The 759,378-nt window shown below is 72.1% G+C and carries 679 protein-coding genes, 10 tRNA genes, 1 other RNA gene and 11 pseudogenes; 389 read left to right on the forward strand and 312 right to left on the reverse strand.

All coding sequences use genetic code 11. The annotated features are described in order from the left end of the window. Positions 1-53: 53 nt before the first annotated feature. Both nucS and NH2_RS15635 read left to right on the forward strand, forming a co-directional pair. Complete coding sequence (gene nucS / locus NH2_RS15630) at positions 54-746, forward strand: endonuclease NucS (RefSeq protein WP_067654203.1); 693 nt, start codon at positions 54-56, stop codon at positions 744-746. A gap of 23 nt (positions 747-769) precedes the next feature. Next, complete coding sequence (locus NH2_RS15635; protein WP_067654205.1) at positions 770-1,066, forward strand: Rv1322 family protein; 297 nt, start codon at positions 770-772, stop codon at positions 1,064-1,066. Positions 1,067-1,156: 90 nt separating this feature from the next. On the opposite strand, the gene NH2_RS15640 is transcribed toward NH2_RS15635, so the two are convergent. Together NH2_RS15640 and mce are read right to left on the reverse strand one after the other, a co-directional pair. Next, entirely contained in the window at positions 1,157-2,161 is a 1,005-nt protein-coding gene (locus NH2_RS15640; RefSeq protein ID WP_067654206.1) for a hypothetical protein, read from the reverse strand. Between the two features lie 86 nt (positions 2,162-2,247). Continuing rightward, complete coding sequence (gene mce / locus NH2_RS15645) at positions 2,248-2,733, reverse strand: methylmalonyl-CoA epimerase (protein WP_067654209.1); 486 nt, start codon at positions 2,731-2,733, stop codon at positions 2,248-2,250. Positions 2,734-2,826: 93 nt separating this feature from the next. Here mce and NH2_RS15650 point away from each other — a divergent pair, with 93 nt between their 5' ends. The 3 genes from NH2_RS15650 (at position 2,827) to NH2_RS15660 (ending at position 5,411) form a co-directional block, all read left to right on the forward strand. Then, positions 2,827-4,014: an acetyl-CoA C-acetyltransferase gene (locus NH2_RS15650; RefSeq protein ID WP_067654211.1), complete on the forward strand. Its 1,188-nt coding sequence runs from the start codon at positions 2,827-2,829 to the stop codon at positions 4,012-4,014. Positions 4,015-4,073: 59 nt separating this feature from the next. After that, complete coding sequence (locus NH2_RS15655) at positions 4,074-4,463, forward strand: DUF3817 domain-containing protein (RefSeq protein ID WP_067655639.1); 390 nt, start codon at positions 4,074-4,076, stop codon at positions 4,461-4,463. Positions 4,464-4,553: 90 nt separating this feature from the next. Next, positions 4,554-5,411, forward strand: coding sequence for a tetratricopeptide repeat protein (locus NH2_RS15660; protein WP_067654213.1), 858 nt, complete (start codon positions 4,554-4,556; stop codon positions 5,409-5,411). Between the two features lie 327 nt (positions 5,412-5,738). On the opposite strand, the gene glgB is transcribed toward NH2_RS15660, so the two are convergent. After that, the gene (glgB, locus tag NH2_RS15665) at positions 5,739-7,895 is read right to left on the reverse strand and encodes a 1,4-alpha-glucan branching protein GlgB (RefSeq protein ID WP_067654215.1); all 2,157 of its coding nucleotides are present in this window, start codon (positions 7,893-7,895) and stop codon (positions 5,739-5,741) included. Further along, positions 7,892-9,895, reverse strand: a complete 2,004-nt coding sequence (locus tag NH2_RS15670) for an alpha-1,4-glucan--maltose-1-phosphate maltosyltransferase (protein WP_067654217.1) — start codon at positions 9,893-9,895, stop codon at positions 7,892-7,894. The genes glgB and NH2_RS15670 overlap by 4 nt, the downstream gene beginning before the upstream one ends. A 145-nt stretch (positions 9,896-10,040) precedes the next feature. Here NH2_RS15670 and glgP point away from each other — a divergent pair, with 145 nt between their 5' ends. The 3 genes from glgP (at position 10,041) to NH2_RS15685 (ending at position 14,954) form a co-directional block, all read left to right on the forward strand. Further along, complete coding sequence (glgP, locus tag NH2_RS15675; protein WP_067654219.1) at positions 10,041-12,614, forward strand: alpha-glucan family phosphorylase; 2,574 nt, start codon at positions 10,041-10,043, stop codon at positions 12,612-12,614. 50 nt (positions 12,615-12,664) lie between these two features. After that, complete coding sequence (locus NH2_RS15680; RefSeq protein WP_281202038.1) at positions 12,665-14,269, forward strand: NCS2 family permease; 1,605 nt, start codon at positions 12,665-12,667, stop codon at positions 14,267-14,269. Between the two features lie 142 nt (positions 14,270-14,411). After that, positions 14,412-14,954, forward strand: coding sequence for a DoxX family protein (locus NH2_RS15685; RefSeq protein ID WP_067654221.1), 543 nt, complete (start codon positions 14,412-14,414; stop codon positions 14,952-14,954). A gap of 18 nt (positions 14,955-14,972) precedes the next feature. Here the strand turns inward: NH2_RS15685 and NH2_RS15690 are convergent, their stop codons facing one another. The 3 genes from NH2_RS15690 to NH2_RS15700 are packed head-to-tail and all read right to left on the reverse strand — an operon-like array spanning position 14,973 to position 18,967. Next, entirely contained in the window at positions 14,973-17,021 is a 2,049-nt protein-coding gene (locus NH2_RS15690) for an ATP-dependent DNA helicase (RefSeq protein ID WP_067655644.1), read from the reverse strand. A 46-nt stretch (positions 17,022-17,067) separates the two neighbouring features. Further along, complete coding sequence (locus NH2_RS15695; protein WP_067654223.1) at positions 17,068-17,649, reverse strand: isochorismatase family protein; 582 nt, start codon at positions 17,647-17,649, stop codon at positions 17,068-17,070. Between the two features lie 4 nt (positions 17,650-17,653). Continuing rightward, complete coding sequence (locus tag NH2_RS15700; protein ID WP_067654225.1) at positions 17,654-18,967, reverse strand: nicotinate phosphoribosyltransferase; 1,314 nt, start codon at positions 18,965-18,967, stop codon at positions 17,654-17,656. A gap of 156 nt (positions 18,968-19,123) precedes the next feature. Between NH2_RS15700 and clpS the strand changes: the two genes are divergently transcribed. From clpS to rdgB, 10 genes are all read left to right on the forward strand, one after another. Then, entirely contained in the window at positions 19,124-19,477 is a 354-nt protein-coding gene (gene clpS / locus NH2_RS15705; protein WP_084505582.1) for an ATP-dependent Clp protease adapter ClpS, read from the forward strand. A 20-nt stretch (positions 19,478-19,497) separates the two neighbouring features. Continuing rightward, entirely contained in the window at positions 19,498-20,067 is a 570-nt protein-coding gene (gene aosR / locus NH2_RS15710) for an oxidative stress transcriptional regulator AosR (protein ID WP_067654227.1), read from the forward strand. Continuing rightward, complete coding sequence (locus NH2_RS15715) at positions 20,064-21,092, forward strand: P1 family peptidase (protein ID WP_067654229.1); 1,029 nt, start codon at positions 20,064-20,066, stop codon at positions 21,090-21,092. The genes aosR and NH2_RS15715 overlap by 4 nt, the downstream gene beginning before the upstream one ends. 80 nt (positions 21,093-21,172) lie before the next feature. After that, positions 21,173-21,586, forward strand: coding sequence for a M67 family metallopeptidase (locus NH2_RS15720; protein ID WP_067654231.1), 414 nt, complete (start codon positions 21,173-21,175; stop codon positions 21,584-21,586). Between the two features lie 25 nt (positions 21,587-21,611). Continuing rightward, a complete protein-coding gene (locus tag NH2_RS15725; RefSeq protein WP_067654233.1) occupies positions 21,612-21,890 on the forward strand; it encodes a MoaD/ThiS family protein in 279 nt (92 codons plus the stop codon). Positions 21,891-21,894: 4 nt separating this feature from the next. Beyond that, positions 21,895-22,857 (forward strand): PLP-dependent cysteine synthase family protein, encoded by a 963-nt coding sequence (locus NH2_RS15730; protein WP_067654235.1) that lies wholly within the window; start codon positions 21,895-21,897, stop codon positions 22,855-22,857. 41 nt (positions 22,858-22,898) lie between these two features. After that, positions 22,899-23,567, forward strand: a complete 669-nt coding sequence (locus NH2_RS15735; RefSeq protein ID WP_067654237.1) for a rhomboid family intramembrane serine protease — start codon at positions 22,899-22,901, stop codon at positions 23,565-23,567. A gap of 71 nt (positions 23,568-23,638) precedes the next feature. Then, positions 23,639-24,403 (forward strand): cyclic nucleotide-degrading phosphodiesterase, encoded by a 765-nt coding sequence (locus NH2_RS15740; protein ID WP_067654239.1) that lies wholly within the window; start codon positions 23,639-23,641, stop codon positions 24,401-24,403. A 44-nt stretch (positions 24,404-24,447) separates the two neighbouring features. Continuing rightward, complete coding sequence (gene rph / locus NH2_RS15745; RefSeq protein WP_067654241.1) at positions 24,448-25,221, forward strand: ribonuclease PH; 774 nt, start codon at positions 24,448-24,450, stop codon at positions 25,219-25,221. Positions 25,222-25,223: 2 nt separating this feature from the next. Further along, a complete protein-coding gene (rdgB, locus tag NH2_RS15750; RefSeq protein WP_067654243.1) occupies positions 25,224-25,832 on the forward strand; it encodes an RdgB/HAM1 family non-canonical purine NTP pyrophosphatase in 609 nt (202 codons plus the stop codon). A gap of 138 nt (positions 25,833-25,970) precedes the next feature. Here rdgB and NH2_RS15755 read toward each other — a convergent pair whose 3' ends face one another. Genes NH2_RS15755 through NH2_RS15765 form a run of 3 tightly spaced genes read right to left on the reverse strand, consistent with a single transcriptional unit; the run spans position 25,971 to position 27,656 of the window. Next, complete coding sequence (locus NH2_RS15755; protein ID WP_439951760.1) at positions 25,971-26,270, reverse strand: DUF3817 domain-containing protein; 300 nt, start codon at positions 26,268-26,270, stop codon at positions 25,971-25,973. A 59-nt stretch (positions 26,271-26,329) separates the two neighbouring features. Then, positions 26,330-26,731 (reverse strand): transcriptional regulator, encoded by a 402-nt coding sequence (locus tag NH2_RS15760; RefSeq protein ID WP_067654247.1) that lies wholly within the window; start codon positions 26,729-26,731, stop codon positions 26,330-26,332. A gap of 49 nt (positions 26,732-26,780) precedes the next feature. After that, entirely contained in the window at positions 26,781-27,656 is an 876-nt protein-coding gene (locus NH2_RS15765) for an oxidoreductase (RefSeq protein ID WP_067654249.1), read from the reverse strand. A gap of 121 nt (positions 27,657-27,777) precedes the next feature. On the opposite strand from NH2_RS15765, the gene NH2_RS15770 reads away from it, so the two are divergent. Then, entirely contained in the window at positions 27,778-29,808 is a 2,031-nt protein-coding gene (locus tag NH2_RS15770; protein WP_067654251.1) for an MDR family MFS transporter, read from the forward strand. Here the strand turns inward: NH2_RS15770 and NH2_RS29415 are convergent. From NH2_RS29415 to NH2_RS15795, 5 genes are all read right to left on the reverse strand, one after another. Further along, complete coding sequence (locus tag NH2_RS29415) at positions 29,805-30,428, reverse strand: hypothetical protein (protein WP_174552838.1); 624 nt, start codon at positions 30,426-30,428, stop codon at positions 29,805-29,807. The two genes, NH2_RS15770 and NH2_RS29415, sit on opposite strands and share 4 nt — an antisense overlap. Next, positions 30,401-31,192 carry an HNH endonuclease family protein gene (locus tag NH2_RS15780; RefSeq protein WP_245650597.1) on the reverse strand — a complete coding sequence of 264 codons (792 nt, stop codon included), beginning with the start codon at positions 31,190-31,192 and terminating at the stop codon, positions 30,401-30,403. Before NH2_RS15780 ends, NH2_RS29415 begins: the two co-directional genes overlap by 28 nt. A 140-nt stretch (positions 31,193-31,332) precedes the next feature. Beyond that, positions 31,333-32,001, reverse strand: a complete 669-nt coding sequence (locus NH2_RS15785; RefSeq protein WP_067655653.1) for a phosphate signaling complex PhoU family protein — start codon at positions 31,999-32,001, stop codon at positions 31,333-31,335. Between the two features lie 69 nt (positions 32,002-32,070). Next, on the reverse strand, positions 32,071-32,451 hold the full coding sequence (locus NH2_RS15790; RefSeq protein ID WP_067654253.1) for a DUF5313 family protein: 381 nt from the start codon (positions 32,449-32,451) through the stop codon (positions 32,071-32,073). Continuing rightward, a complete protein-coding gene (locus NH2_RS15795) occupies positions 32,448-32,912 on the reverse strand; it encodes a MarR family winged helix-turn-helix transcriptional regulator (protein WP_067654255.1) in 465 nt (154 codons plus the stop codon). Before NH2_RS15795 ends, NH2_RS15790 begins: the two co-directional genes overlap by 4 nt. A 139-nt stretch (positions 32,913-33,051) precedes the next feature. On the opposite strand from NH2_RS15795, the gene NH2_RS15800 reads away from it, so the two are divergent. From NH2_RS15800 to NH2_RS28230, 3 genes are all read left to right on the forward strand, one after another. Beyond that, positions 33,052-33,492 carry a hypothetical protein gene (locus tag NH2_RS15800; protein WP_067654257.1) on the forward strand — a complete coding sequence of 147 codons (441 nt, stop codon included), beginning with the start codon at positions 33,052-33,054 and terminating at the stop codon, positions 33,490-33,492. A 67-nt stretch (positions 33,493-33,559) separates the two neighbouring features. Further along, positions 33,560-33,715 carry a DUF6131 family protein gene (locus NH2_RS29245; protein ID WP_169811498.1) on the forward strand — a complete coding sequence of 52 codons (156 nt, stop codon included), beginning with the start codon at positions 33,560-33,562 and terminating at the stop codon, positions 33,713-33,715. Between the two features lie 9 nt (positions 33,716-33,724). Further along, on the forward strand, positions 33,725-33,898 hold the full coding sequence (locus NH2_RS28230; RefSeq protein WP_084505584.1) for a CsbD family protein: 174 nt from the start codon (positions 33,725-33,727) through the stop codon (positions 33,896-33,898). A 54-nt stretch (positions 33,899-33,952) separates the two neighbouring features. Here NH2_RS28230 and NH2_RS15805 read toward each other — a convergent pair whose 3' ends face one another. Continuing rightward, complete coding sequence (locus NH2_RS15805; RefSeq protein ID WP_067655656.1) at positions 33,953-34,960, reverse strand: AraC family transcriptional regulator; 1,008 nt, start codon at positions 34,958-34,960, stop codon at positions 33,953-33,955. A gap of 69 nt (positions 34,961-35,029) precedes the next feature. Here NH2_RS15805 and NH2_RS15810 point away from each other — a divergent pair, with 69 nt between their 5' ends. Beyond that, entirely contained in the window at positions 35,030-36,505 is a 1,476-nt protein-coding gene (locus NH2_RS15810) for a flavin-containing monooxygenase (protein ID WP_067654259.1), read from the forward strand. A 3-nt stretch (positions 36,506-36,508) separates the two neighbouring features. Here the strand turns inward: NH2_RS15810 and NH2_RS15815 are convergent, their stop codons facing one another. Then, entirely contained in the window at positions 36,509-36,724 is a 216-nt protein-coding gene (locus tag NH2_RS15815; protein WP_067654261.1) for a DUF8691 family protein, read from the reverse strand. Between the two features lie 137 nt (positions 36,725-36,861). Between NH2_RS15815 and NH2_RS15820 the strand changes: the two genes are divergently transcribed. Further along, positions 36,862-37,272 carry a nitroreductase family deazaflavin-dependent oxidoreductase gene (locus NH2_RS15820; protein WP_067654263.1) on the forward strand — a complete coding sequence of 137 codons (411 nt, stop codon included), beginning with the start codon at positions 36,862-36,864 and terminating at the stop codon, positions 37,270-37,272. Positions 37,273-37,324: 52 nt separating this feature from the next. On the opposite strand, the gene NH2_RS15825 is transcribed toward NH2_RS15820, so the two are convergent. Then, positions 37,325-37,579, reverse strand: a complete 255-nt coding sequence (locus NH2_RS15825; RefSeq protein WP_067654265.1) for a hypothetical protein — start codon at positions 37,577-37,579, stop codon at positions 37,325-37,327. Between the two features lie 328 nt (positions 37,580-37,907). On the opposite strand from NH2_RS15825, the gene NH2_RS15830 reads away from it, so the two are divergent. Then, on the forward strand, positions 37,908-38,228 hold the full coding sequence (locus NH2_RS15830; protein ID WP_067654267.1) for a hypothetical protein: 321 nt from the start codon (positions 37,908-37,910) through the stop codon (positions 38,226-38,228). Here NH2_RS15830 and NH2_RS28235 read toward each other — a convergent pair whose 3' ends face one another. Beyond that, positions 38,229-39,782 (reverse strand): ImmA/IrrE family metallo-endopeptidase, encoded by a 1,554-nt coding sequence (locus NH2_RS28235; protein WP_084505586.1) that lies wholly within the window; start codon positions 39,780-39,782, stop codon positions 38,229-38,231. A gap of 566 nt (positions 39,783-40,348) precedes the next feature. On the opposite strand from NH2_RS28235, the gene NH2_RS15840 reads away from it, so the two are divergent. Then, positions 40,349-41,257 carry a bile acid:sodium symporter family protein gene (locus tag NH2_RS15840; RefSeq protein WP_067654271.1) on the forward strand — a complete coding sequence of 303 codons (909 nt, stop codon included), beginning with the start codon at positions 40,349-40,351 and terminating at the stop codon, positions 41,255-41,257. Between the two features lie 24 nt (positions 41,258-41,281). Then, entirely contained in the window at positions 41,282-41,731 is a 450-nt protein-coding gene (locus NH2_RS15845; RefSeq protein WP_067654273.1) for a MarR family winged helix-turn-helix transcriptional regulator, read from the forward strand. Positions 41,732-41,813: 82 nt separating this feature from the next. On the opposite strand, the gene NH2_RS15850 is transcribed toward NH2_RS15845, so the two are convergent. Next, on the reverse strand, positions 41,814-42,485 hold the full coding sequence (locus NH2_RS15850; protein WP_067654276.1) for a TetR/AcrR family transcriptional regulator: 672 nt from the start codon (positions 42,483-42,485) through the stop codon (positions 41,814-41,816). A 104-nt stretch (positions 42,486-42,589) separates the two neighbouring features. On the opposite strand from NH2_RS15850, the gene NH2_RS15855 reads away from it, so the two are divergent. The 3 genes from NH2_RS15855 to NH2_RS15865 all read left to right on the forward strand — a co-directional run bounded on the left by NH2_RS15855 (position 42,590) and on the right by NH2_RS15865 (position 45,264). Continuing rightward, positions 42,590-44,059 (forward strand): cytochrome P450, encoded by a 1,470-nt coding sequence (locus NH2_RS15855; RefSeq protein ID WP_084505587.1) that lies wholly within the window; start codon positions 42,590-42,592, stop codon positions 44,057-44,059. Then, positions 44,056-44,247, forward strand: coding sequence for a ferredoxin (locus NH2_RS15860; RefSeq protein ID WP_067654278.1), 192 nt, complete (start codon positions 44,056-44,058; stop codon positions 44,245-44,247). Before NH2_RS15855 ends, NH2_RS15860 begins: the two co-directional genes overlap by 4 nt. A gap of 213 nt (positions 44,248-44,460) precedes the next feature. Next, positions 44,461-45,264, forward strand: coding sequence for an SDR family oxidoreductase (locus NH2_RS15865; RefSeq protein ID WP_067654280.1), 804 nt, complete (start codon positions 44,461-44,463; stop codon positions 45,262-45,264). 3 nt (positions 45,265-45,267) lie between these two features. Here the strand turns inward: NH2_RS15865 and NH2_RS15870 are convergent, their stop codons facing one another. Both NH2_RS15870 and NH2_RS15875 read right to left on the reverse strand, forming a co-directional pair. Beyond that, the gene (locus NH2_RS15870) at positions 45,268-46,086 is read right to left on the reverse strand and encodes an SAM-dependent methyltransferase (RefSeq protein ID WP_067654282.1); all 819 of its coding nucleotides are present in this window, start codon (positions 46,084-46,086) and stop codon (positions 45,268-45,270) included. 110 nt (positions 46,087-46,196) lie between these two features. Next, on the reverse strand, positions 46,197-47,618 hold the full coding sequence (locus tag NH2_RS15875) for a WGR domain-containing protein (protein ID WP_067654284.1): 1,422 nt from the start codon (positions 47,616-47,618) through the stop codon (positions 46,197-46,199). A 207-nt stretch (positions 47,619-47,825) separates the two neighbouring features. Between NH2_RS15875 and NH2_RS15880 the strand changes: the two genes are divergently transcribed. After that, positions 47,826-48,107: a hypothetical protein gene (locus NH2_RS15880; protein WP_067654285.1), complete on the forward strand. Its 282-nt coding sequence runs from the start codon at positions 47,826-47,828 to the stop codon at positions 48,105-48,107. A 30-nt stretch (positions 48,108-48,137) separates the two neighbouring features. Continuing rightward, positions 48,138-48,977, forward strand: a complete 840-nt coding sequence (locus tag NH2_RS15885; protein ID WP_067654287.1) for a DUF72 domain-containing protein — start codon at positions 48,138-48,140, stop codon at positions 48,975-48,977. A 7-nt stretch (positions 48,978-48,984) separates the two neighbouring features. Here the strand turns inward: NH2_RS15885 and NH2_RS28815 are convergent, their stop codons facing one another. The 3 genes from NH2_RS28815 to NH2_RS15895 all read right to left on the reverse strand — a co-directional run bounded on the left by NH2_RS28815 (position 48,985) and on the right by NH2_RS15895 (position 50,764). After that, on the reverse strand, positions 48,985-49,149 hold the full coding sequence (locus NH2_RS28815) for a hypothetical protein (RefSeq protein ID WP_157103805.1): 165 nt from the start codon (positions 49,147-49,149) through the stop codon (positions 48,985-48,987). 130 nt (positions 49,150-49,279) lie between these two features. Then, entirely contained in the window at positions 49,280-50,116 is an 837-nt protein-coding gene (locus tag NH2_RS15890; protein WP_245650598.1) for an NAD-dependent protein deacetylase, read from the reverse strand. 141 nt (positions 50,117-50,257) lie between these two features. Then, positions 50,258-50,764 (reverse strand): MarR family winged helix-turn-helix transcriptional regulator, encoded by a 507-nt coding sequence (locus NH2_RS15895; RefSeq protein WP_067655665.1) that lies wholly within the window; start codon positions 50,762-50,764, stop codon positions 50,258-50,260. Positions 50,765-50,885: 121 nt separating this feature from the next. On the opposite strand from NH2_RS15895, the gene NH2_RS15900 reads away from it, so the two are divergent. The 5 genes from NH2_RS15900 to NH2_RS15920 all read left to right on the forward strand — a co-directional run bounded on the left by NH2_RS15900 (position 50,886) and on the right by NH2_RS15920 (position 54,307). Further along, positions 50,886-51,176: a hypothetical protein gene (locus NH2_RS15900; RefSeq protein WP_157103806.1), complete on the forward strand. Its 291-nt coding sequence runs from the start codon at positions 50,886-50,888 to the stop codon at positions 51,174-51,176. Positions 51,177-51,320: 144 nt separating this feature from the next. Next, positions 51,321-51,983 carry an MspA family porin gene (locus NH2_RS15905; RefSeq protein WP_067654291.1) on the forward strand — a complete coding sequence of 221 codons (663 nt, stop codon included), beginning with the start codon at positions 51,321-51,323 and terminating at the stop codon, positions 51,981-51,983. 51 nt (positions 51,984-52,034) lie between these two features. Further along, positions 52,035-52,703 (forward strand): MspA family porin, encoded by a 669-nt coding sequence (locus NH2_RS15910; RefSeq protein WP_067654293.1) that lies wholly within the window; start codon positions 52,035-52,037, stop codon positions 52,701-52,703. A gap of 227 nt (positions 52,704-52,930) precedes the next feature. Continuing rightward, a complete protein-coding gene (locus tag NH2_RS15915; protein WP_245650599.1) occupies positions 52,931-53,593 on the forward strand; it encodes an MspA family porin in 663 nt (220 codons plus the stop codon). A gap of 45 nt (positions 53,594-53,638) precedes the next feature. After that, positions 53,639-54,307 (forward strand): MspA family porin, encoded by a 669-nt coding sequence (locus tag NH2_RS15920; RefSeq protein WP_067654298.1) that lies wholly within the window; start codon positions 53,639-53,641, stop codon positions 54,305-54,307. Positions 54,308-54,350: 43 nt separating this feature from the next. On the opposite strand, the gene NH2_RS15925 is transcribed toward NH2_RS15920, so the two are convergent. The 3 genes from NH2_RS15925 to NH2_RS15935 all read right to left on the reverse strand — a co-directional run bounded on the left by NH2_RS15925 (position 54,351) and on the right by NH2_RS15935 (position 56,861). After that, entirely contained in the window at positions 54,351-55,058 is a 708-nt protein-coding gene (locus NH2_RS15925; protein ID WP_067654300.1) for a response regulator transcription factor, read from the reverse strand. 88 nt (positions 55,059-55,146) lie between these two features. Then, entirely contained in the window at positions 55,147-55,779 is a 633-nt protein-coding gene (locus tag NH2_RS15930; protein WP_067654302.1) for an MBL fold metallo-hydrolase, read from the reverse strand. Then, the gene (locus NH2_RS15935) at positions 55,776-56,861 is read right to left on the reverse strand and encodes an S-(hydroxymethyl)mycothiol dehydrogenase (protein WP_067654304.1); all 1,086 of its coding nucleotides are present in this window, start codon (positions 56,859-56,861) and stop codon (positions 55,776-55,778) included. Before NH2_RS15935 ends, NH2_RS15930 begins: the two co-directional genes overlap by 4 nt. 147 nt (positions 56,862-57,008) lie before the next feature. Here NH2_RS15935 and NH2_RS15940 point away from each other — a divergent pair, with 147 nt between their 5' ends. Together NH2_RS15940 and NH2_RS29845 are read left to right on the forward strand one after the other, a co-directional pair. Further along, complete coding sequence (locus NH2_RS15940; protein WP_067654306.1) at positions 57,009-58,274, forward strand: LuxR C-terminal-related transcriptional regulator; 1,266 nt, start codon at positions 57,009-57,011, stop codon at positions 58,272-58,274. Positions 58,275-58,590: 316 nt separating this feature from the next. Beyond that, the gene (locus NH2_RS29845) at positions 58,591-60,783 is read left to right on the forward strand and encodes a hypothetical protein (protein ID WP_245650600.1); all 2,193 of its coding nucleotides are present in this window, start codon (positions 58,591-58,593) and stop codon (positions 60,781-60,783) included. Between the two features lie 116 nt (positions 60,784-60,899). Here NH2_RS29845 and NH2_RS15950 read toward each other — a convergent pair whose 3' ends face one another. Both NH2_RS15950 and NH2_RS15955 read right to left on the reverse strand, forming a co-directional pair. After that, positions 60,900-61,382 carry a hypothetical protein gene (locus NH2_RS15950; RefSeq protein WP_067654308.1) on the reverse strand — a complete coding sequence of 161 codons (483 nt, stop codon included), beginning with the start codon at positions 61,380-61,382 and terminating at the stop codon, positions 60,900-60,902. Positions 61,383-61,513: 131 nt separating this feature from the next. Further along, on the reverse strand, positions 61,514-62,320 hold the full coding sequence (locus NH2_RS15955) for an SDR family NAD(P)-dependent oxidoreductase (protein WP_067654310.1): 807 nt from the start codon (positions 62,318-62,320) through the stop codon (positions 61,514-61,516). Positions 62,321-62,467: 147 nt separating this feature from the next. Here NH2_RS15955 and NH2_RS15960 point away from each other — a divergent pair, with 147 nt between their 5' ends. Further along, a complete protein-coding gene (locus NH2_RS15960; protein ID WP_067654312.1) occupies positions 62,468-63,562 on the forward strand; it encodes a mechanosensitive ion channel family protein in 1,095 nt (364 codons plus the stop codon). Positions 63,563-63,685: 123 nt separating this feature from the next. Here the strand turns inward: NH2_RS15960 and NH2_RS15965 are convergent, their stop codons facing one another. The 7 genes from NH2_RS15965 to NH2_RS15995 form a co-directional block, all read right to left on the reverse strand. After that, a complete protein-coding gene (locus NH2_RS15965) occupies positions 63,686-64,555 on the reverse strand; it encodes an LLM class F420-dependent oxidoreductase (RefSeq protein WP_067654314.1) in 870 nt (289 codons plus the stop codon). Between the two features lie 47 nt (positions 64,556-64,602). Then, a complete protein-coding gene (locus NH2_RS15970) occupies positions 64,603-65,763 on the reverse strand; it encodes a serpin family protein (protein ID WP_067654316.1) in 1,161 nt (386 codons plus the stop codon). Between the two features lie 68 nt (positions 65,764-65,831). Continuing rightward, positions 65,832-68,954: an ATP-binding protein gene (locus NH2_RS15975; protein ID WP_067654318.1), complete on the reverse strand. Its 3,123-nt coding sequence runs from the start codon at positions 68,952-68,954 to the stop codon at positions 65,832-65,834. Beyond that, complete coding sequence (locus NH2_RS15980; RefSeq protein ID WP_067654320.1) at positions 68,951-69,556, reverse strand: hypothetical protein; 606 nt, start codon at positions 69,554-69,556, stop codon at positions 68,951-68,953. Before NH2_RS15980 ends, NH2_RS15975 begins: the two co-directional genes overlap by 4 nt. Before the next feature lie 22 nt (positions 69,557-69,578). Next, complete coding sequence (locus NH2_RS15985) at positions 69,579-70,550, reverse strand: hypothetical protein (RefSeq protein ID WP_067654322.1); 972 nt, start codon at positions 70,548-70,550, stop codon at positions 69,579-69,581. A gap of 3 nt (positions 70,551-70,553) precedes the next feature. Then, on the reverse strand, positions 70,554-71,090 hold the full coding sequence (locus NH2_RS15990; RefSeq protein ID WP_245650601.1) for a DUF4365 domain-containing protein: 537 nt from the start codon (positions 71,088-71,090) through the stop codon (positions 70,554-70,556). Positions 71,091-71,168: 78 nt separating this feature from the next. Continuing rightward, positions 71,169-71,474, reverse strand: a complete 306-nt coding sequence (locus NH2_RS15995; RefSeq protein ID WP_067654326.1) for a Rossmann-fold NAD(P)-binding domain-containing protein — start codon at positions 71,472-71,474, stop codon at positions 71,169-71,171. A 33-nt stretch (positions 71,475-71,507) separates the two neighbouring features. Between NH2_RS15995 and NH2_RS16000 the strand changes: the two genes are divergently transcribed. Beyond that, complete coding sequence (locus NH2_RS16000) at positions 71,508-72,971, forward strand: MFS transporter (RefSeq protein ID WP_067654328.1); 1,464 nt, start codon at positions 71,508-71,510, stop codon at positions 72,969-72,971. A gap of 50 nt (positions 72,972-73,021) precedes the next feature. Here NH2_RS16000 and NH2_RS16005 read toward each other — a convergent pair whose 3' ends face one another. Next, positions 73,022-74,296: a cytochrome P450 gene (locus tag NH2_RS16005; RefSeq protein WP_245650602.1), complete on the reverse strand. Its 1,275-nt coding sequence runs from the start codon at positions 74,294-74,296 to the stop codon at positions 73,022-73,024. Between the two features lie 261 nt (positions 74,297-74,557). Next, a complete protein-coding gene (locus NH2_RS16010; RefSeq protein WP_067654330.1) occupies positions 74,558-75,616 on the reverse strand; it encodes a threonine aldolase family protein in 1,059 nt (352 codons plus the stop codon). 236 nt (positions 75,617-75,852) lie between these two features. On the opposite strand from NH2_RS16010, the gene NH2_RS16015 reads away from it, so the two are divergent. Continuing rightward, positions 75,853-76,251: a DUF3052 family protein gene (locus tag NH2_RS16015; protein WP_067654332.1), complete on the forward strand. Its 399-nt coding sequence runs from the start codon at positions 75,853-75,855 to the stop codon at positions 76,249-76,251. A gap of 318 nt (positions 76,252-76,569) precedes the next feature. On the opposite strand, the gene NH2_RS16020 is transcribed toward NH2_RS16015, so the two are convergent. Both NH2_RS16020 and NH2_RS16025 read right to left on the reverse strand, forming a co-directional pair. Further along, entirely contained in the window at positions 76,570-77,718 is a 1,149-nt protein-coding gene (locus tag NH2_RS16020) for an alkane 1-monooxygenase (RefSeq protein WP_067654334.1), read from the reverse strand. Positions 77,719-77,863: 145 nt separating this feature from the next. Continuing rightward, a complete protein-coding gene (locus tag NH2_RS16025; RefSeq protein WP_067654336.1) occupies positions 77,864-79,078 on the reverse strand; it encodes a PucR family transcriptional regulator in 1,215 nt (404 codons plus the stop codon). 406 nt (positions 79,079-79,484) lie between these two features. Here NH2_RS16025 and NH2_RS16030 point away from each other — a divergent pair, with 406 nt between their 5' ends. Then, positions 79,485-80,660, forward strand: a complete 1,176-nt coding sequence (locus NH2_RS16030) for an esterase/lipase family protein (RefSeq protein WP_245650603.1) — start codon at positions 79,485-79,487, stop codon at positions 80,658-80,660. Between the two features lie 51 nt (positions 80,661-80,711). Here NH2_RS16030 and NH2_RS16035 read toward each other — a convergent pair whose 3' ends face one another. Further along, positions 80,712-81,539, reverse strand: coding sequence for a SigB/SigF/SigG family RNA polymerase sigma factor (locus tag NH2_RS16035; protein ID WP_084505589.1), 828 nt, complete (start codon positions 81,537-81,539; stop codon positions 80,712-80,714). 203 nt (positions 81,540-81,742) lie between these two features. Between NH2_RS16035 and NH2_RS16040 the strand changes: the two genes are divergently transcribed. Beyond that, positions 81,743-83,260: a DHA2 family efflux MFS transporter permease subunit gene (locus tag NH2_RS16040; protein WP_067654340.1), complete on the forward strand. Its 1,518-nt coding sequence runs from the start codon at positions 81,743-81,745 to the stop codon at positions 83,258-83,260. Between the two features lie 109 nt (positions 83,261-83,369). Further along, a complete protein-coding gene (locus NH2_RS16045) occupies positions 83,370-83,900 on the forward strand; it encodes a DUF5134 domain-containing protein (RefSeq protein ID WP_067654342.1) in 531 nt (176 codons plus the stop codon). 1 nt (position 83,901) lies between these two features. On the opposite strand, the gene NH2_RS16050 is transcribed toward NH2_RS16045, so the two are convergent. The 3 genes from NH2_RS16050 to NH2_RS16060 all read right to left on the reverse strand — a co-directional run bounded on the left by NH2_RS16050 (position 83,902) and on the right by NH2_RS16060 (position 86,471). Then, a complete protein-coding gene (locus tag NH2_RS16050; RefSeq protein ID WP_067654344.1) occupies positions 83,902-84,228 on the reverse strand; it encodes a DUF732 domain-containing protein in 327 nt (108 codons plus the stop codon). A gap of 128 nt (positions 84,229-84,356) precedes the next feature. Then, entirely contained in the window at positions 84,357-84,668 is a 312-nt protein-coding gene (locus tag NH2_RS16055) for a DUF222 domain-containing protein (protein ID WP_067654346.1), read from the reverse strand. 45 nt (positions 84,669-84,713) lie between these two features. Beyond that, a complete protein-coding gene (locus NH2_RS16060; RefSeq protein WP_067654348.1) occupies positions 84,714-86,471 on the reverse strand; it encodes a GNAT family N-acetyltransferase in 1,758 nt (585 codons plus the stop codon). A 57-nt stretch (positions 86,472-86,528) separates the two neighbouring features. On the opposite strand from NH2_RS16060, the gene NH2_RS16065 reads away from it, so the two are divergent. The 4 genes from NH2_RS16065 to NH2_RS16080 all read left to right on the forward strand — a co-directional run bounded on the left by NH2_RS16065 (position 86,529) and on the right by NH2_RS16080 (position 89,972). After that, positions 86,529-87,308: an alpha/beta fold hydrolase gene (locus NH2_RS16065; protein ID WP_067654350.1), complete on the forward strand. Its 780-nt coding sequence runs from the start codon at positions 86,529-86,531 to the stop codon at positions 87,306-87,308. A 118-nt stretch (positions 87,309-87,426) separates the two neighbouring features. After that, a complete protein-coding gene (locus NH2_RS29525) occupies positions 87,427-88,650 on the forward strand; it encodes a sensor histidine kinase (protein ID WP_067654352.1) in 1,224 nt (407 codons plus the stop codon). After that, on the forward strand, positions 88,647-89,270 hold the full coding sequence (locus NH2_RS16075; protein WP_067654354.1) for a response regulator: 624 nt from the start codon (positions 88,647-88,649) through the stop codon (positions 89,268-89,270). Before NH2_RS29525 ends, NH2_RS16075 begins: the two co-directional genes overlap by 4 nt. Positions 89,271-89,351: 81 nt before the next feature. Next, positions 89,352-89,972, forward strand: coding sequence for a universal stress protein (locus NH2_RS16080; RefSeq protein WP_067654356.1), 621 nt, complete (start codon positions 89,352-89,354; stop codon positions 89,970-89,972). 13 nt (positions 89,973-89,985) lie between these two features. On the opposite strand, the gene NH2_RS16085 is transcribed toward NH2_RS16080, so the two are convergent. From NH2_RS16085 to NH2_RS28825, 16 genes are all read right to left on the reverse strand, one after another. Next, on the reverse strand, positions 89,986-90,936 hold the full coding sequence (locus NH2_RS16085; protein WP_067654358.1) for a hypothetical protein: 951 nt from the start codon (positions 90,934-90,936) through the stop codon (positions 89,986-89,988). Next, positions 90,933-91,376: an SRPBCC family protein gene (locus NH2_RS16090; RefSeq protein WP_157103807.1), complete on the reverse strand. Its 444-nt coding sequence runs from the start codon at positions 91,374-91,376 to the stop codon at positions 90,933-90,935. Before NH2_RS16090 ends, NH2_RS16085 begins: the two co-directional genes overlap by 4 nt. A gap of 24 nt (positions 91,377-91,400) precedes the next feature. Beyond that, complete coding sequence (locus tag NH2_RS16095; protein ID WP_157103808.1) at positions 91,401-93,653, reverse strand: MMPL family transporter; 2,253 nt, start codon at positions 93,651-93,653, stop codon at positions 91,401-91,403. Further along, positions 93,650-94,999 carry a hypothetical protein gene (locus NH2_RS16100; protein ID WP_067654362.1) on the reverse strand — a complete coding sequence of 450 codons (1,350 nt, stop codon included), beginning with the start codon at positions 94,997-94,999 and terminating at the stop codon, positions 93,650-93,652. Before NH2_RS16100 ends, NH2_RS16095 begins: the two co-directional genes overlap by 4 nt. Before the next feature lies 1 nt (position 95,000). Next, positions 95,001-95,513, reverse strand: a complete 513-nt coding sequence (locus tag NH2_RS16105) for an SRPBCC family protein (protein ID WP_067654364.1) — start codon at positions 95,511-95,513, stop codon at positions 95,001-95,003. Beyond that, entirely contained in the window at positions 95,510-96,895 is a 1,386-nt protein-coding gene (locus tag NH2_RS16110) for a flavin monoamine oxidase family protein (protein WP_067654366.1), read from the reverse strand. The genes NH2_RS16105 and NH2_RS16110 overlap by 4 nt, the downstream gene beginning before the upstream one ends. A gap of 8 nt (positions 96,896-96,903) precedes the next feature. Further along, positions 96,904-97,725, reverse strand: coding sequence for an SDR family NAD(P)-dependent oxidoreductase (locus NH2_RS16115; protein ID WP_067654368.1), 822 nt, complete (start codon positions 97,723-97,725; stop codon positions 96,904-96,906). Further along, positions 97,722-99,044 carry a protoporphyrinogen/coproporphyrinogen oxidase gene (locus NH2_RS16120; protein WP_067654370.1) on the reverse strand — a complete coding sequence of 441 codons (1,323 nt, stop codon included), beginning with the start codon at positions 99,042-99,044 and terminating at the stop codon, positions 97,722-97,724. The genes NH2_RS16115 and NH2_RS16120 overlap by 4 nt, the downstream gene beginning before the upstream one ends. Positions 99,045-99,071: 27 nt before the next feature. After that, entirely contained in the window at positions 99,072-100,034 is a 963-nt protein-coding gene (locus NH2_RS16125; RefSeq protein ID WP_067654372.1) for an AfsA-related hotdog domain-containing protein, read from the reverse strand. Beyond that, a complete protein-coding gene (locus NH2_RS16130) occupies positions 100,031-101,398 on the reverse strand; it encodes an NAD(P)/FAD-dependent oxidoreductase (protein WP_084505592.1) in 1,368 nt (455 codons plus the stop codon). The genes NH2_RS16125 and NH2_RS16130 overlap by 4 nt, the downstream gene beginning before the upstream one ends. Further along, a complete protein-coding gene (locus NH2_RS16135) occupies positions 101,382-102,170 on the reverse strand; it encodes a thioesterase II family protein (protein ID WP_067654376.1) in 789 nt (262 codons plus the stop codon). Before NH2_RS16135 ends, NH2_RS16130 begins: the two co-directional genes overlap by 17 nt. Continuing rightward, positions 102,167-105,229, reverse strand: a complete 3,063-nt coding sequence (locus NH2_RS16140) for a type I polyketide synthase (RefSeq protein ID WP_067654378.1) — start codon at positions 105,227-105,229, stop codon at positions 102,167-102,169. The genes NH2_RS16135 and NH2_RS16140 overlap by 4 nt, the downstream gene beginning before the upstream one ends. Next, positions 105,226-110,589 (reverse strand): type I polyketide synthase, encoded by a 5,364-nt coding sequence (locus NH2_RS16145; RefSeq protein WP_067654380.1) that lies wholly within the window; start codon positions 110,587-110,589, stop codon positions 105,226-105,228. Before NH2_RS16145 ends, NH2_RS16140 begins: the two co-directional genes overlap by 4 nt. Next, the gene (locus tag NH2_RS16150; protein WP_067654382.1) at positions 110,586-110,900 is read right to left on the reverse strand and encodes an acyl carrier protein; all 315 of its coding nucleotides are present in this window, start codon (positions 110,898-110,900) and stop codon (positions 110,586-110,588) included. The genes NH2_RS16145 and NH2_RS16150 overlap by 4 nt, the downstream gene beginning before the upstream one ends. A gap of 14 nt (positions 110,901-110,914) precedes the next feature. Continuing rightward, entirely contained in the window at positions 110,915-112,651 is a 1,737-nt protein-coding gene (locus NH2_RS16155) for a fatty acyl-AMP ligase (RefSeq protein ID WP_084505593.1), read from the reverse strand. 88 nt (positions 112,652-112,739) lie between these two features. Next, positions 112,740-113,030 carry a hypothetical protein gene (locus tag NH2_RS28825; protein WP_157103810.1) on the reverse strand — a complete coding sequence of 97 codons (291 nt, stop codon included), beginning with the start codon at positions 113,028-113,030 and terminating at the stop codon, positions 112,740-112,742. Between the two features lie 840 nt (positions 113,031-113,870). On the opposite strand from NH2_RS28825, the gene NH2_RS16160 reads away from it, so the two are divergent. Both NH2_RS16160 and NH2_RS16165 read left to right on the forward strand, forming a co-directional pair. Next, positions 113,871-115,970, forward strand: coding sequence for an ATP-binding protein (locus NH2_RS16160; protein ID WP_067654384.1), 2,100 nt, complete (start codon positions 113,871-113,873; stop codon positions 115,968-115,970). 66 nt (positions 115,971-116,036) lie between these two features. Then, complete coding sequence (locus NH2_RS16165) at positions 116,037-116,480, forward strand: hypothetical protein (protein ID WP_067654386.1); 444 nt, start codon at positions 116,037-116,039, stop codon at positions 116,478-116,480. Positions 116,481-116,572: 92 nt separating this feature from the next. On the opposite strand, the gene NH2_RS16170 is transcribed toward NH2_RS16165, so the two are convergent. Beyond that, positions 116,573-118,861, reverse strand: coding sequence for a molybdopterin-containing oxidoreductase family protein (locus tag NH2_RS16170; RefSeq protein ID WP_084505594.1), 2,289 nt, complete (start codon positions 118,859-118,861; stop codon positions 116,573-116,575). Positions 118,862-119,620: 759 nt separating this feature from the next. Between NH2_RS16170 and NH2_RS28830 the strand changes: the two genes are divergently transcribed. Next, positions 119,621-120,034, forward strand: coding sequence for a hypothetical protein (locus NH2_RS28830; RefSeq protein WP_157103811.1), 414 nt, complete (start codon positions 119,621-119,623; stop codon positions 120,032-120,034). 49 nt (positions 120,035-120,083) lie between these two features. Here the strand turns inward: NH2_RS28830 and NH2_RS16180 are convergent, their stop codons facing one another. Beyond that, positions 120,084-120,551 carry a VOC family protein gene (locus NH2_RS16180; RefSeq protein WP_067654390.1) on the reverse strand — a complete coding sequence of 156 codons (468 nt, stop codon included), beginning with the start codon at positions 120,549-120,551 and terminating at the stop codon, positions 120,084-120,086. Between the two features lie 108 nt (positions 120,552-120,659). Between NH2_RS16180 and NH2_RS16185 the strand changes: the two genes are divergently transcribed. Beyond that, positions 120,660-121,634: a helix-turn-helix transcriptional regulator gene (locus NH2_RS16185; RefSeq protein WP_067654392.1), complete on the forward strand. Its 975-nt coding sequence runs from the start codon at positions 120,660-120,662 to the stop codon at positions 121,632-121,634. 75 nt (positions 121,635-121,709) lie between these two features. On the opposite strand, the gene NH2_RS16190 is transcribed toward NH2_RS16185, so the two are convergent. Both NH2_RS16190 and NH2_RS29850 read right to left on the reverse strand, forming a co-directional pair. Beyond that, positions 121,710-121,967, reverse strand: a complete 258-nt coding sequence (locus NH2_RS16190; RefSeq protein WP_067654394.1) for a type 2 periplasmic-binding domain-containing protein — start codon at positions 121,965-121,967, stop codon at positions 121,710-121,712. After that, positions 121,964-122,688: pseudogene (locus NH2_RS29850) on the reverse strand (IS5 family transposase). The gene NH2_RS16190 and the pseudogene NH2_RS29850 overlap by 4 nt, the downstream one beginning before the upstream one ends. 287 nt (positions 122,689-122,975) lie before the next feature. Here NH2_RS29850 and NH2_RS28835 point away from each other — a divergent pair. Together NH2_RS28835 and NH2_RS16200 are read left to right on the forward strand one after the other, a co-directional pair. Beyond that, positions 122,976-123,437 carry a hypothetical protein gene (locus tag NH2_RS28835; RefSeq protein ID WP_157103812.1) on the forward strand — a complete coding sequence of 154 codons (462 nt, stop codon included), beginning with the start codon at positions 122,976-122,978 and terminating at the stop codon, positions 123,435-123,437. Positions 123,438-123,514: 77 nt separating this feature from the next. Continuing rightward, positions 123,515-123,919 carry a hypothetical protein gene (locus NH2_RS16200; RefSeq protein WP_157103813.1) on the forward strand — a complete coding sequence of 135 codons (405 nt, stop codon included), beginning with the start codon at positions 123,515-123,517 and terminating at the stop codon, positions 123,917-123,919. Positions 123,920-123,956: 37 nt separating this feature from the next. Here the strand turns inward: NH2_RS16200 and NH2_RS30395 are convergent. Then, positions 123,957-124,187, reverse strand: a pseudogene (locus NH2_RS30395) (hypothetical protein); the annotation flags it as partial. A 743-nt stretch (positions 124,188-124,930) separates the two neighbouring features. Here NH2_RS30395 and NH2_RS16205 point away from each other — a divergent pair. Both NH2_RS16205 and NH2_RS16210 read left to right on the forward strand, forming a co-directional pair. Next, the gene (locus NH2_RS16205; RefSeq protein WP_157103815.1) at positions 124,931-126,241 is read left to right on the forward strand and encodes a hypothetical protein; all 1,311 of its coding nucleotides are present in this window, start codon (positions 124,931-124,933) and stop codon (positions 126,239-126,241) included. Then, entirely contained in the window at positions 126,238-127,254 is a 1,017-nt protein-coding gene (locus NH2_RS16210) for a DUF3558 domain-containing protein (RefSeq protein WP_067654402.1), read from the forward strand. The genes NH2_RS16205 and NH2_RS16210 overlap by 4 nt, the downstream gene beginning before the upstream one ends. A 77-nt stretch (positions 127,255-127,331) precedes the next feature. Here the strand turns inward: NH2_RS16210 and NH2_RS16215 are convergent, their stop codons facing one another. After that, the gene (locus NH2_RS16215) at positions 127,332-127,796 is read right to left on the reverse strand and encodes an SGNH/GDSL hydrolase family protein (RefSeq protein WP_067654404.1); all 465 of its coding nucleotides are present in this window, start codon (positions 127,794-127,796) and stop codon (positions 127,332-127,334) included. A gap of 441 nt (positions 127,797-128,237) precedes the next feature. Beyond that, positions 128,238-128,319 (reverse strand) — tRNA-Leu (locus tag NH2_RS16220). Between the two features lie 381 nt (positions 128,320-128,700). Here NH2_RS16220 and NH2_RS16225 point away from each other — a divergent pair. Together NH2_RS16225 and acpS are read left to right on the forward strand one after the other, a co-directional pair. Beyond that, the gene (locus NH2_RS16225) at positions 128,701-138,054 is read left to right on the forward strand and encodes a type I polyketide synthase (RefSeq protein ID WP_067654406.1); all 9,354 of its coding nucleotides are present in this window, start codon (positions 128,701-128,703) and stop codon (positions 138,052-138,054) included. 11 nt (positions 138,055-138,065) lie between these two features. Further along, the gene (gene acpS, locus NH2_RS16230; RefSeq protein ID WP_067654408.1) at positions 138,066-138,503 is read left to right on the forward strand and encodes a holo-ACP synthase AcpS; all 438 of its coding nucleotides are present in this window, start codon (positions 138,066-138,068) and stop codon (positions 138,501-138,503) included. A gap of 50 nt (positions 138,504-138,553) precedes the next feature. Here acpS and NH2_RS16235 read toward each other — a convergent pair whose 3' ends face one another. Beyond that, complete coding sequence (locus tag NH2_RS16235) at positions 138,554-139,186, reverse strand: TetR/AcrR family transcriptional regulator (RefSeq protein WP_067654410.1); 633 nt, start codon at positions 139,184-139,186, stop codon at positions 138,554-138,556. A gap of 278 nt (positions 139,187-139,464) precedes the next feature. Here NH2_RS16235 and NH2_RS16240 point away from each other — a divergent pair, with 278 nt between their 5' ends. After that, on the forward strand, positions 139,465-140,748 hold the full coding sequence (locus tag NH2_RS16240; RefSeq protein ID WP_157103816.1) for a DUF7159 family protein: 1,284 nt from the start codon (positions 139,465-139,467) through the stop codon (positions 140,746-140,748). Positions 140,749-140,751: 3 nt separating this feature from the next. On the opposite strand, the gene NH2_RS16245 is transcribed toward NH2_RS16240, so the two are convergent. Beyond that, positions 140,752-141,510 carry an ABC transporter permease gene (locus NH2_RS16245; RefSeq protein ID WP_067655676.1) on the reverse strand — a complete coding sequence of 253 codons (759 nt, stop codon included), beginning with the start codon at positions 141,508-141,510 and terminating at the stop codon, positions 140,752-140,754. 23 nt (positions 141,511-141,533) lie between these two features. After that, positions 141,534-142,481 (reverse strand): ATP-binding cassette domain-containing protein, encoded by a 948-nt coding sequence (locus NH2_RS16250; RefSeq protein WP_067654414.1) that lies wholly within the window; start codon positions 142,479-142,481, stop codon positions 141,534-141,536. A gap of 93 nt (positions 142,482-142,574) precedes the next feature. Here NH2_RS16250 and NH2_RS16255 point away from each other — a divergent pair, with 93 nt between their 5' ends. Beyond that, positions 142,575-143,294 carry a TetR/AcrR family transcriptional regulator gene (locus tag NH2_RS16255; protein WP_067654416.1) on the forward strand — a complete coding sequence of 240 codons (720 nt, stop codon included), beginning with the start codon at positions 142,575-142,577 and terminating at the stop codon, positions 143,292-143,294. Positions 143,295-143,301: 7 nt separating this feature from the next. Here the strand turns inward: NH2_RS16255 and bcp are convergent, their stop codons facing one another. Further along, the gene (bcp, locus tag NH2_RS16260) at positions 143,302-143,772 is read right to left on the reverse strand and encodes a thioredoxin-dependent thiol peroxidase (RefSeq protein WP_067655679.1); all 471 of its coding nucleotides are present in this window, start codon (positions 143,770-143,772) and stop codon (positions 143,302-143,304) included. Positions 143,773-143,881: 109 nt separating this feature from the next. Here bcp and NH2_RS16265 point away from each other — a divergent pair, with 109 nt between their 5' ends. Then, positions 143,882-144,103, forward strand: coding sequence for a DUF3618 domain-containing protein (locus tag NH2_RS16265; protein ID WP_067654418.1), 222 nt, complete (start codon positions 143,882-143,884; stop codon positions 144,101-144,103). A 61-nt stretch (positions 144,104-144,164) separates the two neighbouring features. Here the strand turns inward: NH2_RS16265 and NH2_RS16270 are convergent, their stop codons facing one another. Further along, positions 144,165-144,458, reverse strand: a complete 294-nt coding sequence (locus NH2_RS16270; protein WP_067654420.1) for an excalibur calcium-binding domain-containing protein — start codon at positions 144,456-144,458, stop codon at positions 144,165-144,167. A gap of 163 nt (positions 144,459-144,621) precedes the next feature. Between NH2_RS16270 and NH2_RS16275 the strand changes: the two genes are divergently transcribed. Both NH2_RS16275 and NH2_RS16280 read left to right on the forward strand, forming a co-directional pair. After that, positions 144,622-146,682 carry an acyltransferase family protein gene (locus NH2_RS16275; protein ID WP_067654422.1) on the forward strand — a complete coding sequence of 687 codons (2,061 nt, stop codon included), beginning with the start codon at positions 144,622-144,624 and terminating at the stop codon, positions 146,680-146,682. Between the two features lie 18 nt (positions 146,683-146,700). Further along, the gene (locus NH2_RS16280) at positions 146,701-147,156 is read left to right on the forward strand and encodes a MarR family winged helix-turn-helix transcriptional regulator (RefSeq protein ID WP_067654425.1); all 456 of its coding nucleotides are present in this window, start codon (positions 146,701-146,703) and stop codon (positions 147,154-147,156) included. 3 nt (positions 147,157-147,159) lie between these two features. Here the strand turns inward: NH2_RS16280 and NH2_RS16285 are convergent, their stop codons facing one another. From NH2_RS16285 to NH2_RS16300, 4 genes are all read right to left on the reverse strand, one after another. Beyond that, positions 147,160-147,474: a hypothetical protein gene (locus tag NH2_RS16285; protein ID WP_067654427.1), complete on the reverse strand. Its 315-nt coding sequence runs from the start codon at positions 147,472-147,474 to the stop codon at positions 147,160-147,162. A gap of 28 nt (positions 147,475-147,502) precedes the next feature. Continuing rightward, positions 147,503-148,126 carry a transglycosylase SLT domain-containing protein gene (locus NH2_RS16290; RefSeq protein ID WP_067654429.1) on the reverse strand — a complete coding sequence of 208 codons (624 nt, stop codon included), beginning with the start codon at positions 148,124-148,126 and terminating at the stop codon, positions 147,503-147,505. Between the two features lie 397 nt (positions 148,127-148,523). After that, positions 148,524-148,754 (reverse strand): metallophosphoesterase family protein, encoded by a 231-nt coding sequence (locus NH2_RS16295; RefSeq protein WP_084505596.1) that lies wholly within the window; start codon positions 148,752-148,754, stop codon positions 148,524-148,526. Further along, positions 148,744-148,819: transfer RNA gene (locus NH2_RS16300), tRNA-Lys, on the reverse strand. The genes NH2_RS16295 and NH2_RS16300 overlap by 11 nt, the downstream gene beginning before the upstream one ends. A gap of 228 nt (positions 148,820-149,047) precedes the next feature. On the opposite strand from NH2_RS16300, the gene NH2_RS16305 reads away from it, so the two are divergent. Beyond that, positions 149,048-150,262, forward strand: a complete 1,215-nt coding sequence (locus NH2_RS16305) for a L,D-transpeptidase (RefSeq protein ID WP_067654434.1) — start codon at positions 149,048-149,050, stop codon at positions 150,260-150,262. A 62-nt stretch (positions 150,263-150,324) separates the two neighbouring features. Here NH2_RS16305 and NH2_RS16310 read toward each other — a convergent pair whose 3' ends face one another. From NH2_RS16310 to orn, 3 genes are all read right to left on the reverse strand, one after another. Further along, a complete protein-coding gene (locus NH2_RS16310; protein ID WP_067654436.1) occupies positions 150,325-150,645 on the reverse strand; it encodes a hypothetical protein in 321 nt (106 codons plus the stop codon). Between the two features lie 155 nt (positions 150,646-150,800). Then, positions 150,801-150,873: transfer RNA gene (locus NH2_RS16315), tRNA-His, on the reverse strand. 53 nt (positions 150,874-150,926) lie between these two features. Continuing rightward, a complete protein-coding gene (gene orn / locus NH2_RS16320; protein WP_067654438.1) occupies positions 150,927-151,553 on the reverse strand; it encodes an oligoribonuclease in 627 nt (208 codons plus the stop codon). Positions 151,554-151,672: 119 nt separating this feature from the next. On the opposite strand from orn, the gene NH2_RS16325 reads away from it, so the two are divergent. Continuing rightward, positions 151,673-153,385, forward strand: coding sequence for a helicase HerA-like domain-containing protein (locus tag NH2_RS16325; RefSeq protein ID WP_067654440.1), 1,713 nt, complete (start codon positions 151,673-151,675; stop codon positions 153,383-153,385). 17 nt (positions 153,386-153,402) lie between these two features. Here the strand turns inward: NH2_RS16325 and cmrA are convergent, their stop codons facing one another. The 3 genes from cmrA to NH2_RS16340 form a co-directional block, all read right to left on the reverse strand. Beyond that, positions 153,403-154,206, reverse strand: a complete 804-nt coding sequence (gene cmrA, locus NH2_RS16330; protein ID WP_067654442.1) for a mycolate reductase — start codon at positions 154,204-154,206, stop codon at positions 153,403-153,405. Between the two features lie 214 nt (positions 154,207-154,420). Continuing rightward, positions 154,421-156,448 carry an NADPH-dependent 2,4-dienoyl-CoA reductase gene (locus tag NH2_RS16335; protein WP_067654444.1) on the reverse strand — a complete coding sequence of 676 codons (2,028 nt, stop codon included), beginning with the start codon at positions 156,446-156,448 and terminating at the stop codon, positions 154,421-154,423. Further along, positions 156,445-156,996: a PadR family transcriptional regulator gene (locus tag NH2_RS16340; protein WP_067654446.1), complete on the reverse strand. Its 552-nt coding sequence runs from the start codon at positions 156,994-156,996 to the stop codon at positions 156,445-156,447. Before NH2_RS16340 ends, NH2_RS16335 begins: the two co-directional genes overlap by 4 nt. Positions 156,997-157,091: 95 nt before the next feature. Between NH2_RS16340 and NH2_RS16345 the strand changes: the two genes are divergently transcribed. Continuing rightward, entirely contained in the window at positions 157,092-158,465 is a 1,374-nt protein-coding gene (locus NH2_RS16345) for an MFS transporter (RefSeq protein ID WP_067654448.1), read from the forward strand. Positions 158,466-158,469: 4 nt separating this feature from the next. On the opposite strand, the gene NH2_RS16350 is transcribed toward NH2_RS16345, so the two are convergent. Then, positions 158,470-159,087 carry a TetR family transcriptional regulator gene (locus NH2_RS16350; RefSeq protein ID WP_245650605.1) on the reverse strand — a complete coding sequence of 206 codons (618 nt, stop codon included), beginning with the start codon at positions 159,085-159,087 and terminating at the stop codon, positions 158,470-158,472. A 179-nt stretch (positions 159,088-159,266) separates the two neighbouring features. Between NH2_RS16350 and NH2_RS16355 the strand changes: the two genes are divergently transcribed. The 5 genes from NH2_RS16355 to ectB all read left to right on the forward strand — a co-directional run bounded on the left by NH2_RS16355 (position 159,267) and on the right by ectB (position 163,572). Continuing rightward, entirely contained in the window at positions 159,267-160,331 is a 1,065-nt protein-coding gene (locus NH2_RS16355) for a ferredoxin reductase (protein WP_067654452.1), read from the forward strand. A gap of 10 nt (positions 160,332-160,341) precedes the next feature. Beyond that, positions 160,342-161,490, forward strand: a complete 1,149-nt coding sequence (locus NH2_RS16360; RefSeq protein ID WP_067654454.1) for a fatty acid desaturase family protein — start codon at positions 160,342-160,344, stop codon at positions 161,488-161,490. Further along, positions 161,491-161,802: a hypothetical protein gene (locus tag NH2_RS16365; RefSeq protein WP_067654456.1), complete on the forward strand. Its 312-nt coding sequence runs from the start codon at positions 161,491-161,493 to the stop codon at positions 161,800-161,802. Between the two features lie 109 nt (positions 161,803-161,911). After that, positions 161,912-162,217: a hypothetical protein gene (locus NH2_RS16370; RefSeq protein ID WP_067654458.1), complete on the forward strand. Its 306-nt coding sequence runs from the start codon at positions 161,912-161,914 to the stop codon at positions 162,215-162,217. A 107-nt stretch (positions 162,218-162,324) separates the two neighbouring features. Next, positions 162,325-163,572, forward strand: coding sequence for a diaminobutyrate--2-oxoglutarate transaminase (gene ectB / locus NH2_RS16375; RefSeq protein WP_067654459.1), 1,248 nt, complete (start codon positions 162,325-162,327; stop codon positions 163,570-163,572). Between the two features lie 80 nt (positions 163,573-163,652). Here ectB and NH2_RS16380 read toward each other — a convergent pair. Then, positions 163,653-163,726, reverse strand: a tRNA-Arg gene (locus tag NH2_RS16380). Between the two features lie 125 nt (positions 163,727-163,851). Here NH2_RS16380 and NH2_RS16385 point away from each other — a divergent pair. The 7 genes from NH2_RS16385 (at position 163,852) to NH2_RS16415 (ending at position 175,629) form a co-directional block, all read left to right on the forward strand. Next, a complete protein-coding gene (locus NH2_RS16385) occupies positions 163,852-165,885 on the forward strand; it encodes a bifunctional copper resistance protein CopD/cytochrome c oxidase assembly protein (RefSeq protein ID WP_067654461.1) in 2,034 nt (677 codons plus the stop codon). After that, the gene (locus tag NH2_RS16390; protein ID WP_067654462.1) at positions 165,878-166,810 is read left to right on the forward strand and encodes a pyridoxal-phosphate dependent enzyme; all 933 of its coding nucleotides are present in this window, start codon (positions 165,878-165,880) and stop codon (positions 166,808-166,810) included. Before NH2_RS16385 ends, NH2_RS16390 begins: the two co-directional genes overlap by 8 nt. A 122-nt stretch (positions 166,811-166,932) precedes the next feature. Beyond that, entirely contained in the window at positions 166,933-167,481 is a 549-nt protein-coding gene (locus tag NH2_RS16395) for a single-stranded DNA-binding protein (RefSeq protein WP_084505597.1), read from the forward strand. A 76-nt stretch (positions 167,482-167,557) separates the two neighbouring features. Then, positions 167,558-169,234 (forward strand): energy-dependent translational throttle protein EttA, encoded by a 1,677-nt coding sequence (gene ettA, locus NH2_RS16400; RefSeq protein ID WP_067654464.1) that lies wholly within the window; start codon positions 167,558-167,560, stop codon positions 169,232-169,234. Positions 169,235-169,592: 358 nt separating this feature from the next. Further along, positions 169,593-174,479: an NAD-glutamate dehydrogenase gene (locus NH2_RS16405; RefSeq protein ID WP_067654466.1), complete on the forward strand. Its 4,887-nt coding sequence runs from the start codon at positions 169,593-169,595 to the stop codon at positions 174,477-174,479. A gap of 15 nt (positions 174,480-174,494) precedes the next feature. Further along, positions 174,495-174,956, forward strand: a complete 462-nt coding sequence (locus NH2_RS16410) for an acyl-CoA thioesterase (protein WP_067654468.1) — start codon at positions 174,495-174,497, stop codon at positions 174,954-174,956. A 4-nt stretch (positions 174,957-174,960) separates the two neighbouring features. Next, positions 174,961-175,629, forward strand: coding sequence for a DUF8185 domain-containing protein (locus NH2_RS16415; protein WP_067654470.1), 669 nt, complete (start codon positions 174,961-174,963; stop codon positions 175,627-175,629). 213 nt (positions 175,630-175,842) lie between these two features. Here NH2_RS16415 and NH2_RS16420 read toward each other — a convergent pair whose 3' ends face one another. Together NH2_RS16420 and NH2_RS16425 are read right to left on the reverse strand one after the other, a co-directional pair. Then, positions 175,843-176,133, reverse strand: a complete 291-nt coding sequence (locus NH2_RS16420; RefSeq protein WP_067654472.1) for an AzlD domain-containing protein — start codon at positions 176,131-176,133, stop codon at positions 175,843-175,845. A 103-nt stretch (positions 176,134-176,236) separates the two neighbouring features. After that, the gene (locus tag NH2_RS16425) at positions 176,237-176,941 is read right to left on the reverse strand and encodes an AzlC family ABC transporter permease (protein ID WP_067654474.1); all 705 of its coding nucleotides are present in this window, start codon (positions 176,939-176,941) and stop codon (positions 176,237-176,239) included. Positions 176,942-177,007: 66 nt separating this feature from the next. Between NH2_RS16425 and NH2_RS16430 the strand changes: the two genes are divergently transcribed. After that, the gene (locus tag NH2_RS16430; RefSeq protein WP_245650606.1) at positions 177,008-177,571 is read left to right on the forward strand and encodes a helix-turn-helix domain-containing protein; all 564 of its coding nucleotides are present in this window, start codon (positions 177,008-177,010) and stop codon (positions 177,569-177,571) included. 27 nt (positions 177,572-177,598) lie between these two features. Here the strand turns inward: NH2_RS16430 and NH2_RS16435 are convergent, their stop codons facing one another. Beyond that, on the reverse strand, positions 177,599-178,303 hold the full coding sequence (locus tag NH2_RS16435; RefSeq protein ID WP_245650607.1) for an HNH endonuclease: 705 nt from the start codon (positions 178,301-178,303) through the stop codon (positions 177,599-177,601). 242 nt (positions 178,304-178,545) lie between these two features. Between NH2_RS16435 and NH2_RS16440 the strand changes: the two genes are divergently transcribed. From NH2_RS16440 to NH2_RS16455, 4 genes are read left to right on the forward strand one after another with little or no spacing between them, the layout of a single operon-like run. After that, on the forward strand, positions 178,546-178,950 hold the full coding sequence (locus tag NH2_RS16440; protein ID WP_067654480.1) for a globin: 405 nt from the start codon (positions 178,546-178,548) through the stop codon (positions 178,948-178,950). 39 nt (positions 178,951-178,989) lie between these two features. Beyond that, positions 178,990-180,582: a glycoside hydrolase family 13 protein gene (locus tag NH2_RS16445; protein ID WP_067654482.1), complete on the forward strand. Its 1,593-nt coding sequence runs from the start codon at positions 178,990-178,992 to the stop codon at positions 180,580-180,582. A gap of 49 nt (positions 180,583-180,631) precedes the next feature. After that, the gene (gene ctaJ / locus NH2_RS16450) at positions 180,632-180,880 is read left to right on the forward strand and encodes an aa3-type cytochrome oxidase subunit CtaJ (RefSeq protein ID WP_067654484.1); all 249 of its coding nucleotides are present in this window, start codon (positions 180,632-180,634) and stop codon (positions 180,878-180,880) included. Continuing rightward, entirely contained in the window at positions 180,867-181,331 is a 465-nt protein-coding gene (locus tag NH2_RS16455) for a DUF5130 family protein (protein ID WP_067654486.1), read from the forward strand. The genes ctaJ and NH2_RS16455 overlap by 14 nt, the downstream gene beginning before the upstream one ends. An 82-nt stretch (positions 181,332-181,413) precedes the next feature. Here the strand turns inward: NH2_RS16455 and pepN are convergent, their stop codons facing one another. After that, entirely contained in the window at positions 181,414-183,996 is a 2,583-nt protein-coding gene (gene pepN, locus NH2_RS16460; protein WP_067654488.1) for an aminopeptidase N, read from the reverse strand. A gap of 99 nt (positions 183,997-184,095) precedes the next feature. Between pepN and NH2_RS16465 the strand changes: the two genes are divergently transcribed. Further along, positions 184,096-184,935: a phosphoribosylaminoimidazolesuccinocarboxamide synthase gene (locus NH2_RS16465; RefSeq protein WP_067654490.1), complete on the forward strand. Its 840-nt coding sequence runs from the start codon at positions 184,096-184,098 to the stop codon at positions 184,933-184,935. 37 nt (positions 184,936-184,972) lie between these two features. Here NH2_RS16465 and NH2_RS16470 read toward each other — a convergent pair whose 3' ends face one another. From NH2_RS16470 to NH2_RS16485, 4 genes are all read right to left on the reverse strand, one after another. Beyond that, the gene (locus NH2_RS16470) at positions 184,973-185,455 is read right to left on the reverse strand and encodes an NUDIX hydrolase (protein ID WP_067654492.1); all 483 of its coding nucleotides are present in this window, start codon (positions 185,453-185,455) and stop codon (positions 184,973-184,975) included. Next, positions 185,452-186,675 (reverse strand): RNA polymerase sigma factor, encoded by a 1,224-nt coding sequence (locus NH2_RS16475; protein ID WP_245650609.1) that lies wholly within the window; start codon positions 186,673-186,675, stop codon positions 185,452-185,454. Before NH2_RS16475 ends, NH2_RS16470 begins: the two co-directional genes overlap by 4 nt. 16 nt (positions 186,676-186,691) lie before the next feature. Beyond that, the gene (locus NH2_RS16480; RefSeq protein ID WP_218021713.1) at positions 186,692-187,087 is read right to left on the reverse strand and encodes a YciI family protein; all 396 of its coding nucleotides are present in this window, start codon (positions 187,085-187,087) and stop codon (positions 186,692-186,694) included. Between the two features lie 83 nt (positions 187,088-187,170). After that, entirely contained in the window at positions 187,171-188,406 is a 1,236-nt protein-coding gene (locus NH2_RS16485; protein ID WP_067655688.1) for an NAD(P)/FAD-dependent oxidoreductase, read from the reverse strand. Positions 188,407-188,582: 176 nt separating this feature from the next. Between NH2_RS16485 and NH2_RS16490 the strand changes: the two genes are divergently transcribed. Next, the gene (locus NH2_RS16490) at positions 188,583-189,212 is read left to right on the forward strand and encodes a DsbA family protein (RefSeq protein WP_067654495.1); all 630 of its coding nucleotides are present in this window, start codon (positions 188,583-188,585) and stop codon (positions 189,210-189,212) included. 387 nt (positions 189,213-189,599) lie between these two features. On the opposite strand, the pseudogene NH2_RS28845 reads toward NH2_RS16490, so the two are convergent. Continuing rightward, positions 189,600-190,559: pseudogene (locus NH2_RS28845) on the reverse strand (M48 family metallopeptidase); the annotation flags it as partial. Positions 190,560-190,634: 75 nt separating this feature from the next. Between NH2_RS28845 and NH2_RS16500 the strand changes: the two are divergent. Both NH2_RS16500 and NH2_RS16505 read left to right on the forward strand, forming a co-directional pair. Then, positions 190,635-191,108, forward strand: a complete 474-nt coding sequence (locus NH2_RS16500) for a ribose-5-phosphate isomerase (protein ID WP_067654497.1) — start codon at positions 190,635-190,637, stop codon at positions 191,106-191,108. Positions 191,109-191,112: 4 nt separating this feature from the next. Next, entirely contained in the window at positions 191,113-191,913 is an 801-nt protein-coding gene (locus NH2_RS16505; RefSeq protein WP_067654499.1) for an Fpg/Nei family DNA glycosylase, read from the forward strand. Here the strand turns inward: NH2_RS16505 and NH2_RS16510 are convergent. Then, on the reverse strand, positions 191,910-192,863 hold the full coding sequence (locus tag NH2_RS16510; RefSeq protein WP_067654501.1) for a GGDEF domain-containing protein: 954 nt from the start codon (positions 192,861-192,863) through the stop codon (positions 191,910-191,912). The two genes, NH2_RS16505 and NH2_RS16510, sit on opposite strands and share 4 nt — an antisense overlap. A 706-nt stretch (positions 192,864-193,569) precedes the next feature. Here NH2_RS16510 and NH2_RS16515 point away from each other — a divergent pair. Together NH2_RS16515 and NH2_RS16520 are read left to right on the forward strand one after the other, a co-directional pair. Further along, positions 193,570-193,643: transfer RNA gene (locus NH2_RS16515), tRNA-Gly, on the forward strand. Between the two features lie 32 nt (positions 193,644-193,675). Next, positions 193,676-193,752 (forward strand) — tRNA-Pro (locus NH2_RS16520). Between the two features lie 113 nt (positions 193,753-193,865). Here the strand turns inward: NH2_RS16520 and NH2_RS16525 are convergent. Together NH2_RS16525 and NH2_RS29855 are read right to left on the reverse strand one after the other, a co-directional pair. Continuing rightward, the gene (locus NH2_RS16525) at positions 193,866-194,621 is read right to left on the reverse strand and encodes a hypothetical protein (RefSeq protein WP_067654502.1); all 756 of its coding nucleotides are present in this window, start codon (positions 194,619-194,621) and stop codon (positions 193,866-193,868) included. 235 nt (positions 194,622-194,856) lie between these two features. Continuing rightward, entirely contained in the window at positions 194,857-195,045 is a 189-nt protein-coding gene (locus tag NH2_RS29855) for a hypothetical protein (protein WP_245650654.1), read from the reverse strand. Between NH2_RS29855 and NH2_RS16530 the strand changes: the two genes are divergently transcribed. The 3 genes from NH2_RS16530 to NH2_RS16540 all read left to right on the forward strand — a co-directional run bounded on the left by NH2_RS16530 (position 194,972) and on the right by NH2_RS16540 (position 198,302). After that, complete coding sequence (locus tag NH2_RS16530) at positions 194,972-195,568, forward strand: fasciclin domain-containing protein (RefSeq protein WP_245650642.1); 597 nt, start codon at positions 194,972-194,974, stop codon at positions 195,566-195,568. The two genes, NH2_RS29855 and NH2_RS16530, sit on opposite strands and share 74 nt — an antisense overlap. A 79-nt stretch (positions 195,569-195,647) precedes the next feature. Beyond that, positions 195,648-196,655 carry an anti-sigma factor gene (locus tag NH2_RS16535; protein ID WP_067654505.1) on the forward strand — a complete coding sequence of 336 codons (1,008 nt, stop codon included), beginning with the start codon at positions 195,648-195,650 and terminating at the stop codon, positions 196,653-196,655. A 93-nt stretch (positions 196,656-196,748) separates the two neighbouring features. Beyond that, the gene (locus NH2_RS16540) at positions 196,749-198,302 is read left to right on the forward strand and encodes an FAD-binding oxidoreductase (protein ID WP_067654507.1); all 1,554 of its coding nucleotides are present in this window, start codon (positions 196,749-196,751) and stop codon (positions 198,300-198,302) included. Positions 198,303-198,397: 95 nt separating this feature from the next. On the opposite strand, the gene NH2_RS16545 is transcribed toward NH2_RS16540, so the two are convergent. Further along, positions 198,398-199,246: a cyclase family protein gene (locus NH2_RS16545; RefSeq protein WP_245650610.1), complete on the reverse strand. Its 849-nt coding sequence runs from the start codon at positions 199,244-199,246 to the stop codon at positions 198,398-198,400. A gap of 138 nt (positions 199,247-199,384) precedes the next feature. Then, positions 199,385-201,853, reverse strand: coding sequence for a phosphoketolase family protein (locus NH2_RS16550; protein WP_084505601.1), 2,469 nt, complete (start codon positions 201,851-201,853; stop codon positions 199,385-199,387). A 191-nt stretch (positions 201,854-202,044) separates the two neighbouring features. Between NH2_RS16550 and NH2_RS16555 the strand changes: the two genes are divergently transcribed. The 6 genes from NH2_RS16555 to NH2_RS16580 all read left to right on the forward strand — a co-directional run bounded on the left by NH2_RS16555 (position 202,045) and on the right by NH2_RS16580 (position 208,054). Then, positions 202,045-202,611 carry an FKBP-type peptidyl-prolyl cis-trans isomerase gene (locus tag NH2_RS16555; protein ID WP_067654510.1) on the forward strand — a complete coding sequence of 189 codons (567 nt, stop codon included), beginning with the start codon at positions 202,045-202,047 and terminating at the stop codon, positions 202,609-202,611. 222 nt (positions 202,612-202,833) lie between these two features. After that, positions 202,834-204,261 carry a trigger factor gene (tig, locus tag NH2_RS16560; RefSeq protein WP_067655697.1) on the forward strand — a complete coding sequence of 476 codons (1,428 nt, stop codon included), beginning with the start codon at positions 202,834-202,836 and terminating at the stop codon, positions 204,259-204,261. A gap of 196 nt (positions 204,262-204,457) precedes the next feature. Continuing rightward, positions 204,458-205,045 carry an ATP-dependent Clp protease proteolytic subunit gene (locus NH2_RS16565; RefSeq protein WP_067654513.1) on the forward strand — a complete coding sequence of 196 codons (588 nt, stop codon included), beginning with the start codon at positions 204,458-204,460 and terminating at the stop codon, positions 205,043-205,045. Positions 205,046-205,113: 68 nt separating this feature from the next. Then, on the forward strand, positions 205,114-205,782 hold the full coding sequence (locus NH2_RS16570) for an ATP-dependent Clp protease proteolytic subunit (protein ID WP_067654515.1): 669 nt from the start codon (positions 205,114-205,116) through the stop codon (positions 205,780-205,782). A gap of 376 nt (positions 205,783-206,158) precedes the next feature. Next, positions 206,159-207,439: an ATP-dependent Clp protease ATP-binding subunit ClpX gene (clpX, locus tag NH2_RS16575; RefSeq protein WP_067654517.1), complete on the forward strand. Its 1,281-nt coding sequence runs from the start codon at positions 206,159-206,161 to the stop codon at positions 207,437-207,439. 189 nt (positions 207,440-207,628) lie between these two features. After that, complete coding sequence (locus NH2_RS16580; protein WP_084505602.1) at positions 207,629-208,054, forward strand: STAS domain-containing protein; 426 nt, start codon at positions 207,629-207,631, stop codon at positions 208,052-208,054. Positions 208,055-208,181: 127 nt separating this feature from the next. Here NH2_RS16580 and NH2_RS16585 read toward each other — a convergent pair whose 3' ends face one another. Continuing rightward, positions 208,182-208,556 (reverse strand): nuclear transport factor 2 family protein, encoded by a 375-nt coding sequence (locus NH2_RS16585; RefSeq protein WP_067654519.1) that lies wholly within the window; start codon positions 208,554-208,556, stop codon positions 208,182-208,184. A 328-nt stretch (positions 208,557-208,884) separates the two neighbouring features. Between NH2_RS16585 and mihF the strand changes: the two genes are divergently transcribed. Together mihF and NH2_RS16595 are read left to right on the forward strand one after the other, a co-directional pair. Then, positions 208,885-209,199, forward strand: coding sequence for an integration host factor, actinobacterial type (gene mihF, locus NH2_RS16590; protein WP_067654521.1), 315 nt, complete (start codon positions 208,885-208,887; stop codon positions 209,197-209,199). 19 nt (positions 209,200-209,218) lie between these two features. Continuing rightward, positions 209,219-209,629, forward strand: a complete 411-nt coding sequence (locus NH2_RS16595) for an NUDIX hydrolase (RefSeq protein WP_067654523.1) — start codon at positions 209,219-209,221, stop codon at positions 209,627-209,629. A gap of 48 nt (positions 209,630-209,677) precedes the next feature. Here NH2_RS16595 and fdhD read toward each other — a convergent pair whose 3' ends face one another. The 3 genes from fdhD to NH2_RS30195 are packed head-to-tail and all read right to left on the reverse strand — an operon-like array spanning position 209,678 to position 214,370. Further along, on the reverse strand, positions 209,678-210,529 hold the full coding sequence (fdhD, locus tag NH2_RS16600) for a formate dehydrogenase accessory sulfurtransferase FdhD (RefSeq protein ID WP_067654525.1): 852 nt from the start codon (positions 210,527-210,529) through the stop codon (positions 209,678-209,680). Next, the gene (locus NH2_RS16605) at positions 210,526-212,835 is read right to left on the reverse strand and encodes an FdhF/YdeP family oxidoreductase (RefSeq protein ID WP_067654527.1); all 2,310 of its coding nucleotides are present in this window, start codon (positions 212,833-212,835) and stop codon (positions 210,526-210,528) included. Before NH2_RS16605 ends, fdhD begins: the two co-directional genes overlap by 4 nt. A 32-nt stretch (positions 212,836-212,867) precedes the next feature. Then, positions 212,868-214,370, reverse strand: a complete 1,503-nt coding sequence (locus tag NH2_RS30195) for an FHA domain-containing protein (protein ID WP_067654528.1) — start codon at positions 214,368-214,370, stop codon at positions 212,868-212,870. A 164-nt stretch (positions 214,371-214,534) separates the two neighbouring features. On the opposite strand from NH2_RS30195, the gene NH2_RS16615 reads away from it, so the two are divergent. Continuing rightward, positions 214,535-215,059, forward strand: coding sequence for a GNAT family N-acetyltransferase (locus NH2_RS16615; RefSeq protein WP_245650611.1), 525 nt, complete (start codon positions 214,535-214,537; stop codon positions 215,057-215,059). Between the two features lie 232 nt (positions 215,060-215,291). Here NH2_RS16615 and NH2_RS16620 read toward each other — a convergent pair whose 3' ends face one another. Both NH2_RS16620 and NH2_RS16625 read right to left on the reverse strand, forming a co-directional pair. Then, on the reverse strand, positions 215,292-216,791 hold the full coding sequence (locus NH2_RS16620; protein ID WP_067654529.1) for a glycerol-3-phosphate dehydrogenase/oxidase: 1,500 nt from the start codon (positions 216,789-216,791) through the stop codon (positions 215,292-215,294). Continuing rightward, entirely contained in the window at positions 216,788-217,375 is a 588-nt protein-coding gene (locus NH2_RS16625) for a TetR/AcrR family transcriptional regulator (RefSeq protein ID WP_157103818.1), read from the reverse strand. The genes NH2_RS16620 and NH2_RS16625 overlap by 4 nt, the downstream gene beginning before the upstream one ends. A gap of 47 nt (positions 217,376-217,422) precedes the next feature. Here NH2_RS16625 and NH2_RS16630 point away from each other — a divergent pair, with 47 nt between their 5' ends. Then, positions 217,423-219,057, forward strand: a complete 1,635-nt coding sequence (locus NH2_RS16630; RefSeq protein ID WP_245650612.1) for an FAD-binding oxidoreductase — start codon at positions 217,423-217,425, stop codon at positions 219,055-219,057. Beyond that, positions 219,054-220,004 (forward strand): YegS/Rv2252/BmrU family lipid kinase, encoded by a 951-nt coding sequence (locus tag NH2_RS16635; protein ID WP_067654533.1) that lies wholly within the window; start codon positions 219,054-219,056, stop codon positions 220,002-220,004. The genes NH2_RS16630 and NH2_RS16635 overlap by 4 nt, the downstream gene beginning before the upstream one ends. Positions 220,005-220,081: 77 nt before the next feature. Here NH2_RS16635 and NH2_RS16640 read toward each other — a convergent pair whose 3' ends face one another. Further along, positions 220,082-220,729: an AAA family ATPase gene (locus NH2_RS16640; RefSeq protein WP_245650613.1), complete on the reverse strand. Its 648-nt coding sequence runs from the start codon at positions 220,727-220,729 to the stop codon at positions 220,082-220,084. A gap of 388 nt (positions 220,730-221,117) precedes the next feature. On the opposite strand from NH2_RS16640, the gene NH2_RS16645 reads away from it, so the two are divergent. The 3 genes from NH2_RS16645 to NH2_RS16655 all read left to right on the forward strand — a co-directional run bounded on the left by NH2_RS16645 (position 221,118) and on the right by NH2_RS16655 (position 225,699). Further along, positions 221,118-223,811, forward strand: coding sequence for a valine--tRNA ligase (locus tag NH2_RS16645; RefSeq protein ID WP_067654535.1), 2,694 nt, complete (start codon positions 221,118-221,120; stop codon positions 223,809-223,811). Next, positions 223,808-225,271 carry a bifunctional tetrahydrofolate synthase/dihydrofolate synthase gene (gene folC / locus NH2_RS16650; protein WP_084505603.1) on the forward strand — a complete coding sequence of 488 codons (1,464 nt, stop codon included), beginning with the start codon at positions 223,808-223,810 and terminating at the stop codon, positions 225,269-225,271. The genes NH2_RS16645 and folC overlap by 4 nt, the downstream gene beginning before the upstream one ends. A gap of 62 nt (positions 225,272-225,333) precedes the next feature. Next, positions 225,334-225,699 carry a DUF4233 domain-containing protein gene (locus tag NH2_RS16655; protein ID WP_067655714.1) on the forward strand — a complete coding sequence of 122 codons (366 nt, stop codon included), beginning with the start codon at positions 225,334-225,336 and terminating at the stop codon, positions 225,697-225,699. On the opposite strand, the gene NH2_RS16660 is transcribed toward NH2_RS16655, so the two are convergent. Then, on the reverse strand, positions 225,688-226,152 hold the full coding sequence (locus NH2_RS16660) for a hypothetical protein (protein WP_157103819.1): 465 nt from the start codon (positions 226,150-226,152) through the stop codon (positions 225,688-225,690). The two genes, NH2_RS16655 and NH2_RS16660, sit on opposite strands and share 12 nt — an antisense overlap. Positions 226,153-226,257: 105 nt before the next feature. On the opposite strand from NH2_RS16660, the gene ndk reads away from it, so the two are divergent. The 6 genes from ndk (at position 226,258) to proB (ending at position 234,539) form a co-directional block, all read left to right on the forward strand. Next, the gene (gene ndk, locus NH2_RS16665) at positions 226,258-226,674 is read left to right on the forward strand and encodes a nucleoside-diphosphate kinase (RefSeq protein WP_067654539.1); all 417 of its coding nucleotides are present in this window, start codon (positions 226,258-226,260) and stop codon (positions 226,672-226,674) included. Positions 226,675-227,196: 522 nt separating this feature from the next. After that, positions 227,197-230,961 (forward strand): translation initiation factor IF-2 N-terminal domain-containing protein, encoded by a 3,765-nt coding sequence (locus NH2_RS16670; RefSeq protein ID WP_084505604.1) that lies wholly within the window; start codon positions 227,197-227,199, stop codon positions 230,959-230,961. 275 nt (positions 230,962-231,236) lie between these two features. Further along, positions 231,237-231,548 carry a 50S ribosomal protein L21 gene (gene rplU / locus NH2_RS16675; protein WP_067654543.1) on the forward strand — a complete coding sequence of 104 codons (312 nt, stop codon included), beginning with the start codon at positions 231,237-231,239 and terminating at the stop codon, positions 231,546-231,548. Positions 231,549-231,567: 19 nt separating this feature from the next. Beyond that, positions 231,568-231,834, forward strand: a complete 267-nt coding sequence (gene rpmA / locus NH2_RS16680; protein ID WP_067654545.1) for a 50S ribosomal protein L27 — start codon at positions 231,568-231,570, stop codon at positions 231,832-231,834. A gap of 117 nt (positions 231,835-231,951) precedes the next feature. Further along, positions 231,952-233,406: a GTPase ObgE gene (gene obgE / locus NH2_RS16685; RefSeq protein WP_067654546.1), complete on the forward strand. Its 1,455-nt coding sequence runs from the start codon at positions 231,952-231,954 to the stop codon at positions 233,404-233,406. Then, positions 233,406-234,539 (forward strand): glutamate 5-kinase, encoded by a 1,134-nt coding sequence (gene proB / locus NH2_RS16690; RefSeq protein WP_084505605.1) that lies wholly within the window; start codon positions 233,406-233,408, stop codon positions 234,537-234,539. The genes obgE and proB overlap by 1 nt, the downstream gene beginning before the upstream one ends. A 1-nt stretch (position 234,540) precedes the next feature. On the opposite strand, the gene NH2_RS16695 is transcribed toward proB, so the two are convergent. The 8 genes and pseudogenes from NH2_RS16695 to NH2_RS16735 form a co-directional block, all read right to left on the reverse strand. Continuing rightward, the gene (locus NH2_RS16695; protein WP_067654547.1) at positions 234,541-235,977 is read right to left on the reverse strand and encodes a hypothetical protein; all 1,437 of its coding nucleotides are present in this window, start codon (positions 235,975-235,977) and stop codon (positions 234,541-234,543) included. Further along, positions 235,974-236,348, reverse strand: a complete 375-nt coding sequence (locus NH2_RS16700; protein ID WP_067654548.1) for a hypothetical protein — start codon at positions 236,346-236,348, stop codon at positions 235,974-235,976. Before NH2_RS16700 ends, NH2_RS16695 begins: the two co-directional genes overlap by 4 nt. A 67-nt stretch (positions 236,349-236,415) precedes the next feature. Beyond that, positions 236,416-237,117: an ESX secretion-associated protein EspG gene (locus NH2_RS16705; RefSeq protein WP_067654549.1), complete on the reverse strand. Its 702-nt coding sequence runs from the start codon at positions 237,115-237,117 to the stop codon at positions 236,416-236,418. Between the two features lie 102 nt (positions 237,118-237,219). Next, a complete protein-coding gene (locus tag NH2_RS16710) occupies positions 237,220-238,155 on the reverse strand; it encodes a D-isomer specific 2-hydroxyacid dehydrogenase family protein (protein ID WP_067654550.1) in 936 nt (311 codons plus the stop codon). A 3-nt stretch (positions 238,156-238,158) separates the two neighbouring features. After that, a complete protein-coding gene (ligD, locus tag NH2_RS16715) occupies positions 238,159-239,124 on the reverse strand; it encodes a non-homologous end-joining DNA ligase (RefSeq protein WP_067655719.1) in 966 nt (321 codons plus the stop codon). A gap of 63 nt (positions 239,125-239,187) precedes the next feature. Then, positions 239,188-241,317, reverse strand: coding sequence for a RecQ family ATP-dependent DNA helicase (locus NH2_RS16720; protein WP_067654551.1), 2,130 nt, complete (start codon positions 241,315-241,317; stop codon positions 239,188-239,190). A 196-nt stretch (positions 241,318-241,513) separates the two neighbouring features. Further along, positions 241,514-242,043, reverse strand: a pseudogene (locus tag NH2_RS28255) (RtcB family protein). Positions 242,044-242,210: 167 nt separating this feature from the next. Further along, complete coding sequence (locus tag NH2_RS16735; RefSeq protein WP_067654555.1) at positions 242,211-243,101, reverse strand: ribokinase; 891 nt, start codon at positions 243,099-243,101, stop codon at positions 242,211-242,213. Between the two features lie 64 nt (positions 243,102-243,165). Here NH2_RS16735 and NH2_RS16740 point away from each other — a divergent pair, with 64 nt between their 5' ends. The 8 genes from NH2_RS16740 to NH2_RS16775 are packed head-to-tail and all read left to right on the forward strand — an operon-like array spanning position 243,166 to position 250,084. Continuing rightward, on the forward strand, positions 243,166-244,434 hold the full coding sequence (locus NH2_RS16740; protein ID WP_067654557.1) for a glutamate-5-semialdehyde dehydrogenase: 1,269 nt from the start codon (positions 243,166-243,168) through the stop codon (positions 244,432-244,434). A gap of 23 nt (positions 244,435-244,457) precedes the next feature. After that, positions 244,458-245,354 (forward strand): AAA family ATPase, encoded by an 897-nt coding sequence (locus NH2_RS16745; protein ID WP_067654559.1) that lies wholly within the window; start codon positions 244,458-244,460, stop codon positions 245,352-245,354. Positions 245,355-245,356: 2 nt separating this feature from the next. Beyond that, a complete protein-coding gene (locus NH2_RS16750) occupies positions 245,357-246,766 on the forward strand; it encodes a vWA domain-containing protein (protein ID WP_245650614.1) in 1,410 nt (469 codons plus the stop codon). A 19-nt stretch (positions 246,767-246,785) separates the two neighbouring features. Beyond that, positions 246,786-247,430, forward strand: coding sequence for a nicotinate-nucleotide adenylyltransferase (nadD, locus tag NH2_RS16755; protein ID WP_084505607.1), 645 nt, complete (start codon positions 246,786-246,788; stop codon positions 247,428-247,430). Further along, the gene (gene rsfS / locus NH2_RS16760; RefSeq protein WP_067654565.1) at positions 247,427-247,843 is read left to right on the forward strand and encodes a ribosome silencing factor; all 417 of its coding nucleotides are present in this window, start codon (positions 247,427-247,429) and stop codon (positions 247,841-247,843) included. The genes nadD and rsfS overlap by 4 nt, the downstream gene beginning before the upstream one ends. Then, the gene (locus tag NH2_RS16765; RefSeq protein ID WP_067654567.1) at positions 247,840-248,499 is read left to right on the forward strand and encodes a histidine phosphatase family protein; all 660 of its coding nucleotides are present in this window, start codon (positions 247,840-247,842) and stop codon (positions 248,497-248,499) included. The genes rsfS and NH2_RS16765 overlap by 4 nt, the downstream gene beginning before the upstream one ends. After that, positions 248,489-249,238, forward strand: coding sequence for a diglucosylglycerate octanoyltransferase (gene octT / locus NH2_RS16770; protein WP_067654570.1), 750 nt, complete (start codon positions 248,489-248,491; stop codon positions 249,236-249,238). Before NH2_RS16765 ends, octT begins: the two co-directional genes overlap by 11 nt. Before the next feature lie 3 nt (positions 249,239-249,241). Then, on the forward strand, positions 249,242-250,084 hold the full coding sequence (locus NH2_RS16775) for a DegV family protein (protein ID WP_067654572.1): 843 nt from the start codon (positions 249,242-249,244) through the stop codon (positions 250,082-250,084). Positions 250,085-250,130: 46 nt separating this feature from the next. Here the strand turns inward: NH2_RS16775 and NH2_RS16780 are convergent, their stop codons facing one another. Beyond that, the gene (locus tag NH2_RS16780) at positions 250,131-250,688 is read right to left on the reverse strand and encodes a TetR/AcrR family transcriptional regulator (RefSeq protein ID WP_067654574.1); all 558 of its coding nucleotides are present in this window, start codon (positions 250,686-250,688) and stop codon (positions 250,131-250,133) included. A 107-nt stretch (positions 250,689-250,795) separates the two neighbouring features. On the opposite strand from NH2_RS16780, the gene NH2_RS16785 reads away from it, so the two are divergent. Continuing rightward, positions 250,796-251,284 (forward strand): zinc ribbon domain-containing protein, encoded by a 489-nt coding sequence (locus NH2_RS16785; RefSeq protein WP_067654576.1) that lies wholly within the window; start codon positions 250,796-250,798, stop codon positions 251,282-251,284. Between the two features lie 9 nt (positions 251,285-251,293). On the opposite strand, the gene NH2_RS16790 is transcribed toward NH2_RS16785, so the two are convergent. Both NH2_RS16790 and ligD (NH2_RS16795) read right to left on the reverse strand, forming a co-directional pair. Then, on the reverse strand, positions 251,294-251,788 hold the full coding sequence (locus tag NH2_RS16790) for a GNAT family N-acetyltransferase (RefSeq protein ID WP_067655722.1): 495 nt from the start codon (positions 251,786-251,788) through the stop codon (positions 251,294-251,296). Between the two features lie 29 nt (positions 251,789-251,817). Beyond that, positions 251,818-252,780, reverse strand: a complete 963-nt coding sequence (gene ligD / locus NH2_RS16795; RefSeq protein WP_067654578.1) for a non-homologous end-joining DNA ligase — start codon at positions 252,778-252,780, stop codon at positions 251,818-251,820. A 130-nt stretch (positions 252,781-252,910) separates the two neighbouring features. Here ligD (NH2_RS16795) and NH2_RS16800 point away from each other — a divergent pair, with 130 nt between their 5' ends. The 3 genes from NH2_RS16800 to holA are packed head-to-tail and all read left to right on the forward strand — an operon-like array spanning position 252,911 to position 256,588. Beyond that, entirely contained in the window at positions 252,911-253,909 is a 999-nt protein-coding gene (locus NH2_RS16800; RefSeq protein ID WP_067654580.1) for a ComEA family DNA-binding protein, read from the forward strand. A gap of 23 nt (positions 253,910-253,932) precedes the next feature. After that, a complete protein-coding gene (locus tag NH2_RS16805) occupies positions 253,933-255,606 on the forward strand; it encodes a ComEC/Rec2 family competence protein (RefSeq protein ID WP_169811500.1) in 1,674 nt (557 codons plus the stop codon). A gap of 10 nt (positions 255,607-255,616) precedes the next feature. Next, the gene (holA, locus tag NH2_RS16810; RefSeq protein ID WP_067654582.1) at positions 255,617-256,588 is read left to right on the forward strand and encodes a DNA polymerase III subunit delta; all 972 of its coding nucleotides are present in this window, start codon (positions 255,617-255,619) and stop codon (positions 256,586-256,588) included. A gap of 170 nt (positions 256,589-256,758) precedes the next feature. On the opposite strand, the gene NH2_RS16815 is transcribed toward holA, so the two are convergent. Then, the gene (locus NH2_RS16815) at positions 256,759-257,838 is read right to left on the reverse strand and encodes an aldo/keto reductase (RefSeq protein ID WP_067654584.1); all 1,080 of its coding nucleotides are present in this window, start codon (positions 257,836-257,838) and stop codon (positions 256,759-256,761) included. Positions 257,839-257,956: 118 nt separating this feature from the next. On the opposite strand from NH2_RS16815, the gene NH2_RS16820 reads away from it, so the two are divergent. Beyond that, positions 257,957-258,796, forward strand: coding sequence for a helix-turn-helix domain-containing protein (locus NH2_RS16820; protein ID WP_369690050.1), 840 nt, complete (start codon positions 257,957-257,959; stop codon positions 258,794-258,796). A 213-nt stretch (positions 258,797-259,009) separates the two neighbouring features. Here the strand turns inward: NH2_RS16820 and NH2_RS16825 are convergent, their stop codons facing one another. Next, positions 259,010-259,261 (reverse strand): hypothetical protein, encoded by a 252-nt coding sequence (locus tag NH2_RS16825; RefSeq protein WP_067654588.1) that lies wholly within the window; start codon positions 259,259-259,261, stop codon positions 259,010-259,012. A 158-nt stretch (positions 259,262-259,419) separates the two neighbouring features. Next, a complete protein-coding gene (gene rpsT / locus NH2_RS16830; RefSeq protein ID WP_067654590.1) occupies positions 259,420-259,680 on the reverse strand; it encodes a 30S ribosomal protein S20 in 261 nt (86 codons plus the stop codon). A gap of 215 nt (positions 259,681-259,895) precedes the next feature. On the opposite strand from rpsT, the gene NH2_RS16835 reads away from it, so the two are divergent. The 4 genes from NH2_RS16835 to NH2_RS16850 all read left to right on the forward strand — a co-directional run bounded on the left by NH2_RS16835 (position 259,896) and on the right by NH2_RS16850 (position 264,196). Next, positions 259,896-261,530: a circularly permuted type 2 ATP-grasp protein gene (locus NH2_RS16835; protein ID WP_067654592.1), complete on the forward strand. Its 1,635-nt coding sequence runs from the start codon at positions 259,896-259,898 to the stop codon at positions 261,528-261,530. Then, entirely contained in the window at positions 261,530-262,504 is a 975-nt protein-coding gene (locus tag NH2_RS16840; protein WP_067654594.1) for an alpha-E domain-containing protein, read from the forward strand. The genes NH2_RS16835 and NH2_RS16840 overlap by 1 nt, the downstream gene beginning before the upstream one ends. Beyond that, positions 262,501-263,343: a transglutaminase family protein gene (locus tag NH2_RS16845; protein ID WP_067654596.1), complete on the forward strand. Its 843-nt coding sequence runs from the start codon at positions 262,501-262,503 to the stop codon at positions 263,341-263,343. Before NH2_RS16840 ends, NH2_RS16845 begins: the two co-directional genes overlap by 4 nt. A 64-nt stretch (positions 263,344-263,407) precedes the next feature. Continuing rightward, positions 263,408-264,196, forward strand: a complete 789-nt coding sequence (locus NH2_RS16850) for an aquaporin (RefSeq protein WP_067654598.1) — start codon at positions 263,408-263,410, stop codon at positions 264,194-264,196. Positions 264,197-264,205: 9 nt separating this feature from the next. Here the strand turns inward: NH2_RS16850 and NH2_RS16855 are convergent, their stop codons facing one another. After that, complete coding sequence (locus NH2_RS16855; RefSeq protein ID WP_067654600.1) at positions 264,206-264,757, reverse strand: type II toxin-antitoxin system PemK/MazF family toxin; 552 nt, start codon at positions 264,755-264,757, stop codon at positions 264,206-264,208. 51 nt (positions 264,758-264,808) lie between these two features. Here NH2_RS16855 and lepA point away from each other — a divergent pair, with 51 nt between their 5' ends. Both lepA and NH2_RS16865 read left to right on the forward strand, forming a co-directional pair. Next, the gene (lepA, locus tag NH2_RS16860) at positions 264,809-266,698 is read left to right on the forward strand and encodes a translation elongation factor 4 (RefSeq protein WP_067654602.1); all 1,890 of its coding nucleotides are present in this window, start codon (positions 264,809-264,811) and stop codon (positions 266,696-266,698) included. Positions 266,699-266,891: 193 nt separating this feature from the next. Continuing rightward, entirely contained in the window at positions 266,892-269,075 is a 2,184-nt protein-coding gene (locus NH2_RS16865; protein ID WP_067654604.1) for a hypothetical protein, read from the forward strand. Positions 269,076-269,084: 9 nt separating this feature from the next. Here the strand turns inward: NH2_RS16865 and NH2_RS29250 are convergent, their stop codons facing one another. Further along, the gene (locus NH2_RS29250) at positions 269,085-269,246 is read right to left on the reverse strand and encodes a hypothetical protein (RefSeq protein WP_169811497.1); all 162 of its coding nucleotides are present in this window, start codon (positions 269,244-269,246) and stop codon (positions 269,085-269,087) included. On the opposite strand from NH2_RS29250, the gene NH2_RS16870 reads away from it, so the two are divergent. Then, a complete protein-coding gene (locus NH2_RS16870; protein WP_245650615.1) occupies positions 269,245-270,999 on the forward strand; it encodes a dynamin family protein in 1,755 nt (584 codons plus the stop codon). The genes NH2_RS29250 and NH2_RS16870 overlap by 2 nt on opposite strands. Before the next feature lie 4 nt (positions 271,000-271,003). Here the strand turns inward: NH2_RS16870 and NH2_RS16875 are convergent, their stop codons facing one another. Further along, positions 271,004-273,058: a glycoside hydrolase family 15 protein gene (locus NH2_RS16875; protein ID WP_084505608.1), complete on the reverse strand. Its 2,055-nt coding sequence runs from the start codon at positions 273,056-273,058 to the stop codon at positions 271,004-271,006. Positions 273,059-273,113: 55 nt separating this feature from the next. Between NH2_RS16875 and NH2_RS30200 the strand changes: the two genes are divergently transcribed. From NH2_RS30200 to NH2_RS16920, 10 genes are all read left to right on the forward strand, one after another. Beyond that, positions 273,114-273,476: a hypothetical protein gene (locus NH2_RS30200; protein WP_067654606.1), complete on the forward strand. Its 363-nt coding sequence runs from the start codon at positions 273,114-273,116 to the stop codon at positions 273,474-273,476. 95 nt (positions 273,477-273,571) lie between these two features. Continuing rightward, positions 273,572-273,682, forward strand: a complete 111-nt coding sequence (locus NH2_RS30315; protein ID WP_439951753.1) for an Ms4533A family Cys-rich leader peptide — start codon at positions 273,572-273,574, stop codon at positions 273,680-273,682. 156 nt (positions 273,683-273,838) lie between these two features. Continuing rightward, positions 273,839-274,897 (forward strand): sulfate ABC transporter substrate-binding protein, encoded by a 1,059-nt coding sequence (locus tag NH2_RS16885; RefSeq protein WP_067654608.1) that lies wholly within the window; start codon positions 273,839-273,841, stop codon positions 274,895-274,897. 189 nt (positions 274,898-275,086) lie between these two features. Beyond that, on the forward strand, positions 275,087-275,935 hold the full coding sequence (cysT, locus tag NH2_RS16890; protein WP_067655731.1) for a sulfate ABC transporter permease subunit CysT: 849 nt from the start codon (positions 275,087-275,089) through the stop codon (positions 275,933-275,935). After that, positions 275,932-276,738, forward strand: a complete 807-nt coding sequence (gene cysW / locus NH2_RS16895; protein WP_067654610.1) for a sulfate ABC transporter permease subunit CysW — start codon at positions 275,932-275,934, stop codon at positions 276,736-276,738. The genes cysT and cysW overlap by 4 nt, the downstream gene beginning before the upstream one ends. Further along, positions 276,735-277,724, forward strand: a complete 990-nt coding sequence (locus NH2_RS16900) for a sulfate/molybdate ABC transporter ATP-binding protein (protein WP_067654612.1) — start codon at positions 276,735-276,737, stop codon at positions 277,722-277,724. The genes cysW and NH2_RS16900 overlap by 4 nt, the downstream gene beginning before the upstream one ends. 237 nt (positions 277,725-277,961) lie before the next feature. Then, entirely contained in the window at positions 277,962-278,966 is a 1,005-nt protein-coding gene (locus NH2_RS16905; protein ID WP_067654614.1) for an AurF N-oxygenase family protein, read from the forward strand. 1 nt (position 278,967) lies between these two features. Continuing rightward, complete coding sequence (locus NH2_RS16910) at positions 278,968-280,560, forward strand: FAD-dependent oxidoreductase (RefSeq protein ID WP_067654616.1); 1,593 nt, start codon at positions 278,968-278,970, stop codon at positions 280,558-280,560. Positions 280,561-281,164: 604 nt separating this feature from the next. Beyond that, the gene (locus NH2_RS29530; protein ID WP_157103821.1) at positions 281,165-283,243 is read left to right on the forward strand and encodes an Hsp70 family protein; all 2,079 of its coding nucleotides are present in this window, start codon (positions 281,165-281,167) and stop codon (positions 283,241-283,243) included. A 139-nt stretch (positions 283,244-283,382) separates the two neighbouring features. Further along, on the forward strand, positions 283,383-284,180 hold the full coding sequence (locus NH2_RS16920) for an HAD family hydrolase (RefSeq protein WP_067654620.1): 798 nt from the start codon (positions 283,383-283,385) through the stop codon (positions 284,178-284,180). A gap of 3 nt (positions 284,181-284,183) precedes the next feature. On the opposite strand, the gene NH2_RS16925 is transcribed toward NH2_RS16920, so the two are convergent. Further along, on the reverse strand, positions 284,184-284,588 hold the full coding sequence (locus NH2_RS16925) for a VOC family protein (protein ID WP_067655734.1): 405 nt from the start codon (positions 284,586-284,588) through the stop codon (positions 284,184-284,186). A gap of 93 nt (positions 284,589-284,681) precedes the next feature. Here NH2_RS16925 and NH2_RS16930 point away from each other — a divergent pair, with 93 nt between their 5' ends. Beyond that, positions 284,682-285,638 (forward strand): helix-turn-helix transcriptional regulator, encoded by a 957-nt coding sequence (locus tag NH2_RS16930; protein ID WP_067654622.1) that lies wholly within the window; start codon positions 284,682-284,684, stop codon positions 285,636-285,638. Here NH2_RS16930 and NH2_RS16935 read toward each other — a convergent pair. Further along, positions 285,611-286,288, reverse strand: coding sequence for an SGNH/GDSL hydrolase family protein (locus NH2_RS16935; RefSeq protein ID WP_067654624.1), 678 nt, complete (start codon positions 286,286-286,288; stop codon positions 285,611-285,613). The genes NH2_RS16930 and NH2_RS16935 overlap by 28 nt on opposite strands. A gap of 102 nt (positions 286,289-286,390) precedes the next feature. Here NH2_RS16935 and NH2_RS16940 point away from each other — a divergent pair, with 102 nt between their 5' ends. Further along, positions 286,391-286,999: a TetR/AcrR family transcriptional regulator gene (locus tag NH2_RS16940; RefSeq protein ID WP_067655737.1), complete on the forward strand. Its 609-nt coding sequence runs from the start codon at positions 286,391-286,393 to the stop codon at positions 286,997-286,999. A gap of 133 nt (positions 287,000-287,132) precedes the next feature. Here NH2_RS16940 and NH2_RS16945 read toward each other — a convergent pair whose 3' ends face one another. The 6 genes from NH2_RS16945 to NH2_RS30320 form a co-directional block, all read right to left on the reverse strand. Continuing rightward, the gene (locus NH2_RS16945) at positions 287,133-288,017 is read right to left on the reverse strand and encodes a sirohydrochlorin chelatase (protein WP_067654626.1); all 885 of its coding nucleotides are present in this window, start codon (positions 288,015-288,017) and stop codon (positions 287,133-287,135) included. Position 288,018: 1 nt separating this feature from the next. Further along, entirely contained in the window at positions 288,019-289,341 is a 1,323-nt protein-coding gene (locus NH2_RS16950) for a sulfate adenylyltransferase subunit 1 (RefSeq protein ID WP_067654628.1), read from the reverse strand. Further along, positions 289,341-290,291: a sulfate adenylyltransferase subunit CysD gene (gene cysD / locus NH2_RS16955; RefSeq protein ID WP_067654630.1), complete on the reverse strand. Its 951-nt coding sequence runs from the start codon at positions 290,289-290,291 to the stop codon at positions 289,341-289,343. Before cysD ends, NH2_RS16950 begins: the two co-directional genes overlap by 1 nt. After that, positions 290,270-290,986 carry a phosphoadenylyl-sulfate reductase gene (locus NH2_RS16960; RefSeq protein WP_067654632.1) on the reverse strand — a complete coding sequence of 239 codons (717 nt, stop codon included), beginning with the start codon at positions 290,984-290,986 and terminating at the stop codon, positions 290,270-290,272. Before NH2_RS16960 ends, cysD begins: the two co-directional genes overlap by 22 nt. Before the next feature lie 34 nt (positions 290,987-291,020). Next, positions 291,021-292,844 carry a nitrite/sulfite reductase gene (locus NH2_RS16965; protein ID WP_067654634.1) on the reverse strand — a complete coding sequence of 608 codons (1,824 nt, stop codon included), beginning with the start codon at positions 292,842-292,844 and terminating at the stop codon, positions 291,021-291,023. 152 nt (positions 292,845-292,996) lie between these two features. Beyond that, positions 292,997-293,089, reverse strand: coding sequence for an Ms4527A family Cys-rich leader peptide (locus NH2_RS30320; protein ID WP_357021309.1), 93 nt, complete (start codon positions 293,087-293,089; stop codon positions 292,997-292,999). 160 nt (positions 293,090-293,249) lie between these two features. On the opposite strand from NH2_RS30320, the gene hemW reads away from it, so the two are divergent. After that, entirely contained in the window at positions 293,250-294,446 is a 1,197-nt protein-coding gene (gene hemW / locus NH2_RS16970) for a radical SAM family heme chaperone HemW (protein ID WP_067654636.1), read from the forward strand. A gap of 178 nt (positions 294,447-294,624) precedes the next feature. Here hemW and NH2_RS16975 read toward each other — a convergent pair whose 3' ends face one another. From NH2_RS16975 to NH2_RS16990, 4 genes are read right to left on the reverse strand one after another with little or no spacing between them, the layout of a single operon-like run. Next, positions 294,625-295,389 carry an ESX secretion-associated protein EspG gene (locus NH2_RS16975; protein WP_067654638.1) on the reverse strand — a complete coding sequence of 255 codons (765 nt, stop codon included), beginning with the start codon at positions 295,387-295,389 and terminating at the stop codon, positions 294,625-294,627. Between the two features lie 13 nt (positions 295,390-295,402). Next, positions 295,403-296,620 carry a hypothetical protein gene (locus NH2_RS16980; RefSeq protein ID WP_067654640.1) on the reverse strand — a complete coding sequence of 406 codons (1,218 nt, stop codon included), beginning with the start codon at positions 296,618-296,620 and terminating at the stop codon, positions 295,403-295,405. Next, positions 296,617-297,090 (reverse strand): hypothetical protein, encoded by a 474-nt coding sequence (locus tag NH2_RS16985; protein ID WP_067654643.1) that lies wholly within the window; start codon positions 297,088-297,090, stop codon positions 296,617-296,619. The genes NH2_RS16980 and NH2_RS16985 overlap by 4 nt, the downstream gene beginning before the upstream one ends. A gap of 24 nt (positions 297,091-297,114) precedes the next feature. Further along, positions 297,115-297,651, reverse strand: coding sequence for a DUF3558 domain-containing protein (locus NH2_RS16990; protein WP_084505610.1), 537 nt, complete (start codon positions 297,649-297,651; stop codon positions 297,115-297,117). A gap of 184 nt (positions 297,652-297,835) precedes the next feature. Here NH2_RS16990 and hrcA point away from each other — a divergent pair, with 184 nt between their 5' ends. From hrcA to NH2_RS17005, 3 genes are all read left to right on the forward strand, one after another. After that, complete coding sequence (gene hrcA / locus NH2_RS16995) at positions 297,836-298,867, forward strand: heat-inducible transcriptional repressor HrcA (RefSeq protein WP_067654649.1); 1,032 nt, start codon at positions 297,836-297,838, stop codon at positions 298,865-298,867. 161 nt (positions 298,868-299,028) lie between these two features. Then, entirely contained in the window at positions 299,029-300,180 is a 1,152-nt protein-coding gene (gene dnaJ, locus NH2_RS17000) for a molecular chaperone DnaJ (protein ID WP_067654652.1), read from the forward strand. Beyond that, positions 300,181-300,921 carry a 16S rRNA (uracil(1498)-N(3))-methyltransferase gene (locus NH2_RS17005; protein ID WP_067654655.1) on the forward strand — a complete coding sequence of 247 codons (741 nt, stop codon included), beginning with the start codon at positions 300,181-300,183 and terminating at the stop codon, positions 300,919-300,921. It begins immediately after the preceding gene. 108 nt (positions 300,922-301,029) lie between these two features. On the opposite strand, the gene NH2_RS17010 is transcribed toward NH2_RS17005, so the two are convergent. Beyond that, positions 301,030-302,238 (reverse strand): MFS transporter, encoded by a 1,209-nt coding sequence (locus NH2_RS17010; protein WP_245650616.1) that lies wholly within the window; start codon positions 302,236-302,238, stop codon positions 301,030-301,032. Positions 302,239-302,327: 89 nt separating this feature from the next. Between NH2_RS17010 and NH2_RS17015 the strand changes: the two genes are divergently transcribed. From NH2_RS17015 to NH2_RS17060, 10 genes are all read left to right on the forward strand, one after another. Continuing rightward, positions 302,328-303,272 (forward strand): LysR family transcriptional regulator, encoded by a 945-nt coding sequence (locus NH2_RS17015; RefSeq protein ID WP_067654661.1) that lies wholly within the window; start codon positions 302,328-302,330, stop codon positions 303,270-303,272. Between the two features lie 176 nt (positions 303,273-303,448). Further along, complete coding sequence (locus NH2_RS17020) at positions 303,449-304,477, forward strand: PhoH family protein (protein ID WP_067654663.1); 1,029 nt, start codon at positions 303,449-303,451, stop codon at positions 304,475-304,477. Between the two features lie 22 nt (positions 304,478-304,499). Next, a complete protein-coding gene (gene ybeY / locus NH2_RS17025) occupies positions 304,500-305,054 on the forward strand; it encodes an rRNA maturation RNase YbeY (protein ID WP_067654667.1) in 555 nt (184 codons plus the stop codon). Beyond that, positions 305,051-306,481, forward strand: a complete 1,431-nt coding sequence (locus NH2_RS17030) for a hemolysin family protein (protein ID WP_084505611.1) — start codon at positions 305,051-305,053, stop codon at positions 306,479-306,481. Before ybeY ends, NH2_RS17030 begins: the two co-directional genes overlap by 4 nt. Further along, positions 306,478-306,834 (forward strand): cytidine deaminase-like protein, encoded by a 357-nt coding sequence (locus NH2_RS17035; protein WP_067654670.1) that lies wholly within the window; start codon positions 306,478-306,480, stop codon positions 306,832-306,834. The genes NH2_RS17030 and NH2_RS17035 overlap by 4 nt, the downstream gene beginning before the upstream one ends. After that, positions 306,827-307,726, forward strand: a complete 900-nt coding sequence (gene era, locus NH2_RS17040; protein WP_067654673.1) for a GTPase Era — start codon at positions 306,827-306,829, stop codon at positions 307,724-307,726. Before NH2_RS17035 ends, era begins: the two co-directional genes overlap by 8 nt. 144 nt (positions 307,727-307,870) lie before the next feature. Then, positions 307,871-308,326, forward strand: coding sequence for a hypothetical protein (locus tag NH2_RS17045; RefSeq protein ID WP_067654676.1), 456 nt, complete (start codon positions 307,871-307,873; stop codon positions 308,324-308,326). A gap of 31 nt (positions 308,327-308,357) precedes the next feature. Further along, a complete protein-coding gene (gene recO / locus NH2_RS17050; RefSeq protein ID WP_067654679.1) occupies positions 308,358-309,101 on the forward strand; it encodes a DNA repair protein RecO in 744 nt (247 codons plus the stop codon). Positions 309,102-309,239: 138 nt separating this feature from the next. Continuing rightward, on the forward strand, positions 309,240-310,061 hold the full coding sequence (locus tag NH2_RS17055) for an isoprenyl transferase (RefSeq protein WP_439951754.1): 822 nt from the start codon (positions 309,240-309,242) through the stop codon (positions 310,059-310,061). A gap of 17 nt (positions 310,062-310,078) precedes the next feature. Continuing rightward, positions 310,079-310,471 (forward strand): hypothetical protein, encoded by a 393-nt coding sequence (locus NH2_RS17060; RefSeq protein WP_157103848.1) that lies wholly within the window; start codon positions 310,079-310,081, stop codon positions 310,469-310,471. A gap of 1 nt (position 310,472) precedes the next feature. Here the strand turns inward: NH2_RS17060 and NH2_RS17065 are convergent, their stop codons facing one another. Next, entirely contained in the window at positions 310,473-311,072 is a 600-nt protein-coding gene (locus tag NH2_RS17065) for a TetR/AcrR family transcriptional regulator (RefSeq protein WP_067654685.1), read from the reverse strand. Positions 311,073-311,174: 102 nt separating this feature from the next. On the opposite strand from NH2_RS17065, the gene NH2_RS17070 reads away from it, so the two are divergent. Beyond that, on the forward strand, positions 311,175-312,146 hold the full coding sequence (locus NH2_RS17070) for a hypothetical protein (RefSeq protein ID WP_067655744.1): 972 nt from the start codon (positions 311,175-311,177) through the stop codon (positions 312,144-312,146). 144 nt (positions 312,147-312,290) lie between these two features. On the opposite strand, the gene NH2_RS17075 is transcribed toward NH2_RS17070, so the two are convergent. Beyond that, positions 312,291-312,716: a Fur family transcriptional regulator gene (locus NH2_RS17075; protein ID WP_067654688.1), complete on the reverse strand. Its 426-nt coding sequence runs from the start codon at positions 312,714-312,716 to the stop codon at positions 312,291-312,293. After that, positions 312,713-313,051 (reverse strand): ArsR/SmtB family transcription factor, encoded by a 339-nt coding sequence (locus NH2_RS17080; protein ID WP_067654691.1) that lies wholly within the window; start codon positions 313,049-313,051, stop codon positions 312,713-312,715. Before NH2_RS17080 ends, NH2_RS17075 begins: the two co-directional genes overlap by 4 nt. 194 nt (positions 313,052-313,245) lie before the next feature. On the opposite strand from NH2_RS17080, the gene NH2_RS17085 reads away from it, so the two are divergent. Further along, positions 313,246-314,631: a glycine--tRNA ligase gene (locus tag NH2_RS17085; RefSeq protein ID WP_067654695.1), complete on the forward strand. Its 1,386-nt coding sequence runs from the start codon at positions 313,246-313,248 to the stop codon at positions 314,629-314,631. Here the strand turns inward: NH2_RS17085 and NH2_RS17090 are convergent, their stop codons facing one another. Further along, positions 314,632-315,285, reverse strand: a complete 654-nt coding sequence (locus NH2_RS17090; protein ID WP_067654698.1) for a DUF899 family protein — start codon at positions 315,283-315,285, stop codon at positions 314,632-314,634. Positions 315,286-315,566: 281 nt separating this feature from the next. Here NH2_RS17090 and NH2_RS17095 point away from each other — a divergent pair, with 281 nt between their 5' ends. Further along, positions 315,567-316,718, forward strand: coding sequence for a phthiocerol/phthiodiolone dimycocerosyl transferase family protein (locus NH2_RS17095; protein WP_245650617.1), 1,152 nt, complete (start codon positions 315,567-315,569; stop codon positions 316,716-316,718). Positions 316,719-316,802: 84 nt separating this feature from the next. Here NH2_RS17095 and NH2_RS17100 read toward each other — a convergent pair whose 3' ends face one another. Next, complete coding sequence (locus NH2_RS17100) at positions 316,803-318,746, reverse strand: TPM domain-containing protein (RefSeq protein WP_067654703.1); 1,944 nt, start codon at positions 318,744-318,746, stop codon at positions 316,803-316,805. A 49-nt stretch (positions 318,747-318,795) separates the two neighbouring features. On the opposite strand from NH2_RS17100, the gene NH2_RS17105 reads away from it, so the two are divergent. From NH2_RS17105 to NH2_RS17130, 6 genes are all read left to right on the forward strand, one after another. Next, the gene (locus NH2_RS17105) at positions 318,796-319,470 is read left to right on the forward strand and encodes an MBL fold metallo-hydrolase (RefSeq protein ID WP_067654707.1); all 675 of its coding nucleotides are present in this window, start codon (positions 318,796-318,798) and stop codon (positions 319,468-319,470) included. Between the two features lie 117 nt (positions 319,471-319,587). Further along, the gene (locus NH2_RS17110; protein ID WP_157103824.1) at positions 319,588-320,334 is read left to right on the forward strand and encodes a hypothetical protein; all 747 of its coding nucleotides are present in this window, start codon (positions 319,588-319,590) and stop codon (positions 320,332-320,334) included. 1 nt (position 320,335) lies between these two features. Beyond that, positions 320,336-320,641, forward strand: a complete 306-nt coding sequence (locus tag NH2_RS17115; RefSeq protein ID WP_067654713.1) for a hypothetical protein — start codon at positions 320,336-320,338, stop codon at positions 320,639-320,641. Continuing rightward, the gene (locus tag NH2_RS17120; protein WP_067654716.1) at positions 320,638-321,522 is read left to right on the forward strand and encodes a hypothetical protein; all 885 of its coding nucleotides are present in this window, start codon (positions 320,638-320,640) and stop codon (positions 321,520-321,522) included. Before NH2_RS17115 ends, NH2_RS17120 begins: the two co-directional genes overlap by 4 nt. 98 nt (positions 321,523-321,620) lie before the next feature. Further along, on the forward strand, positions 321,621-322,052 hold the full coding sequence (locus NH2_RS17125) for a hypothetical protein (protein ID WP_067654719.1): 432 nt from the start codon (positions 321,621-321,623) through the stop codon (positions 322,050-322,052). Positions 322,053-322,084: 32 nt separating this feature from the next. Beyond that, positions 322,085-322,411 (forward strand): hypothetical protein, encoded by a 327-nt coding sequence (locus NH2_RS17130; RefSeq protein ID WP_067654722.1) that lies wholly within the window; start codon positions 322,085-322,087, stop codon positions 322,409-322,411. On the opposite strand, the gene NH2_RS17135 is transcribed toward NH2_RS17130, so the two are convergent. Beyond that, positions 322,412-323,257 (reverse strand): NAD(P)-dependent oxidoreductase, encoded by an 846-nt coding sequence (locus tag NH2_RS17135; RefSeq protein WP_067654725.1) that lies wholly within the window; start codon positions 323,255-323,257, stop codon positions 322,412-322,414. It abuts the gene before it with no gap. Between the two features lie 257 nt (positions 323,258-323,514). On the opposite strand from NH2_RS17135, the gene NH2_RS17140 reads away from it, so the two are divergent. From NH2_RS17140 to dnaG, 3 genes are read left to right on the forward strand one after another with little or no spacing between them, the layout of a single operon-like run. Beyond that, the gene (locus NH2_RS17140; protein WP_157103849.1) at positions 323,515-324,093 is read left to right on the forward strand and encodes a YdcF family protein; all 579 of its coding nucleotides are present in this window, start codon (positions 323,515-323,517) and stop codon (positions 324,091-324,093) included. Then, on the forward strand, positions 324,090-325,334 hold the full coding sequence (locus tag NH2_RS17145) for a deoxyguanosinetriphosphate triphosphohydrolase (protein WP_067654728.1): 1,245 nt from the start codon (positions 324,090-324,092) through the stop codon (positions 325,332-325,334). The genes NH2_RS17140 and NH2_RS17145 overlap by 4 nt, the downstream gene beginning before the upstream one ends. Before the next feature lie 14 nt (positions 325,335-325,348). Further along, the gene (gene dnaG / locus NH2_RS17150; protein ID WP_067654731.1) at positions 325,349-327,253 is read left to right on the forward strand and encodes a DNA primase; all 1,905 of its coding nucleotides are present in this window, start codon (positions 325,349-325,351) and stop codon (positions 327,251-327,253) included. On the opposite strand, the gene NH2_RS17155 is transcribed toward dnaG, so the two are convergent. Continuing rightward, positions 327,250-327,504, reverse strand: a complete 255-nt coding sequence (locus NH2_RS17155) for a hypothetical protein (protein ID WP_067654740.1) — start codon at positions 327,502-327,504, stop codon at positions 327,250-327,252. The two genes, dnaG and NH2_RS17155, sit on opposite strands and share 4 nt — an antisense overlap. A 166-nt stretch (positions 327,505-327,670) precedes the next feature. Here NH2_RS17155 and NH2_RS17160 point away from each other — a divergent pair. Beyond that, a tRNA-Asn gene (locus NH2_RS17160) sits at positions 327,671-327,743 on the forward strand. Between the two features lie 103 nt (positions 327,744-327,846). On the opposite strand, the gene NH2_RS17165 is transcribed toward NH2_RS17160, so the two are convergent. From NH2_RS17165 to NH2_RS17230, 14 genes are all read right to left on the reverse strand, one after another. Next, the gene (locus tag NH2_RS17165) at positions 327,847-328,146 is read right to left on the reverse strand and encodes a DUF1540 domain-containing protein (RefSeq protein WP_067654743.1); all 300 of its coding nucleotides are present in this window, start codon (positions 328,144-328,146) and stop codon (positions 327,847-327,849) included. A gap of 236 nt (positions 328,147-328,382) precedes the next feature. Next, entirely contained in the window at positions 328,383-328,997 is a 615-nt protein-coding gene (locus NH2_RS17170; protein WP_084505614.1) for a vWA domain-containing protein, read from the reverse strand. A 25-nt stretch (positions 328,998-329,022) separates the two neighbouring features. Then, positions 329,023-330,573, reverse strand: coding sequence for an Hsp70 family protein (locus NH2_RS17175; RefSeq protein ID WP_067654749.1), 1,551 nt, complete (start codon positions 330,571-330,573; stop codon positions 329,023-329,025). 46 nt (positions 330,574-330,619) lie between these two features. Further along, positions 330,620-330,823: a hypothetical protein gene (locus NH2_RS17180; protein ID WP_067654752.1), complete on the reverse strand. Its 204-nt coding sequence runs from the start codon at positions 330,821-330,823 to the stop codon at positions 330,620-330,622. A gap of 42 nt (positions 330,824-330,865) precedes the next feature. Then, positions 330,866-332,509: a TRAFAC clade GTPase domain-containing protein gene (locus NH2_RS17185; RefSeq protein ID WP_067654755.1), complete on the reverse strand. Its 1,644-nt coding sequence runs from the start codon at positions 332,507-332,509 to the stop codon at positions 330,866-330,868. Then, positions 332,509-334,938, reverse strand: a complete 2,430-nt coding sequence (locus NH2_RS17190) for a GAP1-N2 domain-containing protein (protein WP_067654758.1) — start codon at positions 334,936-334,938, stop codon at positions 332,509-332,511. Before NH2_RS17190 ends, NH2_RS17185 begins: the two co-directional genes overlap by 1 nt. A 3-nt stretch (positions 334,939-334,941) precedes the next feature. Then, positions 334,942-336,081: a TRAFAC clade GTPase domain-containing protein gene (locus NH2_RS17195; protein ID WP_067654760.1), complete on the reverse strand. Its 1,140-nt coding sequence runs from the start codon at positions 336,079-336,081 to the stop codon at positions 334,942-334,944. A gap of 59 nt (positions 336,082-336,140) precedes the next feature. Then, a complete protein-coding gene (locus tag NH2_RS17200) occupies positions 336,141-338,870 on the reverse strand; it encodes a hypothetical protein (protein WP_067654763.1) in 2,730 nt (909 codons plus the stop codon). 4 nt (positions 338,871-338,874) lie between these two features. Continuing rightward, positions 338,875-340,467 carry an Hsp70 family protein gene (locus NH2_RS17205; RefSeq protein ID WP_067654766.1) on the reverse strand — a complete coding sequence of 531 codons (1,593 nt, stop codon included), beginning with the start codon at positions 340,465-340,467 and terminating at the stop codon, positions 338,875-338,877. Positions 340,468-340,503: 36 nt separating this feature from the next. Next, positions 340,504-341,073, reverse strand: a complete 570-nt coding sequence (gene grpE / locus NH2_RS17210; RefSeq protein ID WP_067654768.1) for a nucleotide exchange factor GrpE — start codon at positions 341,071-341,073, stop codon at positions 340,504-340,506. A gap of 130 nt (positions 341,074-341,203) precedes the next feature. Further along, a complete protein-coding gene (locus NH2_RS17215) occupies positions 341,204-341,488 on the reverse strand; it encodes a response regulator transcription factor (RefSeq protein ID WP_067654771.1) in 285 nt (94 codons plus the stop codon). Positions 341,489-341,590: 102 nt separating this feature from the next. Beyond that, complete coding sequence (locus NH2_RS17220; protein ID WP_067654774.1) at positions 341,591-341,929, reverse strand: hypothetical protein; 339 nt, start codon at positions 341,927-341,929, stop codon at positions 341,591-341,593. Next, the gene (locus tag NH2_RS17225; RefSeq protein WP_067654777.1) at positions 341,929-342,516 is read right to left on the reverse strand and encodes a toll/interleukin-1 receptor domain-containing protein; all 588 of its coding nucleotides are present in this window, start codon (positions 342,514-342,516) and stop codon (positions 341,929-341,931) included. The genes NH2_RS17220 and NH2_RS17225 overlap by 1 nt, the downstream gene beginning before the upstream one ends. A 209-nt stretch (positions 342,517-342,725) precedes the next feature. Then, positions 342,726-343,958, reverse strand: coding sequence for a helix-turn-helix domain-containing protein (locus NH2_RS17230; protein WP_169811501.1), 1,233 nt, complete (start codon positions 343,956-343,958; stop codon positions 342,726-342,728). A 209-nt stretch (positions 343,959-344,167) separates the two neighbouring features. Between NH2_RS17230 and NH2_RS17235 the strand changes: the two genes are divergently transcribed. The 3 genes from NH2_RS17235 (at position 344,168) to NH2_RS17245 (ending at position 347,302) form a co-directional block, all read left to right on the forward strand. Then, on the forward strand, positions 344,168-344,602 hold the full coding sequence (locus NH2_RS17235; RefSeq protein ID WP_157103825.1) for a hypothetical protein: 435 nt from the start codon (positions 344,168-344,170) through the stop codon (positions 344,600-344,602). Positions 344,603-344,624: 22 nt separating this feature from the next. Then, on the forward strand, positions 344,625-345,596 hold the full coding sequence (locus tag NH2_RS17240) for a hypothetical protein (protein WP_067654785.1): 972 nt from the start codon (positions 344,625-344,627) through the stop codon (positions 345,594-345,596). 113 nt (positions 345,597-345,709) lie between these two features. Next, positions 345,710-347,302 (forward strand): AMP-binding protein, encoded by a 1,593-nt coding sequence (locus tag NH2_RS17245; protein ID WP_067654789.1) that lies wholly within the window; start codon positions 345,710-345,712, stop codon positions 347,300-347,302. An 88-nt stretch (positions 347,303-347,390) separates the two neighbouring features. Here NH2_RS17245 and NH2_RS17250 read toward each other — a convergent pair whose 3' ends face one another. Both NH2_RS17250 and NH2_RS17255 read right to left on the reverse strand, forming a co-directional pair. After that, positions 347,391-348,038, reverse strand: coding sequence for a TetR/AcrR family transcriptional regulator (locus NH2_RS17250; protein ID WP_067654792.1), 648 nt, complete (start codon positions 348,036-348,038; stop codon positions 347,391-347,393). Between the two features lie 69 nt (positions 348,039-348,107). Then, the gene (locus tag NH2_RS17255) at positions 348,108-348,848 is read right to left on the reverse strand and encodes a glucose 1-dehydrogenase (RefSeq protein WP_067654795.1); all 741 of its coding nucleotides are present in this window, start codon (positions 348,846-348,848) and stop codon (positions 348,108-348,110) included. Positions 348,849-348,934: 86 nt separating this feature from the next. Here NH2_RS17255 and NH2_RS17260 point away from each other — a divergent pair, with 86 nt between their 5' ends. Beyond that, the gene (locus NH2_RS17260; protein WP_067654798.1) at positions 348,935-350,017 is read left to right on the forward strand and encodes an NAD(P)H-dependent amine dehydrogenase family protein; all 1,083 of its coding nucleotides are present in this window, start codon (positions 348,935-348,937) and stop codon (positions 350,015-350,017) included. 119 nt (positions 350,018-350,136) lie between these two features. On the opposite strand, the gene NH2_RS17265 is transcribed toward NH2_RS17260, so the two are convergent. From NH2_RS17265 to NH2_RS17285, 5 genes are all read right to left on the reverse strand, one after another. Further along, positions 350,137-351,333 carry a thiolase C-terminal domain-containing protein gene (locus NH2_RS17265; RefSeq protein ID WP_067654801.1) on the reverse strand — a complete coding sequence of 399 codons (1,197 nt, stop codon included), beginning with the start codon at positions 351,331-351,333 and terminating at the stop codon, positions 350,137-350,139. Between the two features lie 15 nt (positions 351,334-351,348). Next, positions 351,349-352,497, reverse strand: coding sequence for a thiolase family protein (locus tag NH2_RS17270; RefSeq protein ID WP_067654804.1), 1,149 nt, complete (start codon positions 352,495-352,497; stop codon positions 351,349-351,351). Between the two features lie 73 nt (positions 352,498-352,570). After that, positions 352,571-353,638: a thiolase family protein gene (locus NH2_RS17275; protein ID WP_067654807.1), complete on the reverse strand. Its 1,068-nt coding sequence runs from the start codon at positions 353,636-353,638 to the stop codon at positions 352,571-352,573. Next, positions 353,631-354,053, reverse strand: coding sequence for a Zn-ribbon domain-containing OB-fold protein (locus NH2_RS17280; RefSeq protein ID WP_067655753.1), 423 nt, complete (start codon positions 354,051-354,053; stop codon positions 353,631-353,633). Before NH2_RS17280 ends, NH2_RS17275 begins: the two co-directional genes overlap by 8 nt. 23 nt (positions 354,054-354,076) lie before the next feature. Beyond that, a complete protein-coding gene (locus tag NH2_RS17285) occupies positions 354,077-354,556 on the reverse strand; it encodes a Zn-ribbon domain-containing OB-fold protein (RefSeq protein WP_067654810.1) in 480 nt (159 codons plus the stop codon). A gap of 178 nt (positions 354,557-354,734) precedes the next feature. On the opposite strand from NH2_RS17285, the gene NH2_RS17290 reads away from it, so the two are divergent. Further along, positions 354,735-356,267 (forward strand): aldehyde dehydrogenase family protein, encoded by a 1,533-nt coding sequence (locus NH2_RS17290; RefSeq protein WP_067654813.1) that lies wholly within the window; start codon positions 354,735-354,737, stop codon positions 356,265-356,267. Between the two features lie 24 nt (positions 356,268-356,291). On the opposite strand, the gene NH2_RS17295 is transcribed toward NH2_RS17290, so the two are convergent. After that, entirely contained in the window at positions 356,292-357,176 is an 885-nt protein-coding gene (locus tag NH2_RS17295) for a LysR family transcriptional regulator ArgP (protein ID WP_067654816.1), read from the reverse strand. 69 nt (positions 357,177-357,245) lie between these two features. Between NH2_RS17295 and NH2_RS17300 the strand changes: the two genes are divergently transcribed. Beyond that, the gene (locus NH2_RS17300) at positions 357,246-357,986 is read left to right on the forward strand and encodes a LysE/ArgO family amino acid transporter (protein WP_067654819.1); all 741 of its coding nucleotides are present in this window, start codon (positions 357,246-357,248) and stop codon (positions 357,984-357,986) included. Between the two features lies 1 nt (position 357,987). Here the strand turns inward: NH2_RS17300 and NH2_RS17305 are convergent, their stop codons facing one another. Both NH2_RS17305 and NH2_RS17310 read right to left on the reverse strand, forming a co-directional pair. Then, entirely contained in the window at positions 357,988-358,725 is a 738-nt protein-coding gene (locus tag NH2_RS17305; RefSeq protein ID WP_067654822.1) for a glucose 1-dehydrogenase, read from the reverse strand. A 219-nt stretch (positions 358,726-358,944) separates the two neighbouring features. Then, entirely contained in the window at positions 358,945-359,454 is a 510-nt protein-coding gene (locus tag NH2_RS17310) for a glycine-rich domain-containing protein (RefSeq protein WP_067654825.1), read from the reverse strand. A 68-nt stretch (positions 359,455-359,522) separates the two neighbouring features. Here NH2_RS17310 and NH2_RS29450 point away from each other — a divergent pair, with 68 nt between their 5' ends. Next, complete coding sequence (locus NH2_RS29450; protein ID WP_067654828.1) at positions 359,523-359,894, forward strand: hypothetical protein; 372 nt, start codon at positions 359,523-359,525, stop codon at positions 359,892-359,894. Positions 359,895-360,191: 297 nt separating this feature from the next. Next, complete coding sequence (locus tag NH2_RS28855; RefSeq protein WP_157103826.1) at positions 360,192-360,341, forward strand: hypothetical protein; 150 nt, start codon at positions 360,192-360,194, stop codon at positions 360,339-360,341. Between the two features lie 44 nt (positions 360,342-360,385). Here the strand turns inward: NH2_RS28855 and NH2_RS17320 are convergent, their stop codons facing one another. Beyond that, entirely contained in the window at positions 360,386-360,829 is a 444-nt protein-coding gene (locus NH2_RS17320) for a nitroreductase family deazaflavin-dependent oxidoreductase (protein ID WP_067654831.1), read from the reverse strand. 113 nt (positions 360,830-360,942) lie between these two features. Here NH2_RS17320 and NH2_RS17325 point away from each other — a divergent pair. Further along, positions 360,943-361,019: transfer RNA gene (locus tag NH2_RS17325), tRNA-Ile, on the forward strand. Positions 361,020-361,281: 262 nt separating this feature from the next. Further along, a complete protein-coding gene (locus NH2_RS17330; RefSeq protein ID WP_067654834.1) occupies positions 361,282-362,130 on the forward strand; it encodes a pentapeptide repeat-containing protein in 849 nt (282 codons plus the stop codon). Here the strand turns inward: NH2_RS17330 and NH2_RS17335 are convergent. Further along, positions 362,127-362,888: a class I SAM-dependent methyltransferase gene (locus NH2_RS17335; RefSeq protein WP_169811502.1), complete on the reverse strand. Its 762-nt coding sequence runs from the start codon at positions 362,886-362,888 to the stop codon at positions 362,127-362,129. The two genes, NH2_RS17330 and NH2_RS17335, sit on opposite strands and share 4 nt — an antisense overlap. 415 nt (positions 362,889-363,303) lie before the next feature. On the opposite strand from NH2_RS17335, the gene NH2_RS17340 reads away from it, so the two are divergent. The 10 genes from NH2_RS17340 (at position 363,304) to NH2_RS17385 (ending at position 389,496) form a co-directional block, all read left to right on the forward strand. Beyond that, positions 363,304-376,146, forward strand: coding sequence for a toxin glutamine deamidase domain-containing protein (locus NH2_RS17340; RefSeq protein WP_067654840.1), 12,843 nt, complete (start codon positions 363,304-363,306; stop codon positions 376,144-376,146). A 157-nt stretch (positions 376,147-376,303) separates the two neighbouring features. Next, on the forward strand, positions 376,304-379,528 hold the full coding sequence (locus NH2_RS17345; protein WP_067654843.1) for a WXG100-like domain-containing protein: 3,225 nt from the start codon (positions 376,304-376,306) through the stop codon (positions 379,526-379,528). Positions 379,529-379,687: 159 nt separating this feature from the next. Beyond that, entirely contained in the window at positions 379,688-380,011 is a 324-nt protein-coding gene (locus NH2_RS17350; RefSeq protein WP_067654846.1) for a hypothetical protein, read from the forward strand. Positions 380,012-380,040: 29 nt separating this feature from the next. Beyond that, positions 380,041-380,520, forward strand: coding sequence for a YbaB/EbfC family nucleoid-associated protein (locus tag NH2_RS17355; protein WP_084505618.1), 480 nt, complete (start codon positions 380,041-380,043; stop codon positions 380,518-380,520). Between the two features lie 39 nt (positions 380,521-380,559). Beyond that, the gene (locus NH2_RS29255) at positions 380,560-383,199 is read left to right on the forward strand and encodes a WXG100 family type VII secretion target (protein ID WP_067654852.1); all 2,640 of its coding nucleotides are present in this window, start codon (positions 380,560-380,562) and stop codon (positions 383,197-383,199) included. Next, positions 383,196-383,993: an ESX secretion-associated protein EspG gene (locus tag NH2_RS17365; RefSeq protein WP_067654855.1), complete on the forward strand. Its 798-nt coding sequence runs from the start codon at positions 383,196-383,198 to the stop codon at positions 383,991-383,993. Before NH2_RS29255 ends, NH2_RS17365 begins: the two co-directional genes overlap by 4 nt. A 44-nt stretch (positions 383,994-384,037) precedes the next feature. Further along, positions 384,038-386,689: a WXG100 family type VII secretion target gene (locus NH2_RS17370; RefSeq protein ID WP_067654858.1), complete on the forward strand. Its 2,652-nt coding sequence runs from the start codon at positions 384,038-384,040 to the stop codon at positions 386,687-386,689. Further along, positions 386,686-387,486 (forward strand): ESX secretion-associated protein EspG, encoded by an 801-nt coding sequence (locus NH2_RS17375; protein WP_067654861.1) that lies wholly within the window; start codon positions 386,686-386,688, stop codon positions 387,484-387,486. The genes NH2_RS17370 and NH2_RS17375 overlap by 4 nt, the downstream gene beginning before the upstream one ends. Then, complete coding sequence (locus tag NH2_RS17380; RefSeq protein ID WP_067654864.1) at positions 387,483-388,181, forward strand: ESX secretion-associated protein EspG; 699 nt, start codon at positions 387,483-387,485, stop codon at positions 388,179-388,181. Before NH2_RS17375 ends, NH2_RS17380 begins: the two co-directional genes overlap by 4 nt. A 37-nt stretch (positions 388,182-388,218) precedes the next feature. Further along, positions 388,219-389,496, forward strand: coding sequence for a vWA domain-containing protein (locus NH2_RS17385; protein WP_067654867.1), 1,278 nt, complete (start codon positions 388,219-388,221; stop codon positions 389,494-389,496). A 9-nt stretch (positions 389,497-389,505) separates the two neighbouring features. Here the strand turns inward: NH2_RS17385 and NH2_RS17390 are convergent, their stop codons facing one another. Continuing rightward, entirely contained in the window at positions 389,506-389,799 is a 294-nt protein-coding gene (locus NH2_RS17390; protein WP_174552840.1) for a hypothetical protein, read from the reverse strand. Between the two features lie 283 nt (positions 389,800-390,082). Between NH2_RS17390 and NH2_RS17395 the strand changes: the two genes are divergently transcribed. Further along, entirely contained in the window at positions 390,083-390,376 is a 294-nt protein-coding gene (locus tag NH2_RS17395; RefSeq protein WP_067654870.1) for a hypothetical protein, read from the forward strand. 5 nt (positions 390,377-390,381) lie between these two features. On the opposite strand, the gene NH2_RS17400 is transcribed toward NH2_RS17395, so the two are convergent. Then, entirely contained in the window at positions 390,382-392,022 is a 1,641-nt protein-coding gene (locus tag NH2_RS17400) for a TerD family protein (RefSeq protein WP_084505621.1), read from the reverse strand. Positions 392,023-392,173: 151 nt separating this feature from the next. Here NH2_RS17400 and NH2_RS29870 point away from each other — a divergent pair, with 151 nt between their 5' ends. Further along, positions 392,174-392,410 carry a cold-shock protein gene (locus NH2_RS29870; protein WP_067655762.1) on the forward strand — a complete coding sequence of 79 codons (237 nt, stop codon included), beginning with the start codon at positions 392,174-392,176 and terminating at the stop codon, positions 392,408-392,410. On the opposite strand, the gene pabB is transcribed toward NH2_RS29870, so the two are convergent. Beyond that, a complete protein-coding gene (gene pabB, locus NH2_RS17410; protein ID WP_067654873.1) occupies positions 392,407-394,581 on the reverse strand; it encodes an aminodeoxychorismate synthase component I in 2,175 nt (724 codons plus the stop codon). The genes NH2_RS29870 and pabB overlap by 4 nt on opposite strands. A gap of 88 nt (positions 394,582-394,669) precedes the next feature. On the opposite strand from pabB, the gene NH2_RS17415 reads away from it, so the two are divergent. The 9 genes from NH2_RS17415 (at position 394,670) to NH2_RS17455 (ending at position 405,633) form a co-directional block, all read left to right on the forward strand. Next, positions 394,670-395,722, forward strand: a complete 1,053-nt coding sequence (locus NH2_RS17415) for a phosphotransferase family protein (protein WP_067654876.1) — start codon at positions 394,670-394,672, stop codon at positions 395,720-395,722. 132 nt (positions 395,723-395,854) lie between these two features. Beyond that, the gene (locus NH2_RS17420; RefSeq protein ID WP_067654879.1) at positions 395,855-396,985 is read left to right on the forward strand and encodes an NDMA-dependent alcohol dehydrogenase; all 1,131 of its coding nucleotides are present in this window, start codon (positions 395,855-395,857) and stop codon (positions 396,983-396,985) included. A 43-nt stretch (positions 396,986-397,028) separates the two neighbouring features. After that, a complete protein-coding gene (locus NH2_RS17425; protein WP_067654882.1) occupies positions 397,029-397,862 on the forward strand; it encodes a serine hydrolase domain-containing protein in 834 nt (277 codons plus the stop codon). 96 nt (positions 397,863-397,958) lie between these two features. Then, positions 397,959-398,489 (forward strand): DUF3145 domain-containing protein, encoded by a 531-nt coding sequence (locus NH2_RS17430; RefSeq protein ID WP_067655765.1) that lies wholly within the window; start codon positions 397,959-397,961, stop codon positions 398,487-398,489. A gap of 111 nt (positions 398,490-398,600) precedes the next feature. Continuing rightward, positions 398,601-399,935 carry an ATP-binding protein gene (locus tag NH2_RS17435; RefSeq protein WP_067654885.1) on the forward strand — a complete coding sequence of 445 codons (1,335 nt, stop codon included), beginning with the start codon at positions 398,601-398,603 and terminating at the stop codon, positions 399,933-399,935. Continuing rightward, complete coding sequence (locus NH2_RS17440) at positions 399,932-402,853, forward strand: ATP-binding protein (protein ID WP_067654888.1); 2,922 nt, start codon at positions 399,932-399,934, stop codon at positions 402,851-402,853. The genes NH2_RS17435 and NH2_RS17440 overlap by 4 nt, the downstream gene beginning before the upstream one ends. Before the next feature lie 5 nt (positions 402,854-402,858). Then, on the forward strand, positions 402,859-404,376 hold the full coding sequence (locus NH2_RS17445) for a pentapeptide repeat-containing protein (protein ID WP_245650648.1): 1,518 nt from the start codon (positions 402,859-402,861) through the stop codon (positions 404,374-404,376). Positions 404,377-404,711: 335 nt separating this feature from the next. Further along, the gene (locus tag NH2_RS17450; protein WP_067654894.1) at positions 404,712-405,302 is read left to right on the forward strand and encodes an amidase family protein; all 591 of its coding nucleotides are present in this window, start codon (positions 404,712-404,714) and stop codon (positions 405,300-405,302) included. Beyond that, a complete protein-coding gene (locus NH2_RS17455; protein WP_067654897.1) occupies positions 405,262-405,633 on the forward strand; it encodes a hypothetical protein in 372 nt (123 codons plus the stop codon). Before NH2_RS17450 ends, NH2_RS17455 begins: the two co-directional genes overlap by 41 nt. 120 nt (positions 405,634-405,753) lie before the next feature. On the opposite strand, the pseudogene NH2_RS17460 reads toward NH2_RS17455, so the two are convergent. From NH2_RS17460 to NH2_RS17480, 5 genes and pseudogenes are all read right to left on the reverse strand, one after another. Further along, positions 405,754-406,152: pseudogene (locus tag NH2_RS17460) on the reverse strand (type II toxin-antitoxin system RelE family toxin); the annotation flags it as partial. A 32-nt stretch (positions 406,153-406,184) separates the two neighbouring features. Then, positions 406,185-406,493: a prevent-host-death family protein gene (locus tag NH2_RS17465; protein ID WP_067654900.1), complete on the reverse strand. Its 309-nt coding sequence runs from the start codon at positions 406,491-406,493 to the stop codon at positions 406,185-406,187. Positions 406,494-406,595: 102 nt separating this feature from the next. Beyond that, entirely contained in the window at positions 406,596-407,435 is an 840-nt protein-coding gene (locus tag NH2_RS17470) for a helix-turn-helix domain-containing protein (protein WP_067654902.1), read from the reverse strand. Then, positions 407,432-407,947 (reverse strand): DUF6879 family protein, encoded by a 516-nt coding sequence (locus NH2_RS17475; RefSeq protein WP_067654905.1) that lies wholly within the window; start codon positions 407,945-407,947, stop codon positions 407,432-407,434. Before NH2_RS17475 ends, NH2_RS17470 begins: the two co-directional genes overlap by 4 nt. Then, complete coding sequence (locus NH2_RS17480) at positions 407,925-408,254, reverse strand: hypothetical protein (protein ID WP_067654908.1); 330 nt, start codon at positions 408,252-408,254, stop codon at positions 407,925-407,927. Before NH2_RS17480 ends, NH2_RS17475 begins: the two co-directional genes overlap by 23 nt. Before the next feature lie 260 nt (positions 408,255-408,514). Between NH2_RS17480 and NH2_RS29875 the strand changes: the two genes are divergently transcribed. Beyond that, the gene (locus tag NH2_RS29875; protein WP_245650619.1) at positions 408,515-408,859 is read left to right on the forward strand and encodes a hypothetical protein; all 345 of its coding nucleotides are present in this window, start codon (positions 408,515-408,517) and stop codon (positions 408,857-408,859) included. A 40-nt stretch (positions 408,860-408,899) separates the two neighbouring features. Here the strand turns inward: NH2_RS29875 and NH2_RS17490 are convergent. From NH2_RS17490 to NH2_RS17505, 4 genes are all read right to left on the reverse strand, one after another. Further along, positions 408,900-408,971: transfer RNA gene (locus NH2_RS17490), tRNA-Val, on the reverse strand. Between the two features lie 35 nt (positions 408,972-409,006). Beyond that, positions 409,007-409,471 (reverse strand): peroxiredoxin, encoded by a 465-nt coding sequence (locus NH2_RS17495; protein WP_067654914.1) that lies wholly within the window; start codon positions 409,469-409,471, stop codon positions 409,007-409,009. Positions 409,472-409,542: 71 nt separating this feature from the next. After that, positions 409,543-409,965: a DUF3052 domain-containing protein gene (locus NH2_RS17500; RefSeq protein WP_067654917.1), complete on the reverse strand. Its 423-nt coding sequence runs from the start codon at positions 409,963-409,965 to the stop codon at positions 409,543-409,545. A gap of 118 nt (positions 409,966-410,083) precedes the next feature. Beyond that, entirely contained in the window at positions 410,084-410,596 is a 513-nt protein-coding gene (locus tag NH2_RS17505) for an Rv2240c family protein (protein WP_245650620.1), read from the reverse strand. Between the two features lie 252 nt (positions 410,597-410,848). On the opposite strand from NH2_RS17505, the gene aceE reads away from it, so the two are divergent. From aceE to NH2_RS17540, 7 genes are all read left to right on the forward strand, one after another. After that, the gene (aceE, locus tag NH2_RS17510; RefSeq protein WP_067654922.1) at positions 410,849-413,707 is read left to right on the forward strand and encodes a pyruvate dehydrogenase (acetyl-transferring), homodimeric type; all 2,859 of its coding nucleotides are present in this window, start codon (positions 410,849-410,851) and stop codon (positions 413,705-413,707) included. 60 nt (positions 413,708-413,767) lie between these two features. Beyond that, complete coding sequence (locus tag NH2_RS17515; protein ID WP_174552847.1) at positions 413,768-415,069, forward strand: PucR family transcriptional regulator; 1,302 nt, start codon at positions 413,768-413,770, stop codon at positions 415,067-415,069. A 128-nt stretch (positions 415,070-415,197) separates the two neighbouring features. Next, entirely contained in the window at positions 415,198-416,112 is a 915-nt protein-coding gene (locus NH2_RS17520) for an ACP S-malonyltransferase (RefSeq protein WP_067654928.1), read from the forward strand. A gap of 125 nt (positions 416,113-416,237) precedes the next feature. Continuing rightward, on the forward strand, positions 416,238-416,540 hold the full coding sequence (acpM, locus tag NH2_RS17525; RefSeq protein WP_067654938.1) for a meromycolate extension acyl carrier protein AcpM: 303 nt from the start codon (positions 416,238-416,240) through the stop codon (positions 416,538-416,540). Between the two features lie 10 nt (positions 416,541-416,550). Then, positions 416,551-417,801, forward strand: a complete 1,251-nt coding sequence (locus tag NH2_RS17530) for a KasA/KasB family beta-ketoacyl-ACP synthase (RefSeq protein WP_067654940.1) — start codon at positions 416,551-416,553, stop codon at positions 417,799-417,801. Between the two features lie 135 nt (positions 417,802-417,936). Next, positions 417,937-419,370, forward strand: coding sequence for an acyl-CoA carboxylase subunit beta (locus NH2_RS17535; RefSeq protein WP_067654942.1), 1,434 nt, complete (start codon positions 417,937-417,939; stop codon positions 419,368-419,370). Between the two features lie 28 nt (positions 419,371-419,398). After that, positions 419,399-419,833, forward strand: a complete 435-nt coding sequence (locus tag NH2_RS17540) for a winged helix-turn-helix transcriptional regulator (RefSeq protein ID WP_067654944.1) — start codon at positions 419,399-419,401, stop codon at positions 419,831-419,833. 74 nt (positions 419,834-419,907) lie between these two features. Here the strand turns inward: NH2_RS17540 and NH2_RS17545 are convergent, their stop codons facing one another. Next, complete coding sequence (locus NH2_RS17545) at positions 419,908-420,597, reverse strand: nitroreductase (protein WP_067654946.1); 690 nt, start codon at positions 420,595-420,597, stop codon at positions 419,908-419,910. 132 nt (positions 420,598-420,729) lie between these two features. Here NH2_RS17545 and NH2_RS30325 point away from each other — a divergent pair. Then, positions 420,730-421,335, forward strand: a pseudogene (locus NH2_RS30325) (Eco57I restriction-modification methylase domain-containing protein); the annotation flags it as partial. Between the two features lie 1,149 nt (positions 421,336-422,484). On the opposite strand, the gene NH2_RS28270 reads toward NH2_RS30325, so the two are convergent. The 5 genes from NH2_RS28270 to NH2_RS28865 form a co-directional block, all read right to left on the reverse strand. After that, positions 422,485-423,108: a TetR/AcrR family transcriptional regulator gene (locus NH2_RS28270; protein ID WP_084505624.1), complete on the reverse strand. Its 624-nt coding sequence runs from the start codon at positions 423,106-423,108 to the stop codon at positions 422,485-422,487. A gap of 60 nt (positions 423,109-423,168) precedes the next feature. After that, on the reverse strand, positions 423,169-423,306 hold the full coding sequence (locus NH2_RS17565; protein WP_233016653.1) for a hypothetical protein: 138 nt from the start codon (positions 423,304-423,306) through the stop codon (positions 423,169-423,171). Between the two features lie 166 nt (positions 423,307-423,472). Then, positions 423,473-423,988: a gamma carbonic anhydrase family protein gene (locus NH2_RS17570; protein ID WP_067654955.1), complete on the reverse strand. Its 516-nt coding sequence runs from the start codon at positions 423,986-423,988 to the stop codon at positions 423,473-423,475. Positions 423,989-424,053: 65 nt separating this feature from the next. Further along, positions 424,054-424,575 (reverse strand): hypothetical protein, encoded by a 522-nt coding sequence (locus tag NH2_RS17575; RefSeq protein WP_067654958.1) that lies wholly within the window; start codon positions 424,573-424,575, stop codon positions 424,054-424,056. 3 nt (positions 424,576-424,578) lie between these two features. Further along, complete coding sequence (locus tag NH2_RS28865; protein WP_067654961.1) at positions 424,579-425,238, reverse strand: hypothetical protein; 660 nt, start codon at positions 425,236-425,238, stop codon at positions 424,579-424,581. Positions 425,239-425,373: 135 nt separating this feature from the next. On the opposite strand from NH2_RS28865, the gene NH2_RS17585 reads away from it, so the two are divergent. Then, positions 425,374-426,186 carry a type IV toxin-antitoxin system AbiEi family antitoxin domain-containing protein gene (locus NH2_RS17585; RefSeq protein WP_067654964.1) on the forward strand — a complete coding sequence of 271 codons (813 nt, stop codon included), beginning with the start codon at positions 425,374-425,376 and terminating at the stop codon, positions 426,184-426,186. Here the strand turns inward: NH2_RS17585 and NH2_RS17590 are convergent. The 3 genes from NH2_RS17590 to NH2_RS17600 are packed head-to-tail and all read right to left on the reverse strand — an operon-like array spanning position 426,180 to position 435,330. Beyond that, on the reverse strand, positions 426,180-434,486 hold the full coding sequence (locus tag NH2_RS17590) for a nucleotidyl transferase AbiEii/AbiGii toxin family protein (protein WP_067654967.1): 8,307 nt from the start codon (positions 434,484-434,486) through the stop codon (positions 426,180-426,182). The two genes, NH2_RS17585 and NH2_RS17590, sit on opposite strands and share 7 nt — an antisense overlap. A gap of 18 nt (positions 434,487-434,504) precedes the next feature. Continuing rightward, entirely contained in the window at positions 434,505-435,008 is a 504-nt protein-coding gene (locus NH2_RS17595; RefSeq protein WP_067654969.1) for a YbaB/EbfC family nucleoid-associated protein, read from the reverse strand. Between the two features lie 10 nt (positions 435,009-435,018). Then, a complete protein-coding gene (locus tag NH2_RS17600; RefSeq protein ID WP_067654971.1) occupies positions 435,019-435,330 on the reverse strand; it encodes a hypothetical protein in 312 nt (103 codons plus the stop codon). 313 nt (positions 435,331-435,643) lie between these two features. Here NH2_RS17600 and ald point away from each other — a divergent pair, with 313 nt between their 5' ends. Next, positions 435,644-436,753 (forward strand): alanine dehydrogenase, encoded by a 1,110-nt coding sequence (gene ald, locus NH2_RS17605; RefSeq protein ID WP_067654973.1) that lies wholly within the window; start codon positions 435,644-435,646, stop codon positions 436,751-436,753. Here ald and sigJ read toward each other — a convergent pair whose 3' ends face one another. Then, positions 436,754-437,677 (reverse strand): RNA polymerase sigma factor SigJ, encoded by a 924-nt coding sequence (gene sigJ / locus NH2_RS17610; RefSeq protein WP_218021717.1) that lies wholly within the window; start codon positions 437,675-437,677, stop codon positions 436,754-436,756. Between the two features lie 78 nt (positions 437,678-437,755). On the opposite strand from sigJ, the gene NH2_RS17615 reads away from it, so the two are divergent. After that, the gene (locus NH2_RS17615; RefSeq protein ID WP_067654976.1) at positions 437,756-438,670 is read left to right on the forward strand and encodes a cobalamin biosynthesis protein; all 915 of its coding nucleotides are present in this window, start codon (positions 437,756-437,758) and stop codon (positions 438,668-438,670) included. 118 nt (positions 438,671-438,788) lie between these two features. Here the strand turns inward: NH2_RS17615 and NH2_RS17620 are convergent, their stop codons facing one another. Further along, positions 438,789-439,643: an SURF1 family cytochrome oxidase biogenesis protein gene (locus NH2_RS17620; RefSeq protein ID WP_067654979.1), complete on the reverse strand. Its 855-nt coding sequence runs from the start codon at positions 439,641-439,643 to the stop codon at positions 438,789-438,791. 111 nt (positions 439,644-439,754) lie between these two features. Between NH2_RS17620 and cobC the strand changes: the two are divergent. The 9 genes and pseudogenes from cobC to NH2_RS17665 all read left to right on the forward strand — a co-directional run. After that, a pseudogene (cobC, locus tag NH2_RS17625) lies at positions 439,755-440,777 on the forward strand (Rv2231c family histidinol phosphate aminotransferase CobC); the annotation flags it as partial. Positions 440,778-441,016: 239 nt separating this feature from the next. Further along, positions 441,017-442,138: a Nif3-like dinuclear metal center hexameric protein gene (locus NH2_RS17630; RefSeq protein WP_067654983.1), complete on the forward strand. Its 1,122-nt coding sequence runs from the start codon at positions 441,017-441,019 to the stop codon at positions 442,136-442,138. Between the two features lie 90 nt (positions 442,139-442,228). Beyond that, the gene (locus NH2_RS17635; protein ID WP_067654986.1) at positions 442,229-442,870 is read left to right on the forward strand and encodes a hypothetical protein; all 642 of its coding nucleotides are present in this window, start codon (positions 442,229-442,231) and stop codon (positions 442,868-442,870) included. 71 nt (positions 442,871-442,941) lie between these two features. Then, positions 442,942-443,679, forward strand: a complete 738-nt coding sequence (locus tag NH2_RS17640) for a zinc ribbon domain-containing protein (protein ID WP_067654990.1) — start codon at positions 442,942-442,944, stop codon at positions 443,677-443,679. Further along, a complete protein-coding gene (locus NH2_RS17645) occupies positions 443,676-444,851 on the forward strand; it encodes a bifunctional RNase H/acid phosphatase (RefSeq protein ID WP_067654992.1) in 1,176 nt (391 codons plus the stop codon). Before NH2_RS17640 ends, NH2_RS17645 begins: the two co-directional genes overlap by 4 nt. A 285-nt stretch (positions 444,852-445,136) precedes the next feature. Further along, complete coding sequence (locus NH2_RS29260; protein WP_169811503.1) at positions 445,137-447,596, forward strand: FAD-dependent monooxygenase; 2,460 nt, start codon at positions 445,137-445,139, stop codon at positions 447,594-447,596. Positions 447,597-447,759: 163 nt separating this feature from the next. Next, positions 447,760-455,064: a non-ribosomal peptide synthetase gene (locus NH2_RS17655; RefSeq protein ID WP_067654996.1), complete on the forward strand. Its 7,305-nt coding sequence runs from the start codon at positions 447,760-447,762 to the stop codon at positions 455,062-455,064. Between the two features lie 170 nt (positions 455,065-455,234). Beyond that, the gene (locus NH2_RS17660; protein WP_245650649.1) at positions 455,235-456,197 is read left to right on the forward strand and encodes a YihY/virulence factor BrkB family protein; all 963 of its coding nucleotides are present in this window, start codon (positions 455,235-455,237) and stop codon (positions 456,195-456,197) included. Next, positions 456,194-456,463 (forward strand): hypothetical protein, encoded by a 270-nt coding sequence (locus NH2_RS17665; RefSeq protein WP_067655002.1) that lies wholly within the window; start codon positions 456,194-456,196, stop codon positions 456,461-456,463. Before NH2_RS17660 ends, NH2_RS17665 begins: the two co-directional genes overlap by 4 nt. A gap of 1 nt (position 456,464) precedes the next feature. Here the strand turns inward: NH2_RS17665 and NH2_RS17670 are convergent, their stop codons facing one another. Further along, positions 456,465-457,352 (reverse strand): alpha/beta hydrolase, encoded by an 888-nt coding sequence (locus NH2_RS17670; RefSeq protein ID WP_067655005.1) that lies wholly within the window; start codon positions 457,350-457,352, stop codon positions 456,465-456,467. A 36-nt stretch (positions 457,353-457,388) separates the two neighbouring features. On the opposite strand from NH2_RS17670, the gene rnpB reads away from it, so the two are divergent. Next, an RNA gene (gene rnpB, locus NH2_RS17675) (RNase P RNA component class A) lies at positions 457,389-457,804 on the forward strand. Positions 457,805-457,845: 41 nt separating this feature from the next. Here the strand turns inward: rnpB and NH2_RS17680 are convergent. Further along, positions 457,846-458,220 carry a hypothetical protein gene (locus tag NH2_RS17680; protein WP_067655008.1) on the reverse strand — a complete coding sequence of 125 codons (375 nt, stop codon included), beginning with the start codon at positions 458,218-458,220 and terminating at the stop codon, positions 457,846-457,848. A 267-nt stretch (positions 458,221-458,487) separates the two neighbouring features. On the opposite strand from NH2_RS17680, the gene NH2_RS17685 reads away from it, so the two are divergent. Continuing rightward, entirely contained in the window at positions 458,488-458,820 is a 333-nt protein-coding gene (locus NH2_RS17685; RefSeq protein ID WP_067655010.1) for a hypothetical protein, read from the forward strand. Positions 458,821-458,833: 13 nt separating this feature from the next. Continuing rightward, positions 458,834-460,273, forward strand: a complete 1,440-nt coding sequence (locus tag NH2_RS17690; protein ID WP_067655012.1) for an RNB domain-containing ribonuclease — start codon at positions 458,834-458,836, stop codon at positions 460,271-460,273. A 195-nt stretch (positions 460,274-460,468) separates the two neighbouring features. On the opposite strand, the gene NH2_RS17695 is transcribed toward NH2_RS17690, so the two are convergent. Genes NH2_RS17695 through panB form a run of 4 tightly spaced genes read right to left on the reverse strand, consistent with a single transcriptional unit; the run spans position 460,469 to position 463,754 of the window. After that, positions 460,469-461,428: a CHAD domain-containing protein gene (locus NH2_RS17695; protein WP_084505626.1), complete on the reverse strand. Its 960-nt coding sequence runs from the start codon at positions 461,426-461,428 to the stop codon at positions 460,469-460,471. Then, entirely contained in the window at positions 461,425-462,390 is a 966-nt protein-coding gene (gene pip, locus NH2_RS17700; RefSeq protein WP_067655015.1) for a prolyl aminopeptidase, read from the reverse strand. Before pip ends, NH2_RS17695 begins: the two co-directional genes overlap by 4 nt. After that, a complete protein-coding gene (locus NH2_RS17705; RefSeq protein WP_067655017.1) occupies positions 462,390-462,842 on the reverse strand; it encodes a hypothetical protein in 453 nt (150 codons plus the stop codon). Before NH2_RS17705 ends, pip begins: the two co-directional genes overlap by 1 nt. Before the next feature lie 57 nt (positions 462,843-462,899). Further along, positions 462,900-463,754: a 3-methyl-2-oxobutanoate hydroxymethyltransferase gene (gene panB / locus NH2_RS17710; RefSeq protein ID WP_067655020.1), complete on the reverse strand. Its 855-nt coding sequence runs from the start codon at positions 463,752-463,754 to the stop codon at positions 462,900-462,902. Positions 463,755-463,985: 231 nt separating this feature from the next. Between panB and NH2_RS17715 the strand changes: the two genes are divergently transcribed. The 5 genes from NH2_RS17715 (at position 463,986) to NH2_RS17735 (ending at position 472,896) form a co-directional block, all read left to right on the forward strand. Beyond that, a complete protein-coding gene (locus NH2_RS17715) occupies positions 463,986-465,596 on the forward strand; it encodes an alpha/beta hydrolase (RefSeq protein ID WP_084505627.1) in 1,611 nt (536 codons plus the stop codon). A 111-nt stretch (positions 465,597-465,707) separates the two neighbouring features. After that, the gene (gene glnA, locus NH2_RS17720) at positions 465,708-467,048 is read left to right on the forward strand and encodes a type I glutamate--ammonia ligase (RefSeq protein ID WP_067655775.1); all 1,341 of its coding nucleotides are present in this window, start codon (positions 465,708-465,710) and stop codon (positions 467,046-467,048) included. Positions 467,049-467,123: 75 nt separating this feature from the next. Further along, on the forward strand, positions 467,124-470,135 hold the full coding sequence (locus NH2_RS17725; RefSeq protein WP_067655022.1) for a bifunctional [glutamine synthetase] adenylyltransferase/[glutamine synthetase]-adenylyl-L-tyrosine phosphorylase: 3,012 nt from the start codon (positions 467,124-467,126) through the stop codon (positions 470,133-470,135). Between the two features lie 324 nt (positions 470,136-470,459). Continuing rightward, on the forward strand, positions 470,460-471,383 hold the full coding sequence (locus NH2_RS17730) for an endonuclease/exonuclease/phosphatase family protein (protein WP_245650621.1): 924 nt from the start codon (positions 470,460-470,462) through the stop codon (positions 471,381-471,383). Positions 471,384-471,456: 73 nt separating this feature from the next. Beyond that, positions 471,457-472,896, forward strand: coding sequence for a neutral zinc metallopeptidase (locus tag NH2_RS17735; protein ID WP_067655024.1), 1,440 nt, complete (start codon positions 471,457-471,459; stop codon positions 472,894-472,896). A gap of 3 nt (positions 472,897-472,899) precedes the next feature. Here NH2_RS17735 and NH2_RS17740 read toward each other — a convergent pair whose 3' ends face one another. From NH2_RS17740 to NH2_RS17750, 3 genes are read right to left on the reverse strand one after another with little or no spacing between them, the layout of a single operon-like run. After that, positions 472,900-473,775 (reverse strand): alpha/beta hydrolase, encoded by an 876-nt coding sequence (locus NH2_RS17740; RefSeq protein WP_067655027.1) that lies wholly within the window; start codon positions 473,773-473,775, stop codon positions 472,900-472,902. A gap of 28 nt (positions 473,776-473,803) precedes the next feature. Continuing rightward, on the reverse strand, positions 473,804-475,150 hold the full coding sequence (locus NH2_RS17745) for a M20/M25/M40 family metallo-hydrolase (RefSeq protein ID WP_245650622.1): 1,347 nt from the start codon (positions 475,148-475,150) through the stop codon (positions 473,804-473,806). Next, positions 475,147-476,802: a CocE/NonD family hydrolase gene (locus NH2_RS17750; RefSeq protein ID WP_245650623.1), complete on the reverse strand. Its 1,656-nt coding sequence runs from the start codon at positions 476,800-476,802 to the stop codon at positions 475,147-475,149. Before NH2_RS17750 ends, NH2_RS17745 begins: the two co-directional genes overlap by 4 nt. Positions 476,803-476,965: 163 nt before the next feature. Here NH2_RS17750 and NH2_RS17755 point away from each other — a divergent pair, with 163 nt between their 5' ends. Then, positions 476,966-477,436 carry a TY-Chap domain-containing protein gene (locus tag NH2_RS17755; RefSeq protein ID WP_067655030.1) on the forward strand — a complete coding sequence of 157 codons (471 nt, stop codon included), beginning with the start codon at positions 476,966-476,968 and terminating at the stop codon, positions 477,434-477,436. Positions 477,437-477,686: 250 nt separating this feature from the next. After that, on the forward strand, positions 477,687-478,424 hold the full coding sequence (locus tag NH2_RS17760; protein ID WP_067655033.1) for a DUF4191 domain-containing protein: 738 nt from the start codon (positions 477,687-477,689) through the stop codon (positions 478,422-478,424). On the opposite strand, the gene NH2_RS17765 is transcribed toward NH2_RS17760, so the two are convergent. Continuing rightward, complete coding sequence (locus tag NH2_RS17765; RefSeq protein ID WP_067655035.1) at positions 478,425-478,877, reverse strand: RDD family protein; 453 nt, start codon at positions 478,875-478,877, stop codon at positions 478,425-478,427. Between the two features lie 457 nt (positions 478,878-479,334). Here NH2_RS17765 and glnA (NH2_RS17770) point away from each other — a divergent pair, with 457 nt between their 5' ends. Next, positions 479,335-480,771 carry a type I glutamate--ammonia ligase gene (gene glnA / locus NH2_RS17770; protein ID WP_067655038.1) on the forward strand — a complete coding sequence of 479 codons (1,437 nt, stop codon included), beginning with the start codon at positions 479,335-479,337 and terminating at the stop codon, positions 480,769-480,771. A gap of 76 nt (positions 480,772-480,847) precedes the next feature. On the opposite strand, the gene NH2_RS17775 is transcribed toward glnA (NH2_RS17770), so the two are convergent. After that, on the reverse strand, positions 480,848-481,294 hold the full coding sequence (locus tag NH2_RS17775; RefSeq protein ID WP_245650624.1) for a hypothetical protein: 447 nt from the start codon (positions 481,292-481,294) through the stop codon (positions 480,848-480,850). 12 nt (positions 481,295-481,306) lie between these two features. Here NH2_RS17775 and NH2_RS17780 point away from each other — a divergent pair, with 12 nt between their 5' ends. The 7 genes from NH2_RS17780 (at position 481,307) to NH2_RS28280 (ending at position 485,639) form a co-directional block, all read left to right on the forward strand. Then, positions 481,307-481,789: a type IV toxin-antitoxin system AbiEi family antitoxin gene (locus NH2_RS17780; RefSeq protein ID WP_439951755.1), complete on the forward strand. Its 483-nt coding sequence runs from the start codon at positions 481,307-481,309 to the stop codon at positions 481,787-481,789. Continuing rightward, positions 481,786-482,052 (forward strand): hypothetical protein, encoded by a 267-nt coding sequence (locus NH2_RS29885; RefSeq protein ID WP_245650625.1) that lies wholly within the window; start codon positions 481,786-481,788, stop codon positions 482,050-482,052. The genes NH2_RS17780 and NH2_RS29885 overlap by 4 nt, the downstream gene beginning before the upstream one ends. A gap of 60 nt (positions 482,053-482,112) precedes the next feature. Beyond that, a complete protein-coding gene (locus tag NH2_RS29890; protein ID WP_245650626.1) occupies positions 482,113-482,565 on the forward strand; it encodes a nucleotidyl transferase AbiEii/AbiGii toxin family protein in 453 nt (150 codons plus the stop codon). A 620-nt stretch (positions 482,566-483,185) separates the two neighbouring features. After that, a complete protein-coding gene (locus NH2_RS17790; protein ID WP_067655040.1) occupies positions 483,186-483,503 on the forward strand; it encodes a WXG100 family type VII secretion target in 318 nt (105 codons plus the stop codon). A gap of 9 nt (positions 483,504-483,512) precedes the next feature. Beyond that, complete coding sequence (locus NH2_RS17795; protein WP_157103829.1) at positions 483,513-483,812, forward strand: WXG100 family type VII secretion target; 300 nt, start codon at positions 483,513-483,515, stop codon at positions 483,810-483,812. Between the two features lie 134 nt (positions 483,813-483,946). Further along, complete coding sequence (locus NH2_RS17800; protein ID WP_157103830.1) at positions 483,947-485,410, forward strand: ADP-ribosyltransferase; 1,464 nt, start codon at positions 483,947-483,949, stop codon at positions 485,408-485,410. A gap of 16 nt (positions 485,411-485,426) precedes the next feature. Beyond that, complete coding sequence (locus NH2_RS28280; protein ID WP_084505629.1) at positions 485,427-485,639, forward strand: hypothetical protein; 213 nt, start codon at positions 485,427-485,429, stop codon at positions 485,637-485,639. Positions 485,640-485,860: 221 nt separating this feature from the next. Here NH2_RS28280 and lipA read toward each other — a convergent pair whose 3' ends face one another. From lipA to sucB, 5 genes are all read right to left on the reverse strand, one after another. Then, positions 485,861-486,919: a lipoyl synthase gene (gene lipA / locus NH2_RS17805; RefSeq protein WP_067655051.1), complete on the reverse strand. Its 1,059-nt coding sequence runs from the start codon at positions 486,917-486,919 to the stop codon at positions 485,861-485,863. Positions 486,920-486,929: 10 nt separating this feature from the next. Beyond that, positions 486,930-487,646, reverse strand: coding sequence for a lipoyl(octanoyl) transferase LipB (gene lipB / locus NH2_RS17810; protein ID WP_067655054.1), 717 nt, complete (start codon positions 487,644-487,646; stop codon positions 486,930-486,932). A gap of 10 nt (positions 487,647-487,656) precedes the next feature. Then, positions 487,657-488,181 carry a GNAT family N-acetyltransferase gene (locus NH2_RS17815; protein ID WP_067655057.1) on the reverse strand — a complete coding sequence of 175 codons (525 nt, stop codon included), beginning with the start codon at positions 488,179-488,181 and terminating at the stop codon, positions 487,657-487,659. A gap of 65 nt (positions 488,182-488,246) precedes the next feature. Further along, positions 488,247-489,155 (reverse strand): TIGR01777 family oxidoreductase, encoded by a 909-nt coding sequence (locus NH2_RS17820; RefSeq protein WP_174552841.1) that lies wholly within the window; start codon positions 489,153-489,155, stop codon positions 488,247-488,249. A 16-nt stretch (positions 489,156-489,171) separates the two neighbouring features. Beyond that, positions 489,172-490,890 carry a 2-oxoglutarate dehydrogenase, E2 component, dihydrolipoamide succinyltransferase gene (sucB, locus tag NH2_RS17825; RefSeq protein ID WP_067655063.1) on the reverse strand — a complete coding sequence of 573 codons (1,719 nt, stop codon included), beginning with the start codon at positions 490,888-490,890 and terminating at the stop codon, positions 489,172-489,174. A 256-nt stretch (positions 490,891-491,146) separates the two neighbouring features. Here sucB and NH2_RS17830 point away from each other — a divergent pair, with 256 nt between their 5' ends. Further along, positions 491,147-491,509: an oxidoreductase gene (locus NH2_RS17830; protein WP_067655066.1), complete on the forward strand. Its 363-nt coding sequence runs from the start codon at positions 491,147-491,149 to the stop codon at positions 491,507-491,509. A 35-nt stretch (positions 491,510-491,544) separates the two neighbouring features. Here the strand turns inward: NH2_RS17830 and NH2_RS17835 are convergent, their stop codons facing one another. Then, positions 491,545-493,068 (reverse strand): leucyl aminopeptidase, encoded by a 1,524-nt coding sequence (locus NH2_RS17835; RefSeq protein WP_067655069.1) that lies wholly within the window; start codon positions 493,066-493,068, stop codon positions 491,545-491,547. 144 nt (positions 493,069-493,212) lie between these two features. Between NH2_RS17835 and gcvT the strand changes: the two genes are divergently transcribed. Both gcvT and NH2_RS17845 read left to right on the forward strand, forming a co-directional pair. Then, positions 493,213-494,313 (forward strand): glycine cleavage system aminomethyltransferase GcvT, encoded by a 1,101-nt coding sequence (gene gcvT, locus NH2_RS17840; protein WP_067655072.1) that lies wholly within the window; start codon positions 493,213-493,215, stop codon positions 494,311-494,313. Positions 494,314-494,340: 27 nt separating this feature from the next. Next, complete coding sequence (locus tag NH2_RS17845) at positions 494,341-495,438, forward strand: branched-chain amino acid aminotransferase (protein WP_067655075.1); 1,098 nt, start codon at positions 494,341-494,343, stop codon at positions 495,436-495,438. Between the two features lie 58 nt (positions 495,439-495,496). Here the strand turns inward: NH2_RS17845 and NH2_RS17850 are convergent, their stop codons facing one another. The 5 genes from NH2_RS17850 to NH2_RS17870 form a co-directional block, all read right to left on the reverse strand. Then, entirely contained in the window at positions 495,497-496,210 is a 714-nt protein-coding gene (locus NH2_RS17850; protein WP_067655792.1) for an MBL fold metallo-hydrolase, read from the reverse strand. Between the two features lie 243 nt (positions 496,211-496,453). Further along, positions 496,454-497,197: an adenosylcobinamide-GDP ribazoletransferase gene (locus tag NH2_RS17855; protein ID WP_067655795.1), complete on the reverse strand. Its 744-nt coding sequence runs from the start codon at positions 497,195-497,197 to the stop codon at positions 496,454-496,456. Between the two features lie 145 nt (positions 497,198-497,342). Continuing rightward, on the reverse strand, positions 497,343-498,422 hold the full coding sequence (cobT, locus tag NH2_RS29895; RefSeq protein WP_067655798.1) for a nicotinate-nucleotide--dimethylbenzimidazole phosphoribosyltransferase: 1,080 nt from the start codon (positions 498,420-498,422) through the stop codon (positions 497,343-497,345). A gap of 75 nt (positions 498,423-498,497) precedes the next feature. After that, positions 498,498-499,079 carry a bifunctional adenosylcobinamide kinase/adenosylcobinamide-phosphate guanylyltransferase gene (locus NH2_RS29900; RefSeq protein ID WP_067655079.1) on the reverse strand — a complete coding sequence of 194 codons (582 nt, stop codon included), beginning with the start codon at positions 499,077-499,079 and terminating at the stop codon, positions 498,498-498,500. Positions 499,080-499,089: 10 nt separating this feature from the next. Further along, positions 499,090-500,058 carry a helix-turn-helix domain-containing protein gene (locus tag NH2_RS17870; protein ID WP_067655082.1) on the reverse strand — a complete coding sequence of 323 codons (969 nt, stop codon included), beginning with the start codon at positions 500,056-500,058 and terminating at the stop codon, positions 499,090-499,092. 86 nt (positions 500,059-500,144) lie between these two features. On the opposite strand from NH2_RS17870, the gene NH2_RS28870 reads away from it, so the two are divergent. Further along, complete coding sequence (locus NH2_RS28870) at positions 500,145-500,306, forward strand: hypothetical protein (protein WP_157103831.1); 162 nt, start codon at positions 500,145-500,147, stop codon at positions 500,304-500,306. Between the two features lie 65 nt (positions 500,307-500,371). Here the strand turns inward: NH2_RS28870 and NH2_RS17875 are convergent, their stop codons facing one another. Further along, positions 500,372-501,037 (reverse strand): DUF3043 domain-containing protein, encoded by a 666-nt coding sequence (locus tag NH2_RS17875; RefSeq protein ID WP_067655092.1) that lies wholly within the window; start codon positions 501,035-501,037, stop codon positions 500,372-500,374. A gap of 175 nt (positions 501,038-501,212) precedes the next feature. Between NH2_RS17875 and NH2_RS17880 the strand changes: the two genes are divergently transcribed. From NH2_RS17880 to NH2_RS28875, 3 genes are all read left to right on the forward strand, one after another. Further along, positions 501,213-501,569, forward strand: a complete 357-nt coding sequence (locus NH2_RS17880; protein ID WP_067655095.1) for a HesB/IscA family protein — start codon at positions 501,213-501,215, stop codon at positions 501,567-501,569. A gap of 99 nt (positions 501,570-501,668) precedes the next feature. Next, entirely contained in the window at positions 501,669-502,640 is a 972-nt protein-coding gene (locus NH2_RS17885; protein ID WP_067655098.1) for a carbohydrate kinase family protein, read from the forward strand. An 83-nt stretch (positions 502,641-502,723) separates the two neighbouring features. Then, the gene (locus NH2_RS28875) at positions 502,724-502,894 is read left to right on the forward strand and encodes a hypothetical protein (RefSeq protein ID WP_218021724.1); all 171 of its coding nucleotides are present in this window, start codon (positions 502,724-502,726) and stop codon (positions 502,892-502,894) included. Positions 502,895-502,898: 4 nt separating this feature from the next. Here the strand turns inward: NH2_RS28875 and asnB are convergent, their stop codons facing one another. Beyond that, positions 502,899-504,839 (reverse strand): asparagine synthase (glutamine-hydrolyzing), encoded by a 1,941-nt coding sequence (gene asnB / locus NH2_RS17890; RefSeq protein WP_067655101.1) that lies wholly within the window; start codon positions 504,837-504,839, stop codon positions 502,899-502,901. A gap of 345 nt (positions 504,840-505,184) precedes the next feature. Here asnB and ctaC point away from each other — a divergent pair, with 345 nt between their 5' ends. Together ctaC and NH2_RS17900 are read left to right on the forward strand one after the other, a co-directional pair. After that, the gene (ctaC, locus tag NH2_RS17895) at positions 505,185-506,186 is read left to right on the forward strand and encodes an aa3-type cytochrome oxidase subunit II (RefSeq protein ID WP_067655801.1); all 1,002 of its coding nucleotides are present in this window, start codon (positions 505,185-505,187) and stop codon (positions 506,184-506,186) included. Between the two features lie 14 nt (positions 506,187-506,200). Next, positions 506,201-506,617: a cytochrome c oxidase subunit 4 gene (locus tag NH2_RS17900; protein ID WP_067655104.1), complete on the forward strand. Its 417-nt coding sequence runs from the start codon at positions 506,201-506,203 to the stop codon at positions 506,615-506,617. Between the two features lie 60 nt (positions 506,618-506,677). Here the strand turns inward: NH2_RS17900 and NH2_RS17905 are convergent, their stop codons facing one another. From NH2_RS17905 to NH2_RS17965, 13 genes are all read right to left on the reverse strand, one after another. Next, on the reverse strand, positions 506,678-507,958 hold the full coding sequence (locus NH2_RS17905; protein ID WP_067655106.1) for an FAD-binding oxidoreductase: 1,281 nt from the start codon (positions 507,956-507,958) through the stop codon (positions 506,678-506,680). 102 nt (positions 507,959-508,060) lie between these two features. Next, positions 508,061-508,456 carry a hypothetical protein gene (locus NH2_RS17910; protein WP_067655108.1) on the reverse strand — a complete coding sequence of 132 codons (396 nt, stop codon included), beginning with the start codon at positions 508,454-508,456 and terminating at the stop codon, positions 508,061-508,063. 137 nt (positions 508,457-508,593) lie between these two features. After that, positions 508,594-509,361: a sporulation protein gene (locus NH2_RS17915; protein ID WP_067655111.1), complete on the reverse strand. Its 768-nt coding sequence runs from the start codon at positions 509,359-509,361 to the stop codon at positions 508,594-508,596. A 67-nt stretch (positions 509,362-509,428) separates the two neighbouring features. Beyond that, a complete protein-coding gene (locus NH2_RS17920; protein WP_067655114.1) occupies positions 509,429-510,163 on the reverse strand; it encodes a lysophospholipid acyltransferase family protein in 735 nt (244 codons plus the stop codon). Between the two features lie 127 nt (positions 510,164-510,290). Then, a complete protein-coding gene (locus NH2_RS17925) occupies positions 510,291-511,274 on the reverse strand; it encodes an ROK family glucokinase (protein ID WP_067655117.1) in 984 nt (327 codons plus the stop codon). Further along, on the reverse strand, positions 511,271-511,888 hold the full coding sequence (locus tag NH2_RS29905; protein ID WP_245650627.1) for a hypothetical protein: 618 nt from the start codon (positions 511,886-511,888) through the stop codon (positions 511,271-511,273). Before NH2_RS29905 ends, NH2_RS17925 begins: the two co-directional genes overlap by 4 nt. Next, on the reverse strand, positions 511,885-513,135 hold the full coding sequence (locus NH2_RS17935) for an ArsA family ATPase (protein ID WP_245650650.1): 1,251 nt from the start codon (positions 513,133-513,135) through the stop codon (positions 511,885-511,887). The genes NH2_RS29905 and NH2_RS17935 overlap by 4 nt, the downstream gene beginning before the upstream one ends. Then, positions 513,132-513,569, reverse strand: a complete 438-nt coding sequence (locus NH2_RS17940) for an SRPBCC family protein (RefSeq protein ID WP_067655120.1) — start codon at positions 513,567-513,569, stop codon at positions 513,132-513,134. Before NH2_RS17940 ends, NH2_RS17935 begins: the two co-directional genes overlap by 4 nt. A gap of 47 nt (positions 513,570-513,616) precedes the next feature. Further along, a complete protein-coding gene (locus NH2_RS17945; RefSeq protein ID WP_067655124.1) occupies positions 513,617-514,012 on the reverse strand; it encodes an SRPBCC family protein in 396 nt (131 codons plus the stop codon). 52 nt (positions 514,013-514,064) lie between these two features. Continuing rightward, positions 514,065-515,192, reverse strand: coding sequence for a glycosyltransferase family 4 protein (locus tag NH2_RS17950; RefSeq protein WP_067655127.1), 1,128 nt, complete (start codon positions 515,190-515,192; stop codon positions 514,065-514,067). 10 nt (positions 515,193-515,202) lie between these two features. Further along, positions 515,203-516,150 (reverse strand): hypothetical protein, encoded by a 948-nt coding sequence (locus NH2_RS17955; RefSeq protein WP_084505631.1) that lies wholly within the window; start codon positions 516,148-516,150, stop codon positions 515,203-515,205. Between the two features lie 5 nt (positions 516,151-516,155). After that, a complete protein-coding gene (locus NH2_RS17960) occupies positions 516,156-517,211 on the reverse strand; it encodes an NlpC/P60 family protein (protein WP_067655130.1) in 1,056 nt (351 codons plus the stop codon). A gap of 156 nt (positions 517,212-517,367) precedes the next feature. After that, positions 517,368-517,928, reverse strand: a complete 561-nt coding sequence (locus tag NH2_RS17965) for a C40 family peptidase (protein ID WP_067655132.1) — start codon at positions 517,926-517,928, stop codon at positions 517,368-517,370. 527 nt (positions 517,929-518,455) lie between these two features. Here NH2_RS17965 and NH2_RS17970 point away from each other — a divergent pair. Next, positions 518,456-520,228 carry a DEDD exonuclease domain-containing protein gene (locus tag NH2_RS17970; RefSeq protein WP_067655134.1) on the forward strand — a complete coding sequence of 591 codons (1,773 nt, stop codon included), beginning with the start codon at positions 518,456-518,458 and terminating at the stop codon, positions 520,226-520,228. Between the two features lie 18 nt (positions 520,229-520,246). Further along, a complete protein-coding gene (locus tag NH2_RS17975) occupies positions 520,247-520,522 on the forward strand; it encodes an Lrp/AsnC family transcriptional regulator (RefSeq protein ID WP_067655137.1) in 276 nt (91 codons plus the stop codon). Between the two features lie 59 nt (positions 520,523-520,581). On the opposite strand, the gene trpD is transcribed toward NH2_RS17975, so the two are convergent. Together trpD and NH2_RS17985 are read right to left on the reverse strand one after the other, a co-directional pair. After that, the gene (gene trpD / locus NH2_RS17980; protein WP_067655810.1) at positions 520,582-521,730 is read right to left on the reverse strand and encodes an anthranilate phosphoribosyltransferase; all 1,149 of its coding nucleotides are present in this window, start codon (positions 521,728-521,730) and stop codon (positions 520,582-520,584) included. Positions 521,731-521,898: 168 nt separating this feature from the next. After that, entirely contained in the window at positions 521,899-522,294 is a 396-nt protein-coding gene (locus NH2_RS17985) for a hypothetical protein (protein WP_067655139.1), read from the reverse strand. 96 nt (positions 522,295-522,390) lie between these two features. Here NH2_RS17985 and ctaE point away from each other — a divergent pair, with 96 nt between their 5' ends. Genes ctaE through qcrB form a run of 4 tightly spaced genes read left to right on the forward strand, consistent with a single transcriptional unit; the run spans position 522,391 to position 526,788 of the window. Then, a complete protein-coding gene (gene ctaE, locus NH2_RS17990; protein WP_067655141.1) occupies positions 522,391-523,002 on the forward strand; it encodes an aa3-type cytochrome oxidase subunit III in 612 nt (203 codons plus the stop codon). Positions 523,003-523,055: 53 nt separating this feature from the next. Beyond that, positions 523,056-523,919: a cytochrome bc1 complex diheme cytochrome c subunit gene (gene qcrC, locus NH2_RS17995; RefSeq protein ID WP_084505632.1), complete on the forward strand. Its 864-nt coding sequence runs from the start codon at positions 523,056-523,058 to the stop codon at positions 523,917-523,919. 20 nt (positions 523,920-523,939) lie between these two features. Continuing rightward, entirely contained in the window at positions 523,940-525,139 is a 1,200-nt protein-coding gene (gene qcrA, locus NH2_RS18000; RefSeq protein WP_084505670.1) for a cytochrome bc1 complex Rieske iron-sulfur subunit, read from the forward strand. After that, positions 525,136-526,788 carry a cytochrome bc1 complex cytochrome b subunit gene (qcrB, locus tag NH2_RS18005; RefSeq protein WP_067655145.1) on the forward strand — a complete coding sequence of 551 codons (1,653 nt, stop codon included), beginning with the start codon at positions 525,136-525,138 and terminating at the stop codon, positions 526,786-526,788. Before qcrA ends, qcrB begins: the two co-directional genes overlap by 4 nt. A 96-nt stretch (positions 526,789-526,884) precedes the next feature. On the opposite strand, the gene NH2_RS18010 is transcribed toward qcrB, so the two are convergent. Next, positions 526,885-527,379: a polyadenylate-specific 3'-exoribonuclease AS gene (locus NH2_RS18010; protein WP_067655148.1), complete on the reverse strand. Its 495-nt coding sequence runs from the start codon at positions 527,377-527,379 to the stop codon at positions 526,885-526,887. Between the two features lie 82 nt (positions 527,380-527,461). On the opposite strand from NH2_RS18010, the gene NH2_RS18015 reads away from it, so the two are divergent. Beyond that, positions 527,462-528,847: a class II 3-deoxy-7-phosphoheptulonate synthase gene (locus NH2_RS18015; RefSeq protein ID WP_067655151.1), complete on the forward strand. Its 1,386-nt coding sequence runs from the start codon at positions 527,462-527,464 to the stop codon at positions 528,845-528,847. Here the strand turns inward: NH2_RS18015 and pknB are convergent, their stop codons facing one another. Then, positions 528,848-530,782, reverse strand: a complete 1,935-nt coding sequence (pknB, locus tag NH2_RS18020; RefSeq protein ID WP_439951756.1) for a Stk1 family PASTA domain-containing Ser/Thr kinase — start codon at positions 530,780-530,782, stop codon at positions 528,848-528,850. Positions 530,783-530,930: 148 nt separating this feature from the next. Between pknB and NH2_RS18025 the strand changes: the two genes are divergently transcribed. Both NH2_RS18025 and NH2_RS18030 read left to right on the forward strand, forming a co-directional pair. Continuing rightward, entirely contained in the window at positions 530,931-531,299 is a 369-nt protein-coding gene (locus NH2_RS18025; protein WP_067655154.1) for an Rv2175c family DNA-binding protein, read from the forward strand. 80 nt (positions 531,300-531,379) lie between these two features. Then, positions 531,380-531,631, forward strand: coding sequence for a hypothetical protein (locus NH2_RS18030; RefSeq protein WP_157103832.1), 252 nt, complete (start codon positions 531,380-531,382; stop codon positions 531,629-531,631). 137 nt (positions 531,632-531,768) lie between these two features. On the opposite strand, the gene NH2_RS28880 is transcribed toward NH2_RS18030, so the two are convergent. Together NH2_RS28880 and NH2_RS28885 are read right to left on the reverse strand one after the other, a co-directional pair. Beyond that, positions 531,769-534,177, reverse strand: a complete 2,409-nt coding sequence (locus tag NH2_RS28880; protein WP_157103833.1) for a hypothetical protein — start codon at positions 534,175-534,177, stop codon at positions 531,769-531,771. 474 nt (positions 534,178-534,651) lie between these two features. Then, a complete protein-coding gene (locus NH2_RS28885; RefSeq protein WP_501193509.1) occupies positions 534,652-535,986 on the reverse strand; it encodes an NsdA family TPR-like regulatory protein in 1,335 nt (444 codons plus the stop codon). 482 nt (positions 535,987-536,468) lie between these two features. Here NH2_RS28885 and NH2_RS18045 point away from each other — a divergent pair, with 482 nt between their 5' ends. Further along, entirely contained in the window at positions 536,469-536,690 is a 222-nt protein-coding gene (locus NH2_RS18045; protein ID WP_067655166.1) for a hypothetical protein, read from the forward strand. 92 nt (positions 536,691-536,782) lie between these two features. On the opposite strand, the gene NH2_RS18050 is transcribed toward NH2_RS18045, so the two are convergent. From NH2_RS18050 to NH2_RS18070, 5 genes are all read right to left on the reverse strand, one after another. Beyond that, entirely contained in the window at positions 536,783-537,112 is a 330-nt protein-coding gene (locus NH2_RS18050; RefSeq protein WP_067655169.1) for a hypothetical protein, read from the reverse strand. Positions 537,113-537,245: 133 nt separating this feature from the next. Further along, entirely contained in the window at positions 537,246-538,853 is a 1,608-nt protein-coding gene (locus tag NH2_RS18055) for an alpha-(1->6)-mannopyranosyltransferase A (RefSeq protein WP_067655172.1), read from the reverse strand. Between the two features lie 141 nt (positions 538,854-538,994). Further along, on the reverse strand, positions 538,995-540,575 hold the full coding sequence (crtI, locus tag NH2_RS18060) for a phytoene desaturase family protein (protein WP_067655175.1): 1,581 nt from the start codon (positions 540,573-540,575) through the stop codon (positions 538,995-538,997). Further along, on the reverse strand, positions 540,572-541,222 hold the full coding sequence (locus NH2_RS18065; RefSeq protein ID WP_157103835.1) for a hypothetical protein: 651 nt from the start codon (positions 541,220-541,222) through the stop codon (positions 540,572-540,574). The genes crtI and NH2_RS18065 overlap by 4 nt, the downstream gene beginning before the upstream one ends. Continuing rightward, on the reverse strand, positions 541,219-542,454 hold the full coding sequence (locus NH2_RS18070) for a polyprenyl synthetase family protein (protein ID WP_084505633.1): 1,236 nt from the start codon (positions 542,452-542,454) through the stop codon (positions 541,219-541,221). Before NH2_RS18070 ends, NH2_RS18065 begins: the two co-directional genes overlap by 4 nt. Before the next feature lie 271 nt (positions 542,455-542,725). Between NH2_RS18070 and NH2_RS18075 the strand changes: the two genes are divergently transcribed. Beyond that, complete coding sequence (locus tag NH2_RS18075; protein WP_084505634.1) at positions 542,726-543,646, forward strand: methylenetetrahydrofolate reductase; 921 nt, start codon at positions 542,726-542,728, stop codon at positions 543,644-543,646. Between the two features lie 3 nt (positions 543,647-543,649). Here the strand turns inward: NH2_RS18075 and NH2_RS18080 are convergent, their stop codons facing one another. From NH2_RS18080 to NH2_RS18115, 8 genes are all read right to left on the reverse strand, one after another. Continuing rightward, entirely contained in the window at positions 543,650-544,843 is a 1,194-nt protein-coding gene (locus NH2_RS18080) for an LLM class flavin-dependent oxidoreductase (RefSeq protein WP_067655182.1), read from the reverse strand. Next, the gene (locus NH2_RS18085; RefSeq protein ID WP_067655185.1) at positions 544,840-545,655 is read right to left on the reverse strand and encodes a DUF1684 domain-containing protein; all 816 of its coding nucleotides are present in this window, start codon (positions 545,653-545,655) and stop codon (positions 544,840-544,842) included. Before NH2_RS18085 ends, NH2_RS18080 begins: the two co-directional genes overlap by 4 nt. Continuing rightward, positions 545,652-547,043 carry an NtaA/DmoA family FMN-dependent monooxygenase gene (locus NH2_RS18090; protein WP_067655188.1) on the reverse strand — a complete coding sequence of 464 codons (1,392 nt, stop codon included), beginning with the start codon at positions 547,041-547,043 and terminating at the stop codon, positions 545,652-545,654. The genes NH2_RS18085 and NH2_RS18090 overlap by 4 nt, the downstream gene beginning before the upstream one ends. Next, on the reverse strand, positions 547,040-548,149 hold the full coding sequence (locus tag NH2_RS18095; protein WP_067655191.1) for an LLM class flavin-dependent oxidoreductase: 1,110 nt from the start codon (positions 548,147-548,149) through the stop codon (positions 547,040-547,042). The genes NH2_RS18090 and NH2_RS18095 overlap by 4 nt, the downstream gene beginning before the upstream one ends. After that, positions 548,146-549,831, reverse strand: coding sequence for a dipeptide ABC transporter ATP-binding protein (locus NH2_RS18100; protein WP_084505671.1), 1,686 nt, complete (start codon positions 549,829-549,831; stop codon positions 548,146-548,148). Before NH2_RS18100 ends, NH2_RS18095 begins: the two co-directional genes overlap by 4 nt. Positions 549,832-549,949: 118 nt before the next feature. Continuing rightward, positions 549,950-550,756, reverse strand: coding sequence for an ABC transporter permease (locus tag NH2_RS18105; RefSeq protein ID WP_439951757.1), 807 nt, complete (start codon positions 550,754-550,756; stop codon positions 549,950-549,952). Continuing rightward, positions 550,749-551,732 (reverse strand): ABC transporter permease, encoded by a 984-nt coding sequence (locus NH2_RS18110; protein WP_067655195.1) that lies wholly within the window; start codon positions 551,730-551,732, stop codon positions 550,749-550,751. Before NH2_RS18110 ends, NH2_RS18105 begins: the two co-directional genes overlap by 8 nt. Positions 551,733-551,734: 2 nt before the next feature. Continuing rightward, on the reverse strand, positions 551,735-553,345 hold the full coding sequence (locus NH2_RS18115) for an ABC transporter substrate-binding protein (RefSeq protein WP_067655198.1): 1,611 nt from the start codon (positions 553,343-553,345) through the stop codon (positions 551,735-551,737). A 366-nt stretch (positions 553,346-553,711) separates the two neighbouring features. On the opposite strand from NH2_RS18115, the gene NH2_RS18120 reads away from it, so the two are divergent. Further along, a complete protein-coding gene (locus tag NH2_RS18120; RefSeq protein WP_067655200.1) occupies positions 553,712-554,359 on the forward strand; it encodes a hypothetical protein in 648 nt (215 codons plus the stop codon). A gap of 3 nt (positions 554,360-554,362) precedes the next feature. Here NH2_RS18120 and NH2_RS18125 read toward each other — a convergent pair whose 3' ends face one another. The 6 genes from NH2_RS18125 to NH2_RS18150 form a co-directional block, all read right to left on the reverse strand. Continuing rightward, entirely contained in the window at positions 554,363-554,737 is a 375-nt protein-coding gene (locus NH2_RS18125; protein ID WP_067655203.1) for a DUF6188 family protein, read from the reverse strand. Next, positions 554,734-555,876, reverse strand: a complete 1,143-nt coding sequence (locus NH2_RS18130) for a glycosyltransferase family 2 protein (RefSeq protein WP_067655830.1) — start codon at positions 555,874-555,876, stop codon at positions 554,734-554,736. Before NH2_RS18130 ends, NH2_RS18125 begins: the two co-directional genes overlap by 4 nt. A 5-nt stretch (positions 555,877-555,881) precedes the next feature. Beyond that, positions 555,882-556,574, reverse strand: coding sequence for an LppM family (lipo)protein (locus NH2_RS18135; protein ID WP_067655827.1), 693 nt, complete (start codon positions 556,572-556,574; stop codon positions 555,882-555,884). A 128-nt stretch (positions 556,575-556,702) separates the two neighbouring features. Then, on the reverse strand, positions 556,703-557,506 hold the full coding sequence (locus tag NH2_RS18140; protein ID WP_067655833.1) for a carotenoid biosynthesis protein: 804 nt from the start codon (positions 557,504-557,506) through the stop codon (positions 556,703-556,705). A 113-nt stretch (positions 557,507-557,619) separates the two neighbouring features. Further along, positions 557,620-559,182 carry a phytoene desaturase family protein gene (locus tag NH2_RS18145; protein ID WP_067655206.1) on the reverse strand — a complete coding sequence of 521 codons (1,563 nt, stop codon included), beginning with the start codon at positions 559,180-559,182 and terminating at the stop codon, positions 557,620-557,622. Then, positions 559,179-559,790, reverse strand: coding sequence for a GNAT family N-acetyltransferase (locus NH2_RS18150; protein ID WP_067655209.1), 612 nt, complete (start codon positions 559,788-559,790; stop codon positions 559,179-559,181). Before NH2_RS18150 ends, NH2_RS18145 begins: the two co-directional genes overlap by 4 nt. A gap of 184 nt (positions 559,791-559,974) precedes the next feature. Here NH2_RS18150 and NH2_RS18155 point away from each other — a divergent pair, with 184 nt between their 5' ends. From NH2_RS18155 to ileS, 22 genes are all read left to right on the forward strand, one after another. Continuing rightward, positions 559,975-560,490 carry an SAV_6107 family HEPN domain-containing protein gene (locus NH2_RS18155; protein WP_245650629.1) on the forward strand — a complete coding sequence of 172 codons (516 nt, stop codon included), beginning with the start codon at positions 559,975-559,977 and terminating at the stop codon, positions 560,488-560,490. 173 nt (positions 560,491-560,663) lie between these two features. Then, positions 560,664-561,089, forward strand: coding sequence for an SCO2097 family morphological protein (locus NH2_RS18160; protein WP_067655212.1), 426 nt, complete (start codon positions 560,664-560,666; stop codon positions 561,087-561,089). A 418-nt stretch (positions 561,090-561,507) separates the two neighbouring features. After that, on the forward strand, positions 561,508-561,939 hold the full coding sequence (mraZ, locus tag NH2_RS18165) for a division/cell wall cluster transcriptional repressor MraZ (RefSeq protein WP_067655215.1): 432 nt from the start codon (positions 561,508-561,510) through the stop codon (positions 561,937-561,939). Between the two features lie 130 nt (positions 561,940-562,069). Further along, positions 562,070-563,062: a 16S rRNA (cytosine(1402)-N(4))-methyltransferase RsmH gene (gene rsmH, locus NH2_RS18170; protein ID WP_439951761.1), complete on the forward strand. Its 993-nt coding sequence runs from the start codon at positions 562,070-562,072 to the stop codon at positions 563,060-563,062. A 73-nt stretch (positions 563,063-563,135) separates the two neighbouring features. Then, a complete protein-coding gene (gene ftsL / locus NH2_RS29425; protein ID WP_067655222.1) occupies positions 563,136-564,131 on the forward strand; it encodes a cell division protein FtsL in 996 nt (331 codons plus the stop codon). A 197-nt stretch (positions 564,132-564,328) separates the two neighbouring features. Next, positions 564,329-566,089, forward strand: a complete 1,761-nt coding sequence (locus NH2_RS18180; protein ID WP_067655839.1) for a peptidoglycan D,D-transpeptidase FtsI family protein — start codon at positions 564,329-564,331, stop codon at positions 566,087-566,089. 210 nt (positions 566,090-566,299) lie between these two features. Then, the gene (locus tag NH2_RS18185) at positions 566,300-567,961 is read left to right on the forward strand and encodes a UDP-N-acetylmuramoyl-L-alanyl-D-glutamate--2,6-diaminopimelate ligase (protein WP_067655225.1); all 1,662 of its coding nucleotides are present in this window, start codon (positions 566,300-566,302) and stop codon (positions 567,959-567,961) included. Next, on the forward strand, positions 567,958-569,478 hold the full coding sequence (locus NH2_RS18190) for a UDP-N-acetylmuramoyl-tripeptide--D-alanyl-D-alanine ligase (protein ID WP_067655228.1): 1,521 nt from the start codon (positions 567,958-567,960) through the stop codon (positions 569,476-569,478). Before NH2_RS18185 ends, NH2_RS18190 begins: the two co-directional genes overlap by 4 nt. Further along, on the forward strand, positions 569,475-570,551 hold the full coding sequence (mraY, locus tag NH2_RS18195) for a phospho-N-acetylmuramoyl-pentapeptide-transferase (protein WP_067655231.1): 1,077 nt from the start codon (positions 569,475-569,477) through the stop codon (positions 570,549-570,551). Before NH2_RS18190 ends, mraY begins: the two co-directional genes overlap by 4 nt. A gap of 47 nt (positions 570,552-570,598) precedes the next feature. After that, entirely contained in the window at positions 570,599-572,089 is a 1,491-nt protein-coding gene (gene murD, locus NH2_RS18200; RefSeq protein ID WP_067655234.1) for a UDP-N-acetylmuramoyl-L-alanine--D-glutamate ligase, read from the forward strand. After that, entirely contained in the window at positions 572,086-573,636 is a 1,551-nt protein-coding gene (gene ftsW, locus NH2_RS18205) for a putative lipid II flippase FtsW (protein WP_067655237.1), read from the forward strand. The genes murD and ftsW overlap by 4 nt, the downstream gene beginning before the upstream one ends. Positions 573,637-573,641: 5 nt before the next feature. Further along, positions 573,642-574,748 (forward strand): undecaprenyldiphospho-muramoylpentapeptide beta-N-acetylglucosaminyltransferase, encoded by a 1,107-nt coding sequence (murG, locus tag NH2_RS18210; protein WP_157103855.1) that lies wholly within the window; start codon positions 573,642-573,644, stop codon positions 574,746-574,748. Positions 574,749-574,945: 197 nt separating this feature from the next. Continuing rightward, positions 574,946-576,385 (forward strand): UDP-N-acetylmuramate--L-alanine ligase, encoded by a 1,440-nt coding sequence (gene murC, locus NH2_RS18215; RefSeq protein ID WP_067655842.1) that lies wholly within the window; start codon positions 574,946-574,948, stop codon positions 576,383-576,385. Between the two features lie 5 nt (positions 576,386-576,390). Then, positions 576,391-577,095: a cell division protein FtsQ/DivIB gene (locus tag NH2_RS18220; protein ID WP_245650630.1), complete on the forward strand. Its 705-nt coding sequence runs from the start codon at positions 576,391-576,393 to the stop codon at positions 577,093-577,095. A 352-nt stretch (positions 577,096-577,447) separates the two neighbouring features. After that, positions 577,448-578,656 carry a cell division protein FtsZ gene (gene ftsZ, locus NH2_RS18225; RefSeq protein WP_067655244.1) on the forward strand — a complete coding sequence of 403 codons (1,209 nt, stop codon included), beginning with the start codon at positions 577,448-577,450 and terminating at the stop codon, positions 578,654-578,656. A gap of 160 nt (positions 578,657-578,816) precedes the next feature. Next, entirely contained in the window at positions 578,817-579,545 is a 729-nt protein-coding gene (gene pgeF, locus NH2_RS18230) for a peptidoglycan editing factor PgeF (protein WP_067655247.1), read from the forward strand. Between the two features lie 67 nt (positions 579,546-579,612). Beyond that, positions 579,613-580,404 carry a YggS family pyridoxal phosphate-dependent enzyme gene (locus tag NH2_RS18235; RefSeq protein WP_084505636.1) on the forward strand — a complete coding sequence of 264 codons (792 nt, stop codon included), beginning with the start codon at positions 579,613-579,615 and terminating at the stop codon, positions 580,402-580,404. Between the two features lie 109 nt (positions 580,405-580,513). Next, positions 580,514-581,311, forward strand: a complete 798-nt coding sequence (locus NH2_RS18240; protein ID WP_067655250.1) for a cell division protein SepF — start codon at positions 580,514-580,516, stop codon at positions 581,309-581,311. Positions 581,312-581,401: 90 nt separating this feature from the next. Further along, a complete protein-coding gene (locus NH2_RS18245; RefSeq protein ID WP_067655253.1) occupies positions 581,402-581,704 on the forward strand; it encodes a YggT family protein in 303 nt (100 codons plus the stop codon). Positions 581,705-581,771: 67 nt separating this feature from the next. Further along, positions 581,772-582,608, forward strand: a complete 837-nt coding sequence (wag31, locus tag NH2_RS18250) for a DivIVA-like cell division protein Wag31 (protein ID WP_067655256.1) — start codon at positions 581,772-581,774, stop codon at positions 582,606-582,608. A gap of 69 nt (positions 582,609-582,677) precedes the next feature. Next, on the forward strand, positions 582,678-582,884 hold the full coding sequence (locus NH2_RS18255) for a hypothetical protein (RefSeq protein WP_067655259.1): 207 nt from the start codon (positions 582,678-582,680) through the stop codon (positions 582,882-582,884). A gap of 239 nt (positions 582,885-583,123) precedes the next feature. Beyond that, on the forward strand, positions 583,124-586,255 hold the full coding sequence (gene ileS, locus NH2_RS18260; protein ID WP_067655262.1) for an isoleucine--tRNA ligase: 3,132 nt from the start codon (positions 583,124-583,126) through the stop codon (positions 586,253-586,255). A gap of 63 nt (positions 586,256-586,318) precedes the next feature. Here the strand turns inward: ileS and NH2_RS18265 are convergent, their stop codons facing one another. After that, positions 586,319-587,203, reverse strand: a complete 885-nt coding sequence (locus tag NH2_RS18265) for a UTP--glucose-1-phosphate uridylyltransferase (protein WP_067655265.1) — start codon at positions 587,201-587,203, stop codon at positions 586,319-586,321. Between the two features lie 236 nt (positions 587,204-587,439). Between NH2_RS18265 and NH2_RS18270 the strand changes: the two genes are divergently transcribed. After that, positions 587,440-588,777, forward strand: coding sequence for a DNA polymerase IV (locus tag NH2_RS18270; RefSeq protein ID WP_439951762.1), 1,338 nt, complete (start codon positions 587,440-587,442; stop codon positions 588,775-588,777). A gap of 57 nt (positions 588,778-588,834) precedes the next feature. After that, a complete protein-coding gene (locus NH2_RS18275; protein ID WP_067655268.1) occupies positions 588,835-589,341 on the forward strand; it encodes a WKL family lipoprotein in 507 nt (168 codons plus the stop codon). Between the two features lie 282 nt (positions 589,342-589,623). Here NH2_RS18275 and NH2_RS18280 read toward each other — a convergent pair whose 3' ends face one another. Together NH2_RS18280 and rarD are read right to left on the reverse strand one after the other, a co-directional pair. Then, on the reverse strand, positions 589,624-590,535 hold the full coding sequence (locus tag NH2_RS18280) for an ADP-ribosylglycohydrolase family protein (protein ID WP_067655271.1): 912 nt from the start codon (positions 590,533-590,535) through the stop codon (positions 589,624-589,626). A 4-nt stretch (positions 590,536-590,539) separates the two neighbouring features. Beyond that, on the reverse strand, positions 590,540-591,439 hold the full coding sequence (rarD, locus tag NH2_RS18285) for an EamA family transporter RarD (protein WP_439951758.1): 900 nt from the start codon (positions 591,437-591,439) through the stop codon (positions 590,540-590,542). 86 nt (positions 591,440-591,525) lie between these two features. On the opposite strand from rarD, the gene NH2_RS18290 reads away from it, so the two are divergent. Together NH2_RS18290 and NH2_RS18295 are read left to right on the forward strand one after the other, a co-directional pair. After that, on the forward strand, positions 591,526-593,904 hold the full coding sequence (locus tag NH2_RS18290) for an HAD-IC family P-type ATPase (RefSeq protein WP_067655274.1): 2,379 nt from the start codon (positions 591,526-591,528) through the stop codon (positions 593,902-593,904). Positions 593,905-593,969: 65 nt separating this feature from the next. Beyond that, on the forward strand, positions 593,970-594,824 hold the full coding sequence (locus NH2_RS18295; RefSeq protein WP_067655277.1) for a PhzF family phenazine biosynthesis protein: 855 nt from the start codon (positions 593,970-593,972) through the stop codon (positions 594,822-594,824). A gap of 3 nt (positions 594,825-594,827) precedes the next feature. Here NH2_RS18295 and NH2_RS18300 read toward each other — a convergent pair whose 3' ends face one another. Genes NH2_RS18300 through lspA form a run of 3 tightly spaced genes read right to left on the reverse strand, consistent with a single transcriptional unit; the run spans position 594,828 to position 597,224 of the window. After that, complete coding sequence (locus NH2_RS18300; RefSeq protein WP_245650631.1) at positions 594,828-595,592, reverse strand: hypothetical protein; 765 nt, start codon at positions 595,590-595,592, stop codon at positions 594,828-594,830. After that, entirely contained in the window at positions 595,585-596,511 is a 927-nt protein-coding gene (locus NH2_RS18305; protein WP_067655280.1) for an RluA family pseudouridine synthase, read from the reverse strand. Before NH2_RS18305 ends, NH2_RS18300 begins: the two co-directional genes overlap by 8 nt. Further along, positions 596,508-597,224: a signal peptidase II gene (gene lspA, locus NH2_RS18310; RefSeq protein WP_084505675.1), complete on the reverse strand. Its 717-nt coding sequence runs from the start codon at positions 597,222-597,224 to the stop codon at positions 596,508-596,510. Before lspA ends, NH2_RS18305 begins: the two co-directional genes overlap by 4 nt. Positions 597,225-597,330: 106 nt before the next feature. Between lspA and NH2_RS18315 the strand changes: the two genes are divergently transcribed. Beyond that, positions 597,331-598,260, forward strand: a complete 930-nt coding sequence (locus NH2_RS18315) for a hypothetical protein (RefSeq protein ID WP_084505637.1) — start codon at positions 597,331-597,333, stop codon at positions 598,258-598,260. 52 nt (positions 598,261-598,312) lie between these two features. Then, positions 598,313-599,143, forward strand: a complete 831-nt coding sequence (locus NH2_RS18320; protein WP_067655286.1) for a hypothetical protein — start codon at positions 598,313-598,315, stop codon at positions 599,141-599,143. On the opposite strand, the gene NH2_RS18325 is transcribed toward NH2_RS18320, so the two are convergent. The 10 genes from NH2_RS18325 to NH2_RS18370 all read right to left on the reverse strand — a co-directional run bounded on the left by NH2_RS18325 (position 599,140) and on the right by NH2_RS18370 (position 609,407). Then, positions 599,140-599,574, reverse strand: a complete 435-nt coding sequence (locus NH2_RS18325; protein ID WP_067655289.1) for a QcrA and Rieske domain-containing protein — start codon at positions 599,572-599,574, stop codon at positions 599,140-599,142. The two genes, NH2_RS18320 and NH2_RS18325, sit on opposite strands and share 4 nt — an antisense overlap. A 26-nt stretch (positions 599,575-599,600) precedes the next feature. After that, positions 599,601-600,155 carry a DUF6529 family protein gene (locus NH2_RS18330; protein ID WP_439951759.1) on the reverse strand — a complete coding sequence of 185 codons (555 nt, stop codon included), beginning with the start codon at positions 600,153-600,155 and terminating at the stop codon, positions 599,601-599,603. After that, positions 600,145-600,792: a hypothetical protein gene (locus tag NH2_RS18335; RefSeq protein WP_067655295.1), complete on the reverse strand. Its 648-nt coding sequence runs from the start codon at positions 600,790-600,792 to the stop codon at positions 600,145-600,147. Before NH2_RS18335 ends, NH2_RS18330 begins: the two co-directional genes overlap by 11 nt. Positions 600,793-601,005: 213 nt before the next feature. Next, a complete protein-coding gene (gene acs, locus NH2_RS18340) occupies positions 601,006-602,952 on the reverse strand; it encodes an acetate--CoA ligase (RefSeq protein WP_067655298.1) in 1,947 nt (648 codons plus the stop codon). A gap of 226 nt (positions 602,953-603,178) precedes the next feature. Then, positions 603,179-604,816 (reverse strand): monocarboxylic acid transporter, encoded by a 1,638-nt coding sequence (locus tag NH2_RS18345; protein WP_174552842.1) that lies wholly within the window; start codon positions 604,814-604,816, stop codon positions 603,179-603,181. Then, positions 604,813-605,160 carry a DUF485 domain-containing protein gene (locus NH2_RS18350; protein WP_067655301.1) on the reverse strand — a complete coding sequence of 116 codons (348 nt, stop codon included), beginning with the start codon at positions 605,158-605,160 and terminating at the stop codon, positions 604,813-604,815. The genes NH2_RS18345 and NH2_RS18350 overlap by 4 nt, the downstream gene beginning before the upstream one ends. A gap of 139 nt (positions 605,161-605,299) precedes the next feature. Continuing rightward, positions 605,300-607,057, reverse strand: coding sequence for a sodium/solute symporter (locus tag NH2_RS18355; protein WP_067655303.1), 1,758 nt, complete (start codon positions 607,055-607,057; stop codon positions 605,300-605,302). A 1-nt stretch (position 607,058) separates the two neighbouring features. Beyond that, entirely contained in the window at positions 607,059-607,430 is a 372-nt protein-coding gene (locus tag NH2_RS18360) for a hypothetical protein (protein WP_067655306.1), read from the reverse strand. Further along, positions 607,427-608,221 (reverse strand): LytR/AlgR family response regulator transcription factor, encoded by a 795-nt coding sequence (locus NH2_RS18365; protein WP_067655309.1) that lies wholly within the window; start codon positions 608,219-608,221, stop codon positions 607,427-607,429. The genes NH2_RS18360 and NH2_RS18365 overlap by 4 nt, the downstream gene beginning before the upstream one ends. A 22-nt stretch (positions 608,222-608,243) precedes the next feature. Continuing rightward, on the reverse strand, positions 608,244-609,407 hold the full coding sequence (locus tag NH2_RS18370) for a sensor histidine kinase (RefSeq protein WP_067655312.1): 1,164 nt from the start codon (positions 609,405-609,407) through the stop codon (positions 608,244-608,246). Positions 609,408-609,518: 111 nt separating this feature from the next. On the opposite strand from NH2_RS18370, the gene NH2_RS18375 reads away from it, so the two are divergent. The 3 genes from NH2_RS18375 (at position 609,519) to NH2_RS18385 (ending at position 611,804) form a co-directional block, all read left to right on the forward strand. Continuing rightward, entirely contained in the window at positions 609,519-610,541 is a 1,023-nt protein-coding gene (locus NH2_RS18375; RefSeq protein WP_157103836.1) for a transcriptional regulator, read from the forward strand. A 264-nt stretch (positions 610,542-610,805) separates the two neighbouring features. Further along, positions 610,806-611,276: a hypothetical protein gene (locus NH2_RS18380; protein ID WP_067655318.1), complete on the forward strand. Its 471-nt coding sequence runs from the start codon at positions 610,806-610,808 to the stop codon at positions 611,274-611,276. Between the two features lie 69 nt (positions 611,277-611,345). Next, positions 611,346-611,804, forward strand: coding sequence for a hypothetical protein (locus NH2_RS18385; RefSeq protein WP_067655321.1), 459 nt, complete (start codon positions 611,346-611,348; stop codon positions 611,802-611,804). 139 nt (positions 611,805-611,943) lie between these two features. Here the strand turns inward: NH2_RS18385 and NH2_RS18390 are convergent, their stop codons facing one another. After that, the gene (locus NH2_RS18390) at positions 611,944-612,579 is read right to left on the reverse strand and encodes a winged helix-turn-helix transcriptional regulator (protein WP_067655865.1); all 636 of its coding nucleotides are present in this window, start codon (positions 612,577-612,579) and stop codon (positions 611,944-611,946) included. Between NH2_RS18390 and NH2_RS18395 the strand changes: the two genes are divergently transcribed. Then, on the forward strand, positions 612,479-613,303 hold the full coding sequence (locus tag NH2_RS18395) for an alpha/beta fold hydrolase (protein ID WP_084505638.1): 825 nt from the start codon (positions 612,479-612,481) through the stop codon (positions 613,301-613,303). The genes NH2_RS18390 and NH2_RS18395 overlap by 101 nt on opposite strands. Here the strand turns inward: NH2_RS18395 and NH2_RS18400 are convergent. Both NH2_RS18400 and NH2_RS18405 read right to left on the reverse strand, forming a co-directional pair. After that, positions 613,294-613,968, reverse strand: coding sequence for a hypothetical protein (locus tag NH2_RS18400; RefSeq protein ID WP_067655324.1), 675 nt, complete (start codon positions 613,966-613,968; stop codon positions 613,294-613,296). The genes NH2_RS18395 and NH2_RS18400 overlap by 10 nt on opposite strands. A gap of 93 nt (positions 613,969-614,061) precedes the next feature. Continuing rightward, positions 614,062-614,550 carry a nitroreductase/quinone reductase family protein gene (locus NH2_RS18405; RefSeq protein WP_067655327.1) on the reverse strand — a complete coding sequence of 163 codons (489 nt, stop codon included), beginning with the start codon at positions 614,548-614,550 and terminating at the stop codon, positions 614,062-614,064. A 130-nt stretch (positions 614,551-614,680) separates the two neighbouring features. On the opposite strand from NH2_RS18405, the gene imuA' reads away from it, so the two are divergent. The 6 genes from imuA' (at position 614,681) to NH2_RS18435 (ending at position 626,227) form a co-directional block, all read left to right on the forward strand. Then, positions 614,681-615,409, forward strand: coding sequence for a DnaE2-dependent mutagenesis accessory factor ImuA' (imuA', locus tag NH2_RS18410; RefSeq protein WP_157103837.1), 729 nt, complete (start codon positions 614,681-614,683; stop codon positions 615,407-615,409). A gap of 315 nt (positions 615,410-615,724) precedes the next feature. Beyond that, positions 615,725-619,267, forward strand: a complete 3,543-nt coding sequence (gene dnaE / locus NH2_RS18415; protein WP_067655332.1) for a DNA polymerase III subunit alpha — start codon at positions 615,725-615,727, stop codon at positions 619,265-619,267. A 232-nt stretch (positions 619,268-619,499) separates the two neighbouring features. Next, positions 619,500-621,437 (forward strand): cellulose biosynthesis cyclic di-GMP-binding regulatory protein BcsB, encoded by a 1,938-nt coding sequence (locus NH2_RS18420; protein WP_067655334.1) that lies wholly within the window; start codon positions 619,500-619,502, stop codon positions 621,435-621,437. Positions 621,438-621,666: 229 nt separating this feature from the next. After that, complete coding sequence (locus tag NH2_RS18425) at positions 621,667-623,148, forward strand: hypothetical protein (RefSeq protein WP_157103838.1); 1,482 nt, start codon at positions 621,667-621,669, stop codon at positions 623,146-623,148. Continuing rightward, the gene (locus tag NH2_RS18430; RefSeq protein ID WP_245650632.1) at positions 623,145-624,587 is read left to right on the forward strand and encodes a glycosyltransferase; all 1,443 of its coding nucleotides are present in this window, start codon (positions 623,145-623,147) and stop codon (positions 624,585-624,587) included. The genes NH2_RS18425 and NH2_RS18430 overlap by 4 nt, the downstream gene beginning before the upstream one ends. After that, complete coding sequence (locus NH2_RS18435) at positions 624,584-626,227, forward strand: glycosyltransferase family 39 protein (RefSeq protein WP_067655343.1); 1,644 nt, start codon at positions 624,584-624,586, stop codon at positions 626,225-626,227. Before NH2_RS18430 ends, NH2_RS18435 begins: the two co-directional genes overlap by 4 nt. On the opposite strand, the gene NH2_RS18440 is transcribed toward NH2_RS18435, so the two are convergent. From NH2_RS18440 to NH2_RS18455, 4 genes are read right to left on the reverse strand one after another with little or no spacing between them, the layout of a single operon-like run. After that, positions 626,228-627,160 (reverse strand): hypothetical protein, encoded by a 933-nt coding sequence (locus NH2_RS18440; RefSeq protein WP_067655346.1) that lies wholly within the window; start codon positions 627,158-627,160, stop codon positions 626,228-626,230. 7 nt (positions 627,161-627,167) lie between these two features. Further along, positions 627,168-628,256, reverse strand: a complete 1,089-nt coding sequence (locus tag NH2_RS18445) for an AAA family ATPase (RefSeq protein ID WP_067655349.1) — start codon at positions 628,254-628,256, stop codon at positions 627,168-627,170. Then, a complete protein-coding gene (locus NH2_RS18450) occupies positions 628,253-629,434 on the reverse strand; it encodes a DUF262 domain-containing protein (RefSeq protein ID WP_067655352.1) in 1,182 nt (393 codons plus the stop codon). The genes NH2_RS18445 and NH2_RS18450 overlap by 4 nt, the downstream gene beginning before the upstream one ends. A gap of 28 nt (positions 629,435-629,462) precedes the next feature. Continuing rightward, complete coding sequence (locus tag NH2_RS18455) at positions 629,463-630,443, reverse strand: beta-mannosidase (protein ID WP_245650633.1); 981 nt, start codon at positions 630,441-630,443, stop codon at positions 629,463-629,465. Positions 630,444-630,539: 96 nt separating this feature from the next. On the opposite strand from NH2_RS18455, the gene NH2_RS18460 reads away from it, so the two are divergent. The 3 genes from NH2_RS18460 (at position 630,540) to NH2_RS18470 (ending at position 634,121) form a co-directional block, all read left to right on the forward strand. Then, complete coding sequence (locus NH2_RS18460; protein WP_067655358.1) at positions 630,540-630,944, forward strand: hypothetical protein; 405 nt, start codon at positions 630,540-630,542, stop codon at positions 630,942-630,944. 133 nt (positions 630,945-631,077) lie between these two features. Then, positions 631,078-632,814, forward strand: coding sequence for a malto-oligosyltrehalose trehalohydrolase (gene treZ / locus NH2_RS18465; protein ID WP_067655361.1), 1,737 nt, complete (start codon positions 631,078-631,080; stop codon positions 632,812-632,814). Positions 632,815-632,870: 56 nt separating this feature from the next. Next, on the forward strand, positions 632,871-634,121 hold the full coding sequence (locus tag NH2_RS18470; protein WP_067655365.1) for a serine hydrolase domain-containing protein: 1,251 nt from the start codon (positions 632,871-632,873) through the stop codon (positions 634,119-634,121). 21 nt (positions 634,122-634,142) lie between these two features. Here the strand turns inward: NH2_RS18470 and ilvA are convergent, their stop codons facing one another. Next, positions 634,143-635,507: a threonine ammonia-lyase IlvA gene (gene ilvA, locus NH2_RS18475; RefSeq protein WP_084505641.1), complete on the reverse strand. Its 1,365-nt coding sequence runs from the start codon at positions 635,505-635,507 to the stop codon at positions 634,143-634,145. Between the two features lie 53 nt (positions 635,508-635,560). Further along, complete coding sequence (locus NH2_RS18480) at positions 635,561-635,995, reverse strand: nitroreductase family deazaflavin-dependent oxidoreductase (RefSeq protein WP_067655368.1); 435 nt, start codon at positions 635,993-635,995, stop codon at positions 635,561-635,563. 98 nt (positions 635,996-636,093) lie between these two features. Here NH2_RS18480 and NH2_RS18485 point away from each other — a divergent pair, with 98 nt between their 5' ends. Beyond that, positions 636,094-636,318, forward strand: coding sequence for a hypothetical protein (locus NH2_RS18485; protein WP_067655371.1), 225 nt, complete (start codon positions 636,094-636,096; stop codon positions 636,316-636,318). Here NH2_RS18485 and NH2_RS18490 read toward each other — a convergent pair. Beyond that, on the reverse strand, positions 636,298-638,955 hold the full coding sequence (locus NH2_RS18490; protein ID WP_067655375.1) for an AAA family ATPase: 2,658 nt from the start codon (positions 638,953-638,955) through the stop codon (positions 636,298-636,300). The two genes, NH2_RS18485 and NH2_RS18490, sit on opposite strands and share 21 nt — an antisense overlap. A gap of 94 nt (positions 638,956-639,049) precedes the next feature. Here NH2_RS18490 and NH2_RS18495 point away from each other — a divergent pair, with 94 nt between their 5' ends. Together NH2_RS18495 and NH2_RS18500 are read left to right on the forward strand one after the other, a co-directional pair. Next, positions 639,050-639,400, forward strand: coding sequence for a nuclear transport factor 2 family protein (locus tag NH2_RS18495; RefSeq protein WP_067655378.1), 351 nt, complete (start codon positions 639,050-639,052; stop codon positions 639,398-639,400). A 29-nt stretch (positions 639,401-639,429) separates the two neighbouring features. After that, complete coding sequence (locus tag NH2_RS18500; RefSeq protein WP_067655381.1) at positions 639,430-639,840, forward strand: hypothetical protein; 411 nt, start codon at positions 639,430-639,432, stop codon at positions 639,838-639,840. Here the strand turns inward: NH2_RS18500 and treY are convergent. Continuing rightward, positions 639,826-642,246: a malto-oligosyltrehalose synthase gene (treY, locus tag NH2_RS18505; RefSeq protein WP_067655384.1), complete on the reverse strand. Its 2,421-nt coding sequence runs from the start codon at positions 642,244-642,246 to the stop codon at positions 639,826-639,828. The two genes, NH2_RS18500 and treY, sit on opposite strands and share 15 nt — an antisense overlap. 13 nt (positions 642,247-642,259) lie before the next feature. After that, positions 642,260-644,422, reverse strand: a complete 2,163-nt coding sequence (gene glgX, locus NH2_RS18510) for a glycogen debranching protein GlgX (protein ID WP_084505642.1) — start codon at positions 644,420-644,422, stop codon at positions 642,260-642,262. 91 nt (positions 644,423-644,513) lie between these two features. On the opposite strand from glgX, the gene NH2_RS18515 reads away from it, so the two are divergent. Further along, entirely contained in the window at positions 644,514-645,785 is a 1,272-nt protein-coding gene (locus tag NH2_RS18515; RefSeq protein ID WP_067655387.1) for an adenosylmethionine--8-amino-7-oxononanoate transaminase, read from the forward strand. 12 nt (positions 645,786-645,797) lie between these two features. On the opposite strand, the gene NH2_RS18520 is transcribed toward NH2_RS18515, so the two are convergent. Then, complete coding sequence (locus tag NH2_RS18520; RefSeq protein ID WP_067655390.1) at positions 645,798-646,172, reverse strand: cupin domain-containing protein; 375 nt, start codon at positions 646,170-646,172, stop codon at positions 645,798-645,800. Between the two features lie 72 nt (positions 646,173-646,244). Between NH2_RS18520 and NH2_RS18525 the strand changes: the two genes are divergently transcribed. From NH2_RS18525 to bioD, 3 genes are all read left to right on the forward strand, one after another. Further along, positions 646,245-646,703, forward strand: a complete 459-nt coding sequence (locus tag NH2_RS18525; protein WP_067655394.1) for a MarR family winged helix-turn-helix transcriptional regulator — start codon at positions 646,245-646,247, stop codon at positions 646,701-646,703. 66 nt (positions 646,704-646,769) lie between these two features. Continuing rightward, positions 646,770-647,915, forward strand: coding sequence for an 8-amino-7-oxononanoate synthase (locus NH2_RS18530; protein ID WP_067655397.1), 1,146 nt, complete (start codon positions 646,770-646,772; stop codon positions 647,913-647,915). A 62-nt stretch (positions 647,916-647,977) separates the two neighbouring features. After that, positions 647,978-648,652 (forward strand): dethiobiotin synthase, encoded by a 675-nt coding sequence (gene bioD / locus NH2_RS18535; RefSeq protein WP_369690053.1) that lies wholly within the window; start codon positions 647,978-647,980, stop codon positions 648,650-648,652. A gap of 102 nt (positions 648,653-648,754) precedes the next feature. Here the strand turns inward: bioD and NH2_RS18540 are convergent, their stop codons facing one another. Continuing rightward, complete coding sequence (locus NH2_RS18540) at positions 648,755-649,909, reverse strand: acyl-CoA dehydrogenase family protein (RefSeq protein ID WP_067655400.1); 1,155 nt, start codon at positions 649,907-649,909, stop codon at positions 648,755-648,757. A gap of 54 nt (positions 649,910-649,963) precedes the next feature. Between NH2_RS18540 and NH2_RS18545 the strand changes: the two genes are divergently transcribed. Together NH2_RS18545 and NH2_RS18550 are read left to right on the forward strand one after the other, a co-directional pair. Beyond that, the gene (locus NH2_RS18545) at positions 649,964-650,443 is read left to right on the forward strand and encodes an SRPBCC family protein (protein ID WP_067655403.1); all 480 of its coding nucleotides are present in this window, start codon (positions 649,964-649,966) and stop codon (positions 650,441-650,443) included. A 190-nt stretch (positions 650,444-650,633) separates the two neighbouring features. Continuing rightward, positions 650,634-651,794 carry an alpha/beta fold hydrolase gene (locus NH2_RS18550; RefSeq protein ID WP_067655406.1) on the forward strand — a complete coding sequence of 387 codons (1,161 nt, stop codon included), beginning with the start codon at positions 650,634-650,636 and terminating at the stop codon, positions 651,792-651,794. Here NH2_RS18550 and NH2_RS18555 read toward each other — a convergent pair. After that, positions 651,782-652,246: a YfbM family protein gene (locus NH2_RS18555; RefSeq protein ID WP_067655409.1), complete on the reverse strand. Its 465-nt coding sequence runs from the start codon at positions 652,244-652,246 to the stop codon at positions 651,782-651,784. The two genes, NH2_RS18550 and NH2_RS18555, sit on opposite strands and share 13 nt — an antisense overlap. 97 nt (positions 652,247-652,343) lie before the next feature. On the opposite strand from NH2_RS18555, the gene NH2_RS18560 reads away from it, so the two are divergent. The 7 genes from NH2_RS18560 to NH2_RS18590 all read left to right on the forward strand — a co-directional run bounded on the left by NH2_RS18560 (position 652,344) and on the right by NH2_RS18590 (position 658,240). Then, the gene (locus tag NH2_RS18560; RefSeq protein WP_084505643.1) at positions 652,344-653,432 is read left to right on the forward strand and encodes an ABC transporter substrate-binding protein; all 1,089 of its coding nucleotides are present in this window, start codon (positions 652,344-652,346) and stop codon (positions 653,430-653,432) included. Then, positions 653,432-654,298 carry an ABC transporter permease gene (locus NH2_RS18565; protein WP_084505644.1) on the forward strand — a complete coding sequence of 289 codons (867 nt, stop codon included), beginning with the start codon at positions 653,432-653,434 and terminating at the stop codon, positions 654,296-654,298. The genes NH2_RS18560 and NH2_RS18565 overlap by 1 nt, the downstream gene beginning before the upstream one ends. Further along, positions 654,274-655,020 carry an ABC transporter ATP-binding protein gene (locus NH2_RS18570; RefSeq protein WP_084505645.1) on the forward strand — a complete coding sequence of 249 codons (747 nt, stop codon included), beginning with the start codon at positions 654,274-654,276 and terminating at the stop codon, positions 655,018-655,020. Before NH2_RS18565 ends, NH2_RS18570 begins: the two co-directional genes overlap by 25 nt. Further along, complete coding sequence (locus NH2_RS18575) at positions 655,017-656,369, forward strand: LLM class flavin-dependent oxidoreductase (RefSeq protein WP_067655418.1); 1,353 nt, start codon at positions 655,017-655,019, stop codon at positions 656,367-656,369. The genes NH2_RS18570 and NH2_RS18575 overlap by 4 nt, the downstream gene beginning before the upstream one ends. After that, positions 656,366-657,586 carry an MFS transporter gene (locus tag NH2_RS18580; protein WP_067655421.1) on the forward strand — a complete coding sequence of 407 codons (1,221 nt, stop codon included), beginning with the start codon at positions 656,366-656,368 and terminating at the stop codon, positions 657,584-657,586. The genes NH2_RS18575 and NH2_RS18580 overlap by 4 nt, the downstream gene beginning before the upstream one ends. Positions 657,587-657,677: 91 nt before the next feature. After that, positions 657,678-657,962: a type II toxin-antitoxin system Phd/YefM family antitoxin gene (locus tag NH2_RS18585; protein WP_067655880.1), complete on the forward strand. Its 285-nt coding sequence runs from the start codon at positions 657,678-657,680 to the stop codon at positions 657,960-657,962. Further along, positions 657,959-658,240: a type II toxin-antitoxin system RelE family toxin gene (locus NH2_RS18590; protein WP_067655423.1), complete on the forward strand. Its 282-nt coding sequence runs from the start codon at positions 657,959-657,961 to the stop codon at positions 658,238-658,240. Before NH2_RS18585 ends, NH2_RS18590 begins: the two co-directional genes overlap by 4 nt. A gap of 54 nt (positions 658,241-658,294) precedes the next feature. Here NH2_RS18590 and NH2_RS18595 read toward each other — a convergent pair whose 3' ends face one another. After that, a complete protein-coding gene (locus tag NH2_RS18595; RefSeq protein WP_067655426.1) occupies positions 658,295-658,882 on the reverse strand; it encodes a TetR family transcriptional regulator in 588 nt (195 codons plus the stop codon). Between the two features lie 113 nt (positions 658,883-658,995). Here NH2_RS18595 and bioB point away from each other — a divergent pair, with 113 nt between their 5' ends. The 4 genes from bioB (at position 658,996) to NH2_RS18615 (ending at position 661,799) form a co-directional block, all read left to right on the forward strand. After that, the gene (bioB, locus tag NH2_RS18600) at positions 658,996-660,009 is read left to right on the forward strand and encodes a biotin synthase BioB (RefSeq protein ID WP_067655429.1); all 1,014 of its coding nucleotides are present in this window, start codon (positions 658,996-658,998) and stop codon (positions 660,007-660,009) included. 41 nt (positions 660,010-660,050) lie between these two features. After that, complete coding sequence (bsaP, locus tag NH2_RS18605; protein ID WP_067655883.1) at positions 660,051-660,254, forward strand: biotin synthase auxiliary protein BsaP; 204 nt, start codon at positions 660,051-660,053, stop codon at positions 660,252-660,254. A gap of 11 nt (positions 660,255-660,265) precedes the next feature. Further along, positions 660,266-660,910 (forward strand): DUF2567 domain-containing protein, encoded by a 645-nt coding sequence (locus tag NH2_RS18610; RefSeq protein WP_067655886.1) that lies wholly within the window; start codon positions 660,266-660,268, stop codon positions 660,908-660,910. Between the two features lie 142 nt (positions 660,911-661,052). Then, a complete protein-coding gene (locus NH2_RS18615) occupies positions 661,053-661,799 on the forward strand; it encodes an 8-oxoguanine DNA glycosylase OGG fold protein (RefSeq protein ID WP_157103839.1) in 747 nt (248 codons plus the stop codon). Here NH2_RS18615 and NH2_RS18620 read toward each other — a convergent pair. Next, entirely contained in the window at positions 661,755-662,450 is a 696-nt protein-coding gene (locus tag NH2_RS18620) for an NUDIX hydrolase (protein ID WP_067655435.1), read from the reverse strand. The genes NH2_RS18615 and NH2_RS18620 overlap by 45 nt on opposite strands. 76 nt (positions 662,451-662,526) lie before the next feature. Between NH2_RS18620 and nadA the strand changes: the two genes are divergently transcribed. The 3 genes from nadA to nadC all read left to right on the forward strand — a co-directional run bounded on the left by nadA (position 662,527) and on the right by nadC (position 666,337). Beyond that, entirely contained in the window at positions 662,527-663,552 is a 1,026-nt protein-coding gene (gene nadA, locus NH2_RS18625) for a quinolinate synthase NadA (protein WP_067655438.1), read from the forward strand. Beyond that, complete coding sequence (locus tag NH2_RS18630; RefSeq protein ID WP_245650634.1) at positions 663,549-665,300, forward strand: L-aspartate oxidase; 1,752 nt, start codon at positions 663,549-663,551, stop codon at positions 665,298-665,300. Before nadA ends, NH2_RS18630 begins: the two co-directional genes overlap by 4 nt. A gap of 176 nt (positions 665,301-665,476) precedes the next feature. After that, positions 665,477-666,337 carry a carboxylating nicotinate-nucleotide diphosphorylase gene (gene nadC, locus NH2_RS18635; protein ID WP_067655441.1) on the forward strand — a complete coding sequence of 287 codons (861 nt, stop codon included), beginning with the start codon at positions 665,477-665,479 and terminating at the stop codon, positions 666,335-666,337. On the opposite strand, the gene NH2_RS18640 is transcribed toward nadC, so the two are convergent. Then, the gene (locus NH2_RS18640) at positions 666,334-667,512 is read right to left on the reverse strand and encodes a winged helix DNA-binding domain-containing protein (protein ID WP_157103840.1); all 1,179 of its coding nucleotides are present in this window, start codon (positions 667,510-667,512) and stop codon (positions 666,334-666,336) included. The two genes, nadC and NH2_RS18640, sit on opposite strands and share 4 nt — an antisense overlap. 205 nt (positions 667,513-667,717) lie before the next feature. Here NH2_RS18640 and NH2_RS18645 point away from each other — a divergent pair, with 205 nt between their 5' ends. From NH2_RS18645 to hisI, 12 genes are all read left to right on the forward strand, one after another. Beyond that, positions 667,718-668,560, forward strand: coding sequence for an arylamine N-acetyltransferase family protein (locus NH2_RS18645; RefSeq protein ID WP_067655444.1), 843 nt, complete (start codon positions 667,718-667,720; stop codon positions 668,558-668,560). A gap of 47 nt (positions 668,561-668,607) precedes the next feature. Beyond that, positions 668,608-670,359: a penicillin-binding transpeptidase domain-containing protein gene (locus NH2_RS18650; RefSeq protein ID WP_067655447.1), complete on the forward strand. Its 1,752-nt coding sequence runs from the start codon at positions 668,608-668,610 to the stop codon at positions 670,357-670,359. A gap of 167 nt (positions 670,360-670,526) precedes the next feature. Continuing rightward, entirely contained in the window at positions 670,527-672,101 is a 1,575-nt protein-coding gene (locus NH2_RS18655; protein WP_067655450.1) for a serine/threonine-protein kinase, read from the forward strand. 146 nt (positions 672,102-672,247) lie between these two features. After that, the gene (hisD, locus tag NH2_RS18660; protein ID WP_067655453.1) at positions 672,248-673,585 is read left to right on the forward strand and encodes a histidinol dehydrogenase; all 1,338 of its coding nucleotides are present in this window, start codon (positions 672,248-672,250) and stop codon (positions 673,583-673,585) included. Continuing rightward, a complete protein-coding gene (locus NH2_RS18665) occupies positions 673,582-674,700 on the forward strand; it encodes a histidinol-phosphate transaminase (RefSeq protein ID WP_067655456.1) in 1,119 nt (372 codons plus the stop codon). Before hisD ends, NH2_RS18665 begins: the two co-directional genes overlap by 4 nt. A gap of 16 nt (positions 674,701-674,716) precedes the next feature. Then, positions 674,717-675,331, forward strand: coding sequence for an imidazoleglycerol-phosphate dehydratase HisB (gene hisB / locus NH2_RS18670; RefSeq protein WP_067655459.1), 615 nt, complete (start codon positions 674,717-674,719; stop codon positions 675,329-675,331). Continuing rightward, entirely contained in the window at positions 675,328-675,957 is a 630-nt protein-coding gene (hisH, locus tag NH2_RS18675; RefSeq protein ID WP_067655462.1) for an imidazole glycerol phosphate synthase subunit HisH, read from the forward strand. The genes hisB and hisH overlap by 4 nt, the downstream gene beginning before the upstream one ends. A 66-nt stretch (positions 675,958-676,023) precedes the next feature. Continuing rightward, positions 676,024-676,554 carry a hypothetical protein gene (locus NH2_RS18680; protein ID WP_067655465.1) on the forward strand — a complete coding sequence of 177 codons (531 nt, stop codon included), beginning with the start codon at positions 676,024-676,026 and terminating at the stop codon, positions 676,552-676,554. A gap of 71 nt (positions 676,555-676,625) precedes the next feature. After that, on the forward strand, positions 676,626-677,357 hold the full coding sequence (gene priA, locus NH2_RS18685) for a bifunctional 1-(5-phosphoribosyl)-5-((5-phosphoribosylamino)methylideneamino)imidazole-4-carboxamide isomerase/phosphoribosylanthranilate isomerase PriA (protein ID WP_067655467.1): 732 nt from the start codon (positions 676,626-676,628) through the stop codon (positions 677,355-677,357). A gap of 3 nt (positions 677,358-677,360) precedes the next feature. After that, entirely contained in the window at positions 677,361-678,170 is an 810-nt protein-coding gene (locus NH2_RS18690) for an inositol monophosphatase family protein (RefSeq protein ID WP_067655470.1), read from the forward strand. Positions 678,171-678,183: 13 nt separating this feature from the next. Further along, the gene (gene hisF, locus NH2_RS18695) at positions 678,184-678,957 is read left to right on the forward strand and encodes an imidazole glycerol phosphate synthase subunit HisF (protein WP_067655473.1); all 774 of its coding nucleotides are present in this window, start codon (positions 678,184-678,186) and stop codon (positions 678,955-678,957) included. A gap of 34 nt (positions 678,958-678,991) precedes the next feature. Then, the gene (gene hisI, locus NH2_RS18700) at positions 678,992-679,336 is read left to right on the forward strand and encodes a phosphoribosyl-AMP cyclohydrolase (protein WP_067655476.1); all 345 of its coding nucleotides are present in this window, start codon (positions 678,992-678,994) and stop codon (positions 679,334-679,336) included. Here hisI and NH2_RS18705 read toward each other — a convergent pair. The 3 genes from NH2_RS18705 to NH2_RS18715 form a co-directional block, all read right to left on the reverse strand. Then, positions 679,333-679,764 (reverse strand): MarR family winged helix-turn-helix transcriptional regulator, encoded by a 432-nt coding sequence (locus NH2_RS18705; RefSeq protein ID WP_084505682.1) that lies wholly within the window; start codon positions 679,762-679,764, stop codon positions 679,333-679,335. The two genes, hisI and NH2_RS18705, sit on opposite strands and share 4 nt — an antisense overlap. Before the next feature lie 204 nt (positions 679,765-679,968). Then, on the reverse strand, positions 679,969-680,541 hold the full coding sequence (locus NH2_RS18710; RefSeq protein ID WP_067655483.1) for a permease: 573 nt from the start codon (positions 680,539-680,541) through the stop codon (positions 679,969-679,971). A gap of 79 nt (positions 680,542-680,620) precedes the next feature. Then, a complete protein-coding gene (locus tag NH2_RS18715; protein ID WP_067655895.1) occupies positions 680,621-681,082 on the reverse strand; it encodes a peroxiredoxin in 462 nt (153 codons plus the stop codon). A gap of 79 nt (positions 681,083-681,161) precedes the next feature. On the opposite strand from NH2_RS18715, the gene NH2_RS18720 reads away from it, so the two are divergent. From NH2_RS18720 to NH2_RS18760, 9 genes and pseudogenes are all read left to right on the forward strand, one after another. Continuing rightward, complete coding sequence (locus tag NH2_RS18720; RefSeq protein WP_067655487.1) at positions 681,162-682,718, forward strand: anthranilate synthase component I; 1,557 nt, start codon at positions 681,162-681,164, stop codon at positions 682,716-682,718. 47 nt (positions 682,719-682,765) lie between these two features. Beyond that, positions 682,766-683,491, forward strand: a complete 726-nt coding sequence (locus NH2_RS18725) for a TIGR02234 family membrane protein (protein WP_245650653.1) — start codon at positions 682,766-682,768, stop codon at positions 683,489-683,491. A gap of 205 nt (positions 683,492-683,696) precedes the next feature. Next, entirely contained in the window at positions 683,697-684,515 is an 819-nt protein-coding gene (trpC, locus tag NH2_RS18730) for an indole-3-glycerol phosphate synthase TrpC (protein ID WP_067655490.1), read from the forward strand. After that, a complete protein-coding gene (trpB, locus tag NH2_RS18735; protein WP_067655493.1) occupies positions 684,515-685,765 on the forward strand; it encodes a tryptophan synthase subunit beta in 1,251 nt (416 codons plus the stop codon). Before trpC ends, trpB begins: the two co-directional genes overlap by 1 nt. After that, on the forward strand, positions 685,729-686,556 hold the full coding sequence (trpA, locus tag NH2_RS18740; RefSeq protein ID WP_439951763.1) for a tryptophan synthase subunit alpha: 828 nt from the start codon (positions 685,729-685,731) through the stop codon (positions 686,554-686,556). Before trpB ends, trpA begins: the two co-directional genes overlap by 37 nt. An 83-nt stretch (positions 686,557-686,639) precedes the next feature. Continuing rightward, positions 686,640-687,755, forward strand: a pseudogene (lgt, locus tag NH2_RS30330) (prolipoprotein diacylglyceryl transferase); the annotation flags it as partial. 331 nt (positions 687,756-688,086) lie between these two features. Further along, positions 688,087-688,605, forward strand: coding sequence for a TM2 domain-containing protein (locus NH2_RS18750; RefSeq protein ID WP_067655499.1), 519 nt, complete (start codon positions 688,087-688,089; stop codon positions 688,603-688,605). Between the two features lie 163 nt (positions 688,606-688,768). Beyond that, a complete protein-coding gene (gene pyk, locus NH2_RS18755) occupies positions 688,769-690,187 on the forward strand; it encodes a pyruvate kinase (RefSeq protein ID WP_174552845.1) in 1,419 nt (472 codons plus the stop codon). Positions 690,188-690,263: 76 nt separating this feature from the next. Beyond that, on the forward strand, positions 690,264-691,139 hold the full coding sequence (locus NH2_RS18760) for an acyl-CoA thioesterase (protein WP_067655901.1): 876 nt from the start codon (positions 690,264-690,266) through the stop codon (positions 691,137-691,139). A 63-nt stretch (positions 691,140-691,202) separates the two neighbouring features. Here NH2_RS18760 and NH2_RS18765 read toward each other — a convergent pair whose 3' ends face one another. From NH2_RS18765 to NH2_RS18775, 3 genes are all read right to left on the reverse strand, one after another. Continuing rightward, entirely contained in the window at positions 691,203-691,616 is a 414-nt protein-coding gene (locus tag NH2_RS18765; protein ID WP_067655904.1) for a hypothetical protein, read from the reverse strand. Between the two features lie 244 nt (positions 691,617-691,860). Then, positions 691,861-692,478: an arsenate reductase/protein-tyrosine-phosphatase family protein gene (locus tag NH2_RS18770; protein ID WP_067655505.1), complete on the reverse strand. Its 618-nt coding sequence runs from the start codon at positions 692,476-692,478 to the stop codon at positions 691,861-691,863. Between the two features lie 618 nt (positions 692,479-693,096). After that, positions 693,097-693,180: transfer RNA gene (locus NH2_RS18775), tRNA-Leu, on the reverse strand. 144 nt (positions 693,181-693,324) lie between these two features. Between NH2_RS18775 and NH2_RS18780 the strand changes: the two genes are divergently transcribed. From NH2_RS18780 to polA, 8 genes are all read left to right on the forward strand, one after another. Then, a complete protein-coding gene (locus NH2_RS18780) occupies positions 693,325-693,942 on the forward strand; it encodes an ANTAR domain-containing response regulator (RefSeq protein ID WP_067655508.1) in 618 nt (205 codons plus the stop codon). A 308-nt stretch (positions 693,943-694,250) separates the two neighbouring features. After that, positions 694,251-695,453: a branched-chain amino acid ABC transporter substrate-binding protein gene (locus tag NH2_RS18785; RefSeq protein WP_067655511.1), complete on the forward strand. Its 1,203-nt coding sequence runs from the start codon at positions 694,251-694,253 to the stop codon at positions 695,451-695,453. A 104-nt stretch (positions 695,454-695,557) separates the two neighbouring features. Further along, the gene (locus tag NH2_RS18790; protein ID WP_067655514.1) at positions 695,558-696,595 is read left to right on the forward strand and encodes a branched-chain amino acid ABC transporter permease; all 1,038 of its coding nucleotides are present in this window, start codon (positions 695,558-695,560) and stop codon (positions 696,593-696,595) included. Between the two features lie 74 nt (positions 696,596-696,669). Beyond that, positions 696,670-698,046, forward strand: coding sequence for a branched-chain amino acid ABC transporter permease (locus NH2_RS18795; RefSeq protein WP_067655907.1), 1,377 nt, complete (start codon positions 696,670-696,672; stop codon positions 698,044-698,046). Further along, a complete protein-coding gene (locus NH2_RS18800) occupies positions 698,043-699,011 on the forward strand; it encodes an ABC transporter ATP-binding protein (protein WP_067655517.1) in 969 nt (322 codons plus the stop codon). The genes NH2_RS18795 and NH2_RS18800 overlap by 4 nt, the downstream gene beginning before the upstream one ends. Next, complete coding sequence (locus NH2_RS18805; protein ID WP_067655520.1) at positions 699,011-699,742, forward strand: ABC transporter ATP-binding protein; 732 nt, start codon at positions 699,011-699,013, stop codon at positions 699,740-699,742. Before NH2_RS18800 ends, NH2_RS18805 begins: the two co-directional genes overlap by 1 nt. 182 nt (positions 699,743-699,924) lie before the next feature. Beyond that, complete coding sequence (locus tag NH2_RS18810; protein WP_084505649.1) at positions 699,925-700,920, forward strand: neutral zinc metallopeptidase; 996 nt, start codon at positions 699,925-699,927, stop codon at positions 700,918-700,920. Positions 700,921-700,941: 21 nt separating this feature from the next. After that, a complete protein-coding gene (gene polA / locus NH2_RS18815) occupies positions 700,942-703,707 on the forward strand; it encodes a DNA polymerase I (protein ID WP_084505650.1) in 2,766 nt (921 codons plus the stop codon). A 94-nt stretch (positions 703,708-703,801) separates the two neighbouring features. Here polA and NH2_RS18820 read toward each other — a convergent pair whose 3' ends face one another. Next, positions 703,802-704,308, reverse strand: a complete 507-nt coding sequence (locus tag NH2_RS18820) for a hypothetical protein (RefSeq protein ID WP_067655527.1) — start codon at positions 704,306-704,308, stop codon at positions 703,802-703,804. Between the two features lie 576 nt (positions 704,309-704,884). Between NH2_RS18820 and NH2_RS18825 the strand changes: the two genes are divergently transcribed. After that, positions 704,885-705,319 (forward strand): alpha-isopropylmalate synthase regulatory domain-containing protein, encoded by a 435-nt coding sequence (locus NH2_RS18825; protein ID WP_067655530.1) that lies wholly within the window; start codon positions 704,885-704,887, stop codon positions 705,317-705,319. 87 nt (positions 705,320-705,406) lie between these two features. Here the strand turns inward: NH2_RS18825 and trxA are convergent, their stop codons facing one another. Both trxA and NH2_RS18835 read right to left on the reverse strand, forming a co-directional pair. After that, entirely contained in the window at positions 705,407-705,775 is a 369-nt protein-coding gene (gene trxA / locus NH2_RS18830; RefSeq protein WP_067655533.1) for a thioredoxin, read from the reverse strand. Positions 705,776-705,821: 46 nt separating this feature from the next. Further along, positions 705,822-706,340, reverse strand: coding sequence for a 2'-5' RNA ligase family protein (locus NH2_RS18835; RefSeq protein ID WP_067655536.1), 519 nt, complete (start codon positions 706,338-706,340; stop codon positions 705,822-705,824). Between the two features lie 63 nt (positions 706,341-706,403). Here NH2_RS18835 and NH2_RS18840 point away from each other — a divergent pair, with 63 nt between their 5' ends. The 4 genes from NH2_RS18840 (at position 706,404) to NH2_RS18855 (ending at position 710,216) form a co-directional block, all read left to right on the forward strand. Further along, positions 706,404-707,486, forward strand: a complete 1,083-nt coding sequence (locus NH2_RS18840) for an isocitrate/isopropylmalate family dehydrogenase (protein ID WP_067655539.1) — start codon at positions 706,404-706,406, stop codon at positions 707,484-707,486. Between the two features lie 171 nt (positions 707,487-707,657). After that, on the forward strand, positions 707,658-708,527 hold the full coding sequence (locus tag NH2_RS18845) for an ABC transporter substrate-binding protein (protein WP_067655913.1): 870 nt from the start codon (positions 707,658-707,660) through the stop codon (positions 708,525-708,527). A gap of 1 nt (position 708,528) precedes the next feature. Next, the gene (locus NH2_RS18850; RefSeq protein WP_067655542.1) at positions 708,529-709,455 is read left to right on the forward strand and encodes an amino acid ABC transporter permease; all 927 of its coding nucleotides are present in this window, start codon (positions 708,529-708,531) and stop codon (positions 709,453-709,455) included. Positions 709,456-709,463: 8 nt separating this feature from the next. Further along, complete coding sequence (locus NH2_RS18855; protein WP_067655916.1) at positions 709,464-710,216, forward strand: amino acid ABC transporter ATP-binding protein; 753 nt, start codon at positions 709,464-709,466, stop codon at positions 710,214-710,216. Between the two features lie 264 nt (positions 710,217-710,480). On the opposite strand, the pseudogene NH2_RS28295 reads toward NH2_RS18855, so the two are convergent. Beyond that, a pseudogene (locus tag NH2_RS28295) lies at positions 710,481-711,335 on the reverse strand (LysR family transcriptional regulator); the annotation flags it as partial. Between NH2_RS28295 and NH2_RS18865 the strand changes: the two are divergent. From NH2_RS18865 to NH2_RS18880, 4 genes are all read left to right on the forward strand, one after another. Next, positions 711,225-712,511 (forward strand): FAD-binding oxidoreductase, encoded by a 1,287-nt coding sequence (locus NH2_RS18865; RefSeq protein WP_067655547.1) that lies wholly within the window; start codon positions 711,225-711,227, stop codon positions 712,509-712,511. The pseudogene NH2_RS28295 and the gene NH2_RS18865 overlap by 111 nt on opposite strands. A gap of 68 nt (positions 712,512-712,579) precedes the next feature. Beyond that, a complete protein-coding gene (locus tag NH2_RS18870; RefSeq protein WP_067655549.1) occupies positions 712,580-713,461 on the forward strand; it encodes an SPFH domain-containing protein in 882 nt (293 codons plus the stop codon). 12 nt (positions 713,462-713,473) lie between these two features. Continuing rightward, positions 713,474-713,674 carry a type II toxin-antitoxin system antitoxin gene (locus NH2_RS18875; RefSeq protein ID WP_067655552.1) on the forward strand — a complete coding sequence of 67 codons (201 nt, stop codon included), beginning with the start codon at positions 713,474-713,476 and terminating at the stop codon, positions 713,672-713,674. 54 nt (positions 713,675-713,728) lie between these two features. Then, a complete protein-coding gene (locus tag NH2_RS18880) occupies positions 713,729-714,316 on the forward strand; it encodes a hypothetical protein (protein WP_245650635.1) in 588 nt (195 codons plus the stop codon). 4 nt (positions 714,317-714,320) lie between these two features. Here NH2_RS18880 and NH2_RS18885 read toward each other — a convergent pair whose 3' ends face one another. Next, entirely contained in the window at positions 714,321-715,166 is an 846-nt protein-coding gene (locus NH2_RS18885) for a class I SAM-dependent methyltransferase (RefSeq protein ID WP_067655555.1), read from the reverse strand. Between the two features lie 359 nt (positions 715,167-715,525). On the opposite strand from NH2_RS18885, the gene rpsA reads away from it, so the two are divergent. Further along, positions 715,526-716,992: a 30S ribosomal protein S1 gene (gene rpsA, locus NH2_RS18890; protein WP_067655558.1), complete on the forward strand. Its 1,467-nt coding sequence runs from the start codon at positions 715,526-715,528 to the stop codon at positions 716,990-716,992. 160 nt (positions 716,993-717,152) lie between these two features. On the opposite strand, the gene NH2_RS18895 is transcribed toward rpsA, so the two are convergent. Beyond that, complete coding sequence (locus tag NH2_RS18895) at positions 717,153-717,323, reverse strand: hypothetical protein (RefSeq protein WP_245650636.1); 171 nt, start codon at positions 717,321-717,323, stop codon at positions 717,153-717,155. Positions 717,324-717,625: 302 nt separating this feature from the next. Between NH2_RS18895 and coaE the strand changes: the two genes are divergently transcribed. Continuing rightward, positions 717,626-718,780, forward strand: a complete 1,155-nt coding sequence (gene coaE, locus NH2_RS18900) for a dephospho-CoA kinase (protein WP_067655564.1) — start codon at positions 717,626-717,628, stop codon at positions 718,778-718,780. A 60-nt stretch (positions 718,781-718,840) separates the two neighbouring features. Here coaE and NH2_RS18905 read toward each other — a convergent pair whose 3' ends face one another. After that, positions 718,841-719,365, reverse strand: coding sequence for a ribonuclease FAU-1 family protein (locus NH2_RS18905; RefSeq protein WP_067655567.1), 525 nt, complete (start codon positions 719,363-719,365; stop codon positions 718,841-718,843). A 69-nt stretch (positions 719,366-719,434) separates the two neighbouring features. On the opposite strand from NH2_RS18905, the gene uvrB reads away from it, so the two are divergent. Continuing rightward, positions 719,435-721,597 carry an excinuclease ABC subunit UvrB gene (uvrB, locus tag NH2_RS18910; RefSeq protein WP_067655570.1) on the forward strand — a complete coding sequence of 721 codons (2,163 nt, stop codon included), beginning with the start codon at positions 719,435-719,437 and terminating at the stop codon, positions 721,595-721,597. A 23-nt stretch (positions 721,598-721,620) separates the two neighbouring features. On the opposite strand, the gene NH2_RS18915 is transcribed toward uvrB, so the two are convergent. Next, positions 721,621-722,091: a VOC family protein gene (locus tag NH2_RS18915; RefSeq protein WP_067655573.1), complete on the reverse strand. Its 471-nt coding sequence runs from the start codon at positions 722,089-722,091 to the stop codon at positions 721,621-721,623. Here NH2_RS18915 and NH2_RS18920 point away from each other — a divergent pair. From NH2_RS18920 to NH2_RS18930, 3 genes are all read left to right on the forward strand, one after another. Beyond that, a complete protein-coding gene (locus NH2_RS18920) occupies positions 722,069-723,025 on the forward strand; it encodes an AraC family transcriptional regulator (protein ID WP_245650637.1) in 957 nt (318 codons plus the stop codon). The two genes, NH2_RS18915 and NH2_RS18920, sit on opposite strands and share 23 nt — an antisense overlap. Positions 723,026-723,089: 64 nt before the next feature. Continuing rightward, positions 723,090-723,506 (forward strand): DoxX family protein, encoded by a 417-nt coding sequence (locus tag NH2_RS18925; RefSeq protein ID WP_067655924.1) that lies wholly within the window; start codon positions 723,090-723,092, stop codon positions 723,504-723,506. Between the two features lie 324 nt (positions 723,507-723,830). Continuing rightward, positions 723,831-724,283: a universal stress protein gene (locus NH2_RS18930; protein WP_067655576.1), complete on the forward strand. Its 453-nt coding sequence runs from the start codon at positions 723,831-723,833 to the stop codon at positions 724,281-724,283. A gap of 196 nt (positions 724,284-724,479) precedes the next feature. Here NH2_RS18930 and NH2_RS18935 read toward each other — a convergent pair whose 3' ends face one another. The 3 genes from NH2_RS18935 to NH2_RS18945 form a co-directional block, all read right to left on the reverse strand. Next, positions 724,480-726,750, reverse strand: a complete 2,271-nt coding sequence (locus tag NH2_RS18935; protein WP_067655579.1) for a HelD family protein — start codon at positions 726,748-726,750, stop codon at positions 724,480-724,482. 93 nt (positions 726,751-726,843) lie between these two features. Continuing rightward, on the reverse strand, positions 726,844-728,283 hold the full coding sequence (locus NH2_RS18940) for a diguanylate cyclase domain-containing protein (RefSeq protein ID WP_369690054.1): 1,440 nt from the start codon (positions 728,281-728,283) through the stop codon (positions 726,844-726,846). Positions 728,284-728,490: 207 nt separating this feature from the next. Beyond that, positions 728,491-730,212, reverse strand: coding sequence for a sensor histidine kinase (locus NH2_RS18945; RefSeq protein WP_067655582.1), 1,722 nt, complete (start codon positions 730,210-730,212; stop codon positions 728,491-728,493). A gap of 225 nt (positions 730,213-730,437) precedes the next feature. Here NH2_RS18945 and NH2_RS18950 point away from each other — a divergent pair, with 225 nt between their 5' ends. Then, positions 730,438-731,319, forward strand: a complete 882-nt coding sequence (locus NH2_RS18950; RefSeq protein WP_245650638.1) for a sigma 54 modulation/S30EA ribosomal C-terminal domain-containing protein — start codon at positions 730,438-730,440, stop codon at positions 731,317-731,319. A 58-nt stretch (positions 731,320-731,377) separates the two neighbouring features. On the opposite strand, the gene NH2_RS18955 is transcribed toward NH2_RS18950, so the two are convergent. Further along, entirely contained in the window at positions 731,378-732,010 is a 633-nt protein-coding gene (locus NH2_RS18955; protein ID WP_067655585.1) for a response regulator, read from the reverse strand. 220 nt (positions 732,011-732,230) lie between these two features. Here NH2_RS18955 and uvrA point away from each other — a divergent pair. Continuing rightward, a pseudogene (gene uvrA, locus NH2_RS18960) lies at positions 732,231-735,137 on the forward strand (excinuclease ABC subunit UvrA); the annotation flags it as partial. 926 nt (positions 735,138-736,063) lie between these two features. Here uvrA and NH2_RS18965 read toward each other — a convergent pair. Next, complete coding sequence (locus NH2_RS18965; RefSeq protein ID WP_067655588.1) at positions 736,064-736,441, reverse strand: DUF1844 domain-containing protein; 378 nt, start codon at positions 736,439-736,441, stop codon at positions 736,064-736,066. 471 nt (positions 736,442-736,912) lie between these two features. Between NH2_RS18965 and infC the strand changes: the two genes are divergently transcribed. The 11 genes from infC to ppc all read left to right on the forward strand — a co-directional run bounded on the left by infC (position 736,913) and on the right by ppc (position 749,645). Then, positions 736,913-737,581 carry a translation initiation factor IF-3 gene (gene infC / locus NH2_RS18970; protein ID WP_084505685.1) on the forward strand — a complete coding sequence of 223 codons (669 nt, stop codon included), beginning with the start codon at positions 736,913-736,915 and terminating at the stop codon, positions 737,579-737,581. A gap of 55 nt (positions 737,582-737,636) precedes the next feature. Continuing rightward, positions 737,637-737,831, forward strand: a complete 195-nt coding sequence (gene rpmI, locus NH2_RS18975; protein WP_067655594.1) for a 50S ribosomal protein L35 — start codon at positions 737,637-737,639, stop codon at positions 737,829-737,831. A 119-nt stretch (positions 737,832-737,950) separates the two neighbouring features. After that, complete coding sequence (gene rplT / locus NH2_RS18980; protein ID WP_067655596.1) at positions 737,951-738,331, forward strand: 50S ribosomal protein L20; 381 nt, start codon at positions 737,951-737,953, stop codon at positions 738,329-738,331. An 80-nt stretch (positions 738,332-738,411) separates the two neighbouring features. Next, complete coding sequence (locus NH2_RS18985; protein WP_245650639.1) at positions 738,412-739,392, forward strand: TrmH family RNA methyltransferase; 981 nt, start codon at positions 738,412-738,414, stop codon at positions 739,390-739,392. An 82-nt stretch (positions 739,393-739,474) separates the two neighbouring features. Further along, the gene (gene pheS, locus NH2_RS18990; RefSeq protein WP_067655603.1) at positions 739,475-740,533 is read left to right on the forward strand and encodes a phenylalanine--tRNA ligase subunit alpha; all 1,059 of its coding nucleotides are present in this window, start codon (positions 739,475-739,477) and stop codon (positions 740,531-740,533) included. A 30-nt stretch (positions 740,534-740,563) separates the two neighbouring features. After that, positions 740,564-743,065: a phenylalanine--tRNA ligase subunit beta gene (gene pheT, locus NH2_RS18995; protein WP_067655606.1), complete on the forward strand. Its 2,502-nt coding sequence runs from the start codon at positions 740,564-740,566 to the stop codon at positions 743,063-743,065. Between the two features lie 3 nt (positions 743,066-743,068). Beyond that, positions 743,069-743,863, forward strand: a complete 795-nt coding sequence (locus tag NH2_RS19000; protein ID WP_245650640.1) for an alpha/beta hydrolase — start codon at positions 743,069-743,071, stop codon at positions 743,861-743,863. Positions 743,864-743,937: 74 nt separating this feature from the next. After that, complete coding sequence (locus NH2_RS29430) at positions 743,938-744,444, forward strand: hypothetical protein (protein ID WP_084505654.1); 507 nt, start codon at positions 743,938-743,940, stop codon at positions 744,442-744,444. 34 nt (positions 744,445-744,478) lie between these two features. Then, on the forward strand, positions 744,479-745,516 hold the full coding sequence (locus tag NH2_RS19010; protein WP_067655609.1) for a hypothetical protein: 1,038 nt from the start codon (positions 744,479-744,481) through the stop codon (positions 745,514-745,516). Between the two features lie 162 nt (positions 745,517-745,678). Further along, positions 745,679-746,797 (forward strand): AAA family ATPase, encoded by a 1,119-nt coding sequence (locus tag NH2_RS19015; RefSeq protein WP_067655939.1) that lies wholly within the window; start codon positions 745,679-745,681, stop codon positions 746,795-746,797. Positions 746,798-746,879: 82 nt separating this feature from the next. Continuing rightward, positions 746,880-749,645, forward strand: coding sequence for a phosphoenolpyruvate carboxylase (ppc, locus tag NH2_RS19020; RefSeq protein WP_067655612.1), 2,766 nt, complete (start codon positions 746,880-746,882; stop codon positions 749,643-749,645). Between the two features lie 590 nt (positions 749,646-750,235). On the opposite strand, the pseudogene NH2_RS19025 reads toward ppc, so the two are convergent. The 3 genes and pseudogenes from NH2_RS19025 to NH2_RS19035 all read right to left on the reverse strand — a co-directional run bounded on the left by NH2_RS19025 (position 750,236) and on the right by NH2_RS19035 (position 753,436). Next, positions 750,236-751,614, reverse strand: a pseudogene (locus NH2_RS19025) (IS1380 family transposase). Between the two features lie 330 nt (positions 751,615-751,944). After that, entirely contained in the window at positions 751,945-752,571 is a 627-nt protein-coding gene (locus NH2_RS19030) for a Fic family protein (RefSeq protein WP_067655615.1), read from the reverse strand. Between the two features lie 277 nt (positions 752,572-752,848). Then, positions 752,849-753,436: a TetR/AcrR family transcriptional regulator gene (locus tag NH2_RS19035; protein ID WP_067655618.1), complete on the reverse strand. Its 588-nt coding sequence runs from the start codon at positions 753,434-753,436 to the stop codon at positions 752,849-752,851. Positions 753,437-753,520: 84 nt separating this feature from the next. On the opposite strand from NH2_RS19035, the gene NH2_RS19040 reads away from it, so the two are divergent. Next, positions 753,521-754,633 (forward strand): FAD-dependent monooxygenase, encoded by a 1,113-nt coding sequence (locus tag NH2_RS19040; protein WP_067655621.1) that lies wholly within the window; start codon positions 753,521-753,523, stop codon positions 754,631-754,633. A 68-nt stretch (positions 754,634-754,701) separates the two neighbouring features. Here the strand turns inward: NH2_RS19040 and NH2_RS19045 are convergent, their stop codons facing one another. Then, the gene (locus NH2_RS19045; RefSeq protein ID WP_067655624.1) at positions 754,702-755,670 is read right to left on the reverse strand and encodes a helix-turn-helix transcriptional regulator; all 969 of its coding nucleotides are present in this window, start codon (positions 755,668-755,670) and stop codon (positions 754,702-754,704) included. 62 nt (positions 755,671-755,732) lie between these two features. Between NH2_RS19045 and NH2_RS19050 the strand changes: the two genes are divergently transcribed. From NH2_RS19050 to argB, 4 genes are all read left to right on the forward strand, one after another. Then, positions 755,733-756,227 (forward strand): pyridoxamine 5'-phosphate oxidase family protein, encoded by a 495-nt coding sequence (locus NH2_RS19050; RefSeq protein ID WP_067655627.1) that lies wholly within the window; start codon positions 755,733-755,735, stop codon positions 756,225-756,227. A gap of 76 nt (positions 756,228-756,303) precedes the next feature. Further along, positions 756,304-757,359, forward strand: a complete 1,056-nt coding sequence (gene argC / locus NH2_RS19055; RefSeq protein WP_067655630.1) for an N-acetyl-gamma-glutamyl-phosphate reductase — start codon at positions 756,304-756,306, stop codon at positions 757,357-757,359. Next, entirely contained in the window at positions 757,356-758,567 is a 1,212-nt protein-coding gene (gene argJ, locus NH2_RS19060; protein WP_067655633.1) for a bifunctional glutamate N-acetyltransferase/amino-acid acetyltransferase ArgJ, read from the forward strand. The genes argC and argJ overlap by 4 nt, the downstream gene beginning before the upstream one ends. Further along, a partial coding sequence (gene argB / locus NH2_RS19065; RefSeq protein WP_067655636.1) for an acetylglutamate kinase occupies positions 758,564-759,378 on the forward strand: 815 nt, incomplete at its 3' end. The genes argJ and argB, both read left to right, overlap by 4 nt.

Here is a 759,378-nt window from a genome sequence, read left to right on the forward strand (position 1 = left end):
GGAATGGTCGGGGCCTTCGGCCGTTTCCGGGGCGATAATCTACACTCGTCCCGGTGCGCCTTGTGATTGCCCGTTGCCAGGTCGACTACGTGGGGCGGCTGACCGCCCACCTCCCGATGGCCCGCCGGCTCCTCATGATGAAAGCCGACGGCTCGGTGCTGGTCCACTCCGACGGTGGCTCGTACAAGCCGCTGAATTGGATGAGCCCGCCCTGCTGGGTGGAGGAGCGGGGGACGGACACCCCGGAGTTCCCGGAGGGCGCACAGGCGCTCTGGGTGGTCACCAACAAGGCCGGGGAGCAGCTCCGGATCACCATCGAGGCGATCGAGCACGACTCCTCCTATGACCTCGGCATCGACCCGGGGCTGGTGAAGGATGGCGTGGAGGCGCACCTGCAGGAGCTGCTCGCCGAGCACGTGCAGACCCTCGGCACCGGCTACACACTGGTGCGGCGCGAGTACATGACCGCCATCGGGCCGGTGGACCTGCTCTGCCGGGACGCCGCGGGGTCGACCGTGGCGGTGGAGATCAAGCGCCGCGGTGAAATCGACGGGGTCGAGCAACTCACCCGCTACCTCGAATTGCTGAACCGCGACCCGCTGCTCGCCCCGGTCGCTGGGGTGTTCGCGGCGCAGCAGATCAAGCCGCAGGCGCGGACGCTCGCGGAGGACCGCGGGATCCGCTGCCTCACCCTCGATTACAACGCCCTGCGCGGCACGGAGAGCAACGAGTTCCGGCTCTTCTGAGTTCGGCCGCTACCCTGGGCGGCATGTCCCGCAGGAAAGCTCGTGCAGGCCGTCCGACGGATTCGCCGCGGCCGCTCGGCGACGTGTTCGGGCGCAGCGAGCCGGGGCCGGACGGGGACGAGGTCTACACCGTGCGGACCATTCCGGGCAGCCGCGCGCTCAAGCCGTACCGCTGCCCGGGGTGTGACCACGAAATAGCCCCGGGCGTGGCGCACGTGGTCGCCTGGAACGCCTACGGCGGGGAGGACGACCGGCGGCACTGGCACCGGGGCTGCTGGGAGGGGCGGGGGACGCGGCGCATCACCCGCCGGTGGTCGTGAAGCTCGTGCCGGCGATACCAGCGCGAAGGCCGCCCCTGCTGGGACGGCCTTCGCGGGTATTACATCGTCGCCGTCACGTCGGACCCGACGTCAGTTGCTGACGTTGGCGTTCTCCCGCTCCTCGACGACATCGTCGTCCTCGTCGGCGGCTTCCTGGATGGCCTTGGGGCGGGTGCCCGCGACCGGCTTGGCGCCATTGCCGATGGACTTGCGGGGCTGCTGCTCCGGGGCGCCGTCGAGCAGCTCGCTCTCCCGGTTGACCGCGGCGAGCATCGCGGGCACCGAGTCGAGCTGACCGCGGATGCCGAGCAGCTGGGCGAGCACCCGCCCGCGCAGCACGCGCATCTCCTCGGCCAGTTCCTTGGCGTGCGCGATCTTGCGATCGGAGGTCTGGGTGGCCGACGAGATGAGGCGGTTGGCCTCGTCCGTGGCGTCCTTGATCCGCTGCGCGGCCTCGGCGCGGGAGGTGGCCTCCAGCTCCTCCATGGCGCGGGTCAGCTTGGTGCGCCGCTCCGCCATGGTGACCTCGAAGTCCTGCTGCGCGGCCTTGCGCTTGGCCTCCGCCTCCTTGGCGATGCGATCGGACTCGGCCTGCGCGGCCTCGATGATCTTGCCGGACTCGGAGCGCGCGTTGGCGAGCGTCTGCTCGTACTCGATCTCCAGCGCCTCGCGCTTCTCCTTGGTCTCGGAGAGCAGCGACTCGTACTTGCCCCGCATCTCGGTGGCCTGCTGCTCGGCGATGGAGACCATCTCGGCCGCCTCGGCCTGCGCCAGGGCGCGGACCTCGGAGGCCTCGTCGGAGGCGAGCCGCAGCATCCGGGAGATCCGGTCGGACATGCCCTCGGCGGTGGTGGGCGGCACCGAGAGACGGTCGACCTCCTTGCGGAGCTCGTCGATCTCGTCCCTGGCATCCTCGAGCTGGGCTGCGAGGTTGCGGGCCTGAGCGGCGGCCGCGTCGCGGTCGGTGGCGGTGACGCGCAGCTCGGCATCGAAACGGTCGAAGTAGTTACGCACCTCGTCTTGCGCATAACCCTTGCGCACAACGGTGAAGGGGAGCGCAACGAAGCGATTGCGATCGGACTCGGGTGACGACATGGCACACAAACTACAGCGTGTTGGGGATTGATGGTGACTCGACCGGGAAGGAGATTTCGCCGATTTTCCCGGTCAGCCCTTCGATACTAATTCGTGACATTTGCGTTCGGCTGCACCAACTCGATCAGCACACCCCCGGCATCCTTCGGGTGGACGAAGTTGATGCGGGAACCCGCCGTCCCGCCGCGCGGCTCGGTGTACAGCAAACGCACGCCGCGATCGCGAAGATGTGTTGACACGGCCTCGATGTCGGTGACGCGATAGGCCAGCTGTTGCAAGCCGGGACCGTTGCGATCGATGAACTTCGCGATGGTCGAATTCTCGTTCAGCGGAGCCAGCAGCTGGATGGCGGTGGCGCCCGCGGGGGCGTTCGGCAGCGAGAGCATCGCCTCGTGCACGCCCTGCGCCTCGTTCACCTCCCGGTGCGTCTCGATCATGCCGAGGTGCTCGGCGTACCAGGCGACGGCGGTGTCCAGATCGGGGACGGCGATGCCGGTGTGGTCCACCGCGACGACGTAGTCGCCGGGGACGAACACGGGGGAGGTGGTGGCGGGTTCGGTTACGTTGCTCACGTACTCGACGGTAGCGCGGCACCGTCCGGCAGGTGGTGCGGCCGTACCGGTTACCGTGGAGTACGAAACTCGACAACGAATGTGAGGCTCGTCGTGACCACTTCCGTGATCGTCTCCGGTGCGCGCACCCCGGTCGGGCGGCTGCTCGGCGGCCTCAAGGATTTCAGCGGCTCGGAGCTCGGCGGTTTCGCCATCGAGGCGGCGCTGGAGCGCGGCGGGGTGGCGCCGGAGCTGGTCGAGTACGTGATCATGGGCCAGGTGCTCACCGCGGGGGCGGGACAGATCCCGGCCAGGCAGGCCGCGGTGGCGGGCGGCATCCCGATGAGCGTGCCCGCGCTCACCCTGAACAAGGTCTGTCTCTCCGGCATCAATGCCATCGCGCAGGCCGACCAGCTGATCCGGGCCGGGGAGTTCGAAGTCGTGGTCGCGGGCGGGCAGGAGTCCATGAGCCGGGCGCCGCACATGCTGGAGAAGAGCCGCGAGGGGTTCAAGTACGGCGACGTCACGCTGCGTGACCACATGGCCTACGACGGCCTCTACGACATCTTCACCGACCAGGCGATGGGCGCGCTCACCGAGCAGCGCAACGCCGGTGACCAGGCCGGCTTCGTGAGCCGCGAGGAGCAGGACGCCTTCGCGGCCGCCTCGCACCAGCGCGCCGCCGCGGCCTGGAAGAACGGGCTCTTCGACGACGAGGTGGTGCCGGTGGCGGTGCCGCAGCGCAAGGGCGACCCGATTCTGATCGGTCAGGACGAGGGCATTCGCGCCGACACCACGGCGGAATCGCTGGCCAAGCTGCGGCCCGCGTTCAGTAAGACCGGCACCATCACCGCGGGCAGCGCCTCGCAGATCTCCGACGGCGCGGCCGCGGTGGTCGTGATGAGCAAGGCCAAGGCGGAGGCGCTCGGGCTTTCCTGGCTGGCCGAGATCGGGGCATCCGGCGTGGTCGCCGGGCCGGACTCGACGCTGCAGGACCAGCCGGCCGATGCCATCGTCAAGGCGTGTGCGCGGGAGGGGATCGCCCCCGCGGAGCTGGATCTGATCGAGATCAACGAGGCGTTCGCGGCAGTCGGGATCGCCTCCACCCGGAAGCTGGGGATCGATCCGGCGAAGGTGAATGTCAACGGTGGCGCGATCGCGATCGGGCATCCGCTCGGGATGTCGGGGGCACGGATCCTGCTGCACCTCGTGCTGGAGCTGAAGCGGCGGGGTGGCGGCGTCGGCGCCGCCGCGCTGTGCGGTGGCGGTGGCCAGGGTGATGCGCTCATCGTCCGGGTCTGATTGTCCGTTGTGACCGGATCGACTACGACTTGCTGTAGTTGATCCGGCACAATGTCGGCATGAACTTCTTCGACCTGCGCAGCGTTGCCGGTAGGTTCCGCTTCTTCGCCGTGCTGGAGGCGCTGTCCTGGCTGGGCTTGCTCATCGGCATGGGCTTCAAGTGGATTCCGTGGCTACTGTCGGGCACGGGGACGTACGGCAGCGAGATCGGGGTGAAGATCTTCGGCCCGATCCACGGCGCGATCTTCGTGCTGTTCGTGCTCTCCGCGCTGCTGGCCGCGCGCGAGCTGCGCTGGAGCCGGAAAACGACGGCGCTGGCGCTGATCTCCAGCATCCCGCCGTTCTGCACCGTGCTGTTCGAGGTCTGGGCAGTGCGTACCGGGCAGCTCGGCGAGCTGAGCGCGCCCGGCACCCGCGAGGACGAGCAGCTCGCCGGGGCCACCTCGTAGATCGGATGGTGACGACCCGCGGGGTCGTGACAAACTGAATCCGTGACCAGACCAGCCAGTCGTCGTCCCTCGCCCGCCGTTGCCGCTGCCATGTCAGGGGCGGTTGATCTGTCCAGCCTCAAGCAGCCTCCGGCCGGTGCGTCGGGCGGCGGCGGTGCGGGCGACTACGCCGTCGGGGAAGCGGATTTCGAGACGAAGGTGCTGCGCCGCTCCACGCAGGTGCCGGTGGTGGTGGTGCTGTACTCGCAGCGCAGCCCGGGCAGCGTGGAGCTGGTGCGGCTCTTCGAGCAACTCGTCGCCGAGAGCGGGGGCAGCTGGGATCTCGCGGCCGTCGAGGCCGAGGCCAATATGCGGATAGCGCAGGCGCTGCGGGTGCAGGGGATCCCCACCGTGGTCGCGATCGCGGCCGGGCAGCCGCTCGCCGATTTCGAGGGGGTGCAGCCGGAGCCGCAGGTGCGGCAGTGGTTGACCGCGGTCGTCGATGCCGTCGCGGGGAAGCTCGAGGGGAACGGGGAGCCGGGGGAGGCGGAGCCGGTCGAGGATCCGCGGTTCGTCGCGGCGGAGGAGGCGCTGGAGCGGGGGGATCTCGCCGGGGCCGAGGCGGTGTACGAGGGGATCATCGCGGCCGAGCCGGAGAACGATGAAGCCAAGGGGGCGCTGCGGCAGTTGCGGTTCCTCGGGCGGGCGCAGGGGCTCTCGCCGGATGTCGTCGCTGTTGCCGACGCCGATCCGTCGAATGTGGAGGCGGCTGTGCAGGCGGCGGATTTCGAGCTGTTCAATCAGCAGCCGGAGGCGGCTTTCGCGCGGTTGATCAACACGGTCAAGGTGACGGCGGGTGATGATCGCACTGCCGCGCGGACTCGGCTGCTCGAGCTGTTCGAGTTGTTCGATCAGGCGGAGCCGTTCGTCGTCGCTGCGCGGCGGAAGCTCGCTGCCGCGCTGTACTGACGGTCCCGTCACGGTGACGGGGGGATCCCGGGCCCTGCGGGCCCGGACCCGCCCCCGCTCCGCGGGGTAGGTGGCCCGCTCGGCGCACGCGAATGGCCCGCCCGCCCGCTGCGGGGCAGGTGGCCCGGTCGCCCGCTGCGGGGCAGGTGGCCCGGTCGGCGCGTTGCGGGGCAGGGGCCGGTCGGCGCGCTCGCTCGTCGGGCCGCGGGTGCCGGCCGCGCGGCGATAGCGGCCACCGGGCCTTCTGCCGGCCGGAGCCGGGGCCGAGGAGCGGGTGGCGCTCGCCCCTCGGAGCGGGGTTCGGGGCCGCCAGGCCCCGAGAAATAATTACTTTTCCGGAGCGAGCCAGATGGCGGTGTTGGGGGCGAGGGCAACCGTGGCACTGGCGGGACGCCCGTGCCAGGGGTGCGGCTCGGCGGTCACCCCGCCGAGATTGCCGACACCCGACCCTCCGTAGTCGGCGGCATCGGTATTGAGGATCTCGGCCCAGCGGCCGGTGTGCGGGAGACCGACGCGGTACGAGCCGTGCGTGGAGCCGGAGAAGTTGAAGACGCAGGCCACGACGGAGCCGTCGGATCCGTAGCGAAGGAATGCCAGGACGTTCGAGGCACTGTCGTCCGCCTCGATCCAGGAGTACCCGCCGGGCGCGGTGTCCTGACTCCAGAGCGCGGGGCGCGAACGGTAGGTGGCGTTGAGGTCGCGGAGCACGCCGAGGATCCCGGCGTGCAGCGGGTTCGCCAGCTCACCCCAGTCCAGCCCGCGCTCGTGCGACCACTCCCGGAACTGCCCGAAGTCCTGGCCCATGAAGAGCAGCTGCTTGCCCGGGTGCGCCCACATGTAGGCGAGCAGGGCGCGCACCCCCGCCGCCTTGGCGAAATCGTCGCCGGGCATGCGGGTCCAGAGCGTGCCCTTGCCGTGCACCACCTCGTCGTGGCTGATCGGCAGCACGTAGTTCTCGCTCCACGCGTACACCAGCGAGAAGGTGACCTCGTTGTGGTGCCAGGAGCGGTGGATCGGGTCGCGCCCCAGGTAGCCGAGGGTGTCGTGCATCCACCCCATGTTCCACTTCATCGTGAAGCCGAGCCCGCCGACCTCGGTGCCGCGGGTGACCCCCGGCCACGCCGTCGACTCCTCCGCGATCGTGACCACCCCCGGGTGCGCGCGGTGCAGCGTGGCATTGAGCTCCTGCAGGAAGTCGACGGCCTCCAGGTTCTCCCGGCCGCCGTGGATATTCGGCTCCCACTGCCCGGCGCCGCGCGAGTAGTCCAGGTAGAGCATGGAGGCGACGGCGTCCACCCGCAGGCCGTCGATGTGGAACTCCTCGACCCAGTACAGCGCATTGGCGACCAGGAAGTTGCGCACCTCGTTGCGGCCGTAGTCGAAGACGTAGGTGCCCCAGTCGAGCTGCTCGCCGCGGCGCGGGTCGGGGTGCTCGTAGAGCGGGGCGCCGTCGAAGCGGGCCAGCGCCCACTCGTCGCGCGGGAAGTGCGCGGGCACCCAGTCCAGCAGGACGCCGATGCCTGCCGCGTGCAGCCGGTCGACGAAGGCGCGGAAATCGTCGGGGCTGCCGAAGCGCGCCGTCGGCGCGTAGTAGGAGGTGACCTGGTAGCCCCAGGAACCGCCGAACGGATGCTCCGCCACCGGCAGCAGCTCCACGTGCGTGAACCCGGCGTCCGCGACGTACTCGGCGAGCTGGTCGGCGAGCTCGCGGTAGCCGAGCCCCGGCCGCCAGGAGCCGAGGTGCACCTCGTAGACGCTCATCGGCGCGGCGGTCGGCTCCGCGGTGGCGCGGGCCGCGATCCAGGCCGCGTCCTGCCAGGTGTAGCTGCTCGTCGCGACCACGGAGGCGGTGGCGGGCGGCGGCTCGGTGGCGAAGGCGAGCGGGTCGGCGTGGTCGACGGTGCGGCCGTCGGCGCCGTGCACCCGGTACTTGTACCTGGTCCCCGGCCCGACGCCGGGGACGAAGAGTTCCCAGACCCCGGACGCGCCGAGCGCGCGCATGGGCGCGCTGTTCCCGCTCCAGCTGTCGAAGTCGCCGATCACGGTGACGCCGCGCGCGTTCGGCGCCCACACCGCGAACGAGGTGCCGGTGACCTCGCCGTCCAGCGTGGTGTAGCGGCGCGGGTGCGCGCCGAGCACGTCCCAGAGCCGCTCGTGCCTGCCCTCGTTGATCAGGTGCAGGTCGAGGTCGCCGAGGGTGGGCAGGAAGTGGTAGCCGTCGGCGCTCAGCACGGTCTGGCCACCCTGGTAGGTGGCGAGCACGCGGTAGTCGTCGAGCCGCGGGTAGGGGAGCACCGCGGCGAAGACGCCGTGACCGAGCGATTCCAGCGGATGGTCGGTGCCGCCGACCCGGATGGCGACGCGCTCGGCGTGCGGGCGCAGCACCCGGACCACGGTGCCGTCGGCATGGGCGTGCGCGCCGAGGACGGTGTGCGGGTCGTGGTGCGTGCCCGCGGCCAGCAGCATCAGATCGCGGCGCTTCATCGCAGCGTCCGGCGCTGGGCGAGCTGCGGGCGCAGCCGCTGCGGCACCGAGGGCAGCGCGAGGATGTGCGCGACCGCCTGCGGCGGGTCCAGCCGCACGTAGTTGGTCTGGCCCCAGTGGTACTCCGCGCCGGTGACCTCGTCGACCACCACCGGGCGATCGTGCCACTCCCGGCCGATGGCGGGCAGGTCCAGCGAGACCAGCCCCTGCTCGGCGCCGAACGGGTTCAGGTTCACCACCACGAGCACCGCGTCGCCGGTGGCCGGGTCGAACTTGGAGTAGGCGATGAGCGCGTCGTTGTCCACGTGGTGGAAGTGCACGGAGCGCAGCTGTTGAAACGCGGGGTGCCCGCGGCGGATCTCGTTCAGCCTGGTCAGCCAGGGTTGCAGGGATTCGCCGCGGGCCAGTGCGCCGGCGAAGTCGCGGGGGCGCAGCTGGTACTTCTCCGAGTCCAGGTACTCCTCGCTGCCGTGGCGCACCGCCTCGTGCTCGAAGAGCTCGAAGCCGGAGTAGACGCCCCAGCTGGGGGCCAGCGTGGCGGCGAGCACCGCGCGGATGGCGAACATCCCCGGCCCGCCGTGCTGGAGCGATTCGTGCAGGATGTCGGGGGTGTTGACGAAGAGGTTGGGCCTGGCCTCGTCGGCCTTGGCGGCCAGCTCCTCGCCGAACTGGGTGAGCTCCCACTTGGCGACCCGCCAGGTGAAGTAGGTGTAGGACTGGCTGAAGCCGCGCCGGGCCAGGCCGTAGAGCCGGGCCGGGCGGGTGAAGGCCTCGGAGAGGAAGATCACGTCCGGGTCGTCGGCGCGGACCGTGGCGATCAGCCACTCCCAGAAGTCGGCGGGCTTGGTGTGCGGGTTGTCGACCCGGAAGATCCGGACGCCGAGCGCGATCCAGTGCCGGACCACGCGCAGGATCTCGGCGTAGAGGCCGTCCGGGTCGTTGTCGAAGTCGATCGGGTAGATGTCCTGGTACTTCTTCGGCGGGTTCTCGGCGAAGGCGATGGTGCCGTCCGGGAGCGTGGTGAACCACTCCGGGTGCGCGGCGACCCACGGGTGGTCGGGGGCGCACTGCAGCGCGAGGTCGAGCGCGACCTCGAGGCCGAGCTTGGTGGCCGCGGCGACGAACGCCTTGAAATCGCGGACGGTGCCGAGTTCGGGGTGCAGCGCGTCGTGGCCGCCCGCCGCCGAGCCGATGGCCCACGGCGAGCCGACGTCGCCGGGCTCGGCGATCAGCGAGTTGTTCGGGCCCTTGCGGTTGACCTCGCCGATCGGGTGCACCGGCGGCAGGTAGACCACGTCGAAGCCCATGGCGGCGATCCGCTGCAGTTCCTTGGCCGCGGTCTTGAAGGTGCCGTGCACCGGGTTGCCGTCGGCGTCCCGGCCGCCGGTGGAGCGGGGGAAGAACTCGTACCAGGAGCCGTAGAGCGCGCGCCTGCGCTCCACGTGCACGGTGTGCTGCGGGCCGCGGGTGACGAGTTCGCGCAGCGGGGTGGCGCGCAGGATCTCGCCGATATCGGTGGCGAAGGCGGGGGCGACCCTGGCGGGTAGCTGGGCGTCCGAGCGCAGGGCGGTGGCCACCGCGCGCAGCTTCTCGAACTGCTTCTTCGGAACGGCTTGCGCGGCGCGGTCGAAGAGGCGGGCGCCGATCTCCAGGTCGTTGGCGAGGTCGGCGGCGGTCTGGCCGACGGCGAGTTTCTTCTCGACCGCCGAGCGCCAGGTGGCGACGGGGTCGCTCCAGCCCTCGATCCGGAAGGTCCAGATGCCGGGGGTATTCGGGATGAAGGCGCCGTTGAAGACGTCCGGCTCCAGGTCGGGGGTCATCCGGCTGCGCACCGCGCGGGACGAACCCGGCGCGCGCACCGTGAGCGTGGCGGCGACAGCGTCGTGCCCCTCGCGCCAGACGACCGCGCGGACCGGGAAGACCTCGCCGACGGCGGCTTTCGCGGGGCGGTTGCCGGGGATTGATGGGGCGGTGTCGTCGATGGCGATGCGGCCGGTCACGCGGACCAACCTACCGGGTGGGTGGCGTGGTCACCGGGTACGCGCGCAGCGCTCGGGTCGATTCCGGAAATCGCCATGTCAGCAGTGCCCTGAGCGCTTCGCGCACGTCCTGTCGATTCCCCTTGATCCGTGTAGGGTTCCGCGGGTGAAGGCATTGCGTCGATTCACCGTCCGTGCCCATCTGCCCGAGCGCCTGGCGGCGCTGGGGGAGCTCTCCACCAACCTGCGGTGGTCCTGGCACTGGCCAACGCAGGATCTCTTCGCCGAGCTGGATCGGGAGCGCTGGGCTGAGCTCGGGCACGATCCGGTGCGCATGCTCGGCGAGGTCTCGCCGGCGCGGCTGGACGAGCTGGCGGCCGACGCGGAGTACGTCCGCCGGGTCGACGCGGCCGCGGGCGATCTGCGTGCGTATCTCGAGCGGCCCGCCTGGTTCCAGCGCAATACCGAGGGCGACGGGGTGCGCGGGATCGCGTACTTCTCGATGGAGTTCGGCATCACCGAGGTGCTGCCGAACTACTCCGGTGGGCTCGGGATCCTGGCGGGTGACCACCTCAAGGCCGCCTCCGACCTGGGCTTGCCGCTGATCGGGGTGGGGCTGCTGTACCGCAGCGGGTACTTCAGGCAATCGCTCTCGGCGGACGGCTGGCAGCTGGAGCACTATCCGGCGCTTGACCCGCAGGGGTTGCCGCTGCGCTTGCTGACCAGCGACGGGTCGCCGGTGCTGATCCATGTCGCGGTGCCGGACCAGCGGGTGCTGCGGGCGCGGGTCTGGGTGGCGCAGGTCGGCCGGGTGCCGCTGCTGCTGCTCGACTCCGATATCGCGGAGAACGACCCGGAGCTGCGCGCGGTCACCGACCGGCTGTACGGCGGCGACCAGGACCACCGGATCAAGCAGGAGATCCTGGCCGGGATCGGCGGGGTGCGCGCGGTGCGCGCCTACACCCGGGCCACGGGGCTGCCCGACCCGGACGTCTTCCACATGAACGAGGGGCACGCGGGGTTCCTCGGGGTCGAACGGATTCGCGAATACGTCGCCGGCGGAATGGATTTCGACAGCGCGCTGACAGCGGTGCGGGCGGGGACGGTGTTCACCACGCACACCCCGGTGCCCGCGGGCATCGACCGCTTCCCGGCCGAGCTGGTGCGGCGCTACTTCGGCGGCGCGCACGGCGAGGCGGAGTCGGCGCTGCTGCCTGGGCTGGCGGTGGATCGGATTCTGGCGCTCGGCCGGGAGAACGACCCGGCGGTGTTCAATATGGCGCACATGGGGTTGCGGCTGGCGCAGCGCGCGAACGGCGTCTCGAAGCTGCACGGCGAGGTGAGCCGGGAGATGTTCGCGGGGCTCTGGCCCGGCTTCGACCCGGCCGAGGTGCCGATCGGCTCGATCACCAATGGCGTGCACGCGCCCACCTGGGCCGCGCGCGAGTGGCTGGAGAAGGCGCGCGAGCTGATCGGCGCGGAGTTCGTGCAGGAGTCGCGGGGCTGGGAGCGGCTGCGCGATGTCGACCCGGGTGAGCTCTGGGCGACCAGGAACACGCTGCGCGCGGGGCTGGTCGCCGAGGTGCGGCGCCGGGTGCGCGCCTCCTGGCTGGAGCGCGGCGCCGCCCCGGCCGAGCTGGGCTGGGTGGACGAGGTCTTCGATCCGGGGGTGCTGACCGTCGGGTTCGCCCGCCGGGTCCCGACCTACAAGCGGCTCACCCTCATGCTGCGCGATCCGGAGCGGCTGCGTGCGCTGCTGCTGGACCCGGAGCGGCCGGTGCAGCTGGTGGTCGCGGGCAAGAGCCACCCGGCCGACGACGGCGGGAAGGCGCTGATCCAGCAGGTGGTGCGGTTCGCCGACGAGGCGGAGGTGCGGCACCGGATCGTCTTCCTGCCGGACTACGACATGTCCATGGCGCGGCACCTGTACTGGGGCTGCGACGTCTGGCTGAACAATCCGCTGCGGCCGCTGGAGGCGTGCGGGACGTCGGGGATGAAATCCGCGCTGAACGGCGGGCTCAACCTCTCCATCCGGGACGGGTGGTGGGACGAGATGTACGACGGCGAGAACGGCTGGGCCATTCCGAGCGCGGACGGGGTCGCCGACGAGCACCGGCGCGACGACCTGGAGGCAGCGGCGCTCTACGACCTCTTCGAGCGGACGGTCGCGCCGCGCTTCTACGACCGGGATGCCGCCGGACTGCCCGCGCGCTGGGTCGAGATGGTGCGGCACACGCTGCAGACGCTGGGGCCGAAGGTGCTGGCCTCGCGCATGGTGCGGGATTACGCGGTGACCTACTACGGTCCGGCGGCGGACTCCTTCGGGCGGGTCGCGGCGGACGGGTTCGCCGGGGCGCGGGCGCTGGCCGAGTACCGGCGGCGGGTCGAGCAGGCGTGGCCCGGGGTGAAGGTGGTGCAGGTGGACAGCGCGGGGCTGCCGGATACGCCGGTGATCGGGGCGCCGCTCTCGCTCACGGCGCGGGTCGACCTGGCCGGGCTCGGGGTGGGGGACGTCGCGGTGCAGGCGGTGTTCGGGCGGGTCTCGGCCGCCGACGAGCTCTCCGACGTCACCGCGGTGCCGATGGCGCACGCCGGCTCCGACAACGGGCTCGAGCTGTTCACGGTGGAGACGCCGGTGCCGCTCTCGGGTGCGGTCGGGTACACGGTGCGGGTGCTGCCGCACCACGAGCTGCTCGCCTCGGACGGCGAACTCGGATTGGTCACCGCGCCCAACGCGTGATCTCGGGGTACAAACCCTGGAGCGGATGGTTCACGAGGACGGAGAGTCCCATGGGTAGCGATTCCGAGAATCGGCACGATCCAGAGCCGGAGGTTCCGGGTTCCACCGGCCCGGATACCCCCGCAGAGGGTGGGCGGGGGGCGGTTCGCGACCCGGACGGCGCGCGGTCGGCGGATGCCGGCGCTCCCGGCGCCGCAGCCGGGACCAGCGGCCGGACGATCACGGACAAGGCCGGTCCCGACGCGGGCGAGCAGGGGCTGGGCTGGACCGGTGACGAACCGGCGCCGTCCCCCGCCGCCCCCGCCGCCCCCGCCGCCCCGCGCGGCAAACTGGACGCGTACTTCCAGGTGACGGCGCTCGGCTCCACCTACCGCCGCGAGATCATGGCGGGCACCGTCACCTTCCTCGCCATGTCCTACATCCTCGCGGTGAATCCGTCGATCCTGGGCGACGAGGGCCCGCTCGGCGCGCTCGGCATCCCGACCCAGGCGGTCTTCACCGCGACCGCGGTCGCCGCCGTCTTCGGCACCCTGGTCATGGGGGTGTGGGCGCGCTACCCGATCGCGCTCGCCCCCGGCATGGGGTTGAACGCGTTCTTCGCGTTCACGGTGGTGCAGAGCATGGGCATCCCGTGGCAGACCGCGCTCTCCGGCACGCTGCTCTCCGGCGTCATCTTCTTCGTGCTCGCGGTGACCAAGGTCCGCGAGCGCATCCTGGACTCCATTCCCATGCAGCTGAAACTCGCGGTCGGCGCGGGAATCGGGCTCTTCATCGCCTTCATCGGGCTGAAGAACGCGGGCTTCGTGATCGCCAGCGAGGCCACCTTCGTCAAGCTCGGCGACCTGACCGACGGCCGCACCCTGCTCGCCTTCTTCGGGCTGGTCGTGACCGTGATCTTCCTGGTGCTCGGCAAGCACGGCGCGGTGCTCATCGGCATCGTCTCGACCACGGTGCTCGGCATGCTCACCGGCCTGGTGGAGCTGCCGGACGGCGTCGCGGCGCTGCCCCGCGGCCTGGACCAGACCTTCGGCCAGGCCATCGTGCACCTGCCCGACGCCTTCACCGGGCAGATGATCGTCGTGGTGCTGACCATGCTCTTCGTCGACTTCTTCGACGCCTCCGGCACCCTCATCGGCGTCGCCAAGCAGGCCGGGCTGCTGGACGAGCAGGGCAAGCTGCCGCGCGCCGCCAGTGCGCTGGCCGCCGACTCGGTCGGCACCACCGCGGGTGCCGTCATCGGCACCTCGACCACCACCGCGTACGTGGAATCGACCGCGGGCGTCTCGGCGGGCGGCCGGACCGGGCTCACCGCGGTGACCACGGCGGGCTGGTTCCTGCTCGCCATGTTCTGCTACCCGATCTTCGCGGTGGTGGCCTCGGCCGGGGAGGTCACGGCGCCGGCGCTCATCGTGGTCGGGGTGCTCATGGCGCGCTCGCTCGGCGAGATCGAGTGGGGGAACCTCGAGTACGCCATCCCCGCCTTCCTGACGATCGTGCTCATGCCGCTGAGCTACTCGATCGCCAACGGGCTCGCCATGGGCATGCTCTTCTACCCGATCGTCATGGTGGCGCGAGGCCGGATCCGGGATGTGCACCCGGTCATGTGGGTGCTCATGGTGGTCTTCCTCGGCTACTTCTTCTTCCTGGCCGAATAGGCCGAATCGGACAGCCGGGATCGAATTCGGCATATCGGGGAAGTTCAACGGACCGTAGTCCGGTTATCCCCGAGGTGCCCGTGCGGTCGGTGTTGCCCGGCGGGTGGCTCGATCACGTCCGACTCCCCGGAACGAGGAACCCATGACCACCACGACCTCTCGCGCCCGTACCGCTCCCACAGCTGCTTCCTCGACCGACCGCGGCGCCGATATCGGCCTGCTGGTCCTGCGTGTCGTCGCGGGCGCGCTCATCGCGGGCCACGGCGCGCAGAAACTCTTCGGCTGGTTCGGCGGCAGCGGCCTGAGTGCCACCGCCGACGGCTTCGACCGCATGGGGTACAACCCCGGCGTCTTCTTCGGCACACTCGCCGGGCTCAGCGAGTTCGGCGGCGGCCTGCTGCTGATCCTCGGCCTGCTGACGCCGCTCGGCGCCGCCGCGGTGCTCGGCACCATGATCAATGTCATCGCGGTGCACTGGGACGGGGGTGTCTTCGGGAACGGCGGGTACGAGCTGCCGCTGCTCTACGCGGCGGTCGCCGCCGGGCTGGCGTTCACCGGCCCCGGCCGGTTCGCGCTCGACCACGGGCGGCCGTGGAACCGCACGGGCATCGCGGTCGGCGCGGCCGCGGTCGGGATCGCGGTGCTGGCGGCGGTGCTGACCCTGCTGGTCAAGGCCGCTTTCTGAGGCCGACCCGCGCTGCGGCTAGGACGCCGCGGCGGTGAGCCGCTGCAGCGCCTCGGCTACCACCTGCGGGTCCGCGGTCTCCCAGTAGGGCGGGAGCGAGGCGCGCAGGTACCCGCCGTAGCGGGCGGTGGCGATCCGGGAGTCCAGGATCGCGATGACGCCGCGGTCGTCCACGCTGCGCAGCAGCCTGCCCGTGCCCTGGGCGAGCAGCAGCGCCGCGTGGTTGGCGGCGACCGTCATGAAGCCGTTGCCGCCGCGCGACTCCACCGCCCGCTGCCGCGCGGTGAGCAGCGGATCGTCGGGGCGCGGGAAGGGAATCCGGTCCAGCAGGACCAGGCTCAGCGACGGGCCGGGCACGTCGACGCCCTGCCAGAGCGAGAGCGTGCCGAAGAGCGAGGTCGCCGCGTCCTCGGCAAACGCCTTGACCAGCGCGCCGGTGGCGTCGTCGCCCTGGCAGAGCACGGGGGTGTCGAGCCGCTCGCGCATGGCCTCGGTGGCGGCGCGGGCCGCGCGCATGGAGGAGAAGAGGCCGAGGGTGCGGCCACCCGCGGCGCGGACGAGCCGCTCGATCTCGTCGAGCACCGCGGGGGACATGCCGTCCCGGCCGGGCGGAGGCAGGTGCTTGGCGACGTAGAGGATGCCGGAGCGGGCGTGGTCGAACGGCGAGCCGACATCCAGCGACGACCAGCGCACGGTCTCGGCGTCGGACGGGGCCTGCGCGCCGTTGGCGGTGCCGGTGTCGGGCCGGTTGGCGGACTGGGCGGGCAGCCCCCAGGTGATGGCGAGGCCGTCGAAGGAGCCGCCGATCTGCAGCGTCGCCGAAGTGAGCACCACGGTGGCGGCGCCGAAGAGCCTGCTGCGCAGCAGCCCGCCCACCGAGAGCGGCGCCATTCGCAGCGTGCGCCGCGCGGTGCCGCGGATCTCGTCGGCGGCGAGCCAGATGACGTCGCGGCGGGCGGCCGGATCGGGCTCGTCGAAGGCGGAGAGCGCGCGCACCGCGCTGTCGTGCACCTCCTCCACCGCGACCAGCGCCTGGTTGCGCGCGGCGGCCGCCTCCGGGTCGCTGCCCTGCGCGGTGCTGCCGCCGGGCGGGGAGAGCGCGGTGCGCACGTTCCAGGCGGCGTCGCGGATCAGCGCGAGGACGGGGGCGGCGCTGTCGGGCAGCCGCTCCCAGCGGGCGGCGGGCAGCTCGTCGAGTACTTCGTGCCAGGCCTCGCCCGCCTCCTCGAGGTGATCGAGCTCCCGCTCGTCGACCAGCTTGACGCAGCGCTTGGCGGCGGCGGTGACGGTGGCGGGGGCCAGTTCGGCGGTGGCGACGCCGGTGACCCGGTCGACCAGCTCGTGCGCCTCGTCGATGATCACCACATCGTGCTCGGGCAGGATCTGGATGCCGCTGATGGCGTCGATGGCGAGCAGCGCGTGGTTGGTGACGACGACGTCGGACTGCGCGGAGTCGGTGCGCGCCTTCTCGGCGAAGCAGTCCTGGCCGAACGGGCAGCGCGACTTGCCGAGGCACTCCCTGGAGGAGACGCTGACCTGCCGCCAGGCGCGGTCGCTCACGCCGGGGGTGAGTTCGTCGCGGTCGCCGGTCTCGGTATCCGATGCCCAGGTGGTGAGGCGCTGCACCTCGCGGCCGAGCCGGGAGACGGCGAAGGCGTCGAAGAGCTCGGCCTCGCCCGGGTCCTCCGGGACGGCGCTGTTCATCTTGTTCAGGCACAGGTAGTTGTTGCGGCCCTTGAGGATCGCGAAGCGCGCGGTGCGGCCGAGCGGCTTCGCCAGCGCCTCGGCCAAGCGCGGCAGGTCACGGTCGACCAGCTGGCGCTGCAGTGCGATGGTCGCGGTAGAGACCACGACGGTGCGGCCGGTGCGGACCGCGTGCCGCAGGCCGGGGACCAGGTAGGCCAGCGATTTTCCGGTGCCGGTGCCCGCCTGCACGGCCAGGTGCTCGCCGGTGTCGATGGCGTGCGCGACCGCCGAGGCCATGGTGACCTGCCCGGTCCGCTCGGTGCCGCCGAGCGCGCGGACGGCGGTGGAGAGCAGTTCCGGGACCGGCGGCAGTTCGGGCACGCGCAGCAGCCTACTGCGCTGCGCCGACACGCTCGGGCAAGCGGGGTCAGTGCCCCAGTTCGCCGTCGAATTCCACGCCGGCGGCGCGCATGCGCTCCATGGCGACGGTGGTGCTCTCCGGTGCGACCCCGGCGGTGAGCGCGAGCAGCACCCTGGTCGAGAACCCTGCCGCGCGCGCGTCCAGCGCCGTCGCCCGGACGCAGTGGTCGGTGGCGATGCCGACCACGTCGACCGCGTCGATGTCGCGCGCCCGCAACCACTCCGAGAGCGAGGAGCCGTCCTCGGCCGCCCCCTCGAACCCGGAGTAGGCCGCGGCGTACTCGCCCTTGCTGAACACCTCGTCGACATCGGCGGTGAAGTTCGGGTGGAAATCGGCGCCCGGCGTGCCGACCCGGCAGTGCGGGGGCCAGCTGTTCACGTAATCGGGGTTGTCGGAGAAGTGGTCACCCGGATCGATGTGGTGATCGCGGGTGGCGACCACCGCCGCGTAGCCGGTGTCCTGCCCGGAACCGGCGGTCAGCAGATAGTCGCTGATCCGGCTCGCCACCGCGGCCCCGCCGGTGACCGCGAGCGACCCGCCCTCGCAGAAGTCGTTCTGCACATCTACCACGATCAACGCACGCGCCATGGTTCTATTCTGCCGCGAAGGTGGTCGGTACCGCCGGTTCGCCCGCGGAGAGCTTGAGCCCCTCCCACGGCAGGCTCACCAGCCCGCGCGCCACCAGGTCGCGGCTCTCCGCCAGGCTGGGCTGCTCCGGGGTCACCTCGCCGCCCCGCACCAGCGGCACGTGCAGCTCGCGCGCGGTGAACTCGCCGGTCGCGGGCGTGGAGCCGGCCGGGAAGACGACCTCCTCCACGATGGTGCCGCTGGCCCTGGCCAGCCGGATCGCGCTCTTGGTCCCGCCCCGCGACTCCTTGTGGCTGCTCCGCTTGGCCACCGGCACCCCCTCCACCTCGACCAGTTTGTAGACCATGCCCGCGGTGGGCGCGCCGGAGCCGACCACCAGCGAGGTGCCGACGCCGTAGACGTCGACCGGCTCGGCGCGCAGCGCGGCGATGGCGTACTCGTCCAGGTCGCCGGAGACCACGATCCGGGTGCGGGTGGCGCCGAGCCCGTCCAGCTGGTCGCGGACCTGCCTGGCCAGCACCCCGAGATCGCCGGAGTCGATCCGGACGCCGCCGAGCTCGACCCCGGCCACCTCGACGGCGGTGGCGACGCCCTGCGTGATGTCGAAGGTGTCGACCAGCAGCGTGGTGCCGACGCCGAGCGCCCGCACCTGGCTGCGGAACGCCTCCGCCTCGTGCGCGCCGTCGCTGCCGCTGTGCAGCAGGGTGAAGGCGTGCGCGCTGGTGCCTGCGCCGGGGACGCCGTAGCGCCGCACCGCCTCCAGGTTCGAGGTGGCGTCGAAGCCGGCCAGGTAGGCGGCGCGCGAGCTGGCCGGGGCGGCGAGCTCGTGGGTGCGGCGCGAGCCCATCTCGATCATCCGGCGTCCGGCCGCCGCGCTCACCATGCGGGCGGCGGCGGAGGCGATGGCGCAGTCGTGGTTGTAGACGGAGAGGATGAGCGTCTCCAGGATCACGCACTCGGCGAAGCTGCCGCGCACCGAGAGCACCGGGGAGTTCGGGAAGTACAGGTCGCCCTCGGCGTAGCCGTCGATGTCGCCGCCGAAGCGGTACTCGCGCAACCACTCCAGCGTCCGGTCGTCCAGGAAGCGCGCCGCGACCTCGAGTTCGGCCGGGCCGAAGCGGAATCGGGTGAGCGCCTCCAGCATCCGGCCGGTGCCGGCGACCACGCCGTACCGCCTGCCATTCGGCAATCTCCTGGCGAACACCTCGAAGGTGCAGCGGCGGTGCGCCGAGCCGTCGGCGAGCGCGGCGGCCAGCATGGTCAGCTCGTACTGGTCGGTCAGCAGCGCGGTGCCGGCCCGCCCGTCGATGGTCTCCACGTGGCCACTCTAGACAGCGCGCGGCGGGGAATCGGGGAGCATGATAGGCCCGCGGGCGCCGGATCGGGCCGGAACGGCGGGCGCGGAGCCGGAAAAGCCGTGATTCTCCGCCCCTCGGATGGTTGTGTTCTCGTCCTGCCGTCGTACCCTGGACGCATGGCCCAGTTCGACCGAGTCGATGCCGGCGATCTCGCGGCGGCCGTTGCCGTCGTCGCGCACGCGACACCGTCGGCGACACCCGAAGCCATCGAGCACAGCGAGATCCTGGAGGCCGTCGACCGGCCCTGGGTCACCGTGGTCTGGGACGATCCGGTCAACCTCATGCACTACGTCACCTATATTTTCCAGAAGCTCTTCGGCTACAGCAAAGCCAAGGCGACCGAGCTCATGCTGCAGGTGCACAACGAGGGCAGGGCCGTGGTCACCTCCGGCCCGCGGGACAAGATGGAGCACGACGTCCAGCGGCTGCACGCCGCCGGGCTGTGGGCGACCATGCAGCGCGACGAGTGAGTGCGGCTACCGTAGGCATCGTGCGTAAGTGGAGCCGGAAGAATTCGCTGGGCGGCCTGAAACTGCGTTCCGAGATGGACGGCAGGGAGGCCGCGGTACTGCGATCGCTGGTCGGGGCGGTGTGCGGGCTGCTCACCGAGCGCGCGAACTCCGGCCCCGACGACGAGCTGGCCGCGCTCACCGGGATGCGGACCGGTAACTCGACCCCGCCCACCGACCCGCAGCTGCTCCGGCTGCTCCCCGATTTCCACCGCGCCGAGCCCGGCTCGCCGGACGCCGACCGGGCCGGGCTGAACGACGCGCTGCGCAGCCTGCACGAGCCCGACATCATCGAGACCAAGGTGGCGGCCGGCGCGGTGGTGCTGCGCACGGTGCCCGCCGACGGCGGCAAGGTGACGCTCTCGCCGGAGCAGGCCGATGCCTGGCTCACGGCGCTCAACGACGTGCGGCTCGCGCTCGGCACGGTGCTGGAGATCGACGCCGAGACCCCCGAGGAGCTGGAGCCGGGCGACCCGCGCGCGCCGCACCTCGACGTCTACCACTGGCTCACCTGGATGCAGGACTCGCTGCTCTCGGCGCTCGCCCCGTGACCGGGCTGACCGACGTGCCCGGTGTGCTCGTCGGGCACCACCACGAACTCGACCAGGACGCCACGCTCGGCTCCGGCGCCGCCACCGGCTGCACGGTGGTCCGGGTGCCCGGCGGCGCGGTGGCCGCGGTCGACGTCCGCGGCGGCGGCCCCGGCACCAGGGAGACCGACCTGCTCGACCCGGCCAACTCGGTGCGCAGGGCCAACGCCGTGCTGCTCACCGGCGGCAGCGCCTACGGGCTCGCCGCCGCCGACGGGGTGATGCGGTTCTGCGAGGAGGCGGGCGAGGGCATCCCGCTCGACCCGCTCGACCCGGCCCGGGTGGTGCCGATCGTGCCCGGCGCCGTCATCTTCGACCTGCCGGTGGGCGACTGGGCCGTCCGTCCCACCGCCGAGTTCGGCTATCGCGCGGCCGCGGCCGCGGGCCGGGAGTTCGAGCGCGGCTCCGTCGGCGCCGGGGCCGGGGCGCGCGCGGGCGCGCTCAAGGGCGGGATCGGCACCGCGTCGATCCTGCTCGATATCGGGATCACGGTCGCCGCGCTGGTGGTGGCGAACCCGGTGGGGTCGGTCTTCGACCCGCGCACCGGGCTGCCGTGGGGCGCGGGCACCGACGGCGCCGCCGCGCTCGGGCTGCGCATACCGACCCCCGAGCAGCTCGCCGCGGCCAATGCGCTCCCGGTCAAGGGCACGGTGCTCAACACCACCATCGGCGTGGTCGCCACCGACGCCCCGCTCGACCCCGCCGGCTGCCGCCGGATGGCGACCACCGCGCACGACGGCCTGGCCCGCGCGGTGCGCCCGGCACACTCGCCGCTGGACGGCGACACCTTCTTCGCACTCGCCACCGGCACCGCCGCGCCGCCGCCCGGCCCGCTGCCGCCGCCCTATTTCCCCGCGAACCTCGGGCTGCTCGACGCGGTCTGCACCGCGGCCGCGGTCTGCGTGGAGCGGGCCATCGTGGACGCGGTGGTCTCCGCCCGTCCGATCACCGGAATCCCCTCGTACAGCGAGCTGTTCGGCGGCTGATCGGGGCGGAGCGGCCAGGGCGGGAATAGCCGAATAAGCTGGCTGGTTGTCGAGTGCGTTGTCGCGGGAAGGGTGTTGTCGTGCTGGTGATCAGGGCCGACCTCGTCGAGGCGATGGTGGCGCACGCCCGTGCCGACCACCCGGACGAGGCGTGCGGGGTGCTTCCCGGCCCCGAGGGGTCGGATCGCCCGGAGCGCTTCGTCGCCATGGTCAATGCCGAGCGCTCGCCCACCTTCTACCGCTTCGACTCCGGCGAGCAGCTGAAGGTCTGGCGGGCCATGGACGACGCCGACGAGGAGCCGGTGGTGATCTACCACTCGCACACCGCGACCGAGGCGTACCCGAGCCGCACCGACATCTCCTACGCCTCCGAGCCGAACGCGCACTACGTGCTGATCTCCACCCGCGATCCGGAGCAGCACGAGCTGCGCAGCTACCGCATCCTCTCCGGCGAGGTCACCGAGGAGCCGGTGCGGGTCGTCGACGCCTACTGAACCCGTTCAACCCCGAGGAGAAGCCATGCCGGTAACCGTGTCCATCCCGACCATCCTGCGCAACCTCACCGGCGGCGAGAAGCGCGTGCAGGCCGAGGGCGCCACCCTCGCCGCGCTCATCGCCGATCTGGAGGCGAACCACCCCGGGCTGTCCGAGCGGCTGCTCACCGACGGCAAGCTGAACCGCTACGTCAATATCTACGTCGACGACGAGGACGTGCGCTTCGCGGGCGGGCTGGCGGCCGAGGTGCCCGCGGGCGGCAGCGTCACCATTCTCCCGGCCGTGGCCGGCGGCGCGCGCTGATCCGGTGGCACGGTACGAATCGCTCATCGCGACGCTCGGCGACACCCCGCTGGTCGGGCTGCGGACCCTCTCGCCGCAGTGGGAGGGCGAGCAGCCGGTGCGGCTCTGGGCCAAGCTGGAGGACCGCAACCCCACCGGCTCGATCAAGGACCGCCCCGCCCTGCGCATGATCGAGCAGGCGGAGGCGGACGGCAGGCTCACCCCCGGCTGCACCATTCTGGAGCCGACCAGCGGCAATACCGGGATCTCGCTGGCCATGGCGGCCAAGCTCAAGGGGTACCGGCTGGTCTGCGTCATGCCGGAGAACACCTCGGTGGAGCGCAGGCAGCTGCTCACCATGTTCGGCGCCGAGATCATCGGCTCGCCCGCGGCCGGCGGCTCGAACCAGGCGGTGGCCAAGGCGAAGGAGATCGCCGCGGCCAACCCGGACTGGGTCATGCTCTACCAGTACGGCAACCCGGCCAACGCGCTCGCGCACTACGAGACCACCGGTCCGGAGATCCTGGCCGACCTGCCCGAGATCACGCACTTCGTGGCCGGGCTCGGCACCACCGGCACGCTCATGGGCACCGGGCGCTACCTGCGCGAGCACGTGCCAGGCATCGAGATCGTCGCGGCCGAGCCGCGCTACGGCGAGCTGGTCTACGGACTGCGCAACATCGACGAGGGCTTCATCCCCGAGCTGTACGACGAAACCGTGCTCACCAGCCGCTTCTCCGTCGGCCCGCTGGACGCGGTGCGCCGCACCAGGGAGCTGGTGCTGGAGGAGGGCATCTTCGCGGGCATCTCCACCGGCGCCATCCTGCACGCGGCGCTCGGCGTCGCGCGGAAGGCGGTGCGGGCGGGCACGCGCGCGGACATCGCCTTCGTGGTCTGCGACGGCGGCTGGAAGTACCTCTCCACCGGCGCCTACGACGGCACGCTCGAGGAGGCGGAAGAACGGCTGGAGGGGCAGCTCTGGGCCTGAACCCCGGTACCCTCGATACCAGGGCTAGCGCAGGAGGTGCCATGGTCGTCGGTCCTGGTTCGGGGTATCCGCCGAACAGCACACCGGTCGGTTCCCGCGCGGTCGCGATGATCGGCAAACTCTGGGCCCAGGCGGCCGCGCTCATGCTCGGCTTCGTCGCGCTGCTCTACGGCATCGAGGGCGTGGACAGCCTGCAGGGCGTCGACCTGGACAGCGAGGGCATCCGGCCGCGCGACCCGGACGGGCTCTGGGGCGTGCTCTGGGCGCCGGTGCTGCACGGCAACTGGGATCACCTGATGGGCAATACGCTGCCGGTGCTGATCCTCGGCTTTCTGACGCTGCTCTCCGGGATCGGCCGCGGATTGGCCGCTACCGCCCTCATCTGGCTGATCGCCGGCGCCGGAACCTGGCTCATCGGCGGCGCGGGCACGGTGCACATCGGCGCCTCCTCGCTGGTCTTCGGCTGGCTCACCTTCCTCATCTCGCGCGGCTGGTTCGCCCGCAACCTCACCCAGATCGTGGTGGGGCTGGTGGTCTTCGCGATCTACGGTTCGCTGCTCTGGGGCGTGCTGCCGGGGCAGCCGATGATCTCCTGGCAGGGCCATCTGTTCGGGGCCGTGGGTGGTGTGGTCGCCGGCTGGGTACTCTCCGGTGACGAACGTCGTCGCCGACGCGCAGCGGATCCGCGCCCGCTCGCAGGCCCCCGGTGACCACGTCGCACACCCGCGAGAGTTTGGGGGATCCCGTCGTGACCGGTGAAACGTCGTGGCAGCATGGGGGCATGCGCCTTACCGTCCTCGGGTGCTCGGGCAGTGTGTCCGGCCCGGACTCCCCAGCGTCGGGGTATCTGCTGACCGGCCCGGACATGACGCCGACGGTCATCGATTTCGGTCCAGGCGTGCTCGGCGCGCTGCAGAAGTACGCCGATCCCGGTGCGGTCGACATCTTCCTGACGCACCTGCACGCGGACCACTGCCTCGACCTGCCCGGACTGCTGGTCTGGCGCCGCTACCACCCGACGCCGCCGGTCGGCCGCGCCATCGTGCGCGGGCCGTCGGATTCGGCGCTGCGGATCGGCAATGCCTCGGCCGAGGTCGGCGGTGAGACCGACGACTGGTCCGATGTCATCGACCACCGCGCCTGGCAGGAGGGCGAGGTCGTCGAGTTCGGCTCCGGCCATACGATTTCGGCGCGCCGGATGTACCACCCGCCGGAGTCCTACGGGCTGCGCATCACCACCGCCGAGGGCAAGGTCTTCGTCTACACCGGCGACACCGCGGTCTGCGACGCGGTCTTCGAGTTGGCCGAAGGCGCCGACGTGCTGATGTCCGAGGCGTCCTGGACGCACGACCCCGCGAATCGGCCGCCCGGCATCCACCTTTCGGGGCACGAGGCCGGGCTGATCGCGGCCCGCGCCGGGGTGAAGGAGCTGCTGCTCACCCACATCCCGCCGTGGACATCGCGGGAGGACGTCATCGCGGAGGCGAAAGCGCAGTTCAGCGGGGCGGTGCACGCGGTGGCGCCGGGGGAGACCTTCGATCTGTAGCACCGCCGGAGGGCGGTACGCCGGGTGCGGTTAGGCTGACCCCCGTGTCGAGACGAGTGGACGGCAGGGCGGACGACGAGCTCCGCGAGGTCAGGATCACCCGCGGATTCACCACGCATCCAGCGGGATCGGTGCTGGTCGAGTTCGGCCAGACCCGGGTGCTGTGCACCGCGAGCGTCACCGAGGGAGTCCCCGGCTGGCGCCGGGACAGCGGCCTCGGCTGGCTCACCGCGGAGTACGCCATGCTGCCCGCGGCCACGCACACCCGCAGCGGCCGGGAGTCGGTGAAGGGCCGCGTCGGCGGCCGCACCCAGGAGATCAGCAGGCTGGTCGGGCGCTCGCTGCGCGCCTGCATCGACCTCGCCGCCATCGGGGAGAACACCATCGCCGTCGACTGCGACGTGCTGCAGGCCGACGGCGGCACCCGCACTGCCGCGATCACCGGCGCCTACGTCGCGCTGGCCGACGCGGTGACCTACCTCGGCGCGGCGGGTGCGCTCGCCGATCCGCAGCCCATCTCCTGCGGCATCGCCGCGGTGAGCGTCGGCGTCGTCGACGGCCGGGTCCGGCTGGACCTGCCGTACGAGGAGGATTCGCGCGCCGAGGTGGATATGAACGTGGTCGCCACCGACACCGGCACCCTGGTCGAGATCCAGGGCACCGGCGAGGGCGCCACCTTCCCGCGCTCCACCCTGGACAAGCTGCTGGACTCCGCGCTGGCCGGGTGCGAGCAGCTCTTCGCCGTGCAGAAGGCGGCGCTCGCCGAGCCCTACCCCGGCACCCTGCCCGCCCGCGCCGAGACCGGAAAGCGGAGGTAGCCGTGGCCCGCAGGGTGCTGCTCGCCAGCCGCAATGCCAAGAAGCTGATCGAGCTGCGGCGCATCCTGGACGAGGCCGGGGTGGCCGGGGTCGAGATCGTCGGGCTGGCCGACGTGCCGGAGTACCCGGAGGCGCCGGAGACCGGCGCGACCTTCGAGGAGAACGCGCTGGCCAAGGCGCGCGACGGCGCCGCGGCGACCGGGTTGCCGTGCGTCGCGGACGATTCCGGTATCGAGGTGGACGCGCTGAACGGCATGCCCGGGGTGCTCTCCGCGCGCTGGTCCGGCGGGCACGGGGCCGACGCGGCCAACAACGCGCTGCTGCTCGCGCAGCTCGGGGATGTGCCGGACGAGCGGCGGGGCGGGCGCTTCGTCTCCACCTGCGCGCTGGTGACGCCGGACGGCGCCGAGACGGTGGTGCGCGGCGAGTGGCCGGGGCGGATCGCCAGGGAACCGCTCGGGGAACACGGGTTCGGCTACGACCCGCTCTTCGTGCCCGAGGGCGACGGGCGGTCGGCCGCCCAGCTCACCCCCGCCGAGAAGGACGCCGTCTCACACCGCGGGCGTGCCCTGCGGCAGTTGCTTCCGGCCTTGGCCGCGCTGGCCGAGTAGCGCGGGGTACACCGCGCCCGCTGACGCGTCGTCTCGATCCGGCCGGGTAGCGACCGAATGCCGCGCCCGCCGAGGCGTCCCGCACCGGCCGGACGGCGCGGCACCGGCAAGCGCTGCGCGCGGCCGCCGGGGCCGGGGTCAGACCCCGAAGTCCCGCTTCACCTGGACGGCGTTGCGGTGCTCGACGAAGAACGAGAGCAGCGGGACGGTGCCCGCGAGCAGCGTGCCGACGGTGCGGCCGAGCGGCCACCGCACCTTGACCGCCAGGTCGGCGGTGCAGAGCAGGTAGACGAAGTACACCCACCCGTGCACCATGGCGATCCAGCTGGGGGTGTCGGCGCCGAACCCGTACTTGGCGATCATCTCCACGGTGAGCAGCAGCAGCCAGAGGCCGGTGGCCCAGGCCAGCACGCGGTAGCGGAGCAGCGCGCCCGCGATCGTGCGAGCGTCGGCCGGGCGCTTCGCCGGACGGGTCTCGGCGGGGTTCTCACTGGTGGTCAACCGGCGCTCCTGTCGGGGGTGGCCGGGCGATTCAGCTCGGCGAGGTAGCTGTTGTAGGCGGCGAGCTCGGGATCGTCGTCCCTGGCGGCGACGGGCCGCTCCGGCAGGATGCCCGCCGGGATCTCGCGGGCCACGCTCGGCCCCGCGGGCGCGGTGTCGGCGTCCTCCCCGGCACCGCGCTCCAGCCGCACGAACCGGAAGTAGGCGAACACCGCGAACCCGGCGAAGAGCGGCCACTGCAGCGCGTAGCCGAGGTTCTGCCCGGTGCCGCTCGCCGACTCGAACCGCTCCCACTGCCACCAGCCGAGCGCGAGGCAGGCCAGCGCGGCCACGACCACGAGGGCGATCAGCGCCGGGCGGTTGTGGGCCGGGCGGTCCGGCGGGGGCGAAGCGGGCACGCTCCCACGGTACCCGCTTCTACTACAGCCGACGTAGGGCAGTTCCCGGTCAGAGCACGGCGCTGATCCCGGTCAGCCGCTCCGACTCCTCCCACAGCTTGCGCTGCAGCTCGGCATTGCGGGAGAGCTTGGTCGACGGGCACGGGCCGACCGGGCCGCGGGACTGGAAGAGCCAGGTCGGGCCCCAGTAGGTGTTCGGATCGGCATCCGGCTCGGTGGCGGCGAAGAGCGTGGACTCCGCCGCATGCCGCGGCGAGTGCCCGACCAGCCGGATGAAGGGCTTGCTCACCAGGTCCAGCGGGGTCTCGGTGCGGGTGAAGAGTTCGGTGGCCGAGACCCCGGGGTGCACGCCGTACGAGCGCACCCCCGAGCCGTTGCTCGCCAGCCTGCGCTGCAGCTCCCTGGCGAACATCAGGTTCGAGAGCTTGGCCTGGGAGTAGGCGGCGCCGCGCCGGTAGCGGCGGTGCTCGTAGTTGAGGTCGTCGACCCGGAGCCTGCTCGCCTGCTTGTGCGCGACGCTGGAGACGGTGACCACCCGGTCCCTGATCTTCGGCAGCAGCAGCGCGGTGAGCGCGAAGTGGCCGAGGTGGTTCACGCCGAACTGGGTCTCGAAGCCGTCCGCGGTGCGGGAGAACGGGATGTTCATCAGCCCGGCATTGTTGATCAGCACGTCGAAGTCGCCGGTGGATTCGGCGAAGCCGCGGATCGAGGCGAGGTCGGCCAGGTCCAGCTGCGCCACCCGGACGTCGCCGCCGATCTTCCCGGCGATCGCCTTCGCCTTCTCCGCGCTGCGACAGGCCATGATCACCGTCGCGCCCTTCGCGGCGAGCGCCTTGGTGGCCTCGGTGCCGATGCCGCCGTTGGCTCCGGTGATCACGACGGTGCGCCCGGTCTGATCCGGGATCTGTGAGGGTTTCCACGCCATGGGGCCACCTTGGCACACTTGCTCAGACGGGGTGCCCGGACCCCGCGCGCGCCGCCCGCCGCTGTGTTCGCTGCCGTGTCGCTGCGGGCCCCGGCGCGCAGGGAAGTCCCATACTGACCCGATGAACGGTGCCATTGCCGCCGCCGATTCGGCGGAGCCGCTGAGCCGGGCGCGCACCAGGGTTGTCTTCGGCACCGTAGTGCTCGGCATGCTCATGGCCGCGCTGGACCAGACCATCGTCTCGACCGCGCTGCCCACCATCGTGGCCGATCTCGGCGGGGCCGGGCACATGGCCTGGGTGGTCACCGCGTACCTGCTGGCCGAGGCGGTCGCCACGGTGCTGGCGGGCAAGCTCGGCGATCTCTTCGGCCGCAAGCTGGTCTTCCAGCTGAGCGCGCTGATCTTCATCGCGGGGTCCATGGTGGCCGGGCTGGCCAATGGGATGGCGCTGCTGGTGGGGGCGCGGGCGGTGCAGGGGATCGGCGCGGGCGGGCTCATGGTCACCTCCATGGCGCTGATCGCGGACACCATTCCACTGCGCGAGCGCGGCAAGTACCAGGGCGCGCTCGGCGCGGTCTTCGGCGTCACCACGGTGGTCGGGCCGACGCTCGGCGGGCTCTTCACCGACCACGCGAGCTGGCGCTGGTGCTTCTACGTCAATGTGCCGCTGGCGATCCTGATGATCGCGGTGGCGGCGCGCAGCATTCCGCGGGTGCGCGCGATGGCGAAGCCGATCATCGACTACGCCGGGATCGCGCTGGTCGCGGTGGGGGTCTCGGCGCTCATCCTCGGGCTGGAGTGGGGCGGGCAGGAGTATCCGTGGGGGTCGTGGCAGATCATCGGGCTCTTCGTGCTCGCGGTGCTGCTGCTGGCCGGGTTCGTGGCGGTGGAGCTGCGGGCGGCTGAGCCCGTGCTGCCGATGGCGCTCTTCCGCAGCCGGGTCTTCACCGTGTGCTCGCTGCTCAGCTTCATCGTCGGCTTCGCCATGCTCGGCGCCATGACCTACCTGCCCGCGTACCTGCAGTACGTGGACGGGGTGAGCGCGACCGCCTCCGGGGTGCGCACGCTGCCGCTGGTGGCCGGGCTCTTCCTCACCTCGATCATCTCCGGGCAGGTGGTGGGGCGCACCGGGCGGTACCGGTTCTTCCCGATCGCCGGTACCGCGCTGATGGCGGTGGGGTTGCTGCTCATGTCGACCATGGGGCGCGGGACCAGCACGCTGCGGGAGTCTCTCTCCATGCTGGTGCTCGGGCTCGGGATCGGGCTGGCCATGCAGGTGCTCACCATCGTGGTGCAGAACACCGTGCCCTACGCGCAGCTCGGGACCGCGACCTCGGGGGTCACCTTCTTCCGGACCCTGGGCAGCGCCTTCGGCACCGCCGTCTTCGGCACGCTCTACAGCAACGAGCTGAGCGCGCGGCTGGCGGACGCGCTCGCCGCGAGCCCGGGGGTGCCCGCCGAGGCGGCGGAGAACCCGGAGCTGCTGCGGCGGTTGCCCGCCGAGCAGGCGGCGCCGATCATCGACGCCTACGCCGGCGCCCTCGACCACGTCTTCCGCTGGGTGGTGCCGGTGGCGCTGGCCGGGTTCGTGATCGCCTGGTTCCTGAAGGAGGTGCCGCTGCGGGACAGCGCCAAGGCGGCGGCGGGCGATGTGGGGGACGGGTTCTCGATGCCGGGGCCGGACGATCGGGTGGCGCTGCTGGAGCGCGAGGTCGGGACGGCGCTGCGCCGGGCGCGCGCCGCCGGGCCGGTCGCTCCCGAGCTGCTCGCCGCCGCCGGGAGCGGGCTCGGGCATGGGCAGGCGTGGGCGCTCGGGCAGGTGTACGTGCTGCGGCGGTACCGCGGGGAGGCGACCTTGGGCGCGATCGCGGTCGCGCACCGCGTGCCGGAGGAGGTGCTGGAGCCGGTCTTCACCGAGCTGATCGACTCGGGGTACCTGGCGCTGGGCGATACCCGGCTGCTGCTGACCGCGCGCGGGCAGGGGGAGGTGGATCGGATTCGGGAGGCGTGGCGGCGGTGGCTGGACGCGCGGCTCGACGACTGGTCGGCCGATGATCCCGCGGATCGGGCGCTGCTGGCACAGGCCATGGACAGTATCGCCACGAAGCTGCTGGACGAGGGGATGCGCGAGCGGGAAGCGGTCGGGGTCTAGTTCTGCTCGCCCGCGTGGGGTTTCCCGGGCTCGTCGGCGGTCACCGAGCCCTGACCTGAGGCTCCGGCGAACGGTGAGCTGCCCTGGCCCGTCGCCGGAGCCGCGTCGGCTCCGCCGTCTGGACTCGCCGTCGGCGCGGCCGCAGCCTCGGTTCCGCCGTCGGCGGGAGCCGCCGGGGTTCCCGCATCGGCGGGAGCCGGGTTCGCCTCCGGCGCGGCCGCCGCGTCGGCTCCGCCCTCGGCGGGGGCGGCCGCGCTCGCATCCGCCGCCGCGCCATCCGAACCCCCGTCGGGGGCCGACGACCCGCCGACCGGATCGTCCGGACCGGCGGCAGGCGCTTCGAAGGGGATCACGTTCCCGGCGAAATCACGTTCGCCGAGCGCGGCGTTGACGGCGCTGACCAGCGCGGCGAGATCGACCCAGGTGCAGGGCGGCTCGGCATCGAGGTTCCCGATCCGGTACCACTTCTCGGTCCCGCGGTAGCGGACCAACCCGTGCCCGCTCTCGTCGAGCGAGAGATCGAGTTCGCCCGAGACCGTTCCCTCCTCCTCCGTGAGGATGGCGGCCCTGCTCTCCAGTGCGACGATGTCGGTTATGCGAACCCTCCTCGGCTGACGCAATCGTCGATCGCGGTACGCAGCGCGGCCTGCTCCTCGCCGTCGACGGTGAGGCCGTACTTTACCTTGATCTGCAGGTAGTGAACCACGTAGGTGCAGCGGAACTCGCCGGGCGGCAGGTAACTGGAGACGTCCTGGTCACCCTTGGAGCGGTTCGCGGTGGGGTCGGAGGCGACGAGATTCGTTGCGTCGTTGGCGATTGCGCGCCTGGTGTCCAGGTCCTTGGCGCCCGCCCCCGAACGCCACGCCTCGGCCAGCGGCACGATGTGCTCGGCATCCACCTTGGCGGGATCGGTGATGAAGGCGTACGGCTTCAGCTTCCCGGTCTTGCGGTCGACCACGCCGTAGTGGTCGCGCCAGCCGCCGTCCTTGCCGATGCTGAGCTTGCACGACTTGGGGTCCAGGCTGACCGGGCCGCTGGCGTCGCGCAGCATCATGACGTCGCGGGTGGTGCACTTGGCGTACTGCGAGAACTGCGGCCCGAAGCCGTGGTCGAGCGGGGCGGTGTCCCAGTGCGGGAACTTGTCCCGGTCGTACCCGGCCATCGCGGCCTCCGGCGCGACCTGCAACTGCCCGAGCAGCGCATTGGCGTCGGCGGCGGGGATTCCGGCCGAGGAGACCGGGCCGCTGCCCTGCGTGCCGGGCACGCCGGGTTGCTCGGTGGCGGTGCAGCCGCTCAGCACCCCCGCCACCAGGAGCGGGACGACAACGGCAAACGCCCGGCGCGCACCGCGCCGAACAGGAGACAAATTCACCACGATACCCACCGAACCGGAGTCGAACCACGAACCGCGCCACCGTACTCGGCGACGCGGTGGACGAATGCGATTGTCGCATATGAGGTACCGCACACCGGGGGTTACGGTGTGGAATCGGGTGGCGCCGGGGTGAATTCGGGGCAACCGCCCTATTCGCCCGGCGTGTCGCCCGGCTCCCCCTGGGCGGTGGGCGGCACCCCGGTCTCCAGGAAGCGGATGAGCCGGTCGATCCGGCCGGTGTGGTCGACGCACCGTTCCAGGTTGTGGCCGAGGAGCGCGAGATCGATGGCGGCGCCGACGGGCCGGTCGGCGGCGCCGGCCAGCTCGGTGCGCAGCTGCCCGTGCAGGGCGCGCATCGCGGTGACGGCGGCGGCGTGGTCGGTGGCGGGGCGGCCGTTGGCGACGCCCTCCACCGCGATGGCGGTGCGTTCGGTGGCGAGCCTGCCCATGGCGCCGATGGTCGCGGCCACCGGGCCTGCCGCGACGTGCTCCGGGTGCGCCCTGTACACCTGGTCGGCGACCCCGCTGGTGAGCCTGCCGATCCGGGAGAGTTCACCGGCGATCTGGATCGCGGTCACCACGTGCCTGAGGTCGCGGGCGACCGGCGCCTGCAGCGCGAGCAGCACGACGGTGCGGGCCTCGCAGGCGGCGTACATCTTCTGGAGTTGTTCGTCCAGCGCGAAGACCTCGTAGGTGGCGGTGAGGTCGGCGTCGGCGAGCGCGTGGGTCACGCGCTCGGCGGCGTCGTGGGCGAGCCGGCACATCTGCGTCAGATCCTGGGTCAACGCGACGAGCTCGCGGGTGAACTGGGTTCGCACGGGCTGCATTCTCGCGCACTCGGGGCGGTGCGGTCGATCGTCGCTGGCGCGCCGCTCCCGCTCCGCGCGTCAGCGGCCGTAGCGCGCGGCGTACCTGGCGCGGTCGGCATCCTCGCGGCGAGCCCGCGCCGGATTCCGCAGATCCGGCGGGAAGCCGTGCTTCGCCAGCCGGTGTGCCCGGTTCATGGGCATGAAGGCGACCGTATAGAAGAGGGCGAGCAGCAGCGCGAGCAACACCATGGCGCCGCGCAGCCAGAGTTCACCGGGGAAAAGCAGGAAGGCCGCGTATAGCGGGGTGAACGGGACAAGCCCGCGCAGTACGTGCCTGGCGGCGGCGTGCCTGCCGGTGAGGTCGCGGCGGACCCACTCGCGCATGGAGTCGGGCAGGCGGCGGCCGAAGGCGTAGCCGATCCAGCGGATCGGGCCGGGGCGGCGGGGTTCGCGGGTCACGGGTGCTCCGCACTGGAAGCCGCGGCGCCGAGCGCGGCGGCGTTGACCCGGGTCAGGGCGGCGTGCAGTTCCTCGAGGTCGCGCAGGCTCACGCCGAGCCCGCGCACCACCGCGGGCGGGATCTCCTCGGCGCGGGCCCGCAGCGCGCGGCCCTGCGCGGTCAGGTCGACCAGCAGCGTGCGCTCGTCCCTCGGATCCCGGTCCCTGCTGATCAGCCCGGCGGCCGCCAGCCGCTTGAGCAGCGGCGAGAGCGTGGCGGAATCCAATTGCAGCGCTTCGGCGATGGTCTTCACCGACATCGGCGCCTCGCCCCACAGCGCCAGCATCACCAGGTACTGCGGATGGGTGAGCCCCAGCGGCTCCAGCAGTGGCCGGTACACGGCAAGTACCGAGCGATTGGCCACGGCGAGCGCGAAACATACCTGCCGATCCAGGCGGAGCGGGTCCTCGACTGCGTTCATGCTGCGATTTTAGTACACGAATGCTTCGTGCACTAACTATTTGTGCGCGAAGTCGCAGATTTGAAATTGGTGCAGTTTGGTCCGGCAAAAGCCGGGAATAGCTGGGCTGTAGGAAAACTCGACACCAGCAGGAAGTGTCATGATCATTCTCATCGGGCTGCTCGTCCTGGTCGCCGCCGTGATCGTCGGCGTCGCCGGAACCGTGGCCAATACGGGCGAGAACCACTACCTCGCCAGCGATTTCACGGTCTTCGACTACCACTTCTCCGGGTCGAGCGGGCTGCTGTTCTTCGACGGCATCGTGCTCGGCGCCCTGGGGATGTTCGGCTTCGTGCTGGTGGTCGGCGGCTCCTGGTTCGCCAGCAGGCGCGCGATGCTGGCTCGCCGTGAGCTACGGCAGTCCCGCAAGGAGGTGGCCGCGGCCCGCAAGGATCTCGCCGCCACCCAGCCTTCGGTCCCGGTGACGGCCACCCCGGCCGCCACCACCGCTCCGGTGCAGACCTCCGCGCCGAGCCAGAAACCCTCGTGGAGCTGGAACCGCTTCCTCAACCGATCCGGCGCGGCCACCGCGAGCAAGTAACGGCCGCGAGCGCTGCGACTCGCGTCCATCCAACCCCTCATCCGCAGAACGAAGTAAGGACAGGAAAATGATTGTTCTCGGCCTGATTCTCCTCCTCGTCGGCTGGCTGCTCGGCATCCCGCTGCTCACCACCGCGGGCATCGTGGTGCTGCTCGTCGGCGCCGTGCTGCTCATCGCCGGTTCGGTGGGCCGCCCGGTCGGCGGCCGGAAGCACTACTTCTAACCCGGCGCCATGGCCTTCGAGGATCGAGTGGCCCACCGGGTGGAAGCCGCCCGGGGGAACGCGAAGAAGGTGCTCGGACGCGCGGTCGGCAATCGCCGGCTGGAGGCGTCGGGGCGCAGGGAACAGGCGACCGGCAACCTGAAGCGCGCGGCCTCGGCCGTGCGGGACGCCTTCCGGCGCTGATCCACCCCGGAGCGGGGCGGGTGCGGATTCCGCACCCGCCCCGCTTTCGTGTGGTCAGGCCCGCGCCCGCCGGATCGCCGTCGGGGTGCTGCCCCACCAGCGGCGGCAGCAGCGGGTGAGGGTGGCCTGCTCGGCGAGCCCCAGCAGCGAGGCGATCTGGCTCATCGGCATGGCGGTGCCGGTCAGGTAGCGGTGTGCCTGCTCGCGCCGCACCTCGTCCAGGATCGCCGCGAAGCTCGTCCCCTCCGCGGCCAGCCTGCGCTGCAGGGTGCGCGGGTGCACGGTGAGCAGCTCGGCGACCACGCCGATCTCCGGCGGGGCGGTGCCGAGCAGCTGTCTGACCGTGGTGCGCACCCGGGGTGCGGCGGCGGCGCCGTCGCCCGCGGTCTGCGCGGCCAGGAAGGCCATGGCCAGCCGGTGCAGCGTCTCGTCGCCGCCTGCCAGCGAGCGCGACTCCAGCCCGCGCGGCACCCGGAGCAGCGCGGCGGGCCGCCCCGGCTGGACGGGGGCGCCGAAGAACCGCTCGTAGGCGGCGAGCGGCGCGGGCGGGCGGTACGGCAGCTCCACCGAACGCAGCCCGTAGCGCGGGGCGACCAGCCGCTGCAGCGCCCGGTGCACGAAGCCGAGGCCGAGATCGGTGCCCTGCACCGGGGTGGGCAGGTCGTCGGTGCGCACCTGGTAGCGCAGCGCGACCACGTGCTCGTCGCCGTACGGGTCCGGCTCCAGGCCGAGGCTGAGCGCGGGGGCGTGCACGAAGAGGTAGCGCGTGGTGCACTCCATGACCCCGGCCAGCGTCGGGGAGTTGCGGATGGCGAGCGCCAGCGGGCCGAGCATGTCCAGGTCCTGCCGGTAGGAGATGCGCAGCCCGAGGTCGGGGCAGCCGAGCCGGTGCGCGGCCAGCTCCAGCACGGCGGCGACCGCGGTGTCCGGCACCAGCATGTCGTCGGTGTCGAGCGCGGCGGTGGGCAGCCCGGCCGCGGCGGCCAGCGCCTCCGCATCGCCGCCCAGCTCGGCCACGGTGGCCCGGAAACCGCGCAGGCCGGCGGAGCGAATGACGGACATGTCGTCCAGGATCAAATATTTGTCGCGTAAAAGCAAGAACGCCCGGGCGATCCCGGGCAGACTGGGACCATGACCGAACACCTCGACGTCGTGATCGTCGGCGCCGGACTCTCCGGAATCGGCGCCGCGTACCGGTTGCAGACCGAGTGCCCCGGCAAGAGCTACGCCGTGCTGGAGGCCCGCGGGGCGCTCGGCGGCACCTGGGACCTCTTCCGCTACCCGGGGATCCGCTCGGATTCGGACATGTTCACCCTCGGCTACCCTTTCAAGCCGTGGCGCGACGCCAAGTCCATCGCGGACGGGCCCGCCATCCTGCGCTACATCACCGAGACCGCGCACGAGTACGGCATCGACCGGCACATCCGCTTCGGCACCAAGGTCATCGGCGCGGACTGGTCATCGGCGGAGCTGCGCTGGACGCTCACGCTGGAGCGCGCCGACGCCGACGGCCACGTCACGCAGGCGACGGTGACCTGCGGCTTCCTCTACAGCTGCGCGGGCTACTACAACTACGACCGCGGCCACGCGCCGGAATTCGCCGGGCGCGAAGACTTCACCGGGCAGGTGGTGCACCCGCAGTTCTGGCCCGAGCGGCTCGACTACACCGGCAAGCGGGTGGTGGTGATCGGCAGCGGCGCCACCGCGGTGACGCTGGTGCCCGCCATGGCCGCGGACGCCGAGTCGGTCACCATGCTGCAGCGCACCCCCACTTGGATCAGCGCGGTGCCCGGCCGGGACAAGATCGCCGACAAGCTGCGCGCGACGCTCCCCGCCGATCTCGCGCACCGGCTCATCCGCACCAAGAACATCCTCTTCAGCATGGGCTTCTACCAGTACTGCCGGCGCCGCCCCGAGGCCGCGCGCACGCTGCTCACCGGGCTCACCACCCGTATCCTCGGCGACGAGAAGCTGGTGGCCGAGCACTTCACCCCGGAGTACGACCCCTGGGACCAGCGGCTCTGCGCGGCGCCGAACGCCGACTTCTTCAAGGCCATGAAGAAGGGCAGGGCGGAGGTCGTCACCGACCGCATCGAGCGCTTCGTGCCGGAGGGCATCCGGCTGGCCTCCGGCCGGGTGCTGCCCGCCGACATCGTGATCACCGCGACCGGGCTGGAGCTGCTCGCCTTCGGCGGCATCGCGCCCGCGGTGGACGGGGTCGAGGTGGCCCTGCCCGAGCAGTACGTGTGGCAGGGCACCATGCTCACCGGGGTGCCGAACTTCGCCGTCTGCATCGGCTACACCAATGCCTCCTGGACGCTGCGCGCCGACCTGACCTCCCGGCTCATCTGCAAGGTGCTGAACTTCATGGACCGCAGGGGGTACGCGGCGGTGGTGCCGGAGCCCGCGGGCGAGCTCGGCGAGCAGCCGCTGCTGGATCTGGCCTCCGGCTACATCCAGCGCTCGATCGGCGACTTCCCGCGGCAGGGCGACCGGCACCCGTGGAAGGTGCGGCAGAACTACCTGCTCGACTCGGCCACCACGCTGCGCACCGATCTGAGCAAGACGCTGCGCCCGGTGCGGCCGCAGGTGCCTGCGCGGGTCTGAGCGTCAGTCCGGCATCTGCCGCAGCTCGAGCAGGGTGAGGCCGAGCGCGTCGATCCTGGCGAGCAGGCCGCGCAGCGCGGCGGCGTCGGTGACCGGGCCGTAGAGCGCGGTCACCGCGCCCGGCGCCCGGTTGGAGGCGGTGAGCTCGGGAAAGGCGGCGAGTGCGCGCTCGGAGAGTTCGCCGTCGATGATGAACTGGTAGCGCAGCGCGGTCACCATCCCTCCTTCCGCCGGGTCCCGTGCGCCGAAGCCTGCCGCGCCCGGCGCGCCGCCGCGTCACCCGGAGCGGGTGAGATCGTGGGCCGGTAGCCTCGGGTTCGCGCGGACCCGCGCACCTGCGATCGGAGGGAGCGGCTGTGGCCGAGGATTTCAACACGAAGATCATCGCCGAGTTCCGGGCCAACCAGGGCAGGGTCGGCGGGCCCTTCGAGGGGGCCGAGCTGCTGCTGCTCACCACGACCGGGGCGAAGAGCGGCGCGCAGCGGGTGAGCCCGCTCGCGCTGGCCAGGGACGGGGAGCGGCTGGTGATCGCCGCCTCGAAGGCGGGCGCCGACACCAACCCGGACTGGTACCACAACGTCAGGGCGAACCCCGAGGTCACGGTGGAGCTCGGGACCGAGACCTTCCGTGCCGTCGCCACCCCGATCGAGAGCGGCCCGGAGCGCGACCGGCTCTACGGCAAGCTGGTCGAACTCATGCCCGGCTTCGCCGAGTACGAGACCAAGACCGACCGGGTGATCCCGGTGGTCGTGCTCGAGCGCGCCTGACCCGAGCGCGACGAAGGCCCGCCCGGCCGGGCGGGCCTTCGCCGTCTTCGGATCAGCTGTTCTCGCAGCCGATTCCATTGCCGTCGCGGTCCAGGTCGTACTCGTCGGGGCCGATGACCTCGACCCGGCCGGTGTAGGCGGGGCCGTTGCCGCTGCCACCGGCGCAGTCCACGTCCGAGGTGATCGGCACGCAGGGGCGGTAGGAGGCGTGGCAGCCGGACTGCGGCGCGGCCGAGACCGGGGCCGCGGCGGCGAGGAGGGCGGAGGCGGCGGCGCCGGCGACGCCGAGGAGGAGTGCGTTTCGCATTGTGTCCCTTCGTGATTCGAGCCAGCGAAATCTAGCAGCACACCTCGGGCGAACGGAACGTTTCGGGGCCGATTAGGGGCAGGAACGGACCGGGTCGCCGCGGCCGGGCCGGCCGAGCTTCGCTGCGCGGCGCCGGGCTCTGCGCCCGGCGAACCAGAGGGCCGGAACGGCGTCCCCGGCAATCTCACCGCACACCCGGCCGCGATCCCGGTTGGAATCCGACGGCACTGGGTAACTCTGGTCGAGGTTGCCAGGCCCGCCGGGTCCATGACCCCGGGCAGCCGCTCGGCGACCATCCGGGAAACGCCGAGGGAAGGAACCGACACCGATGACCGACAGCGACCGGGCCGCACCCGCGGAGCCGCGCCACGACGTGCTCGTGACCGGAAACCTGCTGGTGGCCGGGGAACCGGTGGCGGTGACGGTGGGCAGACCGGCGCCGATCCCGCCGGTGCGCGGCTCCGGGTACTGGTGCCGGCTCGCGGTCGACCGGGCCACGGCGGCGCCTGCCCAGTCCATCGTGGTCGGGCGGGATTCGGCGGGCGCGCTGGCCTCGGCGCTCACCCTGATCGAGTCCCGGTTCGGGGTGAGCCCGGCGGACTTCCTCGCCGACGCCACCATCGGCACCGCGCGAATGCCCAAGAACTGATCAGCCCAGCGTCTCGACCAGTCTCTCGGTATCTTCCAGAGTAATTCTTCCGAGGTTCTGCAGGCGCCTCGCCAGGGCGGTGAAGCTCACGCCGAGGATGCGTGCCACTTCCCGGAGTTCACGAGATTCGAGCTGGTCTGCCGGTGCGGGAAGTACTGCGTCGAGTATCTCGACGGGCATGAGGAAGGAGGCTGCGAACGCATTGGCGCGCTGTTCGATGTCCTGAGGCGCCCACGGTCCGCTGGCAACCGCGAACTGGGCGGCACGCTCTTGGTCCAGCAACAGATGTGCCAGTTCGTGTGCCAGGGTGAATCGCTCGATCGCGACTGTTCTGCCGGGGCGATAGGCGCCGTTCAACATTATTTGTGCCGATTTATCGGAGCAAACGATACTCACCGCGCGAATATTGTGATCACTGAGATCGAGCCTCCCCAGAGAAATTCCTGCCTGTGTGACTATATCTTCGATTGGAACAGGGTGAGAGCTCGCGCCGCGGCTGGACAGAATTCGCCAGGCCTGCTCACCGAGAATGCTCCCGGCTTCGCCCGGAGTAAGACCGATGATCGGCTCCTCGGTTAGAGTTCTACCGAGTTCCGCGAGTTTATCCGCAACCGGTTTCCTGACGTGTGTCTCGATGGCCGACCTGTAGAGGCCGACAACATCCTCCGCCGTGATCTCGGGTGACAGCGATCCGAAGAGCAGCGCCGCTAGCGGCGCAGTCGCAACCAGGCTTTCATCGCTTATCGGGTGGTCGAGAGTCGTTCCGAAGAACGCCTCGCTGCCTTCGTGTTGCAAAGCATCGTGAACTTCTTGCCACAGCTCGCTGAACTGTTCAATTCTCTCGCCTGCGCCGGAGAGCCATGCGACACGGTGTGGCTTCCGTGCAGCCGATCGAACGGAATGCAGACTTGCGAGAAGTTCTCGATAGGTATCCGACTGCGCCGCGTCGGTGGTCAGAAGTTTGCGGAGCAACGAGTCGATTCCATCGAATAGGATTTCTGCGATATTTGCGGCCGATATCCGGGAAGAAATACTGCCGCATGAGAACTTGACTCCAGAGGAATCACCTGCGGGTGGCTCCAATCCAGTCGAGAACTCTATCGAATCGCCGTACCGTCGAATGAAGAGGTCGGGGAGTATGGCTCCGGGGGCTGCGAAACGCAAGCTGTGGCGTTCTTCCCATTGGTAGGCTTTCTCGGCGGATTCGAGCCATCGTTCATCGGGTTCCGAATAAGACGCGATGTTCGAACGTCTCGCCGACGATGCCGCGTCGATGGAGGAACTGGGCATCCGCTCTTCGTGAAGAATTGGATCCCAATTGGCGATAAACCACTCGGCTATCGGCAGCAGATACCAGTGTGTCGCACGGATATTTTCGCCCTGAGACACGTGATCGCAGACGTTTACTCCGTCCACCCACATAGCGAATGACCCCCAGGAATTCCTGGTTTCCGGATCGACCATCCAGTCGTCGATGTCGTCTTCGATCAGGGAGAATTCTACAGCGAATTCTGCGGTGTTCCCCGCCAGGTAGCGCCAGTACAGCGATGACATGCTAGCCCCCTCGCATCTTCATCGATTTAATTCGACCTTCCTCGTACCACTTCTTGATTATTTTCGGAGGTACAGCGCGCCATTCGACTGGGAATCCGTGCCAGTTGACAGCTGTGACCGTCTCCGCGTCGTAATTCTTTATATCGGGATGCGCGCAGTATGCTCGTGTTCCATCGGTGTTGTATCTCTTACCGGGATTTCGCGGATCGACAGTTGCGGACTCGAACAATGCGGTGCCATCGACTTCGCGGGGGCATAGTGTGCCCCTGGCGCCCGGCTGCCACGGGTGTTTGTGGCGCGGATTCGAGACATATTTGTCGACCAACAAATACTCCCCTCACTCGAAAATCGCTATTGCGATGGCTTGGTGCTATTGCGATTGAATTTCGAAACATGTTAACACGCTGTGGTTTCATCGAGTTGTTCTTCATTCCAAGGCCGCTGCGAATCCAGTTCTCGACCGCCCCAGGATTGGTGGCACGCCGGCCGCCTACAGGCGGATCTAGAGTGACCGCCGTCGGCGCAAACCGCCGGTAGGGCGGGAGGTCGGCACGGGGTCGTGGCCGGTGACCGCGCTGCTCTCGATCGTGCTCACACTGATCACGTTCGGGCTCGGGCTGTCGCTGACCGTCGCCGACTTCACCCGGGTGGTGCGGTACCCGCGCGCTGTGCTGGTCGCGCTCGGCTGCCAGCTGGTGGTGCTGCCCGCCATCGCCTTCGGGCTGGTGGTGGCGACCGGCCTGGCTCCCGCCTCCGCGGTCGGGGTCGTCCTGCTGATGGCGGCGCCGGGCGGCGCGACGGCCAACCTGCTCAGCCACCTCTTCCGCGCCGACGTCGCGCTGAACGTGACGCTCACGGCGATCAACTCGCTGCCGGCCATGGTGACCCTGCCGGTGGTCGCCAACCTCGCGCTGGCGTACTTCGCGCCCGCGGGGCAAGAGCGGCTCGGGCTGCAATCCGGCAAGCTGCTCCAGGTCTTCGCGATGGTGCTGCTCCCGGTGCTGGCCGGGATGCTCACCAGGGCGGTCCGGCCGGGGTGGGGCGCTCGGCTGGACCGGCCGGTGCGGGTGCTCGCGCTCGGCTTCCTCGCCGTGGCCACGGTGGCGGCGCTGATCGTCGAGCGCCGTGAGATCGGCGGGTACCTGGCCGAGGTCGGGGCTCTGATCCTGGCGCTCTGCGCCATTGCCCTCGGCCTCGGCTTATTGGTGCCCGCGCTGGCCGGGGTGCCGCGGCCGCAGGCGCTGGCCTGCGCCACGGAGGTCGGGATCCACCACAGCGCGCTGGCCATGACGATTGCCGTGAGTGTGCTCGGCGACCTCCGAACGGCAGTGCCCGCGGGGGTCTACAGCGTCGTCTCGGTGCCGCTCGCGCTGCTCGCGGGGTGGCTGATCTCGGTGCGGAGCGCGCGGTCGGAGCGGAATCCGGCACCGCGATCCCGCGCACAATTGATTGCCCGCAATCGACCGGCTCGCTAACTTCGTAGCAGGAGGTGGTGCGGGATGTCGCGGACGGATGCGCTGGCACTGGATCAGCAGTTGTGCTTCGCGCTGTACTCGGCGTCCCGCGCGGTCACCCGGCTGTACCGGCCGCTGCTGGAGCCACTGGGGCTCACCTACCCGCAGTACCTGGTGATGCTGGTGCTCTGGGAGCGCGGCACGGTCACCGTCAAGGAGCTCGGAAAAGCGCTGGACCTGGACTCCGGCACGCTCTCGCCGCTGCTCAAGCGGCTGGAGGCGGGCGGAATGGTGGCGCGGGTGCGCTCCGCCGCCGACGAGCGCTCGGTGCTGGTCGCGCCGACCGAGGCGGGCGCCGCGCTGCGCGAGCGCGCGGCCGCGGTGCCGGAGCGGATCGCCTGTGCGAGCGGCATGCAGCAGGGGGATCTCATCGGCTTCCGTGACCAGCTGAAGGAGCTGACCCGGATCGTCAACCGGACCGAACTGGATCTCTGAGCGGTCGCGCACCGGGACCTGGCCGCCGGGTCCCGTTCCGTAGTCCCATCCAGCGCCGCCGTGCGTCCGGCCGGACCGGAGCCTAGGAGGCGGCGAATTTCTTCGTCGTCCGCAACCGCTCGGCCAAAGCGGGGATGCGCGCGAGCATGTCGACGGCGAAGTCGGCGAGCAGGTCGATGAGCCCGTCCCGGTCCACCTCGAGCTGCCCGTCCAGCCAGATCAGCACCAGCTCGGCGGCGCCGCCGGTGATCAGCTGCGAGGTGACGGCGACCGCGGCGTCCTGGCCCTCCGGTAGGTCGAGCACCACTCTGGTCTGCTCGATGATCACCTCGGCCACCCGGCGCATGCCGTCGAAGCGGCTGCGCATGAGCGCCTCGCTGCCGTACGCCTGCGCGAAGACGATCTTGGCCCGGCGCGGGTCGTCGGTGAGCTCGGTGATCAGCGCGGCGACCCCGGCCCTGATCCTGGCCTCCGGGTCGGCGGAGGTCTCGGCGATGGCCTGACGGGCCCGGTCCAGCCCGGCCTGCTGGATGCCGAGCAGCAGCTCGGCGGCGAGCGCGTCCAGGTCGGGGAAGGCCTCGTAGAAGAAGCGCGGGCCGACCTTGGCCCGCTCGCAGACCCCGCGCACGGTGAGCGCGGCGAGCCCCCTGGTCCCGATAATGGCGAGCGCGGCGTCCAGCAGCCGATTGCGCCGATCCTCGCGGCGCTCCTCCGAGGAGGCGCCGCGGTAGGTGCCGGTCGATGCGCGGGTCATCACGCCAGCTTGGCATAGCACCAATTGGGAAACAATCGTTTACGGAAACGGGTGTTTCCGATATCGTCTGACCTGTTCGCAACGACGCGAAGGGATGACCGGCCATGAGTCTTCTGCTCGCCCCGCCGACCGTCGACGGTCTTGCCGAGAAGTACCGCCACGCGCGCGCCAGGGCCGCCTTCCGGTTCCAGCGGGCCGCGGTGCGGCTGGCCGACCGGCTGCCGAGCCGGGTGCGTCCGCTCGCCGAGCCGCCGCCGGGCAGCGGGCTGAAACCGGTGCTCGGGGATTTCGGCCCGCCGGTGATCGGCTACACCTTCCACTCCATCGTCGACCCGCTCGGCTTCGGCAGGCAGCGGTACGACCGCTTCGGCGACGTGCAGTGGGTCGGGGTGCTCGGCCGCAAGGTGGTCTTCGTCGGCAGCCCGGCCGCCTTCGAGGCGGTGCTGCTCGACCGGAACAAGGTGATGTCGGCCGAGCGCGGCTGGGAGTACCTGATCGGCCCGTTCTTCCGCGGCGGGCTCATGCTGCGCGACTTCGAGGACCACCTGCACCACCGCCGGATCATGCAGCAGGCCTTCACCCGGCCCCGGCTGGAGGGGTACCTGGCGCTCACCACGCCGCTGCTGGAGCGCGGGGTGGGCGAGTGGGAGCCCGGCTCGCGGTTCCACGTCTACCCGGCGATCAAGAAGATGCTGCTGCAGCAGGCCACCGCGGTCTTCGCCGGCGCCGAGCTCGGCCCGATCGCGAACCGGCTGGAGCACGCCTTCGAGGACGCGGTGCACGGCGGCATGGCGATCGTCAGGGCGAATGTGCCCGGCGGGGTCTGGGCGCGCGGGCTGCGCGGCAGGCGCACGCTCGCCGAGTACTTCCGCAGCGAGCTGCCTGCCAAGCGCGCGGGCGATGGCGCCGACCTGTTCAGCGTGCTCACCAGGGCGCGCAGCACCGACGGCCACGCCTTCACCGACGAGGAGGTGGTGGAGCACATGATCTTCGTGATGATGGCGGCGCACGACACCAGCACCATCGCCTCGGCCATGCTCATCTACGAACTGGGCAGGCACCCGGAGTGGCAGGAGCGGGTGCGCGCGGAATCGCTCGCGCTGGGCAAGGATTCGCTGGACTACGCCGACCTGGAGAAGCTGCCCTCGCTCGATCTGGCTTTCCGCGAGGCGCTGCGCATGTGGGCGCCGGTCGGCCAGCAGGCCCGCGAGACCACCTCCGACACCGAGCTCTGCGGCCATTTCGTGCCGAAGGGGACGCTGGTGATGACCGGGCCGTTCGGGCTCATGCGCAATGCCGAGTTCTGGCACGACCCGGATACCTTCGACCCGGAGCGCTTCGTCGACGGCCGGCGCGAGGACAAGTCGCACCGCTTCGCCTGGCCGCCCTTCGGGGGCGGCGCGCACAAGTGCATCGGGCTCTATTTCGGCGGGATGACGGTCAAGGCGGTGCTGCACCGCATGCTGCTGAGCTACCGCTGGTCGGTGCCTGCCGGGTATGTGCCGCCCATGGTGCCGACCACCGGCCCCACCCCGGCGGACGGGCTCCCCATCCGGCTGGAGCGGCTGCCGTGACCAGGGTGATCGCCGATACCGAGCGCTGCGAGGGGCACGGCATGTGCGAGGCGGTGGCGCCGGAGCTCTTCCGGGTCGGCGACGACGACGCGGTGATCGTGACGCCCGGTGAGCTGGCCGCCGCCGATCTGGAGAATGCCAGGCTGGCGGTGGACAGCTGTCCGATGGCGGCGCTGCGACTGGAGTGATCCGCACTGCGGGGAACGCCGCCCGCCGTGCCGGGCGGGGCGCGCTGTGGCTGCGCCACGGCCGGCCGAAGCGCAGGCGGAGGGCCGGGATTCGGCGTCGCGCGCGGCCGCTGCTCCCCGCGCCGCGCGGCGCTCGGCGCGGGGATTCGGCTCGGCTAGGGTCGGGGTGTCCCGCGCCCGACTGTGCGGGCGTTCGCGGAACGAGGAGTTCGGATGTCCCAGATCGCCGTCATCACCGGAGCGTCGTCGGGGATCGGCCGCGCCACCGCGGCCCTGTTCCTCGCGCACGGCTACACGGTGATCGGCACCAGCCGCGATCCCGAGCGGATCTCGGCGGCGAACCGGATCGACGGGGTGGAGTACCGCGCGCTCGACCTGGCCGACCGGGAGTCGGTCGAGGCATTCGGCGCCGGCCTCGGCACGGTGGACGTGCTGGTCAACAATGCGGGCGAGAGCCAGTCCGGGCCGCTGGAGGAGTTGCCCGCCGACGCACTCGACCGGCTCTTCGCGATCAATGTGCTCGGCCCGGTGCGGCTCACCCAGCTGGTGCTGCCCGGCATGCGCGAGCGCGGCTCCGGCCGGGTGCTCATGGTCGGCTCGATGCTGGCGAGCTTCCCGCTGGCCTACCGCTCCTCGTACGTGGCGACCAAGGCCGCGCTCAAGGGCTTCGCGCACGCGGCGCGGCTGGAGGTCTCGCCGTTCGGGGTGGCGATCAGCACGGTGGAGCCGGGCTCGATCGCCACCGGGATCGGCGAGCGCCGCACCGCCTACATCGCCGCCGACTCGGCGCACCTGGCCGACTACCGGACCATGATCACCAAGCTGGACCACAACGAGCAGAACGGCATCCCGGCCGAGCAGGTGGCCGCGCTCATCCTGAAGGCGGCGCGGGCCAGGCGGCCGAAGCCGCTGTACGCCACCGGAAGCCGGGCCCCGCTGGTCTTCGCGCTGCGCAGGCTGCTGCCCGCGGCGGCGATCCACCGGATCACCGCGCGGGCGCACGGCCTGAAGCGCTGAGCGTCAGCGCTTGTAGCCGAGCCCGGCCACGATCAGCTGCTCCCAGACGGTGAGCTCGCGCTCGGCGGCGCCGATGTCGGTGCCGGTGCTGTCCGGGCGCCACTGCACGGCGGGGACGATGCCGGGCTCGGCGATCTCGAGCCCCTCGAAGAAGGCCGCGATCTCCTCGTCGCTGCGCCAGCGGCCGCGGCCGAAGGTCTCCTGGAGCTTGCCCTCGGCCTCCCTGGTCTCCTCGTTGTCGCCGGAGCGGAAGTGCGAGATGAACAGGGCGCTGCCCGGGGCCACCTGGTCGCGCCAGTAGCGCACGATGCCGAGCGGATTCTCCCGGTCCTCCAGGTGGTGCAGGATGGCGCTGAAGATCACCGCGACCGGCTGGTCGAAATCGATGAGCCGCTGCAGCTCCGGGTGGTTGCGGATGCCGTCCGGGTCGACCGCGTCGGCCTGGATCACCACGGTGTTGTCGTCGGTGGCGAGGATGGCCCTGCCGTGCGCGAGCACGATCGGGTCGTTGTCCACGTACACCACCTTGGCGCCGTCGGCGTGCCTTGCCGCGACCTGGTGCACATTGTCCGAGGTGGGGAGGCCGCTGCCGAGGTCGACGAACTGCCGGATGCCGCCGACGGCGAGCTCGCGGACGGCGCGGACCAGCACGTCCCGGTTGGTCTTGGCGATGGCGGCCGAGCCGGGCAGGTTGTTGATGAAGTGATCGCCGATCGCCTGATCGACCGGGTAGTTGTCCTTCCCGCCGAGCACGTAGTCGTAGACGCGGGCGATGCTTGGCTTGCTCTGGTCGATCTCGACCGAGGGGGAATTGTCGGACACAGGCGGGGACCTCACGTTCGATGGACCGTATTCGCACCTATCCTAGGGCGGAGCGGGGCGCGGTGTCCGCGTGGTAGCTCGAAAGATACCGCGCGGTACCGTCATTGGGCTCAGCGCAGCCGTCGGATGTCCCCGCGCACCCGGTAGAAGCCGCCCCGGCCGGACTCGGCGATGGAGTCGACCACGTAGCGCGCCCCCGCCTCCCGGATGTCACGGGGGAACTGCACATTCCAGCCGTCCCGGTACCCCGGCGAGACCACCCGCACCCGCAGCCCGCCGCCCTGCTCCACGCACTCCACCACGATGCCGTCGCCCGCCTCCGCGGTCACCTCAACGGTGGAGCTCGGCGCCACCGCGGAGATCTCCGGCGCCTTGATCGAGACGGTGCGCGGCAGCACCCCCTCCTCGGCGCCGCGGATCGCGCTCTCGGTGACGTCCAGGCAGGCCAGCGCGCCGCTGGTGGTGACCAGGTAGAGCCGGTCCGCGTGGTACTGCATGGAGTACGCCGAGCCGCAGCCGGTGCCGAGCTTCCAGAGCCGCCGGCCGCTCGCGTCGAAGCAGTACACCGAGGAGTGGTTGTCGCCGGCGAAGACGTAGCGGCCATCCGGCGCGGTGGCGCAGGAGAAGACCGCGGCGTCGCAGCGATAGGTGATCGCGTCGGTGCCATCCTTGCCGATCATCCGCACTTCGTTGGTGCTGGTCCCGGCGTAGACCGCGCCGGACTCCTGCCAGCCGAAGAGCACCGGGCCGGTCGGCACCTGCCAGAGCTGCTGCCCGCGCTCCAGCCCGTACTTGGTGACCCCGCGCGAATGTCCGTGGTAGACCCCGGTGTCGTCGATCCGCACCATCCAGGCGGAGTCGCCGCGGCTGCGGTGCGACCAGAGCGATTCCTCCTCGTGGTCGATCACGGTGACCCCGCCTTCCCGGTCGGAGACGCCGAGGATGCCGTCGTGGATGTCGAGCCAGTAGATGTCGACATCGGCGGCGATATCGTAGGCGGCCCGCGGCACCTTGCCCGAGAGGTCGTAGACGCGGCCGTCGTCGCACCCGGCGTAGATCCAGAAATCGTCCGCGACAATGCATTTGACGGCGTCCGGGAGGCGGAATCGGCCGGTGACCGTGCCGTCCCGGGTGAGCGTGAAGACGTCGCCGTGCTCGTTGCCGACCCAGCAGCGCTCGTCGTCGACGAAGATGCCGAAGGCGGAGGCGCCGGAGTCGAAGCTCCACAGCACCGGGGCCGCCTTGGCGGTGGAGCGGGTGCTGGTGATGGTGCGCCGGGTGGTCTGCCTGCGGGCGCGCTGCCCCTGGATCGCGGGCGCGTACCCCTTGCGCACCTTCTCGCCGACCTTCTTGGCCGCCGCGGCGCGCGCCTTGTCCTCGGTCGGGAAGCTGCTGACCTTGACCTGGCCCTGGTCGCCGATCCGGCCGTACCGGATGGTGACCTGGGTGCCGACCACGCCGACCTCGTAGAACTTGTGCGCCGAACCGTCGTCCTCGGACAGTTCCAGGTAGGTGCTGGCCCCGGTCGTCATCGTCTTGCCCCGCTTCGTCGTTCGGTCGATCTCGAGCGAGAAGGTAGCAACGGGAACCGACATGCGCGGTTCGGCTCGCGGCGTGCTGAGCGGACCGTACGGTTTGCCAGAGGTGTGCCGGTCGTTGACTCGATGCCGTGATACCGCGCATAATCCGAGGAGATCACTGTTTGCGCAACGGTTGCGGAATCCTCAGGGGAGCCCCACATGGTCTTCAGCACGGCGCACGACATGTTCCTGCTCGCTCAGGTGGGCAACCCGACCCCGGAGGCGCCGCCGCTCTCCGGCGAGATCCTGCAGATGGTCAGGTACGTCACCTGGTTCTCCATCCTCTCCGGGGTCGCCGGGATCACGGTGGCGGGCGGCAAGTTCGCCTGGGAGAAGTGGAACGGCACCAGCTTCACCTCGCCGAAGATGATCGCGGGCGGCATGATCGGCGGGGTGGTGGCCACCAGCGCGGGCACCATCATGAACACGCTCATCTCCTGAGCGCGCATCCCGCTGCGCTAGCGTGGCGGGATGCGACTCCACGTGGGGTGTGCGATGTGGTCGCACGGGTCCTGGTTCGAGCCTCAGCCGCCCGCCGCGCAGCGGCTGCGCCGCTATGCCGAGCACTGCACCGCCGTCGAGGGCAACACCACCTTCTACGCCACCCCCTCCCGGCGCACGGCGGAATCCTGGGCCGCCCAGCTCACTCCCGACTTCCGCTTCTACGCCAAGCTGCCGCGCCCGGTCACCCACGACCACCGGCTCGGCGGCGGCGAAGCCGAGCTCGCCGCCTTCCTCGACGCCATGGAGCCGCTCAGCCCGAGCCTGCACGCGCTCTGGGTGCAGCTACCGCCCACCTTCGGCCCCGGCGACCTCGGCGCGCTCGCCGCCTTCCTGCCCGCGCTGCCCGCCGGGCCGGGGATCGCGGTGGAGGTGCGGCACCCGGCCTTCTTCGAGGAGGTCGAGCAGGCCAAGCGGCTGGTGCGGGTGCTCAACGCGGCGGGCGCCGAGTGGGTCACCTTCGACACCACCACGCTCTACGCCGCGCCGCCGCGCACGCCCGCCGAGCACGAGGCGTGGGGGAAGAAGCCGCGGCTGCCGCGGCGCACGCCCGCGCTCGGGCCGCACCCGGTGGTGCGGTATCACGGGCGTGACGACGCCGAGGCGACCATCGCGGGCTGGGCGCCCTGGCTGGATACGGTGGCCGGCTGGCTGGGTGAGGGACGCTCGCCGACGGTGTTCGTGCACACGCCGGACAATGGTGACGCGCTCGGGCTGGCTCGGCGGTTCCACGCCGAGGTGCGGGCGCTCGTGCCCGAGCTGGAGCCGTTGCCGGAGCCGGAACCGGCGCAGACCATGACGCTGTTCTGAGCGGCCGTCATCGGCGCGGCACCGGGCGTCGGCCGTCGATCACCTCGGCGACCAGGTCTGCCCAGTGGTTGGCCAGGTAGCCGACGGCGGACCAGGCGGCGTGCAGTTGCTCGGCGCCGGGTGGTGGGTTGGCCTGTAGCAGTCGCTCGGCGGTGACGTTCGCGGCGGCCATGTCGTCGATGACCGTTGGCCGAGGCCGCGGAGGGGGCTGGCGAAATCCCCGCACTCGCGGACGCCGCGATGTCGATGCACCGCCACCTCGATCTGTCCTGAGGGGATCGCGGCCGGATTCGGAGCAGCGCTCAGCCCAGCCGCTCGGCGAGCGCGTCGAGCACGGGGGAGCAGCCCGCGTCGACGGTGCGGGTGGCGCACTCGTCACCCCTGGTGGCGCCCCGGTTCACGATCACCACCGGCTTGCCGGACCTGGCCGCGTGCCGGACGAAGCGCAGCCCGGACATGACGGTCAGCGACGACCCCGCGACCAGTACCGCCTCCGCGGCGTCGACCAACGCGAAGGCCGCGGCGACCCGGGGCTTGGGGACGTTCTCGCCGAAGTAGACGATGTCCGGCTTGAGCATGCCGCCGCAGTGCGCGCAGTCCACCATGCGGAAGGTGGCGGTGCGCGCGACCACGGCGTCGGCGTCCGGCGCGACCTCGAGGCCGTCGGCCGCGGCGGCTGCCGCGAAGCCGGGGTTGGCGGCCTCCAGCCGGTCGGCGAGCGTCATCCGGGAGATCAGCCGCTCGCAGCCGAGGCAGCGCACCCGGGCGTAGGTGCCGTGCAGGTCGATGACGCCGCGGTGCCCGGCCTTGGTGTGCAGTAGGTCGACGTTCTGCGTGATCAGCCCGGTGACGACGCCCGCCCGCTCCAGCCGGGCCAGTGCGCGGTGGCCGGGGTTCGGGCGGGAGCCGTCCATGGTGCGCCAGCCGATGTGGTTGCGCGCCCAGTACCGCTGCCGGAACACCGGGTCGCCGACGAACTGCTGGTAGGTCATGGGGTTGCGGGGCGGGGAGCCGGGGCCGCGGTAGTCCGGGATGCCGCTGTCGGTGGAGATGCCCGCGCCGGTGAGCACCGCCACCCGGCGTCCGGCGAGCAGCGCGGCGACCGCGTCGACGGCGGTCAGCTCCAGGAGATCGGCCACGAAGTCCAGCGTACGACCTGTTCCGGAGTGCTCAGGGCGGCTCCACCGGCTCCGGCTCGCGGAGCGCGATCTCATCCATGGTGGCGGCGCGGGCGCGGGCCGCCGAGCCGAGCCGGGCGGGCGCCGGGCTGACGGTGCCGGTCACCCGCGCTGCGCCGGGCCGGGCTCGGCATCCCTCGGGTCCGCCTCGATTCCATCGTTCAGCCGGTCCAGCAGCACGGTCAGCTGCCCGACCTCGGCGGCCGACCACCCCGTCACCAGCCCGGCCAGCCACTCGCTGCGCCGCTGCCTGGCCTGCTCGAAGACCCGCACCCCATCCGCGGTGGCGGCGAGCACGCTGGCCCGCCCGTCGTCCGGGTCGGCCCGCCGCTCGATCAGCCCGAGCTGTACGAGCGCCCTGGTCTGCCTGCTCACCAGCGAGATCTCCGCGTACAGCAGCTCGGCCAGCCGTCCGGTGCGCTGCGGGCCGTGCTCCACCAGCCGGAAGAGCATGGCATAGGCGAGCTTGTCCAGGTGCCTGGCATCGTCGGCGGCGGAGCGGTGCCGCACCCGGTTCAGCGCCCGGGCGAACCGCACGAGCTGCACCCCGAGCCGGTCGGCCGCCGCGAGTTCGGCGTCGCTCGGCGCGCCGGAGTCGGCAGGAGACATGTACTTGACCACCTCAACTAGTTGCTTCTGCCAACTATAGGGGCGGAATCGGGCATGCCGGTTCGGGAGTCTTGTCCGTTAGGTCCGTTTGTCGCCGTCGCGGAGTGTTCACGTTGACGCAGTGGTGGACGTGACCAACTATGGGGTATGGCCGTTTTCGCTTCCCGTCGCCGCTGAGCGGCCGCCGATGCCCGACGAATCCGATCGCGAGCAAGCGCGGTTGCTGTATGCCCTGCTCCGGCACGAAGCCGACGAGCTCACCCGGGTGCTCGACGCCGATCTCACCCGCCGCGGCACGCCCCGCTCCACCACCGAGTCGCGGCGGCTGGCGCGCGACCTCGATGAAATCCGCCGCTGCATGGCCAAACTCGCGGCCCGCTTCCCCGAGGCCACTGTCACGGACGCGCACTAGAGCGCAAATTTTCCGCACATTGGTTACAGCGCCGTATCCCAGCGTTCACTTGTCAGGCGCATGAGGATTCACCTGTCGGCAAACCGGACAAAACAAACTTTGCTGGCCCGAACTGTGCGCAAAAACTGTTTGATGAGGGGAAGTATGACCAACTATCGCACCGCAGGTGTGCGCGTCGCCGGCGTCGGCGCTGCGGCCGCTGTGGCCATGGGGCTGTTCTCGACCGGCGCCGCCAATGCCGATACCTTCGTGCCGCTGCCGGACGGCCAGAAGCTCGGCCCCGGCGTCACCGTCACCCGCACCGGCGAGCACGCCATCGTCTCGCCCTCGCTCGCCGCCAATGGCGCGGGCCGGGTCGTGTGGGTCTCCGGCAATGCCGTCGCCGAGGTGATCGCCACCCCCGAGGGCGAGGTCGGCCCGTTCAACGGCCCGACCGGTGACCCGGGCAGCAACAACTCGTCCACGCACGGCGCCTCGCAGCTGAACACCGGCTACATCGTCGGCTGCCAGGTCTCCATCGCCGACGACGCCATCGGGCTCGGCCTCTCCGGCAGCGTCGATCTGTCGGAGGGCGGGCTCGGCGGCTCCTTCGGCCTCGACCTCGGCCCCGGCGAGGTGAAATTCGTCGACATCGAGATCAAGGACATCACCAAGCCCGGTACCTACTCGGTGGAGTACCAGGACGTGGAGATCCAGATCCAGGGTTGCGCCGGATTCGCGCAGGCCCGCGCCTACACCGTCGTCGAGATCATCGGCGACAACTACTCGAAGACCACCCTCTACGGCCAGCCGTTCAGCATCGGCTGATCCGGCCGGTCGGTCGAATCACTCATTCAACCCAGAGGGGTAGCGAAACACATGACCATCCGTAAGAACCTCGCGCGGGTCGCCGGTGCGGGAGCCGCCGCGACCATGGCGATCGGCCTCTTCTCGGCCGGCGCCGCCAATGCCGACACCTTCGTCGCGCTGCCCGGCGGCAGCATCACCAAGACGCTCTCCGACGGCACCGTGGTGACGGTGAACCTGGTCGGCGAGTCCGCCACCATCAGCCCGTCGCTCGGCTCGACCCCGACGCACCGCAATGCGTGGGTCTCCGGTTCGGCGCAGGTCCAGATCAACAGCGGCGACAAGGTCGGCGGCAAGATCTACCCGGGCTACGTCGTCGGCTGCCAGGTCAATATCGCGGGCGGCGGTGTCGAGGGCGGCGTCTCCGGCGGCGTGGAGTGGGAGAGCGGCGAAGGCACCGTCGGCGCCGAGTCCGGCGGCGAGCTCTCGCTCGGCCCCGGCCAGGCGACGTCGTTCTACATCCTCGATATCGAGAAGCCGGACGACTACGGCAACGAGGATCACTCGACCAACAACTCGTTCAAGGGCAACACCGGCTCGGTGACCTGGGCCGACTCCACCATCGGGCTGAGCGGCTGCGGCGGCTACGCCCAGGCGCGCGCCTTCGTGCGGGTCAAGGTGGAGACCGACAACGTGCACTCGGTGGTCACCCTGTGGGGCCAGCCGTTCAGCATCGGCTGATCCACCGGTCGACTGCGAGGGGCCCGGCGCGCAGGCGCCGGGCCCCTCGTCGTTCCGACGGGCAGATAGTCATGGAATCGTCACAATAATTCGTAATTCAGTAAATCTCCGTTCACCTCTTAGTACCTGATCGTTCATATTCGAGGGGGTAACGATTCATCTTGCTGGCACTGTGAGCTACCACACTTTGCGGGCCTGATCAGTGCGAAGAATCGATGAGGGGAAATATGACCAACTACCGCACCGCAGGTGTGCGCGTCGCCGGTGCCGGCGCCGTGGCCGCTGTGGCCATGGGGCTGCTCTCGACCGGCGCCGCGAACGCCGATACCTTCGTGCCGTTGCCGGACGGCCAGAAGCTCGGTCCCGGCGTCACCGTCTCCCGCGTCGGGGAGCACGCCATCGTCTCGCCGTCGCTGGCGGCCAATGGCTCGGGCCGGGTCGTGTGGGTCTCCGGCAATGCCGTCGCCGACGTCACCGCCACCCCCGAGGGGGAGATCGGCCCGTTCAACGGCCCCGCGAACGAGCCGGGGAGCAACAACTCGTCCACGCACGGCGCCTCGCAGCTGAACACCGGCTACATCGTCGGCTGCCAGGTCTCGATCAGCGACGAGGCCGTCTCGCTCGGGCTCGCCGGTGTCATCGACCTGACGGAAGGCACGATCGGCGGCTCGATCGGGCTCGACCTCGGCCCGGGCGAGGTGAAGTTCGTGCAGATCGAGATCAAGGACATCACCGAGCCGGGTGTCTACGCGGTGGAGTACCAGGACGTGGAGATCGACATCCAGGGCTGCGCCGGGTACGCCCAGGCCAGGGCCTACACCGTGGTCGAGATCATCGGCGACAACTACTCCAAGACCTCCCTCTACGGCATGCCGTTCAGCATCGGCTGATCCGGTCCGGTCGGTCGAATCCACTACTCGCAGAGGGGCTAACACATGACGAACAGCAAGAAGCTGGCGCGCGTGGCCGGCGTCGGTGCCGCCGCCACGGTCGCCTTCGGCCTGTTCTCCACCGGCGCCGCCAACGCCGATACCTTCGTCGCCCTGCCGGGTGGCAGCATCACCAAGACGCTCTCCGACGGCACCGTGGTGACGGTGAACCTGGTGGGGGAGTCGGCCAATATCAATCCCTCGCTCGGCTCTACCCCGGCACACCGCAATGCGTGGGTCTCGGGGTCGGCGCAGGTCGAGGTCTCCGGCGGCGAGGATATCGGCGGCAAGATCTACCCGGGCTACGTCGTCGGCTGCCAGGTGAACATCTCGGGTGGCGGTGTCGAGGGCGCTGCTTTCGGCGGTTACAACTGGGACGACGACGTGCCGCTGCTCGGCGGCGAGACCGGTGGCAACCTGTCGCTCGGCCCCGGCCAGGCCACCTCCTTCTACATCCTCGATATCGAGAAGCCGGACGACTACGGCAGCGAGGATCACTCCACCAACAACACCTTCGAGGGCAACACCGGCTCGGTGACCTGGGCCGATTCCACCATCGGGCTCACCGGCTGCGGCGGCTACGCCCAGGCCCGGGCCTTCGTGCGGGTCAAGGTGGAGACCGACAACGTGCAGTCCGTGGTCACCCTGTGGGGCCAGCCCTTCAGCATCGGCTGATCCCGGCGGACGGGGCCCGGCGCGCCCGGCCCCGTCCGCCCGCTCAGCGCTGCGGATCCAGGCGGTAGCCGAGCCCGCGCACCGTCACCACGATGCGCGGGTCCGAGGGATCGCGCTCGATCTTGGTGCGCAGCCGGCGCAGGTGCACGTCCACGATCCGCTCGTCGCCGAAGAAGCCGCGGTCCCACACCCGCTCCAGCAGCGCGGCCCGGCTCAGCACCTGCCCCGCGGTGGCCAGCTCGCGGAGCAGCCGGAACTCGGTGAGGGTGAGGTGCAGCTCGGCGCCGCCGCAGCGCACCGTGCCGCGATCCGGCGAGAGCACGAGGCGATGGCGGGGATCGGCGTCGAGCAGAATGTCCTGCGGGGTGTCGCGCTCGGCGGTGAGCCCGGCCCTGCGGCGCAGTGCGCGCATGCGCGCGGTGATCACCTTGACCTCGAAGGGCTTCGCCACGAAGTCGTCGGCGCCCGCCTCCAGCGCGGCCACCACGTCGTGCGAATCGTCCCGCGCGCTGACGACGATGATCGGGACATCGTGGTTGCGGCGGATTTCCCGGATACAGGTGAAGCCGTCCATGCCGCCTGCCGTGAGATCGATGATCATCACGTCCGGCGCACCCTGCTCGCGGAGCTGCCGCAGCGCCGACTCGGCGGCCTCCGCCTCGGCCACCTCGTACCCTTCGCCCTCCATGGCGAGCCGCAGCGCGGCGCGCACCCGATTGTCGTTCTCCACGATCATCAGCTGCGTGCCCATCGCCTCTTCCTCGTGATGCAGTTCACCCGGTACCCGCGTGGCTATAAGTTAGCCGGTGCCCCGCGGGTACCGTGCGCTGCCGGGCCGATCAGTGGCCGCGGGCGATCCACTCCTCGAGGTGCGGCGCCTCGGTGCCGACGGTGGTGCCGTCGCCGTGGCCGGTGTGCACCGCGGTCTCCGGCGGGAGCGTGAGGACGCGCTCCCGGATCGACTCGATGATGGTCGGGAAATCGGAGAAGGAGCGGCCGGTGGCGCCGGGGCCGCCTGCGAAGAGGGTGTCGCCGGAGAAGAGCACCCCGGCCTCCGGCAGGTACAGCACCACCGAGCCGGGGGAGTGGCCGGGGGTGCTGATCACCCGCAGGTCGGTACCCGCCACCGGGAGCCGCTGGTCGTCGGCGAGCGGCCGGTAGGCCGCGTCCGGGTGGGTCATCCGCCAGAGCGGCTCGTCGCCGGGGTGCAGCAGGATCGGGGCGTCCAGCCGCTCGGCGAGTTCGGGCGCGGCGGTGACGTGGTCGTTGTGGCCGTGCGTGCAGACCACGCCGAGTACCCGGCGGTCACCGACCGCGTCGGCGATCCGGCCCGCGTCGTGCGCGGCGTCGACGATCAGCACCTCGTCGTCGTCGCCGACCAGCCAGACATTGTTGTCCACGTCCCAGCTGCCGCCGTCCAGGGTGAAGACGCCGGAGGTCACCACCCGGTCGACCCGGAGCGCGCCGCTCACAGCACCACCACCGAGCGCAGCACCTTGCCGCCGTGCATGGTGTGGAAGGCCTGCTCCACCTGGTCGAGCCCGATCCGCTCGGTGACGAACTTCTCCAGCGGCAGCCTGCCCTGCCGGTACAGCTCCACCAGCATCGGGAAGTCGCGCTCCGGCAGGCAGTCGCCGTACCAGGACGACTTGAGCGCGCCGCCGCGGGAGAAGAAGTCGATGAGCGGCATCTCCAGCCGCATGTCCGGCGTCGGCACGCCGACCAGCACCACGGTGCCCGCCAGGTCGCGGGCGTAGAAGGCCTGTTCGTAGGTTTCCGGGCGGCCGACGGCCTCGATCACCACGTCGGCGCCGAAGCCGCCGGTGAGCTCCTGGATGGCCTCGACCACGTCGGTCTCGCGCGCGTTGACGGTGTGCGTCGCGCCGAGTTCCCGCGCCCACTCCAGCTTGGTGTCGTCCATGTCGACGGCGATGATCGGCGTCGCGCCGACCAGCTTCGCGCCCGCGATGGCCGCGTCGCCGACGCCGCCGCAGCCGATCACCGCGACCGAATCGCCCCGGCTCACGCCGCCGGTGTTCACCGCCGCGCCGATCCCGGCCATCACGCCGCAGCCGAGCAGCCCGACCACCGCCGGGTCGGCCTCCGGGTCCACCTTGGTGCACTGGCCCGCGTGCACCAGCGTCTTCTCCACGAAGGCGCCGATGCCGAGCGCGGGGGTGAGCTCGGTGCCGTCGGTCAGTGTCATCTTCTGCGTGGCGTTGAAGGTGTCGAAACAGTACTGCGGGCGGCCGCGCTTGCAGGCCCGGCAGCGGCCGCAGACCGCGCGCCAGTTCAGGATGACGAAATCGCCGACCTCGACGGTGTCGACGCCCGCCCCGACGCTCTCCACCGTGCCCGCGGCCTCGTGGCCGAGCAGGAACGGGAACTCGTCGTTGATCCCGCCCTCGCGATAGTGCAGGTCGGTGTGGCAGACGCCGCAGGCGGCGATCTGCACCACCACCTCGCCCGGCCCCGGGTCGGGAATCACGATGTCGGTGAGCTCCACCGGAGCCCCCTTACTCCGCGCGACCACCCCGCGAACCTGCTGTGGCATGGCTGTTCATCCCTTCCGACGACGGTATGGACGCATGCGCGTACCCGCATGGCTACCTCGACCGTATCGGGGCGCGGGCCGGGGGTGTCCTGGCCGGACGGACAGGAAAACCTCGCCTTTCGGCCAGGTCGCCTAGACTCGCCCCCGATGGCCGAGCTCGCCGTATCCCCCGCTGACCTGCGCGCCCTGCGCACCGTGATCGACGGCCCGCTGGCCGAGATCGCCCGCCGCTTCTCCCGCCACCTGGCCGAGTGGTGGCCGCACGACGCGCTGGTGATCTTCACCAGGGAGTGCACCGGGCGGCCGCGCAAGGTGGCGGGCGCCGCCGAGGTGGTGGATCGGGTCGGGATCGGCGAGCTGGAGGCGGTGCGCTCGGCGCTCGCGCCCGGCGCGCACGCCGAGCTCACCGCGCGGCTCGGGGAACGGCCGCGCCGCCTGTGGGCGGTGCTCGACCACTCCGGGATGCTGCTGGTCCTGGTGCCGAGGGAACCGGCGCGGCCCGTTCGCGCCGAGGTCGCCGCCGAACTCGCCGCGCGGTTCGGCATCGTCGCCACCTCGATCCGGCAGCAGGTGGCGCAGGCCAGCCCGGAGTACCTGACCGAGGCGCGGGCGGCGTCGGCGGAGCGCGCCAGGGCCGTCGCCGAGCTCACCGCGGCGCACGAGGCGACGCTGACCGCGGTCCTCGCCACCCTGCGCGCCACCGGCCTCGACGACCGGCAGGCCAGGCTGGCCGCCACCGAAACCGCCTCCGCCGCACTGCTCGCCGCCCGCGCGGGCCGCGCCACCGAGCGCGCGCTGGCCGAGGAGCCGCCTGCCGCCGCCTTCGACCGGCTGCGCGCCGAGCTCGCCCCGGTGCTCCGCGATACCGAGGTGCTCTTCGCCGCCCCCGGTGCGGGCGCCCCGCTGCCCGGCGAGATCGCGGTCGGCGCACGTGCCATGACCACCGCCGTCGTGCTCGCCTTCGCCGCCCAGCCGGGGCTGCGGCGGCTGCGGGTCGGCTGGGAGCACGCCGACGCCGCACTGCTCATCGACGTGCGCGACCAGGAATCGGGTGCGCTCGACGCCGATGCCCTGCGCCGCGCCCTGGAGGGCCGGGTCCGCGCGCTGCGCGCCACGCTCGAGATCGAGGCGCTACCCGGCTGGGGCAGCCGGGTGGCGCTGCGACTGCCGCTCGCCGCGCCCGCGGCGCGCCGGGAGCGCGGCGCGCTGGACCGGCTGAACCGGCGCGAGCGCGAGGTGCTCGGGCTGCTCGCCGCGGGCAGGCGCAACCGCGCCATCGCCGCCGAACTCGGAGTCGCGGAGAGCACCGTCAAGTTCCATGTCACCGGGGTGCTGAAGAAGCTGGCGGTCACCACCCGCGGCGAGGCCGCCGCGCTCGGCGTCCGCGCCGGGCTGCTTCCCGGCGAGCCCTGAGCACCGGTTTTCCACTGTCCGAGGCGGTTTCGGCGCGTGCGGGAGCAGACCCGCTGCCGCGCAATGCCAGTCGGCATTGATATATCTCGCCACCGTGTCCGGCGCGGCGGCGGGGTGGCGATACGCTCGGCGCCGAAGTCGATCGCGCCCGCGCTCCGGGCGGGACCGTACGGCCCCCGCGGAGTCCGCGGAATGAGCGATAGCGAAAGGGCATGAAAGCAATTCGGCCACCACGGTGCGATGAGCGGCGAAGCCGGGTACCGTACCCTCGCGTGATCACTTGTCTGCCATCGTATCTTCCCGGCAGGGAGTCGCAGTGACCATCGAACAGAACAACGAAGACGATGTCACCGCGCTGGCGAGACGGGTCGAGCGGGCGAGAGGCCGTCTCGCGTATCAGTTCGATCCGGCGCTGACCCAGGCGCTCTCGGAAGACGAGCTGCGCTCCGAGCGCGAGCTCGCCGAGCGCATCCGCACCGAGGAGCGCGGGCAACGGTGGAAAGAGGTGCAGGCCGCCGCCTCGGCCTCGGACCGCGCACGGCAGACCACCGAAGCCATCGAGAAGGCCGACATGCGAGATCTCCTGCTCGCTCGTAAAGCGATCGCCGCGCAGCGGCGCGAATCGAGCCCGCACGCCAAACTCGCCTCGCTCTACCGGCATCGCTCCTGGTCGCTGCGGGCCCTCGCGGGCGTCGTCACGGCCGGCATGCTGTGGTCGGCGGTCAACGTCCAGCAGAACATCGCGCCCGGCGGCCCCACCGACCCGCTCTTCTGGTTCAGCTACCTGCTCGAGGCCATGATCAGCGCGTGTCTGATCATCATCATGATCGGCACCAACAAGGTCGCCGAGTGGGGCGTCATCGACAACCGGCGCCAGGTGCTCGCCGCCGAGGCGGCGCTGCTGCTGCTCACCGTCTCGCTGAACACCTATCCCTATGTCCGGCTGGGCGACTGGTACGACGCCGCGGTGCACGCGGTGGCGCCGGTGATGATCGGCGTCGCGCTGCTCATCCACGACGCGGTGAGTGCCCGCTACGGCCTCGCCATCGCCAGGGCGACGGCTCAGGTGCGCGACCTCCCGGACGCCACCGACCAGATTCGGCTGCGGATGCCCGGCGCCTACCGCGGCAGCGCCATCACCGAGCTGGGCAGGCCGCCCATCGACGAGCCCGCCGCGCTGCCCCCCATGGCCGAGGGCGAGTACGAGATCGTCGAGGAGGACGAGCTGCCGCCGGAGGACCCGGACACCGATCCGGATGCCGCGGAGCAGCCCGACGAGGACGAGCACGCCGAGCTCACCGGCGGCGCCGAGGAGGCGAGCGCCTTCCGCTCGCCGAATCAGCCCGCGCGGCAGCCGGTGACGGCCGAGGCGAAGGCCGAGGAGGCCGCGGCGGAGGCGGTCGCGGACGAGGTCGCCGAGGAGCCGAAGCGGGTGCCTGCCAAGCGCACCCGCCCCGCGGCCAAGACCGCCAAGCCCGCGGCGGCCAAGCCGCAGCGCGCGCCTGCCCCGGCCGAGATGCCCGCGGACGACACCCCGACCGGCGTGATCCCGGTCGTCGTCGCCGAGGCCGACGCCGAGCCCGCCGAGCGGAAGACCGCGGCCAAGGTGGCCCGGCCCGCCGCGAAGACGGCGGCCAAGCCCGCCGCCAAGTCCGTTGCCGCGAAGGCGACTCCGGTCGAGGAGCCCGCCGAGGAGCAGCCCGCGCCGAAGCCCGCCGCGGTACAGCCCGCGACCCGGACCGCCGCTGTGCGGACGAAGCCGGTCGCCGTGCCGGAGCCGGCTCCGGCCGCCGAGCCCGCGGAGCCCGCTGTCCGTCCCGCCGCCGCCCGGGTGGAGCCGGTCGCCGAGCCCGCGGCCGCACCGGCCGCGCAGCCGGCAGCGGCACGGAGCGCTCAGCCCGCGGCAGCGGCACGGACCGCGCAGCCGGCGGCGGCCAGGTCGGCCCAGTCCGCGGCAGCGGCTCGGACCGCCCAGTCCGCGGCAGCGGCACGGACCGCCCAGCCCGCTGCGGCGGCCAGGTCGGCCCAGCCCGCCGCGGCGGCGCGCACCGCGCAGCCCGCCCGCGTCGCCCAGCCCGCCGCTCGCGCCGCGGGCCAGGGCAGGTCGGCCGCCGCCGCGCAGCCGGTGTCCCGCCAGGCCACCGCCCGCGCGACCGCGCCGGTCGAGGTGCCGGAGCCGGATCGCCCGGCCGCGCCGGTGATCAGCTTCGCCAGCAAGGCCGCCGCCAGGCCCGCCGCGGATCGCGACCCGATCATGATGCCGATCGAGCCGACCCCGTCCCGGCCGCGCACCTCCGGCCCGCGCACCGGCCCGCTGGCCGCGGTGGGCAGGAAGAAGAAGGCCCCCGAACCCGAGCCCGCGCCGATCCCGGCGACCTCGGACGTCTACGACACCGGCGCGCTCCGGGTCGCCGACATGCTGGAGCAGGAGCTCGCCGAGCTCCGCGAGAAGCGGCGCCAGGCGCGCGCCGCAGGCCGCAGCAGCCGCTCCTCGAGCCGGGACTACTGACCGGCAGCTCTCCGGAAGCCGACAGGGCCCGGACCCCGTGCGGGGTCCGGGCCCTGTTGCCGTCTCCGGGTGGCCGCGCCCCGGCGCGACGCGTCCGGCACGGTGCCGGACGGAATTCACGGCACGGGATAGGCCAGGGCGAGGAAGGCGTGGACGGTGCTGAGGAGTTCGCGGCCGAGGGCGCGGTCGTCGGCGTGGGCGGCGGGGGCTTCGAGGGACCAGCGGGTGAGGGTCTGCTCGGCCTCGGTGGCGAGGTGCAGGAGGGGGAGGCGGGTGGCGGCGAGGCCGGGGAGGGCGAGGACGACGAGGCGAGCGCAGCGGTCGATGATGTCGCGGAGGGCGAGCAGCTCGGCGGGGACGGCGGGGCCGAGGTGCGTCCCGGCGAGCGCGGCGGCGCCGTGGCAGCGCTGCGCCACCTCGCCGAGCGCCGCGGCGAGCGGGGCGGAGTCCGGGGCGTCGAGATTGGCGCGAACCGTCGATACCGCCGCCTCGACACCGCGCAGCCGGAGCCGGATCAGCCGCGGATCGCGATCCGCCTCGAACTCGGCGCCGTCCGAGGTCGCGGCCGCTCGGACAGGGATGCCGGTCGCTGCGCCCATCCGTCCCGCCTTCCGATTCACCCGTCCTTCCTGAACAGCCGCCCAGGAAGGAATCGGACGTAACATACTCCCGGTCCAGCTGAGCCGCCACCTGGGATTACCTGGAACGGATGGTCACTTGGTCCGGCGGCTCAGACCGCCTTGCGCAACCCGGCGTCGACCAGCACGTCGGCGCCGGTGGTGCTGGCCGAGCGCGGCGAGCAGAGCAGCACGACGGCGTCCGCGATCTCCTGCGGATCGATCAGCCGTCCGGTGGTGAGCGCCATCATGGCCGCGGCCCCGCCGCCGAGCACGGCGTCCCGATCCGATCCGGTCGCGGCGGCGATCACCTCGGCGGCCCCGCCCGGCTCGGTCCACCACGGCGTCAGCACCGGCCCCGGCGAGACCGTGTTCACCCGAATACCCTGCGGCCCGTACTCCTCGGAGAGCGCCTTGGTGAGGTTGCCGATCCCGGCCTTGGCCACCCCGTAGTCGACATTGATCGCGCTCGGCACGTGCGCGTGCGTCGAGGAGACATTGACGATCGCCCCGCCGCCGCGGGCCAGCATGAGCGGCACCGCCGCGCGTACCGCCCGCACCGTCGCCATCACATTGAAGTCGAACATGGCGAGCCAGTCGGCGTCGTCGAGCGCGGTGAAGGAGAAGCGCGGGAGCACCGCGCCCGGCGGCGGCCCACCGGCATTGTTGACCAGCACGTCGACCCCGCCGAAGAGTTCGGCCGCGCGCTCGACGGCGCGGCCGGGGCCCTCCGGGGTGGCCAGGTCGGCGGCGACGTGCACCAGGCGGTCACCGGCGAGTTCGGTCAGCTCGGGGGTCGGGCGCCGGGAGACCGCGACCACCAGCGCGCCCTCGGCGCGCAGCGTGCGGGCGGTGGCGAGCCCGATTCCCTTGGACGCCCCGGTGACGACGGCGACCCTGTCCTGCAGCAGAAGATCCATGCGGCAAGCCTCGCCCGCGCGCGAGCGCGGCGCTGGCGGCTTCCGGCCGTCGCGGTGGCAAGGATCGCACCCCGAGTGAGCCGCGAACGCATGGGTAGCCTGTCGTGAGGACGAACCGACCGACCACACGACAAGGAGTTCTACGCCTTGGAGGACGTCATCCGGCCGCTCATCGTCTTCGGCGTCACCGTCGCGATCACCGTGCTCGCGGGGCTGGTCATGGACCGCCTGCTGCGGTACAGCGCGCAGAAACGCCCGGACACCCGATTGCCGCTCCTGCTGCGGCGCCTGCAGTTACCGGTGCAGGTGCTGCTCGGAACGGTGGCCCTGCACTTCACCTACCCGCTCGCGGAGCTGCACCTGCGGCAGGACGCGATGATCCGCAATATCCTCGCCACCATGGCCGTCATGGCCCTGGCCTGGACCGTCATCCGGTTCGCCGACGCGGTGGCGGAGAACACGCTCTCGGCCTACTCGCACCGCACCCAGGACATCGCCCGGGTGCGGCAGCTGCGCACCCAGCTCGGGCTGGTGCGCCGGATCATCACCTCGATCCTGGTGGTCACCACCGCCGCGGTGGCGATCCTGCTGCTCTTCCCGACCATGCGCACGCTCGGCACCTCGCTGCTCGCCTCGGCGGGCGTGATCGGCATCATCGCCGGTGTCGCGGCCCAGTCCACGCTGAGCAATCTGGTGGCCGGGCTGCAGATCGCCTTCGGCGACTCGGTGAAGATCGGCGACACCGTGGTGGTGGAGGGGGAGTGGGGCACCGTCGAGGAGATCACCCTCGCCTTCCTGACCGTCCGGATCTGGGACGACCGCAGGCTGACCATGCCGGTCTCGTACTTCAACAGCATGCCGTACGAGAACTGGTCGCGCGGTGGCTCGCAGCTCACCGGGACGGTGTTCCTGCACCTCGATCACTGCACGCCGATCGATGCGCTCCGCGACCACCTCCGCGATTTCCTGAAGCAGCGGGAGGATTGGGACGGGCGCAACTGGAATCTGCTGGTCACCGACAGCACGCCGACCAATATCGTGGTGCGCGCCTCGATGTCGGCGGCCGATGCCGACGACGTGTGGACGCTGCGCTGCGCCGTGCGCGAGGAACTCATCGGGTGGCTCGGGGAGCATCACCCGAAGGCGCTGCCCAAGGTCGCCACCGCGCTGATCGGGGCGGGTGAGCCGGAGGCGCCGTCCGGGGTGCAGCGGGTGCTCGACGGGGTCGGGGCCGGGCGGTAGAACGGCGCGGGCCGGGTCGGCGGAGCTCTCCGGGGACCCGGCCGCGCGGGCGGTCCGGCTCACGAGCCGGGCCGGTGCCCGGCCCGGCTCCGGGGGAGTCTCGCCCGGCGAGCCGCGGTCCGCTCAGCCCAGCTCGGCGAGCTGGGGAACGACCGGCGCCAGGCTGTCGATCCACGCCGCGGGCTTGCCCGCGGGCGGCATGACGATGGCCTGGTGCACGCCGATCTTCGCGTAGTCCGCGAGCCGGCGGGCGAAGCCGTCGTGATTGTCCGGGTTCGGCGATCCGGCCATCACCGTCACCCGGATCTCGGCGAAATCCCGCCCGACGGTGTCGCAGTGCCCGCGGAGCACGTCGAGCTTGTGCTCCACATCGGCCGGCGAGGTGCCGAACAGGTTGCAGCGATCCGCGTACTGCGCCACCAGCCGCAGCGTCTTCTTCTCCCCGCCGCCGCCGATCAGCACCGGCGGCGTGCGCAGCGGCTGCGGCGCGCACAGCGTCTCCGCGAGCTGGTAGTGCTTGCCCTCGAACGGGCCGTTGTCGGCCGGGTCCCACATCTGCTTGGCGATCCGCAGCGCCTCCTCCAGCCGCTCGAAGCGCTCCGCGATCGGCGGGTACGGCACGCCGAGGCCGAGATGCTCGCGCTCGAACCAGGCCGCGCCGATGCCGAGCACGGCCCGCCCGCCGGAGAGCACGTCCAGCGTGCTGACGATCTTGGCGAGCAGCCCCGGGTGCCGGTAGGTGACCCCGGTGACCAGCAGCCCGAGATCGATCGAGGTGGTGTGCGCGGCCAGGTAGCCGAGTGTGGTGTAGCCCTCCAGCATGTTCGCCTCGGCGGGCAGCCCGGTCGGCTCGATCTGGAAGAAGTGGTCCATGACGGAGAGCCAGGTCGCGCCGGACTCCTCCGCGGCGCGGCCGACCGCGGCCAGTTCACCGGCGATGGCCGCGGGCCCGCCGTCGATGTCGAAGATGGGAACGTGGATGCCGAGCTGCATGACGAGAACCCTCCTGGGTGTCGGTGACGAACTCGGTACCGACGCTATTACCTGGAGTGCACTCCAGGGCAAGTTCCGATCCACCCCGCCACCACCGCGAGCCCGCTGGTTCGGTGCACCAGGAGGAAGCCGAACGGCCGGTCGAACCGCACCCGCAGCGCGGTCGTCGTCCGCTTGGGCGGCAGCGCGGGCCGCGCCGACCCGGCCCGCAGGCCGAAGGCGCTCACCGCCGCCGCCGTGAAACCCCGCGCGCCGAACTCGGCGAGCACGTTCTGCGCCCCCTGCTGCACCGCGAGCGGCTGCGGGGAAAGACCGGGGAAGTGGCCGCGGGTGGGATCCAGCGCCGCGCGCAGCCCGAACAGCTCCGGCCGGTCGAGCAGATCGTGCTGCGAGCGGACCAGGAAGTGCGGCAGCTCGACCCGCAGCGAATCCTCCTGCCGGTGGCCGTACACCTCCTCCCTGGTGAGCCCGGGGCCGTCGGCCGCCAGCCCGGTGCGCACCGAAACCGTGCCCGCCAGCGCGGCGATGCCCGCGTCGAGCACCGCGCCCGGCTGCTCCGGGCCGAGCAGCAGGTGCACGTCGGCGTCGCCTGCCCCCTCGACCACCAGCCGCGTCACCGGCGCCGGGGTGTCGAGCGCGGCGATATCAGCGACCCATGGCACCGTGCGGGTGAGCCCGGCCGTCCGCTGCCCGCGCCACGGGCCGTCCTCCGGGGCGAGCGTGGTCTTCTGGAAATTGGTGCGCCACTTGGTGTCCGCCGCCAGCGCGGTGGCCAGCACCAGCAGCGTGCCCCGGTCGACGGTGAGCGGGAAGCGGTCGATGAGGCCCTTCGTGTAGCGGCGGGCCCAGTCGTCCAGCGCCTGCTGCCCGGTGAGCGGCGCGACCGTCCCCGCGGGGACCGACCCCCGCCACTCCGGGCGCAGCGGCAGCCCGTCGCGCACCCAGAAGCCGAGTGCGGCGGAGAGATCGGCCGAGCTGCCGAGCACCTCGAGCAACCGCAGCCCGCCCTCGTGCGCCGCCGCCGCCGGAATGCCGAGCGCGGCCTCCAGCTCGGCGCGCGCCGGCCCCTCGGCGGCGCCGGTGAGCAGCGCGAGCAGCGGCCACACCCCCGCGCCGGAGAGCACGAAATCGCCGGACCCGGCGGTGGCGGCCCAGCGCGCGGTCAGCGCGTTGGCGGCGGTGACGGACTCCGGTGAAATGGTGCGCACGGCACCAGGGTACGAAACCGCCGCTGTCCTCCCCGCAAGCCCGACCCCGCCGCACCCGTTCCGAGGGGTCAGGGGCGGGTGGCACGGGCGCGGGTCAGGACCTCGTCCTCGGTGAGGGCGCTGGGCGGGTGGTGGCTCAGGCACATGGGCACCGCGAGTTTGGCGAAGCCCGCGCCCTCGGTGGTGCCGTAGAAGCTGCCCGCGGCGAGCCGGGCGATATCGTCGACCTGGCCGCCCTTGGCCCTGGCCAGCTCGGTCGCGGCCTGGATCTGGACCGGGGCGTTGAGCCTGCCGAAGAACTGCGTGGCGGCATTGCCGGTGACCCGGTTGTCCAGCGCCTTCGGCGCCTGCGTCGCGTACACCATGCCGAGGCCGTACTTGCGCGCCTGGGCCGCCAGCTGCAGCGTGCTCTGGCTGGAGACCACGGCCCTGCCCTGTGGCACGAAGGTCTGCGCCTCGTCCAGCACCAGCAGCCCGCCGAGCGGGCGGTCGCCCGCCGGATTGCGCTTGATCCAGGCGAAGAGCGCGAGCTGGAGCTGGTTGACGAAGGTCTGCCGCTGCGCGTCCACCGGCAGCCCGATGCAGCTGATCACCGAGACCCTGGCCCGCATGCCCGGACGCGGGGTGAGCAGCATGCCCGGGTCGAGCCTGGTGCCCGCGCCGCCGAAGACCGGGTCGTTGATGGTCGCGGCGGCGAGCTCCTCCGCGATGCCGGCCGCCAGCTTGGCCGAGTCGCGCAGGGTGCTGACGCCGTCGGGGAGGTCGCCGAGGAAGTCGACGAAGTCGGCCAGGTCGCTGCCGCCGTCCCTGGCGAACCTGGTCAGCGCCTGGATCAGCACGGCGTTGCCGGTCGCGGTGCGGCGGCCGGTGAGCCCGGTGCGGGGCAGGAGACCGGCCACCGAGGCGTCGATGGCGATGCGGAACTCGTCCGGGTCGTCGAGGACGCCGGAGAAATCGGGGAGCGGGTCGAGCGCGATCGGGTTGCCGGTCTCGCGGCGCGGGGTCCAGATGACGACGTCGGTGCCGTCCAGGTAGCGCTCGGCGCGCTCGGCGTCGCCGTCGAGCCAGCTCGGTGGCGGGGTCGGCCAGCCGTCGCCGAGGCGAGCGAGGTCGTTGTTGGTGTCGATGAGGATCGACGAGACGCCGTGCAGCGCGGCCTCTTCCACCAGGCGGCGGAGCAGGACGGTCTTGCCGGAGCCGCTGCCCGCGAAGACCGTGGTGTGTTTGCGGAGTTGCAGGAGCGGGGTGCGGAGGTCTTTGCCCGTCGTGGTCTTGCGGCCGAGGAGCACGGTGGGCTCGTTCGGGTCTCGCGGGGGAGCGACCGGGGCGGCGGTCACCGACGAGCCGGATGAGCCGGTGACCGCGGACCGATCGTCCGGCTGCACGATCACCGGCCGGTTGTCCGGCACCCGGTGTCCGTTGGCCGGCTCGCCGAAGATCCGGGCGAACAGCTCGGACCGGCTCGCCGGCCGCCGCGCCGCCAACCACCCCGCCAACCCGGGCGCCCGCTCGGCGAGCAGCGTCTCCAGCGCGGTGAAGGTCTTGAGGTCCGCTGCCGAGATCGGCACCGCCACCCCCCGCGCCGCCTCGAACTCGGCGAGCGTCGTCGTGGTCACCGGCCCGGTCGAGAAGGTCGAGTTCCGCAGCACCACCAGGTGCCGCTTGGCCGCGTTCGGCTGAATCCCCGCCTCCAGCGAGGCCGAACGCAGCCGGGCCAGCACCGCCCGGTGGTGGCTGTGCGCGATGGCGCGGAAACTCCAGTGCTCCTCGTCCTCGCTGGCCTCGTCCAGGGTGCGGCGCAGGCGGGCGTGCAGGGCCGGGGAGACGGTGCGGTCCGGGTCGATGGTGAGTTCCTGGCTGCCCCGGTTCTGCTCCAGCACGTACGCCTGCAGGGCGGCGTTGAGCAGGGCGACCATGCGCTCGTCCTCGTAGCGGGGGTCGAGGGGGCGGATCACGTCGGCGGCGTCGTGCAGTGCCGCGAAGCGCGCGTCGATGGCGCCGAGGTCGGCCAGGTCCGGCAGCGGCGCCGCCGCCGGTTCGTCGACCGCGCCGAAGTCGGTCAGTTCGAGGACGGTGTTCCGCGCCAGGCAGTGCGCGACGTGCTTCTCGAGTTGCTGGAGTAACCGGCGCGGGGTGTATTCCACGATGTCTGGATGCTCGAAGGCCGCGGGGAGTACCGGCCAGGTGGGGTGTGGTGGCTCGAAACCGATCTCGCCGTACAGTCCGCCGAGGTGTCGCTCGACTATCGCTCTGGCTACGTCGCCGCCGGGCATGGCGGTGGAGAGTTCGAGAACGGTGAACCGGTCGGCGGCGGAGTTGGCCGCGCGCTTGGCGATGAGCTCCCAGGATTTGGGGATGCAGGCGGCGATTATCACGGTGCGGGTGGTCTCCTCCCGCATCCGCATCAGCCCGTCCGCGAGCCGATTGGCCAGCCCGTCCTCCTCGTTCCGGTCGGACTGCGCGATGACGGTGTCGACCTGATCGATGGCGAGCACCACCGGCCCGGCCAGCGCGAATATCCGGCACAGGTCGTGGAAGAGCAGCTGCGACGGCTTGCCGCGCTGCCGGAACCCCCACTGCCGCCGCGCCGATTCCTCGATGCCGTCGTCCAGGGTGAGGTAGCTCAGCCCGATCTCGCGCAGCGAGCCGCGCGCCCGGTAGAGCACCAGGGCGCGCACCGTGTCGGAGCACTCCGTGGCCACCCGGATGTCGAGATCCTCGATCCGCCCGACGAAGTCGTCCAGGTGCGCGGGCTGCACCTCCAGGTTCCCGCGCAGCCGCATGGTGAGTTCGGCATCGCAGCCGGTGCGCTCGGCCAGCTCGCCGAGCAGCCAGCCGAGCCTGCCCCCCTCGGCGAGCAGCCGCGCGACGATGCCGTGCACCGCACCTGCCCAGAACGACGCGCCGTCGATCAGCTTGGGCATGAAGAAGGCGCCGCCCGTCCGCTCCACCAGCTCGCGCAGCCAGCCGAGCATGTGCGTTTTGCCGACGCCGCGATCGCCTTGCAGCACCAGCCCGGTCGGCGACCGCCGCGGCTGTGTCAGCGCCCGCCGGACGGCCCGCTCGATCTCTGCGGCCGCCTTCGGATGCAGGCCGTCGACATGGTGGCTGAGCGGACTCCAGATCTCGTCGGGAGTGAGTGCGCTGCTGAACTGGATCGAGGCGAGGGCGTGGTACTGCTCCTCGTTCACCGGGCGGCCTCGATGGTGAGGAGGTGCCGGGTGATGCCGCCGAGCACCACCGCGGCGTCGTGGTCGTGCTCTGTCAGCGTCTTCTGATCGGCCTCGGAGCGCACGTGTACCCCGTCGCGGCGGGCCAACTGCTTGATGGCCACGTCGAAGTCGTCCCGCGAGACATCGGTCAGCCGCGCACGCAGCACGGCGAGCCGGATCGGCTGCGCGCCGCCCTTGGCCACCGCGGCATACGCCGCAACCACCCGGCTCGGCACATCCGGCCGGAAGATCTCGGCCACCACCTGCCCGCTCCCGTCCAGGTACCGCCGCAACCCCGCGAGCACCGCGTACAGCGCCCCACCCGCGGGCCCGGACCGCGCGGGCCGAGGCCCGGCCAACTCCTCGGCGCACCACACCGCACCGCGATCGGTCAGCTCGTGCGCGTAGGTCCGCCCTACCTTGGTGCTGGCGATCAACCCCCGCTCGTTCAACTGCTCCCGCTGCGGCTTCTCCAGCCGCAACCCGGCCAGCCCGTACAGCTCGGCGTTGGAGAGCTCCCTCGCCTCGGCCAGCAGGACGAGCAGGACGCAGCGCTGGGTGAGGGTCAACCGGTCGGACATACGGGGTTCCGTTCTGTGGGAGTCAGGGTGCGGGGTGGTCGAGCACGGTGAAGCCGCCGGGGGCGGCGGCGATGCCGCGGGTGCGGCCGTCGGTGACGGCGCCCTCGGCGCGCACGGACCGGCCGTCCCGGTGTGCGGCGAGCGCGCGTTCGTAGTCGGCGTCGGCGGGGAGCCGGACCGGGACGGTGCGGCGGCGTCCGACGGGGGTGCCGTCCAGCTCGAGCACGCCGCGCACCCGGATGAGCCTGCGCTCGCCCTCCTCGTCGTCGACGAGGCCGGTGACCGGGCCCGCGACGACGGCGGTCGCGGATTCGGCGAGGGTAGCGGCGGCGTGGATGCGGGCCCCCGCGCCGGCCGGGAAGGTGAGCGCCTCGTGCGGCCGCGGGTTCAGCGGCGACCAGCGGAAGGTCAGCTCGAAGGCGCCCGCGCGGCCGGCTCCGGCGAGGTCGGCGACGGCGAGGCAGATCGGCTCCGGCACGCCGTCCGGCGCACTGCCGGAGTCGGCAGCCTTCCGCACCGCGGCGCAGGTGCGCAGCAGCCGGAGGACGGTGCGGCGGCCGCCGTCGTCGGCGGGGAGTGCCAGGTCGACGCCGAACACCTCGTCGCCGGGCGCGATCCGGGCCCGGTCGAGCAGCTCGGCGCCGTCGGCGCCGAGCGTCTCCTGCGCCGCGTGCGCGAGCAGGTCGTGCACCGCCTGGACCGCGCGCAGCCCGGCAGGCACCGATTCGGTGCTCGCCGCGCCGCGGTAGCCGATCACGTCGAAGCGGACCCGGCCGAGGTCGCGCCAGACAGCGGCGGGCGTCCGGCGCTCGGCGTCGGCGACACAGCGGGTGAGTTCCCTGAGCCGGGCGGCGGTGTCGGGCAGCTCGGCGGGCGGGACGAGGACATCGAATTCGTCCCGGCTCCAGACCTCGGCCCCGCGCCAGTTCCCGGTGCAGGTCCAGCCGGTGGCGCGCAGGTAGCCGGTGATATCGCCGATCGGCGGGGGCCGCACCGGCTACTCCGCCGGGGCGACGGGGCCGCCGGTGACCAGGCCGCGGAGGCTCTCCGCGGTCAGCACATTGCTCAGCGGGATCCGGACCCGGACGTTCCCCCTCGTGTCGGTGGCGGCGCGCGGAGGCTCGTCACCCAGCGGCAGGTAGTAGCCGATATTCCGGAGCAGCAGCCCGGCGCTGAGCACGGCGGCGTACTCGCCCGCCCGCTTCGGCACGTGCACGACGAACAGGTACCGGGGCACGATCGACCCGGCCCCGGCCAGCCGGTCGTACTGCGCCGCGCTCAGCCCGTCGAAGGCGAGCACCCCGTTCCGGATCAGCGGCTTTCGCACCGTCTTGACCTGCACATCGATCCGTGGCGAGAACCCGAGCGGACTACGCCCCGGCAGCTTCAGACACAGATCGACCCCGTCCAGATCCACATCGTCCTGCGCCCACAGCAACCCCGCCGCGGAGGCGAGCACGCGCACGTAGTCCGCGCCGAACTTGCCCTGCTGATTGTTCCGGTCGATCCCCCGTGCGCGGCTGGTGGCGAGCACCGGCATCCCCTCCCGACGTTCCGTCGAAAGACGGTAGCGATGCCCGGCCCGCCGCGGTGTCGGTCGAAAAGGGGACAGCTAGGCGACGAAACCCTCCAGCGCGGCGAACAGCTCCTGCTCGCGCTGCCCGTCGTAGGAGTCGGGGGACGACCGGGTCTCCCGATCTCGATCGATGTATCCGCCGGTCACAGCGGTGACCCGGCCGAGCAGCACCGCCGCGAGCCGGGCTCCCGCGGTGGTCGGGTCGGTGGCGAGCGGGGTGCGGGCGAGCGCGGGGAGCACCCGGCGGGCAACGAGGCGTTCGATGGCCCCGGCATTGCGGGCCAGCCCGGTGCCGGGGACGAAACCGGGGTGGTAGGAGACGATGTCGGCGCCGGCGGGCATACGGCGGCGCCGCGCCGGGGTTAGGTTGGGCGGGTGGCAACCCAGGAGCTTCCCCGGCTGGCCTCGGCCCCCGGCCGGTGGATCCTGCTCGCGACCGTGCTCGGCTCGTCGGTGGCCTCGCTGGACGCGACGGTCGTCAATATCGCGCTGCCGCGGATCGGCGAATCGCTGCACACCGACGTCGCCGGGCTGCAGTGGACGCTGAACGGCTACACGCTGACGCTGGCCTCGTTCATCCTGCTCGGCGGCTCGCTCGGGGACCGGCTCGGGCGCCGCAGGGTATTCCTCTGGGGCGCGGTGGGGTTCGGTGTCACCTCGGTGCTCTGCGGCGCCGCCACCAGTATCGAGATGCTGGTGGCGGCGCGGATCCTGCAGGGTGTGGCCGGCGCCATGCTGACGCCGGGCAGCCTGGCGATCATCGCGGCCTCGCTGGACCGGCGCGATCAGGGCGCGGCGATCGGGCTGTGGTCGGGGTTCGGCGGGGTGGCGGGGGCGCTCGGGCCGTTCCTCGGCGGCTGGCTCATCGACCTGGCGGGGTGGCGCTCGCTCTTCTTCCTGAACGTGCCGCTCACCCTGATCGTGGTGCTGGTGGCGAGCAGGCACGTGCCGGAGAGCCGCGACCCGGACGCCCCGGCCCGGCTGGACCTACCCGGCGCCTTCGTGATCGCGCTCGCGCTCGGCGCGCTGACCTTCGGGCTCATCGACACCGCGCCGCTGCTGCTGGTCGCGGGGGTGGCGCTGCTGGCGGCGTTCGTGGTGCTCGAGCTGCGCAGCGACCACCCGCTGGTGCCGCCGCGGCTCTTCGCCTCCCGGGTGTTCACCGCGGCCAACCTGGTGACGCTCGCGGTCTACGCCGCGCTCGGCGGCGTCTTCTTCCTGCTGGTGCTGCAGCTGCAGCTGGTGGCCGGGTACTCGCCGCTCTTCGCCGGCGCGGCCACGGTGCCGATCACGCTGATCATGCTGGTGCTCTCGGCGCCCGCCGGGCGCTGGGCGCAGCGCAACGGGGCGCGGCTGCCCATGACGGCGGGGCCGCTGCTCGCGGCGGCCGGGCTGCTGCTGCTCACGCGGATCGGGCCGGAGAGCCCATACCTGCGCGATGTGCTGCCCGGCGTGCTGATCTTCGGGCTCGGGCTGGCCGCGCTGGTCGCGCCGCTCACCGGGGCGGTGCTCGGTGCGGTGCCCGCGGGTGAGGCCGGCATCGCCTCCGGGGTGAACAACGCGGTGGCCCGCACCGCGCAGCTGCTCGCGGTGGCGGCGCTGCCCGGGCTGGCCGGGCTCTCCCACGCGCTGGACGATCCGGCCGCCTTCGACCGGGGTTTCGCCCGGGCCATGCTGATCTGCGCCGGGCTGCTGGTCACCGGCTCGGTGCTGGCCGCCGTCCTGCTCCGCCCCCGGCGCACCGCGAACCTCGACGGCGTCGACTGCATGCCGCAGTGCGCGGCCGCCACCGGCCCTGCGTTGGCGCCGGCCCGGAGCGGCGAGGATCGGCCCGGGTAGGCCGGACGCCGCCGGAGCCCGTCGGAGCCGACGTCCGCGTTCCCGGTCGGTTATCGGGAGCGCATGTGCGGGGACGGCGGGAAGGTGACCGGGAGCGCCGCCAGCGCCCGGTGGAAGGGCCCGGGGCGGCGCTGCAGCTCCGCCTCGGGCACCGCGAGCTCGAGATCCGGCAGTGCGTCGAGCAGCTGGTCGATGGCCTCCTGCACGACCAGGTAGGCGACCGACTTGGCCGGGCAGGCGTGCGGGCCGCCGCCCCAGGCCAGGTGCGAGCGGTTGCCGGTGTGGTCGGCGGCGCGGATCCGCGGGTCGTTGTTGGCGCCGGAGAGGCTGATCAGCACCGGCTGGTGCGCGGGCAGCCAGGTGTTGTCGATCAGGATCGGCTGGCGCGGGTACGAGGTGCAGAAGTTCGCCATCGGCGGGTCGTCGAAGAGCACCTCGTCCAGCGCGTCCCTGGTGGAGAGCGCGCCACCGAGCATGTTCCCGCCGAAACGGTCGTCGGTCACCATGAGCAGCAGGGTGTTCGCGATCAGGTTCTGCTGCGGCTCGATGCCCGCGCCGTAGAAGCTGATCAGGTTGCTCAGCATCTCGGTGTCGTCCAGCCCGGCCGGGTGGTGCGCGAGCCGGGAGGTGACGTCGTCGCCCGGCTCCCGGCGGCGCAGCGCGATCAGCTCCAGCAGCGCGGTGCTCAGCATCTCCAGGCCGCGCGCCGCCTCGACGGTGTCGAAGAGCATGGCCATGCCCCGCGCGACCCGCGCGCCGAGCTCGGCCGAGCAGCCGACCATCCGGTTCAGCACCTCGAAAACCAGCGGAAAGGCGTACTGCGCGATGAGATCCGCGGAACCGGCGGTGCAGAACTGATTGATCAGCGGGACCGCGATCTGCTCCACGGTGGCGTGCAGCGCGTGCAGGTCGATGCCGTCGATGGCGGCGGTGTAGGCCTGCCGGTAGCGCAGGTGCGCCTGGCCGCTGTTGCGCAGCGCGTTCGGGCGCCACTCCAGCATCGGCTTGACCGGGGAGTCCGGCGGAATGCTTTCCTGCCAGGCGCGCGGGTCGGCCGGGAAGTGCTCCGGGTCGTTCAGGATCCGCACCGCGGTCTGGTAGCCGAGCACCAGCGTCGCGGGCACGCCGGGCGCCAGCTCGATCGGCGCCATCGATCCGTACTTGTCGCGCATGGCGCGGTAGGCGCCGTGCGGGTCGGCCGCGAATTCCGCGGTGTGCAGCGGGATGCGGGGGCCGTCGGTCTCGACGGGCGAACCGTGCGCAACCGGGCAGCCACCGGTCGGCGCGGCGGACAGCGTGGACGGGGCGGATCGGGGGGTATTCACAGACGCGGCTCCAAGCAGGGGTACAGGACGACGCCAGGGGTGGCCGGTGCGGAGTCCGGCCGCGCCCGCGGAGCCGTCGGCGCGCGCACACGACCGACCGACCCCACGCTTCCCCCAGCCTTTTCGCACCACTCACCCGGGAGACCCGGGCGTGAATCCGGTGACGTGGCCGCGAAAGCGGGCTTCGTCACGATGGACCCGCTTACGGTAACAGCGGGCGGATTCGAGCGCACTGGTCGGTATTCCCCGGCTCACCATGCGCTACCTGTGCTGCGTCAGCTCGCCGACCGCGCCGAGGAAGTCGTCGATATCGGCCTCCCGGTGCGCGAACGAGGTGACCAGCCGGACGACGCCCGGCTCCCAGCGGTCGGCGTAGAAGGCATAGCCGCGCTCGCGCAGCCCGGCGGTGAGCTCGGCGGGGAAGTGGCAGAAGAGGATATTGGCGCCGAGCTCGCCCGCGACCCGCACGCCGGGCGCCCCCGCCAGCCCGGCGCGCAGCCGCTCGGCCATGGCATTGGCGTGCGCGGCGCTGCGCAGCCAGAGATCGTCGGCGAGGTAGGCGCCGAGCTGCGCGGTCTGGAATCGCATCTTGGCGGTGAGCTGGCCGCCGCGCTTGTGCCGGAAGGCCAGCTCGGTGGCGAGCGCGGGGTCGAAGCAGACGATGGCGTCGGCGGTCATGGTGCCGTTCTTGGTGGCGCCGAAGGAGAGCACGTCGACGCCGCTGCGCCAGGTCAGCTCGGCGGGGGTGGCGCCGAGCGCGGCGAGCGCGTTGGCGAAGCGGGCGCCGTCCAGGTGCACACGCAGCCCGGCGTCGCGCGCGATGCCTGCCAGCTCTCGCACTTCGGCGACGGTGTAGACGCTGCCGGTCTCGGTGGCCTGCGTGAGGCTGAGCACCGAGGGCTGCACGCTGTGCACGTCGCCGCGCTTGCGCCCGGCCGCGGCCCGCAGCGCCGCCGGGTCGATCTTCGAGTGCGCCCCGCCGACCGGAACGATCTTCGCGCCACCGGTGAAGAACTCCGGCGCGCCCGCCTCGTCGTTGTCGATGTGCGCGTCCGGGTGCGCCAGGATGCTGCCCCACGGCGGGGTGAGCGCTGCCAGCGCGATACCGTTCGCGGCCGAGCCGGAGCTGACCGGGAACACCGCCACCTCCCGCTCGAACAGCTCGCCGAAGCGCCGGTACACCGCCTGCGAGAGCGGGTCGTTGCCGTACGGGACGGCGGGCCCGGCCGCGGCGGCGGCCACCGCGGCGAGCACCTCCGGCGCCGCACCGGCGGCATTGTCGCTGAGGTAGCCACGCAGGAGCTGCTCGGAGCCGGTCATCGGAGCCTTTCGCCGACGCTGTGCGGTTGCCGCTTCGATCCTCGTGCATCCGGACGGCGGACGCTCATCCGAGGGAGGTGGTCGGGACGCACCGGCTGAGCGGCCACGCACGCGCGGCCTGCCGTGCGTGGCACGCCGAGGACACGCCCGGCGACCGGCGGCTGCGGGCCGAGGCCGCGCCGCCCTGGTTGGGTTGGCAGCCGACACGCAGCAGGGGATCGCGAAGGGGGTAGAACATGCACGCCGCCGGAGAACGGGCGCATCGGCTGGAGCTGCGCGTGGATACGCCGGTCCGCGAGTACGGCGCCGCCGGGGGCGTCGACGAGCAGCTCAGGGCGGAGCTCGCCGCGCACCTCGGCGCGGAGCTCGCCGCCCCGGCGCCCGAGGCCGCGCTGGTCTGGCTGCGCGCCGAGGACGCGCCGCCGATCGACCTGCGTGAGGTAGCCGCGGCATTGCCGCCGTACGCGCCGATCTGGGCGCTCACCCCGAAACCCGGCTACCGGGGCCATGTTCCGGCGGGCGCGCTCGTCGAGACCGCCGACCGGTACGAACTGGTGATCACCGACCACACGGGGATCAGCGAGGGCTGGACCGCCACCTGCATGCGGCGCCCGCGTGCAGCCGCGGGATCGTGACGGGCCCGGGTGCTCCTGGCGGGTAATCGGGGCGCAGCTGTCGTCGGCGCGAGCATCGCGCCGGGCAACTCGCTCGCCCCGAACTCCGACCGCTACTGGATGACGGCGCAGCCCTCGCCCGCGGAGATGCTGCAGGCGAGCTGCGAGAGCAGCCGCAGCAGGGCGTCGATGGGGTTGGTCGGGACGGCGATGAGAGCGAGCACGGCGATTCCTTACGAACGATGGACGACTGTCACCCTGTGCACCGGTGCGCGACGGGCCCGCGTTACTCGCCGCGCTGCCCCGAAAAGCGTGGTCGGCAGGTGACACCGGCCGTCGTCAGTGTCCGGACGGGAGCGCGGCCAGGTAGTGCTCCCGCTTGCCCGGCTGGATGTTCGCGCGCCCGGCGTCGCCGCCGTAGTGCGCGAGCACCCGGTGGTCCATGACCCGGCGCCAGAGCGGGGGCAGCGCGGCGAGCACGATCATGCCCGCGTACCCCGCCGGGAGCTGCGGGGCGATCTCGGTGCTGCGCAGCGTCTGGTAGCGGCGGCCGGGATTGGCGTGGTGGTCGCTGTGCCGCTGCAGGTGGAACAGGAAGATATTGGTGACCAGGTGGTCGCTGTTCCAGCTGTCGCGGGGCGAGCATCGGGCCCAGCGGCCGTCCGGGCGGCGCTCCCGCAGCAGGCCGTAGTGCTCGACGTAGTTCACCGTCTCCAGCAGCCCGGCGCCGATCGCCGCCTGGAGCAGCAGCCATGGCGTGATCTCCCAGCCGAAGAGCGCGATCAGCGCACCGAAGAGCGCCAGCGTCATGGCCCATGCCTGCAGGATGTGGTTGCGCGGGCTCCACCACCCCGACCCGGTGCGCGCCAGCCGCTCCCGCTCCAGCCGCAGCGCCGAGCGGAACCCGCCCGCCACCGAGCGCGGCAGGAAGGCGTAGAGCGACTCCCCGAGCCGGGCGCTCGCCGGATCGTCGGGCGTGGCGACCCGCACGTGGTGCCCGCGGTTGTGCTCGACGAAGAAGTGGCCGTACCCGGATTGCGCGAGCGCGATCTTGGCCAGCCACCGCTCCAGGTGCTCGACGCGGTGCCCGAGCTCGTGCGCCGCATTGATGCCGATGCCGGAGACCAGCCCGAGCGTGGTCGCCAGTCCGACCTTGTCCCAGGTGCCCAGCTCGGAGCCGCCCCACATGGCGCAGGCGAGCAGCAGCCCGGTCAGCTGGACCGGCAGGAACAGGTAGGTGCACCAGCGGTAGTAGCGGTCGGCGGAGAGCAGCTCGTAGTCCTCGTCGCGCGGGTTCGAGCCGTCCGCGCCGATCAGCAGGTCGAGCAGCGGGATGGCGGCCAGCACGATCACCGGGCCGATCCACCAGAACACCGGCATCCCGGTGCGGTACACCAGCTGCGAGGGCAGCAGCGCGGAGGCGGGGGCGATCAGTCCGAGCAGCCACAGGTGCCGTTTCGGGTCGTAGCCCCGCTCGCTCGCCCACATCGTTCCGGTACCTCGCACTCGACCGCGGCTGCCGAGTCCGACCTCCTCGCAACCGTCGTGCCAGGTACATCGCGCGCGTCCGCAGCAATGTTTCGGCAACGACACGCCGACGATCGGGTCGCAGCGGGGTATCGGTGCCCGAACCTCAGGGATCGGCGCGCGCGGTCGCGACGACGGCGGCGTGCAGGTACCACCAGTCCCGCGGCTCGGTGGGGTTCAGCCCGGTGAGCTCACCGACCCGGCGCAGCCGGTAGTCGAGGGTGTTGGGGTGCACGTACAGCCGCTGCGCCGCGAGCTGCCGGTGCCGGTCCGCCGCGATGTAGACGCGCAGAGTGTGCAGCAGCTCGGGGTGCTCGGTCAGCGGGGCGAGCTGGGTGCGCAGCAGGTCGCGGCCGATGCCGGGGCGGGTGAGCTGGTACTCCAGCGCGAGTTCGTCGAAGCGGTGCACGCCCGGCTGCAGCCCGAGCTGCTCGACGGTGTCCAGGAGTTCGTGCGCCTGCCTGGCGGCGGTGGCGACGCTCTCCGGCGGCGCGCTGAAGACGGTGGCGGTCAGCGGGACCAGGGCCGCCGCTGCCAGTTCCCGCACCAGGTCGTCGATCTCGGCCTCGGTGCAGCGGTCCTCGGGCACGAGCACGGTCCCGCCGTCCACCGAGAGCAGCGAGAGCGCGTGCTCGCCGAACCGCCCGGCCAGCGCGGACTGCAGCCTGCGCAGTTTGCGCCGCGCCACCACCGCCCGGTCCAGGTCGGGCCGGTGCTCGTCCGAGTGCGCGGGGACGGCGAGCGCGAGCACGAAGTACCCGGGCGCAGGCGCGATCCCGGATTCCCGCGCCATGGCCGAGCCGCCGTGCCCGCCGAGCAGCGCCGAGGTCAGGGTGTGCACGGAGGTCTGGTGCCCGTCGGCGGCGCCGCGCAGCTCCCGGATGTAGGCCTTGCTGACGGTGCAGCTGATCAGGTCGAGCAGCTCCACCACCGCCGTGGTGCCGGTGGTGATGTCGAACCCCGACGCCGGGTCGGGGAAGAGCGCGTCCAGCCCCGCGCGGACACCGTGGTGCACGCCGCGCAGCACGGTGTCGATGGGGACGCCGTCGCGCGCCCACTCGGCCGCGGCCGGCTCCAGCCGCTCGATCCGGCCGTCGGGGGCACGGCCCAGCTCGAGCCGCTGCACGAGCCAGCCGAGGCAGCCGCGTACCACCGCGGTGAGGTCGGCGCCCGCGGGCGCGTTCGGCGCGCCCGCGCAGGCGATGCCGGAGCGCGCCAGCCGCGCGGTCAGGTCGCGCGACAGCCGGTGCATCTCCGGCCGGGCGGGCGATATCGGGGAATTGCCTGGTCCGGAGCCGGGCCGGACGCTGCTCTCGGCCATCACGGGTGACCTCCTCGTGTGGAAACCGCCGCGTCGCCGCGTGTCCTCGACGAATACGGCGTTATCGAACGGTAATAGCCGCCCTCGCTCGCTTACCACTCCGTTTTTCCCGGGCGCGGCCGACGGGGCGTGACCTGAGGAAACGAGGTGAAAAGGGGGAAGGGTGCGAGGAAGGAACCCGTTCCGGCACCCCGGTGCTCACTTTTCCGCGGCCGAGAACAGCGCTCTCCGCGCGTATTCGAGCTTCCTGTGGCTGGCCACCGCATTTTCCGGGCGAACTTCGTGAGCATTCCAGTTCCGGCGCCGACCGGGGCTTTCGGGCCCGGGTCCCGCCGTAGCGTCAGCTCGCAGTCGCGGTCGGCGACGTTATCGAGAGAACGATGTGGTTCTCGCAGAAAGGCTCGGTATGAAACGACGGGTGATCGGCTCGGCCGTCATGATGATGGCCGCGATCGTGGCGGTGGGGTTCACCGGGATAGCGCAGGCGGAGCCGGTTTCGGCGGATGAGCAGGCGCTGGCCGATTACATCGCGGCGGGTCGCACGGTGGCGGATTCGGGGAGTTCGTCGGGCTCGGCGTGCGATTCCGGCAGCGGCGCCGGGTCGGGGAACGGCTCGGGTGACTGCTACGGCGGGTCCGGGTCCAGCTCCGGTTTGTCCGGCGGGTATGCCAGTGACACGGTGGGTTTCGGCCCGGAGCAGTCGTCGTGGGTGGCGGCGTTCGGGTACGGGCTCGGCAACCCCGACGTCGCCCCGCCGGGAACCAACGACTGGAACTGCAAGCCGACCGCGGAGCACCCCAAGCCGGTGGTGCTGGTGCACGGGACGTGGATGAACGCCTACAACGGCTTCGCCTACATGTCCAAGCCGATCACCGACGCCGGGTTCTGCACGTTCACCTTCAACTACGGCCGGTCCAACCTGCTCCAGGGCGGCGGCCTCGGCACGGTGCTGCCCGGGACGATGGGGACCGGCTACATTCAGGATTCGGCCAAGCAGCTGGCGACCTTCGTGGATCGGGTACTGGCCGCGACCGGGTCGGACGAGGTCGATCTGGTGGCCCATTCCCAGGGCGGGCCGATGGCGAGCTGGTACACCAAGTTCGAGGGCGGCGCGGCCAAGGTCGACAAGCTGGTCACCTTCGGCGCGACCCACCACGGAACGAGCTTGCTCGGGATCGGCGCGCTGGGCCGGGCGATCAACAACCTCGGGATCGACATCCTCGGGTTCATCGAGATCTTCGTCGGCCACGCCGGCATCCAGCAGACCGTCGGCTCGGACTTCGTGAACCGGCTCAATGCCGGCGGTGACACCGTGGCCGGGGTGGACTACACCGTGGTCGGCACCCGCTACGACGAGATCACCAACCCCTACGACCTGACCTTCCTGCAGGCAGGGCCGGACGCGACGGTCCGCAACATCACCCTGCAGGACGGCTGCGAGGAGGACGTTTCCGACCACCTGACGATCATGTACTCCCCACGGGCCCTGTCGATCACGCTGAACGCGCTGGATCCGCAGGCGCACCCGAACCTGGTGTGCACCTTCAACCCGTGGCTGATCGGCGGTGGCGGCAAGCTCTGACCCGCCGGAGACGACGAAGGAGCCCGTGGCCACGGGCTCCTTCGTCGGGCGTCAGGCCACGGCGGGCTCGGACAATGCCTGCTCGCGCAGCTTCGCCAGCACCCGGGTGAGGATCCGCGACACCTGCATCTGCGAGATGCCGAGCCGCTTGGCGATCTCCGACTGGGTGAGGTTGTCGCCGAAGCGCCACATCAGCACCTGGCGGTCGCGCTCGGGCAGCGCGGCAAGCAGCGGGCCGACGGTGATGGCGTCCTCCAGCAGGTTGTAGCCGGGGTCGGGGGCGGCGAAGGCGTCCAGCGCCGAGGAGGTGCCGGAGTCCTCGTCGCCGCCGCGCGGCTGCTCGATGGGCTCGGCGGCGTAGCCGTTGCGGGCGATCAGCGCCTGGGTGACCTCGACCAGATCGACGTCGAGGTGCGCGGCGATCTCGCGCGCGGTCGGCATCCGGTGCAGCCGGTGCGAGAGCACCTCGATGGCCGGGGCCAGCCGCTGCTGCAGCTCCTTGGTGGCGCGCGGAACCCGGACCGCCCAGGTGCGGTCGCGGAAGTGCCTGCGCACCTCGCCCATGATGGTCGGCACCGCGAACCCGACGAACGAGGCGCCCACCGTGACGTCGAAGCGGTCCACGGCCTGTACCAGCCCGACCATCGCGACCTGCACCAGGTCGTCCGCGTTCTCGCCGCGGCCCGCGAACTTCATCGCGATGTGCTCGGCCAGCGGCAGCGCCGCGGTGATGATGTCCTCGCGCAGCCGTGCCCTGGCCGGATCGGCCTGGTCCAGCGCCGCTAGTTCGGTGAAGCGGGGCTCGAGGTTCTCGTAGCCGCCGCCTTTGCCGGCACGGCGGGCGACATCGCGGTAGGCGGTCATCGTCGTCGAGTTCATCGGGTACCTCTTCCGGCCTGACAGGGCGAACGCACGTCCTAGCTGGTACCCGGACCCTTTGCGCGCAAACCGCTTCGGGGCCGAAATTTCGGCCACCCCCGCTACGCAGGCACGCGGCAAATCGGACACCGGCCGGGGTCCGCGCCGCGCTCGACCGGGCCCCCGGCATACTCCGGGGAAAATCCGGCCCGATTGGAGCAGGCATGAGCACCTCCGCCGCCGCACCCACCGAGAAGCTCGACCGCGGTGTGATCGTCACCGGGCTGGTGATCGTCTCCGGGATGATCATGGTGGTGCTCGACACCACGATCGTGAACGTGGCACTCGACTCGCTGAGCACCGAGCTCGGCGCCCCGCTCTCCACCACCCAGTGGGTGGTCACCGGCTACCTGCTCGCGGTCGCGCTGGTCATCCCGCTGGCCGGCTGGGCCATGGACCGCTTCGGCCCCAAGCCGACCTGGCTCACCGCGGTCTCGCTCTTCGTGCTCGGCTCCGCGCTCTGCGCCACCGCCTGGTCGGTCGAGAGCCTGGTCGTCTTTCGGGTGCTGCAGGGGCTCGGCGGCGGCATGCTGCTCCCCGCCGGGCAGGCCATCATCGCCAGGGCGGCCGGGCCGAACCGGCTCGGCCGGGCCATGAGCATCATCGGCGTCCCCATGCTGCTCGGCCCGGTCCTCGGCCCCGTGCTCGGCGGGCTGCTCGTGGAGTACACCGGCTGGCACTGGATCTTCCTGGTGAACGTGCCGGTCGGCGCGCTCGCCATCGCGCTCGCGGTGTGGAAGCTACCCGCCGAAGACCCGCTGGCCGACCCGGGCAAGCTCGACCTGCGCGGGCTGGTGCTGCTCTCCGGCAGCCTGGTCTGCCTGCTCTACGGCCTCTCCGAGGCGGCGTCGCAGGGCGGGTTCGGCGAGTGGGGCGTGCTCGGCTGGCTGCTCGCGGGCGCGATCGGCCTCGCGCTCTACACCTGGCACAGCCTGAACCGCGGCTCCGCCTCCATCGTCGACGTCCGGCTGCTCGGCAACCGGCTCTTCGCGGGCGCGACCATCGCGGTGTTCCTGGTGGCGATCGGGCTCTTCGGCGGCATGCTGCTGCTGCCGCTCTACTACCAGACCGTGCGCGGCGAGGGCGCGCTCGGCGCCGGGCTGCTGCTCGCTCCGCAAGGGCTGGGCGCCATCGTGGCCATGGTGGTCGGCGGCAGGCTGGTGGACCGGATCGGCGCGGGCTACGTGGTGCCGGTCGGCGTGCTGCTCGCGCTCATCGGCACCTTCCCGTTCACCCAGGTCGGCACCGGCACCTCCTACCTCTGGCTGAGCCTGGCGCTGTTCGTGCGCGGCATGGGGCTCGGCTCGGTCATGATGCCGACCATGGCCGCCGCCTACTCCGGCCTGGACCGCGACATGGTCTCCAGGGCCGCGCCGACGCTCTCCGCCATCCAGCAGGTCGGCGCCTCGCTCGGCAGCGCCCTGCTGGTGACCGCGCTGACCCAGCACCTCACCGACCAGCTGAACTCGAAGGGGCTCAGCGCGGCAGGCGGCGGCGCCGACCAGATCAGCACGCTGCCGCCGGAGGCGCTGCCCATCGTCGGCCCGCTGCTGGCGAATGCCTTCGGCTTCGCCTTCTGGGTCGCCTTCGGGCTGACCGCGGTGATCATCCTGCCCGCGCTCTTCCTGCCAAGGCACCGCACCAAGGCGCCGGACGAGTCCGCGGTGGCCGCGGGCATCTAGGCGCGCGCTCGGTTGATCGGAACCGGTGCGTAGCCTCCGCGTGCCCGGCTACCGTTGTCGGCGGCGAAATCGCCGCGGCCGCGGCGGTACCGGGACGTGCGGGGGGTCGATGGGGGAGCCGCAGCAGTGGATCGTGCCGGTGACGGCGGCTCTGGTCGCGGTCTCGGCGTCGGCGCTGGCCTGTCGGCACCCGTGTGCGGGGCGCGGGCGGATCGCGCACGGGGTGCTGTGCCTGGCCATGCTGGCCATGCTGCTCCCCGCCTACGACCCGCTGGGGCCGCTGCCATGGGCGCTCGCGCTCGGCGGGGTAGGGCTGTGGCTGGCCGACACCCCTGTTCCGCTCGCGCTCCGGCTCCCGGTGATCGCGGATGTGCTGGTCATGGCGGTGCTGCTGCTGGCAATGCCCGGCGTCGACGGCGCGGTGGCGACGCCGGGCGCGGCGCACCGGCACGGTGGCGGCGCGGGGCCGGGCTGGCTCTCGCTGCCCCTGCTGGCGCTGGGGGTGTGGGGCTGGGTGCGGGTGCGGGTGTGGTGGGCAGGGCGCGGCGTGCGCGAGCCCGCCCGGTCCGTCACCGGCACCGTCGCCCATCTCTCGATGACCGCCGCCATGCCGCTCATGGGGCTGGGCCACCTGCTGTGAATCAGCCGGCGAAGTCCGGGCACAGATTGGTCGTCGCGGCGCTGACGAAGAGCGTGCCCTGATCGAAGTGGTAGGTCTGCTCGACCGAGGAGATCTCGTCCAGCACCGAGGTGCCACCGCGCAGATGGCCGCAGGTGATGTATCCCGCCTCGACCATCTCGGGCGCGGTCCGGCCCGGCAGGGTGGCATTGGTCAGCCCGATCTGCTCGAGGAACGAGGCCTCGGCGCCGGGGTCGGCCAGCGCGGTGGCGCCTGCGCCGGCGAGCGCGGTGAAGGCGAGTGCGGTGGCGATGGCGAAGGTGCGGAGGTGGTTGCGGGCGGTTCCCATGGTGGCTTTCCTCGATCCGGGCGGTGTGGTCGCTGTGTGATAACCATGATTCCGCCGCCGGGACCTCCGCAGAACCCACCCCAGGGATGGAACCGCGCACCCCGCGGGTGCGGAGGTGAACTCCGCGCTCAACTCGCGGCCGCCAGCACCTTCCACACCTTCCTCGACCGCGTCCGCCCCTGCGGGACAGCGCAACCGAGCCGCCGCCGCGCCTCGTGGACACTGATCCGCAGCAGATCGGTCAGCAGCTCGGCGGTGTCCCGGTAGCCGGTGTCCGCGGCGAGCCCGCGCCGCTCGGCTTCGGCGACGGCCGCGCGCATGGCGGCATCGAGCTGCCGCCTGCGGCGCTCGGTCTCGACGAGGGTGCGCAGCAGGTCGGCATCGGCGAGTTCCGGCCAGCCGCGCACCGGGGGGCGGGGTGCGGTCGCTCGTGTGGTCACCCGAGCAGGCTACCGCACCATAGAACATATGTTCGAGTGATCCCGTCAGAGTGTTCGCTTCAGGCCCACGTGGTTGTTGTCGTACCCGAGCCGCGAGTAGAAGGTGTGCGCCCGCTCGCGCACCCGGTCGGTGGTGATCTGGGCCAGCGTGGCGCCGCGATGCCTGCCGTGGTCGTGCGCCCACTCCAGCATGGCGGTGCCGATGCCGCGGGAGCGCTCCGCCGGTGCCACCCGCACGCCCTCGATCTGCAACCGCGCGGTGCCGCCGCGGGAGAGCCCGGCGATGATGGTGAGCTGCATGGTGCCGACGATGCGGTCGCGCTCGTCCCGCACCACGGCCAGGTAGTGCGCGGGGTCGCCGGTGATGGCGTCGAACGCCTCCTCGTACCTGGCGATCTCGGCACTCTCCCGGTCGCGGGCGATCTCGTCGGAGAGCAGCGCGACCAGCACGGGCACATCTCCGCGGGTGGCCCGCAGCACTCGGTAGCTCCGGTCACCGACGCGCAGCAGGCTGCCGACCGCCGCGAGCGCGCGCAGCCGGGCGATCAGCGTGTCCAGCCAGCCGCCGACGTGCCGCCTGGCCTCCGGGGTGTCCGGGTACCGGCAGCGCAGGTGCAGCCCGGTTTCGTCGAGGACGAACCAGAGCATCACGCCGTCGGTGCGGATCGTCGCGCCGACGTACTGCGCCTCCAGCCCGGTCGCGTCCACCCGCACCGGCAATCGGCGCAGGTCGAGCCAGGAGATCGCGAACATGCCCGGCGCCTCCGGCATCCCGCCCCACGGCCGCAGGATGTCCGCGAGCGGCCAGGAGCCCATCCGGACGGCCTCCTGCACCGCCGCCGCGGCGGCGCCGGGATCCGGGTCGGCCGACTCCAGCAGGGAGTTGGTGATGAACCAGCCGACCGAGTCGTGCCAGGTGGCCTCGTACCGGCTGTGCACCGGGAACACCGCGCGCAGCGGGGCGCCCGCCAGCTCGCGCGTCACCTCGGTCATGGCCGCCACCACCAGCGCCAGGGTCGAGACCGCCGCGTCCCTGGCGCGGGCGGCGAGGGCGGCGCTGTCGTCGACGTCCAGGACATCGCGCACCTCGACGCGCTCCTCCCGCGGCGCCGCCGCGCCGAGCGGCAGCGGGAACCGCGGCATCACATCGCCGCTGCCCGCCAGCACCTCGGCCCAGCGGCGGTGCACCTCGGCGGGGGCAGGCGGGCGGGCGCGCAGCGCGCGGGTGTGCTCGGCGAAGGCGGGCGCGGGCGGCAGCGCGGGCGGGTCGCCGCGGCGCACCGCGGCCAGCGCGGTGAGCAGGTCGCGCGCGATCACCAGCATCGACCACATGTCGACGTGCGCGTGGTCGGCGGCGACCACCACCGTCGGCCCCGCCGCGGTTTCCAGCACGCACAGCCGGTGCGACGGCCTGCTGTACGGCGAGCAGGCCCGGTCGAGCACGGCGCGCAGCGCGTCGTTCACCGCCTCCCCCGGCGCGATCGCGTGCTCGACCCAGCCGCCGGGGCCGATCTCGACCTCGTGCAGCCCCGGCTCTCCGTCCGCGCCCGGCACGAAGACCGAGCGCAGCGTGCCGTGCCGCGCGATCACCGCCAGCCACGCCGTGGCGAGCCGGTCGAGCGGCACCGGTGCGGAGAGCCTGCAGGACAGCGCCATCCACGAGCCGGCGCGGTCGCCCGCGCCGACATGCCGCCGCTGGTCGAAGGAGATGGGGAGCGAGGCGCCCGGCGGGCCCGCGATAACGTCGAAGCCGAGCAGGCGGCCGAACGGCAGGCGCAGGTGCGCGACGTTGGTCAGCCGCATGACGGTATCCTAGGCTCCTTCCGAGCGACCACGTCTCCCCAGCATCCTGGAGCCACCGTGCCGACCTTCCGCGTCCCCGGCGCCGACCTCGACGTGGAGCTGAGCGACGAGGGCGGCCACCCCGTGGTCCAGCTGCACGGCCTCACCTCCAGCAGGCACCGCGACCGCCTCATGGACCTCGACCTCGGCCGCGGCCTCAGCGGCACCCGGCTGCTCCGCTACGACGCCCGCGGCCACGGCCGCTCCACCGGCCGCCCCGTCCCCGAGGACTACCGCTGGCCCGCCCTCGCCGACGACCTGCTGCGCCTGCTCGACCACTGGTTCCCCGGCGAGCGGGTACACGGCGTCGGTCCCTCCATGGGCACCGGCACCCTGCTGCACGCCGCCGTCCGCGACCCCGCCCGCTTCGCCGGTCTCACCCTGCTCGTCCCCGCGACCGCCTGGCAGACCCGCGCCGCCAAGGCCGAGATCTACCGCAAGAACGCGCGCCTCATCGAGGAGCAGGGGCTCGCCGCCTTCCTCGCCGCCGATCTCGCCGCGCCCCGCCCGCCCGCCACCGCCGGGACGCCGGAGACCGTGCCGGATGTCACCGAGCAGCTGCTGCCCTCCCTCTTCCGGGGCGCGGCGCTGAGTGATCTGCCCGAGCCGGAGGCGATTTCGGGTATCGAGGTGCCGGTCACAGTGCTGGCCTGGATCGATGATCCCGGGCATCCGGTATCGACCGCCGAAGCGTTGGTCGAGTTGCTGCCGGATGCGACGTTGGAGGTCGCGGAGAGCCCCGCGGATCTCGCCCGGTGGCCCGGGATTCTCTGCGCGGACGTCGCGCGGCACGGGTAGGGAGGTATCGCCCGCAGCCGGGGGCGTGCCTCCGGCGCCCGAAGTAGGGTGCCCCCGGGGGCCGTTGTTCCACTGAACGATGGACGTCGAAACCGGTCTCTCCGGATAAAGTCGAGGTATGAACGGCGCCTCGGCGAGCGGAATCGACGCTGTCCCGGCCTCCTCGTCGAGCAACTGGTATCGGCTCTGGACCGGGTTCGTCGTCGTCGGCTGTGTCGCGGCCTGCGTCGTGGTCGTGCTGCTGCACCGCCAGACCCCCGCCGAGCGGCTCGGCTCGTGCGCCGCGCTGACCGGCATCGTGGCCTGGACCCTGGCGCTCGGCTGCGAGCATGTCTCCGGGCCCGGCGTTCCCTTTTCCTCGCGCACGATGAACAGCCGGACGGCCGGGTTCACGCTCGGCCTGCTGATCCTGTTCGCCACCGCCGTCTACCTGTCCTGCCCCGCGGTTACCGTGTTGCCGGTCGTCTACGCGCTGATCTACTTGACGCTGCCGCTGCGCGCCGCGGTGCCGACCGGCTCGGCGGCCAGCGTGCTCGTCGCGGTCGCCGCCATCGCGAGCCAGGGGCCGGACGGCCCGGAAGTACCGCTCGCGCTGGCGATCTCGCTCGTCGGGTTCCTGGTCAGCCCGATGATCGGCGCGGCGGTCACGGTGGCGGTCGAACGGGGCGAACAGCAGGCCGTGCTGCTCGACCAGCTGGCGCAGAGCCGGGCCGAGACCGCTCGGCTCTCCCGCGTCGCCGGCCGTTCGGACGAGCGCGCCCGGTTGGCCAGGGAGATCCACGACACGCTGGCACAGGGATTTACCAGCATCGTGACGCTCGCGCAGGCGGTGGAGTCGGAGATCGACCAGAATCCGGCGGCGGCGCACCGGCACATCGGGCTCATCACCGAGACCGCGCGGGAGAACCTCGCCGAGGCGCGGTCGATGGTGGCCGAGCTGACGCCGTCCACGCTGCGCGCGGGTTCGCTGGTCGACTCCGTCCGGCGCCAGGCCGACCGGCTGGCCGACGGCACCGACATCGCGGTGACGGTCACCGCGTGCGATCCGTTCCCCGCCCTGACCACGGCGGGTGAGGTGGTGCTGCTGCGGGTGGCCCAGGAGGCCTTCGCCAATGTCCGCAAGCACGCGGGCGCCTCGACGGTGACGGTGCGTATGCTGCGCACCGGAACGGGGGTCCGGCTGTCGGTGACCGACGACGGGGCCGGCTTCGCTCCCGATCGCCGATCGACGGGGTTCGGGCTGCGCGGCATGCGGGAGCGCGCCGAGCAGGCGGGCGGCACCGTGTCGGTGTCGAGCTGGCCGGGGCGCGGAACGACAGTCGAGGTCGAGATCCCGGCATGATCACGGTGCTCCTGGTCGACGACCACCCCATGGTCCGCGAGGGGCTGCGCGGCATGCTCGAGGCCGAGCCCGACCTGACCGTCGTCGGCGAGGCGGGGTCCGGGGTCGAGGCCGTCGTCGTCGCCCCCACGGTGCGCCCGGATGTGGTGCTGATGGATCTGCGGATGCCGGGCGGCGATGGGGTCGCCGCGATCGAACAGCTCCGCGCCCTGCTCCCCGGCACCAAAATCGTCGTGGTCACCACCTACGACACCGAGGGCGACATCCTGCGCGCCGTCGAAGCCGGTGCGGTGGGATACCTGCTGAAGGACGCCTCCCGCGGCGAACTCGCGAACGCGATTCGCGGCGCGGCCCGGGGTGAGACAGTGCTCGCGCCCGCGGTCGCGGACCGCCTGGTGCACCGGCTGCGCCGCCCGGCCCAGCCCGCGCTCTCCGCCCGCGAGGTGCAGGTGCTCGCCCGGGTCGCGCGCGGCGAGACCAATGCCGATATCGGGCGGGAGCTGCATATCAGCGAGGCGACGGTGAAGACCCACCTGCTGCGCGTCTTCACCAAGCTCGACGTGTCCGACCGCACGGCGGCGGTGCTGACCGCCATGGAGCGCGGGCTGCTCGACCGCTGAGCGATGTCCACCGATGGGTGGACGCCGGATTCCACCTGCCGGCCGTCGCGGTGGCGGCCCGGCCGGGCGAAGAATCGCTGTATGACGCGAACCAGCGCAGTCGAGAAGCAACTCGGCCGGCGAGCGCACGCCGGATCCCCGCACGGTCCGATCGTCGTCGGCGGGGTGGACGGCTCATCCGGCCTCTCCGGTGCCGCCGTCGACGAGGCCGCTGTGCTCGCCGCGGCCACGGGCGCGCTGCTCGTGCTCGTCGGCGCCTACGAGCTTCCCTGCCGCGACGACAACGGCCGGGTGGCGGACATCCTGAAGGGCGACGCCTACCTCATCGAGGGCAGCACGCCCACCGAGGAGATCCTGCGGACCGCCGAGGAGCGGGCACGGGCGCTCGGCGCCCGCCGGGTGGTCCGGCACGTCACCTCCGGCTCGATCGTCGACGCACTGCTGGCTGCCGTCACCGAGACCGGCGCCGCCGTGCTCGTGCTGGCGGATCCCGACGCGGGAACCAGGAGGGGGCGCTGGCTCGGCACCATCTCCTCCGAGCTCGGCCGCCGGACCTCGATCGACCTGGTTGTCGTCGCACCGGAGGCCGAAGCGCCGGAGCACCGCCCGGCCGCGGCGGTCTCCGAGCGGCTGCGCGCCCTCCGCCGCGACTACGCCGATCGGATCCGCTCCGGTTCGTACTGCGCCCTGCCCCGGGCGTGATCCGCGCCCGCCGTCAGGCGTTACGCAGCTTCGGCACCATCCCGGCCCGGCGCCCGCGCAGGTACGCGCGCCAGGCGCCGGCTCCGGTCACCAGGTAGAACAGCGTCGTCGACGCGGGGATACGGAATCCGGCGCGGGTGTGCGGCGCGTACCGATTCTTGCCGCAGGCGGCGTCGAACCACCCGGTGTAGCGCCGCAGGTTCTGGCCGTGCGTGTACCGGGCGAACGAGTGCGCCAGCAGCCCGGCCCGGCGTCCGCCCGGGGGGACCAGCGCCGCGGGGATCTCCAGCTCGAGGCCGTCCGCGTCCGCCGCGGCCACCTCGACCGGGACGACGACCGGGTAGCCGTCGGCGCCGACCCAGCCGAGCAGCCGGTCGGGCCGCTTGGCCGCATGCGCCGCCGCGCGCCGCGCGCTCACCCTCGGGGCGACGCCCTTGGCCGGTGGCCGCTGGGCGGCAGGCGCAGCGGGCAGCGGCGTGCCGTAGACCACGGGCTCACCCGCGCACCGCAGATCCGGCCAGACCACGAGCCGTTCGACCTCGATGCTCAGCCCGACCCGCCAGTAGAACACGGCGAGCCACCGGTCCCAGAAGAAGCCGGACCGCAGCTTGCCGCCGGAGCGCTCGAACAGCTCCCGGTTCCGCGCCAGCCAGTCCCGCTCCTCGACCGGGGTGTGCGTGACCCGCCCCTGCACCAGCACGTACGCCTGGCTCTCGCTGCGCGCGTGCGCGCGGGTGTGGAAGGCGATCGCGACCTTCGGATTCGCCTGGAACCGCTGCAACCGCGGCCACATCGCGGCGGTGCTGTTGAATCCGCCGAGCCGGCCCGGCCCGGCGTCGTGCCCGCCGAAATTGGTCAGCGGCGTCAGCACGACGCCGCTGGCCGGGGTGGTGTGCGCGAAGGCTACCGCCTGATCACCGTCGAGCACCTCGGCCACCTCGGCGGGCCACCGCGTCTCGATCACCGCGCCACCTCACCGGTGAACGACTCCACGTAGCCGACGAACTTCTTGCGGAACGAGTCCGCGGCGATCGTGCGGCCCGCGCGCAATAGCAGCCCCGGCACCGGCAGCGCGGGCACCAGCTCGTACCGGATGGTCACCGTCGACCCCGTTCCGCTGGCAGTGACCCGGTAGTTCCCGCGGTGGACCCGCAGATGGTCGGTGACCTCGGTGTTCCAGTCGAGCTCGGTATCGGTCCACACGTACCGGTACCGCTGCCGGTCGGTGAAGCCGAGCACCGCCGCCTCCGCGTACACCACCTCGGGGCGCCCCTGCGCGTCGACCGACTCCACCCGCACCGAACGGTGCACCCCGGACCACTCCGGCATCCGCTCCACCGCCGCCAGCGCGGCGAACACGGTGGCGGGCGCCGCCCCGACCTCGCAGGTCGTCTCGAAATTCATTCCGGCCATGGTAGACTCGGCTCCTCACCCCTGTGCGGGCACCGCGGGCGCCCGCACCTCGTCGTCGGACTCGTGGATCATCCGCCGCTCCAGCCACCCGGCGATCGGAGCGGGCGCCCACCAGTTGGCATTGCCCATCAGCTTCATGAACGCGGGCACCAGCAGCATCCGCACCAGGAAGGCGTCGATCAGCACCGACAGCGCCATGCAGGCGCCGAGCAACCGCAGCATCGAGATCTGCGACGCGCAGAGCGCGGCGAAGACGATGGCCATCAGCACGGCGGCGGCGGTGACGATGCGGCCGGTCTTGGCCAGCCCCAGCGCCACCGCGCGTTCGTTGTCCTCGGCGGTCCGCCCCGATTTCAGCCACTCCTCGCGAATGCGCGAGATCACGAAGATCTCGTAGTCCATGGAGAGGCCGTAGGCGAGGCAGAAGATGAGCGGCAGGAACGCCGCGTTCAGGTATCCGGTGGTGGTGACGCCGAGGCCGCCCAGGTGCCCGTCCTGGAATACCCAGACCACCGCGCCGAAGGCCGCGGTCAGCGAGAGCACGTTCATCAGCAGTGCCTTCACCGGCAGGATCACGCTGCCGGTGAGCAGGAACATCAGCACGAAGGTGGCGAGCGCGATGAGCGCGAGCACCAGGGGAAGGGTGTCGACGACCCCGGCCGCGAAGTCGATACTGCGCTGGGCCAATCCGTCGAAGAGCGCCGTGGCCGGCGCGGGCACCGCGCGCAGCGCGGCCACCAGCTCCTCGCCTGCGGGCGAGTACGGGTCGATCGTCGAACCGACGGTCAGGAAAGCGGTCTCGCCCTGCCGCTCCGCCCCGCCGACCGGGGTGCCGAGCGCGGTCAGACCACCGACGTAGGTCCCGGACGGCCCCGAGACACTGGTCACGCCCGGTACCTTGGACAGGGCGAGCGCGTACTCGTCGAGCTGCCTGTCCGGCGCGGACAGCTCCGTGAGCACGATCCGCACGGAGCCGGTGAAGTTCTGCCGGTAGTCTTCGCGCAGCGAATCGCCGACCTGCCGCGACTCGATGGACCGCGGCAGCACCCGGTCGTCGGGGTAGGCGAGCTGCACCCCGAGGAAAGGAAGCAGCAGCACCCCGCAGAACACCGTGACCGCCAGCGCGACCGGAACGGCCCGCCGCATGGCGAACACGGCCACCTTGTAGAAGATCGAATCCTCCGGCGCCGTCGAGGGCTCGGCGGGCAGCCCGAGCCTGCGACGCACCGGCTTGCGGATGTCGCCGCGATCGATGTTCGGCCCGGCCAGCACCAGCAGCGCGGGCGCGAGCACCAGGGTGCCGAGCAGCGAGACCGCCGCGCCCGCCATGCCCGCGTAAGCCAGCGATTGCAGCAGGTACATGGGGAACACCGCCATCACGGCGGCGACGACCACCACGGTCAGCGCCGAATAGGTGACGGCGCGGCCGGTGGTGGTCATCGTCCGCACGATGGCGGTGCGGGTATCCGCGCCCGCCGCCAGGTGCTCGCGATAGCGATTGACGATCAGCAGGGTGTAGTCGATGGCCAGCGCCAGGCAGAGCGCCGTCGCGAGGTTGAGCGCGAATGCCGACACATCGGTGCCGAGCGAGAGCAGCCGCAGCACCGCGGTGGTCCCCGCGATGGCGACGACGGCGACCACCAGCGGCAGCAGTGCCGCCACCACGCTGCCGAAGATCCACATCAGCGCGACGAAGGTGATCGGGATGGCGATCGCCTCCACCTTGACCAGATCCAGCCGCGACTGCTCCGCCGTGTCGTCGAGCACGATCGCGGGCCCACCGGCCCGGACGGTGACTCCGTCGTTCTCGCCGACGACCCGGTCGGCGATGTCGCGCGCCCGCTTCGGCGCCTCGCTGTCGCTGCCCGCGATCTCGGCGGCCACCAGGCCCGTGCTGCGATCCGCGGTCACCAGCCCGGTGGCGATCACCGGCGGCACCGACCAGGACGAGAGCACCTCGCCCGCGTACTCCGACGCGGCGACGGTCGCCGAGACCGCCTCGGCCCGCCTCTTGACCGCCGGGTCGTCGACCCCGGCCGGGCCGGAGATCTCCAGCACCAACAGCAGCCCGCTGCGGCCGAACTGCTCGGCCAGGATCTGCTGCGCCCTGGTCGATTCCGCGCTCGGATCCTCGTATCCGCCCGCGGGCAGGTTCAGCGCCGCGGGCGCGCCGACCACCCCGGCGATCACCAGGAACAGCAACGCCGTGATCGCGACCACTCTCGGTGCGCGCAGGGCTACCTCGGCGAGTCGCTGGTAGATGTTCACGCTCTCCTCATTTCACGCGGCGCCGGGATCCGGGCGCTTCCTCGGCTGTCCGGCCCGCCGCACTCCCGCAGCGTGCGCTGGAACAGTTCGCTGAACTCGGCGGCGCCTGCCGCGTCGAACCGGGCGCGCTGATAGCACAGGCACGCGAACATCTCCGCCCCGAGCGTCACCACGCCGAGGGAGATTCCGGTCGGCAGCCGCAGCGGCGAGGAGAACCACAGCCCGGCCACCGTTCCCGCGGCTCCGCCGGGAGCGGGCAGCGCGGGCAGCACGCCCAGATTGGTGAGAATCGCGGTGTCGAGCACCCGCGCGGCGGCCAGCGGCGCGGTGCGGAACAGCCGCCGCTTGAGCCCGATCGGCAGCAGGCTCAGCCCGGCGAGCAGGGTCACCATCAGGCCGTTGGTGCGATGCCGCTTGATCTGCCCGGTGCGCGCGGCGGCGACGGCGATCGCGCGGGCCGGCTCCACGGTGTCGGCCGCCGGGATCGACACCGAGGTGCCGATGGAAAAGTTGCCGACCACGTCGTAGCGCCGCCCCTCGGGCCTGCCGTTCACCGGCATGGTCAACGAGACCCGGCCCGGCGCCGCACCGCGCCCGTCGTTCCACCGGCGCACGGTGACGGCCAGCGCGCCGAGCAGGATGTCGTTGACGGTGACGCCGGCCGCCCTACCGAACCGGAGATCGTCCGCCAGCCGGAAGAGCCGGAATCCGTAGCCGGAGCCGCCCGCAGGCGCCGCGGGGGCGATCGGCACCGGGGCGGTCAGCCCGGCCCGCCCGATCCTGGCCAGTTCGCCCGCCCTGCGCAGCGATTCGGTGAGCGATCGGGCGGCGAGCAGGGCGCGCACGTCCCGGCTCTCCGGCGAATCGGCCGACGCCGCCCCCGCCGTTCCGGCGTACGCCTCCAGCACCGAGCGGAGCAACCGCACCCCGGACGCCGCGTCCCCCGCGGCGTGATGGAGGTTGAGGAGCAGCCGGTCGCCGCCGGGCACGTGGGCGAGCACCAGCTCGAACGGGCCGAAGGAGCCGAGGTCGGGGGAGCGCCGGAACAGCTCCGCCCGAACCCGGTCCAAGTCGGCGGATTCCCTGCAGGTCACCGCAATCAGCGGCGGCTCGGGCAGCTCCGCCGCGATCTGCCAGCGGTACCGCACGGCCCAGTCGCGCCGCGGCGCGAGCCTGACCCTCGCCATGGGGTGGCGGCGCAGCGCCGCCCGCAGCGCCGCGGCGAGGCGCTCGCCGTCGAGGCTGCCGGTGACCGCGAGCTCGAGCTGGATGCCCCATGGCTCGGCGGGGGTGTCCATGTGCAGGAAGAACTCGTCGAGGGGATTGGCCACTGCGGTGGCGCTCACGTCAATCACCTCGATTCCCTTCGGACACAACCACATCGGATTTCTCGCCGAGAACGAGGGCGATGGGTCGTTCCAGCTCGCGCGCGAGACCGCGCAGTGTTTCCCGCATCCCCTTCAGCAGCCGTTCGTCGAAGGCGGGCTGTCCGCCGAAGACGTGCGTACCGAGCATTGCGGATAGCCACGACTGCCCCTCGCCTGTGTCGCGTCGCAGAGTGATCCGAGTCCCCGATCCGGTCGGAGCGAGCGTATACGACCAACGCATTCTGTTCTCGTTGACGCGCCATGCGATTCGCCTGCCCGGCACGAACTCCACGATCCGCGATGTGGTCGGCCACCAGCGCGCCCCGTCGCGGTTCAGGTGGATCGCGTGCGCGCCGGGCCGTGCGCCGCCGAGCACGAGGACGAACCGGCAGCTCGGGCTCCACCGCGGCGTGCGACCGAGCCGGGAGACGGTGCGCCACACGGTCGACAGCGGTGCGGCCACTTCGGTGGCGGCCTCCAGGTCGGTGATCACGCGGTGCAGGCGGCGGTGGCCGCACCGAGCACTTCGCGCGCCGCCCGCTCGCCGGAGCGCAGCGCGCCCTCCATCCCGCCGTAGTTCTCGAAGCAGGTCTCCGAGCCCGCCCAGTGGATATTGCCGTGCGGTACCGCCAGCGTGCGCAGCGGGCCGGTGAGCGCTCCGGGGGTGGCAAGGCCGAAGTAGCAGCCGCGGGTCCACGGGTCGTCGTTCCAGTCGTGCTCGTGGTAGGCGACCGGCTCCCCGGCCTCGGCCCCGAACAGCCGGATGAGGGCGTCCAGCACCGACTTCCGGCGGGCCTCCGGGTCCAGCGCGGACATCTCGCGGCCGCGCGCGCCGGGAACGAAGGCGATGAGCACGCCGGGCGAGCCCTCCGGCGGCGAGTTGTCGAAGGTGGCGGTCACCGGCCCGTCCAGGGTCATGGTGCGCCCGGAGAGGCCGCGCTCGCGCCAGAACGGGCGATCGTAGACGGCCGCGGTCTTGATGACCGATGCCATAGGCAGGCTGCGCAGGGCCAGGGTGCGCTCCGGGGGCAGCGCCGGCTCGAAGGCGAGGTCGCCCGCGAGTGCGGGCGGTACCGCGACGATCGCTCGCGGTGCGGTGAAAACGGTGTCGCCGGAGGTGATCTCCACCCGCTCACCGGTATCCCGCAGCGCGCTGACCGGCGTGCTGAGCCGGACCAGGTCGCCCAGTTCGGCGGCCATGCCATCGGCGATCCTGGCCGAGCCGCCGACCACCCGGTCGGCCAGGATACCGCCGTCGATCTCGCCGACCGCGGCGAAGCTGCCCGCGATCCGGATGTAGGCCAGCGCCTGCAGGACCGTCACCCCGGCCGGTGGCGCGCCGAACATGGTGGACACCGCCGCGTCGAGCATGGCGCGGGCCTCCGCCGAGTGCGCGAGGCGATCGATCACCCGGTCCATGGTCTCGGCGTCCCAGCGCTTCGCCAGCGGCGCCCGCCACGGCCGCGCGGCGGAGACGGTGCGGGACAGCGCGGTCAGCACCCCGGCGACCAGGCCGAGTTCGAGCAGCGCGTGCGGGCGCAGCGGCGGGATCGAACCGCGCTGCCTGCGCAGCGCGGTGCCGACCGCGAGCAGGTGGGTGCCGGTGTCGTAGCTGCGGAACAGGTCGGCCCCGTACTCCGCGACCAGCCGGATGGCCAGGCTGTCGCCCGCCGCCAGCCACTGGCCGCCCATCTCCACGATCCGGCCGTCGCCGATATCGGCGTTGACCACGCGGCCACCGACCCGGTCGCGCGCCTCCAGCACCAGCGGGGTCAGCCCCGCCCTGCGCAGCGCGCGGCCGGCGTAGAGGCCGGCCAGGCCGGCTCCGACGATCAGGACATCGGCGTCGGTGCGCCGGGTTGTCTCGCGAACCATTCCATTCCCTACTTCGCTGTCGATGTGACCAGTGCCGCGCGCAGCCGCGGCAGGATGAAGGCGCGCAGCACTGGGAACAGCACCGCGCGCGGGGCGTAGCGCCCGCCGTAGGCCTGCGCCTTCGACACCAGGCCGGGAATCACCATCCGCCGATCGCGGTCCAGCGCGCGCAGCGCCGCTGCCGCCACCCGGTCCGGCGGCAGCCAGGAGAGCCGCCAGGCGCCCTCGATGGCCTCGACCCCGCCGACCCGGCTGAACTCGGTACGCACCGGCCCGGGCGCGAGCAGCGTGCACCGCACCCCGGTGCCGCGCAGCTCCTCGTGCAGCGCCTGGGTGAAGCTGTTGACGAACGCCTTGCTCGCGGCGTAGACCGCCGCCGTCGGCACCGGCTGCTCACCGGCGTTGGACCCGGTGATCAGCAGCGCGCCGCGCCCGCGGGCGAGCATGCCGGGTAGCACCGCCTGGGTCAGCTCGTGCACGGCGACCACGTCGACCTCGACCTGTGCGATCTGCTCGGCCGTGCCCGCCGCGGCGACCGGGCCGCACACCGGGAATCCGGCGTTGTTGCACAGCACCTCGACCTCGCGGGCGGCCAGCTCCGCGCACAGCCCGGCCCGCTGCTGGCGATCGGCCAGGTCGCAGGGGGCTATCTCGACCGCGACGCCGTGTCGCTCGCGCAGCTCCGCCGCCAGCTTCTCCAGCCGCTGCACCCGCCGGGCGACGAGCACGATCGAGTGCCCGCGCGCGGCGAGCTGCCTGGCCAGCTCGGCCCCGATCCCGGACGAGGCGCCGGTCACGACGGCGACGCCGGGGTCGCGGCGGGCGCTCATGCCGGGATGGCGGCGAGCTCGGCCGCGATCGCCGCGCCCGCGGCGACGCCGGAGCGGGCGCACGCCTCCAGGTTCACGCCGAGCAGGTAGTCGCCGCAGAGCCCGAGGCCGGGCAGCGCGGTCCGGTGCCGGTGCAGGTCGGTGAGCAGTTCGGCGTACTGCGGCCCGTAGGCGCAGTACGCGGCGGGCCAGTGGTGCGTGATCGCGGTGACCCGGGTGCCGGGGACGATGTCCAGGTAGCCTGCGACCTCCCGCTCGGCCGCGTCGATCCAGCCGGTCAGCGTGTCCTGGTCGGGCGCGCGGCGGGCCTGCCTGCCGCTGAAGGTGTACCGCACGATGTGCCGATCGTCGGCGCCGTAGGCGCCGACGTTGGTGCACGGGCCGCCGTCGAGCACGAGGGCCCGCACCTCGGCCGGGAAGAACGGCCGGTCGTACTCGACCAGGGCGACGGTGGACGGGAAGTAGCGCACCCGCCGGAGCAGCTCGGCCAGCCCCGGATCGGCCGAGGCGACGATATCGGCCGCGGCGTAGGCCGGGGTGGCGAGCACGACGCCGTCGTAGGGCTCCTCCCGCAGCGCGCCGCCGCGCTCCACCCTGAGCCCGGTTACCCGCCCGCCGGTGACGATCAGCGCGCGCACGGTGGCTTCGGTGCCGACCGGGAACCGGCGGGCGAACTCGTCGAGCACCGGCTGCACGCCGTCGGTGAGCTGCTCGTAGGTGTCGAGCATCAGCGACAGGTTGGTGCCGAAGGTGCCGACGTACACCTCGTCGGGCTCGGCCCCGTTCATCCTGATGGTCATCGGGCGCAACAGGTTCCGGGTCAGCTTGGGCCCGAAGTGGCCACTCAGCGGCTTGCCGTCGCCGTCGCGGCCCTTCCTGCCGAAGAACGGCGAGTCGAGGAAGGCATTGGCTCGGTCGGCCTGGATGCGCACCGCGTACGCGGCCAGCTTCGCCAGGTCCGCGGGTGCGCCGATCTCGAAGGTGTGCCGCAGGCTGGCGAGCAGCTTGTTGCTGTCGAGCACCCGCACTTTGCCGTCGACGACGCGCGAGGTGTTGATGCCGAACGGTTCCCAGGCGTACTGGCCCAGTGCGCCGATGACACCGCGGAACGCGCTGTACTTGGTGCCGATGTTCTTGCCGCCGGTCATCACCGGGCGGTCACCGAGCCGATCGATGCCGAAGCGGCCGCCGAGCCGGTCGGCGCGCTCGATGATCTCGACCGAGCAGCCGCGCCGCTCGAGCTCGAGTGCAGCCGACATACCGGAAATGCCGCTGCCGACCACCGCGATGCGCGGGGCGTGGCTGCCTGTGCTTGCCATGTTCGGGTCCTCCGTAAGCGGTGACGGTCAGTGCAGGGTGCGCAGCAGCAGGGTGCCGTCGGCGATGGTCACGCCGAACTGGCACAGCCGCACGGCGGCGTCGATCTCGCCGGTCGCGCTCGCCGGGCCGAGCTCGACGACGCACTCGACGGCGGCGTCGATCTCGGCGAAATCGGTGAAGGTGGCCGCGACGGCGACCACCGCGGTCCGATCGGGCTCGGTGATCAGCCCGGCGCGCTGTGCCGCGTCGAGCGCGGCCTGCCGGAACGCCTCGACGCAGAGCGGCCCCGGTGCGTGGTCGTAGTCGTGGTCGAAGAACGCCGGGTGGTCGCGGTCCATCCGGATCGGGTAGGTGTCGCCGTCCGGTTCTCCCACGACGACGTTGCGGGGGTCGCGCCTGCCGACCCGCTCCGGTGGCAGCGGTGGCACCGGAGCGGCGGGAGCGCTCGCGGCCGGCCTGCGCTTGCGCTGGAAGGCGCGCAGCGCCAGGTAGTCGTCACCGGGCAGGAAGACGACGTCGCCGGTGAAGGTCAGCGCGGTCTCGTCGCCGATCTGCGCGGTGCCCTCGAACGAGAGGTTGCCCTGCTGGTCGCCGCGCCTGTCCCGGTTCGAGGTCCGGTAGTGGAAGGTGCCCTGCAGCGCGGACCGCCGGTCATCGGCGAAGCTGGCGTGGTCGATGACCTCGAAGTCGAAGCGGTGCATGGTGAACGGCAGCCCCACCGGAACGCCGAGATGCCGGTGGATCACCACGAACGCGGCCTGCCGTGCCGCCTCGGCGGCGGCGAAGGTGTCGTGGAAGGCCGGGTGCCGGTCGAACCACAGCAGGTGCGCGCGGGGCACGTGGAAGGCGACGGCGTAGCTGTCGTCACCGGTCTCGGCGGAGTCGGCGATCATCACCTCGGCCAGGTTGTGCCGATGCGCGAGCGCGCGCGGCACGGTCTGTTCGAAGCTCAGCTCCGCGGCGGTGCGGCGGGTCAGGTGCGTTGTCATCGGGCAGCGGCTCCGATCTGCGGGACGGGTTCGGCGGCGTCGGCCGCGGTGGCGAAGACGGGGCGGATCGACCGGTAGCGGCGGCGGATCTCGCGGCCGACCGCCGCCATCAGCTCGGCGCCGACGACCGCGCGGGGCCCCGGCGCGCGCAGCAGCGCGATGACCGCGGCGCCGAGGTAGCGCGGGTGCATCAGCTGGGTCGGGCTCCGACGGTGGCTGTAGAGCCGCAGGTAGTCGTCGGACCGGCGGCGCCGCTCCAGCTGCCGCAGCATCGCCGGGTACACCGCGGGCACCGGGCCCGCGCAGCCGATGTCGGTGGCCATCCAGTAGTAGTCGGCGTAGCGGCGGTCGCGGGCCCGCCCCCAGGCGGCCAGCGCCCGGTCCAGCCGGTCGGTGCCGTTGCCCAGGTGCGCGCCGATGACCTCGGCGACGTGCTGCGCCTGGGCGAACGCGTCGGCGATGCCGCGGCCGACGGCGGGGTCCTTGAAGTGGCCCGCATCGCCGATCAGGATCCAGCCGGGGCCGGCCGGCTCACGGAAATAGCCTTCGAAACCGGTGATGCCGTAGATCTTGTCGACCTGCCTGGCGTCGGTCAGCGCCCGCGCGACCGGCGCGCAGCTGACGGCGTGCGCCAGCACCGAGGCGTGCAGGTCGGCGCGGAACTGTTCGCGCTCGTGGTGTTCGGGGGAGACCCCGACGATGTAGCGGCCGTTGTCGGTGGGGCCGGCGAACACGTGCCGATCGCCCCAGCGGTGGAAGACGAACGTCGGCTCGTCCCACCGCGTGTTCTCGAAATAGGTGAAGTAGTACCAGCGCTCGTTCTCGGTGACGTTGTAGCGGCGCGCGCCGCACAGCTCGGCGATCGTCGAGCGGCGTCCGTCCGCGCCGACCACCAGGCTCGCGAGCACCGTCTGCTCGGCGCCGCCGTGCAGCACCCGCACGCCCGCAACCCGGCCGTCGGCGTCGTGCACCAGACCGGTGACCTTCGCGCCGGACCTGACCTCCGCCCCCGCGGCGATCGAGGCATCCGCCAGTAGCGGGTCGAGCACGTCGCGGCGGACGGCGAGCGCGCCGCCGACATCGCCCGGTTCCAGGGGGTAGTCGATGATCGCGTGGAAGTCGTCCATCCGGCTGTCCACTCTGGTCATAAGGGGTGCGCCGGTGGCCATGATCCGCTCGGTTAGCCCGATCCGGTCGAGGAAGGTGACGGCGTCGGTCTGCAAGATGTGCGAGGAAAGGGTGTTGCGCAGCACCTTGGCCTGCTCCAGCACGAGCACCCGCAGTCCGCGCCCCGCCAGCAGGGTCGCCAGGGCCGAACCGGCGCAGCGGCCGCCGACGATCACCACGTCATACCGTTCCGTCACGCGACCCCTCCTGTCCGGGAACGAGGGCGCGGAGCAGCGGCATCAGCGCTCCCTCGGATTCGGTGAGATAGAAGTGGCCACCGTCGAAGACCCGGGTGGTGACCGGTCCGGTGGTCTCCGCGGCCCAGCCGCGCAGCTGTGCCGGGCTCGCCTCCCGATCGTCGACGCCGGTGCACGCCGTGATCGGGCAGTGCAGCCGCCCCGGCCGGTAGCGGTAGCCCGCGAGCAGCTCCAGGTCGGCCCGGATCGACGGCAGGAACCAGGCGAGCAGCTCCGGGTTGTCCCTGACAGCGGCCGGCACGCCGCCGTAGCGCCGGTCGAGCTCGTCCAGCAGCGCCATGTCGTCGGCGGGCAGCGCGATCCAGGGGAGCGCGGCGAGCTGCGCGGGCGCGGCCCGGCCGGAGACGAACAGGTGCAGTGGCGGGTGCCCGGCCGCGGTCAGCGCGCGCGCCACCTCGAAGGCGACCAGCGCGCCGAGGCTGTGCCCGAACAGGACGACCGGGCCGCCCAGCCGGCGGGCGATCGACTCCGCGACCCCGGTCACCAGCTGCGGCCAGCGGACCTCGAGGTCGGCGTCGGAATGTCCGGCGCGGCCGGGCAGCGAGAGCGTCCACACCTCGAGCGCGGGGGCGAGCGCGGCGGGCCAGCGCCGGTAGGTATGCGGGCCACCGCCCGCGTACGGCAGGCACACCAGCCGCAGCGCCGGGTCCGGTTGCGGGCGCGTACAGGTCAGGCCGCCCGGCAGCGTGCGCACCGCGGCCCCGGCGCTCACGCGCCACCCGCCGCGGCCGTCCCCGGCCCCGCGAGCGCGGCGACGATCGCCTCGGCGAGCCGGGCGGGCGAGCCGCCCTCCAGCAGCGCCGCCAGCGGAACCCGCACCCCGAGGTCGCGTTCGGCCTGGTTCTTGAGCTCGACGACGACCAGCGAGTCGAGCCCTAGATCCTGCACCGCGACGTCGGGCGGCAATTGCTCGGCGCCGTCCAGATCGAGGGCGTCGGCGAGCCGGTCGCGCAGGTACCCCTCGATGAAAGCGGCCCGCTCGGAAAGTGATTCGGGCAGTACCCGGCCGCTCTCGGCGCACGCGGAGGAAACGGTTTCTGGCACTCCGTCGCCTCCGGTGGCGGCGGGGGTCGCGGCCGGTTCGCTGATGTGGGACAGCCAGTGCCTGCGGTGCTGCCACGGATAGCCGGGCAGTGCGGTGTACGCGCCCGGCTCGCCGGTAATGCGAGCCCAGTCCAGCTCGAGGCCGAAATCCCAGAGCCGTGCCAGCGCCTCGTAGCGGGTCGCCGGACGCTCGCGATGCAGGCTGCCGACCGCGCAATGCCTGCCTGCCACGGGCTCGGCCAGTTCACCGATGTGCCTGATCAGTACCGGATGCGGCCCCAGCTCGACGAAGACCGTGATGCCGTCGGCCGCCATCGCTTCGACGGTCGGCGCGAAAAGCACGGTGCCGGCGAGGTTCCGGTGCCAGTGCCCGGCGGCGAGCGTCTCCGGTTCGACCTCGGTGCCGGTCACCGTCGAGTACACGGCTACGCCGTCCGCGGGCGCCACTGGGCGGGGCAGCTCGCCCAGCTCCGCCCCCGCGCCCTCCAGCAGCGGGCTGTGGAAGCCGTAGCCGCCGTGGAGCTCCTTGCCGCGAACGCCGTCGGCCGTCGCCGCGGCCAGGATGGCGGCGACCGCCTCGGCGGCGCCGCTGATCACGGTCGAGACCGGGCCGTTCACGGCCGCGACGCCCGCCTTGCCCGCCCACGGCTCGGTGTACCGCGCCGCCGCCGCGGCCGCGAGCTCCATGGTCGCCATCGCCCCGCCCGCGGCGATCTCGCAGACCGCGCCGCGGCGCAGCAGCAGCGCGAAGGTCTGCTCCCGATCGAGCGCACCGGCGGCGCAGAGCGCGACGATCTCGCCCATGCTGTGCCCGGCCACCGCGTGCGGGCGGACGCCCCACGAACGCCAGAGCGCGTCCAGGGCGAGCTGCACCGCGGCGACGGCCGGCTGGGCGACGGCGGTCTCGGCCAGCCGCGATCCGGCGCTGGCCCGCAGCTGCTCGAGGATCGACCAGCCCGCCAGCCGGCCGACGATCGCATCGCACTCGGTCAGCACGGCGCGGGCGACCGGTTCGCGGTCGAACAGCTCGACCCCCATCCCGGCCCACTGGCTGCCCTGGCCGCTGAACACGAACCCGACCCGCGGTGCGGTGGCTACCGCGGGCTCGGCGGTGAGTACCGGCCTGCGCAGTGCCCGCAGCAGGCCGCGCGGCGAATCGGCGGTGACCGTCCTGCGGTAGCGGTGGTGCTCGCGGCGCAGCGCGGCCATGGCGCACACCGCGGCCGCCGCCTCCGGTTCCGCGGTGAGCAGCTCGGCGTAGCGGGCGACCAGCTCGCGCAGCGCGGCCGGGTTGCGCGCCGACATCGGCAGCACCAACGCCGCGGGCGCCGCCTGCTCCCGCGCGTCGACCGGTGGCGCGGCCTGCAGCACGATGTGGGCGTTCGCGCCGCCGAACCCGAAGGAGCTCACCGCGGCACAGTGCGGGTTGTCCGAATCCGGCAGCGGCTGCACCGAGGTCGGGATCCGCAGCCGGGTGCCGTCCAGCGAGATCTCCGGGTTCAGCTCCCGCAGGTGCAGATGCGGCGGGACCTCCCGGTGCTCCAGGATCAGCATCGACTTGATCAGGCCGGTGATGCCCGCCGCTGCCTCCTGGTGCCCGAAGTTCGTCTTGACCGAACCGATGGCGCAGGTGCCAGGCCCGCTGCCGTACACATCGCGGAGCGCGTCCACCTCGATCGGATCGCCGAGCGCGGTGCCGGTACCGTGCGCCTCGAGGTAGCTCACCTGCCCGGCGTCGATCCCGCCGTCGGCGAGCGCGGCCCGCAGCAGCGTGGCCTGGGCGCGCGGGTTGGGTGCGGTGAGGCCGTTGGTGCGGCCGTTGTGGCTGATCGCGGTGCCCCGGATCAGCGCCCTGGCCCGGCGCCCAGGCGCCGCCGCCTCGGCCGGGCGGCCGAGCACGACGACGCCGCAGCCCTCGGCGCGGACGATGCCGTCGGCGCCCGCGTCGAAGGTGCGGCACCGGCCGCTCGGCGCCAGCGGCAGCACCTTCCCGGTGACCAGCGTCGACATCGGCGAGAGGATCACGTTCACCCCGGCGGCAACGGCCAGGTCGCAGTCGCCCGCGCGCAGCGCTCTCGTCGCCAGGTGCACGGCCACCAGCGACGACGAGCACGCGGTGTCGACGGCCACGCTGGGACCGGTGAGGTTCAGCAGGTAGGACAGCCGATTGGCCGCCATGCTGTGCGCGCCGCCCGGTGCGGTGTACGCGGTGAGCCGGTCCGGCGCGCCGAACTGCAGGCCGAGGTAGTCGGTGCCGTAGAGGCCGATGAACACGCCGACCCGCAGATCCCGCAGCTCGGCCACGGTGTAGCCGGCGTCCTCGATTGCCTCCCAGGCGACCTCGAGTACCAGCCGCTGCTGCGGGTCCATGTGGTCGGCCTCGTCGGCGCCGATGCCGAAGAACTCGGCGTCGAAGGCGTCGATCCGGTCCAGCAGCCCGGCCCAGCGGCCCGGCTCCTCGGCCGCGGTCGCCTGCGCGCCGCGGCGGCCGTCGACGGTGTGGACCAGCGGCGAGACCGCATCGACGCCGTCGCGCAGCAGCTGCCAGAACGCCGCCGTCGTGTGCGCGCCGCCCGGCAGCCGCGCCGCGGCGCCGAGGATCGCGACCGGCTCCGGCGTCCGGTTCGTCGCCTGTTCGAGCTTCTTCCTGGTGCTGCGCAGCTCTCGCAGCGCCTGCTGGAGCAGTACCCGTTCGCGGGAGACCGGCTCCGGTGCAACGGCAGTCATGCGCTCTCGCTTCCGCGGATCAGGCCGAGTTCGCGCTCGACCAGATCCGTCAGTTCGTCGTCGGACAGTGCCGACAGGTCGTCGTCGTCCGGTTCGCCGCCGTCCGGTTCGCCGTCGGCCACGTCGGGTGCGGCAGCGGACGCGGGCGCCACTGTCCCGAGCCGAGCCGCGAGTTCGTCCGCGAAGCTCTCCACCGTGGGGTGGGCGAAGAAGAGCGCGGCGGAGAGCCGGGTGTCGAAGGCGGTCTCCAGCTGGTCCCGCAGCTCGATGGCGGTCAGCGAGTCCATGCCGACCTCCTGGAACGGCACGCGCGGATCGACGTCCGCGGGGGTCGTCCCCAGCACCGCGGCGACCCGCTCGGTGAGGTAGCGAGCGACGACATCGCGGCGGGCGTCGTCGGTCTGCGCCGCGCGCACCGCCGCCAGCGCGGCGCCGCGCACAGCCCGCGGCTGATCGAGGCTGCCGACGATCGGCTCGAGCAGGGTCCTGGTGGCGGGCGGGGCCGAGGCCAGGCTCCTGCCGAGGCCCTCCGGCCGGAATGCGGCGGCGACCACGACGGGCAACTCGCTCGCCAGCGCCGCGGTCAGCAGTTCCAACCCGATCTCCGGCCGCAGCGGCGGGAGCCCGCGCGCGGCGAGCCGATCCACCCCGGCCGAGGCCAGGCTCGCACCCGCCCAGGTACCCCACGCGATGCTCACCGCGGGCAGCCCGGCCGCCGCGCGCTGCACGGCGATGGTGTCCAGCACGGTGTTCGCGGCGGCGTAGGCCGCCTGCCCCGGGGAGCCGAGAATGCCCGCGAGCGAGGAGAACAGCACGAAGTCGTCGAGCGGCAGCCCCACGGTCGCCTCGTGCAGATGCTGGGCGCCGAGCGCCTTTCCGGTGATGGCGCGGGTCAGGTGGGTGTCGTCGAGATCGGTGACGAGCGCGTCCGCGAGCACACCGGCCGCGTGGTAGACGGCGGACAGCGGGTGCCCGCTCGCCTGGATCTCCGCCACCAGCGCCGCGATCGCGGCGCCGTCGGCGACATCGAGCCGCGCGGCGCGGATGTCGAGATCCGGTGTGGCCGCGCGCCAGCGCGTCAGCAGCGCCCGCGCCGCGGGGTCGTCGTCGCCCCGCCTGCTCGCCAGCACCACGTGCCTGGCCCCCCGGCCGAGCAGATGCTCGACCAGCGCCTGCCCCAGCGCGCCGAAACCACCGGTGATCAGGTGGGTGCGGTCGGTGCGCACCGGCTTCGGCTCCGCGCCTGCCCGCGGGGGCGCGGGCACCAGCCGCGGTACCAGCACGGCCCCGGCGCGCACGATCGCCTGACCCGGCTGTTCCCGGCTCCGCAGCGTCGCGGCCAACCCCGCGACGTCGTCGGCCGTGGCCTCCGGCGAGCTCAGGTCGACCAGGCCGCAGCGCAATCCGGGCAGCTCGGTGGCGATGGCCCGGCCCAGCCCCCACACGGCGGCGTAGCCCGCGCCAGGGGAGGCGACCGTCGCGGCGAGCTCCTGGGTGCCCGCCGTGACCAGCCACAGCGCGGGGCGGTCGGATCGCCCGGCCAGTTCCCGGGCGAGCCGCAGCGCGGCACCTGCCGTCGCCGCCGCCGTCGCGGTGTGCGCCGCCGCGACGGCGCGCAGGTCGACAACGGCATGGATCGGGCCGAGCTCCGCGGTCTCCGGCTGGAGCTGATCGGCGGCGGTGAGCAGGTGGGCCCGGTCACCGGCCGCGGTCAGCGAGGCGGTCAGCGCCGCGGCGAGCTCGCCGCCGCCGAGCAGCGCCCAGGTGCGGCCGTCGCCCGCGGTCGCCGCGCCGAGCGCCTGCCGGTCCCACCGCAGCCGGTAGAGCCTGCCCTCGTCGACGGCGCGCCGCGGTGCGGTCGTGCGGACGGCGAATCCGATCGCCTGCCAGACGATCTCGCCGGAGTCGTCCCACACGCTGACATCGGCAAGCACCTCGTGGCCCCGCACCAGGCGGATCCGGGCGTGCGCCCATCCGGTGGCCGGTGCCGCGGCCGCGGTCGCGGCCCACACCCGCTCTACCCCGACCGGGAGCGGCAGTGCTCCCGCGGCCGCGGTCTCCCCGCCGACAGCCGCCGCGACGGTGTGCAGGCAGGCATCGAGCAGCGCGGGATGCAGCATGCCGCCGGTGGCGGCCGTCCCGTCCCGGCGGCGGATCCGGCCCAGTGCCTCCCCGTCGCCGCAGGCGAGCTCGCTCAGCCCACGGAAGGCGGGGCCGTAGTGCAGGCCGAGTTCCTCGAGGCGGGCATAGAGCTCGGGCAGGCTCGCCGCCGTGCCGCAGCGCGCCCGCGCCCCGTCCGGATCGACCGCGACGGGGTCGTCGCCCGCAGGCAGCACCCGGCCGCGCGCATGCTCGACCGGGGTGGGTTCGACGGCCGAGACGATCCGGAATTCGCGCCCCGAATCCAGCAGCGCCAGCTGCAGCAGCCCGGCGCCGCGCTCGGTGACCGGGTGTGGCGCCAGGAACTCGACATCGCCGAGTACGACCGGGCCTGCGCCACCGAGCGCCTCGGTGACCGCGCCGAGCCAGTACGCACCGGGAACGACGGCAAGGTCGTCCACGGTGTGGTCGGCGAGTTCGGGGAAATTGGTGCTGTCGAAGGGCAGTGCCCACAGCCGCATCGACGGATCGACCCCGACCGGGATGCGCCTGCCGAGCAGGCCGGCGCCGCTGCGCGCGGCCGGTGCGGCGTCGGCGCGATCGGGGGCCGCGAGGCGGATCGGCGGGAAGGGCTGGTGGTCCCAGCCGGGCTCGGGCAGGTCGGTGTGCGGGACGGCGTCGGGATACAGCGCGGACCAGTCGACGGCGACGCCGTGGGTGTAGGCCTCTCCGAGGCCGGTCAGCAGGCTCACCTGCTCGTCGGCGTCGCGGTCGAGCGAGGTCAGCACGGTGGCCTCGGTCCCGGCGGTGCGGATCAGCTCGTTCAGCGCGTGGCCGAGCACGGGATGCGGGGCGATCTCGACGAGCACGGTGTTGCCGTCCGCGAGCACCTGCTCGACGGTGGGGCCGAAGAGCACCGGTTCGCGGAAGTTGCGCAGCCAGTAGTCGACGCCGAGGTCGGCGCCGGGCAGCAGCCCGCCGTGCACGGTCGAGTAGATCGGCACGGCGCCGGCGGCGGGCGTCAGCCCGGTCAGCGCGGCGCGCAGCCGGGGCAGCAGCGGCTCCACCTGCGGGCTGTGCGCGGCGAACTCGACGGCGATGCGGCGGGCGAAGATCCCGCGCTCCGACATCTCGGCGACCAGCTCGTCGACGGCGGCGGCAGCACCGGACACCACCGTCGTGCGCGGGCCGTTCACGGCCGCCACCGACAGCAGCGCGGCCCGCGGGGCCAGCAGCTCGGCGGTCTCGGCGGCGTCCAGCTCCAGCACGGCGAGCGCCCCGCGCCCGGAGATCTCGGTCGCGAGCGTGCTGCGGGCGCAGACGATGCGCGCGGCGTCGGCCAGGGATATCGAGCCGGAGACACACGCCGCCGCGACCTCGCCCATGCTGTGGCCGATCACCGCCGACGGCTGCACGCCGCACGCCGTCCAGGTGCGCGCGAGCGCCACCTGGATCGCGAACAGCGCGGGCTGGACCTGCGCCGTTCCGACGGCCGTCAGCCCGGACCCGTCGTCCCAGAGCGCGGTGCCGAGCAGCGGCGCGAGCGCGGCGTCGCACTCGCGGATGGCATCGCGGAAGACCGGCACGGTGGCCGCGAGCCTGCGTCCCATCCCGATCCACTGCGGCCCCTGCCCCGGGAAGACGAACGCGACGCGCGGGGTCCGGACGGCTCTGGCGCGCGGCCCGGCCACGCCGGGCGCCGCGGTGTCCGGCCCGGCCCGCAGGCCGGCGGCGAGTTCGCCGGCGGTCCTGACCACCGCGGCCATCCGGTGGCGCTGGTGCCCGGTGCGCAGCGCCGCGGCACCGGCGGCGGCCGCGAGCCAGCAGGCATCGCCCGCGTGCTCGTCCGCCAATGCCGCCCAGCTCGCTGCCCGGCTCGCCAGCTGCTCCTCGGACTGCGCCGAGATCGGCAGCAGCACAGCGCGATCGGCGCCGGCCGGCTCGGAGGCCGCATCGCGAGCGCTGGCGATGGGGGCACCGGAGAGCACCAGGTGCGCGTTGGTGCCGCCGAATCCGAACGAGCTCACCCCGGCCAGCGGCGCCCGGTCGGTGGTGGCGGGCCACGGCTCCCGCCGCTGCTGCACGACCACCGGGACGCGGTCGAGACCGAGCAGCGGATTGGGCCGCTCGAAGTGCACGGTCGGCGTCAGCGTCCGGTGGTGCAGCGTGAGCGCCAGCTTGATCACGCCCGCGATGCCCGCGGCGGCCTCCAGGTGGCCGACATTGGTCTTGGCGGAGCCGACTCGCAGGGCGGTCTCCCGACCCGCGCCGAGCACCTGCGCCAGCGCGGAGACCTCGATCGGATCACCGACGGCGGTGCCGGTGCCGTGCGCCTCGACGTAGTCGACCGCCGCCGGATCCACCTGTGCCGCCCGGTACGCCGCGCGCAGCAGCTCGACCTGGGCGATGCGGCTCGGCGCGGTCAGGCCGTTGGTCTTGCCGTCGTGGTTGGTGGCCCCGCCGAGCACCACCGCGTAGATCCGGTCGCCGTCGGCCTCGGCCTCGGACAGCGGCTTGAGCACGACCGCGCCCGCGCCCTCGCTCCGCACATAGCCGTCGGCGCGATGGTCGAAGGTCTTGCAGCGGCCGTCCGGCGCCATCAGCCCGCCCTGGCTGAAGATGATCGCTACCCCTGGGCTGGTGATCACGTTGACCCCGCCCGCGATCGCGACGTCGACCTCGCCCGCGCGCAGCGCCTGGCAGGCCAGGTGCATCGCGACCAGCGACGACGAGCACGCGGTATCGATGACCAGGCTCGGCCCGCGCAGGTTAAGGCTGTAGGAGACCCGGTTGGCGATGATGCTCAGCGCCGCACCGGTGCCGTCGTAGATCCCGGGCGACGTGCCCGCGGCCTGCATCGCGGCGCCGTGGTCATAGGTCGACGCGCCGAAGTACACACCGGTGGTCGCGGCGGCGCGATGCGCGATCGGGATCCCCGCGTCGGCCAGCGCCTCGTACGCGACCTCGAGCGCGATCCGCTGCTGCGGGTCCATGCGCTCGGCCTCGCGCCTGGAGATCCCGAAGAAATCAGCGTCGAAACCATCGATATCGTCGAGGAATCCGCCCCAGCGGGTATTCATCTTTCCCGGCGTTCCCGGCGTTCCCGGCTGCTCGGCGAAGAATTCGTCGAGGCTCCACCGGTCGGCGGGCACCTCGCCGATCGTGTCGCGCCCGGTGCTCAGGACGTCCCAGAATTCGGAGGTGCCGCGGGATCCGGGAAATCGGCATCCGATACCGACCAGGGCGATGGGTTCGCTCATCCGGCTGCCGTCCCGGAGAGTTCCTCCACCAGATAGGCGGCGACGGCATTGATCGTCGGGTAGTCGTAGGCGAGCGTCGGCGGCAGGTCGCGGCCGAGCCACCGCTGCAGCGAGTCGGAGATCTCGACGGCCTGCACCGACGAGAGCCCCACTTCGAGGAACAGGCCGTCCGGATCGATCTCGGAGACCGGCAGTTCCAGCATCTCGGCGATCTCGGCGGATATCCAGTCGGCGATGATGTCCGCGGTCCGCTGCGCACCGAGGACGCGGGGGTCGGGAACTCGAACCGTTTCGATCGAATTGTCAGTCATTCGCAGCACCCTTTTCAGACCGAGGTAGCGGGATCCAGTACACCGAGACGCTTCAATTCCCCCCGCTGGAAAGCCGTCCGGCAGGCCCGCCTGCGTGGTTTGCCACTGGAGGTGCGCGGCACCGAGTTCGGCTTCACCAGCACTATCTCGTGGACGCGGAGACCGTGGCCCGCGCTGACTCGCCCGCGGATCGCCCGCTCGATGCGGAGCAGCTCCCCGGGATCGCGCGTGGTGACCTCGGCGACGACGGCGACCCGCTCGTCCCCGACGACCTCGAAGTTGAAGGCGATGCTGCCGCCGGGGCGGATGCGCTCGTGCGCGCCGTCGACGGTCTCCTCGAGATCGGCCGGGTAGTGGTTGCGCCCGTCCACGATGATGAGGTCCTTCATCCGCCCGGTGACGAACAGCTCACCGTCCAGCACGGCGCCGAGGTCGCCGGTGCGCAGGAACGGGCCCTCGCCGGTGTCGGCAATGCGCGCGTGGAAGGTGTGCGCGGTCTCTTCGGGGTTATCCCAGTACCCGGCCCCGACGTCGGGGCCGGCGGACCAGATCTCCCCGATCGTTCCGTCCGGGCAGCGGCGCAGCGTGGCCGGGTCGACGATGGCGAGTTCCCGGTGCAGGCGGGCGGTGCCGCACCCGACGATCTCGACGGCGTCCGGCTCGGCATCCGGGGCGGTCAGCGTGCCCTCCCGCAGCTGAGCCGCGGAGACGCGGCGGCGCACGGGGCCGCGGCCGGGCAGGTCGGCGCCGGAGACCATCACGGTGTTCTCGGCCAGTCCGTAGCAGGCGTACCAGGCGGCGGCGTCGAAGCCGTGCGGGCGATAGGCCGCGGTGAACGCGTCCAGGGTGCTCGCGCGCACCGGTTCGGCGCCGCTGAACGCCAGCTTCCAGCTCGACAGCTCCAGCCCCTCGCGGTCCTCCGGGCGGATCCGGCGCAGGCAGAGCTCGTAGGCGAAGTTCGGGGCGCCGGAGATCGTCGCGCCGTACCGTGTGATCGCCTGTAGCCACCGGATCGGGCGGTGCAGGAAGGTCATCGGCGACATGAAGACCCCGGGGGTGCCGGAGGCGATCACGCCGAGCAGGTTCCCGATCAACCCCATGTCGTGATAGAGCGGGAGCCAGGAGACGCCGATGTCGTCCGGGCCGAGCGCGGCGCCGGAGGTGATCAGCCGCTCGTTGTGCAGCAACGCATCGTGCGTGATGATCACGCCCTTGGGATCACCGGTGGAGCCCGAGGTGTACTGCAGGAACGAGACGTCCGCGGGCCGCACCGGCACCGGGCGGAAGGCATCGGCCGCGTCGAGGCCCGCCTCCTCGATCCGAACCCAGTGCAGCGCACGCAGTTCCGGTACGACGGCTTCGATCTCGGCGCGCTCGGCCGGGGCGCCGGCGATGAGCACGACCGTCGGCGTGCAATTGTTCACGATGGAACGCAGGGTTTGCACGCGCTGCGCCGACCGCGCCGGGTAGGGCGGATACGCGGGAACGGCGATCATGTTCGCGTATTGGCAGGCGACGAAGGCGCGCACGAAATCGAAGCCGTCGGTGGCCAGAATGATCACGCGATCGCCGGGATCGGCCACCTGCTGCAATGCCGCGCCGAGTGCCCGGCCGTATCCGTCGAGTTGGCCGAACGTCACGACTTCGGTTTCCTCGAGATCATCCGCGATGAATCTGTAGGCGATTTTCCCCGGATCTTCCTCGCACCTCGAACGAAGAACCGCAGACAGCGTTGCAGGACTTTCCGTCATTATTCCACCGATTTCTGAAACAAGACCGTATGCGAGCAGAGCGGGGCCCGATTCCCATACAATGAATGCGACCGTCAGCGCTGACGTATCACGCTTTCACTTGGCGACGCTTCTTCTTCCGGACAATTCCGTCGATGGCGCACGAGAAAACGCCGTCCTGATGATCGTCGGGAACCGAAACGAGATACTTCCGCAAATCGATGCCCAGATCCTCCATGAGAAAGAGCATCAGATGCGGCGATGGAGTGCCGGTGAAGGAGCGGCGGATGGTGGATGCATCCAGCTTGGATCGGTTCGCCAGTTCTTGGAGCGAACGGATCCCATGGCTTCGGCGCAGCTTTTCCAAAAGCAGATCGCGGGACAAGTAGATATGGGCCAACCGAACTTACCCCCTTCACCCGAACCCCGAACGCAATCAATAGTGCAATACCCGCTCTCAGCTGTCAATTCGAGCCGGATATACCGACGATTGTGCTCGCATTCCCGCTGATAGAACACTGTGCAGTAATGCAAATCTGCACGGGGACGCGGTCATCGCTCGGAGCGTGGTTTGCGGGGCTTTGTCGGACCTAGAATGCGATTCTAGGTCCGATGGCTGAAACTGTCGCTTCGGGTGCGCCTGCGGTAACAGAAGTGGTGTCCGGTTCGGCCCATTCGGGACGAACGCGCCTCCTGTCAGGGCTTCTGCATGCGGCGAAATCATACGCAGCAACTCGGATGCGTGACCGAAGTTACAGGAAATCCTCCGCAGTATTACTTCTCTCGAGTAACCGCGCTGCGGTTCTCGCTAATGCGCCGACCGGAGAACTCGGGTCTTGACAGCGGGCCGATAGCGAATTACGAAGTAATTCGCCCCGCGCGTTCAACCTTCTGCACACTACGGTGTGGAGCCCGCGCGCACGTCCGCAGCCGGTGCTCGGTCCAGGCGACGGCCGGGCGGACCGCCCGGCTCGCTGACGCGCCATGTCCAGGGCGTTGACGACCAGGGCGGCGGCGTCCTGGCGGGACTCGATCGACCAGCCCGCGATCGAGTAGTCGAACACTCGTGTGGACCCGCAACTGCTTCGCGGAGACTTGTCGGTGCGCCGAGAGCTCACACCCTTGAAAACCGACCTGTCGTTTCGGCTCTATCAAACGAAAGTATCTGAACTACAGGGCATTCGGCCGATCTCAGCCTGTACTCGAGATTAGGATTGGTGCCGCTGAAGGGGGACTCATTATGACCAGCGAGCGCGAACAGGGCGCCGGAGTTCACGTCGGCGGCGACGTAGCGAGCAGCCAGGTGGTGGTGGGGCACCACAACTTCGTGATCAATGTCGAGGGCTCCTACATCGCCGGAGACAACTCCGCCCCGCCACCGGTCAAGAAGCGCACAGCACCGGTGCCTCGCCCGCTTCCCAAACTCCGCGGTGAACTCGTGGGGCGGGACACCGAGTTGGCGCTGCTGACCCAGTGGGTCGAACAGGGCAGGCCCGTCGAGGTCCACGGCGCGACGGGAATCGGGAAGTCGGCGTTGCTGGCCCGCTTCGCTGCCGAACGGGTCGAAGACGGCCACGACGTGGTGTACCTGCACGCCGCCGGAGTCGACCCGGCTGATGTCATCCAGCAGGTGTTCCAGTCGTGCTACGACGCGCCAGGCTACATCCCCGACCATCAGCACCTGCGCCGGCTCATGGGATCCATCCACGCCGTGATCATGGTCGACGACTTCGAAGGTACCGCCGAGCAACTGACCGAACTCATCGACGCTCTGCCCTCCAGCGACATACTCGTCTCGACCACTCAGCGCGTCGCCTGGAGCCAGGCGCACTCCCTGGAGCTCCGCGGACTCGGCGAGGAATCGGCGCTCGCGCTGCTGGCCGTCGAACTCGGCGGCGGGCTCGGCGACTTCGCCGAAGTCGCGCAGCGTGTGTGTAGGGTCGCGAACGGGCATCCTCGCGCGCTGATGCAGGCCGCCGCCTGGATCCGCGACGGTGGCGACACCGCCATTGCCGCCGATCCGCAGACGCTGCAACGCACCCTGCTCACCGGGCTTTCCGAGCAATCCCGCCGCAGTGTGAGCGCGCTGTATGCCGCAGGCGGAGCGTTGCTCACTCCGGCTCTGTGTCGGGCCCTGACCGGCGATGCCGACGCCGAGACCACACTCGAGGAATTGGTCCGCGTGGCTGTCGCCGAGAAAAGAGGGACGCGGTTTCGGCTCGCAGTCGATCCGCAAGCAGTAGCACGGGCATGGGCACCGGCAGCGCCGGCCGTGGCCGGATTCATCACCCCGCTGCTCGGTTGGGTGAGCGCCGATGCGACACCGAGACTGATCGCCGACCAGGCTCCGGTCCTGATCAAGGTCCTCGACGCCGCCATCGCCGATGGTCGCGCCGAGCCCTCCTGTGCTCTGGCTCGCACGCTCGCCCCGGTCCTCGCCGCAACGCTGCAGTGGGGTGCCTGGGGCACCGTGCTGCGGCTCGGTGAAACCGCCGCGGCATCCTGCGGCTCGGAAATCGACCGCGCCTACTTCCAGAACGAAGACCGCCTCCGCCGCAAAGCCAGCGGGCTCGCTACCGCAACCACCATCGCAGGCGCCGCCGGGGGTGGCGTCCTGCTCGGCCACGCCGCCACCAAGTGGACCGTCGGAAGGGCTGTGAAGACCGCGATCACCGCACATCCCGCAGCCTCGACCGGCATTGCCGCGATCGTGGTGGCAGGAGGCATCGCCGGAGCGACGGTCGTGATGGATCAGCCGCCACCGGTGGCCAATTCGCAATCCGCTCTGGTCACCGAACTCCCGCCGGCCCCCGCTCTTTCGCTGACCACCATCCTGTCTGCCCCGACCACGGTCCGCCCGGAACCGCCGACGAAAACCACGACACCTGCGGGACCAACGGCGAGTACGCCATCACGGTCCTACCACGGCCGCGACATCGATTCCGCCACAACGTTGCCGAGTCCCACTTCGACTTCGATACCGGCATCGACAACGCAGCCGACGCCGTCCGCCGAAGATCTGTGCTCGTCCAGCCCACACGCCGAGGGAGACGGTCCCGACCTCACCGCTGATGCCGGAAAGCCCGTCACCGGAACCGCGACACTCGTCCAGTGGGCCGACTGCCTGAATCCCGCTACCGCCGAGCTCGACGACCCATCGGTCTTCACCATGACGCCCTTCACATGCGACCAGGGCAGCTGCACCAGCGTCATCACCTTCCGAGCCGACACACCCGGAAAGTACACAGCCCGCATCGTCGTCAAAGCATCACGAGGCGACAACGAGATCTCGATCCAGGTGAACGGGACTGCACTCGACACAAAGCCACCGCTCAGATGAACACAACAGGCCACCGCCGATCGGCCACCGCCGATCGGTAAACCTCGTCGAAGTAGGGAACAGCACATGGCCGAAAACACAGTCGATCAAACCGGGTCGGAACGCTACGCGATCAACGTCGGCGGCAACGCGTCCGGCCAGTTCACGGTGGGCCACCACAACACTGTCAGCCGAACCGACACGAGCAACAGCGCAGAAGACACTCCCACCGCGGACCTCGCGGCACTTCGCGAAGAATTCGCCCGCCTCCGCGAACAATTGCCCACAGAGGGACCCCTTGCCGACCAGGCAAGAGAGAATCTCGACGATCTCGAGAACGCGATCACCGCACCACTGCCGAATGTCTCCGCCATGCACTCGGTACGTGACTGGTTCACCCGCAAACTTCCCTACCTCGCGGCGGCCGTAACCGGCCTGATCGCCCACCCCGTCGCCGAGCAGTTGATCGCCGCCGGTGGCGCGGCAGTAGTCGCCGAATTTCAGCGCTTCTTCGGCTCCGACCTGGCATAGATACCCCGGCAGAAGGAGCAGATCCAGAGAACGGCATCGACCCCGGGGCGGTTCACTGACCGGCACATACCGCGACTGCGCCTACCTCACAGCTATGTCGTCGCCGGTCGACGACGGGATCGTTGCTGGGATTCGACCGGGTCGTCGACCGTGGCGGCCGCGGGAGCGACACGCTGGACGGCCACATACGAGGAGCTCAGTGCTGGTGTCTGCGACAGCGGGTCGACCTGCGAGCCGTCGACCACGAGGTTGCGGTTGACCCCGAAGTATTGGGGTTCCGAGCCGCCTCGTGGGTCGAAGACCCCCGAGCCCCAGCCGTGGTCGACTATCACCACTCCCCGCCGAGGCCGGTCGGAGATCGTCGCGGGCAACTCGATCTCGCCGACCGGCGAGTAGACCCGGACCAGGTCACCCTCGTCGATGCCGAGCGCCGCGGCGTCCTGCGGGTGGAGAAGCGCCGTATTCCGCTTCCCGGACGGGTGCAGGCCCTCGAGGTCGTTGAGCATCGAGTTCATCGAGTGCCGGTGGCGCTGATTGCCGAGCTGGAACGGATAGCCGGCGGGCGCCTGCGGATGTGGCTCCGCGAGGAGTTCTCGGGCGCGGTCGACGAACTCCGGTGGCGCGGCGTGGACCTTCTTGTCCTCGGTCTTGAGAGCATCCTTGAAGTGGCCGAATTCGCGCTCTCCGAAGACCAGCCCGTGCGGGTGGGCGAGGATGTCCCGCCATTTCACCTTTCGGCCCGTCGCCACCAGCAGGCGGTTGATCCACTGTGGATGAAACGCGAGTTCGCGTCGACGCGTCACCCTGGCAAGCGCCCGGGTGGCACGAATGAAGCCGTTCACGCCCTTCACCCCGAACAGCGGTTTCCGCATGGCGATCGAGAGGTCGGCGAAGATCTCCCATTCCTCCCGCACCCCCGGCGGCGGGTCGACCGCGCGATGGCCGTACTGGACGAACGGCTGGTCCTGCAGGCCACTGGAGACGGCGTGCAGGTCGTTGCGCTCCAGCCAGTGAGCGGCAGGCAGCAGCCAGTGGGCGTGGCGGTGGCTCTCGCGCTGCACCAGGTCGATGACGACCAGCAGGTCGAGGGTCTGCAGAGCGGCGTCGAGCCTCGTGCCGTCGGCTCCCGAGACCACCGGATTGCCGCCGTTGATCACCATGGCGCGGATTTTTCCCGGACCAGGTGTGGTGATCTCGTCCGGCAATTCGTCGAGCCCGTGGTGGCCGGCCGTCATCTCCCGGCCCTGCAGGCGACTCCGGTGCGTCATGGGCTTGGCCATGGTGTCCCAGAGCTTCAGCGCGTCGACGTACCCCGGCTCGAACCGCCTGCCACCCGGACGGTCCATCCGGCCCGTGATCACGTTGAGCACATGCCCGAGCCACTCGGCGACGGTTCCCGCGAGATGCAGGGAGACCCCTGTCCGCGTGATGACCATCGCGCCCCGTGCCAGGGCGAACTCCCGGGCGATCTGCTCGATGCGCTCGCGCGGAACATCACAACGCGCCGCAAGATCATCGAGGTCGGCGTCCCCGACGAGGGCGCGCAGCGCGGGCACTCCGGTGGCGAGGTCGCGGCAGTCCTGCTCGTGTTCGAGGCCCTCGTCGAAGACGACTTTGACCATCGCCAGCAGCAGTGCCCAATCCTGACCCGGGCGGACAGCGATGTGCACGTCGGCCTTGTCGGCACTCTCCGTGCGCACCGGATCGACGACGACGATCTTGGCGCCGAGTCGCTGGCGCGCCAGCGCGCGCTTCCAGCCGCCCGGCACGTTCTCGACCCAGTTCCAGGCGCTGACCGCGGGATTGGCGCCGACCAGTATGAAGTAGTCGGAGTTGTCGACATCGGAGATGGGCGTCATGAGCATCGAGCCGTACATGGCCGTCGCGACCACGTGCATGGCGTTCTGGTCCACCGAACCGACGTAGTAGCGGTTGTGGGTGCCGATGCTGTCGAGGAAGCCGTTCATGAACATCACGTTCGATGAGGAGTTGCCTGCCGGGTTGCCCCAGTAGCTGGCCAGCGCGTCCGGCCCGTCGGCGTCGATGATCGCGGTCAATCGCGTGGCGATGTCGCTGATGGCCTCCTCCCAGGTGGCCTCCTGGTATCCCCCGGCCACCCGCTTCATCGGGTTCAGGATGCGGCGGGGGTGCTCGACGAGCCGTCCCGCGGTTCGTCCCTTGGCACAGAAGTCCGACCAGGAGTGCGGGTTCTGCTTGTCCGCGGAGATCTTCAGCACCCGGTTCTCGGCGACCGTGACGTTGAGACCGCAACCTGCGAGGCAGATGCGGCAGACGGTGTGCACGGTCCTGGCGTCGCTCGGTGTGACGTTGTCGGGCCGGGGTTGTGCAGGGGCGATCCCGTTGGTGTCAGACGGCGACATCTCTATCTTCTCCTGGTAACTGTGCCCGTAGGCGGGCGGTGGTGTGCCCGGTGGTCGTTCGCGGCGCCGCGGTAAACCCTGGGCTTCCGCGTGGAGTGACGCCTCAAAGCTCGGGACACCCGGATCGCCGAATTTGTTGATCGTGGTGTGACAGTCACGAGAGAAGCCCCTGGGGCCGCGCCCGGGCTCGTGCAGACCGCTGCAGGAGTCGTCATTTATCTAGAGTATCTAGATTCATTGATCCAGACATCGAAAATCTCGGCGGCATTGTGATCAGTTCGCCCTCCGGTTCCGGGCGGTTCCAGCCGTCATCGGCATGGCACCAGCAACGTGAGGGTTAGCCGGACGGGCCTGGCCGGGCTTTCGTTTGCCCAGGCAACCGTTCGGGTACCAGGGACTGCAGTGACTGATGTGCCCAGTGGGGCAGAGGTGATCCGGTTTCTCGGCCCCGACCGGCTGCCGGGCAACCTCAACGATGCCGGGTGGAAGTGGTGACCATGCAGCCGGACGATCACGTCCCCACCGTCCCAACCGTCACCAGCCTGCTCCTCGAGCTCTCCGGAGTCCTGGTCCAATGGCGCGCCGACGGCAAGATGCTCGTCGCTCCCCAGGACGAGGTACCCGCGTTGCTGCACCGGCCACCGGAACTCTCGCCCTGGCACGACCCCGTACATCTACCACGCCGGCCACGACCTGTGGATTCCCTTCGACGGTGCCCAGCGGTTGTACGCGGCACAGTGCGCCCGCGGTGTCCCGGCCGTGTTCCGCAGCGAGCCGGGCGAGCACATCAGCGGCCTCGGCATCGGCTTCGATGCGCCGGCGAAGTGTCCGGTCCCGCAGCTCGGGTGGGGTGTAGGCGACGTCGACCGGACCGAGGTCGGTGCCCGGCGGCACGATTTCGTCGATGCGGTCCAAGAGGTCGTCACCGAGGCGGGTCTCGCTGCCCGCGAGGAGATCATCGAGCTGGTCGAGGGTGCCTGGGCCGACGATCGCCTATCGGCGTCGAGCGCTCGGTGGATGATCCGGGTGCACTCGTCGTGGTCCGGGTTGCCGAGGCGGCCGAGCTTCACGGTGCCGAGGGTGTACGGGCTGACCCGGATGCCGGTGCGACCGAGCGGGCGTGTGTGCACGGAGTGCTCCTGCTGTGCCGGCCTCGATGGCCGGATTCGCTGATGGCACAGCGCATCCGGGAGTGCGGCCGCACTCCCGGATGCGCTCCGGGTCAGGCCGGGGCGTGCGCGGCGGCGACGTCGAGAATCCAGGTGACGCCGAAGCGGTCGCGCAGCATGCCGAACCCGGGCGCCCACGGCGCCGGGCCGAACTTCTCGATGACGTCGGCCTCGACCGCGAGGCGTTCCCAGAGCGCGGCGACCTCCTCGACGGTGTCGCCGCGCGCGGAGAGGAAGAACGGCTCCGCGGTGTGGGTGGCGCCGTTCTCCCGGCTGGTGGTCGGCGCGCCCTCGGCGACCGGGGCATCGGCGCCGGGCACGTCGTAGGCCATGACGCGGAAGCCGTTGTCGGAGACGATCTGGCCGAACACCACCTTGGTGGCGTCGGGCAGGTCGGCGGGCATGCCGAAGTCGCCGTAGGTGGCGATGGTGGGCTGTCCGCCGAAGACCGACGCGTAGAACTCGAGGGCGGCGCGGGCCTGGCCGTGGAAGTTCAGGTGGGCGACTGCGTGTACCGACATGGTTCGTGTCCCTTCGGAGGTGAGGTCGCCGGCTGTCGCGGCGACGAGGTCCACTGTGACAGGGGTACCGGACAGGGATCGTCCGCTTTTTGTGGCAGTCTGTGCCCTATGCCCACCGCGTCTTCGACGGTGACCTCGCGTCGCCTGCTCTCCCTGCTGTCCCTGCTGCAGGCTCGCCGGGACTGGCCGGGCACGCTGCTGGCCCAGCGGCTGGCGGTCAGCGAGCGAACGGTGCGCCGCGATGTCGATCGGCTGCGCGAACTCGGCTACCCCGTCCGCGCGGTCAAGGGCCCCGATGGCGGGTATCGGCTGGAGGCGGGCAGCGCACTGCCCCCGCTGCTGTTCGACGACGAGCAGGCGGTGGCACTGGCGGTGGCGCTGCGGCTGGCGGTCGGCACCGGGGCCGGGATCGAAGAGGCCGCCGTCCGCGCGCTGGCCACGCTGCGCCAGCTGTTGCCGTCCCGGCTGCGGCAGCGCGTCGACGCGCTCGAGGTGACCGCGGTCGGGCCGGCGGTCTCACCACAGGCCGACACCGCTGTCCTGCTCGCGCTGAGCGCAGCTGTCCGGAACGCCGAGGAGGTGCGGTTCGACTACGGCGACGGGGAACCGGGCCAGGGGCGACGGGTGCGGCCACACCACCTGGTGGCCAGGGGCGGACGCTGGTATCTGATCGGCTGGGATCCCGAGCGGCAGGACTGGCGGGTCCATCGCGCGGACCGGATGGCGCTGCGGGTGCCGAATGGGCCGCGCTTCACCCCGCGGGAGGTGCCCGGCGGAGATGTCGGAGAGTTCCTGGCCGCCCGGTTCAAAGGCTCCGACGGCGTGAACGCCTGGCCGTGCCAGGGCGAGGTGGTCCTGGCGCTGCCCATCGGGCGGGTGGCCCCGTTCGCCGGTGACGGGATCGTCGAGGAGCTCGACCGGGGTCGCACCCGACTGCGGATCGGCGCATGGTCCTGGGCCGCGCTCGCCGCGTCCCTCGCCCGGTTCGACACCGAGATCGAGGTGATCGGCCCGCAGCCCCTGCGCGACGCCTTCGCCGCGCTGTCCCGGCGGGCGGCCCGCGCCGCGGGCCCGGGCGCGTAGGCGACGATCACACGATTCGATGTCGCCGTGGAGGTACGCCGACCAGATCGGCTGCCTCCCTCCCTCGAGCCGGAATCACGACCGCGGCCGGATCGGCGGCATCGTCGCCGCGAGCTCCGACAGCTGCCGCCGGAGCCAGCGATGGCCGGGATCGCGGTCGGTCCGGGTGGTCCACACCATCGTCTCGGTGAGGAAGTTCCACTCGTCGATCGGCAGTTCCAGAAGTTTGATGTTCACCACCTCGGCCAGCGCCATGGCCAGCCGCTCCTGCGGCACGAGAATCAGCCTGGTCCCCTTCAGCAGGAATGCGGCTATTCCGGCGTCGGTCGTCACCTCGACGTTTCGTGGTACTCCGAGAAATCGAGGCGATCTTCGATGAAGGAGCGACTGCGCCCGGCCCACGTTGCGCACCGATGGCGTCCCAAGCGCTCACGCGACTCCACACCCCTGCGCGCGATACGCACCACGATCCCGCGCCGCCGCACCCTCCGACGCAGCTCGGGCTGGTCGTAGGCCTTGTCCGCATACAACCTCCCCGGCCGACGCCGACGCGGACCCCGCCGCGACCGCAACGCCGGGATCGCCATCACCAACGGCTTCAACGCCTGCGAATCGTGCACGTTCGCACCCGTCACGGCCACCGCCAACACGATCCCGCCGCCATCGGTCAACACGTGCATCTTCGACCCCGGCGTGCCCCGATCCGTCGGGTTCGGACCGGTCAGATCGCCCCCTTCTCGCCCGCGCGGTCGCTCCGTCGGCCACCGCTCGCGACCAGTCGATCAACCCCTGCGCGCCCAACTCGTCCAGCACCGCCCGATGCAAATCGCCACCATACCCCCGCCCGCGTCCACGCCATGAAACGACGATGCGCGGTCGGGACCGTCACCCCGGACGACGGCGGCAGCATCCGCCACGCACACCCACTGGTCAGCACGAACACCACCGCCGTGAACACCGCCCGCTGATCCACCGGCGACACCCCACCGCCCTGCGGGCGAGCCGCGAACTCCGGCAACCCCGCCTCGACCAACCCCCACAACTCGTCCGGCACCAACCGCAACTACAACGCATCCACAACCAGAAATCATGCAACACAACCGAACCCGCCGCGCAACGGGCCAGCTCACACGCATGTGAGACGCCGTCTTATGAGCGCATGCGCGCGCCGAGCAGTCGCGCGCACCAGCGCGCCCGGCGCCAGCAGCGAGATTCGGCCCCTGCAGCGCACTGGGCGAGCTGACGCGGATGGAAGAATCCGCTGAACTATGGAACCGATCGGAGTGCTTCGACGTCCAATCAGATGAAGAAACGAAGATTTCATCAACTGGGGGTAGGCGAATGACGAAGTACGCGGGGAACATCGGAGTGGTCGCGGCTGGCGTGCTGGCGGTCTTGATGAGCACGTGTGTGGCACTGCCCGCCGCTTACGCGGCGCCCGGGCCTGGCAACGCGGCCTGCCAAGTGGAAGCCGCGAAGGCCATGAATCCGCACAATTCCAAGGGCACGCCGACCGACATCGTCGGAAAGGGCAGTATCAAATGCACGGCGGCCATCGACTCGCTGTACATCGATGTCGAACTCCAGCGTAAGGAGGGTGGGAGCTGGAAGCGGGTCGCGGGCGGCCACAACGAGGTCACCAATCCCGCCGCGGGGGCCAAAGTCGTTGCCCAAGGCGCCACCACCTGCGCGGACGGAGAGTACCGAACGGCTGCTCGTGGGGGCGGCGTGTACGGGGGAGTACCCTCGCAATCCTCGGCGTGGCGGTACTCGGACACGGTGGTGAATCCGTGCAATAAATAGTGCCGAGGCGGGCAGAATTGCGAGTGGGCTGGGAGGCCGGGGTGAGTGGGACGGAATGGGAGCTATTCTGCTCGGAGGTGTTCGCTATCGCCGAGCGTTACGCCATCCAGACGTTTTCAAATACCGGCACCCTGGTGCTCTCCAGCGGATCTGCGTCCACGGAAGCCGAAGTGCGCGGAGTCAATCCGCATATCACACTGGTGGATATGGGCGACGCTGCGGTGCGCATCGAAACGGGCTGGTGTATCCGAGCCATTGCCGACTACGAAATCCAATTCGAGGACGAGTTGTCCCAGGCGGCCTCGGCGGTCGAGGCGATCATTCTCGGGGGCGCCGAAGAGTACGTGATCACCGATGATGACGACCGGTGGGTAGCGTTCGGGTGGAGTCTTCGGGGCGAGGATTCCCTGATGTCGCAACCCCCACATATCACCTCAGGACGAAAGGCGGTTCGTCGACTCCTGCCGTGGCGGTCGACGTGACCATTGATCGATTCAGACTGAGTTGGCGTTAGGTGGATCATCGAGCAGGTCCGGCTGAGCAGGGTGGATGGACATCGGCTCGGTGTTCGGCACGAACACGCAGTCGGTGGTAGTTCGTGAGCCAGGCGAAGGTGCGTTCGACCGGCCTGCGGTGGACGCCGAGACCGGATCCGTGGCCGGTGCCGCGGCGGGCAATGGGCGAGATTATGCTGCGGGCGCGGACGGGGCGCGGGTACTCGTCGTGGCTGTAGCCGTGCGGTCGGCGTCGTGAGCAGGGCCACGGCGCTGTAGGGCCGGTCGCCGGGGTTGCGGGGAGGGGGTTGTGGGCCGGAGGCTGCGGCGCGCGTCTGTGGTGTGAGCCGTCGAGCCGGTCGCCCGCGGTGCGCTCCGGGTGTCGGAATTCACCGAAGCATCAAGCGCACCACTGCCACCGCCGGTATCCACGCGGTGTTCTGGAGAAGCCCCGTCCCGGAAGCCAGATCCCGGGTCTCCCAGTTCATCTGCGGCGACAGGCGACGGGTCGAGCACCCGCGCACCGCGGGTGCGTGTGCGGGACGGGACCGGGCGCATCGATCTGTGATAGCGGCGGGCTCGGCTCGGGCTTGCCGATCTCTGCAGCACCTGCTCACCTACCTCACCGCCCGCGCGAGGTGGCTGGCCGGGAGCGCCGACCTCGTCGTGGAAACCACCGACCTGGCACCCCCGCGCTGGCGCACGCCGCATCGCCGAGGCGGTCCGGAACTCGACAACCCGCGACCCCCGAGACCTCGATGATCGACGCTGACCAGCCCTGCCCCGGCAACCCCCACCCCTCCGAATCGCGAAGTCCAACTTCGACGCACTGCTCGGGCAGCGCCTGCCCACAGCGTGTTCGCTGGACAAGTTCGCGATGTTCACCGCCCGATGCCAACGCTTCGACCGAAAGCTGATCGAATGATCATCTGGAATCGACCGGGCCGTGACAGGCCCGGAGCGCCACCACGTCGCACGAGGGAAAAAGCAACGGCGGCCTTGGGGCGCAAGAAGGGGGAGAAAACCATGGGGCACACACGAATCCTGCGACAAGACCGGGGAGGCGATGCCCGCACAGGCACGCCGAGGGACCACAAACCGGAGCAGCACATTCTGCGCCGCGGGCCCAGTGCGTCCCGTCTCGTTCGTTTGGCGGCGATCAGCATCCTCGCCGTCACGATGGCCGGATGCGAGCAGACGATCCCGGGGACGCCGACCGCGTTCGGCGGGGCGGCGGTGACGACGACGGCACCGGTGCCGGGCGGGGTCGGGAAGAGCACCGAGATCGTGGCCCGACCGGAGCAGGCGGCGTTGATGGAGCGGCTGCGCCGGGTCGATCCGTGCTCGATCCTGGACGCCGATATCGCGGTCGAGATGGGGCTCGGGCCGCGGACCGCGCTGAACGAGGCGGGAATCCAGGAGTGCAAGCTGGTCTCCGGTACCGGTGAGCAGGGCGAGCAGGCGTATCTGTTCAACCTCACCCTGGCCCATGTCTATGACGACGCCGAGCGCGGCAGGAACTACGCCGAGCAGGTCGCCGGTCGGCAGGTGTATCGGGCGGCGATGTCGGGGCTGCCCGGGACACCGGCCACCCCGACCGCGCCGTCGCCAGCGGGTTCCTCGCCGACCGGGGACCGGGGCGACACCTGCTACTACGAGATCCCGATCGCCCGGTCCGGCTACACCAGCCAGCTGCGATTGCGCCGCATCACCCCGAAGGGCTCCACCGCGGCCGAGGAATGGCCGCAGCGCTGTGATGTCCTGCGCGACTACCTGTCCCGCATCATCGACAGGCTCGAGCGTCTCGATCCCGGCCCGGCGCCGGTGCCCGAGCCGCGGTTGTACGGCAAGGACCCATGCGCGGCCAGCGACGCGGTGCTCGCACGGTACCCGGGCTTCGCGCTGACCCGCACCGACCGCTACACCCCGTACGCGTGCGTGCTGACCTTGCACCACCCCTCGCCCGATGTCCCCTACGACATGCGGGTGGACATCAACTTCAGCCGCAACATCGACCAGCAGCTCGGCCAGCGCCGTCAGCCGATCCGGATCGGCGGGCTGACCGGGCAGATCGAGGAGACCAGCAGCTCGGTCATGCCCAAGGATTACGTTCCCGGTGAGAGCTGCCATGTCGTTCTGGCCCTCCGTCCCAGCAGCCCGGGCGAAGAAGACGGGCACCAGATCAGCTACTCGACCATGTGGCTCCCGAAGCCGAACGTGGGCATGTACGGCTACCCGCCGGTGCCCGCCCACGCCTGCGACGCCCTGCCCGACCTCGGTGAAGCCATCGTCGGAGCAGCACGCCGATGAATTACCCGACCCCGACCCGCCGCTGGGCCGCAGCCCGGCTGGTTTTGGCCACGGTCGCGCTCGCGCTGCTCACCGGCTGCGCCGCGGTGCCGGGCACCGCGCTACCCGAGCCACCCGGTGACGGCACGATGAACTACCGCCGCGACCTCGCCCCGGCCCAGCAGGCCCAGATGGCCACCGCCGACCGGATCCGCACCCTGGACCCGTGCGGGTTCATCAACGACGCCGCGCTCGCCACCTTCGGCAAGCTGGAATCCATCGGGCAGGGCCAGTCTTTCGAGACCTGCGAGCTGCGCTACGTGCGGGGCTCGGCGCCAGCGGGGATCACCTCGGTGGAGGTCGAGCTCGGGCTGCACGACATCGAGACCCCGCCACGGATGGTGGGAGGGCTGCCGGTGCGGTTCCGGCAGGCCGACGGATGCATGGTGACCGTGCCCTATACTCCCGAAGCCTTCGTGTACTGGTTCCACGGCACCGCCGGAATCGACGCCTGCCCGGCGGCGGAGGTGTTCGTGCGGGCCGCCCTGCCGACGCTGCAGACCGTGCCGTTGCGCTCGGTCTCGCCCCGGGTGCGCAACACGCGCCTGGCCGAGCTCGACCCGTGCGCCGCGCTGTCGATCCTGGCCCCGCAGGCACCGAAACTGCGCATCGACAGCGAGAAGCTGCGGCCGTTCCGGTGCCGGTTCCTGCTCGATGCCGACAACGACAAGACCGCCTTCAACATGACCTCGACCCAGAAGCCGCTCGAGCTCATCGACGGCGCCCGCCGATTCGAACCGCAGTCGGTACTCGAGGTCGAGGGCACACCATGGATTCTCGATATGAACGTCCCCCCGGCCAGCCGCACCTACTGCAAGGCCGACCTCTACCTCGACACCGCCCAGCCTGAGCTGCGCCAGGTCGGCTGGTCCCGAACCGAGCACTGGACCGACACCGTCGAGATGTCGACCCTCTCGGGCTGCGAATCGCTACGTCGCGCGGCCACAGCCCTCGCGCAGATGTATCGCCGGTAGATCCGCCGACGGTGGGCTTGCTGAAGGGCACGGTGGTCACCGACACCGGCACCAGCGCGGCACTGCCATGGGATGGTTCATCGACGCGGCAGCACGTCGGCGTAGGCGGCGGGGGCGAGGGTTCGTTCGAGGGGCGCGAGGGTGAGTAGCTGTTGGATGGTGCGCTGGCTGGTGAGGTGGTCATCGACGGCCGTGCGGGGGGCGCCGAGTTCGGCGAGGTGTACGCCGTCGCTCCAGAGGCTGCTCGTGTCGTCGGCGGGCGGGGTGGGGTTGGTGATGGACCAGCCGAGCGCGGCGGCGGCGTAGTGGAAGGGCTCCCACAGGTCGATGTAGCCGGCCCCGCAGGCGGCGGCGGTGGTGCGGGCGCGGTCGTTGTAGCGGGCGAGCTCGACGTTGGCGGCGGCGGCGGCGATGCCGGGTTTCCAGCCGAAGGGCGGCTCGCCGATGACGATGACGGTCCGCGGCCATGGTGAGCAGTTCCAGGGCGGTGCGCAGGTTGTCGGTGTAGGTGTCGATGTCGACGGCTTCGGCGGTGCGGCCATGGTGGCCGCGCCAGACGTCGTTGATGCCGCAGCCGAGAAAAGCCAGGTCCCAGCCCTGCTCGGTGGCGGCGCGGATGTTGGCGAGCACGTCGCGGGAGGTGGCGCCGCCTTCCCGGTGGTTGTCGGACTTGTCCACCACGCGCCCGGCCACGTCGAGCGTGCACAGGCCGTAGACGGTGTCGGGATCGGCCGTTCTCACCTGCGGTGCCGAGGCGGGTCCGTGCAGCAACTCCTGCAACGGTGACGTCGGCGGGACGATCGGCGTGATCATCAGCCCTCACCCCCGTGGGCGGGGGTGCCGAGGGCGCGCGGGGCGGGCCGGATTTAGCAGATCCGACAGGAATCGATGCAGTTCAGGGTGGGAACCACCGGTCAGGCTCCGTGTGTTCAAGAGCGCTCGAGCACACGGCCCCGCTGGGTAGCAGGATTGCCATCAATCGGTGCGCGAGAGGGGACTTGAACCCCTACGTCCGAAGACACCAGAACCTAAATCTGGCGCGTCTGCCAATTCCGCCACTCGCGCGTGCTGGTACGGCCGTCCAAACTCTACCGGCCGGAGGTCGCTCTGCGAAGCACCGCGCGGAGTGTCTCTACTCACGGGTAACCCGACCTGGGATTATAACGATGCGGTAACGGTCAATGTGAGGGGCACTCATGTTTCCGGTGGGTGTCCATGCACCTCACCAGCGGGATCGAACGTGAGGGAGGTTCATGTTCCGAGGCATTCTGGTACGACAGTACGAGAAAACTCGGGAGTAGGCGCCGCGCCGGGAGAGGAACGTGAGGTTTTCCTCATGATTCTCTGGCATCCTCGCCATTACCAGGCCCTGGACAGGGGAGACCCCTGCGCACCGGAGCGGAGCGTCCCCCCGGGCTACGTCGCGAGAGTAGGAAGTCGAGCGTCTTGACGATCAACGAGAACACTGAGACCGGGACCGGATCGCGCCGCACGGCGGGACGGTCCCCCGAGGTGGAGGCGTCCCGGTCGCCCTTGCTGGATCGTCTGCTGAACGGCACCGCTTATGCGCTGGCGTTCGGCGGGCAGGGCGCCAAATGGCTTGGCGAGCTGGAGGAGATCGGACGGGACAGCGCGCTGGAGCCGGAGCTCACCGCCCTGGTGAACGAGGCCGCCGCGCTGCTGGAGCCGGTCGCGAGCCAGCTGCTCGTGGTGCGGCCGGTCGGCTTCGACCCGATCGGCTGGATCCTGGAGAACGAACTCGCCGATGCCGAGGACGCCGAGAGCTCGGCCGCGCCGTCGGAGCGCGTGCTGCGCTCCGCCGCGGTCTCGATGCCCGGCGTGCTGCTCACCCAGCTGGCCGCGCTGCGCGCGCTCAAGCTGCAGGGGCTCGATGTCGCCGCGCACCCGCCGGTCCGGATGATCGGGCACTCGCAGGGTGTGCTCGCGGCCGCGGCGCTGCGCGACGGCGGCCGCCGGGATGCCGAGCTGCTCGCGTTCGGGCAGATGATCGGCGCCGCGGCGAGCCTGGTCGGGCGGCGGCGCGGGCTGATGCCGGTCGGCGAGCAGTCGCCGATGGTGGCGGTCTCCAATGTCGATCCTGAGCAGCTGCGTGCGGTCGTCGCCGAGGTCTCCGCGGGTGTTGCTCCCGAGGTCGCTGCGGTGGTCTCGATCCGCAACGGGCGGCGGCGCGCGGTGCTCTCCGGCACGCCGGCGCAGATCGCGCGGGTTCGCCAGCGCTGCACCGAGATCCACGACGAGCAGAGCGCCGAGCGGGATGCCAAGGCGCGCGGCGGCTCGGTCTTCGCGCCGGTCTTCGAGGACCTCGCGGTCGACGTCGCCTTCCACCACCCGGCGCTGGGCGACACGGTCGACCTGGTCGCGGGCTGGGCGCGGCAGTGCGGGCTCGACGCCGAGCTGGCCGGGGAGCTGGCCAAGGAGATCCTGGTCGACCCGATCGACTGGGTCGGCTCGGTGGACGAGGTGGTCGCGGCGGGCGCCGAGTGGATCCTCGACCTCGGCCCCGGCGATCTGCTCACCCGGCTCACCGCGGGCTCGCTCAAGGGCACCGGTGTCGGCGTGGTCGCCGCCGCCACCCGCGAGGGGCAGCGCAGCCTGCTGACCCCGGGCGCGGCGCCCGAGGTGTCCGCGCCGTGGTCGGCGTTCGCGCCGAAGCCGGTGCGGCTGCCGAACGGCCGGATCGTGGTCGAGACCGCCTTCACCCGGCTCACCGGGCGCTCCCCGATCCTGCTGGCGGGCATGACGCCGACCACGGTGGACGCCAAGATCGTCGCCGCGGCGGCCAATGCCGGCCACTGGGCCGAGCTGGCGGGCGGCGGCCAGGTGACCGAGCAGATCTTCGCCGACCGCGTCGCGGAGCTGCAGACGCTGCTGCAGCCGGGCCGCGCGGTGCAGTTCAACTCGCTCTTCCTCGACCCCTACCTGTGGAAGCTGCAGCTGGGCGGGAAGCGGCTGGTGCAGAAGGCCCGCGCGGCGGGCGCGCCGATCGACGGCGTCATCGTCACCGCCGGCATCCCCGAGCTGGAGGAAGCCGTCGCGCTGATCGAGGAGCTCACCGAGGCCGGGATCCACCACGTCGCCTTCAAGCCGGGCACCGTGGCGCAGATCCGCGCGGTGCTGCGGATCGCCGACCAGGTCCCCGGCTACCCGGTGATCGTGCACATCGAGGGCGGCCGGGCCGGCGGGCACCACTCCTGGGAAGACCTGGACGACCTGCTGCTCACCACCTACTCCGAGCTGCGTACCAGGGACAATGTCGTGGTCTGCGTGGGTGGCGGCATCGGCACGCCGGAGCGCGCCACCGAGTACCTCACCGGCCGCTGGTCCGAGGGGTACGGCTACCCGGCCATGCCGCTGGACGGCGTGCTGGTCGGCACCGCCGCCATGGCCACGCTGGAGGCGACCACCGCCCCCGAGGTCAAGCAGCTGCTGGTCGACACCCCCGGCACCCCCGACTGGGTGGGCGCGGGCACCGCGATCAATGGAATGGCCTCCGGCCGTTCGCAGCTCGGCGCCGACATCCACGAGATCGACAACGCCGCCTCGCGCACCGGCCGCCTGCTGGACGAGGTCGCCGGTGACGCCGACGCCGTGGCCGCGCGCCGGGACGAGATCATCGCCGCGCTGAACGCCACCGCCAAGCCGTACTTCGGCGATGTCGCCACCATGACCTACCTGGACTGGCTGGAGCGCTACGTCGAGCTGGCGGTCGGGCTGGACCGGCGCCGCGACTTCGACTGCGGCTCCGACCTGGGCGACGCCATCCGCGAGGCCACCCGCTCGCGGTGGCTCGACATCACCTGGCGGGATCGCTTCGCCGAGATGATCCGGCGCGCCGAGGCGCGGCTGCACCCGGCCGACCGCGGCGAGATCCCCACGCTCTTCGGCTCGGACCAGGACTTCGAGGACCCGGTCGGCGCCATCTGCACGCTGAGGGAGCGCTACCCGGCCGCCGCGGAGACGCTGCTGCACCCGGCCGACGTGCCGTTCTTCGTCTCGCTCTGCAAGATCCCCGGCAAGCCGGTGAACTTCGTGCCCGTCGTCGACGGCGACGTGCGTCGCTGGTGGCGCTCGGACTCGCTGTGGCAGGCGCACGACCCGCGCTACTCGGCCGACCAGGTCTGCATCATCCCCGGCACCGTCGCGGTCGCCGGGATCACCCGGGTCGACGAGCCGGTCGGCGAGCTGCTCGACCGCTTCGAGCAGGACACCGCGTACTCGCTGGTCCGCGCGGGCGTGGTGCCTGCCGCGGTGGACGCGCGCCGGGTCGCCGGGGTCACCGCGGGCCCGATCGACGCGGTGCTGGCCGCACCGGACGTGCGCTGGTCCGGCCGCACCACCGTGAACCCGGTGCACCGCCTCGGCGACCTGGATTCCTGGGTGGTCGACGGCAAGGGCGCCGTGCACCCGCCCACCGGGGCCACCCTGGCCGAGACCACCGGCCCGGACACCGAGCACAGCTACGTCGAGCTGACCGTGCCGCTGCTCGGCCGGGACGCCGTGACCATCCGGATCACGGTTCCGGTCACCGTCTACAACGGCGGCGCCCCCGTCATCACCGAGGCCGATGCCGAGACCGCCATGAGCGCGCTGCTCGCGGTGGCCGCCGGGCAGTCGCTGCCCGAGGTCAGGGGCTCGGTCGCGCACGTCAACGTGGCCTGGACGCCGGATCTCGGCGCCGACCACGCCGGGGTCACCGGCGGCGGGCTGCCGGAGTCGCTGAGCACGCTCGGCCGGGTCGTGCCGGACGTGCTGGTCGGCGCCTGCTGGCCCGCGGTCTTCGCGGTGCTCGGCGCGGCCCGCACCGCCGATGGCGGCAGCGTCATCGAGGGCATGCTCGACCTGGTGCACCTCGACCACCAGGTGCACCTGGTCTCCGACCTGCCGGACGCCACCAGCGTGCTCACCGTGCGCGCCGAGGCGGGCGAGACCGTCGACACCGACCTGGGCCGCGTGGTCGAGGTGAAGGTGCGGATCACCGGCATGCTGGACAAGCCGGAGACCGGGCTCTCCATGCCCACCCTGGCCACCCTCACCGAGCGCTTCGCCATCCGCGGCCGCACCGGCGCGGGCGAACTCACCGATCCGCCGCGGGCAGGCGGCTCGGTCTCCGAGGACGCGCGCGAGACCGCGCGGCGCAGGCGCCGGGACGTCACCGTGCGCGCGCCGCGGGCCATGCACGCCTTCGCCGCCGTCTCCGGCGACCACAACCCCATCCACACGAGCTCCTCGGCCGCCAAACTGGCCGGGCTCGGCAGCCCGATCGTGCACGGCATGTGGCTCTCCGCCGCGGCCCAGCACGTGGTGGCCGCGCTCGACCCGGCGAGCGGGCTCCCCGCGCGCAGACTGACCGCCTGGACCACCCGGTTCCTCGGCATGGTCCGCCCCGGCGCGGAGATCGACGTCCGGGTGGAGCGGGTCGCGATCGACGCGGGCGACGAGATCGTGGAGGTCTCCTGCCGCGCCGACGGCGACCTGGTGATGGCCGCGACCGGCCGCACCGCCGCGCCGAAGACCGTCTACGCCCTGCCGGGCCAGGGCATCCAGCGCAAGGGCATGGGCCTGGAGGCGCGCACCCGCTCCAAGGCCGCCAAGGAGATCTGGGAGCGCGCCGACAAGCACACCCGCAAGGCGCTCGGCTTCTCCATCCTCGCGGTGGTGCGGGACAACCCGACCTACCTCAAGGCCCGCGGCGTCGAGCACCGGCACCCGGACGGCGTGCTGCACCTGACCCAGTTCACCCAGGTCGCCATGGCCGTGGTCGGCGTGGTGCAGGTGGCCGAGCTGCGCGAGGCGGGCGCCTTCGTGGAGGGCGCCGTGCTGGCCGGGCACTCGGTCGGCGAGTACAACGCGCTCTGCGCGGTCGCCGGGGTGCTGCCGCTGGAGGCCACGCTCGAGGTGGTGTTCCAGCGCGGTTCCGCCATGCACCAGCTGGTTCCCCGCGATGCGCAGGGCCGCAGCGACTACCGGATGGCCGCCATCCGCCCCTCGCAGATCGACCTGCCGGACGAGGAGGTCATCGGCTTCGTCGCCGGGATCGCCGAGCGGACCGGCGAATTCCTCGAGGTGGTCAATCTCAACCTGCGCGGCTCGCAGTACGCCATCGCGGGCACGCTGGCCGGGCTGGAGGCGCTGGAGGCCGAGATCGACCGGCGCCGCGAGCTGACCGGCGGCAAGCGGGCGTTCATCCTGGTGCCCGGCATCGACGTGCCGTTCCACTCGACGGTGCTGCGCAAGGGCGTGCCGGAGTTCCGGCAGAAGCTGGAGCAGCTGCTCCCGGCCGACCTGCACCCGGAGATCCTGGTCGGGCGGTACATCCCGAACCTGGTGCCGCGGCCGTTCTCGCTGGAGCGCTCGTTCGTCCAGGAGATCGCCGACCTGGTGCCCTCCGAGCCGCTGGCCGAGGTGCTCAGCGATTTCGACGGCTGGGCCGCGCGCCCGGTCGAGCTGTGCCGCGTGGTGCTGGTGGAGCTGCTGGCCTGGCAGTTCGCCAGCCCGGTGCGCTGGATCGAGACCCAGGACGTGCTCTTCACCGACGCCGCGCACGGCGGGCTCGGGGTCGAGCGGTTCGTGGAGATCGGGCTGGCCGCCACCCCGACGGTGGCGAACCTGGCGAGCCAGACGCTCAAGCTCCCGGCCTTCACCGACACCGCGGTCGAGGTGCTGAACATCGAGCGCGAGGCCGGCGTGGTCTTCGGCACCGACACCGATCCGGCCCCGGCCGACGAGCCGGTGGAGGAGACCACCGCCGCCGCCGAGACGCCCGCCGCCGCGGCCGCTCCGGCTCCGGCCGCCGCCCCGGCGGCAGCCACCGGCGGCCCCCGCCCGGACGACATCGCCTTCACCGCCGCCGACGCCACCAAGGTGCTCATCGCGCTCTGGACCAAGCTGCGGCTGGACCAGATCGGCCCGGTGGACACCATCGAGGGGCTCTGCGACGGCGTCTCCTCGCGCCGCAACCAGCTCCTGGTCGACCTCGGCTCCGAGCTCTCGCTCGGCGCCATCGACGGTGCCGCCGACGCCGACATGGGCGCGCTCTCGGCCACGGTCGAGCGGCTGGCGCGCACCTACAAGCCGTTCGGCACGGTGCTCTCCGACGCCATCAACGACCACCTGCGCAAGGTCTTCGGCCCGTCCGGCAAGCGCCCGGCCGCGGTCGCCGACCGGGTGGCCAAGGTCTGGGAGCTGGGCGACGGCTGGGCCAGCCACGTCACCGCCGAGCTCTCGCTCGGCACCCGCGAGGGCGTCAGCGTGCGCGGCGGCGACCTGGGCGGGCTGGTCGCAGGCGCGCTCGGCGACGGCTCCTCGGTGGATGCCGCGATCGACGCCGCCGTGCAGGCGGTCGCCGCCAGGCGCGGCATCGCGGTCTCGCTGCCAAGCGCGGGCGGCGGGGGCGGCGCGACCGTCGACGCTGCCGCGCTCGGCGAGTTCACCGAGCAGATCACCGGCCGGGACGGCGTGCTCGCCAGCGCCGCCCGGGTGGTGCTGGAGCAGCTCGGCCTGGCCGAGCAGGTGAGCGCGGCCGTCGCCACCCCGGACACCCTGGTCGACCTGGTCGCTGCCGAGCTCGGCTCGGACTGGCCGCGGCTGGTGGCCCCGGCCTTCGACAGCCGCAAGGCGGTGCTGCTCGACGATCGCTGGGCCAGCGCCCGCGAGGATCTGGCCCGGCTCTGGCTCGGCGCCGACGCCGATGCCGCCGAGCTGCCGGTGAACGGCTACCTCGGGGCGGGCGAAGCGGTTGCCGCCCAGGCGAACTGGTGGCGGGAGAAGGCCAGGCACGAGGCCCGCTCGGTGCTCGCGGGCGCCTACGAGCGGATCGCCGCCGCGGCGCTGACCGCCGAGGAGCCGGGCGAGTGGTCGTCCGACGTCGCGGTGATCACCGGGGCCAGCAAGGGCTCGATCGCGGCCGCCGTCACCGGCAGGCTGCTCGCCGGCGGCGCGACCGTGGTGGTCACCACCTCGCGGCTGGACGACACCAGGCTCGGCTTCTACAAGCAGCTCTACCGGGAGCACGCGCGCAGCGGCGCCGCGCTCTGGGTGGTGCCCGCGAATATGGCCTCCTACACCGATATCGACGCGGTGATCGACTGGGTCGGCAGCGAGCAGGTCGACTCGGCCGGCGGCGCCAAGGTGAAGATCAAGGACGCCATGACCCCGACCCTGCTGCTTCCCTTCGCGGCGCCGCGGGTGGCAGGCGACCTCGCCGACGCGGGCTCCCGCGCGGAGATGGAGATGCGGGTGCTGCTCTGGTCGGTGGAGCGGCTGATCGGCGGCCTCTCCGCGCTCAACGCCGACCACGACGTGGACGCCAAGCTGCACGTGGTGCTGCCGGGCTCGCCGAACCGCGGCCTCTTCGGCGGCGACGGCGCGTACGGCGAGTCCAAGGCCGCGCTGGACGCGGTCGTGGGCCGCTGGCGGGCGGAGAAGTCCTGGTCGCAGCGGGTCACCCTGGTGCACGCGCTGATCGGCTGGGTGCGCGGCACCGGGCTCATGGGGCAGAACGACCCCATGGTCTCGGCGGTCGAGCAGGCCGGGGTGCAGACCTGGTCCACCACCGAGATGGCCGACGAGCTGCTGAAGTGGTGCACCTCGCAGGCGCGGGCGATCACCGTCACCGCGCCGCAGCAGATCGACCTCACCGGCGGCCTGGCCGGCGCCGAGCTCGACCTGCCCGCGCTGGCCAAGCAGGCGGCCGAGGAGGCCGCGGCGGCCGAGGAGCCGCTCGACACCGCCCCGACCGTCGCCGCGCTGCCCGCCCCGCCCACCCGCAGCTCCGCGCTGCCGGTGCCGGAGTGGAGCGCGGTCAGCACCGACCTCGCCGACATGGTGGTCATCGTCGGCGCCGGTGAGCTCGGCCCGTACGGCTCGGCGCGCACCCGCTTCGAGATGGAGGTCTCCGACGAGCTCTCCGCCGCGGGCGTGCTGGAGCTGGCCTGGACCACCGGGCTGGTCGCCTGGGAGAACGACCCCAAGCCGGGCTGGTACGACGTGGCCTCCGGCGACTTCGTCCCGGAGCACGAGGTGGCCGAGCGCTACCACGATGCCGTGGTCGAGCGCTGCGGCGTCCGCCGCTACGCCGACGACGCGGCCATGGTCGACAACAGCGCGCCGCTGATGACCTCGGTCTTCCTGGACAAGGATCTGACCTTCACGGTCGGCTCCGAGGTCGAGGCCCGCGCCTTCGAGGCCGCGGCGCCGGAGCACACCGTTGTGGTCCCGACGGGCGACGGCGGCGACTGGCAGGTGACCCGCAAGGCGGGCACCGAGATCCGGGTGCCGCGCAAGGCGCGGCTCTCCCGCACCGTCGGCGGGCAGATCCCCACCGGCTGGGATCCGACCGTCTGGGGCATCTCGGCGGACATGGCGTCCTCGATCGACCGGGTCGCGCTGTGGAACATCGCCTGCACCGTCGACGCCTTCGTCAGCTCCGGGTTCGACCCGGCCGAGCTGATGAGCTGGGTGCACCCGAGCCTGGTGGCGAACACGCAGGGCACCGGCATGGGCGGCATGTCCTCCATGCGCTCGCTCTACGTCGACAACCTGCTCGGCGAGCCGCGGCCGAACGACATCCTGCAGGAGGCGCTGCCGAACGTCGCGCTGGCGCACGTGGTGCAGTCGTACGTGGGCAGTTACGGCGCCATGGTGCACCCGGTGGCGGCCTGCGCCACCGCGGCGGTCTCGGTCGAGGAGGGCGTCGACAAGATCAAGCTCGGCAAGGCCGAGGTGGTCGTGGCAGGCGGCTTCGACGATCTGGGCATCGAGGGCATCGTCGGCTTCGGCGACATGTCCGCGACCGCCGACTCCGCGGTGATGGCGGGCAAGGGCATCGCCGACCGGTACTTCTCCCGGGCCAACGACCGCCGCCGCGGCGGGTTCGTGGAGTCGCAGGGCGGCGGCACCGTGCTGCTGGCCCGCGGCGACGTCGCGCTGGAGATGGGGCTGCCGATCCTCGGCGTCGTCGCCTACGCGCAGTCCTTCGCGGACGGCGTGCACACCTCGATCCCGGCGCCCGGGCTCGGCGCGCTCGGCGCGGGCCGGGGCGGGCGCGAGTCCAAGCTCGCCGCCGAGCTGCGCGGGCTCGGCGTCACCCCGGACGAGGTCGCGGTGGTCTCCAAGCACGACACCTCGACCGCGGCCAACGACCCGAACGAGTCCGAGCTGCACGAGCGGCTCGCCGCGGCGATCGGCCGCTCCGCGGGCGCCCCGCTCTTCGTGGTCTCGCAGAAGTCGCTGACCGGGCATGCCAAGGGCGGCGCCGCCGCCTTCCAGCTGATCGGGCTCTGCCAGGTGCTCGAGCAGGGCGTCGTGCCGCCGAACCGCAGCCTGGACTGCGTCGACGACAAGATGCGCGAGTACCCGCACCTGGTGTGGGTGCGCGAGGCGCTGCGGTTCGGCGAGCGGTTCCCGCTCAAGGCCGGGCTGGTCACCTCGCTCGGCTTCGGGCACGTCTCCGGGCTGCTCGCGGTGGTGCACCCGCAGGCGTTCGTGGCGGCGCTCCCGGCCGAGCGCAGGGACGACTACCTGCACCGGGCCGAGCAGCGCAGGCTGAACGGCAGGCAGCGCTTCGCCGAGGCGATGTGCGGCGGCTCCGACCTCTACGAGCGGCCCGCCGACCGGCGGCTCGGCGCGGACGGCACCCCGGCATCGCGAATCCGTCAGCTCGAGGCCGACATGCTGCTCTCCGGGGCCGCCCGTCTCGGTGCCGACGGTACCTACCGTGCCGACGGCAGGGGTTGCGAGACAGGCCGGTTCGCCCCGGCCTCCGAGACCGAGGGGTCATAGGCTCCGGTTCCATGACCATCATCGGTATCGGGCTGGACCTGGTGACCATCTCGGAGTTCGGCGAGCAGCTGGAGCGGGCGGGAACCACCATGCTCAGGGAGAGCTTCACCGCCGCCGAGCGGCGCTACTGCCAGAGCAAGGCGACGGATCCCACGCGCAGCTACGCGGCGCGGTGGGCGGCCAAGGAGGCCGTGCTCAAGGCATGGGCCTCCTCCCGGTTCGCCCGCCGCCCGCAGATCGGGGACAACCCGTATCCCCTGATCGAAGTGGTCAACGACGCGTGGGGCAGGCCGAGCATCCGGCTGCACGGCCTGGCCGCGGAGTTCCTGCCGCGGGTGCGGGTGCACCTCTCGCTCACCCACGACGGTGACACCGCGGCGGCCATGGTCGTCCTGGAGGACCCGGGCGAACTCGCCGACCTCATCGCGGGCAGGGAATCCTCGAGCTGAACGAAACGAAGCCCGAGCCGGAAACGGCTCGGGCTTCGTCGCTTTCGCGGCTAGGAGCGCGATTCCTTCTCGGCGACAAGCAGATACGCCACCATGAGCCGCTTCAGCTCGGCGACCGCCTCCTCGTGGCTCTGCTGATCCTGCACCGAGAAATTGAGCATCGAATACACCACGTGCACCAGCACCTCGGCCATGGTGGTGCGGCGCTCGCGCGGGGTGCGCGGGGTGAGCGGGCGCAGCATCTGCGAGACGACCTCGGCGAACTCCTTCTCGTGCTTGGCGCCGGTGGCCCTGGTCGAGGGGGTGGACTGCATGGCCAGCCAGACCTCGCGGCGGGAGGGGTCGGTCATCCACAGGTTCGCCAGGTGGTCGACGAACTGGTTCATGTGCCGCAGCCAGTCCAGCGAGGGGACGCCGCCGTGGAAATCGGCCAGCTCCCGGGAGACGGCGACCAGATCCTGCCGGTTCAGCTCGCAGACGATCACGTACTTGTTCGCGAAGAACTGGTAGAGCGTGCCGATCGGCACCTCGGCGCGGGCCGCGACCTCTTCACAGGTGAACGATTCGAAACCCACCTCGACCAGCAGTTCCCGCGAGGACTGCAGCAGCGCGTCGAACTTCCGCTTGCTGCGCTCCTGGGTGGGGCGGCGCCGCGGCAGGAGCTCCTGCGGGTCGTCCTGCATCTCCAGCGCAGGGTCGGGTCTGCGTCTCGACCTGGCCTCCGCGCGTAGTTCCACCCGTCCAGGCTAACGTGACCACACCACTGCCCGGAACGCGCATTTCCCCTCGTCTGTGACAGTTCACCCCCATCCGTCGCACATCCCGTGCCGAACCACCGGTTATATCCGCGTGTCGGACAGCCACCTGGGCCGGAAACGGCGTTCCGCGCGCGATGATCGTTATCCACCAAGGGGCGGGGCGGTCCGTGAGTCCGGTGCCCCCGCGGGCAGGAGGCGTGGCTGTGGCGGCACGAGCGAGCGGCGCGAGCGCGGCGCCGGTGGTGTTCGGGGTGAGCACCGAGCGCGGCGCGGTGCGCGGGGTGGCGCTCGGCGGTCCGGGGGAGCGGCTGGCGGATCGGGTGCTCGCGCAGTGCACCGTCACCGTTGCCGACGACCGGCGCGCCGCACCGGCCGCCGTGCTCGCCGCGCTCGACCGGCTCGCCGCCGAGCTGGGGCGGGAACCGGCCGGGGTCGCGGTCGCCTACCACGACCCCGCCGAGCGCCGAGCGCTCGTCAGCGGGCTGGCCGCGGGCCGCTGGCACGCCGCCTCGCTGGTCTCCACCAGGGCCGCGCACCTGAATGTCGCGGGCGCCATGACCTGGCTGGCCGAGTTCGACGACCTGCTGCTCTGCGACGTGGTGCCCGGCCACCTCACGCTGACCCTGGTCGACCGGGACCGCGGCCGGGTACTGGCCGGGGTCACCCGGACCGGCGGGGTGACCAGCGACGCGCTCTGCGCCGCCGTCACCGCCGCCCGCGACCAGCTGGACGCCGCCGAGACCAGGCCGGACGCCGTCGTGCTGATCGGCTCCGCCGCCGCGGCGCCTGCCGTGGCGGACGCGGTGCGGGCGCTCGGCGCCCCGGTGCTGCCCTGCACCGTGGCGACGCTGGCGCCCGCGCTCGGCGCCGCGCTCGCCATCGCGGCCGAACCCGGCGGGGTGGCCGAGGCCCCGGCGCCGCCCGCGCGCTCGGTGCGCACCGCCGCTCTGCTCGGCGCCGCCGCGCTGGCCGCGGGCTTCACCGTGGCGGGCGGGGCGTACCTGATGAGCGATCCGCGGCAGGCGCCCGCTCCGCTGACGGCGGCGGCAGCCGCGCCCGTCGCCCCGGCGCCACCGGCTCGTGGTCCGGCCCCGCTGCAGCACATCGCGGCGTCCGGGGCGGTGGAGCAGGCGGACCCGGTGTCCCAGCGGCAGCCGGTCTGGATTCCGGTAGCGGTGCAGAGCCGGGTGAGCGGGCCGCTCCCGCTGGCTCCCGCCGCGAACGCCGCGGAGCCGGTGCGGGCGCCGGCCGATGGCGCGGCCTGCCCGTCCCCGCTCGCGGGCACCGCCACGTGCGTTCCCGAGCCCGCCGTGCCCGGCACCGGCGTGCCGGCCAGGGACGCCGAGGTCGGCGCCCCGGACGCCGCGCTGCTCTTCCCCGGCGAACCCCCCGCCCCCGCCCCGTTCACCGTGGAGTCGGCCACCTGGTGGGCAAACCACGTCCGGCTCGCCGTCGCGTGGGCCACCCAGCTGGTGCTGCCGGGCTGAGCGTCACTCCCTGGTGCGGGCGCGGAACGCGGCCAGCGCGCCCACGTACCCCAGCACGATGAAGAGCGCGCACCACCCCACCGCCAGCACCGCGCTCGACCCGATCGGGGTGCCGATGAGCAGCCCGCGCACCGTCTCGATCACCGGCGTCACCGGCTGGTGCTCGGCCACCGGCCGCAGCCACCCCGGCATCGACTGCACCGGGACGAAGGCGCTGCTCACGTAGGGCAGGAAGAGGAAGGCGAAGGTGGAGCCGTTCGCCGCCTCCACGCTGCGGGTGAGCAACCCCAGCGCGGCCGAGATCCAGGAGAGCGCGAGCACGAAGAGCGCGACCAGCCCGAGCGCGGCCAGCCAGCGCAGCGGGTCGGTGGTGGGCCGGAACCCGATCAGCACCGCCAGCGCGGTGACCAGGGCGGTGGTCACCAGGTTGCGCAGCAGGCTCTCGGTGACGTGCGCGTTCAGGAAGGCCGAGCGCGCAACCGCCATGGTGCGGAAGCGGTCGACGATGCCCTCGGTGACGTCGGTGCAGACCGCCACCGCGGTGGTGGCCGAGCCGAACCCGGCGCAGAGCAGCAGGATGCCGGGCACCACGTAGTCGACGTAGGTGCCGCCGCCCACCTCGATGGCGCCGCCGAGCACGTAGACGAACATGAGCAGGATCATCACCGGCACCGCGATCGTCATGATCAGGGCGTCCGGGCTGCGCAGCGAGTGCCGCAGGTTGCGGTCGAGCATGGTGCGGGTGTCGAGCAGGACGGTCATGGTGGCTCCTGTGGTCACGGCGGTCACGCGGCCTCGGCCGGGGCGGGGTGCCCGGTGAGCGCGAAGAAGACATCGTCGAGGTCGGGGGTGTGCACGGTGAGCCGCGCCACCTCGATGCCGAGTTCGGCGCAGCGGTTCAGCACGCCGCGCACCTCGTCGGCGCTGCCGTCCGACGGCAGTTGCAGCACCAGCTGCTCGAGGTCGGCCCGCCAGCCCTCCGGCAGCGGGAGGGCCAGGCGGGCGTTCTCCAGTTCGTCGGCGGTGGCGAAGCGCAGCCGCAGGTGCCCGCCGGGGGCGCGCTGCTTGAGCTCGTCCGGGGTGCCGTCGGCGACAACGGCGCCGTTGTCCAGCACCGCGATCCGGTCGGCGAGCTGATCCGCCTCCTCCAGGTACTGGGTGGTCAGGAAGACCGTGGCGCCGTCGGCGGCCAGCCCCTGGATCACCGCCCAGAGCTCGCGCCTGCTGCGCGGGTCCAGCCCGGTGGTCGGCTCGTCCAGGAAGACCATGCGCGGCCTGCCCATCAGGCTCATGGCCAGGTCGAGGCGGCGCCGCATGCCGCCGGAGAAGCCTGCGGTGCGCCGGTCCGCGGCCTCGGTCAGGTCGAAGCGGTCGAGCAGTTCGGCCGAACGGCGGGCCAGCTCGGCGCTCGGCAGGTGCAGTAGCCTGCCGGTGAGGCGCAGGTTCTCGCGCGCGGTGAGCACGCCGTCGACCGCGGAGTACTGCCCGGTGACGCCGATCAGCGCGCGCACCGCGTCGGCCTCGGCCACCACGTCGTGGCCGAAGACGCTGGCGCTGCCGCGGTCCGGCGCGGCCAGCGTCGCGAGGATCCGGACCAGCGTGGTCTTGCCCGCGCCGTTCGGCCCGAGCAGGGAGAAGACGGTGCCCGCGGCGACCTCGAGGTCGAGGCCGCGCAGCACCGGGTGATCGCCGAAACCCTTGTGCAGGGCGGAGATCGAGAGCGCGGAGGTCATGGTGGCTCCAGACTTGGGAAACTGTGTATCGAATAAACTCAGTTTATAGAGTAAACAGTTCTCTGGCGCAAGGGCGGCGATCGAGGAGGTGCGGTGGAGAAGCGGGATCCGGGCAGCGCCCTGCGGCTGCTGTGGGGCATGGAGGCGGCGGGTACGCGGGGGCCCAAGCGCGGGCTCTCGCTCGCCGGCATCGTGGACGGGGCCATCGCGGTGGCCGACGCGGAGGGCTACGCGGCGCTCTCCATGAAGCGGGTGGCGGAGGAGCTCGGCTACACCGCCATGTCGCTCTACCGGTACGTGGACAGCAAGACCACGCTCATCGAACTCATGTCGGACCGGGTGCTCGGGCTACCGCCCGCCTTCGACCCCGAGCTGAGCTGGCGGGACGGGCTGCGGAGGTGGGCGCTGCGCGAGTACGAGCTCATCGTCCGGCACCCGTGGTGGCTGGAGATCCCCATGACGACCCCGCCGCTCGGGCCCAACAACATGGCCTGGCTGGACTCCGGGCTGACCATCCTGGAGCGCACCGGGCTGCCCCCGGCGGTCCGGCTTCGGCTGGTGATGAACCTGACGCTCTTCGTGATCGGCCGCATGCGGCTCGGTCTGGAGCTGGGCCAGGCCGACGCCGACGGCGACCTCTTCGAGAGCGTCTTCGCCGCCCTCGACCCGCAGCGCTTTCCCGCGGTACTCGCCGCGGCCGCCGCGGGCGCCTTCGACGACGACGAGATCGACTGGGCGCGCGCCGATTTCGAGTTCGGGCTGGACCGTACGCTGGACGGCTACGAGCAGTTCGTCCGCGGGCTGCGGCCCTGACCCCGGCTCAGACCGAGAGGTCGCGCCGCAGCTTGGCCACGTGCCCGGTGGCGCGCACGTTGTACTGCGCGACCTCGATCTTGCCCGCCTCGTCCACCAGGAAGGTGGAGCGGATGACGCCGGTGACGGTCTTGCCGTACATGGTCTTCTCGCCGAAGGCGCCGTACGCCTGCAGCACCGAGCGGTCCGGGTCGGAGAGCAGCGGGAAGGTGAGCTGCTCGGCGTCGCGGAACTTGGCCAGCTTGGCTGGCTTGTCCGGGGAGATGCCGATGACCGCGATCCCGGCGCCGTCCAGTTCGGCCAGGTTGTCGCGGAAGTCGCAGGCCTGCTTGGTGCAGCCGGGGGTGCTCGCGGCGGGGTAGAAGTACACGATCACCTTGCGGCCGCGGTAGTCCTGCAGGGAAACCGTTGCGCCGTCGGCGTCGGGCAGGCTGAAATCGGGGGCCGGGTCGCCGGGGGCGAGTCGCGTGTCGGTCATGCCGAGCACGGTAACCGAACCGCCCGACACCAGGGCTATGGCTACACTCGGGCGAGTTCCGCGGCTGCGGGGATTCCGCGGGCACATCGACCGACAGGAGGCGTGGAACGTGGCAAGGGACACCGAGCGGATCGAGCGTGACATCGAGGCCGCGCGCACGCGGCTGGCCGGCACGCTGGACGAGCTCGCGGTGCGGGCCGATCCGCAGCGGATCGCGGGCGACACCAAGAACCTGGTGCTGGCCAAGCTGAACGAGCCCAAGGTCAAGTACAGCCTGATCGGCGCGGGCGCCGTCGTGGTCGGCCTGGTCCTGGTCAAGCTCTTCCGCTGACCCACTGGAGACGACGACCCCCGGTGCGCATCGCACCGGGGGTCGTCGGGTTCCGGGTCGCTCAGACCGTCGGGCAGGCGAAGCCGTCGCCGTCCGGGTCCAGGTGCGGGCCGTAGCCCGGTTCCCCGCGGAACAGCGGCGCGCGCCCGGCGGCCTTGGCATCCTCGCAGTTGGCGAAGGCGCCGCCCGCGGAGCCGGTCTGGGTCAGACCGGCCGAGCCGGTGAGCCCGACCCCGGCGTCGATGGCGGAGGACCCGGTTCCGGCGGAACCGGTGGGCACGGCATGGGCGGCCGGAGCCGCGAGGAGCGTAAGCCCCGCGGCGGCAGCGCTGACGGTGAGCCGGCGAACGTTCATGTATTCCTCTGTGGTGTGCTGCGGTGGAGCGGCGTCCGAATGAGACGCCGCCCCCACTGTCGTGAGCCCTCGCCGCGTTGTCAACCGAGCCGCCGGTCGGCCGCGGCGTCGAGGCGCCGCCGATGAATTCCGCCGGAACAATCCGGTGTGATACTCCTTCGACATGCACGACGATCGACCACCGGCGCAGCGCTATCGGCACGACCTGGACGGGCTGCGCGGGGTGGCGATCGCCTTGGTGGTGGTCTTCCACGTGTGGTTCGGCCGGGTCTCCGGTGGTGTCGACGTGTTTCTGGTGCTCTCCGGCTTCTTCTTCACCGCCATGCTGCTGCGCCGCGGCGCGGGCGGCGGGGTCTCGGTGCCCGCGGTCGTCGTGCGCACCCTGCGCCGGTTGCTGCCCGCGCTGCTGGTGGTGCTGACCTCGGTGGCGGCCTGGGCGGTGGCGACGCTGCCCTACACCCAGTGGACCGAGCTCTCCCGCCAGGTGCTCGCCTCGGCGCTCTACTACCAGAACTGGCAACTGGCCAGCGCCGCCGCCGATTACCTCGCCGCCGACCCGTCGGTGAGCCCGCTGCAGCACCTCTGGTCGATGGCCGTGCAGGGCCAGTTCTACCTGGCGGTGCTGCTGCTGATCGCGTTCGTCGCGCTGGTCTGCCGCCGGGTGCTGCGCCGCCCGCGGCTGCTCCGGCCCGCGGTCGGGGTGCTGGTGGCGGCCGGGGCGGCGGCGTCGTTCTGGTACGCGGCCACCCGGCCCGCCGTCGAGCAGGACTGGACCTATTACGACAGCGCCGCCAGGGCGTGGGAGCTGCTGGCGGGCGCGCTGCTCGCGGTGCTGCTGGCCTCGGTCTCGCTGCCCGCGGGCCGGGTGGCCCGGTTCGTGCGCGGAGCGCTCGCGCTCGGCGGGCTGGCGGCGGTGCTCGCCTGCGGCGTGCTCTTCGACGGGGCGCAGCGGTTCCCCGGCCCCGCGGCGCTCTTCCCGGTGCTCGCCACCGTGGCGCTGATCGTGGCCGGGGCGGGGGAGCGGCCGCCCGCGGTCTCCCGGCTGCTGGCGAGCTGGCCCTTCGTCGAGCTCGGCGCCATCGCCTACGCGCTCTACCTGTGGCACTGGCCGCTGCTCATCGGCGCGCTCATCTACACCCGCTCGGGCGGCGCCGGGCTCGGCAGCGGGCTGGTGGTGGTCGGGCTGGCGCTGCTGCTCGCGGTGCTCACCAGGCACGGCATCGAGGAGCCGCTGCGGCAGCGCTCCGGGCGGCAGGCGGGCCGGGCTCCGGTGCTGGTGCGGCGCGGCATCGGCGCTGCGGTGGCGCTGGCCGGGATCACCGCGCTCGGCGCCGCCTGGTTCTGGCAGGCCGTGCTCTTCGACAACGAAAGGCCGCTCAGCGCACTGGATCCCGTGGTCTACCCGGGTGCGGACGCGCTCGTCGCCGGAGTCTCGGCGCCGCCGGCCGCGGTCCGGCCGTCGATGCTGGAGGCCCCGCGCGACGTGCCCGCGTCGACCACCGACGGCTGCATCTCGGACTGGCACACCACCGCCGTCGTCACCTGCGACTACGGCGACCCGGACGGCGAGCGCGCCATCGCCGTCGTCGGCAATTCGCACGCCGAGCACTGGCTCACCGCGCTGGACGCCATCGGCCGCGCGCACGGCGTCCGGATCGCGGTCTACCTCAAGATGGGCTGCTCGCTGAACCTGCGCGAGGACTCGCTCTACCGCGGCGAGCCGATCTCGGACTGTCGCGACTGGTCCCGCGCGGTGCTCGACCAGCTCGCCGTCGACCGCCCGGACTGGGTCTTCACCACCGCCACCGCCCCCGTCTGGCCGGTCGGCGGCGACGAGGTGCCGCAGGGCTTCGTCGAGGTGTGGGGCGCGCTGGCCGAGCGCGACCTGCGCGTGCTCGCGGTGCGCGACACCCCCTGGCTGCGCACCGCCTACGGCCGCTACCGCGCCGTCGACTGCCTGGCCGCCGGCGGCACCGCGGAGAGCTGCGGCATGCTGCGCGCCGATGCCCTCGCCCCGGTCAATCCGGCGCTCGAACCCGCCGCGGCCTTCCCGAACGTGCACCTGCTCGACCTGAGCGACGCGGTCTGCGGGCCGCGGGTGTGCCGGGTGGTCGAGGGCAATGTGCTCGTGTACCACGACGAGCACCACCTGACCGCCAGCTACGTCCGCACCCTCACCCCGGAGCTGGAGCGGCAGATCGGCGCCGGCACCGGGTGGTGGTGAGCGCTCTAGGATGCGGGGATGGTCCGATGGCTCTCCGATGACGAACAGATCACCTGGCAGGCCTTCATCCGGCTGAATCAGCGGCTGGACGCGGCCATCGCGCAGGGGCTGGCGAGGCACGGATTGTCCACGCCGGATTACGAACTCATGGTCGCGCTCTCCGCCGCGCCCGAGGGCGCGCTGCGCGCCAAGGACCTGGCGGCCGAGGTGTGCTGGGAGAAGAGCAGGCTCTCCAAGCACCTGGCCCGGATGGCCGGGCGCGGGCTGGTGGAGCGCAAGCCGGTGGCCGACGACGCTCGCGGCGTGCTGGTGGTCCTCACCGAGCAGGGCCGGAGCACGCTGGAGCGGGCCGCCCCGAGCCACGTCGAGCTGGTGCGCAGGCTCTTCGTGGACGCGCTCAGCGCCGACGAGGCGCGCTCGCTGCGCTCGCTGGCCGCCAAGGTGGTGGCCCGCTCGGAGGCCGAGGTGCTGTGATCCTCAGTTCCACGGCGTCACCGGTGGTTTGACCCACATCAGCTTCTCGTCGGCATGCGGTCGTCGGGCCGCCAGGTGGCCGGGGTTGCGGGCCGCCCAGGCGGCCTTCTCGGCCAGCAGCTCGGCGACTACGTCCCAGGTCTCGTCGGTGCTCGGCGGGTTGGTGCCCGCCGCCCGGGCCAGCTTGCGGCGCGCGGCCGGGGTGAAGGCTCGGAGCTCGGCCGCGTCGATATCGCGGTCCCACAGGTAGGTGGCGAGCGCGCGGGCCTTCTCCGCCCGGCTGCGGGCGGCGTGGTCGTTGTGCGTGTAGTCGGGCATCGCGGACAGTATGGCGAGCCCCGCCGACTCAGTACGCGCCGTGCACGTTGTCCATCGAGCCGTAGGTGTGCGCCGCGTAGTTGCAGGCGGCGACGATATTGGCGACCGGATCCCAGACATCGAACGGTGTACCCGCGACATGGAACTTGGCGAAGGTGGGGTCGATCACCTGGAGCAGCCCCTTCGACGGGATGCCGGCCGCGGCGTTCGAGTCGTAGAGGTTGATCGCCCGCGGGTTGCCGGTCGACTCGCGCATGATGTTGCGGTGGATCGACTCGTAGCTGCCCGGGATGCCGTTGGCGTGCATGATGTCGAGCGCCTGGCTGATCCAGCCGTGCAGGTTGTCCGGGTAGAAGGCGGTCGCCGCCCGCATCTCGGCCTGCTCCACCAGGGGAGCGGCAGCCGGTAGCGCGGCGACCGCGTCCACGGCCGCGGGCTCGGCGGCGGGCTGGTCGGCCGGCTGGGCAGCCCGCGCCTGCTCAGCGGTGGGCTGCTGGTCGGCGATCAGGGCGATGCGCGACGGCACGCTGTTGTCGGCCACCGAGACGGCGGACGATGCGCAGACGGCGACCACGCCGGCGGCCGCGACCGCGCCGGTGATGCTCTCGCGCAGGGTGGGGCGCCGGAGGGTGGACAAACGTGAGTCGGGCATGCGAATTCGATTCCTTGCTTCGGTCGGTGACGTTCCCCCAACCCGATTCCGGGCAGCACCGATCGACCGGCCGCTCGGCCGGCTGTGCGATCGTGGTGCGGGGGTTTCCGGTGTCTCCGGACGATGTGCTCTTGTCGGGTTCTGTTGTGGGGGACCTACGTCCCACTCCTTCTCGAACGGGAGCGCGGCCGCTCGGGCCAGATTGCAGAATGGTCACGGAAGGTTAACGGAAGGTGAACGGAATCCGTCTCGGGGGTGCTGCGGCACGGTCTAATCCAGCACCCCGTGCCGGAAATCGTGCCGTGACCGGGGTGGATGGAAGTAAACTCCTTGTGCGTAGCGTCACAGAATTACAACGGTGACGCTTCGCGTTCAGCTCGTTCGAGCCAGCCGATCGCTACCCCGCGTCCTTGTCTGCTCGGCAACCCGGGCGCACCTGCCGCTTTCCGCTGACGGAGATATCGCCGAGCACCCAGACCCGATCGCCGGGCCCGGCGAGTGCGTCCCGGTGGCGCGCGAGTTCCTCGTCGTGTGCTTGAATGTCGAGGAATCCCCCGCAGACCGGAGAGAAGACGATGGCCGATATGTAGATCACATCGGCCTGGAGAGTTGAAATGTGGTGCGCCATCAGGGACTCGAACCCCGAACCCGCTGATTAAGAGTCAGCTGCTCTGCCAATTGAGCTAATGGCGCGTGCTCCGCTGTGTTCCGGTGCGAGAGAGACCTTAACAGGCCGGGGGCGGGAAAGTGAAATCGGTATCCGGCGTCCCCGCACGCCCACCGTGACCTGCTGTTAACGCTTTCGCGGCCGCCCGCGATCCGCAGGGAGGTGCCGGACGAGAACGGGGCCGGGTCCAGCACGGGCCGGCCCCGTTTTGCTGGCAGAATGACAGAAGAGGTCATCGGGAACGGGGTTTGACAATGAGAGTTGATCGAGGGCGGCGGCGGCCGGGGTGGAAGAGCGCGTCCGTGCCCCTGGTGGTGCTGTCGGTACTGGCGCTGGCGCTGTCGGCGTGCTCGACCTCGTCGGGCGTCGAGGCGGACAGCGTTGCCATCGACCGCAACCCCATCACCGAGCTGATCAAACCCAAGCTGGTGTCCCCGGTGAAGGACGGTGACAAGGGCGTCTCGCCGGCCATGCCGATGACCTTCCAGGTCAACGACGGCAAGTTCACCGAGGTGACCCTGCTGAACAACCAGGGCAAGCCGGTGAACGGCACGCTCTCCCCGGACGGCCGCACCTGGCAGACCGCCGAGGTGCTCGGCTACGGCCGCACCTACACCATGCAGGCCAAGGCGATCGGGCTCGGCGGGGCGCAGAGCGCTGCTGTGAGCTTCACCACCAGCTCGCCGGACAGCCAGACCAAGCCGTACCTGAATGTCGCCGAGGACGCGGTGGTCGGCATCGGGCAGCCGGTGGCGATCCAGTTCGACGAGAACATCCCGGACCGCAGGGCCGCGCAGGACGCCATCACCGTCACCACCACCCCGCCGGTGGAGGGCGCCTTCTACTGGGTGAACAACCGCGAGGTGCGCTGGCGGCCGGAGCACTTCTGGGCGCCGGGCACCAAGGTGGAGGTCAAGGTTAATGTGTACGGCCGCGATCTCGGCGACGGGCTCTTCGGCCAGGAGGACGCGACCACGCACTTCACCATCGGCGACGCCGTGATCTTCACCGCCGACGACAACACCAAGCAGGTGGTGGTGGAGCGCAACGGCGAGGTGATCCGCACCATGCCGACCTCGATGGGCAAGAGCAGCACCCCGACCGACAACGGGGTCTACATCCTGGCCGACCGGCACGAGCACATCATCATGGACTCCTCCACCTACGGCGTGGCGGTGAACTCGTCGGATGGCTACCGCACCCCGGTGGACTGGGCCACCCGGATGTCCTACAGCGGCATCTTCTTCCACTCGGCGCCGTGGTCGGTGGGGCAGCAGGGCTACTCGAACACCAGCCACGGCTGCCTGAACCTGAGCCCGGAGAACGCCCGCTGGGTGTACGAGAACGCCAAGCTCGGCGATATCGCCATCGTCAAGAACACCGTGGGCGGCACGCTCTCGCCGGTGGACGGCCTCGGCGACTGGAACATGCCGTGGGAGCAGTGGAAGGCGGGGAACGCCGACGTCTGACCCGCACCCCCCGACGCGAAAGGCCCCCGGAATTCCGGGGGCCTTTCGCGTGGCCGGGTGGCTCAGGGGATGACCGGTCCCGCGGTGCCGGGGCAGGTGAGGTTGCGGTTCATCGCGCTGCCGATGGCGGCGCAGAGCAGCGGCCCGCCGAAGAGCAGGCGCTCCAGCGCGGTCGCCGAGCCGGTGCCGGACGAGCCGGTGGTGGTGGCGCCCGCCGACGAGCCGGTGTCGAAGGCGGCGGCGGAGCCGGTGCCCGCGTTCAGCTGCACGGGCTGCACGGCATCGGCGGCGACCGCTTTCGGGGCGGGCGCGGCGGCCGCGGTGGCCGGGACCCCGGCGAGCAGCGTGGCACCCGCGACGGCGGCGAATACTGCGGAACGCATCACAGGCGGATCGTCTTTCTGTCGAACGGAGCGACGCTCCGACGACGCGCTCCGATCGGGGAGTCTACGGAGTGAAAAGCGTTTCTGTCACATAGTTGCCGCGCATGGCGGAAAGGGAGAGGGCCCGGGAGCTTGCAGCTCCCGGGCCCTCGAAGGGTGAGTGACGGGACTCGAACCCGCGACATCCAGGATCACAACCTGGTGCTCTACCAACTGAACTACACTCACCATCACCGGTACGACCGGCGCGCTCGATAGTAGCGTGCCCGGCGCCGGAACCACTAATCGCCCTGGCCGCCGCGGGTTCGCGCGCCGTTCAGCTCGGCGGTCACGGCGGCGATCTCGGCGCTCGACGGCCCGGGTGGGGCCACGAAGGCGGTGCGCCGGTAGTAGTCCAGCTCCCGGATGGATTCGGTGATGTCGGCGAGTGCGCGGTGCGCGAGCCCCTTCTCCGGCTGGCCGAAGTAGATGCGCGGGTACCAGCGGCGGCACAGCTCCTTGATCGAGCTGACGTCGATCATCCGGTAGTGCAGGTGCGCGTCGAGTTCGGGCATGTCCCTGGCCAGGAAGCCGCGGTCGGTGGCGATCGAGTTGCCCGCCAGCGGCACGGTGCGCGGTGCGGGCGCGAACTGCCTGATGTAGGCGAGCACCTGCTCCTCGGCCTCGGCCACGGTGACGGCCGAGCGGCGCACCTCCTCGGTGAGCCCGGAGCGGGCGTGCATCTCGGTGACCACCGGCGGCATGGCGGCGAGCGCGGCGTCGTCGGCGTGGATCACGATGTCCACCCCGTCACCGAGGATGTTGAGATCGCTGTCGGTGACGAGCGCGGCCACCTCGATCAGCTTGTCGCTGTCGAGCCGCAGCCCGGTCATCTCGCAATCCATCCACACCACAAGTTTGTCCGACATCCGAGCACCATAACGCGGGCGCGGCGGGCACCGGCGCCGCCACGGACGCCGATCGGCGCGGATACAGTGGTTGCCGGTTCGCCCCGGAGTTGCCACGGCTACGCACAGGAGGAAACGCGATGACGACCCCGCAGGAGAGGGCCGCGGCGGCGAGGCGGGCCGCCGACGAGGCGGCGCGGGTCGCGGCCGAGGCGGTCGCGGCAGCGGAGGCGGCGGAGCTCGAGGTGGCGCTCGGCCAGCCCGCGGTGACCAGCGCCTCGGCGGTGGCGGGCGAGGTGGCCGCGGTGGAGGCGGCGAGCGGGGGGTACGCCGTCGCGGGCGAGCCGGGCGCGGCGCGCGAGATCGCGGCGGGGTACGGGGCCGAGGGCCAGGCGATCACGCTCGGCACGGTGCTCGTGGACGGCGTCGTCGACCCGGAGGCGGTGGTCCGGCTGCCGCTGCGCACCGTGAACCGGCACGGGCTGGTGGCGGGTGCGACCGGAACGGGCAAGACCAAGACGCTGCAGGGGCTGGCCGAGCAGCTCTCGCGCGCGGGCGTCCCGGTGGTCATGGCCGATGTGAAGGGCGATCTCTCCGGGCTCGCGGCCAGGGGCGAGCGCACCGACAAGCTCACCGCACGTGCGGCCGAGACCGGCGCGCGGGACTGGGCGCCGGAGGAGTTCCCGGTCGAGTTCGTCTCGCTCGGCACCGCCGGGATCGGGGTGCCGATCCGGGCCACCATCACCTCGTTCGGCCCGGTGCTGCTGAGCAAGGTGCTCGGGCTCAACCCGACCCAGGAGTCCACGCTCGGGCTGATCTTCCACTGGGCCGACAGCAATGGCCTCGCGCTGCTGGATCTCAAGGACCTGCGCGCCGTTATCACTCATCTGACCAGCCCGGACGGCAAGGCCGAGCTGGCGGGCATCGGCGGCGTCTCGGCGGCGACCGCGGGGGTGATCCTGCGCGCCCTGGTGAACCTGGAGGCGGAGGGTGGCGACACCTTCTTCGGCGAGCCGGAGCTGGATCCGGCCGACCTGGTGCGCCGGGTGGACGGCCGCGGCGTGATCACGCTCGTCGAGCTGGGCGAGCAGGCGGCGCGGCCGGTGCTCTTCTCCACCTTCCTCATGTGGGTGCTGGCCGAGCTCTTCCAGACGCTGCCCGAGGTCGGCGACGTGGAGCGGCCGGAGCTGGTCTTCATCTTCGACGAGGCGCACCTGCTCTTCGCCGACGCCTCCAAGGCGTTCCTGGAGCAGGTGGAGCAGACGGTGAAGCTCATCCGCTCCAAGGGCGTCGGCGTCTTCTTCTGCACCCAGCTGCCCGCCGACATCCCGAACGCGGTGCTCTCCCAGCTCGGCGCCAGGGTGCAGCACGCGCTGCGCGCCTTCACCCCGGACGATCAGAAGGCGCTGGCCAGGACCGTCCGCACCTACCCGAGGACCGAGGTCTACGACCTGGAGTCGGCGCTGACCTCGCTCGGCACCGGCGAGGCGATCGTCACCGTGCTCTCCGAGCGCGGCGCGCCCACCCCGGTGGCCTGGACCAGGATCGTGCCGCCGCGCTCGCTCATGGACACCATCGGCGCCGAGGCGATCCGCTCCCGCGCGCTCTCCTCCGGGCTGCACGGGAAGTACGGGCAGACGGTCGACCGGGGGTCGGCGTACGAGATCATGGCGGCGAAACTGGATGCCGCGCAGCCGGAGCCGGTGCCCGGCCGCGCCGAGCCGCGGGCGGAGGAGTCGGCGGCCGAGCGCATCCTGCAGAATCCGGCGGTGAAGAGCTTCCTGCGCTCGGCGGCGAGTGCGGCCGGGCGGGAGATCAGCCGATCCATTTTCGGGACCCGCAAGCGGCGCTGACCTTCCCGGGCGGCGGGTCAGCCCCCGAGCTTGCGGTAGAAGGCGCCCGCCACCGGCGCGGTGACGGCGCGCGGGCCGTACTGCCCGGCGACGCTCATGCCCTTGCTGATCAGCCCCGGCACCACGCGCATCTTGTTCTTGGCCAGTGCGTCCAGCGAGACCTTCGCCGTGTACTCCGAGGAGACCCACATGAAGTCCGGGACCAGCCGGTCCACGATCGAGGCGTCGGCCGGGTCCGGGATCTCGGTGCGCACGGGTCCGGGGGCGAGCAGCGTGACGTGCACGCCGGTGCCCTTGAGCTCGCCGCGCAGCGACTCGGAGAAGGTGTTGGCGAAGGCCTTGCTCGCGGCGTAGGTGGTGTTGTTCGGAATCGGCATATTGCCAGCCGCCGAACCGCTGATCAGGATGCCGCCCGCGCCGGCGGCGAGCATGCCCGGCAGCACCGCGAGGCTCAGGTCGTGCACCGCGACGGCGTTCAGCTCCAGCTGGTCCCGCTCGTAGGCCGGGTCCAGCTCGGCGACCGCGCCGAAGGTGGCGATGCCCGCGTTGTTGCAGAGCACCGCGATGTCCCGCCCGGCGAGCTCTTCGGCGAGCGGCGCCCGCGCGGCGCGGTCGGCGAGGTCGACCGCGCGCACCTCGGCGGTGATGCCGTGTTTGGCGGTGAGCTCGTCGGCGAGCGCGGTGAGCAGCTCCTCGCGCCGGGCGACGAGGATCAGCGAGTAGCCGCGCGCGGCGAGCTCGGCGGCGAGCGCCGTGCCGATGCCGGAGGAGGCGCCGGTGACGACGGCGCGGTTGTCGGTGGTGGGGGAGGGCAGGCTCACCCGGGTGAGCCTAGGGGATGGGCGCCGGTGCCCCCGGGCCCGCGGCCGATTAGGCCGGTACGGGGCCGCGCTGCCTGGCCGCCGGTGCTCGGGTGGCATCGATGACCGCCCGGTTCGCGACCCGCGACTGTCACCCGGCGCACGCGCCTTTTGACTGGTCTGCGCCGCGGTGAGCGTGCCGAGGCGGCTGGTTCGCGCTGGCTGCGGCCGGGCGTCAGAGGCGCGCGGCCAAGCGAGTGCCTTGATCGATGGCGCGTTTGGCGTCCAGCTCCGCCGCGACGTCGGCGCCGCCGATGACGTGCAGGGTGACCCCGGCCGCGCGCAGCGGCTCGGCGAGCTCGCGCACCGGCTCCTGACCCGCGCAGATCACCACGGTATCCACCGGGATCAACCGGGGCCGCTCCCGCTTCGGCCCGAAGCTGATGTGCAGCCCGGCGTCATCGATGCGCTCATAGTTCACCCCGCCGATCCGCTCGACCCCCTTGGCCTTGATCGCCGCCCGGTGCACCCACCCGCTGGTCTTGCCGAGCGTGGCGCCGAAGGCGCCGGACTTGCGCTGCAGCAGCACCACGTCGCGGGCGGCGGGCGCCGGGCGCGGCGTGGTGAGCTGGCCGGGCAGCTCCTCGTCGAGGCTCACCCCCCACTCTTCCTTCCACTCATCGAGCTTGAGTGTGGGATGCCCCTCCACGGTGAGGAACTCGCTGATGTCGTAGCCGATCCCGCCCGCGCCGATCACCGCGACCCGCGCGCCGGGCTGCTTCTCCGCGCGCACCAGCTCGGCGTAGGAGATCACCATGGGATGGTCGATCCCGGGGATCTCCGGGATCCGTGGCCGCACCCCGGTGGCCAGCACCACCTCGTCGTACCCGCCGTCGATCAACTCGGCGGCGGTGACCCGGCGGCCCAGGTGCACCGTGACCCCGGTGACCTCGAGCATGCGGGTGAAGTACCGGATGGACTCGTCGAATTCCTCCTTGCCCGGAATCCGCCTGGCCAGGTCGAACTGCCCGCCGATCCGCTCTTCGGCCTCGAAGAGCTCGACGGTGTGCCCGCGCTGCGCCAGCGCAACCGCCGCCGAGAGCCCGGCGGGCCCGGCGCCGGCCACCGCGACCCGCTTGCCGCGCCGGGTGGGCAGCAGCGTCAGCTCGGTCTCGTGGCAGGCGCGCGGATTGACCAGGCAGGAGACCGTCTTGTGCCGGAAGGCGTGGTCCAGGCAGGCCTGGTTGCAGGCGATGCAGGTATTGATCTCGTCCACCCGGTCGGCGGCGGCCTTGCGCACCCAGTCCGGGTCGGCCAGCAGCGGCCGGGCCATGGAGACCAGCGCGGCATCGCCGCGGGTCAGGATCTCCTCGGCCACCTCGGGCATATTGATCCGGTTGGAGGCGCAGACCGGGATCGAGACGGCCCGGGTGATCCGCGCGGTGAACTCGGTGAAGGCCGCGCGGGGCACCGAGGTGACGATGGTCGGCACCCTGGCCTCGTGCCAGCCGATATCGGTGTTCAGGATGTCCACCCCGACGGCCTCGAGTTCCCGTGCCAGCGCGGTGATCTCGGTGAGCGTCTGCCCCTGCTCCACGAACTCCGCCATGGAGAGCCGGAAGAGCAGCAGGAAGTCGGTGCCGAGCTCGGCGCGGATCCGGCGCACGACCTCCACCGCGATGCGCTGCCGGTTCGTCGCCGAGCCACCCCAGCGGTCCTTGCGCCGGTTGGTGCGCGGTGCGAGGAACTGATTGAGGAAATACCCCTCGCCGCCCATGATCTCGACCCCGTCGTACCCGGCCAGCCGGGCCAGCCGGGCACAGCGCACGTAGTCGTCGATGGTGCGCTCGATGCCGCGGGCGGAGAGCGCTCGCGGCCGGAACGGATTGATCGGGGCCTTGATCGCGGAGGCCGAGACGCTGCCCGGCCAGTACGAGTAGCGCCCGGCGTGCAGGATCTGCAGCGCGATCAGTCCGCCCGCCTCGTGCACCGCCGCGGTGACCTGCCGGTGCCGTAGCGCCTCGGCGGTACTCGTGAGTTTGGCGCCGAGCGGGAGCAGCCAGCCGGTGCGGTTCGGCGCGTAGCCGCCGGTGACGATGAGCCCGACCCCGCCGCGCGCGCGTTCGGCGAAGAACGCGGCGAGCCGGGGGATATCGCGGGTCCGGTCCTCCAGCCCGGTGTGCATCGATCCCATGACCACCCGGTTCGGCAGCGTGACGTGGCCGAGGTCGAGCGGGGCGAACAGGTGCGGGAAGCGAGTCATGCGGGCCCGGCCTTTCCCGGGCGCAGTGCCCGGAGTACTTCGTCGCACCAGTCGACGAACCCGGCCTCGACGCGGATGCCGCCGCGCAGGACCAGGTACTGGTGCAGTGCGGTGCCGGAGAGCTGCTCCGGCGCGGGGAAATCGCGCTTCTCCAGCATGCGGAAGACCTCGAGCCGGGCGGCGTGCTGCACGCGGTGCCGCTCGACCTCGGTGCAGAGCGCCGCCACGTCGCCGTGCGCGGCGCCGCGGATCTTCACGCCGAGCTCGTTGCGCGGCATGCCGGTGTCGGTGGGCTCGGCGATCCAGCGGGCCAGCTCGGCCCGGCCCGCCGCGGAGACGGCGTAGACCTTCTTGTCCGGCCTGCCCTCCTGCGGCACGGATTCGCCGGTCACCCAGCCGGATTCGGCCATACGCTTGAGCACCCGGTAGATCTGCTGGTGGGTCGCGCGCCAGAAGTACCCGATGGACTTGTCGAAGCGCCGCGCCAGTTCGTACCCGGAACCGGCCCGCTCGGTGAGCGAGACCAGCAGGGCGTGCTCGAGGGCCATGCCGGAAGAGTAGTCGTAACGCCGGGTACTATGCAATTGGGTGCATAGGGCGTTTCGCCGCGAGTACCGGGCCGGGGCCGGTTAGGCTGCCCGGTATGGCGGAGGTGAACGCCCGGGCCACCGTCGGTGGCGCGGCCACGCGCGGACAGGTGGTGGCCTGGGGGCTGTGGGACTGGGGGTCGTCGGCGTTCAACGCCGTCATCCTCACCTTCGTCTTCTCGGTCTACCTCACCGACACGGTCGGCGACGACCTGCCCGGCGGCACCTCGGCCAGCGCCTGGCTGGCCTGGGCGCTCGCCGCGGGCGGGCTGGTGGTGGCGCTGACCGCCCCGGTCAGCGGGCAGTACTTCGACGCCGCGGCCGGGCGCAAGCGCGCGCTCGGGGTGCTCACCGGGCTCACCGTCGCCTGCATGACCGGCATGTTCTTCGTGCACGACGATTACCGCGATCTCTGGCTCGGGCTGGTGCTGCTCGCCTTCGGGTCGGCCTTCTTCGAGCTGGCGAACGTGCCGTACAACGCCATGCTGCGCCAGGTCTCCACCCCGCGGACCATCGGCCGGATCTCCGGCTTCGGCTGGGCCATGGGGTACTTCGGCGGCATCTTCCTGCTGCTCATCTGCTACTTCGGCTTCATCTCGGGGGACGGCGACAGCCGCGGGCTGCTCGGCGTCCCCACCGACGACGGGCTGAATATCCGGCTGGTGGCGATGCTGGCCGCGGTCTGGTTCGCGGCCTTCGCGCTGCCGGTGCTCTTCGCCGTCCCCGAGCTGCCGCGCACCGACGCCGATCCCGGCGCCGCCGAGGCCGGATTACGAGGCTCGTACCGGGTGCTCTGGCGCGATCTGCGCGAGCTCTGGCGGGTGGATCGCCGAACGGTGCAGTTCCTGCTGGCCAGCGCGGTCTTCCGGGACGGGCTGGCGGGGGTGTTCACCTTCGGCGCGGTGCTCGCGGTGCAGGTCTACGGCATCGCCGACGCCGACGTGCTGCTCTTCGGCGTCGCCGCGAACGTGATCGCCGCGCTCGGCGCCGTGGCCGCCGGCCGCTTCGACGACACCCTCGGGCCCAAGCCGGTGATCGTGGTCTCGCTGGCGGGCATGATCGTCTGCGGCATCGCGCTGCTGCTGGTGTCGGGGCCGGTGCTGTTCTGGGTGTTCGGGCTCATGCTCACCGCGTTCGTCGGGCCCGCGCAGGCGGCGGCGCGCTCGTTCCTGGCCCGGCTCGCGCCGCCCGGCCGGGAGGGGCAGCTGTTCGGGCTCTACACCACCACCGGGCGCGCGGTGTCATTCCTGGCGCCGGGGCTCTTCGGGCTCTTCGTCTGGCTCTTCGACGCCGATCGGGCGGGGATCGTCGGGCTGGTGCTCGTCCTCGGGGCCGGGCTGCTGGTGCTGCTCCCGGTGCGCAGCCCGGACCGGGTGGAGGCGCCCCGGCCGGGGGGCGCCGAGCGGCCGCCGGGCGACCAGGAGTTCTGAGCGCTCAGTCCCGCGGCGGTTTCCACGCGCCCATCCCGACGCCGATCAGCGTGACCTTGCGCACAGTCAGCTCCACGATGGCCGCCTCCTCGCGCTCCGGCACCGAGACGAAGGTGGCGATCCCGTCCGAGACCGTGGCCACCAGCAGCTCCGCCGCGATCTCCAGGTCGTCCGAGCTCCAGGTGTCCAGCGTCGGTACCCGGGACAGGTCGGTGACCAGCTCGCGCACGATCAGCTGGATCTCCAACGCGATGGCGCCGCGGATCGCCGCGGACCCGCCGTGCCGCTCGCGCGCGAAGAAGCCGAACAGCTCCCGCTTCGCGCGCACCTGATCGAAGACGAAGCGCACGATCTCCGAGAGCTGCGTGCCGGAATTCCGCCTGACCTCGCGCAACGCCAGCCGCAGCGCCTTCACCCCGTCGTCCACCAGGGTGCGGCCCAGGTCGTCAAGGGAGGGGAAGTGGCGGTAGAAGGCGGTCGGTACGATTCCCGCCGACCGGGCGATCTCGCGCAGGCTGAGCGCGGCGAAGCCCCGCTCGGCGGCGAGCGAGAGCGTGCCGTCGAGCAGCGCCTGCCGCGTGCGCTCCTTGCGTTCGCCCCTGGTCACCGCCTGCTCAGTCATCTCGCTGAGCATACATGCGTTCACCATGGCTTCCTCGCGTCATTGTTGTCGCCGTCACACGTCTGGCCGGTTGACACGTACCTGTACCCGTTTGTCACACTGTATGAGTGTACAGGCGTGCACTGAAATTGAGTGGGTATGCCTGTCGGCGACAGTCCTCGACGGTATGGAGCAGCGACATGGTGGATCTCGTGAACCTGGTGCAGACCCTCACTACCCCGCACCCAGTGGACCGCTACCTGGAGCTGGTGCGCCCGACGCTCACCGTGGGGCGCATGCGTGCCGAGGTGATCCGGGTGAACCGCTCGGCCCCCGGCTCGGTGACCCTCACCCTGCGGCCCACCCGGCACTGGCGCGGCCACGCCGCCGGGCAGTACGTCACGCTCGGTGTCGTCGTGGACGGAGTCCGGCACACTCGCTGCTACTCGCCGGTGAACGGTGAGCTCGGCCGGGAGCGCAGGCTGGAGATCACCGTCAAGGCGCACTCCGGCGGCATCGTGTCGCAGTACCTGTACCAGCACGCCGCGCCGGGCCTCGTGGTCGACCTGGAGCAGGCCGCGGGCACCTTCGCGCTGCCCGAGCCGCGCCCGGAGCGGGTGCTGCTGGTCAGCGGCGGCAGCGGGATCACCCCGGTGCTCTCCATGCTGCGGACCCTCGCGGACGAGGACTTCCGCGGTGACGTGCTCTTCCTGCACTTCGCCAAGGCCGAGGTGTTCGTGCCGCACCGGGACGAGCTGGCCCGCATCGCCGCCGAGCACCCGAACGTCCGGGTAGAGTTCCGCTACCCGGACCGCCGAGCCGGCACCGGCTACTTCGACCGGGCCGAACTGGAGCAGCTCGCGCCCTGGTACCGCAGTGCGGAGACCTTCGTCTGCGGCCCGGCTCGGCTGATGGACGGGGTGCGCGAGGTGTTCGCGGCCGACGGCCTGGAGAACCGGGTGCACAGCGAGGAGTTCACCGTCGCGCTCGCCCCGGTCTCCGCCGCGGACGTGCACGGCACCACCACCTTCTCCGCCAGCGACATCCGCTCCGACAACACCGGCGAGAGCCTGCTGGAGCAGGCCGAAGCCGCCGGGCTCACCCCCGAGTTCGGCTGCCGCATGGGGATCTGCTTCTCCTGCACGGCGGTCAAGCGCACCGGCTGCACCCGCAACCTGCGCACCGGGGAGACCGACAGCGACCCCGACCAGCCCATCCAGCTGTGCATCAGCGCCGCCGTCGGCGACGTCGACATCGAGATCTGAAGGAGTCACCATGACCATCCTGACCGAGACCAAAGACGGCCCGCTCGTTCTCAGCCCCGAGGACATCGAGGAGATCGGCCGCGCCCTCGACGAACTGCGTGACCGCGTCGCCGCCGACCTGGGCGAGCGCGACCGCGAGTACCTCTACCGGATCATCAAGGCCCAGCGCGGCTTCGAGGTGGCCGGCCGCGGGCTGATGTACCTCGGCTTCCTGCCCCCGGTCTGGCTGGCCGCGGTGGCCTCGCTCGCCGTGTCGAAGATCCTCGACAACATGGAGATCGGCCACAACGTCATGCACGGCCAGTACGACTGGATGCGCGAGCCCGACATCAACTCCCGCGAGTTCGAGTGGGACAACGTCTGCCCCGCCGACCAGTGGCGGCACTCGCACAACTACATGCACCACACCTTCACCAATATCCACGGCATGGACCGGGACATCGGCTACGGCGTCCTGCGGATGGACGAGGGCCAGAAGTGGAACCCGTACTACCTGGGCAACCCGATCTACGCCTTCCTGCTCATGGTCCTGTTCGAGTGGGGCGTCATGCTGCACGACGCCGAGGCGGAGAACATCGTGCAGGGCAAGCGGAAGTGGGCCGACCTCAAGCCGCTGATCAAGGGGTGGTGGAAGAAGGCGGGGCGGCAGACGCTCAAGGACTACGTGGCCTTCCCGGCGCTCACCGGCCCGCTGTTCCTCAGCACGCTGGCCGGCAACGCCACCGCGAACCTGATCAGGAACGTGTGGGCCTACTCGATCATCTTCTGCGGCCACTTCCCCTCCGGCGTACAGACGTTCACACAGGACGAGACGATGGAGGAGACCCGCGGCGAGTGGTACATCCGGCAGATGCTCGGCTCCGCCAACATCGAGGGCAACAAGCTCTTCCACATCATGTCCGGCAACCTCTCGCACCAGATCGAGCACCACCTCTTCCCGGACCTGCCCGCCGGCCGGTACCCGGAGATGGCGCCCGAGGTGCGGGCGCTCTGCGAGAAGTTCGGGCTGCCCTACAACACCGGGCCGTTCGCCAAGCAGATCGGCTCGGTCTGGGTCAAGATCTTCAAGCTCGCGCTGCCCGACAGTTTCACCAAGGGCGATCCCACCCCCGGTGTTATCGTCATGCGTAAGCGAGAGGCGACCGAAGCGGGCGTGTAGATGATCGGGAAATTCGAGAGCAACAAGGATCTCATCCAGGAGTTGACCGTGTCCGGCGCGAAGCGGGTCGGCACGATCGCCTCCATCATCACCGACACGGTCGGCGCGGTCACCCGCGAGATCGGCGAGTGGATGACCGACGCCATCGAGATGCGTGAGGCGGCCGCGGCGGCCAAGCGCGACGCCGCGGCCCAGCGCGCGGAGGACGAGGATCTCGCCGAGGATCCGCGGCCCTCGCCCCCCGCGGTGAAGCCCGAGGGCGTGATCCTGGATGCCGAAGTGGTCGACCACCCCGGCGACGGGGCGCGCTGACCCGAGTTCGACCCGCAGTGCCCCGGCTGTCCCGCAGCCGGGGCACCGCGCTGTCCGGGGCCGATCGCGCCCCCGCCGCTCCGGCGAGCGATCAGCTAACCTTCGGAACGTGGCCGCCTACGTCTCCTCCCCGGAACTCACCTTCGGGTTCCTGTTCGCGCTCGAGGATCCGGAGCGGATCGCCGACGTGGTGCGCGACCTGGTGGTGGGCAAGACGGTCTCGGTGTTCCGGCTGGCCCGGCTCTCCGACGACGACGCGCTGCCCGAGCGGTTCGTGGTGAACTGGGCCGCCATCCCGCAGATCAATGTCACCACCACCGCGCCGGAGCCGGATCAGCTCCGGGCCGGCGGCATCCTGCTGGTGAACGCCTTCCTCGGGGAGAACGGCGAGGTCAGCCTCTACTCGGCGCACTGACCACCGGTTTTGCGCAAAAACCCCGCAGAACCGGTGTGCGCAGTGTTAGAAACGCATGCGCTTCAGAATGCGCGACAGCGCCGTCGCTCACCGATCGGGGACCGCCCATGACCGCCTCAGTATTCGAGACCGTCGAATCGAACGTCCGCGGCTACTGCCGGGCCTGGCCGACGGTCTTCGCCACCGCGAGCGGCAGCTGGCTGCGCGACGAGGCGGGCAGGGACTACCTGGACTTCTTCGCCGGAGCGGGCGCGCTCAACTACGGCCACAGCAACCCCGTCTTCAAACGGGCGCTGGTCGACTACATCCTGAACGACGGCGTCATCCACAGCCTGGACATGGCGACCATCGCCAAGCGCGGCCTGCTGGAGGCGCTGCGCGACCTGGTCTTCGTGCCGCGCGGGCTGGACTACAAGGTGCAATTTCCCGGCCCGACCGGGGCCAATGCGGTGGAGGCCGCGCTCAAGCTGGCACGCAAGATCACCGGCAGGCAGACCGTGCTGAACTTCACCAATGCCTTCCACGGCATGTCGCTCGGCGCGCTCTCGGTCACCGGCAATGCCGCCAAGCGCGCGGCTGCCGGCGTCCCGCTGCCGTACACCAACCCCATGCCCTACGACGGCTTCCTCGGTGGCGAGGACGAGCTGCGCTGGATGCGGCGCGCGCTGGACGACACCTCCTCCGGGCTGGACGAGCCCGCCGCGGTGATCGTGGAGACGGTGCAGGGCGAGGGCGGCATCAATGTCGCCAGGGTGCAGTGGCTGCGCGAGCTGGCCGAGCTCTGCGCCGCCCGCGGCATCCTGCTCATCGTGGACGACGTGCAGATGGGCTGCGGCCGCACCGGCCCGTTCTTCTCCTTCGAGCGCGCCGGCATCACCCCCGACATCGTCGCCATGTCCAAGTCCATCGGCGGCTACGGCCTGCCGATGGCGCTGGTGTTCTTCAAGGCCGAGCACGACCAGTGGACGCCGGGCGAGCACAACGGCACCTTCCGCGGCAACAACCCGGCCTTCGTCACGGCCAGGGTGGCCCTGGAGCAGTACTGGTCCGACGACGTGCTGGAGCGCTCGGTGCTGGCCAAGGGGGAGCGGCTGGCCGCCGGGCTGGCCGAGATCGCCGCAGGCTGCCCCGGCACCACCACCCGCGGCCGCGGCCTCATCCACGGCCTGGTCTTCACCGACCCGTCGCACGCGGGCAAGGTCTCGCAGGCCGCCTTCGAGCTGGGGTTGCTGGTGGAGACCTCCGGTTCGACCAACCAGGTCGTCAAGCTCATGCCGCCGCTCACCCTGAGCACGGACGAGCTGGACCACGGGCTGGGATTGATCGGCGCCGCGGTGGCCACGGTCTGCGGCTGAGATTGTGCTGGTTTGCCCGCCGGAACGAACGGGTAATCGCCTGGTGACATGCGTGCGCAGCGCCGGTGGAGAGTGGTGTGCGCCCCCGGCAGGAATCGAACCTGCGACCTAGGGATTAGAAGGCCCTTGCTCTATCCAACTGAGCTACGGAGGCAGTCGCATCCACGGTGGCCGGCCGCAACCCCGCGCGAACCGGCACGGCGAGTATAGCGACCCGGTACGACCTCGACCCGGCAGCCGTCCGTCACGGAGTTTCGCGCTCGCACTACGCTGGGTCGTATGTCCGCCCCGCACGAATCTGCTCCGGTGAGCGATGTTCCGGTGGCGGGGCCCGTCACCGTTCCCGTGCTGCTCGGCGTCGCCGGTGCCGTCGGCGCGGTGGTCGCCGCGCTCGTCGTCGGGCTCTCGGCGGCCGAGGCGCTGACCCTGCTCGGCATCCCCGATCCGGGGCCGCTCACCACCTACGGCCTGCCCGCGGTGCGGGCGCTGGCCGATCTGGCGGCGGCGCTCACCGTCGGGTCGCTGCTCTTCGCGGCCTTTCTGGTGCCGCCGCAGCGGGACGGCCTGCTCGACGTGGCCGGGTACCGCGCGGTGCGCCGCGCCTCCGACGCGGCGCTGGGGTGGGCCTGCTGTGCCGCGCTGCTGGTGCCGCTCACCGCATCGGACACCACCGGGCGGCCGGTGCGCGACGTCTGGCAGCCCGCCGAGCTGTGGCGCGCGGTCGGGCAGATCGAGCTGGCCGGGGCCTGGCGCAGCACGGTGCTCTGCGCGTTGATCGTCGCGGTCGGCGCCCGGCTGGCGCTGCGCTGGGGCTGGACCCCGCTGCTGCTGCTCGGCGCGGTGATCGCCATGATGCCGCTGGCGCTGACCGGGCACTCCTCCTCCGGCGGGTCGCACGACGTCGCGACCAACTCGCTCATCCTGCACCTCGTCTCCGCCGCGGTCTGGGCGGGCGGGCTGGCCGCGGTGCTGGCGCACGCGCTGCGCGACGGCACGCACACCGCGCTCGCCGCGCGCCGGTTCTCCGCGGTCGCGGCGGTTGCCTTCGTGGTGATCGCGGCGAGCGGGGTGGTCAATGCCTGGGTCCGGGTGCCGCCCGGCGACCTGTTGGACACCACCTACGGCCGGCTGGTGCTGGCCAAGGCGGCCGCGCTGATCGTGCTCGGGGTCGTCGGGTACCTGCAGCGGCGGGCCGCGCTGCCCGCGCTCGACGCCGATCCGGGGGATCGCCGGGCGCTGGTGCGGTTCGCGGGGGTCGAGGTGCTGCTGCTCGCCGCCACCTTCGGGCTGGCCGCCGGGCTCGGCCGGACCCCGCCGCCCGCCCTCGACACCGTGCCGTCGGCGACCGAGGTCGAGCTCGGGTACGACCTGGCCGGGCCGCCGACCTTCGCCCGGCTCGCCCTCGACTGGCGCTTCGACCTGCTCTTCGGCACCGCCGCGATCGTGCTCGCGGTGCTCTACCTGCTCGGCGTGCGCCGGCTGCGGAAGCGCGGCGACCGCTGGCCGGTGGGGCGCACCATCGCCTGGCTCTCCGGCTGCGCGGTGCTGCTCGTCGCGACCTCGTCCGGGGTCGGGCGGTACTCCCCGGCGGTGTTCAGCGTGCACATGGGGGCGCACATGGCGCTCTCCATGCTGACGCCGATCCTGCTCGCGCTCGGCGGCGCGGTGACGCTGGCGCTGCGCGCGCTGCCACCGGCGGGCCGGGAGAACCCGCCGGGGCCGCGGGAGTGGCTGCTGGCCGCAGTGCACAGCCCGGTGTCGAAGTTCCTGACCCACCCGATCGTCGCCTCGGTGATCTTCGTCGGCGGCTTCTACGCGCTCTACCTGGGCGGCATCTTCGACGCCTACGCCGACTCGCACGCCGCGCACGTCCTGATGAACCTGCATTTCCTGCTCAGCGGCTACCTCTTCTACTGGGTGGTGATCGGGATCGACCCCAAGCCGCGCCGGGTCGAGCCGCTGACCCGGCTCGGCATGGTCTTCGGCTCGCTGCCGTTCCACGCCTTCTTCGGCATCGCGCTGATGAGCATGACCACGGTCATGGGCGCCTGGTTCTACCGCAGCCTCGGCATGGAGTGGAACGGCGACCTGCTCGGCGACCAGCGCACCGGCGGCAGCCTGGCCTGGGCCAGCGGCGAGGTGCCGCTGGTCGTCGTGATGCTCGCGCTGCTCATCCAGTGGTCGCGCAGCGACGAGCGGCTGGCCCAGCGCACCGACCGCGCCGCGGACCGCGACCACGACGCCGAGCTGGCCGCGCACAACGCCATGTACGCCGAGCTCGCGCGGCGCGACCGTGGGCCGCGCGGTGACTGACTCCGCGACCACCGTCGCGCCGCCGCTGGTGCTCCGCTCCGACGTGCGCGCGGCCCGCAGGCGGCTGGCCGGGCAGCTCCGCAAGACCCCGGTCTTCCACACCACCGTCGCCGGCTTCCCGGTCTCGCTCAAGCTGGAGTACCTGCAGCACGGCGGCACCTTTCAGTTCCGCGGCGCGCTCAACGCCCTGCTCACGGTGGCCGAGCGGCCCGAGCGCGTGGTGCTCGCCGCCGGCGGCAATGCCGGGATCGCGGTCGCGCTCGCCGCCGCCCGGCTCGGCCTCGCCTGCACCGTCGTCGTGCCGGAGACGGCGCCGCACAGCAAGGTCGCCGCCATGTGGTCGCACGGCGCCGAGGTGCGCTGGCAGGGCACCACGCACGACGCGGCCTGCGCGCACGCCGTCGAACTCGCGGCGGAGCAGGGCGCGCTGTACCTGCCCGCGCACGACACCCCCGCGGTCATCGCCGGGGCCGGAGTGCTCGGGCTGGAGCTGGAGGTGCAGGTGCGCGGCAGGCCGCCGGTGCTGGCCGCGGTCGGCGGCGGCGCGCTGATCGGCGGGCTGGCCGCCGCGCTCGGCAGGCGGCAGCCGGTGCTCGGGGTGGAGCCGGAGCGCAGGGCGCTGCTGCGCGCCGCGCTGCGGGCGGAGCGCCCGGTCGCGGTGCCCGCCGCCGGCTCCGCGGGGCCGGACCGGATCGGGGCGATCGCGCTCGAGCTCGCCCGCCGTGCCGCCGTACCCGTGCTCACCGTGCCCGACGACGCCGTCGACGCGGCCCGCGACCAGCTCTGGCGCGAGTTCCGGATCGTGGTCGAGCCCGCGGGCGCGGCGGCGCTCGCGGCCCTGCTCAGCGGGGCCTTCGTCCCCGACCCGGGGCGCCGGACCGTCGTGGTGCTGTGCGGCGCGAACGGCGACCCGGCCGGGCGCTGAGCCCGGAATTCCACAGGGCCGAAGTTATCCACAGCCCCCCTTCGGCGGGTGCCTTCGCCGGTCCCGCTGCGGCACGCTGGGAGCCGGACACGAAACAGCGTGCAGGCGAAGGGGGCGCAAGGATGTACGAGGCGATGGCGACGGTGGCGGGCACGGTGGTCACCCACCCGGCGAAGCGGGAGCTGGCGAACGGGGAGCCGGTGATCACCTTCCGGGTGGCGAGCACGTCCCGGCGGTTCGATCAGGGGTCGGGGGAATGGGTGGACAACGGGACGTTGTTCCTCACGGTGAGCTGCTGGCGGCGGCTGGTGCCGGGGGTGCACGCCTCGCTCCGCCGCGGCGACCCGGTGCTGGTGCACGGCCAGCTGCGCACGCACGAGTACCGGGCCAAGGACGGCGTCGAGCGGCGTGACCTGGAGATGCGGGCCGTCGCCATCGGCCCCGACCTGGCCAGGTGCACCGTGGCGATCAGCAGGCGGGCCGAGCGGCCGCGGCCGCAGGGCGCGGAGCCGGACGCGGTCACCGAGCCCATGCCGGAGGCGGGGGTGGCGCCGCGGGAGCTGCCGGTGGCGGCGGCCGCTGCCACCAGCCCGTTCCCGGATCGCGCGGCCGGATCGGGTACGGTTGGCCGCCCGGGTCCCACCCCCATCGCCGAGCCGGTCGACGCCTGAGCGCGCGGTCGGCGGGGTGCCGACCGGGCCAGCTCCCGCACGTTATCCGTTTCCTTCCACCGATAGGCTTTGCTCCATGGCTGAGTTCATCTACCAAATGAAGAAGGTTCGCAAGGCGCACGGCGACAAGGTCGTGCTAGACGACGTCACGTTGAACTTCCTTCCCGGCGCCAAGATCGGTGTCGTCGGTCCGAACGGCGCCGGTAAGTCGAGCGTGCTGAAGATCATGGCCGGACTGGACCAGCCGAACAACGGCGAAGCGTTCCTCGCGCCCGGCGCCACCGTCGGCATCCTGCAGCAGGAGCCGCCGCTGAACGAGGAGAAGACCGTCCGCGGCAATGTCGAGGAGGGGCTCGGCGAGATCAAGGTCAAGCTCGACCGCTTCAACGAGATCGCCGAGCTCATGGCCACCGACTACTCCGACGAGCTCATGGACGAGATGGGCAAGCTGCAGGAGGATCTGGACCACGCCGACGCGTGGGACGTCGACTCCCAGCTGGAGCAGGCCATGGACGCGCTGCGCTGCCCGCCGCCGGACGAGCCGGTCACCAATCTCTCCGGTGGCGAGCGCCGCCGGGTCGCGCTCTGCAAGCTGCTGCTGAGCAAGCCCGACCTGCTGCTGCTGGACGAGCCGACCAACCACCTGGACGCCGAGTCGGTGCTCTGGCTGGAGCAGCACCTGGCGCAGTACGCGGGCGCCGTGCTCGCCGTCACCCACGACCGGTACTTCCTGGACAATGTGGCCGGCTGGATCCTGGAGCTGGACCGCGGCCGGGCCTACCCGTACGAGGGCAACTACTCCACCTACCTGGAGAAGAAGGCCGAGCGGCTGGAGGTCCAGGGCAAGAAGGACCAGAAGCTGCAGAAGCGGCTCAAGGAGGAGCTGGCCTGGGTGCGCTCCGGGGCCAAGGCGCGGCAGGCCAAGAACAAGGCCCGCCTCGGCCGCTACGAGGAGATGGCCGCCGAGGCCGAGAAGATGCGGAAGCTGGACTTCGAGGAGATCCAGATTCCGGCCGGGCCCCGGCTCGGCAATGTGGTGGTCGAGGTGGAGCACCTGGACAAGGGCTTCGGCGACCGCCAGCTGATCAAGGATCTGTCGTTCACCCTGCCGCGCAACGGCATCGTCGGCGTCATCGGCCCGAACGGTGTCGGCAAGACCACGCTGTTCAAGACCATCGTCGGGCTGGAGCAGCCGGACAGCGGCACGGTCCGGGTCGGCGACACGGTCAAGCTGAGCTACGTCGATCAGAGCCGCGGCGGCATCGACCCGGCCAAGACGGTGTGGCAGGTGGTCTCCGAGGGGCTCGACTTCATCCAGGTCGGGCAGCAGGAGATGCCGTCCCGCGCCTACGTCTCGGCCTTCGGCTTCAAGGGCCCGGATCAGCAGAAGCCGGCCGGGGTGCTCTCCGGCGGTGAGCGCAACCGGCTGAACCTGGCGCTCACCCTCAAGGAGGGCGGCAACCTGATCCTGCTCGACGAGCCGACCAACGACCTCGACGTGGAAACCCTGAGTTCGCTGGAGAACGCGCTCGAGCAGTTCCCCGGCTGCGCCGTGGTGATCTCGCACGACCGCTGGTTCCTGGATCGCACCTGCACGCACATCCTGGCGTGGGAGGGCGACTCGTCGAACGAGGCGAAGTGGTTCTGGTTCGAGGGCAACTTCGAGGCGTACGAGGCGAACAAGATCGAGCGCCTCGGCCCGGAAGCGGCGCGCCCGCACCGGCTCACGCACCGCAAGCTGACCCGCGACTAGTTTTTCCAGCCGGAATTTCCGGGTGGACCCGATCGTGACCGGTCGGGACCACCCGGCCGGTCCGGTCTCCGTCTCGCCACGGCTCCGCAACTTATTGCCCCACCAGTAGCTTCCGGACTGTCGCGCCGTATTCGCGCGGAGTCGATAGTGTGGGTTACGTGCAATTCCAGGTTCGGTCTGAACCTCCCTCGCTCCGCCGTGCACTCGCCCTCCGCCGCCGAGTGGTGAAATCCGCCGTCGCAGTGCACGTTCCCGGACCCGCTGGAATGTCCGGCGCGCCCCGCCGAGGTGGTTCTCCCCGCATCAGGGCCGATGCACGGTTGATCACCGAATCCGTACCGAGGGAGATGTCAGGAGCATGACGGTGTCGTCCGAAGTGTCCACAGAGCAGTGGTCCGAGAGTTTGCCGGAGCAGGTGCGCGGGTCGCTGGCCGACCTCGAGGAGGCGTACTTCCGGCATGTCGACGCCGGCGACATCGACTACGCCATCAGCGGCGGCACCGACATCTTCCGCCTGCACATCGATCTCGCCCGCGTGCGGCGGCGCGGCGAGGCCGTGGTGCGGGTCTTCCACCCCGACGCCTCCGACTTCGGCCCCGCGGTGCAGATCGTCACCGACGACACGCCGCTGCTGGTCGAGTCGGTCACCGCGACGCTCGGCAAGCTCGGCGTCCGGATGGTCGAGCTGGTGCACCCCATCTTCGAGGTGCGCCGCGAGAACGGTGTCCTCGCCGCCGTCACCCCGCACGAGGCCGGGGGCAGGAGCGAGGCCGGGGTTCCGGAGTCCTGGATGTTCATCCAGCTGCCGCCGACGGTCAGTTCCGCGCTGCTGGAGAAGGTGCGCGGCTCGATCACCGACGTCATCGACGACGTGCGGCAGGTGGTCGCCGACACCGACGAGATCGTCCGGCAGCAGCAGGCCGTCGCCGCCGCGCTGCGCGCCGCCGCGGAGCGCGGTGCCGGGCCGTTCCCGGCCGAGGATCTCGGCGACACCGCCAAGCTGCTGGACTGGCTGGCCGAGGGCAATTTCACCGTGCTCGGCTACGGCCGCTACCGCTACCACGACGGCGACGAGGTGCCGGAGCCGGTGCAGGAGAGCTGCCTCGGTGTGCTCGCCCCCGACGTCGGCACCGACTTCGCGGTCCCCTTCGCCGGCGCCGACCGGCCGCTGCTGGTGCTGACCCAGGGGCTGGTGCGGGCCACCGTGCACCGGGCGGCCTACCCGTACTTCGTCGGCGTCGCCGACTTCGACGAGTCCGGCGCGGTGATCGGCGAGCACGTCTTCCTCGGCGTCTTCACGGTCACGGCGGTGCACGAGAACGTGCTCGACATCCCGGTCATCGCGCGCCGGGTGCAGCGGGCCATCGAGCGCAGCGGGCACGAGCTGTCCTCGTACTCCGGCCAGGCCATGCTGGAGACCATCCAGTCGCTGCCGCGCACCGAGCTCTTCTCCGCCGACGCGGACAGCCTCGGCCACACCGCCTCCGCGGTGCTCACCGTGCGCCAGCGCAGGCAGGTGCGGCTCTTCCTGCGCGCCGACCGGCAGGGTCGCTTCGTGGCCTGCCTGGTGTACCTGCCGCGGGATCGCTACACCACCGAGGTGCGGCTGCGCATGCAGGGCATCCTGGGGCAGGAGTTCGGCAGCGACGACATCGAGTACTCGGTCCGGGTCAGCGAAAATGAAATCGCCAGCGTGTATTTCACGATCCGGATGCCGCGGGGGACCGACCTGCCCGACACCGGCGACGAGAACCGCAGGCGGATCCAGCGGCAGCTGGTGGAGACCAGCAAGTCCTGGCAGGACCGGCTGGAGGAGGAGCTGGCCGGTACCGCCGTCGTCACCTCCGAGGTGCTCGACCGGTACACGGAGGCCTTCCCGGCGAGCTACAAGCAGGATTTCGACGCGGCCCGCGCGCTGGCCGACATCGTGCGGCTGGAGCGGCTCGGCGCCGACACCATCGATCAGTTCCTCTACCGCACCCCCGATTCCGCGCCGGGGTCGTGGCGCTTCAGCCTCTACATCGGCGGCTCCGGGGTCTCGCTCAGCCAGGTGATGCCGGTGCTGCAGAGCCTCGGCGTGGAGGTGGTGGACGAGCGGCCGTACCGGATCGCTCCGCGCGCGGGCGCGGGCACCGCGGAGCGCGCCGAGTGGTGGATCTACGACTTCGGCGTGCAGGCCCGCCCCGAGCTGCTGCGCGACGCGCTGGACAAGGACCTGGACGCCGAGCTGCTGCGCTCGCCGAACGGCGCCACCGCGGTGCACGCCCCGCTGGAGGGGCTGCGCGACCGGTTCGTGCAGGCCTTCGAGGCGGCCTGGTTCGGCGACGCCGAGGCCGACGGGCTCAACGAGCTGGTGCTGCGCGCCCGGCTGGCCTGGCGCGACGTCTCGGTGCTGCGCGGCTACGCGAAGTACCTGCAGCAGGCCGGGTTCCCCTACAGCCAGGCCAATATCGCCAGGGTGCTGCTGGTGTACCCGGAGGCGGCCCGGCTGCTGGTCGACCTCTTCGCGGCCAGGTTCGACCCGGACGCCAACTCCGCGGAGCGCGCCGCCGAGCTGGAGGGGCGGCTGCGCACCCGGATCGACGAGGTGGTCAGCCTGGACGCCGACCGCATCCTGCGGGCCATGCTGGGGCTGGTGCGCGCCACCCTGCGCACCAACTACTACGTCACCGGCGCCGAGGGCGAGCCGCGCGATTTCCTCTCGATCAAGGTGGAGCCCGCCGAGATCGCCGAGCTGCCCAAGCCGCGGCCGAAGTACGAGATCTTCGTCTACTCGCCCCGGGTCGAGGGCGTGCACCTGCGCTTCGGCTCGGTGGCGCGCGGCGGGCTGCGCTGGTCCGACCGGCTGGAGGATTTCCGCACCGAGATCCTGGGCTTGGTCAAGGCGCAGGCGGTGAAGAACGCGGTGATCGTTCCGGTCGGCGCCAAGGGCGGGTTCGTGGTGAAGCGGCCGCCCGCGCCCACCGGTGACGCGGCCGCCGACCGCCAGGCGCTCGCCACCGAGGGCGTCATCTGCTACCGCACCTTCATCGCGGGGCTGCTCGACCTCACCGACAATGTCGACCTCTCCACCGGCGCGGTGCGGCCGCCCGCGCGGGTGGTGCGGCGCGACGGCGACGACGCGTACCTGGTGGTCGCGGCGGACAAGGGCACCGCGCGCTTCTCCGACGAGGCCAACGACGTGGCCAAGCAGTACGGGTTCTGGCTCGGCGACGCCTTCGCCTCCGGCGGCTCGGCCGGGTACGACCACAAGGCCATGGGGATCACCGCCCGCGGCGCCTGGGAGAGCGTCAAGCGGCACTTCAGCGAGCTCGGGATCGACACCCAGACGCAGGATTTCACCGTCGTCGGCATCGGCGATATGAGCGGCGACGTCTTCGGCAACGGCATGCTGCTCTCCGAGCACATCCGGTTGGTGGCCGCCTTCGATCACCGGCACATCTTCCTCGACCCGGACCCGGTCGCGGCCACCTCGTACGCCGAGCGGCGGCGGATGTTCGAGCTGCCCCGCTCCTCCTGGGCCGACTACGACACCTCGCTGATCAGCGCAGGCGGCGGGGTCTGGGAGCGCACCGTGAAGTCGGTGCCGATCAGCGCCCAGGCCAGGCAGGCGCTCGGGCTGGCGGACGGCGTCACCGCGCTCTCCCCGCCGGAGCTGGTGCGGGCCATCCTCAAGGCACCGGTGCAGCTGCTCTGGAACGGCGGCATCGGCACCTACATCAAGGCGAGCAGCGAAACGAACGCCGACGTCGGGGACAAGTCCAACGACCCGGTCCGGGTGAACGGCAACGAGCTGCGGGTGGATGTCGTCGGCGAGGGCGGCAACCTCGGCGTCACCGCGCTCGGCCGCATCGAGTTCTGCCTGGACGGCGGCAAGATGAACACCGATGCGCTGGACAACTCGGCCGGTGTCGACTGCTCCGACCACGAGGTCAATATCAAGGTGCTGCTCGACGGCGTCGTCAGCAGCGGTGAGCTGGCCGCGGCCGACCGCAATCCGCTGCTCGCCTCCATGACCGACGAGGTCGCGGAGATGGTGCTGCGCGACAATGTCACGCAGAACATGCTGATGGGCGTCTCGCGCACCGAGTCGGCGCACATGGTGAGCGTGCACCGCCGGCTCATCGACGACCTGGAGCAGCGGCGCGGGCTCGACCGCGAGCTGGAGGCACTCCCCGCCGACACCGAGCTGGAGCACCGCTACGAGCACCACAGCGGCCTCACCTCACCCGAGCTCTCCAACCTCATGGCGCACGTCAAGCTGGCGCTCAAGGCCGACCTGCTCGACTCCGACCTGCCGGACATCCAGCACTTCGCAAACCGGCTGCCGCAGTACTTCCCGACGCCGCTGCGCGCGCGCTTCGCCCCGGCCATCAAGCGGCACCGGCTGCGCCGCGAGATCATCACCACGATGGTGGTGAACGAGGTGGTCGACTACGGCGGCATCACCTACGCCTACCGGCTGCGCGAGGAGATCGGCGCGGGCGCCACCGACGCGGTGCGCGCCTTCGCCGCGGCGGCGCAGATCTTCGACCTGCCCGCGCTCTGGCAGCGGATCCGGGACTGCGATGCCCCCGCCGTGGTCCGCGACCAGCTGGAACTCGAGACGAAGCGCACACTCGACCGGGCCTCGCGCTGGTTGCTGATCAATCGCCCGCAGCCCATCGCGGTCGGCGCCGAGATCAACAGGTACGCCGCCGGGGTGGCGGAACTGCGCGAGGCGGCGCCGAACTGGCTGCGCGGCCCGCACGTCGCCAGCCTGACCGACCAGGCCTCCGACCTGATCGCCCGCGGCGCGCCGACCGACCTCGCCACCGAGGTGTTCGGCCTGCTCAACCTGTATCCGCTGCTCGACATCCTGGACGTCGCCGACATCGTGAACCGGGACGGCGACGAGGTCGGGGCGCTGTACTACGCGCTGAACGAGCACCTCAAGATCGACTGGCTGCTCGCCGCGGTGAGCGGGCTCGAGCGCGGCGATCGCTGGCACGCGCTGGCCCGGCTCGCGCTGCGCGACGATATGTACGGTTCGCTCCGTTCGCTGACGATGGACGTGCTCAGCGACTCGGAGCCGGACGAGGAGCCGGGCGACAAGATTGCATACTGGGAGTCGAGGAATCAGTCCCGCCTCGGGCGCGCCCGGGCGGCACTGGCCGAACTGTTCGAGTCCGGCACCCACGACCTCGCCACCCTCTCGGTTGCGGCGCGGCAGGTCCGAAGCATGGTGAGCGGCGTGGGTGCGTAACCGGAGGTATCAGAAGTGACCAGCGTCGACGTACGTGACCGTGTCCGGGGAGCGGGTGCGCTCCAGCTCCGCTTCCACGCCAAGGTGGATATTCGCTGGTCCGATATGGACGTCTTCCAGCACGTGAACCACGCCAGGATGGTCACGCTGCTGGAGGAGGCGCGGATCCCGTGGCTCTTCGAGGACGGCAGGCCGACCGCGGCCATGCGGGAGGGCTGCGTCCTGGCCGACCTGCACGTTCGCTACCGCGGGCAGCTGCGGCACGAGGACACTCCGCTCGATATCGCCATGCACATCACTCAGCTGCGGGCGGTCGACTTCACCATCGGCTACGAGGTCAGGGCGGCGGGCGCAGCGCCGGACTCCGCCCCGGCGGTGACGGCGACGACGCAGATCGCCGCCTTCGATATCCGGACCCAGCGGCTGCGCCGGCTGACCGACGCCGAGCGCGGCTACCTCGCGGAGTGGATGGAGTGAGCCGCTGACCGGGGATCAGCGGGTTCTGCACGTCGCGGATCCGGCGGAGCGGGAGAATCTGGCGACCTTCGCGAACCGGGCGGCCCGGCTGGACCCGGCGGCGGTGATCCGGCTGCGCAGGCGCGGGCCGGAGCTGGTCTCGGCCTGGGCCGCGACCGGCTTCGAGACGCTCGCGGTACGGACCGTTTCGGCCGATCTCGCGCTGGACGACGTGACCGTCTCCGCCGACCTGCTGCTGAGCGGGCTCGGCACCGGGCAGCCGATCGACCTCGGCTACTCGCTCGACTCCGCCTGGCGCGGCGCGCTTCCGCCCGGCGACGGGTGGGCGCACGTGGACGACGTGCCCGCGCGCACCCTGGTCGAGCTGGCCGAGCGCGGGGTCGAGCTGGCCAGGGAGCACGGGAGCGGGCACGGGCCGCCCGCCTCGCTGCTCGACCAGCCGGTGCTCACCGTCACCGGTGCGGATGCCGAGGTCGCGGTGCCCATGCGCGTGGTCTTCGCGCTCACGGCCATGGACTTCATTCCGCACTCCGGGGACAAGGCGGATGCCCGGCGAATTCCGGCCGAGGAGATCGTGCGGGTCCGCAGTACCCGTACCTGGTTCCGCATCGACGCCCGCTACGGATCGGTCGCCCGCAGGCACGGTGGCGGTATTCCGCTGCTGCCGAACTGAGCCGGGGCCGGTCGCGCCCGGAGCGCCGAGGGCGGCGGCGATCGGCAGTGACGCTGTTCCGGGCGGGGTGGCGGCGAGCGGGTGCGCTTGCCGCCCTGGGCCCGGTCCCGCGCCGGACGACGGTGCGCGGTGTGCCGAAGTCCGACCGGCTCTGGGGCAGAGCCCGGCAATCGCGCATCGCTCGCGGGCGGTGCGGTCAACAGAGTGCCAGCGTCAGGCGACGCCGAGCAGCCGCAGCCCGGCGGTCACTCCCGCTGCGGCCGGCACTACCACGAGCAGGGGTGCTCTGCGCCAGGCCAGCACCCCCGCGACCGCGACCCCGCAGGGCAGGGCGAGCCCGATCCGCTCGCCGAGCGGGAAGGTCTGGGTCGCCATCATCGCGGCGAGCAGCACCACCGCCGCGATCTCCAGCAGTTCGGTGGCCCGTGCCGGAAAGCGGACCCGCTCGCGCAGCACCGGCCCCGCCGCCCGCAGCGCGTAGGTGCCCGCGGCGAGGGCCAGCATTCCCCCGATCAACACGGCGCCTGCTCGCGCGCATCGAGGCCGGGGAGCCCTGTGGCCGGCATGGTCGTTGGCGTGCGCGGGGCGCGGGCGGACCGCTCGGCGGTCAGCATGACGCCGGTTCCCGCGCATCGCGAGCCGGCCACGCCACCAATAACCCGGCGAGGGCGACGAGCACCGGCAGCCCGGCGGGCAGGAACGGGGTGCTCACGACCGCGAGAACCGCGCCGGTGAGCGCCGCCCGCCGCGTCCGCCGCCGCGCGAGCGCGGGCAGGATGAGCGCGAGCAGTACGGCGGGGAACACCGCATCCAACCCGAACGCCGCGGTGTCCGGCACCAGACTGCCGACGATCGCGCCGAGCGCGGCCCCGGCGGGCCAGGCCAGCAGCACCCCGACCCCGCCGAGCCAGTAGGCCGCCCGCCGCCGCTCCGGCTCGGATTCCGCCACCGCGAGCGCGACCGCCTCGTCGTTCATGACGTGCACGCCGAGCAGCCGCCGCGCCCCGCGCCCGACCACATCCGGCACCGCCAGCCCGTACGGCAGGTGCCTGGTGTTCACCAGCAGCCCGGCCAGCACCGCGGCGATCACGCTGCCGCCCGCGCCGACGATCCCCACGAACAGGAACTCCGACCCACCGGCCAGCACGAGCACCGAGAGCAGCATCGGCACCCAGGCGGGCAGCCCGGCCGCCACCGCGGTGGCGCCGTAGGAGACGCCGATGACACCGACCGCGAGACACACCGCGGCGATGCCGCGCAGCGTCCCCCGATCCAGCACATCGGGGACGAGTGTTCGCCATATCGAACGCATGACTCTTATACTGAACGCCCGGCGGTCTGTTCGTCAATGGGGCCCGGTCCGTGGTTTCCTGGGCGCGTGACAAGGCCCGACCCCGCCCCGCCGCAGGCGGCGATCGCCGCCGCCCTGCGCCGCGAGCGCACCAGGGCCGGGCTCTCGCTGAGCGAGGTCGCGAACCGCGCCGGCATCGCGAAGTCCACCCTCTCGCAGCTGGAATCCGGCGCGGGGAACCCGAGCCTGGAGACCCTGTGGGCGCTCTGCGTCGCCCTGGACATGCCGTTCCCGCGGCTGCTCGACCCACCGCACCCGGCGGTCCAGGTGATCCGCGCGGGGGAGGGCCCGGTCGTCGCCTCGGCCGAGGCCGACTACCGGGCGATGCTGCTGGCCGCGGGGCCGGCGAATTCGCGCCGCGACCTCTTCCGGATCACCAGCGAGCCGGGCCACGCCCGCGACTCCGATCCGCACATCCCCGGCGTGGTCGAGCACATCCTGCTCGCCGCGGGCCGTGCGATCGCGGGCCCCACCGAGGAGCCGGTGGAGCTGGCCCCCGGCGACTACATCTCCTACCCGGGCGACCGCCCGCACGTCTTCGAGGCGCTCGAACAAGGCACCTGGGCGCTGCTCGTGGTCGAGTACACCTGACTCGGGCGGTGTTGCTTCGAGCCCGGGTCAGGCGGCGCCCTCGCCGAGATACTGCAGCCACTGCGGGTCCAGCTCGGCGGTGGTGGAGAGCAGCCGCCAGTGCGGCCCCTTCGGCGAGACCAGCTGGGCGCGCAGCACCCAGCCCAGCTCGCTGAGCATCTTGTCGGCCTTGCGGTGGTTGCACGGCGCGCAGCTGGCCACGCAGTTCTCCCAGGAGTGCTCGCCGCCGCGGCTGCGCGGGATCACGTGGTCGATGGTCTCGGCCTTGCCGCCGCAGTAGCCGCAGCGGTAGCGGTCGCGGTGCATGAGCGCGGCCCTGGTCATCGGGACCCGGGCGCGGTAGGGGACGCGTACGTAGGTGCGCAGCCGGATCACCGAAGGCACGGCGACCGCGGACTCGGCGGAGTGCACCACCGGGTTCTCCGGGGCCTGGTGCACCGGGTCGGCCTTCTCGCAGATGAGCAGGACGACGGCGCGCCGGGCGGAGAGCGCGGTGAGCGGTTCGTAGGTGGCGTTCAGCAGCAACACCCGGCGCTTCAACCAACTGGGAGCCTCGGGCGGCGGGGCCGATCGCAGGACCGGCAGGTGGCCGGTGGGGTGATGGGAACCCGGATATCGTTCGGACAGGATGTGCAGCGGAGTGGCCCCCGACCCACGGCTGTGGACGTCGGCGGGCTGGAGTTGTCGGTGCCCACGCGCCTCGGGGGACCGGGCGCCGTGCCGCTGCTTCATCGGGGGGACCTCGATTTCATGATTGGCAGGATCATGTGTTATCTCAGCTGAGATTGTCCCCCAGTTGACCACGGTTTCTCCTGGATTGCACGGTGATTTCGCGCAATCTCCGGTTAACGGCGGCTGAATCACCCGGGGCCGGGTACCCGCTTCCGGTGCGCCCGGCCCGTGGCGGCGCGGTCGCCGGGGAGGCGGCAGAATGGAGCCGCGGCACCGCATCCGAACCAGCCCCGAGAGGACCCATGACTTCCGGCGAGCAACCGACGACGTCGTTCTACTCCGAGATCGGCGGCGCCGAGACGTTCCGGCGGATCCTGGCGACCTTCTATCGCGAGGTGGCCGCCGACCCGGTGCTCCGGCCCATGTACCCGGAGGAGGATCTGGGGCCCGCCGAGCGCAGGCTGCTGATGTTCCTGGAGCAGTACTGGGGCGGCCCGCGCACCTACTCCGACGAGCGCGGCCACCCCCGGCTGCGGATGCGGCACATGCCGTTCAGCATCGGCCCGATCGAGCGGGACGCCTGGTTGCGCTGCATGCGCACCGCGGTCGCGGAGATCGAGCCGGAGGTGCTGGACGACCAGCACCGCAAGCAGCTCCTCGACTACCTGGAGATGGCCGCGAATTCGCTGATGAACGCGGCCTGGTGAGCACCGCCCGACGGGCGTGATGTCCGATTGTTCGGCACTATGGCGGGTGTGACTGTTCCCCCCGCAGAGTCCACGCCCTGGTGGAAGTCGGCCGTCTTCTACCAGGTGTACCCGCGCTCGTTCGCCGACTCCGACGGTGACGGGGTCGGTGATCTCGGCGGCATCCGGGAGCGCCTCGGCTACCTGGCGGAGCTCGGGGTCGACGCGCTCTGGATCTGCCCGGTCATGCGCTCGCCCATGGCCGACGGCGGCTACGACGTGGCCGACCCGCGCGATATCGACCCGCTCTTCGGCGGGCTGCCCGCGATGGACGAGCTGATCGCGGCGGCGCACGAGCGTGGCATCCGGGTGACCATGGACCTGGTGCCGAACCACACCAGCAGCCGGCACGCCTGGTTCGAGGCGGCGCTGGCCGCCGGGCCGGGCAGCCCCGAGCGGGCCCGCTACATCTTCCGGGACGGCCGCGGCGCGGACGGCTCCGAGCCGCCGAACAACTGGCCGAGCATCTTCCGCGGCCCGGCCTGGACCCGGATCGTGGAGCCGGACGGCACCCCGGGGCAGTGGTACCTGCACATCTTCGCCGCCGAGCAGCCCGACCTGAACTGGGAGAACGCCGACGTCGTCGCCGACTTCGAGCAGACCCTGCGGTTCTGGCTGGACCGCGGCGTCGACGGCTTCCGGATCGACGTCGCGCACGGCATGGCGAAGCCGCCCGGGCTGCCGGACATGGCCAGGGTGGAGACCAAGATGCTCATCCACGACGACAACGATCCGCGCTTCAACAACCCGGGCGTGCACGACATCCACCGCCGCATCCGCAAGGTGATCGACGAGTACCCCGGCGTGGTGAGCATCGGCGAGGTCTGGGTGGACGACAATGTCCGCTTCGGCGAGTACGTGCGCCCGGACGAGCTGCACCTGGCCTTCAACTTCCGGCTCGCCGAGACCTCCTTCGAGGCCGCCGACATCCGGGACGCGGTGGAGAACTCGCTGGCCGCGGTGGGCCCGGTCGGGGCAACCCCCACCTGGACGCTCTCCAACCACGACATCGAGCGCGAGGTCACCAGGTACGGCGGCGGGGCGGCCGGGCTCGCGCGGGCCCGGGCGATGGCGCTGCTCGAGCTCGCGCTGCCTGGCGTGGTCTTCGTCTACAACGGCGCCGAGCTCGGGCTGCCGAACGTCGACGACCTGCCGGACGAGGTGTTGCAGGACCCGGTCTGGGAGCGCTCCGGGCACACCGAGCGCGGCCGCGACGGGTGCCGGGTGCCGCTGCCCTGGTCCGGCGCGGCGCCGCCGTTCGGCTTCACCGGCGGCGCGGCGAGCTGGTTGCCGATCCCCGCGGCGTGGGCCGATCGCACCGTCGAGGCGCAGCTGGCGCAGCCCGATTCCACCCTCGCTTGCTATCGGGCCGCGCTCGCGCTGCGCCGCACCAGGCCGGAGTTCGCGGCCGACGGGCTGGAGTGGCTGGACTCCCCGCCGGACACCGTCGCGGTGCGCAGGCCGGGCGGGCTGACCTGCGTGCTGAACGCCTCACCCGTGCCGATCGCGCTGCCGCCGGGCGAGCTGCTGCTGGCCAGCGGTCCGCTCGCGGGCGGTGAGCTGCCGCCGGATACCGCCGCCTGGCTGGTCTGACGGTGGGTCGGAGGAAGAACTACTACACAGGATCGGATATCTTTGTTCGGTGAGCATTCTCGAGACTGTGCTGATTTTCGGCGGCGTTCCGCTGGTGATCTACGGTGCGATCGCCGGCCTGTCGTACCTCGGCAAGCCGCTGCCCGGCGAGAAGCCGGCGCACTACGAACTCGGTCAGCCGTGGACGCATGATCCGGTGCTGTGGAGTGCCACCGACGAGGTGATCGGGCACGGGCACCACGGTGGGCACGGTGCCGCCGCGGAACTGATCGGAGGCCGGGCAAGTGGCAAGTTCTAAGTGGCCCGCGGTGGTCGAGACCGACCTGCCGCACGGGTACGCGCTGACCAGCAGTGGCCGGGTCTCCGGGGTGCACGATCCGGCGACCGAGTTCCGGAAGCCGCCGTTCACCGACCACGAGCGGGTGGCGCTGGACAACGCGCTCACCGAGGCGACCAGGGCCACCGGCGTCCGGTTCACCGTCTACATCGGTGGTCTCGGCGCTGATCCGGCGGCGGGCGCGGACGCGCTCCTCCCCACCGTCCCCGACGCCGAGCGCGCGGTGCTCATCGCCGTCGCGCCCGGCGACCGCGCCATCGAGGTGCGCTCCGGGCACGAGATCGAGGATCGGGCCAACGACCGGGTCTGCCAGCTCGGCGTCACCGCCGCCTCCAGCTCGTTCCGCCAGGGGCAGCTGATCGACGGGCTCGTCTCCGCCGTGCGGGTGATGGCCGCGGCCATCGGCCGCTGACGCTGCCGGAGGTTTCGGCGCTGCCGCGCCCGCGCTTTCCGCGTTCGGCGCGGTCCGGCAGGACCGCGCCGAACACGTTTCCCTACGCCCCCTGGTCGAAGGCCCGGGCGCGCAGGGCCCGCTCGACACCGGCTTTCCCCTCGCTGACCAGCCGCCGCAGCGCCGGCGGGTGCTCACCCGCAAGGAACTCGTCCGCCTTGGCGACCGCCTCCTCGCTGATCACCCAGGACGGGTAGAGCCCCACCACCACGGTCTGCGCGACCTCACTCGAGCGCCGCTCCCACACCCCGGCGATATCGCTGAAGTACCGATCGAGGTACGGCCCCACCAGCTCACCCTGCCCGGTCGGGGCGAACCCGCCGACAATGGCCCGCGCGGTGATGTTCGGCACCGTGTCGTCCTCCATGACCGTCGCCCACGCCTGCGCCTTCACCTCGGCGATCGGCCGCGCCGCCGCCGCGGCCGCCGCCTGCCGCTTGCCCGCCGCGGTCGGGTCGTTCGCCAGCTCCTTGTCGATGGCGGGCGACTCGGTGCCGTCGGCGTCGAGTTCACCCGCCGCCGCCAGCGCGGCCACGATGCGCCAGCGCAGGTCGGTGTCGACGAGCAGGCCGGGCAGCCCGACCCCGGCCGGGTCGCCGTCGAGCAGCTCGCGCAGCACCTCGGTGTGCCCGGGCGAGAGCCGCGCCGCGGCCAGCGCGTTCACGAAGGCGAGCTGGTGATCCGAGCCCGGCTCGGCCGCGCGCGCCAGCTCGAGCAGCCGGTTGGCGAAGTCCGGCCAGCCGGTGTCGCTCGCCCACTCCGGCTCGGTGTAGGAGGCCAGCGCCGCGTGCGCCTGCATGAGCAGCCGCTGCACCACCCCGATCTCGGACTCCGCGCCGACTCCGCGCTGCACCAGCGCCACGAAGTCGCGCGCCTTGAACTCGGCCTGCCTGGTCATCTCCCAGGCCGCCGACCAGGCCAGCGTGCGCGGCAGCGGCTCGGCGATATCGGCGATCCGATTGACCAGCACGTCCAGCGAATCCGGGTCGAGCCGGACCGAGCAGTAGGTCAGGTCGTCATCGTTGACCAGCACGAACTTCCCGCGCGGCACCCCGACGAGCTGCGGCACCTCGGTGCGCTCCGCCGCCTCCAGGTCCAGCTCGATCCGGGTGCTCCGGACCAGCTTGCCGTCCTGCTCGTCGTAGACGCCGATGGCGAGCCGGTGCACCCGCTGCTCGCCCGCGCCCGGCGCGGCGCCCTCCTGCACCACCGCGAACGAGGTGAAGGCGCCGTCGTCGCCCACCTCGAACTCCGGGCGCAGGATATTCAGCCCGGTGGTCTTGAGCCACTGCGCGCCCCAGTCGGAGAGATCGCGTCCCGAGGACTTCTCCAGCGCGGCGAGCAGGTCGTCGAAGGTGGCATTGCCGTAGGCATGGTCGGCGAAGTAGGCGCGCAGCCCGGCCAGGAACGGCTCCAGCCCCACGTAGGCGACGAGCTGCTTGAGCACGCTGGCGCCCTTGGCGTAGGTGATGCCGTCGAAGTTCACCTCCACCGCGGCCAGGTCCGGGATGTCGGCGGCGATCGGGTGCGTCGAGGGCAGCTGGTCCTGCCGGTAGGCCCAGGACTTCTCGACATTGGCGAAGGTGGTCCAGGCACTGGTGTACTCGGTCGCCTCGGCCTGGCAGAGCACCGAGGCGAAGGTGGCGAACGACTCGTTCAGCCACAGGTCGTCCCACCACTTCATGGTGACCAGGTCGCCGAACCACATGTGCGCCATCTCGTGCAGCACGGTCTCGGCGCGGCGCTCGTAGGAGGCCCGGGTCACCTTGGAGCGGAAGACGTAGTCCTCCAGGAAGGTGACGGCGCCGGCGTTCTCCATGGCGCCCGCGTTGAACTCCGGCACGAAGAGCTGGTCGTACTTGCCGAAGGCGTACGGCACGCCGAAGTTCTTGTGGTAGAAAGCGAAACCCTGCTTGGTCTCGGTGAAGAGCCGCTCGGCGTCCATGAAGTCCGACAGCGAGGCGCGGCAGTAGATGCCGAGCGGGATGGTGCCGTGCTCGTCGGTGTAGGCATCGGTCCACTGCGCGTACGGCCCGGCGATCAGCGCCACCAGGTAGGTGCTCATGCGCGGGGTGGTGGCGAAGACGTGGGTGCCCGGCGCGGCGCTCTCCCTGGCGGCGGCCGCGCCGTTGGAGATGACCTGCCAGTCGGTGGGGGCGGTGACGGTGACGTCGAAGGTGGCCTTGAGGTCGGGCTGGTCGAAGCAGGCGAACATGCGCTTGGCGTCGGCCGTCTCGAACTGCGAGTACAGGTAGACGCCGCCGTCGGCGGGGTCGACGAAGCGGTGCAGCCCCTCGCCGGTGTGCGAGTACTCGCAGTCGGCCTCGACCACCAGCTCGTTGCGCTCGGCCAGGTCGGTGAGCGCGATGCCGGTGGCCTCGTCGTAGCCGCTCACGTCGAGCTGGGCGCCGTTCAGCACCGCGGAGCCGACGCCGCGGGCCACGATGTCGACGAAGGTGCTCGCACCCGGGGTAGCGGTGAAGGTGATCGCGGTGCGGGAGCGGAAGGTTCCCTCACCCGGTTTGCCCGCGCCGTCGGTCAGATCGAGGTCGATGCGGTAGTTCTCGACCTGCACCACCGCGGCGCGCTCGATCGCCTGGTCGCGGGTCAGGTTGGGTGCGGACACAGTGCTCCTTCGGGGTTCGGATGACGGCAACGATGCCACGGTCTGTAGCTTTCACCCTACGAAATATGGTGGGGTCATCAACCTGCGACGGAGGTCCGAGTGAAGCACGTGCACGCAGGCAAGGTCCGCGACCTGTACTCCGACGGCGACACCCTGGTGCTCGTCGCCTCCGACCGGGTCTCGGTCTACGACGTGTCCCTGCCCACCCCGATCCCGGAGAAGGGCGCACTGCTCACGCAGCTCTCGAACTGGTGGTTCGAGTTCTTCGGCGACATTCCGAACCACGTGCTCTCCACCACCGACGTGCCCGCCGAGTTCGCCGGGCGCGCCATCCGGGTCAAGCCGCTGCGCATGGTGCAGGTCGAGTGCATCGCCCGCGGCTACCTGGTCGGCATGGGGCTGCGCGAGTACCAGCGCGACGGCGCGGTGTCCGGGGTGAAGCTGCCCCCCGGGCTGCGCGAGGGCGACAAGCTGCCGGAGCCGATCTTCACCCCGACCACCAAGATCTCCGACACCGGGCACGACGAGTTCCTGACCTTCGCCGAGGTGGTGGACCAGGAGGGCCGCGAGGTGGCCGAGCTGCTGCGCGACCGCACCCTCGACATCTACGCCCGCGGCGCCGCGCACGCCGCCGAGCGCGGGGTGATCGTGGCCGACACCAAGGTCGAGTTCGGCTGGGACGGTGCCGTGCTCACCCTCGGCGACGAGGTGCTGACCTCGGACTCCTCCCGCTTCTGGCCCGCCGACGAGTGGGAGCCGGGGCGCCCGCAGCGCTCCTTCGACAAGCAGTTCGTGCGGGACTGGGCCACCTCGACCGGCTGGGACAAAGAGCCGCCGGGGCCGCAGATTCCGGCCGACATCGTCGAGGCGACGCGGGCCAGGTACGTGCAGGCATACGAGCTGGTGACCGGCCGCACCTGGGCGGGCGTCCCGGTCTGAGCGGGCCGTAGCCGGGCGAATCCCGGGTCTCGCGGGCTCAGCCGTCGCCGAGGTGCTGCGCGAGCCGGTCGAGGAAGGGCCGCGGCCCGGACCCGAGTTTCTCCCGCGCGGCCGCCAGGTCGAACCACTCGACCCGGTCCAGCTCGGGGAACGCGGTGATCGTCCCGGAGCGCGGCGGCCACTCCAGGTCGAAGGTGCCGGGCACGATCGCCGCCGGGTCCAGCTCGCCGCGCACCGCCCAAGCCGCGAGGTTCTTGTAGGTGCGCCCGCTGCGGTACCGCACCGCGCCGAGCGGCACCCATTCCCCCGCCGGCACCGGAAGCCCCAGCTCCTCGGTGAACTCCCGCGCGGCGGCGACCTCCGCGTCCTCCGCCTCCGGGTCGTACTCACCCTTGGGCAGGGTCCAGGCGCTCGCGTCCTTCTTCGCCCAGAAGGGCCCGCCCATGTGCCCGAGCAGCACCTCGGCGACCGGCCCCGACTCCCGGTACAGCAGCACGCCCGCGCTGAAGGTTTCGCTCACGGTCCAGCAGTATGCCGCAGCCGGGCGGCGCGCAAGGTGAGGTAGTCGCGCTCCGGTGTGCTGGTGCTGGCCGCCGCTGCCGCGTCGTAGTGCGCGACGGCACGCGCGGTGTCGCCCGCGAGTTCGCGCAGGTGCCCGCGCACGGCATCCAGCCGGTGGCTGGTGGCGAAGGCCGGTTCGAGCCCCTCGGTCGCCGCCAGCCCGGCGGCCGGGCCGTGCACCATGGCCACCGCCACCGCCCGGTTCAACGTGACCACCGGGCTCGGCGCCACCCGGTCCAGTGCGGTGTAGAGCGCGAGAATCCCCGCCCAATCGGTCTCCGCGACCCGCAGCGCCTGCGCGTGCAGCGCCGCCACCGCCGCCTGGATCCGGTACGGCCCGTCCAGCCCCGCCCGGATCGCCGCGGTCGCCAGCCGGACGCCCTCGCCGATCATGGCGCGATCCCAGCGCGCGCGGTCCTGCTCGGCCAGCGGGATCAGCTCGCCGTGCGGCCCGGTGCGCGCACCCCGCCTGGCATCGGTGAGCAGCAGCAGGGCCAGCAACCCGGTGACCTCGGGGTCGTCCGGCAGCAGCCGGTGCAGTGCGCGGGTCAGCCGGATCGACTCGGCGGCCAGATCCGCGCGGTGCAGCTCGGCGCCCGCGCTGGCGGTGTGACCCTCGGTGAAGATCACGTACAGCACCCGCAGCACCGGCTCCAGCCGCTGCCGCCAGGCCGCAGGGTCCGGGCGGACGAAGGACAGCCCGGCGAGCTTCTTCTTGGCGCGCGCGATGCGCTGCGCCATGGTCGCCTCCGGTACCAGGAACGCGGCGGCGATCGCCCTGGTCTCCAGCCCGCCGACGGCGCGGAGCGTGAGCGCGACCGCCGCCGCCTCCGGCAGCGCCGGGTGGCAGCAGAGCACGTACATGGCGAGGGTGTCGTCGCGGGCGGGCACCTCGGCGTCGGTGACCGCCAGGTCGAAGACGGCCTCCTCGCGCCTGCGCCGCGCCACCTCGGCGCGCACCGTGTCGGTGAGCCGCCGCTGCGCCACCCGCAGCAGCCAGCCGCGCGGGTTCTCCGGCAGCCCGTCGGCAGGCCACTGGGTGGCGGCGGCGATCAGCGCCTCCTGCACCGCGTCCTCGGCGGCGCCGAAATCGCCGGAGCGCCGGGCGAGCACCCCGAGCACCTGCGGGGCCAGCTCGCGCAGCAGCAGTTCGACCTCGGGCGGCAGCCCGTCTCTCACCGCGGCAGCCCGTCCCTCACCGCGGCGGCGCGGACATCACGGCCCGCACCTCGATGTACTCGCCCATCGGCGCGCCACCCGGGCCCGGCGCCGCCGACATCCGCGCCGCGATCTCCACCGCCCGCTCCCGGCTCGCCACGTCGACCAGCAGGAAACCGGCGAGGAACTCCTTGGTCTCCGGGAACGGCCCGTCGGTGACCACCGGCGCGGTGCGGCCGTCGGCGTGCACCACCAGCGCCTGGTCCGGCCCGGCCAGCCCCTGCGCGTCGACCAGCTCCCCCGCGGCGGCGAGCTGCGCGGCCAGCGTGCGCTGGAAGTCGATGTGCGCGGCGATATCGGCGGGCTCCCACTCGGCCAGCGGGGTGTCGCAGTAGGCGGCGGTGGCGTGCGACTTCAACAGCATGTATTTCACGGGATGCTCCTCGGTGCGGGCGCCCGGCGGGCGCGCTCACAGCATGGTCGGAGCCGACCGCGCCCGCTCGACACAGTTCCGCCTTACAGCTCGGCGGAGGTGTCGGCCAGCCGCTCCGGGTCGACCGGCTCGCCCGCGGCGACCAGCTCGCGAATCCGGTCGGTGACGTCCCAGACATTGACGTTCATGCCGGCGAGCACCCGGTTCTCGCCGTCCAGCCAGAAGGCGACGAACTCCCTGGCCGCGGTGGAACCCCGAACCACCACCCGCTCGGCGGCGCCGCGCGGCACGTAGCCGGTGTACTCCATCCCGAGGTCGTACTGGTCAGTGAAGAAGTAGGGGATCCGTTCGTAGCTCGCCTCCCGGTCGAGCATGGTCCCGGCCGCGACCACCGGCTGGTTCAGCGCGGTGGCCCAGTGCTCCACCCGGATCCGTCCGCCCAGCACCGGGTGCTGCTGCTCGGCGATATCGCCGACCGCGACGATATCCGGGTCGCTGGTGCGCAGGTGCTCGTCGACCAGGACGCCCCGCTCGGTGTCGAGCCCGGCGGCCTCGGCCAGCGAGATCTCCGGGGCGGCGCCGACCGCGATCAGCACGGCGTCGGCCTCGATCTCCTCGCCGTCGTCCAGCCGCAGCCCGGTGGCGACGTGGGCCGCGCCCGCCTTGCTGGTGGTGATCTCCGCGACGCCGGTGTTCAGCCGCAGGTCGACGTCGTGTTCGCGGTGCAGCTCGGCGAAGACCGCGCCCATCTCCGGGCCGAGTACGCCGAGCAGGGGCTGCTCCGCGTTCTCCACCACGGCCACCGCGACGCCCGCGGCGCGCGCCGCGGCCGCCACCTCCAGCCCGATCCAGCCCGCGCCGATCACCGCCAGCCTGCGGGTGCCGCCGCCGAAGAGTTCGCGCAGCGTGTCGGAGTCGTCGATGGTGCGCAGGGTGTAGACGTTGGGGGCGTCCGCGCCGGGCAGATCGAGGGTGCGCGGGCGGGAGCCGGTGGCGAGCGCGAGCTTGTCGTAGGTCAGCGTGGACCCGTCCGGCAGGGTGACGGTGTGCGCCGCCGGGTCGATGGCCTTGACCTCGGTGCCGAGCAGGAGCTCGACGTGGTGGTCGCGGTACCAGGCCGCGGGCGCCACGGTGAACTCGGCGAACGGCTTGTCGCCCGCCAGGTGCTCCTTGGAGAGCGGCGGGCGCTCGTAGGGCAGGTGCTCCTCGGCTCCGATCACCGTGATCAGCCCATCGAAGTCGTTGTCCCGCAATGCTTTCGCAACGCCGGCGCCGCCGAGTCCGGCACCGACGACGATGAAGCGGCGATCCGAGGTCATGACGGACTCCTCACGGTGGAAGGGCCTGGCGGCGACCTCGCCCACCCTAGCGCCGCCGGTCGCCCGCGAGCTCGGAATCGCGGTGCGGTTCGGGAACGATTCGGCGGCCGGGGCGGTTGCTCCGAGAGAAGGGTGGCGCGCGCCACCGCGACCGAGGCTGTGGAAGGACCCCGACCGTGAGCAAGGATGTAGCCGACTTCTGGTTCGACCCGCTGTGCCCCTGGTGCTGGATCACCTCGCGCTGGATCCTCGAGGTGGAGCAGGTGCGCGATATCGACGCCCGATTCCACGTCATGAGCCTGGCCGTGCTGAACGAGGGCAAGGACCTGCCCGACGAGTACCGCGAGATGATGAAGAGCGCCTGGGGCCCGGTCCGGGTGGCGATCGCCGCCGCGCAGAAGCACGGCGACGAGATCCTGCCCGACCTCTACACCGCGCTCGGCACCCGAATCCACCAGCGCAAGGAGGAGTACGAGCGGCCCACCCCCGAGGAGTCCCTCGCCGCCGTGATCGCGGACGCGCTCGCCGAGCTCGGGCTGCCCGCCGAACTCGCCGCCGCGGCCGAGAGCACCGAGTACGACGAGGCGCTGCGCGCCAGCCACCACGCGGGTATGGACAAGGTCGGCGACGACGTCGGCACGCCGACCATCCACATCAACGGCGTCGCCTTCTTCGGCCCGGTGCTCTCCCGCATCCCGCGCGGCGAGGACGCGGGCAAGGTCTGGGACGGCGCCGTCGCGCTCGCCTCCTACCCGCACTTCTTCGAGCTCAAGCGGACCAGGCACGAGGGGCCCGAGTTCGACTGAGCCGCGGTGCTAGTTCGCCGGGTTCGGTCCGCCGGGCCCGGCGTCGTCCGTGGTGCCGGGGGCGGGCGGCTCGGCGGCGTTCGAGGGCGCACCAGGGGCCCACTGCGCTGCCGCACCGGTAGCTCCGGGCGGTGCGGCCGGAGGCGGCGCGCCGCCCGGAGCCCCTGGAGGCGGCGCGCTCCCGGGAGCCCATGGAGGCGGTGTGCCGCCGGAGCCTGGAGGCGGTGTGCCGCCGGGAGCTCCCGGATGCGGTGCGCCGGCGGGGCCCCACTGCGGCGCGGCCTGCGGTACGGCGCTCCACGACGGCCCCACGCCGTACGCGGAGCCGGACGGACCTCCGCCCGGCGCGCCGCCGTAGGGATTCCCCGGCCCGTACGGTCGCTGCCCGTACGGCTGCGCCGGTTGTGCGCCGGTGTCGTACGGCCCGGGAGCCCCCGGCGCCCCGTCCGCCTTGTCCAGCGGCACCGCCCGGTACGGCGGCGGGAACCCCGGTGCGTGCGGCACCGCCGCCGACGGCCACCAGAACAACTTCCCGTGCCTGCTCCGATCCCGCAGCGCCCACATCCGCCAGGTCAGCACCGGGTGCGAGGAGAGCGCGTTCACCAGCCAGATGAAGAAGGCCCGCTCCGAGGCGGCCCGGTCCGCCATCTCGTCGAACCGCACCGACGAGTTCAGGTACTTGCCCGCGCCGAGCGTGCCCATGGCGCCGGCCGCGCCGGTGTGCCGGTTGCAATAGCCGTGGTTGTCCGCGGTGTACTCCTGCGCGCGGATCAGCGCCGAGCCGAGCAGCGGGAGGAACGGTACGAGGAACATGCCGAGCTGCCGCCAGTAGGAGACGTGCCCGGCCGCGATGTGCCCCACCTCGTGGCCGATGATGAAGGCGAGCCCGTCCGGTTCCCGCGCCTCGCCGCCGATCTCGAACAGGTCGCTGTACACCACCACGTACCGCCGGAACCCGTGCCCGGAGGCGAAGGCATTGATCTGGCCGTTGCCGAGCAGCACGTACGCCTCCGGCGCCTGCTTCATCCCGAACCGCGCCGCCGCCTCCTGCACCAACCGGTAGCCCTCGGGGAACTGGGTCGGCGACATCTTCACCGCGCCGACCCGCTGCGAGGCGTAGTTCACGCCGCGGCCGAACCACACCAGGATCGGTGCCCCCGCGATCAGCAGCACGTACTGGTTGACGCTGCCCGCTACCAGCACCGCCAGCGCGATCAGGTACCCGATGACGGTCACCACGATCACCACGACCAGCAGCGGAATCTCCCAGGTGTGCCGGGCGGGGAGGCCGAAGGGGGAGAGCCCGCGCGGCGCGGGCGCGGACGGCGGCGGATGGTACGGCTGCATGGGGAGAACTCTAGGCAGAATCGGCGGAACCCGCCCCCGTGCGGCCCCGGAAATGCGCCTGACACAATCGCTGCCATGCGCGTATACCTGGGTGCCGACCATGCCGGCTTCGAGCTGAAGAACACTGTCAAGGCCCACCTGGAGCAGGCGGGGCACGAGGTCGTCGACTGCGGCGCGCTGGAGTACGACGCGCTCGACGACTACCCCGCGTTCTGCATCGAGGCGGCCCGCCGCACCGTCGCCGACCCGGGCAGCCTCGGCCTGGTCTTCGGCGGCAGCGGCAACGGCGAGCAGATCGCCGCGAACAAGGTGCCGGGCGCGCGCTGCGCCCTCGCCTGGAGCGTCGAGACCGCGCAGCTCGCCCGCCAGCACAACAACGCCCAGCTCATCGGCATCGGCGGCCGCATGCACTCGGCCGAGGAGGCGCTGGCCATCGTGGACGCCTTCGTCAGCACCCCGTGGTCGGACGAGGAGCGGCACCAGCGCCGGATCGACATCCTGGCCGAGTACGAGAAGACCGGCGTTCCGCCGGCGCTGCCCGCCTCCTGACCCCGTGCCGGAGGGGCACACCCTGCACCGGCTCGCGAAGCTGCACCGGACGCGCTATGCCGGTGCGCCGGTGCGGGTCAGCAGCCCGCAGGGCCGCTTCGCCGCCGGTGCCGCGCTGGTCGACGGCCAGGTGCTGACCCGCGCCGAGGCGTACGGCAAGCACCTGCTGCACCACTACGAGTCCGGGCTCGCCGTGCACGTGCACCTGGGGTTGTACGGCGTCTTCACCGAACTGCCGGTGCCGATGGGCGAGCCGACCGGCCAGGTGCGGATGCGGCTGGTCGGCGCCGCCGGTTTCGGCACGGACCTGCGCGGCCCCACCGCCTGCGAGGTGCTGAACCGGGCCGAGGTCGCCGCGCTCGCCGACCGGCTCGGCCCCGACCCGCTGCGCCGCGGCGCCGACCCGGCCCGCGCGCTGGACCGGATGCGCCGCTCGCGCAGGCCGATCGGCGCGCTGTTGATGGATCAGAAGGTGGTCGCCGGGATCGGCAATATCTACCGGGCGGAGCTGCTCTTCCGGCACGGCGTCTCGCCCTTCCGCCCCGGCGCCGAGCTGGGCGCGGCGGAGTGGGCGGCCATGTGGGCGGATCTGGTTGCGCTCATGCGGGTCGGGGTGCGGGTCGGCATGATCGTCGTCATCCGCCCCGAGGACGACCACGGCGCCCCCGCCTATGGCCCGGACCGGCCGCGCACCTACGTCTACCGCAGGCAGGGCGAGCCCTGCCGGATCTGCGCGACGCCCATCCGGCACGCCGTGCTGGAGGCGCGAAATCTGTTCTGGTGCCCGGTCTGTCAGCCCGGCTAGCCCGCGACCGCCGTGTCGATGTCGGTCTCCCCGGACTCCGCCGGGGCGTAGCGCCGCCCGCCCGCGGTCTTCGCCGAGTACATGGCGCCGTCGGCGCGGCTCAGCAGCTCGGTGAAGTCGCACGGGGTGCCGGGCAGGTTGTAGGCGGTGCCGACGCTCGCCGAGACCGGCACCGGCCCGACGCTGGACCACACCGGTTCGCGCAGCGCGCCGACGATCACCGTCGCGAGCTCGGTGAGCGCGGACGGCGAGACGCTGCCCGCGAGCACGAATTCGTCGCCGCCGTACCGGCAGATGATCATCTCCGGGGTGCTCACCTCGCGCAGCCTGCGGGAGAGCTCGACCAGCACCTCGTCGCCGACCGCGTGGCCGTAGCCGTCGTTGATCTGCTTGAAGCGATCCAGGTCCACCACGAGCACGCCGATGCCCTTGCTGCGATCGGCGGCGATGGCCCGGACCCGGTCCAATAGCAGGGTGCGATTGGCGAGATCGGTCAATGCGTCGTGCGTCGCCTCGTACCGCAGCCGGTGCTGCAGCGCCGCGATCTCGCGCACCCGCTGCGAGGTCTTGGCCTCCTGCTTCTCCTTCTCCTTCTCCAGCGCGCGATTCTGTAGCGTCTCCGCGTAGCTGTCGATGGCCTGGCTGGCGACCAGTGGCCAGCGCGTCGCGACCAGGGAACCCGGTGTGCCCGACGGGAAGCCGAGCAGCCAGCGGGTGGCCTGCGCGAGCATGCGGGTGCGCTCGAACGGCTCCTCGGCCAGCATGGCGCCGAGCCTGCGCGCCTCCTTGACCGGGAACGGCTCCGACCCCGCCAGGTACAGCAGCCGCCGAATGATCTCCGCCAGCTTGGGTTCCGCGTGCTGCACCGTCGTGCTCGACCCCGGCTCCGCGCAGATCGCCTGCGCCCATGCCCTGGCCATGACGGTGACCGGTGGCTCGAAGGACGACATCGAGATCACCGGCGACGGGTGACGTGGAAGCCCGTGCCGCGGGTACCCGCGTCACCCCGATAGAGCCCACTGCTATGCGGTCGGGTCCACCGAGTTCGGTGCACGCTCACCGCCCCCTTTCCAGATACCCCCGTCCGGCAAAAAGGATCCTAGCAAGCCACCCGGCATCGAAAAACGCCACTTGACAATGGTTGTCGGGGTTCTCGGCGCCGCGCGATGGCGATGGGAGGAGTATGACACCGCCGTGACCTCCGCGTGACCTTCGGAGCGTTTTGTTCACTGCTCGAATCGCGGGCAGGCGGCACGTGCTCGTCGCCCCCGGGCGGCCCACGCCCCGCCGCCCCCGGATGCGCGGAGTTCGCCCGCGCCCCCGGCCGCACGGGGCGCGCGCGCCGGGCTCCGCCCACGGCGACGTGCGCGGAACTCCCCATGCTTCCCCTGACGATCACGCTGGCGACAATGCTGGCCGACCCTCTCCGGCGCCGCCGGATCGGGTCGTGCCTCCATGTTTGCTCGCATTGCCCGAAAGCGCCGCGATTTCACGGAACATACTGCTGTTTATTTTTCGGAACTCGCCCGATGCCGGACCGCCCGTCAACCCCCCTGCCGCGCCGGCCTCGCCTTGGTGATTGGCGCAAGCGGTCCGCCGTTCGGTACAGTCGCTTCGCACACGACATCGTGGCGATCCCATTGATGTCGTATGCCTGCGGGTGTAGTTCAATGGTAGAACCTCAGCCTTCCAAGCTGATGGTGCGGGTTCGATTCCCGTCACCCGCTCCACGGGACGGATCCCTCGGCGCCGCCCGAGGTCACGGGGTGTGGCGCAGCTTGGTAGCGCATCCGCTTTGGGAGCGGAGGGTCGCAGGTTCAAATCCTGTCACCCCGACCATGACAGGTCTACTCGAACCCTTGGCCGCAAGGGTGAGCGGATCGGTCAAGGTATTCGACCTGGAAGCCTCCGCATCGCGGGGGCTTCCTTCGCTTTGCCGGACCGGCAGGGGATCAGGCGCGGTCCAGGTCGTATAACCGGGCTCCGGCAGCGTCGTAGACCACCAGGTGATCGGCGGCGACGAATTCCAGTCCGTAGCGCGCACTCTCGGCGGGCTGCCGAACGACGAGCGCGTACCGCCCCGCGGAATCGGGGGCGCCGGCGAGCGTGCAGGTGGTGGCGGCGCCGAAGCCGGTGCAGGTGCCGCCATTGGCGGTGAAGATCTTGGGGGCGGTGCCGTCGGAGGGCGTCCAGGTGCCGACCAGGGCCTCGGGGCCCGCCCTGCCGGTGCTCGCGGGGCCGCTCGCGGTGGCAGGGGGTGACGATTCGGTGGCCGGGAGGTCGTCGCCGCTGATCAGGCCGATGAATCCGGCTACCAGGACGATGGCGGTGGCCACCACGGCGGCGGTCGCGGCGGGGTGGGTGCGGGCGTAGGCGAGGAGGCGGGTGCGCAGGCCGGGGGTGGGGGCGGCGGGGGTGCCTGCGGCGGTGTGCACGGCGGCGGCGAAGGCCGGGTCGGTGCGGAGGGTGTCGGCGATGGAGCGGATGGCATCGGCCCTGGTGCGTGCGGTGACGGCGCCGCGCTCGGTGCCCGCCTCGACCAGCAGCCGCTCGACCGCCTCGCCGCCGCCGAGCCGGGCGACGACGACGGCGTGCACCCGGTCCATGGCGAGATCGATGGCTTCGCCGGTGAATCCGGCGGGGGCCAGGCGCCGGTCCCGGCCCGCCGCCCAGGCGATCAGCAGGCCGACGACGATCTCTGGTCCCATGGACGTCCTCCCGGTGCGGTCCCGAACCCATGGTGTGCGGCGCGGTGCGCGGCCGGTATCCATCGAATTCCCGATACCGCTCGGTCGAGAGCGGCCGATCCGGGCGGGCCCCGGCCACGAATTCGAGGGGGGAGGGGTGCGTCGTCATGCGTCGTCTGTGCATCGATTTGTGAAGAATCGCCGGGAATTTCGGGAGAAACCCATCCATCCTGGCTGGTAGCGCGAACTCCGTGCATCAATCAATGCACGGCTCGGTGTTCGGGCCGTCCCGAAAGATGTGGATGACGATGATCCGAACGAAGCAACGAACGGTACTGGTCGCGTCGATGCTGACGGCCGCGGTGCTGGGGATGACGGCCTGCTCGGACGACTCCTCGGATTCGGCGTCTTCGACGTCGACGTCGGCTAGCTCCTCCTCGGCCATGACCACCACCTCGGGCGCGATGAACGCGGGCTCGAACCCGGTCGGCCCGGGGTGCGCGGAGTACGCCGCGCAGGTGCCGAGCGGCGCGGGCTCGGTGGAGGGCATGGCGCAGGACCCGGTCGCCACCGCCGCCTCGAACAACCCGATGCTCACGACCCTGGTGCAGGCGGTCTCCGGGCAGCTGAACCCGCAGGTGAACCTGGTGGACACGCTGAACGGCGGGCAGTTCACGGTGTTCGCGCCGGTCGACTCGGCCTTCGCCAAGATCGACCCGGCCACCATCGAGTCGCTGAAGACCGACTCGGCGACGCTGACCAAGATCCTCACCTACCACGTGGTGCCCACCCAGGTGGGGCCGGACGCGATCGTCGGCACGCACACCACGGTCGAGGGGCAGCCGGTGACCGTCACCGGGACCCCGGCCAACCTGAAGGTGAACGATGCCGGGGTGATCTGTGGTGGCGTGCAGACCGCCAACGCCACGGTCTACCTGATCGACACCGTGCTCATGCCGCCTGCCTGATCAAGGCGAACGCCGGGAAGCACAGGTCGGATCGGCCCGTGCTTCCCGGTCGTGGTTGTACCGGACGACTGGAGTCCCGATGAGCGATCAGGAGCCGGCTCGGCCGGACCTCCTCGAGCTGGCGTACCCGTACGCGCTCGACGCGGTCGCCGAGATCGAGCGCAGGCACATCGATGATCGGGTGCGCGGCGCCGACGCGGCAACCGCGGCCGAGTTCTCCGCGCTGGTGCGCGGGGTGCGCGAGACCATGGCGGTGCTGTCCGCGCTCGACTCGCGGCGGCCGCCCGCGCATCTGGAGTACGCGGTGCTGCGTGCCATCGACGCCGCGATGAGCGCTGCCGTGCGCACCGTGAACCTCTCCGTCGGCGCGGTGGAGCGGCCGGCCGCCGGTGCCGGGCCGTCCGGAGCGGTAGCCGCCGACGTCCGCCTGACCGGGCAGGCAGGTGGCGGCACCCGCCCACCTGGGTCGATGAGCGGCCGCCCGCCGGACGCGGTCGTGCCCGCGACGACGGCGAGTTGCGTTCGCGCTGGCGGGCGACGCGATCTCGCGCGGCGCCTCGGTGGCGCTCGGTGGCGGCAGCGGCGCGACGTCCCGGCCGCGTCCAGCGGCACCGCGCGCCCGCCCCGGGCACAGCGGCCGGGCTCCTCGAAACTCTTCCCGATCGCCGCCGCCGCACTGGCGGTGCTGGCCGGGATCGGCGCCGCGATCCTCCTGCAGCAGCGCGAACCGGGCCCGCCGGCCGCCCTGCGGGCCGACACCGTCCTCGACCAGCCCGACGTCAAGGGCAGCGCTGCCGAGCTGCCGGCGGGCGGCACCCTCACGGTGACCTCGTCGGCCCGGCTCGGCGCCGCCACCGTCTCCTTCGCGGCGCTCCCGGAGCCGCCGCGGGGCCACTGCTACCAGATGTGGCTGCTCGGCGCGGACGGCACGCCGCGCTCGGTGGGGGTGATGGAGCACGCCCCGACCCCCGGCTCGAACGTGGTGCTGCGCACCGGGACCGGTGACGCGCTGGCGGTGACCATCGAACCGGGCCACGGCTCCGCGCAGCCGACCGGTACTCCGCTGGTCCGCATTCCGCTGGCCTGAACAACCCCCGTGTCGGCGCGGATTCCGGACCGTCGCCGCACCCTTGGGCTAGCGTGTCGCGTTGTCCAGCTGGCAGCGACGGCAGGGGAGAAGATGGCGGTAACCCGTCGACAGTTCCTGGGGGCGATGGCGCTCGGGGGAGTGGCGACGTCGGTCGGCATCCCGGTCGCGGCGGCCGAGCCGGAGGTGCTCGGCGCGGGCGACCCGCGCTACCTGCCGCTGACCATGCGCGGCTACAACCGCCGGTTCACCGCGCGGCCCGCGAGGATCTTCCTGCCGAGCGATGCCGAGCAGGTGCGGCTGGCGGTGGAGCGCTCGCTCGGCGAGGGGCTCACGCTCGGCGTCCGCTCCGGCGGGCACTGCTTCGACGACTTCGTCGACAACGACCGCACCCGCTCGCTCATCGACCTGAGCAAGCTCACCGGCATCGGCTGGGACGCCGGGCACGGCGCCTTCTCGGTCGGTCCCGGCGCCGAGCTCAGCGCGGTCTACCAGGCGCTGCACCCGTGGAATGTCACGCTGCCCGCGGGCATCTGCCTCGGGGTCGGGATCGGCGGGCTGGCCTGCGGCGGCGGGTACGGGCCGCTCTCGCGCAGCCGCGGGCTGGTCGCCGACCACCTGTACGGGGTCGAGGTGGTCACCGCGAACGCCGACGGCACTGCGAGCCTGGTCCTCGCCACCAGGGACGGGGAGCACCGCGACCTCTGGTGGGCGCACACCGGCGGTGGCGGCGGCAATTTCGGCATCGTCACCCGCTACCTCTTCCGATCTCCCGGCTCCGACGGCGCCGACCCGGCCCGGGCGCTGCCCCGCTCGCCCGGTGGCATGCTGCACGGGCGGCTGCTGCTCCCGGTCACCACCGAGGAGTCGTTCGTCCGCTTCCTCGGCAACTACCTGGCCTTCCACGAGCAGCACCGCGCCCCCGGCGACCCTTTCGCCGGGCTCTACGCCCCGCTGAATTTCCGCACCGACGTGGTGGCCAGCGCCGAGGTGCTGATGTTCTTCGACGCCGACGCGCCGGACGCGCGGGCCCGGGTGGACGAATTCGTCGCGGCCATCACCGCGGGGGTGACGCCGGGGGCGGTGGTGCAGCCGATCGAGCGCAGTTCCTACGCGGACACGGTGTCGAAGGTCTACTACCCAGAGGGCGCGGCGTACCCGCGCGTCAAGGTGAAGGCCGCGTACCTGCGGAAGGCGTACGACACCGAGCAGTTGCAGGCGCTGTACCGGCACGTCGGCAACCCCGGGGTGGTCGGTGAATCGCAGCTGGAGTTCCTGCCGTTCGGCGGGGCGATCAATGCCGTGGCGCCGGAGGCGACCGCCTTTCCGGCCAGGGACAGCATGATGACGATGCTCATCCACGCGGCGTGGCGGATGCCGGGTGACGACGAGCGGTTCCTCGGCTGGGCGCGGGAGATGTACCGCGAGGTGTACGCGGGGTCCGGCGGGGTGCCGGTGGACGGTGGCAGCTACATCAACTACCCCGACCCCGACCTCGCCGATCCGCGCTGGAACACGGCGGGGGTGCCGTGGTACGCGCTGTACTACGGCGCGAACTACCCGCGGCTGCTCGAGGTCAAGCAGCGGTACGACCCGGCGGGGGTGTGGCAGCACGCGCTCTCCATCGGGCGGCCGGACTGGTCGTGACCCCGCGCGACCGGCGGGGTGTGGCCGCCCGCGTCCCGCGCTCCGGACCGGCGGAAATGTGATCGCCCGCGCCAGCCAGGCGGGACCGACGCCCGTCAGGTGAGCGCGAGTACCCGAGCGGGGCCGCCGGTGCCGCCGGTGTGCTTGGGCGCGCCGACGACGACGGTCGCGCCCGCCGCCGGTGCCGCGGCCAGATCGGCCAGCATCTCCACGCCGTAGCGGCCGCTGCCGAGGATTGCGGTGTGCGCGGGGCTGTCCCGCGCCGCCCCGCGATCGAGGCTGAGGGTGTCGATGCCGAAGCCGACGGCGCCGCACTCGGTGATGAGGTGGGCGGCGGCCTCGGGGGTCCAGCCGGGGGTGCGCTGGGTGCCGGTGGCGTCCAGATTGAGGAAGGCGGCGGGCTCGGCCAGCCGGGATTCCCAGCCGGTGAGCGCGGCGACGAAAGCGCGTTCGGGGATCTCGCCGTGCGCGGCGCGCCAGGCGTCGATGTCGGCGACGGTCACCGCGGCGTCGGGGTCGGCGCCGACCCGGGCGCGGATGTCGAGCACCACGAGCGGGGCCACCAGGTCTTCGGGGGCGATCAAGTCGACGCCGATGCCGCGGGGGTCGCGGTGCAGCGGGGCGTCGACGTGCGTGCCGATGTGCTCCCAGGAGGCGATGGCGTTCTGGGCGAAGCCGCCGCGTTCGTAGGTCGCCACCGGGACGCTGACGAAGGGCGGGTTACCCGGCCATACGGGCAGGTCGGGGCCGAGCGGGTGGGTCAGGTCGAGCACCCCGCCGGATCCGGCAGCGGCTGGTCCGGCGGCGGCGACGGTGGCCGCGCCGAAGGCCGCGAGCCCCGCGCCGAGCAGTGCTCGCCTGCGCGGAACGCCCGCCTTCGGCTCGCCCGGCTGCCCAGCGGTGCGACCGCTGTCGACGGAGCCGGCCGCACCGGCGAGGCCCACTCGAGGCACCCCCGCCGCGGAGCGGCGATTTCCCCGCGCCACGTCGTGCGCGAACCGGACGATGCGGGGCGCGCACATCAGCGGCCCCGGGACCGCGACACCGAACTCATGCCGCATACCCTAAGCGGCCGACGCGGCTTACAGGCTGACCTCCGGCCAGCTCCACTCCGCCACGCACGGAATATCCGCCCCGTGCTCCCGTGTCCACGCCCTGGCCCGGAACCGCGCGTCCACCATCTCCTGCCGCAGCCCGGCGGCCCGCGCACCCAGCTCCGGCACCCGGTCGATCACATCCATGACCAGGTGATACCGGTCCAGGTCATTGAGCATCACCATGTCGAACGGCGTGGTGGTCGTGCCCTCCTCCTTGTATCCGCGCACGTGCAGCCCGCTGTGGTTGGCGCGCCGGTAGGTGAGCCGGTGGATGAGCCACGGATAGCCGTGGAAGGCGAAGATGACCGGCCGGTCGCGGGTGAAGAGCGTGTCGAACTCGCTGTCCGGCAGCCCGTGCGGGTGCTCCTCGCGGGGCAGCAGCCGCATGAGGTCCACCACGTTCACCACTCGGACCCGCAACTCCGGCAGCCGCTCGCGCAGGATGGCGGCCGCGGCGAGCGTCTCCAGCGTCGGCACGTCGCCCGCGCAGGCGAGCACCACGTCGGGAGCGGTGCCCGCGGTGTCGCCCGTGCCCGCCCACTCCCAGATTCCGGCGCCGCGCGCGCAGTGCGCCGCCGCCTCCGGCACGGAGAGCCAGTCCGGCCCCGGCTGCTTCCCCGCGACCACCACGTTCACCAGGTGCCGGGAGCGCAGGCAGTGGTCGTAGGTGGCGAGCAGGGTGTTGCCGTCCGGCGGCAGGTAGACCCGGACGATCTCCGGCTTCTTGTTCAGCACCACGTCCAGGAAGCCGGGGTCCTGGTGCGTGAAGCCATTGTGGTCCTGCCGCCAGACGTGCGAGGAGAGCAGGTAGTTCAGGCTCGGCACCGGCCGCCGCCACGGCACCGCGGCGCTGGCGTCGAGCCACTTGGCGTGCTGGTTGAACATGGCGTCGACGATGTGGATGAAGGCCTCGTAGCAGGTGAAGACGCCGTGCCTGCCGGTCAGCAGATACCCCTCGAGGAGCCCCTGGCAGAGGTGCTCGGAGAGCACCTCGAGCACCCGGCCGCGCCGGTCGAGGCCGACGTCGAACTCGCCGATCTCGGCCTGCCAGTCCCGCCCGGTCACCTCGAGGATGTCCTGCAGCCGGTTGCTGGCGAGCTCGTCGGGGGCGAAGGTGAGGAAGTTGTCCGGGTTGGCGGCGGTGACGTCGCGCAGCCAGCCGCCGAGCACCCGGGTGGCCTCGTGCTCGCTCGCGCCGGGCGCCTGCACCTCGACGCCGTACTTCCGCCAGTCCGGCAGCCGCAGGTCGCGCACGAGCGCGCCGCCGTTGGCCACCGGGTTCGCGCTCATCCGGCGCTCGCCGGACGGGTTCAGCGCGTCCAGCTCGGCCACCGGCGCGCCCGACGCGCCGAACAGCTCCTCGGGCCGGTAGGAGCGCAGCCACTGCTCGAGGACGTCGCGGTGCTCGTCGTCGCCGCGGGCGTTCGGCAGCGGCACCTGGTGCGCGCGGAAGGTGCCCTCCACCCGGTCGCCGTCCACCACCGGCGGGCAGGTCCAGCCCTTCGGGGTGCGCAGCACGATGAGCGGCCAGATCGGGCGGGCGCCGTCGCCGCCGGTGCGCGCGGCGCGCTGGATCCCGGCGATCCGGTCCAGCGCACCGTCGACCGCGGCCGCGAGCGCCTGGTGCACCTCGGCGGGATCGCTGCCCGCCACGATGACCGGGTCGTAGCCGTAGCCGCGCAGCAGCGCGCGCAGCTCGTCCTCCGGGATCCGGGCGAGCAGCGTGGGGTTGGCGATCTTGTACTCGTTGAGCGCGAGGATCGGCAGCACCGCGCCGTCCCGCGCCGGGTTCAGGAACTTGGCCGAGTGCCAGCTCGCGGCCAGCGGCCCGGTCTCCGCCTCGCCGTCGCCGACCACGCAGAACACGGTGAGGTCCGGGTTGTCCAGCGCGGCGCCGAAGGCGTGCAGCAGCGAGTAGCCGAGCTCGCCGCCCTCGTGGAACGAGCCGGGCGTCTCCGGCGCGCAGTGGCTCGGCACCCCGCCGGGGTAGGAGAACTGGGCGAAGAACGCGGCCATGCCGTCGCCGTCCCGCGGGACGTGGCTGTACAGCTCCGAGTAGGTGCCCTCCAGCCAGGCGCAGGCATTCGGGCCGGGGCCGCCGTGGCCGGGGCCCGCGACGAAGACGGCGTTCAGGTCGCGCTGCCGGATGGCCCGGTTGGCGTGCGTCCAGACCAGGTTCAGCCCTGGCACGGTGCCGAAGTGGCCGAGCAGCCGCGGCTTGATGTGCTCGGCCGCGAGCGGCTCGCGCAGCAGCGGGTTGGCCATCAGGTAGATCTGCCCGACCGAGAGGTAGTTGGCCGCGCGCCACCAGGCGTCCAGCGCGGTGAGCTCGGCGCGGTCCAGCGGGCCGACGGCTTCGCCGAGGTGGTAGGGGCGCGGCGCGATCGAATCGCCGCCGCCGCTGCCGGTGTTGTCTGCCGAGGTATCGCCTCCGGCGCTGGCCAGTCGCGTCATCCGCGGGCTCCTCCCATGGTGGCGCCGCGCTCGTCGCGCCGACGGGCACAGCGCCGCTCGCTTCGCAGGTGCGGGCGCCGACCGCGCCGTCGGTCCCGGTTGCCGAGCTACCCCTGGCCGAGGCAGCCAATCCGTTTTCGACCCTAGCCCGGTGGCCACGCCCCCGCCCGCCGGGCGATAGGGTCCGCCGCATGCGAATTTTCCGCGGGATCATCGGGCTCGGCGCCCTCGCCGTCGCGGCGAGCGCGCTCGTCGCGTGCGGCTCGGACGACACGAGCACCGCCGCCGCGACCACGACCTCCGCCAGAGCCGCGAGCTCGGCCCCGGCGGCGCCCGCCTCGAAGGGCCGCGAGTGCACCGCCGACGACATCGGCGTCGAGGGCGGCTTCGGCACCGCGCCGGTCATCACGCTGCCGGACGACTGCGACCCGCCCGAGCAGCTGATCACCAAGGACCTGGTGCCCGGCTCCGGCCCCGGCGCGCAGCCCGGCCAGCAGCTCACCATGAACTACTCCCTGGTCACCTGGTCGAACCAGAAGAAGCTGGACAGCTCCTTCGACCGCAACGAGACCTTCCCGCTCACCCTCGGCGCCGGTCAGGTGATCGAGGGCTGGGATACCGGGCTGGTGGGGGTGCAGCAGGGTGCCCGCCGGTTGCTGATCGTGCCGCCCGATCTCGGCTACGGTCAGGGCGGGCGCGGGATCGCGCCGAACGAGACCCTGGTCTTCGTGACCGACGCGGTGCAGATCGGCGGCTGAGCCCGCGACCACCCGCCGGATGCGGAGCCGCGCGAGGGGTCCACTACCCTTGTCGGGATGCCTGACGCCGCACCAGCGCTGTCCGGCGAGCGCGGGATCGCCACGGTCGAGGGCCGGGGTTCGCTCGCGCCCGGCGGCGGGGGAGCGGCGGCCCCGCGCGGCGTGGCCCGGCGGGTGAGGTACGCGAATGCCGACACCGAACGACGAACAAGGAGCATGTCCGTGAAGAGCACCGTCGAGCAACTGAGCCCGACCCGGGTCCGGATCAATGTCGAGGTGCCCTTCGAGGAGCTGAAGCCGGACTTCGACAAGGCGTACAAGGCGCTGGCCAAGCAGGTCCGCATCCCCGGCTTCCGCCCCGGCAAGGCCCCGGCCCGGCTGCTGGAGGCCCGCCTCGGCCGCGGCGCCATCCTGGAGCAGGTCGTCAACGACGCGCTGCCCGCGCGCTACAGCGAGGCCGTCACCACCGCCGAGGTCAAGGTCATCGGCCAGCCGGAGATCGAGATCACCAAGATCGAGGACGGCTCCGAGCTGGCCTTCTCCGCGGAGGTCGACGTCCGCCCCGAGGTCACCCTGCCGGATTACAGCACGCTCTCGGTCACCGTCGACGCCTTCACCATCGACGACGCCGACATCGACGAGCAGCTGCAGTCGCTGCGCCAGCGCTTCGGCACCCTGACCGGCGTCGAGCGGGCCGCGCAGGAGGGCGATTTCGTCTCCATCGACCTCTCCGCCACCGTGGACGGCGAGGAGGTGCCGGAGGCGGCCACCACCGGACTCTCGCACGAGGTCGGCTCCGGCCAGCTCATCGAGGGGCTGGACGAGGCGCTGATCGGCCTCTCGGCCGGCGAGTCCACGGAGTTCACCACCAAGCTGGTGGCGGGCGAGCACGCCGAGCAGGATGCCGTCGTCACGGTCACGCTGCAGTCGGTCAAGGAGCGCGAGCTGCCCGAGGCCGACGACGAATTCGCCCAGCTGGCCAGTGAGTTCGACACCCTGGAGGAGCTGAAGGCCGATCTGCGCACCCGGGTCGAGCGGGTCAAGAAGGTGCAGCAGGCCGGCGAGATCCGGGACAAGGTGCTGGAGGCGCTGCTGGAGCAGGTCGAGGTGCCGCTGCCGGACGCCGTGGTGCAGGCCGAGGTCGACGCGCTGGTGCACGATGCCGTGCACGGCTTCGACCACGACGAGGCCAAGTTCGCCGAGTCGCTGGAGGCGCAGGGGTCGAGCCGCGAGGAGTTCGACGCCGACACCCGCGAGGCGGCCGAGAAGTCGGTGAAGACCCAGCTGCTGCTGGACGCCATCGCCGAGCAGGACAACACCCAGGTCGGCCAGGAGGAGCTCACCGAGCGGATCCTGTTCCAGGCGCAGCGCTACGGCATGGCGCCGGAGCAGTTCATCCAGCAGGTGCAGCAGGCGGGCCAGCTCGGCGCGGTCTTCGCCGACGTGCGCCGGGGCAAGGCGCTGGCGGGCGTGGTCGGCCAGGTCACGGTGACCGACTCCGATGGCAACGCGGTGGACACCGGCGAGCTCTTCGGTGCGCCGGAGGCCGACGCGGCCGACTCCGATGTGGTCGACACCGATGTGGTCGACACCGATGTGGTCGAGGCCGACGAGACCGCGGCCGAGCCCGCCGCGGCCAAGGCGGAGTGACGGGCCTGCCGCGAGCAGCGCGGCGCCGGGTGTGCGGTGTGATTGCGCTGTGAGCGAAGAGGGGCGGTACCGGGAGTTCGGTGCCGCCCTGCTTCGTTAATGTTTGTGACAGTGAAGCGATGGCTGTGTGGCGCATCAGCGACGAGCCGGTGAGAGAGGGCAGGTATTCGTGGAAAACAATCAGGCGGGGGTGCGCATGACATCCGCAACTGCTGGACTGAACCTCAGTGATTCGGTGTACGAGCGGCTGCTGCGCGAGCGCATCATCTTCCTCGGCACGCAGGTGGACGACGACATCGCCAACAAGCTGTGCGCCCAGATCCTGCTGCTCACGGCGGAGGATCCGACCCGCGACATCGCGCTGTACATCAACTCGCCCGGCGGCTCGGTGACCGCGGGCATGGCGATCTACGACACCATGCAGTTCGCCGAGTGCGACATCCGCACCGTCGGCATGGGGCTGGCCGCCTCCATGGGCCAGTTCCTGCTCACCGCGGGCACCAAGGGCAAGCGCTACGCGCTGCCGCACGCGCGGATCATGATGCACCAGCCGTCGGCGGGCATCGGCGGCTCGGCGGCCGACATCGCGATCATGGCCGAGCAGTTCGCGCACACCAAGCGGGAGCTGAACGAGCTGCAGGCGCTGCACACCGGCAAGTCGGTGGAGCAGGTCGCCGCGGACGCCGATCGCGACCGCTGGTTCACCGCGAACGAGGCGCTGGAGTACGGCTTCGTCGACCACGTGGTCAGCCACGCGAACCAGGCCAACGGCGCCGGCGCCTGACCGCCGACCACAGACAGACCCCGCCCGGACCCGGAAGTCCGGCTGCCGCACAGACTTTGGAGACGAACATGGTCAACCCGATCGATCCGCGCGCCGGCCTCTCCGGCGTCGCTCCGCAGGGTGCGCAGTCGCGCTACATCCTGCCGTCCTTCATCGAGCACTCCAGCTTCGGCGTCAAGGAATCGAACCCCTACAACAAGCTCTTCGAGGAGCGCATCATCTTCCTCGGCGTGCAGGTGGACGATGCCTCGGCGAACGACATCATGGCGCAGCTGCTGGTGCTGGAGTCGCTCGACCCGGACCGTGACATCACCATGTACATCAACTCGCCCGGCGGCTCCTTCACCTCGCTGATGGCGATCTACGACACCATGCAGTACGTGCGCGCCGACGTCGCCACGGTCTGCCTCGGCCAGGCCGCGTCGGCCGCCGCGGTGCTGCTCGCCGCGGGCACCCCGGGCAAGCGCGCCTGCCTGCCGAACGCCCGCGTGCTGATCCACCAGCCGTCGCTGGAGGGCGGCATCCAGGGCCAGGTCTCCGACCTGGAGATCCAGGCCGCCGAGATCGAGCGCATGCGCAGGCTGATGGAGACCACGCTGGCCAGGCACACCGGCAAGGACGCGGACACCATCCGCAAGGACACCGATCGCGACAAGATCCTGACCGCCGACGCGGCCAAGGAGTACGGGATCATCGACACGGTTTTCGACTACCGGAAGCTGAGCGCACAGAAGTGAAGACCCGCCCACGCGGCCGGGTCCGTCAGTGCGACGGACCCGGCCGCAGGGGTATCGACGGGCGGTTTCCGGTGAGACCACGCACACGCCCGGCGAGAAACATGCCCGAGTTGTCGACCTGCGTCGCAGATGTTGGGTACGGTCGACACAGGGACCTCGGCTCCCGGTTGACAGCCTGGCTGTCGACATCGCCGCCCCGCCCGCCACACCGGTGGATCGACCGTCGTGACGACGAGTGTTCGCCTCGGCACCGAGCGTGCCGTGCCGGCGGCGGGGCCGCAGCGCGGACGGACGTCGCCGCGGTGCGGACGAACGGCGGACAGCTGGCAGCCGGGAACAACGGTTGCACGCGGACAAGGAAGTAGGGACCCACGAGATGGCGCGCATCGGTGATGGCGGCGATCTGCTCAAGTGCTCGTTCTGCGGAAAGAGCCAGAAGCAGGTCAAGAAGCTCATTGCGGGACCAGGGGTGTACATCTGCGACGAGTGCATCGATCTCTGCAACGAGATCATCGAGGAGGAGCTCGCCGAGTCGAGCGAGGTCAAGCTGGACGAGCTGCCCAAGCCCGCGGAGATCAGGGACTTCCTGGAGAACTACGTGATCGGGCAGGACACCGCGAAGCGCACGCTCGCCGTGGCCGTGTACAACCACTACAAGCGGATCCAGGCCGGGGACAAGAGCCGGGACAGCCGGGGTGAGACGGTCGAGCTGGCCAAGTCCAACATCCTGATGCTCGGCCCCACCGGCTGCGGCAAGACCTACCTGGCGCAGACGCTGGCCAAGATGCTCAACGTGCCCTTCGCGATCGCGGACGCTACCGCGCTCACCGAGGCGGGCTACGTCGGCGAGGACGTCGAGAACATCCTGCTCAAGCTGATCCAGGCCGCCGACTACGACGTGAAGCGCGCCGAGACCGGCATCATCTACATCGACGAGGTCGACAAGATCGCCCGCAAGAGCGAGAACCCGTCGATCACCCGCGACGTCTCCGGCGAGGGCGTGCAGCAGGCGCTGCTGAAGATCCTGGAGGGCACCCAGGCGAGCGTGCCGCCGCAGGGCGGGCGCAAGCACCCGCACCAGGAGTTCATCCAGATCGACACGACGAACGTGCTGTTCATCGTGGCGGGCGCGTTCGCCGGGCTGGAGAAGATCATCTCGGATCGCACCGGGCACCGCGGCATCGGCTTCGGCTCCGAGGTGCGCTCCAAGGCCGAGATCGACACCGCCGACCACTTCGGCGAGGTGATGCCGGAGGATCTGATCAAGTTCGGGCTCATCCCCGAGTTCATCGGCCGGCTCCCGGTCGTCGCCTCGGTGACCAACCTGGACAAGGAATCGCTGGTCAAGATCCTCTCCGAGCCGAAGAACGCACTGGTCAAGCAGTACGTCCGGCTCTTCGAGATGGACGGCGTCGACCTGGAGTTCACCGACGACGCGCTGGAGGCGGTGGCCGACCAGGCCATCCTGCGCGGCACCGGCGCCCGCGGCCTGCGGGCGATCATGGAGGAGGTCCTCCAGCCCGCGATGTACGACATCCCCAGCCGCGACGATGTCGCCAAGGTGGTCGTCACCGCGGACACGGTGAACGACAATGTGCTGCCGACCATCGTGCCGCGCAAGCAGCAGCGCACCGAGCGCCGCGAGAAGTCGGCGTAGCTCGCTCGACCCCCGGGCGCGGCGGCCGCCCGGGGAATCGGTGGTGTGATGACCTGTCACAGCGGGTACTCCACGGTGAAGGTTGAGTTACAGCAGCCCAGTTCCGAGGCGGCCCATCCGAGGCCTTGGTCGCGGGACGCTCCACCCCGCCGACCACGGTCGACGCGAACGCACAGGACCGAGGTCCTCATGATCGTTCTCGCCCCACCCCGCACGTCCGTCGCGCCACCCGCGCCCGCCGCCAAGCGCGGCAGCCCCGGCGATCGGCTCCGCATCGCGGTGACCCATCCCGGCGCTGCCCTGACGCTCTGCGCCGTCGCCGGTGATGTGGACGGCTACACCGCCGAGATCTTTGCCCGCCGGCTCGCCGCCGCGCTGGATCGCCCCGCGCCATTGGTCGCGGTGGACCTCTCCAAGGTCACCTTCTTCGGTAGCGCCGGGCTGCGCGCGCTGCTCGACATCCGCGCCGAACTCGAGGAAACCGGTCGCTCGCTGTGCGTGCTGGCCGGAACTCCGTGCGTGGAGCGGCTGCTGGCCGTCGCCGCGGTCCAGCCTCCGCTCCGGACGGTGACGGACTTGGCGGCGGCGGCCGCGCTGGCGGCGCGGACGAGCTAGCGCCGGACGAGCCGGCGCCGAATCGCACCGGGCGCGCGGACGACGCCGGCCGCGCAGGCGGCGTGGCGGGTTCGCCCGCGAGCGGGCTTGCCGTCGCATGCGGGTGGTTGGTTCCGGGAGGGCGGCCCTACCCCTTGACCTGCATGTCGTCTTGGCCCCAGTAGGCCCGCATGTGCGTGATCCTGCCGTCGGCGTCGAACTCCATGACGTCGATCGGCGACACCACGAAGCTCTGGTCGCCGAATGTGGTGGTCAGCGTGAATTGGAAGGCGGCATGGCCCTCGACCGCGCGCACGGTGCCCTCGGCCAGCTCGGTGGTGCGCTCCAGGCCGGTGATGACGTCGTAGAACGCGGCGATCTCGGCGTGCCCCTTCTTCGGGTCGGTGCCCACCGGATCCTCGATCACGGCGTCCTCCGCGTAGAGCGCCACGATATCCGCGGTCGAACCGGACCCGACCAGTTCGACGTACCGGAGCACCACGTCGCGGATCTGCTGTGCCATGCCAACCTCTGTTTCCGAGCGAAAGTGGAACGTGTTCTAGTTCGCAGGGTAGCAGGGGGCGCATGGTCCGCGGCCCGGAAACAGGGTGGGAAGCGTCGTCGATTCCCTCGGGTTCGCCGTTGAACCCGGTGTTCCGATGCCGTACCCGATTGTCGAGATCCCGGGTTGGTGCGTTACCTCACGATGGTGTAGACCGGCTATGACGGCGGGATTCATCGCGTTCGCGCGGTGTTTTTCCGGTGTGTCGGCCGTTCGGCGCCGATCCGGTGCTGTCTAATCGGTCCGGTTGATTCAGATGTTCGATGTGACGAGTGAAAGCGGAGGAGAAATGGCACTGCCCACGATGACCGCCGAACAACGCTCGGAAGCGCTGGCCAAGGCGGCGGCGGTACGGAAGGCACGCTCGGAGCTGATCGGCAAGGTGAAGTCCGGCAAGGTGAGCGTCGCCGACCTGCTGAAGAAGGCGGACTCGGACGAGCTGGTCAAGAAGACCAAGGTGGCCGCCGTCATCAAGGCACTGCCCGGGGTCGGCCCGGTCAAGGCCGCGAAGCTGCTCGACCAGGCCGATATCCCCGAGGATCGCCGGATCGGCGGCCTCGGTGCGCGGCAGCGGGCCGCGCTGCTCGACGCGCTCGCGCCCTGAGGCACTACATTCTCCAGGTATGACCGGGGTATCGACGCTCACCTCCGTGGCCTGGCTCTGCCTGCGGGAACGCAGGCTGCTGGCCGTCCGGACCGAGGGCAGGGACGCCTTCTACCTGCCGGGCGGCAAGCCGGAGCCGGGGGAGACCCTGGTCGGCGCACTGGTACGCGAGGTGCGCGAGGAGGTCGGCGTCGACCTGGAACCGCACGGGATCACGCCCGTGGTGACGATCACCGCGCCGGCCCACGGGCTTCCCGGAACCCTGGTCGAGATGCACTGTTTCACCGCGCCGGGGCACGGGGTCCCCGCCCCGGCCGCGGAGATCGCCGAGCTGGCGTGGTTCGGGCCGGAGGACGCGCACCGGTGCGCCCCGGCCGTGGTCGAGGCGCTGGAGCACATCACCGCCACGGGCGCCTGGTCGGGATTCTGAGCCGGCGGGTGCCCGGGGTTGGCCCTCGGCACCGCCGCGGGGGCGCGCTCAGCGGGGCGCGGGCTGCGGCTCCGCGCGCTCCGCGCCGGCGGCGAGGATGCGCTGCTCGCCCGCGTAGATGTTCATGGTCTCGCCGCGGAGGAAGCCCACCAGGGTGAGGCCGGATTCGACGGCAAGGTCGACGGCGAGCGAGCTCGGGGCGGAGACCGCGGCGAGCAGCGGGATCCCGGCCAGCACCGCCTTCTGCACCAGCTCGAAGGAGGCGCGGCCGCTCACCACGAGCAGCAGGTCGTGCAGCGGCACCCGGCGCTGCAGCAGCGCCCAGCCGATCACCTTGTCCACCGCGTTGTGCCTGCCGATGTCCTCGCGCACGCAGAGCACCTCGCCCGCCGGGGTGAAGAGCCCGGCGGCGTGCAGCCCGCCGGTGGCGTCGAAGACCGACTGCTCGGCGCGCAGCGCGTCCGGCAACCCCGCCAGCACCTCCTGCGCGACCACCGGGCCGTCGCCGGTCAGGGGGTATGCGGTAGCGGTGTGTACCTGGTCGAGTGCGGTGCGCCCGCAGAGCCCGCAGGCACCGGTGGTGAGCACCGTGCGGGCGGGGATCGCCGCCGCGTGCCGCAGCTGCACATCCAGCACGTTGTAGGTATTGCGCCCCCGGTCGTCGGTGCCCGCGCAGTACCGGGCGCTCACCACCTCCTCTGCGGTCGCGATGACGCCCTCGGCCAGCAGGAAGCCGTGCACCAGGTCGATATCGCCGCCGGGGGTGCGCATGGTGACGGTGAGCGACTGCCCGTTCACCCGGATCTCCAGCGGCTCCTCGACCGCGAGCGAGTCCGGCCGGGTGATCTGCCCGGTGGGGGTGATGCGGCGCATCCGGCGGCGCGCGGTCACCCGGCTCACGACGCGGCGCCGACGTGCACGTGCGGCTCGATCCGGATCACGACCGCCTTGGAGACCGGGGTGTTCGACTCCGCCGCCACGTGGTCCAGCGGCACCAGCGGGTTGGTCTCCGGGTAGTAAGCGGCGGCATTGCCACGCGGGGTCGGGTAGGGCACCACGCGGAAGGCGATCACCCGGCGCTCGACGCCGTCGGTGAACTCGGAGACCAGGTCGACCAGCTGCTCCGGCACCAGCCCCAGCTCGGCGATGTCGTCCGGGTGCACCAGCACCACCCGGCGCGCATTGCGCACCCCGCGGTAGCGGTCGTCCAGGCCGTAGATGGTGGTGTTGTACTGGTCGTGGCTGCGCAGCGACTGCAGGATCAGCCGCCCCTCCGGCACCGGGAGCCAGACCAGGTCGTGCACCCCGAAATTGGCCCTGCCGGTGCCGGTGCGGAACTCGCGCGCGTCACGCGGCGGATGCGGCAGCTGGAACCCGTTGCGCGAGCGCACCTTCGCGTTGTAATCGGCGCAGCCGGGGACGACCCTGGCGATGGCGTCCCTGATCCGGTCGTAGTCGTGGCGGAAGTCGTTCCACGGCACCGGGTGCTCCGGGCCGAACAGCTCCGCCGCCAGCTCGCAGACGATGGCGACCTCGCTGCGCAGCTCGTCGCCGACCGGCCGCAGCCGCCCGGTGCTCAGGTGCACCATCGACATCGAGTCCTCCACCGAGACCTGCTGCCGCTCGCCGCCCTGCACATCCAGGTCGGTGCGGCCGAGGGTGGGCAGGATGAGCGCGGTGCGGCCGTGCACCACGTGGCTGCGGTTGAGCTTGGTGGAGACCTGCACGGTGAGCTCGCAGGAGCGCAGCGCGGCCTCGGTGACCTCGGTATCCGGCGAAGCCGAGGCGAAATTTCCGCCCATGGCCATGAAGAACTTCGCCCTGCCGTCGCGCATGGCCCTGATCGCGGCCACGGTGTCGAAGCCGTGCGCGCGCGGGCTGGTGATGCCGAGCTCGCGGTCGAGCGCGGCCAGGAAGGGCTCCGGCATCTTCTCCCAGATGCCCATGGTGCGATCGCCCTGCACATTGGAGTGGCCGCGCACCGGGCAGACGCCCGCGCCCGGCTTGCCGATCATGCCGCGCAGCAGCAGCAGGTTGGTGGCCTCCTCGATGGTGGCGACGCCGTGCGCCTGCTGGGTGAGCCCCATGGCCCAGCAGATGATGGTGCCGCGCGATGCGGCCATCCGCTGGGCGGTGCGCTCCAGCTGCGCGCGGGTCAGCCCGGTGGCCCGCTCTACGAGGGCGAGGTCGGTGCCGCGGGCCTGCCGCTCGTACTCGGCGAAACCCGCGGTGTGCCGCTCGACGAAGTCGCGGTCGAGCACGGTGCCGGGCGCGCGGTCCTCCGCCTCGAAGAGCAGCCGGGCCAGGCCGCGGAAGAGTGCCATATCGCCGCCGAGCCGGATCTGCAGGAAGTCGTCGGCGATATCCATGCCGGTGGTGAGGCCGCGCGGGGTCTGCGGGTCGCGGAAGCCGAGCAGCCCGGCCTCCGGCAGCGGGTTCACCGCCACCACCGTGGCGCCCGCCTTCTTCGCGTCGCCGAGCGCGCTGAGCATGCGCGGGTGGTTGGTGCCCGGGTTCTGCCCGGCCACGATGATCAGGTCGGCCCGGGGGAAGTCGTCGATGGAGACCGAGCCCTTGCCGATGCCGATGGCGCGGGAGAGCGCGGTGCCGGAGGACTCGTGGCACATATTGCTGCAGTCCGGCAGGTTGTTGGTGCCGTAGGCGCGGACCAGGGCCTGGTAGAGGAAAGCGGTCTCGTTCGCGGTGCGGCCGGAGGTGTAGAAGACGGCCTCGTCCGGGGAGCCGAGGGTGCGCAGGGCAGCGGCGATCAGGCGGTAGGCCTCGTCCCAGGCGATCGGGCGGTAATGCGTGTCGCCCGCGCGCAGCACCATGGGGTGCGTGATCCGGCCCTGCTGGCCGAGCCAGTAGCCGGACTTGCCCGCGAGGTCGGCGATGGAGTGCGCGGCGAAGAACGCCGGGTCGACGGTGCGCAGCGTGGCCTCCTCGGCCACCGCCTTGGCGCCGTTCTCGCAGAACTCGGCCGGGCGGCGGTGGCCGGAGGGCTCCGGCCAGGCGCAGCCGGGGCAGTCGAAGCCGTGCACCTGGTTCAGCCTGGTCAGGGTGCGGGCGGTGCGGACCACGCCCATCTCCTCCACCGAGCGCTTCAGCGCCACCGCCACCGCCGTGAGCCCGGCCGCCTGCCGCTTCGGCGCGCTGACCTCCAGCGCGGCTTCATCGATGTCGGTGCGGGGGCTGTCGCGATGCATACCCGACATTCTCCGCCAAATCGTGGGATGTGTCAGTGAGGTTGGTCCGGGAGGTAGGTGAGGACCCGGTCACTGATCCGCACCCTGGCACCGGGCGGGAGCTCGATGCGGTCGGTGCCGATGCGGGCCCACTCGTCGGTGCCCGGCGCCGCGACGAAGGTTCCGGCGCCGGTCCCGGCGTCGCGGACGAAGACATTGCCGTTGTCGATATCGACGTAGGCGTGCACCCGGGAGACGTGGCGGTCGCGCGGGAGCACCAGCGGGGCCGCGACCGCCGCCTTGACGGCGGCGTCGGCCTGCGGGCCGCGGCCGATCACGTACGGGCGGTCGAGGGGGTAGGCGGTGCCGTCCACGACCAGGGCGCCGAGTGCGCCGCTCTCCGGGTCCGCGACGATCGGCATGGCCCGTGTTCCGCCGCCGGTTGCCTTCCGCAGCGCTACCCTGCCCTGCGCGTCCCGGCCGGGAGATTCGCCCGCGCGGGGCGCGAACATGCGGGAGGACGGGGGTGCGCTGCCGGTGCGCGGGGCGAAGGTGCGGGGGGCGTCCGGGACCTGGGACCACGCGAGGGGGCGCGGGGGGTCCGGGCGGGGCGGGGCTTTGGCGGTGGGGTCGGCGTCGTTGGGCGGGAAGGTGGGGTTGTGGCCGGTTCCGGCCGGGGTGTGGCCGGTCGCGACCGGTGTGCTGGTGGCGCTCCCAGTTGCGGGTGGGTTGCTTGCCGCGGCGTGGGCGGTCGCGGCGTAGGTTGTTGCGGCCGGCTGCCCGTTCGGGGCAGGGGCGCTCGCGGTGTGGCCGGTCGCGGTTCCGGCGTCGGCGGGGGAGTAGCCGGTCGCGGGTGCGTGGCCGGTAGCCGGACGGTCGCTTTCCGCTGAAGTGCCACCGGCCGCCTTGCGGCCCCGGCCGGAGCGGACGGTCGTCGCGGAGGTGCCGGGCCCGGCGGAAACGGCGACCTCGGCGCCGGTGGGCTCGGGGGTGGCGGCGAAACCGGAGGCCTGGGTCGGGGGCGGCTCGCCCGCTTCGGGTTCGGGGGTGCGGCGGGTGGCGGCTTTGCGTCCAGCCACCTTGCGCAGGGCGGCGCGCAGGACGAAACCGCCGCCGGGCACCACGCCCTCGCGGAGATCGCTGTGCGCCGCGACGGTGAGCGGAAACTCCTCGTCGGGGCCGACGGAGATGGTGCGCACCGGTTCGCGGACGATCTCGTCCACCCAGGTGAAGGCCCGTTCCCCGGAGAGCGTGCGCACCCCCTCGGCCCCGTGCAGCTGCGCGCTCACCGGCCCGCGGAGCAGCAGCAGGGTGCCGTCGGGGGTGGGCGCGACCACGCCGAACGGCGGCGGCTCCGCATTGCCGGCGAAGACCACCGCGGCGAGCCGCTGCGCGATCGCCGGCCCCGGCCGCTCCCCGTCGGCGGCCGCGCGCACCGCGCCGAGAATCCGATCGGTGGCGGCATTCGCGCCGGCCAGAAAGACGACGACGCCGCCGAAGCGGGCGACGAGCCCGGCGCCGGGCACGATCCCGACGGTGGACGTTTCACTGCGCATTCGCGCCCTCCTTCCCGGCGCCGGCACCGACATCCCCAGCCAGCATAGAGGCGGCCGTCCGGCCCCGGGCCCGGTCGGCGGGTGGCGAAGGGCACCGCAGGGGTTGTCCGCGCCCGGCCGAAAAGGGGCACGGGAGACCGGGCCGCGCGGCTAGGGTGCGACCCGTGATCCGCCCCGCAGTCCCCGCCGACCTGCCCGTCCTGCAGGAACTCGAGATGGCGGCGGGGGCGCCCTTCGCGGCGCTCGGCATGCACGCGGTGGCGGAAGATGATCCGCCCGCGCTCGAGGTGCTCGGCGAGTACGTCGGGGCCGGCCGGGCCTGGGTCTGGGCCGAGGGCGGGCATCCGGTCGGCTACCTGGTGCTCGACCTGGTCGACGGCGCCGCGCACATCGACCAGGTCTCGGTGGATCCGGCGCTGCGCGGCAGGCGCATCGGCCGCAGGCTGGTCGACCACGCCGTCGCCTGGGCGGTAGCGCACGGCCTGACCGCGCTCACCCTGACCACCTTCGTCGAGGTGCCGTGGAACGGGCCGTACTACCGGACGCTCGGCTTCACCTTCCTCGCGCCGGAGCAGGAGACGCCGGGGTTGCGCGCGCTGCGCGCCGCCGAGGCCGCGCACGGCCTGGACCGGTGGCCCCGCGCCTGCATGCGCGCCGAACTCGCCGACTGGCGCCCGCTGCCCGGCTGAGGTGCCTGCGCGGGTTCGTCCGGCCGGAGCGGTGATTCGGGCCGGGGCGGCACCGGCGTCTGCTGCGCATGGTGCACGGACAAGCCCGCTGACCACCGCGGAGGCCGAGGAGCCGGGGCCGCGGACGTGCGGAACGGCATTCGGATGGTGATCCGCGGTGGAAGCGCCCAGGCCGGCTCGATGCCGCGCAGGGCAGGCTGCGGCCCGGCGGTTCGGCACGTGGCGAACGCCGTCAGCCGAAGGCCGCTTCGGCGGCGGGCAGCGCCGCTTCCCGGTCGGCGGCGACGAGGCCGATGCGGCTGCGCCGGTCGAGCAGGTCGCCCGCGTCCAGCGCGCCCTCGTGGCTCACGCCGAAGGCGAACTCCGCGTGCGTGACATCGATTCCGGGGGCGACCGGCGCGCCGGACCCGGCCGCGGCGACGACCGGCGCCTCGGCCCCGTACCGCTCCAGCAACCCCTGCGGTGCCACCAGACGATCCCGCTCGACCCCCGAAACCGCCCCGGCCAGCGACAGATCCCGCGTGCGGCAGGGCCCGGCCACCAACCCGGCGGTCCGGACCGCGGTATCGACGGCATCCTCCGCCATCCGGCGATAGGTGGTGAGCTTCCCCCCGACCACCGTCACCATCCCGCTCGGCGCGACCAGCACCGCATGTCTGCGGGAGAGGTCGGCGGTGGCACCGCCCTCGGTGCGCAGCAGCGGCCGCAGCCCGGCGAAGCTCCCGCGAATATCGCCGCGCCCCAGCGGTTCCCGCAGCACCGAGTTCACCACCTCGAGCAGGAAATCGACCTCACCATCGGTCGGCTCGGGGACGTCGGGCACCGGCCCCGGCGCGTCCTCGTCGGTGAGCCCCAGGTAGACCCGCCCGTGCGGGGCTGGCAGCGCGAAGACGAAGCGCCCGATGCTGCCCGGCACCGGTACGGTGAGCGCCGCGCTCAACCTGCCGAAGGCCGCGGCCCCGAAGACCAGGTGCGTCCCCCGGCTCGGCCGCAGCGAGATACTCGGGTCGACGGTGTCCGCCCACACCCCGGCCGCGTTCACCACCACCCGCGGCCGCAGCTCCAGCGTCTCGCCGCCGAGCGTGTCGCGCAGCACCGAACCACCGCGCTCGGCCGCGACCCGGGTGAGCACGATCGCCCCGTGCGCCGCCGCGGTGCGCGCCAGCCCGACCACCAGCCTGGCATCGTCGACCAACTGCCCGTCCCAGGCCTGCAACCCGCCGCGCAGCCCGGCCCTGCGCACGGTCGGCGCCAGCCGCAGCGTCTCGGCGGCGGCGATCCGGCGCGAGCGGGGCAGCGCGGCCGCGGGGGTGCCCGCACCGCGGCGCAGCACGTCACCGGCGGCGAAACCGGCCCTGACCAGCGCGCGCTGCGCCCCGCCGAGGCCGGGCAGCAGCGGCACCACCTGCGGCAGCGCGCGCACCAGGTGCGGGGCCGTCCGCTGCAGCAGGATGCCGCGCTCCACCGCGCTCTCGTGCGCGATCCCGACCTGCCCGGAGGCCAGGTACCGCAGCCCGCCGTGCACCAGCTTGGAGCTCCACCGGCTGGTGCCGAAGGCCAGGTCGGCGCGTTCGGCGAGCACCGTGCGCAGCCCCCGGCTCGCGGCGTCCAGCGCGACCCCGGCGCCGGTCACGCCGCCGCCGATCACCAGGACGTCGACCGCGGGGTCGGTGCCGAGCGCGGCCAGCTCGCGGCCGCGGCGAGCGGCGTTCAGGGCAGAATCGCCGGTCACGGTGAGTCCTCTCGGTCGGGCCGCAGGTAGCCGTCGACGGCGCGGGTGAGCTCGGCATCGAGCGCGGGGCCGTCGAGCAGCTCGGCGACCGTGCCCGCCGACTGCACCGCGGACTGGACGATGAGCAGCAGCATGGTCGCCATCCGCTCCGGCTCGCCCGCGCGGATGGAGCCGTCCCCGGCACCGTCGGCGATGACGGCGGCGAAGAGCTCGATGAGGGCGCGCTGATTGCGGCCCAGCCTGCCGAAGACGTAGGTCAGCATGAGGTCGGTGTCGGTGCGGAAGATCTTGGCGAAGAGCGTGTTCGCGCGCACCAGCCGCGCCCCGCCGACCACCCCGGTCACCAGCCGGGTCCTGGCGTCGCCCGCGGCGGGCATGCTCGCCGCCACGATGTCGCGCAGTTCGCGGACCAGCAGTTCGGCGATGAGCGAGCCGGTGTCCGGCCAGCGGCGGTAGACCGTCGGCCTGCTCACCCCGGCCCGCCGCGCCACCTCGGTGAGCGTGCTGCGGCGCACCCCGAACTCCGCCACGCAGTCGCGCGCGGCGCGGAAGATCGCGTCGTCGACGGTCTCGGGTTCCGGCACGTTTCCCCTCGGCTTACTTCTTGACAGATCGTGTCACACTGTAACGCATGGTGGAGACGAGGAACCCCGCGGCCGAGACCGACCGGACGGCGTCCGCACCGGGTATGGTGTGGGACGCCTGGGGGGTCCCCGCCGGGCACAAGCCGCTCCCGGAGCAGGTCCGGAGCCTGGTCAGCCAGGTGTTCGGGGTTTCGGGGGAGCCGGTGGCGCGCCGTGATGAGGGCGGCGTGCCACTACCGGAGCCCGCGCTTCCGCCCGCGCTGCTCGCCGGGCTCGGCGCGGTGGTCGGCACCGAGCACGTGACCACGGCCCACACCGACCGGCTGCGCCACGCGGGCGGCAAGAGCACCCCCGACCTGCTGCGCCGCCGCGCCCCCGGCACGCAGGAGGCACCGGACGCGGTGGTCTTCCCCGGCAGCCACGACGAGGTGCTCGCGGTCCTCTCCTTCTGCGCCGACCTCAGGATCGCGGTCGTCCCGTTCGGTGGCGGCACCAGCGTGGTCGGCGGGGTGCGGCCGCTGCGCGACGGCTGCGCGGCGGTGATCGCGCTCGACCTGCGCAGGCTGACCGGGCTCACCGAGGTGGACCCGGTCGCGGGCCTCGCGACCCTGGGCGCCGGGCTCACCGGCCCGCGGGCCGAGGCGCTGCTCGGCGAGCACGGCCTCTCGCTCGGCCACTACCCGCAGAGCTTCGAGTTCGCCAGCATCGGCGGCTTCGCGGCCACCCGCTCCTCCGGGCAGGCATCGGCCGGGTACGGCCGCTTCGACGACATGGTCGAGCGGCTCACCGTCGCCACCCCGGCAGGCACGCTCACGCTCGGCCGGGCCCCGGCCTCGGCCGCGGGGCCGGACCTGCGCGCGCTCTTCCTCGGCTCCGAGGGCACGCTCGGCGTGATCACCGCGGTGACGCTGCGCGTGCACCCGGTTCCCGCCGCGGTCGAGTACCAGGGCTGGTCCTTCCCCGATTTCGAAACCGGCGCCGCCGCACTGCGTTCGGTGGTGCAGGCCGGCGCGGCGCCGACCGTGCTCCGGCTCTCCGACGAGGCCGAGACCGGGGTGAACCTGGCCCGCTCCGGCGATATCGGTGGCGGCGCGGTGGCGGGCTGCCTCGCGGTGACCACCTTCGAGGGCAGCGCGGCGCACGTGGCCGCCCGCTCGGCCGAGGCGCACGCCCTGCTCGCCGCCGCGGGCGGCACCGCGCTCGGCCCGCAACCCGCCCGCGAGTGGGAGCACGGCCGCTTCCACGCGCCCTACCTGCGCGATGCCCTGCTCGACGTCGGGGTGCTCTGCGAAACCCTGGAGACCGCGACCACCTGGTCGAATCTGGCCGCGCTCAAGGCCGCCGTCACCACGGCGCTCACCGAGGCGCTGGGGCGGCAGGGCACGCCGCCCCTGGTCATGTGCCACGTCTCGCACAGCTACCCGACCGGCGCCTCGCTCTACTTCACCGTGGTGGCCAGGCAACTCGACGCCGCCGCCAAGCAGTGGGCCCTGGCGAAGACCGCCGCGGGCGACGCCATCACCGCGCACGGCGGCACCATTACGCACCACCACGCCGTCGGCACCGACCACCGCGCCTGGATGCCCGCGGAGATCGGCGACCTCGGCGTCCGGGTGCTGCGCGCGGTCAAGCGCGAGCTGGACCCGGCCGGCATCCTCAACCCCGGAAAGCTGCTGCCGTGATCCGCCGGGTCACCGTGGTGACCAATCCGCGCTCGGGGGCCGGGCGCGGGCACGGGGTCGCGGGCGCCACGCTGGCCGCGCTCACCGGGCGCGAGGCCGAGATCACCGAGGTGCGGGCCGACACCGCCGCGGAATCGGCACGGCTGGTGGCGGATTCGGTGCGGGACCCGGAGTCGCGGCCGGACGCGGTGGTCTGCGTCGGCGGCGACGGGCTGGTGAACGTGCTGCTGCCCGCGCTCGCGAACACCGGGGTCCCGCTGGGGCTCGTGCCCGCAGGCACCGGCAACGACCTGGCCCGCGAACTCGGCATACCCGTGGACGACCCGGTCGCGGCGGTGGAGCTGCTGCTCGCCGGGCACACCCGCACGCTCGACCTCGGGTCGATCGAGCGCGCGGCGGGGGAGCAGTGGTTCGTCACGGTGGCCGGGACCGGCTTCGACGCGCGGGTGACGTTGCGCGCCAACGCCATGCGCAGGCCGCGCGGCGCGCTGCGCTACACCGTGGCGGCGCTCGCCGAGCTCGGCAGCGGGCTCGGCGTGTCCTACCGGCTGGAGCTGGCCGGGCTCGCCCCCGGCGCCCTGGACAATCCGGCCACCGCCGACGGCCGCGCCGTGCTGGAGACCGAGGCCGTCATGGTGGCGATCGGCAATACCCGCACCTACGGCGGCGGCATGCTCATCTGCCCCGACGCCGAGCCGGACGACGGGCTGCTCGACCTCACCGTGGTCGGCGCGGTCTCCCGGCCTGCGATGCTGCGGTTGCTCCCCGCGCTCTCGGCGGGCAGGCGGATCGACCACCCGGCTACCACCCAGCTGCGCTGCGCCGAGGTGACGCTCACCGCGCCCGGCGCGCCCGCCACCGCCGACGGCGAACCGGCGGGCGAACTGCCGATCAGGGTGCGCGCCGTTCCCGCCGCGCTGCGCGTGCTGGTGCCGAGTCGGAGGTAGCGTCTCGGCCTGCGTTCCGGCGCGGGTTCAGGAGGTCGCCGTCGGCGCTCCGGGGACGTAAGCGTGGCGCGGCGGAGTCAGTCCTCGAAAGTGATCCGCTGCAGGCGATTCAGCGCGGCCCGATCGGTGAGCACGGTGGAGGCGGTCGGCCCGGGCGCCGCGGTGTCGCGGACCGCGTCGGCGACCAGCCCGCGCCACCGTCTGCAGTGCAGCGCGAAGGTGACCGGGTTGATCCGGCGCCCGCGCGCCCGCTGCCCGGCCCGCGCCACCTCCGGCGCGACATCGAGCATGACGACGTGCAGCTCCCGCCCGGCCGCCGCGGTCCAGCGGGCGATCATCCGCCTGCTCCAGCGGTAGGTCGCGCAGTCGTGGATCACCACCGGCCCGGCGGCGCCGCGCAGCGCCGCGCGCACCGCGGCGTAGTGCCTGACGTGCATGATCGGCCGCCAGAGCGGGTAGGGCAGCCAGTCCAGGGTCCGGCGCAGCCGCACCCTGGACTGCTGCGAATCCACCACCAGCGCGCCCTGCGCGGAGCGGGCGGGCGCGTCGGCCTCCGCCGGGGTGCCGAAGAAGGTGTGCAGCGCGGTGCTCTTGCCCGCCCCCGGAATGCCTGCGACCACCAGCGCCGTCCGCGCCGGATACCGCAATTCGCCCACCCCGGCGGCGGTTTCGGCGCTGCCGCGCAGATCGTGCAGTTGGTGCGGCGCGAGCGCGAAAGCCCGCACAACGGGCAAATCGGGCTCGGGCGATGAGGCCGGTGCAATCTCCAGCGGGGGGTTCACCCCTTCCAGGCTCCCCATCGAAAGCCGTTTGGGCAACCGGGAAAACCCTGGGATCGCCCGGCTTTCGGACGCCGGCCGCCGGAGCGGGGCGCCGACCGGATTCGCCGACCTGGAAAAAGGACGTATCGGATATCGCTGCCCCAGTTGCCGTGGAAACCAAAGAACTCCCAGCTAGGCGCGGCAATTACCGAAGCTGAGAATCCCCTGTGGATACTCGGTCCGGCGGATGATCACCGGTAAGCTCGGAGGTGTCGGCGGGGCGTCCGGTGTCCCTCATCCACCGGACGCCCCGCCGATCTCTTCGTTCGGGCGGTGTCCGTAGAATCACGACGTGACCAGCACAGCCCCCGACAGTTCGCGTAATCGTGCCGAAGCACTCCCCAAGAGCTGGAACCCCGGCGAGGTGGAGTCGCCGATGTACGAGCGCTGGGTAGCCGCTGGATACTTCGCCGCCGATCCGGCGAGCGGCAAGCCGCCGTACTCCATCGTCCTCCCGCCGCCCAATGTCACCGGCACCCTGCACATGGGCCACGCCCTCGACCACACCGTCATGGACACGCTCGCCCGCCGCAAGCGGATGCAGGGCTACGAGGTGCTCTGGCTGCCCGGCATGGACCACGCGGGCATCGCCACGCAGTCGGTGGTGGAGAAGCAGCTCGCGGCGGACGGGAAGACCAAGGAAGATTTCGGCCGCGAGCTCTTCATCGACAAGGTCTGGGACTGGAAGCGCGAGTCCGGCGGCGCCATCCAGGGCCAGATGCGCGCGCTCGGCGACGGCGTCGATTGGGGCCGCGACCGCTTCACCATGGACGACGGCCTCTCCCGCGCGGTGCAGACCATCTTCAAGCGGCTCTACGACGCCGGGCTCATCTACCGCGCCGAGCGGCTGGTGAACTGGTCGCCGACGCTGCGCACCGCCATCTCCGACATCGAGGTCAAGTACGAGGACGTGCCCGGCGAGCTGGTCTCGCTGCGCTACGGCTCGCTGGACGACGCCGAGCCGCACGTGATCGTGGCCACCACCCGGGTGGAGACCATGCTCGGCGACACCGCGGTCGCGGTGCACCCGGAGGACCCCAGGTACCGGGCCATGGTCGGCACCACGATCGAGCACCCGATCACCGGGCGGCAGATTCCGATCGTGGCCGACGACTACGTGGACCCGGAGTTCGGCACCGGCGCGGTGAAGATCACCCCCGCGCACGACCCGAACGACTTCGAGCTCGGGCTCCGGCACGATCTGCCGATGCCGACGATCATGGACGAGCGCGGCCTGATCACCGGGACCGGCACCGAATTCGACGGCATGGACCGCTTCGAGGCCAGGGTCGCGGTGCGCGAGCGGCTGGCCCGCGAGGGAAGGGTGGTCGCGGAGAAGCGGCCCTACCTGCACAGCGTCGGGCACTCCGAGCGCAGCGGCGAGCCGATCGAGCCGCGGCTCTCCATGCAGTGGTGGGTGCGGGTGGAGACGCTGGCCAAGGCCGCAGGCGACGCCGTGCGCGACGGCGACGTGGTGATCCACCCGGCGAGCCAGGAGCCGCGCTGGTTCGAGTGGGTCGACAACATGCACGACTGGTGCATCTCGCGCCAGCTCTGGTGGGGCCACCGCATCCCGATCTGGTACGGCCCGGACGGCGAGGTGGCATGCCTCGGCCCGGACGAGACCCCGCCGGCGGGCTGGGAGCAGGACCCGGACGTCCTCGACACCTGGTTCTCCTCCGGGCTGTGGCCCTTCTCCACCATGGGCTGGCCGGAGCGCACCGCCGAGCTGGAGCGCTTCTACCCGACCAGCGTGCTGGTGACCGGCTACGACATCATCTTCTTCTGGGTCGCCAGGATGATGATGTTCGGCATGTACGTCGCCGGCGACGCGGTGCTCACCGACGGCAAGCCCGCCGGGCAGAAGCAGGTGCCTTTCCGCGACGTCTTCCTGCACGGGCTGATCCGCGACGAGCACGGCCGCAAGATGTCGAAGTCCAAGGGCAACGGCATCGACCCGCTGGACTGGGTGCGCGATTACGGCGCCGACGCGCTGCGCTTCACCCTGGCCCGCGGCGCGCAGCCGGGCGGCGACCTCTCGGTCGGCCCCGCGCACGTGCTCGCCTCCCGCAGCTTCGTCACCAAGCTCTTCAACGCCACCAAGTTCGCGCTCATCAACGGCGCCCGCACCGGTGATCTCCCCGCCGACCGCACCGACGCCGACCAGTGGATCCTGGACCGGCTGGATGCGGTGATCGTCGAGGTGGACGCCGCCTTCGACGGCTACGAATTCGGCAAGGCCTGCGAGGCGCTCTACCACTTCGCCTGGGACGAGCTCTGCGACTGGTACCTGGAGCTGGCCAAGGTGCAGTTCGCCGAGGGCTCCGCGGATGTGGAGAACACTGCGCGCGCGGAGAACACCGCGGTGGTGCTCGGCCACGTGCTCGACTCGGTGCTGCGGCTGCTGCACCCGGTGATCCCGTTCGTCACCGAGGAGCTGTGGCGCGCGCTGACCGGCGGCGAGTCGGTGGTGATCGCGCCGTGGCCGCGCGCCACCGGGATCGCGCCGGACACCGCGGTGACCCGTCGGCTCACCGACGCGCAGCGGCTCATCACCGAGATCCGCCGCTTCCGCAGCGACCAGGGGCTCACCGACAAACAGCGGGTGGCGGCCGTGCTGGACGGCCTCGGCGAGGCCGGGCTGGACGCGCACCGCGCGAGTATCGCCGCCCTGGCCCGGCTCACCGAGGCCGACGCGGATTTCGCCGCCACCGCCGAGGTCGAGGTGCGGCTCAGCACCACCACGGTGACGGTCCGGGTGGATACCTCCGGCACCGTCGACCTGGAGGCCGAGCGCCGCAGGCTGGAGAAGGACCTGGCCGCCGCGGAGAAGGAGCTCTCCGGCACCACCGCCAAGCTCGGCAACGAGGCCTTCCTGGCCAAGGCGCCGGAGCCGGTGGTCGACAAGATCCGGACCCGGCGTGATGTCGCCGCGGCCGAGGTGGAGCGGATCGGCGCCCGCCTCGCCGAGCTGGGCGCGCGGTGACCGGGCCGGACGGCAACCCCGACCCGGAGACCCGGCTCGGCGGCGGCGCCACGCTCGGCACCGGCGCCTCGCCGGTGGAGCTGGCCGAGCTGGCGCTGGTCGAGGCCGAGCTGGACAAGCGCTGGCCGGAGACGAAGATCGAGCCGTCGCTGACCCGGATCTCCACGCTCATGGACCTGCTCGGCTCGCCGCAGCACGGCTACCCGGCGATCCACGTCGCGGGCACCAATGGCAAGACCTCGGTGACCAGGCTGATCGACGCGCTGCTCAGCGCGCTGCACCGGCGCACCGGCCGGATCACCAGCCCGCACCTGCAGCTCGCCACCGAGCGGATCGCCGTCGACAACGCGCCGATCACCCCCGGCCGCTACGTCGAGCTGTACCGCGAGCTGCTGCCGTACCTGGAGCTGATCGACGCCCGCTCGCTCGCGGCGGGCGGCCCGGCCATGAGCAAGTTCGAGGTGCTCACCGGCATGGCCTTCGCGGCCTTCGCCGAGGCGCCGGTGGACGTCGCCGTTGTCGAGACCGGGATGGGCGGCACCTGGGACGCCACCAATGTGGTGGACGGCCAGGTCGCGGTGATCACCCCGATCGGGCTGGACCACATGGACTACCTCGGCCCCGATCTCACCGCCATCGCGGGGGAGAAGGCCGGGATCATCAAGAAGGCGCCGGAGAGCCTGGTGCCGCGAGACACCGTCGTGATCATCGCCGAGCAGCAGCCCGAGGCCATGGAGGTGCTGCTGCGCCGCGCGGTCGAGGTGGACGCCGCGGTGGCGCGCGAGGGGTCGGAGTTCCGGATTCTGGGCAGGCGGATCGCGGTCGGCGGCCAGCAGCTGGAGCTGCAGGGGCTCGGCGGGGTCTACGACGACATCTTCCTGCCGCTGCACGGCGAGCACCAGGCGCACAACGCGGTGCTCGCGCTCGCCGCGGTGGAGGCGTTCTTCGGCGCGGGCGCGGACCGGCAGCTCGATATCGACGCGGTGCGCGAGGGCTTCGCCGCCGCGGCCAGCCCCGGCCGGATGGAGCGCATGCGCAACGCACCGACCATCTTCGTCGACGCCGCGCACAACCCCGAGGGCGCGCGGGCGCTGGCCGCGACGCTGACCGCCGAGTTCGACTTCCGCAAGCTGGTCGGGGTGGTTGGCGTGCTCGGCGACAAGGACGTGCCCGGCATCCTGGAGGCGCTGGAGCCGGTCTTCGACGAGATCGTGGTCACGCACAACGGCTCGCCGCGCGCGCTCGACGTGGATGTCCTCGCCGATCTCGCGGTGCAGCGCTTCGGTGACGAGCGCGTGGTCACCGCGCCCACCCTGCCGGATGCGCTGGAGACCGCGATCGCGCTGGCCGAGGAGGTCGGCGACGCGGGCGAGGCGGTGTCGGGGGCCGGGGTGGTGGTCACCGGGTCGGTGGTCACCGCGGGCGCCGCGCGCGCCCTGTTCGGAAAGGATCCGGCGTGAGCGAGTCAGGCGGCGAAGGGCAGCGCGAATCCGGCGCGGCCGCCCCCGAGGTCCCCGATCCCATGAAGGGGTTCCGCGGGGTGATGGCGGGCGCACTGGTGCTGGAGGCCATCGTGGTGCTGCTGGCGCTGCCGGTGGTCGCCACCGTCGGCGGCGGAATCACCTGGCTGTCCGGGAGCTACCTGGTCGGGCTGGGGCTCGTGATGTTCCTCGGCGCCGGACTGCAGGGCCGGCCCTGGGCCATTCCGTTCAATCTCACCTTGCAGGTGCTGGTGATCGCCGGCGCCCTGTTCCACCTGTCGATCGGCGTGATCGGGCTGATCTTCGCCATCGTCTGGGCCTTCCTGCTGATCCTGCGGCACGACGTCAAGAAGCGCTACGACCAGGGGCTGCTGCCCAGCCAGCGGCTGCGCGGCTCAGGCGGGTAGCACGGCGAGCAGAACCAGGCGATTCCCGGTCTCCTCGAGGTAGGCGCGCGGCCACCACTCGGAGGCGGTCTCGCCGGTGAGCGCGCGGTCCAGCGCGCGGCCGGTGCGGAACGGGCCGTCGGGCAGCAGCGGACGCAGCGGGTCGCGCAGGTCGGGGTCCTCGCCGGTGAGCGCGCTCAGGGCGCGCAGTTCCCCGGCGCGCTCCGGCCGCAGCTCGACCACCGCCTCGATCCACACCGTGCTCGGGCCGGGTGCGGCGCCGCGCTCCGAGTTGTTGTCCCAGCTGACCCACCCGGTCGTCACCGGCTCGCCGAGGCCGGGGAAGCGCTGGATGAGCGGCTCCGGCTCGTGCCGCACCGGCAGGCTCTGCCCGGGCGTGGTCCGCTCGGCACAGCCCGTGGCGGCGGCGAGCGCCACCGCCGCGAGCACGACCAGCCGCATCACTGCCGTCATCTACCCCGCCTACCTCCCGTCCGGTTCTCGCCGCACCCTAGCGGTGCGGCGCCCGCCCGGTGGCCGATGGGGTGTGCCGGCGGTTCGTGTCCTAGGCTCGGCGCCGTGACCGAACAGACGTTGGTACTGATCAAGCCCGACGGTGTGCGCCGCAGCCTCGTCGGCGAGGTGCTCGCCCGGATCGAGCGCAAGGGCCTGAAGATCGCGGCACTGGAGCTGAAGCACGTCTCCGCCGAGCTGGCGGGCAGCCACTACGCCGAGCACGCCGAGAAGCCGTTCTACGGCTCCCTGATCGAGTTCATCACCTCCGGCCCCGTGGTCGCCGCCGTGCTGGAGGGGCCGCGCGCCATCGCCGCGTTCCGGCAGCTCGCCGGCGGTACCGACCCGGTGGAGAAGGCCGTGCCGGGCAGCATCCGCGGCGATCTCGCGCTGGAGACCCAGGAGAACCTGGTGCACGGCTCCGACTCGCCCGAATCCGCCAAGCGCGAGATCGCGCTCTGGTTCCCCGAAACCAGGGGCTGACCGGCCAGGCGACCCGCCCGCGGCCGGGGACGCGCCGCCCTTTCGCGGCGCGCCCCCGCCGCGTGCGTCGGCCCTTCGCGAGCGCCGATGGCGAACGCCCGGCGTCCGGTATGGGATACTGGCTGTGGCCGTGGACGACGCCGCCGGTTTCGCGCAGGTACGCGAACGGCGGTCGGCGCACTCGGCCGGATGACACCGCGGTTCGATGCCGATCATCGCTGCCACGGCCCCGCCCATGATCTGGTGCGGGCCGAGCCGGCACGCTGGATGAGCGCTCGGGCCGCGGAGTTCAGCCGTACAGCCAGGCTCCGCGTGACCAGTTGGACCGACCGATGACAGACCAGGTGATGACCGGGCACGCGGGGCGAGACCACTGACCGCACGCCGACGAGGCGCGTGGATGGGACAACGCCCCCGCGACGGCCGCGTCACTCCGTACCGGGAGGGACGCGCCCGGGGGCCCGAGGAGACTTCGTGGCCGAAAAAGAGCCGCTAAACACAACAAAACAGGATGCCGAAGAATTGCCGGAGCGAATCCGAGTTCACGCACTCGCCAAGCTGCTGGGGACGACGAGTAAGCGCATCCTGGCAAAACTGACCGAGCTGGGGTCCGAGGCGCGGAGCGCGCAGTCCAATGTGGACCGCGACGTCGCGCATTCGGTGCGCCAGGCGTTGGCCGAGCAGGAAACCGAGGGTTCGCCGGGGGGTGCCGCCGAGGTGGCCGCGCCGTCGGCCGCCGTCGAGCCCGCGGTCGATGCGCCGACGGCCACGGAGGGTGGCTCCGGTTCGCCGGGCGGGGAGAAGCCGTCGCGGCGTAGGCGGGCAACCCGCGCCTCCACCGCGGCGAGCGCCGCCGGTGAGCCCGCGCCGGGAACCGGGGCCGAGGGGTCCGGTGCAGGTGCCGCCGCTGAGCAGTCCCGTTCGGGTGCAACGGCCGAGCAGTCCCGTTCGGGTGCCACGGCCGGGGAGTCCGTCGCGGGCGCCGCCGGTGCGTCCCGTTCGGGCGGCACAGCCGGGGAGTCCGGCTCGGGCGCCTCTGCTGGGGAGTCCGGCTCGGACACCGCCCCGAGGGCGAGCGCCTCGGCGCACGGCAGCTTGTTCACGCACCGGGAGACCCCGGAGGCGGCGGTCGCGGCACCGGCCTACGACCCCGCCGCCGTTGCGGTCCCGCTCTTCCAGGCGCCGGACGCCGCCGCGGCCGAAGAGGAGCGCCGCCGCCGCCGCGCCGAGCGCGAGGCCGCCAAGCGCAGTCGCGAGGAGGAGCGCGCCCGCGAGGAGGCCGCGCAGCAGGCAGGCGTCGAGCGGGCCGAGGACGACCGCGGGGCCGATCAGCCCCGCACCGAGCAGGCGCAGGACGACGGCGACGACTCCGACGACGACCGCGAGTCCGGCGAGCACGACGACGACCAGCCGCGCCGCAGGCGCCGTGGCCGCCGTGGCCGTGGCCGCGGCAGGGGCGAGCAGAACTCGGACGGCGACGACGACGAGCGCACCGACTCCGAGGACGACGACCAGCGCGCGGACGAGCCCGAAGGCCGCACCGACGACGCCAAGCACAGCACCGACGACGCCAAGGGCAGCACCGACGACGCCAAGGCGGACGACGACTCCGACGACGACGAGGACGACTCCGGCGTCCCGGAGGGCGCGAGCAGGCGCCGCCGCAGGCGCCGCAGGCGCAAGGTCGGCGGCGATTCCGGCGAGGCCGACGCCTCCGAGGACGACCCGCCGAACACCGTCGTGCACGAGCGCGAGCCGCGCGCCAAGAGCCGCAAGCCGGTCGACGAGGTGCAGGGCATCTCCGGCTCCACCCGGCTGGAGGCCAAGCGGCAGCGCAGGCGCGACGGCCGCGAGGCCGGGCGCCGCCGCCCGCCGATCCTCACCGAGTCCGAGTTCCTCGCCCGCCGCGAGGCGGTGGACCGGGTCATGGTGGTGCGCGAGAAGTCCTTCCCGGATCACCCGACCGCGACCCAGGTCGCGGTGCTCGAGGACGACATCCTGGTCGAGCACTTCGTGACCAGCACCGGCCAGGCCTCGATGGTCGGCAATGTGTACCTGGGCAAGGTGCAGAACGTGCTGCCGAGCATGGAGGCGGCCTTCGTCGATATCGGCCGCGGCCGCAACGGCGTGCTCTACGCCGGCGAGGTGAACTGGGAGGCCGCCGGGCTCGGCGGCCGCGAGCGCAAGATCGAGCAGGCGCTGCGCCCCGGCGACCAGGTGCTCGTCCAGGTCTCCAAGGATCCGGTCGGGCACAAGGGTGCCCGGCTCACCACCCAGATCAGCCTGGCGGGCCGCTTCCTGGTGTACGTGCCAAGCGGCACCTCGGCCGGGATCAGCCGCAAGCTGCCCGACACCGAGCGCAAGCGGCTCAAGGAGATCCTGCGCGACATCGTGCCGGACGACGCGGGCGTGATCATCCGCACCGCCTCCGAGGGCGTGAGCGCGGCCGAGCTGGCCCGCGACGTGGAGCGGCTGCAGGCCACCTGGCGCACCATCGAGGAGCAGGCGAAGGGCGGCTCCGGCGCCCCCAAGACGCTCTACGAGGAGCCGGACCTGCTGGTCAAGGTGGTTCGCGACCTGTTCAACGAGGATTTCTCCAACCTGGTCATCGAGGGTGACAGGGCCTGGAGCACGGTGGAGAACTACGTCCGCACGGTCGCGCCGGACATGCTGTCCCGGGTGCACCGGCACGAGAACGGCAACGTCGACGCCTTCCAGACGTACCGGATCGACGAGCAGCTGGCGAAGGCGCTGGACCGCAAGGTCTGGCTGCCCTCCGGCGGCACCCTGGTGATCGACCGCACCGAGGCGATGACGGTGGTCGACGTCAACACCGGCAAGTTCACCGGCTCCGGCGGCAGCAACCTGGAGGAGACGGTCACCAGGAACAACCTGGAGGCGGCCGAGGAGATCGTGCGGCAGATGCGGCTGCGCGACATCGGCGGCATGATCGTCGTCGACTTCATCGACATGGTGCTCGAGTCCAATCGCGACCTGGTGCTGCGCCGGCTCACCGAGGCGCTCGGCCGGGACCGCACCAGGCACCAGGTCTCCGAGGTGACCTCGCTCGGGCTGGTCCAGATGACCCGCAAGAAGCTGGGCACCGGGCTGGTCGAGGCCTTCTCCACCACCTGCGAGCACTGCCACGGCCGCGGCATCCTGGTGCACAGCTACCCGGTCGAGGCCGGTGGCGCGCCGGAGGAGAGCGGCGGCGGCCGCGGCGGGCGCAACGAGAATGGGTCGCGGCGGCGGCGCGGCCGGGACAAGGGCGCCGCGGCGCAGGCTCCGTCCGGCAACGGCGCCGCGGAGCCGGAGCACGACGAGGACACCGCCGCCCGCAGGGCGCACCCGGTGGCGCTGGCCATGGCGGCCGCGCACCAGGGTGACGAGGTGCTGGCGAGCGATATCGCCGACGGGGCCGAGGACGCGGCGGTCACGCCGTCCGGCCCGGATGTCGCGGTCGTCGTCGGGGCCGGTACGACCGGTCCCGAGGCGGGCGACGATGCCGAGCACGTGCCGACCGGTCGTGGGCGCAGGCGCAGTCGCCGCGCGTCCCGCGGCGCGGGCCGGGCGGGCGCCGACGAGCGCGTGGCGGTCGAGCAGGTGGCCGGTGAGCGAGCGGCCGCGGAGGCCGATCCGGCGACCAGCTCGGCGATCGAGCCGGGTGATGCGCCATCCGCGGCGGAGGTCGCCGAGGCCGCAGAGGAGGTGGCCGCCGGTCAGGAGGCCGCCGAGGCCGCTGCCGAGCGGGATGCCGCGACGGCAGCCGGTGGGCAGGCGGATGCCCGGGGTGCGCAGCAGTCCGCTGCCGCGCAGCCGGCGGTCGCGGCTACCGACTCCGGCAGCCGGGACACCGTCGTGCCGGCAGCGGCCGCCGACCGCGGGCACCCGGACACCGGAGCGGCAACCACCGCGCCGGAGCCCGCCGCGGCAGCGGGCGAGGCCGCCGACGCGGCCCGCTCGGCGATCGAGCCGGGCGACGCCCCGTCACCGGAGGCCACGGCCGCGGCGGCAGCCGAGGTGAACGGCGCCGCGGCGCAGGCACCCCGCCGCCGCCGGGTGGCCAGATCCGCCGCCGCGCCGAGCGCGGACAGCACGGGCGCCGTCTTCGTGCTCTCCGGCCCGGCCACCACGAGCGCCGAGCCCGCCCCCGCCGGCCCGGCCACCGCGAGCGCCGAGCCCGCCCCCGCCGACCCGGTCGGCGCGGAGCAGGTCCCGGTGGTACGCAGCCGTCCGCGTCGCCGCGCGGTCGGCCGCCCCGCTGGTCCGCCGGTCGACGGCGAATGACCGGCGCGCCCCGGGATCCCTGGTGGTCCCGGGGCGATTGGGAGGTGGAGGATGCCCTCTGGTAACCTTGGCCAGTCGCTGTCCGGCGATGTATGCGCTGCTGTCACGTCCTTTCGGGCGTTCGCGCAGCGCCGCGATCGGACCCGTGCGGCCACCCGCTGAGCATCGCTCGCGCAGCCCTGCTGCGCACGATCCGGGGCAGGACACCGAAGACAGTCGTGGCGCCGATGCGCCGCGAGAGAACGAAGACACAGTCGAGTGGAGGAAGCCGACCGATGGCAACGTACGCGATCGTCAAGACCGGCGGAAAGCAGTACAAGGTCGCGGTCGGTGACCTGGTGAAGGTCGAGAAGATCGAGGGCAAGGTCGGCACCGCGGTGCAGCTCGCCCCGGTCCTCGTCGTCGACGGCGCCGATCTGACCACCGACGCCGACAAGCTGGCGAAGGTCAATGTGGCCGCCGAGGTCGTCGAGCACACCAAGGGCCCGAAGATCCGCATCCACAAGTTCAAGAACAAGACCGGCTACCACAAGCGTCAGGGTCACCGTCAGCCGCTGACGGTCCTGAAGGTCACCGGCATCAAGTAATCGGCGAGGAGAAGCAGCCATGGCACACAAGAAGGGCGCGTCCAGCTCGCGCAACGGTCGTGACTCCGCCGCACAGCGCCTCGGCGTGAAGCGCTTCGGCGGGCAGGCCGTGAAGGCGGGCGAGATCCTGGTTCGCCAGCGCGGCACCCACTTCCACCCCGGCGTGAACGTCGGCCGCGGCGGCGACGACACCCTGTTCGCCCTGGCGGCGGGCGCGGTGACGTTCGGCACCAAGCGGGGTCGCAAGACCGTGAACATCGTGGTCCCGGAGCCGGCGCAGGCCTGACGCCGCCGCCACTCCACGCACCAAGTCAGCGGGTCAGGGTGAGACACCCTGGCCCGCTTTCGCGTTTCCGCATCGGGCCGGGCGGGCCCGCGACCCCCGAAGGAGGATGATCAACCCATGTCCAAGTTCATCGATCGGGTCGTCGTGCACGTCCGCGCCGGTAACGGGGGACACGGCTGCGCCTCGGTGCACCGCGAGAAGTTCAAGCCGCTCGGCGGCCCGGACGGCGGCAATGGCGGCAACGGCGGCGACGTCGTGCTCGAGGTGGACGCCAATGTGCACACGCTGCTCGACTTCCACTTCCACCCGCACGCCAAGGCAGGCAACGGCAAGCCGGGCGAGGGCGGCAACCGGGACGGCAAGCGCGGCGGCGAGCTGCTGCTGAAGGTGCCGGACGGCACCGTGGTGCTGAACGGCAAGGGCGAGGTGCTGGCCGACCTGGTCGGCGCCGGCCAGCGCTTCGTCGCGGCCCGCGGCGGGCGCGGCGGCCTCGGCAATGCCGCGCTGGCGTCCAAGGCGCGCAAGGCGCCCGGCTTCGCGCTGCTCGGCGAGGAGGGCGACGAGAACGAGCTGGTGCTCGAGCTCAAGTCGGTGGCCGACGTCGGGCTGGTCGGCTTCCCGTCGGCGGGGAAGTCCTCGCTGGTCTCGGTGCTCTCCGCGGCCAAACCCAAGATCGCCGACTACCCGTTCACCACGCTGGTGCCGAACCTCGGCGTGGTGCTGGCCGGGGAGATCACCTTCACCGTCGCCGACGTGCCCGGGCTCATCCCCGGCGCCAGCGCCGGGCGCGGCCTCGGCCTCGACTTCCTGCGGCACCTCGAGCGCTGCGCCGTGCTCGCGCACGTGGTGGACTGCGCCACCCTGGAACCCGGCCGCGACCCGGTCTCCGACGTCGACGCGCTGGAGGACGAGCTCGCCGCCTACCGCCCCGCGCTCGCGGGCGATATCGGCCTCGGCGACCTCGCCGACCGGCCGCGCGTGGTGATCCTGAACAAGGTGGACGTCCCCGACGCCGCCGAGCTGGCCGAGATGGTGCGCCCCGAGTTCGAGGCGCGCGGCTGGCCGGTCTTCGAGATCTCCGCGGTGAGCAGGGCCGGGCTGCGGCCGCTCACCTTCGCCCTCGCCGAGCTGGTGCGCGGCTACCGCGAGGCGCACCCGAAGGCGGAGCCGAAGCGGCAGGTCATCCGGCCGGTCGCGACCGACGAGACCGGCTTCACCGTCGTCCCGGACCCGAACGAGCCGGGGGGCTTCGTGGTCCGCGGCGTGCGGCCGGAGCGCTGGGTGCGGCAGACTCAGTTCGACAACGACGAGGCCGTCGGCTACCTGGCCGACCGGCTGGCCCGCCTCGGCGTGGAGGACAAGCTGGTCAAGCTCGGCGCGCAACCCGGCGCCTCGGTGACCATCGGCCCGGTGACCTTCGACTGGGAGCCGCAGATCTCGGCGGGCGTCGACATGGTGCCCACCGGCCGCGGCACCGATATCCGGCTGGAGAACAACGACCGGATCAGCGCGGCGGAGCGCAAGCACGCCTCCCGGGTCCGGCGCGGGCTGGTCGAGGACGGAGACGAGTAATGACGGGCGCTGACCTACGCTCCGGGATCGAGCTGAGCGAGGCCAGGCAGGCCATTGCCGGCGCGCGCCGGGTGGTGGTGAAGATCGGCTCCTCCGCGCTCACCAGTCTCGCCGGCGGGCTGGACACGGTGCGGCTGGACCGGCTCGCGGACGCCGTCGAGGCGCGCATGCGGGCCGGCTCCGACGTCGTCGTTGTCTCCTCCGGCGCCATCGGCGCAGGCATCGCGCCGCTCGGATTGACCACGCGGCCGCGCGATCTCGCGACCAAGCAGGCAGCGGCGAGCGTCGGGCAGCTGGCGCTCGCGCACGCCTGGGGCACCTCGTTCGCGCGGTACCGCCGCACGGTCGGGCAGGTGCTGCTCAGCGCCGACGACTTCGCCCGCCGCGAGCACCACCGCAATGCCCAGCGCACGCTGGACCGGCTGCGCTCGCTCGGCGCGGTCGCGGTGGTGAACGAGAACGACACCGTCGCCACCGAGGAGATCCGGTTCGGCGACAACGACCGGCTCGCCGCGCTGGTCGCGCACCTGGTCGGCGCGGACGCGCTGGTGCTGCTCTCCGATGTGGCCGGGCTCTACGACGGTGATCCACGCAAGGGCGACGCCTCGCTCATCCCCGAGGTGCGCAGCAGCGCCGACCTGGACGGGGTGATCGCCGGGACCGGCGGCGTGCTCGGCACCGGCGGGATGGCCTCCAAGCTCTCCGCGGCGCGGCTCGCGGCCGACGCCGGGGTGCCGGTGCTGCTCGCCGCCGCGGCCGACGCGGCCCAGGCGCTCACCGCGGGCACCGTCGGGACCGCGTTCGCGGCGCGGCCGGTGCGGTTGTCGGCGCGCAAGTTCTGGGTCAGGCACGCGGCCGACAGCCGCGGGGCGCTGCTGCTCGACGAGGGCGCGGTGCAGGCGGTGGCGCATCGGCGGCGCTCGCTGCTCGCCGCCGGGATCGTCGGGGTGCGCGGGCGGTTCTTCGGGGGTGACGTGGTCGATCTGGTCGCGCCGGACGAGCGGGTGGTCGCGCGCGGGATCGTCGAGTACGACAGCACCGAGCTCACCGGGGTGCTCGGCCGCTCCACCGGTGAACTCCCGGACACCATGCAGCGCCCGGTTATTCACGCCGACGACCTGGTCAGCGTGTAGCTCAGGAGCCGGGGATCACACCGGGCTGCTCGGTCGTCGTTCCCGGTGGCGGGGTGGCGGCGCCGTCCTCCGGCACCGGGCCGGTGATGCCCGGCTGGCCGTCCGGGTCCGACAGGGTCGGGTCGCCGGAGCCGCTCGGCGGGGGTGCGGGTGCCGGGGGCGGGGGAGGAGTCGTCTGCTCGGTCGGCGGAGCCGGAGCAGGTGCCGGGTTCGGCGCGGGTGCGGACGATTCCGGGTCCGGTGCGGGTGCGGGGCTCGGCGGCGGTGCCGGATCCGGGTCCGCGGGCGCACCGCCCCCCGGTACCTGGGGGCCTGGCCCCTCGGGTATCTGCCCCTCGGGGCCCGGACTGGGCGCTTGCTCCTCGGGACCTGGACCCGGCATCTGCCCCTCGGGACCGGGGCTCGGCATCTGCCCCTCGGGACCTGGACCCGGCATCTGCCCCTCGGGACCCGGGCTGGGTGCCTGCCCCTCCGGCTCCGAGCCACCGGGCGCCTGTCCACCGGAGCCAGGCTCGCCGGGTGGCTGCGAGCCCGGGCCACTCCCTCCCGGCGCCTGACCGTCCGGCCCGGTGCCGCCGGGCGCTTGCCCGTCGGGCCCGGTGCCGTCGGGCGCCTGCCCGTCGGGGCCGGTGCCGCCGGGTGCCTGCCCGTCGGGGCCGGTGCCGCCGGGTGCCTGCTCCTCCGGACCGGAGTCGCCGGGAGTTGCTCCGCCGGAATCGGTTCCGCCGGGTACCTGCTCGTCCGAACCCGCCCCGCCGGGAGCACCGGAATCCCCCGACCCCTCCCCGTCCGGCCAGGCCCCCTCCTCCCCGTAGCTCTCCGGAACCGACTCCCCGTCCCCCGACGGCGCCGAATCCCACTCCGGCACAGCCCCGTTCGGCAGCGCCGAGGAACCACCGGGCAGTGGGGGCGGCGCGGGCAGCGCCGGAACCCCGTCTCCGGCCGCCTGATACGCGGGTTTGTAGATCATGTTCATGGCCAGCAGCGCTTCCTGCCGCAGCAACTCCTGCGTCATCTGGGCATCGATGATCCGCGCCGACTCCAGCAACCGCGCGATGGCCCCCACCGGCCCGGAATCCCCCGGCGGCACCACCGCCACCTTCACCGCCTCCGCGGCGGCCGCGACGGCCCCGAGCCGGGCCCCGACCTGCCCGAGTACCCCGGCGAGCTCGTCCACCGATGCGGCGAAGCTGCGCGCGCTCGCGTAGGCGGCGTCGGCGGTGGCGCCCTCCCACTCCATGGAGTTCATCACCCGGTCGACGCTGGCCCTGGTCAGCGGCATGGAGGTGCTGAGCGTGCCCGCCGCCTCCAGCCAGGTCACCGAGGCGCGCAGGATGGCGCCCGCGTCGATCTGCTGGGTGCGGGCGTGGATCTCCTCGTGCGTCATCGACTCGAAGTGCTCCATCGAGCTGACGTAGGTCGGATCGGTCCCGGTCATCGCGGCTGCCTCGCATCGACGGCGCGCAGCGCGGCGGCGGCCGCGGCGTCGGCTTCCTCGAAGAGCCCGGCGCTGAGCAGGAACGCCTCCTTCATCCGGTAGGCGGCCTCGATGTACTGATCGAGCAGCGCCGCGGCGTCCCGCGCCTTGTGCGCGAACCCGGCCTGCAGCTGCTGCGCCGAGACGAACCCGCCGAACCCGTGCAGCTCGCCGACCGATTCCAGCCGCTGTTGCAGGTAGAGCAGCCGGTCGGCCTGGTGGTCGTACATCTCGGCGCACCGCCGCGCGGCCGCCGGATCGAACGCGACGGAGCCCGTCCGCGCCTGTTCGCCGAATCTCGCGATATCGGCTCGGCTGGTCTCGATCGTCATCACGCACCCCCGGAGATCTTCGGACGCGTTCAGCCTATCTTGCGACGCCGATCCCCGACACCGAAGCTCAGGCCGGAATCCGTTTCTGCAGTTGCGCGGCGAGCTGCTCGGTGCCGGCGGGCACCAGGTGCACGGTGTCGCCGGACTTGATGAGGTAGCGCCCATCGCCGTCGACATCGATCCAGGTGTAATGCAGCGCGGGCGGCGGGGCGTCGCGATCCAGCCTGGCCTCGATCCGGATGTGTCCCTCGGCGGTGTGCGGCTGCAGCAGCACCTTGCGGATGAGCCGGGCGGCGGGCGGCAGGCCGTGCGCCTCCTCGTCCCGCACCGCGTCCACCGTGGCGGCCCGCGCGGGCAGCCTGCCTGCCCGTGCCGGGGGCAGCGCCTGCGCGATCCGGGCGCCGAGCCTGGTGGTGTGCCCGATCGAGAGCCGGACCGTGCCACCGAATTCCGGCCTCCGGCCGGGCTCCTGCACCGCGAGCACCGCGTGGTCGAAGACCGCGCAGGCCAGCAGCCGGATCTCGGCGCCGGGGCGGTGCCCGCCGCCGATCACCACGATCCTGGTGTGCGGCGCGGAGAGCAGCCGCAGGCAGGCGCTCAGATCCGGGTCGGCGCGGTGCGGCAGCCGCGCCGAGAGCTCGGCGCGCAGCTTCTCGGCGGCGTCCTCGGTGCGCGGGCTCTCCAGGATCCGGAGCGGGTAGGGCACCCGGTCGCTGTCGGTCTCCCGCCAGACGTGGGCGAACTCGTCCGGGGTGAAGCTCCAACCCATGCAGAACCACATCCTCACCGCGCCCGCCCGCCGAGACGGCCCGAGCCTAACCGCGCCGCGCGAGGCTGCGAAAGCCCGCGCCCCGGCGCCGGACTCGATCGATCAGTACCCCGCGCCCGGATCGACCGGGGCGAGCAGCTCGTCCCCGGCCGCGAAGCGGCGCACGTTCTCCCGCACGTGCGCGGCGAAGGCGGCCACCCGCACCTGCGGCGGATTCGAGTCGTGCGGGGTGATGATCACGTTCGGCAGGGTCCAGAGCGGATGCCCGTCGGGGAGCGGCTCGGGGTCGGTGACATCGAGCCCGGCGCCGCCGATGGTGCCCGCACGCAGCGCCGCCAGCAGCGCCTCGGTATCGATGAGGCTGCCCCTGGCGACATTGATCACCCACGAGTTCGGCCGCAGCAGCGCCAGTTCCGCCGAGCCGACCAGGTGCGCGGTGGCGGGCGTCGCCGGCGCCGCGACGACGACGTGGTCGGCCACCGGCCACACCGTGTCCAGCCGGTCGGCGGGCACAGTGGTGATCCCCTCCGGGATGCCGGGGCCGGTCACCGGACGGCCGGAACGGTTCACCGCGATCACCTCCGCGCCCAGCGCGAGCAGCGAGGGAATCAGCGCCCGGCCGATCCCGCCCGCCCCGACGACGGCGACGGTGCTGCCCCGCAGCGTGCCGACGTGCGGCAGGAAGTCGCGCTGCCGCCAGGTGGTGGCGCGCAGATGCTCGGGCAGGTAGCGGACCCCGGCGAGCAGCAGCGCCAGCGCGTGCTCGGCCACGGTCGCGGAGAAGGCGCCCGCCGCGGAGGTGAACCGGACATCCGGATAGCGTTCCAGCACCCCGGCCGCGACGAAATCCTCGATCCCGGCGGCGTGCAGCTGCACCCACTCGATCCCGGCGGGCAGCCGCTCCGGGAAACCATCGGCCTTGCTCGCCCAGACCAGGGCGCGGGCATCGGCGAGGCCGGCGAGCTCGCCGCCGCCCGCCTCGATCGCCGCGCGCAGGGCGTCCGAGACCTCGGGGGCCACCGCGACCGGAACCGTCACTCGCTACTCCTCGCTCGCACTGTCCAGCTCGACGGCCTCGACGCCGTCGCGGTCGGCCCGCTCCAGCAGCGGGTCGATCCGGAACACGGCGTCGTCGATGCCCGCGTGCAGGTCGCCGAGCTCGGCGAAGCGCGCGGGCACGGTGCGCACCGTGAAGTCTCGCGGGTCGATTTCGGGGATCTCGTCCCAGCGCACCGGGGTGGAGACGGTGGCCGCGGGCACGCCGCGCACGGAGTACGCGGCGGCGATGGTGTGATCCCTCGCGTTCTGGTTGTAGTCGACGAAGAGCTGCGCCGGGTCGCGGTCCTTGCGCCACCAGGTGGTGGTCACGTCGTCCGGGGCGCGGCGCCGCACCTCCTCGGCGAAGGCGAGCGCGGCCCTGCGCACCTCGGTGAAGCCGTGCTCCGGCGCGATCCGCACGTAGACGTGCAGCCCCTTGCCGCCGCTGGTCTTGGGCCAGCCCACCGCGCCGAACTCCTCCAGTACCTCGTGCACCACGCCGGCCACCCGCCGCACCCGGGACCACGGGCAGTCCGGCATGGGGTCGAGGTCGATGCGCCACTCGTCGGGGCGCTCGGTGTCGGCGGCGCGCGAGTTCCAGGGGTGGAACTCGACGGTGGACATCTGCACCGCCCAGATCACGTCGGCCAGCTCGCGCACGCACAGTTCGTCGGCGTGCCTGCCGTAGCGCGGGAAGAAGACCCGGACCGTCGGCACCCAGTCCGGGGCCCCTGCGGGCAGCCGCTTCTGGTGCACCTTGGCCCCGGCCAGCCCCTTGGGGAAGCGGTGCAGCATGCAGGGCCGCTCGCGCAGCGCGGTGACGATGCCGGGGCCGACGCTCAGGTAGTACTGCACCAGGTCGAGCTTGGTGAGCCCGAGCTCGGGGAAGTACACCCGGTCGGGATTGCTGACGCGGACCGTGCGCTCGCCCACGTCGAGTTCGAGCGCGGGGGACGATTTGCCTGGCACGCCACCGACCCTAGCTGCCGGATTGCCGCGGTGCGCGGCCCGCGAGCCCATGTCGCGGCCCGCTCACGTCGGCGTCGCCAGCGCGAAGGGCAGCACCGCGGGGGCGCCGGCCGCGCGCAGCGCACAGGCGGCGACGGTGAAGGTCCACCCGGACTCGCTCTGCGCGTTCACCAGCAGCACCGGGCCACCGACGTCGTGCAGGTCGGGCACGTCCCAGGAGCCGTACAGCCCGGCCACCCGGTGCGCCGAATTGGCGGCGGAGACCGGCGGGTGCTCCGGCCGCTTGTGCAGCACCCCGAGGTCGCGCAGCCTGCCCACCTCGGCCAGCCGGGCGGCGAGGGTGCGGGTGAGCTCGTGGTTCCGGTCGTCGTCGAGGGCGAGCACCGCGACCGGCCGCTCGGCCCAGTCCCACTCCTTGAGCACCGCGACGCAGGCGGTCACGATGTCGTCCGGCACCGGCCCGTCGGGGGCGTCCAGCAGCGCGCGCAGCCTGCGGCCCCAGCCCAGGTCGCTGAGGCGCCCGAGCACCCGGCCCGGCTCGGCGCCCGCGCCGATCTTGCCGGAGAGCGGGATGCCGAGCGTCTTCATGCCGGTCGGCCACTGCTTGCGCGGGGCCAGGTCGATGCCGGGGCGCGCGATCCTGGCCCTGGTGGCGGCGACGGTCTCGGCGCCGGGCGTCGGGTCCAGCCGGGTGCCGGTGCAGTTGTCGCAGCGCCCGCAGGTCTCGCCGAGCGTGAGCCCCGGGTCGTCGAGCTGGCTGCGCAGGAAGACCATCCGGCAGCCGTCGGTGGCCTGGTAGTCGAGCATGGCCTGCTGCTCGGCCTGCCGCGCTCGGTCCAGCCGCTCGTAGCGCTCGGCGTCGTAGTGCCAGGGCTGCCCGGTGCCGAGCCAGCCGCCGCGCACCCGGCGCACCGCGCCGTCCACGTCCAGCACCTTGAGCACCATCTCCAGCCGGGAGCGGTTCAGCTCCACCCGCGGCTCCAGCGCCGCGGTGGAGAGCGGGCGCTCCGGGTCGAGCGCGTCCAGCACCGCGCGCACCACCGACTCGCGCGGGAAGGCGACCGAGGCGAACCAGCTCCAGATCCTGGCGTCCTCCGGGCCGGGCAGCAGGATCACCTCGGCCCGCTCGGTGGCCCGCCCGGCCCGCCCGACCTGCTGGTAGTAGGCGATCGGCGAGGAGGGCGCGCCGAGGTGCACCACGAAGCCAAGGTCCGGCTTGTCGAACCCCATGCCGAGCGCGGAGGTGGCGATCAGCGCCTTGACCTCGTTGCGCAGCAGCGCCTGCTCCAGGTGCTCACGCTCGGTGGGGTCGGTCTGGCCGGTGTAGGCGGCGACCTCGTGCCCGGCGGCGCGCAGCACGTCGGCGACATCGTGCGCGGCGGCGACGGTGAGCGCGTAGACGATGCCGGAGCCGGGCAGCCGATGCAACTGCTCGCCGAGCCAGGCGGTGCGCTCCACCGCGTCCTCGATCCGCACCACCGACAGGTGCAGCGACTCCCGGTCCAGGGTGCCGCGCAGCACCAGGGTGTCGGCGTCGATCCGGCCGCCGCTGCCGATCTGCGCGGCCACGTCGGTGACCACCCGGTCGTTGGCGGTGGCGGTGGTGGCGAGCACCGGGATGTCGGCGCCGAGATCGGCGACCAGGGTGCGGATGCGCCGGTAGTCGGGGCGGAAGTCGTGGCCCCAGTCCGAGACGCAGTGCGCCTCGTCGATCACGACCAGCCCCGCGTCGGCGGCGAGCCGGGGCAGCACCTGGTCACGGAAGTCGGGATTGTTCAGCCGCTCCGGGCTGACCAGCAGCACGTCGACGGTGCCCGCCGCGACCTGCTGGTGGATGGCGTCCCACTCGGTGACATTGCCGGAATTGATGGTCGCGGCCACCACGCCCGCGCGCTCGGCCGCCGCGACCTGGTTGCGCATGAGCGCGAGCAGCGGTGAGACGATCACGGTCGGGCCGCGCCCGGCCCGGCGCAGCAGCTTCGCCGAGATGAAGTAGACCGCCGACTTCCCCCACCCGGTGCGCTGTACCACCAGCGCGCGCCTGCGCTGCACGACCAGCGCCTCGATGGCGACCCACTGGTCCTCGCGCAGCCGCGCCTCCGGCCCAGCCAGTTCACGGAGCAGCTCCTCGGCCGCGTCGCGCAGGGCCGATCCGGTCGCGAGGTCCGGCCCGGTGCCGGTGTCGGGGCTCATGCGGCCATCGTGCCGTACGGGACCGACAGCGTGCCGCCACGCGCGGATCGCGGGTCGCGCGGGCGGCGAACACCCGGCGTGCTGCCTGTCGCGCCGGGCAACCGGAGCCGGTCGATCCGCACCGCGTTGTCCGCGGCGGGTCGGCCGACCCCGGTCGTGGCGGGCGGCACCCGCAGGTGCCTGCCACCGGAACGGCCTACCCCTTGACGCAGAGCACCTGGCGCAGCGTCGCGACGACGTCGACCAGGTCGGCCTGCGCCGCGATCACCGCGTCGATGTCCTTGTACGCGGCCGGGATCTCGTCGACCACGCCCGCGTCCTTGCGCGACTCCACCCCCTCGGTCTGCGCGACCAGGTCCGCGACCGTGAACTGCTTCTTGGCCGCGTTCCGGCTCATCCGCCGCCCGGCACCGCCGCCTCGATCCGGGAGCGCAGCGCCTTCAGGTCGTCGGGCAGGTCGGCGGCGGTGAGGTCGGTGCGCACGCTCTCCATGCCGCAGCCGATGTCCACCCCGACCGCGGCGGGCGCGACCGCGTCCCGCATGGCGATGACCGAGCCGACGGTGGCGCCCTTGCCGAGGTGCACGTCCGGCATCACGCGGACGCCGTGCACCCATTCGAGCTGGGCGAGGGTGCGCAGCTGCCGCAGGGCGGACTGCTCGATCTCGTGCTCGTCGGCCCACATGAGCGTCTGCGCACGGGTGCCGTGCAGCTCGACGGGGAACATCGGTCTTTCCTTCCGTTCGGGTACGTCAACGGTAGGAACGAACCGCGCGCCGCGCGAGGCAATATTGCGCCGCCCCGGCGGCGGGCGCGTGCGTCCGCGCCGCAGGGGACCGGCTCGGCGGTCGCCGCGGCCGGTCGGCTGTGCCCGGTGCTCCGGGAGCCGATCCCTCAGTCCGGCCGCGCATCCGGCCGGGCGAGCACGCGCGCGATGGCCGACGCGTCCGGAACGGCCGTGGTGGCGCCCAGCGCGGTGGTGGCGAGCGCGCCCGCGGCGCAGGCCCAGCGCACTGCTTCCTCGGGGCCGTGCGCCCAGCGGGCGGCGAGCGCGCCGGTGAAGGCATCGCCCGCGCCGGTGGTGTCGACCGCGCGCACCCGAACCGCGGGAATGGTGAAGCACCCGTCCGGCCCGTCGTACCGCGCGCCGTCGGCGCCGAGCGTGGTCACCCGGTGCGGCACCTGATCCAGCACGTCGCCGATGGCCTCCGCCTCACCCCGGTTCACCACCGCGATATCGACCAGCGCCCACAGCTCGGCCGCGAGCCGCTGCACGGGTGACGGATTCAACACCGTGACTGTCCCGTTCGCCCGCGCGTGCGCGAACCCCGCCGCGACCACCGGAATCGGGATCTCCAGCTGGCACAGCAGGATGTCGGCCGCCGCGATCGCCACCAGATCGGCCGGATCCAGCTCCGCGAAGGCGTGATTCGCCGCGGGCACCACCACGATGGAGTTCTCCCCGTCCCCATCCACCACGATGGTCGCGGTCCCGCTCGGCCCCTCGGCCCCGCGCAACCCGCGCACCTCGATCCCCTCGCGGACCAGCGATTCCCGCAGCGCGGGCGCGAACACGTCGTCCCCGACCGCCCCCAGGAACCGCACCCCGGCCCCGCTGCGCCGCGCCGCCACCGCCTGATTGGCGCCCTTCCCGCCCGGCACCGCGGCGAACCCGGTGCCGAGCACCGTCTCCCCGGGCGCCGGCCGCCGCCCGACCGTGGCGACCAGGTCCATGTTCACGCTGCCGAGCACGACGACCGCGGCGGGCAGGGGTTCGGCTCTCATCGGCCGGACAGTAGCCCGGACAGCGCCGTCCGCGCGCGGGATACCGCTGGGTAGGCTGTACCCCATGACGGCAGGAACGACCGAGCAGGAGTCCGGCGTCCGCGAAGCGGTGCACGAAGCCGCGCGCCGGGCCCGGGTCGCCTCGCGCACGCTGGCGCAGCTCACCACGGCGCAGAAGAACGAGGCGCTGCACGCCGCCGCCGACGCGCTGCTCGCCGCCGCCGACACCGTGCTCGCCGCCAATGCCGAGGACCTGCTCGCCGCCCAGTCGGCGGGCACCGCCGATTCGCTGCTGGACCGGCTCCGGCTCACCAAGTCCAGGATCGACGGCATCGCCTCCGGGCTGCGCCAGGTGGCCGGCCTCGCCGATCCGGTCGGCGAGGTGGTGCGCGGCTCGACGCTGCCGAACGGCCTGGAGATCCGGCAGCTGCGGGTGCCGCTCGGCGTGGTCGGCATGGTCTACGAGGCCCGCCCCAATGTCACCGTCGACGCCTTCGGGCTGGCGCTCAAGTCCGGGAACGCGGCGCTGCTGCGCGGCTCCTCCTCGGCCGCGCACTCGAACGCGGCGCTGGTCGAGGTGCTGCGCGAAGCCCTTGCCGGGCTCGGCATCCCGGCCGACGCGGTGCAGCTGCTGCCCAGCGCCGACCGCTCCAGCGTCACCCACCTGATCCAGGCCCGCGGCCTGGTCGACGTGGTGATCCCGCGTGGCGGCGCCGGGCTCATCTCGGCCGTCGTGCGCGACGCCACCGTGCCGACCATCGAGACCGGCACCGGCAACTGCCACGTCTACGTGCACGCCGCCGCCGACCTCGAGATGGCCGAGGCGATCCTGCTCAATGCCAAGACCCGCAGGCCCAGCGTGTGCAATGCCGCCGAGACGGTGCTGATCGACGCCGCCGTCGCGGAGACCGCGGTGCCCAAGCTCACCGAGGCGCTGCGCACCGCGGGCGTCACCATCCACGGCGACCTGCCCGGGCTGGTTCCCGCCACCGACGTCGACTGGGGCGAGGAGTACCTGACCCTGGACATCGCGCTGAAGGTCGTCGACGACCTGGACGCCGCCGTCGAGCACATCAACACCTGGGGCACCGGGCACACCGAGGCCATCGTGACCGCCGACCTGGCCGCCGCCCGCGCCTTCAGCGCCAGGGTGGACGCCGCCGCAGTCATGGTGAACGCCTCCACCGCCTTCACCGACGGTGAGCAGTTCGGCTTCGGCGCGGAGATCGGCATCTCCACCCAGAAGCTGCACGCCCGCGGCCCGATGGCGCTGCCGGAGCTCACCTCCACCAAGTGGATCGTCTGGGGTGACGGCCAGATCCGGCCGGTCTGACCCAGAACGGAAAGGACGGCACGGTGGCCAGCACCGACGTACAGGAACCCGTATTCGGCTCGGTCGAGGACGTGATCGACCGCCTCGCGGAGACCGGCTACCTCGCCGACAAGGGCACCGCCACCTCGGTCTTCCTCGCCGACCGGCTGGGCAAGCCGCTGCTGGTCGAGGGCCCGGCCGGGGTCGGCAAGACCGAGCTGGCCCGCGCCGTCGCGCAGACCAGCGGCGCCGAGCTGGTCCGGCTGCAGTGCTACGAGGGCGTGGACGAGGCGCGGGCGCTCTACGAGTGGAACCACGCCAAGCAGATCCTGCGCATCCAATCTGCTTCCGCAGGGCGAGCCTCCTCGGAGAACGACTGGGCGGAGACCAAGGCCGACGTCTTCACCGAGGAGTTCCTGCTCTCCCGGCCGCTGCTCACCGCCATCCGGCGCACCGAGCCGACGGTGCTGCTGATCGACGAGACCGACAAGGCCGACGTCGAGATCGAGGGGCTGCTGCTGGAGGTGCTCAGCGATTTCGCGGTCACCGTGCCGGAGCTGGGCACCATCACCGCCGCCCGCAGGCCGTTCGTGGTGCTCACCTCGAACGCCACCCGCGAGCTCTCCGAGGCGCTCAAGCGGCGCTGCCTCTACCTGCACCTGGACTTCCCGGACGAGGAGCTGGAGCGCCGCATCCTGGCCAGCCGGGTGCCCGACCTGGCCCCCGCCGTCGCGGCGCAGCTGGTGCGGATCGTGCACGTGCTGCGCGGCATGCAGCTCAAGAAGCTGCCCTCGGTGGCCGAGTCCATCGACTGGGGCCGCACTCTGCTCGCGCTCGGCATGACCGACCTGGACGACAACGTCGTGCGCTCCACCCTCGGCGTGGTGCTCAAGCACCGCAGTGACCACGAGCGGGCGCTGAACGAGCTGAAGCTGGCCTGACCGTGGCCGAGCAGCCCACCCTGCACGCACCGCACGGCATCCCCGGCCACCTCGTCGGCTTCGTGGAGGCGCTGCGCACCAGGGGCATTCCGGTCGGGCCGTCGGAGACCGTCGACGCGGGCCGGGTGCTCACCGTGCTGGACCTGATGGACCGCGAGGTGCTGCGCGAGGGGCTGGCCTGCGCCCTGCTCCGCCGTACCACGCACCGCGCCACCTTCGACAGCCTCTTCGACCTGTGGTTCCCGGTGGCGCTCGGCGAGCGTGGCAACTGGGCCGACGACATCGAGATCCCGCGCACCCCGGACGGCCGGGTGGACATCCCCGAGCTGCGCGCCCTGCTCGCCGAGCTGCTCGCCCAGGAGAACCCCGGGCCGCAGCTGGAGCAGCTCATCGGGCAGCTGGTCGAGCAGATGGGGCAGTACCAGTCCGCGCGCGGCCCCTCGTTCTCCGCGTACCAGGCGCTGCGCGACGTGCAGCCACAGACGCTGCTGGCCAAGATCCTGGCGGGGCTCGGGCTGCCTGCGGACGCCACCGACTTCGACACCGAGCTGGCGCGCAGGCAGGCCAGGCAGCGGATCGAGGGGTTCAGGGCCGGGGTCGAGGCGGAGACGCGGCGCCGGGTCGCGGAGCGGATCGGCCGCGAGCGGGTCGCGAGCTACGGCGTCGCCAGGCAGGCCGAGGATGTCGACTTCCTGCGCGCCTCCGAGCGCGAGCTGGCCGAGCTGCGCCGCAGCACGCGGCGGCTCGCCCGCATCCTGGCGAGCAGGCTCGCGGCCCGGCGCAGGCACGCGAAACGCGGCGAGATCGACCTGCGCCGCACGCTGCGCAAGTCGATGTCCACCGGCGGCGTGCCGATCGACCTGGTGAACCGCAAGCCCCGGCCCGGCCGCCCCGACCTGGTGCTGCTCTGCGACGTCTCCGGCTCGGTGGCCGGGTTCAGCAACTTCACCCTGCTGCTGGTGAGCGCGCTGCGCGAGCAGTTCTCCCGGGTCCGGATCTTCGCCTTCGTGGACCAGGTGGACGAGGTCACCCGGTTCTTCGACCCGCACACCCAGCTGGACGAGTCGATGACGAAGATCTTCGCCGAGGCCGACGTGGTCGGGCTGGACGGCCACTCCGACTACGGCGCCGCGCTCACCGGCTTCGCCGACCGCTTCCCGGACGCCGTCACCAGCCGCAGCTCGCTGCTCATCCTCGGCGATGCCCGCACCAACTTCCGCGACCCCCGGCTGGCCACGCTGCAATCGCTGGTCGGCACCGCCAAGCACGCGCACTGGCTGAACCCGGAGGCGACCACGCACTGGGGCTCCGGCGATTCGGCGGCGCGCAAGTACGCCGAGATCATCGAGATGCACGAGTGCCGCTCGGCCCGCCAGCTGACCGAGGTCGTGTCCCGGCTGCTCCCGGTGTGACCGGTTAAGCTCGGCAGCCATGCGGGAAACAGGACGGCCGGCCCCCCGGCTGGGGGTGATGGGCGGCACCTTCGACCCCATCCACCACGGGCACCTCGTCGCGGCGAGTGAGGTCGCCAACCGGTTCGACCTGGACGAAGTGGTCTTCGTCCCGACCGGGCAGCCGTGGCAGAAGGCGGACAAGAAGGTCAGCGCGGCCGAGGACCGCTACCTCATGACCGTCATCGCCACCGCCTCCAACCCGCGCTTCTCGGTGAGCCGGGCCGACATCGATCGCGGCAAGGTCACCTACACCGTCGACACCCTGCGCGAGATGCGCGCCCGCTACCCGGACGCCGAGCTGTACTTCATCACCGGTGCGGACGCGCTGGCCAATATCCTCACGTGGCAGGATTGGGCCGAACTGTTCGAGCTGGCGAAGTTCGTCGGGGTGAGCCGTCCTGGCTACGAGCTCAATGCCGATCACCTGGCGGAGTATCTACGCGACATGCCCGCCGACGCGGTCACCATGATCGAGGTGCCCGCGCTCGCCATCTCGTCGAGCGAGTGCAGGCGCCGGGCCGCGGAGAACCGCCCGGTCTGGTATCTCGTGCCCGACGGCGTCGTGCAGTACATATCGAAGCGGCACCTGTACGTGCCGAACGGACCGGAAGGTAGCGAATGAGCGCATCGGACGAATCGGTGCAGATGGCACGGGTCGCCGCGGTCGCGGCGGACGAGAAGCTGGCCTCCGATGTGGTGGTGCTCGACGTCTCCGAGCAGCTGGTGATCACGGACTGCTTCGTGATCGCGTCGGCGCCGAACGAGCGGCAGGTCAATGCCATCGTCGACAATATCGAGGAGAAGCTGCGCGACGCGGGGCACAAGCCGGTGCGCCGCGAGGGCACCCGCGAGGGCCGCTGGGCGCTGCTCGACTACGTCGACATCGTGGTGCACATTCAGCACAACGACGAGCGCAACTACTACGGCCTGGAGCGGCTCTGGAAGGACTGCCCCACCGTCCCCGTGCCCGGCATCGGCGCCGACGGCCGCCCTGCCGACAGCACCGCGGCGGCGGGTGACGGGGCCGCCGAGTGAGCAAGAACGCCGGCGTACGCACGCTGATCCTGCTGCGGCACGGCCAGACCGAGTGGAACGCGGTCGACCGGATGCAGGGCCAGATCGACACCGACCTCACCGAGCTCGGCCGGGGGCAGGCGAAAGAGGCCGCGCGCGAACTCAATTCGCGCAATGCCATCGCCATCCACTCCTCCGACCTGCGCCGGGCGCGGGATACCGCGCAGGCGCTCGGCGACAGCACCGGGCTGCCGGTCGTGCTCGACCCGCGGCTGCGCGAGACCAGCCTCGGCATCTGGGAGGGGCTCACCCACATCGACGTCGACCGCGACTACCCGGGCGCTCGGGTGGCCTGGCGGATGGACGCCTCCTACACCCCGCCCGGCGGCGAGAGCAAGCTGCAGGTCGGGGCCCGTTCGCTGCCGCTGGTGCACGAGCTGTACCGGGAGCGCGACGATTGGCCCGGCCGGACCGTCTTCCTGGTGGCGCACGGCGGGCTGATCGCCGCGCTCACCGCCGCGCTGCTCGACCTGCCGCCGCGGAACTGGCCGATCCTCGGCGGGCTGGCCAACACCAGCTGGGTGCAGCTCAGCGCGCACGGCCCGAGCTTCGAGCGGCCGGGGTGGCGGCTGGACGTGTGGAACGCGGCGGCGAAGGTGGCGCCGGATGTCCTCTGAGGAGCGGCCGACGCTGCTGGTCATCGCGGACTCGCTGGCCTACTTCGGGCCCAGGGGCGGGCTCTCCGCCGACCACCCCCGGATCTGGCCGAATCTCGTTGCCGCCGAACTGGGCTGGGATGTGGAGCTGGTCGGCCGGATCGGCTGGACCTGCCGCGATGCCTACTGGGCGCTGATCGGCGACCCCCGGGTCTGGGCCTCGGTCCCGCGCGCGGGCGCGGTGATCTTCGCGACCGGTGGCATGGATTCGCTGCCATCGCCGCTGCCGACCGCGCTGCGCGAGCTCATCCGCTACGTCCGCCCGCCCGCGCTGCGCCGCCGGGTGCGCGAGGTGTACAACGCGGCCCAGCCGCACCTGTCCAAGCTGGGCAGGCCGGTCGCGCTGCCGCCGCGGGTGAGCGTCGACTACCTGGAGCAGTCGAGGGCGGCGCTCGCCGGGCTGCGCCCCGAGCTGCCGATGATCGGCGTGCTGCCCTCGGTGCACGTGTGTGCGGCGTACGGCAAGGTACACCGGGGCCGTGAGCCCATGGTGCGCGCGCTCACCGAGTGGTCGGCGCACAGCGGCGTCCCGCTGGTCGACCTCGGGGCGGCGGTGCGCGAGAACGTCTTCTCCGGCGCGGGCAACCCGGACGGCATCCACTGGGGCTGGGCCGGGCACGCCGCGGTCGCGGAGTCGATGCTGAAGGTGCTGGCGGCCCACCCCGGGCTCGCCGCGGAGAGCGTGCGGGAGGGCCGGTAGACCGTGGCTGTCGTGGTCGTCACCGATTCGTCCGCCTCCCTGCCCGCCGAGCTCGTCGCCGAACTCGACATCGTCGTCGTCCCGCTGCACGTCCTCGCCGGTGACCGCACCATTCGCGAGGGCATCGACCCGATCGACATCGACTACGGCTCGGACGAGGTCAGCACCTCCGCCGCCGCCCCCGGCGAGCTGCGCGCCGTCTACGAGCGCGCGCTGCAGCGCAGCGACGGTGCCGGGGTGGTCGCCGTGCACCTCTCCCAGCAGCTCTCCGCCACCTGGGAGGCGGGCAGGCAGGCCATTGCCGAGCTGGGCTCGGAGCGCATCCGGCTGGTCGACTCGCTCGGTGCCGGGCTGGCCACCGGGCTTCCCGTCCTGGCCGCTGGCCGCCGGGCCGCCGCGGGGGAGGGGATGGACGCGGTGCACGAGGCCGCCGACGCCGCCGCGCGCCGGGCCCGCACCTTCATCCTGGTGAACCGCACCGAGCAGCTGCGCAAGGGCGGCAGGCTCAGCACCGCCGCCTCGTTCTTCGGCAGCGAGCTGGTCACCAAGCCGCTGCTGCAGATCGTGGAGGGGCGGCTGGAGCTGCGGGAGAAGGTGCGGACCAGGTCCAAGGCGTACAGCCGGTTGGTCGCCGCCGCCGTCGAGGCGGCCGGGGGCGAGCCCGCCGCGGTCGGCGTGCAGCACCTGGGCGCCGCCGATGCCGCGGCGACGGTCGCGGGCCAGTTGCGGGAGAAGCTGCCGGATGTCACCGAGCTGGTGCAGGTCGAGTTCGGGCCCGCGCTGGCCGTGCACCTCGGGGTCGGCGCGGTGGGGGTTGTCGTTCTCCCGGGTGGCTGCGGGAGCTGACGACACCGCGCGTCCCGCGCGCTGTGCTCGGTCCGCCGAGCGCGGATCAGCGCGGCGCGAGCCCGCTGCGCAGCAGGCGCCACGCCCGCTGCGCGGTCTCACCCCTGGCCGACGGATCCGACTCGGAGAGCACCTTGGCCAGCATGGCGACGGCGAGCACGACATCGGCGGCATCCAGCGCCGGATCGAGATTGCCCCGCTGCGCCGGATCCGTGAGCTTCTTGGCGATCAGCGCGGTGAACCGCTCGGCCACCGCGAGCAACCGCGGGTCGCTCCCGGTCGGCCGCAACATGGCCACGAACGCCGCCGAGGCGGTGATCTGCTCGACGATCACCTCGAGCACCGTGTCGACCCGCGTCTCCGGATCGGCCGCCAGCGCCTCCACCTCCGCGATGTTCTCGTCGAAGACCGCGAGCGCGATGGCGTCGCGGCTCGGGAAGTGCCGGTACAGCACCCCCTGCCCGACTCCGGCGGCGCGCGCGATGGAGCTGAGCGGCGCGTCGAACCCGCTGCTGGCGAACACTTTCCGGGCCGCGGCGACGAGCGCGGCACGATTGTCCGCGGCGGCGCGCGGGCCCCTGTTGACGCGCCCGGGTGAAGTCATCCGCCCACTCTAGCGAGCCAGGAACCGGACATCGACGGACCTGCCGACCGGCTGTCACCGCCGCCACGTAGGCTGCGCTCGTCCGACTACCGGTGGGGAGAGATCACGTGCTCATCTGGGGCTGGCAACGCCAGGTACTGACGCTGGCCGTACTCGCGGCGTTCTGCGGCGCCTGCCGCACCACGGGGCCGCACGGGCTGCGGAAACTGGTCACGAAGTTCACGCTGTTCTTCGTCCCGCTCTTTCCCATCAGCAGCCGGAGCTATCTGGAGTGCCCGGTGTGCGGGGTGCAGTCGCCGGTGCCGGCGGGGGATGTGCCGAATCTGGTGGCGCAGGCGAATCAGCCGCCGGTGCCCGGACAGTTGATCCACACCGTGCCGTCCGGGGCGCAGGGTGCGCCGCCCCCAGTGGGTTGGCAGCAGCCTGCCGCGCCTCAGGGTTGGCAGCAGCCTGCCGCGCCTCAGGGTTGGCCCCAGCCTGTCGCGCAGCAGAACTGGCAGCAGCCGGCCCCTGTGCAAGGGTGGCAGCCAGCGTCGTCCCAACCGGGCAGGCAGCAGCCCGGACCTGGTCAGGGCGTGCCGCAGCAGGGCTGGTAGCGCTGCGCGCTACTCGAGAGCCACCCAGTACCGGCGGGCAGGCCCGAGTTCGGTGACCCGAACCGACTCGAGCACCCCACCCACCTTTTCGATGGTCCGCGCCGACCCCACATTCCCGTCCGCGCAGATCAGCAGCACCCGCCCCATCCCGCGCCCCCGCGCGACCTCCAGCATGCGCGCGAGCGCCCAGCTCGCCACCCCCCGCCTCCGCGCCGACGGCCGCACCCCGTACCCGATGTGCCCCGCGCGCAACACCGCCGCATCCGTCCCGTGCCGCAGCGCGATCCCCCCGAGCACCCGCCCGTCCTCGACGATCCACCGATACGTGCACCGCGCGGACTCCGCCTCCAGCCGCCGCACCCACCCGGCGAACCCCGCCGCGGACGCGACCTCGTCGTCCGCCCGCAACCCGAACCCGTCCTCGTGCGCCCCCGGCCCCCACTCCCGATGCGCCTCCGACCAGGCGGCATGCAGCCCGGCGGTGGGCGCGATCAGCTCCGGCACCCCTCCGACCCTAGCCACCCCGGCCCGGATCAGAACGGAATCCGCACCTCGTCCGCCGCCTTGTCCGCCCGCAACCCGCGCCAGCTCGGATGCCGCAACCCGGACGAACTCGCCTCCCGGAACTCGATATCCCCGACCAGCACCGGATCGACCCAGTGCACCCCCGGCACGGCCGACGGCACCGGCACCCGATCCAGCGGCGCCGACTCCCGTGCCAGATCGTCCAGCCTCCCCTGCAACGCCCGCCGCACCGCCGCCGTGAACCCGGTCCCGACATTCCCGATATGCACCAGCCGCCCACTGTCGTCGTGCGCCGCCAAAACCAGGGAACCGAATGTCCCGCTGAACCGCCCGCTCCCCGGCAACCATCCCGCGACTATCGCTTCGGTACTCCGCCGCAGCGGTGTCTTGATCCAGGACGTCGAGCGCCGCCCCGGCAGATACACCGAGTCGAGCCGCTTGCACACGATCCCCTCGAGGTGGTGCTGCGCCGCCACCTCGAGCAGCGCCGCCGGCCGCACCCCCGTCCAGAACGGCGGCACCGGCACCAGCTCCCCGCCCAGCTCGAGCGCGTCGAGCCGCTCCCTGCGCTCGGTATACGGCCGGTGCACGAGCGATTCCCCGGCGAGCTCGAGCACGTCGAACACGATGAACTCCACCGGGTAGGCGGCGAGCAGCCCCGGCGTCGGCGTGACCACGTGCATGCGGTGCTGCAGCCGCCCGAAAGACGGCGCCCCGGTACCCGGCTCCGGCGCCACGATCTCCCCATCGATCACCAGCGGAAAGTCCCGAGCCAGCGCGCGGAGCGCCGCCTCGAGTTCGGGGTAGGAACGCGAGATATCCCGGGCATTCCTGCTGGTGAACCGGCACGTCTCCGCCTCGATCCGGACGATGGCGCGAACCCCGTCCCACTTCATCTCGACGGCCCAGCGCGCGGCGTCGTCCGGCGGCCGCCCGGAGACGGCCAGCATCGGCGCCGGGTTCGCCACCATCGGTCCAGCATACTTATAGCAAACAGCTGGATCGATGGCCTTGTCCCCAACCCCGCGGCTATCCACAGGGCAGGAGAAGGCCCAGGTCGACGCCGGTGGAAAAGACGCGCCGCGACCTAGCGTCGCCCCCATGTCCCGCCACGAGGAGCACGACCGAATCCGCAGACGCCTGAGCGTTCTCACCCCCACCCAGCCCACCGCTGGCCCGCTCCGCGTCCCGCTGCCGACGAACGCCATCGACCAGGTGGGGGAGCGGCCCGCCGTCGCCGATCCCCGCTGGGCCGCCAAGACCGAGCAACTCGACGCCAGGCGACAGCTGCACCGCTGGCGGGAGACCGAGCCGTGGCCCGCCGACCCCGAGGACGACACCACGGAAGAGCGCTGGGCCCAGACCCGTGACCCCGACACGATCGCCGAACCGGATTGGTTACACGGCCAGGCGCGCCCGGCGCCGTGGTACGAACGCCTCTTCCCCGCAGCACGAATAGCGGTCACCCGCCGCGCAGCGGCAGCACTCGCCCTGGTGGGGCTGGTGGCCGTCATGATCGCCGGATACACCATCTGGCGCGATCGTCCGGCGATCAGCCAAGCGGCCCCGGTACCCGCGGTCCGCATGGCCGCGGCACCCGGCCAGGAACCCGCCCGCGGCGATATCGCTCCCGCCCAGGAAAGCCAGGGCGAACTGGTGGTGAGCGTAGTCGGGCTGGTGCACCGCGGCGGTCTCCTGCGCCTCGCACCCGGCGCGAGAATCGCCGACGCGCTCGACGCCGCGGGCGGCCCCCTTCCCGGCGCCGACCTCCAGGGCCTCAACCTCGCCCAGAAAATCGCCGACGGCGACCAGATCCTCGTCGGCGTCGCCGACCCCGCCGCCCCGCCCCGCACCAGCGGCACCGCGAGCACCGGCAGTGCGGCGAACCCCGGCGCCGAGGGAGCCACGGAGAAGGTCGACCTCAATACCGCGACCGAGGCGGAACTCGACGCCCTCCCCGGCGTCGGCCCCGTCACTGCCCGCGCCATCGTGACCTGGCGAGCCAGTAACGGCCGCTTCAGCGATATCGAGCAACTCGGCGATGTCGAAGGCATCGGCCCGGCCCGTCTGGCTCGGCTCCGCGAGCTGGTGACGTTGTGAGCCGGCGCTCGGCCGGGAACCCGGTGACAACCCATTCCGGCTACTGGCCGATCGTCCGCCCGGAGGAGCCACCCGCCCCCGAATCACGAGCACTGGACGCCCGCCTGATCCCGGCAGCTCTGCTCTGCTGGGCCGCGACGATCGTCGCGATCACCGCAGGCTGGATAACCGGCCTCGTCCTCGCGGCCGTGCTCATCGGCACCGCGTGCGCGCTGTGGATCTGGCTACTGCGCGCGGGAGTGCGGCACTCCGAGCCGCAGCGCCTCCTGGTGTGGGGAATGATCGCCGCCCTGCTACTCGGCACCGGTTTCGCGACCGCCGCCGCCTGGCGGGAACAGCGCGTCACCGCCCACCCCGTGCGCACCCTGCCGGACCGCGCATCCGTGCAGGTCTACGCGGTGCCGACAGACGACCCGAAACCGGTGCGCAACAGATCCTTCGGCGACCAGCGCCGCTGGGTAGTACGCGCCGACCTGGTCGAATATCGGTACGCCGGACAGCGTGTCCGCGCGGGCGGCACCGTCACCATCCTGGCCGGTGGCGACGAATGGGGTGGCCTTACCCCGGGTGGCCTGCTCCGCTTCCAAGCCAAACCGATGCGACCACAAACGAGCGACCTCACCGTCGCGGTCCTGCGCGCGAACGCCCCGCCCGCAGTACTGGAACAACCACCCTGGTGGCAACGAGCCGCTATGCCGGTCCGCCGCTCCCTCACCGAAGCGGCCCGGCGGGTACTCGGCCGCGACGCCGCAGGCGTGCTCCCCGCACTGGTCCTGGGCGACACCTCCGGCCTCACCGACGATGTCCGGGACGATTTCGCCACCGCAGGCCTGCAACACCTGTGCGTGGTGAGCGGCGCCAACGTCACCATCGTCCTCACCGCCGTACTCGCCCTCTGCCGAGCCCTGACCCTCCCGCCGACGGCCTGCGCCGCCACCGCAGCACTCGCTCTCCTGCTCTTCGTGGTCATCGCCCGCCCCGACCCGAGCGTCCTGCGCGCCGCCGCCATGGGCTCGGTGACGGTGCTGGCCCTGCTGACCGGCCGCCGCAGACAGGCACTTCCCGCGTTGTGCGGTGCGGTGATCCTCCTGCTGGCGCTCTGGCCCGCACTGGCGGTGAGCATCGGCTTCGCGCTCTCGGTTCTGGCCACCGCTGCCCTGATCCTCGTCGCCCCCGGCTGGTCCGCCACCCTCCGCAGCCACGGCTGGCGGCGAGCCCCCGCCGAGATCACCGCTGTCTCGGCCGCTGCCTTCGCCGTCACCGCACCCCTCGTCGTAGCCGTCACCGGCAAGCTGAGCCTGGTGGCGATCCTCGCCAATGTGCTCGTGGCACCGGTGATCGCCGCCATCACGGTGCTCGGCGCCCTCGCCGCAACCATCGCTTGGGCCTGGGCCCTCCCCGCCGAACTCCTGCTCCGACCGGCCGCCGTCCCGCTCTGGTGGCTTCTCGAAGTCGCCGAACACACCGCATGCCTGCCCGGCGCCACGGTGACCGTCCCCGGTGGCGTCCTGACCGGAGTTCTCTCAGCAGCGGCGCTTCTCGGCACCTGCCTCGGCCTCCGCGCCCACGCGGTGCGCAGGAGAAATCGCGCCGAAGCGGCGCCTGCCGCACGGCCGGGCCGTCCGCCGCCGCAGCGTCGGAACCGGCACCGGTACCGGCGGCCGCCGCCGGAAACGCGTGTCACCCCCGAACCGTAGGATCGACCGCGTGAGCGAGCAGACGGCGGCGGTGCATCTGGTGCTCGGCGACGAAGAACTGTTGATCGAGCGCGCGGTGGCGACGGTCACCACCGAGGTCAGGGCCACCGCGCCGGACCCGGACGCGGTGCCGGTGGAGCGCCGGAGAGCGGGCGAGGCCACGACCGCCGAACTCGCGGAGCTGCTGAGCCCCTCGCTGTTCGCCGAGGACCGGCTGATCATCCTGGAATCCGCCGCCGAGGCGGGTAAGGAGGCGGTCACGCTAATCGGCGCGGCCGCCGCCGACCCACCCGCCGGTGTAGTGCTCGTGATCCTGCACTCCGGCGGCGGCCGGGCCAAGGCGCTCGCCAGCACCCTGCAGCGGGGCGGGGCGCGGGTGCACCACTGCGCCAAGCTCACCAAGCATGCCGAGCGGGTCGATTTCGTGCGGGGCGAGTTCCGCGCGGCGGGGGTGAGGGCAGCGGGCGATGTGGTGCAGGAGTTGCTCGACGCCGTCGGCTCCGACCTGCGCGAGCTGGCCGCCGCCTGCTCCCAGCTCGCCGCCGACACCGGTGGCACGGTGAACGTGGCCGCGGTGCGCCGCTACTACTCCGGCCGCGCCGAGGTGAGCGGGTTCGACGTGGCCGAGCTCGCGGTCGTCGGCAATCGGGCGGCGGCCATGGAGGCGCTGCGCTGGGCCGACGACCGCGGCGTGCCGCACGTGCTGCTGGCCGACGCGCTCGCCGACTCGGTGCACACCATTGCCAGGGTCGGCTCCGCCGGCCGGGGCGACCCGATGCAGCTCGCGCAGCAGCTCGGCATGCCGCCGTGGAAGGTGAAGAAGGCCAAGGCGCAGGCGAGGGGGTGGAGCCCGGAGAAGATCGGCACCGCGATGCGGGTGGTCGCCACCCTGAACGCCGATGTCAAGGGTGGCGCCGCCGACTCCGGTTACGCCCTGGAGCAGGCGCTCGGCCGCATCTGCGATCTGCACGGAGGCAGCTGAGCGCAGGGCCGTCGCTGGTGGCGGTGCACCGGAAGCGGCAGCCACACCACCGCGGCCACGCGGAGCTGGGCAGGTCGGTCGGTGGGGCAGCTGAGTGGCAGGTCCGTAGGCAGCTGAGATGGTCGGCTGCCAGCCGGCTGATCGGGTCGAGCCGACGGGCAGCTGCCCCGTCAGCTGAGCGGCAGCCGTTCCTCGACCTTCAGATCGCCGAAGGTGACCGACCGCGTCATCGGGCGACGCAGGAAATCGTGCGGGAAGCCGAGCTCGATCGCGCTGACCTGATCTAGCCGGTCCAGCTGCTCAGGGGAGAGCTGAACTTCGAGCGCGCCCAGATTGTCGGTGAGCTGGTCGCGCGTGCGAGCGCCGACGATCGGCGAGGTCACCCCCGGCTGCCGCAGTACCCAGGCCACCGCCACCTGGGCCGGGGTGTACCCCGCCGCGCGGGCGATCTCGCGCACCACGTCGGCGATGCCGAGGGCGCGCTCCGTGAGCGATCCTGCGGAGGCGGCCACATTGCGCCGGGTGCCCGCCGCACCCGCCGAGGTCTCGACATCCAGATCGGCGCGGCCGTACTTGCCGGTCAGCACCCCGCTGGCCAGCGGCGACCACGGGATGACGCCGAGGCCGAGTTCGCGCGCCATGGGTACCAGCTCGCGCTCCACGGTGCGCTCGACCAGGTTGTACTCGATCTGCAGGGCGATCAGCGGCGCCCAGCCGCGCAGGTCGGCGATGGCCTGCATGCGCGAGACCTGCCAGGCGGGCGCGTCCGAGATGCCGACGTAGAGGACCTTGCCTGCGCGTACGAGGTCGTCCATGCCGCGCAGGATCTCCTCGACGGGGGTGCGGTAGTCCCAGGCGTGCAGATAGAGCAGGTCGAGGTAGTCGGTGTTCAGGTTGCGCAGGCTGGCCTCCACCGAGGTGACCATGCTCTTGCGCTGGTTGCCGCCGGAATTGGGGTCGCCGGGGCGGCGCAGCATCGTGTACTTGGTGGCGATCACCAGGCTGTCCCGCCGGTCGGCGGCGAACTGGCCGAGGAAGCGCTCCGAGGTGCCGTCGGTGTAGGCGCTGGCGGTGTCGATGAAGTTGCCGCCGCGGTCGACGTAGGTGTCGAAGATCTTGCGGGCCTCGGCGGCGTCGGCACCCCAGCCCCAGTCCGAGCCGAAGGTCATCGTGCCGAGCGAGAGCGGTGACACCCGCAGCCCGGAGCGGCCGAGCAGCCGGTAGTCGTCGAGGGCGCGCACGTCGGTCATGTCGATCTCCTTGCCGGTCGAATGTCGTTGCGCCACCGAGTCTGCCGAGCCGGGGACGGGCCGGTCAGGGAGACTTCTTCCTGGGAAGGCCGGTCCTAGGCTCCGTACCATCGGGGTGGTGACGAGCACGGTGGACACCACACGGGAACTCGCGGCCTTCCTGCGCACCCGGCGCGAGCGGCTCACGCCCGACGCGGCCGGGCTGCCGCCGCGCGGGCAGCAGCGGCGGACGCCGGGGCTGCGGCGCGAAGAAGTCGCGGAGCTGGCCGGGGTGAGCACCGACTACGTGGTGCGGCTGGAGCAGGGGCGCGGGCTGCGGCCCTCGGTCGAGGTGCTCGACGCGCTCGCCCGGGCGCTGCGGCTCACCGACTCCGAGCGGATCTACCTCTTCGACCTGGCGCAGCAGCGCCTGCCGAGCAGCGTGCAGCCCGAGCGGGAGGTGCCCGCGCCCGCGCTGACCAAGCTCATCCAGGTGTTCTCGCCGTTGCCCGCCATGCTGGTGAACCACCGCTGCGACATCCTGGCCTGGAACCCCGAGATGGCCGCGCTGCTGCTCGACTTCGCCGCGGTGCCCGCCCGCCACCGCAACGCGCTCTGGCTCTGCCTCATGCACCCGGACCTGCGTGATCTCTACGGCAATCGGGAGCGCATCATCCAGGACGGCATTGCCGACTTGCGCGCCGCCTGGGCCGCGCACCCGGACGATACCGCGTTGGCGGCGATGATCACGGAGCTCACCGAGACCAGCCCGGAGTTCGCCGACAACTGGGATCGGCGCGACGTGCTGGTCCGCAGCCGCGGCCGGAAGCTGATGCGCCACCCGATCGTCGGCGACCTGATGGTGGAGTTCGAAGTGCTGCTCTCCCAGCATGACCCGGACCAGCGGATCATCGTCTACCACGCCGCCGACGACGCCTCCGAAGCCGCTCTCGCCCGCCTCCGCGCCGCCGGGCGGTAGGGCCGACACCCCGTGCCTCCGTCACTCGCAGCGCGCGGTAGGCAGGGCAGTCGCCGGACGCTGCGGTGACGCGGGCAGGCGGCGGAAGGGTCGACGGCCGCCGGTGGCCGAGAGGTCAGCCGCTCGGCTACCGACCCAGCCACACCACCGAACACCGGAACGGCCGGTCGACCGCCCCCGGACGATCACCCGGCCGCTCCGATGAGGGACTGCTCACTCCCCGGACGTGAGCACCAACCCCTCCTCCTCGACCTCCGACGACTCCTCGAACCGCCCGTCCCACTCCTCGTACGACGGCACCTCGTCGTCCCGGGTCACGATCCACTCCAGCGCGTACCCGCCCTCGTCATCGGGCACCATCACATTTTCGATCTTGATCCCGATCCCGAGCACCTCGGCGGCCCGGATCACCTCCGGGAGATCCTCGGCTCGGACCACGGTCTGATTCGCGTACACGGTCACCATGTGCGGAATCGTAGCCAGCACGGCAGGCGCCGCGGCGGAACCCCGTGCGGGCGATCCACCGGCAGGAACACCGCCACCACACCGCCGGTGGGCACGACAAAGCCGCCGTGGTCATCGAGGCCACGGCGGCGGCGACAGCGCCGGAAGACGCCGGAAAATCAGATCTTGTTGAAGGCCAGCGCCAGCGCGGACTTCTTGTTGGCCGCCTGGTTGGCGTGGATGACGCCCTTGGAGGCGGCCTTGTCCAGCTTGCGGCTGGCAAAGCGCAGGCGCTCGGCCGCGACGTCCTTGTCGCCGGAGTCGGCGGCCTCCCGGAAGCTGCGGATCGCGGTGCGCAGCGCCGACTTCACCGACTGGTTGCGCAGCCGCGCCGCCTCGTTGGTGCGAATCCGCTTCAGCTGGGACTTGATATTGGCCACGCCGGTATCCTCTGGTTCCTGTCGGTTAGGTGTGCTTCGAAAGCTCATGCGCATGCGGTGGTCGCACCGAGCGGTGCGGACCAGCAGTAACGCTGCGCCGAAGGTCGAGGTTACCAGCAGCCCGCGCGCGGACGAAATCGCGGCCCGATCCTTCGTAGCGCGAAATTAACCTGCGTCTCACGCGGACCGGACACGGGCGTTGCAACCTCGGAAGGATGACCGCTCTTCGCCCTGCCCCCGCGACCGGCGTCTTCGACGGCTACGGCCCCGGCCGGTTCAGCGAGGCCTTCGACGAGATGTTCGCCCCGGACGGCGCGGTCCGGCCCCCTTACGCCGGGCTCTTCGCCGCGCTCGCCCCGATCCACGCCGACGAGCTGGCGGCCCGCTTCGAGGCGCTCGGCCGCGCCTTCGTCGACCAGGGCATCACCTTCTCCCTCTCCGGCCAGGAGCGGCCGTTTCCGCTGGACCTGGTGCCACGGGTGCTGGCGGCGGCGGAATGGTCCGAGCTGGAGGCGGGGATCAGGCAGCGGGTGCGGGCGCTCGAGCTCTTCCTCGCCGATGTCTACGGCGAGCGGCAGATCCTGCGCGAGGGGGTGATCCCGAAGCGCCTGGTGACTTCGTGCGCGCACTTCCACCGCGCGGCGGTCGGGGTGGCGCCGCCGAACGGGGTGCGAATCCACGTGGCCGGAATCGACGTCATCCGCGACGAACAGGGCGGCTTCCGGGTGCTGGAGGACAACCTGCGCTCGCCCTCCGGCGTCTCCTACGTGATGGAGAACCGGCGCACCATGGCCAGGGTCTTCCCCGACCTCTTCGGCTCGCACCGGGTGCGGGCGGTCGGCGACTACCCCACGCACCTGCTGCGCGCGCTGCGCGCCTCGGCGGCGCCGAACGAGGCCGACCCCACGGTGGTCGTGCTCACCCCCGGCGTGCACAACTCCGCCTACTTCGAGCACTCGCTGCTGGCCAGGCAGATGGGGGTGGAGCTGGTCGAGGGGCGCGACCTCTTCTGCCGGGACAATGTCGTCTACATGCGCACCACCGCGGGCGAGCGGCAGGTGGACGTGATCTACCGGCGCATCGACGACACCTTCCTCGACCCCATGCACTTCCGCCCGGAATCGGTACTCGGCGTCGCCGGGGTGCTGAACGCGGCGCGCGCGGGCACCGTGGTGATCGCCAACGCGGTGGGCAATGGGGTCGGCGACGACAAGCTGGTCTACGCCTACCTGCCCACGATCATCGAGTACTACCTGCGGGAGAAGCCGATCCTGCGCAATGTCGACACCTTCCGCTGCTGGCTGGACGACGAGTGCGCGGAGGTGCTCGACCGGCTGGACGAGCTGGTGGTCAAGCCGGTGGAGGGCTCCGGCGGGTACGGCATCGTGATCGGTCCGGACGCCTCGCGCGCCGAGCTGGACGAGGTCGCGAAGAACGTCAGGGCGAATCCGCGCGGCTGGATCGCGCAGCCGATCGTGCAGCTCTCCACGGTCCCGACGAAGATCGGCGACGCCCTGGTGCCGCGCCACGTCGACCTGCGGCCGTTCGCGGTGAACGACGGCGAGCAGATCTGGGTGCTGCCCGGCGGGCTCACCCGGGTGGCGCTGCCCGAGGGTTCGCTGGTGGTGAACTCCAGCCAGGGCGGCGGCAGCAAGGACACCTGGGTGCTCGCCGCGCAGGACGCGCAGGCCGAGCCCGAGCTCGGCGGCGAGGAGCTGGTGGCCGAGCCGCCGCAGGCCGACGCCTTCGAGTCCGGCCGGGAGCTGAGCCCGGCGCAGGCGGGGCAGCAACAGCAGCAGCAACAGCAGGCGGTCCGCTCGGCCGGGCCCGCGACCGGAGGGAGCACCTGATGCTGGCCAGGAACGCGGAATCGCTCTACTGGATCGGCCGCTACGTGGAGCGCGCCGACGACACCGCCCGGATCCTCGACGTCGCGGTGCACCAGCTGCTGGAGGACGCCACCGTCGACCCGGACCGCACCTCGCGGCTGCTGCTCCGGGTGCTCGGCATCGAGCCGCCGTCCGGGCCGCTCGACGTCTGGTCGGTGACCGAGCTGGTGGCCTTCAGCCGCGCGCACGGCGGCTCGATCGTGGGCTCGGTCGCCAAGGCGCGGGAGAACGCGCGCGGCGCGCGGGAGGTGACCTCGGGGGAGATGTGGGAGTGCCTGAACACCACCTACAACGGGCTGGCCGCGGCCGAGTCCGCGGCCCGCGGCCTCGGCCCGCACGAGTTCTTCCACTTCGTGAAGGACCGCGCGGCCATGTTCGCCGGGCTCTCCGACTCCACCCTCAGCCGCGACGACGGCTACCGCTTCCTGCTGCTCGGCCGGGCCATCGAACGGGTCGACATGACGGTGCGGCTGCTGCTCTCCCGCGCAGGCGACCGCACCTCGTCGCCTGCCTGGGTGACGGTGCTGCGCTCGGCGGGCGCGCACGACACCTACCTGCGCACGCACCGCGGTGCGCTGGACGCCAACCTGGTGGCCGAGTTCATCCTGCTGGACCGGCTCTTCCCGCGCTCGGTGTTCCACTCGGTGCGGGTGGCCGAGGCCTGCCTGGCCGAGCTGGACCAGCGGCCGAGCAGCCGGGTCGGGGCGCGGCACGAGGCGCAGCGGCTGCTCGGCCGGGCCCGCAGCGAGCTGGAGTTCCTGGCGCCCGGCGTCCTGCTGGAGGACCTGCAGACCCGGCTGCTCTCGCTGCAGCGCACCTGCCGCGAGGTGAGCGAGGCGGTGGCGCTGCAGTACTTCCACGCGGCGCCCTGGGTGGCCTGGACCGATCTGCAGGTCAGCCACGATCAGCGCGTGAGCGCGGAGGGAGAGCTGTGAGCTGGCGGACCCGGGTGGTGCACACCACCGACTACATCTACGACACGCCGGTCACCCGGTCGTACAACGAGGCCAGGCTGACCCCGCGCGCCGACCACCGGCAGAACGTGGTGCTGAACCGGGTGGAGACCATCCCCGCCACCCGCTCCTACCGGTACACCGACTACTGGGGCACCGCGGTGACCACCTTCGACCTGCACGCCCCGCACACCGAGCTGCAGGTGATCGGCTCCTCGGTGGTGGAGACCGACCCCTTCCCCGGCCCGGCCGAGGAGCTGAGCTGGGACGAGGTGCGCACCGACGCGATCGCCGACCGCTTCGACGAGCTGCTCGCGCCGACGCCCTACGTCCCGCTCGACGACGACCTGCACACGGTCGCCGGGCAGCTCGCGCGCACCGAATCGCCGGCCAAGGCGGTCATGCGCGCGGCCGAGTGGGTGCACCGGGAGATGGACTACACCCCGGCGAGCACCTCGGTGCACACCTCGGCGGTGCAGGCCTTCGCCGAGCGCCGCGGCGTCTGCCAGGACTACGCGCACCTGACGCTGCTGCTGCTGCGCGCCATGCGGATCCCGAGCCGATACGTCTCCGGGTACCTGCACCCGCAGCCGTCGGCGGAGATCGGGGCGACCGTCGAGGGGCAATCGCACGCCTGGATCGAGGCATGGACCGGCCAGTGGTGGGGGTACGACCCGACCAACGACATCGCCATCGGCGAGCAGCACGTCGCCGTCGGCGTCGGCCGGGATTACTCCGACGTGCCGCCGCTGAAGGGCATCTTCTCCGGCGGCGGCTCGACCGATATGCGCGTGGTGGTGGAGATAACCCGGCTGGCGTAGTAATTTCAGGACCGCTCGACCTCTCAGCGAATATGCAGTTTCCTTTGGAAGCAGAGGTGGCGGTATGTCTCCCACGGCACAGGAAATCGTCGAAGAAGCCGTCGAGCAGCGGCCGATTCCCGACGCGAAGAAGTGGGGCGCCGAGGCATTCGGCACCTTCACCCTGGTGATCGGCGGTGTCGGCACCGCCGTGCTGGCCGGGCAGCGGGTCGGGGCACTCGGCGTCGCGCTCGCCTTCGGCCTCACCCTGCTCTTCCTGGTCTACGCGATCGGCCCGATCTCCGGCTGTCATGTCAACCCCGCGGTGACCCTCGGGCAACTGCTGCTCGGTCGGCTGAGCGTGGTGAGCGCGGTCGGCTACTGGATCGCCCAGCTGATCGGCGGGCTGCTGGCCGGGCTGGTGCTCTTCGCGCTGGCCAAGAACCTGCCCAGCTACGACCGCGCGGTGGACGGCCTCGGCGCCAACGGCTGGGGCAGCCACAGCCCGTCGGCCACCACCGGCCCGCTCGGCATGGTGGTGATCGAGGACGGCTACGGCATGGCCGCGATGATCATCGTCGAGGTCATGCTGACCGCGCTGCTGGTCTTCGTGGTGCTCGCCTCCACCGATCGGATCTCCGACCTGCCGCTGGCAGGCATCTCGATCGGCTTCACGCTGGCCGTCATCCACCTGATCTCGATCCCGGTGGACAACACCTCGGTGAACCCGGCGCGCAGCATCGCGGTCGCGCCGTACCAGGACGGCGCGATGGGGCAGCTCTGGGCCTTCATCGTGTTCCCGCTGCTCGGCGGGGTGCTCGGCGCGCTGCTCTACGGGCTGCTCTTCGGCCGCTCGCGCGACGTCATCGCCTGACGACCCGGCTCAGTGCCAGCCGTACTCGGTGACCAAGCGGTGCGCGACCAGGTCGAAGGTCTTGCGCGCCAGCACCGCGCCCTCGCGCCGGATGCCCGCCTCCGGCACGTCGAGCACCCGGTCCAACCGGACCCAGCTGGGCCTGCCGTCGTGGTCCCAGCTGCCGCTGCCGATGCCGATCCAGTCCGAATCGTGCGCGCGCTCGGCGTTGGAGGAGAGCATCAGCCCGAGCAGGGTGCGCCGGTCCCGGCCGACCACGAGCACCGGGCGGTCCTTGCCGTTGCTCGGATCCTCCTCGAAGGGCACCCAGGTCCAGACGATCTCGCCGGGGTCGGCGCGGCCGTCCAGCTGCGGGGCGTAGACGATCTGCCTGGCACGCTCGGCGGTGGGCACCGGTACCGAGGCGGTTGGCCGCACCGAGACGTTCCGGCGCCGGGTACCGGAGAGCGAACCGAGCAGCCGCTCCGCGATTTTCGGTCCCTGCTGCCTGACGATCTTCGGGCCCTGCTGCTTCGCGATGGTGCCGAGCTGCTTGCCGATGGAGTTCCACGTGCGGGCCATCCCGGAAGAATAACGAACCGCTGACGGGGGCTCCACCGCACTCGTGGGACGATGGTGCGCGTTCGCCGCAGACCAGAGCAGAGGAGTGGAGTGCCAGCCAGCTTCGCCGACACCACGTTCACCGATCCGTCCCGGATCCGGAACTTCTGCATCATCGCCCACATCGATCACGGCAAGTCGACGCTGGCCGATCGGATGCTGCAGCTCACCGGAGTGGTCGAGGAGCGGCAGATGCGCGCGCAGTACCTCGACCGCATGGACATCGAGCGCGAGCGCGGCATCACCATCAAGGCGCAGAACGTCCGGCTGCCGTGGCAGCTGGACGGCGCCGACTACGTCATGCACCTGATCGACACCCCGGGCCACGTCGACTTCACCTACGAGGTGTCGCGCGCGCTGGAGGCCTGCGAGGGCGCGGTGCTGCTGGTCGACGCGGCGCAGGGCATCGAGGCGCAGACGCTGGCGAACCTGTACCTGGCGCTGGACAAGGACCTGACGGTCATCCCGGTGCTGAACAAGATCGACCTGCCCGCCGCCGACCCGGACCGCTACGCCGCCGAGATCGCGCACATCATCGGCTGCGAGCCGGACGACGTGCTCCGGGTCTCCGGCAAGACCGGCGTCGGCGTGCCGGAACTGCTGAACGAGGTGGTCAGACAGGTGCCCGCGCCGCAGGGGGAGGCAGACGCCCCCGCGCGCGCCATGATCTTCGACTCGGTCTACGACACCTACCGCGGCGTCGTCACCTACGTGCGCGTGGTGGACGGCAAGCTGACCCCGCGCGAGAAGATCAAGATGATGTCCACCGGGGCCACCCACGAGCTGCTGGAGATCGGCATCGTCTCGCCGGAGCCCAAGCCGACCGCCGGGCTCGGCGTCGGCGAGGTCGGCTACCTGATCACCGGCGTGAAGGACGTGCGGCAGTCCAAGGTCGGCGACACCGTGACCGCCGCCCGCAACGGCGCCGCCGAGCCGCTCACCGGCTACCGCGAGCCGCGCCCGATGGTCTACTCCGGGCTCTACCCGGTGGACGGCTCGGACTACCCGGACCTGCGCGACGCGCTGGAGAAGCTCCAGCTCAACGATGCCGCGCTGACCTACGCCCCGGAGACGTCGGTGGCGCTCGGCTTCGGCTTCCGCTGCGGCTTCCTCGGGCTGCTGCACATGGAGATCACCCGCGAGCGGCTGCAGCGCGAATTCGACCTGGAGCTGATCTCCACCGCGCCGAACGTGGTGTACCGGGTGGACATGGAGGACGGCGCCGAGCACGTGGTGACCAACCCCTCGTTCTGGCCGGAGGGCAAGGTGCGCTCGGTATACGAGCCGGTGGTGAAGTGCACCATCATCTCGCCGAGCGAGTTCATCGGCTCGATCATGGAGCTGTGCCAGTCCCGCCGCGGCGAGCTCGGCGGCATGGACTACCTCTCCGAGACCAGGGTCGAGCTGCGCTACACGCTGCCCATGGCGGAGATCATCTTCGACTTCTTCGACTCGCTGAAGTCGCGCACCCGCGGCTACGCCAGTCTCGACTACGAGGAGTCGGGCGAGCAGGTGTCGCAGCTGGTCAAGGTGGACATCCTGCTGCAGGGCGAGGCGGTGGACGCGTTCAGCGCCATCGTGCACCGGGACGCCGCGCAGGGGTACGGCCACAAGATGACCACCAAGCTGCGCGAGCTCATCCCGCGCCAGCAGTTCGAGGTGCCGATCCAGGCCGCCATCGGCTCGAAGATCATTGCGCGCGAGAACATCAGGGCCATCCGCAAGGACGTGCTCGCCAAGTGCTACGGCGGCGACATCAGCCGCAAGCGCAAGCTGCTGGAGAAGCAGAAGGAAGGCAAGAAGCGGATGAAGACGATCGGCCGGGTGGAGGTGCCGCAGGAGGCCTTCGTGGCCGCGCTCTCCTCGGACGCCGCGGCCGACAAACCGAAGGACAAGAAGTAGGAGCGGACCCGCGGTCCGAAAAATCGGACGAAAACGGGCTTTCGTTCAACTCCCGGCTTTGGCAAGGTAGGGGTGCCCGCCCCAACCGAGCGCTGGAGAATATGACAGCTCCGGCCCCGCGAAATAGGGTGGGGCCCGACTCCGCGGAGCGTCCGCTGTGGCGCGTCGCAGGAAATCGAGAGCTGGAGCTTCAATGACGCGTGATCTGCCCTTCGACGACGACGAGCCGCGCGGGGGCGGGGACACCGCATACCGGGTGGCCAACGGCGTCGCGCGCACCGCGCGCGCGGGCGCCTACGTCACCGGCGGCGCGCTGGTCGCGGCCAATGGCGGCGGGGTGCCCGCGCAGCCGGGGTCGGAGCAGCACCTGGACAGCTGGAACGCGGGCTGGGCGCGGAGCAGCGATCCGGATCCCGATGTCCCGAGCCCGGTGCTGACCTTTCCGGACCCGGGCCCGGCCACCGCCGCGCAGCACCCGGAGCCGAACGCCCCGCTTCCGGTGACCGAGGCCACGCTGCCGGTGCCGGGGCTCCGCTTCGGCACGCCGCCGAGCGGCACCGACAGCATGGTCGCCGCCGTCCCGCCCACGCCGGGCCGGGAGGGCGCGACGGCCCCCGGGCTCGAGTTCGGCCACGCGCCCGGTGCCGGCCAGATCCCGCTCACCCCGGGCTGGGATTCGGCCGCGGTAGCGCCGACCCCCGGCTGGTCCGGGCACGAGTTCGAGCTGCCAGGCACCGGGACGCCGCTCTTGCAGGCGCCCGAGATGCCGAGCTGGTGGGAGGGGATCGGCGGCAGGCCCGAGGACGACGACCAGGCCCATGGGTTCGGCCTCCCGGCGCACGGCCTCGGCCAGGCCGGGCACGGCTTCGGCACGGGCGACATCACTTTCACCGCACCCGGCGCCGATCCGCTCGGGCTGTCCCGGATGTCGGACGCCGACGCGGTGCGCACCGGGGACGGCCAGCACGGACACCACGACTCCGGCACGCTCGGAACGGGTTTCGGCGGCGGGCTCTTCGACGGCATCGGGAGCGACCCCTTCGGCGTGTACGTCGGCGTCGAGGCGGGCGCGGAGATCGATACGCACTTCACCGTCGACTTCGGCCTCGGGCCGCAGGGCGCGTACCTCTACACCGACCTGCGGGTGGAGGCCTCCGCGGGCGTCACGGTGGAGACCGCCGCCGGCACCGGCATCGGCGACCAGCTCGACCGCTTCGGCGAGTGGCTCGGCGCCACGCCCGGCACCGGGCGCACCGGCACCGAGGGCGCGCTGCCGGGAACCAGTGGCTCGGGGCTGAACTCCGGGCTCGGCGGCTCGAGCGCGGGTGCGCCCGCGGGCGCGGGCTTCGCGCCGCCGCCCGCGCCGGTCCACGCCGCGACCGCGCCCGCGCCGCAGCCCGCGCCGGTGGCACCGGCCGCCGCGGTGCCGATCGCCGTCGCCCCGGCCGTGGCCGCGCCGCCGGTGGTGGCCGCGACCCCGCTGCAGACCACCATCCAGCCGGATGCCGCGAGCACCCCGATCGCCAATGTGCTCGCGCCGCCGCCCGGCCCGTCGCCGCTCACCGCGCCCGCGGCCGACCTGCCGCTGCTCTTCCCGGCCGTGGTGCAGCCCGCGCTGCGCCCGGAGCCGGGCACGGATCACACCGTGCCGCATTCGGATCCGGCCGCGCCGGGCACCGGGCTGCCGACCACGGTCACCAGGACCACGGTGCAGGTGCCGTCGGTGGAGCCGAGCACCCCTGCCACCCGGCCGGGCGCCGAGACCGGCGTGACCACCAAGCCCGCGCCGACCACCCTCCCCGACGTCACCGTCACCCGGACCCCGCCCACCGGCGACTCCGGCCCCACCCGCCCGAGCCAGGGCGGCACCGCCCCGAGCGCCGACGCCACCACCCCCGGCGGCGCGGGCAGCACCGCCCCGACGACCCGACCGGAGCCCCCGACCCGGCCGAGCACCCCGGACCAGCCGGAGCCGGGCCGCCCCACCACCGGCGGCGGCGAGACCGGCGCGCCCGGCACCGGCCGCCCCACCGCGGGCGGCGAGACCGGCTCGCCCGGCACGGGTTCGGTGCCGACCGTCGACGTGCCGACGCAGTCGGTGCCGACCCCGGTGAATCCGCCCGCCGCGGATCAGCCCGGTACCGTTCCCACGGTGGACAATCCGTCCATCCCGACCCCGCAGAACCCCGCCGCCCAGCCGAAGCCGACCGCGCACGGCATCGCGGACGACGGCAGCGGGCACTGGTGGCAGCTGCCCGCGCTGACCCACCACGCCCCGCACACCCTGGCGGCGAGCGAATTCGGCGGCACCGCCGCCCTCGGCCACGGTGACCCGCTGCACCTGCTGCCGGACGACCACCACGGCGCCCTGCTGTAAAGGCCGGACCTAGCGGTTTCGTACCGCGCCGATGCGAACGGCGGCCCGATGCACCACTATGGCTGGAAACATCGCGGCGCCGGTCGGCATCGCGACGATCGAGAGTGAGGAGACCGGCTTGTCTGCCGTAGCCGGGCTTGAGGCAGCGACGGCGAAGAATCCGGAGGTCATGGCGCCGCTCATCCGGATCCTCGAGGACCTCAGGGAGACGGCCCGGTTCGCGGGGCGCGAGGATCTGAACGGCCGCATCGGCATGGCGCTGGCCAAGCTCAGCGATCCGCGGGTGCGGCTGGTGGTGGTCGGGCGGCCGAGGTCCGGGATGAGCACCGTGGTGAACAGCCTGATCGGCGCCCCGGTGAGCAGCACCGACGGCGACGGCGTCCCGGTGATCGTCGAGTACGCGACGGAATCGGCTGCGACGCTGGTGAAATCGATCGCGCCGGGGCGCACCGAGCGCGCCCCGATCGACCCGGGCGGGGTCGCCGCCGCGCTGGCCGCCACCGACGGCGTGGTCCGGGTCGAGCACACCGAGCCGAGCCCGTTCCTGGCCGACGGCATCGTGCTCATGGACGCGCCCGGCTCGACCGGCGACGACCACACCTCGTGGTCGATGATCGCCGCCGCCGACGCGGTGCTCTACGTGACCGACGCGGGCGCGGAGTTCGACGCCGAGCAGCTGGAGCAGCTCGACCGCATCCACCGGGTCTGCCCGACCGTCGTCTGCGTGCTCACCAAGATCGACCAGTATCCGCACTGGTCGGCGGTGCAGCAGCGCAACCGCGACCTGCTCGACTCGGCCGGGCTCGGCCTCGCGGTCGCCCCGATCTCCGCGCAGCTGCACCTGGACGCGGTCGCCGACGGCGACTACCACCGGGATATCGAGTCCGGGCTGCCGCAGCTCGTCGACCACCTGCGCGATTTCGTCGTCGCCCGCGCCGACGTGGTGGCCAGGGATGCCGCCATCGGCGACATCCGGCTGATCGCCGGGCACCTGGAGGGCTCGCTGCGCACCGAGCAGGAGTCGCTGCGCGACCCGCGCAGGCGCGCCGAGATCACCCGGCGACTATCGCTGGCCAGGGACGAGGCCGACCAGCTCCGGCAGCGCACCGCCAACTGGCAGGTGACGCTGGTGGACGGCAGCACCGAGCTGATGGCCGATATCGAGCACGACCTGCGGCACCGGCTGCGCAGCCTGGTCCGTGACGCCGAGGCCGAGATCACCGAGAACGATCCGGCCAAGCGCTGGAAGGAGTTCGCCGCCGACCTGGACGCCAGGATCTGCGAGGCGGTCGAGGAGAACTTCGTGGTCGCGCACTACCGCTCGGTGGAGCTGTGCGAGCAGGTGGCGGGGAAGTTCCCGGCGCACCACCGCATGCCGCCGCTGCCCGACCTGCGGCTGGCCAACCCCGGCGAGGTGCTGCAGGAGGTGGCCCCGCTGGAGCCGCTGGAGAGCGGCAAGCCCGGCGTCACCCAGCAGTTCCTCTCCGCGCTGCGCGGCTCCTACGGCGGCATCCTCATGGTCGGCCTCGCCACCAGCCTGCTCGGCATGTCGCTGGTGAACTGGTACTCGGCCGGGGCCGGGGTGCTGCTCGGCGTGAACGCGCTCTGGGACGACCGCAAAGCGCGCAAGCAGCGCCGCCGCGCCGAGGCGAAGGTCGCGGTGGCCCGGCTCATGGACGACGTGGTCTTCCAGGTCGGCAAGGAGTCGCGGAACCGGCTGCGCGCGGTGCAGCGCGCGCTGCGCGACCACTTCACCGAGCTGGCCACCGAGGTGCTGCGCGGCGCCGACGAGGTGCTGCGGGTGGCCTCGGAGGCCGACGGCCGCTACGGCCACCGGCGCGCCGAGCGCCTCGCCGAGCTGGAGCGGCACCTCGACGAGCTGCGCGGCGTGCGCGGCCGGGCCGAGGCGCTCGCGCCCTTCTGACCCCTCAGCGCGCGGGCGCGGGCGGCGAGTGCGCGGGCTGGAAGTAGCCGCCGTCGCGCGATTGCTCGGCCCGGATCACGTGCGTCACCGCGTTGATCAGCGCCAGGTGGGTGAAGGCCTGCGGGAAGTTGCCGAGGTGCCTGCCGCTGCGCGGGTCGATCTCCTCGGCGTAGAGCCGCAGCGGGCTGGCCAGCCCGAGCAGCCGCTCGCAGAGGTGTGTGGCGCGCTGTAGCTCGCCGATCTCCACCAGCGCGGAGACCAGCCAGAACGAGCAGATGGCGAAGGAGCCCTCGGTGCCGGAGAGGCCGTCGTCGGTGGTCTGCGTGTGGTAGCGCAGCACCAGGCCGTTCACGGTGAGCCCGTCGGCGATGGCGAGCACGGTCGCCCGGATCCGGTCGTCGTCCGGCGGCAGGAAGCGGACCAGTACCGCGAGCAGCAGCGAGGCGTCCAGGGTGTCGCTGCCGTAGGCCTGGGTGAGGACGCCGTCCGCGTTCACGCCGTTGGCCAGCACGTCGGCCTTGATCTCCTCGGCGATCTCGGACCACTCGCTCGCCTGCTCGGCCAGGCCGTGCAGCTCGGCCAGGCGCGCGCCGCGATCCAGCGCCACCCAGCACATGATCTTGGACGAGGTGAAGTGCTGCGGCTCGCCGCGCACCTCCCAGATCCCGCGGTCCGGCTCCCGCCAGTGCGTGATCGCGGCCCGCACCTGCCGCTCCAGCAGCGGCCAGAGCGTCTCCGGCACCTGCTGCCTGGAGCGCACGTGCAAATACACCGAGTCGAGCATGGTGCCCCAGATATCGTGCTGCACCTGGTCGTAGGCGGCATTGCCGACCCGCACCGGGCGGGCGCCGTCGTACCCGGCCAGGTGGTCGAGGGTGCTCTCGGTGATCTCGCGCTCGCCGCCGATGCCGTAGAGCACCTGCAGCGGGACGGGCTCGCCGTCCTCGCCGGTGGTGACCTCGTTGAGGAAGGCGAAGAAGTCGTCGGCCTCGCGATCGAGGCCGAGGGTGTAGAGTCCCCAGAGCGCGAAGCTGGAATCGCGCACCCAGCTGTAGCGGTAGTCCCAATTGCGCTCGCCGTGCGGGGTCTCCGGCAGCGAGGTGGTGCCCGCGGCCATCAGCGCGCCGGTCGGCGCGTAGGTGAGCCCCTTCAGCGTCAGCGCGCTGCGCTGCAGGTAGTTGCGCCACGGGTGGTCGGGGAATTTGCCGAGCGTGACCCACTGCCGCCAGCTCTCGATGGTCGCCCACATCTTCTCCGCCGCTTCGGCGAAGCTCTTCGGCGCGGGCAGCTCCGACCAGGTGAGCGCGACGAACACCTCGTCGCCCTCGACCATCCTGGTGCGCGCCCGCGCCTCCCTGCCCTCCAGCCCGAGCCGCAGGTCCGTCGTGAGCGTCAGCGTCGGACCGGCCCCCGGGTCGGCCGCCATGGTCGCGGTCGCCTCCTCGTACACCTTGCCGGTGTACTCCCAGTGCGCGGCGGCCCGGTGGTAGTCGAAGGCGGGCTCGCAGCTCATCTCCAGCTCGACGATGCCGTTCACGCACTTCACTGTGCGCAGCAGCAGGTGCTCGGCATCCCAGTCCATGGGGGTCCGCCGGTGCGTCCGGCTGCGCTGATCGTTGTTGTGCCACGGCCCGAGCACCAGCGCGTCCCGCACGATGAGCCAGCCGGTCTCGGTCTGCCAGGTGGTCTCCAGGATCATCCCGCCGGGCAGGTAGCGGCGGGCGGCGGGGACATTGCGGCCGTACGGGCCGATCCGGAAGTGCCCGGCGCTGCGGTCGAGCATGGCGCCGAAGATGCTCGGCGAGTCCGGGCGCGGCACGCACATCCACTCCACCGCGCCGTTGCTGGCGATCAGACAGGTGGTCTCGCAGTCGCTGAGGAAGGCGTAGTCGTCGATCGGCGGGTAGGCGCCGTAGCGCCGCGCCTCGGTGGTCGGGGTGAGCAGCGGCACCTCGCCGCCCGCCGCGGCGGGCAGGACGCCGCCATCGGACGCGGTGGGGGCAACGGCCGGGGGGCTGTCGCTGGTCGCGGTCTGATCGAGATCTTCGGTCGGCGCCATGCCACCATGATGCCGGGTCGTTCCGGGTACCGGCGGTGACCACTAGGGTGGGGGCGTGGAGCAGATCGCAGGCTGGTGGGACGGGTTCGAACTCTGGGTGGCGGGGTTGCCGTTCATCCCGCAGTTCCTCGTCGTGCTGCTCGGCATGGTGCCGATCAGCGTCGCCATCGCCACGGGGCTGGACCGCACGTTGCGCGCGGTGCTGCACCTGCTCGGCCGGGATCGCACCCCGGAGCCGGGGGAGACCCCGGGCGCGTCCGCCCCGGCCGACCGCTCCGCCGCCCTCGCCGACCCGTCCCCCGCGCCCGGGGCTTCGCCCGGTGCCGCGGGCGGCACCGCACCGATCGTCGCCGCCGGACAGGCCGGGTTCGTCGGGCCGCCGCTGGCCACCGCTGCGGGCCCGGCGGGGGTGCGCTGATGCCGCGCTCGCGGGTACAGCTGGCCCTGGTCGCGCTGCTGGTGCTGATCGTGGTCGCCTGGCTGCTGGCCCGCTAGCGGTCCCCTGAGCTGTCGATGCTCTGCTACAGTCAGCCCGTGTCCCCGAGTGCCGTCCCGCTGGTCCGCCATGAGTTGGCGTTGATCGCTGTCGGCAATCTCGCGGTCGCCGATATCCTCTGTCGGTGAGCTGCGGGGTCACCGTCGCGTCCGTTCGATGAACCGGCGCGCATCCGGCGACGGGGCTCCGAGAATCAGCGGATCGTTCCGCGATCCGGCGCGTCGTTTCGGATGTCCGCCGCACCCCAGCAACCGTCGCGGTGGATCACACAGGAAGGTCCAGCGATGTCTCGCAGGTCGTTGTTCGCCGGTCGTACCCGGTCCCGTCGCAAGCCGCTCGCGGTCGCCCTCACGGCGCTCGCCGCCGTCGCGCTCACCGCCTGCGGCGGCGGCGCGAGTGATTCCACCGACGGCGGTGGCGCCGACGGCAGCGGTGGCACGCTGAACCTCTACGCCTACGCGGTGCCGAAGCCCGGCTTCGACAAGGTGATTCCCGAGTTCAACAAGACCGACGCGGGCACGGGCGTGCAGGTCCAGCAGTCCTACGGCGCCTCCGGCGACCAGTCCCGCAAGGTCAAGGACGGCGCCGCCGCCGACGTGGTGAACTTCTCGGTGGAGCCCGACATCACTCGGCTGGTCGACGCCGGGCTGGTCGACGCGAGCTGGAACGCAGGCGCCGACAAGGGCATCCCGTTCGGCTCCGTGGTCGCCATCGTGGTGCGCGAGGGCAACCCCAAGGGCATCAGGGACTGGGACGACCTGCTGAAGCCGGGCGTCGAGGTGGTCACCCCGAACCCGTTCAGCTCGGGCTCGGCCAAGTGGAACCTGCTCGCCCCGTACGCCGCCAAGTCCGATGGCGGCAAAAATCCGCAGGCCGGGCTGGACTACCTCGCCCAGCTGGTCTCGCCGGAGCATGTGAAGGTGCAGCCGAAGTCCGGTCGCGAGGCCACCGAGACCTTCCTGCAGGGCACCGGTGACGTGCTGCTCAGCTACGAGAACGAGGCCATCTTCTCGGAGCGCAACGGCGACCGGATCGAGCACGTGATCCCCCCGGTCACCTTCAAGATCGAGAACCCGATCGCGGTGCTGAAGAATAGCCCGAACCTGGAGAAGGCCAAGGCGTTCCGCGACTTCCAGTTCACCACCGAGGGCCAGCGTGCCTGGGGCGCGGCCGGCTTCCGCCCGGTCGACCCGGCGGTCTTCGCCGAGTTCGAGGCCGACTTCCCGGCCCCGCAGAAGGAGTGGACGATCGCCGACCTCGGCGGCTGGAAGGCCGTCGACAAGGATCTGTTCACGGCGGACACCGGCAAGGTCGCGGTCATCTACGACAACGCGACCAAGTGACGGCGTGACTCGGAGCACACGGGATACTGATCGATCGTGACCGAGAGCAGTGCATCCGGAGCCGGGCGCGAGCCCGGCTCCGGTGTTCCCGAGAGTGAACCCGCCGCCGCGGCGAAGCAGGCCGATGTCGCGGAGGCCGCCGCGCCGGTTCCCGAGCCGGTCGCGGCGCCCGCCGCGCCCGGCCCTGCCGTGATCACCGCCCCCGCACCCGCGAAGCCGCGCCGGGACCTCTCCTGGCTGAAGGTGACCGGGTCGGTGGGGCCGCTCGGCATCGGCACCGCGGTGCTGTGGCTGAGCATCATCGTGGTGCTGCCGCTGGCCGCGCTCACCGTGACCTCCTTCGAGGACGGCTGGTCCGGCTTCTGGGACGCCGTCACCGCCCCCGCCGCGCTGGATTCGCTGCGCATCACCGTGCTCGTCTCGGTGATCGTCGCGGTGCTCAACGTGGTGATGGGCACGCTGGTGGCCTGGGTCCTCGTCCGCGACGACTTCCGCGGCAAGGGGGTGGTCAACGCGCTCATCGACCTGCCCTTCGCGCTGCCGACCATCGTGGCCAGCATCGTGCTGCTCTCGCTGTACGGTCCGGAGAGCCCGGTCGACATCCACCTCAACGCCACCCAGCCCGGCCTGGTGGTGGCGCTGGCCTTCGTGACGCTGCCCTTCGTGGTGCGCGCGGTGCAGCCGGTGCTCATCGAGGCCGACCGCGAGGTGGAGCAGGCCGCGCTCTCGCTCGGGGCGAGCAACTGGACCACCTTCCGCCGGATCGTGCTCCCCACACTCACCCCCGCGGTGCTCAGCGGTGGCGGCCTCGCCTTCGCCCGCGCCATCGGCGAGTACGGCTCGGTGGTGCTGATCGGCGGCAATATCCCGCGCAAGACCGAGATGGCGTCGCAGTACATCCAGAAGCAGATCGAGATCGACCGGCAGGTGAACGCGGCCGCGGTGTCGGTGGCGCTGCTGGCGATCTCCTTCGTGTCCCTGCTCGTGCTCCGGCTGCTGGCCGAGCGCAGCTCCCGGCGGGAGGCGGCGAGCCGATGAAACTCTCCCTTCCGGCCCGGCTCTCGCTGCGCGTGATCGCGCTCGGCTACCTCTTCGTGCTGCTGGTGCTGCCGCTGCTGGTCATTCTCTGGCGCACCTTCGAGCGCGGTATCGGGGCGTTCTTCGAATCGGTGACCACCCCCGCCGCGATCTCGGCGTTCCAGCTCTCGCTGATCATCCTGGCGATCGTGGTGCCGGTGAACGTCGTCTTCGGCATCGTCACCGCGCTGGCGCTGGTGCGCAGCAAGTTCCCCGGGCGCAGCCTGGTGCAGGGCATCGTCGACCTGCCGTTCGCGGTCTCGCCGGTGGTGGTCGGCGTCTCGCTGATCCTGCTCTGGGGCGTCGGCGGCTGGTTCAGCGGGCTGGCGAACGTCGGCATCACCGTCATCTTCGCGCTGCCGGGCATGGTGATCGCGACCATCTTCGTGACGCTGCCGTTCGTGGTGCGCGAGGTGGAGCCGGTGCTCCGCGAGATCGGCGACGAGCAGGAGCAGGCGGCGGCCACGCTCGGCGCCAGCGGCTGGCAGACCTTCTGGCGGATCACGCTGCCCGCCATCCGCTGGGGGCTGACCTACGGCGTCGTGCTCACCGTCGCCCGCTCGCTCGGCGAGTTCGGCGCGGTGATCATGGTCTCCTCCGCGCTGCCCGGCAAGTCGCTCACCCTGACCCTGCTGGTGCACGGCCGATACATCAACGACCACAACGTGTTCGGCGCCTACTCCGCCGCCACCGTGCTGATGGGGCTCGCCCTGATCACCCTGCTGCTCATGACCCTCCTCGACCGCAAGCGGAGCTCCCGATGACGATCACCGTGACCAACGCGAACAAGCACTACGGCACGTTCGCCGCACTGGACGACGTCACGCTGGAGATTCCCGCGGGCGAGCTCACCGCGCTGCTCGGCCCCTCCGGCTCCGGCAAGTCGACGCTGCTGCGCGCGATCGCCGGGCTGGAGTCGCTGGACTCCGGCGTCGTGGTGATCGCCGACCGCGACGTCACCCGGGTGCCGCCGCAGAAGCGCGATATCGGCTTCGTGTTCCAGCACTACGCGGCGTTCAAGCACATGACCGTGCGAGACAACGTGGCCTTCGGGCTCACCATTCGCAAGCGGCCGAAGCCGGAGATCGCCAAGCGGGTGGACGAGCTGCTCGGGATCGTCGGGCTGGACGGTTTCCAGCACCGCTACCCCGCGCAGCTCTCCGGCGGCCAGCGGCAGCGCATGGCGCTGGCCCGCGCGCTCGCGGTGGATCCGCAGGTGCTGCTGCTGGACGAGCCGTTCGGCGCGCTCGACGCCAAGGTCCGCGCCGACCTGCGCAAGTGGCTGCGCCGGCTGCACGAGGAGGTGCACGTGACCACGGTGCTGGTCACGCACGACCAGGAGGAGGCGCTGGACGTCGCCGACCGGATCGCGGTCATGAACAAGGGCCGGATCGAACAGGTCGGCAGCCCGGAGGACGTCTACGACCGCCCCGCGAACGAGTTCGTCATGTCCTTCCTCGGCGAGGTGGCGCGGCTCAACGGCCACCTGGTGCGCCCGCACGACATCCGGGTCGGCCGGGATCCGAGCATGGCGCAGGCCGAGCACGAGGGCACCGCGGAGTCCTCCGGCGTCACCCGCGCCACCGTCGAGCGCGTGGTCCGCCTCGGCTTCGAGGTCCGCGTCGAGCTCAAGAACGCCGCCACCGGCGATCTCTTCGCCGCCCAGGTCACCAGGGGCGACGCCGAGGCGCTGCGTCTCGCCGACGGCGAGACCGTCTACGTCCGGGCAACCAGAATCCCGGAGGTCTAGCCGAAATAATCCTCGCCTCCAAGGGGGCGAGTATTACGAGCCCCGTTCGCGGCCCGTCTCGCCGCCGAGCACTCGAAGCGCATGCGGCAAAGCCGCGAGTCTCGAGTGCTCGGCGGCGAGACTTCTCGGGGCCGCGAACACGTCCGGCAGAGCCGGACAAATTCGTATTTGACGTTACCTGGTGTAGGTGTAACCATGGGGAACAGGTAAAGCCGACTACGAGAGGCAGTGACGACGATGTCGACAGCCGAGAAGCCCTTCGCGGATTCCGACCTCGCGCGAGCCAAGGAGTACGCCGCGAAGCTGCTGCTGCTGTCGGAGGGCTCGGTCAACAAGAACTTCGATCCCTTCGAAGACATCGACTGGGACAACCCGGACTTCGCCGCGGACGCGGGCGAGGAGCGCTGGATCCTGCCGCCCTCGGCCGACCCGCTCGGCAGGCACCCCTGGTACACCTCGCTCCCGAAGGAGCGGCAGATCGAGATCGGCAAGTACCGCCAGGCGAATGTCGCCAAGGTCGGGCTGCAGTTCGAGGCCATCCTGATCAGCGGCATGATGCAGCACGTCTTCGGGCTGCCGAACGGCTCGCCGGAGTTCCGCTACTGCTCCCACGAGATGATCGAGGAGCACAACCACACCCTGATGTTCCAGGAGATGGTGAACCGGATCGGTGTCGACGTGCCGGGCATGGGCCCGCTGGTGCGCCAGCTGCGGCACCTCGCGGTGCCGGTCGCGGTGAACTTCCCGAATCTGTTCTTCATGGCGGTGCTGGCCGGCGAGGAGCCGATCGACCACATCCAGAAGGACATCCTGCGCTCCACCGACGACATTCATCCGATCATGCGCGGCGTGATGGCGATCCACGTCGCCGAGGAGGCGCGGCACATCTCCTTCGCGCACGAGTTCCTGGAGCAGCACGTGCCGGAGCGCAGTGCCCGGCAGCGCTTCGTGCTCTCGCTGGCCATGCCGCTGATCATGTGGATCCTCGGCCGCGCCATCGCGACCCCGCCGCGCAGCTTCTTCGACGAGTTCGACGTGCCCGACGAGGTGCGCAAGGAGCTGTTCTACGGCTCCGACGAGGCCAAGCATGTCTTCGCCGACTACTTCGGCGACGTCCGGATGCTGGCCGAGAAGATCGGCATGATGAACCCGATCTCCCGGCGGCTGTGGAAGGCGCTCGGCATCGACGGCCACGTCACCCGGTTCCGCTCCGAGCCGCTGCGCCTGGTGAAGACCGCCTGATATGCCCTACGTCGTCACCCAGTCCTGCTGCAGCGACGCCTCCTGCGTCTACGCCTGCCCGGTGAACTGCATCCACCCGACGCCGGACGAGCCGGACTTCGCCACCGCGGAGATGCTCTACGTCGACCCGGCCGCCTGCGTCGACTGCGGCGCCTGCGCCTCGGCCTGCCCGGTGGATGCCATCACCTCCAGCAAGAAGCTGACGCAGGAGCAGCAGCCGTTCATCGAGATCAACGCGGATTTCTACCGCCAGCCCCGGCCGCGCCCGCTGCTGGCGCGGCCGGTGCCTGCCGCGCGGATCGAGACCGAGCGCGGCCCGCTGCGGGTGGCGATCGTCGGCTCCGGCCCGTCCGCCATGTACGCCGCGGACGAGCTGCTCACCCAGCCGGACGTCGCGGTGACGGTGCTCGACCGGCTGCCGGTGCCGTACGGCCTGGCCAGGCACGGCGTCGCGCCGGACCACGGCAGGACGCGGCAGGTCAGCGCGCTCTTCGACGTGATCTCCGCGCAGCCGGGCTTCGGCTCGTACCTGAACGTGGAGATCGGCGCCGACATCGCCCCGGACGAGCTGCGCGACCACTTCCACGCGGTGATCTACGCCGTCGGCGCCGCCACCGACCGCAAGCTCGGGATTCCGGGGGAGGGGCTGCCCGGCACCGTCTCCGCCACCGATTTCGTCGCCTGGTACAACGGCCACCCCGACCACGCGCACGCCGGGTTCGACCTGGACCGGAAGCGCGCCGTGATCGTCGGCAACGGCAATGTGGCGCTGGACGTCGCGCGGATCCTCACCGCCGACCCGGAGACGCTCGCAGGCACCGATATCGCGCCGTACGCGCTGCGCGCGCTGCGCGAGAGCACGATCGAGGAGGTGGTGGTGCTCGGCAGGCGCGGCCCGGCCGAGTCCGCCTTCACCGTTCCCGAGTTCGTCGGGCTGCTCGGTGCCGATGTGGACATCGTGGTCGAGGGCGAGCTGCCGCCGGTCACGGCCGAGCTGCCGTACCGGGTCGAGCAGAAGCTGCGGCTGCTGCACGAGGTGGCGAAACGCCCGGTCGGCTCGCGGCGGCGGATCACCTTCCGCTACCTCGCCGCGCCGACCGCGATCCTCGGCGCCGACCGGGTCACCGGGCTGGAGCTCGCCCGCACCGTGCTGACGGCCGGCGCGGACGGCCGGGTGGCCGCAGTGCCGACCGGCGAGGTCGAGCGGATCGATGCCGGGCTGGTGCTGACCTCGGTCGGGTACCGGGGGGTCGCGGTGCCGGGGCTGCCCTTCGACGAGGCGCGCGGAGTGGTGCCGAACGAGGCGGGGCGGGTGCTCGCCGAACCGGGCGGGGCGCCGGTCACCGGCAGCTACGTCACCGGCTGGATCAAGCGCGGCCCGACCGGATTCATCGGCACCAACAAGTCGTGCGCGCAGGAGACGGTGCGGCAGCTCGCGGCGGATTTCAATGCCGGGCTGCTCGGCACGCCGCCGCGCGGCGCGGACGAGTTCGACCGGCTGGTCCGGCTGCGGGCGCCGCGGGTGCGGCCCGGCGGCGCGGCGCTGCCCGCGACCAAGAGGTCCCGGTTCCGGAGCCTGCTGACGCAGGGCTGATCGGGCGAGGTCCGCATTCCGTGGCGGGCAACGTGCGCGGTTCGGCCGCGACTTCCGGGCGATTTGCCGGTTTCCGTGGCCTGATATGTCGATTCGGTGACGAAAATCGCCAGATCCCGGGCGTCCGGCGTACGATCGGCAATGGGTCAGCTACTCCCCCCGGGAGCTGGCCCGCATCGCGGTTCGAACCCCCCTGCGAGCCGCGCTTCGAGTAGGCGCCGCCGGACTTCCCCCCAGGTCCGGCGGCGCCGCTTTCGTATATGGCTACCTAATGGCTACCAACCGGTCGGGTCATGGCCGCGGGCGGGTTCTCCTGTCGGCCTCTTCGATCGCTGAGAGGTAGCCGGTTGTCATCCGACACGCTCGAATCAGAAAACGAGCCGACCGGTCCGAATACCCTCTCCGCTGCGGTTTTGCCTTATAGCACGAACCGGTCGGCCTAAAAATGCGCTGCTTCATATCAATTCGGCATGTGTTCGGACTCGGAACAGCTAATCTGTAGTGGCTGTTTGGAAGACGACCGCGGCCACACGGGCATCCGTTGTGCTGGACGTGGTCACGGTGCGTTGACGGGATGGCGATGACTACTGGCGTGGGTATCTGCATGGGTTCGGCGACCTCGGTGACGGCCTCGGTCACCACCGGGCAACCGCGGCCGTCGGTGCGGATGCGGCGCACGACGGTCTCCTTCGACAGCCGCGGCACCGCCGGGATCGGCGCGCCGGGCGTCGCGCGGGTCGGGGCGGGCACCGAGATCAGCGGTCCAGCAGCAAATTTCGCCGACCTCACCGCCGAGACCGAGCCGATCGTGGTCGGCGGGCGGCTGTGGACACCGGCCGCGCTGGTAGCCGCGCTGACCGGTGACCTCGTGCGCGCGGAGCCGCCGGGGGCCGGGGTGGTCCTCGCGCACCCCGCCGTCTACGGCGCCGACGAGGTCGCCCTGCTGGCGCAGGCGCTCGACCTCGCCGGGGCCGGGCATGTGCTCCCGGTGCCGGAGCCGGTGGCCGCCGCCGAGTGGCTGGAGTGCGAGACCGGGCCGCTGACAGCGGGTTTCGTGCTCGTCTATGACCTCGGCGCGACCAGCCTCGACCTCGGGATCGTCCGGGTGGGGGCGGACTGGCCGGACCACCCGCTCATCGGAACGCCCGTGCGCTCGCGGCATTTCGGCGGGGAGCCGCTGGGCGCGGTGATCGCCGAGCAGGCCTACCGCAGGCCGGGCGCGCCCGGCATGCGCGGGCTGGATACCGAAGGGCTGCGGGCGGAACACATCCGGGCGAGCTTCCCGCTGGTTCGGGAGTGCCTGGCGGGCAGCGGGCTCGACCGCTCGGAGTTCACCCGGATTCTGCTGGTCGGCGGCGCGGCGCGGCCGCCGGAGGTCGCGCGGACGCTCGGTGAGCTCGGGCTGCCGGTGCTGCGCGGCGCCGATCCGGGGCACACCGTCGCGCTGGGTGCCGCGCACTTCGCGGCGCGCACGCTGGCGCCGCCTGCGCGGCGGGCCGAGCCCGTCGCGCACGTCGGGGTGTTCTCCAGCGCGGCACTGGTATCCGCGCTGGCCATGTCGGCCGCGACGGTGTTCGGCGGGCCCGCGCCGCAGTCGGCGCCCGGGTTGGAGCGGTTTCCGGGGGCGGAGGGGCAGTTCGGGGTCGGGCAGGGGATCGCGCGGGTGCCGGTCGCCGGGGTCGCGCCGGTCCCCGGCGGCGGGATGGCGGCGGGCGGGGTGGCGATCGCCTTCGGTGCGCCGGGTGCGGCGGGTGCGCCGGGTTCGGCGGCGTCGCCGGTTCGGGTGTTCGGGCCGCCGCTCGCGCCGGTCGCCAGGGGCGGGCGGGGCGGGGATGGCGCGCCGCGGGTGGCGCCGAGTACCGGGACCTATACGAACCCGGCGCGGTTCACCAATCCGCTGCCGTTCCTGGAGCGCTTCGGTTTCAGCACGGACGTGCGGGATGGGGTCGGCCCGGGGCACACCGCGGTCGACCCGGTCGGATCGCCGGTCGGGGAGGCCGCGGATGGTCAGGCACCGAGCGGAGTGAACGCTGTCGCCGCGGGGACGTCGGGAGCTGGTCCGGCAGGTACCGGTGCGCCCGCGGGTGCGGGTGGCGGTGGGGTGTCCGGTGGCGGCGGTGCCTCGGGTGGCGGCGACGGCGTGTCCGGTGGTGCCGGTCCGTCCAGCGGTGCTGGTGCGTCCGGTGGTGCTGGTGCGTCCGGCGGTGGTGGTGCGTCCGGCGACGGCGGTGGTTCGGGCGGTGGTGGTGCGGCCGGCGGTGATGGCGCGGCCGGCGGTGGTGGCGCGGGTAGCGGCGGCGGTGCCTCGGGTGGCGGCGCCGGCGGTGATGGCGCTGGTGGTGCGGCCGATGCGGGCTCGGGTGGCGGCTCGGGCAACGGCGGCTCGGGCCCGGGTGGTGGCGCGGGCAATGCGGGCGCCGGTGGAACGGGCGGCGGCTCGGGCCGCGATGGTTCGAACGCCGGCGGCTCCGACAGCGCTGGGTCGGGCGGCCGGTCCGATAGGTCCGGCCAGGGCGGCGGCTCCGGCAAGGGCGGCAGAAACGGGGACGGCTCCGGCGCCTCGAACTCCGCCGGCTCTGGCGGTTCCAGCGGCGCGGGCGGCAAGGGCGGTTCCGGCGGCAAGGGCGGCTCGGGCGGCTCGGGCGGTTCCGGCGGCTCGGGCGGAAAAGGCTCCGACCGGTAACAACCGGTCGGACGCCGCCGGACTACTCCGGCGGCCGACCCGGCCACCCGCGGCGCCCACCCGAGGTGGGTCCGGTCCAGCACCGGATCGACGAGGGAAAACTTCGGGCGCGCCCGGGTGGCCGGGGCAGAATGGAGGGGTGGACGCTACCGGGGGAGAACCGCGCCTGATCGCGCTCGACGTCGACGGCACCCTGCTGAAGTCCGGCTCGCCGGTGAGCCGCCGGGTCGTCGACGCGGTGCGCGCCGCCGTGGCCGCGGGCGCGCACGTCGTCGTGACCACCGGCCGCTCCATGCTCGCCGCGGCGCCGGTCTTCGCCGAGCTCGGCCTGCTGGAGGGCCACGCGCTCTGCTCCAACGGTGCCGTGCACCTGGACGTCGCCCGCGGCGAGGCGCTCGCGGTCGCCGATTTCGACCCGCTGCCCGCCATCACCGCACTGCGCGCGGGGGCGCCGGAGATGGTGCTCGCGGTGGAGAAGGTCGGGATCGGCATGTGGGTCACCGGCGACGGCCCGAGCGATTACCCGCTCGGGCACGTCCGGGTGGTCGACCACGACCTGCTCGGCAGCGAGCACACGCCCCGGCTCAGCGGCTGGTGGCCCGGCGGCACCGACGAGCAGCTGGCGGAGCTGCTGCGCGAGTTCGACGTGCCGGGCACCGCCTGGATCCACGGCGACTTCGGCCCCTGGCTCACCGTCTCCAGGCACGGCGTCTCCAAGGGCTGGGCGCTGGAGCGGCTGCGGCAGACCCTCGAGGTGCCGCCGGAGGCCACCCTCGCCATCGGCGACCACCTCAACGACCGGGAGATGCTGGCCTGGGCCGGGCGCTCGGTCGCCATGGCCAATGCCCCCGCCGAGATCAGGGCGGCCGCCGACGAGGTGACCGCCGACGTGCTCGACGACGGCGTCGCCCTCGTGCTCGAGCGCTGGTTCCGCTGACCGCTACGCCGGCCCGGTCTTCGCCAGGATCTCCGCGTAGTGCGGATTGCTCATCACCCCGAGCACATTGCCGAACGGGTCCACCACCGAGGCGGTGACGAAGCCCTCGCCGCGCGGGGTGATCGGGTCGTAGAGCGTGGCGCCCAGCTCCAGCAGCCGGTCCACCGTCGCCTCCAGGTCGGTGACGGCCCAGTTGGCGATGGCCCCGCCGGGCCCGTCGGCGGCTCCGGCCGGTTCGTAGGCGCGGTTCACGATGCCGAACTCGGCCTGGTAGTCGCCGATCCGCCACTCGTAGTAGCCGCCCGCGACGGCGTAGTAGGGCTCGATGCCGAGGAACTCGGTGTACCAGGCCCTGGCCGCCTCCAGGTCGTCGGCGTAGAAGGTGAGCGTCGCCAGTCCGCGCAGCATGTCGGTCTCCTCGGGTCGGGATTCGGTGTCGGTTTCCATCCTCGACGGCGAAGTGCTCATCTGCTGCGCACTTTTCCGGGGAGAATCGCAAGTATGCGAGCGGACCGATTGGTGGCCGTGCTGCTGCTCATGCAGACGCGCGGCCGGGTGACGGCGGCCGAGGTCGCCGCCGAGCTGGAGATCTCGGTGGCGACCGCCCGGCGCGACCTGGAGGCGCTCGGCCGGGCCGGGGTGCCGGTGTACCCGCAGCCGGGGCGGGGCGGCGGCTGGCAGCTGGTCGGCGGCGCCCGCACCGACCTCACCGGCCTCACCGCGGGGGAAGCGCGGGCGCTGTTCCTGCTGGCCGGGCCCGCCGCCGGCGCAGTGCCGGAGGGACGATCGGCGCTCCGCAAGCTGGTCCGCGCGCTGCCACAGACCTTCCGCGGCGCGGCCGCGGCCGCCGCCGACTCGGTACTGCTCGACCCGGCGGGCTGGGGCGCGCACGCCACCGTGACCCCTCCGCTGGTCGCCGCGGTGCAGGACGCGGTGATCCGGCGCGACCGGCTGCGCCTCGAGTACCGGAGCCGGGGCAGGCAGAGCACCCGGCTGGTGGACCCGCTGAGCCTGGTCGACAAGGACGGCACCTGGTATCTCATCGCCGGGACCGACCGCGGCCGCCGCACCTTCCGGCTGGACCGGGCGACCGCGGCCGAGCCGACCGGCGAGACCTTCGAGCGGCCCGCCGATTTCGACCCGGCGGCGGCCTGGCGCGACGTGGTCGGCGCCATGGAGCGCCGCCGCGCCGCCGAGGGCGCCACCGTGCTGGTCGCCGCGCACCTGGTGCCGGTGCTGGCCGAACAGCAGGGCAGGCACTGCACGGTCATCGGCCCCGCCGCCGACGGCCGGGTGCGAGTGCGGATCACCGCCCCGACCCCGCGGATGATCGCCCAGCAGCTGGCGGGCTGGGGCACCGAACTCGAGGTGCTGGAGCCGGACTCGGTCCGCGCCGAGCTCGGCCGGATCGGCGCCGAGCTGGTGGCCCGCTACCGCGGCACCGCCTCCAGCTCCTGAGCCAGCCGCTGCACCACGGCCGAGGCCAGCGCGGCCTGTCCGCTCATGGAGAAGTGGATGAGGTCGGCGCTCATCAGGTCGGGGCGCAGCCGGATGGGGTGCGGCCACAGCTCCAGCAGCACCGCGTCGTAGCGCGCCGCCACCGCCCGGATGACGTCGTTGAACGCCGCCATCCGCTCGCGCATGCCGCGCATGGCCCGCATCTGCTCGCGGTCCCAGACATCGGTCAGGGTGAAGGTCGAGATCGGCGTTCCGCGCACCGCGAAGGCCGCGAAGAGCGTGTCCAGGGTGGCATGCGTGGCCGCGAGATCCGGCTCCGGCACGAAGAGGTCGTTCCCGCCGCACACGATGTGCACCAGGTCGGGCTCGAAGGCGAGCGCGGTGTCCAGCTGCTCGGCCAGCACCTCGGCGCTGGTGGCGCCGGTGCGCCCGGTGTTCAGGTAGGCCAGCTCCGGCCGTGCCAGGCGCAGCGCCTCCGCCACCCGATCGGCCCAGCCCACGTTCCGGTACCCGGGGGTCGGGTCGCCGATGCCCTTCGCGATGGAGTCCCCGACTACCGCGAAGCGGTGCCAGGGCGCGTCGGCGAGCAGCGCGGCCGCGGTCTCCGCGGTGAGCAGCGCGGGGTCGTCGGCTTCGGTGAAGGTCTGCATGGAGGGCTCCGTCCCGGAAGAGAAAACAACACGAACGATCGTGCGTGAAATGACAGTACGACCGTTCGTGCTTTCGAGCAAGAGGTGTCGCACAATGGGGTCGTGAACTACGACCCGCCCGCCGAGCCGGCGCCGCCCGCCACCGACGGTAGGCGCGCCAAGGGCGATCGGGCCCGCGCCGCCATCGCGCGCCGCGCGGCGGATATCGCCTCGCTGGAGGGGCTCACCGGGCTCAGCCTGGCCCGGGTCGCGGACGAGCTCGGACTCAGCAAGAGCGGCGTCGCCACCCTCTTCGGTACCAAGGAGGCGCTGCAGCAGGCCGCCGTCGCCGCCGCCCGCGCGGTCTTCGTGGAGAACGTGGTGCGGCCCGCGCTGGCGCACCCCCGCGGTGCGGAGCGGGTGCGCGCCCTGATCGACGGCTGGTTCGCCTTCGTCACCGAGCCGGTGCTTCGCGGCGGTTGCTTCCGGGTAGCCACCCTCGCCGAGTTCGACGGGCGGCCAGGGCCGGTGCGCGATGCCGTCGCCGCCGACCACCACGAGTGGCTGAGCTTCCTCGCTCGCCAGATCGGGCACCTGCACCCGGACACCGAGCCCGATCTCCTCGCCTTCCAGCTGGATGCCCTGGTCGCCGCCGCCAATACCGCCAACCAGCTCGGCGACGCGGCGAGCGTCGCCGCCGCCCGCACCCTGGTGGACCGGCTCATCGGCTGACCGCGCAGCTGAGAGGGTTGGCGGAGGACCGATGCGTTGCTCGGTGGCGTCGTCATGCGCGTGGTGATCGCCGCCGCCACCATCGGCCCGCGGCTCGGCGCCGCGGATCGCGTCGGGATTGCGCGCCGACGGCTCAGGCGGAGAGGCGGTGCCGTTCCGCGCTTGCCGCGTCGTAGCGGTCCCAGATCAGCTCGGTGAGCGCCGGGTGCGCACCCAGCGCCGCGGCGTGCGTCAGCTCCGGCGCCGCGACCGCGATCCGGTCGGTGAGCAGGCCGGGGGCCAGGAAGTACGGCGCGACGACGATGCGCCGGACGCCGCGGGCGAGTAGCCGCGCGCGCGCGATCTCGACGCCGGGATCGGCGGTGGCGAAGCACAGTTCGGTGCGCAGCCCGGTGCGCGCTGCGAACTCCTCCGCGACCAGCCGGGTGCGCGCATTGGCCGCCGCCGAGGAGGCGCCGACCGCCGCGACGATCACGCCCACCGGCAAGCGCTCGCCGTGCGCCGAAGCGACCGGCAGTTGCTCGGCTGATGCCGGCCCGACCGGCTGCGACGGACCGGTGCCGCCGGTCGCGGTGCTCGGCCGCGGGTGACCGCCGAGTTCTCGCCGGACTGCGGGCGCGCTGTCCAGCGCTTCCCGCACGCGCTCGGCGAGCGCGTCGATCAGCCGCGTATCCGGCCCGAGCACATCGGCCTGGTCGATGCGCAGCAGCGGGTGCCGCGCCCGTGCCTCGGCCAGCAGCCCCGGCAGATCCACCCGGGCGTGAAAAGCGCTGCCGAGCAGCAGCGGAACGACCACCGCGTGCCGGTGCCCCGCGCCGGCGACGGCGTCGAGCACCCGCTCCACCGACGGCGCGGTGAGATCGAGGAACGCGACCCGCACCGGCCGCGACGGCCGAGCGGCCGCGACCGCATCGAGTACCGTGCGCACCGTCGCCGCCGAGCGCGGATCCCGGCTCCCGTGCCCGACCCCGATCAGCACCGGCGCCGCGGCACCGGCCGGTCCGGGCCGACGCGCCACCTCAGACCCCGGCACCGACCTCGACTGCGGTGAGCACGTCGCCGACCAGCCCGGCCGCGAGCGTGTTCCCATTGGCCGGGTCGATGAGCAGGAAGCTGCCGGTGTGCCGGTTCGCCCGATAGTCGTCGGCCGGGATCGGCTCGGCGACCCGCACCGAGATCCGGCCGATGTCGTTGAGCGCCAGCGTCTCCGGCACGGGGTCGGCGGCCAGCCGCTGCTCGTCGAAGCGCTCCACCAGCGCGCCGACGATCGCCTGCGTGGTCTTGGTGCCGTGCTTGAGCAGCAGCCGGGCGCCTGCCCGCAGCGGCTTGTCGCCGAGCCAGCACACCGTCGCCTCGAAGTCGTCGATCGGCTCCGGCGCGTCCGCGACGGCGGCGATGATGTCGCCGCGCGAAATATCCACGTCGTCGCTGAGGATCAGCGTGACGCTGCGGCCGGTCTGCGCCACCGCGAGCTCGCCCGCGGGGGTGTCGATCCGCTCCACCGTGCTGCGCACCCCGGAGGGCAGCACCACGATCTCGTCGCCCGGCGCCACCGAACCGGCGGCGATCTGCCCCGCGTAGCCGCGGTAGTCCGGGTACTCGGCGGTGCGCGGCCGGATCACGTATTGCACCGGGAAGCGCAGCCCGAGCGAGTGCGACCCGGTGCTGTCGGCGTCCACCGGCACCGACTCCAGGTGCTCGATCAGGGAGGGGCCGTCGTAGTACGGAGTGCCCGTCGAGCGGGTCGCGATATTGTCGCCGTGCAGCGCGGAGACCGGGATCTCCAGCACGTCCTCCGGCGCCCAGCCGAGCGCGCCGGTGAGCGCGTTGAACTCGGCGGAGATCCGCGCGAACACCTCGGCCGCGTCGTCCACCAGGTCGATCTTGTTCACCGCGAGCACCAGCTTCGGCACGCCGAGCAGCGCCAGCACCGCCGCGTGCCTGCGGGTCTGCTCGATCACGCCCTTGCGCGCGTCGACCAGCAGGATCACCAGCTGCGCGGTGGAGGCGCCGGAGACGGTGTTGCGGGTGTACTGCACGTGCCCGGGGGTGTCGGCGAGCACGAAGGAGCGCTTGGGCGTGGCGAAGTAGCGGTACGCCACATCGATGGTGATGCCCTGCTCGCGCTCCGCGCGCAACCCGTCGACCAGCAGCGACAGATCCGGCGTCGCCAGCCCGCGGTCCACCGAGGCCCGGGTGACGGCATCGATCTGATCGGCCAGCACCGACTTGGTGTCGTACAGCAACCGCCCGACCAGCGTGGACTTGCCGTCGTCCACCGAGCCGGCGGTCGCGAGCCGGAGCAGCTGAGCCGGTGGCTCGATCGGCGCCGTGTCGGCCATCAGAAGTAACCCTCTCGCTTGCGGTCTTCCATCGCGGCCTCGGAGACCCGGTCGTCGCCGCGGGTGGCTCCGCGCTCGGTCAGCCGGGAGGCGGCGACCTCGGCCAGGATGGCCTCGTTGGTCGCGGCCTCGGAGAGCACCGCGCCGGTGGAGGAGCCGTCGCCCACGGTGCGGTACCGCACCGCCCTGGTCTCCAGCACCTCGCCGTCGCGCGGGCCGCCCCACACGCCCGGCGTCATCCACATGCCGTCGCGCTGGAACACCGGGCGCTGGTGCGTGTAGTAGATGCTCGCGAGATCGACATCCTCGCGCGCGATGTATCGCCAGATGTCGAGCTCGGTCCAGTTGCTCAGCGGGAACACCCGGACGTGCTCGCCCGCCGCGTGCCTGCCGTTGTACAGATTCCACAGCTCGGGGCGCTGCCGCTTCGGATCCCACTGGCCGAAGGCGTTGCGCAGCGAGAAGATCCGCTCCTTGGCGCGCGAGCGCTCCTCGTCCCTGCGGCCGCCGCCGAAGACCGCGTCGAAGCGGTTCTCGGTGATGGCGTCGAGCAGCGGGACCGTCTGCAGCGGGTTGCGGATGCCGTCGGGGCGCTCGGTGAGCCTGCCGTCGGCCAGGTACTCCTCGACGCTCGCCACGTGCAGCCGCAGCCCGTGCCGCTCGACGATCCGGTCCCGGAATTCCAGCACCTCCGGCAGGTTGTGCCCGGTGTCGACGTGCAGCAGCGCGAAGGGCAGCGGCGCGGGCCAGAATGCCTTGAGCGCCAGGTGCAGCAGCACCGTGGAGTCCTTGCCGCCGGAGAAGAGGATCACCGGCCGCTCGAACTCGCCCGCGACCTCGCGGAAGATGTGGATCGCCTCCGACTCCAATGCGTCGAGGGTGTCGAAATCGCTGAGCCCGAGGGAACGCTCGGTACGAATCGTGTCGGTCATGAGGCGTGCAACCCGCATTCGGTCTTGGCGGAGCCGGCCCAGCGGCCGCTTCGCGGATCGGAACCCGGCTCCGGCTTCCGCGTGCACGGAGCGCAGCCGATGGACGGATATCCCTCCTCCACCAGGGGATTGACGAGGATGCCGTGCGCCTCGATGTAGGCCTGCATCTCGTCGTCGGACCACGGGGCGATCGGGTTGATCTTCACCAGCCCGAAGCCCTCGTCGTAGGAGACCAGCGGGGCGTTGGCGCGGGTCGGCGCCTCCACCCGGCGAATGCCGGTCACCCAGGCGTTGTAGCCGCTCAGCGAGCGCCGCAGCGGCACCACCTTGCGCAGCCGGCAGCACTCCGCGGCATCGCGCGCGAACAGATCGCGCCCGAGCAGTTCGTCCTGCTCGGCGACGCTTCGCTCCGGGCGCACGTTCACCACGTTCACCCCGTACACTGCCTCGACCGCGTCCCTGGTGCCGATCGTCTCGGCGAAGTGGTACCCGGTGTCGAGGAAGAGCACGTCCACCCCGGACCGCACCTGTGCGGCCAGGTGCACCAGCACGCCGTCCTGCATGTTCGACGCGACGATGTAGCCGGCGCCGAAGGTCTCGTCGGTCCAGCGCAGCAGGTCGGTCGCCGAGGCGCCGACGAGGTCGGCGGCGCCCCGCTCGGCGATCGAGCGCAGCTCGTCCTCGGAGAGCTTCTCCGTCAGTCCCGTTGTCATCGCTGATCTCCCCTCAGCAGTGCCGTCCGCCCCGTCATCGGAGGTCGGCTTCCTCGGCGCGGACGGCCCACTGGGCGAACCGTTCGCCTTCCGTGCGGTGTTTGACGAAATTGCGCACCACCCGCTCGACGTAGTCGCCCAGTTCACCGGTGGTCACCTTGTGCTGCCGCAGCTTGCGGCCGAACGCGCTGTCCAGCCCGAGGCTGCCGCCGAGGTGTACCTGGAAGCCCTCGACCTGGTTGCCTTCGCCGTCGTCGACGAGCTGGCCCTTGAAGCCGATATCGGCGATCTGGGAGCGGGCGCACGAGTTCGGGCAGCCGTTGATATTGATCGTGATCGGCACGTCCAGCCCCGCGTTCAGGTCGGCGAGCCGCTGCTCCAGCTCCGGGACCAGCGCCTGCGAGCGCTTGCGGGTCTCGGCGAAGGAGAGCTTGCAGAACTCGATCCCGCTGCAGGCCATGAGGTTCCGCCGCCACACCGACGGCCGCGCCTGCAACCCGAGCGGCTCCAGCTCCGCGATCAGCGCCTCGACCTGCTCGTCCGGCACATCGAGCACGATGAGCTTCTGGTACGGCGTGAACCGGATCCGGTCCGAGCCCGCCCTTTCGGCGGCCGCGGCGACCTTGGTCAGGATCGTGCCGGAGACCCGGCCCGCGATGGGGGAGAAGCCGACGGCGTTGCGGCCGTTGCGCAGCTTCTGTACGCCCACGTGGTCGATCGGCTTGGTCGGCTGCGCCGGGGCCGGGCCGTCGATCAGCTTGCGCTTCAGGTACTCGTCCTCCAGCACCTGGCGGAACTTCTCGATGCCCCAGTCCTTGATCAGGAACTTGAGCCGCGCCTTGGTGCGCAGCCGCCGGTAGCCGTAGTCGCGGAAGATCGAGACCACGCCCTCCCAGACGTCCGGCACCTCGTCCAGCGGCACCCACACGCCGACCCGCTGCGCCAGCATCGGGTTGGTCGAGAGCCCGCCGCCGACCCAGAGGTCGAGGCCGGGGCCGTGCTCGGGGTGGTTCACCCCGATGAAGGCGACGTCGTTGATCTCGTGCACCACGTCCTGCTGGCCGGAGATCGCCGTCTTGAACTTGCGCGGCAGGTTGGAGTACTCCTTCTTGCCGATGTAGCGGCGCACGATCTCGTCGATCGCCGGAGTGGGGTCGATGATCTCGTCCAGCGACTCACCGGCCAGCGGCGAGCCGAGCACCACGCGCGGGCAGTCGCCGCAGGCCTCGGTGGTCTTGAGCCCAACGCCCTCGATCCGCTTCCAGATCTCCGGGACGTTCTCCACCTCGATCCAGTGGTACTGCACGTTCTCCCGGTCGGAGAGGTCGGCGGTGTCCCTGGCGAACTCGGTGGAGATCTCACCGAGGGTGCGCAGCTGCGCGACGTTCAGCGCGCCCGCGTCGCAGCGGATGCGCATCATGAAGTACTTGGCTTCGAGGATGTCGATGTTCTCATCGCCGGTCCAGGTGCCGTCGTAGCCCTGCTCGCGCTGGGTGTAGAGGCCCCACCAGCGGAACCGGCCGCGCAGGTCGCCCTTGTCGATCCCGTCGAAGCCGGTCTTGCTGTAGATGTTCTCGATCCGCGCCCGCACGTTCAGCGGGTTGTCGTCCTTCTTGGACTGCTCGTTCGGGTTGAGCGGCTCGCGGTAGCCGAGCGCCCATTGGCCCTCGGCCCGGCGGCGGGTCGGCTTGCCGGTGCGGGCGCGCGGCGCGGCATCGGCGGCGGCCGCCGCGCGCGGCCGGTCCGGGCGGACCCGGCGCTCGGCGGCCGGGCGCTCCGGCCTGCGCCGGGCGGGCGCGGCCGCCTCGGTCGCGGCGGCGGAGTTCTCGCCGGGGCCGGCGTCGGTGCTCGACGTCATGAATCGCTCCTGCTGGATCTGAGTGGTACGTCCGTGCTGAACGCGCGAGAAACGTCACTCGCGCAGGGCGGCGCTCCGCGTCGATCGGGCGGAACCGAAAGGGTGGATTCGACGTTTCACCGGGGCTGTCGGGAGGTGCGCCGCAGGGGGGGCTAGGGTTGACACTCCGGCAGACAGCATGCACTGCAGACGCGCTTGAAGTCGACGTGGCGCCGGGCCACCAATCGAACTCCACCGTTGCGCATGCGTCCTATTGTGCCACGTCAGAGCGGTCCTCCCGACAGTAGGGGGATATTTTCCGGAAAAACGCGGAGAATTCCCAGGACCGACCGGAACAACTGTGACGCCAGTCATACGCCGACACGCGGGTCGAGCCCGTTCCGGCGCACTTGCCAGACTGGAGCGGTGAGCCTCCCCGTCCGCAGCCCCGGCGTAGCCCCCGTCCTCGGCGACTTCGGCGGCGGGCCGTTCGGTATCTACGTGCACGTACCGTTCTGCGCGACCCGCTGCGGATACTGCGACTTCAACACCTACACCGCGGGCGAACTCGGCACCGCGGCGTCTCCCGCCTCCTGGCTCGAAGCCCTGCGCGGCGAGCTGGCCGCCGCCGCCGCGGCCTTCGACGCCCTGCCCTCGGCGACCCCCGAGGTGGCGACGGTCTTCATCGGCGGCGGCACCCCCTCGCTGCTGGGCGGCGACGGGTTGGCCTCGGTGCTCGCCGCTGTGCGCGCGAACTTCACCCTGGCGCCGGAGGCGGAGGTGACCACCGAGTCGAATCCCGAGTCCACCGACCCCGCCTTCTTCGCGCGCTTGCTGGCGTCGGGCTTCACCCGGATCTCTCTGGGCATGCAGTCGGCGGCGGCGCACGTGCTGGCCGTGCTGGACCGCACGCACACCCCCGGCCGCGCCGTCGCCGCCGCCCTGGAAGCGCGCGCCGCCGGGTTCGCGCACGTCAACCTGGATCTCATCTACGGAACCCCCGGCGAGACCGACGCCGATCTGGACGCCAGCCTGGATGCCGTGCTCGCCGCGGAGGTGGACCACGTCTCCGCGTACTCGCTGATCGTCGAGGACGGCACCGCCCTCGCCCGCCGCGTGCGCCGCGGCGAACTCCCCGCCCCCGACGAAGACGTGCTCGCCGCCCGCTACGAGCGCATCGACGCCCGGCTGCACGGCGCGGGGCTGGAGTGGTACGAGGTCTCCAACTGGGCTCGCGGCGCCGACGCCCGATGCAGGCACAACCTCGGCTACTGGGACGGCGGTGACTGGCTGGGCGCCGGTCCCGGCGCGCACAGCCACCTCGGCGGGGTGCGCTGGTGGAACGTCAAGCACCCCGCCCGGTACGCCGACCGGGTCGCCGCCGGTGGGCTGCCCGCCGCCGGCTGGGAGGAGCTGACCGCCGCCGAGCGGCACACCGAGCGGGTCATGCTCACCGTCCGGCTGCGCACCGGCCTGCCGCTCGCCGATCTCGACGCGCACGGCCGGGCCGCGGTGCCCGGGGTGGTGGCGGGTGGCCTGGCCGAGGTGCGCGGCGAGCGGCTGGTGCTCACCGATCGCGGTCGGCTGCTGGCGGACGGTGTCGTCCGCGACCTGCTGGTCTGACAGTGCGGTCGAATTCCGACCTTCGCGGCTTCTCCCGTCGAGGCTGTCGCCGGCCCGTCACTCGGCCGGGTATCCGATGGCGCGACCAACCCTGACCGGACATCTCGCGATGTGACGGCCGTCCGCAACCTCCGCGAGCCGGACCGCCGGACGAAAGCGCCGTCGAACCGGCACCCCCTCAGCTCTCCTCCCGAAGCCGCTGCTCAGCCCGCCCGATCCACCCACTGAACCCGCTGACCAGGTCGGCAGTGGTAGTCGGCCGCACACTCACATGCGCTCCCCGCCGCTCGGTGTACCGCCCATCACCACTGATGTCGTACCACTGCAAGGCAGCCAGCGGCGCACCCAGCCGATTACTCGGACCCACCAGCAGAACCGCGCTTCCACCCCCATCGGCCGCCCGCCCGAGCAACCGCCGATAACGGTCTCGAGGCGTATTCCGCCCGTTCTCCTCCAGATAACTGTCTCTGCTCGGCCGCAGATCATCCGGATGAAAAGTCTCCGCCCCCGCACTGCCAGCCGCGCACCCCGGAATCGCCGCCACCAACCGGCCCGGCAAGTCCTCCACCCGGCTCATCCGCAATCGAATCGGCCCGTGCTCGGAATCGGTCCCGTACTGCACCGCGACCACCGCCCGAAAACCTGTCCGCGCCCCCACGATCCGATACTGCCGAACATCCTCCGGCCCGGTGCTCTGCCGATGCCTGCTACTCCCACCGAGAATCTCGATCCGAATCTCCGCATCGGCCAACGTGCCGAGCGCCGCATCGATCTCGTCCCGCTCATCCACCCCGTACCGCGCGAACACCGCCGCCCGATGCGCGGCGAACTCGTCCCGCAACCGGAACCGGCTGGTATACCGCAGCGGACTCGGAAACCGGTCCCGAGCGTCGTCATACCAGAGGGCCGCGAAATCATCCGTGGCCCAGCTCCACTCGGTCATGTTTCCGTGCGGTTCACCGCGGCGGCTCCGTCCGGTCGCCGCCGATCACGCCACCCGCCACCGTCCGCGGAATCTCACCGAGCAACTCGTCGGTGTTCTCCTGATTGACCAGGTAATCCGGCCGCTGATGCTCGGAATCCCCCTCCCCGCGCCCGCGCCCCGCCCCCGCGCCGAACATTCCCGGATACCCGGTAGCCGAGCGGGTTCCCTGCGCCTGCGCGGCAGCGGCCGCCGTAGCCGGAGCCGCCGTGCTCCCCGGCCCACCGGGAATGCTGCGCCCCGGCCCCGGCTGATCGGTGCTACTCGGTGAACCCGGCGAACTCGTCGGCGAGAAAGCACCGCTCGGCGTGTACCCCGGCGTACCGCTCGGCGTCGTACTCGTCGGCACCGTGCTCGCGGGAACCGTCCGGCTCGGATCAGTGGTCGCCCGCGACGTCGAATCGTCCGTCGTGGACTGCTGATTCGCTGTGCTCGGCGTCGTGCCCGCAGCCGTGGTCGCACCGTCGTCCTGCTGCTCGCCCCCGTCCTGCGACTCCTCGCTACCCTCCGGCGCGCCCTCCTCGGATTTCTCCGCATCCTCGGAACCCGGAACGCTCGACCCAGGCACCCCGCTGCCCGGCGAGGCGGTGGAACCGGGAGAATTCCCCGTATCACCGGCAGGCACATACCCGCCCGGCGGTGGCGCCGCGATATCCGGCGAAACAGTCGGACTGATCGGCGTCGGCAGAACTGGAATCTGCCCATCCACCTGCCCGAACGGCTCCACATACCGCTGCCGCATCTCGGTCCGCGCCACTTGGGTCGCCTCCGACTGCTCCCGCTGCAGATCCCACCGATGCGGCGGCCACGCCCACGATGTCCAGCTCACCTCCACCGGCTCCGGAATCGCGTTCTTCGTATCCACGATCGCCGTCGCCGCATCCCGCACCCGCGTATACATCTCCGCCAGCGCCGGGCTCAACTGCTGTGCATCCGCCGCATACTTCGCAATAGCGTCTTTCGCCTCATCGGCCGCCGGGCCGGACCACGCCTGCGAAATCGAGTTCTGAATGGACCGGGCGAATGTCGCCAGCCCCTGCTCCCACAGCTGGTGCACCTCCCAGTACTTCTGGGCCTGCTCCACCGCCTCCGTCGTATCCAGCGGATCGAACGCGTTCTTGATGTCGGGGTGCTCCCAGCTGTCCGTCTGCTCCCCGCCGCCGGGGATGCTGGACTGCTCATAAGTGGTCATCGGGCACTCCCATCGGGGAGGAGGTAGGGGCCGAGCGGCACGCCGACCGGCGGCCGGGCGGGAAGGGTCTGGTGGAGTCGATCGAATTCGGTCGCGAACGCGGAGTCGGTGTCGCTCATTCGCTGCCGCGCTATGCGGTGCACTTCCTGGATGTCTTCGACGATCTGCAGGTGCTGCTCCATGACGGCGTACACGCTGTTGTCGCCCGCCGAGCCCTTTGCCTTGGCTCTGAAACGTTTGACCACGGCGCCCGCCGACACCATGTCGGGGTTCCTGTCGCCGATGCGCCAATCATCGACGTCGGCAACCGAAACCATGATGTTCATGATGTTCTGAATGACGAGCTTGAATTCCTCGCAGTCGCGCTCGATGTAGACGAAGTCCTCGGGGCTCATTGCCACCGTGGCTGAGCCGCCGCCGACGTGATCGAGGAGGTTCTGTAGCGGTCGAGGTGTCTGCGTTTCACTCATGATCTCATCCCCCAGCTCTCCTTCTCAGACGCCGGCCGGAAGCGCGCCGACCACCTTTTCGGTGAGAGTGGTTGCTAAAGCGCAGGAATCGAGGCTTCCGGTCTTCTTGCGCGAACTCGGATTCGTCAGCAGAATCTCCAGGCTCCCCCCGGATATCTGAACATTGACGTTGCACTGCTCCGCCGGACGCTCGGTGTCTTTCCTGGTGGATATCGCCGGGCGCCCGCCCAGTGTGAAGTCACGAGCATCAGGAAAGTTGTTCGCTCGTACCATCTCGACCGTCACGTTGGTCGTCGCGATGGTCGCCGAGTAGCCGTCCACCTGGGACCACACGCACCCCCGCCACTGCAACCCCCCGGCGCCGTTGTTGTCGTTCTTCGTCTTCGCTCGCAGGCTCTCGGAGTCCAGCACGCTTTGCGGGATGTCCGAACATGGATCGAAGGCGGTCGGTGCGCCCGCGAGGGTCGTGGTGGCCGGGGGCGAATCCGAACCATCCGACGAGTCGCATCCCGCGATGACGAATACGGTAAGAGCGGCGAGAGCCGCGGTGCCCAATCGCACGAGTCCCCCTCGAAGCCGACGTCCCCCTGGTCTGGCCCGTGACGCTACCGCCGCACCGCACCCCGGGCAAGGAGCCTGTGGACAACTCTCGTCAACCCGGGCCGATCCATCCACAGCCCCGGTCCGGAACGGGAGACATCGGGGTCCGGGCACCTAGAATGGATCGCAAGCGAGGAGGTAGGCCGTGTCGAGTACCGAGGATCGTCGTTTCGAGGTTCTGCGGGCGATCGTTGCCGACTACGTCGCGACCAAGGAGCCGATCGGGTCGAAGACGCTGGTCGAGCGGCACAACCTGGGCGTATCGAGTGCCACGGTGCGCAATGACATGGCGGTGCTGGAGGCGGAGGGCTATATCGCGCAGCCGCACACCAGTTCGGGGCGGATACCGACGGACAAGGGGTATCGGCAGTTCGTGGATCGGATCGCCGAGGTGAAGCCGCTCTCGTCGGCGGAGCGGCGGGCGATTCTGGAGTTCCTGGAGTCCGGGGTCGATCTGGACGACGTGCTGCGGCGCGGGGTGCGGTTGCTCGCACAGCTGACCAGGCAGGTTGCGGTGGTGCAGTACCCGACGGTGTCCGCGTCGACGGTGCGGCACATCGAGGTGGTCGCGCTGAATCCGGCGCGGCTGTTGCTGGTGGTGATCACCGACACCGGGCGGGTCGATCAGCGGATCGTGGAGCTCGGCGCGCTGGTGGACGACGAGGATCTGGCGGCGCTGCGCGCGCTGCTCGGCGGCGCCATGGACGGCAAGCGCCTGGCCACCGCCTCGGCGGCGGTCGCGGCGCTGCCGGAGAATGCGCCGGGGAAGCTGCGGGACGTACTGATCCGGGTGTCGACGGTGCTGGTGGAGACGCTGGTCGAGCATCCGGAGGAGCGGCTGGTGCTCGGCGGCACCGCCAACCTGACCCGCAATGCCGCCGATTTCGGGCTGCCGGGTTCGCTGCGCACGGTGCTGGAGGCGCTGGAGGAACAGGTGGTGGTGCTCAAGCTGCTCGCGGCCGCGCAGCAGCCGGGCACGATCACGGTCCGCATCGGCGAGGAGACGCAGGTCGAGGAGATGCGCGGGACGTCGGTCGTCACCACGGGGTACGGTGCGGCGGGCGCGGTTCTCGGTGGCATGGGGGTGCTGGGGCCGACGCGCATGGATTACCCGGGCACCATCGCCTCGGTGGCGGCGGTGGCCCGCTATATCGGCGAAGTGCTGGCCGGACGCTGAGGTCCGATCGGGCTTTCGGGGACTCCGCTGCCGGGCCGCGCGCCCGAGCGGATAAAGTTGAGTGCATCCGACTAAGGCCGGTGTCGGGGCCCGGCCCGGCGGCGTGTGCCGCGCGGACCGGCCGGCACCGGTAAACGGCGACCAAGGACTAGAGAAGCGAAGTGGCACGGGACTACTACGGACTGCTCGGCGTCGCGAAGAACGCGACCGATCAGGAGATCAAGCGCGCCTACCGCAAGCTGGCTCGGGAGCTCCACCCGGACGTCAACCCCGACGAGGCGGCGCAGGCGAGGTTCCGGGACGTGTCGACCGCCTACGAGGTGCTGTCCGACCCGGAGCGGCGGCGCATCGTCGACATGGGCGGTGACCCGCTGGAGAACGGCGGCGGGGCGGGCGGCTTCTCCGGGGCTGGCTTCGGCGGCCTCGGCGACGTCTTCGAGGCCTTCTTCGGCGGGATGAACGCCTCGGGGGGGCAGCGCAAGCCGCGTGGCCGGGTGCAGCCCGGCGCCGACTCGCTGCTGCGGACCCGGCTCAGCCTGGCGGAGTGCGCGGTCGGCGTGACCAAGCACCTCACCGTCGACACCGCGATCCTCTGCGACCTGTGCCACGGCGCCGGTACCAACGGGAATTCCAAGCCGGTGCGCTGTGAGACCTGTGGTGGTGCGGGCGAGGTGCAGTCGGTACAGCGCTCGTTCCTCGGCCAGGTGCTCACCTCGCGGCCCTGCCCCACCTGCCGCGGCGCGGGCGAGACCATTCCGGACCCGTGCAACAAGTGCGGTGGCGACGGCCGGGTGCGGGCCCGTCGCGAGATCGCCGCGCCGATCCCGGCCGGTGTGGCGAACGGCATGCGGGTGCGGCTGGCCGCGCAGGGCGAGGTCGGCCCCGGCGGCGGGCACGCGGGTGATCTGTACGTGGAGGTGGTGGAGCAGCCGCACGACGTCTTCGTCCGGGACGGCGACGACCTGCACTGCACCATCCGGGTGCCGATGGTGGACGCCGCGCTCGGCACCACCGTGGTGATCGACACCATTCTGGACGGACCGACCGAGCTCACCATCACGCCGGGCACCCAGCCAGGCGAGGTCTCGGTGCTGCGCGGGCACGGCATGCCCAAGCTGCGGTCCGGTGCCCGCGGCGACCTGCTCGCGCACCTGGAGATCGTGGTGCCGGCCAAGCTGGACGGCAAGCAGAACGAGCTGCTGCGCAAGTACAAGGGGCTGCGGGAGCGCGATCGGGCCGAGGTGGTCTCCGCGCAGTCCGAGCACAACAGCGGGCTCTTCGCCCGGCTGCGGGCGTCGTTCAGCGGTCGCTGAGTGGCCGCGACGGTCTTCTACCTGGGCGAGATTCCGCCGCCCGGTGCGGTCGCGGTGCTGGACGGGCCGGAGGGGCGGCATGCCGCGACCGTGCGGCGGATCCGGGTGGGGGAGTCGATCACGCTCTCCGATGGGCGGGGGGTGGTCGCGGAGTCCGAGGTGGTCGCGGCGGAGAAGGGGCGGCTGGAGCTGGCCGTTCTGGATCGGCGGGTGGCCGAGCCCGTCGTGCCCGCGGTGACGGTTGTGCAGGCGCTGCCCAAGTCGGATCGGTCCGAGCTGGCGGTGGAGCTCATGACCGAGGCGGGGGTGGATGTGATCGTGCCGTGGCAGGCGGCGCGGTGTGTTGCCAACTGGGACGGGAAGGCGGCGAAGGGGGTCGAGAAGTGGCGGGCGGCGGCTCGGGCCGCGGCTCGGCAGTCGCGGCGGGCCTATATCCCCGAGGTCGGGGAGGTGCGGCGGACGCGAGACGTGGTGGAGTTGGTGCGGGCCACCGTGGCCGAGGGGGGAGTGGTGGCGGCGTTGCACGAGTCCGGGGCGGGGCGGTTCACGGCGCTGCCGTTCGAGGCGGCGAAGCGGGTGGTGTTGATCGTCGGGCCCGAGGGTGGGTTGGATGATGCGGAGATTGCGGCCTTTACCGAGGTGGGGGCTTTCGCGGTGGTGCTCGGGCCGACTGTGCTGCGGACGTCGACCGCAGGTGCCGTTGCGCTCGGTGCGCTCGGTGCGCTCACCTCGCGCTGGTAGGCGTGCGCCGCGAGTGCGCCGGGCCGCTCACGGGCGGCACAGCGGCGCACAGCGCGGCTCGATCAGCGGGTTCGGCTTCAAGGCGTCCGGTACTCCTTGCCGGAGCCTCTACCGACTCACCCCGGCCAACTCGACCTCCACCGTCGGCACACTCCGCTCACCGCGGATCACGATCACGACGGCACCAGCCGCCAGCACCAACAGCACCCCGACCCCGGCAACCAGCCCACCCCACCCGAACCCTGCGAACGCCAATCCGGACAACCCGCCGAGCACCGCACTCCCCAGGTAGTAGCAGAACAGGTACAGCGACGACGCCGCCGCGCGGTTCCCCCGTACCGCCGCGACCCCGACCCACGCGCTCGCCACCGCGTGCGCCCCGAAGAAACCAGCGGTGAACAGCAGAATCCCGGCCAGCACCAGCGGCAGCCGATCCGGCAGCGACAACGAAGCCCCTGCGGCGGCGAGGCCGACGGACCACGCCAGCACCGGCCCGCGCCCGAAGCGATCGGCGAGCCGCCCGGCGGTCGTCGAGGCGACGGTCCCGGCCAGGTACAGCGCGAACACCAGCCCGGCCACGCTCGCGGGCAACCCGAAGGGCTCGGCGAGCAGCCGGAACCCCAGGTAGTTGTAGACCGAGACGAACCCGCCCATGAGCACGAACGCCAGGGTGAACAGTGCGAGCAGCTGCGGCTCCCGCAACTGCGCGGCCAGATCCCGCCCGACCCCGGAGGTGCGCGGCCGGAACCCGCGCGAGGCGGGCAGCACCCGCACGAACCACACCGTGCACAGCGCCCCGACCACCGCGATCAGCGCCTGCGCCCAGCGCCACGAGGTGTGGTCCAACGCGAAGGCGGGGATGAGCCGCCCGGTGAGCCCGCCGAGCGTGGTGCCGGAGACGTAGACGCCCATCGCGGCACCCAACCGGCTCGCGTCGATCTCCTCGGCGAGGTAGGCCATCGCCACCGCGGGCACCCCGGCCAGCGTGATGCCCTGCACCGCGCGGGCGGCGAGCAGCACGTCCAGCGTCGGCGCCAGGGGCAGCAGCAATCCGATGACGCAGGAGAGCGCCGCGGACCACACCATCACCCTGGTCCGCCCGAACCGGCCGGAGAGCGCGCTCACCGGAATGATCGCCAGTGCCAGGAAGCCGGTGGTGAGCGAGACCGCCAGCGCCGCCTGCGCGGGCGCGACCCCGAACGCCGCCGCCAGGCTCGGCAACAGCGCCTGCGCGCTGTACATCGAGGCGAAGGTGGTCAGCCCCGCCGCGAAGAGCGCGGTCACGATCCGCCGCTCCCGTCCGCTCGATCCGCTCATAGCGCCAGCCTGCGCCGGGCGCGATCGGCAAAGGAAATGCATAATCGAGCACAAGTTCATGCACTGGCGGCATTAGCAGAGGTGACAGCGTGCTCGGTGACGATCTGACGTGGTTCATCACACTCGCCGAACTCGAGCACGTGGGAGCTACCGCCGACCGGCTGCACCTCGCGCAGCCCACGCTCTCCCGCATGCTGGCCAGGCTGGAGCGCAGGCTGGGGGTGCGGCTCTTCGACCGGGTGGGCAAGCGGCTCCGGCTCAACGAGTTCGGCCGGGCGTACTACGAGCACGCCCGCCGCGCCCGGATCGAATTGGACGCGGGCGCGCGGGCCGTCGCCGACCTGGCCGACCCGGCCGACCCGGCCGAGGGCACCGTGCGGCTGGCCTTCCTGCACTCCTTCGGCAGCTGGCTGGTGCCCCAGCTGGTCGGTGACTTCCGCAGGCAGGCGGGGCGGGTGACGGTCTCGCTGCACCAGGACGCGGCGGGCACCATCACCCGCATGGTGCTGGACGGCGAGGCCGACCTCGCGCTGACCTCGCCGCGCCCGGCTGAACCCGGGCTCGGCTGGTCGGGCCTGCTGCGCCAGCCGCTGGTGCTCGCGGTGCCCGCCGGGCATCGGCTGGCGAACCGGCGCCAGACCGGGCTGGCCGAGCTGGGCGGCGAGGACGTCATCGCCATGCGCGCCGGCTACGGCATGCGCCGCCTGCTGGACGAACTCGCCGCGGCGGCGGGGCTGCACCCGCGCATCGTCTTCGAATCCAGCGACCTGGTGACGGTCACCGGACTGGTGGCAGCGGGGCTCGGGGTGGCGCTGGTGCCGCTGGAGGATCCGCCGCCCGGCGCGACCCCGAGCCCGGCGGTTGCCAGGGTGCCGCTGGCCGATCCGGGGGCGGTGCGCGAGGTCGGGCTGGTGTGGGCCGCCGACCGGCCGATGCCGGAGGCGGCTCGCCGCTTCCGCGCGGCCATCCAGGGCTGGGCGGCGCACCGTTCGCCGGGGGCATATTCCCTGTCGGCTGTCGGTGCCGGGCGGTAAACTGCGAGTCGGGAAGGGGCCGGATTGCGCGAGCGGCAGACCCCGCCCCACCCCCGGTTCCCCGAGATCGAAAGAGGCTGCGGCGACTTTTGCGAACACCAGACGAATTCGGCAACACTTCCGGAGCCCCGGCCGGCCCGGGCGCCTCCGGCAACGACGACAACGCCGCTCCGGCCATGAAGAGCGTGCGCTCCAGCCTCGAACTGGCCCCCGAATCGGTGTTCCCGCTCCTCGGATCGGCGGATGAGAATCTGCGCGAGCTGGAACGGCTGCTCGAGGCGGATATCCACGTCCGGGGCAGCTCGGTCACGCTCACCGGCCGCCCGGCCGAGGTGGCGCTCGCCGAGCGGATCATCGGCGAGCTGGTCTCGCTCACCGGCAAGAACAAGGGCATCACGCCGGACACCGTCCGGCACACGGTCTCCATGCTCACCGAGGGCAGCGAGGAGTCCCCGGCCGAGGTGCTCAGCCTGGACATCCTGTCCCGGCGCGGCAAGACCATCCGGCCCAAGACGCTGAACCAGAAGCGCTACGTCGACGCCATCGACACCAACACCGTGGTCTTCGGCATCGGCCCGGCCGGTACCGGCAAGACCTACCTGGCCATGGCCAAGGCGGTGCAGGCGCTGCAGACCAAGCAGGTGAACCGGATCATCCTCACCCGGCCCGCGGTGGAGGCGGGTGAGCGGCTCGGCTTCCTGCCGGGCACGCTGAACGAGAAGATCGACCCGTACCTGCGGCCGCTCTACGACGCGCTGCACGACATGATGGATCCCGAGGCGATCCCCAAGCTCATGGCGGCCGGCGTGATCGAGGTGGCGCCGCTGGCATACATGCGCGGGCGCACGCTCAACGACTCCTTCATCGTGCTGGACGAGGCGCAGAACACCACGGCCGAGCAGATGAAGATGTTTCTGACCAGGCTCGGCTTCGGCTCGAAGATCGTGGTCACGGGCGATGTCACGCAGGTCGACCTGCCCGGCGGGGCGCGGTCCGGGCTGCGCGCGGCCACCGAGATCCTCACCGATATCGACGACATCCACTTCGCCCAGCTCACCAGCAGCGATGTGGTGCGGCACCGGCTGGTCTCGGAGATCGTCGACGCCTACGACCGGTTCGAGTCGGAGGTGCGGCCGCCGGTGGGGGCGCACTACCCGGGCAACCGGGCGCAGCGCCGAGCCGCGAGCCGGGGAGACCGGCGCTGACCCGATTGCCTACCCTGTTCGGGTGAGCATCGAGATCGCCAACGAGTCGGGGTTCGACGTCCCCGAAGAGGATCTGGTGGGCGTCGCGCGCTTCGCCATCGCGCGCATGGACGTCCACCCGGCCGCCGAGTTGTCGATGGTGCTCGTCGACCTGGACACCATGGCCGACCTGCATGTGCGCTGGATGGAGCTGCCCGGCCCCACCGATGTGATGTCCTTCCCGATGGACGAGCTGGAGCCGGGCGGGCGCCCGGACAGCCCGGAGCCCGGCCCGTCCATGCTCGGCGACATCGTGCTCTGCCCGGAGTTCGCCGCGGGGCAGGCGCGCAAGGCCGGGCACTCGCTGCAGCACGAGCTGGCGCTGCTCACCGTGCACGGCGTGCTGCATCTGCTCGGCTACGACCACGCCGAGCCGGACGAGGAGAAGGAGATGTTCGCCCTGCAGGCCCGGCTACTAGAGGAGTGGTACGAGAGCCTGCGCGAGGCGCGCTACCGCGCCGAGCTGGCCGAGCGCGACACCAGGCTGCTCGGCAAGACCGGCTTCACCACGCCGGGCGAGAAACCGGGGCAGGCGTGAGTTCCGCGACCCTGATCGTGCTGGCGGTGCTGCTCGTGCCCGCGGGCGGGCTCTTCGCCGGGCTGGACGCCGCGCTCAACACCGTCTCCAGGGCGCGGCTCGACGACATGGTGCGCGCCGAGCGCGCCGGCGCCGCCCGGCTGCTCCGGATCATGGACGACCGGCCGCGCTACGTGAACCTCATGGTGCTGCTCCGGGTGCTCTGCGAGATCACCGCGACGGTGCTGCTCGCGGCCGCGCTGCTCGACGTCTGGGCGGACGGTTTGGCGCTGCTCGGCACCGCGGTGGTCATGGTGCTGGTCGACTACGTGGTGATCGGCGTCGGGCCGCGCACCCTCGGCCGCCAGCACGCCTACTCCATCGCGCTCGCGGCGGCGCTGCCGCTGCAGCTGATCGGCGTGCTGCTCGGCCCGGTGAGCAGGCTGCTCATCCTGATCGGCAATGCCATCACGCCGGGCCGCGGCTTCCGCAACGGCCCGTTCGCCTCCGAGATCGAGCTGCGCGAGGTGGTCGAGATGGCCGGCGAGCGCGGCGTGGTCGCCGATGACGAGCGCCGGATGATCCAATCGGTCTTCGAGCTCGGCGACACCGCGGCACGGGCGGTCATGGTGCCGCGCACCGAGATGGTCTGGATCGAGGCGGACAAGACCGCCGCCCAGGCCATGTCGCTGGCGGTGCGCAGCGGCCACTCCCGGATGCCGGTGATCGGCGAGAACGTGGACGACATCCTCGGCGTGGTCTACCTCAAGGACCTGGTGCCCTATGCCGACCGTAGCCGCAAGGTGAAGGTCCGCGAGGTCATGCGCCCGGCCGTCTTCATGCCGGACTCCAAGCCGCTGGACAGCCTGCTGGACGAGATGCAGCGCAGGCGCAACCACATGGCGCTGCTGGTGGACGAGTACGGCGGCATCGCCGGGCTGGTCACCATCGAGGACGTGCTGGAGGAGATCGTCGGCGAGATCGCGGACGAGTACGACATCGGCGAGACGCCGCCCGTCGAGGAGCTCGGCGACGGCCGCTACCGGGTCTCGGCGCGGCTGCCGGTGCAGGATCTGGCCGAGCTGTTCGGGGTGCAGATCGCCGACGAGGAGGTCGACACGGTGGGCGGGCTGCTCGCGCACGAGCTGGGCCGGGTGCCGCTGCCCGGCTCCAAGGTCACCGCGCACGGGCTGGTGCTGCGCGGCGAGGGCGGCCCGGACGCCCGCGGCCGGATGCGGGTGCAGACCGTGGTGGTGCGCCGGGACAAGGCGTCCGGCGCGGAGGAGCAGGCCGAGGCGCCGCGCGAGGGCGAACGCGGGCGCAAGGAGCGGGGCGCCGACAAGGGTGGCCGCCGGAAAGACCGCGGCGAGGCCGCGGCGGCGGAGGCAGCGCAGAACGGATCGAGCCGCACCACGACGGCCGACCGCGACCAGGAGGGATCCCCATGACCGAGCTCGACGCCGAGGACACCAAACTGCTCACGCTCGCGCGCGGGGCGATGGGCCGGACCGGAGGCGCGGCGGGCGCGGCCGTCCGGGACACCGACGGCCGCACCTACGCCGCGGGCGAGGTGGCGCTGCAGGAGCTGCGGCTGACCGCGCTGCAGGCCGCCGTCGCGGCCGCGATCTCCAGCGGCGCCGAGGGTTTCGAGGCCGCCGTCGTGGTCGGCGGGCAGTTCAAGGACGCCGGGGTGCCCGCGGTCCGCGAGGTCTCGGCGAGCGCGCGGATCGTCTTCGCCGACCGCTCCGGCTCGGTCTTCGACATCGTCGACGACGCCGCGGCCGAGGTGTCCGGTGCCTGAATTCCGCTCCGGCTTCGTCTGTTTCGTCGGCCGCCCGAACACCGGCAAGTCGACGCTGACGAACGCGCTCGTCGGGCAGAAGATCGCCATCACCTCCTCCCGCCCGCAGACCACGCGGCACACCATCCGCGGCATCGTGCACCGCGAGGACGCGCAGCTCATCCTGGTGGACACGCCGGGGCTGCACCGCCCGCGCACGCTGCTCGGCGCGCGCCTCAACGACCTGGTGCGGGACACGTACTCCGAGGTCGACGTGATCGCGCTCTGCATCCCGGCGGACGAGAAGATCGGGCCGGGCGACCGCTGGATCGTGCAGCAGATCCGGCAGATGGCGCCGAAGACCACGCTGCTCGGCGTGGTCACCAAGATCGACAAGGTGAGCCGGGACGAGGTGGCGGCGCAGCTGCTCGCGGTCTCGAATCTGCTCGGACCGGAGGCCGAGCTGGTTCCGGTCTCCGCGGTGCGCGGTGAGCAGGTCGAGGTACTGGTCGAGGTGATCGCCTCGAAGATGCCGGAGGGCCCGGCCTTCTACCCCGACGGCGAGCTCACCGACGAGCCGGAGGAGACCCTGATGGCCGAGCTCATCCGGGAGGCCGCGCTGGAGGGCGTCCGGGACGAGCTGCCGCACTCGCTGGCCGTGGTCATCGAGGAGGTGGTGCCGCGCGAGGACCGGGACGACATGCTCGACGTGCACGCCCTGCTCTACGTCGAGCGGCCGAGCCAGAAGGCGATCATCATCGGCAAGGGGGGTTCCCGGCTCAAGCAGGTCGGCACCAGCGCCCGCAAGCAGATCGAGCACATCCTCGGCACCCGGATCTACCTGGACCTGCACGTCAAGGTGGCCAAGGACTGGCAGCGCGATCCGAAGCAGCTGCGCCGCCTCGGATTCTGATCCGAGGCCGTTTCCCGCCCCTGCGCCGCCCCCGCGCCGCCCGATCCGTTCCGCCACCCGCCCCCTTGGCGCACAATGGTGCTCTGCGAGATCCCGATCAGGTTGCCGCGCAGCGCTATTCGCGACCGAGGTTGGGGGGCGGAGATGACCGATCTGTACACCGGGCACCCGGCGTTCGATGCCGTCGCCGGGGAGCTGGCCGCGGTCGCCGAACGGCACCGCGAGCTGCTCAGGGACGCGGTGGACGCCTACCGCCTGCGGATCGGGCACTGGGTGCGCTACCTGGACCCGGAGGACCGCGCGCTGCGGCTGGCCCAGGCCGAGCGGCACCTCGCCGACCTGCACATCGACCCGGTGCGCCACGCCGACCTCGACCTGGACGCCTACCGCGCGGTGCGCGACGGCGTGCCGATGCGGTACGCGAGCGAGCACGGCGCCTTCCTCCGGCCGCGCGATGCCGGGCCGCCGGTGCTGGTCCGCCCCGGCTCGCCGGAGCACCGGCTCGGCGTGGTCGCCCGGCTGGCGGTACTGGGGCAGACGCTGGAGCAGATCCAGGTGGTCGCGGTCACCGCGACGATGGGGGTGCCGCCGGTTCGCTGACGCTGTCCCCGGTCCGTGCGAGGATGGGCCGGTGCGTTCGTATCGGGATGAGGCGGTGGTGGTGCGCCAGCACAAGCTGGGCGAGGCCGACCGCATCGTCACGCTGCTGACCCGGCGCAACGGCCTGGTGCGGGCGGTGGCGAAGGGAGTGCGGCGCACCGGCTCGCGGTTCGGGGCGCGGCTGGAGCCCTTCGCCTACGTCGACGTGCAGCTGTATCCGGGGCGCAGCTTCGACACCGTCACCCAGGTGCACACCGTGGAGGCGTTCGCCGCCGACATCGTGGCCGACTACGGCCGCTACACCACCGCCTGCGCGGTGCTGGAGACGGCGGAGCGGCTGGCGGGCGAGGAGCGCGCGCCCGCGCCCAAGTTGCACGCGCTCACCGCGAGCGCGCTGCGCGCCGTCGCCGCCGGGCAGCGGCCGCACGAGCTGATCCTGGACGCCTTCCTGCTGCGGGCCATGGGGTTCGCGGGGTGGGCGCCCGCGCTGGACGAGTGCGCCAAGTGCGCCACCCCCGGCCCGCACCGCGCCTTCCACGTCGCCGCCGGTGGCGCGGTGTGCGTGCACTGCCGTCCACCGGGGGCCTCGAGCCCGCCGGAGGGGGCGCTCGAGCTGCTGGTCGCGCTGCTGCGCGGGGAGTGGGAGAAGGTCGAGGCGGTGCCTGTTTCGGTGCGCTCGCGGGCCAGCGGGCTGGTCGCGGCGCACCTGCAGTGGCACCTCGAGCGCAGGCTGCGCACCCTGCCCCTGCTGGAGCGCACGCCCTCGGCCCACTGAGCCCGCCCCGGCAGGCGCTCGGCCACATCGACGCGGGGCCTGCCTCGCCGTTCCGTGAGCGGGTGCCGCGCGCCGCAGTGCGCGCCGTCCGGTGGGAGGCCGCTACACCGGCCCGCGGGCATCGGGCAGGATGGGGGCGTGATCCTCCGTCGCGACTCTTCAGGGTCCGGAACGGGCAGCGCACTGTCCGACGGCCCGCGCACCGTCCGCCCGCCGTCGCCGCACCCCTCCGGCGCCCGTCCGCCGGAGCTGCCGCCGGAGCTGGTGCCCGCGCACGTCGCGCTGGTGATGGACGGCAACGGCCGCTGGGCGCAGGAGCGCGGGCTGGCCCGGACGGCGGGGCACGAGCGCGGCGAGGCGGTGCTCATGGATACCGTCGAGGGCTGCATCGAGATCGGCGTCAAGTGGCTCAGCGCCTACGCCTTCTCCACCGAGAACTGGCGGCGCAGCCCGGACGAGGTGCGCTTCCTCATGGGCTTCAACCGAGACGTCATCCGCCGCCGCCGGGACGAGATGCACGAGATGGGCGTCCGGGTGCGTTGGGCCGGGCGGCGGCCGCGGCTGTGGCGCAGCGTGATCAGGGAGCTCGAGGTCGCCGAGGAACTCACCAGGGACAACACCGTCATGACGCTCACCATGTGCGTCAACTACGGCGGCCGCGCCGAGATCGCCGACGCCGCACGGGAGATCGCGCGCCGGGTGGCGGCGGGCGAGCTCGACCCGGAGAAGGTCGACGAGGCGACGGTGGCCCGCTTCCTGGACGAGCCGGACATGCCCGACGTCGACCTCTTCCTCCGCCCCTCCGGCGAGTTCCGCACCTCGAACTTCCTGCTCTGGCAGTCCGCCTACGCCGAATTCGTCTTCCAGGAGACGCTCTTCCCCGACTTCGACCGCCGCAACCTGTGGGAGGCCTGCCTGGCCTACGCCCGCCGCGACCGCCGCTTCGGGGCCGCCAAGTGAGCGAGCTCGACCCCGCCATGGAGCTCAAGGCGTCGGCGGGCGCGGTGCTCTCCGTCTACGACGTCGACGTGCGGGTGGACAACGACGGCTCGCTGCGCTTCGACTACGAGGGCGCGCTCTGCTCGCTGGACGCCGTCACCCTCGCGCCGGGGCTGGACGTGCTCACCCTGACCTGCGTGCTCGCCTGGGACCGCCCGCTCAAGCCCGCGCTGCACAAGCGGGTCGCGGAGCGCAATGCGACGCTGCAGTTCGGCTCGATCGTCGTGGTCGCCAGGGAGAAGCTGGCCGACGTGGTGCTGCGCTACACCTTCCCCGCGGTCGGGCTGGCCGACGGCGCGCTCGGCACCATGCTGCTGCTGGTCCTCTCCGGCGCGGGTAAGGCGCGGCAGGGGCTGGTCGTTCCGGCCTGAGTCAGCCGGGGCCGTAGGGGAGCAGGGCGCGCACCCCGCGCTCCAGCGCCGCCGGTTCCAGGTCGCCGACGATGAGGAACTGCAGCAGGAAGCCGGGAAGCAGCCCGAACAGGGTCGCCGCCACGGCGTCCAGATCGGCGTCGGCGGGCAGCCACCCCTCCTCGGCCATGCGCTCCGCGTACTCCCGCCACATCTCGCGGATCCCGGTCATCGCCAGCTTGACGTAGCCGGCCGCCTGAGGGTCGGTGAGCGCCAGCGTCCAGGCCTGCGGCGCCAGCCGCAGCCGGCCCTCCAGGCCGGTGTTCTGCGACATCCACGTGGTCACCGCGCCGACCACCGCGGCAGGGGTGGGCAGCGGATCGCGGCGGATGGCCTCGATCAGCACCGCCCTGATATCGGTCCCCGCATTCGAGGCCAGCGCCGCGACCAGCTCGTCCTTGCTCTTGAAGTAGCGGTACACCGCACCGGCCGAGAGCCCGGACTCGGCGAAGACGTCCTGCATCGAGGACTGGTGGAAGCCCTTGCGCGCGAAGCAGCGCTGCGCCGCGTCCACGATCTGCTGCCTGCGGCGCTCCAGGTGTTCTTCGCTGACTCTCGGCATGGCTCCAAAGTAAAACGGATATTCGTTCTTGACAACCACGCGGTGGGGTGCGACCGTTGAGCCACCTTAAAAGAACGAACATTCGATTTATGGGGAGTGGTCATGAACATCCCGCAGCGCGCGGTCGCCGTCGGCGTCGGAGCGGCCCTGCTCCAGGCGCTCATGCTGATCGCCTTCGCCTGGCCCGCCGTGCACACCACGCCGCGCGACCTGCCGGTCGCCGTCGCCGGGCCGGGCGCGGCGCAGATGGTCGAGCGGCTGGGGCAGAGCAGCCCGGGCGTGCTGGAGCCGCGCACCGTCGGCGACGAGGCCGCGGCCCGCACCGCGCTCACCGAGCACGAGGTCTACGGCGCGATCCTGACCGGGCCGCAGCCGCGGGTGCTCGTCGCCTCGGGGGCGAGCCCGCTGGTCGCGCAGCAGCTCACCCAGCTCGCGCAGCAGCTCTCCGGTGCACCCGCGGCCACCGCGGTGGAGGATGTGGTGCCGGCCGATCCGGACGACCCGCGCGGCGCCGGCTTCGGGGCCATGGCGCTGCCGCTGGTGATGTCGGGGATCGCGGCCGGGGTGCTGCTCAGCCTGCTGGTGCCGACGGCGGTGGGGCGGTTCGCCGGGGTATTCACCTTCGCGGTGGCCGGTGGGCTGCTGAGCATGGTGATCGTGCAGGGCTGGCTGTCCATCCTGCCGGGGGAGTACCTGATGCTGGCCGGGGTCGCGGGGCTGGTCTCGCTCGCGGTGGCGGGGGCGGTGGCCGGGCTGGCGACCGCGATCGGCCGGGCCGGGATCGGCATCGCCGCGCTCACCATGCTGCTGGTCGGCAATCCGTTCTCCGCTGCCACCTCGGCGCCGGAGCTGCTGCCGCAGCCGTGGAGCGCGATCGGCCAGGCGCTGCCGCCGGGCGCCGCGGTCTCGCTGCTCCGCTCGGTCGCCTTCTTCGACGGCGCAGGCGCGGGCGGGCCGCTGCTGGTGCTGCTGATCTGGGCGGGCGCCGCGCTGGCGCTGTTCGGGGTCGGGGTGGTCAGGGAGCGCGGCGCCGCCGAGCCCGCGCCGGAGCGCGCGGTCCCGCAGCCGGCCTGATCGGGCGAGTGCCGAGCGGGTCCCGCTTCCCGGAGCGGGGCCCGCTCGCGGTGTGCGGCCGGTCCGAACCGGTGGCAGGCGGGGCCGGTTCCGCAGACCGCTGCACGCGCGGGCGATCGCCGGCGCTGTGGCCGCGGCGCTCGCTCAGCGCGCGCGCAGGCAGTCGGCGCAGGTGCCGAAGATCTCCAGGGTGTGGCTGACCTCGGTGAAGCCGTACTCGGCGGCGGTGGCATCGGCCCACACCTCGACCGCGGGGCCCGCCACCTCGACGGTCCGGCCGCAGTGCCGGCAGACCAGGTGATGGTGGTGCCCGGTGGAGCACTGCCGGTACACCGACTCGCCGGTATCGGTGCGCAGCACGTCGACCATGCCCGCGTCGGAGAGCGACTGCAGCGTGCGGTAGACGGTGGTGAGGCCGATCCCCTCGCCGCGCTTGCGCAGCTCGTCGTGCAGCTCCTGGGCGGAGCGGAACTCCTCGATATCGCGGAGCAGCGCCGCGATGGCATTGCGCTGGCGCGTGCTGCGCACCCCGACCGCCTTGGCGGCGGTGGACTTGTCGGCCACAATCATCCTTCCTCGGCATGGGCGACGGCGTCCACGACGATGTGTGCCAGGTGGTCGTCGACCAGCTCGTAGAGCACTTCCCGGCCCGATCGCTCGCCGTGCACCACCCCCGCCGCCTTGAGAATCCGCAGGTGCTGGCTCACCAGCGGCTGGGTGACGCCGAGCGCGTCCACCAATTCGTGCACGCAGCGCGGCGACTCCCGCAATTGCAACACGATCGCGATGCGAACGGGGGCGGCGAGTGCGCGCAGCAGTTCACCGGCGTCCTCCAGGACCGCCCGGCTCGGCACCGGAGCCGGGGCGGGGGAACGGTAGGGGTTGTGCGGCACGGCGGCTGTCATCGGTCCATCTCCTTATCGGAAAGCGATTCCATTTTGATATGCACGGTTGCGCATGTCAAACGGACACGCTCCAGGGGCGGTGCGGTGAAAACCGAGTGGCGCTGGGCCGATAGGCTGAGTGTTCAGTGCACTGTGCGTTGTGCGGTGTACATGAACCCCCATCGGGCCGATTCCCAAGGACGGAGAATTCTCGCGTGGCACCCAAGTCGAAGGTGGACACCGTTGCCAACCTCGCCAAGCGCCGGGGTCTGGTGTACCCGTGCGGTGAGATCTACGGCGGCACCAAGTCGGCCTGGGATTACGGCCCGCTCGGCGTCGAGCTGAAGGAGAACATCAAGCGGCAGTGGTGGCGCACCATGGTCACCAGCCGCGACGACGTCGTCGGGCTCGACTCCTCGGTGATCCTGCCCCGCCAGGTCTGGGAGGCCTCCGGCCACGTCGCGACCTTCACCGACCCGCTGGTCGAGTCGCTGATCACGCACAAGCGGTACCGCGCCGACCACCTGCTGGAGGCGTACGAGGAGAAGCACGGCCACCCGCCCGCCAACGGCCTCGCCGACATCCGCGACCCGGAGACCGGCGACCCGGGCAAATGGACCGAGCCGCGCAACTTCTCCGGCCTGCTCAAGACCTTCCTCGGCGCGGTGGACGACGAGGAGGGGCTGCACTACCTGCGCCCGGAGACCGCGCAGGGCATCTTCGTCAACTACAAGAACGTCGAGACCACCGCGCGCAAGAAGCCGCCGTTCGGCATCGCGCAGATCGGCAAGAGCTTCCGCAACGAGATCACGCCGGGCAACTTCATCTTCCGCACCCGCGAGTTCGAGCAGATGGAGATGGAGTTCTTCGTCAAGCCGGGCGAGGACGAGAAGTGGCACCAGTACTGGATCGACACCCGGCTGGCCTGGTACACCGACCTCGGGATCGACCCGGAGAACCTGCGGCTCTTCGAGCACCCCAAGGAGAAGCTCTCGCACTACTCGACCCGCACGGTCGACATCGAGTACCGCTTCCGCTTCCAGGGCAGCGAGTGGGGCGAGCTGGAGGGGCTGGCCAACCGCACCGACTACGACCTGCGCACGCACGCCGAGCACTCCGGCGCCGACCTGAGCTACTTCGACCAGGCCGCGGGCGAGCGCTACATCCCGTACGTGATCGAGCCCGCCGCCGGGCTCACCCGCTCGCTGATGGCCTTCCTGGTCGATGCCTACGCCGAGGACGAGGCGCCGAATGCCAAGGGCGGGGTGGATGTCCGCACCGTGCTCCGGCTGGACCGCAGGCTCTCGCCGGTCAAGGCCGCGGTGCTTCCGCTCTCCCGCAACGCCGACCTGACCCCCAAGGCCAAGGATCTCGCCGCGCAGCTGCGCCGGAACTGGAACGTCGACTTCGACGACGCAGGCGCCATCGGCCGCCGCTACCGGCGCCAGGACGAGATCGGCACCCCGTTCTGCATCACCGTCGACTTCGACACCCTGGAGGACCAGGCCGTCACGGTGCGCGAGCGGGACTCCATGGCGCAGGAGCGGATCGCGCTGGACAAGGTCGAGGGGTACCTCGCGCAGCACCTGATCGGCGCCTGATCAGCGCGGGCGCCCCAGCGGCGTCAGGTCGAGCATGGCGTACGCGCCGATCAGCGGCTCGATGCCGCGCGCGTACGCCGAGTAGGTGTGGAAGACCGCGTCGTCGTCGTCCCGCCAGAAGACGCTGACGCCGGGCTGCTCGTCGCCGAGTCGCCGCCCGGCGAGCGCGTGCTCCCTGGCGGAGCGGTAGTTGTAGCGGACCGGCGCGATATCGGCGTCCAGCGAGACGTGGAAGTCGTAGTTGAAGGCGCTGCCGAAGGACGAGTACATGGGGAATGCCCAGCCGTGCGCGGCGTGGTAGCCCGCCAGCCGCTCCCAGGGCCCGCGGCTGATCGCGGCGAAGGCGGTGTCCCGCCCGGGTGATCGCGCGATGCCGTCGAGCACGGCGGCGCAGCCGGGGCAGCCCTCGTCCCGATCCCACTGCCACATGAGGTGGTAGACGATCAGCTGCCTGCGGCCCTCGAAGAGCTCGGGCAGCCGGACGCGGCCGCCTGCCCCCTCGAAGACGTACTCCTCCGGCACCGGGACCATCGGCAGCGCCCGCCTGCGCGCGGCGAGCGCGTCCAGCGCCCCGGTGACCGCCTTCTCCTCCGCGAGCAGCGCTGCGCGGGCCGCGAGCCACTCGGCCCGGCTCGCCACGGCCGGACGCGTCATGGGACCTCTCCTTCGCCGATCTCCGGATGTGACACGGGTTCGTTCCAGCGGCCGCTGCGGATGGGTTGCTGGAGAGATGCTGGGGGCTCGGGGGAGTTTCCCGAACGGTTGCCGGGATTCGCAGTATTCGCATGCCGCGGCGGCGATCCGGATTGCGTCCCTCCCCCGGTTGCCGCACCCTTGCGGATGTGTTGCGGGAGAGGGTCGAGACGGTGCGCGAACTGGCGCCGTCGGAGGAGCGATTCGTTCGGCACGGAACGTTCACCGGACGTTCCGTCGCGGTGTCCGGTGCCCTCGATATCCGGGTGCTCCGAAGAGCCTTCGCGGACCTGCAGGCCTCGTACCCGATCCTGCGCTGCCGCATCGCCACCGACCCCGCCCGCCTGCTCGCCCCGCGCGGCCGGGCGCCCCGGCTCTGGCTCGCCACCGGCGACCCCGCCGCGGTCTCGCTGCCGCGCCGCGCGCTGCGCCCGGACCGCGCGCTCGGCTACCTGGACGTGGTCCGCCACCGCGGCCTGGCCCGGGTGACGCTGTACGTGCACCACGCCGTCGCCGATGCCGGGCACTGCCTCGCGCTCTTCGCCCGGCTGTGGGAGCTGTACACCGAGCGGGTCGAATACGGCCGGGCCACGGTGCTGGAGCACCCGGTGCCGCTGCCGCTGGAGCAGCACGTGCGCGAGGCCGGGCTGAGCCGGGCAGGCGTCTCCGGGCTGGAGGCGGTCATCGCCCCGGCGCCGCCGCCACCGCCGCCCGCCGGGCACACGCCGGGGCCGCAGGCGCTGGCGCGGCCCCACCGGCTCGTCCTCGACCCGGCGGCGACCGCGCGGCTCACCGGGTACGCCCGCGCGCACGGGGTCTCGATGAACGGGGTGGTGACCGCCGCGCTGCTGCGCGCCTTCGCAGAACTCGCACCGGCGCGCGGGCCGGTCGGCTGCGTCTACCCGGTGGACCTGCGCACCCGGCTGGGGCAGCCCGTCACGGCGTGCGGCGGCACCAATATGGCCGGGCTCGCGGGGTTCGTGGCGGAGCTCGACCGGGCGGACGACCCGGTCGAGCTGGCGCAGCGGGTGAGCAGTACGCTGCGCCACGATCTCGCCGAGGGCATCGTCCAGCAGTCGGTGCTGCACTTTCCGGATTTCTACGGCGACCGGCGGGTGCACTCGCTGGCCGGGCATGTCGCGATCACCAATACCGGTGTCGTACGGCCGTTCACGGTGCCCGCCGGGCTGCGGCTGACCGACTACGAGATCGTCTACCTCTCCGCGCATCCCCGGCCCTCGGCGGGGGCGAGTGCCGCGGTGACGTTCCTGGTCTACACGTATGCCGGGCGGCTGAGCGTCGGGGTGCTCGGGGGCGGTGATCCGCAGCGGATGGCAGCGGCTGTCCGCGCGGAGCTGGAGCTGCTGGTCGAGGGGGTTCCGGTCGCGGGGTGATGGGTCCGGCAGGGGCAGCCGGGCAGGCGCAGGCGCTCGGGGCGCGCCCCGGCGCCGGGCACCCGGCCTGTCCTGGTGCCCGGCTCAGAACCGCCCGCCGCGGCCGATCCGCCGCGACCCGGACGCCCCGCCGTACGAGCGCGGCCGATACCCGCCGCCACCACCCGCGGCACCGCGCAGCAAACCCTCCACCAGGATGCCGCCGAGCACCGCACCCGCCTGCCCGCCGCCGGACGGCGCCCGGCTCGCCTCCCAGCGCCGCACATCGGCCTGCGCCTCGCGCAGCGCGGTGCCGCCGAGTTCCGCCGCCGCGCGGGCGTTCTCCAGCGCCGCGGCGGGGTCGCCCGCGGCCAGCCGCTGCGCCTCGTCCAGCCGCCGCTGCGCCTCGGAGAGCCGGGTGCGCGCTTGCGCGTCCACCGCGCCGCGCCTGGTGCCGACGAAATCGCCCGCGGCCGCGACCTGCCCGCGCGCCGCGGTGAGCGCGTGCTCCAGCCGCCCGCGCAGCTCCGCCTCGGCCCGCCGGTGTTCGGTCGCGGCCGCGATCACCCGATCCAGCTCGCCGTCGGCCCGGACGACCTCGCGGAAGGCACCGAGCGGATCGCTCTCGGCGGCCGCCTCGGCCCCGGCCAGCGCCGCCTGCGCTGCCGTGCGCGCGGCCGCGAGCGGCGATCCGCCGTGCGCGGTGAGCCCCGCCGCCGTCTCCAGGTCGGCGCGGAGCTCGGCGAGCGCGGCGGGCAGCCCCGCCCGCGCGGCGGCGATATCGGCGGCCGCCGTGGCGATGGCGCCGAGTAGCGTGCGCGCCTGGCCGAGCGCTGCCTCGGCGCCGCGGATCGCTCCCACCGCTTCGCCCTGCTCGCCCACCGGCTTCGCCAGCGCCGCCCGCCCGGCGTCGATCGCCCGCTCGCCGAACGTGATTCGCTCCCGCGCCGCCGCGACATTGCCCGGCACCGAGACCAGCGTGCTCGCCGGGTAGGTGCCGGTGAGCCGGGCCAGCTCGGCCTCGGCGCCAGGCACCGCGCCGGTGAGCTCGACCAGGTCGCGGGTGAGCGCGTCCAGCCGGGCGCCGCCGTTCAGCAGCAGATCCCGCATGGCATCGAATTCCCCGACCCGCCCGTCCAGTTCGCGATCCGCCCGGCCGACCGTGCCGAGCAGCTCGAGCAGCAGCGTGCGCTGCTGGTCCGGCGTCTCCGGGACGGCGTCGTCCAGCTGTTGCCTGATCTGGAAGGCGCGGCTCGCCGCCTGCCGCGCGCTGTCCAGCGCGGTGTGGAAGGGGGCGGTCGCGGTGGCGCCGAACTCGCCGGTGGCGATCTCCAGCTCCTCGCCGCTGGTCCGGATGGCGTCGTCCAGCTCGACCAGCACCTCGCGCGAGCGGGCGTGCAGCGTCTCCAGCGAGAGCGCGCCGATGGCGGCGACATTGTCCGGGTCCAGGCTGCGCGCCGCCGCCAGTTCCGCGCTGCGCCTGCGATTCCGCCGGATCCGCGACCACCCGACCAGCCCCGCGGCCGCGGCCACCACCAGCACGACCACGATCACCAGCCCCACCGGGCTCACCCCGCCGCCGCGCAGCGCCGCGTCGATGCCGTCGGCCGCCGCGACCCCGGCGCCCGCCCAGCGCCCCGCGCGCAGCTCGGGCTCCACCCGCTCGGCCAGGATGTCGTCCAGCTCGCCGCCGGTGAGGCCGGCGGGCAGCTCGCCGTCGAACCAGTACGCCCGATCCTCGGTGGCCACCGCGAGCAGCAGGTCGCGCGAGCCGAAGCCGGAGAGCGCCGCGGTGCGCTCGGCCCAGCTCTGCGGCGCCATGCCGTCGAAGTCGGGCACGTAGACCACCCACAGCCGGACCTGGTGGTTGCCGTAGAGGTTGTCGACCGCGGCGTTCACCCGGTCGCTGCCCGCGGTGTCCAGCGCGTTCGCCTCGTCCAGCACCTGCGGCCCGATCCGCAGCGGCGGCTCCGCGCCCGCCGGCGCCACCGGGAGCAGGGCGAGCAACACCGCGAGCAGCAGAACCACGCGCACCTTCAGCACCGACATGGCCCCGATCCAACCAGACCGCGCGCCGCACGCTGGCTAGCATCGAGCCGTGATCACGATCGACCAGCCCTACACCGGCCACGTCTCCCCGGGATCGAACCCGCAGCAACGCGACGTCCCCGGCGCCCGCATCGTCAAACTGTCGGTCGGCCCGATGGACAACAACAGCTACCTGGTGCAGTGCACCGCCACCGGCGCCGCCCTGCTCATCGACGCCGCGAACGAACCCGACCGGCTCCGCGCCCTGCTCGCCCAGGAGGCGGCCGACCGGGTCGAGCTCATCGTCACCACGCACCAGCACGGCGACCACTGGCAGGCGCTCGCCGACATCGCCGCCGCCACCGGCGCCCCCACCGCCGCGCACGCCCTCGACGCCGGCCCGCTGCCCGTCACCCCCGACCGGCTGCTCGCCGACGGCGACACCGTCGAGATCGGCGAACTCCGCTTCGACATCGTGCACCTCCAGGGCCACACCCCCGGCTCGGTCGCGCTCGTGCTGCGCGACGGCGGCGGCGTGGTGCACATCTTCACCGGCGACTGCCTCTTCCCCGGCGGCATCGGCAAAACCTCCGGCGCCGAGAGTTTCGACGCGCTGCTCACCGGTGTCCGCACCAAACTCTTCGAGCGCTACGAGGATGCCGTGGTATACCCCGGGCACGGTGACGACACCACCCTCGCCGCCGAGCGGCCGCAACTCGCGGAGTGGGCCGAGCGGGGATGGTGAGAAAATACCGCGTTGACACGGCGGATTCTGTAGGAGAAGGTGGCGACTACGGGGAGTGATCAGGGGGAAGCAAATGTCGGCATCATGGTTCGGCTCGGTCGACTGCGGTGATCCGTAGTGGCGGTGTCGGGCTTTTTCAATCACTATGACGATCCTGACGAGTTCTGGGACGACGAACCTCTGGTGCCGAGCCGGGCAACGACGGAATCTCGTCGACCCGTTCCGGCGCGCAACCCGTCGGTTCGAGCCCCCTTGGTGGCGCCGACGCAAACGGCTTCCGGCGTCGGCTCCTCCTTCGTGACGATGGAAATCGACAGGGGTCTTCTCCCCGACCGCATCGAGTTCGCGCGAAATTGGAATTCGTATTTCGGGCCGCACGAGGTCGGCGCGGAACTGATGGCGGCGTATCGCGCGGCGATAACCCGGTGGCTCGAGCGCAGTTATGCGGGCGATAGGTGGCCGAGTCCGCGGGAGTTGTCGACGACCGCGGTCCCCGATCATCGGACGAGGCTGATCCTGCTGCTCGGAACGACGACGTGGGATGAGTACAGCAGGCTCGCCAGCAGCATGATCGGTGGCGGACATTTCGAAGCTCGGAGCGGTGCCGACCGGGCCGGTGGGCATGCGGTCGTCGTGACCGCCGATCGGCGATACCTCGAGTCGGTGGTCGTGGACAGCCGGTGGGCGGCGATGGTGCGCGCCGACGAGATCACGGCGGCGGTACTGCGTTGCTGTGCTCGAATACGGTCGGCTCGGCCCGATTTCACGGCACCGGACTGCTACCCGCAGTACTCGATCGCCGCTCCGGAGCACGAGTTGGAACTTCACCGGAACGCACTTCTTCTGAATCGGGTGGTGAGCTGAGTTGACGGACAAGCTGGCGGTGTCGCTGAACGCCATGAAACTGGCGGTCGGCCGATGGGGTGACGCGGCGGACAACCTGACGGTAGGCAGAGATCGGACCTCGAAGGTCGAACTCGGCACGAGTGGTAAGACCTTCGGTGCGGCGCTTACCCAGTACGCTCCCGCCGCGGCCTATGTGCGGGACAGGTTGAGCGAGGGCGTCACTGTTTTCGAGGACATCGCCTCGGTATTGAAGTCGGCGCACGACCAGTACGAGACGGAAGAACTCAACAGCCGCAACAAGCTGCGCCCGCTGGAGGAGCAGTGACGGACCTGCGTAGTGGGCTGCAGTCGAATATCGCGTACATCAGGGATACGACCAAGGAGATCGGCGATCTCCCGGCCCAGGTCGACGGGTTCAGCGGAGATATCGTCACTTGGATTCGCGTCGATGGCTACTCCAAGTTCCCTAACCCCTTCGCAATCGAACGAGCCGTCGATCGCGTATGGGAGAACCGCGACCGAATAAATCAGGCAATCAGGGAATCGTGGAACACGCTCGTCGAGCTCGACCCCGAACTGGAAGTGCCGGTTCGATTGATCGGTTTCGCTGACGAGTGGCGGAACATCCAGGGTGATCTCACCGCGGCTCAGACGAACTTCAACGAGACCAATCTCAGCGCGGAATGGCAAGGTGACGCCGCTTCTCGATACGTGGAGATGCGCAGCCGCCAGCAGACCGCGCTCGTCTCGATGCAGGACGTCTGCGGTCAGATCGCGGTGAACCTCGAAGATGTGGCGAACGCTCAGCTGACGTTGTACACCGAGCTGGCGACGAAATCGCAGGAGCTGGTAGAGCGGGTCACGGAGGTAGCGGGCAGCTTCATAGCCTCGATGTTCGACCTCCCCCGGGGGGCGATCTCGGCCCAGGCCGACTTGCTGACGGCGGTCGAGGCAAGCAAATCCTTCATTCTCGGCACCGTGACCTCGATGGCGACCAGCGCACAATCCTTGATCATCAGCGGAAATCGGATCGCGCAGACCCTGTCCATCCAGCGTGGTCTTCCGAACAATCACTGGCCACCGGGAGTGAAGGAGTCCTACGGCACCGGGATCGACGGTATCCGCATTGCCATCGGGGACGGGGCCGCGAGCGATGGCGACAAATCGGATTGGGAACTCGGGGCTACCAAGGTCGTGACCGAATGAGTCGCTCGGGGCGGGTCGCCTCATTCCTCGCCTTGTTCGCGCTGGCGATGGGATGCTCCCCGGAGCCGGGAACGCCGGCACCGGCGCAGCCCCGCCCGATGACGCTCGCCGAGCTGTGTTCCGATATCGCGCAGTTCTTCACCGCGCAACTCTCCGCAGCGCCCGTGGCACCCGGCTCGCTCTCGTCGCTGGACGGCGCGATCAACTCCGCCGCGAACTGCCTCATCGCGCAGGGCGAGACCACCGTCGGGGAGTGGTCGTCGCACCGCGACCCGACCGCGACGGATCCGACCGAGGGCGAGACCGGGTATCAGCGCCGGACCGTCGGTGCGGACCCGGTCTGGATGCTGGATCGGGGCAGCCCGACCGGCATCGTCGAATTCGTGACCAGGGTCGGCGACTGGAACGCGACGCTGTTGGTCCTAGAGCCGGCCACCCGGAACGGCATCCTGTCGAACGCCGACACCGACGCCGCATCCCGCTTCCTGGTGGAAACGACGACAAAGCTCACCGCCCTGCCGAACGAATAAGCAGAAAACGGACATCGCCCTACACTGACCCCATGCGTCGCTCGCTCGCCCTCCTGCTCCTCGCCCTCGCCGCCACGGCCTGCACAGCGCAGGGCCCGGGATCGACGACGAACTGCGACGTCTCCGGCTGCACGGTGACATTCCAGCGCGGCGTCGCGGCGTCGGCGAGCATCCTCGGCGTGGACGCGAAACTCGTTGCGGTGAACGGCAACCTGGTGACCCTCGAGATCGCGGGCCAGCAGGTGACGGTGCCCGCGGGAGAGCAGGGGCAGGCGGCGGAGGGGTTGAACGTGGCGGTGCAGGAGGTCACCGAGCAGCAGGTGGTGGTGAAGATCGGGACCGGCCTGCAGCCGAACTGATCAGGGCAGCAGACTCTCGAACATCCGCTCGGAGCTGTGCCCCCCGAACCCCGCCGCGATCTGCCGATCCGCGAGATTCCGCACCGCCCCGATGATGTCGAGATCCACCCCGGCCTCCCGGCTCGCACCCACGATCGCGTCCAGCGCCGCCTTGGTGAAGGTCAGCGACTGGAACGGCTCCGCGTAGTCCCCGGAGTCGATCTTCGCCCCGAGCTCCGGCAGCGACCCCGTCATGGCGGCGATCCAGGCGCCCGCGCGTTCCCCGAACTCGGTGGCCGGTATCCCGGCGGAACGAACCATGGCCGCGCCGTGGTAGAACCCGGCGAACATGGTGTACATCCCGGCCAGCAGCGCGAAGTCGACCAGCGAGGCGTGCCCGGCATCGGCGCCGAGGTACTCCGCCGTCCCGAACACCTCGAGCACCGCCCGGTACCGCTCGAAGACCGCGGCCGACCCGCTGTAGAGCAGCGACGACCCGGGCGCGCCGATCATCGGCGGCGTCGCCATGATGCCGCCGTCCAGATACTCGATGCCGTGCCCGGCCGCCCACCCGGCCAGCTCCCTGGCGCTCGCGGGCTCGGTGCTGGTCAGGTTGACCACGGCGCGGCCGGCGAGTTTCCCGGCGAACGGGTCGAGCGTCTCGTGGACGGAGGCGTGGTCGAACAGGCAGACGATGACGAGATCGCTGGTCAGCGCCTCGGGCAGCGGGAGCTCCACGGCACCGGCGGGCACCGGCCGCCCTGGTGTGCGGTTCCAGACGGTGGCCGGGTGCCCGGCGGCGAGCAGCGCGGCGGCCAGCGCCCGGCCCATGGCGCCCTGACCGAGCACGGTCACGGATGGGGTCATGCGAAACTCCCGGAAATCGGAGGAACGAGGTCGGCGCCGCCACCGATCCTCCCGACCCCGGAACGCCCCCACAAGTACGCACTTCGTCGTTGGCTACCTACCCCGAGGTGAGTATGGCGCCGACCTGGCAGACTTGACCCGTGAATCCCGCCCAGTTGCAGACCCGCCCGCTGCCGCGAGCGCCGCGCGACCCGCGGCGCGGCTTCGGCGCGGCGCTCTGGCGCTGGATCGTGCGGTTCGTCCTCGGCGCGCTGCTGATGGCGATCGTGCTGGTCGGCGGCACCGCCTTCCGGGTATGGCAGGTGGCGCGGATCGACGACTACACCCCGGCCGACGCCATCGTGGTGCTCGGCGCCGCCCAGTACTCCGGCACCCCGTCCTCGGTCTTCGAGGCCAGGCTGGAGCGGGCAAACCGGCTGTACAAGGCCGGCGTCGCACCGGTGGTGATCACGGTCGGCGGCAAACAGCAGGGCGACCTCTACACCGAGGCCGCGTCCGGCAAGAACTACCTGATGGACCAGGGCGTGCCCGAGGAGGCGATCCTCGCGGTCGAGACCGGGTCGGACACGCTGCGCAGCATCGAGGCGGTCGCCGCCGCCATGCGGGAGCGCGGCTGGTCGTCGGCGGCGCTGGTCAGCGACCCCTGGCACTCGCTGCGCACCAGGACCATGGCGCGCGACGCCGGGCTGGCGGCCTGGACCGCGCCCACCCGCTCCGGCCCCGCCGTCTACACCCGCGAATCGCAGGCCCACGGCATCGCCAGGGAGACCGGCGCGCTGCTCTGGTATCAGCTCACGCACTTCTCCGCCGACTTCGAATACACAGCGGGACAATGACCTACACCGACCACGACCGCGCCCGCCTGGTCCGGGAGGCGGCCAAGACCGCCGGGCTCGGCCCGGCCGGCGAGGAGACCGGCCACCGCACCGAGTTCGCCCGCGACCGGGCCCGGGTGCTGCACTCCGCCGCGCTGCGCAGGCTCGCGGACAAGACCCAGGTCATGGGCCCGCGCGACGGCGACACCCCGCGCACCAGGCTCACCCACTCGCTGGAGGTCGCGCAGATCGGCCGCGGCATCGCCGACGGTCTCGGCTGCGACCCCGACCTCGCCGACCTGGCCGGGCTCGCGCACGACATCGGCCACCCGCCCTACGGCCACAACGGCGAGCGCGCGCTGGACATCTTCGCCGAGGCGTACGGCGGCTTCGAGGGCAACGCGCAGAACCTGCGCATCCTCACCCGGCTGGAGCCCAAGGTGGTCACCCCAGACGGCGCGTCGGCCGGGCTCAACCTCACCAGGGCCGCCCTGGACGCCGCCATCAAGTATCCGTGGGTGCGTGATGCCCCGCGCAGCAAGTTCGGCGCCTACGCCGTGGACGCCGACCGACTGGCCTGGGTCCGTGCGGGCGCCCCCGAGCGCAGGCAGACGCTGGAGTGCCAGGTCATGGACTGGGCCGACGACGTCGCCTACTCGGTGCACGACGTGGAGGACGGCGTGATCGCGGGCCGCATCGACCTGCGCGCCCTCGCCGACCCCGCCGAGCAGCGCGCCCTCGCCGACCTCGGCCACAACCGCGACCTCACGGCGGACGAACTCTGCGCCGCCGCCCAGCGCCTCTCCGAACTCCCGGTGGTCGCCGACGCCACCGGCTACGACGCCACCTTCCGCGCCTCGGTCGCGCTCAAACGGCTGACCAGCGAGCTGGTCGGGCGCTTCACCACCGCCGCCGTCACCGCCACCAGGGCGGTCGCGGGGGAGCGGCCGCTCACCCGCTACGCCGCCGACCTGGAGGTGCCGCGGGTCGTTGCCGCCGAGGTCGCCGTGCTCAAGACCGTCGCGCTGCGCTACGTCATGTCCGACCGGCGGCACAAGATGCGCCAGGCCGAGCAGCGCGCCACCATCCTCGCCGTCGCGAACGCCCTGCTCGCCGCCGCGCCGCGCTACCTCGACCCGGTGCTGCTGCCGTGGTGGAAGGCGGCAGGCGACGACACCGCGCGGGTCAGGGTGATCGTCGACCAGATCGCCTCCTACACCGAGAGCCGCCTGGAGCGGGTGGCCACCGCACTGCCCGGCTGACCTAGACTCGACCCGTGGCCGGACGACTTCCCGACCGCGATATCGCGGCGATCAGAGAACGCGTCCGGATCGAGGACGTAGTGGGCGAGTACGTCGCGCTGCGCAGCGCCGGGCCGCAGTCCATGCGCGGGCTCTGCCCGTTCCACGACGAGAAGTCGCCCTCCTTCCACGTGCGCCCGCACCTCGGGCTCTTCCACTGCTTCGGCTGCGGCGAGGGCGGCGACGTGTACGCCTTCCTGCAGAAGATCGAGCACATCGGCTTCGTCGAGGCCGTCGAGCAGATGGCCGACCGGCTCGGCTACCGGATCAACTACGAGGGCGGCGGCACCTCGGTGCAGCGCGATCGCGGCTCGCGGGCGCGGCTGGTCGCGGCGAATGCGGCCGCGCACGAGTTCTACCAGGCCCAGCTCGACCAGCCCGAGGCCGAGGCCGCGCGGAACTACCTCACCGAGCGCAACTTCGACTCCGCCGCCGCCCGCCAGTTCGGCTGCGGCTATGCCCCCGGCGGCTGGGACACGCTCAGCAAGCACCTGCTCAACCGCGGCTTCGAATTCAAGGAGCTGGAGGCCGCCGGGCTCGCCAAGCAGGGCAGGCACGGCCCGATCGACCGCTTCCACCGGCGGCTGCTGTGGCCGATCCGGAACCTCGGCGGCGACGTCATCGGCTTCGGCGCGCGCAAGCTCTTCGAGGACGACACCATGCCGGGCAAGTACGTCAATACACCGGAGACCGTGCTGTACAAGAAGTCCCAGGTGCTCTTCGGGCTCGACCTGGCCAAGCGCGAGATCGCCAAGGGGCACCAGGCGGTGGTGGTCGAGGGCTACACCGACGTCATGGCCATGCACCTGGCCGGGGTGAAGACCGCCGTCGCCTCCTGCGGCACCGCCTTCGGCGACGACCACATGGCCATCCTGCGCAGGCTGCTCATGGACGACAATTTCTGGCGCGGCGAGATCATCTACACCTTCGACGGCGATGCCGCAGGCCAGGCCGCCGCCGTGAAGGCCTTCTCGGGCGACCAGAAGCTCGCCGGCCAGACCTACATCGCCGTCGCCCCCGACGGCCAGGACCCCTGCGAGCTGCGCCAGCACTCCGGCGACGCCGCCCTGCGCGACCTGGTCGCCCGCCGCACCCCGCTCTACGAGTTCGTCATCCGCGGCCTGCTCGCCGAGCACAACCTGGACACCGCCGAGGGCCAGGTCGAGGCGTTGCGCCGCGCCGTCCCGGTGGTGGCGCGGATCAAGGACAACGCGCTGCGCAAGGCGTACGCGACCAAGCTGGCCGGGTGGGTCGGCTGGGACGACATCCAGACCGTGGTGCGCCGCGTCGGCGAGGAGGCCCGCCGCGGCCCCCGCACCGAGCACCGCCGCGCCGGCGCCACCGCCGCCGCCCCCGCTCCCCGCCCCGAGCCGAGCCCGCTCGCCGACCCCGCGCTCATCCCGCAGCGCCAGGCCCTCGCCGCCGCGCTGCAATACCCCGGCATCGCGGGCGTCGCCTTCGATGCCCTGGAACCCGAGGTCTTCACCCACCCCACCCTCGCCGCCGTGCGCGCCCTGATCGCCGAGGCGGGCGGCACCGCGGCCGGCCTCGACGGCGCCGCCTGGATCAGCGCCGTCGCCGACCGCGCCGACGACCTCACCCTGCGCGGCCTGATCAGCGAACTGGCCGGCCAGCCGCTCCCGGTCAAAACCGACGCCGACATCCCGCGCTTCGTCACCGGGGTGCTGGCCAGGGCACAGGAAGCCTGGGTAGGCAGGCAGATCGCCGAACTCAAATCCAAGCTGCAGCGAGTGTCCTCCACCGAGCAGCAGGAGGCCTACATGGCGCTCTTCGGCGACCTGGTCGCGCTCGAGCAGTACCGCAAGAGCCTGCTCACACAGGCCATGGGCAACCACGGCGACTTCGCCACCAGCGGCTAGCGCGCCCCCCGCCGCAGCTGATCGTGCGGAACCATGATCGTGGTGCGCTCGTCCAGCGGCTCCATCGGCTCCAGCTTCTGCTGCGTGCTCAACCGGTCCGACAGCCGCTGCCTGCCGACCAGCACCAGCTTCCGCGTCACCGGGCTGCCCGCCACCGCCCGCGTCGCCGCGGAGATCTGCTCGTACCGCGCCCGTCCCGCCTTGCTACCCAGCACGTACCCGGCCGCGACACCGATGATCAACCGCAGCATGCCTGTGAGCTCCTCCCGATTCGCCTGTCCGCGCCACCATCCTGCCCGACCCCCGCCCCACCTGTCGATCCGGGCATGTTCCCAGCTAGAACCGCGATTTGGGCTGGCGTCGCCGCATACGCTAAAGTTTCCTCTCGGTCAGCCCGGACAGGGCGGGTCGAGATGGTCCCCTATAGCTCAATTGGCAGAGCAGCCGACTGTTAATCGGCAGGTTTCTGGTTCGAGTCCAGATGGGGGAGCAGGAAAAGCCCCTCACCAGCGTAAGCGGTGCGGGGCTTTTTCGCTGTCCGTGCCGCGAACGGGCGGCACCTCGGGTGCGGGCCGCCCGCCGCGGAGCGAAGGTCAGGAGGGGGAGTAAGTCAGGCAGTTGGCCGAGTGGTCACCCGAGCCGACCCCGACGCGGATGTTCGGCGCGCTGCACTCCAGGTTCCGGTTGTGCGTGCAATCCGCGCGCTGGCAGGCGCCGACCATGGAGGTGACGCGCTCCAGGCCGCCCTTGGCGGAGAGCGGGATGAAGGTGGTGCAGTCGGCGGAGCCGTTCTCGCCCGCGACATTGATCGCGAAGGCGTGGCAGCCGTCGTGGTTGTACGAGCAATCGCTCACCGTGCATTCGCTGACGTGAGGCATTTCCATCGTGGTCATGAATTCCTCCGTGCGTTCGGGGGCCCGTGGGAGGGCTCCCACGGGGGTTCCGAGTCGATCGTAGAACGGTTCGGCGGAGGTGAATAGCAAGGTCAGGCTAGCCTGGGTAGCCGAATGGCCGGGTTCGGTGACAGTGCGCGCGTGGTTCGGCCACTCGGGCGGATCGCTTTTCGGCGGCCGAGCGGAAGTGCTGCCGCTGTGCCGGGTCTCTAGGGTTCGCAAATTGTGGGCAAACGTCATTTCCTGCGCTGCAACCCGGTCGCGAGGGCCGCGATCTGGGTCGAGATGGTGTGCGGTGTCGCGGTGCGCGGCCGCTCGTTGACCTCGCTCGAGATCTCGTCCAGCGCGCGGGCCGAGGCGTCGCCGAGACCGAGGGTGAGGATCCGGATGTCCTCGGCGCGCATCGCCGCGGACTTGGCGACGGCACGGCGGCGGTCGCCGAGATCGCCGTCCCCGAAGATGGCCACCACCCGATCCGTGTGGCGGCTGCGCCTGCCGAGCAGGTGGTGCGCGTGGTCGAGCGCGTCGTTGATGTCGGTCCCCCCGCCGCAGGCGGCGGCGTCCAGGAACCGCAGCACCGGGGTGAGCTCCCGGCTCGGCTCGATATCGGCGGCGATCGAGTGGTGCCACAGGACCACCCCGACCTCGTAGTACGCGCCGATCGCTTCCTCGGCGAAGGTCTTCGCCCCGAGCACCGCGCCTGCCAGCGGCGCCCCGGACATCGAGCCGCTGACGTCGATGCAGAGCACCACCACCCCGCCGAAGTTCTCCTGGATCTTGCCGAGGTAGGCCCCGACCGGGTACTGGGTCAGTCCGGCGGAGCCGAAATCGCGTCTCAACCAGGTACTCATCTGCTACCCACTGTCTCGTGTGCGACTACAGGTGAACGTGCAGCCCGGCGAGCAGGGTCTGCTGCCGCGCGGAATCGACGGAATCGATGACGCCCTCCACGCACGACTCCAGGGTCAGCCGCCTGCCGCTGCGCGGCTCCATCGCCGTGCAGGTGATCCGCCCGTCCGGGCCGATATCGAACTCGACGTCGATGGGGGAACCCGCGGGCAGGTGCGGGACGTCGATGAGTTCGCCGTCGAGCACCCGGCGGTTGTGCCGCAGTTCCGGGGAGGCGACGGCGCCCGCCTGCTCGTAGACCTCGACCCGGATCCGGTCCTGACCGTCGAGCAGCGTCGCGAAGCGGACGCGTGCGCCCCGGATGGGCAGCGCGGTGTTGGCCGCCACCACGTGGTGCACGATGCGGGCAGCGCCGGACGGATCCCCGCTGTCGTGCAGCAGGACCCCGAGCGCGCGCGGGAGAACGGTGCGGACCGGTGCGGCGAGCATCAGCCGGGCATCGGTGGCGGTCGATGGCGATGCCAGGCTGTGGGCGTGCATGGCAGCGCCCTTGGCCACCGCCAGGTCGGGTTCGAAGATCGCGACCTCGACGCCGAAGTGCGCTTCGAGCGCGGCGCGGATCATCGGCATCCTGGTCGCGCCACCGACCAGCAGGATCTTTTCGAGCGAGCCGCAGCCGCGGTCGCCTGCGGCGGCCAGGGTGCGGTCGGCGACGGCGACGCAGTTGCGCACCAGGTGTGCCGAGGCCGCCTCGAACTCGGCGCGGGTGATCTCCACGACCGCGCGCTCGCCCCCGTACTCGAGCGTGACCGGGATCGCCTGCCTGGTCGTCAGGGCGATCTTCGCCTTCTCCGCCGCGGCGCCGACGTGTTCGAGGAACGCGGCGTCGTCGGCGGCGGTCTCGGCGGTTTCGGGGCCGACCGTGTCCGCGAATTTCTCCTGCAGGAGGTCGCAGAGGCGTTCGTTCCAGTCGAGGCCGCCCAGCTGTGCGGCGCCGTCGGTCACCACGACCTCCGGTCCGGCCTGCGCCATGCGGAGCATGGTGGTGTCGAAGGTGCCGCCGCCCAGATCGAAGACGAGCACGGCGCCGCTCTCGGCCCGTCCGACTCCGTAAAAGGCGGCGGCGGCGACGGGTTCGGCGACCAGATCGAGCAGCTCGATCCCGGCGAGCCGCACCGCCTGCGCGGTCGCTTCGCGTTCGGTCACGCCGAAGTAGGCGGGCACGGTGACGACGGCGGCCAATTCGCCTACGGCGCAACCGAGTTCGGATGCCGCATTGGCCACGAGCGCCTTCAGGATCAGTGCGGACGCGGTCTCCGGCGTGTACTCGTTGCCGTCGAACACCAGGGCGAACGGTGTGCCCATGTGGCGTTTGATCCCGCGGACCACGCGTTCCGGCTCGATCAGGCCGAGCTGCCCGGCGTCCGAACCGACCGTGATGCGTCGATCGTCGAAGTGCACGACGGACGGCGTGGTCGCCCGGCCGTCGGGGGCCGCGATGACCCGGGGCGCCGCGGAGCCGTCGAAGTGGGCGACCACCGAGAAGGTGGTGCCGAGGTCGATGCCGATGGCGATCATGCCGCCGGTCCTCTCTGAACTCCGGGCGGGCCGGAGGCCGAATCGCCTATTCCCACGGGAACGGCACCAGGTGGGAGATCACGTACTGGCACTCCTCGAGCGCGGCGAGCGTGTCCTGGAACGGCGTCTGCCAGAGCCCGCTCAGGCCGTAGAGCAGCGCCAGCAGGGCCAGCACGATCAGGGCGAACACGATCGCGCCTGCCAGCGCTCGCCGCAGCATGATGAAGGTCGGGGGCAGCCCGGGGTGCACGGTGGGTCCGTTCGATCGAAGGCGGTGGGTGTGGTGCCGGGGTCAGGGCCGTGCCCCGACGGCGGTGGCGGGGACGAGATCCACCGACACCTGCTGGGCGAGCCAGGTCACGATGTGCAGCGGATGGCAGGGGTCGAGAATCGACTGCCCCATCGAGTCGGCGAGGAAGTACCTGACCCGGCCGAAGTCCTGCCCGGCCCTGGTGACCAGGTTGTCCAGGCCGCGGTCGACCAGCCACTGCTCGATCGCCCGCTGGTCGTCCGGGTCGAGTGCCGGATCGAACCCGAGCCTGCGCAGGTCGTCGACCTTGGAGACGACGATGCCGAGGGCGCGCTCGGTCGGGTCGAGCCCCGCCGAGCGGAGCAGCTCGACTGTGATCGAGTAGGAATCCTCCGGGCCGCTGTCGCCGACCACGAGGCCGGCGGCGGCCGGGTCCGGGATGGCGGCCCGCATGTCGTCGGTGGAGAACGGGTCGATCACGAACAGGAGCGTCTCGGCCGAATGCAGGTAGTGCAGCGGCGCGGCGCCGTCCTTCTCGGTGAAGTGCTCGCCTGCCGCGTCGAGCAGATGGAGTTCGAACGGCCGCCCCTTCAGCGGCTCGACCAGGATGGCCAGCGCCACCGGGCTCGGGCCGTGTGCTGTCTTCGTGGTGTGCTTGCGCGCGCCGATGACGTCCCTGGCGATATCGAGCGCGGCTCGCGAGCGGCCGTCGAGCGGGCCGATCCGGGTGCTGTGCGGCGCGTACGCCTCGTGCAGCCCGATCGCGGCCGAGAACAGCAGGCGGGTCTTCCCGACGCCGACCGCCCCGAACGTCGGCACCTGGATGGTCTGTCTGCTGCCGCTGCCATCGGGCAGGGTGCGATCGCAGTACGGGCACACGATGTTCTTGCGGAGCGCACCGCTGGAGGCCCGGATGATCGTGGTCGGGAGCACCGCCGAGCACTCGCAGCGGTGCCACAGCACCCCGAGCCGGCTCGGCCGCAGATCACGGTGCACATTCGAGCACCGCAGGCAGCGGTAACTCGGCAACCGCGCCACCTCGTAGCAGGTGACGCACCTGGTCGAGAGCCGGAAGATCCGGCGGATCACCGCGTCGGTCGTGCGCAGCAGCACGATCGCCACGAGCTGCGAGAGCCAGCCGATCAGCACCACGGCCGCGCAGACCGCCACCAGGAACGTCGCGAAGAGGACGAACGAGAGGGCGAAGGCGGCGTGCGGCAGCACCCCGAACACGACGTACAGGGCGATGGTCGCGGCAGAGCGGCATTCGGCCCGCACCCGTGCCGATTGCGTGGTCAGGAAGCGGGAGGCGGCGCGGGTCGCGTCCACGAGGTCCCGCTGCGCCTGGAACGGCAGGTAGCGGGGCCAGGCCCGGTCCCAGCCGAAATAGCGGGCCGGGCCGCGCGGCGGGTCGCCGAACAGGGTGCCCGCCCCGGCGACGTCGTCGGGGGTCAGGGTCCGGCCGGTCCGCGAACTCGCCGCGAGCAGATCCCGCGCTATGACCGTGGCGGCGCAGGCCATTCCCGCCAGCAGCCCGATCAACGCCGCCAGCGGGTAGTAGACGAGCACCAGGTAGGAGAAGATCTCCAGGGTCGCGGCCAGCGCGGTCCAGATCACCATGACGGCCGCCGCGACGGCGATCGCGCCGACGATGACCGCGCCCGCGGCCTCACCTCCGTCCGCCATCAGTGCTGCCCCTTCCGGAACTTGGGCATGGACAGCAACTTCCGCGGTTGCTGCGGGAGCTGCGCGCGCTCGTCGGAGAGCTTGTCCACGAGCGCGTTCCACAGGGCGCCGTGCTGCCGGTCGAGATGGCGGGCGGCGTCGAGCGCTCGGCGCCTGTTGCCGGGCTTGCGCAGCCAGTCGGCGAAGGCGCGCTGCACGTCACTCCGCATCCAGGGCGAGGTCTCGGCCGAGTCGCACAGGTAGACCAGCCGATGCGCGAAGTCGCGCAGCCCCTGCTGCAAATGCTGGGTCGTGTGGTAGTGGAAGTACTCCCTGAGCTCGTAGGAGCGGGTCGCGCTGAGATACCGGTCGACCCCGGCCAGATCGTTCTGCACGAGCAGGCGGTCAGCGATGGCCGCGCGGTAGTAGTACCGGAATCGGTGGTCGACCGTCTCCAGATCCTGCAGCACCGGATTGGGAATCTGCTCGGCCACGTCGTCGAGGGCGTGCAGAATGCGGCGCGTGCGGGCGTATTCCCGCGCTAGGTCGGCCAATGCTTCCGGGAGACCGTTCAGGTGGGCGATCTGGTCGAGGAGCTCGGCCGAACCGCGCGCGAACTCCTGGTCGATCGCCGCTTCGACCAGCTCGGCGAAGGCCGGATCGCGTAGGGCGGCCCGGTCACCGGCCACCCAGACGCCGAGCAGCTCCGGCTCGGGCCGCCGTCTGGCCGGGAAGAACAGCGTCCAGTCGGGCGCCGTCGCGGTGCGCAGGTAGCCGGCCAGCAGCGAGCCGCGCCGCTCCGGCGGCGCAGCGGCGACGGCGGCGGCGGTCAGCGCGGCGGCGACGGCGGTCGCGGAGCTGTCCTGGCCCGCGCTCGCGTGCAGCCAGCCCCATTCGCCCGCCATCATCGCGCGGCGGACGGCGTCGTCGCCCGCGCGAACCCTGGTCTCCAGCTCGGGCCACAGCTGCGCCTCCAGCTCGGCGTAGAAGGCGGTGCCGCCTGCGCGGTCGACGGCGTCCGGGTGCGTGCACCAGTACTGCACCAGTCGTGCCCCGTGCTCCTGCACCGCCGCCCAGCGGATGCCGAGCCCCAGGGTCGGGATCACCCCGAACAGCGGTGCCAGTGCCGAGTCCGCGGCCGCGGCCATGGTCTCCGTCAGCAGCCGCAGCGCGCGCTGCTGCGAGTCGGAACTGGTCCACCTGACCCGGGTCTTGTCGGCGGGGTCCGAGCGGTGGACGGCGCGGGCCCACCGGACGCCGTAGGTATCCGGGTACAGCCGGGCGCCCTCCAGCAGGGCGAGCGCCACCGCCTCGGCGGCCTCGTGGTGACGGTTGCGGCTGAGCACCGCGACGGCCCGGTGCAGCGCGGCGGGATCGTCCGATGCGGCGGGCGGGAGCGACAGCACGGTCTCGGCCAGGACGGTGCCGTACTCGTCCATGTCGTCCGGCTCGTGCGCCGAGACGGCCGCGAGCGCCTCCGCGATGCCGGTGGCTTCGGTCTCCGGCCCGGCCGGTCGGCCCAGGCAGACGATGCCCGCCATGGTGGTCGCCACCGCGGGGGAGGCGAGGTGCGGCTGCCAGCGGCGGCCGAGCTCGATGGCCTCGAGCGCGTCGAAGGCGTCGTACTCCAGGAACCATCGGGAGTAGGTCGTGGCCGACTCCGACGGCGTGATCGGCGAGGTGCGGAAGGTGGCCAGGTCGATGCCGTTGAGGGCGGCCGGGAGTGCCTCGATCACCGGCGCCGAACGCGTCAGCCCGGGATGGAACACCGCGATCGAGAGGTCCTCCTCCAGCGGCGCCTCGGTGAAGACGCGGAAGGACAGCTCCAGCACGTCGGCCAGGTCGAGGAACAGGCTGGCCAGCGCGATCCAGCGGATCGCCTGATCGGGATCGACCGCCGAGATGACGACCTTCTTCCGCTGCGGCCCCGCCGCCTCCTCGAACGCGGTCAGCAGCTTCGGCAGGAACTCCGCGGCGCCGGGCTGGGCGCAGGCCATGGCGTGCAGCGCGGCGGGCTGGTACTCCTCGGCGACGTGCAGCGGGGCGGCCACCGGCTCCAGCCGGGTCGACTCGGCCGGGCGCGTCAGCCAGGCGCCGGAGCGGAACAGCTGGGCGGGGCGTGCGGGCCGGATGTCGTCCGGCGCCCCGGTCACCAGGCAGTGGGTGAGCTGATTGCCCGCCCGGCCCCTGCTGTCCCGGCCCGCGTACCGGCCGGTGGCCAGGTAGTAGTGATCGCGCACGCGGTAGTAGCAGAACGAGAGCGGGTGCTCGTCGATCGGCGTGTCCGCCGCCATCAGGCCCTGGTTGGGCCGGTACAGCAGGTGGGCGAGGACCGCCTGCTCCATTTCCGGTGTGGCGTCGGCGCTCTCGGCCTGGAACTGCATTCCCTCGCGGCGATGCACCGACCGGTCGACGGTGGCCTCGGTGTAGAGGAGTGAGCTGAATGCCATCGGTCACTGTCCCTTGCCGGTGCCGACGATCCGCCGGTTGGCCATCAACCACAGCAGCGGCTCGCTCACCCGGTGCGGGCGCACGCCGTGCGAGTCGGTGCGGCCCGACCGGTAGTCCGGCTCCGCGCCGAGCGCCGAGACGGCGAAGAGCCGGAACCGGCGGTAGTTCATCTCGAGGTGGCGGAGCACATCGTCGCCGCCCCACTCGTTGATGAGCCCGGCCACGTGCTGGTGGATGTCGAGCGAGTCGGCCTCGTCGAAACGCGGGGTGGCGGGAGCAGGCCTGCGGATGGGGCTGTCCGCCGGAATCTGGTCGTAGAAGGCGTCGATCTTGGTGACCGCGACCGCGAGCGGCCGGTTGATCTTGCGATCGTGCCGGACGCCGTCCGCGGCGCGCAGCATCTCGGTGACGTTCGACAGCACCTGCAGCGGATGGTCGGGGTCGTAGCGGTCGGCGACGCCGCGCTCGGCGGCGCGCTTCGTATTGCCCGCGATCTGGAAGGGGTCGAGCACCACGATCAGACCGTCGGTCGCGGTCAGGTACTGCTGGTCCTTGGTCGAGTTCGTGGTCTCCAGATCCTCGCCCGCGGTGTCGTAGAACGAGAGCGCGGTCGAGGCGACCCGGCGGATGCCGATGCTGTTGCGGCGCACCTGCTGCCAGTCGATGACCACCGGGGTGCGCGCCAGCACCGCCGCGCGCTCGGTCAGCTGCGGCAGCGCCCCGTTGTCCATCCCCCTCCGCCACTCCCTGACATCCTTGATCATCGGCGACTCGCCGACGAAGTAGGTGGCCGCGCCGAAGCGGCGCCGGGTCGGCTCCTGCAGCTCGCTGACGAGAACCGTCAGGTAGACGGTCTTCCCCGCCGCCCTGGTGCCGACCATGCCGAACATCGGGCTGCCCGAGCCGAAGGCCGAGGGGAGCACCGATCGGCACGCCGGGCACACCCTGGTCCCCGCGGTGCCCGCGCACTCCGGGCACTCCGCCCGCTGGCCGGAGCGGAACAGCTTGAACGGCGAGGGGAAGGCGCGCTGCACCGGTGTCGCGTCGCGCAGCTGCCTGACCCGCTCGGGATCGACCTCGGGTCGGCAGGCGTCCTTACCGGGGGCGGGACGGCCGCTGCACCGGAACATGATGTTGTTCAACCGGATTCGGTGATAGCAGTAGGGGCATGCGGCTTTTCCGGCGATGCGCGCGAGTACCATCAGCGGCCTCTCAGGGTGTCGGATGGCGGGTCGTTCAGGGTGAGAACCTCCGCGGATTCGGCGAAGCAGCGGACCCAGTAGGGCTTCGGGAGCCGAGGTAGCGGCACCGCGACGAGCTGCGGGCCGTCCGGGGGGATGTCGAGCGTGATGCGCTGCACCACCGCGTTCTCGGCGGCGCGCTGGGGCAGGTACGAGCCGCTCTGGGCGTGCACGAGGACGACCGCTCCGCCCGCGGGCGCGTCGGCGGTGAACTCGATCTGCAGCGGCCCGCGGCCGAGCAGGCGCTTCGGCCAGAGCAGGCGATACCGGGCGCTGAGCTTCGCTCCGTCCAGCCGCAGCTCCACCTCCGGCGAGGACCACTGCCCCTCGGCGGACTCCACGATGCTGGAGAGGCCGATCCGCACCGCGCCGGGGCCGACGGTGATGCGCAGCCCGCCGTTGCGGACGTACTCGGTCCGGCTGATCCGGACGCTGCCGTGGTGCGCACCGGCCGACCACACGGCCTCGACGCGGTAATCCGCGCGTGGCCACTGCCAGCTGATCACGGCCTGGTCGCCGAAGCGCTCCACCCTCGGCTCGATGACCGGTTCACAGATGGCGAGGGAAGCCGCCCCGCCGACGATGGCCGCGGACTGGTCGGGCGTGATCGCGAGGTAGTGGCACAGCCCGGCGGCCACCGTGGCGGTGAGCCGCACGGTGGCGCCCTCGCGCCGCACCGCGCCGGGCAACCGGGTGCCGTCGGCGGCGGTCAGTGCCGAGTACTCCACCGTCGAGCCGACGGCCCAGCCGGGGCGGCTCGGGAAACGCCAGATCTCGGTGTCGGCGCCGTCCGGCGCCACCCACTCCGCGACCACCTCGGCGCGGCCGTCGACGAATCGGACGGGCCGGACGTACAGGTCGGTCACCGGCCCGGCCTTCAGCCGCGGCACCGCGCGCACCCGCACCGGTGCCGCGGCGAGCACCTCCCGAGCGGGCCCGACGTACTCCGCGGTCAGGTCGAAGGTGTAGGTCTCCGAGGTCAGGAGGTTGTCGGCGCGCAGCGTGGCCGCCCGGCCGGGGGAGATCGTGTGCTGCCTGCCGTCCGGGTCGGTTCGCACGACCACGGTCCGCGCCGCCCCGACCGGCGTGACCCACTGCACCCCGACGCTGGTCGGCTCGGTGCTCACGACGACATCGCGAATCGGTGGCAGCAGGGTGATCTCGGCGGTCGTCACCGGCGAGGCCTCGCCCCCGCGCCGGGCGGCGACCGCGTACCAGATCGGTTCGGCCACCGGCACTCCGGCATCGACGATCTCGGTCGCGGCGGTGGTCGCGACGGCGACGCCGTCCCGGATGTCGCGCGGCGCCGAGCCGGATTTCCGGACGACCTCGTAGGTGGTGTCCTCGTCCGCGCCGGAGCTTTTCGGCCAGAAGAGCCGGACACTGTTCTCCGGGGCCGCGGGCGGAAACAGCGCGGCCAGGCCGAGCGAGATCGGCGGCGCGGGCGGCAGCGAGGCGACGAGCCGGGCCAGCGCTTCGTCGTCATCGGCCAGCGCGGCCGCCTGGCCGAGCAGCTCGGCGGCGGCGGTGATCCGCCCCTCCCGCCGCGCGTCCTCGGCCTCCGCGCACAGCGCGGTGACCTGCCGCTCGGTCCGGGACAGCGTGTTCGATGCCTGGGTCATTCCCTCGGTGCCCGCGTGCGCGTCGATATTGCACAGCGCCGAGTACAGCGCGCGTGCGCTGCGCAGCTTCCCCTCGGTGACCAATTCGATCACCCGCTCCGGGGTGTCCCGGCTGGTCCGGGTGGAGGCGGAGTCGACGCAGTGCAGCACGATCCTGGCGGCGTCGACGCGATCGAGGCCCTTGGCGGTGAGCGCGTCGACGGCGAGCGCGACGATGCCGCCCTGCAGCACCTTCCGCGCCAGCTCCAGCAGCTGCACGAGCGCGAGGACCGCGGGGTCCATGCCCTTCGACTCGGCGTCCCGCAGGGCGTGCAGCAGCTTCTTGACCGATTCGATCTCGCTGCCCGCCCGTTTGTCGCAGGCGTCCAGCGCCTGCCGGATGGCCGCGGTGTCCGGTGGCCGCCTGCCCGGGCAGACGAACCCGCCGATCAGCCGGAACTCCGCGGGCGGATCCTCCAGGAACACCGCGTCCAGCACCGTCCGCAGATTGACGGTCGTCTCCCACTCGCCGCGCACGTTCTTGGGCAGCGTGCAATCCGGCTCCTCGAACTCGTCGACCAGGCGGAGCGCGACCGAGGATTCGACACAGGCGGTCAGTTCGGCATCGGAGAGCCTGCTCAGCAGCCCGTCGGTGGCCGCGGCCGCCTTCACCTGGGCGAGGGTGACGATCCCGAAATCGCGGTACTGGTTCTCCAGCATCCTGGCGACGGTGTCGAGGGCGGACTTCGAATGCTGGGCGCGCCGGTCCCGCCAGCGGCGCCAGAATTCCGCGCTGGTCAGATCGCGGTGTCTGCCCGCGAGCAGCCCGTCCAGGTTGCTGCAGAACTTCGCGACCTCCTTGACGTTGCTCCGCTGCATATTGTTGTTCCACCAGAGCCGGACATCGCGGATGCGCTCCGCGATCTGGGTGTCGGTCATGCCGGGATCGATCGCGTAGACCATGGCCAGGTCGAGCCGGGCCGGGAGATCCGCGCCGTTGTTCAGCTCCGCGATCCCATTGGTGAGATCGGTGAGGTGAACCTTGCGGAGCGGTACCAGGACGGTGGTCTTGTAGGTTGTGGCATCCACCGGACTACGTCTCCAGCACGAGTTCCCGGACGATCTGCTTGGCCGACTCGACATCTTCGGCCTGCAGCACGCTCACATCCACGGTCAGCGTCAGCCGCTTGCCGGACACCGGCTCGACCGCCTCGATCCCGGCCAGCCCCTCGGCGTCGATCGAGACATCGATGTGGACCTCCGAACCGCGGCGCAGGGGCGGAAGGCCGGTGATCACGGCGCCGCCGTCCGGGGTGATCCGCCTGTTGTCGGCGGGCCGCTCGGACTCGACCTCGCCGCCCTGCTCGAAGATCTCGATGGCCACCGCGGTCTGGTTGTCGGCGGCGGTGTAGGCGGTGATCGTCTTGTGGAAGGGAAGCCGGTCGTTCTTGCGTGCGAGGAATTCGATGAAGGGCACCGGCTCGGGGCCGGAGGTATCGACGAACTGGATTCCGAGCCCCTTCGGCAGCACATTCGTGATCCGGCGGGTGGGGGTTTCGCCGCCGGTGTCTCCCGGCAGGAACTTCTTCTCGGCGGAGCCCGGCTCGATCCCCGCGCGATCCGCGTCGGAGAGCGTCGCGTAGATCGCGGCCCCCTTCGCGACCGAGAGATTCGGGTCGGACAGCTTGGGCTCCCAGCCGAAATCCGCGCGCAGCATCGCGGTCACCGCGGGCATCTGGGACGAGCCACCGACCAGCAGCACCTCGTCGATCGCGATCCCCGGATCCTTCTCGCGGGCCGAGGCGAGGGTGCGTTCGACGATGTCCTTGGTCTGCTGCAGCAGCCCGCTGGTGAGTTCCTCCAGCTCGGCCCGGCTGATGTCGATCTTCGCCCGGTCGTTCCCGTGCTTGAGCGAGATCGTGGTCCGTTCCTTCTTGGACAGCGAGATCTTCGCCTTCTCGGCCTCCTCGTAGAGGTTCTGGGCGAAGTAGTCGTCGTCCATGGGGTCGTCGTCCACGCCGGTCTCCGCGAGAAAGCGGTCGTAGATGTGCGCCACCAGCCGCTCGTCCCAGTGCGCGCCGCCGAGTTTGCGGTTCCCGTCGATCGCCACCACCTCGAGCGCCTCGGGGGAGATGCGCAGGATCGTCGTGTCGAAGGTGCCGCCGCCGAGGTCGTAGATCAGGACGGTCTTCCGCTCGGTCCGGAACTTCACGCCGTACGCCAGCGCGGCCGCGACCGGCTCGGTGACGATGCCGACCACGTCGAGCCCGGCGATCACGCCCGCCTGCCTGGTCGCCTCGCGCTCACGGACGCCGAAGTACGCGGGCACCGTGATCACCACCCGCTCGACCTTCTTCCCGGTGGCGTCCCCCGCGTACGCGGCGAGGGCGCGCAGGATCAGGGCCGAGATCGACTCGGGGTTGAACGGCTTGCCGTCGAACTCCAGCGGGTGCGTCTCGCCCATGAAGGCCTTGATGAGCGTGACCACGCGGTCGGCGTCCACCTTGGCGGTGTTCTTCGCCTCCTGCCCGGTGATCACGTGGCCCGTCGCGGGTTCGAAATAGACCGCCGACGGCGTCGTGGGCAGGCCGTCCGGATTGTTGATCACGAGCGGCTGCCCGAAATCATCGATGTGCGCGATCGCGGAGAAAGTCGTTCCGAGATCGATGCCGAAGATGTCTGTCACTGTTGTCCGATCTGGTCGATAGGGTGCTGCGGGTACTCAGTGCTCGACGTACTTCCAGACCGAAACTTTGGCGTAGACCACCGGCTTGTCCGAGGAGATATTCCGAAACCCCTGGTGATAGATGGAGCTGACACGGTCGTGCTGTGCTTCGATCTCGGTGCCGACCGTTCCGCACGGCTGATGTATCCGGCGGTCGAACGGATCGCCGATCTCGACGCCGATCGTGACCGCGCCGAGCCCCTCCAGAATGTCCTCGATGCGGGTGGTGACCGTGAGAAAGTCGTCGGCGAATGCCCGGCTGCCCTCGGATTCGCCGGTCTCGCCCGCGTGTTTCGCATTGCGGACGCATTCACCGTGCAACTCCGCGAGCGATTTGATCACCGGGCGCAGACTCGCGCGGAGGAGGTCGCCCTCGAGGACGGCCACGCGCTCGTGCATTCGCTTGTTGATCGCCTCCAGGCTCTCGGAACGATCGTTCAGGCGCCGGATCTCCTCGGTGAGATCCTGCAGCACACGGCCGGGCGCGGGCATCGCGGCGGCCGGCGACGGGCTGGTCGCCGGCTCGTCCTCGTGGATCGGCGCGGCGAGGCCTTCGGGGTGGGTCACTGTTCTCTCTCGGTTGGGATCGTCTGATTTCGGACAGGTGTTCTCGGGCGGTTCGTCCGGCAGTCGTCGTCTGGCGCAGACACTATCCAGCTCCCGAGTTTCCGGATGTCGGGCATTCGACGGACAGCCGCTACAGGTCGTCGATATCGATGAGGGCGTCCTGCAGCGCGCGTGCGACGAGGGCGGCCTTCGTCGTGGCGGGACGCCCGACCGCGGCGTATTTCTCGCGGATGCGGGAAAGGTGCGTGTTGATGGTGCCCTGGGAAATGAACAGGCGGCGGCCGGCTTCCGTCTTGGAGTCGGAATCGATCCAGGCCAGGAGTACCTCGATTTCGCGCGAACTGAGTGCGGGCCGCAAGCCGAATCTCCTCGGAAAATCCGCCGGAAGGTGCTCGAAACTCGGAGTGATTGTCATGAATTGTTCCTTCACGAGAGGCGTACAGCCGGCATCGGAGACGACGCCGGCTGTACGTCGGTCACCCAGTCGCGCGAAATCCCATCCGTCCAGAGGTTCGGATCAGAAGAACCGGTCCTTGATATCGCGGCCACAGATGCGGAGCATGAGGACCGTGACGATCATGAGCGCGATGAAGACGGTGGCGCGGGTGAGGTCGCCGGATTCGTCCACGCCCCCGGTGTAGGCGGACTGGCCGTACTGGTAGGAGGCGACATCGGCGATCAGCAACCCCACCAGGGTGATCCACGCCCAGGTGCGCTTCGGGCGCTGGCCCGTCGTGTGGATGCGGATGCGCTGATTGCCTGCGCCGTTGTTGGCGAAGACGTTGCTGTTGTTGTTGGCGGAGTAGTTCTGCTGTTGCGTGTGCGGATTCTGATTCGGGCCGGGAGGCTGTGACATCACCGCCTCCCGCGGGCGCCGAACGTGACGTTCTGCGTACCCCCGTTGTTCGTCACGACATTGCTGTTGTCGCTCGCTGTGATGTTCTGCGTGGGGTAGCCGCCGGGCGCGGGGGCGGCTGCCGCCTGCCCGAAGTCGGGGACCATCCGGTCGATCAGGTCATCGATATCCGAGTCCATCGTGCGCTGGCGGATGCGCCAGAATTGCGAGCGGCCCAGATCGCTGATGTCCGTGGGCAGCCGGTCGGCGGCGGGCAGCTCGGTGTCGTCGAGCAGTACCGGTATCACCGGGGTCTCGCGCCGGTAGGCGGTGGCGAGCTCGAGGCGAACCCAGTCATCCCGGTCATCGATCCTGCGGTTGCCGGCGGCGTCGGCGGCGTCGAGCCAGTGCGGCCCGATCACCGCGACCAGCAGGTCGGCCTGCTCGAGCGCCTTCCGGATCCGGCGCGCGTAGAGCGTGCCGAGGCCGAGCGAGTCGTCGTCGCGGAAGATGTTGTCGCGGCCGAATCGCTCCGCCATCTGCCTGGAGATCTCGCGCACCGCGTACGCGCTGTCCGCGATGCGGTAGCTGAGGAAGATTTTCGTCACAGGGTTCGCTCCTCGCGAGGGTTGGGGACGGATGTGACACGCGCCGGGTGCGTCGCACCCGTTCGTTTTCTCGGAGCCTCGATCCGTGGTGTCACTCCCGCGATGCGAATCCGATTCGACGGTCTGTTCCCAGGATGCCGTCCGCGGCCGGACCGAGACAATGGTTGCCCGTTGCATGCTCGAACAGGCAACGGGCGCAACTCCGGGGTTCAGCGCCGGTTGAGCGCGTCCCGGAGCGGGGTCGAAATGCGGTGCACGACAGGATGGTCGGGAAAGCGGCCGACGGTGCGCGCGAAGTCGTGCAGATCGAGCCGGACGGTGACCGAGTCGACGGCGCGCACCACGTCGAGCAGCGGTTCGATGAGTTCGCAGGCCCGGTCGACGTCACCCATCGCGGCGTGGACGAGCGCCTGCCTGGTGCCGAACCTGGCCCGATCGCGATCCGATTGCCCGCTGGCGGCGGACATTCCGCTCGCGAAGAGCCGGGCGGCAGCCTCGAGATTGCCGAGATCGTAGTGGCACCACGCCTCGATCAGGAGCGACCGCCCGTGCAGCGCCGCGGGGCCGAGTGGATCGTCGGTGCCCGCGCGGTGGACGTGATCCCAGAGTTCGCCCGCGCGCTCCAGGGCGCGCATGGTGTTCGCCGCGTCCGCGCCGATGGCGTAGCCCTGGGCCGCGCCGAGCGCGGCCAGCCACCGGATTCGCGGATCGATCGCGCTGTCGCCGAGCACCTGCTCGGTCAGCCCGGTCGTGGCCGAGGAGTCGGCCCGGTACAGGCTCAGCACGGCCCTGCGCACCAGTGCGTAGCTGGCCATGCTGGTATCGCCGGCCGAGGCCGCCTGGTCGACCGCCCGCTCGGTCCACCAGGCGGCGCCGATATCGTTGCCGCACTCCTGCGCCATCCACCCGGCGAACTCGGCGGTGCGGGCGGCGTGCAGGAGCAGCGGCCGGTTGCCCGCCGAACCCCGGCGCGCGGCGGCGGTGGCGACGTGGTTCTGCGCCGCCACCATGGGCAGCACCATGCTCGGGCTTGTGCTCCTGCCCAGCCGCCTGAGCTCGTCGAACACCGCGGCCAGCCCGGCGATCGGATCGGTGGCGAAGCCGGCGACGGCGGGGTAGGTCACGATCGGCGGGCCCGGCGATCCGCTGATCTCGATGATGCCGGAGCCGTCCGGGTGCAGGTGCTGCGTCCACGCGGTGTCGGCAGGCAGCTCGGGCGGCGGGCCCGGCCTGGTATCGGTGGCGGCGAGCGCGATCAGCCTGCCGTCCGCGGACAGCGCGGAATCACAGGCGCGGGCGAGCGGCGCTATCGGGGTCACCCGGCCGTTCTCGATCTTGCTCAGATGGCCCTTGCTGTAGTGCACGAGCTCTGCCAGTTCGCCGAGTGAGAGGCTGCGTCTGAGCCGGAGCCGGCGCAACTCCTGGCCGAATGTACGATCCACCGCCCCATCCTTCCGCGTCAATTCCAACCGTGGTCGGGATTCGGTGTCCGCCGTTCGACGGACTTGCTCCGGCGGTGTTCCCGTGTATGCAGACCGCTGTGCCTGCCGTCGCCCCGCGAGTACGAATCTACCGGCACGGCAGCACATCTCGCCGCTATAGTTCCAGTTGGGCTACTCTTCGGCGAGCGGCCCGAAGGGACTCGGGGCACATGAATACGGATCATCGCGTAAAACATCTGGAGATGCTGCAAACTGTTATCACGAGATTGAGCCAGCAATCGTTCACCGTTCGCGGCTGGTCGGTCACGCTCGTCTCGGTGATATTCGCGTTCTTGACGACACAGGATTCGCGAACATCGATGCTGATTCTGTTCGCGCTGGCTCCCGCCTGGATATTCTGGGGACTCGACGCGTACTACCTGAGCCTGGAACGGCGCTATCGCCTGCTTTTCGCCGATATCGCGCGGCAGATCCGGGAGCCGGGCACCGCGGAGACGACACTGTTCGAAATGGTGCCGGAGTCCGGGCAGCCCTTCCGGGAACTCGCACGGGCGGCGCGAACACCGGGCGTCGCGGCGATACCGGGTGTGTTGACGGTGATGGTCGTGGGCTACTGGGCGGTCTCGGCGGGCTTGAGACAATGACCGATGAGGTGGGACAGGAGCAATGGTGCACTCGGAGAACGGTGCGATCGGGCTCGACTGTTTCCCGACTCCGCATCTCGCGCTGAACTCCGCGGACGCCGGCGAGCTGCGCCGGGTGCGGCGTTTCGCGGAATGGCAGGTGCTGGCTGCCGGGCGCGCCCACGCGGTACTGAGCGACGAGTGGCGTGCGTTTCGCGGCAGATCCCGGCGTGTGCGCGCGCTGCTCGCCGCCTACCACGAACTCGTGCAGTGGCGCTACGGTCTTGCCCGCGCCGCACCCAGCCGGCCGGGTACGGCGGTTCCCGTCGACCCGGAGCGCTTTCTGGCACCCATCGACCACTACGGGCCGAATTGCGATCGGATCGGCCGCGTCGGCAGGCTGCGCTTCAACAGCACCTGGAACGAGGACGATCGGGTCTTCACCGGCGGAGTGAGCACTCCGGCATTTCGGATCACGCTCCGGTACGGCCGCGCGGCGCAATCCCGCTTTCTCCGCAGCGGTGCCGCGGGCGACATCCTGACCAATTCCGTCCGGCTGCCGGACGGTACCCGCATCGACGGGAACATGCTGGTGCGCGGGGCGGCGGCGCGGGAGCTGGCGCGAGAGCTGGCGGCACGGGTCGCGGGGCGCGGGTGCGACACCCGCCGGTTCGAGACCGGCGGTGATCCGATCTATGTGGTGACCGCGGGAAATTCCGCGCGGGCGGAGATGTTCCGGCAGGCGATGGAGCTACTGGCCCGCGCCGGTACGGACGATGTCGCCAGCTGGCAGCAGGCCAGGTTTCTGCTGTACCAGGCTCCGAGGACCAAGCGGGGCAGTGATTCGGTGATTCGCACCTTCCTCGTCGCCGTCGGTGGCGTGCTGCTCGGCGCCGCGCCGCGGCTCGTGCACGACGTGGATCTCCGGTGCCTCGTGCTCGGGCAGGACAGGGCGACCGTGCTGCCCGGCGACCCAGGTCTTGAACCCGCGCCGCGGCCATCGGAAAATAGCTAGAACGTGTTATAGTTTCGACCGTCCGCCGGCCGGGTTGCGCCGTGGCCGTGGTCCGGCGCAACCGAGAAGAACACGTCTCAGTTTCGACTGCGGCACGCGCCGAGAGGGGCACGATGAACACACCTGCGCCGAGCCGGGAGCCCGATCCGCTGCACCGGGAGCCGTTGCCGGTGGATCTGCTGATCCGCTCCTTGGACCGCTACGCCGACCGGACGGCCGTGCACATCGGCGACGAGACGCTGACCTATCGCGAGGTGCGGGATCGGATCAGCACCGTCGCGCAGGCGTATCGCGCGCTCGGGCTCGGGGTGGGGAGCCGGGTGGCGCTGCTCTCGGCCAATCGGCCGGAGGTGCTGTTCACACAGGGGGCGAACGCGGTCGTCGGGGCGCGGTTCGTGTCGCTGCACCCGATGGGGTCGCTGGAGGATCACTCGTACGCGCTGGAAGACGGCGATATCGAGACGCTGATCTACGACCCGGACAAGTACCAGGAGCGGGCGGCGCAGCTGGCGGCGGCGGTGCCGAGCCTGAAGAACCTGCTCGCGCTGGGGCCGACCGAGGTAGGGACGGATCTGATCGCGACGGCGGCGGGGTTCGAGCCCGCGCCGCTGACCGCGCCGGATGTGTCGCTCGACGACACCGGGAGCCTGGCTTACACCGGCGGCACGACCGGGAAGCCCAAGGGGGTCATGCTCAGCTATCGGGGGGCGGCGGCGCTGCTGCGCATCCAGATGGCGGAGTGGCAGTGGCCGGACGAGACGCGCTTCCTGGTCTGCACGCCGCTGAGCCACGCGGGCGGCGCGTTCTGGAATCCGACCAGCCTGCAGGGCGGGTCGATCGTGGTGCTGCCCGGGTTCAGCCCGGCGGCGGTGCTGGCGGCGATCGAGAAGTACAAGATCACCTCGACCATGCTGGTGCCGACCATGCTCTACGCGCTGCTGGACTACCCGGAGCTGGACAAATACGACCTCTCCAGCCTGCGGACGGTCTTCTACGGCGCCTCGGCCATCTCGCCGACCCGGCTTGCCGAGGCCATCCGGAAGTTCGGCCCGATCTTCTTCCAGTTCTACGGCCAGGCCGAGAGCCCGATGACGATCTCGGTGCTGCGCAAGGAGGACCACGACCTGGACAGGCCGGAGCGGCTCGCCTCCTGCGGCAAGCCGGTGCCGTGGCTGCACGTGGCGCTCCTCGACGACCAGGGCGACCAGGTGCCGGAGGGCGAGCCGGGCGAGGTCTGCGTGCGCGGGCCGCTGGTGATGCAGGGGTACCTGAACAAGCCGGAGCAGACGGCGGAGGCGACCCAGTTCGGCTGGCTGCACACCGGGGATATCGCGCGGCAGGACGCGGAGGGGTTCCTCTACATCGTCGACCGCAAGAAGGACATGATCGTCTCCGGTGGCTTCAATGTGTACCCGCGCGAGGTGGAGGACGTGCTCTCGGCGCATCCGGCGGTGAGCGCGGCGGCGGTGATCGGGGTGCCGGACGACAGGTGGGGCGAGGCGGTCAAGGCCGTCGTGGTGCTGCGCGACGGGCAGGAGGTCGCCGTCGAGGAGTTGCAGGCGCTGGTCAAGGAGCGCAAGGGGGCGGTGTACGCGCCGAAGTCGGTCGATTTCGCGGCGAGCATCCCGGTGAGCCCGCTCGGCAAGCCGGACAAGAAGGCGCTGCGCGCGCAGTACTGGGGCGAGACGGCGCGCCAGGTGAACTGAGCTGATCGTGCTGCCGGGCACTGCGATTCGGGCGCGGCGCGCAGCCGCGCTCCGGCCGCTGCCCGGCGGCGGCCGTTCGGTGCCGGGCTCAGCGATCCGGTGGGCCTGCCAGGATCGCGGTGACGGTGTCGAGCAGCTCGTCCAGCACCTCGGCGGCGGTGAGGTGGGTGCCGCTGAGCGCGAGGATGTCGCGCAGCCGGTCGCGGTCGCCGAGGGTCTGGAAGGTGAAGGTCATGGCCTGGGTGAGGCGGAAGCGCACGGTGCGGGGCGGGATCTCCGGGTGCAGCCGGGTGAGCAGTTCGGTGAAGCGCACGGCCTGACCGGCGAACTCGTCGGTCATGGGGTGCAGGGCGCTGTGGTTCACGGTGATCACGTCGGCGACGACGGTGACCCAGTCGCCGCCGCCGTTCGCCATGGCCTCGGCGACCGGGCGGACGAAGGCCTCGGCCAGCGCGCGGGCGGAGGGCGCGGCGGCCGCGGCAGCGTCCAGGAGTTCGGCGCGGCGCACCGAGATCTCGCCGCCGCGCGCCCGCACCACGGCGCGGACCAGGGCGTCCTTGGAGCCGAAGTGGTAGTGCACCGAGGCGACATTGGCGCCCGCCGCCGCCATGACCGCGCGCAGCGAGACGGCGTCGATGCCACGCTCGGCGAAGAGCCGCTCGGCGGCGGCCACCAGGCGGCGGTCGGTGGGCAGCGCCGCATCCGCGCCCGGCCCGGCGGATCGGCCTGCAGTCACGGGGTCGAGACTAGTGCTCCGGGCGCGTGCGGGGGCAGCATGTGCCGCAGCGCGGGGGCGGTGCTCGGCCTACGACGTCTTGTGCGGAACGCCGGCGACCAGCCCGCCGTCCACGATGAACTCCGCACCGGTGGCGTAGGACGACTCGTCGCCGGCCAGGAAGAGCACGAAGGTCGCGACCTCCTCCGGCGCGGCCGGGCGGCCCATCGGGATGGTGACCATGTCGTCCGGGATGTTCTCCGTCATCGGGGTGCGGATCAGCCCGGGGTGCAGCGAGTTCACCCGGATGCCGAGCGGCGCCAGCTCCAGCGCGGCAGACTTGGCCAGCCCGCGCACACCCCATTTGGTGGCGACGTAGCCGTGCGCCCACGGCGCCCCGCGCAGCCCCTCGATCGAGGAGACATTGATGATCGAGCCGCCGCCCGCCTTCTTCATGGCGGGCACCGCGGCGCGCAGGCCGAGGAAGGTGCCGGTCAGGTTGACGTCCAGGATCCGGCGCCACTGGTCGAGGTCGAACTTGTGCACGGGCGCGCCGTTCACGATGCCCGCGTTGTTCACCAGCACGCTCAGCGAGCCGAACTCCCGCACGGCGACGGCGACGGCCGCCTCCCACTGCTCGGGCTCGGTGACGTCGAGGTGCACGTAGCGCGCGGCGGGGCCGAGCTCCTCGGCCAGCGTCTTGCCCTCGTCGTCCAGGATGTCGCCGATGACGACCTGCGCGCCCTCGGCCACCAGCAGCCGGGCGTGCGCGGCGCCCATGCCCCTCGACCCGCCACTGATGAGTGCGACTTTGCCGTCAACGCGTCCCATGGGGGCGACGCTACCATAGGATCTGGAACAGGTTCCAGACAGATTTCCAGACAGGTGCTCGGGCACCGCTCGGCAGAGGAGACCCCATGCCCATCCGCGTCGTCCACATCGCCACCGGGAACGTGGGCGCGCTGGCGCTGCGCCAGCTCGTCACCGACCCGCGATTCGAGCTGGCCGGGCTCGCGGTCTCCGCACCGGGCAAGGTCGGGAAGGACGCGGGGGAGCTGGCCGGGCTGGACGTGGTCACCGGCATCACCGCGGTCGACGACCTGGACGCGCTGCTCGCCCTGGAGCCCGACTGCGCGGTCTACTGCGCCATGGGCGACACCAGGCCGATGGAGGCGCTGGCGGACTGCCTGAAGTTCCTGGCCGCCGGGGTGAACGTGGTCGGCTCGGCGCCGGTGTCGTTCCAGTACCCGTGGCAGGTGCTGCCGCAGCAGGTGGTCGACCGGGTGCAGCGGACCGCGGTGGAGGGCGGGGCGAGCTTCTTCGTCACCGGGGTGGATCCGGGGTTCGCCAACGACCTCATCCCGTTCGCGCTCGCCTCCACCTGTCAGCGGATCGAGCAGGTGCGCTGCCTGGAGATCGCGGACTACGCCACCTACGACGGCGCGACCGTCATGTTCGACGTCATGGGGTTCGGCAAGCCGCTGGACGAGGTGCCGATGCTGCTGCTCCCCGGCGTGCTCACCATTGCCTGGGGCTCGACGCTGCGGCAGCTGGCGGCGGGGTTCGGGATCGAGCTGGACGAGATCACCGAGAGCTACGAGCGGGAGCCGGCGCCGGAGGCGTTCGACATCGCGGCCGGGCACGTGCCCGAGGGCGGGGTGGCGGCGCTGCGCTTCGAGATCGTCGGGCGGGTGCACGGCCATCCGGCGATCGTGGTGGAGCACGTGACCCGGCTCCGCGACGACCTGCGGCCGGATTGGGCGCGGCCCGCGCAGGAGGGGGGTTCGTACCGGGTGGAGATCACCGGGGAGCCCTCGTACACCGTCGACATCTGCCCGACCAGCAAGTTCGGGGATCACAACCACGCCGCCATCGTGGCGGCGGCGGGGCGGATCGTGAACGCCATCCCGGATGTGGTCGCGGCCGAGCCGGGGTTGCGGACCACCGCCGACCTGCCGCTCGGCACCGGAAGGGGAGTGTTCGCGGTTCCGGCGAAGTGAGGTGTCCGGGCCGGGCTCGCACCCGGCCCGCCCGGGCCCGACCCCTGCGGCCTGGCCCACTGCGGCCCGACTCGTGCGGCCGGTGCGCGGTGGCCGGCGCGGTGATGTGGCAGCGTCCGCTATCCCCGCGGACCGCGGTACAGCGTGACCGCACAGGCCCCGCCGAGCCCGAGATTGTGCGCGAGCCCGATCCGGGCACCCGACACCTGCCGCTCGGCCGCGAGCCCCCGCAGCTGCCAGGACAATTCGGCGCACTGCGCCAGCCCGGTGGCGCCGAGCGGGTGCCCCTTGGAGATGAGCCCGCCGGACGGGTTCACCACCCAGCGCCCGCCGTACGTGGTGCCGCCCGACTCGACCAGCGCCCCGGATTCCCCCGGCGCGCACAACCCGAGCGCCTCGTAGGTGAGCAACTCGTTGATCGAGAAGCAGTCGTGCACCTCGAGCACGTCCACCTCCTCGATGCCGACCCCGGCCGCCTCGAAGACCTGCCGCCCGGCCCGCCGGGTCATGGGCGTGCCCACCACGTCGATCATCGACCCGCTCGCGAAGGACTCGGCATCGTCGGTGACCAGCGCCTGCGCCGCGATCTCCACCGCCTGCCCGCCCAGCCCGTGCTCGGCGACGAAGCGCTCGCTCGCGAGCACGGCGGCCGCGGCACCGTCCGACATGGGGGAGCACTGCGAGCGGGTGAGCGGGTCGTGCACCGGCTTGTCGGCGAGCACCTGCTCGACGGTGTACGCATCCTGGAACTGCGCGTACGGGTTGCGCGTGGAGTGCTCGTGGTTCTTCACCGCCACCGCCGCCAGCTGTTCCCTCGTGGTGCCGTACACCCGCATGTGCTCGGCCGCGGCGGCGCCGAAGAACTGGGTGGTGAGCGGCGCGGTGCCGAACCCGGCCGCGGCCTTCAGCGCCGCGAGGTGCCGGTCGATGGTGGTCACCGCGGGCCGCGCCCCCGACCCGGCCATGGCCTCCTTCGTCATCTGCTCGAAGCCGACCGCGAGCGCCACCTCGGCGGCGCCGAACCGCACCCACTCCTGGGCGAGCAGCAGCGCGGAGGTGCCGGTTGCGCAGTTGTTGTTGACGTTCACCGCCGGAATCCCGGTCAGCCCCACCTCGTACAGCGCGCGCTGGCCCGCGGTCGACGGCTGGAAGACGTAGCCGACGGCGGCGCGCTGCACCCGGTCGTAGCCGATGCCCGCGTCGCCGAGCGCGCCGCTCACCGCCTCCGCCACCATCTGCGGGTAGGTCCAGTCCCGGCTCTGGATCTTCTCGAACTTCGTCATGCCGACGCCGACGACATAGACCCGGTTGCTCATGCGTTCTCCTCGAATTCAGGGCCGGTCGCGGCCGACGACCCACAGGGCGTGGAACTGGGAGGCGCCGCCCATGGCGTGCCCGACGGCCAGGCGCGCGCCGTCCACCTGGTGCGCGCCCGCGGTGCCGCGCACCTGCAGCGCGGCCTCGGCGAAGCGGAGCAGCCCGGTGGCGCCGGTGGGGTTGCCGGAGAGCACGCCGCCGGAGGGGTTCACCGGCAGCGCGCCGCCGAACGCGGTGCTGCCGTCGTCGACGAGCTCCCAGCCGCGGCCCACCTCGGCCAGCCCGATGTTCTCCAGCCACATGGGCTCGTACCAGCTGTACGGGATGTAGAGCTCGGCGGTGTCGATCTCCCGCGCGGGGTCGGTGATGCCGGCCTGCCGGTAGGCGTCGGCGGCGCACTGGCGGCCCGCCTCGGGGTTCACCTCGTCGCGGCCCGCGAAGTGGCCGGTCTCGGTGCGCCAGGACATGCCGTGGATCCAGGCGGGCGGGTGCGTGCCGCCGCCCGCGTCGTCGGCGCCGGTGACCACGATGGCGCAGGAGCCGTCGGAGGAGGGGCAGGACTCCAGGTAGCGGATGGGGTCCCAGAGCATGCGCGATTCGCGCACCTCCTCGACGGTGATGTCCGGGCGCTGGATGTGCGCGTACGGGTTGCGGGTGGCATTGAGCCGGTGGTTCACCGCCACCTGCCAGCCGATGTGCTCGGGTGCGCCGGAGCGCCGGATGTACTCGCGGATGATCGGGGCGAAGTGCGCGCCCGCGCCGGCGCCGAGGTGCGCGCTGAAGGGGAGGCCGCGGGAGAGCGCCCAGGTGAAGTCGCCCTCCGACTCCTTGGAGTAGGCGACCACCAGCACCCGCCGCGCCAGCCCCGCCCGCACCAGGTGCGCGCCGTGGATGGCGGCGTGCCCGCCGACGCTGCCACCGGTGAAGACCCTGGTCACCGGCAGCCCGCGGGCGCCCATGGCGTCGGCCAGGTAGAGCTCGGGGTTCATCACGCCGTCGAACAGGTCGGGGGTCTTGGCGAGCACCACCGCGTCGATGTCGGCGAACTCCAGCCTGGCATCGGCGAGCGCGGCGTCCACCGACTCGCGCACCATCGCCCCGATGGTGACCTCGCGCCGCTTGGCCTGCCTGCTCTGCCCGATCCCGACCACCGCGGTCCTCATCGGCCACCCTCCAGTGTTCCGCGGGACACCCGCACCCGGTCGGGCCGAGCGGCGCGCGGCCGCGGATTGTCGCTCATCGGCCCTCCAGCAGGCAGATCATGTTCTGTTGCAGCGCGGGGCCATTGGTGGCGTGCGCCAGCGTGCGCCCGGCCCGGCCGCGCAGGATGTGCGCGGCCGCCTCGCCGATCCGGATGAGCCCGGTGGCGGTGGCGGGGCGGCCGGTGAGCGGGCCGCCGCCCGGGTTGATCGGGGTCGCGCCGAGGCCGAGCGCGGCCGCGAGAAACGGCTCCTGATAGCTGTATTCGGTGTGCAGCTCGGCGATATCCACGTCGGCGGCGCCGAACCCGGCGAGCTCCGCCGCCTTCGCCGCCGCGCGGATCACGGTGCCGCACCGGGTGAGATCGCGCGCGCCCAGGTAGTGCGTGTCCATCCGGTGATCGATGCCGCGCAGCCACGCCGGACGCTCCGTGAGCGCCCGCGCGGTATCACCGGCGGCGAGCACGAGCACCGCCGCCGCGTCGCCCGCCGGGCCGCGGTCGTGCGCGCGCAGCGGGCTGGCGACGTACGGCGCGGCCAGCAGCTCCTCGACCGTCACCACCCCGCTGACCTGCGCGCCCGGCTCGTCCACGGCCGCGGCCAGACTCCGCGCGACCACCTCGGCCAGCTGCTTCTCGTCCAGCGCGCCCGCGGCGAGCAGCGCGGCGGCCTGCAGCCCGGCGGCGGCGTCCCGGTGCGGGCGCAGCGGCGCCAGGAAGTAGGGGTCGAGCTGGGCAGCCATCACCTGGTCCAGGTCGCTGGGGAGCGCCCCGCGGCCGATGCCGTACACCACCGCGATCTCGCCCTCGCCCAGCTGCAGCCAGGTCCACGCCTCGTGCAGCGCCCACGCGGCGTCCATCTCGACGTGCGATTCGGAGATCGGCGGCCAGGCCCCGACGGCGTCCAGCGAATCGATGTAGGCGAAGGTGCGGCCCTCGAAGAAGTCGTGGCTGCCGGAGGCCAGGAAGTCCACCCGGTCGCGGGTGATCCCGGCCGCGGCCAGCGCCCGGCGCATGACCGGGAGCAGGATCTCGGCCATGTCGGCCTCGCGGTCGGCCGCGCGCCCCGGTGACCGCTCGTACGCCACCACCGCGACATCACGCATGGGCACCCCCGGTCGGCCGGAAGTAGCGGATGCTGTCCAGCGAGTGCGTCAGCTCGGCGTCGTCGGCCCACACCGGCTCCACCTCCGTGCCGATCTCCAGTGCGTCGGAGCCGATCTCGCGCACCAGGTGCATGAGCCTGGTGTCGGCGCCGTGCACCTGGATCTGCGCGACGACGTACGGCGGGTCGAACCGCTGCCCGGGGAACGGGAAGTTCACTACGCAGAAGGTGCGCACGGTGCCGGTGCCCGCCAGCGGAAAGGGCGCGGAGAGCTCGGTGAGGCAGCGCGAACAGAACTCCGGCGGCGGCAGGTACACCTGCGCGCAGCCGGGGCAGCGCCGGGCCAGCAGCTCGCGCCGTGCGAGGCCGCGCAGGAAGAGCGAGCGCCCGCCGCCTGCCACGTAGGTGTAGTCCATCCTGAACGGGCTGGTGAACGTGGTCACCGGGGCGGGCAGGGGCACGGGTCCTCCAGGGGCTCGAAGCAGACGATGTCGCGGATGCTCCCCTCCCGCTCCGCGCGCCAGCGCACCCTGACCCGCAGCCCCGGCGTGATCCGATCCAGCTCCCCGCCGACGTCGACCGCGTGGAAGAGCGCACCCTCGGTGCCGTCGATCCGGATCAGCGCCCAGGCGAAGTGGCCGGGGCCGAGCTCGTCGCTCTCCCGGCTCGGCACCCCGGTCCAGCCGAGCACCGTGCCGACATCGGGGAGTGGAACGAGTTCGCCGGTGGGGCGCGCGGTCTCCGGGTCGATCTCCAGCGGCGGGCAGAGCACGGTGCCGCGATCGGTGCGGGCGCCGTAGAGCCGCGCCTCGCGGAGCCCGCCGAAGAACACGCCGAGCGTGGGGCCCACCGTGCGGGTGAACGGGAACTCGACGCTGTAGGGCGCGGTGAGGCTGGATTCGGCGGGTTCGCTCGGCATGGCGCCTCCGGGTGGGGTAGGGATCGCCCACCGATCGTGGACCGGGGCCGCACCGTTGTCAATCAACTGATTGAACGCTCGCGAGCCGGTGCGCCCGGACTGGTGTACAGGTGCGCGCCGGTGTCGTAAGCTCGAGCATAATTAGAACCTGTTCCACCATTTGGTGTGAGGAGATCGCATGGCCATCGTCGAAGCGCTGACGCCAACCGCCGACGGGCATCGCAGGCTCGGCCTGCGCTCGCCCGCGGACGGGGCGGATGTCGGCGAGATCGTGGTGCGCACACCGGAGGAGGTGACCGCGGCGATCGCGAAGGCCCGCGCGGCCCAGCCCGGCTGGGCCGCGCGCCCGGTCTCCGAGCGCGCCGCGATCATTCGGCAGGCGGTGCAGGTGCTGGTGAACCGGCGCGCGGAGATCGCCGCGACGGTCCGCGGCGAGACCGGCAAGCCGCTGGTCGAGGCGCTGGCCGTGGAGATCCTGCCGTCCTGCGACTTCCTGAACTACTGGAGCGGCCGCGCGCCCAAGGACCTGGCCGACGAGAAGCGGCGGCTGCACGGCTACCTGGCGCCGCTGAAGAAGCTGGTGGTCGGGTACCGGCCGCTCGGCGTGGTCGGCGTGATCACGCCGTGGAACGGCCCGTTCGTGCTCTCCATCAACCCGGTCGCGCAGGCGCTGCTCGCCGGGAACGCGGTGCTGCTCAAGCCCTCCGAGGTGACCCCGCACTCCGGCGAGTGGGCGGTCAGGGTGCTGCACGAGGCAGGCGTTCCGGCGGACGTGCTCCAGGTGCTGCACGGCGACGGCGAGACCGGCGCGGCCCTGGTCGACGGCGATATCGACAAGATCTCGTTCACCGGGAGCGTGCCGACGGGCAAGCGGATCGCGGCGGCCTGCGCCGAGCGGCTCATCCCGTGCACGCTGGAGCTCGGCGGCAAGGACGCCATGATCGTCTGCGCCGACGCGGATCTGGAGCGGGCGTCGGCGGGCGCGGTGTACCTGTCGATGTTCAACAGCGGGCAGGTGTGCGTCGGCGTGGAGCGCGTCTACGTGGTGGAGAGCATCGCCGAGGAGTTCATCGCCAAGGTGCGGGAGAAGGCCGCGGCGGTGACCTACGGCGCGAACAAGGATGTGGGCCCGCTCTTCTGGGATCGCCAGCTGGACATCGTCAGCAAGCACGTGCAGGACGCCAGGGACAAGGGCGCCACCGTGCTGCTCGGCGGCGAGCAGGACACCGCGGACGGGGTCTACTTCCAGCCGACCGTGGTCGTGGACGTCACGCACGACATGGAGCTCATGCGCGAGGAGACCTTCGGCCCGATCGTCTCGATCATGTGCGTCGCCGACGAGGACGAGGCGGTCCGGCGCGCCAACGACAGCGCCTACGGCCTGAGCGGCAGCGTCTTCACCCGGGACCGGGAGAAGGCGGTGCGGCTGGCGCGCAGGCTGCACACCGGGTCGGTGGTGCACAACGACGCCTCGGTCATCTACGGGGTGCCGGAGGCGCCGTTCGGCGGGCGCAAGGACAGCGGGCTCGGGCAGGTCAACGGCATCGACGCACTGCGCGGGTTCACGCACGCCCAGCCGGTGCTGATCGACCGCTGGGGGCCGAAGAAGGAGAGCATCTGGTACCCGTACGCCGACCAGATGGTGCAGACGCTGGATCGCACCATCCGGCTCGGCTTCGGCAGCAAGCTCGCGCGCAGACTCATGCGCTGAGACCTGCGGGGGGCCGGTTCCGGATCAGGGATCGGCCGGACGGAGGGTGCCTGCCGCCGCGATGGCGATGGCGGCGGCCAGCGCGTCGAGGGCGGGCGACTCCACCTTCCACTGCTGCCAGTAGAGCGGCACGTCCACGGTGGCGTCGCCGTCGATCGCGGCCAGCTCCGGCGCCGCCGTGAGCTGCGCTTCGGCGACCATGCCCCAGCCGAGGCCGAGCCGGATGGCGGCGACGTAGGCGTGCGGGGTCGGGACGAAGTGCCGCGGCGCCGTCACCGGCCGCCGAGTGCGTTTGCGCAGGTACTCCTCCTGCAGACTGTCCTTGCGGTCGAAGTTCACCACGGGGGCGCGGGCCAGGGATTCGGCGTCGGCGCCGTCCGGGAACCAGGTCGCCGCGAACTCCGGCGCCGCCATCGGCCGGTACCGCATGCTGCCGAGCGGGCGCACCGAGCAGCCCTGCACCGCGCGGCGGGTCGCGGTGATGGCGGCGACCACGGTGCCGTCGCGGAGCAGGGCGGTGGTGTGCTCCTCGTCCTCCCGGTGGATCTCGAAGCTCAGCCCCGGTGGGGTGCGGGCCAGCGCGGGCATCACCCAGGTGTCGAGCGAGTCGGCGTTCACCGCGAACGGGAGCCGCACCCGGCCGCTCCCGGATTCCGCTTGCAGTTCGCGGGCGGTCTCCCCGACCAAGAGCTCGAGCTGCCTGGCGAGGCGGAGCACGGTGGCGCCGGATTCGGTGGGGCGCACCGGCTTCACCCGCTGGACGAGGATGCGGCCCGCCGCGTCCTCCAGTGCCTTGATGCGCTGGCTCAGGGCGGACGGCGTGATGTGCAGGGTGCGGGCGGCGGCCTCGAAGGTGCCCTCGGTGACGGCGGCGCTCAGCGCTCGCAGTTGGTCGAGCTGCAGGTCCATTCAGAAATTCTAATGGTGCGTGAAAATCATCAGCTGGACTGTTCGGTGCGGCGTTCCTAACTTGACGGGGTGACCTCGACTCTCGCCGGTTTCGGCTTCGGACTCTCCCTCATCGTCGCGATCGGTGCGCAGAACGCGTATGTGCTGCGGCAGGGGATCGCCCGCACGCACGTGGGTGCGGTGGTTGCGGTGTGCGCGGCGTCGGATGTGCTGCTCATCGCGGCCGGGGTCGGCGGGTTCGGGGCCGTGCTGCGAGCGGTGCCCGAGGTGCTGGTGGTGGCGCGGTGGGCCGGGGCGGCGTTCCTGTTCGGGTACGCGGTGCTGGCCCTGCGGCGGGCGTGGAGTCCGGCCGGGTTGGTTCCGGCCGCCGATCCCGAGCCGGGCCGCGCGGAGTCCGCGCTGGTGCCGGTGGGGGCGGCAGCGGGTGGTGACGCCGTCGACGGCGGTGCGGCCCCCGGCGGGGCCGGTCCGGACCTGGGACGGGCGGGTGCACCGGCGATCCGGCCGCTCCGCTCCGCACCGGCGCTGGGCGCGACCATCGCGACCACCCTCGCCCTGACCTGGCTCAACCCGCACGTCTACCTGGACACCGTGGTCCTGCTCGGCTCCTTCGCCTCGGCCCACGCGGGCGCGGACCGGTGGTATCTCGCGGCGGGCGCCATGACCGCCAGCGTCCTGTGGTTCCTGGCGCTCGGCTACGGTGCCCGCCTGCTCGGCCCGCTCTTCGCCCGCCCCGGCGCCTGGCGCGTGCTGGACGCGGGCATCGCGCTGATCATGCTCGCGCTCGGCGCCGGGCTGCTGCTCGGCTGAGTCAGGACTTGTGCGGCACCCCGACGGTGAGCCCGCCGTCCACCACGAACTCCGCGCCGGTCGAGTACGAGGACTCGTCCGAGGCCAGGAAGACCACCAGCGCCGACACCTCCTCCGGCTCGGCCCCGCGACCGAGCGGGATCTGCAGGAAGTCCTCCGGAATCCCCTCGGTCATGGGCGTGCGGATGAGCCCCGGGTGCACCGAGTTCACCCGGATGCCCTGCGGCGCCAGCTCCAGCGCCGCCGACTTGGTGAGCCCGCGCACCGCGAACTTGGTCGCCACGTACCCGTGCAGCCCCGCGCTCCCGCGCATCCCCTCCACCGAGGAAATGTTCACGATCGACCCGCCGCCCGACGTCTTCAGCAGCGGGACCGCGGCCCGCATGCCGAGGAAGGTGCCGGTCAGGTTGATATCGATGATCTTCTGCCACTCGCTCAGCTCGAAGTCGGGCAGCAGGTTCCCGTTCGCGATCCCGGCATTGTTGACCAGTACGTGCAGCCCGCCGAAGGTCTCCTCCGCGGTGCGCACCGCGGCGTCCCACGCCGCCGGATCGCGGACGTCCAGCGGGACGTAGACCGCGGCGTCGCCGAGCTCGGCGGCGAGCGCCGCGCCCGGCTCGTCCAGGATGTCGCCGAGCACCACCCGTCCGCCCTCGGCCACCACCGCCCTGGCGTGCGCGGCCCCCATGCCGCGGGCCGCGCCGCTGATCAGTGCCACTTTGCCGCTGAGTCGGCTCACCGGATCTCCTCACGTAGGTCGAGCGTCGGCACCGAACTTACGCCGCTCACCGCTGTATCCAGGTGTTGCGGATACTCCGTACCCGTGGTTGCGGTGCCGGAGTTTCCGTCGCTGCTGTGCGGTGCCGCAGGTACTTTCGTGCGTCCACCCCGCCGAGCGAGTTTCTCCCGTGCGTCTCCCGCGCCGCGGGCGGCCGCCCGGTGCTCCATGTCCGAGCGCTCACCCCGCCGCGAGCCGCGCCAGCTCCGACTCCACCGCCGCGACCTGGTGCGCGCACACCCCCCACGGCCGCTCCACCCCGACCACCGTGTCCAGATCCCACAGCACGCACCGCTCACCCGGCCGCGCCACCAGCGACCAGGCCACCACCGTGCGCCCGAGTTGCCGCTCCACCGGCTCCGGGGTTGCGCTGCCCGCGCCGTCCGGGCGGTGGTGCAGGAAGCGCCCGTAGGCGGCGTCGCAGAAATCCGCGTACCGCTCGGTGCAGAGGATGAGCCCGTGCCAGGCCTCGTCCACCGCGTGCGAGGGCATGCCGATCATCCGGCCGTCGCGCAGCGCCGCCCCGCAGCACCGCAGCCACTGCCGCAACCCCGTGATCACCAGGGCACGCGGCTCCCACGGGCAGGTCTTGAAGACCGGCTCGACGAGTTCCAGTGCCTCGACGGCACATTCGACCCGGCCCAGGTCGACAGCGGGCCGCGCGGCCGCGCGGGAACGGAGAAGCGCCACCTCCCCACTGTAGCCAGCGGGCTCGATTCTTGCTGCTCGGAGCCGGTTTCGGCGCTACCATTCGGCCCATGATCGCCGTTCTCGTCGTCACGCTGGTGCTGCTGGTGCTGGTCGTCCTCGTCATCGGGTTCCTGGTGTGGCGGCTGGTCTCCAGCGCGCACGACCAGATCGGCAATGTCACCGCCTCGCTCGGCAGCGGCGGGTACTCGCCGTGGAGCGCCGCCGACTCCGACAGCTCGAGTACGCACTGGTCCGACAGCGGGCCGGGGTTCTCCGGCGGCGATTCGTCGTCGCACCACCATCACCACCACTCGCACGATTCGTCCTGCTCCAGCGGTAGCTCCTGTTCCAGCGGTAGCTCGTGCAGCAGTGGCTCCTCGTGCAGCAGCGGGAGTTCGTGCAGCAGCGGCAGCAGTAGCAGCTGCGGCGGAGGTTCCTGACCGTTTCCGCCAGAACCCGGGCCCGCCGACCGTTGCTGATCATTAACCGGCGGTGTCGATGCGGTTGCCGCCCGGGTGTGTCCCGTCACCCTTTCCCGAGAGCGCCCCACGCCCGTGCCGGAAGTTTGTCGGAGATCACAATGCCGCCCCGCTGGCCGTAGTGATTATGCACAAGCGGGGCTGATGCCGTATGGCGATCCATCCCGAATGGTTTCAGTGACCGTGAGTTCGGGAAACTTGGAAATACAGACCGGCTACCCGGTGCGGCGTCTCGTTTGCGGGGCTACTGTGCCGTCCGTGGAAATTCTGATCGTGGTCGCGGTCGTAGCAGTCGTTCTGTTCATGGTCATCGGAGTCGTGCAACTCGCCAGCCGTCCCCCGCTGGATCGGAGTCGCTGGGAGAATGCCGAACTACCGGAGGCGCGCATCGACAGCGGCCCCCGCTAACCCCCGTTCCGGCGTCCGGTGCGCTCGCGCATCGGACGCGACGATCACGCCTGCTCGGTGCGCGCAGGCGACAGCACCACCACGGCGAGCGGCCGCGCGGTCAGCTTCTGGTAGTCGGTGTACCGCCCCTGATTCACCCCGTCCACGATCGTCCACCGCCGCAGATAGTCCGGATCCCCCGGGTACGTCGGCCTGGCCGTCACCCGAAGCCGTTCCCGTCCCACCTGGATCTCACACTCCGGCCGCGCCTTCAGATTCGCCAGCCAACCCGGCGGCCTGTCCGCCCCGCCGTTGGACGCCGTCACCAGGAAGTTGTCGCCATCCCGGCCGTATGTCAGCGCCGCCACCCGCGGCTGCCCGGTCTTCCGCCCCACGGTCCGCAGCAGCAGCGTCGGATTCCCGAACAGCACCCGATGCCCCACCCGCCCGTCACTGCGTTCGTACACCCACTGATGCGCCTGCAACAGCTTCACGAACACACTCGCCATCACGGCCTCCGGAACCTCGCGGGTACGTCCCGTCACCCTAGTGCCGAGCTCGCAACTGGTGTCGGGATCAGGTGAGCCGGTAGCATCCGGTGGCACTCGTGATCGCGAGGTCGGGGGCGGTAGCTCAGTCGGTTAGAGCCGTGGACTCATAATCCATTGGTCGCGGGTTCGAGCCCCGCCCGCCCCACCAGCGAGAAACGCCTGCCCAGGTGAATGCTTATCGATCGGTGTTTGGGCATGATCGCGAGATGACTCCCGGTGCGCCGCGTCGATCGAGTTCTTCGGTACCGCGCAGGGTCGCGGGTGCGGGGCTGCGTCGGCCGGTGCCGCGTCGGACGCGGCGTACCCTGCCGCCACCTCGGAAGGGGAGGTTGCGGCGTAGTACGGCGAGTCAGCGGCTGCATGTTCCGCATGCCGTCAGGTTTCGGCGGGTCAGGAGTTTCCTTCGCGGGGTGGGCGAGCGATTTCGGGGGATCACGATTGCCGAGGTCGCGGGGCTGGTGACGGCTTTGACCGCCATCGGGGCGGTGCTCTTCACGGCGAGGTCGTTCGAGGCGAGCCGGCTGCAGGTGGAGACGCAGCGGGAGACGCAGATCAACGACCGGTACTACAAGGCGGTTTCGCAGCTCGGGTCCGAGAATTTGGATATCCGGCTGGGGGCCATCTACTCGCTGGAGCGGTTGGCGGTCGACTCGCCGCGGGATCACTGGGGGGTGTTCTCTGTGCTCTCGGCTTTTGTCCGGACGCATGCGCCCGCGGGGGAGGCGTGTGACTCCGTCGAGGCGGTCGCGCCGGATATCGAGGCTGCTTCCACCGCTATCGCTCGCCGGGGGTACGAGGAGGATGGGGAGGCGAGGACCAGGGGGGAGGAGATTCATGCCGTGGATGTGGGGGAAACGTGTCTGGCCGGGGTGTTGATGGTGGATGTGACGCTGACGAATACCGATTTCCGCGGCTCCGATCTGAGTGGGGCTGTCATCAACTCGTCGGGGATTTTCGACACGAATTTCGACTCGGCCGATCTCAGGGAAATGGTGATGCGCGATACCGCTGTGTGGCGGTCTTCCTTCCGGGGAGCCGATCTCTCCGGGGCCGTATTCGAAAGGGGGGAATTGAACGAGGTCGGGTTTCAGGATGCCGACTTGACCGGGGCGAGTTTCCGGGCCGTGTCGCTGGAGCATGTGGATCTGAGCGGGGCCGATCTCACCGGTGTCGATTTGACCGGTGTCGGCGTCGCGGGGGTGAAATACGACGCCCGGACCGTGTGGCCGGTGGGCTTCCGGCCGCCGCCCAGCCGTTAGACCACGCTGAGCAGGAAATACGCGTAGTTCCGGTCGAGCTCGTTCTCCGGGACGAGGTGCACCGCCTCGGGACGGAAGCCGACCTCCTCCGCGACCCGCCAGAATCGGTCGATCGGAAAGATCGTCTGTGCGGCGAGGTTTCGGGCGTAGTTGCGGCGGGGCGCCGTCCGGCCGTCGCCGTCGCGGTACTTGACCTGGATGAAGGCGACCCCGCCCTGGGCGAGTACCTCGTGGGCGATCCGCAGGATTCGGGTGGCGTACTCGGGGGAGGGCAGGAGCTCCACGACATAGAGGCAGAGGAATACGTCACACGTCGCGCGACCGGCGACCGCGAGGGCCGCTTCGGGATTCTCGACCTCGACCAGGAGCGGTACGAAGTCGACGTCGCAGGCGGCGAGGGTGTGTTCGCGGCATTCGTCGAGGCTCGCCTGGACGACGTCGACGGCGACGAAGCGGTCGGCGCGGGGGGCGAAGGCGACGGCGTTGGCGCCGCCGCCGCAGCCCCACTCGAGGACGGTGCCGAACGACGGCGGGGTGTCGAGGACGCGGGTCAGCTTGTCGAAGAGCGCCAGGTGGTCCTGCCCGACCTTCTCCCACTGGCCGGGAATCCCGGTCCGCCAATGCGAGTTCCCGGCCCAGGTGGGCTCGGCTGAGCTGGTCCAGTACTGGGCCGCCTCGGCGATGACCTGATCCTCGGACCGCCGCGGCCCGATTCGATCCAAAGCCTCACGACCGCGCTTCTTCAATCGCCGCGTCATACCCTCAGCCCTGTCCTCCATCGGTTCCCCTCGCGGCCGATGCTGCCTGCCCAGAGTCTAGGGGTCTGGCGAGCGCATTGTGTGTGTCGCGGGGGTGATCCACGACGGGGCGGCTACGGCGGAGCGATGCCGTGGCCGATGGGCTCGGGGTCGGCCACGTGGGCGGTGGCGGGGCTCGGCGAAGGTGGGACGCGGAGCCAGTGGGAGCCGATCGACCGGGTGTGAACACCGGCGGAAATCTGCGCTAACGGGCACCACATTCGGGCTGATCCGAACCGAAAAGCCGCCCGCGGGTGGGGAAGCCGGGTGTGCGGCCGGAGATGTCGCGCTCTACGCTGAGTAAGGTCGATCGTCCGGTTGCGGCCCATGAGGAGGTAGCGGTGGCCCGGCCCGCGCGAGCTCGAACCGCGCGGCGATGAGCCTCGAACTGCCTCAGGAGCTGCACTGGATCGGCTGGATCGCGGGTGCGCCGTGGCCTGAGGGGGACGAGGACGCCGCGTTCGCCGTCTCCGACGCGTGGGGCGAGGCGTCCAAAGCCGTCATGGAGCTGCTACCCATGGTGGACTCGGCCAAGCAGGCGACGCTGGCCGCGTACCGGCAGGGCGCCGGGACCCAGGAGATCTCGGCCGCCTTCGACCAGATCCGCGCGGGCGACCAGTCGCTGGAGAGCATCGCGCAGCACATGAAATCGGTGTCGGACATGGCCTTCGACATGGGCACCGAGATCCAGGCGCAGAAGATCACCATCATCGTCACGCTGTGCTGGCTGGCGATCGAGATCGCCATGGCGTGGCTCTCGCCGGCCGCGCCCGCGGTGCAGGCGGCGGCGATCGCGACCGCGCGCGGGGTCATCGCGGCTGCCGAGAGGGCCGCGGTCGGGGCGGTTGCCGCGCTCGCGGCCCGGCTGGGGGCCTCGGCGTCGAAGAAATACATCTACAAGGGCATTCGGGTGCTGCCCACCGCGAAGGGGTGGGGCGTCGGCGTCACCACGGCGTTCAAGGGCGCGGGGGAGGAGGCGTTCTTCAACGGGCTGGTCCAGCTCAGCCAGATGGCGGACGGGACGCGCAAGGAGTTCGACGGGCAGGAATTCGGGCTGTCGATGCTCGGCGGTGCGGCCGGTGAGGTGGTCGGTGACGGGCTGTCGAAGTTCCTGAACAGGAAGATCGACGGGTGGCTCGGGAATTCGCCCGGCGCCGCCGGGTATTTTTCCAATGCCTGGGGTGGCGGGCTCCGCGGTGCAGGCGTGGGGGCCGTCGGGGACGGGGTCGGCGGTATCGCGGGCAGTATCGTCGCGACGCTGGCGGCGGGGCAGAGTATCGGGGATGCGCTGACGCCGGAGTCGATCGTGGGCGGGTTCGTGCAGGGCGGGCTGGTCGGCGGGGCCGGTGGGGTGCGCGGGTTCGTGCACATCGATGCGCTCGACGGAGCTCGGGGTGCGGAGGGGATCGACTGGGCAGGTGGGGAATCCGGGAACGAGAAGGACGATCCCGGCGTCGGTCCTGGACCGGGCGGCAGGGCGGAAACTCCGGGGCCCGCGGCGGTGGGACCGAACGGGACGCCGGTGTCCGTTCAGAGCGCCGGGGGGGCCACGGCGAGGGGCATCGACCGTGCGCCCCAGCCGGTGCACGACGGGGGGCCCGCGGCGTTCGGCGGCGAGGCGAACGGGGGTGGGAGCGTCGCCCGGCCCTCCTCGCCTGCGCCTTCGTTCGCCGGCCGCTCGGAGCACGGGCGGGTGCAGGACGGCTCGCTACCGCGGACCGAGATGCCGCCGATCAGCCCGACGACCACCGGGAGCGGCCAGGGGTTCGCGAACCCGCACGCGGACGGGGGGCCGGTGCGCCAGGAGTCCGCGGCGGAGGGGCGGCCGGATCCGCAGGTGCGGGAGGGGTTGCCCGCGAGCGGGCTCGCGGCGCAGTCGAGTGCGCCGGGGACGTTCGGGCAGGATCCCGGTGCCGGTGTGGGGCAGCAGGAGGGTGATCGGGGACTCGGGTCCGGGACGGTGTACTCCGGGAGCGAGTTCCGTCCGGAGGTGCGGGCGGAGGTGCCGGGGTCGAGCTCCGGGTTCGAGGGGGCGACGCCGACCGCCGAACCCGGGGCGCGGGGGGCGGAATCCGTGCTCGCCGGGAACGTCACCGAGGGGGTCGAACCGCGGTCGGAGACTCCGGCGCAGGTCACCGAGATCGGTGAGCGGCGGCCGGTCGCCGAGGCCGTTTCGCTGCCGGAGTCCGGGCAGGTGACGCCGTCCGGGCAGGTGACGGAGCCGGGGCAGGTGACGGACCCGGGGCAGGTGACCGAGCCGGGGCAGGTGACCGAGCCGGGGCAGGTGACGGACCCGGGGCAGGTGACCGAGCCGGGGCAGGTGACCGAGCCGGGGGACGTGACCGAGCCGGGGGAGGTCGTGGACTCCGAGCGGGTGAGCGGGGCCGAGCAGGTCGGCGAGTTCGTACCGTCTCGCGAGGAGGCCCCGGAGTTCGTGCAGGTGGGGGACTCCGAGCAGATTACGGAGTTCGAGCAGGTCGGCGACTCGGCGCGGATGCCGGAGTCCGAGCGGGTCGTCGACCCGGGGCAGGTTACGCAGTCCGGGCAGGTGACCGAGCCGGGGCGGGCCGCGGAACCGGGGCAGATCACGCACCCCGGGCGGGCTACGGAGCCGGGCATCGTGTCGCAGCCGGAGTACCCGGCCCAGCAATCGCCCGTGACCCAGTCCGGTCCGGTGCAACAGGGTGGGCCGCTCCGGACCGACGGATCGGCGCCCGCACCCGGTGCCGAGAGCCGCGCCGTATCCGGTTCCGAGCAGAGTTCACCCACCCGCCAGGCGGCGAACAGTTCGCAGTTGCGCCCGCTGCAGACCGTCCTGCCGCCCCCGTCGAGCACCACTCCCGCCGATGCCGCCGTCCCGCGCGCCAGGGACCTGCCCGGGCCGATCGAGAACGCCGCCCCGCGCGCCCGCGACCTCGCGATCAACACCGACACCCAGGCCCCGCGCGCCCGCGACCTCGCGGCGAACGCCGAGCCCCCCGCCCCGCGCGCCCGCGACCTGACGGCGAATACCGAGGCCACGCCGCCGCGAACCCGCGACCTGACGGCGAATACCGAGGCCACGCCGCCGCGAACCCGCGACCTGACGGCGCACACCGAGGCCACGCCGCCGCGAACCCGCGGCCTGCCGGGAGAATCCGGAACCGGCGACCGCTCCGATGCCGAGCAGCCCCCGGCGCTCGACACCGGAGAACCGCACCCGGACACACCGTCCGAGGCCGCGTCGAGCCCGGCAGCCGTGGTGCTCCCGGCGCAGGCAGGCCCGGTGCACGAGCAGCGCACCACCATCGCGTCGACGCGCAGGCAGCCAGGGCCCGCGCTCGACCCCCCGGCCCGCTCCGAGGAGGGCGGGGCACCGCCGCCGAACCAGATCGAGGCGGCGTCGGCTGCCACGCCGCACCCGGTGGGCGAATCCGGGGTGCCGGGGCGGGCCGAGCTCGGCACCGACGGCGCGATCCCCGATCGACGCCAGCTGAGCGTCGCCACGATGCCGGAGCGGAGCCCGTTCCCCGGCAGGCACGGCAGCGTCGATGCCGCGGATCAGCAGCGGCTGCGGGCGAGCATCGACGCGCTCGGGCCCTACGCCGACCCGCGGTCCCGGGCGCCGGGGCAGCCCGCGCTCGCCACCCTGGTCAACGGCCAGGGGCGGAGCCACCCCGGCCGCGACAACAACTGCGACATCTGCTCGGAGAAGGCCCTGCTCGCCTTCTACGGGCAGGCGGTCGTCGCGCCGCCGGCGATCGGCCCCAGTTCGCTGGTCACCGGCAGGCGGGACCGGAACCAGACGCAGGGGATGCTCGGCTCCCGGGCGATCTGGCTGCCGTACCTCGGGGTCGGCTCGTCATCCGAGGCGCAGCTGCGCGCCGTCGAGCGGGCGGTCGCCGCGGCCGGGCCGCGGGCGGCGGCCATCGTCACGGTCAACTGGCACCGGGTCGGCCCGGACGGCGCGAAGCTCTACTCCCAGGACGGGAGCAGGGCCAAGATCGGCGACGGCCATTCGATCGTGGTGGTCTACCCGCCCGGCACGGGCAAGCCGGTCTGGTGGGACCCGCAGAGCGGCGAGGCGAGCCTCAGCCTGCCCAGGTGGGCGTCGAAGGTCGGCTACGTCTCGTTCGTCCCGACGACGCCGGACCGGGTGGTAGCGGCCGGTCACCACGCCCTGGCGCTGGAAGATGCGCTGCGCACGCCGGGCGGGACCGGCTTCGTCGCGTTCCAGCACCCGGGCACGTACTCCTCGGTACCCGGTGGCCCGCCCTACGGGAGCCTCGTGCACTTCACCGGGGGGCCCGGCCCGGACCGCGTGTTCCACGCGCACGATGTGGGGCTGGCCGGTACGGCCTCGTTCATCGGTTACCCGCAGTTCGCGGTGCCGCACTGGAATTCGCTCGACAACGGGATGGCGCCGGACCGGAACATGGTGCTGCGCAACGGCCGACGCGCGGTGGCGGGGCTGTTCGGCGCGGAACTGCAGACGATGCCGAGGGACGGCCGCGGCGTCGCCGAGCATCTCGCCGATATTCGGCAGCACCTCGACTCGAGCGCGTTCGGCACCGGCTCGGTGGCCTTCGTCGAGGTGGGGCTGAGCAATGGCGAGTTCGAGACGATGCTGGTGCTCAAACCCGCGACCGGACCGGACGGTACGGCTCCCGGGACCCTGTGGTGGACGCCGATGCGCTTCGGGACATCAGCCACGGTGCCCGATTTCGCACCGGGCACCGTGACCTCGATCTCCTTCGTCGCGGCCGCGGGCGCCGACCTCCGCGCCAGGATGGAGCTGCCCGGCACGTTCCCGCAGGTCCGGCCCCGGCCCGTAGCGCGCGCCGCGGACCTCCCGGTGGGAATGCCTGCGCCGAACACGTCGTCCACGCGGTCCGGCGACGAACCGCGAGCCTGGATCGCGCCCGGCCGCAACCCCGTCCCCGCCCCGCCGCGGCGGCCGGGAGCCGCACCGCACCGGCAGCGGCGGCTGGAGCGCAGGCTCGATGCCGACGGCGGCTACCTGGTCGGCATCGATCCGGAGGCCGGGCCGGTGACCCCGCCGACGATCAGCGACGACGACTCGATCGACCGGAACGACGACAAGGACGAGAGCGTCCTCGCCTTCCTCGCCACCTTCCTCGGCCATCCGACCGTGCCCGCGCCACGGGCGGGGGAGCTCGACGGGCCGTCCAGCCTGGAGCGGATGAGCGGCTGGCTCGGGCCGGTCCGCGGCGACACCGGGGACCCGGACCAGCTGCGCGACCGGATGTGGGAGATCCACGACGCCGTCGCGAAGAAGGGTGAGGGCGCCGTCGCCATGGTCGCGCTGCGCTACCCGAAGGCCGACGCACCCGGCTCGATCACCGTCGACGGGCAGTCTTTCCCGCGCGGCACGACGACCTTCGCGGTGGTGTACCCGCTCGGCGCCGCCGGGCCGGTGTGGTGCAACCCGTGGACCGGCAAGAACTACCGCAGGCCGCCGACCAGGATGGTCGGGGACGGCGATTCCCTCGCCTCGATCGAGAGCGACGTCGGCGCCGCGCTGCTCGCGGCCGCCACCGATCTCGGGCAGCCCGGCTCGCCGCCGCGGCCGTCGACACCGGTGGCGGCGCTGCCGAACCCGTCGGAGACCCGCCCGGCGAACCTGTACCGCCCGGTCCCGCCCGCGGATCAGCGCGCGCTCGAGCGGGCGATGATCGTGGACGGCACGCCGGTCGCAGGCGCCGACCCGCGCACCAACCCGGCCGATCCGCGCGGCATCCCGTGGGGTTCGCTGATCAACCCCGGCTCCGGGCCGGGCAGGCGCGGCAACGAGGTGGACAGCGCGCTCTCCGCGCTCGCCACCTTCTTCGGGCTCCCGCAGGTGGCGGCGGCGCTCGCGCCCGGGGAGCTCGTCGACGGCGCCGACGCCGACCCGATCGGGTGGGAGCCCTTCCTCCGGGCCGAGGCCTGGCTCGGCACCGGGCTGATGAACGCCGCGCTCGCCGACCCCGGCCCGGCCGCGCAGGCGGCGCTGCTGCGGGACGGCATCCGCGCGCTCGGGCCCGGCTCCGCCGCGCTGGTGGTGCAGCGCAGCGAGCACTACCAGCGGGGCAGCAGCGCTCCGGTGTACAGCAGCCTCACGGTGGTCATGCTCAACCCGGCGGGCAGCACCGACCCGGTCTGGCTGGATCCGGTGACCGGGCGGGTCTCCGAGCGGCCGCCGCGCGGGTTCGGCCGCCCGGGGACCGAGCTCTGGTTCGCCCCGGCGACCGCGGACCAGGTGCGCACGGCGGCGACGCCGGGCGCGCCGCCGCCGCCGATCCCCTCGCCCGCGAGCACGCGGAGGTTCGGCCCCGGCACGCTGCGCGCGCTGGAGAACCCCGCGTACCAGCAGGCGCTGGAGTCCGCCATGGCCGGACCGGCCGGGCCGCTGGCGCATCGCGACCCGCGCTCCTTTCCGACCAGGGCCTTCCCGATGGGCAGGCGGATCAACGGCCCCGGCCCGATCGCCCCGGGCCGGGGCAGCAACTGCGTCGACGTGACGGTCAGCTCGCTCTCGACCTTCTTCGGCAATCCGCAGGTCGCGGCCCCGGCCTGGTTCTCCGACAATGTCGGCCGGGGGAGCGGGCAAACGGTGGAGCGCTACCTCGGCGGCCATTCTCGGTGGCACTCGGATTCGCTCTCGCCGCAGCAGCGGCTGGAGGCTCTGCACCGGGATATCGAGCGCCGCGGCCCCGGCTGGGCCGCCGCCGTCACCACCGCGAACTACGCCAGGAATACCGACGGCAGCTTCCGGCGCAAGCCGAACGGCACCCGGATCGTGGAGCGGGCGCACGTGCGCCAGATCGTGTTCCCGGTGGGCGCGGCGCGGCCGGTGTGGTGGGACGCGCAGGTGGGGTACACCTCGGAGGAGGTCTCCAGCACCATCCTCGACCACGCGGACGAGGTGCTCTACGTGCCTGCCACGGCGGCGCAGGTCGCGCACGCCGCCACGTTCTTCCCCGGTCTGACGGCGCGGCCGGTGCCTGCGGCGGCCGGCGCGGGTGTGCCCGAGCGCGGGCTCACCCGGTCGGACACCGGCGCGGGCCCCGGGCGGAGGGAGTCGTCCGATCCGACCCGCAATCCGCCCTCGTCGTCGACGAACCCGACCCGCAATCCGTCCTCGTCCACCAACCCGTTCCGGAATCCGCCCTCGACGAACCCGTTCCGGAATTCGCCGTCGTCGTCCCCGCACCCGTCCCGGACTTCGCGTGCGTCGTCGACGAACCCGTCCCGGAACTCGCGTGCGTCGTCGACGAACCCGTTCCGGAATTCGCCTGCGTCGTCGACGAACCCGTTCCGGAATCCGGCGGCGCAGGAAGTCCCGCTGAGCGACTTCGCGCAGACCATGCGCCCGGCCAGCGGGCAGGGGCCCGGCCCGGCCGTGCTCGGCCCGCGCGAACTCACGGTGATCCCGCGCCCCTCGCAGGACGAGCTCGCCCCGACGCACGGCAGCGTCGACCACGACGTGCTGACCGCGCTGCGCACCACCATGCGGCAACCCGACGGCAGCTTCGCCGCCTACCGGAACCCGGGCACCTACCCGAGCCCCGCGGCGCCCTACGTCTCGTACATCAACTTCCCCGGCCCGGCCGCCCCCGGGCGGTTCAGCAACTGCGTCGCGTGCACGCTCGCGGTGCTCTCCACCTTCGTCGGGCTGCCCGATATCGCCGGGCCGCGGATCGGCCTGGCGCCGACCGAACCCGCGCTCGGCGGCTCCAGCGTGGCGGAGCGCTGGCTCGGCACCATGCTCGCCGACGCGAGGTACCGCTGGGACGGCGGCTCGGACAAGCCGATGGGGGAGCAGTACGGCGACGTCTACCGCAAGGTGCAGGAGCTGGGGCCGGGCTCCTTCGCGTATGTGCGGATGCGGTGGGCCGTGCGGGACGAGTTCGGCAACCCGCGGCTCCGCTCGGACGGCACCCAGGCGTACAGCGGCGCGCACGCCATCGCGCTGGTCTTCCCGGTGGACGCGGACCGGCCGGTGTGGGTGGACGCGCAGAGCGGCGAGGTATCCGAGATGCTGCCGCCGCACTTCGCGGTGTACTCCGCCGCCCTGCACGTCGCGATCGCGGACGCGCCGCAGGTGCTGGACGCGGCCCGGCGCAGGCAGCGGCTCGAGCAGGCACTGCTCACCCCGTCCGGCTACCCCCGATCGCAGCATCCCGGGCTGCCCGCCACCCCGGGCGCGGAGCCCTTCGGACCGCTGGTGGTCCGCGCGGAGCCGGGGGCGTTCCACCACCTGCTCGACGCGGCCAAAGCAGTGGTCGCGGGCTTCGCCGGCTTCCCGCGGATCGCGGTGCCGTTCCGCGCAGGCACGGCGATCGGCGGCGCCCCGGCCCTGCGGGGTGCGCTTGCGCCGATCGGCGACCTGCGATCGCTCTCCGGCGCCTTCGGGAGCGCCCCCCGGGCCCTGCCGGACCAGTCGCCGGTGCACGCCAAGCTCGCGCAGGTCTCGGCGGAGCTGGTGGCGCATCCGTACGGCCCCGGCTCCGCCGCCGTCGTGCTGGTCTCCGGCGCCGCACCGATGGTGCTGGTCGCGGTGGTCCCGGAGCACCCGGGCTCGGCGGGAACGATATGGGTGGATCCGCTGAGCGGGAACACCCATCCGGGACCGCCCGGCGGCCTCGGCACGGCTCCGGTCGAGTACGTGATCGCGACCGGTGACATCCTGCGCAGCGCGCTCACCGCCACGCAACCCGTCACCTTCGTGCAGCCGACTCTGTGGATCAACACCGCCGTGCCGACCGCCGGGCCGCCCGCGGACGGCCCCGATGGCACGCCGGAGCCGGCGGCGGGCACGAAGCGCGCCCACGAGCCGGAATCCGAGCCGGATCCCAAGCGGGCCCGCACCGACGGCGGCGCGGAGCGGCCCGCCCCGGTGGCGGCCGATCCCGACGACTCCGATCCCGACGACTCCGATCCCGACGACTCCGAACTCGACGACTTCCTCACCAGCGACGACGAATCCGACGACGACGAATCCGACGACGACTCGGCGGCCGACGCCGAATCGGAGCAGGACGACCTCGACCGGGACGAACTCGACGGCCCGCGCCCGATCCGGATTCCGCGGGGGGACAACCCCGTTCCGGTCCCGCCCAGCGTCGTCGCCGATGGCGGCGACCGGCAGCAGCGGCTGACCGCGCTGCTCACCGACAGCGACGGCGTCCTGATCGCCGCCGACCCGGCCACCGACGTCCTGGCGGGCACCGCGTTCATGCTGCTCACCGGCGACCTGGCCGCCGCCGAACCCGGCATCGACGGGGACGACGCGGTGCTCGCGCACCTGTCGACCTTCGTCGGCCATCCGCTCGCCGCCGCCCCCGACCCGGACGGCGGCCCGCGCCGCAACGGCCTGACCCGGACCCAGATGTGGCTCGGGGCGCCGCGCGTCCGGCAGGGGGACCTGGCGGCGCTGGAACAGCAGCTGTCCGATATCGACCGGCAGGTGCGGCTGCTCGGCGAGGGCGGTGCGGCGGCGGTGAGCCTGCGCGGCCGAACCCAACCCGATCCCGGCTCCAGCCTGGTGAACGGCATCTTCGTGCCGCAGCGGGCGGTCTCGCTCTCGGTGATCTATCCGCACGGCGCGAAGGGCCCGCTGTGGTGCGACCCGCTCGGCCGGGCGCTCTACACCCAGCCGCCCGTGCAGCTGCTCACCGATGCCGAGATGGTGGTGTCGACGACGACCCGGGCCGGCATCGACGCGCTCGCGGCGGCGGCGGCGCGGCAGCCGCGGCCCGCGCCGCCGCCGTGGCCGGAACCGGGGCGGCACCGTGCGCTGCCCGCCCCCGGCCCGGTGCACCCCGGCACCGACCCCGCCGCGCAGCGCGCGCTGGAATCCGCCATGACCGTGGACGGCGAGCACATCGCGGGCGCCGATCCGCGGACCCATCCGGCCGATCCGGGGAATCCGGCGGCGGTGCCGTGGGGCGCGGCGATCAACCCCGGCAATGGCACGGGCAACGAGCTCGACAGCGCCCTCGCGGCGCTCGCCACCTTCTGGGGCGCGCCGCGGGTGGCCGCGCCCGCCGACCCGTCCGCCACCCCGATCACCGGCCCCGATGGGTTCGTCGCCGCCGAGCGCTGGCTCGGCGGCGGCCTGATGAACGCCGCGGACCCCGGCCGGACGATCGCCGAGCAGGCGGCGCTGATCGCGAACGGCGTGCGCAGGCTGGGACCGGGCGCGGCCGCGCTGGTGGCCGGCTTCGCCGCGCAGCCGGGGGCGGACGGCCCGCCGGTGCGCAGCACCCGGATCGCGGTGCTGCTCATGCCGGTCGGCGCCGACACTCCGGTGTGGCTCGACCCGGTGCGCGGAGCCGTCTCCGAGACGCCGTCCGCGGAGTTCCTGAGCGGGCTGCACATGCTGAACTTCGTCCCGGCCACCCGGGAACAGGTGGCCGATGCCGCGGAGCCGCGGCTGCCTGCCCCCCGGATCCCGGACCCGGCCGGGAACCGGACGTTCGGCAGCGGTGGCCACCGGCGGCTGGAGACCGTGCAGCACCAGCGCGCCCTCGAGGATGCGGTGCGCGGGCCGGACGGGCCGGTGCCGTTCGTGCACCCGGGCACCTTTCCCTCCCCGGTCTTCCCGATGGGGCGCAGGATCAACGGCCCCGGACCGACCGCGCCGGGGCGCTCGCACAACATCGCCGACACCGCGCTGAGCGCGATCGCCACCTGGATGGGGCTGCCGCGGGTCTCGGTGCCGTCCTGGCACCCCGCGCTCGACGCGGCCGGGGGAATGCCGCGGATCGAGCGCTACCTGGGCAGCGGGTTCCGGCGCGCTCCCGGGGTCCCGGTCCGGACCCACCTGGCGAATATCCAGCGCGACATCGCCGACCGCGGACCGCGCTGGGCGGCGGTCGTGCTGACCGTCCAGTTCGCCCGCGATCCGCAGGGCGCCCTGCTGACCGGCCCGAACGGCACCCCGGTGCCGCAGGGCGGGGAGTTGCGGCAGCTGGTGTTCCCCGAGGGCGCCGCGGCGCCGGTGTGGTGGGACGCCCAGCACCTCCAGGTCACCGACGAGCTGGACGACAGCGCGATCGATCGGGCCGACATGGTGCTGTCCGTCCCGGTCACCGCGGTGCAACTGGCACACGCCGAGTTCTTCCTCGGCTCGGCCGCGGACGGCCCCGCGCCGTCGTCCGGGGCGAGCTCGCCCGCCGCGACCTCGCCCGGCCCGCCGACGTTGCCCGCGCGGACGTTGCCCGCGCCGCTGACCGCACAGCAGCTGGCGCTGATCCCGCGGCCGTCCATGGTCATGTTCCCCGGCACCTACCGCAGCACCGACCTCGGCGCGCTCCGTAGGCTCGAAGACGAGCTGCGGACCGCCGACGGCTACGCCTTTCAGCAGCACCCGGGGTTCTACCCGCCGTGGGGGCAGCAGCCGTTCGGGAAGTCGCTGAACGTGCCGGGGACGGGCGTCGTCGGCGGCGACATCAACTGCCACCTCTGCGTGCTCGCGCTGTTCTCCACCATGCTCGGCAAGCCGGATATCGCCGGGCCGCGGATCGGGCCGTCCGCGCTCGACCTCGGCAATCGCACGCGAGCCGAGACCGAGCAGTGGCTCGGCTCGGCCCGGGTGGAGCCGGGGCTGCAGGCCGACGGTCGCGCCCACCGGCCCGACGAGGGCTTTCGCGCCGCCTACGACCTGATCGAGGCGGCAGGCCCCGGCGCCTTCGGCTACATCGGAATCGGCTGGCACAAGGTGAATTCGGCGGGCGTCAAGCAGTACACCGCGGCCGGTTCGCCGGTCTCGGACTCCGCGCACGCGATCGCGCTCGTGTACCCGGACCCCGGCACCCCGCTGCCGGACGGGACGACGGCGAACGGGCCGGTCTGGATCGATCCGCAGGCCGGCTGGGTGAGCAGCACCCTGCCCGCCAACTACGCGGACCGGGTCGCCGCGATGACCTTCGCCGGGGCGACGCCTGCCCAGGTCGCCGCGGCAGCTGCCCACCGGGCGGCACTCCAGGAGGCACTGGGCGGGCCGAGCGCGCTGAGCACCGTCCCCTTCCGGCATCCGGGCACCTACTCCGCGACCGGCGGCGTCCCGTACGGCTCGCTGGTGCTGCTGCGGCCGGACGGCGAACCGGCGCGCTACAACGACATGCAGGTCGTGGCCGCCGCGCTCGCGTCGTTCGCCGGAACGCCGCGGTTCGCCGCGCCGGTGCGCGCGAGCCACCTCGTCGGGCCGGGAACCGAGCGGGGCGCGCTGTACTCGGATCCGGCGCGCAGTTCGCCGAGGGCGTGGTTCGGGCACCAGCAGCTGGTCCAGCCGGGGCTGGCGCACCACACCATCGCCGAGCGTATGCAGATCGCACAGGACGCGGTCACTCAGCTCGGCCCCGGCGCGTCCGGCGCGCTGACCTTCCACGGGCGCCGGGATCCGCTGATCCTGGTGTACCCCATCGACCCGGCGGTGCCGGGGGCGATCTGGTGGGATCCGATCGCAGGCACCTACGCCGACTCCCCGCCCACCGTCCCGGACGGGCCGGTCGTCTTCCTGTACGGGAGCGCGCTGACGCTGCTGAACGGGCTCAGGGCCACGGTGCCGACCGATCCGGGGCTCGCCGCGAGCCGGGCGCGGCACGCGAGCCCGGCGCAGGCCGCCGCGGTCGCCGCACCGGCACCGTCCCGCCCGGTCTCGCTGAGCCAGCCGCCCGCGCTCGACGGCCGGGTGACCGTCGAGCGCAGCGACGGGGACGGGCCGCCCGCGCCCCCGACCGGGACCGCCGAGGAGCCGCCCGAGTTCGACGGTCGGGTGACCGCCGAGCGCAGCGACGGGGACGGGCCGCCCGCGCCCCTGACCGGGACCCTCGAGGAACCACCCGCCCCCGCGCCGCGCCCGCTGCCGTCGAACGATGCCGACGCGGGCACGCGTGGCAGCGTGGAAGTCCCGCCTGCCGAACCGGATTCCGCCACGGCACACCGCTCCGGCCCCCGCCTGCTCCGCCCCGGCCGCGCCCGCCCGCAGCGGGTCCGGCCCGAGGAGTGGCAGCCGATCCCCGAGTTCACCGCCCCCGACCCACCCCCGATCGACTGGATTCCCGGCGACGGGGAGGCCGACCCCCGCATGGCGGCCGAGCCGCGCGACGCACTCGCCGGACCGCGCGCGGCCCGCCCCCTCCTCGACCCCGCGCTGCCGCCGGAGCCGCTGCGCCCCGCGCCCGGCGCCGACGATCCGCTCCCGGATGTCGATATCCCTTTCACGCTCTGACATTTCGACGACTCCGGCTAACCGGAACAGTGCGGGCAATGTCACGTTGGCACAGCTGCCACCGGGCGTTCAACGAGGTTCGCTCCAATAGCGGGATACGTCTCGCAAGGAGGACAGCGATGCCCCGGCAGCCGGAGACCGATCCGATCGTGCGCGCATGAGCCTGCACCTGCCGGAGGAACTCCGCTGGCTCGGCTGGGTGGCGGGCGCCGCGTGGCCCGACGGCGACGAGGACGCGGCCTGGGCGACCTCGAGGGCGTGGGAAGCGGCGAGCAAGGAGATCACCGCCCTGCTCACCAAGCTCGACGAGGCCAAGCGTGCCACCCTCGACGCCTACCCGGCCGGCGCCGCGGGGGCGGAGATGGGCGCCAGGTACGACGTCCTCCGCACCGGCGACCAGTCGATGGAGGCGCTCGCCGAGGCCATGCTCGCGGTCTCGGACTCGGCCTTCGACATGGGCACCGAGCTCCAGGCGACCAAGCTCACGATCATCGTCACGCTGTGCTGGCTCGCCGCCGAGATCGCCTGGGCCAAGCTGTTCCCGCCGACCACGGCCGCCGTCGAGGCCGCCGCCATCCTCACCACGCGTTCGTTCCTCAAGGTCATGCAGGACAGCGTGCAGAAGACCATCGCCAATATCGCGGCCCGCATGGGCGCCCCGCAGCTCGAGCGGCACTTCTGGAAGAGCCTGTTCCACGGCAAGCTGGTGGCGCCGACCGCGAAGGGCTGGGGCGTGTACGGCGCCCGCGCGGGCGAGGCGGTCGCGATCGCGGGCGGTATCAACGCCGCGGTGCAGGTCGGCCAGATCGCCGACGACAAGCGCAGGGAGTTCAACGGCAAGGAATTCGGCTTCTCGGTGCTCGGCGGCGTCGCGGGCGCGCTGCCCGCGCGCGAGATCGGCCGCTTTCTCGGGCACGTCTCCAACAAGGCGGGCGACAAGATCATCGCCAAGACCGGTGCGAACCTGGACAACGCCTGGTACCGCGGATTCCGCGGCGTGATGATCGGCTCGATCGCCGACGGCGCGGGCGCCATCGCGGGCAACCTCGCGGTGGGCGTGGCCAACGTCGCCACCGGTGGCAGCTTCGCCGATTCGTTCCTCTCCGGCGAGGGCTGGGTCGGCGGCTTCGTGCAGGGCGCCCTGGTCGGTGGCGCGCGCGGCGCCTCGGTGTACAGCGGGCACATCCCCAAGGTCGGCGAGGGGATCACGCCGGGTCAGTTCCGGCGGGACAACTGGCGCGGCGCGGTTTGGTTCTTCCCGAAGTCGGTGGGGACGGGGTTCTTTCCGCTGAAACCCGCGCCTGCGGCGGTGACGACCGACGGTTCGGGGCACGGCGGAATACCGATGACGCCCCTCGACGGCACCGGCGGCGCGCTTCCGGCGGGCGGGGCGCCGGTGGCGGGCGGGGCGACCAGCGACGCTCCACCGCCCGGCGGGCGCCCCGCGGGGCCGCAGGTCACCGCAGGCGGGCCTGCCACCGGGAGCCAGGGGAACCTCGCTGGCACACCGGTGAACTCCGGCGCGACTCCCGTCGCGAATACCGGTGGCGTGGTGGCGAATACGGGCAGCCCGGTGCAGCCGAACGGCTTCGCCGCGGTCGGGGGCGAATCCGCCGGTTTCGGCGGCGGTGCCACCGGTACCCAGGGCGGCGGCAACACCGTCGCAGCCGGTGGCCAGTTCGGCGGCGGTGACAGCTTCGGCCAGGCCGGGCAGTCGGGCGGCGGGTCCGGTACGCAGGGCGGCCCCGTCGGCGACGGCAACACGGTCGTGCACGGCGGGCACACCGACGGCGGACAATCGGGCTTCACCGGCCAGCAGCCGAACTCCACCTGGTACCAGAGCGATTCCGGCAGCGACACCACGAGCGAGGGTGGCCGGTCGCCGCAGGGCGCACCGCTCGGCTTCGGCGACAGCGGGCAGGCGCCGGTCAACGGTGCGCCCGGGGAGGGCGGCTTCGTCACCGACACCCGCGGCGGCCAGGAGAGCCGCCCGCTCCAGGACGAATTCGCCGCGCCCGGCAACCAGACCGGGAATCGCGACGGGTTCTCGTCCACCGAGTCCGGGTATGTGGTCAGCCCGCTGAGCAGCCCGCTGCCGGGCGACGCCACGCCGTTCGGGGTCAGCCCGCCGGGCACGCCGGCCGGCGGGGACGGCATGTCCGCGCCGCCCGCGCCCGGCTTCTCCGGGCTCGGCGACCGGGACGGGACGGGCGAGGGCGGCTTCGGCGGCAGGCAGATCGAATCGCCGCAGGGCGGGTTCGGCGGCGACCGGAGCGGGCAGCAGGGCTTGCCGCTGTCGCCGGAGCCGGGGCCGTCCAGGGAGCCTGGGTTCGGCGGCGTTCCCGTCGGCGTCGGTGCGCCGCTCGGCGGGCAGCCGCCGGTCGGGCACGGCGCGCCGCTCCCGCCCGCCGGGGACAACTCGCCGCCGCACTCGCCGAACCAGAACTCCGGCGGTGAATCCCCGGCCAATCGGGAGCGGCGCACGCAGCTGCCGAAGCTGGTGACCTCGGTCCCGCCGCCAGGGCGCGTCGAGGGTATGTCGGGGCAGCCCTCCCACCGGGCGGACTCGCCGACGATTCCGGGTTTCGAGCCCATCGGCCAGCCGGGCAGCACCCCGTTCCGGCCGAACCTCGCGCCGCTCGGCATCGACGGCTCGGCCCAGCCACCCGGCGGCACCCCCCTGGCCGCGCCCGCGCCGATCGCGCCGGGTGGCAACCGGCCGACCTTCCTCGACCCGCCGTCGCCGAGCACGCCGACGGACCCGCCGAACTTCCTGAACCTGACCCCGACTCCGTCGCCACCGGGCCATCCGCCGAACTTCCTCGACCTGACCCCGACCCCGTCGCCGCCGCCCGGCCCCCCGTCGCCGCCCCCGATCACCGGCGACGACGGCTCGAGCAGCAGCGGTGCGAGCATCGCCACGAACGACACCAGCCATTCGACGGTGTCCGGCGTCGACACCGTCGCCAGCGCCGGCACTCAGGGCAACCTGGCGGCGCAGCACACCGACGACAAGCACGGCGCCCTCGGTCACGGCAAGGATCTGCGCGGCAAACCGCGGCCGCAGCGCTGGCCGAACTGGCCCCACATGCCGCTGCCGTTCACTCCGCCGCAGGTTTCCGACCTGGAGTGGCTCCCGGAGGGGTCCGTCGAGCCGAAGGAGCCGGGGGCGAGCGACCCCGGTGCCGATCCGCCGGGCACGCCGCCGGATTCGACGGACATCGGCCGCTCCGGCGCCCGGACCGAACCGCGGGAGACCAGCGACTCGCCGCCGCCCGAGACCGGGGAACAGGTGCAGCCGGTCGACCGCGCCGGACTGGCGGAACCCCAGCCGGACGGGCAGGTGGACGTGCCGTTCACGCTCGGCAGGCCGGCGCCGTGAGGCCGCGCGGCGCGTAGCCCAGGCGCTGTGGCAAAATTCGAATTATCCTGTGCGACATCGGAAGTTCATCGGGCTGGGATGTAATGGCGGAAGAATCGCGGTTTGCTTCGGGGTCTCGCACTCCGTGCACCGTCATCGAGCCGGAAGGAGAACGGGAGCATGTCGGAGGGAGTCGAAGTCGACCCGGTGGCGCTCGGCCGGGCCGCGGAGTTGACCAACGAGGTCGCGGTCGAGGTCCGCGGGGTGCTCACCGATCTGCGCGGAAAGCTGGCGGGCTACGAGGAAGCCGGCACCAACCAGCCCTGGGGCAACGACAAGATGGGCAAGAAGTTCACCACCGGTAAAAAGGACGATGGCTACCACGCCTCGCGCGACAACCTGCTGGCCGGGCTGGAGGGCACGGCGGGCACGCTCGACGAGTTCGCGACCGGCCAGCGCGACGCGGTCAAGGTGCTGACCCAGGCCGATCAGGGCGGCGTCTGAGGCGGAACCGCCGGAATCGGAGGTAGGACATGTCGAATCACCGTCTGCAGGAAGACATGGCGGTCATGCTCAACGGCCTGCGCGACCAGATGCAGGGGATCGCGGAGGTGCAGCGCAAGCGGTCGCTGCTGACGGCGACCGTCACCGCCTGCGAGAAGCGGATCGAGGTCACGGTGAACGCGGACGGTCTGCTCATCGAGACCAAGTTCGCCGACGACATCCTCGACCTGGAGATGGACGAGATCGCGCTGAACATCACCGCCGCGGTGCAGTCCGCCGCCGCCGATGTCGCGCGGCAGGCCGCCGAACTGGCGAAACCGCTGCGCGCGCAGCGTGACGCGCTGCCGTCGCTCGCCACCATCGTCGACGGCGCGCCCGATCTCGGCGGGCTCATCCCGGTCGCGCCGGAGACCCCGAAGGTGCCGCCGAGCTCGCCGGAGTGGCCGGAAAACCGGGATCGCGAGGATGATTCGGCGCCGCGCTCGATCGTCGCCGACCGCGATTCCTGAATTCCGCACCGTCGAGCACCACCGACAGAGGGACACTTGATGGCTGACCTGACCCGGACGTGGGACCAGATCCGGCAGAACGCCTCCCGGGGGCTGCTCGAGTTCGACCCGCAGGCCGCGATCACCGCCGCCGAGGCGAGCGCCGCCCTCGTGGGCAGGCTGCTGGCGATGAAGCAGGCGATCACCACCGCCGGCCTCGACGATCTGGTGACCATCACCGATGTCGACGGCACCCGCCACATCCTCGGCTCCGGGCTGCAGCTGACCGGCGTGTACGAGGCCAAGGCCAGGGATCTGCAGAACGCCCTGCAGCAGCACATCGACATCGTCAGCGACCTCGGCGAGACCTTCGTCTGGGCGGGCAGGAACTACATCGACACCGACACCCAGAGTGGTCAGAGCCTGCTGCAGCGGCTCAACGCCATCACCATGCCGACCACGCCGGGCGACTACTCGCTCGACCTCTCCGGGGCCGGGTACGACAACCCGATCTCGTGGAGCCTGCTCGGCGGCCGCGTCGTGGACGCCGGGCTGGCGGGCACGGCCGACGACTACTGGAATATCGGCGCCTTCGATCTGCCCAGCGACCTGCGGAGCTCGACGGGCTCCACGGACACCGCGGCGGCCGCCATGGTGCACCCGGAGAATGCCTATTCGCTCGGGTTCCGGACCCTCTACGAACTCGGCCAGCACCTCATGAACGACGGTCAGCGGGTGCACACCGCCGCCGAGTCCTGGCTGGTGCTGACGCAGGAACTGCGCGGGGCCCTCGACGATTTCGTCACCCAGGTGAACGGCGTCGGCAAGAGCTGGGAGGGCCAGGGCGCCACCGAGGCGCAGGCCGCGGGCAGGCGCTGGGTGGCCTCGATCGATCCGCTCCTCACCTCGGGGACCCGGATGAGCCAGAACCTGCAGTACACGTCGCAGTGGCTGACCCGCACCGCCGTCTCCATGCCGCAGACCGACATCTCCGCGCAGCTGACGGCCTCGAATATGCAGGCGGTGCTGAACCACTACCGGATGGAGTGGAGCAAGCACTACGGCACCGGCATCGTGAACAGCGCGGGCGCGGTGCCGGTCATCGAGGGGCCGGTGCGCACCGGCAGGCCGCGGAGGCAGCCCACCGGGCAACCCGGGGAGCAGCCGCCGGGGCGGGCGGAGCCCCTCGCTCCCGGGCAGCGGTTGGAGAACGAGGTGCCGGGTCAGGGCAACGGTGACCTGCCGGAGTACCGGACCGAGCAGGACGCCTACGCCGCCGGGTACCAGGCGGGCCAGGAGCAGGGCGGCGGCCAGGGTCACGGGCAGGACCAGGGCTCGGGCCAGGGAGCGGGCGTACCCGGCCTGGACCAGGGGCAGGGGCAGGGAGCGGGCGTGCCCGGTCTGGACCAGGGGCAAGGCCAGGGAGCGGGCCTGCCCGGTCTCGACCAGGGGCAAGGGGGCCAGGGCGAAGGTCAGGGCCAGGGAGCGGGCGTGCCGGGTCTGGACCAGGCGCAGGGTCAGGGAGCGGGCGTGCCCGGTCTCGACCAGGGGCAAGGTCAGGGCCAGGGCGAAGGCCAGGGCCAGTGGAGCCCGCCGGAGAGCAGCCTCGGCGCCGCGACTCCACCGGAGACGTCGGGTGCGGCCCAGGAGTCGGGCGGGGCACAGGACCAGGGCCAAGGGCAGGCCGGCAGCGGCGGCTCGCCGGGCGGCGCTGCGCTGGTCCCGGCCTCGGGGGGAGTCCCCGCCGAGGAGACCGCCGCCGGGGTGTCCGGCATGCCAGGGGTCGGCCAGGGCGCGCCCAAGTCGAAGATGCCGAAGAAGCCCACGGTCGCCGACGTGCTGGCGCAGCTCACCGGCGTCGACCCGGCGGACATGCCGGAGGAGCTCGCGAACATCCCGATCACGGCGAGCGCCGGTGAGATGCCATCGCTCGCCGACGCACTGGCCCAGATCACCGGTACCCCGGTGGATCAGATGCCGCAGGAGCTGCGGGACATGCCGCTCTCCGAGCTGTGGGAGTCCACCGCAGGCGCCGGTATCCCCGGCGACGCTGCCCTCGGGCCGTTCGGCGGGGCGACGCTGGACTCGGGTGCAGGCGGGCACCCCGCCGACGTCGGCGCGTCCGGGCTCCCGCACACCGCGGGGGATGCGGGTCAGGGTGGCCTCGCCCAGACCATCGGCCTGCTCGCCGACCAGCTGGTCTCGGGCATCGAGGCGTTTCTGCAGCTCGGGGCGGGCGCCGAGGTGGGGCAGTGGGGCGATACGCAGGGTATGTGGTCGTCCGAGCAGCTCGGGCAGCAGCTGCGCGACCTGGTCTCGCCGGGCGGCGACCTCGGGATGGCCGGGCTCGGTGGTGGTGGCGGTGCGGGCGGCGGGCTGCCCGGATTCGGCGCGGCCGCCGTCGCCGAGCCGCTGCCGCCCTATCACGAGGCGCGGGCGAGCGCCTTCCCGCGCGCCTCGGTGGCGGGCCCCGCCCTTGCTCCGGTCGGCTTCGGCGGCGTCTCGGCCGGGTCGACGGGGTCGCCGATGGGCGGCGGAATGCCGGGCGCGCCCATGATGGGCGGCGGCGGCATGGGTGGCGCGGGCACCGGCGGCTCGCAGAACGAGCACAAGCCGAGCCAATACCTGAACTCCAAGAACAACTTGGACGAGGTGTTCGAGGGCTCGCTGGGCCGGGTCAAACCGGTGATCGAGCAGTGAGCGGGCGCTGGTCCCTCACCGATCTGGAGTTCGTGCTGCTCTGCGACCCGACCGGGCACGCAGGCGTCCCCGACCCGTTCACCTTCACCAGCCGCACCGAGCTGGCGGCCGACTACGAGGTGGAGTGCGCGCGGGTGCTGCGCGCACTGCGCGAGCGCGACGACTCCGAGCTGTGGGTCTTCGCCGACGCCGTCGCCAGGCCGGATGTCAGCCTCGCGCTGCGGGCCTGGAACGAGCGGGAGTACGAGGACGCGGAGCAGCTGCTCCGGGTGCACGCGGTCCGCAGCCGCACCCGCGGCTACGTCATCACCCAGCGGCCGGGCGAGACGGTCTTCCACAGCGGCGGTTTCGACGTCGTCGAGTGCGATCCGCACGCCGTGCCGGAGGAACTGCTCGGTGCGCTGCCGTTCGCCGCCGCCGGTCGCTGTACCGCGATCCCGCTGCCTGCGACGGAGCACTCCGACGCCGCCGACTCCGAGCCCGAGCCCCGCCTCGCGGTGGGTGACGAGCGGGAGGACGACGACGCGCGCACTGCCGAGTTCCTGTCCCGGCCGGCCGATCGGGTCGGCGACCTCGTCGTCTACCAGGGCCGGTCCAAATTCGGCCCGCGGGGGCGGGTCGGCTGGGGGCTGGAGTGGCGGGACCTGCCCGGTGACGGCCGCTACGTCGTCCGGCCGGACGGCATGATCCGGGTGGCCACCGGCATGGGCACCAAGGGAATGGTCGAGTGGCTCGACGAGCAGATCGCGGAGATCCTGCTCCGTCTCGACCGGCACATGGAGAACGAGGAATGACGGCGTATCGCTTCCGAAGCGCCCGAGAGGTTAGGTAGACCGCGATGGCCCAGAATCCGATGATCACGACCTGGCAGGGGCTGAACCGGCAGGCCACCGACAAGCTCCTGCAGTTCGACCCGAAGGACGCGCTGACCGGCGCCAAGGCGATCGCCGAGCTGATCGATGATCTGATCGGCATGCAGAAGGCGATCACCGACCTCGGGCTGGACAAGATCCCGCCGATCGCCAGCGGCGGCGGCAAGCAGATCCTGAACTCCGGCGCCGCGCTCTCGACGGTGTACAGCACCAAGGCGGGCCACCTGTCGGGCGTGCTCGGCGACCACATCAAGATTCTGGGGCTGCTCGGGGAGACCTTCGTCGCGGCGGGCAAGAACTACACCGGCACCGATTCCAACAGCGCCACCTCGATCGCGGCGCTCGGCAGCGTGAAGATGCCGACCACCGGCACCAAGTGGCAGCCGAAGTACGAAGGCTACGGCATGCCGAGCCCCGACCTGACCAGACCCGGTAGCGGCAGCGACAAGTTCGACGCCTTCAGCCAATTCGAGGACCTCAAGTCCTTCGGCGCCAAGGACAAGAGCGTGCGCGTCGACATCGAGACCAAGGACAGCCTCGACTGGGGGGAGATGCACCAGCTCCACCTGCACCTCGACCCCGGCCCGCTGCTCGCGGGCGCGCGCAACTGGCACGCCATGTCGCTGAGCCTGAGCACCTTCCTGAACAAGCTGGTCGACACCATCGAGCCGCTCAACAAGTCGTGGATCGGCACGGGTGGTCAGATGGCGCAGAAGGCGGTGGCCGACTACGGAGCTTCGGTGAAGCCGATGACCGAGGCCATGGTCGCGATGGCGCGGAACCTCCAGTACTCCGCGCAGTGGGTGCTCTACACCAAGCTATCCATGCCGACCACCCCCAGGCCGGACAACGCCTGCTGCGACGGCAAGATCACCAACCGCTACCGCAACGAGTGGCAGAAGCACTACGGCGACGGCATGAAGAACAGCGTGGAGTCCATGCCCGCGCTGCCCGGCGCGCCGGACATGTACGGCAACCCGACGCACCAGCCACCCCCCTCGGAGAAGCCGGGCGGCGATCCCAACGCCCCCGGCAACAACCCGAACAATCCCAACAACCCGTACAACCCGTACAACCCCTACGGTGCCAACAACCCGAACAATCCCAACAACCCGTACAACCCCTACGGTGCCAACAACCCGAACAATCCCAACAACCCGTACGGCGCCAACAACCCGTACGGCGCCAACGATCCGTATGGCGCCAACGATCCGTACGGCAACCAGTCCGGCCAGGGCGGCTACCGGACCCCGGAGGAGATCTCCGCCCAGCAGGGCCGGTCCGGCCCGGCGTCGAGCCCCTCCGGGACACCGGCGTCCGGCGGCGGTTCGGGCGGCGGCTCGACCCCGCAGGCGCCGCGGGTCCCGTCGGTGGGCGAGCTCATGGACGCCATGGGCGGGGGTTCCGATCCGGGCGGTTCGTCCGGTGGCAGCATTCCGGCGGCCTCCATGCCGTCGGGCAGCGGCAGCGGCAGCGGAAGCGGCGGAAGCGGTCAGCGCGGTTCGGGGTCGGGTTCCGGCGGCAGTGGTCAGAAGGGCTCCGGCTCCGGTGGATCGGGGTCCGGCGGCGGCCAGCAGACGCCGCGGGTCCCGTCGGTGGGTGAGCTCATGGACGCCATGGGCGCGGGTTCCGACTCGGGCGGTTCGTCCGGTGGCAGCATTCCGGCGGCCTCCATGCCGGGCGGCGGGTCGAGCGGCAGCGGATCGGGGGGCGGCAGCTCGCGCACCCCTGGCTCCCCGTCGATTCCGGGTGGCGGAGTCCCCGGTGGCTCCTCGCCGTTCTCCCCGGCGAAGCCGCCGTCGATGGCCGACGTGCTGAGCAAGCTGACCGGCGTCCCGGCGGACAAGCTCCCCGAGAGCCTGCGCGATCTGCAGGTCGACACCCCGGACGGCCAGGCCGAGCCCACCCTGGCGGATGCGATCTCCCAGCTCACCGGGGTCCCGGCTGATCAGCTGCCGGAGGAGCTCCAGAAACCGCTCTCGCAGGTGCTCGGCCCCGATGGTCCGCTCGGCGCGGGCTCCCCGCTGTCGAACCCGCTCGGCGGCGAGGGCGGGGCGGGCGGTATCGGCGACATCGTCGGCAAGCTCGCCGATTCGGTGCTGAGCGGCATCGAGCCGATCGGGCAGCTGGGCAATCTGCCCGGCATGGAGGGGTTGCGGGAGCTCTTCGACCCGGCCCAGGTCGAGAGCAGGCTCGACGACATGCTCGGCGGCCCGGGCAAGCTGGACGAGCTGGCCGGCGCCTTGGGCGGCGGCTCCGGTGGTGCCGGGGCCGGGGCCGGGGCCGGGGCCGGGGCCGGTGGCTCCGGCGCGGGCATCCCGGCGGCCGATCAGCGGCCGCTGCCGTCCTATGCCGAGTCGCGCACGTCCGGGGCGCAGATGTTCCCCCGGGCGAGCCTGGACGGCGGGAGCACGCCGATGAGCGCCGCGGGGGCCGGGCATGCCGGCACGCCCGGCGGCGCGCCGATGATGGGCTCACCGGGTGCGGGTGCGGGCACCCCCGGCGGCGGCGGGAACGACCACAAGCCGGGCAAGTTCCTGCAGTCGAGGGCGAATCTCGACGAGGTATTCGAAGCGGTGCCGGATCGGGTCCGGCCGGTGATCGAGCCGCCGTCGTGAACCGTCGATGGGATTTCACCGCACTGGAATTCAAGGTGCTGTGTGAAAATCTGCGCGCGGGCGAGCTGCCCGACCCGTTCACCTTCACCACCGCCATCCGGTACGCGGAGGAGTTCGAGGCCGAGACCCATCGCGTGCTGCGCGCGCTCCGCGACCGCTCCGACCCGGACCTGGAGGACCTGGCCGACTGTGTCGCCAAGCCCGACGTGCAGGTCGCCCTCGAGGCATGGAACGACGACGACTTCGAGAACCCGAAGGAGCGCACCAGGGTGCTCGGGCTGCGGCGCCGCGCCCGCGGCTTCGTGATCTCCCAGCAGCACGGCGAGACGCTCGGCCACAGCACCGGTTTCGAGGTGGTCGAGTGCGGGCCGCACGCCATCGGCGATGCGGTGCTCGCGCACCTGCCGTACGCGGAGACCGGCCGGGAGGCGCCGGTGCCGGTGCTCGCCGCCGCGAATCTCCCGGTCGGCGGCACCGACGCGTTCGGCTCGATGATCTCCGACAACGACGACCCGGACGAGCGCGATTCCGCTCGCCGCGATGCCTTCTTCACCGTGCGCGCGAGCCGGTCCGGGCTGCTGCGGGTGATCCAGGGCCGCTCGAAGTACGGGGCGCGCGGCCGGATCGAGACGGCGATGCTCTGGCGCGACGTGCCGCGCGACGGCCGGTACGCGATGCTCATGAGCGAAACGCCGGTGGCCCGCGGCATGGGGAGCGAGGAGCTGGCGGCCTGGGTGGCCGAGCAGGTCGCCGAGATCATGGATCGCCTGGAGCGACACCGGGAAGACGAGGAATGACCGAAGTCGGCTGGAACCTCAGCGATATCGAATTCAAGGTGCTCTGTGACGAGTACCGCAAGGGCCACCTGCCCGCGCCGTTCAACTTCGTCAGCCGGGTCTCGTCGGCGGCGCTGTACGAGGCGGAGTGCGCGCGGCTCCGCGAGCTGGTCCGCACCACGACCACCAGCGAATTCACCGCCATGACCGAGGCGCTCGCGCGACCGGAGGCGTTCGTCGTGATGCGCTCCTGGCACGACACCTACTTCGACGACCCGCTCCGGCACATCCGGCTGCACGCCGTGCTGCGCGGCGACCGCGCGTACCTGATGCGCCAGCATCCGGGCGAGACGCTCACGCACAGCTCCGGCTTCGACATCGTGCGGCAGGACCGGGCGAGCGTGGTCGGCGCGCTGGTGGCGCACTTCCCCTCGGTCGGGCGAGGGTCAGGCGATGGCATCCCCGCGGCCCGCAATGCCGCGTCCCCCTACCTCGAGCTGCCCGCGACCGCGACCGGTTTCGTCAAGGTGCTGGCAGGCGCGCCTGGGCCGGACGGCAACCGCAGCGAGGTCGGCCTGCTGTGGCGCGACATCGTCGGCGACGGCCGCTACGCCCTCCCGCTGCACTACGACGCGCCGGCCGCCGTGCCGATGGGCGCCGCGGAACTCGCCGACTGGACCACCGAACGGATCGCGGAGGTGTTGCCCGCGCTCTAGTCTGAACCCGATTCGGTGATGATCGGGAGGCGGCGAGATGGCGACGGCACTGGTGAAGGGGCAGAACGGGGCACTGGCCGCGGGCCCGGTGACGGTCGCGATCCGCTCGGCCGCGGCGGCCGAGGTGGCCGCGCTGCTGGTGACCGCGGGCGGGAAGGTGCGCTCCGACGCCGACTTCGTCTTCTTCAATCAGCCGCAGGCGCCGGGTGTTTCGCTGCGCGACGGCGTGCTGACCGTCGACCCGGCGCTGCTGCCCGCGGAGATCGCGCAGGTGCGGGTGGTGCTTACCCTGGACGACCAGGGCGGCCGCTTCGGCGACCACCCGGCCCCGGTGGCGAGCGTGACCGGCTACGAGTACGTGGTCGACGGGCTGAGCAGCGAATCGGTGGTGATCGCGCTGGAGCTGTACCGGCGCGGCGACGGCTGGAAGGTGCGCGCGGTCGGCCAGGGGTACGCGGGCGGCTTCGCCGACCTGGTCACCGACCACGGCGTCGCGGTGGACGACGACAGCGAGCCGCCACCGTCCGGCGCGGCCCCGCCTAGCGGCCCTGCCTCGCACGCCGAGCCTGCGGTGTCCGCCGAACCGGTGGTGCGCGCGGTCCCCGGGGAGGCGAAGCTCTCGCTGGAGAAGCGGAAGCAGCTGGACCTGCGCAAGCGGGAGGTCTCCACCGTGCTGCACGCCGGGCAGGCTGGTGACGTCCGCGCCCGCGTAGTGCTGGTGATCGACAAGACCGGCAGCATGGCCAAGCAGTACCACCGCAAGGTGGTGCACCGGGTGGTCGAGCGCATGGTGCCGATCGCCATCCAGCTGGACGACGACGGTCTCATCGAGCCCTACCTCTACGCGCTGAAACACACCAGGCTGCCGGAGATCACGGTCGAGCACGCCGAGCAGTGGTGCGAGACGTTCCTGCACCTCAACGGCGTGCACGGCGGCATCGACTACGGCGCGCTCGGCGCCCGCAACGAGGAGCTGCCGATCATCGGCGACATCGTCTCCACCCTGCGCCCAGGCGACCCGCCCACCCTTGTCCTGTTCTTCACCGACGGCGGCTTCGCGAAGAAGCGCGAGATCGCCGAGCTCATGCGCACCGCGGCGCGGCTGCCCGCGTTCTGGCAGTTCGTCGGGCTCGGCAAGGCGAACTACGGGCTGCTGCGCTCGCTGGACGAGATGGACGGCCGGGTCGTCGACAATGCCGGGTTCTTCGCGCTGGACGATATCGACCGGGTGGACGACGCCGAGCTCTATGCCCGGCTGCTCGGCGAGTTCCCGGAGTGGCTCCGGGCCGCGCGGGCGGCCGGAATCACGCGCTGAGCCGGCGACTCAGCCGATGACGGCGTTCATGATGGTGCCCGCGCTGGTGGCGACCACGCCGCCGATCATCGCGCCCGCCACCATCTTCGGCGACTCCAGCCCGCCGCCGGTCCACTTCTCCCAGGCGAACTTGCCGCCCGCGAAGATGATCGCGACGATGCCCGCGAGCAGCACGAACCAGGTGAAGTAGCGGACGAGCTGCAGGAACTTGTCGGAGATCGGCGGCGCTTCCGGGCTGGGGTTACCGATCTGCGCCAGCGTGTCGTAGAACGCCAGGCTGTCGAGGGCGGAGGCCATGATCATGGTCTGCTCACTCCGGATCGTGGGTCAGGGCGGGGAACAACTCATCGAATCGTATCCGGTCGCCGGGGTGGATGTGCCACGTCCGGCTCGAGTCGGCGCGCGTCGGCGGGTTCGCGCACGTCGATGCCGCCCGGCCGCGGCGGGGAGGGGGCAGCGCAGGGGCGGGCGGGGCAGCGCTGCGGCGCCGGCGGCGACGGGAGCGGAGTGCGGTGCTCGGGCCGTATCCTCGGTGGGTAGCGAATTGCCTGTTGGCAGAGCGGGTCCTGGAGAGGGGAGTGCAGCGGTGAGCATCATCCTGGCGTCGGTGGGGGACGCTTTCACGACGCTGGCCCAGGTGGGGAACCCGACACCGGAGGCACCGCCGCTGTCGGACAAGATCATGCAGTTCGTCCGGTACATCACCTGGTTCGCGCTGCTCTCCGGCATCATCGCGATCATCTACGCCGGTGGCCGCTTCGCCTGGGAGAAGTGGAGCGGCAGCGGGCTGCAGTCGCCGAAGCAGATCGCGGGCGCCATGATCGGCGGCGTCGTCGCCACCAGCGCGGGCACCATCATGAACGCCGTGCTCAATATCTGAGGCGCTCAGATCCGGGCGCCCTTGGCCCGGTTGCAGCCCCGGCACAGGATCTGCAGGTTGGCGGCGCTGGTCGCGCCGCCCCTGCTGATCGGGATGATGTGGTCGAACTCCAGGTAGTGCCCATCGCCGCACTCCACGCAGCGCCCGCCGTCGCGCTGCCACACCGCGGCCTTGACCTCCTGCGGGACGCTGCGCGAATCGCGCTGCCCCGGGCTGAGCACCAGCCGCTTCGCCACCCGCAGCGCGCCCTCCAGCACCGCCGCCACGTACTCCGGATCGGCCACCGTGAAGGTGGCGCCGCCGCGCGCCGAGGTCGCCGCGACCACCACGTCGCCGCCCTCCACCCGCACCGAGACCACCCGCGCCCACGGCAGCTCGGTGCCGATGCCGTGGCCGGTGAAGCGCAGTTTCCTGTTGCTCGCGATCAGCCTGCCCTCGGTGCGGCGCGGGCCGCGGGCCAGCATGCGCTGGTGTATCGCGGGCAGGTCCAGGTGCACCGCCTCCTCGGGGTCGAGGTGCAGCCCCTTGGCACGCACCAGCGGCAGCTCGCCGCCGCGGAGCCTGCTCAGGGTGTGGCCGCGCTGCATACGGCGGCGCAGGTCGTCGACGAGCGGGCCGCCGAGCCGGAGCTCGGTGACGGCGTGCTCGAAGGCGGCGAGCTCGTCGTCGAGCACCTCGCCGTCGGCGAAGGCGAAGGTGACCAGCCGCTCCACGTGCGCGATCCCGCTCTCCCGCAGCAGCTCCCGGCCCCGGTGCTCCTCGATGCGCCGATAGCGCAGCGCCGCGAGCAGCTCGTCCCAGCCGGTGCCGTCCAGGCCCTCGGTGGCGAGCAGCCTGCGGGCGCGCACCTGCCACTGCGCGAGGTACTCGGCGACCCGCTGCTCGCAGCGGCAGGGCGCCAGGCCGCCGAGTATCTTCCGGCGCAGCTCGGCGCCGCAGCGCGGGCAGCGCCGGGAGCCCGCGGGCACGTGCACGGCGGTCTCCGCGGTCCACTCGGTGCCGTCCCACCAGCGCAGCCGGGTGCGGTCGTCGGGGTCGGGGTGCCAGTCGGCGCGCTCGGGGGCGGGCGGCGGTGGCGGCGGGAGCACCCGCTGCGGGCGGGTGAGCTCCGGCCCGCGGCGCTCGGGTTCGGCCACGGCGACGCCGAATTCGGTGACCAGCCCGGCCAGCCCGCTCGCCCAGCCCTGGCCGACCGCGCGGAACCGCCAGCCCCCGTCGCGCCGGTAGAACTCGCCGAACATGAGCGCTCGCACCGGCTCCGCGCCGATGGCGGCGAACCGCGCGACCGGGCCGCTCGCGTCCAGCACCTCCAGCGTCAGCCCGGACATCTCGGCGAAGGTGCCCTCGTCCAGCGCGCCGCCGATCACGATGCGGTGCACCGCCGGCTCGGTGCGCGGCAGCGAGACGCTGAGCCGCGCGGTGTGCGGCTCCGGCTGCTGATCCAGCGTGACGGCCTGGGAGAGGTGCCTCGGTGCGTTGAAGAACACCAGATCCCGGTCGGTGCGCACCAGGCCGCCCGGGCCGAGCAGCAGCGCGACCGCGTCCATCGCGTGTTCGGAGCGCCACGAAATCACCACGGCCAGCAGCGAACCCGGCACCTCGGTATGCGCGCCCCTGCTCAGCTCCGGTGTGGTCGATCGTTCCATGGTGAAGGGAACTATGCCACGGGGCACCGACACGCCCGGACCGCCGCAGCCGGGTGACTTGTCGCTCGGCCGTGCCGTCCGGCGCGAGCCGGAGTACGGTGGCTGCGGATTCGCCGAGGTTCAGGAGATCAGCATCGTGGCCAGCCCCGCCCTGTCGCCCGCGCCCGTCAGCCAGGTAGAGCGGTGCAGCGGGGTGGTGAGCTGGTTCGATGCCGCGAAGGGGTTCGGGTTCCTGGTCGCGGATGACGACCCGGTGCCGGTCTTCGTGGCGTACACCGGGATCGAGGGGCCCGGCTACCGCACGCTGCACGCCGGGCAGGTGGTCACCTTCGAGCGCACCGTCGGGCCGCGCGGCCCCGAAGCGGGCGCGGTCCGCGCCGCGAGTTAACCGCGGACCGGCGCCGGGGCGAGCGCACGGTACGTCGCCGCCGCCTTGAGCACCATCTCCAGGTACTCCGCCCCCGGATCGGAGCCGAGCACGATGGCGCCGCCCGCGCCGATCCGCCACCCACCCCCGGTGCGCACCGCGGTGCGGATGACGATGTTCAGATCCGCGGTCCCGGAGACGTCCAGGTACCCGATGGTGCCGGAGTAGACGCCGCGCGCCTCGGTCTCCAGCTCGTCGATGATCTCCATGGTGCGCAGCTTGGGCGCCCCGGTCATCGAACCGCCGGGGAAGCAGGCGCGCAGCACGTCCACCGGCCCCGCGTCCGGCCGCAGCGTCCCGCGCACCGTGGAGACCAGCTGGTGCAGCGTGGAGTACGACTCCACCGCCATGAGCTCGGGCACGTGCACGCTGCCGATCTCGCAGACCCGGCCCAGGTCGTTGCGGAGCAGGTCGACGATCATCAGGTTCTCGGCGCGGGTCTTCGGGTCGCCCGCCAGCTCGCGGCGCAGCAGGTCGTCCTCGGCCTGGGTCGCCCCGCGCGGCGCGGTGCCCTTGATCGGCTTGCTCTCCACCGCCCCGGTGCGGTCGATGCGCAGGAACCGCTCCGGCGACGAGCAGGCGATCTCCAGCTCGCCGAAGCGCAGGTAGGCAGCGTACGGCGCCGGATTGCAGCGGCGGAGGGTGCGGTAGAGCGCGAGGCCGTCGCGGTCGTCGGGCACGCGCGCGGCGTCGGTCAGGCAGATCTCGTAGGATTCGCCCGCGTGCAGCCGCTCCCGGCACACCGCGATATCGGCCAGGTAGCGCTCGCGGCCGCGGCCGAGCAGCGGGGCGATGGCGGCGGGGTCGGCCGGGATGCTCAGCGGGGCCGGGTTGCTCCAGGTGGGCAGCGTGCGCAGCGCCGCCTCGGTGCCGGAGAGCCAGGTGGTGCTCTCGTCGCCGCCGTCGTCGAGCGCGAGCAGGTGGGTGCGGGCGGCGACGTGGTCGACCACCACCATGCGGTCGGCGAAGATCCACTGCGCGTCCGGCGTCTCGGCCGTGTGCGCCGCGTTCCCCCCGCACTCCGCCTTCATCTCGTAGCCGAGGTAGCCGACGTACCCGCAGGCGAAATCGAACGGCAGCGGCGGGCGCCGCACCTCCGAACGGCGGCGCAGCTCGCTCGCCAGGTACTCCAGCACGCTGCCCGGCACGTACCGCACCCCCGCGGCGGACTCCACCCGCACCGCGCCCGCCCCCACCCGGTACCGCACCACCTCGGCCAGCGGGCCGCTCGCGTCGCCGAGGAAGGAGAAGCGGTCCAGGCCCGGCTCGACGTGCTCGCTGTCCAGCCAGAAGGCGGTGGGGGAGTCGGCGTAGAGCCGGTGGAAGATCGCCTCGGTATCGATGGCGCGGGGAATCGCGATGTGCCGCAGGGTGTATCGCGGACGGTGCGGGTCCGCCGAGGCGCGCGGCGCGGCGCGATCGGCGGTCGGCGCGGGCGGTCGCGCTGCGGCGTCCGGCGCCGGGCGATCGCCGGCGGGCGCGCACCGGCCGCCGGCGGAACCACGCCCGCCGCCTCCCCGCACCGCACCTCCGCGCCGCGCGGAAACCCCTTCCCGCCGCGTCAATTCGGCGAAATTGCGCACCAGCGCGGCCCCGAACTCACTCGACACCGACTCCGGATGGAATTGCACCCCCCACTGCGGCCGATCCAGCCGCCGTACCCCCATGACCACCCCGTCGGAGCTCCGCGCCGTCACCGCGAGCGACCCGGGCAACGGCTCGAGCGCCGCCAGCGAGTGGTACCGGATCACGGTGAAATCCGCGGGCAGCCCGGTGAAGAGCCCCGCCCCGTCGTGCGCCAGCCGATCCGGCGACCCGTGCCGCGGCAGCGGCGCCGCCGCGACCACTCCGCCCGCGTCGACCACGATCCCCTGATGCCCGAGGCAGACCCCGAGCAGCGGCAGCCGGGCCTCCCGGATCACCGCCGCCGAGATCCCGACGTCCCGCGCGACATCCGGCCGCCCCGGCCCCGGCGAGATCACGATGTTGTCGAACCGCTCCAGCTCCAGCTCCGCGACAGTGCTGACCGCGTCGTTGCGCACTACGACCGGCGGCACGCCGTTCACCGCACCGAGCAACTGGTGCAGGTTGTAGGTGAACGAGTCGTAGTTGTCGATCAGGAGCGTGCGCATCGTGCCCCGAACCCTACGCCGAGCAGCACCGGAGCAACTGATTCCGCGCGCCTTCAGTTGTCCGGCGGAGCTAGGGCAGAATGTCGGCATGTCTGTAGCGCAACCGGCCGACGTGAAACGTGATGTCGTCGACTTCGCGGTCGTCGGCGAGTGGATGGAAGAGCGGGGCCTGCCCGGCGGGCCGTTCGAGGACGTGGCGGCGCTCGGCGGCGGCACCCAGAACATCATGCTGAAGTTCCGCCGCGGCGGCCGCGAGTACGTGCTGCGCCGCGGCCCCGAGCACCTGCGCTCCAAGTCCAACGAGGTGATCCGCCGCGAGGCCAGGCTGCTCGCCGCGCTGAACGGCACCGACGTCCGCGCGCCGCGGGTGATCGCCGCCAACCCGGACGAGACCCTGATCGGCGCCGTCTTCTACCTGATGGAGCCGATCACCGGCTTCAACCCGCAGACCGAACTCCCCGAGCCGCACGCCAGCGACCCCGAGCTCCGCCGGGGCATGGGACTCTCCGCGGTCGAGGCCATCGCCCGGCTCGGCGCGCTCGACTACCGCGAACTCGGCCTCGAGGACTACGGCCGCCCGGACGGCTTCCTGGAGCGCCAGGTGCCGCGCTGGCTCGGCGAGCTGGAGTCGTATACGCAGAACGAGGGGTACCCCGGGCCCCGGATCCCCGGCGTCGAGGCGGTCGGCGACTGGCTGGAGCGCAACCGCCCCGCCGAGTGGACGCCCGGCATCCTGCACGGCGACTGCCACCTCGCGAACATCATGTTCTCCTACGACGGCCCCGAGGTCGCCGCGCTGGTCGACTGGGAGATGTCGACCATCGGCGACCCGCTGCTCGACCTGGGCTGGCAGCTCGCCACCCGCCCGGAGCCGGGCACCACCGGCGCCGCGCTGGTCGGGCTGCTCGGCGCGGCGGGCGGGCTGCCGAGCGCGGCCGAGATGGTCGAGCACTACGGCCGCTTCTCCAGCCGCGACCTGCGCGCCGTCGACTGGTACACCGTGCTCGCCTGTTTCAAGCTCGGCATCGTGCTCGAGGGCACGCACGCCCGCGCCTTCGCGGGCAAGGCGGCCACGCAGGTCGGCGACTTCCTGCACGCCATCACCCTCGAACTTTTCGAGCGGGCGCAGCGGCTGATGTAGTACTGCAACGTGTTCAGCCGATCGACCGATCTTCGGCAGGCGAATTTCGCGACAACACTAGAACGTGTTCCAATCTTCTCGTAGTGTAAGGACTGTCACAGTCAGCCATGCGCATGCGAGAGGTCGACGCGAATGAAGACGAAGGGCGCGATCCTGTGGGGGATCGACGAGCCGTGGTCGGTGGAGGAGATCGAGGTCGGTGACCCGGTCGCCAGCGAGGTGCAGATCCAGCTGGAGACAGCGGGGATGTGCCACTCCGACCACCACATCGTGACCGGCGCGACACCGATGCCGTCCTTCCCGGTGATGGGCGGCCACGAGGGCGCGGGCGTGATCACCAAGGTCGGCCCGAACGTCCCCGGCGACCTGGCCGTCGGCGACCACGTGGTGCTCTCCTTCATCCCCGCCTGCGGCCGCTGTCCGGCCTGCGTGAGCGGCAATATGGCGCTCTGCGACCTCGGCATGGGGCTGCTCATGGGCCAGGCCATCAGCGACGGCACCTACCGCATCCAGGCGCGCGGGCAGAACGTCATCCCCATGTGCCTGCTCGGCACCTTCTCGCCCTACATGACGGTGCACCACACCTCGGTGGTGAAGATCGACCCGACCGTCCCGTTCGAGGTCGCCTGCCTGGTCGGCTGCGGCGTGCCCACCGGCTTCGGCTCGTCCACGCACGTGGCGAACGTGATGCCGGGCGAGACCGTGGTGATCGCGGGCATCGGCGGCGTCGGCATGAGCGCGCTGCAGGGCGCGGTGCTCGCCGGCGCGTCCAAGGTGGTCGCCATCGACCCGAACCCGTGGAAGCGCGAGCAGGCGCAGAAGTTCGGCGCCACGCACGCCTACGCCAGCATGGCCGAGGCGATCGTCCCGCTCATGGAGGCCACCGAGGGCCGGATGGCGGAGAAGGTCGTGCTCACCATGGGCGAGATGCACGGCGACTACATCGAGGAGGGGCTCACCCTCACCGGCAAGGCAGGCACCGTCGTGGTCACCTCGATGGGCCGGATGGACGCCTTCGACGTCAAGCTGAACAGCTTCCTGCTCTCCATGCTGCAGAAGACCGTCAAGGGCTGCATCTTCGGCGGCGGCAACGCCCGCCAGGACATCCCCGCGCTGCTCCGGCTCTACAAGTCCGGCCAGCTCAACCTGGACGACATGGTGACTCGCAGCTACCGGCTGGAGGACATCAACCAGGGCTATCAGGACATGCTGGACGGCAAGAACATCCGGGGCATCATCAAGTACTCGGACGCCGATCGCTGATCGCCGCCGCTCCGGACCGGCCGCTTCCCCTAGGCTCGGTGGCGTGCGCGCCTTCGAGGAACTACGGAACTGGCCGGTCGGGAATGCCGCTGCGGGGGTCGTCACGGCCGGCGGATCGCCGACGACCACCGGTGCCGCGGATCACGTCTTCCGCCTCGCCTCGGTGACGAAACCCCTGGTGGCGTACGCGGTTCTGATTGCGATAGAGGAGGGCGCGCTCGAGCTCGACCAGCCGGCCGGTCCGCCCGGCGCCACCGTGCGGCACCTGCTCGCGCACACCTCCGGCCTCGCCTTCAACAGTCGCGAGGTGGTCGCTGAACCGGGCGCCAAGCGGATCTACTCCAGCGCCGGTTTCGAGCTGCTCGCCGAGCTGGTCGAGGCCGAGAGCGGGATCGCCTTCCCGGAGTACCTGCGGGAGGCGGTTTTCGAACCGCTCGGTATGGTTCACTCGGCGCTGGACGGCCCGGCCGGGCACGGCGCCACCTCCTCGGTGGCCGACCTGATCCGGTTCGCTGCTGAGTTGCTGGACCCCGCCCTGATCTCCGCGGAGACCCACGGCGCGGCGACCACCGTGCAGTTCCCCGGGCTCGACGGCATCCTCCCCGGCTACGGCAGGCAGCGCCCCAACGACTGGGGACTCGGTTTCGAAATCCGCGACGGGAAGTCCCCGCACTGGACCGGGAGCACGAATTCCGGCCGCTCGTACGGTCATTTCGGCCAGTCGGGGACCTTTCTGTGGGTGGACCCGGAAATTCGGGTGGCGTGCGTCGCGCTGAGCGACGAGAATTTCGGGGACTGGGCTCGGGGGGCCTGGCCCGCGTTCAGCGACGCGGTGATCGCCGAGAAGTCACTCGCGACCAACACGGGGGTCGAGTAACACGTGTAACTCCGAGCACTCCAGTACACTCGGGCAACGCCAGCTTCGTCGGGCCGTTGGGGAAGACGTCCCTCGTCGAAGCTGGAGGTGTCAATGGTGCGCGCATCGAGTCAGTTCTCTGATGCGACGGCGGGCGTGGTCTACATCCACTCCTCGCCTGCCGCGCTGTGCCCGCACGTCGAGTGGGCCCTGACCTCGGCGCTCGGCGCCCCCGCCAAGCTCACCTGGACCGGTCAGCCCGCCGCCGCGGGCCAGCTCCGCGCCACCAGTGACTGGGTCGGCCCGGTCGGCACCGCCGCCCGGATCGCCCGGTCGCTGCGCGACTGGCCGGTGCTGCGCTTCGAGGTGACCGAGGATCCGAGCGACGGCGTCGACGGCGAGCGCTACAGCTTCGTCCCCGGGCTCGGGCTGTGGCACGGCAGCACCAGCGCCAACGGCGACGTCCAGGTCGGTGAGATGCGGCTGCGCTCGATGCTCGACGCGGCCCGCGAGATCGGGCGGTACTACGACCTCTCCGCCGAGATCGAGCGCGCGCTCGGCACCGCGTGGGACGAGGAGCTCGAGGCGTTCCGGGGTGGGTACGAGGGCGGTGCCGAGGTCACCTGGCTGCGCCGGGAGGTGGGTTGAGTATCGATTGAAAGTGGCCCTGCTGCAGGCACGTGTACCGTTCTCGTGGTCGAGCCGCTTTCGGTCGAACAGCCGATATCGCAGCAGATTGCGGCACGGTAAGTTCGCCGGATGGACCCGCAGACGCAGCCCTCCATCTACCGTGAGCATGTTCGGTGGCTGTGGCGGCGTATCGCCGCGGCACCGATCCCGGACCTGCTGATCACCGGGGCGGTGGACAGTGGTAAATCGACGTTCTTCCGTGAACTCGTGGCGAAGCAGCCGCATGCGGGCAAGCAGGTCGTCTACCGGTACTGGGACCTTCTCCGGACGCCGCGCGCCCGCACCGGCGACGGCTTTCGCGCGCAACTCGCCAAATCGCTCGCACTCACGGCGATCGGCTCGATCGACACGCACCTGGACAACCTTTCGCACCTTCTGAACACCGGCTATCCCGACCAAAGGGTGGTCCTGGTACTTGATCACTGGGACGATGCCCAGGAGAACTACGCCACATGTGTGGATATCGAGGCGCTGGAGGATCTTCACGAATTCGTGCGGACTTCGCAGCACGACGTCGATGACGGGGTGACGGCTCGGCTCGGGCTGATCATGGTGACGAGGTTTCCCGACACCGGCATGTTCTTGAACTACGTCTACCGGAACCGTGGCCAGAAGCCCGGTTTGGTTCGGATATCCGGACACGCCGAACGACTGTTCACGAATGTTCACCCGTTCCCCTTCCTCGGGTGGCGGGAGAGCAAGGAACTGGTCGCTGGTCTCGGGGCCCACGATGTCGACGGCATCGTGGCGGCATGCGGTGGTTGGGTGGGGCTCCTGGCAATTGCCGCGCAGAAGGCGACATCGGGTGCAGGCGCTGTATCGGCGGACGAACTGGATCTGACGGCGGACATCTTTCATCTGCTGAACAAAACATTGCTGGCCGGTATCGCAGCGAGTCGTGAGTGTGACCACGCTCAGGCGTGGGTGCATGTGATTCGCGATATAGCACAGGGGGCAGATCCGCAGGCCAAGTACGCTCTGCCCGTCGTCGAGGACGCTCCGGTTCACCACGGGTTGGACCGCCTGCCCCGCGCGCTGCGCGAGTATCTGTCGCCGGAACCGCTGCTTGTGGTCGATTCCGATGGCCTCGAATCCGTGCTCGCTATATCGGGGGAGACAACTGCCGACGCGCTGTTCCCGATCGTCGAAGCGGTGCGGCAACGGTTCGGGATCGCGGTCGGTGGGGTCCGCTGGTGGCGACCGGCCGATGGCCCGGTCCCCCTCGACGACCCGCGCGTTCGGCTCGTGGTCCTGTCGGACCGCGCTGGGTCGACGGTGGCCGATGCGGAGGTGTCAACCGACGTCACGGTGCTGCCGCCCGGCCTTGCAGTCGCCGAAAGCCGGCTGGTGGGTTCGCATTCGAGCGCGGCCGACATCACCGTCGACGAGGGGGCGTCCCAGTGATCGACCACCCACTGCCGATAGCGATGCCGTCCGAGATCGATACTTTCCAACTGCAGCGGGCGCCGCGCAAGAAGTCGCCGCTCTATCTCACGGCTGACCGAGGTGGGCCGTTCGTCGTCATGAATCAATCACTCGGCGCGTACGACGTGGCCGGATCCCGGCTGGTGCTTGTAGAGACAATGAGTTCGGTGTTTCACAACTCGGTATGGCAGCAGGAAGGTGACTCGAACAAGCGCATAGAAACCGCTGCCGTAGCGGAATTCCTGTCGCAGCGAATCAACAGGTTGAAGTCGCGGACTCTGCCTTCCGATATTGCCGGAGAGATATTCACAAGCTGCGACGGACTCTGGCAGCCGATCCCGGTCGAACGAAATGAGGGTGCTCTTCTGATCGGAGAGCTGACGAAGAGGTTCGTGCACTGCGAACCCGTCCCCCATGTTGTCGTCGCGATCTCGGGTGGTCCGGGAAACACTGTCACGGTCGAGTACTGGCCAGCGCGCGCGCTATCCTATTCGCTGGAATCCTGCGTAGACTCCGTGCTGCACGCACTCTTCACTCTAGGGTGGATGAAGCAACTGCAGATAATCATGACCCCACGCCCCGTGGTGCTGGAGTTGGCGAGCGTCTCGCTCGACGACGCCGCGCACCACACGCTGCGAATGGCGCGAACCCTCCTCATCGACAGTCCGGCGGACGAGGCCGGACGCGCCGATTCGGTCCGGCTCATTCAGCAGATGCTTATGGATCCGTGGGAAGAAGACCGCCCCTCGTGGCTCGCACGCACCTACCGCCCGTCCTTCGATCTGATGATCGAGATGCGGCAGGGCAAGCCGACTGCAGCAGCACTGGTGGCCGAGCATCTGGTGTCCAGGGCCTGCGACCCCGTCTTGGCGGACGCGGAATCGACCGACCTGCATTCGACCAGCCACCAGTTCGCCATGGCTATCACCTGTTTTCTGCACACGCATGTTGCTGCACACTCCATGACGAACCCGCGGGTGACGTCTCGGATATGCAATCTGATCCACGAGTGGATAAACCGGGAGCGAACCCGACCGTACCAACCGCGATACGCCTTGGACTGCCGGAATCTGCCGCCCTTCGCGCTGGATCGCCTCGACGCCATCGTGCGGTACGCTCCCTGGCTGGAGTATTACGTCGAGCGGAGGCCACGAGGACGGTTTCTGACTGTCCGCCTGTCGGACGACGACGTGGTCAAGACTCTCGCGCTGATCCGGCCGCGTAACTCCGTCATCAGGGTTTCCAGCCGCCCCGGTGCCTACACCTCGTATCGTCGGAAGTTCATCGATGTCGGCCCCGACATGCTCACCACGCATTTCGAGTTGCCAGAACAGCTTGCGAAGCTCGCGCAGAATTCGCCCACTCTCGTCAACGATCTGGCGAGGGTGTGCGAAAAACTGTTCATCTCACCCTCCGATGCGCGAGCGGCGACCCAGGTTCTGGACGATGTTCCCGGTATCTCCGTGCTGATCGACCGATATGCAGAGGTCGCCGAAGCGGAGCGATCGGGCCTCGGCGAGATCACCGTGTTGATCGATCATCCGCCGGGCATGGCCTCGAGACCGGTCCTGGTCAACACCAGCCAGAGTTCACGGGCCGTCGCCGAAATCTGCGGACTGACGGTCGAGCTGGCGGAATTCACCCTGGACATCGAGCGAGCGGCAAAGTTCGCCACGTCTCCGCTGCCGATCGGTGCCGCGTCGGCGGTCGACCCGGCCCTGACGCTGACCGTGGCCGGTGCCGTTGAACAGATCCCGAACGAGGTGCGATCGTCCGTGGCGAGGGGGACAAGCTGCGATAAGGAGATGGTTGATCTCGAACTATTTCGCGGGCGCCGCGACCAATTGATCAGACTGTCCGGGACGATGCGCCCCGATGTGACGCTGCGCCAGCCTATGGCGATCTTCGGCCCACGTCGAGCCGGCAAGACCACTCTGGCTGTTCATGCCTGTCGCCGCGGCGTCCAGAACGGGGCGCTGAGCGGATACTGCGTCATCGATATGTTTTCGGGGCCGGACGGCACACGGACGGAAGGCTACGTTGAGCGGCTGGCCGAGGTCGTCGCACGGCGGGTCGCTGCCGAGATCGCCGTCGAGATCGACACCGTGCGCTCCGATCCGATCGAGGTGCTGCGCCAACTCGATGCCGCCTTGGAAGGCTCCCCGCCGTTCGGAATCGTCTTCGATGAGTTCGACATCCTCCTGGTCGCCGAACCGGAATCTGATCTGCGGAGACTGGTGTCGCGCCTGGGAAAGCTGCGGTGGAAGAATTTGGTGGTCATCGGAACGGTGCAGCGGTTTCACCGATCCGCCGCCGAGCTCGAGGCGTGGGAATTCGTCGAGTGCCGCGAAGACTTGAGTTGGCGCGACGGCTTGACTTACTTCTGCCCGCCGCTGACCCGCTGCGAAACGAGTGGAGGCGGGCACATCGACCTCAATGCGCCAGTTGTCCTGCCGCGTCTGTTCCAAGATCAGATCTTTTCTAGAATCGGACTGCGACCCTATTTCTGGGGCCGCCTGCGCGCACAGCTGGAGAACTATTTCGCGGCCGACGAAGGTTACGCGGTAGTTGACCAGGAACTCATTCAGCATGTCCTGGACAACATCGTCACCGCTGATCCTTTTCTCATGCTTCCGCTGCAATCCTCGGCAGGGCTCTCCTGGGAAGAATGCCGCTTGAAAGACCTGTTCACAGAGGATGAGAAGAGTGTCCTCTCGGTGTTCGCGCACTCGCGCCGCCACAGTATTCCGCTGGCGGAGTTTGCGGACCGGGAATCGATTTTCTCCCTCGAGGATCGCGGCTACCTACGGCGCGAAGGCAAGCAGACCGCGCTTGCCGTGCCGATATTCGGAGAGTTTCTCGTCGCACACGCCGCGAGCTTTGGTTCGGCGAGTTGACCATCGTGATTGCCGGAGGGTGCGCGCAGTTCGGTTGTCGTGCCGACATCGTCGACGGGGAGCGCTGCGTTCAGCACCGGGGGGAGCAGGCGTGGGAATCGTTCTTGCGTCGGATCGGTTCGGGGCTCCCGCTGAACGAGTTACGCGGGTGTACTGTCGACGCCGACGCAATGGCGCAGGTGCTGGCATCGCTCGATCGCCGCGGGAAACTGCACATCGCCGGTGCGGACTTCACAGGCACCACGTTTTCGGCCGACGTAATCTTCAAGGACGTCGAGTTCTCGAAGCCGGCCTTATTCACGGGAGCGAAGTTTCTCGGCTCGCTGAAATTCGATGACGTCAGGTTCGGCGCAGAGGCCCGATTCGATGGAGTGCGAATCGGAGGTGAACTCCGTTTCGAGAACGTACTCGTAACGGGCGAGTTCCGAGCAGACGAGGTGATACACGTGGGAGCCGGCTCCGTCGCGAACGGGTTGACCTGCGAGAAGGACTTTCGCATCGAAGGACTGTCCTGCGGGGGTGGAGTCGAGGTCGATAGAAGCATCTTCTCCGCCGACGCCGACTGGGGTGTGGTCGAGGCCGGTTCGCTCACCTGTTCCGCGCACTTCCGTTCCAGGCTTCTGGTCCGGACTCGCTCGCGCACGGTGGATTTCACCCGAAGCCGCTTCGATCAGGGCATCTCCCTGACGGTGGAATCGGGTGACGCGATCCTCGATCGTGTTACTTTCGGTGCGGCAAGCACGGTTGCCGGGACCGGGGACGACGCGGTTGCGGCTGTGGTATCGCTGGTCGATGTCGATATCTCGGACTTGACGTTGCGCGAGGTCGATGTTTCCAGGTGCGCGTTCGGCCTGGCGCACGGAGTCGACGAAGTCACGGTCGACGGTGTTCGATTCGGGCGTCCGCGCTATTGCTGGCAAACGCATCGGGCGATCATCGCCGAGGAGCGTGATCCGGCTGCGAGTCCGGCTTCTGTAGCGAGGGTATACAGGTTGCTGCGAAAGGCCTTCGAGTCCTCGAAGGACGAACCCGGCGCCGCGGACTTCTACTATGGCGAAATGCTGATGCGTCGACGGCAGCGGTGGCGCGATATCCGCACGGCCGGAAGCGGTGGTCGGTTGTCGAGCTTTGTGGAGTACTCGTTGCTGCTCGGTTATGGGGTGATCTCCGGGTTCGGTCTGCGGGCCGGACGAGCGCTGACCGCTTTCCTGAGTCTAGTGATGGTCGCCGCGGCACTCCTCGCCGCGCGTGGCTTTCCCGCGGGAAAGACCGCCTATGCGCCGATTGGAACGGATGCGCGGGGTTATCTCATCTATGCCCCGGTCCCGCCGGCACCCGATGGATTCTGGTCCAACGCCGGCCGAGCGATCCGATTGGCCGCGCAATCGTCGGTGTCTCTGCTGCAGACGCCGGCTCAGCCCTTGACACCCGTTGGCGAGTGGGTCGTGCTGGTCTGTAGATTTGCCGGGCCGATCATCGCCGGGCTCGCGATTCTCGCCGTACACAACAAACTCCGTCGCTGAACTTCGGGCGGCAAGTCCGGCGATATTGTGTGGGGAACCGGGTCCAGCCCGGAACACCGGGTGCGGGTGAAGTACTTGCTCGACAGCATCGTCGGGCGCGGGGCCCGTCTCGATAGGAGTGATGACCGTGACGCCGCCGATCGTCACGGGGCCCGGCCCAGGCCGACCGAGCTACGTCGACATGTGAATTCATCTCGGCAAACCCGACCGCCCGAGGCAGCGGGCGGACCCGCGGAGGCCCGGAGTACGACTCCGGGGTTCGTTCGTCCCCCTAAATACTGGGGAGTGGAACTGGGCCGACCAGGTCACCCGCCTGCCCGTTCAGCGCCGCCGTCGTGGGGGATGGGTCTCGCCGCGCTCAGCATGCCTCCACCCAGTACCTGCAGTTCAGCCGGGACCGCGCTGTCTACCAGCGCGCCTACAACCGAGTCTTCACCGAGAACGGGCTGACCGCCATCGTGCTGCCCGCCACCGCCACCGACGGCATGCCCCGTGTCGCCGCCTCCGCGGCGTCGATTCTCGGTGCCGACAAGGTGCCGGTCACCTGGGCCAATTTCTCCGGCGCGCCGGTGATCGCGCTGCCCGCGGGCCGTTCGGCGGCGATCGGCATGCCGTTCGGCCTCCAGCTCGGCAGGGTGCCGTGGGCCGAGGTGGAGCTGCTCGAGATGAGGCTCGCGCTGGAAGCCGCCGCGCCGCACTGGGCCGAGGTGCCGCCGATGGCGCGCAGCCCCCTGCGCATTCCCGAGCTGTCCTTCGTCGCACCGGGTCAGGGCCCCCGACCCCACCAATACCGACGCGGGCACCGCCGCCGCCTGGCCCGACATCGAACGGCTGCTGCGCTCCGGCTCCGGCACCACCTGGCTCAGCGTCCGCACCCCCGGCCACGTGCACACCCGCCCGATCTTCGCCGCCTGGACCGGACGTGAGTTCGTCTTCGCCTCCAACGCGGGCGCCGCCAAGACCCCGCACCTGGACGCCGACGGCAGCGCCTCGCTCGCCATCGACCTGTCGTCGGTGCACCTGGTGGTCGAGGGCCACGCCGCGCGAGTGGTGTCCGGTGCCGGCCTCGCCGCCGCCTCGACCGCATTCCGCGAGGTCTACGACTGGCCCACGACCGTCGCCGGTGACGAACTCGACGCGCCCTACGGTGCGCCCACTTCCGGCGGCCCGCCCTACCGCGTCTACGCCCTCACCCCTGTGCGCGCGTTCGCCTTTCCCACCGCGGACCAGGTGCACCCCACCCGTTTCCGCTGGTGAGGGTATCGCGGAGTCGCCGACGGGGGTTCTATGGTCGCGAGGTGTACTTCGCCCAGCGATCGACGGCCTGTTCGAGATCGAGCGCCACGACCTCGGCGGGAGCCATGCCTACGGTGTGGATCAACCGCTGTGCGAGCCAGTCGGAACGGGTTCCCGCGGCGATTCCGGCGCGACGCCGAAGGACTGGATATTCGCCCCGAGCCGCTCGACCACCACCGCCCCCAGCCTGCTGAACTCCGGCAACCGACCGGCGGCCGCGACGATGCGGGCGGTGGCCTCCGCGTACACCTCGGAGTCGGCGCGGGCCCCGATCGCCCAGACCTCACAGATCTCGATGGTCTGCTGGTCGACGATCCGATACCCGACCCGCCAGGTATTGCGACCGACCACGAGCTTGCGAAACCCTGTCAGTTCACCAACGAGCGGATATCCGGCCTGCGGCGAATCCAGCTGCAGGAAAATCTTTTTCAGAACCTTGGGCACGGCTTCTGGACCGATTTTCCGGAGATCGTCGATCGCCGCATCGGTAAAAGAGGACTTCGATCACCGGCCTAATCGGTGTCCTCGAGTTCGGCGAGCGACTGCCGCGTGTGCCCGAAGGCGCCGAGCACGTCATCGAGCGACGTGCGGTGACCGCTATCGGTCGCGGCCCGGGCGAGCACCAGCGCGAGGTCGCGTAGATCGGACTCCGCGCGATCCAGCTCGGCGAGCCGATCCATCCCGACAACCGCGGCGACCGGCCGATGATGCCGGGTGACCACAAGGTCGGCTCCCCCTTCGGCATCCGCGACCAAGCCGGCGACACCGCGCCGTACGGCGTCGGAGACGCTCAGCTCACGGGAGTTGTGCAGGATGGACACAACCGGAACTGTACGGAAATCTAGCCAGATTCTCGACGCCGAGGAAGGCGGGCGCGGAGGGCGGGATCGAACCCCGACCGCTGATGTCCGAGTCCACCGTGGTCATCCTGTGCTCGTCCGTGCTTCCAGCTCAGACGCGACGAGCATGCGGGCGTCGTCGCCGTAGACGGCTTGCTCGGCGAGCCGCGCGAACACCCTCTCGTATAAAGCGATTTCACGGGGCTGCGTGATGGCGGACTCGGCGGTGATCGTCTCCACCAGCACCTTGCGCGGACCGTAGAGAACGAAGTCGGTGAGGCGGCGGAAATACAGGGCACGCCCCGGCACGACGCCGAAGACCAGGCGCGGCAACTCCATGAGTCCGAGCACGTGGCGAAGTTGCCCGGCCATCACCGCATCGGCACCGACCGTCGTCCTGAGCGCCTGTTCACCGACCAGCAGGCAGAACCGGTGTCGACCTTGCCGGAGCACCCGCTGACGCTCCACCCGAGCCGCCACCGCCGCGTCGAGGTCGCGTTCGGTGCCGAGGAATTCCATGCCCGCAGCCAAAAGGGCGCGGGCGTAGTCGGGGGTCTGCAACAAGCCGTGGAAGACCTGCGGATCGAACCCACGCAGCAGTTCGGCGTGGTCCTCCATCGCGCCGATGCGGCGTTGGTGGGATGCGTAGCCGTGGCCGACGATGCGCCGCCACTCCATCCACGCGGCGGAGATGTTGCGGACGGTGGCGAGCAGGTCGGGTAGCTCGCCCTCGGCACCGGTGATCCGGCACCAAGCGGTGACGTCGTCCTCGGACACCGCCTGCGCGCCGTTCTCGATCCGGGAGACCTTCGCCGGATGCCACCCGGCCTGCTCGGCGAGCTGGTATCCCCGCAAATGGGCCGAGACCCGGAGGCCGCGCAGGCGTGTCCCCAGGTCTCGGCGGGCTTCTCCGGCGTTCGTCACGTGCGGTAGTCGAGGTGCGGGACGGCTTTGGCCCACAGCTCGTCGCGTCGTCGCACATAGTGGGCGGCGATCACCGGATCGGTCGTCGCTGCCCACCCCGGCAGGGTGGAACCGTCGTCAGCGAAGACGGTGAATGCGGCTATGTCGTCACCGAACAGCCACCAATCATCGTCGGGAAGGTCAGTCGGAGCGCTACTGCGGGGCAACCAGCGGATGTCCTCGCCGACGTCCATGTTGGCGGCGGTGGTTCCCACCGAGAACCGGGTGTAGTCGCCGTGCGGCTCGGAGATCACGCGGACCCGCTGCACCGCGCAGCCCGCCCCGGTGACCTCCCGCATCAGTTCGTGCCACCGCGCGCTCGCCGCCGGGTCCTGGTCCTCCCCGACGAGGAACCGCCGTACTCGGTCGGCCTCTCCGGCTACGCCGCTGTAGTCGTCTCTGACTTCGAGATGGAAGGCCCGGCGGTGGGCGCGGAACAGCGCGGCCAGCTCAGCGAACCCGAGGTGTCGCATCGCGGCGACGCTCCGTCCCGATCTCGACCTCCACCGCCGACTCGTGACCGGGCAGCCGAATCTGTTCCAGCGCTTCGGCGTCGGTGACGGTCTTCCCGGTCACGGTGAAGGTCCCGTGCCCGGTGTCGTGCAGCAGCGCACCGAGGCAAGTTCCGGGTTGTAGGTGCCGGATCAGGCGGTGCGGAATCTCGATCGTGTCCGGGCGCTCGGTGCTCCAGCCCTGCACGACGTAGGTTTCCCGGTCGCTGCGGTACAGGGTCGGGCTCTGCCCGTCGGTGCTGTCGCCGCCCAGCCATTCCAGTCTCATGCGGTCCTCCCGTGGTGTGGTGCACCTCCATCATCGGTGCCGCCCCGCTCGCCGGTCGAGGCATTTCGGCGCAATATGGCGCAATTTCCTGTTCGGGCTCAATACCGCACGCATAGCGTCCATTTCGGCCCCGCCGCTGGGTGGACACTGCGCGACCCCCATCCGCGCACCAGCCCGATCCGACCGTGAACCCCGGATCGATCCGGTTTGTCCTCGGCGACGGGTGCCCACCAATGCAGAGGGGGCACGGGGTGGGTGAGTTGATCACGGCGCTGCTGGTCGCGGTGGCGATCGTGGTGGTGGTGCCGGCGCCGCTGGGGATGCTGTCGCGTTGCCTGCCCGATCGGCTGTCGCCGAACCACCGCACGGCCGGGCTCAGCGAGCGCCTCCGGGCGGAAGGGCTGGACGCCGATATGCAATCGCAGTACTGGCCCGCCGGGTGGCCGCACGAACGACCCGAGCACCGCCTGTCGACCGCCGAAGCACACCAGGCGGTGCAGCGGCACCGCGATTGCGACGCCGCCGAGTGCCCGCGCAAGCGGGCCGCGCTGCGAGTGCTGGTCGAGTCGGGGCGGGTAGTGCTCGATCCGCGCCGCCCCTTCTGATTGCGGCCCGGTCATGTTCGATTACCAGCAGGAATGGATGTGGGCGCAGAGGGGATCGAACCCCCGACCGCTGGTGTGTAAAACCAGTGCTCTACCGCTGAGCTATACGCCCCTGGTCCGGCCGGACAAACTGTCCGGCGCGGCGATCTATGAATCTAGCGTGGCCAGCGCTTTCTCCCAAGCCGCCTGGTCACGGGGCTCCCCGGGCCCGTTCATCTCGGCGAACCGAACGATCCCGGCGCGATCGATCACGAAGGTGCCGCGGTTCGGAATCCCGGACTTCTCGTTGAAGACGCCATAGGCGGAAGCCACGGCCCCGTGCGGCCAGAAGTCGGAGAGCAGGGGGAAGGTGTAGCCCTGCTCGGCGGCCCAGATCTTGTGGGTGGGCGGCGGGCCGACGGAGATGGCGAGGATCTCGGCGTCGTCGTTCTGGAACTTGGGCAGCTCGTCCCGCACCCTGCACAGCTCGCCCTGGCAGATGCCGGTGAACGCCAGCGGGTAGAACACGATCAGCACGTTCTTGCGGCCGCGGTAGTCGGCGAGCGAGACGTTCTGGTTGTTCTGGTCCTTCAGCGTGAAGTCCGGCGCGGGTGAGCCCACCTCTAGCGGCATGCGCGAATCCTTCCTGAGGTCCGGTGGGCGCGGACACCCGCCTGCCCCATGGAAAAACCTTAGCGAAGCGGTCAGCGCTGCTTGGAGGGTGCCTTGGGCTGCACCAGCCGGCTGCCGACCCAGGCGCCGAGGCTGATCACGGAGGTCTGGGTGAGGCCGGAGGTGGGCGCTGCCTCGGCGATCTCGCTGGGATCGACGTGGCCGGGCTGGCCGGTCTTGGGGGTGAGCACCCAGATGAAGCCGTCGTCGGCGAGCGGGCTGATGATGTCCATCAGCTCGTCGGCGAGGTCGCCGTCGCCGTCGCGCCACCACAGCAGCACGGCGTCGACCACCTCGTCGGAGTTCTCGTCGACCATCTCGGCGCCGCTGACCTCTTCGACGTCGGCGCGGAGATCGTCGTCGGCGTCCTCGTCCCAGCCCAACTCCTGGACAACCAAGCCGTGGGTAATGCCAAGCTTCTCTGCGAAGTTCTGCGCGTCCGCCGCGGCAACCACGGTGGTGTCCTCCTCAACTCCCGACTACAGATAGCTGCAAGCGAACATGGTTCCGGGCCGCAACGCAAGCCGATCGGCCGAAAAGCCATCGGAATGTCGTACGCGGCGACCGCCGATGTCAGCGCGCGGGGCAGCTGTCCCTGACCGCGTTGCGGGCGTCGTTGACCCGTTTGCTGGCGTCGTTCAGGGCGCCGACGGGGGCGGTGTAGGTCATTCCCCTGGTCGCCCCGGCGAGCGCGCGGGCGGCGTTCACGTACTCGGTGAACTTGCCCGCGAGATCGCCGGGCAACGCGCCCGCGGCCTGGTTGACCCCGGTCTCGACCTGGTTCGCGGCGTCTTCGAGCACCCCGGCGGCCGCGTCCCGTTTCGGCACGTAGTCGGGGGCGTTGGAGTCGTGCGCGTCGACGAACTCGTTGTACTTCGAGACGCCGACGCCGGTGATGCCGGGGAACTGGTTGCAGTTGTCGGCGATCGCCTTGGCCTCGGCGGCGGCCTTCCTGGACGAGGTCGCGGCGGCGGAGGAGGCGGCGGCCTCGGTCTTGTAGGCGGACACCTCGGCCGCGTTCGGCGCCGCGGTGCCGTCCACCCGGTTGCCGCAGCCCGCGACGAGGAGCCCGGTCGCCACTGCCACGGCCGCGCACATCAGTCCGAACCCGCGTGGGTTCCGCATCATCGTCCTCCCCGCTGTCGAGCACTCTGGCGGCAACACCGTCGTTCCCTCTCGAACGTACTGGATTCCCGGCTGGAATGATGACCTGGGACGCACCATCGGCAAGGATGGTTGGTGCGCCCGAACCTTTCGTATCGGGCGGGGCGCCGACCAGCGTGCTCGCCCGGGGAAACAGACGCCATCAGCATGTCCACCCCTGTACGAGGAGCCGATTTGACCGACCTGATCCACTCTTCCGCACCGGCGCGACCCGCCGGAGACGACCGCACCGGGGAACCGGCCGCCGCCGCGGGCACCGACCCCACCGGGTCGGTTCCGCAGTCCGGCCGGGTGCGGGTGATCCGTGAAGGCGTGGCCTCCTACCTACCGGATATCGACCCGGAGGAGACCAGCGAATGGCTCGAGTCGTTCGACCAGATGCTCGACCGGGAGGGGCCGGGCCGCGCCCGCTACCTCATGCTCCGGCTGCTGGAGCGGGCCGGTGAGCGCCGGGTCGCCATCCCCGCGCTGACCTCCACCGACTACGTCAACACCATCCCGACCGAGAACGAGCCCTGGTTCCCCGGCGACGAGGAGGTGGAGCGCCGCTTCCGCGCCTGGATCCGGTGGAACGCCGCGATCATGGTGCACCGCGCGCAGCGCCCGGGCATCGGCGTGGGCGGGCACATCTCCACCTACGCCTCCTCGGCGGCGCTCTACGAGGTGGGCTTCAACCACTTTTTCCGCGGCAAGGACCACCCCGGCGGCGGCGACTCGATCTTCATCCAGGGCCACGCCTCGCCCGGCATCTACGCCCGCGCGTTCCTGGAGGGCAGGCTCTCCACGGACAAGCTGGACGGCTTCCGGCAGGAGTACAGCCACGGCGGCCCCGGCCACGGCCTTCCCTCCTACCCGCACCCGCGGCTGCTCGACAGCTTCTGGGAGTTCCCGACGGTCTCCATGGGGCTGGGGCCGATGAACGCCATCTACCAGGCCCGGTTCAACCACTACCTGCACGACCGCGGCATCAAGGACACCTCCGACCAGCACGTCTGGGCATTCCTCGGCGACGGCGAGATGGACGAGCCGGAATCGCGCGGCCTGGCGCACGTGGCGGCCATGGAGGGGCTGGACAACCTGACCTTCGTGGTGAACTGCAACCTGCAGCGGCTGGACGGCCCGGTCCGCGGCAACGGCAAGATCATCCAGGAGCTGGAGTCGTTCTTCCGCGGCGCGGGCTGGAACGTCATCAAGGTGATCTGGGGCCGGGAGTGGGACGCGCTGCTCGGCGCCGACCGCGACGGCGCGCTGGTGAACCTGATGAACACCACCCCGGACGGCGACTACCAGACCTACAAGGCCAACGACGGCGCCTACGTGCGCGACCACTTCTTCGGCCGCGACCCGCGCACCAAGGCGCTGGTGCAGGATCTCTCCGACCCGGAGATCTGGAACCTCAAGCGCGGCGGCCACGACTACCGCAAGGTCTACGCGGCCTACGCGGCGGCGATGGCGCACCGGGGCCAGCCGACGGTGATCCTGGCCAAGACGATCAAGGGCTACACCCTGGGCAAGCACTTCGAGGGGCGCAACGCCACGCACCAGATGAAGAAGCTGACGCTGCAGGACCTCAAGGACTTCCGCGATCTGCAGCGCATCCCGATCAGCGACGCCGAGCTGGAGAAGGATCCCTACCTGCCGCCCTACTACCACCCGGGCATGGATTCCCGCGAGGTCCAGTACATGCTGGACCGGCGCAAGGCGCTCGGCGGGTTCCTGCCGGAGCGGCGCACCGCGGCGCAGCCGCTGAAGCTCCCCGGCGACGAGGCCTACCGCTCGATCCGCAAGGGCTCCGGCAAGCAGAACGTGGCCACCACCATGGCGCTGGTCCGGCTGATGAAGGAGCTGCTGCGGGATAAGGAGATCGGCAAGCGGATCGTGCCGATCATCCCGGACGAGGCGCGCACCTTCGGCATGGACTCGTGGTTCCCGTCGCTGAAGATCTACAACCGCAACGGCCAGCTCTACACCTCGGTCGACGCCGAGCTGATGCTGGCGTACAAGGAGAGCAGCGTCGGGCAGATCCTGCACGAGGGGATCAACGAGGCGGGCTCGACGGCCTCGTTCACCGCGGCGGGCACCGCGTACGCCACGCACGGCGAGCCGATGATCCCGCTCTACATCTTCTACTCGATGTTCGGTTTCCAGCGCACCGGCGACGGGCTCTGGGCCGCCGCCGATCAGCTGGCCCGCGGCTTCGTGCTCGGCGCCACCGCCGGGCGCACCACGCTGACCGGCGAGGGGTTGCAGCACAACGACGGCCACTCGCTGCTGCTCGCCTCGACCAACCCCGCGGTCGTCTCCTACGACCCGGCCTACGCCTTCGAGATCGCGCACATCGTGCGGGACGGGCTGCGCCGGATGTACGGCGGCACACCGGGGGTGGACGGCTTCGGCGGAGAGAACATCTTCTACTACATCACCCTCTACAACGAGCCCTACCCGCAGCCGCCCGAGCCGGACGGCGTGGACGTGGCGGGGCTGCTCAAGGGCATCTACCGCTACCGCGCCGGGACCGAGGGCGAGCTGCCCGCGCAGATCCTGGTCTCCGGCGTCACGGTGCCCGCGGGGCTGCGCGCGCAGGAGCTGCTGGCGAAGGAGTGGAACGTGCGGGCCGACGTCTGGTCGGTGACGTCGTGGGGCGAGCTGCGCCGGGACGGGCTGGCCAAGGAGATCGCGGCGCTGCGGCACCCGGGCGAGGACCCGGGCGTCCCGTACATCACCGAGGTGCTGGCCGAGGCCGAGGGTCCGGTGGTGGCGGCCTCGGATTGGATGCGGGCGGTGCAGGATCAGATCCGCAAGTGGGTACCCGGCGACTACATCACGCTCGGCACCGACGGTTTCGGCTTCTCCGACACCCGCCCGGCCGCGCGCCGGGTGTTCAATGTGGATGCCGAGTCGATCGCGGTGGCGGTGCTCGCCGGGCTGGCGAAGGCCGGGAAGATCGACGCGGGCACGGCGGCCGAGGCGGCCGCCAAGTACCGCATCGACGACGTCACGGCCGCGCCGGAGGCCGACGTCGACGACGAGTAGCCATCGGAAGCGGCGAAAACGGAAGGGATCGTGGAACGTAAACCACCGCGGCCGAGGCGGATCTCGGACACCTCGTCGGAGCACGAGGTCTACCTGCCGACCGGCGCGCTCTCGCCGAACCGGCAGAACCGGGACCCGCTGCCGGACACGCTGCTCAAGCGGGTCAAGCAGTTCTCCGGCCGGCTCTCCACCGAGGCGGTGGGGTCGATGCAGGACCGGCTGCCGTTCTTCGCCGATCTGGACGCCGCGCAGCGCGCCGGCGTGCAGATGCTGGTGCAGACCGCGGTGGTGAACTTCCTGGAGTGGCTGCAGGACCCGGAGAGCGACATCCGGTTCAGCCTGGACGCCTTCCAGGTGTTCCCGCAGGACCTGGCGCGGCGGCTGACGCTGCGCCAGACCGTCGACATGGTCCGGGTGGCCATGGAGTTCTTCGAGCAGTGGCTGCCCGCGCTGGCCCGCAACGACCGGCAGCTGGTCGCGCTCACCGAGGCGGTGCTCCGGTACGGCCGCGAGCTCGGCTTCGCGGCCGCCTCGGTGTACGCCAGCGCGGCGGAGTCGAGGGGCGCGTGGGACACCCGGCTGGAGGCGCTGGTGGTGGATGCCGTCGTGCGCGGCGACACCGGCCCGGACATGCTCTCCAGGGCCGCCACGCTGAACTGGGACGCCACCGCGCCCGCCACCGTGCTCGTCGGCATCCCGCCGCGCGAGCAGGGCGTCTCGGCGGTGGGCGCGGTGCACACCATCGCCGCGCGGCACGGCAGGGCCGCGCTCGCGGTGGTGCAGGGCACCCGGCTGGTGATGGTGGTCAGCGGGCCGCTCGGCGAGCCGGGGCACGAGACGGCCTTCCTCGGCGACCTGCTGGCCGAGGTCTTCTCCGACGGCCCGGTGGTGATCGGGCCGACCACCCGCACGCTCGGCGCCGCGCACGCCAGCGCGGTGGAGGCGCTGGCCGGGATGGAGGCGGTGGTCGGCTGGCGCGGCGCGCCGCGGCCGGTGCACGCCGCGGAGTTGTTACCGGAACGCGCCTTGTTGGGGGACCGTGCTGCGATCGGGGCGTTGGTCGACTACGTTGTGCTTCCGTTGGCAGCGGCCGGTTCGGCCCTTGCGGACACCCTCGATGCCTACCTCGATTGCGGGGGCGCGGTCGAGACCTGTGCCCGCCAGCTGTACATCCATCCAAATACGGTGCGGTATCGCCTGAAGCGCATCGCGGAAGTCACCGGCCGCGATCCGATGAATTCACGCGATGCCTACGTGCTCCGGATCGCTGCCACAGTGGGTCGTTTGACACGAACTCGTAACGAATCGTCATCAACATCACCAGAAGACACTTCCGCCCCGGTGGGTCCCGACGGACTGTAACGGCCAACCCGCGCCGGTCGATCGGGCCGCTTCACGAGGCCGTTTGTGGGACCCCCACAAAACGAGTCGGAAACCTTCATCGGTGCCGACATCACGTAGTAGGCGCCTCACAGTGTTTTCTTAGGGACGTGATCGCGTTGTTCGCCCCCGGACAGGGGTCCCAGACACCCGGCATCCTCGTGCCCTGGCTCGAGGTGCCCGGCGCCGCCGATCGCCTCGCGCTCTGGAGCAAGGCGGCGGGGCTGGATCTGGTGCGCCTCGGCACCACCGCCACCGCGGAGGAGATCACCGACACCGCGGTGACCCAGCCGCTCGTCGTCGCCGCGGCGCTGCTCGCGTTCGCGGAGATCGACCCGGATTCGCTGCCCGCGGATACCGTCGTGGCCGGGCACTCGGTCGGCGAACTGGCCGCCGCCGCAGTGGCCGGCGTGATCACGCCGGACGAGGCGGTCACCCTGGCCGCGATCCGCGGCGGGGAGATGGCGAAGGCGTGCGCGCTGCAGCCGACCGGGATGTCCGCGGTGCTCGGCGGCGACGAAGCCGCCGTGCTGGCCCGGCTCGCGGAGCTCGACCTGGTTCCGGCCAACCGCAACGCGGCCGGGCAGATCGTGGCCGCCGGTGCGGTGGAGGCGCTCGCGGAGCTCGCCGCCAACCCGCCGGAGAAGGCGCGCGTCCGCGCCCTCCCGGTGGCGGGCGCGTTCCACACCGCGTACATGGCGCCCGCGCAGGACGCCGTGACCGCGGCGGTCGCGAAGATCACACCCGGCGAGCCGGCCCGGACGCTGCTCTCCAACGTCGACGGCCTGCCGGTGGCGTCGGGACAGGATGCCATCGAGAAGCTCGCGGCCCAGGTCACCCGCCCCGTGCGGTGGGATCTGTGCACCGAGACCAGCAGGCGGGCCGGGGTGTCGGCGGTGGCGGAGCTGCCACCGGCCGGAACCCTCGTCGGCATCGCGAAGCGGGAACTGAAGGGGACGCCGACGCTGGCCCTGAAAACCCCCGAAGACCTCCCCGCCTTGGCCGCGCTCACAAGCTCCGGCTAGCTTTCCCCACGGTCGCGCGGCAATCGACACGCGACCGTGACCGGCCCGGACGGTAACCAAAGTCCGGTTCGGATCGAAAACCCAGTAGAGCCCTACTCAGCAGAAAACAAGAAGGGAGCCACGAAGTGGCCGCTCTGACCCAGGAACAAATCGTCGAGGAACTCGGCAAGATCATCGAGGAAGTGACCGGCATCGAGCCGTCCGAGGTGACCGTCGAGAAGTCCTTCGTCGATGACCTGGACATCGACTCGCTGTCCATGGTCGAGATCGCTGTGCAGACCGAGGACAAGTACGGCGTCAAGATCCCGGACGAGGATCTCGCCAGCCTGAAGACGGTGGGCGACGCCGTCAATTACATCCAGAAGCTCGAGGCCGAGAACTCCGACGCCGCCGCCGAGCTCAAGGCCAAGTTCGACAGCGCCGAGTAGGACTGAACCAGTGACCACTCCTTCCACCAAGAACGGGAACTTTCCCAACGTCGTCGTTACGAGCCTGGCGGCGACCACGTCGATCGCAGGTGACGTCGATGCGACGTGGAAGGGCCTCCTCAACGGCGAGAGCGGCATCGACGTTCTCGAAGACGACTTCATCTCCGAATACGACCTGCCGGTCCGCATCGGCGGCCACCTGAAGGTGAACCCGGAGACCCTGCTGACCAGGGTCGAGGCCCGGCGCATGTCCTACGTGGAGCAGCTCTCGACCGTGCTCGGTCGTGAGGTCTGGCGCAATGCCGGCAGCCCGGAGGTCGATCCCGAACGCCTCGGCGTCGCGATCGGCACCGGCCTCGGCGGCGGCGACGCCCTCATCGACTCGGTCGACAAGCTGAAGAACGGCGGCTTCCGCAAGGTTTCGCCGCTGGCCGTGCAGATGGTCATGCCGAACGGCCCCTCCGCGGTCGTCGGCCTGGAATTGAAGGCGCGGGCAGGAGTGGTCACTCCGGTCTCGGCGTGCTCGTCCGGCTCCGAGGCGATCGCCAACGCGTGGCGGATGATCGTCATGGGCGACGCCGACATCGTCGTCACCGGCGGTGTCGAGGGCTTCATCGACGCGGTGCCGATCGCGGCGTTCTCCATGATGCGCGCCATGAGCACCCGCAACGACGATCCGAAGGGCGCCTCGCGGCCCTTCGACAAGGATCGGGACGGCTTCGTGTTCGGCGAGGCGGGCGCCCTGATGGTCATCGAGACCGAGGAGCACGCCAAGGCCCGCGGCGCCACCATCCACGCCAGGCTGCTCGGCGCGGGGATCACCTCGGACGGCTTCCACCTGGTGGCCCCCGACCCCGAGGGCAGCGGCGCCGCGCGCGCCATCACCCGCGCGCTGCAGACCGCCGGGCTGCAGAAGAGCGACATCACCCACATCAACGCGCATGCCACCGCCACCCCGATCGGCGACACCGCCGAGGCGAGGGCGATCGGCAAGTCGGTGGGCAACCACGCTTCGGTCTACGCGCCGAAGTCGGCCCTCGGGCACTCGATCGGCGCGGTGGGCGCACTGGAGTCGGTGCTCACCGTGCTCAGCATCCGGGACGGCATCGTCCCGCCGACGCTGAACCTGGAGAACCAGGATCCGGAGATCGATCTCGACGTGGTGCACGGGGAGGCCCGGCGCCAGGAAATCGAGTACGCGGTCAACAACTCCTTCGGTTTCGGCGGGCACAATGTGGCGCTCGCCTTCGGCCGGGCGTAGCGAGTAGCCCAGCCGCACAACGGAATACGACGGGGGTCCGGCGTCTCGCCGGGCCCCCGTCGCTCCTTTCACAGCTTTCACCGGGCGCAGTGCCGCCCGTCGGCCGACCATGCCCTCGAACAGGAGGTGAGCGCGATGACGATCATGGCTCCCGCGTTCCAACCGGACACCGCCACCGACCCACGCGATCCGCTCGGCCGGCTGCAGCGGTTCTTCGACCCGGGCACGCTCCTGCCGCTGCACCCGCGCGACCGCTCCGGCGTGCTCGCCGCGATCGGCGAGGTGGACGGCGTGCGCACCGTCGCCTACTGCTCGGACGCCACCGTCATGGGCGGCGCCATGGGGGTGGACGGCTGCAAGCACATCGTCTCCGCCATCGACACCGCGCTGGACTCCGGCGCGCCGGTGGTCGGGCTCTGGCACTCCGGCGGCGCCAGGCTGGCCGAGGGCGTCGAGGCGCTGCACGCGGTCGGGCTGGTGTTCGAGGCGATGGTCCGGGCCTCCGGACGGATTCCGCAGATCTCCGTCGTGCTCGGCTTCGCGGCCGGCGGCGCCGCCTACGGCCCCGCGCTCACCGACATCGTGATCATGGCGCCCGCGGGCCGGGTCTTCGTGACCGGCCCGGACGTGGTGCGCAGCGTCACCGGCGAGCAGGTCGACATGGCCACGCTGGGCGGGCCGGAGACGCACGGCAAGAAGTCCGGCGTCACGCACATCGTCGCGAACGACGAGGCCGACGCGGTGCATCGGGCGCGGCGGCTGGTCTCCATGGTCGCCGAGCAGGGCGAGTTCGACCTGGCCGCGGCGGCGCACGGCGACGTCGACCTCAAGGCGCTGCTGCCGGAGTCGCCGCGTCGCGCCTACGACGTCAAGCCGGTGGTGCACGAGCTGCTGGACAATGTGGACGGCGAGTCCACCTTCGAGGAGCTCCAGGGCGGGTACGCGCGCAGCATGGTCACCGGGCTCGGCAGGCTCGGCGGGCGCACCGTCGGCGTGCTCGCCAACAATCCGCTGCGGCTCGGCGGCTGCCTGAATTCCGAGAGCGCCGAGAAGGCGGCCCGCTTCGTGCGGCTCTGCGACGCCTTCGGCATTCCGCTGGTCGTGCTCACCGACGTCCCCGGCTACCTGCCCGGCGTGAGCCAGGAGTGGGAGGGCGTCGTGCGCCGCGGCGCCAAGCTGCTGCACGCCTTCGCCGAGGCACGGGTGCCACGGGTGACGCTGGTGACCCGCAAGATCTACGGCGGCGCCTACATCGCCATGAATGCCCGCGCGCTCGGCGCCACCGCGGTCTTCGCCTGGCCGGGCTCCGAGGTCGCGGTCATGGGCGCCAAGGCGGCCGTGGGCATTCTGCACAAGAAGGCGCTGGCCGCCGCCCCCGAAGCCGAGCGCGAGGCGCTGCACGAGCGGCTCACCGCCGAGCACGAGCAGATCGCAGGCGGGGTGGAGCGGGCGGTCGCCATCGGGGTGGTGGACGAGGTCATCGACCCGGCCCGCACCAGGAGCACGCTGGCGGCGGCGCTGGCCGCGGTGCCCGCGGTCGCGAGCCACCACAAGAACATCCCGCTGTAGCGGGGTGGGCCGGCGGTAGCATCGCCGGATGCGCTACCACGATCTCGCCGACGTGTCGTGCTCGATCACCCGGCCGCTCGTCGTGTTCGGGGACCGCTGGACGCTGCTCATCCTCAAGTGCTGCTTCAGCGGGATCCGGCGGTTCAACGGGTTCCAGAGCGCGCTCGGGATCTCGCGCAGCCGGTTGCTGGATCGGCTGGATCGGCTGATCGAGCACGGGATTCTGGTGAAGACGGAGTCGGGGGAGTATCGGCTCACGCCGAAGGGGCACGACATCTACCCGGTGCTGCTCGCGATCCGGGACTGGGGGGATGCGCACATGGCGCCGGACGGGCCGCCGGTGCGGTACACGCACCGGGGCTGTGCGGGTGAGGCGCATGTGCGGGTGGGGTGCGATCACTGCGGGGCGGAGATGACGGCGCGGGACGTGGTGCCGGAGCCGGTGGTGGCGAGTCCGGCCTGAGACCGGTGCCCCGCGCGGCGGGCGGAGCCGGGCACGACCGGGGCGGCGCCCGGCTGCCGCGGTGCGACCCGGGGTCAGCCGCGGTGCCAGTGGACGGTGTCGCCGAGGGCGGCGCGGGTGGTGCGGAAGCCGTTGACCGGGTGCTCGGGGTCGGGGTAGCCGAAGGAGATGCCGGCGACCACGCGGTGGTCGTCGGGAATGCCGAAGTGGCGGCGGACGAAGGGGGCGTAGGTGGCGAGCGCGGCCTGCGGGGCGGCGCCGAGACCGAGGCTCTGGGCCGCGAGCAGGAAGCTGTTCAGGTAGAGGCCGCAGTCGACGGCGGCGTAGACGCCCAGCTCGGCGGGGGTGCTCACGATGGCGACGTGCGGCGCGTCGAAGAGGTCGAAGTTGCGCATGGCCTGCCGGAAGGCGGCCGCCGTGTCACCGCGCTCGATGCCGACGCTGGCGTACAGCTGCCCGCCGCACTCCCGGCGGCGCTCCTGGTAGACGCCGGTGTAGCCGGGCGGGAAGGGGAAATCGGGGCCGCCGTCCGGGGCGGTGAGGTGCGCGCGCAGCGCGGCCCGGAAGTGCTCGGTGCCCGCGCCGTCGGTGACCTCGACCCGCCAGGGCTGGGTATTGCACCACGACGGGGTGCGCTGGGCGGCGTTCAGCAGCTGTTCGAGGGTCGCCGTCGGCACCGGCTCGGGGCGGAACTGACGGCAGGTCCAGCGTTCGTCCAGCAGGCGGCGCAGCGCGGTGTACCGGTCGATCTCGGTCGCTGTCATCGGGCTCCCTCGTCATGGTCTCTTTTCGAGACCGAACAGTAGCAGCGGGTTTCGCTGTCGAGAAGTGTCGGGCGGTGGACCCGGTGCGCCGGGTTCGGTGGCGTACGCCACACTCTGGGGCACAATCGGCGCATGGCTGAGCCCGGTGCGGCCCGGGACCGGAAGCGGCACGGGCGGCATTACACCCCGCCCGCGCTGGCCGGATTCCTGGCGCGGCGGCTGCTGGTGCACGCGCCGCCCGGACCGGTGCTCCGGGTGCTCGATCCCGCCTGCGGGGACGGGGAGCTGCTGCTCGCGGTGGCGCGGGAAGCCGCCCGTTCGCGGCCGGAGACCAGGGTGGAGCTGGTCGGGCACGATCTGCACGCGGCGGGGTTGCGGGTGGCGCGGAGCCGGGCGGCGGCGGCCGGGGTGGGGGTGCGCTGGCGGGCGGGGGATTTCCTGGCGGCGGCGGATGCGCTGCCCGCGGGGTCGTTCCACGCGGTGATCACCAATCCGCCGTACGTGCGGACGCAGCAGCTCGGCGGGGCGGCGGCCACCGCGTTGCGGGCCAGGTACGGGCTGCGCGGGCGGATCGATCTGACGCATCCGTTCGTCGCGTCGGCGGCGCGGTTGCTGACGCCCGGTGGGGTGCTCGGGTTGCTCTGCGCGAATCGGTACCTGACCACGAGGGCGGGGGCGAATGTGCGGGACCTGCTGCGCGGCGTGCTGGCGCCGGTCGAGCTGTACGACCTCGGGGATACGAAGTTGTTCGCGGCGGCGGTACTGCCCGCGGTGACGATCGCGGTCAAGGGGGAGGTCTCCGGGCCGTGCCGGTTCGTGTCGGTGTACGAGGTGGGTGGTGCTGTTCCGGTCGCGGAGCCGGTGGATCTGTTCGAGGCGGTGCTGGCGTCGCGGGGGCGGCGGATCGCGCTCGGGGAGCGGGAGTTCGCGGTGCAGGTCGGGGTGCTGGTGACGGGTGATTCCGGGGCCGCCGCGGCAGGTGCGCTGCCCCCTGCCGGCCGCGGGGCGGCGGCTGACGTTCCCGGGCCGGGCGGGGCCGTGGCCGCTCGGGACGGCGCGGGGCGGGGGAGTGCCGCGCCGTGGCGGCTCTCGCATCCGGCGCTGGATGCGTGGCTCGGTGCCATCGATGCGGCGACGTGGCGGCGGGTCGGGGAGCTGGGGCGGATCCGGGTGGGGATCAAGACGACGGCGGACCCGGTGTTCATCTCGGATCGCTGGGCGGCGGTGCGGCCGAGCCCGGAGCCCGAGCTGCTGCGCCCGCTGCTCACGCACGACGATCTGGCGCCGTGGCGGATCGAGCGCGGGCGGGATGTGCGGGTGCTGTACCCCTACGACATAGCGGCGCCCCGGCGCACCCCGGTCGACCTGGCCGAGTACCCGGGGGCGGCGGCGTACCTGGCCGCGCACCGGGAGACCCTCGCCGCCAGGCACTACGTGGCGTCGGGCGGGCGCGCGTGGTTCGAGATCTGGGTGCCGCAGCGGCCGCACCTGTGGCGCGCGCCGAAGGTGGTGTTCCCCGACATCAGCGCCGCCCCGCGGTTCGCGCTGGACCGCTCCGGCGCGGTGGTGAACGGCGACTGCTACTGGCTCTCCCTCGCCGACCTGGGCGAACCCGCCGAGGAGCTGGCCGCGCTCTTCATGGGCGTCGCCAACTCGGCGCTCGGGCTGCGCTGGTACGACGCGGTCTGCGGGAACCGGCTCTACTCCGGCCGCCGCCGGTGGATCACCCAGTACGTCTCCCGGATGCCGCTCCCCGACCCGGGCGGCGCCGCCGCGCGCGCGGTGATCGCGCTGGCAGGCGAGCTGCTGGCGGGCCTGGCCTTCGACGAAACCGCGGCCGCGCTGCTGGACGAGCGGGTCGCCGCCGCGTTCGGGCTGGGCGCGCGGTCAGGACCGGGGGCGGACGCCGATCATGGGGAGCAGGGTGCGCCGGGCGAAATCGCGCCCCGCCTCGGCGTCATCGATGGGGATGAGCCCGTCCGGGGTGAGCGCGAGGGAGAGCGCGAGCCGGGCCATGATCTCCGCGACCAGATCGGGATCGACCTGCTCGGCGGTGCCGGGCTCGCCTAGCTCGCGCAGCTTCTCCGCCAGGTAGGTGCGGCCGATGGCGAGCACCGGGCCCGCACCGGTGGTGAGCTTGGGCAGGATGAGCTCCGGCTCGGTGCGCAGCAGCCTGCGCAGCAGCTGGTTGCCCGCGATCGCCGTGATGAAGGCGACGAAGATCTCCACCAGCTGGTCGTCGCTGTCGCTGACGGTGCGCACCCGGCTGTCGATCTCCGCGACGAAGCGCTGCGCCTCGCGCACCGTCACCGCCTCCACCAGGTCGTTCTTGGATTCGAAGCGGCGGTAGAGGGTGGCCGGGCTGATCCCGGCGCGGCGCGCGATCTCGCCCATGCTGGTGCGCTTGATGCCGAAGTCGAGGAAGGCCGAGAAGGCGCTCTCCAGCAGCCGCTCGCCGTCGGCGACCGGCTTCTCCAGGATGCGCTGGAGCATCGGCGGAACCGCGGACATCACATCTCCCGTCGACGTGCAGTGATCCGACGAGATTATTTCACCCGCGGTGCTCGCCGATCAGCCGCGGGGCAGGTCGAAATCGGCCATTTCCCGCTCGATCGCATTGGCCGCGAAATCCACCCCGCGGCACCGTAACTCGTGGACCCTGCGCTGCAGCGCCTCGATTCCCCCCGGCTGGGCCGCGATGTCGGCCACACTGATCCGCCCCCCCGGACGGTGCATACCCGAACGCTCGTACGCCACCGTGATACCTCCTGCCCACACGCACCGCCCGCGGCAAGCCGGAAGTTCCAGCGCCGTGGCGGGGCGCTGTGATCATGCTAGCAACGGTTCTCCGCAGGGCCCCGGGGTGTGTTGTCCCTCACAATTGTGTCGCGCCCCGGTGGGCGGCCGTGTTGTGAAGATACACAGCGGCGTTCAGCTTGATGCCGTCGCGCTCGGCGTCGCCGAGTTCGCGCCGCACCTTGCCGGGCACCCCGGCGACCAGGGAGCCGGGCGGGATCCGCGCGCCCTCCGGGATCAGGGCATTGGCCGCGATCAGGCTGCCCGCGCCGATCACGGCGCCGTTCAGAACGGTCGCGCCCATGCCGACCAGCACGTCGTCCGCCACGGTGCAGCCGTGCAGGATGGCATTGTGGCCCACCGAGACCCCGCTGCCGACGGTGAGCGGGAAGCCGGGGTCGGAGTGCAGTACGCAGCCGTCCTGGATATTGCTGCCTGCCCCGATGGTGATGGTCTCCAGATCGGCGCGCAGCACGGCGCCGTACCAGATGCTCACCTCCGCGGCGAGCGTCACCCGGCCGATGACGGTCGCGGTCGGCGCGACCCAGGCGCGCTCATCGATGGCAGGGGCGTGGCCGCCGATCTCGATTCTCATGCCCCGAACCTAGCCGGGGTCCGGACAGCGCTTCCGGCGCGGGCACGGCGCGGTGGACGCCTGGGCTACCGGCGGTGCCGATCGCGCTCGGCCGTGAGGTTCGCGCGGGTGAAGCGGCCGGGGTCGCCGGACCGCACGAAGCGCCCCTCCGGCGAGACGAATGCCGCCTCCGGCACCTCGTCGGCGCCGGACGGCAGGAACTTCAGCACCTCGTCGATCGCGGCGACGGCGGTGGCGAGCAGCAGCCGCGCGGCGGCCGGGTCGGTGCTGTCGCGGGCCAGGGCGGCGCGGTCGTCGGCGTACCAGAGCCACACGCCGGGGTCGAGCAGCAGCGAGGGCTCCGCGCCGCCGAAACGCACGCCCTCCCGGGCGGGCGGGGGCGGCAACACCCGGTCCGGCAGCCGGAAGTCGTGCACCCGGTGCGCGCCGCAGCGCGGGCAGACGGCGGAGTAGCGGGTGACCAGGGTGCCGTTCAGATCGACGACGGCGGCGTGGAATTCGGCGTTCGGCTCGGCGCACTCGGGACACCGGGTCAGCTGCAGGTAGAGCCGCGCCTCGGCATTGGTACGGGCCAGCGGTGGTGCCACGGCTCAGCTCCCGCCCTCGTCCAGTTCCGGGTACTGCGCCCGATCCCGGCTGTTCAGCTCCGCGATCGCCAGTTGCCCCGCGCCCGCGCAGATCGGGCAGGTGCGCCCGCCCCTGCACTCGACGCAGCGGGTGCGGCGCTGCTCGGCGTCCAGGATCCAGCCCCGGCCGAAACACTCGGGGCACCAGCCGAGCCCGTCGCACTCGTAGCAGAGCAGGTAGCCGGTGCGCAGCGTGGCGGCGGTGACCACCGGCTCGGGCCGGGCCGCGCCCGCGCGCTCATAGAGCACGTAGCCGGGGGTGTCGCCGCTGATACCGAGCCCGCCGCCGTCCGGATGCGCGCGCAGCCGCAGCCGGAAGCCGGCGCGGACCGCGGTCAGCTCGTCGTCCACGCGGGTGAGTTTCCAGCCGGCGGCGGTCAACAGCGCCGCAGCGCGGTCCAGATCGCCGGTTCCGCCGCCGTGCACCAGCAGGGTGGCCCTGTAGTGGTACCGCAGCGGCTCCCGCCATTCCAGTACTGCGGGCTCCGGCAGCATGGTGACGTCCGCGGGCCGGCCGGGGGCGAGTTCGGCGGCGATCCCGAGCAACTCCGCGCGCAGCACGCCCGCCGCGCGCTCCAGCTCCCGCCGGGCGGCGATCTCCGAGCCGTCGGGTGTCTCCGTCATCGGTTCCTTCCGGATGCTCGATTGCCGGCTTCCGCCGGTTACGCCATGGTGCCACCCCCATCGTCCGCCCCGGAACCGGGCGAGCGGCGTCCGGTACCGTAGTCGTTCCGGCTGTCTCGGGTGCGGAGGTTCGCTGTGTGGGAAGAGCAATTCGGCTGGTTGTCCGCTGCCGCGGCACGCCAGCAGGGGCTGATCACCGCGGCGCAGGCGGCCCGGCTCGGGGTGGACGGCGCGGCCATCGCCCGGTTCGGCAGCGTCGGACTGCTGGAGGAGCTCGACTGGACGGTGTATCGGCTCGCGGGCTCCTCGTACGGTGACCGCTACGCCCACCCGTACGCGGCGTGGCTGGCGCTCGACCCGGAACGCTTCCGCTGGGAGCGCCCGGAGGCGGCGGAGCGCGACGCGGTGCTCTCGCACCAATCTGCCTGCGCTGTAATAGGTCTCGGAGCTGTGGCGGCGACCGGCATCCGCTTCGTCGCCGCGACCGCACGGCCGTCGCCGCGTACCGTGACGGTGACCGCCGCACCCGTCACCCCCCACGAAATCGTGCGGTACGAGGGGATTCCGGTCACCTCGGCACACCGGACGATCCTCGATCTGCTCGCCGAGTGGACTCCACGCGAGGAGATCGCCGGCGTCTGCGGCGACGCTGTCCGGCGCGACCTGCTGCGGCTGCGCCCGTTCTACGAGGATGTCCTCGACATCGCCGAGGAGTACGGCCTGCCGACCGGCGGCAGACATTTCGTCGACTACTTCCTCCCGGGGCTGCGTCCGGAGACGCTGTCGGTGCGCAATCTGCGGGATTTCGCGGAGATCGTGTACCCGGCGCAGGTGGCCGAGGTGCGCCCCGCCATCGAACGCATCATCGCCGACGTGCGCCCGGCTCCGGCCGGCGAACTCGCCGCGGAGCTCGCGGCCGAACTCGTGGGGCGCGCCAGGCATCACTGAGCCGGATTGCGGAAGACGCCGTCGCCGGACTCCGGCCAGGCGGCGCGGATCCGCCCGTCGGGGCGGACGATGACGGTGAGGACGACGCCGTCCCGCACGCCGATGACGTACCAGTAGCCGTTGGCCTGGAACAGGGCGCGCTCGGGGCTGCGGGCCACATCCAGGATGTGCGCGAGTGCGGTCGCGTCGTCCCACCGCTGCGGGAACTCGGTCTTGCCGGGAGCGCCGGTGCCGAAGCGGTGGCCGCCGGAGCCGTCGCCGCCCAGGATGTCCGTTCGGTAGTACGGCGGGACCCACAGCCGGTCCGGTGCGGGAAGCCGGGAGTGGGTGGCGGCGCCGGGAGCATCCCACGCGGAGCCGCCGGGTGGCGCGTCGTAGGGCACGGGCGGGTGGATGCCGTTGCGCGACACCACCCGGTCGATCGCCTCGCGCAGGTGGCGGAGCTCGGCTCCGTCCAGCGTGAACACGGCGAGGTCCGCGACCGATCGAGTGGTGACGTCGGCTGTCTCCAGCAGGTGCCGCAGGGCGGCGGCCACCGCGGCAGGCCGCTCCGTGCGTGGCGCGGCGTAGGCCTCGGCGAGCGGCCGCGTGATGTGCGCGGGCGCCACCTCGTCGGTGTACAGGGTGAAGTACGGATGCACCACCGCTGCCGTGACCGCGGTTTCGTCGATGGCGTACCCCGGCTCGACGACGCCGCGGAGCGCGAGCCGCACCGCATCCCATTTCGCCGCGGCCGACTCCGGCTCGGATACCTCGGTATGCAGCCACCACGCCAGTTGCCCGGCGTACGTTCGGCTGGTGTCCCAGTCCTGATCGGTCCACGAGGTCCACTGGTCGGCCGTGGCATCGGCCGAACGGCCCAGCCGGTCGGCCCAGCGGTCGATCTGCCCGGTCTCCAGCAGACTCAGAATGCGGCTCGCCTGCACCGAGACCTTGGCGGGGCGGTACACCGCGACGGGCTGTCCCCGCCGGTTCACCGGATCGGCCAGATCGGGGCCGACCGGCACCCGCTCGATCGTGGTCAGTGGCGGCGGCAGCTGCTCGCCGATCCGTTCGAACGTCCGCACCGGCAGCCCTGTCGCCGGGTCGAGCGCCGCGCCGGACTCGTCGGCGGCGAGCGCGGTTCGGCCGAACTGCCAGGGTTCGGAGTAGTGCAGCCAGCGATTCGCCTTGTTGCCCCCGTGTTCGGTGGCCGAGAGATACACGGTCGGCAGCCCCAGCACCGTCTGGGTTTCCAGTGCACCGCTCTCCATCCCGATCTGCACCACATCGCGGGCGGTGCCGAGCCGGTGGAAGAACAGCGCCTGTTCGGCGCGGGACAGCCCGTGTGGTGCCCAGAACTCGACCAGCGAGGTGGTATCGACGCCGGTCAGCACTCCGGCACGCCGCCACGCCGCGCGCAGCTCCGCACGGCCGGCGAAGAGGTCGTCGCCGATGAGTACGAGTTGCCGATCGGGCTGATGGGCGCGGAGCTCCTCGATCAGCTGCCGGATATATCCCGGCCGGGTATCGAGCTCGGCGCCTCGGCTGCCGAAGGGGCGGGTGTCCCGTACCCAGAGCAGCGTGTACTTCAGCGGCCGCCCGGCGGTCTCGTGTCTGTCGAGCAACCCGCGGACCGTCGCGTCCACCCGCGCGACGCGGTCCTGTGCGACCGGTCCCTCGCCGAGCAGCGCATCGACGATCGCCGCGCGGGTCTCGATCGGGTGGTCGCGCAGCGGACCGAGGGTGAACAGGTGGGCACGCAGCCATCGTGACCCCGTGTAGACCGGATCTCGGCCATCGGGCGCCTCCACGATGCGTACCCGGTGCGGCTCGATCCCGTAGTCGCTGATCAGCCGTTCGCGGATCGTCAACGCCGAGCTGAACGGGCGGGCGTGCAGTTCGAGCAGTTCCCGAATCAGGTGCGGCGCCGAGATGCCGTCGATCGGTGCGCCCCGCACCCAGCGCGCGAAGGCGACGGCGTTGGCCTCGGCGGCCGTCATCCCCGGCGGCAGGTCGCCCAGGTACGCGATGTGCGACTGATGAGCGTCGGCCGCGGTGGCGGTGTACGCGCGCAACGGCTGGTAGGCGATCTCCAGCGTGGTCGATGGATCGACGATCAGCGCCAGTGCGTGGATGTATTCTTCGCCGCTCTGGTGGACGTAGAAGCGGAGGTGCCGATCGTCCATCCCGGTGATGGTCTCCGGCTGGTCGGCGAAGGCGTTCAATGCGCGGTGCAGCGCATAGACCCGGTTCTCGACGGTGAGCCCGGCCGACGCGAGGATCCGGTCGAGGATGCCACCGACGGTGTCCTCCCGCCGTGGCCCGCGGGCCAGGCGTTCCCAGTCGGAGATGCGCTCCGGTGTCGCGAAAACCGTCGACTCCGGTGCGCGACCCGTGCCCTCGATGCGGCGTACCCCCTCTGGTTCCGTCGGAGCGCGGGGGCCGGTGCCTGTGCCGGGAACCGGTGTGCCGGTGTGCGCGCCCGGCGCCTGTCGTATCGGCACCGCGGCGACCTCGCCCACCGGAACCCACCGCCGCGAACCTGGATCCCACTGCGCGTCGAGGGTTGTGGCCGCGAAGAGCGGAGACAGGAAACGGTCGGCGAGCGGCAGCGCCTCCTGCAACGTACCGAAGGGGAGCGCGTCGGTGGTCCGCAGGTGCTGCGCGAACCACGTGGCCCAGCTCGGGTTCGGTAGCTCGAACCGCCCGGGGACGTCCACGGTGGCGTTCTGCTCCCGCCGCCAGGCGAGCTCCCTGCGGAGAATCTCCTGCACGGCGGCGCCGTCGAACCGCGCGTGCTGGGCCAGCAGCAGGACATCGGCCATGTCCTGGGGTCGATACGGTAGCTCGCTGCCCGCCTTCTGGCAGTCGAACAGCCCGACCGCTGGGTTGAGCACGCAGTCGTCGCACTTCGTCTCCTCGGTGCGGTAGCCGTAGGTGTACATACCGGCGATCTTGTGTGCCAGCGTGTCCTCGACGGAGAGGACCGGTATCCGGGGAGCGGGTGGCATCCGGTCGGTCCACAGAATCTGCTGCGGGAAGTCGATCATCTCGGGAGGACGGTGCATGGGGAACGGCTCACCGGTAATCGGGTGCGCGCGTTCGGGGTTGAGGTCGATGCCGAGCCGCATGACCTCGGCCGCACCGAGGTACGCCCGGTGGAAGAGCCGGACGCCCGCGGTATCCAGATCCTGCGCGGACTCGAAGACGAAGCGCAGGTGGTCACCGTGCTCGGTGGCCAGCGCTGCCTCGTAGTCGCGGATCATCGCGTCGCGGTCCGCCCCGTCGATCCGGACGAGGTCGATATCGGTGCTCGGCCTGCCGCCGGGGATCCGCGTCAGCATGCCCTGGCCGCCCTTGAGAACCCAGACATCGGGGTTCTGGGTGAAGATCCGCGACAGCACGCGTTGCAGGGTGAACTGCTGGATCTCCTCCAGTACGCCGCGCCCGGTTCCCTCGCTCGCCACTCGGGCGGCCGCCCTGACCGCCCTGCGGAATTCGCTGCCCTGCACCAACTCGGCGGCACCGGGATCCAGATCCGCGGTGGCGGTGCCGCCCGGCTCGTAGCCGATCACCATACGGTGATCCGGGATTGGCGGGGCGAAGCGGGCCATAGCGGCGGCGTTCATGACATTCCGCACGCCCGCGTCGATGGAGTAGAGGTAGTTCTCGTTGCCCGGATGCGCGAAGACCTGGCTCTCCACAATCCGGAAGGCCTCCGCGACGGCGGGCGGATGCACCCGGCGGATGGCGTCCAGCAGCAGGTCGGCCCGGATGTGGCCGCGGTCGCTCGGATGGCCGGTGCCGTCTGCGCGCTCGGACTTCATGTCCCACTGCACGTCGATCCTGGCGCCGGGGGCGAGCGCGGCCGGCAGGCTGCGGGCCAGCGCGTCGTAGTCGGCCTCGCTGAAGTGCGCGCTGACGTTGTTGACGAAGATCCGGCCGACGCCGCCGTTCCGGCCCGCGTTCAGGAAGCCGCCCCCGCCGAGCAGGTCCGCGTACACCGTCACCGCGCCTGGCACCGGCAGGGCGCCCGGATCCAGGACGCCGAGGTCGCGGCGGCGCTGCCCGGCGTTCGCGTAGTCGCTGGTGAGCTCGGTCTGGATCACCACGCCGCCACCGGAGCGGTCGACGTCCGGGGTCATCTCGGCGGCGAAGGCGCTGCGCCCCACTCCGACGTCGACGGTGTGCGCGCCCTCCGCCGCGGGCCGCGCCGACGGCAGCGGTCGCCGGGTGAAGGGGGCACCGTCGGTGTGCCGCAGGTTCTGCTCCAGCGGCAGCCGGTGCTGCGGCTGCGGCCGGGAGAGGACTTGCAGCGTCGCGCGATCGCCGATCGCATCGTGGATTATCAGCACATAATCCACGTCGATGCCGTTGGCGACCGCGCCACGGTTGGCCTCGTCGATCAGGTGCAGCAGGTCGGTGACGGTGAGCTCGGTGCCGCGCGGCAGCCCGGGCAGGTCCTGCTCCAGCCGGACAGTTCCGGTCGAGCGGTCCAGCTCCGCGCCGATCCGGGCCGGCGCCGCGGCGAAGGCGTCCGCCGCCCGGTGCATGGCGTCCACATCGAGCGCCGCGCGCAGCGCGGGGGCAGCGACCTCGGAGTTCGCCAGCCCGTCGATGGCCGCGTGCAGCGCCGCCGCGCGTCGGGCCGGGTCGAGGCCGGGCGCGTTGATCGCCTCGGTGATCGGGCCGAGCAGGTCGTCCAGCGCGGCCCGGATGGGTTTACGCGCGGTCGCCGTCGCGGGATCGAAGACCGGGTCGAACACGCGGCGGGCCAGCTCCTCGTGCATCCGCCCGGCCAGCCCGAGTTGCTCGGCGGCGCGCAGCGAATCCGCGTGCTCGCCGGTGAGGTGCTGCTCCAGCCGGGCCAGATGCTCCGCCACCGCGGCGTCGAAATCGGCGTCGGTGAGCGTAGGGGAGAACTGCGGACGGGCACCGAGGGCATCCAGCTGCTCCAATCGGAGTCGTTGTGCCAGTGCGGGATCGGCGTCCGGCAGCGCGCCGTCCGAGTCCAGCTGCGCGGCCAGCTCGGCCAGCGTCCGCCGGCGCGGGGCGAGCTGGCCGGCCTGGGTCGGGTCGGCCAGCGCGCGATCGACACCGGTGGCCAGCACCCTGAGTTCGGCGAAGCGCCCGGCCGGGCTCGGACCGGAGCCGCGCTCGGCCAGCTGGATCTCGGCCAGCGCGTTCGCCACCACCCGGGTGACATCGCCGTCCCTGGTGCCGGGGGAGAGGGTGATGTCGTAGCCGGAGCCGTCCGGGCGGGCGGTGAAGGTGGCCAGGTGGTTCGCCGGTACCTGGCCCGCCCGCAACCGGATGGTCCGGCGCGGCTCGCCGCCGGAAAGCTCGAAGACACCGTCGGTGCGGTTCCAGATGATGTCGCCCGGCGTGATCAGGCGCAGGTCGGGGACGACACGGGCGAGGATGTCGGCATCGGTGAGCGGATCACCCACCCGGGCCGAGCCGTGCGCCTCGCCGACGGACTCCACCACCCCGGCGGCGGGAGGTGGCTCGCCGATCCTGGCCAGCGGGCCGACCTCGTGCGGATGGGTCGTGACCGGGTGCGACGGGGTGCCATCGGCATCGTAGGAGAGCGCGAGGATGCGCGAGACAGGTTGTGCCGCTCTCCACTCCGACAGTGGCAGGGAGCCGCCCGGTAGCGCGTCGTCGTGCACGGTGACGGTGCCGTTGTCCAGGGTGAGGACGTAGGCGTGTGCGCCGACGTCGTAGCTGTTCGCGGGGCCGGGGTATTCGTCGACCACGATGACGGTGGCGCCGTCGCCGAGGGCGTGCAGGTCGGCGATCACCTGGTCGTGCGAGGTGGCTTCGCGGAGACGGGTGCCCGCGTGCTCCTCCATGGCCTCGGCGGTGATGCCGCGGGGGCCCGCTTCGTCCGGGATGGTGACGGTGCCCCGCGGCGTGCGGGTGGCGGCGACGGAGAGCGCGTCGGCGGCGCAGTTGCCCGGTTGCCGGCTGTCGTCGTCCGGAGTGGCGGGCCGGGGGACGCTGCCGTCGCCGTTGCCCGCGGTGCTGGTGGTGCGCGGAGGTGTGCCGGGGCCGGGGCGCGTGCCGGGGTCGGGAGTCAGGATGGGGGTCACGGCGATGTCCGTCGTTTCCAGGTGCCGGACCTGCTGGGGAGCTTCGTGGCCGGTGGGGGCGGCGTCGATCGGGGTGAACGGGAGGTCGGCCGGGGCCGCGCCCGCGCGGGAGTGCGGGGTGGTGGGGCCGGGGGTGCCGGGGAGTCCGGCGGCCGGGCGGTTCGTCGTCGGCTGTGCCGCGGTGGCTGGATTCTGCTGGTCGGGTGCGGAGCCGGGATTCGTCGTGTGCCCGGATGCCGGATTCGCTGCCGCGGTCGGGCTCGCGTTCGCCGCGTTTGTCGTCGTTCCAGTCGTCGGGGTCGTCGCGGGTCCGGCGGTTGGGCTCGCGGTCGTCGCGGGTCCGGCGGTTGGGCTCGCGTTTGTCGTCGTTCCAGTCGTCGGGCTCGTCGCCGGTCCGGCGGTTGGGCTCGCGGTCGTCGCGGGTCCGGCGGTTGGGCTCGCGTTTGTCGTCGTTCCAGTCGTCGGGCTCGTCGCCGGTCCGGCGGTCGGGCTCGCGGTCGTCGCCGGTCCGGCGGTTCGGCCCGCGGTCGACGGCGCCGGTCCTGCGGCAGGCGGCGCGGTCGTGCCAGTGGCTCCGTCGCGCGTGGACGAGCCGGCGGCGTCCGGCTGCGCGGCCCGCATGCTGCCGTCGTCGCCGGGTGCTGCCCGATCCGGGTCGGCGCCGCGCACGCCACTGTCACCGCGCCCACCGGAATCCCCGTCCGCCCTGGCTTCGCCGCCGTTCTCCGCATGCCGGGCGCCGGAATCGCCCGCACCGTCATGCCGCACGCCGGTGTCCCCGTCGGTGGCCTGGGTGCCGGAGTCGGTTCGGCCGCTGTCTCCGTTCGCGGCCTGCGCGCCGACGTCACCTCCGAGGTCGTGCTGTGTGCCGGAATCAACGTCCGTGGAGGGTGATTCGCTGCGCCCATCGGTCCGGGAACCGGAATCCGCCGTACCGTCCCGGCCGGCGCCGGAATCGCCCGCGCCGTCGTGCCCGGCGCCGAAATCCGTGCTTCCGCCGGGGCTTCCGCCCGCGCTCCCGGACGCGGTACCTCCGGCCCTCGTCTCGGACGGCGATTCATCCGCCGAACCGGCGTCGACCTCTCCGCGATCCCCGCGCGACCCGCCACCCACCCCACCGGCCGGGGTATCCGACTCCGCGGCCGCGGCAGCGGGTTCCGCCACCGGGGCGGCACCGGCCGGCGTCTGCCCGGACGCGGGCGACATGCCGGGCGACGAATCACCCGGCGCGGCGGTAGTTCCATCCCCACTCCCCGGTGTGCCCGGCGGAATCCCACCCGCGGGCATGGGCGCCCCGGACAGGTCCGACATCCCGCGCGCCCCGTACACCGCGCTCGGCCCGATCCCGCCGATCACCCCGCCGGTCAGCATGCGCGGATCGAATTCCCAGTTCCCGGTGAACAATCCGGTAGCCCCGTAGGCCGCGCCCGCGCCGATGGCCCCCGCCCCGGCGCCGGTGAGCGCGCCGCGGAACACCCCGGGCAGCCCGGTCGGTAGCGCGTGGTTGAGCACACTGCCGCCCGCCCCGCCTGCGCCACCGGCGACGGCGGAGATCCCGGCATTGAGCCCGACGGCGCCCCAGTCGAACCCGTCCTTGTGCCCGCCCGTGACCTGGATCGCTTGCACCGAGAGTTCCTGCGCGGCGCCCTGCAACGCCTCGACGATCGCCTCCTGGGTGATCTCGTAGACCATCCGGGTGGTGATGGTGCGCGCGACCTGGTTGGCGATCAGCCGGCCGACCACGCGCTCGATGAACCCGAGCAGCCGCATGCCGAGCCAGCGGAATGCGGCCTGGGCGGCCGCGATGGCCCCGGCCTGGGCGAACGGCGCGCCGGGGCCGAGGAAGGCCGCGTAGGCCAGTTCGGCGGCGAGCAGCACCAGCCCGGAGATCACATTGAGTTTGGCGGCCTGGAGCTGATCGCCCATCTCGTCGGCGGAATCGGCCAGCGCCGTGAAGTTCTCGGCCAGCTTCACCAGCGAGCCGTCGCCGGACCGCAGCTGATCGAGGAAGTCGGACATCTGGTCCCGGCCCTCGCCCGCCGGGTACACGGCGAGCGTGGTGCGGGTGGCGGTGTCCAGGTCGTCGAGCAGCTGTTCGACATCCGCGCCGATGGCGCGAAGCTCGCGCGACATCTCCCACATGGAGTCCTCGTTGCCGTGCGGCCAGTCGCTACCCGCGACCCATTCCAGCCATTCCAGCCACCGGGGGAGATACAGGGCCATGGCGCCGCGGTCCGCCGATCACCAGCCGGACTCGGAGACCCCGCCGCCCGGCCGGGAGTCCTCGAGCTCGGCGTAGCCGGTTGCCGCCGCGTCCTGCTCGGCAGCGATGCGGTCCGCCGAGTTCGGCGGGGTGGTCGGGGGGGACGGGGCGACCGGGATCTCGCCGGCGAAATCCGGCATCCCGTCCACGATCTCGGAGAACTTGGGCAGCCGGGCACGCTCGTCGAGCAACGGTACGGCAAGTTCCCGTGCCTCGCGGGCGACCTCGGCCGCCGCCTCCTGGCCGGCCGCGACCACCGCCTTGGCGATCTCGTCGTAGCGGAGATCGTCGACATGCGCGGAGAACGTGACGTCGATGACGACGCCGTCGGCGTTCACCGTGACCGAAACCCGTTTGCCGCGGGCGGTCGCCGTGGCGGTGAGCTGGGCGCGACGCTGCTGCGCCTGCGCGATAGCGGCCATCCTGGAGCGGAAGTCGGCGAGTAGGCCCGCCGTCATCGCCTCGGCGTTCTCGTTCGGCATCGGCTTCCGCTCAGAAGCTCTCGGCGGACGCCTGCTCGTTGTTGCGCAGCGTCGCCGCGGCCTGAGCCTGCCCGTCCGAGACCTCGGCGAGCGTCTCGGCGAGATTGCGGGTGCTGATCGCGGTGCTCTCCCCGCCGAGCGCGAAACCCTGGTCGCCCAGGGCGAATCGAGCGCCGAACTTGTCGTCGCCCCACGCCACCGAAGCCGGTGCGAGCGCGGCGCGAGCGCGATCGGCGAGCGTCTGCAGCTGCTCCCCGAGATTGCCGATCTGGGTCGCCGCCCGCTGTAGACCGTCCGGATCGACCTCGACACTGCCTGCCATCTGAACCCCTCTCGATCCCTCGTCCGGCGAACGAACCACCAGGGAGACACGGCTTCTCCGCTTCGACTGTGCACCAATATCCAGGCGACTTCAAGGTGAATGGAAGACGACTTCCGCCGGAAGTTCTGACGACCGGTCGACGCGGCCGTTGTGCGAGTGAATGTTCGACGCGGATCACCGGCTGTCCATCGGGGGATGCCGACCCTGCCCGGCTTCGATCCCGAGGAGGAGATCGCCACGGCGCTCGGCGAGGGCGGCGGTGCCCTCGGCGCGGCGGACCGCGGAGCCGTCCGCTGTGGGCAAGGATGGGCCCATGCGCATCGGAGTACCGCGGGAGATCAAGGAACAGGAGTTCCGGGTGGCGCTGACCCCGGCGGGCGCGGCCGAGCTGGTCCGGCACGGGCACGAGGTGCTGGTGGAGCGGGGCGCGGGGGTGGGGTCGGGGTTCGGGGACGACGACTACACCGGGTCGGGTGCGGTGTCGGTGCCGGACCCGGACGAGCTCTGGGGCGCGGCGGAGCTGGTGCTCAAGGTGAAGGAGCCGATCGCGGCGGAGTATCCGCGGCTGCGGAAGGGGCAGGTGCTGTTCACCTTCCTGCACCTGGCCGCCTCCCGGGCCTGCACCGAGGCGCTGCTGCGCTCCGGCAGCACCGCGCTCGCCTACGAGACGGTGCGTGCCCCGGACGGCTCGCTCCCGCTGCTCGCGCCCATGAGCGAGGTGGCGGGCAAGCTGGCGGCGCAGGTCGGTGCGTACCACCTGATGGCGCCGATGGGCGGGGCCGGGGTGCTGCCCGGCGGGGTGCCGGGGGTGCGGCCGTGCGAGGTGGTGGTGCTCGGCGGCGGGGTGGCGGGCGCCTGCGCGGCCGAGGTCGCCGCCGGAATGGGCGCACAGGTGACGGTGCTCGACACCAACCAGGCCAGGCTGCGCGAGCTGGAGGTGCGCTTCGGCAGCCGGATCGTCACCGTCGCCTCCAACAACACCGAGGTCGAGCGGGCGGTGCGCGGCGCCGACCTGGTGATCGGCTCGGTGCTCGTGCCCGGCGCGCGGGCGCCGAAGCTGGTCTCCACCGAGCTGGTCGCGCGCATGCGACCCGGCGCCGTGCTGGTGGACATCGCCATCGACCAGGGCGGCTGCTTCGCCGACTCGCACCCGACCACGCACGCCGCCCCGACCTTCCGGGTGGCGGACGCGCTCTTCTACTGCGTCGCCAATATGCCGGGCGCGGTGCCGCACACCGCCACCGTCGCGCTCACCAATGCCACGCTGCCCTCGGTGCTCACCATCGCCGACCGCGGGGTGCGGGCCGCCTGCCGGGCCGACCGCGGGCTGGTCGCCGGGCTCACCGTGGCGAACGGCACGCTCTTCTCGCCGGAGGTCGGCGCGGCGCACGGCATTCCGGTCGGCGCGCCGGACCTGGGCTGATCACTCCGGGTCGGTGAGGTACCAGTCCGGCTCGGCGGCGGGCAGGTCGTGCAGCTTGTCCGGGTTGCGGACCACGTGGATGGCGGTGATCCGGCCCGCGTCCACGGTGAAGGCGCAGACGCTGGCGTGGTTGCCGTCGAAGAGCAGCAGCCCCGGCTCGCCGTTGACCAGCACCGATCGGCCCCAGCCGTGCCTGGCGGCCGGGGCGTGGTACCAGCCGACCAGCAGCTTGGCGACCAGCTCGGCGCCTGCCACCGGCCTGCGGATGGCGGGCACCTTGCCGCCGCCGTCGGCGGTCAGGCTGACCTTCTCGTCCAGCACGCCGAGCAGCGCGGCGATGTCGCCGGAGCGCCAGGCCAGCGCGAAGGCGGAGACGACCTTCTCGTGCTCGTCCGGCGAGGCGGGGAAGCGCGGGGTGCCGTCCTGTACCCGTTTGCGGGCGCGCGAGGCGAGCTGCCTGACCGCGGCCGGGGTGCGGCCGACCACGTCGGCCACCTCCGGGCCGCTCATGCCGAAGACGTCCTGCAGCACGAAGGCGGTGCGTTCGGCGGGGGAGAGCGATTCCAGCACCACCAGCAGCGCCGTCGTCACCCGTTCGTCCTGGGTGACGCGGTCGGCGGGGTCGGTGGATACGGTGACCTCCGGCTCGGGGAGCCACTCGCCGACGTACTGCTCGCGGCGCATGCGGGCCGAGCCGAGGTGGTCCAGCGCGAGCCGGCCGGTGACGGTGCTGAGCCAGGCGCGCAGGTTGTCGATCGGGGCGCCGCCGGACTCGGTGTGCCGCTGCAGCCGCAGCCACGCCTCCTGCACCACGTCGTCGGCGTCGGCGAGGCTGCCGAGCGTGCTGTAGGCGAGGCGGCGCAGGTAGGGCCGGTGTTCCTCGAATTCGCGCGCCAGCGCGGTGGTGCCGTCGGTCATCGCCATCCGCCGTTCGTCATCGGGCCGTCATCGGGTGGACGATGGGGCCGCCTCGAGTGTGACAGCACCGGATAGTCTCGCCGGGTGTCAACGACCCTCGGCCTCGCGCTCGGTTTCGCCCTGGATCGGGCGCTCGGTGATCCGCGGCGGTGGCATCCGGTGGCGGGGTTCGGGGCCGGGGCGGCCGCGCTGGAGCGGGTGATGTATCGCGACCGGCGGGTGGCCGGGGCGGTGCACGAGGTGGTCGCGGTCGGTTCGGTGCTCGCGCTCGGCCGGGTCACGGGCCGGGGCGGGTGGCCCGCTGTCGCGCTCGCCACGTGGACCGTGCTCGGCGGCACCAGCCTGGCGCGGACCGGGCGGCGGATGGCGGATGCGCTGGAGTCCGGGGATATCGCGGGCGCGCGGGCGCTGCTGCCCGCGCTCTGCGGGCGCGACCCCGCGTACCTCGATGCCGACGGGCTGGCGCGGGCGGCGCTGGAATCCATCGCCGAGAACACCTCGGACGCGACCGTCGCCCCGCTCTTCTGGGGCGCCGTGGCCGGCGTGCCCGGGCTGCTCGGGTACCGGGCGGTGAACACCCTCGACGCCATGATCGGCTACCGGAACCCGCGCTACCTGCGCTTCGGCTGGGCCGCCGCCCGCCTCGACGACATCGCCAACCTCGTCCCCGCCCGCCTCACCGGAGCTCTCACCGTCGCGCTCGCCCCCCTCATCGGCGGCAGTGCCTCCGGCGCGCTCGCCGCCTGGCGCCGGGATGCACGGGCGCACCCCAGCCCCAATGCCGGGGTCGCCGAGGCCGCCGCCGCCGGGGCCCTCGGGATCCGGCTCGGCGGGCCGACCCGCTACCCGCACGGCACCGAGCCCCGACCCGTGCTCGGCGACGGCCGCTCCCCCGGGGGCGCCGACCTCCGCCGGGCCGTGGTGCTCTCCGAGCTGGTTCAGCTCGGGGCGCTGCTCGTGGTGGGTGTGTCGAGTGTCACCTCGAGGAAGCGGCGATAAGCCGTCGGCCGACCTTCGCTGCCTCGCGTCGAGGGGCACCCTGGCTCGTGCACCGAATCGAGCGGAAGCCCGCCTCGTCGGCAAGGCATCGAGTCGAGCGCGGAGCGGGCGATACAGGTCAGCGCGAGCGGCCGTAGCGGTCGGCCAGCCGCTGCTCGGTCGAGACGGGCTCCGGTCCGGAGACCTCCGTCGCCGGGGCAGACACGGACTTCTCGGCCCGCCTGGCGCGAATCTCGGCGTACGCGAAGTACCCGAGCCCGAGCGGCGCCATCACCCCGAACGCCAACCACTGCAGCCCGTAGGACAGGTACGGCCCGGAATCGAGCTGCGGCAATGGGCTCGGCGTGAAAACCCCCGCCTGCCCTTCGTCCACCTGGAGATACCCACCTCGCCCCCCGGTGGGCACGCTGGTGATCGGCACCCCGAGCACCTCCGCCCCCTGCGCGGTATCGATGGAGTACACCTGCCGGAACCCGTCCTGCACCGACGGCGCCCGATCCGGCGCCACCCCCTCGCTGTCCCGCACCCGGGCTTCCAGCCGCTGCTTCCCGGCGGGCGGCTCGGGAACGGCGGGCGGCCGCGACCCGTCCACCGCCTTCACCAGCCCGCGATCGACGAGCAGCACCCGCCCGTCGTCCAGCCGGAAGGCGCCGAGGACGGTGTACGCGGGCGCCCCGTCCAGGTGCCGCAGCCGGACCAGCACGGTGCTGTCCGGCAGGTAGGCGCCGGACGCGGTGACCCGCCGCCACTCCACCTCGTCCGGCCGCACCCCGGAGTCCGCGGCGAGCAGCTCGCCGATATCCACCGGCTCGGCGCGCACCGAATCGGTGATCAGCTGATTGCGCTGCTCGGTGCTGGTGTTCTTGCCGAGCTGCCACGGCGCGAGCACGGTGAAGCACAGGTACGCGAACCCGGCCACCAGCGCGGCGAGGATGAGCCAGCTGGGCCGGAGCAGGAAGGAGAGGCGGCGCATCAGCGCGGCTCCCCGAGCTCGGCGCCGGTACAGACGAAGGAGACGTGCAGCTCACCCACACCGCCATTGTCCCCGCGGCCGCCGGTGCCCGGCCACGTAGGGTGTGCGGACGTGCCAGAGGACACCATCGACCACGCCGCGCTGCGGCACCACGGCGACGTGGAGGCGGTCCCCGGCATGCTCGATTTCGCGGTGAACGTGCGCGGGAGCGCGCCGCCGCCGTGGTTGCGGGAGCGGCTCGCGGCGCGGCTCGGCGATCTGGCTCGGTACCCGGCGGCGTCCGACGAGTTCCGGGCGCGGGCGGCGGTCGCCGCGCGGCACGGCCGGAGCCCGGAGGAGGTGCTGCTGCTCGGCGGCGCCGCCGAGGGGTTCGCGTTGCTGCCGAAGCTGGGGTCGCGCGCTGCCGCGGTGCTGCACCCGTCCTTCACCGAGCCGGAGCTGGCGCTGCGCGAGGCCGGGGTCCCGGTGCGCCGGGTCGTGCTCCCGCCGCCCTACTCCCTCGACCCCGCCGCGGTGCCGGACGACGCCGACCTCGTGGTGCTCGGCAATCCCACCAACCCGACCTCGGTACTGCACCCCGCGGCCGCGCTGCACGCCCTGCGCAGGCCGGGGCGGGTGCTCGTGGTGGACGAGGCATTCCTGGACGCGGTCCCCGGCGAACCGGAGTCACTGGCCGGGCTCGCGGCACCGGACGTGCTGGTGCTGCGCAGCCTCACCAAGACCTGGGCCCTCGCCGGACTCCGCTGCGGCTACCTCCTCGGCGCCCCCGAGCTGCTCGCCCGATTGGCGCACGGCCGCCCGCACTGGCCGCTCGGCACCCTGCAACTCGAGGCCATCTCCGCTACCGCCGAACCGGCCGCCGTCGCCTGGGCCGAGCGCGAAGCGCGAGAGATCGCCGCCGAACGCGAGGCGATGATCAGCGAGCTGCGCGCCACCGGCCTCACCGTGCACACCCCGGCCACCGGCCCCTTCCTCCTGCTCGAGACCCCGGACGGCGCCCCGCTGCGCGAGCACCTCGCCACCCGCGGCATCGCCGTCCGCCGCGCCGACACCTTCCCCGGCCTCACCCCCGGCCACCTCCGCGTCGCCGTCCGCGCCGCCCCCGCCGTCGCGACCCTGACCACCGCCATCCGCCGGTACCACGCCGCCGCGCACGACCGGCCCACCGCCCGCGAGGATCCCGCCGCGCACGTCGGCGCCGAGGGGTGCGAAGGCGCCACCGCCCGCGACCGGACCGACGCGTGCGCCGACGTTGCCGCGCGAGACCGCGCCACCGCGTCCGGCGCACCGGAGTCCGACGCGGCGCCGCGCTCCGGCACTCCGAACCGAACCGCCCCCGAGCACCGAGCACCAGCAGGACGGAGCCACCGCCCATGACCACCCTGGCCGACCTGATCGCGGTCCTCGAGACCGCCTACCCCCCGTCCCTGGCGGAGTCCTGGGACTCCGTCGGCCTGGTCTGCGGCGACCCCGCCGACCCCGTGCACCGCGTGCACTTCGCCGTCGACGCCACCGAAGCCGTGGTCACCGAGGCCATCGACGCCGGCGCCGGGGCCCTGGTCGCCCACCACCCCCTGCTGCTGCGCGGAGTCGACACCGTCGCCGCGGACACCCCGAAGGGCGCCCTGCTGCACCGCCTCATCCGCGCGGGCTGCGCCCTCTTCACCGCCCACACCAATGCCGACTCCGCCGCGCCCGGCGTCTCGGACGCGCTCGCGCAGGCCATCGGCCTCACCGACCTCCGCCCGCTGAACCCGCAGGACGCCGCCCCGGTGGACAACTGGACCATCCAGATCCCCCGCGAGCACACCGACGACGTCGCCGCCGCCCTCTTCGCCGCGGGCGCGGGCGGCACCGGCGACTACCGCGACTGCGCCTCGATCGCCCCCTCCACCGGCCAGTTCCGGCCGACCGACAACGCGAACCCGGCCATCGGCACGAAGGGCGAGCTGACCCGCGTCCCCGAGGACCGCCTCGAGGTGATCGCCCCGCCGCACCGCCGCCGAGCGGTCCTCGCCGCGCTGCGCGCCGCGCACCCGTACGAGGAACCCGCCTTCCACATCAGCACCAGGGCCGCGCTCCCGGCGGGCACCGGCCTCGGCCGCATCGGCACCCTCCCGGCCCCGGAAACCCTGCGCGCGTTCACCGCGCGCGCCGCCGCCGCGCTCCCCGCCACGGCGTGGGGCGTCCGCGCCGCGGGCGACCCGGAGCGCGTGCTGGAAACGGTCGCGGTCTGCGGCGGCGCCGGCGATTCCTTCCTCGGCACGGTCGCACGCAGCGGGGTGGACGCCTACCTCACCGCCGACCTGCGCCACCACCCCGCCGACGAGCACCTGCGCGCCGGTGGCCCCGCCCTGGTCGACGCCGCGCACTGGGCCACCGAATTCCCCTGGTGCGCACAGGCCGCGGCGCTGGTCCGGCGGGAGCTGCCGGAGCTGATCACGCACGTCTCGGCGCTGCGCACCGACCCGTGGACCGTCGGCTGCGGGCACTGACCGGCGAACGGCGCGTCACGCGGAGGTGACGGCTCGGTTCCGTACCCGATTCGCCCGAGATTCCCGCTCCGGCAGGGGTATAACCACGGCATGAGTTACCCGGTGGATTTCGGGGTGCTGCAGGTCGGGCTGATCATCGCGATCGTCGTCGGCGTGGCACTGCTGGTTTCGGCGTTGGTCCGCATGCGCGCGTTCGGGCTGCGTGCCCTACTCGGCCGCGGCACGAGCGGCGTCGTGCTGCTCGTCGCCGCCCTGCTGCTGCTCTGGGTGGTCACCCTGGTGCAGACCTACCTCGGACTGGCAGGCGAGGTGAAGGCCGCGCACGTGGTCGCCACCCCCGTTGCCGGGCAGGAGCATCGGATGGAGGTCAGGGTCACGCTCTTCGGCGACGAGCAGCACGAGGAGCGCACCGACACCTACCAGGTGGAGGGCGACCTCTGGGTGCTGCAGGCCAATATCGTCGAGCTGGAGCCGTGGGTGAACGCGCTCGGCTTCCACTCCGGGTACAAGGTGACCAGGCTCTACGGCCAGCGGCTCGACGGCGTCGCCACCGCGCAGAACCACATCTTCCTGAACGGCGAGGACCGCGACTTCTTCCAGGACATGGACGAGGGCCGCTGGTACACCGAGCCCTTCGTGCGCTCCGCCTACGGCAACGCGGTGATCGCGACGCCGGGCGAGTTCGACGTCTTCATCTCGCGCGACGCCATCAAGACCAGGCCCGCCGAGTAGGCGGCCCGCTGCGCGGTACGGTGGTGGACCGGCTCGTGCCACCATCCCCGTACCCCAGGAGTCTGCCCGCAGTGAATGTCGAACCATCGATCCAGGCCGCGCTGCTCCGGCTCGCGGCCGCCGATGCCGAGCTGACGCGGATCGCGCACCGGCGGACGGTGCTGCCCGAGCAGCAGGAGGTGGCCCGGCTGGAGGCGGAGCGCAACACCCAGAAGGACGCCGCGGTCAAGGTCGAGATCGAGATCGACGACCTGGATCGCGACATCCGCAAGCTGGAGGGCGAGGTGGAGGCGGTGCGCAAGCGCGAGGAGCGCGACCGCGGCATGCTCACCTCCGGCGCGGTGCAGGCGAAGCAGCTCACCGACCTCGAGCACGAGCTGGCCAGCCTGGAGCGGCGCCGCGGCGCGCTGGAGGACGACCTGCTCGAGGTGATGGAGCGGCGCGAGGCGTCGGCGGCCGACCACGACCACGCGGGCGCCAGGCTGAGCAAGGCCGAGCAGGACCTGACCGACGCGCAGCGGCTGCGCGACGAGGCGGTCGCCGATCTGGACGTGGCGCAGAATCGGTGCGAGAACGACCGGGCCGGGCTGGTCGGGGAGTTCCCCGCCGAGCTGCTCGCGCTCTACGACAAGCAGCGCGCGGCGCACGGCGTCGGCGCGGCGCTGCTGCAGGCCAGGCGGTGCGGGGCCTGCCGGATCGAGCTGGACCGCGGGGAGATCGCGCGGATCGCGAAGACCGAGCCGGAGGTGGTGCTTCGCTGTCCCGAGTGCGGGGCGATCCTGGTGCGCACCAGGGAATCGGGGCTGTGAGCGCCCGGCCGGACACGGTGATCGTCGAGGCGGACGGCGGGTCGCGCGGCAATCCGGGGCCGGCCGGGTACGGCGCGGTGGTCTTCGACGCGGCGCACGCCGAGGTGCTCGCCGAGCGGCGGGCCGGCATCGGGGTCGCCACGAACAATGTCGCCGAGTACCGCGGGCTGATCGCCGGTCTGGCGGCGGCGGTCGAGCTCGGGGCCGCCAGGGTCGAGGTCCGGATGGACTCGAAGCTCGTGATCGAGCAGCTCTCCGGGCGCTGGAAGGTCAAGCACGCGGCCATGATCCCGCTGGCCGAGGAGGCGCGCGGCCTCGTCGCCGAGTTCGACGCGGTGACCTTCACCTGGATCCCCCGCGCCCGCAACAGCCACGCCGACCGCCTCGCGAACGAGGCCATGGACGCCGCCGCCGGCGCCGAAGTCCCCCCGCTCGCCGGGGACGCGGGCACGCGGCCCGCGCGCGCGAAGGCCGCCGACGCGCCCGTCGCGGGCCGGACGGCGCCGAGCGACGCCGCGGCCACCGCACGCGACCGGGCACCGGGCTGGACCGGCGCGCGAGGTGCGCCGACGCGCCTGCTGCTCCTGCGCCACGGCCGCACCGCCCTCTCGGTCGAACGCCGCTACTCCGGCCGCGGCAACCCGCCCCTGGACGAGGTCGGCCGAGAGCAGGCGGAACGCGCCGCGAAAATGCTCGCCACCAGGGGCGGTATCGACGCCGTCGTCTGCTCACCGCTGGCCCGCGCCCACGCCACCGCGACGGCCGCCGCGCAGGCCATCGGCCTCCAGCCCGAGATCCTCGACGACCTGATCGAGACGGATTTCGGCACCTGGGAGGGGCTCACCTTCACCGAAGCCGCCACCCGCGACCCCGAGGCGCACGAAGCCTGGCTCGGCGACCCCGCCCTCCCGCCGCCGGGCGGCGAGAGCTTCGCCGCGGTCCGCACCAGAATCGAGCGTGTCCGCGACGAGCTCCTCGCCCGCTTCCCGGAGCGCACCGTCCTCGTCGTCAGCCACGTGACCCCGATCAAGACCCTGCTGCAACTGGCGCTCGATGTCGGCCCCGCCCTCCTCTACCGCCTGCACCTCGACCTCGCCGCGCTCTCGATAGCCGAGTTCTACCCCGACGGCGGCGCCTCGGTCCGGCTGGTCAACGACACCTCGTATCTCTAGAACACCCTCACTGACCTGCGGTTCTCCACCCGAGCCGCCGCCGTCACCCGGAGAAGCCGCGAATTATTGCGCATGGCAACACTTTCCGTCCGGTGAACCGGGAACCTGCGGCGAATCTCACTCCGGATCGTTTCGGCCCCCGGCCGCCGGTAGGCTGTCACGCGGTCAAGCACGGACACTTCCCTCCGCCCGGTGAAATCGGTTGCGAGCAGGGCATTCTCGCTATGTGGTGCCGGTGCGGCCCCGGCCCGAGCGCCGGGGATGTTCGAGGGGAGTGCGCGTTCTATGGTCGGTCCGGCGAAGGTCGTTGTGCTCGGTGCCGGAATCGGTGGATTGACCGCGGCGGTCGCGCTCCGGCGCGCCGGTATCGGCGTCGAGATCTACGAGGCCGGGCCGGAGCTGCGCACGCAGGGCTCGGCGCTCTCGGTGCAGGCCAATGCCATCCACGCGCTCCGCACCCTCGGCCCCGAGCTGGAGCAGGAACTGCGCAAGCGCGGCGCCAAGGTGGAGAGCTTCCGCTTCTGCCGCCCGGACGGGAAACCGCTGCGGGTGCTCCCGGTGCAGACGCAGGAGGCCAGGCTGAACGCGCCGAGCATCGCCATCCACCGCGCCGACCTGCACGACGCGCTGCGCGCCGCGGCCGGCGACACCCCGATCCACCTGGGCGCCCGCGCCACCCGCTTCGTGGACGGCCCGGACCACGTGCGGGTCGAGTTCGCCGACGGCCGGATCGCCGAGGGCGACGCCCTGATCGGCGCCGACGGCATCGGCTCGGTGGTCCGCGCTCAGTTGCACGGCCGTGCCGACCCGCGACCGGGCGGCTTCGTGTGCTGGCTGGCCTGCATCCCGTTCCAGCACGCGGCGGTCGCGCCCGGCTCGTCCACGCACTACTGGGGCACCGGCATGCGGTTCGGGCTGCACGACATCGGCGACGGCCGGGTCTACTGGTGGGGCACCAAGACGATGCCCGCCGCCGAGGCCGCGGACTGGAAGGGCGGCAAGGCCGAGCTGCTCCGGCTCTACGCCGACTGGGCCCCCGAGGTACGCGCCTGCATCGAGCAGACCGAGGAGGACGCCATCCTCGCGGTGCCCGCCCAGGACCGCCCGCCGCTCACCGCGTGGGGCCGGGGCCGGGTGACGCTGCTCGGCGATGCCGCGCACCCCATGCTTCCCGCGCTCGCCCAGGGCGCCAATGCCGCCATCGAGGACGCGGTGGCGCTGGCCGCCGCGCTGCGCTCGGCGGTGGACCCGGCGCTCGGGCTGCGCCGCTACGAGCGCTCGCGGATCGAGCGCTCGGCCATGTTCGTCGACGGCTCCCGCGCGCTCAGCCAGATCGAGCAGATGACCGACGGCAAGCTGGTCGCGCTGCGCAACACCTACTTCCGGCTCGCGCCGACCGAGTTCTTCCTGCGCGAGCTGAGCAAGCCCATGACCTTCCCGCCGCTGGACGGTCCGGTCGCCGAGCTGCCGCGCGCGCTCACCCCGGCCGAGCGCTGGTACTGGATCGCCGACGAACTGGCCCCGCTGCACGTGGTGGCGCGGGCGAGGGTGCACGGCACGGTCGAGGCGGCGGCGCTGCGCGCGGCGCTGGCCGAGGTGCAGCGCAGGCACCCCGCGCTCCGGGTGGCGGTGGCCGCGGAGCCGAACGGCACCGAGCCGGAGTTCACCGCGGTCGAGCGGGAGATCCCGCTGCGCGAGGTGACCGCCGCCGAGCCGGAGGGCTGGCTCGCCGAGATCGACGGCACCGAGCTCGCCGAGCCCTTCGATACCGCCGCGGGTCCGCTCGCCCGCGCGGTGCTCGTACACGCCGCGGACGGGTCGGGGGCAGATCTGCTGATCACCCTGCACCACGCCGTCGGCGACGGGCAGAGCGCGCTCACCGTGGCCGAGCAGGTGCTTCGGGTGGCGGCGAGCGAGGCGGGGGAGTACCCGGCGGCCCCGGTGCGGCCCGGCGCCGAGCAGCTCCTCCCGGACGGCGTCGGCGGGGCGAAGCACCTGGCGAGCTCGGTGCTGCGCGACCAGCAGGCCCGGTTCAGGCGGGCCAGGCGGCTGGTGCCTGCCGAGCTGGCCGAGCCGAAGCTGCGGCGCAGCCGGGTGCTGCACCGCCGGATCGCCGGGGAGCGGCTGGAGACGCTGCTCGCCCGCTGCGCCCAGCACGGGGTCGGGGTGCGGGCGGCGCTGGCGGCGGCGCTGATCGGCGCCACCGCGCGGGAGGCGGGGGCCGAGACCACGGCTACCTACGCCATCGGCAGCCTGCTCGGCTTCCGCGACCAGCTGCCGGTCTCGGATGCCGAGGTCGGGGTCTACCAGGGGCTGATCAGCTCCACCGCGGAGTACGCGCCGTGGAAACCGCTGTGGGAGGTCGCCGCCGAGCTGGAGGGACAGCTCGGCACCAGGCTCGCCGATCGGGATCATCTCGCCGCGCTGGAGCTGCTCCGGCTGACGTCGCCGAAATCGGCGGCGGCGGCCGGGTCGGCGGTGACGATGCTGGACCGGAACGGTCCGGGCCATCTGTGCCTGACCTACCTGGAGCGCCCCGCGTTCCCGGACCAGCTCGGCGCGTGGCGGATCTCCGGCGCGCAGTTCGTGGCGGGCACCTCGGTCTGCGGTTTCGTCTCGGCGACCGCGACCGTGCTGCACGGCGAGCTGGCCGTCAACGTCGGCTACGCCGAGCCCGCCCTCTCCGCGGCGCGGGCGGAGCGGCTGGCCGACGAGACGGTGCGGGCGCTGCTCGGCGCGCTCTGACCCGATCCGCACGCGCCACGATCCACCGCGACCGATGGCAGGCTCCGCGTCCTGGCACGGCTCGGCACCGAGTGCACACCGACGAAGTGGCCGTCGATATCCGGGGAGAGGGAATCGGCGGCCGTGCCGCTCGTGATTTCGCAATGCGTCGAGGAGTGATCTTTTGACAACCGAAAAGCAAGGCGGGCAGGGGGAATCGGCCGAGACCTGGCCGGTGAGCCCGTATCAGCGGGACGTGCTCGGCGTGGCGTTCCGGCTGGCGCCGGAGCCGGTCGCCCAGGCGGTGCTGAGCTTCCGGATCGACGCGCCGCTCGATCCGCCGCGGCTGCAGGCCTGCTGGGAGCGGGTGCTGCGGGGCGACGATTCACTGCGGCTGCGGTTCGGCTTCGCCGACGGCGAGTTCCGGCAGTGGGTGAGCGACGACATCGCCCCGGTGCGGGTGGCCGACCTGACCGGCGAGCCGGACCCGGAGGCCGCCGCGCAGCGCTGGATGTGGCGGGAGGTCGGCGCCGCCGACACCCCCGAGCACCCGGCCCGGCTGGCCGCGGTGGTGGACCGCCCGGACCGGTTCTTCCTGTTCATCTCGGTGCACCACGCCATGATGGACGGCTACGGCCTGAACCTGATCATCGCGCAGCTGGACTCGGCCTACCGCATGACCGGCGTGCCGCTCGACCAGCTGGCGCGGCCTGAGCCGGTGAACGAGCACACCGACCGCTCGGCCGCCACCTACCGCGCCATCGCCGCCGCCGACGCCGCCTACCTGGCCTCCGCGGAGTACGAGGCGGATCGCGCCACGCTGCTCGCGAATCTGGACGGGGTGCGCCCCGCGCTCTTCCCCGGCCGCTCCGGCCGCCCGCTCGTGGTGCGCGGCCACTACGGCACCATGATCCCCGGCGAGTTCATGGACCGGGTGCGCGCCACCGGTTTCAGCGTGTACGCCTACACCGCCGCCGCGCTGGCCGCCTGGCTCACCGCGGTGCACCGCACCGACGAGGTGGTGCTCGGCGTCCCCATGCTGAACCGGGCCACGCCGGAGACCTTCCGCACCCTCGGGCACCGCACCAATGCCGTCCCGCTGCGCGTCCGGGTCGACCGCGACCAGCCGCTCGCCGCGCTCGCCGCGCAGGTCGCGCAGCAGATCAAGGTGGGAAAGCGGCACCAGCGCTTCCCCTTCGGCGATCTCACCAAGGCGCTCGCGCCCGACCCGACTTCGCCGCCGCTCTACGACGTCTCCTACTCCTTCACCAAGCTGCCGGACGCCGCCTACGTGCAGGAATTGCTCGCCAAGTGCGCCATGCTCAACCCCGGCCCCGGCCAGGAGGCGCTGAGCATCGTGGTCGCGGAGAGCGGCAGCGACGGCTCGGTGACGCTGCAGCTGCTCTACGACCCCGACGTCTTCGACGAGCACCTGCCCATCGAGGCGGCGCTGCGCTCGTTCGGCGCGCTGCTCACCGCTGCGCTCGCCGCGCCGGAGACGCCGGTCGGCGAGCTGCCGCTGCTCGGCTACCGCGCCGCCGAGCGGATCGCGAGCTTGGAGGCGGGGCCGCGCGCGGAGTTCCCGTACACCACGCTGGACCGGCAGCTGCTCGAGCAGGTCGAGGCAGCCCCGGAGCGGATCGCGGTGCTGCCCGCCGAACCGGCTGCCGCCCCGCTGACCTACCGCGAGCTCGCCGCGGCCGCGGCCGGGATCGCCGCCAAGCTGGCCGATCTCGGCGCCACCGGCGGCGACTGCGTCCCGGTGGTGCTGCCCCGATCGACCGGCATGCTGACCGCCATCCACGGCGTCGTCCGGGCCGGTTGCGCCTACGTGCCGCTCGACCCGGCGTACCCGGCGAGCCGGATCGAGACGGTGCTGCGTGATTGCGGCGCCCGCTTCGTGCTGGCCGACGCCGAGCACGACCGGGTGTACCGGCGGCTCGGCATCACCCGGATCGCGCCGAGCGAGGTGCGGCCGCTGCCGCGCGGGGTGGAGAACCGCTCGCACCCGGCCGGGCTGGCGTACGTCATCTACACCTCGGGCTCGACCGGCACCCCCAAGGGCGTGCAGATCGAGCACCGCTCGGTGGTGAACCGGCTCGCCTGGATGCAGCGCCGCTACCCGCTGACCGGCGCCGACATCGTGCTGCAGAAGACACCGGCGACCTTCGACGTCTCGGTGTGGGAGCTGTTCTGGTGGGCGGCGACCGGCGCCGCGGTGGCGCTGCTGGAGCCGGGCGGGGAGCGCGACCCGCGCCGCATCCTGGCCGCGGTCGAGCAGCACGGCGTCACCGTGCTGCACTTCGTGCCCTCGCTGTTCGCCGCCTTCCTGGACGAGCTGGAGTCCGATCGGGACGCGGTGTACCGGCTGCGCACGCTGCGGCTGGTGTTCTGCAGCGGCGAGGAGCTGCCCCCGGCGCTGGTACAGCGCTTCCGCACCGCCTACGCCGCGGCCCGGCTGGAGCGGCCACTGCTGGTGAACCTGTACGGCCCCACCGAGGGCACCGTCGACGTCTCGCACTTCGAGGTCCCGCGCCGGGCCCCGGTGCCGGTGGTGCCGATCGGGCGGCCGATCGACAATATCGACCTGCTCGTCCTCGACGACCGCGGCCGCAGGCTGCCGCCCGGCATCGCGGGCGAGCTGAACATCGCGGGTATCGGCGTCGGGCGCGGCTACCGGAACCGCCCCGAGCTCACCGCCGCCGCCTTCGTCGCCGACCTCGCGGTGCCGGGCAGGCGCCGCTACCGCACCGGCGACCTGGCCCGCTGGCGCGCCGACGGCACCCTGGAGTACCTGGGCCGCTTCGACGACCAGGTGAAGATCCGCGGCAACCGGGTGACGCTCGGCGAGGTGCGCAACGCGCTGCTCGGCTGCCCCGGCGTGCGGGCCGCCGCGGTGCTCGACGAGCGCGAGGGCCACACCGCGCACCTGCTCGGCTACTACGTCGGCGAGGCCACCGCCGCGGGCATCGAGTCCCGGCTGGCCGAGCGGCTGCCGCGGTACATGGTGCCGAGCAGGCTGCTGCGGGTCGCCCGGATCCCGCTCACCGCCAGCGGCAAGCTCGACCGCAGGGCGCTGGCCGCCGAGGTCGCCGACGCGGGGGAGGCCGCGGTGGCGCCGCGCACCCCGGTCGAGGCGGCGCTGGCCGCGGTCTGGTGCGAGCTGCTCGGCCTCGAGCGGATCGGCGTGCACGACAACTTCTTCACGCACGGCGGCGACTCCATCCTGGCGCTGAGCATGCGCACCGCCGCCGAGCGCGCCGGGCTGTGCTTCCAGGTGGACGCCTTCTACCAGCGCCCGACCATCGCCGGGCTGGCCGAGGTGGTCGCCGCCGGGCCGTCCGCGCTCGTCGCCCCGGTCACCGCCGCGCTGGAGACGGTGCCGCTCATCGACCGGGCCGCGCTGCACCGCGCCGAGGACGCCTTCCCGGCCACCGCGCTGCAGCTCGGCATGCTCTACCACAGCATCGAGCGGGCCGATTCGATCACCTACAAGGACGTCTTCCGGTACCGGCTGGAGCTGCCGTGGCGGGAGGCCGAGTTCCGCACCGCCTTCGAGGGGCTGGTCCGCAGGCAGCCCGCGCTGCGCTCGTCCTTCGAGCTGAGCCGGTACTCGGTGCCGCTGCAGGTGGTGCACGCCGAGGCGCTGTACCGGCTGAACGTCGTCGACCTCACCGAGGGCGAGCGGCATCTCGCCGACGCCGCGGTCGAGGAGTACATCCAGCAGCGCAGGCACGCCGATTACGACCCGGCCGTCGCACCGCTGCACGAGGCACGGGTCTTTCTGCGCGACAACCTCGCTTCGCGACACACTGCCTCGGCCGCCGAGCGCGTCGTGCTCGACCTCGTGCTGAGTTTCCACCACGCGCTGCTGGACGGCTGGAGCGTCGCCACCGCGATGCTCGAGCTGTTCCAGGACTACCTGCATCGGATCGGTGCGGGCGGCGCCCCGATCGACCCGGAGCCGCACCCGGCCACGGTGCTCGCCGAGTACGCCAGGGCCCAGACGATCGCCGCGCAGGACGAGGCGTCGCGCGAGTTCTGGCGCGCGAGCCTGGCAGGCGCCGAGCCGACCGCGCTCATCGCGCAGCGCGCCAACCAGCCCGCGGGCGCCGCCCCGCCGAGGGCGAGGGCACTGGTGCCGCGGTCGCTGGCCGAGCGGGTCGCCGCCTTCGCCGCCGAGCACCGGGTGCCGGAGAAGGCGGTGTATCTGACCGCGCACTGCCTGAGCCTGCGGGTGCTGACCGGCCGACCCGACGTCACCACCGGCGTGGTCGGCCACGGCCGCCCGGACCTGGCGGCCGCCGAGCGGGTCGCCGGGCTCTTCCTCAACACGCTGCCCATCCGGCTGGAGGCGAGCGCCACCACCTGGCTGGACGCGGTGCTCCGGATCGCCGAGCGGGAGCGCGCCGCCTACCCGCACCGCCGCTACCCGCTGCGCGCCATTTTGGCCGAGGGCGGGCCGGTGTTCGAGACCGCCTTCAACTACCTCGACTACCACCTGCTCGCCCCGCTGCTGGTCGAGGGCGCGGTGCGCGTCGGCGAGGTGGACGTCCGCGAGGACACCAACTTCCAGCTCCTGGTCACGGTGGTCGCCGACCCGCGCGACGGCAGCCACTGGCTGCGGGTGGACGGCGACGCCGGGCTCACCGGCGACCAGTGCGAGACCGTCGCCCTCACCCACCTGCGCATGCTGACCGGGATCGTCGCCGACCCGTCCGCGGCGGCGGGCCCCGCCACCGCGCGTGATGTCGGCACGCTGGTCTTCGAGGCGGCCGCGCTGCACCCCGGTGCCATCGCGCTGGCGGGCGACACCGGTGGCATCACCTACGCCGAGCTGGTCGAGCGGGTGGAGGCGCTGACCCGTGCGCTGGCGGGCGCAGGCATCGCCCCCGGCGACCGGGCGGGCATCCTGATGAACCGTCGCCCGGAACTGGTGCTGCTTGTGCTCGCGCTGGCCCGGCTCGGCGTCACCTGCGTGCCGCTCGACGTCGGCTACCCGCCGGTCCGGCTGAACCTGATGATCGACCGGGCGCGGCCGCACCGGGTGATCGCCGACGCCGAGCACGCCGACATCGTCGCCGAGCCGGCGCTCGTCCTCGACGCCGCGACGGTGCTCGCCGCGGCCGGTCTGCCGACCGCGGCCGGTGTGCCCGTCGCGGCCGAGCGAACCACCGCGGCCGAGCGAACCGCTGCGGCCAAGCGACCCGTCGCGACCGAGCGAACCGGCGCGGCCGGTGCGTGCCCCGCGCTCGCACTGCCCCCGGTACGCCCGGAGTCCATCGCGTACGTCCTGTTCACCTCCGGCTCCACCGGCGAACCCAAGGGCGTCGCCATGCCGCACCGCGGCCTCACCGCCCTGGTCGAGTGGCAGAACCGCACCGCTTCCGGGCTCGGCCCGGCCAGCACCCTGCAACTCGCCCCGCTCAGCTTCGACGTCGCCTTCCAGGAGATCTTCAGCACCCTGGCCGCCGGCGCCACGCTCCGGGTCAGCGCGGCCGACCTGCGCGCCGACGTGGAGGAGCTGCTCGACACCGTGATCGCGGACGGCATCGAGCGGCTCTTCCTGCCCTACGTCGCGCTCCAGGCCTTCGCCGAGGCGGCGGTGGCGCGCCAGCGCTTCCCGGTCGCGCTGCGGGTGCTGGTGTCCTCGGGCGAGCAGCTGCGCATCACCGACGAGATCCGCGCGCTCTGCGCCGCGGTGCCGGGGCTACTGCTGGAGAACCAATACGGCCCCACCGAATCGCACGTCGCCACCACCTTCGCCCTGCGCGGCCCGGCCGCCGAGTACCCGGCGCTGCCGCCGATCGGCCGGGCCGTCCCCGGCGACGCGGTGGAGCTGCTCGACCTCGCGCTGCGCCCGGTACCGGACGGCGTGATCGGCGAGCTCTACCTGGCCGGGCGCACCCTCGCGCACGGCTACCACGCCCGCCCCGCGCTCACGGCGCAGCGCTTCGTGGCCGGGCCTGGCGGCGGGATCCGGTACCGCACCGGCGATCTCGGACTCCGGCTGAACACCGGCGACGTGGTCTGCCTCGGCCGCAGCGACAGCCAGGTGAAGATCCGCGGCTTCCGGGTGGAGCCCGCCGAGGTGGAGATCGCCATCCACGCCCTGGTCGACCGGTTCCCCGGAATCACCGACGCGGCCGTGGTCGCGCGCGGTTTCGGCGGGATCGACGGCGCGCTGATCGCCTTCCTGGTCGGCGACGCCACGGTCACCGACCAGAGCGCGCTGCGCCAGCAGCTGCGCGCGGTGCTGCCCGCGCACATGGTGCCGAGCCGCTTCGTCTGGGTGGCCGAGCTGCCGACCACCCCGAGCGGCAAGCGCGACGACGCCGCGCTGCGCGCCCGCGCCGCCGCCGCGCCGGAATCCACCGGCACGCGCCGTGAGCCGAGCGACGAGTACGAGCGGAGCGCGGTCGACCTGCTCGCCGAGTTCGCCGGGCTGCGCGAGATCGGCCCGGACGACGACTTCTTCGCGGCGGGCGGCACCTCCATCGGCGCCATGCGGGTGGTGCTCGGGCTCTCCCGGCGCTGGGGCGTCGAGGTGCCGCTGGACGCCTTCGTCGGCGCGCCGACCGCGGCCGGGCTCGCGGCGCTGCTGCGCTCCGGCTCGGTGCGGCGCACCTTCGACCCGCTGGTCCCGATCACCGTGCCCGAGCGGCCGGGCAAGACGCCGGTTTTCCTGGTGCACCCGATCGGCGGCAACGTGCTCTGCTACCTGGCGCTGGCCAGGCACCTCGACCCGGAGCGGCCGGTCTACGCGCTGCAGGCGGCGGGCGCCGAACCGGGCAGCACCCCGGAGAAGACCGTCCCCGCCATGGCCGCCGCCTACCTGGAGGCGGTGCGCCGGGTGCGCCCGCAGGGGCCGTATCACCTGGCGGGGTGGTCGTTCGGCGGCACCGTCGCGCTGGAGATGGCGCGGTTGCTGCCCGCCGACCAGGTCGCGGGCGTGACGCTGCTCGACACCATGGCGCTGCGCAGGCTGGAGCACCGGGAGCCGATCGCCGAGGAGCAGCTGATCCGCTGGTTCTTCCTCGAGCTGATCTGGTACGCCCGCGGCGAGCAGGCGGTGCGCACCGAGTTCCAGCCGGACGTGCACGGCGCCGACGCGCTCTTCGACGTCATGCTGGCCGAGGCCATCGGCTCCGGCATCCTCCCGGCGGAGAGCTCGCCGCAGGCCATCCGGCGGCTCTACGACGTGTTCCACGCCAACTACGTGGCGCTGCTCGAGCACGAGCTGACGCCGCTGGACCGGGACATCACGCTGCTGCGCGCGGAGGGCGAGCTGCCGCGCGGCGTCGACTTCGCGCACAAGACGGTCGGCAGCATGTTCGACAGCGACAACAACGGCTGGGCGCAGTACGCGGGCGGCGCCTTCGAGGTACTCCCGGTACCGGGCGACCACCTGCACATGATGGTGGAGCCGCACGTCACCGCCGTCGCGGCCCGGCTGAACGAGGTGCTCGCCCGCGCGGACAAGCACTGAGCACCGGCGCGGCAGGGGGCCTGCCGTCGGCGAAAAAGGGGCGCTGCGCACAACCTCCGCCGGGCGCAGGCGGAAGCGGCTGCCGCGCAGTGCCTTCCACCCCCCGTTTGCCTGCCGGGCGCCCGGGTACCCGGCCGGAGACCGGGAGGTGAACCATGCCGGACGTGGCGATGCGAGCGAAGTTCCGCCCGATCGATTGGTCGGGCAGCCCCCGGGTGCTGCGCAAGGGCACCTGGTGGGGCGTGCTCAAGCGGGTGATCGGCGAGTTCCAGCGGGACAATGTCACCGACTGGGCCGCCGCGCTCACCTACTACAGCGTGCTCTCGGTCTTCCCCGCCATCATCGTGCTCACCGCGCTGCTCGGCTCGCTCGGCCCCACCGCCACCGCCGAGCTGATCGACACCATCCGCGAACTCGGTCCAGGCAGCGGCACCGACCTGCTGGTGAACGCGGTGAACGAGCTGCAGGGCAGCCAGTCGGCGGCGGGCCCGCTCGCCCTCATCGGCGTCGCCACCGCGCTCTGGACCGCCTCCGGCTACATCGGCGCCTTCATCCGCGCCGCCAATGCCATCTACGAGGTCGAGGAGGGGCGCCCGATCTGGAAGACCGTCCCGGTGCGGCTCGGGCTGACCGCGGCCATGGTGGCGCTGCTCGGCATCGTCGCGCTCGGCGTGGTCGCCACCGGCTCGGTGGCCGACAAGGTGGGGCGCTGGCTCGGCATCGGCTCCGCGGCGGTGACCGCGTGGGACATCGCCAAGTGGCCGGTGCTGGCGATTCTCATGAGCCTGGCCATCGCGCTGCTCTACTGGGCCGCGCCGAACGCCAAGCAGCCCGGCTTCACCTGGATCACCCCCGGCAGCGTGCTCGCGGTGCTGGTGTGGATCGTCGCCTCGGCCGGATTCACCCTGTACGTGGCGAATTTCGGTTCCTACAACAAGGTGTACGGCTCGCTCGCGGGTGCGGTGATCTTCCTGGTCTGGCTCTGGATCACCAATATCGCGGTGCTGCTCGGCGCCGAGTTCAATGCCGAGATCGCCCGCGGCAGGCGGATCGAGCAGGGGCTCCCGCCGGACGAGGAGCCCTTTCTCCCGCTCCGCGACGCCCCCGACCACGACAAGGAGAAGCAACCATGACCAGCACCGAGGACGACCGAACGCCGGGCGAGGAGCGGATCGCCGAGATCGCCGCCGAGGTCAGGGCGAGCGGCGCCGAGCAGCCGGACGAATCCGTGCGGGCGGCGGCCGGCCGCGCGGGCGAGATCCGCGAGCAGGCCGAGGAACTGGTGCAGCGCGGCCAGACCGCCGCGCTCGACCCCACCCGCCGCCCCTGGGTGCCGAAGGCGCTGCTCGGCACCGTCGCCGGGCTGGTGACCTGGCGGATCTTCCGCAGGCACAGCTGATTCAGGGCCGGAGCACCGAGACCAGGAAATCCGTCTGGTCCCGCACCACCTGCTCGAAGACGTCGTCGAAGTAGACGTCGAAGTGGCCGACCGGGTACCGCTTCACCACCGCGTGCTTGGTGCGCTCGGCGGCTCGCAGCGTCGGCTCGACCGGCACCACCGAGTCGTTGTCCGCCACCGTGTAGAGCACCGGCATGTGCAGCTTCTTCGCCCGCTTGCCCGGCGCGTCGAACAGCGCCGGGAAGGCCACCCGCGCCGCCACTCTCGGCTGGTACCGCTCGCTCTCCTCGGCCAGCCTGCCGAAGCCGGCGGGCACGTCCGCCGCGCTCATGAGCGCGGCAGCCCGCTTGCGCCCGCCGAGCCGGATCCCGATCGGCTTGCGCCGCACCGGCCCGAGCAGCACATCGGTGAGCGCGATCGCGGTGACCTTGGTCAGGCTGGTCGGCCCCTTGCGCATTCCCGCGGCGAACCCGCTGGTGAACGGCACCTGCGCCACCACCGCGGCCAGGTAGCTGTCCTCCGGCGCGACGGTGAGCACGTGGCCGCCGCCGAAGGAGGTGCCCCACAGCGCGATCCGGGTGCGGTCGATACCGCGGACGGTGCGCGCGAAGGCGATCGCCGCCCGCCAGTCGTCGCGCTGCCTGGCGATGCTCAGCAGCTGCCGTGGCGTCCCCCCGCTCGCCCCGAAGTGCCGGTAGTCGAAGACCAGCACCCCCATCCCGGCGGCGGCGAAGCGCCGGGCGTACCGATCGAGCCCCATCTCCCGATTCGCCCCCAGGCCGTGTCCCATGATCACCAGCGGGCGCGGCTTGGGCGCCCCGTCCGGACGGTAGAGCCAGGCGGCACAGTGATCGCTCCCCGACGGAAAACTGACCTCGACACGTTCCATGGCACATGACGGTACCGAGTAGGCTGTAGCGGCGGGCGAGTCGGCCGGGCGGCCGCGGCGACGGGAACGGGCACCTCGGTGCCGCTGCCCGGCGCCGAGGAAAGTCCGGACTCCGCAGAGCAGGGCGGTTGCTAACGGCAACCCGGGGTGACCCGCGGGACAGTGCCACAGAGAACAGACCGCCCATGGCCCCTCGGGGCCGTGTGGTGAGGGTGAAACGGTGCGGTAAGAGCGCACCAGCGCCCCGGGTGACCGGGGCGGCTCGGTAAACCCCGCCCGGAGCAAGGTCGAAGGCCGCACCGTTCGCGGTGCGGCTGCGCAGGCGTTCGAGGGCTGCTCGCCCGAGCCTGCGGGTGGACCGCTCGAGGCACCCGGCGACGGTGTGTCCAGATGGATGGCCGCCACTCGGTGCGAACCGAGGACAGGATCCGGCTTACAGGCCGGCTCGCCCGCCCGGTACGGCCCGCCCCCTCCGGGGCGGGCCGCCACCGGCTCAGCACATGAGCTTGATCATCTGGAAGATGGCCGCCGCCTCCTCGGGACTGGCCTTCTTGCCGTTCGCCGCCACCCGGTCCGCCACCGACGCCTGCACGTCGGCCTCGGTCTGGCCCGCCTTGATGTCGCCGCAGGTCTGGTTGAGGGTATTGCTCAGCGCGGCGTCGTCCTTGCCGCTCGCCAGGGCCGGGAAGGCGCTGCGGAAGCTGACCACGAAGGTGCCCGCCTTGACGGCGTCGACGACCTGCGGTGCGGAGGTTGCCGCGGCGGAGCTGGAGCTGGACGAGGCGGCGGCGTCGTCCCCACCGCACCCGGTGAGAACCAGGGTGAGGGCGGTGGCACAAGCCGCGAGGGCGGCGTTCGTTCTGATCACGGGCGGGATGCTAGCGGCCCGGAAACGACGACGCCCCCCGTGCGGAATGAACGGGAGGCGACGAAAAGGGGTAATAAGACCGGCGTCACACCGGTCGCCGGGCTCCGGCGGGCACCATTCGGTGGCCGGATGGTGACCTCTCCGTGACTGGCGGATGCCGTGATCGCCGTCATAGAGTGTTCGCCGTTGGCAAGGCCCCGCGCCGGGTGCTCGCCGGGCAGCTCGGGGCCGATTCATCTCCGATCGTGGGAAGCAGGTCTCATCTTCATGCGGGTAGTTCGTTCTTTGGTCGCCGGTGCCCTGATCGCCGGTGCCGCTTCGGTTTTCGCCGCCATGGGGGCCGGTTCCGCCGGCGCCGTCGCGGTGACCCCGCTGCCGGGCGGGGTGCAGGTCGACCTCAGCCCGGCCGACACCGCGTTCGTGGCGCAGAACAATGTCGGCCGTGTCGTCGCCGGGCTGCCGCACCCGTCGGCGGCCTCCTTCGGGCAGGCGCTGGACGCGGCGGCCGACGTCTCCGTCCAGGTGCCGAACGGGCGGGTCACGTTCACGGTCTACGGGCCGCTGAACGAGCTCAGCGGCACCATGCTGGCGCTGCAGTAGTACCCTCCGCCCCGTGGAACTCCATCGGCGGATCCGCTCCGCGCCGGTCGGCTTCGACGCCGTGCGCACCGAATTCGACCTCCCCACGGGGTACCCGGAGGCAGCGGTCACGGAGGCCCGCGACGCGATCGACGCGTTCGCGGGCCTTCGCCGCGACCGGACCGACCTCGAGTTCGTCACCATCGACCCGCCCGGCGCGATGGACCTGGACCAAGCCGTCCGGCTGACCCGCACCGCAACCGGCTTCACCCTGCACTACGCCATCGCCGACGTGGCCGCGGTGGTCCGGCCGGACGGCGCGCTGGCCGCGGAGACCCGCGCCCGCGGCCAGACCTACTATCTCCCCGACGGCAGCGTCCCGCTGCACCCGCCGGTGCTCTCCGAAGGCACCGCCAGCCTGCTGCCCGACGTGGACCGGCCGGTCGCGCTGTGGACCGTCGACCTGGACGAGCACGCCGCTCCGCGGAGCTACCGGGTCGAGCGCGCGCTCATTCGCTCCCGGGCCCGGCTCGACTACGCCGGGGTGCAGGCCGCTGCCGACGCGGGCACGCTGCCCGCCGCCATCGCGGCGCTGCCGGAATTCGGCGCCCTGCGGATCGAGGCCGGGCTGGCGCGCGGCGCCATCGCGCTGCGGCTGCCCGCGCAGAGCGTCGTCGCGGACGACGGCGCGAGCGGGCACTGGCGGCTGGTGCTGGAGCCGCGCACCGCGGCCGACGACTGGAACGAGCAGGTCTCGCTGTTGGTCGGGATGTGCGCGGCGCGCATCATGCTCGATGCCGAGGCGCCGGTGGGCCTGCTGCGCACCATGCCGGCGCCGCCCGGTTCCGCCGTCGCCGCCATGCGCCGCACCGCCGCCGCGCTCGGCGTCGCCTGGCCCGCCGAACTCCCGGTCGGCCGCGTGCTGGCCGCGCTCGACCCGAACACCCCCGCCGGGCTGGTGCTCAACTCCGAGGCGACTACGCTGCTGCGCGGCGCCGCGTACCGCCCCTTCGGCGTCGACGGCGCACCCGCCACCCCGCCGGACGATCCCGCGCACAGCGGCCTCGGCGCGCCGTACGCGCACGTCACCGCCCCGCTGCGGCGGCTCTCCGACCGCTTCACCACCGAGATCTGCCTCGCCCGCTGCGCAGCCGCCGAGATCCCGGCCTGGGTCCGCACCGGATTGACCGCCGCCGCCGATTCCATGAAGCGCAGCGACACCGTGGCGAACAGGGTGGACCGCGCCTGCGTCGACCACACCGAGGCGAGCCTGCTCGCGCCGCGCGTCGGGGCCGAGTTCGAGGCGGTCGTGCTGCGCGAGGCGTCGGATACCAAGCCCGCCGAGATCTTCATCGCCGACCCGCCGATCCTCGCGGCCTGCACCGGCGAGCCCCCGGAGGGTGCCCGCATCCGCGCCCGCCTCACCCGCGCCGACCCGTCCGCCCGCACCGTGACGTTCGGCTACCCGGCCTGACAGCTGCCGATCCGCTGGGCCGCAGTGGGCCGCCCAGCGCGCTCCGCGGGCGCTGCCCATCACCTGGCGCCCGGCCTGCCGTGTACGGCGCCCGGCCTGCCGTGTACGGCGCGCCCGGCCTGCCGGGCACGGCGCCCGGCCTGCCCAGCACATGGCGCCCGGCCCGCCGGGCACGGCCCAGCCGCCTGCGGCCCCTCAGCTCGCGGTCGCCGGCATGGGCTTGCTGCCATTGGTGGCAGGCGCCCCGGCCTTGGTGAGTACCTTCTCCGGCACCCGGACGTGTCCGTGCTCCTTCAGCTTCGCCAGCGCCGCAGGGTACTTGGCCAGCGCCTTCTTGGCCGCCTTCCGCTCGGCTCTCGCGAGCGAAGCGTAGATCTTCCGCGCACCACCATCGGCCTCCGCCTGCTGCGCCCGCACCAGAATCGCCTCCCGCGACTCCACCGCGTCCCGGTGATCACCGAGCACCGTCTGCACCTTCTTGGCCCGATTCCCGGCCGCGGCCGCCTCGTCCCCGATGGTCTCGGTCGCCGCCTCGCACGAGTACCGCAGCCGCTTGGCGGACTTGCGGATGTCGTGCAGCAGCTCGATCCGCTCGGCGCCGGAGACCGAGTCCAGCTTGCCCGCCTTCTTGGTCAGCCGCTTCCGGTCGGCCCGCAGAATGCCCTCGAAGACCTGCGGCGCGGGTAGCTGCGAGCGGGTGGGCAGCAGCGGGGGGCCACTGCGCCAGCGCGCGAGCTCCGCGTGCAGCGCGGCGTACCGCTCGCCGTCCAGTGCTTCGAGCACGGCGGCGTGCGCGGCGGCGTAGCGGTCGCGCTCGGCACGCACCAGCCTGCCGGCGAGCGCGTCCCTGCGCACGGTGCCGCGCTTGCTGTGCGCCTGCACCAGCCCGGCGAAGCGCTCGGCGCGCACCTCGGCGTCGCGGGCCTCGCCGAGCACCCCGGCCAGCCATTTCAGCTCGGCGCCGAGCGCGGCGGCGGGTTCGGCGGCGAAGAGGGTGCGGTAGGAGCGGAGCACGCTGCGGAGGCGGCGGGTCGCGACCCGCATCTGGTGCACCGAGTCCGGTGCGTCCGCCCGCACGTCCGGCTCGGCGGCCAGCAGGCGGTCGGTGTCCTCGCCCAGCGCGGTGACGGCGGCGGCTCCCGCGGTGGCGGTCATGGTGATTCCTTTGCGAAATTGTCGGTCGCCCTGACCAGGCGATCGGTGATACCGGGTTCGACGGCCGCGTGTCCCGCGTCGTCGATCACGTGCAGCTCCGAGCCCGGCCAGGCCCGGTGCAGCTCCCAGGCGCTGGTCGCCGGGCACACGACGTCGTGCCTGCCCTGGACGATCACGCCCGGAACGTCCGCCAGCGCGTCGATGTCGCGCAGCAGCTGCCCCTCGTCGAGGAAGCCGCCGTGGCGGAAGTAGTGGTTCTCGATCCGCGCGAAGGCCAGCGCGAAGCGCGGCTCGGCGGTCTCGGCGACCCGGTCCGGCTGCGGCAGCAGCGAACTCGTCGCGCCCTCCCAGGTGGACCAGGCGACCGCGGCCCGCAGCGCCTGCTCCTCGTCCGGGGAGTGCAGTAGCCGGTGGTAGGCCTCGACCAGGTCGCCATCGCGTTCGGACGCGGGCACGGGTGCCAGGAACCGCTCCCACTCCTCGGGGTAGAGGTACCCGGCGGCGCCGTTGTAATACCAGTCGATTTCCTTCCGCCGGAGCAGGAAGATGCCGCGCAGCACCAGCTCGGTCACGCGCTCCCGGTGCCGCTGGGCGTAGGCGAGCGCCAGCGTGGAGCCCCACGACCCGCCGAAGACCTGCCAGCGCTCGATGCCGAGCCTGGTGCGCAGCGCCTCGATATCGGCGATCAGGTGTGGCGTGGTGTTCACCGCGAGATCGGCGCCGTCCGCGATGTGCGGCGCCGAGCGGCCGCAGCCGCGCTGGTCGAAAAGCACGATGCGGTACGCCGCCGGGTCGAAGAACCGCCGGTGGAACGGCGCGGTGCCGCCACCGGGCCCGCCGTGCAGAAACACCACCGGTTTGCCCGCGGGGTTCCCGCTCACCTCCCAGTACAGCGACTGGCCGTCGCCGACGGCGAGCATGCCGCTCTCGTGCGGGGTGATCGGCGGGTAGAGGGTACGCATCAGAAGGCGATCCCCGCGGCCAGGTTCGGCAGTCCGAGCGCCTCGATGGCCTGCTGGTGCACGTCCGGGCAGGCGCCGGTGAGGGTGCGGTCGACGACCGCCTTGTCCGCGAGCACCTGCCCGTTGATGCCGCCGTTGCGCAGCGCCCACTCGTGCACGAGGGCGTTCAGCCCGATCCGGCCGAGCGTCGGGCCCTGCACCCGGAAGTTGGAGAGCTCCGGCCGCAGCATGTCGCACAGGTCGGTGGCGGCCGCGTCCGGCACGGTGAGCGGGGCGGCCGCGCCCGGCGTTGTCGTCGGAGCGGTGCCCCCGGTGCTGCTCGGCGCGGTGGTGGTGCTGCCCGCGCTACCGGTCGGCGTGGACGTGGTGCCGCCGCAGGCGGTCAGCGCGACCACGCCGGTGAGGGCGGCGGCGAGCAGCGCGCTACGGGACATCCAACGGGGGAGCGGCATCGGAACCTCTGTGTCGTTCGGGTGATTCGGTTCCCCCGAGTCTGCCACCGGCTCCGGTCAGAAGGTGTGCTCCGGCGCGGGGAAGGTGCCCCGGCGCACCGCGTCGGCGTAGCCGGTCGCGGCATCGCGCAGCGCGTCGCCGACCGCGCCGAAGCGCTGCACGAACCTCGCCGTCTTCCCGCTGGTGTAGCCGGCCATGTCCTGCCAGACCAGCACCTGGGCGTCGCACTCGGCCCCGGCGCCGATGCCGACGGTCGGGATCGTGAGCTTGCGGGTGACCTGCCCGGCCAGCTCGGCCGGGACCATCTCCATCACCACGGCGAAGGCGCCCGCCTCCTGGACCGCGATGGCGTCGGCGATCAGCTGCTCGGCGCCGTCGCCGCGGCCCTGCACCCGGAAGCCGCCGAGCGTGTTCACGCTCTGCGGGGTGAAGCCGATGTGCGCCATGACCGGGATCCCGGCGGCGGTGATGTGCGCGATCTGCTCCGCGACCCGCTCGCCGCCCTCCAGCTTGACCGCGTGCGCCTGCCCCTCCTTGAGGAAGCGGGTGGCGGTGGCCAGCGCCTGCTGCGCCGATGATTCGTAGCTGCCGAACGGCAGGTCGGCCACGACCAGCGCGCTCGGCGCGCCGCGGACCACGCCGCGGACCAGCGGGAGCAGCTCGTCGGCGGTGATCGGGACCGTGGTGTCGTAGCCGTAGACGACGTTCGCCGCGGAGTCGCCGACCAGCAGCACCGGGATTCCGGCCTCCTCGAAGAGCCGGGCGGTCGAGTAGTCGTAGGCGGTGAGCATGGACCATTTCTCGCCCGCGGCCTTCAGCTGGGCGAGGTGCTGGACGCGGGTCTTGCGGCGGGCCGGGGCGGCCCCGGGGGCAGCGCCGTAGGCGGGGGTTTCGGCACCGGATACGGACATCGTCGTCCCTTTCGTCGATTCCTCGAGGCCCGATACGGGTCCCCGGGTGGGGTGACGGTTCCAGTGTGCCACCGGGCCGGGCGGTGGCACAGGCCCCGCCCGCGGTGCGATCGGTCACAGCCCGGCCGGGTGCGTGCGCCCGCCGTGCCGCTCGGGCCCGAAGGCGGCGATTCCACGCCCGCGCGGCGCGCGATAGCGACCCGGTCGCCCGGCTCTGCCAGGATCGTCGGTATGCGATCGGAGCGCGGGTGGCGGTACAGCCGGACGGCCGGACGGCCGGTGCGCGCGGCGGCGCGGTCGCTCGGCGCGCCCCGCCCGCGCGGCGCTGCCCCCGCGCTGGCGCTCGCCATCCTCGCGCTGGCCGCGCTGACCGGCTGCACGATCGACCGGAGCGAGCCGGTGGCGCTGCCGCCCGCCCCCACCGGCCTGGAGCGCTTCTACGACCAGCGCCCGGAGTGGCAGTCCTGCGCCGGCTTCGTCGGCCCGGACGAGCGCATGGCGCCGAACGCCGAGTGCACCCGGATCGAGGTCCCGGTGGATTACGCCGACCCCGCCGGCCCGACCGCGAAGATCGCGCTCTCCCGCGTGCCCGCTAGCGGGAGGAAGATCGGCTCGCTGCTGCTCAACCCCGGCGGCCCCGGCGTCTCCGGGCTCGGCATGACCGGCCTCGGCTCCGGCACCCCGCTGGCCGAGCGGTTCGACCGGGTCGGCTTCGACCCGCGCGGGGTCGGGGCGTCGCAGCCGGTGATCGCCTGCCTGACGCCGCAGGAGGCCGATGCCGAGCGCGCCGAGCCGCCCACCGACAACGACCCGGCGGGCATCGCCGCCGCCGAGGCCGACAACCGGGACTACGCGGGCCGCTGCGCCGAGCGCACCGGCGCCGAGTTCCTCGCGCACGTCGGCACCCGCGAGGTGGTGCAGGACATCGACGTGGTGCGCGCCGTGCTCGGCGACCCCGCGCTCACCTACGTCGGCTACTCCTACGGCACCAGGATCGGCGCGGCCTACGCGGAGAAGTTCCCGGACCGGGTGCGCGCGCTCGTCCTGGACGCCGCGGTCGACCCGGCCAGCGACCCGGTGGCCGAATCGCTGCGCCAGGCCGCCGGCTTCCAGCTGGCCTTCGACGGCTACGCCGCGCAGTGCACCGAGGACCCCGAGTGCCCGCTCGGCACCGACCGCGCCGCCGCGGTGGCCCGCTTCCGCGCCCTCGTCGACCCGCTGGCCGAGCGCCCGGCGGCCACCACCGACACCCGCGGCCTCAGCTACGGTGACGCCATCACCGGCGTGCAGCAGGCGCTCTACGCGGACGACCTGTGGCAGGTGCTCACCCTCGGCCTGGAGGAGCTGCGCGACGGCCGCGGCGACACCCTGCTGCAGCTCGCCGACATGTACGACGGCAGGCGCGAGGACGGCAGCTACGACAACACCCAGGACGCCTTCAACGCCATCCGCTGCGTGGACGACCCGCGGATCACCGACCCCGCCGTGGCGGGCAGGCAGGACACCGAGTTCCGGGCCGCCGCGCCGTTCCTGGACGACGGCCGCGGCACCGGCGCCGCCCCGCTGGAGCTCTGCGCGGCCTGGCCGGTGCCGAACTCGGGCACCCCGCACCGGCTCGAGGTGCCGGGGCTGCCGAAGACCGTGGTCGTCTCCACCACCGAGGACCCGGCGACGCCGTACCAGGCCGGGGTCGAGCTGGCCGCCCAGCTGGACGCCGCGCTCATCACCTACCGCGGAAACCGGCACACGGTCGCGCTGGTGGCGGGGGTGCAGTGCGTGGATCGCGCGGTGGTGGAGTACCTGGTGAACCTGACCGAACCGGCGCCGGGGCTCACCTGCTGAGCGGCTCACCACGGCCAATGGTGAGCTGTGAGCTCTGTCACAGATGAAGCTGTAGCGAAGTCGTGTCCGCATGTAACACGGATTTAACGCCGGATGCTTACGCTCGCCACCATGGATCGCCAGAAGGAATTCGTGCTGCGGACCCTGGAGGAACGTGACATCCGCTTCGTGCGGCTCTGGTTCACCGACGTGCTCGGCTACCTGAAATCCGTGGCGATCGCCCCGGCCGAACTCGAGGGCGCCTTCGAAGAGGGTATCGGCTTCGACGGCTCGGCCATCGAGGGCTTCGCCCGGGTGTCCGAAGCCGACATGGTGGCCCGCCCGGATCCCTCCACCTTCCAGGTGCTGCCCTGGGCCTCGAGCAAGGGCCACCAGCACTCCGCGCGGATGTTCTGCGACATCACCATGCCGGACGGCTCGCCCTCCTGGGCCGACCCCAGGCATGTGCTGCGCCGCCAGCTGAACAAGGCGGGCGATGTCGGATTCAGCTGCTACGTGCACCCGGAGATCGAGTTCTTCCTGCTGAAGAACGGCCCGGCGGACGGCAGCGACCCGATCCCGGCCGACACCGGCGGCTTCTTCGACCAGGCGGTGCACGACTCGGCGCCGAACTTCCGGCGGCACGCCATCGACGCGCTGGAGTCCATGGGCATCTCGGTGGAGTTCAGCCACCACGAGGGCGCGCCCGGCCAGCAGGAGATCGACCTGCGCTACGCCGACGCGCTCTCCATGGCCGACAACGTCATGACCTTCCGCTACCTCATCAAGGAGGTGGCGATCGACGAGGGCGTGCGCGCGACCTTCATGCCCAAGCCGTTCTCGCAGTACCCGGGCTCGGCCATGCACACCCACATGAGCCTGTTCGAGGGCGAGGCGAACGCCTTCCACGACCCGGACGACTCGCAGAACCTCTCGGCCACCGCGCGCGCCTTCATCGCGGGCATCCTGGAGCACGCGCCGGAGATCAGCGCCGTCACCAACCAGTGGGTGAACTCCTACAAGCGGCTGATCCACGGCGGCGAGGCGCCGACCGCGGCCTCCTGGGGCCGGTCGAACCGCTCCGCGCTGGTCCGGGTGCCGATGTACACGCCGAACAAGTCCTCCTCGCGCCGGGTCGAGATCCGCAGCCCCGACTCCGCCTGCAACCCCTACCTGAGCTTCGCGGTGCTGCTCGCGGCCGGGCTGCGCGGCATCGAGAAGGGGTACACGCTGCCGCCGGAGGCCGAGGACGACGTCTGGGCGCTGACCCCGGCCGAGCGGCGCGCCATGGGCTTCCGCGAGCTGCCGGGCACGCTGGACGAGGCGCTGGCCGCCATGGAGAAGTCGGAGCTGGTCGCCGAGGCGCTCGGCGAGCACGTCTTCGACTTCTTCCTGCGCAACAAGCGGCAGGAGTGGGCGAACTACCGCAGCCAGGTCACCCCGTGGGAGCTGCGCGAGTATATGGGGCTCTGACGAGCGGAGCGCGTCTATAGGGAGCTCTGACGAGCGGAGCGCGTCCGCCGGAGACCGTGGCTGTAGCTTTAGACCATGGTCCGGCCCCCGACTGCGCGCTCAGCTGTTCCCGGCGTCGGACGGCTCGGCTTGCTCGAGCCGACCGCCGCCGCCGCCCTGCGCGAGCTGGCGTGGGACAACGTGGAGAGCATCCCGGTGCTCTGGGCGCTCTCCCGCGCGCCCGACGCCGACTTGGCGCTGAGCACCCTCATGCGGCTGCGCGAGGCGCTCGGAACCGGCTGGGCCGAGCTGGATTCGGCGCTGCGCACCGACAAGTCGCTGCGCGGCAGGCTCTTCGCGCTGCTCGGTTCGTCCAGCGCGCTCGGCGACCACCTGGTCGCCGACCCGGCCGCCTGGCCGGAGCTGCGCCGCACGGAGCTGCCGAGCGCCGAGCAGCTCCGCGCCGAGCTGCTCGCCGTGGTCGACGCGGTGCCGGAGGAGGGGCCCGCCGCCGGGCCGCTGGTCTTCCGTGCCGCGCGCACCGGCCCGGAAGTCGTTCCGCTGCTGCGCAAGCGGTACCGCGACCAGCTCATGCTGCTCGCCGCGCAGGATCTCGCCGCCACCGTGGAGAACGAGCCGGTGGTGCCCTACGAGGTGGTCGGCAGGCAGCTCGCCGACATGGCCGACGCCGCGCTCACCGCGGCGCTCGCGGTGGCGATCGGCCGGGTCTGCAAGGACGCGCCGCTGGCGGTCCGGCTGGCGGTGATCGCCATGGGCAAGACCGGGGCCCGCGAGCTCAACTACGTCAGCGACGTGGACGTGCTCTTCGTGGCCGAGCCGGCCGACGCCACCGCCACCCGGCTCGCCGCCGAGCTCATGACCGTCGGCGGCACCGCCTTCTTCGACGTGGACGCGGCGCTGCGGCCGGAGGGCAAGGCCGGCGCCCTGGTGCGCACCCTGGACTCGCACCTCGCCTACTACCAGCGCTGGGCCCGCACCTGGGAGTTCCAGGCGCTGCTCAAGATGCGCCCCGCCACCGGCGATTTCGAGCTCGGCCGGGCGTACCGGGACGCGCTCATGCCCATGGTGTGGACCGCCTCCGAGCGCCCCGACTTCGTCACGGACGTACGCGCCATGCGCCGCCGGGTGGAGAATCTGGTCCCCGCCGACCTGCGCGAGCGCGAGCTCAAGCTGGGCCACGGCAGCCTGCGCGACGTCGAGTTCGCGGTGCAGCTGCTGCAGCTCGTGCACGGCCGGGTGGACGAGGCGCTGCACGTGCAGAACACCACCGAGGCGCTGGCCGCGCTGGCCGACCGCGGTTACGTGGGCCGCGACGACGCCGCCAACCTCACCGCCTCCTACGAGTTCCTCCGGCTGCTCGAGCACCGGCTGCAGCTGCAGCGGCTCAAGCGCACGCACACCCTGCCCGCCGGCGACGACGAGGAGGGGCTGCGCTGGCTGGCCCGCGCCGCGCACGTCCGCCCGGACGGCAAGCAGGACGCGGGCGGGGTGCTGGTCAGCGAGATCCGGCGGAACACCGTGCGGGTGCGCAGGCTGCACGCCAAGCTCTTCTACCGCCCGCTGCTGGAGTCGGTGGCCCGGCTGGACTCGGACGCGCTGCGGCTCAGCCCGGAGGCGGCGGTCAGGCAGCTGGCCGCGCTCGGCTACGCCGAGCCGGAGCACGCCCTCGGCCACCTGCGCGCGCTCGCGGGCGGGGTGGCGCGCAAGGGCCGGATCCAGACGCTGCTGCTGCCGACGCTGCTGGAGTGGCTCGGCGACACCCCGAACCCGGACGCCGGGCTGCTCGCCTACCGCCGGGTCTCCGAGGCGCTGGACGAGCAGACCTGGTTCCTGCGCGAGCTGCGCGACGAGGGCGCGGTGGCGCAGCGGCTGATGATCGTGCTCGGCTCCTCGGCCTACCTGCCCGACCTGCTGATCAACGCCCCCGAGACGATCCGGCTCTACGCCGACGGCCCGCAGGGGCCGCTGCTCTGCCGCACCCAGCCGGAGGAGGTCGCGCGCGGCATCCTCACCGCCGCCGCGCGCTACGACGACGCCAGGCGGGCCGTGGCGGCGGCCCGCTCGCTGCGCAGGCACGAGCTGGCCCGCGTCGCCTCGGCCGATCTGCTCGGATTGCTGGACGTGCCGCAGGTGTGCCGCGCGCTCTCCTCGGTGTGGGTGGCGGTGCTGGAGGCGTCGCTGCGGGCGGTGATCCGCGCCGACGAGGTGGAGTCGGGGGAGCAGGCGCCCGCCGGGTTCGCGGTCATCGGCATGGGCAGGCTCGGCGGCATGGAGCTGGGGTACGGCTCCGACGCCGACGTGCTCTTCGTCTGCGACCCGCGCCCCGGCGTGGACGAGACCAAGGCCGTGAAGTGGGCCAACTCGGTGGCCGACCGGCTGCAGAAACTGCTCGGCGCGCCGAGCACCGACCCGCCGCTGCAGGTCGACGCCGGGCTGCGCCCGGAGGGGCGCAACGGGCCGCTGGTGCGTACCCTCGCCGCCTATGCCGCCTACTACCGGCAGTGGGCGCAGCCGTGGGAGATGCAGGCGCTGCTCCGCGCCCACCAGGTCGCGGGCGACCAGGAGCTCGGCGTGCGCTTCCTGCACGTGGCCGACGAGGTGCGGTATCCGAAGGGCGGGGTCTCCGCGGAGGCGGTGCGCGAGATCCGGCGGATCAAGGCCCGGGTCGACTCCGAGCGGCTGCCGCGCGGCGCCGACCCGGCCACGCACACCAAGCTGGGCCGTGGCGGGCTCGCCGACATCGAGTGGACGGTGCAGCTGCTGCAGCTGCGGCACGCGCACGAGGTGCGGGGGCTGCACAACACCTCCACGCTGCAGTCGCTGGACGTGATCGAGGAGACCGGGCTGCTCGGCGCCGATGACGTCGGGCTGCTGCGCGACGCCTGGATCACCGCCACCGCCGCGCGCAACGCCCTGGTGCTGGTCCGCGGCAAACCCAGCGACCAGCTGCCCGGGCCGGGCCCGCTGCTCTCCGCCGTCGCCAAGGTGGCCGGGTGGCCCACCGACGACGGCGGCGAGTTCCTCGACAACTACCTGCGCGTCACCCGGCGGGCGAAGGCCGTGGTGGAGCGGGTCTTCGGCGGCTGAGGGCCGCCGCGATCCCGAGCACCGCGCGGCGGCGTCGGCGCTCATCGCGGCGGGCTGACCCGGCCCCGGCGGAGCGGCGCCGGTCGGCCGTCCGGGTAGGCTCGCCGCATGGACCGCGCACCCGTTACGGGCCGCGATCCCCGGGGGGCTGAGCCGAGCCGTGTCCCGGGGTCGCCGCTGCCAGTTTCGCCCACGTCCGCTCCGCGCACCCCAGCCGGGGGCGTGGGCGAGGCGGGCGGGCCCGGTGGCGGCGCTCCGCCCGGCGGCGGGTCCGGCGCGGGCGGGCGCGGCGGACGGCGTGCGCCGCGGCGCTGGTGGCAGCAGGTGAGCTCGGTGCTCGGCTGGCTCGCGGTCGCCGCCGCACTGCTCGGCATCGCCCTGCACTACGGCGTCTCGCAGCGCTTCTCGGCGGTGCTGCTCGCCTCGTTCGCCCCCTACCTGATGCTCGGCGCGGTGCTCGCGCTGGTGCTCTTCGCGGTCGCGCGCCGGTACCGCGCCGGCGCGCTGGCGCTGGCGGTACTGGCGGGCGCGTTCTGGACCCAGCTCCCGCTCTTCGTCGCCGACGGCCACGCGGGCAACGGCCCGCCGCTCACCGTCCTGCAATCCAACCTGCTCTTCGGCGACGCCGACGCCGAGGCAGTCCGCGCGGTGGTGCGCGACGAGAAGGTGGACGTCCTCACCGTGCAGGAACTCACCCTGGAGGCGGTCGCCCGCCTCGATGCCGCCGGCCTCGCCGCCGACCTGCCCTACCGCTACCTGCAGCCCGGCACCGGGGGCGGCGGCAGCGGCATCTACAGCCGCTACCCCATCCGCGACGAACGCCGCTTCGCGGGCTTCGAGATGGCCAACCTCGGCGTCACCGTGCAGCACCCCGAACTCGGCCCGATCCAGGTTCTCAACTTCCACCCCATGCCGCCCCCGCTCAACTTCGGCGCGTGGACCGGCGAGATGGCCCGGACCAGAGAGCTCCTCACCGCCACCACCGGCCCGGTCGTGGTCGGCGCCGACTTCAACGCCACCCGCGACCACACCGCCTTCCGCGCCTTGCTCGGCGACCGCTTCGCCGATGCCGCCGAACTCGCGGGCGCGGGTCCCCAGCTCACCTTCCCGGCGGACCGCGCCTGGGGCCCGCTCATCGGCATCGACCACGTCCTGCTCGCGGGCGGCACCGCCGAGTCGGTGCGCACCCTCACCGTCCCGCGCTCCGACCACCGCGCCGTCCTGGCCCGGATCCGGCTGGACGACTGAGCGATACGGCACCCGCCGCCGCGTGCGATTAGCATGTGAACGCTCGACGGTGCTTTCCGGGGAGGACAACCGAATGCGAACGACCCTGCCGCGGCTCTGCGCCGCCCTGCTGGCGACCGGGCTGCTGCTCACCGGCTGCGCCGGCGGCTTCACCAACGACAAGCCGCGCGCCGCCACCGCGGCCGAGAACCCCTGGCAGATCGCGGGTTCCACCTCCAGCACCGGACCGAGCGGCCCGCGCGAGGGCGCGCCGGACAGCACCAAGACCGCCGAGAACGGCGACGGCGGCGCCATGGACACGCTCGCGCTGAACGCCCTCACCGATGTCGAGGCATTCTGGCAGGCCGAGTGGCCCGAGCACTTCCAGGGCACCTTCGCCCCGGTCGCCAGGATCGTCTCCTGGGACGCCACCGCGCCGAGGAACCGGGCCGTCGAGTTCTGCGGCGAGGACACCTACCAGTTCGTGAACGCCGCCTACTGCGGCCGCGACCACTCCATCGGCTGGGACCGGGGCATCCTGCTGCCGGAGCTGGTGAAGAGCTTCGACGACATGGCCGTCGTCATGGTGCTCGCGCACGAGTACGGCCACGCCGTGCAGGGCCAGGCACGGATGTCGAACCGCGCCACCCCGACCCTGGTCCAGGAGCAGCAGGCCGACTGCCTCGCAGGCGCCTTTCTCCGGCACGTCGCCGAGGGCGACTCCGCGCACTTCACGCTGAACACCACCGACGGGCTGAACGCGGTGCTCGGCGCCACCGTCGCGGTGCGCGACCGGGACCCCGGCGACCCGGACAATGTGCACGGCACCGCCTTCGAGCGGATCACCGCGGTGCAGGTCGGCTACACCGACGGCGTCCCCGGCTGCAAGCGGATCGATCAGGCCGAGATCCAGGCGCGCCGGGGCAGCCTCCCGGTCACCTTCGAGTACGGCGAGGAGGAGGGGCAGCTCCCGGTCGACCGGGAATCCCTGGCCAGCATGGCCACCGCGCTCGGCCGGATCATGCCGCTCCCGACGGCGCCGACGTTCGACTACTCCGGCGTCGGCCGGAGCTGTGCGGGCGCGGCGCCGACCGAGCCGGTGAGCTACTGTCCGGACACCGACACCGTCGGCTCCGACGTCGCCGACCTGGCGAAGCGCGGCGGCCCGACGGCGGGCGAGGACGCCCCGCTCTCGGCCATCGTCTCCGGCGACTACAACGCCTTCGTCGCCTTCGTCTCCCGCTACGCCCTCGCGGTGCAGCGCGCCCGCGGCCTGGAGCTGACCGGCGCGGAGAGCGCCGGGTTGCGCACCGCCTGCCTCTCCGGCGCGGTCACCACCGCGCTCAGCAGGGAGGGCAGCGATCCCCGGCTCTCCGCGGGCGACCTGGACGAGGCGGTCTCCGGGCTGCTCGCCGACGGCTTCGTGGCGAGCGACGTCGAGGGCGAGGTGGTGCCGAGCGGCTTCGCCCGGCTGGAGGCGTTCCGGCTCGGGGTGCTGGAGGGCGAGCAGTCCTGCTACCGCCGCTGGGCGTAGCGGTCAGGCCGACGGGTGCGCGGGGCCGCTGCGCGCCCGCAGCCAGCCGGTGAGGTCGGCGAAGACGGCCTTGCGCTCCGGCTCGTTGAAGACCTCGTGGTAGAGGCCGTCGTACCGGAGGACGCACTTGTCCGTCGAGGTCACCCGCTGGTCGAGCAGGTCGGCACCGGCGGGGGCGGCGATGGTGTCGCCGGTGCCGTGCAGCACCAGCAGCGGCTGGTGCACCCGGCCGAGCCGCTCCTTGAGCCGACCGGCGGTCTCCATGATCTCCACCGCGGTGCGCGCGGGCAGCTTGCCCCGGAACACCAGCGGGTCCTCGTCGTAGCGGCGCACCACCTCGGGGTCGCGGCTGATCTCGGCGGAGTCCAGCTGCAGCACGCCGAGCCCCGGCAGCGCGCGGGTGAGCAGCGGGGCGAGCAGCCGCTGCACCGGGTTGCCGAGCGGAATGTCCAGCGGCGGCGCGGAGAGCACCACCCCGGCCAGCTCCGGCGCGGTGTCCCTGGTGAGCAGGTGCAGCACCACCAGGCTGCCCATGGAGTGGCCGAGCAGGAAGCGCGGCGCCCGCGGGTGCGCGGCGGTGGCCCGGTCCAGCAGTGTCGCCACATGGTCGGCGGCGGTCTCCATGGAGCCGATGTTGGCGGTGCCCGCCCCGGCCGAGCCGCCGTGGCCGATGTGGTCGAAGGTGTAGACGGCGAAGCCGTGGCAACTGAGGTGCTCGGCCAGCTCGGCGTAGCGCCCCGCGTGCTCGGCGACGCCGTGCACCAGGATCACCACCCCGCGCGGGGCGCCGCCGGGCTGCCTGGTGTACCAGGCCACCCGCCCGCCGCTGCCGTCGAAGGTGCCGCTCTCGGGAAAGCCGTTCGTGGTGAAGCCGGCCATCGCTGTGCTCCTCGGTTCCTCGGTGCGGTCAGCCGGCGAGCCGGTCGAGCAGGCGCCGGTCGAATTCGATGAGGCGAGCGTAGTTGAGCCGGGAGATCCGCTCGTCGGTACCGTGGATGCGCTCCAGATCCGCCCGGCTCAGCACGATGGGCGCGAAATTGCACCTGGTCCCCGCCAGGCCGTCGTAGTGCCGGGAATCGGTGGCGCCCGGGACCAGCCCGGTGGTAACCGCGATGCCGGGCACCACCGCGCGGGCCAGCTCCGCCACCAGCTCGAAGGCCGGGCCGGGGCCGCTGGTGTCGGATGGCTCCGAGGCCGGCCCGACCAGCTCGATGGTGAGCCCCGGATCGCGGGTCACCGCGCGGCAGTGCTCCAGCACGCCCTGTACCGAATCCCCGGGCAGGATGCGGAAGTTCACCAGCGCCTCGGCCCGCTGCGGCAGCACATTGGCCTTCACCCCGCCGTGGAAGACGGTTGGCGCGGTGGTGGTGCGCACCAGCGCCTCGGTCTGCGGCCCGGCGGCCAGGATCCGGATGACCACCGGCGCGGCGATCCGGGCCGCGCGCAGCAGGATCCGCCGCAGCCGCGGCATCACCAGCCGCAGCCTGCCGACCATGTCCGCGATCACCGGGGTGAGCCGCAGCGGCATGGGGTTGTCCTGGATCCGGGCCACCGCGCGGGCCACCCGGCCGACCGCGGTCTGCTTGCCGGGCATGGAGGAGTGGCCGCCCACCTGGGTACCCGCGATCCGCACGGTGGCGTACCCCTTCTCGCCGACCATGATGGTGGCGACCGGCACCTCGACCCCGTCGGCCAGATCCTCGGCGATCACCCCGCCCTCGTCCAGCAGCAGCTCCGCCCGCACCCCGGCATCCCGCAGGTGCGCCGCCATCCGCACCGCGCCGGAATCCCCGAAGGTCTCCTCGTCGTGGCCGAAGGCCAGGTAGATGGTGCGCCGCGGCCGCACCCCGGCGGCCAGCGCCGCCTCGGTCGCCTCGAGCAGCGCGAGCACCCGGCTCTTGTCGTCGATGGCGCCGCGGCCCCAGATGAACTCCGCGTCCACCACGCCCGCGAAGGGCGGGTGCGTCCAGCGGCTCTCGTCGTCCACCGGCACCACGTCCTGGTGCGCGAGCAGCAGCGCGGCCACCCGCTCCGGCTCCCGCCCGGCCCAGCGGTAGAGCCTGCTGTGCCCGAACCGCAGGCACTCCAGCTCCCGGTGCACCAGCGGAAAGGATTGCTCCAGGTGCGCGCCGAGCCGCTCGAACTCGCCGTCGGCGAAGTCCGTCGGCGGCTCGGTGGAGATGGTCACGCAGCGCAGCGCCTCGGCCAGGCGCTCGGCGACCGCGTCGTCGACGGGGCGGACCGGTTCGGTCACGGCGCGGGGGCCGGGGCGGGGAGGTTCAGGACCACACTCGCATTCTCCACCACCCCCGGCGCCAACGTGAGCACCCGCTCGGCCTTCCACTCGAGCAGGTCGGTCCCGGCGCCGCCCGGCAGGTCGGCGGTGCGCAGCGCGGTGAGCAGCGGCAGCTCCACCTCGGCGCCGAGCACCGTGACCGGCGCGTTCACCCCGGTATCGACCCAGACGTCGTCCGCCATGTTCACGATCCGGATGCCGAGCCGGTGCCCGGCCGGGATCGGCCAGTCCTGGGCCAGCATGCGGATCCGCGCGGTCTCGGTGACGGGGGCGATGCCGCGGGTGATCACCGTGGCGCGGCCGCCCGGCTCCACGTCGTAGAGCTCCACCGTCACCGTCGCGGTGGGCGGGCCTGCGAGCCGCACGGTCGCGGTCGGGATGCCCGCGAGGTGCTGGATCGTCGGCAGCGGCTCGGAGATCGTCCAGATCTCGCGGTCCGGGCCGGGCAGCAGCCCGCGGTGCGTGTAGGTGCCGGTGCGCAGCGGCACCGCGACCCGCGCGACGTCGGCGGGCGGCCACTGCCGCTCGCCGCGCCAGCTGCCGTCGGCCGCGTTCACGGTGATCGGCGGGCCAGGTACCTCGACGGCACGGTCCGCGACGTGCCGGTCGAAGAAGGCGAGCACCTCGGCGGTGAAATCCGGGCCCGCGCACTTGTCCTGGCAATCCCGGTGTCCCCACTGCCCGAACCAGGCGCGGTGCTCGCCGGGGCCGAGCGCGTCCCAGAAATCGAAGACCCGGTACGGGCGCGTGTTGTAGTCGATCAGCCCCTGGCCGAGGAAGACCGGAACGGTGCTGCCGCGCACCTTCTCCACCAGTTCCCGATCCCGCCAGAAGGACGTGCCCGGATCGTGATTCGCGGTCTCCGCGAGATAGGGGAGATAGCAGCCGAGCGGAATCTGCGCGGCATTCGCCCGGTACTCCGGCGACGAATTCCAGTGGCCCGGAATGGAAGCGAAGAGCAGGTGCTCGAGCCCGACTCCGTCGGCCGGACGCAATCCGGTCTTCACCACCGGCTTGCCGGAGAATCGCCACGAGATGCCCTGCATGTACAGGTAGGCGTAGGCATCGACGACGGGGCCGAAGGTGGCGACCGCGGCCAGCCCGCGCGGCCGCTCGGCCAGCCCCATCACCCCGGCCCAGCCCTCGTAGGAGAGGCCGTACAGCCCCACCCGCCCGGTCGACCACGGCGCGTCGGCCGCCCACTCCACCGCCGTCCGCACATCGCCGCGCTCGCCGGGCCCGCCGTAGTCCGGGCAGCCGGACGAGCCCGCGAAGCCGCGCAGATCCACGATCACGTAGGTGTACCCGGCCGCGAGCAGCTGCGTGACCGGCAGGTAGTCCACGGCGGGGCCGCCCTGCGGGCGTGGCACCGTGAGGTACGCGAGCTGGTTGCGGTAGGGGCTCACCGTCACGATCACCGGGGTGCGCACGTCGTCGGCGAGCCCGGGGGGGCGCAGGATGTCGGCGTGCAGCCGGGTGCCGTCCGGTGCGGTCAGGTACTCCTCGCGCCACTGGAACGCGGGCTGCGGCCCGGCCGCCGTCACCGGCGCGAACATCCCGAGTACGAGGAGCGCCCCCGCCAGCGCGCGCAGCACCGTCGTGATCGTCACGAGAGCACTATCGACCGCCGCGCGGCCGCGCGCCAGACCCAGGATCGGGGGTCGCCGCGCGAATTGCGGTGTGCCGGGACACGCCGGTGTCGGCCGGAAATACGACGAGGACTGCGCACCTCCGGGCGTATGATCGGCGCATTCGATGGCTCGGGGATTGATAATGAACGATTCGACAGCCGGTGACTGGGAGCGGTTCGTGCGCGCGCTGGCGCGCTGCCTGGCGGAGCTCCCGTCCCGGGCGACCCTGGTCATCGCCGCCTCCGGGAACCGCTACGCGCAATTCGTGCAATTCGACATCCGGCTCTCCGCGGAATTGGCGGGCAACGATTTTCTGCTCGAGCCGATCTCCCCGGCGAACGCGCAGCGGCTGCGCGAGCTGGGCTGGACCGCCCCGGATTCGGCGCGCGACGTCGAGAACTGGAGCCGCACCCTGCTCTGGCCGATCTCCGAGCGCACGCTGGTGCGGCTGGCCGAGGGCGCTGCCATCGGGCTGCACGATGCCATGGGCGTCGAATCCCCCGCCGACCTGCGGGCCAGCGGCTGGACCGAGAACCCGGGGCCGCTCGACCTCTCGGTGCTCGGCGTCGCCGACCGGCGCGAACCGCCGGACCGCAGCCCGGCGAGGGGCTGAGCCCGCCGCGGCCGGAATCGATCCGGTCGGTGGCGCGAGAACCCAGCCCGGCCAGGGGCTGAGCCCGCCGCGGCCGGAATCGATCCGGTCGGTGGCGCGAGAACCCGGCCCGGCCGGGGGCTGAGCCCGCCGCGGCCGGAATCGATCCGGTCGGTGGCGCGGGGACCCGGCCGGAGGCCGAGCCCCGCCGCCGTCCGGGGCGGCCGGTGCCAGGGACGCCCGCGAACCGCCTGGCACTATCCTGAGCACCATGGCAGCAGGGAAGGCCGCTTCCAAGGAAGCGAAGGCCGCGGCGAAGGCGGCGCGCAAGCAGCAGTCGAAGGAACGCAGGCAGCAGCTGTGGCAGGCGTTCCAGATGCAGCGCAAGGAAGACAAGCTGCTGCTCCCGCTGATGATCGGCTCGGTGCTCGGCAGCACCGTGCTGTTCTTCCTGATCGGGCTGATCTTCGGCATCCAGTGGTTCCTGCTGCCGCTCGGCATCCTGCTCGGCGTGCTGCTCGCCTTCATCATCTTCGGCCGCCGGGTGCAGCGCACCGTCTACACCCGCGCCGAGGGCCAGGCAGGCGCCGCCGCCTGGGTGCTGGAGAACCTGCAGGGCAAGTGGCGGGTCTCGAACGGCGTCGCCGCCACCACCCAGCTGGACGCGGTGCACCGGGTGATCGGGCTGCCCGGCGTCATCTTCGTCGCCGAGGGCAGCCCGCAGCGGGTGCGCTCGCTGCTCGCCCAGGAGAAGAAGCGCACCGCCAGGCTGATCGGCGACACCCCCATCTACGACGTCGTGATCGGCAACGACGAGGGCCAGGTGCCGCTCAAGGAGCTGCAGCGCTACCTCACCAAGCTGCCGCGCAATATCGACGCCAAGCGGATGGACAATATCGAGGGCAGGCTCTCGGCGCTCAGCTCGCGCAGCGGCCCCGCGCTGCCGAAGGGCCCGATGCCGGGCAACGCCAAGATGCGCGGCATGCAGCGCACCATCCGGCGGCGCTGATCAGCGCGAGCGCACCAGCACGGTGCCGGTGGCGCGGTCGTGCATGCCGCGGCCGTCGGCGTCGGTGAAGAGCGCGGGGATCACGAACACCAGCAGCGCCTGCCTGGCCAGCGCCCGGACGAAGCCGACCGCGATCGGGCCCTCGATCCTGCCTACCCGCAGCTTGGCGAAGTACTGACCGGGGGTGAAGCCGAAGAGCGTCACCGCCGCGATGCCGATCACGAACCAGATCAGCAGCGGCAGGTTGGCGTTCACCCCGCGCACGATGAGCGCGGAGATGCCGACCGCGATCATCCAGTCCAGGAAGACCGCGACCACCCGCCTGCCCATGCCCGCGATCGAGCCGGGCCCCGATTCGGGCAGCCCGAACTGCTCGCCCCGATACCCCGACGCGGCCGGGTCGCCCGGCTCCGCCGCGGGACCGGACAGCCAGGAACCGGTGATACGCGCCATGAGCCCAGGATAGGTCGTCGCCCGGCTCCGCTTCACCCGGCGCCGTCGCATACCGGCAGTTAACCGATGGCGGTGCGGCCACCGTGCCCCGATCGGTGTGTCCCGGATGACAGTGCGCGGCATGTGAGCAAGGCCATGCGGGCTCGGGCCGCCCCGGCTGCCGAAGCTTCGCTGGAGTCGTTCGGCCTGCTCCGCCCGTCCCCGCTCGGAGCTGGGGCTACACCGGGGCAACCGGCGGCTGCGATGCCTCGCAAACCCGTGCCCACGTCGTGCGCGAGGGCGCGGCATGGCAGGATCGTCGGTGGCCCGGGGCGAGGCGGGCAACCTCACACCAATCGCCCTACGTGTAACACTCGCGAAACACAGCCTTGATTGCCGGGAAACACCGCCTCCATAGCGTCTTTCGACGAACCCACGCAATCGACACGGGCTGGGAACCGATCGGTAAGGAGAACAAGTGACGTTCAGCACGGCCGACGAGGTCATCAAGTACATCGCGGAGCAGGAGGTCGAGTACGTCGACATCCGCTTCAGCGACCTGCCCGGTGTGCAGCAGCACTTCTCCATCCCGGGCAAGGCCTTCACCGCCGACCTCGTGGAGGACGGGCTCGCCTTCGACGGCTCCTCCGTCCGCGGTTTCCAGTCCATCGACGAGTCGGACATGCTGCTGCTGCCCGACTTCAGCACCGCCCAGCTGGACCCGTTCCGCGCCGCCAAGACGCTGAACATCAACTTCTTCGTGCACGACCCGTTCACCCGCGAGGCCTACTCCCGCGACCCGCGCAATATCGCCCGCAAGGCCGAGGAGTACCTGCGCAGCACCGGCATCGCCGACACCGCCTTCTTCGGCCCCGAGGCGGAGTTCTACATCTTCGACTCGATCCGGTACGACTCCGGCATCAACGGCGCCTTCTACGAGATCGAGTCGGTCTCGGGCTCCTGGAACACCGGCGCCGAGCGCGACCCGGACGGCAAGCTGAACCGGGGCTACAAGGTCCGCAACAAGGGCGGCTACTTCCCGGTGGCGCCGTACGACCACTACGTCGACCTGCGCGACAAGATCTCCACCAACCTGCAGGCCGCCGGCTTCGAGCTGGAGCGCGGGCACCACGAGGTCGGCACCGCGGGCCAGGCGGAGATCAACTACAAGTTCAACACCCTGCTGCACGCCGCCGACGACCTGCAGCTCTTCAAGTACATCGTGAAGAACACCGCCTGGGCCGAGGGCAAGACGGTGACCTTCATGCCCAAGCCGCTCTTCGGTGACAACGGCTCCGGCATGCACGTGCACCAGTCGCTGTGGAAGGACGGCAAGCCGCTGTTCCACGACGAGGCGGGCTACGGCGGCCTCTCCGACCTGGCGCGGCACTACATCGGCGGCATCCTGCACCACGCCCCCTCGCTGCTGGCCTTCACCAACCCGACGGTGAACTCCTACCACCGCCTGGTCCCCGGCTACGAGGCCCCGATCAACCTGGTGTACTCGCAGCGCAACCGCTCCGCCGCGGTCCGCATCCCGGTCACCGGCAACAACCCGAAGGCCAAGCGCATCGAGTTCCGCGCGCCGGACTCCTCGGGCAACCCGTACCTGGCCTTCGCCGCCATGCTGATGGCAGGCCTGGACGGCATCAAGAAGAAGATCGAGCCGCTCGCCCCGGTCGACAAGGACCTCTACGAGCTCCCGCCGGAGGAGGCCAAGGGCATCCCGCAGGCGCCCACCAGCCTCGCCTCGGTCATCGACCGGCTCGAGCAGGACCACGAGTACCTCACCGAGGGCAATGTCTTCACCCCCGACCTGATCGAGACCTGGATCTCGCTCAAGCGCGAGGGCGAGATCGCGCCGGTCAACCTGCGGCCGCACCCGTACGAGTTCGAGCTGTACTTCGACGTGTAGGTCGTCGCGCGTTCGAGGGTTCTCCGAGGCCCCGGCATTCCGATGGGGGATGCCGGGGCTTCGGTTCGTTCCGGGTCTAGTGCGTGGTGATCCAGGACAGGTCGGGGAGACAGCGGGGCCGTTCGTCGGTGTACCAGGCGTATTCGAGCGCGCTCAGCAGCCCGTCTCGCGCCCAGAGAATGAGTTCGCCGATCGGAGCGCCGTCACCGTCGGTGACCGCGGCCTCGGCGACGATCCCGCTCGCCGGACCGGCGGTGGCCCCGGGCAGGACGGTCAGGTCGACGCTGGGTGAGCCGGGACCCCAGGTCGCGACGACCCGCGCGTGCGGAATCTGTGCCGCGTAGCTGGCGTCGGCACCGGTTGCCAGGAGGGCCGCGATGACATCGGCTTCCCGCCGGGTCAGTGCCCTGGGGTGGATCGACTGCGAACCGTGCGTACCAGGGACGCTGCCGTCGTATATGCCCATCCACGCCCCGAGTTGTCGCGACTCGTCGAGCGGGGTGTGCTGCATCGGGTCGCGCACGGCTACTACATCGTGGTGCCGCAGGAGCATGTCGGTCGTCCGTGGTTGCCCGGTCTCGAAGCTACCGCGGCGGGGATCGCTGTGGCGATCTACGGGAGCGACAGGGCCGTGCTGATGGGAGTGAGCGCGGCTCGGCTGCTCGGTGTGACCCCTCGCGCGCTGTCCACCGCGGTGGTCGCGGTGCCGGCGCAGTACCGGCCGATCGCGCTGTCGGACCGCCGCGCCACCGTCCGATTCGTGCGGCGCGATGTCGACGCTCTCGATGCCGAACGGGTGCCGACGCCACTCGGCGCCGCACTGGTGACGACCCCCGAGCAGACCTTGCTCGACCTGGCTCGGCGGCCGTCCCTCGGCAATGCAGAGCCGGACGTGCGCGCCGCGATCGCCGCGCTCTACCGGCGCAGCAACCCCGAGCGGCTCACAGAACTCGCTGGGCCACAGCGCCTCGTGGGCGCGCTGCGCCGCGCCGCGAGCTGGGTACAGGGGGAGCGGTGAACCTCGACGAGCGCGACGAGGTCGCGGTCCGCTTCGGCGTCGCGCCGGAACAGGTGGAGCGGGACCATCTGATCTCGCACCTGCTCGCGGCCATCTCCGCCCGCTTCGCGGATCGGCTGCACTTCATCGGCGGTACCGCGCTCGCCCCGCACCCATCTCGTGTCCGGACGTCTCAGCGAGGACGTCGATCTAGTCGCGCTCGGCAGCCGCGCCGCGCTCGCCGCCGATCTGGCTCGGGTGCTCCCGCAGGCCATTGCCCGTAGCCACGGTCGGCTGACGCTGAGACCCGGTCTCCGCGAATCCGTGATACCGAGGCAGCTTTCGTGCAGGCCGACAGCGGTCTGTCCATCAAGATTCAGCTGCTGTCCGCGCGGGACCGAACGGTATGGCCCACGGAACTCCGCCCGCTCGGGCAGCGCTACGGCGACGCCCCACCGGCGCAGTTGCCGGTGCCGACCCTGCCCGCCTTCGCCGCGTCGAAGACGGCAACGTGGCACGATCGCCGTGCTCCTCGCGACTTGTGGGATCTGTGGGCGCTCGCCGGAATCGGGGCCATCGACCCAGCCGCAGCCCGCCTCTTCGTGCGCCACGGACCGACGAATCGGCCGCCGGCGAACCATCTGTTCGATCGCCCGCCGAGCGAAGACGAGTGGGTTTCCCAGCTGGCGGGGCAGACTCGGCTGACGGTCACCGCGGCTACGGCGCTGGACATCGTGCGCGAGGCATGTAGCCGTGCAGTCGGGGGTGAAAACAGTGTCGGGGAAACGGATCCGTAGAGGCCCTCGACCTGGTTCGATGAGCAATCGACTCACGCCCATAGCGAGCAGACATCATCGAGCGGGGGTTCATGACCGATCAGTACGGGCGCCCCAACAGTACCCGGCGCGGGGGCAGTACCTCGGGGGCACGGGCCACAGGGGTACACGCAGCCGCCGCGGAAGAAGGCGAAGTGGCCGTGGATCCTCAGGGGGATCGCGCTGGTGATCGTGCTGGGCGTCGGCGGGTGCATGGCGCTCATAGCCGGGGCGGTGAGCGAGGTGGACAAGGAGGCCAAGCGGAGGTGACGGTCACCTACGAGGTCGACGGGAGTGGGGGCGGGACGTCGGTTACCTATTCCGGGCGAGACTTCAATATCGCCCAGAAGTCGGAGGCGCCGCTGCCATGGAGCAAGGACGTCACCACTTCGACGTGTAGGTCGTCGCGCGTTCGAGGGTTCTCCGAGGCCCCGGCATTCCGATGGCGATGCCGGGGCTTCGGTTTGTTTACAGCCAGCTCCGGTGATCGCGGCGACATCGCGACCCGATCTTCCGGAAGTTGCAGGGAACCGGTGGCACCAGCCGTGCGTCAGTATGTAGACGGAGATGACGTAGACGGAGATGACAGAGAGGGGTCGACCATGTCATCCAAGGCCGACGGCGAGATCCTGCGGGTGGTGCCCGCCGAGATTGTCGATGCAGGGCAGTTCGTCCAGCTCACGGCGGATGCCTTGATCAGCGGCCTGCGCTCGCTCGACGGAGAGATCGGTCGCCTGCTCGACGGCTGGACAGGTAGCTCCGCGGACGCGTATCGAGCTGGGTGGACCGAGACCAGGTATGGTGCGCTGACCGTGCTGGAGTCGCTGGTCGCGATGGCCGAACTTCTCGGGGTGAGCGCAGAAAATTTCACCGATCAGGAACAGGTGAACAGTGACGGCATCGTGCTGCTGGATATCTGAGGGGGAGTGATGAGCGACGATTCATTCCGTGTCGACCTGAACGAACTGGACGCAGCCACCGCGCGGGTAGCGGGCTTCATCGGATTTCTCTCCGACAGCCTGGCCGGACTGGAACAGCGGATGGGTGCCCTGCAGCAGAACTGGCAGGGACAAACGGCGGTCGCGCAGGCGCAGGCATTCGAGCAGTGGCGCACCGGTGCCACCGATGTGGTCGAAGGCATCGACGCGATGCGCCAGGCTTCGATTGATGCCCACGGACGCTATTCGTCTGCTGTGGAGGCGAACCTGCGCATGCTGGGGCGCCGGTAGCGGCTTGTGCCGACGCTGAGCGTTCGATCTTTACCGAGGGGGACCATGGACAGCGGTGCGCACGCGCGATCGGGGTCGACAAAGCCGGACAACGTAAAACGAGATGCGGCACCCACCTCGAAGTGGGCCGCGACGTGACCGAGCTGAACGTCGATCCGATCGTATACACCTCGGCCGCAAGCAATCTCAATACATCCGCGGTCGATTTTCACGCTGCTTTCGCTGCGGCCATGGGGCAGCTCTCCGGAATCACGGAGATGGGCGGCACGGTAGGGGCATGCAGGGATTGGTCGAGTTCCTACGACGCCACTTCCATCGATGCCTACACATTGTCGAGCAGCCTGGTGCAGGCGATCGACAACTACGCCGACATCTTGCAGCAGGCCGGGTACAACTACGCACTTGCTGACCACCAGAAGGGGACCGGCCGTCCCGAGCCGGTCAAACCGACGGCGTTCCCGTTCGCGTGGAGCAGCTGCCCCCAGCCTCCCCCTTCGGCGGGAGGGCCGGGTAGCGGCCTGGTCGACGACGGATTCCAGCTCGCGAGCAAAGCCGGCATCCCCATCCCCGATGGCGATCCCGATAAATTACTCTCAGCCGCTGCCGTGTGGGATGGACTGGCGAAGAGCGGGGCGGTGGCCGGACTGCCGGCCAAACTCGAGAGCACGGCCCAGAGTTTCGACAGGGTGACTGCGCCGGAGTCGTCCTTCATCGACGAGGATATTCGTGAGATGAAGGCGGCAGCGGAAGACGTCGGCACGATATTCGCCGATATCGCTCAGGCCTGCCGGGATCAGAAGGCCGCCATCGACGATATGCGCGCGAAACTGCGGACTCTGCTCGAGGATTTGGCAGAAGAAATCGCGATCGAGATCGCAACCACCGTGGTGTTCTCTGCGGTCGCGGGCGCGTTGTCCGCTGGATTCGGTGCTGCGGCGGTTGCGGCATACCGCGGCGGAAAAATTGTCGAGAAAGTGACGAGATACGCCGGCAGAATCAAGAGCATCATCGAAACCGTGCGGTTCGCCATCAAGGTGAAGACGCAAAAGGTTACATCGACTATCCGCGACAAGCTGCAACGCATCATTGATCTGGTCAAGCGGCGCGGAGATGATGCAGCCCGGCGCACAGCGAACCCGTCGCTGACGCAGAAGGACCTGGATGCGCTCAGGGACTACACTGGTGCCGGGTATCAGGACCTCAACAGGGGCTTGAGAGAGGGAACCGTGGACGCCGCACAGCAGGCACGAATCGACGCGACGAACGAAGCTCTTTCCAAGCTTCCCGATCACTCCGGGGTGGTCTATCGGGGCACCACGCTCCCGCAGGACGTCATCGACAACTACAAAGAAGGGACGATCGTGACCGAAAAGGCATTCACGAGCACGTCGTCTTCTGCTTCGACGGCCTTCCCCGGAAATGTCGAATACACGATAGTTTCCAAGACCGGGAAAGATGTCAAACCGTTCTCGGCCGTGGAAACCCCAGGTTACACGGAGAACGAAGTCTTGTTCCGAAGTGGGACGAATTTCGAGGTACTGAAAAACGAGGTCGACCCGCGGACCGGGAAAACGATCATTCACTTGGTGGAACGCTGACGCGGAGGTAGTTGTTGTGGGCAAAGAAGTGGCAGGGAAAATTTTCTCGACGCCGGAAGAGTTGGGGCTACCTCCTCTGGGGGAGGATGAACTCGCGGAGGCTCGGCGAATGCTGGCGCAGGCGCAGGCGCGGCGCGACAGCATCCCTCCGGAGGAGCGGACGCCTGCTGCTCCGAAGTTCTACGACGATGCGGCCGGTACCGAGTACGAGAGGCGCGAGCCCTCGTAGAGTCCCGAGCCGTGAGATGGGGAACGGGTCGCAGGTCGGTCCCGGCTCACGGTCACGGCGGCGACGGCGCTCGTCATCGTGCGTGAGGTATGGGGCCGGGCGGCCGGGGGTGCACATCTGTTCCGGGAAACGCTTTTTATGGTCAGCTGTAGCGGGAGGCGGGCGAGGAATGAGCGCGGCCGGTCGCTGGGCCACGTGCCCACCGACCGGATCGGAAACGCTCAGCCGCCGAAGCGCGCCAGCACCGAGCTGGCCTCCTGCGAGGCGGTGCCCTCGTTCGCGAGATGTGCCATGGCGGGGGCGATCTCGCGGCCGTGGTGCGCCATGGCCTGGGCGTAGAGCCGGCCGGCGCGGTAGGAGGAGCGGACCAGGGGGCCCGCCATGACGCCGGCGAAGCCGAGCTGCTCGGCCACGCGGGAGTGCTCGACGAACTCCTCCGGCTTCACCCAGCGGTCAACGGGGTGGTGCCGGGGGGAGGGGCGCAGGTACTGGGTGATGGTGAGGATGTCGCAGCCGGCCTCGTGCAGGTCGCGCATGGCCTGGGTGACCTCATCCGGGGTCTCGCCCATGCCGAGGATGAGATTGGACTTGGTGACCAGCCCGGCCTCGCGGGCGGCGGTGAGCACGGCCAGCGAGCGCTCGTAGCGGAAGGCGGGACGGATGCGCTTGAAGATGCGCGGCACCGTCTCCAGGTTGTGCGCGAGCACCTCGGGGCGCGCGGAGAAGACCTCGGCGAGCTGCTCGGGCACCGCGTTGAAATCCGGGATGAGCAGCTCGACGCCGGTGTTCGGGTTCAGCGCCTTGATGGCGCGCACGGTCTCGGCGTAGAGCCAGGCGCCGCCGTCGGCCAGGTCGTCACGGGCGACGCCGGTGATGGTGCTGTAGCGCAGCCCCATGGCCTGCACGCTCTCCGCCACCCGGCGCGGCTCGTCGCGGTCGAGCGCGGCCGGCTTGCCGGTGTCGATCTGGCAGAAGTCGCAGCGGCGGGTGCACTGCTCGCCGCCGATGAGGAAGGTGGCCTCGCGGTCTTCCCAGCACTCGAAGATATTGGGGCAGCCCGCCTCCTCGCACACGGTGTGCAGCCCCTCGCGCTTCACCAGCCCCTTGAGCTCGGTGTACTCGGGGCCCATGGTGGCGCGGGTGCGGATCCAGCTGGGTTTGCGCTCGATCGGGGTCTCGGCGTTGCGGGCCTCGATGCGGAGCAGCTTCCGGCCCTGGGGGGCGCGGGCGGCCTCGCCGGGGGTGGAGCGGGGCGCGGGAGTCTCGTGCGCGGTGGTCACTGTCTCGACCTTACGCCGTCGGCGCCGCGGCCTGCGGCCGGGCGAGGGTGTGATCGCGCACGGGGAGTTCGCCGTCCAGCGCCTGCCCGATGGCTGCGGCCACCAGCGGCTTCAGCTCGGCGACGGTGACTTCGTACCCCAGCTCCCTGGTGAGCGTGGTGACGCCCGCATCCCTGATCCCGCACGGCACGATGGCCTGGAAGCCGTCCATGGCGGAGTTGCAGTTCAGCGAGATGCCGTGCAGCGCGACGCCGCGCTGCACCCGGACCCCGATGGCCGCGATCTTGCGCTCGGCCAGCGGCCCCGCGGCGGGCAGCCAGACCCCGGAGCGGCCGTCCACCCGGCCGCACTCGATGTCGAAGCCGGTGCAGACGCTGATCAGCGCCTCCTCCAGCCTGCGCACGTACTGCACCACGTCCACCGGCTCGGCCAGCCGCACGATCGGGTACCCGACCAGCTGCCCCGGCCCGTGCCAGGTGATCTTGCCGCCGCGGTCGACCTGCACCACCGGGCTGCCGTCGAGCGGCAGATCCTCGGCCTCGGTGCGGCGACCGGCGGTGTAGACGGAGGGGTGCTCGAGCAGCAGCAGCCGATCGACGCCGCGGCCCGCGGCCCGCTCGGCGGCGATGGCACGCTGCCGGTCCCAGGCCAGGTGGTAGTCGATCAGCCCCAGATCCTCGACCACGATCGGGGTCGAGTCGATGCGGGCGGACGGTGTGGTGTTCACAGCGGCGACGTTACGCCCCGAGGCGGGGATCGGGCTCGGGGACCGGGAGCGTGAGCTGCATGAGCGTGAGATCCATCCACAGGCCGAACTTTCTCCCCACCTCGGGGAGTTCGCCGACGATGCGGAAGCCGAACTGCTCGTGCAGCGCGATGGAGCCGGTATTGCGGGACTCGATCGCGGCGATCACCGCGTGCACCGCCCCCGACTCGCGGGCCCGCTCCAGCAGCGCCGTGAGCAGCGCGCGCGCCACCCCGCGGCGCTGGAAGCGCTCGTCCACGTAGACCGAGTTCTCCACGCTGTGCAGGTAGCCGAGCTTGGGCCGCCACTGCCCGTAGCCGGCGTACCCCGCGACCTCGCCGTCGATCTCGGCCACCAGGATCGGGTGCCCGGCCGCGGCACGTGCCGCGAACCACGCCTCCCGATCCTCGATACCGACCTCGTCGACATCCCAGATCGCCGTCGAGGCGGCGATATTGGCGTTGTGAATGACCAGGATCGCAGGTAGGTCGCTCTCCAGGGCATCACGAACCTGCACGCTGCGGCCATCGCGCGTGAGCGAGGGTTCTCCGTGGTCACGATCCGCTTCCGGGCCCGACGTGCTCACGCGCCGTCCCCCGCGGGGTCGAAGAGGTCGGTCAGCGCGATGCCGAGGGTGGGGTGGCGGAACACGTACTCGCTCTCCTCCAGCACGGTCGGAATGGCGCGCGGGCCGCGCAGCACGGCCTCGTCGGCGAACTCGCCGATGGCGGCGCGCAGCACGAACGAGGGCACCACCAGCGGCGCGGGCCTGCGCAGCGCCCGGCCGAGCGCCCGGGTGAACTCGGCATTGGTGACCGGCGCCGGGCCGACGGCGTTCACCGGCCCCGACACCGACGAATCGGCGAGCACGTGCCGGATGGCGCCGACCTCGTCGGCCAGCGAGATCCACGGCGTGTACTGCCTGCCGTCGCCGAAGCGGCCGCCGATGCCGAGCCCGAAGAGCGGGCGCAGCACGCCGAGCAGCCCGCCGGTGCGGGCGAGCACCAGCCCGCCGCGCAGCAGCACGGTCCTGACCCCGGCCTCCGCGGCGGGCAGCGTCGCGGCCTCCCAGTCCCGGCACAGCGTGGCGAGGAAACCGCTGCCGGGGCGGGCGTTCTCGTCGATCACCCGATCCCCGGTGGCGCCGCCGTAGATATGCACGCCACCGGCGTTGACCAGCACCGGAACCCCGGCGGCCGCGACCGCCGCTGCGAGCACGTCGGTGGGGGTGATCCGGCTGTCCCGCAACTCCTGCTTGAACCGGCCGGTCCAGCGCTGGGCGTGGATATTGCGCCCGCACAGGTTGACGGCGGCGTCGGCCCCGCGCAGCGCCTGCTGGTCGAGCTCGGCGCGCGCGGGGTCCCAGGCGAATTCGTCCGGTGCGGCGGGTTGCCGCCGCACCAGCCGAGCCACCTCGTGCCCGTCCCGGCGCAGCGCCGCGACGAGCGCCGTCCCGATCAAGCCGGAGGAACCGGCCACGATGATCTTCAAAGACGGCAGCCCTCCGTTACAGCCCCAGATCGGCCTCGAACGCGGCTTCCTCCAGCCGATGCCGGATGGTGGTGAGGAAGCGGCCCGCGTCCGCGCCGTCGATCAGGCGATGGTCGTAGGTCAGCGGCAGGAAGGCCATCGAGCGCACGCCGATGGACTCGCTGCCGCCCTCGTCGGTCACCACCACCGGGCGCTTGACGATCGCGCCGGTGCCGAGCATGGCCGCCTGCGGCGGGACCAGGATCGGGGTGTCGAACAGCGCGCCCTGGCTGCCGATGTTGGTGATGGTGAAGGTGCCGCCGGAGAGCTCGTCCGGCTTCAGCCCGCCGGTGCGCGCCCGGCCGGCGATATCGGCGATGGCCCTGGCCAGCCCGGCCAGCGAGAGGTCGCTGGCATTGTGGATGATCGGCGAGAGCAGCCCCTGCTCGGTGTCGACGGCGATGCCGAGGTGCACCGAGGCGTGGTAGGTGATCTGCTTGCTGTCGTCGTCGTAGCTGGCGTTGACGTTCGGGTGCACGCCGAGCGCCTCGACCACGGCCTTGGCGAAGAACGGCAGGAAGGTGAGGTTCACGCCCTCGCGCTCCTTGAACGCCGCCTTGGCCCTGGCGCGCAGCGCCGCGATCCGGGTGACGTCGACCTCGTGCACCTGGGTGAGCTGCGCGGTGGTGCGCAGCGACTCCAGCGTCTTGGTCGCGGTGATCTGCCGGATCCGGTTGGCCTTCTGCGTGGTCCCGCGCAGGTGCGCCAGCTCGGGGGCGGGCTTCGGCTGCGCCTTCGGCGCGGCGGCCGGCTGCTGCGCGGGCGCGGCGGCGGGCTCCGGCGCCTTCTTGGCCTCGGCAGCGGCCAGCACGTCCTGCTTGCGGATGCGGCCGCCGACGCCGGAGCCGCTCAGCTCGCCGAGATCGACGCCGTGCTCCTCGGCCAGCCTGCGCACCAGCGGGGTGACGTACGGGGTGGAACCCGAGGCGGGCTCGCTCCTGGGTGCCTCGGCCTTCGGTGCCGCGGCCGCGGCCGGGGCGGGCTCGGGCTTCGGCTCCGGCTCGGGTTCCGGCGCGGCCTCCTGCTTCGGCTCGGGGGCGGGCGCGGGCTCGGACTTCGGCGCGGGCGACCCGCTGCCGATCACACCGAGCTGACCGCCGACCGGGACCACGTCGTCCTCCTCCGCGCTGATCTCGAGCAGCGTGCCCGCGACCGGCGAGGGGATCTCGGTGTCGACCTTGTCGGTGGAGACCTCGAGCAGCGGCTCGTCGACGGCGACCTCGTCGCCGATGGCCTTGAGCCAGCGGGTGACGGTGCCCTCGGTGACCGATTCGCCCAGCTCCGGCATCTTCACCGGGGTGCCGTCACCGGACCCCGACGAGGCGGCGGGCGCGCTCTGCTCGGGCTCGGACTCCGCGGCCGGCTCCTCCTCGGCCTCCGGCTCCGCGGCGGGCTCCTCCGCAGCCGGCTCCTCCTCGGCGGCCGGAGCCGGGGCCTCGTCGCCGCCGCTCTGCTCGCCGGCATCGCCGATCACGCCCAGCTCACCGCCGACCTCGACCACGTCGTCCTCCTGGGCGACGATCTTCGTCAGCACACCCGCGGCCGGAGACGGGATCTCGGTGTCGACCTTGTCGGTCGATACCTCGAGCAGGGGCTCGTCGACCTCGACCGTGTCTCCTTCCTGCTTCAGCCACCTGGTGACCGTTCCCTCGGTGACGCTCTCACCAAGAGCCGGCATCTGGACGGAGAAGGCCATGTCCGTTGACTCCTTGACTGCTCGACGGGTCTACAACAGTTCGCTGCCCGGTGGGGCACCGCCGCGGGTCGCGGCGACGTCCTCGCGCGCTCGGCACCGGAATCTGTGTGGTTTCTTGTACCGCGGTCCATCCTTGCACTCGCGCGCGTGGCATGTGGCACAGGGCAGGCAACTGCCGGGCTCGGGCACTATGGAACTACCCGGTCGCGGCGCTGGAACCCCGGCCGGTGTGACGACGAGAGAGGTGAGTGCCGGTATGGGGCTGCTCGATCGCTTCCGCGGCGCCGCCGCCAGGGCCGGACGGGCGGCGCGGCCGCGCGGGGTACGCGCGGAGGACGCCCGCTACCTGGCCGAGTGGGCGCGCACGCACACCGGCGTCGAGGGTTATGTGGAGCCGAAGACCACCGTGACCGATGTCACGGTGGTGCTGATCGCCGCCGACGGCGAGTGGACCCGCCGCATCGTCGGCGAGCGCGGCGCCCGCACACTCGCCGGCGACCTCGGGATTCCGGTGTACGACGTGGCCCGCACCGGCTACCCGCAGCGCATGCGCGACCACGACGAGCGCGAGCGCATCCGCCGCAGGCGCGAGCTGGAGCGCGAACTCGACGAGCTGTGACCGGCCCGGCGGCCGCTCGCCGGGCCCGCCTGCGGCTACTCGGTGACCGGCTCCGCCGCGATGTCCTCCAGCACCGCGATGAGCGTGCGCACCGGGACGCCGGTGCCGCCCTTGCCGACGTAGCCGAACGCGCCGCCCTGGTTGTAGGCCGGGCCCGCGATGTCGATGTGCGCCCACTGCACCCCCTCCGGCACGAACTCCTTCAGGAAGAGCCCGGCGGAGAGCATGCCGCCCCAGCGGTGCCCGGCGACGTTCGCGATATCGGCGACCTTGGAGTTCAGATCGGCGCGCAACTCCGCAGGCAGCGGCATGGCCCAGCCGTTCTCGCCGACCGAGCGGGAGATCCCGGCCACCCGGTCGCGGAACTCGTCGGTGCCCATGACGCCGGGGGTGCGGGTGCCGAGCGCGACCATCTGCGCGCCGGTGAGCGTGGCGACGTCGATCAGGAACTCCGGGTCGTCCTCGCCCGCGCGCACGATGGCGTCGGCCAGGATGAGCCTGCCCTCGGCGTCGGTGTTCAGCACCTCGACGGTGGTGCCGCCGTACTGGACCAGCACGTCGCCCGGGCGCTGCGCGGTGCTGGATGGCATGTTCTCGGCCATCGGAACCGTCGCCGTGACCGTGATCGGCAGGCTCAGCCTGGCCGCGAGCAGGGTCGTGGCGATGACCGCCGCCGCGCCGCCCATGTCCGAGGTCATGGCATCCATGCCCGCGGCGGGCTTGATCGAGATGCCGCCGGTGTCGAAGGTGATGCCCTTGCCGATCAGCGCGACCTTGCGCGGCCCGCCCTCGTAGCTGATCCGGACCAGCCGCGGCGGCCGCGACGAGCCCTTGCCGACGCCGAGCACGCCGCCGTACCCGCCCGCCTCCAGTGCCTTCTCGTCCAGCACCTCGACGGTGAGCCCGGCGCCTTCGGCGAGCAGCGCGGCGCGGTCGGCGAACTCGGCGGGGAAGAGGTGGCTGGGCGGGGTGTTCACGAAGTCGCGGGCGGTGGCGACCGCCTCCGCGACCAGCCGGGCGCGGAACAGCGCCTCCTCGCCGAAATCGGGCTCGGGCACCAGTAGCTCGACCCTGGCCGGCGGGCGCTCGTCCGGCTTCGGCGCCGTCTTCGCCGAGCGGTACGGCGTGAAGGTGTAGGCGCCCAGGTAGAACCCCTCGGCCGCGGCGCCGAGGTCGAGCCCGGAGAGCGTGCTCGCGATCTGCTCGGTGCCGCTCAGCGCGCGCGCCGCCACGCCCGCGGAGCGCCGGATCTGCTCGGCGTCCAGCTTCTCCGCCGAGCCGAGGCCGACGGCGAGCACGCTGGTGACGCCGTCCAGCCCGGCCGGGGCGGGCACCCGGGTGAGCTCCTCCGCCTTGCCCTTCGCGCCGACCGCGCCGAGCTGGTCGAGCAGGGTCGCGCGCAGCTCGGTGCTCAGCACGTCGCTGAAGAGGTCGTCGGGCACGATCGCCGGGCCGTTCTCGGAGGAGGTCACGCCGATGACGAGCACGTCGGTATCGGAGCCGAGAGCGGTGGTACGGGCCAGTTCCGGGCCCAGCGGGCGATCAGCAGCAGCGGTCATGGCCACAGGCTACTGCCCGCCGCGGCAGCCCCGCCCGGCGCGGGCGTGCGCGGATCAGGCCAGGAGGCGGGAGCGCGGCGTGGCCGCGGAGGGCCATCGATCACGCCCCCATCGGTACCGCATTCAGCGGCTAAGCTGCCTCGGGTGACCGACACCGAGCTGCTCCGAGGCCCCATCGACGCCGTGCACACCTCGCTCGGGGCGACCTTCGCGCCGTTCGGCGGGTGGCGGATGCCGGTCTCCTACGCGGGCACGGTGCGCGAGCACACGGCGGTGCGTGAGACGGTCGGGCTCTTCGACGTGAGCCACCTCGGCAAGGCGACGGTGCGCGGCCCCGGCGCTGCCGAGTTCGTGAACGGCGCCTTCACCAACGACCTGGACCGCATCCGCCCCGGCCGGGCGCAGTACACGCTGTGCTGCACCGACTCCGGCGGTGTCGTCGACGACCTGATCGCCTACTTCGTCGGGCCGGACGAGATCTTCCTCGTCCCCAATGCCGCCAATACCGCCGAGGTGGTCGCCCGGCTGCGTACGGCGGGCACCGGCGGCGTCACCGTGACAGACGACCACCGGGCCTACGCGGTCTTCGCGGTGCAGGGCCCGCGCTCGCCCGCGGTGCTCGAAAGCCTCGGCCTGCCCGCCGATCTCGGCTACATGGCCTTCGCCGACGCCGAGTGGCAGGGCCGCGAGGTCCGGGTCTGCCGCACCGGCTACACCGGCGAGCACGGCTACGAGCTGCTGCCGCGCTGGGACGATGCCGAGCCGGTGTTCCGCGCCCTGCTGGCGGCCGTAGCGGCCGAGGGCGGCCAACCCGCCGGGCTCGGCGCCCGCGACACCCTGCGCACCGAGATGGGGTACCCGCTGCACGGCCACGAGCTCGGGCCCGATATCAGCCCGCTGCAGGCGCGCTGCGGCTGGGCGGTGGGCTGGGCCAAGCCGCGGTTCTGGGGCAAGGCCGCGCTCGAGCGCGAGAAGGCCGCCGGGCCGGCCAGGACCCTGCTCGGGCTGCGCGCCATCGACCGCGGCGTGCTGCGCCGCGGCCAGCGCGTGCTGCGCGGTGACGAGGTGGTGGGGGAGACCACCTCGGGCACCTTCTCCCCGACCCTGGAGCGCGGCATCGCGCTCGCGCTGCTCGACACCGCGGCCGGGCTGGAGGCGGGCGCCGAGGTCATCGTGGACGTGCGCGGCAGGCGGCTGCGCTGCGCGGTGGTGCGGCCGCCGTTCGTGGACGCGCGCCCCGCCTGATCAGCGCGCCCCGATAGGATCGGGGGCATGACCGCTGCTGCACAGTTCGCCCGTATTCCGCATCCCGCTCGCACGCCGGGGGAGCGGGTACGGGAGATTCTGGCGGCGCCCGGCTTCGGCCGGTTCTTCACCGACCACATGGTCTCCATCGACTACCGGGACGGCAGCTGGACCGACGCGCGGGTGGAGCCGTACGCGCCGCTGCAGATGGATCCGGCCACCATGGTCTTCCACTACGGCCAGGCCATCTTCGAGGGGCTCAAGGCGTACCGGCAGCCGGACGGCGGCATCGCCTGCTTCCGGATCGACGCCAATGCCGCGCGCTTCCGCCGCTCGGCGCGCAGGCTCGCCATGGCCGAGCTCCCCGACGAACTCTTCATCGAGTCGGTGCGGGCGCTGCTCGAGGTGGACGGTGACTGGGTGCCCGCGGCGGGCGGCGAGGAAGCGCTCTACCTGCGGCCCTTCATGTTCGCGACCGAGGCGGGGCTGGGCGTGAAGCCCGCGGCCGCCTACAAGTACCTGCTGCTCGGATCGCCGGCCGGGGCCTACTTCCCGCGCGGCGTGAAGCCGGTGAAGGTCTGGCTCTCCACCGAGTACGTGCGCGCCGCGCCGGGCGGCACCGGCGAGGCCAAGGTGGCGGGCAACTACGCCTCCTCGCTGCTTGCCCAGGCCGAGGCCACCGAGAAGGGCTGCGACCAGGTGGTCTGGCTGGACGCCGTGGAGCGCGCCTACGTCGAGGAGATGGGCACCAACAATTTGTTCTTCGTCTTCGGCTCGGGGTCCGAGGCCAGGCTGGTGACGCCGGAGCTCTCCGGCTCGCTGCTGCCCGGCATCACCCGCGACTCGCTGATCACGCTCGCCGCCGACGCCGGGTACCGGGTCGAGGAGCGCAAGGTCTCGGTGCGGGAGTGGCTGGACGGCGCCGCCTCCGGGGAGATCACCGAGGTGTTCGGCTGCGGTACCGCGGCGGTCATCACCCCGGTCGGCTGGGTGCGTTCGCCGGACGGCGAAGTCGCCATCGGCGGCGGCGAGCCGGGTGAGGTCACCCTGGCGTTGCGCGACACCCTGACCGGTATTCAGCGCGGCACCTTCGCCGACACCCACGACTGGCTCTTCCGCTTCTGATTCGGAGTCGGCCCTGCCGTCCGGAACGGACGGCAGGGCTGCCGGGAGTGTGCTGGGCTCAGCCCGGCATCAGCATGTGCCATTCGTCGAGGGTCTGCGGGCGCAGCACGTAGTTGTTCTCGCGCACCGCGGTGAGCGGTGCGCTCGGCTCCTGCGAGTACCAGTGCCCCGGATAGACCACCGGGTCGCCGCGCAGCCCGGCGAGGTGCCGCAGGCTGCGGAACATCTCGTCGGAATCGCCGCCGGGGAAATCGGTGCGGCCACAGCCGTCGACGAACAGCGTGTCGCCCGCGACGAGCCGGTTCTCGAACAGGAAGCACTGGCTGCCCGGCGTGTGCCCGGGCGTGTGTAACAATTCGATCTCGAAAGTCCCGACGCTGAGTTTGTCCCCGTGTTCGTGCCCGGTGAATTCGCTCTCCGCGATGCCGGTGACGTTGGCGACCCAGGTCAGTTCGGCGTGGTTCACATGCACCGGGACGCTGGTCTTCTCCAGCAGTTCGCGCACGCCGCGCAGGGTGAAGCCGAGCATGGAGCCGCCCACGTGGTCCGGGTGGTGGTGGGTGGCGAGCACGCCGGTGAGGCGCAGGCCGTCGGCCTCCGCCAGGTCCGCGAGATCGCCCGCGGCATAGGCGGGATCGACGACGACGCACTCCCCGCTCTCCCGGTCGCCGATGAGGTACGCGAAATTCCGCATCTGTGTCGCGATCGGATCGCCGACGGCGAAATCCCGGCCGGACAGCAGCTGGCGAAAGTACAGGCGCTCGGAAGACATGGCGTCCACCTTATTGTGCGACCCAGACGATGCGTGCGAGTCGGCCGGAAAATGTCCACTGACCCAGACTGTGGCGGTCGACACGTTTGACCTGGTGCCCCCTGGAATAACGCACGGCGATTGCTCGCCGGGTGCCGGAAACAAACAAGTGTGCGTGCCGGGTAATAGCTGAATTGCACTGGTCGCGAGGTATATCTCCGAATTCCGGGTGGGGTATCGGGCTTTCGGAACGTTTCGACCGGATCAGCCCAGGGCGAGGAGCACGGCGGTGGTGGCGGTGGCCGATTCCACTGCCGCGCCGAGCACATCGCCGGAGAGACCCTCGAAACGGCGGACGCAATGCTGCGTCAGCAGCGCCGCGGCGGCGAGGGCGGCGGCGACCGCGAGCGGGCCGTGCCAGGGGGCCGTGCCGGGTAGCAGGGCGGCTGCGGCGAGGGCGGCGGCGACCCACAGGGCGGCGGTCAGCGGGCGCTGGGTGGCGGCGACCAGGGCGCCGAAGCCGGTGTCCGGGGCGGCGGGAGCGCGCACGCAGGCGAGCACCGCCGCCACCCGGCCGGTGGCGACCGCGAGCACCACGCCCGCCCACTGTCCGGCGTCCGCGAGCGCCGCGAAGGCGAGTGCCTGGGTGAGGACGGCGAAGAGGAGCGCGGCGGTGCCGAACGGCCCGATGCCGCCGTCCTTCATGATGCGGCGGGCGCGCTCGGGCGGGCCATAGCAGCCGAGGCCGTCGGCGGTGTCGGCCAGGCCGTCCAGGTGCATGCCTCGGGTGCCCGCGGTCAGGGCGCCGACCGCGAGCAGCCCCGCGAGGGTCGTGGTGGCGCCCGCCGCGGTGAGCGCCCACAGGGTCGCGGCGGCGAAGGCGCCGAGCAGGAGTCCCGCGCCGGGGGCCGCCGCGATGGCACGCCCCGCCGCCCCGCGGTCGATCTCGTCCGGCCCGCGCACCGGGAGCACGGTCAGCCAGGAGAGGGCGAGCCGCAATCCGGTGATCACCGGACCGCCCGTCGTCGGTGGTCCAGGGCGGGCACCTGTCGCCGAGCGCGCGGAGCCGCGGCCCGCGCGGTCGAAGCGGCGGTCAGCAACTCGGCAGGCGGGGAGGCGGCCGTCAGGGGCTCGGCGACCGGGATCGCCCGGCTCACTTTCGCAGGTTCGCTGCGGGAGCGGCGGTTTCGCCCCTGGTGCTGACGCCCGCGTCGCCGAAGGTCGCCATCTCGCCGATGGCGGCGACGGCGGCGCGCAGCAGCGGGAGCGCGGCGAGCGCGCCGGAGGCTTCGCCGAGCCGCATGTCCAGCTCGAGCAGCGGCTCCAGGTGCAGGTGGCGCAGCGCCAGCCGGTGCGCGGGCTCGGTGGAGCGGTGCCCGGCCACCCACCACGCCTTGGCGCCGTCGGCCAGGTCCTCGGCGATCAGCGCGGCGGCGGTCACCACCGTGCCGTCCAGGATCACCGGGGTGCGCCTGGCGGCGGCGCGGGCGAGAAACCCCGTGATGGCGGCGATATCGGCCCCGCCGCCGACCCGGAGCAGCGCCACCGGCTGCTGCTTGGCGACCGGGCGGGTGCGGCGCATGGTGTCCCGGATGGCGGCCAGCTTGCGGCTCCAGCCTGCGTCGTCGACCCCGGTGCCGCGGCCGATGGCGGCCACCGGTTCGGTGCCGGTGAGGGTGGCGATGAGCGCCGTGGCGGGGGTGGTGTTGCCGATTCCCATGTCGCCGGCGATCAGCAGGTCGGCGCCCGCGTCGATCTCCTCGTCCGCGATGGCCACGCCCGCGTCGAGTGCGGCGCGCACCTCGTCCTCGGTGAGCGCGTCCTCCCGGTCCACCGAGCCGCTGCCCCGGCGCACCTTGTGCGCGGAGACATCGGGGCCGGTGTCGGCGTCCACCGCGATATCCACGACCCGGACGGTCGCGCCCGCGACCGCGGCCAGCGCGTTCACCGCGGCGCCGCCGCCCAGGATGTTCGCGACCATCTGCGCGGTCACCTCGCTCGGGTACGCCGACACGCCGTGCCGCGCGACCCCGTGATCCCCGGCGAAAACCACCACCCGCGCCCGCTCGAACTGCGCGGGCGGGCAGGCGCTCTGGCAGGCCGCGACCCAGTTCCCCAGCTCCTCGAGCCGGCCGAGCGCGCCCGCGGGCTTGGTGAGCTGCGCCTGGCGCGCCACGGCGGCCGCGCGCACGAGGGCGTCGGGAGCGGAGACCGGTTCGAATCCGTGTGTCACTGTCAGCCTTTCCGCGTTCCGGCGCGGGCCGGTGGCCGCGCGCTGCCGCTCCATAGTGTCCGATGCGGCCGCCTGCTACTTCACCCGCATCGGAATCCCGGCCACCACCAGCACCACCTCGTCGCAGACCCGGGCCAGGCGCTGGTTCAGGGTGCCGATCTCGTCCCGGAAGAGGCGGCCGGAGCGGGTCGCCGGGATCACCCCGAGCCCGACCTCCGGGCTCACCAGCACCAGCCGGTGCCGGTAGCCGGCGACCGCCGCGACCAGGGCGTCGGTCTCCGGTGCGACGGTGCCGCGCGGTGCGTCCCAGGCATCCAGCGCGTCGATCCGCGCGGTGAGCCAGGTGCCGATGTCGTCGACCAGGGTCGCCGGGGCCAGGTCCGCGCGGTGCCCGGCGAGGGCGGGGTCCGGATCGCCGGGGTGCCCGGCGAGGACGGCGGCCAGGTCGGCGCCCTCCAGTACTTCCCAGTCCGCCGGCCTGCGCACCCGGTGCCCGGCGATGCGCGCGGCGAAATCCCGGTCGGCGGGGTCGGGAACGGCGGTGGCGAGGTAGCGGACCCGGGCGGCGGCACCGGCCAGCTCCTCGGCGTGCGCGGACTTGCCGGAGCGCGCGCCGCCGAGCACCAGCGTGCGGAGCCCGGCGGGGGAGTCACCCATGCCGGGCAGGCTACCCGGGCTCGGTGCCGAACCGGCGCCGGTACTCGGTGGGCGCGATCCCGACCTGGCGCTGGAAGTGGTGCCGCAGCAGCGCCGCCGAGCCGAACCCGGCCAGCCCGGCGATCCGCTCCAGCCCCTCGTCGGAGTCCTCCAGCAGGTGCTTGGCGTAGAGCACGCGCTGGGTGGTGAGCCATTTCACCGGTGTGGTCCCGGTCTCGGCGGCGAAGCGGCGGGCGAAGGTCCGGGTGGACATGCGGGCGCGGGTGGCCAGCTCCTCGACGGTGTGCTGGTGCTCCAAATGCTCGCTCATCCAGGTCAGCGTCGCGCCGATGCTGTCCGAGGTGCACTCGGCGATGGGGCGCTCGATGAACTGCCGCTGCCCGCCGTCGCGCTGCGGCGGCACCACCATGCGCCTGGCGATGCCGTTGGCGGCCGCGCTGCCGATCTCCCTGCGCACCAGGTGCAGGCAGGCGTCGATCCCGGCGGCGGTGCCCGCGCTGGTGATCAGATTGCCCTCGTCCACGAAGAGCACGTCCGGGTCGACGGTGGCGGCCGGGTAGCGGGCCGCGAGATCGTCCACGTAGCGCCAGTGCGTGGTGCACTTGCGGCCGTCGAGCAGCCCGGCGGCGCCGGCCAGGAAGGCGCCGGAGCAGACGGTGAGCACGATCGCTCCCGCCTCGGACGCGGTGCGCACCGCGTCGACCAGCCGCGGGTCGAGGCCGTCGTCCAGCGCGGTCACCGGGAAGGCCGGGACGGCGACGAGATCGGCCCCGGCCAGCTCGTCGAGGCCGTAGCCGGGGGTGACGGTGACGCCCGGCGTCGAGGAGCGCAGCGGGCGCCCCGGCTCCGCGCCGCAGACCCGGAAGTCGAAGCCGGGCAGCCCCTGCTCGGTGCGGTCGAGGCCGAAGACCTCGCAGACCACGCCGAATTCGAACATGGCCATGTTCTGTTCCAGGACGACGGCGACTTTCCGCAGCATGGCATCAGGGTAGCTGGCTGAATCTTTACGAACAATGTCAGAGCTGCCACTTTCGGCGGAATCTCAACGAGCGAAAAATTACTGCCATGATTGGTTTCCTGCTCGCCCTCGCCGTCGTCCTGCTGCTCGGAGCGCTCGTCGCCGCCGGTCCCGCCCGGGCCGGCGCCGGCACCGTCCAGGATCGGGACGCCGAACGATTCCGCGCCGACCTGGCGGCGCTCGCCACCCGGGTGGGTCATCACCGGTGACCTCGCCCCCGAACCAGAACGGCCCGCCGGGTGCTACCGGCGGGCCGTTCTCGTGCGCTGGGGTGTCAGACCGGGTCACCCGGGCTGAGCCGGGGCTTGGGGGCGCGCATCTTGCGGATCTGCGAGGCGCGCACGAAGGCGTACCAGCCGAGTTTGAAGCCGGTGTCGGTGGTGTCCGGGTAGCGCTCGCGCACCCGGTTGTTGATGATCCGGCCGAGGAAGACGCCTTCCACGATCATGAACGCCATCATCACCAGCATGGCCAGCGTGACGATGGTCTGCAGCCCCGGCGCGGCGAACATGGACAGGATCAGCACCAGCGCCATCGGCATGAACAGCCCGACCAGGTTGCGCCTGGCGTCCACGATGTCGCGCACGTGCGCGCGCACCGGCCCGCGGTCGCGCGGCAGCAGGTACTTGTCCTCGCCGGCCAGCATGCGCTCGCGGCGATCCTGGGCGGCGGCGCGGCGCTCGGCGGCGGCCTCCCTGCGATCCGCTCTGCTGCCGCGGTTCGCCTTGCGCCTTGCCCTTGCCTCCTTGGAGGTCATCGGCGCGGGGGCGACCGGGCCGCGCCTGCGGGCCTCGGCATCCCGGCGCCGGGGGGTGGGGCGGCCCTTGCCCGCGGTGGCGGTGGCCGCCGCCGCGGATCCGGCCGCCTCTGCACTCGCGTCCGCCGTGGTGACGGCGGTCGCGTCGGTGGTATCGGACTCGCCACGACGGAACAACTTCACGCGACCAGGCTATTCGATGACGCCGAGCACGCGTTACCCCGGTCCCGGGCAGCGCGGCCGGGCCCGCGGGTGGCAAGATGGAATAGCGGCCCGACGAGTGGCGTTGAACCTGCCCGATAGGCACGATTCGGCGTGCATCGCTCGCGGGCGACCACAGCTGTCCCTAGGAGAGTCCATGACTGTGCAGAACGAGACCGCAACCGCCACCCACGGCGTGAAGCTGACCGACGCTGCCGCCGCCAAGGCGAAGGCGCTGCTGGACCAGGAGGGCCGCGACGATCTCGCGCTGCGGATCGCGGTGCAGCCGGGCGGCTGCGCGGGCCTGCGGTACCAGCTGTTCTTCGACGACCGCAACCTGGACGGCGACCTGACCGTCGAGTTCGGCGGCGTCAACCTCGCGGTGGACCGGATGAGCGCGCCGTACGTCGAGGGCGCCTCCATCGACTTCGTGGACACCATCGAGAAGCAGGGCTTCACGATCGACAACCCGAACGCCACCGGCTCCTGCGCCTGCGGCGACTCCTTCAACTGACGATCGATTGATACGGTGAGGGCCGGGACGTGGATGTCCCGGCCCAACGCCGTTGCGTGCCTCTCACGCAGGCCGCCTACCGTCGAAGGACTCCGCCTCGTGACCATCGCTGTCTCCGCGTCCATCGCCACCGACCACCTCATGCGTTTCCCCGGGCGGTTCGCGGACGCGCTCCTCGCCGATCAGCTCGAGCACGTCTCCCTGAGCTTCCTCGTGGACGACCTGCAGATCCGGCGCGGCGGCGTCGCGGGCAACATCGCCTACGCCATCGGCCAGCTCGGCGGTAACCCGCTGCTGGTCGGCGCGGTCGGCGCCGACTTCGCCGAGTCCTACCGGGGCAAGCTGGAGGCGGGCGGGGTGGATTGCTCCGCCGTCCGGATCTCCGAGACCGCGCACACCGCCCGCTTCGTCTGCACCACCGACGACGACATGGCGCAGATCGCCTCCTTCTACCCCGGCGCCATGAGCGAATCCCGCGATATCGGCATCGGCGAGCTGGCCGAGCGGCACGAGTTCGACCTGATGCTGGTCGGCGCCAACGACCCCGAGGCCATGCTGCGGCACACCGCCGAGTGCCGCGAACTGGGGATTCGATTCGCCGCCGACCCTTCGCAGCAGCTCGCACGGCTCGACGGGGACCAGGCGGTGCAGTTGATCGACGGCGCCGACTATCTCTTCACCAACCGGTACGAGTGGGCGCTGCTGCTGCAGAAGACCGGGCTCACCGAGGAGGAGGTCGCCGCGCGCGTCGGCATCCGGGTGACCACGCTCGGCGGTGACGGTGTGCTCGTCGTCGACCGGGACGGGACCACCGTCGAGGTCGGCGTCGTCCCGGAGAACACCAAGGTGGAGCCGACCGGCGTCGGTGACGCGTTCCGTGCCGGGTTCCTCACCGGGCACGCGGCCGGGCTCAGCCTCGAGCGCGCTGCCCAGCTCGGCTCGCTGGTCGCGGTCCTCGTCCTGGAGACCATGGGGACCCAGGAGTGGGCGCTGGACAAGACCGACGCCGTCGAGCGGCTCACCAAGGCGTACGGCCCCGAAGCCGCCGCCGACATCGAGCGCGTGCTCTGAAACTCGCGAGGTTGCAACGCCCATGTTACTAACATTCATGTTAGTAACATGGGCGTTAGTAATTGCGGGCCGGTGGAGGTGGCATGGCGGAGTTCGTCGGTAGACGACGTGATCTCGCGGCGCTGCACCGGCACCGCGCGGCGCTCACCGCCGAACCGGTGCCGGTGCCGGCCGTTTCGCGCAGCGGGATCGACTGCGCGGGGCTCGACGCGGCCTACGGGCCCGCCGAACTCCTCGCGGCGTGGTCGACCTGAGGACTCAGAGCGAGACCGGGTAGGTCGGCTCCTGGATCTCGGGCTTGATCCGCTGCTCGACGAACACCCCGTGCCACACCATGAAGACGAGCAGTGTCCACAGCCGACGGCTGTGATCGGCCCGCCCCTCGCGATGCTCGGCGAGCATCCGCGAAACAGCCGCCTTGTCCAGCAGGTGATCGGTCTGCGAATCGGCGATCTGCGCCCGCGCCCAGTCGTGCAGCTCGGTCCCGCGCAGCCAGTGCCGCAGCGGAACGGGGAATCCGAGCTTGGCCCGGTGCAGCACGTGCGGGGGAACGATGCCCTCCAGCGCCTGCCGGAGCGCGAACTTGGTGGTGTCCGGGCTGATCTTCTGCTCGTAGGGCAGCCCCTCGGCCGCCTTCAGCACCTCGGTGTCGAGGAAGGGGACGCGCAGCTCGAGCGAGTTCGCCATGGTCATCTTGTCGGCCTTGACCAGGATGTCGCCGCGCAGCCAGGTGAAGAGGTCGAGGTGCTGCATCCGGGTGACCGGGTCCCAGCCGCTGGAGCGCTGGTAGATCGGGGCGGTGACGTCGCGGTGCGTCCACTCCGGCCGGAACTCGCGCAGCACCGCGCGCAGCTGCGCGTCGCTGAAGCTGCGCGCGTTGCCGTAGTACCGCTCCTCCAGGGTGAGCGAGCCGCGGTGCAGCAGGCTCTTGCCGCGGGTGCCGTCGGGGATGCGCTCGGAGAGCTTCCCGGCCAGCCGCCGCAGCCCGCGCGGCAGCCGCTCGAACGGCTTCAGCGAGAGCGGCTCGCGGTAGATGGTGTACCCGCCGAAGAGCTCGTCCGCGCCCTCGCCGGAGAGCACCACCTTGACGTGCTTGCGCGCCTCCTTGGCCACGAAGTACAGCGGCACCAGCGCCGGGTCGGCCACCGGGTCGTCCAGGTACCAGACGATCTCCGGGATGGCGGCGGCGAACTCGGCGGGTGAGACCACCTTGACGATGTGCCGCGCGCCGATCGCCGCCGCGCTCTCCGCGGCCACGTCGACCTCGGAGTACCCCTCGCGCTCGAAGCCGGTGGTGAAGGTGATCAGCTTGGGGTTGTGCCGCATGGCCAGCGCCGCCACCGCGGTGGAGTCGATGCCGCCGGAGAGGAACGACCCGACGGTCACATCGGCGCGCATGTGCTTGGCGACCGAGTCCTCGAGCGCCGCCGCGATCTCCCGGTAGCGGTCCTGCGGATTTCCGGTGAACGGCCGCACCGGGAAGCGCGGCTCGAAGTAGCGGGTGATCTCCGGCGCCGCGCCGGGGCGCACGGTGGCGTAGCTGCCGGACTCCAGCCGCCGGATGTCGGCGTGCAGCGTCTCCGGCTCCGGCACGTACTGCAGCACGGTGTAGTGCTCCAGCGCGCGCGGGTCCAGCTTGTCGCTGAGGCCGAGCGCGGGCAGCAACTCCAGCAGGCTCTTCTTCTCGCTGCCGAAGGCGGTGCCGCCGGGGCCGGTGGCCAGGAAGAGCGGCTTGATGCCGAACGGGTCGCGGGCCAGGAAGAGCTCGCCGGTCTCGGTGTCCCAGATCGCGAAGGCGAACATGCCGCGCAGCCTGCGCACCGCCTCCGGGCCCCAGTAGTGGAAGGCCGCCGCGATCGCCTCGCTGTCGCCCTCGGTGCGGAAGATCGGCTCGTCACCGAATTCGGCGCCGTGCGCGGTGGCCAGCTCCTCCCGCAGCTCGAGGTAGTTGTAGATCTCGCCGTTGAAGGTCAGCGCGTACCGCTCGCGGTTCCCGGCCGGGCCCCAGCGCAGCGGCTGGTGCGAGTGCTCGATATCGATGATCGAGAGCCGGTTGAAGCCGAAGATGACGTGGTCGTCGTGCCAGGTGCCGCGCTCGTCGGGCCCGCGATGGCGGACGCAGTGCAGGGCGTCGTACACCCGCTCCACGGTGTCCGGTGCCGCCACGTCGGAAGTCAGAAAGCCGAGCAGTCCACACACGGTGTCGGCACCCTCGATTCGGTCGGCCGGGCCTGGTGCCCGGGGAAGTCGAAATGTTCTGCCCGAGTATGCCGCACCCGCGGGGGCGGCGCGGTGCGCGGACGGCCGAGGGGGAAGCTCCCGGTCACGCGTGTCGAAGCCGACCCGGCGGCGACCGGGGCGCCGGTTTGGTCTACGCTGCGTAGTACTCAGGACATTTTCAGGTGCCCTGAATCAGTCGGGATGTGTGGCGACCAGGAAGGCGTGAGCGTGGCGCACAAGGCGAGCGAAGAGATCGGGGCGCGCCCCGCCGGGGGTCGGCGGAGCCGGGTCCTTCGCCGGGCCGGGCTGGTGGTGTCCCTCGGGATGACCGCCCTGCTCGTCTCCGGCTGCTCGATCGACAATGTTTGGCTGCGCTTCGGCTGGCCCTCGGGTGTCACCCCGCAGGCCGCGCGGATGCGCGAGCTGTGGACCTGGTCGGTCGTCGCCGCGCTGGCGATGGGGGTGCTGGTCTGGGGGCTCACCTTCTGGACCGTCGTGTTCCACCGCAAGAAGCCGGACTCCCCGGAGTTCCCCCGGCAGACCGGCTACAACGTGCCGCTCGAGCTCACCTACACGGCGATCCCGTTCGTCATCATCGCGGTGCTCTTCTACTTCACCGTCGTGGTGCAGAACTACGTGCACGAGAAGGTGGACAACCCGGACGTCACCGTCGACGTGACCGCCTTCCAGTGGAACTGGAAGTTCGGCTACCGCAACGTCGACTTCAAGGACGGCTTCCGCTACGACGGCATCGACACCGTCCGCGAGGACCAGGCGCAGGAGCAGCTCGAGGAGTACAAGGAGCGGGTCGACGAGGAGCACGGCCACCCGCAGCCCGGCCCGGTGCACGGCAAGCCGGCCAACGACATCCTCTCCTACCTGCACTACGACAAGGTCGAGACGGTCGGTTCCAGCACCGAGGTGCCGGTGCTGGTGCTGCCGACCGGCAAGGTGATCGAGTTCCAGCTCGCCGCCGCCGACGTCATCCACGCCTTCTGGGTGCCGGAGTTCCTGTTCAAGCGCGACGTCATGCCGAACCCCAAGGAGAACCACTCCGACAACGTCTTCCAGATCACCGAGATCGAGAAGGAGGGCGCCTTCGTCGGCCGCTGCGCGGAGATGTGCGGCACCTTCCACTCGATGATGAACTTCGAGGTGCGCGCCGTCACGCCGGAGAAGTTCACCCGCTACCTCGAGGCGCGGCAGCAGGGCCGGACCAATGCCGAGGCGCTCGAATCCATCGGCGAGTCGCCGGTGGCCACCTCCACCAGGCCGTTCGACACCGACCGCACGGTGGGCACCGCGGCCGCGCCCGAGAGCAAATGAGGGATTGATCTGACATGAGGATCGAAGCGCGCATCTTCGAGCTGCTCACGGTGTTCTTCATCATCGTGGGCGCCGTCTACGGCTTCTTCACCGCCCAGTCCCGCACCGGGATCGAATGGGCAGGCCTCACCGCCATGGTCCTGACCGCGGGCCTCTCGCTGATCATCGGCACCTACTTCCGCTTCGTGGCCCGCAGGCTCGACCTGCGCCCCGAGGACTACGAGGACGCCGAGATCGTGGACGGCGCGGGCGACCTCGGCTTCTTCTCGCCCGGCAGCCCGTGGCCGATCCTGCTGGCCGGGGCCGGCTCGGTGACCGCGCTCGGGCTGGCGTTCTTCCAGTTCTGGCTGATCGGCACCGGCGTGGTGCTGGTGCTCATCGCCGCGGCCGGGCTGGTCTTCGAGTACCACATGGGTCCCGAGAAGCACTGACCCGCAGAACGACGAGCGCCCCGCCGGAGTACCGGTGGGGCGCTCTCGGCTGTCCGGGGCCTACTGCGTGGACTCGTAGCGCAGCGCGTTCTCCGAGCGGCAGATCTCGTCGATCTCGGCGACCAGCCCGCGCAGCTGCTCGGAGGGCAGCGCCGATGGCCGCAGCCGGGCGGTGAAGGCGATCAGGCCGTGGTCGGTACCGGGGAGGTCCCGGCGCGCCGCTTCGGCCCGCAGATAGTCCGAGCGGACCCCGTACGTCATGGCCGAGATGACGGTGAAGCAGCCGGTCTCCTCGCGCAGCCCCGCGAAGAGGTCGTGCAGCCGGTAGAAGACCGAGGCGTAGTTGGCCAGCGGGGCGAAGATGCCGACCCGATAGGCGGGTCCGCGCTCGGCGGAGCTGATCACCGTGTCGGCCAGGTACTCGGCATCGCGCAGGGTGAGCACCTTGGGCGCGAACATGAGCGCCCCCGCGGCGGCATTGCGCACCGGGGCGCCCGCCTTGCCGCTGGCCGCGGAGGCGATGGCGCCGAGCGACTTGCGGGTGCGGCTGCCGAGGTCGCGGCGGGCGCGCAGCGAGCGGGTCGGGGTGGTGTGGTGCAGGCTGGACCACTGGCCGAAGCGCACCGTGCCGAGCTGCACGTGCCCGGTGCCGACCGGGCGCGAGACCTTGAGCCGCGCGGTGTCCACCCAGCGGCCGACCTGCAGCACCGCCTCACCCGGGCTGCTGATCTCCGCGTGCGCGTGCTCGACGAAGGAGTCGAAGTCGAGGAAGCGGTCGGCGTCGGTGGTGAGCCAGGTGTGGTCCTTGTCCACCTCGACCACGTCCAGGGTGAGCGCGGTGATTATGCCGGCGCGGCCGCCGCCGCCCAGGATCCGGCGGAACCGCTCGGTGTGGTGGCCGCGGCCCGCGGTGCCGATCCGGCCGTCCGGGTCCACGTACTCCAGATCGGTGATCTGGTCGATGAAGAGCCCGTGCCGGTGCGAGGCGGTGCTCACCCCGCCCACCGAGGCGAAGCCGCCCGCGGTGATGTCGCGGTGGTCGCCGACGATCGGCAGCCCCAGCCCGTGCGCCCCGAGTCTGCGATCGATGTCGGAGAGCTTCGCCCCCGCCTGCACCCGCACCGTGCGCCGGCCCAGGTTGATGTCGAGCACCTGGTCCATCCGCCGCATGGAGACGACGGCGCGCTGATCCGGCAGGTCGAGCCCGTCCTCGACCGGCTCGCCGCCGCGCACCTCCAGCCGCTCCGCGCGACCTCGTGAATCCCGCACGGTGCGAACCACATCGGCGGTATCGCGGGGCAGATATTCTTCGGTGGCGGCGGCGAAGTGCGACGTGCTCATGGCACGAAAGTCAACCACAGCGCGCCCGCTCGCGCGCCCCCTACCGCCTGCTCCGCACCCCTTTCCCGCCGACCGGAATGCCCGATTCCGCTGTGTGACCGCTCAGCTGAGCGCGATCACGATCCAGAGCGCGGCGAGCAGGATGAGGTAGCCGGTGAGGGCCAGGGCGCCGACGGCGAGGAAGGCGGGGGCGATCCGGTTGCCCGAGGCGAGCGCGGGCTCGCCGCGGAGCACCATGAGCAGCGGGATCTGGTAGCGGCCGGACTCGCCGAAATCCGGGAAGAGCAGCGCGGCCACCAGGACGCAGGCGTCGGCGGCGATGAGCACCGGGTGTGCGAGCGCAGGGGCGTGCTGGCCCGCGAGCGCCAGCGGGCCGAGCAGGAGTATCAGCGGTACTCCGAACGTCGTCACCGTCACGTCGTGCAGCCGGCCACCGGCCAGCAATCGAGCCGCGACCGCCACCGCGACGACGGCGATCTGCAACCAGCCGAAATCCATACCGCTTTCCCTGTTCGTATCCGCGCGACATGATGCCACACGCGGGATCCGCGCGGGACCGGTGGCGGTCCGGGTCTGCCAGGGGCGGTTGATATCTCGCGCCAGCGGTAATTCCCACCGCGCGCGGCGGGCGGAACCTAGTGGCCCGCGAGCCGCCCGATCCGGTGCCCGACCTCGCCCACCCAGTCCACGTGCGGCAGGCTCGCGTACTCCACCCAGAGGTTGTCGTAGACGTCGCGGCCCTCGGTGAAGAGCCCGCCGCGCTTGTCCGCCTCGAACACCACGCTCATGCCGTGCTCGGCGGGCACGAAGCTCACCTCCAGCTGGCTGAGCCGCGGGAAGTGGTGCGAGGGGCCGAACTCGATCTCCTGGAAGAACGGCAGCTGCTGCGGGGTGTTGTGCAGCCGCCCGTGCTCGACGTCGGCGCTGCGCAGCCCGAAGCCGTGCCGCCGCACGGCGTCCAGCAGGACGTGCTGGGCGGGCAGCGCGCCGACGCCGATGGGGTCGCTGTCGGTGGCGTCCACCGCGCCGCTCACCGCGAGCACGGTGCGCAGCGCGACGAAGGTGCCCGGCAGCACCTGGCCGTCGAAGAAGGTGATCGGGGTCTCCAGGTGCGCCCGAGCGCCGAAGCGGAACTCGTGGAAGGCTCCGGGCGCCAGGTCGAAGCCGCCGTAGACGTCGTGCGCGCCGAAGCCGGTGTCGCGGTGCGTCTCACCGTCCTCGTACTCGTGCTCGACCCGGGTGACCAGCTCGACGGCGATCCGGTCGATGCGCTGCGGCACCTGACCGCCGCGCACCCGCACCACGCCCTCGATGACGCCGCCGGGCTGCGTGCCCGGCGTGAACAGCTCGGTCTCGACCTCGGCGCCGCCCACTCCGACGGCCGCCAGCAACTTCTTGAACATGACGGACAGTCTGCGTGCTCCGGCTCGAGAACGTCTTACGAAGCGCTTACGGCCGGCGCCGGGCTCTTCAGCTCGCGGCGGTATCCGGGATGCGCGCGGCCTCGGCGGCGGCGGGGCGGGAACCGTTGGGCACGCCCTTCTTCAGGCTCGCGGCGTACACATCGACGTACTCCTGGCCGCTGAGCCGCATCAGCTCGTACATGACCTCGTCGGTGACGGCGCGCTCGACGAAGCGGTTGCCCGACATCCCCTCGTACCGCGAGAAGTCGATCGGCGCACCGAACTTGACCGTCACCCGATGCCGCCGCCAGCGGAAACCGCCCTGCGGGCTGACCTTGTCGGTGCCGATCACGGCGACCGGGATCACCGGGACGCCGGTCTCCAGCGCGAGCCGTGCCATGCCGGTCTTGCCCTTGTACAGCCTGCCGTCGGGGGAGCGGGTGCCCTCCGGGTAGAGCCCGACCAGCTTGCCCTGGTCGAGCAGCCTGCTGGCGGCGTTCAGCGCGTCCTCCGCGGCGTCGGCGCCGCTGCGATCGATCGGGTATTGGCCGGTGCCGCTGAAGAACATCTTCTTCAGCCTGCCCTTCAGGCCGGGGGTGGTGAAGTACTCCGCCTTGGCCAGGTAGTTGATCCGGCGCGGGCTGAGCAGCGGAGCGAAGATCCAGTCCGCGATGGAGAGGTGGTTGCCCGCCATGATGCACGGGCCGTCGGCCGGGATGTGCTCGACACCCTCGACCTTCGGCCGGTTGTAGACGTGCAGGAACGGTCCCAGCAGCACGAACTTCAGCAGCCAGTAGAACATGGCATCCTTCCCCCGGACCGGGTGATGACGAGCGGGACCGACACGACGACTCTGCTTTCGACTCTACCGCCGGGTATACATCACATCCAATCCGAGCGGTGCGTTTCACCACACAGCAACGTCGCCGTCACCCGGCGGCCGTGACCAGTGCCGCGCGCGCGAGTTCGGCGGCGCCGATCATGCCCGCCGCCTCGCCGAGCTGGGTGGTGCGGATGCGGGCGAGCGGGCGGTGCCCGGCCCCGGTGACCGAGCGCGCGTAGTGCTCCCGTGCCTCGTCGAGGAAGAGCGGGGCGGAGGTGCTGACGCCGCCTGCGACGACCACCAGATCGGGGTCGAAGATATCGCTCACGAAGGCCAGCCCGAGCCCGAGCCAGCGGGCGAAGTCGGCGAGCACCCGGACCGCGAGCGGGTCACCGTCCTGGGCCGCGGCGGCCACCCGGCGACCGGTGAGCGAACCCGGCTCGCGGACGACCTCGCGGGCGAGCACGGTCGAGCTGACGGGGTCGGTGGCGAGCAGCTCGATGGCGGTGTCGGCGAGCGCCGTTCCGCTGCAGTACCGCTCCCAGCAGCCGCGCTTGCCGCACGGGCAGGGGCGGCCGTCCGGCACCATCTGCAGGTGCCCGAGCTCCGGCGCGATGCCGTGCGTGCCGCGGTACAGCTCGCCGTCGACGAGCAGCGCGGCGCCGATGCCGGTGCCGATCGCGATCAGCACCGCGTTGTGCCCGCCCGCGGCGGCGCCGAAGCGGTACTCGGCCCAGGCGGCGGCATTGGCGTCGTGCTCGAGCACCACCGGGAGGTCGAGCTTCGCGGTGAGCGTGCGCGCGACCGGCGCGTCCTTCCATGGCAGATGTGGGGCGAAGCGGACGCGGGCGCGGTCGGCGTCCACGAACCCGGCGACCGCGAGCCCGACGGCGGCGATGTCGTGGCGCTGGCACAGCTCGCGCACGGTGCGGACGAGCGCGGCGTCGAGCGCCTTCGCGGAGTGCGGGGTCGGGGCGGCGACGGTGTCGAGCACCTCGCCGTCGGCGTCGACGACGGAGGCGCGGATATTGGTGCCGCCGACATCGACGCCGACGGTGAGGGGGGCGCCGCCCGTGCTGCGGCCGGTCATCGCCGGACGGTCACGGGGATGTCGACGTACCCGCTGTCCCCGCGCCGGAACCGGCGCTTCCGCGCCGCGCCCGGCGGGTCGCCGGCGGCCGCACCCGGGATATCGGGCCGTCCCGCGCCGGACTCGTCCGCACGGGGAGGGGACTCGGCGGATTCGTCCGCAACGGAAGGGAGCGTGCCGGATTCGCCCGGGTCGAAGGTGGCCGGGCCGGGGTGCGCGCGATCCGAGTGCCCGGCGCCGGGTGGGCCGTCCGTCGCAGCCGGATCTGCCCGCGCCCCCGTACGCCCGGAGCCTGAGCGCGAATGCTCGTGCGGCACACCGGGCTCCGGATCGAACCGCACCGGCTCGACCGGCACCCCGGCGAGCGCCTCGCGCAGCACGGTGACGATGGCGGTGCCGTGGTCGGCGATGGCGGCGAGCACATCGTGCCGCTCGCCGCGGACCAGCGCGGCGGCCGCGCAGACCGGGCACCAGCTGCAGCTCTCCCAGTCGGCGCGGCCGGTGGCGGCGCTGCGCCGCAGCACCGGCTCGACCCGCTCCAGCACCGCCTCGGCGAGCAGCTTGAGCTCAGCGGCGAATTCGGCGAGCTCGTCCTCCGGCTCCCGCTCGGTCATCGCGGCCACTCCTGCGGGTCCGGGTGGAACCGCACCACCAGCGCGCCGCCGTCGAGCTCGGCGCCGGAGATCGTGCAACGCCGCAATACCGGCGCCAGCGGCACCCGCCGCCGGACCCCGTCCGCTCCCACGATCAACTCGTCCTCCACTCGTCCCAGTCGCAGCGTCGCCGGATCGACGACGGGCAGCCGCATCCGCAGCGTGTACACCGACGAAAGGCCGCTGCCCGATTCCCGGCTCACCACCGGGCCCGGCCCGTCGGCGGGGTTGTCGCCCAGCATAGGAGCCGTGTCCACCGGTATCGAGAGCGCGGCCAGCGCGTCGGCGCCGATCGGCTCGGCGCCGCGGTGCTCGGTGACCAGCACCGGGACCTCGGGCATGGCGCGGCGCAGCTCGTCGAGGACGGCCAGCTGTTCGGCGCGCAGCCCCAGGTACCAGCGCACCGACGGGTGCGCGGCGGCGAGGTCGGGCACCGGCGGCACCGGGGGGAGGACCTTGTTGACCAGCACCGCGTCCAGCCGCAGCCCGAGCAGCGCGGCCGCCGAGCGCACCCGCGCGGACTCCGCGGCGGCGAGCCGCTCGGCCAGCGTCACCAGCCGGGCGCTGGTGCGGCCCTGGTCGGCGAGCAGGTCGCGCACCTCGGTGACGGTGGTGACGATCCGGTCGACGGTGGCGGCGAGGACCGCGCGGCGCAGGTCGGTGCCCGCCCTGCTGAGCGCGCGGTCGTGCTCGGGCCAGATCCGGCTCAGGTAGCCGAGCAGGGTGTCCGGCGCGCTGACGATGCGCAGCATGTCGGCGGTGGGCGGGCAGTCGAGCACCAGCAGGTCGTACTGTTCCTCGGCCACGTACTGCGCCACCTCGACCAGCACGAGCAGCTCCTGCACCCCGGGCAGCCCGGTGAGCTCGGCCGGGTCGAGCGCGCCGGGGTCGATGCCGTCGTGCCGGTGCCTGGCGTCGGCGGCCAGCATCCGGACCACCTCGGCGAAGCGATCCTCCAGCAGCGCCAGCGAATCCAGCTCGACGATCTCCAGATTCGGTGCGACGGTCGCGATCCCGGCCACCGTGCCCGCGTCGTGCGGGAAGCGGAAACCGAAGGCGTCGCCGAGCGAGTGCGCCTGGTCCAGCGAGGCGATCAGCACCCGCCGCCCGGCCCGCGCGTGCGCCGCCGCGGTGGCCGCGGCGAGCGTGGTCTTGCCGACCCCGCCCTTGCCGACGAACAGTTCGAGCCGGGTCCGCTGACCGGTCAGCCTTCGACCCGTTTCTTCAGTTCCTTCAGCGCGGTGTCGGTGATGACCTTCTCCGCCTTGCGTTTGAACATGCCGATCATCGGGATATTGAGGTCGACGGTGAGCTCGTACACCACCCTGGTGCCGCCATCGGGCTGGTCGGTGAGCTCGTAGCTGCCGTCCTGCGCCTTCTGCAGCTCGCCGTCGAGCAGCGTCCAGCTCACCGCGCGGCCGTCCCCGCGCCAGTTGTAGCGCAGTACGTAGGTGTCCTTGACGACGCCGGCGTCCAGCACGAAGCGGGCGGTGCCCGCGCGGCCGTCGGGGCCGACCTCGAGCACCTCGACGGACTTCGCCGCCGCGACCCACTCCGGGTACCGGCCGAGATCGGCGATGACGGCCATCACCTGCTCCGCGGGGGCCTCGACGACGATCGATCTCTGGGTCCGGTCGGCCATGGCTGGCGGCGGTTCCTTTCGACGGGTGCGGTGGTCGGGCTCGGAACTCAGGAGACGAGCAGGTCCGGCCCCGGTGTGACGCCGGCCGGGCGGTCCGCCTCCAGCCGGGACTTGATCTCGAACGACATCTCCTTGCCCGCGATCCGGCGCTCGCGCACCAGGGCGGCCAGGCGGCGCGGGGCGGGCGGCGCGCCGGCCGGGTCGGCGTGCAGGAAGTAGTGCAGGATCACCCCGTCCAGCGAGGGCTCCAGCCACACCTCCATGGAGCCGGTCACCGCCCCGCTCACGGTCCAGCGCATGCCCTTCTCCCCGCGGTCCTCGCGGACCTCGAGCTCCAGGCCGGGCCACCAGCGGCGCCAGTTGTTCGGCGCGCCGAGCACCTCCGCGACGGCCGCCCCCGGCGCGGCGACGAAGGTCTGGTCGGCGACCACGATGCTGCTCACCCGGGTGACTGTAATGGACCGATGTGACGCAGCCGACCGCCGGTGCTGCCGATCAGCGCAGCAGCTGCCGGAGCCGGGCGCCGTGGCTGTCCCAGCGCCACTCCCGCTGCACCCACTCGCGCCCGGCGGCGCCCATGGCGGCGGCGCGGTCCGGGTCGCCGAGCACGTCGACGAGAGCGCGGGCCAGCCGCGGCACCGAGCGGCCGTCGACCACGTACCCGGTCTCGCCCTCGCGCACGGTCTCCGGCGCGCCGCCGGAGCGCCCGGCCACCACCGGCACCCCGCTCGCCGATGCCTCCAGGAACACGATGCCGAGCCCCTCCACGTCGAGCCCGGCGCCGCGGGTGCGGCACGGCATGGCGAAGACGTCGCCGATGGTGTGGTGCGCGGCCAGCTCGCCCGACGGCACCCGCCCGGTGAAGACCACGTGCTCGGCGACGCCGGCGCGCTCGGCGAGCCTGCGCAGCCGCTGCTCGTCCGGCCCGCTGCCCGCGATCACCAGCACCGCGCCGTCGATCTGCGCGCGCACCGGGCGCAGCGCCGCGATCAGCGCGTCCTGCCCCTTGCGCGGGACCAGCCGGGAGAGACACAGGATGGTGGGCCGGTCGCCGAGGCCGTAGCGGGCGCGTAGCTCGGCGCGGGCCGCCCGGTCCGGCCGGAAGACCTCGGGGTCGACGCCGGGCGGCAGGTACTCCAGCGCGGCGTCCGGGCCGAAGGCGGCGGCGAACCGGCCGCGGGTGTACTTGCTGACGTAGGTGACGACATCGGTGTGGTCGCCGATCACCCGCAGCGACTGCCTGGCGGCGGGCAGCATGGACCAGCCCACCTCGTGGCCGTGCGTGCTGGCCAGGATGCGCTCCGCGCCCGCCCGGCGGAGCTGCGGCGCGAGCAGCGCGAGCGGCGCGGCGGCGCCGAACCAGACGGTGTCGCAGCCGTGTTCGCGGAGCAGCCGCCCGGCTCGGCGCAGCACCCCGGGGGTGGGCAGCATGAGCGTGGTCGGGTGCCGCACCACGCGGTACTTCTGCGCGGCGTCGAACTTCTCGTGGCTGTCCCCGCGCCAGCGCGGCGCGTAGACCACCAGGTCGTCCGGCGGGAGCTGTTCGGCGAGGGCCTGCAGGTAGGACTGGATGCCGCCCGGCCGGGGCGGGAAATCATTGGTGACCAGCAGGGTTCGAGCCATGCGGACAAAACTACCCGGCCGCGGCGACGCCGCTTTGCCCGGCGATCCACCCCAGCCAGCCCGCCACCAGCTCGGCCCGGCCGACGCCGAGCTCGGCGCGCAGCGCGGCGTCCTCGGCCGCGGGGTCCAGCGGGCCCGCGGCCAGCCGCCGGTACAGCCGGGGCACGGCCTGCTCGCCGAAGGCGTCGGCGATGTAGGCCTGCGCCGACCAGGCCCGCTCGTAGGCCTGCACCGCGTCCCGGCCGCGGAAATCGGCGTCGGTGGGCAGGTCGGCGGGGCCGGCACCGGCGCGCAACGCGGCGGTCAGGGTGGGTGCGGTGGCGGCGAAGGCGGCTGGTCGCGCGCGGTGCGCGGTGTAGTCGGCGAAGCCCTCCAGCACCCACTGCGGGGCGGCGTCGGAGGTGACGGCGCGCGCGGCGACGTGCGTGAGTTCGTGGCGCAGCAGGGTGGCGAGGCCGTCCGGGCCGAGCCTGCGCCCGGCGTCGGGGGAGAAGACGACGCGCTGGCCGGCCGGGGTGGTACCGGGACGGAACGGGTCTGCGATGGCGGCGGCGGCCAGCTCGGGCGAGACCGGGCCGGTGGCCCGGATCAGCCCGGCGAATTCGGCGGGGCTGTCCGCGACGACGAGCAGCGCCGTGCGCGCCCACTCCTCGCCCCACACGGCGGTGACGGCGTCGACGGCGGCGGGGAGCTCGGCGGCCAGCGCCGCGACGTCGGCGGCGCGCTCCTCGTGGCCGACCACCAGCGACTCGCCGCCCGCGGTTCGCGCCACCTCGGCGATCAGCGGGCCGTACGCCTCCATGGTCCGGCGGACCTCGGGGAGCCGGGGATGGGCCGCCGCGGCGGCCGAGAGCCCCGGCTCGCCCGGTTCACCCGGCCCCGACCGCAGGGTGAACAGTGCGACACCGGCGCCGAGCAGCACCAGCAGGGCCGCCGCGACGAGCGCGAGGCGCCGCACCGGGGTCAGTAACGCCGCGCGGAGTGGTACGGGGTGCTGCTCATCGGCGCCACCGCGACCGGGACGCCGAAGGTGGAGGCGTGCAGCATGAGCCCGTTGCCCGCGTAGATACCGACGTGCGAGACCTCCGGGTAGAAGAAGACGACGTCGCCGGGCTGCAGGTCTTCCTTCTTCACCGGGGTGCCGTAGTTGGCCTGGGCGGAGCTGGTGCGCGGCACGTTCTTGCCGACCTGCTTGAACGCCCACTGCACCAGGCCGGAGCAGTCGAACTGGCTCGGGCCGGTGGCGCCCCAGACGTAGGGGTCGCCGACCCGGGTGAGCCCGGCGGCCAGCGCGCTGGTGCCGCTGCCGGGGACCAGCCCCTGCAGCAGGGCGTCGCGGTCGAAACCGGGCGGGAAGGGTGAACCGGCGAGCCCGGCCCGGTCGGTGGCGGAGAGCTTGCCCCACGCCTCGATCACCCGGGAGACGGCGCCGCTCAGATCGTCCTGCTTGTGCCGCAGGTCGGCGCGGACGGCATCGGCCTTGTCGGCGGCGGCGCGGGCGGAGTCGGCGGCAGCGCGGGCCTCGGTCTCGGCGGCGCTCGCGACATCGGTCACGAGCCGGAACTTGTCCAGCTGCGCCTGGGTCTGCGCGGCCATCACGTCCAGCGTCGACATCTGGTCGAGCAGCTGCTGCGGGGAGTCGCTGACCAGGACCGCGAACAGCCGGTTGGTGCGCGCGCCCTGGTAGGCGGCGATGGCGGTGCGGTCGATCATCGGCTGGTAGCGGCGCACCTCGGCGCGGGCGGCGTCCAGCTGGGCCTGCGCCGCGTCGTGCTTGATATCGGCGTCGTGCTGCGCGCCGAGCTTGACCTCGAGATCCGCCTCCGCGTCCAGCGCCTGCTGGTTGAGCTGCTCGGACTGCCGGGAGAGGTCGATCATCTGCTGCACCGCGTCACCGGGGGTGGCGGGCAGCGCGACGGGGTCGGCGCCTGCCGGGCCGCTGCTGTACAGCGTGACCGCGACCAGTGCGGCCGCGAACGTGCTCGCAACGGCACGGGTCTGGCTTCGGTGTGCTGCCACGATCTGTCGCGCCTCGTCCTGTCGATGGAATGGGATCCCGCGAAGGTCTCGATCAGGTTACGGAACGGTGGCGGACCGTGTCCACCCGGGTCCGAGCGCGGAGATTCCCGGCGCCGCGCGGTCGCGTGGCGCGGCGCCGGGAGCGGGGGCGGTCGCTCAGAAGCGCCGCGCGCCGGTCACCGGCATGGAGGAGATCGGGGCGATCTTCACCGGCTGGCCGGAGGTGGAGGCGTGCACCACATTGCCGTCACCGGCGTAGAGGCCGGAGTGGCCGCCGCCGTAGAACGAGATCATGTCGCCGGGCTCCAGCTCGTCCATGGAGACCGGGGTGCCCGCGGAGAGCTGGGCGCCGCTGGTGCGCGGCAGCTCGACGCCTGCCTCGGCGTAGGACCACTTGACCAGGCCGGAGCAGTCGAAGGCGTTCGGCCCGGCGGCGCCGTAGACGTACGGCGAGCCGACCTTGGAGAGCGCGGCGTCCAGCGCCAGCTCGCCCGCGGTCTTCTGCGGCGCGACGAACGGCGGGGCGCCGGGGGCGCCGGGCAGCTCGATGCCGGGGAGCCCCTGCGGGATCTGGACGTTGTCCGGAACATCGAAGGTGCCGACACCGGGGATGGTGATCGGCTGGGCCGACGCGGGTGCGGCGGGAAGGAGAAACGCGCCGGTGATGGCTGCTCCGACGGCTCCTGCGGCCATGGCACGCTTGGCGGTCTTCGCCATGATGCGGGTCTTCCTCTCTGCCTCACGACGGCGCACCTCCGTGGTGCGGCGACTTCGTGACACCCGCTTCGTGGGCGGCGTGAACTCCGTGAGGTCTCGAAAAGGTTACGAACAGATCACGGGTGGTTGTAAAGCCCGGGCTCGACGGCATCCGGACATTTCGGAAACCGACCCATGCATATCTGAGTTGGATCTCACATCAATCACGAAACGGTAACTCAGGGAAACGCCGCTTTTTCGCAGGGGTTGCATCCGGGCGTGTCGGATTTCGGATCAAGGCGCGCTCGCATGACGTTCGCCCAGATGGGAGCGGTCTCGGTTGGCGGAGCCACTATTGCCCGACGCGGGTGTGGGTGCATGGTTCGGAACTTGGGCTCGCATACCGTACGCCCGGTATAGGCAGAAGGCGGCTGCGATAGCTGCCATCTATATTGGTGACTCCGATCACAAGACGGTATTTCGGCCACCGCGGCCGGGTAATTACACGCTTGTCGCCCGTGTCGGTGGCTCCGTTTACGCTGCCCGCCATGTCCGCGCAACTGGCGTTCGACGAGCTCGACACTCCGCTCTACGACACCACCTTCGTCGTCGTCGACCTGGAGACCACCGGGGGCAGCCCGGCGGCGGACGCCATCACCGAGATCGGCGCGGTCAAGGTGCGCGGCGGCGTCGTGCTCGGGGAGTTCGCCACGCTGATCGACCCCGGCCGGGCCATTCCGCCCGCGATCGTGCACGTCACCGGGATCACCGACGTCATGGTGCGCGCGGCCCCGCGGATCGAGGCGGTGCTGCCCGGCTTCCTGGAGTTCGCCGCGGGCGCGGTGCTGGTCGCGCACAACGCCCGCTTCGACACCGCGTTCCTGAAGGCCGCGGCCGAGCGCAGCGCGACGCCGTGGCCCAATCCGCAGGTGGTCTGCACGGTGAAGCTGGCGCGCCGGGTGCTGGCCAGGGACGAGGCGCCCTCGGTGCGGCTCGGGGTGCTGGCCCGGGTGCTCGGCGCGAGCGTGCAGCCGACGCACCGGGCACTGGACGACGCCCGCGCCACCGTCGACGTGCTGCACGCGCTCATCGGGCGGGTCGGCAATCTTGGCGTGCGCAGCCTGACCGAGCTGCTCGACTACCTGCCCGACGTCTCCGCCGGGCAGCGCGCCAAACGCGGGCTGGCCGCCGGGCTGCCCACCGCGCCAGGCGTCTACCTCTTCCGCGGCCCCGGCGACGAGGTGCTCTACATCGGCACCGCGGTGAACCTGCGCCGCCGGGTGCGCGGCTACTTCACCGGCTCGGAGACGCGCGGGCGGATGAAGGAGATGGTCGCGCTCGCCACCCGGGTGGAGCACGTGGTGTGCGCGCACGGGCTGGAGGCGGGGGTGCGCGAGCTGCGGCTGCTGGTCGCGCACGCGCCGCCGTACAACCGGCGGTCCAAGTTCCCGAAGCGGGGGTGGTGGATCGCGCTCAGCGCGGAGGCGTTCCCGCGGTTCACCGTGGTGCGGGAGCCGGATCGGGTGGCGCTCGGACCGTTCCGGTCGCGGGCGGACGCGGTGGATGTGGCCGCGAGCCTGGCCGAGTTCTGCGGTCTTCGCACCTGCGCGGGGCGATTGCCCAGGGGCGCGCGGCACAGCTGCCCGCCCGCGGTGGTCGGTGGCTGCCCGGCCGCCACCGCCGACGGGCTGGACGCGGCCGGGTACGCGGAGCGGCCCGCCGCCGTGCGCGCGCTCTTCGCCGGGCGCAGTGATGCCCCGCTGCGCGCCATGCTCGCCGAGATCGAGCGGCGCTCCGCGTGCGAGCACTACGAGGCGGCGGCGCGGCTGCGCGATCGGGCCGCGCACGTGGTGGTGGCGCTGGCCCGCACCCAGCGGCTGGCCGCGCTGGCCCGGCTGCCCGAGTTGATCGCCGCCGGGCCGGACGGGGCAGGGGGCTGGGAGTTCGCCGTGATTCGCTACGGGCGGCTGGCCGGGGCCGGGTGCGCCCCGCGCGGAACCCCGCCGATGCCGGTGGTCGAGAGCATCGTCGCGGGCGCGGAGACCGTGGTTCCGCCGCCCCGGTCCGCGGCGCCGGGGCGATCGAGCGGGCCCCAGGGCCTCGTCGAGGACGACCTCGCGCCCCTGCGCGGGGCCTCACCGGAGGAGGTGGCGCTGGTGGCCCGCTGGCTGACCCGGCCCGGGGTGCGCATCGTGCGCACCGAGACCGGCTACGCCGAGCCGGTGGCCGGCGCGGCGGCGCACCTGGCGTGGGCGGAGAAGGCGCGGGCGGCGGCCCGCCCGCCCGATCCGGAACGGGAGTACCGGGAACGGGCAGGCTGAGCGCCTACGCTGAGACCCATGATTACCGCGATCGTGCTGATCCACGCCGACAACGCCCGCATCCCGGAGACCGCGCAGGCGGTCGCCGACACCGCGGGCGTCACCGAGGTGTACTCCTGCGCGGGCGACGTCGATCTGATCGCCATCGTGCGGGTGCGCGACCACGAGCAGGTCGCCGAGGTCGTCACCGCCGGGATCGACAAGGTGCCCGGCGTGCTGCGCACCACCACGCACATCGCCTTCAAGTCGTACTCCAGCGCCGATGTCGAGGCGGGGTTCTCGCTCGGCGAGTGAGGTCGTGCTCCAGCGCCGACGTGGCGGCGGGGTTGCTCGTTCGGCAGTGCGCCGGGCGCTCAGCCCGCCAGTACGGCGGTGAGCGCGACCCAGCGGTCCAGCAGCTCGGCGGCCTTCCCGCCGTCGATCGCGGCGGCGGCGCGCTCGATCCCGGCGCCGAGCGCGGCGTGCAGCGCGTCGCCGAGCGCCGCGTCGGCCGCCGTCGCGGGTTCGCGTGCGGCGTCCGCGCCGTGCGTGGGGCCGCACGCGGCGAGCGCGGCCGCGAGTTCACCCGCGGCGTCCGCGCCGGTCGCCAGGTCGTAGGCGACGATCGCGGCGGCCGAGTTCAGCAGCACGGCATCCCGCACCGGCCCCTTCGCCCCGGCGAAGACGTCCCGCGCGACGGCGGCGTTCACCACCGCGTCGCCGCCACGCAGCGCGTCGAGGGGCACCCGCGGAATCCCGACCCGCACCGGGTCGATCACGGTCTCCCGCCGCACCCCGCCGGAGACCACCCAGGCCACCGTGGTGTCCGAAGTGGTGATCTCGTCCAGCCCGTCGTTGCCGCGCACCACCAGCGCGCTGGCCCCGCGCTCGGCGAAGACCCCGGCGATCACCGGGAGCAGGTCGGGGAAGGCGCAGCCGACCAGCCCCGCGCGCGGCTGCGCCGGGTTGGTGAGCGGACCGAGCACGTTGAAGACGGTCGGGATGCCGATCTCCTTGCGCGCGGGTCCGGCGAAGCGGAGCCCGGCGTGGAAGAGCGGCGCGAAGCAGAAGCCCACCCCGACCTCGCGCACGCAGTGCGCCACCGCGTCCGCGCCGAGCGCCAGCTGCACGCCGAGCGCCTCCAGCACGTCGGCGCCGCCCGCCTTGGAGGACGCGGCCCGGTTGCCGTGCTTGACCACCGGCACCCCCGCCGACGCCACCACCACCGAGGACATGGTGGAGATGTTCACCGACCCGGAGCGGTCGCCGCCGGTGCCGACGATGTCGACCGCGTCACCGTCCACCCGCACCAGCGTGGCGTGGCCGAGCATCCCCGCGGCCATGCCGCCCAGCTCGGCGGGGGTGGGGCCCTTGATCTTCATGGCGACGCCGAAGGCGGCGATCTGGGCCGCGGTGGCATTGTCCGCGAAGATCTCGTCGATCACCCAGGTGGTGTCGTCCGCCGTCAGGTCGCCGCCGTCGGCGAGTACGCCGAGCACCTGGGGCCAGCTGCGCACGCTCATCTCCACCCGTTCTTCCTCGTCACGATGTCGGGTTGCAGAGTAGTAGGGGAGGGCGGCGCCGCGCCGCCGGATTCCGCCGCGGCGGGCGGCGGGTCCGCACCGCATCCGCCCGGCTCGGCTGCCGGCGCCCGGCGTCACAGGGGCGCCGACAGCCGGAGTTCCGCGGGCTCAGCCCGGCTGGAGCGCCTCCCAGCCCTCGGCCACTCCGTCATGGCGCTGGGCGAGCCCCGCCATGCGGGAGCGTTCCTGCGAGCAGTGCAGCGCGTCGAGCACCTGGACCCGCTGCAGCAACAGCAGTCCGGGCTCATCCGTCTGGGCCGGGGCATACCCGTCCTGCGCCGCCAGCTCGCACACCCGCGCGACGTGCTCGCCCGGCACCCGGAGGTGATGCCGCAGCACCACCTCGTCCGCCGGAACGAACCGATCACCCCGTTTCAGCGCCGCCGAACAGGCCTCGGCATCGTCGAAACTCGACGCCACCACCACCAGATCCGGCCGCGCCGGATCCAGACCAGCGGCTTTCGCCGCCCCGAACAGCCGCCGCCACCAGGGTCGCTCCACCATCTCCAGCCTCCTACGCGACGTGTTGTTCCCGACACGGCGAGCACGACTTTCGCACCCGGCTACCTCTGTCGTACTACGGCGAGTCATACTTACCCCGTGACGACCGCAGTAGGGACCCAAGGATCGGCCATTACCCAGCGTGTGCACTCGCTGAACCGGCCCAACATGGTGAGCGTCGGTACCATCATCTGGCTGTCCAGCGAGCTGATGTTCTTCGCCGGCCTGTTCGCGATGTACTTCGTCGCGCGCGCGCAGGCGAACGGGAACTGGCCCCCGGAGCCGACCGAGCTGAACCTGGGTCTCGCCGTTCCGGTCACCGCGGTCCTGGTCGCGTCTTCATTCACCTGCCAGATGGGCGTCTTCGCAGCCGAGCGGGGCGATGTGTTCGGGCTGCGGCGCTGGTATGTCATCACCCTGGCCATGGGCGCGTTCTTCGTCGCCGGGCAGGGCTACGAGTACTACCACCTGGTGCACGAGGGGACCTCGATCTCCAGCAGCGTGTACGGCTCGGTCTTCTACATCACGACCGGCTTCCACGGCCTGCACGTGATCGGCGGGCTGATCGCGTTCGTCTTCCTGCTGGCCCGCACGAAGATGAGCAAGTTCACGCCCGCGCAGGCCACCGCGGCGATCGTCGTCTCCTACTACTGGCACTTCGTCGACATCGTGTGGATCGGGCTGTTCGCCACGATCTACTTCGTCCGCTGACGCGGGCGTGGCGACAACGTAACGTCGGTTCCGTCTACTCCAAAGGGACACAGATGAGTTCATCTCCCCCGTCAGCGCCGAAGCCCGCCGGCCCCGGGAAGGGCGAGGCCAGCACGATCCGCAGGCAGCGCAGGCTGCGCAGGCGGATCGCGGGCGGCCTCGCGCTCCTGGTGGGACTGGTCGGAGCCGGCTTCCTCTCGACCGCCCTCACCCCGGAGCCCCAGGTGGCGACGGCGAACGAGGACACCTCCGCGCTCATCCGCGAGGGCAATCAGCTGTACGACACCTCCTGCATCACCTGCCACGGCGCCAACCTGCAGGGTGTCGAGGACCGCGGCCCGAGCCTGATCGGCGTCGGCGAGGCGGCGGTGTACTTCCAGGTCTCCTCCGGCCGCATGCCGATGACCCGCAACGAGGCCCAGGCCGAGCGGAAGCCGCCGAAGTTCGACCCGCAGCAGACCGACGCGCTCGGCGCCTACATCGCGGCCAACGGCGGCGGCCCCACCGTGATCCGCGACGAGAACGGCGAGATTGCCCAGGAGTCGCTGCGCGGCGACGACATCGGCCGCGGCTCCGAGCTGTTCCGGATGAACTGCGCCTCCTGCCACAACTTCACCGGCCGCGGCGGCGCGCTCTCCTCGGGCAAGTTCGCCCCGCCGCTGGCGCCCGCCAGCGAGCAGCAGATCTACGCCGCCATGCTTACCGGCCCGCAGAACATGCCGAAGTTCTCCGATCGCCAGCTGAGCGAGGAGGAGAAGCGGGACATCGTGGCGTACGTGCTGAACGTCAGGGAAGAAAAGGCGCCCGGCGGCTGGGACCTCGGCGGATTCGGCCCCGCGACCGAGGCGCTCGCCATCTGGGTGGTCGGCATCACGACGGTCGTCGGTGCCGCGATGTGGATCGGAACCCGGGTATGAGTGCAGAGGAGCGCAACGACATGGTCCGGCCGGACGAGGGATCCGAGAGCGCCGAGCGGCAGTCCGCCGCTGAGCGGCACGACGCTGCCGAGCCGACGATCGACCCCAAGGGTACCTTCACCGCCGAGCAGCTCGACGGGCTCTCCCGGGACGAGCTGGTCGCCATCGGCACCGCGCGCGACGACGTCGACGTGGCCTACCGCGCCGAGCGGTTCCCGGTGCCTGGCACCAGGGCCGAGAAGCGCGCGGAGCGGGCCGTCACCTTCTGGTTCGCGATCTCCGGGATCGCCGCGGCCGCGCTGGTCGGGGTCTTCCTCTTCTGGCCCTGGCAGTTCAAGGGCGCGAACGAGGCGGGGCACGCCGAGTACGCGCTCTTCACCCCGCTGGTCGGGCTCACCTTCGGGATCTCGGTGCTGGTCATCGGCATCGCCGTGGTGCTGATCCGGAAGAAGTTCATCCCGCACGAGCTCTCCATCCAGACCCGCCACGACGGCCCGTCGGACGAGGTCGAGCGGCGCACCCTCGCCGCCCAGATGTCGGACGCGCTGGAGACCTCCACGCTCGGCCGCCGCAAGATGATCACCCGCACCGCGGGCGCCGGGGTCGGCGTGCTCGGCGTCGGCGCGCTGCTCGTGTTCGTCGGCGGCATGATCAAGAACCCGTGGGCCAAGCGCGACAAGTCGCCGCTGTGGGTCTCCGGCTGGACCCCGGACTACGCCGGCGAGACCATCTACCTGCGCCGCGACACCGGCCGGCCGGAAGACGTCGTGCTGGTGCGGCCCGAAGACCTGGACGCGGGCGCCATGGAGACGGTGTTCCCGTGGAAGGAGAAGTGGCGTGGTGACTCGCACGAGATGCTGCAGTCGCTGCGCGGCATCCGCAATGCCGTGATGCTGATCCGGCTCCGCACCGAGGACGCGGAGAGCGCCATCAAGCGCAAGGGCCAGGAGAGCTTCAACTACGGCGATTACTTCGCCTACTCGAAGATCTGCACCCACCTCGGCTGCCCGACCTCGCTGTTCGAGCAGCAGACCAACCGGATCCTGTGCCCCTGCCACCAGTCGCAGTTCTCCGCGACCGAATGGGGCAAACCGATTTTCGGTCCGGCCGCCCGCGCCCTGCCGCAGCTGCCGATCACCGTCAATGCCGAGGGGTACCTCGTCGCCGCCCGCGACTTCATCGAGCCGCTCGGGCCCGCCTATTGGGAGCGTCGATCATGAGTGCAGAGGCAACCGGCGGCCGCGCCGCCGCCCAGATGAACGAGATGGACGAGCGCTACCGCGCCGCCGCCTTCGTGAAACGGTCGGTGAACAAGGTCTTCCCGACCCACTGGTCGTTCCTGCTCGGTGAGATCGCGCTGTACGCGTTCATCATCCTGCTGCTCTCCGGCATCTACCTCACGCTGTTCTTCGACCCGTCGATGACGCACGTCGTCTACGACGGCTCGTACCAGCCGCTGCGCGGCGTCGGCATGTCGCGGGCCTACGAAACGGCGCTGAACATCTCCTTCGAGGTGCGCGGCGGCCTCTTCGTGCGCCAGGTGCACCACTGGGCCGCACTGCTCTTCGCGGCGTCGATCATCGTGCACCTGTTCCGGATCTTCTTCACCGGCGCGTTCCGCAAGCCGCGCGAGGCGAACTGGGTGATCGGCTCGCTGCTGCTGATCCTGGCGATGTTCGAGGGCTTCTTCGGCTACTCGCTCCCGGACGACCTGCTCTCCGGCACCGGCCTGCGCGCCGCCTTCTCCGGCATCACCATCTCGATCCCGGTGATCGGCACCTGGATGCACTGGCTGATCTTCAGCGGTGACTTCCCCGGCGACATCATCATCCCGCGGCTCTACATCGCGCACGTGCTGCTGCTGCCCGGCATCATCCTGGCGCTGATCGCCGCGCACGTCGCACTGGTCTGGTACCAGAAGCACACCCAGTTCCCCGGCCCCGGCCGCACCGAGAACAACGTGGTGGGCGCCCGCATCATCCCGGTCTTCGCCGCCGACCAGGGCGCGTTCTTCGCCTTCACCCTCGGCATCGTGGCGATCATGGGCGGCGTGCTGCAGATCAACCCGATCTGGAATCTCGGCCCGTACAACCCGTCGCAGGTCTCCGCCGGTTCGCAGCCCGACTTCTACATGATGTGGACCGACGGCATGGCCAGGCTGATGCCTGCCTGGGAGCTCTACCTGGGCCGCTACACGGTGCCCGCCGCCTTCTGGGTGGCGCTCATCATGGGGCTGGTCTTCACGCTGCTGGTCGCCTACCCGTGGATCGAGCGCAGGCTCACCGGCGACACCCAGGCGCACCACAACCTGCTGCAGCGGCCGCGCGACGTGCCGGTGCGGACCGCGATCGGCGCCATGGCGATCACCTTCTACGTGGTGCTGACGCTCTCCTGCGTCAACGACATCATCGCGCTGAAGTTCGACATCTCGCTGAACGCCACCACCTGGATCGGCCGGATCGGCCTGCTCGTCGCCCCGCCGATCGCCTACTTCCTGGCGTACCGGTTCTGCATCGGGCTGCAGCGCAGCGACCGGGCGGTGCTGGAGCACGGCATCGAGACCGGCGTGATCAAGCGGCTGCCGCACGGCGAGTACATCGAGGTGCACCAGCCGCTCGGCCCGGTGGACTCGCACGGCCACCCGATTCCGCTGGAGTACCAGGGCGCGGTCGTGCCCAAGCGGATGAACCAGCTCGGCTCGGCGGGCCAGCCCGGCACCGGCTCGTTCCTGCGCGCCGACCCGGTGCAGGAGAGCGAGCGGAACTTCGAGCACGAGCACGCGGAGGAGCGCAAGCAGCTCGCCGTGCTGCAGCGGGTGCAGGAAGAGGCCGAGCGCAACGGTCACAACGGGAGCAACGGGCACCACTGAGCGCCCGGCTCTCCCGATCGGAACGGGCCCCGGATCCGCGCGGATCCGGGGCCCGTCCCGTGTTTGTGGCCGGTGCCGTGCCCGGCCGGGTTCCGATCAGCGGCTGCGCCGCCGGAAAGCCTCGATGGCGTCGAACTTGGCCAGGTTGTGCCTGGCGTCGGCGAGCGCGTCGTGCGCGTCGGCGGGGACCGGGGGCAGCTCGGGGCGGCCGTGCGCGTCCCAGTGCTGGCGCAGCTCGTTGGTGTAGCGCGGGAGCGCGGTCGGGAGCTCGACCATCGAGCCCCAGAGCTGGCAGAGCGCCACGTGGTCGTAGGCGGCGACCCAGGCCCAGAGCTCCGGCTGCACGGTCGGGCGGGGCAGGAAGAAGCTCTCCAGGTCGGTCCGGATGCGCTCGCGGGAGCGGCGCAGCGGCGAGTGCGGCGGCGGCAGCCGCGGCAGCACGTGCTTGCGCACCCACGGCCCGGCCCTGCTCTCGTCGAATTCGGTGGAGACGGCGTAGTATTCGCGGCCGTCCTCGCACACGACCCCGATCGAGACCAGGTCGATGGTGACGCCGTCCTCGATGAACTCGCAGTCGTAGAAGTAGCGCAGCGTGGCTCCTCGGCTCGGGAGGCGCCGGAGATCGGCGCCGCCCGTTCACCCTATGCGGTGCCCCGGTACGTATTCTGAACTGGTGAATTGGACCGTCGACGTACCGATCGACCGCTTGCCGGAACTGCCGCCGCTCCCCACCGAGCTGCGCAGGCGCCTGGACGCGGCGCTGGCGCGACCCGCGCTGCAGCAGCCGTCCTGGGATCCGGAGCAGGCCGCCACCATGCGCACCGTACTGGAGAGCGTCCCGCCCATCTGCCTGCCCGCCGAGGTGGAGGAGCTGCGCGAGCGGCTCGCCGAGGTGGCCCGCGGCGAGGCCTTCCTCATGCAGGGCGGCGACTGCGCGGAGACCTTCGCCGACAACACCGAGCCGCACATCCGCGGCAATATCCGCACCCTGCTGCAGATGGCCGTCGTGCTCACCTACGGCGCCAGCCTGCCGGTGGTGAAGGTGGCCAGGATCGCCGGGCAGTACGCCAAGCCGCGCTCCTCGGACACCGACGCGCTCGGGCTCAAGTCGTACCGCGGCGACATGGTGAACTCGCTGGTCGCCGATGCCGCGGTGCGCGAGCACGACCCGTCCCGGCTGGTCCGCGCCTACGCCAATGCCAGCGCCGCCATGAACCTGGTGCGCGCGCTCACCGGCGCGGGCATGGCCGACCTGCACCGGGTGCACGACTGGAACCGCGATTTCGTCGCGCAGTCCCCGGCCGGCGCCAGGTACGAGGCGCTGGCCGAGGAGATCGACCGCGGGCTGCGCTTCATGAGCGCCTGCCGGGTGAACGACCCGAGCCTGCAGCAGGCCAGGATCTACGCCAGCCACGAGGCGCTGGTCCTCGACTACGAGCGCGCCATGCTGCGGCTCGCCGAGAACGCCGCGGGCGAGCCGGTGCTCTACGACCTCTCCGCGCACTTCCTCTGGATCGGCGAGCGCACCAGGCAGCTGGACGGCGCGCACATCGCGCTGGCCGAGCTGCTGGCCAACCCGATCGGCATCAAGATCGGGCCGAGTACCACGCCGGAGCTGGCGGTGGAGTACGTCGAGCGGCTGGACCCGAACAACGAGCCCGGCCGGCTCACCATCGTCTCCCGCATGGGCAACAACCGGGTGCGCGACATCCTGCCGCCCATCGTGGAGAAGGTGCAGGCCACCGGGCACCAGGTGATCTGGCAGTGCGACCCCATGCACGGCAATACCCACGAGGCCTCGACCGGCTTCAAGACCAGGCACTTCGACCGGATCGTGGACGAGGTGCAGGGCTTCTTCGAGGTGCATCGCGGGCTCGGCACGCACCCAGGCGGGCTGCACATCGAGCTCACCGGCGAGGACGTCACCGAGTGCCTCGGCGGCGCCCAGGAGATCTCCGACCTGGATCTCTCCGGGCGCTACGAGACCGCCTGCGACCCCAGGCTCAATACCCAGCAGTCGCTCGAGCTGGCCTTCCTGGTCGCGGAGATGCTGCGGTAGCTACGGCAGCGCGGTCAGCGCGATCAGGGAGCCCGCCTGCACGTTCGCGCCGACCCCCGGCGTCTGACCGATCACCACCGACCCGTCCGACGGGGTCAGCTGCCGTACCTGCACCTGCAACCCGAGCTGCTGGAGTTCTGCGCGCGCGTTGCCGACGCTCTGGCCGACCACCAGCGGGATCTTCACCGCGTTCGAGACCATCAGTACCACCGTGTCGCCGGACTGCAATTGGGTGCCCGGCTGCGGGTCGGTGCCGATGGCCTTACCGCCCTCGGTGCCGCGGTCGTACTGCTCCCTGGTCTCGGAGATCTCCAGCCCGGCGGCCTGCAGAATGCTCGCCGCCTCCTCGGTGCCGCGGCCGCTGACGTCCGGCACCGTCACCGGCGTCGAGCCGCGGCTCTTGAACACCTTGACCTGGCCGCCGGTCGGCAGCACCGTGCCCGGCGCCGGCTCCACCCTGGCCAGCGTGCCCTTCGGGGCGCTGCTCCCGGTCTCACCCGCGTCCACCGGGGTGAGCCCGGCATCGCGGATGGCGCGGTTGATCGCGCCGATATCGGCGCCCGCGTTCGCCTCCGGCACCCGCGGCCTGCCGCTGGAGACCAGCACCCCGACGGTCGAGCCCTTGGTCACCCGGGACCCCGCCGACGGGTCACTGCCGACCACGCCGCCCACCGGGACCGTGTCCGAGGCCTTCTGCCTGATCTCGGTCTCGAATCCGGCCTCGGTGAGCGCCGCCACCGCGCGCTCGGTCGGCATTCCGGCGACCGCGGGCACCGCCTCGTAGCGGCCCGCGCCGAACCACCAGCCGCCGACCCCGACCACCAGCGTCAGCACCGCGACCAGCGCCACCCAGAGCCACACCGTGCGCTTCTGCCGGTGCGGGTCGCCCGCGTACGGGTGCTGCTGCTGCTCGTAGGGGTCGTAGCGGCGCGGCTCCGGCAGCCCCGGCGCGTGGTGCATGGCGGTGCCGTGGTCCACCGGCCGCGCCGCCGTCTGCACCCGGGTGTGCTGCGGCTGCTGCCTCGGGGGCGGCAGGGGCATATCGGCGACGCGCCTGCTCGAGCTCGTGTGCTCGGCGGATTCCCGCGGCGCGGGCACCCGGTAGGCGGGCAGCGCCAGCGAGGCGGCGATGCCGCGCAGCTCGGCGGCCATCTCGGTGGCGTCCGCGAAGCGGTGGCTCGGCTCGCGGGCGGTGGCGCGGGCCACCAGCTGGTCGAACTCCGGGGGCACGCCCTCGATGAAGGCGCTCGGCGGCGGCACGTCGTTCTCGATCCGCTGGTAGGCGATCGACAGCGAGTTGTCGCCGGTGAACGGCGCCCGCCCGGTGAGCAGCTCGAAGATCAGAATGCCGAAGGCGTAGACGTCGGAGCGAGCGTCCGCGGTGCCGCTGGTGACCTGCTCGGGGGAGAGGTACGCGGCGGTGCCGAGAATGACGCTCGCCGAGGTCGTCGTCGCCGCCGCGACCGCGCGGACCAGGCCGAAATCGGCGATCTTCACCTCGCCCGCGTCCGAGATCAGCACGTTCTCCGGCTTGATGTCGCGGTGCACCAGCCCGGCCCGATGCGCGACCCCCACCGCGCCGAGCGCGGGCTCGGCCACCGCCCGCACCGCGTGCGGCGGCATCGGCCCGCGCTCGCGCAGCAGCTCGCGCAGCGTGCCGCCCTCGACCAGCTCCATGATCAGGAACGGGTGCTCCCCGTCCACGCCCTGGTCGTACACCGCGACCAGCGACGGATGCTTGAGCTTGGCCACCGAGCGCGCCTCGAACTCGAACCGGGCCAGGAACTGCGGATCGGCGGCGAAGCGCGGATCCATCACCTTGATCGCGACCGGGCGATCCAGCCGGGTGTCGACGCCGCGGAAGACCGTCGACATGCCGCCCCGGGCGATCGGCGCATCGATGCGATAACGCCCTTCGAGCATCTGGCCGATCACGTGTTCCTCCGGATTCCGAACGTCCACCCCCCGCTGTGCCGCGCGGGAGGCGATGCGGCCGCCCGGTGCGGCCGGTGTCGATGGTATCGGCGCGGACGTCGCGGGTGGATCACGACGTGCGGGAACCGACCGTCTACCGTAGTTGCCCGTGAGTTCCTTTCCCTGCAGCGAGGATGTGCTTCCGGCCGACGTCGAGCTGCTGAACCTGCCCGATGTCGCCGAGCAGCTCGGCATCCCGGTCACCCGGGTGCACCAGATGTTGCGCGATCACCAGTTGCTCGCGGTCCGACGGGACGGGGTCGCCGGGGTGCCCGCGCGGTTCTTCGACCGTGATGGGGCTGTGGTCCGGATGCTTCCCGGGTTGATCACCGTCATGCGGGACGGGAAGTACACCGACGAGGAGATTCTGGAGTGGGTCTTCACCGACGATCCGTCGCTGCCGGGGAAGCCGGTGGATGCGCTGCACGGGGATTTGGCGCGGGAGGTTGTTCGCCGAGCCGCGGCGGATCCGTTCTGATCGGGTAGTTCGCTCAGCGACTTGCCCACAGGCCGAGGAGTTCGCGCGCCTCGGGCATCGCGGAGTGGAGACGGACAAGGGTGAGCGCGTCGGCCAGCCGTCGCTGCAGCCGGGCCGATGCCGGCCCCGCGATGGTGGCGAAGGTGTCGGTGAGCTGGCCGCAGGCGGCGGCGATGTCGCCGCTCCGGATCAGGTTTGTTCGTCAGATGCAGTTGCCAGGACGCCCGCTCGGGCGGCCAGACGCTGGAACCGGCATTCACATCGGCGAGGTGCGCGGTGGCGGCGGCGTGGTCGCCGAGGCCCTTCCGTACAGAACCCGCGCGCCGCGCTGACCGCCCGGTCTGCACCGGCTGACCCATGATAGGCGAGCCGGTCGTGGTCTTCGGTGACGCGTCGCGGCATCGGCCTGAAGGCCACTGTACGCACCCGGCGTTGCGCTACGCTTGGTCCGGAAAACAGTAAACGGTGGCTATTGAACTTCCACACTCCCGACCGTCGATTTTGAATGGTTGGCAACTGAAGCTCCCAAAGTTACTGGCCGCCGGGGAAATTTGGACCACAGATCTGAATATTCAGAAGACCGCCCATCGAAGTATCTAAGCATTTCGTTCGGTTCTTCAAAGATTGCAGAATGAAAAAGAAATTGCGGCGACTCCAGATCGGGCATTCCCAGCCAGTCGAAACTGGTCGGCCTAAAGAAGGTTACCTCTTGTCCTCCGTACCCCTTCAATCCTACCGTTGACCTGCCCCACTCGTCAGTTACACTACCGCTCCGAACGTACAACGTTCGAACGATGCCGGACTGCTCTGCTCTTCGAATAGCGGCTCTCACAGATTCGAGCGCGGCCGTAAGCTTGTTGACATCTGCACTGGATCGCCGAAAATGGAGCAACGAGTTGCGTGATTCGACGATTCCCGACGCGGTCAGGGCTCGGGAGAACTCCTTCAAGTCGAGTATAATTTTCGTGCGCGATTCGGGTAGCAGATCCAAAAATGCTATGGTATGAAGTAATGGAAATTCCTTGATTTTAGTCTTCATGTGATATTCGGGCAGGTCGACTCGGGAGTACAGCTCAGTGTCGATATCGTTCTGCATCGATTTCAAATGCTCGGCCAGGATATCGAACCCTCGAATTATCGGATAAAGCGTGTTATTCTCTCCGAAAGAAATTTGGTCGCTGTTCATGGCAACTGAAGCTTGTGCGAGAGTCTCCATCACGAAAGAGCGCGACATCTCATAGTCGTAGACAAATGGTCTAGCACTATTCAAATGATCCGAGCATAGTGCCCATGTCGAGTACACCAGCGCATTCTCAAGCATCCCTTCCAGGCCTCTGAAGTACACACCAGCTCCGGCTGATATCTTATCCTCGTCGGCAACAGTGCTCAAACTGGCGGTTTGCGCAAGGTTGGTCATTTCATTGTGCTTGCGCCAAAACTCCGAATGCGATCCATCTTCTGCTACTGGATCGAATCCCAATTTCCATACGATAGAATCAACTAGATAGTCATCACCGTCCCGCTCGGACCAGGATACGCCAAGTCTGGAGCACGCGCGATCTGCCTTCTCGCGATCACGCAGAATCAGTCGGCGGACTACTGCATCCGGAGTCGTTGTGCGGATAAATGTCTCAAGCTTTCCTTTATTCCCGAGTCCCCCAATCGAGCGCAGTTGCCAGCTCAGGTCCGAGTCGGCACCTTCATCTGAGGAAGGAAAAATCTCACTGAGTAATTTCCTGAGCCTGAGCTGCGGCAAGCCAGGCATATTGGAAACGAAACGAATACCGTGCGCACCTAGTTCGGGCTGAAGATCCCAAGCGCCTAGAGCTGCTTTCTGATGAATCCGCAATCTTCTGATCTCACCTGTTGGTACATCGATCATACCGCTCTTCACGCACTCGTCGACTGCAGATGCGATTACGCTATCTGACTGTATCAGGAGCAATTGTATGATTTCGGCATGCGACAGGTTAGAGACCAATGCCTCCCAAGAGCCACTTTTTCCGTGATTTTCGAGGAATGTTCGAACAGGTCTCGCCATCCCTTTGTCGATAAGATATCCCAATAGTAGGCTTAATTCTTTCAGCGACATCAGATCGGCCAACGCATATGGAATAGAGGAGGGATCTAAGTCATCAAAAAATGCTCGTTCCGGCTTGGTCACCTCCTCTATAAAGCCCGCCCAATCGGAGGGGTCGAGTTTCAACTTCTTCAGATATTCGTCCATTCGAACGTATGCTCGATTGATCAAGGCGTCGGATGACGTAGAGAGATATACGCTGTGTAGCATCCCGCATAACGGATCGGTGCAGTGCTGCAATGACAATCGCTGCCTTGGAATAAATCCACGGCTGTATTCGCTTCGAATCACGCCAAAGGGGCCCACAATGACGTCGTCTGCCTGCCAAACCCCTTTGGGGGTCACGTCCAGAACGCGTTGTGTCTCATCCTCGTTGAGATACTCCCGTTCCTCGGTGAAAGAATCCGCAACTGCGTCGTACAGGAATCGCCCAAAAATGTACGGGAATCGCAACTCCCCAGCCAGAATCTGCTTCCCAATGCTTTCGACAATAGCGTCAAGATCCAAGCCGTCAATGTTTATCAATACGTCCAGGTAGGCCAATTTGAGGAGGCATTGAAGCTTGGCCTCTTTGACTCCAACTTTTCCTTTTGCTACTAGATGATTGATCGCCTGTTGACCTTGCTCGCTCAAAGCTATCGCATCATTTAGATCATCGGGAATTCTATAGTTTGGGCCAATGATGCACCCTTTAAGTAATGATGAAATGGCAATAGTGCGTATGAACTTAGTTCGCCATCTGGAAGATTCATATTTTTCGAGCAGTTCGGCTTTGGTGTACCGCTGAGGATTCGCCAACGTGCCCTCCGTTTGCCTTAATCGACTTACGTGAGCCTAACGTGCGCGAGCCGATTGCCCTAATTGGGTCTTGGACTCGATGGGCCGCCCCCGCACATAGGACCGACCGGTATCGAATTCTGCACATGCTGGTGAGGGGCGCGAGAGGTCATTGAGTTTGACCAGATGGTGTCTTGTGGGTCCTGTGCGTCTATGAAGGCCAGCGCCTGATCGAGCCTCAGGTTGAGTGAGCGAGGTTCGCGAGCTGGGCGACTCCGGCCATCGCGACCGCTAATCCGTTGTCGCGCTGGCAGCAGTCACGCAGGATCTTTCAGGTCTTCATGTGCGCAAAAGGGCATGCCCTACTCGTATCCGGACCTGCGGGTGCGCGGCGTTGTGCTCCTGCCTCCAACCGGGCAGTTCGCATCTTCGCCTCCTGCGCTGGGGAGTGATCGCGGATGTTTCCCGGTACCCGCTGTCAGCGATCACCTCTAGCTACGGGCTGGTGCCCGACGGCAAGCGCAAGTCGATGCAGCCGATGGCAGATGAGTGTCGCGTTGACTTGGGCCGTCCATACCCGGCTCCCTCCAAAAACTTCCGCAGCTGCCGGGCCTCGGCGCGGACGGGTGGTGCGGGGTCGATGGTTTCGATGTAATCAATCGCTTCCAGCAGACCGGTGGCTGTCCGGCTCGAGCGCACCTCATCGACGAGCGGAACGAGCTGCCGAAGTGTGTCCTCGGCTTCTCGCCAGGCATGCGCATGGATCTGAGCGCTGAACAGTGACGCCAAGTGGATGTAGCGGGATCGGATCTCCCGGCGTGGAACGGCCTCCGCGGACGCGTGGAAGGCATCGACCGCGCGGGCCCATTTGCCGTCATCAGCCCACACCATCGCCTCGTGCCACCCCAACTCCTGGTCGTTGATCCACCACACCCACGCCGGATCGTTGTCGGTCACGCCGTCGAGGTAGCGCGACCGAGCCTGGGCGAAGGCACGGGCAGCACCCTGCTGATCGCCTCCCCGCGCCAGGGCGCGAGCCTCACGGACGCGAAACATCGCTTCCAGCCGCGGTGAAAGCGACTCCTGACCCAGCACCATGCGGGCGATGCGCAGCGCTTCGACAGGTCGGCCGAGGTAGCCGGCGTGCATGGACATGTTCTGCAAGGTCAGCAATTCGATGCTGCGGTCACCGGCAAGACGCGAGAGTTGCAGAGCCTCGCTGTTCACCTGGCGTACGAGTTCATGTTCACCTGCGTCATAGAGCAGCCATCCGACGACTTCGCCGAGTTCACCGGCGGCAGCATAGAGATCCCGCTCGACCGCTGGCTCACAGCGAGCCACACCGAGCTTGCGGTGTACCGAGCGGAACAGTTGCAGGGCCGCTCCTGAGGACTGATCGCCACCGAAGGTGGCATCGAGATCCACCAGTTGACGGATGCGGCTGTGCAGCGATTCGACGTAGTCTCCGTCGAGATCGGGGGAGGCGATAGCCGTTGGAGCGGAGGGTAGATCAACCAGCGACGGAGATGGCGGCAAGACGGGTTCGGCATCGTCGGATGAACGCCCGTGCCGTTCCCGCCAGACGGCCTCGCCCTCGGCCACGATCTGATCGAACCGTGCCCGGTCCTCGGGCGAGGTCCGGCGTTCAAGGGTGGTGTCCAGAATCCCCTGGGTCATCGAACGAGGCCTTACGCTGCCCAGGCCGCTGCGCCAGTTGTTGATCGTGGTGGTCTCCACGCCGAGTAGCGCGGCATAGTCCCGGATCGACTTACGCATGGCTTCTTGCAGCGCCGCTGCTTCGAAGCCCGTCCATTCCCGCCCGCGTACCATCGCTTCAATGCCTCAATCTTGGTCCTGAACTGGGCAAACCCCTGAAAACCCCTACGCTCCGCCCCCATTGTGCCCCCACCGGGACAGTCCGCGCCAAACCCTTTGTGGCCCAAGGTCTATAGCGGTACCCGGCACCGGGTCGACACCGCCTAGCCTGCCCGCCCGGGCGGTGCACCGGCGGCCCGACAGACAGGGGCGCCCGTGGCCTTCCCCAGGCCCTCGGTGCCGGGTACCTCAGCCCGCTTGTCTTCCGTCGAAGGTCGGGAGGCCCGCACATGGAGGTTCCCGGACCTGATGGCCATCGCCTGCCTGCTTGTCAGGAACCAGTTGCTGTCGATGGTCGAATACGAGGATCACGGCACGCCGTCGGGAACGGCGGCACATCGCGCTCGCACTGCACGTGCTACTGCACGATGTGCAAGCTGCCCGCGCCTCCTGCGCGATGGTCAGCGAATCACGCTGGGTGCGCGGGCGGCGTCCTGATGAGGACGCTCGGAACCTCTCCGCTGCCGCACGAGCCCGATGTGCGGTTGTCGGTGTTCATGCACGGCACCCAGTTCGACTTCGCTGCCTGCCTCACGGCCGCGCTGCTGTTCGTGCAGGAGCACCAGCAGCGGCGCTATGTCGATGCTGTTGCCGTCTCAGCGCACGGTGCCGAGAGCTTGCCGCGGCTGCCGAATGAGCGGCTGTATTTGGAGCCGTAGTTACCTTCCCGAGAGCACCGTCGTCGGTGAGCGGTCCGGACAGCGCGAAGGCTGGGTCTCTTTGGCTGATGGAGGCACGGGCCCCCACTTCCTCAGGCCGAGGCGATCTGGCTGAGCTCGGTGAGTTCAGGGAAACGGCCTTCCCATGCACGCCTGGTATCTGTCGGAAGCCAGATGGAGGACCACAGCCGCTTCAACGTCGCCGCATCGAGGTAGGTGTGCAGGTCAGCGGGGCTGGCGGCTTCGTTGATGACCGCGCGATACAGATCGACGATTCTGCCGGGACGATCAAGGTCGTAGCTAGCGCGTCCCGACCAGTCGAGGTGCACGGGTAGGTGGACGACACCGGCTGTGGGGCCTGTGAGCAGGCGCAGGTCGTCGGGAACCACAGCGGGCTTCCTGTAGCGGGTCGGGTTGCTCATAAGCTTCTCGCGATCCAGTCGTCGAGCTGGCGGCTCCTGACAGCGCGAAGGCCGGGTCCCGTCGTCCGGCGGGGATCCCGGCCTCACTTCCTCGCACCCCGCAGGGGGAGGCTGTAGTACCACTGTAGAGCAGTCAGGTGTGCGCCGGAACGACCGTTGGCGTGGTCACCGCCGTACGCGTCGAACGCAATCGCAGCGGATCAACCGTGCGCAACGACAGCGCCGCGACCACGGCCGCGAAAACCGCGAGCGCGACGTGCCAGAAGTTGTACAACCCGATCGACCCATCCGGCTGGAAGACCAGCATGAGCCAGGTACACAACCCGACCAGCACCTGCAGCGTCCCGAGCGAGAGCGCGAAACCGGCGGCCAGGGCCAGCGGCCAGGAGTAGTACCAGGGCAGCGCGGCGGGGGAGAGGATGACGATCGCGACGAAGGCGATCATGATCCCGGCGACCGCCTCGCGTTCGCTGTCCTTGAACCGCCACCAGGTCCAGGCCAGCACGGCGACCAGGGCGAGCATGCAGAGCAGCCGGGTGATGTCGAGCACCTGGCCGATCTGCAGCGGGGAGACCCAGGTGAGGGCGTGCGCCATGACGGTCGGCAGCGAGAGCCAGTTGATGATCTTCTTCGAGCCCGACAGCGCGGTGAGCCAGCCGATGCCGACCCCGGCCAGCGCGGAGGCGGCCACGAAGACCGCGGCGAAGACGGCGAGGCCGAGCCCGGCGATCTTGGCGAACATAAGCGTCGGGTGGGGTAGCTCGGCGCTCTCGGAGTCGTCGCCCGCGGCGCGCTGGGCGGCTCGGCGTTCGCGTTCGTGGATCATCCAGATCCAGACCAGGAAGGGCAGTGCGACGCCCGCGGTGGCCTTGATGGCGACGCCGATCGCCACCACCACGATGCCGGCCACGTGGTGCCGCTCCAGCACCAGCGCGATGGCGGCGCAGAGCAGGCCGACCATGAGCATCTCGTTGTGCACGCCGCCGATGAGGTGGATCAGCACCAGCGGGTTCAGTACCGCGAGCCAGAGTGCGACGGTCGGCTTGCCGCCGAGGTGCTTGGTCAGGTACGGCACCGCCCACATCATGAGCGCGAGGCCGGGCAGCATCACCAGGCGAAGGGCGATGGTGCCCGCGACCACGTTGTCCCCGGTGAGCATGGTGATGGCGCGGCCGAGGAGCAGGAAGATGGGGCCGTAGGGGGCGGTGGTGGTGGTCCAGACCGGGCTGACGTTGTCCAGCAGTACGCCGGGGTTGGCGACCGGGCCGACCTGGTACGGGTCGAAGCCGTCGCGCAGCAGCGCGCCCTGCGCCAGGTAGGAGTAGGCGTCGCGGCTGAACATGGGGACCGCGAAGAGCAGCGGGAAGATCCAGATGCCGACGATGGCGCGCAGCTCGTTCAGCGTCACCGAGGAGCGCACGCCGCCGGTGCCGAGCGTGAGCCGGCCGAGCCGCACCCACGCGGTGATCATGAGCAGCACGCCGATCCAGATCAGGATGGTGGAGAGCGCGTAGCCGTGGCCGAAGCGCAGCCAGGAGAGGTGCGCGGCCTCCAGCAACGGATCGCGCTTGCGCACGCTGCCCGCGCCGAACCCGCCGAAGGTGATCATGACCGCGCCGGCCAGCCCGAGCAGCGCGGCATGGCCCTCGGGGCTGCGCACGAAGTCGGCGGCCACCCGCATCCGGCCGCGCGGGGGCGCGGAGCCTGCGGCCGGGGTGACGGTGGAAAGGGTTTCGGTCATCGGTCTCGGGGCGTGTCGGGGGAAACCATTCGGAGCGGGTCCCCCCGTCGTGGTCGGCGGTCGTAACCGCGGAGCGAATAGGTCTGCGCCGGCTTCACCGGGCCGGTACGGCTGCCCAGTTTACGAGCCGCCCTGGAGACATTAACCCGCCGGTGCGCGGGGATCGAGCCGGGCGGGCACCCCGGCCCGTGTGATCCGTTGCGCCGCGAGCTTTCCGGAGAGCAGCGCGGTGGGCACCCCGACCCCCGGCGTGGTGCCGCACCCCGCCAGCACGACATTGTCGTAGCGGCGCGGCAGGTTGCGCGGGCGGAAGGGCCCGGTCTGCCGGAAGAGGTGCGCCGCGGAGAACGGGCTGCCCGCCAGCATACCGCGGGCCGCCCAGGTGGCCGGGGTGTCGAGGTGGTCGACGGTGAAGTGGCGGGAGATGCCGGTGTAGCCGCGGGTCTCCAGCAGCGCGAGCAGCTCGCGCAGGTAGGCGGGGCCGAGGCGGTCCCAATCCAGCGGGGCCGCGGTGAGATTCGGGCAGGGGGCGAGCAGGGAGCAGGGCTCGGCGGGGCCTTCGGGGCGCTGGATGAGCAGCGCGGGGTCGGTGAGTGCGGGACGGGTGAGCAGCAGGGAGGGGTCGCTCATCAGCCTGCCGCGGCCGCGGTGCGCGGTGATCTCGGCGAAGGTGCGCTCCCAGGCGGCGCCGAAGTCGATGGTGTGGTGCGCCTGGATCGGCCAGCGCGCGGCGGTGGCGGCGGGCACGGTGCCGTGCGCGACCACCGCGGAGGGCGAGGCGCGCAGCCCCGGCCTGCGGCGCAGCCCGAAGCGGCCGAGTTCGCCGAGGTCGGCGGTGAGGACGAGGGCGTCGCAGGGGAGCTCGGAGCCGTCGGCGAGCCGGACCGCGGTGGCGCGGCGGCCGCGGTAGGTCACGCCCGCGGCCTCGGTGTTCAGCCGCAGCGTGCCTCCTGCCGCGGTGAGCGCGCCCGCCATCGAGGCGGCGATGGCGCGCATGCCGCCCTCCGGGTAGAAGACGCCGAGCGAGGTGTCCATGTGCGGGATGGCGCCGTAGACGGCGAGCGCCTGCGCGGGCGCGGTGCCCGCGTACAGCGCCTGGAAGGTGAAGACCCGGGCGATCCGCGGGTCGCGGACGAAGCGGGCCACCGCGGGGCCGAGTCTGCCGAAGCCGCCGAGCCGGAGTAGCCGCAGCAGCGCGGCCCGTTTGGCGGGGTAGCGGACCATGTCCAGCGCGGAGTCGAAGTTGGTGTCCATGAACTCGCCGTACTCGGCCCGGTAGATCCGGGCCAGCCAGGCGCGCAGGGCGCGGTAGCCGCGGGCCGCCTCGGGGCCGGCGAAGCGGTCGACCTCGGCGGCCATGGCCTCCGGGTCGGCGAAGACGCGCAGGTCCGCGCCGTCGGCGAAGCGGGCGTGGTAGCTGGGGGTGAGCCGGTGCATGCGGAGCGGGGGATCGCACTGCTCGGGGGTGCTGCCGACCGCGGCGAGTGCCTCGGTGACCAGCCCGGGGAGGGTGAGGACGGTGGCGCCGGAGTCGATCTCGTAATCCGGGCCGCGGTAGCGGCCGACCCGGCCGCCGGGATGGTCGGCGCGCTCCAGCAGGGTGACGCGGTGCCCGGCGCCGGTCAGGTACAGCGCGGCGGCGAGGCCGGCGAGGCCCGCGCCCACCACGACCACCCGGTCGGGCCGGCCGGGGACGGTGGCGGGCGCGGGCCCGCGGGTCATGCGTCGAGCAGTTCGGCGATTCCCGCCAGGGTGCGGTCTTCGGCCTCGCGGTCGCGGGCGATCTGCAGGGCGCGGTACTCGATCTCGAACTCGTCCGGCTCGGGTTCCGGGCGGCGGGGGGTGATGCGGCGCTGCCGGGCGATCAGCGGGCGGGGTTCGTCGTCCGTGTGGACGAGGTCGTCGGCGTCGTACTCCGCGCCGGTCTCGGCGCGCGCTCCGGCGGTGCGCTTCGCGCCGGTCGCGGCGTCGGCATCCGGCTCGGTGCCGCGCTCGCGCGCGCCATACGCCCCGTCCTCCATACGAGTGGTGTCGGCGTCGATCTGAGCGTGAGCGGTGTCCGCATCGTCGTGCGCGGCGGCATCGCCGGTCTCGTGGCCGGTGCCCGGTTCACGGCTGTCCGCGTCATCCCGGCTCCGGCCGGGCTCGAACCCGGCCTCCGGCTCGAACTCCGCCCCGGGGAAACCAGCGGGGACGACGACCGTGCGCCTGCGGCGGCCGGTGGGAATCGTGCGCGGCGCGGGCAGCCCGGCGCCGAGCACGACCCGGCGTTCGCCGGGCGCGGGGCCTGGCCTGCGGCTGCCCCGCGGTGCGGGCGGGCAGCTGCCGACGACGATCACTCGGTCCTGCGGGGCGACGAAGGCTCTCATAGGGCTCTCCTGGTGGCGGCCAGCGCCATCGCGCGCAACTGTGCTTTCGCGACGGGCTCGGCCGAGCTGGATTCGAGCGCGGCCAGGCCGCGCTCGGTGAGGTCGGTGATGCGGGACTCGACGTCGTCGACCGCACCCAGGTCGACGAGCAGCTCCCGCAGCAGCGCCACCTCGTCGGCACCGAGGTCGGTGCCGATCCGGGAGCGCAGCAGTCGGGCGGCGGCCGGGTCGGCGGCGTCGGCGCGGCGCAGCGCCTCGGCCAGCAACACGGTGCGCTTGCCCTCGCGCAGATCGTCACCGGACGGCTTGCCGGTGACCTCGGGGTCGCCGAACACCCCGAGCAGGTCGTCGCGCAACTGGAAGGCGACGCCGATGTCCTTGCCGAACGTCCGGTACGCCGCGACCAGCTCGGGGCCGGCGTCGGCGAGCGCCGCACCGAGGTGCAGCGGACGTTCGATGGTGTAGGCCGCGGTCTTGAACTCGTTGATTCGCAGCGCCGCCGCGACCGTTTCGTCGCCGCCCGCCTCGCCCTGGATGTCGAGCAGCTGCCCGCCGAGCACCTCGGTGCGCATGCCTGCCCATACCGGGGCGAACCTGGCGAACGCGGCCGGGTCCAGCCCCGCCCCGTTCACCATGTCGTCGGCCCAGGCCAGCGCGAGATCGCCGACCAGGATCGCCACCGCGACGCCGAACTGCGCCGGGTCGCCGAGCAGTGCCCGCTCCCGGTGCCGCTGCTCGAAATCGACGTGCACGGTGGGAAACCGGCGCCTGGTCCGGGACGAATCGATGATGTCGTCGTGGATCAGCGCGCAGGCCTGCACCAGCTCCAGCGCCGCGCAGGCGCGCAGCACTCCCGCGGCGGCGGGGCCGTCCGGGTCGCCGCCGGCGCCGAGCCAGCCGGTCCAGGCGAACGAGGGTCTGGTGCGCTTGCCGCCGCGCAGCACGAAGTCGCGCAGCACGTCGGCGGATTCGGTGAAGGGCGGCCCGAGCGGCTCGACCAGCGCAGTCCTGCTCTCGAAGAACTCGGCCAGCGCGTCCTCGACGGCGGTCACGAAGGCGCGCAGCGCCTGCCGCGGGTCGGGCGCCGCGAGGGTTGCCGTCGCCGCGGCGGCGCGCCCGCTGGCGACGGGCGTCGGGGTGCCTGGTCCGGCGGACAGGGGAACCTCCCGGTATCGGTTCTCGCGGGCCGGTGCGGGCACGACGATGTGCCCGCACAGATCTGCTCGGGGCATGACGGCAGGCACGATCGATGCAAAGCCGTCTGCCCGTAGGATACGCGCTCCTGTTCGCCCCCTGCACAGCGGCACGGGCTGCACCCGGGTGGATCCGCGGCAGCGCCGACTTCGCCCCCCGCATAGCGGCACGGGCCGTAGCCGGGTGGATCCGCGGCAGCGCCGACTCCGGCCCCTGCACAGCGGCGGGGGGCGGGTGCACCCCGGCCTCTACACTGGGCCGGTGACTGTGGACGATCTGGGGGGACGACGGGCTTCGAGTTCGCCGTCGGTGGTGCGGAGCCTGCGGACGCACGGGCAGCGGCTGGTGCCGTTCTCGGTGGAGTTCAACCCGCCGCGGGACGCGGCGGCCGAGGCGCGGCTGTGGCGCGCGGTGCGCGAGTTCGAGCGCATGCACCCGGCGTTCGTCTCCATGACCTACGGGGCGGGCGGCTCCACCCGGGATCGCACGGTGCGGGTGACCGGGCAGCTGGCGGGGGAGACCACGCTGCTGCCGGTGGCGCACCTGACCGCGGTCTCGCACAGCGTCGCCGAGCTGCGCGCGCTGGTCGGGTCGTACGCCGACGCCGGGATCTGCAATGTGCTCGTCCTGCGCGGCGACCCGCCCGGGGATCCGCTCGGCGAGTGGGTGCGGCACCCGGACGGCGTCGAGTACGCCGAGGAGCTGGTGCGCATCGTGCGCGACCTCGGCGATTTCCACGTCGGGGTGGCGTCCTTCCCGCAGGGGCACCACCGGTCGCCGGATCTGGACCACGACACCAGGCACCTGGCCGCCAAGCTGCGGGCCGGCGCCGAGTACTCGATCACCCAGATGTTCTTCGACGTCGAGCACTACCTGCGGTTGCGCGACCGGCTGGTGGCGTTCGACCCGGAGCAGGGCGCCAAGCCGATCATCCCCGAGCTCATGCCGATCACCTCGCTGCGCACCGTGCGCCGGGCCGAGGAGCTGTGCGGGCGGCCGCTGCCCGCCGCCGTCGTGGACCGGCTGACCGCTGCCGCGGGGAACGGTCCCGAGGAGGATCGGGCCGCCGTGCGGGCGGCCGGGATCGAGATCGCCACCGAGATGGCGCAGCGGTTGATCGACGAGGGTGCGCCCTGCCTGCACTTCATCACGCTGAACTTCGCGAAGGCGACGACCGAGGTGCTGACGAACCTCGGGTACGGGGTGACGGCGGCGCCGGTCTCGGCGTAGGGGTCAGGCCGCGCCGGACTGTGGCGTGTCGAGCTGTTCGCCGCGGGCGGCCCACGCGTCGGCGAGCAGGCGGTGCGATTCCAGGCGGTGCCGGTGCTCGAAGGCGATCGTCGTCGCCAGGATCTCGTTCGCGTCGCTGACCCGGCGCAGCGCCGCCAGGCGGGCGGCGACATCGTCGGGGGTGCCGACGAAGCGGGTGGCGATCCGATCCTCGACCAGCCGTTCCTGCTCCGCGGTGAGCGGCGGCACCGAATCCGGCGCGCGGTAGTCGGCCGCGCCCGCGCCGCTGCGGATGCTGTACACCCAGTGCCCGTACCCGCGGGCCCGGTACCGTGCCGTCTCCTCGTCTGGCCCGACCAGCACGTCGGCGGAGATCACCGCGTACGGCTCGGCGAGCACCGCCGACGGGCGGAAGGCGGCCCGGTAGGCGGCGACGGCGTCCAGCGCGCTGCCCGGCGCGACGTGGTACGCGGCGGCGAACGGCAACCCGAGCCGCCCGGCCAGCTCCGCGCTCTCCCCGGCCGAGCTGCCGAAGATCCACAGCCGCACCTGCGCGCCCTCGCCGGGCACCGCGTGCAGCGCGACCCCGTCGCCGGTGACGAAGCTGCCGTCGAGCAGCCCGCGGATCTGCTCGACCTGCTCCGGGAAGTCGAGCGACTGCGCGCCCGGCAGCTGGAGTGCCTGCAGCGCGGCGACGAAGCGGGAGCGGTCGGTGATCCGGCCCGGGTCGAAGGGCGGCGGCACCACGATGCCGTCGCGCACCTCGGTGCGGCGCTGCGCCGCGGGCTTGCCCGCCTCCGACCCGAACTGCGCCTTCCGGTGCCCGGAGCGGCCGATGCCCAGATCCAGCCGCCCCGGGTGCAGTGCGTCGATGGTGCCGAACGCCTCCACCACCGAGGCCGAGGTGTGGTGCCCGACCTGCACCGCGGCGGTGCCGACCCGGATCCGCTCGGTGGCGGCGGCGACCAGCCCGAGCAGCGTCACCGAGGACGAGCTCGCCACCCGCACGAAATGGTGCTCGGCCAGCCAGTACCGGTGGTAGCCCCAGCGCTCCGCGTGCCGCGCGAGGTCGACGGTGTCGCGCAGCGCCTGCGCGGCGGTGCGGCCCGCGCTGATCGGCGCGAGATCGAGGATCGACAGCGGAATCCGCCCGCTCGGCCGGCCCCCGTTCGCTGCCTCGGGAACGTGCTCGCTCATGCCCGCCGCTCGGTGCGCGGGTCCTGCTCGCCCGCCTCGATCGCCACCCGGAGCCGGTTGCGCTCCGGGGCCACCGGGCAGGTGGCGTAGGCGGTGAAGGCGCAGGGCAGGTTGGTGGCCCGGTTGAAGTCGAGCAGCACGGCGCCGTCCGCGGCCGGGGCCGCGATCTGCAGCGCCCGCGCGCCGGGGTAGCTGGTGATGCCGCTGGTGGCGTCGGTGAAGAGCACCCGCAGGTCGTCGCCCGCGCCGAAGACGACCAGCTGCTCGGTGACGCCGTTCAGCTCGAACTCCACGGTGCCGACCGCGGTGTGGTGGTGCTCCAGCCCTGGCACCACCGCGCCGGTGGTGACCTGCTCCGGCTCGGCGAACCGGGTGAACCGGCCCGCGACGACCCACTCGGCGGCGGGCGGGTAGGAGGGGATGTCCCGGAAGGTGACCAGCGCAGGCGAGGCCGGATCGTGCACCCGGACCGCGTACTGCCCGGTGCGCCGGATGATCTCCAGCACCCGGTCGTCGTGGCGCACCGCGATGCCGGGCGCGCCCTCCCGCGGTCGCACGATGTGCACGCCCGCGATCCGGGTGCCCTCGTGGTCCAGCCGGTCGCCGGGGCGGGCGGTGATGAAGACCTTGTCGTCGGTCACCCACCAGGTGCCGGGGAGGCCGTCGATGCGCTCGGGGGCGTCGGTGAGCCAGTGCAGCGCGGTCAGGCTCAGGAAGCCGAGCGGGTCGCGCAGCCGGTCGACGCGCGCGTGGTGCCAGCGCTCCCACTCGCGGGCGAAGTGGGTGGCCGAATCGGTGGTGACTGCGGTCATGACGCGCGGACTCCTTCGCTGCGGTGTTCGGAAATCGGGGGACGGCGGCGCTGCCGCTGGGCCGGGTGCGCGAGCCCGAGGTGCTCGCGCAGCGTGCTGCCGGTGTACTCGGTGCGGAAACTGCCGCGCTCCTGCAGCTCCGGCACCACCCGGTCGACGAATTCGTCCAGGCCGTGCGGGGTCAGGTGCGGGACCAGGATGAAGCCGTCGGAGGCGTCGGTCTGCACGTAGGTGTCGATCTGCTCGGCGACGCCCGCCGGGGTGCCGACGAACTGCTGCCGCGCGGTGACCTCGATGACCAGCTGCCGGATCGTCAGCTTCTCGGCCTCGGCCTTGGCCCGCCACTCGGCGGCGACCGCGAGCGGGTCCGTGCGGTGCCGCACCCGGCCGCGGGTGATGGTGACGTCGCCGGAGGGCTCGACCTCGGGCAGCGGGCCGTCCGGGTCGTAGCCGGAGAGGTCGCGGCCCCAGACCTGCTCCAGGAAGGAGATGGCGGTCTGCGGGCTCACCTGCTGCAGCCGGATCAGCGCGGCGCGCTCGTGCGCCTCGGCGTCGGTGTCGCCGAGCACGAAGGTGGCGGCGGGCAGGATCTTGAGCTCGTCCCGGTCCCGGCCGTACTTCGCCAGCCGGTCCTTGACGTTCGCGTAGAAGGCCCGGCCCGCCTCCAGGGTGCCGTGGCCGGTGAAGATGGCGTCGGCGGAGCGGGCGCCGAACTCGCGGCCGCCGTCCGAGTCGCCCGCCTGCAGCAGCACCGGGTGCCCCTGTGGGCTGCGCGGGAGCACGAAGCGGCCGGTGAAGTCGATGTGCTCGCCGTGGAAGGCGGTTTCCGGCACGTCGCGGGCGAAGACGCCCGATTCGCGGTCGACGGTGAGCGCGTCCGCCGGCCAGGCGTCCCAGAGCGCGCGGGCGGCGTCCACCACCTCGGCGGCGCGCTGGTAGCGCTGCTCGTAGTCGAGGTAGCCGCCGCGCCGGAAGTTCTCGCCGGTGAAGGCGTCGGAGGAGGTCACCACGTTCCAGGCGGCGCGGCCGCCGGAGACGTGATCCAGCGAGGCGAACTGCTTGGCCAGCTCGAACGGCTCGTTGAAGGTGCTGTTGATGGTGCCCGCGAGCCCGAGTTTCCCGGTGACGCCGGCGAGCGCGTCGAGCACGGTGAAGGTGTCCGGGCGGCCGACCACGTCCAGGTCGTGGATGCGGCCCAGGTGCTCGCGCAGCCGCAGCCCCTCGGCCAGGAAGAAGAAGTCGAAGAGGCCGCGCTCGGCGGTCTCGGCCAGGTGCCGGAAGGAGGCGAAGTCGATCTGGCTCCCGGACTCCGGGGTGCTCCACACCGTGGTGTTGTTGACGCCGGGGAAGTGCGCCGCCAGGTGCACCTGCTTTTTCCGGGTGGTCATCGTGCTCCTCCGAGTGCGTAGCGGCTGGCCGGGCGCGCCAGCCCGAGGCGGTCGCGCAGGGTGGCGCCGGACTCCGGCGGGGTGTGGCCGAGCCCGCCGAGCGCGGGCAGCGCGGCGGCCAGCGCGAGCGGCCGCAGCACGATGCCGTCGACGGCGCCCGCGAGCGCGACCAGGGTGGCGCGCAGGGTGTCGGTGGTGCCGATGTGCGCGGCGCCGGTGTCGGCCGGGTACCAGGCGTTCAGCTCGGCCACCTCGGCCTCGGCCCGCTCGACGGTCGCGGCCAGGTGGATCTCGAGGTCGGCGAGCACGAAGACGCTCTCCGGGTTCCGGCCCGCCGCGGCGACCGCGGTGCGCAGCCGATCCCGGTGCGCGGCGAGCGCTTCCGGCGCGGCGGCGGCCACCCGGATCAGGTCGGCGCGCTGGACCGCGACGGCGGTGGCCGGGGCGTCGGCAGCGCCCGCGCGGACCGCGACGATGGGCTGCCCCTGCGGCGAGCGCGGGGTGATGGAAGGACCCTTGACGGAGAAGTTGTCACCCGCGAAGTCGATGTAGTGCAGCTTCTCCCGGTCGATGAAGCGACCGGTGGGGACGTCACGGATCTCCGCGTCGTCCTCCCAGCTGTCCCAGAGCCGCACCGCGACCTCGATCGCCTCGTCGGCCTCGTGCCAGAGCGCGGGGTGGTCCTGCTCCGGCTTGCGGCCGAAGGCGGCGGCCTGCTCGGCGCCGGGCGAGACGGTGACCTCCCAGCCCGCCCGGCCCAGGCTCGCGAAGTCCAGCGCCTGAATGGCTTTGGCGAGGTGGAAGGGTTCGGTGTGGGTGACCGCGCCCTGTGGCACCAGCCCGATCCGGCGGGTGCGGGCGGCCACCCGGGCGGCCACGGCGATCGCGTCGAGCCGCCCCCTGGTGACGCCGGGACCGCCCGGCTGCAGGGCGAAGGAGTCGGGGACGAAGAGCAGGTCGGCGCCTGCCGCCTCCAGCGCGGTCGCCGCGTCGGCCCAGTAGCCGCCGGTGAAGAGCTCCTCGGCGCGGGAGTCGGGGCGGCGCCAGGAGGCCGGGTGCGCCCCGGTCCCCGCTGCCTCGACCCCGAGCAGGAAGGGAATGCTCACGGTGTCTCCTTTTCCGGGCCGGGGAGCCCTGCGTGGCTGTGCTCCGCCCCCGGACTCGACCCGGGCCGGGGGGCCGGTTCCTTTCGCGGCCGCGGTACGGCGGCGAGCAGCTCGCGGGTGTATTCGTGCTCCGGGGCCGCGAAAACAGCCGCGGTGCGGCCGGTCTCGACGATCCGGCCGTGCCGCATGACCGCCACCCGGTCGCTGATCCGGCGCACTACCGCGAGATCGTGCGAGATGAAGAGGTAGGCGAGCCCGAGCCGGCGCTGCAGGTCGCCCAGCAGCGTCAGGATCTGCGCCTGCACCGAGGCGTCGAGCGCGGAGACCGGCTCGTCCAGCACCAGCAGCTCGGGGTGCAGCGCGAGAGCGCGGGCGATGGCGACCCGCTGCCGCTGCCCGCCGGAGAGCTCGGCCGGGCGCCGCCCGGCGAAGCCGGAGCCGAGCCCGACCTGTTCCAGCAGCTCCCCGACCCGCGCGGTGCGCTCCGCCCGGTCACCGGTGCGGTAGGCGCGCAGCGGCTCGGCCACGATGTCGGCCACCCGCTGCCGCGGGTCGAGCGAGCCGTACGGGTTCTGGTAGACGATCTGGAAACGCCGCCGCAGCTCGCGTAACTTCCGGCCGCGCAGCGCGGTCAGCGGCTGCCCGCTGAATTCGACGGTGCCCGCGTCCGGGTCGGCGAGCCGCAGCGCCAGCCGCGCGGTGGTCGACTTGCCGGAGCCGGATTCGCCGACCAGCGCCAGCGTCTCGCCGCGGTCCAGCTCGAGCGAGACGCCGTCCACGGCGGTGAGCGCCGCACCGCCGAGCCGGAACCGCTTGCGCAGCCCGGTGATCCGCAACAGCGGTTGCTCCGCGCGCACGCGCTCGGCGCGGCCGGGGCCCGCCGCGGCCAGTCCGGGGGAGGAGGCGAGCAGTTCCCGGGTGTACGGGTGCTCGGGTGCGGTGAGCAGCCGGGCGGCCGGCCCCGCCTCGACCACGGCGCCCGCGCGCAGCACCACGAGCCGGTCCGCGCGCTCGGCTGCGGTGGCCAGGTCGTGCGTGATGAGCAGGACGGCGGCGCCGCGGGCGGCGGTGCGCTCGGTGAGCCGGTCGAGTACCCGGCGCGCGACGGTGGCGTCCAGCGCGCTGGTCGGCTCGTCGGCGATCACCAGGTCGGGGGAGCAGGCCAGCGCGGTGGCGATGAGCACCCGCTGGCGCTGGCCGCCGGAGAGCTGGTGCGGGTACTGCTTCGCCCGCTCGGCGGGGCGGTCGAGCCCGGCCTCGCCGAGCAGCTCGACGGCGCGCTCGGCGGCGTCGCGGCGGGTGGCCCTGCCGTGTACCAGCAGCGCCTCGGCCACCTGGCCGCCGATGCGCCGCACCGGGTTCAGCGAGAGCCCGGGATCCTGCGGCACGAAGCCGATGCGCGCGCCGCGCAGTTCGCGCAGCGCCCGCTCCGAGGTGTGGTCCACCTGCGCGCCGTCGAACTCCACCGCGCCGCCGTCGATCTCGGCGCTCGCCGGGAGCAGCCCGATCACCGCCTGCGCGAGCGTCGACTTGCCAGAGCCGGATTCGCCGACCAGCGCCACCACTTCGCCCGGGTGCAGCGTCAGCGAGACGCCGTCCAGCGCGGTGACCGGGCCGTCGCCGGTGCGGTAGCGGACGCGGAGATCGGTGACGCGCAGCAGCGCGGTGCGGACCGGCTGCATCAGGGCGGTCACGCGGTCACTCCTCGGCTGGTCGCGGGCGCTCCGCGGTCTCGCTGCGCGCCCGCGTTCCGGCGCGGCGCGGTCGCGCGACGGTGTCCCGCCCTCGGGCGTAGCTCGATCATGCGGCGTCCTGCCTGTTCAGGGCGCGCCCGGCCTGCTGCGCGGCGAGCACGACCGCCACGATCACCAGACCGGGAAGGGTGGTCATCCACCAGGCGGTGGCGAGGAAGTTGCGGCCCTCGGAGATGAGCGAGCCCCACTCCGGGTCCGGCGGCTCGGCGCCGTAGCCGAGGAAGCTCAGCGCCGAGACGGCCAGCACCGCCATCCCGAACTCCACCGTGGCCAGCGCGAGCACCGGCTGGTAGGAGTTCGGCAGCACGTGCCTGGCCAGGTTGGTGTACCAGCGCACCCCCGAGGCGTGCGCCGCCTCGACGTAGTCGGCGTGCCGCACCCGAAGCACCTCCGAGCGCATCACCCTGGCGAAGTTGGCGACCAGCGAAATGCCGACGGCGATCGCCACGTTCCTGGTCCCGAAGCCGAGCGCGGTCACCAGGGCGAGCGCGAGCAGCAGCTGCGGGATGGAGAGCAGCACGTCGACCACCCGCATGACGGCGGCGTCCACGATGCCGCCCGCGGCGCCCGCGATCAGCCCGAGCAGGGTGCCCGCGACCAGCGCGATCCCCACGGCGAGCAGCGTCGCGGAGAGCGAGGCGGCGGCGCCGTGCACCATCCGGGTGTAGAGGTCGCGGCCCAGGTTGTCGGTGCCGAACCAGTGCACCGCGCTCGGCGCGCTGAACTTCTCCCTCGGGACGCCGATCAGCGGGTCGCCGCTCGCGAAGAACGAGGGGGTGAGCGCCCAGCCCACGATGATCAGCAGCACCAGCACCGAGAGGACCAGCGGGGTCCGGCCGCGCAGCTCAACCACGAGCAGCCACCTCCTCGACGGCCTTTCCCGCCCGCTCCCCTCCGGCCGTCACGATCCGCGGGTCGAGCAGCGGGTAGAGCAGGTCGACGGCCAGATTCACGACGACGAAGACCAGCGCGGTGACCAGCACGATCCCCTGCACCACCGGAATGTCCTGGGCCAGTACCGAGGTCTGGGTGAGCCGCCCGAGCCCCGGCCGGGCGAAGACCGTCTCCACCACCACCGATCCGGCCAGCATGGTGCCGACCAGCACTCCGGCGATGGTGAGCGCGGGCACCGCTGCCGGGCGGGTGACGTGCCGCCACTGCACCCGGCCGCGGGAGGCGCCCTTGGCCAGCGCCACCGCGGTGAACGGCTGCTTCCAGGTGCCGGCGAACCCGGCCGCGAGCACCTGCGCGAGCACAGCGCCGATCGGCAGCGCCAGCGTGACGGCGGGCAGCACGGTGCCGCGCAGCCCGGAGCCGCCGAAGGCCGGGGCCAGGTGCAGCCGGAAGGAGAAGACCTGTAGCAGGAGCAGCCCCGTCCAGAAGGTCGGCACCGCCACCGCGATCGGCGGCAGCGCGAGCAGCGCGGTGCGCAGCCGGGGCAGCCGGGTCGAGCTCGCCGCCACGGCCACCGCGATCCCGCCCGCCAGCGCGACGACGAGCGCGAAGGCGGTCAGCCCCAGGGTGGAGGGGAGCACGTCGGCGATCGCCGACGTCACCGGCTGCCCGGTCGCCACCGAGCGGCCGAAGTCGCCGTGCAGTGCGTTCCAGAGCGCGTCCAGGTACTGCTGCCGGAGCGGCTTGTCCAGGCCGTAGCGGGCGCGCAGCTCCTCGATGGCGGCGGCGTCCACCGGGGAGTTGCCCGCGCCGCCGTCGGCCGCGATCGCCACCGGGTCGGCGGGCAGCAGGTAGAGCACGACGAAGGAGACCGTGAAGGTCGCCCACAGCACCCACACCGCCTGCAGCAGCCGCATTCCCAGATAGCGGGCCACGATCAGCGCCCGCTCAGCCAGGCGTCGAAGAACTGCAGCCGCGCCGACGCCTCGAACTTCAGGTCGTTGGTCCTCGGCCCGGCCCCGATCGCCTGCGCGAGCTCGATGGTGGGGAGCCACAGCCCGGCGTCGAGCACCTGCCCCTGCGCGGTGCGGACGAGCCCGGCGCGGGCGGCGGTGTCGACGGTGCGCAGCTGCGCGTCGAGCGTCTGGTCCAGCGCGGGCACGGCGGCGCGGCGGTTCAGATTGCGGCCGTCCAGCCCGAAGGTGGCGCGCAGGATATCGCCGTCGGCCCTGGTCGAGTTGTAGTAGACCGAGTCGAAGTCGCCGGAGTTCTGCCGCGCGGTGTACTCGCCCGCCGACACCAGCTCCAGCCGCAGGTCCACCCCGACCCGGCGCAGCTGCTGCTGCACCAGCTCCAGGATCGCCTGGTTCCCGGCGAAGACCTGGCTGAAGGTGACGCCGAAGGCGAGCCGCTCACCGTCCTTGGCCCGGATGCCGTCCGAGCCGGGCACCCAGCCCGCCCGGTCCAGCGCCGCCCCGGTAGCGGCCTGGTCGAACGTCAAGCGGGCGGAGAGATCCTGGTAGGCGGGGGTTCTCGCGCCGAGCACGCTGGTCGCGGGGGCGAACTGCGGGCCGAGCACGGTATCGATCAGCTCCTGCCGATCGATCGCGGTCAGCAGCGCGGTGCGCACCGCCGGGTCGCGCAGCGGGCCGCGGGTGACGTTGGGCTGCAGCCCGAAGACCACGCCCGGGTTGGCGGTGGTGAGCACCCGGCCGCCGGTGGCCTCGATCTGCGGGGCGTCCTGCGGCAGCGCGTCGCTCACCGCGTCCAGCTGGTCGGAGGAGAGGCTGCCGGTGCGCACCCCGGACTCCGGGACCACGGTGAACTCGATCCGGTCCAGGTAGGGCTCGCCGTCGTGCCCGAAGACCTCCGAGCCCCAGCCGTACCCGGCCCGCTTGACCAGCGTCGCGGAGACGTTCTGGGTGTACGAGGCGTAGGTGAAGGGCCCGCTGCCGATGATCTTCTCGCCCTGGCAGCGCTCCTCGGCGGTGGCGGCGTTGGTAGCGTCGGCGAGGATGCCGAGCTGCGAGGTCGACGATGCCTGCAGGAACTGGGCATTGGGCCGGTCGAAGGCGACCCGCGCGGTCCGCTGGTCCACCACCGTTGTCCCGGTGTAGCCGGTCAGGTAGCTGGCGGCCAGCGGCGCCTTGGCCGCGCCGACCCTGCCGATCGCGTCGAAGGTGCGCTTGACCGAGTCCGCGGTCACCGGGCTGCCGTCGCTGAAGGTCGCGTTCTCGGCCAGGGTGAAGGTGACGGTGGTGGCGTCGGGGGAGATCTCCCAGCTGCGCGCCAGCCACGGCTTCAGCTCGCCGGTCTCCGGGTCCTGGTCGGTCAGCGAGTCGACGACCTGCCTGGTCACGTAGATGGTCTGGTTGCTGCCGCCCTGGGCCGGGTCGGCGCAGGTCGGGGCCTGGGAGAGGCCGTAGCGGAGCGTGCCGCCGGGCTGCGGCGGACCGGCGTTCGCGCCGGAGCCGCCGGTCTCGCCACCGCAACCGGCCAGCACGGCGGTGGCGGCGAGCGCGGCGAGGGGACGGCGGTAACGAATCACGGTGCTGCTCCGGTGGTCTCGGCGGTTCGTTGCTTCCTCGGCAGGCCGGGCGGGTCGATCCGCGAATCGGGTGGCGCCGCGGCGACGGACGCACTCATCGCGGGGTCCTCACGTGTCGTTCCTCCATCGGTCCCTGCGGTAGCTCGAGCCGAGTCATCATGCGAGCCGCGGGCGGTGGGGGCCAAGGGTAGAAATCAGTGTGAACGGAGTCCTTGGTCGTGGCACCGGGGCCGCGGAGAATGTGGGGGCCGAGGGGGAGACGTGGGTCTTCTGTCAAATTGCCGACCATTCACTCGGCCCGGTTATCGCAGTTCATCTCGGTAGCCGGGTACCGTCCGGGGCCTCACCGACGATGAGGAGCCCGCCATGCGCTCGCCGACCCGATCGCTCGCCCGCGGCGCCGCCGTCGCCGCGCTCACCCTCGCGCTGGCGGGGACCCCGGGGCTGGCCGCCGCCGCGCCCGCCCCCGGCGATCCGCTCGCCGCCTACCGCTCGATCGTCGAGACGCTGGGCGCGCTCGGCGTCCAGCCGTTCCTGTACCCCACCGCCGCGCCGTTCTGCGCCGACGGGGCGCCGCTCGGGCTCGTCCCCGCCGTCGCGGGCGCCGTGCCCGGCCCGTGGCCCGGCGCGCTGCTCCCCATCCCCGGGCTCGATCAGGCCGCGGTGCGCGCGGGCCAGGTCATGTTCACCTTCCTGCCGGCCGGGATCACCGACGGCACCGGCATGCAGGTGCTCTGGTTCAACACCGCCACCGGCCGCGGCGGGGCCGCCGCCATGGGCTCGCTCGGCGACGTCGCCGCCGGGCTCCTTCCCGCCGGTCTCCCGTCCGAGCTGCGCGTCATCGCCGAAGCGGCCGTCCGCGATTTCCTGACCAGGGCGATCCCGGTGGGCGGGGTCCGCGCGGTCCCGGTCGACACCGGCCGGGGCACCGTCCTCGCCGCGGTCTTCGGCTCCGTCCGCAACGGCGACGCCACCTGCTTCTTCCTCCCCACCGTGGGGATTATTTCCGCCTGACCGTCAGGCGCCCCGCCACACCGCCAGCTCGCCGCCCGGCATGCAGACGACCCGATAGCCGTTCGGGCCGACCAGCGTCCAAGCCTCGTGGTCGGCGTCGGGCGGCACTACGAGCCGCATCGCGGAATCGAAATCGACGGTGAGAATGCCCGCGAGATCCACTGTCGCGGTGGTGATCGTGCCACGCAGCACCGATTCCAGATCGGAGCGCGAGATCCCGTAGTCCGTGAGCGAGATCGCCCTACGGTCGCTGTGCGCGACCTCCAGCTCGAAGTCGCCTTCGATCTGCAGCTCGAACCCATTGGCAGCGGAAAGCGCGACCAGGTGATCGCTGATCGCGACCGAGATCCGCCGCCCGGCGATCGGGAGTTCTCTCACCCGGATGGTGTCGCCCGGTTCTTCCAGCTCAGCTCATTGCGGGCGCGGGCGCGGTGGGAGCGGAGGGTGAGGCGGAGGTAGGCGGTGACGGCGAGGGGGTGGGCGAGGGCCGAGAGGATGTCGGTGGGGTGCGGGCGGGTGCCGGTGTCGAGGGTGCGGGCGAGGAGGCGGCCGGTGACGGCGGCGGCGTAGCCGATGGCGCCGGTCCGGCGGAGCGAGCCGCGGCCGACGAGGGCGGCGAGCGGCGGGACGGTGTAGGTGAGGGTGGTGAGGGCGCCGACGGCGAGGGCGGCGGCGGGGGAGCCGCCGTAGGCGGACCAGAGCCAGCGGGTGTAGCCGGCGTCGAGGGCGGCGGCATCGCGGTACATGCGGGTGCGGGCGTGCGGACCCGCGGCGGCGACGGCGGTGCGGTGCCCGGCGCGGCGCAGGGCGCGGGCCAGGTCGATGTCCTCGGTGGCGCTGGCGGCGACCACCTCGTGGCCGCCTGCGGCGCGGTAGGCGGCGGCGTCCATGACCAGGAACTGGCCGCAGCCGAGCGCGGTGGAGGTGCGCAGGCCGCGCTCGGCGAACCGCACCGGGAGGGTGGAGGCCCACGACCAGACCAGCAGTGGCTGGAGCAGCGCCTCGTAGCAGGAACCGGCCAGCTGGTGCGGCCAGGGGGAGAGCAGGCCGAGGCCGTCGGCGCGCAGCGCGGTCACCGCGGCGGCGATGGCGCCGGGGGCGAGGCGGACGTCGGCGTCCAGGAAGACCAGGACGGGGGTGTCGGCGAGTTCGGCGAGGCGGGCGCAGGCGGCGGCCTTGCCGGTCCAGCCGGGCGGGGGTTCGCGGTCGGAGCGCAGCACGGTGATGCGCGGGTCGCCCTTGGCGGCGCGGCGCGCCGCCTCCTCGGTGCCGTCGGTGGAGGCGTCGTCCAGGATCAGCACCCGCAGCCGCGGGACGCCGGTCTGCGCGCGCAGGTCGGTGACGAGCCGGGGGAGCAGGGTGACCTCGTCGCGGGCCGGGATGCACACCGTCACCGGCTCGAGCACGGCCGCGCCCGGCGGCGGGAGCCTGCGCACGGTCAGCAGGTTGTACCCGGCGAGCAGGGCGCTCAGCCCGGCCAGCGCCGCGCCCGCCCGCGCGGCAGCGCGAAACACCATCCCGCTCAGCGGTTCCCGCGCACCGAACTCCACCAGCGCCCCGGCGTGAACCCCTTCGGCGCCCCGGGAACCGGCGGATTGCGATCGAGGTACGCCACCGCCGCGACCATGGCGGCCACGGCCAGCGTGATCCCGCCCATGATCCCGGCCCAGCCGGCGAACGAGCGGGTGTTCGGGTCGGCGTAGCTCACCTCGGCGCGCAGGGTGGAGACGTCACCGGCGGGCAGCTTCCAGGAGACCACGTCGTCGCCCTCGCGATTGCCGTTGGTCTTGGCCACCCTGGCCGGGAAGGCCACGGTGAACTGCACGTCGGAGCCGTGCGGCGGCAGCGTCTTGAGGTCGACCCGGCCGAGCAGGCTCACCAGGTCGCCGGTCCGGGTGAACTGCAGCTGGAACATGCCCTGGGTCTGCTCGGAGAGCCCGGAGAGCTGCTGCACCTCGCCGAACGAGAGATCGTCGAAGAAGACCTGGCTGCCGACGTAGCCGTCCTGGCTGTACGCCTCGACCCGAAGCTTGCTCGCCAGCGTCTCCGGCACGGTCAGCTGCGGGCCCTTGTCGCCCGGCTCGACCGGAACGACGGCGGCCACGATCCGCCCGGAGACCCGGTCGTTGGAGGAGACGCCCATCGAGACCTGCGCGCGCAGGCAGCCTGCCAGCGCCGGGACCAGCAGGGTGGCCAGCAGCAGCGCGCCGAGCACCCGGGTCCGGGCGACCCGGGAGCGGAGGACGGCGCGGAACCCGCGCGGGGGCCGCGGGCGGGCCGGAGCGACGGGCACGACGGAGCGGGGACTCGGTTGCACGGCTCACATCGTGCCAGGCGCGCCGGTCAGGACGCCAAGCGACGGGCGGCCCGGTCGCGCGCGATTCCGCGCACCCCGCGGACCAGCAGCGGAACACCGAGCACGCCCATTCCGAGCAACCCGTACCCCGCGGACCACGGCAGCCCGAGGAACGCCAGGTGCGCCAGGGCCGAGCCGAGCCAGGTCCAGAGGAACACCGCCACCGGCACCGCAGGCCCGGCGCCCTCGGTCTCCCTGCGCTGCCGGGCGCGGTGTTCGGAGGCGGTCATGAGCGCGCCCATGAGCAGCGCCACCAGGAACCAGCCGAGGTAGTTGGTGAGCGGGATGGCGGGCAGGCCGGGGAGTCCGGCGCCGGTGACGCACCAGCTCCACTGGCCGTCGGTCACCATCTGCGGGTCGAGGAAGAGGTCCCAGCCGACGGCGCCGACGGCGGTCAGCGCGATGCGGGCGCGTGAGGTCCCGGCGAGGAGCCCGGCCACCACCCAGACCGGGTAGATGCCGCCGGTCCAGGCGAGGGGGACCGCGAGGGGGACGTCGGCCAGCGCGGGTTCGAGTTTGCCGACGGCGTAGGCGTAGCAGCCGAAGGGGTAGCCGGTGGCGGTACCGATCAGCTCGGAGAGCAGGCCGATCCCGGAGAGGATGGCGAGGGTGCGCAGTGCGTAGGCGGCGCCGAGTGATGCGACGGCGTGCGCGAGCGCGGTGCCGGCGAGCAGCACGACCACGAGCGTGGTGACCCGGTCGCGCGCCGAGCCGTCGGTGAGCGGGTAGGCGATCTGCGCCGCGACCAGCAGGAGCGCCAGCAGCGCCGCCACCGGCGCGCCCTGCGCCAGGTGCCGCGGGGCGGACCGCCGCCCGCCGGCGGCATCCGGTCGCTGCCCGGCAGGCACCCGGTCGCCATCCGACGTCCGATGCCCCGCCGTGCCATCGCCGTCCCGGGGCGACGTCACCGCCGCTTACCCCGCGCCAACCGGCGCAGCGGCCCGCCCCGGCCGAGCACCGCCCGCGCGGTCCGCCGCCCGGCGGCGCCGGAGACCCCGCCGCCGGGATGCGTGGAGGCACCCGTGAGATACAGCCCCGGCGCACCGGGCACGGTCCCCGTGGCCAGTTCCGGCAGCGGCCGCCACATCATCATCTGGTCCAGCGACATCTCCACGTGCATGACATTGCCGCCCCGCAACCCCAGCTCGCGCTCCAGGTCGAGCGGGGTCTGGGTATACCGGTGCTCGATGGTCGCCGCGAAGCCCGGCGCGAAGCCCTCCAGCTCGGCGATGATCCGATCCGCCTCGCGCTCACCGATGGCATCCCAGTCGCCGTCGGCGAGCCGGTACGGATGCCACTGCGCCCACAGCGAGAGCTGGTGCCGCTCCGGCGGCGCGATGCTCGGGTCGAGCGCGCTGAAGCTCATGGCGAGCACCACCGGCCGCGGCGGCAGCTCCCCGGCCAGCGCGGCACCGTGCGCGCCCCGGAGCGCGCGCCGGTCGCGGACCAGCAGCTGCAACCCGGACGCCGAATCCGCCTGCGCGGCGCCGGGGTAGCGGGGCAGCGCGGTGGTGCCGAGCCGCACCACCATGCCGATCCCCGGCCCGACCCGGATGCGCCGCCGCCAGTCGTCCAGCGGCGCGGCGTCGAACCCACCCGCCCCGAGCAGCTCCAGCGTCTCCAGCACGTGCGCGCCGGCGACCACGGTCCGCGCGTGCACCACCGCACCCGACTCGGTGCGCACCACCCATCCGTCCCCGGCCCGGCGCAGCGCCGCGACCGCGTCCCCGGTGCGCAGCTCACCCCCGTCGGCGCGCAGCCGGGCGGCGAGCGCGGCGGTGAGCGCCCCGCTCCCGCCGACCGCGCGGCCCGGCGGCAGTGTGTGCATGAGCGCCGCGAAGCCGATCATGGGCGCGGTGCCCGGCTCGGACATGGGCGGCCCGGACTGCGCCCCGAACCAGGCCAGCGCGGCCCGCAGCCGCTCGCTCTCGAAGGTCGAGTCCAGCAGCGCGTCCCCGGACTGCAGGAACTCCCTGGAGAGCGCGGCGCCGCCGTCCGGCGCGCTCAGCCCCCAGAAGGCGCGGGCCAGCTTGCCGCCGGTCGGCTGCACCCCGAAGGCCCGCATGACCCTGGCGCTGCGCGGCCCCCACACCCCGACGAAGCGCCGGTACGCATCGGCGTCGCGTGCGCCGCAGGCCGCCTCGATGCTCGCGCAGGTGCGCTCCAGATCGCGGGCGAAGACCAGCGGCGGCTCGCCGGGCACGAAGGCCCACGGGTCGCAGTCGACGTAGCGCAGCCCGAACCGGTCCAGCTCGAGCTCCTCGACGATCCCGGTGTGTCGCACCATGAGGTGCGCCGACGAGCCGCGGTCCACCGCGTACCCGGGGAAGCGCTCGACGGTGGAGACGGCACCGCCGATCACCTCGTCGCGCTCCAGCACCACCACCCGCTGCCCGGCGCGGGCCAGGTAGCAGGCGGCGACCAGGGCATTGTGCCCGGAGCCGACGACGGCGACGTCGGCGTTCACAGCGGCAGTGCGCGGCCGAGCACCGCGAACGGGCGGTTGTCGCCCGCGAAGACGAAGTGCCGGATGACGTCGGAGAAGCCGGTGCGCCGGTAGAGCCGCCAGGCCCGGTTGTCCTCGGCGTCGACCTCGGGGGTCGAGAGCAGCACCGAGCGCTCCGGCCGGTCCTGCAGCAGCCGGGTGAGCAGCATCGAGCCGAGCCCGCGGCCCTGCGCCGAGGGGTGCACGTGCAGCTCGGTGAGCTCGAAGTAGTCGGTGAGCAACTCCCTGGTGGCCGGCTCCGACCAGCCGCAGCGCCGCATCCCGGCGTGCACCTGCTGGTGCCACCACTGGTGCGGCGCGCCGCGGTAGCCGTAGGCGACGGCGAGGATCGGCGCCGAGCCGAGGTCGACCCGGCCGTGCTCGTCCGGCTGTACCGCGGCGACCGCGCGCCAGCCGGGCCGCGTGGTGTGCTCGGTCCACATGGGGGCGCGGTGGTTCTCGGTGCCGCGCGGGTACGCCATGGCCGCGACGTAAACGCCGAGCGCGTCCGGCAGCCGGGCGCGCAGGGCCTGGACCGAGAGGTCGACGATGGTGGGCGCTGGCAGGTGATCGGTGGTGGCGGCGCTCATGTCTTCCGTCGGGTGGGGGCGGCCGATGGACATGCGCCTGCCTGCGGGATCGCCGATCCGGTCGACATGTCGGTGGCTCGCTCTATAGTCGGTGTCAATGGAATCGTTCGAATGCCTGTTCGATCTGCTGTCCGTCCGGGCTGCTGCTCAGCCCCTGTCAGCACGATAGTCCAGGTGCGCGACTGTGGAGGGACCGCTGATGTCCGACGGCAATCGAACCTCCTCCGGCCCGGGTGCGAGCGGCCGGGGCGGGCTGGGGCCGCCGCCCGCCGGGGAGTCGTCCGCGCGCCGCGGCCGGGCGGGCGGCCTGCTCGGGAAGGCCGACGGCCTGCTCATGGCCGCGGCGGGCGAGCCGGACCCGAGGGAGTGCTTCCGCACCGCGTACCTCGCCGCGCTGCGCGGGGCGGGCGCGGTGCTCGCGTTCACCGGGGCCGACACGGCGCCGCGGGCCCGCTCCCGCAATGCCTGGGTGCTGCTGCAACGCGCCGCACCCGAGTTCGTCATGTGGGCCGATTACTTCAGCGCGCACTCCGAGCTGCGGGCCGCGCTGGAGGCCGGGCTGGACCGCGAGATCGGCAGGCAGGAGGCGGTCGAGTTCCATTCCAGGGTCGGCGCGTTCCTGCACGACGTGGAAGATCTGCTGGCCAGCGCGGCCCGGCTGCGCCCCGCCCCGGGGTGGACCGGGGGAATGTCGGCCTGACCCGCCGGGGGAGTTGCCCGCGACACCCGGGTGTTATGAGCGAGTAGGTGGTACGCCCCTGATCGAACTCGTATCATGGGAAGCGGACAGCCGCCAAGGTCGGCTATCTGTCGCCTACCCAACCGCTTGGGGTCGGTAGGTGACCGCCACGCCCTAGTGCCGGGGGAGGTACCGTGCCACTCTCCGAGCACGAGCAGCGCATGCTCGAACAGATCGAGAGCGCGCTCTATGCTGAGGATCCGAAATTCGCGTCGTCCGTCCGCGGCGGGCGCCTCCGCACGACGACGAGCCGCCGGAGACTGCAGGCCGCGGCGCTCTTCGTGCTCGGCCTTGTCCTGCTGATCGCGGGCATCGCCATTCCGGTCCGGCCGGGCGGGTTCCCCGTCATCAGCCTGGTCGGATTCATCGTGATGTTCGGCGCCGGGGTGCTGCTGCTGGTCGGGGGTTCCCGGGCGGCCGCGCGCGCCGCGGAGCCGGAGTCCGGCGGCGCCGCGGGCGGCCGCGCCCAGCCCCGCGGCAATCGGCAGCAGCGCCGCTCCGGCGGCGGCTTCTCCGAGCGCATGGAAGACCGCTTCCGCAGGCGGTTCGAGCAGGACTGACGCCCCGCGCGCAGCGATCGACGACGGCGGCGCCGCACCCTCGGGTGCGGCGCCGCCGTCGTCCGCGTGTCCGCGACGCGCCGACATTTGCCGCCTGATCCGGATCGGTTCCGCGCGCCGTCTCCCACGTCACCCCACGGGGTGCCCCACCCCGCCCCACCGGCTCGCCCGGCGATCTTCGCAACCCTCGCACCAGGGCGTTTGCTGAGCGTTTCCCGGCCATAGCGGAAAGGAATCGCCGAGCCGGGTCGAACGCCGTTTGCACCCCCCACGCCCGTGATAGCTGGAGTGACCTGCGCGAACCGTTTTCCGGGGAGCCAGATCACCTCCGGTTTCGATTGAAAGTGGGGGAAAGTGGGGTAATGTGGAGCGCGCACTACAGGAGGCCGTCCGGTTGCTTCGGTAGGGAGGTGTCGAAGTGTTCTTCGGTACCTACACACCGCGGCTGGACGACAAGGGGCGACTCACGTTGCCTGCGAAATTTCGAGACGATCTGGCGGGAGGGTTGATGGTCACGAAGGGTCAGGACCACAGCCTCGCCGTCTACCCGCGGGAGGCGTTCGCGGAGCTCGCGCAGCGCGCCGCGGCGGCGTCCCGTACCGATCCGCAGGCGCGCGCCTTCGTGCGCGCACTCGCGGCGGGCACCGACGAGCAGCGTCCGGATGCCCAGGGTCGCATCACCTTGTCGGTCGACCACCGGCGCTACGCCAACCTGACCAGGGACTGCGTGGTGAACGGGTCGATCGAGTTCCTGGAGATCTGGGACAAGCAGGCGTGGGAGTCCTACCTCGCCGATCACGAGGAGGACTACGCGCAAGGGAGCAACGAGTCGCTGGGCACGATCTTCTAGCCCCCGGAGCAGGCGAGTGCGCCGCGGCCTCTGCCCGGACGCGGACCCTGACGTACTTCCCCGACGCCAGGTGCCGCGCCCCGGTCAGAGACCACGGCGCATTCGCCGCCGACAGCGCTTCTCAGCCGGAATCCAGGAGGTCGAGGTGGATCACGCACAGCCAGGCCCCCGGCACGTGCCGGTGCTGCTGCGGCGGTGCGATTCCCTCCTCGGCCCCGCGCTCGACGCGCCCGGCGCCGTCTACCTGGACGCCACCCTCGGCCTCGGCGGCCACGCCGAGCACTTTCTGCGCAGTTACCCGCAGCTCCGCCTGGTCGGGCTGGACCGCGACACCACCGCGCTCGAACTCGCCGGCGCCAGGCTCGCGCCCTACGCCGACCGGGTCACCCTGGTGCACACCCGCTACGACGGCATCCCTGCCGCGCTGGAGCGGGCCGGGGTCGCCGCGGGCGGCGTCTCCGGAATCCTGATGGACCTCGGCGTGTCGTCCATGCAACTGGATCTGGCCGAGCGCGGGTTCGCCTACTCCGTCGACGCGCCGCTCGACATGCGAATGGACCCGACCACCGGCCCCACCGCCGCCGACGTGCTCAATACCTACAGCCACGGCGACCTGGCCCGGGTGCTGAAGACCTACGGCGAGGAGCGGTTCGCGGGCAAGATCGCCTCCGCGGTGCTGCGCCGCAGGCAGCAGCGGCCCTTCCGGACCAGTGCCGAACTCGTCGAGCTGCTCTACGCCACCATTCCCGCCGCCACCCGCCGCACCGGCGGGCACCCGGCCAAGCGCACCTTCCAGGCGCTGCGGGTGGAGGTCAATGCCGAACTCGACTCGCTGCGGGCCGCGCTGCCCGCGGCGCTGGACGCGCTCCGGGTGGGCGGGCGGCTGGTCGTGCTCGCCTACCAATCGCTGGAAGACCGCGTGGTCAAACAGGAATTGGCGAAGCACACGGTCTCCCGCACGCCGGCCGGGCTGCCGGTCGAGCTGCCCGGCATGGGCCCGACCTTCCGGCTGCTCACCCGCGGTGCGGAGAAGGCCACCGACGCGGAGATCGAGGAGAACCCGCGCGCCGCCCCGGTGCGGCTGCGTGCGGCCGAGCGGATCGAGGAGGGTGGTCCCGCGTGAGCGAGTCAGGCCCGGAGGCGGGAGCGGAGCGTGGCCACGGAGGGCCCTCGCTCGCGCGGAATGGAGACCGCCCATGAGTGTGCGGGCGCGGGCCGCGGAGGCGCCGGGGCGGCTGGCCCGCCGGGTGCAGGCCGCGGAGCGGGTGAAATCCGGTGCGGCGCAGCGGGCGTACGCGCGCAGGCGGCTGCGCGCCGAGCAGCTCGGGCTGCTGCCCGCCGCCTCGGCCGTGCGCACCGCGGCGGTGACGGGGCGGATTCCGTTCGTGATCGTGATCTTGGTACTGCTCGGCTGTGGGCTCGCCTGCACGCTGCTGCTCACCACCCGCGCGGCCGAGGACAGCTACCAGCTGAGCGATCTGCGCGCGGCGAACCAGAGGCTGCTCGACGAGCGGGCCGCGCTGCAGCGCGAGGTGGAGGCGGCGGATTCGGCGCCCGAACTCGCCAATCGGGCACGGGAACTCGGCATGATCCCGGCCGTCGACCCGGCCAGGCTGGTGCTCGAGCCGGACGGCACGGTCACCGTGGTCGGCGAGCCGACGCCGGCGCAGGGCGCCTCGGTGCCGCCGCTGAACAACAACCGCGGGGAGCGGGTGGTTCCGGTGACGGCGCTGCCGCTGCCAGGCGCGGCGCCTGCTCCCGCCCCGGCGCAGCCGGGTGCCGTGCCCGCGCCCGGTACCGGCGTCGGCACGCTCGGCGTTCCGATCGACCCCGCCACCGGCGGCCCGCTCCCCGAGGGCGCCGGTGCCGCCACGCCCGGCGCGGGCGCCCCCGCGATCCCCGGCGCCGCGCCGGGCGCGGCGATCCCCTCGGCTCCGGGCGCGGGTGACTCCGCCGCCCCCGGCGCGGGTGATTCCGCTGGCCTCGGCGATGATTTCGCCGCCCCCGGCGCGGGTGATTTCGCCGCTCCCGAAGCGGGTGATCCCGCGGCACCCGGAGCGGGCGGCACTGCTCCCGGAGCCGGCGACGCCGCCGTACCCGCCCCCGGCGCGGGCGATATCGCCGCCCCCGGCACCGTTGTCCCCGCGCCCGGCGCGACGGAACTCACCCGTCCCGAGGCGGCCCAGCGGTGAGGGAGAACAGGGGCGGCCGCTCGCAGCGCGCCCGGACTCCGTCCGGACCGCAGCGCCGCTCCGGCTCCGCCGCCTCCCGCCCGACCGGCTCCGCCGCCGCCCGCCCCACGGGCGCCCCGCGCGACGCCACCAGCGGCGCCACCCGGCTCGGCGCCGACCGCTCCTCCCGGCTGCGGCTCGGCGCGGGCCGGATCGCCATGCTGGTGGCGCTGGCCGTGGTCGCGCTGCAGCTGCTCTGGGTGCAGAGCATCGCCGCCCCCGGCCTCTCGGCCCAGGCCGCGAGCCAGCGCACCACCAGGCAGATCGAGCCGGCCACCCGCGGCCCGATCGTGGACCGCAACGGCAAACCGCTCGCCTTCACCGTGACCGCGAAGGCGCTCACCTTTCAGCCGGTCCGGGTGCGCCAGGAACTCGCCGCCGCGCGGGCGAAGGACGACTCCGCCCCCGACCCGGAGCAGCGGCTGGTCGAGATCGCCGACACCGTCAACGCCAAGCTCGGCGCGGGCGGCCCCTCGGAGAAGGAGCTGCTGGCGAAGCTGCGCGGCGACGAGACCTTCGTCTACCTGGCGCGCGGCGTCGACCCGCGGGTCGCCTCGGAGATCAAGCTGAAGTTCCCCGAGGTCGGCACCGAGCGGCAGGACCTGCGCGAGTACCCGGGCGGCGCGCTCGCCGCCAACCTGCTCGGCGCCACCGGGTGGGACGGCCACGGCCAGATCGGGCTGGAGTCCTCGATGGACTCGCTGCTGGCGGGCACCGACGGCTCGCACACCTACGACCGTGGCTCGGACGGCGCGGTGATCCCGGGCAGCTGGCGCGACCGGCAGCCCGCGGTGAACGGCAATACCGTCGAGCTGACCCTGGACCAGGACCTGCAGTACTACGTGCAGCAGCAGGTGCAGCAGGCCAAGGAGCTCTCCGGGGCGAAGGGCGCCTCCGCGGTGGTGCTGGACGCGCGTACCGGCCAGGTGCTCGCCATGGCCAACGACAACACCTTCAATCCCGCGCTCGGCCCGCAGTTCTGGTCGAACGCGGATATGAGCAACCCCTCGGTCACCGAGCCCTTCGAGCCCGGCTCGGTGAACAAGATCATCACAGCGGCGGCCGCCATCGAGTACGGGCTGACGACGCCGGACGAGGTGCTGCAGGTGCCGGGCGAGATCCGGATGGCCGGGGTCACCGTGAACGACGCGTGGGAGCACGGCGTCGCGCCGTACACCACCACCGGGATCTTCGGGAAGTCGTCCAATGTCGGCACGCTCATGCTGGCGCAGCGGGTCGGCGAGGATCGCTTCGCCGAGCTGGTCGGCCGGTTCGGGCTGGGCAGGCGCAGCGGCGTCGGGCTGCCCGGCGAGAGCGCGGGGCAGGTGCCCGCGCGGGACCAGTGGTCCGGCGGCACCTTCGCCAACCTGCCGATCGGCCAGGGCCTTTCCATGACCACGCTGCAGATGACCGGCATGTACCAGGCGATCGCCAACGACGGGGTGCGGATTCCGCCGCGCATCGTGAAGGCCACCGTCGGCCCGGACGGCGCGCGCACCGACGAGCCGCAGCCGGACGGGGTGCGGGTGGTGAGCCCGCAGACCGCGGCCACGCTGCGCACCATGTTCCAGTCGGTGGTGCAGCGCGACCCGCGCGGCGTGCAGATGGGGACCGGGGCCTCCGGCGCCGTCACCGGGTACCAGATCGCGGGCAAGACCGGCACCGCGCAGCAGATCGACCAGCAGTGCAAGTGCTACTCCAGCTCCAGCTACTGGATCACCTTCGCCGGGATCGCGCCCGCCGACGACCCGCGCTACGTCGTCGGCATCATGCTGGACGATCCGCAGCGCAGCTCGGACGGCGGCGGCGGGCAGTCGGCGGCGCCGCTCTTCCACAACATCGCCTCGTGGGCGCTGCAGCGCGATGCCGTCCCGCCGTCGCCTGCGGGGCCGGGGCCGTTCGTGCTGCAGGCGTCCTGAACGCCGGGGGCGGCCGCTGTGATCTGCGACGACCAGCGGGTTCGGCGACGGCGGACGGGCGCTCGCGACGGGCGGGGGCGGGGGCCCGAGCGGTAATGAGAGGCGCGTTGTCCGCGCCGGGGCGCGCGTCGGTAACCTGACTCCCCGTCCCAGTCGTGTTCGTACGCGGCATGTTCGATCGGACATGTCCGCCCCGAGAGAAGGAGCAAGGTGGCTGCGCAGTCCAGCCCGCAGACGCTCCGGCCGGTTCAGCCGCCGTCGACGCCGTTGCACGTCCTGCTGGAAGCCACCGGAGCACACGCGACGGCCCCCGTCGACGGGGTGACCGTGACCGGTATCGAGCAGCGCTCGAACGTGGTGCACGGGGGCGATCTGTTCGCCGCGCTGCCCGGCGCCCGCGCGCACGGCGCCCGGTTCGCCGCCGACGCGGTCGCGCGCGGCGCGGTCGCGATCTTCACCGACCCCGCCGGTGCCGCGGAGCTGGGTGAGCTCGGCGTTCCCGTACTCGTGCGGGACGAGCCGCGCGCGGTGCTCGGCGAGCTCTCGGCGCTGATCTACGGCCACCCCTCGGAGCGGCTGCGGATCGTCGGGATCACCGGCACCTCCGGCAAGACCACCACCTCCTACCTGGTCGAGGCCGGGCTCGCGGCGGCCGGGCTCGCCACCGGGCTGATCGGCACCATCGAGACGCGGATCGGCGGGCGCCGGGTGCCGAGCGCGCTGACCACGCCGGAGGCGCCGCAGCTGCACGCCATGTTCGCGGCCATGGTGGAGCAGGGGGTGGATGCCGTGGTGATGGAGGTGTCCAGCCACGCGCTCGCGCTCGGCCGGGTGGACGGGGTGCGCTTCGACGTCGGCGCCTTCACCAACCTCTCCCAGGATCACCTCGACTTCCACGCCGACTTCGAGGATTACTTCGCCGCCAAGCGCAGGCTCTTCGAGCCCGGGTCGCCGGTCGCGGCGCGGACCGCCGTGGTCTGTGTGGACCAGGAGTGGGGGAGGAGATTGGCAGCCGGGCTGCCCGCCCCCATCACGGTGCGAACCGAGCCGGCAGCTCCGGTCGAGGCGGGGGAGCCGGCCGCTGCGGCGCCCGGTGCTTCCACCGCGACGGACCCCGCCCGACCCGCCGAGAACCTGGCCGCCGTGGCGGCCGACTGGACGGTCGCGAGCGACGTCAGCACGACCGCCGGGGGCGAGCAGGAGTTCACGGCCATCGGGCCCGGCGGGCCGGTTTCGGTGCGGCTGCGGCTGCCCGGTCGCTACAACGTGGCGAACGGCCTGCTCGCGGTCGCGGTGTGCGCCGCGGCGGGCGTGGACGCGGCGCGGGCCGCGGCGGCGCTGGCGTCGGTGGACGTCCCGGGCCGCATGCAGCGGGTGGAGCGGGGGCAGGACTTCCTCGCCGTCGTCGACTACGCGCACAAGCCCGCCGCGGTGGAGTCGGTCCTCGCCACGCTGCGCGCGCAGACCGCGGGCCGGGTCGCCGTGGTGGTCGGCGCGGGCGGCGACCGCGACGCGGGCAAGCGCCCGCTGATGGGCGCGGCCGCCGCGCGCGGCGCCGATCTCACCGTGATCACCGACGACAACCCGCGCAGCGAGGACCCGGCCACCATCCGGGCCGCGCTGCGCGCAGGCGCCCTCGCGGTGCCGGAGGCCGAGCGCGGCGAGGTGCGCGAAACCGGCGATCGCGCCGCCGCCATCAGCGAGGCGGTGCGCTGGGCGCGCGCGGGCGACGTAGTGCTGATCGCGGGCAAGGGCCACGAGACCGGCCAGGAGATCGCCGGGGTCAAGCACCCCTTCGACGACCGCGAGGTGCTCGCCGCCGCGCTGGCGGCGGCCACCGGCGCAGCCACGGAGGACTCGAGGGTTCCATGATCGTGATGACACTGCGGGAGATCGCGGAGCTCGTCGGCGGCACGCTGCACGACGTCCCCGACCCCGATGCGGCGGTGACCGGCGCGGTCGAGTTCGACTCGCGCAAGATCGGCGCAGGCGATCTCTTCCTGGCCCTGCCCGGCGCCAGGGCCGACGGCCACGACTTCGCCGCGGGCGCCGTCGCGGCCGGCGCCGTCGCGGTGCTCGCGGCCCGCCCGGTCGGCGTCCCCGCCATCGTGGTCGAGCCGCGGCCCGGCCAGGTCTCGGCGGGCGCCATGGTGGTCGAGCACGACACCGACGGCTCCGGCGCCGCGGTACTGGCCGCGCTGGCCGCGCTGGCCAGGGGCGTCGTGCAGCGGCTGACGGCCGCAGGCACGCTCACCGTGATCGGCGTCACCGGCTCCTCCGGCAAGACCTCCACCAAGGACCTGCTCGCCGCCGTGCTGCGCCCGCTCGGCACCGTGGTGGCCCCGCCCGGCTCGTTCAACAACGAGCTCGGCCACCCCTGGACCGCGCTGCGCGCCACCGCCGACACCCGCTTCCTCGTGCTCGAACTCTCCGCGCGCGGCCCCGGCCACATCGCCGCGCTGGCCGAGATCGCCCCGCCCGCCATCGGCGTGGTGCTCAATGTCGGCACCGCGCACCTCGGCGAGTTCGGCAGCCGCGAGGCCATCGCCGAGACCAAGGGCGAGCTGGTGGAGGCGCTGCCAGCCACCGGGCTCGCCGTGCTGAACGCCGACGACCCGCAGGTCGCCGCCATGGCGCCGCGCACCGCGGCCAGGGTGGTCACCGTCGGGCAGGCGAGCACCGCCGCGATCAGGGCGAGCGCGGTCCGGCTGGACGAGCACGCGCGCGCCGCCTTCACCCTGCACACTCCGGTGGGCGAGGTGCCGGTGCAGCTGGCGGTGCACGGCGAGCACCAGGTGGGCAACGCGCTCTCCGCCGCCGCGGTCGCGCTGGAGTGCGGCGCCGATCTGGCGACCGTCGCCGCCGCGCTGGGCGGGGCCGCCGCGGCGTCGGCGCGCCGGATGGATGTGCGCACGACGGCGGCAGGCGTCACCGTCGTCAACGACTCCTACAACGCGAACCCCGACTCGGTCCGGGCCGCGCTCAAGGCCCTGGTCACCATGGCGAGGACCGGTGATCGGCAGCGGCGCAGCTGGGCCGTGCTCGGCGAAATGGGCGAGCTCGGCCCGGAGTCGGTGGTGGAACACGATTCGATCGGACGGCTCGCGGTGCGGCTGGATGTGGACCGGCTCGTCGTGGTCGGGTCCGGAAGGCCGCCCCGGGCCATGCACCAGGGAGCGGTGATGGAAGGCTCGTGGGGCGAGGAATCGGTCCTCGTACCCGATATCGGTGCGGCGATCGCCCTGCTCGACGCGGAGGTCGAACCGGGCGACGTGGTACTGGTGAAGGCGTCGCAATCGGTCGGCCTCTGGGAGGTCGCCGACCATTTGACAGGGGGATCGGCAGTGCCGCCGGACGCACCTGCGGGAAGCACGGAGGCAGCCCGATGAGACAGATCCTGTTCGCGGCGGCCATCGCGCTGACCGTATCGATCCTGCTCACACCCCTGCTCATCTCGATATTCGCGAAGCGGGGATTCGGCCAGGAGATCCGGGTCGACGGCCCGGCCAGCCACCAGGCCAAGCGCGGGACGCCGACCATGGGCGGCGTCGCCATCGTGATCGGCATGTGGGCCGGGTACCTGGGCTCGCACCTGATCGGCATCGGCTACGAGGCGGACGGGCCGTCCGCCTCGGCGCTGCTGGTGCTCGGGCTGGCCACCGCGCTCGGCGCGGTCGGCTTCCTGGACGACATGATCAAGCTGCGCAAGCAGCGCAACCTCGGCCTCACCGCCGCGGGCAAGTACATCGGGCAGATCTCCGCCGCGGTCATCTTCGGCATCCTGGCGCTGCAGTTCAAGGGCGCCAACGGGCTGACCCCGGCGAGCAAGCACCTCTCCTACGTCCGCGACATCACCACCGTCTCGATGGGCTTCGTGGTGTTCCTGGTCTTCGTCTGCCTGGTGGTGGTGGCCTGGTCCAACGCGGTCAACCTGACCGACGGGCTGGACGGGCTCGCCGCCGGCTCGATGAGCCTGGTGCTCGGCGGCTACGTGGTGATCACCTTCTGGCAGTACTACCACGCCTGCTCGACCAAGCCGGAGACCGGCTGCTACAACGTCCGCGACCCGCTGGATCTGGCCCTGGTCTGCGCGGCGGGCGGCGCGGCCTGCGTCGGCTTCCTCTGGTGGAACGCGGCCCCGGCCAAGATCTTCATGGGCGACACCGGCTCGCTGGCGCTCGGCGGGCTGATCGCCGGGCTCTCCATCGTCACCCGCACCGAGCTGCTCATGATCGTCATCGGCGCGCTCTTCGTCGCCGAGGCCATGTCGGTGATCCTGCAGGTCGCGGTCTTCCGGACCACCCGCAACCGGCTCTTCAAGATGGCGCCGTTCCATCACCACTTCGAGCTGAGCAAATGGGCGGAGACCACGGTCATCATCCGGTTCTGGCTGCTCGCCGCGATGGCGTCGGCCTTCGGGCTCGGGCTGTTCTACAGCGAATACCTCTCCCAGGTCGGCTGAGCGGAATGGTCGAGCACTCTCCGCGCGCCCTGCGCTCACCCGGCCCCATGCTGGAATTCCTGCGTGGCCGCGACGTCCTGGTGGCCGGCTGGGGCGTCTCCGGGCGCTCGCTGGTCGAGCCGCTGCGCGATATCGGTGCGCACCCCGTGGTCACCGACGGCGGCGCGGCCGCGCTCGCCGAGGCCGCCGGGCTCGGGCTGGAGGTGGCGACCAGCGTGGAGCTGGAGTCCGCCGACCTGGGCCGCTTCGCCCTGGTGATCACCTCGCCGGGCTGGCGGCCCGACTCGCCGGTGCTGGTGCACGCGGTCACCGAGGGCATCCCCGTCTGGGGTGACGTGGAGTTCGCCTGGTGGGTGGATCAGGCCCGGCTGTACGGGCCGGTGCGCAAGTGGCTGGTGATCACCGGCACCAACGGCAAGACCACCACCACGAACATGACGCACGCCATCCTGCGCGCGGCCGGGATCGCCAGCGTGGCCTGCGGCAATATCGGGCTGCCGATCCTGGACGCGCTGCGCCGCAGCCCGGGCCCGCAGGTGCTCGCGGTGGAGCTCTCCTCGTTCCAGCTGCACTGGGCGCCCTCGGTGCGGCCGGAGGCGGGCGTGGTGCTGAACGTCGCCGAGGACCACCTGGACTGGCACGGCGGGCTGGACGCCTACGCCGCCGCCAAGGCCCGCGCGCTGGTCGGGCGGGTCGGGGTGGTCGGGCTGGACGATCCGGTCGCCGCCTCGCTGGCCCGCAAGTCCAAGGCGCGGCGCACCGTCGGCTTCCGGATCGGCGTCCCGGCCGACGGCGAGCTCGGCGTGGTCGACGGGAAATTGCTGGACCGGGCCTTCACCAAGGCCGCCATCCTGGCCGAGGTCGGCGATATCAGCCCGCCCGGCCCGTCCGGGGTGGCGGACGCGCTGGCCGCGGCGGCGCTCACCCGTTCGATCGATGTGGCGCCGCAGTTCGTGCGCGAGGGGCTGGTCGAGCACCGGGTCGGGCCTCATCGGGCCGCCTTCGTCCGGGAGCTGGGCGGGGTCGAGTTCATCGATGATTCCAAGGCCACCAACCCGCACGCCGCGCGGTCCTCCATCCTGGCGCACCCCTCGGTGGTCTGGGTCGCGGGCGGGCAGCTCAAGGGCGCCTCGGTCGAGGATCTGGTCGAGGAGGTCGCCGAGCGGCTCGTCGGGGCGGTGCTGATCGGGGTGGACGCGCCGGTCGTCGCGGCCGCGCTGGCGCGACACGCCCCCGAGGTCCCCGTCGTCGAGGTGCAGGCGCGAGACGATGCTGCCATGAGCGAGTCAGGCCCGGAGGCGGTAGCGGAGCGTAGCCACGGGGGGCCCTCGCTCAGGCCGGATGGGCGCAGCAGGGCGGATGCGGTGATGGCGGAGGCGGTGCGGCTGGCCGCGGGGCTCTGCACCGCGGGCGATACCGTGCTGCTCGCCCCGGCCGCCGCCTCGCTCGACATGTTCACCGACTACACGCACCGCGGCCGCAGCTTCGCCGACGCCGTCAACGCACTGCAGGAGAGCGATATCGGGCGGCGCTCGTGACCACGGCGACCCGGCGGGCGGACAGCACGGCGACGCGCTTCGGCGCCTGGCTGGCGCGCCCGCTGGCGTCGTTCCACCTGATCGTCACGATCGCCACCCTGCTCACCGTGCTCGGGCTGGTCATGGTGCTCTCCGCCTCCAGCGTCGAGGCGTACGCCGACGGCGGCTCGGCCTACTCGCTCTTCGTGCAGCAGGCCATGTTCGCCGGGATCGGGCTCGTCCTGTTCTACCTGGCGCTGCGGATCCCGCTGCGCAGGCTGCGGCAGTGGTCCTTCCCGATCTTCGCGCTCTCGGTGCTCGCGCTGCTGCTGGTGCTGCTGCCCGGCATCGGCTCCGAGGTGCAGGGCGCGCGGCGCTGGCTGGTGCTCGGGCCGATCTCCATCCAGCCCTCCGAGGTGATCAAGGTCAGCCTGGTGGTGTGGGGCGCGCACCTGCTCGCCTCGCGGCGCTCCGAGCGCGCCACGCTCAAGGAGCTGCTGGTGCCGCTGGTGCCCGCCGGGCTGCTGGTCTGCCTGCTCGTCGTGCTGCAGCCGAACCTCTCCACCACCATCGCGCTCGGCATCGTGCTCATGGCGCTGCTCTGGTTCGGCGGGCTGCCCGCCCGGCTCTTCGTCACCATCGCCGCCTCCGGCGTGGTGGCGGCGGTGGTGCTCGCGCTCTCCGCCGGGTACCGCTCGGACCGCATGCGCGCCTTCTTCAACCCGGGCGACGATCCGCAGGGCATCGGCTACCAGGCCCGCCAGGCCATGTACTCGCTGGCCGACGGCGGCATCTGGGGGCGCGGGCTCGGCCAGAGCCGGGCCAAGTGGAGCTACCTGCCGAACTCGCACAACGACTTCATCTTCGCCATCATCGGCGAGGAGCTCGGCTTCCTCGGCTGCATGCTGGTGCTCGGGCTGTTCGCGCTCTTCGTCTTCACCGGGCTGCGGATCGCGACCCGCTCGGTCGACCCCTTCCTCAAGATCCTGATCGCCACCGCGACCACCTGGATCACCAGCCAGGCGCTGATCAATATCGGCTACGTGGTCGGGCTGCTCCCGGTCACCGGGTTGCAGCTGCCGCTGGTCTCGGCGGGCGGCTCGTCGCTGGCCATCACGCTCTTCATGTTCGGCATCATCGCCAATGCCGCCAGGCACGAGCCGGAGGCGGTCTCCGCGCTGAACGCCGGGCAGGACGGCCGGGTGAGCAGGCTGCTCCGGCTGCCCAAGCCCGAGGTGTACTCGCCGGTGCGGGCCGAGCAGGCGCGGGCCCGCTCGGTGAACCGCCGCGGCCCCGGCCGCCCGCCGAACGGCCGCGGCGGCGTCGAGGGCGAGCGGCGCCGCCGCACGGATGCGGGCCTGCGGCGCGGCGACGATTCGGGCCTGCGGCGCGGCCACGATTCGGGCCCGCGGCGCGGCGACGATTCGGGCCTGCGGCCCGCTGACCTCCCGGAGCCGCCGCGCAGGCGCTCCGGGGAATCCCGTGGCACCGGGTCGCTCCGCGCGACCAGGGCCTGGGAGCCCAGCTATCCCATGCCCCATGCGAGAGAACGAGGTAGATCCAGGTGAGTGACGTGCGACCCGCGCAGCGATCCGGGCTTTCGGTGATCGTGGCGGGGGGTGGCACCGCCGGCCACATCGAGCCGGCACTCGCGGTCGCCGACGCGCTGCGCAGGCAGGACGAGACCGTGCGGATCACCGCACTCGGCACCGAGCGCGGCCTGGAGACCCGGCTGGTGCCGGAGCGCGGCTACCCGCTGGAGCTGATCCCGCCGGTGCCGCTGCCGCGCAAGCCCAGCGCCGACCTGCTCCGGCTGCCCGGCCGGGTGCGGGCGTCGGTGGCCCGCACCCGCGCGGTGATCGACGCGGTGCAGGCGGATGTGATCGTCGGGTTCGGCGGGTACGTGGCGCTGCCCGCCTACCTGGCGGCCGGGCGCGGGGCGCTCGGCAGGCGCAGGGCGGTGCCGGTGGTGGTGCACGAGGCCAATGCCAAGGCGGGGATCGCGAACAAGGTCGGCGCGCGGCGGGCGGCACGGGTGCTCGCCGCGGTGCCCGGCTCCGGGCTGGACGCCGAGGTGCTCGGCATCCCGGTGCGCGGCTCGATCACATCGCTGGACCGGGCCGCGCTGCGCGCCGAGGCGCGGGCGCACTTCGGGTTGCCCGCCGACGGGCCGGTGCTGCTGGTCTTCGGCGGCTCGCAGGGCGCGCGGACGCTGAACGAGGGCGTCTCCGGCGCCGCCGCGCAGCTCGCCGCCGCCGGGATCGCGGTACTGCACGCGCACGGGCCGAAGAACACGCTCGAGGTCGCCGAGCCCGGGTATGTGGCAGTGCCGTACGTGAGCCGGATGGATCTGGCCTACGCCGCCGCCGACGCCGTGGTCTGCCGCTCCGGCGCCATGACCGTGGCCGAGGTCTCCGCGGTCGGGCTGCCCGCCTTCTACGTGCCGCTGCCGCACGGCAACGGGGAGCAGGAGCTCAACGCGCGCCCCGTGGTGGCCGCCGGTGGTGGCAGAATTGTCCCCGATTCGGAGTTGACGCCGAAGTACGTGATCGACGAGGTGATTCCGCTGCTCCAGGACCCAGCACGCCTGACCGGGATGGGCCGCGCCGCGGCCGGCGCCGGGCATCGCGACGCCGCCGACGAGGTCGCGCGCATCGTCCGCGAGGTGGCGGGCCGATGACCGAACTCGAAGCCGCGGGCGCGGCACGCTCCGATGCCGCGGTGCCGCCGGGTGAAGCCGCCGGAGCGCCGGGCGCATCGGACGCCACAGCCGCGGTGCCGCCGGGCGCCGGGCCCGCGGGCCACGTTCCCTCGGCCGAGGTGACCGCGGCGGACGCCGCGCGCTCCGCGCTCCCACCGGAACTCGAGCGCGTCCACATGGTCGGGATCGGCGGGGCCGGGATGTCCGGCATCGCGCGGATCCTGCTGTCGAGGGGCGGCGCCGTCTCCGGCTCGGACGCCAAGGAGAGCCGCGGCGTGCTCGCGCTGCGGGCGCGCGGCGCGGAGGTGCGGATCGGGCACGACGCGAACGCCCTCGACCTGCTGCCCGGCGGCCCGACCGCCGTCGTCACCACCTTCGCCGCCATCCCCAAGACCAACCCGGAGCTGGTCGAGGCGCGCCGCCGGGAGATCCCGGTGCTGCTGCGCCCCGCCGTGCTCGCGGCGCTCATGCGCGGGCACCGCACCCTACTGGTCTCCGGCACGCACGGCAAGACCTCGACCACCTCCATGCTCATCGTGGCGCTGCAGCACTGCGGCTTCGACCCCTCCTTCGCGGTCGGTGGCGAGCTCAACGAGGCCGGTACCAACGCCCACAACGGCACCGGCGGCATCTTCGTGGCCGAGGCCGACGAGAGCGACGGCTCGCTGCTGCAGTACGACCCGGACGTCGCCGTTGTCACCAATGTGGAATCCGACCACCTCGACTTCTTCGGCACCCCCGAGGCCTACACCCAGGTCTTCGACGACTTCGCCGACCGCCTCGCCCCCGGCGGGCTGCTCGTGGTCTGCCTGGACGACCCCGGCTCGCGCGCCCTGGCCGAGCGGGTCGCCCCCCGGCTCGCCGAGCGCGGCATCGCGGTGCTCGGCTACGGCTCCGGCGAGCTCGCCGACGCCCCGGTCCCGGTCGGGGCCAGGCTGCAGAGCTGGGAGCCGCGCGACGTCGGCGGGCTGGCCCAGTTCCAGCTGGACGACGAGCCCACCCCGCGCGCGCTGCGGCTCGCCGTGCCCGGCAGGCACATGGCGGCCAACGCGCTGGCCGCGCTGCTGGCGGGCCGGGCGGCGGGCGCCGACGTGGACGAGCTGATCCAGGGGCTGGAGGGGTTCGGCGGGGTGCACCGCCGGTTCCAGTTCGCCGGGCGGGAGAACGGCGTCCGGGTCTTCGACGACTACGCGCACCACCCGACCGAGGTGCGCGCCGTGCTCGGCGCCGCCGCCGAGCTGGTCGAGCAGGAGGCCGCCGACGGCGCGCGGGCCAGGCCGGGCCGGGTGATCGTGGTGTTCCAGCCGCACCTCTACAGCCGCACCGCCGCCTTCGCCGCCGAGTTCGGCGCCGCGCTCAGCCTGGCCGACGAGGTGGTCGTGCTCGACGTGTACGGCGCGCGGGAGGAGCCGCTGCCCGGGGTGAACGGCGCGCTGGTGGCGCAGTCGGTGACCGTCCCGGTGCACTACCAGCCGGACATGTCCCGGGTGGGCAGGCAGGTGGCGGCGCTGGCGCTGCCCGGCGACGTGGTCATCACCATGGGCGCGGGCGACGTCACCATGCTCGGCGGGCAGATCCTCGACGGGCTGCGGGCGCGCCCGCACGCCGGGCGGTGAGGTGGGTGCCCGCGTGGCCGGGCCCGCGCTCGGCGCGCGAACCGCGCCCGCGCGGCCGCCGCGGGCTGCCCCGGCTCCCGGTCCGGCTCGGGCTCGGGGTCGCGGTGCTGGTCACCGCCGTCGCGATCGCGTACTTCACGCCGGTCTTCGCGGTGCGCACGGTCCGGGTGGACGGCGCCGCCGCGGTGCCGGAGGACCAGGTGCGGGCCGAGCTCGGTGTGCCGGAGGGCCGCTCCATGCTGCGCATCGACACCACCGCCATGGCGGCGCGGGTGGCGAGCATCCCGAAGATCAGCACCGCGCGGGTGCAGCGGGTCTTCCCCGGCACCGTCCGGGTGACCGTGCGCGAGCGCACCCCGGTGCTCTGGTTCGCCGGACCGGGCGGGGCGCACCTGGTGGACGCCGAAGCGGTCGAGTACGCCGTCGAGCCCGCGCCGCCCGCGGCCCCGGAGCTGACCGCCGCCGCGCCCGCGCTGCGTCAAGCCGCCGTGACGGTACTGACCGCGCTGCCGCCCGCGCTCGCCGCCGAGGTGGCGAAGCTGGAGGCGCGCTCGGCGTCGGACATCGCGCTGACGCTCCGGGACGGCCGTACCGTCTTGTGGGGCGGCGCCGACGACGCCGCCCGCAAGGCGGCGGTGGTCGGCCCGCTACTGACCCGGGACGGCACGATCTTCGACGTCTCCAGCCCGAACCTGGTGACGGTTCGATGACGCGGGGCCCGCGCGCGGAGTTCGCTCCGCGGCCCGGACCTGCGCCGTCGTCCGGGTCCGAGCGGCGGGGGCGGGGGGCGGGCTACGGTGTGGGGTGCGCCGGGGCGGGTGGGATCGCGACACAATCCGGACCCGGTACCGGCGCGCCTGCGAGCGGATCGCGAGCACGGCGAATAGCGTTCCGTTCCAGTCGGAGACTTGACAGAACGCTAACCCTATGGTTCAGCTTTAGGGTTTGCCCGGGGGGCGGCCCGTCGCCCGGGACGGCCCGCTTGCCGGGTTCCCGGACGGCGCCGCCCGAGGTCCGGGATCCGCACACGACAGGCTCGAGATCGAAGGAAGGCGAGAGCTCATGACGCCCCCGCACAACTACCTTGCTGTGATCAAGGTCGTCGGCATCGGTGGCGGCGGCGTGAACGCCGTCAACCGAATGATCGAACAGGGACTCAAGGGAGTCGAGTTCATCGCGGTCAACACCGACGCGCAGGCGCTGCTGATGAGCGACGCCGACGTGAAGCTCGACGTGGGCCGCGAGCTCACCCGCGGGCTCGGCGCGGGCGCCGATCCGGAGGTCGGCCGGAAGGCCGCCGAGGACCACAAGGACGAGATCGAAGAGGTGCTCAAGGGCGCCGACATGGTCTTCGTCACCGCGGGTGAGGGCGGCGGCACCGGCACCGGCGGTGCGCCGGTCGTGGCCAGCATCGCGCGCAAGCTCGGCGCGCTCACCATCGGCGTCGTCACCCGGCCGTTCTCCTTCGAGGGCAAGCGCCGCGGCAACCAGGCCGAGACCGGCATCGCCGCGCTGCGCGAGTCCTGCGACACCCTGATCGTCATCCCGAACGACCGGCTGCTGCAGCTCGGCGATGCGGCGGTGAGCCTGATGGACGCCTTCCGCTCGGCGGACGAGGTGCTGCTCAACGGTGTCCAGGGCATTACCGACCTGATCACCACCCCCGGCCTGATCAACGTCGACTTCGCGGACGTCAAGAGCGTCATGTCCGGCGCGGGCAGCGCGCTCATGGGCATCGGCTCGGCGCGCGGCGAGGGCCGGTCGGTGAAGGCGGCGGAGTCGGCGATCAACTCGCCGCTGCTCGAGGCGTCGATGGACGGCGCGCACGGCGTGCTGCTCTCGATCGCCGGCGGCTCGGACCTCGGGCTCTTCGAGATCAACGAGGCGGCCTCGCTGGTGCAGGAGGCCGCGCACATCGAGGCCAACATCATCTTCGGCACGGTGATCGACGATTCGCTCGGCGACGAGGTCAGGGTGACGGTGATCGCCGCGGGGTTCGACAGCGGCGGCCCGACCAAGCGGGTCTTCGATCCCGGGTCGGTGCGCGGCACCATCGGCTCGGCGCGGGCGGGCGAGATCGGCCAGCGCGGCAGCAGCAGCGATCACCTGGCCCGCGGCGTCGACCCGCCGTCCTACGACAGCGGCCGCGGCGCGGTGCCGAACTACCGGGAACCGGACCGGCTGCGCCCGGCCGCCGAGCCCACCCCGCGCACCCGCATCGACCCGCCGGACGACGACGACGTCGACGTGCCCGACTTCATGCGGCACTGACTCACCCGCGGCCCTCGCCGCCACCCCCGGAGCCGGGGGCCGCGCCGTGCCGCCCGGACGTGCGGTCGCCCGGTGTCCCGAGGCCGCCGCCCCGGAGCCGGGGCCCGGTGGTCGCGGGCGACGCCGGTCGCCGGCTCGGGCGCGGATTAAGCTCGGAGCCATGACTTCCGCTCCCGTGCTCACCGTCCGCCGGGTCACCACGACGCGCGCGGGCGGCTTCTCGGCCGCGCCCTACGACGGCTTTAACCTCGGCGACCACGTCGGCGACGACCCGGCGGCGGTGCGGCGGAACCGGCAGCGGCTGGCCGACGGCATCGGGCTGGCCCCGGAGCGGCTGGTGTGGATGGAGCAGATCCACGGCCGCGCGGTGGAGATCGTGGACGGCCCGCGCGCCGAGCCGGTGCCCGCCACCGACGCGCTGGTGACCACGGTGCCGAACCTGGCGCTGGTGGTGCTCACCGCGGACTGCGTCCCGGTGCTGCTCTCCGACGACGAGGCGGGGGTGATCGCCGCCGTGCACGCGGGCCGGGTCGGCGCCAGGATCGGCATCGTCCCCCTGGTGCTGGAGGCCATGACCGCGGTGGGCGCGCGGGTCGAGCGGATCGGCGCCTTCCTCGGCCCGGCCGCCTCCGGCAGGCAGTACGAGGTGCCCGCCGCCATGCGCGCCGACGTCGAGGCGCACCTGCCAGGCAGCGCCGCCACCACCGTGCGCGGCACCCCGTCGCTCGACCTGCGGGCCGGGATCCGCAGGCAGCTCGAGGCCGCCGGGGTCGGCGGGGTCGCGGCCGACCCGCGCTGCACCATCGAGGACCGGACGCTCTTCAGCCATCGCCGCACCGCCCCCACCGGCCGGATCGCCGGGGTGATCTGGATGCAGGCGGGGTCGTGAGCGGGCCGGACATGAGGGCTGGGGCGGAGCGCGGCGGGCCCGCACGCGCGCAGCGGACGGCGGGCGTATGAGCGGGCCGGAATCGCGCGCCCCCGGGCCCGCGCGGGCAGGTGACCACCCGGCCGCGGCGGCCGGCTCGGCGCGCGCGGCCGAGCTCGCCGAGCGGCTCGCCGCCGTCACGACCCGGATCGCGGCCGCCTGCGCCGCCGCGGGGCGCGCCGCGGACGAGGTGCGGCTGCTCCCGGTGACCAAGTTCCACCCGGCCGCGGATATCGCGATCCTCTACGACCTCGGCTGCCGCGCGTTCGGCGAATCCCGCGAGCAGGAGGCGACCGCCAAGGTCGCCGAGCTCGCACCGGGTTTCGCCGAGCCCGTGGCGTGGCACATGATCGGGCGACTCCAGCGCAACAAGGCCAAAGCGGTGGCCCGCTGGGCGCACACCGTGCAATCGGTGGACAGCGAACGGCTCGCCGCCGCACTGGACACCGCCGCGAGCGCCGCGCTCGACGCGGGGGAGCGCACCGCCCCGCTGCGCGTGCTGCTGCAGGTCAGCCTGGACACCGACCCGGGAAGAGGCGGCGTCGAACCGGCCGAGCTGCCCGCGCTCGCCGACCGGATCGCGGCCGCCCCCGCGCTGGAACTCGCTGGGCTGATGGCGATTCCGCCCGTGGACGCCGACCCCGATAGCTCCTTCGCCGTGCTCGAGACACTGCACACCCGGTTGCAGGCCGATCACCCGGGCGCGAGCGAACTCTCGGCGGGCATGTCGGGCGATCTGGAATCAGCTGTGGCACACGGTTCCACCTGTGTGCGTGTCGGTACCGCGCTCCTGGGTACACGCCCGATAACCTCGGGCTAGCAAAGAAACCTCATCAGTCACATTCGACACATATGCTGGGGACTGACGAGGGGTGCTGAGCAAGACTTCAACACCCGGCCGCCACCGGGGCCGAAGGAAGGTCGACCAGATGAGCACGCTGCACAAGTTCAAGGCGTACTTCGGCATGGTTCCACTCGACGAGTACGAGGACGACTATGTCGACGACCGGGCCCCGCACGGCATCGACGACCGCGGCCCCCGGCGGGTCCGCGCTCGCGAATTCGACCGGGAGTACGGCGCGTACAGCCGCTACGGCTCCCCCTCCGACGGCTATGGCGACGACCACTACGCCGCCGAATCCGACTACCCCGAGCCGGCCTACAAGTCGCCCTACTCCGGCGGCTACCCGCCGCTGCCGCGGCGCGAGGAGTACGCCGACGAGGGGTACTCCGACGATCGCTACGAGCCGCCACCGCGCCGCCCCACCCGGATCGACTCGGCGGCGGCCGGGCGGTTCCGCGCGGGCGGCGGCGCGCCGATGATGCGCGGGGCGACCCGCGGCGCGCTCGCGGTCGACCCCGAGGCGGAGGAGCGCCGGCTGGAGGAGCGCATGCGCGCCGAGCCGGTCGCCACCCGGCGGCCGGGGATCTTCGAGGACGGAGGTCCCTTGTCCAAGATCACCACGCTGCGCCCGCGGGACTACAGCGAGGCGCGCATCATCGGCGAGCGCTTCCGCGAGGGCAACCCGGTGATCATGGACCTGGTCGACCTGAGCAACGCCGACGCCAAGCGGCTGGTCGACTTCGCCGCCGGGCTGGCGTTCGCGCTGCGTGGCTCGTTCGACAAGGTGGCGACCAAGGTGTTTCTGCTCTCACCGGCGGACGTCGACGTCTCGGCGGAGGAGCGTCGCCGGATCGCGGAAACCGGCTTCTACAACCAGAAGTAACGGCGTTGCCCGAGTGCACCGCGCCGGTCCGGCCGAGCCGGACCGGCGCGGTCGTTTTGCAGGTCGCCGATTTTCGGGCAGAGTGATGTCGTGGTGGTCTTCGCGGTGCTCTACTTCGTCCTGTTCATCTTCTGGTTGCTGCTGATCAGCCGGGTGATCGTGGAGTTCATCCGCAGCTTCGCCCGTGACTGGCGCCCGACCGGGTTCGTGGTGGTCGTGCTCGAGGTGATCTTCACGATCACGGATCCGCCCGTGAAACTCCTGAGGCGCTTGATACCACCGGTGTCGCTGGGGGGAATTCGGCTCGATCTGTCGATTATGGTTCTGCTATTCATCGTGTTCATCCTGATGTCCATCGTGGGCAGGCTCGGGCAGCCCGTAGCTCCCGTGTGACAGAATGGGATGGGAACGAGATGTCAGATCTGCCAGATCTCCAAAAGACGCGTGAAGGGATCCTTCGATGCCGCTGACCCCAGCCGATGTGCACAACGTCGCGTTCAGCAAACCGCCGATCGGGAAGCGCGGCTACAACGAGGACGAGGTCGACGCGTTCCTGGATCTGGTGGAGCAGGAGCTGTCGCGGCTGATCGAGGAGAACGCCGACCTGCGACAGCGCGTGGCCGAGCTGGATGCCGAGCTGACCGATGCCAAGAAGAACCGCGGCCCCGGCCCCGGCATCGCGAAACCCCCGGTCCAGCAGGCACCGCCCCCAGAACCGATCAAACAACCGGTGCCCCCCGCCCCGCAGCCGCCGATGCCCGCGGTACCGGCTGCGGAGGGCCCGGGCGTCGACGCGAACCTGCAGGCGGCCAAGGTGCTCAGCCTGGCCCAGGAGATGGCCGACCGGCTCACCAGCGATGCCAAGAGCGAGGCGGAGAACCTGCTCTCCAATGCGCGAGCGAACTCCGAGCGACTGGTGGCCGACGCCCGCAACCGCTCCGATTCGATGATCGCGGACGCCAGGGGCAAGTCCGACGCCATGCTCTCCGACGCGCAGACCCGGTCGGACAATCAGCTCCGCCAGGCCAAGGAGAAGGCGGACGCGCTGCAGGCCGACGCCGAGCGCAAGCACACCGAGATCATGGCGACCATCACCCAGCAGCGCAGCGTGCTGGAGAGCCGGATCGAGCAGCTCAAGACCTTCGAGCGGGAGTACCGGGTGCGGCTGAAGTCTTACCTGGAGTCGCAGCTGGAGGAGCTGGAGAACCGCGGCTCGGCGGTCCCGGTGGATGACGGCGGCTTCGACACCGGCGCGAACAGCCTCGCGCCCGCGTCCTTCGCCAAGGGCGGCAAGTAGACTTGCAGCAGGGTCCGTTCGGCAGTTGCCGAGCGGTAGCGAGTCCTGTCGAGTCCCCTGGGGGTCACCATGCTGGTACTGACGCTGGTGCTCGCCGCGATCGGCTTCGCCCTGCTCGTCACGGCGCTGACCACCGGTTCGGTGCTCTGGGCCTGGGGCTGCATCGTGGTGTGCGTGCTCGGTGCGGTGCTGTTGCTGGCGAGCGCGCTCGCGGTCCGGCGGCCCGACGACGGCGAACAGGCGCCCGCTCCGAAAAGGGTTGACCGCCGCCGCTAGACTGAAACCTGTCAGGCGTCGATCCGGCCATCACCGGGGAGTCTTCGGAAGAACGGCGCGTCCGGCGCGCTCAGTAGAACCGAACGGGTCGAGCCCGTCACAGCTCGCAACGAAGAGGTCCGGCCGCGGCCGGGCAAGCGGGGTGGTACCGCGGCCTCGGCGCATCCGCGCCGGCGTCGTCCCCGTGCCAGCGAACCGCGCCGATGGGCGCGGCGGCACGGAGGAGACTGCACACCGCCATGGCGGACGACACTTCCCGCAGCGCGTACCCGCGCGTCGACCTCGCCGCGGGCGCGGGCTCGGCGTTCCCGGAGCTGGAGCGCCGCGTGCTCGACGCGTGGGCGGCCGACGACACCTTCCGGGCGAGTATCGAAAACCGTTCCGCGGCACCGGAGTTCGTCTTCTACGACGGCCCGCCGTTTGCCAACGGGCTGCCGCATTACGGTCATTTGCTCACCGGATACGTGAAAGATCTCGTTCCGCGTTTCCGGACGATGCGCGGAAACCGCGTCGACCGCCGCTTCGGATGGGACTGTCACGGGCTGCCCGCGGAAATCGAAGCGGAAAAGCAGCTCGGTATCACGGACAAATCACAGATCGACGCCATGGGGCTCGCCGAATTCAATGCGGCGTGCAAGTCCTCGGTGCTGCGCTATACCGGGGAATGGCGCGACTACGTCACCCGCCAGGCGCGCTGGGTGGACTTCGACAACGACTACAAGACGCTCGATCTCGACTTCATGGAGTCGGTCATGTGGGCGTTCAAGACCCTGTACGACAGGGGGCTGATCTACAAGGGCTTCCGGGTGCTGCCGTACAGCTGGTACGAGCAGACGCCGCTGTCGAACCAGGAGACCCGGCTCGACGACGCCTACAAGATGCGCCAGGATCCGGCGGTCACCGTCGACATGGTGCTGCGGGTGCCGGACGACCACCCGCTGCGCGAGCTCGACGGCGCCGCCGCGCTCATCTGGACCACCACGCCGTGGACGCTCCCCTCCAACCTCGCCGTCGCGGTACACCCCGACCTCACCTACGTGCACCTGCGCGGCGCCGACGGCAAGCGCTATGTGCTGGCCGCCGAGCGGGTTTCGCACTACGCGCGCGAGCTGGGCGAGGAGCCGGAGGTGCTCTCCGAGCACTTCGGCGCCGCGCTGGTCGACCTGGCCTACACCCCGGCCTTCGACTTCTTCGCGGGCCACCCGAACGCGCACCGGGTGCTCGCCGCCGACTACGTGACCACCGATTCCGGAACGGGCGTCGTGCATCTCGCGCCCGCGTTCGGCGAGGAGGACATGGAGGTCTGCGTGGCCAACGGCATCGAGCTGGTGCAGCCGCTCGACCAGGGCGGCAAGTTCACCTCGATGGTGCCGCCGTACGAGGGGCTGATGGTCTTCGACGCCAACCCGGTGATCATCAAGGACCTCAGGGCGGCCGGAAAGCTGCTGCGGCACGAGACGATCGAGCACTCCTACCCGCACAGCTGGCGCTCCGGGCAGCCGCTCATCTACATGGCGGTGCCCTCCTGGTTCGTCGCCGTCACCACGTTCCGCGACCGCATGGTGGAGCTGAACAAGCAGATCACCTGGGTGCCGGAGCACATCAGGGACGGCCAGTTCGGCAAGTGGCTGGAGGGCGCGCGCGACTGGAACATCAGCCGGAACCGCTACTGGGGCAGCCCGATCCCGGTCTGGAGTTCGGACGACCCGGCCTACCCCCGGCTCGACGTGTACGGCTCGCTGGACGAGCTGGAGCGCGACTTCGGCGTGCGCCCCACCGACCTGCACCGGCCCATGATCGACGAGCTGACCCGGCCCAACCCGGACGACCCGACGGGTGCGTCCACCATGCGCCGGGTGCCGGAGGTGCTGGACTGCTGGTTCGAGTCCGGCTCCATGCCGTACGCCCAGGTGCACTACCCGTTCGAGAACAAGGAGTGGTTCGACGGCCACTTCCCTGGCGATTTCATCGTCGAGTACAACGGCCAGACCCGCGGCTGGTTCTACACGCTGCACGTGCTGGCGACGGCGCTCTTCGACAGCCCGGCGTTCGAGACCGTCGCGGCGCACGGCATCGTGCTCGGCGACGACGGGCTCAAGATGAGCAAGTCCAAGGGCAACTACCCGGACGTCAAGGAGGTGTTCGACCGGGACGGCTCGGATGCCATGCGCTGGTTCCTGATGAGCTCGCCGATCCTGCGCGGCGGCAACCTCATCGTCACCGAGCGCGGCATCCGCGAGGGCGTCTCGCACGCGCTGCGGCCGCTCTGGAACGCCTGGACCTTCCTCCAGCTCTACGCCACCGAGCCGGGCACCTGGCGCACCGATTCGCCGCACGTGCTGGACCGGTACATCCTGGCCAAGCTCGCGGCGACCCGCGACGCGGTCACGGTGGCGCTGGAGGAGTACGACATCGCCGGTGCCTGCGACGAGCTGCGCACCTTCGCCGACGCGCTCACCAACTGGTACGTGCGCCGGAGCCGGAACCGGTTCTGGAGCGAGGACCGCGATGCCGTCGACACCCTGCACACCGTGCTGGAGGTGGTGACCAGGCTGGCCGCGCCGCTGCTGCCGCTGATCACCGAGGTGATCTGGCGCGGGCTCACCGGCGGCCGCTCGGTGCACCTCGCCGACTGGCCCGCCGAGGGCGAGCTGCCGCACGACGCCGAGCTGGTCGCCACCATGGACGAGGTGCGCACGGTCTGCTCCACCGTGCTGAGCCTGCGCAAGGCGAAGAAGCTGCGGGTGCGGCTGCCGCTCGCCGAGGTGACCATCGCGGCGGCCGACGCCGAGCGGCTGCGGCCCTACACCGACGTCATCGCCGACGAGGTGAACGTCAAGAAGGTCACGCTCACCACCGATGTCGACGGGCACGGGCGCTTCGAGCTGACGGTGAACGCGCGGGTGGCCGGGCCCCGGCTCGGCAAGCAGGTGCAGGCGGTGATCAAGGCGGTCAAGGCGGGGGACTGGGCCGAGGACGCGGACGGGGTCGTGCGGGCCGCCGATGTGGCGCTGCTGCCGGAGGAGTACAGCAGGCGGCTGGTCGCGGCCTCGCCGGAGTCCACTGCCGCGCTGCCGGGGAATGCCGGGCTCGTCGTGCTCGACGACACGGTGACCGAGGAGCTCGAGGCCGAGGGGTGGGCCCGCGATCTCATCCGGGATCTGCAGGAGACGCGGAAGTCGCTCGGTCTCGAGGTGTCGGATCGGATCACCGTGATCCTCGACGTGCCCGCCGAGCAGCGGGGGTGGGCCGAGCGGCACGCGGCTCTCATCAGCGGGGAGATCCTCGCCACCGCGCTCGACTTCGGTCCGGCGGGGGAGGATGCGCCCGAGGTCTGCGGGGGAGTCCGGGTGGCGGTCGCCAAGGTGTGAAGGGGTTCCCGGGGGACTGGCGTCCCCCGGACCCCCGCCGGGGATTGCCGTCCCCCGGCGGGATCAGTCCTGCGGCACGCAGAGGTCGCGGAGGAGCGCACCGTACTCCGGGTGCGCCAGCGCGGAGGCGAACTGGGCGACCAGGTAGTCCGCCGGATTCCCGGTGTCGTACCAGCGCCCGGAGATCACCTGCCCGAAGACGGGATTCGCCGCGGCGTGCGCATTGATCGCATCCGTCAGGTAGATCTCCCCGGTCCGGTGCTGATGCCACGCCGTCGTCTGCGAGCGCAGCTCGTCGATGATTCCCGGCGTCACCACGTACCCGCCGATGGCGGCGAACGCCGACGGCGCGTCCTCGGGCTTCGGCTTCTCCCGCAGCCCGGTGATCCGCAGCAGCCCGGCCCCGCGATCCTCGGCCACCACCGGAACGCCGTACCGCTGCGAATCCGCCGGATCCATCGGCAGCAGCGCCAGCACCGGCGCCCCTGTGCTCTCGTAGGCATCGACGAGCTGCTGCGCCCGCGGCACCTCGGCCACGAAGACGTCGTCCGGCCAGAGCACGAGCATGGGCTCGTCGCCCGCGTGCCGCGCGGCATTGAGCACCGGCGTCCCGTTGCCGTACGGCCCGTGCTGGTCCAGGTAGGTGATGTGGCCGCGCCGGGAGAGCTCCCCGACCTCCTCGACGGCGTCGGCGAAGGCCGTCTTGCCGTCCGAGCGCAGCTGCGCGACGAGCGCGGGGTTGGGGCGGAAGTGGTCCTGGATCAGCGACTTCCCGCCGCTGACCACGATGGTGATGTCGGTGATGCCCGAGGCGACCAGCTCGCGCACGGTGTGCTCGATGACCGGCTTGTCGCCGACCGGAAGCATCTCCTTCGGGATCGCCTTGGTCAGCGGCAGCAGCCGGGAGCCGATTCCGGCGGCCGGAATCACGGCCTTGCGGATCTTCATGCGCCGATCATCACACAGCGACCGCCGGTCGGCGCGGAGCCCCCGATCCGGGCGGGGATTCGGCACCCACCCCGAATTCCGGCCTGGTCACGGCGTTCGCTGTCGGTGGGCGGGCGTAGATTCCCGGTTGTGAGAGCCGCCCGCCCAGCTCCGGTGCCGCGCCGCGGGGCGGCGCGGGGTGCGGAGCACCGGTGAGCGCGGGGCAGGCGGCCGGGCGCTGGGTGCTGCACATCGATATGGACGCCTTCTTCGCCTCGGTCGAGCAGCTCACCCGGCCCACGCTGCGCGGGCGCCCGGTGCTGGTCGGCGGGGTCGGGCAGCGCGGGGTGGTGGCCGGGGCCAGCTACGAGTCCCGGATCTTCGGCGCGCGCTCGGCCATGCCCATGCACCAGGCGCGCAGGCTGGTCGGCGGCGCCGCGGTGGTGCTTCCGCCGCGCGGCGCGGTGTACGGCGCGCTGAGCGGGCAGGTCTTCGACGCGCTGCGCGCGCGCATCCCGGTGCTGGAGACGCTCTCCTTCGACGAGGCGTTCGGCGAGCCTGCCGAGCTGGCCGGCGCGACCGTCGCCGCCGTGACGGAGTTCTGCGCGGAGCTGCGCGCGCTGGTGCGGGAGCGCACCGGGCTGGTCGCCTCGGTGGGCGCGGGCACCGGCAAGCAGCTGGCGAAGATCGCCTCCGGGCTGGCCAAACCGGACGGCATCCGGGTGATCGCCCCCGCCGAGCAGGGCGCGCTGCTGGCCGCGCTGCCGGTGCGCAAGCTCTGGGGGATCGGCCCGGTGGCCGACGGCAGGCTGCGCGCGGCCGGGATCGAGACCGTCGGCGCCTTCGCCGCGCTGCCCGAGCAGGAGGCCGCCGCCCTGCTCGGCGGCACCGTCGGCGCCGCGCTGCACCGGCTGGCCCGCGGCGTCGACGACCGCCCGGTCGCCGAGCGCGCCGAGGCCAAGCAGATCAGCGCCGAGACCACCTACGAGCACGACCTGGTGACGCTTGCCCAGCTGCGCCCGGCCATCGATGCCATGGCCGCGGCCGCGTACCGGCGGCTGACCAGGGACGGCAGGGCCGCGCGGACCGTGGTGCTCAAGCTCAGGAAGGCGGATATGAGCATCGTGACCCGTTCGGTCACCCTGCCCTACGCCACCACCGATGCCGCCACCCTCGCCACCGCCGCGCAGCGCTCGGCCATCGACCCCATGGAGCTGGGGGCGGTGCGGCTGGTCGGGGTCGGGTACGCCGGGCTCTCCACGGTCCGGCAGGAATCGCTCTTCCCGGAGCTGGATCGCGACCTCCCCGCGCCCGCGGAGCCGGAGGCCGAGCCCGGCTACTTCCCCGGCGGCGCTGTGCCGCAGCCACTTCCGGTGGCGGCCAGGGACCCGGCGGCGAACGCCGCGCTGCCGCACTGGTACCCGGGGCTGGACGTGGCGCACCCCGAGCACGGCCACGGCTGGGTGCAGGGGGCGGGGCACGGGCGGGTGACGGTGCGGTTCGAGACCCGCTCGACAGGGCCGGGCCCGGCGCGTACGTTCGCTGCCGACGACCCGAGGCTGACCCGAGCCGACCCGCTGGGCAGCCTCCGCTGACAGGTAGCCTGGGTGGCTCGTGCAGCGAACCGCCCCGAGATGTGAAGGAACGAGCAGTTGAAGCTTCGTAAGACCGGACGAATCGCGATCGCGGGCTTTGCCGTCGTCGCGTCGCTTGGCTTGACGGCCTGCGGTGGCGACGACACCGAGAGCCAGTCGGCCACCACGACCAGCAGGAGCGCCGCGGCGAGCACCTCCGCGGCGAACGCCGCGCTGCCCCCGGTCCCGACCGTCGACGAGCTGAACACGCAGCTCGGCACCGCGCTGGATCCGGCGATCCCGAGCTCGGAGAAGCTGGACCTGGTGCAGGGCATCGAGGCCGATCCGGAGCTGCCGAACCGGCTCGCCGAGGCCGCCAACGCGGCCGGGGTCGCGGTCACCGTGACCGACGTGACCTCGTTCGGCGAGAGCGTCAACGCCAAGGCCAACTTCGTGCTCAACGGGCAGACCAACGTGGTCGACGTGCCGTTCGTGGCCGAGGACGGCAAGTGGAAGGTCCAGAAGCAGTGGGCCTGCACCATGCTGACCAACCTGGGCCAGCAGTCGGTCGCCTGCGCCGCCTGAGCGCGGTCCGGAACCGGCCCGGCCGGTCGCCCTTCCCCGGGGTGACCGGCCGTCCGTCTTTCCATGGCCGGACCCGGCGGAGCGCCGCGTCGCGCCCGGCACGATCGAACCCCGTGGCCGAAACGATGGTGCGGGCCGGGCGCGGCAGCTACGGCTCCGGCGCGACGCGGGCCCGGCCGAGCTGACCACCGGCGGTACCGGCTGCCCGCCGAGCGCGACGGGATCGTCGCCATCGGCTCGGTTGGGGCGAAAAGCCGCTCCGCCGAGCAGTCCGGCGCCGAGTCAGTGGCCCGCTATCCGGGCTGCGAGGGGGATCAGTTCTTCGCCGGTGAGCCCCGGGTACCCGTGCAGCAGCGCCCGCCAGCGGGCAGGCACGGCGCTCGCGCCCCAGACGGCGCCGAGCAGCCCGCCCGCGATGGCGGCGGTGGTGTCGGTGTCGCCGCCCGCGCGCACGCAGAGCTCGAGTGCGCGCGGCAGGTGCCCCGGCCCGTCGGCCGGGGTGTGGGCAATCGCCCACCAGGCCGTCTGCAGCGCGTGCACGACCCAGCCGTTCTCCGGGAACTCCGCGGGCGTGCCCTGCTCGGCCCGGTCCAGCAGCGGCAGCCAGTACTCCGGGTCGAACCGCCCCGCGTACTCCCTGACCCCGGCGAAACCGCCGCCGAGCACCGCACGGCGAATGGCCCCGGTCCAGATCCGGCATGCTTGGATCGCTCGCTCGTCGTGGTGCGTGAGCGTGCTCAGCACCCCCGCGGCGCGCAGACACTCGGTCTCGTCGCGGAGGTAGGCCAGCGCCACCGGCGCGGTCCGCATGAGCGAGCCGTTGCCGCCGGTGCGGCCGTCGAGTTGCCCGGCGACGAGCCGCATCTCGTGCGCCGAGCCGGGGCGCGCGGAGAGCACCCGGCTGGTCTGCACGCCCACGTCCGGCGGGGCCGAATCCCACCAGCGCACGAATCCGGCGGCCACCGCGTCCACGTCGATGCCGCTGCCCGGCGCGCCCGCGGCATGCGCGATCACCATCGCCATGGCGGTGTCGTCGGTCCACTGGCCCGGCGCCCAGCCGAAGGGGCCGCCGCCGATCATGTCGATGGGGGTCTCCGGGGCCGGGTGGGTGAACTCGTAACCCGCGCCCAGTGCGTCACCGGCGGCGGTGCCGAGCAGGACGCCCGCCGCGCGATCGTGTGTCTCCGCATCCATGGCGTCATTGTCCAGGGTCGGGCACCGGGAGTTGCGGCGCGGCTCGGCGATTGGCGCGGGCGCGGAACACGGCGTGCGTGCTGAAGACGAGCAGGGCGCACCAGATGAGGGCGAAGCCGGCCCAGCGCGAGGGCGGCATGGGTTCGTGCAGGACGGCGATGCCCCACAGCATCTGCAGCGCGGGGGTGAGGTACTGCAGCAGCCCCATGGTGGAGAGCGGCACCCGCTGGGCGGCGGTGGCGAAGAGCAGCAGCGGCACCAGGGTGACCGGTCCGGTGGCCATGAGCAGGGCGGTGTGCCCGATGCCTGAGCCGAACGAGCTCTCGCCGCGCGCCGCGAGCACGACGAGGAAGGCCAGCGCGATCGGCGCGCCCACCACCCCCTCGGCCGCGACGCTGCGCAGCGCGTCCAGCCGGATCACCTTCTTGACCAGCCCATAGGTGGCGAACGAGCAGGCGAGGACGAGCGCGATCCAGGGCGGGCGGCCGTAGTCGACGGTCAGCACCAGCACCGCGAGCGCACCGAGCCCGAGCGCCGCCCACTGCGCGCCCGCCAGCCGCTCCCGGAAGATCAGCACCCCGAACGCCACCGTCACCAGCGGGTTCACGAAGTAGCCGAGCGCGCACTCCACCACGTGCCCGGAGAGCACCCCGAAGACGTAGACGCCCCAGTTCACCGAGATGGCCAGCGACGCCGCAGCGGCCAGCCGCCAGGTGCGCGCATCGATCCCGCGCAGCTCCCGCAACCGCCCGGTGACCGCGAGCACGGCGAGCACGACGACCAGTGTCCAGACGATGCGCTCGGCCAGCACCTCGACCGCCCCGGCGAAGGCCAGCAGCCCGAAGAAGGCGGGGAAGAGCCCCCAGAGCAGGTACGCCGAAGCACCGAACGCAACCCCGGGCACCGACCTCTTCCGCCACACCCGGACCACGGTAGTTCGCCGCGCCGCCTCGGTGCGGGCCGATGGCGATACCCCCGTAGCCTTGCGGCATGTCTGTTTCCGTCCGAGCGGATGCCGCGATCGGGCTGACCGCGGCCGAGGTCGAGCAACGTCGCAGCGACGGCCGCACCAACGACGTCCCGGCCCGCGCCTCGCGCTCGGTGCGGGAGATCGTGCGCGCGAATGTCCTCACCCGGATCAATGCCATCCTCGGTGTGCTCTTCGTGCTCGTCCTGGCCGCCGGGTCGCCGATCGACGGCATGTTCGGGCTGCTCATCGTGGCCAACAGCGCGGTCGGGATCATCCAGGAGGTGCGCGCCAAGCGCACCCTGGACGAGCTCGCCATCGTCGGCCAGGCCCGGCCCCGGGTGCGCCGCGACGGGGTCGCCGCCGAGGTGCCGCCCGGCGAGGTGGTGCAGGACGACCTGATCGAGCTCGGCCCCGGCGACCAGATCGTGGTCGACGGCGAGGTGGTCGAGGCCGAGTTGCTGGAGGTGGACGAGTCGCTGCTCACCGGCGAGGCCGACCCGATCGACAAGAAGACCGGCGCCGAGGTGCTCTCCGGCAGCTTCGTGGTCTCCGGCTCCGGCGCGTACCGGGCCACCAAGGTCGGGCGCGAGGCCTACGCCGCCCGGCTGGCCGAGGAGGCGAGCAAGTTCACCCTGGTCCACTCCGAGCTGCGCAGCGGCATCGACCGGATCCTGCGTTTCATCACCGTGCTGCTGGTCCCGGCCGGGCTGCTGAGCATCTACAACCAGCTCTTCTCCAGCCATCAGAGCTGGCAGCCCGCGGTCACCGGCATGGTGGCGGCGCTGGTGCCGATGGTGCCGGAGGGGCTGGTGCTGATGACCTCCATCGCCTTCGCGGTCGGCGTGGTCCGGCTGGGCAGGCGCAAGTGCCTGGTCCAGGAGCTGCCCGCGATCGAGGGGCTGGCCAGGGTGGACGTGGTCTGCGCGGACAAGACCGGCACGCTCACCGAGAACGGCATGCGGCTCGCCGACGTCGAGAGCCTGACCGGCGCCGCCGCGCCCGCCCGCACCGCGCTGGCCGCGCTCGCCGCCGACGACCCGCGCCCGAACGCCAGCGTGCAGGCGCTGGCCGAGGCGCTGCCGGAGCGCCCGGGCTGGCGCTCCACCGCGGTGGCCCCGTTCTCCTCCGCCACCAAGTGGAGCGGCCACTCCTACGGCGAGCACGGGAATTGGCTGCTCGGCGCCCCCGACGTGCTGCTCGACCCGCAGTCGGCGGCGGCCCGCAGGGCCGAGGAGCTCGGCGCCTCCGGGCTCCGGGTGCTGCTGCTCGCGCGCAGCGACCGCGCGGTGGACGCGCCGGACGCCCCCGGCGCGGTCACCCCGGAGGCGCTGGTGGTGCTGGAGCAGAAGGTGCGCCCCGACGCCCGCGCGACGCTCGACTACTTCGCCAGGCAGGACGTCGCCATCAAGGTGATCTCCGGCGACAACGCGGTCTCGGTCGGCGCCGTCGCCACCTCGCTGGAGCTGCCCGGCGGCGACCACGCCGTCGACGCTCGCACCCTGCCCGAGGGCCGCGACGAGCTGGCGGGCGTGCTGGAGCGCGAGACCACCTTCGGCCGGGTGCGGCCGGACCAGAAGCGCGCCATGGTGGGCGCGCTGCAATCCCGCGGCCACACCGTCGCCATGACCGGCGACGGCGTGAACGACGTGCTGGCGCTGAAGGACTCGGATATCGGCGTCGCCATGGGGTCGGGCAGCCCTGCCACCCGCGCGGTGGCGCAGATCGTGCTGCTGGACAACAGGTTCGCCACGCTGCCGTACGTGGTGGGCGAGGGCCGCCGGGTGATCGGCAATATCGAGCGGGTCTCCAATCTCTTCCTCACCAAGACCGTGTACTCGGTGCTGCTCGCCTTCCTGGTCGGGCTGGCCGGGATCGGCTCGCAGATCTTCGGCTACGACCCGATCGGCTACCCGTTCCTGCCGCGGCACGTGACCATCGCGGCGTGGTTCACCATCGGCATCCCGGCCTTCGTGCTCTCGCTGGCGCCGAACAACGAGCGCGCCCGCACCGGCTTCGTGGCCAGGGTGATGAAGCTGGCCATTCCGTCCGGGGTGGTGATCGGCGTCGCCACCTTCGTGGCCTACCTGATCGCCTACGCCGGGCCGGAGGCGGGCGAGCAGCAGCGGATCCAGGCGGGCACCACCGCGCTGATCACGCTCATCGTGATCGCGGTGTGGGTGCTGGCGATCGTGGCGCGGCCCTACGTGTGGTGGAAGGTGGTGCTGATCGGCGCCTCGGTGCTGGCCTACGTGCTGCTCTTCTCGCTGCCCGTCACCCGCGAGTTCTTCCTGCTCGACCCCTCGAACCCGCGGCTCACCGCGGCCGCCTTCGGCTGTGGCGCGGTCGGCATCGTGCTGGTCGAGATCGCGCAGTGGCTCGGCCGCCGCGGCGCCGAGTAGACCGCGGCCGCCACCGGAAACCTTGCGGCGAGCGGGCATTCGGCCCCGGTGTACCTTCTGGAGCCATGGAGGTACTGCTGCACCAGATCGACGCGTTCGCGGAGGCGCCGTTCACCGGGAACCCGGCCGCGGTGATGCCGTTGACCGCGTGGTTGCCCGACGGGGTGCTGCTCCGGCTGGCCGAGGAGAACAACCTCTCCGAGACCGCCTTCCTCACCTCCGCGCTGCCCGCCGCCGCCGGGGCGCCGCCCGCCGATCGGCCCGCGTTCCACCTGCGCTGGTTCACCCCGGCGGCCGAGGTGGCGCTCTGCGGGCACGCGACCCTGGCCGCGGCCGCGCAGGTGCTGGAGGATCTGCACCCCGGTGCGGACGGGGTCTCGTTCTGGACCCGCAGCGGCTGGCTGCACGTGGAGCGCACCGACGACGACGAGTACGTGCTCGACCTGCCCGCGCAGCGGTCGGTGGCGGTGCCGGTCGACCCGGCGCTGGCGGCGGCGCTGCGGGCCGAGCCGGTGGCGGCCTTCTCCGGCCCGGACGAGGTGCTGGTCTTCGGCAGCGAGGCCGAGATCCGCTCGCTGCGGCCGGATTTCGGGGCGTTCCCGGCGGTGCCGCGCGGGGTGGTGGCGACGGCGCCGGGTGACTCGGTGGAGTTCGTCTCCCGGATGTTCGCGCCCGGGATCGGGGTGCCGGAGGATCCGGTCACCGGGTCGGCGCACGCACAGCTCGCCCCGATCTGGGCGGAGCGGCTCGGCGGCACCGCGTTCCGTGCGCGGCAGCTCTCCCGGCGCGGCGGTGCGCTGCGCGTCGAGCTGGCCGGGGAGCGGGTGCTGGTGGCCGGGCGGTGCAGGCGTTACCTGGACGGAGTTGTCCAGCTGCCGGACGGGTATGTCACGGCGGTCGAGGGGGATGGGGCGGGCTGAGGGTCAGCGCGGGGGGACCGGGCCGTCGTCCGGCTCGGGGCCGACGGCGCGGGTGCTGCCCGGCAGCAGCGGGGTGACCGCGAAGCGGTCGGCGACGGTGTCGGCCGGCAGCGCCTCGACAGCGCGAATCCCGCTGCGCGCGGCCAGCTCTCGCAGCTGCGCGGGCGCAGCGCGGACCACGAGCCCCGCGGTGCAGGCGCACCCGGCGCGCAGCCTGGCCACGGCCACCTCGTGCACCTGCGCGGCGCGCTGATCGAGCGGCTGCCGGTCGAGCCGGTCGCGCAGGATGTCCGCCGCGGCGGCCGCGGCCCCGGTGATCGCCGCGGCGGAATCCGGCACCGGGATGGCGACGATCGGCGTCTGCACCCGCTCCAGCGGCACGTGCTCGAGCACCCTGGCCACCCTGACCTCCGCCGCGAGCGCCGGAACCCGTTCCGCCGGAACGTACTCCGTGAACGAGACCAGCGCCCAGCGCGGTGCGTCGTCGGTGCGGTCGAGGGTGACGCGCGCCCTGGTCAGGTAATCCGACACCGCCTCGCCCTGCTCCGGCCCCACCCGGTCGGTGGAGATCCCGGTCGAGCGCGGCGGGGTCTGCGCCCCGATCCCGATGCCCGCCAGCACCAGCAGCCCGATCGCCCCCGCGATCAAGCCTCTGCGCCAGCGCGGGTCGAGTGGCTCCGAATCCAGCGGAGGCACGCCCGCCTCTTCGGCGTCCGCGCTGAACCCGGTGTCCGGATCGCGCCCGGCATCCGCGCCGGGCTCAGGCATCCCGGAGGACATCCAGCGCGTGCCGCAGATCGTCCGGGTAGTCGCTGGTGATCTCCAGCCAGCGCCCGTCCGCCGGGTGGTGGAACCCGAGCGCGCGGGCGTGCAGCCACTGCCGCTGCAACCCGAGCCGCTCGGCGAGCCGCGGGTCGGCGCCGTAGGTGAGGTCGCCGCAGCAGGGGTGCCTGATGGCCGAGAAGTGCACCCGGATCTGGTGCGTGCGCCCGGTCTCCAGGTGGATGTCGAGCAGGCTGGCCGCCTGGAACGCCTCCACCGTGTCGTAGTGCGTCACGCTCGGCCGCCCGTCCGCGGTCACCGCGAACTTCCAGTCGTTGCCCCTGGCCCGGCCGATCGGCGCGTCGATGGTGCCGCTGGACGGATCCGGGTGGCCCTGCACCAGCGCGTGGTACCGCTTGTCCACCGTGCGCTGCTTGAACGCCCGCTTGAGCACGGTGTACGCGTGCTCGGACTGCGCCACCACCATCACCCCCGAGGTGCCGACATCCAGCCGGTGCACGATGCCCTGCCGCTCGTGCGCGCCGGAGGTGGAGATCCGGTACCCCGCCGCGGCCAGCCCGCCGACCACGGTCGGGCCGCTCCACCCCACGCCGGTGTGCGCGGCGACGCCGACCGGCTTGTCCACCGCGACGATGTCGTCGTCGGCGTAGAGGATGGTCATCCCCTCCACCGGCTCGGCGTCCACGGTGAGTTCGCGCCGCGGCTCGGGGAACTCGACCTCCAGCCAGGCGCCCGCCGTGAGCCGATCCGACTTGCCCGCCGCGACGCCGTCCAGCTGTACCGAGCCCTCGGCGGTGAGCGCCGCGACGGCGGTGCGGGAGAGCCCGAGCAGCCGGGAGAGCCCGGCATCCACCCGCATGCCGTCCAGCCCGTCCGGCACCGGCATGGTCCTGGTCTCCCTCATGCGGGTTCCTCACCCGCGGTACGCGACCGCTGTTTACCGGTACTCCTGGTCCCGTCCGGCTCGAAGCCGAAGACGGTCAGCGCGACCAGCAGGATGGCGCCGCACACGATGGCCGAGTCGGCGACATTGAACACCGGCCACCAGCCCACCGCCATGAAGTCGACGACGTGCCCCTGCAGCGGGCCGGGCGCGCGGAAGAGCCGGTCGGTGAGGTTGCCCAGCGCGCCGCCGAGCACCATGCCGAGCCCGACGGCCCACCACGGCGAGCGCAGCGTGCTGCCGATCCGGATCACCGCGATCACCACGCCCGCCGCCACCAGGGTGAGCAGCCAGGTCATCCCGGTGGCCATGGAGAAGGCGGCGCCCGGGTTGCGCACCAGGGAGAACCGGACCACGTCGCCGATCAGGTACACCGGGTCCCCCGGGGTCAGCCGCGCCACGGCGATGCTCTTGGTGAGCAGGTCGAGGCCGTAGAGCACGGCCGCCAGGATCAGCAGCAGCGGCAGCCGCTTCGGCCCGAGCCCGGCCGCCGGCCCGGCGGGTACGGGTGCGCGCTCCGCGGAGCCGGCGCCCGCGGGATCGCCGCCCGGCCGTGCGGAGGTTGCCGCGGCGGAGGCCGCAGGCTCGGCGGCGCTCGCCCGCGAGCCGCGCTCGCTCGCGGAGCCGTCACTACCTGCGGCGGGTTCGTTGTCGGCGGCGGGGTCGTCGGTCACACCGTCCATCATCGCTCGAGCGGGTACGGCGATTCGCCCCGGATGTCCCAGGCTGCGCTCAGGAACCGGTCGTACCCTGTTGCACGTGACGGTGTTGTCTTCTCCCATGACGCCCCGGGCGGCCCGCTCGGGGGTGTTCCTGATGGTGCTCGCGGTCGGGCTCTCCGCGCTCGGCGTCGGGTGCGGCGACGGCGGGGAGCCGGGCAGCGACCTGGACGCGGCCACCGAGCCGCTCGGTTACGGCAAGGAGGTGACGGTGCCGATCTCGGCCGCCGTCACCACGCTGGTGTACCCGGGCGAGGAGCCGAGGTCGCCGCTGCGCCCGCACTACGCCGTCGGCACCGTGCAGCAGGTGACGCTGCGGACCGACCACAATATCGAGCAGATCATCAACGACCAGCAGCCGCGCGATTTCTCCAACCCGGAGATCACCATCCCGATGACCGCCGAGGCCGATGCCGACGGCGTCGACCTGGTGCTCGGCAATGTCACCACCGACGATCCGGTGCTGGCCAAGGCGCTCACCGACGCGGGCGGCTCGCACGCGGGCTTCGAGATGAGCGAGCTCGGCGCGATCACCGCGCTCCGCATCGCGCCGTCCCCCGACACCTCGAACACCGCCCGCGCCGCGCTGGAGCAGGCCTTCTACCAGGCGGTGTACCGCTCGGTGACCTTCCCGGACGAGCCGGTCGGCGTCGGCGCCATGTGGACCGTGCGGCAGGAGGTGACCGGTGGCGTGCTGCTCGACCAGGTCACCACCGCGACGCTCACCGAGCGCGACGGGGATCGGATCACGCTGGAGCTGGATGTCTCGCAGACGCCGAAATCCGCGGTCTGGTCGCTGCCGAACGACGCCGGGACGCTGCAGATCGAGGACTACCAGATGACCGGGTCCGGCACCATCACCGTCGACCTCGGGCTGCCGCTGCCGGTGGCCGGGATGATCACGGTCGGCGGGCACCAGGCGTACCGGGACGCGCGCAGCGACAGTGTGCTGCAGCAGACGATCAATACGCAGGTCTCGTGGGCGGAGTGAGGTTCGGCACCGCTGTCCCCGAGCGGGGGGCCGCGCCCGGGGTACCCGTGCGGTGTCCGGCCGGTTCGCGCTCGCCCGCCTGCCCGGCGCCCGCGCGATGAGTGCCCGCCTGACGGGCGACGCGCCGCCATCGCGCGGCGGGCGGGCGTGGCCGCGGCGCGGCGGGCCGCTCGCCGCCGTGCTCGCGGTGCTGGTGCTCGCCGGGTGCGGGGACGACGAACCCGCGCCGCCGGCCGCCGCGCAGCCTGCGGAGCTGCCGTCCTTCGGCGCGCCCGTGACCGCGGCGCCGGTCACCGGAACCGGCCCGGCCGGGCCGGCCGAGCTGCTGAACCGGCTGCTCTCCGGCACCGACCTGCCGGGCAGCTTCACCCCGCTGCCTGCCCGCGACCCGGGCACCGGCGCGAGCACCGACGCCACCGACCCGGCCGCCTGTGTCGCCATCCTGACCCCCATCGCCGCCCAGGCCCCCGGGGCCCGCGCGGACGCCGCGGTGCAGTACGCCGGCCCGGACTTCTCCAGCATCGATATCGACGCCGCCGCCTACCCGGCCGACGGCGTCGCCCCCGCGCTGGCAACCGTGCAGCGCACCCTGCGCGATTGCGTCACCTTCGCCGATGCCACCCCGCCGGAGAGCGCCGACGACCCGCGGATCACCTACGAGGTGGCCCCCTTCGACCAGCCCCCCGCCGGCGACAGCAGCACCGCCTACCAGGTGCTGGTGCGCGCCGACGAGCTGACGCTGCACTCCGCCGTCGCCCTGGTCCAGGTCGGCGACACCCTCGCCCAGATCGCGGTGACCGCCCCCGAGTCGGTGCAGCCCGAGGTGCTGAGCGCGCTCACCGCCCAGCAGGCCCGCAGGCTGCGCGGCATCGCGGGCCCCTAACCCGCGACGATGGCGTCGCCCTCGACCCGCACCGCCTTGGCGGCCAGCGGCTTCTTGGCCGGCCCGGCCACCGCGGTGCCGTCCAGCGCGAACTTGCTGCCGTGGCAGACGCAGTCGATGGCGCCGTCCTGCACTTTGGTCACCGTGCAACCGGCGTGCGTGCAGGTGGTCGAGAGCCCGACGTAGCTGCCGGGGGTGGGCTGGGTGATCACGGTGTCGCCGACGATCACCCCGCCGCCCACCGGCACGTCGGCGGTCTTGGCCAGCGCCTGCACCGGCGCGCCGGGGGCGGGGCTGCCCGGGGCGGGGGAGGCGGGGGTCGCGGTGGGCTCGTCACCGTAGGTGCTGCATCCGGCGACCGCGACGGCCGCCGCGGCGACCCCGGCGCCGAGCACGACGCCGCGCCTGCTGACAGCGGAAGAGATGGTCATGGGGAACTCCGTTCGGGTGGTGCGGATCAGAGGACGAGGCCGTTGTTCTGGAAGAACCACAGCGCGGAGGTGAGCCAGACGCCGACCAGCCCGGCGAAGAGCAGCCCGCCCGCGACCGGAATCACCCACCCGGGCAATCCCTTCCGGGTGAGCAGCAGCATCTTGGCGACGAAGGCCCCGTAGAAGAAGCAGCCGAACAGCGAGTGCGCCAGCACCCGCGGCTCGCCGTGCTGATAGCCGAGCGCGTACAGGCAGTGCACCGCCACCGGGGTCGCGGCCAGCACCGCGAGCCGCCCGGACCAGGCGTGCGCCGCGCCGAACCAGCCCGGCGCGGTGAACCCGGGAATCCGGCCGTACATGGCCGCGGCCGAGCCGAGCTGGAAGACCGCGAGCACCGTCGCCAGCGTCGCCAGCCAGGACTTCACCGAGGTCGGGCTGGAGAACCCGGCGACGTTCACCGAGAAGAACCGGGGCTCGTGCAGGGCGCCGTACGCCCCGAGCGCCACCGCGACGGCGGCGCCGATCAGCACGGCGCCGAGGATCGCCACCGCGGGCGGGGCGGTGCGCTGCTCAGCCGACACTGTCCCCACCCCCGATCCGGGTCGCGGTGGCGGGCAGCGGCCCGGCCGGTGCGGTGCCGCCGTCCGCGCCGCGGCGCACGCCGGTCACCCCGCCTGCGCCGTCCACGATCCAGCTCTGCCTGACCCCGCCGTCGGTGGCGGCGTAGAGCCCGGCCTTCCCGGTGACGACCGGCGCGGTGAACTCCCAGCTCTTGTCGCCGATCCAGAGCGTGCCGCGCACCGCGCCGCCGCCGGCCCTGCCCTCCAGCCGGGCGCCGTTCCTCCCGTCCAGCCGGGCGACGTCGTCGACCACCCGGCCCTGCAGCCAGGTCTCGACCGCGGCGCCGTCGCAGGCGTACGCGGTGACCGCGCCGTCCTCGACGGTGATCGCCAGCGTGAGCGGCGGCCCCGCGGCCCTGGTGATGGTCCCGACGTAGTCGGCCTTGGCCGGGAAGGGCGCCGAAGCCGGTGCGCCGGTCGGCGGGGCCGGGGTCGGTGCCGCGGCGGGCGTGGCCGAGGTGGCCGGAGCCACCACCGACGCCGCGGGCGAGGTCGCCGCGGCGGGCGCAGGATCCTCCTTGGACATATTGACGCCGAGCAGGGCCAGGCCCAGCACGGCGGCTGCTGCGAGAGTCAGCAGCGGGCCACGACGTGTCATCGTTCGCTCCTCGATCGGGTGATGAGCGCGGTCCTCCCGGTGCCTACGGGCTGGGCACCGGTACCGCGTTTCGCCCCGACTACGGAGCGGTGGCCCCGCACGGTTCACCGCATCCCGAAATTGCTTGCGAATCCGGCGTGTCGTCGGCGTGTCCCCGAAAACAGCGAGACCCGGCCACCTCTCGTCGGCAGCCGGGTCCCGTGCGCGAATCGATCAGTCGCCCTTGGCCTCCGCGATGGCGGTGAAGACGGCCGGGTCGACCAGGGTGCTGGTGTCGCCCAGCTCCCTGCCCTCGGCCACATCGCGCAGCAGCCGGCGCATGATCTTGCCGCTGCGGGTCTTGGGCAGCTCGGGCACCACGTGGATCTCGCGGGGCCGGGCGATCGGGCTGATCTCCCTGGAGACCTCGGCTTTGAGTTCGTTCACCAGCGTGTCGCCGGTGTTCTCGGTGGTCGCGGTGAGGATGACGAAGGCGACGATGCCCTGCCCGGTGGTGTCGTCGCTGGCCCCGACCACCGCCGCTTCGGCTACCCCGGTGTGGCCGACGAGGGCGGATTCCACCTCGGCGGTGGAGATGCGGTGGCCGGAGACGTTCATGACGTCGTCCACCCGGCCGAGCACCCAGAGGTCGCCGTCGGGGTCCAGGCGGGCGCCGTCACCGGCGAAGTACCAGCCCTGCTTGGCGTAGCGGTCCCAGTAGGTGGTCTGGTAGCGCTCCATGTCGCCCCAGATCCCGCGCAGCATGGAGGGCCAGGGCTGGTCGAGTACGAGGTAGCCGTTGGCCTCGGTCTCGCCGAGTACGACGGGGTTGCCTTCTTCGTCGACGACCTGGGCGGAGATGCCGGGCAGCGGGGTCTGCGCGGCGCCTGGTTTGGCGGCGGTGACGCCGGGCAGGGGGGAGATCATGATGGCGCCGGTCTCGGTCTGCCACCAGGTGTCCACGATGGGGGTGTCGCCGTGTCCGATCACCTCCCGGTACCAGCGCCAGGCCTCGGGGTTGATCGGTTCGCCGACGCTGCCGAGCACGCGCAGGCTGGAGAGGTCGTGGGCGTCCGGGATCTGCCTGCCCCACTTCATGAAGGTGCGGATGAGGGTGGGGGCGGTGTAGTAGATGCTGACGCCGTAGCGGTCGATGATGTCGAAGTGCCGGTGCTCGTCCGGCGAGTTCGGGGTGCCCTCGTAGACCACCTGGGTGGCGCCGTTGGCCAGCGGCCCGTAGACGATGTAGGTGTGCCCGGTCACCCAGCCGATATCGGCGGTGCACCAGTACACGTCCTGCCCGGCCTTGTGGTCGAAGACGTGGTGGTGGGTGTAGGCGGCCTGGGTGAGGTAGCCGCCGCTGGTGTGCAGGATGCCCTTGGGCTTCCCGGTGGTGCCCGAGGTGTAGAGGATGAAGAGCGGGTGCTCGCTGTCGAAGGACTCGGGGGTGTGCTCGGCGGGCTGCCGCTCCACCGTGTCGTGCCACCAGTGGTCGCGGCCCGCGGTCATCGGGGTGTCCTGACCGGTGCGGCGGACCACCAGCACGTTCTCGACGGTGTGGCCAGGAGCCGAGAGTGCTTCGTCGACAGCGGGTTTGAGTCCGGCCGGGGTGCCGCGGCGGAACTGGCCGTCGGTGGTCACCACCAGTCTGGCCTCGGCGTCGTCCACCCGGGAGCGCAGTGCGGCGGGGGAGAAGCCGGCGAAGACCACGGAGTGGGTGAGGCCGAGGCGGGCGCAGGCCAGCATGGTGATGATCGCCTCGGGGATCATCGGCATATAAACAGCCACCCGGTCACCCGGCACCAAACCCAGGCTCTGGAAATGGTGTGCCGCGCGGGAGATCTCGGCGAGCAGGTCGGCGTAGGTGAGGTCGCGGGTGTCACCGGGCTCGCCCACGAAGTGGATCGCCACCTTGTCGCCGCGGCCCTCCCGCACGTGGCGGTCCACGCAGTTGTAGGCCACATTGAGGCGGCCGTCGGTGAACCACCGGGCGACGGGGGCGTTCGACCAGTCGAGGACATCGGTCCACTTCCGGTCCCAGTGCAGCCGCTCCGCCTGCTCGGCCCAGAAGGCCAATCGATCCGCCCGTGCACGTTCGGCGAGCTCGGGGCCTGCGTTCGCGGCGGCTGCGAACTCCGCCGTCGGCGCGTAGGTGGTGGGCAGCTCGGGTGCGCTGGTCACGAGGTTTCCTTTCTAACGCCGCGAGCGGCTTCGTCGGTGCGGGTGATCGGCGGCTTCGGACCGCCGCGAAAACGGCCCGTTCGGCGCGGTGGGCAGTCCAAGACGCGCAGAGCCGCCGCTGGGACAGGTCCGCGGCACGTTCGGCCACTCGTCGCGACACGACGCCGTGGATCGGTCCGCGTGGAACACGCGCCGCGCGAGTAGGTCTCGCGCGGCGCGTGCGGGATCAGTGTGCGATCGCCTTTTCGGCGCCGACGCCGGTGAGCGAGCGCACCTCCATCTCGATCGCCTTGGCCGGATCCTCGTCGTCCCTGCCGAGGAAGGTGCCGACGATGCCGAGCACGAAGGCAAGCGGGATGGAGACGATGCCGGGATTCGACAGCGGGAACCAGTCGAAATCGGCATCCGGCAGCATGGCCGTCGGCCCGCCGGAGACGGCGGGGGAGAAGACGATCAGCACGATCGTCGAGATCAGCCCGCCGTACATGCTGAACAGCGCGCCGGTGGTGTTGAAGCGCCGCCAGAACAGCGAGTACAGGATGGTCGGCAGGTTCGCCGCCGCCGCGACCGCGAAGGCCAGCGCCACCAGGAAGGCGATGTTCTGGCCATTGGCCAGGATGCCGAGCCCGATGGCGAGCACCCCGATCACCACCGCGGTGATCCGCGAGACCCGCACCTGCTTGCCCTCGTCCACCTGGCCCTTCTTGATCACGCTGGCGTAGATGTCGTGCGCGAACGAGGCCGACGCGGTGATGGTGAGCCCGGCGACCACCGCGAGGATGGTCGCGAAGGCCACCGCGGAGATGATGCCGAGCAGCACCACGCCGCCGAGTTCGAAGGCGAGCAGCGGGGCCGCCGAGTTCTGTCCGCCCGCGGCGGCCAGGATCCGGTCCGGGCCGACGATGGCCGCCGCGCCGTACCCGAGCACCAGGGTGAACAGGTAGAAGGCGCCGATCAGGGCGATGGCCCAGACCACCGAGCGCCGCGCCTCCTTGGCGGTGGGCACCGTGTAGAAGCGCATGAGCACGTGCGGCAGCCCCGCCGTGCCGAGGACCAGCGCCAGGCCGAGCGAGACGAAGTTCAGCTTGGACATCTCGCTGCCGCCGTACTGCGCGCCGGGCGCGAGCACGTCACGCGCCGCGACCTTCTCGTTCGCCGACCCGGTGACCGCCTGCTGCGCGCTGCCCAGGATCTCGGAGAGGTTGAAGCCGAACTTGGCGAAGACCATGACCGTCATGAGCGCGGCGCCGGTGATCAGCAGCACCGCCTTGATGATCTGCACCCACGTGGTGCCCTTCATCCCGCCGACCAGCACGTAGACGATCATCAGGATGCCGACCACCGCGATCACCACCGACTGCCCGGCCCGATCCGAGATGTCGAGCAGCAGCGCCACCAGGCCGCCCGCGCCCGCCATCTGCGCCAGCAGGTAGAACAGCGAGACGGCGAGCGTGGTGAGCGCGGCCGCGGTGCGCACCGGCCCCTGCTGCAGCCGGAAGCTGAGCACGTCGGCCATGGTGAACTTGCCGGTGTTGCGCAGCATCTCGGCGACCAGCAGCAGCGCGACGAGCCAGGCCACCAGGAAGCCGATGGAGTAGAGGAAGCCGTCGTAGCCGTAGACCGCGATGGCGCCCGCGATGCCGAGGAACGACGCCGCCGAGAGGTAGTCGCCCGCGATGGCGATGCCGTTCTGCGGGCCGGAGAAGCCGCGGCCGCCGGTGAAGTAGTCGGCGGCGGTGGCATTGTTGCGGCTGGCTCGGATCACCACCACCATCGTCACCGCGACGAAGATCGCGAAGATGGCGATATTCGCGGCCGGGTTGCCGACGGTGGTCGAGGCGGCCAGCAGGGGAGCGGTGCTCACGCCTTCCCTCCTTCCAGCTCCGCGCGGATGGCGGCGGCGCGCGGGTCGAGTTCACGGTTGGCGAACCGCACGTACAGCCCGGTGATCACGAAGGTGGAGACGAACTGGGCGAGGCCGAGCAGCAGCCCGACATTGATATTGCCCAGCACCGTCGTCGCCATGAAGTCGTGCGCGTAGGCGCCGAGCAGCACGTAGGCGAGGTACCAGATCAGGAAGAGCGCGGAGACGGGGAACACGAAGCGCCGCAGGCGGCTTCGCAACTCCTGGAACTGGGGGCTGGAGTGCGCCGCTGCGAACTCGGCCTGGGTCGGCGGCTGTCCGCCGCCGAGGTCGGTACTGGTCATCCGGGGAGTCCTGTCGTGTGACGTGGCTGACAGCGGATGACCGTAACTCCGGCGCGGGCGCCGTCGGGGCATGTGGTCCAGGTCACTCCATGAAGGGGGGTGATCGTGCGGTGAGCGGTCGGCGGGGCGCGGCGAGCGGTCAGCGTCCGCCGGCACCCATTCCGTGCTCCCGGTCGGCGCCCATGCCGAGCTTCTCCGGCGCGTGCATGCGGACGAAGATCCGCCCGACCGCGCGCGCGTCCTGCCCGCGGGTCACCAGGCTGACCAGCACCATGGTGGCGAAGGCGATCGGCACGCTGATCGCCGCCGGGTAGCCGAGGATATCCGCGGGCCAGCCGCCCGCCCAGTCCGTGGCGGCGCCGCCGGTCACCGAGACCACGGTGGCCGCGCCCGCGGTCAGCCCGCCCGCGGTCAGCCCGGCGGCGGCGCCCGCGGCGGTCAATCGGCGCCACCAGATGCCGAGGACGAGCAGCGGGCAGAGCGTGGAGGCCGCGACCGAGAAGGCCAGCGCCACCGTCCGGGAGAGGTCTAGCGAGACCACGGTGAGCGAGAGCAGCAGCGGCACCACCCCGGCCACCACCGCCGCGAATCGGAAGTCGCGGACCCGCCCGCGCAGCACATCGGTGCCGAGCACCCCCGCGATACCCACCAGCAGCCCGGACGAGGTGGAGAGGAAGGCCGCGATCGCCCCCGCCGCCGCCAGCGCCGCCAGCAGCTGCCCCGGCAGCCCGCTCAGCACCGCGCCGGGCAGCAGCACCACCGCCGCGTCCGAGGTGCCGGTGATCAGCAGCTGCGGCACGTACAGCCGGGCGAAGACCCCGAGCAGCACCGGGAAGAGGTAGAAGACGCCGAGCAGCCCGATCACCGCCAGCGCGGTGGCGCGCGCCGCCCTGCCGTCCGGGTTGGTGTAGAAGCGCACCAGCACGTGCGGCAGCCCCATGGTGCCGAGGAAGGTCGCGATGATCAGCGAATACACCTGGTAGGTCGGGTGCGTGCCGCCGAACCCGCCGCCGGGCAGCAGCCAGCCCGCGCCGTCCGCGGGCGCCCCGGCCACCACCGGGACCGCGCTGCCCGGCTCCAGCACCAGGTCGGTGCCTGCCCCGAGCTCGTGCTCGCCCGGGGTGAGCTCGACCGGGCCGTCGACCGCGGCGCCGTCCAGCGTGCCGCGCACCGTGACCGGGGTCGGCCCGGCGACCTGCACCACCACGTCGGTGCTGACGTCCACCGTGGTGCGCGCGGCGAGCACCGGCGGCGCGGGCGCGCCGAGCGGCCGCTCGTCGGCCAGGAAGTGCCCGGCCAGCACCAGCGCGGGCAGCGCGACCGCGGTGAGCTTGAGCCAGTACTGGAAGGCCTGCACCAGCGTGGTCGAGCGCATCCCGCCGCCCGCCACATTGCCGATCACGATCACCCCTACCGCCACCGCGCCCACCCACCCCGGCCAGCCGAGCAGGATCCGCAGCGTCAGCCCGGCGCCCTGGAACTGCGGGATCAGGTACACCGCGCAGACCAGCACCACCACCACCGCGGCCAGCCTGCGCAGCCGCGCCGAGCCGAGCCGGAACTCCGCGAAATCCGGCACCGTGTAGGCGCCCGAGCGGCGCAGCGGCGCCGCTACGAAGAGCAGCAGCCCCAGGTACCCCGCGGTGAACCCGACCGGGTACCAGAGCGCGTCCGCGCCGTACTTGGCGATCAGCCCGGCGACGCCGAGAAACGACGCGGCGGAGAGGTACTCGCCGGAGATGGCGGCGGCGTTCCAGCGCGGGCCCACGCTGCGACTGGCGACCAGGAAGTCCGAGGTGGTGCGCGCCAGCCGCACCCCGTACACCCCGAGCGCCACCGTGACCAGCGCCGCGAGCAGCAGCGCGGCCACGGTGAGCAGCGGGGCGGTGCCTGGCACCTCAGTCCCCGGCCAGTTCCAGGAAGTCCTGCTCGTTGCGCTCGGCCAGCCGCCGGTACAGCCGTCCCGCCCCGTACAGCAGTGGATAGGCGACCGCGCCGAGCAGCAGCCAGGGCAGCCGCACCCCGAACACCGTGAGCGTGGCGGGCGCGCCCGCGGCGAAGAGCATCGGCAGCGCGCCGAGCCCGAGCACCACGATCAGCCCGATCCGCAGTGCCAGCCCGAGCTGGGCCCGGATCAGGCCGTTGATCAGCACCGCGCCGATCTCGGTCTGCTCCGCCACCTCGCTGCGGGTGCGCACCCGGCGGGCGCCGCGCCGCTCGGCCAGCACCACCCGCTGCCGCTGTGCCGGCTCGCGCTGCGGGCCGGTCACCGGCCGGTCCAGTTCTGTCGCGGGCCGTGCACCAGGCGGTTCTTCAGCTCGCGCAGCTGCCTGCGGCTCACCGGCAGCTCCACCGCGGCCGCCTCGCCCTCGCCGCGCAGGCACACCAGCGTCGCCCCGCTCGCCGTGCGCAACCCGGTGACCAGCCGCAGCGCGATCAGGTAGGAGCGGTGCACGCGCAGGAACCCCGCGTCCCGCCAGCGAGTCTCCAGCGCGGAGAGCGGAATCCGGACCAGGTGCGAGCCCGCGCTGGTGTGCAGCCTGGCGTAGTCGCCATCGGCCTCCACCCAGTTCACGCTGCTCCGGTGCACCAGCGTGGTGACCCCGCCCAGCTCCACCGGGATCACCTCGGCCGGATCGGCGCGCGGCGCGGCGGCCGGGGGCGCGGTGGCCGAGCGGGTGGCGCCGATCCGGCGCACCGCCTCGGCCAGCCGCTCCGTGCGCAGCGGTTTGAGCAGGTAGTCCACCGCGCCCAGGTCGAAGGCGGCGACCGCGCGGTCGTCGTGCGCCGTCACGAAGACCACCGCGGGCGGGTGCGCGAACTCGGCGAGAACGCCTGCCAGCTCCATCCCGTCCAGCCCCGGCATGTTGATGTCGAGGAAGACCGCGTCCACCGGGTGCTGCCGGAGCAGCCGCAGCGCCGCCGTCGACTCCCTGGCCGCGTGGATCTCGCCCACCTCCGGCTGCGCGCGCAGCAGGTAGACCAGCTCGTCCAGAGCGGGTTTCTCGTCGTCGACGGCGAGCACGCGCAGGGCGGCGCCGGGTGGGGTGGTGGCGGTCACAGCGGTCTCATAGTAAAAGGTGTCACACCCGGACGCCCGGCCGGAACTTCGGCACCCGCAGGCTCACCTTGGTCCCCGCACCCGGCGCCGTCTCCACCACCAGCCCGTAGTCGTTGCCGAAGGCCGCGCGCAGCCGATCGTCCACGTTCGAGAGCCCCACGTGCGCCGACTCGCCCGTGGTGACGGCGTCCAGCTCGCCGGAGCGGAGCAGCTCCGGATCCATCCCTGCGCCGTCGTCCTCCACGCTGATCAGGCACTCCGTCCCCGCGTCGGCCGCCACGATGCTCACCGTCCCCGACCCGGTGAGCCCGTGCCGCACCGCGTTCTCCACCAGCGGCTGGAGCGCGAGGAAGGGCAGCACGACCCCGAGCACCTCCGGCGCCACCCGCAGCCGCACCTGCAGCGCGTCCCCGAACCGGGCCCGCTCCAGCGCCAGGTACCGCTCGATATTGCGCAGCTCGTCGGCGAGCACCGTGAACTCGCCCGCCGCCCGGAACGAGTAGCGGGTGAAATCCGCGAACTCCAGGATCAGCTCGCGCGCCCGATCCGGGTCGGTGCGCACGAACGAGGCGATGGTGTTCAGCGCGTTGTAGATGAAGTGCGGGCTGATCTGCGCCCGCAGCGCCCGCACCTCGGCGCGGTCCAGGCGGGCGCGCGAGGCGTCCAGTTCGGCCAGCTGGAGCTGGCCGCAGGCATAGCGGGCCACCTCCGCCAGCGCGCCGAGCGTGCCTGGGCCCGGCCGCTCGTCGGTGACCACGCCGAGTACGCCGGTGACCTCGTTGTCCGGCAGCAGCATGGGCTGGGCCACCAGCGTCCGCCCCGCCTGTTCACCCGGGCCCGCCACCAGCACCGCTCGGCCGCCCGCCGCCGCGCGTGCCGCCGCCTCGGCGAAGGTCGCGCTGAGGCTCGCGTGCGGGCCGTCCCAGGCCAGTACCGCGCCATCGGGATCCGCCACCCCCAGCGCCGCGCCCCCGGTGAGGGCGCGCAGGTGCGGGGCCGCCTCCGCCGCCGACTCCGCCGTCAGCCCCCGTCGCAGTGGTACCGCCGCCAGCGCCGCGGTGTGCAGGGCGGAGTGCACCGCCCGCTCGGCCGGGGTGGTGACCACGCGGCGGGTGCGGGGCCACAGCAGCAGGGCGCCGGCCAGGAGGGCCGCCGCGACCGCGATCGCCACCGCGGTGGTGTTCATCGGGTGGATTCCATGGGGTCGATTATGCGATTCGTTCCCGCCCAGCCGGGAGACATCGGGTGTTCGGTGTTCGGTATTGACCGAACAACGAACACCCGTCACGCTGAGCGGATGGCAGGTCTCTCGGAATCCGGTGCTGTGGATCACCTCGCGCAGGCGGTTCGGTCTCTCGGGCTCGAGACCGAAGCCGGAAGCGAGGACAACACCGATCTGGTCATCCTGCACGGGGGCGACCGGGTCGAGGTCCAGGTGAAGACGGCCTCGCTGATCTCCGCGAAAGACGTATCGAGCCTCATCCACCGGGCAGCCGAATCGCGCGAGGACCACCCGCGCATTCGGGTGGTGGTGGCGAAACGGATCACGGAGGACGCTCGGCGCTCCCTCCGAGATGCCGGATGGAGCTGGCTGGATCTCCGGGGGCACCTGCATCTGACCGCGCCCGGCCTTTTCGTGCACGCGGGTGTCGATCCGGTGGCGGACGTTCGGAAAGTGGAGCCGTTCGGCGGTGCGGTGGGGATGGAGGTGGCTGTCACGGCGCTTCTCGGCCCGGACCGTCCGGTGCGGGTCCGGCCCATCGCGCAGAGCATCGGTCGTGCGCCGAGCTCGGTCTCCGTAGCGGTCAACGCATTGCGCCGCGCCGGCCTGATCACCGCGCAGGGGCTGCCCGACGTGCCCAGGCTCTTCTGGGAACTCGCCGCGGAATGGCGTCCGGAGGAGCTCGACATCGCGGAGTTGCCGACCGGCGATCTCGGCCTCCAGCAGGCACTCCGGATGAACGATGCGGATGCATCGGCTACCGGATGGGCCCTGACTGATTCCCACGCGGCGGCGGCCTATGGAGCCCCCGTCGCGATCCGCGCGGACACCCCGCCCGACTACTACGTCCCGGACGGCACTGTCCTCCGCCGTGCCGCGAAGCTGCTCGGGACGAGCTACGAAAGAAGCGCCAGGGCAGCTACATTGCGGCTTTCGCCGGTCGGCTATGTTTGTCGGCACCGAGTGGCGCCGCAGGCGGGGGAGTGGCCGCTGGCGCATCCGCTCTTCGTCGCACTCGACTTGGCAAGGGACGCCGGTCGGGGGCACGAGATCATCGAATTGTGGACGCCGGAGGGGGAATTTCGTCGTGTCTGGTGATCGAGTGGTCGAGTTGGCCGGGCCATCGATGGCAGCGCTGGTACACGCCATACCGGAGACGGAGCGCCGTGCGGGCCGGGCGATCACCGTTATCGGCGGTTTGGCGGTGATCTGCCGGGTCGCGAGCCCGCATCGCGCCACCGGTGACCTCGACACCGTGAATCGCCGCCGCGGTGACGAACCGAGTCAGCTGGAGGTGCTCGTTGCGAGCACCGGCCGAGCCAGCGGGCCCGCCGGGTCCTCGTTCCCACTCCCGAGGGAGAGGTGCAGGTCGACGTGCTCGAGGTCTCCGACGCCGACTTCGATCCGCTACCCGAGGATCCGACCGGGCGCCTGCACGTGCTGTCCCACTCCTGGGCGGCGGAGACCGCGAGTGCACTGCGGATCCGGGCACGTGGAGGTGCCTCCGTCACCGTCGCCGTGGCCGAGCCCGGCCCGCTGATCGCCATGAAGCTGCAGTCCGCCATCGACCGTGGAACGCGCAAAGAGGCGACGGATCTACTGGACATCGTGCGCCTCAGCACCGACCGGGCGTGTGGCGCGACCGCGCGTGCCCAACTGGCAGCCGCCGGCGAGGTACTGCGTCGCGATGCCGTGCTGCACCTCGACCTCTTCTTCGATCAGCGCGTGCAGCGGACCTCGAAGCTCATCCGGGAGGTGCCGGAGGGTAGGGATGCCGAACTCGACGACCTCGTCCTCGTGCACGAGCTGCTGTCGGCGGCGCTCCGGAACTGAACCGGTTTACTCCACCCCCACCCTGGGCAATCCTCCCCAGCCCCTCCCACCGACCCCGAGAAGGATCCGATGAGATCAGCCAGACCCGTGCTCGCCGTACTGGCCACCGCCGTGCTCGCGACGGCCGCGCTGGTCGTCTTCGCCACCCCCGCGGTCGCGAATCCCGCCACCACCGGCGGCCCCTTCACCCCAGCGGTCGCGCTCACCGACGGCCCCTGCGTGGCCTACGTGGACACCGCGGTCACCGGCGACGCCTACCCGGAGCACGCCGCCTTCACCGTGGCGGCGACGCTGGTCGGCGTCGGCCCCTGCGCACTGCCGGTCACGCTGACCTGGCGCAATGTCGACACCGGGGAGACCGGGGTGGTGACGAAGACGGCCACGGGCCCCGGGTACTGGAGCACCAGCGGGCGGGACGCGCTGTTCCGCGCCGGGATCGGCCGTTTCGAGGGCACGGTGACGATCGGCCCCGCCCACCTGCCGGAGCCCGGCACCGTCGACTTCACCGTCACCCGCTACCAGGGCTGACCCAGCCAAGCCGCCGGGCACGTCGAATCGCAACCGGCGGACGGTGCCGGATTCGAGCCCCGGCATCGCCCGCCGCTCGAAAACACGGTGCACCCGCCCCAGTGCGCAGCAACGTGTCGGTCTGGGCGTGACAGGCCGATCAGGCGGCGAAGACGGCGCGGACGACGGCCTCGTCCCCCTCGATCTCCAACAGGCCGAGCGCACGGGCATCGCCGAGCGTGAAGGCCCCGGCCGCCAATCCGAGCAGGTAGACGGGCTCAGCGCGGACGGTGGCGTCGAGGTCGCGGCCGTCGCGCGGGCCGACCTCGAATCCGGAGTCCGTCGCGCACAGTTGCAGCGGCGCCTCCCCGATCTCGATGCCGATCGCCGCCGGGGAGCGCACCTCGACCCGGGCGCCGAGCAGCGCGGGGACGGCGAGCGCGAGCCACTCCGAGCGGAAGGCGTCATCCCCGGGGCCACGTGCCATCAGCGGTGTCGACCAGCGGATCAGGCTCTCGATCGGACCCCGCAGCTCGGCCCCCCACGGGGTCAGGGCGTACTCGATCACGCTGCCCGTGCCCGCCGGGCGCCGCTCGACGACGCCCGCGGCCTCGAGGTCGCGGAGCCGGTCGGCGAGCAGGTTGGTGGCGATGCCGGGCAGGCCGTCGCGCAGGTCGCGGTAGCGGGCGGGGGCGATGAGCAGCTGGCGGACGACGAGGAGCGTCCACCGGTCGCCGACGACCTCGAGGGAGCGGGCGAGCCCGCAGAACTGGTCGTTCCTCTGGCGCGAGGTCATCACCGCGCTGCGCGCCGACTTCCGGTGCATTGCCCTCGACTACCCGGGCTTCGGGCTGTCGACGGCGGCGCCCGGGTACTGCTACCTGCCCGAGGAGCACGCGCGGGTGGTCACGGCGTTCCTCGATGAGCTGCACCTGACTGGCGTCACCCTGGTCGGGCAGGACTGGGGCGGCATGATCGGCCTGGCCGCGGCGCAGCGGCGACCGGGCGTCGTCCAGCGGCTGGTGCTGGCCAATACCTGGGCCTGGCCGGTGAACGGCATCCCGCACTTCGAAGCCTTCTCGCGCATTATCGGCAGCACCCCCGCGCGTTTCCTGATCGAGCGGTTCAACCTGCTGGTCAACACCTTCATCCCCACGGGCCACCGGCGGCGCAGGCCGACCGCGGCCGAGATGGAGCACTACCGCAGGGCGCTGGAGACCCCCGAGCGGCGCGGGGCCTCCGCCGTGCTGCCGCGCCGGGTCCTCGGCAGCCGGGCCTTCTTCGCCGAGGTCGAGGCGGGGCTGCCCGCGCTCGCGCAGCTGCCGGCCCTGATCGTGTGGGGCGACGCCGATATCGCCTTCCGCCCCCGCGAGCGGGCCCGGCTGGAGGCGACCTTCCCCGAGCACACGACCGTGATCGTCGAGGGAGCAGGGACCTATGTGGAATCCGACGCCCCCGCGGAGTTCGTGGCCGCGCTCCGCGACTGGGCGCCGCTCCGCACCGGCTCCGCTCAGTTCTGACAGACCGGGTAGACCGCGGCGGGATGGCAGTGCGCGGGGCAGGCGAGCAGGTAGACCATATTGCCGAGCAGGAACCCGTCGTCGAAGGCGATCGCCGCGTCCGCCTGCGGGGTGTCGTGCCGGAACTCGCCGAAGTCGTAGTTCTCCGCGACCTGGCACAGGAACACCAGGTCCGTGCCGCAGGGGCAGCGCAGGTGCTCGGCGCCCTGGAACCAGTGCGGCGCACCGCCGACCTTGAAGTTTTGCAGCGGCCCTTCGTAGCCGGGGTGGTCGTCGATGTCCACCGCGCGCTCCAGCGTGAGCCGGTGCGGGCGCAGGTACGGGTCCGGCCCGGTGATCTCGGTGGCATTGCGCTGCACCAGGATTCGCCAGTGCGCGTGGTCGTTGGCGGGCGGATGGTCCCAGAATTCCGGCGGGAGCTGCCCGCTGGCCTGGAAGCAGGCGTCGCTCTCGACCGGGCACTGGAACACCAGGAGTTGGTCCCCGGCGAAGTGCGTGACGTCGGCCGGGACGCGGAGCTGGAAGTAGAGCGCCATCCTGGCGCCGCACGGGCACACCGGCCACGGCTGCCCGGCGTCCAGGACGGGGCTGCCGCCGATGGTGTCGAGATCTCCGGCGGCGGCGGGGTCGGCACCGGCTCGGATGATGTAGGTGTGCGCGTCCACGGGCTGCTCCCTTCGGGCCGCGTCCACCCTGGCAGGTACGTCCGCGCGGCGGCACGCCGGGCCGGGAAGCCGCCGTGCCGCGCGCGGTGTGCGCTACCGGGAGCCCGCCTCGCCGAGGGTGAGCACCACCAGCGGCATCGGCCGGTCGACCTTGGACTGGAAGTCCGCGAGCAGCGGGTTCTCGGCCAGCGCCCAGGCCGCGAACTCGTCGTACTCCGCCCCTTCGAGCACCTTGCCGGTGGCGCGGTGGGTCCGGTCCCCGAGCTCGACGGTGACCTGCGGATTCGCCTTGATGTTGTGCCACCACGCGGGGTACCGGTCCTCGACGAACGAACTCACGTACAGGGTGTCGCCGCGGTAGAGGGGGCCGAGCGGGGTGGTGTGCGGCTTGCCGCTCCTCGCGCCGGTGGTGGTGAGCAGGATGAGGTCGCCGCCCGCGTAGGCGCCGCCCACCTTGCCCGCGTTCGCCCGGAACTCGGTGATCACGTCGTCGTTCCAGCCGGCGATGCTGCCCTCCTGGTCCCATGCCTGGTTCCAGGGGGCGTTCGGGTCGTTGTAGTCGGTGATGTCGGATTCGCTCATGATTCGAGTATGTCCGGGGGTTAGGACGGATCCGGTCCTAAGTGGATCGGTATATCAAGATTGCGAACACCGGCGCTCCCGTAGCACGGGGGTGTGACAGACTCGAAAGTATGTTCGAGTGGATCTGGCGATGAGCGCGCGCGACCGGCTCGACCCGGAGCGCCTGGCCGCCCTGTCGAAGGCCGAGCGGGTGGCGGCGCTGCGCGACGTCATCGACCGGGTTCCCGCCGCCGCCCGCACCCCGGTGCTCGCGGTCCCGCCCGCGCTCGGCCCGATCTTTCCGGACGGCGGGCTGGCCACGGGGTCGACGGTGACCTACGCCGGGACCAGCGCGGTGCTGCTCGGGTTGCTGGCCGCCGTCACTGCCGACGGCGCGTGGGCCGCGCTGGTCGGCGGCGGGCGGCGCGGGCTGCTCGCCTTCCACGAGATGGGCGGTGCGCTGGAGCGGCTCGCCGTCATTCGGGATCCGGGGCAGGATCCGCTCGGCGTGGTGGCGGCGCTGACCGACGGGATCGATCTCGTCGTGCTCGATCACCGGGTCGCCGTCCCGCCCGCCAGGGCGCGGACGCTGGCGGGGCGGGTGCGTACGCAGAAGGCCGTGCTGCTGATCGCGGGGCAGGACTGGCCGCACCCGGACCTGCGGATTCGCAGTCGCCTGGCCGGGGCGTACGGGCTCGGGGCCGGGCGCGGGCGGTTGCGGGGGCTGGAGGTGGAGGTGGCGACGCTGGACCGGACCGGCCGGGTCCGGGAGGTGACCGCCGTGCTGGATGGGGTGGGCGGGCGCACCGGGTGGAGCGCCGCGGACGAGGGGCCGGGCAGCGCGGTGCGGCCGCCCGCTACCGATCAGCGGACGGGGTGAGCCCGGTGCCGCGACCGGACCGCCCTGCCCCCGCTGCCGGATGGCCGCCGGACCGCGCGGACCTCGGTGCCGGATGTTCGCCGCGGCGCCACCCGATGGCGGATCCCGGACCGAACCGGAGCCGTTTCCGGCGCGCCGGAGGCGACGCGCCGAGATGCATACCGCCCGTCCCGCAGCGTCGGCGGGGCGGCTCGCACGGGCTCGCACCGACGCCTAAACTCGGCCACTCGGGCCGGATCGACGGCGGGGCGGCGCGCCTCCTCGCCGAGCGAAATGCGTCCCGATCCCGTCGCGACCCTGGGAGGTAGGACCGTCTTGGCCGAGTCCGGTTTCGTTCACCTGCACAACCACACCGAGTACTCGATGCTCGACGGCGCGGCCAAGATCTCGCCGCTCTTCGCCGAGGCGAACCGGCTCGGGATGACCGCGGTTGGCATGACGGACCACGGCAACATGTACGGCGCCTCCGAGTTCTACAACTCCGCCAAGAAGGCCGGTATCACACCGATCATCGGGATCGAGGCCTACATCGCGCCCGGCTCCCGCTTCGACACCAAGCGCGTGCAGTGGGGCGACCCGAGCCAGAAGGGCGACGACGTCTCCGGCTCCGGCGCCTACACCCACATGACCATGGTCGCGGAGAACGCGACCGGGCTGCGCAACCTGTTCAAGCTCTCCAGCCTGGCCTCGATCGAGGGCCAGCTGGGCAAGTGGGCGCGGATGGACGAGGAGATCATCGCCGCGCACGCCGAAGGCATCATCGCCACCACCGGCTGCCCGTCGGGCGAGGTGCAGACCCGGCTGCGGCTCGGCCACGAGCGCGAGGCGCTGGAGGCGGCGGCCAAGTGGCAGGAGATCTTCGGCCCGGAGAACTTCTTCCTCGAGGTGATGGACCACGGCCTCTCCATCGAGCGCCGGGTGCGCGAGGGGCTGCTGATGATCAGCAAGCAGCTCGACATCCCGCCGCTGGCCACCAACGACTGCCACTACGTCACCAAGGACCAGTCGACCAACCACGAGGCGCTGCTCTGCATCCAGACCGGCAAGACGCTGTCCGACCCGACCCGGTTCAAGTTCGACGGCGACGGCTACTACCTCAAGTCAGCCGCCGAGATGCGCGCCATCTGGGACGCCGAGGTGCCAGGCGCCTGTGACAACACGGTGCTCATCGGCGAGCGGGTGCAGTCCTACGACGAGGTCTGGCAGCACCGCGACCGGATGCCGGTCTTCCCGGTGCCCGACGGCGAGACCGAGGCCAGCTGGCTGCGCAAAGAGGTCGCCCGCGGCCTGGACCAGCGCTTCCCCGGCGGGGTGCCGCGCGAGTACGCCGACCGGGCCGACTACGAGATCAGCGTCATCCTGGAGATGGGCTTCCCGGCCTACTTCCTGGTCGTCGGCGACCTGATCAAGCACGCGCGCGAGGTCGGCATCCGGGTCGGCCCCGGCCGCGGCTCGGCGGCCGGTTCGCTGGTGGCCTACGCCCTGCACATCACGAATATCGACCCGATCCCGCACGGCCTGCTCTTCGAGCGCTTCCTGAACCCCGAGCGCGTCTCGATGCCGGATATCGATATCGACTTCGACGATCGCCGCCGCGGCGAGATGGTGCGCTACGCCACCGAGCAGTGGGGCACCGACAAGGTCGCCCAGGTGATCACCTTCGGCACCATCAAGACCAAGGCCGCGATCAAGGACTCGGCGCGGGTGCTCTACGGCCAGCCCGGCTTCGCCATCGCCGACCAGATCACCAAGGCGCTGCCGCCGCCGATCATGGCGAAGGACATTTCCGTATCGGGAATCACGGATCCGAACCACGAGCGGTACAAGGAGGCCGCCGAGGTCCGCGAGCTGATCAACAGCAACCCGGACATCGCCAAGATCTACGAGACGGCGCGCGGCCTGGAGGGGCTGATCCGCAACGCGGGCGTGCACGCCTGCGCGGTGATCATGTCCTCGGAGCCGCTCACCGATGCCATCCCGGTCTGGAAGCGGGCCCAGGACGGCGCCATCATCACCGGCTGGGACTACCCGTCCTGCGAGGCCATCGGGCTGCTCAAGATGGACTTCCTGGGCCTGCGCAACCTCACCGTGCTCGGCGACGCCATCGACAACGCCAGGCTCAACCGCGGCATCGAGATCGACCTGGACGCCCTGCCGCTGGACGACGAGGCCACCTACCGGCTGCTGCAGCGCGGCGACACGCTCGGCGTCTTCCAGCTGGACGGCGGCCCCATGCGCGACCTGCTGCGCCGGATGCAGCCCACCGCCTTCGAGGACATCGTTGCCGTCGGCGCGCTCTACCGCCCCGGCCCGATGGGGATGAACGCGCACAACGACTACGCGGACCGGAAGAACGGGCGGCAGGAGGTCAAGCCGATCCACCCGGAGCTGGCCGAGCCGCTGAAGGAGATCCTGGGCGAGACCTACGGCCTGATCGTGTACCAGGAGCAGATCATGCACGTCGCGCAGAAGGTGGCCGGGTACTCGCTCGGCCGCGCCGACATCCTGCGCCGCGCCATGGGCAAGAAGAAGGCCGAGGTGCTGGCCGCGGAGTTCGAGGGCTTCGAGGCGGGCATGCGGGCCAACGGCTACTCCACGGCCGCCATCAAGGCGCTCTGGGACACCATCCTCCCGTTCGCCGGCTACGCCTTCAACAAGTCGCACGCCGCCGCCTACGGCCTGGTCTCCTACTGGACCGCCTACTTCAAGGCGAACTACCCCGCCGAGTACATGGCGGCGCTGCTCACCAGCGTCGGCGACGACAAGGACAAGGCCGCCGTCTACCTCTCGGACTGCCGCAGGCTCGGCGTGCACGTGCTTCCCCCGGACGTGAACGAGTCCGAGCTGAACTTCGCCTCGGTCGGCACCGACGTGCGGTTCGGGCTCGGCGCGGTGCGCAATGTCGGCGCCAATGTGGTGGCCTCGATCCTGGCGGCGCGCAAGGAGAAGTCGAAGTACACCGACTTCTCCGACTACCTGAACAAGATCGATACCGTCGCCTGCACCAAGAAGGTCACCGAGTCGCTGATCAAGGCGGGCGCCTTCGACTCGCTCGGGCACCCGCGCAAGGGGCTGCTGCTCATCCACTCGGACGCCATCGACGCGGTGATGACCACCAAGAAGGCCGAGGCGATCGGGCAGTTCGACCTCTTCGGCGGGATGGACGCCGACGAGTCGATCACCTCGGTCTTCAATGTCTCGGTGCCGGACGACGAGTGGGAGTCCAAGCACCGGCTGGCGCTGGAGCGCGAGATGCTCGGGCTCTACGTCTCCGGGCACCCGCTCAACGGGGTCGAGCACGTGCTGGCCGCGCAGGCCGACACCCAGATCCCGGCCATCCTGGAGGGCGACCTCAAGGACGGCACCCAGGTGACCGTCGGCGGCATCCTGGCCTCGGTGAACCGCAGGGTCAACAAGAACGGCCTGGCCTGGGCCTCGGCCCAGCTCGAGGACCTGACCGGCGGCATCGAGGTGCTCTTCTTCCCGCAGTCGTACCAGCTCTACGGCATGGACGTGGTCGAGGACGCCATCGTGCTGGTGAAGGCGCGGGTCAGCGTGCGCGACGACCGGGTCTCGCTGATCGCCAACGACCTCGCGGTGCCGGATCTCTCCGCCATCGGCGTGGCCAAGCCGCTCGCCGTCACCATGACCACGCGGAACTGCACCCCGGACAAGGTCAGCGAACTCAAGCGGGTGCTCACCAGGCACCCGGGCACCGCGGACGTGCACGTGCGCTACGTCGGCGCCAGGGAGAAGACCACCGTGCTCAAGCTCTCCGACTCGCTCCGGGTCTCGCCGTCCTCGGCGCTCATGGGCGACCTCAAGGCGCTGCTCGGCCCCGGCTGCCTGGCGAGCTGAGCTCCAGGCGGGCCCGCTGGGCCGCCCGGCGGTGCCGCGCCTGTCCCGCTGCCGGGCTGCCCAGCGCGGCCAAGTGGCAGGCACTGTGCTGCCGCGGGACCGGATCGACCCGGGTGCCCGCGGCACCGCCCGGAAACCGACACGCACTCGCACGCACCGAAGTGACCTGCGCTTACGGCGCTATGGTCGAGCCGTTCGTCCTGATCTCGGCTCGTGTGGTGGAGGTGTGGGCATGACGGTCGCCGGCTCGATCCGGTCCGGTATCGCGCGCTGCGCGGCGGCCGGGGTCGCGGTGCTGCTGCTGACCGCGCCCGCGGGGGCGACGCCGCTCCGGCGGGACGCGCAGTTCCCGCTCCCCGCGCTCGGGCTCACCGCGGCGCAGACCTTCGAGGGCCGCGACGACGTGGTCGCACTGGTGGTCCCGGTGCCGCCCGGCATGGCGCCCGCCGCGCTGCGCGGCACCCTCCAGGTCGCCCCGGACGCCGGGACCGGGCGGATCGATGTCGAGGTGCAGGGGCGGGTGGTCGGCTCGGTCGAGGTGCCGCCGGGCAGCTCCACGCTCCCGGTGAGTTTCCCGCTGGCCGGGGTGCCGGTGGTGAACGGCGCGGCCACGGTCACGCTGCACTCGCACCTGACCGCCATGGGGGCGGGCTGGTGCGCGGCGGAGCCGGGCACGCTCACCCTCGTGGACACGAGCGTCGACTACACCGGCGACGAGGTACAGCCCGCGGTGATCGCGGACTTTCTGCCGCCGGTGCTGAACCGGCTCACGCTCTACCTGCCCGCCACCCCCTCGGCGGCGGAGAGCGCCGCCGCGCTGGAGCTCGGCACCGCGGTGGTGGCCAGGTACGCCAATCAGACCGTCGCGGTGGAGCTGCGCCCGCTCGGGCCGGGCAACACCGTCCCCGCCGACCCGCCGGGGCTGCTGGAGCGCCGGGTGGTGATCACCGAGGCGGACACCGCGGGCACCACCCTGCGGACGACGGCACCGGGCGGCCCGGTGCTCGCGGTCACCGGCCGCGGCCCCGAGCTGCGCATCCAGGCCCGGCTGATCACCAGCAATATGGCCTGGATCGCCGCGGACACCGACGCCGTCGCCGGTTCGCTGGAGCAGGCGCCGAAGCTCGCCCCGGACAGCGTCACGCTGCGCGGGCTCGGCGTCACCACGCTGAGCGCGACCGGGCCGGGCCGGGTCCGCATCCCGATCGCGGTGGACCAGACCCGGCTCGGCCGGCCATCCGGAAATGTGCGGATCCACCTGCGCGGCAATTACACCCCGCTGCCGGAGGTGGCGAACGGCCAGCTGGTGGTGAATATCGGCGACAGCCCGCTGGCCAGCTGGCCACTGGACGGCTCCGGCCGCATCGACCGCTGGATCGATGTCCCGGATCGGTTGCTCGGCCGTTTCACGGAGGTCGTGGTCGGGCTGCAGGTCGCGGGGACCGCGCTCTGCGAGGCGGCGCAGCCGATCACGCTCACCCTGGACCCGGAGAGCACGGTGACCAGCGAACTCCTGGTGCCGCCGGTGCCGGGCGGCTTCGAGGCGCTGCCGCAGGCGCTCATGCCGGTCGTGCAGGTCGGGCTGAGCGCGGGCACGCTCGCCGACGCGAACCGCGCGCTCGGCCTGCTCGCCGGAGTGCAGCGGATGACGCTGACGCCGCTGCGCCCGGAGCTGGTCCCGCTGGACGCCGCGCTCGCCTCGGACCGCCCCGCCGTCCTGATCGCCGCCGACGGCGGGCTCCCGGACTCGCTCGACCTGCCGCTCACCGTGACCGGCCCGACCGTCACCGTCGCCGACCCCGGCGGCGGCCCCGCGCAGCGCGTCGACCTGACCGGCCAGCGGCTCGGCTCGCTGCAGGCCGCCTGGAGCGGCGACCGCATGGTGCTGGTCGCCACCTCCACCGGCGATCCCGCCGCCGCCGACCGGGTGCTGGATTGGCTGCGCGCCGAGCCGGACCGCTGGTACGGGCTGCGCGGCGGCGTCCTGGTGCAGACCGGCGACCGGGAGCCGGTGCTGCTGCAGGAACCGGCCGCGCCTGCCGTCGAGCGCCCCGCCGACGACCACACCACGGTGCTCGTCGCGGGCGCGGTGCTGCTCGGCATCGGGTTGATCGGCGCCGTTGTCGTGCTGCTCGCCCGAGCCCGCCGGAACCCCGGCCGCCGGGCGTGAGACGGGCACCGGCCGTGCGCGAGGTACCGGGAAGTCGGAAGCCGCCGGACGCGCGAGCGAAACCCGTTGTGCCGCACGTGAAACGGGCAGTGCGCGAGGTACGGGGGAGCCGGAGGCCGCCGGGCGCGCGGGCGAAATCCGGTGTGCCGGGAACGCCGGGCGCCGGGGCCGCGCGGTGGTCACCGAGCGGGCGGGCCGCGTCGCCGACAGCGTCCGGCCGGGGTGCGCCGTGAGCACCGAGACGGCGGCGCGTGCCCCGCTCTGGTTCCGGCACCCGATCATCGCGATCACCCTGCGCTGGGCGCCCATCGTCGGCGGCGGCGCGATCGCCTTCGACGCGTCGCTGAACCGCCTGCAACCCAGCGCCGAGAACGGCCAGCGCATCGGCTACCTGGTGCTGCTCCCGCTGCTCGCGCTGGTGGCCGCGCTCGGCATCGCCCGGCGCCGGTACCGCGAGCTGCCGATCCACGACCGGCAGGTGGACTACATCGTCGGCGGGATGGCGCTGATCCTGGCGGTGGTGATCGTCGGGCTGCTGGTCCCCCGCTACCCCGACACCTTCGACCTGCTGCGGCTGGACATGTACGCGGGCGTCGCCTACTACTTCGGCGGCTGCGTGCTCATGTTCGGGCTGCGCGCGACCGGGCGGTTCTGGCCGGTCTGGCTGGTGGTGGTGCTCTTCGGCCCGCTGCCGTACCGCGCGCTCGCGGTGCTGCTCGGCGGCGACTGGAAGGCATCGGCGCTGGTGTCGGTGCTCTTCGTCGGGTTCTGCGCGGGGATCGCGGTGGCCCGCACCTGGCGGCGCGGGCTGCTCGGCGCGGTGCTGGGGCTGCTGGTCGGGCTGGTGCTGGTCGGGCTGCTCGACCTGGCGACCACGGGCATCCCGAATCCCTTCGCGCAGCAGCTGCCCGCCGCCATCGCCGCGGCGGCGGTCGGGCTCTACTTCATCTGGCACACCATCAGGAACAAGGAGCCGAACGCGCACCTCGTCCCGCGCCGCGAGCCGACGGTCACGCGGCCGTGGCCCGCGCTGATCCTGCTGGCCGCCATCACCCTCGCGCTCTTCCTGCTGCCCCTGCCGCCCCCGATCGACCAGCGGATCGGCACCGGCCCGCCGCTCGCCGACGTCCCCGGGCTGAGCGTGCCGGACGGCTGGACCCAGACCGGGTTCGCCCGGCTGGACTGGGCGCCGCAGTACTACGGCACCGGCGCCACGCTGGTCCGCCAGGTGGTGACCGCCGACCGCGTGGTCGACGCCTGGGACGCCAAGGGCCGCAGGCGCACCCTTGTGGTCGACACCCTGAACACCGACGACGTCTTCACCCTGCAGGTCTACCCGGGCCAGACGCTGTACTCCACCATCTACGCCCGCCGCTCCGACCCGCTCACCATCGAGCTGGCCCCCGGCCAGACCGGCCGGATCTACACCATCGTGGACGAGAACCTCTTCCTCACCTGGACCTACCTGAGCTTGATCTGGCGCCGCGGCGCCGTGGTGCAGTCGGTGCGGGTGATCGCGGTCGACAACCACGAGCCGGATGCCCCGTTCCCCGAGCCGACGCCGAACATGGGCTCGATCGCCGCCCAGACCTTCACCATCCTGATGCGCGGCAATGCCGTCGCGGTGGACGACAAACCCGAGTACAAGGACGTCGACCTGCTCACCACCTTCGGCCGGGCGCTGGTCGCCAGGCAGTGGGAGGCGCCGTGACCGATCCCGCGTTCCGCGCCGCCGCGCTGCACGACGCCGTCTCCGGGCTGCGCGAGCGCACCCCGAGCGCGTCGGCGGCGGTGCCCTTCACGCCGTGGCAGCGCGCCGTCGCGCTGGTGCTGCTCGCACTGCTGGTGGCGGGCGGCATCGTCGCGCCGATCCCCACCCTCACCACGCTCACCGCGGTGAGCACGCTGGCCTACGTCGCCGCGCTGCTCGACCGGCTGGTGATCTTCCGGCGCGGGCTGCCCGCCGACGCCATCGTGCAGATCGACGACGACGAGGCGCGCGCCATCCCGGACGCCGAGCTCCCGCCCTACACCGTGCTCATGCCCGCCTACGACGAGACCGAGGTGATCGGCCAGCTCATCGCCGCCATGCGCGCGCTCGACTACCCCGCCGACAAACTGCAGATCCTGCTGCTGCTGGAGGAGGACGACGACACCACCATCGCCGCCGCGGCCGCCGCCGGGGTGGAGCAGGTGGCCACCGTTGTGCTGGTACCCGCCGCCGACCCGCGCACCAAACCCAAGGCCTGCAACTACGGGCTGCACTTCGCCACCGGCGAGATTCTCACCATCTACGACGCCGAGGACATCCCGGACCCGCTGCAGCTGCGCAAGGTGGTCGCCACCTTCGCCCGCTCGGACCCGCGCACCGCCTGCGTGCAGGCCAAGCTCGCCTTCCGCAACGGCAGGCAGAACCTGCTCACCGGCTGGTTCACCGTGGAGTACGACGTCTGGTTCAGCTACCTGCTGCCCGGCGTCATGCGGGTGAACGCGCCGATCCCGCTCGGCGGCACCTCCAACCACCTGCTGCGCCGGGTGCTCGACCACATCGGCGCCTGGGACCCGTACAACGTCACCGAGGACGCCGACCTCGGGGTCCGGCTCGCGATCAACGGCTACCGCACCGCGGTGCTGAACTCGATCACCTGGGAGGAGGCGAACAGCGACCCGATCAACTGGCTGCGCCAGCGTTCCCGCTGGTACAAGGGGTACCTCCAGTCCTGGCTGGTACACACCAGGCACCCGGTGCGGCTCTGGCGCTCGATCGGCCCGGCCGCCTTCCTGCGCTTCACCCTGCTGCTCGCCGGCACCCCGCTGATCGCCTGCGTGAACGCGCTCTTCTGGCTGGTGCTGGTGCTCTGGCTGCTCGGCCAGCCGCGCGCGGTGGGCTTGGTCTTCCCGCCCGCGGTCTACTACCCGGCGCTGATCAGCCTGGTGCTCGGCAACGCGCTGACCATCTACATGAATCTGATCGGCTGCCGCGAGGGCCGCGACCCCCGGCTGCTCGTCGCCTGCCTGACCGTGCCGATCTACTGGTTCATGATGAGCATCGCCGCCATCAAGGGGGTGTGGCAGCTGCTGCGCAACCCGTCGTACTGGGAGAAGACCGCGCACGGGCTGGAGGTCACGACCGACGAGCCCGCGCCGTGAGGACGCGGCTGCTCTTCGCCGGTGCGGCCCTGGTCTACCTGGTGCTCGGCTGGCTGCTCGCGGTGCGTTACGGCTACCTCATGGGCGACGCGCTGAGCCGGGTGCAGGCGGTGCAGGCGGTGCTCTTCAGTCGCGACCCGCACCTGGCCGCCATCGGCTTCGTCTTCACCCCGCTCACCGCGCTGCTGGAGCTGCCGCTGGTAGCGCTGAGCCCGTGGCTGCCCGCGCTGACCCGGTACGGCGTGGCCGGGGTGGTGGTCTCCGCGCTCTTCATGGCGGGCGCGGTGGTGCAGGTGTACGGAATCGGCGTGGACCGCGGCGCGCCCCGGTGGCTGACCGCGCTGGTGACGGCGGTCTTCGCGGTGAACCCGATGATCCTCTGCTACGCCCTGACCGGGATGAGCGAGGCGCCGTTCGTCTTCTGCGTCTGCTGGGGGGTGCGCAGGCTGATCCGCTGGGTCCGCACCGACGACATCCACGACCTGATCACCGCGGGCGCCGCGCTCGGGCTCGGTTACCTGGCCAGGTACGACGCCGTGGTGCCGATCGCGGTCGCCGCCGCCTTCGTCGCGCTGCGCAGCTACCGGGCGAGCCGCGGCCGCACCAGGGGCGACCGGCTGGCCGCCGGGGTGCTGGACGCGCTCATCCTGATCGGGCCCGGCGTGCTCGCGGTGCTCACCTGGTTCGTCACCAGCTGGCTGCTCACCGGCGAGGGGCTGGCCCAGTTCAGCTCCGCCTACGGCAATGCCGCCATCATCGAGCAGTCCGGCGGCGCGGCGCAGCAGGGGCTCGCCGCGCTCGGCTTCTCCGCGGCCGGCCTGCTGGTGCTCGCCCCCGCGCTGCCGCTGATCGCACCGGTCGCGCTGGCGCTCGGCCTGCGCCGCCGGGACGTCGAGGTGCTGGTGCCGACGCTGGTCCTCGGCTCGGTGCTCGCCTTCCAGGCGTACGCCTACTTCCGCGGCGCGACCTTCCCGCTGCTCCGCTTCTACATCGCGGGCATTCCGCTGGTCTGCGTCTACACCCTGCAGCTGGCCCCGCCGGTCGGCGCGCCCCCCGCCCGCCGCCCCGGCCGCAATGCCCGCCCGCGCGGCGCCGCCCTGCCCCGCGCCCGCGCCGCCGCCGCGCTCGCCGCCGCGCTGCTGGTGCTGAGCCTGCCGCTCACCGCACTCGGCCTCGCCGAGCCGACCCTCTCGGTGCAGCAGTACGCGCTGCGCTCGCTCTTCACCGGACCCGGCGACACCGCGCCCACGGTCGACACCGAGCGCCGCATCCTCGCCTCCTTCCGCACCGAGCGCGCCATCGCCGACTACCTCGACGCGCAGCACCTCCCGGACGGCTCGGTCGTCACCGACTCCGTCTCCGGCTTCGGCATCGTGGTCGCCTCGGACAATCCCAAGCAGTTCGTCATCCCCTCCGACGAGGATTTCATCACCGTCCTCAGCGACCCCGCCGCGCACGGCGTCCGCTACATCCTCGCCGTCCCGGCCACCGGCCGCGGCGCCGCCGACGCGGTCAACCGGCGGTATCCGACCATCTACGAGAACGGGGGTGAGGTCGCTGTCCTGGAGCTGGAGGCGCCGAACGACGGGCAGGACCAGCCGGATTGGCGGTTGTACCGGGTGATCCCGCCACGTGGCTGATCAGGTCGTCATATGGCGGACGAAGAAGCCGACGTATACCCGTCCGCTCTGCACCGCGAAATGCACCCGGTTACGATGACGCTCCAGTTTGACGTGCCACTCGCACACCACGTCCCCCTCGTCGAACGTCACGGTCCGCTTTCGCATCGCCTTCACGTTGGCGTGCGTCTTCGGGCTCTCCGGCGAGCAGTTGACACTCGCCCGGCTCTGCATCTGACTCATCCGGCGATGCGGCTCTACCTCAGAGGCCCACACCGCGGCGGCATGGTCGGCGAGGCCCCCGAGATTGCGTACCAGAAGCGGCCACACGGCGAGACGCGCGCCCTCGAATCTGCTGACCTGTGCCCAGATTCCATCGGCGAAGACCGTTCGCGGAAAGAACAGTTCGGCGTGCGCTTCCAGGTCCGCCACCGAGTGCTCGTCCCGACACAGGATGCGCCGCCAGAATTCAGGTGCGTCGCGCTCCGACCGGAGAAAGTACACCGTCGACTCGCGCCCCGGATCCGCTATGTCGGCAACCACGCACTCTCCCGACCGTGCCGCGTGCTGCGTCGTGAGACAGGCCAAGTCGTAGCCCGATCGTGCTTTCACCGCGGCGATACCGGCGCTGGGTGCGATGGCGACGTCGGCGCCATCGATCCGATATGCGAGTTCATCCGGTTCGTCGTCGTACTTCCCCACGCGGTCCAGCGCGGTCCACAGGGCATTGCGGATATCACGGTCGATGCCGCGGTCCGATAGAAGCTCGGGAAGCCGCCGGCCATCGCTCGACTCGATATCGAAGAGAAACTCGGACCGCCGGATCTCGGCGGGCGTGCTGCGTGCGTAGTCGAGCAACACGAGGAATCGGTCGAACGAGTCCTCGATCTCGGCCGGGTCCGCGGTGTCGAACGCGAACCCGGATTCGTCGATGACGAACCGCCACCCCCACACGGTGCCGCTACCCCCTTCGTCGTCGGTTGATCTCTCGAAGGTCGGTCTCGATCTGATCGAAGAAGCCGTCGGGCCAGTCACTCATCGCCCCGCGCGAATCGATGGAGAGACGGACCGGAGTCGGCTCCCGGCCGAAGTAGTACACAATCGCCGCGCTGTGCTCGAGGCTGTCTCCGGTCGCGATCGCTCGGCGAATGCCGTTCAGTACGTGATCACTGTGCGTCTCGACGATAACCTGAACGCCGCTCGCCGCTACGACGGCGAGGAAACGACCGAGGGCGGATTGAGCCGCGGGATGCAGATGGGCCTCGGGGCTGTCGATGATGAGAAGTGCGTCGCCGGGCACGGACAGTGCGGCAACGACGATCGGCAGGATGTAGCTGATACCGAAGCCGGTGTTGGTCAGCAACATCCACTCGTCCTCGAATCCGCCGGCGTGCACGTGCAGGGTTGCGAAGCCGGTTCGGGGCACGATCTGGGCTTCGATCTGCATCGGTCCCACGAACTCGCTCATCCAGGCTTCGACCTGGTGCCGCAGGAGTGCCGTCGCGGCTTCGGGGTGCCGCCGCGCTTCATCGATACGCATGCGATCGCCCGATGCCAGGATGTGCGCGACGAAACGGCCGTCCTCGCCTACCACCGCGGTGCCGTGTTCGACGAGCGGCGAGGTGGGATGGCTGGTGCGGGGGCCGATTCGCTCCGCCGCGAGGTAGGTGTACTCGGCACCCCGCGCGCCGATCGGTGGTACGGGGTCGAGGGGACGTACATCGACGTCCAGCCGCGCCGCGTCGGACGCTCGCGCACCCGTGAATTGCCATTCGTTGTGCCGGTCGCCGGCGCGCAGCCCGATAGTGATGATGTCCGATGAGGCTCCGGCGGAGAGCACGTCGGAGGCGCGGCCCAGATCGATGCCGGGGCAGCCGGTGAGCGGGACGAAGTCTTCGTTCGACAGAGCGCTCTGGTGCACGACGTTGAGCGCCTGCACGATCGTGCTCTTTCCCCCGCCGTTGACGCCGGCGAGAACGGTTATGCGCCCCAGAGGCAGGGTAACGTGCCGAAACCTCTTGAAGTTGGAGATCGAGATCTCTTCGATCACGGCATTGCCGATTTCATGATAATCCGCGGAATTTCGAACCGCTTCTTTACGCGACGAGAATCGGCGGTCGAAGTGCTGATGGCTGCTATGTATCCGACGTTTTTGGTCATGGCCTTCCGGGCCAGCTCGACTATCTTCTCCCGGTTCGTTTCCAGAGCGGACCGGTCGTAGTCGGCAAGAACCACTCCCCAGCTCTCGAACAGTGCTCGGTTGATTGGCGACTTGTGCTCCGAGTTGGTGGGCCACTTGCGGAAGGCGTGGTCACCGAAGACTGCCCGAGCATTGACCATCGCGCGTTCCAGATCGTTGAACCACCCATCGAGCTGTGCGTCGGTAACGAGCTCGGGGTTGTCGATATCCGTGGTAGTCGCGTCCAGAAGTTGTTCCAGCGACCCGAATCGGTCGTACTCTTCGATTCTGCCCAGTCGGCGGAAGGCGATGAAGCGCAGTGCGGCCTCGCGATCGTGCATACGGACGTGATCCTTCAGGACGTGGCCGGTGGCTTCGTTGAAGCTGGGACTCGCGACGCAGCGCTTCAATAGCTCCCGGCTGCGCGTTCGGCTCATGCAGTGGCGGATCTCCATGGCATTCAGTGGCTCCCCGCCGGTGTTGATCCGCTTGAAAATATCGTACTTGACTTCGTGCGGAGTGGACGGATCGATCACGTGAGTAACGATCTGAGCGTTGAGGAGGCGCCGTTTCAGTAGCGAAGAAAGCTGGCTGAAAGATTTGCCGTGTTCGTCCCGAAGGTACTCGAGATCTTTCAGGGGAAAGGCTTCTTCGCGTGCATACTCATGGATAGTCGACAGCCGCTGCAAGCCATCGACCACCCGCAGCAAACCGTCTTCATCCTCCGCAAAGTAGAAGGCGGGAAGTGGAATTTGAAGCAGTAGGCTCTCGATGAGGCGGGATTTCTGCCGGGGCTTCCATACCTTGTTGCGCTGAAAATCGGGCGCGAGCTCGATATCGTCGGAATCGATCATGTCGAGCACGTTCCGGAGCGAGAAGCTCTTCGTGGCGACCCGAATCTTCTCCGGATCCCACGGTTGCACGTCTCGCTCGTCGGCCGATGCGTCGGCGGGGCGTTCGACCTCGACTCCGGTAGCGCGCCCGTCGAAAACCTCTTCGACGGGCTCTTCTTCTTCGAACGGGAAACCCAGCTCCTCATCGACCGCCATGTGCGGAGAGTCTACGCAGCGTTCAGCACTATTCCCGGGCCAGCATGCTGAAGAGCGGGTCGCCGGGGCCGATGTCGTAGGTCTGCTGGCCCGGGCGCGGGTCCGGGACGAAGGCCCAGAGCAGGGCGCCCGCCGTGCCCGCCGCGCGCTGGCCGTCGATCTTGTCCGCGATATCGGCGGCGCGCTGGGCCAGTGACGCCGGTGACTGGTCGCTGTGCTGCCCGATCTCGGCCACCAGCAACGGCTTTCCGGCGGCACCCGCCTGTTCGATACGGCGGGCGAGGCCGTTCCACTGGTCGCCGGGGAGCGGGACGCCGTCGGCGCCGTAGTCGTGGTACTGCATGATGTCGACGTTCGGCGACTCGGCGATCAGCCCGTATTCGTCTCCGGCGGAGCCGCATTGGCCGCCGCCGAGCAGCCCGGCGGTGATGGGGGTGCCGGGGGAGTTGGCGCGGACGATCGCGCCCGCCTCGTCCATGAAGGCGCGCAGCACGGCGGCGGCGTCCGGCGGGCAGGTGCGGGCGTTCCAGGCGCAGTCGCCGCCGGGGCAGATGCCGGGCTCGGGTTCGCCGACGAGTTCCCAGGCGGCGAGCGCGGGGGAGCCGTGCCAGCGGGCGGTGGCGGCGGCGGTCCAGGCGGCGAAGCGGCCGCGCCAGCCGTCGATGTACCAGTCGTGCTGCTTGAACTGCTCGTCCTCGCAGGCGCCGTCCTGGGCGCTGAGGACCGGGATCAGCAGCTGCCCGTAGCTCTCCGCCGCGGTGAAGACCGCGTCGATCGGGCCCCAGTCCCGCGTGCCGGTGACGCGGTGCGTGGCCAGCGCCTCGAAGGCATTGAACCGGGTGAGCGAATTCGGGTGCAGTGCGGAGAAATACGACCCGAGGTCGACCTGGGCGCCGCAGCCGCGGTTGATCGACCAGTCGGTGGCGAGCTGGTAGGCGTTCAACCCGGCGGGCCACCACGGCGCGCCGTCCAGTCGCAGTTCCCCCCGGTGCACGCTGACTGTCGGCATCACCCCAGTGTGGACGTTGACCGAACGTTAAGGGGGCGAAAAGCGGAGGACCGCATTCTTTTCTCAACACCGACCGAGACACACAGGAGTAAGACAATGAACGTCCTTCGCGCCCAGTTCCGGCTGCTGGCCCTCGCGTTCACCGCGCTGGCGGCCGCCGCCGCGCTGACCATCGCGGGTGCGTCGGGATCGGCCGCCGCCGGGGTCTTCACCGAGCTGAAGCTGCAGCCGGGCACCAGCAGCGGCGGCATCGGCGGCGCCGTGGTCCGCGGCGACTCGGACACGTACATCCTGGAGGCCCGCTCCGGCCAGCTGTTCAGTGCCGGGCTCGGCTCGGTCGAGGACAACGCGGCCTTCACCCTGATCGCCCCGGACGGCACCATCCTCGCCATCGAGGAGACCTACACCGAGGTCTGGCTGCCGCTCTCCGGGAACTACGTCCTCGATATCGCGCCGACCCGCGGCAATACCGAGTACTACCTGCAGATCGAGATTCTGTAGCACTCCCGGCGGTGGGGCGGCGTGTCAGCCCGCCCACCCGCCCACCGCACGGGTCACGAGGCCGCCGGTCCACACGGACCGGCGGCCTTTCCCGTGCTCGGCACGCGAGCCTCGGACGTGGAATCCTGGCCGGGTGACTCTCTTCGAGGTGTGGGCGCCCCGGCCGGATCAGGTCCGTCTCGATCTCGACGGCGAGGTGCACCCCATGCATCGCGACCACGAGGGCTGGTGGCGGGCCGAGGTCCCGGCCGCCCCCGGCGCCGGGTACGGCTTCCTGCTCGACGACGACCCCACCGTGCTGCCGGACCCGCGCTCGCCCCGGCAACCGGACGGCGTGCACGGCCGCTCGGCGCTCTGGAGCCCGGACCCGGAGCTCTGGACCGACGCCGCCTGGCCCGGCCGCGGGCTGCCGGGCGCGGTCTTCTACGAGCTGCACATCGGCGCCTTCACCCCGGAGGGCACCTTCGACGCCGCCGTCGGCAAGCTCGACCACCTGGTCGACCTCGGCGTCACCACGGTCGAGCTGATGCCGGTGAACGCCTTCGACGGCACGCACAACTGGGGCTACGACGGTGTGCTCTGGTACGCGGTGCAGGAGTCCTACGGCGGCCCGGCCGGATTGCAGCGCTTCGTCGACGCCTGCCACGCGCGGGGGCTCGCGGTGGCGCTGGACGTCGTCTACAACCATCTCGGCCCCTCCGGCAACTACCTGCCGAGGTACGGCCCGTACCTCACCGACGGCCGCAACACCTGGGGCCAGAGCCTCAACCTGGACGGCCCCGGCTCCGACCACGTGCGCAGGCACATCCTGGACAACGCCCTGCGCTGGCTGCGCGACTTCCATATCGACGCGCTGCGCCTGGACGCGGTGCACGCCCTGGTCGACCGCACCGCCGCGCACCTGCTGGAGGAGCTCGCCACCGAGGTCGCGGTGCTGGCCGCCCGGGTCGGCCGCCCGCTCACCCTGGTCGCCGAGAGCGACCTCAACGACCCGCGGCTCATCACCCCGCGCGCGGCGGGCGGGTACGGCCTCACCGCACAGTGGAACGACGACTTCCACCACGCCGTGCACGCCGCCGTCTCCGGCGAGCGGCAGGGCTACTACGCCGACTTCGGCAGCCTGGAGTGCCTGGCCACCACGCTGACCCGCGGGTTCTTCCACGCCGGGACGTACTCCAGCTTCCGCGAGCGCAGGCACGGGCGGCCGGTGGAGCGCGCCACCACGCCGCCGTCGGCGCTCTTCGGCTACACCTGCGACCACGACCAGATCGGCAACCGGGCCATCGGCGACCGGCCGTCCATGAACCTCACCGACGGCCAGCTGGCGATCAAGGCCGCGCTGGTGCTGCTGGCCCCGTTCACCCCCATGCTCTTCATGGGCGAGGAGTGGGGCGCGCGCACGCCCTTCCTCTTCTTCACCTCGCACACCGACCCGGAGATCGGCGCCGCCACCGCCACCGGCCGCAGGGCGGAGTTCGCCGAGCACGGCTGGGCCACCGATGAGGTCCCCGATCCGCAGGACCCGGCGACCTTCACCCGCAGCAAGCTGGACTGGACCGAATCCGCCGACCCGGCCGGGGCCCGGCTGCTCGAGCTCTACCGCGACCTGCTCGCCGTGCGCAGGCTGCGCCCCGAGTTCACCGGCACCTGGATCCCAGACCACGCGGTCCGCTACAGCCGGGCCGAGAACTGGATCGTGGTCGCCCGCGGCGGCCTCGAGCTGGCCTGCAACCTCGGTACCGAGCCGGTGGTAGTACCGGTGACCGGTATCACAGTACTGGCCTCGGCCGAGCCGGACAGCGCGCCCGGCACCGCGGGCACGGTGCTCCCCGGCCACTCTTTCGCGCTGCTGGCCTGCGAGAACGATTGAATCACCGTCTCGGACGGACGATTGCCGGAGCCGGAACGCGCGACTACCGTTGTTCTATGAGCACCGTTGCTTCCGCCGGCGATTGCGCCGAGCTACCTGACGGTGTCGGCGGCAGCGCCGGCACCGAGTTCGCCCCGCTGATCCGCACCTTCGCGCGGGTCTTCGGCCATCGCAGGGACGCGGGGGCCGCGCTCGCGGTGTACCGGCACGGACAACCACTCGCTCACATCTGGACCGGCTACGGCGGCGACCGGCCCTGGACCGCCGAGACCGGCACCCTGGTCTTCTCCGCCACCAAGGGCATCACCGCCACCGTCATCCACCGCCTCGCCGACCGCGGGCTCATCGACTACTACGCCCCGGTTGCCGAGTACTGGCCGGAGTTCGGGGCCAACGGCAAGGCCGCCATCACGGTCGAGCAGCTCATGACGCACCGCGCCGGGCTCTCCGCGCTGCGGCAGGTCGCAGGCAACACCACCGAGGTGCTCGACCACGAGCTCATGGAGCAGCGCCTCGCCGCCGCCGCGCCGGACCACCTGCTCGGCACCCCGACCTACCACGCGCTCACCTACGGCTGGCTCATGAGCGGGCTGGCCCGCTCGGTCACCGGCAAGAGCATGGGGCAGCTCTTCCGCGAGGAGGTCACCGAGCCGCTCGGCATTCGCGACGGGCTGCACCTCGGCTACCCGGGCCCCGGCTCGGCCACCCGGTACGCGCCCATGGCGGGCAGCCAGCTGAGCGCCGCCCGCAACCCCATCGCGTCAGTGGTGCTCGGCCGCGGGCACGGCATCCCCGGCGTGGTCGGTGCCGCCGTGCGCTGCCTCTTCGTCCCCGGGCTGGAGGCCATCCTGGAGGGCGCGCAGCCCTCGCTGCTGCAGACCGAGCAGGGCGCCGCGAACGGCGTCTGCACCGCCTCCGCCCTGGCCACCGTGTACGGCGCGCTGGCGGGCGACGGCGTGGTGCGCGGCGAGCGCTACCTCTCCGGCCACACGCTGCACGAGATGCGCAAGGTGCGCAGCTACCAGCTGGACCACGCGCTGTTCTACCTGCCGATGATGTGGCACCTGGGGTACCACTCCATCCCGGTGCCCGGCGGGCACACCGGCTTCGGCCACATCGGGCTGAACGGTTCGTTCGGCTGGGCCGACCCGCGCTCCGGCATCTCGGTCGGCTTCGTGCACAACCGCTTCACGCTGCCGTTCTTCGGCCTCGACATCTCCACCGTCGCCTGGCTGCTCCCGCTCATCGTCGGCTGCGTGCGCAACGCCCCGGCCGAGCTCGCCCCCGCCACCCGCTCCGCGGCGTGAGCGGGCGGCGGGCGGGCCGGGTCAGGTGAGGTAGCGGTACGCGGGGGAGCCGGGGTCGAGCCGCTCGCAGTTGATCGGCGAGCTCGCGATCCGCTGCAGCAGCGCGTCCAGGCCGTCGGCGGCGCCGAGCTCGATGCCGACCAGCGCGGCCCCGGTCTCCCGGTTGTTGCGCTTGACGTACTCGAAGACGGTGATGTCGTCGTCCGGGCCGAGCACCTCGTCCAGGAAGCGGCGCAGCGCCCCCGGCTCCTGCGGGAAGTCGACCAGGAAGTAGTGCTTGAGCCCCTGGTGCACCAGCGAGCGCTCGATGATCTCGTTGTACCGGGAGACGTCGTTGTTGCCGCCGGAGACCAGCACCACCACCGTCGAGCCGGGCGGCACCGAGATCTCGGCGAGCGCGGCGGTGGCGAGCGCGCCGGCCGGCTCGGCGATGATGCCCTCGTTCTGGTACAGCTCCAGCATGGCGGTGCAGATGGCGCCCTCGTCGATCTGCATGAGCCCGAAATCGCCCGCGCCGGTGCCCCCGGCCGGTGCCGCGAGCAGCGGCAGCGAACCGTGCGAGACCACCCGCCCGCCGAACTCGGCGACCGCGGCGAACGGCACCGCGCCGATCCGCCGGACGGCGGCGCCGTCCACGAACGGATCGATCTCCGGCAGCGTCACCGGGCCACCCGCCACCAGCGCCGCCGTCATCGAGGCGGCGCCCGCCGGCTCGACGCCGAGGATGCCGGTGTGCGGGGAGCGGTCGCGCAGGTAGGTGCCGACCCCGGCCAGGCAGCCGCCGCCGCCGACCGGGACGACGACCAGGTCCGGCGCGGTCTCCAGCTGGGCGAGGAACTCGGCGGCGATGGTGCCCTGCCCGGCCGCGGTGCGCGGATCGTCGAAGGGCGGGACCATGGTGGCCCCGGTGCTCGCCACGTCGTCGGCGGCGGCCGCGGCGGCCGCGTCGAAGTTCTCGCCGATCGCGATGAGTTCGACGAACTCGCCGCCGTGCACCCGGATGCGATCGCGCTTCTGCTTCGGTGTCGTGGTCGGCACGTAGATCCGGCCGCGCACCCGCATGGCCTGGCAGGCGTAGGCGACGCCCTGCGCGTGGTTGCCCGCGCTGGCGGCCACCACCCCGGCGGCGCGCTCGGCGGCGGTGAGCTGGACCATGAGGTTGTAGGCGCCGCGCAGCTTGTAGGAGCGGACCGCGGTGAGATCCTCGCGCTTCAGGTACACCGTCGAACCGGTGAGCGCCGATAGCCGCGGGCTGTGCTGCAGCGGCGTCGGTTCGATGATGTGCCGAATTCGCTCCGCCGCGAGGTCGATCTCGGCAGCGGTGAGTGCCGGATGCGTGCTGGACTGGGGCTCGAGTACCGGAAGCGGATTGGACACCCGGTCCATGGTGCCACCCGGCGCGCGCGCCGCGCGCGCCGGGTGGCGGCCGTCCGGGCTGGTCAGCGCGGTTCGAGCACGAAGACGGGGATTTCCCGGGTGGTCTTGGTCTGGTAGTCGGCGTAGTCCGGCCAGACCGCGACCGCGCGCTCCCACCAGGCGGCCTTCTCCTCGCCGGTCACCTCGCGCGCGGTGTAGTCCTTGGTCTCGGTGCCGTCGCGCAGCTCGACGTGCGGGTCGGCCTTGATGTTGAAGTACCAGACCGGGTGCTTGGGGGCGCCGCCGAGCGAGGCCACCACCGCGTACTCGCCGCCGTGCTCGACCCGCATGAGCGGGGTCTTGCGCAACTTGCCGGTCTTGGCGCCGCGGGTGGTGAGCAGGACGACCGGGACCCCGCGCAGCGTGGTGGCCTCGGTGCCGCCGGAGTTCTCGTACTGCTCCGCCTGCTCCCTGGCCCAGCCGGACGTGCTTGGTTCGTACTCTCCTGTAAGAGGCATGCAACCAGTAACTCGCACAGCGGGCCGGACTGTTCCCGTGACACACGAAACAGAAAAGTTCGGTGGACCGAAAACTTCCTCGCGGCTATGGTGAAGACATGACAGCGGTGCACCCCGATTCCCGGATCGCCGAGCGGCCAACGGTGTTGCTCGCCGGGGTGCCGTGGCCGATTTTCAAGCTGGAGGCTCTCGCGCTCGGCCTCGTCGCGCTGCTGATTCTGCTGCTCGTCACCGGGTCGCCGGCGGTCGCGGTGCTCGGCGGGGCCGGGCTGGCCGCAGGACGCTGGGTGCTCGCCGCGGTGTCACCCCGGCTCCAGCGGTAGGGCCTTCAGTTCGCTGCGGGCGGCCACGCCCAGCTTCGGGTACGCCTTGTACAGGTGGTGGCCCACCGTGCGCGGGCTCAGGAAGAGCTGGGCCGCGATATCCCGGTTCGAGAGGCCGCGGGCGGCCAGCCGGACTATCTGCAATTCCTGGGGTGTGAGGCGGGCCAGCGGTCCGGGGCCGGGCGCGGGGGCGGCGCCGCCCAGTGCCGCGAGTTCGGTGCGTGCCCTCGCCGCCCACGGGGTGGCGCCCGCCCGGTCGAAGGTCGCCGCGGCCGGTTCCAGCTGAGTGCGGGCCTCGGTCTTGCGTTTGGCCCGGCGTAGCCATTCGCCGTAGAGGAGGCGGGTGCGGGCCTGCTCCAGGGGGCGGGCGCCGAGGTGGAGTGCCGCGCGGTAGTGCCGCTCCTCGCCGGTGCGCAGGGCCAGGCAGCGTTGTTCCAGTGCGGCCACCCAGGGCTGATTGCTGCGCCGGGACCACTCGGCCAGCCGCTCGACGGCATCCCCGGCGCGGTCCGGCTCGCCGAGCCGCACCGCCGCCTCGACCACGTCGGGCAGCGCGCGGACCGCGGCCACGTGGTGCCGCACCGGCCCCTCGGTGAGCGCGGTCAGCCGGTGCAGGGCGTTCGCCACCCGGCCGAGGCCGAGGTCGAGCAGCCCCTGCGCGGCCTCCGCCCAGGTGGCGCCCGGTGCCGTGGCCCCGCCGACCGCCGCCACCGCGTTCTCGCACGCCCGCTCGTCACCGGCGAGCGCGGACAGGTAGGCGCGGAAGGCGTGGTGCTGGCTCACCCACTGGCCGAGCCCGGCGTCCTGCGCGATGCGCAGCCCCTCGGCACCGGCCACCGCCGCCTCGGCCGGGTTGCCGCCGAAGAGCTCGGCCTCGGCGCGAAAGAAGAGCAGCGGTGGCAGCAGGGCGATGCGGCCCTGCTCGCGGCACTCGGCGATCAGCTCGGCGGCCAGCTCGCCGACCTGGTCGTCCTGCCCCACCACCAGCCCGGCGCCGCACAGCTGCACCAGGTCGCGGGGGCTGTCCGCGCCGAGCCGCCCGGCCGTGGCGGCGGCCTCCCGCAGGTCGGTGGTGTAGGTGCTGCGCAGGGCGGGGAGCATGTACCCGGCGATCGGCGCCACCGAGTCGCCCTTCGGCAGCTCGAGCCGCGCGAAAGCCGCTGCCACCGCGGTGATCTCGGGGTCGCCGAGGTACCAGGCGGGGTGTACCGCCTGGATCAGGATGCGGGCCGCGCGGGTGGGTTCGGTCGCCGCGGCGGCGCCGAGCAGCAGGCGGTGCGCCGCCGCCGGACGTCCCGCGCCGAACTCGGCGAGTCCGCGCACCACGTCCAGCCGGGCCAGGGTGGCCGGGTCCGGTGCGGCCACCGCCGCCGCGCGCTCGGCCGAGCGGCGGGCGAGGTCGAGCAGCCCGGCCTCGGCGGCGGTCTCGGCGGCGGGCAGCAGCCGCCGCGCCCTGGCCGCGTCGTGCACGCTGAGCGCGGCGGCGCGCTCGTAGGCGGCCACCGCGCCGTGGTAGCCGCTGCGCCTGCGGGCCCGCTCGGCGGTGCGTTCCAGGGCGGCGGCGACTTCCTCGTCCGGGCCGGTGGCCGCGGCGGCCAGGTGCCAGGCGCGGATATCGGCGTTCTCCGGGCCGGTGGCGGCCGCGGCCAGCGCGCGGTGCGCGGCGAGCCGCTCGGGCAGCGCCGCACCCTGGTACACCGCCGAGCGCAGCAGCGGGTGCCGGAAAACCACGCCGCCGGTGCCGGTGCGCACCAGCCCGGCCTGCTCCGCGGGGGTCAGCTCGGCCGGGCCCGCACCCAGCGCCGCCCCGGCGCGCAGCACCGTGCCCAGGTCGGCGGCGCCCGCCGCGGCGGCGACCAGCAACAGCGTGCGGGTGGCCGCGGGCAGCCGGGCGACCTGGCCGTGGAATGCCTGCCGGAGCAACTGCGGCAGCGGCTGATCCGGTTCGGCGCCGGGGATCTCCGCGGCGAGCAGCGCCGGGAGCTCCAGCAGCGCCAGCGGATTGCCCGCCGACTCGACCAGCGCGCGGTAGCGCACGGTGGGCGCGAGCCCGGTGTGCCCGGCGTCCAGCAGCGCGGCGGCGACCTCGGGCGGCAGCGCGCCGACCGGAAGCTCGGGCAGCCCCGGCGCCGGGAAGTCGTGGTCGCCCGCCCTGGTGGCGAAGATCAGCGCGACGCCCTCGGCGTCCAGCCTGCGGGCGGCGAAGAGCAGCGTCTCCGCGGTCGCCCGGTCCAGCCAGTGCGCGTCGTCCACCAGGCAGAGCAGCGGGCCGTCGGCCGCCTCCTCGGCGAGCAGCGAGAGCACCGCGAGGCCGATCAGCATGCGGTCGGCGGGGTCGTGCTCGGCCAGGCCGAAGGCGCCGTCCAGCGCGGCGCGCAGGCGCGGCGGCAGCGCGCCCAGGTCGGCGCCGCGGACCAGCAGGTGCAGCGCGGCGAAGGGCAGCTCGGCCTCGGACTCCAGCCCGGCCCCGCGCACCGTCGGCAGCCCGGCGGCGGCCGCGTGCTCCAGCAGCGCGGTCTTGCCGATGCCCGCCTCGCCGCGCAGCACCAGCACGCCGCTGCGGCCCGCCCGCGCGGCGGCCAGCAGGGCGTCGATGCGGGCGAGCTCGGCCGCGCGGCCCAGAAGTGCGGTCGGCATCCCCGAAAAGTACCTATAGGCGACCGATTCGGCGTACCCCCGGCCCGCCATAACGTAGCCCTCACACCTTGAAACAGCAGGTAGAGGAGAAATCGTGAACGAGATCGTGGCGCAGTACCTGGCGGCGTGGAACACCACCGACCCGGCGGCCCGCCGGGCTGCCATCACCAGGGCCTTCACCGCCGACGCCGAGTACACCGACCCGCTCATGGCCGTGCGCGGCCACGACGAGATCGACGCGGGCATCGCCGCCGCGCAGGCGCAGTTCCCCGGCTGGGAGTTCCGGCTGGCGGGCGAGCCGGACGGCCACCACGACCAGGTGCGCTTCACCTGGGAGCTGGGCCCGGCCGGGGCCGCGCCGGTGGTGATCGGCTTCGACGTCGCCGTGCTGGCCGAGGGCCGGATCGGCGCCGTCTACGGCTTCCTCGACCAGGTCCCCGCGTGATTCCCGCATCGAACCGAGGAGGTTCTGTCATGACGAACACCGGGCTGCTCGCCCCCGGCGACCGGCTGCTGCGGCTGGCGCTGCGCGCCGATGCCGCCGTCACCGGGGTGAACGGCCTCGCCTACCTGGCGCTGGCCGGGCCGATCGAATCGCTGCTCGGCCTCGACCGCGGGCTCGGCATCCCGATCGGGGTGTTCCTGATCGTGTACGCCGTCGCGGTCGCCGCCGTCGGGCAGCTCGCCCGGATCCCGGCCGCCGCCGCGGGCGCGGTGATCGCGGTGAACGCCGCCTGGGCGGTGGCGAGCGTGGTCGCGCTGCTCGCCGGTGCGCTCGGCGTCACCGCGGCGGGCGCGGTCTGGGCGGTGCTGCAGGCGCTGGTGGTCGGCGCCTTCGCCGCCCTGCAGTACCTGGGGCTGCGCCGGGCGTCAGCGCACCAGTAGCGCCACCGGCAACCGGTCGAAGATCTTCCCGAGGTGTGCCCGCCCCTGGAAGGTCTCGCCGGTGAGCCGGTCGGTCCAGACGCCGGGGGGCAGGTCGAGCACCGTGTCCGCCCAGCCGGTCTGCTGCAGCTTCACGCTGTGCCTGGTGGCGGCGACCAGCACCTCGGGCAGCCGCCCCGGCTTGCCGCGGCCGTAGCAGATGAGGTGCCCGGCCTGCTCGCCGATGGCGTGCACCGGCAGGTAGCTGCCGCCGACGAAGCACTCGGGGCGCTCCCGCCGCAGCCACAGCGCGTAGGCGACCACCCACATCTTGGCCGCGCCGGTGGGGTCCGGCGCCGGCGTCGTGGTGAGCGACTGCAGCATGCCTGCGCGCACCGCGAAATCCACCGGGCGCCGATTGTCCGGGTCGACGAGCGAGTCCTCCCAGAGCTCGCAGCCCTGGTAGATATCGGGGACGCCGGGGCCGCAGAGCTGCAGCAGCTTCTGCGCCAGCGCGTCCGACCAGGCGTGCGGGGCCAGATCGTGCACCAGGTCGTTCAGCCCGGACCCCACCGGCCCGTCGATCACCGCGTCCAGCCAGCGGTGCACCGCCGTCTCGAACTCGGTGTCCGGGTCCTCCCACGAGGTGCGGGTGCCCGCCTCCCGGATCGCCTTCTCCGCGTACTGGTGGATCCGCTCGCGCAGCCCGGGCACCGAGGAGGCCGGGCGGCCGTCCGCCGGCCAGACCCCGAACATGTTCTGTAGCAGGAAGAGCGCGGTCGCGCCGTCCGGGCCCGGGGTCGCCTCCTGCCAGGCCCGCACCCGGCGTGCCCAGATATGGCCGACCTGGGAGAGCACCCCGATCCGGGCCCGCACGTCCTCGCCGCGCTTGGTGTCGTGGGTGGAGAGCGTCGTCATGGAGGAGGGCCAGCGCCGCGCCCGCTCGCTGTTGGCCAGGTGGAACTCGTTCACCGAGCGGGCGAACCGCGCCGGGCTGCCGCCCACCTCCTGCAGCGAGATCAGCCGGACCGCGCGGTAGAACATGGCGTCCTCCACCGCCTTCGCGGTCATCGCCCCGCACACCTGGTCGAACCGGATCTGCGCCTCGCCGTCCCTGGCCAGCGCGGTGACCAGTACCTGAAGCGGCGCGGTGAGCTCGGCGTTGCGCCGCTCCACCTCGGCGACGACGGCGCCGGTCATCCCGGCCAGCGGGCTGTAGTCGGCCCGGTAGACCGGCATGAAGGCGAGCACCTCGATGGTGGCGTTGGTCAGCGCCATGGTGTCGAAGCCGGGGGTGTCGGCGTCCTGCTTGATCGCCGCCACCAGCCTCCGCACCTCCGGCGAGAGGATGGTCTCGGCCACCGCGCGCTTGATCCGGTGCTCGGTCTCGCCGATCCAGGAGCGGTCGCTGCCGTGCCCCGTGAAGCGCCGGGAGAGCTCGGTGAGCGCGGGCTCGCCCGCCGGGTCGATGAGCACGCCGCCCAGGTCGGCGAGGGCGTCGTAGCCGGTGGTGCCGTCGATCGGGAGCGTCGGGTCCAGCGGCTCCCGATTGGCCAGGATCTTCTCGACCAGCAGCAGCCGGTCCGGGCCGAGCAGCTTCCGCAGCCGGTGCAGGTAGCCGATGGGGTCGGCGAGGCCGTCCGGGTGGTCGATCCGCACCCCGTCGATCAGGTCGTGCTCGCACCACGCCGCCAGCTCCCGGTGCGTGGCCTCGAAGACCTCGGGGTCCTCCTGCCGCACCGCGGCCAGCTCGCTGACCGCGAAGAAGCGCCGGTAGGTGCAGACCCCGGACTTCCAGCTCACCAGCCGGTAGTGCTGCTTGTCGTGGATGCGAAGCGCGTTGTCGCCGTCGGTGCCCGGCGCGATCGGGAACCGCATGTCGTGCAGGCTGAGCATGGGTTCCGGGCCGGAGCGGTCGACGCCGAGCGCGGCCGGGTCGTTCTCGCCCTGCAGCACCGGCAGCGCCAGCCGCCCGCCCGCGCCGTTGCCCTGGCTCCAGTCGATGTCGAACCAGTGCGCGTACTGCGACCCCTTCCCGTGCCGCAGCACGTCCCACCACCACTTGTTCTGCCGTGGGTCGCCGACCCCGACATGGTTCGGCACCAGGTCGACGATCAGCCCCATGCCGCGGGTGTGCACCTCGTCGGAGAGCGCCTTGAGCCCGGCCGGGCCGCCGAGCGCCGCCGAGACCGTGGTCGGGTCGGTGACGTCGTAGCCGTGCGTCGAGCCGCGCACCGCGGTCAGGATGGGCGAGAGGTAGAGGTGCGAGATCCCCAGCTGCTGCAGGTACTCCGCGATGGACCTGGCGTCGGCGAAGGTCAGCGCGTCCGGCCGGAGCTGTAGCCGGTAGGTGCTGCGCACCGGCCGCCGGGCGGGCTCCCGGCGGCGGGGGGTGGGGTCGGTGGTGTGCGTCGCGGACTCGGTCATGGGCGCGGTTTTCTCAGGTCGATGGGGCGGTGTGGCACAGGACGAGCAGGCAGCGGCCGGGCACGGTGAGGGGGGCGCCCGCCTCGTGGGTGGCGGCCGACTCGCCGGTGGGCGCGGAGCAATCCAGCACCACGCTCCAGACCAGCCCGTAGTCCGGGCCGGGTAGTGCGAAATCGATCTCTTGATCGTGCGCGTTGAAGCAGAGCAGGAACGAATCGTCGGTGATCCGCTCGCCGCGCGGGCCCGGCTCCGGGATACCCGCACCGTGGAGATACACCGAGAGCGACTTGCCGAAACCGCTGTCCCAGTCCGCCGCGGTCATCTCCTCGCCCGCCGGGGTCAGCCAGGCGATATCGCGGATGTCGTCCTTCGAGCGGATCGGCCGCCCGGCCAGGAACCGGCGGCGCCGGAAGATCGGGTGCGCGGTGCGCAGCGCGATCACCCGCCGGGTGAATTCCAGCAGGTCGGCATTGGTCTCCGCGAGCGACCAGTCCATCCAGGAGAGCTCGGAGTCCTGGCAGTAGACATTGTTGTTGCCGTGCTGGGTGCGGCCCATCTCGTCGCCGTGCGCCAGCATCGGGGTGCCAAGGCTGAGGACCAGGGTCGCCAGCAGGTTGCGGCTCTGCTTGGCCCGCAGCGCCAGGATCTCGGGGTCGTCGGTCGGCCCCTCGACGCCGCAGTTCCAGGAGCGGTTGTGGCTCTCGCCGTCGCGGTTGTCCTCGCCGTTCGCCTCGTTGTGCTTCTCGTTGTAGGAGACCAGGTCGCGCAGGGTGAAGCCGTCGTGCGCGGTGATGAAGTTGATGCTCGCGCTCGGCCTGCGGCCGGTGGCCTCGTACAGGTCGGAGGAGCCGGTGAGCCGGGAGGCGAACTCGCCGAGCGTGGCCGGCTCGCCGCGCCAGTAGTCGCGCACGGTGTCGCGGTACTTGCCGTTCCACTCGGTCCAGAGCCCGGGGAAGTTGCCCACCTGGTAGCCGCCCTCGCCGACGTCCCACGGTTCGGCGATGAGTTTCACCTGGCTCACCACCGGGTCCTGCTGCACCAGGTCGAAGAAGGTGGAGAGGCGGTCCACGTCGTGCAGCTCGCGGGCCAGGGTGGAGGCGAGGTCGAAGCGGAAGCCGTCCACGTGCATCTCCAGCACCCAGTAGCGCAGCGAGTCCATGATCAGCTGGAGGGTGTGCGGGTGCCGCACGTTCAGGCTGTTGCCGGTGCCGGTGTAGTCCTTGTACATCGCCGGGTCCTCGTCGAGGAGCCGATAGTAGGCGGCGTTGTCGATGCCGCGGAAGGCGATGGTCGGCCCCTTGTGGTTGCCCTCGGCGGTGTGGTTGTAGACCACGTCGAGGATCACCTCGATGCCTTCCTCGTGCAGCGCCCGCACCATCGCCTTGAACTCGGTGACGGCGGCGCCCGCGCGCGGCATGGCGGCATAGTCGGCGTGCGGCGCCAGGTAGCCGAAGCTGTTGTAGCCCCAGTAGTTCCGCAGCCCCTGGTCGAGCAGCACGGTGTCCTGGAAGAACTGGTGCACCGGCATGAGCTCGATGGCGGTGACGCCGAGGCTCTTCAGGTGCTCGATCACCGCCGGGTGCGCGATGCCCGCGTAGGTGCCGCGCAGCTCCTCCGGCACCGCCGGGTGCGTCATGGTCATGCCCTTGACGTGCGCCTCGTACAGCACCGTCTCGTGGTACGGGGTCTTCGGCGCGCGATCGTTGCCCCAGTCGAAGTAGGGGTTGATCACCACGCAGGTCATGGTGTGGCCCAGCGAATCCAGGCCGTGCGTGTGCAGCGAGGGGTCGCCGTCGAACTCGCCGTCGAAGGCCTTGCCGTACGGATCGAGCAGCAGTTTGCTGGCGTCGCAGCGCAATCCGCGCTCCGGGTCCCACGGGCCGTGCACCCGGTAGCCGTAGCGCTGCCCCGGGGCCAGCCCGGGCAGGTAGGCGTGCCAGACGTAGCCGTCGACCTCGTCCAGCTCGATCCTGGTCTCCAGCCCGTCCCGGTTGATCAGGCAGAGCTCGACCTTCTCGGCGACCTCGGAGAAGAGGGAGAAATTCACCCCGGCGCCGTCGTAGGTGGCGCCCAGCGGGTAGGAGGTGCCCGGCCACACCCCTAGCGGCGCTACCTCGGTGATGGCGGGAGCGGGGGGACTGTCGCCGGCCGGAGCGGCGGGGTCGGGCGCGAGCATGCCACCGACAGTAGCGGCCCCCGGCGGGTCCGGGATGCCAGGTCGTGACCATCACAGCCGACTTGAACAGCGTTCAAGGTACGGTGCTGCGATGAACCTCGACCGGCTCACCGCGCTCGATGCGGCCCACGTCTGGCACCCGTACGGCGGTTTTCCGGCGAGCACCGCCCCGCTGCCGGTGGAATCGGCGTCCGGGGTCCGGCTGCGGCTGGCCGACGGGCGCGAGCTGATCGACGGCATGAGCTCCTGGTGGGCCGCCGTCCACGGCTACCGGCACCCGGTGCTCGACGCCGCGCTCACCGCGCAGGCCGGGCGGATGAGCCACGTCATGTTCGGCGGGCTCACCCACGAACCGGCCGTTCGCCTGGCCGAGCTGCTGGTCGCGCTGACGCCCGCCGGGCTGGAGAAGGTGTTCCTCTGCGACTCCGGGTCGGTGTCGGTGGAGGTCGCGGTGAAGATGTGCCTGCAGTACTGGCGGGCGCGGGGGCTTCCGGCGAAGCGGCGGCTGCTCACCTGGCGCGGGGGGTACCACGGGGACACCTTCACCCCCATGAGCGTCTGCGACCCGGACGGGGGGATGCACTCGCTGTGGACCGACGTGCTGGCCGCGCAGGTCTTCGTCGGGCCGCCGCCGCGCGAATACGACCCGGGTTACGTGGGGGAGCTGGACCGGGCGCTCGGCGCCCATGCGCACGAACTCGCCGCCGTCATCGTCGAGCCCGTCGTCCAGGGCGCCGGCGGCATGCGCTGGCACCACCCGCGCTACCTGAGCGACCTGCGCGCGCTCTGCGACCACCACGGCGTCCTGCTGATCTTCGACGAGATCGCCACCGGATTCGGCCGCACCGGAACGCTTTTCGCCGCCGACCAGGCGGGGGTGGCGCCGGATGTGCTCTGCGTCGGCAAAGCGCTCACCGGCGGGTACCTCACCCTCGCCGCCACCATGTGCACCGCGCGGATCGCCGAGACGGTGAGTGCCGCGCACGGCGGGTTGATGCATGGGCCGACGTTCATGGGCAATCCGTTGGCCTGCGCCGTTGCCGTCGCTTCGGTGGAGTTGCTGCTGTCTCGGGACTGGGCTGCCGAGGTTGCGGGGATTTCCGCCGGGTTGGAGGCGGGGCTGTCTCCGCTGGTATCGCTGCCCGGTGTGGTGGATGTGCGGGTGCTCGGGGCCGTCGGGGTGGTGGAGCTGGAACGTCCGGTGGACATGGTCGCCGCGACCGATGCGGCTGTCGGTGAGGGAGTTTGGCTGCGGCCGTTCCGAAATCTGGTCTATACGATGCCGCCGTTCATCAGCGGCGCTGACGAGGTGGCGGCCATCACGCGGGGGATCGGCGCGGCCGTGCGCGCTTCCCTGGGATAGGGACCGACCGTGTCAGGCGATCCAGGGCGGGACGATGCCCTGCGCTTCGCCCGTGCGAAAGGCCTCTGCGCCGGCGGAAGCCGTCGCGACCGCTGTGAGGCCCCACGGTCCGGCCGTGATCTGCCGGGGGACGTCGGCGGGGAGGACGGCGGTGTCGCCGGGCGCGAGGGTCAGTTTCTCGGTGCCGAGGATGAGGTCCGCGCCGCCGTCGAGCACGGTCCAGATCTGTTCGGCGTCGATGCGGTGCGCAGGGCCTGCGGCGTGCGGGGCCATGCGGACCCGCCAGAGGGCGGTGGTCGCGCCGCCGAGGGTGGGCGAGGCGAGGGTGGTCATGGCGCCTGCGGGGGTCTCGGTGTGGCGGGCCTGGTCACGAGTGACGACGGGCATGGAAGCTCCTCTGGATGGTCAACCTGGTTGTCTTCTTCGAAGATAGTCAACCAGGTTGCCTATCCTGTCAAGGTGAACTCCTTCGAGCTGCCGCTGCGCATGCTGCTCGCCTTCCGGTCGGCCGTCGACGAGGTGCACGCCGACCTGGCCGCGCGCGGGCACCAGGAGATCCGGCCCATGCACGGCTTCCTGTTCCAGGCGGTGCTGCGGACCGAGGGGTGCACGGCGGCGGAGTTGGGGCGGGTGCTCGGGATCTCCAAGCAGGCGGCGGGGAAACAGGCGGAGGCGCTGGAGCGGCTCGGGTACCTGCGGTGGGAGGGCGACCCGGCTGACGCCCGGCGCAAGGTGTACCGGCTGACGGCGCGCGCCGATGACGTGCTCGCCCGGTCCGAGGCGGTGTTCGACCGGGTGCGGCGCGGGTGGGCGCGGGAGTTGGGGGCCGGGCGGCTCGCGGAGTTGGAGCGGGACCTGCGGGCGCTCGCTCCGGGCGAGCTGTTCCGGCTGGACGTGCCGGGATGGTTCGCGCGCTGACCCGGCCGGGCCTCGGTCGCCCGCCCGTGCTCTGCCTTGAACGGCGTTCAAGTATGCTCCCGAGCTGTGAGTACCGATCCGCTGAGCTGGCTGGACGACCGCGCCTCCGAGCGGGTCGCCGCCGGCCTGCGCCGCGAACTGCGGCCACGGGCCGCGCAGTCGGCCGCCATCGATCTGGCCTCCAACGACTACCTTGGCCTCACCCGGCACCCGGAGGTGGTCGCGGGGGCGGTCGCGGCGGTGCGGCGCTGGGGGGCCGGGTCGACCGGGTCGCGGCTGGTCACCGGGACCACCGAGGAGCACATCGCGCTGGAGCGTGAGCTCGCCGAGTTCACCGGGGCGGAGAGCGGGCTGGTGTTCGCCTCCGGGTACGCCGCGAACCTCGGGGTCGTGACGGCGCTCGCCGGGCGCGACGCGCTGGTGGTCTCCGACGCGGCGAGCCACGCCTCGCTGGTCGACGCCTGCCGGCTCTCCCGCGCCAGGGTCGCGGTCGCGCCGCACGGGGATGTGGCCGCGGTGGCCCGGATCCTCGCCGCGCGCACCGAGCGGCGGGCGCTGGTGCTCACCGATTCGGTGTTCAGCGCGGACGGTGATCTCGCGCCGCTCGCCGCGCTGCACCGGGTGACCAGGGCGGCGGGTGCGGTGCTCGTGGTGGACGAGGCGCACGGGCTCGGGGTGCGCGGGCGCGGCGGGCGCGGGCTGGTGCACGAGGCTGGGTTGGCGGGGGAGCCGGATCTGGTCGTCACCGCGACGCTCTCCAAGGCGCTGGGTGCGCAGGGCGGGGTGGTGCTCGGCGCCCGGCGGGTCCGGGATCATCTGGTCGATGCCGCGCGCACCTTCATCTTCGACACCGGGCTCGCACCGGCCGCCGTCGGTGCGGCGCGGGCGGCTCTCGGCGTGCTGCGCCGTGAGCCGGGACGGGCCGCCGCCGTCCTGGGACGCGCGGCCGAGATCGCGCGGATCGCCGGGGTGCCTGAGCCGCCGTCGGCGGTCGTTTCGGTGGTGCTCGGGGAGGCATCGGTGGCGCATGCGGCGGCGCTGGCCTGTCGGGAGCGCGGACTCGAGGTCGGGTGCTTCCGGCCGCCGACGGTGCCGGAGGGGACCTCGCGGTTGCGGCTCACCGCACGCGCGGATCTGAGCGATGCGGAGCTGCGGATGATTCGTGACGTGCTCGCGGAGGTGCTCGAGTCGCGGCAGCAGGTGCCCGCGTGAGCGGCCGCGGCTCGGCGAGTGCCGCCGATGCGCCGGGCGGCGCGGGGGCGAAACACGCTGCGGTGCACCGAGCACCCTACGCGCACAGCGGAATTCTGCTGGTGACCGGCACCTCGACCGAGGTCGGTAAGACCGTCGTCACCGCCGCGCTCGCCGCAGCGGCGCTGGCGGCGGGGCGCACCGTCGCGGTGTGTAAACCCGCGCAGACCGGCATCGCCCCCGGCGAACCCGGCGACCTGGCCGAGATCACCCGGCTCAGCGGCGTCACCCGGACCCTGGAGCTGGCCCGCTATCCGGACCCGCTCGCCCCCGACACTGCCGCCCGGCGCTGCGGCGCACCCCTGCTCACCCTCGGCGAAACCGTCGGCGCCATCGAAGAACTCGACGCCGACCTGATCCTGGTCGAGGGAGCAGGCGGGCTGCTGGTCCGGCTCGGTGACTTCACCCTGCCGGACCTGGCGCTCCGGCTGGCGGCGCCGGTCCTGGTGGTCGCCGCGGCGGGGCTGGGCACCCTCAACCACACCGAGTTGACCACGCGTGCGCTCCATGCGCTCGACATCCCGTGCGCGGGCCTGGTCATCGGCTCCTGGCCGGACACCCCGGATCTCGCGGCCGAGTGCAACCGCGACGATCTGCCCCGCGTCACCCGGGTCGGGCTCGTCGGCGCAGTTCCCGCCGGAGCGGGAGCCTGGGATCGTGACCGCTTCACCGCGGCCGCACCCCATTGGTTCCGGTGACCGGGCGCCGGCCGACACAGACCGGCGAGGCCATGACTACCGTTCTCGTTCGTTCGAACGAACGAGAGATTTCCGAGTGCGGGATCGCGGCGATCCGGAGTTCTACAACCCCAGATCCCGCCCGATCAGCTCCTTCATGATCTCGTTCGTCCCGGCCCAGATCTTGGTCACCCGAGCATCCCGCCACGCCCGCGCCACCCGGTACTCGTTCATGTACCCGTACCCGCCGTACAGCTGCACGCAGTGGTCGAGCACCTCGTTCTGGATCTCCGAGGTCCACCACTTGGCCTTCGCGGCATCCGTCGCCGACAGCGACCCCTGCGCGTGCGCTGCCACATACCGCTCGACGAACGCCCTGGTCACGTCGATCTTCGTGGCCAGCTCGGCGAGCAGGAACTTATTGTGCTGGAACGACCCCACCTGCTGCCCGAACGCCTTGCGCTCCTGCACGTACTCCAGCGTCTCGGCCAGGATCTGCTCCGCGTGCGCGAGATTGGAGACCGAGCAGCCGAGCCGCTCCTGCGGCAGGTTCTGCATCATGTGGATGAAACCGCCGTCCACCTCCCCGATCACCTCGGCATCGCTCACCCGCACCCCGTCGAAGAAGAGCTCGGCGGTGTCGGACTCCGGCTGCCCCACCTTGTCCAGCTTCCGGCCGCGGGAGAAGCCGGGCCGGTCCGCCTCGACGGCGAAGAGCGTGATGCCGCGGGCCTTCTTCTCCGGGCTGGTGCGCGCCGCGACGATGATCAGGTCGGCGGAGTAACCGTTGGTGATGAAGGTCTTGGAGCCGTCCAGCACCCAGTCGGCGCCGTCGCGGACCGCGGTGGTCTTCAGCGCGGCCAGGTCGGAGCCGCCGGAGGGCTCGGTCATGGCGATGGCGGTCAGGATCTCGCCGCTCACCATGCCCGGTAGCCAGCGTTTGCGCTGCTCCTCGGTGGTGAGCTCGGTGAGATAGGGCGGCACGATATCGGCGTGGATGCCCATGCAGGAGGCGAGCGAGGCGTTCACCTTCGCGCACTCCTCCAGCAGCACCGCGTTGAACCGGTAGTCGCCGGCCTCGCCGCCGCCGTACTGCTCGGGCACCTCGAGGCCGAGCAGCCCCTGGCTGCCCGCGTCCAGCCAGAACTGCCTCGGCAGCGCCTTCTGCTCGATGTGCTCCTCCAGGTGCGGCCGCACCGAGCGCTCGACGAACTGCCGGACACTGTCCCGGAACGCCTCGTGGTCCGCGCCGTACACGGTGGGTGGGGGGAGCGCCATTGCCGATCCTTCGTTGCCGGAGAACTCTGATCCGCCGTCCAGTATCGTCGGCGCGTGACATCGACCCGAATCGGCAGGCACATCGCGGCCCCGCGCGGCGCCGTGTACCGGCTGCTGCTGGACGCCGAGGCGGTGGCCACCTGGATGGTGCCGGACGGCATGACCAGCGAGGTGCTCGCCTTCGAGCCGCGCGAGGGCGGCGCGGTGCACATCGCGCTCACCTACGACGACCCGGACGCCACCACCGGCAAGACCGATGCCCGCACCGACTCCTACCGCGGCCGGTTCGTCGCGCTGGTGCCGGACGAGCAGGTGGTGCAGGTGGTCGAGTTCGACACCGACGACCCGGAGATCCGCGGTGAGATGCGCATCGTGTTCACGCTCGCCGACGCCGACGGCGGCACCGACCTGGTCGCGCTGCACGACGGGGTGCCGCCCGGCGTCGCGCCGGAGGACAACGAACTGGGCTGGCGGATCTCGCTCGGCAAACTCGCCGCACTCGCCGAGGGGGAGGCGGGCACCGCCCGGCCGTGACGCCGCCTGCCGCGTGCTCCCCGGTAGGGAAAGCCGCTGCCCGCCGGTCCGCCGTCGCGTCCCGCCGCCCGCGCCCGCCCGGTTGACGGCGCTCCCGCAGCGCCCCCACCTGCCCACCCACCGCCTGTAACCCGACCGTCCGCCCCGCTTTCGGTGGCATCCCCGCCGACCCGTGCTTACAGTGGGATGGATGTCGCCGTTGGACGATCGGCACCCGTCCACCGTCTCGGACTGGAGCGATTCGCGACGTCGCGCCCGCCTGCGGGAGACCCGCCGCGGGCACGACCGGACGTCGTGGCGCCGGACCTGGACGGCCCTGCTGCGGGTGACCGTGCTGCTGCTCGCGGGGCTCGTCGTGTTCGCCCAGTACTGGCAGCACGACGTCGCCCCGGAACGCGACCGCCTGGCCCGCACCGAGCCCGCCTTGCTCCCGGTCGCCACCCCCGGCGACGAGCGGAACTGGGACACCGTCGTGGTCGACCTGGTCGGCCTCGGCAACCTGAACGCCGAGCCCACCGCCGCCGCCCTGCCCGCGCTGAGCGAGCTCGGCGTGGTCTGGGCGGTGCGCTACGACCAGAACGGCATCGACACCAAGGTGATCGCGGAGCTGATCGTGCGCGCGGCGCAGATGTCCGGGCTGCGGAATGTGATCCTGGTGGGGCACAGCATGGGCGGGGTGATCGCGCTCGAGGTCGCGCGGCACATCCACACCGACAGCGACCGCAGGCTGCTCTCGGTCATCCTCGACTGCACCCCGCTCGACCTGGACGCGGTGCGCCAGGAGAGCCGGGGCCGCGGTGAGGACCTGGTGCGCTGGATGGGCTGGCTGCCAGGGGTCAGGGAGAGCCGCACCCTGCGCACCGCCGCCGAGCTCTACGCGCGCCGGGACCGCTTCATCACCCACGACGGCGCGCTGCCCGCCGTCGACTGGCCGCGCTTCGGCACCGCGCTGGACGAGGTGCTCCGGCAGAAGACCTTCTCCGCCGACGCCGCCAGCAACGGCCTGATCGAGGCGCAGTTCCTCGCCATCGTCGCCAGCGGCGCGGGCAACGACCTGCGCGCGCTCCGCGAGCCGCGGCCGGGCCGGACCCGCCCCGCCATCGTCCTGCTGCGCCCGCGGGATCCGGCCGACGACCACATCGTGCTGGTGGACCGCACCCAGGTCACGCTCACCGAGCAGGCGGGCGCCCGCGAGGGCGCGCTGCTGGTGGTGAGCGGAAAGATCGGGCACGCCAACCCCCGGCAGCGGCCGGAGGCCTACGACGCCATGCTCACCGAGCGCGTGCTCCCCTTCCTGGCCCGCTACCAGCAAACCGCCCGCGGCGCCGCCGCCCTGCCTCAGCCCAGGTGAGCCACGGCGGCGCTGCGGTACTTCGCGGCGTGCCGGAAGAACTCGCGCAACCCGCTGTAGTGGTGGTTCAGGTAGTGCCGCCCCTCCGCGCCGCCCGCGCGCAGCCAGATGTTCGGGTAGATCCCGGCCCGGTCGAAGGCGACCGGGTCGTAGTGCGCGGCCAGCGCGTCGAAGGAGAGCGCGCGCAGCCGCTCGTCGGTGTCGCGCACCAGATCCGCGGACCAGAGCGCGTAGCTCTCGTCGGCCAGCGCATCCCCGGCATCGGTCAGCTCGATCCCGCTCCCCGCGGCCCGCAGCAGCCGGTCCAACCCGCTCCACGCCTTGTCCAGGTAGCCGCTCGGCCCCGGGTTCCGCATGGCGTACAGCAGCTCGCCGACATCGTCGGCGCCGGCGAACCCCAGCTCCGCCACCTGCTCCGGCCGCACCCGGGCGAACGACATGATGATGCCCATGGCGCGCACGATAGCCGCGCGGGGTGACAGCGCCGAGTTGGAATCGCGGTGAAAACAACCGTTTTCGCAGCTCGCCGCCGCTGCTTGACTCTGCGTCATGTCTCGAACCCGTCTGTTCCACACCGGCCTTCGCGGCCGCATGACCGCCGCACTGCTCGCCGTGGCGACCGTCGCGACCCTCGGCACCGCCGGTTGTGCGAAGAGCGACGAGCCGGTGGCGGCGGCCAGTGGTCCGCTGCCCACCGAGATCCAGCCCGGCACCAGGCTGGTGATCGCCGACCAATCCGAGCGGCTGCAGTCGGCGCTGCGCTTCTCCGGCGAGCTGGACAAGCTCCCCTTCCAGGTCGAGTTCGCCAACTTCGTCGGCGGCCCCGCCATCCTGGAGGCCTTCCGGGCCGGCGCCGCCGACCTCGCCCCGGTCGGCGACGTCCCGCCGATCCACGCCCTCGCGGCCGGGCAGGACGTCCCGATTATCGCCTCCTACCGCACCAGCCCGCAGTCCATGAAGCTCGCGGTGGCGCCGGGCGTCCCGGTGCGCACGCTGGCCGACCTGAAGGGCCGCACGATCGCCTACGCCGAGGGCACCGCCCAGCAGGCTGCGGTGCTGCGCGCGCTGGACAAGGCCGGGCTGAAGACCGATGACGTCGAGCTGGTCCGGCTGCAGCTGGCCGAGTTCCTGGACGCGGTGCGCACCGGCCAGGTCGACGTGGCCCCGCTGATCGAGCCGAACGTCACCCGGCTGCTGCGCACCCAGGGCGCCACCCTCATCCCGGACTCCGAGACCGCGGGCATCTACCCCGGCCTCGCCTACCTCTACGCCCGCCGCGACGTGGTGAACGACCCGGCCAAGGCGGGTGCGGCCCGCGCCCTGGTCGCGGCCTTCATCCGCGCCTTCCAGTGGGCCAATACGCACAGCGACGAGTGGGAGCGCCGCTACTACGTGGAGAATCAGAAGGTCAGCCCGGAGGACGCCGAGCGCATCGTCACCTCGCTCGGGCAGTGGACCTTCCCGCACCTGGACCAGAGCGTCGTCGACGTGCAGCAGCAGACCATCGATGCCATCGACGCGGCGGGCCAGCTGCCGAGGAAGGTGCGCGCGGAGAACGGCTTCGACCTGCGCTTCGACGACGTGATCACGCAGACGGTCACCGAGTCCGGCGCCTCCTTCGGACCGGAGGTCGGCTGATGGCAACCATCGCGAGGAAGATCAGCGCCCCGGCCGGGCTGCTCGGCCGCACCGGGAGCCGCGTGCGCGGCGAGCGGCGGGTCGTCCGCACGCGCAGGCTCGGCCCCGGCAAGGCGATCCCGTTCGGGATCGGGCTCGGCCCGGCCATCCTCATCGCGGTCTGGGTGATCGGCTCGGCCGCGGGCACCATCGACCCGGAGACGCTGCCCGCCCCGTGGACGGTGGCGCAGACCGCCGGTGACCTGGTCGCCGACGGCAGGCTCCAGTCCAACCTGCTCACCTCGCTGCAGCGCGCGGTGCTCGGGCTGGTGCTCGGCGTCGCCATCGGCCTGGCCCTGGCGCTGATCGCCGGGCTGAGCCGGATCGGCGAGGCGCTGGTCGACGGCCCGGTGCAGATCAAGCGCTCGATCCCGACGCTGGCGCTGATCCCGCTCTTCATCGTGTGGTTCGGCATCGGCGAGGAGATGAAGCTGGTGGTGATCACCACCAGCGTGCTCATCCCGGTCTACATCAATACGCACGCCCACCTGCGCAGCGTGGACGCCAGGCACGTGGAGCTGGCCGAGACCGTCGGGCTCTCGCGCTGGGGCTTCGTCCGCCGGATCGCGCTGCCCGGCTCGCTGCCCGGCTTCTTCACCGGGCTGCGGCTCGCGGTGACCATCTCCTGGCTCGCGCTCGTCGTGGTGGAGCAGGTCAACGCGACCAGCGGCATCGGCTACCTGATGACGCAGGCCCGCACCTACGGCCAGATCGACGTGATCGTGGTCGGGCTGGTGATCTACGGCCTGCTCGGCCTGTTCGGCGATATCGCCGTGCGCACCATCGAGCGGAGGGCGCTGTCGTGGCGACAGACACTCGGGGACTGACCGTGGTCCGCACCCGCGGCCTGACCAGGAGTTTCGGCGACCGGGATGTGCTGGCGGGGATCGATCTGGAGATCGCGCGCGGCGAGTTCGTCGCGCTGCTGGGTCGCAGCGGGTCGGGCAAGAGCACGTTGCTGCGGGCGCTGGCCGAGCTGGACGGCGAGGTGGCCGGGCGCGGTGAGCTGACCGTGCCGACCGAACGCGCCGTGGTGTTCCAGGATTCGCGGCTGCTGCCCTGGAGCCGGGTGCTGGACAACGTGACGCTCGGCCGCACCGGCGCGGATGCCAGGAGCCGCGGCACCGCCGCGCTCGCCGAGGTCGGGCTGGCCGGGCGGGAGCAGGCGTGGCCGCGTGAGCTCTCCGGCGGCGAGCAGCAGCGCGTCGCGCTGGCCCGCTCGCTGGTGCGGGAGCCGGAGCTGCTGCTCGCCGACGAGCCGTTCGGCGCGCTGGACGCGCTCACCCGGCTGCGCATGCACGCGCTGCTGGAGGCGCTCTGCGCCAGGCACCGCCCCGCGGTGCTGCTGGTGACGCACGACGTCGACGAGGCGGTCGCGCTGGCCGACCGGGTGCTGGTCCTGGACGAGGGCCGGATCGCGCTCGACGCGCCCGTCGACCTGGAACGCCCGCGCCGCCACGGTGACCCGCGCTTCGCCCGGCTGCGCGAGCGGCTGCTCGGCGCGCTCGGCGTCGACACCCCCGATTCGACCGAAAGACGAGCCTCATGAGCACCGCACCCCGACAGCTCAGCCTGAACGCCTTCATCTACCCGTCCGGGCACCACGAGGCGGCCTGGCGGCACCCGGCGAGCAGCCCGGACCGGCTGTACGACGTGAAGTACTACCAGGAGATCGGCCGCACCGCCGAGGCCGCCAAGCTGGACGCGGTCTTCTTCGCCGACGGCCCCGCGCTGCGGGTGAACGTCAAGCACAATGCCGCCTCCGGGCTGGAGCCGATCACGCTGCTCACCGCGATCGCCACCGCCACAACGCATCTCGGCCTGATCGCGACCGCCTCCACCACCTACTACGAGCCCTACAACCTGGCCAGGCTCTTCTCCACGCTGGACCACCTCTCCGGCGGCCGGGCGGGCTGGAACATCGTCACCACCGCCACCGACCAGGCCGCCGCCAACTTCGGGCTGGACCGGCACCCGGACCACGAGGAGCGCTACGCCCGCGCCCGCGAGTTCGTCGACGCGGTTGTCGCGCTGTGGGATTCGTGGGAGGACGACGCCATCGTGCTCGACCCCGCCGCGGGCATCTACGCCGACCCCGACCGCATCCACCGGATCGACTTCGACGGCGAGCACGTCAGGGTGCGCGGCCCGTTCAACGCGCCCCGCACCCCACAGGGGCACCCGGTGCTGGTGCAGGCCGGCGCCTCCAACGAGGGCCGCGCCTTCGCCGGCCGCTACGCCGAGGCCATCTTCACCGCGCACCAGCGGCTCGCCGACGCGCAGACCTTCTACCGCGACATCAAGCGGCAGGCCGCCGAGTTCGGGCGCAACCCCGAGCACGTCAAGATCCTGCCGGGGCTGAGCCCCTTCATCGCCGACACCGAGGCCGGGGCGAAGGCGCTGGAGCGGGAGTTCAACGAGCTCACCGTGCCCGAGTACGGGCTGCACCAGCTGGAGAACCTGGTCGGCACCAGCCTGCGCCACCTGCCGCTGGACGGGCCGGTCCCGACCGCGCTCTTCGAGCAGGCGGGCGATGTCACCGACAACTCCCGCAGCAGGCTCCAGGTGGTCGCGGGCATCGTGCGGCGCGAGCGCCCCACCGTGCGCGGGCTGCTGCACCGGCTGGCCGGCGCGCGCGGGCACCGGGTCTTCGCCGGAACGCCCGAGCAGGTGGCCGACACCATCGAGGAGTGGTTCACCCGGGGCGCCGCGGACGGCTTCAATGTCATGCCGCCGTACTACCCGGGCGGGCTGGAGGTCTTCGCCGAGCAGGTGGTGCCGATCCTGCAGCGGCGCGGGCTCTTCCGCACCGAGTACAGCGGGACCACTCTGCGCGACCACTTCGGGCTGCCGCGGCCGGAGAGCCAGTTCGCCGGGCGCCCGGCGCTGGCCGGGTGACCGCCGCACCCGACACCGGTTGTTCGCCGCCGGGCCCGCGTCCGCGGGCCCGGCTGGCGCCCCTGGTCCTCCCGGTCTTCGTGCCGTCGGCCGTCTACGGCCTCGGCAATGGCGCCGCCGCGCCCATGTTCCCGCTGCGCGCCCTCGAGCTCGGGGCATCGCCCGGGCTCGCGGGGCTGGTCGTCGCGCTCTCCGGCTTCGGCATGATCCTCATGGACCTGCCCGCCGGGTCGATCGTGGCGCGGCTCGGCGAGCGGGCCGCCATCGCGCTCGGCTCGGCCGCGGGGGCGCTCGGTATGGTCGCGGCCATCTTCGCGCCGAATATCGCCGTTTTCGGGGCGGGGATGCTGCTCACGGGGGCCGCCACCGCGGTGTGGGGGCTGGCGCGGCAGTCGTACGTGGTCGCCGTTGTGCCGGCGGCCGATCGGGGCCGGGTGCTCTCGGTCTTCGCCGGGAGTATGCGGCTCGGGTTCTTCGCCGGGCCCTTTCTCGGCGCGGCCATCGTGCACGGGGCCGGGCCGGTGGGCGCGCTCTGGGTGCAGCTGGGTGCCGTCGTGCTGGCCGGGGGACTGGTCGCGGTCATGCCGGAGCCGGCGGAGGGGGCCGCCACCGGGGTGACCGGGATCGGCACCGTGCTGCGCGAACAGCGCGGGCTGCTCACCACCCTCGGCTCCGGGGCCCTGCTCATGGGCGCCGCGCGCGCCTCCCGGCAGGTATTGCTCCCGCTCTGGGCCGCGCACATCGGCGCGGACGCCGCCGTCGTCGCGCTGCTCTTCGGCATCGCGGGCGCGGTGGATGTGCTGATGAGCTACCCGTCCGGGCTGTGGATGGATCGCTTCGGGCGCCGGGCCATCGGCGTCCCCTCCATGCTCTGCTTCGCCGCGGGGTACGCCGTGCTTCCGTTCGCCGGGTCGGTGCTGTGGCTGGGGGTTGTGGCCATGCTGCTCGGTGTCGCCAATGGGCTCGGCAACGGCGTCATCATGACGGTGGGCGCGGATATCGCGCCCCCGGATCGGCGCGCGGAATTCCTCGGAGCCTGGCGGTTGACGCACGACTTCGGGATGTTCGCCGGGCCGATCGCCATCGGCGTCATCGGTGCCGTCTCCGTGCTCGGAGGGGCGGCGGTCGTGCTCGCGCTTTCGGCCGGGGCGGGCGCGGTGGCCATGTACCGGTGGTTTCCCGGCCCGGGGGGTGTGCTGCCTGATTCTGCGCGGTAGAGCCACGACCGACCTGCGTGGGTTGGCAACCACTCACCCGAATGCGACCAGAATTCTGGTCGCAATTATGACCGCCCGCTATACTCGCTGCGTGGAAATCATTCCCATCACCGAGGCGAAGGCTCGCATTGCCGAGCTGGCGGACCGCGTGGCCCGCGAGCACGACCACTTCACCATCACTCGCAATGGCCGCGCGGATGTCATGTTGATTTCCGTTGCCGAATACGAGTCCATGCAGGAGACGCTGGAGATTCTGAGCGACAACGACACCCTCGCGGATCTGCGGCAGTCCCAGGAGGACTTCGACTCGGATGACACCTTCGACCTGGACCAGGTCAAAGCGGAACTCGAAGTGCGGCGCCGCGGGGTCGCGTGACCGAGACTCCGGAACGCTACTCGATCATTCTTTCCGCCCAGGCGCGCCGCAACCTGCACGACAACCTCCCGCAGGACGTCGCCTTCGCGGCCATGGAAACGATCTCCGGACCGATCGCCGCGAACCCGCACCGTGTCGGCAAGCCGCTCAATGAGCCCTTCGACGGTTTCTACTCGGCCAAGCGCGGAACCTATCGTGTCGTCTATCGGATCAACGAGGACAAGCACTCGGTCGAGATTCACTCGGTCCGCCACCGGCGCGACGCTTATCGCGCTTAGACCCCACGGGCCTCGGGTGCGGTAGGCGGCGGTCGAGGGCAAGGGCAGTGGATGTCAGCGCACCCGGTCGCCGAGCTGGTGCCTGACCCCACCCACGAACAGCTGCAACCCGAAGTCGAACCGCGCGGTGGGGTCGGCATCGACCTCGGCGAGCGGCGAATCCGCCTCCGCCAGAGCGCCGACCGAGTCCATCTGCATCCGCGACTGCTCGTCCACCGTCTGCCCGAGCACGTAGTAGAGCAGCGCGAAAGCCGCCAGATCGGCGTCCCCCTGCGACATTCCGGCACGCACCGCCGCAGCGGCGAACCGTTCCCGCCCGCGACTGGTGGTGAGCCGGGAGGCGTAGGTGGCGGAGACCAGCTCGGCACCGTCGCGGTAGGCGAGCAGGCAGTCGCGCAATCGATGCGCGAGCTCGACCAGCTGCCCGGCCCAGTCCGTGGCCGCCACCGCCTGCTCCATGGGCGCGAGAATGCGGTCGGCGACCGCGCCGAGCAGGGCCTGCTTGTTCGGGAAGTGCCAGTAGAGCGCCCCCGGCTGCACGTTCAGCGAGCTCGCCAGCCTGCGCATGGTCAGGTCGGCCAGACCGTACTGGTCCAGGATGCCGATCGCGCCGTCCACCACATCGCCCCTGCGCAGCTGCACCCGCCGACCTCCCGTCTCGCCCTGGTTCGGACCGTACTCTATCCTGAACGCCGTTCAAGTAGTCCTGAACGGCGTTCAAGTCGGTGGGCTACCTCGGCGAAGAAGGGATTCGCATGACCCAGGCACCCGTCACCACCGACATACTGGCGACTGCCCGCGAGCAGGTGCTCGAGCGCGGCGAAGGGCTGGACCGGGAGCAGACGCTCGAGGTGCTCCGGCTCGGCGACGACCGGCTGGAGGAGCTGCTGGCGCTGGCGCACGAGGTGCGGTTGCGCTGGTGCGGCCCCGAGGTGGAGGTCGAGGGGATCATCAGCCTGAAGACCGGCGGCTGCCCGGAGGACTGCCACTTCTGCTCGCAGTCCGGGCTCTTCCAGTCCCCGGTGCGCGCGGCCTGGCTGGACATCCCGAGCCTGGTGGAGGCGGCCAAGCAAACCGCGAAGACCGGCGCCACCGAGTTCTGCATCGTGGCCGCGGTGCGCGGGCCGGACGCGCGGCTCATGGCGCAGGTGGCGGCGGGGGTCGAGGCGATCCGCAACGAGGTCGACATCCAGGTGGCCTGCTCGCTCGGCATGCTCACCCAGGAGCAGGTGGACCAGCTCGCGGCCATGGGCGTGCACCGCTACAACCACAATCTGGAGACGGCGCGGTCGCACTTCCCGAACGTGGTCACCACGCACAGCTGGGAGGAGCGCTTCGAGACGCTGCGCATGGTGCGGGAAGCGGGCATGGAGGTGTGCTGCGGCGGCATCCTCGGCATGGGCGAGACCCTGGAGCAGCGCGCCGAATTCGCCGCCGACCTGGCCGCGCTCGACCCCGACGAGGTCCCGCTGAACTTCCTGAACCCGCGCCCGGGCACGCCCTTCGGCGACCTCGAGGTGCTGCCCGCGGCGGACGCGCTGCGCGCGGTGGCCGCCTTCCGGCTGGCGCTGCCGCGCACCATGCTGCGCTTCGCGGGCGGCCGGGAGATCACGCTCGGCGACCTCGGGGCGAAGCAGGGCATCCTCGGCGGCATCAACGCGGTGATCGTCGGCAACTACCTGACCACCCTCGGCCGGCCCGCCGAGCGCGATCTGGAGCTGCTCGGCGAGCTGAAGATGCCGATCAAGGCGCTGAACGAAACGCTCTGACGGGTGCGGTGAGCGAAAGACCACTGGGTACTGTCATGGCCATGGAGGAGCGCTACAACCCGTTCACCGGCGCACCGATCGGCGCCGACGACGCCATGCCCGCGGCGGCCGCGCTCGGGCTGGAGCCGCCGCGGTACTGCGCGCGGTGCGGCCGCCGGATGGTGGTGCAGGTCAGCCCGGACGGCTGGTGGGCGCGCTGTTCCCGGCACGGGATGCTGGACTCCGCCGCGCTGGAGCGCCGCTAGTGGCCGGCCGGATGCGCCGCGAGCTGCGGGCGGCGCTCGCGATCGGGGCCGGGGTGCTGGTCGCGGGGGCGCTGCTCGGCGTCGCCTGGGGGTTCCTCGCCCCGGCCGAGCGGCTGGTGGTGGTCTCCGACGGACGCGGCGCGCCGCTCACCGGCGAGAGCCTGCACCGCTTCGACGCGCTGGCGATCTTCGTGCTGCTCGGCGCCGGGCTCGGGCTGGTCTCGGCCGCCGCGGCCTGGCGGGCGCGCTCGGTGCGCGGGCCGCTGGTGCTGCTCGCGCTGCTGCTCGGGTCGTTCGCGGGGGCCTACGCCATGTCCGATATCGGGGAGCTGGTGGCGGAGGGGCGGAATCCGCGGCCGGACGATCCGATCGTCGGCCAGCTGGTCACGCTGCCCGCCGAGGTGGAGGCGTGGCAGGCGCTGCTGATCCAGCCGCTGCTGGCCGGGCTGGTATTCCTCTTCCTGGCCGCGCTGAGCACCGCCGAGGATCTCGGGACCGGGTTCAGCGGGCCGTTCGGCGAGAGCAGGCCGGTGGGGGAACGAGAGCCCGACGCCGATCCGGACCACCCGGCCGGGCCCGCCGGCGTCCGGCCCGGCACGGCGCACGCGGTCGCGCCGGACGCCGGCTGGTCCCGCCCCGGCATGCCCGAGCGCTGACCGGCGGTCGCGCTCCGGCACCCCTCCGCACCCGTTCGCGCGCACGTCATTCACCGTTTCCGCCGGATTCGCGATCCGGACATCCGCGTGTCCGCCCGGATGTCCGGTGCGAAATCCGCTGCGGCTGCTCGATCCTGGGGAGATGACGGAGACCGAGCTCGACCACCTGCCGGTGCCCGACGAACTACGCCGCGCGCTGGCCGGCGACTACGCCGACCGGACCCGGGTCGTCGACGGCCAGCGGGTGCGGGTGGACCTGGACTGGTGGAACACCTCGCTGGTGAAGCTGGGCGCGCCGGGCGGCTGCCTGTGGGTGGACGGCACCGACACCGGCCAGGTCGACGTGACCCGCGCGCACGTCTTCGCCGCCGCCGACAAGGGCGTCTGGCCGCTGCTGTGGCTCTCCATGGCCTGGGCCACCGGCTCCCGCCGCAGGCTGGTGCACAAGCGCATGCGCGCGGCCGCCGCCGACCCGGAGCGCTACGCCGCCGCGCTCACCGCCGCCGCCCGAGCCGCCGCGGACGCCCCCGAGCACGCCTACGCCCTGCTCTACCCGGGCGACCGCAGCCTGGTCCCCACGCTCGGCCCCTCCTTTTTCACCAAGTTCCTCTACTTCGCCGGCGCCGGGAACCCGGTGCATCGCAGCCGCATCCTGGACAGCCGGGTGGCCCGCAGCCTGCACCGCGCGGGCTGGCGCTCGCTCAAGACCGGCGGCGCCTGGCCCGCCCGCACCTACGGCCGCTACACCGGCCTGCTCGACGACTGGACCCGCACCCTCGGCGACGAGCTCGGCCACCCGGTCGCCGCCGACACCGTGGAGCGCTGGCTCTTCGACCAGGGGGTGTCAGCCCCGCGGCCGGAGCGCCGCGAACTCGTCGGTGACGCGTAGCTCGGAGTCGGTGAAGCGGTAGAGCGCCGCCGGGCGGCCGCCGCTGCGGCCGGGGGTGGCGGTGGCGCCGGTCGGGGTGATCACCGTGCGGCGGCTCAGCACGCGCTGCAGGTTCGTGGTGTCCACGTCGTAACCGAGTGCCGCGCAGTAGATCTCGCGCAGGGTGGACATGGCGAAGCGCTCCGGGGCCAGGCCGAAGGCGATATTGGTGTAGGAGAGCTTCGCGGCCAGCCGGTTGCGTGCGTGTTGCAGCACGGTGCCGTGGTCGAACGAGGTGACCGGGAGCGCGGAGAGCGGGTGCCACGCGGTGTCGTCCGGGAGCCGCGGGTCGGCGGTCATCGGCACCAGCCCGAGGTAGGCCGAGGCGATCCGGCGCGGGCCGGGCACCCGGTCCGGCGCGCTGAAGACCGAGAGCTGCTCCAGGTGGCTCAGCTCGCGCACGTCCACCTTCTCGGCCAGCTGGCGGGCGGCGGAGGCGTCCAGGTCCTCGTCCGCGCGCAGCCTGCCACCCGGTAGCGACCAGGTGCCCTTGGCGGGGTCGAGCGCGCGCTCCCAGAGCAGAACCGCCAGCTCGGGGCGCTTACCTGCGGAAACGTCGCGAACCTGGAACACCGCGGTGAGCGTTTCATGGATGGTGCTACTATGGGTCACGTTTTCGATTGTAAGTCGAAAACCTGGTTCGGTGCGAATCCGGCGACGAGGGCCGGCGCACGAGGAAGGAGGCGTCATGGCGATGCCAGCACTGATGGAACAGGTTGTGGACGGGCCCGAGGGGTACGAGGGCGTGCAGGCGGGGCCGGAGTGGGCAGCCGAGGTGCGGCGCCTGGCGAAGGCGCGCAACGCCACCATCCTGGCGCACAACTACCAGCTGCCGGAGATCCAGGACGTCGCCGATCACGTGGGCGATTCGCTCGCGCTCTCCCGGATGGCGGCCGAGGTGCCCGAGGAGACCATCGTCTTCTGCGGGGTGCACTTCATGGCCGAGACGGCCAAGATCCTCAGCCCGGAGAAGACCGTGCTGATCCCGGACCAGCGCGCGGGCTGCTCGCTGGCCGACTCGATCAAGGGCGAGGAGCTGCGCGCCTGGCGCGCCGAGTTCCCGGACGCCGTCGTGGTCTCCTACGTGAACACCACCGCCGAGGTCAAGGCGCTCACCGACATCTGCTGCACCTCCTCCAACGCGGTCGACGTGGTCGCCTCCATCGACCCGGAGCGCGAGGTGCTCTTCCTGCCGGACCAGTTCCTCGGCGCGCACGTCAAGCGGGTCACCGGGCGGGCCAACATGCACATCTGGGCAGGCGAGTGCCACGTGCACGCGGGGATCAACGGCGACGAGCTGGCCGAGCAGGCGCGCACGCACCCGGACGCCGAGCTCTTCGTGCACCCGGAGTGCGGCTGCGCGACGTCGGCGCTGTACCTCGCGGGCGAGGGATCGTTCCCGGCCGACCGGGTGCACATCCTCTCCACCGGCGGCATGATCGACCAGGCGAAGGCGGCGAAGTCGTCGCAGGTGCTGGTGGCGACCGAGATCGGCATGCTGCACCAGCTGCGCAAGGCCGCGCCCGGCATCGACTTCCAGGCCGTCAACGACCGCGCCTCCTGCCGCTACATGAAGATGATCACCCCCGCCGCGCTGCTGCGCTGCCTGGCCGAGGGCGCCGACGAGGTGCACGTCGACCCCGAGGTGGCCGCGCTCGGCCGCGGCTCGGTGCAGCGCATGATCGCGATCGGCAACCCCGGCGGCGGGGAGTGACCGGGTTCGTCCCGCGTACGGTGCCGGTCGCCGTGGACTGGGAGGCCGCCGCCGATCTGGTGGTGATCGGCGGCGGGGTCGCCGGGCTCACGGCGGCGCGCACGGCGTCGCTGCGCGGGTTGCGGGTGCTCACGCTGAGCAAGGGCGGGCCCGCCGATACCGCCACGCAGTACGCGCAGGGCGGAATCGCGGTGGTCGCGCCGGAGGGTGATTCGGTGGATTCGCACGTCCGGGATACCGTCGCGGCGGGGGCCGGGCTCTGCGACGCCGCCGCGGTGCGGTCCATCGTGGCGGGCGGGCAGGCCGCCGTGGCCGCGCTCACCGACCTCGGCGCCGTCTTCGACCTGGGGCGGGACGGGCGGGTGGCGCGCACCCGAGAGGGCGGGCACAGCACCCGCCGGATCATCCACGCGGGCGGCGACGCCACCGGCGCCGAGGTGCAGCGGGCGCTCGGCGCGGCCGGGCTGCCGGTGCTCTTCGGGGCGGCGGCGGGGGAGATCCTGCGCGGGCCGGACGGCGTGCGTGGCGTGCTGGTGATCTCCGAGCACGGCACCGGCGTGGTGCACGCGCCCGCGGTGCTGCTCGCCACCGGCGGGCTCGGGCAGCTCTACGCGCTCAGCACCAATCCGGACGGCGCCACCGCCGACGGGGTCGCGCTGGCGCTGCGGGCCGGGGCGGCCGTGGCCGACCTGGAGTTCGTGCAGTTCCATCCGACCGTGCTCTACACCCCCGGTGGGGTCGGGCGCAGACCGCTGATCAGCGAGGCGGTTCGCGGCGAGGGCGGGGTGCTGGTCGACCTCGCGGGTCGTCCGGTGACCGCGGGGGTGCATCCGCGCGGGGATCTGGCGCCGCGCGATGTGGTCTCGCTGGCCATTGCCGCGCGGATGCGGGACACCGGGGCCGACCACGTCCTGCTCGATGCCACCGGCATCGCGGGGTTCGCCGCGCGGTTCCCGACCATCACCGCCTCCTGCCTGGCCGCCGGGGTCGATCCGCGCACCGACCCGATCCCGGTCGCACCCGCCGCGCACTACCAGTGCGGTGGGGTGGTCACCGATACCGCGGGCCGGACCGGGGTGCCCGGGTTGTACGCGGCCGGTGAGGTGGCGCGGACCGGGTTGCACGGTGCCAACCGGCTGGCCTCGAACAGCTTGCTCGAGGGGTTGGTCGTCGGGGAGCGGGCCGGTGCCGCCGCGGTCGAGCGGCGCGGCGTCGCGGGTGCGGTGACCGAGGTCAGGCGGGTGGCCGCCGAGGTCGCGCCGCGCGCCGCGGTGCAGCGGCTCGCCACCGGGCACGCGTCGGTCGTCCGCGACGCGGAGGGGCTCGACCGGGCGCTGCGGCATCTGGCCGAGCTGAGCAGGCCGGTGTCACCGGATGACCGTCACGCGCCGGAGGGTCGATTCGCCGCCCCGTCCGAGCTGCCGGGGCACCGAGGGAGCGGTCCCGCGCCTGCGGCCGTCGCCGCTCTCGGCACCATGCCCCGTGGCGCCGTCGCGCCGCAGGACCGCGCGGCGGTGGATGCCGATGCGGCCAGGCGGATCACCGCCGTCGAGGACGCCGCGCTCACGCTGACCGCGCGGGCACTGCTGGCCGCGGCGGCGCTGCGCACCGAGAGCCGCGGCTGCCACACCCGCTCCGACTACCCCGGTGCCGATGTGGCGCAGGCGCACAGCACCCGCTTCGTGCTCGGCCCGGACGGCACGCCGGTCCCGGCGGGAACCGCCCCTGCCGTCCCGACGGCGTCCTGACCGCCGCCCGATGGCGTCCTTACCTCGCCGCCCGATGGCGTCCTTACCCCGCGGCCCGACGGCGTCCTTCCCCCGCCGCCCGAAGACGTCCTGACCCCAACCGCCCGCCGGCGCCTCCCATCCCGCCTGCGCCCGGCGACGCGTCCCATCCCGCTCCCCTGACCCGAGGAAGACCGATGACCCTCGACTCCGCCCTCGATCGCGAGGAACTGCTCACCCTCATCCGCACCGCCCTGCGCGAGGACCTCCGCTACGGCCCCGATGTCACCACCACCGCGACCGTCCCCGCCGACGCCACCGTCAAGGCCCGCGTCGCCTCCCGTCAGCCGGGCACCATCGCCGGCCTCGACATCGGACTCCTGGTCCTGGACGAGGTACTCGGCCCGGACGGCTACCAGGTCACCGCGCGCCTCGCCGACGGCGCCCGCGTCACCCCCGGCGAGGTGGTACTCGAGCTGACCGCCCCCACCCGCGGCCTGCTCACCGCCGAGCGCACCCTGCTCAACCTGCTCTGCCACCTCTCCGGCATCGCCACCGCCACCGCCGCCTGGGTGGACGCCGTCGACGGCACCGGCTGCCGCATCCGCGACAGCCGCAAGACCCTGCCCGGCCTGCGCGCCCTGCAGAAGTACGCGGTGCGGGTCGGCGGCGGCGCCAACCATCGCATGGGGCTCGGCGACGCCGCGCTCATCAAGGACAACCACGTGGCCGCCGCGGGCTCGGTCGTCGCCGCCCTGCGCGCCGTCCGCGCCGCCGCCCCCGGCCTGCCCTGCGAGGTCGAGGTGGACAGCCTGGAACAGCTGGACGCGGTGCTCGCCGAGCACCCGGAGCTGGTGCTGCTGGACAACTTCCCGCTCTGGCAGACCCAGGCCGCGGTGCAGCGCCGCAATGCCACCGCCCCGGAGACCGAACTGGAGTCCTCCGGCGGCCTCACCCTCGACGTCGCCGCCGACTACGCCCGCACCGGCGTCGATTACCTGGCCGTCGGCGCGCTCACCCACTCGGTGACCGTGCTCGACCTGGGGTTGGACGTCTAGCTGGACAGCTCCTTCTCCAGCGGGGTACGGAAGCGCGGAATCGCCCGCACCTCGCCGTAGAAGGCGCGCATGCGCTCCGCCTCGGCGGAGATCGCCGCCTCGGCGTCGGCGCCGACATCCTCCAGCAGCCGCCAGGCGAGCTCGCCGTCCCGGCGCTGCGCCCAGCCGCCCACGATCCGCCCGTTCCACCACACCGTCGGCCCGATATTGCCGAAGGTGTCGAAGAGCGCGGGGCCGTGCGGGCCCAGGTACCACTCGCGCGATTTCCAGCCCATCGGGGTCGGGTCGAGGTGCGGGAGCAGGGCGGCCCACGGCTCGGGTTCGGGGACCGGCTCCAGGTCGTCGGCGAGGAGCAGGCCGGGGGTGCCGTCCAGGTCGACCTCGACGGTGTCCACCTCGGCCAGCGCCTTGGTGACGTCGCGCTTGGCCCAGCCGGTCCACCACACCAGATCCGAGAAGGGCGCCGGGCCGAAGGCGCGCAGCCAGGCCCGCAGCAGCGCTGCGCGCGCCTCGATCAGGGGGACGGCGGGAACGCCGGCCGGGAGCCAGGATTCGATCGGCTCCCAGCGGTACTGGCTGCCCGCCCAGGTGCCGCCGGGGCGGCCGCGCACGATCCGGCCCTGCGCGCCGAGCAGCACCAGCACCCAGGTGGTGATCGAGCCCGGCTTGGAGTACGCCTTCTCCGGCGCCGGGTCGACCTTGGTGGCCAGCCGGGGGACCAGCTTGCCGAGCTGCGCGCCGGTCGCCGAACCGGCCGCGAGCAGGGCGCGGTGGGTTTCGTCGGCGACCTCGTCCAGCCAGGCCGCGGTATCGCCGTCGCCGACCCCGGCCTTGGTGAGCAGGCGGGTGTAGTTGCGGTGCTGGGTGATGGCGAGCGCGTCGGCGCAGGCGGCCTGCAGCACCGGGACCAGCTCGGTCGGGACCACGAACATGGTGCGCCGCATGCCGAGCAGCCGAACCAGCTCGCGCCGGTCGTACAGCGCCGCCTCGAGGTGCGCGGGCGTGAGCTCCCGGCCGCGCGCGGCGGTGGAGAGGAAGACGGTGGCCGGGTCGGTGGCGTGCAGCGCGACCAGGGAGCGCACCACCTCGACCACGTCTCCGGTGCGGGCCTCGTGCGCGAGCCGGTGCCGTACGGCGAGCCGCGCCCGCCGCTGCGCCGTATCCATGGCGTGCATGCGCGCAGCGTAGCGGGGGAGGGTGACACGGGGCCGCTCTCGCGCGGTTGCCGGATGGGGCGGTTCGAGGCGGACGGCGCGTGCAGGCAGTGCGGCAGCAGCCGGGTGCAACCCCGGTGGACGCGGCGAGCGGGAACACCCGCGCGAGTTCCGCGGTTGTCGCCCATGAGGCGCGTCCGCGCCGCACCCGTGGCGAGGAGGCCCGATGACGGCACAGACCCCCTGGCGAGGCGCAGAGCTGGACCTGGACGCCTACCTGACCCGCATCGGCTACGACGGCGAACGCGCGCCGGCGGAGGCCACCCTGCACGCCCTGGTCCGCGCGCACACCACCGCCATCCCCTTCGAGAACCTGGAGACCCTGCTCGGCCGCCCGGTCCCGCTCGACCCGGAATCCCTGCAGCGCAAGCTGATCCACAGCCCGCGCGGCGGCTGGTGCTACGAGAACGCCGTGCTGTTCGCGGCGGCACTGGAGCGCATCGGCTTCGACTTCACCGCGCTCGCCGGCCGGGTCACCATGGGCGCGGCGGGCCCGGTCGAGATCCCGACCAGGCCCGCCACGCACGCCCTGCTCGCCGTCCGGGTGCCGGAGTCGGAGCACCCGCTGATCGCCGACGTCGGCTTCGGCGCAGGCCCGCTCGCCGCCTACCCGCTGACCGAGCGCGGCGAATTCGCGCTCGGCGACTGGCGCTTCCGCCTCGAGCGGCTCGCGGAGGGCTGGGTCCTGCACCAGTTCGCGAGAGATGGCTGGGTCGACCGCTACACCTTCACCGAGGCGCCGCAGTACCCGATCGACTTCGAAGTCGCCAACCACTACGTCGCGACCTCGCCGCACTCGCCCTTCACCCGCCGCGTCTTCGCCCAGCGCTTCCACCCGGACGCGCACCACATCCTGGACGCCACCACCTGGACCACCGAACACCCGGACGGCCGAGCGGAATCCCGCGAGCTGGAACCGGACGAGCTGCCGAAGGTCCTCGCCGACGTCTTCGACATCGAGTTGGCCGCCGCCGACGCGGCGCGCCTCGTCGCGACTGTCCGGGACTGAGCGGCTTCGTCCCGCCGGTCCGGCCCGTCCGGCGTTACTCTCCCCGCGTGCGCTCTCCCTTCCGCCGACCGCTGGTCGCGCTCGTCGTGCTCGGCCTCGGGCTGGCCGGTTGCACGGGCCCGGCCCAGCCGGACACCGTGGCCGGCGAGTTCGCCGAGGCCGTGCAGCGCGACGACGTCGCCGCCGCCGCCCGGCTGACCACCGACCAGAACGCCGCGATCCCGGTGTTGGAGGGGCTCTACCGGGCACTCGGCACCGAGAACGAGGTGAAGGTGCGCTCCGCCGATGGCAGCGACTTCACCCTGGACGTCACCTGGCGGCTCGGCCCGGGCGGCCGGAACCTGTGGCAGTACACCACCTCCGGGCTCGCCACCGACACCGACGAGGGCTGGCGGGTCACGTGGAACCCGGCAACGGTCGCCCCCGGCCTCGATATCGGCCCGCTGGAGTACTCCACCGCCTACGGCACCCCGGCCCGGGTGCTCGACGCCGCGGGCGGCGAGCTCATGACCGAGCAGGTCGTCACCCTGGTCGACCTGGCCCCGGGTGCCGACACCGCGGGCGCCGCCGCGCTGCTCGGCACAGCCGCGCCCGGCATCACCGCGCAGTCCCTCGACACCGAACTCGCCGCCGCGCAGGGCCGGACGGTCACCGCGGTCTCGCTGCGCGCCGCCGATATCGCGCCCATCCAGGACCGGCTGAGCGCGCTGCGCGGCGTCACCCTCGCCCCGCAGACCCGGCTGCTCACCGTGGACCGGGCGCTGTCCGGGCCACCGCTGAACGGGCTCGCCGAGCTCTGGCAGCGGGAGGCCGACGAGGCAGCGGGCTGGTGGATCCAGGCGGAGAGCGCGCAGGGCACCCGCCGGGTCGCCGGCCGCGACCCGCGCGCCGTCGCCGACCTCCCGAGCACCATCGACCCCGGGGTGCAGCGGTCGGCGGAGGCTGCGCTCGCCCCGATCGCGACCCCGGCCGCCGTGGTCGCGCTCCGCCCCGCCACCGGCGCCGTCGTCGCGGTGGCGCAGAACGCGGCGGCCGACGCGCAGGGCGCGATCGCGCTCACCGGGCTCTACCCGCCCGGCTCCACCTTCAAGACGGTGACCTCCTCGGCCGCGCTGCAGGCGGGCGCCGCCACCCCGGACGCCGTGCTGCCCTGCCCCGGCAGCGCGGACATCGAGGGCAGGCGGATCCCCAACGACGACAACTTCGACCTGGGCCCGGTGCCGCTGCACACCGCCTTCGCGCGCTCCTGCAACACCACGATGGCCGCGCTCGCCGTCGGGTTGCCCGCCACCGCGCTCACCGACGCCGCCGCGCAGCTCGGGCTCGGCATCGACTACGTCACCCCCGGGCTGACCACCGTCACCGGCTCGGTGCCCGCCGCCGAGACCCCCGCGCAGCGGGTGGAGGCGTCGATCGGGCAGGGGCGGGTGACCGCGTCGCCGTTCGGCATGGCGCTGGTCGCGGCCGCGCTGGCACAGGGCTCGGTGCCCGCCCCCGCTATCGTGCAGGGCCGCCCCGGCACCCCCGACCGCACCCCGCCCGCGCTGCCCGCCGGGGTCGCCGACGACGTGCGCTCGATGATGCGGGAGACCGTCACCGGCGGCACCGCGACCGCGCTGCGTGACATTCCCGGCCTACTCGGCAAGACCGGTACCGCCGAGTACGGCGACGACTCCGCGGCGCACGGCTGGTTCGTCGGAATCGACGGTGATCTGGCATTCGCCGTGTTCGTCGCGGACGCGGGCAGTTCGGAGTCCGCGGTGGCGGCGGCCGGGCGCATGCTCAGGGCCGCGCGATAGCGAAAACGTATGGAAACACGGTATCGTGATCGGCGCGAGATAAACCACCGCTGACGCCTACTCGGGATCACAGGCCCGCTACACTTGGCGTCGAACGCGCGGATGTCGAGCCGCGCGCGGTCACGATTTCGAGAAGGTTCGGAGTAGAAGCCATCGATACCGGTCAGTTGATCGCGGAACACTACCGCCTGGTCGAGCGGATTGGTAGCGGCGGCACGGGCGTGGTCTGGCGTGCCCTCGACGAGCGGTTGCAGCGCTCGGTCGCGGTCAAGCAGATCCACATCAAGCCGAGCCTTCCGCAGGCCGAGCGGGAAGTGGTCCGCCAGCGCGCATTCCGTGAGGCGCGCAACGCCGCCCGCTTCCAGCACCCGAACGCCATCGTGGTGTTCGACATCACCGAGCACAACGGTGACCCGTGCCTCGTCATGGAGTACCTGAAGTCGCGCAGCCTGGCCGCGGTCATCTCCGCGCAGGGCACGCTGCCGCTGACCCAGGTGGCCCGGATCGGCGAGCAGGTCGCCGCCGCGCTGATCGCCGCGCACCAGGCGGGCATCGTGCACCGTGACGTCAAGCCGGGCAATGTGCTGCTGGACGAGCACGGCACGGTGAAGATCACCGACTTCGGCATCTCCCGTGCCACCGGCGACGTCACCCTCACCGAGACCGGGCTGATCTGCGGCACCGCCGCCTACCTCGCGCCCGAGGTGGCCCGCGGCGCCGACCCGACGCCGTCCGCCGACGTCTTCGCGCTCGGCGCAACGCTTTTCCACGCGCTGGAGGGCGAGCCGCCCTACGGCGCGAGCGCCAACCCGCTCGCCGTGCTCTACGCGGCGGCCAACGGCCAGGTCAGCGAGCCGCGGAATGCCGGGCCCGCCACCGATTTCCTGCTCCAGCTGCTGGATCCGGATCCGGAGCAGCGGCCGACCATGCGCGCCTCCCGGGCCCGGCTGGCCGCGCTCGCCGAGGCCGGTTCGGAGCCGGTGCCCGCCGGGTTCGTGCCCGCCAGCGAGGCGTACGGGGGCCGCGAGCAGCAGCGCGGCGGCGCCGGGATGCGCACCGCGACCCCGCCGCCGCACCGACATTCGCGCCCCACCGCGCCGCGCAACGGCGGGCCGGGTGGCCCCGTCGGGCCGCGCAACGGCGTCCCGCCGCGCGGGCAGGGGCACCCGAAGACGGCGGCGCACCCGCGCACGGCCGCGCACCCGCAGCCCGCGCCGGATTCCGGCTCCGGCGCAGGCAAGCGCACCGCGGTGCTGATCGGCGCCGGGCTCGGTGCCGTCGCCGCCGTGGCCGCGGTGCTCTTCACCACCATGGGCGGCGACGGCTCGTCCGGGAACCAGGTGCAGGCCAGCACCCCGTCGATCAGCGCCTCCGCCGGCCCCGCCACCAGCTCGGCCCAGCTGGCCGCCATCGGGCAGACGCCGAGCGCGGCCACCGTCGACCTCGGCTCGGCCGCCCAGCTGGTCGTCGACTTCTACAGCAGCCCGGGGAGCAACTGGTCGCTGCTCACCCCGGCCGCGCAGAAGGTCTACGGCTCCGAATCGGAGTTCCGCCAGTACTGGCGCTCCCGCACCATCGACACCTTCGCCAATATCGACGCCCCCTCCCGCACCAACAACGACGACGGCTCCATCGACATGCGGGTCGCCAGCCTCACCATCGGCGGCTCGACCAAGGCGGTCACGCTCCGCGTCATCGGCTCGGGGTCCGGGAAGCTGCTGATCGACAGCGACACCCGCTAGGGCTGTCGCACACCAGCGGTTCGGGCCGCGACCATCGCATCGGCCGACTCGGGCCGCTGGGCACTACGGGCGGCCCGGGAAAAGCGCGTGCGCGGGACGGATAGGCTGGTGGCAACCGCCCCCTCGAGACAGGACCGCACACCGAGATGACCACACCCATCGAGCTCGCCCGCGTGGACCTGCGCGGGCGCACGCCCGCCGTGGCCGAGCTGCGCAGCGCGCTGCCGCGCGGGGGCGTCGACGTGGACTCGGTGCTGCCGCGGGTGCGGCCGGTGGTCGAGGCGGTCCGCGATCGCGGGGCCGCGGCGGCGCTGGAGTACGGCGCGACGTTCGACGGCGTCGCACCCGACGCGGTGCGGGTGCGGGCGGACGCGCTGGCCGAGGCGCTGGAGAGGCTCGATCCGCAGGTCAGGGCCGCGCTGGAGGTCGCGATCGAGCGGACGCGGGCGGTGCACGCGGATCAGCGCCGCACCGACACCGTCACCGAGGTGGTGCCCGGCGGCACCGTCACCGAGCGCTGGGTTCCGGTCGAGCGGGTGGGGCTGTACGTGCCGGGTGGCAATGCCGTCTACCCGTCCAGCGTGGTGATGAACGTGGTGCCCGCGCAGGCCGCGGGAGTGGAATCGCTCGTGGTGGCCTCGCCCCCGCAGAAGCAGTTCGGCGGGGCGCCGCACCCGACGGTGCTGGCCGCGGCCGCGCTGCTCGGCGTGCACGAGGTGTGGGCGGTCGGCGGCGCGCAGGCCGTCGCGCTGCTCGCCTACGGCGGCACCGACACCGACGGGCAGCCGCTCGCCCCGGTCGACCTGATCACCGGGCCGGGCAATATCTACGTCACCGCGGCCAAGCGGCTCTGCCGCGGGCTGGTCGGCATCGACGCCGAGGCCGGGCCCACCGAGATCGCCATCCTGGCCGACGCCACCGCCGACCCGGCGCACGTCGCCGCCGATCTGATCAGCCAGGCCGAGCACGACGTGCTCGCCGCCAGCGTGCTGGTCACCGACAGCCCCGCGCTCGCCGACGCGGTCGACGCCGCGCTCACCGCGCAGCTGCCGGTGGTCGAGCACGCCGAGCGGGTGCGCACCGCGCTCACCGGCACCCAGTCCGGCACCGTACTGGTCGACGACATCGCCCAGGGGCTGCGCGTGGTGAACGCCTACGCCGCCGAGCACCTGGAGATCCAGACCGCCGACGCCCCGGCCGTCGCGGCGCGGGTGCGCAGCGCGGGCGCGATCTTCGTCGGCGCGTACGCCCCGGTCAGCCTGGGCGACTACTGCGCGGGCTCGAACCACGTGCTGCCGACGGCCGGTTGCGCGCGGCACTCCTCCGGGCTCAGCGTGCAGACCTTCCTGCGCGGGATCCATGTGGTCGAGTACACCGAGGCCGCGCTGAAGGACGTCGCCGGGCACGTGGTCGCGCTCGCCGACGCCGAGCACCTGCCCGCGCACGGCCAGGCCGTGCGGGCGCGCTTCGAGGCGCTGTCGTGACCGTTCCCGGAATCGGCATCGGCCTCGACGACCTGCCGCTGCGGGCGAACCTGCGCGGCAAGCAGCCCTACGGCGCCCCGCAGCTCAGCGTCCCGGTGCAGCTCAACACCAACGAGAACCCGCACCCGCCCACCCGCGCGCTCGTCGACGACGTGGCCGAGGCGGTGCGCGCCGCCGCCGCCGAGCTGCACCGCTACCCGGACCGGGACGCGGTCGCGCTGCGCACCGATCTGGCCGCCTACCTGACGAAACAGACCGGCATCGCGGTCGACACCGCCAATGTCTGGGCCGCCAACGGCTCCAACGAGATCCTCCAGCAGCTCCTGCAGGCGTTCGGCGGCCCCGGCCGCCGCGCGCTCGGCTTCGTGCCGTCGTACTCGATGCACCCGATCATCTCGGAGGGCATCGACACCGAGTGGATCGAGGCGAAGCGGGCGGGCGATTTCTCCCTCGACGTCGACCACGCGCTGGCCGCCATCGCCGAGCGCAGCCCCGACGTGGTCTTCGTGACCAGCCCGAACAACCCCACCGGCCACAGCATTCCGGCTCCCGACCTGGAGCGCATCCTGGACGCCGCGCCCGGCATCGTGGTGGTGGACGAGGCGTACGCCGAGTTCTCCGCGCAGCCGAGCGCGATCGGGCTCATCGACCGGTATCCGGCCAGGCTGGTGGTCAGCCGGACCATGAGCAAGGCCTTCGCCTTCGCGGGCGGCCGGCTCGGCTACCTGGTCGCCGCCCCCGCCGTGGTGGACGCGCTGCTGCTGGTCCGGCTGCCCTATCACCTGTCGGTGGTCACCCAGGCGGCTGCCCGCGCGGCGCTGCGGCACGCCGCCGAGACGCTCGGCAGCGTGGCCGAGCTCGCCGCCGAACGGGATCGGGTGGCGGCCGAGCTCACCGCGCTCGGCTTCGACGTGGTGCCGAGCGACGCCAACTTCCTGCTCTTCGGCCGGTTCGCCGACGCACCGGCCGGCTGGCGGCGGTACCTGGAGCGCGGCGTGCTGATCCGGGACGTCGGCATCCCCGGCCACCTGCGCGCCACCATCGGCCTCGCCGCCGAGAACGACGAATTCCTGCGGGCGAGCGCCGAGCTCACCGGCGACCTCGCCCCGCGATGACCCCGGAGGGAGCCCGATGAGCAGAACCGCGCGGGTGGAGCGCGTCACCAGGGAATCGAGCATCCTGGTCGAGCTCGACCTCGACGGCACCGGCCGCACCGAGATCAGCACCGGCGTGCCGTTCTACGACCACATGCTCACCGCGCTCGGCGCGCACGGCGGCTTCGACCTCACGGTGCGCGCGCAGGGCGATATCGAGATCGAGGCGCACCACACCGTCGAGGACACCGCCATCGTGCTCGGCCAGGCGCTCGGCCAGGCGCTCGGCGACAAGGCCGGGATCCGCCGCTTCGGCGACGCCTGGATCCCCATGGACGAGACGCTGGCGCATGCCGCGGTCGACGTCTCCGGCCGCGCCTACTGCGTGCACACCGGCGAGCCCGAGCACCTGTTGCACGCGGTGATCCCCGGGTCGGGGCCGGGCGCGCCGTACTCGACCGTGCTCAACCGGCACGTCTTCGAGTCGCTGGCCTCGCACGCCAGGATCGCGCTGCACGTCCGGGTGCTCTACGGCCGCGACCAGCACCACGTCACCGAGGCCGAGTTCAAGGCGGTGGCGCGCGCGCTGCGCGCCGCCGTCGAGCCGGACCCGCGGATCACCGGCGTCCCCTCCACCAAGGGCGTGCTGTGAAATCCGTGGCGCTGCTGGACTACGGCTCCGGCAATCTGCACTCCGCCGAGCGCGCCCTGGTGCGCGCGGGCGCCGAGGTCACCGTCACCGCCGACCCGGACACCGTGCTCGCCGCCGACGGGCTCGTCGTTCCCGGCGTCGGCGCCTTCGCCGCCTGCATGGACGGGCTGCGCGGGGTGCGCGGGGAGCGGCTCATCGGGCAGCGGCTGGCCGGTGGGCGGCCGGTACTCGGCATCTGCGTCGGGATGCAGATCCTCTTCGAGCGCGGGGTGGAGTTCGGCGTCGAGGCCGACGGCTGCGGGGAGTGGCCGGGCACCGTCGACCGGCTCGAGGCGCCGGTGCTGCCGCACATGGGCTGGAACACCGTCGAGGCGCCTGCGGGCAGCGTGCTCTTCGACGGCCTCGACCCGGAGACCCGCTTCTACTTCGTGCACTCCTACGCCGCGCGCAGCTGGGAGCTCCCGGCCGCCGACCACATCGCCCCGCCCCGGCTGACCTGGGCGGACCACGGCGGCCGGTTCCTCGCCGCCGTCGAGAACGGGCCGCTCGCCGCCACCCAGTTCCACCCGGAGAAGTCCGGCGACGCCGGCGCCGCCCTGCTGCGCAACTGGGTTCGCGCGCTCTGAATCTCCGGGTGTCACCGGGGGTTCGCCCCTGATCCGCCCGGGCCGCGCGCTGCCTACCGTCGTCGTATGCGCTCACATCACGTTCTGCCCACGGTGGTCGTCGGCGGCTACGCGGCGGTCGCGAGCCTCGCGTTCGCGGCCACCCTGATCGAGACCACGCTGCTGTACCCCAACATCTTCCGCGACGTCCCCGCCTCGCTCGCGCTCTCCGAGGAGTTCATGAGCGAGGTTGCCATCGGGGATGTCATGCGCCCGCTCGGCGCCGCGCTGCTGTTCACCGCCCTGCTCGCGCTCGCCGCCGCCGTCCGGTATCGCCTCGCCCGCCGCTGGGTGCTGCTCTCCCTGCTCCCGCTGCTCATCGGCCAGGCCGTGCTCTCCATGCTCTACCAGTGGCCCCGCGCCACCATGCTCTTCGACGACCGGGCGCGCTACACCACCGCCGAGATCCAACGCGCCGCCGACGAATTCCTGCTCGGCCACTATGCCCGCATCGGCGCCGCCTTCCTCACCGCCGCCCTCGCCGTCACCGCACTCCTCGTCTGTCACCGCGCCCTCGTCCGCACCGCCGCCCGCCGGGAGGCGCTTCCCGCCGGGTGACCCCGGCGCCCGGAACCCGGTGGCAAACCCCCAGGCCGGGCCGCTCCGCACGCCCGGCTAAGCTGCCTCGGGTGAGTCTCGTACTACTGCCCGCGGTCGATGTCGCCAATGGTGAGGCCGTGCGCCTCGTGCAGGGAGAGGCCGGTAGCGAAACCAGCTACGGCTCACCCCGGGAGGCGGCGCTGGCGTGGCAGGAGGCGGGCGCCGAGTGGGTGCACCTGGTCGACCTGGACGCCGCGTTCGGGCGCGGGTCGAACCGGGAGCTGCTGGCCGGGGTCGTCGGTGAGCTGGACGTCAAGGTGGAGCTCTCCGGCGGGATCAGGGACGACGACTCGCTGCGCGCCGCGCTCGACACCGGCTGCGCGCGGGTCAACCTCGGCACCGCCGCGCTGGAGGACCCGGTGTGGTGCGCGAAGGCCATCGCCGAGTACGGCGACCGGATCGCGGTCGGGCTGGACGTGCGGATCGTGGACGGCGAGCACCGGCTGCGCGGCCGCGGCTGGGTGAGCGACGGCGGCGACCTGTGGGAGGTGCTGGAGCGGCTGGAGCGCGACGGCTGCTCCCGCTACGTCGTCACCGACGTCACCAAGGACGGCACGCTGACCGGCCCCAACCTGGATCTGCTTCGCGATGTCGCGGGCGCGACCGATGCCCCGGTGATCGCCTCCGGCGGCGTCTCCACCCTGGACGACCTGGTCGCCATCGCCGAGCTGGTCGGCGACGGGGTGGAGGGCGCGATCGTCGGCAAGGCGCTGTACGCGGGCCGGTTCACGCTGCCCGAGGCGCTGGCGGCGGTGCGCTGAGCGGTGGGTCTCACCGACGACGATCTGCCCGATCTGCTGGCCATCGCGGACACCATCCTGGACGAGGTCGCCCCGCGCTTCGTCGAGGGGATCGGCGCCCCGAGCGCGATCACCAAGGGCCGCAACGACTTCGCCACCGAACTCGACCTGGAACTGGAGCGCACGGTGAGCGCCGCGCTGCGCGAGCGCACCGGCATCGAGGTGCACGGCGAGGAGTTCGGCGGCCCGCAGCTCACCTCGGGCGCCGCCTGGGTGCTCGACCCCATCGACGGCACCTTCAACTACTCCGCCGGGCACCCGCTCTCCGGCATGCTTCTCGCCCTGGTCCGGGACGGCGAACCGGTGCTCGGCCTCACCTGGCTGCCGCTGCTCGACCGCCGCTACGCCGCCGCGGCGGGCGGCCCGCTGCTGGTGGACGGCGCCCCGGTGCCCCCGCTGGCGCGGGCCGCGCTCGGCGAGTCCATGATCGGCTTCGGCGCCTTCAACGTGGATTCCCGCGGCCGCATCCCCGGACAGTTCCGCTTCGACCTGCTCGGCCCGCTGAGCAGGCTCTCGTCCCGGGTCCGGATGCACGGCTCCACCGGGATCGACCTGGCCTTCACCGCGCACGGGGTGCTCGGCGGCGCCATCGTCTTCGGCCACCACCCGTGGGACAACGCGGCGGGCGTCGCGCTGGTCAGGGCCGCGGGCGGGGTGGTCACCGATATCGCCGGCGCGCCGTGGACCATCACCTCCGGCTCGGTGCTCGCCGCCGCGCCCGGCGTGCACGCCGAGCTGCTCGAGATGATCTGCACGGTCGCCGAGGACGCGTGAGAAAGGTGCCGACATGACGCTGGCCGTGCGGGTGATCCCGTGCCTGGACGTGGACGCGGGCCGGGTGGTCAAGGGCGTGAACTTCCAGAACCTGCGGGACGCGGGCGACCCGGTCGAGCTCGCCGCGACCTACGACGCGCAGGGCGCCGACGAACTCACCTTCCTCGACGTCACCGCCTCCACCGGCGACCGCGGCACCATGATCGACGTGGTCACCAGGACCGCCGAGCAGATCTTCATCCCGCTCACCGTCGGTGGCGGCGTGCGCACCGTCGCGGACGTGGACCGGCTGCTGCGCGCGGGCGCCGACAAGGTCTCGGTGAACACCGCCGCCATCGCGTGCCCCGAGGTGCTGCGCGAGATGTCCGAGCGGTTCGGCTCGCAGTGCATCGTGCTCTCGGTGGACGCCCGCACCGTGCCGGCCGGGCAGCCGGGCACCCCCTCCGGCTGGGAGGTCACCACGCACGGCGGCAAGCGCGGCACCGGGATCGACGCGGTCGAGTGGGCCGAGCGCGGCGCCGAGCTCGGCGTCGGGGAGATCCTGCTGAACTCGATGGACGCCGACGGCACCAAGGCCGGGTTCGACCTGCCGATGATCAGGGCGGTGCGGGCCGCGGTGGTGGTGCCGGTGATCGCCAGCGGCGGCGCAGGCGCGGTCGAGCACTTCGCCCCCGCGGTGCACGCGGGCGCGGACGCGGTGCTGGCGGCCAGCGTCTTCCACTTCGGCGACCTGACCATCGGGAACGTCAAGGATTCCCTGCGCGACCAGAAGATCGTGGTGCGTTGACCGGCGAGCTGAACCGGTTGCGTATAAAGACAGCATGAGCCTGGATCCGACGATCGCCGCCCGCCTCAAGCGCAACGAGGCGGGGCTGGTGTCCGCGGTGGCCCAGGAGAAGGCCACCGGCGCGGTGCTCATGGTCGCCTGGATGGACGACGAGGCGCTGGCCCGCACCCTGGCCACCCGCAGGGCCACCTACTACTCGCGCTCCCGGCAGCAGTACTGGGTCAAGGGCGAGACCTCGGGGCACACCCAGTACGTGCACGAGGTGCGGCTGGACTGCGACGGCGACACCGTGCTGCTGGTGGTCGACCAGGAGGGCGCGGCCTGCCACACCGGCACGCACACCTGCTTCGACGGCGATCAGCTGCTCGCCGAGGTCTAGGGGCGGTCCTGGTTCTCCTGGTCGAGCATGTCGGTGAGGTGCCGGGAGAGCGTGTCGACCACCCGGGCGAGTTCGCGGGTGGTCTCGGAATCCAGCGCGTCGAAGACCAGCCTGCGCACTGCCTCGAGGTAGCCCGGCGCGACCTCGACCACCTTGACATACCCGGCATCGGTGAGGACGGCCCGCACACCACGCTTCCCCGAGGTCGCGGTGCGCTGCACCCAGCCGAGCCGCTCCAACTTCGAGATCACATGCGAGAGCCGGGATAACGACGCATTTGCCTTGTGTGCCAGCTCGCTCATCTGCAAACGGTGCCCGGCCTCCTCGGAGAGGAGGGTCAGCACCCAGTACTCGAAATGCGTGACCCCGAATTCCCGCTGCAGCCGGGTGTCGAGCGCACCGGGCAGCCGCGTGGTCACGGTGACCATCGCGCGCCAGGCGCGCTCTTCGACCGGGTCGAGCCATTTCGTCACTGCCTGCCTACTTTCGGAGCCAAGTGACGTGGGGAGAAGGTTCAGCCGGGCTGGTTCGGCGCGGAATTCACTGCAACGTGCATTCACAGTCACTCGCGTCAGCGAGTTTGCCACGGTGATGCTCGAGCGTCAGGAAGATACCCGGTTCCGTGAAAACACTCACAAACCGCCGGAATCGGTCGCCGGCTCGGCCCGCACGGGTTCGACCACCCGGCCCGCGCCTCGGCGGCGGCGCACTCCGCGCCGGGTGAGCAGCGCCGCGACGACCGCGAAGAGCGCCCCGGCGAGGATCGCGCCGGTGAGCGAGGCGCCGCGGAAGGCGGGGGCGTCGACGTCGAGGATGCGCTCGCCCGCGTGCGCGGCACTGCCGGTGCCGAGCACCACGGTCAGCGTGAGCAAATTGGGGACGGCGGCGAGTAGGGCGAGCAGCGCGGCGGCGCCCGCCAGGAACCGGCCGCCCCTGCGCCGCCAGCCGAGGCCGGCGGCGAGCAGCAGGAAGAGGGTGAGCGCGGTGCCGACGCCGCCGTAGAGCAGGCCCCAGCCGATGCCCTTGGCGAAGCTGCCGTCCACCGCCGAGGCCAGGCGCTGGGCCCACCAGCGGGGCAGGAAGGCGGCCAGGATCAGGTACGCGGCCACCAGCACCGCGAGCAGCGCCACCAGCGCGATCGCCCGGTTGCGCCACACCACCGTGGCCGGCTTGCGCCGCCCGACCGGGACCTCGCTCGCTGTCATGGATCCAGGGTAGGCCGGTTCACCGGGCGGCGGTGTCCCCTTCGGGGGCCCGGTGCCGGGCGCGGACCGGGTTCGCCCGCTACTTCGCGCGGTCGCGGAGGAACTGCAGGGCGTCGTCGGCGTGCACGGCGGCGCGCAGCTCGCTGGCGATCACGGTGAGCACGGTGCGGTCGGTGTCGATCACGAAGGTCTGCCGCTTCACCGGCGCCAGCTTGCCGAGCAGCCCGCGCTTGACGCCGAACTCCTTCGCCACCGCGCCGTCGGCATCCGAGAGCAGCGGGTACCCGAGGTTCTGCTTGCCCGCGAACCCGGACTGGACGTCCACCGAGTCGGTGCTGATCCCGGCGCAGCTCGCGCCGAGCGCGGCGAACTCGCCGGCCAGGTCGCGGAAGTGGCACGCCTCCGCGGTGCACACCGGGGTGTTGGCGGCGGGGTAGAAGAACAACACCAGCGGTCCGTCGGCGAGCAGCGCGTCGAGCGAACGGGGTGTACCGGACTGATCGGGGAGCTCGAACTGCGGAGCGAGCTGGCCTGTCTGCATGAACACCGACCCTACCGGCCGTGCGGCCGGTCGGCCGGGGGCTCGATTCTCGTTTGCGGCCAACTGGGATGATGGCCCGATGCACGCCGCGCCGACCCCAGCCACCACGTCCCGCGCACGCTTCCACGAGCTGGCCGCGGAGCACCGCGTGGTCCCGGTGACCCGAAAGGTTCTCGCGGACTCCGAGACCCCGCTCTCCGCCTACCGCAAGCTGGCCGCGAGCAGGCCGGGCACCTTCCTCTTCGAGTCGGCGGAGAACGGGCGCTCCTGGTCGCGCTGGTCGTTCATCGGCGCGGGCAGCCCGTCCGCGCTCACCGTGGCCGACGGCGAGGCCGCCTGGCTCGGCGCCACCCCGGCCGACGCCCCGGTCGGCGGCGACCCGCTGACCGCCCTGCGCGACACCCTCGAGCTGCTCCGCACCGAGCGGATCCCCGGGCTGCCGCCGCTCACCGGCGGCATGGTCGGCTACCTCGGCTACGACGCGGTGCGCCGGATGGAGCGGCTGCCCTCGCTCGCCGCCGACGACCTGCAGCTGCCCGAGATGGTGCTCATGCTCGCCACCGACCTGGCCGCCTTCGACCACCACGAGGGCGCCATCACGCTCATCGCCAACGCGGTGAACTGGAACGGCACCGCCGACCGGGTGGACGCGGCCTACGACGACGCCGTCGCCCGGCTGGACCGGATGACCGCCGCGCTCGCCGCCCCCGCCGCCTCGACGGTCTCGGTCTTCGACCAGCCCGAGCCGGATTACCGCAGGGCAAGGACCAGCGACGAGTTCGGCGCCGACGTGCGCAGGCTGATCGGCGAGATCGAGGCGGGCGAGGCCTTCCAGGTGGTGATCTCGCAGCGCTTCGAGATGGACTTCGACGGCGAGCCGATCGACCTCTACCGCATGCTGCGCGCCGCCAATCCGAGCCCGTACATGTACCTGCTGCAGATCCCGGACGCCGCGGGCGGGACCGCCTTCTCGATCGTCGGCTCCAGCCCGGAATCGCTGGTCACCGTGGTGGACGGGGTCGCGACGACGCACCCCATCGCGGGCACCAGGTGGCGCGGGGCCACCGAGGAGGACGACCTGCTGCTGGAGAAGGGGCTGCTGGCGGACGAGAAGGAGAATGCCGAGCACCTCATGCTCGTCGACCTGGGCCGCAACGATCTGGGGCGGGTGTGCCTGCCTGGCACCGTCCGGGTCACCGAGTACCGGCACATCGAGCGGTACAGCCACGTCATGCACCTGGTCTCCACGGTCTCCGGGCACCTCGCGCCCGGCAGGATCGCGCTGGACGCGGTGCGCGCCTGCTTCCCGGCGGGCACGCTCTCCGGGGCGCCCAAGGTGCGGGCCATGCAGCTCATCGAGGAGCTGGAGCCCACGCGGCGCGGGCTGTACGGGGGCGTCGTCGGGTACCTGGATTTCGCCGGGGACGCCGATACCGCCATCGCCATCAGGACCGCGCTGGTGAAGGACGGGATCGCCTACGTGCAGGCGGGGGCGGGGGTGGTCGCCGACTCGGTGCCGCAGTACGAGGACGACGAGGCGCGGAACAAGGCGATGGCGGTGCTGCGGGCGGTGGCCGCCGCGCGGACGGTCCGGCCGTTCGGGGCCGAGGCGCTGGTCAGCGACGGCGCGCTGTGAGCGGGGAATCGGAAGAACCGGGCCGGTCGGACTCCGCGGCGGACGCGGTGGCGAGCGATGTCGGCGGGCGGGCGGTCGGCGTGCGGGGCAGGCGGCGGTTTCCGGTGGGGCCGGTGCTGCTGCTCGCCGTCGCGGCGGGGCTCATGTGGGTGGCCTCGCGGATGACCTGGGTGACCGTGACCTCGTCGGACGGGCTCACCGAGCCGCGCACCGACGAGCTGGCAGGCGGCACCTGGTTCGGGGCGCTCACCCCGCTGGCGCTGGTGCTGCTCGCCGCCATCGCGGCGGTCTTCGCCGCCCGCGGGTGGCTGCGGCGGTTGCTCGGGGTGCTGGTCACGCTGGTGGCCGCGGTGACGGCGGTGCCGCCGTTCGCGCTGCTCACCGACTCCGGTGACCCGGGGCAGCGCGGGGCCACGCTGGCCGAGCTGCCCGGCCGGGCCGAGGTGACCGGCGTGCAGACCGCGGTGTTCCCGGCGGTGCTCGCGCTCGCCGCCGCGCTCGCCGCCTTCGCCGCGGGCGTGCTGCTGGCCCGGATGCCGCGCGAGTCCGCCGAGCTCTCCGGGCGGTACGACGTCCCCGCCGTGCGCCGCGCGGCGGCCGGGGCGGAGCTGGACAAGGCCAGGTCGGGCGAGGATGCCGAGCTCACCGAGCGCGTCCTCTGGGACGCCATCGACGCCGGTGCCGACCCCACCGCCGACCCGGCCCCCCGCGATCCGGCCGCGCCGCCGACCGGCGCGGACGGTGACCGGCCTCGCGGCGGGGGAGCGGAGTGACGGGGCGCACGTCCCGGAGCGCCGCCGCCGCCCGCACCGCGCGAACGCGGCTCCGGCCCGGTGGGAGCGCGGATCGGGGCGGCAACCACGGACCCGATTCGGGCCGCCGGTACCCGGGCATTTATTCTTGGTCGGCATCGGTGAGACAGCGCCTGAAGGGATTCTCCGGCAGCAAGTCCGTCTCCCCAGAAAGGATTCGAGCCAGATGACGGTACTCGACTCGATTCTCGACGGGGTCCGCGCGGACGTGGCCGCTCGCGAAGCCGTGACGGATTTCGCCGCGATCAAGGCCGCGGGCGCCGCCGCGCGCCCCGCCCTCGACGCCAGGGCCGCGCTGCTCGAGGACGGTATCGGAGTCATCGCCGAAGTCAAGCGCGCGAGCCCGTCCAAGGGCTCGCTGGCGACCATCACCGATCCCGCCGCGCTGGCCAAGGCCTACGAGGACGGCGGCGCGCGGGTGATCAGCGTGCTCACCGAGGAGCGCCGCTTCCACGGCTCGCTGGACGACCTGGACGCCGTCCGCGCCGCCGTCTCCATCCCGGTGCTGCGCAAGGATTTCGTCGTCGGGCCGTACCAGATCCACGAGGCGCGGGCGCACGGCGCCGACGTCATCCTGCTGATCGTGGCCGCGCTGCAGCAGGACGTGCTCGCCTCGCTCATCGACCGCACCGAATCGCTCGGCATGACCGCCCTCGTCGAGGTGCACACCGAGGAGGAGGCGGACCGCGCGCTGGAGGCGGGCGCCTCGGTGATCGGCGTGAACGCCCGCAACCTCAAGACGCTCGAGGTGGACCGCGACGTCTTCTCCCGGATCGCCCCCGGGCTGCCGACCGAGGTCATCCGGATCGCCGAGTCCGGCGTCCGCGGCACCGCCGACCTGCTCGCCTACGCGGGTGCGGGCGCGGATGCCGTCCTGGTCGGCGAGGGGCTGGTGACCAGCGGCGACCCGCGCGCCGCCGTGCTCAAGCTGGTCACCGCAGGCACCCACCCGTCCTGCCCGAAGCCGGCCCGGCGGGGCCGGTGATGGCCGGGCTGCCGCGGGCAAGCGCGGGCGTCGCCGAGCACAGCGGGCACGAGCCGGACACCGGCGGCCACTTCGGCGTCTACGGCGGCAGGCATGTCCCCGAGGCGCTGATGGCGGTGATCGAAGAGGTCACCGCCGAGTACGAGAAGTGCCGCGCCGATCGCACCTTCCTGGACGAGCTGGACCGGCTGCAGCGCGATTACACCGGCCGCCCGTCGCCGGTCTTCGAGTGCACCCGGCTGGCCGAGCACGCGGGCGGCGCCCGCATCCTGCTCAAGCGCGAGGATCTGAACCACACCGGCTCGCACAAGATCAACAACGTGCTCGGGCAGGCGCTGCTGGCCAAGCGCATGGGCAAGAAGCGGGTGATCGCCGAGACCGGCGCCGGCCAGCACGGGGTCGCCACGGCGACCGCCTGCGCGCTGCTCGGGCTGGAGTGCGTGATCTACATGGGCGCGGTCGACACCGCGCGGCAGGCGCTGAACGTCGCCAGGATGCGGCTGCTCGGCGCGGGCGTCGTCTCCGTGGAGACCGGCTCGCGCACGCTCAAGGACGCCATCAACGAGGCGCTGCGCGACTGGGTATCCCACGCCGACGACACCTACTACTGCTTCGGCACCGCCGCGGGCCCGCACCCGTTCCCGCTGCTGGTCCGGGATTTCCAGCGGATCGTCGGGCTGGAGGCGCGGGAGCAGGTGCAGGCGCACACCGGCAGGCTGCCGGACGCCGTCGTCGCCTGCGTCGGCGGCGGCTCCAATGCCATCGGCATCTTCCATCCCTTCATCGACGACGCCGGGGTCCGGCTGATCGGCTACGAGGCGGCGGGCGACGGCGTCGAGACCGGGCGGCACGCGGCCACCTTCACCGGCGGCACCCCCGGCGCCTTCCAGGGCGCCTACTCGTACCTGCTGCAGGACGAGGACGGCCAGACCATCGAGTCGCACTCCATCTCCGCCGGGCTCGACTACCCCGGCGTCGGCCCCGAGCACGCCTACCTCAAGGACATCGGCCGCGCCGAGTACCAGCCGGTCACCGACGCCGAGGCGATGGCGGCGCTGCTGCTGCTCAGCCGCACCGAGGGGATCATCCCGGCGATCGAGTCGGCGCACGCCGTCGCGGGCGCGCTGCGGCTCGGCAAGGAGCTCGGGCCGGGCGCGATCATCCTGGTGAACCTCTCCGGCCGCGGAGACAAGGACATGGACACCGCCGCCCGCTGGTTCGGGCTCTTCGACGAGGGGCAGGAAGCGTGAGTTCGCGTCTCGCCGGTACGTTCGCGGCCGCCCGCGCCGAGGGCAGGGCCGCGCTCATCGGCTACCTGCCCGCCGGGTACCCGGATGTGGACGGCTCCATCGCCGCCTGCCGGGCGCTGGTCGAGGCGGGGTGCGACATCGTCGAGGTGGGGGTCGCGTACTCCGATCCGGTGATGGACGGGCCGACCATCCAGGTCGCCGCCGAGCAGGCGCTGCGCAACGGGGTCCGGGTGCGCGACGTGTTCCGGGTGGTCGAGGCGATCACCGCCGCGGGCGGGCAGGCCGTGGTGATGAGCTACTGGAATCCGGTGCTGCGCTACGGGATCGACGCCTTCTCCCGTGATCTCGCCGCCGCCGGTGGGGCCGGGATCATCACCCCGAACCTCATTCCGGACGAGGCGGGGGAGTGGTTCGCGGCCTCCGACGCGCACGGGCTGGATCGGATCTTCCTGGTCGCGCCGTCCTCCACCGAGGAGCGGCTGGTCATGACGCTCGAAGCGTCCCGCGGGTTCGTGTACGCCGCGTCCACGATGGGCGTGACCGGGGCGCGGGATGCCGTTTCCTCGGCGGCGCCGGAGTTGTGCGCGCGGATCCGGGCGCACAGTGATATCCCGATCGGGGTCGGGCTCGGGGTTCGTTCCGGGGCGCAGGCCGCGGAGATCGCGGCGTACGCCGACGGGGTGATCGTCGGGTCCGCGCTGGTCACCGCAGCGGGGGAGAGCCTGGATGCGGTGCGGGCCTTGACCGCCGAGCTCGCCGAGGGTGTTCGCTCCGCGACGGTCACCTCCTGAAGTAGGAATTCGCACCCCGTCACCCCTGCCCGGGCGGGTTGCCGAGCGGCTCGGATACGGTGGCGGTCGTGACCTCACGAGTCCTGGCAGACAGTCTTTCCGGCGCGGCCGACGTGCTGGCCTACATTCCGAGTCCCGCGCAGGGTGTCTGGCAGCTGGGGCCGTTCCCGTTGCGCGCCTACGCCCTCTGCATCATCGCGGGGATCGTCGTCGCCATCTGGTGGGGTGAGCGGCGCTGGCGGGAGCGCGGGGGGCAGCCGGGAGCGGTGCTCGACATCGCCATGTTCGCGGTGCCCTTCGGGCTGATCGGCGGCAGGCTCTACCACGTCGCCACCGACTGGCAGAAGTACTTCGGGCCGGACGGGAACGCGGTCGACGCGCTCAAGATCTACCAGGGCGGGCTCGGGATCTGGGGGGCGGTCGCGCTCGGCGCGGTCGGCGCCTGGATCGGCTGCCGGATCTACAAGATCCCGCTGCCCGCCTTCGGTGACGCCGTCGCCCCCGCCATCCTGCTGGCCCAGGCCATCGGGCGGCTCGGAAACTGGTTCAACCAGGAGCTGTACGGCCGGGAGACCGAGGTGCCGTGGGGGCTGGAGATCTACCGCCGGGTCGGCGACGACGGCAGGCTGGACATGATGGGCGGGGTCTCCACCGGTGTCGTGGACAAGGTCGTGCACCCGACCTTCCTCTACGAGCTGCTGTGGAATGTGGTTGTGGTGATCGCGCTGGTGTACGTCGATCGGCGGTACCGGATCGGGCACGGGCGGCTCTTCGCGCTGTACGTGGCGGGGTACAGCTTCGGGCGGTTCTTCGTCGAGCTCATGCGGGACGACGAGGCCACGCTCATCGCCGGGATCCGGATCAACTCGTTCACCTCGGCGGTGGTGTTCCTGCTCGCCGTCGCGTACTTCGTCTTCGCCACCAAGGGGCGGGAGAGCGCCGAGCAGTTGCAGCCTGCGGCCGGGCGGCCGTGGCCGTGGCAGTTCGGGGCCCTGCGCACCTACGCGGCGGCGAAAGCCGTTCCGGGCGACCCCGATGGGGGCGAGGCGTCGGATGCCGAGGAGCCGGGCGGTGCCGAGGATGCGGCGGCCGGTGCCTCGACGGCGACCGACTCCGGCGCGGCGAAGGGCACCACGGATTCCGCCGAGGCGGAGGCCGCGACGGGGGCCGTCGACGTGACGAAGGCGGCCGCCGCGGATTCTGCGGGCGGAGCCGCGCCCACCCCGAAGACCCCGGTGGGGGAGAAGCCCGAACCCCCCGCGGCGGCCCCGGCGGCGACGCCGGAGAGCACGACCTCGCCGGGGGCGAAGGCCACCGAAACCACGCCCGATCCCGATCTCGCGAAATCATCCGGCGAATCCGGCAACGCCGACGCGACGCCGCGCGATAACGGAACCGAGAGCGGCGCGGAGTCCGGCGCGACGAAATCGAGTGGTTCACGCCAGAATGACTCGTGACCGTCGCGGCTCGGTGCCGCTCGGATCAGCACACGGGGCCTGAGCAAGGCGCCCGCACGACGGAGGAGGACGTGTGACCGACCCCTATCAGAGCAACCCGGGTGGCCCCCAGTACGGCCCGCCGGGCACCGGCCCCGACTTGAACAAGTCCGGCGAGCAGCCGCAGCAGCCGTACGCCCAGTCCGATCCGTACGGCCAGCAGCAGTACGGCCAGCCCCAGCCGTACGGCCAGCCGCCGCAGCAGTACGGGCAGCCGCAGTACGGCCAGCCCGACCCGTACGCCAACCCCGGCGCCTACCCGGCCCCGTACCCGCAGGGCTACAACCCGAACGACCCCGAGGCGCCGTACGGCCGCGACCCCTACGGCGTCCCGCTCTCGGACAAGCAGAAGCTGGTCGCCGGGCTGCTGCAGATCTTCGTCGGCTACTTCGGCGTCGGCCGCTTCTACCTCGGCTACACCACGATTGGCGTGCTCCAGGTCGTGGTCAGCGTCGTCACCTGCGGTATCGGCGCGGTCTGGCCGCTGATCGACGGCATCCTCATCCTCATGGGAAAGGTGCCCGACCCCCAGGGCCGCCCGCTGCGGGACTGACTCCTCGCCTCCCCGGGACGTCACCGCCTGTCGCGGTGGCGTCCCGGTCCGTCTCCGTCCGGCGCCGCGGCGCTCCCGGCACGGTGCCCGGTGAGCACCCGTTCACAAGAGATTCACTGCGCCGAGGAGGGGCCGGGGCGCGGGCAGGACTAGTCTCGACGCCGTGATGCGACGGACGAAGATTGTGTGCACTCTCGGACCGGCCACTGCCTCCGAGGACCGTATTCGCGAACTCGTCGAGAGCGGCATGGACGTGGCCCGGCTGAACTTCAGCCACGGCGAGCACGCGGACCACGCCGAGAACTACAAGAAGGTGCGGCAGGCGTCCGACCACGCCGGTCGCGCCGTCGGCATCCTGGCCGACCTACAGGGCCCGAAGATCCGGCTGGGTCGCTTCACCGAGGGCCGCACCACCTGGGCCACCGGCGAAGAGGTCCGGATCACCGTCGACGAGGTCGACGGCAGCCACGACCGCGTCTCCACCACGTACAAGGAGCTGGCCAAGGACGCCAAGGCCGGGGATCGGCTGCTGGTCGACGACGGCAAGGTCGGGCTCACCGTCACCGGGGTCGACGGCAACGACGTGATCTGCCGGGTCACCGAGGGCGGCCCGGTCTCCAACAACAAGGGCGTCTCGCTGCCCGGCATGAACGTCTCGGTGCCCGCGCTCTCCGAGAAGGACATCGAGGACCTGGAGTTCGCGCTCGAGCTCGGCGTCGACTTCATCGCGCTCTCCTTCGTGCGCTCGCCCTCCGATGTCGAGCTGGTGCACGACGTCATGGACCGGGTCGGGCGCCGGGTGCCGGTGATCGGCAAGCTGGAGAAGCCGGAGGCCATCGACAATCTGGAGGCCGTGGTGCTGGCCTTCGACGCGGTGATGGTGGCCCGCGGCGACCTCGGCGTCGAGCTGCCGCTGGAGCAGGTGCCGCTGGTGCAGAAGCGGGCCATCCAGATGGCGCGGGAGAACGCGAAGCCGGTGATCGTGGCGACCCAGATGCTGGAGTCCATGATCGAGAACTCGCGCCCGACCAGGGCCGAGGCCTCGGATGTCGCCAATGCGGTGCTGGACGGCGCGGATGCCGTCATGCTCTCCGGCGAGACCTCGGTCGGCGCCTACCCGATCGACACCGTGCGCACCATGGCGCGGATCGTGCACGCGGTGGAGTCCGAGTCCACCACGGTGCCGCCGCTGACCCACGTACCGCGCACCAAGCGCGGCGTCATCTCCTACGCCGCGCGCGATATCGGCGAGCGGCTGAACGCCAAGGCGCTGGTCGCCTTCACCCAGTCGGGTGACACCGTGCGCCGTCTCGCCCGGCTGCACACCCCGCTGCCGCTGCTCGCCTTCACCCCGCTCCCGGAGGTGCGCAGCCAGCTCTCGCTCACCTGGGGAACGGAGACGTTCCTGGTCCCGACGGTGCACAGCACCGACGCCATGATCAAGCAGGTGGACTCCGCGCTGCTCACAATGAACCGCTACCAGCGTGGTGACCTGGTGGTCATCGTGGCCGGGGCGCCGCCCGGGACCGTCGGTTCCACTAACCTGATCCACGTACACCGGATCGGTGAGGAGGACCATTAGTGAGTGACCTATCCGCTGCCATGTCCGTCCCGGCGACGGGCGGTGCGCAGCCGTGACCCCGTCGGTCCCCGGCGCGATGGAGGCCGGGACCGATCTCCACGTGCTGCTCGACCTCCTCGATCTCGAGGAGGTCGGGCCGGACGTGTTCGTCGGGCAGCACCCGGAGAAGGTGTGGAGCCGGACCTTCGGCGGCCAGCTGGTCTCGCAGGCCATCGTCGCCGCGGGCCGCACCGTCGGCGACCGCCCGGTGCACGCCGTGAACGCGCACTTCGTGCGGGGCGGCGACGTCAAGAAGCCGATCGAGTACCACGTCGAGCGGCACCGCGACGGGCGCGCCTTCGCCAATCGCACCGTGACCGCGAGCCAGGACGGGCAGGAGCTGTTCGTCATGCTCGCGGCGTTCCAGGAGTGGGGGCGCGGGCTGGAGCACGCGCACGAGCGCCCCGACGTGCCGGATCCGGAGAACCTGCCGCGCATCGAGCAGAGCTTCGCGGGGTTCGAGGACAAGCTGGAGATGTTCGTGAACGCCCCGCGGCCGATCGATCTCCGCTACACCAACGATCCGTCCTGGATTCTCAAGGGCACCGGGGAGAAGCTCAACCACAACCGGGTGTGGATGAAGGCCGACGGCACGCTGCCCGACGATCCGCTGCTGCACAACGCCACGCTCGGCTACTCCTCGGACACCACCGTGCTCGACTCCATCATCACCACGCACGGGCTCTCGTGGGGGCTGGATCGGATCGTCGCCGCGACGGTGAACCACTCGATCTGGTTCCACCGGCCGTTCCGCTTCGACGAGTGGACGCTGTACGCCACCGAGTCGCCGGTGGCGGCGGGGTCGCGCGGGCTGGCGACCGGGCGGTTCTACGCGCGCACCGGCGAGTTGCTCGCGACCACCGTGCAGGAGGGTGTGATCCGGCACTTCCCGCCGCGGCGGCCGAAGGGGTAGTGCCGCGGTGCGGGGTTGTCCGCCGGTGCGGGTGCGGCGGCTCGCCGCGCCCGCGGCCGTGGGTCAGATGCGCTCGCGCTCGGTGTCGAGGTCGACGTCGGTGCGCTGCGAGGCGCTGAGCGTGAACGGGATCTCCGGTTCGTCGCGCGGCACCGCGTAGAGCGCGAGCAGCAGCGTGTGCTCCAGCGTGGCGATATCGTCGTCGGTGAGCTCGGCCGGGGCGCCGACCAGGCTCAGCGCGATCTCGTAGCAACCGCGCGCACCCGGGTCGAGGTCCGGGTTGTCCGCCCGCCAGCGGGATTCCAGCGCCGCGTGCCTCGGGTCGTCGGCGTCGACCGGCAGGGTGAAGCGCCAGGCGAAGACGTCCCGCTCCGCCAGGTGCGCGTCGACCGCCTCGCGCACCGCGCGGACCACGTGGTCGAGGGTCTCGGGGGTGAGGTAGACGTGGAGCGAAACATCCGAAATCCGCTTCGGCATGCCTGATTCCTGTCCTCGGGTCGCGCCGGAACCGGCGCAGGGCTCGTCCGCGGGGAGTGTAGCGCCGAGATTCGCGGCGCGGACCGGCACCACGCCGGAGCAGACGATCGGCGCGGTGCCGCGCGGCGGGCGGCGGGTGTGCGGTGGCGGCAGCTCGCGGGGGCGCCCGCCGGAGCGTGCCGCCGCGTCGTCGCTGCGGGCCCGCGGGAATCGGTGCCGTCGCACCGCCGCCGCGGCGGCTCGGTCATCGGGTGCGGTTGGCGGCGAGGAAGGCCGAGAGCGGCGCCTGCGGCTGCGGCCGGATCACCAGCCCGAGCTGCACCTCCTCCACCGGCCGCTGCTGCTCGTACGGGGCGAGCGCGAGCAGCAGCGGCACCACCGCCTCCGCGATCCGGTCGCCCACCTCGCAGTAGGACTGCGCCGACAGCCCGATCGGATCCGCGATGTTCTCCCGGTGCACGTACGCCAGATCGTTTCGCGCGGCGTGCAATTCGCCGATCGTCCGCGCCCCCGTGAGCTTCGCGATGCGCCGCGCCTCCAGCAGCGTGAAGGTCCGCGCCGGCGCCCCGAACCCCATCGCGGCCGCCTGGTCCCTGATCTGATCGGTCATGGTCAGGATGAGATCGGCGCGGTCCACCATCTCCGGCGTCAGCTTCCGCGCCTTGAACCCCTCCGGATCGCCGCCGAGCCCGGCGATCGCTTGCGCCGCAAGCGGTTCCACCGGGAACCCGACCAGCGCGCGGGTCCCCGCGCTCTCCGCGGTGAGCCGCGGCAACTCGTAGTCGACCGCGAGGGCGCGGGTGAGCCGCTCGGCGATCGCCGAACGGCAAACGTTGCCATTGCAGACGAACAGGACGTGCATGGGACAACGGTATGCAGGTCACAGCGGTGTCACGACCCCGCGCAGCGGGAAATCACACCCCGCCCGACAAGAGTTCATCCGCAGGTCGGATACCGTACACGGGCGCTCGGGAACCCCTCCCGGGGTTTTGTATCAGGTGGAAGCGCCGCAGGGCAAGAACCGGGGTTTCCAGCTCTGAGAATGTCGGCTTCGCGGTACCGGCGGCGGAGTCGTTCGCCTTCCGAACGAAATGGCGAACATCACCCTTACGGCCTCGGATAGGGGCGAGGCGGTGGTCGGCTGCGACGGAAGTGTCAGCGTCACCCCGCCGATCCCGAACAAGTCCTTGTTCGGCAACGTCACCGGCGATTCGTTCGGCATCGAGGCCACCGAATGGAGTTCCGGCGGCGACCATCAGGGCACCGGACTTCGACGGCGCCGAGCTCACCCGCGACGGACTCCGTCGAAGCTCCGCCGCGATTCGCTACGGGTTCGCCGTCCGATGGATTCGCCGGCCCGAGGGCGGCTTCCCCCGCTGAGAGTGCCGGACGCCGGAGGCACGCTGCCGCGCACACGATTTACGGCATGCGCGACGCGATGAATTGCCCCCTGGGATCGAAATTCCGGTCCCCACCTCGGTGCCGAGTGTGGGACTCGAACCCACACGCCCTTTCGGGCAACGGTTTTTGAGACCGTCGCGTCTGCCAGTTCCGCCAACCCGGCGCACCGTGAGCGACTATAGCCGCTGGGCGGCGCCCGGCGCGAAACGGCGGCGCACGGCGGGGTTCGCGCAGGGTATATGGGTTGTCCGGCGAGCTGAACGGTACTCTCTACAGCACTCGCATGCGGAACCAGAGGGGTCTACCAATGAGCACTACAGCAGGGGGCGCCGGCCCGACGCGGGACACCGGTGCGAAGCGGGTCGTCGTCGCCGAGGACGAGACGCTCATCAGGATGGACCTGGTCGAGATGCTCACCGAAGAGGGGTACGAGGTGGTGGGCGAGGCCGGTGACGGGCAGCAGGCGGTGGACCTGGCGGTGGAGCAGAAGCCCGATCTGGTGATCATGGACGTCAAGATGCCGCGCCGGGACGGGATCGACGCCGCCGCCGAGATCGCCTCGAAACGCGTTGCGCCGGTGGTGATCCTGACCGCTTTCAGCCAGCGCGACCTGGTGGAGCGGGCGCGCGACGCGGGGGCGATGGCGTACCTGGTGAAGCCGTTCACCAAGTCCGACCTGGTGCCCGCCATCGAGCTGGCGGCGAGCCGCTTCCACGAGATCACCGCGCTGGAGAGCGAGGTGGCGAACCTCTCCGAGCGGCTGGAGACCCGCAAGTTGGTCGAGCGCGCCAAGGGTGTGCTGATGCAGACCCAGGGGCTCTCCGAGCCGCAGGCGTTCAAGTGGATCCAGCGCACCGCGATGGATCGGCGCACCACCATGAAGGCGGTCGCGGAGGTCGTGCTGGAGAATCTCGCGCCGCAGTGATCTTCGCGGCATTTCCGATGCCGGTGGAACGCGTGTCAGGGGGTCGATCGACGCGTCCGCGGGATCGTGACCGGGGAAAGCCCGCCGTCACGGCCGGAGATTTTACGCGCTGGAAACGTGAGCTGCAAGAACAATTCGACACGAACTCGTCTCCATAGAGCGATTGTGATGCGGATCCACCGCGCCGACGCTATGTTTCTGCTCGGGCTGGCGCGGTCGGCCCCCTCGGTGTTTGCCGGGGGAACACAGGAACGTAGAGGTGAGGACGCGTGCTGAGTTCGACATGGCGAAGGCGCTCCACGCGCGGTGTGCTGGCATTCGGTGCCGTCGCCGCGCTGGTGCTGACCGGATGTGGCGACAAGTCGACGAGCGACGGGTCGGATTCGTCCGGCACCGCGGGTGCGGGCGGGTTGTCCATTCAGCCCGTGCTGCAGGTCGACGCGCAGGGCAGGGAAGTCCCCAAGGTCGACGCGGCCGCGGCCGCCGATCCGGCCGGCGCCGGGGGTGCCACCTGCCCGGCGGGTACCTCGATCGCCATGGCGGGCGCGCTCACCGGCCCGGACGCGGCGCTCGGCATCAATATCGTGAACGGCGTGAAGCTCGCGCTCGACCAGCACAACAAGGCCAACCCGGGCTGCCAGATCGCGCTCAAGCAGTTCGACACCGAGGGCGACCCGCAGAAGGCCTCCCAGGTGATTCCGCAGATCGTCAACGATCCCACGGTGATCGGCCTGGTCGGCCCGGCCTTCTCCGGCGAGACCAAGGCCACCGGCCAGATCCTCAGCGACGCCGGGCTGGTCTCGGTCACCTCGTCGGCGACCAATGCCACGCTCACCGCGAACGGCTGGCAGACCTTCTTCCGCGGTCTGGCCAACGACGACGTGCAGGGCCCGTCGGTGGCGAACTACCTGGTGAACACCGCCGGGTACAAGAAGATCTGCGTCGTGCAGGACAACACCGACTACGGCACCGGCCTGGCCGCGAGCATCACCGCCGGGCTCGGCGCCGCCGCCGACCCGGCCTGCGCCGCCAGCATCAAGAAGGGCGACAAGGACTTCTCGGCCACCGTCACCCAGATCTCGGCCGCCGACCCGGACGCCATCTTCTACTCGGGCTACTACGCCGAGGCCGCCCCGCTGGCCCAGCAGCTGAAGTCCGGCGGCGTGGACGCGGTCTTCGTCTCCGCGGACGGCACCAACGACCCGCAGTTCGTCTCCCAGGCAGGCAGCTCGTCCAAGGGCGCGGTGCTCTCCTGCCCGTGCGGCCCCGCCCCGGAGACCTTCGCCGCGGAGTACGAGGCGCTGAACGGCCAGGCGCCGGGCGTGTACTCGGTCGAGGCCTACGACCTGACCACGATCCTGGCCATGGGCATCGACGGCGGCGCCGTCACCAGGCCCGCCCTGCTCGACTACGTGCGGGCGTACGACGGCGCCGGGCTGGCCCGCCAGTACCGGTGGAACCCGAATGGCGAGCTCTCCAACGCGCTGATCTGGATCTACGAGGTCAAGTAGCGCCGACGTCCGGCGCGGCGGCACGTACGAACCCCTGCCGGGGGCGTACGTGCCGCCCGCGTCCTGCGCCGATTCGTGAGGGTGAAGATGAGGGCGAACTACGAATGACGACATCAACTCTGCTCGGCGCGGCCCACCTCGCCGACGGGTCGATCGACTTCAACTACGAGGGCGTGATCGACCAGTTCTGGCGGCTGACCGTCGACGGGCTGTCCTACGGCGCCATCTACGCGCTGGTCGCCGTCGGCTACACCTTGGTCTACGGCGTGCTGCGGCTGATCAACTTCGCGCACTCCGAGGTCTTCATGCTCGGGCTGTTCGGGCAGTACATCGGGCTCATGCTGCTCGGCTTCTCGCCGAGCGGCGACGTGTACTCGCAGGGCATCCTGCTCACCGTCACCTACCTGGGGCTGGCCATGCTCTTCGGGATGGCCGTCTCCGGCGCCGCCGCGGTCGGGCTGGAGCGGGTGGCCTACCGGCCGCTGCGCAGGCGCGGGGCCAAACCGCTGATCTTCCTGATCACCGCGATCGGCATGTCCTTCGTGCTGCAGGAGTTCGTGCACTTCGTGCTCCCCGAGATCTGGCCCGGGCTCGGCGGCACCAATGCCCAGCAGCCGATCATGCTGGTCGAGCCGGAGGTGCAGTTCAGCTTCGGCGGCGCCGACGTCACCAATGTGACGCTGATCATCATCGCCGCGGCGGTGATTCTGGCCATCGCCACCGAGATCGGCATCAACCGCACCAAGTTCGGCCGCGGCATCCGCGCGGTCGCGCAGGACCCGGACACCGCCACCCTGATGGGCGTCTCCCGGGAGCGCGTCATCATGCTGACCTTTCTGATCGGCGGCGTCCTCGCCGGCGCCGCCGCGCTGCTCTACGCGCTCAAGATCCCGAACGGCATCATCTACTCCGGCGGCTTCGTGCTCGGCATCAAGGCGTTCAGCGCCGCGGTGCTCGGCGGCATCGGCAACCTGCGCGGCGCGCTGCTCGGCGGGCTGCTGCTCGGGCTCGCCGAGAACTACGGCCAGATCCTCTTCGGCACCGAGTGGCGCGATGTCGTCGCCTTCGTGGTGCTGGTGCTGGTGCTGATGTTCCGGCCGACCGGCATCCTCGGCGAGAGTCTCGGGAAGGCGCGGGTATGACCGACAACGATCCGGTGACCCAGCGCCTGCCGATCCAGAAGGCGCCCGCGCCGCCCGCGCCGCCCGCGCGCCCGATGCACGGCGTCGGCGACGCGCTGCGCTCCTGGTGGGCGGGGCTCTCCCGGCCCGCGCAGTGGGCGGTCGGCGTGCCGGCGCTGATCGCGCTCGCGCTGCTCCCGCTCTTCCCGCCGCCCTTCCTGAACACGCCCGGCACCAGCTTCGGCGGCGTCATGGCGCAGTTCGCCATGTACGCGCTGATCGCCATCGGGCTGAACGTCGTGGTCGGCCAGGCCGGGCTGCTCGACCTCGGCTACGTCGGCTTCTACGCCGTCGGCGCCTATACCGTCGGGCTGCTGACCAGCCCGAACAGCCCGTGGAACCAGACCGACGGCGGCTGGCTGAACGAGGACTGGGCCTGGCTCGCCTGCCTGCCCATCGCGGTCGCGGTGACCGCCATGTCCGGGCTCATCCTCGGCTCGCCCACGCTTCGGCTGCGCGGCGACTACCTGGCCATCGTCACGCTCGGCTTCGGCGAGATCGTCCGGCTGCTCGCCGACAACCTCGGCGACATCACCAATGGCAGCCTCGGCCTCTCCGGCATCGCCTACCCGCGGGTCGGCGAGTCCGAGGAGCGGCCCAACGGCGTCTTCTCCGCGGGCAATGTCGGCGATCCGAACTCGTCGAGCCTGCTGGACAAGGCGAACTCCGGGGTCTGGTGGTTCTGGGTCGGCATGGTCCTGGTGATCGTGGTGCTGCTGATCGTCGGCAACCTGGAGCGCAGCCGGGTCGGCCGCGCCTGGGTGGCGATCCGCGAGGACGAGGACGCCGCCGAGGTGATGGGGGTGCCCGCCTTCAAGTTCAAGCTCTGGGCCTTCATGATCGGCGCCGCCATCGGCGGGCTCTCCGGCGCGCTCTACGCGGGCCAGGTGCAGTTCATCAACCCGACCGGCTTCAACATCATCAACTCCATGCTCTTCCTCTGCGCGGTGGTGATCGGCGGGCAGGGCAACAAGCTCGGCGTGATCGTCGGCGCCTTCATCATCGTCTGGCTGCCGAACCGGCTCATGTCGGTGCAGCTGGTGGAGCAGACCGCCACCGGCTACGCGCTGCTCGGGCTCACCCTGGTGGTGCTGATCGCGGCCGTCGTCGGCTGGCGCAGGTGGGCGCGGCACCAGGAGGGCGCCGGGCTGCGCTACGGCTACCTGCTCGGCTCGATCGCGGTGCTGATCGCGCTCGGCGCGGTACTCGGCAATGTGCTCGACTTCCAGGAGCAGGGCGCGCAGTCGCTCGGCGACTTCAAGTACCTCTTCTTCGGCATCACCCTGGTGGTGCTGATGATCTTCCGGCCGCAGGGGCTCTTCCCGGCGCGGCAGAAGCTGCTCACCTACGGCCGCCAGATCTACCAGGCGGTGCGCAAACCGGGGAGCGAACCGATCGGAGAACGGGCATGACCGGGCCCGGCGCGGGTGACGCGCTGTTCGACAACGAGGACATGTCCGCCGGCTACCGCAAGCCGCCGGAGCCGGTGGAGTACGCGGGCGACGTCGAGGTGACCGCGGTGCTGCCGGTGCTCGCCGACCCGGACGCGGTCGCCGAGGTGGTCGCGCCGAGCCGGACCATCGAGACCCCGGTCGGCGAGGCGCTGCTCCGCACCGACGGGCTGACCGTGAAGTTCGGCGGGCTGACCGCGCTGGACAGCGTGGACTTCGAGATCCGCCGCGGCGAGATCCTGGGGTTGATCGGGCCGAACGGCGCGGGCAAGACCACCTGCTTCAACGCCATCAGCGGGGTGTACCGCCCCACCTCGGGCACGGTGTACTTCGATGGCAAGCCGCTCACCAAGACCAAGCGCAATGCCATCACCCGGCTCGGCATCGCGCGCACCTTCCAGAACATCCGGCTCTTCGGCGAGATGACCGCGCTGGAGAACGTGGTGGTCGGCACCGACGCCAGGCACAAGACCTCGGTGCCCGGCGCCATCTTCCGCACCCCGCGGCACCGCCGCGAGGAGCGCGACGCCATCGAGCGCGGCATGGCGCTGCTGGAGTTCGTCGGCATCGCGCCGCGCGCGGTGGAGAAGGCGCGCAATCTCTCCTACGGCGACCAGCGCCGGCTGGAGATCGCCCGCGCGCTGGCCACCGAGCCCAAGCTGCTCTGCCTGGACGAGCCGGCTGCAGGGTTTAATCCAAGCGAGAAGTCGGCGCTGATGGAGCTGATCCGGAAGATCCGCGACGACGGCTTCACCGTGCTGCTGATCGAGCACGACATGCGGCTGGTGATGGGGGTGACCGACCGGATCGTGGTGCTGGAATTCGGCCGCAAGATCGCCGACGGGCTGCCGGCCGAGATCCGGGAGAACCCGGACGTGATCGCGGCCTACCTCGGCGTGCCGGACGACGACGAACAGGAGCGGTGATGGCTGACGCGGACGTGCTGCTCGAAGTCACCGACATGGTGGTGAACTACGGCCGGATCCAGGCCCTGCACGGGGTCTCCCTGCAGGTCAGGCAGGGCGAGCTGGTGACACTGCTCGGCGCCAACGGCGCGGGCAAGACCACCACCATGCGCGCGCTCTCCGGGCTGCTCCCGCTCACCGGCGGCCGGGTGGTCTTCGACGGCGAGGACATCACGCACGTCAAGGCGCACGAGCGGGTGGGGCGCGGGCTCATACAGGCGCCGGAGGGGCGCGGCGTCTTCCCCGGCATGACGGTGCTGGAGAACCTGGAGATGGGCTGCTACGCCCGGCCGTTCACGGAGAAGGCGGAGTACGGGAAGACCCTGGACTGGGTGTTCGAGCTCTTCCCGCGGCTGGCCGAGCGGCGCAAGCAGGTCGGCGGCACGCTCTCCGGCGGCGAGCAGCAGATGCTCGCCATCGGCCGCTCGCTCATGGCCAGGCCGCGGCTGCTGCTGCTGGACGAGCCGTCGATGGGGCTGGCGCCCATGGTGATCCAGCAGATCTTCCGGATCATCGGACAGATCAATGCCGAGGGCACCACGGTGCTGCTGGTGGAGCAGAACGCGCAGCAGGCGCTGGCGCGCAGCACCCGCGCCTACATCCTGGAGACCGGTGAGGTCACCAAGACCGGTGCGGGGCGCGAGCTGCTCACCGATCCCGCCGTGAAATCGGCGTACCTCGGCGTCGGCTGAGCCGTCGCCCCGAACGGAAACCCGGGCTTCACCTGGGTTTCCGCCGCGGGCCGCCCGGCGCGGCGCCCGGCGCGCACCGGATCGGCCGCGCGGGCGGTGCTTGCGGCGCGCGGAGCGCTCCGCTTCCATGGATTCGGTGGTGCGGCAACGGCGCCGGTGCCACGACGAAGCGAGGGGGAACGATGAGCGGGCCGTGGTGGAGCCGGCCGCGCCGGTTGATCGCCCTCGCGGCGGGTGCGGCGGTGATCGGCACGGTGCTGGCCGCCGGGGTCTCCCGGCCCGCGCACCGGACCGCGGAGCCGCCGACCGAGATGCGCGCGGCGCGCGGCGCCCCGGCCGGCCCCGGCTTCGCGGGCGTGCTCAGCGAGGCGGGCCGCCCCGCCGGTGACGACGCGCCCCCGGTGGCCGAGCTGCCGCTGGCCGGGGTGCCGCTGCGCGCGGGGCCGGGCGCCCCCGAGGCGCGCCCGGTCTTCGCACTCGCCGACCACCCGCTGCTGGCCAGGCATGCCGGGCTGGCCCGGATCAGCTGCGAGCTGCCGCCCTGGCACGACGAGCCGCGCGGCGCCGAGGCCTTCCTGCGCGCCGCGCTGGACTGCCTGGACGACAGCTGGTCGGTGACGCTGCGCAATGCCGGGCTGCCCTTCCGCCCGCCCCGGCTCGAGCTCCGCGCGGAGGGCGCCCGCAGCGCGTGCCCGGACCGGCTGCCAGGCCCCGGCGACCGGCCCTTCTACTGTCCGGCCGACGAGAGCATCGTGGTGCCTGCGGAGGCGCTGCGCCCGCTCGGCGCCGGCTCCAGGCGCGGCGCCCAGCTCGCGGCGCTCGGCCACGAGTACGGCCACCACGTCCAGCAGCTGGTCGGGATGCTGCGCGCCTACTCCGACGCGCGCAGCACGGCGGGCTGGAGCTCCGAGCGCGGGCAGGAGCAGAGCCGCAGGCTCGACCTCCAGGCGTGGTGCTTCGCCGGCATGTTCCTCGGCACCAACCACGGCCGCGGTGATATCGACGGGCGCACCTGGGAGGAGGCCGCGAGCGCGGTCCGATCCGGCGGCGACCGGCCGGGCGAGCCCCGATTGCTGGGCAGCCCGGAGTCGGTGTGGGGCTGGTGGCGCTGGGGTTCGGACACCGGCGACACCTGGGAGTGCAACAGCTGGTACGCGGCCGCGGCGCACGTCGGCTGAGCCGCGCGGGTCCCGGCCCGGATGTCGGAGCCGGTCCCTAGACTCACCCGTGTGACTTCACCGACCACGCAGCCTGCCACGTCCGCCGCCGCCGCGACCGCGGGTGGTGACCGGCCGACGTTGCTGCTGCTGGACGGGCACTCCATCGCCTACCGCGCCTTCTTCGCGCTGCCCGCGGAGAACTTCAAGACCGTCACCGGGCAGACCACCAACGCCGTCTACGGCTTCACCGCCATGCTCATCAACCTGCTCCGCGACGAGAAACCGACGCACGTGGCGGCAGCCTTCGACGTCTCCCGCGCCACCTTCCGCACCGAGGCGTACCCGGAGTACAAGGCCAACCGCAGCTCCACGCCGGACGAGTTCCGCGGCCAGGTGGAGCTGACCAAGGACGTGCTCGGCGCGCTCGGCATCCCGGTGATGGCGATCGAGGGGTACGAGGCCGACGACGTGATCGCCACCATCACCACGCAGGCGCTGCGCGACGGATTCCGTATCCTCATCGTCACCGGCGACCGCGACGCCATCCAGCTGGTGAACGACGACGTCACCGTGCTCTACCCGCGCAAGGGCGTCTCCGACCTGACCCGCTTCACCCCCGGCGAGGTGCAGACCAAGTACGGCCTCACCCCGGCCCAGTACCCGGACTACGCGGCGCTGCGCGGCGACCCGAGCGACAACCTGCCCGGCATCCCCGGTGTCGGGGAGAAGACCGCCGCCAAATGGATCCGCGAATTCGGCGACCTGACCGCGCTGGTCGACCGGGTGGACGAGGTCAAGGGCAAGGTCGGCGACGCACTGCGCGCCAACCTGAGCAGCGTGGTGCTGAACCGGCAGCTCACCGAGATGGTCAAGGACGTCCCGCTGCCGTACACGCCGGAGCAGCTGGCGCAGGCGCCGTGGGATCGGAACAAGATCCACCAGCTCTTCGACGACCTGGAGTTCCGGGTGCTGCGCGACCGGCTCTTCGAGACGCTGGCCCCGCCGGAGCCGGAGGCGGAGTCCGGCTTCGAGATCAGCGGCGGCGCGCTGGAGGTCGGCGCGGTCGGGGCGTGGCTCGCCGAGCACGCGAAGGCCGGTGCCAGGCACGGCCTCTCGGTGGTCGGCACCGGCAGCCCGGCCGCCGGTGACGTGCGGGCGCTCGCCATCGCCGCGGCCGACGGCGAGGGCGGCTACATCGACACGACGGTGCTCACCCCCGAGGACGAGGCCGCGCTCGGCGCCTGGCTGGCCGACCCCGATGTGCCCAAGGCGCTGCACGAGGCCAAGGCCGCCGTGCACGCGCTGCGCGGCCGCGGCTGGGCCCTCGGCGGGCTCGCCACCGACACCGCGCTCGCCGCCTACCTGGTGCGCCCCGGGCAGCGCAGCTTCAACCTGGACGACCTCTCGCTGCGCTACCTGCGCCGCGAGCTGCGCGCCGAGGTGGACGAGACCCCGCAGCTCTCGCTGCTCGACGCCGAGGACGCCGCCGACGTCGAGCTGGCCACCGCCGAGATGCTGCGCGCCCGCGCGGTCGCCGACCTGGCCGACGCGCTGGACGAGGAGCTGGCGAAGATCGAGTCGGTGCCGCTGCTCACCGAGATGGAGCTGCCGCTGCTCGGCGTGCTCGCCACCCTGGAGGAATCCGGCATCGCGGTCGACACCGACCAGCTCGGCACGCTGCAGCGCACCTTCGCGGACAAGGTGAACGACGCCGCCGAGGCGGCATACGGGGTGATCGGCAAGCAGATCAACCTGGGCTCGCCCAAGCAGCTGCAGGTGGTGCTCTTCGACGAGCTGGACATGCCGAAGACCAAGCGCACCAAGACCGGCTACACCACCGACGCCGACGCGCTGGAATCGCTCTTCGAGAAGACCGAGCACCCCTTCCTCGAGCACCTGCTCGCGCACCGCGACGCCACCCGGCTCAAGGTCACGGTGGACGGGCTGCTCAAGTCGGTCGCCGACGACGGCCGCATCCACACCACCTTCAACCAGACCATCGCCGCCACCGGCCGGCTCTCGTCCACCGAGCCGAACCTGCAGAACATCCCGATCCGCACCGACACCGGAAGGCAGATCCGCGACACCTTCGTCGTGGGCGCGGGCTACGCCGAGCTGATGACCGCCGACTACAGCCAGATCGAGATGCGGATCATGGCGCACCTCTCCGGCGACGAGGGGCTGATCGAGGCCTTCAACTCCGGCGAGGACCTGCACACCTTCGTGGCCTCGAAGGCGTTCGACATCCCGATCTCCGAGGTGCACCCGGAGATGCGGCGGCGGATCAAGGCCATGTCCTACGGTCTGGCCTACGGGCTCAGCGCCTTCGGCCTCTCCGCGCAGCTCAAGATCAGCACCGCCGAGGCCAAGGAGCAGATGGAGACCTACTTCACCCGCTTCGGCCGGATCCGGGACTACCTGTACGAGGTGGTGGAGCAGGCCCGCAAGGTCGGCTACACGCAGACGCTCTTCGGCCGCCGCCGCTACCTGCCCGACCTCGACACCAGCAACCGGCAGCGCCGCGAGGCCGCCGAGCGGATGGCGCTGAACGCGCCGATCCAGGGCACCGCCGCCGACATCATCAAGGTCGCCATGATCAATGTGCACCGGGCGATCGAGGCCGCCGGGCTGTGCTCCCGGATGCTGCTGCAGATCCACGACGAGCTGGTCTTCGAGGTCGCCGAGGGCGAGCGGGACGAACTGGAGCGACTGGCGCGGGCGGAGATGTCGGCGGTGATCGAGATGTCGGTGCCGCTGGACGTCTCGGTCGGCACCGGCCGCAGCTGGAACGCCGCCGCGCACTGACTCACTGCGAACCACGGGCTGCGATCCGGCGGGTGAGCCGGACCGCGGTCCCCGGGGTCGGCGCGCTGCGGCCCGCGCGAGCGCGGGCGGCGCGTCAGAATTCCAGCGCGCCCCGCGCGGGCCAGGCGCCCTCGGCGCGGTGCTGCTGCACCACCCGGACCCAGACCTGCCAGGCCGCCGTCCCGGCCGGCCGGTAGCGGTTGGTGTCCAGGTCAAGGGTGAGCTCGAACTCCTCGTCCGGCTCCGGCGAGCGGCCGGTGCTGCGGGCCGAGACCAGGTACCTGGCCGAGCGATCGTCGCCATTGCCGAGCTCGTACTCGACCCGCCAGCGCGCCGGGTGGATGCGCACCCCGCGCGGCGCCCGGCCGCTCTCGCCCGCCGCGCTGTAATCGGCGGCCACCTCGTACTCGCCGAGCGCGGTGTACTCGTAGACCTCCCGGCTGCCGGAGTCGACGACGAAGCGCACCGCCGCGGCCTCCTCGGGGAGCGGCGTGCAGACCCAGCCGCGTTCGAAGGGCACCGAGCGGAAGGTCAGCTCCTGGCCGAGGATCTCCGTCAGATGGTGTTCGGCGCGCACAGTGTCGTCGGTCGGCTGGATCATGCTCGCTCTTCTCTTCCCCCGCGGCTCAGCCCGCGAAAACGATTCGCGGACATCTTCTTTCGGCACGACGCCGGCTACGCCGCCCGACATGGATTTGGACGCGCGATATGAACCCGCGGTTCCGCACTGTGACCGGGGCTACGTTCGCAGTCGGTGGCGCATGAGTTGCGGCGGCCCGGGCCGCCGATTCGGACCGCGCGGTCTTCATGCGCGCCGCGCACTGCGGCGCCCCCTGCTGTGACCTGTCCCACGGCACCCGTTGTGAGCTGCGCGAACACTACTCACGGGTAGCGCCGACATCGGTGTTAACGCGGTTGCCATCGCCCGACGACATCCCTATTGTGAAAGCCGTGCCGCACCCCGCCCGCCACCGCGCCGCAGCGCTCGATATCGCAGATCGCGATCGCGCCGCGCGCATTCCGCTCACCGCGATGGTGGCGCGGCGACTTCTCGTAGTAGCTCGCCGTAGCGAGGTCTGATCCGGACCAGCCCCCTCGCTGCGGGCATACTCGAACGTTACTGCTGGTCACCCCCTTTTCATTCGGACACACTCTCCGGGAAGACCAAAAACCTGCCATGACCATGCTGACTCTCGACATCGATACGGTCCGTACCGCCGCCCCCGCCGCCCTGCGGGCCGAGTGCGCCGGTCTCACCGACTCCGACTTCCAATCCCGGTACTGCGGCGAGCAGGGCCCGATCCGGCTCGGCGACTGGTCGCCGGCGGACAGCCGCAGCGCCTGCTACACCGCCACCCTCGAATTCGCCGACCGGCTGCGCAGCGTGGTCGCCACCGGCAGCCCGGTGGCCGCGCTCACCTCGGCGCTCTACAGCGAGGGGTACCCGGTCGAGATCCTGCAGTTCCACCAGCGCGGCACCGCCGCCGGGGTCGCGACCTTCGTCCGCTGCGAGCTGAACGGCCGCAGCGGCTGGGGCGCCGCGCTCGCCGACGACGGCCTGGAATCCACCGTCCGCGCCATGATCGCGGGCGTGAACGGGCTCGGCGCCTGACCGGCACCACCCGGAACGAATCGAGGGCCGCTCACGGATCGTGAGCGGCCCTCGTCGTCGGTTCGCGTGGTCGTCGGTTCGCGCGCCCTACTCGGCGGGCTGCTGCTCCGCGAGCTGCTTGCGCACCTCGTCCATGTCCAGCGCCTTCACCTGGGAGACCAGGTCCTCCAGCGCGGCCGGGGGGAGCGCGCCGGGCTGCGCGAAGACCAGCACACCCTCGCGGAACGCCATGATGGTCGGGATCGAGCGGATGTTCGCGGCGGCGGCCAGGCTCTGCTCGGCCTCGGTGTCCACCTTGCCGTGCACCACGTCGGGGTGCTTGTCCGCGGACGCCTCGAAGGTCGGCGCGAAGCTCTTGCACGGACCGCACCACGAGGCCCAGAAATCGACGAGTACCACGTCGTTACCGGTCACAACCTCGTCGAAGTTCTGCTGGGTCAGCGTCTGGGTGGCCATGTCGTCCTCTCGTTGCGTGTGCCTGCTGTAACGCGGGCCTACCGTTCTATGTTCCACGGACAGTCCACTCGCGGCGCCGGTCGCCGTCCCATCGGCGAATACCCACGACCGTCGCCGCGGAATCACCGTCGGTGGCGATCAGCCCGATCGCCGTGCCGAGCCGCGTCGGCGGCAGCCGCCTGGCCAGCGTCACGTGCGGGGTCCAGGCGTCCGGCCGGATATTCGCCGGGACGCCGGGCGCCGGCCCGAGCGCGGCGTGCACCCGGCGGTGCAGCGCGAGCAGCGCGCGGGTCGCGATCACCAGCCGGACCAGGACGAGTCGTTCCACCCCGAAGACGACCGGGCTCCCGAGGGTGACCGGGAGCGGCTCGAACTCCAACTCGGCCAGCGCCGCCTCGGCCTGCGGGGCCAGCTCGGTGGCGACCGCCGCGGTGATGTGCGGCCGGTTCGACGCTCCGGTGTGCTGAGCCTGGCTCGGCAGCCCGGCCGCGGCGAGCGCCGCCCACTGCGCCCGCACCGCGGATTCGGCCGCCGCGTCCAGCAGCAGTTCGACGGACTGCACCATGATCGTCCGACGGTAACCGACCCCGCGGCGCCGCGCGCCGGAACCGCGCGCCACGATGAGCGGGTGAGCGGAAGCACGGAGTCCGGGCTGCGGCTCGGCGTACTCGACGGCGACGGCATCGGGCCGGAGGTGGTGGCGGCCACCACCGTGGTGGTCGACGCGGCGCTGGCCGCGGCGGGGGCGCCGCCGGTGGAGTGGGTGCCGCTGCCGTTCGGGCGCACCGCGCTGGACGAGTTCGGCGACGCGGTGCCGGAGCGCACGCTGCGCGAGCTGGAGCGGCTGGACGCCTGGATCCTCGGCCCGCACGACAATGCCTCCTACCCGGGCGGGCACGCCGACCCGCCGAGCGGGCGCATCCGCAGGCACTTCCGGCTCTTCGCCAATATCCGCCCGGCCAAGGCGTTTCCGGGCGTGCGGGCGGCCGCGCCCGATATCGACCTGGTCATCGTGCGGGAGAACACCGAGGGCTTCTACGCCGACCGGAACATGGCGATCGGGTCGGGGGAGTTCGCCCCGACCGCGGACGTCGCGCTCTCGGTCGGGCTGATCACCAGGACGGGCAGCGCCGCCATCGCGCACGAGGCGCTCCGGCTGGCGCGGGCGCGGCGCGGGCGGCTCACCATCGTGCACAAGGCCAACGTCCTCCCGCTGACCATGGGGCTCTTCCGCGCGGTCTGCTACGAGGTCGCCGCCGCGTACCCGGAGGTCGAGGTGACGGACGAGCACGTCGACGCCGCCGCGGCGCACCTGGTGCGCGCCGCCGCCGACTACGACGTGCTGGTGACCGAGAACCTGTTCGGCGACATCCTCTCCGATCTCGCCGGTGAGCTGAGCGGATCGCTCGGTATCGCGCCCTCGGTGAATTGCTCGGCGCGCAAGGCCATGGCGCAGGCGGTGCACGGCGCCGCGCCGGACATCGCGGGCAGCGGCATCGCGAATCCGGTTGCGCTGCAGAGCAGTGCTGCGCTGTTGCTGCGGCGGCTGGGTGAGCGCGGCGCGGATCCACGGACAGTGACGGCGGCCGATGCGCTCGAGGGCGCGCTCGCCGCGGCGCTGGCGTCCGGGGTGACCACCCCCGACCTCGGCGGCACCGCCACCACCAGCGAATTCACCGCGGCGGTCGTGGGCGGGCTCGGCACGCCGTAGCGCCGGTGCCTGGAGGCCCCCGGCATTAATGTTCGGTTACTGTGCCCACACGGACGGTGCCGGTCGCCTAGATTTGCCGAACGGGCGGTGGCGCCCGGGTTGTGCGATTTCGACGTGTGGAGGTCTGCTGTGGCGGTTCGATCGGTGCTCGGCAGGCGGGCCCTGCGGGTGATGTGCGTGCTCACCGGCGGCGCGCTCGTCCTGACCGGGTGCACCAGCAATACCGAAGACGGCGGCGCCGGGAGCGACGCGGAGAAGGTGCAGGTCGACAAGGTCGATGCCATCGCCGCGCAGCTCCCGGAGAAGCAGAAGCAGGCGGGCAAGCTGGTGATCGGGGTGAACGTCCCCTACCAGCCGAACGAGTACAAGGACGCCTCCGGCAAGATCGTCGGCTTCGACGTCGACCTGATGAACGCGGTGACCGAGGTGCTCGGCGTCCAGGCGGAGTACGTGGAGTCCGCCTTCGAGAAGATCATCCCGGCCATCCAGGCGGGCACCTACGACGTCGGGATGTCCTCGATCACCGACTCCGAGGAGCGCGAGCAGCAGGTGGACTTCACCACCTACTTCAACGCGGGCATCCAGTGGGCGCAGCAGACCGGCAAGCCGGTCGACCCGGAGAACGCCTGCGGCAAGAAGGTCGCGGTGCAGGCCACCACCGTCGAGCACACCGACGAGGTGCCAGCCAAGAGCGCCGCCTGCGTGGCCGCGGGCAAGCCCGCCATCGATATCCAGGCCTTCGACGAGCAGAGCCAGGCCACCAACGCGCTGATGCTCGGGCAGGTGGACGCCATGTCCGCCGACTCGCCGGTCACCGCGTACGCCATCAAACAGGGCGGCGGCAAGATCGAATCGGCCGGTTCGGTCTTCGACTCGGCGCCGTACGGCTGGGCCGTGCCCAAGGGCTCGCCGCTGGCGGCCGCGCTGCAGCAGGCCGTGCAGCACCTGATCGACAACGGCCAGTACAAGACCATCACCGAGAACTGGGGTGTGCAGGACGGCGCCATCACCACCTCGGTGATCAACGGCGCGACGAGCTGAGATGGCGGTCGACACCGCCAAGCCGGAGAGTGCCGAACCGGAGCCGATCAAGGCCGTCCCGCTGCGCAGGCCGGGCCGCTGGATCGCGGCCGCGCTGATCCTGGCGCTGGTCGGGCTGTTCCTCTACGGCGCCGCCACCAACGAGGCGTACCGCTGGGACACCTACTGGGCCTACCTGCGCGACGAGCGGATCGTCGCGGGCGCGGTGGTGACGCTGGAGCTCACCGTGCTCGCCATGGTGATCGCGGTGCTGCTCGGCACCGTGCTCGCGGTCATGCGGCTCTCGCCGAACCCGGTGCTGCGCGCCAGCGCCTGGGTGTACCTGTGGATCTTCCGCGGCACCCCGGTCTTCGTGCAGCTGGTGTTCTGGGGGCTCTTCCCCTCGCTGTACCGGCAGATCCAGCTCGGGGTGCCGTTCGGGCCGAGCTTCTTCGAGCTGGACGTGCAGGGGCTGCAGGCCGCGTTCACCTTCGCGGTGATCGGGCTCGGGCTGAACGAGGCCGCGTACATGGCCGAGATCGTGCGCGCCGGGATCAACTCGGTGGGCGAGGGGCAGCGCGAGGCGTCGACGGCGCTCGGCATGTCCTGGAGCCAGACCATGCGCCGCACGGTGCTGCCGCAGGCCATGCGGGTGATCATCCCGCCCACCGGCAACGAGCTGATCGGCATGCTCAAGACCACCTCGCTGGTGACCGCGATCCCGCTCAGCACCGACCTCTACGGCCGGGCCCGCGACATCTACGGCGTGAACTTCCAGCCGATCCCGCTGCTGCTGGTCACCGCGACCTGGTACCTGGCCATCACCAGCGTGCTCATGGTCGGGCAGTACTACCTGGAGCGGCACTACTCGCGCGGGGCCTCGCGCCAGCTCACCGCCAAGCAGCTGCGCGAGCTGGCCGAGGCGCAGAAGGTGGTGGAGCCGCGGTGACCGAACCGATGATCCGGGCCGACCGGGTGTGCAAGAGCTTCGGCGCGCTCCGGGTGCTGCGCGGGGTCTCGCTGGAGGTGCCGCGCGGCGAGGTGCTCTGCCTGATCGGGCCCTCCGGCTCCGGCAAGTCCACCTTCCTGCGCTGCATCAACCACCTGGATCAGGTGAACGCGGGCCGGTTGTACGTGGACGGCGAGCTGGTCGGGTACCGGGAGAAGAACGGCAGGCTCTACGAGCTGCACCCGCGGGTCGCCGCGAAGCAGCGCCGGGAGATCGGCATGGTGTTCCAGCACTTCAACCTGTTCCCGCACCGCACCGCGCTGGAGAACGTGATCGAGGCGCCGACCCAGGTCAAGGGCGTGCGCAAGGCGGACGCGGTGGCGCGGGCCAAGGAGCTGCTCGACCGGGTCGGCATGGTGGAGAAGGCGAATGCCTATCCCGCGCAGCTCTCCGGCGGGCAGCAGCAGCGGGTCGCCATCGCGCGAGCCCTCGCCATGGACCCCAAGCTCATGCTCTTCGACGAGCCGACCTCGGCGCTCGACCCGGAGCTGGTCGGCGAGGTGCTCACGGTCATGCGCGAGCTCGCCGCCTCCGGCATGACCATGGTGGTGGTGACGCACGAGATGGGGTTCGCCAGGGAGGTCGCCGACCAGCTGGTGTTCATGGACGGCGGGGTCGTGGTGGAGTCCGGGAAGCCGAAGGAGGTGCTGGCGGCGCCGAAACAGGAACGCACGCAGGCATTCCTGTCCCGGCTGCTGTAGGAGCCGCTGCTCGGCTGGGTGAGTGCGACCGCGCGGTGCCTGCCCGGCTCGGTAGTGCGGAAACGCGCTGGTGTAGCGCGGCGGGGCCGCCGCCACGCGAGGCGCGAGGGCACACTCGGCCCCCGCGCCACGCCGAACGAGCAGGCTCGGCGGCTGCCGAATGCCGGGCTCCGTCCGCTGACCGGCACCGCGTGAGCCGGGAGCAAAGGCCGCGCGTAAAGCCGTGACGAGTGCTGCGGCCGCTGGGCCGCGGGAGTTCTCGGCGTTCCAGACGAGGGCGAGGCGGCCGCGGATCTCGGGGGTCAGCGGGATGGCGCGGACCCCGAACGCGGCCGCCTCCTCCGGTTCCAGCCCCGGCACCACGGCGATCCCGAACCCGCGCGCGGCGAGCCGGAGCAGCAGCGGGGGAGCGGCCGCCTCGAACGCCACCTCGGCGCGGAACCCCGCCGCCGCGCACGCCTTCTCCAGCTCGGCCCTGACCCCGGTGCCGGTCGGCAGGCAGATCAGCGGCTCGTCGCGCAGCGCGCCCACCTCGAGCACCGCACCGAATCCATCGGCATCCGCCGCCACCGCCGCGACCACGGGCGTGTCCAGCACGATCTGCACCCCGAGCCGGGGATCCGGCGGGTCGCTGGTGAGCGAGACCAGCGCGGCGTCCAGGTCGCCGCGCAGCACCGCCGCCAGCATCTCGGCGGAGATGTCCTCGGTGAGCCCGATGGCGATCCCCGGGTGCGCGGCGTGGAATCCGGCGAGCGCCCCCGCCACGTCGAACTCGTCCGCGGTGGCGCCGGAGATGAGCCCGATCCGCACCTGCCCGCGCAGCAGCCCGGTGAACTCGTCCGCCACCCGCCCGGCTCGCTCCGCCGCGGCCAGCGCGGCCCTGGCGTGCGGCAGCACCGCCGCCCCCGCCTCGGTGAGCGTCACCCGCCTGCCGCCGCGGTGCAGCAGCGGTAGCCCGAGTTCCTTCTCCAGCTGCCTGAGCTGCGCGCTCAGCCCCGGCTGGGTGACGTGCAGCCGCTCGGCGGCGCGGGTGAAGCCGCCCTCGTCCCCTACGCCCACAACCCCGACCTGATCGCCGAGCCGCGCACGGCCGCGGAGGTGGTGGCCGCCGTCCGGCACGCCGCCGAGCGCGACCTGCCGATCGGCGTGCACGCCACCGGCCACGGCCTCTCGGTCCCGCTCGACGGCGGCGTGCTCATCGACACCGTGCACCTGGACGGCCTGTGGATCGACCCCGAGACCCGGATCGCCCGGGTGGAGGCCGGAGTCCGCGCGGGCACTCTGCTCGAGGCCGCCGCCGAGCACGGCCTGGCGCCGCTCTCCGGCTCCTCGCCATCGGTGAGCGTGATCGGCTACCTGCTCGGCAGCGGCCTCGGGCTGCTCGCCAGGCACTACGGCTACGCCGCCGACCGGGTGCGCGCGCTGAAGCTGGTGACCGCCGACGGCGAGCTGCGCAGGCTGGTGCCGGGCGACGCGCTGTTCGGCGCGGTGCTCGGCACCGTCGGTGCCTTCGGCGTCGTCACCGCCGTCGAGCTCGAGCTGCTCCCGGTGGCCGAGATCTACGGCGGCCAGCTCGTCTTCGACGCCGAGCTCACCGGGCCGGTGCTCGACGCCTGGCGGGCCTGGGCCGCGACCGCGCCGGAGACCGTCACCTCCTCGGCCGGGCTGCTCACCTACCCCGACCTCGAGCAGCTGCCGCCGTTCCTGCGCGGCCGCTCGGTGGTGAGCCTGCGCATCGCCTTCGAGGGTTCCGCGGCCGAGGGGGAGCGGCTGGTCGCACCGCTCCGCGCGGCCGGTGCGACGATCACCGACGACCTGCGGACCATGCCGTACGCGCAATCCGGCAGCATCCACCGCGAGCCGCCGGAGCCGCACGGCTACGCCGCCACCAATGCCGCGCTGCGCGGCTTCGACGCCGACGCGCAGCACGCCCTGCTCGCCGTCACCGGCCCGGACACCGTGGTCGACATCAGGCAGCTCGGCGGCGCGCTGCGCGAGCCGGGGAGGTCCGGCGCGGCCATCGACTTCCGCGAGGCGGAGTTCCTGGTCCGGGTGATCACCGCCGCCGACGGCCCCGGCCCGGTCCCCGCGCTCGACGCCGTGCGCACCGCCCTCGCCCCCTTGACCCTCGGCCACCAGCTCGGCTTCCTCTACGGGGCCGCCGACGCGGCGGGCGAGGCGCAGACCAGGGCCGGTTTCAGCCCCGGCACCTACGACCGGCTGGCCGCGCTCAAGGCCGAGTACGACCCGGCCGCCCGCTTCCGCGCCACCCGGGTCATCGTCCCCGAGCGCTGAACCCGCCCTTCCGGCGAACCGGACATCCTGCTATCGTGGTGATATCACTTTGATACTGGGAGGATGTCATGGAGCTTCGACCCGCATGGCACGTCAACGGGTTCGCGGTCCTGGTGGCGTGGTTCGTGCTCACGCTCGGCTTCGGCGCGGCGGCGGCCTACGGCTTCGTGGTCGCGAGCCGCGACGGCAGCGCCCCGGCGCTGGTCGCGGCGATCGCCGCCACCGTGCTCGCGGTGGTGGTGTTGATCCTGGCCAGCGGGCTGATCGTGGTGAATCCGAACGAGGCCAAGATCGTCCAGTTCTTCGGCCGCTACATCGGCTCGGTCAGCGAGCCCGGGTTCTTCGCGGTGCTCCCGCTCACCGACCGCAAGAGCATCTCGCTGCGGGTGCGCAACTTCGAGACGCAGAAGCTCAAGGTCAACGATGCCGACGGCAGCCCGGTGGAGATCGCCGCGGTGGTGGTCTACCGGGTGGTGGACAGCTTCAAGGCGGCCTTCGCGGTGGACGACTACGAGGAGTACGTGGAGACCCAGTCCGAGGCGGCGGTCAGGCACCTGGCCACCACGCACCCCTACGACTCACACGAGGTCGGCACCAGCCTGCGGGACGGCGCCGAGATCGCCGAGGAGCTCACCGTCGAGCTGCGCGAGCGCACCGAGCTGGCAGGCATCGAGGTGCTCGAGGCCAGGATCACGCACCTCGCCTACGCGCCGGAGATCGCCCAGGCCATGCTGGTGCGGCAGCAGGCCGCGCAGGTGGTGGCGGCGCGCACCCGGATCGTGGAGGGCGCGGTCGGGATGGTCGGGCTGGCGCTGGACCGGCTCAGCGAGCAGGGCGTGGTCGAGCTGGACGAGGAGCGCCGCGCCGCCATGGTCTCCAACCTGCTGGTGGTGCTCTGCGGCGACCGGGCGACCCAGCCCGTGGTCAACGCGGGCTCGCTCTACGGCTGAGCGGGGGCCCGGATGGCCGAACGCAAGAAACTCCTGCTCCGCCTCGATCCGGCGGTGTACGACGCGATCGCCAGGTGGGCCGCCGACGACCTGCGCAGTGTGAACGCCCAGATGGAGTTCGCCCTCCGGCTGGCGCTGGACCAGGCGGGCCGGAATCCGAAAAGCGGTCGGTCCACCCGGGATTCGGCGGCAGGCGAAGAAGCGGAACCCTGACCGGAGCGGTAGCGGAGCGAGTGCCGACGGCACCCGCTCCGCTACCGTGTCCGCGTGCCGCTCTCCTTCGACCTCACCGGAATGCAGGCGCTCGACGACAGCACCTGGGGGGATCCCGTCACCCGCGACGTGGTCGCCGTGCACTTCTTCGATATCGCGCCGGAGCTGCCCGCCGGCCTGGACGACGCCCAGACGCTGCGGCGCAGGCTCGCCGAGCACCACGCCGCCTCCGGTTGCTTGATCGAGGCGCTCGTCATCTGGGTGGACTCGCTGCCCGCGCTGCTCCGGGTGGAGAAGGTGCCGATGCCGTTCGCCCCCGGCAAGTTGGCCTATTCCGCCTCGATCCTGGTGCCGCGGGCGCGGTGCAGCGCGGTGCTGCAGATCATCTGCCCCGAGGTGGGGAGCCCGATCGCCCGCGACGTGGTGGTGACCCAGCAGGCCGAGACCAGGAACCGCAGGCGCGGCCACCCGTACGCGCCGGGGTTGCAGGGCAGGCTCCCGTTCACCTCCGCGGACGACGTGCGCTGGGACGAGAGCTTCCCCGACCACCCGCTCAGCCGGGCGCGGCGCTGGGTGGTGCAGACCGTGCCGACGGTCCGGGTGGACCCGGAGTTCGCGGCGCTGGAGCCGTACTGCGGCTGAGCCGTCAGGGCCTGCGGGTCACGAAGATGGCGGTGCCGGGGAAGATCTCGCCGCGCAGCGGGCTCCACTGCCCCCACTCCCGGTCCAGCCACTCCGGCCAGTCCGGCTCCACGATGTCGAGCAGCTCCAGCCCGGCGGCGACGATCTCGCGCACCCGGTCGCCGATCGTGCGGTGGTGCTCCACATAGACCGGGGTGCCGTCGGCGCCGAGCTCGACGTACGGGCTGCGGTCGAAGTAGGACTGCTGCGCGACCAGCCCGTCCGGGCCGGGGTCGTCCCTGAAGATCCAGCGCATGGGGTGGTTCACCGCGAAGACCCAGCGCCCGCCCGGCCGCAGCACCCGCGCCACCTCGCGCATGACCGCCGCCGAGTCGGCCACGAACGGCACCGCGCCGAAGGCCGAGCAGGCCAGGTCGAAGCTCCGATCCGGGAACGGCAGTTTCTCGGCGTCGGCCTGCACCAGCGGCACCACCGGCCCGCCGCGCGCCATCACCGCGACGCCCCGGCGCAGCATGCCGGCCGAGATGTCCAGCCCCACCGGGTGCGCGCCGTTGCTCGCCAGCCAGCGCGCGCAGGGGGCCGAGCCGCAGCCGATCTCCAGCACGTCGCGCCCGGCGACCTCGCCGAGCAGGTGCCAGTCGCCCTCGTGCAGCCCCTCCGGGCACCAGACGAATTCGCCGGTCGGGGAGTCGACGCCGAGGAAGCTCGCGTGCTCGCGGTGGTAATCCGCGGCATCGGCGTCCCACCAGCGCCGATTGGCCGTGCTGCTGGCGGCCGAGCCGGCCGGGACGCGGGCGACGGCGGTCACCCCGAAGTCGGCCTCGGCGGCCGCGTGGCGGTGGTCGGACACCCCCGCGAGCCTAGTCGTACTGCGGTTTTCGACGCTCCCGGCCCGGTTTGCCCGGGCATGATCGGGTGCCGTACGCTGAGCGGCGAGTGTCAACTGTACTGGCGTCCGGTCATCGGGGTTCTCGAACGCGGGGTTTTCCTGGTGAGCCGGTCGTGGCACTGGGTATCGGGCCGGGTACACTCGGCGCGCCTCCCGAAACACTCCGCGCTCGGAATATCCGGCGGCCACGCCGGGTTTCGTCAGGCGATGCGTGCGGTACGTTCATTGTGTCCGTCGTCGCATCGTCGCGGTGATTTCGCAGCGTACCGAAAGTTCCAATGTCCGCAACCGACCACAATCCGTCCGGAGCACACCGACACATGCCCACCACCGTCACCTCGCCGCAGGTAGCCGTCAACGACATCGGCTCCGCCGAGGACTTCCTCGCCGCCATCGACGCCACGATCAAGTACTTCAACGACGGCGACATCGTCGAGGGAACCATCGTCAAGGTCGATCGCGACGAGGTTCTGCTCGACATCGGTTACAAGACCGAAGGCGTCATCCCTTCCCGCGAGCTCTCCATCAAACACGATGTCGACCCGAACGAGGTCGTTTCCGTGGGCGATGAGGTGGAAGCCCTGGTCCTCACCAAGGAGGACAAGGAAGGCCGCCTGATCCTGTCGAAGAAGCGGGCGCAGTACGAGCGTGCGTGGGGCACCATCGAGGAGCTCAAGGAGAAGGACGAGGCCGTCAAGGGCACCGTCATCGAGGTCGTCAAGGGCGGCCTGATCCTCGACATCGGCCTGCGCGGCTTCCTCCCGGCCTCGCTGGTCGAGATGCGCCGGGTCCGCGATCTGCAGCCGTACGTCGGCAAGGAGATCGAGGCCAAGATCATCGAGCTGGACAAGAACCGCAACAATGTGGTGCTGTCCCGCCGCGCCTGGCTGGAGCAGACCCAGTCCGAGGTGCGCAGCGAGTTCCTGCACCAGCTGCAGAAGGGCCAGGTCCGCAAGGGTGTGGTCTCCTCCATCGTCAACTTCGGCGCCTTCGTCGATCTCGGCGGTGTCGACGGCCTGGTGCACGTCTCCGAGCTCTCCTGGAAGCACATCGACCACCCGTCCGAGGTCGTCGAGGTCGGCAACGAGGTCACCGTCGAGGTGCTCGACGTCGATCTGGATCGCGAGCGCGTCTCGCTGTCGCTGAAGGCGACCCAGGAGGATCCGTGGCGGCAGTTCGCCCGGACCCACGCCATCGGCCAGATCGTGCCGGGCAAGGTCACCAAGCTGGTTCCCTTCGGCGCGTTCGTCCGCGTCGAGGAGGGCATCGAGGGCCTGGTGCACATCTCCGAGCTGGCCGAGCGGCACGTCGAGGTGCCGGACCAGGTCGTCGCGGTCGGCGACGACGCCATGGTCAAGGTCATCGACATCGACCTGGAGCGGCGCCGGATCTCGCTCTCGCTCAAGCAGGCGAACGAGGATTACAACTCCGAGTTCGACCCGTCGAAGTACGGCATGGCCGACAGCTACGACGAGCAGGGCAACTACATCTTCCCCGAGGGCTTCGACTCCGAGACCAACGAGTGGCTCGACGGTTTCGAGAAGCAGCGCGAGGAGTGGGAGGGCCGCTACGCCGAGGCGGAGCGTCGCCACAAGATGCACACCGCGCAGATCGAGAAGATGGCGGCCGACGCCGCGGCCGAGGCCGCGAACGGCAGCGGCTCCTCGAACTACTCGTCGGAGTCCGGCGGCGCGTCGCAGTCCGCCGCCCCGGAGCCGGCCGGTGGCTCGCTCGCCAGTGACGCGCAGCTCGCCGCGCTGCGCGAGAAGCTGTCGGGCAACGCCTGATTCGCTCAGCAGTACGCCGAAGGCCCCGATCCGCGCGGATCGGGGCCTTCGGGCTTTCCCGGGTGGGTACGGCTGTGCGGCCCGGTTGCGCGGTGGCATGTCGAGCCACGCGGGACGGCTGTGGCCCGGCCGCCGCGGCCGGGCCACACCGTGCGCGAGTTCAGTTGGCGGCGGCCGGAATCCAGCGGGCGACGGCCAGGAACGGACGTTTTCGGGCAGGCACGAAGCTGTGCCGGGAGGGGCTGAGCAGCGCGGCCAGCCACGGCCTGCGGTACTCCGCGATCGCCGCCGCAACGGCGGGGTAGCGGATGCAGTGCACTCCCCCCGCCATACCGAGGCGGTGGCGACCCGCTCGGTTGAGTTCGGTGCGCAATGAACGTCCTTTGCATCGTGCTGGTGCGGCCGGAATTCGCCAGGCCGAACAGTATCGGAAATCTTCCGATCCGCCCAGTACTTCGTCCAGGAAAACGCCGCCGCGTGTCGGAAAGTTGTCGTCGCGGTCGCGGGTCGCACGGAAATTGTTGCGAATTGATCTCGGCGGCATCACGGATCGATCAGGGCCGCGATTTCGGGTGAATTCGGTGGGCGCGATGGGTACCAAGACTGATCGGCACCTCGTGCGAGACTGTGCCCATGTTGCGGATCGGCCTCACCGGAGGCATGGGAGCGGGCAAGTCGACGGTGGCGCGGATCCTGACCGAGCTCGGCGGCGTCCTCATCGACTCGGATGCCATCGCCCGCGAGGTGGTCGCGCCGGGCACCGACGGGCTGGCCGCCCTGGTCGAGCGGTTCGGCGACGGCATCCTGGCCGCCGACGGCAGCCTGGACCGCCCCGCACTGGCCGCCATCGCCTTCGCCGACGACGACTCGCGGGCCGCGCTCAACGGCATCGTGCACCCGCTGGTCGGCACGCGCACCGCGGAGCTCTTCGCCGCCGCGCCCCCCGACGCCGTCGTGGTGCAGGATGTCCCGCTGCTGGTGGAGAACGGCCTCGCCGCCATGATGAACCTGGTGCTGGTGGTGCACGCCCCCGCCGAGCTCCGGCTGCGCCGGCTGGTCGAGTTCCGCGGAGTGGACGAGGCCGACGCGCGGGCGCGCATGGCCAGCCAGGCCACGGACGAGCAGCGCCGCGCCGCCGCCGACGTCTGGCTGGACAACAGCGGCGAGCCGGCGGCGCTCGACCCGGTCGTGCGGGCGCTCTGGAGCGAGCGGCTGGTGCCCTTCGAGCGGAATCTGCGCACGGGTACGGCGGCGGTGCCGGAATTCCGGCCGGTTGAGCCGGACCCGGAGTGGGCGGCTCAGGCGCAGCGGCTCATCGCCCGCCTGTGGCTGGTCTGTGGCGGCGCGGCGAAGGCCATCGAGCACACCGGCCCGACCGCGGTGCCCGATCTCCCGGCGCCGGACGTGCTCGACGTGCAGATCACCGTGCCGGACGCGGCGGCCGCGGCCGGGCTGCGGGACGGCCTCGCCGCCGCCGGGTTTCCGGCGAGCGAGCGCAGCCCCGCGGCAGCGGTGGCGGGAGAGCCGGGGTGGCTGCACGAGAGCGCCGACCCGGGCAGGCCCGCGACCGTGACCCTGCGGGTCGCGGAGTCGCCGGGTGCGCGCTTCACCCTCGCGCTGCGGGACGCACTGCGCGCCGATCCCACGCTGCGCGCCGACTACCTGGCGGTCCAGCGGCAGGCCGCAGGGGCCGCCGAAGGGCAGACCGGGCACGCGGCAGCCACGGCGTACCGCGCCGTCCAGGAACGGTGGTTCGGCGAGGTCGCCGCGCGGCTCGGCGCGAGCTGAGCGGAGCGGGCTGCCGAGGCGGACACCCGTTTCGTGCGGGCCGAGAGCGCGCCGCGCGGCTCAGCGCCAGCTGAGTTCCATGCCGAGCGAGGCGGCCCAGGCATCCACCGAGTACCCGTGCGCGGCCAGCCCCTCGATGGCGTAGGTCGCGTTCAGCACGGCCGCCTCGGCGGCGGCGGCGTCGATGAGCCCGGCCTCGAGCGCCGCGAGCAGCTCGTCGGTGTCGAGCAGCTCGGCCTCCCTGCCGTTCTGCACCGCGATGTCGAGGTAGTGGTCGAGCGCGCGCCAGCGGGTCCTCGTCACCGGGCGGAAGACCCCGATGTCCAGGTAGACGTCCTGGTCGCGGTGCTCGCCCGCGCGGAAGTGGAAGATCGTGGCGCGCACCCCGAGATCGGGCAGCAGCCACGACTCCATGTGCTCGAACCGGGGGTGGTCGGCGGTGCGCGACATGTACAGCCCCCACGGCTCCTCCCGGTACACCTCGACCGGCCGCACGAACCCCTTGTTGTCGGTATTGGTGCGCGCCGCCAGATCGAAGTGCTCGACCTTGGGCCGATGCACCGATACCGCCTCCGCGTCTGTCATGCCCGGAAATGTACCGGGCGCCGGGCACAGCGACGGAGTCTGTCGGTGGCTCCGCCTACCCTGGTGAGCATGGCATTCGCAACCGAGATCCCCGAGGGGACGCCGCTGGCCCACTCGGAGTTCCGTCCGGTGGGCGAGGTCGAGCGTGCCGATGGCGAGTTCCGGGTCGTCAGCGACCACCGGCCCGCCGGTGATCAGCCCGCCGCCATCGCCGAGCTGGAGCGCCGGGTGCGCGCCGGCGAGCGCGACGTGGTGCTGCTCGGCGCCACCGGCACCGGCAAGTCGGCGACCACGGCCTGGCTGGTCGAGAAGCTGCAGCGGCCAACGCTGGTGATGGCCCCGAACAAGACGCTGGCCGCGCAGCTGGCGAACGAGCTGCGGGAGATGTTCCCGCACAACGCGGTCGAGTACTTCGTCTCGTACTACGACTACTACCAGCCCGAGGCGTACATCGCGCAGACCGACACCTACATCGAGAAGGACAGCTCGATCAACGACGACGTGGAGCGGCTGCGCCACTCGGCGACCTCGAGCCTGCTCTCCCGGCGCGACGTGATCGTGGTGGCCTCGGTCTCCTGCATCTACGGCCTCGGCACCCCGCAGTCCTACCTGGACCGCTCGGTGCAGCTGGAGGTCGGCGGCGAGGTGGATCGGGACGCGCTGCTCCGGCTGCTGGTCGACGTGCAGTACACCCGCAACGACATGGCCTTCACCCGCGGCTCGTTCCGGGTGCGCGGCGACACCGTGGAGATCATCCCGTCCTACGAGGAGCTCGCGGTCCGCATCGAGTTCTTCGGCGACGAGATCGAGGCGCTCTACTACCTGCACCCGCTCACCGGCGACGTGGTGCGCAAGGTCGACACCGTGCGCATCTTCCCGGCCACGCACTACGTCGCCGGGCCGGAGCGGATGGAGCGCGCGGTCCGCGATATCGAGGCCGAGCTGGAGCAGCGGCTGGCCGAGCTGGAGAAGCAGGGCAAGCTGCTGGAGGCGCAGCGGCTGCGCATGCGCACCCAGTACGACCTGGAGATGATTCGCCAGGTCGGGTTCTGCTCCGGCATCGAGAACTACTCCCGCCACATCGACGGCAGGCCCGCGGGCTCCGCGCCCGCCACCCTGCTCGACTACTTCCCGGAGGACTTTCTCCTGGTCATCGACGAATCGCACGTCACGGTGCCGCAGATCGGCGGCATGTACGAGGGCGACATGTCGCGCAAGCGGAACCTGGTGGAGTTCGGCTTCCGGCTGCCCTCGGCGGTGGACAACCGTCCGCTCACCTGGGAGGAGTTCGCCGAGCGGATCGGCCAGGCGGTCTACCTCTCGGCCACCCCCGGCCCGTACGAGCTGGGGCAGACCGGTGGTGAGGTGGTCGAGCAGGTCATCCGCCCGACCGGGCTGGTCGACCCGGAGGTGGTGGTAAAGCCGACCAAGGGCCAGATCGACGATCTGGTGCACGAGATCCGGCTGCGCACCGAGAAGGACGAGCGGGTGCTCGTCACCACGCTGACCAAGAAGATGGCCGAGGATCTCACCGACTACCTGCTCGGCCTCGGCGTCCGGGTGCGCTACCTGCACTCCGAGATCGACACGCTGCGCCGGGTGGAGCTGCTGCGCCAGCTCCGGCTCGGCGAGTACGACGTGCTGGTCGGCATCAACCTGCTGCGCGAGGGGCTCGACCTGCCCGAGGTCTCGCTGGTCGCCATCCTGGACGCCGACAAGGAGGGCTTCCTGCGCAGCAGCACCAGCCTGATCCAGACCATCGGCCGCGCCGCCCGCAATGTCTCCGGCCAGGTGCACATGTACGCCGACACCGTCACCGACTCCATGCGGCACGCCATCGAGGAGACCGACCGGCGCCGGGCCAAGCAGGTGGCCTACAACGAGCAGATGGGCATCGACCCGATGCCGCTGCGCAAGAAGATCGCCGACATCCTGGATCAGGTCTACCAGGAGGCCGACGACCAGGTGGCGATCGGCGGCTCCGGCCGCAATGCCAGCCGCGGCAGGCGGGCCCAGGGTGAGCCGGGCCGCGCGGTGAGCGCGGGGGTGTACGAGGGCCGCGACACCGCCTCCATGCCGCGCGCCGAGCTCGCCGACCTGGTCGCCGAGCTCACCGCGCAGATGATGAACGCCGCCCGCGAGCTGCAGTTCGAACTCGCGGGGCGGCTCAGGGACGAGATCGCCGATCTCAAGAAGGAGCTGCGGGGCATGGACGCCGCCGGGCTGTCGTGAGCGGGCTGACCCGCGGGAGTGGGTCAGCCCTGCTGGGCCATCCATTCGTTGACCCGGCGCTCGGCCTCCTCGGGGGAGACGTCCTCGACCCGGGTCATGGTCACCCAGCGGTGCCCGAAGGGGTCGATGAAGACGCCGAAGCGGTCGCCGGTGACGAAGGTGGACGGCTTCTCCAGCACCGTCGCGCCGTGCGCGGCGGCCCGCTCGATGACGCTGTCCACATCCGGGCAGTAGTGCACGACCGAGGTGTGCACCCAGCCCTCCTCGGGCGCGCGCACGCCGTGATCCGGCATGGGCAGCCCGAGCTGGAAGGTGGCGTCCCCGACCTTCAGCTCGGCGTGCGCGGGCTGCCCGTCCGGCAGGTCGTTGCGGCTCAGCACCTCGGCGCCGAGCACCGCCGCGTAGAAATCGAGCGCGGCGTTGCCGTCCGGCACCGCGAGGAAACAGGTGATCGAGTGGTAGCCGCTCGGAATGGGATTCACGGTGTTCGTCATGGGCTCCACCCTGCCCCGGCCGCCCGTCCCGATCTTGGAAGAACGCGACACCGTGGGTGACGAGCGCGCCGCGCCGCTGCGCGGCGGCATCAGCGCGCGGGACAGCCAGAAGGGCATCCTGCACCCCGGCGAGCAGGCCAGGCACCGCTCGCTGCGCCGGCTGCCGGTCGGCCCCGCACTGCGCCGCTACGTGGCCTGGTACTGGGCGGTGCACTGGGACCTGCGCGAGCCGTACCGGGCCGAGGTGCTCCCGTATCCGTGCGTGAACGTCACCTTCGAGGCGAGCGAGCGGGAGCGCGGCGGCTTCGTCAACGGGGTCTGCACCACCCGCTTCGAGCGCGAGCTCACCGGCCGCGGCCACACCTTCGGGCTGCGCTTCCACCCCGGCGGCTTCGGCGCCTTCACCGGCCTCGACGTCGGCGCGCTGCGCGACCGGCGGCTACCGCTGGCCGAGGTGCTGCCCGGCGCCGACGAGCTGGCCGGGCGGGTGCTGGCCGCCGCGGACGACGAGGCGCGCGCCGCGCTGGTCGAGCGCTACCTCAGCGGCCGGGTCGCCGCCGCCGACCCGCAGTACGACCGGGTACTCGCCGTGGTGGCGGCCATGGAGTCGGACCGCGAGCTGACCCGGGTCGACCAGGTCACCGCGCGCTTCGACATCCCGGTGCGCACGCTGCAGCGGCTCTTCCGCCGCTATGTCGGCGCCGGGCCGAAGTGGGTGCTGCGCCGCTACCGGCTGCAGGACGGCGCGCACCTGCTCGCCCGCGGCCACCGTGCCGACCTGGCCGCGCTCGCGCTGGAGCTCGGCTATTTCGACCAGGCGCATTTCTGCCGGGAATTCACCGCCGAAATCGGGATGCCGCCGCTGGAATACGCGCGCAATTCCGCGCGCACCCCGATGCCCGGACACGATTCGGCGGATTCTTCGGGTCGATAGCGGATATCCGGCCGCCGCGGCGGGACAATTGTCCGGTCGGATTCCGATGTCGAAGGAGCGGGTCATGGATGTCGTGGTGTTGATCGGGCGGGTCCTGTTCGCGATGCTCTTCCTCGGCTCGGCCGCCGGGCACCTCACCCAGGCGGACGGGATGGCGGGGTACGCGGCGAGCCGGGGGATACCGGCGCCGAAGCTCGCCGTGCTCGGCTCCGGGGTGCTCATCCTGATCGGCGCGCTCAGCGTGCTGCTCGGCGTCTGGGCCGATCTCGGATCGCTGCTGCTGGTGCTGTTCCTGCTGCCGACCGCGGTGCTCATGCACCCGTTCTGGAAGGAGACCGACGCCGAGACCAAGCAACTGGAGCTGATCGGCTTCAACAAGGACGTCGCGCTCGGCGGCGCCGCGCTCGTGCTCTTCGCCTTCTTCGCGCACACGCCCGAGCTGGGGCTGACGATCACCGGGCCGCTCTTCCACCTGAACTGACCCCGGCGCGGTACGCATTTCCGGCCGGAAACCGGCGGGCAATCCAGTGCTGTGACGAATGTCGTACCGCGGCAGGGTGCTTCGATTTTGCTGTGATAGTTCACAGGTCGGCGCCGGGAGCGCCTCGTCGGCGCTGGTTGGCGGGGGCCGGTCAGCGAACTCGCGGTGCGGAGGATCACCGGAAAGGGGTGGGTGCGCGGATGTGATGTGTTGCGATTTCTTAAATTCTGCGGGGTTTTGCCGCTATGGTCGGTCACAGTCACCGCCCGGTGCCTGTCTCAGCCAGGCACCGGACCGGACCCGCCCTGAGTCGTTGGAGGAGAGATGACCGCCTACCGGACCATTGTCGTCGGTACCGATGGATCGGACTCGTCGTACGTGGCCGTGGAGAAGGCCGCGGCGCTGGCCGGCGTTTCCGACGCCGCCCTGATCGTGGCCTGCGCGTTCTACCCGACGGACGACCGTGATGTCGCCGCCGCGGCGGACGTGCTGAAGGACGAGGCGTACCAGGTGCGCGGCTCCGCGCCGACGAACGAGATCCTGCGCATCGCGCGGGACCGGGCGACGGCCGCGGGCGCCAAGAACATCACCGAGCGCTCCATCGTCGGCGAGCCGGTGGATTCGCTGCTCACCCTGGTGCGCGAGGTGGACGCCGATCTGCTCGTGGTCGGCAACCGTGGGTTGAACACCTTGGCCGGGCGGTTGCTCGGCTCGGTGCCCTCGGACGTCGCGCGCAAGTCGCGCTCGGATGTGCTGATCGTGCACACCGTGCGCTGACGCGGAATCTGTATGCCGCGGCCCCGCCCGATCTGATCGGGCGGGGCCGCGGTGCGTCCCGAGCGCGCTGGGCCGGGGCGATCGAGCGCGGGGCCGAGCCACTCGGGCGCGGGGCCGAGCCGATCGGGCGCGGGTGCGAGCCGATCGGGCGCGGGTGCGAGCCGATCGGGCGCGGGTGCGAGCCGATCGGGGCGGGTCAGCTCGCAAGCGTGCCCAGCTCAGGGGGCAGGTCGTCGCTGTGCAGGACGGTGAGCCGCTGGGTGGCGCGGGTGAGGGCGACGTACAGGTCGTTGCGCCCGCGCGGCGACTCGGCCACGATCGCGGCCGGCTCGACCAGGATCACCGCGTCGAACTCCAGCCCCTTGACCTCGGCGACGGTGAGCATCCGCACGGAATCCCCGGACGGCTCGGGCAGCGCGCCCGCCATGGCGTGCGGCACGATCACCGCGGCGGTACCAGGCCCGGTCTCCGCGGCCGCCGCCTCGGCCACGGCGTCCGCCAGCTCGGCGGCGGCGACCCGCACCGCCTTCGGCACCTCCCCGGTGGCGCGGATCGAGCGCGGCACCTCGGCCGCGGGGTCGATCGCGGCCAGCACGCCCGCCGCCACCGCCATGATCTCGGCCGGGGTGCGGTAGTTGACGGTGAGCTCGGCCAGCTTCCAGCGCCGCGCCACGTACGGCTCCAGGATCTCCTGCCAGGACGAGGCGCCCGCCGGGTCGCCGGTCTGCGCCACGTCGCCCACCGCGGTGATCCACCGGTTCGGGATCCGCCGCATGACCATGCGCCAGGCCATGGGGGAGAGCTCCTGCGCCTCGTCCACGATGACGTGGCCGTAGGTCCAGGTGCGGTCGCCCGCGGCGCGCTCGGCGGTGGTCTGGCTGGTGCGCACGTGCTGCCGCTCGGCCAGCTGCCCGGCGTCGATCAAGTCGTAGGCCATGAGGATCTCCGGGTCCAGGTCATCCTCCAGATCCTGCGGCGCCGAGCCGGTGAGGATGTCCAGCGCGTCCTGCGCCTCCTCCAGCCTGGCCCGGTAACGCCGCCGGGAGCGCTCCCGCTCCTCGGCGTCGTCCACCCCGAGCAGCTCGGCCAGTTCGTCGAGCAGCGGGGCGTCGGCGGCGCTGAACTCGCCGGTGTCGGCGCGGTGCAGCTCGGCCCGGTCCGGCTCCGGCATGCCCTTGGCCACCCGGGCCAGCCGCTCCGGCTGGGCCAGCAGGTCGGCAAGCACCTCCTGCGGCGAGAGCGTCGGCCAGAGCCGGTCGACGGCGGCCTGCACCTCGGGGTCGGCGCGCATCTCGTCCCTGATGTCGCCGAGGTCGGCGGGGCTGAGCAGGCTCTCCGCGCCGACCAGGTTGGCGCCCATGGTGGCGGCCAGCTGCGCGGTGAGCGCGTCGATCACCGAGGCGGCGAAGACCGGCCTGGCCAGGTTGTGCGGGCGCCGCGAGGAGCGGGCGCGGCCGCGCGCCTTCGTCGCGATGCCGCGGTCCAGCGTCACCGGGTAACTGTCGAAGCGCAGCCGGATCGGCTCCTTCGGCACCTCCTGCCGGTCCCGCACGGCCTGCTTGAGCACGTCCAGGATGGCGAGCGAGCCCTTGAGCTCGCCCGCGCGCAGGCTGTCCGCCCTGGTGGCCTTCACCCCGGGGTAGAGGTCGCCGATGGTGGAGAGCAGCACGCCGGTCTCGCCGAGCGAGGGCAGCACCTGCCCGATGTAGTCGAGGAAGGTGGCGTTCGGGCCGACGATCAGCACGCCGCTCTTGGCCAGCTGCTGCCGGTAGGTGTAGAGCAAGTAGGCGGCGCGGTGCAGCGCCACCGCGGTCTTGCCGGTGCCCGGCCCGCCCTGCACCACCAGCACGCTGCGGTGCTCCGAGCGGATGATGGCGTCCTGCTCGCTCTGGATGGTCTCGACGATGTCGTTCATGTGCCCGGTGCGGGCCGCGTTCAGCGCCGCGAGCAGCGCGCTCTCGCCGCCGACCCCGCCGTCGGACGGCGCGGCGCCGGCCGCGTCCAGCGCCTCGACCGCCAGGTACTCGTCGTTCAGCGCGGTCACCCTGCGGTTGCGCGAGCGGATGTGCCTGCGTCGCCGCACCCCCTCCGGCATGGCGGTGGTGGCCAGGTAGAAGGGCCGGGCCAGGGGCGCGCGCCAGTCCAGCAGCAGCGGGTCGTAGTCGTGCTCCTCGTCCAGGATGCCGAGCCTGCCGATGTAGCGGCTCGGGTCCTCGGAGTGCTCCGGGTCGAGGTCGATCCGGCCGAAGCAGAGGCCGTGCTCGGCGGCGTCGTACTTGGCCAGGTCCTCGCTGTAGAGCTGGGTGAAGGACTCCCGCTCGCTGCGCGCCTGCGGGGTGCCCCCGGTCTCCAGCAGGACGGTGCGCAGCCGGGTGCGCGCGTACTCGCGCATGGCGTCGAGCCGCTCGTACAGCGCGGTCAGGTACTCCTGCTCGGTTACCAGGTCGTCGTCGCGGCCTTCGGGCACACTGAACTCCTTCGCGGCCGGGTGGGGAGTCCGATGCGCACGGTGCGCGCATCCGGAGAACGGAACGATCGAGTCTACTCCGGCGGGTGCCGGTCAGGAGGCGTGCGTGCTGGTCGGGTGGCCACGGTCACCACCCGGCTTGGCCTGGTACATCGCCACGTCGGCGTCGTGCAGCACCGCCTCCGGGGTGCGCTCGTCGCCGGGCAGCAGATCGGTGGCGCCGACCGAGGCGTCGACCTCGATCCGGTGCCCCCTGGCGACGATCGGCTCCGCCATGGCGGAGCGCAGCCGGTGCACGAGCGCGTCCCGGTCGGCGGCCCGGGTGCGCCCGGCCACCAGTACCAGGAACTCGTCGCCGCCGAGCCGCCCGACCACGTCGTCGGCGCGCAGCGCGCGCTGCAGCCGCTGCGCCACGATCTGCAGCACGGTGTCGCCGATGGCGTGCCCGAGCGTGTCGTTGATCGCCTTGAAGCCGTCCAGGTCGATGAAGAGCACCAGCGAGACCGGCTGCTCCTCGCCGGCCGCCAGCGCCTCGGCCAGCCGGGTCAGCACCAGCGAGCGGTTCGCCAGCCCGGTCAGCGAGTCGTGCGTGGCCTGGTACTCCAGCTGCCTGCGGCTGGCGCGGAACTCGGTGATGTCGGAGAACGAGGAGACCGCCGAGGAGTCCGGGTCGTCCGGGTTCAGCAGCCTGCTGCTGCCGGAGAGCCAGCGGCGCTGCCCGTCGTGCCGGTCCACCCCGAACACGTAGCCGGTGATGGTCTCGCCGGTGGCCAGCGTGCGCGCCACCTGGTGCTGGGCCGGTGCCAGCGGGCGCGCGGCGGAGTCGAGCAGGGTGAGCGGCAGCTCCTCGATCCGGTGGCCGATCGGGTCGACCCCGGCGAGCACGCCGAAGATGCGCCGCGCGGCCGGGTTGATGGACTCGATCCGGCCGTCCCGGTCGATCACCACCACGCCCTCCTGCAGCTGCGACACCACCGTGGTGAAGTGCTGCTCGGCCCGGCGCTGCGCGGCCTCCGCGGTGCGCTGTGCGGTGAGGTCGTGGAGCACCACCTGGTAGGCGTGGTGGCCGTGCCAGGGCGTGAGCACCGCGACGGTCTGCACGTCGACGGTGCCGCCGTCGACCCGGAGCAGCGTCATGGCGGCGGGCGGCGAGGCGGCGCCCTCCTCGGTGAGCCGGGCGATCCGGTCCAGCATGGCGGGCACGAAGCGGGGGTGCACGAAGTCGGTGATCGGCCTGCCGACCACCTCGGCGGCCGAGGCGGCGCCGACCAGCCGGACCGCTGCGGGGTTGACGTAGACGACGGTGCCGCGCTCGTGCACGCAGACGCCGTCCGGGATGTGCTCGACCAGCGAGCGGTAGCGGTGCGCGAGCAGCTCGGCGCCGGCCAGTCGCGTGTCGGTGGGTTCGGCGCTGTCCGGCCGTGCGTCGGCGAGTTCGGCGCTGTCCGGCCGTGCGTCGGCGAGTTCGGCGCTGTCCGGCCGTGCGTCGACGGCCGGCGTGCCGGCAGCATCGACGGTGCCGTCCTCACCCACGTCGCTCCCCGATCACTCGTCCCGGTCGTCCCGCTCGGAACGGCAGCCACCCGCACGCTGGCCACGGAGGTAACCGGTTCGCCCGCCGGGGAGCCGGCGGAGGAGCACAGATCTTGCCCGGTGCCGCAGAAGCCGTCCAGAGCAGTACTCGATCATATGTCGATCGATCGCACCGTTCCCGTTACCGCAGGCTACGCACCGGCACCGTCAGAGCGGCACCGACCAGCGCAGCCTGGTGCCTGGAAAGGTGCGCGGGTCGGCGTCCGGCCCCGCGGTCACCACCGCCAGCGAGCCGCCCGCCGACTCGGCGCGCTGCTCCAGATTGCGCAGCCCGGAGCGGGCCACGTGGTGCGGCATGCCCCAGCCGTTGTCGGTGACCACCACCGTGAGCGCGCTGCCCGCGGCCACCTCGACCAGCACGGTGTCGGCGCCGGAGTGCCGCACCGCGTTGCTCACCGCCTCGCGCACCACCGCCTCGGTGTGGTCGGCCAGCTCCGGTGCGAGCGCGTCCACCGGGCCGCTGATCCGCAGGTCGGCGTGGAGCGCGGTCTCCGCGGTCTGCTGGCGCACCGCGTCGGCCAGCCGCTGCGGCAGCCCGACTCCGCCGTGCAGGTCGAAGATCGAGGTGCGGATCTCCTGCACCACCTCGTGCAGGTCGTCGATGGTGGCGCCGAGCCGCTCCCGCACCTGGGCCCCCTGCACCTGCGGCAGCGTGCTCTGCAGCGCCAGCCCGATGGCGAAGAGCCGCTGGATCACGTGGTCGTGCAGGTCGCGGGCGATCCGGTCGCGGTCGGCGACCAGGTCCAGCTCGCGTACCCGCTGCTGGGCGTCGGCGAGCTGCATGGCCAGCGCGGCCTGGTCGGTGAAGGCGGCGGTCAGCTCCACCAGCTCGTCGCTGAACGGCGCGAACCCGGCGGGGCGCACGGTGACCAGCACGCCGAGCGTGCTGTCCGGGGTGCAGAGCGGCAGCACCAGCACCGGCCCGGCACTGGGCAGCGGCACCCCGAGGTCGATCGCGCCGAGATCGTCCCAGCGCAGCGGGGTGCGCCGGGTGAAGGCCTCGCCGAGCGCGGTGCCCGAGACCCGCACCGGCTGCCAGTCGGCGCCCGCGTCCGGCCCGACCCACTGGGTCACCACCAGCTCGCGCACCGGGGTGCCGCCCGCCACCCGCATCGGCGCGCTGGCCAGGAAGGCCTGGTGCGAGCCGCTGAGCGTGCGGGCGTGGTCGACCACGTGCGCGAGCACCCGGTCCGAGTCGGTGCCGGCGAGGAACTCGGTGGCGATGTCGCGGGTGGCCTCGATCCAGGCCTGCCTGGTGCGCGCCGACTCGTAGAGCCTGGCATTGTCCACCGCGCTGGCCGCGGCCGCGGCCAGCGCCTGCACCAGCACGTCGTCGTCCTCGGTGAAGGGCTGGCCGCCCGCCTTCTCGGTGAGGTAGAGGCTGCCGAACACCTCGTCCCTGATCCGCACCGAGACCCCGAGGAAGGTGCGCATGGGCGGGTGCCCCGGCGGGAAGCCGACCGAGTCCGGGTGCGCGGTGAGATCGTCCAGCCGCACCGGGCGGGTGTGCCGGAAGACCGTGCCGAGCACCCCGTGCCCGGCGGGCTGTGCGGCGATCCTGGCCCTGGTGGCGTCGTCGATGCCCTCGTCGAGGAACTGCACCACCTGCTCGTCGTGGCCGCGCACCGCGAGCGCGCCGTAGCGCGCGTCGACCAGCCGGGTGGCGGCGTGCACGATGGCCTCGAGCGTCTCGTCCAGATCCAGCCCCTTGGTCACGGTGAGCATCGCCTCGACCAGGCCGTCCATCCGGTCCCTCGAGTCGATGATGAGCTCGACCCGCTCCTTCACCTCGCCCAGCAGCTCGCGCAGCCGTAACTGGGAGAGGGTGTCGCGCACCGAGTAGGGATCGCTGCCGTTCTCGTCGGTCATCCGCGCATTCCCCTGCTGCCGGGCGTCGGCGCCCGAACTCGAAAACCCCTGGCGCGCGGCACCGGCCGCGCCGGTCCAGTTTAGAACGCCGGGGTGGCGGCCCGGTCGCGCGCGGGGGCCGTGTCGCACACCCGGGCCGGTGACAGAGGACTTTCGACCCTGGCCGGGGTGTCGGTGCGGCTGTTCCATGGTCAGCGGGAACGAATCGGAAGTGGGGTGTGGCAGATGGATTCGTCGAAACGGGTGCGCCGATCGTCCGCGCCGCGGTCGGTGGCGATGCGCCGTCGTCCGGTGGCAGCGGGCCGGATCCGCAGCACGCCCGCGCCCGAACGGGCGGTACAGCAGTGGAGCACCGCGGGCGACCCGGTGCTCGCGGTGACCACCTCCGGCGAGGTGGAGCCCGCCGAGGTGACCAGGGCGGTGCGCGCGATCGGCCGGGTGCTGCGCAGGCACCGGCTGGACGCCACCACCAGGGTCAGGGTGACGGCGCCCGCCAGGCCGGGCGACCCCACCCTGGTGCAGGCCAACCTCTGCCTGCGCGACCTGCCGACCCGGGTGCAGGTCACCGGCCCGCGCGGCTTCGCGGTGACCTTCGCCGCCGAGCGGCTGGACCGCAGGCTCGCGCGCGCCGCCTCCGGGGAGGCGCGGGCCTGGCCCGATCCGGCCCGGCCGCCGCTCACCGCGGTCACCGCGGTGCGGCCGATCGTGCGCAGCAAGCAGTGTCTGCTGCTGGACGGCACCGCCGCCGAGGCGGCCGCCGTCCTGGACGCCATGGACTACGAGGCGTACCTGTTCGTGGATGCCGAGACCGGGGAGGACGCCGTCGTGCACTGGGTCGACGGGGTCGGCGCCGGGCTCATCCGGCAGCGCTCCACCCGGCCCGCGCCCTCGCCCATGACCGGGCCGCTGAGCGTCGGGGCGCTGCCGGTGCGCACCAGCGCCGAGCCCGCGCCGGTGCTGACCAGGGCCGCCGCCGCACACCGGCTCTGCCGAGCCGGCCTGCCGTTCCTGTTCTTCACCGACACCGCCACCGGGCGCGGAGCGTTGCTCTACCGCCGCTACGACGGTGATCTGACCCTGGTCACTCCCGCCGCCGCCGCGGGCTGACCGCGCGGGTTCGCCCGCCCGGCTACCGGGCGGCGCGTTCCGCGCGGGGAACCGCGGCTCAGGTGCCGGAATCCAGCTTGCTGGCCAGCACAGCGGCCTGGGTGCGGCGCTCCATGCCGAGCTTGGCGAGCAGCCGGGAGACGTAGTTCTTCACCGTCTTCTCGGCGAGGAACATGCGGGCGGCGATCTGCCGATTGGTGAGCCCCTCGCCGAGCAGCGCGAGCAGTCGCCGCTCCTGCTCGGTGAGGCGCTCCAGCACGGCGGCGCCGCTGGCGTGCCGCAGCCGCGCCTCCAGCGTCTCCGCCGAGCGCCCGCCGAGCAGCGAGCGCCCCGCACCCACCTGTTTGAGCGCTTCGGCCAGCTCCATGCCCTTGATGTTCTTCACCACATAGCCGCCCGCCCCGGCCAGCACCGCGTCCAGCATGGCGTGCTCGTCGCTGAACGAGGTGAGGATGAGGCAGCGCAGCCCTTCGTGTTCGGCGAGCAGGTCGCGGCAGAGCTCGATGCCGTTGCCGTCCGGCAGCCGGACGTCGAGCACCGCGACGTCGGGGCGCACCGCGCGCACCCCGGTCAGCGCGGCCGCGACCGTACCCGCCTGCCCGACCACGCTCAGCTCCGGATCGCTCTGCAGCAGATCCACCAGCCCCCGCCGGACGATCTCGTGGTCGTCGACCAGGAACACCCCGAGCATCCCGCCCTCCGCTCCGCCCGCCGCCGACGCGGCGGCGCGTCCGTATGCTGGACGACGAATACGTGCGGCGCCTGCACCCCGGCGGCCGCGGTCGTCGTGTTCTGCGACCCCACCTTAGCCCCCGCCCCGACCTCGCGGCCGCTACTTGTCGGTGGTCGCCTCTAGCATCGCCGCCGGGGGCACCTGTGCACGTCGGAATACGATCGAGAAGGGACTTCTGGTGGCGGAACGCCTCACCGTTCGCGGAGCTCGGGAACACAACCTGAAGGGGGTCGACCTCGATCTGCCCCGCGACAGCCTGATCGTGTTCACCGGGCTCTCCGGCTCCGGCAAGTCCAGCCTGGCCTTCGACACCATCTTCGCCGAGGGCCAGCGCCGCTACGTGGAGTCGCTGTCGGCGTACGCGCGCCAATTCCTCGGCCAGATGGACAAGCCGGACGTGGACTTCATCGAGGGGCTCTCACCCGCGGTCTCGATCGATCAGAAGTCGACGAACCGCAACCCGCGCTCCACCGTCGGCACCATCACCGAGGTCTACGACTACCTGCGGCTGCTCTACGCGCGGGCGGGCACCCCGCACTGCCCGGTCTGCCACGAGCTGATCGCCAAGCAGTCCCCGCAGCAGATCGTGGACCAGGTGCTCGCCATGGACGAGGGGCTGCGCTTCCAGGTGCTCGCCCCGGTGGTGCGCACCCGCAAGGGCGAGTTCGTCGACCTCTTCGAGCAGCTGAACGGCCAGGGCTACTCGCGGGTCCGGGTGGACGGCGTGGTCTACCCGCTCACCGACCCGCCGAAGCTGAAGAAGCAGGAGAAGCACGATGTCGAGGTGGTGATCGACCGGCTCGCCGTCAAGGGCACCGCCAAGCAGCGGCTCACCGATTCGATCGAGACCGCGCTGCGGCTGGCCGACGGCATCGTCGTGCTCGACTTCGTGGACCGCGACGAGCACGCGCACGATCGCGAACGCCGCTTCTCCGAGCGGCTGGCCTGCCCGAACGGCCACCCGCTCGACATCGAGGACCTGGAGCCGCGCTCCTTCTCCTTCAACTCGCCGTACGGCGCCTGCCCGGACTGCACCGGCCTCGGCATCCGCAAGGAGGTCGACCCGGAGCTGGTGGTGCCCGACCCGGAGCTGAGCCTGGCCGACGGCGCCATCGCGCCGTGGTCGCGCGGGCAGTCCGCGGAGTACTTCACCCGGCTGCTGTCGGGGCTGGCCGAGGCGAACGGGTTCTCCATCAGGACCCCCTGGAAGAACCTGCCCGCCAAGGCGCGCAAGGCGGTGCTGGAGGGCAGCACCGACCAGGTGCACGTCTCCTACACCAACCGCTACGGCCGCAAGCGCTCCTACTACGCCGACTTCGAGGGTGTGATGCCCTTCCTGCAGCGGCGCATGGAGAACACCGAGTCCGAGCAGATGAAGGAGCACTACGAGGGGTACATGCGGGACATCCCGTGCCCGGTGTGCCGCGGCAGCAGGCTGCGCCCGGAGATCCTCGCCGTGACCATCGCGTCGGGGGACGACCGGCGCTCCATCGCCGAGGTCAGCGATCTCTCGATCGGCGATTGCGCGGCCTTCCTGAACGGGCTCACGCTGGGCGAGCGGCAGGCCGCCATCGCCGGGCAGATCGTCAAGGAGGTGCAGGCCAGGCTCGGCTTCCTGCTCGACGTCGGGCTGGAGTACCTGAGTCTCTCGCGCGCCGCCGCCACGCTCTCCGGCGGCGAGGCGCAGCGCATCCGGCTCGCCACCCAGATCGGCTCCGGGCTGGTGGGCGTGCTGTACGTGTTGGACGAGCCCTCCATCGGGCTGCACCAGCGGGACAACCGCAAGCTGATCGAGACGCTCACCCGGCTGCGCGACCTGGGCAACACGCTGATCGTGGTCGAGCACGACGAGGACACCATCCGGGCCTCGGACTGGGTGGTCGACATCGGCCCGATGGCGGGCGAGCACGGCGGCAGGGTGGTGCACAGCGGCACCTACCAGGAACTGCTCGGCAACGAGGCCTCGCTCACCGGCGCCTACCTGGCCGGGCGGGAGAGTATCGCGCTGCCGCTGGTGCGCAGGCCGATCGACCGCAAGCGCAGGCTCACCGTGGTCGGCGCCACCGAGCACAACCTGCGCGGCATCGACGTGCACTTCCCGCTCGGCGTGCTCACCGCCGTCACCGGCGTCTCCGGCTCCGGCAAGTCCACGCTGGTGAACGACATCCTCGCCACCGTGCTGCAGAACAAACTGAACGGCGCGCGGCAGGTGCCGGGCAGGCACACCAGAATCACCGGGCTGGACCACCTGGACAAGCTGGTGCAGGTGGACCAGTCGCCGATCGGCCGCACCCCGCGCTCCAACCCGGCCACCTACACCGGCGTCTTCGACAAGATCCGCACGCTCTTCGCGGCCACCACCGAGGCCAAGGTGCGCGGGTACCAGCCGGGGCGGTTCTCCTTCAATGTCAAGGGCGGGCGCTGCGAGGCGTGCTCCGGCGACGGCACGCTCAAGATCGAGATGAACTTCCTGCCGGACGTCTACGTCCCGTGCGAGGTGTGCCACGGCGCCCGGTACAACCGGGAGACGCTGGAGGTGCACTACAAAGGCAAGACCATCGCCGAGGTGCTGGACATGCCGATCGAGGTGGCGGCCGAGTTCTTCGAGCCGGTCACCTCGATCCACCGGTACCTCGAGACGCTGGTGGATGTCGGGCTCGGGTACGTCCGGCTGGGGCAGAGCGCACCGACGCTCTCCGGCGGTGAGGCGCAGCGCGTGAAGCTCGCCGCCGAGCTGCAGAAGCGGTCGAACGGGCGGACCGCGTACATCCTCGACGAGCCGACCACCGGGCTGCACTTCGAGGACATCCGCAAGCTGCTCCTGGTGGTCAACGGGCTGGTGGACAAGGGAAACACGGTCATCGTGATCGAGCACAACCTGGATGTGGTCAAGACGGCCGACTGGATCATCGATATGGGGCCCGAGGGTGGCTCCGGCGGGGGGACCGTCGTCGCCGAGGGGACGCCGGAGGAGGTGGCGGCTGTCGCGGGCAGTTACACCGGCGGGTTCCTGCGGGAGGCGTTGGACGCCGCCGCCGAGCGTGGCGCGGTCGCGGCGCCGGTGCGGAAGTCGCGTACGCGCAAAGCGGAGGTGGCGGAATCCGCGAAGGTGGACGTCGCGGCGGCCGATGTCGCCGCCGAGCCCGCGCGCGGCAAGCCGGCTGCCAAGCGCGCCGCGAAAGCGCCGGCGAAGGCGGCGGCGACCAAGGCGGCGGCGACCAAGGCGGCGGCGACCAAGGCGGCGGCGACCAAGGCGGCGGCGACCAAGGCGGCTCGTGGCGACGGCGCGCCCGCCAAGGCGACCGCGCGGAAAGCGCAGGCCGCGAAGGGCGCCGCCGATGCCGAACCGGCGCAGCGCGCGGCGGCCACCGCCAAGCGCCTGTCCCGCAAGGCGGCCGCCCTGCGCTGAGCGTCGAACGTCCCACCCGGGCCCCGCGGGCTGCGCCCACAGCCGCGGGGCCCGCGTCGTTCCCGCGCACTACCCGCCCGAGCTCGTGCCGCGCGGCACGAGCGGGCGGCCACGGACCGCATTGTCGGTCGAGCCCGGAGCGGATCCGGTCGGACGTCCAGATTCCGGCCCGATCTGAAACGGTCGTATGTAAGATCGGCGGCGCCGCGTCCGGAACGTGTCCCGGACAGCGCGGCACTCGTTCGATCCGGGTCGTTCCCGGTCGCCGGCGCGGCGGCGGCGCGACCCGGAATTCGGTTCCGCCAGAGAGGATTTCACATGGAAGGCGTCGATATCGCGGCGCTGGTCGCCGCCGTGCTCGCTGCCCTGAGCACCGGCTCGTCGCTCAACTACAACCCCGGCACCGGCGCCTGAGCGCGCCCACCGGAAAGGAAAACGGATACATGGACACCGGAAGTGCCGGTTTCGCCGACGTTCTCGCCGCCCTCGCCCAGGTCATCGCCACGGGCTCGTCCATCTCGGTGACCCCGCCGGGGCTGTGAACGGTACCGGGCGGAGCAGCCCATCGGCAGCTCCGCCCGGTCGCGCGGGAAATCGGTCACTCAGTGCACCGGCCCGGTGTACTTCTCACCCGGCCCGGTACCCGGCGCGTCCGGGTGCGCCGAACTCTCCCGGAAGGCCCGCTGCAGCGACTGCAGCCCGTCCCGGATCGGCCCCGCGTGCGGCCCCAGGTACTCCACCGACGCGGTGACCAGCCCGGCCAGCGCGGTGATCACCCGCCGCGCCTCGTCCAGATCGCGCCGCGGGCTGGCATCCGGATCGTCGTCGGCCAGCCCCAGCTTCTCCGCGGCCGAGCTCATCAACATCACGGCGGCCCGGCTGATCACCTCCACCGCCGGGATATCGGCCAGCTCGCGCACATCCGGTTCGGTGTGCGCGGCGGTCTCGGTGGCGGCGGCGGATGCGGGCTGGTCGGTCATGGCGTTCAGGCTAGCGATGCCCGCCAGGCTTGCCGGAGCTGCCCGAGCTCCGCGACGTTCTTCCTGAGCTCAGCATGCACCCAGGCCACCGAGCCGGCCGGGCGAGGCCGGATTGCCGGCGCGGCGGGTCGGTCACGGCCGGAACGGTCCCGGCGAACCGCCGCCACCCGCACGCGAGTAAGGGGGCGATTGGGAGCCTGGGCGCATAACTGCTAGAGTTGTCTGCGACGACCGCCCTGGTCGGTAGTTGGTGTGCGTACAGGCTTGCCATTGTACGAACTCCAGCGCTCCGTCCGGGGTCGCAAGTGGAGCCCGACTCCCACCGCCGCCGACCCTCGTGTCCGGTACGCGGTCCGGTCACCCGCCCCCCGGGGCCGGATCCCTGTGCACCTTCCGGTGCCCGGGTTCCGAGGTGATCGGTCGACTCGGGCCTCGGCCGGTGAAATACCGGACCGGGGCTTTCGCGTTGATATCGGGGTTACCTGCACGCGGTCGTCGACGACACCGCTTGACCTAGGAGGCCCCATCAGCACTGAGACCCGCATCAACGATCGCATCCGTGTTCCCGAGGTCCGGCTCATCGGGCCCGGCGGCGAACAGGTTGGGATCGTGCGTGTTGAAGATGCGCTACGCGTCGCCCTCGAAGCCGATCTCGACCTGGTCGAGGTGGCCCCGGATGCCCGTCCACCGGTCTGCAAGATCATGGACTACGGCAAGTTCAAGTACGAGACGGCGCAGAAGGCGCGTGAGTCCCGGAAGAACCAGGTTCAGACCGTCATCAAGGAGCAGAAGCTCCGGCCCAAGATCGATGACCACGACTACGCCACCAAGCGTGGGCACGTGATGCGATTCCTCGAGGCCGGGTCGAAGGTCAAGGTGACGATCATGTTCCGGGGGCGGGAACAGTCCCGGCCCGAACTCGGGTACCGGCTGCTGCAGCGGCTCGCCGCGGACGTCGCCGATCTGGGTTTCGTGGAAACCTCGGCCAAGCAGGACGGCCGCAACATGACGATGGTCCTCGCCCCGCACAAGGGCGCGAAGACCCGGGTGAAGGCGCAGCAGGACGCGGCGCCGCGCCCCCGGTCCGGCCCCGCGCAGGAACCGGCCCCCGCGCAGGCCGACACGGCCGCGCCGCAGTAGGACGAACAAGCACTCGGCGGCCCACGGGCCGCCGGCACACAGATTGAGGTAACTCATGCCGAAGATGAAGAGCCACAGCGGCGCCTCGAAGCGATTCAAGGTGTCCGGCAAGGGCAAGCTGCTGCGTCAGCAGGCGAACCGTCGCCACCTGCTCGAGCACAAGCCGAGCCGCCGGACTCGTCGTCTGGACGGCATCGAGTCGGTCTCCGCGGCCGACGGCCCCCGCATCAAGCGGCTGCTCGGTATCTGACGTGCTGCCCGCGCGGGTGTGAAGCACCCGCGCGACCCCGCGTCCGCTGACCCGGACGCCCAGAATCCATCGAACCAGGGCGCCTCGCCGCGCCCACGACCTCCGAACAGGACCGACCAGTGGCACGCGTCAAGAGGGCCGTCAACGCTCAGAAGAAGCGCCGTTCCATCCTCGAGGCCTCCAAGGGCTACCGGGGCCAGCGCTCCCGGCTGTACCGCAAGGCCAAGGAACAGCAGCTGCACTCGCTCGCCTACGCCTACCGGGATCGCCGGGCGCGCAAGGGTGACTTCCGCAAGCTGTGGATCGCGCGCATCAATGCCGCCGCCCGGCTCAACGACATCACCTACAACCGGTTCATCCAGGGCCTGAAGGCCGCCGGTGTGGAGGTGGACCGCAAGATCCTGGCCGAGCTCGCGGTGTCGGACGCCGAGGCGTTCGCCGGGCTCGTCGCGGTCGCCAAGGCGGCCCTGCCCGAGGATGTCAACGCTCCCGCCGCCTGACGGCACGCGTTTGAACCACGCATATCAGGAACGACCCGCGGGGGATTTCCCGCGGGTCGTTTCCGCGTCGGGCGGTGCCCGTGGCTGAGCCGCTGGAGCCGCGGAACCCGCGGGTGGTCGCCGCCGCCAAACTGCACCGCTCGGCGCAGCGCCGGAAGACCGGGTCGTTCCTCGCCGAGGGGGCGAACGCGGTGACCGCGGCGCTGGAGACCGGGCGGGTGCGCGAGCTGTTCTACTCCGCGAGCGCCGCCGGGCGGGAGCACGAGCTCGTGGCCGGTGCCGCGGCGAGTGGCGTGCGCACCACGCTGGTGAGCGAGCGCGCCGCGCAGCAGCTCGGCGAGACCGTCACCGCGCCGGGGCTGGTCGCGGTCTGCGACCTGCTGGACGTGCCGCTGCACGAGCTGCTTGCCCGCGCCGGCCGCGGGCCGGGGTTCGATGCTGTGCTGCGGCCGGGCACCGAACCGGGACCGGGCGGCGGCAGGCGATCCGACGCCGACCGCGTCCCTGATGCCGGCCGTGCGTCGCGGGAAGCGGCGGCGTCCGTCGCGTCCGGCATCCCGCCCGCGCTGTTCGCCGAGGCGGCGTCAGGTCTCCCGCCCGCGCTGTTCGCGGTGCCGGTCGAGATCGCCGAGCCCGGCAACGCGGGCACCCTGATCCGGGTGGCCGACGCGGTCGGCGTGGACGGCGTGCTGCTGGCGGGCGACACCGTGGACCCGCACAACGGCAAGTGCGTGCGGGCCAGCGCGGGCAGCCTGTTCCACGTCCCGGTGGCACGGGAGCGCGACATCATCGCCGCGCTGGACGCGCTCACCGCCGCCGGCGTCGCCCTGCTCGCCACCACCGCGCGCGGCGAGCTCGACCTGGACGACGCCGACCCGGTGCTGGCGGGCCCGGTCGCCTGGCTCTTCGGCAACGAGGCGCACGGGCTCGCGCCCGAGCTGGCCGAGCGCGCCGACCACCGGGTGCGCATCCCGATCCGCGGCCGCGCCGAGAGCCTGAACCTGGCCGCCGCCGCGGCCATCTGCCTCTACGCGAGCTCGCGGGTCAGCCGCGCCCGGTAATCCGGGTGAAGTCGCCCTAGCCCAACGGATACGATTCGACCGGGACGATTCCGCACCTAACCGCAGGGAGAGACGAGCTACTGTGGCCGACGACACCGCAGCCGAGCAGGGCACCGCGCTGACCGAGGAGGCACTGGCCGCGGCCGCGGCTGCCGCCGAGAAGGCGTTCGCCGCCGCGGCGGATCTGGACGCACTGGCCGTCGCCAAGACCGAGCACCTGGGCGGCAAGGCGCCGCTGGCGCTGGCCCAGCGCGCGCTCGGCAGCATCCCCAAGGCGGAGAAGAAGGACGCGGGCAAGCGGGTCAACGCCGCCCGCACCCGGGTCTCCGACGCCTTCGACGCCCGCCGCGCCGCGCTGCTCGCCGAGCGCGATGCCGCCGTGCTGGTCGCCGAGGCCATCGACGTCACGCTGCCCGCCCGGCGCGCGGCCGTCGGCGCCAGGCACCCGATCACCGTGATCTCCGAGCAGATCGCCGACGTCTTCGTCGCCATGGGCTGGGAGGTCGCCGAGGGGCCGGAGGTGGAGACCGAGCACTTCAACTTCGACGCGCTCAACTTCCTCCCCGACCACCCGGCGCGCACCATGCAGGACACCTTCCACATCGCGCCGGAGGGGTCGCGCCAGGTGCTGCGCACGCACACCTCGCCGGTGCAGGTGCGCTCGCTGCTGGAGCGCGAGCTGCCGATCTACGTGGTCTGCCCGGGCCGCACCTTCCGCACCGACGAGCTGGACGCCACCCACACCCCGGTCTTCTCCCAGGTGGAGGGGCTGGCGGTGGACAGGGGGCTGACCATGGGCCACCTGCGCGGCACCCTGGACGCCTTCGCCCGCGCGCTCTTCGGCCCGGAGACGCGAACCCGCATGCGCCCCAATTACTTCCCCTTCACCGAGCCCTCCGCCGAGGTGGACGTCTGGTTCCCGGACAAGAAGGGCGGCGCCGGCTGGGTCGAGTGGGGCGGCTGCGGCATGGTCAACCCCAGGGTGCTGATCGCGAGCGGGATCGACCCGGAGGAGTACAGCGGCTTCGCCTTCGGCATGGGGCTGGAGCGAACGCTGCAGTTCCGCAACGGGATTCCCGACATGCGCGACATCGTCGAGGGCGATGTGCGGTTCACCCTGCCCTTCGGCGTCCGGTCCTGACCCTTCCGATACGAGAGAGCGACACGTCACGTGCGAGTAGCGCAGTCCTGGCTGACCGAGATCATCGCCCGTACCGTCCCGGAGTGGTCGGTGACGCCGGAAGAGCTCGACGCGGGATTCGTCCGGGTGGGGCTCGAGGTCGAGGAGGTCGACGAGCTCCAGCGGGTGACCGGTGACCTCGAGCGCCCGCTGGTGGTCGGCCGGGTGCTGGAGATCACCGAGCTCACCGAGTTCAAGAAGCCCATCCGCCTCTGCCGGGTCGACGTCGGCAACCCGGAGCCGCAGGAGATCATCTGCGGCGCCCGGAATTTCACCGAGGGCGACCTGGTGGTCGTGGTCCTCCCCGGCGCGACGCTGCCCGGCGGGTTCCGGATCAGCTCGCGCAAGACCTACGGCCACACCTCGCACGGCATGATCTGCTCGGTCGCCGAGCTCGGCATCGGCAAGGACCACTCCGGCATCCTGGTGCTGGAGCCGGGCACCGCCGCGCCCGGCGCCGACGCCAACGAGCTGCTCGGGCTGGACGACACCGTCATCGAGCTGAACGTCACCCCGGACCGCGGCTACTGCTTCTCGGTGCGCGGCCTCTCCCGCGAGCTGGCCTGCGGTTTCGACCTGGAGTACGCCGACCCGGCGGTGCGCACGCTGCCGGACTCGGCCGAGCCCGCGTGGCCGATCCGGCTGGAGCCGGAGTCGCAGTGCACCCGGTTCGCCGCCCGCCGGGTCACCGGGATCGCCCCTGGCGCGGTCTCGCCGTGGTGGCTGCAGCGCAGGCTGCTGCTCTCCGGCGTGCGGCCGATCTCGCCCGCGGTGGACGTCACCAACTACGTCATGCTCGAGCTCGGCCAGCCGCTGCACGCCTTCGACGCCGCCGCGGTGCGGGGCGAGCTGGTGGTGCGGCAGGCGCGGCCGGGGGAGACGCTGCGCACCCTGGACGACGTCGAGCGCACCCTCGACCCGGAGGACGTCGTGATCGCGGACGGCTCCGGCGTGGTCTCGCTGGCCGGCGTCATGGGCGGCGCGAGCACCGAGGTGCACGACGGCACCACCGACGTGCTGCTGGAGGCCGCCACCTGGAACCCGCTGCTCGTCTACCGGACCGCGCGCAGGCACAAGCTGGTCTCCGAGGCGGGCAAGCGGTACGAGCGGGTGGTCGACCCGGAGCTCAACGTGGTGGCGCTGGACCGCGCGGCGTCGCTGCTCGCCGAGATCGCGGGCGGGGTCGTCGAGGACGTGCTCAGCGACGTCCGGGTGCCGGTCGCGCCCGCGCCCGCCATCGCCATGGACATCGACCTGCCGGACCGGGTGGCCGGCGTGACCTACCCGACCGGAACCGCCGCGCGCAGGCTCGCGCAGATCGGCTGCACCGTCGAGGTCGCGGTGAGCGCGGCAGGCCACGGCCAGCTGCTGGTCACCCCGCCGAGCTGGCGGCCGGACCTGGCCCAGCCCGCCGACCTGGTCGAGGAGGTGCTGCGGCTGGAGGGGCTGGAGCAGATCCCGTCCGTGGTGCCGACCGCGCCGGCCGGGCGTGGGCTCACCCCCGCGCAGCGCCGCCGCCGCGCGGTGAGCCGGGCGCTCGCCTTCACCGGCTGCGTCGAGGTGCCGCCGCCGGTCTTCCTGCCCGCCGGGGTCTTCGACGTGTGGGGGCTGGACGACGAGGACCCGCGCCGCACCACCACCCGGGTGCTGAACCCGCTCGACGCCGAGCGCCCCGAGCTCGCCACCACGCTGCTGCCCGGGCTGCTCGAGGTGGCCGCGCGCAATATCTCCCGCGGCGCCCGCGACCTCGCCATCTACGGCATCGCCCAGGTGGTGCTGCCGGGCCCGAACGTCAAGCCGGTCGAGGCGCTTCCGGTGGACCGCAGGCCCTCCGCCGAGCAGATCGCCGAGCTGCTCGACTCGCTGCCCGCGCAGCCGGTGCACGTCGGTGCGGTGCTCACCGGGCGCCGCGAGCCGCGCGGGCCGTGGGGCCAGGGCAGGCAGGCCGAGGCCGCTGACGCCTTCGCGCTGGCCGACGCGGTCGGCGACGCCGCCGGGGTGCTGATCGAGCGGCGCCCGGCCGCGCAGCTGCCCTGGCACCCGGGGCGCTGCGCCGAGCTGGTCGTGGACGGCACCGTCGTCGGGCACGCGGGCGAGCTGCACCCGGCGGTGCTGGAGCGGGCCGGGCTGCCCGCCCGCACCTGCGCGCTGGAGCTCGACCTGGACGCGCTCCCGCTGCGCGACGCCCGCCCGGTGCCGGTGGTCTCGCCGTTCCCGGCGGTGCTGCAGGACGTCTCGGTGACGGTGGCCCGCTCGGTGCCCGCCGCCAGTGTGCAGGCGGCGCTGCGCGCGGGCGGCGGCGCGCTGCTCGAGGACATCGCGCTCTTCGACGTCTACGAGGGCGCGCAGGCGGGGGCCGACCGCCGCTCGCTCACCTACGCGCTGCGCTTCCGCGCGCCGGACCGCACCCTCACCGAGGACGAGGCGAGCGCCGCCCGCGATGCCGCGGTGGCCGCCGCGGCGAGCGCGGTCGGCGCGGAACTGCGCGGGTAGGCGGTGGCGCTCGCGGTGCGCGCGGCACGGCACCCGGCCAACCCGGTGATGCACGCGCTCACCTACCACCCCACCAGGGAGATCGCCTGGACCCCCGACCTGCTCGGGCTGGCCTGCACCGAGCTCGCGCCGCGCACCGCGGACGGGGAGACGCTGCACGCCTGGTGGCTGCCTGCCGGGAGCGAGCCGATCGGGCACATCCTCTTCGCGCACGGCAACGCGGGCAATATCGGGGACCGGCTGCCGATCTTCGCGCTGCTCACCGCGGCCGGGTTCGACGTGCTCGCCTTCGACTACCGCGGGTACGGCCGCAGCACCGGGCGGCCCAGCGAGCGCGGCACCTACCTGGATGCCCGCGCCGCCCGCTCGGCGCTGCTCGACCGGCCGGAGGTCGACCCGGCGCGCGTCATCTACCTGGGCAAGTCGCTCGGCGGGGCCGTGGTCACCGAGCTCGCCGCCGCGCACCCGCCCGCCGGGGCGGTGCTCATGTCCACCTTCACCGGGCTGCGCGCCGCCGCCCGCTCGGTCTTCCCGGTGATCCCCGCGCCGCTGGTGCCCGATGCCTACCCGACCCTGCGCCGGATCGGCGACCTGCGCACCCCGCTGCTGCTCATGCACGGTGACCGGGACGAGCTGCTGCCGGTCCAGCACTCCGAGCGGCTCTACGCCGCCGCACCCCACCCCAAGCGGCTGGAGATCTTCCCCGGCTGCGGGCACAACGACCTGATCATGGGCGCGGGCCGCCGCTGGGCCGGGTTGATCGCCGAGTGGGCGCGCGAGGAGTGCGGCTTGACCTGACCGGTGCGCGCGGCCGTCGCGCGCCCTGGGCCGGCCCCGCACCCAGCCGCCCGGGAACTCCGTAGCCTGGTGCCATGACCGACTCAGCCGGAATCGCCGCACTGCTCGCCGCGCTCCCGGACGACGAACTGCTCGCCGTGCTCCGCACCGCCACCGCGCAGCGGCCCGCCTTCGCCCGGGTGCACGCCGCGCTCACCGAGCAGGCCACCTCCGGCCAGCCGCTCGACGCCGTTGTGATTCCGGACACTGCGCAGCCGGGCCCCGGCGCCGTGCCCGGGCAGGTGCCGGGATCACAGCAGGTCGGCGGCGGGTTTGCGGTACCGCCGGTACCGGTACCGCCGCAGGGTATGTCCGGTACGCCGCCGACCGGCGGCTATACCGCCTCCGGGGTGCCGACATTCGACTCCGTTCGCGATAAGGTCGAGCAGCGCTTCGGCACCGCCACGGGCCGGGAGGAGCTCGATCGCGAGACCGCCGCGGGGCGCAGCGTCGAAGAACAGTGGCAGGCGCGCGAGGAGGCGGCCCGCGATCGCCTCGACCGGATCCGCAAGTCGATGCGCGACGAACCCACCGGGCCGTGACACCCGCCGGCTCGGCGACACGAGAGTGGAGAGCATGCCCGAGCCGCGCGAGATCGCCGAACGACTCCTCGACGCCCAGGTCGACTACCTGCTCGCGGAGGTGACCGGCGAGCGCTTCACCGAGGTCGTCGCCCGCGACGTCGAATCCGTGCTCGGCGTCGCCGAGAGCATCCTTGTCCGCGACGTCGTCGCCCCGGAGCAGGCCAGGCAGACCGTGGCCACCGTGGTCGACCTGGTCGGCGGCAGCCCGGTCTTCGCCGACATGGCCGGCGTCTTCTCCGACTCCATCTACTCCCACGTCGCGGAGAACGACGAGTACACGCTGGGCGAGGTGGTCGAGCGGCAGCCGGTCGAGGCGCTGCTGGAGAAGATCCTCGGCATGCACCAGGCGCAGGAGCGGATCCTGACCCGGCTCACCGAGAGCCCGCTGGTCGCCACCGTCGCCTCGAAGTTCGTGGACAAGCTGATCGACGACTTCATGCAGGCCAACCGGCAGCGCGCGGAGAAGATCCCCGGCGTCGGCTCGCTGGTCTCGCTAGGCCAGTCGGCCGCCAACCGGGCGCGCAAGGCCGCCGCGGACAATGCCTTCCTCAGCGATATGGCGGACCGGGGCGCGCGCTTCGCGCTGGAGCGCACCAACAACGCCATCCGCGAGGTGCTGCGCGACGCGCCCGTGCACAGCGCCGCCATGGAGTTCTGGGATCTGCACGCCGGGGAGCCGGTGAACGGCCTGCGCGAGTACCTCACCAAGCAGGACCTGCGCGACCTGGTGCTGCTCAGCTACGAGATCGCGGTGACCACCAGGGAGAAGCCGTACTTCGGGCTGCTGCTCGACGAGTGCGTCGACGTGTTCCTCGGCAAGTACGGCGAGTTCACCCTCGCCGCGCTGCTGCCCGAGCTCGGCCTCACCGGCGACGACCTGCGCACCGAGATCCTGCGCTACGGCCCCGCCGTCATCGAGCGGGCCAAGGCGGACGGGGTGCTGGCCGGACTGATCAAGGAGCGGCTGGAGCCCTTCTTCCTGTCGGAGCCGGTGCTCGCGATCCTGGGCGCCGGAGCCGGCGAAGCCTGAGCCGCCGCCCGGCGGGTGGCTCGATCGCCCGGCGCGTGGCGCTCGGCACGGCTCCGACCACGAAAACCGCCCGGTCTCCCGCCTTTCGGCGTGCCGAAACGCTGGGCGTGTCGCCGGGACTTACGCGGTGCCCCCGCGCCGCTTCGGGCTACGGTGGCCGACGTGCTCACCGTCGTCGCCGTCGAGAACTACCGGTCCCTGCGCCACCTGATCGTGCCGCTGACCCCGCTCACCGCGATCACCGGCGCGAACGGCAGCGGCAAGTCGAGCCTGTACCGGGTGCTGCGGCTGCTCGCCGAGTTCGCGAGCAACGGCGCGGTGGCGGCGCTGGCCAGGGAGGGCGGGCTGGATTCCACGCTGTGGGCCGGGCCGGGGCGTCCGGCGGACGGCACCCCGGTGGCGCTGCGCGTCGGCTTCGCCGCCGAGGATTTCGGCTACGCCGCCGACCTGGGTATCCCGCCGCCCGCCGACTCGCTGTTCGACCGCGACCCCGAGATCAAGGCCGAGGCGGTGTGGGCCGGGCCCATGCTGCGCCCGGCCTCGGTGCTCACCGAGCGCGCCGGTTCGGTGGTGCGGGTGCGCGCGGGCAGGCGCTGGAACACCGTGCCGCACACGCTGCGCTCCTTCGACAGCATGCTCGGCGAACTCTCCGACCCGAGCCGCGCCCCCGATGTGCTGAGCGTGCGCGACCGGGTGCGCGGCTGGCGCTTCTACGACCGGTTGCGCACCGACGCGGGCGCCCCCGCGCGAGCCCCGCAGATCGGCACCCGCACGGTCCGCCTCGGCCACGACGGCGCCGACCTGGCCGCCGCGCTGCAGACCATCAGGGAGATCGGCGACGCGGTCGAGCTGGACGCCGCGATCGACAAGGCCTTCCCCGGCAGCCGGGTCGAGGTGGCCGCGCACGCGGGCCGCTTCACCGTGCGGCTGCACCAGCCGGGGCTGCGCCGCCCGCTGGAGGCCGCCGAGCTCTCCGACGGCACCCTGCGCTACCTGCTGGTGGTCGCCGCGCTGCTCACCCCGCGCCCGCCCGAGCTGCTGGTGCTCGACGAGCCGGAGACCAGCCTGCACCCCGAACTGCTGACCGCGCTGGCCGACCTCATCGTCACCGCGTCGGCGCACACCCAGGTGATCGTGGTGACGCACGCCGCCGCGCTGCTCGCCACCTTCGCGCGGGAGGAACGCGCCTCGGTGCTGGAGCTGCGCAAGGACGACGGCCGCACCTACCTGGCGGGCCAGGGCCTGCTGGACGAGCCGCCGTGGGCCTGGCCCAAGCGCTGACCGGCGTGACCAGCGTGTGAATTCCCCCCGATGTGGGCCGCGTCGCGTATCGGCGCGGCGGCCGCCGCAATAGTCTCGGCGTATGAGCGACCCGAGGATCGAGACCGAACCCGAAGCCATCCGGCCGCTGCGCGACGACATCCGCTTCCTCGGCGGGGTGCTCGGCGACACCATCCGCGACCACGAGGGGCCGGAGGTCTTCGACCTCATCGAGCGGGTGCGCAAGGAGGCCTTCCGGATTCGCCGCGAGGAGGTGGACCGCAGCGCCGTCGCGGAGATGCTGCGCGGCGTCGACGTGACGGTGGCGATCCCGCTGATCCGCGCCTTCAGCTACTTCGTGCTGCTCGCCAACCTGGCCGAGGATCTGCAGCGCGACCGCCGCCGCGCGGTGCACATCGGCGCGGGCGAGCCGCCCCAGGATTCCTCGCTGGCCGCCACCTACCGCAAGCTGGACGCTGCCGCACTGGACGGCGAGACCGTCGCCGACCTGCTCTCCGACGCCCTGGTCGCTCCGGTGATCACCGCGCACCCCACCGAGACCAGGCGCCGCACCGTCTTCGACGGCCAGGCCAGGATCACCGAGCTCATGCGGCAACGGGGCCGTGCAGGCGAGGGGGAGCGGGGTGCGCTGGAGCTGGATATCCGGCGGCAGGTGCTCGCGCTCTGGCGCACCGCGCTGATCCGGCTGGCGCGGCTGCGCATCCAGGACGAGATCGCGGTCGGGCTCCGCTACTACGAACTCACCCTCTTCGACGTCATTCCGGCGATCAACGCCGAGGTCAGGGCGGCGCTGCGGGCCCGGTGGCCCGGCGTCGAGCTGCTGCCGCGGCCGATTCTGCGGCCCGGCTCGTGGATCGGCGGCGATCGGGACGGGAATCCCTTCGTCACCGCCGAGGTGGTGCGCACCGCGGCCGGGCAGGCCGCGGCCGTCGCCTTCGAGCGGTACCTGCGCGAGCTGGCCGAACTGGAGAAGGTGCTGGCCCAGTCGGCCCGGCTGGTCCCGGTCTCGGAGCGGGTCGCCGGGCTGGCCGCCGCGGGCTACCCGAACCCCGAGACGCACGCCGACGAGCCGTACCGCCGTGCGCTGCACGCCATCCGGAACCGGCTCACCGCCACCGCCGTGCGCGCGCTGGGCAGCGCGCCGGTGCACGGCTCCGATGTCGGGGCCGAGCCGTACGACACCCCGCAGCAGGTACTCGACGACCTGGACGCCGTGGACGAGTCCATGCGCGCCGCCGGTGACGGCCTGCTCGCCGACGACCGGCTGGCCGCGCTGCGCTTCGCGCTGGAGACCTTCGGCTTCCACCTGCAGAGCCTGGACATGCGGCAGAACTCCGAGGTGCACGAGCAGGTGGTGGCCGAGATCCTGGCCTGGGCCGGGGTGCACGCCGACTACCCGAGCCTGCCGGAGGACGAGCGGGTGGCGCTGCTCGCCGCCGAGCTCCGCACCCGCAGGCCGCTGCTCGGCCCGCACGCGGCGCTGAGCGAGAAGACCACCCAGGAGCTCGGCATCGTGCGCGCGGCGGCCGAGGTGATCGCGACCTTCGGCGCCGAGGCGGTGCCGAACTACATCATCAGCATGTGCACCTCGGTGAGCGACATGCTGGAGGCGGCGCTGCTGCTCAAGGAGGCCGGGATCCTCGACCCGGGCGGCCCGGAAGCTCCGCCCTCCTGCTCGGTCGGCATCGTCCCGCTCTTCGAGACCATCGAGGACCTCGCCGCGGGCGCGACCACGCTCGCCGCCGCGCTGGATGTCCCGGTGTACCGGGAGCTGGTGGCCGGCGCCGGGATGCGCCAGGAGGTCATGCTCGGCTACTCCGACTCCAACAAGGACGGCGGCTACCTCGCCGCCAACTGGGCGCTCTACCGCGCCGAGCTGGAGCTGGTCGAGGTGGCGCGCAAGACCGGCATCCGGCTGCGGCTCTTCCACGGCCGCGGCGGCACCGTCGGCCGCGGCGGCGGCCGCTCCTACGACGCCATCCTCGCCCAGCCCGCCGGCGCCGTGCGCGGCGCGCTGCGCCTCACCGAGCAGGGCGAGGTGATCGCCGCCAAGTACGCCGAACCTCGTGCCGCGCACCGCAATCTGGAGTCGCTCATCGCCGGCACCCTGGAGTCGACGCTGCTCGACGTCGAAGGGCTCGGCCCCGCCGCCGAACCCGCCTACGAGCTCATGGACGAACTCGCCGCCCGCGCCCGCGCCGCCTACGCCGCCCTGGTGCACGACGAGCCCGGCTTCGTCGAGTACTTCCGGCAATCCACCCCGGTGGCCGAGGTCGGCGACCTGAACATCGGCAGCCGCCCGGCCTCCCGCAAACCCACCCACTCCGTCTCCGACCTGCGCGCCATCCCCTGGGTGATGGCCTGGAGCCAGGCCCGCGTCATGCTCCCCGGCTGGTACGGCACCGGCACCGCGCTGGAGGAGTGGGTGGCGGGCGACCCCGGCCGCCTCGCCGAGTTGACCGACCTCTACCACCGCTGGCCGTTCTTCCGCACCGTTCTCTCGAACCTGGCCCAGGTGCTCGCCAAGAGCGACCTCGCCATTGCCGAGCGGTACGCGGAGCTGGTGGGGGACGTGGCACTGCGCGAGCGGATCTTCGGCATGATCCGGGACGAGCACGCCCGCACCATCCGTATGCACGCCGCCGTCACCGGGAACGATCACCTGCTCGCCGACAACGCCTCGCTGTCGGAGTCGATCCACAACCGGTTCCCCTATCTGGAGCCGCTGAACCAGATGCAGGTGGAGTTGTTGCGCCGGTTGCGGGCGGGGGATGATCAGGAGCTGGTCAAGCGGGGGATTCTGCTCACCATGAACGGGTTGGCGACGGCGTTGCGGAACTCGGGGTAGTCAAGCAGGGACGCCGGATCGTTCGATGCCGCGAGTCATTCAGGGGTTTCGCGCGCAGAGAGGCCGTTCAACGTTTTGCGTCCCGCCGATAGATAGGCGTGAATGGCGGCTGCCGTCGTTGGGATTGAATCCTCGCCACGCCGCCTGACTATCGAGATGAACGCGCCCTCGTACCTACCGTCCACTATCGCGCCCTGCACCCTATTGTCGATGACTTTTTGGTATCGAGCAGGAGATCCGTCGCTGTTCGAAATGGGAACGACCTTAACCAAGGTGTCTGATCCGATTTTGCGCTCCGTTCGAAATCCTACGATCAGAACACCGCCCTGTTCTGAATTGGCAAAGCGTGCAACATCTTGTGCCAGTTCTATCTTGGCTGACCATTGGGAAAGTCATAAGCCATCGATTTCACTTCTAGCCTCGATCTTTCGTGGGGCCGAGGTGTTGGCCTGAGCGGCTTCGGATTGGTGTTTCGATCGTAGTTTCCGGGCCGTGGGCGTGGCGGTCTGCCCGCGCAGCGGGCTGACTGCCGAGTTCCACGGGCTCGGATGGTGAGGTTTCCTCGGTTGTCGGGACTGTTTGTTGGCTGCTCAGCCGGGTTGCAGGCGTGCCGCGGCGGTGACGAGCAGGCCGGTCCAGAGCCCGTGGCGGGCCGGTGGAGCCGGGTTCGGCGGGCATGACGGGCGATCCGCCCGGCCGCGGAGAACAACCGAAGGCGCATGTTCTGGGTTCCCACCTGCGTGCGGGGTGGTCACGCAGGGCCAGGGTTTGCAGCCATGCGGTCAAATCGAGTGCGAGGGCGATGATCGCGAGCCAGATCCGGTTGGCGTCGAAGGAGCGGAACGGCAGGTTGCGTAGCCCGGTGTCCTTCGCGGCGCGGATGCGGTCCTCGCAGCGCGCGGCGTCGGTGGCGTAGTTCCAGGTCGGGGAGCTGACCCCGCCGAGTGTTGGTGACGAAGGCGGTGAGCCTGAGTCCGTCGTGGTCGGTGAACCGTAGTGGGGCGCCGGGGTGCGGGCGTTCCTTCCTGACGATCAGGCGCATGCCCGGCGGCCACCGGGTGAGATCGGTGAGGCCGGTGGCGTCGATGACCCAGGCGCCGGGCCGGACCTGGCCCTCGGCGTCGTAGGCCGGTGTCCAGTCCCGGACTGTGAGGTGGGTGTCGAGGGCGTCGACGATGTCGTCGGTGAGGGTGAACCCGACCGAGTACTGCAACCTGCGGCGATGGCAGTAGCCGAGGAACTCGTGGGTGCCGCCACCGGAATCGGTGCGGACCAGCACCGTCCGCCCCACCCGCCACGACCCTCGCCCCGGCAGTTGGGCCAGAGCTTCGTGCAGGACTCGTTTGTGGTCGGTGGCGGTGTTGGAGCCGGCGTTGCCCGGTCGCAGCATCACCGCGGCGGGTTCACCGGTCCCGCCCGGGCTGTCGATGAACGACCACAACGAATGGAACCCGAAACCACGCTTGAACGTCGGTGCCGCACCCTGCCTCTCCGAATGCGCGTCGGTGAGAGTGGCATCGAGATCGATGATCACCGGATCGGCGATCCCGGCCCGGTGACCGGGAGCGTCGCGACCGGCGAGGGCCCATGCTCGGGCACGAGCCTGGATGCGAGCCGCACCGATAGCGGCCAGCACTCGCGGTGCGTCGGCGGCCAGGGCGGTGATCGCGCGGGACACGGTCGGGTCCGAGGCCACCACACCGAACACCGCCGGCTCGGCCCGCAGCAACGCCACATCCGCGGCGCAGTCACCACCGACCGCCAGGGTGACCGCGAGGTCGAGCACGATCTTGCCGGGATCGTGCACGGCCTTCGGCTTGCGCCACGGCCTCAGTTTCTCCGACAGCCCGCTGCTCAGCCCGGTCTTCTCGGCGGTGCGCAGCAGCAGTGCGGCGCCGGCGTGGGAGACCACGCCCGACCCTGCACCGTCGATACCCAGCCGTGGGTACGGCGATATAGACTCCCTCACCAGGAAGGTGCTCCTACAACTTCGAGAAGCGGCCCTCAGCAAGCCTGATTATCGCAGTTCAGAGCACCTTTCGCCATTTCAAGGCAGCGGTCAGCTCACCGTGCATGAATTCACGAGGTTAGGGAGCGAGTCCAATGAGTGAATTTGCAGCGGCAGCAGGGGCTTTCCAGCGCGAGGCGCATTCCGCGCTCGGCCTGAGTGTCGCTCTCGGAGACGATCAGGAGCTGGTGAAGCGAGGGATCCTGCTCGCGATGAATGGGCTGGCGTTGGCGTTGCGGAAGTTGGGATAGCCGGTCGGGCGGGCCGTTCAACGCTCCGGCGCAGTACCGATCACCCTTCTACCGGGCTCGTCCCGATGAAGACGGCCAGCGCACGGCAATCGCGGTGCCCGTCGTACTCCCGCAGAAGGTGGATGTACTGCTGTTTGTCGAGTTCCCAGTCGTAGAGTTCGGGCGACTCCGAATCCTGGACTGCGGCGTAGACGAGATCCGCGAGCAGGCGGGTCGTGCGTCCGTTGCCGTCGGTGAACGGGTGGATGCGGACTGTCTCGGCGTGCACAGCGATACCGAGTTGACGTGACGTCCAATCGCTCGTGTGGTTCCAGCGGTATTCGATCGAATCCAACGACGTACGAAGTTCGACGGCGATCTGTTCGGGAGCAACTCCGATGTTGAGTTCTCGGCGACGGAAGGTGCCCGCCCACTGCCATATGTCCTTGTACAGACGTTGATGCAGATCTCGCACGAAGTAGTCGGTCAGCAAATCGTCCAAGAGCAATGTGCCCTCGAACACAGCACCGATGAGTTCTTCGGCGACCTCTTCCTGGATAGCCTGCTCGAGGTCGTACACCGCCGCCTTGCCGCCCGAGCCCTCGATCAACTGCCGGACCGCTGGGACCAGCATCTCGGCCTCGTCGTCGGTCAGTGGCGTCTGGCCGTACCCCGGTGCGAAGGACATCAGGCTTTCAGCCGGCGCTCGGCCAAGTACCGAGCGACGCTCTTCGACCGCACATAGCCCTCTGGCAAGGTGCGGCGCTCCAACCGCGCCGACGCCTTGGTCGACCGTGCTGCCGATAGTTTGACGGCTGCCTTCGTTACCGTTCGACGCTTCATGTGTGGCACCTCGCTTTCGTAGATCATGGTAGCGCCGCTTCAGCGCTGCTCGACCAGATGAACGCTGCCGGCGGCCTGCCGATTCTGCGGGAAGTAGCGCAGGTCGGTGCTTGTTGTAGCGATCACGCCGGGGACGGTGCGGCGTTCTTCCGTGCCTGGGTCTCGGCCGCGATCAGGAGGACGTGCAGCGTTGCCTTCACCGTGACCGTGTCGAAGCCGCCGACCAGGGCGTGGTGCAGGGTGAAGCCGTCCAGGTAGTCGACGAGCGGGCGGACCGCGGACTCCGGGATCGCGGGTTCGCCGGTGGCCGCGCGCAGGTGTCCGGTGAGCCAGGTGGTGAGGCGAAAGTGGCCGGTGCGCAACGCTTCTCCTACCTCTGGGAGTTCGCGGGCTTCGAGCATGAGGGCGTAGCGGGCGAGGGTGGCCGGTTCGTCGGCGGTGACCGCATGGCGGAGCAGGGCGCTGAGCAGGTCGACCAGTTCGGTGGGGTCGCGCGGGGCGGGGGCGTGGTCGAAGGCGGCGTGGTCGCGTTCTTCCAGGCGGCCGGTGATGCCGATCAGCAGCGCGGCTCGGGTGCGGAAATAGTTCGAGGTCGAGCCGGGAGGCAGTTCGGCGGCCTCGTCGACCGCGCGGTGGGTGAGCGCGCGCGGGCCGCGTTCGCCGAGCAGGCGGAGGGCGGTGTCGAGCACCAGGGTGCGTTTGCCGGTCACACCGGAATACTACAGGGGTAGTGCTTCCCACTACTTGTGTAGTAGATTCCACTACATCGGTAGTGAGCAGAAGGAGTGGGCCGGATGGACGAGGTACTGATCGCCGGAGGCGGAATCGGCGGGCTGGCGTCGGCGCTGGCCGTGCTGCGGGCCGGGAAGCGGCCGGTGGTGCTGGAGCGGGCGCCGGAGCAGGCGGTGGTCGGGTCGGGGCTCTCGCTGTGGCCCAATGCGATTCGCGCGCTGGACGCGCTCGGGGTCGGCGCGGAGGTGCGGGCGCGCGCGGTCTCCGATGCCAATGGCGGAATCCGGGATGCCGCCGGGCGGCTGCTGCTCGCGGCGGACGCGGCGGCATTGCGGGAGCGGTTCGGCGAGCCGATCGTCGTGCACCGTGCCGAACTCATGGCGATCCTGCGGGACGCGCTGCCCGACGGAGTGCTGCGGACCGGGATCGGGGTGACGGCGGCGGACGAGTCCGGGCGCGTGGTCACGACGGCGGGGGAGCGCACCGCCGAACTCGTGGTCGGCGCGGACGGCATCCGCAGCGTGGTGCGTCGCGCGGTGGCGGGCGAGGTCGAACCGCGCTACGCGGGCTACGCCGCTTGGCGCACGGTGGTGATGCCGTCCGAGCCGGTCACCGAATTCGGCGAGACCTGGGGACGCGGGCAGCGCTTCGGCTTCGCTCCGCTGGCCGACGGCCGGGTCTACTGCTTCGCCACCGCGAACGCCCCCGCCGACGCACCGGACGGCGGCCTCGCCGAACTCCGGCAGCGCTTCGCCGACTGGCACGCCCCCATCCCCGCCCTCCTGGCCGCCGCCGACCCGGCCCAGATCCTCCGCCACGACATCTACGACCTCCCCGCCCTCCCGCGCTTCACCGCGGGCCGGATCGCCCTGGTCGGCGACGCCGCCCACGCCATGACCCCCGACCTCGGCCAGGGCGCCTGCCAGGCCCTGGAGGACGCCGTCGCGCTCGGTGCGATGCTCGCCATCGACGGCGACCTGCGCCGCTACGACGCCCTGCGCCGCCCGCGCACCCAGCGCATCGCCACCAGGGCGCGCCGCCTGGGCCGGGCCGGTCAGCTCTCGGCCCGCCCGTTGGTCGCCCTGCGCGACGCGGTCATGCGCCGCACCCCGGCGAGCGCGCAACTCGGCGCCATGGCCCCTGTGCTGAACTGGGCGCCCGCGTCGATGATGTGACTATGACGAGCGCGACGGCCTCATCGTGAACCTGCGCTTCCAGGTCAACCCCGAGAAGATGCGCGGTATCACCCCGCGTACCGGCGCGCCATCGCCGCCGCGGTCCCGGCCATGACCGCGCGCAGCTCGGCGGGCTCCAACACCTCCGCGTACGCCCCGAGTGGCAGCAGCCCGTGCGCCATCACCTCGTACGACTCCGCCGCCACCCGCACCCGGACCCACCCCTCGGCATCCGGCTCGTCCGCCGAGGCCACCGCATCGGCCACGGCCGCGGGCTCGAAGCCGAGCCGGAGCAGCGAGAGGTGCGCAGCGTCGATCCGGCAGCGCGCGGTCACCCGGAGCATGGTCCTGGCGAACTCGTCCGCCGCCCGCTCCCAGTGCGCGGCCAGGTCGAAATCGGCGGGCCGGGTGAAGGTCTCGCCGGTATCGGCCGCCGCCGCGATCCGCCCGACCCGGTACGACCGCACCGAGCCGTCGGCCAGCGCGACCAGGTACCAGGTGCCCGCCTTGAGCACCAGCCCGAGCGGCCCGATCCGCCGCCGCACCACCGCGTCCCCCCGCTCGTACCCGATCTCCAGCAGCCGATCCGCCCACAGCGCCTCGGTGACAACGGCCAGCGCCGGGGTGCGGTCCGGGCGATGGAACCAGCCCGCAGCGTCCACGTGCACCCGCTCGGCGATCCGGGTGGCCCGCCCGCGCAGCTCCGGCGGCAGCGCGGCCAGCACCTTGAGCTGCGCGGTCGCCAGCACGGTGCCGAGCCCGAGGTCGGCGGCGGCGCCGGGCTGCCCGGCCAGCAGCACGGCGTCGGCCTCGTCGGGGTTCAGCCCGGTGATCCGGGTGCGGTAGCCGTCCAGCAGGCGGATCCCGCCCGCGCGCCCCGGCTCGGTGTAGACCGGGACGCCCGCCGCGGAGAGCGCGTCCACATCCCGGTACACCGTACGCACCGACACCTCCAGCTCCGCGGCCAGCTGGGACGCCGTGCACCGGCCCCTGGTCTGCAGGAGCAGCAGCAGGCGGAGGAGTCGGCTCGCGCGCATCGCCCGACACTATCCGGCAAACCCTGACAGCAGGTGTCAACGTACGGTCGTACCGTCGCCCCATGACCACGTGGAATCAGTTCCTGGACGAAGCCCCCCGGGTCGCCGGAGTCTTCACCCGCAGGCACCGCGCCACCGGCAACCTCTGCCTGCTCGGCACGGTGCGCGCCGACGGGTCGCCGCGGATCAGCCCGATCGAGCCGCGGGTCTTCGAGGGGTTGCTCGTGCTCGCGGGCATGCCGCGCACCCGCAAGTTCGCCGACCTGGCCCGCGACCCGCGCTTCTGCCTGCACACCGCCACCGCCGACCCCATGGTCGGCGACGGCGACGCCAAGCTCTTCGGCACCGTCATCGACCTGCCGGACAAAGACCTGCACACCCGATTCCTGCAGCACCTCTTCGAGGAGAGCGGCTTCGACGCGCGCGGCGAGGAGTTCGACCACTTCTTCGTCGCCGACCGGCTGACCGGCGGCTCCACCGTCGAGCTCGTCGACGGCCGGCTCGAGATCACGGTGTGGACGCCGGGGATCGGCGAACGGGTCGAGGTGAAGAACTGAGCGGCCGTACCACTCCTGGGTACCCTGGAGGAAACCCCGGCGTGAATGAGCTTGCACGGTCGTGCATAATCATCACATGGTTGATTCCTCGAACGGGGCCCTGCGGGTCGCGGTTGCCGGAGCGAGCGGGTACGCGGGCGGTGAGGTCCTGCGGCTACTGCTGGAACACCCCGAGTACCGACGCGGTCGCCTCGAGATCGGGGCGCTGACCGCGGGTTCCAATGCGGGCGCGCCGCTCGGCTCGCTGCAGCCGCACCTGCTCCCGCTCGCCGACCGGGCGCTCACCGCCACCACCGTGGACGAGCTGGCCGGGCACGACGTGGTCTTCCTCGGCCTGCCGCACGGCCAGTCCGCCGCGCTGGCGAACACCCTGCCCGAATCCACCGTGATCATCGACTGCGGCGCCGACTTCCGGCTGCGCGACGCCGCCGCCTGGCAGCGCTGGTACGGCGGCGAGCACGCGGGCACCTGGCCCTACGGCCTGCCCGAGCTCGGCGACAACCGGGAGCGGCTGCGCGGCGCCCGCCGGATCGCGGTCCCCGGCTGCTACCCGACCGTGGCCGGCCTCGCGCTCGCCCCCGCCTTCGCCGCCGGGCTCGCCGAGCCCACCGCGAACGTGGTCGCGGTGAGCGGAACCTCCGGTGCCGGAAGGAAACTCGACGTCGGGCTGCTCGGCTCCGAGGTCATGGGCTCGGCCCGCGCCTACGGCATTGCGGGCGCGCACCGGCACACCCCCGAGATCGCGCAGAACCTGAGCGCCGCCGCGGGCACCCCCGTCGCGGTCTCCTTCACCCCGGTGCTCGCGCCCATGCCGCGCGGCATCCTCGCCACCTGCACCGCCCCCACCACCGCCGATCTCGCCCAGGTGCGCGCCGCCTACGAGAAGGCCTACGCCGCCGAGCCGTTCGTGCACCTGCTGCCCGAGGGCGCGCTGCCGTCGACCGGCGCCGTGCTCGGCTCCAACGCCGTCACCCTGCAGGTGGCCGTCGACGCCGACGCCGGGCTGCTGGTGGTGATCGGCGCGATCGACAACCTGACCAAGGGCACCGCGGGCGCCGCGGTGCAATCCATGAACCTCGCCGTCGGTTTCGAGGAGACCGCCGGGCTTCCCACCGTAGGAGTGGCACCGTGACGACGACCGAAGCGGGCAGGCTGGTCCGCACCCAGGGGGTGACCGCGCCGCTCGGCTTCCGCGCCGCCGGGATCGCGGCCGGGATCAAGGCCAGCGGCAAGCCCGATCTGGCGCTGGTCCTCAACGAGGGGCCGGAGTACGCCGCCGCCGGGGTCTTCACCAGGAACAAGGTGAAGGCCGCGCCGGTGCTGTGGTCGCAGCAGGTGCTCACCGCCCGCAGGCTGCGCGCGGTGATCCTGAATTCCGGTGGCGCCAATGCCTGTACCGGCCCCGGCGGGTTCCAGGACACGCACCGCACCGCCGAGGAGCTGGCCGCCGCGCTGAGCAGCTGGGGCACCGAGACCGGCGCGGGCGAGATCGCGGTCTGCTCCACCGGCCTGATCGGCGACCGGCTGCCCATGGACAAGATCGTCCCGGCGATCACCGAGATCGTGCGCGAGATGGGCGGCGGGCTCTCCGGCGGCACCGACGCCGCGCACGCCATCATGACCACCGACACCGTGCCGAAAGAGGCCGCCTACCACCACCGTTCGAAGTGGAACGTGGGCGGTATGGCCAAGGGCGCCGGCATGCTGGCCCCCTCCCTCGCCACCATGCTCGTCGTCCTCACCACCGACGCCGCGGTCACCGCCGAGCAGCTGGACGCCGCGCTGCGCAAGGCCACCGCGCGCACCTTCGACCGGCTCGACGTGGACGGCTCCTGCTCCACCAACGACACCGTGCTGCTGCTCGGCAACGGCGCCAGCGAGGTCACCCCCACCCAGGACGAACTGGACGCCGCCGTGCTCGCGGTCTGCGACGACCTGGCCGCCCAGCTCATGGCCGACGCCGAGGGCGTCACCAAGCGGGTGCTGGTCACCGTCACCGGGGCGCTGGACGAGGAGGAGGCGGTGCTCGCCGCCCGCACCGTCGCCAGGGACAGCCTGGTCAAGACCGCGCTCTTCGGCTCCGACCCGAACTGGGGCCGGGTGCTCGCCGCCGTCGGCATGGCCCCGGTGACGCTGGAGCCCGACCGGATCACGGTGTCCTTCAACGGAAACCCGGTCTGCGTGGACGGCGTCGGCGCCCCCGGCGCCCGGGAGGTCGACCTCTCCGGCACCGACATCGAGGTCGTCGTCGACCTGAAGATCGGCGACGGCGCCGCCACCATCCGCACCACCGACCTCTCGCACGGCTACGTCGAAGAGAACTCGGCCTACAGCTCATGACCGGCCTCGCGCACGAACTCAGCGCGCTGGACAAGGCGCACGTGCTGGCCGGGGCGCTGCCCTGGCTGCAGAAGTTCCGGGACAAGGTCGTCGTGGTCAAGTACGGCGGCAATGCCATGGTCGACGACGGGCTCAAGCGCGCCTTCGCCGCCGACATGGCCTTCCTGCGCACCGTCGGCGTGCACCCCGTCGTGGTGCACGGCGGCGGCCCGCAGATCACCGCCATGCTCGGCAAGCTGGGGTTGCAGGGCGAATTCCGCGGCGGCTTCCGGGTGACGACGCCCGAGGTCATGGACGTGGTGCGGATGGTGCTGTTCGGGCAGGTCGGCCGGGAGCTGGTCGGGCTGATCAACGCGCACGGCCCGTACGCCGTCGGGATCTCCGGCGAGGACGCCGGGCTCTTCACCGCCACCCGCCGCACCGTGCTCGTCGACGGCGAGGCCACCGACATCGGGCTGGTCGGCGACGTCACCGAGGTCAACCCGGACGCCGTGCTCGACCTCATCGACGCGGGCCGCATCCCGGTGGTCTCCACCATCGCCCCCGACGCCGACGGCGTCGTGCACAACATCAACGCCGACACCGCCGCCGCCGCGCTCGCCGAGGGCATCGGCGCCGAGAAACTGGTGGTCCTCACCGACGTCGAGGGGCTCTACACCGACTGGCCCGACCGCTCGTCGCTCACCACCGAGATCGACGCCGCCGCCCTGGCCGCGCTGCTGCCCCGGCTGGACGCGGGCATGGTCCCCAAGATGGAGGCCTGCCTGCGCGCGGTGCGGGGCGGCGTCCCCACCGCGCACGTGATCGACGG

It is taken from the genome of Nocardia harenae NBRC 108248 (genome assembly GCF_001612885.1).
In the GTDB taxonomy this organism is placed as follows: domain Bacteria; phylum Actinomycetota; class Actinomycetes; order Mycobacteriales; family Mycobacteriaceae; genus Nocardia; species Nocardia harenae.

What these genes read in the sequence shown, in the direction of transcription:
- NH2_RS16720 (WP_067654551.1), bottom strand. Translation starts at nt 241,317, where the DNA reads ATGAGCCCCGACACCGGCACCGGGCCGGACCTCGCGACCGGATCGGCC.
- NH2_RS17725 (WP_067655022.1), top strand. Translation starts at nt 467,124, where the DNA reads ATGGTCCGGCCCCCGACTGCGCGCTCAGCTGTTCCCGGCGTCGGACGG.
- NH2_RS17760 (WP_067655033.1), top strand. Translation starts at nt 477,687, where the DNA reads ATGGCAGCAGGGAAGGCCGCTTCCAAGGAAGCGAAGGCCGCGGCGAAG.
- NH2_RS17350 (WP_067654846.1), top strand. Translation starts at nt 379,688, where the DNA reads ATGTCGGAGGGAGTCGAAGTCGACCCGGTGGCGCTCGGCCGGGCCGCG.
- hisB (WP_067655459.1), top strand. Translation starts at nt 674,717, where the DNA reads ATGAGCAGAACCGCGCGGGTGGAGCGCGTCACCAGGGAATCGAGCATC.
- NH2_RS17985 (WP_067655139.1), bottom strand. Translation starts at nt 522,294, where the DNA reads ATGGTGGAGCGACCCTGGTGGCGGCGGCTGTTCGGGGCGGCGAAAGCC.
- NH2_RS18920 (WP_245650637.1), top strand. Translation starts at nt 722,069, where the DNA reads ATGGGATTCACGGTGTTCGTCATGGGCTCCACCCTGCCCCGGCCGCCC.
- NH2_RS16440 (WP_067654480.1), top strand. Translation starts at nt 178,546, where the DNA reads ATGACTTCCGGCGAGCAACCGACGACGTCGTTCTACTCCGAGATCGGC.
- NH2_RS16510 (WP_067654501.1), bottom strand. Translation starts at nt 192,863, where the DNA reads ATGTCGTCCTTCGAGCCACCGGTCACCGTCATGGCCAGGGCATGGGCG.
- NH2_RS16525 (WP_067654502.1), bottom strand. Translation starts at nt 194,621, where the DNA reads ATGGGACCAGAGATCGTCGTCGGCCTGCTGATCGCCTGGGCGGCGGGC.
- NH2_RS15680 (WP_281202038.1), top strand. Translation starts at nt 12,665, where the DNA reads ATGGGTAGCGATTCCGAGAATCGGCACGATCCAGAGCCGGAGGTTCCG.
- hisF (WP_067655473.1), top strand. Translation starts at nt 678,184, where the DNA reads ATGACGCTGGCCGTGCGGGTGATCCCGTGCCTGGACGTGGACGCGGGC.
- NH2_RS17385 (WP_067654867.1), top strand. Translation starts at nt 388,219, where the DNA reads ATGGCGACGGCACTGGTGAAGGGGCAGAACGGGGCACTGGCCGCGGGC.
- NH2_RS18315 (WP_084505637.1), top strand. Translation starts at nt 597,331, where the DNA reads ATGACGCCCCGGGCGGCCCGCTCGGGGGTGTTCCTGATGGTGCTCGCG.
- NH2_RS15925 (WP_067654300.1), bottom strand. Translation starts at nt 55,058, where the DNA reads ATGGGCACGCAGCTGATGATCGTGGAGAACGACAATCGGGTGCGCGCC.
- NH2_RS17600 (WP_067654971.1), bottom strand. Translation starts at nt 435,330, where the DNA reads ATGGCAGGCAGTGTCGAGGTCGATCCGGACGGTCTACAGCGGGCGGCG.
- NH2_RS16405 (WP_067654466.1), top strand. Translation starts at nt 169,593, where the DNA reads ATGACGGTGTCGTCCGAAGTGTCCACAGAGCAGTGGTCCGAGAGTTTG.
- NH2_RS18375 (WP_157103836.1), top strand. Translation starts at nt 609,519, where the DNA reads ATGGCAGGTCTCTCGGAATCCGGTGCTGTGGATCACCTCGCGCAGGCG.
- bsaP (WP_067655883.1), top strand. Translation starts at nt 660,051, where the DNA reads ATGGAGGAGCGCTACAACCCGTTCACCGGCGCACCGATCGGCGCCGAC.
- NH2_RS15855 (WP_084505587.1), top strand. Translation starts at nt 42,590, where the DNA reads ATGAGTCTTCTGCTCGCCCCGCCGACCGTCGACGGTCTTGCCGAGAAG.
- NH2_RS18895 (WP_245650636.1), bottom strand. Translation starts at nt 717,323, where the DNA reads ATGGCGGGGGGAGTGCACTGCATCCGCTACCCCGCCGTTGCGGCGGCG.
- NH2_RS17135 (WP_067654725.1), bottom strand. Translation starts at nt 323,257, where the DNA reads ATGACCCCATCCGTGACCGTGCTCGGTCAGGGCGCCATGGGCCGGGCG.
- NH2_RS18800 (WP_067655517.1), top strand. Translation starts at nt 698,043, where the DNA reads ATGACCGGGCCCGGCGCGGGTGACGCGCTGTTCGACAACGAGGACATG.
- NH2_RS16660 (WP_157103819.1), bottom strand. Translation starts at nt 226,152, where the DNA reads ATGACGGCAGTGATGCGGCTGGTCGTGCTCGCGGCGGTGGCGCTCGCC.
- NH2_RS18450 (WP_067655352.1), bottom strand. Translation starts at nt 629,434, where the DNA reads ATGGCGGTCGATGAGGAGCTGGGTTTCCCGTTCGAAGAAGAAGAGCCC.
- NH2_RS29260 (WP_169811503.1), top strand. Translation starts at nt 445,137, where the DNA reads ATGGTCGGTCCGGCGAAGGTCGTTGTGCTCGGTGCCGGAATCGGTGGA.
- NH2_RS17970 (WP_067655134.1), top strand. Translation starts at nt 518,456, where the DNA reads ATGTCCGCGCAACTGGCGTTCGACGAGCTCGACACTCCGCTCTACGAC.
- NH2_RS16045 (WP_067654342.1), top strand. Translation starts at nt 83,370, where the DNA reads ATGGGGGAGCCGCAGCAGTGGATCGTGCCGGTGACGGCGGCTCTGGTC.
- NH2_RS18500 (WP_067655381.1), top strand. Translation starts at nt 639,430, where the DNA reads ATGACGAACACCGGGCTGCTCGCCCCCGGCGACCGGCTGCTGCGGCTG.
- NH2_RS16585 (WP_067654519.1), bottom strand. Translation starts at nt 208,556, where the DNA reads ATGGCACAGCAGATCCGCGACGTGGTGCTCCGGTACGTCGAACTGGTC.
- ppc (WP_067655612.1), top strand. Translation starts at nt 746,880, where the DNA reads ATGAGCGACCCGAGGATCGAGACCGAACCCGAAGCCATCCGGCCGCTG.
- NH2_RS16435 (WP_245650607.1), bottom strand. Translation starts at nt 178,303, where the DNA reads ATGAAGCAGCGGCACGGCGCCCGGTCCCCCGAGGCGCGTGGGCACCGA.
- hisD (WP_067655453.1), top strand. Translation starts at nt 672,248, where the DNA reads ATGACCACACCCATCGAGCTCGCCCGCGTGGACCTGCGCGGGCGCACG.
- polA (WP_084505650.1), top strand. Translation starts at nt 700,942, where the DNA reads ATGTCGGAGCCGGTCCCTAGACTCACCCGTGTGACTTCACCGACCACG.
- NH2_RS29450 (WP_067654828.1), top strand. Translation starts at nt 359,523, where the DNA reads ATGATCGCCGTTCTCGTCGTCACGCTGGTGCTGCTGGTGCTGGTCGTC.
- NH2_RS18645 (WP_067655444.1), top strand. Translation starts at nt 667,718, where the DNA reads ATGACGGCACAGACCCCCTGGCGAGGCGCAGAGCTGGACCTGGACGCC.
- NH2_RS18845 (WP_067655913.1), top strand. Translation starts at nt 707,658, where the DNA reads ATGTGCGTGCTCACCGGCGGCGCGCTCGTCCTGACCGGGTGCACCAGC.
- NH2_RS15685 (WP_067654221.1), top strand. Translation starts at nt 14,412, where the DNA reads ATGACCACCACGACCTCTCGCGCCCGTACCGCTCCCACAGCTGCTTCC.
- NH2_RS16985 (WP_067654643.1), bottom strand. Translation starts at nt 297,090, where the DNA reads ATGAGTGAAACGCAGACACCTCGACCGCTACAGAACCTCCTCGATCAC.
- NH2_RS18610 (WP_067655886.1), top strand. Translation starts at nt 660,266, where the DNA reads ATGCGCCGCGAGCTGCGGGCGGCGCTCGCGATCGGGGCCGGGGTGCTG.
- NH2_RS15850 (WP_067654276.1), bottom strand. Translation starts at nt 42,485, where the DNA reads ATGACCCGCGCATCGACCGGCACCTACCGCGGCGCCTCCTCGGAGGAG.
- pip (WP_067655015.1), bottom strand. Translation starts at nt 462,390, where the DNA reads ATGCGTACCCTCTACCCGCCGATCACCCCGCACGAGAGCGGCATGCTC.
- NH2_RS17340 (WP_067654840.1), top strand. Translation starts at nt 363,304, where the DNA reads ATGAGCCTCGAACTGCCTCAGGAGCTGCACTGGATCGGCTGGATCGCG.
- NH2_RS15980 (WP_067654320.1), bottom strand. Translation starts at nt 69,556, where the DNA reads ATGTCCGACCGGTTGACCCTCACCCAGCGCTGCGTCCTGCTCGTCCTG.
- sigJ (WP_218021717.1), bottom strand. Translation starts at nt 437,677, where the DNA reads ATGGCGATGACCGACGGCACCACCGCGCTGGCGCGCGAATTCGAGGAA.
- wag31 (WP_067655256.1), top strand. Translation starts at nt 581,772, where the DNA reads ATGCCGCTGACCCCAGCCGATGTGCACAACGTCGCGTTCAGCAAACCG.
- crtI (WP_067655175.1), bottom strand. Translation starts at nt 540,575, where the DNA reads ATGACCCGCGGGCCCGCGCCCGCCACCGTCCCCGGCCGGCCCGACCGG.
- NH2_RS18385 (WP_067655321.1), top strand. Translation starts at nt 611,346, where the DNA reads ATGAGATCAGCCAGACCCGTGCTCGCCGTACTGGCCACCGCCGTGCTC.
- NH2_RS28230 (WP_084505584.1), top strand. Translation starts at nt 33,725, where the DNA reads ATGGCCTTCGAGGATCGAGTGGCCCACCGGGTGGAAGCCGCCCGGGGG.
- NH2_RS16555 (WP_067654510.1), top strand. Translation starts at nt 202,045, where the DNA reads ATGCGAATTTTCCGCGGGATCATCGGGCTCGGCGCCCTCGCCGTCGCG.
- NH2_RS28870 (WP_157103831.1), top strand. Translation starts at nt 500,145, where the DNA reads ATGATTGGTTTCCTGCTCGCCCTCGCCGTCGTCCTGCTGCTCGGAGCG.
- NH2_RS16565 (WP_067654513.1), top strand. Translation starts at nt 204,458, where the DNA reads ATGACATCCGCAACTGCTGGACTGAACCTCAGTGATTCGGTGTACGAG.
- uvrB (WP_067655570.1), top strand. Translation starts at nt 719,435, where the DNA reads ATGGCATTCGCAACCGAGATCCCCGAGGGGACGCCGCTGGCCCACTCG.
- NH2_RS18950 (WP_245650638.1), top strand. Translation starts at nt 730,438, where the DNA reads ATGGATTCGTCGAAACGGGTGCGCCGATCGTCCGCGCCGCGGTCGGTG.
- NH2_RS17020 (WP_067654663.1), top strand. Translation starts at nt 303,449, where the DNA reads ATGAAGAGCGTGCGCTCCAGCCTCGAACTGGCCCCCGAATCGGTGTTC.
- NH2_RS17535 (WP_067654942.1), top strand. Translation starts at nt 417,937, where the DNA reads ATGACGATCATGGCTCCCGCGTTCCAACCGGACACCGCCACCGACCCA.
- NH2_RS17480 (WP_067654908.1), bottom strand. Translation starts at nt 408,254, where the DNA reads ATGAGACTGGAATGGCTGGGCGGCGACAGCACCGACGGGCAGAGCCCG.
- NH2_RS17590 (WP_067654967.1), bottom strand. Translation starts at nt 434,486, where the DNA reads ATGGCCCTGTATCTCCCCCGGTGGCTGGAATGGCTGGAATGGGTCGCG.
- NH2_RS17185 (WP_067654755.1), bottom strand. Translation starts at nt 332,509, where the DNA reads ATGGCGGACGGAGGTGAGGCCGCGGGCGCGGTCATCGTCGGCGCGATC.
- NH2_RS15795 (WP_067654255.1), bottom strand. Translation starts at nt 32,912, where the DNA reads ATGAACGCAGTCGAGGACCCGCTCCGCCTGGATCGGCAGGTATGTTTC.
- NH2_RS19050 (WP_067655627.1), top strand. Translation starts at nt 755,733, where the DNA reads ATGACCACGTGGAATCAGTTCCTGGACGAAGCCCCCCGGGTCGCCGGA.
- NH2_RS15910 (WP_067654293.1), top strand. Translation starts at nt 52,035, where the DNA reads ATGACCATCCGTAAGAACCTCGCGCGGGTCGCCGGTGCGGGAGCCGCC.
- NH2_RS17835 (WP_067655069.1), bottom strand. Translation starts at nt 493,068, where the DNA reads ATGACCGCTGCTGCTGATCGCCCGCTGGGCCCGGAACTGGCCCGTACC.
- NH2_RS16835 (WP_067654592.1), top strand. Translation starts at nt 259,896, where the DNA reads ATGACCGCTCTTCGCCCTGCCCCCGCGACCGGCGTCTTCGACGGCTAC.
- NH2_RS17060 (WP_157103848.1), top strand. Translation starts at nt 310,079, where the DNA reads ATGGAGCTCAAGGCGTCGGCGGGCGCGGTGCTCTCCGTCTACGACGTC.
- NH2_RS16655 (WP_067655714.1), top strand. Translation starts at nt 225,334, where the DNA reads ATGAAGGGGTTCCGCGGGGTGATGGCGGGCGCACTGGTGCTGGAGGCC.
- NH2_RS18255 (WP_067655259.1), top strand. Translation starts at nt 582,678, where the DNA reads ATGCTGGTACTGACGCTGGTGCTCGCCGCGATCGGCTTCGCCCTGCTC.
- hisI (WP_067655476.1), top strand. Translation starts at nt 678,992, where the DNA reads ATGAGCCTGGATCCGACGATCGCCGCCCGCCTCAAGCGCAACGAGGCG.
- NH2_RS17070 (WP_067655744.1), top strand. Translation starts at nt 311,175, where the DNA reads ATGAACATCCCGCAGCGCGCGGTCGCCGTCGGCGTCGGAGCGGCCCTG.
- NH2_RS17475 (WP_067654905.1), bottom strand. Translation starts at nt 407,947, where the DNA reads ATGCGACACCTCGGGTTCGCTGAGCTGGCCGCGCTGTTCCGCGCCCAC.
- NH2_RS17045 (WP_067654676.1), top strand. Translation starts at nt 307,871, where the DNA reads ATGACCGATCTGTACACCGGGCACCCGGCGTTCGATGCCGTCGCCGGG.
- NH2_RS17495 (WP_067654914.1), bottom strand. Translation starts at nt 409,471, where the DNA reads ATGCCGCTAGAGGTGGGCTCACCCGCGCCGGACTTCACGCTGAAGGAC.
- NH2_RS18565 (WP_084505644.1), top strand. Translation starts at nt 653,432, where the DNA reads ATGGCAACCATCGCGAGGAAGATCAGCGCCCCGGCCGGGCTGCTCGGC.
- NH2_RS16570 (WP_067654515.1), top strand. Translation starts at nt 205,114, where the DNA reads ATGGTCAACCCGATCGATCCGCGCGCCGGCCTCTCCGGCGTCGCTCCG.
- NH2_RS17765 (WP_067655035.1), bottom strand. Translation starts at nt 478,877, where the DNA reads ATGGCGCGTATCACCGGTTCCTGGCTGTCCGGTCCCGCGGCGGAGCCG.
- NH2_RS15830 (WP_067654267.1), top strand. Translation starts at nt 37,908, where the DNA reads ATGACCGACAGCGACCGGGCCGCACCCGCGGAGCCGCGCCACGACGTG.
- NH2_RS18965 (WP_067655588.1), bottom strand. Translation starts at nt 736,441, where the DNA reads ATGACCGACCAGCCCGCATCCGCCGCCGCCACCGAGACCGCCGCGCAC.
- NH2_RS17390 (WP_174552840.1), bottom strand. Translation starts at nt 389,799, where the DNA reads ATGATCATGGCCTCCGCCCTCGACAGCCTGGCGTTCTACGACACGCTG.
- NH2_RS15655 (WP_067655639.1), top strand. Translation starts at nt 4,074, where the DNA reads ATGAACTTCTTCGACCTGCGCAGCGTTGCCGGTAGGTTCCGCTTCTTC.
- NH2_RS17665 (WP_067655002.1), top strand. Translation starts at nt 456,194, where the DNA reads ATGACCAGCACCGAGGACGACCGAACGCCGGGCGAGGAGCGGATCGCC.
- NH2_RS16935 (WP_067654624.1), bottom strand. Translation starts at nt 286,288, where the DNA reads ATGCAGACCTTCACCGAAGCCGACGACCCCGCGCTGCTCACCGCGGAG.
- NH2_RS16485 (WP_067655688.1), bottom strand. Translation starts at nt 188,406, where the DNA reads ATGACCTCGGATCGCCGCTTCATCGTCGTCGGTGCCGGACTCGGCGGC.
- NH2_RS16160 (WP_067654384.1), top strand. Translation starts at nt 113,871, where the DNA reads ATGACCAGCGAGCGCGAACAGGGCGCCGGAGTTCACGTCGGCGGCGAC.
- NH2_RS17215 (WP_067654771.1), bottom strand. Translation starts at nt 341,488, where the DNA reads ATGACAATCACTCCGAGTTTCGAGCACCTTCCGGCGGATTTTCCGAGG.
- NH2_RS16870 (WP_245650615.1), top strand. Translation starts at nt 269,245, where the DNA reads ATGGCGCCGCTCATCCGGATCCTCGAGGACCTCAGGGAGACGGCCCGG.
- NH2_RS16740 (WP_067654557.1), top strand. Translation starts at nt 243,166, where the DNA reads ATGACGGCAGGAACGACCGAGCAGGAGTCCGGCGTCCGCGAAGCGGTG.
- NH2_RS29900 (WP_067655079.1), bottom strand. Translation starts at nt 499,079, where the DNA reads ATGGGTGACTCCCCCGCCGGGCTCCGCACGCTGGTGCTCGGCGGCGCG.
- NH2_RS19010 (WP_067655609.1), top strand. Translation starts at nt 744,479, where the DNA reads ATGCCCGAGCCGCGCGAGATCGCCGAACGACTCCTCGACGCCCAGGTC.
- NH2_RS29530 (WP_157103821.1), top strand. Translation starts at nt 281,165, where the DNA reads ATGGGTTCGGCGACCTCGGTGACGGCCTCGGTCACCACCGGGCAACCG.
- NH2_RS18390 (WP_067655865.1), bottom strand. Translation starts at nt 612,579, where the DNA reads ATGACCTCGCGCCAGAGGAACGACCAGTTCTGCGGGCTCGCCCGCTCC.
- NH2_RS15955 (WP_067654310.1), bottom strand. Translation starts at nt 62,320, where the DNA reads ATGGATCTTCTGCTGCAGGACAGGGTCGCCGTCGTCACCGGGGCGTCC.
- NH2_RS16215 (WP_067654404.1), bottom strand. Translation starts at nt 127,796, where the DNA reads ATGGCCGCACCGCCGAAGCCGTCGACATCGACACCTACACCGACAACC.
- NH2_RS18780 (WP_067655508.1), top strand. Translation starts at nt 693,325, where the DNA reads ATGAGCACTACAGCAGGGGGCGCCGGCCCGACGCGGGACACCGGTGCG.
- NH2_RS18855 (WP_067655916.1), top strand. Translation starts at nt 709,464, where the DNA reads ATGATCCGGGCCGACCGGGTGTGCAAGAGCTTCGGCGCGCTCCGGGTG.
- NH2_RS19045 (WP_067655624.1), bottom strand. Translation starts at nt 755,670, where the DNA reads ATGCGCGCGAGCCGACTCCTCCGCCTGCTGCTGCTCCTGCAGACCAGG.
- NH2_RS17295 (WP_067654816.1), bottom strand. Translation starts at nt 357,176, where the DNA reads ATGGACCTGCAGCTCGACCAACTGCGAGCGCTGAGCGCCGCCGTCACC.
- NH2_RS28270 (WP_084505624.1), bottom strand. Translation starts at nt 423,108, where the DNA reads ATGTCCGCGGTTCCGCCGATGCTCCAGCGCATCCTGGAGAAGCCGGTC.
- NH2_RS16040 (WP_067654340.1), top strand. Translation starts at nt 81,743, where the DNA reads ATGAGCACCTCCGCCGCCGCACCCACCGAGAAGCTCGACCGCGGTGTG.
- NH2_RS16365 (WP_067654456.1), top strand. Translation starts at nt 161,491, where the DNA reads ATGATCGGGAAATTCGAGAGCAACAAGGATCTCATCCAGGAGTTGACC.
- NH2_RS18790 (WP_067655514.1), top strand. Translation starts at nt 695,558, where the DNA reads ATGACGACATCAACTCTGCTCGGCGCGGCCCACCTCGCCGACGGGTCG.
- NH2_RS18680 (WP_067655465.1), top strand. Translation starts at nt 676,024, where the DNA reads ATGCGCTCACATCACGTTCTGCCCACGGTGGTCGTCGGCGGCTACGCG.
- NH2_RS17910 (WP_067655108.1), bottom strand. Translation starts at nt 508,456, where the DNA reads ATGGATTTCGGCTGGTTGCAGATCGCCGTCGTCGCGGTGGCGGTCGCG.
- NH2_RS18905 (WP_067655567.1), bottom strand. Translation starts at nt 719,365, where the DNA reads ATGACAGACGCGGAGGCGGTATCGGTGCATCGGCCCAAGGTCGAGCAC.
- NH2_RS17275 (WP_067654807.1), bottom strand. Translation starts at nt 353,638, where the DNA reads ATGCGTGATGTCGCGGTGGTGGCGTACGAGCGGTCACCGGGGCGCGCG.
- NH2_RS17125 (WP_067654719.1), top strand. Translation starts at nt 321,621, where the DNA reads ATGACGCTCGCCGAGCTGTGTTCCGATATCGCGCAGTTCTTCACCGCG.
- NH2_RS17335 (WP_169811502.1), bottom strand. Translation starts at nt 362,888, where the DNA reads ATGACGCGGCGATTGAAGAAGCGCGGTCGTGAGGCTTTGGATCGAATC.
- NH2_RS16250 (WP_067654414.1), bottom strand. Translation starts at nt 142,481, where the DNA reads ATGACCTCCGCGCTCTCGATCTCCGCCCTGCACAAGGGTTTCGGCGAT.
- NH2_RS18805 (WP_067655520.1), top strand. Translation starts at nt 699,011, where the DNA reads ATGGCTGACGCGGACGTGCTGCTCGAAGTCACCGACATGGTGGTGAAC.
- NH2_RS16020 (WP_067654334.1), bottom strand. Translation starts at nt 77,718, where the DNA reads ATGTGGGCGAGCGAGCGGGGCTACGACCCGAAACGGCACCTGTGGCTG.
- NH2_RS16875 (WP_084505608.1), bottom strand. Translation starts at nt 273,058, where the DNA reads ATGGCGCCGACCGAAGATCTCGATCAGACCGCGACCAGCGACAGCCCC.
- NH2_RS17705 (WP_067655017.1), bottom strand. Translation starts at nt 462,842, where the DNA reads ATGCCGCTCCCCCGTTGGATGTCCCGTAGCGCGCTGCTCGCCGCCGCC.
- NH2_RS17355 (WP_084505618.1), top strand. Translation starts at nt 380,041, where the DNA reads ATGTCGAATCACCGTCTGCAGGAAGACATGGCGGTCATGCTCAACGGC.
- NH2_RS16925 (WP_067655734.1), bottom strand. Translation starts at nt 284,588, where the DNA reads ATGCTGCGCGGACTGGCGACGCTCACCTTCTACGCCGACGACCTGGAG.
- NH2_RS16295 (WP_084505596.1), bottom strand. Translation starts at nt 148,754, where the DNA reads ATGGCGCACCACATTTCAACTCTCCAGGCCGATGTGATCTACATATCG.
- NH2_RS16155 (WP_084505593.1), bottom strand. Translation starts at nt 112,651, where the DNA reads ATGACGGAAAGTCCTGCAACGCTGTCTGCGGTTCTTCGTTCGAGGTGC.
- NH2_RS17255 (WP_067654795.1), bottom strand. Translation starts at nt 348,848, where the DNA reads ATGGGACGCGTTGACGGCAAAGTCGCACTCATCAGTGGCGGGTCGAGG.
- qcrB (WP_067655145.1), top strand. Translation starts at nt 525,136, where the DNA reads ATGAGTGCAGAGGCAACCGGCGGCCGCGCCGCCGCCCAGATGAACGAG.
- NH2_RS18875 (WP_067655552.1), top strand. Translation starts at nt 713,474, where the DNA reads ATGGCCGAACGCAAGAAACTCCTGCTCCGCCTCGATCCGGCGGTGTAC.
- NH2_RS17380 (WP_067654864.1), top strand. Translation starts at nt 387,483, where the DNA reads ATGACCGAAGTCGGCTGGAACCTCAGCGATATCGAATTCAAGGTGCTC.
- NH2_RS16980 (WP_067654640.1), bottom strand. Translation starts at nt 296,620, where the DNA reads ATGACCACTTATGAGCAGTCCAGCATCCCCGGCGGCGGGGAGCAGACG.
- NH2_RS16580 (WP_084505602.1), top strand. Translation starts at nt 207,629, where the DNA reads ATGATCGTTCTCGCCCCACCCCGCACGTCCGTCGCGCCACCCGCGCCC.
- NH2_RS16290 (WP_067654429.1), bottom strand. Translation starts at nt 148,126, where the DNA reads ATGCCCGACTCACGTTTGTCCACCCTCCGGCGCCCCACCCTGCGCGAG.
- NH2_RS18945 (WP_067655582.1), bottom strand. Translation starts at nt 730,212, where the DNA reads ATGACCGACGAGAACGGCAGCGATCCCTACTCGGTGCGCGACACCCTC.
- NH2_RS17845 (WP_067655075.1), top strand. Translation starts at nt 494,341, where the DNA reads ATGACCGCTGCTGCACAGTTCGCCCGTATTCCGCATCCCGCTCGCACG.
- NH2_RS18760 (WP_067655901.1), top strand. Translation starts at nt 690,264, where the DNA reads ATGGAGGCCGGGACCGATCTCCACGTGCTGCTCGACCTCCTCGATCTC.
- NH2_RS16340 (WP_067654446.1), bottom strand. Translation starts at nt 156,996, where the DNA reads ATGGCCCTCGAGCACGCCCTGCTGGTCTCGCTCACCGAGCGGGCCGGT.
- NH2_RS15805 (WP_067655656.1), bottom strand. Translation starts at nt 34,960, where the DNA reads ATGTCCGTCATTCGCTCCGCCGGCCTGCGCGGTTTCCGGGCCACCGTG.
- obgE (WP_067654546.1), top strand. Translation starts at nt 231,952, where the DNA reads ATGTCCAAGTTCATCGATCGGGTCGTCGTGCACGTCCGCGCCGGTAAC.
- treY (WP_067655384.1), bottom strand. Translation starts at nt 642,246, where the DNA reads ATGACCGAGTCCGCGACGCACACCACCGACCCCACCCCCCGCCGCCGG.
- NH2_RS16275 (WP_067654422.1), top strand. Translation starts at nt 144,622, where the DNA reads ATGCACGACGATCGACCACCGGCGCAGCGCTATCGGCACGACCTGGAC.
- NH2_RS18295 (WP_067655277.1), top strand. Translation starts at nt 593,970, where the DNA reads ATGGAGGTACTGCTGCACCAGATCGACGCGTTCGCGGAGGCGCCGTTC.
- NH2_RS17670 (WP_067655005.1), bottom strand. Translation starts at nt 457,352, where the DNA reads ATGGAACGTGTCGAGGTCAGTTTTCCGTCGGGGAGCGATCACTGTGCC.
- NH2_RS18520 (WP_067655390.1), bottom strand. Translation starts at nt 646,172, where the DNA reads ATGCCCGTCGTCACTCGTGACCAGGCCCGCCACACCGAGACCCCCGCA.
- NH2_RS16960 (WP_067654632.1), bottom strand. Translation starts at nt 290,986, where the DNA reads ATGACAACGGGACTGACGGAGAAGCTCTCCGAGGACGAGCTGCGCTCG.
- mraY (WP_067655231.1), top strand. Translation starts at nt 569,475, where the DNA reads ATGAGACAGATCCTGTTCGCGGCGGCCATCGCGCTGACCGTATCGATC.
- NH2_RS30195 (WP_067654528.1), bottom strand. Translation starts at nt 214,370, where the DNA reads ATGCGCAGTGAAACGTCCACCGTCGGGATCGTGCCCGGCGCCGGGCTC.
- NH2_RS15905 (WP_067654291.1), top strand. Translation starts at nt 51,321, where the DNA reads ATGACCAACTATCGCACCGCAGGTGTGCGCGTCGCCGGCGTCGGCGCT.
- NH2_RS16910 (WP_067654616.1), top strand. Translation starts at nt 278,968, where the DNA reads ATGCCCTACGTCGTCACCCAGTCCTGCTGCAGCGACGCCTCCTGCGTC.
- NH2_RS16535 (WP_067654505.1), top strand. Translation starts at nt 195,648, where the DNA reads ATGAGCGATCAGGAGCCGGCTCGGCCGGACCTCCTCGAGCTGGCGTAC.
- NH2_RS18480 (WP_067655368.1), bottom strand. Translation starts at nt 635,995, where the DNA reads ATGCCTCTTACAGGAGAGTACGAACCAAGCACGTCCGGCTGGGCCAGG.
- NH2_RS15965 (WP_067654314.1), bottom strand. Translation starts at nt 64,555, where the DNA reads ATGCAGCTCGGCATCCACGTTCCCATCTTCGACATCGACGGCGGGCCC.
- NH2_RS16025 (WP_067654336.1), bottom strand. Translation starts at nt 79,078, where the DNA reads ATGGCCGAGAGCAGCGTCCGGCCCGGCTCCGGACCAGGCAATTCCCCG.
- NH2_RS17735 (WP_067655024.1), top strand. Translation starts at nt 471,457, where the DNA reads ATGCGAACGACCCTGCCGCGGCTCTGCGCCGCCCTGCTGGCGACCGGG.
- NH2_RS18395 (WP_084505638.1), top strand. Translation starts at nt 612,479, where the DNA reads ATGAGCAGCTGGCGGACGACGAGGAGCGTCCACCGGTCGCCGACGACC.
- NH2_RS18180 (WP_067655839.1), top strand. Translation starts at nt 564,329, where the DNA reads ATGCTGGTGGCGCTGGCCGTGGTCGCGCTGCAGCTGCTCTGGGTGCAG.
- NH2_RS17950 (WP_067655127.1), bottom strand. Translation starts at nt 515,192, where the DNA reads ATGGCTCGAACCCTGCTGGTCACCAATGATTTCCCGCCCCGGCCGGGC.
- nadC (WP_067655441.1), top strand. Translation starts at nt 665,477, where the DNA reads ATGACCCTCGACTCCGCCCTCGATCGCGAGGAACTGCTCACCCTCATC.
- NH2_RS18130 (WP_067655830.1), bottom strand. Translation starts at nt 555,876, where the DNA reads ATGGTGTTTCGCGCTGCCGCGCGGGCGGGCGCGGCGCTGGCCGGGCTG.
- NH2_RS17920 (WP_067655114.1), bottom strand. Translation starts at nt 510,163, where the DNA reads ATGTTCTACTGGCTGCTGAAGTTCGTGCTGCTGGGACCGTTCCTGCAC.
- NH2_RS18455 (WP_245650633.1), bottom strand. Translation starts at nt 630,443, where the DNA reads ATGCCGACAGTCAGCGTGCACCGGGGGGAACTGCGACTGGACGGCGCG.
- NH2_RS29245 (WP_169811498.1), top strand. Translation starts at nt 33,560, where the DNA reads ATGATTGTTCTCGGCCTGATTCTCCTCCTCGTCGGCTGGCTGCTCGGC.
- NH2_RS30315 (WP_439951753.1), top strand. Translation starts at nt 273,572, where the DNA reads ATGCTCTGCTACAGTCAGCCCGTGTCCCCGAGTGCCGTCCCGCTGGTC.
- NH2_RS15995 (WP_067654326.1), bottom strand. Translation starts at nt 71,474, where the DNA reads ATGCCCGCCGGCGCCGACATCGTCTCCTACCACCCCGGTTTCGTCCCC.
- NH2_RS18120 (WP_067655200.1), top strand. Translation starts at nt 553,712, where the DNA reads ATGCGCTCGCCGACCCGATCGCTCGCCCGCGGCGCCGCCGTCGCCGCG.
- NH2_RS17925 (WP_067655117.1), bottom strand. Translation starts at nt 511,274, where the DNA reads ATGACCGGCCGCAGCACGGGCGGCGCCCCCCTCACCGTCGGCGTCGAT.
- NH2_RS17265 (WP_067654801.1), bottom strand. Translation starts at nt 351,333, where the DNA reads ATGAGCAACCGGGTCTATGTCGTCGGCGTCGGCATGACGAAGTTCGAG.
- NH2_RS16120 (WP_067654370.1), bottom strand. Translation starts at nt 99,044, where the DNA reads ATGGCAAGCACAGGCAGCCACGCCCCGCGCATCGCGGTGGTCGGCAGC.
- NH2_RS17415 (WP_067654876.1), top strand. Translation starts at nt 394,670, where the DNA reads ATGTCTGTAGCGCAACCGGCCGACGTGAAACGTGATGTCGTCGACTTC.
- NH2_RS15865 (WP_067654280.1), top strand. Translation starts at nt 44,461, where the DNA reads ATGTCCCAGATCGCCGTCATCACCGGAGCGTCGTCGGGGATCGGCCGC.
- NH2_RS16335 (WP_067654444.1), bottom strand. Translation starts at nt 156,448, where the DNA reads ATGACTCGCTTCCCGCACCTGTTCGCCCCGCTCGACCTCGGCCACGTC.
- NH2_RS18925 (WP_067655924.1), top strand. Translation starts at nt 723,090, where the DNA reads ATGGATGTCGTGGTGTTGATCGGGCGGGTCCTGTTCGCGATGCTCTTC.
- NH2_RS17170 (WP_084505614.1), bottom strand. Translation starts at nt 328,997, where the DNA reads ATGAGTACCTGGTTGAGACGCGATTTCGGCTCCGCCGGACTGACCCAG.
- NH2_RS18265 (WP_067655265.1), bottom strand. Translation starts at nt 587,203, where the DNA reads ATGAAGATCCGCAAGGCCGTGATTCCGGCCGCCGGAATCGGCTCCCGG.
- NH2_RS19040 (WP_067655621.1), top strand. Translation starts at nt 753,521, where the DNA reads ATGGACGAGGTACTGATCGCCGGAGGCGGAATCGGCGGGCTGGCGTCG.
- NH2_RS17145 (WP_067654728.1), top strand. Translation starts at nt 324,090, where the DNA reads ATGACCTACACCGACCACGACCGCGCCCGCCTGGTCCGGGAGGCGGCC.
- NH2_RS16445 (WP_067654482.1), top strand. Translation starts at nt 178,990, where the DNA reads ATGGCGGGTGTGACTGTTCCCCCCGCAGAGTCCACGCCCTGGTGGAAG.
- NH2_RS16965 (WP_067654634.1), bottom strand. Translation starts at nt 292,844, where the DNA reads ATGACGTCGAGCACCGACGCCGGCCCCGGCGAGAACTCCGCCGCCGCG.
- NH2_RS16840 (WP_067654594.1), top strand. Translation starts at nt 261,530, where the DNA reads ATGCTGGCCAGGAACGCGGAATCGCTCTACTGGATCGGCCGCTACGTG.
- NH2_RS17695 (WP_084505626.1), bottom strand. Translation starts at nt 461,428, where the DNA reads ATGACCGCCACCGCGGGAGCCGCCGCCGTCACCGCGCTGGGCGAGGAC.
- NH2_RS18270 (WP_439951762.1), top strand. Translation starts at nt 587,440, where the DNA reads ATGGACGCCTTCTTCGCCTCGGTCGAGCAGCTCACCCGGCCCACGCTG.
- NH2_RS18190 (WP_067655228.1), top strand. Translation starts at nt 567,958, where the DNA reads ATGATCGTGATGACACTGCGGGAGATCGCGGAGCTCGTCGGCGGCACG.
- glgX (WP_084505642.1), bottom strand. Translation starts at nt 644,422, where the DNA reads ATGCTCGCGCCCGACCCCGCCGCTCCGGCCGGCGACAGTCCCCCCGCT.
- NH2_RS17545 (WP_067654946.1), bottom strand. Translation starts at nt 420,597, where the DNA reads ATGACAGCGACCGAGATCGACCGGTACACCGCGCTGCGCCGCCTGCTG.
- NH2_RS16850 (WP_067654598.1), top strand. Translation starts at nt 263,408, where the DNA reads ATGTCTCCCACGGCACAGGAAATCGTCGAAGAAGCCGTCGAGCAGCGG.
- NH2_RS18490 (WP_067655375.1), bottom strand. Translation starts at nt 638,955, where the DNA reads ATGCCGACCGCACTTCTGGGCCGCGCGGCCGAGCTCGCCCGCATCGAC.
- NH2_RS18325 (WP_067655289.1), bottom strand. Translation starts at nt 599,574, where the DNA reads ATGACCATCTCTTCCGCTGTCAGCAGGCGCGGCGTCGTGCTCGGCGCC.
- NH2_RS16815 (WP_067654584.1), bottom strand. Translation starts at nt 257,838, where the DNA reads ATGACCGACGTGCGCGCCCTCGACGACTACCGGCTGCTCGGCCGCTCC.
- NH2_RS16905 (WP_067654614.1), top strand. Translation starts at nt 277,962, where the DNA reads ATGTCGACAGCCGAGAAGCCCTTCGCGGATTCCGACCTCGCGCGAGCC.
- NH2_RS17280 (WP_067655753.1), bottom strand. Translation starts at nt 354,053, where the DNA reads ATGGACTACACCTACGTGGCAGGCGGCGGGCGCTCGCTCTTCCTGCGC.
- NH2_RS17755 (WP_067655030.1), top strand. Translation starts at nt 476,966, where the DNA reads ATGAACGATTCGACAGCCGGTGACTGGGAGCGGTTCGTGCGCGCGCTG.
- rpmI (WP_067655594.1), top strand. Translation starts at nt 737,637, where the DNA reads ATGCCGAAGATGAAGAGCCACAGCGGCGCCTCGAAGCGATTCAAGGTG.
- NH2_RS16420 (WP_067654472.1), bottom strand. Translation starts at nt 176,133, where the DNA reads ATGCTGGCCCTCGCCGCGGGCACCTACGCGCTGCGGGCGGCGGGGCCG.
- NH2_RS18280 (WP_067655271.1), bottom strand. Translation starts at nt 590,535, where the DNA reads ATGGATGCGGAGACACACGATCGCGCGGCGGGCGTCCTGCTCGGCACC.
- NH2_RS17080 (WP_067654691.1), bottom strand. Translation starts at nt 313,051, where the DNA reads ATGACAGCCGCCGTGCCGCACAACCCCTACCGTTCCCCCGCCCCGGCT.
- NH2_RS17245 (WP_067654789.1), top strand. Translation starts at nt 345,710, where the DNA reads ATGAACACACCTGCGCCGAGCCGGGAGCCCGATCCGCTGCACCGGGAG.
- NH2_RS29250 (WP_169811497.1), bottom strand. Translation starts at nt 269,246, where the DNA reads ATGACCTCCGGATTCTTCGCCGTCGCTGCCTCAAGCCCGGCTACGGCA.
- NH2_RS16355 (WP_067654452.1), top strand. Translation starts at nt 159,267, where the DNA reads ATGGTGGATCTCGTGAACCTGGTGCAGACCCTCACTACCCCGCACCCA.
- glnA (WP_067655775.1), top strand. Translation starts at nt 465,708, where the DNA reads ATGGATCGCCAGAAGGAATTCGTGCTGCGGACCCTGGAGGAACGTGAC.
- sucB (WP_067655063.1), bottom strand. Translation starts at nt 490,890, where the DNA reads ATGGCCTTCTCCGTCCAGATGCCGGCTCTTGGTGAGAGCGTCACCGAG.
- NH2_RS16170 (WP_084505594.1), bottom strand. Translation starts at nt 118,861, where the DNA reads ATGTCGCCGTCTGACACCAACGGGATCGCCCCTGCACAACCCCGGCCC.
- NH2_RS16180 (WP_067654390.1), bottom strand. Translation starts at nt 120,551, where the DNA reads ATGTCGGTACACGCAGTCGCCCACCTGAACTTCCACGGCCAGGCCCGC.
- NH2_RS18915 (WP_067655573.1), bottom strand. Translation starts at nt 722,091, where the DNA reads ATGACGAACACCGTGAATCCCATTCCGAGCGGCTACCACTCGATCACC.
- nadD (WP_084505607.1), top strand. Translation starts at nt 246,786, where the DNA reads ATGCGGGAAACAGGACGGCCGGCCCCCCGGCTGGGGGTGATGGGCGGC.
- imuA' (WP_157103837.1), top strand. Translation starts at nt 614,681, where the DNA reads ATGAGCGCGCGCGACCGGCTCGACCCGGAGCGCCTGGCCGCCCTGTCG.
- NH2_RS18955 (WP_067655585.1), bottom strand. Translation starts at nt 732,010, where the DNA reads ATGCTCGGGGTGTTCCTGGTCGACGACCACGAGATCGTCCGGCGGGGG.
- NH2_RS15635 (WP_067654205.1), top strand. Translation starts at nt 770, where the DNA reads ATGTCCCGCAGGAAAGCTCGTGCAGGCCGTCCGACGGATTCGCCGCGG.
- NH2_RS17850 (WP_067655792.1), bottom strand. Translation starts at nt 496,210, where the DNA reads ATGTCTTCCGAGCGCCTGTACTTTCGCCAGCTGCTGTCCGGCCGGGAT.
- NH2_RS18515 (WP_067655387.1), top strand. Translation starts at nt 644,514, where the DNA reads ATGAACCTCGACCGGCTCACCGCGCTCGATGCGGCCCACGTCTGGCAC.
- argC (WP_067655630.1), top strand. Translation starts at nt 756,304, where the DNA reads ATGGTTGATTCCTCGAACGGGGCCCTGCGGGTCGCGGTTGCCGGAGCG.
- NH2_RS18550 (WP_067655406.1), top strand. Translation starts at nt 650,634, where the DNA reads ATGTCGCCGTTGGACGATCGGCACCCGTCCACCGTCTCGGACTGGAGC.
- NH2_RS17130 (WP_067654722.1), top strand. Translation starts at nt 322,085, where the DNA reads ATGCGTCGCTCGCTCGCCCTCCTGCTCCTCGCCCTCGCCGCCACGGCC.
- NH2_RS16050 (WP_067654344.1), bottom strand. Translation starts at nt 84,228, where the DNA reads ATGGGAACCGCCCGCAACCACCTCCGCACCTTCGCCATCGCCACCGCA.
- lepA (WP_067654602.1), top strand. Translation starts at nt 264,809, where the DNA reads ATGGTGCGCGTTCGCCGCAGACCAGAGCAGAGGAGTGGAGTGCCAGCC.
- NH2_RS18370 (WP_067655312.1), bottom strand. Translation starts at nt 609,407, where the DNA reads ATGAACACCACCGCGGTGGCGATCGCGGTCGCGGCGGCCCTCCTGGCC.
- ftsZ (WP_067655244.1), top strand. Translation starts at nt 577,448, where the DNA reads ATGACGCCCCCGCACAACTACCTTGCTGTGATCAAGGTCGTCGGCATC.
- ettA (WP_067654464.1), top strand. Translation starts at nt 167,558, where the DNA reads ATGGCTGAGTTCATCTACCAAATGAAGAAGGTTCGCAAGGCGCACGGC.
- NH2_RS18870 (WP_067655549.1), top strand. Translation starts at nt 712,580, where the DNA reads ATGGAGCTTCGACCCGCATGGCACGTCAACGGGTTCGCGGTCCTGGTG.
- NH2_RS30320 (WP_357021309.1), bottom strand. Translation starts at nt 293,089, where the DNA reads ATGCGCAACGGTGGAGTTCGATTGGTGGCCCGGCGCCACGTCGACTTC.
- NH2_RS17220 (WP_067654774.1), bottom strand. Translation starts at nt 341,929, where the DNA reads ATGTCACAGCCTCCCGGCCCGAATCAGAATCCGCACACGCAACAGCAG.
- NH2_RS18085 (WP_067655185.1), bottom strand. Translation starts at nt 545,655, where the DNA reads ATGACCGCAGTCACCACCGATTCGGCCACCCACTTCGCCCGCGAGTGG.
- NH2_RS18555 (WP_067655409.1), bottom strand. Translation starts at nt 652,246, where the DNA reads ATGGGCATCATCATGTCGTTCGCCCGGGTGCGGCCGGAGCAGGTGGCG.
- NH2_RS16865 (WP_067654604.1), top strand. Translation starts at nt 266,892, where the DNA reads ATGACGCGTGATCTGCCCTTCGACGACGACGAGCCGCGCGGGGGCGGG.
- NH2_RS17235 (WP_157103825.1), top strand. Translation starts at nt 344,168, where the DNA reads ATGAATACGGATCATCGCGTAAAACATCTGGAGATGCTGCAAACTGTT.
- NH2_RS16540 (WP_067654507.1), top strand. Translation starts at nt 196,749, where the DNA reads ATGGCGGTAACCCGTCGACAGTTCCTGGGGGCGATGGCGCTCGGGGGA.
- NH2_RS16010 (WP_067654330.1), bottom strand. Translation starts at nt 75,616, where the DNA reads ATGACCGGCTCCGAGCAGCTCCTGCGTGGCTACCTCAGCGACAATGCC.
- cysD (WP_067654630.1), bottom strand. Translation starts at nt 290,291, where the DNA reads ATGCGGGTTGCACGCCTCATGACCGACACGATTCGTACCGAGCGTTCC.
- NH2_RS16780 (WP_067654574.1), bottom strand. Translation starts at nt 250,688, where the DNA reads ATGACTTCACCCGGGCGCGTCAACAGGGGCCCGCGCGCCGCCGCGGAC.
- NH2_RS18715 (WP_067655895.1), bottom strand. Translation starts at nt 681,082, where the DNA reads ATGCAGACAGGCCAGCTCGCTCCGCAGTTCGAGCTCCCCGATCAGTCC.
- NH2_RS17940 (WP_067655120.1), bottom strand. Translation starts at nt 513,569, where the DNA reads ATGGCCGACCGGACCCAGAGATCGATCGTCGTCGAGGCCCCCGCGGAG.
- NH2_RS17270 (WP_067654804.1), bottom strand. Translation starts at nt 352,497, where the DNA reads ATGAGGACCGCGGTGGTCGGGATCGGGCAGAGCAGGCAGGCCAAGCGG.
- NH2_RS17370 (WP_067654858.1), top strand. Translation starts at nt 384,038, where the DNA reads ATGGCCCAGAATCCGATGATCACGACCTGGCAGGGGCTGAACCGGCAG.
- NH2_RS16700 (WP_067654548.1), bottom strand. Translation starts at nt 236,348, where the DNA reads ATGACGATCGAGACCAGCCGAGCCGATATCGCGAGATTCGGCGAACAG.
- NH2_RS16150 (WP_067654382.1), bottom strand. Translation starts at nt 110,900, where the DNA reads ATGACTGACAATTCGATCGAAACGGTTCGAGTTCCCGACCCCCGCGTC.
- NH2_RS15885 (WP_067654287.1), top strand. Translation starts at nt 48,138, where the DNA reads ATGCGACTCCACGTGGGGTGTGCGATGTGGTCGCACGGGTCCTGGTTC.
- NH2_RS15880 (WP_067654285.1), top strand. Translation starts at nt 47,826, where the DNA reads ATGGTCTTCAGCACGGCGCACGACATGTTCCTGCTCGCTCAGGTGGGC.
- NH2_RS16125 (WP_067654372.1), bottom strand. Translation starts at nt 100,034, where the DNA reads ATGACAACGCACCTGACCCGCCGCACCGCCGCGGAGCTGAGCTTCGAA.
- NH2_RS17630 (WP_067654983.1), top strand. Translation starts at nt 441,017, where the DNA reads ATGACCACCCTGGCCGACCTGATCGCGGTCCTCGAGACCGCCTACCCC.
- NH2_RS15735 (WP_067654237.1), top strand. Translation starts at nt 22,899, where the DNA reads ATGGTCGTCGGTCCTGGTTCGGGGTATCCGCCGAACAGCACACCGGTC.
- NH2_RS18820 (WP_067655527.1), bottom strand. Translation starts at nt 704,308, where the DNA reads ATGATCCAGCCGACCGACGACACTGTGCGCGCCGAACACCATCTGACG.
- NH2_RS15770 (WP_067654251.1), top strand. Translation starts at nt 27,778, where the DNA reads ATGAACGGTGCCATTGCCGCCGCCGATTCGGCGGAGCCGCTGAGCCGG.
- NH2_RS16900 (WP_067654612.1), top strand. Translation starts at nt 276,735, where the DNA reads ATGACGATCACCGTGACCAACGCGAACAAGCACTACGGCACGTTCGCC.
- NH2_RS17975 (WP_067655137.1), top strand. Translation starts at nt 520,247, where the DNA reads ATGATTACCGCGATCGTGCTGATCCACGCCGACAACGCCCGCATCCCG.
- NH2_RS17260 (WP_067654798.1), top strand. Translation starts at nt 348,935, where the DNA reads ATGCCCATCCGCGTCGTCCACATCGCCACCGGGAACGTGGGCGCGCTG.
- NH2_RS15765 (WP_067654249.1), bottom strand. Translation starts at nt 27,656, where the DNA reads ATGGCGTGGAAACCCTCACAGATCCCGGATCAGACCGGGCGCACCGTC.
- ileS (WP_067655262.1), top strand. Translation starts at nt 583,124, where the DNA reads ATGGCGGACGACACTTCCCGCAGCGCGTACCCGCGCGTCGACCTCGCC.
- NH2_RS17065 (WP_067654685.1), bottom strand. Translation starts at nt 311,072, where the DNA reads ATGCCGAGAGTCAGCGAAGAACACCTGGAGCGCCGCAGGCAGCAGATC.
- NH2_RS29525 (WP_067654352.1), top strand. Translation starts at nt 87,427, where the DNA reads ATGAACGGCGCCTCGGCGAGCGGAATCGACGCTGTCCCGGCCTCCTCG.
- octT (WP_067654570.1), top strand. Translation starts at nt 248,489, where the DNA reads ATGTCCTCTGAGGAGCGGCCGACGCTGCTGGTCATCGCGGACTCGCTG.
- NH2_RS15660 (WP_067654213.1), top strand. Translation starts at nt 4,554, where the DNA reads ATGTCAGGGGCGGTTGATCTGTCCAGCCTCAAGCAGCCTCCGGCCGGT.
- NH2_RS15725 (WP_067654233.1), top strand. Translation starts at nt 21,612, where the DNA reads ATGCCGGTAACCGTGTCCATCCCGACCATCCTGCGCAACCTCACCGGC.
- NH2_RS18640 (WP_157103840.1), bottom strand. Translation starts at nt 667,512, where the DNA reads ATGCACGCCATGGATACGGCGCAGCGGCGGGCGCGGCTCGCCGTACGG.
- NH2_RS17165 (WP_067654743.1), bottom strand. Translation starts at nt 328,146, where the DNA reads ATGACCACGATGGAAATGCCTCACGTCAGCGAATGCACGGTGAGCGAT.
- clpX (WP_067654517.1), top strand. Translation starts at nt 206,159, where the DNA reads ATGGCGCGCATCGGTGATGGCGGCGATCTGCTCAAGTGCTCGTTCTGC.
- clpS (WP_084505582.1), top strand. Translation starts at nt 19,124, where the DNA reads ATGGCCCAGTTCGACCGAGTCGATGCCGGCGATCTCGCGGCGGCCGTT.
- NH2_RS17345 (WP_067654843.1), top strand. Translation starts at nt 376,304, where the DNA reads ATGAGCCTGCACCTGCCGGAGGAACTCCGCTGGCTCGGCTGGGTGGCG.
- acpS (WP_067654408.1), top strand. Translation starts at nt 138,066, where the DNA reads ATGACCATCATCGGTATCGGGCTGGACCTGGTGACCATCTCGGAGTTC.
- bcp (WP_067655679.1), bottom strand. Translation starts at nt 143,772, where the DNA reads ATGACCGACACGCGACTCGCCCCCGGCGACCCGGCCCCCGATTTCAGC.
- NH2_RS18065 (WP_157103835.1), bottom strand. Translation starts at nt 541,222, where the DNA reads ATGAGAGCCTTCGTCGCCCCGCAGGACCGAGTGATCGTCGTCGGCAGC.
- mihF (WP_067654521.1), top strand. Translation starts at nt 208,885, where the DNA reads ATGGCACTGCCCACGATGACCGCCGAACAACGCTCGGAAGCGCTGGCC.
- NH2_RS18770 (WP_067655505.1), bottom strand. Translation starts at nt 692,478, where the DNA reads ATGCACGTCCTGTTCGTCTGCAATGGCAACGTTTGCCGTTCGGCGATC.
- NH2_RS17035 (WP_067654670.1), top strand. Translation starts at nt 306,478, where the DNA reads ATGACCGAGCTCGACGCCGAGGACACCAAACTGCTCACGCTCGCGCGC.
- NH2_RS16325 (WP_067654440.1), top strand. Translation starts at nt 151,673, where the DNA reads ATGACGACCCCGCAGGAGAGGGCCGCGGCGGCGAGGCGGGCCGCCGAC.
- NH2_RS17240 (WP_067654785.1), top strand. Translation starts at nt 344,625, where the DNA reads ATGGTGCACTCGGAGAACGGTGCGATCGGGCTCGACTGTTTCCCGACT.
- NH2_RS15845 (WP_067654273.1), top strand. Translation starts at nt 41,282, where the DNA reads ATGTCGCGGACGGATGCGCTGGCACTGGATCAGCAGTTGTGCTTCGCG.
- NH2_RS29255 (WP_067654852.1), top strand. Translation starts at nt 380,560, where the DNA reads ATGGCTGACCTGACCCGGACGTGGGACCAGATCCGGCAGAACGCCTCC.
- NH2_RS28235 (WP_084505586.1), bottom strand. Translation starts at nt 39,782, where the DNA reads ATGTCATCGCTGTACTGGCGCTACCTGGCGGGGAACACCGCAGAATTC.
- NH2_RS17435 (WP_067654885.1), top strand. Translation starts at nt 398,601, where the DNA reads ATGGACCCGCAGACGCAGCCCTCCATCTACCGTGAGCATGTTCGGTGG.
- orn (WP_067654438.1), bottom strand. Translation starts at nt 151,553, where the DNA reads ATGTCGGACAAACTTGTGGTGTGGATGGATTGCGAGATGACCGGGCTG.
- NH2_RS16605 (WP_067654527.1), bottom strand. Translation starts at nt 212,835, where the DNA reads ATGCATCGCGACAGCCCCCGCACCGACATCGATGAAGCCGCGCTGGAG.
- NH2_RS17190 (WP_067654758.1), bottom strand. Translation starts at nt 334,938, where the DNA reads ATGGCATTCAGCTCACTCCTCTACACCGAGGCCACCGTCGACCGGTCG.
- NH2_RS15810 (WP_067654259.1), top strand. Translation starts at nt 35,030, where the DNA reads ATGACCGAACACCTCGACGTCGTGATCGTCGGCGCCGGACTCTCCGGA.
- NH2_RS17290 (WP_067654813.1), top strand. Translation starts at nt 354,735, where the DNA reads ATGGCCATCGTCGAAGCGCTGACGCCAACCGCCGACGGGCATCGCAGG.
- pabB (WP_067654873.1), bottom strand. Translation starts at nt 394,581, where the DNA reads ATGCGCACGCTCCTGATCGACAACTACGACTCGTTCACCTACAACCTG.
- rpsA (WP_067655558.1), top strand. Translation starts at nt 715,526, where the DNA reads ATGCCCACCACCGTCACCTCGCCGCAGGTAGCCGTCAACGACATCGGC.
- trpD (WP_067655810.1), bottom strand. Translation starts at nt 521,730, where the DNA reads ATGAGCGTGCGCAGCTGGCCCCAGGTGCTCGGCGTACTCGCCGACGGC.
- NH2_RS17285 (WP_067654810.1), bottom strand. Translation starts at nt 354,556, where the DNA reads ATGCCGAGCGAACCCGCCGAATCCAGCCTCACCGCGCCCTACAGCGTC.
- NH2_RS18850 (WP_067655542.1), top strand. Translation starts at nt 708,529, where the DNA reads ATGGCGGTCGACACCGCCAAGCCGGAGAGTGCCGAACCGGAGCCGATC.
- NH2_RS16885 (WP_067654608.1), top strand. Translation starts at nt 273,839, where the DNA reads ATGTCTCGCAGGTCGTTGTTCGCCGGTCGTACCCGGTCCCGTCGCAAG.
- NH2_RS16345 (WP_067654448.1), top strand. Translation starts at nt 157,092, where the DNA reads ATGGCGGAGGTGAACGCCCGGGCCACCGTCGGTGGCGCGGCCACGCGC.
- pgeF (WP_067655247.1), top strand. Translation starts at nt 578,817, where the DNA reads ATGACTTCCGCTCCCGTGCTCACCGTCCGCCGGGTCACCACGACGCGC.
- NH2_RS17400 (WP_084505621.1), bottom strand. Translation starts at nt 392,022, where the DNA reads ATGGAACGATCGACCACACCGGAGCTGAGCAGGGGCGCGCATACCGAG.
- NH2_RS18090 (WP_067655188.1), bottom strand. Translation starts at nt 547,043, where the DNA reads ATGACCACCCGGAAAAAGCAGGTGCACCTGGCGGCGCACTTCCCCGGC.
- NH2_RS15950 (WP_067654308.1), bottom strand. Translation starts at nt 61,382, where the DNA reads ATGGGCGCAGCGACCGGCATCCCTGTCCGAGCGGCCGCGACCTCGGAC.
- NH2_RS15895 (WP_067655665.1), bottom strand. Translation starts at nt 50,764, where the DNA reads ATGTCTCCTGCCGACTCCGGCGCGCCGAGCGACGCCGAACTCGCGGCG.
- NH2_RS16280 (WP_067654425.1), top strand. Translation starts at nt 146,701, where the DNA reads ATGGTCCGATGGCTCTCCGATGACGAACAGATCACCTGGCAGGCCTTC.
- NH2_RS16500 (WP_067654497.1), top strand. Translation starts at nt 190,635, where the DNA reads ATGCGCGTATACCTGGGTGCCGACCATGCCGGCTTCGAGCTGAAGAAC.
- NH2_RS16145 (WP_067654380.1), bottom strand. Translation starts at nt 110,589, where the DNA reads ATGAGCGAACCCATCGCCCTGGTCGGTATCGGATGCCGATTTCCCGGA.
- cysW (WP_067654610.1), top strand. Translation starts at nt 275,932, where the DNA reads ATGAAACTCTCCCTTCCGGCCCGGCTCTCGCTGCGCGTGATCGCGCTC.
- NH2_RS17570 (WP_067654955.1), bottom strand. Translation starts at nt 423,988, where the DNA reads ATGAGAATCGAGATCGGCGGCCACGCCCCTGCCATCGATGAGCGCGCC.
- NH2_RS18825 (WP_067655530.1), top strand. Translation starts at nt 704,885, where the DNA reads ATGACCATGCTGACTCTCGACATCGATACGGTCCGTACCGCCGCCCCC.
- NH2_RS28865 (WP_067654961.1), bottom strand. Translation starts at nt 425,238, where the DNA reads ATGACGGAGACACCCGACGGCTCGGAGATCGCCGCCCGGCGGGAGCTG.
- NH2_RS18540 (WP_067655400.1), bottom strand. Translation starts at nt 649,909, where the DNA reads ATGGCGCTCCCCCCACCCACCGTGTACGGCGCGGACCACGAGGCGTTC.
- NH2_RS15920 (WP_067654298.1), top strand. Translation starts at nt 53,639, where the DNA reads ATGACGAACAGCAAGAAGCTGGCGCGCGTGGCCGGCGTCGGTGCCGCC.
- NH2_RS16550 (WP_084505601.1), bottom strand. Translation starts at nt 201,853, where the DNA reads ATGACGCGACTGGCCAGCGCCGGAGGCGATACCTCGGCAGACAACACC.
- NH2_RS28875 (WP_218021724.1), top strand. Translation starts at nt 502,724, where the DNA reads ATGGCGGAGTTCGTCGGTAGACGACGTGATCTCGCGGCGCTGCACCGG.
- bioB (WP_067655429.1), top strand. Translation starts at nt 658,996, where the DNA reads ATGACCCAGGCACCCGTCACCACCGACATACTGGCGACTGCCCGCGAG.
- NH2_RS17075 (WP_067654688.1), bottom strand. Translation starts at nt 312,716, where the DNA reads ATGATTGTGGCCGACAAGTCCACCGCCGCCAAGGCGGTCGGGGTGCGC.
- NH2_RS18350 (WP_067655301.1), bottom strand. Translation starts at nt 605,160, where the DNA reads ATGACCAGTACCGACCTCGGCGGCGGACAGCCGCCGACCCAGGCCGAG.
- NH2_RS18235 (WP_084505636.1), top strand. Translation starts at nt 579,613, where the DNA reads ATGAGCGGGCCGGAATCGCGCGCCCCCGGGCCCGCGCGGGCAGGTGAC.
- NH2_RS17790 (WP_067655040.1), top strand. Translation starts at nt 483,186, where the DNA reads ATGTCATCCAAGGCCGACGGCGAGATCCTGCGGGTGGTGCCCGCCGAG.
- ligD (WP_067654578.1), bottom strand. Translation starts at nt 252,780, where the DNA reads ATGGTGGCGAACCCGGCGCCGATGCTGGCCGTCTCCGGGCGGCCGCCG.
- NH2_RS17900 (WP_067655104.1), top strand. Translation starts at nt 506,201, where the DNA reads ATGAGGATCGAAGCGCGCATCTTCGAGCTGCTCACGGTGTTCTTCATC.
- NH2_RS16800 (WP_067654580.1), top strand. Translation starts at nt 252,911, where the DNA reads ATGTCCCGCCACGAGGAGCACGACCGAATCCGCAGACGCCTGAGCGTT.
- NH2_RS18100 (WP_084505671.1), bottom strand. Translation starts at nt 549,831, where the DNA reads ATGCAGCCGGTCCGCACCGCGCTGCTGCGCGTCACCGATCTCCGCGTC.
- NH2_RS18300 (WP_245650631.1), bottom strand. Translation starts at nt 595,592, where the DNA reads ATGCCTGAGCCCGGCGCGGATGCCGGGCGCGATCCGGACACCGGGTTC.
- NH2_RS16270 (WP_067654420.1), bottom strand. Translation starts at nt 144,458, where the DNA reads ATGAACGTTCGCCGGCTCACCGTCAGCGCTGCCGCCGCGGGGCTTACG.
- NH2_RS17140 (WP_157103849.1), top strand. Translation starts at nt 323,515, where the DNA reads ATGGCGATCGTGCTGGTCGGCGGCACCGCCTTCCGGGTATGGCAGGTG.
- NH2_RS18470 (WP_067655365.1), top strand. Translation starts at nt 632,871, where the DNA reads ATGAGCACCGTTGCTTCCGCCGGCGATTGCGCCGAGCTACCTGACGGT.
- NH2_RS17595 (WP_067654969.1), bottom strand. Translation starts at nt 435,008, where the DNA reads ATGCCGAACGAGAACGCCGAGGCGATGACGGCGGGCCTACTCGCCGAC.
- NH2_RS17965 (WP_067655132.1), bottom strand. Translation starts at nt 517,928, where the DNA reads ATGGCGAAGACCGCCAAGCGTGCCATGGCCGCAGGAGCCGTCGGAGCA.
- NH2_RS17155 (WP_067654740.1), bottom strand. Translation starts at nt 327,504, where the DNA reads ATGCTGCGGTTGATCATCGGTGTCGCGGCCGGGTACGTGCTGGGTAGC.
- NH2_RS17010 (WP_245650616.1), bottom strand. Translation starts at nt 302,238, where the DNA reads ATGAGCGGATCGAGCGGACGGGAGCGGCGGATCGTGACCGCGCTCTTC.
- NH2_RS16030 (WP_245650603.1), top strand. Translation starts at nt 79,485, where the DNA reads ATGAAACGACGGGTGATCGGCTCGGCCGTCATGATGATGGCCGCGATC.
- NH2_RS16950 (WP_067654628.1), bottom strand. Translation starts at nt 289,341, where the DNA reads ATGGCCGACACGGCGCCGATCGAGCCACCGGCTCAGCTGCTCCGGCTC.
- NH2_RS17830 (WP_067655066.1), top strand. Translation starts at nt 491,147, where the DNA reads ATGGGGCTGCTCGATCGCTTCCGCGGCGCCGCCGCCAGGGCCGGACGG.
- NH2_RS17635 (WP_067654986.1), top strand. Translation starts at nt 442,229, where the DNA reads ATGAGTTACCCGGTGGATTTCGGGGTGCTGCAGGTCGGGCTGATCATC.
- NH2_RS16080 (WP_067654356.1), top strand. Translation starts at nt 89,352, where the DNA reads ATGACGCGAACCAGCGCAGTCGAGAAGCAACTCGGCCGGCGAGCGCAC.
- NH2_RS18050 (WP_067655169.1), bottom strand. Translation starts at nt 537,112, where the DNA reads ATGAGCAACCCGACCCGCTACAGGAAGCCCGCTGTGGTTCCCGACGAC.
- NH2_RS15935 (WP_067654304.1), bottom strand. Translation starts at nt 56,861, where the DNA reads ATGCCACAGCAGGTTCGCGGGGTGGTCGCGCGGAGTAAGGGGGCTCCG.
- proB (WP_084505605.1), top strand. Translation starts at nt 233,406, where the DNA reads ATGACGGGCGCTGACCTACGCTCCGGGATCGAGCTGAGCGAGGCCAGG.
- nadA (WP_067655438.1), top strand. Translation starts at nt 662,527, where the DNA reads ATGGCGATGCCAGCACTGATGGAACAGGTTGTGGACGGGCCCGAGGGG.
- ftsL (WP_067655222.1), top strand. Translation starts at nt 563,136, where the DNA reads ATGAGTGTGCGGGCGCGGGCCGCGGAGGCGCCGGGGCGGCTGGCCCGC.
- NH2_RS17685 (WP_067655010.1), top strand. Translation starts at nt 458,488, where the DNA reads ATGCGGGTAGTTCGTTCTTTGGTCGCCGGTGCCCTGATCGCCGGTGCC.
- ilvA (WP_084505641.1), bottom strand. Translation starts at nt 635,507, where the DNA reads ATGGACCGGGTGTCCAATCCGCTTCCGGTACTCGAGCCCCAGTCCAGC.
- NH2_RS16705 (WP_067654549.1), bottom strand. Translation starts at nt 237,117, where the DNA reads ATGGGTTGGAGCTTCACCCCGGACGAGTTCGCCCACGTCTGGCGGGAG.
- NH2_RS16245 (WP_067655676.1), bottom strand. Translation starts at nt 141,510, where the DNA reads ATGACCGTCCTGCTCGACACCCGCACCATGCTCGACCGCAACCTGCGG.
- NH2_RS16735 (WP_067654555.1), bottom strand. Translation starts at nt 243,101, where the DNA reads ATGAGAGCCGAACCCCTGCCCGCCGCGGTCGTCGTGCTCGGCAGCGTG.
- NH2_RS18615 (WP_157103839.1), top strand. Translation starts at nt 661,053, where the DNA reads ATGACGGAGACCGAGCTCGACCACCTGCCGGTGCCCGACGAACTACGC.
- NH2_RS18405 (WP_067655327.1), bottom strand. Translation starts at nt 614,550, where the DNA reads ATGAGCGAATCCGACATCACCGACTACAACGACCCGAACGCCCCCTGG.
- NH2_RS16595 (WP_067654523.1), top strand. Translation starts at nt 209,219, where the DNA reads ATGACCGGGGTATCGACGCTCACCTCCGTGGCCTGGCTCTGCCTGCGG.
- NH2_RS16035 (WP_084505589.1), bottom strand. Translation starts at nt 81,539, where the DNA reads ATGAACTCGACGACGATGACCGCCTACCGCGATGTCGCCCGCCGTGCC.
- NH2_RS18080 (WP_067655182.1), bottom strand. Translation starts at nt 544,843, where the DNA reads ATGAGCGAGCACGTTCCCGAGGCAGCGAACGGGGGCCGGCCGAGCGGG.
- NH2_RS17870 (WP_067655082.1), bottom strand. Translation starts at nt 500,058, where the DNA reads ATGCTGCGGAAAGTCGCCGTCGTCCTGGAACAGAACATGGCCATGTTC.
- NH2_RS17540 (WP_067654944.1), top strand. Translation starts at nt 419,399, where the DNA reads ATGCGCTACCACGATCTCGCCGACGTGTCGTGCTCGATCACCCGGCCG.
- NH2_RS28815 (WP_157103805.1), bottom strand. Translation starts at nt 49,149, where the DNA reads ATGGCCGCCGCGAACGTCACCGCCGAGCGACTGCTACAGGCCAACCCA.
- NH2_RS18835 (WP_067655536.1), bottom strand. Translation starts at nt 706,340, where the DNA reads ATGGTGCAGTCCGTCGAACTGCTGCTGGACGCGGCGGCCGAATCCGCG.
- rpmA (WP_067654545.1), top strand. Translation starts at nt 231,568, where the DNA reads ATGGCACACAAGAAGGGCGCGTCCAGCTCGCGCAACGGTCGTGACTCC.
- NH2_RS18560 (WP_084505643.1), top strand. Translation starts at nt 652,344, where the DNA reads ATGTCTCGAACCCGTCTGTTCCACACCGGCCTTCGCGGCCGCATGACC.
- NH2_RS16360 (WP_067654454.1), top strand. Translation starts at nt 160,342, where the DNA reads ATGACCATCCTGACCGAGACCAAAGACGGCCCGCTCGTTCTCAGCCCC.
- NH2_RS16285 (WP_067654427.1), bottom strand. Translation starts at nt 147,474, where the DNA reads ATGCCCGACTACACGCACAACGACCACGCCGCCCGCAGCCGGGCGGAG.
- panB (WP_067655020.1), bottom strand. Translation starts at nt 463,754, where the DNA reads ATGTCCGTATCCGGTGCCGAAACCCCCGCCTACGGCGCTGCCCCCGGG.
- rplU (WP_067654543.1), top strand. Translation starts at nt 231,237, where the DNA reads ATGGCAACGTACGCGATCGTCAAGACCGGCGGAAAGCAGTACAAGGTC.
- trpC (WP_067655490.1), top strand. Translation starts at nt 683,697, where the DNA reads ATGACGGTACTCGACTCGATTCTCGACGGGGTCCGCGCGGACGTGGCC.
- NH2_RS18705 (WP_084505682.1), bottom strand. Translation starts at nt 679,764, where the DNA reads ATGGTCACCGTGACCACGCGGCTGCCCGGTGCGCTCGACACCCGGCTG.
- NH2_RS17905 (WP_067655106.1), bottom strand. Translation starts at nt 507,958, where the DNA reads ATGAGCACGTCGCACTTCGCCGCCGCCACCGAAGAATATCTGCCCCGC.
- glgB (WP_067654215.1), bottom strand. Translation starts at nt 7,895, where the DNA reads ATGAAGCGCCGCGATCTGATGCTGCTGGCCGCGGGCACGCACCACGAC.
- NH2_RS18045 (WP_067655166.1), top strand. Translation starts at nt 536,469, where the DNA reads ATGAGGACGCTCGGAACCTCTCCGCTGCCGCACGAGCCCGATGTGCGG.
- NH2_RS16305 (WP_067654434.1), top strand. Translation starts at nt 149,048, where the DNA reads ATGAGAGTTGATCGAGGGCGGCGGCGGCCGGGGTGGAAGAGCGCGTCC.
- NH2_RS17715 (WP_084505627.1), top strand. Translation starts at nt 463,986, where the DNA reads ATGCGATCGGAGCGCGGGTGGCGGTACAGCCGGACGGCCGGACGGCCG.
- NH2_RS18810 (WP_084505649.1), top strand. Translation starts at nt 699,925, where the DNA reads ATGAGCGGGCCGTGGTGGAGCCGGCCGCGCCGGTTGATCGCCCTCGCG.
- NH2_RS18930 (WP_067655576.1), top strand. Translation starts at nt 723,831, where the DNA reads ATGACCGCCTACCGGACCATTGTCGTCGGTACCGATGGATCGGACTCG.
- NH2_RS18150 (WP_067655209.1), bottom strand. Translation starts at nt 559,790, where the DNA reads ATGAGCGCCGCCACCACCGATCACCTGCCAGCGCCCACCATCGTCGAC.
- NH2_RS16165 (WP_067654386.1), top strand. Translation starts at nt 116,037, where the DNA reads ATGGCCGAAAACACAGTCGATCAAACCGGGTCGGAACGCTACGCGATC.
- ctaC (WP_067655801.1), top strand. Translation starts at nt 505,185, where the DNA reads ATGACCGCCCTGCTCGTCTCCGGCTGCTCGATCGACAATGTTTGGCTG.
- NH2_RS16530 (WP_245650642.1), top strand. Translation starts at nt 194,972, where the DNA reads ATGACGGCCTGCTCGGACGACTCCTCGGATTCGGCGTCTTCGACGTCG.
- ectB (WP_067654459.1), top strand. Translation starts at nt 162,325, where the DNA reads ATGACCGCCTCAGTATTCGAGACCGTCGAATCGAACGTCCGCGGCTAC.
- NH2_RS15825 (WP_067654265.1), bottom strand. Translation starts at nt 37,579, where the DNA reads ATGCGAAACGCACTCCTCCTCGGCGTCGCCGGCGCCGCCGCCTCCGCC.
- NH2_RS16385 (WP_067654461.1), top strand. Translation starts at nt 163,852, where the DNA reads ATGTCCGCCCCGCACGAATCTGCTCCGGTGAGCGATGTTCCGGTGGCG.
- NH2_RS16185 (WP_067654392.1), top strand. Translation starts at nt 120,660, where the DNA reads ATGCCCACCGCGTCTTCGACGGTGACCTCGCGTCGCCTGCTCTCCCTG.
- NH2_RS29855 (WP_245650654.1), bottom strand. Translation starts at nt 195,045, where the DNA reads ATGGCCGAGGAGGAGCTAGCCGACGTCGACGTCGAAGACGCCGAATCC.
- NH2_RS16395 (WP_084505597.1), top strand. Translation starts at nt 166,933, where the DNA reads ATGTACGAGGCGATGGCGACGGTGGCGGGCACGGTGGTCACCCACCCG.
- NH2_RS18485 (WP_067655371.1), top strand. Translation starts at nt 636,094, where the DNA reads ATGACAGCGGTGCACCCCGATTCCCGGATCGCCGAGCGGCCAACGGTG.
- NH2_RS16075 (WP_067654354.1), top strand. Translation starts at nt 88,647, where the DNA reads ATGATCACGGTGCTCCTGGTCGACGACCACCCCATGGTCCGCGAGGGG.
- NH2_RS15815 (WP_067654261.1), bottom strand. Translation starts at nt 36,724, where the DNA reads ATGGTGACCGCGCTGCGCTACCAGTTCATCATCGACGGCGAACTCTCC.
- NH2_RS18460 (WP_067655358.1), top strand. Translation starts at nt 630,540, where the DNA reads ATGAACGTCCTTCGCGCCCAGTTCCGGCTGCTGGCCCTCGCGTTCACC.
- NH2_RS16310 (WP_067654436.1), bottom strand. Translation starts at nt 150,645, where the DNA reads ATGCGTTCCGCAGTATTCGCCGCCGTCGCGGGTGCCACGCTGCTCGCC.
- NH2_RS16855 (WP_067654600.1), bottom strand. Translation starts at nt 264,757, where the DNA reads ATGGCCCGCACGTGGAACTCCATCGGCAAGCAGCTCGGCACCATCGCG.
- NH2_RS19030 (WP_067655615.1), bottom strand. Translation starts at nt 752,571, where the DNA reads ATGTCCTTCGCACCGGGGTACGGCCAGACGCCACTGACCGACGACGAG.
- NH2_RS18420 (WP_067655334.1), top strand. Translation starts at nt 619,500, where the DNA reads ATGACGGTCGCCGGCTCGATCCGGTCCGGTATCGCGCGCTGCGCGGCG.
- NH2_RS17915 (WP_067655111.1), bottom strand. Translation starts at nt 509,361, where the DNA reads ATGTTCAAGAAGTTGCTGGCGGCCGTCGGAGTGGGCGGCGCCGAGGTC.
- NH2_RS18240 (WP_067655250.1), top strand. Translation starts at nt 580,514, where the DNA reads ATGAGCACGCTGCACAAGTTCAAGGCGTACTTCGGCATGGTTCCACTC.
- ald (WP_067654973.1), top strand. Translation starts at nt 435,644, where the DNA reads ATGCGCATCGGAGTACCGCGGGAGATCAAGGAACAGGAGTTCCGGGTG.
- murD (WP_067655234.1), top strand. Translation starts at nt 570,599, where the DNA reads ATGCTGGAATTCCTGCGTGGCCGCGACGTCCTGGTGGCCGGCTGGGGC.
- NH2_RS17620 (WP_067654979.1), bottom strand. Translation starts at nt 439,643, where the DNA reads ATGCGCCGCCTCTCCTTCCTGCTCCGGCCCAGCTGGCTCATCCTCGCC.
- NH2_RS16975 (WP_067654638.1), bottom strand. Translation starts at nt 295,389, where the DNA reads ATGACCGAGTGGAGCTGGGCCACGGATGATTTCGCGGCCCTCTGGTAT.
- NH2_RS16695 (WP_067654547.1), bottom strand. Translation starts at nt 235,977, where the DNA reads ATGACCGGGACCGATCCGACCTACGTCAGCTCGATGGAGCACTTCGAG.
- NH2_RS17175 (WP_067654749.1), bottom strand. Translation starts at nt 330,573, where the DNA reads ATGATCGCCATCGGCATCGACCTCGGCACCACCTTCTCGGTGGTCGCC.
- NH2_RS17090 (WP_067654698.1), bottom strand. Translation starts at nt 315,285, where the DNA reads ATGACGCGTCCGGCCGTGGCGAGCCGGGCCGAGTGGCTCGCGGCCCGC.
- NH2_RS18305 (WP_067655280.1), bottom strand. Translation starts at nt 596,511, where the DNA reads ATGAGGGAGACCAGGACCATGCCGGTGCCGGACGGGCTGGACGGCATG.
- NH2_RS17660 (WP_245650649.1), top strand. Translation starts at nt 455,235, where the DNA reads ATGCGAGCGAAGTTCCGCCCGATCGATTGGTCGGGCAGCCCCCGGGTG.
- murC (WP_067655842.1), top strand. Translation starts at nt 574,946, where the DNA reads ATGGTCGGGATCGGCGGGGCCGGGATGTCCGGCATCGCGCGGATCCTG.
- NH2_RS28835 (WP_157103812.1), top strand. Translation starts at nt 122,976, where the DNA reads ATGACGAAGTACGCGGGGAACATCGGAGTGGTCGCGGCTGGCGTGCTG.
- NH2_RS16015 (WP_067654332.1), top strand. Translation starts at nt 75,853, where the DNA reads ATGCACGCCGCCGGAGAACGGGCGCATCGGCTGGAGCTGCGCGTGGAT.
- NH2_RS16140 (WP_067654378.1), bottom strand. Translation starts at nt 105,229, where the DNA reads ATGACTGCCGTTGCACCGGAGCCGGTCTCCCGCGAACGGGTACTGCTC.
- coaE (WP_067655564.1), top strand. Translation starts at nt 717,626, where the DNA reads ATGTTGCGGATCGGCCTCACCGGAGGCATGGGAGCGGGCAAGTCGACG.
- NH2_RS15915 (WP_245650599.1), top strand. Translation starts at nt 52,931, where the DNA reads ATGACCAACTACCGCACCGCAGGTGTGCGCGTCGCCGGTGCCGGCGCC.
- NH2_RS15800 (WP_067654257.1), top strand. Translation starts at nt 33,052, where the DNA reads ATGATCATTCTCATCGGGCTGCTCGTCCTGGTCGCCGCCGTGATCGTC.
- qcrC (WP_084505632.1), top strand. Translation starts at nt 523,056, where the DNA reads ATGAGTTCATCTCCCCCGTCAGCGCCGAAGCCCGCCGGCCCCGGGAAG.
- NH2_RS16210 (WP_067654402.1), top strand. Translation starts at nt 126,238, where the DNA reads ATGAATTACCCGACCCCGACCCGCCGCTGGGCCGCAGCCCGGCTGGTT.
- NH2_RS16350 (WP_245650605.1), bottom strand. Translation starts at nt 159,087, where the DNA reads ATGACTGAGCAGGCGGTGACCAGGGGCGAACGCAAGGAGCGCACGCGG.
- NH2_RS16930 (WP_067654622.1), top strand. Translation starts at nt 284,682, where the DNA reads ATGCGAGCGGACCGATTGGTGGCCGTGCTGCTGCTCATGCAGACGCGC.
- NH2_RS15875 (WP_067654284.1), bottom strand. Translation starts at nt 47,618, where the DNA reads ATGACGACCGGGGCCAGCACCTACCTGGAACTGTCCGAGGACGACGGT.
- NH2_RS18575 (WP_067655418.1), top strand. Translation starts at nt 655,017, where the DNA reads ATGAGCACCGCACCCCGACAGCTCAGCCTGAACGCCTTCATCTACCCG.
- NH2_RS17880 (WP_067655095.1), top strand. Translation starts at nt 501,213, where the DNA reads ATGACTGTGCAGAACGAGACCGCAACCGCCACCCACGGCGTGAAGCTG.
- NH2_RS16090 (WP_157103807.1), bottom strand. Translation starts at nt 91,376, where the DNA reads ATGAATTTCGAGACGACCTGCGAGGTCGGGGCGGCGCCCGCCACCGTG.
- NH2_RS29430 (WP_084505654.1), top strand. Translation starts at nt 743,938, where the DNA reads ATGACCGACTCAGCCGGAATCGCCGCACTGCTCGCCGCGCTCCCGGAC.
- NH2_RS16060 (WP_067654348.1), bottom strand. Translation starts at nt 86,471, where the DNA reads ATGCGGCTGACCAACGTCGCGCACCTGCGCCTGCCGTTCGGCCGCCTG.
- NH2_RS18765 (WP_067655904.1), bottom strand. Translation starts at nt 691,616, where the DNA reads ATGCCGAAGCGGATTTCGGATGTTTCGCTCCACGTCTACCTCACCCCC.
- NH2_RS17420 (WP_067654879.1), top strand. Translation starts at nt 395,855, where the DNA reads ATGAAGACGAAGGGCGCGATCCTGTGGGGGATCGACGAGCCGTGGTCG.
- rsfS (WP_067654565.1), top strand. Translation starts at nt 247,427, where the DNA reads ATGAGCGCATCGGACGAATCGGTGCAGATGGCACGGGTCGCCGCGGTC.
- NH2_RS28885 (WP_501193509.1), bottom strand. Translation starts at nt 535,986, where the DNA reads ATGGTACGCGGGCGGGAATGGACGGGCTTCGAAGCAGCGGCGCTGCAA.
- trpB (WP_067655493.1), top strand. Translation starts at nt 684,515, where the DNA reads ATGGCCGGGCTGCCGCGGGCAAGCGCGGGCGTCGCCGAGCACAGCGGG.
- NH2_RS18070 (WP_084505633.1), bottom strand. Translation starts at nt 542,454, where the DNA reads ATGCCCCGAGCAGATCTGTGCGGGCACATCGTCGTGCCCGCACCGGCC.
- NH2_RS15640 (WP_067654206.1), bottom strand. Translation starts at nt 2,161, where the DNA reads ATGTCGTCACCCGAGTCCGATCGCAATCGCTTCGTTGCGCTCCCCTTC.
- NH2_RS18720 (WP_067655487.1), top strand. Translation starts at nt 681,162, where the DNA reads ATGCACGCCGCGCCGACCCCAGCCACCACGTCCCGCGCACGCTTCCAC.
- NH2_RS16425 (WP_067654474.1), bottom strand. Translation starts at nt 176,941, where the DNA reads ATGCGTTCGATATGGCGAACACTCGTCCCCGATGTGCTGGATCGGGGG.
- NH2_RS17100 (WP_067654703.1), bottom strand. Translation starts at nt 318,746, where the DNA reads ATGTCGGTGCTGAAGGTGCGCGTGGTTCTGCTGCTCGCGGTGTTGCTC.
- NH2_RS17795 (WP_157103829.1), top strand. Translation starts at nt 483,513, where the DNA reads ATGAGCGACGATTCATTCCGTGTCGACCTGAACGAACTGGACGCAGCC.
- NH2_RS16235 (WP_067654410.1), bottom strand. Translation starts at nt 139,186, where the DNA reads ATGCAGGACGACCCGCAGGAGCTCCTGCCGCGGCGCCGCCCCACCCAG.
- NH2_RS15940 (WP_067654306.1), top strand. Translation starts at nt 57,009, where the DNA reads ATGGCCGAGCTCGCCGTATCCCCCGCTGACCTGCGCGCCCTGCGCACC.
- qcrA (WP_084505670.1), top strand. Translation starts at nt 523,940, where the DNA reads ATGGTCCGGCCGGACGAGGGATCCGAGAGCGCCGAGCGGCAGTCCGCC.
- NH2_RS29905 (WP_245650627.1), bottom strand. Translation starts at nt 511,888, where the DNA reads ATGACCGAGCGGGAGCCGGAGGACGAGCTCGCCGAATTCGCCGCTGAG.
- NH2_RS18710 (WP_067655483.1), bottom strand. Translation starts at nt 680,541, where the DNA reads ATGACAGCGAGCGAGGTCCCGGTCGGGCGGCGCAAGCCGGCCACGGTG.
- NH2_RS16110 (WP_067654366.1), bottom strand. Translation starts at nt 96,895, where the DNA reads ATGGTTCGCGAGACAACCCGGCGCACCGACGCCGATGTCCTGATCGTC.
- NH2_RS18055 (WP_067655172.1), bottom strand. Translation starts at nt 538,853, where the DNA reads ATGACCGAAACCCTTTCCACCGTCACCCCGGCCGCAGGCTCCGCGCCC.
- NH2_RS18335 (WP_067655295.1), bottom strand. Translation starts at nt 600,792, where the DNA reads ATGACACGTCGTGGCCCGCTGCTGACTCTCGCAGCAGCCGCCGTGCTG.
- NH2_RS17320 (WP_067654831.1), bottom strand. Translation starts at nt 360,829, where the DNA reads ATGGCGAGTGTGTTCGTGAAGCTGTTGCAGGCGCATCAGTGGGTGTAC.
- NH2_RS16630 (WP_245650612.1), top strand. Translation starts at nt 217,423, where the DNA reads ATGGTGGAGACGAGGAACCCCGCGGCCGAGACCGACCGGACGGCGTCC.
- NH2_RS18290 (WP_067655274.1), top strand. Translation starts at nt 591,526, where the DNA reads ATGTCTGTTTCCGTCCGAGCGGATGCCGCGATCGGGCTGACCGCGGCC.
- NH2_RS16825 (WP_067654588.1), bottom strand. Translation starts at nt 259,261, where the DNA reads ATGGTGACCGTGTACGCGAATCAGACCGTGGTCCGAGCCGAGGATCTC.
- NH2_RS18795 (WP_067655907.1), top strand. Translation starts at nt 696,670, where the DNA reads ATGCACGGCGTCGGCGACGCGCTGCGCTCCTGGTGGGCGGGGCTCTCC.
- NH2_RS16115 (WP_067654368.1), bottom strand. Translation starts at nt 97,725, where the DNA reads ATGAGCGCCCGCCGCGACCCCGGCGTCGCCGTCGTGACCGGCGCCTCG.
- trxA (WP_067655533.1), bottom strand. Translation starts at nt 705,775, where the DNA reads ATGGCCACCCAGACGCTGACCCAGCAGAACTTCGACGAGGTTGTGACC.
- NH2_RS15695 (WP_067654223.1), bottom strand. Translation starts at nt 17,649, where the DNA reads ATGGCGCGTGCGTTGATCGTGGTAGATGTGCAGAACGACTTCTGCGAG.
- NH2_RS17740 (WP_067655027.1), bottom strand. Translation starts at nt 473,775, where the DNA reads ATGGCCGGCTTCACCACGAACGGCTTTCCCGAGAGCGGCACCTTCGAC.
- NH2_RS15740 (WP_067654239.1), top strand. Translation starts at nt 23,639, where the DNA reads ATGCGCCTTACCGTCCTCGGGTGCTCGGGCAGTGTGTCCGGCCCGGAC.